Annotated in this window: 793 protein-coding genes, 14 tRNA genes, 3 rRNA genes, 1 other RNA gene, 6 pseudogenes and 2 riboswitches (1 of these 819 only partly in view); of the genes and pseudogenes, 460 read left to right on the top strand and 357 right to left on the bottom strand. The window is 39.0% G+C overall.

Going from position 1 to position 922,746, the window contains the following annotated elements; translation table 11 throughout:
- Positions 1–123, top strand: the 3' portion of a protein-coding gene (locus tag LV716_RS04095) for a GIN domain-containing protein (protein ID WP_163416514.1). 702 nt of this gene lie to the left of the window's left edge; only the last 123 of its 825 coding nucleotides appear in the window; the start codon falls outside the window, past its left edge; it ends in the stop codon at positions 121–123.
- 79 nt (positions 124–202) lie between these two features.
- Here LV716_RS04095 and LV716_RS04090 read toward each other — a convergent pair whose 3' ends face one another.
- Positions 203–2,470, bottom strand: a complete 2,268-nt coding sequence (locus LV716_RS04090) for an acyl-CoA dehydrogenase (protein WP_163416513.1) — start codon at positions 2,468–2,470, stop codon at positions 203–205.
- Positions 2,471–2,615: 145 nt separating this feature from the next.
- Here LV716_RS04090 and LV716_RS04085 point away from each other — a divergent pair, with 145 nt between their 5' ends.
- The 29 genes from LV716_RS04085 to tsaB all read left to right on the top strand — a co-directional run bounded on the left by LV716_RS04085 (position 2,616) and on the right by tsaB (position 36,234).
- Positions 2,616–2,798, top strand: a complete 183-nt coding sequence (locus LV716_RS04085) for a hypothetical protein (protein WP_163416512.1) — start codon at positions 2,616–2,618, stop codon at positions 2,796–2,798.
- Positions 2,786–3,085 (top strand): type II toxin-antitoxin system RelE/ParE family toxin, encoded by a 300-nt coding sequence (locus LV716_RS04080; protein ID WP_163416511.1) that lies wholly within the window; start codon positions 2,786–2,788, stop codon positions 3,083–3,085. The genes LV716_RS04085 and LV716_RS04080 overlap by 13 nt, the downstream gene beginning before the upstream one ends.
- 164 nt (positions 3,086–3,249) lie before the next feature.
- Positions 3,250–4,272, top strand: a complete 1,023-nt coding sequence (gene ruvB, locus LV716_RS04075; protein WP_163416510.1) for a Holliday junction branch migration DNA helicase RuvB — start codon at positions 3,250–3,252, stop codon at positions 4,270–4,272.
- Positions 4,272–5,594, top strand: coding sequence for a cytochrome P450 (locus LV716_RS04070; RefSeq protein ID WP_163416509.1), 1,323 nt, complete (start codon positions 4,272–4,274; stop codon positions 5,592–5,594). The genes ruvB and LV716_RS04070 overlap by 1 nt, the downstream gene beginning before the upstream one ends.
- Positions 5,595–5,596: 2 nt before the next feature.
- Positions 5,597–6,517, top strand: a complete 921-nt coding sequence (queG, locus tag LV716_RS04065; RefSeq protein ID WP_163416508.1) for a tRNA epoxyqueuosine(34) reductase QueG — start codon at positions 5,597–5,599, stop codon at positions 6,515–6,517.
- A 214-nt stretch (positions 6,518–6,731) separates the two neighbouring features.
- Positions 6,732–8,450, top strand: a complete 1,719-nt coding sequence (locus LV716_RS04060; RefSeq protein WP_163416507.1) for a sodium:solute symporter — start codon at positions 6,732–6,734, stop codon at positions 8,448–8,450.
- Positions 8,451–8,568: 118 nt separating this feature from the next.
- Entirely contained in the window at positions 8,569–10,863 is a 2,295-nt protein-coding gene (locus LV716_RS04055; protein WP_163416506.1) for an NADP-dependent malic enzyme, read from the top strand.
- Positions 10,864–11,016: 153 nt separating this feature from the next.
- Positions 11,017–11,598, top strand: a complete 582-nt coding sequence (gene ruvA / locus LV716_RS04050) for a Holliday junction branch migration protein RuvA (protein ID WP_163416505.1) — start codon at positions 11,017–11,019, stop codon at positions 11,596–11,598.
- A gap of 5 nt (positions 11,599–11,603) precedes the next feature.
- The gene (sprA, locus tag LV716_RS04045) at positions 11,604–18,767 is read left to right on the top strand and encodes a cell surface protein SprA (RefSeq protein ID WP_163416504.1); all 7,164 of its coding nucleotides are present in this window, start codon (positions 11,604–11,606) and stop codon (positions 18,765–18,767) included.
- Between the two features lie 105 nt (positions 18,768–18,872).
- Positions 18,873–19,253, top strand: a complete 381-nt coding sequence (gcvH, locus tag LV716_RS04040; protein ID WP_163416503.1) for a glycine cleavage system protein GcvH — start codon at positions 18,873–18,875, stop codon at positions 19,251–19,253.
- Positions 19,246–19,647 carry a VanZ family protein gene (locus LV716_RS04035; protein ID WP_163416502.1) on the top strand — a complete coding sequence of 134 codons (402 nt, stop codon included), beginning with the start codon at positions 19,246–19,248 and terminating at the stop codon, positions 19,645–19,647. Before gcvH ends, LV716_RS04035 begins: the two co-directional genes overlap by 8 nt.
- 52 nt (positions 19,648–19,699) lie before the next feature.
- The gene (locus LV716_RS04030; RefSeq protein WP_163416501.1) at positions 19,700–20,404 is read left to right on the top strand and encodes an energy transducer TonB; all 705 of its coding nucleotides are present in this window, start codon (positions 19,700–19,702) and stop codon (positions 20,402–20,404) included.
- 208 nt (positions 20,405–20,612) lie between these two features.
- Positions 20,613–21,524, top strand: a complete 912-nt coding sequence (gene cyoE / locus LV716_RS04025; RefSeq protein WP_163416500.1) for a heme o synthase — start codon at positions 20,613–20,615, stop codon at positions 21,522–21,524.
- Between the two features lie 99 nt (positions 21,525–21,623).
- Positions 21,624–22,205 carry a cytochrome c oxidase subunit 3 gene (locus LV716_RS04020; protein ID WP_163416499.1) on the top strand — a complete coding sequence of 194 codons (582 nt, stop codon included), beginning with the start codon at positions 21,624–21,626 and terminating at the stop codon, positions 22,203–22,205.
- Positions 22,206–22,296: 91 nt separating this feature from the next.
- Positions 22,297–23,271 carry a cytochrome c oxidase subunit 3 gene (locus LV716_RS04015; protein WP_163416498.1) on the top strand — a complete coding sequence of 325 codons (975 nt, stop codon included), beginning with the start codon at positions 22,297–22,299 and terminating at the stop codon, positions 23,269–23,271.
- Between the two features lie 49 nt (positions 23,272–23,320).
- The gene (locus LV716_RS04010) at positions 23,321–23,704 is read left to right on the top strand and encodes a cytochrome C oxidase subunit IV family protein (protein WP_163416497.1); all 384 of its coding nucleotides are present in this window, start codon (positions 23,321–23,323) and stop codon (positions 23,702–23,704) included.
- 68 nt (positions 23,705–23,772) lie between these two features.
- Complete coding sequence (locus LV716_RS04005; protein WP_163416496.1) at positions 23,773–24,405, top strand: hypothetical protein; 633 nt, start codon at positions 23,773–23,775, stop codon at positions 24,403–24,405.
- A complete protein-coding gene (locus tag LV716_RS04000) occupies positions 24,386–25,132 on the top strand; it encodes an SCO family protein (RefSeq protein WP_163416495.1) in 747 nt (248 codons plus the stop codon). The genes LV716_RS04005 and LV716_RS04000 overlap by 20 nt, the downstream gene beginning before the upstream one ends.
- The gene (locus LV716_RS03995; protein WP_163416494.1) at positions 25,129–25,665 is read left to right on the top strand and encodes a DUF420 domain-containing protein; all 537 of its coding nucleotides are present in this window, start codon (positions 25,129–25,131) and stop codon (positions 25,663–25,665) included. The genes LV716_RS04000 and LV716_RS03995 overlap by 4 nt, the downstream gene beginning before the upstream one ends.
- Positions 25,655–25,936: a hypothetical protein gene (locus LV716_RS03990; protein ID WP_370637478.1), complete on the top strand. Its 282-nt coding sequence runs from the start codon at positions 25,655–25,657 to the stop codon at positions 25,934–25,936. The genes LV716_RS03995 and LV716_RS03990 overlap by 11 nt, the downstream gene beginning before the upstream one ends.
- A gap of 109 nt (positions 25,937–26,045) precedes the next feature.
- Positions 26,046–27,290, top strand: a complete 1,245-nt coding sequence (locus tag LV716_RS03985; RefSeq protein ID WP_163416493.1) for an ABC transporter permease — start codon at positions 26,046–26,048, stop codon at positions 27,288–27,290.
- Positions 27,291–27,313: 23 nt separating this feature from the next.
- Positions 27,314–28,573, top strand: a complete 1,260-nt coding sequence (locus LV716_RS03980; protein ID WP_163416492.1) for an ABC transporter permease — start codon at positions 27,314–27,316, stop codon at positions 28,571–28,573.
- Between the two features lie 37 nt (positions 28,574–28,610).
- Entirely contained in the window at positions 28,611–29,723 is a 1,113-nt protein-coding gene (locus LV716_RS03975) for an efflux RND transporter periplasmic adaptor subunit (protein WP_163416491.1), read from the top strand.
- A gap of 99 nt (positions 29,724–29,822) precedes the next feature.
- Positions 29,823–30,524 (top strand): ABC transporter ATP-binding protein, encoded by a 702-nt coding sequence (locus LV716_RS03970; RefSeq protein ID WP_163416490.1) that lies wholly within the window; start codon positions 29,823–29,825, stop codon positions 30,522–30,524.
- Positions 30,517–31,746: an ABC transporter permease gene (locus LV716_RS03965; RefSeq protein WP_163416489.1), complete on the top strand. Its 1,230-nt coding sequence runs from the start codon at positions 30,517–30,519 to the stop codon at positions 31,744–31,746. Before LV716_RS03970 ends, LV716_RS03965 begins: the two co-directional genes overlap by 8 nt.
- A 2-nt stretch (positions 31,747–31,748) precedes the next feature.
- Complete coding sequence (locus tag LV716_RS03960) at positions 31,749–33,005, top strand: ABC transporter permease (RefSeq protein ID WP_163416488.1); 1,257 nt, start codon at positions 31,749–31,751, stop codon at positions 33,003–33,005.
- Positions 33,006–33,046: 41 nt separating this feature from the next.
- Positions 33,047–34,162, top strand: a complete 1,116-nt coding sequence (locus tag LV716_RS03955) for an efflux RND transporter periplasmic adaptor subunit (protein ID WP_163416487.1) — start codon at positions 33,047–33,049, stop codon at positions 34,160–34,162.
- A 37-nt stretch (positions 34,163–34,199) separates the two neighbouring features.
- Positions 34,200–35,540, top strand: a complete 1,341-nt coding sequence (locus tag LV716_RS03950) for a TolC family protein (protein ID WP_163416486.1) — start codon at positions 34,200–34,202, stop codon at positions 35,538–35,540.
- A gap of 16 nt (positions 35,541–35,556) precedes the next feature.
- The gene (tsaB, locus tag LV716_RS03945; RefSeq protein ID WP_163416485.1) at positions 35,557–36,234 is read left to right on the top strand and encodes a tRNA (adenosine(37)-N6)-threonylcarbamoyltransferase complex dimerization subunit type 1 TsaB; all 678 of its coding nucleotides are present in this window, start codon (positions 35,557–35,559) and stop codon (positions 36,232–36,234) included.
- Here the strand turns inward: tsaB and LV716_RS03940 are convergent.
- The 4 genes from LV716_RS03940 to LV716_RS03925 all read right to left on the bottom strand — a co-directional run bounded on the left by LV716_RS03940 (position 36,231) and on the right by LV716_RS03925 (position 40,468).
- A complete protein-coding gene (locus tag LV716_RS03940; protein ID WP_163416484.1) occupies positions 36,231–37,052 on the bottom strand; it encodes a mechanosensitive ion channel family protein in 822 nt (273 codons plus the stop codon). The two genes, tsaB and LV716_RS03940, sit on opposite strands and share 4 nt — an antisense overlap.
- A gap of 72 nt (positions 37,053–37,124) precedes the next feature.
- Entirely contained in the window at positions 37,125–39,233 is a 2,109-nt protein-coding gene (locus tag LV716_RS03935; RefSeq protein WP_163416483.1) for a thioredoxin domain-containing protein, read from the bottom strand.
- 68 nt (positions 39,234–39,301) lie between these two features.
- Positions 39,302–39,502 (bottom strand): dodecin family protein, encoded by a 201-nt coding sequence (locus tag LV716_RS03930; RefSeq protein WP_163416482.1) that lies wholly within the window; start codon positions 39,500–39,502, stop codon positions 39,302–39,304.
- Positions 39,503–39,571: 69 nt separating this feature from the next.
- Complete coding sequence (locus LV716_RS03925) at positions 39,572–40,468, bottom strand: NifU family protein (protein ID WP_163416481.1); 897 nt, start codon at positions 40,466–40,468, stop codon at positions 39,572–39,574.
- Positions 40,469–40,593: 125 nt separating this feature from the next.
- On the opposite strand from LV716_RS03925, the gene LV716_RS03920 reads away from it, so the two are divergent.
- Positions 40,594–41,589 (top strand): type IX secretion system membrane protein PorP/SprF, encoded by a 996-nt coding sequence (locus tag LV716_RS03920; protein ID WP_163416480.1) that lies wholly within the window; start codon positions 40,594–40,596, stop codon positions 41,587–41,589.
- A gap of 143 nt (positions 41,590–41,732) precedes the next feature.
- Here the strand turns inward: LV716_RS03920 and LV716_RS03915 are convergent, their stop codons facing one another.
- Entirely contained in the window at positions 41,733–42,920 is a 1,188-nt protein-coding gene (locus LV716_RS03915; RefSeq protein ID WP_163416479.1) for a VWA domain-containing protein, read from the bottom strand.
- Between the two features lie 15 nt (positions 42,921–42,935).
- A complete protein-coding gene (locus tag LV716_RS03910; protein ID WP_163416478.1) occupies positions 42,936–43,787 on the bottom strand; it encodes a DUF4349 domain-containing protein in 852 nt (283 codons plus the stop codon).
- Between the two features lie 207 nt (positions 43,788–43,994).
- On the opposite strand from LV716_RS03910, the gene LV716_RS03905 reads away from it, so the two are divergent.
- From LV716_RS03905 to LV716_RS03875, 7 genes are all read left to right on the top strand, one after another.
- A complete protein-coding gene (locus LV716_RS03905) occupies positions 43,995–46,202 on the top strand; it encodes a histidine kinase (protein ID WP_163416477.1) in 2,208 nt (735 codons plus the stop codon).
- A complete protein-coding gene (locus tag LV716_RS03900) occupies positions 46,202–46,933 on the top strand; it encodes a LytTR family DNA-binding domain-containing protein (protein WP_163416476.1) in 732 nt (243 codons plus the stop codon). The genes LV716_RS03905 and LV716_RS03900 overlap by 1 nt, the downstream gene beginning before the upstream one ends.
- A gap of 13 nt (positions 46,934–46,946) precedes the next feature.
- A complete protein-coding gene (locus tag LV716_RS03895; protein WP_163416475.1) occupies positions 46,947–47,459 on the top strand; it encodes a gamma carbonic anhydrase family protein in 513 nt (170 codons plus the stop codon).
- A 201-nt stretch (positions 47,460–47,660) separates the two neighbouring features.
- The gene (gene fabD / locus LV716_RS03890; protein WP_163416474.1) at positions 47,661–48,542 is read left to right on the top strand and encodes an ACP S-malonyltransferase; all 882 of its coding nucleotides are present in this window, start codon (positions 47,661–47,663) and stop codon (positions 48,540–48,542) included.
- A gap of 157 nt (positions 48,543–48,699) precedes the next feature.
- The gene (locus LV716_RS03885) at positions 48,700–51,696 is read left to right on the top strand and encodes a gliding motility-associated C-terminal domain-containing protein (RefSeq protein WP_163416473.1); all 2,997 of its coding nucleotides are present in this window, start codon (positions 48,700–48,702) and stop codon (positions 51,694–51,696) included.
- A gap of 7 nt (positions 51,697–51,703) precedes the next feature.
- Complete coding sequence (locus LV716_RS03880) at positions 51,704–52,693, top strand: type IX secretion system membrane protein PorP/SprF (protein WP_163416472.1); 990 nt, start codon at positions 51,704–51,706, stop codon at positions 52,691–52,693.
- Position 52,694: 1 nt separating this feature from the next.
- Positions 52,695–54,635 (top strand): OmpA family protein, encoded by a 1,941-nt coding sequence (locus LV716_RS03875; RefSeq protein ID WP_163416471.1) that lies wholly within the window; start codon positions 52,695–52,697, stop codon positions 54,633–54,635.
- On the opposite strand, the gene LV716_RS03870 is transcribed toward LV716_RS03875, so the two are convergent.
- Positions 54,632–55,885, bottom strand: a complete 1,254-nt coding sequence (locus LV716_RS03870) for an NRAMP family divalent metal transporter (RefSeq protein ID WP_163416470.1) — start codon at positions 55,883–55,885, stop codon at positions 54,632–54,634. The genes LV716_RS03875 and LV716_RS03870 overlap by 4 nt on opposite strands.
- A 92-nt stretch (positions 55,886–55,977) precedes the next feature.
- Here LV716_RS03870 and LV716_RS03865 point away from each other — a divergent pair, with 92 nt between their 5' ends.
- Positions 55,978–56,988, top strand: a complete 1,011-nt coding sequence (locus tag LV716_RS03865; RefSeq protein ID WP_163416469.1) for a carboxylesterase — start codon at positions 55,978–55,980, stop codon at positions 56,986–56,988.
- Positions 56,989–57,043: 55 nt separating this feature from the next.
- Here the strand turns inward: LV716_RS03865 and LV716_RS03860 are convergent, their stop codons facing one another.
- The 8 genes from LV716_RS03860 to mutS all read right to left on the bottom strand — a co-directional run bounded on the left by LV716_RS03860 (position 57,044) and on the right by mutS (position 64,446).
- Complete coding sequence (locus LV716_RS03860) at positions 57,044–57,739, bottom strand: hypothetical protein (RefSeq protein ID WP_163416035.1); 696 nt, start codon at positions 57,737–57,739, stop codon at positions 57,044–57,046.
- 545 nt (positions 57,740–58,284) lie between these two features.
- Positions 58,285–58,476, bottom strand: a complete 192-nt coding sequence (locus tag LV716_RS03855; protein ID WP_163416468.1) for a hypothetical protein — start codon at positions 58,474–58,476, stop codon at positions 58,285–58,287.
- A 109-nt stretch (positions 58,477–58,585) separates the two neighbouring features.
- Positions 58,586–59,281 carry a hypothetical protein gene (locus tag LV716_RS03850; protein ID WP_163416033.1) on the bottom strand — a complete coding sequence of 232 codons (696 nt, stop codon included), beginning with the start codon at positions 59,279–59,281 and terminating at the stop codon, positions 58,586–58,588.
- Positions 59,282–59,319: 38 nt separating this feature from the next.
- Positions 59,320–60,036 carry a collagen-like protein gene (locus tag LV716_RS03845; RefSeq protein WP_163416467.1) on the bottom strand — a complete coding sequence of 239 codons (717 nt, stop codon included), beginning with the start codon at positions 60,034–60,036 and terminating at the stop codon, positions 59,320–59,322.
- A gap of 13 nt (positions 60,037–60,049) precedes the next feature.
- Positions 60,050–60,760 (bottom strand): collagen-like protein, encoded by a 711-nt coding sequence (locus tag LV716_RS03840; RefSeq protein WP_163416031.1) that lies wholly within the window; start codon positions 60,758–60,760, stop codon positions 60,050–60,052.
- Between the two features lie 441 nt (positions 60,761–61,201).
- Positions 61,202–61,286, bottom strand: a tRNA-Leu gene (locus LV716_RS03835).
- Between the two features lie 158 nt (positions 61,287–61,444).
- Positions 61,445–61,517 (bottom strand) — tRNA-Gly (locus tag LV716_RS03830).
- 346 nt (positions 61,518–61,863) lie between these two features.
- Positions 61,864–64,446 (bottom strand): DNA mismatch repair protein MutS, encoded by a 2,583-nt coding sequence (mutS, locus tag LV716_RS03825; RefSeq protein ID WP_163416466.1) that lies wholly within the window; start codon positions 64,444–64,446, stop codon positions 61,864–61,866.
- Between the two features lie 146 nt (positions 64,447–64,592).
- Here mutS and LV716_RS03820 point away from each other — a divergent pair, with 146 nt between their 5' ends.
- Positions 64,593–65,144 carry an RNA methyltransferase gene (locus tag LV716_RS03820; protein WP_163416465.1) on the top strand — a complete coding sequence of 184 codons (552 nt, stop codon included), beginning with the start codon at positions 64,593–64,595 and terminating at the stop codon, positions 65,142–65,144.
- A 109-nt stretch (positions 65,145–65,253) separates the two neighbouring features.
- On the opposite strand, the gene folK is transcribed toward LV716_RS03820, so the two are convergent.
- On the bottom strand, positions 65,254–66,402 hold the full coding sequence (folK, locus tag LV716_RS03815; RefSeq protein WP_163416464.1) for a 2-amino-4-hydroxy-6-hydroxymethyldihydropteridine diphosphokinase: 1,149 nt from the start codon (positions 66,400–66,402) through the stop codon (positions 65,254–65,256).
- Positions 66,403–66,472: 70 nt separating this feature from the next.
- On the opposite strand from folK, the gene sppA reads away from it, so the two are divergent.
- The 3 genes from sppA to LV716_RS03800 are packed head-to-tail and all read left to right on the top strand — an operon-like array spanning position 66,473 to position 71,702.
- Positions 66,473–68,233 (top strand): signal peptide peptidase SppA, encoded by a 1,761-nt coding sequence (gene sppA, locus LV716_RS03810; RefSeq protein ID WP_163416463.1) that lies wholly within the window; start codon positions 66,473–66,475, stop codon positions 68,231–68,233.
- A 4-nt stretch (positions 68,234–68,237) separates the two neighbouring features.
- Entirely contained in the window at positions 68,238–68,945 is a 708-nt protein-coding gene (locus tag LV716_RS03805) for a queuosine precursor transporter (RefSeq protein ID WP_163416462.1), read from the top strand.
- 36 nt (positions 68,946–68,981) lie between these two features.
- Positions 68,982–71,702: an AsmA-like C-terminal region-containing protein gene (locus tag LV716_RS03800; protein ID WP_163416461.1), complete on the top strand. Its 2,721-nt coding sequence runs from the start codon at positions 68,982–68,984 to the stop codon at positions 71,700–71,702.
- 3 nt (positions 71,703–71,705) lie between these two features.
- On the opposite strand, the gene LV716_RS03795 is transcribed toward LV716_RS03800, so the two are convergent.
- Positions 71,706–72,446, bottom strand: a complete 741-nt coding sequence (locus tag LV716_RS03795) for a hypothetical protein (protein WP_163416460.1) — start codon at positions 72,444–72,446, stop codon at positions 71,706–71,708.
- Between the two features lie 99 nt (positions 72,447–72,545).
- Entirely contained in the window at positions 72,546–73,340 is a 795-nt protein-coding gene (locus LV716_RS03790; RefSeq protein WP_163417862.1) for a DUF2797 domain-containing protein, read from the bottom strand.
- A gap of 101 nt (positions 73,341–73,441) precedes the next feature.
- Here LV716_RS03790 and LV716_RS03785 point away from each other — a divergent pair, with 101 nt between their 5' ends.
- Both LV716_RS03785 and LV716_RS03780 read left to right on the top strand, forming a co-directional pair.
- Positions 73,442–74,953 carry a GH3 auxin-responsive promoter family protein gene (locus LV716_RS03785; protein WP_163416459.1) on the top strand — a complete coding sequence of 504 codons (1,512 nt, stop codon included), beginning with the start codon at positions 73,442–73,444 and terminating at the stop codon, positions 74,951–74,953.
- A gap of 73 nt (positions 74,954–75,026) precedes the next feature.
- Positions 75,027–75,566, top strand: coding sequence for a hypothetical protein (locus LV716_RS03780; protein ID WP_163416458.1), 540 nt, complete (start codon positions 75,027–75,029; stop codon positions 75,564–75,566).
- Positions 75,567–75,569: 3 nt separating this feature from the next.
- Here the strand turns inward: LV716_RS03780 and clpX are convergent, their stop codons facing one another.
- The 7 genes from clpX to LV716_RS03745 all read right to left on the bottom strand — a co-directional run bounded on the left by clpX (position 75,570) and on the right by LV716_RS03745 (position 82,715).
- Positions 75,570–76,805 (bottom strand): ATP-dependent Clp protease ATP-binding subunit ClpX, encoded by a 1,236-nt coding sequence (gene clpX / locus LV716_RS03775; RefSeq protein ID WP_163416457.1) that lies wholly within the window; start codon positions 76,803–76,805, stop codon positions 75,570–75,572.
- Positions 76,806–76,898: 93 nt separating this feature from the next.
- A complete protein-coding gene (gene clpP, locus LV716_RS03770) occupies positions 76,899–77,579 on the bottom strand; it encodes an ATP-dependent Clp endopeptidase proteolytic subunit ClpP (RefSeq protein ID WP_163416456.1) in 681 nt (226 codons plus the stop codon).
- A 90-nt stretch (positions 77,580–77,669) separates the two neighbouring features.
- Entirely contained in the window at positions 77,670–78,992 is a 1,323-nt protein-coding gene (gene tig, locus LV716_RS03765) for a trigger factor (protein WP_163416455.1), read from the bottom strand.
- Between the two features lie 93 nt (positions 78,993–79,085).
- Positions 79,086–79,436, bottom strand: a complete 351-nt coding sequence (locus LV716_RS03760) for a phage holin family protein (RefSeq protein WP_163416454.1) — start codon at positions 79,434–79,436, stop codon at positions 79,086–79,088.
- A gap of 72 nt (positions 79,437–79,508) precedes the next feature.
- A complete protein-coding gene (locus LV716_RS03755) occupies positions 79,509–81,095 on the bottom strand; it encodes a G-D-S-L family lipolytic protein (protein WP_163416453.1) in 1,587 nt (528 codons plus the stop codon).
- Positions 81,096–81,228: 133 nt separating this feature from the next.
- Positions 81,229–81,999, bottom strand: a complete 771-nt coding sequence (locus LV716_RS03750; RefSeq protein WP_163416452.1) for an alpha/beta fold hydrolase — start codon at positions 81,997–81,999, stop codon at positions 81,229–81,231.
- Positions 81,999–82,715, bottom strand: coding sequence for a pyridoxine 5'-phosphate synthase (locus LV716_RS03745; protein WP_163416451.1), 717 nt, complete (start codon positions 82,713–82,715; stop codon positions 81,999–82,001). The genes LV716_RS03750 and LV716_RS03745 overlap by 1 nt, the downstream gene beginning before the upstream one ends.
- 86 nt (positions 82,716–82,801) lie before the next feature.
- Between LV716_RS03745 and LV716_RS03740 the strand changes: the two genes are divergently transcribed.
- The 8 genes from LV716_RS03740 (at position 82,802) to murI (ending at position 90,862) form a co-directional block, all read left to right on the top strand.
- Positions 82,802–83,458, top strand: coding sequence for a CBS domain-containing protein (locus tag LV716_RS03740; RefSeq protein WP_163416450.1), 657 nt, complete (start codon positions 82,802–82,804; stop codon positions 83,456–83,458).
- A 1-nt stretch (position 83,459) separates the two neighbouring features.
- A complete protein-coding gene (locus LV716_RS03735) occupies positions 83,460–84,341 on the top strand; it encodes an NAD kinase (RefSeq protein WP_163416449.1) in 882 nt (293 codons plus the stop codon).
- 111 nt (positions 84,342–84,452) lie between these two features.
- Positions 84,453–85,136 carry a DUF6089 family protein gene (locus tag LV716_RS03730; RefSeq protein ID WP_163416448.1) on the top strand — a complete coding sequence of 228 codons (684 nt, stop codon included), beginning with the start codon at positions 84,453–84,455 and terminating at the stop codon, positions 85,134–85,136.
- Entirely contained in the window at positions 85,137–85,877 is a 741-nt protein-coding gene (locus LV716_RS03725) for an isoprenyl transferase (RefSeq protein ID WP_163416447.1), read from the top strand. It begins immediately after the preceding gene.
- A complete protein-coding gene (locus LV716_RS03720; protein WP_163416446.1) occupies positions 85,849–88,518 on the top strand; it encodes a POTRA domain-containing protein in 2,670 nt (889 codons plus the stop codon). The genes LV716_RS03725 and LV716_RS03720 overlap by 29 nt, the downstream gene beginning before the upstream one ends.
- Before the next feature lie 100 nt (positions 88,519–88,618).
- Entirely contained in the window at positions 88,619–89,455 is an 837-nt protein-coding gene (locus LV716_RS03715; RefSeq protein ID WP_163416445.1) for an OmpH family outer membrane protein, read from the top strand.
- 34 nt (positions 89,456–89,489) lie between these two features.
- Positions 89,490–89,999 (top strand): OmpH family outer membrane protein, encoded by a 510-nt coding sequence (locus LV716_RS03710; protein ID WP_163416444.1) that lies wholly within the window; start codon positions 89,490–89,492, stop codon positions 89,997–89,999.
- 83 nt (positions 90,000–90,082) lie between these two features.
- Positions 90,083–90,862: a glutamate racemase gene (gene murI / locus LV716_RS03705; protein WP_163416443.1), complete on the top strand. Its 780-nt coding sequence runs from the start codon at positions 90,083–90,085 to the stop codon at positions 90,860–90,862.
- On the opposite strand, the gene LV716_RS03700 is transcribed toward murI, so the two are convergent.
- Positions 90,859–91,356, bottom strand: a complete 498-nt coding sequence (locus LV716_RS03700) for a dihydrofolate reductase (RefSeq protein ID WP_163416442.1) — start codon at positions 91,354–91,356, stop codon at positions 90,859–90,861. The two genes, murI and LV716_RS03700, sit on opposite strands and share 4 nt — an antisense overlap.
- Complete coding sequence (locus tag LV716_RS03695; protein WP_163416441.1) at positions 91,353–91,742, bottom strand: 2TM domain-containing protein; 390 nt, start codon at positions 91,740–91,742, stop codon at positions 91,353–91,355. The genes LV716_RS03700 and LV716_RS03695 overlap by 4 nt, the downstream gene beginning before the upstream one ends.
- 54 nt (positions 91,743–91,796) lie before the next feature.
- On the opposite strand from LV716_RS03695, the gene LV716_RS03690 reads away from it, so the two are divergent.
- Positions 91,797–92,876 carry an aminotransferase class V-fold PLP-dependent enzyme gene (locus tag LV716_RS03690; protein ID WP_163416440.1) on the top strand — a complete coding sequence of 360 codons (1,080 nt, stop codon included), beginning with the start codon at positions 91,797–91,799 and terminating at the stop codon, positions 92,874–92,876.
- Positions 92,877–93,039: 163 nt separating this feature from the next.
- Positions 93,040–93,336: an isoamylase early set domain-containing protein gene (locus LV716_RS03685; RefSeq protein ID WP_163416439.1), complete on the top strand. Its 297-nt coding sequence runs from the start codon at positions 93,040–93,042 to the stop codon at positions 93,334–93,336.
- 24 nt (positions 93,337–93,360) lie between these two features.
- Here the strand turns inward: LV716_RS03685 and LV716_RS03680 are convergent, their stop codons facing one another.
- Genes LV716_RS03680 through LV716_RS03660 form a run of 5 tightly spaced genes read right to left on the bottom strand, consistent with a single transcriptional unit; the run spans position 93,361 to position 98,049 of the window.
- Entirely contained in the window at positions 93,361–93,642 is a 282-nt protein-coding gene (locus tag LV716_RS03680) for a DUF427 domain-containing protein (protein WP_163416438.1), read from the bottom strand.
- 3 nt (positions 93,643–93,645) lie between these two features.
- Positions 93,646–94,614 carry an L-histidine N(alpha)-methyltransferase gene (locus tag LV716_RS03675; protein ID WP_163416437.1) on the bottom strand — a complete coding sequence of 323 codons (969 nt, stop codon included), beginning with the start codon at positions 94,612–94,614 and terminating at the stop codon, positions 93,646–93,648.
- A 16-nt stretch (positions 94,615–94,630) separates the two neighbouring features.
- Positions 94,631–95,791 (bottom strand): ergothioneine biosynthesis protein EgtB, encoded by a 1,161-nt coding sequence (gene egtB / locus LV716_RS03670; RefSeq protein ID WP_163416436.1) that lies wholly within the window; start codon positions 95,789–95,791, stop codon positions 94,631–94,633.
- A 36-nt stretch (positions 95,792–95,827) separates the two neighbouring features.
- Entirely contained in the window at positions 95,828–97,321 is a 1,494-nt protein-coding gene (locus LV716_RS03665) for a cell wall metabolism sensor histidine kinase WalK (RefSeq protein ID WP_163416435.1), read from the bottom strand.
- Between the two features lie 14 nt (positions 97,322–97,335).
- A complete protein-coding gene (locus tag LV716_RS03660; RefSeq protein WP_163416434.1) occupies positions 97,336–98,049 on the bottom strand; it encodes a response regulator transcription factor in 714 nt (237 codons plus the stop codon).
- 227 nt (positions 98,050–98,276) lie between these two features.
- On the opposite strand from LV716_RS03660, the gene LV716_RS03655 reads away from it, so the two are divergent.
- Positions 98,277–100,031, top strand: coding sequence for a hypothetical protein (locus tag LV716_RS03655; RefSeq protein WP_233759222.1), 1,755 nt, complete (start codon positions 98,277–98,279; stop codon positions 100,029–100,031).
- A gap of 103 nt (positions 100,032–100,134) precedes the next feature.
- Here the strand turns inward: LV716_RS03655 and LV716_RS03650 are convergent, their stop codons facing one another.
- From LV716_RS03650 to LV716_RS03620, 7 genes are all read right to left on the bottom strand, one after another.
- A complete protein-coding gene (locus LV716_RS03650) occupies positions 100,135–100,557 on the bottom strand; it encodes an SRPBCC domain-containing protein (RefSeq protein ID WP_163416433.1) in 423 nt (140 codons plus the stop codon).
- A 1-nt stretch (position 100,558) separates the two neighbouring features.
- Positions 100,559–100,915, bottom strand: a complete 357-nt coding sequence (locus LV716_RS03645; RefSeq protein ID WP_163416432.1) for a cupin domain-containing protein — start codon at positions 100,913–100,915, stop codon at positions 100,559–100,561.
- 62 nt (positions 100,916–100,977) lie between these two features.
- Entirely contained in the window at positions 100,978–101,478 is a 501-nt protein-coding gene (locus LV716_RS03640; protein WP_163416431.1) for a hypothetical protein, read from the bottom strand.
- A gap of 87 nt (positions 101,479–101,565) precedes the next feature.
- The gene (locus LV716_RS03635) at positions 101,566–102,102 is read right to left on the bottom strand and encodes a nuclear transport factor 2 family protein (RefSeq protein ID WP_163416430.1); all 537 of its coding nucleotides are present in this window, start codon (positions 102,100–102,102) and stop codon (positions 101,566–101,568) included.
- Positions 102,099–102,383: an addiction module antidote protein gene (locus LV716_RS03630; protein ID WP_163416429.1), complete on the bottom strand. Its 285-nt coding sequence runs from the start codon at positions 102,381–102,383 to the stop codon at positions 102,099–102,101. Before LV716_RS03630 ends, LV716_RS03635 begins: the two co-directional genes overlap by 4 nt.
- On the bottom strand, positions 102,380–102,685 hold the full coding sequence (locus LV716_RS03625) for a type II toxin-antitoxin system RelE/ParE family toxin (protein WP_163416428.1): 306 nt from the start codon (positions 102,683–102,685) through the stop codon (positions 102,380–102,382). The genes LV716_RS03630 and LV716_RS03625 overlap by 4 nt, the downstream gene beginning before the upstream one ends.
- A 77-nt stretch (positions 102,686–102,762) precedes the next feature.
- The gene (locus tag LV716_RS03620; protein WP_163416427.1) at positions 102,763–102,987 is read right to left on the bottom strand and encodes a helix-turn-helix domain-containing protein; all 225 of its coding nucleotides are present in this window, start codon (positions 102,985–102,987) and stop codon (positions 102,763–102,765) included.
- A 54-nt stretch (positions 102,988–103,041) separates the two neighbouring features.
- Here LV716_RS03620 and LV716_RS03615 point away from each other — a divergent pair, with 54 nt between their 5' ends.
- A complete protein-coding gene (locus tag LV716_RS03615; RefSeq protein WP_163416029.1) occupies positions 103,042–103,236 on the top strand; it encodes a hypothetical protein in 195 nt (64 codons plus the stop codon).
- A 177-nt stretch (positions 103,237–103,413) separates the two neighbouring features.
- Here LV716_RS03615 and LV716_RS03610 read toward each other — a convergent pair whose 3' ends face one another.
- From LV716_RS03610 to LV716_RS03585, 6 genes are all read right to left on the bottom strand, one after another.
- Entirely contained in the window at positions 103,414–104,238 is an 825-nt protein-coding gene (locus LV716_RS03610; RefSeq protein WP_163416426.1) for a thymidylate synthase, read from the bottom strand.
- Between the two features lie 42 nt (positions 104,239–104,280).
- Complete coding sequence (locus LV716_RS03605) at positions 104,281–104,640, bottom strand: four helix bundle protein (RefSeq protein ID WP_163416425.1); 360 nt, start codon at positions 104,638–104,640, stop codon at positions 104,281–104,283.
- 115 nt (positions 104,641–104,755) lie between these two features.
- Positions 104,756–106,261 carry a NupC/NupG family nucleoside CNT transporter gene (locus LV716_RS03600; protein WP_163416424.1) on the bottom strand — a complete coding sequence of 502 codons (1,506 nt, stop codon included), beginning with the start codon at positions 106,259–106,261 and terminating at the stop codon, positions 104,756–104,758.
- A 9-nt stretch (positions 106,262–106,270) separates the two neighbouring features.
- Complete coding sequence (locus LV716_RS03595; protein ID WP_163416423.1) at positions 106,271–106,900, bottom strand: bifunctional nuclease family protein; 630 nt, start codon at positions 106,898–106,900, stop codon at positions 106,271–106,273.
- A 90-nt stretch (positions 106,901–106,990) separates the two neighbouring features.
- Positions 106,991–107,959, bottom strand: coding sequence for an electron transfer flavoprotein subunit alpha/FixB family protein (locus tag LV716_RS03590; RefSeq protein ID WP_163416422.1), 969 nt, complete (start codon positions 107,957–107,959; stop codon positions 106,991–106,993).
- A gap of 19 nt (positions 107,960–107,978) precedes the next feature.
- Positions 107,979–108,725 carry an electron transfer flavoprotein subunit beta/FixA family protein gene (locus tag LV716_RS03585; RefSeq protein ID WP_163416421.1) on the bottom strand — a complete coding sequence of 249 codons (747 nt, stop codon included), beginning with the start codon at positions 108,723–108,725 and terminating at the stop codon, positions 107,979–107,981.
- Positions 108,726–108,896: 171 nt separating this feature from the next.
- Between LV716_RS03585 and LV716_RS03580 the strand changes: the two genes are divergently transcribed.
- The 4 genes from LV716_RS03580 to LV716_RS03565 all read left to right on the top strand — a co-directional run bounded on the left by LV716_RS03580 (position 108,897) and on the right by LV716_RS03565 (position 115,642).
- Positions 108,897–109,874 (top strand): pyruvate dehydrogenase complex E1 component subunit beta, encoded by a 978-nt coding sequence (locus LV716_RS03580; RefSeq protein WP_163416420.1) that lies wholly within the window; start codon positions 108,897–108,899, stop codon positions 109,872–109,874.
- Between the two features lie 154 nt (positions 109,875–110,028).
- Positions 110,029–112,524: a DUF5686 and carboxypeptidase-like regulatory domain-containing protein gene (locus LV716_RS03575; protein ID WP_163416419.1), complete on the top strand. Its 2,496-nt coding sequence runs from the start codon at positions 110,029–110,031 to the stop codon at positions 112,522–112,524.
- Between the two features lie 73 nt (positions 112,525–112,597).
- On the top strand, positions 112,598–113,125 hold the full coding sequence (locus LV716_RS03570) for an inorganic diphosphatase (protein ID WP_163416418.1): 528 nt from the start codon (positions 112,598–112,600) through the stop codon (positions 113,123–113,125).
- A 126-nt stretch (positions 113,126–113,251) separates the two neighbouring features.
- Complete coding sequence (locus tag LV716_RS03565; protein ID WP_163416417.1) at positions 113,252–115,642, top strand: sodium-translocating pyrophosphatase; 2,391 nt, start codon at positions 113,252–113,254, stop codon at positions 115,640–115,642.
- A 77-nt stretch (positions 115,643–115,719) separates the two neighbouring features.
- Here LV716_RS03565 and LV716_RS03560 read toward each other — a convergent pair whose 3' ends face one another.
- The 5 genes from LV716_RS03560 to LV716_RS03540 all read right to left on the bottom strand — a co-directional run bounded on the left by LV716_RS03560 (position 115,720) and on the right by LV716_RS03540 (position 120,269).
- Positions 115,720–116,370 carry a hypothetical protein gene (locus LV716_RS03560; protein WP_163416416.1) on the bottom strand — a complete coding sequence of 217 codons (651 nt, stop codon included), beginning with the start codon at positions 116,368–116,370 and terminating at the stop codon, positions 115,720–115,722.
- 22 nt (positions 116,371–116,392) lie between these two features.
- Complete coding sequence (locus LV716_RS03555) at positions 116,393–117,100, bottom strand: energy transducer TonB (RefSeq protein ID WP_317167626.1); 708 nt, start codon at positions 117,098–117,100, stop codon at positions 116,393–116,395.
- Between the two features lie 323 nt (positions 117,101–117,423).
- On the bottom strand, positions 117,424–118,038 hold the full coding sequence (locus LV716_RS03550; protein ID WP_163416415.1) for a deoxynucleoside kinase: 615 nt from the start codon (positions 118,036–118,038) through the stop codon (positions 117,424–117,426).
- Between the two features lie 102 nt (positions 118,039–118,140).
- Entirely contained in the window at positions 118,141–118,821 is a 681-nt protein-coding gene (locus tag LV716_RS03545; protein WP_163416414.1) for a response regulator transcription factor, read from the bottom strand.
- Entirely contained in the window at positions 118,806–120,269 is a 1,464-nt protein-coding gene (locus tag LV716_RS03540; protein WP_163416413.1) for a sensor histidine kinase KdpD, read from the bottom strand. Before LV716_RS03540 ends, LV716_RS03545 begins: the two co-directional genes overlap by 16 nt.
- A gap of 147 nt (positions 120,270–120,416) precedes the next feature.
- On the opposite strand from LV716_RS03540, the gene LV716_RS03535 reads away from it, so the two are divergent.
- The 8 genes from LV716_RS03535 to LV716_RS03500 all read left to right on the top strand — a co-directional run bounded on the left by LV716_RS03535 (position 120,417) and on the right by LV716_RS03500 (position 135,071).
- Complete coding sequence (locus LV716_RS03535; protein WP_163416412.1) at positions 120,417–121,328, top strand: GLPGLI family protein; 912 nt, start codon at positions 120,417–120,419, stop codon at positions 121,326–121,328.
- Positions 121,328–124,015: an outer membrane beta-barrel protein gene (locus LV716_RS03530; protein WP_163416411.1), complete on the top strand. Its 2,688-nt coding sequence runs from the start codon at positions 121,328–121,330 to the stop codon at positions 124,013–124,015. The genes LV716_RS03535 and LV716_RS03530 overlap by 1 nt, the downstream gene beginning before the upstream one ends.
- 191 nt (positions 124,016–124,206) lie before the next feature.
- Positions 124,207–125,460: a methionine adenosyltransferase gene (metK, locus tag LV716_RS03525; protein ID WP_163416410.1), complete on the top strand. Its 1,254-nt coding sequence runs from the start codon at positions 124,207–124,209 to the stop codon at positions 125,458–125,460.
- Between the two features lie 195 nt (positions 125,461–125,655).
- Complete coding sequence (locus LV716_RS03520) at positions 125,656–127,599, top strand: CocE/NonD family hydrolase (protein WP_163416409.1); 1,944 nt, start codon at positions 125,656–125,658, stop codon at positions 127,597–127,599.
- A gap of 14 nt (positions 127,600–127,613) precedes the next feature.
- Positions 127,614–128,270: a class I SAM-dependent methyltransferase gene (locus LV716_RS03515; RefSeq protein WP_163416408.1), complete on the top strand. Its 657-nt coding sequence runs from the start codon at positions 127,614–127,616 to the stop codon at positions 128,268–128,270.
- A 396-nt stretch (positions 128,271–128,666) separates the two neighbouring features.
- Positions 128,667–128,814: riboswitch (SAM riboswitch) on the top strand.
- A 179-nt stretch (positions 128,815–128,993) separates the two neighbouring features.
- Positions 128,994–130,286, top strand: coding sequence for an O-acetylhomoserine aminocarboxypropyltransferase/cysteine synthase family protein (locus LV716_RS03510; protein WP_163416407.1), 1,293 nt, complete (start codon positions 128,994–128,996; stop codon positions 130,284–130,286).
- A gap of 108 nt (positions 130,287–130,394) precedes the next feature.
- Complete coding sequence (gene thrA, locus LV716_RS03505) at positions 130,395–133,781, top strand: bifunctional aspartate kinase/homoserine dehydrogenase I (RefSeq protein WP_163416406.1); 3,387 nt, start codon at positions 130,395–130,397, stop codon at positions 133,779–133,781.
- Positions 133,782–133,898: 117 nt separating this feature from the next.
- Positions 133,899–135,071 carry a PLP-dependent aspartate aminotransferase family protein gene (locus tag LV716_RS03500; RefSeq protein WP_163416405.1) on the top strand — a complete coding sequence of 391 codons (1,173 nt, stop codon included), beginning with the start codon at positions 133,899–133,901 and terminating at the stop codon, positions 135,069–135,071.
- Between the two features lie 94 nt (positions 135,072–135,165).
- Here LV716_RS03500 and LV716_RS03495 read toward each other — a convergent pair whose 3' ends face one another.
- A complete protein-coding gene (locus tag LV716_RS03495) occupies positions 135,166–136,008 on the bottom strand; it encodes a hypothetical protein (protein WP_163416404.1) in 843 nt (280 codons plus the stop codon).
- A 143-nt stretch (positions 136,009–136,151) separates the two neighbouring features.
- Between LV716_RS03495 and LV716_RS03490 the strand changes: the two genes are divergently transcribed.
- The 15 genes from LV716_RS03490 (at position 136,152) to LV716_RS03420 (ending at position 152,675) form a co-directional block, all read left to right on the top strand.
- Positions 136,152–136,562 carry an Rrf2 family transcriptional regulator gene (locus LV716_RS03490; protein ID WP_163416403.1) on the top strand — a complete coding sequence of 137 codons (411 nt, stop codon included), beginning with the start codon at positions 136,152–136,154 and terminating at the stop codon, positions 136,560–136,562.
- 181 nt (positions 136,563–136,743) lie between these two features.
- Complete coding sequence (locus LV716_RS03485) at positions 136,744–137,007, top strand: DUF2061 domain-containing protein (RefSeq protein WP_163416402.1); 264 nt, start codon at positions 136,744–136,746, stop codon at positions 137,005–137,007.
- 12 nt (positions 137,008–137,019) lie between these two features.
- Positions 137,020–137,643, top strand: a complete 624-nt coding sequence (locus LV716_RS03480) for a phosphoadenosine phosphosulfate reductase family protein (protein WP_163416401.1) — start codon at positions 137,020–137,022, stop codon at positions 137,641–137,643.
- Between the two features lie 54 nt (positions 137,644–137,697).
- A complete protein-coding gene (gene cysD, locus LV716_RS03475; RefSeq protein ID WP_163417859.1) occupies positions 137,698–138,609 on the top strand; it encodes a sulfate adenylyltransferase subunit CysD in 912 nt (303 codons plus the stop codon).
- Positions 138,610–138,693: 84 nt separating this feature from the next.
- Positions 138,694–139,941: a sulfate adenylyltransferase subunit 1 gene (locus LV716_RS03470; protein WP_163416400.1), complete on the top strand. Its 1,248-nt coding sequence runs from the start codon at positions 138,694–138,696 to the stop codon at positions 139,939–139,941.
- Between the two features lie 132 nt (positions 139,942–140,073).
- Positions 140,074–142,164 carry a HEPN domain-containing protein gene (locus tag LV716_RS03465; protein WP_163416399.1) on the top strand — a complete coding sequence of 697 codons (2,091 nt, stop codon included), beginning with the start codon at positions 140,074–140,076 and terminating at the stop codon, positions 142,162–142,164.
- A complete protein-coding gene (cobA, locus tag LV716_RS03460; protein ID WP_163416398.1) occupies positions 142,157–142,939 on the top strand; it encodes a uroporphyrinogen-III C-methyltransferase in 783 nt (260 codons plus the stop codon). Before LV716_RS03465 ends, cobA begins: the two co-directional genes overlap by 8 nt.
- A complete protein-coding gene (locus LV716_RS03455; RefSeq protein ID WP_163416397.1) occupies positions 142,936–143,997 on the top strand; it encodes an NAD(P)/FAD-dependent oxidoreductase in 1,062 nt (353 codons plus the stop codon). The genes cobA and LV716_RS03455 overlap by 4 nt, the downstream gene beginning before the upstream one ends.
- Before the next feature lie 122 nt (positions 143,998–144,119).
- Positions 144,120–144,242: riboswitch (SAM riboswitch) on the top strand.
- Between the two features lie 74 nt (positions 144,243–144,316).
- Positions 144,317–145,318, top strand: a complete 1,002-nt coding sequence (locus tag LV716_RS03450; RefSeq protein WP_163416396.1) for a homocysteine S-methyltransferase family protein — start codon at positions 144,317–144,319, stop codon at positions 145,316–145,318.
- A gap of 14 nt (positions 145,319–145,332) precedes the next feature.
- Entirely contained in the window at positions 145,333–148,047 is a 2,715-nt protein-coding gene (gene metH / locus LV716_RS03445) for a methionine synthase (protein WP_163416395.1), read from the top strand.
- A 96-nt stretch (positions 148,048–148,143) separates the two neighbouring features.
- A complete protein-coding gene (gene metF / locus LV716_RS03440; RefSeq protein ID WP_163416394.1) occupies positions 148,144–149,097 on the top strand; it encodes a methylenetetrahydrofolate reductase [NAD(P)H] in 954 nt (317 codons plus the stop codon).
- A gap of 19 nt (positions 149,098–149,116) precedes the next feature.
- Complete coding sequence (locus LV716_RS03435; RefSeq protein ID WP_163416393.1) at positions 149,117–150,217, top strand: acyloxyacyl hydrolase; 1,101 nt, start codon at positions 149,117–149,119, stop codon at positions 150,215–150,217.
- Positions 150,218–150,248: 31 nt separating this feature from the next.
- Positions 150,249–151,028, top strand: a complete 780-nt coding sequence (locus LV716_RS03430; RefSeq protein ID WP_163416392.1) for a head GIN domain-containing protein — start codon at positions 150,249–150,251, stop codon at positions 151,026–151,028.
- Positions 151,029–151,046: 18 nt separating this feature from the next.
- On the top strand, positions 151,047–152,135 hold the full coding sequence (locus LV716_RS03425; protein WP_163416391.1) for a serine hydrolase: 1,089 nt from the start codon (positions 151,047–151,049) through the stop codon (positions 152,133–152,135).
- A 69-nt stretch (positions 152,136–152,204) separates the two neighbouring features.
- Complete coding sequence (locus LV716_RS03420; RefSeq protein WP_163416390.1) at positions 152,205–152,675, top strand: hypothetical protein; 471 nt, start codon at positions 152,205–152,207, stop codon at positions 152,673–152,675.
- Positions 152,676–152,732: 57 nt separating this feature from the next.
- Here the strand turns inward: LV716_RS03420 and LV716_RS03415 are convergent, their stop codons facing one another.
- Positions 152,733–154,187: an aminotransferase class V-fold PLP-dependent enzyme gene (locus LV716_RS03415; protein WP_163416389.1), complete on the bottom strand. Its 1,455-nt coding sequence runs from the start codon at positions 154,185–154,187 to the stop codon at positions 152,733–152,735.
- Between the two features lie 173 nt (positions 154,188–154,360).
- Here LV716_RS03415 and LV716_RS18495 point away from each other — a divergent pair, with 173 nt between their 5' ends.
- Both LV716_RS18495 and LV716_RS03405 read left to right on the top strand, forming a co-directional pair.
- Positions 154,361–155,344: a response regulator transcription factor gene (locus tag LV716_RS18495; RefSeq protein WP_305070345.1), complete on the top strand. Its 984-nt coding sequence runs from the start codon at positions 154,361–154,363 to the stop codon at positions 155,342–155,344.
- A 65-nt stretch (positions 155,345–155,409) separates the two neighbouring features.
- A complete protein-coding gene (locus LV716_RS03405) occupies positions 155,410–157,737 on the top strand; it encodes an outer membrane beta-barrel family protein (RefSeq protein ID WP_163416388.1) in 2,328 nt (775 codons plus the stop codon).
- 6 nt (positions 157,738–157,743) lie between these two features.
- On the opposite strand, the gene gldA is transcribed toward LV716_RS03405, so the two are convergent.
- Positions 157,744–158,637 carry a gliding motility-associated ABC transporter ATP-binding subunit GldA gene (gene gldA, locus LV716_RS03400; RefSeq protein ID WP_163416387.1) on the bottom strand — a complete coding sequence of 298 codons (894 nt, stop codon included), beginning with the start codon at positions 158,635–158,637 and terminating at the stop codon, positions 157,744–157,746.
- A 390-nt stretch (positions 158,638–159,027) separates the two neighbouring features.
- On the opposite strand from gldA, the gene LV716_RS03395 reads away from it, so the two are divergent.
- From LV716_RS03395 to LV716_RS03375, 5 genes are all read left to right on the top strand, one after another.
- Entirely contained in the window at positions 159,028–159,855 is an 828-nt protein-coding gene (locus LV716_RS03395; protein ID WP_163416386.1) for a prephenate dehydratase, read from the top strand.
- A complete protein-coding gene (locus LV716_RS03390; RefSeq protein WP_163417857.1) occupies positions 159,852–161,000 on the top strand; it encodes a pyridoxal phosphate-dependent aminotransferase in 1,149 nt (382 codons plus the stop codon). Before LV716_RS03395 ends, LV716_RS03390 begins: the two co-directional genes overlap by 4 nt.
- Before the next feature lie 62 nt (positions 161,001–161,062).
- On the top strand, positions 161,063–161,920 hold the full coding sequence (locus LV716_RS03385; protein WP_163416385.1) for a prephenate dehydrogenase: 858 nt from the start codon (positions 161,063–161,065) through the stop codon (positions 161,918–161,920).
- A gap of 95 nt (positions 161,921–162,015) precedes the next feature.
- Entirely contained in the window at positions 162,016–163,098 is a 1,083-nt protein-coding gene (locus LV716_RS03380; RefSeq protein WP_163416384.1) for a bifunctional 3-deoxy-7-phosphoheptulonate synthase/chorismate mutase type II, read from the top strand.
- Between the two features lie 137 nt (positions 163,099–163,235).
- On the top strand, positions 163,236–163,910 hold the full coding sequence (locus LV716_RS03375) for a head GIN domain-containing protein (protein WP_163416383.1): 675 nt from the start codon (positions 163,236–163,238) through the stop codon (positions 163,908–163,910).
- 57 nt (positions 163,911–163,967) lie between these two features.
- Here LV716_RS03375 and LV716_RS03370 read toward each other — a convergent pair whose 3' ends face one another.
- On the bottom strand, positions 163,968–164,408 hold the full coding sequence (locus LV716_RS03370) for a hypothetical protein (protein WP_163416382.1): 441 nt from the start codon (positions 164,406–164,408) through the stop codon (positions 163,968–163,970).
- 101 nt (positions 164,409–164,509) lie between these two features.
- On the opposite strand from LV716_RS03370, the gene rsgA reads away from it, so the two are divergent.
- From rsgA to rlmN, 6 genes are all read left to right on the top strand, one after another.
- Positions 164,510–165,454 carry a ribosome small subunit-dependent GTPase A gene (gene rsgA / locus LV716_RS03365; protein ID WP_163417856.1) on the top strand — a complete coding sequence of 315 codons (945 nt, stop codon included), beginning with the start codon at positions 164,510–164,512 and terminating at the stop codon, positions 165,452–165,454.
- Between the two features lie 3 nt (positions 165,455–165,457).
- Positions 165,458–165,910 (top strand): D-aminoacyl-tRNA deacylase, encoded by a 453-nt coding sequence (gene dtd, locus LV716_RS03360; RefSeq protein WP_163416381.1) that lies wholly within the window; start codon positions 165,458–165,460, stop codon positions 165,908–165,910.
- Positions 165,910–166,236 (top strand): nucleotide pyrophosphohydrolase, encoded by a 327-nt coding sequence (locus tag LV716_RS03355; protein ID WP_163416380.1) that lies wholly within the window; start codon positions 165,910–165,912, stop codon positions 166,234–166,236. Before dtd ends, LV716_RS03355 begins: the two co-directional genes overlap by 1 nt.
- Positions 166,237–166,285: 49 nt before the next feature.
- Complete coding sequence (gene aroA / locus LV716_RS03350; protein ID WP_163416379.1) at positions 166,286–167,515, top strand: 3-phosphoshikimate 1-carboxyvinyltransferase; 1,230 nt, start codon at positions 166,286–166,288, stop codon at positions 167,513–167,515.
- Positions 167,516–167,599: 84 nt separating this feature from the next.
- Entirely contained in the window at positions 167,600–168,649 is a 1,050-nt protein-coding gene (gene queA / locus LV716_RS03345; RefSeq protein ID WP_163416378.1) for a tRNA preQ1(34) S-adenosylmethionine ribosyltransferase-isomerase QueA, read from the top strand.
- Between the two features lie 79 nt (positions 168,650–168,728).
- Positions 168,729–169,769 (top strand): 23S rRNA (adenine(2503)-C(2))-methyltransferase RlmN, encoded by a 1,041-nt coding sequence (gene rlmN / locus LV716_RS03340; RefSeq protein ID WP_163416377.1) that lies wholly within the window; start codon positions 168,729–168,731, stop codon positions 169,767–169,769.
- A gap of 3 nt (positions 169,770–169,772) precedes the next feature.
- Here rlmN and LV716_RS03335 read toward each other — a convergent pair whose 3' ends face one another.
- Entirely contained in the window at positions 169,773–170,279 is a 507-nt protein-coding gene (locus LV716_RS03335; protein ID WP_163416376.1) for a DOMON domain-containing protein, read from the bottom strand.
- A gap of 100 nt (positions 170,280–170,379) precedes the next feature.
- Here LV716_RS03335 and LV716_RS03330 point away from each other — a divergent pair, with 100 nt between their 5' ends.
- The 4 genes from LV716_RS03330 to LV716_RS03315 all read left to right on the top strand — a co-directional run bounded on the left by LV716_RS03330 (position 170,380) and on the right by LV716_RS03315 (position 173,962).
- Complete coding sequence (locus LV716_RS03330; RefSeq protein WP_163416375.1) at positions 170,380–171,357, top strand: polyprenyl synthetase family protein; 978 nt, start codon at positions 170,380–170,382, stop codon at positions 171,355–171,357.
- Between the two features lie 124 nt (positions 171,358–171,481).
- Positions 171,482–172,051 carry an RNA polymerase sigma factor gene (locus LV716_RS03325; protein WP_163417855.1) on the top strand — a complete coding sequence of 190 codons (570 nt, stop codon included), beginning with the start codon at positions 171,482–171,484 and terminating at the stop codon, positions 172,049–172,051.
- Between the two features lie 10 nt (positions 172,052–172,061).
- Complete coding sequence (locus tag LV716_RS03320) at positions 172,062–172,796, top strand: hypothetical protein (protein WP_163416374.1); 735 nt, start codon at positions 172,062–172,064, stop codon at positions 172,794–172,796.
- A gap of 95 nt (positions 172,797–172,891) precedes the next feature.
- Positions 172,892–173,962 (top strand): hypothetical protein, encoded by a 1,071-nt coding sequence (locus tag LV716_RS03315; protein ID WP_163416373.1) that lies wholly within the window; start codon positions 172,892–172,894, stop codon positions 173,960–173,962.
- Between the two features lie 367 nt (positions 173,963–174,329).
- On the opposite strand, the gene LV716_RS03310 is transcribed toward LV716_RS03315, so the two are convergent.
- Positions 174,330–174,698, bottom strand: coding sequence for a DUF805 domain-containing protein (locus LV716_RS03310; protein ID WP_163416372.1), 369 nt, complete (start codon positions 174,696–174,698; stop codon positions 174,330–174,332).
- Positions 174,699–174,757: 59 nt separating this feature from the next.
- The gene (locus tag LV716_RS03305) at positions 174,758–175,123 is read right to left on the bottom strand and encodes a DUF805 domain-containing protein (protein WP_163416371.1); all 366 of its coding nucleotides are present in this window, start codon (positions 175,121–175,123) and stop codon (positions 174,758–174,760) included.
- Positions 175,124–175,336: 213 nt separating this feature from the next.
- Here LV716_RS03305 and dnaG point away from each other — a divergent pair, with 213 nt between their 5' ends.
- A complete protein-coding gene (gene dnaG / locus LV716_RS03300; RefSeq protein ID WP_163416370.1) occupies positions 175,337–177,310 on the top strand; it encodes a DNA primase in 1,974 nt (657 codons plus the stop codon).
- A gap of 53 nt (positions 177,311–177,363) precedes the next feature.
- Here the strand turns inward: dnaG and LV716_RS03295 are convergent, their stop codons facing one another.
- Positions 177,364–177,993: a response regulator transcription factor gene (locus tag LV716_RS03295; protein WP_163416369.1), complete on the bottom strand. Its 630-nt coding sequence runs from the start codon at positions 177,991–177,993 to the stop codon at positions 177,364–177,366.
- Between the two features lie 155 nt (positions 177,994–178,148).
- Positions 178,149–178,937: an NAD(+) synthase gene (gene nadE / locus LV716_RS03290; RefSeq protein WP_163416368.1), complete on the bottom strand. Its 789-nt coding sequence runs from the start codon at positions 178,935–178,937 to the stop codon at positions 178,149–178,151.
- Between the two features lie 66 nt (positions 178,938–179,003).
- Here nadE and gldB point away from each other — a divergent pair, with 66 nt between their 5' ends.
- Complete coding sequence (gldB, locus tag LV716_RS03285) at positions 179,004–179,993, top strand: gliding motility lipoprotein GldB (RefSeq protein ID WP_163416367.1); 990 nt, start codon at positions 179,004–179,006, stop codon at positions 179,991–179,993.
- Complete coding sequence (gene gldC / locus LV716_RS03280; protein WP_163416366.1) at positions 179,994–180,326, top strand: gliding motility protein GldC; 333 nt, start codon at positions 179,994–179,996, stop codon at positions 180,324–180,326.
- A gap of 6 nt (positions 180,327–180,332) precedes the next feature.
- Here gldC and LV716_RS03275 read toward each other — a convergent pair whose 3' ends face one another.
- On the bottom strand, positions 180,333–180,830 hold the full coding sequence (locus tag LV716_RS03275) for a hypothetical protein (RefSeq protein ID WP_163416365.1): 498 nt from the start codon (positions 180,828–180,830) through the stop codon (positions 180,333–180,335).
- Between the two features lie 107 nt (positions 180,831–180,937).
- Positions 180,938–182,413, bottom strand: coding sequence for a serine hydrolase domain-containing protein (locus tag LV716_RS03270; protein ID WP_163416364.1), 1,476 nt, complete (start codon positions 182,411–182,413; stop codon positions 180,938–180,940).
- A gap of 74 nt (positions 182,414–182,487) precedes the next feature.
- Between LV716_RS03270 and LV716_RS03265 the strand changes: the two genes are divergently transcribed.
- A complete protein-coding gene (locus LV716_RS03265) occupies positions 182,488–182,865 on the top strand; it encodes a GTPase (protein ID WP_163416363.1) in 378 nt (125 codons plus the stop codon).
- Between the two features lie 26 nt (positions 182,866–182,891).
- Here LV716_RS03265 and yihA read toward each other — a convergent pair whose 3' ends face one another.
- On the bottom strand, positions 182,892–183,509 hold the full coding sequence (gene yihA, locus LV716_RS03260) for a ribosome biogenesis GTP-binding protein YihA/YsxC (RefSeq protein ID WP_163416362.1): 618 nt from the start codon (positions 183,507–183,509) through the stop codon (positions 182,892–182,894).
- A gap of 242 nt (positions 183,510–183,751) precedes the next feature.
- Positions 183,752–184,516 carry an alpha/beta fold hydrolase gene (locus tag LV716_RS03255; RefSeq protein ID WP_163416361.1) on the bottom strand — a complete coding sequence of 255 codons (765 nt, stop codon included), beginning with the start codon at positions 184,514–184,516 and terminating at the stop codon, positions 183,752–183,754.
- A 267-nt stretch (positions 184,517–184,783) separates the two neighbouring features.
- Here LV716_RS03255 and mraZ point away from each other — a divergent pair, with 267 nt between their 5' ends.
- From mraZ to LV716_RS03180, 15 genes are all read left to right on the top strand, one after another.
- Positions 184,784–185,239, top strand: coding sequence for a division/cell wall cluster transcriptional repressor MraZ (gene mraZ / locus LV716_RS03250; protein WP_163416360.1), 456 nt, complete (start codon positions 184,784–184,786; stop codon positions 185,237–185,239).
- Complete coding sequence (gene rsmH, locus LV716_RS03245) at positions 185,232–186,134, top strand: 16S rRNA (cytosine(1402)-N(4))-methyltransferase RsmH (protein ID WP_163417854.1); 903 nt, start codon at positions 185,232–185,234, stop codon at positions 186,132–186,134. Before mraZ ends, rsmH begins: the two co-directional genes overlap by 8 nt.
- Positions 186,135–186,155: 21 nt before the next feature.
- Complete coding sequence (locus LV716_RS03240; RefSeq protein WP_163416359.1) at positions 186,156–186,473, top strand: FtsL-like putative cell division protein; 318 nt, start codon at positions 186,156–186,158, stop codon at positions 186,471–186,473.
- Positions 186,473–188,482: a penicillin-binding protein gene (locus tag LV716_RS03235; RefSeq protein ID WP_163416358.1), complete on the top strand. Its 2,010-nt coding sequence runs from the start codon at positions 186,473–186,475 to the stop codon at positions 188,480–188,482. The genes LV716_RS03240 and LV716_RS03235 overlap by 1 nt, the downstream gene beginning before the upstream one ends.
- Positions 188,479–189,942, top strand: a complete 1,464-nt coding sequence (locus LV716_RS03230) for a UDP-N-acetylmuramoyl-L-alanyl-D-glutamate--2,6-diaminopimelate ligase (RefSeq protein WP_163416357.1) — start codon at positions 188,479–188,481, stop codon at positions 189,940–189,942. Before LV716_RS03235 ends, LV716_RS03230 begins: the two co-directional genes overlap by 4 nt.
- A 128-nt stretch (positions 189,943–190,070) precedes the next feature.
- Positions 190,071–191,291, top strand: coding sequence for a phospho-N-acetylmuramoyl-pentapeptide-transferase (gene mraY, locus LV716_RS03225; RefSeq protein ID WP_163416356.1), 1,221 nt, complete (start codon positions 190,071–190,073; stop codon positions 191,289–191,291).
- The gene (gene murD / locus LV716_RS03220; RefSeq protein WP_163416355.1) at positions 191,292–192,626 is read left to right on the top strand and encodes a UDP-N-acetylmuramoyl-L-alanine--D-glutamate ligase; all 1,335 of its coding nucleotides are present in this window, start codon (positions 191,292–191,294) and stop codon (positions 192,624–192,626) included.
- Positions 192,627–192,628: 2 nt separating this feature from the next.
- Positions 192,629–193,834, top strand: coding sequence for an FtsW/RodA/SpoVE family cell cycle protein (locus LV716_RS03215; RefSeq protein ID WP_163416354.1), 1,206 nt, complete (start codon positions 192,629–192,631; stop codon positions 193,832–193,834).
- On the top strand, positions 193,821–194,909 hold the full coding sequence (gene murG / locus LV716_RS03210; protein ID WP_163416353.1) for an undecaprenyldiphospho-muramoylpentapeptide beta-N-acetylglucosaminyltransferase: 1,089 nt from the start codon (positions 193,821–193,823) through the stop codon (positions 194,907–194,909). The genes LV716_RS03215 and murG overlap by 14 nt, the downstream gene beginning before the upstream one ends.
- Complete coding sequence (gene murC / locus LV716_RS03205; RefSeq protein WP_163416352.1) at positions 194,906–196,258, top strand: UDP-N-acetylmuramate--L-alanine ligase; 1,353 nt, start codon at positions 194,906–194,908, stop codon at positions 196,256–196,258. Before murG ends, murC begins: the two co-directional genes overlap by 4 nt.
- Positions 196,248–196,967 (top strand): cell division protein FtsQ/DivIB, encoded by a 720-nt coding sequence (locus tag LV716_RS03200; RefSeq protein ID WP_163416351.1) that lies wholly within the window; start codon positions 196,248–196,250, stop codon positions 196,965–196,967. The genes murC and LV716_RS03200 overlap by 11 nt, the downstream gene beginning before the upstream one ends.
- Positions 196,968–196,970: 3 nt before the next feature.
- A complete protein-coding gene (gene ftsA, locus LV716_RS03195; RefSeq protein ID WP_163416350.1) occupies positions 196,971–198,296 on the top strand; it encodes a cell division protein FtsA in 1,326 nt (441 codons plus the stop codon).
- A gap of 42 nt (positions 198,297–198,338) precedes the next feature.
- The gene (gene ftsZ / locus LV716_RS03190) at positions 198,339–200,294 is read left to right on the top strand and encodes a cell division protein FtsZ (RefSeq protein ID WP_163416349.1); all 1,956 of its coding nucleotides are present in this window, start codon (positions 198,339–198,341) and stop codon (positions 200,292–200,294) included.
- Positions 200,295–200,396: 102 nt separating this feature from the next.
- Positions 200,397–200,849: a GatB/YqeY domain-containing protein gene (locus tag LV716_RS03185; protein ID WP_163416348.1), complete on the top strand. Its 453-nt coding sequence runs from the start codon at positions 200,397–200,399 to the stop codon at positions 200,847–200,849.
- 10 nt (positions 200,850–200,859) lie between these two features.
- Positions 200,860–200,933: transfer RNA gene (locus tag LV716_RS03180), tRNA-Arg, on the top strand.
- A 203-nt stretch (positions 200,934–201,136) separates the two neighbouring features.
- Here the strand turns inward: LV716_RS03180 and LV716_RS03175 are convergent.
- From LV716_RS03175 to LV716_RS03160, 4 genes are all read right to left on the bottom strand, one after another.
- Positions 201,137–202,684 (bottom strand): kelch-like protein, encoded by a 1,548-nt coding sequence (locus LV716_RS03175; RefSeq protein WP_163416347.1) that lies wholly within the window; start codon positions 202,682–202,684, stop codon positions 201,137–201,139.
- A gap of 203 nt (positions 202,685–202,887) precedes the next feature.
- Positions 202,888–204,486 (bottom strand): kelch repeat-containing protein, encoded by a 1,599-nt coding sequence (locus LV716_RS03170; RefSeq protein ID WP_163416346.1) that lies wholly within the window; start codon positions 204,484–204,486, stop codon positions 202,888–202,890.
- A gap of 205 nt (positions 204,487–204,691) precedes the next feature.
- Positions 204,692–205,942 (bottom strand): kelch repeat-containing protein, encoded by a 1,251-nt coding sequence (locus LV716_RS03165; RefSeq protein WP_163416345.1) that lies wholly within the window; start codon positions 205,940–205,942, stop codon positions 204,692–204,694.
- 393 nt (positions 205,943–206,335) lie between these two features.
- A complete protein-coding gene (locus tag LV716_RS03160; protein WP_163416344.1) occupies positions 206,336–209,608 on the bottom strand; it encodes a S41 family peptidase in 3,273 nt (1,090 codons plus the stop codon).
- 291 nt (positions 209,609–209,899) lie between these two features.
- Here LV716_RS03160 and LV716_RS03155 point away from each other — a divergent pair, with 291 nt between their 5' ends.
- Entirely contained in the window at positions 209,900–212,686 is a 2,787-nt protein-coding gene (locus LV716_RS03155; RefSeq protein WP_163416343.1) for a two-component regulator propeller domain-containing protein, read from the top strand.
- A 528-nt stretch (positions 212,687–213,214) separates the two neighbouring features.
- The gene (locus LV716_RS03150) at positions 213,215–216,400 is read left to right on the top strand and encodes a glycoside hydrolase family 2 TIM barrel-domain containing protein (protein WP_163416342.1); all 3,186 of its coding nucleotides are present in this window, start codon (positions 213,215–213,217) and stop codon (positions 216,398–216,400) included.
- Between the two features lie 732 nt (positions 216,401–217,132).
- Here LV716_RS03150 and LV716_RS18510 read toward each other — a convergent pair.
- Complete coding sequence (locus tag LV716_RS18510; protein WP_370637522.1) at positions 217,133–217,177, bottom strand: hypothetical protein; 45 nt, start codon at positions 217,175–217,177, stop codon at positions 217,133–217,135.
- A gap of 686 nt (positions 217,178–217,863) precedes the next feature.
- On the opposite strand from LV716_RS18510, the gene LV716_RS03140 reads away from it, so the two are divergent.
- The 8 genes from LV716_RS03140 (at position 217,864) to LV716_RS03105 (ending at position 229,090) form a co-directional block, all read left to right on the top strand.
- Positions 217,864–218,718 (top strand): family 16 glycosylhydrolase, encoded by an 855-nt coding sequence (locus LV716_RS03140; RefSeq protein WP_233759220.1) that lies wholly within the window; start codon positions 217,864–217,866, stop codon positions 218,716–218,718.
- A gap of 26 nt (positions 218,719–218,744) precedes the next feature.
- Positions 218,745–221,111, top strand: a complete 2,367-nt coding sequence (locus LV716_RS03135) for a PKD domain-containing protein (protein WP_163416341.1) — start codon at positions 218,745–218,747, stop codon at positions 221,109–221,111.
- 216 nt (positions 221,112–221,327) lie between these two features.
- Positions 221,328–223,067: a glycoside hydrolase family 3 N-terminal domain-containing protein gene (locus tag LV716_RS03130; protein WP_233759219.1), complete on the top strand. Its 1,740-nt coding sequence runs from the start codon at positions 221,328–221,330 to the stop codon at positions 223,065–223,067.
- Between the two features lie 47 nt (positions 223,068–223,114).
- Positions 223,115–224,413, top strand: coding sequence for a glycosyl hydrolase family 17 protein (locus tag LV716_RS03125; RefSeq protein WP_163416339.1), 1,299 nt, complete (start codon positions 223,115–223,117; stop codon positions 224,411–224,413).
- Between the two features lies 1 nt (position 224,414).
- Positions 224,415–225,926 (top strand): glycoside hydrolase family 30 beta sandwich domain-containing protein, encoded by a 1,512-nt coding sequence (locus LV716_RS03120; RefSeq protein ID WP_163416338.1) that lies wholly within the window; start codon positions 224,415–224,417, stop codon positions 225,924–225,926.
- 12 nt (positions 225,927–225,938) lie between these two features.
- On the top strand, positions 225,939–227,369 hold the full coding sequence (locus LV716_RS03115; RefSeq protein WP_163416337.1) for an MFS transporter: 1,431 nt from the start codon (positions 225,939–225,941) through the stop codon (positions 227,367–227,369).
- A 52-nt stretch (positions 227,370–227,421) separates the two neighbouring features.
- Entirely contained in the window at positions 227,422–228,057 is a 636-nt protein-coding gene (locus LV716_RS03110) for a hypothetical protein (protein WP_163416336.1), read from the top strand.
- 145 nt (positions 228,058–228,202) lie between these two features.
- Entirely contained in the window at positions 228,203–229,090 is an 888-nt protein-coding gene (locus LV716_RS03105) for a glycosyl hydrolase family 17 protein (RefSeq protein ID WP_163416335.1), read from the top strand.
- Positions 229,091–229,288: 198 nt separating this feature from the next.
- On the opposite strand, the gene LV716_RS03100 is transcribed toward LV716_RS03105, so the two are convergent.
- Positions 229,289–230,020: a ribonuclease activity regulator RraA gene (locus tag LV716_RS03100; protein ID WP_163416334.1), complete on the bottom strand. Its 732-nt coding sequence runs from the start codon at positions 230,018–230,020 to the stop codon at positions 229,289–229,291.
- A 99-nt stretch (positions 230,021–230,119) separates the two neighbouring features.
- On the opposite strand from LV716_RS03100, the gene LV716_RS03095 reads away from it, so the two are divergent.
- The 15 genes from LV716_RS03095 (at position 230,120) to LV716_RS03020 (ending at position 251,858) form a co-directional block, all read left to right on the top strand.
- Positions 230,120–232,450 carry a chondroitinase-B domain-containing protein gene (locus LV716_RS03095; RefSeq protein ID WP_163416333.1) on the top strand — a complete coding sequence of 777 codons (2,331 nt, stop codon included), beginning with the start codon at positions 230,120–230,122 and terminating at the stop codon, positions 232,448–232,450.
- Positions 232,451–234,718 carry a heparinase II/III family protein gene (locus tag LV716_RS03090; RefSeq protein ID WP_163416332.1) on the top strand — a complete coding sequence of 756 codons (2,268 nt, stop codon included), beginning with the start codon at positions 232,451–232,453 and terminating at the stop codon, positions 234,716–234,718.
- Between the two features lie 6 nt (positions 234,719–234,724).
- Positions 234,725–235,078 (top strand): cupin domain-containing protein, encoded by a 354-nt coding sequence (locus tag LV716_RS03085; protein ID WP_163416331.1) that lies wholly within the window; start codon positions 234,725–234,727, stop codon positions 235,076–235,078.
- A gap of 412 nt (positions 235,079–235,490) precedes the next feature.
- Positions 235,491–238,718 (top strand): SusC/RagA family TonB-linked outer membrane protein, encoded by a 3,228-nt coding sequence (locus tag LV716_RS03080; RefSeq protein WP_163416330.1) that lies wholly within the window; start codon positions 235,491–235,493, stop codon positions 238,716–238,718.
- Between the two features lie 6 nt (positions 238,719–238,724).
- Entirely contained in the window at positions 238,725–240,326 is a 1,602-nt protein-coding gene (locus LV716_RS03075) for a RagB/SusD family nutrient uptake outer membrane protein (protein ID WP_163416329.1), read from the top strand.
- A gap of 11 nt (positions 240,327–240,337) precedes the next feature.
- On the top strand, positions 240,338–241,531 hold the full coding sequence (locus LV716_RS03070; RefSeq protein ID WP_163416328.1) for a hypothetical protein: 1,194 nt from the start codon (positions 240,338–240,340) through the stop codon (positions 241,529–241,531).
- An 11-nt stretch (positions 241,532–241,542) separates the two neighbouring features.
- On the top strand, positions 241,543–243,075 hold the full coding sequence (locus tag LV716_RS18440; RefSeq protein ID WP_163416327.1) for a PKD domain-containing protein: 1,533 nt from the start codon (positions 241,543–241,545) through the stop codon (positions 243,073–243,075).
- A gap of 27 nt (positions 243,076–243,102) precedes the next feature.
- Positions 243,103–244,014 (top strand): polysaccharide lyase family 7 protein, encoded by a 912-nt coding sequence (locus LV716_RS03055; protein ID WP_163416326.1) that lies wholly within the window; start codon positions 243,103–243,105, stop codon positions 244,012–244,014.
- Positions 244,015–244,075: 61 nt separating this feature from the next.
- Entirely contained in the window at positions 244,076–244,999 is a 924-nt protein-coding gene (locus LV716_RS03050; protein ID WP_233759218.1) for a polysaccharide lyase family 7 protein, read from the top strand.
- Positions 245,000–245,180: 181 nt separating this feature from the next.
- A complete protein-coding gene (locus tag LV716_RS03045) occupies positions 245,181–245,888 on the top strand; it encodes a FadR/GntR family transcriptional regulator (protein WP_163416325.1) in 708 nt (235 codons plus the stop codon).
- A gap of 226 nt (positions 245,889–246,114) precedes the next feature.
- The gene (locus LV716_RS03040) at positions 246,115–247,404 is read left to right on the top strand and encodes an MFS transporter (protein WP_163416324.1); all 1,290 of its coding nucleotides are present in this window, start codon (positions 246,115–246,117) and stop codon (positions 247,402–247,404) included.
- Positions 247,405–247,437: 33 nt separating this feature from the next.
- Complete coding sequence (locus tag LV716_RS03035) at positions 247,438–248,202, top strand: SDR family NAD(P)-dependent oxidoreductase (protein ID WP_163416323.1); 765 nt, start codon at positions 247,438–247,440, stop codon at positions 248,200–248,202.
- 212 nt (positions 248,203–248,414) lie between these two features.
- Positions 248,415–249,455 carry a sugar kinase gene (locus LV716_RS03030; protein WP_163416322.1) on the top strand — a complete coding sequence of 347 codons (1,041 nt, stop codon included), beginning with the start codon at positions 248,415–248,417 and terminating at the stop codon, positions 249,453–249,455.
- Positions 249,456–249,464: 9 nt separating this feature from the next.
- A complete protein-coding gene (locus LV716_RS03025) occupies positions 249,465–250,133 on the top strand; it encodes a bifunctional 4-hydroxy-2-oxoglutarate aldolase/2-dehydro-3-deoxy-phosphogluconate aldolase (protein ID WP_163416321.1) in 669 nt (222 codons plus the stop codon).
- Positions 250,134–250,271: 138 nt separating this feature from the next.
- Positions 250,272–251,858 (top strand): aldehyde dehydrogenase (NADP(+)), encoded by a 1,587-nt coding sequence (locus LV716_RS03020; protein ID WP_163416320.1) that lies wholly within the window; start codon positions 250,272–250,274, stop codon positions 251,856–251,858.
- A 14-nt stretch (positions 251,859–251,872) separates the two neighbouring features.
- Here the strand turns inward: LV716_RS03020 and LV716_RS03015 are convergent, their stop codons facing one another.
- The 3 genes from LV716_RS03015 to LV716_RS03005 all read right to left on the bottom strand — a co-directional run bounded on the left by LV716_RS03015 (position 251,873) and on the right by LV716_RS03005 (position 255,599).
- Positions 251,873–253,018: a hypothetical protein gene (locus LV716_RS03015; RefSeq protein WP_163416319.1), complete on the bottom strand. Its 1,146-nt coding sequence runs from the start codon at positions 253,016–253,018 to the stop codon at positions 251,873–251,875.
- Between the two features lie 129 nt (positions 253,019–253,147).
- Entirely contained in the window at positions 253,148–254,020 is an 873-nt protein-coding gene (locus LV716_RS03010; protein WP_163416318.1) for a sugar-transfer associated ATP-grasp domain-containing protein, read from the bottom strand.
- Entirely contained in the window at positions 254,010–255,599 is a 1,590-nt protein-coding gene (locus tag LV716_RS03005) for a 7TM domain-containing protein (RefSeq protein WP_163416317.1), read from the bottom strand. Before LV716_RS03005 ends, LV716_RS03010 begins: the two co-directional genes overlap by 11 nt.
- Before the next feature lie 79 nt (positions 255,600–255,678).
- Here LV716_RS03005 and LV716_RS03000 point away from each other — a divergent pair, with 79 nt between their 5' ends.
- From LV716_RS03000 to LV716_RS02990, 3 genes are read left to right on the top strand one after another with little or no spacing between them, the layout of a single operon-like run.
- Entirely contained in the window at positions 255,679–256,191 is a 513-nt protein-coding gene (locus LV716_RS03000; protein WP_163416316.1) for an RNA polymerase sigma factor, read from the top strand.
- 48 nt (positions 256,192–256,239) lie between these two features.
- Positions 256,240–257,154 (top strand): FecR family protein, encoded by a 915-nt coding sequence (locus tag LV716_RS02995; RefSeq protein ID WP_163416315.1) that lies wholly within the window; start codon positions 256,240–256,242, stop codon positions 257,152–257,154.
- Between the two features lie 10 nt (positions 257,155–257,164).
- Positions 257,165–259,789, top strand: coding sequence for a TonB-dependent receptor (locus LV716_RS02990; protein ID WP_163416314.1), 2,625 nt, complete (start codon positions 257,165–257,167; stop codon positions 259,787–259,789).
- A 7-nt stretch (positions 259,790–259,796) separates the two neighbouring features.
- Here the strand turns inward: LV716_RS02990 and LV716_RS02985 are convergent, their stop codons facing one another.
- Positions 259,797–260,498 (bottom strand): SCO family protein, encoded by a 702-nt coding sequence (locus LV716_RS02985; protein WP_163416313.1) that lies wholly within the window; start codon positions 260,496–260,498, stop codon positions 259,797–259,799.
- A gap of 190 nt (positions 260,499–260,688) precedes the next feature.
- On the bottom strand, positions 260,689–260,976 hold the full coding sequence (locus LV716_RS02980) for an EF-hand domain-containing protein (protein ID WP_163416312.1): 288 nt from the start codon (positions 260,974–260,976) through the stop codon (positions 260,689–260,691).
- A 127-nt stretch (positions 260,977–261,103) separates the two neighbouring features.
- Here LV716_RS02980 and LV716_RS02975 point away from each other — a divergent pair, with 127 nt between their 5' ends.
- From LV716_RS02975 to LV716_RS02965, 3 genes are read left to right on the top strand one after another with little or no spacing between them, the layout of a single operon-like run.
- On the top strand, positions 261,104–261,682 hold the full coding sequence (locus LV716_RS02975) for an RNA polymerase sigma factor (RefSeq protein WP_163416311.1): 579 nt from the start codon (positions 261,104–261,106) through the stop codon (positions 261,680–261,682).
- 53 nt (positions 261,683–261,735) lie between these two features.
- On the top strand, positions 261,736–262,053 hold the full coding sequence (locus LV716_RS02970; RefSeq protein WP_163416310.1) for a hypothetical protein: 318 nt from the start codon (positions 261,736–261,738) through the stop codon (positions 262,051–262,053).
- Between the two features lie 5 nt (positions 262,054–262,058).
- Complete coding sequence (locus LV716_RS02965; RefSeq protein ID WP_163416309.1) at positions 262,059–262,514, top strand: hypothetical protein; 456 nt, start codon at positions 262,059–262,061, stop codon at positions 262,512–262,514.
- Between the two features lie 220 nt (positions 262,515–262,734).
- Here LV716_RS02965 and LV716_RS02960 read toward each other — a convergent pair whose 3' ends face one another.
- The 13 genes from LV716_RS02960 to LV716_RS02900 form a co-directional block, all read right to left on the bottom strand.
- Positions 262,735–263,700: a YpdA family putative bacillithiol disulfide reductase gene (locus tag LV716_RS02960; protein WP_163416308.1), complete on the bottom strand. Its 966-nt coding sequence runs from the start codon at positions 263,698–263,700 to the stop codon at positions 262,735–262,737.
- On the bottom strand, positions 263,700–264,359 hold the full coding sequence (gene rpe, locus LV716_RS02955; RefSeq protein WP_163416307.1) for a ribulose-phosphate 3-epimerase: 660 nt from the start codon (positions 264,357–264,359) through the stop codon (positions 263,700–263,702). Before rpe ends, LV716_RS02960 begins: the two co-directional genes overlap by 1 nt.
- 81 nt (positions 264,360–264,440) lie before the next feature.
- Entirely contained in the window at positions 264,441–266,156 is a 1,716-nt protein-coding gene (locus tag LV716_RS02950; protein WP_163416306.1) for a serine hydrolase, read from the bottom strand.
- A complete protein-coding gene (locus LV716_RS02945; protein ID WP_163416305.1) occupies positions 266,153–266,572 on the bottom strand; it encodes a nuclear transport factor 2 family protein in 420 nt (139 codons plus the stop codon). The genes LV716_RS02950 and LV716_RS02945 overlap by 4 nt, the downstream gene beginning before the upstream one ends.
- Positions 266,569–267,375 (bottom strand): type 1 glutamine amidotransferase domain-containing protein, encoded by an 807-nt coding sequence (locus LV716_RS02940; protein ID WP_163416304.1) that lies wholly within the window; start codon positions 267,373–267,375, stop codon positions 266,569–266,571. Before LV716_RS02940 ends, LV716_RS02945 begins: the two co-directional genes overlap by 4 nt.
- An 84-nt stretch (positions 267,376–267,459) precedes the next feature.
- Positions 267,460–268,506: an AraC family transcriptional regulator gene (locus LV716_RS02935; RefSeq protein ID WP_163416303.1), complete on the bottom strand. Its 1,047-nt coding sequence runs from the start codon at positions 268,504–268,506 to the stop codon at positions 267,460–267,462.
- A 558-nt stretch (positions 268,507–269,064) separates the two neighbouring features.
- On the bottom strand, positions 269,065–269,928 hold the full coding sequence (locus LV716_RS02930; RefSeq protein WP_097046264.1) for an RNA polymerase sigma factor RpoD/SigA: 864 nt from the start codon (positions 269,926–269,928) through the stop codon (positions 269,065–269,067).
- 167 nt (positions 269,929–270,095) lie between these two features.
- Positions 270,096–272,318: a polyribonucleotide nucleotidyltransferase gene (locus LV716_RS02925; RefSeq protein WP_163416302.1), complete on the bottom strand. Its 2,223-nt coding sequence runs from the start codon at positions 272,316–272,318 to the stop codon at positions 270,096–270,098.
- 221 nt (positions 272,319–272,539) lie between these two features.
- Complete coding sequence (gene rpsO, locus LV716_RS02920) at positions 272,540–272,809, bottom strand: 30S ribosomal protein S15 (protein WP_163416301.1); 270 nt, start codon at positions 272,807–272,809, stop codon at positions 272,540–272,542.
- A gap of 117 nt (positions 272,810–272,926) precedes the next feature.
- Positions 272,927–273,415 (bottom strand): hypothetical protein, encoded by a 489-nt coding sequence (locus LV716_RS02915; RefSeq protein ID WP_163416300.1) that lies wholly within the window; start codon positions 273,413–273,415, stop codon positions 272,927–272,929.
- 8 nt (positions 273,416–273,423) lie between these two features.
- Positions 273,424–274,284: an acetyl-CoA carboxylase, carboxyltransferase subunit beta gene (gene accD / locus LV716_RS02910; protein ID WP_163416299.1), complete on the bottom strand. Its 861-nt coding sequence runs from the start codon at positions 274,282–274,284 to the stop codon at positions 273,424–273,426.
- A gap of 37 nt (positions 274,285–274,321) precedes the next feature.
- Complete coding sequence (gene fbaA / locus LV716_RS02905; RefSeq protein ID WP_163416298.1) at positions 274,322–275,389, bottom strand: class II fructose-bisphosphate aldolase; 1,068 nt, start codon at positions 275,387–275,389, stop codon at positions 274,322–274,324.
- 55 nt (positions 275,390–275,444) lie between these two features.
- Complete coding sequence (locus LV716_RS02900) at positions 275,445–278,030, bottom strand: BamA/TamA family outer membrane protein (RefSeq protein WP_163416297.1); 2,586 nt, start codon at positions 278,028–278,030, stop codon at positions 275,445–275,447.
- Between the two features lie 24 nt (positions 278,031–278,054).
- Between LV716_RS02900 and LV716_RS02895 the strand changes: the two genes are divergently transcribed.
- Positions 278,055–278,774 carry an RNA methyltransferase gene (locus LV716_RS02895; protein ID WP_163416296.1) on the top strand — a complete coding sequence of 240 codons (720 nt, stop codon included), beginning with the start codon at positions 278,055–278,057 and terminating at the stop codon, positions 278,772–278,774.
- 42 nt (positions 278,775–278,816) lie between these two features.
- Here LV716_RS02895 and LV716_RS02890 read toward each other — a convergent pair whose 3' ends face one another.
- Positions 278,817–279,515 (bottom strand): porin family protein, encoded by a 699-nt coding sequence (locus LV716_RS02890; RefSeq protein ID WP_163416295.1) that lies wholly within the window; start codon positions 279,513–279,515, stop codon positions 278,817–278,819.
- Positions 279,516–279,519: 4 nt separating this feature from the next.
- Positions 279,520–280,248, bottom strand: a complete 729-nt coding sequence (ubiE, locus tag LV716_RS02885; protein ID WP_163416294.1) for a bifunctional demethylmenaquinone methyltransferase/2-methoxy-6-polyprenyl-1,4-benzoquinol methylase UbiE — start codon at positions 280,246–280,248, stop codon at positions 279,520–279,522.
- Between the two features lie 197 nt (positions 280,249–280,445).
- Here ubiE and trkA point away from each other — a divergent pair, with 197 nt between their 5' ends.
- On the top strand, positions 280,446–281,795 hold the full coding sequence (gene trkA, locus LV716_RS02880) for a Trk system potassium transporter TrkA (RefSeq protein ID WP_163416293.1): 1,350 nt from the start codon (positions 280,446–280,448) through the stop codon (positions 281,793–281,795).
- Positions 281,795–283,285 carry a TrkH family potassium uptake protein gene (locus tag LV716_RS02875; RefSeq protein WP_163416292.1) on the top strand — a complete coding sequence of 497 codons (1,491 nt, stop codon included), beginning with the start codon at positions 281,795–281,797 and terminating at the stop codon, positions 283,283–283,285. The genes trkA and LV716_RS02875 overlap by 1 nt, the downstream gene beginning before the upstream one ends.
- 55 nt (positions 283,286–283,340) lie before the next feature.
- Here the strand turns inward: LV716_RS02875 and LV716_RS02870 are convergent, their stop codons facing one another.
- Together LV716_RS02870 and LV716_RS02865 are read right to left on the bottom strand one after the other, a co-directional pair.
- Positions 283,341–284,531, bottom strand: coding sequence for a pyridoxal phosphate-dependent aminotransferase (locus tag LV716_RS02870; RefSeq protein ID WP_163416291.1), 1,191 nt, complete (start codon positions 284,529–284,531; stop codon positions 283,341–283,343).
- A 13-nt stretch (positions 284,532–284,544) separates the two neighbouring features.
- Positions 284,545–285,648: an acyl-CoA desaturase gene (locus LV716_RS02865; protein WP_163416290.1), complete on the bottom strand. Its 1,104-nt coding sequence runs from the start codon at positions 285,646–285,648 to the stop codon at positions 284,545–284,547.
- Positions 285,649–285,762: 114 nt separating this feature from the next.
- On the opposite strand from LV716_RS02865, the gene rsmG reads away from it, so the two are divergent.
- Positions 285,763–286,389, top strand: a complete 627-nt coding sequence (gene rsmG, locus LV716_RS02860; protein ID WP_163416289.1) for a 16S rRNA (guanine(527)-N(7))-methyltransferase RsmG — start codon at positions 285,763–285,765, stop codon at positions 286,387–286,389.
- Positions 286,390–286,421: 32 nt separating this feature from the next.
- Here rsmG and LV716_RS02855 read toward each other — a convergent pair whose 3' ends face one another.
- The 5 genes from LV716_RS02855 to LV716_RS02835 are packed head-to-tail and all read right to left on the bottom strand — an operon-like array spanning position 286,422 to position 293,636.
- Complete coding sequence (locus LV716_RS02855) at positions 286,422–286,892, bottom strand: alpha-amylase domain-containing protein (protein WP_233759217.1); 471 nt, start codon at positions 286,890–286,892, stop codon at positions 286,422–286,424.
- Complete coding sequence (locus LV716_RS02850; RefSeq protein ID WP_233759216.1) at positions 286,859–287,875, bottom strand: alpha-amylase family glycosyl hydrolase; 1,017 nt, start codon at positions 287,873–287,875, stop codon at positions 286,859–286,861. Before LV716_RS02850 ends, LV716_RS02855 begins: the two co-directional genes overlap by 34 nt.
- A 7-nt stretch (positions 287,876–287,882) precedes the next feature.
- Positions 287,883–289,025, bottom strand: a complete 1,143-nt coding sequence (locus LV716_RS02845; RefSeq protein ID WP_163416288.1) for a SusE domain-containing protein — start codon at positions 289,023–289,025, stop codon at positions 287,883–287,885.
- A 21-nt stretch (positions 289,026–289,046) separates the two neighbouring features.
- Positions 289,047–290,660, bottom strand: coding sequence for a RagB/SusD family nutrient uptake outer membrane protein (locus LV716_RS02840; RefSeq protein ID WP_163416287.1), 1,614 nt, complete (start codon positions 290,658–290,660; stop codon positions 289,047–289,049).
- An 18-nt stretch (positions 290,661–290,678) separates the two neighbouring features.
- On the bottom strand, positions 290,679–293,636 hold the full coding sequence (locus LV716_RS02835) for a SusC/RagA family TonB-linked outer membrane protein (RefSeq protein ID WP_163416286.1): 2,958 nt from the start codon (positions 293,634–293,636) through the stop codon (positions 290,679–290,681).
- A gap of 224 nt (positions 293,637–293,860) precedes the next feature.
- Between LV716_RS02835 and LV716_RS02830 the strand changes: the two genes are divergently transcribed.
- Together LV716_RS02830 and LV716_RS02825 are read left to right on the top strand one after the other, a co-directional pair.
- A complete protein-coding gene (locus LV716_RS02830) occupies positions 293,861–294,910 on the top strand; it encodes a LacI family DNA-binding transcriptional regulator (protein ID WP_163416285.1) in 1,050 nt (349 codons plus the stop codon).
- Positions 294,911–294,966: 56 nt separating this feature from the next.
- Complete coding sequence (locus LV716_RS02825; RefSeq protein WP_163416284.1) at positions 294,967–296,805, top strand: glycoside hydrolase family 13 protein; 1,839 nt, start codon at positions 294,967–294,969, stop codon at positions 296,803–296,805.
- A gap of 381 nt (positions 296,806–297,186) precedes the next feature.
- Here LV716_RS02825 and LV716_RS02820 read toward each other — a convergent pair whose 3' ends face one another.
- From LV716_RS02820 to LV716_RS02795, 7 genes and pseudogenes are all read right to left on the bottom strand, one after another.
- A complete protein-coding gene (locus tag LV716_RS02820; protein WP_163416283.1) occupies positions 297,187–298,065 on the bottom strand; it encodes a DJ-1/PfpI family protein in 879 nt (292 codons plus the stop codon).
- A gap of 3 nt (positions 298,066–298,068) precedes the next feature.
- Positions 298,069–298,233 (bottom strand): annotated as a pseudogene (locus LV716_RS18505) (heavy metal-binding domain-containing protein); the annotation flags it as partial.
- An 83-nt stretch (positions 298,234–298,316) separates the two neighbouring features.
- Positions 298,317–299,306, bottom strand: coding sequence for a GlxA family transcriptional regulator (locus LV716_RS02815; protein WP_233759215.1), 990 nt, complete (start codon positions 299,304–299,306; stop codon positions 298,317–298,319).
- Between the two features lie 69 nt (positions 299,307–299,375).
- Entirely contained in the window at positions 299,376–301,004 is a 1,629-nt protein-coding gene (gene pruA, locus LV716_RS02810) for an L-glutamate gamma-semialdehyde dehydrogenase (RefSeq protein WP_163416281.1), read from the bottom strand.
- 73 nt (positions 301,005–301,077) lie between these two features.
- Positions 301,078–301,464 carry a Co2+/Mg2+ efflux protein ApaG gene (apaG, locus tag LV716_RS02805; protein WP_163416280.1) on the bottom strand — a complete coding sequence of 129 codons (387 nt, stop codon included), beginning with the start codon at positions 301,462–301,464 and terminating at the stop codon, positions 301,078–301,080.
- A gap of 3 nt (positions 301,465–301,467) precedes the next feature.
- Positions 301,468–302,655 carry a DUF3667 domain-containing protein gene (locus tag LV716_RS02800; RefSeq protein WP_163416279.1) on the bottom strand — a complete coding sequence of 396 codons (1,188 nt, stop codon included), beginning with the start codon at positions 302,653–302,655 and terminating at the stop codon, positions 301,468–301,470.
- A 29-nt stretch (positions 302,656–302,684) separates the two neighbouring features.
- Positions 302,685–303,929, bottom strand: a complete 1,245-nt coding sequence (locus LV716_RS02795; RefSeq protein WP_163416278.1) for a DUF5103 domain-containing protein — start codon at positions 303,927–303,929, stop codon at positions 302,685–302,687.
- Positions 303,930–304,078: 149 nt separating this feature from the next.
- Here LV716_RS02795 and LV716_RS02790 point away from each other — a divergent pair, with 149 nt between their 5' ends.
- The 8 genes from LV716_RS02790 to LV716_RS02755 all read left to right on the top strand — a co-directional run bounded on the left by LV716_RS02790 (position 304,079) and on the right by LV716_RS02755 (position 311,618).
- On the top strand, positions 304,079–305,431 hold the full coding sequence (locus LV716_RS02790) for a Na(+)-translocating NADH-quinone reductase subunit A (protein ID WP_163416277.1): 1,353 nt from the start codon (positions 304,079–304,081) through the stop codon (positions 305,429–305,431).
- 2 nt (positions 305,432–305,433) lie between these two features.
- A complete protein-coding gene (locus tag LV716_RS02785; protein WP_163416276.1) occupies positions 305,434–306,693 on the top strand; it encodes an NADH:ubiquinone reductase (Na(+)-transporting) subunit B in 1,260 nt (419 codons plus the stop codon).
- 1 nt (position 306,694) lies between these two features.
- On the top strand, positions 306,695–307,447 hold the full coding sequence (locus tag LV716_RS02780; RefSeq protein ID WP_163416275.1) for a Na(+)-translocating NADH-quinone reductase subunit C: 753 nt from the start codon (positions 306,695–306,697) through the stop codon (positions 307,445–307,447).
- 1 nt (position 307,448) lies between these two features.
- Positions 307,449–308,096 carry an NADH:ubiquinone reductase (Na(+)-transporting) subunit D gene (locus tag LV716_RS02775; RefSeq protein ID WP_163416274.1) on the top strand — a complete coding sequence of 216 codons (648 nt, stop codon included), beginning with the start codon at positions 307,449–307,451 and terminating at the stop codon, positions 308,094–308,096.
- 12 nt (positions 308,097–308,108) lie between these two features.
- Entirely contained in the window at positions 308,109–308,849 is a 741-nt protein-coding gene (gene nqrE, locus LV716_RS02770; RefSeq protein ID WP_163416273.1) for an NADH:ubiquinone reductase (Na(+)-transporting) subunit E, read from the top strand.
- Positions 308,850–308,851: 2 nt separating this feature from the next.
- Positions 308,852–310,159 (top strand): NADH:ubiquinone reductase (Na(+)-transporting) subunit F, encoded by a 1,308-nt coding sequence (nqrF, locus tag LV716_RS02765; protein ID WP_163416272.1) that lies wholly within the window; start codon positions 308,852–308,854, stop codon positions 310,157–310,159.
- Between the two features lie 89 nt (positions 310,160–310,248).
- Positions 310,249–310,608, top strand: a complete 360-nt coding sequence (locus LV716_RS02760; protein ID WP_163416271.1) for a Na(+)-translocating NADH-quinone reductase subunit F — start codon at positions 310,249–310,251, stop codon at positions 310,606–310,608.
- A complete protein-coding gene (locus LV716_RS02755; RefSeq protein WP_163416270.1) occupies positions 310,608–311,618 on the top strand; it encodes an FAD:protein FMN transferase in 1,011 nt (336 codons plus the stop codon). The genes LV716_RS02760 and LV716_RS02755 overlap by 1 nt, the downstream gene beginning before the upstream one ends.
- Here the strand turns inward: LV716_RS02755 and LV716_RS02750 are convergent, their stop codons facing one another.
- The 5 genes from LV716_RS02750 to gpmI are packed head-to-tail and all read right to left on the bottom strand — an operon-like array spanning position 311,619 to position 317,390.
- Complete coding sequence (locus LV716_RS02750) at positions 311,619–312,383, bottom strand: class I SAM-dependent methyltransferase (RefSeq protein WP_163416269.1); 765 nt, start codon at positions 312,381–312,383, stop codon at positions 311,619–311,621.
- A 38-nt stretch (positions 312,384–312,421) separates the two neighbouring features.
- Positions 312,422–312,802, bottom strand: a complete 381-nt coding sequence (locus LV716_RS02745) for a GxxExxY protein (protein ID WP_163416268.1) — start codon at positions 312,800–312,802, stop codon at positions 312,422–312,424.
- Between the two features lie 50 nt (positions 312,803–312,852).
- Positions 312,853–313,671 carry a type I methionyl aminopeptidase gene (gene map / locus LV716_RS02740; RefSeq protein ID WP_163416267.1) on the bottom strand — a complete coding sequence of 273 codons (819 nt, stop codon included), beginning with the start codon at positions 313,669–313,671 and terminating at the stop codon, positions 312,853–312,855.
- Positions 313,672–313,728: 57 nt separating this feature from the next.
- The gene (locus LV716_RS02735) at positions 313,729–315,861 is read right to left on the bottom strand and encodes a glycoside hydrolase family 97 protein (RefSeq protein WP_163416266.1); all 2,133 of its coding nucleotides are present in this window, start codon (positions 315,859–315,861) and stop codon (positions 313,729–313,731) included.
- Between the two features lie 11 nt (positions 315,862–315,872).
- On the bottom strand, positions 315,873–317,390 hold the full coding sequence (gene gpmI, locus LV716_RS02730) for a 2,3-bisphosphoglycerate-independent phosphoglycerate mutase (RefSeq protein ID WP_163416265.1): 1,518 nt from the start codon (positions 317,388–317,390) through the stop codon (positions 315,873–315,875).
- 210 nt (positions 317,391–317,600) lie between these two features.
- On the opposite strand from gpmI, the gene LV716_RS02725 reads away from it, so the two are divergent.
- Positions 317,601–317,993 (top strand): ankyrin repeat domain-containing protein, encoded by a 393-nt coding sequence (locus LV716_RS02725; protein ID WP_163416264.1) that lies wholly within the window; start codon positions 317,601–317,603, stop codon positions 317,991–317,993.
- Between the two features lie 98 nt (positions 317,994–318,091).
- Here the strand turns inward: LV716_RS02725 and LV716_RS02720 are convergent, their stop codons facing one another.
- The 8 genes from LV716_RS02720 to LV716_RS02685 all read right to left on the bottom strand — a co-directional run bounded on the left by LV716_RS02720 (position 318,092) and on the right by LV716_RS02685 (position 329,107).
- Entirely contained in the window at positions 318,092–318,259 is a 168-nt protein-coding gene (locus LV716_RS02720) for a DUF6747 family protein (protein ID WP_163416263.1), read from the bottom strand.
- Between the two features lie 116 nt (positions 318,260–318,375).
- Positions 318,376–319,140: a M48 family metalloprotease gene (locus LV716_RS02715; RefSeq protein WP_163416262.1), complete on the bottom strand. Its 765-nt coding sequence runs from the start codon at positions 319,138–319,140 to the stop codon at positions 318,376–318,378.
- 42 nt (positions 319,141–319,182) lie between these two features.
- Entirely contained in the window at positions 319,183–319,917 is a 735-nt protein-coding gene (locus LV716_RS02710) for a M15 family metallopeptidase (protein ID WP_163416261.1), read from the bottom strand.
- A 75-nt stretch (positions 319,918–319,992) separates the two neighbouring features.
- Positions 319,993–321,165: a gliding motility-associated C-terminal domain-containing protein gene (locus LV716_RS02705; RefSeq protein ID WP_163416260.1), complete on the bottom strand. Its 1,173-nt coding sequence runs from the start codon at positions 321,163–321,165 to the stop codon at positions 319,993–319,995.
- Positions 321,166–321,168: 3 nt separating this feature from the next.
- Positions 321,169–321,819, bottom strand: coding sequence for a hypothetical protein (locus LV716_RS02700; RefSeq protein WP_163416259.1), 651 nt, complete (start codon positions 321,817–321,819; stop codon positions 321,169–321,171).
- A 9-nt stretch (positions 321,820–321,828) separates the two neighbouring features.
- Positions 321,829–324,843 carry a hypothetical protein gene (locus LV716_RS02695; RefSeq protein ID WP_233759214.1) on the bottom strand — a complete coding sequence of 1,005 codons (3,015 nt, stop codon included), beginning with the start codon at positions 324,841–324,843 and terminating at the stop codon, positions 321,829–321,831.
- A gap of 159 nt (positions 324,844–325,002) precedes the next feature.
- Positions 325,003–326,169: a gliding motility-associated C-terminal domain-containing protein gene (locus LV716_RS02690; protein ID WP_163416257.1), complete on the bottom strand. Its 1,167-nt coding sequence runs from the start codon at positions 326,167–326,169 to the stop codon at positions 325,003–325,005.
- Position 326,170: 1 nt separating this feature from the next.
- Positions 326,171–329,107 (bottom strand): hypothetical protein, encoded by a 2,937-nt coding sequence (locus LV716_RS02685; protein ID WP_163416256.1) that lies wholly within the window; start codon positions 329,105–329,107, stop codon positions 326,171–326,173.
- Positions 329,108–329,324: 217 nt separating this feature from the next.
- On the opposite strand from LV716_RS02685, the gene LV716_RS02680 reads away from it, so the two are divergent.
- The 7 genes from LV716_RS02680 (at position 329,325) to LV716_RS02650 (ending at position 335,666) form a co-directional block, all read left to right on the top strand.
- Positions 329,325–330,065 carry a carboxypeptidase-like regulatory domain-containing protein gene (locus LV716_RS02680; RefSeq protein WP_163416255.1) on the top strand — a complete coding sequence of 247 codons (741 nt, stop codon included), beginning with the start codon at positions 329,325–329,327 and terminating at the stop codon, positions 330,063–330,065.
- Entirely contained in the window at positions 330,055–330,852 is a 798-nt protein-coding gene (locus tag LV716_RS02675) for a carboxypeptidase-like regulatory domain-containing protein (protein WP_163416254.1), read from the top strand. The genes LV716_RS02680 and LV716_RS02675 overlap by 11 nt, the downstream gene beginning before the upstream one ends.
- An 89-nt stretch (positions 330,853–330,941) precedes the next feature.
- Positions 330,942–331,679 carry a carboxypeptidase-like regulatory domain-containing protein gene (locus LV716_RS02670; RefSeq protein WP_163416253.1) on the top strand — a complete coding sequence of 246 codons (738 nt, stop codon included), beginning with the start codon at positions 330,942–330,944 and terminating at the stop codon, positions 331,677–331,679.
- A gap of 157 nt (positions 331,680–331,836) precedes the next feature.
- Positions 331,837–332,337, top strand: a complete 501-nt coding sequence (locus LV716_RS02665) for a DUF6702 family protein (RefSeq protein ID WP_163416252.1) — start codon at positions 331,837–331,839, stop codon at positions 332,335–332,337.
- 61 nt (positions 332,338–332,398) lie between these two features.
- Positions 332,399–334,717 carry a M1 family metallopeptidase gene (locus tag LV716_RS02660; protein WP_163416251.1) on the top strand — a complete coding sequence of 773 codons (2,319 nt, stop codon included), beginning with the start codon at positions 332,399–332,401 and terminating at the stop codon, positions 334,715–334,717.
- Positions 334,718–334,799: 82 nt separating this feature from the next.
- Complete coding sequence (locus LV716_RS02655) at positions 334,800–335,078, top strand: twin-arginine translocase TatA/TatE family subunit (RefSeq protein WP_163416250.1); 279 nt, start codon at positions 334,800–334,802, stop codon at positions 335,076–335,078.
- Between the two features lie 3 nt (positions 335,079–335,081).
- The gene (locus tag LV716_RS02650) at positions 335,082–335,666 is read left to right on the top strand and encodes a phosphatase PAP2 family protein (protein ID WP_163416249.1); all 585 of its coding nucleotides are present in this window, start codon (positions 335,082–335,084) and stop codon (positions 335,664–335,666) included.
- On the opposite strand, the gene LV716_RS02645 is transcribed toward LV716_RS02650, so the two are convergent.
- Positions 335,620–336,261 (bottom strand): O-methyltransferase, encoded by a 642-nt coding sequence (locus tag LV716_RS02645; RefSeq protein ID WP_163417850.1) that lies wholly within the window; start codon positions 336,259–336,261, stop codon positions 335,620–335,622. The two genes, LV716_RS02650 and LV716_RS02645, sit on opposite strands and share 47 nt — an antisense overlap.
- Before the next feature lie 69 nt (positions 336,262–336,330).
- Here LV716_RS02645 and LV716_RS02640 point away from each other — a divergent pair, with 69 nt between their 5' ends.
- The 3 genes from LV716_RS02640 (at position 336,331) to LV716_RS02630 (ending at position 339,342) form a co-directional block, all read left to right on the top strand.
- On the top strand, positions 336,331–336,795 hold the full coding sequence (locus LV716_RS02640) for a GNAT family N-acetyltransferase (RefSeq protein ID WP_163416248.1): 465 nt from the start codon (positions 336,331–336,333) through the stop codon (positions 336,793–336,795).
- A 52-nt stretch (positions 336,796–336,847) separates the two neighbouring features.
- On the top strand, positions 336,848–338,125 hold the full coding sequence (gene kynU / locus LV716_RS02635) for a kynureninase (protein WP_163416247.1): 1,278 nt from the start codon (positions 336,848–336,850) through the stop codon (positions 338,123–338,125).
- Positions 338,126–338,286: 161 nt separating this feature from the next.
- Positions 338,287–339,342: a M12 family metallopeptidase gene (locus LV716_RS02630; RefSeq protein ID WP_163416246.1), complete on the top strand. Its 1,056-nt coding sequence runs from the start codon at positions 338,287–338,289 to the stop codon at positions 339,340–339,342.
- Between the two features lie 221 nt (positions 339,343–339,563).
- On the opposite strand, the gene LV716_RS02625 is transcribed toward LV716_RS02630, so the two are convergent.
- The gene (locus tag LV716_RS02625) at positions 339,564–340,421 is read right to left on the bottom strand and encodes an AraC family transcriptional regulator (RefSeq protein WP_163416245.1); all 858 of its coding nucleotides are present in this window, start codon (positions 340,419–340,421) and stop codon (positions 339,564–339,566) included.
- A gap of 152 nt (positions 340,422–340,573) precedes the next feature.
- On the opposite strand from LV716_RS02625, the gene LV716_RS02620 reads away from it, so the two are divergent.
- Both LV716_RS02620 and LV716_RS02615 read left to right on the top strand, forming a co-directional pair.
- Entirely contained in the window at positions 340,574–341,395 is an 822-nt protein-coding gene (locus LV716_RS02620) for an aldo/keto reductase (RefSeq protein WP_233759213.1), read from the top strand.
- Positions 341,396–341,452: 57 nt separating this feature from the next.
- Complete coding sequence (locus tag LV716_RS02615) at positions 341,453–342,601, top strand: MFS transporter (protein WP_163416243.1); 1,149 nt, start codon at positions 341,453–341,455, stop codon at positions 342,599–342,601.
- 3 nt (positions 342,602–342,604) lie between these two features.
- Here the strand turns inward: LV716_RS02615 and LV716_RS02610 are convergent, their stop codons facing one another.
- Positions 342,605–343,285, bottom strand: coding sequence for a hypothetical protein (locus tag LV716_RS02610; protein WP_163416242.1), 681 nt, complete (start codon positions 343,283–343,285; stop codon positions 342,605–342,607).
- Positions 343,286–343,380: 95 nt separating this feature from the next.
- Here LV716_RS02610 and LV716_RS02605 point away from each other — a divergent pair, with 95 nt between their 5' ends.
- The 14 genes from LV716_RS02605 to LV716_RS02540 all read left to right on the top strand — a co-directional run bounded on the left by LV716_RS02605 (position 343,381) and on the right by LV716_RS02540 (position 358,840).
- Complete coding sequence (locus LV716_RS02605; protein WP_163416241.1) at positions 343,381–344,010, top strand: RNA polymerase sigma factor; 630 nt, start codon at positions 343,381–343,383, stop codon at positions 344,008–344,010.
- Complete coding sequence (locus LV716_RS02600; protein ID WP_163416240.1) at positions 344,011–344,199, top strand: hypothetical protein; 189 nt, start codon at positions 344,011–344,013, stop codon at positions 344,197–344,199.
- 23 nt (positions 344,200–344,222) lie between these two features.
- Complete coding sequence (locus LV716_RS02595) at positions 344,223–345,050, top strand: mechanosensitive ion channel domain-containing protein (protein ID WP_163416239.1); 828 nt, start codon at positions 344,223–344,225, stop codon at positions 345,048–345,050.
- Positions 345,051–345,135: 85 nt separating this feature from the next.
- Positions 345,136–345,684: a ClpP family protease gene (locus LV716_RS02590; RefSeq protein WP_163416238.1), complete on the top strand. Its 549-nt coding sequence runs from the start codon at positions 345,136–345,138 to the stop codon at positions 345,682–345,684.
- A 473-nt stretch (positions 345,685–346,157) separates the two neighbouring features.
- A complete protein-coding gene (locus tag LV716_RS02585; RefSeq protein ID WP_163416237.1) occupies positions 346,158–347,516 on the top strand; it encodes an NAD(P)/FAD-dependent oxidoreductase in 1,359 nt (452 codons plus the stop codon).
- 195 nt (positions 347,517–347,711) lie between these two features.
- Positions 347,712–348,029, top strand: coding sequence for a hypothetical protein (locus LV716_RS02580; RefSeq protein ID WP_163416236.1), 318 nt, complete (start codon positions 347,712–347,714; stop codon positions 348,027–348,029).
- Between the two features lie 121 nt (positions 348,030–348,150).
- Positions 348,151–348,846 (top strand): ABC transporter ATP-binding protein, encoded by a 696-nt coding sequence (locus LV716_RS02575; RefSeq protein ID WP_163416235.1) that lies wholly within the window; start codon positions 348,151–348,153, stop codon positions 348,844–348,846.
- 102 nt (positions 348,847–348,948) lie between these two features.
- The gene (locus LV716_RS02570; protein ID WP_163416234.1) at positions 348,949–351,432 is read left to right on the top strand and encodes a TonB-dependent siderophore receptor; all 2,484 of its coding nucleotides are present in this window, start codon (positions 348,949–348,951) and stop codon (positions 351,430–351,432) included.
- A 5-nt stretch (positions 351,433–351,437) separates the two neighbouring features.
- A complete protein-coding gene (locus LV716_RS02565; protein ID WP_205600099.1) occupies positions 351,438–352,889 on the top strand; it encodes a DUF3526 domain-containing protein in 1,452 nt (483 codons plus the stop codon).
- 2 nt (positions 352,890–352,891) lie between these two features.
- Entirely contained in the window at positions 352,892–354,238 is a 1,347-nt protein-coding gene (locus tag LV716_RS02560; RefSeq protein ID WP_163416233.1) for a DUF3526 domain-containing protein, read from the top strand.
- 111 nt (positions 354,239–354,349) lie between these two features.
- Positions 354,350–356,566 (top strand): DUF5916 domain-containing protein, encoded by a 2,217-nt coding sequence (locus LV716_RS02555; RefSeq protein WP_233759212.1) that lies wholly within the window; start codon positions 354,350–354,352, stop codon positions 356,564–356,566.
- A gap of 371 nt (positions 356,567–356,937) precedes the next feature.
- Complete coding sequence (locus tag LV716_RS02550; RefSeq protein WP_163416231.1) at positions 356,938–357,606, top strand: hypothetical protein; 669 nt, start codon at positions 356,938–356,940, stop codon at positions 357,604–357,606.
- A gap of 125 nt (positions 357,607–357,731) precedes the next feature.
- Complete coding sequence (locus LV716_RS02545) at positions 357,732–358,289, top strand: porin family protein (RefSeq protein ID WP_163416230.1); 558 nt, start codon at positions 357,732–357,734, stop codon at positions 358,287–358,289.
- Between the two features lie 32 nt (positions 358,290–358,321).
- On the top strand, positions 358,322–358,840 hold the full coding sequence (locus tag LV716_RS02540) for a hypothetical protein (RefSeq protein ID WP_163416226.1): 519 nt from the start codon (positions 358,322–358,324) through the stop codon (positions 358,838–358,840).
- A 276-nt stretch (positions 358,841–359,116) separates the two neighbouring features.
- Here the strand turns inward: LV716_RS02540 and cls are convergent, their stop codons facing one another.
- From cls to LV716_RS02525, 3 genes are all read right to left on the bottom strand, one after another.
- Positions 359,117–360,544, bottom strand: coding sequence for a cardiolipin synthase (gene cls, locus LV716_RS02535; protein ID WP_163416224.1), 1,428 nt, complete (start codon positions 360,542–360,544; stop codon positions 359,117–359,119).
- A 104-nt stretch (positions 360,545–360,648) separates the two neighbouring features.
- Positions 360,649–360,864, bottom strand: coding sequence for a hypothetical protein (locus LV716_RS02530; RefSeq protein ID WP_163416222.1), 216 nt, complete (start codon positions 360,862–360,864; stop codon positions 360,649–360,651).
- Positions 360,865–360,878: 14 nt separating this feature from the next.
- The gene (locus tag LV716_RS02525) at positions 360,879–361,040 is read right to left on the bottom strand and encodes a DUF1328 family protein (protein WP_163416220.1); all 162 of its coding nucleotides are present in this window, start codon (positions 361,038–361,040) and stop codon (positions 360,879–360,881) included.
- Positions 361,041–361,336: 296 nt separating this feature from the next.
- Here LV716_RS02525 and LV716_RS02520 point away from each other — a divergent pair, with 296 nt between their 5' ends.
- From LV716_RS02520 to LV716_RS02510, 3 genes are all read left to right on the top strand, one after another.
- Positions 361,337–361,846, top strand: coding sequence for a Dps family protein (locus LV716_RS02520; RefSeq protein WP_163416218.1), 510 nt, complete (start codon positions 361,337–361,339; stop codon positions 361,844–361,846).
- A gap of 46 nt (positions 361,847–361,892) precedes the next feature.
- Positions 361,893–362,372, top strand: coding sequence for a hypothetical protein (locus tag LV716_RS02515; protein WP_163416216.1), 480 nt, complete (start codon positions 361,893–361,895; stop codon positions 362,370–362,372).
- 188 nt (positions 362,373–362,560) lie between these two features.
- Positions 362,561–363,595: a helix-turn-helix transcriptional regulator gene (locus LV716_RS02510; protein WP_163416213.1), complete on the top strand. Its 1,035-nt coding sequence runs from the start codon at positions 362,561–362,563 to the stop codon at positions 363,593–363,595.
- Between the two features lie 47 nt (positions 363,596–363,642).
- On the opposite strand, the gene LV716_RS02505 is transcribed toward LV716_RS02510, so the two are convergent.
- The 7 genes from LV716_RS02505 to LV716_RS02475 all read right to left on the bottom strand — a co-directional run bounded on the left by LV716_RS02505 (position 363,643) and on the right by LV716_RS02475 (position 367,650).
- Positions 363,643–363,843 carry a hypothetical protein gene (locus tag LV716_RS02505; protein ID WP_163416211.1) on the bottom strand — a complete coding sequence of 67 codons (201 nt, stop codon included), beginning with the start codon at positions 363,841–363,843 and terminating at the stop codon, positions 363,643–363,645.
- Positions 363,844–364,182 (bottom strand): hypothetical protein, encoded by a 339-nt coding sequence (locus LV716_RS02500; protein ID WP_163416209.1) that lies wholly within the window; start codon positions 364,180–364,182, stop codon positions 363,844–363,846.
- Positions 364,183–364,187: 5 nt separating this feature from the next.
- Complete coding sequence (locus LV716_RS02495; RefSeq protein ID WP_163416207.1) at positions 364,188–364,520, bottom strand: YtxH domain-containing protein; 333 nt, start codon at positions 364,518–364,520, stop codon at positions 364,188–364,190.
- A 174-nt stretch (positions 364,521–364,694) separates the two neighbouring features.
- Entirely contained in the window at positions 364,695–365,189 is a 495-nt protein-coding gene (locus LV716_RS02490) for a DUF2391 family protein (protein WP_163416205.1), read from the bottom strand.
- Between the two features lie 133 nt (positions 365,190–365,322).
- Positions 365,323–365,706: a DUF4174 domain-containing protein gene (locus LV716_RS02485; RefSeq protein ID WP_163416203.1), complete on the bottom strand. Its 384-nt coding sequence runs from the start codon at positions 365,704–365,706 to the stop codon at positions 365,323–365,325.
- Positions 365,707–365,772: 66 nt separating this feature from the next.
- On the bottom strand, positions 365,773–366,552 hold the full coding sequence (locus LV716_RS02480) for a zinc ribbon domain-containing protein (RefSeq protein ID WP_163416201.1): 780 nt from the start codon (positions 366,550–366,552) through the stop codon (positions 365,773–365,775).
- Positions 366,553–366,555: 3 nt separating this feature from the next.
- Complete coding sequence (locus LV716_RS02475; RefSeq protein ID WP_163417848.1) at positions 366,556–367,650, bottom strand: Nif3-like dinuclear metal center hexameric protein; 1,095 nt, start codon at positions 367,648–367,650, stop codon at positions 366,556–366,558.
- A gap of 57 nt (positions 367,651–367,707) precedes the next feature.
- Between LV716_RS02475 and lpxK the strand changes: the two genes are divergently transcribed.
- Positions 367,708–368,703, top strand: a complete 996-nt coding sequence (gene lpxK, locus LV716_RS02470; protein WP_163416199.1) for a tetraacyldisaccharide 4'-kinase — start codon at positions 367,708–367,710, stop codon at positions 368,701–368,703.
- On the opposite strand, the gene LV716_RS02465 is transcribed toward lpxK, so the two are convergent.
- From LV716_RS02465 to LV716_RS02425, 9 genes are all read right to left on the bottom strand, one after another.
- A complete protein-coding gene (locus tag LV716_RS02465) occupies positions 368,700–370,874 on the bottom strand; it encodes a response regulator (RefSeq protein WP_163417847.1) in 2,175 nt (724 codons plus the stop codon). The genes lpxK and LV716_RS02465 overlap by 4 nt on opposite strands.
- Before the next feature lie 44 nt (positions 370,875–370,918).
- Positions 370,919–371,929, bottom strand: a complete 1,011-nt coding sequence (gap, locus tag LV716_RS02460; RefSeq protein WP_163416197.1) for a type I glyceraldehyde-3-phosphate dehydrogenase — start codon at positions 371,927–371,929, stop codon at positions 370,919–370,921.
- Between the two features lie 20 nt (positions 371,930–371,949).
- Positions 371,950–372,825, bottom strand: a complete 876-nt coding sequence (gene lipA / locus LV716_RS02455; RefSeq protein ID WP_163416195.1) for a lipoyl synthase — start codon at positions 372,823–372,825, stop codon at positions 371,950–371,952.
- A 63-nt stretch (positions 372,826–372,888) separates the two neighbouring features.
- The gene (locus LV716_RS02450) at positions 372,889–373,449 is read right to left on the bottom strand and encodes an RNA polymerase sigma factor (protein WP_163416193.1); all 561 of its coding nucleotides are present in this window, start codon (positions 373,447–373,449) and stop codon (positions 372,889–372,891) included.
- 56 nt (positions 373,450–373,505) lie between these two features.
- Positions 373,506–373,691 (bottom strand): membrane or secreted protein, encoded by a 186-nt coding sequence (locus tag LV716_RS02445; RefSeq protein ID WP_163416191.1) that lies wholly within the window; start codon positions 373,689–373,691, stop codon positions 373,506–373,508.
- Between the two features lie 75 nt (positions 373,692–373,766).
- The gene (locus LV716_RS02440) at positions 373,767–374,525 is read right to left on the bottom strand and encodes an anti-sigma factor (RefSeq protein ID WP_163416189.1); all 759 of its coding nucleotides are present in this window, start codon (positions 374,523–374,525) and stop codon (positions 373,767–373,769) included.
- Positions 374,522–375,088, bottom strand: coding sequence for an RNA polymerase sigma factor (locus LV716_RS02435; protein ID WP_163416187.1), 567 nt, complete (start codon positions 375,086–375,088; stop codon positions 374,522–374,524). Before LV716_RS02435 ends, LV716_RS02440 begins: the two co-directional genes overlap by 4 nt.
- A gap of 204 nt (positions 375,089–375,292) precedes the next feature.
- Positions 375,293–376,309, bottom strand: a complete 1,017-nt coding sequence (gene murB / locus LV716_RS02430; RefSeq protein ID WP_163416185.1) for a UDP-N-acetylmuramate dehydrogenase — start codon at positions 376,307–376,309, stop codon at positions 375,293–375,295.
- Positions 376,309–377,499, bottom strand: a complete 1,191-nt coding sequence (locus LV716_RS02425; protein ID WP_163416183.1) for a pyridoxal phosphate-dependent aminotransferase — start codon at positions 377,497–377,499, stop codon at positions 376,309–376,311. Before LV716_RS02425 ends, murB begins: the two co-directional genes overlap by 1 nt.
- A 186-nt stretch (positions 377,500–377,685) precedes the next feature.
- Here LV716_RS02425 and LV716_RS02420 point away from each other — a divergent pair, with 186 nt between their 5' ends.
- Positions 377,686–378,987 carry an aspartyl protease family protein gene (locus tag LV716_RS02420; protein ID WP_163417846.1) on the top strand — a complete coding sequence of 434 codons (1,302 nt, stop codon included), beginning with the start codon at positions 377,686–377,688 and terminating at the stop codon, positions 378,985–378,987.
- A 57-nt stretch (positions 378,988–379,044) separates the two neighbouring features.
- Here the strand turns inward: LV716_RS02420 and LV716_RS02415 are convergent, their stop codons facing one another.
- A complete protein-coding gene (locus tag LV716_RS02415) occupies positions 379,045–379,431 on the bottom strand; it encodes a DUF1573 domain-containing protein (protein ID WP_370637469.1) in 387 nt (128 codons plus the stop codon).
- 197 nt (positions 379,432–379,628) lie between these two features.
- On the opposite strand from LV716_RS02415, the gene LV716_RS02410 reads away from it, so the two are divergent.
- The 8 genes from LV716_RS02410 to LV716_RS02375 all read left to right on the top strand — a co-directional run bounded on the left by LV716_RS02410 (position 379,629) and on the right by LV716_RS02375 (position 390,892).
- The gene (locus LV716_RS02410; RefSeq protein WP_163416181.1) at positions 379,629–382,253 is read left to right on the top strand and encodes a valine--tRNA ligase; all 2,625 of its coding nucleotides are present in this window, start codon (positions 379,629–379,631) and stop codon (positions 382,251–382,253) included.
- A 159-nt stretch (positions 382,254–382,412) separates the two neighbouring features.
- Positions 382,413–382,928: a PepSY domain-containing protein gene (locus LV716_RS02405; RefSeq protein ID WP_163416179.1), complete on the top strand. Its 516-nt coding sequence runs from the start codon at positions 382,413–382,415 to the stop codon at positions 382,926–382,928.
- 51 nt (positions 382,929–382,979) lie between these two features.
- Positions 382,980–383,864 carry an MBL fold metallo-hydrolase gene (locus LV716_RS02400; RefSeq protein ID WP_163416177.1) on the top strand — a complete coding sequence of 295 codons (885 nt, stop codon included), beginning with the start codon at positions 382,980–382,982 and terminating at the stop codon, positions 383,862–383,864.
- A gap of 52 nt (positions 383,865–383,916) precedes the next feature.
- Positions 383,917–386,238 (top strand): FdhF/YdeP family oxidoreductase, encoded by a 2,322-nt coding sequence (locus LV716_RS02395; protein ID WP_317167624.1) that lies wholly within the window; start codon positions 383,917–383,919, stop codon positions 386,236–386,238.
- Positions 386,239–386,278: 40 nt separating this feature from the next.
- Positions 386,279–387,667 carry a Gfo/Idh/MocA family protein gene (locus tag LV716_RS02390; RefSeq protein ID WP_163416175.1) on the top strand — a complete coding sequence of 463 codons (1,389 nt, stop codon included), beginning with the start codon at positions 386,279–386,281 and terminating at the stop codon, positions 387,665–387,667.
- Between the two features lie 7 nt (positions 387,668–387,674).
- On the top strand, positions 387,675–388,730 hold the full coding sequence (locus LV716_RS02385) for a GHMP kinase (RefSeq protein ID WP_163416173.1): 1,056 nt from the start codon (positions 387,675–387,677) through the stop codon (positions 388,728–388,730).
- A gap of 2 nt (positions 388,731–388,732) precedes the next feature.
- On the top strand, positions 388,733–389,572 hold the full coding sequence (locus LV716_RS02380; RefSeq protein ID WP_163416171.1) for a sugar phosphate nucleotidyltransferase: 840 nt from the start codon (positions 388,733–388,735) through the stop codon (positions 389,570–389,572).
- Between the two features lie 51 nt (positions 389,573–389,623).
- Entirely contained in the window at positions 389,624–390,892 is a 1,269-nt protein-coding gene (locus LV716_RS02375; protein ID WP_163416169.1) for a sterol desaturase family protein, read from the top strand.
- A gap of 80 nt (positions 390,893–390,972) precedes the next feature.
- Here the strand turns inward: LV716_RS02375 and LV716_RS02370 are convergent, their stop codons facing one another.
- From LV716_RS02370 to rsfS, 6 genes are read right to left on the bottom strand one after another with little or no spacing between them, the layout of a single operon-like run.
- A complete protein-coding gene (locus LV716_RS02370; protein WP_163416166.1) occupies positions 390,973–391,236 on the bottom strand; it encodes an acyl-CoA-binding protein in 264 nt (87 codons plus the stop codon).
- Positions 391,229–391,894, bottom strand: coding sequence for a phosphatidylserine decarboxylase family protein (locus tag LV716_RS02365; RefSeq protein ID WP_163416164.1), 666 nt, complete (start codon positions 391,892–391,894; stop codon positions 391,229–391,231). Before LV716_RS02365 ends, LV716_RS02370 begins: the two co-directional genes overlap by 8 nt.
- Positions 391,884–392,687, bottom strand: coding sequence for a phosphatidate cytidylyltransferase (locus LV716_RS02360; protein WP_163416162.1), 804 nt, complete (start codon positions 392,685–392,687; stop codon positions 391,884–391,886). Before LV716_RS02360 ends, LV716_RS02365 begins: the two co-directional genes overlap by 11 nt.
- Before the next feature lie 4 nt (positions 392,688–392,691).
- The gene (locus LV716_RS02355) at positions 392,692–393,300 is read right to left on the bottom strand and encodes an LUD domain-containing protein (protein WP_163416160.1); all 609 of its coding nucleotides are present in this window, start codon (positions 393,298–393,300) and stop codon (positions 392,692–392,694) included.
- A gap of 54 nt (positions 393,301–393,354) precedes the next feature.
- Complete coding sequence (gene ftsH, locus LV716_RS02350; RefSeq protein WP_163416158.1) at positions 393,355–395,295, bottom strand: ATP-dependent zinc metalloprotease FtsH; 1,941 nt, start codon at positions 395,293–395,295, stop codon at positions 393,355–393,357.
- A 5-nt stretch (positions 395,296–395,300) separates the two neighbouring features.
- Positions 395,301–395,678: a ribosome silencing factor gene (rsfS, locus tag LV716_RS02345; protein ID WP_163416156.1), complete on the bottom strand. Its 378-nt coding sequence runs from the start codon at positions 395,676–395,678 to the stop codon at positions 395,301–395,303.
- An 81-nt stretch (positions 395,679–395,759) separates the two neighbouring features.
- Between rsfS and LV716_RS02340 the strand changes: the two genes are divergently transcribed.
- Complete coding sequence (locus tag LV716_RS02340; RefSeq protein ID WP_163416147.1) at positions 395,760–396,503, top strand: biotin--[acetyl-CoA-carboxylase] ligase; 744 nt, start codon at positions 395,760–395,762, stop codon at positions 396,501–396,503.
- Here the strand turns inward: LV716_RS02340 and LV716_RS02335 are convergent.
- The gene (locus tag LV716_RS02335; RefSeq protein ID WP_163416145.1) at positions 396,500–396,895 is read right to left on the bottom strand and encodes an SRPBCC family protein; all 396 of its coding nucleotides are present in this window, start codon (positions 396,893–396,895) and stop codon (positions 396,500–396,502) included. The genes LV716_RS02340 and LV716_RS02335 overlap by 4 nt on opposite strands.
- Positions 396,896–396,902: 7 nt before the next feature.
- Positions 396,903–397,541, bottom strand: coding sequence for an orotate phosphoribosyltransferase (gene pyrE / locus LV716_RS02330; RefSeq protein ID WP_163416144.1), 639 nt, complete (start codon positions 397,539–397,541; stop codon positions 396,903–396,905).
- 7 nt (positions 397,542–397,548) lie between these two features.
- Between pyrE and LV716_RS02325 the strand changes: the two genes are divergently transcribed.
- The gene (locus LV716_RS02325; protein ID WP_163416142.1) at positions 397,549–398,157 is read left to right on the top strand and encodes an NUDIX hydrolase; all 609 of its coding nucleotides are present in this window, start codon (positions 397,549–397,551) and stop codon (positions 398,155–398,157) included.
- Positions 398,158–398,170: 13 nt separating this feature from the next.
- On the opposite strand, the gene LV716_RS02320 is transcribed toward LV716_RS02325, so the two are convergent.
- From LV716_RS02320 to LV716_RS02300, 5 genes are all read right to left on the bottom strand, one after another.
- Entirely contained in the window at positions 398,171–399,913 is a 1,743-nt protein-coding gene (locus LV716_RS02320) for a M14 family metallopeptidase (RefSeq protein ID WP_163416140.1), read from the bottom strand.
- 65 nt (positions 399,914–399,978) lie between these two features.
- The gene (locus LV716_RS02315) at positions 399,979–400,392 is read right to left on the bottom strand and encodes a two-component system response regulator (protein ID WP_163416138.1); all 414 of its coding nucleotides are present in this window, start codon (positions 400,390–400,392) and stop codon (positions 399,979–399,981) included.
- A complete protein-coding gene (locus LV716_RS02310) occupies positions 400,385–402,211 on the bottom strand; it encodes a PAS domain-containing protein (RefSeq protein ID WP_163416129.1) in 1,827 nt (608 codons plus the stop codon). Before LV716_RS02310 ends, LV716_RS02315 begins: the two co-directional genes overlap by 8 nt.
- A gap of 198 nt (positions 402,212–402,409) precedes the next feature.
- On the bottom strand, positions 402,410–402,868 hold the full coding sequence (gene coaD, locus LV716_RS02305) for a pantetheine-phosphate adenylyltransferase (protein WP_163416127.1): 459 nt from the start codon (positions 402,866–402,868) through the stop codon (positions 402,410–402,412).
- Positions 402,869–402,900: 32 nt separating this feature from the next.
- Complete coding sequence (locus LV716_RS02300; RefSeq protein ID WP_163416126.1) at positions 402,901–403,875, bottom strand: D-alanine--D-alanine ligase; 975 nt, start codon at positions 403,873–403,875, stop codon at positions 402,901–402,903.
- A 79-nt stretch (positions 403,876–403,954) separates the two neighbouring features.
- Between LV716_RS02300 and LV716_RS02295 the strand changes: the two genes are divergently transcribed.
- The 5 genes from LV716_RS02295 (at position 403,955) to LV716_RS02275 (ending at position 409,849) form a co-directional block, all read left to right on the top strand.
- Positions 403,955–404,542, top strand: a complete 588-nt coding sequence (locus LV716_RS02295) for a PASTA domain-containing protein (protein ID WP_163416124.1) — start codon at positions 403,955–403,957, stop codon at positions 404,540–404,542.
- A 2-nt stretch (positions 404,543–404,544) separates the two neighbouring features.
- Positions 404,545–405,573: an RluA family pseudouridine synthase gene (locus LV716_RS02290; protein WP_163416122.1), complete on the top strand. Its 1,029-nt coding sequence runs from the start codon at positions 404,545–404,547 to the stop codon at positions 405,571–405,573.
- 88 nt (positions 405,574–405,661) lie between these two features.
- Positions 405,662–406,423, top strand: a complete 762-nt coding sequence (gene yaaA, locus LV716_RS02285; RefSeq protein WP_163416120.1) for a peroxide stress protein YaaA — start codon at positions 405,662–405,664, stop codon at positions 406,421–406,423.
- Between the two features lie 55 nt (positions 406,424–406,478).
- Positions 406,479–407,168, top strand: a complete 690-nt coding sequence (locus LV716_RS02280) for a uracil-DNA glycosylase family protein (protein WP_163416118.1) — start codon at positions 406,479–406,481, stop codon at positions 407,166–407,168.
- Between the two features lie 122 nt (positions 407,169–407,290).
- Positions 407,291–409,849, top strand: a complete 2,559-nt coding sequence (locus tag LV716_RS02275) for a phosphoenolpyruvate carboxylase (RefSeq protein ID WP_163416116.1) — start codon at positions 407,291–407,293, stop codon at positions 409,847–409,849.
- A 4-nt stretch (positions 409,850–409,853) separates the two neighbouring features.
- On the opposite strand, the gene LV716_RS02270 is transcribed toward LV716_RS02275, so the two are convergent.
- The 13 genes from LV716_RS02270 to LV716_RS02210 form a co-directional block, all read right to left on the bottom strand.
- Positions 409,854–410,279: a LytTR family DNA-binding domain-containing protein gene (locus LV716_RS02270; RefSeq protein WP_163416114.1), complete on the bottom strand. Its 426-nt coding sequence runs from the start codon at positions 410,277–410,279 to the stop codon at positions 409,854–409,856.
- A 177-nt stretch (positions 410,280–410,456) separates the two neighbouring features.
- On the bottom strand, positions 410,457–411,959 hold the full coding sequence (locus LV716_RS02265; RefSeq protein WP_163416112.1) for a M20/M25/M40 family metallo-hydrolase: 1,503 nt from the start codon (positions 411,957–411,959) through the stop codon (positions 410,457–410,459).
- Positions 411,960–411,991: 32 nt separating this feature from the next.
- Positions 411,992–412,753 (bottom strand): tryptophan synthase subunit alpha, encoded by a 762-nt coding sequence (gene trpA / locus LV716_RS02260; protein ID WP_163416110.1) that lies wholly within the window; start codon positions 412,751–412,753, stop codon positions 411,992–411,994.
- Positions 412,754–412,903: 150 nt separating this feature from the next.
- Positions 412,904–414,085, bottom strand: a complete 1,182-nt coding sequence (gene trpB, locus LV716_RS02255; RefSeq protein ID WP_163416108.1) for a tryptophan synthase subunit beta — start codon at positions 414,083–414,085, stop codon at positions 412,904–412,906.
- On the bottom strand, positions 414,082–414,780 hold the full coding sequence (locus LV716_RS02250) for a phosphoribosylanthranilate isomerase (protein ID WP_163416106.1): 699 nt from the start codon (positions 414,778–414,780) through the stop codon (positions 414,082–414,084). Before LV716_RS02250 ends, trpB begins: the two co-directional genes overlap by 4 nt.
- A complete protein-coding gene (gene trpC, locus LV716_RS02245; protein WP_163416104.1) occupies positions 414,777–415,562 on the bottom strand; it encodes an indole-3-glycerol phosphate synthase TrpC in 786 nt (261 codons plus the stop codon). The genes LV716_RS02250 and trpC overlap by 4 nt, the downstream gene beginning before the upstream one ends.
- A 196-nt stretch (positions 415,563–415,758) precedes the next feature.
- Positions 415,759–416,751, bottom strand: coding sequence for an anthranilate phosphoribosyltransferase (trpD, locus tag LV716_RS02240; protein ID WP_163416102.1), 993 nt, complete (start codon positions 416,749–416,751; stop codon positions 415,759–415,761).
- 135 nt (positions 416,752–416,886) lie between these two features.
- A complete protein-coding gene (locus tag LV716_RS02235; RefSeq protein WP_163416100.1) occupies positions 416,887–417,456 on the bottom strand; it encodes an aminodeoxychorismate/anthranilate synthase component II in 570 nt (189 codons plus the stop codon).
- A gap of 2 nt (positions 417,457–417,458) precedes the next feature.
- Positions 417,459–418,856 (bottom strand): anthranilate synthase component I family protein, encoded by a 1,398-nt coding sequence (locus LV716_RS02230; protein WP_163416098.1) that lies wholly within the window; start codon positions 418,854–418,856, stop codon positions 417,459–417,461.
- 41 nt (positions 418,857–418,897) lie between these two features.
- Entirely contained in the window at positions 418,898–419,182 is a 285-nt protein-coding gene (locus tag LV716_RS02225) for a GIY-YIG nuclease family protein (RefSeq protein ID WP_163416096.1), read from the bottom strand.
- A 281-nt stretch (positions 419,183–419,463) separates the two neighbouring features.
- On the bottom strand, positions 419,464–420,039 hold the full coding sequence (locus tag LV716_RS02220; protein ID WP_163416094.1) for a YceI family protein: 576 nt from the start codon (positions 420,037–420,039) through the stop codon (positions 419,464–419,466).
- Positions 420,040–420,074: 35 nt separating this feature from the next.
- Entirely contained in the window at positions 420,075–420,707 is a 633-nt protein-coding gene (locus LV716_RS02215; RefSeq protein WP_163416092.1) for an NAD(P)H-dependent oxidoreductase, read from the bottom strand.
- A 1-nt stretch (position 420,708) separates the two neighbouring features.
- Entirely contained in the window at positions 420,709–421,113 is a 405-nt protein-coding gene (locus LV716_RS02210; RefSeq protein ID WP_370637466.1) for a MarR family winged helix-turn-helix transcriptional regulator, read from the bottom strand.
- Between the two features lie 217 nt (positions 421,114–421,330).
- On the opposite strand from LV716_RS02210, the gene LV716_RS02205 reads away from it, so the two are divergent.
- From LV716_RS02205 to LV716_RS02185, 5 genes are all read left to right on the top strand, one after another.
- Positions 421,331–422,707, top strand: coding sequence for a DUF1800 family protein (locus LV716_RS02205; RefSeq protein ID WP_163416088.1), 1,377 nt, complete (start codon positions 421,331–421,333; stop codon positions 422,705–422,707).
- 10 nt (positions 422,708–422,717) lie between these two features.
- The gene (locus tag LV716_RS02200) at positions 422,718–423,908 is read left to right on the top strand and encodes a DUF1501 domain-containing protein (protein WP_163416086.1); all 1,191 of its coding nucleotides are present in this window, start codon (positions 422,718–422,720) and stop codon (positions 423,906–423,908) included.
- 91 nt (positions 423,909–423,999) lie between these two features.
- Complete coding sequence (locus LV716_RS02195) at positions 424,000–424,560, top strand: TlpA disulfide reductase family protein (protein WP_163416084.1); 561 nt, start codon at positions 424,000–424,002, stop codon at positions 424,558–424,560.
- Positions 424,561–424,567: 7 nt separating this feature from the next.
- Positions 424,568–425,185 (top strand): thioredoxin family protein, encoded by a 618-nt coding sequence (locus LV716_RS02190; protein WP_163416082.1) that lies wholly within the window; start codon positions 424,568–424,570, stop codon positions 425,183–425,185.
- A 78-nt stretch (positions 425,186–425,263) separates the two neighbouring features.
- A complete protein-coding gene (locus LV716_RS02185; RefSeq protein ID WP_163416080.1) occupies positions 425,264–425,578 on the top strand; it encodes a rhodanese-like domain-containing protein in 315 nt (104 codons plus the stop codon).
- Between the two features lie 264 nt (positions 425,579–425,842).
- Here LV716_RS02185 and LV716_RS02180 read toward each other — a convergent pair whose 3' ends face one another.
- Complete coding sequence (locus tag LV716_RS02180) at positions 425,843–427,354, bottom strand: BspA family leucine-rich repeat surface protein (RefSeq protein WP_163416077.1); 1,512 nt, start codon at positions 427,352–427,354, stop codon at positions 425,843–425,845.
- A gap of 366 nt (positions 427,355–427,720) precedes the next feature.
- On the opposite strand from LV716_RS02180, the gene LV716_RS02175 reads away from it, so the two are divergent.
- The 24 genes and pseudogenes from LV716_RS02175 (at position 427,721) to LV716_RS02060 (ending at position 450,054) form a co-directional block, all read left to right on the top strand.
- Positions 427,721–429,001, top strand: a complete 1,281-nt coding sequence (locus LV716_RS02175; protein ID WP_163416075.1) for a DUF2851 family protein — start codon at positions 427,721–427,723, stop codon at positions 428,999–429,001.
- Between the two features lie 8 nt (positions 429,002–429,009).
- On the top strand, positions 429,010–429,237 hold the full coding sequence (locus tag LV716_RS02170; protein WP_163416073.1) for a PspC domain-containing protein: 228 nt from the start codon (positions 429,010–429,012) through the stop codon (positions 429,235–429,237).
- Between the two features lie 5 nt (positions 429,238–429,242).
- Positions 429,243–430,250, top strand: coding sequence for a TrkA family potassium uptake protein (locus tag LV716_RS02165; RefSeq protein WP_163417843.1), 1,008 nt, complete (start codon positions 429,243–429,245; stop codon positions 430,248–430,250).
- 87 nt (positions 430,251–430,337) lie between these two features.
- Positions 430,338–432,410, top strand: a complete 2,073-nt coding sequence (locus LV716_RS02160) for an amino acid carrier protein (RefSeq protein ID WP_163416071.1) — start codon at positions 430,338–430,340, stop codon at positions 432,408–432,410.
- 12 nt (positions 432,411–432,422) lie between these two features.
- The gene (locus tag LV716_RS02155) at positions 432,423–433,292 is read left to right on the top strand and encodes a helix-hairpin-helix domain-containing protein (protein WP_163416069.1); all 870 of its coding nucleotides are present in this window, start codon (positions 432,423–432,425) and stop codon (positions 433,290–433,292) included.
- A gap of 9 nt (positions 433,293–433,301) precedes the next feature.
- Positions 433,302–434,471, top strand: a complete 1,170-nt coding sequence (locus LV716_RS02150; RefSeq protein ID WP_163416067.1) for an acyl-CoA dehydrogenase family protein — start codon at positions 433,302–433,304, stop codon at positions 434,469–434,471.
- A 116-nt stretch (positions 434,472–434,587) separates the two neighbouring features.
- Complete coding sequence (rpsU, locus tag LV716_RS02145; RefSeq protein ID WP_055393644.1) at positions 434,588–434,782, top strand: 30S ribosomal protein S21; 195 nt, start codon at positions 434,588–434,590, stop codon at positions 434,780–434,782.
- 92 nt (positions 434,783–434,874) lie between these two features.
- Positions 434,875–435,765, top strand: a complete 891-nt coding sequence (locus LV716_RS02140) for a tyrosine-type recombinase/integrase (protein WP_163416064.1) — start codon at positions 434,875–434,877, stop codon at positions 435,763–435,765.
- A gap of 57 nt (positions 435,766–435,822) precedes the next feature.
- Positions 435,823–436,125 carry a ribosome hibernation-promoting factor, HPF/YfiA family gene (gene hpf / locus LV716_RS02135; protein ID WP_163416062.1) on the top strand — a complete coding sequence of 101 codons (303 nt, stop codon included), beginning with the start codon at positions 435,823–435,825 and terminating at the stop codon, positions 436,123–436,125.
- A 101-nt stretch (positions 436,126–436,226) separates the two neighbouring features.
- Positions 436,227–436,300, top strand: a tRNA-Thr gene (locus LV716_RS02130).
- A gap of 22 nt (positions 436,301–436,322) precedes the next feature.
- A tRNA-Tyr gene (locus LV716_RS02125) sits at positions 436,323–436,404 on the top strand.
- A gap of 81 nt (positions 436,405–436,485) precedes the next feature.
- Positions 436,486–436,558 (top strand) — tRNA-Gly (locus tag LV716_RS02120).
- Between the two features lie 81 nt (positions 436,559–436,639).
- Positions 436,640–436,711 (top strand) — tRNA-Thr (locus tag LV716_RS02115).
- Positions 436,712–436,758: 47 nt separating this feature from the next.
- Positions 436,759–437,946, top strand: coding sequence for an elongation factor Tu (gene tuf, locus LV716_RS02110; RefSeq protein ID WP_163416060.1), 1,188 nt, complete (start codon positions 436,759–436,761; stop codon positions 437,944–437,946).
- A gap of 120 nt (positions 437,947–438,066) precedes the next feature.
- Positions 438,067–438,139 (top strand) — tRNA-Trp (locus LV716_RS02105).
- A gap of 168 nt (positions 438,140–438,307) precedes the next feature.
- Positions 438,308–438,466 (top strand): annotated as a pseudogene (gene secE, locus LV716_RS02100) (preprotein translocase subunit SecE); the annotation flags it as partial.
- Between the two features lie 146 nt (positions 438,467–438,612).
- Positions 438,613–439,164: a transcription termination/antitermination protein NusG gene (gene nusG / locus LV716_RS02095; protein WP_112378852.1), complete on the top strand. Its 552-nt coding sequence runs from the start codon at positions 438,613–438,615 to the stop codon at positions 439,162–439,164.
- A gap of 107 nt (positions 439,165–439,271) precedes the next feature.
- Positions 439,272–439,709, top strand: a complete 438-nt coding sequence (gene rplK / locus LV716_RS02090) for a 50S ribosomal protein L11 (protein WP_097047425.1) — start codon at positions 439,272–439,274, stop codon at positions 439,707–439,709.
- A gap of 18 nt (positions 439,710–439,727) precedes the next feature.
- On the top strand, positions 439,728–440,420 hold the full coding sequence (gene rplA, locus LV716_RS02085; protein WP_163416056.1) for a 50S ribosomal protein L1: 693 nt from the start codon (positions 439,728–439,730) through the stop codon (positions 440,418–440,420).
- A gap of 22 nt (positions 440,421–440,442) precedes the next feature.
- Positions 440,443–440,958, top strand: a complete 516-nt coding sequence (gene rplJ, locus LV716_RS02080; RefSeq protein ID WP_163416054.1) for a 50S ribosomal protein L10 — start codon at positions 440,443–440,445, stop codon at positions 440,956–440,958.
- 53 nt (positions 440,959–441,011) lie between these two features.
- A complete protein-coding gene (gene rplL, locus LV716_RS02075) occupies positions 441,012–441,392 on the top strand; it encodes a 50S ribosomal protein L7/L12 (protein ID WP_163416052.1) in 381 nt (126 codons plus the stop codon).
- Positions 441,393–441,520: 128 nt separating this feature from the next.
- Positions 441,521–445,330 carry a DNA-directed RNA polymerase subunit beta gene (rpoB, locus tag LV716_RS02070; protein ID WP_163416050.1) on the top strand — a complete coding sequence of 1,270 codons (3,810 nt, stop codon included), beginning with the start codon at positions 441,521–441,523 and terminating at the stop codon, positions 445,328–445,330.
- Between the two features lie 56 nt (positions 445,331–445,386).
- Entirely contained in the window at positions 445,387–449,685 is a 4,299-nt protein-coding gene (gene rpoC, locus LV716_RS02065) for a DNA-directed RNA polymerase subunit beta' (protein WP_163416048.1), read from the top strand.
- A 57-nt stretch (positions 449,686–449,742) separates the two neighbouring features.
- Positions 449,743–450,054: a DUF3467 domain-containing protein gene (locus LV716_RS02060; RefSeq protein WP_112378858.1), complete on the top strand. Its 312-nt coding sequence runs from the start codon at positions 449,743–449,745 to the stop codon at positions 450,052–450,054.
- Positions 450,055–450,150: 96 nt separating this feature from the next.
- Here the strand turns inward: LV716_RS02060 and LV716_RS02055 are convergent, their stop codons facing one another.
- Together LV716_RS02055 and LV716_RS02050 are read right to left on the bottom strand one after the other, a co-directional pair.
- Complete coding sequence (locus tag LV716_RS02055; protein WP_163416046.1) at positions 450,151–450,588, bottom strand: hypothetical protein; 438 nt, start codon at positions 450,586–450,588, stop codon at positions 450,151–450,153.
- Between the two features lie 108 nt (positions 450,589–450,696).
- The gene (locus LV716_RS02050; RefSeq protein ID WP_163416044.1) at positions 450,697–452,286 is read right to left on the bottom strand and encodes a peptide chain release factor 3; all 1,590 of its coding nucleotides are present in this window, start codon (positions 452,284–452,286) and stop codon (positions 450,697–450,699) included.
- A 405-nt stretch (positions 452,287–452,691) separates the two neighbouring features.
- Between LV716_RS02050 and LV716_RS02045 the strand changes: the two genes are divergently transcribed.
- The 9 genes and pseudogenes from LV716_RS02045 to LV716_RS02005 all read left to right on the top strand — a co-directional run bounded on the left by LV716_RS02045 (position 452,692) and on the right by LV716_RS02005 (position 479,221).
- On the top strand, positions 452,692–456,033 hold the full coding sequence (locus tag LV716_RS02045) for a gliding motility-associated C-terminal domain-containing protein (RefSeq protein WP_163416042.1): 3,342 nt from the start codon (positions 452,692–452,694) through the stop codon (positions 456,031–456,033).
- A 14-nt stretch (positions 456,034–456,047) separates the two neighbouring features.
- A pseudogene (locus tag LV716_RS02040) lies at positions 456,048–456,997 on the top strand (type IX secretion system membrane protein PorP/SprF).
- Positions 456,998–457,009: 12 nt separating this feature from the next.
- Complete coding sequence (locus LV716_RS02035) at positions 457,010–458,971, top strand: OmpA family protein (RefSeq protein ID WP_163416038.1); 1,962 nt, start codon at positions 457,010–457,012, stop codon at positions 458,969–458,971.
- A 282-nt stretch (positions 458,972–459,253) separates the two neighbouring features.
- On the top strand, positions 459,254–475,978 hold the full coding sequence (locus LV716_RS02030; RefSeq protein WP_233759211.1) for an HYR domain-containing protein: 16,725 nt from the start codon (positions 459,254–459,256) through the stop codon (positions 475,976–475,978).
- A gap of 5 nt (positions 475,979–475,983) precedes the next feature.
- Positions 475,984–476,943 (top strand): type IX secretion system membrane protein PorP/SprF, encoded by a 960-nt coding sequence (locus LV716_RS02025; protein WP_205600145.1) that lies wholly within the window; start codon positions 475,984–475,986, stop codon positions 476,941–476,943.
- A 73-nt stretch (positions 476,944–477,016) separates the two neighbouring features.
- Positions 477,017–477,550: an isopentenyl-diphosphate Delta-isomerase gene (gene idi / locus LV716_RS02020; protein ID WP_163419562.1), complete on the top strand. Its 534-nt coding sequence runs from the start codon at positions 477,017–477,019 to the stop codon at positions 477,548–477,550.
- A complete protein-coding gene (locus LV716_RS02015) occupies positions 477,547–477,954 on the top strand; it encodes a 6-carboxytetrahydropterin synthase (protein WP_163419564.1) in 408 nt (135 codons plus the stop codon). Before idi ends, LV716_RS02015 begins: the two co-directional genes overlap by 4 nt.
- Before the next feature lies 1 nt (position 477,955).
- A complete protein-coding gene (locus LV716_RS02010) occupies positions 477,956–478,924 on the top strand; it encodes a type I phosphomannose isomerase catalytic subunit (RefSeq protein WP_163419565.1) in 969 nt (322 codons plus the stop codon).
- A 24-nt stretch (positions 478,925–478,948) separates the two neighbouring features.
- A complete protein-coding gene (locus tag LV716_RS02005) occupies positions 478,949–479,221 on the top strand; it encodes a hypothetical protein (RefSeq protein ID WP_163419567.1) in 273 nt (90 codons plus the stop codon).
- A 9-nt stretch (positions 479,222–479,230) separates the two neighbouring features.
- Here the strand turns inward: LV716_RS02005 and LV716_RS02000 are convergent, their stop codons facing one another.
- The 6 genes from LV716_RS02000 to LV716_RS01975 form a co-directional block, all read right to left on the bottom strand.
- A complete protein-coding gene (locus LV716_RS02000) occupies positions 479,231–479,923 on the bottom strand; it encodes a DUF4369 domain-containing protein (protein ID WP_163419569.1) in 693 nt (230 codons plus the stop codon).
- A 45-nt stretch (positions 479,924–479,968) separates the two neighbouring features.
- A complete protein-coding gene (locus LV716_RS01995; RefSeq protein ID WP_163419571.1) occupies positions 479,969–481,231 on the bottom strand; it encodes a DUF819 domain-containing protein in 1,263 nt (420 codons plus the stop codon).
- A 36-nt stretch (positions 481,232–481,267) separates the two neighbouring features.
- A complete protein-coding gene (locus tag LV716_RS01990; RefSeq protein ID WP_163419573.1) occupies positions 481,268–482,065 on the bottom strand; it encodes a Cof-type HAD-IIB family hydrolase in 798 nt (265 codons plus the stop codon).
- A 1-nt stretch (position 482,066) separates the two neighbouring features.
- Entirely contained in the window at positions 482,067–484,265 is a 2,199-nt protein-coding gene (locus LV716_RS01985; RefSeq protein ID WP_163419575.1) for a DUF5916 domain-containing protein, read from the bottom strand.
- A gap of 61 nt (positions 484,266–484,326) precedes the next feature.
- On the bottom strand, positions 484,327–484,500 hold the full coding sequence (locus LV716_RS01980) for an Arc family DNA-binding protein (protein WP_163419577.1): 174 nt from the start codon (positions 484,498–484,500) through the stop codon (positions 484,327–484,329).
- Between the two features lie 48 nt (positions 484,501–484,548).
- Entirely contained in the window at positions 484,549–485,409 is an 861-nt protein-coding gene (locus LV716_RS01975) for an SPFH domain-containing protein (protein ID WP_163419579.1), read from the bottom strand.
- Between the two features lie 150 nt (positions 485,410–485,559).
- Between LV716_RS01975 and LV716_RS01970 the strand changes: the two genes are divergently transcribed.
- Positions 485,560–486,327, top strand: coding sequence for a S1/P1 nuclease (locus tag LV716_RS01970; protein ID WP_163419580.1), 768 nt, complete (start codon positions 485,560–485,562; stop codon positions 486,325–486,327).
- Between the two features lie 4 nt (positions 486,328–486,331).
- Here the strand turns inward: LV716_RS01970 and LV716_RS01965 are convergent, their stop codons facing one another.
- The gene (locus LV716_RS01965) at positions 486,332–486,928 is read right to left on the bottom strand and encodes an alpha-ketoglutarate-dependent dioxygenase AlkB (protein WP_163419582.1); all 597 of its coding nucleotides are present in this window, start codon (positions 486,926–486,928) and stop codon (positions 486,332–486,334) included.
- 1 nt (position 486,929) lies between these two features.
- A complete protein-coding gene (locus LV716_RS01960) occupies positions 486,930–487,799 on the bottom strand; it encodes an AraC family transcriptional regulator (RefSeq protein WP_163419584.1) in 870 nt (289 codons plus the stop codon).
- A 211-nt stretch (positions 487,800–488,010) separates the two neighbouring features.
- Between LV716_RS01960 and LV716_RS01955 the strand changes: the two genes are divergently transcribed.
- The gene (locus LV716_RS01955) at positions 488,011–488,391 is read left to right on the top strand and encodes a hypothetical protein (RefSeq protein ID WP_163419585.1); all 381 of its coding nucleotides are present in this window, start codon (positions 488,011–488,013) and stop codon (positions 488,389–488,391) included.
- 50 nt (positions 488,392–488,441) lie between these two features.
- Here the strand turns inward: LV716_RS01955 and LV716_RS01950 are convergent, their stop codons facing one another.
- The 4 genes from LV716_RS01950 to htpG all read right to left on the bottom strand — a co-directional run bounded on the left by LV716_RS01950 (position 488,442) and on the right by htpG (position 492,793).
- A complete protein-coding gene (locus LV716_RS01950; protein WP_163419587.1) occupies positions 488,442–489,074 on the bottom strand; it encodes an MOSC domain-containing protein in 633 nt (210 codons plus the stop codon).
- A gap of 3 nt (positions 489,075–489,077) precedes the next feature.
- Positions 489,078–489,437 (bottom strand): MauE/DoxX family redox-associated membrane protein, encoded by a 360-nt coding sequence (locus LV716_RS01945; protein WP_163419589.1) that lies wholly within the window; start codon positions 489,435–489,437, stop codon positions 489,078–489,080.
- 3 nt (positions 489,438–489,440) lie between these two features.
- Entirely contained in the window at positions 489,441–490,775 is a 1,335-nt protein-coding gene (locus LV716_RS01940) for a hypothetical protein (protein WP_163419591.1), read from the bottom strand.
- Positions 490,776–490,906: 131 nt separating this feature from the next.
- Positions 490,907–492,793, bottom strand: coding sequence for a molecular chaperone HtpG (gene htpG, locus LV716_RS01935; RefSeq protein WP_163419593.1), 1,887 nt, complete (start codon positions 492,791–492,793; stop codon positions 490,907–490,909).
- 338 nt (positions 492,794–493,131) lie between these two features.
- Between htpG and LV716_RS01930 the strand changes: the two genes are divergently transcribed.
- From LV716_RS01930 to LV716_RS01920, 3 genes are all read left to right on the top strand, one after another.
- The gene (locus LV716_RS01930; protein WP_163419595.1) at positions 493,132–493,788 is read left to right on the top strand and encodes a TetR family transcriptional regulator C-terminal domain-containing protein; all 657 of its coding nucleotides are present in this window, start codon (positions 493,132–493,134) and stop codon (positions 493,786–493,788) included.
- Between the two features lie 6 nt (positions 493,789–493,794).
- The gene (locus LV716_RS01925) at positions 493,795–495,105 is read left to right on the top strand and encodes an AarF/ABC1/UbiB kinase family protein (protein ID WP_163419597.1); all 1,311 of its coding nucleotides are present in this window, start codon (positions 493,795–493,797) and stop codon (positions 495,103–495,105) included.
- Between the two features lie 93 nt (positions 495,106–495,198).
- Complete coding sequence (locus LV716_RS01920; RefSeq protein WP_163419599.1) at positions 495,199–496,206, top strand: 3-oxoacyl-ACP synthase III family protein; 1,008 nt, start codon at positions 495,199–495,201, stop codon at positions 496,204–496,206.
- Positions 496,207–496,304: 98 nt separating this feature from the next.
- On the opposite strand, the gene LV716_RS01915 is transcribed toward LV716_RS01920, so the two are convergent.
- A complete protein-coding gene (locus tag LV716_RS01915; protein ID WP_163419601.1) occupies positions 496,305–498,758 on the bottom strand; it encodes an outer membrane beta-barrel family protein in 2,454 nt (817 codons plus the stop codon).
- Positions 498,759–499,113: 355 nt separating this feature from the next.
- Here LV716_RS01915 and LV716_RS01910 point away from each other — a divergent pair, with 355 nt between their 5' ends.
- The 14 genes from LV716_RS01910 (at position 499,114) to LV716_RS01845 (ending at position 509,848) form a co-directional block, all read left to right on the top strand.
- Entirely contained in the window at positions 499,114–499,473 is a 360-nt protein-coding gene (locus tag LV716_RS01910; protein ID WP_163419603.1) for a CoA-binding protein, read from the top strand.
- Between the two features lie 96 nt (positions 499,474–499,569).
- A complete protein-coding gene (gene recR, locus LV716_RS01905; protein WP_163419605.1) occupies positions 499,570–500,190 on the top strand; it encodes a recombination mediator RecR in 621 nt (206 codons plus the stop codon).
- 94 nt (positions 500,191–500,284) lie between these two features.
- Positions 500,285–501,646 (top strand): dihydrolipoamide acetyltransferase family protein, encoded by a 1,362-nt coding sequence (locus tag LV716_RS01900; RefSeq protein ID WP_163419606.1) that lies wholly within the window; start codon positions 500,285–500,287, stop codon positions 501,644–501,646.
- 66 nt (positions 501,647–501,712) lie between these two features.
- Complete coding sequence (locus LV716_RS01895; protein ID WP_205600146.1) at positions 501,713–502,495, top strand: alpha/beta hydrolase-fold protein; 783 nt, start codon at positions 501,713–501,715, stop codon at positions 502,493–502,495.
- 9 nt (positions 502,496–502,504) lie between these two features.
- On the top strand, positions 502,505–503,281 hold the full coding sequence (locus LV716_RS01890; protein WP_163419608.1) for a 3'-5' exonuclease: 777 nt from the start codon (positions 502,505–502,507) through the stop codon (positions 503,279–503,281).
- A 24-nt stretch (positions 503,282–503,305) separates the two neighbouring features.
- Positions 503,306–503,917, top strand: coding sequence for a fumarylacetoacetate hydrolase family protein (locus LV716_RS01885; protein WP_163419610.1), 612 nt, complete (start codon positions 503,306–503,308; stop codon positions 503,915–503,917).
- Positions 503,917–504,255: an Hpt domain-containing protein gene (locus tag LV716_RS01880; protein ID WP_163419612.1), complete on the top strand. Its 339-nt coding sequence runs from the start codon at positions 503,917–503,919 to the stop codon at positions 504,253–504,255. The genes LV716_RS01885 and LV716_RS01880 overlap by 1 nt, the downstream gene beginning before the upstream one ends.
- Positions 504,256–505,503, top strand: a complete 1,248-nt coding sequence (locus LV716_RS01875) for a competence/damage-inducible protein A (RefSeq protein ID WP_163419614.1) — start codon at positions 504,256–504,258, stop codon at positions 505,501–505,503.
- A 73-nt stretch (positions 505,504–505,576) separates the two neighbouring features.
- Positions 505,577–505,804 carry a 50S ribosomal protein L28 gene (gene rpmB, locus LV716_RS01870; RefSeq protein WP_163419616.1) on the top strand — a complete coding sequence of 76 codons (228 nt, stop codon included), beginning with the start codon at positions 505,577–505,579 and terminating at the stop codon, positions 505,802–505,804.
- A gap of 27 nt (positions 505,805–505,831) precedes the next feature.
- Positions 505,832–506,014 carry a 50S ribosomal protein L33 gene (gene rpmG, locus LV716_RS01865; protein WP_031444791.1) on the top strand — a complete coding sequence of 61 codons (183 nt, stop codon included), beginning with the start codon at positions 505,832–505,834 and terminating at the stop codon, positions 506,012–506,014.
- Between the two features lie 10 nt (positions 506,015–506,024).
- Positions 506,025–506,177 (top strand): DUF4295 domain-containing protein, encoded by a 153-nt coding sequence (locus LV716_RS01860; RefSeq protein WP_097047502.1) that lies wholly within the window; start codon positions 506,025–506,027, stop codon positions 506,175–506,177.
- A 182-nt stretch (positions 506,178–506,359) separates the two neighbouring features.
- The gene (ftsY, locus tag LV716_RS01855; RefSeq protein ID WP_163419618.1) at positions 506,360–507,316 is read left to right on the top strand and encodes a signal recognition particle-docking protein FtsY; all 957 of its coding nucleotides are present in this window, start codon (positions 506,360–506,362) and stop codon (positions 507,314–507,316) included.
- A gap of 1 nt (position 507,317) precedes the next feature.
- Entirely contained in the window at positions 507,318–508,184 is an 867-nt protein-coding gene (locus LV716_RS01850; RefSeq protein ID WP_163419620.1) for a DUF2911 domain-containing protein, read from the top strand.
- Entirely contained in the window at positions 508,151–509,848 is a 1,698-nt protein-coding gene (locus LV716_RS01845; RefSeq protein ID WP_163419622.1) for an amidase family protein, read from the top strand. Before LV716_RS01850 ends, LV716_RS01845 begins: the two co-directional genes overlap by 34 nt.
- Positions 509,849–509,972: 124 nt before the next feature.
- On the opposite strand, the gene LV716_RS01840 is transcribed toward LV716_RS01845, so the two are convergent.
- Positions 509,973–511,064 (bottom strand): serine hydrolase, encoded by a 1,092-nt coding sequence (locus tag LV716_RS01840; protein ID WP_163419624.1) that lies wholly within the window; start codon positions 511,062–511,064, stop codon positions 509,973–509,975.
- 126 nt (positions 511,065–511,190) lie between these two features.
- Here LV716_RS01840 and rimO point away from each other — a divergent pair, with 126 nt between their 5' ends.
- The 3 genes from rimO to LV716_RS01825 all read left to right on the top strand — a co-directional run bounded on the left by rimO (position 511,191) and on the right by LV716_RS01825 (position 514,695).
- Positions 511,191–512,498 (top strand): 30S ribosomal protein S12 methylthiotransferase RimO, encoded by a 1,308-nt coding sequence (gene rimO / locus LV716_RS01835; RefSeq protein WP_163419625.1) that lies wholly within the window; start codon positions 511,191–511,193, stop codon positions 512,496–512,498.
- A gap of 90 nt (positions 512,499–512,588) precedes the next feature.
- Complete coding sequence (locus tag LV716_RS01830) at positions 512,589–513,068, top strand: DoxX family protein (RefSeq protein WP_163419626.1); 480 nt, start codon at positions 512,589–512,591, stop codon at positions 513,066–513,068.
- Positions 513,069–513,072: 4 nt separating this feature from the next.
- Complete coding sequence (locus tag LV716_RS01825; RefSeq protein ID WP_163419627.1) at positions 513,073–514,695, top strand: Gfo/Idh/MocA family protein; 1,623 nt, start codon at positions 513,073–513,075, stop codon at positions 514,693–514,695.
- A 14-nt stretch (positions 514,696–514,709) separates the two neighbouring features.
- Here the strand turns inward: LV716_RS01825 and LV716_RS01820 are convergent, their stop codons facing one another.
- Together LV716_RS01820 and LV716_RS01815 are read right to left on the bottom strand one after the other, a co-directional pair.
- Positions 514,710–515,465 (bottom strand): anti-sigma factor domain-containing protein, encoded by a 756-nt coding sequence (locus LV716_RS01820; protein WP_163419628.1) that lies wholly within the window; start codon positions 515,463–515,465, stop codon positions 514,710–514,712.
- Positions 515,462–516,025 (bottom strand): RNA polymerase sigma factor, encoded by a 564-nt coding sequence (locus LV716_RS01815; RefSeq protein ID WP_163419629.1) that lies wholly within the window; start codon positions 516,023–516,025, stop codon positions 515,462–515,464. Before LV716_RS01815 ends, LV716_RS01820 begins: the two co-directional genes overlap by 4 nt.
- A 118-nt stretch (positions 516,026–516,143) precedes the next feature.
- Between LV716_RS01815 and LV716_RS01810 the strand changes: the two genes are divergently transcribed.
- Positions 516,144–516,662, top strand: a complete 519-nt coding sequence (locus tag LV716_RS01810; RefSeq protein WP_163419630.1) for a fasciclin domain-containing protein — start codon at positions 516,144–516,146, stop codon at positions 516,660–516,662.
- 82 nt (positions 516,663–516,744) lie between these two features.
- Here the strand turns inward: LV716_RS01810 and LV716_RS01805 are convergent, their stop codons facing one another.
- From LV716_RS01805 to LV716_RS01780, 6 genes are all read right to left on the bottom strand, one after another.
- The gene (locus tag LV716_RS01805; protein ID WP_163419631.1) at positions 516,745–517,179 is read right to left on the bottom strand and encodes a BLUF domain-containing protein; all 435 of its coding nucleotides are present in this window, start codon (positions 517,177–517,179) and stop codon (positions 516,745–516,747) included.
- A gap of 136 nt (positions 517,180–517,315) precedes the next feature.
- Complete coding sequence (locus LV716_RS01800; protein WP_163419632.1) at positions 517,316–518,542, bottom strand: DUF3999 family protein; 1,227 nt, start codon at positions 518,540–518,542, stop codon at positions 517,316–517,318.
- Positions 518,526–520,889: a DUF2339 domain-containing protein gene (locus LV716_RS01795; protein WP_163419633.1), complete on the bottom strand. Its 2,364-nt coding sequence runs from the start codon at positions 520,887–520,889 to the stop codon at positions 518,526–518,528. Before LV716_RS01795 ends, LV716_RS01800 begins: the two co-directional genes overlap by 17 nt.
- A gap of 130 nt (positions 520,890–521,019) precedes the next feature.
- Entirely contained in the window at positions 521,020–522,162 is a 1,143-nt protein-coding gene (locus LV716_RS01790) for a serine hydrolase (protein ID WP_163419634.1), read from the bottom strand.
- 10 nt (positions 522,163–522,172) lie between these two features.
- Positions 522,173–522,418 (bottom strand): hypothetical protein, encoded by a 246-nt coding sequence (locus LV716_RS01785; RefSeq protein WP_163419769.1) that lies wholly within the window; start codon positions 522,416–522,418, stop codon positions 522,173–522,175.
- 17 nt (positions 522,419–522,435) lie between these two features.
- The gene (locus LV716_RS01780; protein WP_163419635.1) at positions 522,436–522,888 is read right to left on the bottom strand and encodes an SRPBCC family protein; all 453 of its coding nucleotides are present in this window, start codon (positions 522,886–522,888) and stop codon (positions 522,436–522,438) included.
- Positions 522,889–522,952: 64 nt separating this feature from the next.
- On the opposite strand from LV716_RS01780, the gene LV716_RS01775 reads away from it, so the two are divergent.
- The 7 genes from LV716_RS01775 (at position 522,953) to LV716_RS01745 (ending at position 530,526) form a co-directional block, all read left to right on the top strand.
- Positions 522,953–523,882 carry a peptidyl-prolyl cis-trans isomerase gene (locus tag LV716_RS01775; RefSeq protein WP_233759210.1) on the top strand — a complete coding sequence of 310 codons (930 nt, stop codon included), beginning with the start codon at positions 522,953–522,955 and terminating at the stop codon, positions 523,880–523,882.
- Complete coding sequence (locus LV716_RS01770; RefSeq protein ID WP_233759209.1) at positions 523,869–525,281, top strand: peptidylprolyl isomerase; 1,413 nt, start codon at positions 523,869–523,871, stop codon at positions 525,279–525,281. The genes LV716_RS01775 and LV716_RS01770 overlap by 14 nt, the downstream gene beginning before the upstream one ends.
- Before the next feature lie 4 nt (positions 525,282–525,285).
- Entirely contained in the window at positions 525,286–526,239 is a 954-nt protein-coding gene (locus tag LV716_RS01765; RefSeq protein WP_163419637.1) for a MoxR family ATPase, read from the top strand.
- 100 nt (positions 526,240–526,339) lie between these two features.
- Positions 526,340–528,610: an aconitate hydratase gene (locus tag LV716_RS01760; RefSeq protein WP_163419638.1), complete on the top strand. Its 2,271-nt coding sequence runs from the start codon at positions 526,340–526,342 to the stop codon at positions 528,608–528,610.
- A gap of 76 nt (positions 528,611–528,686) precedes the next feature.
- A complete protein-coding gene (locus LV716_RS01755; protein ID WP_163419639.1) occupies positions 528,687–529,247 on the top strand; it encodes a TlpA disulfide reductase family protein in 561 nt (186 codons plus the stop codon).
- 4 nt (positions 529,248–529,251) lie between these two features.
- Positions 529,252–529,812: a TlpA disulfide reductase family protein gene (locus LV716_RS01750; RefSeq protein WP_163419640.1), complete on the top strand. Its 561-nt coding sequence runs from the start codon at positions 529,252–529,254 to the stop codon at positions 529,810–529,812.
- Positions 529,813–530,526 carry a DUF3291 domain-containing protein gene (locus LV716_RS01745; RefSeq protein ID WP_163419641.1) on the top strand — a complete coding sequence of 238 codons (714 nt, stop codon included), beginning with the start codon at positions 529,813–529,815 and terminating at the stop codon, positions 530,524–530,526.
- On the opposite strand, the gene LV716_RS01740 is transcribed toward LV716_RS01745, so the two are convergent.
- The 7 genes from LV716_RS01740 to LV716_RS01710 all read right to left on the bottom strand — a co-directional run bounded on the left by LV716_RS01740 (position 530,509) and on the right by LV716_RS01710 (position 536,546).
- Positions 530,509–531,150, bottom strand: a complete 642-nt coding sequence (locus LV716_RS01740; RefSeq protein ID WP_163419642.1) for a carotenoid biosynthesis protein — start codon at positions 531,148–531,150, stop codon at positions 530,509–530,511. The two genes, LV716_RS01745 and LV716_RS01740, sit on opposite strands and share 18 nt — an antisense overlap.
- Position 531,151: 1 nt before the next feature.
- Positions 531,152–532,618 (bottom strand): 1-hydroxycarotenoid 3,4-desaturase CrtD, encoded by a 1,467-nt coding sequence (gene crtD, locus LV716_RS01735; protein ID WP_205600147.1) that lies wholly within the window; start codon positions 532,616–532,618, stop codon positions 531,152–531,154.
- Positions 532,618–533,067 (bottom strand): sterol desaturase family protein, encoded by a 450-nt coding sequence (locus LV716_RS01730; protein WP_163419643.1) that lies wholly within the window; start codon positions 533,065–533,067, stop codon positions 532,618–532,620. The genes crtD and LV716_RS01730 overlap by 1 nt, the downstream gene beginning before the upstream one ends.
- Positions 533,068–533,907: a phytoene/squalene synthase family protein gene (locus LV716_RS01725; RefSeq protein ID WP_163419644.1), complete on the bottom strand. Its 840-nt coding sequence runs from the start codon at positions 533,905–533,907 to the stop codon at positions 533,068–533,070.
- Positions 533,908–533,912: 5 nt separating this feature from the next.
- Positions 533,913–535,367, bottom strand: coding sequence for an NAD(P)/FAD-dependent oxidoreductase (locus LV716_RS01720; RefSeq protein WP_163419645.1), 1,455 nt, complete (start codon positions 535,365–535,367; stop codon positions 533,913–533,915).
- A gap of 22 nt (positions 535,368–535,389) precedes the next feature.
- Complete coding sequence (locus LV716_RS01715) at positions 535,390–536,289, bottom strand: B12-binding domain-containing protein (RefSeq protein ID WP_163419646.1); 900 nt, start codon at positions 536,287–536,289, stop codon at positions 535,390–535,392.
- Between the two features lie 173 nt (positions 536,290–536,462).
- A tRNA-Leu gene (locus LV716_RS01710) sits at positions 536,463–536,546 on the bottom strand.
- Positions 536,547–536,736: 190 nt separating this feature from the next.
- On the opposite strand from LV716_RS01710, the gene LV716_RS01705 reads away from it, so the two are divergent.
- Positions 536,737–539,310 carry a toxin-antitoxin system YwqK family antitoxin gene (locus tag LV716_RS01705; RefSeq protein ID WP_163419647.1) on the top strand — a complete coding sequence of 858 codons (2,574 nt, stop codon included), beginning with the start codon at positions 536,737–536,739 and terminating at the stop codon, positions 539,308–539,310.
- Positions 539,311–539,388: 78 nt separating this feature from the next.
- On the opposite strand, the gene LV716_RS01700 is transcribed toward LV716_RS01705, so the two are convergent.
- Complete coding sequence (locus tag LV716_RS01700; RefSeq protein ID WP_163419648.1) at positions 539,389–539,967, bottom strand: glycoside hydrolase family 19 protein; 579 nt, start codon at positions 539,965–539,967, stop codon at positions 539,389–539,391.
- A 320-nt stretch (positions 539,968–540,287) separates the two neighbouring features.
- Here LV716_RS01700 and LV716_RS01695 point away from each other — a divergent pair, with 320 nt between their 5' ends.
- Positions 540,288–540,536 (top strand): hypothetical protein, encoded by a 249-nt coding sequence (locus LV716_RS01695; RefSeq protein WP_163419649.1) that lies wholly within the window; start codon positions 540,288–540,290, stop codon positions 540,534–540,536.
- 240 nt (positions 540,537–540,776) lie between these two features.
- Here the strand turns inward: LV716_RS01695 and LV716_RS01690 are convergent, their stop codons facing one another.
- From LV716_RS01690 to LV716_RS01650, 9 genes are all read right to left on the bottom strand, one after another.
- Complete coding sequence (locus LV716_RS01690; protein WP_163419650.1) at positions 540,777–541,385, bottom strand: SIMPL domain-containing protein; 609 nt, start codon at positions 541,383–541,385, stop codon at positions 540,777–540,779.
- A gap of 18 nt (positions 541,386–541,403) precedes the next feature.
- Positions 541,404–541,829 carry a hypothetical protein gene (locus tag LV716_RS01685; protein WP_163419651.1) on the bottom strand — a complete coding sequence of 142 codons (426 nt, stop codon included), beginning with the start codon at positions 541,827–541,829 and terminating at the stop codon, positions 541,404–541,406.
- A 165-nt stretch (positions 541,830–541,994) separates the two neighbouring features.
- On the bottom strand, positions 541,995–542,645 hold the full coding sequence (locus tag LV716_RS01680) for a response regulator (protein WP_163419652.1): 651 nt from the start codon (positions 542,643–542,645) through the stop codon (positions 541,995–541,997).
- Between the two features lie 3 nt (positions 542,646–542,648).
- A complete protein-coding gene (locus tag LV716_RS01675; RefSeq protein ID WP_163419653.1) occupies positions 542,649–544,538 on the bottom strand; it encodes an ATP-binding protein in 1,890 nt (629 codons plus the stop codon).
- Between the two features lie 327 nt (positions 544,539–544,865).
- Positions 544,866–546,161 (bottom strand): TRAP transporter large permease, encoded by a 1,296-nt coding sequence (locus LV716_RS01670; protein WP_163419654.1) that lies wholly within the window; start codon positions 546,159–546,161, stop codon positions 544,866–544,868.
- On the bottom strand, positions 546,127–546,636 hold the full coding sequence (locus LV716_RS01665) for a TRAP transporter small permease (protein ID WP_163419655.1): 510 nt from the start codon (positions 546,634–546,636) through the stop codon (positions 546,127–546,129). The genes LV716_RS01670 and LV716_RS01665 overlap by 35 nt, the downstream gene beginning before the upstream one ends.
- Positions 546,636–547,610: a TRAP transporter substrate-binding protein gene (locus LV716_RS01660; RefSeq protein ID WP_163419656.1), complete on the bottom strand. Its 975-nt coding sequence runs from the start codon at positions 547,608–547,610 to the stop codon at positions 546,636–546,638. The genes LV716_RS01665 and LV716_RS01660 overlap by 1 nt, the downstream gene beginning before the upstream one ends.
- Before the next feature lies 1 nt (position 547,611).
- Positions 547,612–548,283 carry a bifunctional 4-hydroxy-2-oxoglutarate aldolase/2-dehydro-3-deoxy-phosphogluconate aldolase gene (locus tag LV716_RS01655; RefSeq protein WP_163419657.1) on the bottom strand — a complete coding sequence of 224 codons (672 nt, stop codon included), beginning with the start codon at positions 548,281–548,283 and terminating at the stop codon, positions 547,612–547,614.
- 3 nt (positions 548,284–548,286) lie between these two features.
- Entirely contained in the window at positions 548,287–549,324 is a 1,038-nt protein-coding gene (locus LV716_RS01650; protein ID WP_163419658.1) for a sugar kinase, read from the bottom strand.
- Positions 549,325–549,461: 137 nt separating this feature from the next.
- On the opposite strand from LV716_RS01650, the gene LV716_RS01645 reads away from it, so the two are divergent.
- The 3 genes from LV716_RS01645 to uxuA are packed head-to-tail and all read left to right on the top strand — an operon-like array spanning position 549,462 to position 553,111.
- Entirely contained in the window at positions 549,462–551,102 is a 1,641-nt protein-coding gene (locus LV716_RS01645; protein ID WP_163419659.1) for a UxaA family hydrolase, read from the top strand.
- Between the two features lie 8 nt (positions 551,103–551,110).
- Entirely contained in the window at positions 551,111–551,926 is an 816-nt protein-coding gene (locus LV716_RS01640) for an SDR family oxidoreductase (RefSeq protein ID WP_163419660.1), read from the top strand.
- 18 nt (positions 551,927–551,944) lie between these two features.
- Positions 551,945–553,111 carry a mannonate dehydratase gene (uxuA, locus tag LV716_RS01635; RefSeq protein WP_205600151.1) on the top strand — a complete coding sequence of 389 codons (1,167 nt, stop codon included), beginning with the start codon at positions 551,945–551,947 and terminating at the stop codon, positions 553,109–553,111.
- 5 nt (positions 553,112–553,116) lie between these two features.
- Here the strand turns inward: uxuA and LV716_RS01630 are convergent, their stop codons facing one another.
- The 7 genes from LV716_RS01630 to LV716_RS01600 are packed head-to-tail and all read right to left on the bottom strand — an operon-like array spanning position 553,117 to position 564,667.
- On the bottom strand, positions 553,117–555,006 hold the full coding sequence (locus LV716_RS01630) for a glycoside hydrolase family 2 protein (protein WP_163419662.1): 1,890 nt from the start codon (positions 555,004–555,006) through the stop codon (positions 553,117–553,119).
- Positions 555,003–556,439: a glycoside hydrolase family 28 protein gene (locus LV716_RS01625; RefSeq protein WP_163419663.1), complete on the bottom strand. Its 1,437-nt coding sequence runs from the start codon at positions 556,437–556,439 to the stop codon at positions 555,003–555,005. The genes LV716_RS01630 and LV716_RS01625 overlap by 4 nt, the downstream gene beginning before the upstream one ends.
- Positions 556,426–557,679 (bottom strand): hypothetical protein, encoded by a 1,254-nt coding sequence (locus LV716_RS01620; protein WP_163419664.1) that lies wholly within the window; start codon positions 557,677–557,679, stop codon positions 556,426–556,428. The genes LV716_RS01625 and LV716_RS01620 overlap by 14 nt, the downstream gene beginning before the upstream one ends.
- Entirely contained in the window at positions 557,676–559,013 is a 1,338-nt protein-coding gene (locus LV716_RS01615) for a glycoside hydrolase family 28 protein (protein WP_163419665.1), read from the bottom strand. Before LV716_RS01615 ends, LV716_RS01620 begins: the two co-directional genes overlap by 4 nt.
- Complete coding sequence (locus tag LV716_RS01610) at positions 559,013–560,242, bottom strand: mandelate racemase/muconate lactonizing enzyme family protein (protein WP_163419666.1); 1,230 nt, start codon at positions 560,240–560,242, stop codon at positions 559,013–559,015. Before LV716_RS01610 ends, LV716_RS01615 begins: the two co-directional genes overlap by 1 nt.
- A 44-nt stretch (positions 560,243–560,286) precedes the next feature.
- Entirely contained in the window at positions 560,287–561,792 is a 1,506-nt protein-coding gene (locus LV716_RS01605) for a hypothetical protein (RefSeq protein WP_233759208.1), read from the bottom strand.
- Between the two features lie 4 nt (positions 561,793–561,796).
- Positions 561,797–564,667: a TonB-dependent receptor gene (locus tag LV716_RS01600; RefSeq protein WP_163419667.1), complete on the bottom strand. Its 2,871-nt coding sequence runs from the start codon at positions 564,665–564,667 to the stop codon at positions 561,797–561,799.
- Positions 564,668–564,959: 292 nt separating this feature from the next.
- Between LV716_RS01600 and LV716_RS01595 the strand changes: the two genes are divergently transcribed.
- From LV716_RS01595 to LV716_RS01570, 6 genes are all read left to right on the top strand, one after another.
- Complete coding sequence (locus LV716_RS01595; protein ID WP_163419668.1) at positions 564,960–565,979, top strand: LacI family DNA-binding transcriptional regulator; 1,020 nt, start codon at positions 564,960–564,962, stop codon at positions 565,977–565,979.
- Between the two features lie 19 nt (positions 565,980–565,998).
- Complete coding sequence (gene uxaC / locus LV716_RS01590) at positions 565,999–567,447, top strand: glucuronate isomerase (protein WP_233759207.1); 1,449 nt, start codon at positions 565,999–566,001, stop codon at positions 567,445–567,447.
- 14 nt (positions 567,448–567,461) lie between these two features.
- Complete coding sequence (locus LV716_RS01585) at positions 567,462–568,868, top strand: tagaturonate reductase (RefSeq protein WP_163419669.1); 1,407 nt, start codon at positions 567,462–567,464, stop codon at positions 568,866–568,868.
- Between the two features lie 399 nt (positions 568,869–569,267).
- Entirely contained in the window at positions 569,268–570,698 is a 1,431-nt protein-coding gene (locus LV716_RS01580; RefSeq protein WP_233759206.1) for an AraC family transcriptional regulator, read from the top strand.
- 257 nt (positions 570,699–570,955) lie between these two features.
- Positions 570,956–574,054, top strand: coding sequence for a TonB-dependent receptor (locus tag LV716_RS01575; protein ID WP_163419671.1), 3,099 nt, complete (start codon positions 570,956–570,958; stop codon positions 574,052–574,054).
- A 12-nt stretch (positions 574,055–574,066) separates the two neighbouring features.
- A complete protein-coding gene (locus tag LV716_RS01570) occupies positions 574,067–575,647 on the top strand; it encodes a RagB/SusD family nutrient uptake outer membrane protein (RefSeq protein ID WP_233759205.1) in 1,581 nt (526 codons plus the stop codon).
- A gap of 241 nt (positions 575,648–575,888) precedes the next feature.
- Here LV716_RS01570 and LV716_RS01565 read toward each other — a convergent pair whose 3' ends face one another.
- The 4 genes from LV716_RS01565 to LV716_RS01550 all read right to left on the bottom strand — a co-directional run bounded on the left by LV716_RS01565 (position 575,889) and on the right by LV716_RS01550 (position 580,167).
- Complete coding sequence (locus tag LV716_RS01565) at positions 575,889–576,632, bottom strand: succinate dehydrogenase/fumarate reductase iron-sulfur subunit (protein WP_163419673.1); 744 nt, start codon at positions 576,630–576,632, stop codon at positions 575,889–575,891.
- A gap of 46 nt (positions 576,633–576,678) precedes the next feature.
- Complete coding sequence (locus tag LV716_RS01560; RefSeq protein WP_163419674.1) at positions 576,679–578,586, bottom strand: fumarate reductase/succinate dehydrogenase flavoprotein subunit; 1,908 nt, start codon at positions 578,584–578,586, stop codon at positions 576,679–576,681.
- 8 nt (positions 578,587–578,594) lie between these two features.
- Complete coding sequence (locus LV716_RS01555) at positions 578,595–579,248, bottom strand: succinate dehydrogenase cytochrome b subunit (protein ID WP_233759204.1); 654 nt, start codon at positions 579,246–579,248, stop codon at positions 578,595–578,597.
- A 118-nt stretch (positions 579,249–579,366) separates the two neighbouring features.
- A complete protein-coding gene (locus tag LV716_RS01550; RefSeq protein ID WP_163419675.1) occupies positions 579,367–580,167 on the bottom strand; it encodes a universal stress protein in 801 nt (266 codons plus the stop codon).
- Between the two features lie 372 nt (positions 580,168–580,539).
- On the opposite strand from LV716_RS01550, the gene LV716_RS01545 reads away from it, so the two are divergent.
- From LV716_RS01545 to cydB, 22 genes are all read left to right on the top strand, one after another.
- On the top strand, positions 580,540–581,682 hold the full coding sequence (locus tag LV716_RS01545; protein ID WP_163419676.1) for a universal stress protein: 1,143 nt from the start codon (positions 580,540–580,542) through the stop codon (positions 581,680–581,682).
- Between the two features lie 17 nt (positions 581,683–581,699).
- The gene (locus tag LV716_RS01540) at positions 581,700–583,445 is read left to right on the top strand and encodes a V-type ATP synthase subunit A (RefSeq protein ID WP_163419677.1); all 1,746 of its coding nucleotides are present in this window, start codon (positions 581,700–581,702) and stop codon (positions 583,443–583,445) included.
- Positions 583,426–584,757 (top strand): V-type ATP synthase subunit B, encoded by a 1,332-nt coding sequence (locus LV716_RS01535; protein WP_163419678.1) that lies wholly within the window; start codon positions 583,426–583,428, stop codon positions 584,755–584,757. The genes LV716_RS01540 and LV716_RS01535 overlap by 20 nt, the downstream gene beginning before the upstream one ends.
- Entirely contained in the window at positions 584,750–585,349 is a 600-nt protein-coding gene (locus LV716_RS01530; RefSeq protein ID WP_163419679.1) for a hypothetical protein, read from the top strand. The genes LV716_RS01535 and LV716_RS01530 overlap by 8 nt, the downstream gene beginning before the upstream one ends.
- On the top strand, positions 585,346–585,915 hold the full coding sequence (locus tag LV716_RS01525; RefSeq protein ID WP_163419680.1) for a DUF2764 family protein: 570 nt from the start codon (positions 585,346–585,348) through the stop codon (positions 585,913–585,915). The genes LV716_RS01530 and LV716_RS01525 overlap by 4 nt, the downstream gene beginning before the upstream one ends.
- 2 nt (positions 585,916–585,917) lie before the next feature.
- On the top strand, positions 585,918–586,529 hold the full coding sequence (locus tag LV716_RS01520; RefSeq protein ID WP_163419681.1) for a V-type ATP synthase subunit D: 612 nt from the start codon (positions 585,918–585,920) through the stop codon (positions 586,527–586,529).
- Positions 586,526–588,379 carry a V-type ATP synthase subunit I gene (locus tag LV716_RS01515; protein ID WP_233759203.1) on the top strand — a complete coding sequence of 618 codons (1,854 nt, stop codon included), beginning with the start codon at positions 586,526–586,528 and terminating at the stop codon, positions 588,377–588,379. The genes LV716_RS01520 and LV716_RS01515 overlap by 4 nt, the downstream gene beginning before the upstream one ends.
- Before the next feature lie 16 nt (positions 588,380–588,395).
- Positions 588,396–588,866: a hypothetical protein gene (locus tag LV716_RS01510; RefSeq protein ID WP_205600148.1), complete on the top strand. Its 471-nt coding sequence runs from the start codon at positions 588,396–588,398 to the stop codon at positions 588,864–588,866.
- A 98-nt stretch (positions 588,867–588,964) separates the two neighbouring features.
- Positions 588,965–589,645 carry a response regulator transcription factor gene (locus LV716_RS01505; protein ID WP_163419683.1) on the top strand — a complete coding sequence of 227 codons (681 nt, stop codon included), beginning with the start codon at positions 588,965–588,967 and terminating at the stop codon, positions 589,643–589,645.
- Positions 589,642–590,886: a HAMP domain-containing sensor histidine kinase gene (locus tag LV716_RS01500; protein ID WP_163419684.1), complete on the top strand. Its 1,245-nt coding sequence runs from the start codon at positions 589,642–589,644 to the stop codon at positions 590,884–590,886. The genes LV716_RS01505 and LV716_RS01500 overlap by 4 nt, the downstream gene beginning before the upstream one ends.
- A 269-nt stretch (positions 590,887–591,155) precedes the next feature.
- The gene (locus LV716_RS01495; RefSeq protein ID WP_163419685.1) at positions 591,156–591,788 is read left to right on the top strand and encodes a Crp/Fnr family transcriptional regulator; all 633 of its coding nucleotides are present in this window, start codon (positions 591,156–591,158) and stop codon (positions 591,786–591,788) included.
- Positions 591,789–591,862: 74 nt separating this feature from the next.
- A complete protein-coding gene (locus LV716_RS01490) occupies positions 591,863–593,602 on the top strand; it encodes a SulP family inorganic anion transporter (protein ID WP_163419686.1) in 1,740 nt (579 codons plus the stop codon).
- Positions 593,603–593,663: 61 nt separating this feature from the next.
- Complete coding sequence (locus LV716_RS01485; protein ID WP_163419687.1) at positions 593,664–595,076, top strand: rhodanese-like domain-containing protein; 1,413 nt, start codon at positions 593,664–593,666, stop codon at positions 595,074–595,076.
- 63 nt (positions 595,077–595,139) lie between these two features.
- Complete coding sequence (locus tag LV716_RS01480) at positions 595,140–596,552, top strand: rhodanese-like domain-containing protein (protein ID WP_163419688.1); 1,413 nt, start codon at positions 595,140–595,142, stop codon at positions 596,550–596,552.
- 324 nt (positions 596,553–596,876) lie between these two features.
- Positions 596,877–597,221: a rhodanese-like domain-containing protein gene (locus LV716_RS01475; RefSeq protein WP_163419689.1), complete on the top strand. Its 345-nt coding sequence runs from the start codon at positions 596,877–596,879 to the stop codon at positions 597,219–597,221.
- Positions 597,222–597,265: 44 nt separating this feature from the next.
- The gene (locus LV716_RS01470; RefSeq protein WP_163419690.1) at positions 597,266–597,532 is read left to right on the top strand and encodes a heavy-metal-associated domain-containing protein; all 267 of its coding nucleotides are present in this window, start codon (positions 597,266–597,268) and stop codon (positions 597,530–597,532) included.
- A gap of 3 nt (positions 597,533–597,535) precedes the next feature.
- A complete protein-coding gene (locus LV716_RS01465; RefSeq protein WP_163419691.1) occupies positions 597,536–598,549 on the top strand; it encodes a DUF3365 domain-containing protein in 1,014 nt (337 codons plus the stop codon).
- Between the two features lie 257 nt (positions 598,550–598,806).
- The gene (locus LV716_RS01460) at positions 598,807–599,208 is read left to right on the top strand and encodes a hypothetical protein (protein WP_163419692.1); all 402 of its coding nucleotides are present in this window, start codon (positions 598,807–598,809) and stop codon (positions 599,206–599,208) included.
- 129 nt (positions 599,209–599,337) lie between these two features.
- Positions 599,338–600,606: an FAD/NAD(P)-binding oxidoreductase gene (locus LV716_RS01455; RefSeq protein ID WP_163419693.1), complete on the top strand. Its 1,269-nt coding sequence runs from the start codon at positions 599,338–599,340 to the stop codon at positions 600,604–600,606.
- 204 nt (positions 600,607–600,810) lie between these two features.
- Positions 600,811–601,476, top strand: a complete 666-nt coding sequence (locus LV716_RS01450) for a peroxiredoxin (protein WP_163419694.1) — start codon at positions 600,811–600,813, stop codon at positions 601,474–601,476.
- A gap of 156 nt (positions 601,477–601,632) precedes the next feature.
- On the top strand, positions 601,633–602,979 hold the full coding sequence (locus LV716_RS01445) for a cytochrome ubiquinol oxidase subunit I (protein ID WP_163419695.1): 1,347 nt from the start codon (positions 601,633–601,635) through the stop codon (positions 602,977–602,979).
- An 11-nt stretch (positions 602,980–602,990) separates the two neighbouring features.
- On the top strand, positions 602,991–604,028 hold the full coding sequence (gene cydB, locus LV716_RS01440; protein ID WP_163419696.1) for a cytochrome d ubiquinol oxidase subunit II: 1,038 nt from the start codon (positions 602,991–602,993) through the stop codon (positions 604,026–604,028).
- A 53-nt stretch (positions 604,029–604,081) separates the two neighbouring features.
- Here cydB and LV716_RS01435 read toward each other — a convergent pair whose 3' ends face one another.
- The 7 genes from LV716_RS01435 to LV716_RS01405 all read right to left on the bottom strand — a co-directional run bounded on the left by LV716_RS01435 (position 604,082) and on the right by LV716_RS01405 (position 617,614).
- The gene (locus LV716_RS01435) at positions 604,082–607,285 is read right to left on the bottom strand and encodes a VCBS repeat-containing protein (RefSeq protein ID WP_233759202.1); all 3,204 of its coding nucleotides are present in this window, start codon (positions 607,283–607,285) and stop codon (positions 604,082–604,084) included.
- 177 nt (positions 607,286–607,462) lie between these two features.
- Positions 607,463–609,196, bottom strand: coding sequence for a RagB/SusD family nutrient uptake outer membrane protein (locus tag LV716_RS01430; protein ID WP_163419697.1), 1,734 nt, complete (start codon positions 609,194–609,196; stop codon positions 607,463–607,465).
- Between the two features lie 11 nt (positions 609,197–609,207).
- Entirely contained in the window at positions 609,208–612,429 is a 3,222-nt protein-coding gene (locus LV716_RS01425; protein WP_163419698.1) for a SusC/RagA family TonB-linked outer membrane protein, read from the bottom strand.
- 282 nt (positions 612,430–612,711) lie between these two features.
- Positions 612,712–613,923: an AGE family epimerase/isomerase gene (locus LV716_RS01420; protein WP_163419699.1), complete on the bottom strand. Its 1,212-nt coding sequence runs from the start codon at positions 613,921–613,923 to the stop codon at positions 612,712–612,714.
- Positions 613,924–615,120 carry a glycosidase gene (locus LV716_RS01415; RefSeq protein ID WP_163419700.1) on the bottom strand — a complete coding sequence of 399 codons (1,197 nt, stop codon included), beginning with the start codon at positions 615,118–615,120 and terminating at the stop codon, positions 613,924–613,926. It abuts the gene before it with no gap.
- A gap of 3 nt (positions 615,121–615,123) precedes the next feature.
- Positions 615,124–616,530, bottom strand: coding sequence for an MFS transporter (locus LV716_RS01410; RefSeq protein WP_163419701.1), 1,407 nt, complete (start codon positions 616,528–616,530; stop codon positions 615,124–615,126).
- Positions 616,531–616,546: 16 nt separating this feature from the next.
- Positions 616,547–617,614 (bottom strand): glycoside hydrolase family 26 protein, encoded by a 1,068-nt coding sequence (locus tag LV716_RS01405; RefSeq protein WP_233759201.1) that lies wholly within the window; start codon positions 617,612–617,614, stop codon positions 616,547–616,549.
- 245 nt (positions 617,615–617,859) lie between these two features.
- Between LV716_RS01405 and LV716_RS01400 the strand changes: the two genes are divergently transcribed.
- From LV716_RS01400 to LV716_RS01380, 5 genes are all read left to right on the top strand, one after another.
- Positions 617,860–618,741: an AraC family transcriptional regulator gene (locus tag LV716_RS01400; RefSeq protein ID WP_233759200.1), complete on the top strand. Its 882-nt coding sequence runs from the start codon at positions 617,860–617,862 to the stop codon at positions 618,739–618,741.
- 113 nt (positions 618,742–618,854) lie between these two features.
- On the top strand, positions 618,855–620,573 hold the full coding sequence (locus LV716_RS01395; RefSeq protein ID WP_163419703.1) for a GMC family oxidoreductase: 1,719 nt from the start codon (positions 618,855–618,857) through the stop codon (positions 620,571–620,573).
- 3 nt (positions 620,574–620,576) lie between these two features.
- Positions 620,577–621,290, top strand: a complete 714-nt coding sequence (locus tag LV716_RS01390; RefSeq protein ID WP_163419704.1) for a gluconate 2-dehydrogenase subunit 3 family protein — start codon at positions 620,577–620,579, stop codon at positions 621,288–621,290.
- 49 nt (positions 621,291–621,339) lie between these two features.
- Entirely contained in the window at positions 621,340–622,143 is an 804-nt protein-coding gene (locus LV716_RS01385) for a sugar phosphate isomerase/epimerase (RefSeq protein ID WP_163419777.1), read from the top strand.
- Positions 622,144–622,163: 20 nt separating this feature from the next.
- On the top strand, positions 622,164–623,477 hold the full coding sequence (locus LV716_RS01380) for a gluconate:H+ symporter (RefSeq protein ID WP_163419705.1): 1,314 nt from the start codon (positions 622,164–622,166) through the stop codon (positions 623,475–623,477).
- A 189-nt stretch (positions 623,478–623,666) separates the two neighbouring features.
- On the opposite strand, the gene LV716_RS01375 is transcribed toward LV716_RS01380, so the two are convergent.
- The 4 genes from LV716_RS01375 to LV716_RS01360 form a co-directional block, all read right to left on the bottom strand.
- The gene (locus LV716_RS01375) at positions 623,667–625,502 is read right to left on the bottom strand and encodes a hypothetical protein (RefSeq protein WP_163419706.1); all 1,836 of its coding nucleotides are present in this window, start codon (positions 625,500–625,502) and stop codon (positions 623,667–623,669) included.
- An 88-nt stretch (positions 625,503–625,590) separates the two neighbouring features.
- The gene (locus tag LV716_RS01370; RefSeq protein WP_233759199.1) at positions 625,591–627,348 is read right to left on the bottom strand and encodes an arylsulfatase; all 1,758 of its coding nucleotides are present in this window, start codon (positions 627,346–627,348) and stop codon (positions 625,591–625,593) included.
- Positions 627,349–627,593: 245 nt separating this feature from the next.
- Positions 627,594–629,111, bottom strand: a complete 1,518-nt coding sequence (locus LV716_RS01365; protein WP_163419708.1) for a VCBS repeat-containing protein — start codon at positions 629,109–629,111, stop codon at positions 627,594–627,596.
- Between the two features lie 435 nt (positions 629,112–629,546).
- A complete protein-coding gene (locus LV716_RS01360) occupies positions 629,547–630,551 on the bottom strand; it encodes a sugar kinase (protein WP_163419709.1) in 1,005 nt (334 codons plus the stop codon).
- A 986-nt stretch (positions 630,552–631,537) separates the two neighbouring features.
- Here LV716_RS01360 and LV716_RS01355 point away from each other — a divergent pair.
- From LV716_RS01355 to LV716_RS01300, 12 genes are all read left to right on the top strand, one after another.
- Positions 631,538–634,711: a TonB-dependent receptor gene (locus LV716_RS01355; protein ID WP_163419710.1), complete on the top strand. Its 3,174-nt coding sequence runs from the start codon at positions 631,538–631,540 to the stop codon at positions 634,709–634,711.
- A gap of 12 nt (positions 634,712–634,723) precedes the next feature.
- Complete coding sequence (locus LV716_RS01350) at positions 634,724–636,064, top strand: RagB/SusD family nutrient uptake outer membrane protein (RefSeq protein ID WP_163419711.1); 1,341 nt, start codon at positions 634,724–634,726, stop codon at positions 636,062–636,064.
- 580 nt (positions 636,065–636,644) lie between these two features.
- The gene (locus tag LV716_RS01345; protein ID WP_233759198.1) at positions 636,645–637,721 is read left to right on the top strand and encodes an FG-GAP repeat protein; all 1,077 of its coding nucleotides are present in this window, start codon (positions 636,645–636,647) and stop codon (positions 637,719–637,721) included.
- Positions 637,722–638,164: 443 nt separating this feature from the next.
- Positions 638,165–638,305 (top strand): hypothetical protein, encoded by a 141-nt coding sequence (locus LV716_RS01340; RefSeq protein ID WP_163419713.1) that lies wholly within the window; start codon positions 638,165–638,167, stop codon positions 638,303–638,305.
- Complete coding sequence (locus tag LV716_RS01335; RefSeq protein WP_163419714.1) at positions 638,302–639,069, top strand: LytTR family DNA-binding domain-containing protein; 768 nt, start codon at positions 638,302–638,304, stop codon at positions 639,067–639,069. Before LV716_RS01340 ends, LV716_RS01335 begins: the two co-directional genes overlap by 4 nt.
- A gap of 23 nt (positions 639,070–639,092) precedes the next feature.
- Positions 639,093–639,530 carry a response regulator gene (locus tag LV716_RS01330; protein WP_163419715.1) on the top strand — a complete coding sequence of 146 codons (438 nt, stop codon included), beginning with the start codon at positions 639,093–639,095 and terminating at the stop codon, positions 639,528–639,530.
- A 5-nt stretch (positions 639,531–639,535) separates the two neighbouring features.
- The gene (locus LV716_RS01325; RefSeq protein ID WP_163419716.1) at positions 639,536–639,991 is read left to right on the top strand and encodes a PAS domain-containing protein; all 456 of its coding nucleotides are present in this window, start codon (positions 639,536–639,538) and stop codon (positions 639,989–639,991) included.
- 35 nt (positions 639,992–640,026) lie between these two features.
- Positions 640,027–641,082, top strand: a complete 1,056-nt coding sequence (locus LV716_RS01320) for an iron-containing alcohol dehydrogenase family protein (RefSeq protein ID WP_163419717.1) — start codon at positions 640,027–640,029, stop codon at positions 641,080–641,082.
- Between the two features lie 164 nt (positions 641,083–641,246).
- A complete protein-coding gene (locus LV716_RS01315) occupies positions 641,247–642,416 on the top strand; it encodes a DUF3440 domain-containing protein (protein ID WP_163419718.1) in 1,170 nt (389 codons plus the stop codon).
- A 4-nt stretch (positions 642,417–642,420) separates the two neighbouring features.
- Positions 642,421–643,029, top strand: a complete 609-nt coding sequence (locus LV716_RS01310; RefSeq protein WP_163419719.1) for a ParB N-terminal domain-containing protein — start codon at positions 642,421–642,423, stop codon at positions 643,027–643,029.
- Between the two features lie 29 nt (positions 643,030–643,058).
- Positions 643,059–644,099 carry a hypothetical protein gene (locus tag LV716_RS01305; RefSeq protein WP_163419720.1) on the top strand — a complete coding sequence of 347 codons (1,041 nt, stop codon included), beginning with the start codon at positions 643,059–643,061 and terminating at the stop codon, positions 644,097–644,099.
- A 183-nt stretch (positions 644,100–644,282) separates the two neighbouring features.
- Entirely contained in the window at positions 644,283–645,002 is a 720-nt protein-coding gene (locus LV716_RS01300) for a putative quinol monooxygenase (protein WP_163419721.1), read from the top strand.
- Positions 645,003–645,039: 37 nt separating this feature from the next.
- On the opposite strand, the gene LV716_RS01295 is transcribed toward LV716_RS01300, so the two are convergent.
- The 3 genes from LV716_RS01295 to LV716_RS01285 form a co-directional block, all read right to left on the bottom strand.
- Positions 645,040–645,933, bottom strand: coding sequence for a helix-turn-helix domain-containing protein (locus tag LV716_RS01295; protein ID WP_163419722.1), 894 nt, complete (start codon positions 645,931–645,933; stop codon positions 645,040–645,042).
- A 15-nt stretch (positions 645,934–645,948) separates the two neighbouring features.
- The gene (locus LV716_RS01290) at positions 645,949–647,517 is read right to left on the bottom strand and encodes an HAD-IA family hydrolase (protein WP_163419723.1); all 1,569 of its coding nucleotides are present in this window, start codon (positions 647,515–647,517) and stop codon (positions 645,949–645,951) included.
- A 100-nt stretch (positions 647,518–647,617) separates the two neighbouring features.
- Positions 647,618–648,487, bottom strand: a complete 870-nt coding sequence (locus LV716_RS01285) for a polyprenyl synthetase family protein (protein ID WP_163419724.1) — start codon at positions 648,485–648,487, stop codon at positions 647,618–647,620.
- A gap of 985 nt (positions 648,488–649,472) precedes the next feature.
- On the opposite strand from LV716_RS01285, the gene LV716_RS01280 reads away from it, so the two are divergent.
- The 12 genes from LV716_RS01280 (at position 649,473) to LV716_RS01225 (ending at position 670,936) form a co-directional block, all read left to right on the top strand.
- Complete coding sequence (locus tag LV716_RS01280) at positions 649,473–652,310, top strand: T9SS type B sorting domain-containing protein (protein WP_163419725.1); 2,838 nt, start codon at positions 649,473–649,475, stop codon at positions 652,308–652,310.
- Positions 652,311–653,251: 941 nt separating this feature from the next.
- On the top strand, positions 653,252–657,388 hold the full coding sequence (locus tag LV716_RS01275) for a leucine-rich repeat protein (protein WP_163419726.1): 4,137 nt from the start codon (positions 653,252–653,254) through the stop codon (positions 657,386–657,388).
- 503 nt (positions 657,389–657,891) lie between these two features.
- On the top strand, positions 657,892–658,521 hold the full coding sequence (locus tag LV716_RS01270) for a hypothetical protein (protein ID WP_163419727.1): 630 nt from the start codon (positions 657,892–657,894) through the stop codon (positions 658,519–658,521).
- Positions 658,522–658,565: 44 nt separating this feature from the next.
- Positions 658,566–658,922, top strand: coding sequence for a hypothetical protein (locus tag LV716_RS01265; protein WP_163419728.1), 357 nt, complete (start codon positions 658,566–658,568; stop codon positions 658,920–658,922).
- 206 nt (positions 658,923–659,128) lie between these two features.
- Positions 659,129–659,278, top strand: a complete 150-nt coding sequence (locus LV716_RS01260; RefSeq protein ID WP_233759197.1) for a hypothetical protein — start codon at positions 659,129–659,131, stop codon at positions 659,276–659,278.
- Positions 659,279–659,323: 45 nt separating this feature from the next.
- Complete coding sequence (locus tag LV716_RS01255) at positions 659,324–659,824, top strand: hypothetical protein (RefSeq protein WP_163419730.1); 501 nt, start codon at positions 659,324–659,326, stop codon at positions 659,822–659,824.
- A gap of 71 nt (positions 659,825–659,895) precedes the next feature.
- Entirely contained in the window at positions 659,896–660,621 is a 726-nt protein-coding gene (locus LV716_RS01250) for a glutaredoxin domain-containing protein (protein ID WP_163419731.1), read from the top strand.
- A gap of 359 nt (positions 660,622–660,980) precedes the next feature.
- Entirely contained in the window at positions 660,981–662,804 is a 1,824-nt protein-coding gene (locus LV716_RS01245) for a T9SS type B sorting domain-containing protein (protein ID WP_163419732.1), read from the top strand.
- Positions 662,805–663,203: 399 nt separating this feature from the next.
- Entirely contained in the window at positions 663,204–667,337 is a 4,134-nt protein-coding gene (locus tag LV716_RS01240; protein WP_163419733.1) for a leucine-rich repeat protein, read from the top strand.
- A gap of 643 nt (positions 667,338–667,980) precedes the next feature.
- On the top strand, positions 667,981–668,193 hold the full coding sequence (locus LV716_RS01235; protein WP_163419734.1) for a hypothetical protein: 213 nt from the start codon (positions 667,981–667,983) through the stop codon (positions 668,191–668,193).
- 32 nt (positions 668,194–668,225) lie between these two features.
- Positions 668,226–670,724 carry a S8 family serine peptidase gene (locus LV716_RS01230; RefSeq protein ID WP_233759196.1) on the top strand — a complete coding sequence of 833 codons (2,499 nt, stop codon included), beginning with the start codon at positions 668,226–668,228 and terminating at the stop codon, positions 670,722–670,724.
- The gene (locus tag LV716_RS01225; RefSeq protein ID WP_233759195.1) at positions 670,721–670,936 is read left to right on the top strand and encodes a gliding motility-associated C-terminal domain-containing protein; all 216 of its coding nucleotides are present in this window, start codon (positions 670,721–670,723) and stop codon (positions 670,934–670,936) included. Before LV716_RS01230 ends, LV716_RS01225 begins: the two co-directional genes overlap by 4 nt.
- Before the next feature lie 54 nt (positions 670,937–670,990).
- On the opposite strand, the gene LV716_RS01220 is transcribed toward LV716_RS01225, so the two are convergent.
- Positions 670,991–671,167 (bottom strand): hypothetical protein, encoded by a 177-nt coding sequence (locus LV716_RS01220; RefSeq protein ID WP_233759194.1) that lies wholly within the window; start codon positions 671,165–671,167, stop codon positions 670,991–670,993.
- Positions 671,168–671,246: 79 nt separating this feature from the next.
- On the opposite strand from LV716_RS01220, the gene LV716_RS01215 reads away from it, so the two are divergent.
- The gene (locus LV716_RS01215; protein WP_163419737.1) at positions 671,247–672,200 is read left to right on the top strand and encodes a type IX secretion system membrane protein PorP/SprF; all 954 of its coding nucleotides are present in this window, start codon (positions 671,247–671,249) and stop codon (positions 672,198–672,200) included.
- A gap of 356 nt (positions 672,201–672,556) precedes the next feature.
- Entirely contained in the window at positions 672,557–673,528 is a 972-nt protein-coding gene (locus tag LV716_RS01210) for a lipocalin family protein (RefSeq protein WP_163419738.1), read from the top strand.
- A 108-nt stretch (positions 673,529–673,636) separates the two neighbouring features.
- Here LV716_RS01210 and LV716_RS01205 read toward each other — a convergent pair whose 3' ends face one another.
- Complete coding sequence (locus tag LV716_RS01205) at positions 673,637–674,797, bottom strand: carboxypeptidase-like regulatory domain-containing protein (RefSeq protein ID WP_163419739.1); 1,161 nt, start codon at positions 674,795–674,797, stop codon at positions 673,637–673,639.
- A gap of 586 nt (positions 674,798–675,383) precedes the next feature.
- On the opposite strand from LV716_RS01205, the gene LV716_RS01200 reads away from it, so the two are divergent.
- From LV716_RS01200 to LV716_RS01180, 5 genes are all read left to right on the top strand, one after another.
- The gene (locus LV716_RS01200; protein ID WP_163419740.1) at positions 675,384–675,554 is read left to right on the top strand and encodes a hypothetical protein; all 171 of its coding nucleotides are present in this window, start codon (positions 675,384–675,386) and stop codon (positions 675,552–675,554) included.
- A gap of 1,052 nt (positions 675,555–676,606) precedes the next feature.
- Positions 676,607–676,834 (top strand): hypothetical protein, encoded by a 228-nt coding sequence (locus tag LV716_RS01195; protein ID WP_163419741.1) that lies wholly within the window; start codon positions 676,607–676,609, stop codon positions 676,832–676,834.
- A 166-nt stretch (positions 676,835–677,000) separates the two neighbouring features.
- Positions 677,001–677,489 carry a lipocalin family protein gene (locus tag LV716_RS01190; RefSeq protein WP_163419742.1) on the top strand — a complete coding sequence of 163 codons (489 nt, stop codon included), beginning with the start codon at positions 677,001–677,003 and terminating at the stop codon, positions 677,487–677,489.
- Between the two features lie 8 nt (positions 677,490–677,497).
- Positions 677,498–678,127, top strand: a complete 630-nt coding sequence (locus LV716_RS01185) for a hypothetical protein (RefSeq protein WP_163419743.1) — start codon at positions 677,498–677,500, stop codon at positions 678,125–678,127.
- A gap of 45 nt (positions 678,128–678,172) precedes the next feature.
- Positions 678,173–678,778, top strand: a complete 606-nt coding sequence (locus LV716_RS01180) for a hypothetical protein (RefSeq protein ID WP_163419744.1) — start codon at positions 678,173–678,175, stop codon at positions 678,776–678,778.
- A 1,147-nt stretch (positions 678,779–679,925) separates the two neighbouring features.
- On the opposite strand, the gene LV716_RS01175 is transcribed toward LV716_RS01180, so the two are convergent.
- The 7 genes and pseudogenes from LV716_RS01175 to LV716_RS01145 form a co-directional block, all read right to left on the bottom strand.
- Entirely contained in the window at positions 679,926–680,093 is a 168-nt protein-coding gene (locus tag LV716_RS01175) for a DUF3875 domain-containing protein (protein WP_163419745.1), read from the bottom strand.
- Positions 680,080–680,367, bottom strand: coding sequence for a hypothetical protein (locus LV716_RS01170; RefSeq protein WP_317167667.1), 288 nt, complete (start codon positions 680,365–680,367; stop codon positions 680,080–680,082). The genes LV716_RS01175 and LV716_RS01170 overlap by 14 nt, the downstream gene beginning before the upstream one ends.
- Positions 680,368–680,391: 24 nt before the next feature.
- A complete protein-coding gene (locus tag LV716_RS01165) occupies positions 680,392–680,679 on the bottom strand; it encodes a hypothetical protein (RefSeq protein WP_163419746.1) in 288 nt (95 codons plus the stop codon).
- Between the two features lie 254 nt (positions 680,680–680,933).
- Positions 680,934–682,199 (bottom strand): type II toxin-antitoxin system HipA family toxin, encoded by a 1,266-nt coding sequence (locus LV716_RS01160; protein ID WP_163419747.1) that lies wholly within the window; start codon positions 682,197–682,199, stop codon positions 680,934–680,936.
- A 1-nt stretch (position 682,200) separates the two neighbouring features.
- Positions 682,201–682,464 carry a helix-turn-helix transcriptional regulator gene (locus LV716_RS01155; protein ID WP_163419748.1) on the bottom strand — a complete coding sequence of 88 codons (264 nt, stop codon included), beginning with the start codon at positions 682,462–682,464 and terminating at the stop codon, positions 682,201–682,203.
- 66 nt (positions 682,465–682,530) lie between these two features.
- Positions 682,531–682,719 (bottom strand): annotated as a pseudogene (locus LV716_RS01150) (ATPase); the annotation flags it as partial.
- Positions 682,720–683,049: 330 nt separating this feature from the next.
- A tRNA-Lys gene (locus LV716_RS01145) sits at positions 683,050–683,122 on the bottom strand.
- A 122-nt stretch (positions 683,123–683,244) separates the two neighbouring features.
- On the opposite strand from LV716_RS01145, the gene LV716_RS01140 reads away from it, so the two are divergent.
- On the top strand, positions 683,245–683,760 hold the full coding sequence (locus LV716_RS01140; RefSeq protein WP_163419749.1) for a shikimate kinase: 516 nt from the start codon (positions 683,245–683,247) through the stop codon (positions 683,758–683,760).
- Here LV716_RS01140 and LV716_RS01135 read toward each other — a convergent pair.
- Positions 683,752–684,249 carry a phosphoribosyltransferase family protein gene (locus LV716_RS01135; RefSeq protein ID WP_163419750.1) on the bottom strand — a complete coding sequence of 166 codons (498 nt, stop codon included), beginning with the start codon at positions 684,247–684,249 and terminating at the stop codon, positions 683,752–683,754. The two genes, LV716_RS01140 and LV716_RS01135, sit on opposite strands and share 9 nt — an antisense overlap.
- A gap of 37 nt (positions 684,250–684,286) precedes the next feature.
- The gene (locus LV716_RS01130) at positions 684,287–684,658 is read right to left on the bottom strand and encodes an RNA-binding S4 domain-containing protein (protein ID WP_163419751.1); all 372 of its coding nucleotides are present in this window, start codon (positions 684,656–684,658) and stop codon (positions 684,287–684,289) included.
- A gap of 78 nt (positions 684,659–684,736) precedes the next feature.
- On the opposite strand from LV716_RS01130, the gene LV716_RS01125 reads away from it, so the two are divergent.
- Positions 684,737–685,699 carry an FKBP-type peptidyl-prolyl cis-trans isomerase gene (locus tag LV716_RS01125; protein WP_163419752.1) on the top strand — a complete coding sequence of 321 codons (963 nt, stop codon included), beginning with the start codon at positions 684,737–684,739 and terminating at the stop codon, positions 685,697–685,699.
- A gap of 68 nt (positions 685,700–685,767) precedes the next feature.
- Here LV716_RS01125 and LV716_RS01120 read toward each other — a convergent pair whose 3' ends face one another.
- From LV716_RS01120 to LV716_RS01110, 3 genes are read right to left on the bottom strand one after another with little or no spacing between them, the layout of a single operon-like run.
- Positions 685,768–686,379 (bottom strand): outer membrane beta-barrel protein, encoded by a 612-nt coding sequence (locus LV716_RS01120; RefSeq protein ID WP_163419753.1) that lies wholly within the window; start codon positions 686,377–686,379, stop codon positions 685,768–685,770.
- Between the two features lie 50 nt (positions 686,380–686,429).
- Positions 686,430–687,383 carry a transketolase family protein gene (locus LV716_RS01115; RefSeq protein ID WP_163419754.1) on the bottom strand — a complete coding sequence of 318 codons (954 nt, stop codon included), beginning with the start codon at positions 687,381–687,383 and terminating at the stop codon, positions 686,430–686,432.
- A gap of 17 nt (positions 687,384–687,400) precedes the next feature.
- The gene (locus tag LV716_RS01110) at positions 687,401–688,246 is read right to left on the bottom strand and encodes a transketolase (protein ID WP_163419755.1); all 846 of its coding nucleotides are present in this window, start codon (positions 688,244–688,246) and stop codon (positions 687,401–687,403) included.
- A gap of 157 nt (positions 688,247–688,403) precedes the next feature.
- Here LV716_RS01110 and tgt point away from each other — a divergent pair, with 157 nt between their 5' ends.
- The 5 genes from tgt (at position 688,404) to LV716_RS01085 (ending at position 694,673) form a co-directional block, all read left to right on the top strand.
- Positions 688,404–689,534, top strand: coding sequence for a tRNA guanosine(34) transglycosylase Tgt (gene tgt, locus LV716_RS01105; RefSeq protein ID WP_163419756.1), 1,131 nt, complete (start codon positions 688,404–688,406; stop codon positions 689,532–689,534).
- A complete protein-coding gene (locus LV716_RS01100; protein WP_163419757.1) occupies positions 689,534–690,616 on the top strand; it encodes an LptF/LptG family permease in 1,083 nt (360 codons plus the stop codon). Before tgt ends, LV716_RS01100 begins: the two co-directional genes overlap by 1 nt.
- Positions 690,617–690,716: 100 nt before the next feature.
- Positions 690,717–691,670, top strand: a complete 954-nt coding sequence (locus tag LV716_RS01095; protein ID WP_163419758.1) for an acetyl-CoA carboxylase carboxyltransferase subunit alpha — start codon at positions 690,717–690,719, stop codon at positions 691,668–691,670.
- Positions 691,671–691,837: 167 nt separating this feature from the next.
- Positions 691,838–693,382, top strand: coding sequence for a replicative DNA helicase (dnaB, locus tag LV716_RS01090; protein WP_163419759.1), 1,545 nt, complete (start codon positions 691,838–691,840; stop codon positions 693,380–693,382).
- 46 nt (positions 693,383–693,428) lie between these two features.
- Positions 693,429–694,673, top strand: coding sequence for an asparagine synthetase B (locus tag LV716_RS01085; protein ID WP_163419779.1), 1,245 nt, complete (start codon positions 693,429–693,431; stop codon positions 694,671–694,673).
- 108 nt (positions 694,674–694,781) lie between these two features.
- Here LV716_RS01085 and LV716_RS01080 read toward each other — a convergent pair whose 3' ends face one another.
- The 3 genes from LV716_RS01080 to LV716_RS01070 form a co-directional block, all read right to left on the bottom strand.
- Positions 694,782–695,468 (bottom strand): hypothetical protein, encoded by a 687-nt coding sequence (locus LV716_RS01080; protein ID WP_163419760.1) that lies wholly within the window; start codon positions 695,466–695,468, stop codon positions 694,782–694,784.
- A 102-nt stretch (positions 695,469–695,570) separates the two neighbouring features.
- The gene (locus tag LV716_RS01075) at positions 695,571–696,074 is read right to left on the bottom strand and encodes a cupin domain-containing protein (protein ID WP_163419761.1); all 504 of its coding nucleotides are present in this window, start codon (positions 696,072–696,074) and stop codon (positions 695,571–695,573) included.
- Positions 696,071–696,862, bottom strand: coding sequence for an HAD family hydrolase (locus LV716_RS01070; RefSeq protein WP_163419762.1), 792 nt, complete (start codon positions 696,860–696,862; stop codon positions 696,071–696,073). The genes LV716_RS01075 and LV716_RS01070 overlap by 4 nt, the downstream gene beginning before the upstream one ends.
- Positions 696,863–696,934: 72 nt before the next feature.
- On the opposite strand from LV716_RS01070, the gene LV716_RS01065 reads away from it, so the two are divergent.
- Entirely contained in the window at positions 696,935–697,357 is a 423-nt protein-coding gene (locus LV716_RS01065; protein ID WP_163419763.1) for a secondary thiamine-phosphate synthase enzyme YjbQ, read from the top strand.
- A gap of 58 nt (positions 697,358–697,415) precedes the next feature.
- Here the strand turns inward: LV716_RS01065 and rplT are convergent, their stop codons facing one another.
- The 4 genes from rplT to thrS all read right to left on the bottom strand — a co-directional run bounded on the left by rplT (position 697,416) and on the right by thrS (position 700,628).
- The gene (rplT, locus tag LV716_RS01060; protein WP_163419764.1) at positions 697,416–697,760 is read right to left on the bottom strand and encodes a 50S ribosomal protein L20; all 345 of its coding nucleotides are present in this window, start codon (positions 697,758–697,760) and stop codon (positions 697,416–697,418) included.
- Between the two features lie 91 nt (positions 697,761–697,851).
- Complete coding sequence (gene rpmI, locus LV716_RS01055; RefSeq protein WP_046744547.1) at positions 697,852–698,049, bottom strand: 50S ribosomal protein L35; 198 nt, start codon at positions 698,047–698,049, stop codon at positions 697,852–697,854.
- A gap of 52 nt (positions 698,050–698,101) precedes the next feature.
- Positions 698,102–698,650 carry a translation initiation factor IF-3 gene (gene infC / locus LV716_RS01050; protein WP_255674477.1) on the bottom strand — a complete coding sequence of 183 codons (549 nt, stop codon included), beginning with the start codon at positions 698,648–698,650 and terminating at the stop codon, positions 698,102–698,104.
- A gap of 37 nt (positions 698,651–698,687) precedes the next feature.
- Positions 698,688–700,628: a threonine--tRNA ligase gene (thrS, locus tag LV716_RS01045; RefSeq protein WP_163419765.1), complete on the bottom strand. Its 1,941-nt coding sequence runs from the start codon at positions 700,626–700,628 to the stop codon at positions 698,688–698,690.
- A gap of 434 nt (positions 700,629–701,062) precedes the next feature.
- Between thrS and LV716_RS01040 the strand changes: the two genes are divergently transcribed.
- The 7 genes from LV716_RS01040 (at position 701,063) to LV716_RS01010 (ending at position 708,311) form a co-directional block, all read left to right on the top strand.
- Positions 701,063–702,584 (top strand): 16S ribosomal RNA (locus tag LV716_RS01040).
- Positions 702,585–702,692: 108 nt separating this feature from the next.
- A tRNA-Ile gene (locus LV716_RS01035) sits at positions 702,693–702,766 on the top strand.
- Positions 702,767–702,901: 135 nt separating this feature from the next.
- Positions 702,902–702,975, top strand: a tRNA-Ala gene (locus tag LV716_RS01030).
- A gap of 207 nt (positions 702,976–703,182) precedes the next feature.
- A 23S ribosomal RNA gene (locus tag LV716_RS01025) occupies positions 703,183–706,003 on the top strand.
- A gap of 152 nt (positions 706,004–706,155) precedes the next feature.
- A 5S ribosomal RNA gene (rrf, locus tag LV716_RS01020) occupies positions 706,156–706,267 on the top strand.
- The 16S, 23S and 5S rRNA genes sit together here with 2 tRNA genes alongside, the layout of an rRNA operon.
- Positions 706,268–706,334: 67 nt before the next feature.
- The gene (locus LV716_RS01015) at positions 706,335–707,672 is read left to right on the top strand and encodes an amidohydrolase family protein (RefSeq protein ID WP_163419427.1); all 1,338 of its coding nucleotides are present in this window, start codon (positions 706,335–706,337) and stop codon (positions 707,670–707,672) included.
- Between the two features lie 6 nt (positions 707,673–707,678).
- Complete coding sequence (locus LV716_RS01010) at positions 707,679–708,311, top strand: hemolysin III family protein (RefSeq protein ID WP_163419425.1); 633 nt, start codon at positions 707,679–707,681, stop codon at positions 708,309–708,311.
- 8 nt (positions 708,312–708,319) lie between these two features.
- On the opposite strand, the gene LV716_RS01005 is transcribed toward LV716_RS01010, so the two are convergent.
- A complete protein-coding gene (locus tag LV716_RS01005) occupies positions 708,320–709,006 on the bottom strand; it encodes a ZIP family metal transporter (protein WP_163419424.1) in 687 nt (228 codons plus the stop codon).
- A 56-nt stretch (positions 709,007–709,062) separates the two neighbouring features.
- On the opposite strand from LV716_RS01005, the gene LV716_RS01000 reads away from it, so the two are divergent.
- Both LV716_RS01000 and LV716_RS00995 read left to right on the top strand, forming a co-directional pair.
- Positions 709,063–710,229 carry a class I SAM-dependent RNA methyltransferase gene (locus tag LV716_RS01000; RefSeq protein ID WP_163419423.1) on the top strand — a complete coding sequence of 389 codons (1,167 nt, stop codon included), beginning with the start codon at positions 709,063–709,065 and terminating at the stop codon, positions 710,227–710,229.
- Positions 710,226–710,456: a hypothetical protein gene (locus LV716_RS00995; RefSeq protein WP_163419422.1), complete on the top strand. Its 231-nt coding sequence runs from the start codon at positions 710,226–710,228 to the stop codon at positions 710,454–710,456. The genes LV716_RS01000 and LV716_RS00995 overlap by 4 nt, the downstream gene beginning before the upstream one ends.
- Before the next feature lie 28 nt (positions 710,457–710,484).
- On the opposite strand, the gene LV716_RS00990 is transcribed toward LV716_RS00995, so the two are convergent.
- Genes LV716_RS00990 through rlmD form a run of 4 tightly spaced genes read right to left on the bottom strand, consistent with a single transcriptional unit; the run spans position 710,485 to position 713,621 of the window.
- Positions 710,485–710,826 carry a VOC family protein gene (locus LV716_RS00990; protein ID WP_163419421.1) on the bottom strand — a complete coding sequence of 114 codons (342 nt, stop codon included), beginning with the start codon at positions 710,824–710,826 and terminating at the stop codon, positions 710,485–710,487.
- 45 nt (positions 710,827–710,871) lie between these two features.
- A complete protein-coding gene (locus LV716_RS00985; protein WP_163419420.1) occupies positions 710,872–711,681 on the bottom strand; it encodes a DUF6048 family protein in 810 nt (269 codons plus the stop codon).
- Positions 711,662–712,180 carry a DUF6452 family protein gene (locus LV716_RS00980; RefSeq protein WP_163419419.1) on the bottom strand — a complete coding sequence of 173 codons (519 nt, stop codon included), beginning with the start codon at positions 712,178–712,180 and terminating at the stop codon, positions 711,662–711,664. Before LV716_RS00980 ends, LV716_RS00985 begins: the two co-directional genes overlap by 20 nt.
- Positions 712,181–712,208: 28 nt before the next feature.
- A complete protein-coding gene (rlmD, locus tag LV716_RS00975) occupies positions 712,209–713,621 on the bottom strand; it encodes a 23S rRNA (uracil(1939)-C(5))-methyltransferase RlmD (protein ID WP_163419418.1) in 1,413 nt (470 codons plus the stop codon).
- Between the two features lie 119 nt (positions 713,622–713,740).
- Here rlmD and LV716_RS00970 point away from each other — a divergent pair, with 119 nt between their 5' ends.
- From LV716_RS00970 to rocD, 3 genes are all read left to right on the top strand, one after another.
- Positions 713,741–714,283, top strand: coding sequence for an RNA polymerase sigma factor (locus LV716_RS00970; protein WP_163419417.1), 543 nt, complete (start codon positions 713,741–713,743; stop codon positions 714,281–714,283).
- Positions 714,280–714,666 (top strand): DUF6768 family protein, encoded by a 387-nt coding sequence (locus LV716_RS00965; protein ID WP_163419416.1) that lies wholly within the window; start codon positions 714,280–714,282, stop codon positions 714,664–714,666. The genes LV716_RS00970 and LV716_RS00965 overlap by 4 nt, the downstream gene beginning before the upstream one ends.
- A gap of 122 nt (positions 714,667–714,788) precedes the next feature.
- Positions 714,789–716,066 (top strand): ornithine--oxo-acid transaminase, encoded by a 1,278-nt coding sequence (rocD, locus tag LV716_RS00960; RefSeq protein WP_163419415.1) that lies wholly within the window; start codon positions 714,789–714,791, stop codon positions 716,064–716,066.
- A 74-nt stretch (positions 716,067–716,140) separates the two neighbouring features.
- On the opposite strand, the gene LV716_RS00955 is transcribed toward rocD, so the two are convergent.
- The 5 genes from LV716_RS00955 to LV716_RS00935 all read right to left on the bottom strand — a co-directional run bounded on the left by LV716_RS00955 (position 716,141) and on the right by LV716_RS00935 (position 723,851).
- Positions 716,141–717,217: a trypsin-like peptidase domain-containing protein gene (locus tag LV716_RS00955; protein ID WP_163419414.1), complete on the bottom strand. Its 1,077-nt coding sequence runs from the start codon at positions 717,215–717,217 to the stop codon at positions 716,141–716,143.
- Positions 717,218–717,235: 18 nt separating this feature from the next.
- Entirely contained in the window at positions 717,236–718,420 is a 1,185-nt protein-coding gene (locus tag LV716_RS00950) for a YbjN domain-containing protein (RefSeq protein WP_163419413.1), read from the bottom strand.
- Between the two features lie 254 nt (positions 718,421–718,674).
- Positions 718,675–719,727 (bottom strand): LD-carboxypeptidase, encoded by a 1,053-nt coding sequence (locus LV716_RS00945; protein WP_163419412.1) that lies wholly within the window; start codon positions 719,725–719,727, stop codon positions 718,675–718,677.
- Positions 719,728–719,947: 220 nt separating this feature from the next.
- Positions 719,948–721,276 (bottom strand): carboxypeptidase-like regulatory domain-containing protein, encoded by a 1,329-nt coding sequence (locus LV716_RS00940; protein ID WP_163419411.1) that lies wholly within the window; start codon positions 721,274–721,276, stop codon positions 719,948–719,950.
- Positions 721,277–721,394: 118 nt separating this feature from the next.
- The gene (locus LV716_RS00935) at positions 721,395–723,851 is read right to left on the bottom strand and encodes a M14 family metallopeptidase (protein WP_163419410.1); all 2,457 of its coding nucleotides are present in this window, start codon (positions 723,849–723,851) and stop codon (positions 721,395–721,397) included.
- 159 nt (positions 723,852–724,010) lie between these two features.
- Between LV716_RS00935 and bshC the strand changes: the two genes are divergently transcribed.
- Entirely contained in the window at positions 724,011–725,615 is a 1,605-nt protein-coding gene (bshC, locus tag LV716_RS00930) for a bacillithiol biosynthesis cysteine-adding enzyme BshC (protein WP_163419409.1), read from the top strand.
- 2 nt (positions 725,616–725,617) lie between these two features.
- Positions 725,618–726,991 carry a glycosyltransferase family 39 protein gene (locus LV716_RS00925; protein ID WP_163419408.1) on the top strand — a complete coding sequence of 458 codons (1,374 nt, stop codon included), beginning with the start codon at positions 725,618–725,620 and terminating at the stop codon, positions 726,989–726,991.
- A gap of 146 nt (positions 726,992–727,137) precedes the next feature.
- Here the strand turns inward: LV716_RS00925 and LV716_RS00920 are convergent, their stop codons facing one another.
- Positions 727,138–729,171, bottom strand: a complete 2,034-nt coding sequence (locus LV716_RS00920) for a glycoside hydrolase family 65 protein (protein WP_163419407.1) — start codon at positions 729,169–729,171, stop codon at positions 727,138–727,140.
- A gap of 13 nt (positions 729,172–729,184) precedes the next feature.
- Positions 729,185–729,844, bottom strand: coding sequence for a beta-phosphoglucomutase (pgmB, locus tag LV716_RS00915; RefSeq protein ID WP_163419406.1), 660 nt, complete (start codon positions 729,842–729,844; stop codon positions 729,185–729,187).
- A gap of 263 nt (positions 729,845–730,107) precedes the next feature.
- Between pgmB and guaA the strand changes: the two genes are divergently transcribed.
- The 6 genes from guaA (at position 730,108) to LV716_RS00885 (ending at position 736,687) form a co-directional block, all read left to right on the top strand.
- Positions 730,108–731,640 (top strand): glutamine-hydrolyzing GMP synthase, encoded by a 1,533-nt coding sequence (guaA, locus tag LV716_RS00910; RefSeq protein ID WP_163419405.1) that lies wholly within the window; start codon positions 730,108–730,110, stop codon positions 731,638–731,640.
- Positions 731,637–733,772 (top strand): LysM peptidoglycan-binding domain-containing protein, encoded by a 2,136-nt coding sequence (locus LV716_RS00905; RefSeq protein WP_163419404.1) that lies wholly within the window; start codon positions 731,637–731,639, stop codon positions 733,770–733,772. The genes guaA and LV716_RS00905 overlap by 4 nt, the downstream gene beginning before the upstream one ends.
- A complete protein-coding gene (locus LV716_RS00900) occupies positions 733,762–734,166 on the top strand; it encodes an OsmC family protein (RefSeq protein ID WP_163419403.1) in 405 nt (134 codons plus the stop codon). Before LV716_RS00905 ends, LV716_RS00900 begins: the two co-directional genes overlap by 11 nt.
- On the top strand, positions 734,154–734,684 hold the full coding sequence (locus LV716_RS00895) for a DUF922 domain-containing protein (RefSeq protein WP_163419402.1): 531 nt from the start codon (positions 734,154–734,156) through the stop codon (positions 734,682–734,684). The genes LV716_RS00900 and LV716_RS00895 overlap by 13 nt, the downstream gene beginning before the upstream one ends.
- Before the next feature lie 50 nt (positions 734,685–734,734).
- Positions 734,735–735,538 (top strand): helix-turn-helix transcriptional regulator, encoded by an 804-nt coding sequence (locus tag LV716_RS00890; protein WP_163419401.1) that lies wholly within the window; start codon positions 734,735–734,737, stop codon positions 735,536–735,538.
- Positions 735,539–735,616: 78 nt separating this feature from the next.
- Positions 735,617–736,687 (top strand): serine hydrolase, encoded by a 1,071-nt coding sequence (locus tag LV716_RS00885; RefSeq protein ID WP_205600137.1) that lies wholly within the window; start codon positions 735,617–735,619, stop codon positions 736,685–736,687.
- On the opposite strand, the gene LV716_RS00880 is transcribed toward LV716_RS00885, so the two are convergent.
- The gene (locus LV716_RS00880; protein WP_163419400.1) at positions 736,688–737,545 is read right to left on the bottom strand and encodes a hydroxypyruvate isomerase family protein; all 858 of its coding nucleotides are present in this window, start codon (positions 737,543–737,545) and stop codon (positions 736,688–736,690) included.
- Between the two features lie 44 nt (positions 737,546–737,589).
- On the opposite strand from LV716_RS00880, the gene LV716_RS00875 reads away from it, so the two are divergent.
- A complete protein-coding gene (locus LV716_RS00875; RefSeq protein WP_163419399.1) occupies positions 737,590–737,829 on the top strand; it encodes a DUF3820 family protein in 240 nt (79 codons plus the stop codon).
- Between the two features lie 16 nt (positions 737,830–737,845).
- Here LV716_RS00875 and LV716_RS00870 read toward each other — a convergent pair whose 3' ends face one another.
- The gene (locus tag LV716_RS00870; protein WP_163419398.1) at positions 737,846–738,646 is read right to left on the bottom strand and encodes a lipocalin family protein; all 801 of its coding nucleotides are present in this window, start codon (positions 738,644–738,646) and stop codon (positions 737,846–737,848) included.
- A gap of 228 nt (positions 738,647–738,874) precedes the next feature.
- Between LV716_RS00870 and LV716_RS00865 the strand changes: the two are divergent.
- Positions 738,875–740,508 (top strand): annotated as a pseudogene (locus tag LV716_RS00865) (CTP synthase).
- Positions 740,509–740,577: 69 nt separating this feature from the next.
- On the top strand, positions 740,578–742,446 hold the full coding sequence (yidC, locus tag LV716_RS00860; protein WP_163419396.1) for a membrane protein insertase YidC: 1,869 nt from the start codon (positions 740,578–740,580) through the stop codon (positions 742,444–742,446).
- Between the two features lie 283 nt (positions 742,447–742,729).
- Here yidC and LV716_RS00855 read toward each other — a convergent pair whose 3' ends face one another.
- The 5 genes from LV716_RS00855 to LV716_RS00835 all read right to left on the bottom strand — a co-directional run bounded on the left by LV716_RS00855 (position 742,730) and on the right by LV716_RS00835 (position 750,479).
- Positions 742,730–744,754, bottom strand: coding sequence for a fasciclin domain-containing protein (locus LV716_RS00855; RefSeq protein WP_163419395.1), 2,025 nt, complete (start codon positions 744,752–744,754; stop codon positions 742,730–742,732).
- A 73-nt stretch (positions 744,755–744,827) separates the two neighbouring features.
- A complete protein-coding gene (locus LV716_RS00850) occupies positions 744,828–746,303 on the bottom strand; it encodes a fasciclin domain-containing protein (RefSeq protein ID WP_163419394.1) in 1,476 nt (491 codons plus the stop codon).
- A gap of 187 nt (positions 746,304–746,490) precedes the next feature.
- Positions 746,491–748,533, bottom strand: a complete 2,043-nt coding sequence (locus tag LV716_RS00845; protein WP_163419393.1) for a fasciclin domain-containing protein — start codon at positions 748,531–748,533, stop codon at positions 746,491–746,493.
- Between the two features lie 186 nt (positions 748,534–748,719).
- Entirely contained in the window at positions 748,720–749,445 is a 726-nt protein-coding gene (locus LV716_RS00840) for an SIMPL domain-containing protein (protein ID WP_163419392.1), read from the bottom strand.
- A 77-nt stretch (positions 749,446–749,522) separates the two neighbouring features.
- Positions 749,523–750,479 (bottom strand): fasciclin domain-containing protein, encoded by a 957-nt coding sequence (locus LV716_RS00835; protein WP_163419391.1) that lies wholly within the window; start codon positions 750,477–750,479, stop codon positions 749,523–749,525.
- 146 nt (positions 750,480–750,625) lie between these two features.
- Between LV716_RS00835 and mnmA the strand changes: the two genes are divergently transcribed.
- The 3 genes from mnmA to LV716_RS00820 are packed head-to-tail and all read left to right on the top strand — an operon-like array spanning position 750,626 to position 753,294.
- On the top strand, positions 750,626–751,816 hold the full coding sequence (mnmA, locus tag LV716_RS00830) for a tRNA 2-thiouridine(34) synthase MnmA (RefSeq protein ID WP_163419390.1): 1,191 nt from the start codon (positions 750,626–750,628) through the stop codon (positions 751,814–751,816).
- A 12-nt stretch (positions 751,817–751,828) separates the two neighbouring features.
- On the top strand, positions 751,829–752,773 hold the full coding sequence (locus tag LV716_RS00825) for a nitronate monooxygenase family protein (protein WP_163419389.1): 945 nt from the start codon (positions 751,829–751,831) through the stop codon (positions 752,771–752,773).
- Between the two features lie 32 nt (positions 752,774–752,805).
- Entirely contained in the window at positions 752,806–753,294 is a 489-nt protein-coding gene (locus LV716_RS00820; RefSeq protein ID WP_205600136.1) for a hypothetical protein, read from the top strand.
- Here the strand turns inward: LV716_RS00820 and LV716_RS00815 are convergent.
- The 6 genes from LV716_RS00815 to LV716_RS00790 are packed head-to-tail and all read right to left on the bottom strand — an operon-like array spanning position 753,291 to position 759,389.
- Positions 753,291–754,622 carry a DUF58 domain-containing protein gene (locus LV716_RS00815; protein ID WP_163419388.1) on the bottom strand — a complete coding sequence of 444 codons (1,332 nt, stop codon included), beginning with the start codon at positions 754,620–754,622 and terminating at the stop codon, positions 753,291–753,293. The genes LV716_RS00820 and LV716_RS00815 overlap by 4 nt on opposite strands.
- Before the next feature lie 3 nt (positions 754,623–754,625).
- On the bottom strand, positions 754,626–755,609 hold the full coding sequence (locus LV716_RS00810) for a MoxR family ATPase (RefSeq protein WP_163419387.1): 984 nt from the start codon (positions 755,607–755,609) through the stop codon (positions 754,626–754,628).
- Positions 755,599–756,813 carry a DUF4350 domain-containing protein gene (locus LV716_RS00805; RefSeq protein ID WP_163419386.1) on the bottom strand — a complete coding sequence of 405 codons (1,215 nt, stop codon included), beginning with the start codon at positions 756,811–756,813 and terminating at the stop codon, positions 755,599–755,601. The genes LV716_RS00810 and LV716_RS00805 overlap by 11 nt, the downstream gene beginning before the upstream one ends.
- Positions 756,806–757,540 carry a DUF4129 domain-containing protein gene (locus LV716_RS00800; RefSeq protein ID WP_163419385.1) on the bottom strand — a complete coding sequence of 245 codons (735 nt, stop codon included), beginning with the start codon at positions 757,538–757,540 and terminating at the stop codon, positions 756,806–756,808. Before LV716_RS00800 ends, LV716_RS00805 begins: the two co-directional genes overlap by 8 nt.
- On the bottom strand, positions 757,541–758,434 hold the full coding sequence (locus LV716_RS00795; protein WP_163419384.1) for a hypothetical protein: 894 nt from the start codon (positions 758,432–758,434) through the stop codon (positions 757,541–757,543). It abuts the gene before it with no gap.
- Positions 758,412–759,389, bottom strand: a complete 978-nt coding sequence (locus LV716_RS00790; RefSeq protein WP_163419383.1) for a stage II sporulation protein M — start codon at positions 759,387–759,389, stop codon at positions 758,412–758,414. Before LV716_RS00790 ends, LV716_RS00795 begins: the two co-directional genes overlap by 23 nt.
- 35 nt (positions 759,390–759,424) lie before the next feature.
- Here LV716_RS00790 and LV716_RS00785 point away from each other — a divergent pair, with 35 nt between their 5' ends.
- A complete protein-coding gene (locus LV716_RS00785) occupies positions 759,425–760,141 on the top strand; it encodes an RDD family protein (RefSeq protein ID WP_163419382.1) in 717 nt (238 codons plus the stop codon).
- Positions 760,142–760,145: 4 nt separating this feature from the next.
- Positions 760,146–760,757, top strand: coding sequence for a trimeric intracellular cation channel family protein (locus LV716_RS00780; protein WP_163419381.1), 612 nt, complete (start codon positions 760,146–760,148; stop codon positions 760,755–760,757).
- Here LV716_RS00780 and LV716_RS00775 read toward each other — a convergent pair whose 3' ends face one another.
- Positions 760,758–761,468: a peptidylprolyl isomerase gene (locus tag LV716_RS00775; protein WP_163419380.1), complete on the bottom strand. Its 711-nt coding sequence runs from the start codon at positions 761,466–761,468 to the stop codon at positions 760,758–760,760.
- On the opposite strand from LV716_RS00775, the gene LV716_RS00770 reads away from it, so the two are divergent.
- On the top strand, positions 761,467–762,108 hold the full coding sequence (locus LV716_RS00770) for a CoA pyrophosphatase (RefSeq protein WP_163419379.1): 642 nt from the start codon (positions 761,467–761,469) through the stop codon (positions 762,106–762,108). The two genes, LV716_RS00775 and LV716_RS00770, sit on opposite strands and share 2 nt — an antisense overlap.
- Positions 762,109–762,144: 36 nt before the next feature.
- Positions 762,145–762,957, top strand: coding sequence for a 1-acyl-sn-glycerol-3-phosphate acyltransferase (locus LV716_RS00765; protein ID WP_163419378.1), 813 nt, complete (start codon positions 762,145–762,147; stop codon positions 762,955–762,957).
- Here the strand turns inward: LV716_RS00765 and LV716_RS00760 are convergent.
- The 3 genes from LV716_RS00760 to LV716_RS00750 all read right to left on the bottom strand — a co-directional run bounded on the left by LV716_RS00760 (position 762,954) and on the right by LV716_RS00750 (position 765,597).
- Entirely contained in the window at positions 762,954–763,601 is a 648-nt protein-coding gene (locus tag LV716_RS00760; RefSeq protein ID WP_370637521.1) for a hypothetical protein, read from the bottom strand. The two genes, LV716_RS00765 and LV716_RS00760, sit on opposite strands and share 4 nt — an antisense overlap.
- 6 nt (positions 763,602–763,607) lie before the next feature.
- Positions 763,608–764,102, bottom strand: coding sequence for an RNA polymerase sigma factor (locus LV716_RS00755; RefSeq protein ID WP_163419376.1), 495 nt, complete (start codon positions 764,100–764,102; stop codon positions 763,608–763,610).
- 67 nt (positions 764,103–764,169) lie between these two features.
- Entirely contained in the window at positions 764,170–765,597 is a 1,428-nt protein-coding gene (locus LV716_RS00750) for an amidohydrolase (protein ID WP_163419375.1), read from the bottom strand.
- Positions 765,598–765,698: 101 nt separating this feature from the next.
- On the opposite strand from LV716_RS00750, the gene LV716_RS00745 reads away from it, so the two are divergent.
- The gene (locus LV716_RS00745) at positions 765,699–766,988 is read left to right on the top strand and encodes an NAD(P)/FAD-dependent oxidoreductase (protein WP_163419552.1); all 1,290 of its coding nucleotides are present in this window, start codon (positions 765,699–765,701) and stop codon (positions 766,986–766,988) included.
- A gap of 91 nt (positions 766,989–767,079) precedes the next feature.
- Here LV716_RS00745 and LV716_RS00740 read toward each other — a convergent pair whose 3' ends face one another.
- Both LV716_RS00740 and LV716_RS00735 read right to left on the bottom strand, forming a co-directional pair.
- Positions 767,080–768,768 carry an alpha-glucosidase gene (locus LV716_RS00740; protein WP_163419374.1) on the bottom strand — a complete coding sequence of 563 codons (1,689 nt, stop codon included), beginning with the start codon at positions 768,766–768,768 and terminating at the stop codon, positions 767,080–767,082.
- A 36-nt stretch (positions 768,769–768,804) separates the two neighbouring features.
- Entirely contained in the window at positions 768,805–769,371 is a 567-nt protein-coding gene (locus LV716_RS00735; protein ID WP_163419373.1) for a hypothetical protein, read from the bottom strand.
- 176 nt (positions 769,372–769,547) lie between these two features.
- Between LV716_RS00735 and LV716_RS00730 the strand changes: the two genes are divergently transcribed.
- Complete coding sequence (locus LV716_RS00730; protein ID WP_163419372.1) at positions 769,548–770,054, top strand: hypothetical protein; 507 nt, start codon at positions 769,548–769,550, stop codon at positions 770,052–770,054.
- On the opposite strand, the gene xerD is transcribed toward LV716_RS00730, so the two are convergent.
- Entirely contained in the window at positions 770,055–770,957 is a 903-nt protein-coding gene (gene xerD, locus LV716_RS00725) for a site-specific tyrosine recombinase XerD (protein ID WP_163419371.1), read from the bottom strand.
- 143 nt (positions 770,958–771,100) lie between these two features.
- Here xerD and LV716_RS00720 point away from each other — a divergent pair, with 143 nt between their 5' ends.
- The 4 genes from LV716_RS00720 (at position 771,101) to aroQ (ending at position 773,413) form a co-directional block, all read left to right on the top strand.
- A complete protein-coding gene (locus tag LV716_RS00720) occupies positions 771,101–771,616 on the top strand; it encodes an outer membrane beta-barrel protein (RefSeq protein ID WP_163419370.1) in 516 nt (171 codons plus the stop codon).
- Positions 771,617–771,741: 125 nt separating this feature from the next.
- Complete coding sequence (locus LV716_RS00715; RefSeq protein WP_163419369.1) at positions 771,742–772,254, top strand: hypothetical protein; 513 nt, start codon at positions 771,742–771,744, stop codon at positions 772,252–772,254.
- 175 nt (positions 772,255–772,429) lie between these two features.
- Positions 772,430–772,891, top strand: coding sequence for a hypothetical protein (locus tag LV716_RS00710; RefSeq protein ID WP_163419368.1), 462 nt, complete (start codon positions 772,430–772,432; stop codon positions 772,889–772,891).
- Positions 772,892–772,996: 105 nt separating this feature from the next.
- On the top strand, positions 772,997–773,413 hold the full coding sequence (aroQ, locus tag LV716_RS00705) for a type II 3-dehydroquinate dehydratase (RefSeq protein ID WP_163419367.1): 417 nt from the start codon (positions 772,997–772,999) through the stop codon (positions 773,411–773,413).
- Here aroQ and LV716_RS00700 read toward each other — a convergent pair.
- The 6 genes from LV716_RS00700 to LV716_RS00675 all read right to left on the bottom strand — a co-directional run bounded on the left by LV716_RS00700 (position 773,405) and on the right by LV716_RS00675 (position 777,526).
- Positions 773,405–773,686, bottom strand: a complete 282-nt coding sequence (locus LV716_RS00700; RefSeq protein ID WP_163419366.1) for a DUF3817 domain-containing protein — start codon at positions 773,684–773,686, stop codon at positions 773,405–773,407. The two genes, aroQ and LV716_RS00700, sit on opposite strands and share 9 nt — an antisense overlap.
- A gap of 8 nt (positions 773,687–773,694) precedes the next feature.
- Positions 773,695–775,086 carry a dihydrolipoyl dehydrogenase gene (gene lpdA, locus LV716_RS00695; RefSeq protein ID WP_163419365.1) on the bottom strand — a complete coding sequence of 464 codons (1,392 nt, stop codon included), beginning with the start codon at positions 775,084–775,086 and terminating at the stop codon, positions 773,695–773,697.
- A 99-nt stretch (positions 775,087–775,185) separates the two neighbouring features.
- A complete protein-coding gene (locus tag LV716_RS00690; RefSeq protein WP_163419364.1) occupies positions 775,186–775,722 on the bottom strand; it encodes a DUF1572 family protein in 537 nt (178 codons plus the stop codon).
- Complete coding sequence (gene msrB / locus LV716_RS00685; RefSeq protein WP_163419363.1) at positions 775,719–776,129, bottom strand: peptide-methionine (R)-S-oxide reductase MsrB; 411 nt, start codon at positions 776,127–776,129, stop codon at positions 775,719–775,721. The genes LV716_RS00690 and msrB (LV716_RS00685) overlap by 4 nt, the downstream gene beginning before the upstream one ends.
- 213 nt (positions 776,130–776,342) lie before the next feature.
- Complete coding sequence (gene msrB, locus LV716_RS00680) at positions 776,343–776,843, bottom strand: peptide-methionine (R)-S-oxide reductase MsrB (RefSeq protein ID WP_163419362.1); 501 nt, start codon at positions 776,841–776,843, stop codon at positions 776,343–776,345.
- 149 nt (positions 776,844–776,992) lie between these two features.
- Entirely contained in the window at positions 776,993–777,526 is a 534-nt protein-coding gene (locus LV716_RS00675) for a hypothetical protein (RefSeq protein ID WP_163419361.1), read from the bottom strand.
- Between the two features lie 158 nt (positions 777,527–777,684).
- Here LV716_RS00675 and glgB point away from each other — a divergent pair.
- From glgB to LV716_RS00650, 5 genes and pseudogenes are all read left to right on the top strand, one after another.
- A pseudogene (gene glgB, locus LV716_RS00670) lies at positions 777,685–779,579 on the top strand (1,4-alpha-glucan branching protein GlgB).
- Positions 779,580–779,673: 94 nt separating this feature from the next.
- Complete coding sequence (locus tag LV716_RS00665) at positions 779,674–782,073, top strand: TIM-barrel domain-containing protein (protein WP_163419359.1); 2,400 nt, start codon at positions 779,674–779,676, stop codon at positions 782,071–782,073.
- A gap of 41 nt (positions 782,074–782,114) precedes the next feature.
- Positions 782,115–782,924: a M48 family metallopeptidase gene (locus LV716_RS00660; RefSeq protein WP_163419358.1), complete on the top strand. Its 810-nt coding sequence runs from the start codon at positions 782,115–782,117 to the stop codon at positions 782,922–782,924.
- 88 nt (positions 782,925–783,012) lie between these two features.
- On the top strand, positions 783,013–784,332 hold the full coding sequence (locus LV716_RS00655; protein ID WP_163419357.1) for an MFS transporter: 1,320 nt from the start codon (positions 783,013–783,015) through the stop codon (positions 784,330–784,332).
- A gap of 71 nt (positions 784,333–784,403) precedes the next feature.
- A complete protein-coding gene (locus LV716_RS00650) occupies positions 784,404–785,009 on the top strand; it encodes a zinc-ribbon domain-containing protein (protein WP_163419356.1) in 606 nt (201 codons plus the stop codon).
- A gap of 97 nt (positions 785,010–785,106) precedes the next feature.
- On the opposite strand, the gene LV716_RS00645 is transcribed toward LV716_RS00650, so the two are convergent.
- The 4 genes from LV716_RS00645 to LV716_RS00630 are packed head-to-tail and all read right to left on the bottom strand — an operon-like array spanning position 785,107 to position 788,061.
- Positions 785,107–785,832, bottom strand: a complete 726-nt coding sequence (locus tag LV716_RS00645) for a head GIN domain-containing protein (protein ID WP_163419355.1) — start codon at positions 785,830–785,832, stop codon at positions 785,107–785,109.
- A gap of 36 nt (positions 785,833–785,868) precedes the next feature.
- Positions 785,869–786,960: a hypothetical protein gene (locus tag LV716_RS00640; RefSeq protein WP_163419550.1), complete on the bottom strand. Its 1,092-nt coding sequence runs from the start codon at positions 786,958–786,960 to the stop codon at positions 785,869–785,871.
- The gene (locus tag LV716_RS00635) at positions 786,941–787,501 is read right to left on the bottom strand and encodes a hypothetical protein (protein ID WP_163419354.1); all 561 of its coding nucleotides are present in this window, start codon (positions 787,499–787,501) and stop codon (positions 786,941–786,943) included. Before LV716_RS00635 ends, LV716_RS00640 begins: the two co-directional genes overlap by 20 nt.
- Complete coding sequence (locus tag LV716_RS00630) at positions 787,498–788,061, bottom strand: RNA polymerase sigma factor (protein WP_163419353.1); 564 nt, start codon at positions 788,059–788,061, stop codon at positions 787,498–787,500. Before LV716_RS00630 ends, LV716_RS00635 begins: the two co-directional genes overlap by 4 nt.
- 216 nt (positions 788,062–788,277) lie before the next feature.
- On the opposite strand from LV716_RS00630, the gene lon reads away from it, so the two are divergent.
- Both lon and cmk read left to right on the top strand, forming a co-directional pair.
- Positions 788,278–790,728, top strand: coding sequence for an endopeptidase La (lon, locus tag LV716_RS00625; RefSeq protein ID WP_163419548.1), 2,451 nt, complete (start codon positions 788,278–788,280; stop codon positions 790,726–790,728).
- A gap of 55 nt (positions 790,729–790,783) precedes the next feature.
- On the top strand, positions 790,784–791,482 hold the full coding sequence (cmk, locus tag LV716_RS00620) for a (d)CMP kinase (protein ID WP_163419352.1): 699 nt from the start codon (positions 790,784–790,786) through the stop codon (positions 791,480–791,482).
- 42 nt (positions 791,483–791,524) lie between these two features.
- On the opposite strand, the gene LV716_RS00615 is transcribed toward cmk, so the two are convergent.
- The 4 genes from LV716_RS00615 to LV716_RS00600 form a co-directional block, all read right to left on the bottom strand.
- Complete coding sequence (locus tag LV716_RS00615) at positions 791,525–791,971, bottom strand: hypothetical protein (protein ID WP_163419351.1); 447 nt, start codon at positions 791,969–791,971, stop codon at positions 791,525–791,527.
- A gap of 510 nt (positions 791,972–792,481) precedes the next feature.
- Positions 792,482–793,021, bottom strand: a complete 540-nt coding sequence (locus tag LV716_RS00610) for a hypothetical protein (protein WP_163419350.1) — start codon at positions 793,019–793,021, stop codon at positions 792,482–792,484.
- Between the two features lie 74 nt (positions 793,022–793,095).
- Positions 793,096–793,647: a hypothetical protein gene (locus LV716_RS00605; RefSeq protein WP_163419349.1), complete on the bottom strand. Its 552-nt coding sequence runs from the start codon at positions 793,645–793,647 to the stop codon at positions 793,096–793,098.
- 276 nt (positions 793,648–793,923) lie between these two features.
- Positions 793,924–794,304 (bottom strand): LysM peptidoglycan-binding domain-containing protein, encoded by a 381-nt coding sequence (locus tag LV716_RS00600; protein WP_163419348.1) that lies wholly within the window; start codon positions 794,302–794,304, stop codon positions 793,924–793,926.
- Positions 794,305–794,562: 258 nt separating this feature from the next.
- Between LV716_RS00600 and rpsA the strand changes: the two genes are divergently transcribed.
- The 9 genes from rpsA (at position 794,563) to LV716_RS00555 (ending at position 803,593) form a co-directional block, all read left to right on the top strand.
- Complete coding sequence (gene rpsA, locus LV716_RS00595; protein WP_163419347.1) at positions 794,563–796,401, top strand: 30S ribosomal protein S1; 1,839 nt, start codon at positions 794,563–794,565, stop codon at positions 796,399–796,401.
- Between the two features lie 116 nt (positions 796,402–796,517).
- The gene (gene pyrR / locus LV716_RS00590) at positions 796,518–797,057 is read left to right on the top strand and encodes a bifunctional pyr operon transcriptional regulator/uracil phosphoribosyltransferase PyrR (RefSeq protein ID WP_163419346.1); all 540 of its coding nucleotides are present in this window, start codon (positions 796,518–796,520) and stop codon (positions 797,055–797,057) included.
- Between the two features lie 6 nt (positions 797,058–797,063).
- Positions 797,064–797,990 carry an aspartate carbamoyltransferase catalytic subunit gene (locus LV716_RS00585; RefSeq protein ID WP_163419345.1) on the top strand — a complete coding sequence of 309 codons (927 nt, stop codon included), beginning with the start codon at positions 797,064–797,066 and terminating at the stop codon, positions 797,988–797,990.
- 1 nt (position 797,991) lies between these two features.
- Positions 797,992–798,324, top strand: a complete 333-nt coding sequence (locus tag LV716_RS00580; RefSeq protein ID WP_163419344.1) for a ribonuclease Z — start codon at positions 797,992–797,994, stop codon at positions 798,322–798,324.
- Between the two features lie 158 nt (positions 798,325–798,482).
- On the top strand, positions 798,483–799,388 hold the full coding sequence (locus LV716_RS00575) for a ribonuclease Z (RefSeq protein WP_163419343.1): 906 nt from the start codon (positions 798,483–798,485) through the stop codon (positions 799,386–799,388).
- 83 nt (positions 799,389–799,471) lie between these two features.
- Positions 799,472–800,119, top strand: a complete 648-nt coding sequence (pdxH, locus tag LV716_RS00570; RefSeq protein WP_163419342.1) for a pyridoxamine 5'-phosphate oxidase — start codon at positions 799,472–799,474, stop codon at positions 800,117–800,119.
- Positions 800,120–800,130: 11 nt separating this feature from the next.
- Positions 800,131–800,616: a histidine phosphatase family protein gene (locus LV716_RS00565; RefSeq protein WP_163419341.1), complete on the top strand. Its 486-nt coding sequence runs from the start codon at positions 800,131–800,133 to the stop codon at positions 800,614–800,616.
- A gap of 3 nt (positions 800,617–800,619) precedes the next feature.
- A complete protein-coding gene (gene ppk1, locus LV716_RS00560; protein ID WP_163419340.1) occupies positions 800,620–802,701 on the top strand; it encodes a polyphosphate kinase 1 in 2,082 nt (693 codons plus the stop codon).
- A gap of 10 nt (positions 802,702–802,711) precedes the next feature.
- Positions 802,712–803,593 (top strand): Ppx/GppA phosphatase family protein, encoded by an 882-nt coding sequence (locus LV716_RS00555; protein ID WP_163419339.1) that lies wholly within the window; start codon positions 802,712–802,714, stop codon positions 803,591–803,593.
- A gap of 9 nt (positions 803,594–803,602) precedes the next feature.
- On the opposite strand, the gene LV716_RS00550 is transcribed toward LV716_RS00555, so the two are convergent.
- Both LV716_RS00550 and LV716_RS00545 read right to left on the bottom strand, forming a co-directional pair.
- The gene (locus LV716_RS00550) at positions 803,603–804,184 is read right to left on the bottom strand and encodes a tRNA-(ms[2]io[6]A)-hydroxylase (RefSeq protein WP_163419338.1); all 582 of its coding nucleotides are present in this window, start codon (positions 804,182–804,184) and stop codon (positions 803,603–803,605) included.
- A gap of 92 nt (positions 804,185–804,276) precedes the next feature.
- Positions 804,277–806,010, bottom strand: a complete 1,734-nt coding sequence (locus LV716_RS00545; protein WP_163419337.1) for a DNA polymerase III subunit gamma/tau — start codon at positions 806,008–806,010, stop codon at positions 804,277–804,279.
- Positions 806,011–806,166: 156 nt separating this feature from the next.
- Here LV716_RS00545 and rnpB point away from each other — a divergent pair.
- Positions 806,167–806,487, top strand: an RNA gene (gene rnpB / locus LV716_RS00540) — RNase P RNA component class A.
- Between the two features lie 68 nt (positions 806,488–806,555).
- Here rnpB and LV716_RS00535 read toward each other — a convergent pair.
- From LV716_RS00535 to LV716_RS00520, 4 genes are all read right to left on the bottom strand, one after another.
- On the bottom strand, positions 806,556–807,113 hold the full coding sequence (locus LV716_RS00535; RefSeq protein ID WP_163419336.1) for a hypothetical protein: 558 nt from the start codon (positions 807,111–807,113) through the stop codon (positions 806,556–806,558).
- A 92-nt stretch (positions 807,114–807,205) separates the two neighbouring features.
- Entirely contained in the window at positions 807,206–807,748 is a 543-nt protein-coding gene (locus tag LV716_RS00530; RefSeq protein ID WP_163419335.1) for an RsmD family RNA methyltransferase, read from the bottom strand.
- A complete protein-coding gene (locus LV716_RS00525; RefSeq protein WP_163419334.1) occupies positions 807,748–808,581 on the bottom strand; it encodes a DUF3822 family protein in 834 nt (277 codons plus the stop codon). The genes LV716_RS00530 and LV716_RS00525 overlap by 1 nt, the downstream gene beginning before the upstream one ends.
- On the bottom strand, positions 808,562–809,296 hold the full coding sequence (locus LV716_RS00520) for a hypothetical protein (protein WP_233759193.1): 735 nt from the start codon (positions 809,294–809,296) through the stop codon (positions 808,562–808,564). Before LV716_RS00520 ends, LV716_RS00525 begins: the two co-directional genes overlap by 20 nt.
- A gap of 107 nt (positions 809,297–809,403) precedes the next feature.
- Between LV716_RS00520 and LV716_RS00515 the strand changes: the two genes are divergently transcribed.
- The 6 genes from LV716_RS00515 to LV716_RS00490 all read left to right on the top strand — a co-directional run bounded on the left by LV716_RS00515 (position 809,404) and on the right by LV716_RS00490 (position 814,596).
- A complete protein-coding gene (locus LV716_RS00515; protein ID WP_163419333.1) occupies positions 809,404–810,837 on the top strand; it encodes an ATP-dependent RecD-like DNA helicase in 1,434 nt (477 codons plus the stop codon).
- 30 nt (positions 810,838–810,867) lie between these two features.
- On the top strand, positions 810,868–811,431 hold the full coding sequence (locus tag LV716_RS00510; protein WP_163419332.1) for a DUF4126 domain-containing protein: 564 nt from the start codon (positions 810,868–810,870) through the stop codon (positions 811,429–811,431).
- Positions 811,432–811,471: 40 nt separating this feature from the next.
- On the top strand, positions 811,472–812,185 hold the full coding sequence (gene kdsB / locus LV716_RS00505) for a 3-deoxy-manno-octulosonate cytidylyltransferase (RefSeq protein ID WP_205600144.1): 714 nt from the start codon (positions 811,472–811,474) through the stop codon (positions 812,183–812,185).
- Positions 812,176–812,883 carry an HAD family hydrolase gene (locus LV716_RS00500; protein ID WP_163419330.1) on the top strand — a complete coding sequence of 236 codons (708 nt, stop codon included), beginning with the start codon at positions 812,176–812,178 and terminating at the stop codon, positions 812,881–812,883. Before kdsB ends, LV716_RS00500 begins: the two co-directional genes overlap by 10 nt.
- Positions 812,884–812,950: 67 nt before the next feature.
- Entirely contained in the window at positions 812,951–814,006 is a 1,056-nt protein-coding gene (locus tag LV716_RS00495; protein ID WP_163419544.1) for an iron-containing alcohol dehydrogenase family protein, read from the top strand.
- Positions 814,007–814,056: 50 nt separating this feature from the next.
- Entirely contained in the window at positions 814,057–814,596 is a 540-nt protein-coding gene (locus tag LV716_RS00490) for a 1-acyl-sn-glycerol-3-phosphate acyltransferase (protein ID WP_163419329.1), read from the top strand.
- Here LV716_RS00490 and LV716_RS00485 read toward each other — a convergent pair.
- Positions 814,593–815,087: a hypothetical protein gene (locus tag LV716_RS00485; RefSeq protein ID WP_233759192.1), complete on the bottom strand. Its 495-nt coding sequence runs from the start codon at positions 815,085–815,087 to the stop codon at positions 814,593–814,595. The two genes, LV716_RS00490 and LV716_RS00485, sit on opposite strands and share 4 nt — an antisense overlap.
- A 286-nt stretch (positions 815,088–815,373) precedes the next feature.
- Between LV716_RS00485 and LV716_RS00480 the strand changes: the two genes are divergently transcribed.
- The 5 genes from LV716_RS00480 to LV716_RS00460 all read left to right on the top strand — a co-directional run bounded on the left by LV716_RS00480 (position 815,374) and on the right by LV716_RS00460 (position 821,970).
- Positions 815,374–817,332 carry a hypothetical protein gene (locus LV716_RS00480; protein ID WP_163419328.1) on the top strand — a complete coding sequence of 653 codons (1,959 nt, stop codon included), beginning with the start codon at positions 815,374–815,376 and terminating at the stop codon, positions 817,330–817,332.
- Positions 817,329–818,156: a DUF2490 domain-containing protein gene (locus LV716_RS00475; protein ID WP_163419327.1), complete on the top strand. Its 828-nt coding sequence runs from the start codon at positions 817,329–817,331 to the stop codon at positions 818,154–818,156. Before LV716_RS00480 ends, LV716_RS00475 begins: the two co-directional genes overlap by 4 nt.
- A 34-nt stretch (positions 818,157–818,190) precedes the next feature.
- Complete coding sequence (locus LV716_RS00470; protein WP_163419326.1) at positions 818,191–819,054, top strand: MORN repeat-containing protein; 864 nt, start codon at positions 818,191–818,193, stop codon at positions 819,052–819,054.
- A 195-nt stretch (positions 819,055–819,249) separates the two neighbouring features.
- On the top strand, positions 819,250–819,624 hold the full coding sequence (locus LV716_RS00465) for a hypothetical protein (RefSeq protein ID WP_163419325.1): 375 nt from the start codon (positions 819,250–819,252) through the stop codon (positions 819,622–819,624).
- Positions 819,625–819,708: 84 nt separating this feature from the next.
- The gene (locus tag LV716_RS00460; RefSeq protein ID WP_205600135.1) at positions 819,709–821,970 is read left to right on the top strand and encodes a TonB-dependent receptor domain-containing protein; all 2,262 of its coding nucleotides are present in this window, start codon (positions 819,709–819,711) and stop codon (positions 821,968–821,970) included.
- A 459-nt stretch (positions 821,971–822,429) separates the two neighbouring features.
- Here the strand turns inward: LV716_RS00460 and LV716_RS00455 are convergent, their stop codons facing one another.
- Positions 822,430–822,861 carry an Rrf2 family transcriptional regulator gene (locus LV716_RS00455; protein ID WP_163419324.1) on the bottom strand — a complete coding sequence of 144 codons (432 nt, stop codon included), beginning with the start codon at positions 822,859–822,861 and terminating at the stop codon, positions 822,430–822,432.
- A gap of 120 nt (positions 822,862–822,981) precedes the next feature.
- Between LV716_RS00455 and LV716_RS00450 the strand changes: the two genes are divergently transcribed.
- The 9 genes from LV716_RS00450 (at position 822,982) to LV716_RS00410 (ending at position 830,268) form a co-directional block, all read left to right on the top strand.
- The gene (locus tag LV716_RS00450) at positions 822,982–823,488 is read left to right on the top strand and encodes a cytochrome c (RefSeq protein WP_163419323.1); all 507 of its coding nucleotides are present in this window, start codon (positions 822,982–822,984) and stop codon (positions 823,486–823,488) included.
- A 12-nt stretch (positions 823,489–823,500) separates the two neighbouring features.
- Positions 823,501–824,076 (top strand): fasciclin domain-containing protein, encoded by a 576-nt coding sequence (locus LV716_RS00445; protein ID WP_163419322.1) that lies wholly within the window; start codon positions 823,501–823,503, stop codon positions 824,074–824,076.
- 53 nt (positions 824,077–824,129) lie between these two features.
- Positions 824,130–826,067: a Sec-dependent nitrous-oxide reductase gene (nosZ, locus tag LV716_RS00440; protein WP_370637533.1), complete on the top strand. Its 1,938-nt coding sequence runs from the start codon at positions 824,130–824,132 to the stop codon at positions 826,065–826,067.
- 101 nt (positions 826,068–826,168) lie between these two features.
- On the top strand, positions 826,169–826,798 hold the full coding sequence (locus tag LV716_RS00435; protein WP_163419320.1) for a hypothetical protein: 630 nt from the start codon (positions 826,169–826,171) through the stop codon (positions 826,796–826,798).
- 10 nt (positions 826,799–826,808) lie between these two features.
- A complete protein-coding gene (locus LV716_RS00430; protein ID WP_163419319.1) occupies positions 826,809–827,231 on the top strand; it encodes a nitrous oxide reductase accessory protein NosL in 423 nt (140 codons plus the stop codon).
- A gap of 23 nt (positions 827,232–827,254) precedes the next feature.
- Entirely contained in the window at positions 827,255–827,554 is a 300-nt protein-coding gene (locus tag LV716_RS00425; RefSeq protein ID WP_163419318.1) for a cupin domain-containing protein, read from the top strand.
- Entirely contained in the window at positions 827,554–828,792 is a 1,239-nt protein-coding gene (locus tag LV716_RS00420) for a nitrous oxide reductase family maturation protein NosD (RefSeq protein WP_163419317.1), read from the top strand. The genes LV716_RS00425 and LV716_RS00420 overlap by 1 nt, the downstream gene beginning before the upstream one ends.
- A complete protein-coding gene (locus LV716_RS00415) occupies positions 828,789–829,493 on the top strand; it encodes an ABC transporter ATP-binding protein (RefSeq protein WP_163419316.1) in 705 nt (234 codons plus the stop codon). The genes LV716_RS00420 and LV716_RS00415 overlap by 4 nt, the downstream gene beginning before the upstream one ends.
- Complete coding sequence (locus LV716_RS00410; RefSeq protein WP_163419315.1) at positions 829,486–830,268, top strand: ABC transporter permease; 783 nt, start codon at positions 829,486–829,488, stop codon at positions 830,266–830,268. The genes LV716_RS00415 and LV716_RS00410 overlap by 8 nt, the downstream gene beginning before the upstream one ends.
- A 260-nt stretch (positions 830,269–830,528) precedes the next feature.
- On the opposite strand, the gene LV716_RS00405 is transcribed toward LV716_RS00410, so the two are convergent.
- The gene (locus tag LV716_RS00405; RefSeq protein ID WP_163419314.1) at positions 830,529–831,212 is read right to left on the bottom strand and encodes an NUDIX domain-containing protein; all 684 of its coding nucleotides are present in this window, start codon (positions 831,210–831,212) and stop codon (positions 830,529–830,531) included.
- Positions 831,213–831,276: 64 nt separating this feature from the next.
- On the opposite strand from LV716_RS00405, the gene LV716_RS00400 reads away from it, so the two are divergent.
- From LV716_RS00400 to xylE, 3 genes are read left to right on the top strand one after another with little or no spacing between them, the layout of a single operon-like run.
- Positions 831,277–832,815 carry a xylulokinase gene (locus tag LV716_RS00400; protein WP_233759191.1) on the top strand — a complete coding sequence of 513 codons (1,539 nt, stop codon included), beginning with the start codon at positions 831,277–831,279 and terminating at the stop codon, positions 832,813–832,815.
- Positions 832,816–832,867: 52 nt separating this feature from the next.
- Complete coding sequence (xylA, locus tag LV716_RS00395; RefSeq protein WP_163419313.1) at positions 832,868–834,202, top strand: xylose isomerase; 1,335 nt, start codon at positions 832,868–832,870, stop codon at positions 834,200–834,202.
- A 3-nt stretch (positions 834,203–834,205) separates the two neighbouring features.
- Positions 834,206–835,615, top strand: a complete 1,410-nt coding sequence (gene xylE / locus LV716_RS00390) for a D-xylose transporter XylE (protein ID WP_233759190.1) — start codon at positions 834,206–834,208, stop codon at positions 835,613–835,615.
- 223 nt (positions 835,616–835,838) lie between these two features.
- Here the strand turns inward: xylE and LV716_RS00385 are convergent, their stop codons facing one another.
- The 5 genes from LV716_RS00385 to gcvT form a co-directional block, all read right to left on the bottom strand.
- Complete coding sequence (locus LV716_RS00385; RefSeq protein ID WP_163419312.1) at positions 835,839–836,549, bottom strand: YebC/PmpR family DNA-binding transcriptional regulator; 711 nt, start codon at positions 836,547–836,549, stop codon at positions 835,839–835,841.
- A gap of 76 nt (positions 836,550–836,625) precedes the next feature.
- Positions 836,626–836,913, bottom strand: a complete 288-nt coding sequence (locus tag LV716_RS00380; RefSeq protein ID WP_163419311.1) for a 4a-hydroxytetrahydrobiopterin dehydratase — start codon at positions 836,911–836,913, stop codon at positions 836,626–836,628.
- A 55-nt stretch (positions 836,914–836,968) separates the two neighbouring features.
- Positions 836,969–837,790: a sugar nucleotide-binding protein gene (locus tag LV716_RS00375; protein ID WP_163419310.1), complete on the bottom strand. Its 822-nt coding sequence runs from the start codon at positions 837,788–837,790 to the stop codon at positions 836,969–836,971.
- 3 nt (positions 837,791–837,793) lie between these two features.
- Entirely contained in the window at positions 837,794–838,708 is a 915-nt protein-coding gene (locus LV716_RS00370) for a glutaminase (RefSeq protein ID WP_163419309.1), read from the bottom strand.
- On the bottom strand, positions 838,709–839,794 hold the full coding sequence (gene gcvT, locus LV716_RS00365; protein ID WP_163419308.1) for a glycine cleavage system aminomethyltransferase GcvT: 1,086 nt from the start codon (positions 839,792–839,794) through the stop codon (positions 838,709–838,711). It lies immediately after the preceding gene.
- A gap of 479 nt (positions 839,795–840,273) precedes the next feature.
- Here gcvT and LV716_RS18490 point away from each other — a divergent pair, with 479 nt between their 5' ends.
- A complete protein-coding gene (locus tag LV716_RS18490) occupies positions 840,274–841,551 on the top strand; it encodes a carbohydrate-binding protein (protein WP_305070344.1) in 1,278 nt (425 codons plus the stop codon).
- A gap of 115 nt (positions 841,552–841,666) precedes the next feature.
- On the opposite strand, the gene thrC is transcribed toward LV716_RS18490, so the two are convergent.
- From thrC to thrA (LV716_RS00340), 3 genes are all read right to left on the bottom strand, one after another.
- The gene (thrC, locus tag LV716_RS00350) at positions 841,667–842,962 is read right to left on the bottom strand and encodes a threonine synthase (protein WP_163419307.1); all 1,296 of its coding nucleotides are present in this window, start codon (positions 842,960–842,962) and stop codon (positions 841,667–841,669) included.
- Positions 842,963–843,027: 65 nt separating this feature from the next.
- Positions 843,028–843,948, bottom strand: coding sequence for a homoserine kinase (locus LV716_RS00345; protein WP_163419306.1), 921 nt, complete (start codon positions 843,946–843,948; stop codon positions 843,028–843,030).
- Between the two features lies 1 nt (position 843,949).
- Positions 843,950–846,394, bottom strand: coding sequence for a bifunctional aspartate kinase/homoserine dehydrogenase I (thrA, locus tag LV716_RS00340; RefSeq protein WP_163419305.1), 2,445 nt, complete (start codon positions 846,392–846,394; stop codon positions 843,950–843,952).
- 251 nt (positions 846,395–846,645) lie between these two features.
- Here thrA (LV716_RS00340) and LV716_RS00335 point away from each other — a divergent pair, with 251 nt between their 5' ends.
- Entirely contained in the window at positions 846,646–848,184 is a 1,539-nt protein-coding gene (locus LV716_RS00335; RefSeq protein WP_163419304.1) for an NAD(P)H-hydrate dehydratase, read from the top strand.
- Here LV716_RS00335 and LV716_RS00330 read toward each other — a convergent pair.
- Both LV716_RS00330 and LV716_RS00325 read right to left on the bottom strand, forming a co-directional pair.
- The gene (locus tag LV716_RS00330; protein ID WP_163419303.1) at positions 848,181–848,603 is read right to left on the bottom strand and encodes an STAS/SEC14 domain-containing protein; all 423 of its coding nucleotides are present in this window, start codon (positions 848,601–848,603) and stop codon (positions 848,181–848,183) included. The genes LV716_RS00335 and LV716_RS00330 overlap by 4 nt on opposite strands.
- A 164-nt stretch (positions 848,604–848,767) precedes the next feature.
- Positions 848,768–851,320 carry an ATP-dependent Clp protease ATP-binding subunit gene (locus tag LV716_RS00325; protein WP_163419302.1) on the bottom strand — a complete coding sequence of 851 codons (2,553 nt, stop codon included), beginning with the start codon at positions 851,318–851,320 and terminating at the stop codon, positions 848,768–848,770.
- A gap of 261 nt (positions 851,321–851,581) precedes the next feature.
- Between LV716_RS00325 and gyrA the strand changes: the two genes are divergently transcribed.
- Both gyrA and LV716_RS00315 read left to right on the top strand, forming a co-directional pair.
- Positions 851,582–854,113 (top strand): DNA gyrase subunit A, encoded by a 2,532-nt coding sequence (gene gyrA, locus LV716_RS00320; protein WP_163419301.1) that lies wholly within the window; start codon positions 851,582–851,584, stop codon positions 854,111–854,113.
- 32 nt (positions 854,114–854,145) lie between these two features.
- A complete protein-coding gene (locus tag LV716_RS00315; protein ID WP_163419300.1) occupies positions 854,146–855,411 on the top strand; it encodes a tetratricopeptide repeat protein in 1,266 nt (421 codons plus the stop codon).
- A 53-nt stretch (positions 855,412–855,464) separates the two neighbouring features.
- Here the strand turns inward: LV716_RS00315 and LV716_RS00310 are convergent, their stop codons facing one another.
- Positions 855,465–856,220: a C40 family peptidase gene (locus tag LV716_RS00310; RefSeq protein ID WP_163419299.1), complete on the bottom strand. Its 756-nt coding sequence runs from the start codon at positions 856,218–856,220 to the stop codon at positions 855,465–855,467.
- 18 nt (positions 856,221–856,238) lie between these two features.
- Positions 856,239–857,414 (bottom strand): acetyl-CoA C-acyltransferase, encoded by a 1,176-nt coding sequence (locus LV716_RS00305; protein WP_163419298.1) that lies wholly within the window; start codon positions 857,412–857,414, stop codon positions 856,239–856,241.
- Positions 857,415–857,527: 113 nt separating this feature from the next.
- Between LV716_RS00305 and LV716_RS00300 the strand changes: the two genes are divergently transcribed.
- The 4 genes from LV716_RS00300 to LV716_RS00285 all read left to right on the top strand — a co-directional run bounded on the left by LV716_RS00300 (position 857,528) and on the right by LV716_RS00285 (position 861,270).
- Complete coding sequence (locus tag LV716_RS00300) at positions 857,528–859,567, top strand: HD family phosphohydrolase (RefSeq protein WP_163419297.1); 2,040 nt, start codon at positions 857,528–857,530, stop codon at positions 859,565–859,567.
- Positions 859,568–859,677: 110 nt separating this feature from the next.
- A tRNA-Ser gene (locus LV716_RS00295) sits at positions 859,678–859,761 on the top strand.
- Between the two features lie 28 nt (positions 859,762–859,789).
- Positions 859,790–859,864 (top strand) — tRNA-Pro (locus tag LV716_RS00290).
- Positions 859,865–860,070: 206 nt separating this feature from the next.
- Positions 860,071–861,270: a site-specific integrase gene (locus LV716_RS00285; RefSeq protein ID WP_163419296.1), complete on the top strand. Its 1,200-nt coding sequence runs from the start codon at positions 860,071–860,073 to the stop codon at positions 861,268–861,270.
- A gap of 901 nt (positions 861,271–862,171) precedes the next feature.
- On the opposite strand, the gene LV716_RS00280 is transcribed toward LV716_RS00285, so the two are convergent.
- Both LV716_RS00280 and LV716_RS00275 read right to left on the bottom strand, forming a co-directional pair.
- Positions 862,172–862,660: a hypothetical protein gene (locus LV716_RS00280; RefSeq protein ID WP_163419295.1), complete on the bottom strand. Its 489-nt coding sequence runs from the start codon at positions 862,658–862,660 to the stop codon at positions 862,172–862,174.
- Positions 862,661–862,934: 274 nt separating this feature from the next.
- Complete coding sequence (locus LV716_RS00275; RefSeq protein ID WP_163419294.1) at positions 862,935–863,369, bottom strand: hypothetical protein; 435 nt, start codon at positions 863,367–863,369, stop codon at positions 862,935–862,937.
- Positions 863,370–863,500: 131 nt separating this feature from the next.
- On the opposite strand from LV716_RS00275, the gene LV716_RS00265 reads away from it, so the two are divergent.
- A complete protein-coding gene (locus LV716_RS00265) occupies positions 863,501–863,716 on the top strand; it encodes a hypothetical protein (protein WP_163419293.1) in 216 nt (71 codons plus the stop codon).
- Here the strand turns inward: LV716_RS00265 and LV716_RS00260 are convergent.
- The 6 genes from LV716_RS00260 to LV716_RS00235 all read right to left on the bottom strand — a co-directional run bounded on the left by LV716_RS00260 (position 863,713) and on the right by LV716_RS00235 (position 875,551).
- Positions 863,713–864,075: a M23 family metallopeptidase gene (locus LV716_RS00260; protein ID WP_163419292.1), complete on the bottom strand. Its 363-nt coding sequence runs from the start codon at positions 864,073–864,075 to the stop codon at positions 863,713–863,715. The genes LV716_RS00265 and LV716_RS00260 overlap by 4 nt on opposite strands.
- A gap of 96 nt (positions 864,076–864,171) precedes the next feature.
- A complete protein-coding gene (locus LV716_RS00255) occupies positions 864,172–864,699 on the bottom strand; it encodes a DUF4348 domain-containing protein (RefSeq protein ID WP_163419291.1) in 528 nt (175 codons plus the stop codon).
- Positions 864,700–864,716: 17 nt separating this feature from the next.
- On the bottom strand, positions 864,717–871,625 hold the full coding sequence (locus LV716_RS00250) for a DUF6443 domain-containing protein (protein WP_163419290.1): 6,909 nt from the start codon (positions 871,623–871,625) through the stop codon (positions 864,717–864,719).
- A gap of 12 nt (positions 871,626–871,637) precedes the next feature.
- Entirely contained in the window at positions 871,638–874,973 is a 3,336-nt protein-coding gene (locus LV716_RS00245; RefSeq protein ID WP_233759189.1) for an RHS repeat domain-containing protein, read from the bottom strand.
- Between the two features lie 17 nt (positions 874,974–874,990).
- A complete protein-coding gene (locus LV716_RS00240) occupies positions 874,991–875,251 on the bottom strand; it encodes a hypothetical protein (protein ID WP_233759188.1) in 261 nt (86 codons plus the stop codon).
- A 75-nt stretch (positions 875,252–875,326) separates the two neighbouring features.
- Positions 875,327–875,551 (bottom strand): hypothetical protein, encoded by a 225-nt coding sequence (locus tag LV716_RS00235; protein WP_163419288.1) that lies wholly within the window; start codon positions 875,549–875,551, stop codon positions 875,327–875,329.
- Positions 875,552–876,191: 640 nt separating this feature from the next.
- Here LV716_RS00235 and LV716_RS00230 point away from each other — a divergent pair.
- The 15 genes from LV716_RS00230 to LV716_RS00165 all read left to right on the top strand — a co-directional run bounded on the left by LV716_RS00230 (position 876,192) and on the right by LV716_RS00165 (position 893,302).
- A complete protein-coding gene (locus LV716_RS00230) occupies positions 876,192–876,743 on the top strand; it encodes a BfmA/BtgA family mobilization protein (protein ID WP_163419286.1) in 552 nt (183 codons plus the stop codon).
- A gap of 370 nt (positions 876,744–877,113) precedes the next feature.
- Entirely contained in the window at positions 877,114–878,667 is a 1,554-nt protein-coding gene (locus tag LV716_RS00225) for a fibronectin type III domain-containing protein (RefSeq protein ID WP_163419285.1), read from the top strand.
- Positions 878,668–879,329: 662 nt separating this feature from the next.
- Entirely contained in the window at positions 879,330–880,583 is a 1,254-nt protein-coding gene (locus LV716_RS00220; protein WP_163419284.1) for a site-specific integrase, read from the top strand.
- A 348-nt stretch (positions 880,584–880,931) separates the two neighbouring features.
- Positions 880,932–882,083, top strand: a complete 1,152-nt coding sequence (locus LV716_RS00215) for an HlyD family secretion protein (RefSeq protein ID WP_233759187.1) — start codon at positions 880,932–880,934, stop codon at positions 882,081–882,083.
- Positions 882,084–882,086: 3 nt separating this feature from the next.
- Positions 882,087–884,243: a peptidase domain-containing ABC transporter gene (locus tag LV716_RS00210; protein WP_163419282.1), complete on the top strand. Its 2,157-nt coding sequence runs from the start codon at positions 882,087–882,089 to the stop codon at positions 884,241–884,243.
- Between the two features lie 41 nt (positions 884,244–884,284).
- Complete coding sequence (locus LV716_RS00205; protein WP_163419281.1) at positions 884,285–884,596, top strand: hypothetical protein; 312 nt, start codon at positions 884,285–884,287, stop codon at positions 884,594–884,596.
- A gap of 114 nt (positions 884,597–884,710) precedes the next feature.
- Positions 884,711–884,848, top strand: coding sequence for a hypothetical protein (locus LV716_RS00200; protein ID WP_163419280.1), 138 nt, complete (start codon positions 884,711–884,713; stop codon positions 884,846–884,848).
- A gap of 1,005 nt (positions 884,849–885,853) precedes the next feature.
- Positions 885,854–886,546: an ATP-binding cassette domain-containing protein gene (locus LV716_RS00195; RefSeq protein WP_163419279.1), complete on the top strand. Its 693-nt coding sequence runs from the start codon at positions 885,854–885,856 to the stop codon at positions 886,544–886,546.
- Between the two features lie 375 nt (positions 886,547–886,921).
- On the top strand, positions 886,922–887,056 hold the full coding sequence (locus tag LV716_RS18435; RefSeq protein WP_255674276.1) for a hypothetical protein: 135 nt from the start codon (positions 886,922–886,924) through the stop codon (positions 887,054–887,056).
- A 21-nt stretch (positions 887,057–887,077) separates the two neighbouring features.
- Complete coding sequence (locus tag LV716_RS00190) at positions 887,078–887,215, top strand: hypothetical protein (RefSeq protein ID WP_163419278.1); 138 nt, start codon at positions 887,078–887,080, stop codon at positions 887,213–887,215.
- Positions 887,216–887,307: 92 nt separating this feature from the next.
- The gene (locus LV716_RS00185) at positions 887,308–889,170 is read left to right on the top strand and encodes a carboxypeptidase-like regulatory domain-containing protein (RefSeq protein ID WP_163419277.1); all 1,863 of its coding nucleotides are present in this window, start codon (positions 887,308–887,310) and stop codon (positions 889,168–889,170) included.
- Positions 889,171–889,840: 670 nt separating this feature from the next.
- Positions 889,841–890,401, top strand: coding sequence for a BfmA/BtgA family mobilization protein (locus tag LV716_RS00180; protein ID WP_163419276.1), 561 nt, complete (start codon positions 889,841–889,843; stop codon positions 890,399–890,401).
- A 162-nt stretch (positions 890,402–890,563) separates the two neighbouring features.
- A complete protein-coding gene (locus LV716_RS00175) occupies positions 890,564–891,133 on the top strand; it encodes a hypothetical protein (RefSeq protein WP_163419275.1) in 570 nt (189 codons plus the stop codon).
- 3 nt (positions 891,134–891,136) lie between these two features.
- Positions 891,137–891,691 carry a hypothetical protein gene (locus LV716_RS00170; RefSeq protein WP_163419274.1) on the top strand — a complete coding sequence of 185 codons (555 nt, stop codon included), beginning with the start codon at positions 891,137–891,139 and terminating at the stop codon, positions 891,689–891,691.
- Between the two features lie 114 nt (positions 891,692–891,805).
- The gene (locus LV716_RS00165) at positions 891,806–893,302 is read left to right on the top strand and encodes a S41 family peptidase (protein ID WP_163419273.1); all 1,497 of its coding nucleotides are present in this window, start codon (positions 891,806–891,808) and stop codon (positions 893,300–893,302) included.
- Positions 893,303–894,401: 1,099 nt separating this feature from the next.
- Here the strand turns inward: LV716_RS00165 and LV716_RS00160 are convergent.
- The 22 genes from LV716_RS00160 to LV716_RS00050 form a co-directional block, all read right to left on the bottom strand.
- Entirely contained in the window at positions 894,402–894,800 is a 399-nt protein-coding gene (locus LV716_RS00160) for a DUF6463 family protein (protein ID WP_163419272.1), read from the bottom strand.
- 33 nt (positions 894,801–894,833) lie between these two features.
- On the bottom strand, positions 894,834–895,415 hold the full coding sequence (locus LV716_RS00155) for an NAD(P)H-dependent oxidoreductase (RefSeq protein WP_163419271.1): 582 nt from the start codon (positions 895,413–895,415) through the stop codon (positions 894,834–894,836).
- An 11-nt stretch (positions 895,416–895,426) separates the two neighbouring features.
- A complete protein-coding gene (locus tag LV716_RS00150) occupies positions 895,427–895,807 on the bottom strand; it encodes a hypothetical protein (protein WP_163419270.1) in 381 nt (126 codons plus the stop codon).
- A 16-nt stretch (positions 895,808–895,823) separates the two neighbouring features.
- Positions 895,824–896,312, bottom strand: coding sequence for a DUF2867 domain-containing protein (locus tag LV716_RS00145; RefSeq protein ID WP_163419269.1), 489 nt, complete (start codon positions 896,310–896,312; stop codon positions 895,824–895,826).
- Between the two features lie 422 nt (positions 896,313–896,734).
- Positions 896,735–897,358 (bottom strand): Crp/Fnr family transcriptional regulator, encoded by a 624-nt coding sequence (locus LV716_RS00140; RefSeq protein ID WP_233759186.1) that lies wholly within the window; start codon positions 897,356–897,358, stop codon positions 896,735–896,737.
- 192 nt (positions 897,359–897,550) lie between these two features.
- A complete protein-coding gene (locus LV716_RS00135) occupies positions 897,551–898,945 on the bottom strand; it encodes a serine hydrolase (RefSeq protein ID WP_163419268.1) in 1,395 nt (464 codons plus the stop codon).
- Positions 898,946–899,009: 64 nt separating this feature from the next.
- Positions 899,010–899,801 (bottom strand): AraC family transcriptional regulator, encoded by a 792-nt coding sequence (locus LV716_RS00130; protein ID WP_233759185.1) that lies wholly within the window; start codon positions 899,799–899,801, stop codon positions 899,010–899,012.
- A gap of 171 nt (positions 899,802–899,972) precedes the next feature.
- Entirely contained in the window at positions 899,973–900,944 is a 972-nt protein-coding gene (locus LV716_RS00125; RefSeq protein WP_163419267.1) for an alpha/beta fold hydrolase, read from the bottom strand.
- 12 nt (positions 900,945–900,956) lie between these two features.
- A complete protein-coding gene (locus LV716_RS00120) occupies positions 900,957–901,364 on the bottom strand; it encodes a nuclear transport factor 2 family protein (protein WP_163419266.1) in 408 nt (135 codons plus the stop codon).
- A 48-nt stretch (positions 901,365–901,412) separates the two neighbouring features.
- On the bottom strand, positions 901,413–901,976 hold the full coding sequence (locus LV716_RS00115; protein WP_163419265.1) for a TetR/AcrR family transcriptional regulator: 564 nt from the start codon (positions 901,974–901,976) through the stop codon (positions 901,413–901,415).
- A 212-nt stretch (positions 901,977–902,188) separates the two neighbouring features.
- Positions 902,189–903,187, bottom strand: coding sequence for an aldo/keto reductase (locus tag LV716_RS00110; protein ID WP_163419264.1), 999 nt, complete (start codon positions 903,185–903,187; stop codon positions 902,189–902,191).
- Between the two features lie 84 nt (positions 903,188–903,271).
- Positions 903,272–903,832, bottom strand: coding sequence for a Crp/Fnr family transcriptional regulator (locus LV716_RS00105; RefSeq protein ID WP_163419263.1), 561 nt, complete (start codon positions 903,830–903,832; stop codon positions 903,272–903,274).
- A 138-nt stretch (positions 903,833–903,970) separates the two neighbouring features.
- Complete coding sequence (locus LV716_RS00100) at positions 903,971–904,813, bottom strand: DUF5694 domain-containing protein (RefSeq protein WP_163419262.1); 843 nt, start codon at positions 904,811–904,813, stop codon at positions 903,971–903,973.
- A 546-nt stretch (positions 904,814–905,359) separates the two neighbouring features.
- Positions 905,360–905,767 (bottom strand): hypothetical protein, encoded by a 408-nt coding sequence (locus tag LV716_RS00095; RefSeq protein WP_163419261.1) that lies wholly within the window; start codon positions 905,765–905,767, stop codon positions 905,360–905,362.
- 161 nt (positions 905,768–905,928) lie between these two features.
- Positions 905,929–906,414, bottom strand: a complete 486-nt coding sequence (locus tag LV716_RS00090) for a pyridoxamine 5'-phosphate oxidase family protein (RefSeq protein WP_163419260.1) — start codon at positions 906,412–906,414, stop codon at positions 905,929–905,931.
- Positions 906,415–906,543: 129 nt separating this feature from the next.
- Entirely contained in the window at positions 906,544–907,278 is a 735-nt protein-coding gene (locus LV716_RS00085) for a GH25 family lysozyme (RefSeq protein ID WP_163419259.1), read from the bottom strand.
- Between the two features lie 145 nt (positions 907,279–907,423).
- Positions 907,424–907,996, bottom strand: a complete 573-nt coding sequence (locus LV716_RS00080; protein ID WP_163419258.1) for an SMI1/KNR4 family protein — start codon at positions 907,994–907,996, stop codon at positions 907,424–907,426.
- A 170-nt stretch (positions 907,997–908,166) separates the two neighbouring features.
- Complete coding sequence (locus tag LV716_RS00075; protein ID WP_163419257.1) at positions 908,167–908,937, bottom strand: hypothetical protein; 771 nt, start codon at positions 908,935–908,937, stop codon at positions 908,167–908,169.
- Between the two features lie 145 nt (positions 908,938–909,082).
- A complete protein-coding gene (locus LV716_RS00070; RefSeq protein WP_163419256.1) occupies positions 909,083–909,769 on the bottom strand; it encodes a DUF6058 family natural product biosynthesis protein in 687 nt (228 codons plus the stop codon).
- A gap of 173 nt (positions 909,770–909,942) precedes the next feature.
- Positions 909,943–910,722: a hypothetical protein gene (locus tag LV716_RS00065; protein WP_163419255.1), complete on the bottom strand. Its 780-nt coding sequence runs from the start codon at positions 910,720–910,722 to the stop codon at positions 909,943–909,945.
- Between the two features lie 508 nt (positions 910,723–911,230).
- Complete coding sequence (locus LV716_RS00055) at positions 911,231–913,102, bottom strand: sensor histidine kinase (protein WP_163419254.1); 1,872 nt, start codon at positions 913,100–913,102, stop codon at positions 911,231–911,233.
- Between the two features lie 208 nt (positions 913,103–913,310).
- Positions 913,311–914,696 (bottom strand): SH3 domain-containing C40 family peptidase, encoded by a 1,386-nt coding sequence (locus LV716_RS00050; protein WP_163419253.1) that lies wholly within the window; start codon positions 914,694–914,696, stop codon positions 913,311–913,313.
- A gap of 160 nt (positions 914,697–914,856) precedes the next feature.
- On the opposite strand from LV716_RS00050, the gene ggt reads away from it, so the two are divergent.
- The gene (ggt, locus tag LV716_RS00045; RefSeq protein ID WP_233759184.1) at positions 914,857–916,557 is read left to right on the top strand and encodes a gamma-glutamyltransferase; all 1,701 of its coding nucleotides are present in this window, start codon (positions 914,857–914,859) and stop codon (positions 916,555–916,557) included.
- A 21-nt stretch (positions 916,558–916,578) separates the two neighbouring features.
- Here ggt and LV716_RS00040 read toward each other — a convergent pair whose 3' ends face one another.
- Genes LV716_RS00040 through LV716_RS00015 form a run of 6 tightly spaced genes read right to left on the bottom strand, consistent with a single transcriptional unit; the run spans position 916,579 to position 921,507 of the window.
- Positions 916,579–918,267, bottom strand: coding sequence for a PhoX family phosphatase (locus tag LV716_RS00040; RefSeq protein ID WP_163419252.1), 1,689 nt, complete (start codon positions 918,265–918,267; stop codon positions 916,579–916,581).
- A gap of 16 nt (positions 918,268–918,283) precedes the next feature.
- Positions 918,284–918,688, bottom strand: coding sequence for a Fur family transcriptional regulator (locus tag LV716_RS00035; protein ID WP_163419251.1), 405 nt, complete (start codon positions 918,686–918,688; stop codon positions 918,284–918,286).
- A 13-nt stretch (positions 918,689–918,701) separates the two neighbouring features.
- On the bottom strand, positions 918,702–919,139 hold the full coding sequence (locus tag LV716_RS00030) for a hypothetical protein (protein ID WP_163419250.1): 438 nt from the start codon (positions 919,137–919,139) through the stop codon (positions 918,702–918,704).
- 4 nt (positions 919,140–919,143) lie between these two features.
- Positions 919,144–919,584, bottom strand: a complete 441-nt coding sequence (locus LV716_RS00025) for a hypothetical protein (protein WP_163419249.1) — start codon at positions 919,582–919,584, stop codon at positions 919,144–919,146.
- Complete coding sequence (locus tag LV716_RS00020; RefSeq protein WP_163419248.1) at positions 919,577–920,884, bottom strand: ABC transporter permease; 1,308 nt, start codon at positions 920,882–920,884, stop codon at positions 919,577–919,579. The genes LV716_RS00025 and LV716_RS00020 overlap by 8 nt, the downstream gene beginning before the upstream one ends.
- Positions 920,881–921,507 (bottom strand): ABC transporter ATP-binding protein, encoded by a 627-nt coding sequence (locus tag LV716_RS00015; RefSeq protein WP_233759183.1) that lies wholly within the window; start codon positions 921,505–921,507, stop codon positions 920,881–920,883. Before LV716_RS00015 ends, LV716_RS00020 begins: the two co-directional genes overlap by 4 nt.
- Before the next feature lie 128 nt (positions 921,508–921,635).
- Here LV716_RS00015 and LV716_RS00010 point away from each other — a divergent pair, with 128 nt between their 5' ends.
- Both LV716_RS00010 and folE read left to right on the top strand, forming a co-directional pair.
- Entirely contained in the window at positions 921,636–922,043 is a 408-nt protein-coding gene (locus tag LV716_RS00010) for a MerC domain-containing protein (RefSeq protein WP_233759182.1), read from the top strand.
- Between the two features lie 18 nt (positions 922,044–922,061).
- Positions 922,062–922,733 carry a GTP cyclohydrolase I FolE gene (gene folE, locus LV716_RS00005; RefSeq protein ID WP_163419246.1) on the top strand — a complete coding sequence of 224 codons (672 nt, stop codon included), beginning with the start codon at positions 922,062–922,064 and terminating at the stop codon, positions 922,731–922,733.
- Positions 922,734–922,746 lie beyond the last annotated feature (13 nt).

The following is a 922,746-nucleotide window of genomic DNA, read 5'->3' as shown; positions in this document are numbered from 1 at the left end:
TATGCCTATCGGGATTTAGAGCTATCGGCAAAAGGTAGTTCGAGGATTTATCTCTTTGGAAATCCAAAAATTACCATAACGGAATTTATGGATACCACTCAGCTAATTAAAAAAGTAGAGTGAGTTATTGATTTTTAATTAGGAAAACCAATACAGTCTGACACTCCAAGAGCCCAAAAATCTAATTATCCAAAAATCCGAACTACTGTTTAGCGATAGGAGCTGTCAAGCAGTGTTTTGGAATCCCAAATCCGTCCACAACTACTTCGATGTGCGGCCTGAGTTCCGTTGATAAACGTTCCACACGTTGCCGTATCGCTTTAGACTTTGTTCCACCAATATATCCCTGTTCCAAATACCATTCTGCGTTTGAGCGTATTTCGTGCAACGCATACAAAGTTCCCAATTTTTCCAATAGGCTTCTATACTCTTTATCGGAAACAGTAGTACAAAACTCGTTGAATATTTCATAAGCCAATTCCACACTGTACGCTTTTCCCAATACTAACAAATGTGTCTGTACTTTTAAAAAAGCTTGGTACGATGGAATCCCCTTCTTAATATAATTCCGAATTCGCATGGCTAAAGTATACGTGAGCCTTCTGGTTCTGTAACTAAACGCATGCTTATGAAATTTCGGATTATACAGATGTTCCTTATCTACTTTGTTGGAGTATGCTGGGTTGATGGTACTCAACTTATCCGCAAGTTGGCTTCGTAATAATTTAAGTACTGAGGTAAAACCTGCACTATTGAATTCAGCTTTAAAGTCTGAAAGAACCCCTTTCGCGGCCAATTGTAAAAGAACGTTGTTATCACCTTCAAAAGTGGTAAAAATGTCAACGTCGCCTTTTAAATCAGCGATTCTATTTTCTAGTAAGTATCCCTTTCCACCACAAGCCTCCCTGCATTCTTGAATCGTATCACTGGCAAACCAAGTAATCACCGATTTCAAGCCCGCGACCTGGGTTTCTATTTCCCTTTTATCCAGTTGGGAAGTATCACTATAGCGCTTAATCAACTCTTCAAGGGTAACATGGTATACATAGACACTAGCGATAGCCGGGGTCAATCGAAGTTGGTGCGTTGGATAATCCATGATCAAATCTTCCTGAATCTTTACGCTATCATTGAATTGTCTTCGGTTTAGAGCATGCTTCACGGCAATCGTCAATGCCATTTTAGCTCCGCCCAAAGCGCCTTTGGCCACACAGATACGACCACCCACCAATGTGCCGAGCATAGTGAAGAATCGTTTGTTTGGATTTTTTATTGCTGAAAAATACAAGCCATCATCTTTGATTTCCCCATATTTATCCAATAGATTTTTACGGGGTACTCTTACCTGATTGAACCAGATTTTACCATTATCTACACCGTTCAATCCTAACTTATAACCATTGTCTTCAATGGTTATTCCTTCTAGTGTTTTATGGTGTTCATCACGTAACGGTACTAAAATAGCATGCACTCCTTCATTTTTTCCATTCACGATCAATTGTGCAAAAACAGAGGCCATTTTAGCATGCAAGGCATTGCCTATATATTCTTTGTTGTCGTTTTTTCCAGGTGTATGAATCACGATGGTATCCGTTGCACTATCATAAGTAGCAGTGGTTTTGATTCCTCGCACATTGGAACCATGTCCGGTCTCTGTCATGGCAAAACAACCCAATAGTTTTGTTTCACCCGTATCGGCGAGATAGAAATCATGATGCCTTTTTGTTCCTAATTTTTGAATACTGCCACCGAAAAGGCCAAATTGTACTCCAAATTTTACTGCCAAACTCCCATCAATGAACATTAAATGTTCAAAAATAGCAGCATAGCCTGGCATGTTCTCCGTGCCGCCATATTCTTCTTCATAAGCCATTGCACCATACCCGTTTTCACCCAAAACTTTTACTTGCTCCAATGTCCTTGAACGAAACGCTTCTTTGTCCCGCTGTACGCTCCAATCAAACATGGGTTGATGTAGAAAGTTGCGAAAGTCGTCAACAATTGCTGTATGAGGTTCTTTAAGAATGCCATCCAGGATAGCTGCTGAATATCGGTTCGAGGTCTTTTTGTGTACCACCTCAACATCGAACAAATGGTTATAATGGTTAGGCTGTATTCCTAAATTTATTTCTATGCGCTTTAAATGGTCATTAAAATCACAATGACCACAATGTAGACTCGCTAACCTTTGGCTTAAAGCGGTCAAGGGATAGGTATCACTTTCTATAAGTTTTATATCGGAATTGGAAATCACATGCTGCCAATTTTTTATTTCTTCATTGGCAGGTGGAGTATCTCTATTCAACCAGAGTAAAAGTTGCTCTTTTTCATGTTGTTCAAGTGAAGTATCTTCTTCAATGGTCTTGGTTACCACAGATATTTCAGAAGCTGAAAGTAAGTCGTCCGACCAAATAATATAAAAAAATGGAATGTATTGTAAAATCCCGATTGAATAACCAGTAGTTACCATAAAGCGTTACAGTTGAAGCAATTTTATTTAAAGTATCTAATTTAAGGCTTACTTTCCTAAAAAAGGCAAAGAAGGGGGTTGTTGCCTTTAATTTTTAAAATCCTAATCTTCAATATTTTTTCTAACTTTATTAAAACAAATCAAAATGCTCACAAAACAAAAGCTAAAGGAACATATTGAGTTTTTTCCAGATGAGTTTTCTCTTGACGAATTAGTGGAACGGTTGATATTAATAGAAAAGATAGAACGTGGCGAAAAACAATCCTTGGAAAACGATGTAACGGAACATGCACAATTAGACAAGGAAATTGAAAAATGGTTCAAGTAAACTGGACTCCACAAGCTATTTCAGATTTAAAGGACATTGCGGACTATATCAAAAAAGACTCAAAATATTACGCCAAACTTCAAGTTATCCGAATCAAAAGTAGAGTGGAAATTTTAAAAAGACAAATATATCTGGGAAGTTTGGTGCCAGAATTTGAAAGAGATGATATAAGACAATTAATCGAGGGAAATTATAGGATTATTTACAAGGTTGTTAGTAAAGACCGAGTGGATATTTTAACTGTAAATCATTCAGCTAGAGATTTGACAAGAAGAAATATCAAGTAAATTTTAAGATACTACAAATTGTAATTAAATAGAATTATTTGGAAAAGTTCAGTCAACGAAGTGAAAAGTTCCTAAAACATCACTACTGGACAAAATCAAATCTCATTTAGGTTTAAACAAAATGGTTTTAGGTAGACTCCGTTTTCGATTATATTTGTTAGGACATGAATGAAAACTTAGATCCAAATCCTGAACATTTTTCGCAAGAAGAGCTCGATATCGAAAGAGCATTAAGACCCATTACTTTTGATGATTTTACAGGTCAAGAACAAGTATTGGAGAACTTGAAAATTTTTGTGCAAGCTGCAAACCTTCGTGGCGAAGCTTTGGACCACACATTGTTTCATGGGCCTCCGGGATTAGGGAAAACCACACTCGCACATATTTTGGCCAACGAACTCGGTGTAGGGATAAAAATTACATCAGGCCCTGTTTTGGATAAGCCTGGGGATTTGGCCGGCCTTTTGACCAATTTGGAAGAACGGGATGTATTGTTCATTGATGAAATTCATCGATTAAGTCCTATCGTAGAAGAATATTTGTATTCAGCAATGGAAGATTACAAAATCGATATTATGATTGAAACCGGACCAAATGCAAGAACGGTTCAAATTAATCTAAGTCCATTTACACTTGTGGGAGCAACTACACGTTCAGGATTATTGACAGCACCAATGCGCGCAAGATTCGGTATTCAAAGTAGACTACAATACTATAATACCGAGTTGCTGTCCACCATCGTAGAACGTAGTGCTGAAATATTAAAAGTTCCCATCACCAACGAAGCCGCTATAGAAATAGCGGGCAGGAGCAGGGGAACGCCCCGTATATGCAATGCCTTATTACGAAGGGTTAGGGACTTTGCCCAGATAAAAGGAAATGGAAGCATAGATATGGATATTTCAAAATTTAGTTTGAAAGCCTTGAATGTTGACGCCCACGGTCTTGACGAAATGGACAATAAGATACTGAGTACTATCATCGATAAATTTAAAGGAGGTCCGGTTGGAATCACTACATTGGCCACTGCAGTATCAGAAAGTGCGGAAACCATTGAAGAAGTATATGAACCTTTCTTGATTCAGCAAGGATTTATTATGCGTACCCCCAGAGGCCGTGAAGTTACCGAGCTCGCTTATAAACATCTTGGGCGAATAAAAGGAGCAACGCAAGGAGGCTTGTTTTAATGAAAAAGCTACCCCACGTTTCTGCATTAAAAGTATTGCTCAACAGCAAACGTATTCTAAAAAATCCTTTGCCCTTTCATTATGAAAATTTTGAAAAGCTTGGGGACACTTTTCGGATTTCTATTTTAGGCGAAGGAAAGGTGTTGTTCTCTAGAGATGCAGATTTGGTCAAGCAAGTGCTTCAAAAAAAGCATCGCTATTATTCCAAATCTAAATTACAGACTAAGGATTTAGCAAAATATATAGGCTATGGATTGCTAACATCGGAAGGAGAGCATTGGCGTGCGCACAGAAGAATGATTCAGCCTGCATTTCATGTAAAAAAATTGAAAGGCCTCTTTTCTATAATGCGTAATACCATTGTTGCTGAATTGGAGCGTATTGTCCCCAATGCGGAACAAGACGTATTTGCACTGATGGGCGATTTGGCATTTCAAGTAGTGGCAAAATCACTCTTTAGCAGTAATGATATTCGGGAACCCATGTCCCGACTTCAGCATATCACCGAAGAAAACCAGAAAATGTTGATTCGCGAGATGCGACAGCCCTATTTTAAATGGTGGTATAAAGCTTCAGGAGAAATTGGGAAACATCTGAATATGGCAGAAACAGGAAGGAACATTCTTAATGACCTCATAGAAGAGCGTTTATCCAGCGGAAAAGAAGAACACGACTTACTGGACATGTTGTTGAATGCAACTTATGAAGATGGTACAAAAATGCCCCGAAGACAGCTTATAGATGAAGTTTTGATCCTATTTACTGCAGGGCATGAGACAACTGCAAACGCCTTGGCATTTACACTTTACTTTATAAGCAAGGATGAAGAATTACAAATAAAGCTCTTTGAGGAAATCAGTAGTCTGGAAAAGGATGACTACACATGGGAAGATTTGAGCAAACTATCTTTAACTACATCTTGCATAAAAGAAGCGATGCGTTTATATCCGCCAGCTTATTTTATAGACCGAGTTGCTATCGAGGATAACGAGATTGATGGCTTACATATGAAGAAAGGTACATTGGTATTGCTTTCCATTTTTGAATTGCATCGGCATAAAGATTTCTGGGAAAATCCAACCGAGTATATCCCGGACCGTTTTATGAATGTAGACATGAAAGAAGCTTCAAATTATTACTATCCTTTTGGAGCTGGGCCACGTATGTGCGTGGGTAATGCCTTTGCTAATTATGAAATGGTCATGGTCATGGTCGAGATTATTAAAAAATATCATATTAGCACCAAAATGCCCCGAGTAGAAATCAATCCTATGATTTCTCTAAAACCAAAAGAGGTTAAATTGAATTTTGTTCTACGATAATTATGGGTAAACAGTCTAATACCACACTAATAAAAAATGAAGCCAAACGCCTCGGTTTTTTATCTTGTGGAATTTCCAAGGCTGAATTTCTGGAAGATGAAGCCCCTCGATTGGAAAAATGGCTCAACCAAAATATGCATGGCGAAATGCAGTATATGGAAAACCATTTCGACAAACGCTTGGACCCGACCAAATTGGTGGAAGGTTCTAAATCTGTTATCTCATTATTGCTGAATTACTACCCATCCGGACATCAAAATAAGGATGCATACAAGATTTCAAAATATGCTTACGGTACAGACTATCACTTTGTGATAAAGGATAAATTGAAATCATTACTGCATTTTATACAGGAAGAAATCGGTGAGGTACATGGTAGGGCATTTGTGGATTCCGCACCGGTACTTGATAAAGCATGGGCTGCCAAAAGTGGATTGGGATGGATTGGAAAGCATAGCAATTTATTGACTCAACAAGTGGGGTCGTTTTATTTTATTGCCGAATTGATCATAGACCTGGATTTGGAATACGATAGTCCGGTAATGGACCATTGCGGAACCTGTACTGCTTGTATTGATGCTTGCCCCACAGATGCCATTGTGGAACCATATGTAGTGGATGGGAGCAAATGTATTTCTTATTTTACCATCGAATTAAAAAACGAGATTCCAACAGAATTTCACGGTAAATTTGATGACTGGATGTTCGGTTGTGATGTTTGCCAAGACGTCTGTCCTTGGAACCGTTTCTCAAAAGCGCACAGCGAACCACTTTTCAATCCAAATCCCGAATTACTTTCCATGACCAAAAAAGATTGGGAGGAAATCACGGAAGATGTTTTCAAAAAAATCTTCAAAAAATCCCCTGTAAAGCGAACCAAGTTTTCAGGTTTGCAACGAAACCTAAAATTTTTAAAAAGTTAGTAAACCTACTACAACGATTGAGGTTACCCCATGATGATATTAGATGTTAAGTTTTTTTTAAGAAAAAATTAAAAAGACTATATTGCCTTGTAAGCAAACTATGATTTTCTTAAAAATAGGCCAGTAAATTTACCATAATCGAAAGAAATTGGGTTACGTCTAAAAATCATAATGTGCACAAACGGAAGACAAACTAACTAAATCGAGAAAGACCATGAGTGGATTACAGACCTTGGATATCATTGTGATTCTGGTATATCTCGTAGGAATTATAATCTACGGTATATCAAAATCAAAAAGAAGCAGTTCGGAAGACTATTTTTTAGGAGGTAGGACCATGACATGGCCTATTGTTGGGATTGCACTTTTTTCAGCTAATATTTCAAGTTCTACACTGGTTGGTTTGGCTTCGGATGGTTTTCAGACCAATGTCAATGTATACAATTACGAATGGTATGCGGTTGTCATTCTTATTTTCTTCTCCATATTTTTCTTGCCGTTTTATTTGAAATCTGGAGTATATACCATGCCGGAATTCATGCAGAAACGCTATGACAAAAGATCGAGATATTACTTTTCTTTGATAACGATTGTTGGAAATGTACTCGTGGACACGGCTGCGGGACTTTACGTTGGTAGTATTGTTTTAAAACTTTTGTTCCCAGATGTGGATTCCACCTACATCATCATAGGTTTGGCTGTTGCGGCCGCAGCATATACAATTCCGGGTGGACTTAACTCTGTTATACAAACCGAAGTTATCCAGGCGGTTTTATTGATTATTGGTTCCTGTTTGCTCACCTATTTTGCTTTTGAAGAGTTAGGTGGCGGATGGAGCGGTATGATGTCCAAATTGGATGCGGCATTGGCATCTGGAGATGTTAATTTTGGAGATAGAGCTGCCGAGGGAAAATTTATACCATCCAACTCAGGAGAAGTGTTCAGTTTGGTTCGTTCCAATAACGATGAATTTATGCCCTGGTGGGGTCTGTTGACTGGCGTACCGTTGCTAGGATTCTATTTTTGGGCAAATAACCAGTTTATGGTGCAACGTGTATTGGGAGCCAAAGATTTAAATCACGGTCGTTGGGGTGCATTATTTGCAGGTTTGTTAAAACTTCCTGTAATTTTTATCATGGTAGTGCCCGGGGTATTGGCACTTCTATTGTTTAATACTTTAGATATTTCAAACCTTAACTATCCACTAGCTACTGGAGGTATGTGCGAGAATCTTTCAGATTGTCCTAATCTAACCTATCCTGTACTATTGTTTCAGCTTTTGCCCACCGGTATTTTGGGTCTTGTAGTTGCGGGACTATTGGCAGCTATGATGTCATCAGTTTCAGCAACGTTCAATTCGGCTTCAACATTGATCACTATGGATTTTGTAAAACAACTTCGTCCAGAAATGACCAGTAAACAATTGGTAAGAGCGGGACAGATTGCCACCTTGATCTTGGTGGTTCTTGCATCACTTTGGGTTCCGTTCATAGAAAGGGTGAGCGATTCGCTTTGGGGTTATCTTCAATTGGTAATAGCCTTTACAAGCCCGCCAGTAGTTTCAGCCTTTATTTTAGGATTGTTTTGGAAAAGGGCAAATGCTACGGGAGCATTTACAAGTCTCTTGATTGGTGGAGCAGTAGCCATTTTCATGATATTGTCCGCCAGCTACGATATTTCACCTTATCTAAATGAATTTCACTTTCTTGCTAAAGCCAATCTTTTGTTTGTGATAAGCTTACTTACACATATAGTGGTCAGCTTGGCAACTGGCGAGCCAGATGCGCAAAAGGTTGCGGAATATACCTATAAGAAAGAAATGTTCGCAGAAGAGACGGAAGAGCTCAAAGATTTGCCATGGTATAAAAACTATCGCTATTTAGCCATTATATTATTAGTGGTGACAACAATTATAGTTGGGTATTTTTGGTAATTGAACATTAAAAGAATATGAAAAGACGCCACTATGTTTTGGCGTCTTTTTTATTTTATTTTGATGTACGCCCAATTAAAAAGAATAACCTATACATTTATAGCCTCAAAAAAGAAAGATGAGCAAAGAAAAACAACGTCAAGAAGCTTTATTATACCACGCGAAGCCTCAGCCAGGTAAAATAAAAATAGTTCCAACAAAGCCTTACGCTACCCAGCGCGATCTAGCGCTTGCCTATTCTCCAGGGGTTGCCGCGCCCTGTTTGGAAATTGAAAAGAACAAGGATGATGTTTACAAGTATACGGCCAAAGGAAATATTGTTGCAGTAATTTCTAACGGAACGGCCGTTTTAGGATTGGGAAATATTGGCCCAGAGGCTTCAAAGCCTGTAATGGAAGGGAAAAGCTTGCTGTTTAAGATTTTTGCGGATATCGACGGAATGGATGTTGAATTGGATACTACGGATGTTGATAAATTCATTGAAACCGTAAAGATTATAGCCCCAACTTTTGGAGGAATTAATCTTGAAGACATTAAAGCTCCTGAAGCTTTTGAAATTGAAAGACGTCTAAAAGAGGAGTTGGACATTCCGGTCATGCACGATGACCAGCATGGTACGGCTATTATTTCTGCTGCCGCTTTACTGAATGCGGTGGAACTTACCCATAAAAAAATTGAAGAGATAAAAATTGTGGTCAGTGGCGCCGGTGCAGCTGCTGTTTCTTGCACCAGGCTTTATATTGCATTCGGTGCAAAGCCTGAAAATATTGTAATGTTGGATAGCAAAGGTGTCATCCGAAGTGATCGTGAAAATCTTTCCAAAGAAAAAAAGGAGTTTGCCTCGGATAGAAAAATAGATACTTTGGAGGAAGCTATGAAAGATTCAGATGTCTTTATTGGATTATCCATTGCCAATATTCTAACACCCCAAATGCTTAAATCCATGGCTAAAAACCCTATCGTTTTTGCAATGGCAAATCCTGATCCAGAGATAGAATACAATTTGGCTTGTAAAACAAGGGACGATATCATTATGGCAACAGGTCGTTCAGATCATCCCAATCAAGTGAACAATGTTCTTGGATTTCCATTTATTTTCAGGGGAGCATTGGATGTTAGGGCGACTAAAATCAATGAAGAGATGAAGATGGCTGCGGTTAGGGCTTTAGCGGATTTAACGAGAGAACCTGTTCCAGAACAAGTAAATATCGCTTACGATACTACAAGGTTGTTTTTTAGTAAAGAATATATCATTCCAAAACCTTTTGATCCAAGACTGATAACCAAAATTCCACCTGCTGTGGCGAAGGCCGCTATAGAAAGTGGGGTTGCAAAAGAACCGATACGGGATTGGAAAAAGTATGAAGAAGAACTATACCAAAGATCTGGAAATGATAACAAAGTAGTTCGCCTTTTGCACAACCGGGCGCGGGTTAACCCCAAACGCATTGTTTTTGCAGAAGCAGAATTGCTCGATGTAATGAAAGCAGCACAAATAGTCCATGATGAAGGTATAGCCATACCAATTTTGCTAGGATATAGGGAAACTATTGAGAAGTTAAAAAAGGAATTGGAATTTGATGCCGAAGTGCCTATTATAGATCCACGCTCGGACGAATCAAAGGAAATGCGGACTAGATATGCGATGAAGTTGTGGGAATCCAGAAAAAGAAAAGGAGAAACCAAATACAGCGCAAATGTCAATATGGGCAAGCGTAATTATTTTGGCGCCATGATGCTTTTGGAAGGTGATGCAGATGGAATGATTTCTGGCTATTCCAGAGCATATCCATTGGTATTAAAGCCTGTATTTGAAGTTTTGGGACGTGCGAAAGGAGTCAAAAATGCCTCCACAGTAAACATAATGATAACCGATAGAGGGCCACTATTTTTAGCGGATACTTCCATAAATGTAGATCCTAGTGCAGAGGCCTTGGCAGAAATCGCCCAAATGACAGCAAATGTCGCCAGCACATTTGGTTTTAATCCTGTAATGGCGATGTTGTCCTATGCAAACTTCGGTTCTTCTAGCCATCCCAATGCCCAAAAAGTAAGGGAAGCTGTCAAAATATTGCACGAAAGAAATCCAGAGTTGGTAGTTGACGGTGAAATTCAAACTGATTTTGCATTAAGTCAAGAGCTATGTCACAATAATTTTCCATTCTCAAAATTGGCGGGAAAAAAAGTAAACACATTGGTGTTCCCAAATTTAGATTCTGCGAACATTACGTATAAATTATTGAAGGGGTTGAACAATGCCGAATCCATAGGCCCAATTATGGTCGGTCTTCGAAGATCTGCACATATTTTACAGCTGGGAGCGAGTGTTGATGAAATGGTGAACATGGCAGCGGTCGCTGTAATAGATGCTCAAGAGCGTGAAAAACGCCGAAAGGCAAAAATGGGGGAGTAGCGATGCTTAAGACTTAAATACAAATACAAGTTCAGACCCAAAACTCAAGTTTAAGCATAAGTTCAAACCAAAACTTAGATTTAAATAAACAACCTGAGTGCTGAGCGTAGCCGAAGCAAACAACGAACAATCGACAAAAAACAACCATAATATATGATTACCCACTTAAACGGAAAATTAGTTGAGAAGAACCCTACTTATATCGTCGTTGAATGTAGTGGTGTAGGCTATTTTGTGAATATTTCGCTGCATACTTTTTCTCAGCTTAAAGATCAAGAAAATATACGTCTTTACACACATTTGCAAGTGAAGGAAGACTCGCACACACTTTTTGGTTTTTTGGAGCAGTCAGAACGTGAAATATTCAGGTTATTGATTTCTGTTTCTGGTATTGGATCTAGCACTGCAAGAACAATGTTATCTTCCTTGTCACCTGTCCAAATTAGGGATGCTATTGCCAATGGAGATGTTCCTGCCATTCAGTCAATAAAAGGAATTGGTGCCAAGACCGCACAACGTGTTATTCTTGATTTAAAGGACAAGATTTTAAAAGTCTACGATATGGGAGAAGTTTCCCACCAATCGAACAATACAAGCAAAGAAGAAGCGTTATCTGCTTTAGAGGTTCTTGGTTTCGTTCGGAGGCAATCTGAAAAGGTTGTTGACAAGGTGTTATCCAACGATCCTTCACTAAGCGTTGAGGACACTATTAAATTAGCGCTGAAAAATTTGTAATTAGTTTGAAAAGAGGGGCACAACCAATACTTAAATCGATAGGATTTAGGTACTTTTTCTTTTTTACATGTTTTCTGATAACCGCCAACCTAACAGGCCAGGAAACCAATGAACAAGTTCAGGATTCGGTGAAAACCGGTTTTGAGCTTGGTCGATTAATATTGGAAAACCCCAATAGTATTATCGCCAAATATACGTACGATCCAAAACTGGATATGTATATCTATACAGAGCGTGTCGGTGAATTTGATATCAATTACCCTGTTATTCTTACACCAGAACAGTATTTTGACCTTGTTCAAAAAGAAAAGATGAAATCCTACTTCAAGGATAAAATCGATGCATTTACAGGAAAAAAAGAGGGTAGTGAAGAAGCTAGAAAGAATTTACTTCCAAATTTTTATGTGAACAGTAGCTTCTTTGAATCCATTTTTGGAGGGAATACCATAGAGGTAATTCCGCAAGGTTCTGTTGCTATGGACTTGGGGATACTTTGGCAGAAAAATGACAACCCTGCATTATCTCCCAGAAATAGGACCAACCTTTCCTTTGATTTTGACCAAAGGATAAGCCTGAGCTTGTTGGGTAAAGTAGGGGAACGTCTTCAGGTAACGGCGAACTATGATACCGAAGCTACGTTTGATTTCCAGAATTTGGTTAAAATTGATTATACGCCTACCGAGGACGACATTCTTCAAAAAATAGAGATAGGTAATGTAAATATGCCTTTGAACAGTTCTTTGATTACCGGTGCGCAGAGCCTTTTTGGAGTGAAGACACAATTGCAATTCGGTAAAACTACGGTTACAGCGGTTTTTTCGGAACAACGTTCGCAGAACAACACTGTGGTCGCACAAGGTGGTGGCACAGTCAACGAGTTTGCGTTGACCGCCTTGGACTATGATGAGGACAAACATTTTTTCTTGGCACAATACTTTAGGGATAATTATGACCAAGCACTGGCTAACTATCCGTTCATACGTAGTCAAATACAAATTACTCGACTTGAGGTGTGGGTGACCAACCGAAATCAGCAGACCCTAAACGTTAGAAATGTAGTCGCTGTCCAGGATTTGGGAGAAGTTGAATTGGGAAGCGATGGTAGGGAAATTACCAGAATTGGGAAAGAGAGCAATGCCCCAGCAGGATTCTTTAATGTTTTACAACCGGGAGCTTTGCCACAAAATGGCGCCAATGACTTTGATCCTGGACTAATAGGAAGTGGCGGAGCTATGAATACGGGTGTTAGGGACATTGCCACGGTTGACAACGGTTTTAATGTTGAAGCGAATCAAGGGTTCGATTACGCCATATTGGAAAATGCCCGAAAATTGGAAGTGGGAAGAGACTATCAATTTGATACACAATTGGGTTACATTTCTTTAAACCAACGTTTAAGCAATGACGAGGTTTTGGGTGTGGCGTTTCAATATACGTTTAACGGAGAGGTTTTTCAGGTTGGGGAATTTGCAAATGGTGGTGTAGATGCTACGACTGTATCCGGTGGCGTTAATCCCATCATCGAAAATAATACGCTCATATTAAAATTACTAAAGAGTAATATTACCAATGTCGATGACCCTATCTGGGATTTGATGATGAAAAATATCTATTCAACCGGAGCGTTTCAGCTAAGCCAAGAAGATTTTAAACTGAATATCCTTTATTCAGATCCTACGCCCAGAAACTATATTACTCCTGTAGATCCTAATGCAGGTTGGCCCACTGGACTTGAAGAACGTATTCTTATCAATGTGTTCAATCTAGATCGCTTAAATATATATAATGATGTACAGCCCGGCGGTGATGGATTCTTTGATTACGTTCCCGGAATTACGGTAGACACACAATCCGGTAGAATCATCTTCACCAAAGTGGAGCCTTTTGGAGAGTTTCTATTTGAAGAACTGGGCGGTGGAACGTATGATGTTGAAAATGATCAAGGATACAATGTTAACCAGCAGAAATACGTATTTAGGAATATGTACGCGAAGACCAAAGCTGCTTCGTTACAAGATGCCGAGAAGAATCGTTTCCAGTTAAAGGGGCGCTACAAATCCGAAGGAAATAATGGCATACCGATTGGTGCGTTCAATGTGCCAAGAGGTTCGGTACGAGTAACTGCAGGTGGTCGTCAATTGCAAGAAGGTATAGATTATACCGTAAACTATCAAGCAGGGACAGTACAGATTTTAGACCCTAGTTTAGAAGCCTCCAATACCCCAATAAATATATCGGTTGAAAATAATGCAGTCTTTGGACAGCAGACCAGAAGATTCACAGGGATAAACGTAGAACATAAATTCAATGAGAATTTTGTCTTGGGCGGTACGTTGTTGAACCTCAATGAGCGACCCCTTACCCAAAAATCAAATTTTGGTATTGAGCCTGTGAACAATACTATTTTTGGTTTAAACGGGAATTTTAGCACCGAGATTCCGTTTCTAACACGGTTGGCGAATAAGCTTCCAAACATAGACACTGATGTTCCTTCCAATCTTTCCATACGTGGCGAGGTTGCTTTTTTGAAGCCAAACTCTCCTAAAAACGCTGATTTTGAAGGGGAGACCACTACGTACATAGATGATTTTGAAGGCGCACAGGCTTTAATTGATATTCGTTCGTCCTTGGGATGGACCCTGGCTAGTCCGCCTGTTGAATTTGCACAAGATAGAACTGGTTTGGATGTAGGTTTTGAGAGATCAAAAATGTCCTGGTATACTGTTGATCCAATTTTCTATACCAACCAAAGGCCTTCGGGAATATCGGATAATGATATTTCGTTGAATGCAACCCGTAGGGTTTTTATTGATGAGGTATTTACAGAGACCGATGTGGCCCAGGGGCAAACCCAGGTACAAGGGACTTTGGATGTGGTATACTATCCAAATCAAAAAGGACCTTATAATGCTAACCCTAGTTTTGAGACTGAACCCGACACTAATAAATGGGCAGGTATCATGCGTCCGTTGAGCAGCACCAATTTTGAACAGTCCAATGTTGAATTTGTTCAGTTTTGGGTATTGGATCCTTACATTGATGGTGATACCAACGATTCAAATGTTGGGGAACTGGTACTTAACTTGGGAAATATTTCTGAGGATATACTCAAAGACGGAAGAAAGCAATATGAAAATGGATTGCCCGGTACTACTAATGTAGAAACCCCTAGATCAACGGTATGGGGCCAAGTCCCTTCAACACAATCGCTAGTATATGCCTTTGATGCCGACGAAACCAATAGGTCTTTACAGGATTTGGGTTTTGATGGACTGGACGATGCCGGGGAGCAAGCCATTTATAATGGACCAGCAGAGGATCCCGCATTTGATAATTATCAATATTATCTGAACAGAGAAGGAGGTATTCTAGAGCGCTATCTGGATTTCAATAACCCACAGGGTAATTCGCCCGTTGAAGTAACCAATACCAACAGGGGCTCAACTACATTGCCCGATGTAGAAGATATTGATAGGGATTTGACCATGAACACTGTCAATAGCTATTACGAATACCGTATCCAAATTAAACCAAACGCTACAGTAGATGACCAGTATGTGACCGATATTCGAGAAGGTACTGCAAGTGGTAACAGAGTGCCAAATGGGACCGAGGTCAATTATCGCTGGATTCAGTACAAAATTCCATTAAGTGATTTTACAGAAGCCGTTGGTGGAATAACGGATTTCCGTTCCATTAGCTTTATGAGAATGTATATGACCGGTTTTACCAGTGACGTTATACTACGTTTTGCTACGTTGGACCTTGTGCGTGGCGACTGGAGAACCTATACAAACTCATTGCAGCCAGATGTTGATAATGACCCTTCCGATGATGCAACGGTACTCGATGTAAATACGGTCAATATTGAAGAAAACTTTGCAAGGCAGCCTATTCCCTACGTTTTGCCTCCAGGTGTGGTTCGTGAACAATTGAATAACAATAATACCATCATACGTCAGAATGAACAATCCCTCTCCTTCGTTGTTGAAAATTTGGAGTCTCAGGATTCTCGTGGGGTATTTAAAAATGTGAATATTGACGTTAGGCAGTACGAACGAATAAAAATGTTCATGCATGCGGAAAAAATATTGAATGGTGACTATTCCGATAGCGATACCCCATTGGTCGGTTTTCTAAGAATTGGAACTGACTTTTCTGAAAACTTTTATCAAATAGAATTACCGCTTCAGTTTACTCCCTTTAACGTGACGTCGCCAGATCAAATTTGGCCAGATGTAAATCAGCTTGATATTGACCTGAGCGATTTGAGTAAGGTGAAATCAAGAGGAATTGCAGAACAAACACTCAATGAGGTAAACTACTATGAAATCATTGATGGTGAAGCTGTTTTAGTAGATGAATTTGCGCCAAGGACCTTAGGTAGATTGCGCATAGGGATACGAGGAAACCCATCTTTGGGAAGTATTCGTGGTATGATGGTGGGAATCAAGAATATTGACGATTTACCCGCTCGTGGTGAGGTTTGGTTTAACGAACTTCGTTTGGCGGGCTTGGATAATAACGGTGGATGGGCCGCAATTGCTGCTTTGGACGCAAATATGGCAGATTTTGCAAATGTCACTGCTACGGGAAGCAGAAGCACATCTGGTTTTGGTTCTATTGATCAAATGCCCAATGAACGTTCACGAGAGGATGCCATATCCTACGATGTGGTCACTAATGTGAATGTAGGTCAATTGTTCCCAAAAAAGTGGGGAATTCAGTTGCCGTTTAATTACGGCATATCGGAAAGTTTGATAACCCCGGAATTCGACCCTGTTTATGACGATTTAAAATTGGACGACCGTATTGCCGCAGCTGAAACCCAAGAAGATGCTGAAACTATTCAAAGACAAGCAGAAGATTATACCAAGAGGACCAGTATTAATCTAATTGGAGTACGGAAAAATAGGGGAGAAGAAGCAAAAGAGAACTTTTTCGATATAGAAAACTTTACGTTCAATTATTCCTATAACGAAACGGACCACAGGGATTTTGAAGTGGAAGAACTGCGGGATCAAAATGTAACCACGGGTTTTGTATACAATCATAATTTTAAACCGGCCCCGGTTGCTCCTTTTGCAAAAAAAGACTCTTTGTTTATGAGCGAATATTGGAAATGGCTTAAGGAGCTTAACTTTAACGTGCTGCCGACCAGTATTTCTGTGAATGCCAACTATAACCGTTCCTTTAATCAACAACGTTTTAGAGACGTTTTGGAACCAGGTGTGGATGCTTTAGATCTTCCGCTGTTACAACAGCGTAACTATTTGTTCAATTGGCAATATGCTTTGAACTACAGTATTACCAAATCATTACGGTTGAACTTGACAGGGTCTAACAACAATATTGTTCGTAATTATTTTAACGTGGATGATGATGAAAGTTCTGGAATTAATCAAGATTTGGATTTATGGGACGGTTTTTTTGACGTTGGGGAATCCAATAGGCATTCGCAACAAATGCAGTTGAATTATGAACTTCCATTTGATAAATTTCCTTTCCTAAACTTTATCAATGCACAGTACTCCTATACCAGTAATTTTGATTGGCAGCGTGGCGGCGATGCTTTGAATGAGGTGGTACAGCTTGAAAATCCCGGAGAGCAGATCAATACCATACAAAACGCCAATACGCATAATTTAACCGGTAATTTGAGTATGCAGCGTTTTTACGATTTCTTGGGATTAAAGAAACGAGACGGTAAGGTTACGGCCAACCAATCAGCTAGAAGACGGGACAAAGCAGGAAATCCAGCATCGGAAGAAGATGAAAAACCACCAAAAAAAACGAGCAAGACGTTTAACACCATAGTCGATTTTGTTACTATGGTAAAGCGAATAAACGTAAACTACAGTGAAAATAATGGTAAGGTACTTCCCGGGTATACCCAATCTATAGGATTTATAGGTACAGCTCGGCCTTCATTGGGCTTTGTGTTCGGTAGTCAGTCTGATGTGCGTTTTGAAGCAGCCAGAAGAGGATGGTTGACCACGTTTTCGGAGTTCAACTCCCAATATCTGGAAAATTCCAATAAACAATTGAACATCACCGCAACTGCGCAACCTACCCAAGATATTACGATAGACTTAACAATGGATAGGCAAATATCCAATAGCTATCAGGAGAACTTTCAGGTAAATGATCTTGGTGGTGGAGAATTCCAATATGAAGAACTCTTGGGGAACAATTTTGGAAATTTCAGTATTTCCGCAATGATGATAAGTACTGCCTTTAGTAAAAGTGATGAGTTTGATTCCGAAACCTTTGAAAAATTCAAACAAAACAGGATTACCATTGCAAATCGATTGGTTTCGGATAGGGGAGGGGGATCAGTTCCTTTGAACGAAGAAGGTGAATTCCCAGAAGGTTACGGAAAAACACAACAAGAAGTTTTGTTACCGGCCTTTTTTGCTGCTTATACAGGGCGAGATGTAAATAGGGTCAATTTGGATGCCTTCCGGGAAATACCTATTCCCAACTGGAACATAAAGTATACGGGTTTAATGAAGAATAGGTGGTTCAAGAAGAAGTTCAAGCGTTTTTCTTTGAGCCATGGGTATCGTGCCGCCTACAGCATAAATTCCTTTCAAACTAATTTAACTAGACAGCAATTAGTAAAAGACGGCTCTGATCCGATTGATGAGAATGGTAATTTCCTTCCAGAAAATATTATCAATAATGTAGTGCTAAATGATCAGTTCAATCCATTGATCCGTATGGATTTTGAAATGAAAAACTCCTTTAGTTTCTTGGCAGAAGTAAGAACGGATAGAACATTGTCATTAAGTTTTGACAATAATTTACTAACCGAAATCAATGGTAAGGAATATACTCTGGGATTGGGTTATCGCTTTAAAGATGTAAAGTTTGTTACCAACATTGGCGGAGAAAAAACCCGATTAAAAGGGGATTTAAACCTTAAGGCAGACTTGTCCTTAAGAGATAATATCACCATAATTCGTAACCTTGATATTGATAGTAACCAGATTACATCGGGCCAAAATCTAATGGCCATTAAGTTTACAGCTGATTATGCCTTGAGCAAAAGCCTAAATGCCCTGTTCTTCTACGACCATACGTTTTCAGAATTCGCAGTGTCAACTGCCTTCCCTCAAACTACCATAAATGCTGGCTTTACTTTGCGATATAACTTTGGAAATTAGAAATTACCAAAACACGAACTTCTACTCATTTTTTGGTATAAATTTTACTTGAAAAGCTATTGCTGATCCGTTACATTTGTCACTGGACTAAAAGAAACTAAAACAATGAACGTACCAGCAGAATTAAAGTATACTAAAGATCACGAATGGATCAAGATAGAAGGTGACACAGCAACTGTGGGCATAACCGATTTTGCGCAAGGAGAGTTGGGTGATATCGTCTACGTCGAAGTAGAGACTTTAGATGAAACATTGGATAAAGAAGAAGTATTCGGTACGGTGGAAGCCGTAAAAACTGTTTCTGATTTATTTTTACCGCTTAGTGGTGAAATCGTTGAATTTAATGAGGCTTTGGAAGATGAGCCAGAAAAGGTTAATTCTGACCCCTATGGCGAAGGTTGGATGATCAAAATAAAAATAAGCGATCCTTCGGAAGTGGATGGTCTAATGAGTGATGAGGACTACAAAGCGTTGATTGGTGCTTAAAAAGCATGTTTTTACAATACTATTTATAAGCTGGGCATCGTTTATTACAATACTTAGCTTATTTTCTTTTTCAGGGATTGATACCGGTGGAGTAACTATTCCTTATGCAGATAAGATGGTTCATTTTTTATTTTACCTAATTTTTGCAATACTGGGTTGTTTCTTTCTAAGAGAACGAACGCAAGGCGGTTTAACGATAGGGAAAGCAGTATTGTCGATATTGTTCACGGCCATAACATATGGCATATTTATTGAGGTGTTGCAATACATGGTCACCACAGATCGCATGGCTGAATTTGGCGATATTGTTGCAAATACAATCGGCGCAATTGCGGGGGTTAGCCTGATTAAGTGGTTTTTTTCTAAAGAAAGGCCGTTAAAATGGAAAATTTAATTGCTTATTTAACTAATTAATAATTAAATTAGCGAACATTAAAATCAAAACAATGGAACTAAAAAAGAATCCAAAGGCAGATGTAGGAAAAAACAGTACGCTCTATTTCGTAATAGGATTAGCGGCTGTTTTGGGATTGGTTTACGGAGCCATGGAGTGGAAAAAATATGATAAATCCAATGATTATGATATTTCCATGAATATTGAAGATCAGTTGGATGAAGAGGTGCCAATGACGGAACAGATAAAAACTCCGCCACCGCCACCGCCACCAGCTGCTCCAGAAGTTATCGAAGTCGTAGAAGATGAAGAAGAAGTTGAAGAAACCGTAATCGAATCAACTGAGACCAGTCAGGATGAAGAGGTGATGGAAATAGAAGAAGTTGAAGTCGAGGAAGTTGAAGAGGATATTTCTGTACCATTTGCGGTTATTGAAGATGTTCCTGTTTTCCCTGGTTGTGAAGGCGCCAGCAATAAGAAGAAGTGTTTTCAAGAGATGATGCAAAAACACATTCGTAAAAACTTCCGCTACCCAGAAATTGCCCAAGAAATGGGTGTACAAGGAAGGGTGAATGTCATTTTCGTTATTCAAAAAGATGGTAGCATCGGTAATATTAGAATGCGTGGACCAGATAAAAACTTGGAAAAGGAAGCATTGCGAATTATTAATAAGCTTCCAAAGATGACTCCAGGTAAGCAACGGGGAAGAGCCGTTAAGGTACCTTTCAGTATTCCAATTACCTTTAAGTTGCAATAAGACATATGTGATTCTTGCCGAGGCAAGAATTGAAAAAGCCCTAGTGTTCTCGCTAGGGCTTTTTTTGTTTTTATGAGAACTGTCATAAATACTGTGGCAATGTTGTATAATTGAGAGTGGATATTTCCTTAAAAACAATATAAAGACTGTCAATTGGTTGGAAAAGAGTTGCTCTGACATTATCTTTGCCAGCCAATATAACTAGTGGATGAAATCTACAGTAAGTTCTGTAAAAAGTACATCTTGGTCTTTAATTTATGCCGATTTTAAGGAAATCACTAAAGCCCGCTTGGCAGTAAGTGTGGTTTTCTCTTCCATTGCAGGATATTTTCTGGGTGCTTATCAAATCGATTTTGTATCAGTGCTTTTGCTTGCCTTTGGAGGGTATTGCATGGTAGGTGCTTCCAATGCGTACAACCAAGTCATCGAAAAAGATTTGGACGCTTTGATGAAACGCACCAGAAACCGTCCGGTGCCTTCAGGGCGTATGTCGGTTAATACTGCTATGGCCATCGCCATTACGCTAACATTATTGGGAGTGTTGTCTTTATATATTCTCAGTCCAAAAACGGCAATGTTCGGTGCAATTTCTATTTTCTTGTACACAAGCGTATACACACCACTTAAAACAAAGACACCACTTTCTGTTTTTGTTGGTGCTTTTCCGGGCGCCATACCCTTTATGCTGGGATGGGTAGCAGCAACAAATGATTTTGGTATAGAATCAGGAACCCTTTTTATGATTCAGTTTTTTTGGCAGTTCCCTCATTTTTGGGCATTGGGTTGGATGTTGGACGAAGATTATAAAAAAGGAGGTTTTAAAATGTTGCCTACAGGCAAAAAAGATACAGGTACGGCATTGCAAATTATATTGTACACGATTTGGATGATTGTTATTTCTATAATGCCCGTATTTGGTTTTACAGGTCGATTACAGTTGTCCATACCTGCTGCCATTATTGTGCTATTGGCAGGTTTGGTAATGCTCGGTTTTGCATTTAAACTGTATGAAAAACGTGATAACCCTTCCGCAAGAAGATTGATGCTGGCAAGTGTAACCTACATTTCATTGATACAGTTAGTCTTCGTTATAGATAAATTCAGTAAAACATTATTTTAACAGTTCTAAATGGCGATTTGAATTGATAGGCCTAAAAAATCTGGAGAATGAGGTTAAAAAATATATTTTAATATAGCAGGAATTAAATTTTAGATTTAAATGGATTTGACCGAGGGAACAATGCAGCAAAAGAACAGCCGGGCCAAGAAAATGATGCTTTGGTTTGGAATTGTAAGCCTAATCATGGGATTTGCTGGTTGGACGAGTGCCTATATCGTAAGTAGTAAACGAGATGATTGGATCAGTGATTTAGAGTTGCCCCAAGCATTTTTTATAAGTACGGCCATAATAATCTTAAGCAGCATTACCTATGTATTCGCAAAGCAGGCTGTAAAGAAAAACAATCAGAAATTGGGAACTATTTTTCTAGTAACCACATTGGTTTTGGGAATTTCCTTCATCATATTACAATTTATAGGATTCTCACAAATGCTGGATAATGGATATTATTTCACGGGTCCAACGAGCAGTATTAAAATGTCCTATGTATTTTTAATTGCTGCGGTACACATAGCCCACGTAGTCGCCGGTCTCATTTCGCTTTTGGTGGTTTTGGTACAGCAACTTAGGGGGAAATATATGCCTGATAACATGTTGGGCCTGGAACTTGGCGCCACTTTTTGGCATTTTTTAGATTTTCTTTGGGTGTATTTGATACTATTTATGCTTTTTGTAAAATAAATTTTATGAGAAAAAGTTTTCATTGAACTTTATCTTTTCGAATACGTCAAAAGATGTAAATTTGTGAATGTTTTATTAAAACGACTTTTTTATGGATACAACGGTAACTACCGGTACTGAAGATAATGTTTGGGGAGGCGGAAATCGTCCACTTGGAGCAAGCTATGGAAAATTAATGATGTGGTTTTTCATCGTTTCGGATGCCTTGACCTTCTCTGGTTTTTTGGTGGCTTATGGCTTCTCTAGATTTAAGTTTATAGAGACTTGGCCCATTGCAGATGAGGTATTTACCCACGTGCCCTTTTTTCATGGAAACTATCCCATGTATTATGTAGCCTTTATGACCTTCATTCTGATCATGTCTTCTGTGACCATGGTGCTTGCTGTGGATGCAGGGCATAAAATGATGCAGAAAAAAGTTATTTTGTACATGTTCCTTACCGTTATTGGAGGTGCGATTTTCGTAGGTTCGCAAGCTTGGGAATGGGCTACCTTTATAAAAGGTGATTATGGGGCTGTAGAGACCAAGGGTGGAAGAATTCTACAATTTGTAAATGCAGAGACGGGAAAACGAGCAGCCTTGAGCGATTTTTCCAAAACCATTTCAAGCGAGCGAGTGAATCATGAACGCAAGAACGGAGTTTGGTACTACGAAGGGAAATCTTTACCTAGTTATTCCTTAAATGAAGTGTTGGAAGGATTCAAGGCCAGCCCTAGTATCTTGATTCGAACAGAAACAATAAATGAAGAAGGGGAAAAAACAGTACTGAATCGCCAAGAGTCACTTGCAAAGCTTAAAGATGCAAGTTTGGTGGTCGAAGGAGCCAATCTTGTTAGAAATGAATACGGAAGCCGATTGTTTGCAGATTTTTTCTTCTTTATTACAGGATTCCACGGATTTCACGTGTTCTCTGGTGTGGTCATCAACATAATTATCTTTTTCAATGTTATCTTGGGAACATATGAGCGAAGAGGACATTATGAGATGGTAGAAAAAGTTGGACTCTACTGGCACTTTGTAGATTTGGTATGGGTATTTGTATTTACATTCTTCTATTTGGTATAAATTGATTTTTCATTTCTGAGCATTCAGGAATTCAAAAAAATATAATAAAATGGCGCACGAGCATAAACTGGAAATTTTTAGAGGACTCTTAAAGTTTAAGTCCAATACGCAAAAAATATGGGGAGTACTTGTCTTTCTATCTATCGTAACCGCAATAGAGGTTGCCTTGGGTATTCTAAAACCAGAACTTTTGACCAAAAACTATTTTTTGGGAATGAAACTCCTCAATTGGATTTTCATTATACTGACTCTTGTCAAAGCATATTACATTGCTTGGGACTTTATGCACTTGCGCGATGAAAAAAGTTCTTTACGAAGAGCAATAGTATGGACTCCAATATTTTTGGTCTCTTACTTGATTTTTATCCTGCTATTTGAAGCCGATTATATCTACAACGTATTTAAAGAAGGCTTTTTGGCTTGGGACTTCTAAGAAAGTATTAACATAGAAAAAAGACGGTTTGCTAACCGTCTTTTTTATTTTTGTATAAGTAGGTTGAAATGAAAAAGACTTTTGTTTTAGTTGTATTGTTCATATTTCCATTAGTGGCGTATCTTTTCTTTGCCTCTGGGGTAAATAACTTTGGAAAACTACCTATACTCACAGAGAATATTAGCGATTTAAAAGGTTTGAACAATGATGTGAGTTTGGATGGAAAAATTACCATATTGGGATTCTTGGGCAATGATATAGATGGTGTAAAAGGGAACGCTTTTAACCTCAATCAGAAAATTTATAAAAGATTCAGTGAATTTTTTGATTTTCAAATGGTTATGATTGTGCCGCAAGGAAATGAGGATAATGTAAAATCCTTGAAAGAAGAATTGGGGGAATTGTCCGATGTGGACAAGTGGAATTTCGTTTTTGGAACCGATTCAGAAATAAAAACCATATTCCAAAATTTGAATGTCAATGTAAATCTGGATGAAAGTTTAGGTACGCCATATGTTTTTATAATTGATAAAGACCGAAACTTACGCGGAAGGAAAGACGATGAAGACGAAGGCGTCAAATATGGTTTCAATACTACCTCTGTTGCAGAACTAAATAACAAAATGGAAGATGACGTTAAGATTATTCTTGCTGAATATCGTCTTGCTTTAAAGAAAAATAATGCCGACAGGAGCAAATAACAATAAGAAATATACCTACGTTTGGGTGTCGACCATTATCTTGGTATTTGGAATTTTTGCCGTTTATGAAATAACAAAAAGACTCAAAGAAGGTACAATTATCGAAAATGATAGAATGAGCATTGGTTCTTTGCAAACTGATCTTGCATTTATATTGACCAATGGACAAAAAAGACGTGTTCCAGAATTTTCCTTTCACAATCAGGATAGTCTGCTTATCTCAAATAAAGACTTTCTTGGAAAAGTATATGTGGTCGAATTTTTCTTTACCACCTGTCCTACCATTTGTCCTATAATGACCAAAAATTTGGTTGAGCTTCAAGATACCTTTAAAGCTTACGATAATTTTGGAGTGGCTTCATTTACCATTAACCCAAGATATGATACTCCAGCAATCTTAAAAAAATATACCAAGCGCTACGGTATCACCGATAAGAATTGGCATTTAATGACAGGGAATCAAGAAGAAATATACAAACTGGCGCAAGAAGGCTTTTATATTGTGGCGAATGAGGATGAAAGTGCTCCAGGAGGCTTTGAACACTCAGGTATGTTTGCTTTGGTCGATAAAGAAGGATATATACGCTCCAGAACAGATGAGAATGGAAACCCTTTGATTTACTATAGGGGAACCATAACAGAAAAAGAAGGGGTTAATGACGAAGGTGAAGCACAACAGATTACAATATTAAAGGAGGACATAAAAAAATTATTGTTAGCGGAATGATTAGTGAAGTTTCAATAAGGGAAAAGCGTTTCAATAAATGGATTACCATCATATCGATTGTAATACCAGTGGTAGTTGCATTATTGTTTGGTTATAAAATTCCAAATGCAGAACCGTTATCCTTTTTGCCTCCTATCTATGCTTCTATTAACGGCTTAACGGCAATACTGCTGATCGCCGCTGTTTTCGCTATTAAAAATGGGAAAAAGGATTTGCATCAAAAGTTGATGACTACTTGTATTGGTCTTTCATTGCTATTTCTTGTAATGTACGTTGCCTACCACATGACATCCGAGAGTACAAAATTTGGTGGTGAAGGTGCCATTAAATATATGTATTACTTTATTCTTATCTCTCATATTGTGCTTTCCATAGCAGTAATTCCCTTGGTTCTGCGTACCTATGCAAAAGCATATTTGAATGATTTTACTTCGCATAGAAAATGGGCAAAATATACATTTCCCATTTGGTTATACGTAGCAATAACTGGAGTTGTCGTCTACTTAATGATTTCACCGTATTATGTTCACTAAAAAAATAAACTTAATTCCTTCTTCTGTTTCCCGTAGCGGTTCTCTCAATATATCGTTGGGAAGAAAGAGTTTGTTTTTTCTACTTTTGATATTTTTTATTTTTCCAGAAGTTTCAGATGCACAATGCGCTATGTGCAGAGCGGTCGTAGAAAGCGAAACAGATGGTAAAACCGCTGAGGGAATTAATAACGGTATAGTTTATCTTATGGCAATTCCTTATATTTTGGTGGCAGGACTGTTCTTTTTCATTTACAAAAAGATGAAAGGTTAGGCGATTCGTATTTTTTTAGTATTTTTTGTGTGTAAAGTGTAACAAATTCTTTTGGGGCACGTCATATAATAGTACGTACGCGTATTCATCAATCATCAAACTAAACCATATGTTCGATATAGAAAGGTGGCAAGAGATATTTGACACCATCCGTAAGAACAAACTCCGCACATTCCTCACGGGGCTATCCGTTGCCTCTGGAATATTTATTCTCGTAATTTTATTGGGCTTTGGGCAGGGTATGCAAAATGGCATTGAAAAAGAGTTCAAGCAGGATGCCACAACAAGTATATGGGCATGGCCGGAAACCACATCAAAAGCGTATAAAGGACTCAACCCAGGAAGAGTTGTTCGATTTAAGAACAGGGATTATGAAATGGCGGGTCGTTTGTTCAAAGAAGAAATTGAGTATGAATCTCCCCGGGTTTTTGTTCGAGGTGTAGATATAGTCTACGGGAATGAAGCCTTGGTGTATGGTATACAGGGAGTGTCTTCCGAGTTTCAGTTTATAGAGGGTTTTGGTACTTCAGAAGGCCGTTTTATAAACTACAAAGATGAGATTTCATTGGGCAAAGTAGCAGTCATTGGAAAAAAAATCAAAGAAGATGTATTCAATAAAGTGGATACTCCAATTGGTGAATCAATAGATATTTCTGGAATTAGATTCACGATTATAGGTGTTTTCAATGAACAGAACGAGCGGGAAGAAGAACGAATCTATATTCCGTTAACAACGGCCCAACGTGTTTTTAATGGAGATGATACCCTAAACACATTGTCTTATACGCTACCGCCCGCAGAAAATTTTGAAGAAGCCGTGGCCAGTGCCATAAGCTTTAAAGATAACTTAAGAAATTACCTTAAAGAGGAGCATATGGTAGCACCTGAAGATGAATCGGGTGTAAGGGTCTGGAGTGCTATGGAAGAAGCCAAGCGTTATTACGGGATTACGGGCAATATGAAACTTTTCTTCTGGTTTGTGGGTGTTTGTACCATTATCGCCGGCGTAGTGGGAGTAAGCAACATTATGCTCATAGTTGTAAAAGAACGTACTCGTGAAATTGGTATAAGAAAGGCTCTTGGGGCCAAACCTTGGTCCATTGTTGGTATGATTTTACACGAATCCATTTTTGTAACTGCCATTTCTGGATTTGCCGGCCTCATTTTTAGTATGGCCTTGTTAGAGGTTGTAGGGCCGCATGTTGAAATAGATTATATCGTTAATCCGTCGGTGAATTTTAATGTGGCATTTTCCACGGTAATGGTATTGATTTTTGCGGGGACAGTTGCAGGATTTGTTCCGGCTTGGAGAGCTGCTAAGGTTCAGGTTATAGAATCATTAAAAGATGAGTAAAATGTTCACTCAAAGTAAAGGTAATGTTCAATAGAGATAGATGGAGGGAAATTTTGGAAGTCCTTACCAGCAATGTTGGTAGGACCATACTAACTGCTTTTGGTGTTTGTTGGGGGATTTTTATTCTCATCGTATTGTTAGCGGCGGGAAAAGGTTTTGAAAATGGGATACGACAAGACTTTGGAGATATTGCTACAAATACGATGTTTATGTGGACCAGAAGTACCACAAAAGCATATGAAGGATTGCCCAAAGGGAGAAGTTTTGAGTTTAAGGTAGACGATGTTCAGGCCATTAAGGACAATGTGCCCAATCTTAGATTTATCTCCCCAAGAAACCAATTAGGGGGCTTTAGGGGCGATGGAAACGTGATTCGAGGGATACGGGTCGGAGCTTACAATGTTTATGGTGATTACCCGGAGATCATTAATCAAGATCCTATGACCGTTACTTCAGGTCGTTTTTTAAACCATAATGATATTCAAGAAAAAAGAAAAGTAGCGATTATTGGCCAAGGCGTTAAATCGGAGCTTTACGAAAAAGGAGAAGCGGTATTGGGAACATATATAAAGATTCAAGGCGTTAATTTCATGGTTATAGGAACTTACAAAAAGAACAGTAATGATGGGGATGGGGAAGAAGCACAAAAGGAAATCTTTGTGCCGTTTACTTCGTTTTCCCAAGCCTTTAATAGAGGGGAAGATGTTGGTTGGATGGCTATAACAGCGCATGATGGAAGCTCCATTTCCCAGCTTAAGGAGAATATTGTCAATGTGATGCGCGAAAGACATAAAGTACATCCAGAAGACAAAAGAGCCATTGGATATTTTGACTTGTATGAACAATTTAACCGAGTAGAGAGTTTGTTCTTTGGATTAAAGGCCATCGCATATCTCGTTGGTATCATGGTATTGCTTTCCGGTATCATTGGAGTAAGCAATATTATGCTGATTGTCGTAAAAGAGCGGACCAAGGAAATAGGAATACGCAGGGCGTTGGGGGAAGAACCTATATCCATTAAGAAGCAAATATTAATGGAATCAATTTTTTTGACCATTATTTCTGGAATGATAGGCATCATTTTTGGCGCTCTGGTCATCTATGGAATCAATTCTTTATTGGATAGTGTTGGTCCCGTAGACATGTTTGTTAACCCAAGTGTAAGTGTTGGTGTCGTAAGTGGTGCCCTTACCATATTAATGGTTTCGGGATTACTTGCTGGATTTATACCTGCACAAAGTGCCATCCGTGTTCGACCCATTGAAGCATTGCGGACGGAATAAAATTGAAAATCAATCAAACTAAATCATAAAACGAAAAATGAAAAAGTCAGTTACCATTATCATCTTATTACTTATAGTGATTGTATTTGGCGGTTCAATGTATTACCTCTATCAAAAAAATGCCGAAAACCCCATAGTGTATGAAACGGAAAAACTTTCCAAACAAAATATCGTAAAAAAAGCTGTTGCAACTGGGAGTATTCTTCCTTTGGAAGAGGTGCTCATCAAACCTAATATTTCTGGAGTAATAGAAGAAATATATGTGGAGGGCGGAGATTATGTGAAATCAGGAGACCTATTGGCAAAAATAAAAGTAGTCCCTAACTTAAATGCCCTTATCGATGCAAGAAACGCCATTGATGAGGTTAGAATCAATTTAGATGACCAAAAAAGAAATTATGACCGACAACTATCGCTTTTTGAAAAAGGGGTTATTCCCAAAGCAGATTTGGAGCGCGCCGAGGTCACATTTGATCAAGCAAAACAATCATATCGTGCCGCTAATAAAAGGTATGACATTGTGAAAACAGGTACAACAAGTGGTTTTAGAAACGCAGCTAATACCTTGATACGATCTACAGTAAGTGGTATGGTGCTCGATGTGCCGGTTGAAAAAGGAAACCAGATTATAGAGAGTAACAATTTCAATGAAGGAACAACGATAGCAGCTATTGCCGATGTGGAAAAGATGATTTTTGAAGGTAAGGTGGACGAATCTGAAGTTGGAAAAATAAAGGAAGACCTGCCTTTGGAAATTACGGTAGGCGCTATTGAAGATAAAGTTTTTGATGCAGTACTGGATTATATAGCACCAAAAGGAGTAGAGGAGAACGGTGCCATTCAGTTTGAGATAAAGGGAACATTGAAAAAAAAAGATACAGTTTTTATTCGTGCAGGTTTAAGTGCCAATGCCTCTATAATTTTAGCTAGGGCAGATAGTGTTTTGGCACTAAAGGAAGCACTGGTTCAATTTGATGATGAAACTAAAAAACCATATGTCGAAATTGAAACGTCGGAACAACAATTTGAACGAAAGGACATTGAACTTGGAATAAGCGATGGCATTTTTGTTGAGGTGAAATCTGGTCTAAATCAAGAAGATAAAATTAAAGTTTGGAATGCCATAGAGGAAGAGGAAGGCTCCAATTAATATTTAACAAAAAAAATCAATTAATCTTGTAACAATTTAACAACTTGTAAGTCCTATTGAAGGAGCTACAAGTTCCAAAACAGCTAATAGTACCAACTCATGATAGAAATCAAAGATCTTCACAAATCCTATAAAATGGGAAGCAATTCGCTTCACGTTTTAAAAGGAATAAATTTTACCGCTCAATCAGGAGAGCTTGTTGCCATAATGGGATCTTCAGGTTCTGGAAAATCCACACTGCTAAATATTTTGGGAATGTTGGATGGTGCCGATAGTGGAGAGTATATTTTAGATGACGTACCAATTAAAGATTTGACCGAAACAAAGGCAGCACAGTATCGAAATAAATTTTTAGGTTTCATCTTTCAATCGTTCAACCTTATCAATTACAAGTCGGCTCTTGAGAATGTAGCATTGCCTTTATATTATCAAAAGGTAGGAAGAAAAGAACGTCAGGTAAAAGCATTGAACTATTTGGAAAGAGTAGGATTAAAAGAATGGGCCACGCATTTGCCAAGTGAATTGTCCGGTGGTCAAAAACAACGTGTTGCCATAGCAAGGGCAATGGCGGCTGAACCTAAAGTACTCTTGGCAGATGAGCCAACTGGAGCATTGGACAGTAAAACCTCATATGAGGTAATGGACTTAATCCAGAAAATCAATGACGATGGCAATACCATTTTGGTTGTGACCCACGAAGAGGATATCGCCCATATGTGCAAGCGTATCGTGCACTTGAAAGATGGGGTTATTGTAGAGGATAAAAAGATAGAGCAAGTAAGAGCAGAACAGTATGTTTGATCGTGACATTTGGCAAGAAATATTCCACACCCTAAGGAATAACAAGCTTAGGACTTTTTTGACCGGGTTTTCCGTAGGTTGGGCAATTTTTATTCTGGTGATGTTGCTGGCTTCCGTCAATGGGATGCAGAACGGCTTTACCAACCAGTTCAATGATGATGCTACAAATTCAATTTTTATAAGGCCTGGTACCACGGCTAAAGCTTATGCCGGTTTTGAAGCAGGAAGAAGAATCCAGTTTAAAAACGATGACCTAGACTATATTAAGAGTAGTTTTCCTGAAGATGTTGAATATATAAGTGCAAGATATTTTACTAATACCACTGCCAGGTATAAAAGTGAAACAGGGTCTTATTCGGTACAGGGAGTGCATCCCGATCATCAAGCTATTGAAAAAACCATTGTTGTCAATGGAAGATATATCAACAACGCAGATATTATAAATAAGGCAAAAGTTGCTGTTATTGGGAGAAAAGTAAGTGAAGATTTGTTTCAACAAGAAGACCCCATAGGAAAGTTTGTTGAATTTAACGATTTGCCCTTTAGAATTGTGGGAGTCTTTACCGACGATGGAGATGACAATGCGGAACGCAGGATATATGCTCCTGTTACAACCTATCAAAGAATTTATGGTAATACAAATACGATCAATCAAATTCTATTGACATATAACCCTTCTTACGATTTAACCAAGGCGCTTGAATTTTCTGGCAGGTTAGAGGATTTAATGAAAAGAAGACATAAAGTATCTCCATTGGATCAGGCTGGTATAAATGTTTGGAATTATGCCGAAGCCTTTGATGATATCAGTAGTTTTTCTGCGGTATTGAACGCCATCAGTATAGGTGTTGGTTTCTTGATTTTAGTTGCTGGTATAGTGGGTATAGGTAACATCATGGTATTTACCATTAAAGAACGTACCAAGGAAATAGGCGTTAGAAAAGCATTGGGAGCTATGCCAAAACAAATCATCAATTTGGTTCTTTTGGAGTCAACTTTTATAACGGCATTGTCGGGTTTTATAGGTCTGATATTCGCTTGGATTATTCTGTCACTTTTAGGTCCGGCGATAGACACTCCTGCTTTTAGTAATCCTTCCGTTAGTTTGTCAACTGTGGTCACGGCCACGATTATTTTGATTGTTGCAGGTGTACTGGCTGGCCTTATCCCAGCAATAAAAGCGGCAAATGTAAAACCGATTGTAGCATTAAGCGATAAATAGTTATGTGGTTGTTCGATAAAGATTTGTGGATAGAGATTTTTCATACCCTTGGGAAGAACATGTTCCGTACGTTCCTTACCATGCTGGGTGTCATTTTCGCTATGATTATCCTGATATTGCTTTTAGGCTCCGCAAATGGAATGAGCAATGGGTTTAATAAACTTTTTGCAGGTACTGCTTCCAATAGTCTTTTTATATGGGGGCAATCAACATCCGAACCTTACAAAGGCTTTGAGCGGGGCAGAAGAATACGGTACAAGATTGAGGATGCTGATATTTTAAGAAAGCAAATCCCAGAAATAGAGGTTTTGGCACCAAGGATAGAATTGGGAAGCCATAGGGATGTTGTCACTGTGTATAGGGACGGGAGAAAGAGTGGATCCTCTGTTTATGGAGATTACCCAGAAATCGATAACATCACCAAAAAGAAGTTGGTCGAAGGAAGATTTTTGAACAATACAGATATTGAAAACTCCAAAAAAATATGTGTCATAGGGGAAGAAACCTATAAACTATTGTTCGATAAAGGCGAGAAGGCCATCGGTCAGGATATTCGTATCAATGGAGTTTTCTTTACCATTGTTGGGATTTACAAACCGAACAACAACATAAATATTGATGGTGAGAATGCCGTATTTATTCCTTTTACGACTTTTCAAAAAGCATTTAATACGGGCGACCGTATGGGATGGATGGCCATAGCCGTAGAGCCAAATACCAAAGTTCCTGTTGTGGAAAATCAAATCAAGACCATACTTAAGACAAAGTATGACATCCACCCAGATGATGAAAGGGCCATTGGTAGTTTCGATATGTCCGAAATATTCAACAATATCACAGGTTTTACAGATGTGCTCAAAGGTTTTTCCTTCTTTGTTGGCATTTTTACCTTGCTAGCTGGGGTCATAGCCATTAGTAACATTCTGTTGATTACAGTTAAGGAACGTACCAAAGAAATAGGTGTTCGGAGAGCTTTGGGTGCCACTCCAAAAACTGTAAAAAGACAGATTGTGGTGGAAGCTATCGTTCTAACGGCTTTTGCTGGACTTATAGGATTTGCGATATCAGTGGGTATTCTAGGACTGCTTAATTCCATGTTCGGAAGTGGTGACGATTTTCCGTTCGTGAATCCTATGGTAAGTATTCCACAATTTCTTATTTCCTTTCTGTTGATGGTGGGATTAAGCGTGTTGATAGGATTGATTCCGGCAAATAAAGCGGTCAAGGTAAGACCAATAGAAGCATTAAGAGAAGAATGACCAAAACTAAATAACTCAGATAATAATCAAATAATTTATAAATGAACAAGTATCTAAAATATGGATTAATAGGTGTTTTATGCATAGGAATCCTATACGCCATTGTCTATTTTCTAAAACAAAACAGTACTCCTGCCCAATTGTATAAGACAGAGTCTTTGGAAAAAAAGGATATTGTAAATAAAGTAATTGTAACAGGAAAAGTGATTCCCGAAGATGAAATCAACATAAAGCCACAGATTTCTGGAATTATAGACAAGATTCATTTAGAAGAAGGGGCCAAGGTCAACGCAGGCGATTTAATTGCCGTCATTAAAGTTGTTCCCAATGAGCAATCTCTCTATCAGGCGCAAGGTCGTGTCCGTAATGCGGAATTGGCGTTGAACAATGCCAAAATAGAATATGATAGGAACAAAACATTGTATGATAAAGGTGTAGTGTCCAATCAAGATTACACCAACCAGAAGTTAACCTATGAACAGGCTGAACAAGAATTGAAAAATGCAAGGGGTGATTATCAAATCATCCGTAGAGGTTCAATTGGAGGTTCAACCGCTGCCAATACCAATATCCGTGCTACGGTATCCGGTACTATTTTGGAGATTCCGGTAAAAGAAGGAGATCAGGTCATCCAAAGTAACAATTTTAATGACGGAACCACAATTGCCACGATAGCTGATATGACCAAAATGATTTTTGAAGGCGAAGTGGACGAAGCTGAGGTGGGCAAACTTCATTTGGGAATGCCTTTGGAAATTAATCTAGGCGCCCTTGAAAAAGATAAATTCAACGCAAAACTAAAGTTCATAGCTCCAAAAGGTGTTGAGACTGAAGGTGCTGTACAATTTAAAATTGAAGGTGATTTAGTGGTAACCGATAGTACAAATGTTAGGGCAGGATACAGTGCCAATGCATCAATCGTTTTAGAAGAGAAGAAGGATGTACTAACACTCAAAGAAGCATTATTGCAGTTTGATAAAGATACAGAGCAACCTTATGTTGAAGTTGAAACGGCAGAGAATGAATTTGAACGCAAAGATCTTGAACTTGGGGTAAGTGATGGAATCGATGTGGAAATTGTTTCTGGACTCGAAGAAGATGCTAAGATAAAAGTATGGAACAAGCTAGAGCGAAAAGAAGATGCCGAGGATGAATAGACCAACAAATTGTATCAATCAAAAAATCGAAAACCGAATGAAACTTAAAATCACTTTAGTACTTTCTTTATGTGCAATGTTCATCACCAGTGCACAGATGAAAAAGTGGACCTTAGAGGAATGTGTCGTCTATGCTGTAGAGAACAACCTTACCATTGAGCAGTCAGAATTAGATTTAGAAACGGTCAGAATCGAGAAAAAAGATGCTTTGGGTGGTTTACTACCAGACTTGAACGGTGATGCTAGACTCAGTGAAAATCTAGGTCTGTCTTTTAATCCAACTTCTCAACAACCAGTGGACAGACAGTTGGATTATGTAGGAAACGTGAACTCTACTTGGACACTTTTTGATGGGCTTAGAAATTTTAGAAACCTGAACAGGGCTAAGATGAATGCCATTGCTAGCCAGTATCGGTTAGATGATTTAAAAGATGATATCAGACTTAATGTGGCTAATGCCTATCTTCAAGTTTTGTCAAATAAAGAGCAGCTCAAGGTTTCTGAGGCGCAATATACAGTGACAGAACAAGATTTGTTGCGAACCAAGGAATTGGTAGAATCGGGAGTAGTGCCTCGAGGCGATTTATTGGAAATTGAAGCGACTGCCGCAACGCAAGAACAACAGATTATCAATGGAGAAGGTTTGGTGCTCATTTCAAGAGTAAATCTAGCTCAGTTATTACAAATTACCGATTATGAGAATTTTGACATAGCGGACCAGTCCTTTGAAATTCCACCATCAGATATTTTGAAAAATTCCCCAAAAGTAATTTTTGATAAAGCGCTTACTTTCAGGAATGATATTAAGCTCGCTGAAGCCAACGTAGATTTGGCAGAAGAAGATATTAAGATTGCAAAAGGTGCCTATTACCCAACTTTGACGGCTTTTATCAATTATAATACAAGGTATTCTGATCAAAACTTAGTTTCTGTGAACGATTTGTCGATTATTCCTTTTACGGATCAACTATGGCGGTTTGACGGAACGAGATATGGGTTTCAGTTAAACGTTCCTTTTTTTAACGGATGGAATGCTCGAAATGGTGTAAAAAGAGCTAAAATAGAATTTGAAAGGGCCAAATTGCAATTGGAGCAAAACAAGTTAGAACTTGAAACTAACATTCAACAAGCCCATGTAGACGTAACCACTTTTGGTAAGGCACATGAAGCTGCAATGAAAACATTGGAAGCTAGAAAATTGGCCTATGATTATGCCAAAGAACGTTTTAATGTTGGATTAATGAATGCATTTGATTTTAGTCAATCACAGGCAAGGGTCGATAATGCCGAAGCAGATGTAATCCGTACCAAGTACGATTATATTTTCAGGTTAAAGATATTGGAGTTCTATTTTGGCATTCCAATTTCGTTAAACTAGTATCTTTGTGGCCGCTATGGCCAAAATACTTAATCTAGAAACCGCAACTACAAATTGTTCTGTAAGTGTATCCGAAGGTGATGCTATCGTTACCTTGAAGGAGAATAATGCGATAAATTATTCGCATGCTGAACAATTGCATGTATTTATAAAAGAAGCCTTGGAAAAGGCTTCTTTATCTTTTTCAGAGTTGGATGCAGTTGCAGTTAGTAAAGGTCCAGGTTCTTACACAGGTCTTCGCATAGGCGTCTCGGCAGCAAAAGGGCTGTGTTTTTCTTTGGATTTACCATTGATTTCAGTACCTACTTTAGAAAGTATGGCAAGGCAGGTAAATGTGCAAGAGAGAGAATTGATTATCCCTGTTTTGGATGCGAGGCGTATGGAAGTGTATTCGGCTATATACAATAAGGATTATACTGAAATTAGAGAAACCAAAGCAGAGATTATTGATGAAAAGGCCTTCGCTGAATATATCACTTCAAATAAGGTGCATATCATAGGTAGTGGTGCGGAAAAATGTCAAGAACTGTTAAAACATTCCAATTTTATTTTTGATACTTCGGTAGTGCCCTCGGCAAAAGAGATGGCGGTAATTTCCCATCAAAAATACCAAGATGGACTTTTTGAGGACGTTGCCTATTTTGAACCGTATTATTTAAAAGATTTTATCCTCCAAGGAAAAAAGACCAATTAATCAACATCGTGTACTACTCTTTGTGGGAACGGTATTTCAATACCGGCTTCATCAAACCGTAGTTTGGACGCTTCGTGCACATAGAATTTAGCAGGCCAGAATACTTCGTTTTTTGCCCAATAGCGTAAAGAGAGATTCACGGAACTATCTCCCAAAGAGCCAACATAGACCTCAGGTGCTGGATCCTTTAGAATATCCTCGTTCTCGGCACATATTTGTAAAAGAATATCTTTTGCTTCTTTAATATTGGAGCTGTACCCTATACCAATAGTGTAATTGTCCCTTCTTTTGTCTTCTGCATTATAGTTAACAATGTTTCCATTGGACAGCTGACCGTTAGGAATTATGGCAACTTGATTTCCAAAAGTATTTAGTTTGGTATTGAAAATACTTATTTCTTTTACAGACCCATCCACTCCTTGAGCCGAGATAAAATCCCCAACTTTAAATGGCTTGAAAAGTAAAATTAAGACACCGCCCGCAAAATTTGCCAGAGAACCTTGTAATGCGAGACCAATTGCAAGTCCAGCTGCACCCAGCATGGCCACTAATGACGAAGTTTTGACCCCTAATTGGGTGACGACCAATACAAAGAGTATGATTTTTAATGTTATTGATATAAAGCTTTGCAAAAAAGTCTCAAGTGTTTCATCATAGTCTTTCTTCTCGAAAAATTTCCGTATCATCCTGTTCAGAAACTTCACTACCCAAAGCCCTATAATCAATAAAATAATGGCAAGTACCAAGTTGGGCAAGAGGTTCCATATCCAATCTATAGCTTTGTCGATATGTTGCTGGTAATTTTTTAAATCTTCCATTGGATTGGTTTTGTTATGCACAAAATAAAGTCAAGTTGTCTTTTTTTACAAAACTATAATTGCCCGATACAATTATTTTTTCAACTGTTTCAATACCTCTTCTGCAGAATTAACAGGAAGTTTGCAGGCACCTTCAATACAAACATAAACCAACGTCTCTCCTTCATTAAATCTGTTTTTCAATAAGTCTATATCCCCATCTTTTTGTGACCCTGTTAAAATGCTATTGGGTAAATAATTGCTGCTTATTTTTTTGCCTAGTTCCTTGTAATATTCTCCCACGATGGCTATCTCATAAAAATTCTGATTCTCGTAAAGAACCACATGCAGCCAATTGGCAAAACCTTGTGCGCTTTTATCAAAATTTTCCTGGACGTTTTTTAACATTTGCTTTGCTATCTCACCATAGCCTTCATTAGGAAAAAGTTTATGGAACTTCAGTAAATTCTTTGCCATAATGGAGTTTGATGCAGAGATAACGTTGTCATTGGTCTCAATACTTCTTCGGATGAGGGATTCATCTATATCCGAGGTGAAAAAGAACATTCCAGATTCCTTGTCTACAAAATGTAGTTGGGTATACTCTAAAAGTTTTTTGGAATGATTTAGCCATTTCTCATCAAAAGTAACTTCATATAGTGCTAGATACGCTTCAATAATGGTGGCATAATCTTCTAGAAAAGCATTGATACTACTTTCCCCTTCTTTATGATTTCGGAAAAGGGAATGGTCGTTTTTAAGCATCTCTTTTTCAATGAACAGTGCATTTTTTATAGCAAGATCAAGATATTCCTTCTCTCCCAAGTAGCGATAAGCATCTATCAATCCTTTGAGCATAAGACCGTTCCATGAAGTAAGAATCTTATCGTCCAACCTTGGCTTGGACCGTTCTTCCCTTTTTTCTTTTAGGATAGACAACGCTGCATCCATTTTCTGTTTTAAATCTGAAACGGCAATACCATGTTTCTTGGCAATTTCTTCTTCGGATTTATCACGTATCAGGACATAATTTTCTTTTTCCCAAAAACCATAAGAATTGATATTGTAATAATCTTTGAAGATTTCAAAATCGGTGCCGAGAAGTTCTACGAGCTCTTCTTCTTTCCATACGTAATATGCACCTTCTTCCAGCTCTCCATTTTTATCAAGGCTATCGGCATCCAGAGAAGAATAAAAACCTCCGTTTTCGTCCATCAATTCTTCTTTTATGAAGTTTATGGTTTCTTCTATAACTCTTTTATATAAATCGTTTTTTGTGACGGCATAGGCTTTAGCATATAAACTTGTAAGTTGGCCATTGTCGTACAGCATTTTCTCAAAATGTGGAACATGCCATTTGGTATCAACTGCATATCTCGAAAAACCACCGCCAACATGGTCATAGATTCCTCCGTATGCCATACGGGTCAATGTAGTATCTACATAATCCATGATTTCGGGTTTGGAATTGGCCGTAGCGTAGTGCAAGAGGAAATCCCAATTGTTGGGCATCATAAATTTGGGAGCACGTTTATAACCACCTAAATAAGTATCAAAATATTGAGACCAATTGGTTACGGCTGCATTCAATTGGTCAAGAGAATACATATCAGAACTGCTCTTATTTTCAACCAGATTTATGGCATTGATACCATTGGCAAGGTCACTTGCGTATTGTACTACTTTGGATTTGTCATTCTTATATAAATCAGTAAGTTGTTGTAAAGATTTCATCCAGTTTTCTTTAGGGACATAAGTCGCTCCCCAAAATGGTCTTCCATCGGGAAGGGCAACGATGTTTAAAGGCCAGCCTCCATTGCCCGACATCATCTGAATGGCATCCATATAGATTTGGTCCACGTCTGGTCGTTCTTCCCTATCAATTTTAATATTGATGAAATTTTCGTTCATCATTTGTGCTACTTCCTCATCTTCAAAACATTCTTCTTCCATAACATGGCACCAGTGACATGCTGCATACCCTATGCTTATAAGTATGGGTTTGTCCTCATCTTTAGCACGTGCCAGTACCTCAGGATGCCATGCTTCCCAGTTTACAGGATTGTGGGCATGTTGTAAAAGGTAGGGACTGGTTTCATTGATCAGTGCATTAGTATGTTTATGGGTCACTTTCTTTGATTTTTGAGTACAGCCGTAGGTTAAGGCAAGCAAAACGGATAAAACTGTAATTTTTTTTAACATTGAACTGATTTAAGCATAAAAAAAGCGCCCGAACAGGCGCAATTTTTATTTTAATTCCCCATTATTGGTCATTTGACCTCAAAGGTGATTTTTACGTTTACTCGGTATTCATTTATTTTTCCATCATTCACGGAAGCACTCTGTTCATTGATATAAACGGAGCGAATGTTCTTTACGGACTTGGATGCGTGTTCTATTGCATTTTTTGCCGCTTGTTCCCAGCTCTTGTCCGAGTTTGCCAATACTTCAATAACTTTTAAAACTGCCATGGTTACTGTTTTTTAATTATCTCAAGTTAACAAAAATTGACCAGAATAGAAACCGTTGTGCCCAGAAAACTAACCGTTTAGTGCCACCACTTCGTTCACTTTGTCGCCCATCATGTTCTTCAGCATTGTTTCGATACCGTTCTTTAAGGTAAATGTTGAAGATGGACAGCCGCTGCACGCTCCCTGTAAAATCACATTCACGGTCTTACTGTTTTCCTCATAGGATTGAAACAGAATGTTTCCCCCATCACTGGCTACAGCAGGTTTTACGTATTCTTCAAGGATGTCAATAATCTGTTGTGAAGTGTCGTCATATTTTGTTGGGGAAAGACTTTCTTCAGCCACTTTTTTGGACTCTTGAATAGCTTCTTTGGATACGACTTCTTTATCATCCATTAAAAAGTTTCTAATGAATTCCCTTAGTTCCATGGTAATTTCGTTCCAATCTGCTACTTCGTATTTTGAAACCGATACGTAGTTTTCATCAAAAAACACTTCTTTTACAAACGGGAAATGAAAAAGTTCTTTCGCTAATAGGGAATCTTTGGCATCATCAATATTCTTGAACTCGTACGCAGTTGGAACAATCTTTTTGTTGGATACGAATTTCATGACCGCAGGATTCGGCGTTACCTCTGCATAAACTGTGACTGCTTCCTTTTTTTTGGTCTCTTCTTCGGTTAAAATAGGCTCTCCCGCATTTAAATAATCAACCAACTGCTGTGCAACCTCATCCTTGACATCATCCCACTCAACAATATCAAAACGTTCAAGCGCAATAAAATTACTGGAGATATAAACCGTCTTTACAAAGGGTAGATAGAACAACTGTTGAGCCAATGGGGAGCTTTTGGCATCATCTATATTTTTGAACTCATGATTGTTCTTTGCCAAAAAATGATTCGATTCAAATTTTAGTATTTTGGGGTTGTTGGTAGCAACAACGGTGATGTTATAATCGTTCATAGCTGAAGTTTATACAAAAATACAAAGTAAATAGGAGAGGTGGAATATATAATAATGTATCGCTTCGACCGTTATTAACATGTTGATTACCTAAATAAACCCCAACTTTTAGCCCTAATCATTTCATGAGAAGCTATCTAACCCCACTGATTATCATCCTATTTTTTGGGCTAACGACCAAGGCACAAGAAGGGATTCCGGTTTACTTTGACTATTTAGCGGACAATTACTATCTGGTCTATCCATCAATGGCGGGGATAAGCGAAGGAGGAAAAGTTCGTTTGACTGCAAGAAAACAATGGTTTAACGTTGATGAGGCACCAAGTTTACAGACATTGAATGCCAATTTTAGGGTAGGGGAGCGCAGCGGTATTGGTGGTATCTTGTTCAACGATTCCAACGGGTATCACTCCCAGACAGGTTTTAAGGCGACCTATGCACATCATTTGCAACTTGCAGGTGATTTTAGGACACTTAACCAACTCTCTTTTGGTCTTAGTACAGGAATAATATTGAGCAGTTTGGATGAAACCGAATTTGTGTCGGTAATACCAGACCCAGCAGTTAGTGGTGTCAAAAACACCGTAAGCTATTTTAATGTTGATTTAGGGGTTTCTTACAATATTTTTGAGTTCTATGCGCATGCAGCTATATTGAATATTCTTGGTAGTGGCCGTGATTTATACACATTGGCAGAATTTGATAACTTAAGAAGATATCTATTTTCCGTGGGATATGTCTTTGGAAATAAAACTAGGATAGAACCCTCAGTTTTGTTGCAAATGACGGATTTTACCAAAGAAACTACCGTAGATATTAATGCAAAAGTATACAGGGATGTTAGTTTTGGAACGGTCTGGGCAGGCTTGTCCTACCGCAGAAGTTTTGATGGTGCACAATTTCAAACGGACGGTGGTTTTGGAGAACAGCGTTTACAATTGTTCACGCCAATAGTTGGTGTTAACCTTAATAAATTTATGTTTTCTTACAATTATTCCTATCAATCTGGGGACATTCGTTTTGATAATGGCGGGTTTCATCAAATAACGCTGGGATACGACTTTGGACAAAGTGACCAAGGCAAACGTTATGATTGTTATTGCCCTGCTGCGAACAATTAAAATGGACCATCATTTCTAATGGCCCATTTCGACAACCCAACACCATACTTAAAAGCAACGTATTTTTTACTGGAGCTATATTCGTAGAATTACCTATCCTTTGGAGAGGCCAAAACTGTCCACGTGACAGCTCTGGGAGAGCCTTAATCCCACTTATAGTTCTTCTTTGCAGCTTGTGTTTTAATTGCAGACAAGAGTGCATTTTCCAATTCTCCTGTTTCTTCCTTCTGATTTTCGGCAATATATGTTTCACGTTTTCTGTTCAAATCCTGAATCTGCTTCTGGATTTTTACACGTTCAGCTTTTTTTCCTTCCAAATATGCAGTCATTTCCTTTTTGGATTTTCCTTTTAATTCTTTTGGTAAATCCTTATCATTTAACTCATCTATTTCAAATTTGTCATCCTCAATGGCATCCACTAAATCCCAAGAGGAATTTTCGTAGAATCTGGAGCTTTTGCTTACAGCACGTTTTACCACCACTGCTTCTTCCATTTCTGCTGCATTTAAATCTTGCATGGATTGCTGTGCTTTTTTTGTACTGCCCAAAGCACCGTACGAAATATAGGTTGTGTTCAATTTTGAGTTCAATTTTATGATAACATCGTCATAAGGTGTATCTATGTGCACCACTTGCTTATTATGGTCAATGGCCATGTACTCACCACCAGTAAGCGTAGCACCGTTTTTCCATTTTGTAGAGATGCCTTGTTCATAGTTACCACAGAAAATAGTGTTGACGATAACATCTTTTTCCTTTGCTTGTGATGTAGCATCCTTGTAGTTCAACTTACCTTGCGTAAAGGGCTCGTTACCTGCAATAAAAATCATTTTCAGGTCATCTGCATTTTTCCCCCAGTTCAACTGTTTCAAGGAAGTATGGATTACTTGCCCACAGAATTCCTCACCACCATTGGTCGTTAGTGAAAACAATTTTTCGGAGATTTCGTCCAAATCACTGCTAAAACCAATAACCTGTCTAATATACCCTTCGCTGGAGGCTAGGTTGTCGTTCCCATATTCGTACAGTGCTATCTCTAACGAAGGTCTTGTCTCGTTTCCGCATTTGGCATAAGTGAATTCATTTACAATATCCCAAAGTTGTGCTTTGGCCTGGTTGATAAGACCGTCCATACTATTGCTAGTATCCAACAACAAAGCAACTTTTACAAATTGTTTTGAAGGTTTTTCAGAGACCGTTGTAGTAAGTAATGCGGTTTCTCCCTTATTGCTATTGTCTATATTCTCTTTTGATTTTAGATTACAACTGTACGCAGTTCCTACTGCAATTGTAAATAATATTATTCCCATTAGGTGTTTAAAATGTTTCATGATTCAGCGTTTTAATTATTCTTTGATTTTCAATTTTTCTATGATCAATAATCCCAAGTAGGCGAAGAGGGACATAAAGGCAAAAACTGCCATTATCATTAAATAGGTCTCTATTGTCCATTTTAGCGCATTGGTAATATGTTTTAGGAACCCAATTTTTATTATAGGGCTTTCACTTATGGTAAATTTGATGGTACAGAATTCATTCTCATCATCAAAATTCCCAAGGCTTACGCCAAGTTCTTGGAGTTGTTGTTCAATTTCTAGAATCCTGTTTTCCAAAAGCATGTACTCGTTTATCTTTCCGTTTTTGGATTTGAGATCTACCAACGAAGCCCTAATTTTCTCAAGCGATAATTTCTTTGCATTGAGTTCCCTGTATTCGTTGGTCTTGTCTTTTTTGGTTATTTCCTTTTCTTGGATTTTTCCAATTTTAATAAGGCTTTCAAATAATTGGTCAAAGTTTTCAGGTGGAACACCTATGGATAGGTCCAATCGTCTAAAGCCCTCGTTCCCGCTCTTGTTCTCAAATTGAATTAAGCCATTAAGTTTTTTGATTTGTTTTCGGATTTGATTCTCCTCTTGGTCAAACTCATGTGAAATGGCCCTTGCAGTAGCAATTTTTTCATACTTCTGGTCCAAATTTGAAGATGGGGACTGGTTGGATGCTGTATACTTTATTGAAGCATAGTTTTTCCTTCCATCAAACTCAAACGACTTTTCCGCCAGTATAATAGGATGGTGAACTTCTTGTGGTGTTGCATTATTGGTATATCCATAAATTACCCTTGAAATGAGTAGGATTACAAATCCAATGGTCAAACCGATTGTGAATTTCCAGAACCTATTTTGTTTAACTTTTTTCATGTCTTTTATGAATTTCGATGGTTTAAAAGTATTGCTGACTTTGTTCAATAAAAATTGGAAATGAGGGAACCGTGGTCCATGATGAGTAAGTGGAACAAATGACTTTGTAAAGTGGGCAAATAAGAAGGTTTTTAACGGTTTTTCATGAAAGACTAATTTTTGAATACGCCCTAGATGTACTAAGTTTACCTTGGTATTAAAGCGTAGATGATAAAAACAAAGCACATACTTTTCTTTTTCCTGATTGTATTTTATTCAGGTTTTGCACAGGTAAACAATGAGCGTTCTCCCGTGCAGATAAAAGGTTCCGTAAAAGGGAAGGAGAATTTTGTTCCTATTGCCAATGTACAGGTATCTACGAGCGCAGGCAGTTTCACTACGACAAATAATTTTGGTGAGTTTACCATTAGGGCCGCTATTGGGGATATACTGATTTTTGAAAGTATAGAATTTGAAACCGTTCAACATCGCATAAGGTCAGATGAGGATGTTGATGTACTGGTTGAAGGGTATACTGTCTCAAACCAAACAAGAGAAAAGAGTAGGTTTGGCTCAAGAAGTACATTTAACCACCAACGCGCTCTGGATTCCGCTAATTTTTATAAGAGCAAGGATTTAGAAAAAAGCATAGATTTTATTGCACAGTCCATAGCGCAGTTGGAGCGACGAGGCAATAAGGGTGAACTGGCACAATCGTTTACCACGCTTGGCGAAATTTATCTTTACCACAATCAATATGATCTGGCCATTACCAATTTTAATGACGCTCTGGCAGCGAAAAAAACAACAAAAACAACTTTGTTGTTGGGAAGGGCATATATTCTGAACGGTGAGTTTTCAAAAGCAACGTCTACCCTTTCCCTTTTGCTCGATTTAAAAAATATGGTTCCATACCAACGTATTGAACTTTATGAGGGATTGGGTGATGCCAATAAAGGACTGTCGCAAATAAAAAAGGCCGTGGATTTTTATCAAGAAGGTCTTCAGATAGCACAAAAGAATCAGGTCTCTCCTAAAATAATCGATTTAAACTCCAAAATTGCCGATGCTTATGCAAGTGAGGACAAATTTGTTGAAGCAGAAGGCTTTTATAATAATTCCTTAAGCCTATCAAAAAAAGTTGCTCCCGAAAGGTTGATTGAGGAAAATGAAAAAGTGGCCGACTTTTATAACGTAGAGAGCCGTTTTGATGATGAAATACAATTGCGTAAAAAGAGTTTGAGTCAGTTGCAGCAATTGCCAAGGCAGACCGTAGCGAAGGAAAATAAGGGATTGGAGAATTCAGATTCCATAACCTCACAGCAAATAAATTATAAAATTGCCAACGCATACATTGCGCAGGACAAATTGGATGAGGCCATTCCCTATTTGGAGCGCAGTATCGTAGAAGCTGATAGTGAAGACGACCTGGTGGTCCAGAAAGATGCCACCAGAAAACTGTCAGAGGTATACCGTTATAAAGGGGATTTTTCAAAAGCATTGGAATCTTACCAAGACTATGTTGCCGTAGTGGACAGTCTTTATATAAGAAAAGAGCAAGAGATTTCTAGGGCGGCAAGGTTCAATAGGGAGATTGCAACAAAGCAAAACCGTATTTCCAGTCTGGAGCAAGAGCGTGAACTTTCCCAAAGTAAGTATAGTTTAGCGGTAACTGAACAGCAGCTTTTTCAAGAGATGAGCAAAAGACAAAAATGGCTCATTTATTCTTTGATTTTTGGAATATTGTTGATGGCACTAACTACGTTTCTCTTTTATAGAAGCAGCAAACAACAAAAGTTGGCCAATAATCTTTTGGCGCTTAAATCGCTGAGAACCCAAATGAACCCGCATTTTATTTTTAATGCACTCAATTCGGTCAACAATTATATTGCCAAGAGTGACGAACGTAGTGCAAATAGGTTCTTGAGTGATTTTTCGATTTTGATGCGAAGCGTTCTGGAAAATTCTGAGGAAGATTTTATTCCGCTCTCAAAGGAACTTGACCTGTTGGAACTGTATGTTAAGTTAGAACATTCCCGTTTTTCGGATAAGTTTGATTTCGAAATCAACATCGATAAAAAAATAGATGTAGACGCTTTTGAAATTCCGCCCATGTTGCTTCAACCTTATATTGAGAATGCAATTTGGCATGGTCTGCGTTACAAAGAGGAAAAAGGATTTCTAAAAATTGAAGTGGACCAAATCGCCAATTGTATTTTAAGCATTACGATAACGGACAATGGTATCGGAAGAAAAAAATCTGCAGCCTTAAAGACGTCGAATCAGAAGAAGCAAAAATCAAAAGGAATGGGAAACATTAAAAAACGGATTCAGATACTAAATGATATGTACAAAAATAAAGTTGATGTCTCCATTTCAGATTTATTGGAAGATGGAACGGGAACAAAAGTATCGCTAAAGCTTAAAAAGGATTAATGAAATTGAAGACGATCATAGTAGAGGATGAGGCGAACAGTAGGGAGATACTTCGGAACTATATTGCCAAGTATTGCGATGGAGTTCAACTATTGGGGGAAGCTTCGAACATTACGGAAGGATTGGAACTGATACGAAAACACGAACTGGATTTAGTGTTTTTGGATGTCGAAATGCCTTTTGGAAATGCCTTTGACCTATTGGATAAAGTACCCGATAGAACTTTCGAAACAGTTTTTGTTACCGCTTACAACCAGTATGCCATGGATGCCTTGAACAACCATGCGGCCTACTATCTCATGAAGCCCATTAATATTGATGAATTGATAAAAGCTGTTGATTATGTCAAGGAAATCAAAGAGAAAGAAAATGCGCTTGAAGGACAAGTGTTAAAAGCCAAGTTGATAAAAACAGAAGGGAAAATAACATTGCCCCAACAAGATGGATTTCAGGTTTTGGATGTTGGAGATATTTACTTTTGCAAAGCAGATGATAATTATACCGAAATTTATTTAGAGCACAAGAAAATCGTGGTCAGCAAAACACTCAAATATTTTGAAGATGCCTTGACCGAATATGCTTTTGCCCGTATTCATAAATCCTATTTGGTGAACGTGGGCGAAGTGGTAAAATATAAAAGGGGAAAAGGGGGAAGCGTAGTTTTATCCAATGGAAAAGAACTTTCGGTTTCCGCATCAAAAAAGGCAACATTACTGTCGTACTTTCAATAAAAAATAAATAAACATGTTGATTAAAACTGTCAGGGGCAAATCCCCAGAGATTGGTAAGGATTGTTTTATTGCGGAAAACGCGACCATTGTTGGTGAAGTTTCCATGGGAGAACAATGTAGTGTTTGGTTCAATGCCGTTATTAGGGGCGATGTCCATTTCATCAAAATGGGCAATAAAGTAAACGTTCAGGATGGTGCCGTGATACATTGTACCTATCAAAAATCCCCAACTACAATCGGCAATAATGTCTCCATAGGCCATAATGCATTGGTGCATGGTTGTACGGTAAAAGATAATGTCTTGATTGGGATGGGAAGCATCATTATGGACGATTGCGTTGTGGAGAGTAACTCCATAATCGCTGCGGGAGCTGTACTCACCAAAGGAACCTATGTTGAAGCCGGTAGTATTTATGCGGGAATGCCTGCAAAGAAAATAAAAGATATTAGCCCAGAACTAAGCTCTGGTGAAATTGACCGTATCGCGAACAACTATGTAACGTATTCGGGTTGGTTTAAGGAGTAATGGTTTTTGTTTATAGGATTTTGGGTTTTGAAGTCTCAAAGTTTTAATACATCGAGTTGAAAAACCAAGCATCAAGCTATCGAATATGCCAATAATCCAACCATCCAACATACCAAAAATCGAGACATCCAATAATCCAGATATCCGAGAAATCAAATATTCAAAATATCGCTATTTTCGCATCACTTAAAAACTCGACTAATGAACGCATATATTTTTCCTGGGCAAGGCGCCCAATTCGTAGGAATGGGATTAGATCTTTACGAAAACCATAATCAAGCCCAAGAGCTTTTTGAGCGGGCGAATGACATTTTGGATTTTTCGATTACGGACATCATGTTCGAAGGCACTCCGGAAGACCTAAAGCAAACAAAAGTCACCCAACCCGCTATTTTTCTGCATTCAGTAATTTTAAGCAAAGTACTTGGTGAAAGTTTTAAGCCAGATATGGTTGCGGGACACTCTTTAGGGGAATTTTCGGCTTTGGTAGCTAATGGAACCCTAACGTTTGAAGATGGGTTGAAATTAGTTTCCAAACGTGCTTTGGCCATGCAAAAAGCTTGTGAAGTTCAACAAAGTACTATGGCAGCAGTTTTAGGTCTGGATGATGAGGTTGTAGAAAAAATATGTGAGGAAACATCGGGTATAGTTGTCCCTGCGAATTATAACTGCCCAGGGCAATTAGTAATTTCGGGAGAAATTGAGGCGGTCAATGCGGCATGTGAAAAGTTAAAAGAAGCTGGAGCGCGAAGAGCGTTATTGCTACCTGTTGGAGGGGCTTTTCACTCACCATTAATGGAACCTGCAAGGGAAGAATTGGCAGCTGCTATCGAAGCAACAAAATTTGATGTTCCCAGTTGTCCTATTTATCAAAATGTAACAACTATAGCAGTCACAAATTCAGACGAAATAAAAACAAACTTGATTTCACAATTGACCGCTCCGGTAAAATGGACACAAAGTGTGCAGCAAATGGTAAAAGATGGTGGAAAATCCTTTACGGAAGTAGGTCCGGGAAAAGTGCTTCAAGGTTTGGTGAGAAAGATAGATTCTGGAGTAGAAACTGCATCTGCATCGTTATAAAACTGAATTTTCAACAGGCTAAGCGCATTTCACCCAAGAAACTTAGATTTTAGCTGTAAAGTTGTGGCGTTCCTTCGAATTTTAGTAATATTGGCACCTCCCAAACAGCCTACCAAAGAATGAGATAAGAACGAAACTGAAAACCACTAAATAGGTAATGTTGCCCGTATTAAAAAAGACCTCATCTTTTGTTATCTCTACCCATGGTAAAGGGATACTATCTTTACTTATTTTTACACTGTTTGGTTTCAATGTTGGACTTGGTCAAGTAGCCATTATCGTCGCAACTGATGATACCGCTACAGAAAGTGGCCCTACGTCGGCATCCTTCACCGTAAGTCTAGATGCGCCAAACAACAGTGGTGCTACAATTACCGTAAATTATACGGTAAGTGGTACGGCGACTTCAGGTTCCGATTTTCTGGAACTTAGCGGAAGTGTGGATATCCCTGCAACGGCACAAACGGCAACGATAGAAGTAATTCCAGTGGACGATTCCCTGCTCGAAGCGAACGAAACGGTTTCCATAACCTTGGCCGAAGGTACGGGCTATACCATTGGTGCTCCCAGTAGTGATACGATAACCATAATTAGTGATGATACTGCTTCGGTAACCATTTCAGATGCAAATGGCCCAGAAGATGCGGGTGCGATAACGCTGACAGCCACTTTGGATAATTTGGTGGAAGGAGGCTTTACTGTTCAGATTTCCACTGCCGATGGAACCGCTACGCTAGCTGATAACGACTATATTGGCATTGCGGGCCGAACCCTAAATTTTAACGGTACTGCAGGTGAAACCGTAAATTTTACGGTCACTCCAATTCCTGATACAAAAGAAGAACCCGATGAAACCTTGATTGTTTCCATGGAGAATTTGGGGAATACAGTGTTGACAGTTGATATATCCGATACGGCTACGGTTACCATAATCAACGATGATAGTTGTGTTGCAGGTAACACGGCACCGGTATTGGATGGTTCTGTGGATACTATTTTTTGTGACACATTTGTCCAAAACCTCGATGACTATACCAATAGTGCTATTCCACCGGGTTCCGATTTACGATGGAGTACAAATCCAGATGTAACGGTTACGGATGATTACCTCCAAACTAGTTTTACATCTGTGCAAGACACCTATTTTGGTTTTTTCTATGATCAGTTGAACGATTGTGCAAGTCCCACGTTTAATGTTACGCTCATAGCCAATACGACACCTTCTCCCGGAATTGCCAACAATATTTCTGCTTGTACTGGTGGAGGAGGTCCAAGTAGTGTAGATTTAGATAATCAATTAACAGGTGCAGACCCAGGTAGTTGGATTTCTCTTGACGGTGCAGTTATTGGCGCAGGAAATGTTGTGAATTTTAGTGGACTTCCGCTAGGGGAATATCGGTTTAGATATGCTACCTCTGGAGCCATACTTCCATGTGGTAATCGATTTACGGTTTTGGTTGTTACGGTAATAGACTGTTCTATAGCCTGTAACGCAGGTAATACAGCTCCAGTTTTAAATGCTTCCGAGCCTACGGATTTTTGTGATACCATTAATGCGGATTTAAATGATTATGTAAACAGTACCGTTGCACCAGCTGGTAGCGTACTTACATGGAGTACCAATCCAGACCCTTTGGTCACTGCGGCACATAGAAGCAGTAACGTTACGGGAGCAGCTTCGTATTTTGGATTTTTCTATGATGCTGCAAACAATTGTGCAAGTCCAGTGCTCACAGTGACATTAAGCCAGAACGCTACGCCCAATGTCACTGGTACAACGGAAGATTCAAGGTGTGGAGCTGGAACATTGCTTTTGGAAGCTTCCGCAAGTGCCAGTAGCTTTTTGAATTGGTACAGTAGTTCAACAGGAGGAAGTATACTTGGTACGGGAACATCATTCGAGACACCGTTCATTTCCGAAACCACATCATTTTTTGTGGAAGCAACTGCCAATGGATGTCCTTCCGAAAGGGTAGAGGTAGTAGCAACAATAAACCAGTTACCCTTTGTTGGTACGCCCATAAATACTATTGCCTGTAATACCTTGGGGAATGACGACCCCGCTGTCATAGATTTGGACGATACACTAACGGGAGAAGATGCTGGTTCATGGAGTATTGTAACCGACCCATCCGGTAGTTTGTCCATAGGTTCAGAAAATGTAGTAAACTTCGAGAACTTACCCATCGGGGATTATGTTTTTGAATATACAACGAATGGAGCCCAAGCGCCATGTTCCAATACTAGTGTTCAAGTAACAATTTTTGTGACCAATTGTATTTTTGATACGGACAAAGATGGCCTTACAGATAGTGAAGAAAATGATTTGGGCACAGACCCGGGCAATCCTGATACGGATGGTGACGGACTTACCGATGGTGAAGAGGTTTTGGTTATAGACGATCCCAGTACACCTTTGGTTCCTGAAAGGGCTTCTGATCCATTGGATAGTTGCGACCCCTTTTTGACACCTACTTGTAACCCAGACCCAATTGATTTGGCAATCACTAAAGAAATCAATGAAGAAGCGGTAGGTTTAAGAGATGGAAGAATTCTGTTGGGTAATGATGTAACATTCTTGATTACATTGACAAACAATACTATGGACAGGGTCATTGATATTGTAGTGAACGATGTGCTGGGTGAAGGATTCGAATATGTATCCCATACAGCTTCTAAGGGATCGTACGACCCAGATACCGGAGAATGGTTGATTGATGAGTTGACTACAGAAGAAATCATCACCTTGGAAATATCGGTAACGTTGACTTCCTTGGGTGTTTTAACCAATACAACATTAATTGTATCAACATTTCCTTTGGATTTTGATGAATCGAATAACGAAGCAAGCGCTTCAATCGAAGTGGTTCCAAGCCCCTGCCAAACACCGGGTACACTATGTAATATATTCTCGCCCAATGGCGATGGATTTAATGATACTTTAAAGTTAGTAGACCCAAATAACGAGTTTGGAGATGCAAGACTGGAAGTTTTCGACCGCTATGGCAATAGTGTATTCGAGATGGATAGGTACGACAGCTCATGGGACGGAACAGGGGATAACGGTGAGCTGCCAAAGGGAACCTATTTTTACCTACTCGATTTAAGGGACGGTTCTGAAGTAACAAAAGGTTGGATTCAAATAGTAAGATAAATTAAGTATGCCAAAGAATATTGGTCTTATCGTATATATACATTTTCTGCTGGTGGTTTTCGGAGTCATTACAGTTGGTCATGCTCAAAAAGAACCTCAGTATACCCAGTATATGTACAACATTGGTAGTTTTAATCCTGCCTATGTTGGCACAGTGGAATCTCCCGAAATTGCGGGCCTCTACCGAGTACAATGGGTCGATATTCCGGGTGCACCTACTACTATGCGCTTTGGGGCAAATATTCCTTTTGGTAACGAGAAAATGGGACTGGGTTTTAATGTAGTCAATGATCAGTTAGGCCCATCCGACCAAACTTTTATAGATGTGTCCTATTCCTACCAAATCAATATATCCGATATTACCAAACTTTCTTTTGGAATGGCAGCAGGCGGTTCTTTACTCAATCTTGACTATTCCGAAGGAACCGTAAATAACCCCTTAGATCCGGTACTGGGCAATGAAAATGTAAGCAATTTTTATCCCACTGTTGGCGCAGGTCTTTTTCTGTACGAAGAGGATTGGTATACAGGAATCTCGGTCCCCAATTTTTTGACCAATGGCTTGTACAATGATGAGGTGGCCACCATAGTTGAGGATAACCTACAGTTTAACTTGATTGGAGGTTATGTTTTTCAGTTATCGGACAGGACAAAGTTCAAGCCTGCATTTTTGCTAAATTACTTGCAAAATTCCCCGTTGAATATTAACATATCGGCAAATTTTCAGTTTATTGATGCGCTCACCATAGGTGCTGCATACCGTTTTGACAATGCTGTCAGTGGGTTGGCCGGTTTTCAAATATCCAATGGGTTGTTTATTGGATATTCATACGATTACAATACAAATGCACTTGGTGAATTTAGCGGTGGTTCCCATGAAGCCATATTAAAATTTTATATTGGCAGGGGTGGTTTTGGCAGTGGAAATTCCAAAGGGAACAGGGATAAAAAATTAAAAGGAAAACCAAAACAGATAGATTCCCCAAGATTTTTCTAACATGGTACAAGCAAGAAACATATTCGTTCTACTATTGTCTTCCATTTTTGGAATGGCCATTGGTTATGCCCAAGCAAAGAAATCCAAGGGAGATGCTTATTTTTTTCAATATAATTACAAACAGGCAGTAATCGCGTATGAAGAAGATTTGCAAAAAGGAACACTTACGGAGCAGCAATTCTTGAATCTGGCGGATGCTTACTTTAAAACCGACAATTTTGAAAAAGCTTCAGAGGCATATCTTAAGCTTTATGAGAAAGATACCTTAATCGGAAACCATGAGCTTAATAAATTGATACGTAGTCTTTCAAAAATTGGGGATAAGACCAAAACAACCGATTTTTTCACCAAGATTTCACCTAATTTTGACACTGAGTTTTTAGAAAATCTGGAATTTAATACCCAAATCCTAGCTAAGGATAACAAGGCGGATATTGCTCTGGATTTTAAAATATTCAATTTAAAGACCAACAGTTCCTATTCGGATTTTTCACCTTCTTTTTACGGTGACAAATTATTGTTTTCGAGCGGAAGGCCACAAGATTCAAAAACCGATTATGAGAGCTACTTGAATATTTTTACTGCCGAGGCAAAACCAGATGGTCAAATCTCCGCATGGTCAAAACCCTTGGCGGAAATTCCAGAAATGGATTATCATAAAGCAACGCCCTATTACTCAAAGGGACTCAATGCCATTCTATATGTATTGTCCAATACAGATAATGGAAAATTGTCTTTCGATAAAAATGGAAAGAATGCGTTGGCAATAGGAATGCAGCCTTTGGACGGTAATTTTCGTTTATTACTGAAGGATTTAAGCACGTCTTTTTATTATCCGTTTTATGATGAAGTTAGTCAGCGACTCTATTTTTCGGCAAATTTTGAAGATGGTTATGGCGGTACGGATATTTACTATGTGTATACCAATCGAGGACAGATTATGTCCGCACCCATAAACCTGGGCCCAAGAATCAACTCGCCAGGCAATGAAATTGCCCCATTTGTTTTTGAGAACAGTTTCTATTTTTCTTCCGATGTTTTTTATGGTCTTGGCGGCATGGATGTTTATAAATCCAATATGGAAGAAGATACGTTCAGTATACCCGTAAACTTGGGTGAGGGCATCAATTCTCCTGAAGATGATTTTGGTTTTATCATGAGAAACGATGGAGAGGGTTTACTGGGCTATTTTTCATCGAACAGAACCGGTGGAAAAGGTAAAGATGATCTGTATGGATTTAAGGTGGATGAAAGACCGGGTCTTAGAACATTGGTGTTCAAAGGAGTAGTAAAAGAACCTGGCAATAGAGCTGCTATGGTCGAAAATGCCGAAGTAAGGCTATTGGATTTGAATGGCGGATTATTGGCAGAAACATATTCCGACAGTGACGGGAACTATAGATTGGAAATTCCATGGGAAAAAGAAGTGACGTTGGAATCTACAAAAGGGCGTTACGCTACCTATAGTAAGCAATTTTCGGAAAAAGTATTGGAATCGATGGAAAACTCCAGTCATACCATTGAAATTGCCGAGTACGATGATTTAGTGGAAGAAAAAGAAAACCAAACCGTAGTAAAACTTAAAAAATTCTTTTTTAGTAGAAATTCGACCCAGCTTACGCCAGAGATTGAAACCGAACTTGATAAAGTAGTTTCGTTTGTTGAAAGCTTCCCCAATGCACAGTTGAGGGTAGAAACCTATACGGACAGTAGGGGAGGAAGTAGTACTAACTTTAGGTTGACGCAAAAAAGGTCGGATACTATAAAGAGCTACTTGCTCAAAAACGGCGTTCCAGAATCCAATATTTTGTATTCCGTAGGGTATGGGGAAAATAAAATTTTGAACAATTGTACCAATGGCGTCTATTGTTTGGAAATGCTCCATCAGCAAAACCAACGATCCTTGATAGTGGTCTTGAACGACAATCTTCTTTTTGATTAGCGGATGACCATCCAAAAATAGTAGAGCGCAAAAAAGGAAAGGAAAAAGATACCCAGATAGGTTAAAATCCGCAGACCAACTTTTGGTTTATTTACCGCTGGAATATCGTTTCCTAATACGGTTTTGAGATTCATCCATCCAATTAGGGGCGCCATTACAAAAGAAACAAAAGTAGCCAAGGCTACCAGATTTGCCATATTACCACCAAATAGAACGATTACCATCCAATTAATGATAGCCATAAGCAGCACTGCGATGGCAAAAACATGCTTCTTCAACAAATAATCTTTTTGGGGAAAGAGTTTTTGCAACACGTCGATGCTAACACGTGAAACTGCATCATGTGCCGTCATGCACGTACTGAACATGGTAGCGAACGCGGCGATGGCAATTAAAAAATAGGCCCAATTTCCAATATGTACCGTAAAAAGGCTTACTACCTGATCTGCGAAGACTACGGCGCTTCCACTCAATTCTGTTCCTGTACCATAAAGGGTCATCCAACCAATGATGAGGAAGAAGATGGCAAGTAGTGCGGTCAGAAAATAACCTAAGTTGAATTCCTGTAGCGCCAGCTTCAAGGATGGCTTTTCTTTCATTGATTTTACGTTTTCCATGCTCCAAAGGCTTACCCAACCTGAAGCTTCAACAGCCGTGGGCATCCAACCCATCAATCCAATCAAAAAAAGAATACCAACTTCATTAAAGATTACAGGTCTTTGGTACGTTTCTGCACCGGGTACCTGTCCTTTGTACAACACCAAAGCTGTGGTAATTACCAGTGCAATGAACAGAATGGAAATAACGGCTTTTAAAGAGTTTTCCAAAAATCGGTATTTTCCAATGATGAGTACTGCACTAATAAAGATAAACAGTGCTAAAGCAATACTGTTAACACCAATAAATGAAACACTGAACAGATTAATAAAGAGCCCTGCCGTCACTACATACAATGCCGCTAAAATTGTAAAAGTGGATATAAGGGTCACAAAAGCATAGACCCATAAATACTTTTTACCAAGGTTCAGATAACCTTCGATCAAACTTTTTCCCGTAACCGAGGTATAGCGTATTCCAAACTCAAAAAAAGGATATTTAAATAAGTTTGCCAAAACTATGGGGATGACCATTACCCAGCCATACTGTGCCCCTGCTTTTGTTGAAAGTACCAAGTGGGATGTTCCAATGGCCATGCTGGCAAAGAGCAATCCCGGCCCTAGGTTTTTTAACAGCGTTTTCAGTTTTGGCATAAATAGTTAATGTACAGCGGTCTAAAATAGTATATTTATAGTATTCCGTAAAAAGCTTTTGTAAGTATACCGATAAACCAAAACGATTTAAGATGAAACTGTTCTTTAAGATTGCAAAAGGAATACTGTTGTTAATTGTTATTTTAGGATTGGTTTATTTCTTTGGACCTAAGGTAGCGGTTCCCGATATGGATAAAACGTTGCCCGAAGTAACTTCGGATCTAATGGAATTGGAAGAATTGATTACGGAAAGGGAAGCATCCATAGCAAATTTAAAACCGGATAACGATGCAAAAATCGTTTGGTTCGATAGCATACCAAAAAAGACCGAATACAGTATTGTGTACTTACACGGTTGGTCCGCCAGCCGCATGGAAGGGCATCCGTTGCATGTTGAAACGGCCAAACGCTATGGCTGTAATTTATATCTCCCCCGTCTGGCGGGACATGGACTGGATGAAGAAGAAGCGATGTTGGACTTAACGGCAAACGAATTGATGGATTCTGCAAAGGAAGCCATTGCCATAGCAAAACAATTGGGGGATAAGGTCATTATTATGGCAACTTCGACCGGAGGTACATTGGCACTACACTTAGCTGGAGGTGATACCGATGTTGTTGGACTACTTCTGTATTCCCCCAACATAGAAATTTATGACCCAAATGCAAAACTGTTGGCAGGTCCTTGGGGGCTGCAACTGGCAAGATTGGTAAAACAGGGCAATTATCATGAACCCGAATCCACCGAAGAGGAAAAGAAATACTGGACCCCAAAATATAGGGTGGAAGCTTTGACGCACCTACAGGCTTTGGTGGATAATACGATGCAACCAGAGACCTTTGAAAAGGTGACCCAACCTTTGTTTTTAGGGTATTTTTATAAAAACGATTCCATACAGGATAATGTAGTCTCCGTACCGGCCATGTTGCAGATGTACGACCAACTTGGCACTCCTGAAGGTCTTAAGCAAAAGGCTGCGTTCCCAGAAGTTGGCGAACACGTAATAACGTCTTCCATAACCTCAAAGGATTTGGGTGCAGTTAAAGATGAGACCAATAGATTTTTTGAGGAGATTTTAAGTGTAGTGCCTCATTATAACTAAAAAAGCCAAGACAAAGTCTTGGCTTTTTATGCGTATTACAAATCTCAAAAAATCATTAATCATTAACAATTGCCTCCAAAAGAGTGAGACTGGAAGATCCTGAAATTTCAAGAGAATTGTTAGAATCATTGAAATCACCATCTACGACGATGTTATACGAAAAGGAAAGATTATTGGTCTCGGAATCAAAGTTCAAGTCAGAGAACTCAAATTCTTGAATACCGGTTCCATCTTGTTCGTATGTGTCATCTATAACAAAATATTTATTGTCATTTCCAACAACCGGATAATCAAAAATACTTAAACTAGCAGATACAATATCTTCATTTTCCTCCCCTAAATTTGTAGCATTAATGGAAAATCGAACAATTGTTTCTTGGTAAACATCATCAGGGGCGCTAATAAAACGTATGATGTTAAATTGATATCGTAAATCCTCCCCGTCTTCTGTAATTTCTACACTATTGTGCTCAGAGAACTCCTCACCTTCCACTGCAGTGAACTTAAAGTCTGCGCTGTCCTCAAAGGCAATATCGTCCGGTCTTGTGCCGGTCAAGGTCAAGGTCACGTTACCGTATTTTGTCAACTCGTCAAAACCTACACCATCTTTACCATCTTTTCCTACAGCTCCATCAGTACCATCAGTACCATCCTTACCATCTGTTCCGTTCGTTCCATCTTCTCCGGAACACGAGCCCATACCTAAGGACAAGGCAAGAATTGCCAAGCTAAATAATCTAATTAGTTTCATAATTTTTACAAATAAAAGTTACTATTTCTTGATTTAGCTATACGTATAGTGAACTGTCCATATGGAAGTTTAATGCGGCAAATATTGTCAAATTCTGTTATAGAAAAAATTTTTTCGCCTAAAATAGAATAGAGTTTTTGACGGTTTTATTTGATAAAAAAAGTATACGGGATTCATTCGTATTACTTCTTATAAGTTCTTGTTTATAAGGAATTTAGAAGGTTGTTTGCTAAGTTGATGAGGTATTGTTTTCAATTTGATTTAGTTCTATTTTTTTTGAAGGATAGTGTCTAATGATCCATTCTTGTTTTATGGATGCTTTTTCTCCAAAGCATAAGAATTGGCGAGAAAACCTTTATGCACATATAGTTATTTAACTAATTGAAAAAATAATTAAGATTGTCTTCTGGGTTTGTTAATGATAAGTTTAGAGTTATAATTTTGATTGGTAAGCGGAATTTTATGTTTTAGGGCTATTTTTTTGATGAACATAAAAAGCCGAGATATAATCCCGGCTCTAAAAACATAAAAAATGAAAACTTGCTTTAGTCTATATTTCCCAAAACAAATACGTTTACACTGCCAGAAACGTCCAGTCCGTTCCCTGAATCGTTGTTGGCGGCTGCTACGGTAAAAGAATAATTGAACGTAAGATTGGTACTGGTCGTGTCAAAAAACACTTCCGTAATCATGAAATCGCCAATGCCCACCTCATTACCATCAAAAATGTTGTCCATGACAAAATATATGTTGTCATTTCCAGTGATTGCATAGTTGCCTGTTTAAATACTTCATCTAGTGCACTTAAAAAGCGGCATATCTCAAATTGGTATTCAAGGCATGGCATCAATCCTCGACCTCCTCTACTACAAAAACATTCGCCTCGCCCGAAACCTCAAGGGGAAAACCAGTATCATTGAAATCTCCGTCAAACTTAAAATCGTATGAAAAGGTAAGGTTGTTGGTCACCGGATCAAAAGCAATATTGGAAAGCTCCGCTGCGGAAGCATTTGAGGCATTCAAAATAAAGTACTTGTTATCATCACCGATCACGGCATAGTTATTTATCCCAAAACTGACTTGAACAATCTCTTCCTCAGGATCACCCAAATTATTGATTACGATGAAAAAAACCAAAGCTGTTTCTTGATATACATCATCAGGGACACTTAAAAAACGCAATAAACTAAACTTGTACTCTTGGTCATTATCGAATTCAGTAATCGTCAGTGTATTGTAAAAACCGTTTTCATTTTGGAGGGTAACGGGCGTAAACTTGAAGTCCGCACTGTCCTCAAATCCCTCACCGTCAGGTCTTGTGCCTTTGAGGGCCATGGTCACGTTGCCGTATTGTGTCAACTCGTTAAAACCTTCGCCATCGGTTCCATCCGCTCCATTTTTACCGTTCGTTCCGTTAATACCGTCGTCCCCGTTTTTTCCGTCGATACCGTTGGTACCGTCCGCCCCGTCCTCGCCAGAACAGGAGACCAGGCATATGGAAAGGGTAAGTAGTGTTATACTGAGCAATCTATATAATTTCATGATTTTTTGTTTTTAGTGCTATATATGTTTTAAACCTGCTAGAGACGTTCAAAGACAATTACATCTGCGTCGCCGGTGATCGTTAAGGGGTGGCCGGTAGGATTGTTATCGGCGTCGGCCGTTATATCCAAGCTATAAGAAAAGGTAAGATGCTTCGTTTCCAGATCGAATGCGAGATCGGTAAGTTCTATGTTTATGTCGTCAGGTGCGAACAACGGATCGAATAAACCATCTATGGTAAAGAATTGGTCATCGTCCCCGATTACTGCATAAGAACGTAGTGTAATGCCACCACCAACAAAGGACTGGTCTTCTTCCCCTAGATTATCAATTAATACGTAGAATAATATTCTTGAATTCTGATATACATCATCCGGTGCGCTCAGGAAGCGTGTGAATTGAAAATAATAATCGATTTGGTCATCGGTAGAAAATTCATTCGTTCCATCAATGGAGCCAATATCCACGGGGGTAAATCTAAACGATGTAGAGTCCTTAAAGGCGACATTGTCCGTTCTTGTGCCTTCCAGCACCATGGTCACATGGCCGTATTTGGCAAGTTCCTCGTAACCGGCTCCATGGGCCCCGTCCTCGCCGTCCTCGCCGTTGGTGCCATTGGCCCCGTTCTGTCCGTTGTCCCCGTCTATACCGTTTTTTCCGTTCGTTCCGTCTGCGCCATCCTCGGGAGTACAGGAAACCGTGCACAGCGATAGGGCAAAAAAGGCAATGCCCAGTAATTTTGATATCTTCATCATCTTATGTTTTATGTTATTGTGAAATTTGTTCCAAAAGGGTTACGTCCACTTCTCCCGAAATGGTCAGGTCATTTTCTGAATTGTTGCCATCTCCTGTTACCAGGAGCCGGTATGCGAAAGAAAGGTGGTTGGTGTCCGGGTCGAAGGCCATATCGGAGAATTCGAACGCGGGAACGACGACTATATCACCTAGTTTAAATTTTTCACTTATTTCGAAGAATTTACCATCATCACCTATAATGGTATGGTTTCTTAAAGAAAGTTCTGCAACTTGTACAAATTCATCTTCCTCCCCAGGATTATCAACTAGGATATAAAAATCGATGTAGTTGTCTTGGTAGTCATTATCAGGATTGGCATAGAAGCGCCTAAACTCAAACTCAAGGGAGTTGGGATTCCCATTGTAAGTCAAACTATTTGAATAACTTATTGCATCGGCCTCCACGGGCGTAAACTTAAAGGTTCTGGAATCGGAAAACTCTTTACCGTCCGGCCGGTTGCCTACCAGCTGTATAGTAATGTCACCAAATCGTGTCAGTTCATCAAAACCGACACCGTCCTGTCCGTTTTGCCCATTTACGCCATTGGTCCCGTTACTGCCGTTTTTTCCTTTTTCCCCGTTGATCCCATCAATGCCGTCCGTTCCGTCCTCGCCGTCCGAGCAAGAGATCGTGCACAGTGCCAAGGCACATATGGCAATGGTACATAGTCTAAATAATTTCATGATTTTTGGTTTTAAACTTAATATTTGGGTGAAAATAGGGCGCTGGCCAATTTATATAGGGTGTGGATTGACGGATGGCCGTTTTGGATTGACGGATGCCTTGTATGGATTTTTGTGGGGACGGTCTTTAATCTCTAATTGGGTTTAGTTCCCCGCGGTTTGCCCTGTTCTTTCGTCTTGTTTCGTCTTGGTATTCGAACACGGATCTCATGTATTGTCACGAATTTTTTAAACGAATCTATTTTGGGGCTTGATGTTTTAATGCTTTGTGGACTTGCCCCGAGGATTATTGACCACAAGACAAATAATCTGAAGATCAAAGAATAACTGGGCTTGTTATGTTCAAATTGGGGATTTGCTTATGAGGTAGTGCACAAAGCCCCGTTTTTATGTGCTTTGCTCCATAAAAAAAGCCCTTACTAAGTAAAGGCTTTTTAATCGTACTCGAGGCGGGACTTGAACCCGCACGGCCACAATGGCCATTGGATTTTAAGTCCAACGTGTCTACCAATTCCACCACTCGAGCATTCCGACTGACCGTTTTGAACGGCCAACAATGCTTCAATATCAAGTGTCTGCATCCCGATAGCTATCGGGACCACCACTCGAGCCTAAATACCAAATAAGGGTATTTAAATTTTATAAAAAAACTCCACTCCAGTAGACTGAGCGGAGTCGAAGTTGAGCGAAAAACGGGATTCGAACCCGCGACCTCCACCTTGGCAAGGTGATGCTCTACCAACTGAGCTATTTTCGCATTTTAAAAGAACATTAACTGGCATCAGTTTTTGCTGATGCGGATGCAAATTTAATACATTTCTATAAACCTGAAAGTATTTTTGAATTGAAAATTTTATTGTAAAGAGAGAACAAGTTTGGATTTTTAAGGGTTGAAGTGTTAGGAACTAGGAGTTAGGAGCCAAGGGATAACCATTGTTGAGATTATCCTGTACTTGAGCTTTGAACTTACGTTTGTGCTTGATGCTTGAACTTGTGTTTGTGCTTGATGCTTGAACTTGAACTTGCACTTGAATTTGAACTTGCGTTTGTATTACTTGTTTGCCCAGTCTCCTAAAGGCAAAAGACGCGAAAACTAAAAGTAGCTAGGAACTTGCCTTTTTCTTTTTCCCCAACAACCGTTTGATCTCGTTGAGTTTCATTAGAGCTTCAACCGGAGTGAGCGTATCAATGTCCAAATGCAGTATTTCCTCTTTGATTTCCTCCAAAAGCGGGTCGTCCAAATTAAAAAAGCTAAGCTGCATCTCGTTCTGTGCCGCTTGCAGCTTGTCCGTCATTTCTTCACTGGAATGGGATTTTTCAAGTTTCTTTAGGATTTTATTGGCTTTAAGAATCACCTGTTGCGGCATTCCTGCCATTTTAGCCACGTGAATACCAAAGCTATGCTCACTACCACCGGGAACCAGTTTCCGTAAGAAAAGGACATTGTTCTTCAGTTCTTTTACGGATACGTTATAGTTTTTTATTCTATTGAACGTATTCGTCATTTCGTTGAGCTCGTGGTAGTGTGTTGCAAAAAGTGTTTTTGCTTTTGTAGGGTGCTCATGCAGGTATTCTGATATGGCCCATGCTATGGAAATACCATCATACGTACTGGTTCCCCTACCGATCTCATCCAAGAGTACCAAACTGCGCTCTGAAAGATTGTTCAAAATAGAGGCGGTCTCGTTCATTTCTACCATAAACGTAGATTCTCCCATAGAGATATTGTCACTGGCGCCCACACGGGTAAAAATCTTGTCCACAACCCCAATTTTGGCTGAAGAAGCAGGAACAAAACTTCCCATTTGGGCAAGAAGCACAACAAGCGCCGTTTGGCGAAGTATTGCCGATTTACCGCTCATATTAGGACCGGTAATCATAATGATCTGTTGTGTATCCCTGTTCAGGACCACATCATTGGTAATATAGCTTTCTCCCAGCGGCAACTGTTTTTCAATAACGGGATGTCGCCCATCTTTGATTTCTAAATCTGTTGAAGAGCTCATCTCTGGATTTACATATGCATTTTCTTTTGCCAATTGGGCAAATCCGCAGAGACAGTCCAGTTGTGCGATCAAATGGGCATTTTTTTGAACGGGGCCAATGTACTCCTGCATCCAAACCAATAATTGCTCGAACAATTGCTGCTCCAAACTATAGATCCGCTCTTCGGCACCGAGGATTTTAGTCTCATATTCTTTTAGTTCCTCAGTGATGTAGCGTTCTGCATTGACAAGGGTTTGCTTACGTATCCAAGATTCGGGCACCTTGTCCCTATGGGTGTTACGTACTTCAATGTAATATCCAAAAACGTTGTTGGATGCTATTTTAAGCGAAGAGATTCCCGTTTCCTCGGTTTCTCGCTGTAGCATCTTGTCGAGGTAATCTTTGCTCGAAAAAGCCAAATCCCTAAGTTCGTCCAATTCCGAAGAGTATCCTTCCGCTATCGTACTGCCTTTTGCTAAATTTACGGGTGCAGTTTCGTTCAACACCTCTTTTATTTTGGTGCGAAGTGCTTCACAAGTATCCAATTTTTTACCAATATCCTGCAAGGAAACATCCAAACTTTCACATGCCAATTGTTTTATGGGAACAACGGCCTCAAGAGAATTTTTAAGCTGGATAACTTCTTTTGGGTTTATTTTTCCTGTGGCCAGTTTTGATATCAAACGCTCTAAGTCCCCAATTTGCTTGATCCATTGTTGGGTTTTATCAAGTGGGGTCTCATTATCTTTTAAGAATGAGACTACTTGATGGCGTTGCTGTATTTTATCGATATTTTTTAGGGGCAGGGCCAACCATCTTTTTAAAAGCCTTCCGCCCATTGGGGAAATCGTTTTGTCGATTACGTCCAAAAGCGTAACTGCATTTATATTGTTGGATTGATATAATTCAAGGTTGCGAATGGTGAAGCGGTCCATCCAAACATATTCCTCTTCGGCAATTCTTTGGATTTTATTGATGTGCTGCAGTTGCCGATGTTGCGTCTCGGACAAATAATGTAATACCGCTCCAGCCGAAACAATGCCATAATTGAGGTGTTCAATGCCAAAACCTTGAAGACTTTTTGTTTTGAAATGATTGTTCAAGCTTTCATGGGCATAATCTTCTTGAAAAATCCAATCTTCAAGAAAGAAACTATGATAGTGCGACCCAAATATTTCTAAAAACTCTTTCCTATGGTTTTTGGAAACCAAAACCTCGTTGGGTGCAAAATTCTGAAGCAATTTGTCCATTTGTTCCGCAGACCCCTCTGAAGTTAGAAATTCTCCAGTTGAAATATCCAAGAACGAGATTCCAAATTTCTTTCGTCCAAAATGCAGGGCACATAAAAAATTGTTGCTTTTTGCGGACAAAATATCATCGTTGAGGGCCACTCCGGGCGTCACCAGCTCAGTTACGCCACGTTTTACGATGGTCTTGGTCTGTTTTGGGTCTTCGAGCTGATCACAGATAGCCACGCGTTGCCCTGCTTTTACCAACTTGGGCAGATACGTATTTAAAGAATGGTGTGGAAAGCCGGCCAGTTCCGTTTTGTCACCACCGTTGTTTCGGTGGGTGAGAATGATTCCCAGGATTTTGGACGCCTTAATGGCATCTTCTCCAAAGGTTTCGTAAAAATCACCAACCCTGAACAATAGCAATGCGTCAGGATGTTTGGTCTTGATAGCATTATATTGCTGCATTAAAGGGGTGACTTTCTTTGTTTTTGATGAAGCTGCCAAAGCGGTTTTATTCTTTTATTTTTGCTAATTCGGGTAAGGACGAAAATACCGTTTTAATAGTACTCCAAGAATTATTGTTGATATTTTAGGGGCAATGGTTGAAAAATATGAAGCGTAAACTAGAAAATGATGAATTGAACCGGTTGAATGTGGCCGATTTTAAAAAAGCTGAAAAGTCCCCGATCATATTGATTTTGGATAATATTCGCAGCCTTAACAATATTGGTTCGGTCTTTAGAACTGCTGATGCGTTCTTAATAAAGAAAATATATCTCTGTGGCATCACCGCTACACCACCTCATAAGGATATTCGAAAAACGGCCTTAGGGGCCACTGAAAGTGTGGAGTGGGAATATCGAGAAGATACTTTAGAACTGATTACGGAACTCAAGGCAATGGGTGTAACAATAGCAGCAGTGGAGCAGGCTGAGCAGACGGTCATGCTAAACAATTTTGATGTGGCTAAGGAATCTACTTTGGCACTTGTCTTTGGAAACGAGGTTAAAGGAGTGTCGCAAGATGTAGTCTCCGCTAGCAATGTGGTTATTGAGATTCCACAATTTGGCACAAAGCATTCCCTAAATATTTCTGTAAGTGTGGGAGTTGTAGTTTGGGATATTTGGTCAAAAATCAACTTACAAGAAACAAAAAAGCCCTGAAAAGTCAGGGCTAAACATATAGTTTGAGTTAGTTAGTTTCTCTATAAGAGATGGCTAATAAAATAAAACCATTCCTTATATGCAAACATTTCCCTAAAATTCTCTTAAATTATCGGTACAACAACAAAAGAATTTGTTCATCCAATTGTTTCAGGACTTTTTCATAATCCAATGAATTATTCACAAAATCCAAATCACCTAAATTCAGTATCATACTATTTTGGTTGGGATGTCCTTTTATAAAATCCAAATACCCCCTGTTAATTTTATCCAGATATTCGGCATCTATGCTCTGCTCATAATCCCTTCCCCGCTTTTTAATATTTGCCAGTAGTCTTTCCGTGTTTTGATAGAGATAAAGGTAGATTTCGGGTTTTTTTACCTCTTTGTACATGAAATTGAAAACCTTTCTGTACAAATCGAACTCCTCTTTTTGAAGCGTAATCTTTGCAAAGATCAACGATTTAAAGATATCGTAATCGCTCACCATAAAGCTTTTGAAAAGGTCGAACTGTGAGGTATCATCCGTAAATTGTTGGTAACGATCCGCCAAAAAGGACATTTCCAGAGGAAAGGCATAACGTGCCTGATCTTCATAGAACTTGGGAAGAAACGCGTTGTCCGCAAACCGTTCCAAGACCAATTTGGCATTAAAGTCTTCGGCAATCATTTTGGAAAGTGTTGTCTTTCCGGCTCCAATATTGCCCTCTATCGCAATAAATTGTAACTGCGAAAAAAGGGAAGACCTGTTTTTGAACAGTTTGTATTTTGATTTCTTAACATTGCTTCGGTCTTTGCATTGTTGCAGTAAATTGCGGATGTCCTTGTTAAGAATGGGGTGATAGTATTGTGGCGCAATATCAGCTAGAGGTTTCAAGACAAAATTCCGGGTATCCATTTTAGGATGGGGAATTTCCAGATTTTCGGTCTTGATGATTTCTCTTTCATAAAGAATGATATCAATGTCCAGTGTCCTGGATTGGTAGCCGTCTTGCTCATTCCGCTCACGGCCAAAGTCGCTCTCGATCTGTAAAATATAATGGAGTATTTCTATGGGAGGGAATTTGGTTTCTACCATGATACAGGCGTTCAAGAAATCTTCTCCTTCAAACCCTACCGCCGGGTTTTCATATACCGCCGAAACCTGCACAACCTCACCTATTTTTTCCCGTATGCTGAATATCGCTTTTTGGAGCGTTACATAACGGTTTCCCATGTTGCTGCCCAGCGAAAGATATGTCTTTTTTGTATCGTTCATAATCAGGAAAACAAAGTAAACAAAACAATACAACAATGGTTATATTTGAATAAAAATAAAATTTGCTTTCATGAAATTTTTAAGAAATCTATTAGCTGCAATTTTAGGATGTTTGGTGGCATTTGGGCTCATAGTGGTCATGTTTTTCATTTTTGCGGCTTTAGTGGGCAGTGCGGAAGATGGTGTGGTTGTTAAGGACAATTCTATTTTGGAGTTACGTTTTACAGAACCTATAAAAGATTATGTAGGTCGCGATGATACTGACCCTTTTGCAGGATTTTTAAGTGAAGAAGCGGGCCTTGACGATATTTTGCATGCTATAGCCGTAGCAAAGAATGATGAAAAAATCAAGGGTATCAGTATGGCTACCAGTTTTTTGCAGGCGGGCCTTGCACAGACCCAAGAAATACGAAAAGCGCTACTGGACTTCAAATCAGCGGGGAAGTTCATTTATGCCCATTCCGATTTTTATACCCAAAAAGACTATTATTTGGCCAGTGTGGCGGATGAAATGTACTTAAACCCCGTAGGCGGTATGGATTTTAAAGGACTGGCTACCGAAGTGCTTTATTTTAAGGGTCTTCAAGAAAAAACGGGTGTAAAAATGGAAGTGATACGTCATGGAAAGTACAAAGCTGCGGTAGAACCTTTTCTATCGGATACCATGAGTTCTGAAAATCGCGCTCAGATCAAAGAGCTGATCACTTCGTTGTGGGATACCATGGTTTCCGATATTTCAGCGACCCGTAACATAAGTGAAGAAGACCTTAATAGTATTGCGGATACACTTGGTGGCAGAACACCATCATATGCGGTAGCTTCTGGTCTTATTGATGGTAGTTTGCATGCTGATCAATATGAAGCGTTGTTGAAGGAAAAAATTGGATTGGAAGAAGGCGCCGACATAAATTACGTTGAATTTACCGACTATCTTCAAGGCGCCAGAAGCAAAAGATTGCGAAAGGGTAAAGATAAAATTGCCGTGGTCTATGCACAGGGTGAAATAATGTATGGTGAGGGAAGCAAGGAAGCTATTGGGCAAGGTTTAATTACTTCAGCATTGCAGAAAGCTGTGGATAACGAAAGTGTGAAAGCTATCGTCCTTCGTGTCGATTCGCCGGGTGGCAGTGCATTGGTATCCGATATTATCTGGAGAGAAATCGAGTTGGCAAAAGCGATAAAACCCGTGGTGGTGTCTTTTGGAAATGTAGCGGCATCAGGAGGATATTATATAGGTGTTGCAGGGGATAAGATTTTTGCGGAACCTACAACGATTACAGGTTCTATAGGCGTTTTTGGAGTGATTCCCAATGCTAATGAGTTGGCTGGTGACATCGGTATCAATGCGGAGCAAGTGGGAACCAACAAGAACTCAGTGGACTATTCGTTGTTCGAGCCTATGGACGAAACTTTTAGAAGCGTGCTCAAAGAAGGTATAGAAGATACGTATGAAACATTTTTGCAACGTGTTGCCGCAGGTCGGAATATGAGCGTGGCAGATGTTGACTCATTGGCGCAAGGTAGGGTTTGGAGCGGTGTGGACGCAAAAGAAAATGGGTTGGTGGATGAACTGGGGAGTCTGGACGACGCTATCGCCGAGGCAGCGGATATGGTTGGGTTAGATACCTATGGAATTCGAAAATATCCAAAGTATAAATCCGATTTTGAACGGTTGATGGAGGATTTTGGAGGAGCCAAATCTAAATTGAAGGGTGCTTTGATTCAAGAAGAAATAGGTTCTGAAGCGTACCAAATTTTAAAAGAGCTTAAACAAATTACCGAACAAAAGGGAATTCAGGCAAAAATGCCCTTCAGCTTAAACATTAAATAAGGGAATGACGCAAAAAGATAAGAAAGCTGCGTTTTCCATTTATTTGTATTTGGGCGCTTTATTCATCACCTCTTTGGTGGTTTCCAATCTCATTTTTCAAAAGTTCTTTTTCTGGGAGCCATTTGGCGATACGACCATTTTTGGAGCTCCTTTGTTCGAGCTTTCTGTTGGGATATTACCGTACCCTATCACATTTCTGATTACAGATTTGATTTCTGAAATCTATGGGAAGAAGAAAGCCAATCAGGTAGTGACCGCAGGTATTTTTGCTTCGGTATTCTCCATGCTTATCATCTTTATCGCCAATGAAGTTCCCGCTATTGCCGATTCGGGAATTGATGACGAAACCTTCACCAAGGTTTTTGGTCTATCTCCGTTAGGCGTATTGGCATCTATGCTGGCCTACCTCTTTGCGCAGTATATCGATATTTCTATCTACCACTTTTGGAAAAGGGTGACCAAGGGCAAAATGCTATGGCTCAGAAATAACTTTTCCACATTTTCATCACAGTTGGTGGACACTGTGACGGTGGTAGGATTATTATGCATTTTTGGCGTATTGCCGTGGGATAAATTCTACGGTTTGGTCGTTAGCGGATTTCTATTCAAAATCTTTATTGCAGCCTTCGACACCCCTTTGCTCTATCTTTTCGTATATCTAATACGTAAAAGATTTAACTTAAATATAGGGGAGGAGATACCTTTGGATTGACGGCTTCTTCTTTATTTTGTCTCAAAATATTCAAGTATGAAGAAAAAAGCCCTTAAGATTACTGGAATAACCCTACTAATTTTTATCGTGTTGATTGCTGCGGTTCCCTTTCTGTTGGAAGGCAAAATAGCGGATATTATCAAGAACAAGGTCAATAATAGCATTAATGCTACGTTGGATTTTGATGAGGCTAACCTTAGTCTGATAAAAAGTTTTCCCAATGCAAATGTGGGACTTAAAAAGATTTCTTTGGTGAACAAAGCCCCTTTTGAAGGTGATACATTGTTTGCATCAGAAGAAATTGAACTTAAAATGTCTATCAAGGAACTTTTTAAAAGTGCAGAAGATCCTATAGCCATTCAAAGCCTGAATATAGACGGTGCAAAACTGCATATTAAGGTAGACGAAGGTGAAAATACCAATTATGACATCGCTATAGAAGGTGAAGCAAACCCAACGGCGGGGCCAGAAGAAACTTCCAATAACTTTACTTTGGCATTGGATTCCTACGCAATCAATAATACTGAAATCATCTATGACGATTTTGCAGCGGGAATACATTTGGTCATTTCAGAAATGAACCATTCGGGTACTGGGGATCTATCATTGGAAAATTCACAATTAAAGACTTTGACAGATGCTTTGGTCTCTTTTGAAATGGACAGCACCAAATATTTGAACAACAACAAGCTTTCTTTGGATGCCCTTATTGACATCGATTTAAAAGAAAACAAATACTCATTTTTGGAGAACAAGGCCCTGGTGAACCAATTGCCCTTGGTTTTTGACGGATTCATCAAAGTGAATGAAGAAAACCAAGAAGTGGACATCACGTTTAAGACACCGTCATCGGACTTTAAAAACTTTTTGGCGGTCATTCCGGAAGCCTATTCAAAAAATATCGAAGATGTAAAGACCACGGGTAATTTTGAGGTGAACGGACAATTTAAGGGTATTGTGGATGAAACGCATATTCCAACGTTCAGCATTAAAATGAACTCGGAAAATGCTTCGTTCAAATATCCGGATTTACCAAAAACGGTACGGAATGTCTTTATTGACACGGAAATCAATAATACTACGGGGATAACGGAAGATACCTATGTGGAGATTAAAAAGCTGTCTTTTACCATTGATGAGGATAGGTTCAACCTAAACTCAAAGATTACAGATTTATTGGGCAATACCAAAGTGAATGCCCATATGGACGGTAGAATAAACTTGGCAAATATTTCACAGGCGTACCCTGTTCCTGCTGATTATAATCTTAAAGGAATCATGAATGCAGATGTTACCACGGCTTTTGATATGGCTTCCCTGGAGAAAAAACAATATCAGAATACCAAAACCAGTGGTTCTGTTGATATCAGTGATTTTGAATATGCTTCAGAAGAACTTAAAAACCCCGTTATGGTAAGCAAGGCGGACATTACATTTAACCCGCAAACAGTTTCTTTGAATTCTTTTAATGGAAAAACTGGAAGTACAGATTTTAATACCACAGGGACGCTGACCAATCTATTGGGATTTATGTTCAATGATGAAAAAGTTGAAGGGAACTTTGCATTGACTTCCAATACGTTTGCCTTAAACGATTTTATGGTAGAAGAAGAGGAAGGTGAGGCGCAAACCGAGGAAACCACTACAGATGAAAAGACTACGTCTTCAAAAACGGAAGAGAGAATCAAGATTCCATCTTTTTTGGATTGTACTATAGATGCCAAGGCAAATACGGTCCTGTACGATAACCTGAATCTCAAAAATGTTGAAGGGACACTGGTTATAAGGGATGAAACAGCAACATTGAAAAACTTTAGATCAAACCTTTTTGGGGGTGTTCTGGGAGTTGCGGGTTCGGTATCCACCAAAGAAGAGGTTTCAACCTTTGATTTGGATTTGGGAATGGAAAATTTTGGTATTAGCGAGTCTTTCCAGTCTTTGGAGTTGTTTAAAGTATTGGCGCCCTTGGCCAGTGCACTTCAAGGAAAATTGAATTCGGATGTTAAAATAGCCGGAAACTTAAAAGAGGATTTCACCCCTAATTTAGCAACGATTTCTGGGGGTCTGTTGGCAGAATTGCTATCCACAAAAGTGGATACTAAAAATGCGCCCTTACTTTCTGCTTTGGATAGTAAACTTAGTTTTCTGAATACTGAAGAATTGGATTTTAACGATTTAAAGACTGCACTGAGCTTTAAGAATGGGGCGGTCAATGTGGAACCTTTCACCTTAAATTATAAAGATATTGCCGTTAATGTGGATGGTGGCCATACCTTCGATAAGGAACTTCAGTATAAAGCAACCTTGCAAGTGCCTGCCAAATATTTGGGCAGTGAGGTTACCGGGCTTATTGCCAAGTTGGATGATGACAGTTTGGAGGATTTGACCATTCCCGTGGTCGCTAACATAGGAGGAAACTACACAAGTCCAACAGTAAGTACGGATTTAAGCTCTGGGGTTGCAAAACTAACCAACCAATTGGTAGAGATCCAAAAACAAAAACTGCTGAATCAAGGTAAGAGCGCTGCAAAGGATTTATTAGGTGATGTATTTAAGACCGATGATTCAGATTCTACCAAAACCGGGAATAGTGGAGGAGTGAAGGAAGCATTGGGTTCATTATTAGGGAGTACAAAGAAAGATACGGCTAAAATAGATTCGGCCCAAGCCAAAAAAGAGCCTGTAAAAGAAGCTGCTAAGTCTATCTTAGGTGGACTTTTAAGTAAAAAGAAGAAGAAAAAAGATTCAGTGGAGTAGCTTTCAATCTACTGAAATAAATGCTTTATGATTTTTTAGGGAGAACTCACTAAATTCTTTATCATTAATTATAACACTTTTATAATGGAATTGATAGATGTCTTTTCCTCCTTGAATGATTTCAACCTTTTTGGCTATTTTCCCAATATCACTTTCCATCCACTCTTTGTATTTAATCTCTATTTTTTCTGTTGTGTCATTGGGGTTTGATAATTTGACCCCTAGTATCAATTTTTCCTTTCTACTGTAATATAGGGTTATTGGATTATTCAATACGTCCGTACCTGTATATTTTTCACAAGGTTTTTCTTGGTACTGTGCTTCTTCTTCAAATTTGATAGCGTTAAAAAATGTATTTGGGGTAATGTGAATTTTGTGAAATTCGTGACCTCTTATTATTTCTATGGATTCTTTTGATAAAGTATCTATTGCATTACCGTTCTTATCTATAGTAAAACCTTTTGTTTTATCAAATATGGTAGCTTCGTAGTCCTCTTTCCCTGGTCCATATTGTTGTTTAAAATAAGTATATCCGTTTTTAGTGGAGTGTACTTCTGTGGAGTAAGTAATATCTGGCCCTGAACAGCTTGCTATGGAAATTAAGTTTTCAAAATCTTTATGTTTTGAATTCAGCTCTATTTTTCTTTCCAGCTCCTTGTTTTTTTTATTTTGCTCAGCTTTGCAGCCGAAGAAAATAACTAATAGTACAAATCCGAATAAGTAGTTTTGTTTGAAAATTAGCATTGCTCTATATTTTGATAATCTATAAACATTGACTTTTTCAAAGCACGGATTTATTGGGAAAGTATGTCTAATTGATATATTGCTAAAACGGAGTAATCCTCAACTGATACCAAGCCCAACATAATACCCCTCATTCCCACGAATATTAAAAACCGTGCTATCCTCAAAGATGAGGTATTGTCCCTTAATACCTTTTAAAATTCCCATATAGCTGGGAGTTTTATCCAGATTAAGACTTTTTACCTTTTCTGGATATTCCAATACTGGAAAATCCATATGGGTTTCAGTCTTTTCACTTAAAAAGTATTCAGACGCTTCTTCCGGAATATTCGCCCGTAGTTTGTCACGCCATGCTACCAAATCCACATCTTCAATACGGTTGGTCAACATTTTTTGCCAACTTGTTTTATCGCTCACATAATCTTTTAAAGCAACTTCCGTGATTCCCGCTAAATAACGATTAGGGACTTCTACAATTTCAATGGCTTCGTGCGCTCCTTGGTCTATCCACCGTGTGGGTACTTGGGTTTTTCGAGTTACCCCCACCTTAACATTGCTGGAGTTTGCCAAATAAACAATATGGGGTTGTAGTTGCACTCGTTTTTCATATTCCAAATCACGGTCTTGCTTGTCCAGATGTGCTGTGCTCAATTCAGGTTTCATGATCCAGTCACCTGCTGATGGGGTTTCAAAAAAGCATGACTTACAAAAACCCTGTCGATAGATGGGTTTATCCTTTCCGCAATTAAGGCACTGAAACTTTATAAAATCTAGCTGCAATTCTTTGTTCAACAGTTGGTTCATGTTCAGAAAATCATTTTCAAAAACCAAAAAATATTGAATGGGATTTCCTATTTCGGTTTGCATTTTGCGGAGCACTCCTTTGTAAAGCATATTGGGATACGTATGTTTTAAACCTGATTTGATAATGAACGTTAGATAGCCTATTTTAGCTAATACACCTAACAATAATTCTAGGTTAAAGATACCTAAAAATGCCAATACCCCTATTTAACTCCATAGCATCTTGGTTGCTCAAAAAACGCTACCATCAAATAGAACTTTTTTTAAAATACCCTTTGGATGTACAGGATGAGGTATTGAAATATTTAGTGGATTTTTCCAAAGATACCATGCTTGGCAAGCAATACGGTTTTGCAGATATTCAAAAGTACGAGGATTTTGCCGATAGAGTTCCTGTTACTAAATACGAAGAAATTTCCAATATCATAGAACGGACCCGTAGAGGGGAACAAAACTTGTTTTGGCCCACAACCATAAAATGGTTTGCCAAGAGTAGTGGTACCACCAATGCAAAAAGTAAGTTCATACCCGTTAGTATGGAAGCTCTGGAAGATTGCCATTATAAGTCGAGCAAGGATTTGCTTTGTCTGTATTTGAACAATAATGAAAACTCCCAATTATTTAACGGCAAGAGCCTTAGATTGGGAGGGAGCAAAGAACTTTATGAGGACAACGGGACCTTTTTTGGTGATTTGTCAGCTATTTTAATCGATAATATGCCTTTATGGGCAGAATATAGCAGTACACCAAGCAGTAAGGTCTCCTTAATGAGCGAATGGGAGTCAAAATTAGAAGCCATAATCCAGGAAAGCATTCGTGAAAATGTGACAAGCTTGGCAGGGGTTCCTTCGTGGATGTTGGTATTGTTGAACGATGTATTGGAGAAAACAGGTAAGAACCATCTTTTTGAGGTATGGGAAAATTTAGAGGTGTATTTTCACGGGGGCGTGAGTTTTACTCCATATAAAGACCAGTACAAGAAATTATTGCCGCGTAAAAAATTTAATTATTACGAGACCTATAATGCTTCGGAAGGTTTTTTTGGTATTCAGGATCGAAACAATTCTGAAGATTTGTTGTTGATGTTGGATTATGGGATTTTTTATGAGTTCATCCCTATGGATTCCTATGGAAACAATCAAAAAGTCATACCACTTTGGGAGGTTAAAATAGGTGTGAATTATGCTGTGATCATTACGACCAATGCGGGTCTATGGCGTTATAATATAGGAGATACAGTTAGGTTTACATCCAAAAATCCTTATCGCATCAAGATAACGGGACGTACCAAACACCATATTAATGCTTTTGGCGAAGAACTAATCATAGAAAATGCGGAGGAAGCCCTAAAGCAAGTTTGCCTAAAAACCGATGCGGAAATAATGGATTATACAGCAGCTCCGATTTTTATGGTAGAGAACGAGAAAGGTGCGCATGAATGGATCATAGAGTTTAGAAAGCAACCAAAAGATATTGCTTATTTTACCGAATTTTTGGATAATGCCCTAAAATCATTAAACTCCGACTACGAGGCGAAACGGTACAATAATATTACGTTGCGAATGCCTAAAATTCATATTGCACGGCAGAATTTATTCCATGATTGGCTAAAATCCAAGAGCAAATTGGGGGGGCAACATAAGATTCCACGACTTTCCAATAAAAGGGCTTACATCGAAGAATTGCTTCGGATGAACAATTAAATAGTGTTTTTCTGCGTTTATTGATGAAATTTAAACCAATCAACCTTTTAATTAAGAAGTAATCAGTTGTACTATGGCAGAAAAATTAGTTGTTATCTCGGATATGTGGGGAGTAAAAAAAGGACTTTGGATTACTTCCTATTTTGGGTATTTGCAACAGTACTACGACATAGTCTTCTACGATTGCCAGCAACTTGGAAATATCGACGTTCCGGTTTCTACTGAAAAAAATATACACAAAGCGTTTGTGGATGGCGGTATTGAAACTGCAGTGGCACATCTCGTACAGAAAGAAAAACAGCCAAGTCATTATTTGGCCTTTAGTACTGGTGGAACAATTGCATGGAAAGCCGCGTTAAAGGGATTACCCATAAAATCCTTAACTGCGATATCCCCTACTAGAGTTAGGTTAGAAGAAACAGCACCGAACACCGCTTTGAATCTCATTTTTGGAGAATGCGATGCTTTTAAGCCAAGTACAGAATGGGCGGATAAAGTTGGTGTGGACTTGAATGTTATATCAAATTTTGGTCATCAATTATATTCCGATGAGAAGATTATAGCAGAAATCTGCTTAAATCTTTTGGAAAAGGTGACCAAAAAAGTAGTTTAATTCTTAGGATACCGCTTTTAGCTTTTTGATGGTCTCGTGCGATAGTTTTTCTTCTGCATAAGCCTTGGTAACCTTAAATTCTTTTTCCTCACTGCTCGGTAACGTAAACATCGCATCGGTAAATACCGCTTCGCACAGAGAACGTAGGCCTCTGGCCCCTAGTTTGTACTCTACTGCCTTTTCTACAATATAGGTCAGAGCTTGTTCGGTGATACTGAAAGAAATCCCATCCATATCAAAAAGCTTTTCATATTGCTTAATGATGGCGTTTTTTGGTTCCGTTAAGATTGCTCTTAAAGTTTTTGCATCCAAAGGATTCATGTGGGTTAACACAGGCAGCCTCCCGATGATTTCAGGAATAAGACCGAACTCTTTCAAATCTTTTGGTATAATATATTGTAGGATGTTTTTGCTATCTAAGTTATCTTCAGCTTTTGATGCACTATAACCTACAGCCTGCATGTTAAGACGCTTGGTAATGATTCTTTCAATACCATCAAAAGCACCACCAGCTACGAAAAGGATATTTTCAGTATTGACCTCTATAAACTTTTGGTCAGGATGCTTACGGCCTCCTTTTGGCGGTACATTTACTACAGTACCCTCAAGTAGTTTTAGAAGACCTTGTTGTACACCTTCCCCAGAGACATCTCTGGTAATTGAAGGATTATCACTTTTTCTTGCAATTTTATCTATCTCGTCTATGAAAACGATTCCTCTTTCTGCCTTTTCCAGATTGTAGTCCGCGGCTTGTAGCAAACGCGTTAATATACTTTCAACATCTTCCCCTACGTATCCTGCTTCAGTAAGTACCGTAGCATCTACAATGGCCAAGGGAACATTCAGCATCCGTGCAATGGTTTTTGCAATCAATGTTTTCCCTGTACCTGTTTGCCCAACCATGACAAGGTTACTTTTCTGTATTTCTACATCATCTTCTTTGCCTTTTGGCTGTAAGAGCCTTTTGTAGTGGTTGTATACGGCAACGGACATCACTTTTTTTGTGCGATCTTGTCCAATTACAAATGTATCCAGGAAATCTCGTATCTCCATGGGCTTCTTTAAGACCAACTCAGAAGAAAGATCTTGGTTTTTGGATTGTTTGGATTCCTCCGCAACGATACTGTGGGCCTGTTCAATGCACCTATCGCATATATGGGCATCGAGACCAGCAATCAAAAGATTGGTCTCTGGTTTTTTTCTTCCACAAAATGAACATTCCAAGTTTTCCTTTGCCATACTATATTAACTCATGGGTTCAACCACTAATAACGTAAAAAATTGGGGTTTGACGTGTATTAAAGCTCCATTTTCCGACGAAAATAGTCGAATCTAGGATGTTTCCCTTACCAAAATTTCATCGATCATACCATATTTTTTGGCTTCTTCCGCCTTCATCCAGTAATCCCGATCACTATCTTCATATACTTTGTCAAAAGTTTGACCTGAGTGGTTGGATATGATTTGATATAATTCATCCTTTATTTTAAGAACTTCTTTTGCTGCAATTTCAATATCACTTGCCTGTCCTTGAGCTCCAGATAGTGGTTGGTGTATCATTACTCTAGAATGCGTAAGGCCACTTCTTTTCCCTTCCTGTCCTGCGCACAACAGTACAGCGGCCATAGAGGCTGCTATTCCCGTACATATGGTGGCCACATCTGGTTTTATAAACTGCATGGTGTCATAAATTCCCAATCCGGCATAAACGCTTCCGCCAGGGGAATTAATGTAGATTTGGATATCCTTTACAGCATCTGCACTTTCTAAAAAGAGTAACTGTGCCTGTACGATATTGGCAACTTGGTCGTTGATACCTGTGCCCAAAAATATAATGCGGTCCATCATTAACCTAGAGAAGACATCCATTGCAATTGCATTGAGCTGTCTTTCCTCAATAATGTTAGGGGTCATGTTCATAGGATACATACTGCTCATGATTTGGTCGTAGTACATACTATTTATCCCATGATGTTTGGTGGCGTATTTTTTAAATTCTGTTCCGTAATCCATAGAATTTTTTTCGAATTTGCTTTAAAAAAAGGTGCCGAAAATTATAATTTTCGGCACTATAAAGATACTCAATTTTCTTTTAGCTTGACTTTAGCTGTATGCTTCCTTCACGAAATCATCGTAAGTGACTTCCTTTACTTTAAGGTTGGCATTTTCTTTATAGAAATCCAACAGTTTTTGACTCATTAACTGTTCCGACAGTCTTTTTACTTCGTCTTGATTGCCAAGAACGCGCATGGCTATATTTTCCAATTCTTCTTCCTGTGGGTCAAGGTGACCATACTGCGCCATTTGGGATTTGATGAAACCTTTTGCAAATTCTTTCAATTCATCCATTTGCACTTGAAGGTCGTTATCCTTGATTATTTTCCCTTCGATGAGTTGGTAACGAAGTCCTTTTTCAGATTTTTCGAACTCTTCTTTGGCTTCATCATCAGACAGTGGATTTTCTCCACTGATCTGAATCCATTTTCTTAGAAAATCCGCTGGTAGATCAAACTTGGTGTTATCGATAAGTTTTTCCGTAATATCGTTGAGTAATTTTTGATCGGATTGTTGCTCAAACTGTTTTTCGGAATCTTCTTTTATTTTTTCCTTTAACTCCTTTTCTGTTTTTACATTGTCCTTGCCAAACAGTTTATCAAAAAGTTCTTGGTCCAATATAGCAGGCTCTCTTTCATTTATTTCCTCAATCGTAAAAGAAACCTCTATGTTGAGTTTTTCCGCTTTTTCCCTGTCAATCCCGAGAGCACTGGAAAGTAAATAGTCTTCTTTAAAAAGACCTTTGGTTTTTAGTGTAACGGACTCTTCGACTTTTTTGCCATTAAGAGCATCAATGGCCTTTTTACTCTTGATTTTATCTAGCTCAATAGTTGTTTTTTGCTCTATTCCTTCTGTTTCATTGGTAAAAGTACCCGTAACTTCATCTAATTTTCCAACCTCATTTTTAGAAACCAGTTTTCCATATTGCTTTTGAATGCGGTCTACCTGTTCCTCGATCATTTTTTTATCAGCAACGATTTTGTACTGCGTAACCGCTTTTTTGGTTTTTACCTGCACATCAAAACTAGGGGCTAGGCCAAGTTCAAATTCAAAATCAAGATTCTCGCTGTCCCAGTCAAAGTCGTCCTGCTGCTTGGGTAAGGGATTGCCCAATACGTCCAATTTCTCTTCGGTAAGGTATTTATTAAGGTTGTCTTGAAGCAATTTGTTGACTTCATCGACCAATACGGCTTTACCATATTGTTTTTTTATAAGGCCCATAGGTACTTGGCCTTTACGAAAACCTGGGATATTGGCCTGCTTTCTGTAATCTTTTAGGATTTTTTCAACTTTGTCTTGGTAATCATCTTTGCTTATGGCAACTTTTACAACTGCATTAAGCTCGTCAATCTGCTCTTTAGTAATGTTCATCTCTTACCTATTTTGCTATTCAAAAATGGGTGGCAAAAGTAATATATTTTCTTGTTTGCAGCAACTTTTTAAAGTGTTGAATACCAAAGCGAATCATTTCTTTTTGTCCTCTTTTAAAATCGACTGTAAAATTGACTGTAAAAATGAAAGCAGAAGACTGAAAATGATGGCCCACCAAATACTGGAAACCTGAAAACCTGAAATAAACTCAGCCGCAATTAGGATGATAATAGCGTTGATTACCAGTAAGAATAGCCCTAGCGTAAGTATGGTAATAGGTAATGTCAGTATAACAAGAATCGGTTTTACTATAAAATTGAGTATGCTCAGCACAAGCGCTACAACAATAGCTGTTGTAATAGAGTCCACTCCAACTCCCGGAAGTACATAAGAAAGAATGATCACTGCCAAGGCATTCAGCAAGAGTCTTAAAATAAGTTTCATATCTATTGGTTTTAAATTAAAAAAGCACCGTCTTAAAAACGGTGCTTTCAATATACTTAAATAAAATTGTATCTAGTCAATATAGAGTCCTGTAAAATCCAATGGATTTACACCTGGAAGGTTAGAGCCAAATTTTTCGTTTATGGCAGCTACAAAAGCATTTGCTATAATCGCATATCCTCTTGGCGAAGGATGTACCCCGTCCAACGAGAATCCACCACCAGTTCCAAAAGTGGAAGTGACCACAGAACCATCTGACTGGGTGAGACCACTAGCACGCAACTCTGTCAAAAGAGAGTTTACATCGACTAGGGCCAAGTCGTATTGTGTGGCAAGCGTCTCTATAGTTTGGTTATATGCCGTTAAAGCAGTTTCTACCTCTGCTTGTTCTTCTGGTGTGAGAACCCATTGATCTTCAAGTGGGAATGTAACTCCATTTACGGCCAATTGAGCGGCTGTTTCTTCGGGAACATTCATGCCTGTCAACATGGCAATAGCAGCTTCATTGGGTTCGGCAATTATCTGTCTACTAGGCAAGATCAATAAATCGTCTTCATTTGCAGGTCTGGCCTGTCCATACAAAAGACCAGTTAAACCTGCCGTTGCTTCATCGACACCGTTCATAATCAAAGCTCCAGTTATTTGAGCAGATAAATTAGGAAGATTTTCATCTTTTATGATTACCGGACTGGCAGCGGTTTCTGAAAAAATAAACTGTCTTTCGGGAACCATTAGTGCTTGGAAAACCAAATTTAATCCAGCGAATTGGGCATTAAGCGCAGGAATTTGTGCTCCAAATGCGGGATTGGTAGGGTCTAAAGGAGCGAAAGGGACTGTTGTAAAAAACGGTATGTCGGTCACATTGGGCAAATTGGCGATTACTCCATCTGCACCGCCAGCAGTCAACGCCTGCAATGCTCCATTTATTGCACCTGCAAAAACTGTAGGATTGGTAATATCGTTTCTAGCATAATCCGCAGGGCTAACCATGGGGTCATCTTGAAAAGTGCCTGTGCCACCACTGGTTGCATACAAAAGAATATCATTGGAACCTGTCCACAGAGAGAAAAAACTTGGGTTTTGATCGGCAGCATCACCAATAACCGTAGCGGCTTCACCAGAAGAAAAGCGTACGAAATAAGGATTCGCTGCACCCATAGCCAATCCAGCTAAGCTACCATATCCTGAGGCCAATAATTCGTAACTTTTAGAGCCTGGAACTCCCATATTATTAAATGTGCCTGATAATTTATCCGTTATTTCGGTAGTTCCTACACCAGCTTTTACTGTGGGTACAGGACCATCCGCCGTAAAAAGTAAAATGAACCTGTTGGGAATTTCTGGGGAGCCGTTTATCGTTGCACCACCAAGATTGTCTGCCATAAATGGTATTTCGAAAGCACCGCCACCTGCTAAGGCAAAATTCGTAGCAAGCATATTTGGGAACGAAGCTTCTTGACCTGCCCTGAACAAAGCATTATCCGAAAAACCTGCTGTCAGTGAATTTCCTACTGCAACATAATTAGAAAAGTCAGCTGTTCCCGATGTATAGACCACGGGGTCTACTGGGGGTGTAACATCAGGAGGGGTAGTATCATCATCGCTACATGCGATTAGGAACAAACCTAATAGAGGGAATAAGGCATAAATTTTTTTCATGTTAAGTAGCTGTTAGAGTTAACTTATGTTAAATTATGGTTAAACCAGAATTAACCAAATCTATATTAAATTTGTTATACAGCCAATTAAATGGGCAAAAAAATTATGCATGCATAATAAAAATGGTCATTTTTTATGAATTTAGAAACTTGACCGTAAATTGAAAAAACTGTTTTGGATTTTCTGCATGTAGCCAGTGACCTGCATTTTCAACCATTTCAATTAAAGCATTTGGAAAGTGTTTTTTAATTTCTGGAAAGTCACTAGCCTGAATATATTCGGAACGATCTCCGCGGAGAAATAGGGTAGGACCTTCATAATTGGCTGTAGAACTGATATTTTCCCCGATTTCGTCCATTTTATCTTTTAGGACTTCCATATTAAAGCGAAGTCCAAGTTTTTTTTGTGCTACCCAGTAAAGGTTCTTTAATAGAAATTGTCGGGTTCCAAAATCTGTTATGTTTTTGGAAAGCACTTCGTCCGCTTCTTTTCTGCTTGTTATTTCATTAAAGTCCAATTCTTGTAATGCATCAAGAATAGGTTGGTGATGCGGAGGGTAGTATTTTGGCGAAATGTCGGCAACAATCAGTTTTGATACAAATTTTGGTTTGGACGTTGCGAGTTGCATGGCTGTTTTTCCGCCCATGGAATGTCCTATAAAATCAGCCTGGTCAATCTGAAAATGATTCATGTAACTTACCAAATCTTCACTCATCACATCATAATCAAAATGAATGGAGTGGAAGCTTTTTCCATGATTTCGTTGGTCTATAAGATGGACTTGGTAGCCATTTTCAGCATATTGATTTCCTAGCGTTTTCCAATTATCGGACATCCCCAAAAAACCATGTAGAATCAATAAAGGTTTTCCTTCTCCCAGTATCTTTGAATGTAGCAGTTCCATTACTTTAATCGGTGTAGGTACATATTCACGACATTTTCCATCCCCAGATAAAGCGATTCACACATAAGCGCATGACCAATGGATACTTCCAACAAATTTGGGATATGTTCTTTAAAAAACTTGATGTTGTCCAGATTCAAATCATGTCCTGCGTTAATGCCCAATCCTAACTTGTTTGCTTTTTCTGCTGCAGCGATAAAAGATTGAATGCTTTCTGTTTTTTTTCCTTCAGAAAAATCTTTTGCAAAACTCTCGGTGTACAGTTCAATTCTATCGGTTCCAACTTTATAGGCTCCTTCGACCATATCCGAATCAGGGTCTACAAAAATGGAAGTCCGGATTCCATTCTCCTTGAAAGTTTTGATGACTTCAATCAAAAAATCTTTATGTTTTATAGTGTCCCAACCCGCGTTGGACGTTATTGCATCTTCCGCGTCTGGCACCAAGGTTACCTGAGTGGGCTTTATGGTCAATACCATATCTATAAACTTGGGGATGGGATTTCCTTCAATATTGAATTCCGTAGTGACTATTTCCTTTAAATCGTATGCATCTTGATACCGAATGTGTCTTTCATCTGGTCTTGGATGTATTGTTATACCTTGTGCACCAAAGGATTCAATGTCTGTTGCGGATTTTGTCAGATTTGGCATATTGCCTCCCCTTGAATTTCGCAGCGTTGCCAGTTTGTTAATGTTAACGCTTAATTTTGTCATGAATGCAAATTTTTGAACATCAAAAATAAGAATTAGGCATACCTTTTGCGATTTTAAATTACTATTTTGCACATAATACCAGCATAATGCAGATTCAAGATCAAATAATCACGACAATACCCATTTTTGAAGTCACCGAGACTTTGGAAGAGGTCATTCAATTTTTTGAAGAAACTACATTTTCCCATGTAGCGGTTACCGAGAATGGAGTTTATCTTGGCGTATTGTCCGATAATGATCTGGCATGCTTTCAGCCAGATAAAAAAATTGAAGAGTTTAGGGTTGAGCTGGAAACTTTTTTTGCCACAAAGCAAACAGCTTGGTTGGATCTTTTGGAATTGTTTTCAAGAAATGAGGCTAATGTCCTTCCCGTATTGGATGACGATAATATTATTATTGGCTATTACGACTTGGAAGATATTGTTTCGGTCTTTATAGATACTCCCTTTTTTAGGGAGCCCGGTGGAATTTTAGTTGTCTCGACAGGAATAAAGGATTACTCGTTTAGCGAGATAGCTCAAATAGTTGAAAGCAATAATGCCCGTTTATTGGGTGCATTTATTACAGATTCACAGAATGATGTGGTGCAGATTACTTTAAAAGTAGGGACTTTAAACCTAAATGAAGTAGCCCAAACCTTTAGGCGTTACAACTACACCATAATTTTTGGTAACAGTGATGATCAATTCCTTGAGGATTTAAAACAACGCTCCGATTATCTAGAGAAATACCTTAACGTATAACATGAAAGTTGCTATCTACGGTCAGACCTTTCATGAACAGGACAAGACCTGTGTTATGGAGCTTTTGGATGAGCTCAAGGGAATAGAATCCTCCGTTTACATTGAAGAGGAGTTTAGCCAATTGGTTGCTGAGCATCATCTAGAATCAAACTATGGGACATTCACGCAAACCTTGGGTTTAGATGACTCCTTTGATATGTTCGTGAGTTTTGGTGGCGATGGTACCATGCTAAGGGCCGTTACCTATGTGAAGGATTTAGGGATTCCCATTGTTGGTGTCAATACAGGAAGATTAGGGTTTTTATCGACATTTAAAAAGGAAGATGTTCGAAAAGTGATCAAGGAATTTGTTGCGGATCATTACAAAATCGAAGAACGAAGCTTAATAGAGGTTGCACTAAGCTCAGGTTTGACTGAATTTAGAGACCTTAATTTTGCCTTGAACGAAATTACGGTCAGTCGCAAGGATACTACCTCCATGATAACTGTGGAAACCTATTTGAACGATGAATATTTAACATCGTATTGGGCAGATGGATTAATAATATCGACTCCTACTGGTTCTACTGGCTACTCCTTAAGTTGTGGTGGCCCTGTTATTGAGCCCTCTGCAAAATCATTGGTTTTAACCCCTATTGCGCCCCATAATCTCAATGCTCGCCCCTTGGTTATTTCAGACGATACTGAGATTAGGTTAAAGGTATCCGGTAGGGAAGAACATCATTTGGTCTCTTTGGATTCTAGAATAGCAAGTATACCCAATGGAAAGGAAATTAGAGTACAAAAATCAGGTTTTACCATTAAAATGATTGAATACAAATCGGAAAGTTTTTTAAAAACACTTCGGAACAAATTGCTTTGGGGTCAAGATAAACGTAATTGACCCTTTCAAAAACAATAAAAGAGGCTAAAATCTGTTTAACAAAAGAGAACTTTTATAACATCGGACCCTATAGACCTTCCTTTACCCTAATATGTATAATTAATAGATAGTATGCGAATAGTTTTGGCTATTTTATTGTGCTTTGTGTTCAAGGTCAATGCTCAAACTTATGAGATTGGTGTTTTTGCTGGTGGTGCCAATGTAATCGGTGATGTAGGGAGAACAAATTACATATTGCCTTCGGGACCTGCTTTCGGTGGTATTTTTAAATGGAACAAGAGTAAAAGATATGCGTGGCGCGGAAGTTTAACATACGGAAGTTTTACTGCGGACGATTCAAAATCGAGCAAATCTTCAAGAGAACAACGTGGATATGTTATCGATAATTCTGTTCTGGAAGCTTCAGCGGGGATAGAATTTAACTTTGTAGAGTACAATCTTCATAAGCTCGGACCTGCCTTTACACCCTATCTTTACACGGGTGTTACGTACTTTAGGTATGATTTTAATTATTTTGATGCCAATCAAGTGCAGGATATTCCCCAAAAAGAAGGTAGTTTTGCAATTCCAATGACGGTGGGGGCGAAGTATCGGTTAAACCAATTCTTGATTCTTGGTGCTGAGATTGGAGCAAGGTATACGTTTACGGACAATTTGGACGGAAGCAATCCTGAAGGCTCCAATTTCGAACAGTTTAGATTTGGGAATATTTTGAGCGATGACTGGTATGTCTTCTCAGGTATTACATTAACGTATACCTTTGGGCGTAAACCTTGCCAGGATTGTTTTGAATAAATGCACACCTTAAAAGACGTAAACGCAGATAAACTTCCAAAGCACGTTGCAGTTATCATGGATGGTAACGGCAGATGGGCGAAGCAACGTGGAAAACTTAGGGTTTTTGGACATCAGAATGGCGTGGAAGCCGTGAGAAAAACGGTCGAAAACTGTGCGAAGCTACAAATCCAGTTCCTGACCTTATATGCATTTTCCACCGAAAATTGGAAGCGTCCCAAAATTGAAGTAGAGACATTAATGAAGCTTTTGGTCTCGTCACTACGGAAAGAACTGAAGACCCTTAATGAAAACAATATAAGATTAAGTGCGATCGGCAATATAGATTCCTTGCCTTCAAAAGCTCAAAAAGAACTGGCGGAAGTTATTTCAAAAACAAGTAAAAATACAGGGATGACTCTTACTTTGGCTTTGAGCTATGGTTCTAGGGAAGAAATCAAACTTGCTGTAAAAGAGATTGCTATCAAAGTTAAAAATAATATAATTTCATCTGATAATATTGATGAAGCCGTTATAAATACTCATCTTTACACGCATTTTTTGCCAGACGTAGACTTGCTTATCCGTACCAGTGGAGAACATAGGATAAGCAATTTTTTGCTTTGGCAGATTGCATACGCCGAATTATATTTTATTGACGTATTTTGGCCTGATTTTAGAGAGCATCATTTGGTAGAGGCAATATTAAGTTACCAAAATAGAGAACGACGATTTGGAAAAACTAGCGAACAACTCAATTAAGGATAACCAAAATCCTATTAAACTATTCCTAAAACTACTACTCCTACTTCTTTTTACTACCCAGAGTTTCTCCCAAGAGACATCTTTTGAGGACGGGAAAAAGTATATCTTAGGAGGATTATCGGTAACTGGACTTCAAAGCTATAATGAACAGACTGTTGTTACTTACACGGGCTTACGTGTAGGACAACCTATAACGATTCCCGGTGATGAAATAAGTGCGGTCATAAAAAAGCTATGGAGCTTGGAATTGTTCAGTAATGTGGACATGTACTATACCAAAATCGAAGGCGATAAAATATTTCTGGAACTAAATATTACAGAACGCCCAACACTGTCCAAGGTAACGATATTTGGCGTTAAAAAGCGAAAGGTAGAGGATATCATCAACGATACCGATCTTAAAAAAGGAAAAAAAATAACCGAAAGTTTAATTGCCAATACCAAAAACTATCTACAGAACAAATATAAAAAGCAAGGCTTTCTCAACGCTAAAGTAACCATAGCTACTGCCGCCGATACTACTGGAACCAATACGCAAAGTATGGTGGTGAATGTAAAAAAGGGAGATAAAGTAAAAATTAGAAAAATAGAGTTTGAGGGCAATGAAAAGCTTTCTGATAAAAGGCTGGCAAAGTCTTTAAAGAAAACCAAAAAGAAAAAAATCTATCGTTTTTGGAAAAAATCTAAATACATCCAGGACGACTATAAAGAAGACCTTTCCAGTTTGGTCGATGCCTATGCCGAAAGAGGGTACAGGGATGCTAGGGTTTTATCGGATACCTTTGTTAAGGTAAATGACAAGAACATCGATTTAAAAATAACTGTTGAAGAAGGCGATAAATATTACTTCGGTGATATCAATTTTGTTGGAAACTCGGTTTATACAGATAGACAGTTAAGTCAAATATTGGGTATTCGAAAAGGAGCTACCTATAATGGTGTACTACTCAAAAAACGAATTGCCGATGATTCTAAACCAGACGGACAAGATCTTACGAACTTGTATCAAAATAACGGCTACCTTTTCTCAAGTATTAACCCTGTAGAAGTATCTGCGGTAAATGATACCATAAATTTTGAGATAAGGATAATAGAAGGTAAAGAGACGTTCCTGAACCATGTTACAGTATCTGGAAACGATAAGACCAATGACCATGTAATCTTTAGGGAACTGCGTACTAGGCCAGGTCAAAAATATAGTAAAGACAATATAGTACGTAGTATTAGGGAACTTGGTCAATTAGGCTTTTTTGATGCGGAACAGATTGTACCGGACATTGTAAATCCGGACCCTAATGCCGGTACTGTAGATATTGCATATAGTTTGGTAGAAGCAGGGTCTAGTCAGATAGAGCTACAAGGTGGTATTGGTGGTGGCGGATTTATCGGTACGCTAGGTCTATCGTTCAACAACTTCTCCTTGCGTAATCTTTTTAACGGAGAAGCGTATAAACCTGTCCCTATGGGAGATGGACAAACCATGGCATTGAGATTGCAGGCCAGTAGAACTTTCCGTGTTTATAGTTTGAATTTTTCGGAACCATGGTTAGGAGGGAAAAAACCCGTAAGGTTTAACCTTTCACTATCAAGAACCCAGCAGTTTGCAACTTCTTTTGATAGTCGTGGTAGAATTGATCGTGATCCTGACAGAGGTTTTTCAATTACTGGTATCTCCACAGGTCTTGCCAAAAGAGTGCAATGGCCAGATGATTTTTTCACCATTTCACATTCATTAAGTTATCAGCTTTATCAATTTGACGACTTTAATAACGGTCTGTTCAATTTTGGTAATGGTAGCTCAAATTCTTTAAGTTATACACTGGGAATCTCTAGAAGTTCTCAGGGGCCAAATCGAATTTTCCCGTTATCGGGCTCAAACTTTGAACTTACTGCAAAATTTACACCGCCGTATTCGCTGTTCAGTGGTAAGGATTTTAAAGGAATTAGAAACGATATTGATGAAGCTACCGAAAGACTTTTTGAAATTGGCCAAAACCCAGGTTCAGTAGAAGATCAAATTGAATTTGCAGAACGTAGTGAGGAATTGGAAAGGTTAGAAGAAGAGCGTTTTAAACTGTTGGAATTTTATAAGATAAAGTTTAAAGGAGATTGGTATACAAGATTGGTCGATAAATTGGTATTGCGTACCAACGCGGAGTTTGGCTTCTTAGGAAGCTATAACAACGATATTGGAGATGTGCCCTTTGAAAGGTTCTTTGTAGGTGGAGACGGTCTAGGGAACTTTACTTTAGATGGTAGGGATATTATCCAGTTAAGGGGGTATGAGAATAGTTCTTTAACGCCATTTAGTACTAATCCTATTACAGGTGCCCAGCAAAGGGATGGTGGTACTATCTACAATAAGTTCTCCATGGAATTGCGCTATCCACTTACTTTAAAACCATCGGCATCTATTTATGCCCTTTCGTTTTTGGAAGCAGGTAACGCCTTTAACAATTTTACTGATTTTAATCCGTTTGAATTAAAAAGATCTGCCGGAGTGGGGGTGCGTATTTTTATGCCGGCATTTGGTCTTTTGGGCATTGATTTTGGGTATGGCTTCGATTCAGACGCAAACCCAACTTCGGTCGGTCCAAACGGCTGGGAAACACACTTCATCATTGGGCAGCAGTTTTAACCTAAAGAAAATATAATTTTTTGTAGCTTCTAAGTAACTCATTTTAAATTATTTAGTTATTTTGGCACGATATTTTCTATGTAACAAAACGGAATCAAAAATGAATACCAAAGTTCTTTTGCCATTATTAGTTTTTATGATGTCCTTGCATGGATTTGCTCAACGAGGAGTACGTATTGGTTATGTGGATATGGAATATATCTTGGAAAATGTTGAAGAATACAGGGATGCGACTGAGCAACTAAACACAAAAGCTCAGAAATGGAAACAGGAAATTGAGCTAAAACAAAGTGTTGTAGAACAAATGAAGAAGGATTTAATGGCTGAAAAAGTCCTTCTAACAGACGAATTGATTGCAGAACGTGAAGAGGAAATTCAGGTTTTGGAAACGGAAATGTTGGATTACCAACAAAATCGTTTTGGTCCTCAAGGAGACTTGGTTTTACAAAAGCAACTTTTAATTCAGCCGATTCAAGATCAGGTTTTTAATGAAGTCCAAAAAATAGGTGGAAATAAAAGATACGATTTTATTTTCGATAAATCCGCAGATGTCGTAATGTTGTATTCCGAAAAAAGACACGATATCAGTGACTTGGTCTTAAGGGAGATAGGTAGAACAAGAAAGGTCAGTAAATCCAATAGGAAAGAGAAGGAAAAAAACCGGTTGGATAAATTTAGGGATGAGGAAGCTGCAGAGGATAAGGAAATTAGTGAAGCTTTAAAAGAGCGTCAGGCAAAAGCCGAACAAGCACAGGGAGAGAAAGCCAAAGCGGCAGAAGATAGAAGGGCCGAGCAGTTGAAATTGAGGGAGGAACGTAAAAAAGCGTACGAGGAAAGAAGAAAAAAATTATTGGAAGAGCGTGAGGCCAAAAGAAAAGCCAAATTGGAAGAACGAAAAAAAGCGCAAGAACAACCAAAGGATTCGATTGAACAATAAAAATTAATTAATACTCAAATAGTAACTTAGAATCATGAAAAATGTAAAGAAGATTGCTGTAGCCATTGTTTTATTTGTTGCAGCTACTGGTTTTGTAAATGCGCAAAGCAAGACAGCACATATAAATGTGCAGCAATTGCTATCGGAAATGCCAGAGATGAAAGCTGCTCAAGCTGAGCTTAAAAAATTACAGGAAACGTACAAGGCAGATATAGAGAGCTCTATGACTGAGCTTAAAAATAAATATACGCAATATTCCAATGAGGCCACTTCCAAATCTGAAGAAGAAAATCAGAAAAGGGCAGTAGAGCTTCAGGGATTTGAGAAAAACATACAGGAAGCTGAGCAGGCAGCTGTTCAAGAAATGCAAAAGAAGCAACAGGAATTGTTCGCTCCCATTTCTGAAAAGGCGAAACAAGCTATCGAAAAAGTTGCTGCGGCACAAGGTTTCGATTACGTCATTGATGCCAGTCCGGGCTTAAGCTTAATAGTTGCTAAAGGGCAAGATTTACTTCCAGCAGTTAAGCAAGAATTAGGCTTCTAAATTTTTGAATATAAAATATGAGAACCGCTTTTTCATTGAAGAAGCGGTTTTTTTGTTTCAATAGCTAAAGCATATATTTGACCATGCTTAAACCTATAGGTTTTTTTGATTCAGGAGTAGGAGGTACCTCTATCTGGAGGGAACTAAACAAGCTTCTTCCATATGAACGTACGGTGTACTTGGCAGACAGTAAAAATGCACCTTACGGAACAAAATCAAAAGAAGAGATAGTAGAATTGTGCATTAAGAATACAGAACTTCTCCTAGAAGAGGATTGCAAATTAATTGTAGTAGCCTGTAATACTGCAACCACAAATGCTATCGAGTATTTAAGGGAGAATTACCATGTGCCGTTTATAGGAATAGAACCCGCAATTAAGCCTGCTGCTCTTCAAACAAGGACTAAAAAAGTTGGTGTTTTGGCAACAAAGGGAACGCTTGCAAGCAGTTTATTTCACAATACATCAAAGCTATTTGCTGAAGGAATTGCAATAATTGAACAAGAAGGTACGGGTTTGGTTGAGTTAATTGAGACCGGTGAAGTCAATTCTAAAAAAACCAGAGCGCTATTGAGAAAATATATAGACCCAATGCTTCAAAAGAATATTGATTGTCTTGTTTTGGGCTGTACCCATTACCCTTATTTGGTACCATTATTACAAGATTTTTTTCCTGATGGCGTTCATATCATAGATTCGAGAGAGGCCGTTGCAAGACAGACAAAAGCTATTTTAGCCCAAAACCAATTACTGGTTAAAGAAAAGGAAATAGTACAACATTTCTTTTATTCCAATTCAAATGTTGAGGTGCTTCAAAACCTTGTAAATGGTGATAATGTTACCGTAGCGTTTAAAGATTTTTAAACCTGTCGCCTACTATAGGTCAAATAGGTAAACTCGTAATTGTGCTTCTCATCCTTTGGGTGATGTTCCTTTTTGACGAGAGCCCAAATACTTTCATCAATTTCCGGAAAGAAAGTGTCTGCCTCAAAAGACGCATGGATTCGTGTCAATTCAATAGTTGTCGCAAATTCCATAGCTTGCTTATAGATTTCACCGCCCCCTATGATAAATGCTTGTTGTGTATTAGCTGTCAATGCAATGGCATCGGTAATGGAGTGTACTAATGTGCATGGGAATTTAGGAACATAAGTTTTATCCCTTGTAATTACGATATGTTCCCTGTTTGGTAAAGCTTTGGGAAAACTTTCCAGAGTTTTACGCCCCATGATGATTTTATGTCCTGTGGTCAAGGCTTTAAATCGCTTAAAATCATCTGGTAAATGCCAAGGGAGGTCGTTGTTTATTCCCAGGGCATTGTTTTCTCCAGTGGCTGCAATAATCGTCAATTGCTTCAAAGGTCTTTTTTTTTATTGATTTTGGATAGCGGAAAATCGGTTTCTATTTCTTTTTGAATTTCAGCGATACGTTGCTTTTGTTTCGCAACTAATTTTTCCCGTTGCTTTCGCTCCCAGTTTTGCCCCATGAACTTATGTGTGACAAAAACATTGAATGCATGAATGGCGAACAAAAACGCCCATAAAAGTATAGCCCAGATAGACCAATCATAGGGGTCACCATAGTTAAGTGCTTTATTGGCAATAACCAAAAACACACACCCGATAAGGAAAATAACAAAATGTGAGAACAGTCGCTTTTTTTGTCGTACACGTTTTTGAGCATATTCCAGAAATTCATGCTGTTCTAAATCAACTGTATCTTTCCGCTTCTTTCTTGATAACATTGAATGGCTATCTTTATAAACAAATATAATCCAAATGGGCTCAAAATAGTAGTAATGCAAAATCTAAGAAAAAAATTTCCCGTCTTAAACCAATGTATCTATGCCAATACCGCTGCAACAGGATTGTTGTATGAAGATTTAATGGAATGGCGTCAAGAGCACGACCTTGATTATCTAATAGGTGGCAGCAATATGAAAATGAAAAGTTTTGAGGTGATGTCCGAGGTGAGGAAAACTGTGGGCGGGTTTTTTCATTGCAAACCAGAAAATATTGCTTTAGTGCCAAATTTTACGTTGGGATTGAATATGGTATTGGATGGACTACGGGAAGAAAAGAATGTTCTTCTGCTGAAGGAGGATTATCCATCCCTACACTGGCCGTTCGAAACTAGGGATTTTACTATTGAGACCATTGATATTGACGAACACCTGGAAGATAGTATTTATGAAAAGGTGAAAACAGGAACAATCGATGTTCTGGCATTGAGCCTGGTACAATGGGTAAATGGTATTAAGATAGACCTTGACTTTTTGAAAAAACTGAAAAAAGAGTTTCAAGACCTTTTGATACTGGTCGATGGTACTCAATTCTGTGGCACACAAGAATTCGATTTTCAGGATTCGGGAATCGATATTTTGGTGACAAGTACGTATAAATGGCTTTTATCGGGTTATGGTAATGGTTTTGTTTTGATAAAGGATGAAGTAAAGCCGCACTTCAGCTTTAAAAGTATCGGTTACGGTTCTGCGGATTGGGATACGGACAAGAAAACAGATATTTCTTTTTGTAAGCATTTGGAACCAGGGCACTTGGACACCCTTAATTTTGGTAGCCTTCAATTTTCCCTCAACTTTTTGACGAATATTGGTATGGAACATATTACGGCCCAGTTGGAAAAGCTGTCCCTAAAAGCTAAATCGGAATTTTCATCATTGGGATTGCTGGAGGAACGCGTTGTGAATAGAAATCAACACAGTACTATTTTCAATATAAAAGGCGATAGGGAGCTTTTTGAGAAGTTGAAACAAGAAAATGTAGTCTGTGCATTACGTGGAAATGGAATTCGTTTAAGTTTTCACTTCTATAACACCGAAAATGAGATAGATGTCATTATGGATATACTTAAATCGTAAGTGTTAAAAATCATTTTTTTGAAAAATCATCTGTTACTTTTGTAAAAGTAATCTTATAGTTAGGTACATTTTATCAATATGATAAATCGACTTTAACTTATTGTAAATAAGGAGTTTTATGTATTGTTTTGCGCTTAATTATAATAAAAAAACTAAAAACGCCATGGCAATAAAAAAACAGTACCTTAAAAGCAAGCCGGTCTGCAAAGTCACATTTACAGTGCCCGCCGAAGAAGCAAAAAAAGTTGCAGTTGTTGGAGATTTCAATAATTGGAACCCTAAAGGAAGCACCTTAAGAAAATTAAAAAACGGTACCTTTAAAGGTACCTTCGAGCTTCCAAAAGAAAATACCTATGAGTTTAGATACTTGGTAGATGGAGCATATGTGAACGACTCCGAAGCAGACCGTTTCCAGTGGAACGATTATGCTGGAGCAGAAAATGCGGTTCTAGAAGTATAAAATAATAGGGTTGCCATTGAAGCACTAAGCTTCAATGGTAACTCCTTTCCAAAAGGCCACTTTTCCTTTTATGGACTTAGCGAGCTCACTTGTCTCTGGATAGTACCACGCAGCGTCTGTGTTTTCCTTTCCCTCCACGGTTATTGTGTAATAAGAGGCAACACCTTTCCACGGGCACGTGGTGTGCGTATCGCTGGGCTTAAAAAACTCTTTTTTAATGCTTTCTTCGGGAAAGTAGTGATTGTTTTCAATAACAACAGTATCATTACTTTCAGCTATAACTGTATTGTTCCAAATTGCTTTCATAGATTATTTTTTAAACACGTAGTTCTTGTAGTTTTTTTCAGAATCGGTGAATTCTGTTAGTATTTTAAGGCTCGCTTTTCTGGCCAACCACGCTACTACAGCATCATCATATTTTTGTGAAATTTCCGTATGAATGGTTTCCCAAGGTTTAAGACGGATTTTCAACGCTAAACTTTCAATGAAGACCTCCTGTTCTTCTTTTGATACCAGGTAACTTTTGGCGGTTCCTGTTTCTGGGTCATAAACTTCCCAATGTAAAAACTTGTCCAAATCAAAATTTGCCCCCATTTCTTTATTGATACGGGCTAGAATGTTCTTATTAAAAGCTTCGGTAATACCTGTTTTGTCATTGTAGGCATCAAGTATGCTCTGTGGATTTTTCTTTTGGTCAAATCCCATAAATATCAAATCTCCTTCATTTATGGAATCTCTCATATTTTTCAAGAATTCAACGGCTTGGGGATGTAATAGATTCCCAATGTTAGAGCCCAGAAAAAGGATGATTTTCTTTCGTCCGTTGGCGTTTCCAATATCCCGAAGCGTATCAAAATAAGTACCCTGTAACGTGTTTATTTCAACCTGCGGAATTTCTTCTTTTAATGATTCTTCCAATTGGTCCAGTGCATTCTGGCTAATATCAATAGGCCTATAGTCAAAAGGAATATTTTTTTCAATAAAATGGCGCAGCAGTATTTTTGTCTTTTTTCCATCACCGGCCCCAAGTTCAAATAAGCTAAAGGGTTCTTCGTTTTTACTGAAAAGCTCCGCAATCTTAGCTTTGTTCTCTTCCAGAATAGTAAACTCACAATCGGTTAGATAATACTCGGGCATTGCCATAATATCTTGAAACAGCTTATCGCCCACTTCATCATAAAAATACTTGGAAGATAAATATTTAGGATAGGCCGTTAGACCTTCATAGACCTCTTGCTCAAAAGCTGAGGTAAACGTAGTGGCTTCGTTGTCTTGCATAAATAGTATGTCGTGATTATTTGGCCAACCTTAAACCGGTAAACTGCCATCTTAATTGGGGGTGGAAAAAATTTCTATAGGTGTGTCTTGTATGTTTTTTAGGTGTTGCCACGGAACCTCCTCTGAGTACTTTTTGGCTCACCATAAACTTCCCGTTGTATTCACCGAGCGCTCCATCGGCTTTTTGGTACTTGGGATAGGGCAGATAGGCGCTTTCGGTCCACTCCCAGCGTTTGCCCCATGGAAAAAATGACTGGGCCGCCTCCCATTCAAATTCTGTAGGGATACGATATCCTTTCCATTGCGCATAGGCAAAAGCTTCAAAATAGGAAATATGCGTCAACGGGGCTTCTTTTTGTATTTTTTGAAGACCTTGTGCCGTGTAATTGTGCCATTCCCCATCAATAGAATGCCAATATAATGGTGAAGAAACTTTGTTTTGATTCACCCAATCCCATCCTTCGGCATGCCAAATATCAAAACGTTGGTAGCCACCAGCCTTTATAAACTCGATGTATTCTTCGTTAGTGACCAATTTATTGGAAATTTCATATGCGGGCAGATATACCTTATGCCTGCCCAATTCGTTGTCATAACAGAAATCATCAGAATTATGCCCTATCTCGTAGATGCCATCTTCTACGGAAATCCAGTCCTGTTGATGGGTTTCTACAGGATGGTCATTAAAGGTGTTGGAATATACAGGCAATAAAGGATTGTTGCCCAAGATGAACTTAATATCGGTCAACAACAACTCTTGGTGTTGTTTTTCATGGTGAATTCCAATTTCCAATAGCGAATTGATCTCATCGGTCTGATTGGTTTCAAAAAACTTTTTGATTCCCGCTGTAACATAATTTCGGTACTCATAGACCTTTTTTACGGATGGTCTGGACAAATTACCTCTATCCGAACGTACCACTCGTTTTCCAACGGTTTCATAGTAACTGTTAAAGACAAAAGAGAAGTCTTCATCGAATAAGGTGTAATTGGTTGCATGTGGTTTCAGGATAAATTCCTCAAAGAACCAGGTAGTGTGGCCTAAATGCCATTTGGGTGGACTTACATCTACCACGGGCTGGACGACATAATCTTCAATTTCCAAAGGTTGACAGATATCCTCAGAGTGCTTTCGGGTCTCCAAAAAGAGATCCAAAAGGGAATCGATAAGAATCATAGCAGTGTTTTACTCTCTAAAGATAAAAAATATGGATTAGTTGACCGAATAAACCGGAAGGCTAAAACTAAAGGAAGTACCCTCATTGGGTTTGCTCAAGACCGTTACGCTACTATCATGTATTTCCATAATTTTCTTCACAATGGCAAGGCCTAAGCCTGCTCCCTCTTTTTCCTTACCTGCTTTGGTCTGCCTGTAACGCTCAAAAATCAGGGCCTGGTTATCTTTTTGAATACCCGGGCCAGAATCTTTTATGGTTATTTCAACATGGTCATCTTCTGTTTTGATTTTAACGATGACCTTCCCACCTTTGGGAGTGAACTTCAACGCATTGTCCATTAGATTTTGAATGGCACGCTCCACAAGGGAAATATCCGCAAATACCAAAGGAACATTGGAGTCCATAGCTAACTGTAGGTCAATGTTTTTCTGTTCTGCCAATATGGAATAGTTTCTGTGGATATCATTGGCGAGCTCACTGATCAAAAAAGGCTCTTTTTCTGGCTGGATTTGATTGGCTTCCAATTTGGAATATTCAAACAATTGCGAAATTAGTTTGGAAAGCCGCTCACTACTTTTTGAAATAATCTTTAAATATTCCCCACGCTCTTCCGATGAAAGTTCCGCATCTTTCATGTGCAATGTTTCAATATAACCCTGTATTACAGATAGCGGTGTTCTAAGGTCGTGAGAAATGTTGGCTATCAATTCTTGCCGAAGTTGTTCCACGGACTTTATTTTTTCAATATCGGATAGAATGGTATCGGCCATACTGTTATAGGTGCTGGCAACATTTGCCAAATCTGTCTTTTCCGCATTTTCTATACGGTATTGCAAATCGCCCTGTTGAAAGCGTTTTGCTGCATAGATAATCTTTCGTAAGCTGCGGGTAAGGTACCAAATGGCCAATATTCCCAGTAGTGTGGCAAAAACCAGGGTCAGTAACGAACCTCCTAGTCCCAATCGCATAAAATAGCTATTGAACAGGTCACTGCGCGTAGCTAAAAAATCCTCACCTGCAAGAATAATGTAGACGTAGCCCTCATGCCCGTCTTTATTGAACTGGGCAGCTGAAAAAATGGTTTGTTTGGAAATATCTTTTGGGTCATCGCCCAGCACATAATTGCTTCCTTTTTCATTGATGAATTGCTCTATGGGGGCAAGATTCACTTTCTTTTGCTTGGTCTCTGGTGCATCATGGTCTAGAACAACGGAATAAAGTACGTTTCCACCCTTATCCAACAGATAGACCTCAATGGCACGGTTTACGGCCATCATATCGTGCATAATATCTCCAAACAAAGCTTTGTTGACCGTTCCGGTAGAATCAAAAGGATGTGTGTCCTTAAACTTTTCGTCTATAAGGTCCTGGGCAAGATTGGCGTGTAAGCGCTGTGTGGTTTCAGAAAAATATTTATTGGAAAGGTAAATGGATGTAATCGTATAGCCTATGCCGGCCAATAGGAGAATTGCCAAAAAAGAAATGGTGAGCTTTAGTATGAATCTAACTGAAAGTATGTTGTTTTTCATATGTAATGGTTTGGTTAGGCATCCATAAGCTCTTCATTAAATTTATACCCAACGCCCCAAGTGGTCAATATGAATTTTGGATTGCTCATGTCCGGTTCAATTTTGGCCCGGAGTCGATTAATATGTGAGTTTACGGTGTGTTCGTATCCTTTAAAGTCGTAGCCCCAAATCATGTTCAATAATTTGGTGCGGTCATAGCTTTTTCCTGGATTGGATGATAAAAGCACTAAAAGTTCAAACTCTTTGGGAGATAGTTCTATTTTTTTTCCGTCCAGCAGCACTTTGCGCATATCAATATTTATGGATAGTGCATCAAATTCCATCAGTTTTGGATTTTCGTCCGAAGCATTTTCCACAATATCCATTTTCTGCCTTCTAAAAATGGCCTTTACCCTTGCTATAAACTCCCTAACACTGAATGGTTTGGTCAAGTAATCATCTGCACCCACTTCCAACCCCAACACCTTATCTATTTCTTCGGAACGGGCGGTAAGCATCAATATTGGTGATTTTATGTTATTGGCCCGTATTTTTTGACAGATTTCAATACCATCCATTTCCGGAAGCATTACATCCAAAATAATAAGGTCGGGATTTTCATTGATTGCCTTTCTAAGTCCTATGTCGCCTCTGGTCGCTGTAAGAATGTTACAGCCCAAATCCTTAAGGTGTATCTCTAAAAGACGAATGATCTCAATATCATCTTCAACAATCAATACTTTTTTCATAATACAACGAATTAAAGGGTAAAATATCACGAAAAGTTCACTGTTCTATATAAACTTTTAACGGGATACTTCTTAAAAAGTCTGTTTTTGCATCAAATCTTTACAAAATAGCATCGATTTTGATGTAAATATCTGGCAATCAATGTGTAATGAATTATGATGCTGATGTGATAATTCTGCAACAACTTCACTCTTCTTTTGTTGAACAATTTAAAAACAAAAAGAAAATGAAAAACTTAAAATCTTTATTGATGCTATTGGGTGTCGGTGTTTTATTGGTTTCCTGTAAGGGGGAAACCGACGATGACAACCCAATTGTATTGGATGCGGGAGTCCTTTCAGGAGGCCCCTTTACTTTTACTGTTGATGGAATTCCGGATATGGTAAGTGGAATTACTTTGGATGCCAATGCTATAGTTGGTAGTAACAGGGGTTATGTAATTACGGACGATGCGGGAACAATTTTGGGATTACCACCAACATTGGAAGCGGTTGAAGGCGTAGATTTTGATGAAGCCGGTGCTGGAATATGCCTTATTTGGCATATTGTCTATGAAGATGGTCTTCAAGGATTGGAAGTTGGTTCAAATACCAGTGGTCTATCTGGGCAGTATGACCTATCTAATTCATTGACTGTTACTAGGAACGGTTTGAACGCAGGTGTGCTAACGGGAGGTCCATACGAATTTATTGTGGACGGGGCACCAGACATGGTCAGTGCTATTGCATTGGATGATGCGTTGCTTACTGGTGATGCTCAAACGTATGTAATCACGGATGATGCAAAGAATATTTTGGGAATCCCACCAACGTTGGAGGCTGTCATGGGTGTTGATTTTGATGGTGCAGGTGTAGGTTCTTGCTATATCTTCCATTTGACCTATTCTGGGGAATTGTCCGGACTGGAAGGTGGACAGAACCTGAACGATCTATCAGGCAATTTTGCGCTTTCCAATTTTGTAGTAGTCAATAGAAATGGGTTGAATGCAGGTGTTCTTTCAGGTGGTCCCTATAATTTTGTTGTGGATGGCACACCGGATATGGTCAGTGCAATTGCATTGGACGCTTCAGAACTAACGGGCGATGCGCAAACTTACGTCATTACAGATGATGCCAAGAACATCTTGGGGATTCCTCCGACGTTAGATGCCGTAAAAGGCGTTGATTTTGATGGTGCCGGTGTGGGCTCTTGCTATATCTTCCATTTGACCTATTCTGGAGAATTATCTGGATTGGAAGGTGGACAGAACTTGAACGATCTATCGGGTAATTTTGCACTTTCCAACTTTGTGGTGGTCAATAGAAACGGGTTGAATGCAGGTGTTCTTTCAGGTGGTCCCTATAATTTTGTTGTAGACGGTACTCCAGACATGGTCAGTGCAATTGCATTGGACGGTACAGAACTAACGGGCGATGCGCAAACTTACGTCATTACAGATGATGCCAAGAACATCTTGGGGATTCCTCCGACGTTAGATGCCGTAAAAGGCGTTGATTTTGATGGTGCCGGTGTGGGCTCTTGCTATATCTTCCATTTGACCTACTCTGGGGAATTGTCCGGGCTGGAAGGTGGACAGAATCTGAATAATCTATCGGGTAATTTTGCACTTTCCAACTTTGTAACGGTCAATAGAAATCCGCTACATGCTGGCAAGATTTTCGGTGGGCCATACACATTCAATGTCGATGGGATTCCAGATATGGTGAGCGGCATTAGATTAGATGATACCAAACTCAATGGAAGTATTCAACGATGGGTAATTACAGACGATAAAAACAACATACTAGGATTGCCACCAACCCTTGAAGCTGTTGAAGGCGTTGATTTTGATGAAGCAGGAGAAGGAATTTGCCTCATCTGGCATATTACTTACGAAGAAGGACTGGTAGGACTCGAAGCTGGTAGTAATCTGTTGTCCGGTTTGGAAGGTAACTACGCCGTCTCTAACTCTATAAGGGTAACAAGAATTAAAGAGCATTAAACAAGTATGAAAAAGAAAATGAGTGGTTTTTTGTTTAATTGTTTCTAAGAGAACACCCAAGTGAAAGCTTGGGTGTTTTTCTTTTTTATTATTAGTCATTTCTTCAATTGTCCACATAGCCTTGATTCCAGGTTCTTTTAGGATCATGATTTCTTAAATCACGATTAAAGTCGGCAACAGCTTTTAAGTTCATAAGAACCGAAACCCATCCGGCATGCACTTCGTTGTAATCGTTTTCAGATACTGCTTCATTGATCAATGACAAATCAGAGCCTCTATTTTCAATAGGTTCAATGTTAAACTTTACAAGCGAATCAAAGTAGTCGATGTGAAATTCCTCATTAGGATTGATTTTTAAAATCTTACTATCATAAGTTTCTCCATTAGGGAAAACAAAATGTATAGTGCCATTATTTTCTTCTGCGCTTTCGGCCCAAAAACTTTTTCTGCCTTCGGGAGTGGTCAGTAAATCAAAAATCCTTTTGGGGTTGGCAATTAGATGTATTTTCCAGGAAATAGTTTTCATTTTAAAATTCTTGTGCAAAAGGTTCTTCGTGTCTATCGCCTCGGGTCGTTGGCTCGGAAATGACCAGAAATTCCAGATTTTCTGGTTGGTCATTTTTAATACAATGCTTTGTTTTTGGTGGAATGTGTATACCGTTTCCTGCTTCAACTTCTATGATGCTATCTTCAATTTCAAAAGTGGCAGTTCCCTTTAATATTCTAAAGAATTGTTGCGAAAACTCATGATAGTGTTTTTGTTCCGATGTGCCCGGAGGCATCAATTCCTCTATAACACTCAAACTTTGGGATTTTACCAAATGCCATCCGCTACAACCATCTCCCCAAGTATAGTGTTCACTATTTTCTTTAGTTGTTTTCATTTTTTTTGGTTGTTGTTTCTTTGGCGAGTAGATTTTCGCTTCAGAAGGATACTGATTTTCTTTCAATTATTTGAGTAGCAACCTTTCAATCGGCCTTCTTTGTTAAGTGTCCAAACATTTATGGTTTTGCTTTTTAACTGATTTTCAAGATTTGGCTCAACTAACTCAATTTCAACAATACAATCAACTGCTATTTTAAATTTTTGCTTTTCCAACAAATAGCCATCTACGTAGATTTCATTAGTTGTAGGAAGTCCAAAAAACTGATTTAATTCCTTTTGGGTTTTGACTTCAAGTTTTTTGGTCATCCTTATAAATACCATGCCATGTTCGGTCAAATTATATAAATCTTGTACTTCTTCATGTCCTTTATATTTTAGTACACTTATTTCCGTTATCGAACTATCTTCAGTTTCAATGATGCTTTCATTCGCAATGATATCATTTCCAATGATTGTAGTGGCACATTTGTTTTTGGCAAATGGTAATTTTTTGTAAGGTTCTTGTGAATAGCTGTTTGCAATAAAAAGAAATAATAACAATACTGTTGCTTTTGTGTTCATGATGTTTCTTTTTTCTTTATCCGTTCCCTAAGTTCGCTGTTGTAAGACCACAATGTAAAAATGGTTTGGATATGAGATTTGATCAGGTTATTCCTTGATTTTCTCAAACCCATAAATGGTAGTTTGCATGCCTGCAATTTTCCATTCGCCGTTCACTTTTTCCATGAGTCGGGTCTCACGTTTGCGCCCACGTAGCGAATCTTGCTGCTCATAGGTGACCCATGCACCGTTTCCGTATAGCCGCACGTCAATACTATCCAATAATTTTGGAACGGGTTCTGGTTCTGGATTTTCCTTAAAAAAAGTTTTTACAAATCCGCTAATTTCCTCCCAACCCACGGATTCGGAAAGTGTATTTTCCGGAAAGTCAAGGTATATCTTAGTGATATCAGGGTCATGAACCCAATTTTCTTGCCAAGCGTCGTAGTCTCTTTGAAAGGCAGCTTTGGTCTCGTTGTTCAGTGTTTTCAAAATGGCCTCTTTCTCTTGGGCAATGATAGTTACTTCATCTGCTAGTTCAGTGGAATTTTTTGTTTCCGCCTGTTTGCAGCTGACGGCGATGCTCAACAGGGTTAATATGTAAATCGACATTTTTATAATAAACGCTGTATTAAATTTACTCATGAAGATATAGGGTTTACTTGAATTTTCCCCCCAATAGCTTTCAAAACCTTTATTACCGTTGCAAATTGAGGTTTGGCCCCATCCGATAAAGCTTTGTAGAGACTGGGTCTGCTCAATCCAGTTTCTTCGGATATTTTGGTCATTCCTATTGCCTTAGCAACATGTCCGATGGCATTGATTATATCTGCGTTATCGCCTTCCTCCAAAACCGTGTTCAAGTATTCGGCAATCATTTCTTTACTGTCCAGATAATCTGCTATATCAAATTTTGAGGTTTTCATTTTTTATCTATTAAGTTTTTCCAAATATCTTTTGCTTTCAAGATGTCCTTTTGCTGTGTGGATTTATCTCCTCCAATAAGTAAAATAACTATTTTCCCCTTTTTCTCTTTGAAGTAAACACGATAGCCTTTAGCAAAATTTACCCCTTTTTCTCGAATTCCATCACCAACAGCTTTACAATCTCCAAAATGTCCGTTGCTTTGAATCTTTTGAATTCTGAACAATATTTTTGACTTGGCTTTCAGTTTTTTTAGTTTTCTAAACCACTTGTCAAATTCAATTGTTTTCTCAATAAAGAACATTCAGTGTGTATCTATTTGGATACAAATTTAAGATTTTTTGTTGAAAGCTTTTATCTATTATAAATGGGTAATACCCTTTAGAAATCAAACAAATCTTTAAGTTCTATGTCTAGGGCAGTAGCAATTGCCTTTAAAGTACTAATCGTTGTATTGATGGTTCCTTTTTCAATTGAGTTTATTTGACTACGGGACACATTTGATTCATAGGAAAGTTCATAGGTCGAGATGTTTTTTTGGGTTCTGATATCCTTAATTCTTTTACCAAGGCTTTTCAGATAGTTATCATCTCTAATTTTTGTCATGGGGCCAAAATGACATTTTTTGTTTACATTTATAGACCTATATATAGTACTATAATGCTAAAAGAAAAACAGATAAGGCAATTGGAGAGTTTAATCAAAGAAAGCTATGGTACAGCTTCACAATTTTCAGATGTACTGGATTTAGGAATTGAAATGCTTTTCTATTTAGAGGAAGATGCTTTTGAAAAGAAAGATGTCCAAAATGTGGTGGCAGCGATGAGAGGGGTGGTTGGTGTTTTGAGAAATTGATTACTTGTATTCATTTTTATATCCAATACTTTTTGAGATTTTGATGATAGCTGCTTTCGAAAATATTTTATACTTAGTTAGATTGTACCTCATTCAAGTATTTGTTTACCAATTTATGTGAGATATAAAAATGATTCACATATTCAAAGAGAATAAGAAATTATAGCTTTCATTTTATTAAATCGCCACAACTCCCTTAATATGTGGATGTGGGTTATAGTCTACCAACTCAAAATCATCAAAAGTAAAGCCAAAAATATCCTTTACTACAGGGTTCAGTTTCATCTTGGGCAAAGGTCTGGGCTCTCGGCTCAATTGCAGTTCCACCTGTTCCATATGGTTGTTGTAGATATGGGCATCACCAAAGGTGTGTATAAAATCACCGGGTTGGTAACCACATACTTGGGCCATCATCATCGTAAACAGGGCATAAGAGGCAATATTAAAAGGCACGCCCAAAAAGATATCCGCACTACGTTGGTACAATTGGCAGGACAATTTGCCATCTGCCACATAAAACTGAAAAAAGGCATGGCACGGGGGCAAAGCAGCTTTGCCTTGCGCCACATTTTCGGAGAAGGAAACGGAAGTATCGGGCAATACGCTCGGATTCCATGCAGAGACCAACATCCTACGGCTATTGGGGTTGCTCTTTAAGGTAGCCACGATTTCCTTGATCTGGTCGATTTCCTCACCGTTCCAATTGCGCCATTGGTGTCCGTAAACCGGGCCCAAATCACCATTTTCATCGGCCCACTCGTTCCAGATACGCACGCCGTTTTCTTGCAAATAGCCTACATTGGTATCCCCTTTTAAAAACCATAACAGTTCATGTACAATGGATTTTAAATGTAGTTTTTTGGTCGTCACCATGGGAAAACCTTCGGAAAGGTCGAACCGCATTTGATAACCAAAAACGCTAATAGTTCCTGTTCCCGTTCGGTCACCTTTTTGGTTCCCGTGTTCCAAAACGTGGTGTAGTAAGTCGTGGTATTGTTTCATAATGAGGTTAAAGGTAAAAGGTGAATTGGAAAGGTCAAAGCGTTATTTAGATGTGTTATTATATTTTATTAACGATGTGATTCTACGTTGCAAAAGTTGGATGCTGTTGATGATGGATTTTGTCTGTTCTGGTGCTATAAATTGTAAATCTTCACAAAGAATCAAGTGGGTTTCCAGTTCATAAGATGACCCCAAACTTATTTGAAGAAATCTTGCAAAATCATTACTGGAGTTTTTTCCACAACCTTCGGCAATGTTGGCTGGAATGGAAACTGCACATCGGTTTATCTGTGAGGAAAAACCGTATTTTTCGGTTTCTGGAAGTGTTGCGGTCAAGCTGTAGATTTTTTTGACCAATACCCTTGCTTCTTTCCAAACCTCAAGCCCTCTAAAATTTCTCATCACGATTATCGTTTTAAAAATTAGAGGTTGATATTTATTTTATCCAAAAAGCTTTCACCTAAAGCCTTTGATCCATGTACCCTTCACCCTTTACCCAGCAAAACCCTTTACCCAATTATCCAAGAATCATCCCAGCAATGGTAGCTGAAAGTAGTGAAGCCAGTGATCCACCCAAAACGGCTTTCATGCCAAATTCGGATAGGGTTTTACGTTGACCGGGGGCCAATGGGCCGATACCGCCAATCTGGATGCCGATAGAAGCAAAATTGGCAAATCCGCAGAGCATATACGTGGCCATGATCACAGATTTATTATAAGTGAAATGTAGACTGCTGGCCATATTTTTTAGTTCAGCAAGCTGGATATAGCCCACAAACTCACTAGCGGCCAACTTAATCCCTAACAGTTGCCCCATAAGTGTCATATCCTCGCTGGATACTCCTATTATCCACATGAGCGGAGCAAGAAGGTATCCTAGAATAAACTCTAGGGATAAACTTTCATATGGAGTATTGGCAGCTATTATTTCATTTAAGGAAGTAAAATGCCACAGGAAATTGATTTTTTTAATTGCAATTCCATCAAACCCTGCTATACCTCCTAAAATACCATTGACCATAGCAATGAAGGCCATAAAAACCAATAGCATTGCGCCTACGTTTAGAGCCAATTTCAAACCCTCTGAAGTTCCGTTGGCGATGGCATCCAAAATATTGGCACCAATTTTTTCTGTGGATACTTTTACATCGGTATTTACTTTTTCGGTCTGTGGGTATAAAATTTTGGAAATAACAATAGCTCCGGGCGCTGCCATTACCGACGCAGCCAATAAATGTTTTGCAAAAACCAATCGTAATGCGGGGTCATCCCCACCCAGAAATCCAATATAAGCAGCCAATACTGCTCCGGCCACGGTGGCCATTCCCCCGATCATCACCAAAAGGATTTCTGATCGGTTCATTTTTTCCAAATAGGCCTTGATCAATAATGGAGCTTCGGTCTGACCTAAAAAGATGTTTCCGGCAATGGAAAGGCTTTCAGCACCAGAAATGCCCAAAGACTTGGTGAGCAACCAAGCTAAGGCCTTCACTACTTTTTGGATAATGCCCAGATAATACAAAACCGATGTCAATGCCGAAAAGAAGATGATGGTGGGCAATACCTGAAAGGCAAAAATAAATCCGAAGGTATCCATATCCTTAACAAGGCCTTCAAACAAGAACTGACTCCCAGCTTTTGTGAACTCTAAAATTTCAACGAAAATCCCTCCTAATTTTTCAAATACAAATTGAACAAAGGGAACTTTCAATACCCCAATGGCAATGAGCAATTGAAGTGAAAGTCCAATTCCCACCGTTTTCCAGTTGATGGCTTTTCGGTTGGAACTAAAAAGAAAGGCAATAAGAATCAATACCGACATACCCAAGACTCCACGCCACAGACTATTTAGGGAAAAGCCTTGACTAGGTATAATCTCCTGTGTCTGGTTTTGGATACTATCGTCAATGATAGTAGTATCAGCAACAACGTTCAACGAATCCGCTGGGAGAATAGTTTGACCAAAAGTGGCAATACTGGCAAATAATAAAAGTAGTAAAAAACCTTTGGTTTTATTCCCCATATAGATGGTCTATTTGCGCTTGGATATTTCGTCCCTTACTTTTGCAGCCTTTTCGTAGTCTTCGTTGGCAACTGCTTTGTCCAGTTCTTTGTGGAGTTCTTCCAATGTAAGCTCCCGATATCCTTGTGATGATGCCCCGGATTCAATTTCCACAGTTTCACCTTCCTGTAGTATTTCGTCCACTACAATGCTATCATCATCATTATCTTCGTTTTCTTTTGAGGAGAATTTCAAGAAGATTCCCGCCTTATCTAAAATAGTCTTGTAAGTGAAGATGGGTGCATCGAATCGCAAGGCCAATGCAATTGCATCGCTCGTACGTGCATCTACGATTTCCTCTACCTTATCTCGCTCACAAATAATACTTGAATAGAATACGCCGTCCACAAGTTTATGAATGATGACCTGTTTTACCACAATGGCAAAACGATCTGCAAAATTCTTGAAAAGATCATGCGTAAGAGGCCTTGGAGGTTTTATTTCTTTTTCCAATGCAATTGCTATGGATTGCGCTTCAAAAGCACCGATAACAATTGGGAGTTTTCTATCCCCATCAACTTCATTTAAAATAAGGGCATATGCACCATTTTGTGTCTGGCTATAAGATATCCCCTTTATTTTTAATCGTACTAAGCTCATATCATCTTCCTAAAACCAAATAAGGCTGTTCAAATAAGTGGCGATACCAGTTATCTGAACAGCCCCTTGCAATGGGCAAATTAACAAAAATTAAGCGTTCTGGGCTTTAAATTCTTTTAATTTTTCGATGAGTTCCGGAACTACCTCGAAGGCATCACCGACTATTCCATAATCTGCAGCCTTAAAGAAGGGCGCTTCGGGGTCATTGTTGATGACCACTTTGGTTTTGGATGCACTGACTCCAGCTAAATGCTGAATTGCTCCAGAGATACCTATGGCTATATAAAGATTGCTGGCAACCGGCTTCCCTGTCTGGCCAACGTGTTCGCCGTGTGAACGCCATCCTAGGTCGGAAACAGGCTTGGAACATGCCGTAGCTGCTCCAAGTACATCTGCCAATTCTTCTATCATTCCCCAGTTTTCAGGTCCTTTTAGACCTCTACCTCCTGAAACAACGACATCGGCATCGGCAATGGTGGCCTTTCCAACAACTTTGTCCACTTCAACCGATTTGGTGGCGAAATCCGAGTCGCTCAATGAAGGACTGAAATCCTCAACTGAAGCCGAAACGGAGTTCTCATGAGTGCCATAAGCGTTATTGGAAACACCAATAATTTTAGTTTCTGAATCAATTGCGGTATGAGCAAAACCTTTATTACTGAATGCTGTTCTCTTAACTACAAAAGGCGAAGTGCTCTCTGGTGCGGCAACAACATTGGGCACATAGCCTGCGTTCAATTTAGCTGTTAGAATGGGAGCCAAGAATTTGGTGTCCGCACTGGAACTTATAATGATAATCTTTGCGCTTTCCGCTTCGGCAACCTGAGCTATTGCATTTGCATAGGCCTTGGCATTAAAAGTATCCAGTTGGTCGTTGGTGACCTTAACAACTTTGGAAACACCATAAGTTCCCAATGAATCCTCATTGTCGGAATTTATGGAAACAGCGGTAACCGTTTCACCTAATTCCTGTGCGACCTTATAAGCGTAAGAAGCCACTTCGAAAGCATTCTTTTTATATTTCCCTTTATCTGATTCGGTATAAACTAATACTGACATATTTTTTTGATTCTGATTCTTAAATGACTTTAGCTTCGTTATGCAATAGATTGACCAATTCGTCAATGTTTCCAGCATCAACCAGCTTTACAGGACCTTTGGCAGCTGGCTTTTCAAATTTTTGGTCTTGTGTCGGTTTTGGAGCTTCAACGGGTTCCAAAACACTCAATGCCTTTTTTCTTGCCATCATTATGCCGCGCATATTGGGAATTCGCAAGTCACTTTCTTCGACCAACCCTTTTTGACCTCCTATGACCAATGGAAGGGTCGTACTTATTTTTTCTTTTCCGCCGTCAATTTCCCGCATTGCAGTTGCATTGTTGCCATCAATTTCTAGACTTATACAGGTATTTACAAAATTCATATCAAGTAACGTGGCCAAAATTCCTGGAACCATACCACCGTTATAATCAATGGATTCTCTACCTGCTATTACAAGGTCGTACCCTCCATTTTTGACTACTTCTGCCAATTGTCGGGCAACAAAAAAACCATCGGTTGGCTCAGCATTTATCCGTATGGCCTCATCTGCACCAATAGCGAGCGCTTTGCGTATGGTGGGCTCTGTTTGTACTCCGCCCACGGTAGCAACATGTACAGTTGCTCCTTGTTTTTCTTTGAACCACATGGCGCGGGTCAATCCAAATTCATCATTTGGGTTGATTACAAATTGAACTCCGTTGGTATCAAACTTGGTGTCCCCTTCTGTAAAATTGATTTTTGAAGTGGTATCCGGTACGTTGCTAATGCAAACTAAAATCTTCATATACTCTTTAGGTTTAACATTTCAAAGATAGCTATAAAAATACAAAATTTATTATGCATGCATAATAAATTTTGTTCTTTTTTTTAGTTTTTGACGCTCCGTTATTCCTGTATATTTTCCTATTTTTGCTTGCATTTTTAATGTGCCAACTAAGTTTAATTAGTACTATTGATGAAAACACTACAGTTTAGACAAGCTATCCAAGAGGCAATGTCCGAGGAGATGCGAAAAGATGATACCATATATTTAATGGGTGAGGAGGTTGCTGAATATAATGGAGCTTACAAAGCTTCTAAAGGTATGTTGGATGAGTTTGGTCCAGAACGTGTTATCGATACGCCTATCTCTGAATTGGGTTTTTCAGGTATCGGCGTTGGTTCGGCCATGATTGGTAATCGACCGATTATTGAATTCATGACCTTTAACTTTTCCTTGGTGGGGATTGATCAAATTATCAATAATGCGGCTAAAATCAGACAAATGTCTGCAGGTCAGTTTCCCTGTCCAATTGTTTTTAGGGGACCAACGGCTTCTGCAGGTCAATTGGCGGCTACACACTCACAAGCTTTTGAAAGTTGGTTTGCAAACTGTCCTGGCCTAAAGGTTGTAGTGCCATCCAATCCAGCAGATGCCAAAGGATTATTGAAATCGGCCATTCGCGACGATGACCCCGTTATTTTTATGGAATCTGAGCAGATGTACGGTGATAAAGGAGAAGTGCCAGAAGGAGAATTTACCATTCCGCTAGGTGTTGCCGATATTAAAAGGGAGGGAACAGATGTAACTATAGTATCTTTTGGTAAAATCATAAAGGAAGCGTACAAAGCCGCCGATGAGTTGGAAAAAGACGGAATAAGCTGTGAAATAATCGATTTGCGTACAGTACGTCCAATGGATTACGAAGCTATTTTGAAATCAGTTAAAAAAACAAATAGATTGGTAATTCTTGAAGAAGCGTGGCCTTTTGGCAATGTTGCTACGGAGATTATCTATCACGTTCAGGACAAAGCTTTTGATTATTTGGATGCACCTGTGGTAAAATTAAATACAGCAGACACTCCAGCACCCTATTCTCCAGTTTTATTAGCAGAATGGTTACCCAATCACAATGATGTGGTCAAGGCGGTCAAAAAAGTATTATATAAATAACTTACTTATATTTGTAAGGTATATAGCCTCTTCGACCTACGTTGACGAGGCTTTTTTTTAAGGAACGGTATTTGATAAAAAAATTACTTTAAAACCAAATCGATAAATTTTAAAAATCCTTTACAGGGTTTTTGCATGTTCCACATACCTAAAGATGAATAGATTCCTCCAAATTTTTCTTTTCCTAACATTTTGTTCAGTTTTCTCCCAAACCAAAGTTGGTGGTATCGTAAAAGACGAATCGGGGGCGCCAATTGCTTTCGCCAACATTATCTTTAAAAATTCCTCCGAAGGAACCATTACCAATGATAATGGTCGTTTTTATCTCGAATCAGATGAAACGTATGATACGCTTTTGGTGTCTTTTATCGGATATGAAAATGAAGAGATCGCCTTACAACAAAAGGTAAGCTACAACATGGAAATTACGTTACGGGAATCTACTGAGCAATTGGCAGAGGTTGTAGTGTATACTGGAAAACAGTCTAAAAAGAATAATCCTGCTATCGATATCTTAAAGAAAATTTGGGCAAAGAAGCGACAGAATGGAGTGCGTCAATTCAAACAATATCAATATGATAAATATGAAAAGCTGGAATTTGACCTAAATACGATCGATAGTGCATTGATAAAAAGCAAACTCTTCAAAGGATTGGAATTTGTGTTTCAGGATTTGGACACCTCTAGAATAACGGGCAAGACCTACTTGCCTATTTTTTTGAACGAGAGCTTCTCCAGGGTTTATGGCGACAATATTATAAAACAAGAAAAGGAAGATGTTCTGGGCAATAAGAATGCTGGTTTTAGTGGGAATCAATCGGTCACTGCTTTTGTTGAAGATTTGTACTCTGATTATGATATCTACGATAATTACCTGAAGTTTTTCGACAAGAGTTTCACCAGTCCATTGTCAAAAACAGGTGTGGATACCTATAACTATGTGCTTTCGGATAGTACTTTTATTGATAACAAGTGGTGTTATAACATTATCTACTATCCAAGGCGAAAAAATGAATTGACATTCAAAGGGGATTTTTGGGTAAGTGATACTACCTATGCCGTTAAAAAAATCAACCTTCAGGTAACCAAGAGCGCTAACATAAACTGGGTAAAGGAAATTTACATAGAACAAGACTTTGACGTTGTTAACGATTCGGTCTTTTTGCTGAAGCGAGATTATATGCTAAGTGATTTTAGTTTCTCCAAAAAAGAAGAATCTCGTGGTGTATATGGCAAACGTACTACAGTCTACGACAACTATCAATTCAACACCACGCATCCGGAAGAATTCTACAAAGCAAAATCTGATCCGTATGATCCTAGGGTATTTACAAGGGATAGTACATTTTGGAAAAATGCACGCTTGGAACGGCTTAATGACGATGAGTCTGGAATATTCAAGATGCTCGATACACTAAAAACCGTTCCAAAATTTAGAACATATTACGACATTGTAAGCATTTTGGGCTCGGGTTATATCGAAATTGATAAATGGAACATTGATATAGGTAATATTTACAGTGTGTTTGGTTTTAATGATGCCGAAGGTATACGAACTAGACTTGGTGCAAGAACCTATTTTGGACAAAACGATACATGGCGGCTTGAAGGCTATATGGCCTATGGATTCAAGGATAAAAAGGCGAAGCACGGATTTTCGGCCAAGTTCCTTTTGGATAGAAAGACCAGATTGATTCTATCCGGCGGTAATCGAAGGGATATAGAGCAATTAGGGATAAGCTTGACCAGTACAAATGATGTTTTGGGCAGAAGCATAGCCTCCTCTGCTTTGGTTACCGTAGGGGCCAATGACCGCCTTACCAACATTAATCTTTCTACCTTAAATTTTGAAATGGAGCCTGCTACAAATTTCAGGGTTAGGGTCGGAGGTTCATTCAGGACATTGAGTTCTGCATTGCCACAAGCCTTTAATCTGGACTATATAGACCCAAATGCTCCAAACGGAATTTCTTCAGAAGTAAAACAGTTTGACATTAATACAACATTTATCTACACTCCTGGTAAAAGGACCATCGGCTATGGTGTGGAACGCAATGAAATCAATGATGACTACAGTACCATAATTTTTAATTACACCAAAGGTATAGATGGATTCTTGGAGAGTGATTTTGATTATGAACGTATCCAGTTTTCGTACAGACAGCCATGGCAAATAGGAGGTTTTGGTAGATTGACCAGTAGTGTAGAGCTCGGAAAGACCTTTGGAGAAGTACCATTGAGTTTATTAAGTGTGGTGCCAGGAAACCAAACGCTCTTCTCGTTGTACAATACATTCCCGAACCTTGATTTTTATGAATTTGTTACGGATACCTATGCAACGGTGCATTTGGAGCATAACTTCAATGGTCGTCTTTTTTCAAGAATACCTTTCTTACGAAAGTTGAATTTAAGGGAGATCGTTGGGCTTAGAGGAGCATGGGGGCAATTATCAGATGAAAATATAGCGCTAAATTCCCCTACCAACGTTCCTTTGATTGCGCCAGATGACCAAATCTATTGGGAATATTCCTTTGGAATAGGCAATATCTTCAAGATATTCAGGTTGGACTTCAACTTTAGGGGAAATTATCTTGATAATCCAAACGCACGTCCGTTTGGTGTTACCGGCACCTTCGGATTTAATTTTTAATTAATGCTTAGGGAGCAATTTCTTTATCCTATTCCCTACATACTCGTTACTTTTGCAAAATAAAAATTTTGAAATGTCTAAAAAAGAAGAAGTTACTTTCGATGTCCTTATAGAAATCCCAAAAGGAAGTAGGAATAAGTATGAATACGATTTTACCCTGAATAAAATTAGATTCGATAGAACCCTTTTTTCCTCGATGATGTATCCGGGAGATTATGGTTTTATTCCAGAATCCTTGGCGTTGGACCAAGATCCGCTCGATGTTTTGGTATTGGGCACGGAGCCAACCTATCCCATGGTGGTGATGGAGGTAAAACCTGTCGGGGTTTTTCATATGACCGACGAAAAAGGACCTGATGAGAAAATTATCTGTGTTCCTATTTCAGACCCTATTTGGAGCAAGAGAAATGACATTAGCGATATAAATCCGCATCGATTAAAGGAAATTGAACACTTTTTTCAAGTATACAAAGACTTGGAAGAAAAAAAGGTTGATACCGGTGGATGGGGAGATGCAAAGGAGGCGATAGAAATTTACCATCAATGTGTTAAGAGATACGAAGAAAGTGAACATAAGAAGAAGCGAACCTTTACAATATAACTAATGTTCGTGTTAGAAAAATGCGCTTTTGATATTCAAAAGCGCATTTTTTTTATTAGTCGGTATTTTACTACTTTTGCTGGCACTAAAAAAACATAAACAACTAAAAAAATTAACTAAACAACTATGGAATTAATAGTAAAGTTTTTGCCCGTATTTGGTGTTTTGGCCCTCCTATACGTTTTCATCAAAAGTGGGTGGGTGTCCAAACAAGAAGTAGGCGATGCTAAAATGGCAAGAATTGCCAAAAATATCGCCGATGGGGCAATGTCTTTCCTCAAAGCAGAGTATAAAATATTAAGCATCTTCGTAATTGCCGTTGCTATACTTCTATTCTTTAAAGGTAGCAATGAAGAAGGGTCCAATGGTATGGTAGCACTATCATTTGTTGTGGGTGCTATCTGTTCTGCATTAGCAGGATTCATAGGTATGAAAGTCGCGACAAAAGCTAATGTCCGTACAACAAATGCAGCAAGGACTTCGTTGGGTAAAGCGCTTGAAGTTGCTTTTGCCGGTGGCGCTGTAATGGGGCTAGGCGTTGTTGGTCTTGGTGTTCTTGGTCTTAGTGGACTATTTATGTTGTATAGTGGGCAAGGATGGGAACTTGGTGAAGTATTGAATGTACTTTCAGGATTCTCATTAGGAGCTTCTTCCATTGCGCTTTTTGCCCGTGTTGGTGGTGGTATTTATACCAAAGCTGCAGATGTTGGTGCTGACTTGGTAGGTAAAGTAGAAGCGGGTATCCCCGAAGACCACCCTTTAAACCCTGCGACCATCGCGGATAATGTTGGTGATAATGTTGGTGATGTTGCCGGTATGGGCGCTGACCTTTTTGAATCTTATGTGGGTTCTATAATTGGTACCATGGTATTAGGTGCCGCATTTACGAAAATTCCAGCTTTTCAAAGTTCTTTTGATGGATTGGGTGCAGTTTACTTGCCTTTGGTATTGGCAGCAGTTGGTATTATCATGTCTATTATAGGTACTTTTTTCGTAAAAGTGAAAGATGGAGGAAACCCACAAACAGCATTAAATATTGGTGAATTTGGATCTGCTGGATTAATGCTGATTGCCTGTTATTTCATCATAACAAATATGTTGCCAGAGAGCTGGACGTTCGGTGGAGTGGAATATGGTTCGTTGGGTGTTTTTATCGCAGTGATTGCTGGCTTGGTTGCAGGGCTAGCTGTTGGTAAGGTTACGGAATATTATACAGGTACTGGTACGAAACCGGTCAATTCAATAGTGCGTCAGTCAGAAACAGGAGCAGCTACCAATATCATTTCAGGTTTGGGTGTAGGGATGATGTCCACAATGTTCCCAATACTATTGATTGCTGCTGCAATCTTGATATCGCACCATTTTGCTGGATTATATGGTATAGCTATCGCGGCCGTAGGAATGTTGGCAAATACGGGTATTCAATTGGCAGTAGATGCCTATGGACCTATCTCCGATAATGCTGGTGGTATTGCAGAAATGGCTGAATTGGAACCTGAAGTTCGTGAACGTACCGATAAATTGGATGCCGTTGGTAATACAACTGCAGCCATTGGAAAAGGATTTGCAATCGCTTCTGCTGCTTTAACCGCATTGGCCTTGTTTGCAGCCTTTATGCAAACAGCAAATGTTACAGGAATAGATGTCTCCAAACCAAAGGTAATGGCTGGTTTATTAATTGGAGGTATGTTGCCATTTGTATTCTCTGCTTTGTCAATGAATGCAGTAGGTCGTGCGGCTATGGCCATGATCGAAGAAGTTCGTCGTCAGTTTAGGGATATCCCTCAATTGAAAGCTGCATTGGAAGTAATGCGAGCTGTTGATTCAGATATGTCCAAAGCAACAGAAGCGCAAAGAGCTACTTTCGATGCTGCAGATGGCGTGGCGGAATATGATAAATGTGTGGCAATCTCTACACAGGCTTCCATTAAAGAAATGGTGTTGCCCGGTCTTTTAGCAATTGCGGTACCAGTTGCTGTTGGATTTATTGGGGGTGCCGAAATGTTGGGAGGATTGCTTGCGGGCGTAACCACATGTGGAGTTTTAATGGCTATTTTCCAATCCAATGCCGGTGGTGCATGGGACAATGCTAAAAAGACGATTGAAAGTGATGGACGTAAAGGAACGGATGCGCATAAAGCTGCGGTTGTAGGTGATACGGTTGGAGATCCATTTAAAGATACTTCAGGACCATCTTTGAATATTCTATTGAAATTGATGTCGGTTGTTGCGTTGGTTATTGCGCCAAGTTTGGTAAGTCTCTCTCCTTCAGATGAAATAAGTATGATAAAGGAAGACGGTGCAAAGATTTCAATAACCGAAGATGTAATGAAAGAAACCAAACAAGTAGAAAAACAGTTCCGAGTTGAAATGAGCAATACTGCAGATGGGGCCTACAAAGCTGTAGTTACATCAACCTATCATGTTGCTGGTGAAGCAAAAGAAGAAGTGAAGGAATTTGTTGGATCTACTAAAGAAGAAGTTGAAAAGCTTGTTAAGACATATAAGTCCGAGTGATTTTTCTTTTAACGTGCAAAAACAAAAAACCACGCTTAAGAAGCGTGGTTTTTTTGTTATATGAGCAAACCTTTGTTTTAATTGTTGTAAGGATCCATAATTCCTGATGGGGTATGGCCCTGCTCTTTCTCTAGCTGACTTTTATTGAAACTACCAAAAAATTCATTGGAATAAACGTTTGAATCCTTGCTCGATGACGAACTGAACGTATCATCAACCTGTAGCTTAAACCTGAATTTGGCGGTTGTTTTTCCCTTTAAGCATGGAGCTTGTAAGTCCCAGTATTCGTTTGGCATTATAATGACGTTATGATAACTATTACCGCACCAGCTACTAGGCAAATACTCGATATCTTGCCATTTACCATCATGAAAGACTTGGCGTTTTAGATAAATTCTACTGTCTTGCGCAGGAAGTTCAACTTTGTGGTCTGATGTATTTATGATAAACACTTTAAAACCACTAACATTTTTAGCGTATTCGATTATTGAATCAACTTTCACGATAATTTGAAAAGCCCTATTCTCAGAAAATGTATCGATTTTTGAATCAATTTTCTTGGGTATATTTTTAGCTTCATAAAAGCCACCCAGTGCAGTTGAATCTATTTGACTTGTTCCCACATAAAAGTATCCCCTAAGCTTATAGTTTACGTCCAAACAATCTTGTCCAAATAGTGTTGAGCAGAATACAATGCTCACAATGTAAAATAATATTGACTTCTCCATAATCTTGGTCGTTGGGTGTAGTTTACTGTAATTTAAAGGTTATGGGTATGGCGAAGGGAACTTTTACTGGTGTACCCCTTTGCTTGCCCGGAGTCATCTTTGGTAGTTTTGAGATGATTCTAGCGGCTTCGGTTTCCAATACTTTATGTGGCCCACGCATTTTAACCTCTGATATACTTCCGTCTTTTTGAATGGTGAACACAAGATTTACACGCCCCTGTAGCCCCATTTCTTGGGCAGCTTCAGGATAACGAAAGTTTTTTCGAATATGTTTTTGCATCATTTCCTGAAAACAAACTCGCTTATCATCGGCATCTTCACACCCTGGAAAAATAGGTACGTCTTCTATTACAATAAATGAGACCTCATCTGGTGTATCGTCTTCAGCAACTTGTATATCATCTATAGGAATAATTTCTGTGGTATAGTTTGTCTCAGTTGATGCAATTGGGGAATCATCAATATCCGGATCATCAGGAATAATTTCAATAACAGGAGGAGTCTGGATTTTGGGTGGAGGTGGCGGTAATTTATGAAAAGTTATGGGGGCCTCTTCTGTAAGTTCATCTTGCAGATTTAGTTGGGCAGTAGTATCCCATTCGCTTACTGAATATGTTTTCCATTCTAAAGCTAAGTAAGCCAGTAAGAGTACAGCTACTAATCCCACAGAAAAATACAGAATACTATTTTTCTCTATTTTATGGTTTTCATTCTTTTTTGCTTCCATCATAATTGTTTTATAGTTACAAGATGAAAATAATCGTAAATGAAGTGCTTAAAAAGTTAGAATGAGTGAACGCACCTTTTCATTTAGGGAAAAAAATGAAAAGTTGGCTGTTTGGTTATAAGTTCATTGTCGATCGCTCACTTCTGAGCTTGGATTTAGGCTTTGTTTTTGAACTTGCACTTATATTTGACTTTAGTTCGTAATCAATAGTGGCGGTTAGGAGAAATTTTCGATGCTCTTATCTTTTTTTTGAACTATGAATTCTTCTTTGCAAGTTAGATAAGTCTTATCGTTTAGCCCTAAAAGCGAAGCGGTCGGAAATCTATTCAAAACAAGCCGTGTATTTCTGCATCAATTTTATTGATCACGGAACCCAAATCTTCGGGATTGTCCACAAAGTTAAGGTTATCTACATCAAGAATTATGAGTTTGCCCTTTTCATAGGTATTTACCCAAGCTTCATAACGTTCGTTGAGTCGACTTAAATAATCGATGGAAATACTGTTTTCATAATCCCGTCCACGCTTATGGATTTGATTTACTAAATTGGGAATGGAGCTACGCAAATAAATCAATAAATCTGGTGGTTGCACCAGAGTTTCCATTAAATCAAAGAGGCTGGAGTAATTTTCAAAATCACGATTGGTCATAAGCCCCATGGCATGCAGGTTGGGTGCAAAAATATGGGCATCCTCATAGATGGTTCTATCTTGAATCACTTTTTTGCCACCCTCACGGATTTTAAGGATTTGGCGGTACCTACTATTCAAAAAGTAGATTTGCAGGTTAAAGCTCCAACGCTCCATCTGGGTATAAAAATCGTCCAAATAGGGGTTGTCCACTACATCTTCAAAATGGGCATCCCATTTATAATGTTTTGAAAGTAGCGTGGTCAGTGTGGTCTTACCCGCTCCAATATTTCCTGCAACTGCAATATGCATGATTTGGTATTTTATAGCTATTTATTAAAATGGTCGGAGCTTGCAATATACAAAGTATATCGAGTTAGAAGAAAAAAATGGGTTGAAATGAAAGTAAGTAATTTAGCAAATCAATTTATAACCATATCCCCTTATATTGACAATTTCAACCGTTGGGTCCATTTGTAGCTTTTTACGTAGCTTGGTAATGAAAACATCCATACTGCGAGCATTAAAAAAATCATCGTTGCCCCATATTTTTTTTAGAATGAGTGAGCGGTCTAAAACGCTATTTCGAGTTTTGGATAAATGGAGCAAGAGTTCGGACTCACGATGGGTAAGGTGTATCTTTTCGTTAGCTATGCTCAATGTTTGTCTGTTGTGATTAAAAGAATAGTCTCCTATTTTAATGGGAATCTCGGGGCTGGTTAAATTACCTCTATCAAGCAGCGCATGTATTCGAACGATTAACTCTTCCATGCTGAATGGTTTTTTTAGGTAGTCGTTCCCGCCATATCCAAATCCTTCGACCACATCTTTTGTCTGTGATTTTGCCGTTAGAAAGATAATGGGGGTATCCCTGTCTTTTGCTCTGATTTCCTTGGCAAGGGTGAACCCATCTTTTTTGGGCATCATGACGTCCAAAACCAATAATTCTGGACTTTCCGTACAATAGGTACGATATGCTGTTTCCCCATCGTTGCAATATAATACTTCAAAGTTTCTGGTTTCCAAGCTTTCTTTTATAATGCGGCCCAGTGCCAATTCGTCTTCGGCTAGAAGTATTCTTATGCGTCGTTCCATAACAATATCTTAAAAATAGTGTGGTTCTTATCGTTCAGCAAAACCAATTGCCCCCCGTGCTTCTCTACAATTTTCTTGGTGTAGAACAATCCGATACCAAAACCTTTAATATCATGTTGATTTCCTGTGGGAATCCTATAGAACTTATCAAAGATTTTTTCTTTTTGGTTATCATCTATTTTACCACCATTATCGGCCACTTTAATTTCAACCTTATCGAAAATCACGTTAATATTGATTTCTATCTTGGAACCACCATACTTTATGGCATTATCGACAAGATTGGCCAGAACATTCTCAAAATGGAATACATCGACCGCTACAATGGCCTCACTTTTATTACTGGTAAAATGGATACGTTTTTCAGGAGAGACCATTTGATATTTATTCACTATTCTTTTGGTCATCAAGACCAGGTCAATGGATTCCTTATTGATCAAAAGTTTGTCATTGTCCAAAGTTGCGGTCTCCAATAATTTTTCGACCATGAGGTTCAATTTCTTTAGCTGTTGGTCTGAGATATCCAAATATGTTTCTGTTTTTACCTTATCGTTGGTCTGATTGAAATTTTTAATAGCTTCGATGGCAGTGCTCGCCGTTGCAATTGGGGTTTTGAATTCATGGGTAATATTATTGATCAAATCGTTTTTTATCTCAGCAAGTTCCTTTTGTCTTTTAATGATGTGGAGCAAATAAAAAAGGCAACCTATAATACAAATTGATAGTAAAAATGAGAGAAGCATACCCGTTAGGCTGTATTTTAAAATTGTAATAGTTGGATTGGAGTACGATAGTTTCAGCTGTTCCCTTCTTGGCAAATAGGTTGACTTTGAAATAGTGGTCAACGTAAGTTTTTCTGAATCTTTTTCCTTAAAACTTCTGATGATGGAATCACGGTCAATATGTTGCAAGCTGTATTTGATATCAATACCTTTTCGTGACAACTCTTCCTGTAACAAAGTATCTAGCTTTTGAAAGTCAAGTGTATCCTTTGTTATTGCGAAAATGATTTTACTGGTTAAATTGGCAAGTCCTATGGTGCTGTCCACCTCCTTAAGCTTGTTAAAAACAGACATGGCCTTGATTTGCTGGGGTTTTAACCTTGAATTGACAGGGTTCATAATTTGGGTCCAAACTTTACCGCTATCGGGCACATGAAACGTATTTCTTCTGAATTTCTTAAAAGCGGAATCGCTGGCCATATGATGCAATATTTTTTTGGTGCTAAGCGAATCCCTACGATTATTGGCAAAGGCGATGATGTCCGTTTTTGCCAAATCTGAAAAATAGATTTCTACGCTATTGTCAAGACTTATTTGAACCTCATTGGTAAGACGTCGCTTATTGCCTTTGTAGTTCTGTATATTCCAATACAGTTGAATGGCGATAGTAACAAAAATGGTGCTGCTTATAAAATAGAGCAATAATGTATAACGGCCTTGTTTCACATTCTAAAAGTAACTACTATGACCAAGTTGTCAAAACACGCTTAACACACGTTAACATTGGTTAACTTCATTTCTAACGATGTTTATTCAAATTTGTTTAAACCAATTGTGAATACCATGGTCAAACTTTCAAAATCAAGAATACCAATGAAGAAAACCATCATATCCCTAATTCTTTTTTTAAGTTGTTTTGTATATGCTTTAGCTCAGGATTTTAAAGGTATCGCCATCTACCAGAGTAAAACTTCCGTTGACATGGATTTGGATAACCGTCAAATCCCAGAAGATCAAAAACAGCGTATTCGAGAACGTATGAAAAATGCCATGGAACGTAGTTTCGAACTTACGTTTGACAGAACCACCTCCATCTACATACAAGAAGAAAAGTTAGAGACACCATCTACCAATACAGGTAGGCGGGGTGGTTTTCGAGTTGCTTTTGGAGCGGCCGGTGCTGGTGAACTATATAAGAATGTACAAGGTCAAGCCTATATAAACCAAACAGAAATGTTCGGTAAAATATTCTTGATAAAAGATAGTTTGACAGGTTGGGAATGGAAGCTAGGTTCAGAAACAAAGAAGATAGGGAACTATACATGCTATAAAGCGACAGCAGTCAAAAAAACCGATTCAGTTTCTTTCAGGAATTTTCGGCCTTTTGGGCCAAGACCTAATGGAGATAGAGGGACCAATCCTAGAGACAGTGTGCAGCAGGATAGCACCAAGTCAGGAACATTGCTTTCGAGAACAAACCCGCCCAAAGATAGAACGGTCACGGCATGGTACACCCCTGAAATCCCAATCAGTCAAGGTCCAGGAAATTATTGGGGTCTGCCAGGATTAATTCTTGAAGTGAACGATGAGCGCACAGCCATTTTATGTAGTAAAATCATATTGAACCCTAAGGAGAAAATTGAAATCAAAGCACCGTCCAAAGGCAAAGTCGTAACGCAAGAAGAATACAACGCAATAATGGTGGAAAAAATGAAGGAAATGTCAGAGCAATTTCGCAACGGCAACCGAAGAGGTGGTGGAGATAGGATTAGAATAAGGGGTTAATGAAATATTTACATCTAAAGATTTTGATGTTGCTTTTATTCTTTGTAACAATGGCCACAGCACAGAAAATCTCAATTTCAGGTACAGTTCGCGACTCTTTGCAAAATGTATTGGATGTGGCCAATGTGGTTGCCATCAACCAAGCTGATCAAGCTTTAGATGGGTTCGGAATCACAAATCCGCAGGGATTCTATAAAATTAAGGTCAAGGCCAATTCAAAATATATACTAAAAATTAGTTATATCGGTTTTGAAACCAAAGAAATCGCTGTCACTACCACAAATAGCGATATGGTAAAAAATGTGACCCTAATGCCAAAAGCAGAAAGGTTGGACGAGGTGGAGGTAGTTTATGAAATTCCGATAACCATAAAGGGAGATACCATTGTCTACAATACGGATTCCTTCGTGTCGGGTACAGAAAGGAAACTGGCCGATGTTTTGGAAAAGCTCCCTGGCGTAGAGGTAAATGATGATGGAGAAATAGAGGTGGAAGGTAAAACCGTAACCAAGGTTATGGTAGAGGGAGAGGATTTTTTTGATGGAGATTCCAAATTGGCAGCGAATAACATTCCAGCCAATGCATTGGATAAAGTAGAGGTACTTAGAAATTATAGCGAAGTTTCGCAGATGAGCGGTCTTACGAACAATCAAGATAATATTGCTCTCAATATCAAATTAAAAGAAGGTAAAAAGAAGTTTTGGTTTGGTGAGGTCAGTGGTGGCATCGGGTTGGATGAACGGTATATTGCACACCCCAAATTGTTTTATTACAGTCCGGAGTATAGTGTAAATATTCTTACCAATTTGAACAATATCGGTGAGCTGCCCTACACGTCCCGTGATTTTAGAAATTTTGTGGGCGGATTGCGAACGGCCACACGGGCCAATAACGGTACTACCTTTAATACGGGTTCTAACAGTTTGGGACTTTCAACTTTACAGAACAATAGGGCAAAAGAAATTGATACGAAATTTGGGGCGGTCAATTTTAGTTATAAACCTTCCGAAAAGTTTCGCCTTAGCGGTTTTGGTATATATTCTTACATGAATACTTTGATGGAAACCAATGTGACCCGAACTTTTATCACCAGTAACCAAGAAGAAGCGACACAGACCAATTCTGACCAGACCAATAAATTAGGGCTTATCAAGTTTGCCACGAATTACAATCCCACATCTAATTTTCAATGGGATTACGATGTTGTAATCAAATTATCAGATGAAGAAGAACAGGTTGGTTTAACGACCGTTTCCGATGTGACCGATGCCATTGCAGAAAATATGCAACAGCGGCCACTGAGTATTACCCAAAACTCAAATACCTATTTCACTTTGAATGAAAAACATATTTTTGCTTTCGAGGCTCAATATGTGCACTCCAATGATGATCCTTTCTACAATGCTATTCGTTCCATACAACCTTTTCAAGATGTGGTTCCTTTTGACCAGAACCAAGGCGTGTTTAACATTGACCAAGAACAACGGGTGCTGGCCAATCGGTTTGATGCTAAGTTTGATTATTTTTGGGTCACTGGTACAAAAAGCAATCTGAATTTTACTTTGGGTACCACTCAAAGCAGCCAAAATTTTGATTCCCGTATCTTTCAGATTTTGGATAATGGTTCAGAACTTGATTTTGAAGAACCAGAACTCAATAACAGGGTCAATTTCAATTTTTCCGATTTTTATTTCGGATTGCATTATAAGTTGATAGCTGGCAAATGGACCTTCAACCCAGGTTTTAATATCCATACCTATACAGCCACGAACGAACAACTGGGAACAGCAATAAAGGACGAGTTGTTCAATGTGGTGCCCGATGTTTTTATTGACTACCAATTTAAGCAATCGGAAAGCTTGCGATTGAATTATAGCGTGCGACGTAATTTTTCAGATATCAATAGTTTTGCCAAAGGTTTTGTCTTTAATGATTATAATTCGCTGTATCAGGGAAATCGCGATTTGGAAAGTGCCCTGTACCATAACGTTTCGTTGAACTTTTTCAGTTTTAACATGTTCAACTTGCAGAACATTTTTGCCAATGTGGCCTATAGCAAACGTATTGATGCCTTCAAATCGAACACCTCTATTGTTGGGATCAATCAGGTGCGAACTACGATAAATTCAAATTTAGAGGATGAGACGTTGAGTGGTTCAGGTAATTTTCAGCGCACCTTTGGTCGTGTAAAGATCAGTGCACGGACATCGTTGGCCTATTCCAATACCTTTAATATCATAAACGAAGCTCCACAGAATTCCACTTCGTTCACGCAAAGTTATACTGCTTCATTGGGTACTAGTTTCAAGAGTGCCCCGAACGTGGAACTTGGGTATCGATACAGTGCCAATAATTATAGGACCGGAGAGACCGAGTCGACCTTTTTTACGGATAGGCCTTTTGTCAAGTTTGACGCAGCTTTTTTAAAAAACTTTATCTTTTTGGCAGATTACGATTATTACTTCTATCGTGATAGAGCAGAGACCGTTGAGAACAAATACGGTTTTATGAATGCCAGCTTATCGTACCGGAAGCCCGATAGTAAATGGGAATTCAGTATCAATGCAACAAATTTGACGAATAATACGGAGCTCAATAGCGATTCCTTCAACGACTTTTATTTTAATACATCTACATACTTTGTGCAGCCTAGATATGTCCTGCTCAAGGTACGATATGAGCTTTGAACAAAAAGAAAAATGTTTTGCGTTTGTTAGGTTTTCCCTTACTTTTGCCATCCAATAACGAGGATGGATTTGACTGATTGCAACCTCAAGACCATAATGATTTTGGTCTGATAAAAATGCTAAAGCAGTTGCAAGAATTTTGTAAACTTCTTTGGGGCTTTTCGTCAAATCTTTCGATAATTTTTTAAAAAATGGCATATTTATTTACTTCCGAATCGGTAAGTGAAGGACACCCAGATAAAGTTTCGGATCAAATCAGTGATGCGCTTCTAGACAATTTTTTGGCCTTTGATCCAGAAAGTAAAGTTGCATGCGAGACTTTGGTAACTACCGGTCAGGTTGTTTTGGCAGGTGAAGTAAAAAGCAACACCTATCTTGATGTTCAGAACATAGCAAGGGAGATAATCAATCAGATTGGTTATACCAAGGGGGAGTACCAATTTAGTGGTGATTCTTGTGGGGTTATCTCATTGATTCATGAACAATCACAAGACATAAACCAAGGGGTGGACCGTGAAACAAAGGAAGAACAAGGGGCCGGTGACCAAGGAATGATGTTTGGTTACGCCACAAAGGAAACAGAAAACTACATGCCCTTGGCATTGGATATTTCCCATAAAATTCTTCAGGTTTTGGCAGAATTACGGAAGGATGGTAGTAAAATCGATTACTTACGACCAGATGCCAAAGCTCAAGTCACCATTGAATACTCTGACGACAACGTGCCACAACGTATTGATACCATAGTGGTTTCCACACAGCATGATGAGTTTGACTCTGATGCAAACATGTTGGCAAAGATTAAGGAGGATATTGTGGGTGTTCTAATCCCAATCGTGAAAAGCTTGTTGCCCAAAAAAATACAGGATTTGTTTACGGAGAACATTACCTATCATATCAACCCCACGGGGAAATTTGTAATTGGTGGTCCTCACGGCGATACAGGTCTTACGGGACGCAAAATCATTGTGGATACTTATGGAGGAAAGGGAGCACATGGCGGTGGAGCTTTTAGCGGAAAAGATCCGAGTAAAGTTGATAGAAGCGCAGCATATGCAGCACGGCATGCCGCTAAAAATTTAGTGGCTGCAGGAGTAGCAGATGAAATTTTGGTTCAGGTCAGCTACGCTATTGGAGTTGTGGAGCCAACATCAATTTTTGTGGATACTTACGGTACAGCCAATGTTGATTTATCTGATGGAGAAATAGCAAAAAAAGCATCAGAATTGTTCGATATGTGCCCTTTTGCTATAGAAGAGCGTTTAAAACTGAGAAACCCTATCTATTTGGAAACGGCTGCTTACGGACATATGGGAAAAGAGCCCAAAACCGTCAACAAGATTTTTGAGTCGCCTTATAATGGAAGAATAGAAAAAGAAGTGGAACTCTTTACATGGGAGAAATTGGATAAAGTTGCTGATGTGAAGACCACTTTTGGGCTTTAGTGACAGTAATAACCCGATATTAAAAAGGAACCGAATTCGGTTCCTTTTTTTGGTTTTATACCATATTGAACACAGATGAGATATCTAGATTTACTCGGTTCTCAGTTGCGCTAGAACAGACAACTTGGATTTTCCCTGATTATTTTTCGTATTCTTAATTCAACTTTACTAGTTTTAGAACTTAAACGTATAGCTATGCCAAAATTCAATTTTAAAATTTTCCTCACACTTGTATTTGTCTCGATTCTCTTAGGTTCTTGCTCAAAAACCAAGAAGTCTTCTTCTGATACTGAAGTTTCAACTAGTTACGTTGCGGACAACTATACTAAAAAAGAAGTGGATATTACCATGAGGGATGGCATAAAATTGCATACGACAATCTATTCCCCAAAGGATACATCCAAAGCGTATCCTATCATCATGCAGCGTACGCCTTATAGTTCTAGGCCCTATGGAGAGAATCAATTTAAAGAAAAAATAGCTCCCAACATACACATGATGGAAGAAGGCTATATTGTAGTATATCAAGATGTGCGGGGTAGGTGGCTTAGCGAAGGCAGTTATGAGAATATGCGGGCATATATTCCAAACAAAACTTCGGATGCAGGCGTGGACGAAAGCTCTGATACTTATGATACAATTGAGTGGCTTGTAAATAATGTTGAAAACAACAACGGTAATGTGGGCATCTGGGGTATTTCTTATCCCGGATTTTATGCTACCTACGCTACGGTAGATGCTCATCCGGCATTAAAAGCGGCCTCTCCCCAAGCGAGCATAGGAGATTTCTTTTTTGATGATTTTCATCATAATGGGGCTTATTTGCTAAGCTATTTTAGGGCAACTTCATTGTTTGGAACGCCAAGACCAAACGGTGACCAGCCTATAGATACGGCATGGTATACATTACCTGATATTGGTACGGAAGATCAATACCAATTTTTCTTGGATAAAGGATCTCTTAGCAACCTTAATTCTTTCTTTGAGTATGATATAAAGGATAGAGCCTCTATAGCCCCTGATGCTATGACCGATGATTTCTTTTGGAACGAATTAAAGGAACACCCTAATTATGATGAACTTTGGCAAAGTAGGGGAATTATTCAGCATTTAAAAAATGTGAAATCTCACGTAGCAACCATGGTAGTTGGCGGTTGGTTTGATGCTGAAGATCTTTATGGTCCGTTGGAAACCTACAAGAACATTGAAAAATACAATCCGGAGAACTACAATACCATGGTTTTTGGTCCTTGGGACCATGGTAGATGGTCCAAAAGGGATGGACGCACGGTTGTTGGCAACTATTACTTTGGAGATGAAATATCGGAATTCTACCAAGAAAATATTGAAACGAAGTTTTTTAATCATTTTCTGAAAGGAGCAGGTGACAAAAACTCGGGTTTGCCCGAAGCATATGTGTTTGATTCAGGTCGTAAAGAATGGAAGCAATATGATACATGGCCCCCAAATGGCGTACAGAAGAAAGAAATGTTTTTATCAGAAAATCAAGAACTTGCATCTGAGTCTAATGAGGTTTCGGGAATACAGTTTATCAGTGATATCAAAAAGCCAGTACCTTATTCCGAGGATGTAAAATCCGTATTCACGCCAAGAAAATACATGACGGATGACCAACGCTTTGCTGCGCGACGCTCAGATGTTCTGGTTTTTGAGACTGAAGTTATGGAAGAAGATTTTACTTTGGCAGGAGATATTTTGGCAAAACTAAAAGTGGCAACCACGGGTACAGCAGCGGATTGGATTGTTAAGATTATCGACTTACATCCAGCTAAAGTCGAAACCAATGAGGAGATGCAAGACCATTTGAAAATGAGCAACTATCATCTTATGGTACGTAGCGAAGTAATGCGCGGCCGTTTCCGAAATAGTTTCACCAATCCAGAACCTTTCACACCAAATCAAAAAACTGAGGTCAATATAAAATTGCAAGATGTTTTTCATACCATAAAAAAAGGGCACAAGCTTCAGGTACAGGTACAAAGTACGTGGTTTCCTTTGATAGATTTAAATCCGCAGACGTATGTGGAGAATATTTTTAAAGCCAATGAAGAGGACTTTAAAACTCAGACACATACTGTGTTTACGGATTCCAGTATAGAATTTTCTGTATTAAAATAAGTCATGTCCACTTCATGAAAACCTCCAAAAAAGCCTGGCCTACAAAAAGGGTAATGGAACAGGTTTATGAAAAAAAGCTTTGGGGTGATAACGGTTCTTATTACTATTCTGGACATGGTTCGCATCACCCCAATGTTGTGGCACCTTACCTTAAATCAGTTATATCATTTTTACAATCTTTTGAGCATCCCATTACCGTTTGTGATTTAGGTTGTGGAGATTTCAATGTTGGAAAGGCATTGGTCAAACACACTAAAAACTATATTGCCGTTGATATTGTTCCAGATTTGGTAGCATATAATAAAGAACAGTTTAGGGAAAAAAATCTAGAGTTCAGTTGCTTGGATATTGCTAAGGATGAACTGCCATCGGGTGATTGTGTAATTTTACGCCAGGTATTGCAACATTTGTCCAATGCAGAAATTTTGAACATTGTAAATAAACTCTACAGTTTCCAATACGTTTTGCTTACGGAACACGTGCCGAAAGGAGATTTTATCCCCAATAAAGAATTGATTTCCGGCCAAGGAATCCGTTTAAAAAAGCAAAGTGGGGTCGTGCTAACGGCAACACCGTTCCATTTAAAAATGAAGGAAGAAAAAAAGTTGTTATCTGTTGACAATATAGATTATGGAGGTGTCATTGAGACCGTATTATATACACTATTTTAGGTAGTGAAACCTATCTTTATCAGAAGCACATACTATACCTTAAGTAAAAATGCTTGAAGGTATTTCACACAGAAAAATGAAACAGCATTCCAATTAGCCTATTAAAAATCACGTTGGGTTGCTGTCATATTTTTTTGATTGGATTATAGTCAATTTGTAATTCATCAAGTTTTTTGAAAAATCCGAGTATATGTGTTAATCTCATCCAGTTCTATCGTATTGGTGCGAAGCTCATGTCACACTATTTCTTGTGATGCTGTTTGTATTATTCTAAGTATTGGTCATGATAAGGTATCCTATAAAAGCACTAGGTTTTTGTGAAATTTTCCATAATCATTAGGATTTTAAAAAAATCTGACGTTATATTTGTTCCAATAAGTTCAAACACGTATTGAATAGTTATCAAGAAAGGTGGAGGGATTAGACCCTGCGAAACCTTAGCAACCCTTAGTCTCTTGTGCTAAGAAGGTGCTAAATTCTACCCTTTCCAAGCATAGCTTGGAGCCTGTTGAAGTAATTCGACCAACATTGGGAAGGATAACAGTCATCGAAATTTTTCGATTCCATTTTCTTATAACTTTTTGATTTTACCTAACCGCAAAGTCGGCGGACAGGGTTTGGCTTTTACTATTTCGTATCCTGAGCGTAGTCGAAGGATATGTTTAAAATGAAATCTTTTAAAACCGGTATCCAAAAAAAGAATGGATGCACAAAAACAAAATCATGAGTGATCAAAAATTTTCTACAAACGCTTTACACGCAGGTCATGATGTATCTGCAAACGGGGGAACGCGAGCAGTTCCAATTTATCAAAGTACGGCCTATGTTTTTAATGATGCCGACCATGCCGCAAATCTTTTTAACCTATCTGAACCCGGGTATATTTATACGCGATTAAACAACCCTACTACCGATGTGCTAGAACAGCGTTTAGCTGCTTTGGAAGGAGGTATTGCTGCCGTGGCAACTGCATCTGGAACAGCTGCAATTTCTACAGCTTTATTGGTATTGTTGAGGACGGGGGACCATATTGTAGCATCAAACAGTCTATATGGCGGAACCTATAATTTATTGGCGAATACGTTACCAAGATTAGGGATAACAACAACCTTCGTTGACCCGGAAGAACCTTCTAATTTTGGAAAGGCAGTACAAGAAAATACAAGGGCCATTTTTGTGGAATCTTTAGGCAATCCAAAACTGGATGTGTTGGATTTGAAAGCAATTTCCTCCGAAGCAAAAACAGCTAAAGTGCCATTTATTGTAGATAATACCGTAGCAACTCCAGCACTGTTAAACCCCATTGAACATGGGGCCAATATTGTTATACATTCATTGACAAAGTATATCAACGGAAACGGAACATCGCTGGGAGGAGTAATCATTGATGCTGGAACATTTGACTATGGCAATGGAAAGTTCCCAGAATTTACCGAACCTTCGCCTGGTTATCACGGATTGGTATACCACGAGGTGTTAGGTCCCGCAGCCTTTATCGCCAAGGTCAGGATAGAAGGTCTTAGGGATTTTGGCGGAGCTGCAAGCCCCTACAATGCTTGGCAAATTATCCAAGGGTTGGAAACCTTATCCATCCGTATGAAACAGCATAGTGAAAATGCACTGGCATTGGCCAAATGGCTGGAAAGCAGAAATGAAGTGGCATGGGTAAACTATCCTGGATTACAATCGAGCAAATACCATGGACACGCAAAGGTATATTTGCCAAAAGGTCAGAGCGGAATCGTCACCTTTGGTGTCAAAGGTGGATTTGAATCTGCTAAAAAGATAGCTGATGAAACCAAGGTTTTCTCTTTATTGGCAAATATAGGCGATACGAAGTCGTTGATTATTCACCCTGCAAGTACAACGCACCAACAGTTGGATGATGCAGCCCAAGAATCAACGGGAGTTACAAAAGATTTGATTCGCTTGTCCGTAGGCCTGGAAGATATTGAAGATTTAAAAGCTGATTTGGAAAGTGCCTTTGCAACTATAGATAAATCAGTTTTGGCGTAAACGAAGTATAATAGGTTTCCTCTCCTTCGGGAGAGGATTAAGGTGAGGGGTAATTTAGTCCCCTTATCCCGGCCTTCTTTTCAGGAAGAAGGAGCTATTCAATAATAAATGCTCCAACACATCAACATACCAAATTTCACCACCCTATCCGGGAATACCCAAGATTTACAATTGTCCTATCAATTGTTCGGACAGGAATTGCATTCAGCCCCAATTGTATTGGTAAACCATGCCCTAACGGGAAATTCGAACGTAACGGGTGATGATGGCTGGTGGACCGATATTATTGGCGATAACAAATGTATCGATACTGGAAGGTACACCATTTTGGCCTTTAACATTCCTGGAAACGGTTATGATAGTTTCGTAATCGATAATTACAAGGATTTTGTGGCAGGAGATATTGCCAAGATTTTTCTCAATGGGCTGGAACAACTAAAGGTAGAGAAACTATTTGCTATCATTGGCGGTTCTTTGGGCGGTGGTATTGCTTGGGAAGTGGTAGCCCTTGACCCTAAAATCACCCAACATTTAATTCCAGTGGCTTCTGATTGGAAATCAACGGATTGGTTGATTGCGAACTGTCAGATTCAGGAGCAATTTTTGGTAAATTCCAAACAACCTGTACACGATGCGCGTATGCATGCCATGTTATGCTATCGTACACCTGAATCCTTCAAGGCTAGATTTAAGCGAAGTACCAATGAAGAGCTACAGGTTTTTAATGTAGAAAGTTGGTTGATGCACCACGGGAAAAAACTTCAAGAACGTTTTCAGCTCTCCGCGTATAAGTTGATGAATCAATTGTTAAAGACAATCGATATCACAAGAAATGGCGAGGATGCTTTTGATTTGATTCAGAAAAGTGATACCAAGATTCATATCATTGGGGTTAATTCGGATTTGTTTTTTACCGCAGAAGAAAATAAGGAGACATTTCGAAATTTAGCACAGGCGAATGCTAACGTCACTTATGGAGAAGTACAATCACTTCACGGTCACGATGCCTTTTTGATTGAATTTCAACAATTGGAAAACCTGCTTGGGCCAATTTTTCAAAAAAATGGAAAAAAGGAGCGCATCAAGATTTTAAAGTTTGGTGGAAAATCCTTGGCTAATGGCAAAGGATTGCAAAATGTACTGGAGATTATTTCTACAAGAGCTAACGCAGGAGAAAATTTTGGGGTAGTATTGTCGGCAAGAGGTAAGGCAACAGATCAATTGGAATCTATGCTTGATTTAGCTGCTAAAGGGAAGGATTTCAGTAAAGAACTTCAAACTTTTTCTGACTATCAAAGAGGAGCCTTTTCAAAAATTGAGCTTAAAGAAGAATTGAATCATATTGCAAAACTGTTAAAAGGAGTTTCGCTAACAGGAGATTATAGTCTAAAAATTAAGGATGAATTGTTGTCCTACGGCGAATTGATTTCGGGAAAAGTAATTACCTCGATATTGGTGGAATCTGGGGTTAAAGCACAGCTTGTCGATTCCAGAAAACTGATAAAAACCGATGATACATTTAACGATGCAGAGGTAGATGAAGCTGTTTCCAAGGAAAATGTTATCCGATATTTTCAGGCATTGGATGATGATGCTATACCCATAATTACTGGATTTATAGCTTCTAACAAAGAAGGTGAAACTACTACATTGGGAAGAAATGGAAGCAATTATTCAGCAGCTTTGCTTGCAAATTTTCTGGATGCCCAAGAGCTTGTCAACTATACCCATGTAGATGGTATTTTTACAGCGAATCCCGATTTGGTTCCCGAAGCTAGGTTGATATGTTACATTTCTTATGCCGAAGCAAACGAACTTGCCAATTTTGGTGCTACTATTCTTCACGCCAAGACGATAATCCCTTTATTGGAGAAAAACATTCCATTACGTATCCTGAACACGTTCAATATAAAAAATGAAGGTACCCTGATTGGTGCCGAAACAGAAAATGGGGGCATAAAATCCTTATCGGTTCTGGAGCATGTGGCACTAATAAATCTAGAGGGAAGAGGACTTTTGGGCAAAGTTGGGGTCGATGCCAGAATCTTTACTGTCTTGGGCCTTAATAACATTAATGTTGGAATCATTTCCCAAGGTTCTTCGGAAAGGGGCATAGGTCTTGTGGTGGATTCCAAACAAGCTCAAAAAGCGAAAAGAGTATTGGATATAGAATTTAAGACCGACTATTCCAACAAAGATGTAAATCAGATTACGGTGGTGGATGATGTAGCCGTTATCTCTATCGTGGGAATGGATTTAAGTGCTTTTCATAAACCTTTCAATGCCTTGGCAAAAAATCAGGTTGTTCCTTTGCTTTTCAACAATACGGTTTCAGGCAAAAATGTGAGTTTGGTTGTCAATAGCGCTGATTTGCACAAAGCCGTTAATGTGGTCCATGGACAGATTTTTGGAATCTCGAAAAGAGTAAACCTGGCTGTTTTTGGGCATGGTAATGTTGGTGGTACATTGATAGACCAGATACTAAGTTCACAGAAGAGTATCGAAAAACGAAAAGGAATCGATTTAAGGATTTTCGCAGTATCCAACTCTAAAAAGAGCTTACTTAATGTTGAAGGGGTAAATGATACTTGGCGAGACGATTTGGAGAACGAAACAAGCCTATATCAAACAAAATCCATTATTGAATTTGCTACAAAGCACCATCTCGAAAACCTGATTGCCATAGATAATACGGCTAGCGAGTCCTTTGTATCCAACTATGAAGATTTTATAGCCAATGGGTTCGATTTGGTCTCTTCCAATAAAATTGCCAATACATTGGGGTTTGATTATTACAAAACGATACGCGGCCATCTTGAAAAAAATCAAAAGCAATATTTGTACGAGACCAATGTTGGAGCAGGACTGCCACTCATAGATACGATAAAGCTCTTGCATCTTTCCGGGGAGAACATAACTCGAATCAAAGGGGTCTTTTCTGGTTCGTTGAGCTATATCTTCAATACATTTTCGGAGAATGAAATACCATTTTCGGAGATTGTAAAAACAGCTATGGAGAAAGGGTATACCGAACCTGATCCCCGTGAAGATCTTTCAGGAAACGATGTAGGAAGAAAATTGTTGATTTTGGCCCGCGAATTGGATTTGGAAAACGAGTTTTCGGATATTGAAATAGAAAATTTGATTCCTGATAGTTTACAAAATGTCGATTTTAAAGACTTTATGGAAAGTATTGCATCAATGGATAACAGTTTTTCAAAAATAAAAAATAGCCAAAAACAAGGGCACGTACTTCGATATGTAGGTGATTTGCATGGTGATTTGCAACAAGAAAAAGGTGTTTTGGACGTGAAATTGATTTCTGTTCCTAAATCCAGTGCGCTGGGTCAGGTAAATGGTTCTGATTCTATTATTGAAATTTATACAGAATCCTACGGTGAAAACCCTTTGGTGATCCAAGGAGCGGGAGCAGGGGCAGCAGTTACGGCAAGAGGCGTTTTTGGAGATGTTTTAAGGATTGCTGAAAAGATGTGATTTTTAGATTTAGTAGTCAGTAGTCAGTAGTCAGTAGTCAGTAGTCGGAGGTCTGATATCTGATTTGATAGAGGTCTCATCCATTATTGCAAAATATTTAAATGATGTTGAAATAGTATGATAAAGAAAAACAAGAAGTTTGAAACAGAAGCCATACGTACACAATTGGAGCGTACCCAATTCTTGGAACACTCTACGCCAATGTACCTGACCTCCAGTTTTGTGTTTGATGATGCGGAAGATATGAGAGCTTCGTTCGCCGAAGAGAAAGAACGAAATATTTATTCGCGCTATTCCAATCCAAACTCGTCTGAATTTATCGAGAAGGTATGTAAAATGGAAGGGGCCGAAGCAGGTTTTGCCTTCGCTTCTGGCATGGCTGCCGTTTTTTCAACATTTGCCGCCCTTTTGGAAAGTGGCGACCACATCATATCAGCAAAAAGTATCTTTGGTTCAACACATACGTTGTTCACACAGTTTTTTCCAAAATGGAACATTGGCACAAGTTATTTTGATATCAATGCTTTGGAAGAAGTAGAAAATTTGATAACAGCCAAAACCAAGGTTATCTACGCCGAGTCGCCGACCAATCCTGGAGTAGATGTTTTAGACCTTGAGGTGCTTGGGAAAATTGCGAAGAAAAATGGATTAATTCTTATTGTCGATAATTGTTTTGCTTCGCCCTATTTACAACAACCTATCAAGTTTGGAGCAGATTTGGTCATTCATTCTGGAACAAAGTTGATGGACGGTCAAGGCCGTGTTCTCGCAGGAATCACCGTTGGGAATGCAGAGCTTATCGATAAAATCTACCGTTTCGCAAGGATTACGGGCCCTGCACTTTCCCCATTTAATGCCTGGGTATTGTCCAAAAGCTTGGAAACATTGGGAATACGAGTGGATAGGCATTGTTCCAATGCCTTACAACTAGCTGAGTTTTTAGAAAACCATTCTAAAGTGGCTTGGGTCAAGTATCCTTTTTTAAAATCCCATCCCAAATATGAATTAGCCAAAAAACAAATGAAAGCGGGAGGATGTGTCGTAGCTTTTGAGGTAAAAGGTGGACTCGAAGAAGGGAAAAAATTCTTTGATGCTATACAATTGCTGTCACTTTCTGCCAATTTGGGAGATTCAAGAAGTATTGTGACCCATCCGGCATCGACTACGCATAGTAAACTTACCAAAGAGGAACGGGAGTCTGTTGGTATCTCCGATGGAATGGTACGTGTTTCGGTAGGGTTGGAACATATCGACGATATTATCGGGGATATCGCCCAAGCACTAGGTTAGACGTTCTTATCTTGATTATTACAAACATGGATTAAGGGATTAACAAAAATAAAAAAGGCGTATTAGCGCCTTTTTTATTTTTGTCGGATATTGGTTAAAGTAAATCCCTTTTTATTAATTCTATTGCCATCTGCTTTATAGATTCACTCTTAGAAGTACCGCTCAACGTAGTGACTTCATGTTTTAAAGGGCTAATTTCTTTGAATGGTTCATAAAGTTTGAGTTTAGCTCCACTATAAGACGCTAACGGGACATTCTTGGTGTTCAAAATGAAAAGCCATGTGCCTCTGACCGTTCCAGTTTCGTAAATTCCATGACCTATTAAAATATTATTTCCATTTGGGTCACCTTGGTAGATGTCGTACTTAATTTGAGTTACGATACTCTTGTTTAGTTGACTGGTCGCTTGTCGGCTTTCATATGATTTCACAAAAGTATCCTCTTGTTTAAAAGTTCGTTCAACCTTGAACTGACGTTGTTCTACCAATTCTTGCTCACCTTTTATTCTTTCAGTAATCCACTCTGGAAGCTTGGGTGTAGATAAAATTAATTCTTGGGTCTTGGATTCATCAAAACCTGTGTCATTTAACATACCTATTTTAAGTGCATAGTCAATAATTCTTTTCTCCGATAACCAATAGTTTTTCTTAGTTATTGTCAAAGTGTCACTTAGCTTTTCACCAAAAAAAGCCCGAAAAGGATATGATTTATCGGTAGGATATAATAATGACTGTTGTTCCAAATCCTGCACTCTGCAAATCGGGTTATTGTTAATATCGCTTAAAAGATAATAGTTGGTACCTTTTTGTTTGACCTTTTGTATTGAGGCCACTTTAGTTTTATTTATTAAAACTTCTCCTTTTTTTATCTTGAAATTTTGTGCTTCAGATGTTATGAATACTAAGAAAGCGGAAATAAAAGGTAAATAATACTTCATTATATATATTATGATTAGATAAGAAAATTTTTACAATCTAGGTTTGCATCAGTAACGCTTTTAATGGGTAAAAAAGTATTACCGCATTCAATTATGATTGAAAAGCCAAAAAGAGTATTCGATTCTTTCCTATATTAGCAGCTATGCTCTCCAAAAAGACAAAATATGGTTTAAAGGCATTAACGTATCTGGCTTCGACAAAAAGTACGGAACCCGTTCAAATTGCAGAAATTGCAAAACACGAGAACATCTCGCAAAAGTTTTTGGAAAGTATACTGCTTACACTTCGCAGGAATGGTTTTTTAGGTTCGAAAAAAGGAAAGGGTGGTGGATATTATCTTATAAAGTCTCCCGATGAAATTCAGATGACTACCGTAATGCGCGTTTTGGAAGGCCCTATAGCCATGGTTCCCTGTGTTAGTTTGAATTTTTACGAAAAATGTGAGGATTGTCCCAATCAAGACCAATGTTCGGTAAATAAGCTAATGCTCAAGGTGCGTGATGCGAATCTTGAAGTTTATCGGAACAATACTTTAGCTGACCTTATTTCTTGATTTAGAATTCTTCAATTATAATTGACTTTACTTGAAATTTTTATAACGATAAGGTTTATATCAAGTTAATCTACTAAAACTATAGGATAAAAGTAATTTTATTGGACTTTTAACGATTCACTTTAATAAATAATTCTATTTTTGATTATCCTATTAAATCTATAGGAAAATAAAATTTATTATGATTGCAGACCAATTACTGATAAATAACAGAAAGACCAAAGATACTTTTGCAAAAGACAAAAGTTCAGAAAGCCCCAAGCGTAGTGTTGCCAAATCCATAAGCTGGCGAATAGTTGGAACATTTGATACCATCATCATATCATGGGTGGTTACCGGTACTTTATCACTTGCATTTTCCATTGGTTTAATAGAACTGGTTACCAAAATGGTACTCTACTTTTTTCACGAAAGACTATGGAACAGCATTGGTTGGGGTAAATAATGTTATGGTGATATGATAGTTTTAAAAGAAAAAATCCAAGACTTAAATCTACAATTTAGAGATGCCGAACCTAAAGAAATCATTTCTTGGGCCTTGGCCAATGCCACTACACCAGTGATTACTACTAATTTTCGTCCTTATGAGGTAACCATCCTTCATGCAATAACGAATGTGGATAATGCTATTCCTGTTATTTGGTGTGATACGGGATATAACACTCGGCCTACTTATAAGCACGCAGAAGAGTTGATTGATCGTTTAGGCTTGAACATTAGATTATATGTACCCAAACAAACATCGGCATACAGGGATGTGGTTATGGGTATTCCCCAAATCGATGATCCTGAACATGGAATATTTACTGAACAGGTAAAATTGGAACCTTTTAAAAGAGCAATGGCAGAACATAGGCCAGATGTTTGGTTCACGAATTTGAGAAAAGGGCAAACTGTACATCGGGATTCTTTGGATATCCTTAGTCTGAGCAATGATGGAACACTAAAAGTAAGCCCCTTTTACCACTGGAACGATGCACAATTGGACGCTTATCTTGAAACGCATCAGTTGCCGAACGAACATAATTACTTTGATCCCACCAAAGTTCTCGAAAACAGAGAATGTGGATTACATACTTAACCCATTAAAAAAAGCATTTTGAATACACTTCTAGAAGAAATAGAAGCGCTAAACATTAGTGCGGATTCCCAAAAGTTACAGACAAATGCACTGGAGCACGAAGCAATTTACATATTTAGGGAAGTGGCGGCCCAGTTTGAAAAACCTGTGCTCTTGTTTTCAGGGGGCAAGGATTCCATTACCTTGGTCAGGCTGGCCCAAAAAGCATTTTGGCCGGCGAAAATCCCATTTCCATTGTTGCACATAGACACAGGGCATAACTTTCCCGAAACCATTGAGTTCCGAGACAGATTGGCGGAAGAATTAGGAGTGGACCTGATTATAAGAAACGTTCAAGATTCCATAGACCAAGGAAAAGTGGTTGAAGAAACTGGTAAATATGCCAGTAGAAACTCATTGCAAACAACTACACTTTTAGATGCGATCGAGGAATTTAAATTTGATGCCTGTATTGGAGGCGCTAGAAGGGATGAAGAAAAAGCCAGGGCAAAAGAGCGTATTTTTTCGGTTAGGGATGATTTTGGACAATGGGATGAAAAGAATCAACGTCCAGAATTATTCGATATGCTGAACGGTCAGATTGAAATGGGACAGAACGTAAGGGTATTCCCAATAAGTAACTGGACGGAACTTGACGTGTGGAGCTATATCCAAAAAGAAAATATTGAAATACCTTCCATCTACTTTGCACATCCAAGAAACGTTTTCTTTAGAGATGGATTGATTTGGTCTGCAGAAGACGAAGTTGTCTTTAGGGTAGAAGATGAAACTGTAGAAGAACGTATGGTTCGGTTTAGGACCGTGGGCGATATGTCCTGTACAGCAGCAGTAGAATCCTATGCCGATACCATTGATAAGGTAGTAGCGGAAATCCGTGATTCCAAAATATCGGAACGGGGTGCAAGAATAGATGACAAGCGTTCCGAAGCAGCAATGGAGAAACGCAAACAACAAGGATATTTTTAAAAATAGTTGAACGTTTATTGTTCATGGTTGATGGTAGATTTGACATAACAGATATTCATCAACGAACAACCAATAACTAAAAAAATGGAAGTACTGAAGATAGCAACGGCAGGAAGCGTAGATGATGGTAAAAGTACATTGATCGGGCGACTACTTTACGATACCAAATCGTTGACCGATGATAAATTGGAAGCCATTAGAAAAAGTAGCAAGCAACGAGGGTATGATTATTTGGATTTTTCCTTGGCCACCGATGGTCTGGTCGCAGAACGTGAACAAGGAATTACGATAGACGTGGCCCATATTTATTTTTCCACTCCAAAAAAGAGCTACATCATTGCCGATACCCCAGGTCACGTGGAGTATACCAGAAACATGGTCACTGGTGCTTCAACCTCTCAAGTAGCGATAATATTGATTGATGCTAGAAAAGGCGTGATAGAGCAGACGTACCGTCATTTTTTTATCAATAATCTGCTACGTGTTAAAAATGTGATTGTGGCCATCAATAAAATGGATTTGGTTGATTATTCAGAAGACGTATTCGAAAATATCAAGTCAGATTTTGAAAAACTGAATGCCAATAGTACATATGCAGAACAGCAGTTGAGCTATATTCCTGTAAGTGCGCTCAAGGGCGATAATGTTGCGGAAAAAACCAACGCTATGCCTTGGTACAATGGAGAGACAATTCTTGAACATTTGGAAAATCTGGAAACTATCGATTTAAAAGATGAGGGATTTGTCCGCTTACCGGTTCAAACAGTAATTCGGCCAAAGACTCAGGATTTTCATGATTTCAGGGGATTTGCAGGTAAAATATATGGGGGAAATCTCAAGGTAGGGGATGAGGTAACCATTTTACCATCCCTGACCAAATCAAAAATTAAGGAAATCTACTTTTACGATAAGACTTTTGACGAAGCAGGAGCGGGCAGTTCGGTAACCGTTACATTGGAGAACGAGATTAATATTACTCGTGGCGATATGCTGGTAAAATCAGGTGAACTTCCAGAAGTAAAAAAAGAGATAGAAGCAACAGTGTGTTGGATGGACAATAAACAGCTTAGGGCCGGTACAAGGTATGTTGTACAGCACAATACCAATAAAGTGCTTTCAAAAGTCACATCTATCAAGAATGTTATTGCTACCGATTACTCGGGAAGTAAGCTTTCAGAAGGCAAATTGGAGTTGAACGAAATAGGAGAAGTGGAAATAAAGTTAAGTAAACCAATTTTTTACGACTCATTTGTGGAAAATAAATCCAATGGTTCCTTTATTTTAATCGATGAACAAACAAATACCACTGCTGGTGTAGGTTTTATCAACTAAAAAGAATATCCCATTATTTATGAATCATGAATCTATCAAACTAAAAATACTTTATATAAATAACCTATTAAATCTATAGGATTAATAAAATATTGTATAGTGTTTTAATCTAGATTCAAGAAGCGAAAAAAGATGCAAAGTTTTAGAACAGAAATAGAAAATCCAGTCGTTGAAAAAGATATTATCGAACTGGATAAAAAAATCAGACAGTTCAAGGAAGGTAAGGTTGATGAAGAAAAATTCAGAAGCCTTCGTCTGGCAAGGGGCGTTTATGGCCAACGCCAACCCGGCGTACAGATGGTACGTATCAAATTGCCCTACGGAAAAGTAACTTCCAATCAACTACTTCGCATATGTGATGTGTCCGATGAATACTCACGAGGACGTTTGCACATCACCACGCGCCAAGACATACAGATACATTATGTGGACTTGGAGCGAACCCCAGAACTATGGGCACAATTGGAAAGAGACGATGTTACACTTCGTGAGGCCTGTGGGAATACTGTTAGAAATGTTACGGCCAGCGAAACAGCGGGAATAGATGTTCATGAACCATTTGATGTTTCTCCTTATGCCCATGCGCTTTTTCAATATTTCTTAAGAAACCCGATAGGTCAGGAAATGGGTAGGAAATTTAAGGTTTCTTTTTCGGCTAATGATTCCGATACAGGTCTTTCGTACATGCATGACTTGGGCTTTATCGCAAAAATAAAAAATGGGGAAAGAGGCTTTAAAGTAATGCTGGCAGGTGGGCTAGGTTCTCAGCCACGGCACGCGGACGTATTATTCGAATTCTTGCCATCAAACAAGATAATTCCGTTAATGGAGAGTGTAATCCGTGTTTTTGATAGATATGGAGAGCGTAAGAGCCGAGCCAAAGCTAGAATGAAATTTTTACTGAAAGATTTAGGACTCGATGGATTCAAAGAACTTTTGGAAAAAGAACAACTAGCAGTTCCGCACCAATCATATCCCATAGATTTCGAAAAGTACCCAAAACCAGTAGTTGCCCAAACTAAAGTGCCACTAGTTGAAATAGAAAACCAAGAAGAATTTGAACAATGGAAATCCACTAATCTCATACCACAAAAACAAGAAGGATATGTTGCAATTGGAATAAAAGTCTTGTTGGGTGATTTTTATACGACTGACGCTAGAAAACTTGCGGATTTAGTACAGAATTTTGCTGCAGGTGAAATTAGGTTGTCGCTCAGACAAAACATTTTGATTCCTTATGTAAAAGAAGAATCCGTTCCATTTTTCTACACAGAACTGAAAAAACTTGGTTTTGTAGAAGCTGGCTACAATAAAGCTTTGGATATCACTGCTTGCCCAGGCACGGATACTTGTAATCTGGGAATAGCCAGTAGTACAGGAATTGCTGCCGAATTGGAGCGCGTGATAAAAGCAGAATATCCAGAGTATATCAATAACCCCGACGTTGTTATTAAAATAAGCGGATGCATGAATGCCTGTGGACAGCACAATATGGCCAATATCGGGTTTCAGGGAATGTCCATACGTACCAAGGATAAATTGGTGGCTCCAGCTTTACAGGTTTTATTGGGCGGAGGAAATTTTGGTAACGGAAATGGCAGATTTGCAGATAAAGTGGTGAAAATTCCGAGTAAAAGAGGACCACAAGCATTACGATTGATTTTAGACGATTTTAATAAAAACGGTAATGGAATATCTTTTGCAGATTACTATCAAGAAAAAGGCGAGCACTATTTTTACGAATTTTTGAAACCGTTGACCAACATCGAAAATTTGACCCAAGACGATTTTATCGATTGGGGCAATGCGGAAAAGTACAAGAAAGAAATAGGCGTTGGCGAATGTGCAGGAGTGATCGTGGATTTGGTGGCAACACTTTTTTATGAGAGTCAGGAGAAAATTGAAAATGCCGAAGAAGCCCTGAAGCAAGAAAAATGGGCCGCCAGTATTTACTATTCCTATCAATCTATAGTTAACTCTGCAAAAGCACTTCTTACGTCTGAAAAGGTGAAGACGAATACCCAAGCTTCAATAATCAAGGATTTTGACAGACTTTTTGTGGAACCGGGAAAAATCAGCTTCGCTAAAAGTTTTGAAGAAGTGGCATTACAATTGAATCAAAATAGGCCATCAAAAGAATTTGCGGCTAGTTACATAGAAGATGCAAAAACTGTTTTAGAGCGATTGGAGAACCATAGAAAACTAGAATTGACCAATGCATAGACCAAAACTTACCGTAGTCGGAGCTGGCCCTGGTGATATCGATTTAATAACCCTAAAAGGAATTAAAGCATTACAGGATGCCAATGTTGTTCTTTACGATGCTTTAGTAGATACTGCATTATTGGAATATGCCTCAAAAGCAGAAAAAATCTTTGTGGGCAAACGAAAAGGATGTTACGCCTATCAACAAGAACAGATTAATGAACTGATTGTACAACGTGCATACGATAAAGGACATGTGGTACGCCTAAAAGGAGGAGACCCTTTCGTTTTTGGAAGGGGTGCCGAGGAGATGGAATATGCTGCAAAGCATGGACTTGAGACCGCTATAGTTCCCGGAATTTCCTCATCGGTATCCGTACCCGCTTCTCAAAACATACCAGTGACCAAAAGAGGTGCATCCGAAAGTTTTTGGGTGATCACGGGAACAACCAAGGAACATAAGCTGTCCAACGATGTGGCCCTTGCCGCAAAGTCCAGTGCTACGGTTGTTATATTAATGGGCATGTCCAAGTTGAAGGAGATCATGGATTTGTTTCGGTTAGAAGGAAAGTCCAATACGCCCGTGGCCATTATTCAAAACGGTACAACAGAAAACGAAAAAATAGGGATTGGTACTGTTGCTTCAATTGAGAACAAGGCAAAGGAGCAGCAGTTATCCAATCCTGCAATTATTATTATTGGAGAGGTGGTAAATCACAGACAAAAAGTGTTGGAAATACAAAAGGAGTATAATCAGAAAACATTGGTTTTATTAGAAAAAGAAATACTATGATAAAGACAGATATATTGATAATCGGAGCCGGCCCTACTGGACTGTTCACGGTATTCGAGGCAGGTTTGTTAAAATTGAAAACCCATTTAATAGATGCACTTCCCCAACCTGGAGGTCAGTGTTCAGAAATTTACCCTAAAAAACCTATTTATGATATTCCTGCATATCCTGAGATTTTAGCGGGGGATTTAGTAGATAGGCTCTTGGAACAGATTAAACCCTTTGAGCCCGGCTTTACGTTGGGAGAGCGTGCAGAGACTTTGGATAAACTGGAAGATGGTTCCTTTGTGGTCACTACAAATAAAGGTACCCAACATCATGCCCCCGTTGTGGTAATAGCAGGTGGATTGGGCTCATTTGAACCGCGTAAACCACAATTGGAAAATATTGCCCAATATGAAGATAAGGGGGTTTCCTATATGATAAAGGACCCAGAGATTTATCGAAATAAAAAAGTGGTCATTGCTGGTGGTGGAGATTCCGCATTGGATTGGTCCATTTATTTGGCAGATGTTGCCGCTGAGGTATCATTGGTACATAGAAGAAATGAATTTAGGGGAGCTTTGGATTCAGTGGAGAAAGCATCGGAATTGGCCAAATTGGGGAAAATCAAACTATTCACTGAAGCTCAGGTAACAGCATTGCATGGCAACAACGATTTGAGCGGCGTAGTTATAAAGCATAACAACAAAGAAAAGGAAGATACGTATTTGGAAGCAGATAACTTCATTCCATTGTTCGGACTTTCTCCAAAACTAGGACCTATTGGAAGTTGGGGATTAGAGATAGAGAAAAACGCGATTAAGGTCAACAATTCCAAAGACTATCAAACCAATATTCCGGGTGTATTTGCTATAGGCGATGTCAATACCTATGAAGGGAAACTGAAATTGATTCTTTCCGGTTTTCATGAAGCTGCGGTAATGTGCCAGTACGCATACCAAATCATTAATCCAAATAAGCGCTTCGTAATGAAATATACTACCGTTGGTGGTGTTGAAGGTTTTGATGGTTCTAAAAAAGAAGCGAAGAAAGAAGTAGTACAGAGTATCATTTAGGAAGTTACAAGTTTCTATTTGAGTTAGCGAAAAGCCTCCATTTGGAGGCTTTTTTTAAACCATTTTTTGGTTTAGAACGTTTTGTGATGTTTCTTTGCTTACAGTTCATTAAAAAATTGAAATTGTTATCAAGAAAGGTGGAGGGAATAGACCCTGTGAAACCTTAGCAACCCTTAGTTTATTCCAATGCCCATTGGGAACTATGAAGGTGCTACGTTCTACCCGCTAAAGTGGGGAGATAACCGAATAAAGACAACAGGTCTACCCTTATTCATTTTTCTTGATTTAAAATATACCTTACAAATAAGGTAACTAACATATGGTCAAAATAGAAGAACTTTTACAAGAAAAAATCTTGGTGTTGGATGGTGCCACGGGTACCATGTTACAACGCTATAAATTCACCGAAGTTGATTTTAGAGGAGAACGTTTTAAAGATTGGGAGCATCCATTACAGGGAAACAATGATTTATTGTCGCTGACACAGCCAGAAGCGATTGCCGAAGTACACCGTAAATATTTTGCGGCTGGTGCAGACATAGTGGAGACCAATACCTTTTCTGGTACCACTATCGCCATGGCCGATTACCATATGGAAGGGTTAGTGTATGAGTTAAATTATGAATCGGCACGTATAGCGAAAAAAGTAGCGGATGAGTTTACTGCCAAAGAACCAAATAAGCCTCGTTTTGTTGCTGGCAGTATTGGTCCTACCAATAAAACGGCAAGTATGTCGCCAGATGTCAACGATCCTGGGTTTCGAGGGGTTTCCTTTGAAGAATTACGAATAGCTTACAAACAACAGGTAGAAGCTTTATTGGATGGTGGTGCGGATATCTTGTTGGTAGAGACCATCTTTGATACGCTTAATGCCAAAGCCGCCCTATTCGCTATTGAAGAAGTAAAAGACGAACGTCATATAGAAGTCCCAATAATGGTAAGTGGTACGATAACCGATGCTTCGGGCCGAACCCTATCTGGACAGACTGCAGAAGCATTTTTGATATCCATATCCCACATCCCTATACTATCAGTCGGATTTAACTGTGCTTTGGGAGCAAAACAATTGGTACCACATTTGGAAGTCATTTCCGCAAAATCTGAACATGCCATTAGTGCACACCCAAATGCAGGTTTGCCAAATGCCTTTGGGGAATATGACGAAACACCGGAGCAAATGGCCATACAGATTAAAGAATATGTAGAAAAAGGTTTGGTAAATATTGTAGGCGGCTGTTGCGGGACAACGCCAGAACATATCACTGCGATTGCCAATTTGGTCAAAGATTATGAACCTCGAAAACTTGTTGTTCCTGTATAGTCAGGAATCCAGCTATGGACGTTAATAAGCAAAAATATTTGAAGCTGAGCGGTCTTGAGCCTTTAGTTATAACTCCCGAAAGCAACTTCATCAACGTAGGTGAACGTACGAATGTAGCGGGTTCTAAGAAGTTTCTTCGTTTGATAAAAGAAGAAAAATTCGATGAGGCATTGGAAGTTGCGCGACACCAAGTTGAAGGTGGCGCCCAAATCATCGATATCAATATGGACGATGGCTTGATCGATGGCAAAGAAGCTATGGTCAGGTTTCTGAATTTAATTGTTGCCGAACCGGATATCGCAAGAGTTCCCATTATGATCGATAGTTCTAAGTGGGAAATCATTGAAGCGGGTCTGCAAGTTGTACAGGGTAAATGTGTTGTGAATTCAATCAGCCTAAAAGAAGGTGAAACGGAATTTATCCGTCAGGCTAAATTGATTAAACGCTATGGAGCAGCGGTTATCGTAATGGCCTTTGATGAAATAGGGCAAGCCGATACATTGGAGCGCCGCAAAGAAATTGCAGAACGCTCGTATCGCGTATTGGTTGACAAAGTTGGTTTTCCAGCAGAAGATATCATTTTTGATCTCAATATCTTTCCTGTTGCTACGGGAATGGATGAGCATAGATTGAATGCTCTGGACTTCATAGAAGGTACGCGTTGGGTTCGTGAAAATCTTCCATATTGCAGTGTTAGTGGAGGTGTGAGCAACGTTTCATTTTCGTTTAGGGGAAATAACCCAGTGCGAGAGGCGATGCATTCCGTATTTCTGTACCACGCTATAAAAGCTGGAATGAATATGGGAATTGTCAACCCAACTATGCTGGAAGTTTACGATGACATTCCGAAGGATTTATTGGAACATGTTGAAGATGTAATATTAAACCGTAGGGATGATGCTACGGAAAGATTGCTCGATTTTGCGGAATCGGTCGTTGGAAAAGCTAAAGAAAGCAAAGTCGATTTGTCTTGGCGCGAAGAGCCGTTGCAAAACCGTATCACTCGTGCTTTGGTAAAAGGTATTGATCAATATATTGAAGAGGATGTAGAGCTGGCGCGTCAAAGTGTTTCCAAACCCATTGAAGTTATTGAAGGCCATTTGATGACCGGAATGAATGTAGTTGGTGACCTCTTTGGTAGTGGAAAAATGTTCCTTCCCCAAGTAGTAAAGTCTGCGCGGGTCATGAAAAAGGCGGTAGCATATTTACTTCCCTTTATAGAAGAAGAGAAATTAAAAAACCCCCAAGAAGGGAACTCCAATAACGCAGGAAAAATCCTTATGGCTACTGTTAAAGGCGATGTCCATGATATTGGAAAGAACATTGTGAGTGTAGTTTTGGCCTGTAATAATTATGAAATTGTTGATTTAGGGGTTATGGTTCCCCCCGAAAAAATAATCAATGCTGCTATAGAACATAATGTAGATGTAATCGGTTTGAGTGGATTGATAACACCTTCCCTAGATGAAATGGTGTTTTTGGCCAAAGAAATGGAACGGCAAAACTTTGAAGTTCCTCTCTTGATTGGAGGGGCCACAACAAGCAAGGCACATACAGCTGTCAAAATTGATCCCCAATACAGTAATACGGTAGTTCATGTGAACGATGCTTCCAGAGCGGTAACCGTTGTTGGCGATTTACTTCAAAAGGAAACTTCTGATGGCTACAAAAATGGTATCAAACTAGATTACGAAGAATTCCGTGATAAGTTTTTGAGTCGAACCAAGAAAAAAGAATATAAAACGATTGAAGCTGCAAGAGCAAATAAGTTTCAAATTGATTGGAGCAGCGCCGAAATCGTAAAACCCAATCGATTAGGGGTTCAAATCATTGAGGATTTGGAATTGGAAAAATTGTTGGATTTTATAGATTGGACACCCTTTTTCAGAAGTTGGGACCTACACGGTAAATATCCAGATATCCTTACGGATAAAGTCGTAGGAGAACAAGCAACCGAGCTCTTCGCGGATGCTCAGATCATGCTCAAAAAAGTGCTGGCCGAAAAACAATTAAAGGCCAAGGCAGTTTTCGGCCTATTTGAAGCAAATACAGCAAACCATGACGATATAGAAGTTCTTTGTTCTCCCCACGAGGGGGAGATGTCCGAAGGACAGAGGGGGATTTTCAGAACCCTTCGTCAACAATTACAGCGACGAGAAGGTGTTCCTGATTATGCCTTAGCAGATTTTATTGCTCCAAAAGAGAGTGGAAAACAGGATTATATTGGTTGTTTCTGTGTCACCACTGGATTCGGTACGGCAGAATTAGCTGCGCAATATGAAAAGAACCTTGACGATTATAGCTCTATTATGATCAAAGCAATAGCAGACCGCTTAGCGGAAGCCTTTGCAGAATATTTACATAGAGAAGTACGAACAAAACACTGGGGCTACGCTGTAAATGAAACCTTATCCAACGAAGATCTGATTGAAGAAAAATATTGGGGTATTCGTCCAGCTCCGGGTTATCCTGCATGTCCTGACCATTTAGAAAAACTCACTATTTGGAAGCTCTTGAAGGTAGAAGAGAATATTGGGGTAAAACTCACAGAAAGTTTGGCCATGTGGCCTGCAGCAAGTGTTAGCGGATATTATTTTGGAAATCCAGAGGCGAAGTACTTTGGACTCGGAAAAATAAAGGAAGATCAAGTAGCTGATTTTGCTCAACGAAAAGGAATTAAACTGGAAAAGGCCAAAAAGTGGTTAGCTCCTAATTTAGTTGATGAATAGCATCGTTGATAGTTATTGGCTTATGGTTGTCAGCTTAATTAAAAAGCAACCAATAACGAATAACAAAAAACAAACGACGAAACAACGAATAACGAAATGAAAGTAACAGACCATATAAAAAAAGCAAAAGGAGAAACACTTTTCAGTTTTGAGATTATTCCTCCAGTAAAAGGAAAAAGTATTCAGGAGTTATACAATAACATTGACCCGCTGATGGAATTTAATCCACCTTTTATAGATGTGACAACTTCACGTGAAGAGTATGTTTATATTGATCGTGACGGCCTTCTGGACAAAAAACTAACTAGAATGCGCCCTGGTACACTGGGTATTTGTGCCTCTATAACCCATAAGTACAATGTTGATACTGTACCTCACGTACTTTGTGGAGGATTTACCAAAGAGGAAACAGAATATCTTCTAGTCGACTGTCATTATTTGGGGATTGATAATGTTATGGCACTGCGTGGTGATGCCATGCGCGAAGAAAAATATTTTGAACCCACAAAGGGAGGCCATCCTTATGCATCAAGTTTGGTAAAACAGATACAAGAACTCAATTGTGGTAATTATTTACACGAGGTTATCGAGACGGATAACTGTGCCGATTTTTGTATTGGCGTGGCTGGTTATCCTGAAAAACATATGGAAGCACCTTCCTTAAAATCTGATTTAAAACGGTTAAAAGAAAAAGTAGATTTAGGTGCCGATTATGTAGTTACCCAAATGTTCTTCGATAATAAAAAGTACTTCGAATTTGTTGATGCAGCAAGGGATATGGGGATTCATATTCCCATAATACCTGGAATAAAACCTTTGGCCGTAAAAAGACATTTACAATTGTTGCCACAGGTTTTCCGAGTGGATATTCCAGAAGATTTGGTCGATGCTGTTGAGAATTGTAAAAACAACAAAGAGGTTAGACAGGTAGGAGTGGAATGGTGCATTCAACAATCAAAAGAATTAAAGAATGCCAATGTACCTGTACTGCACTATTACTCTATGGGAAAATCAGATAATATCAAGGCGATTGCAGCGGCGATATTTTAATTTCCTACTTTAGCGGCCAATGAAGCGCCTACTTTATTTCTTTTTGTTGCTTTGCTACAGCTATGGATTTTCCCAAGAGGAAAAAGAGCCAAAGAAATTTGTACTGGATGCCAGTCAATTCTATGGTTCCATTCTCCTACATAATCCGGACATCTCCCATTTGATTACTGAACATCCAGGAGGTATCATTTTAGGTTTCAATAGAAAAAGGTATGGAGCAGAGGCTTGGGAAGCGGAGTACGGCTATCCAGATACGGGTTTCTCTTTTGTGTATCAGGATACCAATAATCCAACATTGGGGAATCATTTTGGACTGTATGCCCATTACAATATTTATTTTTTAAAACGTAATCTACAACTTCGAGTAGGTCAGGGTTTGGCTTATAACACTAATCCTTATGATAAAAATGACAACTTTAGGAACAATGCCTATGGTTCCCATATTTTGGCCTCGACCTTGGCCATGCTCAATTATCATAAGGAGAATCTTATAGCTGGTCTGGGTTTTAAAGCAGGCATCTCGTTAATACACTATTCCAATGCCAATTTCAAAGCGCCCAATACATCCACCAATACAATGGCATTCAATTTTGGTCTGACGTATGATTTAAATGCAAAAGAATCATTCGAATTCATTGAGCCTGAAACAAATGAAAAGATAACGGAACCTATTCGTTATAACCTTGCTTTTAGGACAGGTGCCAATACTAGTGATGTCATTAATTCTGGTCGCTATGGATTTTGGATGCTTTCTGCCTATGCCGATAAACGATTGGGAAGAAAAAGTGCGATACAATTTGGAACAGATATATTTTTCTCCAATTTTTTAAAGGAATTGATTCGATATCAATCCATTTCGTTTCCTGAGCTTGATGTTGCTCCCGATACGGACTATAAACGTGTTGGACTTTTCTTGGGGCACGAACTGTTCGTAAATAAATTGAGTGTGGTCGCGCAATTGGGGTATTATGTGTACTACCCCTTTGATTTTGAAGGAAGATTATATAACCGTATTGGGTTAAAACGATATTTTGGTAATAAGGTCTTTGGAGCCATAACGCTAAAATCGCATGCTGCAAAAGCGGAAACTGTTGAGTTTGGAGTTGGAATTAGATTATAGAAGAAAGATGTTGGATATAAGATTTTTAAATATGGGTAGTATATTTCTCGGGAATACTGCTCGTAGATTTTTTTTCTTCGTTCTCTTTTCTTTATTGATATCATGCAATGGTGAAAACACCCCTGACTGTTTTCAGAATGCGGGTGATTTGATTCGTGAGTCTGTTGAGGTCCCAGATTTTTTGAATATCACAGTGTTTGAAAACATCAATTTGGTGCTAAAGCAAGGAGAAGAACAAGTAGTTGAGATTGAAACAGGAGAATTTCTCAGAAACGAAGTGTCCGCTGTTGTGGAGGGCAATCGACTTGTTGTGCGAAACGAGAATGGCTGCAACTTTTTTAGGGAGTATGGCTTAACTACAATCTATGTAACATCACCAAATATTGAAGAGATACGAAGCAGTACGGGACTATTAATCTCCAGTGAAGGAATATTGAATTATCCCAATATTTCCTTAATATCTGAAAGTTTTACCGATCCGGAAGCTGAGACAACGGATGGCTCTTTTGATCTGGACGTGAATTCTGAAATTGTTCGAATTACAACGAATGGTATAGCTTATTTTAAACTAGGTGGAACTACAAACAATTTAAGTATAACTATCGCCGCAGGGGACTCCAGAATTGAAGCTGAAAATTTAGTTGCTCAAAATGTGAATATTAATCATAGGGGCTCCAATGATGTCTTCGTAAATCCGCAGCAACGCATAAGCGGGGTAATAAGAAGTGTAGGGGATGTAATTAGCAGCAATCGCCCACCAGAGGTCGAAGTGGAAGAAATTTTTAATGGTCGAATGATTTTTAGGGATTGATAGCATAGCGATGATACCATGAACGTACTTGCATACCTTCAAAATTTATTTCAGTCATCACCAAAGACTAAATTTATAAAAGAACTTAAGGGATTAGACTTGGCAGATGCGATTTGCCATAACCTAATGGTTGAAAAACGAATCCCTGGAATGGCCATTACCATAAAAAGACAAGGAAAAATTGTACTTGAAAAAGGATATGGTCATGCCGATTTGGAAAAAAAGATAAAAGTAAACCCTGCAAAAACACTATTTCGTATCGCAAGTATCTCAAAGTGTATCACCGGAATTGCTCTTGCAAAGATGGTCGAGGAAGAAATGGTAGAACTTGATGCATCCTTTTATGAGTATGTTCCCAATTATCCAAAAAAGAAATACGATTTCACCTTACGCCAATTGGCAAGTCACACGGCCGGAATAAGAGGATATCGTGGTAAAGAGTTTGCACTGAACAAACCTTATTCCATAGAGGAAAGTGTTGAGATATTCCAAAACGACCCATTGGTTTTTAGACCGGGAAAAGGATACTTGTACAACAGTTTTGATTTCGTTTTACTGTCCCTCGCCATGCAAGAAGCTAGTGGAATTCCTTTTGAAACATATGTCAAGACGAAAGTCTTGGAACCTTTGGGAATGATGGCTACAATACCAGAAAAAGTCACTTCAGCTTCGCTCAGTAATCAAGAATTGGTAGGTGAGCGTAGCCAAACATACACCAGAACCAAAATGGGTTTTAAAAAAGCTGTTCCAGTAAATAACTTTTATAAACTGGCAGGAGGTGGATATTTATCAACTAGCAGCGATATTGCTAAACTGGGACAAGCTATTATGGAAAAGAAATTGATACAACCTGAAACGTTAAAAGATATTTTGACGGCACAGACCATAAATGGAAAATCGACTTATTATGGTTTGGGATTTCAAGTGAGTCAAGATGATTTAGGGAGAGACTTTGTGGGACATGTTGGCAACAGCGTTGGTGCCTATTCCAATTTCTTCGTATACCCTAATGAGGAAATCGTGATTTCCATTCTAATAAACTGTACCGACCCCAAAGTGCAAAACGATTTGGATACCGTGTCTAGTACTCAATTAAGTAGTTTTTAGGAAAAAGAGACTTTTTGACAAATACTACCAAAAAGAACCAAGATACTTTTGATGTAAAAATATTTTCCAATGAAAAAATTAAGTTTCATTTTATCTTTTGTATCGATTTTCCTTTTTATGGTAAAGGTAAACGCTCAAGAAATCACTACGTTTACGGGGTTTTGGGGGGCTGAATACTATCAAGATGACAAAGAGTTGTCCAAAAAAGAGTTTAAGAGTCTACTTTATACCAATAATGAGGCGGCTATCTATTGGAAAAAAGCTGAAACAAATGAGACTATTGGATACGTAGCACTTTTAGCTCAACTGGGTCTTGCAATATGGACGGGCGCAGAATTGGCGAAAGACGATGGTAACTCATTAGAACCGGCTTTAGGTTCTTTAGGCTTTGGAATACTGGGTAGTCTCTTTTTACATTTTTCCAACCAAAATGCTAAAAAAGCCATATTGACCTATAACAAGCAATTCGATAATAAGACTACTTTTAGATTGGTGCCCACTAGTAACAGGAACGGCATTGGCTTGGCTTTAAAGTTTTGAAACTTTAAAGTGAATGATACCATTTTATTGCTCAGAAATTTTTAAAACTTTTACGAACTAATGGACGACTTGTTGTATTACAAGTTCATGTTCATCTGCAAATTTTCTACAAAGCGCTAAAGTGTCCTTTACATCATTAATTGTTGTTCTTGGGTTGATAAGGCACATTCTCAGAACAACTTGGCCATGTAACAATGTAGTTGCCAAAAGCGCTTCCCTTGACGCAATAACTTTCTCTGAAATATATTGATTCAAGGCATCCAATTCTTTTTGAGAATACTTTTTCCCGATAGGATTGTACCTAAAGTTAATGATGGCCATGGTAGCAGGGAAAACCACTTCCCATGTTTTACTGGCCCTGAGAACTTTTTCCACTGCTTCGGCCAAATCTATATTATAGGTGATAGCTTCCCTAAACTGTTTTAAGCCAAATGTCTTTATGGACATATAAAATTTTAACGCCCTAAACCTTCTGGTCAATTGAATACCGTGGTCGTAAAAGTTGATTTCTGATGTATTCCCTTCGATATCCCTTAGGTATTCTGGTTTTTCCGTGAAGGTATGGCTTAGGTGTTTATGGTTTCGTACCAAAAGACAGCCCATTTCATAAGGCTGGAAAAACCATTTGTGTGGATCTACGGTCAATGAATCTGCTTTTTCAATTCCCTTCATCAACTGCTTGCCTTTTTTGGACAATATGGCCGCTGCACCGTAAGCTCCATCAATATGAAACCAGATGTCCTCTTTTTTGCAAATTTTCGCTAACTCTTGTAACTGGTCCACAGTACCCGTATTTGTAGTGCCCGAAGTCGCTATCAAACAAAAAGGTTGAAGTCCTTTTAACCGATCCTTTGCAATACAGTTTTTAAGTTTGTTAATGGAAAATTTGAACTCAATATCCGTAGGAATGATTCGGATTTGTTCTTTCTTAAATCCTAGTACCCTGATTGCCTTAATATTGGATGAATGTGCTTGATCGGATAGGTAAATCATCGCTTTCGAAAAATCCTCCCCACATTTAATTCTTCGCGCCGTTGTCAGTGCCGTTAAGTTTGCCATGGAACCTCCACTTGTAAAAATACCACCACCCTTTTTCTGTGGAAGGCCAAACATTTTTAAGAGCCACTGTATGGTTATGATTTCCAATTCCGCTGCCGCTGGCGATGCGGCCCATCCACCAGAAAAGATATTATAGCCTGTAGCAAGGGCATCGGCCATAACACTTACAAAGTTGCTTGGTCCGGGAACAAATGCATACGTTCTAGGATGGGATAAGTTGGTGCTTTTTGTCATCACTTCCTCAAGTACAAAATTGAGTACATCGATAGGCTCCATACCTTTTTCTGGAGCCTCTTCCAAGAATAGGGAATCCATCTCTTCCCTAGAACCCATGGCTACAGGCAATTCACTGTTTTGTGTTTGAAAATGCTTAATTATGGCCTCTGTAACTTGATGGCCATAGATTTTCATTTGTTCATCTGACAACTCTAAATTGGCAAGGTTCTTTTTCATGTATCAAATTAATATAGAAGTGCAAAAATACCGATTTGAATACTGGAATAACATGATGTTTGAGGTAAAATAATAGTAGAAAAAGTTGTATTGTATATATCTAAGGAAAACAATTTACCGAATTGCTTCACTACGTTAAATGCATTAAATTTATCCTTCAAGTTTTATGGTCAATGTACAGGTATTTTTTAATCATAGTCTTAATTATCAATGTCCTAAGGGTTTCGGCACAACATGCAGTTTCTGGTTTTGTTGACCTGGAACATCCTGAAGAATGGGAAACGGATGTACGATTGAGCAAATTGTCTATCGATAATCTGAAAGGAGAAAATAACGGAACTCCAGTTGCTATTGCCAGAATCAACGAAGACGGCTCATTTGCTTTTAATAAGAAATACATATCCGATTCGGATCATCTGTATCGACTGTCCATTGACCGTATCAAAAAGGTAATGAACGATTCAATAAAGACCGAAGTGGATTTTATCCATTCCAATACAGGTTTTATACGGTTTAAAAAGAGTAAGGCCTTGTTCACCAGTTTTACAACAACCAACAAAGCACAACTGGAATGGGAAAAATTACAGCAGTTCGAAGCGGATTTGTCGGGTCAATATAATTCAGAAGATGAAAGTATAGCATCGCATAAAGGATTTGTAAAAGACTCCCTTCAAATTTTATTGGTCAAATTAATTGGAATAAAGCAACTGGAAAATAAAAAACTACTTGACAAGGATATCGCTGAAAATGAGCTATACTATTTGAGTTTACTTTCAGAACTGAAAGAAAGTGACTTAAACCCTTCATCATACCTCTTTTTGGAAAAGAAGTTGGCTTACCTCAACAATGTTGCTTTGGAAAAAGAACTACAACAAAGTAGATGGATGAATCTTGGACTGTTCGTACTCGTACTTGTTTTGGGCTTCGTCACCTTAAGAGTGAAAAGAAAAAAACAAACTGTGGTTGTCCCTGATTTGAGTAAACAGGAAACCACTATTCAAAATCTGATTCTTCAAGGAAAAAGTAATAAAGAGATTGCCAATGAACTTTTTATCAGTCTAAGTACGGTAAAGACCCATATCACCAATATTTACAATAAACTAAACGTGGCCAATAGACAGGAGTTATTACAAAAGAGTACGGGTGCTAGTACCTAAATCAGACCTGTTTTTCTTCATTCCCACGATACCCAGATATTACTTTGTTTCAAAATTTAGACGTTTTGAAGCATTTGTATTTTCTTATTTTTTGTTTTTCGATTTCCGCTATTTTTGGACAAGATCAATTTTCGTTACAAGGTAATGTGGTCGATGAGCATGGAAACCAGGTTGCGGTCGGGGATGTACTCGTTTATGATGAAAGCCAAGAAAACCTAATTCAATATACACAATTGTATGATGGTAGATTTACTTTCAATACCATTTTAGGGAACAGTTATTATTTAAGAATATCAGCCTTAGGGTTTCAAGATTACGAAAAGCCCTTTCTTCTCGATAAGAATATTGAGTTGGAAATTACTTTAATGGAAAGTGCCGAACAATTGGAAGAAGTTGAAGTCATAGCTGCTAAAAATCCAATAACAAATAATAATGGGAATCTAAAAATTGATGTTCAAAACCCTGTATTCTCCTCTATTCCCGACCCGTTGGATGTATTGGCCAAGTTGCCCAACGTTCAGATTGCGGCAGATAGAGAATCCATTTCAATTGTTGGGAAGGGAAATCCATTGATTTATATGGGAGGTCAACACATCACTTTTGAAGAATTGACCGCGCTTTCGGTGGATACCATTGAAAGTATTGAGTTGATTGCTAACCCCTCGGCAAAATATGAAGCAGAAGGAAGGGCTGTACTGTTGGTTACCAGAAAGAGAAATTCAGGTGAAGGTGTAAGAATGAACGTTAGCGAGACGGCTTCGTTTCGAAGGAATTTTAATAACTACTTGAATGCTAATGGAAGTTATTCTAATGGAAACTGGACGATCCAGGGGAATTTTGCCTACAATGATCTGGGACAATGGGAAAGCCATACGTTTGCTTTCGGTATCCCGGAAAGAGATGTGTTTTCAGACTATATTGTTTTGATAGATTTGAATGAACGTGTAGAGACAAATGGTGGGTTGGGTTTTTTCTATCCTTTAAAAGGAAATGACTATTTTTCTTTCAACACTACCTTTAGAAGGCAAACCAATGAAGCACCCATTGGAACAGAAACCTTTATACGGGATAATACCCGTGAGGACAACGTTACCTCAAATTCAAATAATGATAATACTAAGGACTATTTCAGTGGCAATGCCAACTTCAATAAAAAGATAGGAACCGATTTAAATCTTTTCACGGGTTTTCAATATTCCTCTTATAAGCAGACTTTGGACACAGAAATCTCGAATAATTTTAACGAGAATGGATTTAACTTGGACCAAACTCGAAATCAATTATATGAAATAAATTCGGCGGCATTTAGGTTGGACTTTACGTATGATTTTTCAAAAAACATAAAATGGGAATTTGGGACCAACCTTAATGAAGCATGGGCAGATGCGTTTACTGATATACAGGAAATAACAGATAATACAAATACGATTTTAGACTTTGATTATAAAGAAAGCCTGTATTCGGGGTATACTTCCCTATCAGGCAACCTTAAAAAAGGAATGGACTATAGCCTAGGATTGCGAGTAGAGTACAATCAGGTCCAAGGGCTATTGGAAGCGGAGTCGTCTCCACTCATTGAACGGGAAAACACCAATCTCTTCCCCAAAGCTGGTTTTAATGTTAAGTTGGATAGTACCAAGACAGTATCGGTAAATTACGCGAGAAGTGTTACAAGGCCAAATTTTTCAAGGACAAGTTCCATTACGGTATTCATCAATCCTTTTTTGGAGGGTGCGAACAATGTAAATCTATTGCCAACTTTTACGAATGAGTTTTCTGCCAATTTTCAATGGAAGAACAAATCGATCAATGCAACATATTATCGAAATACGAACCCTGTAAATTATACGATACGTTATGATGAAACATTGGGCAGGGCAATTTTTTCACCTACGAATCTAGAAAAGGAATCAGGTTTTACGATTGGATTGACCTTGCCTTATTCCCATAAGAAATGGACTTCTACAAATACCATCAGTCTTAATTATAATAAGATTGAAGACAGTACTGCAACATTGGGCAGCACTAGCCCATACATCTATGCATATTCCAATCAACAGTTTAAAATAAAAAAAGATATTACCATAGCTTTTGGCGGATGGTTACTCACAGAACGCCAAGAAGGTATTTTTGAACGTAACAGCATGCTGGTCTTGGATGCGACCCTTACAAAAACCTTTTTTGACAAATTACAATGTACTATCCGTTTGAACGATATTACAAAGGCAATGAATTTTGAGGAAAGCTATGACATCAATGGTGTTCAGGCAGAAGGGGTCTACTTTGTGGATGCACAAGAAGTTGCTTTCTCGATAAAATATGATTTAGGAAATTCTAAAAAAGCTAAATTCAAAAATAGGAATGTAGACGAAAATTTGGAAAGAATAAAATAACGGGAACTAACTTGTTAATTCGGTAAAAAGGCTTTCCAGATTTTTGTTTTTTCTACTCAACTGCAATGTTTTGAGCTCATTGTCATGGGCAAAATCAAAAACTGCCGGTCGCATATCTTTTGTGGTATTGAACGTGATCTCATAAACAAAACCACCTATATTCTTAACATGAGTGGCATTAGGTAACTTTTTGAGCAACATTTCCTCAACCCTGTAATCAAACTCAACCTCTATAATCTGCTCCTCGGCTTCACGTAGTTCTTCTAGCTTTTTGTCGGCAACAATTTCTCCTTTATTAATGATGATGACTCTATCGCAGACCGCTTCTACCTCTTTCATGATGTGGGTGGAAAGTAGTATGGTTTTTTCTTTTCCAATTTCTCTGATAAGTTTTCTGATTTCAATTAATTGATTGGGATCAAGCCCTGTTGTGGGTTCGTCCAAGATGAGTACCTCTGGGTCGTGCAATAGGGCGGCCGCCAGGCCAACACGTTGTCGGTATCCTTTGGATAACTGGCCTATTTTTTTATGTGCTTCAACGGTAAGTCCGGTTTGTTCGATTATGGTATCAATCCGTTTTTTGGCAACTTGGTATACATTTGCGTTAAAAGCGAGATATTCTTTTACATACATATCAAGATAAAGCGGATTGTGTTCTGGTAAGTAACCAATACTTTTTTGTACTCGCTGTTCAGATGTTAAAACATTGTGCCCATTGACCTCAGCTTCGCCAGAGTTAGCTTTATAATACGTAGTCAAAATGCGCATCATAGTAGATTTTCCAGCACCGTTAGGACCCAAGAAACCAACGATTTCTCCTTTTTGAATAGAAAAAGATACATTGTTCAATGCTTTTTGAGTTCCAAAGCTTTTGGTGATGTTACTTACGGTAATGGACATTCGATTCTATTTTGATTTCCAAAAATACAGTTTTAGATTTCTCAAAGAGCAAGTTGCCTGTAATATGAAAAGTGAATAAGAATAATGACAGCACCAATTTGAGTCTTAATAAATAAGATTAAATCTTGAATTCTTAAAAAAGGAGTGTTTACACGAAATAATTTGCAATGCATTTGAGTTTTTAGCTAAAAATCAAAAAAATTTTAGGTTTAGCTTTTGTTTTTCAACCGAATACCTATCTTAGCCAAAGATTTAGTAAACAATGACAAACACATATTTCTGGAACGGTTTTTATTTCTACTTCTTTTTTAAGAGAAGCAAGGGACTGTTCTGAAATATAGTAGCTATATAATACAGGGTCCCGATGCAAATCGGGACTTTTTTTTTAGTATGGGTTTAAAAGTAGCAATACAAGGAATTAGGGGGTCTAACCATCATCAAGTGGCAAAAGACTTTTTTGGGGATGACATTGACTTAGTGGAATGCCTTTCTTTTGATGCTATTATACATCATTTATCCAACGGCTCTATCGATAAGGGAATAATGGCCATTGAGAATTCTATTGCCGGATCTATAATCCCCAATTACAATTTGGTGTATCATAACAACGTACACATTATTGGTGAACACTATTTAAATATTCATCATAATCTTATGGTCTTGAAGGGAAGTTCATTTGCGGATGTTAAAGAAGTGCATTCCCATCCTATGGCACTTTTGCAATGTAAAGAATTTTTTAAAAAGTATCCAGACATAAAACTGGTAGAAGATGTAGACACTGCCGAAACAGCAAAACGGATAAAAGAAAATAAATTGGCAAACATTGCTGCTATTGCTCCAAGAGTTGCTGCGGATTTGTATGGTCTAGATATTATTGCCGATGAGATTCAGACGATAAAAAATAATGCTACACGTTTCATCATCTTAAAAAAACAGAATAGGGTTTTGCCAAAAGAAGAGATAAACAAAGCATCGCTACGATTTATAACAGATCATAAACGTGGGAGTCTGGCCACAGTTCTAAACGTTATGAGCGATTGTAATTTGAACCTGACCAAAATCCAGTCTCTTCCGGTCATTGAAACACCATGGAAATATGCATTTTTTGTTGATGTTACTTTTGACGAGTACGATTTTTTCAAAAAAGCCAAGTCGTTACTGGAAATAATGTCAGAGGATTTTAGAGTATTGGGCGAATATAAAAATGCATTGCAATAATGGTTACAGCAGATAGGTTACATAGCGTTCAAGAATACTACTTCTCAAAAAAACTGAGGGAAGTCCGTGGTCTCATGAACCAAGGGAAACCGATTATAAATATGGGTATTGGTAGTCCAGATTTACCCCCTTCAAAAGAAGCGGTGACTACCTTGCAAGAAGTATTGGAAGATAGTAAAGCACATCAATACCAAAGCTATCAGGGGCTACCTGAACTACGAGAAGCCATGGCCAATTTTTATGCTTCACGTTTTAAGGTACATGTGGATGCCAACACCGAACTTTTGCCGTTGATGGGCTCAAAGGAAGGCATTATGCACATCAGCTTGGCATTTTTAAATGTGGGCGATGAGGTTTTAATACCAAATCCAGGTTATCCAACCTACAGTTCCGTTACAAATTTAATCGGGGCAAAACCAGTTATGTACGATTTAACGGCTAAGAACGGATGGCTGCCAGATATAAAAGCATTGGAGAAAACAGACTTGTCCAAGGTGAAATTAATGTGGATAAGCTACCCCAATATGCCCACTGGTGCCAAAATTGATAGGTTAAAGATGAAAGAATTGGTTGCTTTTGCCAAAGCGAACGATTTGCTCATCGTTAATGACAACCCATACAGTTTTGTCCTCAATGACAACCCTACCAGTATTTTACAGGTAGAAGGTGCGAAGGAAGTTGCGTTAGAATTGAATTCTCTTAGCAAGACCTTTAATATGGCAGGTTGGCGCGTTGGAATGGTGTTGGGAAATTCTGAACACGTTACGGCAGTTTTAAAGGTTAAGAGCAATATGGATTCCGGTATGTTTTATGGAATTCAAAAAGGAGCGATTACTGCGCTTGAAAGTGGAGGCGATTGGTTTGAAAAATTGGATGAGGTTTATAGAAAGCGTAGAAAACTAATGTTTCAATTGGTCGATAAATTTGGTGCTACCTATGATAAAGATGCTGCAGGAATGTTCATTTGGGCCAAGTTGCCGGAAGGGTCAAAATCCTCTGAGGATTTTATTGATGAGGTGTTATATGATAAAGATGTTTTTATTGCTCCAGGAACTATTTTCGGTAGCAATGGAGAAGGATATATACGTTTTTCACTTTGTGTGGAAGAAGAAAAAATAAAAGAAGCAATAAGGAGATTTGAGTAATTGGAATTGAGAACGTGAGCTATACTTTTAATATTGGCCTCATTACCTAAAACTACGAATACATGAACATTACGATTGTTGGTGTCGGATTGATTGGAGGGTCTTTTGCCAAGGACTTTAAAGAACTGTATCCTGATTCAAAAATAACGGGTGTTGACAAGAATGAATCGAACGCTAATGAAGCATCGGAACTAGGAATTATAGATAACATAGGAGGTTACGATGCCTTGGCCACTTCAGATATTGTTTTCGTAAGTATTCCGGTAAATGCTCTGACATTGGAATTACCAAAAATCTTGGATGCCGTTGGTGATGATACTCTCGTTATGGATGCAGGCTCTACCAAAAAACTGATATGCAAGACTGTGGATGGGCATCCAAAGCGAAGAAATTTTTTGGCGTGTCACCCTATTGCAGGAACAGAGTTTTCAGGGCCGTCAGCTGCTATAAATGGATTGTACGTGGGAAAGACCAATATTATTTGTGAAGTAGAAAAAACCGCTTTCAAGCTTCAAGAGAAGGCTTTAGAAATTTTTCAAAAGATGAAAATGCGTATCCGTTATATGAATCCTGATGCACATGATAAGCACATTGCTTATGTATCTCACTTATCGCACATTAGTTCATTTATGTTGGGCAAGACCGTGATCGAAAAAGAAAAGAATGAGCGTGATATTTTTGATATGGCAGGTAGTGGTTTTGAAAGCACCGTTCGCTTGGCAAAAAGTTCCCCGGATATGTGGACGCCAATTTTTGAACAGAACAAGGAAAACGTAATCGAAACCTTGGAAGAATACATTCAAAATCTGGAAACGTTCAAAAAACTGCTCGTGGACAATGATTTTGAAAATGTTTATGAAGAAATGAACAATACCAATAGGATAAAACAAATTTTAAAAGGAATACCACTTACGAAGTAAAAAATAGTTTTTAAAGAACAACGAACAACGAACAACGAACAACGAACAACACCTGTGCTGAGCGCAGTCGAAGCAAACAACGAATAATATACCAAATGGAGAATTCAAAAGAAATGAGAAAATGGTTGGATGATATGGCCTTGCCACATCCACTGGTTATTGCAGGTCCCTGTAGTGCCGAGACCGAAGACCAAGTCCTTAAAATAGCGCACGATTTAAAAGATACAGATGTCAATTATTACCGTGCTGGAATCTGGAAACCCAGAACGCGACCAGGTAATTTTGAAGGAGTAGGGGCCATTGGATTAAAGTGGTTGCAAAAGGTAAAGGAAGAAACGGGTCTGAAAACGGCCACAGAAGTCGCAAATAGAGCTCACGTAGATCTTGCGTTGGAACATGATGTGGATTTGCTGTGGATCGGTGCACGTTCTACGGTAAGTCCTTTTATTGTTCAGGAAATTGCAGATGCGTTGGAGGGAACGGATAAAATTGTGCTTATCAAGAATCCGGTAAATCCAGATTTGTCCCTTTGGTTGGGAGCTGTAGAGCGTTTATATTCTGCAGATATTAAGAATTTAGGCGTAATCCACAGAGGCTTTTCAACCTACGAAAAGACAAAATACCGTAATATTCCTGAATGGCAATTGGCAATCGAACTACAGTCCAAGTTTCCGGATTTACCAATAATCAATGACCCAAGCCATATAACAGGGAAACGTGATATGATTTTTGACGTATCCCAAACTGCTTTGGATTTGAATTTTGATGGACTGATGATCGAGACGCATTATGATCCAGATAATGCATGGAGTGATGCTGCCCAACAAGTGACCCCTCAAAGATTGGTTCAAATCATGAATGATCTTCGTATTAGAAAAGAAACAGATGAAGAAGCGGAGTACAATAGTAAATTGAACAATCTAAGAGCCCAGATAGATGTAATCGACAATCAGCTGATAGATACCTTGGGAAAACGCATGAAAGTTTCTGATGGTATTGGAAAGCTCAAAAAACAAAGGAATGTGGCCGTCCTACAATCCAATAGATGGAATGCTATTCTGGGCAAAATGATTCTTGAAGGGGAATCCCAAGGATTGAGCGAAGAATTTGTTTTGCGAATGTTCAAGGCGATTCACCAAGAATCGATTAACCATCAAGAAAAGATTATCAATAAGTAGTCATACACCTATAAAATACGTTCAGGGTCATTTAGAACTATGGGTTTATATCCCTAGGTTTTAAATGACTTTTTTATGGAGAAAACTGTAACAATTTTATAAACTGCTCATCTTTGTAAACAGAAAATAATACTATCATGAAAAAAACATTTACGCTTTTTGTCCTTTTTGTTTCTGCCAATATGTTTTCCCAACGTATGATCGATACGGAAGTTGGTGATTTTAATGAAATCAAGGTTTTTGATTTGATCGAGGTGAATCTCATTCAATCCGATGACAATAGAATTGTTATCAAGGGAAAGAACGTGGATGACATTAAATGGATGAATAAAAAAGGCGTGCTGAAATTAAGAATGCAATTGGATAAAAAATTCACGGGAGAAGATACGCTCATAGAAGTACATTACACTGATTTGAACATTATAGATGGCAACGAAGGCGCTAAAATTACCTGTAACGAAATGGTGAAAAAGAGTAAAATAGAACTTCGAGCACAAGAAGGCGCCAAGATACATATTGGAATGGATGTGGATTATGCGGATATACGTGCGGTAACAGGTGGTATTGTCGAGGCATCTGGTTTAGCAAAAAATCAGACTGTGGTGCTAAACACAGGTGGTATTTTTGAAGGACGTGAACTCCGGACTTCCAGTACTGATATAAAGATTTCCGCAGGTGGTGAAGCTGAGGTATTTGCCTCTGAACAAATTGATATTAAAGTAAAAGCAGGTGGTGACGTAAATGTTTATGGCAATCCCAAGAAAGTGTACAAAAATACCTTTGTGGGCGGAAGGGTCTACATAGTAGAATAGTGCTAAAAAAAGCGGCCACTTGATCAAGTGGCCGCTTTTTTTATTTAAAAATGGTTTTTACTTTTTAAAGATATACCTAGTAATAAAGATACCTTTTCCATCACCTTTTCCACCTTCACTTTCAACGGCACTTGTAACAAAAGCCAATTCCCAGCCATTTGCTACCATATCGTTGATCATTGAAGTCAACAATGCATCATTGGCCGCAATATTCTGGAAACGGATTCCACCTATATTGTAAAAGTTCAACAATTTGGTTTCTTCAAAATTCTTTACTCGAATCTCTCCTCTTTTGGATTTGTTACGTGTGTTGTCCTCATCAGTCTGGACACTAGTGTACTCTTTGTAATCTTTTTCCTCGAGGGCATTTACGATTCTAGAACGTCCCAATCCGTTGGGAACAATAGATTCAACACTGGTGATGACTTTAAATTTTTGTGCGCTGGTTTCAAGAGTTGCGGCTAACGCAATTACCGCGATGATTAAGATTTTTTTCATGTTTTTAATTTGATTATTTAGAAATATTTAACTGTGTAACACATATATACGTTTGAATTGGAGTATTATTGTTTCTTTGCATTGAAAATGTTAAAAAAGTTGTGAACGGCACTGTTTATAAATCTACTGGGAGTTGGTATACCGTAAAATCGGAGGAAGGGGATTTTTACGAATGCCGTATTAAGGGGAAGTTCCGTATTAAGGGTATTAAGAGTACCAACCCTGTTGCCGTAGGTGATTATGTGGTATTTCAACTTGAAGAGATTGGTGATGAAACTGTAGCAGTAATTACAGAGATAACAGATAGAAAGAATTACATTATTCGAAAATCGGTTAATCTCTCAAAACAGACCCACATTATAGCTGCGAATCTAGATCAGGTCTTTTTATTGGTCACGCTGAACAGCCCACAAACCTTTACCAGCTTTATTGACCGTTTTTTGGTAACGGCGGAAGCTTACGAGATTCCAGTTGTAATCTTGTTCAATAAAATGGATACCTATGATGGTAACGAGATGAAAGAAGTAGGATATCTTACCACTTTATACAAGAGTATTGGATACCATTGCATAGAAATAGCCGCATCAATTGGAACGAACATAGAATTGGTAAAGGAATTGATGGTCAATAAAACAAGTATGTTTTCTGGACACTCCGGTGTTGGCAAATCTACGCTCATCAATGCGCTTGAACCTGGGCTTGAACTAAAAACAGCGGAAATATCCGAACAACACTTGCAAGGACAACATACCACTACTTTTGCAGAAATGTACGACCTTTCTTTTGGTGCTAGGATTATAGATACCCCAGGCATTAAGGGCTTTGGCATAGTGGACATGGAACAGGATGAAATTGGGGATTATTTCCCCGAGTTTTTTAAACTGAAATCGCAATGTAAGTTCAATAACTGTTTACATCTGGATGAACCTAAATGTGCTGTAAAAGAGGCCTTGGAGAACAATAAAATATCGTGGAGTCGATATCGCAGTTACGTACAGATGATTACTGGTGAAGATGAAAATTATAGAGTTGATGTTTATAAATAATCAATGAGGGCAGTAGTACAGCGGGTAGCTAGGGCAAGCGTTACAGTAGATGATAAAGTAATCTCTGAAATTAAACACGGTCTACTGGTTTTATTGGGAATCGAAGATGCCGATGGGGAAGAGGACATTGCATGGTTATCAAAAAAAATAGTGAACCTTCGTATTTTTAATGATGTATCGGGTGTTATGAATCGCTCTGTTCTGGATGTGGAAGGGAATGTAATCGTGGTCAGTCAATTTACACTTCATGCAGCTACCAAAAAGGGGAATCGGCCCTCCTATATCAAAGCTTCAAAGCCAGAAATAGCCATTCCGCTTTATGAAAAATTTGTCCGGAAAATTGAAGGAGATTTAGGTAAAAGCGTTGGCACTGGAATCTTTGGCGCCGATATGAAAGTTGAACTATTAAATGATGGGCCGGTTACAATATTAATAGATACCAAGAATAAAGAATAATGAATATAGAAAACGCACAGAAAGCCGTTGATGAATGGATAAAGAACCACGGTGTCCGCTATTTTAATGAATTGACCAATATGGCGCAGCTTACCGAAGAAGTAGGCGAAGTAGCTCGGATTATTGCCAGACGATATGGAGAACAAAGTGAGAAAGAATCCGATAAATCCAAAGATTTGGGCGAAGAGCTGGCCGATGTACTCTTTGTAGTGCTCTGTCTGGCAAACCAAACTGGAATAGATTTGCAAGATGCTTTTGATAAAAAATTGGACTTAAAAACAAAGCGCGATCATGATAGGCACCAGAACAACGAAAAGCTTAAATAAACTATATTTGAGCTTTGTTTTTTTAGATAAGCCATAAAGCCCAGAACGTTTGAAACTACAACTTTCCAGCCCCATCAATAAAGTTATTAAAGCCGATATACAAATTACGGGCTCTAAAAGTGAGACCAATAGGTCTTTGCTGTTGCAAGCCCTATTTCCAAACATAACTATTGAAAACCCATCCAATTCAGATGACGGTTCTGTTATGGGCAAAGGACTAAAAAAATTCTCTGGCGAAGTGGATATCCATCATGCAGGAACAGCAATGCGGTTTTTAACGGCCTATTTTGCATCGCAAGCGGGAAAAGAGGTGGTTTTAACAGGTTCTAAACGAATGCAAGAACGACCTATTAGCGTTTTGGTAGATGCATTAAATGACCTGGGTGCAGAAATAACGTACGTAACCAAAGAAGGCTATCCCCCTCTAAGGATAAAAGGCAAAAAACTGACCAAAAGCAAAGTGTCCCTACCAGCAAATGTAAGCAGTCAATACATATCGGCACTTTTGTTGATCGCGCCCAGTTTGGAAAATGGATTGGAACTTGAGCTCATTGGAAAAATCACTTCAGTGCCCTATATAAAAATGACGTTGGCACTTTTAAACGAGATAGGTGTTGTCACTTCATTTGTAGGAAACCGAATAAAAGTCGAACCAAAATATCAAGTTGAAAAAACGACACTGGTGGTAGAATCCGATTGGAGTTCGGCCAGTTATTTTTATAGTATAGCTGCGCTGGGCGAAGTAGGTACTGAAATCAAATTGTCTTCCTACAAGAAAGATTCACTTCAAGGCGATAGTGTTTTAGCAGAGATTTACAAGGATTTTGGTGTTGAAACCTCATTTTCAGAAAATCAAATAACAATTTCCAAAACAGCCGACTGTCAGCTTGCTAAAGTTGATTATAACCTTGCCAATGCACCAGACATTGCGCAGACGATTTCTGTAACTTGTTTTGGCTTGGGAATGGCCTGTCGTTTAACGGGATTGCATACCCTGCCCATAAAAGAAACAGACCGTTTGGCAGCGTTGAAAACAGAACTATCCAAGTTTGGTGCAAAAATAGAGACAGATGCTGAAAGCCTTACACTTTCCCCATCGGAGAATATAGCTTCAGGAGTTACCGTAGATACGTATCACGATCATAGAATGGCCATGGCATTTGCGCCTTTGGCACTAAAAAAATCAATAGTGATCAATGATGCCATGGTGGTTTCAAAATCCTATCCCGACTTCTGGAAAGATCTAAAAAAACTTGGTCTTCAAATAGCGGAAATCTAATTCATATTTAATCAACAAATTACTTGACATCCCCTATGTTGAGATTGTATATTTGCCCTCTTTAAAAATCCAAAACAACAGTACATGAAATTATCAAACTTCAACTTTGAATTACCAAAAGAACTATTGGCAGAATATCCTGCAGAAAACAGGGATGAATCCAAATTAATGGTGATTCACAGAGAAACTGGAAAAATTGAGCATAAGATGTTCAAGGATCTTATTGATTATTTCGATGAAGGTGATGTGATGGCACTGAACAATACCAAGGTATTTCCTGCCAGACTGTACGGGAACAAAGAAAAAACAGGTGCGCGTATCGAAGTTTTTTTATTGCGCGAACTCAATCAAGAGCAACGTCTTTGGGATGTTTTGGTGGATCCAGCCAGAAAAATACGAATAGGGAACAAGCTTTATTTTGGTGACGATGAAAGTTTGGTAGCTGAAGTTATAGATAACACTACTTCTAGAGGAAGAACATTGCGTTTTCTTTATGATGGTTCCTACACGGATTTTAGAAGAAAACTGCGTGAATTGGGCGAAACACCGCTTCCAAAATATATTAAGCGAGACGTTGAGCCAGAAGATGAAAAAAGATATCAAACTATCTACGCTAAACATGAAGGCGCGGTTGCAGCACCAACGGCAGGACTGCACTTTTCCAAACACTTGCTCAAAAGATTGGAGATTAAAGGTGTCGATTTTGCAGAAGTAACCTTGCACGTTGGATTGGGAACATTCAACCCTGTCGAAGTAGAAGATCTATCCAAACATAAAATGGATAGCGAAGAACTGGTGATCGATGAGAAGGCGACGGAAATCATCAACAATGCAAAGAAAAACAAAAAGCGTATCTGTGCCGTGGGAACTACGGTAATGCGAGGATTGGAGAGTGCTGTTTCATCAGATCATCAATTAAATACATTTGAAGGATGGACGAATAAATTTATATTTCCTCCTTATGATTTCAGCATTGCCAATTGCATGGTGACCAATTTCCATTTGCCAAAGTCCACATTGTTAATGATGATATCTGCATTTACGGGACATGACCTCATGAAAAAAGCGTACAAACAAGCAATATTGGAAGGCTACCGTTTTTATTCCTACGGAGATGCCATGTTGATTCTTTAAGAACTATAAGAACTTCAAATGATCCCGCTTGTTTAACAATCATGAACAGGTGGGATTTTTTCTTCACTATCTTTAAGTTGTGAAAACCCAAAAAAAAGACATACGGGCACTGACCAAGGAGCAATTACGTGATTTCTTTGTGAATCAAGGGGAAAAAGCTTTTAGGGGCAATCAGGTGTACGAGTGGTTGTGGCAAAAGTCCGCCCATTCTTTTGATGCCATGACCAATATCTCTAAGGAAACCCGTGGCATGCTGGTAGAGAATTTTGTGATCAACCATATCAAGGTCGATCAAATGCAGCGAAGTTCAGATGGAACGATCAAAAATGCCGTAAGGCTTCACGACGATTTAGTGGTGGAGTCCGTTCTAATTCCTACAGATACCAGAACTACTGCCTGCGTGTCAAGTCAGGTAGGGTGTAGTTTAGACTGTAGGTTTTGTGCCACCTCCCGTTTAAAACGAATGCGGAACTTAAATCCCGATGAAATCTATGATCAGGTGGTCGCAATCGATAATGAAAGCCGATTGTATTTTGATAGACCACTTAGCAACATTGTTTTCATGGGTATGGGAGAACCCTTGATGAATTATAATAATGTGCTTAAGGCCATTGAAAAAATAACGTCACCAGAAGGATTGGGAATGTCGCCAAAGCGAATCATTGTTTCAACTTCTGGAGTTCCCAAAATGATAAAGAAAATGGCGGACGAAGAAGTTAAATTTGGTTTGGCCGTTTCGTTGCATTCGGCAATAGATGAGGTTCGTACGTCCATAATGCCGTTCAATGCTACTTTTCCATTAAAAGATTTGAGAGAATCTTTGGAATATTGGTACAGCAAGACAAAAAATAGGATAACTTACGAGTATGTGGTCTGGGAGGGTATCAACGATACAAAAGAAGCAGCGGATGCTTTGGTAAGATTTTGCAAGTTTGCGCCCTCAAAAGTTAATTTGATAGAGTACAATCCCATATATGATGGTGAATTTCAACAAGCTTCCAATACCGCAATAAATATGTACAAAGACACTTTAGAAAGGAATGGCATAACCGTTACGGTAAGAAGATCTCGTGGTAAGGATATTGATGCCGCTTGCGGCCAATTGGCGAATAAAAGTTAACTTTTAAAGTGTTACCTTAATGTGTTTTCGCATTCGTGAATGGTGGTCAAATTCATCTTCCATGCTATAGGCACAAATCAACCATATTGTATCACCTTTCTTTAGGTTTTGATGGTATTTGTCGAATGCTTTCACGGGTAATGTAAACTTGACCGTTGTTTTTCCATCGATTTCAAATCCAGATTTTTCGATTATTTGTGATTCCGAACCAAGCAATGTTACCAGTTTTGGATTACCAGCGCTTACCACATAAAAATCTTCAGCCTTTGCCCCATTGTTTTTCACATTTACCATAATAAGGTTACTTCCAACGATATCATCTTCTGTGTTGAAGCCGAGTGCCACCCAACCATCATCTGGAGCCGATGCGGTAAACAAGATATTGTCTTTTTCAAACTCCCATGAAATAGTCATCTGTTCTACCTTTACATGTCTTTTTTGGTTTTGTGCGAGCACACAATAATCGGATAAAAAAAAGAGGATGACGAATTTCAAAAAAAGATACTTCATTGTTCACTGTAATTTATGGTTTATCTAAGCTATAAACGATATAATAATTTTGCTCATAACAACCCGTTAAAAGAATCGGATAAGTATCTTTGAAGGCAGCATGAAAGTAGTTTCACAAATTAGGGAACCGATTGAACAGGAAATGGAGCTTTTCGAAGAAAAGTTCTTGAAGTCCATGTCTTCCAAAGTGGCTTTGTTCAATCGAATTACATACTACATTGTAAATAGGAAAGGGAAACAGATGCGACCTATGTTCGTGTTCCTGACCGCCAAATTAATCAATGAAGGGACCGTAAACGATAGAACATATTGTGGTGCGTCCATCATTGAGCTTATACATACTGCGAGTCTTGTTCATGATGATGTCGTAGATGATAGCCATAAAAGAAGAGGATTCTTTTCGATAAATGCACTTTGGAAAAACAAAATTGCGGTTTTGGTCGGTGACTTTCTCTTTTCCAAAGGTGTTTTGGTAGCGTTGGAAAATAAGGACTACGATCTTTTGCATATCATTTCCAATGCGGTCAGGGATATGAGCGAAGGAGAATTGCTTCAGATTGAAAAAGCCCGGCTTTTAGATATTACCGAGGAGGTCTACTATGAAATCATCCGTCAAAAAACAGCTACCTTAATCGCTGCATGCTGTAGTATGGGAGCCTGTTCCGTAAAACCAGATTCCGAGCATGTAGAGACTTTTAGAAAGTTTGGGGAGCTTTGTGGTATGGCATTCCAAATTAAGGACGATCTCTTTGATTATGGTGCGGAAAAAATAGGAAAACCGACAGGTATAGATATTAAGGAGCAAAAAATGACGCTTCCTTTGATTTATGCCTTGAACAATAGCGATGAAACCAAAAAACGCTGGCTGGTCAATTCCATTAAAAACCATAATAAGGATAAAAAAAGAGTCAAGGAAGTAATTGCCTATGTGAAATACAAAGGCGGATTGGATTATGCCGTAACAAAAATGCTTTCCTTTAAAGACGAAGCTCTGGCTCTATTGGATAAGTATCCAGATTCTGAATTTAAAAGTGCATTGACCCTTATGGTCAATTATGTCGTGGATCGCGATAAGTAAAATGCTGTTTTACTTCATGTTGCTATAACTTGGTTTTGAATATTTCAAAAAAAAATGCACTATGGGGGCAACCTTTTTAAAAAACGGTGCGTCTATCTTTATAGAAAACAAACCGAGAACACATTTGAAGATTATCTCTTTGTATACTGATGAAAAGCTTTTGATAAAGAAAGCAAGTGCTGGAAACCCACAAGCACAAAAGTTTATGTACGATAAACATGCGCCAAAAATGTTGGGTATTTGTAGACAGTATATTAAGGACCTACAATTTGCCGAAGATACCATGATCAAAGGATTTGTAAAAGTCTTTCAAAATCTGGATTCTTTTCAACATAAAGGAAGCTTTGAGGGTTGGATTAGAAAAATCATGGTTAGGGAAAGTATTTCCTACTTACGTAAAAGACAATTTGTGGTTTATGATGATGAGGTTTATGAACAAAAAGATCAAGAACAGGATAGCGATACCTCTCTTCTGGATGTTGAATATGTGCAACAATTGATAGATAAACTCCCTGAAGGCTATAGAATGGTCTTTTTATTGAATGCCATAGAAGGGTACAAACATCATGAGATTTCGGAAATGTTGGGCATTAGTGTGGGCACTTCCAAATCGCAGTTGTTCAAGGCCAGAAAGATGCTTCAAGAAGTTTTGACCCTAAAAGGGATACCCTCTAGAACCAAATCTGGAGATTAAAGAAAAGGTTATGAGTAAATTGGAAAAACATATCAAAGAAAAATTAGAGGAGCGGAAAATCTCTCCTTCACCAGACGCATGGGATAAAATTTCTACGCAGTTGACCATTAACAAAAAAGTGAAGCGAAAAGTATGGTACCCATATGCCGTTGCTGCAAGTTTGGTTGGTATTGTCTTGGCGTCATTGTTCTTTTTTAATTCGGAAAAACCAGAGCAGTATCCAAATCAAGTGGTAAATGAGACCAATGCCAAAGAAATGGTTGTTCCTTCTCAAAATGAAAACAATGGGTTACAGGAAATCCAATTGGAAAAGCCCGATGCCATAGCTGTTAGTGACAAAGACAAAAGGAAAGATCAACAATTATCAGAACAGGCAGAAATAAACGTAGCTTCTGAACAAGTGAAGCTAGTAGAGGAAACTTTGCCAAAAACCTTGCAGGATAGTTTTTTAGAAAAATCGAACGGTTTGATTGCACAAAAAGTGAACGAGGTTGTTGATCGTGTGGCATATCTGGAAACTGTAAATACTGAAGTCAGTGATGAAGAAATTGACTCACTTTTAAGAACGGCACAAAGACAGATTCTTTCAGAACAACTATTTACAGAAGACGGAACCGTTGATGCCATAGCTTTGCTCACCGAAGTGGAAGATGAGCTGGATGGTACATTTAGAGACCAAATTTTTGATGCGCTCAAGGAAGGTTACTTTAAATTACGTACCGCGGTCGCCGATAGGAACAATTAAAATATTCATCAATCAAGAGACCTTTTCTAGTGTTCCCCTTTCAGCTCAATATTGAAAGGGGAGGTTAGAAGGGTGCTAAAATCAATCAAACAATCATGAGAACAATTACACTGTATTTAGCTGCATTATTACTGGCACTTCTCTCGCAGCACGCTTTTGGGCAAGAATTTTATGAATTAAAAATTGAAGCCTTAAAAGCACGGAAAGAAAAAATTACGTTACAGGAAAAAGAAGCACTGAAGTTTGAAGTTGAGGAAATCAATAAACGCCTAAAAAAAGGGGATATCAGTAATAGCGAGGCAAAGACCTTAAAAGAAGCAGCTGCCAAAAAGAGAGCGCTGAATATCGAGAACAGGCTTAGTATCGTAAACAATCAAATTCTACTTTTAGAACGCAATGAAGGTAATACGCTAACAGCAATAGAGATGGATTCCATTGATGGAGATAGAGTTGGTATTTCTATAAATATTGATGGTGAACCAGCTTTTTTGTTCAACTCTCGAAAATGGAAAAAAGATATCAAATACGACCGTAAGACGTATTCGGATTTTGTTTTTGCCATAGGCCTCAACAATGCTATAATCGAAGGGCAGTCCTTGAATGATTCTCCCTATAAAATTGGCGGCAGTCGATTTTTTGAAATGGGATGGCAATGGCGGACCCGGGTTTTTTCAAGGTCCAATTGGTTGCGTTTTCACTATGGTTTCTCATTTCAATTTAATGGATTAAAACCCGATAATAATCAAGTTTTTGTCCAAGAGGGGAATCAGGTCACGTTGGAAGAGTTCGAATTTGAACTGGATAAATCCAAGTTGCGGATGGACAATCTCGTATTTCCCGTTCATTTTGAATTTGGTCCTTCACGTTTTCGCAAGACAGAGAAAAGTATTCGATACTCTATTGAAAATAAATTTCGTATAGGTATTGGAGGTTATGGAGGATTCAATCTGGGCACACGGCAGAAATTAAAATATACCAGAAACGGAGAAGACGTCAAAGACAAGCTTAAAAGAGACTACAATACCAGTGATTTGATTTATGGATTAAGTGCATATATTGGTTTTGGAGAGATGCATTTGTATGCGAAATACGATTTAAACCCCATATTTAAGGACGCACAGGTAGAGCAGAACAATATTTCTTTGGGCCTTCGGTTCGACCTCTAGCCAAAATATCAGTTCGAGCGCAGTCGAGAATACTATGTATCATGGCTGTGCTCTTATTGATCTTACCAAATCATGATAATGCCCTTTCCATTTCAGGGGTAAACACTTCTTTATAAAATCCTCTTTTACAATAGGAACATTCGGCAAAACCGTTAGCGCCTAGTTTAATAGGAAGACCCAGAACAAATGGAAGTAGTTGTTTGGAAAACAGAAGTCACGGTTCTGTATTGGCTACAATGTGGGCAGCTTACTCCCATTAGGTATTTACTTTTTTTACCAGTCTGGTTCCGAAGAAGGGTATTATCTTATTTTTAAATGAAACTACTACTTTTCCAAATTATTTGGGCACTAGAAAGTATTTGATGGTTTAAACATCTTTTTTAGGACATGGACCATATTGATTTTCTTCCATAGTGCCGTTTTCGATAAGCTGGATAAAAACCCAAAGTACCCCAACAATAGGAATAAATAGGATTAGAAGGGTCCAACCACTTTTGCCAACATCATGTAAACGCCTTACCGTGGCTGAAAGGGCAGGGAGAAAAACCACTAGGGCATATACTGTATAAAGTGGGCCAAAACCGATATTTGCAATGGTAATCTCAAAAACGTTGTCCAATGCAATTGCAAACAGGCTGAAGAACAAGCAGAACAAAGTAAACATCCAATATTCTGCCCTACGGGCCCTACCTTTAAAATTGGCGTAGTTTTTTAGAACTTGTAAATACCATTCCATTTCCTGATGTTTTAGGGTTGTGTTGCAAAAGGAGGGAGAGAGGTTGATGCATGAATCAATTAAGCAGTTGCCAGTTTAGGATTGATCCCATAATCGTTTTCAGTGGGCTCACCATCCTTTACCAAAAGGATAAGCAACCAAAGCGATCCAATTGCGGGAATCAACGCCACGAAGAGCATAGATCCTTTTTTTCCAATATCATGCATGCGTCTTACGATAACGGCAATGCTGGGTATAAGCATGGCAAGGGCATATAGGCCATAGATTGGACCAATTCCCATTTTTGCCAGACCGGTTACATTATCCAAAGCCATGGCTATTCCGCCAAAAATTATATTGAACAGGGTAAACATCCAATATTCCTTTCTTCTTGCTCTTCCTTTAAAATCTGCATATTGTTTCAGTACTTTTAGATACCATTTCATATCTGTGTATTTGGTTGGTTGTCCTACTCATATGGCTTTTCGGTTCCGCCCCGTTTTTTGGTTTCTGGACTCCAATTTTCATGAAAAAGGTAGTTCAATCCATTCAAATCCAAGGAGTTGTTTTGATGGATGCCCCTTTTCAGTTGACGGATGATGCTTTTGAGTTAGAATTTTGTTTTTTCGCTACCTTTACTGGCTAATTAATTTCAAGCATTGATTTCCAAGTCCACCATAGATCAAGTATATGAAACTGCTCGTTTAGAGGAGGTGATCGGGGATTTTGTACAATTAAAGAAAGCGGGCTCCAACTTTAAGGGATTGAGTCCTTTTTCCGATGAACGAACCCCAAGTTTTATGGTATCTCCCGTTAAACAGATTTGGAAGGACTTCAGCAGTGGGAAAGGCGGTAATGTGGTGGCCTTTTTAATGGAACACGAACACTTTACCTACCCCGAAGCAATAAAGTATCTCGCCAAAAAGTACAATATAGAAATTGAGGAGACCGAGCAGACCAATGAGCAGAAAGAGCAAGCCAATGAAAGGGAAAGTATGTATCTGGTTTCTGAATATGCCCAAAAATATTTCTCGGAAACCCTTTGGGAATCTCAACCAGGCAAAGCAATTGGACTGACCTATTTTAAAGAACGGGGATTTACAGATGAAACCATAAAGAAATTTGGTCTGGGATATGGTTTGGATGAATGGGATGCATTTACCAAAACAGCATTGGATAAAGGATATCAGCTGGAGTTTTTGGAAAAGACGGGTCTGACCATTGTTAAAGAACAAACAGGTGGTGAATCCAGAAAGTTCGACCGTTTTAAAGGACGTGTACTGTTTCCCATACATTCCATGAGTGGACGAGTATTGGGCTTTGGCGGACGAATTCTGACCAATGATAAAAAAGCAGCTAAATATTTAAACTCTCCAGAGAGCGATATCTATCACAAGAGCAAAGTGCTTTATGGTATCTACTTTGCCAAACAGGCTATTGCCAAAGAAGACAACTGCTTTCTTGTTGAGGGATATACGGATGTCATACAGTTGTACCAACGTGGGGTCGAAAACGTAGTGGCTTCTAGTGGTACGGCATTGACACCAGAACAGATTAGGTTGATAAACAGGCTTACTAAAAATATTACAGTACTTTTTGATGGTGATGCAGCTGGTTTGCGTGCTTCACTTAGGGGAATTGACTTAATTCTGGAACAGGGGATGAACGTAAAGGTCTGTACCTTTCCGGAAGGCGAAGACCCTGATAGTTTTGCCAAAAACAATACGTATGAGGACTTGGTACTTTATCTGGAAGAGAACGCAAAGGATTTTATCCAGTTCAAAACCTCGCTATTGGCAGAAGAAGCTGCTAATGACCCAATAAAACGTGCTGATACCGTCAGGGATATTGTAAATAGCATCAGCAAGATACCAGACCAAATAAAAAAAGAAATCTACATTCAAGAATGTGCTAAAATAATGCAGATTTCTGAAGATGTACTGTACAATACACTCGCTCAAATTGATAAAAAAGGAGTTGCCGATGCCAACAAAAAACTAAAACAAGAGCAAAAGGCCTTTGAAGTCGTAAAAAATGACCAAGTCGTAGAGCGAGTGGACGTTCAATATGAACTGGAACGAAAAATCATTGAAATGCTTCTTCTTTATGGAAGTCAGCAACAAGAGTTTGAAGATTTGGTACTTAAAGAGAATGAAAAAGGAGACTTGGTATTGGAACCCGAGATTACGGAGGCCAAAGTTTATGAAAAGGTGTATTTAGATCTTCAAGAAGACGAGATTGAACTAACGAACGAACAGTTCAGAAGTATTTATTATAGACTCATTGAGAATTTAAATGAGACAGAAGAGTTTACTGTAAACACCTTTTTGTCTAGTCTGGACCAAGAAATGGTAAGCGAGGTTTCCTCGATTTTAATGGAAGAGGAAAAGTATAAACTGGATGATTGGGCACGAAAAGATATCTATCCCAAAGGTAAAGGGCAAGGTGTTGCACAATTGGTAGGAGAGACCATTCTTACGCTTCGTTGCTATTTGATAAAAAACAGAATTCAGAAACTACAAGAACGCACCGAAGGAAGTATAGAGGATAATTCTGAAGTCCTCGAAGAAATTGTGAACTACTTGCAGTTGAACAAATTGTTGAATGCCAAATTGAATCGTGTCCTATCATAAAAAAATCCCAAACAACTAAATGCTCGGGATTTTCTTCAGTTTGCGTTGGTTATTTAATATAATTCCAAAGCTTTTGCTTGTTGTAATAAGTCGACCAGATTATCTACGTTCAATTTTTTCATTAAACGCGCCTTGTACGTACTAACGGTCTTTTCATTCAAATTTAGACCTTCGGCTACTTCTTTGTTTCTTTTTCCGCTCGCTAAAAGTTTTAACACTTCAACCTCTCTAGAGGATAATTTCCTGAAGAATCTTCTTGGCTTCTGTGTACCTTCATCAAATGCTAGACGTTGCGCCAATTCGTTGGTTATGAACATGCTGCCTTCAGCTACTTTTTTTACTGCTGACACTAGATAATCGATGTCCGCTGTTTTGGATAGGTAACCAAATGCTCCTGCACGTATGGTGCTTAATGCATACACATCTTCTGACTGTCCACTGAACATTAAGGATTTAACGTTAGGAAATTCTTGTTTTAGTTTTCTAAGAGCAGCAATACCATTTATTTCTGGAATATCCATCTCTAGGATTACTACATCTGGGCTGACTTTCTCCAATGTTTCAAACAGTTCCGAAGTATCGGAAACATCGGCAATAACCTCAATATCTGAACTGGTTTCTAGGACTTGTTTAATGCCAAGTCTAACTATTGGATGATTGTCAGCGATTATTACTTTGATCATTTGATTTGATTTTTACTTTGTTTAGTACTTAATTACTTACTTGGCGCGACGAGGCAAGTTAATGATTTGAGAGTGTAAAACTGTGATTTTTTTCTTAAAACCTTAGAATTTCTAGGTTTTTTTTCGTCTTAGACTGGGTTTTTTGCGTTGAATGGTCATTTTAAGTCACTTGGTATGGTACAAATAGGTATGGGAATCATCTTATGTTTATTTGCGGTATTCAACTTTTTGTATATACCAAAGACCTCTCTTTTCCTATCAGAAAAGTCTTTAATTGTTTTCCCCTGCTCGTCCATTTCCATGGCCCATTCCAGTTCTGGATAAGAAGCGCCTATCTGGTCTTCATCTGTCCTGCTATCGCCCCAGAGCCCATCTGTTGGGGCTGCATCCATAATATCCTGATTGATTCCCAATACATTTCCTACAGCATAGACCTCGGTTTTTAGTAAATCGGCAATAGGACTCAAATCTACTCCGCCGTCGCCATACTTGGTATAAAATCCTACACCAAAATCTTCAACCTTGTTTCCAGTTCCAGCAACCAAGTAACCGCGCAGTGCCGCAAAATAATATAATGTTGTCATACGTAATCTGGCACGAGTATTTGCCAAAGACATAAAACGTTCTTCCTCATTTTCCACTTTGGGTAGGGCGGCGACCAAACCATCAAACACTGGAGTGAGATTTACGGGTTGTCTTTTAACGCTGGGAAAATTTTCTATAAGCCAATCTATATGTTTATCCGCCCGGGTCACTTGCTTTTCACCTTGGTGTATGGGCATTTCCAGGCAAAGCAGTTCCAGTCCAGTTTTGGCGCAAAGTGTAGAAGTAACCGCAGAATCTATCCCACCGGAAACACCTATTACAAAACCCTTGCAATTTGCATTGGTGGCGTAGTCCTTTAACCAGTCCACAATATATGTTATTACCTTTTCAGTTTTCATGGCATTTTTTTTAGATTGTATAAATTACCTTTGTGCCCTGTAAATTTAAACGCTACGGTATTAAAAATGAAGAGGTTGTTAAAATACTTTGGATTATCAGCATTTACTTGTTCTTTTTTCTTTATAATCCTAACATTTTTCTCTTGTGGAGAGACAAATAAAACAGCAGAAGAGATTTCTAAGATTGCTATTGACTTAAAAGTAAATAGATTCGATAGAGAGTTTGCTAATGCCGGCCCAGAAGATATTCCCAGATTAAAATTACAGTATCCCTACCTGTTTCCCGAACAGTTTCCGGATAGTTTATGGATTGCCAAATTATCAGACACCATACAGACGGAACTATCAGACGAAGTGCATAAGGCTTTTGGAGATTTTGAACAAGAAGCAGATGACCTTGAGTCTTTATTTCAACATATTAAATATTATTTTCCAAAGTTTGAGATACCCAATGTTGTAACGGTTACTTCGGATGTTGGTTATAACAATAGAGTAATTCTTACGGACACATTGTTGTTATTGGGGTTGGATAATTACTTGGGAAAAGACCATCATTTTTATAAAAGCATACAAAAGTATATTGCCGCTGGATTGGACAAACAATACTTGACTTCTGATATAGCTAGTGCGTTCTCCAAAAAAGTAGTGCAATATCCTAGAAATAGAAGTTTCTTGTCCAGAATGGTTTATTATGGTAAGGAACTATATATTAAGGACAAATTGCTTCCCAATATTTCTGATGCCCAAAAAATAGGCTATACCACAGATGAGATGCAATGGGCCAAGGCCAACGAAGAACAAATCTGGCGGTATTTTGTAGAGCGTGAATTGCTTTATAGTACCGATGCTAAGTTGGATAGACAATTTTTAGACCCGGCCCCATTTTCCAAATTTCAATTGGAATTGGATAGCGAATCTCCAGGAAGGTTGGGTAGATACATAGGGTGGCAGATTGTACGTGCCTTTATGGACAAGAATACTAAAAGCTTAGCGCAACTTTTAAAGCTGGACCCAGATGAAATTTTTAAAAAATCAAATTACAAACCTAGAAAGTAGATGGCAGTAGAACATACATCAGAAATTAAATTAGTTGTAGGACTTGACGAAAACAGAGTACCGGAAGAATTGAACTGGTCTGCCCAAGACGGGGGGATAGAAAATGAAGAAGCAAAGGCAATGATGCTATCGGTATGGGACAGTAAAAACAAGGAATCCCTTAAGATAGATTTGTGGACCAAAGATATGCCGGTCGATGAAATGAAAATCTTTTTCCACCAAACTTTGGTTACCATGGCCGATACTTTCATGAAGGCTACCCAAGATGAAAAGATGACCGCAACAATGAAAGATTTTTGTGATTATTTTGCTGAAAAGCTAGAGTTGAAATAAAGTTCTCTAAGAAATGGGATGGTCGAGTTTATTGAATTGACTTTTTTCCTCGCCCCTTAATGCTAATGAATTTTCAATTTTGACTTTGGTAGGTCTTAGCGTAAAAAAATAGAAGATTAAAACAACAGCTATCAATAAGAAAGCCATGTTTCCCGTCATATAGAAGACAACAACCGAAAAAAGCGCGGGTGCTTCTATTGATGCAAACTTGATTAGCGATGCTGTCTGAAAACGCATTAGTTTTTGTTTAAGTCCAGCTATTTTTGAAATTTCTGCAGTAAGTTTTTTATAAACAAGGTTTCCCATGGAAATTGCGCCTATTGCGAAAATGGGAATAATCAGAAGAAAAGAATCATCCGTATTGGTGAAATCAATTACTACATCTTGTATTTGAAAGTAAGCAAAGCATGCAAATGCAATTGGCCCTGCTATTAATGCCAAATGCAAAATGGTTAGTGTTTTAATGAAGCCTCTTGGTGTGAATTGTCCGGTTTCGTTGGTCATTTCTTATTCTCTTTATCGAGCGTAATATACAAACTAAGGCTATTAATGAATAAGACGATGTAGTTTTTAATAGTACGGCTGAGTTTAGTTGTTGAAGTCCATCAATATCATTTGTGTTCTTTCAACCATGTATTGGCTTCGGCCGTGTACCAAAATGGAGAAAAGTTTTTTGCATTGGCAATGGCTTCAAAATGATATCTGGCTTTTGATATATTTCCTTTTCTATCATAAAAGGTAGCTAAGTACATATTGGCATACGGGTTATTTTTATCTTGTGTCAATAGCTTGTTCGAAATTGCAATTATTTTATCATCGAACATGGTAAAATCTCCCATTTCCTTATAGAATGATACATCCTTAAGGAAGCTTAGGTTATGGAGAAGATTCAAATCGGAATACTGTAGATAATCTGGAAATTTTTCAAAAACTTTTTCCAAAAAGCGTGCGCTACTGTTTATGTGCACAGTATCAAAACGAGACAGGAACGATTCGGACAGCGCTTGTGCCATAAATTTTTTCCGTATAAAGAAAGAGTCTATAAAATCACTCTTATAAAGAGTTTCGGTCTCTTCCAATAATGGTATTTGTGTTAGTCCATAACTATAGTTCTTTAAAAACGACAAAGCAAATAATGAGGTGCCTATGTCCCCATATATCAATCGAGCAGGGTCGCTTATTAAGTTATTGTTTGCAAGTAAGATCAAGGTCAGATTTTCCTCGGGAATTTTTAAAAGTAAACTGGAATAGCAATCATACTGACCGTAGCCCCAAAGTATTTTTCTTCCATCAAACTCTTGACTGAATATACCGTGTCCATAGGGTAGATGCTTATTAGGAGTCGAGAACATGGTTTTCTTCGAAGCTTCAGAAATCAGAAGATTATTGTCCAAAGCGTTACTGAAAATCAATAAATCCTTCAGATTGGAAACAATTCCTGCTGAAGTTGAATAACCGAAATCAATAAAGCCCGGCTTAATATTGCCATCAAAAATATAAGGAGTTGCAATTTCCAGTTTGTGCTGTGCAATTTGAAGAGAATCCTTTAAAAGAGAAGTGTTTTTGAGACCAAGTGGGTTGAAAATCTGGGAACTCATAAATTCTTGGAAGGATTGGCCCGATGCTTTTTCGATAACAGGGGTGAGTGCCCCAAAACGATAACTATAGTAAAAGTTCTTCCCTATTTTCCCTTGGGATGTATGGGATAGGATATGTTTTATCTGAATTGAGTCGTTGAATGATCTCTTGTTGAGATAATTATTGACAGGGTCGTTTAAAGATAATCTACCCTCTTCAACAAGTTTAAAGACCAGAACTCCCGAAAAAATCTTGGTCAACGAGGCGATGGGGAAAAGTGTCGTGGAATCTACCTTGGTTTTATTCTCAATATTGGCATAACCAAGATAATCTTCATATACGGTTTCACCATCTTTTTCTACCAGTACAGCAATTCCGGGAATATGAAAGTACGTTTGCAGTTCTTTTAGTTCCTTGGAAAATTGGACGGTTTCTTTGGACTGCCCAAAGCCAGAGCCGTAACAATTCAGCAAAATAAGAATAGATATATATAAAGATATTGGCTTCATCTATAGTATCATTTAGTTGTTTGCAAAAGCTATTTTATTGAATAATGACAAAACAAAAGTATTTTTGTGACACTATGAAAAAGAAATCTTCGTCGACAATCATTTTTATCTATAATTCTGATTCTGGGGCACGCAATGCTATCTTGGACAGTATGCACAAAGTCTTTAAACCCTCTACCTACGATTGTAAATTATGTGATATTACCTATGGGGTTGTCTCGGAAAACCGAACATGGAAGAAATTTAGACAGAACAGTCAGCAAAATATGGTGTTTTTGCACAAAGATGAGTTCACTAAAAAGTACGCCTCTAAATTTGGGTATAAATTTACCTTTCCCATTGTCTTGATTGAAGGTCAAAATGGACTTGAAGTGCTAATTTCCGCAGAAGAACTCAATACCTTAAAAACTGCTCACGGCCTTATTCGAATTTTAAAAGAGCGAAATTCCTGATTTTTTCTAATTTTAATTGCGGACAATTATTTTGAAGTTGCTTTAAAAAATTGCTGATTGATGTCGTCTATATACTCCAACAATTCCTCTCTACCTGTGCGATTTGTGGAAGATGTTACAAAATATGATGGGGCCTCTTCCCAAAGACCGTCCAATAACTTTTGAAGGTAGGTCTTGGTCTGTTTTTCGATTGTATTGGGCTTCAATTTATCTGCTTTAGTAAAAATTATAGCAAAAGGAATTTGGTGTGTGCCCAACCACTCCATAAATTCTAAGTCTACAGGTTGGGGATCATGTCTAATATCAACCAATACAAAACCACAAACCAACTGTTTTCGTTTTTCAAAATATTCGGTGATGTATTTCTGGAAAACCTTTTTGTCTTTTTTAGACACTCGTGCATACCCGTACCCCGGTAAATCCACCAAAAACCAATTGCCATTTATTTTAAAGTGATTTATGAGTTGTGTCTTTCCAGGTCTTCCAGAGGTTTTTGCTAAACTTTTACGCTCCATTAACATGTTGATCAAAGAAGATTTTCCAACATTGGAACGGCCTATAAAGGCATATTCTGGCAATGGCTCATTTGGGCATTTTGCAACATTGGAATTGCTCATTACAAATTCGGCGGAAGATATTTTCATTGTTACAAGAGCTTAGAAGTTAGATTTGAGATGTTAGAGTTTTTGCTAGTTGTGATTAATATCAAAAGACTTCACTACAAAAATATCAGGTTTAAGTAAAAAAGTGACGACTAAAATATGGTAAGCGTCAACTCGGGATTTCAAGATTTTAAATTAAATAATGGTCAACTATTGGTAATCTATATGGCTTAGGGGAAATTTTTGAGAACTGAAATCTCAAATCTAATATCTCGTATCTACAATCAGAATTCCCTTTTCTCAAGCCAGGCTTCCAGAATTTTATTAAAATCCTCTGGATGTTCCATCATAGGGGCATGACCGCATTTTTTCATCCAGAATAAATCAGAATCTGGTAATAATTCGTGGAATTCTTTAGCTACATCTGGTGGGGTTACGGTATCATTCTCGCCCCAGATTATACATACTGGTGTATGCATTTTGGGTAAATCTTTGGACATGTTATGTCTAATGGCGCTCTTGGCTATGGCAAGGGTCTTCACCAGTTTCATACGATCGTTTACGGTAGCGTACACTTCGTCCACAATCTCTTTTGTTGCCACAGCTGGGTCATAGAAAACGTCCTGCGCTTTCTTTTTAATGAATTCATAATCGCCTCTTCTGGGATATCCATCACCCATAGCACTTTCATAAAGACCTGAACTTCCGGTAATTACCAAAGCCTTCACCATATTTGGGAACATTTTGGTATGTAAAAGGCCAATATGACCGCCCAAAGAATTTCCGAGAAGAATTACATCTTTCAATCCTTTAAACTCAATAAAGCCCTCAAGAAATTTCGCAAAATTCTTTACCGTAGTCTTTAGCATGGGCATATCGTAAATCGGAAGCTCGGGTATTAAGACTTTGTACCCTTTGGATGGAAAGTATTCAGAGACGCCTTGGAAATTGCTCAACCCCCCCATAAGACCATGTAATATTATCATGGGCGTGCCTTCACCTATTTCAATATATCGGTATTTGCCCTCTTTAATTATTTGCTCTTCCATCTAAATGTTAGTTGGTACTAAGAGGGGCAAATATAGGCAATTCATACCACACGGATTTTAGGTTTGTTTCGTCAAAAAATCAGGATTTTATGAAGTCTGCAAAAGTTGGCTGCGCTACCCAAAAGAGCAGTTGGGCTATTTTTTAAGGTAAAAACTTACTTTTCAAGTCAAAAGTGGAGAATTTATCAACAAATGTGTTTTTAAGTGGAGAAATGTGGAAATAAAATCTATATATTTGAGTTATAGTTACTAACCAATTGATTTCTAGTGACACATATTATAGGACAACATGACTGTAAAGCTGATGCCAAAGGAAGGGTGATATTGCCCATCTCTTTGAAAAATCAGCTGTTGCCCGTAATGAACGAAGGTTTTGTAATCAAGCGGTCTGTTTTTCAGCAGTGCTTAGAACTCTATCCAAAAAATGAGTTTGATGTTTTAATGCAAAAAGTGCTTAAGAAAAGTAAGATCAATAGAAAGTACGATGCCTTTGTGAGAAACTTTGTTGCAGGGATGAAAGAAGTAAGTATAGATAGTGATACGGGGAGGTTGCAGATACCGAAAAACCTTGTGGAATATGCAGAGATTGGGAAAGAAGTAGTGCTAAATGCTGTTTTTGATAAAATAGAAATTTGGAACAAGGACAAGTACGAGGCTGTCTTGGCGGATAGTGAAAAAGACTATGCGGATTTGGCAGAAGAGATTTTTGCTGATGATGACTAGCTCATATCACAATCCGGTATTGCTCAAAGAGTCGGTAGACGGATTGAACATAAAAGAAAATGGAGTTTATGTAGATGTCACCTTTGGCGGTGGAGGGCACTCCAAAGAGATATTGAAAAGACTGGGAAAAGATGGTAAGCTGTTCGCATTTGACCAAGATGAAGATGCGTTGGCCAACACAATTGAAGATGAAAGGTTTCAATTGATTCATCAGAATTTTCAGTTTCTCAAACAATTTTTAAAGTTCTATGGCATTCGGAAAGTTGATGGAATCTTGGCAGATTTTGGAGTTTCTTCCCACCAGTTTGATGAAGCAGAACGTGGTTTCTCTATCCGTTTCAATGCGGATTTGGATATGCGAATGAACCGAACCAATGAGTTGTCCGCGTTTAAAGTGGTGAATACATACTCCCAAGAAAATTTAGCATCAGTTTTGTTTCAATATGGTGAATTGCGGAATGCAAATGCCATGGCAAAGACGATTATTGACACTAGGCTAGAAACCCCCATAAAGACCACCGATGAATTGAAAGTGGTATTGCGGCGTTTTTTGCCAAAGATGAAAGAAAACAAAATTTTAGCCCAAATATATCAGGCTATCAGGATTGAGGTAAATCAAGAAATAGAAGTACTGAAAGCATTTTTGTTACAAACACCAGAAGTTTTGGATAAAGGTGGAAGATTGAGTTTGATCAGTTACCATTCCTTGGAAGATAGATTGGTGAAGCGATTCATAAGAGCTGGAAAGTTTGAAGGTGAGGCAGAGAAAGATTTTTACGGAAATATTGATGTGCCGCTAAAGAAAGTAGCAGGGTTAATTGTTCCATCGGCAGATGAGGTAGCCAAAAATAATAGGGCGAGAAGTGCAAAACTCCGTATTGCGGAGCGGATATAGATTATTGAAAAGAACAAAGGAATGAAAAAAGGATTGTTGGACATATTGAAAGGAAAGTTCTTAGTGAGCGGTGATGCTCCCAAGAATTGGATGTTTTTGTTTTTCGCTTCTTTTCTAGCTGCAATGATGATTTCCAGTAGCCACAGAGCCGATAAAAAAGTGCATGAGATTGCAGCGTTGAGCGAAGAGGTCAGAAAACTCAAGAGTGAATTTTTTGAACACAGGTCAACTGTACAACAATTAAAATTAGAATCCTCATTAAGAGAGATAGTGGCCAATGAGGGAATTGTGCCCTCAAAAAATCCCCCTCAAAAAATAAAGGTGAAATCAGAAGAGTAATGGCAATAACGGAGAAAAACATAATGAACAGACTATACCTCGTGACGGGGTGTCTTGTTGTTTTCTCTATTTGTGTTATTGTGAAGCTTGTGGACATTCAAATGATCAAGGGAGAAGATTATAAAGAGCTTGCCCTGAACAAAACAGAAAAAATGTTCACCATAGAGCCCAATAGGGGAAATCTATATTCTGATGACGGGAGTTTGCTCGCCGCTTCTGTTCCAAAGTATGAAATACGCTTTGATGCCAAGACGGTTTCCGAAGAAAACTTTCAGAATAATGTTGCGGCACTTTCAGATTCTCTAGGTAAACTTTTTGACAGGCCATCCTCTTATTATAGACAACTTTTTAGAAAAGCAAGAGCGAACAACAATAGGTATAAGTTAGTTGCCCGTAACGTGGATTATTTGGATTACGTACGCATAAAACAGTTTCCATTGTTTTCGTTAGGTCCTTATAAAGGCGGTTTTATTGAAACGCATCGTGTAGTGCGTGAATATCCTTTAGGGAAAATGGCAGCTAGAAGTATTGGATATGAAAAAGTAGATGAAAACGGTTATTACACCAGGGTGGGTCTGGACGGTGCTTTTGGTGAGCGATATCTGCGGGGAAAAGAAGGAAAACGTTTAAAGCAAAAAATAGCAAAAGGACAATGGAAGCCTGTAGGTCTTGACAATATTGTTGAGCCGCAAGATGGATTGGACGTGGTCTCAACCATTGATATCAACATTCAGGATATTGCCCATCATGAACTTTTGGCGCAATTGGAAAAATACAAGGCGGACCACGGATGTGTTGTGGTCATGGAGACCGAAACAGGTGAGATAAAAGCCATTTCCAACTTGGGTAGAACGTCAAGTGGAACGTATTACGAAAAGCTCAATTACGCCGTTGGGGAATCCCATGAACCAGGCTCTACCTTCAAATTAATGTCGATGGTTGCCGCACTGGAAGACAAAGTTATAGATACAAATACTGTAATTGATACGGAAAAGGGCAGGTATAAAATCTATGACAGAATTGTAAGGGATACAAAATGGGGCGGTTATGGTAAAATACCGTTGTCCAAGGCTTTCGCGGTTTCTTCAAATACCGCATTTGCCAAAATGATCCATGAAAACTACAAAGAGAAACCGGGAAAATTCGTAAACCGACTTATGAATATGGGGCTTCACAAAAAACTGGATTTACCTATAATTGGAGAAGGAGACCCTGTCATCAGATATCCTGGAGATAAGGGATGGTCGGGAATTTCTTTAGGATGGATGTCACATGGTTATGAAGTTTCCCTAACACCTATACAGACATTGGCATTTTATAATGCTATTGCTAACGATGGAGAATTGGTAAAGCCAAGATTGATCAAATCTGTTAGGGAAGGCAGCAAAGTGATAAAAAAGTTCGATAAAGAGATATTCAATTCCTCCATCTGCTCCAAAGAAACCGTTAAAAAAGCGCAACAATTATTAAAGGATGTTGTAGAAAAGGAGTTTGGAACAGGGCATCGGATGTATTCCAAGAGTTTTTCCATGGCAGGTAAAACAGGAACAACACAAAAAAATTACGTGGCAAAAGACCCGGATAAACTGGCCTATATCTCATCTTTTGCCGGATATTTTCCTGCGGACAACCCCAAATATTCCTGTATTGTAGTAATTCACGAACCGGATAAGAGTGTTGGGTATTATGGGGCCGATGTTTCCGGTCCTGTTTTTAAATCCATGGCCCAAAAAATTTATGCCACTTCCCCTATCATCAATGAAGTGAAAGGAAAATCTTTTGATGATGAGACATTGAACCAAAGCTATGAACGTTATTATGCGCAGGTGCAAAAAAAGCATGCACAAATACCCAACGTAAAAGGGATGAGCGGTATGGATGCCGTTTCATTATTGGAAAACCTGGGGTTACAGGTTGAAGTAAAAGGAAATGGAAAAGTGAAAAAGCAGTCCATAGACCAAGGAACTGCCATTGATAAAGTAAAAAAAATAGTACTGGAACTTTCATGAAGTTGTTGAAAGACATATTGTACGGTGTAAGCCTTTCTGCTGTTAGCGGAGATACAAACGTAATGGTCAACCATGTTCATTTTGACTCTCGTAAGGTTGAAATGGATGATGTGTTCGTGGCAATTCGTGGGTTGATTACAGATGGGCATAAATACATTCAAAAAGCAGTGGAACTTGGTGCTAAAGCTATCGTATGCGAGGAACTTCCCGAGTTATTGGTGAACGGAATTACCTACTTAAAAGTACCGAACACCAACAGTGCGCTAGCTCATATTGCTGCCAATTATTATGAAAACCCTTCCAAGAACCTAAAATTGGTGGGCATAACAGGAACCAATGGTAAAACAACGGTCAGCACGTTGCTTTATAATCTGTTCAAAAAAGCAGGCTTTAAAGTAGGTTTGATTTCTACCATCAAGGTTTTGGTGAACGATACAGTATATAAAACCACCCATACCACTCCAGATGTACTTACCATAAACCAACACCTGTCCAATATGAATTTGGAAGGAGTGGAATACTGTTTTATGGAGGTGAGTTCCCATGGTATCCATCAAAAAAGGTCTGAAGGATTACACTTTGCAGGAGCAATCTTCACAAACCTTTCCCATGATCATTTGGATTACCATAAAACATTTGCAGAATATAGGGATACAAAGAAAAAATTGTTTGACGATTTGCCAAAAACAGCCTTTGCCCTAACTAATATTGACGATAAAAATGGATTGGTGATGCTACAGAACACCAAGGCCAAAAAACATACCTATGCACTTAAGTCCTATGCAGATTATAGGGCGCAGATTTTAGAAAAACAGTTTGATGGGCAGTTGCTGAAGATTGATGATAATGAGCTATGGTCCAAGCTGATTGGGGACTTTAACGCTTACAATCTCCTTGCAATTTATGCAGCAGCGGATATTCTGGGCTTGGAAAAGCTTGAAATCCTTCAACTTATCAGTGAGCTCGAAAATGTGGACGGAAGATTTCAATACTTTATATCCAAAGAAAAGATAACGGCAATAGTTGATTATGCCCATACTCCGGATGCACTTAAAAATGTATTGGTAACTATCAATGCATTGAGGACTGGAAATGAAAAAGTCATCACCGTAGTGGGGTGTGGTGGTGATAGAGATAAGTCTAAGCGTCCGGTTATGGGTCATATCGCGTCAGAAATGAGCGATCAGGCCATTTTTACCTCAGATAATCCACGTACAGAATCTCCATCGGTCATCATAGAAGAAATGGAGGAGGGCGTAGAGGCACAAAACACAAGAAAAGTACTGTCCGTAGAGAACAGAAAGCAAGCCATAAAAGCTGCGTGTAAGTTGGCTATGGCCAATGATATTATCCTAGTTGCGGGAAAAGGACATGAGACCTATCAAGAAACGAACGGTGTACGGGTAGATTTCGATGATTTTAAAGAAGTAAAAGAAGCTTTGATGAGCTTGGAAAAATAAAAAAAGATCAAAATGAAGTTAAATGTTAAAATGATGAAACAGCTCTCGGAAATTCTATTCCGCAGGACTAGTTCCTCATTTTTAACGGACCAATTCTCATATCTCAAATCTTATATCTAGTAAAAGGAATGTTATACTATTTGTTCGAATATTTGGAAAATCAATATCAGTTGCCAGGAGCATCACTGTTCCAATTTCAGACGTTTAGATCTGGGATGGCGGTATTGTTTTCTTTATTGATCGCCATGGTCTATGGAAAGCGGATTATCCTTTTTTTGCAAAAAAAGCAGATAGGGGAAAGTATCCGTAACCTCGGACTTGAAGGACAGCAGCAAAAAGCGGGAACACCTACAATGGGTGGTTTGATCATTATCATGTCAACGCTTTTACCAGTGGTGTTGTTTGCCGATATCATGAACATCTATATCATTTTACTTATTGTTACTACAGTTTGGATGGGTATCATAGGATTCATTGATGACTACATAAAAATCTTCAAGAAAAACAAAGAAGGTCTAAAAGGAAGGTTTAAAATAATAGGTCAAGTGGTTTTGGGATTGATTGTAGGAGCGGTTCTTTACTTTCATCCCGATGTTACTGTAAAAGAAAAGGACACGACCCGAATCACGGAAAGCTTTAAGGTGGAAACGGTTTTTGGACAAGAAACAAAGGCTTTGCGTACTAATGTTCCTTTCTTTAAGAATAACGAGCTGGATTATACAGAATGGATTACTTGGGCTGGCGAAGGTCTTGAGGACTATGCCTGGCTAATTTTTATTCCAGTGGTTATATTGATTGTCACCGCAGTATCTAACGGCGCCAATCTTACTGATGGAATAGATGGTCTTGCGGCAGGGTCATCTGCCATAATCGTACTGACCTTGGGAATTTTTGCCTTGGTTTCCGGTAATATTCAATTTTCGGATTATCTCGATATTTTTTACATCCCCAGAGTTGGGGAGTTATTGGTGTTCATTGCTGCATTTGTAGGAGCTTTGGTGGGATTTTTATGGTACAACGCCTATCCTGCACAGGTATTTATGGGAGATACGGGGAGTCTCACTATTGGAGGGGTTATCGCTGTAATAGCAATTATTGTGAGAAAGGAATTATTGATTCCGCTATTGTGTGGAATCTTCTTTGCAGAATCACTTTCGGTGATGCTTCAAGTAGGATATTTTAAACATACAAAAAAGAAATATGGAGAAGGAAAACGCATATTTCTAATGGCACCATTACATCATCATTATCAGAAAAAATTATATCACGAAAGTAAAATAGTGACCCGGTTCTGGATTATAGGAATCATGTTGGCCATTATAAGTATCGTGACCCTAAAAGTCAGGTAAATGAATCGTTTGGTGGTTCTTGGTGGTGGAGAAAGTGGTGTTGGTACGGCCATTTTGGGCCAAAAAAAAGGATTTGAAGTCTTTGTCTCTGACAAAGGGGAAATAAAAGAAAAGTATAAAAAAGTTCTTGAACATTTTGAGATTGAATGGGAGTCTGGAAAGCATACCGAAGCTAAGATTTTAAATGCTGACGTAGTGATGAAAAGTCCCGGAATTCCGGATAAAGTTGCACTGGTCCAGAAATTGGTGGCCAATGGGATTCCAGTTATTTCTGAAATCGAATTTGCATCAAAATACACAGATGCAACGATTATCGGTATTACGGGGAGCAATGGTAAGACTACAACGACAATGCTAACTTATTACTTGCTAGAACAAGGAGGGTTAAATGTTGGCATGGCAGGGAATATTGGTGATAGCTATGCCAAAATGGTGGCCGAACAGCATTATGATGAATATGTTTTGGAAATAAGCAGTTTTCAGTTGGACGGAATTATGGACTTTAAGCCGCATATCGCTATGATCACCAACATAACGCCTGATCATTTAGATCGCTACGATTACAAGTTTGAAAAGTATATCGCTTCAAAGTTTCGTATCGCAATGAATCAGGATGGCAACGATTACTTGATTTACGATGCCGATGATCCTGTAATTACAGCGTGGTTGGAAAAAAACCCGGTTCAATCCAAATTAGTACCCTTTTCATTAAGGGATAAACAAGATGAAGGAGCATGGCTCGAAAATGATTTAATAAAAATGAACATTGAAAATAAAACCTTGGAAATGAGTAAAGATATCTTAGCCCTAGAAGGCCAGCATAATGTAAAGAATACCATGGCAGCAAGTTTAGCAGCTATGTTGGTCAATGTAAGGAAGGAGACCATTCGCCAGAGTATCCAAACGTTCCAGGGAGTTCCGCACAGATTGGAAAAAGTACTTAAAATAAACCATGTGGAATACATCAACGATTCCAAGGCTACCAATGTAAATGCAACCTATTACGCTTTGGATGGGATTAAAAAACCTATAGTCTGGATAGTAGGTGGTGTGGATAAGGGCAATGATTACAAAGAATTAATGCCCATGGTACGTGAAAAAGTGAAAGCCATTGTCTGTCTGGGTATGGATAACTCCAAGCTCAAAGAAGTTTTTGGTAATGTGATAGAATTAATGGTGGAAACCTACTCTATGGAAGAAGCAGTAAAAGTCGCTTATAAAATTTCAGAACGGGGCGATTCGGTTTTACTGTCCCCTGCATGTGCAAGTTTTGATCTTTTTGAAAACTATGAGGATAGGGGAAATCAATTTAAAAGAGCTGTAAAAAATCTGTAAGAATGTTGGCATTGTTTAAAAATTTGAAAGGTGACAAAGCTATTTGGGGCGTAGTGGCCCTTTTGGCGCTTTTCTCATTTTTACCGGTGTACAGCGCAAGCACAAACCTCGTATATGTGAACGATGATGGTACCACCTTTGGACATCTGGTCAAGCATGCGGTACTATTGTTTTTGGGGTTTGGGATTATCTATGCCGTTCATCGTATTCCCACGCATTATTTTAAGGGACTTTCGATTATAGCATTGCCCATAGTGTTGATTCTTTTGGCATACACGCTTACGGTAGAGACCAGAATAGGAGGGGTCACCGCGAACAGATGGATCAAGATTCCGTTTGTGGGCGTCAATTTTCAAACGTCGACTTTGGCATCTGTTGTTTTAATGATATGGATTGCACGCTATTTGACGAAGATCAAAGATGTCGCTATCACGTTTAAAGAAAGCATATTACCACTGTGGCTACCCACCGCTTTGGTTGTTCTACTCATTTTACCGGAAAACTTTTCTACAGCAGCTATAGTATGTTTTTTGGTCTTGGTTATTTGCTTTTTGGGCGGATATCCATTAAAGTATTTGTTCGCAATGGTTGCAACGGGAATTGTACTATCCGGGATGTTTCTTTTTGTATTGTTTAAAACACCGGAAGTATTGCCGTCAAGAGCGGGAACATGGAAATCTAGAATAGAAACGTTTTGGAGTCCGGAAAAAGCTGGAAAAGATGATTTGCATCAACTAACATTGGCAAAAATAGCCATTGCTGAAGGTGGAATCGTAGGGAAGGGAGCGGGCAAAAGCGTAATCAAGAACATGCTATCACAAAGTACATCAGATTTCATCTTTGCGATTATTATAGAAGAGTATGGTTTGTTGGGTGGTGGCGCTTTGTTGTTTTTCTATCTACTGTTACTGTTCCGTATTGTGGTTGTTGCCAATTCGGCAAAAACTATTTTTTCAAAATTATTGGTGATTGGAGTAGGGCTTCCCATCGTTTTTCAGGCTTTTATAAATATGGCGGTAGTGGTGCAGTTGTTCCCTGTTACGGGTCAGCCCTTGCCGTTGATCAGTATGGGGGGGACGTCTATTTGGATGACCTGCATGGCCATTGGAATTATACTAAGTGCCAGCAATAAGAAAGAGAATTTAGAGGAGGAATCCTATGACATAGATGAAAGTAATCCTTTAGAAGTATTGAGTGGCCAATTATAGATTCATACTTTCCGGGGGTGGTACAGGAGGACATATTTATCCTGCCATTGCAATTGCCAACGAACTGAAAAAACGGCATCCGAATGCCGAGTTTTTGTTCGTTGGGGCAAAGGATAAAATGGAAATGGAAAAAGTACCGCAAGCGGGATATAAAATAAAAGGCTTGTGGATAAGTGGATTACAAAGGAAACTGACATTAAGGAATTTGATGTTTCCATTTAAACTGATAAGTAGTTTGTTGAGAGCACGCAAAATATTGAAACAATTTAAACCTAACGTAGCCATTGGTACGGGAGGCTTTGCCAGTGGACCATTATTGAAAGTTGCTGCAAGTTCCAATGTGCCTTATGTGCTTCAAGAACAAAATTCTTTTGCGGGCATTACCAATAAACTTCTGGCGAGCAAAGCCAAAAGCATTTGTGTTGCCTATGATGGAATGGAAAAATTCTTCCCAAAGGAGAAAGTTGTCAAAACAGGTAATCCCGTGCGTTCAGATTTAGTGGATTTAAAGGTCGATAAAGAAGAAGCAATCCGTTTTTTTGATTTAAATCCACAGGATAAAATCGTATTGGTCATAGGGGGAAGCCTCGGCGCAAGAAGAGTAAACCAATTGATTGAAAAAGAGCTGGAATTTTTTAAAGAACAAAAAGTTCAGGTGATATGGCAATGTGGCAAGCTCTACTTTGAAGAATACAAAAAGTATAATTCAGATTCCGTGAAGGTGCTCGCGTTTGTGAACCGAATGGATTTCGCATATGCCGCTGCCGATGTAATTATTTCAAGGGCAGGTGCTGGTTCTGTATCTGAGTTGTGTTTGGTAGGTAAACCGGTGATTTTTATCCCATCGCCCAATGTTGCAGAAGACCACCAAACAAAAAATGCGGAAGCGTTGGTAGCTGAAAAAGCGGCATTAATGCTAAAGGAAAATGAGTTGGATTCAGCATTTGAAAAGACGTTCGCCGAACTTATGAATGCTGATACAACACAGAAAGCGTTGAGCGCAAATATTAAAAAATTGGCTATGCCAAAGGCAACCAAGCACATAGCCGATGAAATTGAAAAATTATTGCAATGAAACTGAAGGACATCCATAGCGTCTATTTTATAGGTATCGGTGGTATAGGTATGTCCGCTTTGGCGCGCTATTTTAAATATGTGGGCAAAGAAGTTTCTGGCTACGATAGAACAAACTCCCCAATTACAGATGAGCTTGTCGAGAATGGGATTGCAGTACACTTTGAAGATTCGATACGTTTAATTTCAGAAAATTTCAAAAACAGAGAAAATACGTTGGTGGTGTACACTCCAGCGGTACCTTCAACACATACGGAGTTGAACTATTTTCAAACGAATGGATTTGAAATTAAAAAACGTTCTGAGGTATTGGGCATCATTACAAAAGATACATTTTGTTTCGCCGTAGCAGGAACACATGGGAAAACTACGACCACGTGTATTCTGGCACATTTGCTCCAAGAATGTGAAGTTCCGTTCACAGCGTTCTTAGGTGGAATCTCTGAAGATTTCAACAGTAATTTTGTGCTACAAGGAACGGAGTATTCAGTAGTTGAGGCTGATGAGTTTGACCGTTCGTTTTTACAGCTATCCCCTAATATTGCAAGCATTACCTCTATGGATGCCGACCACCTTGATATTTATGGAACTGGTGAGGAATTGCAAAAATCGTTCAAGGATTTTACAAAGAAAATCAAGCCGGAAGGCGTTTTGTTTGTGAAGCGTGGTTTACCTCTTGAAGGAATTACTTTTGGGATAGAAGACGGCTCTGATTTCTGTATTGAAAATATTTCGATTGAACAAGGTAGTTATGTGTTCGATTTAAGTACTCCAATCGAAGTCTTGAAGCACGTTCGTTTTAACAAACCCGGTAGGCATAATCTGCTCAACGCATTGGCTGCTTTTGCAATGGCGGAGCGGGCGGATTGCTCTGCAAAGAGTCTAGCTGAAGCTTTGGGTACTTTTAAAGGAGTGCAACGTAGGTTTTCCTACCAAATCAAGGAAAAGGATTTTGTTTTTATAGATGATTATGCACACCATCCTACGGAAATAGATGCAGTTCATCAGGCAATACGGGAAATGCATCCCAATGAAAAAATAACAGCGGTTTTTCAACCTCATTTGTTTTCCAGGACAAAGGACTTTGCTGAAGACTTTGCATACAGTCTATCTCAATTCGATGCCATCTTGCTGTTGGATATTTATCCTGCCCGAGAAGAACCTTTAAAAGGAATTACCTCAGATTGGTTGTTGGATAAAATCGATAATCCAAAGAAGAAATTGATTCCCAAATCAGATTTGATACGTGAAATAAAAAAGAGTAAAACAAAAATTTTGGTGACCATGGGTGCGGGAGACATTGGGTTGGAAGTGCCAAAAATTAAAAAAGAATTGGCATATGCGAGTTAATTGGAATTACATAAAACTATCGTTTTTGTCTGTTGCGATAATGGGCCTATATGGTTTTGCCGATTATCGGAGCAAGAATAAGAAGGTGAACGATATTGCTATCAACTTTTTGGGAGAGAACAGCTTATACATTACGGAGACCGCAGTTAATAAATTGTTAATACAAAAATATGGGCCGATAAAAAATAGGGCAAAAGAAGAATTAGTTTTGAATACCATAGAGGAAGTCATTCTGTCCAACGATATGGTTAAAAACGCCCAGGTCTATCTTACTGTAAATGGAGAACTTATATCCAAGATTGTTCAGCGTAAGCCAATTGGTAGAGTAGAAGGTGCTTCTAAATTTTATTTGGATGATTTGGGAGAACGTATGCCGTTGTCCAAAAACCATTCGGCCAGGGTTCCGATTATTACCGGTAAAATAACCGGTGACAGTCTTGAAGATGCTTACACGATTTTAAATTACATCAACAATGACGATTTTCTCAGGAAAAATGTCATTGGAATACATATTGAAGAAGAAGGAAAATATCAACTTAGATTTCGCTTGGAAAATTTTGTGGTGAATCTGGGAGGAGTTGATAACCTAAACGAGAAGTTTAAAAATTTTATGGCGTTTTATGCAAAAGCTACCAAGGACAATTCTTTGGAAAACTATGCAATAGTAAGTTTAGAATTTGACAATCAAGTGGTTTGCACCAAAATATAATATATGGAACAAGGTAATTATTCAGTTGGATTGGACATTGGAACTACCAAGATCGTTGCGATTATCGGTAAAGAAAATGAATATGGAAAAATAGAGATTCTAGGTACGGGAAAATCCAAGAGTTTGGGAGTGCACCGTGGTGTGGTCAACAACATTACCCAAACCATTTCCTCTATACAACAAGCGGTGGAACAAGCAGAGTTGGATGCCGGCTTAAAAATTGGTTCTGTGGTTGTGGGAATCGCAGGACAACACATAAGAAGCCTACAGCACAGCGATTACATTACCAGGCCAGATTCCGAAGAGGTTATCAACGATGATGATCTGGAAAAACTCTGCAACCAGGTCTATAAATTGGTTATGCTTCCGGGCGAGGAGATTATCCATGTGTTGCCACAGGAATACCGAGTTGATGGGCAGTCAGAAATCAAGGAGCCCAAAGGCATGTACGGAGGTCGTTTGGAAGCCAATTTTCATGTTGTGGTCGGGCAAGTATCTTCCATAAAAAACATAGGCAGGTGTATCAAAAGTGCTGGATTGGATCTTGCCAACATCACCTTGGAACCTTTGGCATCTGCCGAAGCAGTGTTGAGCCAAGAAGAGAAAGAAGCAGGCGTCGCATTGATCGATATAGGTGGTGGGACCACAGATTTGGCCATTTTTAAAGATGGGATTATTCGTCATACATCCGTTATACCTTTTGGAGGTAACGTCATTACGGAGGACATTAAAGAAGGCTGTTCCATCATCGAAAAGCAGGCGGAGTTATTAAAAATAAAGTTTGGTTCGGCCTGGCCAGGAGAAAATAAGGATAACGAGATTGTTTCCATTCCTGGACTAAGAGGAAGAGAACCAAAGGAAATCACATTAAAAAACTTGTCAAAAATCATACATGCCAGAGTTGTGGAGATTGTTGAGCAAGTTTATGTGGAAATCAAGAACTATGGGCACGAAGAGCAAAAGAAGAAACTCATTGCCGGAATCGTGCTTACCGGAGGTGGAAGCCAATTAAAACATTTGAAGCAATTGGTGGAATACATCACCGGAATGGATACACGCATTGGATACCCTAACGAACATTTGGCCGGGGATTCAGATGAAGAGATTGCAAGTCCATTGTACGCAACTGCCGTTGGTCTTTTAATGAATGCACTGGAGACTACATCTTTAGATGCCGTTTTACAGGAAGATATTCAAGAAGAAGAGCAAGTTTTGGTAGGACAAGAGCATGCAGTCAGTACATCGGCAAGCATGCCCACCAAGGACAGAAAATCCATTTTTGATAAATGGTCGGAAAAGTTGAAGGACTTTTTGGACAATGCAGAATAAAGCCCCCAAAAAAGCATACCCTAATAAGTAACAAAAAGAATCATGAGTAAGAGCACCGAATTTGATAATATCGCTTTTGACCTACCCAAGAACAAGAGCAACGTAATAAAAGTAATAGGTGTTGGCGGTGGAGGTAGCAATGCTATCAACCACATGTTCCAAGCCGGCATAAATGGAGTGGATTTCGTAATCTGTAATACGGATTCACAAGCCTTGCAAAACAGCCCTGTTCCCAATAAAATTCAGTTGGGCGTATCACTTACCGAAGGACTTGGAGCAGGTGCAAATCCAGAAGTTGGAGAACAGGCCGCCTTGGAAAGTATGGAAGAATTAAAGACCATGATGGAGCATACCACAAAGATGGTGTTCATAACTGCCGGTATGGGTGGTGGTACCGGAACAGGTGCAGCTCCGGTAATTGCAAAAATTGCTAGGGAAATGGACGTTCTAACGGTAGGCATCGTTACCATTCCCTTTCAATTTGAAGGTGCCATGCGAAACAAGCAAGCCCAAATAGGTATAGAAAAATTACGTTCCAATGTAGATTCACTGATTGTCATAAACAACAACAAGCTACGGGACGTTTACGGTAATCTTGGTTTTAAAGCAGGTTTCTCAAAAGCAGATGAAGTCTTGGCAACTGCTGCAAGAGGTATTGCAGAGGTCATTACACATCACTATACCCAAAATATTGACCTCAGGGATGCAAAAACCGTACTTTCAAACAGTGGTACGGCGATAATGGGTTCATCTACGGCTTCAGGTTCGGCGAGAGCGGGAGAAGCCATTATGAAAGCACTGGATTCGCCATTGTTGAACGACAATAAGATCAATGGAGCCAAGAATGTATTGCTGCTTATTGTTTCGGGTACGCAGGAAATTACCATTGATGAAATAGGAGAGATCAATGATTACATTCAGATTGAAGCTGGCCATGGCGCTAACATCATCATGGGTGTAGGTGAGGATGAAGATCTAGGAGATGCTATTGCCGTTACCGTAATCGCGACCGGTTTTAATATAGATCAGCAAGACGATATCGTAAACACGGAAACGAAAAAGGTCTTTTACACGTTGGAAGATGAGCAAACAGCAGAGCAAGAGCTTGCGCCGGAAACTACATCCATTAAACGGGTTGAAATTGAAAAGCCAGTAGTGGAACAAGAACCAAAAATTGTAAAACATACGTTGGAAATGGAGGAAGTGGAAGAGCAAACTCCACAGGCTTCAGTTAAGGAAACTGATTTAATCCCAACAACGAGTTACATAAGAAATTTCAATGTTTTTTATGAAGAAGTTGTTCCGGAGAATATCGACGAGGACTTTATTATCGTAGAGACCAAAAAAATACTTCAAGATATTGAAGTGATCGATCCCGAAGTAGTTTCCGCAAAAGCTGCCGAAGATCAATTTGCCTTGACTTTTGATATGCCCCTTAATACCAATGAAGAAGAGAAAGAGCATACCATTACATTTGATTTGGACGATACTATTAACGAAGTCAATGTCAATGAATATGAAGAAGTAAGCCCAGCCACAGATTTGCATAAAGAGGGTGAAACACGTTACAATTTAGAAGAATACATGGAACTGGAGACTAAATTGACCAGTGCCCAATCCGCGGTAAAAACAAAAGAGGCCAAAGTTGTTGAGGAAGAATTGGCCTTTGAAAAGAAAACCGTAACGCCAGAAGCTTCCACTGGTGGAGAAAATTCTACTGAAAATACTGTTGATCCTTTCAATAGCTCTATCAACGATTTGCTAAAAGAACGTGCCGATGAGCGTAGAAAGAAACTCAAAAGTTTCAACTATAAATTCCAGAATAACAGGAACAGTATCGACGAAATAGAAAAACAACCTGCTTACAAAAGACAGGGTGTTGATTTAAACGATGCACCGAAAGAACAAAAAGTATCGAGAACAACATTGAGTGAGGACAGTAACGAAGATTTGCAGTTACGCTCCAATAACTCTTTTTTGCACGACAATGTTGATTAGTAGTGTTTAAATTTTAGCCCATTTTAAATGGAAAGCTTAAGCCCGGAAGTTAAGAGACTTTCGGGTTTATTTTTTATCTTCGCAGCCCAAAATATAGAGAACATGAGTTTGCAGGAACAAGTAATGACAGAAATGAAAGCCGCAATGAAAGCTAAGGATACCGTTGCATTGGAATCATTGCGGGCCATTAAATCTGCAATTCTGCTCGCAAAGACCGATAAAGGCGGGGGAGGAGCGCTTACTGAGGAGGATGAAGTGAAAATAGTACAGAAGTTGGTCAAGCAACGAAAAGATAGTGCCGCTATTTTTACGGAACAAGGCAGGGAAGATTTGGCTGCTCCAGAGCTAGAGCAGGTAGCCGTTATTGAAAAGTTTTTACCAGAACAGCTTACCGAATCGGAAATAGAAAAGGTAGTCGTTCAAACCATTGATAGTGTTGGTGCCTCTGGAATGCAGGATATGGGAAAAGTAATGGGAATCGTTTCCAAAGAATTGGCAGGACAAGCTGATGGAAAGACGATTTCCAATATTGTAAAAGCTAAATTGAGTTCTTGATGTATTATAAGGCCACGTAGCTCAGCTGAATAGAGCACTGGATTTCGGCTCCAGCGGTCGTAGGTTTGAATCCTACCGTGGTCACGAATAAGTAGTTCAAATAAAAAAACGCCAAGCTTGCTTGAGCGTTTTTTTATTTGAACTATTTTCAAAGCGGAGCTTTGTAAGGATGTTCCGAGAAAATCCTACCGTGGTCACGAGTACATGGAAAAACCGGTAACGAAATTTTGAGTAAACTCAATTTTGTTACCGGTTTTCTGTTTCCAGAATGAAGCTTTTACAGGTACTTAATCAGCGCCAAAGGCCCAGACATCGTTTAATCCGCCAATTCCACCATCTCCTCCAATGACCCATAACCTGTCATCGAAAGTTATGGAAGTATGAGCAAATCTTGCAACAAAGGCCGCTGCATCCGTGACCTCTGTCCAGGTGGCCCCATCTTCACTGTATAAGACATCATTTAAACGGCCACCTCCTATACCAAGCCCTCCAATGACCCATAACTTGTCATCAAAGGTTACGGAAGTATGACCACTTCTTGCATCAAAAGGCGATGTCCCTTTGGCCTCTGTCCAGGTCGTTCCATCTTCACTGTGCCAGACATCGTTGAGTCTATTTCCATCAAACCCTCCAATGACCCATAATTTAGCATCGAACACTACGGAAGTATGAGAGTATCTTCCACGAAAAGCTGCTGCATCCGTGGCCTGTGTCCAAGTCACCCCATCCTCACTGTGCCAGACGTCGTTGAGGCTATTTCCACCAAGCCCTCCAATGACCCATAGCTTGCCATCGAACGTTATGGAAGTATGAAGGGCTCTTTCACTAAAAGCCGCTGCCCCTGTGGCCTCTGTCCAGTTCACGCCGTCCTCACTGTACCAGACATCGTTTAATCTGCCACTGCTATCAGAACCTCCAATGACCCATAGCTTGCCATCAAAGGTTACGGAAGTATGACCATGTCTTTCACCAAAGGGCGCTGCATCCGTGGCCTGTGTCCAGCTCGCTCCGTCCTCACTGTACCAGACATCGCTTAATCTGTCCCTTACACCAAACCTTCCTCCAATAATCCACAGCTTGCCATCGAACGTTACAGTGCTATGATCCCTTCTCCGGCTAAAAGAGGCATCGGTAGTTACCGCCTCTGTCCCAAAGTCCAGTCCTTGAACGGTAAAGGCAGCGATACTGCTCCTTGTCGAACCGCCCTTGCCATCCAGGGCCTCCACCTGCCAATAATAGGTCTGGTAGGTAAGCAACCGCTCGCCCGGTTCATAGGTGGTGTCACCGATGTCCTCCGCGTACAGTTCCAATGCGTCCTCTTCCGTTCCCAGGTACAGGTTATAGCTAAGGGTATCGCCATCGGGGTCCGTTGCGGCCTCCCAGACAAAGGAGGGGAATATGGATATTCCCGTGGCGTCCCTTTCCGGTGCCGTCAATGTAAAGTTCTCTGGACTTGTATTGCCATTCACCGCTACACTGACCGTATAGACTGCGGTACTGCCGTCCTCTGCGGTAATGGTATATTGTACGTCGTTGCTAAAGTCCGTGTCCGTTTTGTCTGTGGGGTCTATGGTCGCGCCCTGTGAGATTTCGATAACGGGCCTGAGCGAGGTCACTGCGGTGCCGAACGGCAGGGTCACGGTGGCCTTTTTTTCCGCTTTGTCGAGAACGGCCTTTGCATCTTCGCTGAGTTCGTCGTTGTCGCTCTCCAGAAATGTGAAGGATATCATTTCCTTGGCGCTGCTCTTGTCGGTGCCGCTATCATTATCATTGTCCTTGCTACAAGCGGTGATAAAAAGGTATGGAATCAATAAAAGAAGTATTCTATGTTTCATAGGTACAAGGATTTGGTCCGGTATAGGGTATGCCGGATATTATTTTTTGGTATAAAAGTAATGGACGGGTATTTTGGCTGTTTGTCAAAAAGTACTTTTTCCTTTTGTATGGATGTTCCACTATGGCATTGCTCGGGTCCAAAAAAAGCGCCCCTTGTGAAGACAAGGGGCGCTATAGCTATATTGTTCCAAGGAACATATCTTTATTCGATACCAAAGGCCCAGACATCGTTAAGTTCGTTATTTCCATTTTCTTCTTCCCCTCCAATGACCCATAGCCTGTCATCGAAGACCGCGGAAGTATGACCGAATCTTTTTGTAAAAGCCGCTGTATTCGTGGCCCGAGTCCAGTTGGTCCCATCCTCACTGTACCAGACATCGTTTATTGTGTTATCGAAGTCCTTGCCAGAGCCTCCAATGACCCATAGCTTTTCGTCGAACGTTACGGAAGTATGATTAGCTCTTCGAAAAAAACGCGCTTCCTGTGTGGCGGCTGTCCAGCTCACTCCATCCTCACTGTACCAGACATCGTTTAATGTGTTAAATGTGCTATCGAAATCATTTCCAGAGCCTCCAATAATCCATAACTTATCATCGAAGGTTACGGAAGTATGACGAGATCTTACAACAAAAGCCGCTTCCTCTGTGGCGGCTGTCCAGTTTACCCCGTCCTCACTGTACCAGACATCGTTGAATTTACTGAAAGTAGCACTTCCTCCAATAACCCATAGCTTGTTATCGAAGACCGCGGAAGTATGACTATGTCTTGCACCGAAAGCTGCTTCATCCGTGGCCTCTGTCCAGGTCGTCCCATCCTCACTGTACCAGACGTCGTTCAATCGAGTTCCATTAGAGCGAAGGCCTCCAATGACCCATAGCTTGCCATCGAACGTTATGGAAGTATGAAAGGCTCTTTCACCAAAAGCCGCTGCATCCGTGGCCTCTGTCCAGGTCGTCCCATCCTCACTGTACCAGACGTCGTTAAATTGAGTTCCATTAGTGCTAGAGCGAAGCCCTCCAATGACCCATAGCTTGCCATCGAAGGTTACGGAAGTATGATTACGTCTCCCGCTAAATGCGGCATTGGTGGTTACCGCTTCGGCTTCAAAGTTCAATCCCTGGACCGTAAAGGCACCGATACCACTGCTTGTTGTACCGCCTTTATCATCTAGGGCCTCCACTTGCCAATAATAGGTCTGGTAGGTAAGCAACCGTTCGCTCGGTTCGTAGGTGGTGTCACCAAGGTCCTCCGCATACAGCTCTAATGCATCCTCAGCTGTTCCCAGATATAGGTCATAGGTAACGGTATCGCCATCGGGGTCCGTTGCGGCCTCCCAGCCAAAGGTAGGGAATACGGATATTCCCGTGGCGCCCTCTTCCGGTGCTGTCAATGTAAAGTCCCCCGGAAGGGCATTGGCATTCGCCAGTACACTGACCGTATATACGGCGGTACTGCCGTCCTCTGCGGTAACGGTATATCGTACGGCACTGCTAAAGTCCGTGTCCGTTTTGTCCGCAGGGTCTATGGTCGCGCCCTGTGAAACTTCAATAACGGGCCTGAGCGAGGTCACGGGGGTACCGAACGGCAGGGTTACGGTGGCCTTCTTTTCCGCTTTGTCCAGAACGGCCTTTGCATCTTCGCTTAGTTCATCGTTATCGCTCGCCAGAAAGGTGAACGAGACCATCTCCTTGGCGCTGCTCTTGTCCGTGCTCTTATCCGTGTTGCCATCGTTATCATCGTCCTTGCTACAGGCGGTGATAAGGAGGTAGGGAATCAATAAAAGAAATACTTTGTGTTTCATAGATATAAGGATTTGGTCCGGCATAGGGTATGGCGGATATTATTTTTTGGTCCAAAAGTAATGGGCGTGGTACCATAGCCATTTGTCAAAAAGTACTTTTTCCTTTTGTATGGATGTTCCACTATGGCATTGCTCGGGCTCAAAAAAAAGCGCCCCTTGCGAAGACAAAGGGCGCTATAGCTATATTGTTCAAAGGAACATATCTTTATTCGATACCAAAGGCCCAGACATCGTTTAATTCGTCGCCGTCGTACCCTCCAATGACCCATATCCTGTCATCGAATACAACGGAAGTGTGGTCATATCTTCTGCTAAATGCCGCTGCACCCGTGGCCTCCGTCCAGGTAATCCCGTCCTCACTGTACCAGACATCGTTTTTATATTCTCCATTGTACCCTCCTATGACCCATAACCTATCATCGAATACAACGGAAGTGTGTTCATATCTTCCGCCAAAGGCAGCTGCACCCGTGGCCTCCGTCCAGGTAATCCCGTCCTCACTGTACCAGACATCGTTTAATCTATCATTTCCATCGTACCCTCCTATGACCCATATCCTGTCATCAAATACCACGGTGGTATGAAACCGTCTTTCGCTAAAAGCCGCCGTATCCGTGGCCTCCGTCCAGGTAATCCCGTCCTCACTGTACCAGACATCGTTTTTATATTCTCCATTATACCCTCCTATGACCCATAATTTATTATCGAATACAACAGCGCCATGATTAGTTCTTTTGCTAAAGGCTGCTGTACCCGTGGCCTCTGTCCAGGTAATCCCGTCCTCACTGTACCAAACATCGTTAAATGTACCTTCACCTTGTCCTCCAATGACCCATAGCTTGTCATCGAATGTTACGGAAGTATGGTCAGCTCTTCCGCCTCTTCTGCCAAAGGCCGCCGCATCCGTGGCCTCCGTCCAAGTAATCCCGTCCTCACTGTACCAGACATCGTCTGTGTCAATTGTGAACATTGGTAGTCGATAAGATCCTCCCATGACCCACAGCTTACCGTCGAATACAACGGTGCTATGAGCACGTCTCCCCAAAAATGCAGCTTCTGGAGTTACGACATCCCAACCCGCTACATTGATTTTGACCTTATAGACGGCGGTACTGCCGTCCTCCGCCGTAACGGTATATTCCACGGTGTCGCTAAAATCGGTCTCCACCTTATTTTCGGGGTCTATGGTCGCGCCCTGTGAAACTTCTATGTTGGGCCTGAGGGAAGTTACCACCGTGTCGGACGGCAGGGTTACGGTTACCGTTTTTTCGCCCTCGTCTATAACGGCGGCCGTATCTTCGGCAAGCCCATCGTTGTCGCTTGCCAAGAAGGAGAACGAGGTGATTTCCTTGGCGTCGCTCTTGTCCGCTCCGCTATCCGTATCTTTATCGTCGTCCTTGCTGCATGCCGATACAAAAAGGTATAGGATGGATAAAAGAAGTACTTTTCGTTTCATTATTTTAAGGATTTAGGTCGGCATGGGATATGCCGATGTTATATTCGAGGCGCAAATTTATAAACGCGGTACCGTAACGGTTTGTCAAAAAACACATATTTTGCTTTTGTATTGATGTTCTATTGTAGCGTAGTGGTCTTGATTTGAATCCTCTTGCGGTCATATAGCGAACTCATTTAAAAACTTTTTCAATTGGCTAAAAATTGGCCTTTTTTACCCTTTCCTTGTCATTTTTTCTTTCCGTAGCCCAGCTATGCAATTCAAAAATGCCTTCAAAATGGCAAAGAATTCCTAATTTTCGCTTCAATCCAAAATGTTTAAATGAGTTCAGCAATAAAAAGCCTGAAAACATTATGTTTTCAGGCTTTTTAATTTCAAAAAGAATTCATTTTTTTAAGATTTTGTCCTTATGGGATACGCAGGGCGCTCCATTTTCTTTGGTGGATTTTCTTGGAGTTGCTTTAAGACAATTTCGATGGCTTTTTCCAATTGTGGGTCTTGGCCTTTTACAACCAGTTCGGGTAGCTGTTCCACTTCAATATCCGGGGCCACACCCTCGTTTTCGACCCTATATCCATCTTTTGTATAAAATGCCAGGTTTGGTGCGGTAACTACGCCGCCGTCTATAAACTCCGGATAGCCCAATACCCCAACTAGACCGCCCCAAGTACGTTTTCCTACAATGGTCCCTACTTTGAATTTTCTGAACATCCAAGGAAGATAGTCACCCCCGGAACCAGCGGTTTCATCCGTAATCATGACCTTTGGGCCTTGAATAGATGCGCTGGGTGATTTTAAATCTTGCCCGTACCTAAAATTCCAATACGCTTGTTCTGGACGTTTTAGAATATCAATGTAGTAATCAGCCAACAAGCCACCACCGTTATAGCGCTCATCAATAATGATTGCTTTTTTGTCTGCCTGCGGAAAGAAGTACCGTTTGAAGTATTCGAATCCAGCTGTCGCTGTATTGGGTACGTACACATAGGCAACATCCCCGTTTGTGGCTTCATGTACTTTTTTCATGTTGCCTTCGACCCAATCTCGGTTTCGGATGGCCCATTCGGTGGCAAGTGGAGTTACTTTAAAGGTTTTTGCATTGCTGCCATCCGCACTTTTGCTCACTTTTAAGTCCACCAATGTATTTGCAGTGTTTTCAAAAAAGCTATAAATATTATCGGTGCCAACTACATTTTTTCCATTTACTTCAATGATATAATCGCCAACTGCTATGTCGATGCCCGGTTCGGTAAGTGGAGACCTTAAATCTGGTGTCCAATTAAGCCCCCCGTATATCTTGTTTATCTGATAACGATTGTTGTTTACGTTATAGTTAGCGCCCAGAAGTCCTCCGGGAATCTCTTCCGGTTTGTTCATCTCATCACCACGACTGCCAAAACGATGGTGCCCCACGGCCAATTCGCTGAACATCCATTGCATAACTCGATACAGATCTTGTTTACAGGCAGCATGTGCTATAAAAGGTTCGTACTTTACTTTCATGGCATCCCAGTCGGCTCCGTGCATTCCCGGGTCATAGAAATAATCTCTATTGACGCGCCATGCCTCATAAAAAATATTGTTCCATTCTTTGGTAGGATTGATTTTCACGGCAATTGCATCCAAGTTTATAGGACCTTCTTCTGATTTTTTGCCAACATCGGAAACAAACCAAGCTCCCTTGTTGTTATAGAACATTTTCTTTCCACCTGCGGCAATCTGATAACTGTTTAAGGGTAGCAGCTCTTCGGATTCTCTTTTGTCGAAAGTAAACTTGTTGAGGTGTGATTCAGGTGAGTGGAAGGAAGAGGATATATAGTACAGTTCACCTTCCTTAACACTGGTAAGGTCACTGTACACTCCTGCTTTTACGGGTAGGGCTATCATCCTGTTTTCGATACCTTTCCAATCTATTTTTAGTGTTTTGGGAGCTTCGGGCTTTTGTTTTTTATTTTTTGGGACATCTTTTTCTTTGGGTTCTTCTTTTTCTTCTCCTTTTTCAATGTCGTTCTGTTTTTTCAAAGGCGACATCACATTTGTTTGAAGGGTTACCAAATATATCGATGTAGTCAAAACTTTATCGGTATTGGATTGATCAAACCAATTGACCAGTGGCCCAGCATCTGTGGAAGCCAATAGATAAACATACTTGCCACTAGGATCAAAAACAGGGCTCGTTACATTGGAGAGGCCATCTGTAAGTTCATACGACCTGTTCTCGGATAGGGAATAGAGATACGCTTTTTCAAAATTAGTGGCTATTACCTTGGTGTAGGCAACCCAATTTGAATCAAAAGACCAATCACTGAACAATTCTCTTATATCACCGGGAACAAAAAGGTCATCTTGAGCAATCTTAGTGGTTTTTTTAGAAGCGATGTCGGTAACGTACAAATTCCTGCCGTTGTCCACATAACAGACTTTTTTGCTATCGGGAGACCAGTTTATAGCTGCATAGAAACCCGTTCCCTCTAATTCGATTTTTCTGACAGAACCGTTTTCTACATTTTGCACATGCATGGCATATTCGCCGGATGCATCTGAAAAATAAGCGATGGATTTTCCATCTGGAGACCATTGCGGAAATTTTTCGTGGGTTCCGGTAGTTTGGGTAATATTTTCCACATCCCCTTTTTCCGCAGGAACGGTTACGATATCCCCCCTAAAATCCAACACTGCCCTTGCTCCTGAAGGAGAAACAGCAGCAGAGCGTACATATTTATTACCAGACACATAACGTTCCCGTAATTCCAACAGGTCGGTGTTAATGGTTAAGGTCAATTTTTCATCGGTACCAGAAGCAGTATCAAAAATATGTAGCGTTCCAGCCTGCTCATAGATGATGGCGTTTTTATGTGCCTTAGGGCCGATTACTGGAAAATCTTTATAATCCGTATGCTTTTTGACGGACTTTGTTACCGTGTTATAACTGTACAGATTGAACTCCCCATCCCGGTCACTCCTAAAATAGACATCTTCACCTATCCACTGAGGTTGGGTATCGTTACTCCCTCCACTTGGTTTTGGAATTTCATCTACTTTATGGTTCTCGGTATTGTAGACCCAAATTCGTGAAATGCGTCCACCTCGATAGTGTTTCCATTGGTTGAAAGCATCAAATATGGGCGTGTAGGCGATATGGCTATCATTATCGGAATACGAGGCCCAAAAAGCATTGGGGACATCCAATTGTGTAGTGGTACCTCCGTTTATGGGTATGGTATACAATTGAAGATATCTGTTTGTATGGGAATTTCGTTGCGATGCAAAAAGTACATTTTTTCCATCCGAAGTAAAATCCCGCACAAAATCGTTGTAAGGATGCCAAGTCAGTCTTTTAGGGATGCCCCCTTTTGAAGGGATGATAAAAACATCCATATTACCGTCATATTCAGCATTAAAGGCGATCATGCTACCGTCTGGTGAGAAGATAGGACTGGATTCAATCCCTTCATCTATGGTAAGGCGTTTAGGGTTGGAACCATCCCTATTGGCAATCCATAGATCTTCGGCATAAATAAAGGCAATGTGAGTATCGCTCAATGCAGGTTGGTGCATGAGTTTGGTCTCGGTTTGTGCATTTAGTGAAATGCTTGTTATGCAGCAAAATAGTATTACAAAAAACACGCTGAAGTTTAGGTTTGAGTTTGTGATGTCTACTTTCATGAGGTTGTCATTGTTTTTTGAAGATGTAAAATTTTTAAATGTAGCTGTTAAGATACGAGTTTAATAGATAATCTGTAAAGTGGTCGTAGTTCTCCTCCGATTAAAATCATTTTGCTTAATTTACGGGAAAAAGAAAAGATACTGTTCCCTTAAACCCCCATACTTCATCATGCTTTATCTTGCAAATGCACCTAATTCATTTTTGTAGTGTATTAGTTTTTAGTTAGTTGTGATTTTTAAACCCTTAAGTCAGGTATACAAGTGAATATATTTTCCAGAATAGTGTCGCCAATGCTCTTTTTTGTTGGGATGATCATCTCCGCACAAGAGCTACCACCTGTTCAAAATTTCCTACCCTCAGAATATAAGGCCGAAAATCAAAATTGGGCCATATCACAATCAAAAGATAAACTTATCTATGTTGCGAATAGTAAGGGGCTTTTGGAGTTTAATGGTGCTGAGTGGTCATTATTTCCATCACCGAACGAGACCATAATACGATCAGTGAAAGTTGTTGGAGAGCGTATTTATACAGGTTGTTACATGGAGTTTGGCTATTGGGAAAAAAATAAGCTAGGTAAACTCCAGTATACGTCACTATCAAAAAGAATTAAACAGAATTTGATTCAGGACGAAGAATTTTGGAACATTTTGAGTATTGACCGGTTAATGGTGTTTCAATCGCTTAACCACTTCTATATTTATGATCTTCAAGATGATTCGGTCAAGGTCATTGAATCCGAAACTACATTGCCAAAAGTGTTTAATCTCAATCAAAATCTTTATTTCCAAACCTTAAATGAGGGACTCTATCGTATTGAAAACGACTCTAAATCCCTTCAATATAATCGTGAACCTTTTCTGGAAAATGAAGTGGTCAACATTTTTCAAGATCAGGATGGTTTATTGGTCCTTACTCGAAATAAAGGATTTTTTAAAGTTGAGAAGGACATAGCTGAACCATGGAAGATAGGTGCAGATACCTTACTTTCTAAGGTAAGTATCTATAGTGCCTTAAAACTAAGGGATGGAACATATGCCCTTGGTACCATTGCCCATGGTGTATTGCATTTGGACAAAGATGGGAGTCTTTTAAATCATATCGACCAACTTAAAGGGCTTCGTAACAATACGGTCCTCTCCCTATTTGAGGATGTGGATGGCAATCTTTGGTTGGGACTTGACAATGGCATAAGCTTTATAAATCTAACATCACCTATCAATGTCTATCACGATAGTAGGGGAATAGTAGGCAGTGTGTATGCTTCTGTCTTGCATCAAGGCAATTTATATCTTGGAACCAATCAGGGACTTTTTTATAAGAGAATGGATGGGGCTACCAATTTTGAACGTATCCCTGGCACACAAGGTCAAGTCTGGTCGTTAAATGTTATAGCTAATGAGCTGTTTTGCGGACATCATGAGGGTACATTTTTAATAAAAAACGATAAGGCTTTAAAAATAGCCAATGTACAGGGTGCCTGGAATATAAAATCTCTAGAAGGGCGACCAGACATTCTCTTACAGGGCAATTACGACGGTCTGTACCTTCTTGAGAAAACCAATCGTTCTTGGCAACTTAAGAACAAGATTTCTGGTTTTGAGCATTCTTCCAGATACTTTGAATTTTTTGATGAAAAAATATTTGTTAACCATGAGTACAAGGGTCTGTTTACAATACATACAGATGCTGATTTAACCAAGGCATTGAATGTGAACATAGATACGATTATCAAAGGTTCCAATTCTGGGATTAAGAGGTATCGTGATGATTTGTTATACTGTTATGAAGAAGGGGTTCTAAAGTATGATAAAGATGAAAACAACTTTGTAAAGGATAGTTTACTGAGCCTTGCTATCTCAGATGGCGATTACATATCGGGTAAAATGACTGTTGATGCAAAGAATGATTTTCTTTGGATATTTTCCAAATCGGGGGTCAGTTATATTTCAGAAAGTAATCTGGCGTCAAAACCAATTATTAAATCTGTTCCTATGACCATAGATACCAGAAATGATATTGTAGGATATGAAAACGTTACTGCACTGAACGAAAATAAAAAGTATTTGTTTGGTACCAGTTCTGGATATTTTACGGTTAACATAGATGCTTTTCCAAAACAAGATTTTTTAGTACAAATTGCAACGGTTAGAAATGCTGGAAAAAACAACCGTACAAAACAGAATAGCTCATTGGACAAGAATAGGGAAGGGAACTTTGAGAGTTATGAAAACAATCTTGAAATAGCTTATTACGCCCCAGAATATAAAAAGTATTTGAAACCAGAATACCAATATCAGCTATTGGGAATGTATCCAGATTGGAGTCCGTGGAAAAAAGACGCGGCCATTAGTTTTGAAAACCTTCCATATGGCGAATACACTTTCAAGGTAAGAGCCAAAATAGGGAATACGGTCTCCAGCAACACGGCTACGTATTCTTTTCAGATTAAAAGGCCTTGGTATATATCGCGCACTATGCTTGCTCTCTATATAGTGGCATTTGTTTTAGCATCGATATTTATCCATAGCCTTTATCGAAGGTATTATCATAATAAGCAACGCAAACTGATTGAAAAAAATCAGCGACAAATGGCATTGGAGCGAGCCCAAAATGAAAAGGAAATCATCAAGATTAAAAATGAGCAACTCAAAGAAGAGTTTAGGAGTAAGAGTAACGAGCTCGCCGCTTCCACATTAAGTATTATAAGAAAGAACGAATTATTGTCCAAGGTGAAAGAACAGCTTGTATCCAGTGTTGAAAACAAAGAATCAGTTAGGCCTATCGTTACTATTATTGATAAAAGTCTAAATCAAAATGATGATTGGGAGCTCTTTAAAGAAGCTTTTAACAATGCCGATCGCAAGTTTTTGAAGAAACTTAAAAAATCACACCCTAACCTTTCCCCAAATGATATACGTCTTTGCGCCTATCTAAGATTAAATCTATCCTCAAAAGAAATAGCGCCACTTCTTAACATATCTGCGCGTAGTGTCGAAATTAAAAGATACAGGCTTCGAAAAAAAATGAACTTGGATCATGATGCAAATCTGGTCAATTATATTCTTAAGCTTTAAATGTTATCTCTTCTTCTTTTATTTGATATGTAATGTATTGATAAAATCAAAACCAGCGTTTGTTCGCAACTAAATCTATCTTTGTTTATTGCTATTTCTGATTGTCATGCATAGATTTAGCTATATCCGTCCTTTAAAAAATTGAATCTTTCACGTAACGAAAACGTTGTAAACAACATATTAGAGCTTAAAGCCTATACACATTTCTTTTTTTACCTCAACATTACCTATACACACCTAATTTTTCACTAAAAGCGATAGAATTCGAATTCCTGTAGAAGCCACTAAAAATGGGCTTTTATAACTATATCGTAAAAATAGGTGTCATTTTTTAATATGTATGTTTTTTGTTGAGGTCTTTTTTGTGGATTTATCAATTCATTAGGATAAGTTTAACCATTCGAAATAGTGTAGATAGGAATGGTTGGAGATTTTTATAGTTGAAGCTCAAAATCAAATTGTATCTATTTCATACCAGCCAAAACAATGATACCTATAACGAATAACTGAATTAAACTAAACATAACTATGAAAAACAATTTACTGAGATTACTACTCTTTTTATGTACGGTGGGATTGTATGCGCAAGCGGACAAGGTATCTGTCGTAAGTAATGAAGAGGGAATGAAACTGGTGGTCAATGGAGAGGACTTCATGATTAATGGTATGAATTGGGATTACATTCCAATTGGTACGAACACAGTGAACGCAGCATTTTGGAAAAAACCAGATGATGTAATTAAAGCTGGACTCGACACTGAGATGTCACTTCTCAAGAACATGAACGTAAACGTGATTCGACAATACACGGGCGTTCCTGCAAAATGGATTAAGTACATCTACGAAAACTATGGTATTTATACCATGCTCAACCACTCCTTTGGACGCTACGGGTTGACACTGAACGGGGTTTGGACACCAGTGACGATTTATGATGACCCTACGACAGAAGAGTTCTTGATGTCCGAAATGAAGGAATTGGTCAATGGTTACAAAGACACGCCTGGACTCTTACTATACCTATTGGGTAATGAAAACAATTATGGTCTGTTTTGGGCAGGAGCGGAAACCGAAGATTTTCCAGATGATGAAGGAAGAATCAACTTTATTGGGGAAAGTCGAGGGAGACCTATGTATCGATTGATGAACGAGGCTGCAAAAATGATGAAGTCTATGGATACTTCACATCCGGTAGCTATTTGTAATGGAGACGTACTCTTTATAGATATTGTTGCCGAAGAATGTAAAGACGTTGACATCTATGGAACCAATACGTATCGTGGAGCTTCTTTTGGGGACATGTTCCAAGTAGTAAAGGATAAATTGAACAAGCCCGTGATGTTCACGGAGTTTGGAGCAGATGCCTTTAATGCAATCGAAAACAAAGAAGACCAATATTCACAGGCCTATTATATGGTCGAAAACTGGAAAGAAATCTATGAGAATGCTGCAGGAATTGGAAAAGCTGGAAACTCAATAGGAGGATTTACTTTCCAATTTAGTGATGGGTGGTGGAAGTTTGGTTTTGATGATAGAGAAAATGCAGATGTACATGACAACAATGCTTCGTGGTCCAATGGTGGGTATTCTAGGGATTTAGCGGCACCGGGAGCAAATAATATGAACGAAGAATGGTTTGGGATTTGTGCCAAAGGTGCAACCAATCCAAGAGGACTCTACGAATTGTATCCACGTGCTGCGTATTACGCGTTGAAAGATGCACATCAGTTAAATCCTTATGATGCAGGTGTAGACCAAGATTTTATAACAAACCACTTCAATAACATCCAGCTAATGGATGCTGTTCTTAAGGCTCGTGGGGACAAAGCGGCCTTGAATGGGGAGCAAAGTAATCTGCTTCGTATAAGCAATCTTACGGCAAGACTCTCAACATTCAGTACAGGCGGTAGTTTGATTACAACACCGGATAACCCAGATCCAGACGACGCAATTACGTTTCCAAATCAATTAGGGTTTGATCACATGCAATCCTACTTTATTGGTGTAGAAGGGAATCCAGCTCCAAATATGCGGGCCGAAGTGAATTTTAATGTGGTGGGTAATGTTGCCCAAAACCCCATCAATGAGATTTTTTATGAAAACAGGGCTAGACCGATTTTAGTGAATACACCAGAAGGCGATGTGCCGCTGGTTGATAATAACAGGGTGGCTGTTTACCAAGCAGAATTCGAGTGGAACGCAAAAGAGTTCGATTTAAGAGGTTTTTATAGAACTGGGCATTACCACTGGGGGTATGAAGGGGACTTTTTTGGCCTGTATCCAGAAGCCAATTATGGGCCGAATCTGGATATCTATAATGGAGAGATTTTAGGGGCTGAAATAGATGGAAAAGGACCCTTGAAAGGTTTAAAAGCTGCTATAGGACCTCAGTTATGGTGGGGTGCTAATCCTACCATGCTTTTTAAATATAAAAGGCATATAGGAAAATTCGATGTTACGGGTATCTATCATAGGGATTTTGAAACTGAAATCGTTTTTGATGAAAGCGGACGTAGGGTTTTGGATGTCAATCAACTACGAAGCGGCGTAGTACCGCCTTGGCCGACCGAAAGAGCAACACTGGCCATAGAACGGGAATTTGGAAAAGTTGGAGTCATGGTGGGCGGAATTTGGGCAGGAAGCCCATTGAATGGCACCTCCTTCCAAGATGTTAGGGGCACGCCCGGAAACTACGTTGTTTTTGAAGATAGAATACAAGCCAGTGATAATTGGGGAGGTAAAATTAAAGTTACCTATGAAGGAGGAAAATTCAATTGGTATGGTCAAGCATCGGCTATGGGATTGATTGCCAATGGTGGTGCCGATCAAACCATGACGTTCACAGGATGGAAATTAAGGGATACGGGAAGTGGCAATGTAACCAGTGTATTTTCTGGACTTACTTTCGCGGCAGGGAATTTTCAGATAGCTCCTAATTTTATGTGGCAAAAACCATTAGTGGATGCCATGCCACGGGATGTACAAGCGCCTGGTCGACTAAGAAACATTATTGACGATCCTTTTTCTGTACGTTGGAATCGTGAGACCACTGCTGGTGAGATACTGTTGACTTTTGATCCAACACCAGGAACATGGATGTATGAATGGGACAATGATAGGTCTGAAGATGCCAAGTTCGCCATGAACTTAGGTTTTGTATACCGTCACCTTCCTACTACAATGGATGCGCATATCGGATTCTTGGCCGATCGTACTATCTTTTCCTTTCCTGACTCGGCGCCTGCCGAAGATTTATGGGAAATCCATTCAAGAATGGTTTCTAAGTTAAGTCCAGAATTGGGATTGATAGGGAATTTCTATTACGGTAACGGACAGGGGAACGGCGATAGTGACCGATTGATAAAGCGCTTTGGAGGCGATATTCGTGGTATTTACAAGAAAATGAAATTAGAGACGCATGTAAGGGTTAATGATTGGGGACCTTTTGATTACCATAGGGACTTCAACTTAACATTCCCACTACAGCTAATGTTGGACCTCTCTACCACTTTGGGTAAACCAGATTGGTTCATTTTGCCAAGCACGCAAATAGGAATTCGAGGTACATGGAGGTCTTTAGATCAATTCTCACCAAGATTCGCTCCAAATGCTGCTGAAGAATTTGCGACAGAACCTACCATCAGCCCTGTTGGTTTTGGTAACGGTAGTGAATGGGAGATAATGACTTACGTACACATCAACATTGGCAAATAAAAAGATTGAAAGATGAAAAATATTAGAAATATACACTTACGTTTTACACTCCTTTTGAGCCTGGGTATTGCTGTTTTTTCAAGTTGTGAAAGAGACTTTTCAGATGATGTGAAATTTGCAGCATTTTCTAACAATGGAGACATATTTACAGACGAGCCGGTAGGGCTCACGGATGAATTTTTTGATTCGTTTGATCCAAACGAAGGAGCAAATCCTGAGGGCTTTGGTACGGATGACAATGTCGCTTTTATGGGAACATCTTCCATACGAATTGATGTTCCCGCACCAGATGACCCAGACGGTGGCTTTATTGGAGGCATTTTCCTGGATCGAGGTGATGGTAGAGATCTTACCGGATTTGATGCCTTGACCTTTTATGTAAAAGGCTCCATTACCGCTACCATTGGGGAAGTAGGTTTTGGAACTGATTTTGAGGAAAATAAGTTTGCAGTTATTGCCCAGAACATACGCTTATCTACGGATTGGAGAAAAGTTATCATTCCTATTCCAGATCCTTCAAAATTGATACAGGAAAGGGGGATGTTTTTTTTCTCGGCAGGAACACAAACTACCAATGGTTTTGGGTATACGTTTTGGATTGATGAACTACGTTTTGAAAAACTTGGAACTATAGCCCAGCCCAGTCCAACTATATTTTTTGGACAAGATATTTCTACTCCGGCAGTTAATGGTATAGAGTTCGTGATTACGGGAATCAGCCAAACATTTAATCTAGCCTCTGGTATAAACCAAACGGTTTCGGCAGCTCCGGCATATTTCGATTTTTCTTCGTCAGATAACTCAGTGGCAATAGTTAATGAATCGGGTGAAATTGTGGTTGTTGGATCAGGCAATTCTTCCATCACGGCCCAATTGGCGAATGTCAGGGCATCAGGATCTTTGGATATTACTTCCAATGGTGTTTTGCCAACGGCCCCTCTACCTATGGAATTGGCAGAAAATGTGAGTGCTATTTTCAGTAATGAATATGCTAATGCGGTTGAAAGCATCTTTGAGCCAAATTTTGGGGGGTCTACAACCAACCTTCAGCTCCTTTCAAATGACGATGAGGATGCATTGGTATATACCAACAACAACTTTACAGGAATCGTATTCAGTAATACCTTGGACGGTACTAGCCGTACAACACTTCATATTGATGTATATCCATTTGATGAATCCACAGCTGTGGACGTACAGATCAGGGATGTCGGTGCCAACCAAGTATTGGAAACAAATACTACTACAGGACTTCCCGATGGGGATGATGTTGACCGAAGATTCTTGATAGAAGGGTTGACACCTGGACAATGGACCTCAATTGAAATTCCTCTGGACGGAAATTTAGCTGCTCAAAGAAACAATCTTGGAGCACTCATCTTAGCAGGAGGACCAAACTTCATATTCGATAACATTTACTTTTTCACGGAATGATGTTGCATTTAAAATCGGAAAAAATGATTATGAAATATATACAGATTAAAACAATACAATCGGCAGTGCTAATATGCCTTGGGGTAATTGCAATGAGCGTTATATCCGGTTGTGAAACAGATGAAACACAGACAGTGGCTACATTTACCAATTTAGTTTTAGACGAAAATTTTGATACGGAAGGAGCACCAAATGACCAACTTTGGAGCTTCGATATAGGAAATGGACCCGGTGGCGACGGTTGGGGAAACCAAGAGTTGCAATACTACACCGACCGATCGGACAATGTTCGGGTTGAAAACGGGGTATTGTTGATCACCGCTCGTGAGGAATCTTTTGAAGGTTCTCAGTATACATCAGCACGATTGATTACCAAAGACAAATTTGAGCAGCAATACGGTCGCTTTGAAGCCAGGATCCGACTGCCTTTTGGGCAGGGGATATGGCCTGCATTCTGGATGCTGGGTGCAGATATTGATGAAAATCCGTGGCCAGGTGCTGGTGAGATTGATATCATGGAATATCGCGGTCAGGAACCTTCAATCCTTATTGGAAGTGTACATGGTCCGGGCTACAATGGAGGTGATGCTATTTCTAAGGAATTTACATTGGAAAACGATCGCTTCGATACAGGTTTCCACACTTTCGGAATTGAATGGGGACCGGATTTTATCAATTACTATGTTGATGATGTGCTTTACAATCAAATTACTCCTGAAGATGTGGATGAAGAAACAGATGGTGAAGGAGTGTGGGTATTTGATAAACCCTTCTTCATTTTAATGAATCTTGCAGTAGGTGGGACCTTTGTTGGATCCCCAAATGCTGAAACTCAGTTTCCACAGACTATGATCGTGGACTACGTGCGCGTATACAAACAATAACTAACTAAACTCAAAATATAAAGACTATGAAAGAATTACTAAACAAAGCAAAGTACTTGGTACTTTTTACTCTTGCAATATCCTTTTTTGGATGCGATGATGACGATGAAGGTACATTACCAGAGGTTATCTCAAGCTTCACTTTTACCCTGGATGAAGATGCGGGTATAGTTACCTTTATCAATATTTCAGAAGAGGCACAGACCTATGCATGGGATTTTGGGGATGGAACCACCTCCTCTGAAATTAATCCTGTCAAAACTTATGTAAGTGGTACGTATACCGTAAAACTGACCGCTTCGAATACTGCGGGAGCATCAGATGTCTTCGAGGATGAGTTGACCATTAATTTACCTGAACCACCGCCACCGTTTGATAGTGGACTTTTGACCAATGGTGATTTCGAAAATGGATCTGAAGGTTGGAGTGGTAATGCCGCTAATGTACAAACCGAAGGAGGAAATAGCTTCAATTTTGCTAATGTGGAAACTGCAGGCGATGCCTTTAATGTAAACTTGAGTCAGGTACTTGATCTTACTGAAGGAACTAATTATATTTTGACTTTCGATGCTTCGTCGGATAGGGTTAGAACCATAATCGCTGGAATAGGTCTGAATGTAGACCCCTTTACCAATGATACGAGAACGGTTGATTTAACAACGGATACACAAACCTTTACACTTGAATTGTCGGCTACAGGATTTGGTGGAGCTGACAGCAGAGTGTTATTTGACTTGGGAGCTGCTGTTGGAACCGTTGTGATAGACAATGTATCCTTGGTTGAAGGAGGAGACGGTGGAGAAACTGCTGGATGCTCAGATACACTTGTGGCTGCTACTTCACTTCCATTGGATTTTGAAGGTTGCGAAACTTTTCTTTCCGATGCTAACTTTGGAAGCGGACTAACTTCTGAACTTGTAGAAAATCCATTTAAAACAGGTATCAATACTTCAGATTTTGTATTGCAAGTGGATAAGGCTGCTGGTGCAGATTTCTTTGCAGGAATCCAAAATACATTTGAAAATAATTTTGATTTAACAACTACAAATGTATTTAAAGCAAAAATCTATTCAACGAAAGCAAATGTAGTGTTCAGATTTGAGTTGGCCTTGGATCCACAGACTGATCCTCCAACGGGAAATCCTGCTCCTGTCTTTATTACCGTTCCAAACGCTAACGAATGGACAGAAGTTGAGGTCACTTTTACAAATTTACCAGGGGGACCAACAGCATATAACCAATTGGTCATAAAGCCAGATAATGATGAAATGGATAGCGCTATCACCGCAGATGGAACATATTACTTTGATGATATTGTACTTGATATGGCTACTGTCGTGGCCACCGAACCAACAATGGCTGCACCAACACCGACCCAAAATACAGCAGATGTGACCTCGGTGTTCAGCAATGCTTATACCAATGTAGCGGGCACGAATACCAGGGCCTTTGGAAACGGTGACGGAGCTACGTTCTCAGAGATACAGGTTGCCGGCGACGACGTATGGAGGTACGATAATACTGATTTCGTTGGAATACAAAATGATGCAGGTTTTGACTCAAGGACCAACTTCAGTATGGATATTTGGGTGGCAGAGGATGTTTCGTTCAGGGCCGGTCTCATTTCCTTTACTACTCCTACTTCCAGAGAGGATGTAGAGGTGAATTTGACAGGTGGTGAATGGAATACCATCGATGTGGCCATTACAGATTTGGTACCCTCGGCCGGTCCTGAAGGTCCACTGCCTGACGACCCAACTATCAACCAAATCATTTTTGATGTTCTAGGTGATGGGGTGACGGCAAATATCTTTGTGGATAATGTGTTTTTCTATACAGACAATGGCGGTGGTAGTACAGGAGGCGGTTGTACTGATACTCCTACTGATGCTTTATCGTTACCAGCTACTTTTGAAGCTTGTGAAACATTTTTAGGGACATTTACAAATGATGGTTCTATTTCAGTAGAGTTAGCAGCAAACCCTTCTGCCACAGGCTTAAATACCTCCGCAAATGTTTTAAGGATTAATAAAGCAATTGGTACATCTAGGTTTGCTGGAGTGCAAAATGCATTTCCTAACGTAGATGTAATTGGCGATTTAGCTTCGACAACCCTTAAAGTCTTAGTATATTCTGATAGAGCAAATGTTTCTTATCGTTTTGGAGTAAATAATAATCCTAATGCTCCTGGTATAGGACTTCCGGGTGAAGTTACAGTGGTTGCAGCAGCGGCCAATGAATGGGTTGAACTGGAAGTTGTTTTTACTGGAATTCCACCTAATTTTGAAGCAAATCAATTGGTTATAAAGCCAGATAATCCTGTTAGTATAGGCGATGGCGAATTGACTACAGAAGACGGGGTTTTCTATATCGACAACATAAGAATAGACTAGTAGTAAATATGTTTTATTAAAAGGTCTAATTATAAATCAACTATACTGTCTTAGCTTAAAAACCAAGACAGTATAGTTTTCAAATATTATTAGTCTAACTAACTTAAAATGTTACAGTCTCATTTAAAATAAGAGACTAAAACTATCCAAAAAATGACCAATTCCATGCTTGGCTTTGTGGTGGCTTTGTCATTTTTGTCTTGCAAAAACCAAAAGATGAACCCTGAAACCAATACAGGTCTTGGCATAGAACAAAAAATTGACTCACTCTTGACGCGGATGACCTTAGATGAAAAAATAGGGCAAATGACACAAGTGCGGCACTTCGATGATATTTCTGAAGAAGATATCGCTTCAAAGTTCATTGGCTCCATAATTCATACACAAGGTCCGCTACCTGGAGAAACAGCTATGGAATGGCAAGAAAAGTTTACAGAACTACAGAAAAAGGCATTGTCGACCCGTTTGGGAATCCCTATGTTTTTCGGCGTAGATGCCATTCATGGACAAAATACTTTTGAAGGTGCTACTATATTCCCGCACAACATTGGTTTGGGAGCTACCCGAAATGCAGAACTGGTAGAACGTGCAGCCCAAATTACTGCGTTGGAAGCACAAGCTACTGGATTTACATGGGTTTTTTCACCCTGTGTGGCCATACCCTACAATGAAAAATGGGGCAGAGTGTATGAAGCATTTTCTGAGAATACAGAACTGACGGCAAAATTGGCTAAAGCTTCAGTAAAAGGACTTCAAGGTAAGCTATCCGATAAGCGAACGGTAATGGCAACGGCAAAACACTTTATTGGAGATGGTGCCACGGACTATGGTTTTGAAGGTGGCGATACCTCTTTAAACATGGACGAAGTAATAGAACGATTATTGCCCCCTTATAAGATTGCGGTTAATGAAGGTGTTGGTTCTGTGATGGCATCGTTTAATTCGTTATCGGGCAGGCCAATGCATGCACACAAAGAACTCATTACAGATATCCTAAAGGGAAAGATGGGCTTTGATGGTATTATGGTTTCGGACTGGAAAGGCTATTCCCGATTTGGGGAGAACAATATTATCAATGCTGGAGTGGACGTGGTAATGGCCGTGGAAGGTGATTTTGAAATGTACCTTGAAGGTTTGAAAAATGGTGTTCAAAGTGGTGATGTCCCACAAGAACGTATTGACGATGCGGTAAGACGCATATTGCGTCAAAAATATAGATTGGGTCTTTTTGAAAACCCCTTTCCAGATGCTACGTTAATCGAAAAAATTGGAATTAAAGAGCATCGGGATGTTGCACGACAAGCGGTAAGGGAATCATTGGTGTTGCTTAAAAACAATGACAATATACTCCCACTTGATAAAAAAACGAAAAAAATTGTAGTTGTAGGGGAACATGCCAATAATGGTGGATTACAGTCTGGAGGATGGACAATAAACTGGCAGGGCTCCACAGAAAATTATAAAGGAGCAACTACTATTCTCGAAGGAATTGAAAAAACAGCTGAAGGAACGGTAGTTTACGATATAGATGCATCGGGAAACCATAATGATGCTGATGTTGCCATTATCGTAATTGGTGAAACACCTTATGCCGAGTCTTTTGGAGATATAGGTGGTGAAATAGATGCGTATCAATTGACGCTGACCGAAAGTCATCAAAACTACGTGGACACTTATGCCAATATGGGCGTGAAAACCATAGTACTACTGATTTCGGGTCGTCCTCTGGTAACAACACAACAGATAGAACAATCAGAAGCATTTATTGCTGCATGGTTACTTGGGTCCGAAGGAGGAGGTGTTGCGGAAGTGCTTTTTGGAGATTACAACTTTAAAGGAACATTACCGCACTCATGGCCAAAATCGGTCGAAGACTATAAAGGAAAATATGGCCCTAATTTTTGGGATCAAACAATCACTCCGCTATATCCTTATGGATTTGGGCTGAAGTATTGAGAGCGCTTAATCAAGATAGCTATGACTAATGATGAAAACCAAACAACATGAGGATACAAGGAATGATAAGACCAATAGTTGCTGCATTAGTAATGATAGCAGGCTATTCATGTAAAGAAAAGACAACGAAAGTAGAAGAAGACAAACCCCAAATAGAAAAAGAAGTGATAGCTAAAGATATTTTAGGTAATCCAGACTACTTGGCAATATCCTATGGTGGTTATAGGACAGGTACACGAGATGTTCAACCTACCATTGCCGAGCTAAAAGAGGATATGAGGATTCTCTCCGCAATGGGTATCAAAATTTTGCGAACGTACAATGTTCAATTACAACAGGCAACCAATCTGTTAAAAGCTATACAAGAACTAAAAGAGGAGAATTCCGATGTTGAAATGTATGTAATGCTGGGTGCATGGATAGATTGTAAAAATGCGTGGACCGGAGAAACTCCCGACCACAATGTAGAAAGTGAACAAAATGAAGGTGAAATTGGCAGGGCTGTGGTTCTTGCAAACCAATACCCGGACATTGTCAAGATTATTGCAGTTGGTAATGAGGCCATGGTCAAATGGGCCGAAAGCTATTACGTGCAACCATCGGTCATTCTAAAATGGGTCAATCACCTTCAAGGATTAAAGGAAAAAGGAGTGCTTCACAAAGATGTATGGATTACCAGTTCTGATGACTATGCTTCTTGGGGTGGTGGAGACGATAGTTACCATACCGAAGATCTTGAAAAGCTCATCAAGGCCGTAGACTATATTTCAATGCATACCTATCCCTATCACAACTCACACTATAATCCAGAGTTTTGGGGCGTCCCCGAAGCAGAAGAGCAACTTTCGGACATTCAAAAAATTGACTCCGCTATGGTTCGAGCCAAAGCGTTTGCCGTTTCACAGTATGATTCCGTTTCAAATTATATGAAAAGTTTAGGTGTTGACAAACCCATACATATTGGTGAAACAGGATGGGCAACAATATCGAACGGTCATTATGGTCCAGAAGGTTCAAAGGCTACAGATGAATACAAAGAAGCGATGTATTACCATCAAATACGGGATTGGACAAATAGCAATGGTATTTCCTGCTTCTATTTTGAGGCTTTCAATGAAAAGTGGAAAGACGCTGCAAATGCTAGTGGCTCTGAAAATCATTTTGGTCTTTTTACTATCGAAGGTCAAGCTAAATACGCTTTATGGGATAGGGTCGACGAAGGCATTTTTGAAGGTTTGACGAGAAATGGAAATCCTATCACCAAAACATATGGTGGAGATAAACAGGCGTTGATGAAGGATGTTCTTGTCCCTCCAACGAAGAAAGAACAGGCAGTTGCTCACTAACATGAAAAAGTTTAACACATTTAATCTCATATTTACATTGGCCATAACATTCAATGCGTGTAACGTAGCTAACAAATTGGAAGTTGAAGTATTCGAAACTTCAGCAAATGGGAATAAACTTAGTAAAATCAATAATTTTTCTTCTCCTGGTATCGAATCTAAAATAGAGTTGTTGCCAGACCAAAAGTTTCAGACCATTACAGGTTTTGGAGGTTCTTTTACAGAAGCTTCTGCATATTTGTTGAACAATTTGAGCAAGGAGAATCGCAAAAAAATCATCGAAGCCTATTTTGGTGATGAAGGAGCACGGTATTCTTTGACTAGAACGCATATAAATTCGTGTGATTTCTCTTTGAACAATTATTCCTATGCCCCGGTTGAAGGGGATATGGAGTTAAGCCATTTCTCAATTGAAGAAGATAAGGACGATATCATACCCTTTATAAAAGAGGCCATGGCCGCTTCTAGGGATGGGTTCAAGATTTTGGCATCCCCTTGGACGGCGCCACCTTGGATGAAAGATAATAAAGACTGGCGCGGGGGCAAGTTATTACCGGAATATTACGATACATGGGCGCTTTTTTTCTCTAAATATATTGATGCATACAAATTAGAGGATATCGACATTTGGGGGCTTACTGTGGAAAACGAACCCTTGGGGAATAACAATAATTGGGAGAGCATGCATTACACTCCCCAAGAGATGACCGATTTTGTAAAGTACCATCTGGGACCCAAGCTGGAAGAGGACGGTCATAAGGTGAAAATATTAGGATACGATCAAAATAGAGGCAAAGAGCTTCAAGAATGGGTGAAGGTGATGTTTCAAGACGAAGCGTCGTCAAAATATTTTGACGGTACGGCAGTGCATTGGTACGCCAGTACTTACGATTGGTTTCCAGAATCCTTACAGTTTGCGCATAACGCAGCTCCAACAAAGCATTTGATACAATCGGAAGCCTGTGTGGATGCGGAAGTACCCGTATGGAAAGATGATGCTTGGTATTGGAAAAAAGAAGCTACCGATTGGGGGTGGGACTGGGCACCTGAGCACGAAAAACATTTACATCCCAAATATGCGCCTGTAAACCGTTATGCCCGTGACATCATTGGTTGTCTTAACAACTGGGTAGATGGTTGGATAGACTGGAATATGGTCTTGGATACGCAAGGAGGCCCTAACTGGTTCAAAAACTGGTGTGTTGCCCCGGTGATTGTGGATATTGAAAAAGATGAGGTCTATTTTACGCCTATATATTATGCGCTTGCCCACTTTAGTAAATACATAAGGCCTGGAGCAGTACGCATTGGATTTGAAAAAACGGATGATTCATTGATGATTACAGCTGCCAAGAATCCTAATGGGGAAATTATCGTAGTTGTTTTTAATGAAGAAAATGAACCCAAAAGCGCAATGTTACAGTTGGGCGAAAAGGCCACCAATATCAATATAAGTGCTCAAGCATTGCAGACCTTGGTGATTCCGGTCGATGCATCAACTAATACTAACTAAAATATTATCATTATGTCTACTGTAAAAACTGCTAAAAAAGATTTAGTCCCACTGGGACAAAAAGCTGCATTTGGAGCAGGCCATTTGGTTTTGAACCTATATCCAGGAGCATTGGGTTTTTTCATGTTCTTCTTATTGACCGCTTTTGGAATGGACCCATTTTTGGCAGGACTTTTAGGTGGGTTGCCTCGTTTTTTCGATGCGATTACCGACCCAATTATGGGATTTATTTCGGATAATACAAGTTCGAAATGGGGTAGAAGAAGACCGTATATTTTAGTGGGAGGCATTTTAAGCGCCATTACATTTGTCTTGCTTTGGCAGCTCGATGAGAATAATTCTTCAGACTATAACTTTTGGTACTTTCTGATTATGTCCATGGTCTTCCTTATTGGAAATACCATGTTCGCAACACCGTTGGTGGGTCTAGGATATGAAATGACCTCAGATTATAACGAGCGGACACGTTTAATGGCTTTTTCGCAAACAGTTGGTCTTTTGGCATGGGTTATCGTACCTTGGTTTTGGGTAATTATCGCTGACCCTGATATTTTTAGCAATCAAGCGGAAGGTGTAAGAACTATGGCAATTTATGTTGGGGTAGCCTGTTTGCTACTTGGACTTTTACCTGCTTTTTTCTGTAGAGGTATTGATGCTTCGCATATGGGAAATAGGAAAAAATTGACTTTCACCTCAATATTTAGCAACTTAAAAGACTTATTTATTAGTATAAAAGAAGCTGTAAAGAATAAACCTTTTATGAAATTATGTGGTGCTACCTTTTTAGTTTTTAATGGGTACCAAATCGTTGCTTCTTTTAGTTTTTTTATTTTCGTTTTTTACATTTTTAATGGAAGTTATGAGGCCACTTCAACATGGCCTGCTTGGTTTAGTTCCATTGGAGCATTGGTCTCAGCATTTTTAGTGATTCCAATTGTGTCAAAAATGGCTGAAAAATGGGGTAAAAAGAAAGCTTTTATTATTTCAACAGCTCTTTCCATTGTTGGATATGCTATGAAATGGTGGGCTTTTACCCCCGATAATATTTGGCTTTCTTTTGTTCCAATACCTTTAATGTCGTTTGGTTTGGGAAGTTTATTCACGTTGATGATGAGTATGACCGCAGATGTGTGTGATTTGGACGAGCTTCTTAATGGAATGCCTAGGAAAGAAGGTACGTTCGGTGCACTATATTGGTGGGTGGTAAAACTTGGTCAAGGATTGGCCCTAGTTTTAGGAGGCTTGGTATTAAAGGTAATAGGATTTGACGGGAACGCAGCTACACAAACGGTAGATACTTTAACAAAACTAAGGATTGCTGATATAATCATACCTGTGGTTACCGCAGCTTTCGCCATTTGGATTATGTGGAAATACAGCCTATCCGAAGAAAAAGCAAAAGAGATTAAAGCGCAATTAGAGGAAAGAAGAGGGGTGTTGTAATACTATTGAATTGTTAAGAATAAGCTCATCAAATAATTAAAAAAACAGTAAGATGTCAACAAAAATAATAATCCTATCGCTAGGAGTTTTGCTTACATTAATCGCAATACTCGCTAGTAAAAAAGGAAGCTCAAGCAAGGGACTTATAAGTTCTAAACTAGGAGTACCTATGGGAATCATTGGTATTTTAATGATGATATACGGTAGTTATTCTTCTGATTTGGTAAATTATAACAGCCAACTTGAACAAGTTTCCATAGGGAAAAAATTAAAAATCAGTGGACCTGTCAATGCTGTGAAAGTTGTTTCCCCAATAGACAAAGATTCCGTGGATTGCCGTATTTTAACAATGGGGGTTTATCCCGAATCCCACGAAAAAGATATCTGGGTCATCATTAGGCCTACTGACGATAGGTATTATCCACAATCCGACCATACTAACACATCCTATAAAAGAGATGGGGAATGGCAGGTTGTGACCCGTTTTGGTGGAGATAAAGGTGAAGCTTATGATTTGATTATTTATGAAGCAGATTCAACGGCCTCATCATTTTTTAGTGCCACTATTGCGAAATGGAAAGAGGTAGATGACTATCCCGGTTTAAAGCTAAAGGAAATGCCTGCTGGAGCTAAAGAAGTAGAGCGCCTTAAGATTTATACAAGAAAAAACTGTAGGGGAGTTTTTTAGTCTATATCACACCAACAGCTTTGGATAATTTGGTAATAGAGTTTATCCGAAAAAACGAATGATACTAAAGCAGAATCGATCAAACAGATAGGCGTGCTTTAACCTAATCTTAAATAAATTAAATAGAATACTTTAAAGGAACATTATGTCATCATCTAGAAAAGAGAAGTTTTTGGCACTAGCTGCCATGGATTATGCTGATAAAACCACATCGGAACTCGAAAGCCTATGCAGAAGTGTTTTAGAAGGTGGTATGCACGGGTTGTGCTTTAGTCCCTATGTTGAAGGACAAAAACCCGGTGACCAAATCACGGAAGATCAAATACGCCGAAGAATGGAAATCATTAAGCCCTATACCAAATGGATTCGTTCTTTTTCATGTACCGAAGGCAATGAGGCCATTCCGCGCATAGCCAAGGAATATGGTATAAAAACCATGGTTGGAGCTTGGTTGGGTGATGATCCAAAAATTAATAAGCAGGAAGTTGAAAACCTTATTCAGTTGGCAAAGGAAGATTACGTGGATATTGCGGCGGTCGGCAACGAAGTTATGCTACGGGGCGATTTAACCGAGGATGAACTACTAGCTTTTATGGCGCAAGTAAAACAAGCAGTTCCCAATGTGCCCGTAGGCTATGTGGATGCCTATTACGAGTTTACCGAACGTGAAAGAATAACAGAAGCTTGCGATATTATTTTAGCTAACTGCTACCCCTTTTGGGAAGGTTGCGATATGGATTATTCGCTATTATATATGAAAGATATGTACCAAAGGGTAGTTAAAGTTGCCAACGGAAAAAAGATTATTATCTCTGAAACAGGTTGGCCAAGCCAAGGTACGAACCTGGAAGGAGCATTCCCATCGCACGAAAATGCACTCAAGTATTTTATGAATACCCAAAAGTGGGCTATGGAAGATGATATCGAGATATTTTATTTTTCTTCTTTTGATGAGTCTTGGAAGGTGGGTGCCGAAGGCGATGTTGGAGCTTATTGGGGACTTTGGGACAAAGACGAAAAACTTAGATTCTGATAATCAAGTACATATCAATTTGATGATTTCGTTGCCTAACTGTGCTTAAAATGTATTAGTTGCCGTAAAGGTATCAGCAGAAGTTGTTGATGAGTTTTTTTAGTTTTTTCTAAGCTAAACCGACCTGTTACAGATTGTAGTCAAGAATAAACAGACTGGGATAGCACAAAATATAAATTTGACAATGACTTGTTGAACTTATTCGTTTTTGGTAGCATTTCGTTTTGATTTCCAAAGTTCAAATTCCGAGATTAGTTTTGAATCGGTCAATGGATACAAACCAATTACTGATGCACCTTGCTGCACGGTTTCCATAACAAATTCTTCATATAACGTCATATCCAAACATTCTATTGCAACATCATCAGCGATATCTTTTGGTATGACCATGACACCGTCGTGGTCGCCAACGATAAAATCCCCGGGAAAAACAGCGACATCTCCACAACCAATGGGTTCATTAACTGCTATGGCCTGATGCAATGTTAAATTGGTAGGTGCTGATGGCATAACATGAAAAGAGGGAAAATCTAGTTCCGCGATTTCTTTAGAATCACGAAAGCCGCCATCGGTCACAATACCGGCAACACCTCTCTTCATAAGTCGGGTAATAAGAATTGAGCCGGCAGAGGCTGCCCTGGCATCTTTTCTGCTATCAATGACCAGCACATGATTTTTGGGACATTCTTCTACGGCAACTCGTTGTAAGTGCCTAGGGTTTTTAAATGCTTCAAGGGAATTTAAATCTTCCCTTGCGGGAATGTATCTTAAGGTATATGCTCTACCGACCATTGTATGCTTTACATCACTTAATGGCTTAACTTTTTGGATGAACTGATTCTTTAGACCTCGTTTAAAAAGATTGGTAGCGATAGTTGCCGTGCTCACCCTATGTAATCTATTTATAATTGATTCATCATTATTTTTCATACTTCAAAAATGTATTTCTGACGGTTTTGTCTTCTTATTTTTGTCAATATGGTAAATATACATATATTTGGTAAACCAATTTGGTAAACCAATTTTTAGATGAACATTTCTACTCGATTATTTTTCTGTATTTGCACAATTTTATTAGTGTCATGTAACCCTTCAAAAGACCCAAAACAGCTGGTCAATTCTGTAGAGGAATTCAATGCTTCCGTTGAAAATGCCCAGCCTGGGGATGTCATAACATTGGCCAATGGCATATGGAAAGATACGGAATTGTTGTTTGAAGGAAATGGAACTGAAGCAAACCCTATAACCCTTACTGTTGAGGAAAAAGGAAAAGTATCCTTAGAGGGAAGTTCTAATATTAGAATCGCGGGAAGTCATTTGATCGTGGAAGGGCTTGTTTTTAAAAACGGATTCACACCCACTACCGAGGTCATTTCCCTTAAAAAAGATAAAAATACTGTTGCAAACAATTGTAGGGTAACCGAATGTGTTATCGATAATTTCAATAATCCTGAACGTCACGAACCAGATACTTGGGTTGCTATTTACGGTAAAAATAATAGGATAGACCATAACCATCTTGTCGGAAAAGGGAATCGTGGCGTGACTATGATTGTTCGTCTCAATACCAAAGAAAGTCAGGAAAACAACAATAGGATAGACCACAATTATTTTGGACCTCGACCTAACCTTGGTTCCAATGGCGGTGAAACATTGCGGATTGGCACAAGTCATTACTCCATGATAAACTCAAACACTTTGGTGGAGTCCAATTATTTTGACAGATGCAATGGTGAACACGAAATAATCTCTAACAAATCTTTTCAAAATACATACAGGGATAACGTTTTTTTCGAATGTACGGGAACATTGACCATGCGGCATGGTAACGAAACTTTGGTAGAAGGCAATGTTTTTATTGGGAACAATAAACCAAGCACTGGTGGTATCCGTGTAATCAATGGGCAACAAACCGTTCGAAATAACTATGGAATTGGTTTAAAGGGGTATCGTTTTCGAGGGGCTTTTGTTGTAATGAACGGGGTTCCGAATTCACCTATCAATAGATACTTTCAGGTTGAAGATGCTAAAATCAGTAATAATACATTTATAGACTGTGATCACGTACAATTGTGCGCTGGGAGCGATGCCGAAAGAAGTGCGGTTCCTATAAACTCCTCAATGTCCAACAATATTTTCTATAATGAAGCCAAAAATGATGTCTTTACGGTATACGACGATATCGATGGAATTTCGTTCGAAAATAATCTGTTGAGCCCAAATATTGTTTCAATTTCGGAAACTGGCTTTTCCTCTAAAAAACTTGATTTTATTGAAAATGAGTACGGACTTAGGGTTCCTAAAAATGCAGGAGAGGGCCGTGGTGCTGTTCTGAGCGATAAGTTGGCTACTAAAGAAAACACTGGGGTTAGTTGGTATCCAAAGAAAGATGCACAAGTTGCATTGTCATCAGGAAAAAAGATTTCGATATCCCCGGGATTGAATACGCTGTTCGATGCGGCAAAAAACTCCAGTCCAGGAGATGTTATAGCGTTGGAAGGTGGAACATATACTTTGACCAAAACCATAGCCATTGACCATCCCTTGACCATTACATCCAAAAGTGATGAAAAACCACAAATATTGTTCGAGAAAAAATCTGCTATTACCATTCAAAATGGCGGAAGTCTTTCATTGGAAAGTTTGGTTTTTGATGGTGAAGAATCACCAGATAGAACGGGCAATTCGGTAATCAGTACCAGTAAGTATTCCATGAACAAGAACTATAAATTGTTCATTGATCATTGCGAATTCAAAAACTTGGATGTCAACCATTCTTTTGATGCCATTAGGGCCTATAAAAACACGTTTGCCGATACCATAAGTATCAAAAACTCGATATTTAAAACCGTTTCGGGAAATATTGTTGCGCTGGATAAGGAAACAGATGATATTGGCATTTACAATGCAGAGTATGTTATTATGAAAAATTCAGTTTTTTCAGACATAGGTGGTGCTGCCCTAAGACTACATAGAGGTGGTAAGGATGAGAGTACTTTTGGTCCCTTTTTGGAAATGGAACATTGTACATTTGATAATGTTGGCCATGACAAACGAAATAGATATGACAAGGCAGTTTCTTTATATGGTGTTCAGGTAATCGATATCAAAAACAATATTTTCAATAATAGTAAAGGCATTGGAATGCATTTGGTCGTAGGCGAGCCCATTGTAGCTATATTGAACAATAACTTTTTCAAAACCGAGACCACTACAATAACGGGAGACCAGAAATACACTATTGAAAATGCATGGACATTTCCAGTTGAGTTTGAATCTGATGACTATAAGATCAGCTCAAATTCTGCTTTAAAAGGTAAGGCAACAGACGGCAATGATTTAGGCGTAATACCCCAATAAATGAAACTATCAAGAGTCCATAATAGGTTTTCCTCTCTACTTTCTTTACTGGTAACACTCCTTTTTTTCCAACTTTTTATCCAAGCACAGGAACATCCTAAACTTATTCTCACTAAAGATGGAGTTGCACAGATTAAATCCAACTTAGGCAGTATTCCACTGTTTGATAAGACTTTGGTCCAGATAAAAAAAGAAGTGGACCTAGAAATCGAAAATGGTATTCAGGTTCCTATACCCAAAGATTTTTCAGGTGGGTATACACACGAAAGACATAAAAGAAACTTCTTTATTTTACAAAAAGCAGGTGTACTGTTTCAAATTTTGGATGACGAAAAGTATGCAAGGTACATTCGGGACATGCTTTTTGAATATGAAAAAAAATATAAAGATTTGCCGGTTCATCCACAGGAAAGATCATATGCACGGGGGAAGCTGTTTTGGCAATGTCTGAACGATTCAAACTGGTTGGTCTATGTAAGCCAAGCTTACGATTGTATTCATGATTGGCTTTCCAAAAAAGAGCGAAAACAGTTGGAAAACAATCTTTTTAGACCTTTTGCGGATTTTATATCAATAGAGAACCCTCAATTTTTTAATCGGGTGCACAACCATAGTACTTGGGGCAATGCAGCTGTTGGGATGATCGGTTTGGTGATGGATGATGAAGAACTGGTCCAAAGAGCTTTATACGGAATTAAAGATGCAAAACTTAAGGCAGGAACCAAGGATAATGATGGAGGTTTTATAACAGTTGAAGGACAGGAAACAGGTTTTTTTGCCAATTTGGAAGAACCATTTTCACCAGATGGTTACTATACCGAAGGTCCTTACTATCAAAGGTACGCTTCATACCCATTCCTAATTTTTGCCCAGGCATTGCACAATGTCAAACCAGAACTAAAGGTGTTTGAGCATAAAGACAGCGTTCTTTTAAAATCTGTTAATGCTTTGTTGAACTTGACCGATGCAGATGGTGAATTCTTCCCTATCAATGATGCCCAAAAAGGGATGTCATATTTTTCAAGGTCGTTGGTGAGTGCAGTTGATATTGCCTATTATTATGGAGGTAAGAATCCCGAATTGCTCAGCATCGCAGAAAAACAGCAACGTGTTGTTTTAGACGAAACAGGGTTGTCGGTAGCGCTTGGTTTGCAAAACAAGGAGGCTCGCCCTTTTGTTAAGGAATCGATAAGTTTTTCAGATGGCTCAGATGGCAAACAGGGTGGGATAAGTATCTTAAGGCAGCCTACAGATGGGTTTGCACTAGTTTTTAAGTATACCGCTCAGGGCCTTAGTCATGGACATTACGATAAACTATCGTATATGCTTTACCAAGATGGAGAAGAAGTGTTGCAAGATTATGGATTGGCAAGATTTGTAAATATCGAGCAAAAAGGAGGTGGTAATTATTTAAAGGAGAACAAGACTTGGGCAAAACAAACCGTGGCCCACAATACATTGGTTCAAAATGAAGTATCCCATTTTGGTGGGGCATACGATGTCGGGAGCAAACATCATTCGGATCTGCATTTTGTCGATTTTTCGAAAGAAGCTATTCAAATTGTCAGTGCTAAAGAAGAAAATGCCTATCCCGGAACAAGCCTGCAGAGGACACTGGCAATTATTAAAGACGATAACCTGAAAAATGGATTTGTACTGGATATCTTTAGGGTCAAGGGCAATAAAGAACATCAATACGATTTGCCCTTTTACTATATGGGGCAAATTATCGATACAGATTTTGACTATGATGTTCCATCGGTTTTGACTTCGCTGGGAAAAGAAAATGGATACCAACATCTTTGGTTAGAGGGAAAAGGAAATCCTGAGAAGGAGAATACAAAACTCACTTGGCTTAATGATCAAAAATTTTACAGTTTAACATTAACGACCAAAACCAACGACGAACTTCTGTTTACCAGAATCGGTGCCAATGACCCAGAATTTAATTTACGGAGAGATGCTGGACTTATGCTGCGTAGGAAAAACGTTGGCAATGACGTTTTCGTAGCTGCTATTGAATCACATGGGTCCTATAGCCCCGTTTCGGAATTGGCGGAAAATGCAACAAGTGAAATAACAAACCTTAGCGTTGTGCTCGATAGGGAGGAGTATACTGCAGTAGAAATAGAAAACATAGCCGGAGATAAACATTTGTTGCTGGTGTCCAACAAAGAATCTTCAGGACAACTGGAACATACATTGGAAATAAATAAATATATATATAAATGGATTGGCCCGTACTACTACGGAAAAATCAAAAAATAAGTACACATGGAAAGTTTTGGATCAAGTAAAGAGTTTTTGTTTGGAAGTGAAATCCCTTGGGAAAAAGTGGGGGAAGGCGTAGAGCGACAAATAATGGGATACGATGATAAAATTATGTTGGTAAACGTAAAGTTCGATAAAGGAGGAATAGGGCCTATGCACGAACATTATCATTCACAAGTAACCTATGTGGTAAGTGGTTCTTTTGAGCTTACCATTGGTGATGAGACTAAAATATTGAATGGTGGTGATTCCTTTTACATTCCTCCCCATGTAATGCATGGTGCTGTATGTTTAGAAGCAGGCTTTTTAATAGATGTGTTTAGTCCCATTAGAGAGGATTTTATGCAGAATAGTTAAAAAAAGATGATAAAAATCAGTTCTCGACAATTTAAATGAGGATAAAATTTTAAAATCTTGAAATTTTAACATTTTATTTCAAATAAGGCTTTTTTTTAACCTTTAGATAACATATATTTGGTAAACCAAACTGGTTGACCAATTTGGAATACCAATTAAACTAACATCTATGATAAACAGTTAATACCATAAAAAAAGGATAGGTGCACGCCTATCCTTTAATCTATTACTTCTTTTCGGAGGGAAGTAAAATCAACAAATACACATATAGTATGCGAATTGAAGAATTTAAAAATAATCAAATTCTTCCAGATATCAGATATTATAAAGGCTATTTGTTACAATCAGAATAATTCAGGTTCCCTTATGTGGAATTGGAATTGACTCAACACGCAAACTAACTATTTTACAAATGAGCTTAAGAATTAGACTTTTTTTAGTTGGTTTATTACTAAGTAATATTCAACTATTTGCGCAACAAACTTTTACCGTTTCAGGAACGGTAACTGATATTAAAGAAATGCCCATTCCCGGGGTTAACATTATAGTTTTAAATACTACTCGGGGTACACAGACCGATTTTGATGGTAATTTCTCCCTTTCGGTATCTGATGGTGAAGTATTACAATTCTCATATATTGGATTTGCAGCACAGACGGTTGTTGTAGCCGGTCAGACAAATCTAAATATCGTTCTTCAAGAGGATGTTAGCCAATTGGATGAAGTTGTGGTAATCGGTTATGGGGAGCAAAAGCAAAAAAATGTAACCAGTGCCCTAACCAAAATTGGAGGTGAAGAACTTGAAAATTTTGCTGTGGCCCGGGTTGAAAACGCCCTTCAAGGTAAAGTTGCAGGTTTACGTATTCAGACCACATCTTCTGAGGCGGGTGGTGATCCACAAATTACCCTAAGGGGACCAGGTTCAATAACAGGGTCATCCTCTCCACTTATTGTAGTCGATGGTATTGTCCTGGGAAATGATCCAGACCTTTTGGCTACTATTGATAACAATAACATTGCATCCTTAAGTGTTTTAAAGGATGCTGCATCTGTGGCCATATATGGTTCGCGGGGTGCGAATGGTGTAATATTATTGACTTTAAAGGAAGGTGTTGCCGGAAAAACATCATTTACGTACAACACATTTACAGGTATTAAATATTCAAGAAACAATAAGAACTTTAATACCACAATTGCACAGGAAAGGTCTAGACTGAATGGTTTGCAAGGTGTAGTTGATGCCATCTCTCCCAGTAGTGAAAACTTTGATAGAATTACGAATGACTACAATGTTGCATATGCTGAACTGGAAGCGATGGACTTTATTGCTTCATTGGGAGATGGCGAGCAAAATTGGCAAGATGAAGTTTTTCCTGGTGGTACGATAACCAGCCATTCTTTTTCTGCTAGAGGAGGAACAGAATTGACAAAATATACCGCTTCAATGAGCTATCTCCGAGATGAAGGGATTGCTTTAATCGATGATTTTAAAAAGTATAACGCAAGAATAAAAGTAGATAGTAAATCAAAAAACGGTAAAATTAAGTTTGGTACAAACATTCGTGCAAACTTTATTGACCAAGATAGGTTGCCGGCCCGATTTACAGATCCATTAAGACAATACGGACATTTGCCCTTATTTCTAAATGAAGATCATTTGGATTATGTCACAAACTTTTCAAGGGATATAGGTGTTTCAACAGATGCAGGAGCGCAATTCGAAAATCTTGGTGTAGGCAGTTATGGTTTCTCGAGAGCTTTCGACCATGTATTTACAGTTGATCCAAATAATCCAAGGGCAATTGCAAGAGATCCAAGTACGGGATTACCGTTAGTTAGTGATTTAACCTCTGGTGGATTGACGTTATCCACAACAAGAAACGTACATCCTTTGGCTCATTTTCTTGAGCGTTCGAATACCAAGAACCAAATTAACTTAAATGCTTCTGCTTACTTTGATTTTAAATTGGCAGACGGATTGAACTTTAGACAAGCTGTATCAAGTGTGTTTAGGCATACCCGGACCAATCAACAAGACAATGTCCTAGGTCAAGAAAACAGAGATCAAGAATCGTTCAGATTGGTTAGAAAAGATGAACTGTACCAGTATGCTTTTGAATCTTTGTTGACCTACAACAAAAGTTTGGGCAAACATAATTTCAATCCAGTACTCGGTTTTGAATACACTTATAGGAACTTTTTAAGACAAGAATCCGAAGCGGTTGGCTTTACCAATGATTTCAATGAGAATATTGCGCTTGCCGATAATGGAACCACCTTTACCTTGAATGGTGAAGATAAATTGGTGTCGTATTTTGGTCGATTGAACTATGACTACGATGGTAAGTACCTGTTTCAGGTATCGGCCCGTGCCGATGGGAGTACAAGGTTCGGACCCAATACCCGATTTGGGTTTTTCCCTGCAGCTGCTGTTGGATGGAATGTATCCAGTGAAGACTTTTTATCATCGAGTGAATTCATTACCTTCTTAAAGCTTAGAGCAAGTTATGGTGCTTCTGGATCCAATGAAATATCCAACAATGTTTTTGATTCCCTATACCGTTTTGAAGAGACCTTTAGTACTGTGGGGTACAATGACGGCGTGGGTGTTAAAGCGACGACCTTGCCCAATGCGGATTTGGGTTGGGAAAAGATAATCGAATTCAACCCAGGTATCGACATTACTTTTGGTAGAGGGTTATTGAGCCTTACTGCAGATTACTACGTGAGAACGAACGAAGATTTGATTCTTTTTGCTCCTATCGCGGCCACTTATGGAGCTGATGCTTGGTTGCAGAATCTTGGAGAGGTCAAAAATGAAGGTGTTGAGATTGTGGCCAGTACTAGGTTGTGGAGAACCGAAAATTTTAGATGGAATGCGTCAGGACAATTCACCTTGAATAGAAACACTGTGGAAAGCTTGGGCCAAAATGAACAGATTATTTCCAGAATAGATCAAGATACCCGGCCAACAGAGTTTATCGCTCGGGTAGGACAGCCTATAACCTCCTTCTACGGTTTTGTGTATGATAGGGAGATACCACTGGAATGGGTAGACAATCCCTTTAATAGGTTCAATAACGATTTTGCCGATGTATATGTTAAAGATTTGAACAACGATGGTGTCATTGACGACGAGGATAGAACCGAACTAGGAAATCCATATCCAGATTTTGAATGGGGTTTTAGCTCTGATCTTACTTACAAAGATTTCGACTTGTCATTCCAATGGCAAGGGTCGCACGGAGCCGAAGTTAGGGTTGCCGATTTGGACCAGTTGTATTATGCCAGTGAATCTGCGGTAAATGAGGTGGCCAGTTTTCCAGATGCCGATTTGACGGTGCATCGTAGGTTTACGGACGATCATATTCAAGATGCTTCGTTCATCGCTTTGAGAAACTGCACTTTTGGTTATACCGTACCCAGCGAGTTGGGAGAAAGATATGGCTTTGATAAATTACGCTTCTATGTAACGGGCGAGAACCTCTTATACTTTTTTGCCGAAGGTTACGAAGGCTTCAATCCTGAAGCGGTAGGGCAAACCTCAAATAATGCAAATACCCCACTCACTTTTGGCTATCAAAGAGGTGATGGTCCAATAGTTCGATCAGTATCACTAGGGATTAATTTTCAATTTTAATCAGTTATGAAAAGAATATATAAACCAGTAGTAGTTTGTTTTTCCTTGATTGCTTTGTTTGTAAGCTGTGCAGAGGAACTTGACCTAAGTAACCCCACGGCACTCTCATTGGAAGAGTTGCTTCAAACTGATGATGGATTTCTATTGTTGGCAAATGGGGTGTTGGATGCGTATCAAAAAGTGCCCGCCAACGAATTTTTGTTGACCGAACTTCGTTCAGATAACGTTAGGGCAAATACAGAAAATGGAAACTTCCCTTTAATAGCGTCATATAATGTCGATGTCAACAATGGGGATGTAGCTACATATTATTCCAATAATATGGCTACGATAAAGCATGCAAATACAGTTATTGACAACCGGTTTTTAGCTCCAGAAAGTCAACAATTCACTGTTGGAGAAGCTTATTTTATGCGAGCTTTATGTCATTTTAATCTAGTTAGGGCCTATCAAAATGTTCCCTTTATTGATAAGGTATTGGATATAAACGAAGATGAGGCTTTGGACTATCCTCAGTTACCAGAAGCTGAAGTTTATGATAGAATTATCGAAGATTTTAGGACTTCAATAGCTTTTCTTAACGGTGGTGAACAGAATAGGTACAGGCCTACAGAAGGTGCGGCAATCTGTATGGCGGCAAAAGCCTATCTCAGTCAGCCAAATCCTAATTATGTAGAGGCTGAATTACTATTGGCCTCTGTAGTGGAAAACAATGCAGCTTTCAATTATGACCTATTGTTTGTTGAAAGGGATGATGCAGAGAACTTTGTGTTTAATCCAGACCCTTTAGATCCTGGTGTTGACTTACTTACAGATGCAGAGTATAATGCCAATTTATCCATACTATATGGCAATATATTTGGTAATGAGTTTTCGGGTGGTTTTTCAGAATCCGAGATAGTCTTAGATGGTAGTTGGTCAAACAATCCAGGATTGGAAATCAACGATGAGATTGTATTCTCTATTGCTTATGATTTGTTCAGTAGTGATAACTATGTAACGAGTGATAGTGGTCTGGACGATCAAGTTGAAACCGATTCGGAATCGCATAGTTTTGCCATGACCCTGCAAGGGCCCTCAAACGGTGTAAATATTGCGACACTTGACTTTTTGGAAGTGATGACTCCAGAACTGCAACCCGTAAGATTTCCTGCCAGTATCCAAGTATTGTCCTATAACCCAAGTGTTATCACAAATGATACGTTTAATGATAAGTTTCCTACCGACGGGGAAATAGGCGATAACGACTGGATTATTTTGAGATATGCCGATGTTTTATTGTTGTATGCTGAGGCAATTTTAGCTGGTGGTGAAAGTACTACAGACCCCAGGGCCGTTGCTGCATTCAATCAAGTAAGGGTAAGAGCAGGTCTAGAGGAGGTCGTTAACTTGACAAAAGATGCCCTGTTGGAAGAGCGAAGGGTAGAGTTTGTTTACGAAAATCAACGCTTATATGATTTGATTCGATTTGGTGAAGCAGACAATATCTTACAGCAATTTTCTGATGAAAACAGTCTGTTTTACACAAGCGAGCGAAAATACCTTCCATTTCCGCAACGGGAGATAGACAATTTACCGAATTTTTATGAGCAGAATCCTGGATACTAAAATTAACTACGATGAAAACAAATTTATTTAATTTAAAATGGGGTGTTTTAGGAATAGTGATTTCCTTGATATCCTGTGTTAGTGATGATTTAGCAGAGGTTGGGGATAATGTGGATTTAACTGGTCCTACACCTTTTTACAACTTGGCTGACATTTCCACTTCGGAATTTGATTGTAATGATGTTGAGTTATCAGCAAATTATGAGATTAACTTTCAGGCTGGCTCCAATTTGGCGGTCAATGGAACACAATACCAATGGTCTGTTGAGCCAGCTGAAGGAATTACTTTGATCAATAAAGATTTACCTATTTTAAAGCAATTGATAGAAGCCGAGCTTGCTACGGTGGTCGCACTGGAAGAAGAAATCGCAAAAATAGAATTTAGGATACCCTGTGAAGAAGATTCAGATAGAGTAGAAGTTTTGGAAGCTGAAGTTGCTGCTCTAGAGGCACAATTGGCATTAGCTGAAGCTGCAGTTTCAGATGAGACGCGGCAAAATGTTAAAAATTTAGAGGATCAAATCGCCGCTTTACCTCCAGCAACATTGCAAGATCGTGAACTCATTATTTCATTCCCGGGTCCAGGAGATTATAGTGTTGGGTTGGTGGTGACCGATAACTTAGGTAAGTCAGAAACCACAGAACGAACGGTGATTGTAAATCAAGCTGTTCCTACAATAGCCGTTCCAGAAATAGCGGAACCCAGTTTTGAGGACAATAGCTTATTTGATGGCACAGGTGATGGAAGGGATTCGTGGAGAGTGCCAAACAATGATGACTGGAGCCCTTTTGGAGCTGGTACAACGGTTATCCAAATCAATTCGACATCTATAGAAGGTAGGTTGCCCGATGGTTTTCAAGCTGCCAAATTTCCTTCTGACGGAGCTAGGGTCGCCTATCAAGAAATTGATGTGACACCTGGAGCAGAATATGTACTCACCTATTTTAGTGAGTTCGATGACAGTAGCTTTGGTGATATTACCGTATCCATATTAAATCCTAATACTGCCAATTACACGGAATCGCTACTGGACGAAAATATTGTTGCATCAAGGACAGATAGCAATGTTGGTCGAGTTAGCGATGTTTTCAAGCAACATGCGATCACATTTGAAGCAGGTGAGAACGAAAGTGTCATTATATATGTAACGAATACCGGTGTTGAGAGTAGACTTGATTCTTTCGCCATAAGTGTTAAACAATAGAAAAATTTATCATGCAGAAAAAAATAAAATATTCCGTTAGCAGCGTTATAGCACTGGTGTTTTTGGCTGTAGGCTTTCAATCTTGTTACGATTCAACGTTTGAAGAATTTGTTCCGCCTACAGGTAATGTAAACAACATACAGCCAAATACACTCTTTACAACGAGTACAGATGCTGATGATAACCTGACCGTGGTTTTTAGAAGTTATTCTACAGATGCGACATCTTATTTATGGGATTTTGGTGATGGTAATACTTCGTCAGAAGCAAATCCTAACTATACCTATGCTACAGGTGGTCTATTTAAAGTAAAATTGACAACGACCAGTTCAGATGGTTTAATAGCTATAGATTCTACAGAAGTATCGCCTATTGCTGTTGATTTTGATTTTGATACAATAGATTCGGAAGTCATTTTTGAGAATTTGACCACGGGTGCCAGTTCATTGGTGTGGGATTTTGGAGATGGCGAAACGCTTGATTGGAACGCTGAAGATACCGAAGAAGATACAGACTTTAGTCCAACTTATATCTATTCCTCTGCTGACGTTTTTGAAGTAACACTAACAGCAACTAATTTTCTGGGCGTTGAGGTAGCTACCAGTAAAATTATCCAAGATTTGGAATTGTCCACGGTACCTGATTTTACCTTTTCCGTTTCATCTTTGACTGTTGAGTTTACAGATGATTCACTTTTAGCGGTATCCCACAGTTGGGACTTTGGGGATGGCAATACCTCTGAAGAAGTTAATCCTACCCATGTATACGCTGCCGATGGCACCTATGATGTTACGTTGACTACGACCAATGATGCAGGTGTTTCAAAAAGTATTACCAAAGCAGTTCCTGTAGGGGGTATTGAAGCAACATTTGCTGCGGTTATACAAAATGCTGATTTTGAGACCTATCCCACTGCGCAGAACAATAATAATGACCTTGTAGATGCTTGGACCGTAAATCCAGACAATACCTTTAATGATGGTACTGACACTCCTTTTGATTTCTGGAGAAATGAAGATTTGGAAGCATGGGTTTCCAACCCTGCCAACAATGGAGGTTCTGGAACCACGGATAAAGCAAGTTCATCTGGAACCGATGCACAATCAGCAGGGGGTACTTCGGGTAGATCGCTTAAGTTCGATAGTTCTGGTGAAAGAGCCTACCAACCATTTGAAGTTGAAACTGGTGTAGAATATTCCATTTCTGCTTTTGTAAGAACGGAAATGACTCCAATTGGGGACTTAGAGGGCACATTCTATATTTTATCCGATCAACCAAGTGCAGATACGGAATTGGCTTCTTTGGCACTGGTTACTCAGCCAGTAACTTCTGATGCCGTAGACGGTTGGCAACAAGTTTCCTTCAACTTTACTGCAGATGCCACATTTAGCTTTCCCCAAAGTAGGGTAGATGAAAATGTGAATGACATCTTAGTATCGACAGACCAGAAATTTGTTATTTTCTATTTTGTTCCTACAACTACAGTAACTTCGGATAATGAGGTATTCTTGACAGATATTGTGATAACTACACCAGGATTCTAAAGAACAGATAAATAAATCATTTCAAAGATGAAGTGCTTCCGAAAAGAAATAGTAAGTTTTATTTTGATAACATTTCTATCTGCTAACGCTATTTGTCAAGACATGACAAATAGCGTTACAGAATCGGATGTGAAGGTTGAAAAACGTAAAAAGAAGAAAAAGAAATATAAGCTGCCCAAGGTCGATTTAAGTCATTGGAAGGTCACCATACCAGAAGGTAGCGGTAAAGGCGGTGCCATTAGTGTAGAACCACCAGAGATTTTGGACTATGCTACCAATGAAGTTTTAAAACCTTATATGTACAACGATTCTACCACTGGCGCCATCACCTTTTATGCTTATCCATCAAAAGCGACTACGGCAAATACCAAATATTCAAGATCTGAGCTTCGGGAGCAAATGGTACCGGGTGAAGACAACGTAAACTGGACCTTTGCAGACGGTGGTTACCTAAGGGCAAAAATGGCAATTGATGAAATCTCTAAGAAGGATGATGGCAAATATCATAGAACTATTGTAACGCAGATTCATGGCAGGTTGACCAACGAACAAAAAGAATTTATCGGTCAAAAAGACAATAATGCTCCGCCCATATTAAAGATTTATTGGAAAGATGGCAAGATTAGGGTAAAGACCAAAGTATTGAAATATGCCGGAGTATCTGATGAAGGAATCTTACTTAAAGAGGCTTGGGGAGATGATGAAGGCCGCACATTTGAAGAAGAAGTCGGTTTTAGAAAATTTGTAATTGAAGTAAAAGTTTCTGACGGTAAAATGGTCGTCTCTTTAAATAAAAACGAATTCTTTGTTTACGATAGTCAAAGCATCAAAAGATGGGGTGTTTTTGAAAATTATTTTAAGGTAGGCAACTATTTTCAGACAAGGGATAAAGGCGCATACGCCAAGGTCAATTTGTATGAATTGTCTGTTGAGCACTGAAACTTTTGTTTTTAGTAATATGAATCTGAAGTCCATCGGTTAATAACCAAAAAGTAAAGTATTGAAGAAGTTGATTTTCTTTTTTTGTTTCTTATTGATACTTGTTTCATGTCAGGATACTAATTCGGATTTGTTAGACGAAGAAGCTGAGGCCGTGAAAGATGAAGTTGTTGATGATGAGGTAGCGGATGCAGACGCTGATACTGAAGACAAAACGTTTAAAATACCTGAAATTGATTTGAGTAATTGGAAGGTGACATTGCCTATAGGTGAAAATGGAAAACCGATAGAAGTCGAGCCTCCCGAGATTTTAAATTATGCTACAAATGAGACCTTGAAACCTTTTATGTACAACGATTCCATTGAAGGTGCTTTGGTATTCTATACCTATCCTGGAGTAACTACGCAAAATTCTTCGAGGTCTAGAACGGAATTAAGGGAGCAAATGATTGCAGGTAGTAATACTGTGAATTGGAAATTCTCTGATGGCGGTAGAATGAAAGGGACCTTAAGGATGGAAGAGATTTCAAAAGATGATACTAATGAATATCATAGGACCATGGTCATGCAAATTCATGGTCGTTTGACAAACGCACAACGTGATTTGATTGGACAAAAAGATAATAATGCCCCACCTATGCTCAAAATTTATTGGAACAAGGGAAAGGTAAGGGTGAAGACCAAGGTTCTTAAAAATCCTAATGCTTCAGATACGGAAGCATTACAAACGGATGCATGGACGGATGATGGAGGTTTTAATTTCAGTGAGGAAGTAGGGTTTGATAAATTCTCATTGGAGGTTTTGGTTTCCGATTGCAGAATGGAAGTAACTTTAAATGATGCGGAATCGATAGTCTATGAAGATGATAATATAAAAAGATGGGGAATTTTTGAAAATTACTTTAAGGCAGGAAATTATCTGCAGACAACGGACACAGGTGCATACGCTAAAGTTAAATATTATGATTTACTGGTTGAACATTAATAAGATTTTGAGTTAGTAGTTTAGTTTAGAAGAGCGGGCGCTATAGTACATAAAAGGACGAATAGCGTCCATTCTTGTCAAATTGAAGTACTTTAATAAAAATAGGCCTTTATTGTTAAAGTTATTTTATAAATTTAACAAACCAATCTGGTTAACCAATTTCATAAATTTTTAAAATACTATGAAAGTTGAAATACTAACAAATTACGAAAAGCACGATGTACAACAGAAAATAATTGCAAAGCTTCGTGATTTAATTGAATACAAGAATTTAGAGCCCGGAGATAAATTACCATCGGAACGGATGTTGTCCGAAAAGTTTGAGGTGAGCAGAAGTAATGTTAGAGAGGCGATACAGAAATTGGAGTTTTTTGGAATTTTGAATTCGAAGCCTCAAAGCGGAACTTTCATCGCAGATATTGGTAGGGTAGCCATGAGCGGTATGTTGGACGATATTTTACGTTTAGAGGACCCAGATTTCAAATCTCTCGTAGAAACAAGGATTCTGCTGGAGTTGAAGACAGTAAAACTCGCTTCGTTAAGGAGGACAGAAGAAGATTTAGTTAAAATGAGGGATGCCCTTGATGCATATAAGAACAAAGTTCTCAACGAGCAGGATGCAGTAGAGGAAGATTTACTTTTTCATCTGGCCATAGCCAATGCAAGTAAGAATAGTACCATGAATACGTTCATGTTGATAATTACCCCAGAAATCATTACAAATTTTGAGAAGTATCATGTTTGTGATAGCAATCAATCCTTTTTAGGAATTCAAGAGCATGAAGATATTTATGAAGCCATAAAAAAGCAGGACCCAAAAATGGCAAGAGAGAAAATGAAGGTCCATTTTAAAACGCTGTATCAATACTGTTACAACACAAAAGAATAGAAAGTATAGGTTGAAGATAGAATTGCACGCTTTTATCAACAACAATTAAAATAACGGAGGGAAGTAAAACTTAGCAAAACATTTGTATACCTGCCAATTTGTGGCTTGCCATATCCATCAGGTTTAGTTTTTATAAGTTTTTGATAATGAGAATGCCATTTGACAATGATCAGGCTTTTCATAATGCTATCAAGTACTTTTCCAGTTAACTATAAAATAAACAAATATGAAAATTAAAGGTTTAAGATGGGTAATTATTGGGTTGATATTTATAGCCACGGTTATAAATTACATAGACAGAAGCGCACTCGGAATAATGTGGGGGGGATTGGACAAGGAAGGAACAATAGCCCATTCACTTAACTTAACAAAAGAGCACTATGCATTAATTCTTAACATCTTTATGGTGGCTTATGCCCTGGGACAATTGTTTTCGGGAAAGCTGTTCGATAAAGTTGGAACAAGAATAGGTTACGTAATCAGTATTGGAGTCTGGGGATTGTCCTCTTTCTTGCACTCAACGGTTAGAGGATTGTTTTCCATTGCAATCTTTAGAAGCACGTTAGGCTTGTCAGAAGCGGGTAATTGGCCTGGAGCAGTAAAGAGTAATGCCGAATGGTTCCCAATTAAAGAACGGGCCATAGCGCAAGGATTGTTTAATGCCGGGGCATCTATAGGTTCTGTAATTGCTCCTATCCTTATTGCCTCCCTATTTGTGGCTTACGGTTGGAGAATAACCTTTATGGTAGTCGGTTCTTTTGGAATTTTATGGATTATCCCATGGTTGCTGATCAACAAGGCTGGACCTAAGAAGCACCCTTGGATTACCGAGGAGGAACAAAAATTTATTGTCGAAGGACAAAGTGAAGCTGACCAAAAGGCGACAGAAGGTACCAAAGGTAAAAGTCTAAAAGAAATCCTTTCCTATAAAGAATCGTGGGCAGTTGTTGTCGGTCGTTTCTTTTTAGAGCCTATCTGGTGGTTGTTTGTTGGTTGGATGCCCATTTATTTGTTTGATGTGTATGGATTCAATGTAAAGGAAGTAGGGGCATTTTTATGGGTACCTTATGTAGGAGCAGCTGTTGGTAGTATAGCTGGGGGGTTTGTTTCTGGAAAGATTATCGCAAAAACAAATTCGATAGATAAAGGAAGAAAGACCACTATTTTTATTGGAGGTTTCATTATGTTGTTGGGACTTATAGCAACTGTTCTTATTGGTGATACAGCTGAAAAATTTGTGGGGATTGTGTTTCTTGTATTATTTGGATTCCAATTTGCAATTAGTAATGTACAAACACTACCAAGTGACTTCTTTAGTGGAAAATCTGTAGGTTCCTTGGCCGGATTAGGTGGAATGATCGGAGTATTCTCTGTAATTGTCATGAATTTCCTTGTGCCTTTGGTTGTTGATAAATTTTCATACACCCCCATTTTTATAGCGATAGCAGTATTTGTCCCTCTTGGAGTAGCGGCCATTTATTTCTTTGCAAGAAAAATTCAATCAGTAGAAATTTAATAATCAGAATACAAATTAAAATAGTAAATAGTGATGAGTGATTTAAACGGAAAAGTTGCCGTAGTAACAGGTGCTACAGGAGGTATAGGCTTTCAAGTAGCTAAAAGGCTTGGTAAAGACGGATATACCGTAATTCTAAATGGTATAGAAGATGAAGCCGGGGTTGAAAGAGTAAAAGAACTTACTGCCGAAGGTATTACGGCTGAGTACTATGGTTTTGATGTTACCAATGAGGAAGCGGTGACTTCAAATATTAATAAAATTGGAGAAAAATACGGTAAAATAGATGTCCTTATTAACAATGCTGGGGGCTTGGGAGGAAGATCCCGATTCGAAGATATGACCACCGAATTTTATAGAGGTGTAATGGCATTAAATCTTGATTCGACCTTTTTCTGTTCAAGGGCTGCCATCCCATATCTGAAAAAAGGGGAAAACGCTTCCATAATCAATTATACCTCGATTGCCGGTTGGAATGCAGGAGGGCCTGGTGCAGGTGTTTATGGGACGTCCAAAGCAGCGGTACATGCCATTACCAGGGCTTTGGCGAAAGACCTTGCAGAATATGGTATTAGAGTGAACGCAGTATCTCCCGGTACAATTGATACGCCGTTTCATACCCAGATAAAATCCACTAAACCCGAAGTATTTGCGTCTTGGAAGAACAATATTTTATTGGGTCGATTAGGAGAGCCAGAAGATGTAGCTGCTGTTGTTTCCTTTCTGGTCAGCGATAATGCTGCTTTCTTGACTGCTGAAACTATCCAAGTAACAGGTGGACAAGGGTTGGGAATTTAAACGTACTGTATTAAGAGAATTTTTGTGATGTAAATCATGTGCTGAATGCTCTATGTGATGTACTTTTATGGATTGAAGATTCCACAAGCAGTGACTTTTTTATGTTTTAAAGAAACTTAACCACTGGTTACTGGTTGAATTATAGAGATAACTTAATGGTTTATCGTTTAACCATGCCAAAATATAGCAAATCAAAAAATTAAAATTATATAATGAAAAAAGTAGTGACCTTTGGAGAGATTATGCTGCGTTTGGCGCCTCCGGGATTTTTAAGGTTTTCCCAGACCAACACCTTTGATGTTGTATATGGAGGAGGAGAGTCCAATGTAGCAGTATCCTTGGCCAATTATGGAGTTCCAGTAGATTTTGTGACCCGCCTTCCTGACAATGATATAGGGCACTGTGCCTTGATGGAGATGCGAAAAAGGGGAGTGGGTACAGATAAAATTGTATACGGAGGAGACCGTTTGGGTATTTATTTCTTGGAGACCGGAGCGGTTAGCAGAGGCAGTAAGGTTGTCTATGACAGAGCTCACTCGGCAATCTCGGAAATTGAAAAGGGGATGATCGATTGGAACAGTGTTTTTGAAGGTGTTGAATGGTTCCATTGGACAGGAATAACCCCTGCCATTTCTCAAGGAGCAGCTGATGTTTGCCTAGAAGCCGTAAAAGCTGCTAGTGATTTAGGTATTACTATTTCCACAGATTTGAACTATCGTGCTAAATTATGGAATTATGGAGGAGACCGCGAGGCGATAATGACCGAGCTTACATCCTACTGTGATATTGTTCTTGGGAACGAGGAAGATGCCGAGAAACATTTTGGTATCAAACCAGAAGGATTGGATATAACCACACAAGGGGAGCATGTAAAGGCCGAAGCATTCTTATCGGTCTGTACCCAAATGATGGAAAAATTCCCAAAGGCAAAAAAAGTGATAACTACCTTAAGAGGTTCCATATCGGCTTCCCACAATACATGGGCAGGCGTGCTTTATGACGGAAAGACCATGTTCAAATCCCCAGAATATCAAATAACCCATATTGTTGATAGAGTTGGAGGAGGAGACTCGTTTATGGGTGGACTGATTTATGGGTTGCTGAAATATCCTGAGGATGACCAGAACGCATTAAACTTTGCCGTTGCCGCTTCTTGTTTGAAGCATACCATAAAAGGAGATGCAAACTTGGTAACAGTTTCAGAAGTAGAGAAGTTAATGGGTGGTGATGCTTCAGGAAGAGTAGCTAGATAACGATAACTTATGGCACAATATTCAAGATTGGAAGTAATACAGGTGATGCAGGACAACGGAATGGTTCCGTTGTTCTATCATCCAGATATTGAACTTGGTAAAAAAGTATTGAAGGCTTGTTATGATGGCGGGTCACGGTTACTGGAGTTTACGGCTAGGGGCGACTTTGCCTTTGAGGTATTTTTAGAACTGAACAAATTTGCAATAAAAGAACTCCCGGGAATGATAATGGGAGTGGGCTCTATAACAGACGCGGCGGCGGCCTCAATGTTTATGCAGATGGGAGCAAACTTTATCGTTACACCTTCTTTAAGAGAAGATATTGCAATAGCTTGTAACAGGAGAAAAGTACTTTGGTCACCGGGTTGTGGCTCATTGACAGAGATTAACCGTGCCGAGGAACTAGGTTGTGAACTGGTAAAATTATTTCCGGGCTCCACTTATGGGCCAGGATTTGTAAAGGCCATAAAAGGGCCTCAACCGTGGACGAGCATAATGCCCACAGGAGGAGTAAGCACTGAGGAAGACAATCTAAAAGGATGGTTCGATGCTGGTGTAACCTGTGTTGGTATGGGTTCTAAACTCATTTCTAAAACAATATTGGAGAAACAAGATTTTGAAGGGTTAAAAGAACTAGTTGAAAAAACGTTGCGTACCATTCAAAATATCAAATCCTGATAATATTTTATAGAATTAAATAGCTAGATAGTATTTCCTTTAGTATTATTTATCAAATGAATGATGAAGGTCTATGAAGTTTGACTGTCTTGCATAAAGCAGTACTTTTAAATAAATAAACTTATTGCTTTGTGTATTATGAACATCAGTGGTAAAAATATTTTGGGCAATCATCTTTCAAGTAAAGGGAATACTATCTTTTATGCCAAAAACCCTTCAACGGGAAAAGACTTGGCTACTTCATTTTATGAAGCTACTGAAGAAGAAATAAGTGACGCGATTAACTATGCTGAAAAAGCGTTTGTAATCTATCGGGAAAAATCTGGACAGGAAAAAGCTTCTTTCTTAGACGCGATTGTTTCGAATTTACAGGAACTTGAGGAGGACTTAATTAAGTTATGTAGTCAGGAAACAGGTCTGCCAGCTGGCAGACTAAAAGGAGAACTGGGTCGTACAACTGGACAATTAAAACTTTTTGCCTCCGTATTAAGAGATGGTTTCTGGGTAGACGCAAGAATAGATTTAGCAAATCCAGAAAGAAAACCAGTTCCCAAACCAGATATTCGTTATATGCAAATGCCTTTGGGTCCTGTTGGTGTTTTTGGAGCCAGTAATTTCCCATTGGCTTTTTCAGTAGCTGGTGGTGATACCGTCTCGGCCTTGGCGGCAGGTTGTACTGTTGTCGTAAAGGCTCATCCTTTACATCCGGGAACTTCTGAATTGGTTGCCAAAGCAATAATCACGGCGGCCAAGAAATTTAATATGCCCAATGGTGTATTCTCAATGGTCCATGGAGTTTCTCATAAGGTTGGACAAGCAATAGTTCGGCATCCATTGATAAAAGCGATTGGATTTACGGGTTCATTTAAAGGAGGAAAGGCTTTGTTCGATGAAGCGGCAAAGCGAACTGAACCAATTCCTGTATATGCAGAGATGGGCAGTGTAAATCCGGTATTTGTTCTGCCTCAGGCCTTAAAGGAAAAGTATAAGACCATTGCAAAAGGATTATCGGATTCTGTTCAGTTGGGAGTGGGTCAATTTTGTACCAATCCAGGGATTACGGTACTTCCTAAAGTGAATGAGACTCCTCTTTTTAAGGAAGAATTGAGAAATGCAATTTCAACTTCGGAATCAGCAACGATGTTGTCAGCTTCTATTCAAAAAGGATATGAATCCGGGCTTGAAAAAATAAAATCCAAGACTAAGGTCAAGTCCATTTCAAAGGGTGTGAAAAGTGGAGGATATAATCAAGGCGCGCCTGAAATTGTCTCTGTTTCGACAAACATTTTTTTGGAAGACAAAGATTTGGAAGAAGAGGTTTTTGGCCCTTCAACACTTTTGATACAAACCCAAGAAAAAGATGAAATGTTAGCTATAGCAAATAGTCTGCATGGACATCTTACAGCAACAGTTCATGGTACTGAAGACGACTTAAAAGCTCATGTTGAGCTATTGAAGATTTTGGAACGCAAGGTGGGTCGGGTATTGATCAATGGTTTTCCAACCGGTGTTGAGGTAAGTTACGCTATGGTTCATGGTGGGCCTTTTCCAGCTACTACGGATGCCAGAATGACATCTGTAGGTACAGCTGCCATAACTAGATATACCAGACCGGTGTGCTTTCAAAACTTTCCGGATGCTTTGCTACCAGACGAACTGAAACAAGGAAATCCGTTGAACATTTTAAGAATGGTCGATGGGAAGTATGTGACTCCAAAAAGTTGAAAATAGACATATTGTTATAATTCCCATCGTATACCTATCCCAGCATACTGATTTGTGTATCCTCTAAAAGACCTAGCATCAATATCTGTATAGTTTGTCGTGCGAACACGGCTATAGGCTTCTGCGGTTAGTGCAAAACCATTTTTTCCGATTAGATGCTCAGCATTCAAAGAAATATCCATATACTGGTATTTGATTTTTTCTCCAATTGATCCATTATTGTCCCTAGCTTCAAGAGTAGTATAATTTCTAGTCAGATATTTTAAAGATGAACGTACTCTTGTTACATCGTTGTTAAAATCAATTCCCAATGAAGGTCCCGTTTGTGTAAACCCAGAGCGTTTATCCATATTATCTATTCGTGCATAGTAGGTATAGCTGGGTTCAATATCCAAGTTTTTAGTAATAGGTAGTTCGTAGAATGCGGTAGCTTTTACATAACTCCAATCTCGTTCTCCCGAAGTAATTACATCGGAAGCATTGAAGGTATCGTACAATCGTTTTTTGATATATGAATTTATACCGTAAGAATGACGAAGGCGGTTCACCCTAAATTGTTGCTTAGTATTCACTTGAAGACCAAACTCATTGAACTGAAGGTCACGAATTCCAAAGGCATCAAAATCTTTAAAGTTGTAAAAAGCCATAAGGGTGGTTTTATTCTTCTTTATTGGCCTTATTTCCAATCCTGTACGGACACCATAGTTCGTATATCCAAGTGGATTCACCAAAACATCTTGGGCGCCATCTAAACCTTCCCTGTTCATTCTTTTAAAGGATAGTTGGGCTAAAAATTCTGTGCTCTTACCTATTTCACGGTCATATTTTGCATTCACGTTAAGGCTCCAATAACTGTCATCAAAGTTATCGTAGAACAAACGGGCATTTGGACTGGCCGAAAGACGAAGTCGGTTACCCTTCCATTTGATTCTATAATTGTAATCAGCATAAATATCTTCATAAGAACTGCTAGAGATAAGGTCGTCTTCTGTAAAGAGAATGGTGTCCTGCCGAACCTCTGTAGGGCTTTTGAAATAATTGTACTCGTACCCAGCTGCTGTGCCCATAACAAAACGTTGTTTGCTTTCTTGTGAAAAAATGAATGACGTTGCCAGTACGTAAATCAATAGGACTATTAGTATAATTATTCTAGTTTTCATAATGGTCAATAATTTGAAGTTTTGTGTTACGCTAATAGAACAGGCTTCTACTTATTTACCCCACCCCTTAAAAACAAAAAATCCAGCCTTTTGAAGCTGGATTTTTTAAGTGGGAGTAGGTCGTTCTGTTTAGTAGTTATCCTTTACGGCGTTTTCCAATCCGCATTTATTTACAAGTTGTATTCCTAAACCAGGACGTACGTTGATTTCCATAATCTGAGGTCCTTTAGCCGCATCGATAACCAAATCTATACCTAGGTAGTCCAACGGAAAGACTTTTGATGTTTTTATGGATAATGCTATCATTTCTTTCCAATACGGAATCGGTTTTCCAAATATTTTGATTGGATTGTCAGGATGATGGTCCAAATATCGATTTCCATCATAAACTTGGGTAAGGGTTCCTTTTTCTAGATTAACCCCTATGCCAACGCCTCTTTGGTGTAGGTTGGCTTTACCGTCAGATTTTGATGTGGGCATGCGCAACATTCCCATGATAGGTTTTCCTTTAAGGGTAATGACCCTAAAATCGGGTACCCCTTCATCATAGATTTCCGCAAAAAAAGGATGGGGGACTATACATTCCTCTATTAAACAACTATCCGAAGAATTCATGGAGAAGAAACCCGAGACGATACTGGTAATATGTTGGAAGATTTGAGCTTCTGTAATGATTTTTTCTCCGCTTTTCCATTGTCCATCAGAAGTCTTTTTTAAGATTTTAATCCCACCACCTCCACAACCATTGGCCGGTTTTATGGCCATGGCATTTTTGTCTTGGCAAGATTTCCATTTTTTCTTGATTTCGCTGACCTTGGTTATTATACTGTATGTTTCTGCACATGCAATATTATTTCTATGTAGAATTTCTTTAGTTTTTACCTTATCATCTGCAAGACTATAGTGTTCTCTTTTATTATTGGGGTATATCAATTCCAGATTTCTTTTATTGAGCCCCATAACACCGTTCGGATTCTTTATTTGAAATAGCTTATGCAACATGGCTGTATGGTTTTGGATTTAACAAAGGTTTAAATCGAATCAGTTCTGTCCAACGTAGGCCAATATATTTGCCCAATAGCATAGCCAGTATGATGACAATGAAAAGAATTTCAGGAAATAGAATTAGAATGGAAGACAACCATTGATTGGATAGCATATAGAAGCAGAAGCTCACTGCTATCAGGGTTTGAAAAAGTGTTCCCGTCGCTTTTTGAAAACCATCTTCAATGATTAAAGTTGAAAACCGTTCGGCAGAAATTGTTAAGATTATTGTGGGGAAGAAGGTCAATGCTGTCAACCAGGTTATTTCATGTAGCGTTCCAATATAAGAACCCAAGGTCATTACCAGTACCATCAGTGTTAGCGATATTACCAGCTTGGGTGTATGCAGTAGGCCTAAATTATTGAACGGTCTGGAAATCAACCCAACAAAAAGAATAAGGAAAATAAAAAGAATTATTCCTGTTAAGAAACCAGTTTCCAGTAATGCAAATGCTATTAAAACTGGAAGGAAAACACCAAAAGTTCGTAACCCGACCACATTTCTCAGGAATGCAACCAATAATCCACCAATGGGTAACATTAAAAGAAGTAACAATGCATCTGTTGAGATAATCTTATTTTCAACAAGCCCCCATAATGAGATTACGGATATCTCACTGACCTCTTTAGCATTCATGTTCAAAAAGGGCACTTTGTGCTGTTTATTGATTTCGTAGATGTAATCTAGTTGAATGTTGGGTGTATGTGTAATTAAAAATTCATCCCCTTCATATAGTTCTAGATAATTAGGGGGCAGGTAAGCAAAATGGCCATTTAAGGGATCAAAGGGAACCCATTTATCATTAATATTGACCTCTACCCATGCATGAGAAGTTCTCTTGTTCGTTTCTTCTAGAATAATACCCCCTTTAATTTTTGCTGGATACCCCAGATTTCTTGCCAAAGCGACCATTAACCTACTTTTTCCATTACATGAAGCCCTGTTTTGGTCTAAGACCGTAATTGCGTCTGTCAAGTTTATAATAGGGGCGACAGGAACGTTATAGACAAAATCAAATATATTTTGGATTCGTTGCCTGTCATTTTGTGAATCTTTGGACAATTCTTTGGCCTTATGGGCAATCTTACCGTGGTCTTTTTGAATAAACTCGCTAGATGTTAAAAATTTATTTTGTACAAGATTGTTTTTGGTAAAAAAAGTCGGTACTATGTATGACTTGGGTTTTCCTTCGAAAGTAAATCGGTAGTCAATACTTTCATAAGAGTCTTCTTTTCCAGTAATCCATAGGCCTTTAAGATTATTGCCAACGGCCTGTTTTTCAAATGCCCAATAAGGCTTACCGTCAAATTTTTCGTTAGTTATACGTTGATGTCCATTGTTTTTTGGCAAGTATGTTTTCAATGTCGTCTTTCTTTTGTCGGTCTTTAAAAAATACTTGTAGGTTACCTGATACATTTCTTCCGCATAGAAGTCATCAATATTTTTACTGAGGGGAATTAGCTTCAGCACAAGGGATATGACCACTAAGACCAATATGCCTGTTATAACTGTTCTTAAATTAAAAGAGACCTTCATGACGTATATATTTTATTATTTTTGATACTAGAACAGCCAAAAAAATAAATACCCCACCCCTCCCTTAAAAGAATGCTTAATGGCAGATACTGAAAACTCAGTTTGCGATCAAAAAATTTTCAATCGAATTTTTGATCTTAATTCCCAGACGCTTTGTAACTACCTGTATTACCAATGCGGTGACTTACAACAAGCGGAAGACTTGGCCCAAGAGGCTTTTATAAAGCTTTGGGACAACTGCAAAAAAGTGATTGTGGAAAAGGCCAAAGCCTTTTTGTATACGGTTGCAAAGAATGCTTTTTACAACCAAGTGGCCCATAAGAAAGTTGTGCTGGAATATTCCAAAATTCCCAGAAGCTCATCAAATATTGAAACGCCAGAATATAAAATCGAAGAGCGCGAGTTTATGGAAAAACTCCAAAATGCGATCAATGCACTGCCCGAAGGACAGCGAGAGGTCTTTCTGTTGAACCGGATAGATAAAAAAACGTATAGGGAAATTGCAGAAATGCTTGGGGTATCCCAAAAAGCAGTAGAAAAACGAATGCACAAGGCATTGGTTAAAATGAGAAAAACAATAAAAAATATTTAGGGGTAGGGTAATTCACTTTTAACCTGTTCACTCATTGAATCTATAAAAATGTTTGAAGACAAAAACGATACAATATTAGCCAAATGGTTGGCGGGCGAGCTTACAGCAGAAGAACAGGGCGAGTTTGAAAACGATCCTGAATTTTTGGAGTATCAGCAAATCGTTCAGGGTATGAATCAATTTAAAAAGCCAAGCTTTGATACAGCGTCATTAAAAAGTAAGGTAATGGCTAAAATTGATGAAAGACCAAAAGGAAAAGTAATTCGTCTAAGACCACTTTATTATGCTGTTGGTGTAGCGGCTTCTATAGTATTGATTATTGGTATTTTCTTTAATGAGGTATCCTATGCAACAGCGTATGGGGAACAATTGGTGGTTACACTGCCAGATGGTTCTACAGTGCAGCTTAATGCAGGGACAACAATTGCCCACAACCGTTTTTTTTGGAAAAACAACAAGACGGTAAATCTTAAAGGGGAAGCCTTTTTTAAAGTGGAAAAGGGAGACGGTTTTAAGGTGGAAACCCAATCGGGAACTGTTTCTGTTCTTGGTACGGAATTCAATGTAAGGGCGAGAACTTCCAATTTTTCTTTGACTTGTTACGAAGGGAAAGTAAGATTTGAATCGCCAAATGCAGAAAAAGAAGCGATTTTAAAACAGGGAGATGCTATTGATATTGATGGAAATGGCGTAATAAAGGCAAAGAAAATCCAAAGTGCTTTTCCTTCATGGACCAAAGGAAGCAGTGCGTTTTCCAATGCCGATTTAAGCGAAGTTATCAAAGAATTGGAAGCTCAATATGGCATAACGATACAATATGGTACAACTAATAACGGAGATGGTTTTACGGGCAGCTTTGTTCATGATAATCTAGAAATTGCCCTAAAAACTGTATTTGTGCCTATGGGAATTGCCTACGAGATTTCTGAAGACCAAAAAAAAGTATTGCTAAATACCCAATAAATTTTTCAAAATGAGAAAATTACTGTGCTTATTATTGGTATTGAGTTCATTCAACGCTTTTTGCCAAGAAGGGATTGCCGTTGATTATAACGGCACAAGTTTAAAAGAAGTGTTATTGGATTTAGAATCTAGAACTGCCCTTACGTTTTCTTATTCAGAGAAGTCAATTGCGGGTAAACAGATAACCCTTTCAACTACAAGTGTAACAGAAAGTGCACTATTTGCTGAATTGATGCAACAAACTGAATTGGTTTTTGAAAAAGTTTCGGAAAATCAAGTTATAGTAAGTGTTCCTTCCACAAAAATGGATATCTGCGGTTATTTGTTCGATAGCGACACAAGTACCCCTTTGCCTTATGCTACAGTGCTAGTGGTTGGAACTACCACTGGTGTTACAAGCGATGAAAACGGTTTCTTTCAAATAAAAGATATCGATCAAAGTCAAAATATACTTGTTCAATATGTTGGTTTTGGCGATAAGATTCTAAAGGCATTGGATTATAGTACAGATAATTGTAAAAACATAATTCTACTACCAGAAGCACAATCTTTGAAAGAAGTAGTGGTCTTGGCCTATCTCACTACAGGTATTGATAAGAATACAGATGGGTCGTTTACCTTGAACAATGCCAAACAAGGGATTTTACCGGGTTTGGTAGAGCCAGATGTATTTCAGAGTATACAGTTGATTCCCGGGATTACCAGTCTGGACGAATCCGCTGCGGGAATTCAAATCCGTGGTGGCTCACCGGACCAAAACCTGATTTTTTACGATGGCATCAAAATGTACAATACTGGACACTTTTTTGGAATGATTTCAGCTTTCAATCCATACGTGACGGAAAGTGCTAAAATCTATAAAGGAGGTGCAAGTCCAGAATATGGTGACCGTATTTCGGGAGTTATAGATATCACTACAGATGCTAATGTTCCCGAAAAAACCAATGCAGGGATTGGTATTAATGGTACACATGCAGATGCTTTTTTAAAAGCTGCATTAGGAAAAAAGGCAGCTTTGATTTTATCCGCAAGAAGGTCTTATACAGATGTTTTGAGAACTCCAACGTATACTGCCCTTTCCGAAAAAGTATTTCAAAATACAAAAGTGGTTACAGATGTATCTGGCCAAGTAATAGAAGATGATGATGATGATTTCAGTGAGATTTTAGGTGGTGATAAATTCTTTTTCTACGATGGTAGTGCCAAATTGCTGATTCAACCTTCTAAAAACGATAATATTTCCATTAGTGGGCTTTATACGAACAATGACCTTGATTTTTCCTCAAGAGATGAGGAAGATATAACGGAAGATAGGCTCATCATTGAAAACCAAGGTGCAAGCTTTAATTGGAACGGAACCAAATTTGGTAAATTACAGCATTCAATAAAGGCTTATTACTCCAGTTTTGACAGTGAATATAATAACGTGGTAAGTGAAGATTTGGAAGTGGAGGAACGAAATTTCAGAAGAAATACAGTCGAAGACTATGGTTTGGATTTTAATTTAGCTTACGAATTTGTTCCGCAACATTCCATAAAATTAGGATACCAATATTCTAACTTGGATGTTTTTTTCCAATTGTTTCGGGATGAAGCAGGTGATGATGATATTGAACCAGATGATGATGATGAGATTCCATTGCCATCAACTACAAGAGATTTTAATGTGAGACGGAACAATACCAACCAGACCAACTCTGTGTACGGCGAATACATTTTTAAGCCCCAAAACAAAGGATTGGTAAGTGTGGGTGTCCGAGGCTCTCATTATTCATCTGTTGATGAGCTTTATTTTGAACCTAGGGTCAATATTGAGTATCCACTTTCTCCTATAATTCGTGTAAAAGGCACGGCCGAAGTACGATACCAGCCTGTTAGCCAGATTATCGAATTTGAGGATACACAACTTAGACTGGAAAATAATATTTGGACGCTTTCTGATGGTAATGAAATACCAATTTTGGAGAGCACCCAGTTTTCTGGTGGTTTATTGGTGAACTCAAACGGATGGACATTTGATGTTGACGGGTATGTTAAGAACATAACGGGACTAACCTCTTTTACCAATGGGTTCACAAATGCGGCCGAGGATTTATCACAAGGAGAAAGTGATATTTTTGGAGTTGATGTATTGCTAAGAAAGTCCATTGCAGATTACCGTGTTTGGTTGGGTTATACCTACAATAATGTGGAGTATACGTTTGAAGCATTACAGTCAAACCCTTTTCCTGGAAATAATGATGTGACCCATAATTTTAGAATATCAAATACCTTGGATGTTCAGAATTGGGAATTGTCTTTAGGATGGACTTACAGAACGGGGACTCCCTTTACACCAGTAGATAGCTTTAGTGAAACTACCGGGGATATTGATTTTGGTAGTTTGAACAGCAGACGACTTCCTAATTATCATCGTCTGGACGCTTCTTTGTTATATAAGTTTGGAAAAGCTGAGAACAATGGTTTTCGCGGCACTTTTGGAGTCTCTTTCCAAAACCTATACAGTAGACAAATACCAATATCTGTTTTTTATCGTGTAGATGAAAACCCGGATACAGGTAGGCAAGAGTTAGATCAGATTGAGCAATTGTCACTAGGGTTTATGCCTAATGCCACCTTAAGATTGTTCTTTTGATTAAAACTTAAATCTCCTTTTTCAAGGATTTTATGTCTGTTATCAGCTGGGCTATGGATGATTTGTTCAATCCATTGTAAATACCTCTAATATGCTTTTCTTTATCTATCAGCAAGAAGTTTTCTGTGTGTAAAAAGTCATCAACACTTTTGGGTTCGCCCAAATCATTTTCCACAAAGTAGTGGTCTCGTCCAAGCGTATAAATTTCTTCTTTATCGCCAGTGACCAAATGCCATTTATTGGCCAATATCCCATACTTATCTGCATATGCTTTTAATACAGACACAGAATCTATAGTGGGTGTTACCGAATGTGAGAGTATAAGGACTTCGGAGTCATTTTTAAAAGCTTCTTGTATTTTGGTCATATTGTTGGTCATCTTTAGACAAATACCCGGACAGCTTGTAAAAAAGAAATCTACTACATAAATCCTATTGTCAAAAGTTTTTTGTGTAATGGTGTCACCTAACTGATTAGTTAATTCAAAGTCAGGAATTTTGTGAAATTCTTTTTCTTCATTACTCCCAGGAGTTATCCAATTTGGTGTAAAAAATTCATCGCTAAAGTAGGGTAAGTGCTCAACCCTACTGGTTTCCTCTATACTTGCTGTCGTCTTTTTGACCTCTTTTCTACAACTTGAAAAACCAACCAATAGAAAAATACATAAATAACCAAGGAAATTAATTTTTAGATAGTGCCACATCTTCATTTTCTAGTTTATAACATGAATTAGCTTGCCTCATACCAAAAATCTTTACGCTTTTGGCTTCATAATTCACATACATCTTTTCGTTTTTCAACCATGCCTGCTGCAACTCCATTGGTTTTAAAAACCGACTTTTTACTGTAATCGGTTATCGGAATAATAATCTATGGTATACCCATTTATAATATCGTTTTTAGTTTCTGTTAGGCCTTTCTGGTCTCGGGGCTTTTTCGAATTCCTCTTCGGTGATATAACCATCTTCATCCGAATCAATCTTATCAAAGATATTTTTCAATCGCCCTTTAACTTCTGCTTTTGAAAGTTTTCCGTCCTCATCCTCATCCATTTTTTCCAATAGGTCTTCAAATGAGGGAGGTTCTCTTCTTTCTCTGTTTTGGCCTTGTTGGGCTTTCAAATTACACGAGGCCAATAACCCAATTACTCCAATTGAAATTCCTAATTTTAAAGTGCTGATTTTCATAATTTCATTGTTTTGCTTTTTAAGTTTAGATGCAATAGTTTTTAAAAACTTGTGGGTCTGAATATTTTTTTTCTATACCGATTCTAAAAATCATTCTAAATTGCATAAGGAATTAACCTGATATTTATTGGAGAACAAGCAATTTTTAGAAGATCTTAAAAAACATAAGCAGTCAGCATATGCTCGTTTGTTGGATGAATATCAAGGCATGGTTTTTAATACGTGCCTCTCTTTTGTTCCCAATAAAGAAGATGCCCAAGATATTGCCCAAGAAGTATTTGTTGAGGTTTATAATTCCATTAAAAAGTTTAAGGGCGACTCCAAACTTTCTACATGGATTTATCGAATCTGTGTAAACAAAAGCTTGGAATTCATACGTAAAAAGAAAACGAAAAAACGTTTTGGATTTATGCAATCCATTACTGGAAACATAATACCCATTGACAAATCTTCTTATTTTACCGAGTACAATCATCCAGGTGTACAATTGGAAAACAAGGAGATGAGTGAGCTTTTGTTTAAAGCGATAAATAAATTACCAGAAGCACAAAAAGTGGTGTTTATTTTGCATAAAATAGATGAGATGAGTTATAAGGAAGTGAGTGAAATTACAGAAAAAAGTGTGTCCTCGGTCGAGTCATTGTTATTTAGGGCGAGAAAGAATTTACGGAAGATTTTAACAGAATATTATAAAAATGAATCTTAAGCGCAAGGTTGAAATAAAAAACGCATCTAAATAATAGAACATTACTAAAAGTCATGGATGATAAAAAAAATACTTCAGAATTTATAGATGAACTTATTGAGTCTGCATCTAAAATGGAAACGGTGGATACCCCTCCTTTCTTTAAGGACAAGGTATTGAACAAATTGTCCCAGATAGATCAGAAAAAGAAGAAAATAGATTTTTTCGGTTGGTTTGCGCCAAAGTACCAGATTGCCACATTATTGCTTTTTGCTGTTTTGAACCTTGCTGTGCTATACACTTATCTTTCATCCAATGAAAAGCAAGATTTACAAACCTTTGCGGAAACTTATGGATTTTCAGACACGAACAGCGAATTCATTTTAAACTGATTTCTATGAAGAACAATACTGGCATAACTGTTTTGTTGATTTTTTTGGTGGTCATGAATGGTATCCTACTGTTTCTTGTGCTAAAAAAACCAGAAAGGCAAAAAAGACCTCCAAGAAGTTTTATAAGCCATCAACTTGGGTTTGATGAAATTCAACAACAGAAATTCAACAAAATAGATTCCGAACACCAGAGTAGAATGAGGGGTACGGACGACCGTTCCAGAGATTTGAAAAAATATCTTTTTTTGGGATTGGGAGATTCTACTTTTACAGATAAAAAATTGGATTCGGTCTCAACTTTAATAGGGGCGTTAAGCAAAGAAAAAGAAATAGAGATTTTTAAGTACTTCAAGGAAATAAAAAAAGTCTGTAATGAAGAACAGCAAAATAAACTTGAAGCTATTTTGTCGAGAGCTTTGCGGCACGGTCCAAATAGACCTCCACCTCCTCATGGTAGATGAATTTTGAAAAGTGTATGGACACTACCAGCTTAATCTTTCCTAAAAATGTTCGGTACAAGAAGTTTTTAAATTTTATTTGAATTTAAGCGCAAGTTTTTCTTGTGTAACTCATCTAACTATTTAAGAAGGTTAGATGGTTTTGTATAAACCGTCTTTCGATTGATGATTTAGTTTTTTAGTTGTGAAGAGCCCAAGTTTTATTTAAAACTTGGGCTCTTATTTACGGCTTGCCCTTGATGGAGTTTATAATGATGGGCGCATGAATCCTAGAGTTTTCAATAAACCATTTGTGGGTTTCCATACCTCCACATATTACCCCGGCCAAAAAAAGTCCTTCCACATTGGTTTCCATAGTGTCAGGATTGTATTGGGGCAATCGTTTTTCATCTTTTGATAATTCAATTCCCAGTTTTTCCAGGAATTCAAAATTGGGCATATATCCGGTAAGTGCAAGTACGAAATCATTTTCTAAAGTGACAATGCCATCTGGAGTGTTAACAATAATTTCGGTAGCTTTTATTTCCTTGACGGTAGCATTATAACATGCTTTGATGCTTCCTTCCGCGATTCTATTGATAATATCTGGTCTTACCCAATACTTTACCCGTTGGCCAACTTCTGGACCACGAATGATCAAAGTGACATCTGCACCTTTGCGCCAGCATTCCAAAGCGGCATCTATGGCAGAATTACTTGCGCCTATCACTGCTAATTTTTGACTTGCATAAAAATGTGGGTCTTTGTAGTAATGGGAAACTTTCGGTAGATTTTCTCCGGGAGCATTGATTTTATTGGGCAAATCATAAAAACCAGTGGCCACAACAACATTTTTTGCAGTGTATTTGTTCTTATCAGTTTCTACTTGAAAGAGAGTACCTTCTTTAACAACGTTCGTTACTTTTTCAAACAATTTGATTTCCAATTGGTTTGATGTCACAATCCTCCTGTAGTACTCTAGAGCCTCATTACGTTTGGGTTTTGCTTCTTTGCTGATAAACGGAATTTCATCGATCTCCAATTTTTCAGAAGAAGAAAAAAACTGCATGTTTATGGGGTAGTTGAAAAGTGAGTTTACAATCGGTCCTTTTTCCAGAATCACATAGGATAACCCTTGTTTTTTTGCCTCAAGTCCACATGCTATTCCAATGGGACCACCACCAATAATGACTACATCAAATACCTGCATTAGCCAATAATCTCTTTAAGGTTTTTAATGGTCTCTATTGGAGTATCGCTCTTGAATACAAAACTACCTGCTACAAGAACATCGGCACCCGCATCGACCAATTTTTTAGCATTGGTCGCATTTACTCCTCCATCAATTTCAATAAGTGCCTTAGAATTTTTCTTTTCGATAAGATTTTTTAAATCACTGACCTTTTGGTAGGTATTTTCAATAAATGATTGTCCACCAAAACCGGGGTTTACACTCATCATACAGATCAAATCGATATCTTGAACGGTATCCTCCAAAAGATTGATTGAAGTATGGGGATTCAATGCCACACCGGCCTTCATTCCCTCATCTTTTATCACTTGTAAAGTTCTGTGCAAATGATTGCAAGCTTCGTAATGTACCGTTAAATTATCAGCTCCTAGATCAGCAAATGTTTTGATATATCTATCAGGGTCAATAATCATTAAATGAACATCCATGGTTTTTTCTGCGTGTTTGGCTATTGCCTTCAAAACGGGCATGCCAAAAGAAATGTTGGGTACAAAAACACCATCCATAATATCCAAGTGAAACCAATCTGCTTCGCTTTGGTTTACCATTTCCACATCACGTTGCAAGTTGGCAAAATCTGCCGCTAATAGGGAGGGTGCCACCATTTTTGTACTCATACTGCTCTTTTGTAAATCTCATGCAAAAGTAGCGAAATGAAATGGTTTGATAATCGTGGGTTTTATTTCAAAACCTTACCGCTAACTATTATTGATTTTAGTAAAGAACAAGTTCTGAATACCATCGGTACTGATTTGGAACCCGGTAACATTTCCATTTTGATTTCGCGCAAAGATGATACTGCCAAATTGTATGGCACTACTTCTAAAAACGTTTTTTACTACTGGGAAAAATGTCGCCGTACTGTTTTCGGGTCCGGATACGACTAGTTCGTTATCCTCAATTTTAAAGGTATAAACACTATTGAGTTGTTCGTTATAAAAATTACCTTCAAAATGGTTCAACTCTTCTTCTGTATAAGTGATAGGCTCATACTTTTTGTAACGATATGGGTCTCCTATGCCAGATTTAATATCATATATCCCTTTTCCGTTCTCCTCAGAAAAGGAGAATATAATAACATCATCACTTTCTACTTGTAGTTGAAAACTCCTTCTTTGCTTTAATGGAATCGTGGCAAGTCCTTGGTCTTGTCCGGGCCGTGTATAAAATAGAGTATCATTTTCTACAAAAAACCGTCTTGCCAATGCTCTTTCGGCATTCCAATAATCTCCTTCATAGGTTTGCAGTTCAGAAGTGGTTACTTTTCTGGATTTTATTTTGGTCGGGTCAACAGTGCTTGGTTCGGGAAATTTATCTTCTATAAAGTGAGTGGCCATCATCATTGCGGGCATGCCATTATAACTGTTATTGTTGCCCATTACAAAAGAAGTAAGGTCTTGTTCCGGGAATCGGAACACATTGGTGCCGTAACCACCTACTAGACCATATTGCCAATACGCGGGAAGCCCTCTTTCTAAATGGTAGAAAGACCTTCCTAAAGTCATTTGTCCCCAAGATGAATTGTAAGTAGTACCATTATCCAGTTTAACCAATTGGTCCAATTTTTTTATGGCTTCGTTTAGTATTGAAGGCTTTTTAATGGGCAGTGTAAGCTTTTTATACCATGCCAGTAAATCTTCTGCTGTAGTATATAAATTGGTAGGGCCGGCATTGCTTAAATTCAATACTTCTTTTTTGAGTGTATCCCCCTCGGTTTGATAAGAATTCGCCACATTGGGTATAATACTATTGTAATCTTCAACAAATGTGCTGTTGTTCATTTGTAAAGGGGCGAAGATGTACTTTTTGGAAAAGACTGTCAACGATTCACCCGAAGCTTTGGTAATAACTTCTGCTAAGAGCGTGAGTTCAGTTTTGGAGGTTAGATACGAAAATTTTGTGCCAGGTTTAAAGTTTAGCGTTTTTTGTGTACGTATTAAGTGCATTGCATCCTTATGGGTAAAAACATCGTCTTCTTCTTTTCCCAAAAGTAATTTTAGTATTTCGTAGTCATTCAAGCCACTGGTATGGTTTACCAAATGGCCAATGGTAAGTTTGTGTTGGTATGTTGGTAGTTCGGGGATAAATTTTTGGACGGGGTCGTTCATGGCCAACTTTTCCATTTTCTCTAGCAGAAGAATGGATAGCACCGTAAATTGTCTGGAGAGATGATCAATTTGAAACTTGGTTTTGGGGTCGATGGCCCTATTGGTTTCTATGTCTGCAATTCCGAAACCTTTTAAGTACTGTATTTCGTTTCCATAGATCAATCCTGCGGCCATTCCAGGTTTGTTGCTGTTCCATTCAATGAAAATACTGTCAATGCTTTGTTCTTCTTTTGAAGATAGCTGTGCAGAAACTGTTGCTATGGTTAGCGTGAAGAAAAACGCGCTAAGTGTTTTTTGAAGCTTCATTCTGGATAGTTTTTAAAAGTGAACGACTTATGGATTATCTTCCATTTGCCCATTACTTTGAGTAACATTAAGTAGTCGGTATAAATTCGTTTTGGGCCGGGCATTAAGATTTCAATTTTTGCCATTGCCGCATTTCCTTCGAAATCAATAGAAAGAACTTTCCCGATTCGATTACTTTTTTTACCGGGTTTAATATTGCTGATATATTGTCTCCCAGACCAGATTTTAAGGGAGTCATTTTTAACGAAGTACAGATTGAAATCTGTATCAAAAGCATCGTTCAATCTATCTGGTTCTCCATTTGCGGTGCCTTCAATATAATCGTAGAGGACCTTGTTTATGTCTTCAATCTCGGATTGGGAATAGGAAAAAAGTATTCCTGTCAATACTAGCGTTGCGGTGATAATTTTTTTCATTTTATACTGTCTTTTAATGCGTTACTTATTTTCGTTGCTACGGATGCTGCGGCAGTTGGATCTTGTCCTGTTATTAATTTGCCATCGGCAATCGAATAATTATCCCATCCCTCTTTTGAATACACAAAATCACCTCCTCGTGTTTTTATGGTCTGTTCAATGGAAAAAGGGAATTGTTTGTAGTATTCGGCATCCATATTTTCGAACAAATCGGGGAAACCATTAATTTTCTTACCTTCATAAATGAACTTTCCATCTGAAGTTTTTAGGTTTACAAGTCCAGCAGTGCCATGGCAAATTGCGGCTACTATTCCATTGTTCTTTTCATAGATTTCCAATGTGATCTTTTGAATCGCTTTGTTTTCCGGTACACCGAACATTGCAGCTCCGCCACCTCCGTAATAAACGGCCATATAATTTGAAGCTTCAACTTCTTCCGGTTTTTTTGTGTGTTTTAGAAGGTTCATGAATTCAAAATCGTACAAGTATTTCTTTTGGATGGAGTCCGAAGTATTGAGGTAACCTATTGGAATTGCACCACCTTCCGGGCTTACAAAATCTATGACATATCCTTCTTTCTTAAGAACATCAAAGGCCAAAACTATTTCGGCAAAATGATTGGATGCATTTATATCGGTATCCCCATAAGTATGTTGATTGGATACTATGAATAATATACTATCCTTTTGTGGGGTTGTACTTTGTACCTCTTCCGGGTCTGAAGATTTCTCCTCTTTGGCAGTTTTTGAATTACAACCAATTACAACTGATAAGAGGCAGATGAGCAAAAAAGTATTTTTCATTGCCGATTTGTTTTTCAGCAAATTGCACGTACTTTTTCAAAAGCTGATTTTATATTATAAAATAGGAGTTCGGATTTATAAATGTTAACCCTGTAATTGCGCTTTGTACTTGGCGGGTGTGGTACCTATTATTTTTTTGAAAGAAGTGTAAAATGTTGATTTTGAATTAAAACCACACTCGTAGCCAATACTTTCCAGCGTTAAGTGCTGGCTTTCTGTTAGCATCTGCCGAGCTTTTTCAATACGATATTCATTTATGAACAGGGGAAAGCTTTTTCCGGCATTATCATTTAAAAGTTGGGACAATTGATGAACGGAAATTTGTAGTTTTTGGGCAACATCGGAAGATTTTAAGTTGGCGTTTTTGTAGAGTTCATTTTCTGCCATAAGGGTATCCAACCTTTCAAATAGATTCTCCGCTTGCGAGGCTTCAATTTTTTTGTCTACATACTTTTGAGGTTGTATGAAAAAGAAGGTATTCTTCTTTCGATTTAAAAATAGGAGTAGTGAGAGTAGATAAAAAAGAAAGGAGAATGTAAGTGCACCAGCTAAATAATGTGTAAAACTTGTAAAATAATATGCTGAACAAATAATAATATTGCCACCAAAAACGCTTAAGACCCATATTTCAAAAGAGCTAGTTTTCCTTGGGTTATTTATTATTTTTTTTAAAGTATCCTTCAATACCCAACCAGAAGCCACTATATAAATAAACCATTGTGTGTATATGCCATAGATTATATAAGGCCTCCAAAGGTCTACATTCGTTTTAAAAGGATACAAATAACCTACAATACTAATTAGCGGTAAAAGAATTAAAATATGATACTTCCAGGTTTTGGCAATACGGCTATTCACTTCAATTACCGATTTTACATAAAAAAATAGAAATGGACCAATAAAGAAACAGGCTGAAAGTCCTAATTGAAGATAGATGAAAGCTAAATCTGGCTTAAAATAGAATACAACGGATTTTCCAATCCGAACGCTCATCATCAACAATAAAAACCCCAAGAACTTGGTTGCAATACGTTTTGGTTTGGCAAACCAAATAAAATACATGCTCAAAACCAAGCCATTGAATGCTCCTAATGCGCTAAAAAAGAAAAGAAGAGTATTGCTTAACTCCATAGCTTATTTGATTATTCTTCTTAAAAATAAACAATTTAGATAAAGCCATATAACATTGGTGAAACCCCATTGGACTTAACTAGAAGGCTAACCTTGGTTCAACTCACCTAGGAATTGTACCTATATGCTAAAATTCATATCCCCCGTCTTTAAATTAATACGTAACACTTATAATATCTATGTATGCGAGAAATTAAAGGTTGGACAGAAGTTTAAAAAACTTTAACAAGAATTGAGTTATGGTGTAAAGTTTTTACACAGCTAGTACATAAAAAGCGTTTAAGTTGTCAGTTGAAAGGGAAGATTGATTTATAGTTTAAACTGAAAAATATTAGCTGTCACGTTCTCTTTCTTGTGAATTATGAAGTAAAACGTACTGAAAAACAGGTGTTTACTAAATAGTATAAATGAAAAAACTCCGGTAATCAGCCGGAGTTTATTCATCAATCAAAAAACGAACAGTCATGATAAACTGTTGTAGGATTACAAATTACAACTTTCTTGCCAAAAAACAAATTTAAGGTTTGTTTAACTGTAATTTGTGAGATAATCTTAGGGTTACCCCAAGTAAGTTTTCAATATTTTGCTTCTAGAAGTATGTTTTAATCTTCTGATTGCTTTTTCCTTAATTTGACGCACTCTTTCTCTTGTTAAATCAAAAGTTTCACCAATTTCTTCCAAAGTCATGGAATGTTGTCCTGCCAGTCCAAAATAAAGGCGAATAACATCAGCTTCTCTTGGTGTTAAGGTTTCTAGGGCGCGTTCAATCTCTGTGCGCAAAGACTCGTGCAACAAATCTTTATCAGGGTTTGGGGATTCCCCACTTCGTAAAACATCGTATAAATTGGAATCCTCACCATCTATAAGAGGTGCATCCATGGATACATGACGTCCTGAATTTTTCAACGATTGTTTTACATCCTCAACGGTCATATCCAATTCCTTGGCAATTTCTTCAGCAGAGGGTATACGCTCGTGTGCTTGCTCCAGAAAAGCAAACGTTTTGTTTATTTTATTGATGGAACCGATTTTGTTCAACGGCAACCTAACAATACGGGATTGTTCCGCCAATGCCTGAAGTATGGATTGACGAATCCACCAAACGGCATAGGATATAAACTTAAATCCACGGGTCTCATCAAAACGTTGTGCTGCCTTGATCAACCCTAGGTTCCCTTCGTTAATTAAATCTGGAAGTGTTAGTCCTTGGTTTTGGTACTGCTTTGCCACAGAAACCACGAACCTGAGGTTGGCTTTAGTTAATTTTTCTAAGGCTACTTGGTCTCCCGCTTTAATTCGTTGTGCCAATTCTACTTCTTCATCGGCAGTAATCAAATCAACCTTACCGATTTCCTGTAAATATTTGTCTAACGAAGCGGTTTCCCTATTGGTAACCTGCTTTGTAATTTTTAACTGTCTCATCTAAATTTTCCCTTCTTTTTTTATTTGTGAACCGAAGCTCATTAGATTATACGTAGGAAAATGTAAAAAGTTACAATTTGATAAAATTTATTTGCAATTTTTTTGTAAAAGAAAAAACCCTTGGGATTTTCCCAAGGGTTTTTACATATTTAATGGTCAACTAAAAATTAGTCCCTTCTTGGCTTTCGATCACGATTGCCATTTCTGCGGTCACCACTATTTCTACGATCGCCTTTGTCTCGTCTTGGAGGTCTTTCAACATAACCTTCCGGTTTTGGCAAAAGGGCTTTGCGGGAAACTTTTTCTTTTTTGGTTCTTGGGTCAAGACCAAAATACTTCACGTCAAAGACATCTCCCATGTTCACTACATCAGAAACATTCTCAGTGCGCTCCCAAGCTAGTTCAGATACATGCAGTAATACTTCGTTGCCAGGGGCCTCAATGTATTCTACAACGGCACCAAAGTCTAGCATTTTAATGACTTTCACCTCATAAACACTACCTACTTCGGGTTTGAACATTAATGCCTCTATCTTTGCGATAACCGCATCAATGCCTTCTTGTCCAGTACCCAGAATTTCCACGATACCTTCTTCAGTGTCAGGATCTTCGTTGATGACAATAGTAGTGTTAGTTTCTTTTTGCAATTCTTGAATCACTTTTCCACCAGAACCAATTACGGCACCAATATATTCTCCTGGAATAACTTTAGTGACAATTTTTGGGGCATAAGACTTAACATCTTCTCTTGGTGTTTCAATAGTATCTGTCAACTTTTCTAGAATATGCAATCTACCATCTTTGGCTTGCATTAAGGCTTTGACCAAAATTTCATAGGAAAGTCCTTTTACCTTGATGTCCATTTGACAAGCAGTAATACCATCAGCAGTACCTGTCACTTTAAAATCCATGTCTCCTAAGTGATCTTCATCGCCCAAAATATCGGATAAAACGGCATACTTTCCAGAATCGGTATCAGTAATCAATCCCATGGCTATACCAGAAACTGGTTTTTTTAATTGAACACCGGCATCCATCAAAGCCATAGTACCAGAGCAAACTGTTGCCATAGAAGAAGAACCATTGGATTCCAATACTTCGGAAACAACTCTTACAGTATATGGACAATCTTCAGGAATCATCCCTTTTAAGGCACGTTGCGCCAAGTTTCCGTGACCTACTTCTCTACGCGATGTACCACGAATTGGTCTAGCTTCACCAGTTGAAAAAGGAGGGAAGTTATAGTGCAGATAGAAAGTTTCTTCGCCCTCATAAGATGGCATATCTATTTGATTGGCCTCTCTTGATGTACCTAAAGTAACCGTAGCCAATGCCTGAGTTTCTCCTCTTGTAAAGATGGAAGAACCGTGAACCGAAGGTAAATAATCGATCTCGCACCAAATTGGTCGAATCTCATCCGTTTTTCTACCATCTAATCGAAGTCCTTCGTTGAGGGTTAAATCCCTAACGGCAGCTTTTTCCGCTTTGTAGAAGTATTTGGATACTAAATCTCCAAAATCTTCTAACTCCTCTTCAGAAAAAGTCGCTTTTATTTCTTCTTTAATAGCATCAAAAGCAGCACTACGCTCATGTTTGGCAGAACCTGCTTTTGCAACTGCATAAACTTTATCATACGTAAGGTCATGTACCTTTTTGGCAAGATCTTCATCTTCACGCTCTGGATCATATTCCCTAACATCTTTCTTCCCAAAAGCCTCGGCCAATCGTATTTGGGCAGCACATTGTACTTTAATGGCTTCGTGCGCAAATTTGATGGCCTCTGTCATTTCTTCTTCTGAGATTTCATCCATCTCTCCTTCAACCATCATCACAGAATCTGCAGAAGCACCTATCATCATGTCAATGTCGGATTCTTTTAGCTGTGCTCTGGTTGGATTGATGACAAATTCGCCATTTACACGACCAACTCTAGCTTCAGAAATTGCGCATTCAAATGGAAAATCTGAAAGTTGAATAGCTGCAGAAGCGGCTAAACCCGCCATAGCATCTGGCATTACGTCTTCATCATGAGACATTAACTGAATCATCACCTGTGTTTCGGAATGATAATCCTTAGGGAAAAGCGGACGAAGAACACGGTCTACCAAACGCATGGTCAATACTTCACCGTCACTTGGTCTTGCTTCACGCTTGAAAAAACCACCAGGGTAACGCCCAGCGGCAGCAAATTTTTCGCGGTAATCTACCGTTAACGGTAAAAAATCCACATCTGCTTGTTTGTAGTTGGACACAACTGTACATAATAACATACACTTGCCAGATTGAACGACAACAGAGCCATGGGCCTGTTTTGCCAATTTTCCGGTTTCAATAGAAATCTCTCTACCGTCACCAAGGTCTATGACCTCTTTAAAAGTTTTTGGAATCATAAAAAATATCTTACCCGTTCATAGTTTACACGGGTTATTAAACATTTGGTCTACCGCCATCCGGACGGTCGGGTTGTGTTGTTGTTGTGTGTGCCTGTGGCACTGACCAATGAAAAACTGTAGGCAGCTTTTTGTGTTTACCTAATTTATGATTAGGATTTTGCAATTGCTAAACAAGTTTAGCCAAAATAAAAGGGGAAGCCAAAGCTTCCCCTAGTTTTTTATTTTCTGATACCTAATTCTTTAATCAAAGAACGGTACTTTTCAATATCTTTTTTCTTTAGATAATCTAAAAGAGCACGTCTTTTTCCTACCAATTTTACCAAAGAACGCTCTGTATTGTAGTCCTTGTGGTTTCTTTTCAAATGCGTTGTTAAGTGGTTGATACGGTGTGTGAACAATGCAATCTGTCCTTCAGTAGAACCTGTATTGCCTTCTGCGCCGCCGTGTTTCTTAAAGATTTCAGCTTTTACTTCTTTCGTTAAATACATTCCAATATTTATTTAAATGATTTTTATGTATGCGATTGTCTTTCAATCAGCGTGCAAAGATAAGTCTTTTTTCAAAATAATTCTTCTAAAATTAAATTAGAGCGTATCGGCTATATCTTAAAAAGCACAACCAGTTGGAAGAGGCTCTATTTTATCTAAGTCTTCGGCGAAAATTCCAAGTTCAAATTCTTTAAACCCTTCTTTTACCGAGCCCTTCATCACATTTTTGCCATATCCTGAGTTGTTCATGTGAGCCCGTACATAGACCGTTATATTTTCTAGGATTGCAACAGCACCGCCAGAGCGTGAAAAGGGCTGCTCGTTTACATGGCTATGGGCCAAAATTCTACGATAAATTAGATTTCCATCCAAATCAACAACTTCCCACCAATCTGCATATTGGTTACATCCTTTATCTGGACTTGAAATGGTTACACTGAATGTGTAGTCATTTTCATTTCCAGTAACATTGACTTCAGTTACAAGTGCAACGTCTTCATTAGTTGAATCGCTTGAAGTTTCTTCTGATTCCGAATTATTATTATTGGACGAACAACAGAAAAAAAGAATACAAATGAGTGTTAACTGGATTGAAAAGAATCTCATCTTTTTAACTAAGATCTCACAGGTAGGTTCTGAATCAAATCAATATATAAATTGACATTCTTTTTTAAATCCCTACGATGGGTTATAAAATCCAAAAATCCATGCTCTTTTACAAATTCTGAAGTTTGGAAACCATCTGGCAAATCTTTTCCCACAGTGTCCTTTACGACTCTTGGTCCGGCAAAACCTATCAATGCACCAGGTTCGGAAATATTAATGTCACCTAGCATAGCATAAGAAGCAGTAGTTCCTCCTGTTGTTGGGTCGGTACATAAAGAAATGTAAGGTACCTTGGCTTCGGCCAATTGAGCTAGTTTGGCAGAGGTCTTTGCCAATTGCATAAGCGATAAAGCTGCTTCCATCATACGGGCTCCACCTGATTTTGAAATCATTAAAAAAGGAGCTTTTTTCTTTTTGGCATGATCAATCGCCCTGGCAATCTTCTCGCCTACGACACTGCCCATAGAACCTCCGATAAAGCTGAAATCCATACAGGCAATAACAATTTCTTTGCCCATAGATTTTCCCACTGCTGTTCTAATGGCATCTTTAAGTCCTGTCTTCTGCTGTGCAGCTTTTAAACGCTCTGAGTATTTTTTTGTATCAACAAACTTTAAAGGGTCTTTGGATGATAATTTCTCATCAAGTTCCCTGAATTTGTTATCATCAAAAAGGATTTCAAAATATTCTTTACTGCCAATGCGAACATGGTAATCATCTTCAGGGCTTACATAAAAGTTTTTGGCTAAATCTTCAGATTCAACAATTTTTCCAGTGGGGGACTTGTACCATAGTCCCTTGGGGGTGTCTTTTTTCTCCTCCGTAGCTGTTTGTATTCCTTTTTCTTTTCTTTTAAACCAAGACGACATAAAATCAAATTTTAAGTTAAACGGCCTTTTCGGAAGCTTATAGGGTGTTTATGTTATTTAAATCTTCAAATGCCTTTTTCAAGCGCGTAACAAATGCTTGCTCCCCTGAACGTAACCAAACTCTTGGGTCATAAAACTTTTTATTGGGTTGGTCATCTCCATCTGGATTGCCTATCTGTGCCTGCAAATATGCTGACTTATCCTGGACGTAATCCCTAACTCCTGAAAGGAATGCGTATTGTAAATCTGTATCAATGTTCATTTTGATTACACCATATCCAATGGCTTCACGAATTTCCTCAACTGTTGAACCTGACCCGCCATGAAAGACAAAATCGATATGATTATGAGCTACTCCGTATTTGTTGGCGATAAATTCTTGTGAATTCTTAAGGATTTTCGGTGTAAGCTTTACATTTCCTGGCTTATAAACACCATGAACGTTTCCAAAGGCTGCGGCTACCGTAAATTTTGGACTTACTTTTGAAAGTTCTTCGTAAGCGTAAGCCACTTCTTCTGGTTGTGTATAAAGTTTGGAATCATCAACATCGGTATTGTCCACACCATCTTCTTCACCTCCTGTAACACCAAGCTCTATTTCTAGGGTCATGCCCATCTTGCTCATGCGTTCCAAGTACCCCTTGCAGATTTCTATATTTTCTTCAATGGGTTCTTCGGAAAGGTCGATCATATGAGAACTGAACAATGACTTGCCAGTTGTAGCATAATGTTCTTCACTAGCGTCCAAAAGTCCATCTATCCATGGCAATAATTTTTTTGCACAATGGTCTGTGTGCAATATTACTGTTGCACCATAGGCTTCTGCCAATTGATGAACATGTTTTGCGCCGGCTACTGCTCCCAGAACAGCAGCTCTTTGGTTTTCATTGGATAAACCTTTACCAGCATTGAACTGAGCACCCCCATTGGAAAACTGAACTATTACGGGAGAGTTGAGTTCTGCCGCAGTTTCCAATACGGAATTTATCGTATTTGAGCCTATTACGTTTACTGCGGGTAAGGCGTAACCATATTCTTTCGCATGGTTGAAAATTGCTTGTACTTCATCTCCGGTGGCAACGCCTGGCTTTATATTGTGGGACATAATTTTCTTGTTAGTTAGGGTTAAATTAAGCTACAAAAGTAATAAAATATTTGCTCTAGAAAGGATAATTGATACCTATATTATACACTGCATTTCCAAGATTATAACCTTTGAACCAACGTCTTGACCATTCTTCTGCCGGGTTATAGGTTTTGAACCCGACATCTAATCTAAAAACAAAATAAGTAAAGTCATAACGAAGGCCCAAACCTGTTCCCAAAGCAATATCGGCAAGGGATGTGACATCTGTAAAAATGGCATCTGGGTTATTCTCGTTATCGAAAACGTTCCAAATATTGCCAGCATCGGCAAATAATGCTCCTTTTACATCCCCGGCTATGGGAAAACGATATTCTAGATTAAAGGCAATTTTTAAATTTGCTTCATTAAAATCATTGATATTGCTAGTACTACCTGGACCTAATTCATAGGCATTCCATGCCCTATTGTCATTGGAGCCCCCTGCAAAATAACTTCGTAAAAAAGGAATGCTTTCTGAGTTTCCATAGGGAACCGCGAGACCAAAGAAACTCCTAAATGCCAATACCTTGGAATCTGCAACATCCCAATGTTTAATAAAGTCAAATTCGGTTTTAAAATATTGGGAAAACGGAACACCAAAAACCAAGAGCTGGTCATTATCATTTTTATTATATGGGACTATATCTTCCAGAAGTGATAGTAGGTTGCCCGCACTCTCAAGCTTTACTCGTAACTGATAAAAATTATTATCATTAATATCGGTTTTGCTGTTTTTGGTAAAGGAGTAATTACTCGCAAAAATAAGGTTGTTTTCAGTTAATCTTTGTCGGCGTTCACCAATACTGTTTACCTCGCTCAGTTGTTCTTCGGTAGTTGGAATTTCATTGTTCAATACGGCTTCAACAAAACCATTTGCTCCATTTGGTATGCTAAGGCGAAGCGGGTCATCTGTATCGCCAGATTCTTCATAAAACGACGCATATTGAGGGTCGTCTTGAAATTCGTCCGCTATTTCATCTAAGTTACTGAAGGTATTTTGGTATACATTGTAGAAGTTATCTGGATTTACGTTTCGTATAAACTCTACATTTAATAGTTCGATATTGTGCTTTAAACTATTTGTAGGCGACCAATTATAAGAGAGAATCGAATTAAGTGATTGTTTGTCCAGCCCAATGTTCCTCTGAAAATTGGTACCTACGGATAGTCGGCTCTGGGGCAACATGTAGTAGGGAATTATTTTTTTGGTCTTTAAGGGAAACCATATTCTTGGAAAAGTAATATTGATATCCCCTCCCAGTTCCGAAGTAAAGGTCTCATCTGATAAAGAGGCATCACTTAATAGGCCAATGGACCCCCTTGCCGAAATACTTAAGGTTTCTGCTCCTCCAAAAACGTTTCTTGAGGTTAATGATGAACTAAATGCAGTTCCCACTCGCTGTATGTTGGAATGGGTTACATCAAAATCAAAGCTCAAAGAAAACTTGGGTCTTGGTGCCAGATAAATGTTGGTGGTCAATTGTGATTTCGTAGAATCGGGTATAAACTCAATATTTGGATATTTGAACGTATTCAAATTCGTTATCTGCCTGTAAGTTCTTATTCTATCCAAGTCCCTATAAACACTATCTTTTTCAAAAAAAACAGCATCGGTCAATGCCTTGGGTTTGTATCTTAATTTATTAGCGTAGTATATGGTGTAGTTCTCATAGGTCGTGAACTTGAGCGAATCTGTCGCTCCACCGATTAAATAGTCGGCATAAATATTAATGTTTTTGAGCCTATGAACTCGGTAGGTCTCAGTACTGTCCGTATCATTTGCACCTCTTGGTTTCTGAATATTTAATTGTACATCCATTAACTGATCGTCCGCCAGCAGCGAAGTATCCCTTAAAATATTATAATTGATGGAACTTTCTTGAAAATTATACACACCAGAGTTCCTGAAAAGTGTGGTCAAACGTTCCCTTTCCAAGTTGAAGTTTCCCAAATCAAATTGTTCTCCTTTTTTAACAAATGATTCTTCTGGGGCTATTTGATAAATGGAATCTAGTTCTGGTGATGTAATATTTTTGACAATGGTATCTATTAGAAAAGGCTTTTCCAAGGAGATCTTATAATCGACCTCGGCTCTTTTTTTTCTTTTGCCTTCGACGATATCATAGCTTGCCGAGTTATTAAAATATCCTTTACTGTCGTAGTAGGCCTCTAAGCGATCCACTGTTTTTTTTGTCAAAGATGTATCAATGGTAACTGGTGGTTCGCCTATTCTTTTTAAAAAATCACTGGCTCCTTTTACAACAAAGGATTCCCTTAATCGGTTTACTTGTTTTTTGGAAAGTAATCGGTTTAGCCTTTTTTCCCGTTTTTCTTTTCTGTGCAACCAATTTTGAAAAGAGGAATCCGGATTTTCCTTGGCAAGGTTGTACAGGTTCAATCGCAAAGGATAGCCTAGTAGATCGCTATTTGGCTTTTGTGCAATAAGGCTTCTAACATCATCGTCACTAACCTTTTCATCATCGGCATAAATGGTATTCTTAGTCAGTAGCAGCTCATCGTCGCCAACCTTTTTAAGGGTATTACAACCTACAACGGTAAACATAAGCAACAATAACCCTATTTTTGCCCAGTTACACAATGGACCAAAAAAAATCCTCATAGAAGCCAAAAATACACGATTTAGATGGTTACCAAAAACCAAATTAAACTAGTTGCTAGCTTACAGCAAAAAAAGTACCGAAGTCAGCATAAATTGTTCGTAGTTGAGGGGGCAAAGACAGTGACCGAGCTTTTAGACGCGGGTTTTGAACCCTTCAAGTTATTTGCTGAAGATTCACAAAATATAAGAAACTTGGAGTCTGTTGAGATAGTTTCAAAAGCTATTTTAAAACAGATGAGCAGTTTGGTGAATCCAAATGGCATATTGGGCGTGTTTTATATTCCAGATGGAAGACAGACTGACACAGATGATTGGATGGTTGCTCTGGATGCTGTTCGTGACCCGGGAAACTTAGGGACCATTATTCGGCTGTGCGACTGGTTTGGGATAAGGCAACTCATATGTTCTTTGGATACGGTGGATTGCTACAATCCCAAAGTGCTTCAAGCAACAATGGGATCCATTGCAAGAGTTGACATTACTTATTTAGATTTGCCCAAATTTTTAAATGAAACAATGCTTCCTGTATATGGAACATTTATGGATGGTGAAGCCATTTATACTAAACAGCTACCACCGAAAGGGATTTTGGTTATGGGAAATGAAGGGAATGGAATTTCAGAGGAAATCAACGCTATTATAAAGGAAAGAATTACAATACCTCAATTTGGGGAAAACACTACCGAAAGTTTAAATGTTGCCACTGCAACCGCTATTTTTTTAAATGAAATAAGGAGAGGTTAATTCAATAAAAACATAAGAGTGATTGCCACTTTATTATTGGGATTACTCGAACGTGAAATTGATGAAGATGCCTCGAGTGCGCATGGCATCTATGTTTCCTGTCCACGGACTGTTGGGGTCATTGTCCGGTACAAGTTCATCTGAAAGTGCAAATACGCCGCGTATGGACGGTGAAAATTTAAAATACTCGGTATAAATATCGATTCCGAACCCAAGTTCGTATCCGTATACATTTTGCTTCATTCTAAATTCACCACTGCTATTATCATCCAAACTATCCTCTTTGCTTCCCAGGTTCATTGAGGTATAAACACCACCAATGACAAAAGGTTTCCAGTTGCCAAATCGCTTAGCACTGACCTTCAACAGTAATGGAAATCTAATATAGGTGGATTTAACTTCACGAATTGCATCTGCTTCAGAAGTGAATCCAGGAAAGCCCAAGTTTCTTCCAGTGTAAAGTAGGCCCGGTTCAAAACGAACATCTAAAAACTCATTGATGCGCATTTCACCAATAAGTCCAACATTAAATCCAAGACTTTTATTGACCAAGATATCTTGCCCTATATCGTTCTGAAATTCAAATTGAAAATCATATTGGTTGAACCCTAAGTAATATCCCCAGTTTAAAAATTTTAAATCTTCGCTTTGAAGATTAAGAATAGGGTCTTTTTTGAATTGTGCGTTGGCATTGGTGCACATTAAAACAAGTAGGCCTAATAGAATGAGGATGTTTTTCATCAAATTATTTTGTAGCGACATATATAGATGCCACCCCAAATGTCTGGGGTCTGTTCTCTATACCTATAAACCCAATTTTAGCCAAAATATTGTTGAACTCTTGTCCATGAGGGAAAACAGATGCTGATTCGCTCAAATAGTCATAAGCAGACCTATCCTTGGAGAAGAGTCTTCCTATGCCCGTAAGGATATATTTTGAGTAGAGTCCATATCCCTGTTTAAAGGGAGTTCTGGTCGGAACGGAAGTTTCAAGGATCACCAAACTGCCTCCTGGTTTTAATACTCTGTAGATTTCTGACAATCCACGTTCAAGATTTTCGAAGTTACGTACTCCAAAAGCTACCGTGGCAGCATCAAATGAATGGTCTTCAAAAGAGAGGTTTTCACTGTCGCCAACAACCATTTCAACAGTATCCTGAAGCTTTTTTTTTGCCACTTTGTGCTTGCCCACTTCCAACATTCCAGGAGAAATATCCAAACCTACGATTCTTTCGGCACCTGTAGCTTTCATGGCAATTGCCAAATCACCGGTTCCAGTAGCGATGTCTAAAATTGTCCTTGGTTCTTTCTCTTTTAAAATGGCTACTACCCGTTTTCTCCATTTAAGGTCGATTCCTAAAGATATTACTCGATTAAGGCCATCATAATTTTTGGAAATAGCATCGAACATCTTCTTTACCTGTTCCTTTTTTCCAAGCTTGGAATCTTTGTAAGGCGTAACTTTTTCGGACATGTGCTCAATTTGCTGGCAAATATACAACTTAGGGATATGGGAGATGTACAAAAATAATTATGTAATTTTGCAGCATATCACAGGAAAGCTTTTCCGTATTATGCTATGTATTCGTCTTTTAGGGCAAGGTCGCTATATCTTTTGTACCATCTGAACACTACAAATTGAATTTATTTAAAAACATCTTATTTTAATCAATGAAGATTATAATTGCTGGAGCAGGTGAGGTAGGTTTTCATTTGGCGAAGCTTCTGTCGTATGAAGCGCAAGAGATTACTTTGATAGATACTGATAAGGAAAGTCTTTCCTATGCGGACAATCATTTGGATATAAAGGTATTGCGAGGAGATGCAACCTCTATTGAGGTCTTGCGCGACGCTAAGGTGGAGACCTCAAGTTTGGTCATTGGTGTTACAGCGTCCGAGACGACCAATTTAACACTATGTTTATTGGCAAAACAGTTGGGGAGTAAAAGAACCATAGCTAGAATTTCTAATACGGAATTTATGGACCACCGTGAACTCATTAAATTTGATGAGCTTGGTATAGATGAGTTGATCTCTCCGGAAAAACTAGCAGCTACAGAAATCCAATTATTGTTGAATCAGTCTGCATTTAATGATACCTATGAATTTGAGGATGGTCTATTGACCATGGTTGGGGTATTCTTGCCAAAATCCGCACCATTTGTTGGTAAAATGGTAAAGGAAGCCGCCAAGATTTTTCCAGAACTTCATTTTATGCCCATAGCCTTGCAGCGAATGGGAACACAATATACCCTAATCCCAAGGGGAGATACGGTTTTTAAAGAAGGAGATCAGGTATATTTTATTACTTCTGCCGGAGGTGTGGATGAACTCTACAAGCTGACCGGGATGGAAAAGAAGGATATCAAGAATGTGATGATTCTTGGCGGTAGTAAAGTAGGTTTCAAAACGGCCCGTGACCTCTGCAGTAAAAAGTTCAACGTCAAACTCATAGAAAAGAATAAAGAGAAGGCATTCGATATAGCAGATGAACTTCCTTACGCATTGGTCATTAACGGTGACGGGCGAAATGTTGAGCTCTTGGAGGAGGAAAGTCTAGAATCTATGGATGCTTTTATAGCGGTTACGGGAAATTCCGAAACCAATATCATGTCCTGCCTGGTCGCTAAATCCAAGAACATCAAAAAGACCATAGCGTTGGTGGAGAACATGGACTATTTTCAACTCTCGCATTCCATTGGAGTCGACACCCTTATCAATAAAAAACTACTGGCCGCAAATAATATATTCAGATACATAAGAAGAGGTGAGGTGCTGGCATTGACACGATTAAGTAATCTGAATGCAGAGATACTAGAGTTCGAAGTTAATGCTACCTCCTTGGTGAACGGAGAGATTATCCGTGAATTAGATTTTCCCAGGGAAGCAAGCATTGGCGGTGTAATTAGGGATGGAAAAGGAATTATTGCACTAGGTGATTTTAAAATCATGAAAGGTGATCGCGTGGTTGTCTGCTGTCTTCCAAAAGCGATTCCACGTATCGAAAAGCTGTTCTTGTAATGCGATTGAATACCCGAATTATTGCCCATATTATGGGGTTGTTGATGCTTTGCAATGGCTCCTTTATGCTATTAGCGGCCTTTGTAAGTGGTATTTACGAAGACGGTGCAACGCTGGACATTACCCTCGCTGCGGTAGTGACAATGCTCGTTGGTGTTATGGCCATGTTCTATACTAGGGACCATAAAAAAGAGGTTAAGCGAAAAGAAGGGTATATCGTAGTGACTTTTGGATGGATAATTATGTCTATTTCTGGGGCGTTACCTTATCTTTTTTCAGGGGCTATTCCTTCGGTAACCGATGCATTTTTTGAAACCATATCTGGCTATACCACGACAGGAGCATCCATACTGGATGATATTGAAGCCCTGCCAGAGGGTATCCTTTTGTGGCGAAGCCTCACCCATTGGATAGGGGGAATGGGTATTATCGTTTTGGCCATAGCCATTCTCCCACTTTTGGGAATTGGAGGCATGCAGTTGTTTTCCGCTGAAGCACCTGGGCCAGGAGGTGATAAGCTGCACCCAAGGATTACAGATACAGCAAAACGGTTATGGCTCATTTATTTTGGGTACACATTGGTAGAGACCATTTTGCTAAAATTGGCTGGGATGTCCTTTTTTGATGCGATAAACCACTCATTGGCTACACTGTCCACTGGAGGATTTTCTACAAAAAATGCCAGTTTGGCTCATTGGAACGATCAACCCATGGTTCAGTACATAACAATCTTATTTATGTTCTTGGCAGGAAGTAATTTTGTCCTTAGTTATTTTGCCTTCACCGGAAAAGTGCAGCGAATCATTAAGGATGAAGAGTTTAAGTACTATGCAGGTTTTATCATATTATTTACGATTATTGCTGCCGTAGTTGTTTATTTTAAGGCCAATGTTCCGGTATCTGATTTTCACCCTATGGTTTCTGGTCCAGCAGAAAGTGCATTCAGGCATGCGCTTTTTCAGGTTATAGCTGTAATTACCACTACAGGGTTTGTCACGGCCGATTTTACCAGTTGGACGCCCTTTTTGACCATTTTTTTCTTTGGACTAATGTTCTTAGGAGGTTCTGCAGGTTCCACTGCAGGTGGAATAAAGGTGATGCGACATTTACTGATTATAAAGAATGGCCTTTTGGAGTTCAAGAGAACCCTACATACCAATGCAATCATACCTGTGCGTTATAATGAGAAAACAGTATCGGAGCATATCGTATACAATATCATCGCTTTTTTTGTGCTGTATATGCTTCTTTTTATTATCGGCTCTCTAGTTTTGGGTTTCTTGGGGCTCGATTTTGTTTCGGCAATTGGTGGTGCAGCCTCTTCGTTGGGAAATGTAGGCCCCGCTTTGGGAACGCTAAATCCGGTTAGTAATTATAGCAGCTTGCCCAATGCCGGTAAATGGTGGTGCGGGTTTTTAATGCTTCTGGGCAGGTTGGAGCTTTTTACTGTATTGATTATTTTGACACCTTACTTTTGGAAAAAGATTTAAAAAAGAACCCTTCAATTAAAGCTTTAATTGAAGGGTACGCATATTACTTGTAATTTTATGTCACTGCGTTAGCAATTCTAGAAATAGCTTCCTTGATGTCTTCAACACTTGCAGCATAGGAAATACGGATACTATTCCCATTTCCAAAGGCATCACCAGTAACGGTTGCTACATTGGCTTCCTCCAATAAATACATGGCAAAGTCAGATGCATTGTTTATTGTTTTGCCGTTGAATGTTTTTCCGAAAAAAGCAGTAACATCTGGGTAAACGTAAAAAGCACCTTCGGGTTCATTGCATTTGAATCCGTCGATATTGTTCAATAGTTCCAAAATCAGTTTCCTACGGTTTTTAAACTCATCCACCATATATTGAACACGACTTGGAGATTCCAATAACGCAGTGATTACCGCACGTTGCGCAATACAATTGGCGCCGCTTGTAACTTGACCTTGTAACTTGTTGCAGGCTCTTGCTATAAAACTGGGGGCTCCAATATAACCTATTCGCCATCCGGTCATCGCAAAAGCTTTGGCAACACCATTTACCGTGACCGTACGGTCGTACATATCCTCAAAAGCTGCCATAGACGCATGTGCAGTGACCCCATAATTGATGTGTTCATAAATTTCATCACTGACCACTATAATTTGAGGGTACTTTTTTAGGACATCGGCCAAACCCCTCAACTCTTCTTTGCTGTAGATAGAGCCACTAGGGTTGCAAGGCGAACTGTACCACAACATTTTGGTTTTTGGTGTGATTGCCGCTTCCAATTGCTGAGGCGTCATTTTAAAGTCATTTTCAATAGAAGTTTTGACTTCTACGGGAATTCCATCAGAAAGTTTAACGATATCACTGTAGCTTACCCAATATGGACAAGGTAAAATTACTTCATCCCCTTGGTTTAAGCAGGCCTGTGCTACGTTGTAAAGCGCCTGTTTTGCACCAGTGGAAACAACGATTTGTGAGCGTTCATAGCTTAGGTCATTATCTCTTTTGAACTTTGTGATAATGGCATCTTTTAATTCTACGTAACCATCTACGGGAGTGTAAGAATTGTAACCATCTTTTACAGCTTGTATAGCGGCATCCTTTATATAATCAGGAGTATTAAAATCTGGCTCGCCTAAACTTAAGCCAATAATATCTTTTCCCGATGCTCTAAGTTCTCTGGCTTTTGCAGCCATTTCAAGGGTTGCCGAAGGAACAAGGTTATTGATTCTTTCAGAAAGTTGGTCGCTCATTGGTCTTGCTATTTTACTGGTATTGTAGCGCTGGATTTTTCCCCAGTTCTTTTAAATGTTTGAAGTGTGAAATAATGGCCTTTCTGGTAGTTTGGTACTCATGATAAGGCAAATTAAACTCTCTGGCAGTCTGTTTTACAATTTTAGAAATGTTTGTATAATGAATGTGACTGATATTTGGGAAAATATGATGCTCCACTTGATGGTTCAAACCACCTGTGAACCAATTCACAATCCTATTTTTAGTGCCAAAATTTACCGTTGTTGCCAGTTGATGAATGGCCCAAGTATTTTTCATGGTTCCATTTTCATCGGGGAGGGGTGTGTCTGCATGGTCAACAATATGTGCCAATTGAAATACAACACTCAATATGACCCCGGCAACATAATGCATGATGAAAAATCCAAGTAATACCTGCCACCAGGCAATATCTACAAATATGAGAGGAAGTACGATCCAAATGGTGATGTAAATTACCTTTGTGATAACCAGAGTACTCCAATTTATAACCGGATTGGGAAGCTTACCGTAGGATAACTTTCTTTTCATATACCGATACATTTGCTGGAAATCGGTTGTGATGGCCCAGTTAAAAGTCAACAATCCATATAGGAATATAGAATAGAAATGCTGGAATTTATGGTGTTTTCTCCATTCGGCATGCTCTGAAAAACGCAGTATCCTTCCTGCTTCCATGTCTTCATCATGCTCATGGATGTTGGTGTACGTGTGGTGCAAAACATTGTGCTGTACCTGCCAATTGTAGACATTGCCTGCCAAAATATAGATGCTGCCTCCCATTAATTTGTTCACCCATTTTTTGTTGGAATATGACCCGTGATTGCCATCGTGCATGACATTCATTCCAACACCGGCCATACCTACGCCCATAGTGATGGACAATAATAAATAACCCCAAAAAGGAAGGTTCAAGGTCAACATTAAGAAGTATGGGGTTAAGAAAACGGCAAACATCACAATAGTTTTAAGGTGAAGTTTCCAATTTCCTGTTTTCTTTATCTTATTATCACTAAAATACTGGTTTACTCTCTTGTTAAGTGTTCTAAAAAATTGTGCTGAATCTTTTCTTGAAAATCGGATGGTATCCTTTTCCATATTTTAATTTTTTACAAAGGTAGTTAAATACATTTCTCAAGTTGGTCTCCTTACCCTGAAAACGATGTTAAGGTCACTAAAAGTATTAATTTTGTTGAAATTAACAACTTGTACATGAATGCAGATTTGGTCTTCAATTATTTTACGAGCCTCACCAATGTCCAAAAAGAGCATTTTATTGCTTTAGAGGCTTTGTATCAAGATTGGAACAAAAAAATAAATGTAGTATCAAGAAAAGATATTGATGAATTGTATCTACGGCATGTATTACATTCCTTGGGTATCGCAAAAATTCAACAGTTTAACGAAGGTGCTTCAATTTTGGATGTGGGCACTGGGGGAGGTTTTCCGGGAATTCCTTTGGCGATTCTATTTCCCGAAACCCAATTCACCCTTGTAGATGCTATAGGGAAAAAAATAAAGGTGGTGCAAGAGGTCATTGATGGCCTTCAACTCAAGAATATTACTGCAATACATACAAGGGTCGAGGATTTGGACGGTAAGTTCGATTTTATTGTTAGTAGGGCGGTTGCGGCGATGCCAACATTTGTGCGTTGGACGAAAGGAAAAATAAAAAAAGAGTCTGCCCATGAACGAAAAAATGGTATTCTTTATTTAAAGGGTGGGGATTTGACCGAGGAATTAAAGGATTACCGAACGGTTCAGATTTTTGATTTAAACGAATATTTTAAAGAAGCGTTTTTTGAAACAAAAAAAGTGGTGTACTTGCCCTTAAAATAGGGACAAGTACATTCCACTTAACTAACTCAAACTTATTTTATTGACCAAACGGCTATGCCATTTGCTGGTACTTTTAAGGTTACATCGCCACTTGAATCAGTAGAAATAGATGATGTAATTCCTCCTGTGTAATCGTGGAGGTCAGCTTCGTTCCAGTGCGTTGTTACTTGTCTGTTCAATTCCAATCCATTGGTATTTATATACAGCACAAGACCTGGATTTTCCCCTTCTCCCTTTCTCGCCGCGATGTATTCGTCTTCATCAGCATACAATACTTCCAATTCACCTGAAGCAATGGTACGGTTGATGAGAATAAGCTGGTTCAACTTTTCTTTAAACGCTTCATTCTCATAGTCTAAATAGAAAATTGTAGGGTAACCGGGATGGGTCAAGATGTAGGAATACGCAAAAAGTTTATGTTCTTGCTCTATTACAGGCTCTCTATCCGTATCGTGATTAGCAACAAAGGTTACTGCATCTTCTGGATTGGTTTTCCACAGCATGTCGCATTCTGTAGAATAGTGAGATCATTTCGCTGAAAGGCATCACGCATCTGGAAAAGGCATGGAAAATCGAATGCACTCACTCCGGAAGCAGCAACCCATTCCCTAACGAGATTGGCGTTTCCATCGAAAAATTCGCCTACGGACCACCCACCAACTTCGCTTACCCAAGCATCTACATATTCTGCACTGAAGCTTTTAACGTAGTCAAAACGCCAGCCATCAAAACCAACGGTATTTTTGTAGTACTTGGCTACGGAATTATCAAATTTCCATAACCAATTTTGAACGTTTTCTCGAACATGGGATAAATCCTGTTCTTCAAAAAACAGTGCCTCTTCATCGCTTTCGCGTACACTATTTGGATGGAAATCCTCATAATTTCTATTGAACAGTCCAGAAGCATTTCCGTTCTCTTCGTTAAAAAGTGTATAGGTATCCTTATCCCTGTATGGATTGTATTCCAAACCACCACCGCTATTATGACCCATAACAATATCGGCAATTACTTCGATATTGTTCTCATGCGCTTTGGCAATAAGATTGTCCAATTCTTCACGGGAACCAAACCTGGTTTCCAATGTTTCGTGTTGAAAGTATTCTCCTAAATCATAATAATCGGAAGGGTCATACCCCATTGAAAACCCACCGGCTTGGCCTTTAGATGCTGGGGGCAACCAGATTCTGTCAATACCTGCTGCTGCCCACTCATCGGTTTTATCGGCAATAAGGTCCCACCACTCAAAGCGTGGTTCCACATCCCAATAAAACGCTTGCATCATTACACCATTTCCGTTAAGGAAAGCCGTTAAATCACGGCCTTCTGATATTGCATTATCTCCTGTTGAGGCATTTTCAACCAAACCAGTGGGTTGATTAAAGGCATCGGAGCATGAAACCAATAAGATAAAGCATAAAGCTAGGATTCCTTTATTGAAAAGGTATATCCGAAAACCAAAAAAAGAATATATCAAATCTTTCATTTTCATCTTAATTTGGCGTTACTGAATAGGTGTACTGTCTTGAATTGCTAAGATCTAGTACTACTCTATAGTTGCCACCAGCATCGATACTAAAGTTGTCACCGCCAAAGTCCAAAGAACCATCACCATTATTATCTGCTCCGATATTTAGGTCCCAGGCATCATTTGCCCTAAACTTAAATTCTCCAGGTACCAAATTCACATCTATGACCCACGTCTTAGTAGCTGAGTCATATGTCATATCCTGGTCTGCAGTTCCCTCGGGGTCTTCATCAGCTGGCCATCCATTTGGTGTTGCCTCTCCTGTTATCGCCCAAGAAGTTTTTTCTAAAGAATAGGTCAAGCCTTCTATGTCCATGCGGATAAGATAATAGCCTCCCGTACCATCTGGTGTGCCACAGTTTACCTCTCCATCTTGCTCTAAAGTACCAGAAAATGATCCATCAGTGTCACCGGTGTCGCCATAATCCCCATCAAAATTTTCATTGGTAGGTAAGAACTTGAATTGAGAACCGTCATCTGGCATATATACAAAACCTTCAAAGTTTACATCATCATCTTGGGTTGCTACAATCTGTACGCCATCGGGTGCGTTCCAATCAATTCCGTAACCACCTGCTGCAAGAAAACTTCCTACTACAAAAAAGTCTTCTAATGGTGGTGGTACGCTCAATTCAAAAGGTACTACACTGAATGTGATGACATCAGATTCCATTTCCAGACTTCCAAGCGAGGCTATGACCTTGGCTTCCATCTGCGCAGGAATGATATTGTCATCAGCATCTCTCATTACCGTTTGGTTAAAGATGTCAGGGTCAGCTAGCAGATTGTTAAAATCACCAGCGGTTATGGATACAAAGGTATTGCTTGTAGTTCCAAAACTATGTTGGGTGGCAAACTCATTACCGGCCATACCCATCAAAAGTTCATAATTTTCTACCGTTGTAACGTCAAAATCTGCAGGCGACCACGTGAAGGTAACTGCGATATTATTTGAAGTTGCTTCGGTCAATACTACCGTACTTCCATTTAACTCGGAAGAAATGGTTGGTGGTGCAACTACGGATGCTATTATTGTAGGTTCGTCGTCATCGCATCCCATGATGGAGAAAACTAAAACTAATGTCAAAAATTTTACTAAATATTTCATCTTCGAAAACAATTTTTAGGATTAATAATTTGGATTTTGGTCTAGATTGGGATTTGCATTCAAATCTCCAGCTGGTATGGGAAAAATATCAAAGTGAGCGGGTATGGATGTACCGTTTTCCAATCCGCCTTTCCAGTCCCATAAATAGGTGTTGCCTGTAAACTGTCCAAAGCGAACCAAATCGGTTCTTCGGTAGCCTTCCCATCCAAGTTCCCTGCCTCTCTCGTCAAGGATAAACTGAAGGCTCAAAGAAGCTACATTGCCAGAAGTATCCCCATATGCCCTTCGTCTTATTTCATTTACATATGTTAAAGCTGTACTTTGATCTCCGCCACCACCTCTAAGTACTGCTTCTGCATACATTAGATAGACATCGGCCAAACGGAATAGGGGCAAATCGATATCTGGATATGTGTTGTCCTGTCCAGGAACTCCTGTTGAGCTTAAGTTTCGGAACTTGGTGTAACCAAACCCTTCTTGGAAATCACTTCCGGTAGGTGGTGAGGTTAATTCTAATGAATGTCCATCCTTAAAGAAGAATGAAGCTCTCACATCTGGACTGTCTTGAAAAGGGTCATCATCTGGAAATTCGAACAGACGCACAAAATTTTCCTTACAAGTAAGTCCTGCAAATCCACCAGTATTGGCACCAAAGTCTCCAGATGCATTGATATTTGCATCCAAGGTACCATTGACCATAATAAACATGTATCCAAAGGATTGTGTTTCTACACCATCATGGGTTACTGGAAAAATGATTCCTTCTGCGGTATGGTTATCCGAGAGGAACAATTCATTATAATTTGGTTCAAGCGTATAACCGGCCGCAATAATACGCTCGCAATATTCTCGACAGTCACTATATCTGTTTTCGTCGATATAGACCTCGGCATTTAAGTACAATCTGGCCAATAATGTCCATGCTGCGGCTTGATCTGCCCTTCCGTAATCATTTTGTCTAGCAGGTACTAAAAGGTCGGCGATTTCAATTAGTTCGGATTCAATATAATTGAACAGGTCAACCGCGTTTGTCTGCTCAGGAAAAAATGCACCAGGTAGATCTTCTTCGGTAACAAACGGAATGTTCCCACCAAAAAGCTCCAATCCGTGATAATAACTTAAAGCTCTTAGGAACCTTGCTTCAGCACGATAGAATCCTATTTCGGTCTGAATATCCGCGGGAACGTTTCTGCTATCCAAAACGGATTGTTCAGTCTGTCTCAAAAATTCGTTTGCCTGCGTGACCTGAAAAACCAATCTGTTGTAAACAACGGAGATTACGTCATTGTCAGCAGTCCATTCGTTTACTAACAATTCAGCAAGGCCTGCATCATCATACCGCCATTTTACGGCGTCTGCGGTAACTTCGTTTAAATAGAAGTACGTACGCATGTATTGCGAGTTACCTTCATCGAAACCAATTAAATCTCCTTGACCAGAAGGTCCTTGTTGGCCTGTGACCGATAGACCAACATAGATTTTGGAGAGGAACTGTAAATAACTTGCTGGGTCATCAAACGCATTTTCAGAATTGATGTTGATGGTGTTGATATTGTCCAAATCATCAGTACAACCATTTATAGCGGTAGCCATGATAAGGATAAAAAATAATCTATATATATTATTGATTTTCATGTTCTTCATGTTTTTTTATTAAAAGTCCAATGATAATCCAACTTGTACCGTAAAAGGTCTAGGGTAAACATTGTTATCTATACCATTTGTGATTTCTGGGTCAAGTCCATCATAGTCCGTTATAACAAATACATTCTGTAGGGTGCTGAATATTCGCATCCGAGTGTTTTCTTTCCATAGTTTGTCTACAGTGTATCCTAATGTCATATTGTCCATGCGTATGAATGAAGCATCCTGCACATAGTAGTCAGAGAAGGTTATCTCATCTCTGGTTCCTTCAAAATTTGAGCGCAGAACCGAAGTTGCCACGTTCCTCAAGTCTTGTCCTATATTAAGGTTTCTGAAATTTCCTCTATTAAGGTCAATACCATTGTAATTATAATTTCCATAATTGGCACGCGCGGAAAAGCTAAAGTCCCATTGTTTGTAATTGAACCTACTGTTCAGTCCCAGCGTGACCAATGGTGCTGATTGTTTGTAAGCTCTTCTGTCCAAATCGTTGATTTGCCCATCATTGTTCAAATCTCTTACGACTCCTTCCAAGGGGATTCCATTCTCATCGTAAACTTGTTCAAAAACAAAGTAACTTCTGGTGGGTTGTCCAACAATGTGCCATTGCGCTCCATCATCTCCACCAATTCCAATGAGCGATGTACCGGAAACGGGTATACCAGTTCCAGGTTCGTTTCCAGTTTGGAACAAGCGGTCAACTTCATTTTCATTGTATGCAAGGTTGAATCCAAGATTCCAAGAAAAATCTTCGGTCTCGAATACAGCAGCATTTACGAAGAATTCTGCACCCCTGTTGGTAAGACTTCCTATGTTTGTTGGTAAGCGGTTGGTGAGGTTACTACCTGCCGCTACGTTTACGGTACTTAATAAATCTTCTGTTTCCCTGTAATATAATTCTATAGCACCTGTGATTCGGTCATTGAACAGACCATAATCCAATCCAACATTATAAGTTGTCGTCTCTTCCCATTTTATGTTTGCATCGAACGGTTGTGCACGTAAGGTTGTCACAAAACCGCCCAATTGCCCTGAAGCGCCATTTTGACTTGGTGAGAATTGTGGAAGATAAGGTTGTGTGTCCGTTCCTTGCAACACATCTTGTTGACCAGTGATACCCCAACCTAATCTAAGTTTTAAGTTGGATAGTGTTTCGGAATCTTTTAAGAAATTTTCATCACTAACGTTCCAAGCAAAGGCAGCTGCAGGGAAGTTACCCCAACGATTGTCCCCACCAAATCTTGATGAACCATCCCTTCTATAGGTTAGGGTAAGCAGGTATTTGTCTTTAAACGTGTAGTTAAAACGACCAAAAAACGATTGTATATTACTCTCCAGAATTGTTTTTATGACCAAAGGTCCTCCAATACCATCACCTCTTAAGTCTACACTCATACGGTCTTCATAAAAATTTTGATAGGAGTAACCTGCCGTAAGATCTAAACGTGAGTCTATATTATCAAGATTCTTGGCATATTTGAAGTACAAATCCATCAACTTGTTTTCCTCATCTTGCTCAAAAGTTCGCGTTCTACCACCTTCCAATAACTGCGAGGATATGGTAGGTGGTTGAAAGTCGGTACCATCACCTATAGACTTGTCAATACCTAAATTTAATGTGGCTGTAATATCTGGGAAGAAATGCAAGTTGTAATCAAACTTGGCATTACCCACGAATCTTCTTGCAATGGCTTGATTGTCCCTAAGCGTCAATTGTGCCACAGGGTTTGTTATGGTATTCGTGGTAGCCGATCCATCCTCTTCATAATAGTCAAAAAGCCCAGCGGGTAGCGAAGAATCAAACACAGGTTGAGTTGGGTCAAACTCTAAGGCACTATTTATGGCACCGGTATCTGCAAAGTTGTTCTCCGTATAGGCTCCTCTTGCATTCAATTCTATTTTCAATTTATCATCAAAAAGTCGTGGGGTTAGATTTATAGATGCAGTCGTACGTTCAAGAGCTTCCGACCTAAGGATACCGTCTTGTTGTGTATACCCGACCGAAGCTCTAAAAGGAATTCCCATAATACCACCAGATACACTGAAATTTGTGTCAGAACCTAAAGCCGTTTCAAATATCTGTTCTTGCCAGTTTGTGTTGGCCGAACCTAAATCCCCAACTCGGTTAGGAAAACGGTCCGCTATGATTTCACGATAATCATCTGCGCTAAAAACTTCTATAGTGTTGCTAAGCGTGTTTACAGAAGCTGAAGTATTAAGAGAGAATTTAAGCTCACCTGTCTTTCCTTTCTTAGTGGTAATGATGATAACACCATTCGATGCTCTTGATCCATAAATTGCAGTGGCTGAAGCATCTTTCAAAATGGAGAACGAGCTAATATCGTTTGGGTTTACGAAATCGAAAACGTTTCTGGAACCTGAGTTTCGTTGTTCATCTAGACCTGGGCTATCCAGCGGCACCCCATCAATAATGATCAAAGGGTCATTGCTGGCATCCAAAGAAGAACCACCCCTAATCCGTATCTGGCTGCCACTACCTGGAGCACCACCATTAGTGGTAATGTTTACCCCTGCAGCTTTACCTATTAATAAATCTTGAGGCGAGGCAATAAAACCTTGATTGAGTTCTTTTTCGGTTACACCGACAACGGCACCGGTTGCATCTTTTTTAGTGGTAGTACCGTAACCGATAACCACGATTTCATCCAACATCTGTGTGTCTTCCGATAGGGCGGCATCCAGCGTTGGTCCTTCCACAGTCAGTTCCAAAATACTGAAACCAACGTAAGAAAATTGTAGTACGTCACCTGTATTGGCGGTAATCTGGTAAAGTCCATCAAAATCTGTCGTAGTACCTGTGGATGTTCCCTTGATCACCACACTTGCTCCTGGTAGAGGAAGTCCGGTGGTTTGGTCGATTACCGTACCAGAGACAGAAATCTGTGCCAAAACACCTATGGGAAAACCAAATAAGAGTACTAGAAGAAACTTTTGTAGTATTTTCATAGAGTCATTGAGTTGTAGTTTATAAATAAATGTTAAAATACCTTGAAATGTGTATCGAAAAGTATGTAAAATTTATCTTAAAAAACATGACAGACGTTGCCTGTGCTCACTTACAACGTTTTCTGGTTGATAACTTTCAATTTAAAGAATAGTTAAAATAACGTTTGGATAAAAATTGGTATGAAAATAATGCCTAGGTTAAATTATTAAATCCATAATTTTTCATGAAACCCAGAATGACCTTGAAGAAAATTGCCAGTGAACTGGGGGTATCCATTTCAACAGTTTCGAAGGCACTTCATAACAACAAAGAAATAAGCCAAGAGAATAGAGATAAAATCCAAGCTTTTGCCAAATTGTACAATTATAGGCCCAACAGTATAGCCCTTAACCTAAAGAACAATAAGAGCAAGACCATTGGATTGATCATACCGGAAATCGTTCATTTTTTCTTTGCTAAAGTTATAAGTGGCATTGAGAAAGTAGCCAATTCCAGAGGATATAATTTACTCATTAGTGTCTCCAGTGAGTCTATGGAAAAAGAAATTATCAACATGGACCTTATGGTGGACGGTGGTATTGATGGCTTTATTATTTCACTTTCAAAGGAGACGTTGTTCCATCAAGAATACCATCATTTTCGTGAGTCCATAAGCCAGGGAATACCTATTGTAATGTTCGATAGAGTAGCCGAAGGACTGGAATGCGATAAAGTTATTATCGATGATAAAAAGGCAGCAAAAACAGCCGTTGAACATCTGTTGAAAACGGGTTGTAAAAACATACTTCTTTTAACTACGCGGGATTACATCAATATCGGAAAATTACGTACTGAGGGGTACTTGGAAGTTTTGCGCAAAAATGATATTCCCATACGAGAAGAATTGATAGTAAAGGTGGATGATAGAGGAGGAATGAACGATTACCAAGTTTTTCTGGATGAAGAGATTCGAAGAAAGTTGGATGCTTTTCCAGAAATAGATGGTGTTTTTGCCGTTAACGAAATATATGCTATTACTGTTTTGAATGTCGCCAGAATGCGGGGCTTGAGGATTCCAGATGATCTTTCGGTCATTAGTTTTTCCGATGGAATTTTATCCAGACATTCACGCCCCAGTCTTACCACTATCAAACAAAATGGAATTCAAATGGGCGAAATGGCAGCTAGAATATTGTTGGATAGTCTTGACTCAAAAGAGGACCAAACCCAATTTTCGACCTACCTTATTGATACCGAGCTAGTAGAAAGAGATACGACGAAAGTCATTGTTTAATAACTTTCCGTGTACTAGTTTTGCCCCAAATTCATTCAATTCTAAAGCAGGACACCATGAGATTTACTCCTCTATTACTTCTTTTTTTGATTAGCTTCGGTCTATTTTCCCAAGTTGAAAAAGTTGAACCGCCCTTTTGGTGGAGCGGTATGAACAATACGTCTTTGCAATTAATGCTCTATGGAAAGAACATCGCTGATTATGATGTCAATGTTACAAAGGAAATTACTGTTACGGGGATAATCAAAACAGAGAATCCTAACTATGTTTTTGTTACCATTGATACTAAAGATATACCAGCGAGAACTTTTGATATTGAGTTTTCGAAAAAAGGAAAAACTGTTTTTAAGCATGTTTATGAGTTAAAATCACGTAGGGAAGATTCTGCCTTACGAAAAGGATTTGATTCCAGTGATGTAATGTACCTGATTATGCCAGATCGCTTTGCCAATGGAAATCCTTCAAATGATTCCCATAAAGAAATGCAGGAAAAAGCAAATAGAACCTTGGAAGGAGGTCGTCATGGTGGTGATATTCAAGGAATTATAGACCATCTTGATTATATCAAGGAGCTAGGGGCCACTGCAATATGGAGTACACCTTTGCTTGAAGATGATGATGAGAAATATTCCTACCATACCTATGCGCAAAGTGATTATTACCGAATTGATCCACGCTTTGGTACCAATGCTGACTATCAACGTTTAGGGAATGAACTTCATAAACGTGATATGAAATTGATTATGGATTACGTGACCAATCATTGGGGAGCCGAACATTGGATGATGGATGATCTTCCAACGTATGATTGGATCCATCAATGGCCGGGATACAGGAATACCTCCTACAGAATGACAACCCAATATGACCCAAATGCTTCTGCTGCAGACGCTAAGTTATGCATGGATGGATGGTTCGTAGAGTCCATGCCAGATTTAAACCAGAGCAATCCATTGGTATTGAATTACCTTACCCAGAATGCAATCTGGTGGGCAGAGTTTGCAAATCTTGATGGTTTTAGGGTGGATACCTACTCCTATAATGATAAAGAAGGTATTGCCAAATGGACCAAAGCGATAATGGAGGAGTATCCAAACTTCAATATAGTCGGGGAGGTTTGGTTGCATAATCAAGCACAGATAGCTTACTGGCAGAAGGATAGTCAAATAGGTGCACTTCAAAGTTATAACTCCAATTGTCCAAGTATGATGGATTTCACCTTGCACGATGCATTGATGGAGGTTTTTAGCGAAGAAGAATCCAGATGGGACAAAGGTGTCATAAAGATTTATGATAATATGGTCAACGACTTTCTCTATCCCAATATTGATAATCTTTTAGTATTTGCTGAAAACCACGATACGCCCAGAATCAATGAAATCTATCCTGATATTGAAGATTATAAGCTTATTATGACCCTGATAGCAACAATTCGAGGCATACCTCAGATTTATTATGGTAGTGAGATAGGTATGAAAGGAAAAAAAGATTTTGGGGATGGTGATATTCGAAGGGACTTCCCTGGTGGTTGGGAAGGTGACAAGAACAATGCGTTCACCAAAGACGGACGTACTGATTTGCAAAATGACTATTTCAATTTTACCAAAAAAGTGTTCAATTGGAGAAAAGATAAATCGGTTATCCATACAGGGAAAACCATGCAGTTTGTTCCAGAAGATAATGTGTATGTCTTTTTTAGGTATACCGAATCCGAAAAAATCATGACCATAATCAATAACAACCCAAAATCGGTGACGTTGGATTTATCCAGATTTGATGAAATGTTACAGGAAGTTGATAGTGGATTTGAAGTAATTTCAAGTCAGAAAGTTGGGCTTGGCAAAGAACTCGTTGTAGAAGGCAAAACCTCAATGATTATTGAGCAAATAGAGTGATTGTTTGGAAATAGTCAGGTAAGGACATTTTATATATTGCGCATATTGTGATAAACCACTCTACATTTTCTAGAATACGCTTTTGCATAATTCCAGAGTGCATAATATCTGTCTAAAAATTGCCATTTCCATTGTAAAAAACGTTGCCTCATAATTTTAAATACATTTAATTTACAATTAATTAACGTTAAATTTACATAAAATATTTTAAACTGTTCGTGTAGCATTAGCTAAATGCCTGTTTGATTGAGTGATATGTTAGATTTAGATTGATTTTACACCATCACTAGAAAGTCAGATGATGTCTTTTAAATAGTGTTGAAATTATTTCTTGCGAGGGATATCTGTATAGGTGATTTTTACTCGGATGCTAAAGGATTACTAATTTTCACCAGTCAGTTTTTTGAAAAGTTTTCCATTTTCAGAAAGTAAATAGCCAATGACTTTATTTGAATCATTTCTTTCAAAGTAGATAGGGTCACTATTGATGTCTGAAAAAACGTTTCCTTCTTCATGAAAGATTGGGTAGGCAGTGTCATTGATAATGGCGTATAGGTCTTCCTTGCCTGTATTGAACACAATTTGTATTTGACCGTCCTCAAATTCGTAAGTTCCTTCAAACTCTTTCAAAAAAGAAACTGATGTTTTTTCTTCATAGGGACTGTCATTGGATAAAATTAGTCCGTCACCTGGTTTCCAATTATCATATTCCATATTATGGGCTACTCTCTTTGCAGATTTTAATCCTTGGAGTTTAGCAACCAAATGAAGTGCACCATCTATTCCAGCAGATATACCGGCTGTTGTAATCACTGTACCGTTGTCTACAAAGCGCACATTTTTCTTGACATCAATTTTGGGATATGAATTTTGAAGGTTGTCCAAAGACCTATGAAATGTAGTAGCAGTTTTTCCATCCAAGATTCCTGCTTCGGCCAAAACAAATGCTCCTGTGCAAACTGAAAAATAGTAGTCCACATTTTCTTGTTTTCTTACCCATTCAATAACTTTTGGGTTCTGTGAAGCTGCTGAAGCATTACCACCAAAAAATGCCAGAATATCCGCTTTTGGTGCATTTTCAATACTATAATCTGGATTAACGCTCAATATCCCTTGTGATTTTATAGGGGCTTTGGTGGCGGAAACCGTAAAAACCTTAAAACCTGCATAGGATAACACTTCCATGGGTCCGGCAAAATCTAAAACCTCTACTCGGTCCTGTAAATAAAATGCAATGGTTTTTACTTTTTCTTTTTTCATTAAAGTCATATTGCAAGCAGCACATTTGCCAGGTTTATCAAATTCTATAGTATCGCAAGGTAAGTCGCATGGAGGACAAACATAGATATCCGTAACGCTATTTACGCTTTGTGGGTAAGCAAAAGTAATTCCAAATATGAGTGCAAAAAATATACTATAGCTGTTCATTTTATGATTGTTTGATGTGCTATCAAAACTAGAGCATCATACAAGTTTTTAAAAGGACAAAAGCACTCAGAATAAGGACAAATTTAGAGCTGTAATTTGTTCGGTAAGGGATACTTGTATTTTTTTAGAAGTGTGCGCAATTGATTGCTGCTAGATAAACCGCACATGAGTGCAACGGCATGTACCTTTTCTCCTTTGGATAATAATTGTGACGCTCTTTCAACTCTCAGTTTATCTTGATAATTGCCGATGGTTACCCCAGTGGTTTTTTTGAACAATCGGGTCAAGTTCCTTGGACTCATGCACACCCGTTCTGCTAGATTCTCGATTTTTAGTTTCTTGTCAAGATTCTGGGCAAGTATATCTTGGACTTGATGGATACGGTTTTCTAAATGATTGCGGTATTGAAGAAAAATGCTGAGTTGAGGGTCATTCTCGGTTCTTCTTAGATATATTACCACTTCTTTAGCAACTTTTGCCGTAAAAACAGGACCGTAAAGTTCTTCCAAGAGGAATAATGCCAAGTCTATTCCTGAAGAAACCCCAGCACTTGAATATAGATTGCCGTCTTTGACCAGTAATCTATCCGATAGTAATCTGACTTTAGGAAACCTCGATTTAAAATCGTCAAAATACTTCCAATGTGTTGTACAGTTTTTTTCATCTAAAAGCCCTGCAAAGGCAAGTATGTATGTGCCCGTGCATACGGAACAGATTTTAGCGCCTTGATTGCGTTGGGTACGTAACCATTCAAAAAAATCATGGTACTTAAGTTTAAAACTTTCAGCATAGAACAGATGGGATTCCATTCCGGGAATAAAAAGTATGTCTGTTTCACAAAGTGAAAAATCTGAAAATGTTTCAAGATTTCCTAGGGCCAAACCTGCACTGGAAAACTCTTGCACCTTGTTTTCCATACCCAGGTAATGGGCTCTTATTTCCGCTCCATATTCTTTTGCTTCGTAAAACAAATGCGCAGGTCCTGTAATATCCAGTAATTGCACTTCTGGAGGTACAAGAAAAAAAGCGCTATGTATAATGGTATTTGCCATATCGGTTGGAACGAATTCCATATAAAAATAGCCGTTATTCCTTGTATATAAGAATAACGGCTAGTATAAACTTTAAGCTAAAGCTTTAAACTATCCCAAAAATGGATATCGATAATCTTCGGGTGTTACAAAAGTTTCCTTGATCAACCTTGGTGATACCCAACGCAACAGGTTTTGGGCGGAACCTGCCTTATCATTGGTTCCAGAAGCTCTGGCACCACCAAAGGGCTGTTGACCTACCACGGCACCTGTTGGCTTGTCGTTGATATAAAAGTTACCTGCGCAATTCTGCAACGCTTTTGTGGCTTCATCGATTGCATACCTGTCAGTAGCTAAAACGGCTCCAGTCAATGCATATTCAGATGTTCCATCAACAAGTTCTAAGGTTTTGGCCCAATCTTCATCTTCATAGACATAAATAGTGACTACGGGTCCAAAAAGTTCAGTACACATTGTGGTGTATTTTGGGTCTTTCGTTAGGATAACCGTAGGCTCAATAAAGTAACCAACGGATTTGTCGTAGGTACCCCCTGCAATAATCTCCACATCGGCATCTTTTTTGGCCTGGTCAATATACTTTGCAAGTTTATCAAATGAACCCTCATGGATTACGGCAGTTACAAAATTCTCCATATCTGCGGGAGAACCTGCCTTGTTAATGGATTTTAGGTCTGTTTTTACCAAATCCAGAATTTCATCAGCAGTCGACTTTGGTAAATACACCCTTGAAGCTGCACTACATTTTTGTCCTTGAAATTCAAAAGCACCCCTTACTATAGCAGTAGCTACTTGTTGTGGCTTTGCAGTGGGGTGTGCTAAAATGAAGTCCTTCCCACCGGTTTCACCTACGATTCTTGGATAGGTTTTGTAGTTATGGATATTGTTCCCTATCTGTTTCCAAAGTTCCTTAAAAACGTATGTAGAACCTGTAAAGTGAAGTCCTGAAAAATCTGGACTGGAAAGAACGGTGTCTGTGACCATCACGGGATCTCCAAATACTACGTTGATAACACCATCTGGCAATCCAGCTTCCTTAAATACATCTATGATAACTTTTGCTGAAAAAACTTGACTATCGCTAGGCTTCCAGATAACGGTATTGCCCATCATAGCGGCGCTTGCAGGCAAGTTTCCGGCGATGGCCGTAAAGTTGAACGGGGTTATGGCGTATACAAAACCTTCAAGGGGTCTATATTCTACACGGTTCCAGATGCCTTCTGCAGACTCTGGTTGCTCCGTGTAAATTTGGGTCATGTATTCAACATTGAAACGCAAAAAGTCGATGAACTCACAAGCAGCGTCTATTTCAGCTTGATGGATAGTTTTTGACTGGGCCATCATGGTGGCTGCATTGATTTTAGCTCGGTATGGCCCGGCAATCAATTCGGCAGCTTTTAAGAAAATGGATGCGCGTTGTTCCCAAGGCAGATTAGCCCATGCCTCACGTGATTCTAAACAATTGGCAATAGCTTGTTCTACATGTTTTTTCTCGGCCAGGTGAAATTTTCCGACGATATGTTTGTGTTCGTGCGGGGGGGACATGGATTGTGTGTTCCCCGTTCTTATTTCTTCTGAACCTATATATAGCGGAACTTCAACGGTTCCTTTGTAGTATTCGTCGTATTGTTTTAGTACTTCCTCGCGTTCTGGAGTGCCCGGAGCATAACTTTTAATAGGCTCGTTATATGCAGTTGGAACTTGAAAAAAACCTTTTCCCATGTATGGTGGATTTAATGTGTTAAAATTCCATCAAAGGTAGTAAAAGGAAAAGCGATTCTAAAATGATTTCTAACTAGTTTACAGCGAAAGGAGCGGCAAATTTAAAGGTGGGAATATCCACTTCAAACTCTTCGGATGACGCTAAGTTTACCATGTGATAATATCCTTGCATGGCACCTATGGGCGATGCAAGCAAACAACCAGAACTGTAGGTGTGTGACTTACCTGGTTTAATAACTGGTTTTTTACCAATTACACCTTCACCATCTACAGCCTCTGGCTCTTTTAAAGCATCAAAAATATCCCAATGCCTAGCGGTCAGTTGAACTGAATCCTTGCTTTGATTTTCTATGGTAACCGTATAACCAAAGGCATAGTGCATTTTATAATTTTTAAAAAATGTACCCTCGAAAGTAGTCTGTACAGAAACCTTTATCCCTTTTGTTATTTGAGTAAACATATGCTAATAAGTAAAAGCACTTCCCGTCAATAATATTATCACCACAAATACTGCTAAAAAGGTGAATATTGTATTCAGAAAAATGTATTTGACAATTGTTTTAAATCTTCCTTGCCCATAAAATTTCCGCATCGACTTATATAGGTAAATACCGAAAATCAGTAAAAACATACCTGAGCTTGCCGTATCAAAAATTGAATCTATTATTAAGCTAAGGATGAGCAAGATAAATAATAATGACTGGTTGTGGAAGCTAAAGATAAGATGATCGGTGTAGGTATATTTTTTTCTGATGTATACCACCCAAATAAAAATGGTGAACACGGGTAAAAAGAAAAAAATCACAAATGGCAACTTTGAAATAGTGGCATTTAAAAAGCTTCCCGGTTCTCGAATAGCCTTTCGCAAACTGTTGGAAGAGTTAAAAGCTATTTTATCTTCAAAATTATTGCCTGCTCCATATCTGCTCATGGCATCGGAAAAATTTCTTAGTGTATCCTGCTTTATCTTTCTAGCAAAGAATTCCATTTTCGAGAATACATCGCTCCATCCGGTACTATCATTTATGCTTTTAAAATAGGCCCTTGGATTTGCTTTAATGAGCGAATCTTTTCTTTTGGATTTCTTTTCCAAATCAAAAATGTCAATGGAATCCAATAGTTTCAGCTGTTCTGATATATTGGTTTCGGGAATCTCTATGGAATCTAATCGAGAAAGGACTTTTTCCGTTTCTTTTCGTACTATTAGGCTATCCTCAGGGGTTAAATTAAGGGACATTACTTCAGCTTGTTCAAGCTTTTCATCAAAACCTTCAAAAGCCTTGTCTACTGCTGAAAACCTATCATTGTAAGTAAATATTAGAAGGTAAAGGAATGCTAGGCTTAATAAAAATCGAAAGGGATTTGTATAAGCAACACGCTTTCCGTTAATATAATCCTTGGTAATCGTACCAGGTCTAATCAAAAGTGCATACAGGGTTTGCAGCAGTTTTGAATCATAGTTGATGAGGTTGGAGAAGAATTCATCAAAAAAATCTTTAAGTACCAGTTTTTTGGTGCTGTTGGCTTGGGAGCAATTTGGGCAATATCTGTCACTGATATCTAAGGGGTGGCCGCAATTTAGACATTCGGTTCCTCTAAATTTAAGCTGATATCTGCCCTTGGTTATTAGGTTTGGTTTGGTTTTTCCCATTCTTTTTCAAGGATTTGGGACTAATATAATTAATTACTGATAGTTCTTGAGTTTACCGAGCCTATGCCTATGATGTCATCATATAGTTCTCCAAAATCTCGATAATATACCAGTATGAGGTAATTATTTTCGGTAAAGTGAAAATTTCCGCTGACATAGTTCATATCTATGGTTCCATCTTCACGTTCGATAACGTATTTATAATTGTGAAACCCCTGCTTCATGGTCATCATGAGTTCCATTTTGCCATTGTCAGAATTAAAGGTCATTCTGTTTTCTTCACCTAGCTCATAATTATTGAACTTTCCAAAAACATAGACATTGTCCAATCCAATTTCGTTGGTGTAGGGGAGACTAAAGTGAACTTGGGAATATTCTGCTTCTCGCGAAACATCATCTCCTTGCAGTGTCCTTATAAAAAAATCTCCGTTAATATCAGGGAAATAAGTATACTCTTGGTCGTATCGATAATCATTGGTAAACAAATAGTGGTGGTACAATTCTTTGAATTCAATTTTGGATATGGCAAAGGTTGGCGACCTTAAATCTTTGGTGTCGAAGTTCAAAAACTCATTACCCCCAAAAAAACTTGTCTCTTGGTCATACCGGTAGACCAATTCCGTACCAATGGTAAATTGAGGTTTAATATTGTAAAGTGCAGTTGGCCAAAAATGATTTTGTAAAATAGCAATTTTCACTTCCTTTTTAGGATTCACTACTGGAAAACCTGAGGTATTTATGGTAAATTGAACAACTTGCTTTTCATTCAGATAATTAAAATCCCTAGAGCGTTTAACGGCACCACCTACAGTGACTAAATCTTTATAAACGATAAATCTTCGGGAAAACTGCAAATCACCATAACTGTTATAGACTTCTATCAGATAGTTGCCACTTACCTTTAAGCGTATATTCTCGTTAGGTATGGTCAGTCTGTAGTTTGAATAGGGTTGTAGCGTGTTGTAGCTGTTCTCATAGTCGATGATGCGTTGGTTGTCCATTCCAACTAAATACTGGGATTTTAACAGCTGTGAAGGAGTCCAATCGTAATCACAGTGAACTATTTTGTAATAATAGTCCTGTTCATTAGCGGTGAGGTCGTCAAATACCAGTGTCATGGATTCTCCCAACTTAATAACGGGGAATTGATCTTCAGTAGGGCCGGTAAAAACAATGGTCTTTATGTTGGAAGGGGGATTTATTTCTTCTTGTACCTGGGCAAAAATTCCAGAAACAAAAAAGCATAAAAATATTTGTTTGATCTCAAAGCGCATTTAGGGCGTAATTTTGGGGTAAAGGTAAACAAAAAGTATGCCCGACAAATTTAGCCCGATGTAATCCCAAAATTCTAGTTAATATTTGTAATTTATATGCTTTTAGTAGTAAATTTGCGACCAATTTTGTTAACCAAAGGCACACTTACATGTCCAAAGATATCCGAATAAAGAAGGGGTTGAACATCAATCTTGTTGGAGCTGCTGAGCAAACCACATCTAAAGCTCCATCGAGCAACGTCTATGCGCTCAACCTTGGTGATTTTCATGGCATAACCCCCAAGATGTTGTTAAAACAGGGAGCTGAAGTGAAAGCTGGAGAACCTTTGTTTTACAATAAGAACAATGAGGATATGCTCTTTGTTTCTCCTGTAAGTGGAGAGCTGGTCGAAATCGTAAGAGGTGCGCGCAGGAGAATCTTGACTATTAAGATTTTAGCCGATAAAGAACAAAGCTATCATTTGGCGCAAGTTGCTGATTTGAATGCTATGGATGGGGAATCCATTAGAAAAATACTTTTAAATTCAGGTTGTTGGCCTTTTATAAAACAACGGCCTTATGATATTGTAGCTAATCCCGATGCCACTCCCAAAGCTATTTTTATTTCTGCTTACACTACAGCACCTTTAGCGGCTGATGCAGATTACGTGTTAAAGGGAAAAGAAGCAGAGCTGCAGGCAGCGATTACTGCTTTGGGCAAAATGACACCTGGAGCTATTCATGTTTCTGTTGGTAATACGTCGACATCACCATTTGCCAATATTAATGGAATTACCATACATAAGGTTTCTGGGCCTCACCCTGCAGGACTTGTTGGAACACAAATCAACAAAATTGACCCTGTAAACAAAGGTGAGGTTGTCTGGACAGTAGCTCCACAAGATCTTGTTATCATAGGGGAATATCTTTTGACAGGCAAATTCAATGCACAGCGCATTGTGGCATTATCTGGATCTTCAGTAAAAACACCAAAATATTATACTACAAAAATAGGTGCTGAGATATCTACTTTTCTATATGCCAGTGGTGTGAACCAAGATAAATTTAGATTGATAAACGGAGATGTTCTTACAGGTTCAAAAACCACCCCTGAAGGCCATCTTGGATTTTATAATAATACAGTAACGGCCATTCCCGAAGGAGATGATTATGAATTCTTTGGCTGGAACAAGCCTGTTTTTAATAAAATTTCTTCCACTAGGGCACTCACTTTCTCATGGATGCAGCCTAAGAAGCAATATGACTTGGACACAAATACGAATGGAGAACATAGAGCGTTTGTTGTTACGGGGCGTTATGAGGAAGTATTTCCATTGGACATTTATCCGTTACAATTGTTAAAGGCCTGCATGGTCAAGGATTTAGATGAAATGGAGCAATTGGGAATGTATGAAGTGGCTCCAGAAGATTTTGCCTTAACAGAGTTTATTTGTATTTCAAAACAACCGCACCAACAGATAATTAGGGAAGGACTCGATTTAATGTATCAAGAAATTGGATAATTATGGGTATGAAAGATAAATTACACCAAATAAAGTTAAAGTATCAGGGCAAGAAAATGGCTCCGGCTTTCAATGCGATTCACACCTTTTTATATACACCAAACGAAACAACGCATTCCGGTGGTCATGTGAGGGCGGTCGATGATTTAAAACGTACAATGAATACCGTAATCTTGGCCTTGGTGCCGTGTTTGTTGTTCGGTATTTTCAATGCTGGCTACCAGCATTATTCTGCTGTTAACGGGTTTCCAACCGATTTTTCAGTGCTCGAACACTTTATTACTTGGGACAACTTTTGGTTGGGTGCCATTACAGTATTGCCCTTGGTTATTGTTTCCTACGGAGTTGGTTTGGCCGTGGAGTTTGTCTTCGCCGTCATTAAAGGACATGAAGTTGAAGAAGGCTATTTGGTCACAGGGATGTTGGTTCCATTGATCGTGCCCATCGATACTCCGCTTTGGATGTTGGCTGTCGCCGTAATCTTTGGAGTTGTAATAGGTAAAGAAGTATTTGGTGGAACTGGGATGAACATCTTAAATCCTGCACTTACCATCCGTGCCTTTCTGTTTTTCGCATATCCAACATGGATGAGCGGTGACAAAGTTTGGGTTCATGAAGGTGTTGCACGTGCAGGAACTGCTGATGCTATTTCTGGTGAAACCATTTTAGGATATTTAGCTCAAGGCAATACATCTGAGTTTTCATACTCACTTTCAGATATGTTTTTCGGTTTTATTCCAGGATCTGTCGGTGAAACATCTACTTTTCTAATCCTTCTTGGAGGATTGTTTTTGATTTTCACCAAGATTGCAAGCTGGAGAATCATGGTAAGTGCTGTTGCAGGTTCACTGGCTATGGGATTGATTTTTAACGGAATTGTTGATGCAGGATGGATTCCGGAATACAGCAAGTTTTATGGTTTGATGCAATTCGATTTCTGGAAACACCTTATAGTTGGTGGTTTGGCATTCGGAATAGTTTACATGGCAACTGACCCTGTAACGGGATCTCAGACAAATAAAGGGAAATGGATTTATGGGTTTCTAATCGGATTCCTATCTGTAATGATTCGTGTGTTCAATCCAGGTTATCCTGAAGGTGTATTCTTGGCAATATTACTGATGAACGTCTTTGCACCTACCATAGACCATTATGTTGTTAGGGGTAATGTTAAGGGAAGAATGAAGAGGATGAAAAATGCAACTATTTTACCAAAACCAAGTGATGGTAAGGCAGAAGAATTAAAAGTAGAAACAGTATAGTATGGCAATCAATACCGATAAAAACGGATATACCGTAATTTTTGCTTCAATAATGGTGGTTGTTGTGGGAGCGATTTTAGCATCTTTTGCATCTGGATTACGACCAAGAATCGATGAAAATGAGCGGTTCGCAAAGCAACAAAATATCCTTTACGCTATGGGCGTAAATGAAAATACAGAAGACAGTGGTGTAAATTTTATTCCCACAAATGCCGTAGAAGCAGAGTTTTCAAAATATATTAAAGAGCAATATGTTCTGGATAATAATGGAGAGGTAAAACCTAAGGAAGAAGCTTATCTTCTAGATGTGAAAAAACAAATTGCAGCAATGAAAAGTGGAAAAGATGCAGAGCTTCCTTTTTTCATTGGCGAAAAAGATGGAAAAAAATCTTACATCCTTCCCATGTATGGAAAAGGTCTTTGGGATGCCATATGGGGATTTGTTTCTCTTGATGAAAATATGGTAATTCAAGGGGTTTATTTTGATCACAAAGGTGAAACTGCAGGATTGGGTGCAAACATCAAGCTCCGCTATTTCATGGATGACTTTAACGGTGAATACGTTATGGACGGAAATCAATTCAAGGGTGTTACAGTAGCGAAGGGTAACAACGATCCTTTAAATGAAAACAAGCAAGATCATGAGGTAGATGCATTGGCAGGTGCTACAATTACAGGTAATGGAGTAAGTGCCATGATCAAAGAGAGTCTTTCCCTATATAAGCCTTATTTACAAACAGTCATAAATAATTAAGATGGCAATACTTTCAAAAAAAGATACAAATCTAATATTAGATCCTTTAGCTGATAATAATCCCATTACAATTCAAGTATTGGGTATTTGTTCAGCTTTAGCGATTACCGCTGAGCTACAGGCTTCAGTAGTTATGGCTATCTCAGTGATTTTTGTAATGGGTGTCGGTAACGTAGTAATTTCTCTATTGCGAAATGTAATTCCATCAAAAATTAGAATTATTGTGCAGCTAGTAGTGGTTGCCACCTTGGTAATCATGGTGGACCAAGTACTAAAGGCCTTCGCATACGAACTGAGCAAGACCCTTGGTGCTTTCATTGGTTTGATTATTACAAACTGTATTATTATGGGTCGATTTGAAGCTTTTGCTTTGGGTAATGGACCCTGGAGATCATTCTTGGATGGTATAGGTAACGCACTCGGTTATGGGGTGATATTGATTATGGTTGGTTTTTTCCGTGAATTATTGGGTTCAGGTACTCTTTTTGGAATGCCTGTACTTGGAGATCCTATCGCTAAAACAGGTTTATATGCGATTGGGTATGAAAACAATGGTTTTATGATTATACCACCAGCTGCATTGATAGTAGTAGGAATTATAATTTGGGTGCAACGTTCCAGAAATAAAGCGTTGATTGAAGAAGCATAAAAGAATTAAACTATGTTAGAGCATTTAGAATTATTTTTCAAATCTATTTTTATTGATAACATGGTTTTTGCCGTGTTCTTGGGAATGTGTTCCTATTTGGCGGTATCCAAAAAAGTTGCTACCGCAGTAGGATTGGGAGCCGCTGTAATCTTTGTTTTGGCTGTAACGGTACCATTGAATTGGTTGTTGGACCAATACTTATTGCAGGATGGGGCCTTGGCTTGGTTAGGGCCTGAATATGCAGACTACAACTTAAGTTTTTTATCTTTCATTCTTTTTATCGCAACTATAGCCACAATGGTGCAATTGGTTGAGATTATCGTAGAGAAATTCTCTCCTTCGTTATATAATTCTTTAGGAATCTTTTTACCGTTAATAGCTGTAAACTGTGCAATTCTTGGAGGATCACTTTTCATGCAAGCTCGTGAAATACCTACTCTAGGATTAGCTTTAAACTATGGTATAAGCTCAGGTATAGGTTGGTTTTTAGCTATTTTGGCAATAGCTGCTATTCGAGAAAAAATAAGATATTCCAATGTGCCTGCCCCATTACGTGGGTTGGGTATTACATTCATCATAACAGGATTAATGGGTATCGGCTTTCAGAGTTTTGGTGGCATGTTGACAGGTGACAATGATCCGCCTGAAGAAACTGCACCCACTACTGCTGAAAAGATTCAGGAAAAAGAAATTAAAAAAGGGATTGAAGACGACGATAAAGCAGTCTCTTATAATGATGTAATAAACGAATAAAGATGATATTAGCTACAAGTACAGGGGGTACTATTTTAATTACAGTAGTTGCATTTCTAATCTTATTATTGCTTTTGGTAGCGGTCTTGTTGATTACCAAAGAAAAGTTATCACCTTCAGGTCCGGTTACATTGACCATTAATGGTGAAAAGAAAATCGAAGTTGCTTCTGGGAGTACGCTGCTCACTACTTTGGGGAACCAAAAAGTCTTTTTACCATCTGCATGTGGTGGAGGCGGAACTTGTATTCAGTGTGAGTGCCATGTTTTATCAGGTGGTGGAGAAGCATTGCCTACAGAAACGCCCCATTTTTCAAGAAAAGAACTGCAGCACGGAGCTCGATTGGCATGTCAAGTGAAAGTAAAACAGGACATGGAAATAGAGATTCCTGAAGAAGTGTTCGGAATCAAGAAATGGGATGCCAAAGTTGTACGAAATTATAACGTTGCTTCCTTTATCAAAGAGTTTGTAGTGGAGATTCCCGAAGCGATGAACTACAAGGCTGGTGGGTATATCCAGATTGAAATTCCACCATGCGAAGTCAAGTATGCGGATATTGATATAACTGCCCATCCCGAAGAGCATGAAACTCCCGATAAGTTTAAAGCTGAGTGGGACAAATTTAATCTATGGCCTTTGGTCATGAAAAACCCGGAGACGGTCGAACGTGCCTATTCCATGGCTTCCTATCCCGCTGAAGGACGTGAAATCATGTTGAACGTGCGTATTGCGACCCCGCCATGGGACCGTTCTAAAAACGGATGGATGGATGTGAATCCCGGTGTGGCTTCCTCCTATATTTTCGGATTGAAAGAAGGAGACCCAGTTACAATATCAGGACCTTTTGGGGAATTCTTTATTAATGAATCAGAATCTGAGATGCTCTATGTGGGTGGTGGAGCCGGAATGGCGCCGATGCGCTCCCATTTGTACCATCTGTTCAAAACCCTTAAAACGAACAGAAAAGTTACCTATTGGTACGGAGGGCGTTCCAAACGAGAGCTTTTCTATATTGATCACTTTAAACAATTAGAGGAAGAATTCCCAAATTTCAAGTTCTATATGGCACTTTCGGAGCCGCTGGAAGAAGATAATTGGAAAGTAAAGGAAAATATTGATGCACCTGGAGACGGCTTTGTGGGATTCATACATAATTGTGTAATTGACAATTATTTGAACGATCATGAAGCTCCAGAGGATATTGAACTCTATTTCTGTGGACCACCATTAATGAACAAAGCTGTTCAGAAAATGGGCGAGGATTTTGGAATTCCCGACGAACACATCAGATTTGACGACTTTGGTGGATAAGAATTGTAATTTATATAAAAGGCCTCTTTTAAAGTAGAGGTATTACATAAAACAAACCGGTGCATTTTGTATCGGTTTTTTTGATTGCTATGAGAAGAATACTAACAGAACAGGAGTTGCACAATCTAGCAATGAACATAGTGGGAAGGCAATTGGAAACCGATGGGTTTGAGTTTATGGCAATAAATAGCAAACCAAAAAAAAATCCACAATATGTCTGTCTTAAGGAAAAAAATCTTCATTTTATTGTAGTACGGAATGTGGCATATCCTAATGACCCTAGGGATTTTGATGTTGAATTGATGGAAAAAGTAAAGAGCCATGCGGTTAAATTTGAAGCAAGAACCTATTTTGCCGGGGTAAGTCTCTCCAATGCTTCGGACAGGACACAACCTGTATATTTAAATGAAGAATACATAGTTGATTATAACGGATTAATAGAAATATAATGTTGAAGTGTTTTTCTCTTCTTGCCTTAGTGGCCCTAATGATGCTGGGATGCAACTCGAACACTACCTATGTCAGAAATCAGAATATTGGAAATGCTCTGGGTACCACCTATTCCATAATTTATATTTCTGATGTGAAGTTGGATTTCCAAAAAGAAATCGATTCTGTTTTTCAGGTTTTTAATAAATCCATGTCTACCTATTTGCCCGATTCTGATATTTCTAAAATAAATGATGGCGATTCAACACTTGTAATCGATCAGATGTTACTCGATGTTTTTATGCAGAGCAAAGATGTACATTACGAAACGGACGGCTATTTTGACCCCACTATAGGTGTTTTGGCAAATGCCTGGGGTTTTGGTCCAGGTCAACAAATTGAACTTGATAGTACCAAGGTCGATAGTTTGATGGAGTATGTGGGCTTCCAAAAAATTGGACTTACAAAGGATTATAGAATTGTTAAGGCCAAAAAAGAAATACGATTTGATTTTAATGCCATTGCCAAGGGGTATGCAATAGATCGTTTGGGAAGAATGTTGGAAGAAAACGAGATTGACAATTATTTGATAGAGGTAGGCGGTGAAATACTGGCAAAAGGCACTAATGTCCTTAATGGTAAATCGTGGAAAGTTGCTATTGATGACCCCGAAGACTTGACCAATAGGGGAGGAGCGGCGATAATCGAATTAAAAGATGCGGCTATGGCTTCATCCGGTAACTATAGAAAATTCAGGGTAGATCCGGTAACCAAAGAAAAGTATGTACATACGATAAATCCCAAAACGGGATATACCAAAAACTCGAATATCTTATCTGCAACGGTAATAGCAGAATACTGTATGCAAGCAGATGCTTATGCCACTGCGTTTATGGCGATGAATTTAGATGCTACCCTTGAACTGTTAGAGAAACATAAAGAAATGGAGGCCTTCATTATTTACGTAGATGATGATGGTAATACAGCAAACTTTATGACAAAAGGCTTTCAGGAAATTCTTGTAAAATAACTATTTTTTGACCAAGGGTATGATTTCTCCTTTAGCCAATCGATATTTTTCAACCTCTTCTTTAGTTAGCTGTTCTGTGTAGTCAACCTCTTCTACTGTAAAGCCAATACTTCTAAGCTTATCAAAATAGTCCCTTCCATAAATGCGAACATGATCGTATTGCCCAAAAATTCGGGCCCTTTCTTCTCTGTCAGTAATAGAATCATCCGTAAAGGTCTTTTTTCTATTTAAATCTTGGGGTATTTGAAAAATGCCCCAACCTCCAAGTTTCAATATACGGTACAGCTCTTGCATTGCTTTGGTATCGTTGGGAATATGTTCCAGGACATGGTTGCAAAGAATAACATCAAAAGAATTATCATCAAAAGGAAGGTTGCAGATATCCGCTTTTACTTCCGCCAAAGGCGAATTTAAATCTGTTGTGGTATAGTCAAGGTGCGACAATTGCTTGAACCTTTTATGATATGCTTGTTCGGGAGCAAAGTGCAATACTTTTAGTGGTTTTGTAAAGAAATCTGTTTCATTTTTTAGGAACAACCATAAGAGTCTATGTCTTTCCAAAGAAAGGGTGGAGGGGGCGAGCACATTTTCACGTGGATTTTCATAACCGTACGGAAGAAATGTTCGGAAGCTTTTACCGTCAATGGGGTCTGTGTATTTTTTTCCCCTTAATAGGATAGCTATGAACGGACGCACCCAATAGCTTATTTTAATGAGCCAAGGCCTTGGAATTAGATTTAGAAAATATTTGAATATTTCGGACATGTTTTATTACACTGAGTTGCACTGAGCTAAATAGAGTTTCACAGAGGTTTATTTATAAAACGCTTTATTCCATTTTTGAGAAGGCTTGTATGAAAATTAATCAAAAGACCTAAGTCAAATTTGCCAAGTTTAAGGTATGTCAATATTTGGGCAAAGTGAACATCGGTAAAACATTCAACGGTTTTTAATTCGACAACAATTTTGTTTTCTACCAACAAATCAATTCTATATCCATGATTTAATTTTACTTCTTTATAAAGAACAGGTAGTGCAACTTCTTTTGTAACAGAGAGATTATTCTGCTTTAGTTCATATAACAAGCATTCTTGATATGCTGATTCTAATAATCCTGGCCCTAAGGCTTTATGTACCTCGATAGCAGACTTTATTATGATACTCGTTATATGATTATCTTCCATAATCTTTGTGTAACTCCGGGTATCCTCAGAGAAACTCTGTGAAAATTGTTTTAGGCAGTTGTTTGCCTTGATCTAAACTCCTCCTCTTCATTGCTGGAAATTCCCAAAGCATCATAGATGTACTGAAAGGTCGAAAGTAGTTCAGGTTTTCCGTCCACAAGGGCCACATTATGTTCAAAGTGTGCGCTTGGCCTACCATCCGCAGTTAATATGGTCCACCCATCTTTAAGCTGTTTAATTCTCCTTGTTCCCATATTTACCATGGGTTCAATGGCAACGACCGTTCCGTTGACGAACTTTTTTCCACGTCCTCGTTTTCCGTAATTTGGCATTTGGGGATCTTCATGCAGTTCTTTTCCTAACCCATGACCAACCAGTTCACGAACAATTCCATAGCCATGATTTTCGCAATAATTTTGGATGGCATAACCCACGTCACCTACTCGATTTCCTTCTTTGAATTCCTTGATTCCAATGTAGAGGGACTCTTTGGTTATTTTGAGCAGCTTTTTGGTTTCTTCTGCAACTTCACCTACTTCAAATGTATAAGCATGATCTCCATAGAATCCATTTTTAAGCGCACCACAATCTACGGAGATAATATCACCATCCTTTAAAAGTTCATTACCGGGAATACCATGAACAACTTGGGCGTTTGGGCTCCAATTAAGCGTGTTTGGAAAATCGTACATGCCCAAAAAACCAGGTTCTGCACCTTGTTCCCGTATAAAATCCTCGGCCATTTTATCCAATTGTAATGGATTGGCACCAGGTTTTATTTCTGAAGCCAACATACCCAAGGTTTTAGAAACGACCAATGCACTTTCACGCATCAATTCGATTTCTTCAGAAGTTTTAATTTTTACCATGGATGCAAAGATACATGGAAATCAAAAACCTACCTATCTTCAAAAAAGATATGAATATTATAGACGTTTCAAACCTTTAAGCTGACTTTTATCGGTTACTTCAAAAATACTGATGGCGTAACCACCACCGGGTGCACAATCCTGAGACAGTTTGGATTTATGGCTCACTCTAAATTTTTTGATTTCATATGCTTTAGGGTTTTCCTTATAATGCGCATCTTTAGCATCACTATAAATTGTGGCAATATAGGTTTTGCCAGCATCCAAAAAGTCAAATGAAATTGAAGAATTTCTGGGCTCTTCATCATTGGTACGACCTACAAACCAATTATTGGTTCCTTTTTCTTTGCGCGCATAGGTTATAAAATCACCTGGTTCGGCTTCTAACACTAAAGATGAATCCCAATCTATGGCAACATCCTTTATAAACTGAAAAGCGTCTAGATGTTTGTTGTAGGTTTCTGGTAAATCAGCTGCCATTTGTAACGGGCTGTACATGGTCACATATAGTGCCAATTGACGTGCAATCGTGGTATTGACCCAAGATTTGTTATTTGGGTTGTATTTGCTCACATCGGGTTCAAAAATACCCGGCGTATAATCCATAGGTCCACCTATAAGCCTTGTAAACGGAAGAATTGTGGTATGGTCGGGATTGCTCCCGCCAAAAGCTTCGTACTCCGTTCCCCTTGCGGATTCGTTTCCTATTAGGTTGGGAAAGGTTCTGCTCAATCCTGTAGGCCTTACCGCTTCGTGTGCATTGACCATAATTTTGTATTCAGCCGCTTTTTCTATGGCATATTGGTAGTGATTTACAGCCCATTGCCCATAATGATACTCGCCTCTTGGAATAATATCCCCTACATAACCACTTTTAACGGAATTGTAGTTGTTATCTACCATAAATTGATAGGCTTTGTCCATAAATCGCTCGTAATTGCGAATAGAACCAGAAGTTTCATGGTGCATCATCAATTTTACATTTTTCGACTTTGCATAGTCGCGCAACCCTTCAACATCAAAATCGGGATACGGGGTTAAAAAGTCAAACACGAAGTCTTTGGACTTTCCAAACCAGTCTTCCCAACCTTCGTTCCATCCTTCGACCAAAACTTGGTCAAAACCATGTTCAGCAGCAAAATCAATATACATTTTCACATGTTCGGTATTAGCTGCGTGACGTCCATTTGGTGTGGCTTTGGAAAAATCTGTTTCACCCAGTTTTACACTAGGGATATCCGTATAGGCCCAAGAGCTTTTCCCGGTGATCATTTCCCACCAAACCCCGATATATTTTACGGGTTTTATCCATGAGGTATCTTCATATGCAACTGGTTCGTTCAAGTTCAGGGTAATATTGGAAAGTAGTATGTCACCGGCTTTCTTACTTGCTATGATGGTACGCCAGGGTGTAGTTCTTGGCGCCTGCATATATCCCTTGTTTCCAATGGCGTCAGGGGTCAAGTGGGATTCAAGGATGTAGTTCGTTTCATCAACTTCCAAGTGCATGCAAGGATATTCAACCAGGGCAGCCTCGTGGATATTGATATAAATACCATCAGCTGTTTTCATCAACAATGCTGTTTGAACTCCAGTTTTGGAGAAGGATGTCTGCGAAGCATTGGGCGTGATAGCTTTGTCCATCAAACCAGAAATTTCGGATAATTTTGATGTAGTATAGTCATATTCTTGGGTGTCATAATCACCGGGAATCCAAAATGTTTTATGGTCTCCGGTCAATTTGAACTGTGTTTTTTCCTCGGTTATGACAAAATGGTTAAGATTGGGTTGCTGCGGAAATTCATATCGAAACCCCAATCCATCATCAAACAAGCGAAAATGAATATTCAGGAATCTATCGGTCGAAGCCTGCTCTAGTTTAACAATCAACTCGTTATAGTTATTCCTGATGGATTTTGTTTCGCCCCAAACAGGTTGCCATGTTTCATCGAACGACGTACGTTCCTCGTCCTTCAACTCGAAACCATCAAGAAAATCGGGGATATCCTTTAAATCGAAGCCAAGACTACTTTTGTCAACAATGGTTTTCCCGTTCATTAGCAATTGATACGTAGGAACACCATTTTCAATTTGAAAGTTCAACTCAAAATTTCCTTTAGGTGATTTTAGTTGTTGGGCCATCATAACGAATGGGAATATACAAGCGAGCAATAGCATATTTGTTCTCATAGTTTTCGCTTTTAGACCAAGGATTTTTGCGTCATCAAACCTGGTTGTTGTACACCCATCATGTGGAGAATGGTCGGAGCCAAGTCGCCTAATACACCATCTTGGATTTCTGTAATTTCCGTATCCACTAAAATCAACGGAACAGGGTTTGTAGTATGTGCCGTGTTTGGACTACCATCGGGGTTTACCATGGTGTCACAGTTTCCGTGATCGGCAATGACAATAGTGGAATATCCATGTTCTAAACCGGCGGTAATGACATCCTTGGCACATTCGTCTACAGTTTCACAAGCTTTTATTGCCGCTTCCATGATGCCAGTATGCCCTACCATATCTGGGTTGGCAAAGTTTAAGCAAACAAAATTGGCCTCTTCTTTTTCCAGTTGGGGAATAATTTTATCCCGAATCTCGTAAGCGCTCATTTCTGGTTTTAAATCATACGTAGCAACTTTTGGCGATGGACAAAGTATACGGCTTTCCCCATCAAAAGGTTCTTCCCGTCCACCGTTGAAAAAGAAAGTTACATGCGGATATTTCTCGGTCTCGGCAATACGTATTTGTTTTTTTCCTTGTTTGGCCAAAACTTCTCCAAGGGTATCCTTAATGTTTTCTTTGTCATACACCACTTTGATTCCTTTGAAAGAATCGTCATAATTGGTCATGGTGACATAGTACAAGTCTAGTTTTTGCATGCTTTGTTCAGGAAAATCATTTTGGCTCAGCACTTGGGTAAGTTCTCGTCCGCGATCTGTTCTGAAATTAAAAAAGACGATAACATCATCTTTTTCGACTTTACCCAATGCGTTATTTTTAGCATCTGTTAAAATCAAGGGTTTTATAAACTCATCGGTGATGCCATCATCATAGCTTTTCTGCATGGCTTGCGAAATGTCCTGTGCTTTTTCTCCTTCGCTGTTCACCAAAACATCATATGCCAGTTTTACCCGCTCCCATCTTTTATCCCGGTCCATGGCATAATACCTGCCAATGACGGTTGCTAGTTTTGTGTTCTTATTGGAACAGAAATTTGTGAGGTCTTCCAAAAATATTTTACCACTTTTTGGATCAACATCCCTTCCATCTGTAAATGCGTGGATAAAGGATTTGGTTACACCATTGATTTCACTTGCTTCAATAAGTGCCTTTAAATGATCAACATGACTGTGTACACCACCATTACTTACCAAGCCTAAAAAGTGTACAGCTTTGTTGTTGGATTTAGCATATTCAAATGCCTGTTTTAGAACAGGTTCATCTTTTAGGGTGTTTTCTTTGACCGCTTTATTAATCTTTGCTAAATCTTGGTATACGATTCTTCCAGCACCTAGATTCATGTGTCCCACTTCACTATTTCCCATCTGACCCTCTGGAAGGCCAACATTCATTCCATCTGTCAATAGATTGGCATTGGGGTATTTTGTATAAAGTGAATCAATAAATGGCGTATTTGCTTGATCTACTGCGGAAACTTTGGGGTCTGGGGATTTTCCCCAACCATCCAAAATCATTAGGATTACCTTTTTGTTCATTGTGTATTGGTTTCTATCTCAAAAGTAAAATGATTCGGTTTGATGCCCTAGTTTTTTTACTGTTTTCTGACCAATTGATTTGTTAATTAATTGTGCTCAAAAAAATAGGATCGTTAAAATTTTGTTATGAAAATGATAATCTTGTAACATTTTGAAAAAATTACAGTCTTGTTAGTGTAATTTAATTCATAAATCAAAAAATTATTCATCATGAAAAAAACAATCGTAACAGTAGCCGCAGCATGTTTGTTTGTGGTTGCAGGCGTTAGCGCCAATCCATCAACATCAACTCCAGAACCTATTTCTGTTTCTTCAATTGCTTCTGTAGACCTTAGCTCTTTTTGCAAGGCTATCGTAAAAGGAGATTTAGATACGGTAAAAAAATTAATCGAACTAGGGGAAGATGTAAACCAAAAATCTTTGGGAATGGCACCGATCCATTATGCTGCCCGTTACAACAAACCTGAAATCATGGAAGTATTGATTTCGAACGGCGCAAACCTTAAAAAGCGTTGTGATAAGGGGTACACTGTAAAAAAACATGCAGAATTGTCCAGTGCAACAGAAGTTTTGGAAGTACTTAAATTAGCTATGAAAAAATAAGGGAGTTTATTCTTCAAGCAAAAAGCCCATCTTATTAAGATGGGCTTTTTTGTTCATCTACTTTAATAGTGTTCATGTAAAAGAGTAAACAAATTTTTTTAAAACTCAAATCCTGTAAAGGCTCTATATAAAAATGCATAAATGGCCATAGCTAGTAATAGTGCACAAAATATAGCATATCCTTTGAGTAGGACAACTACAAAGCTCGGTTTGCAGTCATCGAACGCTTCTGCGTACAGACTTTTAAAATGTAATAGTGTTCCCATGTGTTCTTCTCGTTAGCTAACACAAATGGGTCAAGAAAAAGGTATTTTGATTTGGGGTCACCCAAAGGTAATCAAAACTGGCGAATACGAAGTTATTATCGATGAACGTACCAAATCTATCGACCGGAATATTTTTCTATGGCTTCTTTGATTTTCTCAATCCTGTTTTCTGGGTCTGGATGGGTACTTTGAAACTCTGGGGTACGGTTAGGGCCACCGGCGGCTTTTAAAATTTCCATCACCTTTATCATTTCATGTGGGTCATAACCCGCTTGTATCATAAATAACACGCCAAGCTCATCGCTTTCCAGCTCATCTCCCCTTCCATTTTTTAATAAGGTATTTTGGCCTATTCCACTTACCAAACTTCCCATGTCACCACCAACCGATGCACCAGTAGCCAGTGTTTGCCAAAAGCTGCTCTCAGCTATACGTTCGGCAGAATGTCTTCCAATTACATGACCGATTTCATGCCCAAGTACGCCAGCTAGCTGCGCTTCGGTCAATTGAGAAAATAGGGCATAGGTTATAAAACATTGACCTCCCGGCAGGGCAAAGGCGTTTATGGTTCTATCATCGGCTAAAAGATGGAAGTCGTAAGCATAAGGTGTTTCCCGAGCAATACTGTTGTTGACCAACTTATTACCAACGGCATCCACCAAGGATTGCATTCGTTCATCAGGGTATAGTCCACCGTGCTGTTGTGCCATTTGGGGTGCACTCTCCAGCCCTATGGCAATTTCTTGATCAGCGGTCATATTTATATTCTGTACACGACCGGTATATGGGTTTTCTTGTTTGTTATTGCATCGTTTTACAAAAGCAAAGGCAACAATGGCAAGTCCTATGAATATGCGAATTTTCCAGCTTCCTCTTCTCATGGCAGTGTTGTTCTTGGAAATGGAAGATACGAAAAATTAGACCTACAATAAATCTCGGTTAATATCGAGAATATTATCTTGTATATAGGTTTTTAAGAACCCGGTGGTAAAATGTTCTGCTCCGTAAAATTCTTCGGTTTGAAGTAATTTCATAATGTTTACTTTTCTGAACACTTTCAACATGGGTATGGAAATTGGTGCATAACTGTAATGCCAAGGTTCATATTTAAAACCCCTGCGTTTTGGCTCATCGGTATAGACCAGATAAAAACCATACTTTTCCGAGTTTTCGTCCAACCAAAGTTTAAAATCTTCAAAAGGCCCACCTGCTTCAAACTTTTCAGGAACAAGAACGTCTCCGGTATTCTTTGCGTTCCCGTCAATAATATCAATATCTGTTCCCCAATGGTGCCTACTGGTTCCTGGGATAGTGGAATATTCTATTATCTTATCAATGGCTTGCATAGGTTCCATACCATCATCTTCCGTGTAGCGTAAGTACTTTCGTTCCCATATACCTTCCTGCCTATAAAAATCTCGGTAGCTGGATATCATTTTAATATCGAATCCAGCAGTAAAAGCAGCACGCTTCATTTTATTAAAAGCCTCAAACGCCGCTTCTCTCAAATTAATCCCTTGACCAAATAGTGGAATTTTTTCCTTTCCCATCAATTCCAATGTAGAGTACTCCGTATCCTGAAACATGGGCATAATAGTTGGTAGCGTGCATGCCAAGGATGAAATCGATGTCTTTTTTATGAAACTTCTTCTGTTCATGGAATTCATTTAAAGGACAATTTAAGTAGTTTTTTTCTATTGGGATGCCCAGCCATAGTTTTTCTCGTGGAACACTTATTCCGAAATATACATGTAGCCTTGATATTTTTGTTTGGTGTCGGTAATGGTCAAAATATAGAAATAGACCCCCGAAGATAAACCGGCATCCCTTCGAATAACTGTATTTTGGTTTGAAATACCATTAAATTCATTGGAATAATTCAATTTTGAGTACACCAGAATACCATATCGGTTATAGATTTTCAGATAATTGTTTGGAAAATTTTCAAGACCTTCAATCTCCAGAAAATCATTGATGCCATCATTGTTGGGAGTTAAAAAATAATTGTCAAGCTCTAATACACTGAAGGGCTCAAGCAATTCGTTTCCGCCCAGTGTGATAATTTCGTAATCATCAGGAACAAAGGTTTCGGAAGAAATACTCCCAGTTGTTAAGTTTCCGGTAACTCCAGTATTTCCAAGACGCTCCCATCGGTTTTCTGTACTGTTCCATCCCACGACCAGTAAATCTTCGGTAGTATCTGCAAATGAAGGTGCATTACTATTACTGTCCCAAGTCAAGGTAACAATAGAAGGTTGATTGCTCTCCAACTTCCAAAATTCAAAATTACTTACCTGCAAGTCTTCAAATTCTTTATTTTCAGTATTGAACTGTCCTGTAAGAGATGATGGGTTGTTGGGATCTTCAAAAAAATAGGCGCATCTTGCCAAATCGTTAATAGCACTAGAGGTAAGGGTAAGATGTCTTATCCGTTGTCCATCGCCAACAGGAAACGTGATTATCTCCTTGTTGGTTGCTCCTGCATATCCGTTAATATGGGTTTCATTCCCGGTGCCTGTAAAGAAAGCGCCGTCGATAAAATTTAAATATGAATTGGAATCGGTTTTAGGGGTGACAACATCCCCAACAATAAAATTTGCGTTATTGGTAACACCTACCCATGTATCCAATACCAATCCATTTTCGGCTATAATCTCAACATCGTTGAAAATTGGATTTGAAGTTCCGGAAACAGTAAGCTGATTTGGACTATAGAAACCAGTTAGTCCAAGGTTTTTGTCAAAAGTACCATTATCGATAAGGTCAATATGAAAACCTACAGAAGCAGTGTTGTGAAACTGAAGGTTCCCAAAATTTTGAAATGTATCTTGACTTAACACAATGTTAGTCAAAATCAGGGCCAATCCTAATGTATAATATTTTATATGTTGATATTTTTCAATCATCTTTTACCTATAAGCTTGGAATAAAACCACAATGCCATCAGCAAAACTATCCGTGTTCACCGTAAACCCATCTGTATTGAAACTGGTAACGCTTGCAGAAGTTATCCCTAAATTATTTCCATTTTGATTTCCATAACGTAAACCAATACTATGGGAGTTGGATGCATATCTCGAAATATCGTTAATGGAGTTTCCACTACCACCAACATAAATCACCTGTTCTGTAATATTGCCGCCATCATTTCTTGCGAAACCGTTCATAGACCCAAATGAGTTGGCAATACCGGTGTTATTGTTACCTACCGCATTATCAGAGTTTAAATTGAAGCTTTCCACATTGGCATGTGCCGAAAATGTGATACTGCTTGGTTCAAAGGGTAGGCCATTTATAACTTGATTTCCTGCACCCGTTATTTGAAAGGCACCTACATACACGTTGGCCACATTAGGGATTTCTACCCAAACTGCATTACTATAAAAGTGCATGCTTCTTGTGGTGGTATTAAAAACCATGGAACCCTCTATAGGGTTGGCAATGGCATTCATTTCCATAGTTGTCACATTGTGTATGCCAACCAAATCACCTGCAGTTGGTGTTTGTGCTATCGCAGTAATAAATGAAAACAGTAAAATTGCTATACTAATTCTTTTCATTTGGTTGTATTATAAATCTAAAACAGTAAACATAAACTCTGAGTTGAAGCGATTTCTATCAGAGCCCCCATTGTCGTTATCACCTACAATGACCTCAAAACTTGAAGCTGTTTGATTTCGGTATGAAATTCCAGGGTCATCATTGCCTGAACCATCTCGGCTTGGTTGCGCCAATTGAATGATATAGTCAGCATCTCCTACCAATCCTGGAGGGAGATTTACCCTATAATACCCATTTCCACTCAGTTTAGTTACAGTGACTCCGGCAGTACCTTTGACCAGACCACCGCCTGATGATACTTTTCCAAAAGCTCTGATTGGGCTTATATAGAACGCTCCGCCATTGGCGCCGACTGAGATTTGATTGTTGGTCTCTGCCCCTACAGTGTTTGCAGTTTGCGGAGTGGCTTCTTCGTTAGTATATGTAATTACTCCTGTTGAAGTATCTTGAGTTAAGTTGGTGATAGTTTCGTCAATTGACCCTCCTCCGTCACTTAAAGTTATGGTGTTGTCAGTCTTACTCAAGGTTTGTGGTGGTCCTACAGGCCCTTGAGGTCCTGCCGGTCCTTGTGCCCCGTCGGCTCCGTCATTTCCTGGTATCCCTTGTGGTCCTTGTGCTCCGTCGGCCCCGTCATTTCCTGGTATCCCTTGTGGTCCTTGTGCTCCGTCGGCTCCATCGTTCCCTGGTACTCCTTGCGGTCCCGCCGGTCCTTGTGCTCCGTCAGCTCCGTCGTTCCCTGATACTCCTTGCGGTCCTGCTGGTCCCGCCGGTCCTTGTGCCCCATCGGCCCCGTCACTTCCTGGTACTCCTTGCGGTCCCGCCGGTCCTTGTGCCCCGTCCGCTCCGTCATTTCCGGGTATTCCTTGCGGTCCTGCTGGTCCTTGTGCTCCGTCGGCCCCATCGTTGCCCGGTATTCCCTGTGGTCCTATTGGCCCCGCCGGTCCTTGTGCCCCATCTGCCCCGTCATTTCCTGGTACTCCTTGTGGTCCTATTGGCCCCGCTGGTCCTTGTGCCCCATCTGCCCCGTCGTTTCCTGGTATTCCTTGCGGTCCTGCTGGTCCCGCTGGTCCTTGTGCTCCGTCTGCTCCGTCGTTGCCTGGTACTCCTTGTGGTCCTGCCGGTCCTTGTGCTCCGTCGGCTCCATCATTTCCGGGTATTCCTTGCGGTCCTTGTGCTCCGTCGGCCCCATCGTTCCCTGGTACTCCTTGCGGTCCCGCCGGTCCTTGTGCTCCGTCAGCTCCGTCGTTCCCTGGTATTCCTTGTGGTCCCGCCGGTCCTTGTGCCCCGTCCGCTCCGTCATTTCCGGGTATTCCTTGCGGTCCTGCTGGTCCTTGTGCTCCGTCGGCCCCATCGTTGCCCGGTATTCCCTGTGGTCCTATTGGCCCCGCCGGTCCTTGTGCCCCGTCCGCTCCGTCATTTCCTGGTACTCCTTGTGGTCCTATTGGCCCCGCTGGTCCTTGTGCCCCATCTGCCCCGTCGTTTCCTGGAATTCCTTGCGGTCCTGCTGGTCCCGCTGGTCCTTGTGCTCCGTCGGCCCCATCGTTTCCTGGTATTCCTTGTGGTCCCGCTGGCCCTTGTGCCCCATCGGCCCCGTCATTTCCTGGTACTCCTTGTGGTCCTATTGGCCCTGCTGGTCCCGCTGGTCCTTGTGCTCCATCATTTCCGGGTATTCCTTGCGGTCCTGCTGGTCCCGCCGGTCCTTGTGCTCCGTCAGCTCCGTCGTTTCCTGGTATTCCTTGTGGTCCCGCCGGTCCTTGTGCTCCGTCAGCTCCGTCGTTTCCTGGTATTCCTTGTGGTCCCGCCGGTCCTTGTGCCCCATCTGCCCCGTCGTTTCCTGGTATTCCTGCTGGTCCCGCTGGTCCTTGTGCTCCATCTGCCCCGTCATTTCCTGGTACTCCTTGTGGTCCCGCTGGTCCTTGTGCTCCGTCGGCCCCATCGTTCCCTGGAATTCCTTGCGGTCCTGCTGGTCCCGCCGGTCCTTGTGCTCCGTCAGCTCCGTCGTTTCCTGGTATTCCTTGTGGTCCCGCCGGTCCTTGTGCCCCATCGGTCCCGTCATTTCCTGGTACTCCTTGTGGTCCTATTGGCCCTGCTGGTCCTTGTGCCCCATCTGCCCCGTCATTTCCGGGTATTCCTTGCGGTCCTGCTGGTCCCGCTGGTCCTTGTGCTCCATCTGCCCCATCATTTCCTGGTACTCCTTGTGGTCCTGCCGGTCCTTGTGCTCCGTCGGCCCCATCGTTCCCTGGAATTCCTTGCGGTCCTGCTGGTCCCGCCGGTCCTTGTGCTCCGTCGGCCCCATCGTTTCCTGGTATTCCTTGTGGTCCCGCTGGCCCTTGTGCCCCATCGGCCCCGTCATTTCCTGGTACTCCTTGCGGTCCTGCTGGTCCCGCCGGTCCTTGTGCCCCATCGGCCCCGTCACTTCCTGGTACTCCTTGCGGTCCCGCCGGTCCTTGTGCCCCGTCCGCTCCGTCATTTCCGGGTATTCCTTGCGGTCCTGCTGGTCCTTGTGCTCCGTCGGCCCCATCGTTGCCCGGTATTCCCTGTGGTCCTATTGGCCCTGCTGGTCCTTGTGCCCCATCTGCCCCGTCATTTCCTGGTACTCCTTGTGGTCCTGCCGGTCCTTGTGCTCCGTCCGCTCCGTCATTCCCAGATACCCCTTGGGGTCCTGTTAAATCCGAAGAAGTAAAGACCAAGTCACCACCATCAAAAATGGAAAAGGTTCCATTGTTATTATCAACAAAAGTGAAATTTGAAGTGTTTGAACCATCACACAAATTAATCCATTGCATTCCATTATAATAATGAATGCATGAGGTATCCGTATTGTACACCACCGCTCCATTTAACGGATTAATGCTTTGCATTTGGGCCGATGTCAATCTTGTTAGGACTAAAGCTTTGTTAGAGCTTTCCAATTCCAAAATAGATGAGAGATCGATAACATCTGGATTTGATCCGACCTTGACTTGGGAAAACATAAGGACAGGACAGATGATAAGTACGAATAAGATAATTGTCTTTTTCATTCAAGCGCGATTAAGTTCTTGGGGCTATAAAAATAGAATTCGATGAGGTGAGGTGGTAGTAAATGTTGTGTAACAAGCATTTACCGAGGTAAAACTTATAAAATATTACGAACAACGGAATTCTTTGCAGATGAACGAATACCAGTGTTAAAGACTACATTACCGGTCAAGAAATATAAAACCTTGGTATTCCAGCCCTAAATCGTCCAAAGTAACGAGGTAATAATAGATGCCTTCGGCTAGACCAATATCTTTGTTCAATAATAGGCTGCCTGTGTTGGTGAGTCCTGTAAATTCGTCTACGTAATTGAACTTTTCAAATACTTTTTGTCCAAAACGATTGAATATACGAACACTATTGTTAGGAGATTCGGAAAGTCCGTCAAAGACCAGAAAATCATTGGTGCCATCGCCATTGGGACTTAAAAAATAATTGCCCAAGGTTGGGTTGTTCACAGCAAAGGTGTCCGTTGGCAATGGAATGGTACCAAAGGTAATCGCTTCATAATCGCTGGGTACAAAAGTCTCGGAGGTCAAAAATCCTTGATTTTCATCACCACTTTGTGCCGTATTTCCAATAACGACCCATTGGTTGGCCTGTTTGCTCCATCCAACAAGGATTATAGCATCTACAGTGGTATTGGGTATTCCGAACAATGCACTTCTTTGGTTCCAACTTACGGTGACCGTTGCTGGAACATCGCTTTGTAAAATCCAAAATTCTTTGTCGCTAACCGTTCCTATATTCCTTACTTTCTCCTCTACATTAAATGTTTGAGTAATGGAAGTAGGGTTGGAAGGGTTTTCAAAAAAATAAGCGCAGATGGTCAAGGGTGCATTGGTCTCGGAATCTATCATTAAGGGACGCAACTGATTGTTGTCGCCAACCGGAAAAGAGAAAAAGGCTCTATTTTCAATGGCAGCAAATCCTGTTACCTTAGCCGTGTTGTTTTCTCCTGTAAAGAATCCTTGATCCAAAAAATTAAGATGTATGGTCTGGTTTGCCAATGGTGTGAGGACATTGCCTTCTACAAAATTCACATTGTTCTCTACATTGACGGAATTCTGTAACAAAATATCATTGGGTACCATAAACTCAACGTCGGTAAAGGTTGGGGAAATACTGCCTTGCACTTCTATTGGTGTATCTCCATAAAAACCAGCTAAACCCTGGTTTTGGTCAAAAGCGGTATCGTTGATCAGGTTGGTATGAAATCCTAAGTTGCCATTGGGGTGTATTCTTATGTTCCCGCTATTGTACAGCGCATTTTGGGCTTGGATAAAGCCAAAAACTAAAAGGAACGCTATTTGGAGGAGGGATTTCATTTTAAGGTGCAACTACAATATATTGCCAGTTGGCATTTGTTCCTGTAAAAGCAGTAGGTCCTGCTGTAAATTCGTAAATCTGTACTTCAAAAGTACCAGCTACTTGATTGGTAAGCTGAATCATTATTGGATTTCCTGGAGTATTCTCTTCAACCGTTAATTGAATTATGGAAGTTGCTGTTATAGCAGGGTCATTTATAGTATAAGCCCCTGAAGTACCTGCAGCTGCGGATACCTGTCCTTTTAAAACTATTTCATCTACTACGTCGAGGGTGCTATCGTCGACAAGAACCCAGTCTGTTCCATTCCATTGCATAAGTTGTCCAGCTGCTGTACCATTGGCTATTTTTGCTCGGGTTACATTTCCGTTTGCAATTTTATCAGTTGTCACGCCGTCATCAGCGATTTGTACGCCGTTTGTAGCGTCGACCTCAATGGTTGTTCCGTCGACGTTTACCTCCAGGTCCATGGCGACGAGGGCTGCATCGGCCTGCACCCCAGTAATGGAACCATTTGTTGAAACGACGTCCTCTCCCAAGTTTGCCGCGACGGATGAAGCGTCCTGCCACTGTGGGTCCCCGGCTGCATCTGTGCCAAGAATCCTGTTCGCGTCCGCAAGGCCAGCGGTACCAATCTTATCGGTAGTCACGCCGTTATCAGCGATTTGTACGCCGTTTGTGGCGTCGACCTCTATGGTTGTTCCGTCGACGTTGACCTCAAGGTCCATTGCCACGAGTGCTGCATCGGCCTGTACTCCGGTAATCGACCCGTCGGTTGAAACGACATCCTCTCCCAAGTTGGCAGCAACTGACGAAGCGTCCTGCCACTGTGGGTCCCCGGCAGCATCTGTGCCAAGAATCCTGTTGGCGTCGGCAAGCCCCGCTGTGCCTATCTTGTCCGTATTGACCCCATCATCAGCGATTTGTACGCCGTTTATAGCGTCGACCTCAATGGTTGTTCCGTCGACGTTTACCTCCAGGTCCATGGCGACGAGGGCTGCATCGGCCTGCACCCCAGTAATGGAACCATTTGTTGAAACGACGTCCTCTCCCAAGTTTGCCGAGACGGATGAAGCGTCCTGCCACTGTGGGTCCCCGGCTGCATCTGTGCCAAGAATCCTGTTCGCGTCCGCAAGGCCAGCGGTACCAATCTTATCGGTAGTCACGCCGTTATCAGCGATTTGTACGCCGTTTGTGGCGTCGACCTCTATGGTTGTTCCGTCGACGTTGACCTCAAGGTCCATTACCACGAGTGCTGCATCGGCCTGTACTCCGGTAATGGAACCATTTGTTGAAACGACGTCCTCTCCCAAGTTGGCAGCAACTGACGAAGCGTCCTGCCACTGTGGGTCCCCGGCTGCATCTGTGCCAAGAATCCTGTTCGCGTCCGCAAGGCCAGCGGTACCAATCTTATCGGTAGTCACGCCGTTATCAGCGATTTGTACGCCGTTTGTGGCGTCGACCTCTATGGTTGTTCCGTCGACGTTGACCTCAAGGTCCATTGCCACGAGTGCTGCATCGGCCTGTACTCCGGTAATCGACCCGTCGGTTGAAACGACATCCTCTCCCAAGTTGGCAGCAACTGACGAAGCGTCCTGCCACTGTGGGTCCCCGGCAGCATCTGTGCCAAGAATCCTGTTGGCGTCGGCAAGCCCCGCTGTGCCTATCTTGTCCGTATTGACCCCATCATCAGCGATTTGTACGCCGTTTGTAGCGTCGACCTCAATGGTTGTTCCGTCGACGTTTACCTCCAGGTCCATGGCGACGAGGGCTGCATCGGCCTGCACCCCAGTAATGGAACCATTTGTTGAAACGACGTCCTCTCCCAAGTTTGCCGCGACGGATGAAGCGTCCTGCCACTGTGGGTCCCCGGCTGCATCTGTGCCAAGAATCCTGTTGGCATCGGCAAGCCCTGCTGTCCCGATTTTATTGATAGTAATTGCATTGTCCACAATTTCGGCTGTATTCACTGCATTGTTTGCCAGTTTAGCGTTGGTAACCCCATCATCCCGTATCTGGACTTGTGCACTAGGATTTACTTCTAAAGTGACACCATCGACTAAGGATGTTACGACTGTTAATCCATCAACCCATTGCGGATTTCCTGCTCCATCCGTCAAGAGAAAGCTATCTGGAGTTGCCGTTGCTATTTTATCCTCGGTAATGGCATCATTAGCAATGTCATTCGTACCTACTTCGCCGTCTAAAATGTTATTGGAAGTTACCGCATTATTTGCAAGCTCTGTGTTTGTGATACCATTTGGGCTAACACCCAGAAGAAATGGACTTGTGTCATCACCTATTCCTGATAACTGCAGCGTACCGTCAGCAGGTCCCGTGACCTCATTTCCGATTACACCATCAGCCTCAATTATATTCAATGATGATTCATTGATTATTTCCCAATCAGTACCATTCCATCGCAGCAGTTCTCCAGCTAGGTTTCCATCTAATAATTTTTCAAGGGTGATTGATTTATTTGCCAAATTACCAGTACCGATAGTTTCAACTCCAATATCACCTCCCAAAATACTTGTATCGACAATATTATCCCCCGTAATCTGATTTACCTCAAAATTATAATTGTCATTAACTTGGGTTACCACAACCGTATTGTCCAAGGAAGCCGTGTTAAAGATTGCTTCGGTAGTTGTTGTAAAAGAGTTGTCCAACGCTTCACAAATATTCACCCATTGTGTACCATCATAATAATGGATACAGTCCTCGTCAGTATTATAGACCAAAGCGCCACGCAAGGGCGTAATGTTGTTCATCTGCGTGTCGGTCAACCGCGTAATTACCAGTGCCCTAGAGGTGCTTTCCAATTCCAAGACCGAAGCAGGGTCCAAGGTCTGTGGGTTTTCACCTATTTTAATCTGTCCTTGAAGATTGACCGCCATAAAGAGGCAAAACAGTAAAGGGGCAATGTAAGTTTTCACAGTGTTTGACATTTGGAGGATTTTCAAAACGTAAAAACCAAAACTAACCCTATTGCTCCAGTAATCTAATTATTACCGTCAAAATGCCTTAGTTTTATGGTGAACGGACGTCCTTGTTCTTCGGTCGATTTATGAGAATTAACAAAAGTTTAGAACAAGTTTATTTTTTTTATGCCGTTCAAAGGTTTTCTTTAACTCTGGCTAAAAAAGCGCTCACATGAAAAATACGTTTCTGGTTGTACTTTTTTTAACTTTTACAGGCATTATTGTTGCGCAAGACGATAGACAGGTCTTACGCGGAAAGGTACTGTACAAGGGTGGTAATGTTCCCAATGAGAATGTTATCAATGCAACTTCAGAAACCGCTACTATCACCAATGATGATGGAGAGTTCGTTATTCTGGTCAAAGCGGGTGACCAGCTTGTTTTTACTGCGGTAAACTTTCAACTGGAAGTTATCACCGTAACTCCCGAAATTCTAAAAAATAACAGATTGGTCGTAGAGGTATCGGAAAAAGTGACTAAACTGGACGAAGTCGTTGTTTCTCCCGAAAACCAAAAACGGTTTCTTGAAGTGAAGAACGAAAGTTTTAAGCGATTTGATTATGAAATCGATAGGGGAACTGAAGTTGAAAACATAGCGGAATCCCAGACCACCAGGGGTATGCGGGACGGACTTAATTTTGTAAACCTTTTTAAGGCCATGTTTATGGCCAAAAAAGACGATGGTGCCGATAGGGAACCTCTAAAGGTGAGCGAGGTATTACGGCAGGTATATGACGATGAGTTTTTTGTGGTCGATTTAAAACTGCCCCAGGATAAAATAGATGCGTTTTTAATCTATTGCGACGATAAAGTCCCTTCCCAGACGTTGTTGCGAAAAGAAAATGAATTCCAGTTAATCGATTTTCTGGTTACCCATAGCAAAACTTTTTTAGCGGAGTTGAATGAGGAGTAGGCTCTTTTTCTTGTTGTTGGTTGCAACTATATTTTCGACCAATGCCCAACAAACCAGTGTAAAACAATTAAAAGGAAAAGTATTTAGTAAAGGTAAGGACGTTGTTGGGGTAGTGGTCCAGAACATAACTACCAAGAATGCGGTAATAACCGATATGGATGGAAACTTTTCCATTGCAGTACAGCGTAACGATACTTTAGTTTTTTCTGCTGTGCAGTTTAGGAGAAAGGTACTGCCTGTTACCGAGGACATTTTAAATACAAATTTTGTGACCGTTCCTTTGGAAGAATTTGTGAACGAACTGAAAGAGGTCGTTGTAAGGCCTTTTGATCTATCGGGAGATTTAGGGAAGGATATCGGTGGATTACAACTTGAAAAAGATGTAAGTGCTGAAGCTTTGGGACTGCCCAATGCCCATAGCAAAATACCGACCCAAAGCGAACGTAAACTGCAACAGGCAACTTTTGGAAAGTTCAATGTCGCCATGATACTCAGTCCTCCCTTGGACCCTATAATCAATGCCATTACCGGGCGTACCAAAATGCTCAAGAACAGGGTGAAAGTAGACGAGACCTATGCACGGACCCAACGGGTTCAAGATTTTTATATAGATTCTCTTTTTATAAGTACCTTAAAAATCCCTGCTGGGCGTATAGATGATTTTATGTATTTCTGTGAGGTGGACGACGAATTTCAAAAAGCTGTTGATTCCAAAGACCGTTTGCGAATATTGGACTATCTGGTTCTAAAAAGCAGGGCGTATCGGGAAAACAACGACTTAGATTGATTTTAGTGAAACCTTCAAACTTCGATACGTGTATTTTTCTTTTTCTTCTTTTTTGTGGTAGTTGCTGTTTGGCGCAGCAAACAAAAATTTTGAAGGGCAAGATTGTTGCCAAAGGAAATGACATTACTGGGGTCACGGTTCAAAACATCACATTTCAACGTGCCATTGTAACGGATACTGAAGGAAATTTTTCCATAGCGGTACGGCTCAATGATACTTTAGTGTTTTCCGCTGTACAGTTTAAGAGAAAAATAGTACCAGTTACCAACGAGCTTTTACGTACGGATTTTGTCTTGGTGCCTTTGGAAGAATTCGTAAATAAACTAAAGGAAGTTATAGTACAGCCTTATCATCTTTCTGGAAGGTTGGATACAGATATTGACGGGTTACAATTGCAAAAAGATGTTAGCGCCGAGGCTATTGGGCTCCCTAATGCCGAAGTCAAGATTATTTCGCAAAGTGAAAACAAATTACATGATGCCGACCATGGTCCTTATGCGCGACTGATGTCAAAAGATTTATTGCCTACCCTGTCCATTAATCTCAATAAGATTCTAAATAGAATCAACGGAAAAACCAAAATGTTGAAGAAACGTATTGCTTTGGATAAAGCTTATACATCGGTACAACAGATTGAAGATATCTTTATAGATTCTTTACTTGTTGGTCATTTAAAAATTCCTGAAAAGCGTTTTTATGACTTTATCTATTTTTGCGAAATGGATGAGCGCTTTGATGATTTGACCCATCAAAATGACGAACTAAAGTTTTGGCAGTTTTTAATGGATAGAAGTAAGGCATACCGCCATAACAATGGGTTGGATTAAGTTTGTTAAAGTTGGTTCAAAAGAATGAAGATGATGCCTACAAAACATAAATTATAGTTGTTATGCTCTGGGCAATTTTGTGTATTGGCATAGAGTTTGTCCAATTTTAAATTGAACTTGTTCAAAAATCTAAATCAGTTCAGAAAATGGAAATAAAATGAGAAAAAGTTTTTTGCTTGCACTGGTGTTGCTTCCATTATTAAGTTTCACACTCCATAAATTTTACGTAAGCGTCACCAATATCAACTATTCCGAAAAGAATGCCTCCTTTCAGATTACAAGTCGAATCTTCATAGATGATTTGGAGGCTGTTTTGGAAGAACGGTATGACATAAACCCAGAACTTGCTACGCAAAACGAGGCAAAGGTCGCTGACGAATATATAGAAAAATATTTCAGGGCAAAATTTGCCGTTGCATTAAATGGTGAAATCAGGGCCTATTCTTTTTTGGGCAAAAAGTATGACAACGATGTCGTCATTTGTTATTTGGAACTTACAGATGTTGATTTTTCTACCTTAAAATCGATTTCGGTACAAAATGAGATTTTAACCGATATGTTCGAGGAACAAAAAAACATAGTCCACTTTAAATGGAAAGATCAAAAGAAAAGTTTTGTATTGATCAGGGAGAATAATAAAGGAATGTTAAACTTCTAAGCTATTCTTAAATATTGGTTAAAAAAAGTTATTTTCCGACGTTTTAAAAATCAAAAAGAAAATGAACAAGATTGCGTATTGTTTTGCTTCCCTTTTATTTCTGCTTGGAGCTACTACGGCTATGGCCCAAGAAGAAGGAAATGAAAAAGATGATAGGAAGCCCGGCCATTATAATCAGAGTAGGTTTAAACAGTTGTACGAGGAGTTTTCCACGCCTAACACCTATCGCTCCGCTTCGGGTGCGCCAGGACCGGATTACTACCAGCAACAGGCAGATTATGTCATGGACATTGAACTGGATGATAAAAATGCCAAAATTTATGGTGAAGAGACCATTACCTATTATAATAATTCACCAGATGATTTGGAGTTTCTTTGGGTACAATTGGACCAGAATGTACGTGCCAAGGATTCAAAATCCCCTTTACGAAATGGCGATGGCGTAAACTTCGCCTACACCACAGGTAATTTTGCGAAGACTTTTGTAACCGAACCTTTTGATGGTGGGTTTAACATTGATTTTGTAAAAGATTCCAATGGAAAACCACTTTCCTATACCATCAATCAGACCATGATGCGTTTAAATATAGCCCAACCTCTTAAGAGTGGAGAGAAAATGTCATTTTCCATTAAATGGTGGTATAATATTCCAGACCATACCGTAGATAGGGCTCGTTCTGGTTATGAATACTTTGCAAAAGATGGCAACCGTGCTTATGTGATCGCCCAGTTTTTTCCACGGATGGCCGTATACAGTGATGTTGAAGGATGGCAAAACCATCAATTCTGGGGGAGCGGGGAATTTGCACTGCCCTTTGGTAATTATGATGTAAGCATTACTGTGCCTGCCGATCATATTTTAGATGCAACAGGCGTATTGCAGAACAGGGATGAAGTTTTTTCCAAGGAGATGATGAAGCGTTACAAGCAAGCTTCAAAATCATATGACAAGCCTGTTCTTATTGTAACGCAAGCTGAGGCAGAAGCTGCGGAAAAAGGTTTTTCAGAAAAAAAGAAGACTTGGAAGTTTAAGGCTACTAATGTCCGTGACTACGGTTTTGCAACATCTAGAAAATTTATATGGGACATGCAGGCTGTCAAAATTGGCGGTAAAGATGTTATGGCCGTTTCAATGTATCCAAAGGAAGGTAACCCACTTTGGGAAGAACAATCTACAAAAGCAGTTGTTCAAACATTGGAGACATACTCCAAATTTACTTTTGACTATCCTTACCATAAAGCAATATCGGTTCATGCGAAAAACCAAGGGATGGAATATCCAATGATTTGCTGGAACTATGGACGTCCAAATGAAGATGGTACCTATTCGGACAGAACTAAGTATGGAATGATCAGTGTGATTATCCATGAAGTAGGTCACAACTTCTTCCCAATGATCGTAAACTCAGATGAGCGTCAGTGGGGATGGATGGATGAAGGCTTGGATACCTTTATGCAATACCTCACCGAGCAGGAATTTGGTGAAAAATATCCAGATGTAATAGCACCGAACAGTGCTTATCCTTCTCGAAGGGGAGCGCCCGCAAAGATTGTTCCCTACATGAGCGGAGACCAAGACTATATGTCACCAATAATGTCGAACCCAGAGAACGTATACAGCTTAGGTCCTAATGCCTACGGTAAACCTGCAACGGGATTGAATATTCTTAGGGAGACTGTTATGGGCAAAGAGTTGTTTGATCATGCGTTCAAAACGTATGCGCAACGCTGGAAATTTAAGCACCCTACCCCTGAAGATTTCTTCCGTACCATGGAAGATGCATCAGCAGTAGACCTTGATTGGTTTTGGAGAGGCTGGTTCTACACTACTGATTATGTGGATATTGGTGTAAAAGGTGTTAAAAAATACTATGTAGCGAACAAGCCCACCAAAGAAATGGAGAAGTATATGGCGGATAGAAATCTGACCGAAGCCGATTTACCACCATTGGTCTATTTGGCGGAGGAGGATAGTGAGGACTTTAGCCCAGAGCTCAAGGGGAAATCTCCATCAGAAACTTCTAAAAGCTTAAAAGAGTTTATGATGGACAATATGACCGAAGCAGAAAGAGCTCAGGTTGAGGAGCCCAAATATTTTTATGAAGTCACTTTTGATAAGCCAGGGGGAATGCCCATGCCACTGATTGTTGAATATACTTATGCAGATGGAACCAAAGAAAACATTACTTATCCCGCTGAAATATGGAGAATGAATGATGTTGAGGTAAGCAGGGTATTTTCATCCCAAAAAGAATTGGTAGGAATCGTTGTAGATCCTAAATTGGAGACCGCAGATATTGATACAGCTAACAATTCTTGGCCGATAAAAGAAGAGAAATCTGACTTTGATAAGTTTAAGCAAAATATCAAAGGAGAATAGAAAGCAATACTAAATTAATGGAAGCCCTGTGATTTCACAGGGCTTTTTTTATTTGCAAACAACTTCTCATTATATTTGTCCTATGCATTTTCTATTTATAAGTGGCGCAGAAATTTTTTTTATCCTCTTTATCGTGGTCATGGTATTTGGTGCGGACAAAATTCCGGGTATCGCCAAAGGACTGGGTAAAGGAATGCGACAATTACGTGATGCTACAGATGATATAAAGCGTGAAATCCAAAAAAGTGCAGATAAACAAGGTATCGATACCGATTTTACCAAAGACATTAAAAAGGAGTTGGAAGAAGTCAAGAAAAATGTTGACGAAGTGACCGGGTCGATAAAGCGGAGCACTAAATAATGTATGCTGAAAAGAATTCTTGAATGGGATCGTGACACCTTCATCTATCTTAATAACCTCGGTATTGAAGATTATGACATCTTTTGGTCTACGGTCACAAATATCAGTACATGGATACCCCTCTTTTTATTTTTCATAGTACTACTTTTCGTTAAATTTTCCACGTTGGAAGCGTCGTATAAACTGGTCACGGTACTATGTCTCGTAGTTTTCATCATTTTAGTAACCGATTTGACAAAGACTACAGTAGCAAGATTGAGACCTAATAATACTGAAGAAATCAATACGCTTATACGCATTCTAAAAAGCCCTACGGATTTTAGTTTTTTCTCTGGTCATGCCGCTAGCTCTTTCTCTATAACTGTTCTGTTCTTTCTTTTTGTACGAAAGAAGGTAAAATGGGCAGTTCTGTTCTTTATTTGGCCTATTCTATTTGCAACCAGCCGTATTTTTGTTGGAGTGCACTATCCCTTGGATATTATAGTAGGTACTTTGATAGGTGTTTTGTCGGCACTATTGTTCTATAAATTATACCACCGCTTTATAGTACCCTACTCAAAGTCAATCCGTCCCTCACAGGAAGGATAACAGTCTCTACTCTTGAATCGTTTTTTAGTTTTTGATTATAAGCAATTAAGGACGCCGTAGCTTTATCAGATTTAGAAACAGGTTCAACCACTTTTCCAGACCATAGCACATTATCGGAAAGGATAACACTGCCAGATTTCGTTTTCTGAATAGCCGCTTCAAAATAGGCATCGTAATTGACTTTCTGTGCATCAATGAATACTAGATCAAAATAAATGTCAAGCTTTGGAATAATATCCAATGCATCCCCAATATGTTGTTCAATTTGGGCTCCATACCTGCTTTTATCAAAATAAGTGCGCTGCAGCTTGTAAAGCTCTTCGTTGATTTCGATGGTGTGTAGTTTTCCATCAGTTTGAAGGCCTTCCGCCAAGCAGAGTGCCGAGTATCCTGTGTAAGTTCCAATCTCAAGAATATTTTTAGGAGCTATGATTTTAGAAAGTAAACTCAGTACCCGTCCTTGAAAATGCCCCGTGATCATTCTGGGCTGTATTGCTTTCAAATGTGTTTCCCGGGTTAGCTCTGTTAAGATTTCCGGTTCAGCTTCAGAATTATCCTTGATGTAATTCTCCAGTAATGTGGAAAGAAAGTGCATGCGTAATTTTTCGTAAAAATATAGAAAAGAACTACATTGGGATTTTAGTTTTTTCAATTATATATGGCTATGAACTCACTCGACCCAATACTTAGAAATGCAACCTTGGAAGATTTGCCCATCCTCTTGGGTTTTGAACAAGAACTCATAAAGGCAGAGCGACCTTTTGATAGTACTTTAGGAGAAGATCCCATTAGTTACTACGATATCAAACAAATGATATTGGATGATGATGCTAGCGTAATCGTTGCTGAGTTTGATGGAAAGATAATAGCTTCCGGATATGCCATTCCCAAAAAGGCCAGGCACTATCTGGCACATGAGCAGTATGCCTATCTAGGGTTTATGTATACCCACCCTGATCATAGGGGAAAGGGCATTAATGCCAGAATTGTAGATGAGTTAAAGCGTTGGTCGCTGGAAAGGGGATTAAAAGAAATACGTTTAACGGTTTATAGTGATAACGTACCTGCCATACGTGCATATGAAAAAGTAGGTTTTAAAAGACATATAATAGAAATGCGTTTGGAATAGTGCATGGATAACGATTAGCTTTACAAATAATACTGTCGAAGAAAAAAACGCTATGATTTTTCAAAATTCATTGGAATTTGCGCAGCAACTTGATGCTGAGGACAAATTATCCAAATACAGAAAAGAATTTCATTATCCGCAAGTCAACGGAAAAGAGGTTATCTATTTTACCGGTAATTCTCTAGGACTGCAACCAAAACGGACCCAGAAGTTTGTTGACGAAGTGATGAAAGATTGGCGGGAGTTGGCCGTTGAGGGGCACTTTTATGCAGAAAAGCCTTGGTGGCAATATCACGAGCTTTTGGCTGAAGGTTTGGGCAAAGTTGTTGGGGGTAGCGCTAAAGAGATTTCTGTCATGAACACGCTAACCGTAAATCTTCATTTATTGATGGTTTCTTTTTATCGGCCAAATCAAAAGCGTTACAAAATCATTTGTGAGGAAAAAGCCTTTCCATCTGATCAGTACATGTTGCAGAGTCAGGTAAAATTTCATGGTTTTGACCCTAGCGATGCCATTGTTGAGGTCAAAAAAAGAGCAGGAGAGCATGCGTGGCGAACAGAGGATATCATTGAAAAAATTGAAGAGGTAGGAGAGGAGCTGGCTTTGGTGCTTTTAGGTGGTGTCAATTACTATAACGGTCAGGTATTGGACATGGAAGCGATAACGAGTGCAGGTAAATCAACAGGTGCTTTTGTAGGTTGGGATTTGGCACATGCGGTGGGTAACGTATCATTAAAATTACACGATTGGGATGCAGATTTTGCTGCTTGGTGCAGTTACAAGTATATGAACAGCGGACCTGGAAACGCCTCGGGTATTTTTGTGCATGAAAGACATTTGGGTAAAAAAGATATTCCACGTTTTGAGGGCTGGTGGGGCACAAAAAAAGAAACTCGTTTTTTAATGCAGCCCGAGTTTGACCCTATAGAAACGGCCGATGCTTGGCAGCTGAGCAATCCCCCAATACTTTCTATTGCGCCATACTTAGCCTCTTTGGAACTGTTTGATGAAGTAGGTATGGATGCCCTAATTGAAAAACAGCTCAGAATTGTAGCTTATCTTGAATTCGTTTTACAAGAAATTGATAAGGAAGTAGATAGTTCTTTCGAGATTATTACCCCCAAAGAACGCGGTTGCCAACTTTCTGTTTTTTTACATGGAGAAGGAAAATCGTTGTTTGATTTTTTAATGAAAAATGGTGTAATTACCGATTGGAGAGAACCTAATGTAATACGACTGGCGCCAGCACCTTTTTATTGCTCCTTTGAAGACATGTACCATTTTGGTCAGCTTTTGAAAAAAGGTATTCTCCTGAATCAGAACGGATAATAAGATAAAATTAGCTTTTTGAACCAAAATTTTAACAAGTCTGTAACGCAAAAATTCATAAATCTTTATTCACCGTTTATCGAAAAAGCGAAGTAGCTACTTACTATTCTTGTCTTTCTTACGTACATATTTAAGTTTTAACCCCAAAAACTTATATGAACATGAAATTTAAAAATGAAAAAAGAAGGCTTAAGGTCGGCTTAAATGCTATGTTGACTTTAGCCGCGATTATGGTTTTGTCCATTGCTTCTTGTGAAAAGAACGATGTAGACGAAGACCGAAATGCTACAACACCAAATGAAGAAGTATCCACAACAGAACAGGATACGGATTTTATTACCAAGTACTTTTTGGGAAGTGAGGTAAAAGTAAGGCTTGAAGAAGACGGAACCTACAGTCTTGCAGGAAGCGATTTGAGATTGTTTGAAGACCAATTATCGGATTCTGCTGAAGCTTTTGACGAAAACCCAACACCAGATGCCGGTCAGACCAGTCTAGCATTGGGCGGAGGTGTTCGAAAATGGACCGATGGTGTTGTCTATTACGTTATCAATGGATTGAGTGCTTCCGTTCGTTCGGAGTTGCAAAAGTCTTTTGATGAGTGGACCAGCAAAACCAACGTTACTTTCAAAGAACGTACGAATCAGTCCAATTATGTAACCATTTCCTCCTCGGGATCCAATAGTAATTCTGGTGTCGCTACGTTGGGAATGAACGGTTCAAGAGGTTTTATCCGTTTAGGAACTAGAGCAACGGCTGTAGTGATTATTCACGAGTTAGGCCATACATTGGGCTATATTCATGAGCAAAACCGTTCGGATAGGGATGATTTCGTCATTATCAATTTCAACAACATTGTGCCCGATGCACAAGACCAGTTTTTCAAAAGCAATTCCGCTATCTTTTTAACAGGTCAGTTTGATATTAATTCAACCATGATGTACGGTAGTTTTACATTTAGTAGAAACGGACAACCGACCATTACCGATTTGAACGGCAATCTATTGCCACCAAGACAAGCGAGCATTTCTGCTTTGGACATTCAAGGGACAAATGCACTATATCCAGCTACGGATACCAACCCTGCAGGTCCTTGTGACGGTGTGGCGGAGTGGTCGCCATCTACACAATACTTTGTTGGAGATAGGGTTACCTATTTTGGTAGTTTGTACGAGAGGGATTTTACCCGATGGAATTTTATAACAAGATGTAACTAATAAAAATCGGGGTTAATGCTAAGACAAATTGTCTGGTTATAAAACAGAGAGGGTGTTTAAAAAGCTTTCCACATTGTCATATTGGGCCTGTCGAAATATCTAATTTATCGACAGGTGTCCATTGGTTTCATTTGCTGAACTTAACAACTGGAAAACAATTACTTTTTAAACATCCTCTTTTTTAATTTTAACATACTTCAAAACAATAGATAGCCTTGGGACTATAGGCCGTATTTTGTCTTTAAATAATTAGAGGGGGTAATTCCTTTGTATTTTTTAAACTGTCTTGTAAAGTAAGAAGGGTCATTAAACCCAGATTTGTACATTATTTCGGCTATGTTCGTGTTGTTGATATTAAAGTGTTCAATTGCCTTTTCAACTCTAAATTCGTTTACAAAACTGATGAATCTTCGATGGGTCATCTTCCTAAAAAATCTACAAAAAGAATTGGGGGTAAAACCCAATTGCGAGGCTATTTCAGTGACGGATATTTTTTTGTCATAATTTGTGTTAACATACTCAAAAGCCTGCTCCAACCTTCGTATTTCATCTTTTTTGAACTTGCTCAACGGGATGCTTTCCAACAATTTTTTTGGAGTACTCTTTTTAGAAAGATAATCCAAAATGGCAAGTAAGTTGATCAACTTTCCTTGGCTGTCCAGCATTCGAAATTTTTCAAATTTTTCCGATAACGCTTCTTTGGTTGCCTTGTCAAAAATTAATATTTGGTTAGATGCTTCGATTAATCGCTTGATATCATTAAATTCAGGGAAGATTTGCAGTCTGTCGTTTAATGCCTCTTTTTTGAATTGAATCACCACCTCAATATTGTTATCATAATCCTTGTTCCCAAAATCTGCATGTGGAATATTTCCTCCTAAAAAAATAATGACCCCATCGCTGTACTCTTCTTTTTTTGGACCAACATGGAGTATTCCTGAGCCATTTTTCACATACACCAATTCGAACTCAGGATGGATATGCCATCCAGTAGACTCGCATTGGGTAGAGGCGAAGTAAGTCTCTATCTTCAGCGAAGTGTTCGATGCTACATTGATGGCTTCCAGCATAGGTTTCATAAAGTAAAACTATCTAAATAGTTTGAAAAAAGAGATTATGGAGAATAAAATGTCTTATTTAAAGAATGATTTATGCTAAAAAGTATAGTAGAGTCTTTAGTTATTTTGTTTAGAAATTAAGAATATGCTGAATCAAAAAAGTGATGATGGCAATGGAGAATACATTCAAATTTGAACTCAATAATAAGATAATGATGCCGCAAATGGGCCTAGGTGTACTTTTTGCAAAGAATGACGAAGAGGTCGAAAACGCAGTTATTTCTGCTTTGCATACCGGTTATCGTAAAATAGATACAGCTTCTGCCTATCAAAATGAAGAAGGAGTGGGAAAGGCCATAAAAAAGAGTACAATATCCAGAGCAGATGTTTTTATAACTACCAAGGTCTGGAACAGTGAACAGGGATATGATAAAACATTATATGCCTTTGATGAAAGTTTGATAAAGCTTGATACGGATTATGTGGATATGTATTTGATACACTGGCCCGTGAAATTCAAATACAGGGAAACTTACAGAGCGATGGAAGAAATATATAAAAGTGGTAGGGCAAAAGCCATTGGGGTATGCAATTTTAGTATAGATCAGTTGAAAAATTTAATGGGAGATGCAGAAGTTGTTCCAGCATTAAACCAAGTAGAAATGCACCCTTATTGTAGTCAAAATGATATGATGGACTTTGCAGGTCTGCACAATATACAGCTCGAAGCATGGAGACCGATAATGATGGGGGAGGTATTGAATATTCCAGAACTAAGGGAAATTGGAAAGATACATCAAAAATCTGCGGTACAAGTTACGTTGCGATGGTTAATTCAAAGAGGGGTAGCGGTTATTCCAAAGTCGATAACTCCTAAAAGGATACGTGAAAATTTTGAAATATTTGACTTTGAATTATCCGAAAGGGAAATGACTGTTATTGAAGGACTGAACAAAAATAGAAGGCTTGGAGAAGATTTATCCCATGTTGTATAACATATTCGAAAACTATCAATTTGTAAAGTGTATTAAATTTAACATGTACCCATTAACATGAAATCACTCCAGCTTATTTTTTCCAATCCCAGATACTTTGCGCCCGCATGGGTGTTCGCCAGTCTAAACATTTGGTTTGGTACTTGGGCCATATATATTCCAACAGTAAAGGATAAATTGAATATTGATAAAGCGGATTTGGGTATTGCCATATTTTGCCTGTCTTTGGGTGTGTTCACTATATTTCCTTTGGCCTCTAAAATAATTAACAAGCTTGGGGTAGGAAAGGCCACATGGATGGGAGTGATGTTAAGTAGCATCTTGGCACTCTTTCCGCTTCTAGCGCCAAATTATTATTTGTTAATGATATCGCTGTTTCTTTTTGGTGCATCTAACGGACTTACGGATATTTCCATGAATACACTGGTTACCGAAATTGAAAAAGAAGACAAGCAGAACTTCATGTCGGCCGCACACGGATTTTTTAGTTTGGGAGGTGTAGTTGTAGGATTGGGGAGTTTTCTTATTCCGATTATCGGAAATCCGGTATTACATATGGGTATTACGGTTATACTCGTTTTTATCATAAATCTACTATTTTATAAAAACTACAAGAGTGTTGTAGCTGCACCCGTAGATAAAGAGCCATTTAGCCTAAAACTGTTCAAACCTTTGTTTTTACTGGGAATAATAGGGTTTGTAGCTATGGGCAGTGAAGGAGCTATCGTAGACTGGAGCGGGCTTTATCTTAAAGAGGTCACGCTGGCACCAAGCGTACTGATAGGTTCAGGCTTTTTGGCGTTTTCGGCTGCAATGACTTTGGGTAGATTTTTAGGGGACGGGATAAGCGCAAAGATTGGCTCTGTCAAAATTGTGGCCTTAGGTGCATTAATAGCAATTTTTGGGTATGCATTGGTACTTTCTGAACATACGGTTCTAGCAATCGTAGGCTTTGCACTTAACGGACTTGGTTTCTCCGTAATAGTTCCAGAACTATTTAGAATCGGAGGAAACGTAAAAGGTGTAGATTCCGCCCAAGGAGTTTCCTTTATTGCAGGAACTGGGTATTCAGGTTTTTTATTGGGCCCTGTAATCCTTGGATTTTTAGCGGAGAGCGCATCGCTAAAACACAGTTTTTATGCCCTTTTAGGTTGTGTCTTACTTGTTTTAATGACTACGATGCTATTGAAAAGGAACAGATTCTAACTTTTACTCTTTTTGAACGTCTAAATTGGTGAGGTTAATGCTAAAGTTTCCATCGGCCTTTTTATGATCACGCACTAATTTTAAACCACCTATGTCAACATAGTCTTCCCAAGTAGTTGCCATGGAAGGCTCTTCTTGGTTTCCTTTTCTAAAAACCCACTCACGGATTATAAAATCATCCTTGAAGTAAAAGTCGTACGCATCTCCTGGTGTATAACCACCTTCATTACCATAGATTATGGTCAATCTTTGCATAGATTCTTTAGCTATAGGTGACTTTTCATTTTCGGAATGTTCGTAGGTGTAATTATTCGAATCCCATATCAGATTAAATGGTGCCAAAATCCAATACCTGTCATTTATAAAGCCACCATTGATCTTTACGGCAGTGCTATCCATGGACTTTCTATTGTAAGTCAAGGTGTCTTTCGAAGTAATTGAAGTTACGGTATTCGATTTTGGTAGCCATACCCAAGTTCTTTCAAAATGAGTACTGTCCCTGTCAACATTGAACGTAAAGGTAAATTCTTTTACAGCCTTCCAATGTTCATATCCGTGTGCATCCGCAATCTTTTCCGGGATTGTTTTTTGTTGTTTTTCTTTCGGGACTGCTTTTTTTTGTTCTGTTTTGCAGGACAAAAGCATCAGAAAAGATAGAAATGTTAAAATGGGAATGCGTTTCATAATAAGTTTTGCCCCAAATATAATGTCATTTTAATTTATCTTGTAGTACGTTTCCGTAAAAAGTAATGCTAACCGAATCATAACCTAACATCTAAGTGACCTTTTTAAAGAAGCTGTTTCTTATTCTTATAAATAACCTCGATAAGGAATCATCGCAGGCAGACGACCCGTATGCGAATGTTTCGGATGAGGAATTGGTAAAACGAATAGTGGCCAATAACAATCCATTATTGTTTGGTAAGCTCTATGACCGTTATGCTAAAATGGTTTACAATAAATGTTATGGATTTGCAAGATCACAAGATGAAGCCGAGGATTTGACCCAAGATGTTTTTCTGCAACTGTTCATTAAGTTGAAACTTTTTAAGGGTAAATCAAAGTTTTCGACATGGTTGTATTCATTTACCTATAATTTTTGTGTGAACTATGTTAATCGAAACAAACAGCGAAAGATGAGCGATAAATCTTCCCCTGTGGAAGATTCTGAATATAAATTGACAGAGGAGGTGCCCGAGGAAAGCCTTTATGAGATGAAGGCGAACAAATTAAGAGAGGCCTTGGAATTGGTATCGGCAGAGGAAAAATCCATTTTATTGTTGAAATACCAAGATGGAGCATCGATAAAAGACCTGGTAGCTTTGATGGAGCTAGGCGAAAGCGCAGTAAAAATGCGATTGAAAAGGGCAAAAGAACGATTGGTGGAAACCTATAATACGTTACCATAGATGGCAAAGCAAAGAAAAAATCCATTTAGGGAATTAGAAGCTTCATTACGGGAAGTCCCCCCGGGAATGAAGAAAAAGGTCATGAACGACATAGCTGCAGCTAAGCTGATCATGGATTTGGCCTCGCTCTTCTCTTTTAATGTGGGTTCGGCTTTGCGCAAGCTCTTTAGGACTACAAAAGACAATTAAAACAACACGATAAAACAATACATATGGAAACAATTAACGAATGGAAGAACTTGACTTTTGATTCGCTGGCTGCAATGGGTAGGGATATTGCACTGGCGCTGCCCAAGATTATTGGTGCGCTAATCATACTATTGGTAGGATGGTTGGTGACCAAAATTATACTTTTTGTATTAGGAAAGATTTTGAAGCTTGCCAAGATCAATACCTTGAGCGACAAGATAAACGAGATGAACCTTTTTGGTAAGGGAGATTTTAAGATTGACATCATTAAGGTAATTCTTGGTTTTGTAAAATGGTTATTGCTCTTGGTATTCTTGATCGTTGCTGCAGATATACTGAGCTGGGAAATTATTTCTACCGAAATAGGAAACCTTTTGCGTTATCTGCCGAGATTGTTCAGTGCTTTAGCATTAATGATGATCGGGCTGTATATTGGTAATTTCATCAAAACCACGGTAAAGAAATTATTTGATTCGCTAGAGTTCAGTGGGTCCAATCTGGTGAGCAATCTACTTTTTTACATCATCGTAATCTTTATTTCGATAACGGCCTTGAACCAAGCCGGAATCGATACTACGATTATTACGAATAATATCACACTCATTCTCGGTGCTTTTTTGTTGGCCTTTGCCATAGGACTGGGACTTGGCTCCAGAGATATCATTACCGATATGCTGCGGTCTTTCTATACAAGAAGAACATATGCCGTTGGTGATAAGCTTGTAATAGGGGAAAACTCGGGAACAGTGGAAGCTATTGAAAACAATACGTTGACCTTGGTAACCAAAAAGGGAAAATTTGTCATTCCAATTAAAGATGTTGTATCGGAAAAGGTAGAGATAAAGTCATAATTACCTTTATTTGGAGAATGAGGTATGTTTGAAGCAATAACTTCTTCGGAATTTGATTAATTTTGAAACTTTCAAGAAATAAAAAATGAGTTCAAAAAAAGGAAAAGTTCAAGAATTGGTCCAAGAAAAATTATTGGAAGAGCGCAAGGTGTTTTTATGGGGTATGGTAGATGATGATTCCGCAAAACATGTTATTGATCGCTTACTGTATTTAGATTTACAGAACAATAAGGAAATCCAACTTATTATAAATAGCCCGGGCGGTTATGTTACTTCTGGTTTTGCTATTTATGATACCATCAAGCAAATAAAAAGCCCGGTTTCTACAGTTTGTTCAGGTTTAGCTGCTTCAATGGGTTCAATTTTATTGTCCGTTGGTGAGAAAGGAAGAAGATTTATACAGCCACATGCGCGAGTAATGATTCATCAGCCAAGTGGTGGTGCCCAAGGACAAGCCTCCAATATTGAGATTCAAGCCAAGGAAATTATAAAGACCAAAGAGCTTGGAGCAAAAATACTGGCAGATAATTGTGGACAGGATTTTGATAAGGTGATGAAAGATTTTGACCGTGATTACTGGATGGGTGCAGAAGAGTCTGTGAAATACGGTATCGTAGACGGTATATTGGAGTAGGTAATTGTTTGCCTCTTCACTTAAAAAGGGAAAAAGTCCTTCGCAAATTTTGTGAAGGACTTTTTTCATATAGTGGCGCCGAAGCGGAATATTTAGAATATATACGTCAACTTTTGCACCAAAAGTCTACGACTGTTCGTTAAATAAATGTCAAAAATTCATGAACCGAATAGGTGAAGAAGATTTAGAAAAAAGAACCAAGAGCTAAGAATCAGGATAGGCGATGTCTTTGTTCTCTACTCTTTTTAGCGAAACGGTCTTTGCTCTTTTAGCGAAGTGGTCTTGATTCACTTTTCTAAATACACTCTCACTTTTTTGTGCTCGGCTAATTTTGCAAACGGGGGGTAAGAACAAAAGATAGGCAAGTCTTGTTTCTTTACTCAAAGAGCAAAGCGGTCTTTATTCCAATTGATTTTTGATATTTCAATTTTCCGTACATTTAAAACTTAATATGAATTCGCCTATAGGCATTTATGGTACAGACCTCTAAAAATATAGCCATCATTGGTTCTGGATTGGTGGGCTCTCTTTTAGCAATTTATTTAAAGAAAAAAGGACATTCGGTTACCGTTTTTGATAGGAGACCAGATATACGGACAATAGAGTTTTCTGGCCGTTCCATTAACTTGGCTATGAGCAACCGAGGATGGAAATCCCTTCGTAAGGTAGGACTGGAAGAAACTATCAAAGAAATTGCGATTCCTTTGGATAAACGAGCTATGCACGTGAATGATAAGCCCGTTTATTTTCAGAAATATGGCAAAGAAGGTGAGGCAATTTGGTCAATTTCACGTGGAATCCTAAATAGAAGAATGATTGACTTGGCAGAAGAAGAGGGAGTTCTTTTTAGGTTCAATGAAAAGGTTTGGGACGTTGATTTACCAGAAGCCAGAATATTTACGGGAGAATCCGAGAAAAGTGAGTGGAAGGAATACCAATATGATATCATTTTTGGTTGTGACGGTGCTTTTTCAAGAGTAAGACACAAAATGCAACGTCGTAGTAGGTTTGATTATTCACAGGACTTCATAGACGTGGGATATAAGGAGTTAGCGATTCCGCCAAACGAGGATGGCACGCATAAATTGGATAAAAACTCCTTTCATATTTGGCCAAGGGGAAAATTCATGCTCATCGCCATGCCAAATCTAGATGGAAGTTTTACATGTACCCTATTTTTACCCTTTGAAGGAGAAGTTTCTTTTGAGAACATCACCAATAAAAAAGAGGCCAAGACCTTTTTTAAGACTTACTTTCCCAATGTTAGAAAAGAAATAGAAAACCTTACACAAGATTTCTTCAAAAACCCGACTAGTGCTATGGTAACGATGAAATGCTACCCATGGACCTACTGGAATAAGGTTGCATTGGTCGGTGATTCCGCTCACGCCATCGTGCCATTTTATGGTCAAGGAATGAATGCAGGTTTTGAGGATATTTATGAATTGGATGAACTTATGGGAACTCATGGAGACGATTGGGAAACTATTTTTAGCGAATATCAAAAAAGTCGTAAACCCAATGCGGATGCCATTGCTGAACTCAGCTATAGAAACTTTATGGAAATGAGCCATAAAACCGCTGACCCAAAATTCCTGTTACAAAAGAAAATTGAAAAGCGATTTGCTGAAAATCATCCTGATAAGTGGATTCCTGTATATAGTCGTGTTACTTTTTCCGAACGGTCTTATGCTGAAGCTTTGGCAATAGGAGACGAGCAGGAGAAAATCATGCAAGAAGTAATGTCAATGCCAGATATTGAGGCTCATTGGGATTCCAAGGCCGTTGAAAATAAGATTTTGAGCCTGTTGGGTGATATAGCGACCTCTTAATTCAATCCATTCATTATCAAAGATTAACACCATATTAATTCACATTGTTGACCCTTTTTTGAATCGTATATTAAATAATTACAATCAGCTATTGGTCCAGAGCTTTTCATAACTGTCCTGCGTATTGAGATCATCAAATATGTTAACGAAATAGAATCAATATAAATAAGGTGAAAATGTATTACTTTAGCAGTCGTGAAAAATAAAATACAAATAGCAACGGGTTTTTTGGCAATGTATATTTTGTCGTTACCTGTTGTTTTAATTTTTCATTCGCAAGAGCATACAGCGCATACTGTAAATGTTGTTAGCAACGATTTTACCGATATAGTTGCCGAAGAAAATTCAGACTGTCAAATCTGTAGTTTTTATTTTGATCAGCAACTACATGTTCAAGATCTCTTTGTTTACGAATTAGCTGCTTTTTCCTACTATTTTCATCAAAGTATAGTGGGAACCATCAATATTGTTCCTAAAAAGCAACAGCATCTTCGAGGACCTCCGGTAGCCTAAATATTTTTCTTTTACTTAATTGAATATGGCGACCTTCATACAAGGTTTCCAATAATTCATTTTACGCTGTATCATCCAATGGCGTACCATAGCTTAATCAATCACATTTACATAGTATAATATGCTAGAAGCAATCAATCTTACCAAAAGATATGGTGGACATGAAGCATTGAGCGACTTGAATCTTTCTGTTGCTCAAGGTGAAATTTTCTGTTTGCTGGGCCAAAATGGTGCCGGTAAAACCACCACGATAAATTTATTTCTTGGTTTACTAACAGCTACAAGCGGTAAGGCTTTAATTAATGGCGTCGAAGTAAAGCCAAACAGTAATGCCACTTCAAAAATGATAGCCTATATACCTGAAGTAGTACAACTTTACGGTAACCTATCAGGTATGGAAAATCTTGACTTTTTTAGCCGAATTGCAGGGTTTCGGTATTCAAAGGAGGAATTGGCGTCCTACTTATTAAAAGCTGGGCTTCAGGAAACCGCCCACCTTAATAAGCTGGCCTCTTATTCTAAGGGAATGCGACAGAAAGTAGGTATCGCCATTGCACTATCCAAAAATGCAGACTTCATATTTATGGATGAGCCGATCTCTGGCCTTGATCCTAAGGCTGCGGTAGAGTTTACTGCGATTTGCAAGGAATTGAGCCAAATGGGAAAATCTATTTTTATGGCGACACATGATATTTTCAATGCTGTTAATGTCGGTACCAGGATTGGTATTATGAAAGAAGGCCGTTTGGTATACGAGTCGGAAACAACGGATATAAATGCCAACGAATTACAAAATCTATACTTAAAAACAATCTAAAATCTTAAATCAAAATGATCAGAGTAGTGATTTCGTTTTAGGTGCGGAGTTACTTTTTGATTGTGCAGATAACAGATTACCCCGAAAATAAAACGAACACAAATGAGAATCATAAAAAATCTATTTATATTATTACTTTTTAGTTTTGTTGTGAATATCCACGCTCAAGAGGTAACGGGTTCGGTTACCGATGAGCAAGGAAGTCCAATTTTTGGTGCTACGGTTTCCATTGGTAATACAGACAACATGTTCGGAGTGTTGACAGATAGGAACGGAGCATTTCAACTAAATGTACCCGAAGGAGTTTACGAGTTCGAAGTACGCTTTTTGGGATATGCTTCCCACCAAAAATCCATCGATGTAAGTTCTTCTACTGTACTTGATTTGGGAACTGTTGTATTAACAGAAACTACAGAAAGCTTACAGAATGTTGAGGTCATAGGTCGTGCTAGGACCGACTACAATAGCGATTATTCCTTTTCTTCGACTAAGGTGGCCATCAAAAACAAGGAGTTACCACAAGCGGTATCAACAATTACCAAAGAATTGATGAACGACCGTCAAGCGTTTCAATTGGCAGATGCAGTAAAAGCTGCCAGTAGTGTTACTTCCACGGCATTTTACAATCATTTCAACATACGGGGTGTCACACAAGCAGAAGAGGGACAGGTCATCAATGGAATGCGAACCCGTCAGTATTATTTTCTACAGCCCATAACCTCCCACATAGAACGAGTAGAAGTTGTCAAAGGACCCTCTTCGGTAACTTTTTCCAGTGTTGACCCAGGCGGAACTATAAATATGGTAACCAAAAAACCTTTAAGGGAAAAGCGAAACGAGGTAAGTGCTACCGTGGGCAGTTTTGGAACGCTTAGGGCAACAGCAGATTTTACAGGGCCATTGAATGAATCTAAAACCCTTTTATACCGTTTTAATGCAGCAGTACAGGAAGCCAGATCTTTTCGGGATGTGGTACAGAACAACGCTTTTTTGATTACACCGTCTATTTCATACATACCTAATAATACTACAGCATTAAATGTAGAAATGATATATAGTAATGGTGTTGGCAACTTGGATAGGGGGCAACCGATTTTTGGTGCCATCAATGGGGAATTTGATTTGAACAGTACGCCGACTTCCCTTAACGTAGGGGCTTCAAACGACTTTTTTAAGTCAAAGGAGTTTTTGGTGATGGGCAACTTCACCAAGCAGATTACAGATAACATTGGCTTCAATGCCTCGTATATGAAACAAACTTGGGAAGAAGACCTTGCCGAGCACAGAACTGTGAACGCCGCCGCTGTGGATATCGAAGGAAATCCTATCAATACCCTAGCTGAAATGCGTTATGTGGAACGAAAGCAGTTCTGGGTCACCGATAATTTCAATGCTTTTGTAAATTTTGATTTTGAAAGTGATAAAATCACTAATAAAGCTCTTATAGGATACGATGGAAGTTGGTGGGAGCGTACCAAGGGTGGTGGACAAAATGGAGCGCGAAGGTATTTAAGAAATGACGGGAGCGTAAGTAATTTTGACCCGGCCGATGCCGCAGATTTTCAAACTATTGAAATCGATGGTGTACTGGCACCTAGACCTAATGTCCCCCATTTTGATTTGACCGACCCTCAAAACAACATGAGGATTATCAACGACTATACCATGTCAGAATTCGCAATTCCGGCAAACCTAACTACCTCCAGTGGGGTCTACATTCAAAACCAATTTAAGATATGGAAGCTTTCTGCCTTGGTCAACCTTCGTTACGAGTGGTATGAGGATAAGTTCAATTATGAATCCAACGATGAAGAAAGTTTTAAAAACGAAGCCTTTATACCACGTCTAGGGATTACGTACGAGGCAACGGACAATATAAATGTCTATGGAACCTATATTGAGGGCTTTCAACCGCAATCAAATACCGTTACTTTATCACCGGCTACAGAAAACTTTTTCTGGGCAGGTTCTCCAGCAGAATTTGACCCCTTGGAAAGTGATTTAATTGAGTTTGGAGCAAAAGGAGAGTTCTTTAGAGGACGATTGGCAATGAACATGGCCGTTTATGAAATCAATCAAAAAAACCTTTTGCAACCCGATCCCAACGATGAGGATTTGTTGATTGAGGGTGGCGCACGAAGAAGTAGAGGTTTTGAGTGGGACCTATCGGGCTATATCTTACCAAATTTTCAGGTAAATGCTTCCTATGCCTATATCGATGCTGAAATAATCGCGGATGATGACCCTACATTGATCGGTGAACGAGCGGGTGGAACACCAGAACATAGTGCTAACCTTTGGGCTAGATATGATTTTACGGATAATACTTTGAGGGACGTCGGAATTGGTTTTGGAACAGAATATCGTGGAGATCGATTCTCATGGTACAGCGATCGTGTGCTGCTTCCGGCGTATACGGTATTTGATGCCGCAGTGTATTATCGCCCCTCAGGAGGAAATATACAATTGGCGCTTAAGGTGAACAACTTGTTCGATGAAACATATTGGGGAGGTGCATTGTTTGCATCACGACTTTTTCCTGGAGCACCACGAAATGTGTTGCTGACAACCTCCTATAAATTTTAAGGATTATGAAAAGAGCTAACATCGGTCTGTTTATGGGGCATTTCCTCAAAAATGCCCTCAAGACCAAAGTAATCTACATCATGTTTGGCATATTTTTGCTGCTGACCGCCTACGCTGCGGTCAGTGGCATCAATAACTACTTCAAACAGAATACCATTAGACTGGAGCATCAACAAAAGGCACGACAAAGTTGGGAGGCCAATCCAGATAAACATCCGCATCGCATGGCACATTTTGGTACATTCGCTTTCCGTTTGAAACAGCCTTTGAGCATATTTGATTATGGAATTGAAAGTTTTACGGGGAATGCGGTCTTTTTAGAAGCTCATAGGCAGAACAGCGTCAACTTTTCAGATGCAGGGTTTTCCACTGGGACTCTGCGCTTTGGTGAATTGAGCATGGCGATGCTTTTACAACTTGTACTCCCCCTGATTTTATTCTTTTTGGGGTTTTCTGTTGTCGTCTCCGAGAGGGAGAACGGAACCTTGAAAATACTTTTGTCCCAAGGAGCAGATTGGAAGGAAATACTGCTGGGCAAATCTTTGGGGCTATTTATACTGGCACTTTTATTCTTTGCCCCCATTTTTCTGGTTACCATGTTTTTTTTAATGTTTGGGGAGACTATAGCGAACCCGGCCGATTCGTGGCAGCGTTTTTTGCTATTGTTTTTAGGATATGCACTGTTTTTACTTATTCTATCCTTTATAAGCATAATGGTGTCCACTACGGCGCACTCATCCAAAAATGCGTTACTCACGTTACTCGGTATTTGGTTGTTGATGGTGGTTTTGGTTCCCAAGACCTCGCAGGCGGTCGGAAGTGCTATCTATCCCACTCCTTCAAAATTGAGTTTTCAATCGGGCGTTGAGCGGGATGTCCTTAAAAAAGGAGATAGCCACAACCCAGAAGACCCCTATTTTAATAGGCTGAGGGATTCAGTTTTGACCGTTCATGGCGTTGATTCCATCACCCAGTTACCTTTTAATTATGGAGGTTTTGTAATGCGGGAAGGAGAGAAGACAAGTGCAAATCTGTACAAAAAACACCATGATAGTTTATTGCACATCTATGAAAAACAGAACAACGTTAGCCGTTTTACTGCCGTGCTCAATCCTTTTGTGGCCATTAAAACAATATCTATGGCATTTACAGGAACCGATTTCAAGGGATACGTGGATTTTCAAGAGCAGGCCGAAGTCTATCGCTATCAATTGGCACAGGAGATGAACGAACTTCAGATGGAATATATCAGCACCAAAAAAGTAAGTGGTTCGGAGGGGAAAAAGCATGTGGTGGGACATGAACATTGGGAAGAATTCCCCGATTTTCAACACCAGATGCAACCTTTACAGAGTTCTTTGAACGAAGCATCATTAGGTATTTTTTCTTTATTGGGCTGGGTTTTGTTATCCTTTTTGGGCTTAGGATATCTTTCAAAAAAAGCAAAAGCAATATAGCTATGTACAAACTTCTACTTTTACAATTTTTAAGGTCAAGGGCTGTTGTAGCGAGCTTGGTTCTTATACTCGTGTTGGGCGCAATAAGCATTGGTATAGGGCATCAATTTTTATCTCAAAAAAAAGCGGCAATCGACCAAGTTGAAAATTATCAACAGAATCACATCGACAGAAATGTGACGTTGCACAAAGATGATTTAGGGCTTCTTATGTACTATGTGAAGTTCGCATTCATAAACAGTCCAACCCACCTTTCGGGGCTTTCCATAGGGCAAAGTGATGTAAACACTAATCTGCAGCGAATCACTATCAAAAATCTGGAGGGACAACGATATGATACGGATTTGGTAAACCCTATGAATCTTCAGTCAGGAAACCTGGACTTATCGTTCGTATTACTATACCTATTTCCACTGTTGATCATTGTTTTTACCTTCAATTTGTTATCCGAAGAAACCGAGACAGGTACATGGCGATTGGTATCGGTACAAACTCCATCAAAACAGAAGTACCTATTAACGAAATTATCCATAAGGGTACTACTTATATATATAGTCTTGGGAATACTTTTTACTATTGCTAAATCGGTGTTGTCCATTCCTTTGGATATGAATTTCATGATGATGATTTTCCTGTCGTTGTTATATGTCGCATTTTGGTTCGCTTTATGCTTTTTTGTCATCAACTTTAAAAAGAGTTCAGGGTTCAATGCACTGCTGTTGTTATCCATTTGGTTAGTATTGCTTATACTATTGCCGGCGGGAATAAACGCATATTTGGCCAATAAGTATCCAGTTCCCGAAGCTTTAAGTACGATGATAAGTCAGCGGGATGGGTATCATACCAAATGGGATACTGATAAAACGGAAACTTTGCAAAAGTTCTATGATCATTATCCACAGTTCCAAAAGTTTGGATATCCAATTGAAGGGTTCAACTGGACATGGTATTATGCCATGCAACAGATGGGAGATGACGATTCTGTTACAGATACCAAGGCGTTACGGGAAAAGATTAGCGAACGTGAAAGTGTTAGTAAACAACTGTCCGCATTTTTGCCAAATATGCATTTGCAATTAGCATTCAATGAACTTGCAGGAACCAGTTTAGATCAGCACCTTAATTTTTTGGATGCAACAGCTAATTATCACGAGGAATTGCGATTGTTCTTTTATCCTAAAATATTTGAAGAGAAATCTGCAGATGTGGTGGACTGGAGAAGATTTACGCCAAAATATGCAGATGATGGGAGGAGTGATATAAAACAAGTACGTTTTATATGGCCTTTGCTCATAGCCACTTTTATCATGCTTCTCTGCTGTGTTGCAATTGGACGAAAGTTGTGTTAAAGGGACAATCATGCGATGCGCAATTCAAGCGCGAATAACTTGGTATTGGAATGTCTTAACGATAAGAGAAAACTTGGGTTGGGAAACAAATCAAAAAATTAATAGATGACTATGATTTCAACTATAAAGCTATTATTCACTGGGAGCTTTGTTTTTCTAGGAACGATGGTATTCTCCCAACAAGAATCCAATTTCCCTCCACCAGATGTTCCAATCAAAATCAAGGCATTTAAAGCATTGGGAAAAATTACTATTGATGGAAAGTTAAAAGAAACCGATTGGCAGTCAGCAGAACCGATTACCGATTTCTTTCGAGTTGAACCTGTTCAGGGAGGCTCAATAAAAAATAAGACTACGGTGCGGGTGCTATATGATGAGCGAAATCTTTATTTTGGTGTACTTGCTGCTGATTCCCTTGGAAAAAAAGGAGTACGGATGCAGGATTTAAGGCGCGATTTTGATAATGAGGAAAATGATGTGTTCGGTATTCAAATCGACGCACAAAACACTAAACAATATGCCGTATCTTTCCAAACTACACCTCATGGCAACCAACTGGATTTACAGAGCTTTAATGATAGCAATACCGATACAGACTGGAACGCCCTTTGGACCGTGCGTACACAACGTACCGATGAGGGCTATTTTGCGGAATTCGCCATTCCCTTCAAGTCCATTCGCTATGACAGACCCATTGCAGGTAAACCTGTTGAATGGGGTATTACATTTTATCGTTTGGCCCGAAAAGATTTTGAGAAAACCGTATTTCCCGCCATTCCACAATCCTTTTCAGAGAACCGTATGGTCTATGCTGCTAAGCTGACCGGATTGGAAGTACCGCCACCTTCTGCTAATATTAGAGTGGAACCTTATGCCCTGTATCAATATGATGAAAATAAAGAAGGAGATGTACTTGTTGACAAGCTCAACGAACCCAAGGTAGGAGGTGATGTAAAATGGGCGATCAATCCCAATGCAGTATTGGATTTAACGATAAACACTGATTTTGCCCAGGCCGATGTGGATCGTGCCGTTAACAACTTGGAGCGTTTCAACATCTTTTTCCCCGAGCGGCGACAGTTCTTTTTGGAAAACTCAGGTATTTGGGCAGGTGGAGGTAATTTTCAAGTACGCCCATTTTTTAGTAGAACCATAGGACTCGAAAATACATTTAATGCGGCACCAGCACCTTTAGATTTAGGTGCGCGATATACCGATAGATCGGAGAATCGGACCATTGCTGCTTTGGCCGTAAGACAACGAGAAACGGACAACAGCGCTGGTAGTACGTTTGGGGTGGCCAGATATACCCAGAATTATGGAAAAGAAAACAATATAGGAGCAATGATCACCTATCGTTTGGATGATTCGTTTTCGGATTTGGAGATTTCAAGTAAAAACAATACCACCATTTCTATTGACGGTCTCATACGTCCTAAGAGCGAGATTACCCTTTCCTATTTACTATCAACTTCTTTAGACAGCGAAACGGGAGATACGGGCTATTCAGGGCGTGTCTTTGCAGGGGCAAGGACCAATAACTACTACTTAGGCTATGTAAATGCTTTTGTAAGCGATGGCTATGATCCTGCGATGGGCTTTGTTTTCCAAAAAGATGTGATGTACCATAGCCCGGGTGGTTACGCTATTTTACGCCCCAAGTCCTTGCCTTTTGTTCGAAGATGGGATCCCGGTGCTTTTTTAAATTACTATCATGACTTTGAAGATTTTGGGAATTTTCAGCAATCAAGTCTGTACATCTTTCCAATTTACACTTGGTTTAAGGATAACAGTTTTGTAGAGGTATCTTTTACGCCTACTTGGCAAAACATCAATTTCAACTTTGCGCCATTGGGATTACAAATTAGTGAAGGAGAATATAATTATACACGGTTCTTGATGCGTTATAACTCAGATCAGTCCAAGAAGTTTTCCGGTTCCATTCAATACGACTTTGGTGATTTTTATAATGGAACACGGAATACTATCATTACCGGATTGCGCTATGCCCCTTTGCCCCAGCTCTCTATGACAGTTGATTATGAGCATAACAACATCAATGGTGTTGGTACTTTAGATGAAGATTTAAATACCGACCTCTATTCTGCCAGTGTGAGGTTGGCCTTAAACCCTAGGGTACAATTATCCACGTTTTACCAATATAACAGTTTTGATGAACAGGGCAGATGGAATGTACGCTTTAGTTGGGAATATATGCCCCTATCGTTCATTTATCTCGTGTTTAACGATACTCAGACTGATGTGTTTGATCCGATACAACAATCGAGACAGTTTATCAGCAAGATTACTTTTTTGAAACAGTTTTAACGTAGCGATATTATGGGTTTAATCTAAAGACCCCCGTAAAATTTATCAGTAAAGCATTCCATTTTACGCTCAATCTAAGCTTTGAGCGTTTAATCACGTATTTATCTATTTATCAGAAGAGTGGCAGCACAGAACTTACCCATTTAAGCATTTAAGATAAAGTGCCTCTTGAAACTTACTTCGTTTTTTTATTGAATGGTGCAACCCTTTACTTTTTGAGTTGTCTTTCTTTACAAAGAAAGTTTTTTTAAAAGAATTGATTTTTTGACAAATACGAACGTACTATTTGAATTTAATTTTACTGTTAAATATTAATATTTAACAATCTCAAAAAATAGTCAAATAGAAATGTTATGACAAAACTCAACTAAATGAATATTCCCCCTATCAGGTTATCTTTCCTAGCTTTAATTTGTTGTATTTCGGTCTATGCGCAAGATGACAATGAGGATGAATACATAACATTCAATGATAGAAAAAACAATGTTCATGGCGTTTATATAGGACTTCATGGTCATTACGGAGAACTTAGAGGTCAACCGGCCTACGGGGCAAGTTTTAAAATTGCCTATGTTGCCAATCAGCGATTTGAGATTGGTCTGTCAATAACCGGTTTTGAGTCTGATCAACCTTTGATACCAGATACAGATATTGATAATGTAGTAGGGGGAGGAACCCTTGGTATTCATTTAGAACCTATTATGTTTAGTGAGAAAAGAGTCAGTCTTTCCTTCCCCTTGCATGTTGGGATGGGTGTTTTCACTAACAGAATATTATCGGGCCCAGATTTTGACAAAGATTTTAAGGATAGGGAATTTGAGGATTTAGATCCTGTTTTGGTCATTGAACCGGGTGTAAGCACCCTCTTCAATATATCAAGATACTTGCAATTGGAAGCTGGTATAAAGTATAGGTTCAGCGGTAAATTAAATTTAGCTACGAGCCCAATTAAAAGGTTGAACGGTTTTACCGCTGGTTTTGGCTTAAAAGTAGGTGTCTTTAATATGGGCAGGAATCGTTACAAGAAAAAACTTGACTAATGGTGTAAAGGTGAAAGGAAGCCAAAAAAACATCAAATGCTAAGTATCCTATTAATATAGTTTCCAAGGTAAATCGAGTATGTGAAGCATACTTTTAAATACTAAATCGTTAAAAATTTGAAATCATGAAGCGTTTTTTTTTATTAAGTTTTATTCTAGTTGTTGGACTGACAAATGTTAATTCCCAAGAATTGGGATTAGGGGTCAAGGGAGGTTTCAACTTTTCTGATATTTCAGGAGATATTATCGGGGACACTGGTTTTGTTACGCGATATCATTTTGGTATTGTGGCGGAAGTGCCTATTTCTGATAAATTCTCATTTCAGCCAGAACTACTGTACTCCGGACAAGGTTATACTTTAAATGACGACCGTGTAGATCTAGATTATTTAAGTGTACCGTTACTTGGAAAATATTACGTGGCAAAAGGGTTGAGCCTTGAAGCTGGCCCACAAATTGGCCTGTTACTTTCAGCCGAAGAAGAAGATAATACGGATGTTAAAGATTTTTTTGGTAGTGTTGATTTAGGATTAAATCTAGGTTTAGGTTATAAATTTGAGAATGGACTCAATTTTAATGTTCGGTATATCGTAGGATTATCCGATATTAATGATAGAGACGGTCTTGATGCTAAAATTAGAAATGGTGTAGCCCAACTTTCTATTGGTTACTTCTTTTTCTAGGTTTATAGCGGGGCTTATTTGCTTTAACTGGTATGAAACAGTTGCTACTTTCTGGTTTAGGTATTTTGATGTGCACTACTATGCTTGCACAGAAGAAGCGCGTTGAAAAGCCTACGACCCCAGATAGAAATTATAATACCCAAATCTTACAATACAACATGGACTTTCCAATGGGTGTCAATGCAGAACAGTTCGCTCATGGCCTTGTAGATATTCCAATGACCAAGGATATGGCGGTGCGTGTAGAACGTTTTTACACCAAGTTTGGAGACCAAGAGCAGTTGAGTGCCGGTTTTGCAATCAAATACTTTTTAAACAAAGAGTATTATCTGATTACGGGAGGTGAAATACAATACGATATTAATACGAATAACGCTGGCTTTCCACAAAGAGAATTGATGCGTATGAATTTTGGTATAGGCTATAAGTCAGAAGGCAATTTAAGAATAGAGTTGGGGTATAAACCAATGATCGGTACACCCAACTCCGATGTATTGGAAAATATAATCAGCAATAGAGAAAGCACCTTTTTTTTAAAAGCACGGTTCTAAGAACTGTTTTAAACGACTCCATAAAATTTGAAAGGCACAATTTACAATAGGAATAGGGTACACAATTAGATAAATGAGCTTACGTGCTTTTAGTGGAGGAAGAACGGTAAGCTCAACTAAGTTAATCATCATTTTTACTCCGTATTTCTGCCCTACGCATCGGCATACTGTCCACTAGTTCAAATGGAATCGACCAAAGTTGATTCTTGAAGAAGAAAAAGGATGTAAAAGTGGTGAATTGATCGTGTAGTCAACTAAATAGAAGCCTCTCTAGGGTTACAACAACGGACTAAAAAACTTAGCGAATCCCTCAACTAATTTCTTCCAAAGAGGTCTTTGTTTAAAAACTTGATAAGTTAGCTTGTGAGATTTTTTGAAAAGGACGTTGAACTTTTTGTTGACCTCAACAGCAAGGTCTTTTTCAAAAATAAGAGCGTTGCTCTCAAAATTATGTTCAAAGCTTCTATGGTCAAAATTACCAGAGCCAATAGAAACCAATTCATTATCAATCTCGATAACTTTGCTATGCGAAAAATCTTTACGGAGGTATATGTTCGTACCAGTGTACAAAAGCTCATCAAATCTTGAGAACATACTGTACTTCGCCAATTTAGAATCTGTTTTTTTCGGTAATAAAAGGTTTACTTTTACTCCTCGTAATGCGGCAATTTTCAGCGCATCCAAAATAGATATATTGGGAATGAAATAAGGATTGGCAATATTGATATGACTTTTTGCCATATTGATCATTTCAATATACTGTTGCATTATAGTGGGCTGGTCGGAGTCTGGACCACTTGTTACAATTTGAACAACACTACTGCCTCTTTCGCCCGCTTCGGTTAAATATTCTGAACTCAATAAGGGCTCTTTGGAACTGGCAAAATGGAAATCCTTAATAAAAACTCTGTGGAGGCTACTTATGATCGGGCCCTCTAGATAAAGGTGTAAATCGCGCCAAATACCTAAATCTGAAATGGGGAGTATGTATTTATCAGAGATGTTTGCTCCACCAATGAAGCCTTTATCGCCGTCTACAACTATTATTTTTCTATGATTGCGGTAGTTTATCGTATATAACAAATTTCCTAATCTCAGCGGTAAAATTGGATATGCTTGGACACCTATTTCTTTAAATCGTTTCATTTTACTTCCCCTGAAAGTATAGCTTCCAAAAGAATCATAAATCAATCTAACCTCAACCCCTTCTTTTATTTTTCTTTTTAATATTTCATAAAATTTTTCTTGAAGCTCACCTTGCTCAAAAGCATAGTACTGTATGTGTATAAACTTTTTTGCTTTTTTTAAAACCTCGAATATAGTATCAAAGGTCTCATCGCCGTTATCCAATACTTTGACTAGATTTCCGCTATATGGAAGAGTGTGTCCGCTATTGGCAATAAGTTGCGATAATCTTTTATAGTTACCTGACAAAGATTTTTCAATCAACTTTGAATCTGTCAATTCATGATACTTGGTGTCATATAGTCTTCTTTTTTTAACTTGTTTTAAAGTAAAAAGCTTAAACTTTCGCCGGTTGACCCCAAAAAGGTAGTACAGCAAAACACCGGCAAATGGAAAGATCAATACCGTGAACACCCAACTTATGGATTTAGTAGGTCTGTTACCATGCAATAAAATGCTGGCAATGGCCCAAAGACATGTTAGCGCGTATATTACTATTAAAATTGTGTTTAATTGCATGGAATAAAAAACAATGATTATTTATTGTTTTGCAATGTAAAGGTATTATAACAAAAAACGGATGCCCTATGAGCATCCGTTTTTTTCTTAACTATTAGATGTAGTTAGTTATCATCGCTGTTCCCATCCAGTTCTTCCTTTACATCGTCAGCGGCATCTTCAATTTCATCTTCCACATCTTCAGCAGCGTCTTCGATTTCTTCTGCCGTATTTTCAATGGCATCTTCAGCTTTTTCCTTGTCAGATTTGGTTTCTCTACAACTTATAGTAGTAAAAATCAATCCCAAAACTATAATAAATGGTACTAGTGATTTTTTCATAATGTATTTTTAAGTTAAACTTTTCTTCTCCCTGTTATTAATGAAATTACAAATAGAACGATAAATAAAAAGAATAAAATCTTCGCAATACCAGCAGCTCCTGCTGCGATACCGCCAAATCCAAATATTCCTGCAATGATGGCAAGTATTATAAAGGTGATTGTCCAACGTAACATATAATTGTGTTTATAAGGGTTATTAATTCGTTTATTTAGCCTTAACTCGCTAACAGTACAAAATTCGTATAAAGCAATTATACTCTTTAACGATATCCATTCAGAGATTAACTCAATACCTAAATAATTAGTTTTCAGTGAATAGCATTCTTTCTATCTCTAGGTGTATAGATTTTTTAGAGATAACGTTAAGATGTTTTTCATATGAGCAAATCCGAACGAGCTACTCGGACTAGTTTTGTAGTATAACTTAAAAAGATGTGAAAGCCACATTAGTAATTATAAAACAATTCATAATGAATTATTTAAATATAAACGACAAGAATTTACTACTTGTAAACAAGGACTTAAACCAACTATTGGCAGATTATAGTGTTTACTACCAAAAATTAAGAAGTTTCCATTGGAACGTGTTGGGAAAAAACTTCTTCGACCTTCATGAAAAGTTTGAGGAACTATACAATGATGCCAGAATTAAAATTGATGAAGTCGCAGAGCGTATCCTAACATTGCGTTATCATCCAATAAGTAAAATGAGTGAGTACTTAAAATTGTCTAAGGTGGATGAGGTATCTGCCATGATTACAGACGGAGAGATGGTTTTGGAAATACTAAAAGATCATAAAAAACTCTTATCACAAATGAAAATCGTAATAAGTACAGCAGAAAAAGTTGGGGACGAAGGAACTGTGGATATGATGGGGTCTTACATTGCTCAATTGGAAAAATCGAGCTGGATGTTAGATGCATGGTCGAAAAATACAAAAGACCAATTAAAGTCTGTAGAAATGGAAAAAGTGTCCTAAGAAAAGGATATGGAGTTCAAAAGAATTATTAATTAAAAACATAAAAATGAAAAATTTAAAAACAATAGTTACATCACTCTTACTCTTGGGAGTTTTTACAAGTCAGGCCCAAACAAAAGAGAATCTTGATGGAAAGCTAAGTAAAGTGACAAAGAAAACGTTCACATTTGATAAGAATGGAGCAAAGATAGGGTATGATGTAACCATACAGGAAAGACGGGAATACCTAATTAAATTTGATGAAGCTGACAAAGGAAAAATAGACCAGAGTAGAAAAGATGTTCCAGCTATGGTCACAAAACTAATAACCGTTAAAAGTGATATAGACAGCACTTACAATAGATTTATAGTCTTGAGCTATAGAAAAGAGCCTCATGATTCATTTGAATTAGTATCTACAGGTAAAGGATTTGCAGTGAATGTAGACAACAATACCATGGAATATATAATGGGAGAAGGTATTTATTATGCTCCAACACAAGATGGCGATTTTTTCTTTGTTGAAGAATTTGATATGATTCAATAATTATATCATTTTTTGATTGTTTGGTTAAACCCCTCTTATGAGGGGTTTTTGCATTAATATAGATATTGAAAAAATATTTTTAATAGCAACCAGTATACATCTCCATAAAACTATTCATTACTTTTAACGGCTGCATATATTGTTAGTAATACTAAAGTCCATCCGAGCATTGTGTTTTAAAACAAAAAATGATAGAGATAAAGATAAATGCTAAAAATACCGAAGGTATTGTTAGACAGATTCAAGAAGTTATTGGGGGTTCAATACAAGAACGCTGGGGTGAATATACCCTCACTGTAAATAGCAAGATAGCTTCGGGCAATATTCGCTTTATTACTTTTGATTGGGGCGTAAATCTTCTGGAGTACGATATTACTTTCTTTGACGATATTACGCTAATTATGGATGCCTCAGAATATAACCCTATTCATTTCACCTATTGTTTAGAAGGGTATTGTATGCATCGCTTTGGTCATCAGTCTGAAAATGACATGAAAACTTTAGAGCGTTTTCAATCCGTTATAGTTACTAGTAAGGAAGGAGGATACAACTACGGTTATTTTCCTAAGAATGAAAAGTTGGCGATTAACGTGATACAAATAATAAGGAGACAATTTCTAAAAAAACGACTCAATAATGTAGAAGAACTCAATCGAAAACTTTATGAGGTTTTTTTAGATACGGACCATGAAAACACCTTTGCTTTTTATGGAAGTTATAACTTGAAAATGGCTGATAAAATAGGTGCCCTAAGAAAAGTAAAGAGCAAAGGGATGATCCGGGTCATGCAAATACAAGGACTTGTATATCAGATTTTATCCATGCACATACTTGGGCACGACAAAGTATTGAAACATAAGAAACCTCCAACCACTTTACTAAGACGAGAATTAAAAATTGTACGCGAGATTGCTAACAAAATTGTGAAAGACGTGTCAAAAAATTACTCTTTGGAACAGTTGTCCAGAGATTCAGGGCTTTCGCAAGCCAAGTTACAAGAAGGTTTTAAACTGTTGTATACTAGGACTGTTACGGAATACATCAGACATGCCCGGTTAGAGCAAGCTAGGGATTATATCAATACTACAGAAATGAGTATTTCAGAAATTGTTTACACCATTGGCTTCAGTAGCAGAAGTTATTTTTCAAAAATATTCAAGGACAAATATGATATCAGCCCAAGTGAATTTAAGGAAAACGTAGTAGCAAGAATATCGGCATAAAAAAAATCCGCTCAGAGCGGATTTTTGGGTAGACTTGATTTCATTGGCTATTTCAAGATTTTCTTTACAAAAAGCATCAATCCATATTTGCTTATGACTTTCGAGACATAACGCACCCAATTTAAGGGTTGAAGTGAAGACTTAATCTCGTATTTCACTGTTTTAAGTCGTTCCAAAGCTATTTGACGTTCTAGATTATAAACTTTCAAGTCGTTATTGATTTCCTTCAATGTTCTGTAAGTCTTCATTTAATCAAAAAATGTTTTGGATAATTTTTTAATAATAACTCCGTCCAAGCGATTTCTAAGCACGAAACTGCCCATAGCGATGAGTATATAGATACCTCCTATGGCCAAGAAGCCAAGATTGGTGCTGTTCCAATATTCCCCTAAAGCAAAAGCAGCAGAAAAAGAAAGAAAAATCAACCCAAGTGCCAGTAGGCTTCCAATTAGTACAACTTTACTAAATGATGTAGTGGCAACTGCAATCTGTTGAAATACTTTCAGCTCATAATACTTTTTGCTAGCATTTAAAAAAAGTTCACTTGTCTGTGTTATATGCTGACTGCTTTCTTTCAAGGCGTCCATAAAATTTATGATGTTTTTTGTAAGCTTCTGTTTTTTGCTTTAAGCTGCTTTAGCTTAGTTTCCAATGTGGTGATAACATCTTCCGTTTTGTAGCTAACATCAGAAAGAATGTTCTCTACTTTAGTATCCAATGTTTCTTTTTCAGCAGCTATAGTTTCGGCTAATTTATCTTTTAGCTCCATGGCATTCTGTTCCAGAGTATCTTTAGTTGCCAAAGCTTTTTCAGAAATTTTGTTTCTTGTGTTCTTTCCTTTATCGGGTGCATATAAAATACCTAAGGCGGCTCCGACCGCTGTACCTGCAAGTACCCCTATAATTAAGTTTGAACTATTGCTCATAATAAAATGTTTTAAGATTAATATTTCTTTTAAGTATTCAAATGAATACCATACAAATTTGATGATATTCAGGGTTTTACCTTGACTCAAATACTTAAAACCTTAGCCGAAATGCTAAATTGAAATGACATTTGTGCTAATATCGATTAACCAATGCTGAGAGTGGGATAGGACCTATTTTATGACATCGCTTATTGTAGCGCTCATTGAAGCAGGAAAGGAGACGATTACTATACGTTTTATTGCCAATAATGCATCCTCTTGCCAAGGACATCTCTGTATTATAGTAAGAAGTACCGCTACGACCAATATGGAAATAAGATATGTTGCCAATACTCTTTTAATATAGTTGAACAAATGTCCTTTGATATTGAACCTGTAGAAATTGAAGTAGACAAAGAGAGCAATAAAGGTTAATGATATCAAAGAAAGTAACCCTACGTTCAACAATGGTAGTTCTTCACCGAGTTTCCAAGCTTCTTCGGTATATGTAACCGGAAGTGCCAAGATGGTGGAGCCTATTATTATTTGCATAATATCCCTAGGTTTGAGCTCTACCATCAAAGGTTTTGTAACATAGTGGAGCAATTTTCCACTTGCATCGGTAATGGGAACCATCTTGTGCAGATAGCCCCCAATTCGTTTTGTAAAGGTCTTTTGATCTTCCATAGTACTTAAAGATAATACACCTTGATCAAAAAAGTATGGACAGACCCAAGACAGCTCTTAAGAACTGTCTCAGAACACAAAAGTTTTACATGATTTTGATTATTAACTGCAATATTTCCTCAAACTAGATTGGTTAATCATTTTTACTCCGTATTTCTGACCTACGCATCGGCATACTGTCCACTAGTTCAAATAGAATCGATGGTGTTACCATGAAATCATATTTGGCTTTTAGTCCACCATCTTTACCTATGAGCAAAACTCCCTCATAGTTCCATGATATATTGTAAGCTTCAAGTTCTTTTGAATCTGGAGATAGTCGTAGTAATAGCATTTCCCGTTCTGTCATCGCTTTTTTAGTATCATGGAAAAGGCTTGCTTGTTTCTCCACCGATGCTGATTCTAAATCTAAGCTAACAAGGATGACCAACCTATTTTGCCATTTGTATTGCGCAAGTTCTTGAGAGGACACGCTTTGGAATGTAAGGAATAATAAGAAAATTGCTAAAAGTCTCATTCTTAAAATTACGGAATAAAAAAAGACCATCTGCAGATGGTCTTTTTTGTAAAGAATTTATCCAGTTTATATCTTTTCGAACATTGCTTGCATGCGCACCTGTTCTTCCTCTGCCAATAATGGATCTACTAAAATTCTGCCGCTATGTTCATCGGTAATGATTTTTTTTCTAGAAGCGATTTCAACCTGTACCTGAGGCGGAATGGTAAAGAAAGAACCACCAGAAGCACCTCTTTCCACAGCTACAACAGCTAAACCATTTTTTACATTATGGCGTATTCTTTTATAAGCCTGAATCAATCGGTCTTCGATTTTTTCTTCGAATTCTTCTGATTTTTTCAAAAGTGCCTTTTCTTCTTTTTCAGTTTCAGCCAGAATAGCGTCCAATTCACCCTTTTTGTGCTTCAAATGTCCTTCTCTCTCTGAAAGTTTTTCTTTGGTCGAGGCAATTACCTCTTTTTTCTGTTCTATCTGCGCCTTGAATTCTTTGATATTCTTTTCGGCCAATTGAATTTCCAATTCTTGGAATTCAACTTCTTTGCTCAACGAATTGAACTCACGACTATTTCTTACGTTCTTTTGCTGATCAGCATATTTTTTAATCAGCACCTTGGATTCTTCAATGAGATTTTTCTTAGCGGCAATTTCAAAATTAACCGTCTCAACATCTGTCTTCAATTTATCCATACGTGTCTTAAGACCTAGTACATCATCTTCCAAGTCCTGCACTTCCAAAGGCAATTCACCTCTAACATTACGTATTTCATCAACCCTGGAATCGATTAACTGCAAATCGTACAGTGCTCTCAATTTTTCTTCCACGGTGTTTTCTTTTTTGTTCGCCATAAATTATAAATACTTGATGGGATTTGTTATGCTCTCCGATAAAGAGATTGCAAAATTAGGAATTTTTTTGATAAGATAATCAACCAATAAATCTTTTGTAAACTGCTCAGTTTCAAAGTGCCCAATATCGGCTAAAACAAGTTGTCCCTCGGCTTCATAAAACTGATGATATTTTAAGTCCGAGGTGATGAAAACATCTGCTTTTGCCTTTTTGGCCGCTCCTATGGCAAAAGCACCGCTACCTCCCAAAACGGCGATTTTTTCAACCTTTTTTCCTAGCAGTTGCGAATGCCGAACCATTGATGTCCTCATTTTATCTTTAACCAAATTCAAGAACTGTGTTTCATCCATTTCGGTTTCAAGGGTCCCCACCATACCCATGCCAAGGTCTTGGTTGGTGTTTTCCAATGTAACTATCTCATAGGCTACTTCTTCATAAGGATGGGTTTTGAATAACGCATCTAAAACTTGCTTTTCTTTTTCAAAGGAATAAATGACATTGATCTGTTCCTCTTTTTCATAGTAGATTTTGCCTATTTCTCCTTGCGTAGGGTTGGAACCTTCACCTGGTTTAAAACTACCGACTCCTTCGGTGAGGAAACTACAATTACTGTAATTGCCTATTTCTCCGGCACCAGCTTCGAATAAAGCAAATTTTATGTTGTTTGCATTTGCATATGTGGCATATGTGGTCAATTTTTTGATTGTATGTTTTTTTGGAAGCAAAATTTTTGGATTTTGGATACCCAGTACTTCACAGATTTTGGCATTTACCCCCATCTTACTGTTGTCCAATGCCGTGTGCATGCTATAAATTGCTATGCTGTGCGTGATGGCTTTGAGCACGATCCGCTCAACATAATTAGCACCCGTAAGTTTTTTAAGGCCTTTAAAAATAATAGGATGAAAGCTGACTATTAAATTGCATTTTTTCTCAATAGCTTCATCAACAACGTTTTCCAATGTATCCAGTGTTACCAAAATACCTGTAACTATACTATTGCTATCTCCCACCAATAGCCCTACATTGTCAAATTCCTCTGCATGGGCAAGCGGTGCAAGCTCTTCCAATATGTTTGTAACCTCCTTAACGGTCATCATGCTATTTATCTATAGTTATGTAGGGCTAAAGATAAAATATTATATTTTCGTTCCATGTTGCAATTGCTCCGTAAAATAGCATTCCCATTTTCTTTGATCTATGCCATTGTGGTGCATGTTCGAAATTTTTTATTCGATAAAGGAGTTTTTACCTCTATATCTTACGAAACACCTACACTATGTATTGGTAATCTTAGTGTTGGTGGTACTGGAAAGACCCCTATGATTGAGTATTTGGTTCGTTTGCTCCATGAACATAGGGTTGCTGTTTTAAGTAGGGGATACAAACGAAAGTCCAAAGGTTTTTTACTTGCAGGGTCTCAATCATCAGTAGAGGATTTGGGAGATGAGCCTTTTCAGCTTCACAAAAAGTTCTCTAAAGTAACCGTGGCCGTAGATGCAGATAGAAGAAATGGCATCAGCAAACTTGAAGAATTGGTCAGTCCGGATATTATTCTTTTGGATGATGCATTTCAGCACAGAAGGGTAAAACCAAGGTCTTCTATTTTGTTGACGGCTTACACCAACTTATTTGTAGACGATTGGTACTTGCCAACGGGTGATTTAAGGGATAGTAAGCGGGAAGCGAAACGTGCCAATATCATCGTTGTCACCAAATGCCCGAAAGCATTATCGATTGGGGAAAAACAAATGATATCCGAAAAACTTAAGCAATCTTCACATCAAAAAATACTTTTTAGTAGCCTGAAGTATGGCGCAAACCTGAGTAGTTGTAACGGTAGTCTTGAGTTTTCTGAATTAGAGGGAAAAAACATTGCATTGGTGACGGGAATAGCTTCTCCCATGCCCTTGGTCAATCATTTAAAACAGATAGGAATTCAATTTAAGCACTTCGATTACGCAGACCATCACTACTTTACCAAACAAGAAATTGAAAAGTTAAAGGGTTTTGATATTGTATTGACCACAGAAAAAGATTATGTAAGGTTAGACGGGCAGTTACCGAAGTTGTTTTATCTGGAAGTTGCCCACCATTTTAATGAAAATGACCACTTAGTTTTAGAACAAGTGGTAAATGGCCTTGTTTAAACCGTTCCTTCCATTTTGTTTTTGAAGATATTTTCTCCGATTTTCTGATAAAATACTTCGGGCTTAAAAGGTTTGGTTACCACATCGTTACATCCGGCTTCGTAGAAACTTTCCAAGCTATCATCAAGAGAAATTGCCGTTAATGCAATAATTGGTATCTCCTCATCAAATTTACGTATTTGTCGTGTAGCTTCTTCACCGCTGATGCCCGGCATATGGATATCCATTAAAATGGCATCATAGGTATTGGCCTTTGCATGGTCTATTGCTTCGTTGCCATTATTGGCAATATCACAGGTTATTTTCTTTTTATCCAGCATCTTTTTGGTGATGACCTGGTTGATTTTATTATCCTCCACTACAAGTACGTGTAATCCCTCGAATTGGAATTCTTCAACATCAAGCTCAAAGGCAACCTCGTCCAAAGTGTTGGTATCGTATTTTAGTTCTAGTTCAAAAAAGAAGGAACTACCATGCCCCAGTTCACTTTCCAAATGTATTTTACTGTCAAACAGTCCCAGTAAGCTTTTGACTATGGTCAATCCTAACCCTGTACCACCATATTCTCTATTAATCTGTACGGAGCCCTGTTCGAAACTGTCAAATATATTTTTTTGTTGATCTTCGGAAATACCGATGCCATTGTCTTTTACCTCAAAATAGAGTTGTACGTTTTCTGTATCCTTTTTCAATAATTTGGCGATTACCTCGACCTTACCTTCTTTGGTAAATTTAAGGGCATTCCCCACCAGATTCATGAATATTTGGGATATCTTAATTGGATCTCCAAGAAGTTGTATGGGGATGTTTGGATCATAATCCAATACTAGGGTCGTATCCTTTTCATGTGCATTCTGTTGGAGAGAATCTACAACGTCTGCAAGTACTTTATGTAGTTTAAAATCAATGTTCAAGGGTTCCAATTTATCTGCATCAATTTTATTTATCTGAAGAATATCATTGATAAAGTTGAGCAAATAATCCCCGGAAAATTTTAAGCTCCTCAAATGTTCCTTTTGGTGTTCTTGTGGGTTCTCCTCAAGCAATAAATGGGTCAATCCGGTAACTGCATATAATGGTGTACGCAGCTCATGGGTTACGGTTGAAAGGAAATTGGTTTTAGCTTCCATTGCAGATACCGCCGAATCTCTAGCCAGCTCCAGTTCTTTGTTCTTGGTATATAAAAGATCGTTCGTTTTAAGTTTGATTTGATTGTTTCTAAAAAGGGACACTGCCAATAATGAAATTATGGTTAAAAAAGCAGAGGTGAGTATAGCCGTGATCTCCGAGCGATTTTTAGATTCGCTCAATTCTTCATTCTTAGCAGTAAGCTTATTGATTTCGTTCATCTGATGCTCAAACCGTATCCGATCTGCTGTTTTTGCTTCTAACTTTACTTTCTCAATATTGAAGATGGAGTCTTTTATTTTTTCCAAGCTCTTTTTATAATGTAAAGATTCGTCAAAGTTTTCGGTTTGTTCGTAAATAACGGATAGCGTTTGGTACGCTATTTGGGTTTCTTTGGAAAATCCATGTTTCTCAGCTAGTTCCAGAGCGGCTTTTGCGTGGATGATTCCTTCTTCCAAATCTTCTAGATCAATACTTATTTTTGATAAATAGATGTTGGCTTTAGTTGCCAAATAAGCTCGTTCCTTATCATCTGAGTTAACGATAAGGGCATGTAGGTTTTTAATGGCGTCTTCGTAGTTGGTGATATTCGTGAATATGTAAGCTTCAAGTAATAGGATATTATTTCCCAAATTTCTATTGTTGCTCAGTTTTCTGGATTCTTCCAATAGTTTTAAGGCCTGAAAATTGTTTCCTTCATCAAAACGAATCCCAGCTTCTAAATAGTCGTGAAAGGCCTGACCGTATGGATAAGAGAGGTCTTTAAGAAGAATACTCGCCCTGTCCCAATAGAAAATGGTGGTTTCACGGTTTCCCTCTTCCAAAAATAATCTTGCATATTGATGATAGGTATCCAATAAAAGTTTGGCATCCTCATTATTTTCGGCGATTTCCGCAGCTTCATCTAAAGTCTCTAAAGCTTTGTCCACCTTGTTTTGGTGCCTGTAGAGCATAAATCTATCAAAAATGGACTGTACTTTTGAAGTGGAGCTAACATCTTTTTGTCCAAAGGAAATCTTGGTGCATAGGAATATGCACAACATCGCCAGTTTCACGCAGCTGATTTTTTTGTATTTGGAGCTATATGTCAAACGTAATTTTTCTTTATAAAAATACCTATTAAATCCACAATTCTGGAGCTATATCCAGCTTCGTTATCATACCATCCAATGATTTTTACCATTTTACCAATCACGGAGGTCATTAAAGAATCAAACGTACAAGAATAACAACTATTGTTTATATCAATTGAAACAATAGGCTCTTTTGTATAAAAAAGCACATTTTTCAGTTGAGTATCAGCATAATACTTAAAAGTATGGTTTATTTCTTCAATAGAAGTTTCTTTTTTAACATTAAAGGTAATATCTGTTAAAGAACCGTTCGGAACTGGCACGCGTATGCCGCATCCGCCGATTACATTGGATAAATGGGGGAAAATTTTGGTCAAGGCCTTGGCTGCCCCTGTTGTTGTTGGTATAATCGATTGTCCCGCAGCTCTAGACCTTCTTAAATCGCGATGAGGTCTATCATGCAAACTTTGATCAGATGTATAGGAATGTATTGTAGTAATGTAAGCTTGTTCTATACCGCAAAGTTCGTCGATAATTTTTATCATTGGAGCAGCATTGTTGGTAGTACAGGAAGCGTTGGAGATAATATGATCATCTTTATCTAGCAAATCCTCGTTCACTCCTATGACAACCATTTTGATATCTTCTTCCACGGGAGGAACGGTCAATATGACTTTTTTTGCCCCGTTCTTGATATGATGCTCTAAAAATTCCTTTTTCTTAAATTTTCCAGATGCTTCGACTACAATATCTACATCATAAGCTTTCCAGTTTATTTCTTGCGGAGTTTCATGATTGAGGACATGTACGGTCTCTTCATTTATTCTGATTTCATTGTCGTTGGAGCTAATATCGGTATTGAAGATTCCATGAATACTATCATATTTTAAAAGATGTGCCAATGTTTGGGCATCGCTTAAATCGTTAATGGCAACAACTTTCATGTTAGGATGTTCCTGGAGTAACCTGAACAGTGTTCTTCCAATACGTCCGAAGCCATTTATGCCAATACGAACATTTTTCATGTGATACTAAGGATTTTTACCTAGTGTATGTGCTTGTGCGCTTTGTAGGAAGACCGGACCAATGCGCCGCTCTCTACATGTCTAAAGCCCATCTCCAATCCTATTTCCTCATACTTTTTAAACTGCTCTGGCAAGATAAAGGATTTTACAGGTAGGTGCTTTTTGGAGGGCTGTAGATATTGACCTATGGTAACAATATCAACATCTACCTTTCTTAGGTCTTCCATGGTTTGTATGACTTCATCCTCCAATTCGCCCAAACCTAGCATAATACCGGATTTTGTTCGATTTGCTCCATTTTTTTTGAGGTATTCCAGCACACCAAGGCTTCTCTCGTATTTTGCCTGTATACGAACCTCTCTAGTAAGTCGTTTTACGGTTTCCATATTATGGGAAATAACTTCTGGGGCAACGGCGAGTATTCGGTCCAAGTGATTTTCGATTCCTTGAAAATCAGGAATCAACGTTTCCAAAGTAGTTTCTGGATTCATTCTGCGAATGGACTTAACGGTTTCAGCCCAGATAATAGAGCCCATATCTTTAAGGTCATCCCTATCCACAGATGTGACCACGGCATGTTTTATTCCCATAATCTTTATGGAACGTGCTACTTTCTCGGGCTCGGCCCAATCCACGCTTTCCGGTCTTCCGGTCTTTACGCCGCAAAATCCGCAGGAACGGGTACAAACATTTCCTAAAATCATAAATGTCGCAGTTCCTTCTCCCCAACATTCGCCCATATTGGGGCAACTGCCAGAGGTGCAAATGGTATGCAGGTCATACTTGTCAACAAGACCTCTTAACTGGGTATATTTTTTTCCAGTTGGGAGTTTTACCCTAAGCCATTTTGGTTTTCCCTTAGGAGGTAGAACGTTATCAGCAACAGCTGTACTCATAGATTTTTTTTTGGTTTACAAAGATACAAAACGCTTAAGGAAAATAAGATTTTGGGGGCCAACTCACTTTTTTTTGATAATCTCTGAAAGCAGTTTTTTGGCCCGTAATAGCTTTACCTTAACGTTGTTCAAAGGTTCGTTGAGTTCTTTGGCGATTTCTGCATAGCTTAACTCATTGAAATATCGCAAATTGATGACCTTTTGATAATGTGGCTTTAGTTTTTTAATATCCTGTAAGAGATTGGCCAGATTTTGTTCAATAATCAACTGATCTTCAACCGAAGGAGTTTCATCCAGTATTTTTTTTGCATCGTCCCCATGGCTGGACATGCCATCCAAAAGACTTCGCTTTCTTTTTCGGATAAGGTCTACATGAAGATTTTTGGATATGGTAATGAGCCAAGTTTTAAACTCATAAGTGGCATCGTATGTGTCTATTTTATCAAAAGCTTTGGAAAATGTTCTGATGGTAATATCTTCGGCATCATTTTCATTTTTGGTCCGGATAAGTTGAAAGCTATAGACATCGTTCCAAAAAGTGTCCAGAAGGTTACTAAAGGCAATTTGACTTCCCCCTTTCGCCTTTTTGATATTTTCCTTAATGGCTTCCTCTGTTTTATCCAAAAACTTTTTTCTAGGTAGTGGATTTCAGAAATAGGTTAGCGTAATCCGAGAATGGCCTATTTACAATCTTGATCGGCAGGGAGCTTTCCGCAAAACCCACAAGCTTCTCCATCTTGATTTAAATAAGGGTTTTGACTGGCACATGTACCGGCAAACTTACCATCTCTTTTAGACCATATTTTTATTGCGATTCCAGCAAATGCAATTGCTAGGATACCAATGGTCAATAATACTAACTTCATATCCTAAATTTTGGACAAAGTTACAAATTACTTGCCTAAGAACGGAAGTGTTTAAGGATACTTTAGCGGTGTTTGTTAATAGGTGATATTGGCCACAATATTCTGTACGGTAGGAGAAGTATTTCCACCTTCTGGTTCAACTGTAATGTAGCCTATCGCTTTTTCTGCATATGGTAAAGCCAAAAGATTGTCTTTGTCCTCCAATTGTTTGATTACGCCAAGATTGACCAACTCACCATTAACCTCTGCCCACATTTGAAAACACTTGTTTTCTGGAAGCTCGGGAAGATTGCTCACATTGATATAAGAAAGCTTTTTAACTGGATTGATATAAGCAACTGCCTTGAGCTCTTTTGCTTCTTTTTTACCCCTTACCGGATACCTTTTTGTATCTGGATTGTTGAGTACGATGAACTGATTCCTTACGTCTTCCAGTTGATTTCTCATGGTCTCCTCAAGATTTTTCATCTTGTTGGAAACCAATGTATTTTCCTGTTGAAGATTTTGATTCTGATTCCAGAAGAAAACCGCGGACCCAGCAAAAATTAGTATTGCTACGCTAGCTGCAATTGCATAACGGAATAGTTTTCTACTTGCAATTCTTTCTTTCTTGGCACTGTGAAGAATGATTTGCTTAAGACCTTCAGGGGTCTTTCTTGCATACAACTTGGCAAATGCTTCCAAATTTTTCTGAAGCTCCATGTAAGTCTCCCTTACTTTTGGGTACATGGTAATATATCTTTCGGCTTTTAGCGCTTCTTCTTTAGAGGCGTCTCCCAAAAGGTATTTTTCCAATATGTCCGATTCCAAGAATAATTGTACTTTTTCTTTCATAACAGTAAATTTATCAATAGGAGCAAGGTCATTGATGTGCCGTATATTTTTCCAAGTTCCCGCAATCCGATCTTTAATCTCGATTTGATGGTTCCTAAGGGAATGTCCAATTCATCGCTAGCTTCTTGCTGAGTCATCCCCTGAAAAAATAAAGCTTCTAAAACAACTTGGTATTTAGGTTCTATTTTTTCCAGGTTTTCCTGGACATCTATAAATTCGGGTCGTATTCCGTTGACTCCTAAGTTATATACGTCCGAAACATCTATTTGGACTTCTTTGTCCGATTTATTGTTTACGCTTCTTAGTTTATCTATTGCAGTATTTCTGACAATACGAAACAGCCAAGTAAAAAGTTTTGCTTTGGATGCATCATAAGTGTCCGCTTTCTTCCAAATTTTAATAAAACTTTCTTGCAGAACATCTTGCGCCAAATCATCATCTCTCAAGACCTTATATGCGACACCATATAATGTGTCACCATAGTGGTCATAAAGCAAAGAGATTGCTTTATCATCTTTTTCAGCAAGTAATGAAACTATATGTTTTTCAATCAAAGTACTCATTCATGGGGCTATTTAAAAAAAGATTTTATGGGGGGTAAAATCTAAAATAACTTTTACGCCGTATATACAACAGAACGCTAAGTTAGAAAAAGGATTATGTGCTGGCGTTAAATATAACATTTAAGAGAGAATACTCATTTAAGAATATAAATTTTTTGGTTAGTTTGGTTTGGTATAACCCCTGTTATCGTTATGATGCAGGGGTTATTTTATAATATTTACTTCTGGTTGAATATTAATACTAAACTTATCCTTTACTTCTTTTTGAATTTGCTCCGCTAAGGTAAGAACTTCTTTTCCAGTGGCGTTTCCGTAGTTGACCAATACCAAAGCCTGCTTTTCATGAACTCCGGTTTCCCCAATTCGCTTTCCTTTAAATCCGCACTGTTCAATAAGCCAGCCTGCAGGTATTTTATAGGATTCTTCAGAAACTTTGTAAAATGGTGCCCCAGGATGGTTTTTTTGAAATTTCTCAAAAGTTCTTTTTGAAATAATGGGGTTCTTAAAAAAACTACCACTGTTTCCAATTTCCTTTGGGTCGGGTAGTTTACTTTGGCGAATTGAAATCACCGCATTAGATACATCGCGAATGGTGGGATAAATAATCCCCTGATTTTCTAATTCTGCTTCTATCGCTCCGTAACCGGTGTTTAAACTGTGGTTCTGTTTTGTCAACTTTAAACTTACCGAAGTAATAATATATTTTCCTTTTGCCTCATTTTTGAAGATGGAATCTCTATATCCAAACCTACAAGCCTCCTTGTCGAATACAACCAATTCTCCACTGGCTATTTCCATAGCTGTACATTGTACAAACATATCCTTGAGTTCGACCCCATAAGCACCAATGTTCTGTATTGGTGCTGTACCCGTGTTACCTGGGATAAGTGATAGGTTTTCCAATCCTCCATACCCATTTTCCAAACTCCACAGTACAAGTTCGTGCCAGTTCTCACCGGCCATTACCTTTACAATAACCTTATCATCATTTTCTTCTGTAATGGTTATGCCCTTTAAATTTATGTAGAGCACTAGCGCTTCAATATCTTTGGTTAGTAACATATTGCTACCACCACTGATGATAAATTTTTCTGGGTATGCTTCAAGTTCAAGGACTTTTTGGAGTTGGGCCAGTCCGTTGATTTCTATGAAAAATCGTGCTTTGGCATCAATGCCAAATGTGTTGTATTCTTTTAATGATATGTTTTCCTGTATATTCACTAAGCGTTGTAGGTTTTCAGAGCGACTCCCAATAATTGTACAGCTGTAACGAGTTGTTCTTTTTCAAGAACATAAGCGATTCTGATTTGATTTTTCCCCAATCCTTCCGTAGCATAAAAACCTGCTGCCGGGGCCACCATGACGGTATTTCCATCCAATTCAAATTTTTCAAGAAGCCACTGCGCAAAATCATCGGCATTTGAAACGGGCAGTTCAACGACACAATAAAATGCCCCTTGTGGAACGGCAACCTTAACACCTTCCAATTTCTGCAATTCGGTAACCAATGTATTTCTTCTTTCTACATATTCCGTAACAACATCATCAAAATATTCTTGTGGTGTTTCAAGAGCAGCTTCACTGGCCATTTGGGCAAACGTTGGAGGGGAAAGACGTGCCTGCGCAAATTTCAGGGCAGTTTCTACCACATTTTTATTTTTAGATACCAAACAACCGATACGTGCACCGCACATGCTATATCTTTTGGATACGGAATCGACAATAATTGCATGTTCTTCCAATCCGGGTTCTTGCAAAATGGAATAATGCTCACGGCCATCGTAGGCAAACTCACGATATACTTCATCCGCTACCAAAAACAGGTTATGTTTTTTGGCCAACTCCGCCAATTGTTTTATTTCAGCTTTGCTGTAAAGATAGCCGGTAGGATTTCCTGGGTTGCAAATTAAAATTGCCTTGGTTTTTGACGTAATCAATTTTTCAAAATCAGCTATTGGGGGCAGTGCAAAATTATTTTCAATCGTAGATACGATTGGAACAACATTTACACCCGAAGCGGTTGCAAAACCGTTATAATTGGCATAAAAAGGTTCTGGAATGATAATCTCATCATCGGTATCCATAATAGTACCCATGACAAAGGAAAGTGCTTCCGATCCACCTGTCGTAACGATGATATCCGAAGAAGAAACATGGATATCGTTTTTGGCATAATAACCTGCTATTTTGCTTCTGTAGGTTTCAGAACCTTCGGTCATACTATATGCAAGTACTTCGATGGTATGATTTCTTACCGCATCCAAAGCCACTTTAGGTGTCTTTATATCTGGCTGTCCAATATTCAAATGAATAACGTGGGTCCCTCTTTTTTTGGCCTCTTCGGCATAAGGAACCAGTTTTCGTATTGGCGAAGCTGGCATTTGCTTCCCTTTTGTAGATATACTTGGCATGCTTGAAAATTTACGCAAAAATGATAAAACCAATACTTGAAAGCAACAGATTATGTCATTATTTCTGTAGTGCTGGGAATGTTAAATTAAAGTATAGGTTTGTTATTATTTTGTATATTGAATAGGTATAAACGTTTAGAAGTAAGCAAATTGAAAAAAAACCTACATCTTTTTATACTTTTTCTGATGCTATTACCATTTTTGGTTTCCGCTCAAGGCTTCAAATTGCCAAAGAGCCAAAAATTCCAGAAAGTAAAGTTTCAATTGATCAATAATCTTATTATTGTCCCTCTAGAGGTGAATGGTGTAGCACTCACGTTTGTGCTGGACTCAGGCGTTAGCAAACCCATACTTTTTAACCTAACGGACAAGGATTCTGTACCCATCAACAACGTTTCGGAAGTAACCATAAGAGGTTTGGGTGATGGTGAGCCCATGAAAGCACTCAGTTCTAAGGGGAACACGTTTAAGTTGGGAAAAGCCAAAAATTACAATCAGGACCTATATGTAGTTCTGGATAAAGGAATCAACTTTTCGACGTCCTTAGGTATACCTGTGCACGGAATTTTGGGCTATGACCTGTTCAGGGATTTTGTGGTCGAAGTCAATTACCATAGTAAAAATATTAAACTGTACGACCCTAGTCTGTACAATCCTACGAACAGAGCTAAATCAAAATCACAGACACTTCCAATCTCCATAGAACGAAGGAAGGCCTATGTTGAAGGAAAAGTTTTGATGAATGATGCAGAAGATGTGCCTGTCAAATTATTGGTAGATACCGGAAGTAGTGACGCACTTTGGCTTTTTCACGCACCGGAGAAAGGGTTGGATATCCCTGAAAAACATTATGAAGATTATCTGGGAAGAGGGTTGAGTGGTGACATTTTTGGAAAACGGACCAAAGTCAATGGTATTAAAATTGGTGATTTTGAACTTAAAGATGCCAAAGCTGCTTTTCCGTACCGTGAATCATTTGGATTTATCAAAAACTTTGGTGATCGTAATGGTAGTGTTGGCGGCGAAATTTTAAAGCGCTTCAATATTATTTTTGATTACTCTAGAAATCAAGTCACCTTCAAAAAGAACGGATACTTTAAAACTCCATTTCAGTATAATTTAGCTGGTATTGAATTACAGCATAACGGACTTCGCTATATTGCTGAGAGTCTTGCAGATGCAAACGGTGTAGTTAGAAATGATGATGCATCCTTTGGTAACGTACAAATTTTACTCGAGAACAAGACAAGATTGAGTTTGGTGCCCGAAATCATTGTTTCCAGTATAAGGGCTGGCAGTCCCGCTGAAGAAGCTGGATTGCAAGAAGGTGATGTAATCCTAGCTGTCAACGGAAAAAGAATTCACAAGTACAAACTACAGGAAGTACTGAAAATGCTCAATGATAAAGAAGGAAAACGCATTAAGGTTTTGATAGAACGTTACAACAAAGATTTGTTGTTCTCCTTTGTGCTTAAAAAAGTCTTTTAACTAAAAAAGCCTTTTCTAAATATGTAGAAAAGGCTTTCCATTTTAAACTACTATTTTTTATTTGGCTCCTTCTCCCTTAACGGTTCCTTTTATTTTTAGAACTTTTGTAGGAGTATCAGCATTGGATGTTACCGTAATGGCTTTTCTAATTGGCCCAACTCTTTTGGTATCATACTTCACTTGAATCTCACCTGTTTTCCCTGGTAAAATAGGACCTTCTGGCTTTTTTGGAATGGTACATCCACAGCTGGATTTTACATCACTTATCACCAATGGTGCACTTCCTGTGTTGGTAAACTCGAATACTCGAACACCATCACTACCTTTTTCAATCTCACCGTAATCAACGGTTTCGCTTTTAAATTCAATTTTTGCTGTTTCCTGTGCATAGATTCCTAAAGAAAGAAATCCAACAAACAACATGAGTACAGTTTTTTTCATCATTTCTAGTTTTGGGTGAACTTCAAAAGTAAATGTTTTCACACCTGCATCCAAAATTCTTTTGTTATGTAATAACGTTACTTATTTTTGTTTCGTATTTCAATATTGGTTTTCGAACAAAGCATAGCGTTAATTTTACATACTTTGCATCTGCCGAAACGCCAATCCGAGGTGCCAAATGACAAAAACTATACCGAAAAATGGAAATTCCATCAAAATATGACCCAAATAGGGTAGAGGAACACTGGTATTCTTACTGGATGAAGCATGATTTTTTTAGCTCAAAACCAGATGATAGAGAGCCTTACAGCATCGTAATACCCCCTCCAAATGTTACCGGGGTGCTACATATGGGGCATATGCTCAACAATACAATACAAGATGTGCTTATCCGAAGGGCCAGACTATTGGGAAAGAATGCCTGTTGGGTTCCCGGTATGGACCATGCGTCAATAGCTACTGAAGCAAAAGTTGTGGCCAAACTTAAAAGTGAAGGTATTGCAAAACCAGATTTGTCCAGAACAGAATTTTTAAAGCATGCCTGGGATTGGACAAACGAATATGGTGGTGTAATTCTTCAGCAACTAAAGAAATTGGGCTGTTCTTGCGACTGGGATCGAACCAAGTTTACAATGGATGACGATATGTCAGCTTCGGTCATCAAAGTCTTTGTCGATTTATATAAAAAAGAGAAGATTTACAGGGGTTTTCGAATGGTGAATTGGGACCCAGAGGCCAAAACAACATTGTCGGATGAAGAGGTTATTTATGAAGAAAGGCAAGGAACACTCTATTATTTGTCTTATCAGATTGAAGGATCAGACGAAAAAGTGACCATAGCGACCACTAGACCTGAAACAATTTTAGGGGATACCGCCATTTGTATCAATCCAAACGATGAGCGATACCGTCATTTGAAAGGAAAAAAAGCCATTGTTCCTATTTGTAATCGGGTTATTCCAATTATCGAAGATGATTATGTTGATATTGAGTTTGGTACGGGTTGCTTAAAGGTAACCCCGGCACACGATGAAAATGACAAAAACCTAGGAGATAAACATAATTTGGAGGTTGTTGATATCTTTAATGATGATGCAACGCTTAATTCCTATGGTCTCCATTACCAAGGAAAAGACCGTTTTGTAGTTCGTAAAGAAATCTCAAAAGAACTTGAAGAGAACGGATTTTTGGTAAAAACAGAACAACACCTTAATAAAGTAGGCACGTCAGAACGCACAAAGGCGGTTATTGAACCCAGATTGTCTGACCAATGGTTTCTTAAAATGGAAGATTTGGCAAAACCAGCTCTGGAGAGTGTTTTAAAAACAGGTGATGTTAAACTATACCCTAAAAAGTTTGTGAATACCTACCGCCACTGGATGGAAAACATTAGAGATTGGAACATTTCTCGTCAGTTATGGTGGGGACAACAGATACCTGCATACTATTATGGTGATGGCAAGGAAGATTTTGTAGTGGCCGAAACCAAGGACGAAGCCCTTGAAATGGCAAGGTCAAAGAATCCAGACATCCAAGCATCCGATTTACGCCAAGACCCCGATGTATTGGATACTTGGTTTTCATCCTGGTTATGGCCTATGAGTGTTTTTGGAGGTATTTTAGACCCCGAAAACGAAGAAGTAAACTACTATTACCCCACTAGCGATTTGGTAACCGCACCGGATATTCTCTTTTTTTGGGTAGCACGAATGATTGTTGCCGGATATGAATATCGTGGGAAACAACCTTTTGAAAATGTTTATTTTACAGGGTTGGTCAGGGATAAACAACGCCGAAAAATGTCCAAGCAACTAGGTAATTCACCGGATGCTTTAAAGTTGATTGAGGAGTTTGGAGCCGATGGGGTTCGCGTAGGACTTTTATTGAGTTCTGCGGCAGGAAACGATTTAATGTTCGATGAGGCACTTTGTCAGCAGGGGAAAAACTTCTCCAATAAAATATGGAACGCCTTTAGACTGGTTAAAGGATGGGAAGTTGCCGATTTACAGCAACCTGAAGCAGCAAAAATTGGAATTGACTGGTATTCTGCTAAGCTTAATCAGACCCTAGCGGAGATTGAAGACCACTTTTCAAAATACCGCATTTCGGATGCACTGATGGCGATATACAAATTGGTATGGGATGATTTCTGTTCCTGGCTATTGGAAATTGTTAAGCCGGCATATCAGCAACCCATTGATAAAACCACGTATGATGCCGTAATCCACTTGTTTGAAGAAAACCTGAAATTACTTCATCCATTTATGCCATTTTTAACAGAAGAAGTATGGCAACATATCGACCAGAGAACACCAGAGCAAGCATTGATTGTTTCAAACTGGCCAAAAGTTGGGGATGTAGATGCTACGTTAATTAAAGATTTTGATTTTGCCGCAGATGTGATTTCTGGTATTCGTACCATTCGCAAAGAGAAGAATATTCCCCAGAAAGATGCTTTGCAACTATATATTTTAAATAGTGAGGGAACAGACGATAGAATGGACGCGATTATTTCAAAATTGGGCAACCTCTCTTCAATGGAAATTGTAGATAAAAGTTTGGACGGGGCACTTAGTTTTAGAGTGAAGAGCAACGAATATTTTATTCCCATTGGAGGAACAATCGATATTGACGCTGAAATTAAGAAAATTACAGAAGAGCTTAAATACACCAAGGGCTTTCTGCAATCCGTACAAAAGAAACTTAGCAATGAGCGGTTTGTAAATAATGCGCCGGAAAAAGTTGTGAGTATGGAAAAAAAGAAAGTAGCCGATGCTGAAGCTAAAATTGAAACTTTGGAAAAGAGTTTGGCAAGTTTATCTTGATTTGGTCGAGAATCAATATTGAGATCACTCTTCATCATTTGCCCGGCCAAAAACAAGAGCGATGGACGTAGAGTGTTAATCTTGTCCATTTAGTTTTATTTTTTTTCCTGAATACAACAAAATGTTGCAAATTGCGTGCTTTTAAAATCATTCTAAATAATGTCCAAGCAACGCGATTTTTCAAATAGAATACGAACCTATCATAGATATTTGGGTTTTTTTCTGGCCGGTATTATGGCTGTCTATGCCCTTAGTGGCATAGTACTTATTTTTAGGGATACTGATTTTCTTAAAAAGGAATACCATTATGAAAAGCAACTTAAAGCAGGATTGAATGCGACCCAAGTGGGTTCTGAAGTAAAGATTAAGCGTCTAAAGTTTACCACTACGGATGGGAAAATCGCAACTTTTAAGCAAGGTACCTATAATATAGAGACAGGACAGGTAGAGTACACCTTAAAGAAGTTGCCCTATGTACTTGATAAGATGGCCCATTTACACAAGGCTAAATCGGCCGACCCATTGTATTTTTTGAATATTTTCTTTGGATTGGCCTTGTTGTTTTTTGTTGTTTCTTCATTTTGGATGTTTTTGCCCAAGACGACGATTTTCAAAAAAGGACTTCTTTTTACAGCCGCAGGTCTTGTGGTTACGCTAGTTTTACTGTTCGTGTAAGGTTTTGTCCCAAAACCGTAACTTACTAAAGTGTAACCTTCAAATTAAAAAATGAAAAAAACCGTCTTAGTAATAGCTGTTCTCATATCCTTTTTGGCATATGGTCAGCGTGATTGGAGCAAAGTTGAAATCACTTCAGAAAAGTTGTCGGACAATATTTATGTGCTGTTCGGTGCGGGCGGAAATATTGGATTGGTCGTAGGAAAAGAAAATGCATATGTTATTGATGACCAATTTGCCCCGTTGACCGCAAAGATACTTGCACATATAAAAACTTTAACGGATAAACCCGTAAAATGGGTATTGAATACACACTGGCATGGTGATCACACTGGTGGTAACGAAAATCTGGCGAATCAGGGAGCTTTGGTCATTGCCCATGAAAATGTTCGCAAAAGAATGTCCACAAAACAAGACCGTGGCGGCGGTAGAGTTGTTGAACCATCACCAAGAGCTGCTTTACCCGTTATCACGTTCAACGATAAAATGACTTTACATTTAGACAATGGCAATACAATGTATGCCATGCATGTAAACGATGCACACACGGATGGAGATTCGTACTACTATTTTCCGGAAGATAATGTACTGCATATGGGCGATAATTTTTTTGTGGGGCGTTACCCTTACATCGATTTGAACTCTGGAGGGGATATTGATGGATTAATAAGCAATGTTACCATGGCTTTGGGCATGATAGACGATGAGACCAAAATAATACCGGGTCATGGGGCAGTAGCATCAAAGAATGATTTGCAAATCTATCAAGATGTTATAGCTAAATTGAGAGAACGCATCGTAAAAGCTAGGTCTGAAGGTAACTCTCTGGAACAGACCCAAAAAATGAATTTATCCAAAGAATGGGATGCGACCCACGGGCAAGGTTTTATAAATGCTGACCGAATCGTTGAGTTTATCTACAAATCCGCAGATTAAAATAAATTTCCCAATGCTATAGATTTTTCTGGTTTCAAGCCTTAACTTGTAGTTGGATACACGAGAATTTAGCTACACTATGGGAAGCCCAAAAAAAAGAAACATCTCCGTTACGGGAACTATTGAATTCTCAAACCTAAAAGTTACCGAACCTAAGGACTACGCTGCTGGTGTGCCGGGAATAAAAGCCGCCTTGGAACATGTGAGTAAAGAGTCCGGGTTGTTCAGGTCGTTGAAGACGCTTTCCCATATGAACCAAAAAGAAGGCTTTGATTGTCCTGGATGTGCTTGGCCCGACCCGGAAACCCCTTCAAAACTAGGAGAGTATTGTGAAAATGGTGCCAAAGCAATAGCGGAGGAAACCACTTTTGAACGCGTGGACAGGGATTTTTTCAAGAAGTTTTCCGTGGAAGAAATCTCAACTTGGAGCGATTATCAAATCGGGAAAAGTGGACGCATTACAGAACCTTTCATCCTAAAACCCGGTGCTGTTCATTACGAACCAATTTCTTGGTCGGATGCATTTCAGGTTATTTCACAGCATTTACATCGCTTAAACTCTCCAGACGAAGCTATTTTTTACACTTCTGGGCGTTCTAGCAACGAAGCGGCATTTCTATATGGCCTATTTTCACGTGCTTTTGGCACTAATAATATGCCCGATTGCTCCAATATGTGCCATGAATCCAGTGGAGTGGCACTTTCAGAAACTTTAGGTATTGGAAAAGGCTCTGTATTGCTAGAGGATTTTTACAGTGCAGAAGTAGTAATGATCATGGGGCAAAACCCTGGCACCAACCACCCCAGAATGCTCTCTGCATTACAAAAGTGCAAAGAAAATGGAGGTAAGATCATTACAATCAATCCACTTATGGAAAGTGGACTCAGCCGTTTTAAAAATCCACAACAGGTCAACGGAATCTTAGGGAATGGTACCCAGTTGACCGATGTTTTTTTACAGGTAAAAATCAATCAAGATGTTTCGTTGCTCAAGCTCATTATGAAACGCTTGGTAGTATTAGAAGAAAAGGGTGAAAAAGTTTTTGACCACGAATTTATAAATGAAAAGACTAATGGCTATCAATCACTTTTAGATGATTTACAACAGTACAGTGAAGACGAATTACTGGATTTATGTGGAGTTGATTCTAGCTATGTTGACGAAACTGTGGCACTTTTAGCTAAAAAATCAAAGATCATTATTTGCTGGGCCATGGGATTGACACAGCATAAAAACGGTGTGGAGAACATTAAGGAGTGCGTAAACCTCTTGCTATTAAAAGGGAGTCTTGGCAAAGAAGGAGCAGGAACCTGTCCCGTCAGAGGGCATAGTAATGTACAGGGTGACCGTAGTGTGGGTATTATGCATTATGTTTCAAAATCTTTGAATAAATCCCTTAAAGAAGCTTTCGATTTTGACCCTCCAGAAAAAGAAGGTTTCGATACGGTTAAGGGCATAAAGGCAATGTATGAGGGCAAGGCCAAGGTATTTATTGCTTTAGGAGGAAATCTTGTTTCAGCAGCTTCGGATACCGAGTATACCGCGACAGCATTTCAGAATTGTGATTTAACGGTTTCAGTGAGTACAAAACTCAATCGTACGCATCTTACTGCAGGTAAAACCGCATTAATTTTGCCTACGCTGGGAAGATCGGAAATGGACAAAGAACGTTTTGTGACTGTTGAAAATAGTATGGGCAAGGTGCATCAAAGTCAAGGTAGGTTAAAACCTGCCAGTGAACACCTAATGAGCGAACCAGAAATTGTAGCAAATATTGCCAGTGCCTATTTTGGTGCTGAGACTTCTATAGATTGGAAGACCCTAGGCGAAGATTATGACTTGCTACGGGAAAAAATTTCCCAAGTATTGGTGGGGTATCAGAATTATTCTATAAAATCTGAAGGCTCGGGATTTTACTTGCCCAATAATGTTAGAGAAGCGGACTTTTCAAGATTACCTAGTGGAAAAGCACAATTTTCTGTTTGTAAACTTCCTCAACATGATTTAAAAACAGGTGAGTTTATCTTAATGACGGTTCGTAGCCATGATCAGTTCAACACAACTATTTATGGCATGAACGATAGATACAGAGGTATTTACGGAGAGCGGAGGGTAATCTTCATGAACCCAAAAGATATGGCAAGTTTACAGCTAAAAGCTGAACAAGTGGTGGATTTGACCAGTAATTATTCCAACAAAAAACGCAGAGCGGAGCAGTTTAAGATTATTCCGTATGATATTCCTTCCGGAAATCTTTGCGCCTATTTTCCAGAGACCAATGTTTTGATTCCCAATGATTTGTATGCAGACAAGAGTTATACACCAGTGAGCAAATCCCTAATCGTTAAAATAGATGCAAGCAATTATGTATGATTAATTGTTTGCGACTAAAAAAACAACTGACCAGACCAAAATGAAAAACCTAAATAGACGTAATTTCTTAAAGAAAACTTCACTATCAGCTGCGGCAGTCTCCATAGTGCCCGGTTATTTAAGAGCTAATAGCGAGCGACCTTCTCAATCAAAATATATGGGTGGATACGCTGCTCCAAAATTAGAAAATGTGAAAGCTGCTTTTATTGGTGTAGGCGCACGTGGAGGAGATCATTTAAAATTTTTGGCGGCATTACCAAATACTGAAGTAGTTGCTATTTGTGATGTCTATGAGGATTTGGTCAAGCAAAAAGTAGGTTGGGTCAGAGAAGTATCCACACCCGATAGGCATAAAAATATCAAACAATACTCTGGAGACGAAGAAGTTTGGAAGCAAATGTTATCAGAAGTGAAACCAGATGTTGTCTTTATTGCTACAAATTGGAAAAATCATGCACCTATGGCCATTGAAGCGATGAACCAAGGAGCACATGCCTTTGTTGAAGTGCCCATTGCCGTAACGATAGAAGAAATGTGGGCTATTGTTGATGCCAGTGAACGAACCCAAAAGCATTGTATGATGCTCGAAAATGTAAACTACAGTAGGGATGAGCTCATGTTTCTGAATATGTGCCGACAAGGTATTGTGGGCGAAATTTTGCATGGCGAAGCCGCGTATGTCCATGAATTGCGCTGGCAAATGGAAGAGCAGGAGCGGGGCACAGGTTCTTGGCGAACCCACCATTATGCAAACCGTAACGGGAACTTGTATCCGACCCATGGCCTAGGTCCTGTTGCACAGTATATGAATCTGGCAAGAAGTGAGGATACTTTTAAAAGTCTGGTTTCTTTTTCAACGCCTTCATTGGGTAGAGCTACTTATGCACAAAAAAATTACCCCATCAATCATAAATGGAATCAGCTCGATTTTCAAGGAGGCGATTTAAATACTTCAATCATCAAAACCAACTTGGGGAGAACCATTATGGTGCAATGGGATGAGACAAGCCCACGACCTTATTCACGTCTAAACCTTCTTCAAGGTACAAAGGGTACACTGGCAGGATATCCAACTAGAGTAGCACTGGAGGGTGGAGTAGAAGGGATAACGAAAGACCATCATTCGTGGGTGCAGGGCGAACAACTACAAGTACTTTACGAAAAGTATGATCATCCGCTCTACACTCGACTCAATAAGGCTGCAAAGGGAAGTGGGCATGGCGGTATGGATGGCATCATGGTGTACCGTATTGTGGAATGCCTACAAAAAGGACTTTCACTAGATCAAAATGTTTATGAAGGCTGTTTTTGGAGTTCCATAGCGCCTTTAAGTGAGCGTTCTGTGGCAAATGGTGGCAAACCACAAGAATTCCCAGATTTTACAAGGGGAAATTGGAAAACTACAGCACCTTTGGCTATCATAAGTTAAACGCTGTATGGTTCACGTAAAAGTTCCCGCACGTATCTGTTTTTTTGGAGACCATCAAGATTATTTAGGGCTACCGGTGATTGCTGGGACCATTAATCGATTTATTCATTTAAGCGCAGCACCGAATTCACAAAGAATGTTCCATATAAAGTTGTTGGATTTAAAATCAACAATTTCTATTTCTTTGGATGATGATTTAATTGCAATTAAAAAGAACGACTATTACAGGTCGTCAATGGCTATTCTAAAAAAAGAAGGGTTTGATTTCATTTCAGGATATGATATTGAGATTTCGGGTAATATTCCAATTAATGCAGGATTATCCAGTTCTTCGGCTATTGTAGTGGCTTGGATACGCTTTTTGAGTAAAACCCAAGAATATATTGGTGAAATTGATGATATCCAAGTAGGAAAATGGGCCTATAAAGCCGAAGTGCAATTCTTTGGACAACCTGGTGGTTTGATGGATATGTTTACTATTGCACAAGGTGGACTACTCCATATAGATACGAAAATAGGAAAGACGGAACGACTTGTTGGAGGTTTAGGTAAGCTCATCGTTGCGGAATCGGGCATATCGAAAAAAACACTAAGTGTTCTCAAAAATGCTAGGTCATATGCGGAAAAAGCTGTTGCTGCTGTAAAGAATGTAAATCCAAAATTTAGTATGGAAAAAGCTACTTTAGATGATTATCAAAATTGTAAAACTGTTGTACCCAATAAATATCGTGAACATTGGTTTGCAGCTATCCATAACTATGACATTACATTACAAGCGAAAAGAATACTACAAAACACTAAGCCTGATTTAAAACTGCTCGGTGAACTAATGAACAATCATCAAGCAATACTCCAAAATCAAATACGGAATACACCTTTAGACATGATTGAAATGATGGATGCAGCGAGGAAATCCGGAGCATTTGGTGCAAAGATTATTGGCTCAGGTGGCGGTGGCTGCATGGTTGCAATAGTCGATGATACCAGTAAAAATGTTGTGAAGCAAGCATTTTTAGATGCTGGAGCAGTAGCAGCTTATGAAGTCAAACTTATAACCATATAAACATGAAAAATGAAAGTCTGATCATTATGGTAGGAGGAGCTTCTTCCCGAATGAAAAGAAGTCTTGAAAGCACAACGCTAGATGAGAGCACAAAAAAAATTGCTGCTGCCCATCATAAAAGCCTTATCCCTGTAGGTAAAAATAATAGACCATTTTTATACTATTTGATAGAAAATGCTGTCAATGCCGGATACAAAAAAATATTCCTTATAACTTCACCGGAGAACAAGGCTTTCCATGATTTGGTGAATGCAGATTATTTCTCGTTTGATTTGAGTGTTCACTTTGCCATTCAATACATTCCTGAAGGAAGAGAAAAACCTTTGGGTACGGCAGATGCGCTTCAGCAGTGCTTGGACCAATATCCTGAACTAAAAGAAGGTTGCTTTACGGTCTGTAATGGCGATAACCTATATTCTGTTGGTGCATTGAAAGATTTGAAGGCAGATAGAAATGCGCCCAATGCCTTGATCAGTTATGGTAGTTCCGGATTCGAATTTACCGATGAGCGTATATTGAAGTTTGCCGTAATGGATATTTCTTCAGATGGTTTTTTACAAGGAATCATTGAAAAGCCAAAATTAGGGGAAATTGAAAAATATAAAGACGAAACCAATGAGCTTAGGGTAAGTATGAATATTTTCAGTTTTTCTGGAGAACAGGTATATCCATTTCTCGAAAATTGTCCTTTAGATATGGTCAGGAGCGAAAAAGAGCTTCCAAAAGCAGTGGCGAATCTTATTAGGGAATTTCCAAAAAGTATGGTCTGTATCCCTCGTTCTGAGCACATTCCAGATTTAACCGCAGCGGGCGATATTAGGTTATTCAAAAATTTGGAGTAAATTGAGAACAGATTTTTAACCCCATAAACGTATTAACTATTTTTTTAAGCCATGGAAACATATGCTACGGCATTGTTGTATGCCACGCCGTTTTTTATTGGATTAGTACTTTTTGAGGTTCTGTACGGACATTTTGTGAAAAAGCAGATGCACAATGTTATGGATACCGTAAGTAGTTTAAGTTCGGGGCTTACCAATGTTGTGAAAGATTCCCTTGGTATTGGAATCATAATCGTTACATACCCATTTTTGTTGGAGCATTTGGCATTAACTGAAATAAAGGCTACTTGGTTAGTATGGGTAATCGCATTCTTGACCTTGGATTTTGCAGGCTATTGGAACCATCGTTTAAGCCATCATATCAATTTTTTTTGGAATCAACATGTCATACACCATAGTAGTGAAGAATTTAACTTGGCCTGCGCGCTGCGCCAATCCATTTCCAACTTGTTAGGATATTTTTCCCTACTTCTTATTCCAGCTGCTTTATTGGGCGTACCACACAAGGTTATTGCTATTTTGGCGCCTATCCATTTGTTTGCGCAGTTCTGGTACCATACAAGGCACATAGGTAAATTAGGATGGTTGGAGTATGTGATGATCACACCTTCCCAGCATAGGGTACACCATGCCATTAACCCTGAGTACGTAGACAAGAACCTTGGACAGATATTTAGTTTTTGGGATAGGATGTTCGGTACGTTTCAAGAGGAATTGGATGAAGTTCCGCCACAATATGGCGTATTAAAACCAGCAAATACCTGGAATCCTATTTTGATAAACTTTCAACATCTGTGGCGATTAATGAAAGATGCATGGCGAACTAAAAGTTATTGGGATAAATGTCGAATTTGGTTTATGCCAACAGGTTGGAGACCTAAGGATGTTAAACATAAATACCCTATCAAAATCATTGAAGATGTGTATAATTTCGAGAAATATCGACCAGAAGTTTCAAACGCATTAAAGGGATATTCCATTTTTCAATTGGTGGCGAATACAAGTTTAATGTTGTTTATGTTCTTTAATTATTCTGAAATAGGATTTAATGGTCTACTCTTATTTGGGGCCTATATTTTTATTGGAATTTATGGATATACCACATTGATGGATAAAGCGCTATATGCTATCTGGATAGAACTTTTTAGGTCGGTTACGGGACTCATCTTGATTTATGCGACCGGAGATTGGTTTGGTCTAGATGCGTATTGGTCTTTTGGAAGTTATTTGGTCGGTCTTTATTTTTTGGTCACTATCGTTGGAGCTCTTTACTTTACGTATATTGAAAAGAGTTACGTTGCACCGGATATAGCTTCGTGAGGTTTAGCTTATTTTTTTGAAGAGAAACAGGGTAGGATTCTCATATCTGGATGAGTGAACAAAGCACCACGTTGATAGGATTAAGATTTTTTCTTTAACGTATTTGCCAACTCAATATAGTTTTGCATGGCTTCCTCTCTACCTATATTTTGTGCTTGGATGAGTGCATTTGCTTTAAAAGCGTTTATTAATGGGGTTTTACTACCAGGGTTTCCAAAATTTCTATTGGCAATTTTAAAATAGGCATACAACTTCAATAAAAAATCTGCAGGCAAGGGTTCCTCATAGCTATTTACATAAGCTACAGCTTCCTCAAATTTTTTATGTAGGGTTTCATCAGTCATCTTTGCTTCTAATGGCAGCAATACAGGTTTTGGCCCCAACCACTTTTTGACCAAGTTTTACCGTGATATCACAATCCAATGGCAGCAACAAATCGACCCTTGAACCAAATTTAATAAAACCGGCATCCTCTCCTTGGGCAACTTGTTCCCCTTCTTCGGCGTAGTTGACAATACGGCGTGCAAGTGCCCCTGCTATTTGTCTGTAACCGATCTCACCAAATTTTGGCGTATGTATCACTACTGTAGTACGTTCGTTCTCGGTACTTGATTTTGGATGCCATGCCACTAAATATTTACCTGGATGGTACTTTGAATAGGTTATTGTGCCACTGGCAGCATAACGTGTGACATGTACATTTACAGGAGACATAAATATGGAAACTTGTCTACGTTTGCCCTTAAAATACTCTGGTTCTTCGACTTCTTCGATAACCACGACTTTTCCATCTACGGGAGCTAATACTTCATCAAAGTTTGGGGTTACGTATCTTTTTGGATTTCTAAAGAATTGAAGGATTAAAATCAATAGGACCAGTGCCACAATTTGTAACGGCAACCGTATCCATTCAATGGGAATAAAAAAGTGTGCAGCAAGTATGATGGCGACCACGATAAAAAACGTGATAATGATTATTTTTTGACCTTCTTTATGAAACATAAGAAAATAGATTAAGTATCAAATATGCAAAGGGGGCGGCAAATACAAGGCTGTCCAATCTATCCCAGATTCCACCATGTCCCGGTAGTATGGCGCCACTATCCTTTATTCCAGCAACACGCTTAAATTTCGATTCCAACAAATCTCCGAGACCTCCTGCCACAACGATGACCGTAGCAAGGATAAACCATTGGTAAATGGTCAGTGAGGTTTCATATTTTGCCAAAATGGATGCGGCTACCAATGCAAAAATAAGACCTCCCAAAGAACCTTCAATGGTTTTTTTTGGAGAAACGGCAGAATATAGTTTTGTACGCCCTAAAGTTCTCCCTACTAAATAGGCGAAAGTATCGTTTACCCATATCAAAATAAAAATGCCCATAATCAAAAATTTGGCAAAGTCATTTTGTTTATAAGGAATCATGGTCAAAAAAATACAGCCCGCTCCAATATAGAATACGGCAATAATGGATTTTTGTAAAATGGTAAATGCTCTTGGCTTCTTTGAGAACAAGAAGAAAAGTAGGGCTACATCAACCGTTATGGTCAAAAGCATTAGTATCGTAATCAATGTGGTATCGTGGATGAGGTAGATGAAGGCCCACCAAAGCCCCAAATAGGCAATAAAAATATAATAGCCCTTTAATTGTACGGTACGCTTATATTCATGAAGGCATGCAAGTCCAAATATCATGAAGAGGAAGTCAAAAGCGTCTGAATTTAAAAATACAGTTCCCAAGAGGAGTACCACGTAGATAACCCCCGTAATAGAGCGCCTAAGAATTTCTTTCATGTAATCAGTAGTCTTCTAGCAATAAAAGATATACATTTTTTGAAGCACTACCGTAGGATAAGAAATCATTTTTGTTTTCTGCGGTGGATTCAAAATGTTTTAGGGTGGTGATATTATCTGGAATATTATTTTTATACCTTTCCTTAATGACTTTTAAGGCTTCACTGATCGAGTCGACCAATTGACTTGTGGTTGCATAAACAATAAGATTTGAAGGGAGCTCGTTGAGCTTTTTTCCTTGGATTTGGTTGGAACATACCAAAATTGAACCGTCATGCCCAATAAGATGCTCACAGGTAGTGAACAATATATCACTTTGGCTACGGTCTTGGGTAAACTTTATTTTTTTCGAGGAAAAACGGTTTTCTAAACGATCGTCAAGTGTATGAAAAAGATGGTTTTGCCAATTGTTTTCTGAGATGATGTTTTTTAACGCATCTGAAATTTCCACTTCGTTTTCACAGTAGATAAACTTCCCTCCGTTTTTTTTGAAATAAATGGTAAATTTTTCGTCTACGGGAATTTTTAAATCGGGCATATGGTCCCCTCTGGTTTCCATAGTTTCCTTGGAAACCTTTTTTCCTCCTCCAAAAAGTTTATCAAAAACTCCCATCTATACTATAAAGAACGCTAATCCTGTTGAAATGTTACCTGAAAACGTATTGAATTACTTTGTTGGCTCCAATTCCTCTTTTTCAAAAGGTCTTTTTCCAAAAATCTTTTCTAAATCGTCTTTGAAGATTACTTCTTTTTCCAACAGTCTATCCGCCAATTCTGTAAGCTTATCCTTGTTATCTGCCAATAATTTTATTGCACGTTGGTATTGCTCTTCAATAATCTTGGATATCTCTTCGTCAATCTTTTGGGCTGTTTCCTCACTATACGGTTTCGTAAAACCATATTCGTTGTTGCCGGACGAATCATAATACGTAATATTACCCAGTTCCTCATTAAGGCCATAAATAGTAACCATGGCCCTTGCTTGTTTGGTTACTTTTTCCAAATCGCTGAGTGCTCCAGTCGATATTTTATTGAAAATTACCCGCTCGGCCGCTCTACCGCCCATTGTGGCACACATTTCATCCAACATTTGCTCTGGGCGAACAATAAGTCGTTCTTCGGGCAGGTACCAAGCTGCTCCTAAAGACTGTCCTCTTGGGACTATGGTAACTTTGACCAGTGGCGCTGCATGTTCCAACATCCAACTTACCGTGGCATGTCCAGCTTCATGATAAGCGATGGTTTTCTTTTCTTCTACGGTTATGATCTTGTTTTTCTTCTCCAGACCACCTACGATTCTGTCTACGGCATCCAAGAAATCTTGTTTATTGACCGCTTTCTTTTCTTTACGGGCTGCTATTAATGCTGCTTCGTTACATACGTTGGCAATATCAGCTCCAGAAAAACCTGGCGTCTGCTTTGCCAAGAATTCCAGATCAAGTGTCTCTGCAGTTTTTATTGGGCGCAAATGCACCTCGAAAATTTCTTTTCTTTCCCGTATATCTGGAAGGTCTACGTAAATCTGGCGGTCAAAACGCCCTGCACGCATTAAAGCTTTGTCCAAGACATCTGCCCTGTTGGTAGCTGCAAGTACAATGACGTTGGTGTTGGTGCCAAAACCATCCATTTCGGTCAATAATTGGTTCAATGTGTTTTCGCGTTCGTCGTTGGAACCGGTAAAATTATTCTTTCCCCTTGCACGACCAATTGCGTCAATTTCATCGATAAATATGATTGCTGGGGATTTATCCTTGGCTTGTTTAAATAAGTCACGTACTCTTGAAGCACCTACACCTACGAACATTTCCACAAAATCTGAACCTGACAATGAGAAAAATGGAACTTTTGCTTCACCAGCAACTGCTTTTGCCAAAAGTGTTTTACCCGTACCCGGAGGTCCTACCAATAATGCTCCTTTGGGTATTTTTCCTCCTAAAGAGGTATATTTATCTGGATTTTTAAGGAATTCAACGATTTCCTCTACTTCTTCTTTTGCACCTTCAAGTCCAGCTACGTCTTTGAAAGAAGTTCTGGTATCTGTTTTTTCATCGAAGAGTTTTGCTTTTGATTTTCCAATATTGAAAATCTGTCCTCCGGCGCCACCACCGGCCCCACCGGACATTCTTCGCATTAAATAAATCCATATCCCTATAATCAAAGCGAAGGGGAGCAAAGAAAGCAACAAATCCCCTAAAACATTCGATTCCGTATCGAAATCGACAATGGTATCAAGATTGTTCTCTTTCTTTATACTTTTTATTTCATCTTCAAAATTTTGAAGATCACCGTAATCCAGACTATACTGAGGAATCTTACCCGCAGAGAAACTGAAGGGCTTATCCGCGACATTTCTATGGACATCTTTTTGTAGTGCTTCTTCAGTTAGAAACACTTTGGCCTGTCTGGTATTGGTAATGATCAAAATTTCGGAAATATCTCCGTTACGCAGATATTCTTGTAGTTCTGATGTTGTTGTTTTCTCCGTGCTGGAGAAACTATTTCCTCCAAAAAATTGGAAACCTATTATTAGAGCGATTACTACGCCATAAATCCACCAGGAACTAAAACGAGGTTTTTTTGGGGTACTGGAATTGTTTTCTTTTGCCATTTTTTTTAAGAATTGTAACTACTCTCCACCATGGTAACTTTGGCATCACCCCAAAGTCCTTCTATATCGTAGAATTCCCTAATGTGTTTTTGAAATACATGCACTACTATATTAACGTAATCCATTAAAATCCATTCTGCATTTTCAGAACCTTCTATATGCCATGGTTTGTCCTTGATGGCTTTGCTAACGGTTTTCTGAATAGAGGAAACAATTGCGTTTACATGCGTATTGGAAGTACCATTGCAGATAATAAAATAGTCGCAAACTGTATTTTCAATTTCCCTAAGGTCCAATAGATTTATGTCAACTCCTTTGACTTCTTCTATCCCGTGTAATATTAAGGCAATCAATTCATCTGCGCTAGCTTTCGTTTTCTGCATTCAAAAATTTTAGATTCTACAAAGTTATATTTTTTTTGTTTTCTTAGCCCTAGAATTTAACATATCATTGGACATACCACTTTGGGAGCACTCACACAAATAATCAAACTTGATGCCACGGACTCTACAAACCTTCATTTAAAGCGTTTGTCACTCACTACGAATTTAGGGGATTACACAACGATAGTTGCCAAAAAACAATTAAAAGGGAGAGGTCAAATGGGCACTGTTTGGCAATCTGATGACGGTAAGAACTTGACTTTTAGTGTGTTGAAAAAATATAAATCTCTTCAAGTTACAAATCAGTTCGTTTTGAACATTTGTGTCTCACTTTCAATTTATGATGTTTTACATAGGTTGTCCATACCAGATTTGAAAGTAAAATGGCCCAACGACATTATGTCAGGTTCTTCTAAAATTTGCGGTATTTTAATAGAAAATATTTTAAAAGGACTAGCAATTAAAAATTCAATCATTGGAGTAGGACTGAATGTGAATCAAACTTCCTTTGAAAATCTTGATAAGGTTGCCTCTTTGAAATCGATTAGCGGGAAGTTTTTTGATTTGGACGAGTTATTGGATAACATATTGGAACGCTTCAAGTTTTACTTTTCGGAGCTGGAAAAGAAAAAAAATGCGGAAATGATTTCACAATATGAGAGACTGTTGTTCAGAAGAGACAAGCCTTCCACGTTCAAAGATGCCACGGATACCTTATTTATGGGTTTTATCCGTGGGGTTTCTACAGATGGAAAACTTATTGTTGAATTGGAAGATAGTATTCTTAAAACGTTTGGTTTAAAGGAAGTAACCTTATTGTACTAGCTTATTTTATCCAAATTTGATGAGAGTGTTTGCATAAAATTAGTGATGGGTGTTTTTATCATCATAGCCATCATGGCATTAAACTCTCCTTCAAAACTTAACCCAACTTCGCTTTCGGATTCACCTAAAGATTCAATGTTTCCTGTCAAGGTAAACGGTAACTTGTCACTTGCGGCGCCAAGAATCACTTTTTCGTTTGGGAATTGCTCTTTAAGTCTTAAAATGATTTCGGGCATTCCTTTTAGGGCAAACTTAAAAGTCTTCTCATCCAAAACCTCAAACTTATCTATATTATCCGGCATCAGTATTTCAAAATTTTTGATTTCGGTTAAAAAATCAAAAACTTCTTTTGAGCTTTTGGATACTTTCTTTTTTGGAACTTCTATGTGCATATTGGGATTATTTCCATTGCTGTGGATTCGATTTCCACTGCAACAAGGTTTGTAGCTGAGATTCTTTTATATAATTTGTTTCTGAAGCCTGTTCGATCAGATGGTCATAATCTGAGAGCGTATGCAAGGAAACCTGTTCTTTTTCAAAATTTGTTGTGGCCACGGGAAATCCATACGTAAATATTGCTATCATTCCCTTGACATTGGCTTGTTGTTCTTTTAAAGCTTTGACAGCATTCAGGCTACTTTTGCCCGTGCTTATCAAATCTTCTATAACAACCACATTCTGATTGGCCTCCAAATACCCTTCAATCTGATTTTGCCGTCCGTGGGATTTTGGCTCTGGCCTAACATATATAAAGGGAAGGCCCAGCGCTTCTGCAACCAGTACACCAACTCCAATAGCTCCCGTTGCCACACCTGCAATAACATCTGGTCTTCCATAAAGCGTTTCAACTTGTTTTGCCATTTCCTCCCGCACAAAGTTTCTTATATCTGGATAAGAAAGCAGTACTCTATTATCACAATAAATAGGAGATTTCCAACCAGAAGCCCAAGTAAAAGGATTTTCTGGTTCCAACTTAATTGCATTAATTTGCAGCAATAGTTCGGCAGTTTTTTTTGCAGTATCCTTGTTTAAAACCATTGCGCAAATGTATAAAGTTTTTGTTAATGAGTCCCCACTGATTTTAACAAATGAGCGGCAAGATAATTCCAATGGAAATTTATTTTCACTGGATGGTGATTCAATAGTAATGGCTATTGATTCTTTAGCAAAAGGTAGACTTCAAGAAGCCTATATCTATCATCCCGATGAGGAAAAAATCCTTGATGTTTTTATGCATAAAATACCTGTGGTGGTAGCTGGTGGTGGATTTGTAACCAACCCCAAGGGCAAAGTGCTTTTTATCTATAGAAATGATAAATGGGACTTGCCAAAAGGAAAAGTGGACAAAGGAGAGTCCATTGAAAAGGCAGCTATAAGGGAGGTAGAAGAGGAAACGGGTGTACGTGATTTGATAATCGATAAATTTTTACGGACTACTTACCACATTTTCAGAAGAAATGGTGAATACAGATTAAAACAAGTACATTGGTTTGCAATGTCCACTACGTATAGCGGAGAATTGACCGGGCAAAAAGAAGAGGGGATTTTAAAAGTAAAATGGAAGGGTCCAAAGAAAGTAAAGAAGGCTTTGAAAAATTCCTATTTTAATATTAAGATTCTATTTGAAAACTGGCCAGCTGAGGAGAAGTCTTAACTCTGATTTCCAACTATTTTTCAATACGGTACACAGGGTAGTTCAGGTAGGATTCCTCCTTATGTTCTGACCTTTGGTACAGCCAGTCTAATTGAGCATACCAATTTTCTGCGAATTCTTTGTCCAGTTTCTTTTTGGTGGTAAACATATTCCGCAATGTGGAATCCTTTTGTAGCATTTGTAGTGCCACATCCTCAAAAACGTAAGGTGAAAACCCTTCTTTTTGTTGTAGAACGGTATCAAAAAAATTCCAATTGAAGAAAGAATCTACTGCTGACGGTTCTAAAGTCTCCAAAATATATCTAATACCGGGTTGATCGGTGGGTATTAGGAAGTCACCGGCCCTAAAGGCAACTCTGCCTTGACTCTTTTTGACTTTTGTGTTGGAATGCAGATAGTGTCCTTCATAAGGTGATTTTCGTGTTTCAAAATCAACGATTTCATAGGCACTAACATTCAGTGTTGTGTCTTCTTCAATTTCAGAGAATCGGATGTTGTTTGCTTTCAACTTGTCCATAACCTTATGCCAACCTTTTTTGATAATGTAGGCAGACGGAACTTTAACGGTATCTTTTGGATAAAAGTAATTGTGATATACGGTTTTCTTGGTGAAAGGCCTGTTTTTATTGTACTTCAGCCTAGTAAGCCCAGTAACTTCACTTTCAATAAATTCAGCTTCAAATCCTTTGAAATTAAGTATCGTGTTTTGTGTAGTGTCCACTTGCCAGTTAAAGTGATATTGTGAAAGTTCCAAGCTTTTTTCCAATGAGCTTTTCCGAACAGATTTTATTGCGTCATGGTTTTTTTCTGTAACGGAAATCACACTTTGCATTACTTCATATGTGCCTTCAACCCTTTTGTCGTAAGGCTTTAGCATATGGGTTTCTACCATAAGGCCCAAAGTATTCCATAATGTTGTGTAGCCTGTTGAATATCTGGGATGGTCCATAAATTGGTTAAAGCCCATTTCTGGAGGTTGGTTAAACACATTGACATATGGAGTAATATCCCATTTTTTTTGGCGTAAAGATTCTTCCACGTTGGGCATAAATTCCCTATGAAGATATTTGCCCATTTCTCCACCTAGTTTGTTATGTTGCGTAAATAAATGGGTAAGAGTATATTGATAATCAGCTCCGTTGCTCACATGGTTATCAATAAAAATGTCTGGTTTTACCAAATGGAATATTTTAGCAAAAGTTTGGGCATTTTTCGTGTCCATTTTTATGAAGTCCCTATTAAGATCATAGTTTCTTGCATTTCCACGAAAACCATATTCCAAAGGTCCATTCTGGTTTACTCTAGTGGTTGAATTTCTTTGTAACGCTCCTCCGATATTGTAAATGGGTATGGTTACGAGAATTGTTTGTTTAGGGTGTTCTATTTTTTTTAATGCCAAATCACGGTAAAGGAGCATGGTGGCATCTATACCGTCACTTTCTCCAGGATGAATACCATTGTTAATAAGAATGACCGCATTTTCTTCCCTGATATTTTCAAAATTAAAATCACCATCGGTATTAAATGTGACGATGTGCAGGGGATAACCACTATCAGTAATGCCAATGGTCTGTATGTTTATTTCTGGAAAGTCTTTAGCCAGTTTTATATAAAAGGCGATTGTCTCTTCGTAGGTAGGTGTCTCTGTTTGATTGGATATTTCGAAACAAGTCTTGTAAGAATCAATCTTATCTTCTGTTGCGGTTTCACAGGAAGCGAAAAAAAGAAAAATACAAATGATAATGAGGTATTTCATTTGGAACGTATTTTATTAGACTGTCAGAAAACCTTCAGAATTGTAAAAATAAGTAATAAAATGGTTTAAGATACCATATTGAACCTATCCAAGTCGGTAGGTTCGATTTTATAGATAGGCTTGTTCTTAAAATTTAGATAGTGTTTGCAGCTTAGTCTAAAATCGTTCCATTTTTGATAATCATATTGATCTATGGAAGAAGTAATGACATTGATAATAACCTTTTCTTTTAGTTCCAAAGCGATAAATTCATCCAAGAATTCCCATCCATCCATAATGGGCATATTAATATCCAAAAAGATTACTTCTGGTAAGCGTGTGCCTTCCCGTATTCTCTTTCTTAAATCGTCTATGGCAACTTTCCCATTCTCAAAAGCCTGAATATCATTGCATACAGCTGTTGTCTTTAGCATTTTTTTAATGCCAAAAATAGTTATGGGGTCATCATCTATGATGTATATGCTGTTAACTTTATTCATTGAAAAAAATATTGAAAGTAGTGCCCTTGCCAACTTCACTTTTTAAGGATATATGCCCCCCTATGGCTTCAATTTGATTCTTTATGATATAAAGGCCTAGTCCCCGTGCATCTTTGTTGTTATGGAATGTTTTGTACATACCAAATATTTTACCTCCATATCTTGTTAAGTCTATTCCCAAACCATTATCAGAAATACGGAACAATACACCTTTATCCTGTTTTTCTGCACGTAATTCAATTTTTGGTTTTCTATTGGGGTCTTTGTATTTGACCGCATTGGTAAGTAAATTTAGAATGATACTTTCCAAATATGCTGGAACACACATTACATTGGTATCCTTGGGAACATTGTTTATGACCTTTACCGTATTGTTGTGCAAAAGCGCTGAAAGGTTCTGTTGGACCTTGATGACACTTTCGTTAAGATTTAAAGATTTTTTGTCTAGGTTGATATTAGTACTTATTTCTACTACTTCATTTAAGTTTTCGAGTGTCTCCAATAAGTTGTCGGAAGCATGTAACAACATCTTCATGATTCGTTCTTTCTCCTTTTCATCTTTTTCCTTGACCAAAAAATCCAAGAGCATTGAAAAATTTGCAGTGTGCGATCTTAGATTATGGGAAACGATATGGGCAAAATTGACAAGTTTTTTATTTTGTACGGCAGTTATACTGATCAGATTCCTTAACTCATCCTCCTTTTGCTTTATATGGGTAATGTCCATGCTCATCCCAATAATACCATAAGCCTGTCCTTCTAAATTGATAAGTGGGATTTTAGAGGTTAGAAAGTTTGTGGTAGTACCATCCTTCTTAACGCATATAGTCTCTTTGCCTAAGATGGATTTAAAGGTTCGCATTACTTCAAGATCTTCATCCCTTGAAATCTGGGCAACTTTCTCATCGTAAAAATCAAAGTCCGTTTTTCCTAATATCTCATCTGCATTTGCTCCTATGTATTCACATTCTGAGCGGTTTACAAGAATTTTTCTGGATTCCTTGTCTTTTAAAAAGACATTTATCGGAAGATTTTCAATCAGTGTGGTGAGCAGTTGTTTACTCTCTTTGATTTTTGTTTCCGCAATCACTTGATCATGAATATCCTGAAAAGTTCCAAGCAATTTGGTGATTTTTCCATGTTCATAGATTGGTTTTCCACCTGCCATGACCCATCTCTCTTCTCCTGTTGCGGTCTGAATGATAAGTCTTTCGTTGAAAGCAATTCCATTTTGAAGTGCATTATGAAATAACATGGAAATCTTATTCCTGCTGTAACCTTGTTTGTAAAATTCAATACCTTCATTTACAGAGGGTTCAAAATCTTCATCAACATGGTGCATCCTTTTGGTAACATCGCACCAAACAAGTTTCTCTGTTTCAAGTGTATACTCCCAGCTACCAACTTTTGCTATTTCAGATTTAGCTTGGAGCATGGTCTTTATTCTTTCAAGCTCCAGTTCCTTTTCAACCTCCCCACTTATATCAGTTGTCTGTATTATGGTTCCAAGAATATTTTCCTTTTCATCAAACCATGGGGCAAATGCACTTTCCAGCCACTGTGTATTTTCTTTTTTGTGCCGTAGCGTAGTTGTTCTATTTTTTAACAGACAATCCTTCAATTGCTCATGAGATTCGGTATTGTCGTCAAGAATAAGTTGAAAAATAGAAGCTCCCACAGCATCTTTGGCTTTCAAGTTGAAAATGGCCAACCAAGAATCTGAAAAATCAATGACCTCATGGTTTTTACCCACTAAAACAGTAGCTTTTGGCAATTGCTTTAAAAGATATTGTGTATGGGTCTTTTCGATTGTTTTCAATGCGCGGGGTTAGGTTAAGATGTTGGGGCGTATAAGAAATTTCACACTAAAATATAAGTATTCGCTCTTTTGAATTATTTATTGTTGTGAATACGCTAAAATCTGTTGTTTCTAGAGGGAAAGCATGTATCTACTATGTGTTCACCAAAGCAGAAATCAAGGATTTTTTAAGAAATTAGTTATGTTGGAGTAGGTAATTTACGGTTTTACTACAACAGTATCTGGAACCAAACTGGTGTAATCACCGCCATTTCTAATGACTTCTCTCACTATAGAAGAACTGATGTATGATTTTCCCGAAGATGTCAATAAGAAAACAGTTTCAATTTCTGAAAGTTTTCTATTGGTATGGGCAATGGCCTTTTCAAATTCAAAATCCGCTGGGTTTCTCAGTCCTCTTAAAATGAAATCAGCATTTACCTTTTTACAAAAGTCGACCGTTAAGCCTTCATAGGTAACCACTTTAATTTTTGGTTCATCCTTGAAAGCTTCTTTTATGAATTGGGTTCGTTCCTCTAGGGAAAACATATATTTTTTATCGGCATTTATGCCAATTGAAATGATCAGTTCATCAAATAACGTTATCCCTCTTTTTATGATATCAGAATGTCCAAGTGTTAGTGGATCAAAAGAACCTGGAAAAATAGCACGTCTCATAAAACTGGAATTTATCTAAAAATAAGGGTTTTCTATCGTAATGCGTTTTCTATGGCACTGCCAAACAAGTCTTTTAATGGTATTCCTGCCTTTTTCGCCTGTTGGGGCAGAATACTTTCTTCCGTTAGTCCAGGTGTGGTATTTACTTCCAAGAGATAAGGCTCGTCCCCAATAAATATAAATTCACTGCGTGTATAGCCTTTCAAACCTAGAGCGGTGTAGATGTATTTTGCTCTTTTGTCCACGTTATTTTTCTGGGTTTCAGATATACGAGCTGGAGTAATTTCATTTGACTTTCCTTCGTATTTGGCTTCATAATCAAAAAAATCATTTTCTGTGACTATTTCTGTAATGGGCAGAACGATTACTTCGCCATTATAGGTAATTACTCCAACAGATACTTCGGTTCCATCTAAAAAAGATTCTATGATAACTTCATTGTCTTCGGCAAAGGCTTTTTCAATAGCTATATTTAAATCTTCTTTTTTGTGGACCTTGGATATGCCATAACTACTCCCGGCCCTATTGGCTTTTACAAAACAGGGAAGTCCCACTTTTTTTATGATTTTTTCCTCGTCTATGGTATCGCCAAGATTCAAGTAATACGATTCAGCACAAAGGATTCCATACGGTTTGAGCGTACTCAATAGATCTCTTTTGTTAAACGTGAGCGCCGCTTGGTAATGCTCACATGCCGTTTGAGGTATGTGCAACAATTCAAAATACGCCTGCATTAAACCGTCCTCTCCTGGAGTGCCGTGAATCGCATTGAAAACACAATCAAAATTGATCTTTTTACCAGAAATAAATACACTAAAATCTGACCTGTCAACGGGAAATCGTTCATCATTGTCATCCAGACATATCCATTCATCATTGGAGATAAGAATCCGGTAAGGGTTATAAAGATTTCTGTCCAAATATGAATGGACCACGGTACCGCTCTTTATTGAAATATCACGTTCACTTGAATAGCCACCCATGATGATGGCGATATTTTTTTTCATCAGCTTGTCGAATATCAAAGTGTCAAAGTAAAGAAAAAAGGACTGTCTTTCCTATATTTGCTTGGATAAGGAAATAAGCATGAAACATTTTTTAAGCTTTTTAAAGAGTAAAGTTTTCTTGATTCAGTTGGGATTGGCGTTGGTTGCTGTGGTAGTGCTCTGTTTTTTGGCATTGAAATGGCTCAAGGGTTCTACCAATCATGGAGAATTTGTTGAAGTTCCAGATTTTTCAAAGATGTCGGTTATGGAAATGCGCAAAGTAGTGGAACAAGAAGGGCTGCGCTATCAGGTGTTGGATTCTTCCAATTACAATCCGGAATATCCGAGATTTTCGATTCTTGAACAGAACCCTCCGGCCGGTAACAAGGTAAAATCCAATCGAAAAATATATTTTACCGTAAACCCATCGGGCTATAAAAAAGTTACTGTTCCAGATATCATTCAAGTTACCCAAAGAAATGCTACTTCAATGCTTAGGGCCGTAGGTTTGGATGTACAGCGCGTAACCTATATAGATGAGTTGGGAAAAGATATGGTTTACCGTATGAAGCATAAAGGTAAATATCTTAAACCAGGCGATAAATTGCCCAAGACCTCAAAAATAGAATTGGTATGCGGTAATGGGACCATTACGGGGAGTGCACGTGTACAGGCAGATTCTAATTAGACATGAATACTCCGGAAAACCAAGCACTTTCTCAGGACGAACTTTTTGAACATCACAGATTTACAGCTTCTAATGGGCAAGAACCGCTTAGAGTAGATAAGTTCTTGATGAACTTTATAGAAAATGCTACCCGAAATAAGATTCAACAAGCCGCCAAACAAGGTCATATTTGGGTGAATGATAACATCGTCAAACAGAATTATAAAGTAAAGGCTGGGGACGATGTAAAAGTCATGTTCGAACATCCTCCTTACGAATTTCTATTGACGCCTGAAGCGATTCCGTTGGATATCGTGCACGAAGACGAAGCTCTTTTGGTGGTCAATAAACCTGCTGGTATGGTGGTACATCCCGGACATGGAAATTATTCGGGAACATTGATCAATGCTCTGGTCCATCATTTTGATAATCTACCGAATAATAGCTCTGAACGACCCGGATTGGTACACCGAATCGATAAGGATACGTCTGGACTTTTGGTTATAGCCAAAACTGAAGCGGCAATGACCCATTTGGCAAAACAGTTTTTTGACAAGAGCAGCGAGCGGGAATATCTGGCATTGGTCTGGGGCAATGTTGCCGATGATGAGGGAACTGTTGAAGGACATCTTGCCAGAAACCCAAAGAACCGTTTGCAAATGATGGTCTTTCCGGAAGGTGACCAGGGGAAAGAAGCGATAACGCATTATAAGGTTGTGGAACGCCTGGGGTATGTTACATTGGTATCCTGCAAATTGGAAACAGGAAGAACCCACCAGATTCGAGTGCACATGAAGTATATAGGGCACACGCTTTTCAACGACGAACGCTATGGGGGCGATAAGATTTTGAAGGGAACGACTTTTACCAAATACAAACAGTTTGTAGAAAATGCATTTAAAATCTTACCTAGACAGGCATTGCATGCCAAGACTTTGGGTTTTGAACATCCAAATACGGGAAAGTTTATGCGATTTGATTCCGAGTTGCCCCAAGATATGGCCGATTGCATAGAAAAATGGCGGGGTTACGCAAAGCATAACGAGCCATAGTTTTTAGCAATCCAAATATTGAGAACACCTTTTGTTGGATGGTGGAAAAAACCAAATTCCTAGTTATTTTTACGTAAAAGTAATTTTTATGAAAATTGTAATCTCTCCAGCAAAGTCGTTAGATTATGAAACGGCTATGCCAACATCTAAATTCAGTCAGCCGCAATTTTTGGAACAATCCAAAAAACTGAATACGATATTGGCGAAGAAAAAACCAAAGGCACTATCAGAGCTAATGTCCATTTCTGATAATTTGGCGCAGCTTAACTGGGAGAGAAACCAACAATTTTCAATCCCGTTTACCGTAGATAATGCAAGACCTGCGGTATATGCATTCAATGGCGATGTCTATCAGGGGCTTGATGCCTATACCATTCCCGAAGAAAAATTGGAAGAACTTCAAAATACACTTCGTATATTATCAGGTCTATATGGAGTTTTAAAACCCTTGGATTTGATGCAGCCTTACCGGTTGGAAATGGGAATACAACTAAAAGTAGGGCGCAAAAAGAATCTCTACGAATTCTGGAAAGACCAATTGACCGCGCATCTGAATTCGGAACTTGAAGATGGCGAACTGTTCATAAATTTAGCAAGCAATGAGTATTTTGGTGCTATAGATGAAAAAAAGTTAAAAGTTCCTGTGATTGCCCCAATTTTTAAAGATTGGAAAAACGACAAATTAAAAGTGATCAGTTTCTTTGCAAAAAAGGCCAGAGGCTCCATGGTGCGCTATATTTTGGATACAAAGGCAAAAACGCTTGATGATGTAAAGGGTTTTGACCGTGATGATTATGTTTTTAGTGCAGAACACACTTTAAAAGAAAATCAGCCTGTATTTATTAGATAGGTTTAGGTTATAAATGTTAAGTTTGGGTTGATTGCATTGAATAGTAGTCTCGACTTTGAACCAAAAACGCTTTGACCATACGCATCCTTACGAGCCTTTTCTCTTTCCAGAGGCTACAAAGCTTATTGTAGGTACTTTACCACCACCTAGATTCACTACAAAAACGTTGAAGGAAGGTGATGTTGATTTTTGTTACGGCAGTAGAGATGGTAAGCTTTGGCCAATTTTAGATACGATTTTTGGATTGGGACTCAAGTTTGAAACTACCCATGAAGCCGTTGAACAGCGAAAAAACTTTTTGCGTAAGCGTAAAATAGGCATCTGTGATATTGTAGCGCGTGCCGAACGGGAAAAAGTAGATGCCTCTGATTTGGGAATGCAAAATGTTCAGCTTCGGGATTTGTTGGGATACCTAAAAAAATATCCGAATATAAAAACACTCTTGTTCACTGGTGGTAATAGTAAAAATGGACCGGAATATTTCTTTCGGAAGCAATTAAAGGCAAATGGAATACCATTGGAAGTGGTATCAGCAGTGGTACCTCGAATACATCGGTTTGACTTATCTATTACTTCTGAAAAATCAAATAGCCAACGAATCATAAAAACGATATCCTTGACTGCGCCATCCGGGGCAGCCAACCGTGCAGTTGGGAGTTTAGAAGATTATAAAGCCTTAAAAAAAAGCAATCCAAGTTTTACTACGTTTGATTATAGAGTACTGCAATACAAGGATTTTTTCTAAACATGTTTTGTTATGATTCGGTTAACACTTCTTCAAATTGTGAGGAAGTTAAAATAGCGTAGGATATTAAGGTTTTATCACGATCTTTGATGCTTTGAGCTAAACCATTAAAACCCTTTCCAATGAGTAACTCTTTACTGCAAGAAAAACGACTGGATGAGTTTAAAAAGTCTATAACCAATAAATTCAATATCTATAACAGTCTATTCCTTTCGTTGCCCTATCGCAATATTCAGAATGTTGCCATGTTGGTGCCGTTGCTTCTTGAACAGTGCGAAAAAGGGCTGAAAGCTGGTAAAACCCCTCAAGATATTTTAGAAAAGTTTTTTGAAAACTACACTGATTTTAAAAGCGAACGGGAGCGTTTGGATTTCATGTTCAAGATAATTCAATATGTCGAAAGGCAGGTGGTGCTCTATGATAGTGTGGAGGATGCAGCATTTTCAAGATTACAGCAATATAGTAACTCCCTTTCTATAAAAGATTATTTTGATATGGTAGGGCAAGACAAGAACTGGGACAAAATAGCGAAAAAGTTGTCTACGTTCAGCGCACGAATAGTACTCACAGCTCACCCAACACAATTCTACACTCCCGCAATATTGAACATTATTTCGGAACTACAGTTGTTGATCAATGACAATAAGGTCAATGCTATTGATACCACGATGCAACAACTGGGTCTTACCTCATTGATAAACTTTAAAAAACCAACACCTTTAGACGAAGCAAAAAATATCATCTACATTCTTAGGCATAAATATTATGATGCCATTGGTGAACTTTTTCAGTATATAAAGACCAACATTGGCAATGAGGATTTCTCAAACTACGATATTATGAAACTTGGTTTTTGGCCGGGAGGGGATCGAGATGGAAACCCTTTTGTAACGGCCAAAATCACAAAGCAGGTAGCAGACGAACTACGGCTCACTTTAATGAAATGCTATTACAATGAGTTGAAAGAACTACGAAAAAAGATGACTTTTAAAGGACTTCAAGTAGTCTTGAACGATTTGAGCGATAAGTTGTACCGCGCCATGTTCGATGTAAACTTTACTATCAGTTATTCAGAGATAGTAACGGTTCTAAATGGCATCAAGGAAGATTTAACAACCAATTATCACAGCTTGTACCTCAATGATTTGAATAGATTTATGGATAAGGTGCATATTTTTAAAACGCACTTTGCGACATTAGATATAAGACAGGATCATAGCAAGCACTACCAAGTTGTAGAATCTGTACTTAAAAAACACGGGGCTATAAAGAATGGCTTGGATGAGTTGTCGGAAGATGAATTAATAAATTGGTTGCTTAAAAAAGAGGTGTCGCTGAATCCAGACGATTTTGAGGAGGATATCGTTAAAGAGACCATTACTAATATCAAACAATTAAAAGGTATTCAAGATACCAATGGGGAAGACGGTTGCAATCGTTACATTATCAGTAATTCAGAGGACATTTTTTCTGTATTGTTCGTTTTTGGATTGTTTAGATGGTGCGGTTGGAACCAAGATGAGATTACTTTCGACATTGTACCACTTTTTGAAACAATGAAAGGTATGGATGCTGCGGAAGAAGTGATGCAAACGTTATTCGATAATCCTACATATCAAAAGCATTTGGAGTATAGAGGAAATGCACACACGATAATGCTCGGTTTTTCGGATGGTACAAAAGATGGTGGATACCTTAAAGCCAATTGGTCGATTTTAAAGACCAAGGAAATTTTGAGCAAAGTCTGTAAAAAGAACAATATAAAAGCCATTTTTTTTGATGGTAGGGGAGGGCCACCAGCTAGAGGCGGTGGAAAAACCCACCGTTTCTATGCAGCACAGACCAAAGATGTTGCCAATCATGAAATACAACTTACCATTCAGGGCCAGACCATAACCAGTACTTATGGTACAAAGGTACAGTTCATTCACAATTCGGAACAATTGCTTACGGCAGGTTTGAGCAATAATCTATATGGAAAAGAGCATGTGATTTCTACTTCACAACGCAAGTTGATAGAAGAATTGTCCGAATTAAGTTTTGCCAAGTATGACGCTTTAAAAAAGCATGAAAAATTCATTCCCTATTTGGAACATCGCAGTACGTTAAAGTATTATACCAAAGCAAATATTGGAAGTAGACCTGGTAAACGGGGTAGTAAGAAACAGTTGGAGCTATCAGATCTAAGGGCAATTTCTTTTGTGGGTTCTTGGAGCCAGTTAAAACAAAACGTACCTGGTTATTTTGGATTGGGAACTGCTATTTCCACGCTTAAGGAACAGGGTCGACTAAAAGAGGTAAAAAAGCTTTACAAAGATGTTCCTTTTTTTAGGGCATTAATGCACAACAGTATGATGTCGTTGGCAAAGACCAACTTTGAGCTGACCAGCTATATGAAGCATGATAAGGAATATGGTGACTTCTGGACTATTTTGCATGATGAGTATCAATTATCCAAAAAATTACTTTTGGAAATTTCTGGACATAAAATCCTCATGGAAGACGAAGCGGTATCACGTGAATCCGTTAAGATTCGTGAGAAGATAGTCTTACCTTTATTGGTGATTCAGCAAAATGCATTGTACCATATAACACAGAACTCCGAATTTAAAGAGCTCTATGAAAAAATAGTGACTCGGTCTCTATATGGTAATATTAATGCGAGTAGGAATTCTGCCTAATTTTTTACGTTAAATTGGACAAAGTTTCAGAGAAAAAATAAGTTTCAATTTTTTTCTCAAAGGTTTTTTTAGATTCTATCTGTTGGATGACCTTTTCAACCGATCTGTAAAACTTTGCTTTGGGTAAGGGCTTTATCAAAAAATCATTTACACCATATTCAAATGCTTTTACAGCAAAACGGCTCCATGTAGAATTTAAAATTATTGCTGAATTAATCTCAACGTTGTCCATTAGTTCAAAGGCATCAACTTTTTCCATTAAAACGTCTAGAAAGACAATATCGATTTTATTGTCGTAAATGGTCTTTATGCCCTCATAAGGATCACTATAACTGCCTGCAAATTCTAATTGGGGATGATTTTTTACTAATACGCTTGTAGCTAAACATTGAATTGTGGAGTCGTCAATGACGATGGCCTTATATTTCATAGATAATAAGTAGTAGGTTAGTTTGTGTCAAAAATAGTTTGCCTACATAGTTATTTCATTATAAGTAAGTTGAGTAGCCGATTTTTTAGATTAAAATGTAGTTTTTGGAATGTGATTAGCTGCTGAATCTGGTTAATCGATTTTAATTGCAGTTTATAGAGCGAAAATGTTTCATGTTCAATTTGGTTGGTAAGGAGTGCTCAAAATATTGAAAAACACTTTTATCCCGTACGCCAACTGTCCAATTTTTAAATTCTCATTAGGACTATGTTGGTTGTTATCCGAATTTACCATTGGAACAATAAAGGCCGGCATTTGCAATTCATTGATAAAAGGAGCAATAGGTACGGTACCACCCATAATTCGAATGCGGACTACATCTTTTTTAAAAGTATCTTGAAGGGTTTTGGCTAAAAAGTCTCCGTAAGGATTATTGAGGTCTGTTCGAAATGCATCCGTAACACTTCCTTCGGTTATGGTAATGATATTATCCTGTGCCATACGCTCTTCTTTAGATGGAGTATGATCTAAAACAGCATATCCCTGTTTTTTTATATGGTCCTTGACCAGCTTTTTCAACCGTGTTCCATCACTTTCGGGAACCAACCGTAAGTCGAGTTCTGCCGTTGCACTTTCAGGAATAATGGTACGTACTTTTTTACCTGTCCATCCAGAGCTTAAACCTCTAATGTTTAAAGAAGGATATTGTAGTGCTTCTTGATAAAAACCACCAACTTTTTCTGCTGATTTAAACTGTAGTTTTTCAGATATGGCAGCGTCATTGTCCGGTACACTCTTAAGAACTTCCATTATGGTATCATCTATGGTAATACCATCGTAATACCCGGGAATAAGTACCCTACCATCTTTATCCTTCATGGTTGCCAATAATTGGGTCAACTGAAAACCAGGGTTTGGTGCGTAATTACCATAGTGCCCACTGTGCTGTGGTTTTGCTGGGCCATGGGTTGTTAAGGTCATGGATGTAATGCCACGGCAGCCATAAATCACGGTTGGATTACCCGATGAATGAACCGGACCATCATTTATGACCAGAAAATCAGCTTTTAAAAGTTCCCCGTATTGTTTTACCGCATTGGGCAAGGGTTTGCTTCCTTTTTCTTCCTCACTATCTAAAATCACTTTAAGGTTAAATGGAATTTCCTTTCCATCTTCTTTAAGCAGATCAATAGCATTTAAGAGCATGACAATTGGTCCTTTGTCATCGGAAGTTGAACGACCAAAAAGGCGCCAATCGTAGTTAATATCGTCATCTAGAGCTTCAAAGGATATAGCTTCAAAACCATTTTCAATTGGCTTTTTCAAAACAGTTGTATAGGGATTTGGCTGGTCCCATTTGGATGCATCTACGGACTGTCCATCAAAATGCATATAAATAAGCATAGTTGGTTTGGAATCCTCCATAGGTAAAGCAGCAAAAAACAGGGGCAGGTTGTCTGTTTCCAGTTCTGCTGTATTGAAGCCACGTTCCCCAAACTTCTTTTTTAACCAAAGGATGTTGTCATCGATATCATCGGCATTTAAAGCATCGTTAGGGATGGAAACAAAATCTTTAAGTTCATTTATAGCATGCGCCACATGAGATTTAATGGCCGTGGAATCTTGAGGAAAAATCGAAAAACAGGAAATTGAAAAAAGTAAAAAGAATGACTTCTTCATGAAAGGGAGTTAGGTTTGTTTTGAAGTCTAATTTAGCGAATTCCCTTCACAAAACCACCAATGTTTTCAGTTCCATTTTTAGTCAGGTGCTTAATAAAAGCGGAACCTATTATGGCGCCTTTGGCCTTCCTTGTTGCCTGATCAAAAGTTTCAGAATTACTTATACCAAAACCAACAATTTGTGGGTTATTTAGGTTCATTCCTGCAATTCTTTCAAAGTATTGTTCAGTATCATCCGAAAATCCTTGCTTTGCTCCAGTTGTGCTGGCTGAACTCACCATATAAATAAAGCCATCGGACGCTTCATCAATAGCTTTAATACGTTCATCGCTCGTTTGTGGCGTTATTAAAAAGACATTGATCAAGCCATATTTTTTATAAATAGCCTCATATTCATCTTTATAGACATCTAAAGGAAGGTCTGGCATAATGAGCCCATCTATCCCAATTTCATGACATTTTTTACAAAACGCCTCTACGCCATATTGAAACATAGGATTAAAATAACCCATTACGATTAATGGAATGGAGACACTTTTTCGAATATCTTTAAGTTGCTGAAAGAGTAGTTCGGTATGCATACCGTTTTTGAGTGCTGCGGTAGAACTTTCCTGTATGGTGGGGCCATCTGCTAATGGGTCGCTAAAGGGTAACCCGATTTCAATCATGTCCACTCCGTTTTTCTCCAAATCTTGAATGATTTTTACAGTGTCGTCCAAATTAGGGTAACCTGCCGAGAAGTATATGGAAAGTAGTTTTTTATCTTCTTGTAGTTTTTGTTTTATTCGGTTCATTTGTGTAATAGTATCCAGTAGTTTGTAATGAGTAGTTTAGTATTGACTTTTGGTTTTGGACTTTGGTTAAATGCTACATTTTATTTCGGATAAAAACATACCGACCACCATCTCAAATCTAACATCTCAGTACTCACTACTAATAAATTTCTAGAGTTTAAAATAATCAATGTAGGTCTGTAAATCCTTGTCGCCCCTGCCCGAAAGATTAAAGACAACGATATCATCCTTTTTAAAGCTTTTATAATCAAAAATTGCAAAGGCATGTGAAGTTTCTATGGCCGGAATTATCCCTTCAAGTTGCGAAACTTCCAATCCTGCTGTCATTGCTTCATCATCGGTAATTGAGATAAATTCTCCACGTCCCGATTTAAACAGATGTGCATGCATAGGGCCTACGCCAGGATAATCCAATCCGGCCGAAATGGAATAAGGTTCTGTGATTTGTCCATCAGTGGTTTGCATGAGCAAGGTTTTGCTCCCGTGTATAATGCCCACTTTGCCCAAAGCTGAGGTGGCGGCACTTTCACCCGAATCTACTCCTTTTCCTGCTGCTTCTACGGCTATGATTCCTACCTCTGGTGTATCCAAATAATGATAATAAGCTCCTGCTGCATTACTGCCCCCACCAACACAAGCGACTACGTAATCCGGATTTTCTTTTCCTTCTTTTTCCAATAATTGCAACTTGATTTCTTCGGAAATTACGGATTGAAACCGTGCGACCATATCAGGATAAGGGTGTGGTCCAACAACCGAACCTATAATATAATGTGTGTCGACCGGATTATTTATCCAATCTCGAATAGCTTCATTGGTAGCATCTTTTAAAGTTCTACTGCCTGATAATGCGGGCCTTACTTCTGCTCCAAGCATCTTCATCCGCGCTACATTCGGTGCTTGGCGTGCAATATCGATTTCCCCCATGTACACTACACATTCAATGCCCATTAAGGCACAAACGGTAGCAGTGGCTACACCATGCTGCCCTGCCCCTGTTTCCGCAATGATTCTATTTTTACCCAGCTTTTTTGCCATTAAAATCTGACCAATGGTATTGTTTACCTTATGTGCACCAGTATGACACAAATCCTCTCTTTTGAGATAAATTTTGGTCCGGTATTTTTTTGAAAGCCGTTCTGCAAAATAGAGTGGGGTAGGCCGTCCAACATAATCCTTGAGCAATTGATGGAATTCTTCCTTAAAAGAAGCCTCTTCCATAATGCGAATATAATTTTGACGAAGTTCTTCTGTGTTGGGATAGAGCATTTCTGGAATGAACGCTCCCCCAAATTCTCCGTAATAGCCTTTTTCATTAGCATTGTAACTCATGAGTTATCAGATTTAAGTTGAAAGTTATTGGATAACAACTCTTTGAATTCGTTTAGTTCTTCAATTTTTTTTAAGCCGGGTCTGGACTCAAATTTACTGTTTACATCAATGGCATAACATTTTTTGGATGCCGGACTAGCTAGAAATGACCTAAGGGAATCCGCTTCATCCAATCCAATACCTCCGCTTAAAAAGTAGGATTTGGTGGATGGATATGCCGTTAGAATATTCCAGTCAAACGTATATCCGTTGCCTCCGGGCAGTTTTCCCTTGGTATCGAAAAGAAAATAATCACAGGTTTCCTCATACTCTGATAAAATCGAGAAATCGAAATCGTTTTTAATGGAAAACACTTTGATGATTTCTAAATTGTTATTCCTAAGTTGTTTTTGAATTTCATTGGGGTGAGATGCTGAATCGAGTTGAGCATGACGAAGCAATTTACAGAACTCTGGAGACTCATTGCCGTGTAATTGCACCCCATCCAGTTCATAGGTTTTTGTTTTTTGTAGTATTTCTTCAATCGAAGCATCTACAAAAACCCCAACTCTTTTTATATTTTTTGGTATATCAGTTATGCTGTCACTATCATAAAAGCGCGAAGAAGGTGACCAGAATATAAAGCCCAAATAATCTGGTTGCAATTGGGCAACTTCTTCTGGGTTGTATTTCATGCCACAAACCTTGAACTTCATGATTCCAATGCTTTTATAAATTCAGTTGCATGTTGTCCAGGATTGTCTGTTTTCATAAAATTCTCACCAATTAAAAAACCTTGATAACCGTATGGTTTTAAATTCATGATTGCATCGATGGAACTTATACCACTTTCCGAAACTCTTACAAATTCATCTGGAATCAATTTTGAAAGATTTTTGCTGGTTTCCAAACTAACCTCAAAAGTTTTTAGGTTTCGGTTGTTTACGCCCAGCATGTCCAAACTCGGCATTATGGATTTGTGAAGTTCCTCTTCGTTATGTACTTCCAACAACACCTCTAGGTCTAATTTTTTAGCAGCTTCGGAAAGACTTTTAATTTCTGCTTTGGAAAGTACCGCTGCAATCAATAAAATCACATCTGCTCCGTAGGCTTTAGCTTCCAAAATTTGGTATTCGTCTATGATAAATTCTTTGCGTAATAATGGCATGTCAACAGCAGCTCTTGCCAATATTAAATCATCTAAAGAACCACCAAAATATTTGTTATCGGTCAATACCGACATTCCGCACACACCAGCATTTTCATATCCCATAGCTACGTCTTGGACATTCAAATCTTGATTGATTATAGACTTTGAAGGCGAACGTCTTTTATGTTCGGCAATAATTCCTGAGCTACTGTTTCTGAGCGCTTGGGCCAAAGAAGCCGTTTCCCGATCCATGAGAACGGATTGTTCCAATTGGGAAACGGGAATCAGGGATTTTTTTAAATCCACTTCTTTGCGTTTATCGGCTACTATTTTATCTAGAATGTTCATTTTTTTGTCAGTTGTCAGTTGTCAGTTGTCAGTTGTCAGTTGTCAGTTGTCAGTTGTCAGTTGTCAGTTGTTCGTTTCTCATTGTTTTTTGTCTATAAAATTTGTATGCTTCTAAACTCTAAACTCTAAACTCTAAACTCTAAACTCTAAACTCTAAACTCTAAACTCTAAACTCTAAACTCTAAACTCTAAACTTTTAACTACTGATTTCTTGTAACTTTTTCAATGCTTCCATACCTTTTTTATTCAGCAAAGATTCTTTTGCTTTTTCAAAACCTTCTTTTGGAGTTGTGCCTTCAACGGTCGAAATAGCAATTCCGGCATTGGCGCAGACCACATTGTTTTGGGCTTCTGTTCCCCTTCCATTAAGAATATTCAAGAAAATCTGTGCTGATTCTGAAACATCGTCACCTCCTGTTATTTCCTCTTGTGAAATAGACTTTACGCCGAAATCGGCAGGTGCCAACATAGCTTCTGATCCATTGGAAATCGTTTTTGTGGCTCCAGTCAACGAGATTTCATCATAACCATCCAAGGCATGGAGTACAGTGAATTTTTTATCAGTGTTTTGATATAGGTATCCGTACATTCGGGCGAGTTCCAAGTTAAAGACCCCAACCATTTGGTTTTTAGGAAATGCAGGGTTCACCATAGGGCCGAGCATATTAAAAAATGTTTTTACGGCAAGTTCCCTACGAATGGGCGCCACATTTTTCATAGCTGGATGGAACAATGGAGCATGCAATACGCAGATTCCCGCTTCATCGATTGATTTTCTTAGAAAATCCGCTTCATTGCTGAACTTGATACCAAGGAATTCCATAACATTACTGCTTCCACATTTTGACGAAACCCCATAATTACCATGCTTGGTCACTTTTATCCCAGCTCCTGCCGTAACAAATGATGCCAGTGTGGAAATATTGAAGGTATCTTTTCCATCGCCACCCGTGCCGCATAAATCTATAGGATTGTATTCCGATAAGTCTACAGCCAAGCACAATTCTAAAAGTGCATCCCTAAAACCTTCCAATTCCTCTATGGTAATACTCCGCATCATATATACCGTGAGAAAAGCGGCAATTTGTGAGGTATTATAATCCCCTTTTGCAATATTGACCAAGATTTGCTTGGCATCGCTTTTGGAAAGGATTTCGTGATTTATAAGTCTATTTAGCGTTTCTTTCATTTTAATTTAGAAATGAGATATTAGATATGAGAATTGAGATGTAAGTTTTTAGACTTTGTTGATCTATACCTTACTTATTTTATACTATTCTGACTACTGACTACTGACTACTGACTACTGACTACTGATTACTGATTACTGATTTCCAAGCCAATTTTTAAGCATTTGTTTTCCTTCAGGGGTTAAAACAGACTCAGGGTGGAATTGTACTGCTGTTACGTCATGACTTTTATGCCGTAGCGACATCACCTGTCCATTTTCATCGAATGAAGTAGCTTCCAAACTATCGGGTAAATCAGGGTGAACAACCCAAGAATGATAACGGCCTACCTCAATCTGGTCTGACATACCTTCAAAAATGATATCTTTTTTAATGATATTGATTTTTGTTGCGATTCCGTGATATACTTGTTCAAGATTTACCAATTTCCCTCCAAAGACTTCACCTATGGCCTGTTGCCCTAGACAGACTCCAAAAATTCGCTTTGTAGACGCATATTTTTTAATGATGTCCTTGAGCAATCCTGCTTCATCTGGAATTCCAGGTCCTGGTGACAAAATGATTTCTTCAAAATTGCCTACTTCGTCCAACGTCAATTGGTCGTTCCGTTTTACGGTTACGTCACAATCCAAATCTTCTAAATAATGAACCAGGTTATAGGTGAAACTATCGTAATTGTCAATCATTAGTATCTTTCTTCCCATGCCTAGATAGTTTCTGCTATTTCCAGCGCTTTGGTCAAAGCACCTAGTTTGTTATAGGTTTCCTGTAATTCCATTTCTGGGTCTGATGCCGCTACTAAACCAGCTCCGGCCTGATAATGTAGTTGATGATTTTTACTGAGAAACGTCCTGATCATAATAGCATGATTGAAGTTGCCCTCAAAATCCATAAAACCAATAGCGCCCCCATAGTATGCTCGACTTGTCTTCTCGTATTTCTCTATCAATTGCATGGCCATGTGTTTGGGTGCGCCACTTAAAGTTCCCGCTGGGAACGTATCGGCCACAACTTTCATGGTCGTACTATCTTTTTTCTTTTGTCCCGTAACTTTAGATACTAAGTGAATGACATGGGAGAAATACTGTACTTCGCGATATGTTTCCACGTTTACGGTATTTCCATTTCTGCTAAGGTCGTTTCTGGCCAAATCTACCAGCATTACGTGCTCACTGTTTTCCTTATCGTCCTGTGCCAACTTTTTGGCGAGCTCGGCATCTTGCTCATCATTTCCTGTTCTTTTATAAGTGCCAGCAATGGGATGTATCTCCGCTTTTCCATCTTTGACAATCAATTGGGCCTCTGGTGAACTTCCGAATATTTTAAAATCCCCGTAATCAAAATAAAATAGGTAAGGGGAGGGATTTACGGAGCGCAATGCCCTATATACATTGAATTCGTCTCCCTTAAAATCTTGGGAAAACCTTCGCGATAAGACCAATTGAAATACATCTCCACGTTTGCAGTGTTTTTTTGCCAGTGCCACGTGTTCTTTAAACTCTTCGTCTTTTAGATTGGATTTTGGTTCTCCTTCTTTGATGAAATTGTAGGAGGCAAAGTTCCTCACATTGAACAACTGTGCTATTTCATCTACGTTACTTTCACTTTCAAAACAGTGCGCAAAAAGATAGGCTTCATTTTTAAAGTGATTAATGGCTATAATGTTTTTGTATACGGCATAGTAAATATCCGGAATGCTGATGGAATCTTCTTTTTTAGCAATGGCGACATCTTCAAAATAACGGACGGCATCATAAGACATATAACCAAACAATCCGTTGTTTATAAACTTGAAGCCATTGTTCGAAGCTGAAAATTTTTGACTAAATTCATGGATGACCTTGGTTACATCTGTATCTGATGAAATAGGGAATTCTTCTTTGTTACCGTCCGGAAATATTTGTGTAACCATTTCGTGCTCAACCTTAATTGAAGCTATGGGGTTGCAACAGATGTAGGAGAAACTATTATCGTTGGCGTGGTAGTCACTACTTTCCAAAAGAATACTATTTGGGAATTTATCCCTGATTTTTAGGTAGACACTTACCGGAGTAATAGTGTCTGCAAGTATTTTTTTGTAGTGTGTTTGAAGTTTATAGTTCATCTTTTCATTTCTATTTCCGTGTAGACGGAAATTTATTTTAGTTATTCAAAGAAATAAGTCAAATCTTCCCAATTAGGATTAAAGTCATTAATTAAGTTGATTTTCCAATTTCTATTCCATTTTTTGAGTTGTTTTTCTCTTCTAATAGCAGGCATTGGAAATGTGAATTTTTCATAGTAAACCAAAATTTTTAAATTATACCTTCTGGCAAACTTACTTCCCATACCTCTTTTGTGTCTATACATACGTTTTTTCAAATCATTGGTATATCCTATATAAATAGTTCCCAGTTTTTTATTTGAAATTATGTAGATATAAAAACTCATTTTATTTAAAAGGACTTGATTTAAGGATTTCCACCTTCGTGGAAACGAAGGTAAAAAGCATTAAAACTAAAAAAGGCCTGTCGTGATGACAAGCCTCTATATGATTACAATGGGGACAGGTTCACGACATTCGACGTAAATTAATCCACCACCAAGTATTTGTTGTTCTTATGTTCATTAGGTCAAAGATAGAAAGGAAATTGAAACTTGCAAATTTGTTTTTTAAAAATCCCGCCTGCATTACGGCAAGACGGGATTTTCAAACACTAAACCAGTGGTGATTACATCTGCAAATCGACCACTAAATCAAATTCATCATAAATGGTTTTGTCTCCTAAATTGTCGAAGAAACTCCCGGAACCATATTTTACATCATAGTTTGTTCTGTCCACTTTTAACGTAGCGGTAGCCTTACTTCCATAAATGGAAACATCAAAAGTTACCGGTTTTGTAATTCCCTTTATGGTCAAGTCCCCTATAACTTCATAAGCATTCTTACCATTGGACTTCACATTGGTAAATACCAACTTTGAGGTTGGATTGGAAGCTGTCGAGAAAAAGTCATCAGAATGAAGGTGTCCATCCAGTTTTTGCTTATATTCTCCTTCCAAATCGGTTGTGTTTATAGAAGTCATATCTACTATAAATTCTCCACCTGTGAGCTTATCACCATCAAATTCAAGAGCTCCAGATTTTAAATTTATAGTTCCGGTATGGGAACCAGTTACTTTGTAAGCCTTCCAGGTTACCGTACTTTCACCGGTTTTTACTTCTTTTTTCTCGCCATCGATTGGATTGGCGCTAGCAGTTAATCCGAATACCGCTGTCAATGCTAAACTTAAAATTGTTTTTTTCATGATTGTGTTTAAATTTCTGTTTTAGTTCTTAATTGTTATATGTGTGTAAATAGTTCTTCTTTCGATTTTCTAACCTTTGCATAGTTTTGGGTTTCATCTTCATTGGATCGGTAACCGATTGTCAATACCACTGCTGTATTCAGATTTTTTTCGGTAAGGCCAAGAATCTCGTTGTATGCATCGTTCTCAATACCTTCCATTGGGCAGGTGTCGATTTTAAGTTCTGCTGCAGCCTGCATTACGTTGCCTAAAGCAATATATGATTGTCTTGCCGTCCATACAGATTTGGTCTCTGCAGATAGTTCCAATAATTTAGATTTCATGAAATCCCCATAGGCTTTCAAACCTTCTGCTGGAATGTTCCGGGTAGTGCTTACGTTATGTAGATAGTCGTCGACCAGTTCCTCGCCAAAATCAGTTGTATGTGCAAATACTATCACATGCGAAGCATCTGTAAGTTGGGATTGTCCCCATGAAACCGGCTTCAGCTTTTCTTTTGTTTCCTGATCGGATATTACAAAGATGTGGTAGGGTTGCAGTCCATACGATGATGCACTTAAGCGAGTGGCTTCCAATAACAGTTCCAAATCCTCTTCGGAAACTTTTTTGGTGTTATCGAATTTTTTGGTGGCGTAGCGCCAAGTTCTGTTCTCTAAGATATTGTTCATTTTAAAATTTATCTAATAATTGATTTAATGTATTTAATTCTTCTTTTGACAAGTTTTTGACTATACTCTGTTCTGCATCGTAAACTGCTCTATCCATTTTAATAAGTTCATCCATTCCGCTGTCGGTGATGAAAATCTCTACTTTTCGTCTATTGGATTCACACACACATCTGCTTACATATCCCTTAACGAGTAATTTATCTACCAATCTTGTCGTATTGCTCATTTTCGTCACCATACGCTCATTTAGTGTGGAGAGATTGGCAGGTTGGCCCTTTTGGCCTCTCAAAATCCGGAGTACGTTAAACTGAGGCAGCGAAACTTCATGAGGTTTTAATGCAGAGGCTATGACTTCCTTCATTTTGTTGCTGACCAATTCAATATGGATGATGGTCTTTGTTTCCAAGCTTAGTTTTTTTGCCCTTTTAATTACCTCTTCGACATTCATGTCTAAACAATATTTGTATATACAAATGTATATGAAATGAATTTAAATTTCCTAATACCATGGCAATAAAGTTTTGTTAAAAGAACAATAAATAACATTTTTTTGAGGCTCTAGGTTAAACAATCTGTTATTTTAAGTGTCTCACAAATAGGAGATACATTGAATTATTTCATTTATGGAACTAGAAAAAATATTTCATCTATATAAAAGGGCTGGTTTTGGGATAACACTGGCAAATGCAGAAAAGGCAGCCTCAAAAACAAATAAGCAAGTAGTTGAAGACCTATTTAAATTTTCTAGTAAGATTACACCTTTGAACGTGCCTATCGATGAAATCAAGACACTTTTAAGAAATAATCCTGGGAAAATATCAAAGGATACCAGGATGCAATTACAGAAACTCAGCAGAAAAAAGTTATTGGATTTCAACAAGAAATGGATATACCGAATGGGAACCACCAACGAACAACTGCGGGAGCGAATGACCTTGTTCTGGGCAAATCATTTTGTAGTTCGTGATCGTAATATTGTTTACTTCCAATCCTTTAACAACACGCTACGGCAACATGCTTTGGGAAATTTTCGTGATTTTGTAGTGGCCGTCGCCAAAGAGGCTGCGATGCTCAATTACCTTAACAACCAACAGAACAGAAAAAAGAAACCAAATGAGAATTTTGCACGTGAGCTCATGGAGCTCTTTACTTTAGGTGAAGGGCAGTATACCGAAGAAGATATCAAAGAAGCCGCAAGGGCATTTACAGGTTGGAAACATAATTTTAAAGGCGACTTTACATTCAAGGAAAAGATTCATGATTTTGGTAGCAAAACCTTTATGGGCAAAACCGGGAATTTTAATGGAGAAGATATCGTTGATGTTATTTTGGAACAGCCCCAATGCGCCTATTTTATTTCAAAAAAAATATATGCCTATTTTGTGAGTGAAGAGGTAAATGAAGGCCATGTCGAAAAAATGGCGGATATCTTCCGAACTAACTATGACATAGCCGAAGTAATGCACCATGTATTTACCTCTAAGTGGTTCTATGATAAAAGTATTATAGGAAACAAAATAAAATCGCCTACAGATGTGCTGGTTGGTATGATGCGAATCGTTCCCTATGAATTCAAGGAAAATAAGGAACTGGTCTATGTACAAAAGCTTTTGGGGCAAGAGCTATTGAATCCACCCAATGTAGCTGGGTGGCCTGGAGGTAGAAAGTGGATAGATTCCAATACCATGATGGTTCGCCTTAAGCTACCATCGGTATTATTGAGCGATGGTATTATTTCTTTTGATGTGAAAGGAGAATTTGAAGACAGTCTTACCGAATTCAACAAGAAGAAAAATGTGGGTAGAAAACTCGATGTGCAAAGCGATTGGGGCTCTTTTGAAAACGAACATAAAAAAACATCGCAAGCTGAACTTAAAACCGTTGTCTTGGGGGGCAATTTACAGGAAGAAGCCAAACCTTTTATGGATAGCCTTGAAAAAGAGAGCAAAGCAGAATATTGTATACAGTTAATGTCAATACCAGAATTTCAACTGTGCTAAATCATACAACATGAAGAGAAGAACATTTATAAAGAGAAGTGGTTTGGCGAGCGGTGTACTCTTTGTTCCAAACTTTTTAAAGGCCCATAACGAACTATGGCCCGCTAATTTAGGAAATAAGAAATTGGTCATTATTCAGTTGTCGGGAGGTAATGATGGCTTAAATACCATTGTACCCTATACCAATGACGTGTACTATAAAAATAGGGTTTCCATTGCCCAGAAAAAACAGGACTTACTTTTGGTCAATGACGAAGTGGGTTTTCATTCCGCTTTGTCCAACTTTAAAAACCTTTTTGATGACGGGTATGTTACCATAATGAACAATGTGGGGTATCCCAATCCGGTAAGGTCGCACTTTAGGTCTACGGATATTTGGCAAACTGCATCTGCTTCAAACGAAATCCTAAAGACAGGATGGGTAGGGCGTTACCTTGATGGTGTTGCAAAAGACCCTGTTGGCGCCATAGAAGTGGACGATATGCTTTCAACCATGATGAAAGGCGAAAGAATCAATGGTATTGCCACAAAAAATGCAAGATTGCTCTACAATACTACCAAGGAACCCTATTTTACAAAAGTTCTCGAAAACTCCAGGGATAAACATTTGAGCGAACACAATCTTGGGTATCTCTACAAGACCGCCATAGATGCCAAGTCTTCCGCAGCCTATATTTTTGAAAAAACCAAAGTCTATAAAAGCGCAAAGGAATATCCCAAAAATGCTTTTGGAAAACAGCTAAAAACGGTTTCCGAGTTTATAAATTCCGGTCTAAAAACACAGATTTATTATACTTCCCTTGGTGGATTCGATACGCATGCGAATCAAGTAAACGCACAAAAAAGATTGTTGGGCACTTATTCTAATGCCATAGCTACATTTGTCAACGACTTGAAAAATGCGGGTACGTTCAAGGATACTATTATCTTTACCTTCTCGGAATTTGGAAGACGCGTAAAACAAAATGCAGCCAATGGTACTGATCACGGTGCGGCCAATGCTGTCTTTTTGATGGGCGAAAACCTCAAAAATCCGGGGATGTACAATGCCCCATCATCACTTTTGGATTTGGATGGAAACGGAGATATTAAATATGAAATTGATTTTAGACAAATATATACTTCGCTTTTAAAGCAGTGGTTGCAAACGGATACTGAAGCTATCATCTCTGGTAAGTTTGAAGCCTTGGATTTAGTATGAAAATAGATTCCAAAGTAAAGAGCAATAAATTTTTGTTAAAAGCAAAAGTGAAAGTTTGTACAATCATTACTTTAGTTGCAAACTAAACAACATGTTACGCTCAGTCTTAGTTGTCTCACTAGCATTGGTTCTATTGATGGGATGTGGGTCAAAAGAAAAGAAAAAAGAATCAGAAATTGTAGATACAGTAGACGAAACTACTGGGACCGCAGCTAATTCCAAAGATCAAGACGTAAAGTTTCCTGTATACGACTATGAAGGCCTTGAACCTTTATTGAATAAAGAGGACGACAAAACATATATCATAAATTTTTGGGCGACATGGTGCAAGCCTTGTATTGAGGAGCTTCCCTACTTTGAACAAGTAAATGCAGAAATGAAGGACGAAAATGTAGAGGTCGTTTTGGTAAGTTTGGATATGCCCACCATGTGGAAGTCGAGATTGGAGCCTTATGTTGAAAAAAATGGTTTAAAATCGAAAGTTGTCATTTTGGATGACCCAAAACAAAACGATTGGATTCCCAAAGTAGCGGAAGAGTGGGGTGGAGGTATACCAGCAACTTTAATTTACAATAAAGAAAAGCGAGGTTTTTATGAGCGTGGCTTTACTTACGAAGAATTGAACGAAGAACTGAATAAATTCATAAACTAAAACTATCATGAAAACAATTAAAATTGTAGGTCTATTTGTACTCTTGCTTTCATTGGGTGCATTTACGGACAAATCTGCTACCTTAGAAAAAGGATATGCCATTGGGGATATGGCTACCGATTTTTCATTGAAGAATATAGATGGAAATACGGTCTCTTTATCCGATTATAAGGATGCAAAAGGATTTCTGGTGATTTTCACCTGTAACACGTGTCCCTATGCAGTAGCTTATGAGGATCGAATTATTGAACTTGATGCAAAATACAAAGCTAAGGGGGTTCCCGTGATAGCCATAAACCCAAACAATCCTGAAACCAAACCAGGCGATAATTTTGAAGCAATGAAAAAGAGAGCTTCAGAAAAAGGATTTACCTTTCCTTATTTGTTGGATGAAGGACAGAAAATCTATCCACAGTATGGCGCAACGCGAACGCCACATGTATACTTGCTCGAAAAAACTTCCAAAGGAAATATTGTAAAATATATAGGTGCCATTGACGATAACTATCAAGATGCATCGAAAGTTGAGGAAAAATTTGTTGAAAATGCCATTGATGCGATGCTTTCTGGTAAAAAAATAGCAGTTGAAACCACTAAGGCAATAGGTTGTACCATTAAGGTTTAAATTGAAAAAATAAATAGTCTTTAAATCCGAAGTGATGCTTCGGATTTTTATTTTTACAGAATATTAAAATTAGTTACGATGGCAGATTTATCACAAGAAGAATGGGCAAGTCAGTTGGAAAAAGACGATAACGCCTTTATCCTGGATGTACGAACCCCAGAGGAAGTGGAAGAAGGTTATATTCCAAATTCCACCAATATAGATATTTACCTAGGACAGGATTTTTTGAACGAAATCGAAAAACTGGACAAGTCCAAAAACTACTATGTGTACTGTCGCTCTGGGAACAGAAGTGGTCAGGCGTGCGCTATCATGAACAGTGTTGGCATCGAAAATGCCTATAATCTTGAAGGCGGTTTTATGAATTGGGATGGTGAAGTAGTGGAACCCTAGTTGCCACAAGGTATGCTGCTTATTGTGAGTTCAATCTAAAAATCTATTGTTTTATGTGCAAAAGTCAATATTTCACGTCCTGATTTTGCCATTTTTCACTTCCGTAGCTATGGCTATGCAATCAAAAAATGACTTCATCAGGACACAAAGCCTTTATTCTCGGTTCCAAACATAAACTCAAGATGAGTTCATAAAAAAGACCGGAATGGTCATCCACACCGGCCTTCAAATCTTTTTATGTAACGTCTTAGTATGATGGAATGCTTACGGGCAATCTAATAGAAGGTTCAAGCCGGGAAATTCCCAACCTTGAACTTGAAGTTCACCAACTGTTATATTAGCTCCAGGTCCACAGATAGTAATACCCACCATACCACATTTTATATCTTTTGGCTTGTCATTATTTTCTACAAAAGTGGACCAACCGATCAAGGTGTCGTTCATGCTCCCCTCAGACATTCCACTGTTATCGAACATGTTCTCCATGTTGGTTATACTGCCAATATCCCAACTGCCCAAATCTTGATCGAACGAGGTAGCATCGGTGAACATAAGGCGTGTGCTATTTACACTACTAACGTCCCAGTCACTAATATTGGCATTAAATGCCGAGGCATTAAAAAACATTCCGGACATATCGGTGACCGCTGACGTATCCCATTGACCAATATCCTGATTAAAGGAAGAAGCGCCAAAGAACATACTGGCCATCTTTTTAACGCTCGACACATCCCACATACCAATGTTTTGGTTGAACGAGGAAGCCCCTATGAACATGTAAGTCATGTCGGTGACTTTTGCCGTGTTCCACCCACCAATATTTTGGTCAAAAGAAGAAGCACCTTCGAACATGAAAGACATGCCGGTGACATTTTCCGTGTTCCACCCACCAATATCTTGGTTGAACGATGATGCCCTTACGAACATACCATCCATAGTCACAATATTGCTTACATCCCAATCGCCTATATCCCCGTTAAATTGTTTGGCATCCTGGAACATCCCTGAAAGGGAAGAGACCAGTGACAGGTCGGGCACATCGGTCGCTTTGTAGACCATGTTCCCGCAGCTTGCAAATGCATATGACAAGCTCTCCCATTTGCTATTGCCCCATTGGTCCAAACTTATAAGTTTGGGCGCACTTGGGAACCCTACCATTCTTATACCGGGAAAATCTCCCTGGATCACCACAACATGGTCCCCGGCCGTTTCATACGAATGTGCTATATTTTCATTTTCGGTAATGTTCTCAACGGTATTGTCTCCCCAATCTATCGTAAAATTGTATGTACGATTTCCTAACAGGCCTATCTCTATGCTTTCCCCATCCTCGGTGGTCTTCCAGGTGGTCACAAAAGTGTCGTTCACATTTTGGACAATGACCGTAACTTTCGCATTTGTTTCCTCTGCGCCATCATAAGCGCTCACAAAAAGGGTATGTTCCGTTTTGGTCTCAAAATCCAGGGATTTTCCGGCAGTTAGGCTAAGGACACCGTCACTGGTGATGTCAAAAAGCCCGTCATCGTCCATTTCTATGGAAAACGTAAGGCTGTCCTCGTCCGGGTCGGTTGCGGTTACCGTTCCAATGTTCTGGGCATCGGTGATATCCTCGGCAACGGTAAAGGACTGCTCCACTATGACCGGGGCTTTGTTCTCTTCCTTAGGAGTCCCATTGGGCGGATTATCATCTGGAATCACATTGGGCGAATCGTCCTTGCCACAGGAAAGAGCAATCGAGCAAAGACATAGGAATAGACAAATGTTCTTCAATTTCATCTTTATGTAATTTTAGTTTTACACAAATTGAGATTTCTTGGTGATAGTTAAGAAGCAAAATGAACGGATACCCCCATTCGTTTGACGAATGGCCATTTTGAGTTGACGGAATTTTTTGGAACTGTCCTAAAAACGGAAAGGATACCGCAGCTAGATATTCCTTTGTTCAATACCGGGGGAGATGGAAAATTAATTTATAACGGGTAACCCAAAAAAATAAAATTTTAGATGATGGGTTATAATTTGCATATTTGATGTATGTGATTCAAATACTGCTTTTTGGCCTTTGTGAATTCCAAAAACAGATATTTCGGTTTTACTGGTTGTTCAAGCCCCACTCTCAAGTAAAACCTTATGCCCAAATCAATGAGAGAAGACCTACTTTATTACATCTGGAGGAACAATAAACTTCAGAGCAAACAATTGTTGACCACCGATAACGAAATTTTAGAAATCAAGGATTCAGGTTTTCTAAATCAATTTACGGGACCAGATTTCTTTAATTCCAAAGTCTATATAGATGGGCAATTATGGGCCGGTAATGTGGAAATGCACATTAAATCTTCAGATTGGTACGCCCATCATCATGAGACCGATTCGAACTACGATAATGTAATACTTCATGTAGTTTGGGACGATGATATTGCTGTTTTCAGGAAAGATGGTTCCAAAATTCCAACATTGGAATTGAAAAAATATGTTCCATCGCAACTTTTAGATAGGTATCGAAGTCTACTCGATAATTCCAAATCCAACTTTATAAACTGTGAGCATGATTTTGTGGAAATCGATACTTTTTTGGTCAACAATTGGCTGGACCGACTTTATTTTGAGCGCTTGGAACAGAAGTCAAGTTTGATCAACAATTTGCTCCAGAAGACCCATAATGATTGGGAAGCAGTACTTTTTGTCCTATTGATGAAGAATTTTGGAACTAAAGTAAATGGGGATTTGTTTTTGGAAAGAGCTTCAAAACTGGATTTTTCAATAATTCGAAAGACAAGTTCAAATCCAGAACAGTTGGAAAGCCTGTTATTTGGACATTTGGGGTTGTTGCAGCATACCGATAATACAGATGCCCATTATCTACGACTTAAAAAGGAATACCGGTATTTGGCACATATGCACGAGCTTTCACCAGCTTTGGAAAGGCCCAATTTTTTTGGTCTTCGCCCCATTAATTTCCCTACAATCCGCCTATCGCAACTGGCCAAACTCTATGCAAAACAGCAACATCTCTTTGCGACATTGATGGAGGTAAATCAACTACAAGATATCTATGCTGTCTTTCAAGGTACTGCGAGTGTCTACTGGGAAACCCATTTTACCTTTGGAAAGGTTTCCAAAAAGAGTAAAAAGAGGTTGTCCAAAAGTTTTATCGATTTGTTGATTATCAATACCATTGTTCCGCTTAAATTTAGCTACGCAAAACATCTTGGAAAAGATGGTAACAATGATTTGTACGAGCTTATTTCAACAATGAAAAGTGAGCAAAATACTATCATCAAAGGCTTTCAAGATATAGGTTCAAAGTCGAAAAATGCATTGGAAAGCCAGTCCAAGATTCAATTGTACACTGCATATTGTTCAAAAAATAAATGCTTGCAATGTGCGTTGGGCGTACATTTATTGAATAGAAATACATAAATTTAGGCATGAGTTTATTCTACAATACGCTCTACTACTTTCAAAAAAGAGGTTTTGAGGTTTGTCGACGTATAGCCGAACGGCTTGGTATACGCGCAAGAGTGGTGCGAACTACATTTATATACTTAACTTTTGCAACACTGGGATTTGGTTTTGCACTATACCTTTTTATAGCATTTTGGTTACGGATCAAAGATTTGGTCTATACCAAAAGAACCTCGGTATTTGACCTTTGAACATGATACGAAGATTAGTAAGTTCCAAAATAGCGTTGGCCCTCTTTTTAATGTTGCTCGTGCTGACATTTGGTATCGTTGGATATAAATCGCTTTCCGACTTTACTTGGATAGAGGCGATTTACATGACCATCATTACGGTCACTACAGTTGGGTTTTCAGAAGTACGTCCTCTAGATCCAAGCGCCAAGATTTTTACTGTATTTTTAATTGTGACCAGTGTATTCATTTTTGGTTTTGCATTATCGGTCATCACAGAATATTTATTGGAACGGAATTCGCTTAAGATTTTAAAAAAGAAAAAGGTGAAAAAACGAATAGACAATTTATCCGATCATATTGTAGTCTGCGGATATGGAAGAAATGGTATGCAAGCTGCCGAACGGTTGAAAGAATATAAAAGGCCGTTTGTTATCATCGAAAAGGACAAAGAGGTTATCGAGCATCATGAAGAAGACATACTTTTTGTGGAAGGGGATGCAAACGAAGACGATGTCCTTATAAAGGCAGGTATTGAAAAAGCACGTTATCTCATAACGGCACTGCCAGATGATGCAGAGAATCTTTTCATTGTGCTTTCTGCCCGACAATTGAACAAGAAGCTATTTATTATAAGCAGGGCTTCCCAAGTGACAACGCAGTCCAAGTTGGAGCTTGCCGGTGCCGACAAGGTAATTATGCCAGATAAAATAGGAGGGGACCACATGGCCTCATTAGTGGTAATGCCAGATTTGATTACGTTTATGGATAAACTTTCCATGGAAGGTGAGCATACTACAAATTTGGAAGAGGTAGAGATAGAGGATTTTACCCAGTTGGTGGATTGCAAATCTATACGTGATTTGGATTTGAGGAGACAAACAGGTTGTACCATAATAGGATACATTGAACCCAACGGTAACTATATCATTAATCCAGAAGCAGATTTAGAATTACAGCCCAAGGGTAAAGTCATTGTTTTAGGTAGACCAGAGCAAATTCGAAAACTGAATGAAATGTTTCAAATAGGATAGTAAAAGTTCTTTTAATTTGATTGCGTTAAATTTTTTTAGGATATTGCTGCCCTTACATTCGTTTTTTATATAACTAACTTCTCATAAATGAAAGTTTTCTTTTCTGTTTTTACATTTCTAATAGTTGTTTCAGGAATTTCTCAAGAACTTACAGTAACCGGTAAAACCTTAAACCCTTCCAATAACATAAATGATGGTGCAATATCCTTGAAGGTAGATGGCGGTAAAGCTCCCTACACTTTTAAGTGGAGCAATCAGAGTACTCCGCTAAGCGCTGAAAAAGCGACCGGTTTGGTAGAAGGTATTCCTTACACGGTAAAGGTCATCGATGCAAACGGCGATATTGTGACCAAAGTGTTTAAAGTAGAAACCGAATCCATTACCGAGGTTTTCAACGGTTTCATGACGCCTGCGGTAAGCGCTCTTGGCTCTGTTCTGTTTTGGGATCCGTTTGCGGCAATAGGTATTTATGACCCAGTTGCGTATGCCGATAAGGAGCGTATTGCAATTCCAAACTGGTCACCTGACATAGAGAATAAATACATCTTGAAAAAATGGCTAAAGCCAGAAAGTTCCCAAGTAAAAAAAGGAGAGGAAATTGCGATTGTTTCTAAAGGCAATGGCCCCGATGAAACCGTAGTGTCGATTGCCAGTGGAACACTAAAACATCTCACAGAAGAAGGTGGTGTTATTTATGACTCAAACAATCAGGAACATGTTATTGAGCAAGGCGCCCATTTTCTGGCAGAGGTTACGTACGCCGAACCCAGAGTGATCACACATCCAAATGGAGACCCTGTTACCAAAGGAATACCGTTTATTGTTATTTGGCTGGTTTTAGGAGCTACGTTCTTTACCATACGAATGGGCTTTATCAATATTCGCGGGTTTAAGCATTCTCTCGATTTGGCAAAAGGCAAGTACGATGACCCAGATGCACCCGGACAGGTCACACATTTTCAGGCGTTGGCAACGGCGGTATCTGGTACTGTTGGTCTAGGTAATATTGCCGGGGTTGCCGTTGCGGTTTCTTTGGGTGGTGCAGGCGCAACTTTTTGGATGATCGTTTGTGGTCTTTTGGGAATGTCATCAAAGTTTGTGGAATGTACGCTCGGTGTTAAATACCGGGATATTTTACCCGATGGTAGGGTATTTGGAGGTCCTATGAACTATTTACGTTACGGGCTTGAAAAAAGAAATATGAAAGGGTTTGGTAAAGTATTGGCGGGCTTGTTCGCTGTACTTGCCGTTGGTGCTTCCTTTGGCGGTGGAAACATGTTCCAGGCCAACCAATCCTTTGAACAACTTGCAGGACAATTTCCTGTATTGGCAGGAAATGGCTTCTGGTTTGGAGTAGTGACCGCAATCTTGGTAGGTGTTGTTATTATTGGTGGTATAAACAGTATTGCCAAAGTAACAGGTAGGGTTGTGCCTATAATGGCGTCTATTTATATTGTTGCCGCCTTAGCAGTGATTATCATGAACATTCAAAATATTGGTCCTGCATTCGGTGCTATTATTGAAGGTGCCTTCAGTCCTTCTGCACTTAAAGGTGGTATTATTGGAGTATTGGTCATTGGTTTTCAACGAGCTGCATTCTCTAACGAAGCCGGGGTAGGTTCTGCAGCGATTGCGCATAGCACCGCTAAGACCAACCATCCGCCATCCGAAGGTTTTGTGGCACTTTTAGAACCTTTTATAGATACCGTGGTTGTTTGTACGTTAACTGCCTTAGTACTCATATTTACAGGAATGCACGAGGTCGAAGGTATGGCAGGTGCGCAATTGACATCTGATGCTTTTGGAAGTCAAATATCTTGGTTTCCCTATGTTTTGGCATTGGCAGTATTCTTATTTGCTTTTTCCACCATGATCTCTTGGTCATATTATGGAATGAGAGCGTGGACCTATTTGTTTGGAAAGAGCAGAAGGACCGAGCTTGTTTATAAAATGGTCTTTTTGATTTTCGTAGTCGTTGGTGCTTCCGTTAGTCTTGGGGCCGTATTGGATTTTTCCGATATGATGATACTGGCTATGTCTTTTCCTAACATTATAGGGCTTTACATAATGTCCGGTGAGGTTAAGAAAGACTTGAACGATTATTTTCAGAAACTGAAGACCAACAAGCTTTTCAAAAAACAACAACCTTCAGAAAAATAGAATAATAAAGTATTGAAAAAGTTTAAGTCCCATTTCAAGTTCAATAAGCAAGAACGAAGTGGGATTTTCTTTTTGCTCACTCTAATAATTATCCTTCAAGGCGTTTATTTCTATGTAAAGGCAAATCCATCGCAAAAGAAATCCAATGTGCTCGTGGATAATGCGATGGAATTCAAATTGGACAGTCTCAAAAAGATTTCGCTTCAAAAAGAAGCTAAGACCATTTACTCCTTCAATCCAAACTATATTACCGATTACAAAGGCTATACGTTGGGAATGTCAACCGAAGAAATAGATAGGCTGCATGCTTTTAGGAAGTCAAATCAGTTTGTAAATTCTGCTGAGCAATTTCAACAAATTACTAAAGTATCCGATTCCATGTTGACTGTATTGTCGCCGTTATTCAAGTTCCCTAATTGGAAACAAAAAAGGATTGAATATTCTTCCAGAAAAAACGATACTCCTAAAACAACGAACGTATACAAGGTTTTGGACATCAATAGTGCTACTGCGGAAGATTTGAAGAAAATCAATGGAATAGGGGATAAGCTTTCTGCACGAATCGTAAGATTTAGGGATAGATTAGGAGGTTTTTTAATCGATGAACAGTTGTTCGATGTGTATGGTTTGGATAGCGAAGTGGTACATCGACTTTTGAATCATTATAAAGTATTGAATCCTCCGGTAATTCAAAAAATTAACATCAATACAGCTACCTCAAAACAAATATCAAGCTTGGTCTATATTCCCTATCAGGTAGCTAACAGCATAGTAGAATATCGAACCATGAACGGAAGAATTAATACCTTCGACGAACTAATCAATGTTGAGGGTTTTCCACCAGAAAAACTAGAGAGAATAGTTCTATATTTGTCACTTTAAAAAAAAGCTATGAACAGTATGTACTTCACTGAAGAACATCAATTATTTAGGGAAAGCCTAAAAGAATTTTTGCAAAAAGAAGTAGTTCCACATATTGAGAAGTGGGAAGAAACAGGAACCATTGACCGTTTCATCTGGAAAAAGTTTGCAGACATGGGTTATTTTGGTCTTGCTACTCCTGAATCTTCTGAGGGTCTGGGACTTGACCTCTTTTATACCGTGATATTATTGGAAGAGTTGCAGAAAATCAATTCTGGTGGCTTCGCTGCAGCTATCTGGGCACATGTGTACTTGGCCATGACCCATTTAAACAAAAATGGTAACGAAGCTCAAAAGAAAGCATATCTAATTCCCAGTGTAAATGGTGAGAAAATAGGTTGTTTGGGAGTCACTGAACCCTTTGGCGGAAGTGATGTTGCAGGTATGCGAACCACGGCAGTTCGCCAAGGTGACGCATACATTATAAATGGTTCAAAAACTTTTATCACGAATGGTGTTTATGGCGATTATATCATCCTGGCGGCTAAGACCGACCCAGTAGCTGGCAATAAGGGCATAAGCATATTCATCGTGGATAGGAATAGCAAAGGCGTTTCCGCAAATAAATTGAATAAACTAGGATGGAGGGCATCGGATACCGCAGAGTTGGCTTTTGATAATGTAGAAGTGCCAGCTTCAAACCTTATGGGAGAAGAAGGTAAGGGGTTTACCTTTATTATGGAAGCCTTTGCATTGGAACGCTTGATCATGGGAATCAATGCCCATGCTAGAGCAGAATTTGCCCTGGATTATGCTATCCAATACATGTCGGAAAGAGAGGCATTTGGAAAATCCATAGATCAATATCAAGCACTACGCCACCGATTGGTTGATCTGCATGCCGATATGGATTTGTGCAAGCAGTACAATTATGCGGTCACGGCAAAAATGGAAAGAGGTGAATATGTAGTGCGTGAAGCGACCATATCAAAACTTAAGTCTACCAAAATGGCTGATGAGGTCATCTACAATTGCCTTCAATTTTTGGGTGGTTATGGATATATTGAAGATTACCCAATGGCAAGAATGTTGCGCGATAGCCGATTGGGACCAATTGGAGGGGGAACGTCAGAAATATTGCGAGAAATTGTTGCTAAGATAATTATTGATAAAAAAGAATATCGACCACCAAATACCTAAGAAATCCATAGTGGTTGAAAATAATTTGCAATTATGCTTTTTTGGATAGATTACATTTGTATATTTGCAGCCCCGTTCACACGGGAAATAATTTTAAAGAAAGGAGGTTGTAGCCCATGTTAATAATACCAGTAAAAGAAGGAGAAAACATCGATAGAGCTTTAAAACGTTTCAAGCGCAAGTTTGATAAGACCGGCACCATGCGTCAGTTGAGAAAAAGACAGCAGTTTACCAAACCTTCGGTAAAGCGCAGAGCTGAAATACAAAAAGCCGAATATATACAAGGCTTAAGAGACCAAGAAGAAATATAAAGTTCTCTCTCAAAATATAGTAATCCCGTTCTAATTTTTTAGAACGGGATTTTTTTTGACCATCCATATTTTAATTTAGATACCTTTGAAATATGCACTTAACTGCTTTTGTATCATATTTAGGATTGGAGAAAAACTATTCCCAACATACCATAGGTGCTTATGAAACCGATGTAAAAGCCTTTGCTGAATTTTGTGTGGCGCAGTACGAACTGCAATCTATAGATAAGGTTGACTATACTATAATAAGAACTTGGATCGTTTTTCTTGTTGATAGAGGAATCAATACCAGAAGCATCAATAGAAAAATTTCTTCGTTGCGAGCTTACTTCAAGTTTTTGCAAAAAATAGGAGAAATTAATGATTCGCCGCTTGCAAAACATAAAGCGCTTAAGACAAAAAAAAAAATTGAAGTTCCGTTTTCAGAAAATGAGATGGAAAAAATACTATCGGAGATACCATTTGAAAATGATTTTGAGGGACTTCGTGATAAATTGATAATAGAACTTTTGTATACTACCGGTATTCGCAGGACAGAATTGGTCAACCTGAAACTGGTTGATGTGAATAATGTAAAAGGAACCATAAAAGTGCTTGGAAAACGTAACAAAGAGCGTATTCTCCCCTTGTTGCCATCTACAGAATCAATACTTCAGGATTATTTAGAACTGAGGCAAGGACTGAAAATCATTAAGGACATAGCTTATCTCTTTTTAACAAAAAGCGGTCTTAAAATTTATGAAACACTTGTTTATCGCACCATAAATAAGTATTTTAGTTTGGTATCGACAAAGGTGAAAAAGAGTCCACATATATTACGGCACACCTTTGCAACACACATGCTCAATAGAGGGGCCGATTTAAATTCGGTCAAAGAGCTATTGGGGCATTCAAGTTTGGCTTCTACGCAGGTGTACACGCACAATAGTATCGCCGAACTTAAAAAGGTTCACCAAAGAGCACACCCCCGAAATGGGAAATAGCGGATTTCCCACATTGTTTAACCTAGCTGCCAATGGCAGTACTAAAAACTACATTTTATGAAAGTTAATGCACAATCAGTAAATTTTGTTGCAGATGGAAAGCTCATCGATTTTGTTCAAAAAAGAATGGATAAGCTAGAAACATTTTATGACAGGGTCATCAGTTCAGATGTTTATTTAAAAGTTGAAAATACAAGTGCAAAGGAAAATAAGATCGTAGAAATAAAATTATTGATACCCCGAGATAAGCTGATGGTAAAAAAACAATGTAAATCTTTTGAAGAAGCTGTTGATTCCGCATGCAACTCCTTGGAAAGAAAGCTGGTGAAAAAGAAAGAGAAACAAAGGGCAAAAGCCTGATTAAAATTTTTGCAAAATTATTTTGATTAAATAAATAAATATATACATTTGCAGTCCGTTAGAAATAGCGGGCTTTTTTTGTGTTAAAAAGGTGGTAAAATGCCGATGTAGCTCAGCTGGCTAGAGCAGCTGATTTGTAATCAGCAGGTCGTGGGTTCGAGTCCCTCCATCGGCTCGTAAGTTATTGAAAATAAGGCGGGGAGATACTCAAGCGGCCAACGAGGGCAGACTGTAAATCTGCTGACTATGTCTTCGCAGGTTCGAATCCTGCTCTCCCCACTAAAGAATCTTCAATGAAAATTGAGGATTTAGGAGTTTTTTTGAAATATTGAATTGTTTTTGGGTAAAACCAAAAAAAATGCGGGAGTAGCTCAGTTGGTAGAGCGTCAGCCTTCCAAGCTGAATGTCGCCGGTTCGAACCCGGTCTCCCGCTCTAAAGTCATCCTTGCGAAAGCAAGAATCTCTTCCAAAATATATGGGAGGACTATTTAAAGTAGTTGATTCAACACTTTACGCCGGTGTAGCTCAGGGGTAGAGCGTTTCCTTGGTAAGGAAGAGGTCACGAGTTCAAATCTCGTCATTGGCTCAAAACGATTTGTACACTAATATAAACTAAGATTAAAATTATTTAAAATGGCAAAGGAAACTTTTGATCGTTCCAAACCGCACTTAAATATTGGTACTATTGGACACGTGGATCATGGTAAAACAACATTGACTGCTGCTATTACTACCGTATTGGCAAATGCAGGGTTGTCAGAGCTAAGAAGCTTTGATTCTATTGATAATGCTCCTGAAGAAAAGGAAAGAGGTATTACAATTAATACATCGCACGTAGAGTACCAAACTCAAAACCGTCACTACGCACACGTTGACTGTCCAGGTCACGCGGATTATGTGAAGAACATGGTTACTGGTGCTGCTCAAATGGACGGTGCAATCTTGGTTGTTGCTGCAACTGATGGACCAATGCCACAAACACGTGAACACATCCTATTGGGACGTCAGGTTGGTATTCCAAGAATCGTTGTATTCTTGAACAAAGTTGACATGGTTGATGATGAGGAGCTTTTGGAGCTTGTTGAGATGGAAGTAAGGGAATTACTTTCTTTCTACGAGTACGATGGTGACAATGGACCTGTTATTTCTGGTTCTGCACTTGGAGCTTTGAATGGAGAGCAAAAGTGGGTTGACACTGTAATGGAATTGATGGCAGCTGTAGATGATTGGATTGAACTTCCTAAAAGAGATGTTGACAAGGATTTCTTAATGCCTGTTGAAGATGTATTTACGATTACTGGTCGTGGAACTGTCGCTACAGGACGTATAGAAACTGGTGTTGCCAACACGGGTGACGCTGTTGATATCATCGGTATGGGTGCTGAGAAATTGGCTTCTACAATTACTGGTGTTGAGATGTTCCGTAAGATATTGGATAGAGGTGAAGCTGGTGATAACGTAGGTATTCTTTTAAGAGGTATTGAAAAGACCGATATTAAAAGAGGTATGGTAATCTGTAAGCCAGGTTCCGTTAAGCCGCACGCTAAGTTCAAAGCTGAGGTTTATATCCTTAAAAAAGAAGAAGGTGGTCGTCACACGCCATTCCACAACAACTACCGTCCACAGTTCTACGTAAGAACAACTGACGTTACAGGAAACATTGGATTGCCTGATGGAGTTGAAATGGTAATGCCAGGTGATAACTTGACTATCAATGTAGATTTGATTCAGCCAATTGCTTTAAGTGTAGGTCTTCGTTTTGCTATCCGTGAAGGTGGTAGAACAGTAGGTGCTGGTCAGGTTACTGAGATTTTAGATTAATCATTTTACAATAAAGTATTGCACTAAAGGGTGTCCTGAAAATTTCTCGGGATACCTTTCAGTGTAAATAGAAACGGGTGTAGTTATCTCGAAGTTTTGGGATAGTAAAACGCCATTTTTACGGGCGTAGCTCAGTTGGTAGAGCACTGGTCTCCAAAACCAGGTGTCGGGAGTTCGAGCCTCTCCGCCCGTGCTGAATTTGAAGAAGAAAGCAACAAGGCGAGAAGTTTATCCTGAGCGTAGTCGAAGGAAGCCTCTCTGCCCGTGTTGAATTAAAAGAGAAGTGCCTGCAAGGCGAAAAGTTTATACAGAGCATATTTTAGAAGAGTATCTTCATTTGTGCTTAGAAAAATAGATGAGTATGTTCACTTATATTAAGGAGTCATTTGAAGAGTTAAAGAGCAATGTTACTTGGTTGGATAGGGAGAAAGCGTCTAACTTGATGGTAATCGTGGCTGTTTTCTCTATTCTGTTTGCATTGGCTACATGGGGTGTGGATTCTTATTTTTCTGATGCGATAACGGGTAATCTGTTTAAGGTTTCTACATACCAAGGATATATTGAAAAAGGAATTTGGAGCATATTGCAGTTGTTATGGTACATAGCCTTAACGGCAGCGATATTTTTTGGCCTATCTTCTTTTATGAACAAGAAAAAATAATAATGATGTCTGAGGTTCTTGAAAAAAAGTGGTACGTAGTAAGGGCGGTAAGTGGTCAAGAGAACAAAATCAAAGGCTACATTGAAAGTGAAGTGGAGCGTAATGGTTTTGGTGATTACTTGGAAGATGTCCTTGTGCCTACCGAAAAAGTAGTTCAGATTCGTAACGGAAAGAAAATCAATAAAGAACGGGTTTACTTTCCAGGCTATATAATGATAAAGGCCAATTTGGGTGGAGAAATGGTGCATATCATTCGTTCCATTACAAATGTGATAGGTTTTCTTGGTGAGACCAAAGGAGGTGATCCTGTTCCTCTAAGAAAGACAGAGGTCAATAGAATGCTAGGAAAAGTTGATGAATTGGCGGTGAATACGGATAATGTTGCGATTCCTTTCGTTTTAGGTGAAACTATTAAGGTTATCGATGGGCCGTTCAACGGTTTTAATGGAACGGTTGAGAAAATCAACGAAGAAAAACGTAAGCTTGAGGTAATGGTGAAAATTTTCGGTAGAAAAACACCATTGGAATTAAGTTACATGCAAGTGGAAAAAGTATAATCAGAAGTCTGACGTCAGATATTTGAAAACTGAAGAATAAATAGAGCTGTTACATATATAAAGTTGTGTTGCTTCCAATTGACACACTTTCATTTTAATTAAAAACAATGGCAAAAGAAGTAGATAAGGTAGTTAAATTACAAGTTAGGGGAGGTGCTGCGAATCCGTCGCCACCGGTTGGACCCGCCTTAGGTGCTGCTGGTGTTAACATCATGGAGTTCTGTAAGCAGTTTAATGCACGTACACAGGACAAACCAGGTAAAGTATTACCTGTTGTTATCACCGTTTACAAAGACAAATCTTTCGAGTTTGTTGTAAAGACACCACCCGCGGCAGTTCAATTGATGGAAGCAGCTAAGATTAAAAAAGGATCTGGCGAACCTAACAGGGTTAAAAACGGTTCGGTATCATGGGATCAGGTAAAGCAAATCGCCGAGGATAAGATGGTCGATTTAAATGCATTTACCGTTGAATCTGCAATGAGTATGGTTGCAGGTACGGCAAGATCCATGGGACTAAAAGTAGCTGGTAAAAGACCTTTTTAAAATCTTAAAGCAATTATAATGGCAAGATTGACAAAAAAGCAAAAAGAAGCTCATTCCAAAATCGATAAGAATAAATTATATTCTTTGGATGAGGCATCAGCTTTGGTAAAAGAAATAACCAATGTGAAATTTGACGCTTCCGTAGACCTTGCAGTTCGTTTGGGTGTAGATCCACGAAAGGCAAATCAAATGGTACGTGGCGTTGTTACCCTTCCACATGGAACAGGTAAGGATGTAAAAGTTTTGGCATTGGTGACCCCTGATAAAGAGGCAGAGGCTAAAGAGGCAGGAGCTGATTTTGTAGGGTTGGATGAATATTTGGATAAAATAAAAGGCGGTTGGACAGATGTTGATGTTATCATCACTATGCCAAGCGTTATGGGTAAGTTGGGCCCCTTAGGTAGAGTTTTAGGACCAAGAGGTTTAATGCCCAATCCAAAAACCGGTACGGTTACTATGGATGTTGCAAAAGCAGTATCCGAAGTAAAGGCCGGTAAAATTGATTTTAAAGTGGACAAAACAGGAATTGTGCACGCTGCAATAGGAAAGACATCTTTCTCAGCAGATAAAATAGCTGGTAATGCCAAAGAGTTGTTAGATACTTTGGTGAAAATGAAACCAGCTGCGGCAAAAGGTATTTACATGAAAAGTATCTATTTGTCAAGCACCATGAGTCCTAGTGTTCAATTAGATCCAAAAGCAGTTTCGTAACTGGTAGTTCAATATTTTAACTATGACAAGAGAAGAAAAAGCAACCGTAATAGAAGATTTGACTGCACAGTTGGCTGATAGCGCTAATATTTACTTAGCGGATATATCAGGATTGGATGCCGTTGCCACTTCAAATTTAAGAAGGGCATGTTTTAAGGCTAACATTAAACTTGCAGTTGTTAAGAACACCTTGCTTGCAAAAGCAATGGAAGCTTCAGATAAGGAGTTTGGTGAATTGCCAGATGTTTTAAAGGGAAATACATCTTTGATGTTGTCCGAAACTGGTAATGCTCCGGCAAAACTTATCAAAAATTTCAGAAAAAAATCAGATAAGCCATTATTAAAAGGTGCTTTCATTGCGGAAGCCATTTATGTTGGTGATGAGAACCTTGACTCACTTGTAAACATCAAGTCTAAAGAAGAGGTAATAGGGGATATCATCGGATTGTTGCAATCACCGGCCAAGAATGTTATTTCTGGTCTTAAATCAGGTGGCGGTAAACTAGCCGGAATCCTTAAAACATTATCTGAAAAATAATTCGCGCACAATAACTAAGTATATTTTTAAAAATTTGATTAAACGATAGAAAAATGGCAGATTTAAAAGATTTTGCAGAACAGTTGGTAAACCTTACAGTAAAAGAGGTAAATGAGTTGGCCGACATATTAAAAGAAGAATACGGTATCGAGCCTGCTGCTGCTGCAGTAGCTGTTGCTGCTGGTGGAGCTGGTGGTGGTGAAGCTGAAGCCGCTGAGGAGAAATCAGAATTTGATGTAATCCTTAAAGCAGCCGGTGGATCTAAATTAGCAGTTGTAAAACTAGTTAAGGAATTAACTGGTCTTGGATTGAAAGATGCTAAGGACATCGTTGACAGCGCACCAAAAGCTGTTAAAGAAGGTATTGCCAAAGATGAGGCAGAAGGTATCAAAAAATCATTGGAAGAAGCAGGAGCAGAAGTTGAGCTTAAATAGTAGTTTCTACCATACAAATTTGGTTAAGGTCTTTCCATAATAATGGTTGGGCCTTAGCCTATTTAATAAGGAGTGTATAAAGCCATACACGGACCCATAAAGTATTCACGATCAAAATTTGTCCATTGATGTTCACAAACAATACTGAAAGATTAAATTTCGCATCCGCTAAGAACATACCGGAATACCCGGATTTCTTGGACATTCAGATTAAATCTTTTCAAGACTTTTTTCAACTTGAAACAAAATCTGACGAAAGAGGAAATGAAGGCCTTTACAATACCTTCATGGAGAATTTTCCAATCACGGACACAAGAAATCAATTCGTTCTTGAGTTTATTGATTACTTCATAGATCCGCCAAGATATTCCATTCAAGAATGTATCGAACGTGGTCTTACCTATAGTGTGCCGCTAAAAGCACGCTTAAAATTATATTGTACCGATCCAGAACACGAAGATTTTGAGACCATAGTCCAAGATGTGTATCTAGGTACGATTCCATACATGACTCCAAGTGGCACTTTTGTTATCAATGGAGCTGAACGCGTCGTGGTTTCCCAATTGCACAGGTCTCCTGGCGTATTTTTTGGGCAATCTTTCCATGCAAACGGTACAAAACTATACTCCGCTAGGGTAATACCATTCAAGGGTTCTTGGATCGAGTTTGCAACAGATATCAATGGTGTTATGTACGCTTATATTGATAGAAAGAAAAAATTACCTGTAACCACACTTTTCCGTGCTATCGGATTTGAAAGGGATAAAGATATTCTTGAGATATTTGACCTTTCGGAAGAAGTTAAGGTTTCCAACGCTGGACTCAAAAAAGTTTTGGGACGTAAGTTGGCAGCTAGGGTTTTGAACACATGGCACGAGGATTTTGTTGATGAAGATACAGGCGAGGTTGTTTCTATTGAACGAAATGAGATCATCCTAGATCGTGATACGATACTTGAAAAAGATCACATCAATGAAATTATTGAAGCAGATGTAAAAACAATCTTGCTTCACAAAGAAAATAATGCGCAATCTGATTATGCCATTATTCATAACACGTTACAAAAAGACCCTACCAACTCTGAAAAAGAAGCGGTAGAACATATTTATAGACAATTACGTAATGCCGAGCCGCCAGATGAAGAGACTGCGCGTGGTATTATAGACAAATTGTTTTTCTCTGATCAACGTTACAACTTGGGTGAAGTTGGACGTTACAGAATGAACAAAAAATTACAGTTGGATATTGGGATGGACAAGCAGGTCTTGACCAAGGAAGATATCATCACCATCATCAAGTATTTGATTGAGCTGATCAATTCAAAAGCAGAGATTGATGATATTGATCACCTTTCTAACCGTCGTGTAAGAACGGTAGGTGAGCAGTTATCATCCCAATTTGGTGTTGGTTTGGCACGTATGGCACGTACCATTCGCGAGCGTATGAACGTTCGTGACAATGAGGTATTTACACCTATAGATTTGATTAACGCAAAGACATTGTCTTCTGTTATCAATTCATTTTTCGGAACAAACCAGTTATCCCAGTTTATGGATCAAACGAATCCATTGGCAGAGATAACGCACAAAAGAAGATTGTCAGCATTAGGACCAGGTGGACTTTCTAGGGAAAGGGCAGGTTTCGAGGTTCGTGATGTTCACTACACGCACTACGGAAGGTTATGTCCCATTGAAACTCCTGAAGGACCAAATATTGGTTTGATTTCTTCCCTTTCGGTTTTTGCGAAAGTAAACCCAATGGGCTTTTTGGAAACTCCGTATCGTAAGGTTGAAAATGGTGTTGTGGACACCAATGACTTTAGATATTTGAGTGCAGAGGAAGAAGAAGGTATGAAAATTTCTCAGGCCAACATCCCAATGGATGAAAATGGGAAGATTAAAGATGACAAGGTTATTGCACGTGAAGAAGGTGATTTCCCAGTGGTTGACCCAAGTGAGGTAAATTACACGGATGTTGCCCCAAACCAAATTGCTTCGATTTCTGCCTCTTTGATTCCGTTCTTGGAGCATGATGATGCAAACAGGGCTTTGATGGGATCAAACATGATGCGTCAGGCAGTTCCATTGTTAAAACCGCAATCGCCCATTGTTGGAACAGGTTTGGAAAGACAGGTTGCAACAGATTCAAGGGTATTGATCAATGCAGAAGGTGATGGTGTTGTGGAATATGTCGATGCTCAGAAAATAACGATTAAGTACAATAGGTCAGAGGAAGAACGATTGGTAAGTTTTGAAGAAGATTCAAAAACATACAATTTGGTCAAGTTTAGAAAGACCAATCAGGGTACCAGTATTAACCTGAAACCTATTGTTAAAAAAGGAGATAAAGTTAAAAAAGGCGAAGTACTTTGTGAAGGTTACGCGACCGAAAAAGGAGAGCTTGCTCTTGGTAGAAACCTTCAGGTAGCATTTATGCCATGGAAAGGGTACAACTTTGAGGATGCAATCGTAATCTCGGAAAAAGTGGTACGTGAAGATATCTTTACCTCCATTCATATCGATGAATATGCATTGGAAGTTAGGGATACCAAGTTAGGTGCTGAAGAACTTACGAACGATATACCAAATGTTTCTGAAGAAGCCACTAAGGACTTGGACGAATATGGTATGATCAGAATTGGTGCTGAAGTTAAACCTGGTGATATTCTTATAGGTAAGATTACACCAAAAGGTGAATCTGACCCAACACCAGAAGAAAAATTGCTACGTGCCATCTTTGGTGATAAAGCCGGAGACGTAAAAGATGCTTCCCTTAAAGCTTCACCTTCCTTGAGAGGTGTTGTTATCGATAAGAAATTATTCTCGCGTTCTATAAAAGATAAGAGAAAACGTTCTGAAGATAAAGAAGCTATTTCTAGGTTGGAGATGGACTACGAAGTAAAGTTTGAGCAACTTAAAGACGTTTTGATCGAGAAACTCTTCGCATTGATTAATGGTAAAACTTCGCAAGGCGTAATGAACGATCTTGGCGAGGAAGTACTTCCAAAAGGAAAGAAATACACCATCAAGATGTTAAATTCTGTAGATGACTTTGCTCACTTGGTTGGCGGAAGTTGGACTACGGATGACAAAACCAATGCGCAAGTTGCCGATTTATTGCACAACTACAAGATTAAATTGAACGATATTCAAGGAAATCTTAGAAGAGATAAATTCACGATTTCGGTAGGAGATGAACTACCAGCTGGAATCATGAAGTTGGCCAAGGTATATATCGCCAAAAAGCGAAAGCTAAAAGTTGGTGATAAGATGGCAGGGCGTCACGGTAACAAGGGTATTGTTGCGCGTATCGTTCGTCAAGAGGACATGCCGTTCTTGGAAGATGGAACCCCTGTAGATATCGTATTGAATCCACTTGGTGTACCCTCTCGTATGAACATAGGTCAGATTTATGAAACTGTTCTTGGTTGGGCAGGTCTTAAATTGGGAAGAAAGTACGGAACCCCAATTTTTGATGGTGCTACCCTTGACCAGATTAATGCGCTTACAGATGAAGCTGGAGTGCCAAGATTTGGACACACGTATCTTTACGATGGTGGAACAGGAAAACGCTTTGATCAGCCAGCAACTGTTGGTGTTATCTACATGTTGAAATTAGGACACATGGTAGATGATAAAATGCACGCAAGATCAATTGGACCATACTCATTGATTACGCAACAACCTTTGGGTGGTAAAGCCCAGTTTGGTGGTCAGCGTTTTGGTGAGATGGAGGTTTGGGCACTTGAAGCCTATGGGGCTTCATCTACCCTACGTGAAATATTGACCGTTAAATCGGATGATGTTGTCGGTAGGGCCAAAACCTATGAGTCCATCGTAAAAGGTGAGACCATGCCAGAACCTGGATTGCCAGAATCTTTCAACGTATTGATGCACGAGCTTAAAGGATTGGGCTTGGATATCAGATTGGAAGAGTAGGACATAGTTAACACTATTGAAAAAAGTTTTTTTAATTATATCATCACCATACTATTATGGCTAGAATAAAAGATAATAACGCACCAAAAAGGTTTGATAAAATTTCCATCGGATTGGCTTCTCCAGAGTCTATCTTGGCAGAATCCCGTGGAGAGGTGTTAAAACCTGAAACTATTAACTACAGAACGCACAAGCCTGAGCGTGATGGGTTGTTCTGCGAGCGTATTTTTGGTCCTGTAAAGGATTACGAATGTGCCTGTGGAAAGTACAAGCGTATCCGTTACCGTGGAATCGTTTGTGATCGTTGTGGTGTAGAGGTAACGGAGAAAAAAGTACGTAGAGACCGTGTAGGGCACATCAATTTGGTGGTTCCTGTTGCACATATCTGGTATTTCCGTTCACTTCCAAATAAAATAGGGTACCTGTTGGGCCTACCGTCCAAAAAGTTGGATATGATTATCTATTACGAAAGATATGTCGTTATCCAGCCCGGTATCGCCAAAGGCCCTGAAGGTGAAGAAATCAATAAAATGGATTTCTTGACCGAAGAAGAGTACCTGAATATTTTGGAATCCATTCCAGTAGAAAATCAATACTTGGAAGATACGGACCCTAACAAGTTTGTGGCTAAAATGGGTGCAGAATGTTTGATTGATTTATTGTCAAGAATTGATTTGGAAGAACTTTCATATCAATTACGACATAAAGCCAATACCGAAACGTCAAAGCAGCGTAAAACAGAAGCCTTAAAAAGACTTCAAGTTGTTGAAGCGTTGCGTGAGTCCCAAGGCAATAGAGAGAACAATCCTGAGTGGATGATCATGAAGGTGGTTCCTGTGATTCCGCCAGAGTTACGTCCTTTGGTACCTTTGGATGGTGGTCGTTTTGCAACTTCAGATTTGAACGATTTATACCGCAGGGTAATTATCCGTAACAATCGTCTAAAACGATTGATGGAAATAAAAGCTCCTGAAGTAATCTTGAGAAATGAGAAACGTATGCTTCAAGAAGCAGTGGATTCTCTTTTCGATAACACAAGAAAAGCTTCAGCAGTAAAAACGGAATCAAACAGACCATTAAAATCCCTTTCCGATTCATTGAAGGGGAAACAAGGTCGTTTCCGTCAAAACCTTTTGGGTAAACGTGTGGACTACTCCGCTCGTTCCGTCATCGTCGTTGGTCCAGAGATGAACCTATACGAATGTGGACTTCCAAAAGATATGGCTGCAGAACTTTACAAACCTTTTGTCATCAGAAAACTGATTGAAAGAGGAATTGTAAAAACCGTAAAATCTGCTAAAAAGATTATAGATAAGAAAGAGCCCGTAGTTTGGGATATTCTTGAAAATGTCTTAAAAGGACATCCAGTATTATTGAACCGTGCCCCTACATTGCACAGGTTGGGTATCCAGGCATTCCAACCAAAGCTTATCGAAGGTAAGGCAATTCGTTTGCACCCATTGGCATGTACTGCATTTAATGCGGATTTCGATGGTGACCAAATGGCGGTACACTTACCATTGGGGCCAGAAGCTATTTTAGAAGCACAATTGTTAATGTTGGCTTCCCAGAATATCTTGAACCCGGCGAACGGTTCACCAATTACTGTTCCTTCACAGGATATGGTATTGGGGCTGTACTACATGACAAAAGAAAGAAAATCAACCCCAGAGGTGCCTATTCAAGGTGAAGGGTTGACATTCTATTCTGCTGAGGAAGTAGAGATTGCCTTCAACGAAGGAAAAGTTGATTTGAATGCAGGCATCAAGGTTAGAGCCAAGGATTTTAATGAAGAAGGAGAGCTTGTAAATCAGATTATTGCTACAACAGTTGGTCGTGTATTGTTCAATAGTGTAGTTCCTGAAGAAGCAGGTTATATCAATGAAGTATTGAACAAAAAATCGCTAAGAAATATTATTGGCGATATTCTTGCGGTGACCGATGTACCTGCTACTGCTGCATTTTTGGATAAGATAAAATCCATGGGTTATGATTTTGCCTTTAAAGGAGGTCTATCCTTCAGTTTAGGAGATATTATCATTCCGCCAGAGAAGCACGATATGATAAACGACGCCAATGATCAAGTTGATGGAATCATGGCAAACTATAACATGGGGCTTATCACCAATAATGAGCGATATAACCAGGTTATCGACGTGTGGACTTCTACAAATGCAATGTTGACCGAATTGGCCATGAAGCGAATTCGTGAAGATCAGCAAGGATTCAACTCTGTATATATGATGTTGGATTCTGGTGCAAGGGGTTCAAAAGAACAGATTCGTCAGCTGACAGGTATGCGTGGATTGATGGCAAAACCTAAAAAATCTACAGCAGGCGGTGGTGAGATCATCGAAAACCCGATTCTTTCCAACTTTAAGGAAGGATTATCGATTTTGGAATATTTTATCTCAACGCACGGTGCACGTAAAGGATTGGCGGATACTGCACTTAAAACTGCCGATGCAGGATACTTGACAAGACGTTTGGTGGATGTATCTCAAGACGTAATCATTAATATTGAAGATTGTGGTACGTTAAGGGGGATTGAGGTCAAAGCCTTGAAAAAGAACGAAGAGATAGTTGAAACACTTGGTGAAAGAATCCTCGGAAGGGTATCGCTTCATGATGTATACAATCCATTGACGGAGGAATTGGTATTGTCGGCAGGTCAGGAAATTTCTGAAGCTGATGTAAAAAGGGTTGAAGCTTCCCCTATAGAAAGTATAGAAGTACGTTCAGCATTAACTTGTGAAGCTCCAAAAGGTATCTGTGGAAAATGTTACGGAAGAAACTTAGCTACCAATAAAATGGTTCAGCGAGGTGAAGCTGTTGGTGTTGTTGCAGCACAATCCATTGGAGAACCAGGAACACAATTAACGTTGCGTACATTCCACGTTGGAGGTATTGCAGGAAACATTTCCGAAGATAGTAAGCTAGAAGCTAAGTTTGATGGTGTTGCGGAAATAGAGGATTTAAGGACTGTTGTCGGAGAAAACAGTGAAGGTGAAAAAGCCAATATCGTTATCTCTAGAACTTCAGAAATTAAAATTGTTGATGCAACTACTGGTATCACTTTGAGCACGAATAACATTCCTTATGGTTCGCAATTGTTCGTCAAGAATGGTGAAAAAATCAAAAAAGGAACGGTTGTCTGTCAATGGGATCCCTATAATGGTGTAATTGTTTCTGAATTCACGGGGCAAATAGCCTATGAAAACATCGAACAAGGAATCACATATCAAGTTGAGATTGATGAACAAACAGGTTTCCAAGAGAAAGTTATTTCTGAATCTAGAAACAAGAAACTTATTCCAACTTTATTAATTAAGGATGGAAAAGGAGAAACCATACGTTCTTACAACTTACCAGTTGGTTCCCACATAATGGTGGATGACGGTGATAAAATCAAAGAAGGTAAGATTTTGGTCAAGATTCCACGTAAATCTGCGAAGGCAGGTGATATTACCGGTGGTCTTCCAAGGGTAACGGAGCTTTTCGAAGCACGTAACCCATCTAACCCAGCTGTGGTTTCAGAAATTGATGGTGTTGTTTCATTTGGTAAAATCAAAAGAGGTAACCGTGAAATCATTATCGAATCTAAATTGGGAGAGATCAAGAAATACTTGGTAAAACTTTCCAACCAGATATTGGTTCAGGAGAACGATTACGTTCGTGCCGGGATGCCTTTATCAGATGGTTCCATTACTCCAGAAGATATTTTGGCAATAAAAGGACCATCAGCTGTACAACAATACTTGGTGAACGAAGTACAGGAAGTATATCGTTTGCAAGGGGTGAAAATCAATGATAAGCACTTTGAAGTTGTTGTAAGACAGATGATGCGTAAAGTACGTATTGAAGATTCAGGTGACACGACTTTCTTGGAAAATCAATTGGTACACAAAGATGACTTTATTCGTGAGAACGATGAAATCTTTGGAATGAAGGTAGTTGAGGATGCAGGAGATTCTGAAAACCTTAAAGCAGGACAGATTATTTCTGCCCGTGCCTTGAGAGATGAAAATTCAGTATTGAGAAGATCTGATAAAGCCTTGGTAAGTGCAAGAGATGCGGTAGCCGCTACTGCAACTCCAATATTACAAGGTATTACAAGAGCTTCATTGCAGACGAAATCGTTCATCTCGGCAGCATCTTTCCAAGAAACCACCAAAGTGTTGAACGAAGCTGCGGTAAGCGGTAAAGTGGATACATTGGAAGGATTGAAGGAAAATGTTATTGTAGGACATAAGATTCCTGCCGGTACAGGTATGAGGGATTATGATAGTATCATTGTAGGTTCCAAAGAGGAATACGATGAAATCATGGCCCGAAAGGAAGAATTCAAATTCTAATAAACAAACCCTGACGGCAACGTCAGGGTTTTCTTTTTTAAAATTATAGGAAAAATAATGGCTGATAAAAATCAAAACCAGAAACAGATAAATATAGAATTGGATGAAAAAACTGCAGAAGGAATATATTCTAATCTTGCAATCATCAATCATTCAGTATCGGAATTTGTAGTGGATTTTATAAGTATGATGCCCGGGGCTCCAAAGGCAAAGGTTAAAAGTAGAATTGTACTAACGCCGCAGCATGCCAAGAAATTCTTGAAGGCATTAAACGATAATGTGACTAGATTTGAGAAAGCCCATGGCACCATAAAGGATTATGAACAACCTCCTATTCCTTTAAATTTTGGACCTACAGGAGAAGCATAAACAAAAAACCTGACAAATACTGTCAGGGTTTTTTATTTTGGTTATCACTTTTAAGTAAGTAAAATTATGCTAACTTATTTTCGAGTGACTTTGTACTTACCGTAACCAGCCCTTGGTATGTCCTTTTTTTGAAAAAAAGATTAGGTAAATGCCAAACCCCAGAATTAGAACGGGAAATACGATTGCCTGGGTCCCCATGACCTCTATCATGTTCGTTAGAAAAGAATTGTAAATAAACTGTGCAATAGCCGCAAGTAAGGAAATCACAAATAAAGGCGTTGCCCATTTTTTACGAATCAAAAGTGCAATACTTCCAATTGCCCCTGCGAAAACGGCTGTTGCAAACGCTGCGGTTACCCATGCTGGTCTCATTTCAAATAGTTCGCGTTGTTCTTGGGTCATTTGCTCCAATTGTTCAACAGTGGTAAATGCATCACCTAAATAAGCGGTTACACCCATCAAATTCCAGAGTAGAGCAATGACAGCGACCACCCAAAACCATATAGGCGGTTTGTTAGTTACTTCAGTTGTCATAATTTGTAAATTAATTGGTTATTAAACAGTAATTTACAAAAAAAAGAGTTCCTTGCGCGTTCTTATATTTATGCAGTACCACGAAGAATACTGTATTAATTGGAGCGATTACGCGAACTCCGAAGTAAAATGAAGCTTCACCGTAGGATATTTTTGTTGTGTCATTTGCAATGAAAATTGAGAATCAGCTAAAAAAACTAATTGCCCCTGTTTGTCTGTTGCCAGAAACTTCTGTTTTACTCTTTTAAATTCCTTAAACTCATCATTGGAAGGGTTCTCAGCCTCGACCCAGCATGCTTTGTGTACGGGGAAATTTTCATAGGTACATTTGGCACCGTACTCGTGTTCCAACCGGTATTGAATAACTTCATATTGCAGTGCACCTACGGTACCGATTACTTTCCTACCGTTCAACTCTAATGTAAAAAGCTGAGCTACACCTTCGTCCATAAGTTGGTCGATTCCTTTGTACAACTGCTTGGCTTTCATAGGGTCCGCATTATTGATATATCTAAAATGTTCCGGAGAGAAACTGGGAATGCCTTTGTAGTTCAATTGTTCCCCACTGGTAAGCGTGTCACCAATTTTAAAATTTCCCGTATCATGAAGGCCAACAATATCCCCGGGATAAGAAATATCTACGATTTCTTTCTTCTCTGCAAAAAACGCATTAGGACTGGAAAACTTTAATTTTTTGCCATGTCTCACATGCAAATAAGGTTTGTTGCGTTCAAAAGTACCAGATACTATTTTTACAAACGCCAGTCTATCACGATGTTTGGGATCCATATTCGCATGGATTTTGAAAACAAATCCAGAAAAATCCTTTTCATTTGAATCTACTAAGCGTTCTTCGGACATTTTTGGTCTGGGGTCAGGCGCAATTTCCACAAAGCAGTCAAGTAATTCCCTTACACCAAAATTATTAAGTGCAGAACCAAAAAAAACAGGTTGTTGCTCTCCCTTTAAATAGGAATCTTTATCAAATTTAGGATACACCCCATCCACTAATTCTAGATTATCTCTGAGTTCTTGAGCTGCCGATTCGCCAATAATATTTTCAAGTTCAGTACTCTCAATGTCTGTAAAAGCAATGGTTTCTTCTATATTTTTCTTGCTATTGCCACTGAACAAGTTGATGTTCTTTTCATAAATATTATAGATACCCTTAAAATCATATCCCATACCAATAGGAAAGCTGAGTGGAGTGACTGAGAGACCCAATTTTTGCTCTACTTCGTCCAATAAATCAAAGGCATCTTTTCCTTCTCGATCCAACTTATTGATGAAAACTATCATTGGAATGTTTCGCATTCTACAGACTTCAACCAATTTTTCGGTCTGTTCCTCAACACCTTTAGCAACATCGATAACTACGATAACGCTATCAACGGCGGTCAACGTTCTAAAAGTATCTTCAGCAAAATCTTTGTGGCCGGGCGTATCTAATATATTGATTTTCTTATCATTATAAATAAAGGCCAAGACGGATGTAGCTACGGAAATACCACGTTGGCGTTCTATTTCCATAAAATCACTGGTTGCGGATTTTTTTATTTTATTATTTTTCACAGCTCCAGCTTCTTGAATTGCACCACCGAACAAAAGTAGTTTTTCAGTCAGTGTTGTCTTACCCGCATCTGGGTGGGAGATAATACCAAAAGTCCTACGCCTTGAAATTTCCTTAACAAAATCCATCAACAAAAAATTTGGGCAAAAATAGTGTAATTATCTCTTTGTAAACAGATTTAAGTTATCATAAGATATTGTTGATATCAGTAAGATAAAAAGAATGAAAAAGAAGTAGTAGTATTCAAAATACGTTGTAATTTTCACTTTAATGAATAAAACAAAATTTTAGTGTTAGGTAATCTTTTTTTCGATTGAGGACGTATCATTATAAGTGGTAAATAATAACCAAGAATGAACCTTTTATCGATTAAAATAGCTCAATCTTTGAAATTGTTTTAATTATGCCATCAAATGATGTTCGTTGAGCAGACTAGGACACGGACAGAATTAAATTAATAAGAAAAGCCCCATTTTCTTATACATCTACGAGAACCAAATGCCATGGTGAATAGTTGACCAAAACTTTCATTTATGGAAAAAATTACTTTCTTAAATCTTAAGAAAAAGGTTTTATACAGTCTTTTTTTAATTACTGGACTTGCACTTTATATAACAATCACGTCGTTTACTGCCATTCCAGACAACATAGCTGTCGAAGAATCTAAAAAGAAAGACACGGATGGCGATGGTGTTCCGGATGATAAGGACATTGATATTGATGGTGATGGTATTCTTAATACTGTTGAAGACAAGAATGAAGATGGGGACAACTGTTATTGGACCAACCCTACAGATACGGACGGCGATGGGGTTCCAGATTATTTGGATATAGATTCAGATAATGATGGAATTCTAGATAATGTTGAAGCTCAAACTACCAAGGGTTTTCAAGCAGCAAGTGGAATGGATAAGGACAAAAATGGCTTGGACGATAGTTACGAGAGTTGTCCAGGTGCCGGGGAAGGAATCATGCCTATTGATACAGATGCAGATTACATTCCCGATTATTTGGATATAGATTCTGACAATGATGGGATTTTAGATAATGTAGAAGCGCAAACTACTGTAGATTATCTAGCACCTTGCGGAGTGGATAAAGATAAAAACGGTTTAGATGATCATTATGAAAGCTGCCCTGGTGGTGGAGAAGGAATAACCCCTATAGATACTGATAGCGACCATCATCCAGACTTCCGTGATATAGACTCGGATAATGATGGAATAATTGATAATGTGGAAGCACAAGACCCTGACCATTTTCAAGCACCTTGTGGAATGGACAAGGATAAAAACGGTTTGGATGATCATTATGAATCCTATCCAGGTGGTGGAGAAGGAATAACTCCAATCAATAGTGATAATGACCCTTTACCAAATTTCAGGGATATCGATAGCGATGATGATGGTATTCCAGATAATGTTGAAGGACAGTCTACAGCTGGTTACATTCCTCCAAGTGGAAAAGATGACGATAAAGATGGTTTGGATAATGCTTATGAAGGAAGTGGTGATGAAGGAATAAATCCCGAGAACACGGATGGCGAGGACAAGCCGGACTACCTAGACGATGACAGCGACAATGACTTGGTCCCCGACAATAACGAGGGGAACGACTTTAACTTCGACGGAATCCCCGATCAGACCTACACGGGAGTCGATACGGACAACGACGGCCTTGACGACGGATACGAAGGCAGCGATGTGAATGACGGCTATGATGTCAACGACGAGATTGACGACCCTGCGAACGACCTTCCGGACACTGACGGAACAGAAGACGTGAACTACCGCGATTTTGATGATGACGGCGATGGCATCGACACACCGGACGAGGATGTTGACGGCGATGGCGACCCGACGAACGACGATACGGACGGTGATGGTACGCCGGACTACCTAGATCCAAATGGCGATGGGACGGATACGGACGGAGACGGCGTACCCGATGTAGTGGATTTGGACGATGACAACGACGGTATATTGGACAGTGTGGAAGATCCCAATCTGGATAACGACAACGACCCTTTGACGAACCCGCTGGACAGTGATGGTGATGGCCGTCCCGATCACTTGGACATCGACAGCGACGATGATGGTATCCCCGACAATGTTGAGGCACAGCCTACCAACGGTTATATTCCGCCGAACGATGACGATGCAGCTACGTACGCTGCCAACCAGGGTGTGAACAGTGCCTATATCGGCGGTCTTACGCCCGAGAACACAGACGGTGATGATGAGCCGGACTACCTAGACGACGATAGCGATAATGATTTGGTGATGGACAACAATGAGGGGAACGACTTCAACTTCGACGGAATCCCTGACCAGACCTACACTGGAGTCGACACGGACAACGACGGCCTTGACGATGGGTACGAGGGCAGCGATGTGAATGATGGCTACGATGTGAACGACGAAATCGACGACCCTGCTAACGACCTTCCTGATACCGATGGAACGGAGGATGTGAACTACCGCGATTTTGATGATGACGGCGATGGTATCGATACGCCAGACGAGGACGTTGACGGCGATGGCGACCCGACGAACGACGATACCGATGGCGACGGTACACCAGACTACCTTGACCCGAACGGCGATGGAACGGATACCGATGGTGATGGTGTTCCCGATGTGGTCGATCTTGACGATGACAATGATGGTATATTGGACAGTGTAGAAGACCCCAATCTGGATAACGACAATGACCCATTGACGAATCCGTTGGACAGTGACGGTGATGGCCGTCCCGACCACTTGGACATCGACAGTGATAATGATGGTATCCCTGACAATGTAGAAGCACAGTCCACTGAGGGCTACATTGCTCCGAATGATGACGATGCAGCTATGTACTTAGCGAATCAAGGCGTGAACAGTGCCTATATCGGCGGTCTTACACCCGTGAACACGGACGGCGAGGACGAACCCGATTATCTTGATGATGACAGTGACAACGACTTGGTTCCAGACAACAATGAAGGGAACGACTTCAACTTCGACGGAATCCCAGACCAGACCTATACGGGAGTCGACACGGACAATGATGGTCTTGACGATGGTTACGAAGGCAGCGATGTGAACGATGGCTATGATGTCAACGACGAGATTGACGACCCTGCTAACGACCTTCCCGACACCGATGGAACGGAGGACGTAAACTACCGGGACTTCGACGATGACGGCGACGGTATCGATACGCCGGATGAGGACGTTAACGGCGATGGCGACCCGACAAACGACGATACGGACGGTGATGGCACACCGGACTACCTTGATCCTATAGGGAATGTCATAGATGCTGTAGATGATATGTATACCTCTACCAGTTCAGGTGGGGTAATTTCAGATAGCAACATACTATTAAATGATACTTTGAATGGTGAATCAATTACACTATTGGATGTGATTTTAACTTCAAACGCAACAAACGAACTTACAATTAATGAGGACGGAAGTATACGTGTGGTTCCTGGAACGCCAGATGGAAGCTATACCATTGATTACACGATTTGTGAGGCTGATAATCCGGATAATTGCGATACTGCTACAGTCACGGTGCTAATAGAAAGCGTTGTGGTTAATCAAATTCTGACACCTAATGGAAATTCCAAAAATGAATTTCTTTTTATAAGAGGACTTGATAACGTTAAAACCAGTACGCTTAGAATTTTTAACAGATGGGGTGTTGCGGTATACGAAGGAAAGGATTACAATAATGTAAACAATGTTTTTGATGGTCGTTCAAGAGGAAGGTCAACCTTGAGTGTCAATGATTATCTCCCCGCGGGTATATATTTTTATATATTTGACTACGAAACCGATGAGGGAAGTTTTACAGATTCAGAATATATATACATAAGTAGATAACATAGTAAAGCAGGATGATTAAAAAGCATTTTTTAATATCGTTTGTATTTATCGGAATTGCATTTCAGAGCCTTATAGCGCAACAAGATGCGCAGTATACACAATATATGTTCAACACGTTGAGTGTTAATCCTGCTTATGCTGGATCAAGGGACAATTAAGTTTTGCAGGCCTTTATCGTTCCCAATGGGTGGGCTTGGATGGTGCGCCTGAGACCTTTACCTTCAACTTACATTCGCCAATACGCAATAGTAGATTGGGCTATGGTGTTTCCATTGTCAATGATAACATTGGCGATGGCGTCGTTCAAGAAACGTATTTGGATGCTGTACTCTCATACACTATAGATGTTTCCTTGGATGCAAAATTGTCCTTTGGATTAAAAGCAGGAGGAAATATGCTTAATCTGGATTTTAACGGCCTTCGAAATTTTGATCAGGAGGTTGTAAGTCAAGATAATATAGATAACCAGTTTTCTCCCAATTTTGGATTGGGAATATATTATCACAGTGATAAGTTCTATGCAGGTGTATCCGCACCCAACATTTTGGAAACGGAATATTTTGATAACGCGGAAAACGATCCAGAATCAGTGAGTTTTCTAGCTTCGGAACGTATAAACTTCTATTTCATAACAGGCTACGTTTTTGATTTGAACCCTGATTTAAAATTTAAGCCTGCATTGTTGACCAAGGCGGTTGGAGGTGCGCCTTTACAAGTAGACCTTTCGGCAAATTTTCTTTATGCCGAAAAGTTTAGTTTTGGAGCAGCCTATAGATTTGATGCAGCCATAAGTGCTTTGGCTGGTTTTCAAGTTACCGATCAAATAATGATTGGACTGGCATATGACCGGGAAACTACAGAACTTGGAGGAACTCAATTTAATGATGGGTCTTTCGAGATTTTTTTAAGACTAGAGCTGTTAAAGGCATTTCAAAAAACAGTATCGCCTAGATTCTTTTAATTCGAGTATAATATGCTAAAAAGAATACTTCTACTACTTATTGTTTTTTCAGGATATACGGCAAACACATTATTTGCCCAAGAAGAACAGACTCCCGATAAACAGCAAGCAAGAATTAAAGCTCGTGCAGATGAGCGTTATAACGAATATTCGTTCAGTCCGGCTATAGACATTTATAAAAAAGTACTTGATAAAGGATTTGTTTCTATTGACTTATTAAAGCGATTGGGGAATTCCTACTATTTCAATGCGAAATATGAACAAGCTTCCAATGTCTACAAAAAATTAATTGAAACCTATCCTAAAAAAACTGAACCAGATTATTACTTTAGGTATGCCCAGAGCTTAAAGACAGTAGGTAAATATGAAGACGCTTCGCAGATGATGCAGCAGTTCAAGGAAATGACATCGGACGCGGAAAATGCAGATGTATTCGATGAAGATTATTTGGCCACTATAGAAAAGAATTCAGGAAGATATAGTATCAAACCCTTCGAGTACAATAGTAAATACTCCGACTTTGCAGCATCTTTCTACAAGCAAGGACTTATTTTTTCATCGGATAGAGATACTGGAAATTTAGCACGATACAGACACACGTGGAATTCCAAGGATTTTTTGGATTTGTATAAAGTGAATGCGGACAGTGTTTCTAATAATACTGTTGTGAAATTAGAAGGAGATGTTAATACAAGACTTCACGAGTCTACGTCTATAATTTCAAAAGATGGCACAACAATGTATTTTACAAGAAATAATTTCTTGGATGGAAAAAAATACAAAGATCAGAATGGAGTTATCCGTTTAAAAATCTATAGTGCCCAGTTGATCGATGGCGAATGGACAAATGTTTTGGAACTTCCGTTTAACAACGATTCATATTCAGTAGCTCACCCAGTATTGAGCCCGGACGAAAAAAGATTGTACTTTGTTTCAGACATGCCGGGAGCATTGGGAGAATCTGATATTTTTATGACTGAGATTATTGGTGATGGTACCTATGGTCCAATAGTTAATTTGGGAAAGAATATCAATACAAGAGCTCGGGAGACTTTTCCATTTATCACAAAAGATGGCATACTCTATTTCTCGTCAGACGGACATCAAGGACTTGGGGGATTGGATGTTTTTGCAACCAAGATTACCTTTGGAAATTTTAATGAACCCGTAGTAAATGTCGGTAAACCAGTAAATGGACCATATGATGATTTCGCTTTTATCATTGATGATGGAAGTAATGAAGGATACTTTTCATCCAATAGAATAGGTGGCCTTGGAGAGGACGATATTTATCAATTTACAGAAAATGAACCGCTGGTGCTTGACTGTTTGCAAGATGTGACTGGTACAGTTAGAGATAGGATTTCCAATGAAATTTTGGTTGGAGCTACAGTTAAGATTATAGATGAGGAAAACAATGAAGTTTCATCGACCATAACAGATTCAAAAGGAAACTACGTCTTGGGCTTGGACTGTGCAAAAGGAAATTTTGTTAGAGCCTCTAGAGATGGTTATGTACCTGCAGAAGAATTTCTGAATAAATCCTATGGCAAGCCTAGGATTGTGGATTTTTATTTGGAACGTGATATGGTAACAGGCGGTTTTGGAGATGATTTGGCAAAACTCTTACAATTAAGTACAATTTATTTTGATTTAAATAAATATGACATTCGCCCAGATGCAGAAATAGAGATTCAGAAAGTTATCGTGGCGATGGAAAAATATCCCAGCCTTAAAATAAAGGTTAATTCCCACACTGACAGCAGAGGCAATGATGCCTATAACCTATGGTTGTCTCAAAAAAGAGCGGAATCTACTGTAGCTTATATGATTTCAAAAGGAATTTCAGCGGACAGACTGGAAGGAGAAGGGTATGGCGAGACAAAATTGGTCAATGAGTGTGCAAATGGAACGCCTTGTTCCAAAGAAAAACATCAGCTTAACCGTAGATCTGAATTTATTATTTTCGAATAAGTATTCAATTCGATTTTAACAACTTTTACAGTTTCTTACGCCGGTTGGTATAATTCTTTCCCCTTCGGAGAATTCTATTTTAGAGCCCTTATCGATAAAAACGCCGTTTTTTTAACAATTTTTGGAATAAATTAAGAAACATACAGCATTATTCTCTAACTTCACTAGACCAAACACGGTCATAGACAACATTTTTTGGGTCTCCCAAACTATCCAACATACATTTATTGAGTTTTAGAAGACGTCGATTACATACGTCTATTTTCAAATTTGCCCCAATACATGGAAAACCTCAATAAGAAAAATGTATTTTTTTTCATTTTGTTCCTAGGATGGTTGATGGCCTCAGGACAAACTACAATATGGTCAGAAGACTTTGAAAGTTATACCAATGGAACCCAAACAGGTAATGGTACCGGAACTAGTACAGCCTCATGGTCGACTAACGATACGGATGTTAGCGTTCAGACTTCTAGTGGATCTCAAGTTTTAAGAGGTCAAAATACTGACAATACTACTGCTTATTGGACTACAGGTACAATAAATATATCTGGTTTTATAAACGTGTCATTCAGTTTGGATGCAGGTTCTGGGGGAACATTGGATTCAGGACAGGATGTTTTTAGAATTCAGTATCGAATCGATGGAGGAAGCTATGTTGAAATTGAAAATACTTCAGGGGACACATCACCTTCAGAACCTATACAGCCTTCATATAGTGTTTCAGGTTTATCCGGAAATACTTTGGAATTTAGGATTACCATGTATAATACTGGGGGCACCGAGCTTTACGAGATTGACAATATTTTAGTACAGGGAACAGCACCTGGAGCAAGTAATGACCCTCCGGTCATTAATGCTACGGGAGATCAGGATTTTTGTCCGGGCACACCAATTTCTGTTGTGGAAACAATTAGTATTACCGATTCAGATGATACGACTGCAGACGAAGTTTCTGTTCAAATTTCTTCAGGATACATTAATGGGGAAGATTTATTGACACTCACCGGTTCTCACCCCAGTATTACTGCGTCATGGAGTGCGGTTGAAGGAAAGTTAACGCTTACCGGTCCGGCAACGTTTACAGCCTTTGAATCAGCTGTAAGCGCAGTACAATTTTCCACTAGCGGAACTAACCCTTCAGGAAGCAGAAGTTTTTCAATAACCGTTGGAGATACCAATTTTTTACCAGCAACAGGGCATTATTATGAGTTTGTGTCAGACGTAGGTATAAGATGGACCGATGCTAGGGATGCTGCTGCATTACGAACATATTATGGCCTACAAGGATACCTTGCTACATTGACCTCACAAGAAGAATCGGATTTTTCTGGGTCTCAGGCCCAAGGCGTTGGATGGATTGGGGCGAGCGATGCGGCTACTGAAGGGGATTGGCGTTGGGTTACCGGACCAGAAGCTGGAACACCATTTTGGAGTGGTACTGCATCAGGTAGCACAACACCACCATTTAACTTTGCATATTGGAATGGTGGGGAACCAAACCAATCAGGAAATGAAGATTATGCACACATAACGGATCCATCTGTAGTTAGAGGTACAGGAGGACCTGGTTCTTGGAACGATTTAAGAGATCAAGGTGGAGGTGGAGCCTACCGGCCACAAGGCTATGTTGTGGAATATGGAGGAACAACCGGAGACCCTGTAATTAATGTTACTGCGGTTACTACTATAGATATAGATAATGTAGCGCCAACTTGGACCACACCAGTAGGCTCATTGGATGTTTCTTACCAATGTGCTGATGATGTTCCTGAATTACCAAGCTGTACTGATTTATCTACTACATTTTTTAATGAAGCTCAATTTTCCTGGGGTTTTGGAGTACAAAATAGTACCGGGTCCACTGTAGATTATTGGGAAGCAAGAATAATCAATGCAAACTACCAAATAGATGAGACGCAACTAAGCAATCAATCTTTATTTACCTATGTCGAAGTGGATAATGGAGATGGTACATACAATCACATATTCCAAGGAACAAATGCTGTAGCACCATTTAGTGGAATAGGTGGTAATATAGAATGGTCGGGAGTAAATTTTGGTTTTGCCCCATCTTCTAATGGAATTCAATTGTTCTGTGGGACACAACCTTTCCCTTTCCCAGTTGCTTCGGACAATTGTAGTGCTGATGTAGCTATAGTGAGCGACATCACAACGCCAGGTGGAAATCCAAATGATTATACAAGAGTTATTTCATACCAAGCAACAGATGGGTCGGGAAATACTAGCGCTATTTTTACCAGAACCATTACTGTTGCAGATACAACGGACCCTACTGCGAGCAATCCATCTGCGATCACCGTTGAATGTATCGGTGACGTACCGCTGCCCAACGTGGGCGTTGTAACGGACGAATCGGACAACTGCAGCGCGAGCGGCGACATCGTCGTTGCCTTCGTGAGCGACAGCGGGCTTGTCGGCAGCAACCCGGGAACGATAACACGGACGTACAGCGTAACGGACGAGGCCGGGAACAGTATCACCGTGACCCAAAATATCATCGTTGACGACACGACGGACCCTACGGCGAGCGATCCATCGGACATCACCGTTGAATGTATCGGCGACGTACCGCTGCCCAACGTGGGCGTTGTAACGGACGAATCGGACAACTGCAGCGCGGCTGGCGACATCGTCGTGGCGTTCGTGAGCGACAGTGCCTTGGTTGGCAGCAACCCGGGAACGATAACACGGACGTACAGCGTTACGGACGAGGCCGGGAACAGCATCACGGTAACACAGGACATCATAGTCGACGATACGACGGACCCTACGGCGAGCGATCCATCTGACATTACGGTGGAGTGCATCGGTGACGTACCGCTTCCCAACGTGGGCGTTGTAACGGACGAATCGGACAACTGCAGCGCGAGCGGCGACATCGTCGTTGCCTTCGTGAGCGACAGTGCCCTTACGGGGAGCAACCCGGGAACGATAACAAGGACGTACAGCGTTACGGACGAGGCCGGGAACAGTATCAACGTGACCCAAAATATCATAGTCGACGATACGACGGACCCTACGGCGAGCGATCCATCTGACATTACGGTGGAATGTATCGGTGACGTACCGCTGCCCAACGTGGGCGTTGTAACGGACGAATCGGACAACTGCAGCGCGAGCGGCGACATCGTCGTTGCCTTCGTAAGCGACAGTGCCCTTACGGGGAGCAACCCGGGAACGATAACAAGGACGTACAGCGTTACGGACGAGGCCGGGAACAGCATCACGGTAACACAGGACATCATAGTCGACGATACGACGGACCCCACGGCGAGCGATCCATCTGCGATTACCGTTGAATGTATCGGTGACGTACCGCTTCCCAACGTGGGCGTTGTAACGGACGAATCGGACAACTGCAGCGCTAGCGGCGACATCACGGTGGCGTTCGTTAGCGACAGTGCCTTGGTTGGCAGCAACCCCGGGACGATAACACGGACGTACAGCGTTACGGACGAGGCCGGGAACAGCATCACGGTAACACAGGACATCATAGTCGACGATACGACGGACCCTACGGCGAGCGATCCATCTGACATTACGGTGGAGTGCATCGGTGACGTACCGCTTCCCAACGTGGGCGTTGTAACGGACGAATCGGACAACTGCAGCGCGAGCGGCGACATCGTCGTTGCCTTCGTGAGCGACAGTGCCCTTACGGGGAGCAACCCGGGAACGATAACACGGACGTACAGCGTTACGGACGAGGCCGGGAACAGCATCACGGTAACGCAGGACATCATAGTCGACGATACGACGGACCCTACGGCGAGCGATCCATCTGACATTACGGTGGAGTGCATCGGTGACGTACCGCTTCCCAACGTGGGCGTTGTAACGGACGAATCGGACAACTGCAGCGCGAGCGGCGACATCGTCGTTGCCTTCGTGAGCGACAGTGCCCTTACGGGGAGCAACCCGGGAACGATAACACGGACGTACAGCGTTACGGACGAGGCCGGGAACAGTATCAACGTGACCCAAAATATCATCGTGGACGACACGACGGACCCTACGGCGAGCGATCCATCGGACATCACCGTTGAATGTATCGGCGACGTACCGCTGCCCAACGTGGGCGTTGTAACGGACGAATCGGACAACTGCAGCGCGGCTGGCGACATCGTCGTGGCGTTCGTGAGCGACAGTGCCTTGGTTGGCAGCAACCCGGGAACGATAACACGGACGTACAGCGTTACGGACGAGGCCGGGAACAGCATCACGGTAACACAGGACATCATAGTCGACGATACGACGGACCCTACGGCGAGCGATCCATCTGACATTACGGTGGAGTGCATCGGTGACGTACCGCTTCCCAACGTGGGCGTTGTAACGGACGAATCGGACAACTGCAGCGCGAGCGGCGACATCGTCGTTGCCTTCGTGAGCGACAGTGCCCTTACGGGGAGCAACCCGGGAACGATAACACGGACGTACAGCGTTACGGACGAGGCCGGGAACAGTATCACGGTAACACAGGACATCATAGTCGACGATACGACGGACCCTACGGCGAGCGATCCATCTGACATTACGGTGGAATGTATCGGTGACGTACCGCTGCCCAACGTGGGCGTTGTAACGGACGAATCGGACAACTGCAGCGCGAGCGGCGACATCGTCGTTGCCTTCGTAAGCGACAGTGCCCTTACGGGGAGCAACCCCGGGACGATAACACGGACGTACAGCGTTACGGACGAGGCCGGGAACAGTATCAACGTGACCCAAAATATCATCGTGGACGACACGACGGACCCTACGGCGAGCGATCCATCGGACATCACCGTTGAATGTATCGGCGACGTACCGCTGCCCAACGTGGGCGTTGTAACGGACGAATCGGACAACTGCAGCGCGGCTGGCGACATCGTCGTGGCGTTCGTGAGCGACAGTGCCTTGGTTGGCAGCAACCCGGGAACGATAACACGGACGTACAGCGTTACGGACGAGGCCGGGAACAGCATCACGGTAACACAGGACATCATAGTCGACGATACGACGGACCCCACGGCGAGCGATCCATCTGCGATTACCGTTGAATGTATCGGTGACGTACCGCTTCCCAACGTGGGCGTTGTAACGGACGAATCGGACAACTGCAGCGCGAGCGGCGACATCGTCGTTGCCTTCGTGAGCGACAGTGCCCTTACGGGGAGCAACCCGGGAACGATAACACGGACGTACAGCGTCACGGACGAGGCGGGCAACAGCATCAACGTGACCCAAAATATCATCGTGGACGACACGACGGACCCTACCATTAGCTGTCCGGCGGATATTACCCAGAACGTGGATGCCGGGCAATCAACGGCAGTGGTGACCTATACGGCACCCGTTGGCACGGACAATTGTGGAACGGCAACGACGGTACAGATAGCGGGACTCGCTTCGGGAGCGGCATTCCCAACGGGAACGACTACGAACACCTTCGAGGTAACGGACGGAGCGGGCAACACGTTCACCTGTAGTTTTGACGTGACGGTGGTGGACAGCGAGGCACCGGTGATCAACTGTCCCTCTGACATCGTACAGGATACGGATGCGGGCGTATGCGAGGCTGTGGTCACGTATACTGCACCTGTGGGCACTGATAACAATCCGGGAGCTGTGACGGTACAGATAGCGGGCCTTCCCTCGGGTTCGACCTTTCCGATAGGGACGACGACGAACACTTTTGAGGTAACGGATTCATCGGGGCTTACTGCGATGTGTAGTTTTGACGTGACGGTAGTCGACAATGAGGACCCTACGGCAAGTAATCCATCGGACATCACCGTGGAGTGCATCGGTGACGTACCGCTGCCCAACGTGGGCGTTGTAACGGACGAATCGGACAACTGCAGCGCGGCTGGCGACATCGTCGTTGCCTTCGTGAGCGACAGCGGGCTTGTTGGCAGCAACCCCGGGACGATAACAAGGACGTACAGCGTTACGGACGAGGCCGGGAACAGTATCAACGTGACCCAAAATATCATCGTCGACGACACGACGGACCCTACGGCGAGCGACCCATCTGACATTACGGTGGAGTGCATCGGCGACGTACCGCTGCCCAACGTGGGCGTTGTAACGGACGAATCGGACAACTGCAGCGCGGCTGGCGACATCGTCGTTGCCTTCGTGAGCGACAGCGGGCTTGTCGGCAGCAACCCGGGAACGATAACAAGGACGTACAGCGTAACGGACGAGGCCGGGAACAGTATCACCGTGACCCAAAATATCATCGTTGACGACACGACGGACCCTACGGCGAGCGATCCATCTGACATTACGGTGGAATGTATCGGTGACGTACCGCTGCCCAACGTGGGCGTTGTAACGGACGAATCGGACAACTGCAGCGCGGCTGGCGACATCACGGTGGCGTTCGTGAGCGACAGTGCCCTTACGGGGAGCAACCCGGGGACGATAACAAGGACCTACAGTATCACGGACGAGGCCGGGAACAGCATCAACGTGACCCAAAATATCATCGTTGACGACACGACGGACCCTACGGCGAGCGATCCATCTGACATTACGGTGGAATGTATCGGTGACGTACCGCTGCCCAACGTGGGCGTTGTGACGGACGAATCGGACAACTGCAGTGCTAGCGGCGACATCACAGTTGCCTTCGTGAGCGACAGTGCGCTTGTCGGCAGCAACCCTGGAACGATAACACGGACGTACAGCGTTACGGACGAGGCCGGGAACAGCATCACCGTGACCCAAAATATCATAGTCGACGACACGACGGACCCTACGGCGAGCGATCCATCTGCGATCACCGTTGAATGTATCGGCGACGTACCGCTGCCCAACGTGGGCGTTGTAACGGACGAATCGGACAACTGCAGCGCGAGCGGCGACATCACAGTTGCCTTCGTGAGCGACAGCGGGCTTGTCGGCAGCAACCCGGGAACGATAACAAGGACGTACAGTATCACGGACGAGGCCGGGAACAGCATCAACGTGACCCAAAATATCATCGTTGACGACACGACGGACCCTACGGCGAGCGACCCATCTGACATTACGGTGGAATGTATCGGTGACGTACCGCTGCCCAACGTGGGCGTTGTGACGGACGAATCGGACAACTGCAGTGCTAGCGGCGACATCGTCGTTGCCTTCGTGAGCGACAGCGGGCTTGTTGGCAGCAACCCTGGAACGATAACACGGACGTACAGCGTTACGGACGAGGCCGGGAACAGCATCACCGTGACCCAAAATATCATCGTTGACGACACGACGGACCCTACGGCGAGCGATCCATCTGCGATCACCGTTGAATGTATCGGCGACGTACCGCTGCCCAACGTGGGCGTTGTAACGGACGAATCGGACAACTGCAGCGCGAGCGGCGACATCACAGTTGCCTTCGTGAGCGACAGCGGGCTTGTCGGCAGCAACCCGGGAACGATAACACGGACGTACAGCGTAACGGACGAGGCCGGGAACAGTATCACCGTGACCCAAAATATCATCGTTGACGACACGACGGACCCTACGGCGAGCGACCCATCTGACATTACGGTGGAGTGCATCGGCGACGTACCGCTGCCCAACGTGGGCGTTGTAACGGACGAATCGGACAACTGCAGCGCGAGCGGCGACATCGTCGTTGCCTTCGTAAGCGACAGTGCCCTTACGGGGAGCAACCCGGGAACGATAACAAGGACGTACAGCGTTACGGACGAGGCCGGGAACAGCATCACGGTAACACAGGACATCATAGTCGACGATACGACGGACCCCACGGCGAGCGATCCATCTGCGATTACCGTTGAATGTATCGGTGACGTACCGCTTCCCAACGTGGGCGTTGTAACGGACGAATCGGACAACTGCAGCGCTAGCGGCGACATCACGGTGGCGTTCGTGAGCGACAGTGCCTTGGTTGGCAGCAACCCCGGGACGATAACACGGACGTACAGCGTTACGGACGAGGCCGGGAACAGCATCAACGTGACCCAAAATATCATCGTGGACGACACGACGGACCCTACCATTAGCTGTCCGGCGGATATTACCCAGAACGTGGATGCCGGGCAATCAACGGCAGTGGTGACCTATACGGCACCCGTTGGCACGGACAATTGTGGAACGGCAACGACGGTACAGATAGCGGGACTCGCTTCGGGAGCGGCATTCCCAACGGGAACGACTACGAACACCTTCGAGGTAACGGACGGAGCGGGCAACACGTTCACCTGTAGTTTTGACGTGACGGTGGTGGACAGCGAGGCACCGGTGATCAACTGTCCCTCTGACATCGTACAGGATACGGATGCGGGCGTATGCGAGGCTGTGGTCACGTATACTGCACCTGTGGGCACTGATAACAATCCGGGAGCTGTGACGGTACAGATAGCGGGCCTTCCCTCGGGTTCGACCTTTCCGATAGGGACGACGACGAACACTTTTGAGGTAACGGATTCATCGGGGCTTACTGCGATGTGTAGTTTTGACGTGACGGTAGTCGACAATGAGGACCCTACGGCGAGCGACCCATCTGACATTACGGTGGAGTGCATCGGCGACGTACCGCTGCCCAACGTGGGTGTTGTAACGGACGAATCGGACAACTGCAGCGCGGCTGGCGACATCGTCGTTGCCTTCGTGAGCGACAGTGGGCTTGTTGGCAGCAACCCCGGGACGATAACACGGACGTACAGCGTCACGGACGAGGCCGGGAACAGCATCACGGTAACACAGGACATCATAGTCGACGATACGACGGACCCTACGGCGAGCGATCCATCTGACATTACGGTGGAATGTATCGGTGACGTACCGCTTCCCAACGTGGGCGTTGTAACGGACGAATCGGACAACTGCAGCGCGAGCGGCGACATCGTCGTTGCCTTCGTAAGCGACAGTGCCCTTACGGGGAGCAACCCCGGGACGATAACACGGACGTACAGCGTTACGGACGAGGCCGGGAACAGCATCACGGTAACACAGGACATCATAGTCGACGATACGACGGACCCCACGGCGAGCGATCCATCTGCGATTACCGTTGAATGTATCGGTGACGTACCGCTTCCCAACGTGGGCGTTGTAACGGACGAATCGGACAACTGCAGCGCGAGCGGCGACATCGTCGTTGCCTTCGTGAGCGACAGTGCCCTTACGGGGAGCAACCCGGGAACGATAACACGGACGTACAGCGTCACGGACGAGGCGGGCAACAGCATCACGGTAACACAGGACATCATAGTCGACGATACGACGGACCCCACGGCGAGCGATCCATCTGCGATTACCGTTGAATGTATCGGTGACGTACCGCTTCCCAACGTGGGCGTTGTAACGGACGAATCGGACAACTGCAGCGCTAGCGGCGACATCACGGTGGCGTTCGTGAGCGACAGTGCCTTGGTTGGCAGCAACCCGGGAACGATAACACGGACGTACAGCGTTACGGACGAGGCCGGGAACAGCATCACGGTAACACAGGACATCATAGTCGACGATACGACGGACCCTACGGCGAGCGATCCATCTGACATTACGGTGGAATGTATCGGTGACGTACCGCTTCCCAACGTGGGCGTTGTAACGGACGAATCGGACAACTGCAGCGCGGCTGGCGACATCACGGTGGCGTTCGTGAGCGACAGTGCCTTGGTTGGCAGCAACCCCGGGACGATAACACGGACGTACAGCGTTACGGACGAGGCGGGCAACAGTATCAACGTGACCCAAAATATCATAGTCGACGATACGACGGACCCCACGGCGAGCGATCCATCTGACATTACGGTGGAGTGCATCGGTGACGTACCGCTTCCCAACGTGGGCGTTGTAACGGACGAATCGGACAACTGCAGCGCGGCTGGCGACATCGTCGTGGCGTTCGTGAGCGACAGTGCCTTGGTTGGCAGCAACCCGGGAACGATAACACGGACGTACAGCGTTACGGACGAGGCCGGGAACAGCATCACGGTAACGCAGGACATCATAGTCGACGATACGACGGACCCTACGGCGAGCGATCCATCTGACATTACGGTGGAGTGCATCGGTGACGTACCGCTTCCCAACGTGGGCGTTGTAACGGACGAATCGGACAACTGCAGCGCGGCTGGCGACATCGTCGTTGCCTTCGTGAGCGACAGTGCCCTTACGGGGAGCAACCCGGGAACGATAACAAGGACGTACAGCGTTACGGACGAGGCCGGGAACAGCATCACGGTAACACAGGACATCATAGTCGACGATACGACGGACCCTACGGCGAGCGATCCATCGGACATCACCGTGGAATGTATCGGCGACGTACCGCTTCCCAACGTGGGCGTTGTAACGGACGAATCGGACAACTGCAGCGCTAGCGGCGACATCGTCGTGGCGTTCGTGAGCGACAGTGCCCTTACGGGGAGCAACCCCGGGACGATAACACGGACGTACAGCGTTACGGACGAGGCCGGGAACAGCATCAACGTGACCCAAAATATCATCGTGGACGACACGACGGACCCTACCATTAGCTGTCCGGCGGATATTACCCAGAACGTGGATGCCGGGCAATCAACGGCAGTGGTGACCTATACGGCACCCGTTGGCACGGACAATTGTGGAACGGCAACGACGGTACAGATAGCGGGACTCGCTTCGGGAGCGGCATTCCCAACGGGAACGACTACGAACACCTTCGAGGTAACGGACGGAGCGGGCAACACGTTCACCTGTAGTTTTGACGTGACGGTGGTGGACAGCGAGGCACCGGTGATCAACTGTCCCTCTGACATCGTACAGGATACGGATGCGGGCGTATGCGAGGCTGTGGTCACGTATACTGCACCTGTGGGCACTGATAACAATCCGGGAGCTGTGACGGTACAGATAGCGGGCCTTCCCTCGGGTTCGACCTTTCCGATAGGGACGACGACGAACACTTTTGAGGTAACGGATTCATCGGGGCTTACTGCGATGTGTAGTTTTGACGTGACGGTAGTCGACAATGAGGACCCTACGGCGAGCGACCCATCTGACATTACGGTGGAGTGCATCGGCGACGTACCGCTGCCCAACGTGGGCGTTGTAACGGACGAATCGGACAACTGCAGCGCGAGCGGCGACATCGTCGTTGCCTTCGTAAGCGACAGTGCCCTTACGGGGAGCAACCCGGGAACGATAACAAGGACGTACAGCGTTACGGACGAGGCCGGGAACAGCATCACGGTAACACAGGACATCATAGTCGACGATACGACGGACCCCACGGCGAGCGATCCATCTGCGATTACCGTTGAATGTATCGGTGACGTACCGCTTCCCAACGTGGGCGTTGTAACGGACGAATCGGACAACTGCAGCGCTAGCGGCGACATCACGGTGGCGTTCGTTAGCGACAGTGCCTTGGTTGGCAGCAACCCCGGGACGATAACACGGACGTACAGCGTTACGGACGAGGCCGGGAACAGCATCACGGTAACACAGGACATCATAGTCGACGATACGACGGACCCTACGGCGAGCGATCCATCTGACATTACGGTGGAGTGCATCGGTGACGTACCGCTTCCCAACGTGGGCGTTGTAACGGACGAATCGGACAACTGCAGCGCGAGCGGCGACATCGTCGTTGCCTTCGTGAGCGACAGTGCCCTTACGGGGAGCAACCCGGGAACGATAACACGGACGTACAGCGTTACGGACGAGGCCGGGAACAGCATCACGGTAACGCAGGACATCATAGTCGACGATACGACGGACCCTACGGCGAGCGATCCATCTGACATTACGGTGGAGTGCATCGGTGACGTACCGCTTCCCAACGTGGGCGTTGTAACGGACGAATCGGACAACTGCAGCGCGAGCGGCGACATCGTCGTTGCCTTCGTGAGCGACAGTGCCCTTACGGGGAGCAACCCGGGAACGATAACACGGACGTACAGCGTTACGGACGAGGCCGGGAACAGTATCAACGTGACCCAAAATATCATCGTGGACGACACGACGGACCCTACGGCGAGCGATCCATCGGACATCACCGTTGAATGTATCGGCGACGTACCGCTGCCCAACGTGGGCGTTGTAACGGACGAATCGGACAACTGCAGCGCGGCTGGCGACATCGTCGTGGCGTTCGTGAGCGACAGTGCCTTGGTTGGCAGCAACCCGGGAACGATAACACGGACGTACAGCGTTACGGACGAGGCCGGGAACAGCATCACGGTAACACAGGACATCATAGTCGACGATACGACGGACCCTACGGCGAGCGATCCATCTGACATTACGGTGGAGTGCATCGGTGACGTACCGCTTCCCAACGTGGGCGTTGTAACGGACGAATCGGACAACTGCAGCGCGAGCGGCGACATCGTCGTTGCCTTCGTGAGCGACAGTGCCCTTACGGGGAGCAACCCGGGAACGATAACAAGGACGTACAGCGTTACGGACGAGGCCGGGAACAGCATCACGGTAACACAGGACATCATAGTCGACGATACGACGGACCCTACGGCGAGCGATCCATCGGACATCACCATTGAATGTATCGGCGACGTACCGCTTCCCAACGTGGGCGTTGTAACGGACGAATCGGACAACTGCAGCGCGAGCGGCGACATCGTCGTTGCCTTCGTGAGCGACAGTGCCCTTACGGGGAGCAACCCGGGAACGATAACACGGACGTACAGCGTTACGGACGAGGCCGGGAACAGTATCACGGTAACACAGGACATCATAGTCGACGATACGACGGACCCTACGGCGAGCGATCCATCTGACATTACGGTGGAATGTATCGGTGACGTACCGCTGCCCAACGTGGGCGTTGTAACGGACGAATCGGACAACTGCAGCGCGAGCGGCGACATCGTCGTTGCCTTCGTAAGCGACAGTGCCCTTACGGGGAGCAACCCCGGGACGATAACACGGACGTACAGCGTTACGGACGAGGCCGGGAACAGCATCACGGTAACACAGGACATCATAGTCGACGATACGACGGACCCCACGGCGAGCGATCCATCTGCGATTACCGTTGAATGTATCGGTGACGTACCGCTTCCCAACGTGGGCGTTGTAACGGACGAATCGGACAACTGCAGCGCGAGCGGCGACATCGTCGTTGCCTTCGTGAGCGACAGTGCCCTTACGGGGAGCAACCCGGGAACGATAACACGGACGTACAGCGTTACGGACGAGGCCGGGAACAGCATCAACGTGACCCAAAATATCATCGTGGACGACACGACGGACCCTACCATTAGCTGTCCGGCGGATATTACCCAGAACGTGGATGCCGGGCAATCAACGGCAGTGTTGACCTATACGGCACCCGTTGGCACGGACAATTGTGGAACGGCAACGACGGTACAGATAGCGGGACTCGCTTCGGGAGCGGCATTCCCAACGGGAACGACTACGAACACCTTCGAGGTAACGGACGGAGCGGGCAACACGTTCACCTGTAGTTTTGACGTGACGGTGGTGGACAGCGAGGCACCGGTGATCAACTGTCCCTCTGACATCGTACAGGATACGGATGCGGGCGTATGCGAGGCTGTGGTCACGTATACTGCACCTGTGGGCACTGATAACAATCCGGGAGCTGTGACGGTACAGATAGCGGGCCTTCCCTCGGGTTCGACCTTTCCGATAGGGACGACGACGAACACTTTTGAGGTAACGGATTCATCGGGGCTTACTGCGATGTGTAGTTTTGACGTGACGGTAGTCGACAATGAGGACCCTACGGCGAGCGACCCATCTGACATTACGGTGGAGTGCATCGGCGACGTACCGCTGCCCAACGTGGGTGTTGTAACGGACGAATCGGACAACTGCAGCGCGGCTGGCGACATCGTCGTTGCCTTCGTGAGCGACAGCGGGCTTGTTGGCAGCAACCCCGGGACGATAACAAGGACGTACAGCGTTACGGACGAGGCCGGGAACAGTATCAACGTGACCCAAAATATCATCGTCGACGACACGACGGACCCTACGGCGAGCGACCCATCTGACATTACGGTGGAGTGCATCGGCGACGTACCGCTGCCCAACGTGGGCGTTGTAACGGACGAATCGGACAACTGCAGCGCGGCTGGCGACATCGTCGTTGCCTTCGTGAGCGACAGCGGGCTTGTCGGCAGCAACCCGGGAACGATAACAAGGACGTACAGCGTAACGGACGAGGCCGGGAACAGTATCACCGTGACCCAAAATATCATCGTTGACGACACGACGGACCCTACGGCGAGCGATCCATCTGACATTACGGTGGAATGTATCGGTGACGTACCGCTGCCCAACGTGGGCGTTGTAACGGACGAATCGGACAACTGCAGCGCGGCTGGCGACATCACGGTGGCGTTCGTGAGCGACAGTGCCCTTACGGGGAGCAACCCGGGGACGATAACAAGGACCTACAGTATCACGGACGAGGCCGGGAACAGCATCAACGTGACCCAAAATATCATCGTTGACGACACGACGGACCCTACGGCGAGCGATCCATCTGACATTACGGTGGAATGTATCGGTGACGTACCGCTGCCCAACGTGGGCGTTGTGACGGACGAATCGGACAACTGCAGTGCTAGCGGCGACATCACAGTTGCCTTCGTGAGCGACAGTGCGCTTGTCGGCAGCAACCCTGGAACGATAACACGGACGTACAGCGTTACGGACGAGGCCGGGAACAGCATCACCGTGACCCAAAATATCATAGTCGACGACACGACGGACCCTACGGCGAGCGATCCATCTGCGATCACCGTTGAATGTATCGGCGACGTACCGCTGCCCAACGTGGGCGTTGTAACGGACGAATCGGACAACTGCAGCGCGAGCGGCGACATCACAGTTGCCTTCGTGAGCGACAGCGGGCTTGTCGGCAGCAACCCGGGAACGATAACAAGGACGTACAGTATCACGGACGAGGCCGGGAACAGCATCAACGTGACCCAAAATATCATCGTTGACGACACGACGGACCCTACGGCGAGCGACCCATCTGACATTACGGTGGAATGTATCGGTGACGTACCGCTGCCCAACGTGGGCGTTGTGACGGACGAATCGGACAACTGCAGTGCTAGCGGCGACATCGTCGTTGCCTTCGTGAGCGACAGCGGGCTTGTTGGCAGCAACCCTGGAACGATAACACGGACGTACAGCGTTACGGACGAGGCCGGGAACAGCATCACCGTGACCCAAAATATCATCGTTGACGACACGACGGACCCTACGGCGAGCGATCCATCTGCGATCACCGTTGAATGTATCGGCGACGTACCGCTGCCCAACGTGGGCGTTGTAACGGACGAATCGGACAACTGCAGCGCGAGCGGCGACATCACAGTTGCCTTCGTGAGCGACAGCGGGCTTGTCGGCAGCAACCCGGGAACGATAACACGGACGTACAGCGTAACGGACGAGGCCGGGAACAGTATCACCGTGACCCAAAATATCATCGTTGACGACACGACGGACCCTACGGCGAGCGACCCATCTGACATTACGGTGGAGTGCATCGGCGACGTACCGCTGCCCAACGTGGGCGTTGTAACGGACGAATCGGACAACTGCAGCGCGAGCGGCGACATCGTCGTTGCCTTCGTGAGCGACAGTGCCCTTACGGGGAGCAACCCGGGAACGATAACAAGGACGTACAGCGTTACGGACGAGGCCGGGAACAGTATCAATGTGGAACAAACCATAACAGTTCAAGGTATAGCGCCTGATATTACGATTGAAGATGCATCAGGAATAGAAGGAGAAAATATAAGCTTTTTAGTATCGCTTTCACAAGCAAAATGTAATGAAAGCCTAGTATTAACATTTAGTTTAACCGATGGTATCGCTGATGCTTCAGATTATGATTCAACTGATATTCAAGTAACAATTTTAGCTGGTGAAACATCCACTATAGTTGTTGTGCCAACAGTTGATGATGATATAGATGAGTTGGACGAAGATTTCACTATAAGGATAACTAGTGTAGATGCTGGAATTGCAGGAGATATCTCTGACACGGCAACAGGAACAATTTTGGATAATGATACCACTGTGTTGGATAGTGATGGTGATGGTATTCTCGATAGTTTTGAGGATTTGAATTCTGATGGAGACAATGATCCGGCAACAGACCCAACCGATACCGACAGGGATGGAATTCCAGACTATTTGGATATCGATAGTGATAATGATGGAATTCCAGATAATGTTGAAGCACAATTAACAAGTGGTTATATATCTCCAAGTTTGTTAGATACAAATGCTAATGGAGTAGATGATGCTTACGAAAATAATGGGGATGTTGGTCTAATTCCTCTAGATTCTGATGGTGACGGTATTCCTGATTATGTTGATTTAGATAGCGATGATGATGCCGTTCCAGACAGTATAGAAGGGCATGATTTTAATGAAGATGGAATTCCAGATGTTGTATTTATTGGTTCGGATAAGGATAATGATGGTCTTGATGATGGCTATGAAGGAAGTGTTGTTATTGATATAGATGTGAACGATGAGATTGATGATCCAGCTACATATCTGCCTGACACAGACGCTAACGGTATTCCAAATTATAGGGATTCTGATGACGATGGAGATGGTATTGAGACTATTGACGAAGATTTGAATTCAGATGGGGATTATTCCAACGATGATTCAAATGGAAATGAAATACCTAATTATTTAGATCCTGATCTTGGATCTACTGAAGAGGAAGAGGTAGATGTTATCAATGTGATAACTCCAAATGGAGATGGTATTCATGATGTTTTAATTATTAGAAATTTAGACGAATATCCAAACAACACAGTCAAGATTTATAACAGATGGGGTGTGGAGGTTTACGCGACCAAATCATACAACACGACAGGGAATGTCTTTGATGGTACATCTCAAGGCAGGGTTACATTAAGTAAAGATAATAAGCTTCCGGTTGGTACGTATTTCTACATAGTGGAGTATGAAGACCTTATGGGCAATATGAAAGAGCTCTCAGGATACTTATATATCAACCGATAAAAGAAATGATTACTGTGGATAACATGATAGTACAGAAAAAAGTTCAAATACTGGTTTTAGTCTGCATACTAATGGGTGCCGGACTAAAGCTCAGTGCACAACAAGATGCCCAATATACCCAATACATGTACAATACGGTCAGTGTTAATCCTGCTTATGCCGGTTCACGGGGACATTTGAGTATTGCGGCATTGTACAGAAACCAATGGCTAGGATTGGACGGAGCTCCAGAAACGCAAACCCTTAACCTACATACTCCACTGGGGTATAGAGGGGTTGGTTTGGGTGTTTCTGTGGTCAACGATAAAATAGGGCCAACTTCAGAAACGTATTTTGATGTTGATTTTTCATATACGATTTACACTTCGGTGGAGGGAAGACTAAGTTTTGGGTTAAAGGCAAGTGCCCATATGTTGGATATACGTTTTTCGGAGCTCGATGAGTTTGAGCTTGATCCGCAGTTAACATCTCAACAAGATATTCAAAATAAGTTTTCTCCCAATATTGGAGCAGGGGTATATTATCATACAGACCGTTTTTACACAGGACTTTCTGCGCCAAGGATATTGGAAACAACACATTTTGACGAAGCTTCGGTTTCTACGGCATCTGAGCAAGTGAACCTTTATTTTATCACTGGATATGTTTGGGACCTAAATCCTTTTTTGAAATTTAAACCGACACTTTTGACCAAAATGGTACAGGGTGCTCCTTTACAGGTAGATTTATCCGCCAATTTCATGTTCAATGAAAAATTTATAGGTGGTGTGGCGTATCGTTGGGATGCAGCATTTAGTGGTCTCTTTGGTTTTAAGGTTTCGGATGAATTCTTTATTGGGCTTGCTTATGATCGCGAAATCACTGATTTGGGAGGCACAAGATTCAATGATGGCTCAGTAGAAGTTATCCTTAGATATGATTTTATAAAAAGCTTAGGGAATTTAAAATCTCCACGTTTCTTTTAAAAATATTGGGTTTTAAGAACATTTTAAAAACGCACATCTCGATTTTTCCTGACAAACGTCATATTTTTACCTTATGAAAGAAGAAAATGTGATATTGGTCAATGAGGCAGATGAGCCTATTGGTTTAATGCCTAAAATGGAAGCCCATGAAAAAGCGGTCCTGCACAGGGCCTTCTCGGTTTTTGTTATGAACGGCAAAGGTGAAACCATGCTGCAACAGCGTGCAAAAGACAAGTACCATTCCCCTTTATTATGGACAAATACGTGCTGTAGCCATCAAAGAGATGGTGAGAGCAACGTTGAGGCCGGAAAAAGACGTCTACAAGAAGAAATGGGCTTTATAACAGAATTAAAGGAATTGTTTTCCTTTATCTACAAAGCTCCTTTTGACAATGGCCTAACGGAACACGAGTTAGACCATGTGATGATAGGATTCTACGAAGAGACTCCAGTTCTTAATCCTAATGAAGTAGCGGATTGGAAATGGATGTTGCCAAAAGACATCAAAGCTGATATTTCGAAAAATCCGGAAAACTATACGGCTTGGTTCAAGATAATTTTTGAACGTTTCTACAATCACTTAACAGATAATACCCCTGAGAAATGAGAGTGAAAGTTAGTAGAAAAGCAAATTTTAATGCTGCACACCGTTTGTACAGACCTGATTGGAGTTTTGAAAAAAACGATACTGTTTTTGGAAAGTGTAACAATCCAAACTATCATGGGCACAATTATGACCTTATTGTGAGCATAACAGGTGAGATTGACCCAGAAACAGGGTATGTAATGGATCTAAAAGTTTTAAAGGATTTGATAAAACATGAAGTTGAAGATGCCTTAGACCATAAGAACCTTAATTTGGATGTTCCTGAATTTGAGAACTTAAACCCAACAGCAGAAAATATTGCAGTGGTCATTTGGAATAAACTTAGAAAACATATAGCAAAAACTAAGGATTTAGAAGTTATACTTTACGAAACACCTCGTAACTTTGTAACTTATTCTGGTTAAAATGATGCTATACCCATTAAAATTTAAGCCTATTCTCAAAGAACGACTTTGGGGCGGCACAAAACTCAAAAATGTCCTGAATAAACCAAGTGAAAGCGAGATAACCGGTGAAAGTTGGGAGCTTTCTGGAGTTGACGGGGATATTTCTGAGGTTGCTAATGGTGATTTAAAAGGAACACCGTTAAAAAGGTTGATTGAACAAAACGGAAAAGATTTATTGGGTAAGCCTGTCGTAAGTCGCTTTGGTAACAATTTTCCCATTCTCATAAAGTTTATCGATGCCAAACAAGACTTGTCCATTCAGTTACACCCAAATGATGAGTTGGCAAAAGAACGTCACAATTCTTTTGGGAAAACAGAAATGTGGTATGTTATGGATGCTGATCCAGGCTCCCAGCTTATTGTAGGGTTTAATAGAAATGTAGAAAAGGATGAGTATGTAAAAAGCCTTAAGAACGATTCCTTGCTAGATTTAATGAATTATGAGAAAGTAAAAGAGGGAGACACTTTTTTTATAAATACGGGTAAGATACATGCGATTGGTGCCGGTGTTTTATTGGCAGAAATTCAACAGACCTCTGATGTAACCTATAGGGTCTTCGATTTTAATCGCAAGGATAAGAACGGTAACTTAAGGGAATTGCATACCGATATGGCTCTAGACGCCATTGACTACGAAAAGAAAGATGACTTTAAGGTCGATTATTCAAGGTCCTCTGATATTGTGAACGAAATGGTTGATTGTCCTTATTTCAAGACTAATTTTTTAGATTTGACAACAACGATGCATAAAGATGTAACGGAAAGGGATTCTTTTACGATTTACATGTGCGTTGGAGGAGAAGCTGAAATCAAAAATGATTGGGGAACCGTATCCATGGTCAATGGAGAAACTATTTTAGTTGCAGCTGCTAGCACATCAATTGATATAACCACCTCAGGAGCTAAACTTTTAGAAGTTACCATTTAATAGTACCTTTGAAAAAACGTCAGTATGGCAAATATTCGTGATCTTAAAAAAGATATCAATTTTGTTTTAGGTGATATCATTGAAGCTGTTTACCTATGGGAAGCAGGTTCCGATAATAAAGAATCTGAAGAAGGTACTGTAATAATCGATAAAGCCATTGCCGTGTTCGATGAGCTAATGGAGAAAGTACATAAAAAGGATGTGGGAAATAATAAGGCCCATTTTAGGGGAATCAGAAACGAACTCGAAGCCAAGGCGACCGAGTTGGTCGAAGATTTAAATAAGTTGGGCAATTAAGGTCCTTCCCTATTTTCCCAGATACGTTTTAAACTGTCTTCCATACTTGGAATCCAATACTTCTGGAGTAAGAGTTTTGTAAACAGAATCCAAGTACTTAGGATTTGCTTCTTTGGCCTCTGTAAGCATTACATATGGTGTAACGTATGAATCACCGTTCATCATCCCAAAATTGAGAGCATACCTATATCGTCCTAACAGGTTTCTATTTACAAGTTTCTGAATGGAATCCAGCGCCAATGAATCTTCTCTAAATTCCGGTAATAACGCTTTTTGTGAAAGTTCAAGTTCTTTAAGATTAAAGTTGGAAATCATTGCATTGAATTCCATTAATTTTTCGTGGGTTTTGGAACCTTTTATTTTAGCTTTAACATCAAAAGTGTTCCAAAATGTATTTATGTTTATTTCCCCAGGTTCGCCAAAAAAGGTAATCCTATCATTAAAATCATTATTGTCCGCTTTTCTTAGGTGCAAATAAAAAATCTCTGGACTTTCAACTTCATGGGAAAAAGTAAATGCTCCATCTCCTTTAAGTTGTATGGAATCCAATACGACCAATGTTGAATCGCTAAAATGCTGAAATAACAGCGTTCCTTTTTTTAATCCTTTTATGTTTCCGGTAACGGTCATGGTTTTTTCCGTTTTCTTTTCACATGAAAGAACGATGCATCCGAGGATGACTAAAAATAGAATCTTTTTCATTATTAAAATTTAGCGGGGCAAATATCAATAAACTTAATGTAATAATTAAACATTGGAAGCAACTTCCATCAGCAAACCGCACAAATAAGCTCCTGCGGTGCCCACTACATAACCAAAAACAGCCAATAAAATTCCGACAGATGTCAATGAAGGATGAAACTCAGCGGCCACAACCGGAGCGGAGGCCGCTCCTCCAACATTGGCCTGACTACCGACAGCCAAGAAAAAGAACGGTGCTTTTATCAGTTTTGCTACAAGGATTAGAAGTCCAGCGTGAATTGAAATCCATACTAACCCAATTGCTATGAGTCCAGGGTTCTCCATCACCTTTCCTAAATCCATTTTCATACCTATTGTGGCTACCAAGATGTAAATAAAGACCCCACCTATTTTGCTGGCACCGGCACCTTCATAATTCTTGGCTTTTGTAAAAGAAAGTCCTATGCCAATCGCAGTGGCAAATACGACCATCCATAGAAATTTTGAACCTAAGGAAGAGAGTATTTTTTCCTTGTTTCTAATCACTTCAAAATTGTTTTCCAAAAAATCGGCAAAGTGATGGCCCAACAAATGAGCAATTCCAACTCCCGCAAAAGCATACAGTACCATCATCATAAAATCATGAACAGAAGTCACTCTTGCAATTTTGGCCGTATGGCTGGATACTTTCTGCTTTAATTCTTCAATGGAAGAAGTATCGGCTTTTAACCATGCATCTATTCTCTTTGTTTTTCCAACACCGAGTAAGATAATTGCCATCCAAATATTGGCCACAACGATATCTATCAGCACCATGCCTCCATATTTTTCTTGGTTGAACTGAAACACTTCTAGCATAGCTGCTTGATTGGCACCACCTCCAATCCAACTACCGGCAATGGTGGCCAAACCCCTCCAAACGGCATCAAACCCGTTGCCGCCAACGGTTTCCGGGGAAAAAATAGACACAATTAAAATGGCCAATGGTCCTCCTATAATAATACCTATAGTTCCTGTTAAAAACATGATGAGTGCCTTTGAGCCCAAATTCAATATTGCTTTTAGATCGATACTCAAGGTCATTAAAATAAGCGCTGCAGGCAAAAGATATCTGCTGGCGATATAGTAGGTATTGGATTCGGTTTCGTTTATTATTCCTGTGCTTGCCAGTATGGCAGGTAACAAATAGCACATAAGTAAAGTGGGAATGATACTATAGAACTTTTTCCAAAACCCTTTTTTTAGGGAAGATGTATAAAAGACAAATCCCAAGCATAAGCAGAGCAATCCAAAAATAACGGTGTCTTCGGTAAAGGGGAGCTGATTCATAGTGTTGCGTTGGCTATTGATTCAAATATAGGAAAATCAAAGATGGTCTTTGATGAATTGTGCCACACCATTTTCTTTATTGGTTAAAGTGATGGCATCGGCAATTTGTTTTGCTTCATTTCTTGCATTGGATACTGCTACTCCATACCCAACATTTTTTAGCATTTCAATGTCATTATAGTTATCTCCAAATGCTATTACTTCTTTTAAAGTGGTTTTGGGCTCTAAAAGCGTTGCGATTGCCTTTAGTTTTGATGTTGTCCTTGGTGCAACTTCAATCAAGGTATCATTGGAGCGGTAATGGTTTAGAACTGATGAGAATTTGTTTGTCAGCACCAGGGTTATATCATCCATATTTTCCTTGGTACCCATGAGCATTATTTTATGCGGTCCACTATTATTTTCTCTCCACCTTTCCAAGGTTTTCTCGGTAGGTTCAAATATAGGTTCTGCCCTCGTATTGAAGATTTCTTTTTCAACACGCTCGGAGTTTTCACTAACGCACCACTCATCTTTATGGTAAAGTCCAAGTTTAATATTGTAGCATTTGCAACGGTCGTAAAGCTCATCAATATTTTCAGTTGGAATGCTCGTAGAACTAAGCTCTTTAGTTCCTGACATAACCAAGGCACCATTATAACAGATTATCGGATTATCCTGTATGCCCATTCTTTGTTGCAAATAGGTCATGGATTTTGGCATTCTTGCGGAAACCAATATGATTTTTAATTTGTTCTTTATGCGATTGATTTCCGAAATCGTGAATTCGGATACATCGTTTTTTGTTGATAGTAGCGTTCCGTCTAAATCGGAACAGAGCACTTTAAAATTCATTCTAAATGTTTAGCCAGTAGGTAAGCTTCAGGTTTATGGATCTGTTTCTTGGCATAAATGTGTTTACAAAGTAGTTGTCGTTGTAAACAATAAATAAATCCGAAAGCGGTGCAAATCGCCACTGCAAGCGGGAATTGAACCCAAGATTATCCCTTTGGTTGCTATATTGAACCAGGGTTGACCAAAATACAGATTTGTTAAAAGTTACGTTAACCCTTGGACTTATCAACCATAAATCTGCGCTTGGGAAGGGGTCCGGAAGACTGATTTTATCATAGTTCAATGCTAAGGAAAGGGTAACCTTTGGTTGTAACCTCAAACTCATATCTCCTTCAAATGAAAAACGGGTACCATTGAAAAAGTCTCCATACCCAGGTTCCACAGCATATGAGAATACTTTTCTTCGGTCACTTTCGAATCCAATTTCGTAGCTAGTGTAATAATATCCTTGGTTCGCCGGAAGCTCAACAGCGCCATCGGTTCCAGTTGGGTCAAAAGTTTCGGTTAAGAAAGTAAATCTGTTGAACATTCTTATGCCTATTTCTTCCTGTGTCTTAAATTGTGCACCCCATCTGGTAAAAATAGTATAGTCTGTGTTTTGAAAATCTAAAGTAGGTCTCCAGATAGCATTTGGACTAAAGCGAAAACCATGATTGTTTATTTTACCCTTTTTTGGCCAAAAATTGAATTCTACAAAAGGTCTTGCCGCGATGATATCGTTTCTTCTCACAAACCCTAAATCGGACCTAAAATCGTCTCCTACATAATTTCCACGCAGCCCAAAATTAATACGTCTTGAGTTATACTGTAAATCCACGCCCCCAGAACTGTCTTCATTTCCAATATCATGCGCAAAAGATTTATGAAAGAAAAATTTACCTACCCAGGTGTTGTCCGAGGATGCAAGATTGTAATCCAGCCCTACAACACGATTGTATCTATCTTCTTCAGAAACAAAATCATAATCTTTAAAAGTTTCCCTATTTACAAAAATGAAGCTAAGGTTAGACCGTGAGAACATCTTTTTTTGAAGGGCAAAAACGGTATTGTTATTACTTGGGATTTCATTGTCGGTGTCTTCTTCGGTCTGAAGGTTCAACAAACCTAGTCGCCAATCCTCATTTAGTTTTCCACTAAGACGGATTCCACCAATAATACCATTTTCAATTGTTTCACCATCAGCATCTTCTGCAATCCCTATTCTTCTTGAAAAAAATGGGTTAGAGTCACGTTCGTTGCCGAATGTGGCAAATAAATCACTGTTATCGATAAAAAACTGCCTTCTTTCCGGTAAGGAAATCTCGAATCGGGTCAGGTTTGTAAAAATATTATCTACCTCGACATTGGAAAAATCGGGATTAAGGGTGATATCCAAATTCATTCCGTTGCCTATGGATACTTTGGCATCGCCACCAAAATTTAGCTCGTTCACGGATTCATCGGTTTCAAAGTCTTTTGCAGAGAGTCCGTTCACATAAGGTATTATTGCTAAGGGAGTTCTGGATTTTCCTAGGGGCTTTTCAAAAACCATATCTCCCATAAAGGCAAGGCTAAAAATAAGCTGGTTCTGAGGTATTTCCATCCAGGTGCTGGTTTCATTGGTCTGCATATCAAAACGATAGCTGTTAAAGCGCCATTTGGTCTCTCCCTGTTTAAATTTGAAGGATGTCAATGGTATTGCCATTTCACAGATGTAATATCCATCGTACATTTTGGATTCTCCTTTCCATTTTACGTCCCATGAGGTAGTAAAACCACCCAAATCGCCTCCACCGTTGGATATTAGTGCTTCTCTGCGAACTCCATAAGGATTCATGCCAAAAAGAAATGCATTTGTACCATCATTAAAAGTATCGAACAGTAAGCTAATGTTATCATTGCCACCAGCTCTATAATCTCTTTGCAAAGACGGAATTACATAATCATCCCCTTCGGTATTTAATTTTACGCCAATGTATAATGTGGTAGCGCTATAGACCATTTTTATATCGGTTTGTTGTATGGCCAAAATAGAGTCTGAAGGGAAATATTGCTGAAAGTCATGGGCGCTCTCTGCGGTTTCCCAAACGGACTCATCCAGTACACCATCGATTTTGATAGATTGGGTAATATATTTTACGGTAAATTGTTTGGTGTTGGTCTGCGCAACAAGGAAAACGGGAAGGAGCATTGTAACAAGTACAAAACGAAGTATTCGCATTAGATAGTTTGAGTTAGCTCCCCAAATTTAAGATGAAGATGAGTTAAAAAAATCACAAAAATTAGTTATTGCCAATATCTTTCTTTTTTGGCTCCCTTTTGGCCTCTTTAAGACCTTTCATCAATATCCACTCTATTTGTCCGTTTGTGCTACGAAATTCATCAGTAGCCCATTTTTCAATTGCTTTGAGCATATCTTCATTAAGCCTTAAAGCAAATGCTTTTTTCTTACTCATCTATTTTTTACTACCTATTATTTTTTCAATGCTGTCCTCCTCCGTATGTTAATGATTTAACGTCCCGGTATTCACAATGGGCGAAGCATCTTTGTCCGAACAAAGAACGACCATTAAATTGCTTACCATGGCAGCTTTGCGTTCTTCGTCCAAGTCAACTATTTGTTTTTCATTCAATTCGTCCAATGCCATTTCTACCATACTTACCGCACCTTCAACAATTTTATGTCTGGCAGCAACAATGGCGGTGGCCTGTTGTCTTTTAAGCATTGCATTGGCAATCTCCTGCGCATATGCCAGATAGCCAATTCTTGCTTCTAAGACTTCGATTCCGGCCATGGCCAATCTTTCTTGGACTTCTTTCTCCAGTGCTTCGCTTACTTCGTTTAAACTAGATCGCAGGGTAATGTCTTCTTCTATGCCTTCATCCGCAAAATTGTCATAGGGATACATGCTGGCCAGTTTACGAACGGCGGCATCAGTCTGCACTCTAACAAAGTTTTTATAGTCATCAACATCAAATGCAGCTTTATAGGTGTCGGTAACCCGCCAGACCAAAATGGTACTTATCATTACCGGATTGCCCAGTTTATCATTTACTTTAAGGCGTTCACTATCAAAATTACTTGCTCTTAAAGAGATTTTCCTTTTAGAATATAAAGGATTTACCCAATACAGCCCATTTTTCTTTATCGTCCCTACATACTTTCCAAACAAAAGTAATACTCTGGAGCTATTTGGGTTTACTAAAACCAATCCGGCGGTAGATACCAGACCCATTAGGATGAAGATTCCAAACCAAGCGATATGTGTGTAAACTATTATGGTCACTCCTCCAAAAAGTAAAAGTAAACTTACAAATAGCATAAAATAGCCATTGAGCGGTATAATTATTTTTTCATTCTCCATTATAGATTAATTTAAATTGATATTATTTTAATATCATAAATATATTAAATTTATTTTGATTTTTAATTCTTCTCATTTTGAATTTAAAAGCAGGTAATTATTTGGGGTCATCTCAATTCAGTTTTCTAATTTTGAAAAAAATCATCAATCATGAACAAGGTATTTTTTCTTTTTTTATTGGTTCCACTATTGGGATTTAGTAATTATTGGGGGAAAACGGGTCACCGGGTCACTGGACATATTGCGCAGAACCATCTCTCTGGAAAAGCCAAGCGGGCCTTAAATGATTTACTGGATGGGCATAGTTTAGCTTTTGTCTCAACATATGCCGATGAAATAAAAGCAGATAGAAGCAATTCCAAATTTTCTCCTTGGCATTATGTCAATTATCCTTTGGACATGCGCTATGAGGATTCAGAAAAAAGTGAATTTGGCGATGTGGTCATGGCTATTGAAGAATGTATCCGGGTTGTGAAAAATAAGAACAGTGAAAGGGAGAATAGAGTGTTTCACTTAAAAATGTTGGTACATCTGGTCGGTGATCTGCACCAGCCCATGCACACAAGTAGGGCAGAGGATAAGGGCGGTAACGATATTCAATTGCAATGGTTTGGCGAGGATACCAATTTACACAGGTTATGGGACACAAATCTGATTGTTTCCTATGGCATGACCTATACCGAGTTGGCTATCGAACTTGATAGATTGTCCAGAAGGGAACGTAAGAAAATTCAGGAAGGAACAATTTATGACTGGGTACATGAATCCCATTTGTTGGCTGCGGAGCTGTATGCTTCGGTTGAGCTAGGTGAAAAAATTGGATACCAGTATAGTTATAAGTACAATGATTTACTGTTTGGTCAGTTGCAAAAAGGTGGGTTAAGGCTAGCCAAAGTATTGAACGATTTGTTTGCCTAAATGATTATCTGATTATTCTAAAGGTCAGATTAATCCGCTCACCAATTTTCTTGGCTGTTTTTGCTATTTGATGATGCCAATGGTGCTGCGTTTCTCCTTTCATCAATAAAAGACTTCCATGCTCTAAAAGTATCTTATGCTTTAATGCTTTGTCTTTTTGGTGCCTAAGATTGAAAAACCGTTCTGCTCCAAATGATACGGATGCGATTATTGGATTCTTGCCTAACTCTTTTTCATTATCTGCATGCCACCCATTACTATCTTTTCCATCTCTGTAATAGTTTAAAAGACAAGTGGAAAACTCAATGTTAGCCTCTTCTTCGATCATTGATTTTATCTGGAGTAATTCTGCCGTAAACACATACGGTTGCATGGTTATATTGGAATAGGAGTACGCTCTTCCGTTATTTCCGTAGAGTGCGGTCAATCTAGGTTGATCATATGTTTTTCCAAAGACGGTAATCTTATCTTGTTGCCAGGGAGTCTGGTCTCTGAGTGTCTTAAAATAGACATTGGCCTTTTCTTGAGTTAAGAAATTAGGGTAGTAACAGATATCACTGTCCTTTAGCCCTAAATCTATTTTCTCGGAGAAAAGCGACATTTTACTTTAGCACACTTTTTAATTGATTCCGATATTCTGATGGATTTTGTCCCGTAAAAGCTTTGAAAGATTTATTAAAGTGCGAAAAGTTATTGAAACCACTATCATAACAGACTTGCGTGATACTGATGGGCTGCTCGGCCAAAAGTTTGGAAGCATGGACCAATCGGTACTCGTTTACAAATTGCGTAAAGGTCTTATTGGTTATTTTTTTAAAATACCTACAAAAAGATGGAACGGTCATGCTCACCATATCTGCAATTTCATCTAAACTGATATCCTCCTTAAAACTGATCTTCACATGATTAAAGACAATGTTTATCCTATCATTGTCCTTGACTTCGGTCTCCATGGAAAACCCCTGACCATTAAGCACTTTTATCTCATCTGAAGTGGCCAGTTGGTTTAATATATTGAGTATTGATAACAAGCGTTGAAAATCGGTCTGATATTCCAATACCTCCATTTTATCACCGACTTTGTTTTTTGTCTTTCCAGAAAATGCAATCCCACCTTTGGCGACTTCAAAAAGCTTATGGATATTTCGCATCTCGGGAATGTTAAAAAAATCATTTCCAAGAAAATCCGCCTTCATCTGTATAATGGTTTCACTTTTATTTCCGGTAAGTTTATCTGTAAATCCGCAGTGAGGCAGGTTAGATCCAATAAGGATAAGGTCACCGTTTCTAAAATAAGATACATGGCTTCCTATCTGTCTTTTACCGGAGCCACCATTAATGTATACCAATTCCAATTCTGGGTGGTAATGCCATCCATTGTTCTTGTTTACCTTGTTTTCATCAAACTTTTGGTAGGTAAACGAGTTTCCGAAACTTGGTTCAATTATTTCAAAAGCAGGTTTTTGAATCATTGGAGCCGTTTTAGGTTTATTTATGTAAAGTTATTACCGGGACAATCATACTATATATGCAAAATTAACTAAAATCTATGTTATTTTAACCATGATGTTAGTTTAACATGGTAAGGGTGGTAATATTCCATATAAAATGGAAAAAATGGTGGTGTTTTGGCTGGTAACCCTGTAGTAGTTTTGTCTTGTAATCTTAAAAAAACGAAAAGTTATGAAGACAGTTTTAAATTATGTTACGGTAGCAGCATTCCTCTTAGTATCAACCGCAGGAATTGCAAATGGAACGGTAAATGCCTTAGACAAAAAAGGTAAGGCTAAAAGTGAAGTAGAAAAAAGTTTGATTTCTATTGAACTAGACCCGGTTTTTATTAAAAAAGGTGATAAAATATTGATGAACCTATTGAACATTTCACAAGGTGAAGTGATTCTAAAAGTATATGATAGTGAAGCTAGACTTGTTTATAGCGAGTCAATTGAAGGAGAGCTTGTAGTAGAAAAAGCTTTCAATTTTGAAAAAGCTTTTGAAGATGAGTATACAGTAGTTGTTGTAGATAAAATGGGTACCTACAAAAAGACTATTGAAGTAAGATAGTTTGTTTAGTTAATTTCAGTGCAAAGGAGGTCCAGTTTGGGCCTCTTTTTTTATACATACTTTTTTAATTTCTCTTTTTTGCTCTTGGGTAATCCGTCATTATTGAGCGCCAATTTCAAAATAGCTTTATCTTTTTTTCTGGCGAACAACAATTTATAAAACTGTTGTATGGTCAATGTGTTTTCGGATTCTTTCACCAATTCCATTGTGTCTCCAGTTTGGACCTCGCCTACTTTCAGGATTTTCACATAAGTTCCCGGACGTTCATGGTCTATGAACTGTTTCAAAATTTCTTGTGTTCCAAATCGTATTCCCAATTTGTAGCAAGGTTCTCTAGGCTGAGTTATCTGTACCAGACTGTTTCCAATCTTATAGATATTCCCAATCCTCAGTTTTGATTCATCTAATCCTTCGATAGTGAGGTTTTCTCCAAACATGCCCCAGTTCCATTCCAGTTGGGGATATTTCTCTCTCCAATAGGGGTAATCGTCGGAAGAAAAAAGATAGCATGCCTTAAATTCACCACCGTGATGCTTACGGTCGATAATGACGTCTCCTTCCACGTTTTCTTGTTCTAAAAGAAGCGATTTTTCCGTTGGATACTTGTAAATACCTGTTTCTTCTTGTTTCCCGTTCCAGAAAATGGTGGTTGGCTCAGCAATATTTGTGGATATAACTTTCATGTTTTAAAGATTTAGATAAAAATACACCCAATACATCAATCCAAACTGTAAAGGAATTCTAAGAACAAGAATCCATTTTGGTACTCCAGCAGATGCTTTTTCACCGGTTAACATATAAAAGTGAACCAAAAGAAATAAAAAAAGCATTAAAATGATTCCATAAATTGCCAAATTCTTGGTTGGCTCAAAACATAGGGCAATTCCCAAAACAATTTCTGCAAGTCCGCTTAGTTGGACAAGCAATTTATGATTGGGAAGATATCTGGGCATGATTCGCAAGTAGGCTTTAGGATAAATAAAATGCATAATCCCAGCAAAAACATACATAGCGGCCATTAGATATAGGTGCCAAGGATAGTTCATAAGCTATTCTTTAAAATACCAAAAAGGGATAACCTCCCGTGTTACTGTTGAAATTGAATCCTTCTTTTTTTGTTTGCGTTTGATTCTTAGCGTATGTAAGCCTTCTTGTAGGTCTTTTATATCAAGATAAGTTTCAAAGCCCAAGATATTCTTGATTCCTGTAGTTACAATAAAATCACTGTCCTTGGTTATACTATCAATCTCGAACGAATACATTTCGTTGAATACGTTAAGGTATAGTTTTCTAATACTGTCCTTTTGTTTTTTGCTCTTTATCCTATCATCCCAACTTATACTAAATTGAATACTTGAAGTTAGGCCTCTTCTGTCTTTTTCTGGCTTCAGCGTTTCCTTGAAACTAAAAATCCTATCTTCAATACCTTCAGAAAAAGGAATGAACACCTGTAAATAATTTGTAGTAATCACTTTAGACGGTATCGCAACCTCACCCGGAAAATCCTCATCTTTTACTAGCATGTCAAAATAGTTCTCCTGATTGGCAAACATGTTTGATGAGTCTTGTTTGTCATCAAGAAAATTAGAGTTTCGATATTCCAAGGAGGTAATCAATAAGATGGCAAAGTAGACAGGGGTAAGCAAAAGAATTAATCGCTTTCCAAATTTATTGTCCAAGAAATTATAGACCAATGGCCTATACAAAAATGAAAGCGTTAAAAAACTGAATACCCAATAGAAAGGAAAATACATCTTTGCTATCCATTTATTGCGTTTTAAAAGTCCTTGTGTAATAAAATCAATAAAAGTGAGGAACATTCCAAAAACAACGAACAGAACTAAAGTTACCCCCAAACCTTTACTCAGCCAGTCAGGCAAACTGTCGTTGTTAATGATGAAAAATGAAATTAGAACAATGGTTATAATGATGATCGTTATGGCCAGTACATAGAAGACAAGTAAAAAGGATATCGCAAAGAGAATACTGCAATAGTTTTCCAGATTGCCAATGTAACGATCAAAAGAGACTATTTTTTTACTTAGATAATTCTTGAACCGACTATTGTAATTGAGCACATCGAAGTCAATATCCCCTGACACATATCTTAGACCCAAAGCTCCAATCCATAACCCGCGCATAACAACATGTAAAAGTAGATTGAACAGCAGGATAGAACATGCCAACAGTAACACAAGATAAACGACCAAGCTATATACCTGCTCATTGTTTTGTGCATTGATCATTTCTATTTTAAGAGGGTCATAAGCTGTAAATAGACCAAAAATGGCAAAACCCGATATGATGAGTTCGAGCTCCCAACTTTGTTGCTGCAGCGAGTCCAGCATTTTTTTGAAAGCAGGGTTTTTGTAATCGTTCTTCATTGATAGGAATGGTTTTCGCTTCAAGATAAAACTTTTACCTAAAAAAACCGCTCTAACTTGGTCTAGCCGAGTCATGAGCGGTTTCTGGTATATTTTGCATTCCTTACTTCAAGAGCAGGAATGGCCTAAAACTATTTGATCATATCGTAGCTACGTGCTATAAAATTGGTAAGTTCCTCACCTTTCAACAATCCTTTGGACAATCTTGCCAAATCCAGTGATTGATTGATCAAGCGTTCACGCTTTTTGGAAGTTTTGGTATTCAGTATTTCACCTACAAGCTCATGGTTGGTATTTACGATAAGATTGTACATTTCTGGCATACCGCCCATACCGAACATTCCACCTCCACCGGTCTGTTGCATTTCTTTCATTCTGCGCATAAATTCAGGTTCCGTGATAATGAATGGGGATGAAGTGCTGTCCATGGCCTCCATCTGTATGGTATAACCCTTTTCTTTGACCACTTCTTCTATTTCTCCTTTTAGCTTTTCCTTTTCCTCATCGGAAAGTTTGGAAATTGCAGTATCCTCTTTTTTAATAAGATTATCTACATGGTCTGCATCCACACGAGCAAAGGACAGCTTCTCTTTAGAGGTTTCCAACTTCTGCATAAGGTGGGAAATGATAGGGGAGTCCATTAATAAAACTTCGTATCCCTTTTTCTTGGCGGCTTCAATATAACTGTGCTGCGCCTCTCTGTCCGAAGCATAAAGAACCACAAGTTTATCATCCTTATCCGTTTGACTGTCCTTTATTTTGTTTTCCAACTCTTCAAAAGTGAAAAATTCTCCGTCTACGGTAGGATACAGTGCAAATTTGTCCGCTTTTTCAAAGAATTTATCCTCGGAAAGCATGCCATATTCAATGACTACTTTAATATCATTCCATTTTTGTTCAAAATCCTCACGGTTATTTTTGAAAAGAGAATTTAATTTATCAGCCACTTTTCTGGTGATATAGGACGATATTTTTTTTACGGCTCCATCGGCCTGTAAATAAGATCGGGAAACGTTCAAGGGAATATCTGGAGAATCTATAACCCCACGAAGCATGGTCAAAAATTCGGGGACAATACCTTCTACGTTATCCGTAACAAAAACCTGATTTTGATAAAGCTGAATCCTGTCCTTTTGAATATTTAGGTCGTTTGAAAGTTTAGGAAAGTACAGAATACCGGTCAAGTTAAAAGGATAATCAACATTAAGATGGATGTTGAAAAGTGGTTCTTCAAATTGCATTGGATATAGCTCTCTGTAGAACTCCTTGTAGTCCTCATCTTTTAAATCGACAGGTTGCTTGGTCCATGCCGGATTTGGATTATTGATAATATTATCTACCTCTTGAGTCGGTGCCGGATCATCTTCTTTAGCATCTTCTGGTTTAGGTAGGGTTTCCGTTTTCATCCCGAATTTTATTGGGATGGGCATAAACTTGTTGTATTTCTTCAACAAGTCGGTAATTTTCGAATCTTCCAAGAATTCTGTGGAATCCTCTGCTATGTGAAGAACAATCTCAGTTCCCCTATCGGTTTTTTTGGCCTCTTTTAATGTGAACTTGGGTGAACCGTCGCACGACCAGTGTACTGCAGGTTCATCTTTAAAGCTTTTGGTGATAATTTCAACTTTTTCCGCAACCATAAAAGCGGAATAGAAACCAAGCCCAAAATGACCAATGATTCCAGCGTCCTTACCAGCATCCTTGTATTTATCTAAAAATTCCTCTGCTCCGGAGAAGGCAACTTCGTTAATATATTTTTTCACCTCATCTTGGGTCATCCCAATACCTTGGTCCACAATATGGATTTTCTTTTTGTCCTTATCGACCTTGACCTCTATCATTGGGTTTCCATACTCAACTTTGGCCTCACCTATGGAAGTAAGGTGCTTGAGTTTTAATGTTGCATCTGTAGCGTTTGAAATAAGTTCTCTCAAGAATATTTCGTGATCGCTATATAGAAATTTTTTAATAAGTGGAAATATATTCTCTACCGAAACATTGATTTTACCTGTAGCCATATTTTTAATGAATTTCTTTGAATTTTAGAACATCATGACAAAAAAAATACCATAGTTAAGAATATGACAAACTGACACTGTACGTTTATTTTAGAGGCAAAGCTAAAATTTAACATATTTTGTTTATTCTTTTTTTAATAATGATAAACAAAATGTATATCTTTGAAGTGTTATAGAAAAATTGCTATGAAATAGATTATCTATAACAAGTTTGTTTATTTATTGGTTAGGTTGTTGAAAACGCACTTTCACTCGAAAGTGCGTTTTCCTTTTTAATTCTTAAAATCTTAACTAAAATCTGTTTGATAAATCGTATTTTTGATTAAACACAACATATAATGGCAAATACTACAACCGCAAAAGTAACAGAAGACAAAATCGTAGGATGGTTTATGGATTATGTTTTGGAACATGAGATAATTCCTAAATCTGTGTATAAGTTCTGTAAAGAACATAAGATCAAAGAATCGGATTTTTACAGGTATTTCGGTTCTTTTGAAGGTTTACGCCACCGTATTTGGGAAAAGTTTTATGAGAATACAATGTCGGTAATGCAAAAGAACAAGGCATATGATAACATGACCAATGAGGAAAAGATGCTCACTTTCTTTTTTACTTTTTTTGAATCGTTAACATTGAACAGGAGCTATGTGATGTTCGTGCTTAACGAACATAAGGGGCGCATGGAAAAATTAACTCAGTTAAAAGGCCTTAGAAACCATATCAAAGATTTTGCTATAGAACTTATTGAAGAGCGAAATAGTGACAAGAATTTGAGGATTCTTAAGAGAAGTCCACAAATCTTTTCTGAAGGCGCCTGGTTGCAATTTTTATTCCTTTTAAAGTTTTGGATGGACGACAACTCACCAGATTTTGAGAAAACGGACATCGCCATAGAAAAATCCGTGACAACTATTTTTGAGGTGTTTGAAAACACGCCTTTGGAAAAAATAATTGATTTTGGGAAATTCCTATACAAAGAAAATTTTGCTTAAAAGCCTATGAAGACATTGGACAGTATTCCCACGGGAAAGATTGAAAGAGCAGGAAAACTTGTGAAAACAGGTGTGAAGATAGGTGGTAATTACGTCAAATATTACGGTAAGAAATTGGTCAATTCAGAATCGGCCAAAGAAGAACTCGACCAGGACAATGCAGAAGATATTTATGACGGGCTAAAGAGCTTAAAAGGAAGTGCCCTTAAAGTTGCCCAAATGCTCAGTATGGAGAAAAACCTTCTCCCCAGGGCCTATGTTGAAAAATTCTCACTTTCGCAGTTTTCAGTACCACCACTTTCCGCACCTTTGGTAAGGAAGACATTTAAAAAGTACCTTGATAAATACCCTGAGGAAATTTTTGACACTTTCGAAAAAGATTCTGTCAATGCTGCCAGTATAGGTCAAGTTCATAGAGCCAAAAAAGGCGGCAAAGAATTAGCTGTTAAGATTCAATATCCTGGTGTGGCAAAAAGTATCAGTAGTGATTTAGCTTTGGTGAAGCCCATTGCCATAAGAATGTTCAATCTTAAGGGTAAGGATTCTGAAAAGTATTTTAAAGAAGTAGAAAATAAATTGGTTGAAGAGACCAATTATATTTTGGAGCTCAAGCAAAGTGAAGAAATTACGCAAGCTTGTGCCGACATTCCCAATATAGAATTCCCAAAGTATTATGAAAACCTGTCCAGTGAGCGCATCCTTACTATGGATTGGATGAAGGGCAGACACCTTAGTGAATTTGCCAAAACCGAATTTGACCAAGATTTAGGAAATAAATTAGGTCAGGCGTTATGGGACTTTTACATGTTCCAAATTCATAGTTTGCGCAAAGTCCATGCAGACCCACATCCCGGAAATTTTTTGGTAAGTCCTAAAGAAACTTTAATAGCCATAGATTTTGGTTGTATTAAAGAAATCCCGGATGAGTTTTACGTGCCTTATTTTGAATTGGCAAAAGAGGATAACATCAATAATGATGAGATCTTTATGGAAAAACTCTATGAACTGGAGATATTGACACCTACGGACTCCAAAAAGGAGCTCGAATTCTTCAAGGCTCTGTTCAAGGAAATGCTTACCATATTCACCTCCCCGTTCAATGAAGAAGATTTTGATTTTGGAGCGGACGATTTTTGGAATAAAATTGCTGATTTGAGCGAGCGTTACTCTAAAGATGAACAGATTAAGAAGATGAACGGGAACAGAGGATCGAAACACTTTTTATACATGAATCGGACATTTTTTGGCCTTTACAATCTTCTTCACGATTTAAAAGCTAGGGTAAAAGTAAATCAGTTTAAGAAGTACATCGACTAATTTTTTTGATATATTCTTTGTTGCTTGAATATATTTTTTACTTTTCCATTAAAAAGTTGTTTACTTTTTTAAAAACCAACAACACAAAAAATTATGTATAATTCAAGAATATCCGGTCTGGGATTTTACGTTCCAGAAAATGTGGTTACCAATGACGATTTGTCCAAAGTTATGGACACTAATGATGAGTGGATTCAGGAACGTACCGGAATAAAAGAGCGAAGGCACGTAATTAAGGGAACGGATACTACAACATCTATGGGGGTTAAAGCAGCAAAAGTTGCCATAGAACGTGCAGGTATCGATAAAGATGAGATTGATTTTATTGTCTTTGCCACTTTAAGTCCAGATTATTATTTTCCTGGTCCAGGAGTTTTGGTACAACGAGATTTGGGTATAAAAACCGTTGGTGCCTTGGACGTAAGAAACCAGTGTTCCGGATTTATATATGGAGTCTCTGTAGCGGACCAATATATTAAGAGCGGTATGTATAAAAATATATTGGTAATCGGTTCCGAACTGCATTCGCATGGGCTGGATATGACCACTAGGGGCAGGGGAGTCTCTGTTATTTTTGGTGATGGTGCCGGGGCCGCTGTACTCACTAGGGAAGAAGATGCTTCGAAAGGAATTCTATCATCCCATTTGCATTCAGAAGGACAGCATGCAGAAGAACTGTCTTTGATCGCACCGGGAATGGGAAAAAGATGGGTTACCGATATTATTGAAGAGCAAGACCCGGAAGATGCTTCCTATTTCCCTTACATGAACGGACAGTTTGTGTTCAAGAATGCGGTTGTTCGCTTCAGCGAAGTAATTATTGAAGGATTAAAAGCCAATGGTTTGAGTGCAGAAGACATTGATATGTTGATTCCGCATCAGGCCAATTTGCGTATCTCACAATTTGTACAAAAGAAATTTGGGCTTTCCAATGACCAAGTGTACAACAATATTATGAATTATGGTAACACTACTGCGGCTTCAATTCCAATAGCCCTAACTGAAGCTTGGGAAGCTGGTAAAGTAAATGAAGGGGATTTAGTGGTGCTTGCCGCATTTGGAAGTGGCTTTACATGGGGGAGCGTTATAATTAAATGGTAAAAAACAAGCCACTGGTTCTGATAAAGAACCAGTGGCTTTAAATGATAAACCTTAATTATTAACCAACCAACACCGTATTAAGGAATATCAAAAATTTATTATAAAATACCTCCGCCAGATTCTTTGGTATTGCTGTCCCTTCTCTTGCGTTGTTTTGCTTTGTTTTTTCCACTTCCAAATCGATAGGACATACCGGCATACAAATTATTGCTTTCCCAGTTGAATCCGCCTTCTTGTTCATAAGGGCGATCTCCATCAAAACCAAAGCGCATGGTATTGAACATATCGTTGTAATTCAAGCTTATAGTACCTTTTCCTTTTGCGAAACTGTAACGAGCTCCAAGATTAACAAAATACATGGGCCTTGCGGTAAATTGGATGGTCCTGTTTTGCCCCCTGTAAAATCCAAACAACTGAAACGTTAATGATTTACTTACCTTAAAACTATTGTTTAGCCTTAAATTCCATGCGGTGTTGTCCACCTCTACCCGTTCTTCCACAATATCATTTTCAGTAGGATTGGGACTATCGCCGCTCAAACTTTCAGTAACTCCTCTTTGGGTTTGTGAAAAGAAATCAAAGCTTCCATTGATACTCCACCATTCCGTGAATTTATAATTCGTTGAAAGTTCGAAACCATAGGCAGAGGTATTTTCAAAATTGTCGAATGTGAGAATAAGTTTATTGAAATCCAATCGATCAACATAAACGGCTCGGTTGATTTCATCCGAAATAGCTCTATAGAAAACCCCGGCAGTAATACTTCCGTTTTTTAATCTTCTTGTATAATTGGTCTCATAGGAATTGGTAAACTGGGGAACCAAACTTGGATTTCCAAAGGAAGAAATCAAAGGAGTTGCCCATTCCCTAACAGGGTTAACCTGTTCCAATCCCGGTCTATCCACACGTCTGCTATAACTTACTTGAAACTGATTTTTCTCATTTGGATTGTACGTGATAAAGGCTGATGGATATAGTTCGGTATATTCATCGGTAAAAGCTCTTAACCTGTTGGTATCGGCCTTAACTTCCACATCCTCCAAACGAACTCCCGCTTGATATGAAAATTTACCTCTGGTTTGGCTGAAGGTCACATAAGCAGAATAAATGTCCATACTATAGATAAAATCCGTGCTTGGTGTGGGAATCAAATCCCCACCGGAATTAAAAGATAAACCAGTAGAGGAATAGTCAACATCGGTTTCAAAGGTTCTAGATTCCAAACCAACTTCTAATTTGGAAATACTGTCAAGAGGATTCACATAATCTAGATTTACAAAGGTCTGCGTACGTTCAGTATCGACAAAATCCATATAATCAGGAAATAGAGATGCTCCAATCGACCTGAAATTTGCATCTTGATCACTATTGAACCTATTGTGGTCTATTTCCAATTCTATATTATGACCTTCTTTTTTGAAATCGTGTTTGTAGTCAAAGTTGTATTGCTCACTTTGATTTTCATTTACATCGGTAAAGATTTGGGTTACATTTCTAGATAAATCGGTGTTATAAGTAACATCCGTAATACCTTCTCCGTTCCCATCAAAAATGTTTTGATTGGTGAAAACTGAGATGGTGTTTTTGTCGTTGAGATAAAAATCAAATCCTACTTTGTAAAGGTGCGACTTGTTATTATTGAAAAAATCGAAAGCTTGTAACGAGTTTTCATCGAGTCTGAGAATAGTTCCGTCATTTACATATTTGCCAATATTATTACCGTAATTACCATAAAAGTTGAATTTCCCCTGTCTGTAGTTCAAATCTATCGAGCTATTGAACTTCGCTTCTATTGCCTGAGTGAGACCAACGGTTGCATTTCCATTAAACCCAACATTGGCGTTCTTGTGCAGTACAATGTTTATAATTCCGCTCATTCCTTCCGGATTGTATTTTGCAGAAGGATTTGTAATAAGCTCAATCGATTTTATCGATGTGGAAGGTATTTGCTGTAATAACTGTGCAACAGGTACATTAGATAGTTTGCCATCTACCATAACCCGTACGTTGGAGTTTCCACGCAAAGAAATGTCACCGGTCTGTGAATCTACATTGACAGATGGGATATTGTTCATGATATCCGAAGCGGTGGCACCCGCTGTGGTCAAATCTTTTCCAACGTTAATTATCTTTCTGTCCACACGTTGTTCTATGGTCGTTCGTTCGGCCACAACCTCTACTTCTTCCAGTTTTTCGGCATCTTCCATTAATGTAATGGTACCAACATCCAGTTTTTTATTTTTTTTGGTTATTTCCAGCTTTTGCGAATGTGTTTTGTATCCTATAAACTGGACTTCCAAAATAAAAACTCCCTCGGGTAGTTTGACTATTTCAAATTTCCCATCTTCCGTTGTTATCCCTCCAGTAATTGTCTTACTGCCGTCTTCGGATTTGATTACAATAGCGGCATAGGCTATGGGTTGTTGCTGTGCATTGTCTATTACCGTACCAGAGATAGAACCAATTTTGGTATCGGTGTTGTCATTTGCTTGTAAATCTGTGGAATAAATACTGCACAAGAGCAGTGTGAAAAGTAAGAATACCCTTTTCATGACTTTGTTCGTTTTTGATTGATTATTGATTGATGATACTTACTAGACGATACCTGTTACTGATTGTTACATGCAGTATGGAATTTAACATTCTTTAACAAAAATGACAGACTATTTAAATTACACAAGAGTATGGCGGAAACCCATTAAGTACAGCTATTTATAAAAAAGAGAGGCCCTGGTATCAACTGTAAAAGTATTAACCAAGGCCCTGTTCATTGATAAGCTATACTAAACACTAACCATTAACTATAAAAGATACAGTCTTATCAATGATTAATTTTATATGTACAATAGACGAGTTTTTTTTTGATTAGTTACAATCTTTGATTTAGTTTAACATTAAAATTAACAAATGGTTAAGACTCTGGTTTTTGGGGTATCGTTAAACCCAAGTAGGTATAGTAACATTGCAATTCGTAGATTGGTGGAAAATAAAATAGAAACCATGGCATTTGGGCTAAGAGAAGGCAGTGTCTCCAATGTGCCGATAAAAAATACGCTTAATAGTTTTAAAAACCTCGACACCATAACGCTTTACCTTAACCCAAATAGGCAAAAAGAGTATTATAAAAGTATACTCGCTTTAAACCCAAGGCGGGTTATTTTTAATCCCGGGACAGAGAATCCAGAGTTTCAAAATATTCTTGAAGAAGCAGGTATTGAAGTTGAGGTTGCTTGCACTTTGGTATTATTGGCTACGGGTCAATATTGATTATGATGTCTTGGTTTTGGTTTTAAGAGCAGACTTAGTTCGCGAATTAACAATAGGTAGCGGTAAAATTGTAATTTTGTCTTATTAATCTTAACAATGGAGTTTTCATCAAAACTTTTAGAGAATGCTGTTTACGAAATGTCCCAATTGCCGGGCATAGGCAAAAGGACTGCCCTTAGACTTGTACTTCATCTTTTAAATCAGCCGGAGGAGAGAACCAATATGTTGTCAGATGCTTTGGTAAGCCTAAGGAACCAAATCATTTTTTGCAAAAATTGCCATAATATATCGGATACGGAACTATGCGAAATATGTGCAAGCCCTAAACGTGATGAGACCGTAGTCTGTGTTGTGGAAGATATTAGGGATGTAATGGCCATAGAAAATACATCGCAGTACCAAGGACTGTATCATGTATTAGGAGGTAAAATCTCTCCAATGGAAGGCGTAGGCCCACAAAACCTGAACATCAATTCATTGATTGCAAGGGTCAAGGAAAAGAACGTGAAAGAACTCATTTTTGCACTTAGTCCTACTATGGAAGGAGATACCACAAATTTTTATATCTATAAACAATTGGAGGGTCTGGGTGTAATTACGTCCACCATAGCACGGGGAATAGCCGTTGGTGATGAGCTGGAATATGCAGATGAGGTTACACTGGGAAGAAGTATTTTGAACAGAGTACCTTTTGAAAGTTCCATAAAAGCAAGTTAATAGTGTATTAATTAATACATATAAATTAAGAATACGTCGAATTCTTTGTTATTTTTGCAAAATATAAGTCAATATTACTACGTTAAATAAGAATATGTCAAAGTTTGAATTAAAATTACCACAAATGGGAGAGAGTGTTGCAGAAGCGACATTAACTACGTGGTTGAAGGAAATCGGGGATACCATCGAATTGGACGAAGCTATTTTTGAAATCGCGACGGACAAAGTTGACTCAGAAGTTCCCAGTGAGGTAGAGGGCATATTGCTTGAAAAACGTTTTGAAGTTGACGATGTCATCAAAGTAGGTGAGGTGGTTGCCGTTATACAAACAGATGGCGAAAATGAAGAATCGTCTGTAGATACAGAAGAAAAACAAGTTGAAGCCCAGGAACCGGTAAAAGAACCAGCTGCAGTGTTGGAGCATCAAATGGAATCGGTTAAGGAGTCCGTTACCGCACCTGCACAAGATTTTTCTGGCTCAGAACGTTTTTATTCACCTTTGGTGAAAAATATTGCAAAGGAAGAAGGCGTTTCAATGGAAGAGCTGGAATCCATTATAGGTACAGGCAAAGAAGGTAGGGTAACCAAAAACGATATAAAGGCATTTTTGGAGCATCGTTCCTCAAATGGAAGCATAGCACCAAAAACAGAGCCAGCTGTTGCAGAAGTTACTAAAGTTCCTGAACAAGCAATCTCAAAGGCATCAGTAGAAAAACCAAAAGCTCCAGTATCGGTTCCGGTAGGCGAAGGTGATGAGATTATTCCTTTGACCCGCATGGGGAAACTGATTGCGCAACATATGGTGGATAGTATTTCTAGATCGGCCCATGTTCAAAGTTTTGTTGAGGTAGATGTGACCAATGTGGTCAATTGGAGAAATAAGAACAAAAAAGCTTTCGAGGAAAGAGAAGGTGAAAAATTGACATTTACGCCAATCTTTATGGAAGCCGTGGCTACGGCCTTAAAAAAGTATCCAATGGTTAATATTTCCTTGGATGGCGATAAGGTGATTAAAAAGAAAAATATTAATCTGGGAATGGCGGCAGCACTTCCAGATGGTAATCTTATCGTTCCGGTAATAAAGAATGCTGATCAACTTAATTTGGTGGGCATGGCCAAAATGGTGAACGACCTTGCCAATAGGGCAAGAACCAATCAGCTTAAGCCAAATGAAATCAAAGATGGTACTTATACCGTAACCAATGTAGGTACTTTTGGCAGTGTATTTGGAACACCGATTATCAACCAACCGCAAGTGGGTATCTTGGCTTTGGGGGCGATACGGAAAATTCCGGCTGTAATTGAGACCGACCAAGGAGAATATATAGGTATCCGTAGCAAAATGTTCCTTTCGCATAGTTATGATCATAGGGTTGTAAACGGTGCTCTGGGCGGTATGTTTGTAAAAACGGTAGCAGATTATCTTGAAGCTTGGGATGTAAATAGGGAAATCTAGTCCAAAAAAGCACCTTTATTTCTTCCACTATTGTTAATTTAGAGGTTTAATCTAATTCATCAATCAATGAAAATTATAACCTCTTTTTATGTAACGTGTCTTTTATTTATTAGCATGGGCATAACGGCACAAAACTCTTCTGACTATCAAAAAATGATTTTTGAAAAGGATGGGGATAGTCTCCCATATCGTATGCTATTGCCAAAAGACTATGATGCTTCGAAAAAATATCCACTAATAGTCTTATTGCACGGATCAGGAGAAAGAGGAAATGATAATGAAAGCCAGTTGATTCATGGATCTGGCCTGTTCCAAAAAGAAGAAGTAAGAAATGCTTATCCAGCAATTGTGGTATTTCCCCAATGCGCTGCAAATAGTTCGTGGTCCAAAGTGGATGTAAAAGGGGAAATGCCCAACAGGGAATTTGTTTTTTATGAGGACAGTGAGCCCACTAAAGATTTACTTTTATTGGAAGATCTATTGGAGGATTTAAAGAAGAGGTACAAACTGGACGAACGTAGATTTTATGTGGGAGGTCTTTCTATGGGAGGTATGGGTACATTTGAACTTGTGAAACGGAATCCAAAAATGTTTGCTGCTGCCTTTCCCATTTGCGGAGGTGCCAATCCGAAAATAAGTAAAAAACTTACTAAGTTGGATTGGTGGGTTTTTCACGGTGATGCTGATGAGGTGGTTCCTGAGAAATATTCTGCTGAAATGGTAAAAGCAATGAAGGACAACGATATCAATGTTACTTACAAGGTATATCCCGGTGTTGGCCACAACAGTTGGGACAATGCCTTTGCAGAACCCGAATTGCTTTCTTGGTTATTTTCTAAATCGCGCTAAAACTGTTTTATGGAACTACAACTTACCAAACCCATCTGTTTTTTTGATTTGGAAACTACTGGGACCAACGTAGCCAAGGATAGAATTGTTGAAATCTCTATTCTCAAGGTTTTTCCGAATGGAAATAAAGAAAGCAGGACATGGCTCGTTAATCCAGAAATGCCCATTCCCCCAGAAGTGATTTTGGTACATGGTATTTCCGATGAAAGAGTTGCCAATGAACCTACGTTCAAGCAACTGTCCAAAGAAATCTATAAGATGATTAAGGATAGTGATTTGGCGGGTTTCAATTCAGACAGGTTCGATATTCCCTTATTGGCAGAGGAGATGCTAAGGGCAGATGTAGATTTTGATATGAAGAATACCGTCTCCGTAGATGTGCAGACTATTTTCCACAAAATGGAAAAACGAACATTGGGAGCCGCATACAAATTCTATTGTGATAAAAACTTGGACGATGCACACAGTGCAGAAGCAGATACCTTAGCCACTTACGAAGTACTGCTGGCACAACTGGACAGGTATCCAGAACTAGAGAACAACATGAAAAAGCTTTCTGAGTTCACTACTCGTAAACAATCCTTGGATTTTGCAGGATTTATAGGTGTGAACAAGAAAAACGAACCCATCTTTTCTTTCGGAAAACATAAGGACAAAACCGTAGATGAGGTCATGGAAAAAGAACCTGGCTATTTTGGTTGGATTTTAAATGCTGATTTTCCACTGTATACCAAAAAGGTCCTCACACAAATAAAGCTGAGCAAGCTTAATAATAAGTTATCTTAAAACAACCCCAATTACTATAACACTATGAAACTGATATGCATCGGCAGAAACTACGCTGCCCATATTGACGAATTAAAAAATGAACGTCCAGAAGAACCTGTTGTTTTTATAAAACCAGATTCCTCTATTCTGCCCAAGGAGCAAGATTTCTATATTCCTGAATTTTCCAATGATATACATTATGAGGTAGAAGTTTTGGTTAAGATAAAGAAGGTAGGAAAACACATTGCCAAAGAGTTTGCGCATACCTATTATGATGAAGTTGGATTGGGAATAGATTTTACGGCAAGAGACCTTCAATCCAAGCTCAAGGCAAAAGGCTTGCCATGGGAAAAAGCAAAAGGTTTTGATGGAGCGGCGGTCATAGGTAAATGGATGCCTAAGGATAAGTACGAAAATACGGACAAATTAGGGTTTTCCTTGTTAAAAAATGGGGAAAATGTACAAATTGGTAATACATCGCTGATGCTGTGGAAGATAGATGAGTTAATTTCATACGTTTCTACCTATTTTATGCTAAAAAAAGGGGATATTCTATTTACTGGGACACCCGCTGGGGTTGGTAAAGTAAGTCCAAATGATTACCTTTCTGGTACACTGGAAGGAGAAACGATGTTTGAAATTAATGTGAAATAATGATATACAACCTCGACAAAATAAATGAAATGGCAGAAGGCGATCAAGATTTTATAGTCTCTGTAGTTTCTGTTTTTTTGGAAGAAGTCCCCACAGATTTAGAAGGTTTGGAAAAAGCTATTGAAAGCGAGGACTATGAAAACGTGTACAAGTTGGCCCATAAAATAAAACCGAACGTGGATTTATTGGGCATGGAACAAACACGAGCTACTGCACTTGAAATTGAAACCCTGGGAAAGAACGTCTCAAATATGCATGAAATCAAAGATAAATTTCCAATGCTTAAAAAGGATATACTTCAAGTAATTTCAGAACTTAAAAAAGATTTTAACCTATAAATGCAGGCAGAAATAATTACCATTGGGGATGAAATCCTCATTGGACAAATTGTAGACTCCAATTCTGCATTTATATCCAAAGAACTAAATAAAATAGGGGTTTCGGTTTATCAAATAACATCAATACAAGATGACCGAAACCATATTTTAGATGCTCTAGAAGTAGCTTGCAAGAGATCTTCCATAGTTATCATTACTGGAGGCTTGGGCCCTACCAAAGATGATGTCACCAAGTCAACACTGTGTCAGTTCTTTGATGATGAGCTAGTTCTGGATGAAAAGGTCTTGGCCCATATTGAGATGCTATTCAAAAAATACATTCCTACGCCAATATCCAATTCAAATAGAAAACAGGCTTTGGTGCCCTCTAAGGCTGAAATATTACATAATGCGCATGGTACCGCCCCAGGACTTTGGATGAAGAAAGGAAAAACTGTTTTCGTTTCTTTGCCAGGAGTACCTTTTGAGATGAAGGGCCTTATGACAAGTGCTGTTCTGCCAAAAATTATAGATGAATACGAACGCCCATATATTATCCATAAAACCATAATGACCTATGGTTTGGGTGAAAGTGCTATTGCAGAAAAAATAGAAGACTGGGAGGACAACTTGCCAGATGCTATAAAGCTGGCATATTTGCCCAACTTGGGCCGGGTAAGACTCCGACTTAGTACAAAAGGAACGGATAAGGAAAGTTTGGTACTCGCACTTGAATCCGAAGTGAAAAAGCTTTATCCTTTGATTGGTGACATTATCTATGGAGAAGAAGAAGACGAGTCCATAGAAGTACAAGTTGGAAAACTGTTAACCCAAAAACAGCTGACACTGTCCACTGCAGAAAGCTTTACAGGTGGCAAAATAGCACAACAACTAACTTCTGTTCCGGGAGCATCAGCTTATTTTAAAGGAAGTATCGTAAGTTATGCAACGGAAGCCAAGATTAAGACTCTGGGCGTATCCGAAGAGTTGGTAAAAAAATATTCTGTGGTCAGTGAAGAAGTGGCAATTGCAATGGCTGAAAGCGTTAAACAACTATTGGAAACAGATTTCGCTATTGCAACAACGGGAAATGCAGGTCCGACCAAGGGAGATTCAGATGAAGCAGTGGGAACGGTCTTTATTGGGATAAGTACTCCCGAGCATACTTTTGCCCAAAAATTCGTTATGGGAAATCATAGGGAACGTATCGTTCAGAAGTCTGTAAACAAGGCATTTGAATTAGTACTAAAAGAAATTTTAAATTTCTAAAAAAGAATTTTGTACGTCCCATTAAAATGCCATAAATTTGCAGCCTCAATAAAATCACTCAAAAGTTAGGGAGATGTCTAAGATTTGTGAAGTTACAGGAAAAAAGGTGATGTTTGGAAACAACGTATCCTTTTCTATCAATAAAACCAAGAGAAGATTCGATGTAAATATTTCTAAAAAGAAATTTTACATTCCCGAAGAAGACCGTTGGGTCACTTTGAACGTTTCTTCGAGAGGTTTGAAAATTATCAATAAAAAAGGAATCTCAGCTGTTTTGAAGGAAATGAATTCCAAAAAATAGTAAAGATTATATTTTAAGTACGATACAATGGCAAAGAAAGGGAATAGAATTCAAGTTATTTTAGAGTGTACAGAGCACAAAGAATCTGGAATGCCAGGAACTTCTCGTTACATTACTACGAAAAATAAGAAGAATACGCCAGATAGGATGGAAATTAAAAAATTCAATCCTATCCTAAAGCGTATGACAGTTCATAAAGAAATTAAATAAGTATTGAGCCATGGCAAAGAAAACGGTAGCAACACTACAGGGTAGTTCAAAAAGATTAACAAAGGCCATCAAAATGGTAAAATCTCCTAAAACTGGAGCATATACTTTTGTGGAGTCGGTAATGTCACCAGAATTAGTGAACGACTGGTTGAACAAAAAATAATCAACCCCTATCACGATATATTAAGCCGCTTTTTAAGCGGCTTTTTTGTTTTTAGACTTTTCAAAAAAAGAATGACAATCTAAAAACCAAATTTGAGTGTTTCATTTTATGGTAAACTCTCATGGATGGCTTTAACAAAACTCCCCTTACTTTCCTATCTTTGACGCTTATGTTGATTGTATATGAGCCTATTTAAAAAGATTTTTTCTTCAGACAAAAAAGAAACCCTTGATAAGGGACTCGAAAAGTCAAAAACGAGTTTTTTTGGCAAATTGAGCAAAGCAGTAGCTGGTAAATCCAAAGTTGATGACGAGGTTTTGGATAACCTCGAAGAGATTTTGATTACTTCGGATGTTGGTGTTGATACTACCCTAAAGATTATAGAACGTATAGAAAAGCGGGTCTCTCAAGATAAATATTTAGGAACCGATGAGCTCAATACGATTCTTAGAGAGGAAATTGCAGGCCTACTTTCAGAAACGCATGTTGGTGAAGATACCGAGTTTGTTGTCCCAACTGACAAAAGACCTTATGTGATTATGGTGGTTGGTGTAAATGGCGTGGGGAAGACCACGACTATTGGAAAGCTGGCCAACCAATTCAAAAACCAAGGATTAAAAGTGGTATTGGGAGCAGGGGATACCTTTAGAGCCGCGGCAATTGATCAGTTGGAAGTCTGGGCAAAACGGGTTGATGTACCCATTATCAAGCAAAAAATGGGCAGTGACCCTGCATCCGTCGCTTTTGATACACTTAATTCTGCAGTGGCGGATAATGCAGATATCGTTTTAATCGATACTGCGGGCAGATTGCACAATAAAGTCAATCTAATGAATGAACTTTCTAAGGTGAAACGGGTGATGCAAAAAGTCGTTCCCAACGCTCCGCACGAAGTATTGCTGGTATTGGATGGTTCAACAGGGCAAAATGCTTTTGAACAGGCAAAACAGTTCACCAAGGCCACAGAAGTTAGTAGTTTGGCGGTAACCAAATTGGATGGCACGGCCAAAGGCGGGGTTGTAATCGGTATTTCGGATCAGTTTCAAATACCTGTAAAGTATATTGGTGTGGGTGAGGGCATTGAAGATTTACAGGTCTTCAATAAGTATGAATTTGTAGATTCTTTTTTTAAAATCTAAGATGAAGAAGGTTCTGATAAATTCTTTTTTTTTAGTAGTTATCGTTTCATCTTATGCACAAATAAAACACCCTAAAGCCAGCCCACTTGCTACAATAGAACAGGAAATCGGTCTTTCCAAAATCTCAGTGGAATATTCGCGTCCAGCAACTAGAGGGCGTAAAATTTTTGGTGGTTTGGTACCTTACGGCCGTATCTGGCGGGTAGGGGCCAATGCATCAACAAAAATTACCGTGGATACGGATATGAACATTTTGGGAAATGATTTGCCCAAAGGTACTTATGCATTGTATGCATTTCCAGAAGAAGATGAGTGGCAAATAGCATTTCATACAAATACGGGACATTGGGGAGATGGTCGTAAAAATTATGACCCTGAAGAAGATTTGTTTCGCATCACTGTCAAATCGCAGAAGATCCAAGATTACCAAGAGAATTTTTTAATTGTCTTTGATTCCATTACCCATAGTACTATTCAGATGGGGTTAATTTGGGCAAATACCAAAGTAATCATACCCTTTACTGTAGATACCCACGCACAGATGGAAATGGAAATAGCGAGACAGCTTTCAGAAAATCCTACGGCACAAACATACTACGAAGCTGCGCGCTATCTACAAGAGCAAAAAATAGAATATCCTCGTGCTTTGCAGTATTTGAATCAGGCTTTGAAATTAGGTGGTGATACCTATTATTTTCACAGAGTAAAAAGTTTGGTAGAAGCTGCACTTGGTGACTATGAAGATGCAATAACATCTGCACAAAAATCCTTAGCTTTAGCTCAAAAGCAGGACAAGGACGAGTTTGTTCGTATGAACCAAAAGAACATCAATACATGGAAAACCTTACTTCAAGATCACGACGACTAACGTATATACTTTTAATTACGGGCTCTATTCTATTTGTCGGTTGCAAACAGCATGCTAAAGAATCCAAGGAAAAAGAAGTGATTGTATTGTGGCAATCCTATAATGATTCAGCAGAAGTTGCTGCCAATGCTGAGCATGAAAAGGAGCGAATGCGATACAAGTTTATACAATCTAAAGTATTGGATAAAAACGATGTCTTTTTACCACTTTATGAAGAAGTTTCCGCTTTTGATTTTACTACATACGAATCTTTAAAACCTTTGATTTTAGAGCAGAATATCCCTTCGATTCAGCAACATATCTCAGAAGGTAAATTTACCTATGAGCAATTGGTACTTTTTTACCTACACCGTATTTATAAATATGAGTTGGATAATAGTACGACCTTAAATACTGTGATTGCATTAAACCCTAATGTGCTTGAAGAAGCTCGGAATTTAGATGCAGACTCAAAAGGACACCATAACATCTATGGAATGCCCATTTTATTGAAAGATAATATCGGTGCTCAAAATATGAAAACCACGGCTGGCGCCATTGCCTTGATGGAAAACCAAACAGATGACGCATTTATTGTAAAGCGTCTTAAGGAAAAAGGTGCATTGATTTTGGGTAAGGTGAATCTAAGTGAATGGGCCAATTTTATTTGCGGTGTTTGCCCCAATGGACAAAGTGCGGTAGGGGGGCAAACCCTTAATCCCTATGGTAGAAGGGTTTTTGATACTGGCGGTTCCAGTGCGGGAAGTGGAACTTCAATTGCTTCAAATTATGCCGTAGCGGCTGTGGGTACAGAAACTTCGGGTTCTATTCTCTCGCCTTCCAGTCAAAATTCTGTTGTTGGGATGAAACCTACGATTGGATTTTTGAGCCGAACTGGGATAGTTCCAATTTCCAGCACTTTGGACACTCCCGGACCTATGACCAAAAACGTTATTGATAATGGTATTCTTTTGGATGCTATGCGTGGCTATGATGATGAAGATAGCAAATCTGTTCAAACGGATTGGGATAAACAATGGTACGTGGCAGAAAATCTGGAACTTAAAGGAAAGCGTTTCGGAGCGATTAAAAACTACATCGAAACAGATTCCATTTATAGAATTACGATGGAAAAGTTAAAGGCTGCTGGTGCCACCATTATTGAATTTGAACCCATAGAAGTAGCGTTTGATGGGTTTCTTTCGATTTTAAATATCGATATGAAAAACGACCTTCCTGTTTATCTAAAAACCCAGGTTAAAGATAAAGATGCGGTAAAGATTGAAAATGTTGCAGATGCCGTGGCATTCAATCTGCAGGATTCATTGATAAGGATACCCTATGGACAAGCTCGTTTTGATGGTATTTTAGCTGACTCAACATCCGCTGATGGACTAAAGGAAATTAAAGATAGATTGAAGACTGCTGGTCGGAAGTATTTAAATGATCCTATGGATAAACATCAATTGGACGCCGTGCTTTCCATCAATAATTACGATGCAGGGATTGCAGCAGCAGCGGAATATCCGGCGTTGACCGTTCCTATGGGCTATAAAGAATCTGGAGAACCGATTAGTCTGACCTTTATAGCAAAACAGTTTCAAGAAGCTAAATTGTATGAATTGGGAGCAGCTTTTGAAAGCTTGAACAAGGTGCGGAAAATTCCAGAAGGTTATATGGATTGACTTTTGTATTGGAGCATGAAACCAGTGTTTGTAGTAAGATGTTTTTTAATTTTTTACTGACCACTGACCACTGACCACTGACCACTAAACGCTAAGTCAATATAGTCTCATGGCTATCAATAATCTAGTTTATGTAAGTATTTAGCTTTTCCCAAAGCTCATTATCAAAACTGGAAGGTCCGAGCACATCTCCTCCAGCATCTTCACCCATTCGTAAAATAACTAAACCTTTGCTTGGAACAATGTAGAGTTTTTGGTCATCTTTTCCCAAACCTGTATACATATCGCTAGGTGCATTGGGAATAAGTTCACCTTGAAATTCTGTTTGTACTACTGGAGCTCGGTAGCTTTGTTTCCCGTTCAACCACCATAGATAACCATAGGATTTATTTAAATTTTGGGAGGTATTCTTCATATCGGTTCTGTAATCCGCATCTCCAAGAATGGTTTCGTTGTTCCAAGTACCATTGTTTAGATTTAATAAACCAAAACGAGCCATACTTCTAGCTGTGCTAAAAAATACATTGTTGGTGTCATTGGTAGGGAGCCAAAATCCATCCATCCCAATTTTATCCCTTAGTTTTTCATTGAAATACACTTTCCATTCCTCTTCCGCGGCATTGGCAACAACACTTTGTAACAATGTATAGGGACCATTGTGATAGGCCCATCTTTTCCCGGCATCTTCAATATAGGTAAGACAATTTGGGGTAACACATTCAAAATCTGTATCATCCAGACCACTGGTCATGGTCAATTGATGCCAAATGGTGATTCTGTTTTCATCCTCTAAAGAAAGACTCGTCCAGCCTTCGCCCAAATAATCCGAAGTTCTGTTATCAATACCCAAAAGCCCTTCTTCTTGTGCGATTCCTACCGTGAATGCAGTAAGTGTTTTACCTGCCGATGCCCAATACCAGCTTGTATTTTGGGTGTGGTCGCCAAAGTACTTTTCTATCACGATTCGACCATCCTTTAAGATGATAAAGGCCTTGGTCTTGTTTTCTTCTAAAAAATCAAGGACATCCTGTTCAGAATCGCTGTTCCAACCTAAAGTTGTGGCAGAAACGGTTTCCCATTCCACGGATTTTTCAGGGGGGAAGTAGACATTTTCAATATCACGCTCATCTAGTTGCCCGTCACCGCTACCAGAAGAATCGGAACAATTCCAAAGTAAAAAAGAGGTAAGAAGGGATATAAGTAATGATTTTTTCATGATTTGGGATTTTTGATTTAGACCATGCATTCTTATATAGGTTTAACGTTGGTTCTTGAAAAATATGCACCTAAATCGATGTAATGCCTTGTCTTGTTGTATTTTTGCACTCCATTTTACAACGGTATGCGGACAAAATCTTTAAAGAAGAATAAAATAAACGTAGTAACGCTAGGATGTAGCAAAAACATCTACGATTCTGAAGTGCTCATGGGGCAGTTGCGCGCCAATAATAAAGAAGTGGTTCATGAAGAGGAAGGGAACGTTGTTGTTATCAATACCTGTGGGTTTATTGCAAATGCCAAAGAAGAAAGCGTAAATACTATTTTGGAGTATGTACAAAAGAAAGAGGAGGGTGATGTTGATAAGGTATTTGTAACCGGTTGTTTGAGCGAACGGTATAAGCCCGATCTGGAAAAAGAGATTCCAAATGTGGATGAGTATTTTGGAACTAGTGACCTTCCCAATTTATTAAAGGCGTTGGGTGCTGATTATAAGCACGAGTTGATAGGGGAACGATTAACAACCACGCCCAAAAACTATGCATATCTAAAAATTGCCGAAGGGTGCGATAGACCCTGTTCTTTTTGCGCTATTCCATTAATGCGTGGAAAACATAAAAGCAAACCGATTGAAGCATTGGTATCTGAAGCAGAAAAATTAGCGGCAAAAGGAGTTAAGGAACTTATTTTAATAGCGCAGGATTTAACGTATTATGGTCTGGACCTATACAAAAAGCGAAATCTGGCAACATTGCTTCAAGCGTTGGTACAAGTAGATGGTATTGAATGGATTCGACTGCACTATGCCTTTCCAACGGGTTTTCCTATGGATGTCTTGGATGTAATGAAAAAAGAGCCCAAGGTTTGTAACTATATCGATATTCCGCTTCAACACATTGCAGACCCTATCTTAAAAAGTATGCGTAGGGGAACTACCAAGGCAAAAACGACAAAGCTTTTACAGGATTTTAGAAATGCCGTTCCCGAAATGACAATACGAACTACGCTTATTGTGGGATATCCTGGAGAGACCGAAGAAGATTTTCAGACCTTGAAGCATTGGGTGAAGGATATGCGTTTTGAGCGATTGGGATGCTTCACCTATAGCCATGAAGAGAATACCCATGCGTATACTTTGGAAGATGATGTGCCTGAAGAAGTAAAACAGCAGCGGGCTAATGAGATTATGGAGATTCAATCACAGATTTCTTGGGAACTTAACCAAGAAAAGATTGGTAAAGACTTTCGTTGTTTAATTGACCGTAAAGAAGGAAACTATTTTGTAGGTAGGACCGAGTTTGATTCACCAGATGTTGACAATGAAGTTTTAATCGATGCAACCCAGCATTACGTGAAGATAGGGGACTTTGTAAATGTCAAAATTACCGAAGCTGCGGACTTTGACCTTTATGCGGTTCCTGTCACCTCATAGCTATCTTGTATTGACAATTGTCATAGTTTTAAAAACCAGTTCATTGTAGTTTTAGATTCACCGAATTTCGGAATCAAAAAACCTAACACAATGGTCGATAGTATTAAGGACAGAAATGTCAACATTAGTATTGTGCTCCTTCGGGTTTTCATTGGCTGGCACTTTCTGTACGAAGGAGTTATTAAACTGTTTAATCCTGAATGGACTTCCTTTGGCTATCTAGCTTCTGCCCAAGGACCTTTAAAACCTTTTTTTTCATTACTTATCAGTCCCTCTGTAATAGGTTGGGTGGATGTTTTGAACATGGCCGCTCTTATAATAGTAGGGGTTGCATTCACTTTAGGGGTTTTTGAGAAAAAAGGAGCGATTGTAGCAATAGGTCTTTTAGCCTTGTACTATTTGGCCCACCCACCTTTTCCGTGGCTAGACCAATTAAATACCGAAGGTAACTATTGGTTCGTTAACAAAAATCTTATTGAACTGATTGCGTGTATTTTGATATACAACTTTCCGACAGGTCATTATTTTGGCCTTAACTATTTTATCAAAAGAAAACCTATAAAAACGTAAAGCTATGAAGTGGTCAAGAAGAGATTTGCTTAAAGGGTTAGGTGGGCTTCCCATTTTAGGAGCGGTTTGGTGGGCCGGTGCGGCAAATACGGTTTATAATAGAAGAGGAAGATCAGAGATTTTGCAACAACTCAATATAAGTCCTTCTTTACCACCTATGGTACCCAATATTGGAGGTGAACCTATCAAAGTAGGTATCATAGGTTTTGGAATTAGGGGAGAGCAACTCTGCAGGTCTTTGGGATTTGCTACAAAAGAATGGATGGAAGAGATGAAGGCAGAAGCTGAAATCGACCCAAAAAATAAGGCTCTGGAAGATTTTTTAAATCAAGATAAACTCAATGTAAAGCTGGTAGGGGTGTGCGATGTTTTTGATGTTAATGCAGAACGTGCGATACGTTCCTTTTCTACTCCCGAGAACAAAGTGAAACGGTATGATACTTATCAGGAAATGATTCATAGTGGAGAGGTAGAAGCAGTCGTCATTGCTACTCCTGATCATTGGCATGCTCCTATATCTATTGAAGCGTTGAACAACAACATCCATGTTTATGTTGAAAAACCAATGACACATACCGTTGATGAAACCTATTCTTTAAGAACGGCAGCAGAACAATCAAAAGCAATTTTTGCAGTGGGGCATCAGCATCGGCAAACGCTTAGTTTTAAAACAGCTAAGGACATTGTTGAGAAAGGAACTCTGGGGCACGTCTCCCTAATACAGACCAATACCAATAGAAATGATGATAATGGTGCATGGAACTATGATATCCACTCTAAAGCAAATCCCGATACTATAGATTGGGAACAATTTCTGGGATCTGCACCAAAAATTCCTTTCAATAAAAACCATTTTTTTAGATGGCGTAAGTGGTGGGCCTATGGGTCTGGCCTTTCAGGGGATTTATTGACCCATGATTATGATCGGTTGAACTGTGTGCTCAACATGGGCATCCCACATTCGGTATCTGCATCAGGAGGAATATATACCCATAATGATGGACGCGATGTTCCCGATGTATTACAGGTAAATATGGAATTTCCCGAATTCAGTACCGGAAGTAGTCAAGCCCAGGGAAAAGAAAAGGGAATGACGTTTTGCTACAGTGCTACTTTAGGAAATGCATTTAGTAGACCCACAATTTTGATGGGGCATGATGCAACCATGGAACTGGGAAATACCCTTACTGTATGGCCGGATATGGCCTCAACACGGTATGCCGAGATGTTGGAGGCTGAAAAGATGCTGCCCCACATACCCATTTACCAATATAATCCCGGGGCCAACGTACCTGATGCAATATCCTCAGCTACCTCGCAATACTTTGCGGACAAAGGGCTTATGTGGACTTATATCAATGGCGAAAGAGTCGATTCTACGTTTTTGCATATGCGCGAATGGTTAAGTGCCATCAAAAACGATGGAAATGTGAGTTGTGGGATCAAAGAGGGCTTTGAAGAAGCTATCGCTGCTCATATGGCGGGTCTATCCTGGAAACTGGGAAGAAAAATAGCATGGGATGCTGAAAAAGAAGTTATAAAGCCTATTGCGGGAGTTGATTTTGATGAAGTATTACTTTCCAGTGGGGAACCTGAAATACTACCAGTTACTACGGAACAATTATAAGTTTCAATAACTGGTTATAACAATACGTTGGACACAAGTTGTTCTACCGTAGGATGGTCGTTACCGCCAGCAGGTTCGATGGTAATGTTCAAGGATTCAGCACTATCAATATATTTTAGGGTGACCAATTCTTTGTCCGTGGGAACAAGCCCCATATTGATCATTTCACCATCCACATCACTCCACATTTGGTAGGTTTTGTCCGCTGGAAGTTTAGGCAACCCCTGTGGATTTATCATGACCAATTTACTTTTATGATTTACATAGGCAACTGCCTTGGAATTAGGCGCAATGTTATTGCCGTAAAGTACCAAAGGAATAACATTTGGATTATTGATCGTTTCTAAGCGGTTTGATGTGAGTAAGTAATTCTGCTCCAAATTGTCCAGTCGGTTTTGAAGGTCAGCTGTTGTAATTTGCAGGGATTCTAAATTTTCCTCGGCATTTTGCCATTTGGTATATAACCAAATCGCACTGAGCATAAAAACCAATGCTAAACTTGCTGCCGCTATAAATGGCATCCAATTTGTCTTTTTTGCTATAGGGTCTTCTAATTGTTTTTGTAACGCATGCTTTACTTGGAAAGGTGGGGTAACCGCATTTTCAAAACCCATTTTCTCAAGGTCATCTTGCATTTGAAGAAAGTGTTGTTTTAGCTCACTATCTTTTTTCAAGATATTTTCTACTAATAAAGTATCTTCTTTTGAAAGCTCACCAGTCAAATATTGCTCTAAAAGTCCTTCTTCCAATATTTTATCCTTTTCCATCATGCTATCATTTCAAAAATAAAATAAATCCATACCAATTCTTTGGTGTAGGTTTTTCGTAATTGTTTCAGTGCCTGTTTAATATAGGATTTAAAAGTTCCCAATGGCACTCCCATTTCTTCATGCGCTTCTTTATGGGTATATCCCTTAAAATAAACCAAATCGATTGCCTTCTTGTGGTGGGGCTCCAATGTATTGATCGAACCGTTCAATTGCATATAGTCAGGTTCAGTTTCGGCAATTGCTTTATTGGTATGTACACTTAAATCCTCGTTTTGGATGAGGTTGTCCGTCTTTCTTAACGCATTCAATGCTGTATTTCTTGCGATTCGGTAAGCCCAAGTATAAAATTTCCCCTTTTCCGAATCATAGCTACTACTATTTTTCCAAATTTTCACGAAGGTTTCCTGTAATACGTCCTGTGCAAGCATTTCGTTTCTACAGATACGCAGAATAACGCCATACAATGCACCGCTATAGTTATCGTACAAGGAGTAGAGTGCATTTTTATCTCCGTTGGACAAGTTTACAATGAGTTCTTGATCGCTATGGGGCTTTTTCATCGATGTTAAAGATATGATAAAAAACTACTGGGTTCATCCATGCGGGAAAACTGTGTGTATATGAAAATGTAAAGCGCGCCAAAAATTAGTATTAAACTTAAATCTAAAAAACAGAAAAATGAAAAAATTAATTTTTATCCTTTCAACATTCGCATTGGTTTTGTTCGTGCAGCAAACTAAGGCCCAAGAATCTAAAGACATTGTGGATATCGCGGTATCGGTAGATGACTTTTCAACTTTAGTTACTGCCCTAAAAGCTACAGACTTGGTTGGAGCTCTTAAAGGTGACGGACCTTTTACCGTGTTTGCCCCAGTGAATTCTGGATTTGCAAAGATTGATGCAAAAACGCTTAACTCACTATTGGAACCCGAGAACAAGGAAAAACTGTCCGCCATTTTAACGTATCATGTAGTATCTGGAAAAATAGCTGCTACAGATGTTGTTGCAGCCTTGGATAAAGGAAACGGGAAAGCTGAACTTACCACGTTAAACGGTGGGAAAATAACTGCTATGAAAAAAGACGGTGGAATTTATCTAAAGGATGCTGGTGGAAACTACAGTAAAATAACTAAGACGGATGTTATGGCTTCCAATGGTGTGATTCACATCATCGAGGATGTTGTAATGCCCAACTAAGTTTACTTGTTTTATCGGTGAAAAGCACTGCCTAGGCAGTGCTTTTTTCGTTACTCATCTTATGGGTTTTAATATGTTGTACCTATGTTTTTAAGGAAACCGACGATAAATCGTCCATAAGGCTGAACAGTTCGTTTTGTGTTCTCTCGGAAATACTTAAATGGTTCTCACCGAAAATGGACATAGTCTGGATAATTGTGGTTTCTATGGCACTGTTTGTAAACATTAGATCAGCAATATTTTTCATTCCCCATTCTGGGAAGCGCCTCTGGGTCAGCCCCTGTCTTTCTATTAAGGCTAAAAGTTCATGTCTTTTGTCATGGGCTATTTTATCGACCATTTGGTCTATCATATGCTCTTTTCCTTCCATATATTGTAAAAAACGCATGTTCTCGTAATATAGGTAACCTGTAATGCCTCTTTTTTGATTATTACCAGTCGAAACAGTCGAGAGTTGTTTCAATTCTTCGTTTGTAAATGGTTCTAGGGCTTTGCTTATATATAGGACGCACTTCATAGCACTTAGATTATGTAGGATAATAACTACAAAATTTGAGAATTATTATTTGGAGATATGATTTTGTATGTTAAATCAATACTAAAACAATATTTGATTTTCTTACTATTTGAATACGTTTACCAAGACTCTTATGCTATACTTTTTTCTGCATCATTTTTAAGGTAAATCCACCCAATAACAAAACAACAAGAATCATGATGCCCCACAGCCACCATTTATTTTCGAATAAGGGTTGCACTTGCGGTTTTTCGGTTTTTGGAATCAATTGTTCTGGTCCAATGGTTAATTTGGATAGGTTTTTAGGGATATTGCTTCTGGTTAGTGAAATATCGTATAAAGGTTTTTTTGCATCAGCATTACCATACGCTAGAAAATAGTCTGCTGGTTCGGTAAAACGGGCAACAAGTTCATGGGAATACCCTTTCGCTTCAATAAATCCTATATTCAAAGGTTGATTGTCATGATTCTGAATTTCTACCCGTAATCTTTTTGCCAATGTGCTCGGAAACTTAAATTCATTTTTCTCTATGGAGGTTAGAGTTCCCGAAGCAAGATTTCTGTAATAATAATTCCAGCCTTTTTCGGTCTCTACGCTATCTGTAACATACTTAATGGTTATTGGACGGTAATAATCAAAAGTGTCCTTTACGTTTATTTTTAGAAAACTGATCGGAACACGTTGTTTTAGGTAAATATCAATATAGGTTTCTTTTTCTACGGGAACCGTTCTAAACCCTTTCATTTGGTATTCCTCATAGGTAGCCTTTACAGTATTGTTCATAGCAATGCTGGCGGAATCTAAATTAGGGTTTACATCACTTTGTATAAAAACGCGGTAATATAAATATTTTGAATTGGGGAAGTCCAGTTCAGTAAAGCTATAGTTTGTCTGAGAGTTCTTTATGGAAAGGATACGATAATCTTCCAAAATTGTGAACCAATTGTTTTGGTCTTGGCTTCCTTCCAGAATTAATTTTGCATCAAAATTTTTATTTTTAAGATTAAGCTTTATGTGATTGATTACTTCCGTAGTAGGGACTTCAAAAGTGTAGTAATATCCGTTACTGTCCTTAGTGGTATTCAGCAGTTTAAAGTCAATATTATTTTTAATGCTTTCTCCTTGTAAAGTCTTGAGAATGTAAGGTGCTTCCAAAGTATCAGTAGCGGTTACACCATAGATACGCATGTCGAACATATCCTGTTTTACTTTATCAAAAACTGTATGAGGTAACGTAATAGCGTGCCATTGGTCCGCTATTCCTTCTAACGCTATTTTAGCTTCATACTCTTGTAATTGACCGATAATTGAATTACAGGAAAGAATCAATAAAAGACCATAAAATTTATTTCTCGTCCTCATCTGTGATAATGTTTTTGTATTTGTTGTAAAGAAAAGAGATAATCAATAATAGTACACCAAGGGATACGAATACTATAGTTTTGGAAATGGTATTGAGCGATGCAATATCGTAGAAGAAAAGTTTTAAGAGCGTTATGCCAAAAAGAACTATGGCTACAATGCGCAGGTATTTTTTCTTTTTCCAGATACCAAGTATTATCAATAACAAAGAATACAGCCCCCAAAGAATACTAAGCCCTAATTTATAAGATTGGTCGGACCCTGCAATATCCATCCAATTGAGCAACTCACTGCTCGCAATCCAAAGTATGGATATATGTGTAAGGATTTCTAATGGAATCTTGAAATTTATGCCCATAAAGGGCTTTCTGATCAATTTATTGATGGCTATCAATAAAACTGTGAAAAAGGCGATTGCAATATACCTGATCCAAATAGCATACGAAGTGATATCATAATATTCTGCCAAAGTTTGGTCCAAGTAGCCTTCCCTTAGCTCGCTTAGTACATACAGCCCGCCGGTCAAAAAAGAAAAACCAGCCAAAATAGACAGAATGAGCGTTATAATGCCCAGAACTTTGCTTTTCAGCTTTTGAATATTTACAACAGCTAAGGCACTCAGGAATAGTAGCGAATAATTAAAAATCCAGACCGAACTAATATCGCGTAAACTATAATTGAACTGATCGTAGCTAAGGTTTTCTTTTAGTATTTCAATTTTTGAACCTTTGTATAACTGCTCCCAATAATAGACGATTTCCAAATAGAACGAGAAGTACAAAGTGATAATGAGAAGCGCTGGAATTCCTATCGACATTATTGTGGATAGAACTGTTTTCTTTTTAATTTGATATTTACCGTTTATCCAATTGATAAAACCAAAGGATAAAGAGGTTATTATAGATGTTAAAAAAGTGATGTTCAATATTGATTTTAAAACTACTTTTTCTTCCCCAAACCAGCTATCAAAATAGCTTAGTGTCCAATCTTGGGTAAGACTAAAAAACCCTAAAATCATCAATGGGTATGACAAGTGTTCGTAGACAGGGACATTTTTGGTACGACCTATCCAAAACAGTAGCGAGGCTTCCAACATCCATAAAAGTGTGACCCAGTTACCGTCCAATTGTACCGGTATGGCAATGGTAATAAAAGTTAGCACAAGGCCAGATATGAGATAGAACAAATTCCGGTCTACCAATTTTTTCTTGAATATCAATACACTGATACCAAAATGAACCAATGCATTACATAAAGTGAAAACACCCAAAAGTTGAGCTCCAGTATCATTTTGTGCCAGTAATCCACATCCAAAACCATAAAATATGAAGGAGTTGAACAAGAGCATTATAACGTTCGATGCCTTAAATTTTTCTGCACGTATTAATTTGTAAGCAAGGAAAGTGGCATAGAAAATTGCAAAGAATATACTTGCTACTATCAATGCCAATGCGAACTCGGTTTCCTTTTCATAAGAGGCAATAATCCAAAAAAGATAGATAAGCCACGAAAAGCAAAAAGCAGCATAATAGAGCGGTTTCCAATATTTTTTGAAAGCGATGATTACAATTCCAATATTGATGATGACCATATATCCAAAAAGCACAGATGCACTACCAGAGCCATCACCTAATAAAAATGGCACTGCATAAGCACCTACAAGGCCAATATGGGCAATCACCTGCTTATTGTAATTGAGCGCTGCAACCACACCAAATGCGGTAAACACTAGCATTAGAACAAAAGCTAAAGTCTGGGGAAAGAGCGCATAAAAATCATAAGCCGTAAACGTTATAAAGTAGAGTACTGCTAGAGCGCCACTAACCAGAACAGCGCTATAGTTTTCATACTTTGACTTTAGCTTAATACCAAAGCCAATCAATCCCAAACCGACAAGATACCCAAGTACGATTCGGGTAAGCGGACTTATCAAATTATTGTCAATGGAATATTTAGCACCTATAATAACCCCAATGACCGTAATAAGTATACCAATTTTATTGATAAGGTTTTCCCCAATAAACTTTTCCAAATTGGATTTTCCCTTTTTGGGCGGTACAGTTTTGGGTGGTGTTATTTGTTGATATGCAGACTCTTTTTCGACTAAGCTTGTTGTACTTTCCGTAGTTACTGGTTCAGCTTGTTTGGTAGGTTGCTCAATTTCTTGAGTGTTTTTTTCAAGTGCATCAACAGTATCTTTTTCAATGCTATCCTGAACTTGAACATTCTTAAGGGTTTGAATGTCTTTTCGCAGTTCGTTAATCTCTATGTTAAAGTTCTGCTGCTTTTTTAACAATAGTTCCAACCTTTCTAGAAGCTTGTCTATTTTTTCTTGGTTTTCGGCCATATTTGGTTAATTAAGTTGGTTTCCACCATCTTTATTGGTTAATAAAAACGGTGGTAACCTTTATTTGTTGGAAAGATAGTGGGGTTTTTTAGTACGAAAACACCCCGTTTTAAGGGTATTTGTTTAAAAACTACCTTTTTCGTTCTAGTTCTAGAGCATAAATCTGTCGTCCTAATTCAGCTAAAAATGGTATTCCAATTTCATCGTATTCGTATACGTTATCGTTAAAAACACCATCTTTGTTTACCAAGATTGTTGCTGTAATCATAAAATCGATGTTGTTCTTTATATCTTTGATATATGCGCAATCGGTTAAAGTTCCGTAGGCATACCCAACCTTGTTGTAAATTCTTATATGGTCTGGAATTGGTTCTTCAGAATCACCAAACATAAGAAATTTAACATAACTGTCATAATACGCTTCCGTGTTGTATCCTAAATCTTTTGGTAGTGTATGCATAGCTTTTAGTAGCAGTTCATGCTGAATTTTGCTAATAGTAAAGCGTTGTTCCTCTGGGAAATGCTCAGGAAAAATAATTCGTTTTAGCAAAGCATGCTGGGCTTCGATAGGGTAGTAATTTTTTAAGGAGAAATCAAAAGCGCCCGTATGCAATGAATCTTCACTATAAAATCCAGTTCCTTTTTCAATTTTATAAAGTTCTAACGGTTTTGGAGCCGTGTTGATGATGCGTTTACTTGTCGTGGTCGTAGAATCGTTCAAATAAGTAACCAAGGGCTTCGTAGTAACATCGTCTGCATTTGATGTGGATAGGCGATGGGCTATTCGAATTGGTGCCACTCCTTTGGATTCTATACGCTTATTTAATGCATTTTGGCCCAAAAACTCTATCAAGCGGTTGTTTGCCGCGTTATCGGAAACAGCAAAAATTTGTGAAATAGCTTCTGCAAAAGTAGTTTCTGTGGAATCTCCCTCAATATAGAATCGGGTAGAGACGGTAAGAGAGTCTATCTCGTTGATTTTTTCCAAAGCGGCTACTGCTGCAGGAAATTTAACGGTACTTGCGGGATAGAAGTAATGTTCCTTATCGACTTGAAAGTCGAAATCGGTAAAAAGAACACTATCGTTCCTTCTGTCTATTTGGGTGTAGCGTATCTGGACTTCATATTGATCCAAGCTGTCCATAACCTTTTTTATTAGTGCATTATCCGTGGACAGTACTTTTTCCAAGGCATTTTGCTTCGGGTTATTAGAACAGGAAAGTCCTGTTAGTGCTAGAATCAGCAATATAGGTACAAGGTATTTTTTTGGCATGTTGGTTGGTTTAGTTGCTTTCAAGATAGATTTCTCCTCGGTGTGGTTTTAAGGCATCACGTACCTTTTTCATTTCGATTTCTTCCACTACCAGATAGGCTATGCTGTGCATTTCATTAAACTGTTGGTGACCAGTAATATTTAGTTTTAGTTTTTCTAGGGCCACGAATTCACTTAAATGTTTTTCGTGGTGTTCTGCAATTTTCAGTGCACTAGGGCCACGAAAATCCCAAATCAATTTTATTTTTCTATCCAAAGCTTTTTCCATATCAATTAAAAATCAAGTACCGACATATTGTTTTCTGCAAACGCCTTAAAATCTTCCATATATTGTTTGGATTGCTTTTTGAAAGCTCTGGGCATGAACAAACCTATCAATTTCATGCCAAAACCAGAAAAAATAAATTCATTTTCCGATATCCATTTGGTTTTTCGACCTATTTCCTTGAAGTAATTTTTTTGTATGTTTTGCACACCTTTGGTATCGTATATGGAATGGAGTTCTTCGGGAAGATTGTTCTTGATAATGGTCTCTATCATTTTGAACTTCCGTTTTCCCATTTCATAATGTATGCTCATTTGGGCACCTTCTTCCCCAGGTTTTTCTGAAAGCCGTTCGTAACCGATAAAGTCCCTTTGCCAATGCTTCATATCTTCTGGATTGTTCAATTTTTCCAAGAACGCTTCGCGATGTAAGTTGACCGTTATTTCAGAAGTATACTTCATTTTGGAAGGTTTTTTACTAATGTAAGAAAATATATAAATTGTCTTGTCTACTAAAAATCTGTTAATGAGAACAAAACCTTCTTGCGGGACTTTAAGTTATTGTTATTTTTGCGGAATGCTCTTTCTACGCAGAAATAGGATTGCTTGCCTTTTTGTTATAGGACTACTGTTCTTATCATCATGTAATTCACTTTTTAAGGACAAAGAAGAAAAAGAACCCTTGGCCAGGGTCGGAGATGCTTTTTTGTATGGAGAAGACATTGCTTCTTTGATCAATGATGATATGTCCGAACAAGATAGTGCCCTGTTTGTGAGCAACTACATTAACAATTGGGCCTCAAAACAATTGTTGTTGTCAAAATCCAAAATCAACTTACCTGAAGAAAAATTAAGCGAATTTGACCGCCTTGTAGATGACTATCGAGCAGATTTATACACAAGGGCATATATTGAGGCATTGGTATTGCAAGCTCAAGATACTGCAATAACGACCGATCAATTGAGGCAGTACTATGAAAAAGAGAAAGAAAACTTCAAGCTTAACGAAAGACTGGTGCAACTTAGATTTGTAGGCCTACCTGCCCAGTTTTTACACAAGGACGATGTAATTAAAAGCATGAAGGATTGGAAGCAGAAGGATAAACGCTATTTGGATTCTGTAGCGGTACAGTTCAAAAAAATCCATTTTAACGATTCTATTTGGGTAAGTGCATCCAGGGTTATTGAGGAAATTCCGCCGTTAACATCGCTCAATGAAGAAGACTATCTAAAAAAATCACAATTTTTTGAAATACAGGATTCCTTAGAAGTATATTTGGGAAGTGTGAAAGATGTATTGGAAATCAACGATACCGCTCCTTTTGAATACGTTGCACCAGATATAAGACAATTGATTATCAATAGAAGAAGATTGGATTACGTTCGAAAGCTAGAAACGGAAATCCTTGATGAAGCAATACAGAAAAATGAATTTGAAGTTTATGGAAAAAATTAACAATAAAGTATTGGCCGTACTATTTTTTGCGGTATGCGGACTCTTGAGCGCGCAAGAAGAAACTGCAGATGAAGCGGTAGTAGTAAAAACAGATAGCACCAGCAACACCAAAAAAATAAAATTAGATGGTATTGCTGCGGTTATTGGCGATTATGTTATTCTTGATTCCGATATCGAAAAAACACTTATCGATTTAAAAAGTCAAGGAGCATCCACCCAGGACATCACAAAATGTAGTTTGTTGGGAAAATTAATGGAAGACCGTCTATATGCACACCAGGCCGTACAGGACAGTTTGCTCGTTTCTGATGATCAAGTGAATGCGCAGAGCGATAGACAAATTCAGCAGTTGGTCGCGCAAGTAGGTTCCATGGCCAAAGTTTTGAAGTTTTACAACAAAACCGATATCGAAAGCTTTAGAGCGGAGCTTTTCGAAATCAATAAACTTCGTATGCTTTCAGAGAAAATGCAAGGAAAGATTGTAGAGGAAATAGAAGTGACCCCGGAAGAAGTGCGACAGTTTTTCAAAAAGATTCCAGAAGATCAAAGGCCAGTTTTTGGAGCTGAATTGGAAATTGCCCAGATCGTCAAGCAACCTGAGGCGCCCGAATCAGAAAAGCAAAAGGTTATAGACCGATTAAACCAGATAAAGCAAGACGTTGAAGACAACGATTCACGTTTTAGCACCAAGGCAATCCTTTATTCCCAAGATCCAGGTTCTAAATCCAAGGGCGGGTTTTATACCATGACACGGGAAACAGGTTTTGTAAAGGAATTTAAGGATGTTGCGTTTAGCTTGCAAGAAGGAGAGATTTCAGAACCTTTTGAAACAACGTTTGGATATCACATCATTTACATCGAAAAAATAAGAGGTCAGGAACTGGACTTACGCCATATCCTCATGATCCCCGAAATTCCCCAATCTGAGATAGACAAGGCGGTAAAAGAACTTGATACGATTCGACAGCATGTTATAGATGGGAAGTATTCTTTCGCCGAAGCGGCGTTGAATTTTTCGGACGAAAAGGAAACAAAATTTGATGGAGGTCTATTGCGTAACCCGATTAACTTTGATTCACGTTTTGAACTTACCAAAATGGACCCCGAACTTTATAACCAAGTCCGAAATCTAAAAGATGAAGAAATTTCTAGGCCCTTACGCGAAAATGACCAAAGGGGAGGTCCACCAAAGTTTAAGATTATGAAAATCTCCAATCGTTTTGATGAGCACGAAGCCGATTTTGCAAAAGACTATCTAAAAATTCAGGAATTGGCCCTTAGGGAAAAACAGTTTGAAGCAATCAAAGAGTGGATGGAAGATCATATTGAAGATACCTACATTCACGTAAACGACGGAAACAAAGATTGTAATTTTGCAAACAATTGGGTAAAGGAGTAAATGCATGTCAGACGTAACAGCGGTTGAGAACCTTGTCAAAAAACATCAAGCCTTAAAAAATGAGATTGCCAAGATTATAATAGGCCAAGAGCATGTAATCGAGCAAATCTTGTTGTCTATATACACGGGAGGACATTCACTTTTAATAGGTGTTCCCGGTCTGGCCAAGACGTTAATGGTCAATACAATTGCCCAAACCTTGGGATTGGATTTCAAAAGGATACAATTTACTCCGGACTTAATGCCCAGTGATATTTTGGGAAGTGAGGTCCTTGACCAAAACAGAAACTTTAAATTTATTAAGGGACCTGTATTTGGCAATATCATTCTGGCTGATGAAATCAATAGAACTCCGCCCAAAACCCAAGCTGCACTGCTGGAAGCCATGCAAGAGCGAGCGGTAACAATAGCGGGCCAACAATATAAATTGGATATGCCCTACTTTGTCTTGGCAACACAAAACCCAATTGAACAAGAGGGTACCTATCCACTGCCAGAAGCACAGTTGGACCGTTTTATGTTTGCGATAGAACTAAAATACCCTTCAATCGAAGAAGAGATAGATGTTGTAAAATCCACTACGACCGATGAAACCGCAAACATCAACACCTTGTTCAATGCTGAAGAGATTATTGCAGTTCAGCATTTAGTACGAAGGATTCCGGTACCGGACAATGTTATCGATTATGCTGTGCGATTGGTAAACAAGACAAGACCCGGATTAGATGGGGCATCAGAGTTCGTCAATACCTATATAGATTGGGGAGCGGGACCAAGAGCCTCGCAAAACTTAATTCTTGGCGCAAAGGCAAATGCCGCTGTACACGGAAAGTTTTCACCAGATATTGAGGATGTGAAAGCTGTCGCCATGGGTATATTACGTCACAGAATCCTAAAAAATTATAAGGCAGAAGCGGAAGGCATTTCTGAAGAAAATATTATTTCAGAATTGTTATAAATTAAAAACTTCCCCTGCATATTTAGTAGATTCTAATTCCTAAATCGTAGGTATTTCACTAAATTTACGAAATTACAAAATCTTAAAATCCAATTGTAGAATGGCGTTTGACATTGATATGATTAAAGAAGCGTATGCTTCTATGGGAGAGCGAATAGAAAAAGCCCGTGAACTAGTAGGCAGACCGCTGACCCTTGCAGAAAAAATATTGTATTCGCACTTGTGGGAAGGAACACCCAGCGAAAAATTTACCAGGGGTAAAGACTACGTTGATTTTGCCCCAGATAGAGTAGCATGTCAAGATGCAACGGCCCAAATGGCATTACTACAGTTCATGCATGCCGGTAAACCAAAAGTAGCAGTTCCAACTACGGTGCACTGTGACCATTTAATCCAAGCTAAGGTCGATGCAAAAACGGATTTAAAAAGAGCAAACGAGACCAGTAACGAAGTTTTTGACTTTTTGGAATCCGTTTCAAATAAATACGGAATAGGTTTTTGGAAACCCGGTGCTGGGATTATCCATCAAGTTGTTTTGGAAAACTATGCATTTCCCGGAGGAATGATGATAGGAACCGATTCCCACACGGTAAATGCGGGAGGTTTGGGAATGGTTGCCATTGGAGTAGGAGGCGCCGATGCGGTTGATGTTATGGCCGGAATGGCATGGGAATTAAAATTCCCCAAATTGATTGGGGTAAAATTGACTGGAAAACTATCCGGTTGGACAGCCCCAAAAGATGTGATTTTAAAAGTTGCCGATATTCTAACGGTCAAAGGAGGAACGGGAGCAATTATTGAATATTTTGGAGAGGGTGCGGTATCTATGTCCTGCACAGGAAAAGGTACTATTTGTAATATGGGTGCCGAGGTAGGTGCAACAACATCTACTTTCGGTTACGATGAATCCATGGACCGTTATTTAAGAGCAACGGATAGAGTGGATGTAGCCGATGCTGCCTTAGAAGTTAAGGAACACCTAACAGCTGATGCCGATGCTTATGAAAATCCTGAGAAATATTTTGACCAAGTTATCGAAATTGACTTGAATACACTTGAGCCACATTTAAATGGGCCTTTTACTCCAGATTTGGCAACACCCATATCAGAAATGAGTGAAGCTGCCAAGAAAAATGATTGGCCCTTAAATGTTGAAGTAGGCCTTATCGGTTCTTGTACCAATTCTTCTTATGAGGATATTTCCAGAGCTGCCTCTTTGGCTAAACAAGTTGCAGATAAAAAATTAAAGATGAAGTCGGAGTTTACCATAACCCCGGGTTCTGAACAAGTACGCTACACGATTGACCGTGATGGGTTCATAGATACTTTTGATAGTGTAGGTGCTACGGTATTTGCAAATGCCTGTGGTCCGTGTATAGGTATGTGGGACCGCTATGGCGACAAAGCTGCCGATGGCCCCCGCAATACGATTGTGCACTCGTTCAATAGAAACTTTGCGAAACGAGCCGATGGTAATCCAAACACACTTGCCTTTGTAGGTTCACCCGAGCTGGTTACTGCAATTGCAATTTCTGGGAGATTGGATTTTAATCCAATGACCGATAAATTGATCAATGAGGATGGCGAAGAAGTACTTTTGGACGAACCAAGAGGCTACGAGCTGCCACCTGAAGGATTTGCTGTTGAAGATGCTGGTTATGTAGCTCCAATGGAAGATGGTAGCGGTGTTCAGGTTGTCGTCTCTCCTATTTCAGAAAGATTGCAACTACTAGATCAGTTTGTACCTATACAACCGGAACAATTGCAAGGCGTCAAATTGCTGATCAAGGCATTTGGTAAATGTACTACCGATCATATTTCTATGGCAGGTCCTTGGTTGCGCTACAGAGGACATTTGGATAATATTGCCAACAACACCTTGATTGGAGCTGTAAACGCATACAACAAACAAACCAATTTTGTAAAAAATCAGTTGAGCGGAGAGTACGGAGCAGTGCCGGATACTCAGCGTGATTACAAAAAAGAAGGTATTAAGACCATCGTAGTTGGTGATCATAACTATGGAGAAGGTTCTTCAAGAGAGCACGCCGCTATGCAACCAAGACATTTGGGTGTTGCTGCAGTATTGGTGAAATCATTTGCCAGAATCCATGAGACCAACCTGAAAAAACAGGGGATGCTCGGTCTTACATTCACCAATGAAAATGATTATGATCTTATCCAAGAAGATGATACCTTTAATTTTGTGGATATCGAAAGCTTTGCACCCGATCGGCCTTTGACCATAGAGGTTGTCCACAGTGATGGCAGTACGGACACGATAATTGCAAATCATACGTACAATGATGCACAGATTAACTGGTTTAAAGAAGGCTCTGCATTAAATGTTATTAAAAAAGAGAATGCATAATTTAGCTAAGCGATAATTTGAAAAAACTCCTGATATGTATCAGGAGTTTTTTAGTTTTAACAAAATCCTTTGTGAAATGAAAATCAGTAAAAAGACTATCATAAATATCGTAGTCATCCTTTTTATACTTTCATTCTTTGTTACTCCAATGGGCCATTATGGAAAGATTCTTCTTAACAAGGTATTTTCATTTTCTCCACCAGTTATTGAAGAGGGAAACAGGGAAAAAATAGCGGATTACGATTGGAAGCTAAAAGATGCAGATTGGAATTTTTTCAACTTTGAGAAATCTAGGGGAAATGTAGTTTTTATCAACCTATGGGCCTCATGGAAATTACCTAGTGAAGCTGAGCTTGCCAGTATTCAAAATATGTACGATTCCTATAAGGATAAAATGGATTTTTATATCATCACCAATGAGAACAGACCTCCAGTTGAAGCATTTATGGAAAAGCACGAATTCACCTTTCCTGTTACCTATTTGATTATTGGTGAAAAGATGCCCATAAATCCGGATGTTGTTCCCTCTTCCTACTTAATAGACAAATCTGGAAACATTGTAGTCTATAAGGAAAAAATAGCTGACTGGGATACCAGTACAGTGTTTGGCCTGTTGGATAAATTAATAGCTGAATAGCTCCATGAAGCTTTCAAAAAATCAAGTCAGTAATATCGTATGGATTTTGGTTATTGCTTTAATGCTATTTACGCCCGTTGGTTTTCATCTGCGCGTTTTTGTGGGCAAGATTTTTGCTGGAAGCCCTGATATTGTGTCCAATGAAGAACAACAAAAGCTTGTTGATTATGATTGGAATCTTATAGGTTTGAATGGAGATACTCTAAATTTTGAAGAAAAAAAAGGAGAGGTAGTACTCTTGAATTTTTGGGCAACTTGGTGTCCTCCGTGTATTGCGGAGCTTCCAAGTTTGGTTAAGCTACATACGGATTACCATGATAAAGTTGTTTTTGCATTTATAGCCAGTGATGATCGGGATAAAGTGGTCAGCTTATTGAATAAAAAAGAATATGAATTACCTGTGTTTTTTGAAAAGACCAATACTCCTTCGTTACTGTCCCACAAGAGTATACCAACAACATACATAATTGATAAATCCGGTAAAATAGTAGTTGCCGAGAATGGTGTAGCCAATTGGAACTCAGAGAATGTTAGAAATCTATTGGATAAACTTTTATTGGAATAGATGGCTCAAGTTACTACCATAACCATTTTTAAATACACCAGTCTTGGCACCAAATTTTGGGCTTTTTTAATGATGCAGTTTGCACATTCTTATCTTAAAAATATAAATGGGCTTCAATTCTATAAATTATGGGGGAGTGGTAAAGAAGGGTTCAATCCATTACCCGATTGGAGTACGTATGCATTACTGCAGATTTGGGAGAGCGAAGATTGTGCAAATCATTTTTTTGAAACATCATCTCTAGTGGAAAAGTATCGCTCGCATTCCAAGGAACATTGGTGCCTGTATTTAAAAAACTTGATAAGTAGAGGGGAGTGGTCTGGCTCAAATCCGTTCAAGAAAAATGAAGAAATAGATGAAAATAACCCATTCATAGTTGCCATTACAAGGGCTACGATTAAAACCAAATTACTATATACATTTTGGAAATATGTTCCTGTTTCCCAAGAACAGCTGCTCACGAACGAAGGTCTTATTTATACAAAAGGCTTCGGTGAAGTTCCCATAAAACAAATGGCAACATTCAGTGTTTGGAAAAGTAAAGCTGCTCTTGACAGTTTTGCGTATCAGAGTAGGGCACATGTAAAAGCTATTGGGCATACCAGGGAATTGAAATGGTATAAAGAAGAATTATTTTCTAGGTTTCAGCCCTACCGCTCTATTGGGACTTGGGGAGGAAAAAATCCTTTACCAAGCCTAAGCAATGGGAAATAGATAGAAAAAGCCAAAGAATAGAAACTGCGCTGCGTATAGATTATAGGACAAAACAGTGTTTCCGTACATTTTATACTTCCAAATGACTAAATGCATTATAAAGCCAAGTATAAACCAGGTGACATAGTTTTTTATAGGTACATGTCCTTCAAAGTTCCAAAAATCGAAACTTGGTGCGCTTTGTTCCATCAAAAAATCGAGAGTAACCATTAACGACGCTGATACTACAAGCTTTACCCATCTTGGTATTTTAAATACTTCTACCATAGAAGCTGTAATAAATGCCAGTAACGCCCATAAGCAACCGATAAGAAAAGGAACGCCATCTAATTTAGGCCCAAAATTAGAACCATAGGCATACTCCCCAAAGAGTAAGCTATAATTAACGCCAAGCCATTCAGAAAACATACCCATGAAGAAAAACAAAAGTGTAGCTGCTATTTTTCTCTTGGAATTTATAGGAAACAACCAGATGAAAAGTACCAGGCAGATCAATAGATTTAATGGGGTTTTCGTCAAAAACCAATCTTGATGCCCTATATTGATTCCGATAACCCCCGATACATGGAAGAGCCATATCAATCCTATGGCTATCCAAAGCTTATATGTTGATAAAAACCTCATATTATGCTTCTGGGATTAGGTCACTAACAATTTTTGCAGACAACAGGCACAATGGTATACCTCCTCCCGGATGGACAGAACCACCACAAAAAAATAGGTTTTTTATTGAAGAGCTAAAATTAGGATGCCGAAGAAATGCTGAAAATTTTGAATTGCTCGCTGCTCCATATAACGCTCCTCTATAGGAACTGGTGTTGTTCTCGATACCAACAGGATCCAGTATAAATTCTGAAGCTATATATTGTTCTATTTTTACTCCCAATATTTTATTGAGCTTAAGTAATACATTTTTTTTGCTCTCTTTTACCAATGTTTCCCAATCTTGTCCATAATTGCCAGGGGTATTGATCATGACAAACCAGTTTTCGTGGTTTTTTGGCGCATCATTAGGCTGTTCTTTACTGGTAATGTTTATATAGACCGTTGGATCGTCATAAAGACTTTTCTTTTCAAAAATGTGTTTGAACTCCTTTTGATAGTCATCACTGAAAAAAATATTATGAAGGTCAAGCTCCTTAAAACGTTTAGAAATGCCCCAATAGAAAATAAGCGCTGAGCTAGAACGCTCTTGTTGCAAGACTTTTTTTGGTTGTTTTTGTTTTGAAAGTAGCTTTTTGAATGTGGGATAAATATCCATATTGGAAACTACGATATCCGATTCGTAGAAGCCGTTTTGAGATTTTATCCCTTCAGCCTTTTTGTTAGCTATATTGATTTCCTCAACCGCTTCGCCAAATTTAAATTCTACCCCAACATCATTCGCCAAATTAAAAAGAGATTGCGTTATTTGGTGCATTCCACCCTTTGGGAAAAATGTGCCATAATGCATTTCCAAATGTGGTATCATAGACATTATTCCCGGTGTTTGATAAGGAGAGGAACCATTATAGGTTGCATACCTATTAAAAAGTTGGACAAGCTTTTCGCTCTCGAATGCCTTTTTGTTGGAATGATTTAAAGATGTATTTATATCCAATTTTCCCAGTTGTAAAATAGCTTTCATGGTATCTTTGGAAAGATAGGTGGTTAACTTGTGTAATGACTTTTCAAGAAACAGCGATGCGGTTAAGTCGTATTTTTTAGCACTTCTGGCCAAATAATTCGCTATTTTTTCCTTAGGTTCATCAAAGGTTTCTGAAGCATCTTTAACGAAGGTTTCTTTTTTGGACTTGGCCGAAAACCTAGTACCGTCGTCCCAAAAGTAATTACAGACCGTATCTTTTTGAACGTAGTTAAAATAATCTTCAGGTTTTTGATTATGAAGTCGAAAGAGCTCGTCTACAAAGTGTGGCATCGTAAATAACGAAGGGCCTAAATCAAAACGATATCCGTTTACCTGTTTTGAATGTAGTTTGCCACCAGGATAGTCATTGGCCTCGAATACGAGTACCTCATAGTTTTTGGCTCTAAGACGGATTGCGGTGGCGATTCCACCAATACCAGCGCCAATTACAATGGCCTTGGACATTATTTTTTGAAATATTTAAAAGGTACAAACAGCATTCCAAAGCACTCTCCTTTATCTTTGCCTAGGTGTTTGTGATGCATCTTATGGGCTCTTCTTACTCCTTTGGCATACCAATGGTTCGCATTTCTAAAGAGCTTAAAACGTTGGTGGATAAAAATATCGTGCACAAAAAAATAGGCTATACCGTACGCTAATATTCCAAAACCTATTGGCCAACCGTACCAAAAGGTTGTATTGTTTGCTATCATTATGAACGACATGCTCACAACTGCGTAAAAAATGAAAAAAAAGTCGTTGCGCTCAAACCAAGAATCGTGGTCTTTTTTATGGTGATCTTTGTGCAAGCTCCATAAAAAACCGTGCATTACATATTTATGGGTAAACCAAGCCATAAACTCCATTATGGAAAAAGTTCCAAGAAAGATGAGAATCCAAAGGGCAATTTTCATTTAGACAAGCTGTAATTTATAGTTGACATAAGATTGTGCCAAAAGTCCGAATTTTTGATAATTTGGAACACGAATTCGCGTATTTTTTATTTCCAAAGGTGGCGTGCCCTGTAATTTTTGGAGCAGTTTATTGTAATATTTGTAAGCTGTATAAACTCCAAACTTAGCTTGTTCAGGTAATTTAACAATACCGGAATATCCTAATGCAAAGTCTGCTTTGATCTCATCTACAATTCTCTTTTTAGAGGCCTCATCCAATTCCATTAAATTGGTATTTGGAAAATAAGTGCGTTCCAGTAACTCGTAATCAGCCTTAAGATCTCTTAGAAAGTTTACTTTTTGAAATGCTGACCCCAAGGCCATTGCTGAGTCTTTTAGTTCTTCGTATTTGTCTTTGTTTCCATCTACAAAAACACATAGGCACATTAAACCAACAACATCTGCAGAACCATAAATATATTCTTGATATTCCTCAAAAGTATGGTACTTTTTCTTTGAAAGATCCATTCGCATACTTTTCATAAAAGCTTCCACCAAATGAAAAGGAATATCATACTTATGGTAGGTACTTTGGAAAGAATTTAAAATTGGGTTTAAACTGATTTTATTGTTGATGGCATCGTTCATTGCCTTTTCAAAGTTTTCAAAAAGCACTTTCTTATCGTAGTCATGAAAAGTGTCTACGATTTCATCCGCAAAACGAACAAACCCATAAATATTATATATGTCGGCCCTAATGGATGATGACAGCATTTTTGTGGCCAATGCAAATGAAGTACTGTAAGATTCTGTCACAATCTTACTACAATTGTAGGATACGTTGTCAAAAATAGTTTTCATCTTAATTAGGTATTTTTAATTATCAAATCCGAAACCAGTTTTCCTGATATCAATGAAGGGGGTACACCAGGTCCTGGTACGGTTAGTTGACCAGTAAAATAGAGATTCTTTACTTTACTGCTTCTAAGGTTTGGTCTTAAAAAAGCTGTCTGACTTAAGGTGTTGGCCATGCCGTAGGCATTTCCTTTGTACGAGTTGTACTGTTCCACAAAGTCATTTACACAAAAGCTTTCTTTAAAGATAATAGATTTTTTAACATCCTGTTGTGTACGTTTATCGAATCTATCTATTATGATGTCAAAATATTGGTCTCTTAATTGTGGTGTGTCTTCAAGGTCCGGAGCAATGGGAACGAGAAAAAAACCTGTTTCGCAACCTTCAGGAGCCATGGAGGTATCTGTCACTGACGGAAAGTTTACGTAAAACAACGGATTACTTGGCCATTGTGGATTGTCATAGATTTCTTCAGCGTGTTTCTCAAAATCCGTATCAAAGAATAGGTTATGATGTTCTATATTTTTCAACTTTTTATCGAACCCTACATAAAACAGCAGAGAAGAAGGGGCATAGGTTTTTTTGTCCCAATAACTTTCTGAGTATTGTCTGTAGCCCTTATCCAATAGGGTTTCTGAATGGTGGTAGTCCGCACCGCTTATGACATAATCAGCAGCTATGACTTTGCCATTGCTGCTAATACCGGAAACTTTTCCATTGGTAACATTAATTTTGTCAACAGCACTTTCAGTATGTATGGTTACGCCCAATTCCTCTGCAAGGCTTCTCATGGCTTTTATGATTTCATACATACCGCCTTTTGGATGCCATGTGCCCAAACCAAAATCGGCAAAATTCATGAAACTGTAAAAGGAAGGTGTCTTGCTCGGTTTAGCACCTAAGAAGAGCACGGGAAATTCTAATGTGGAAATCAGTTTTGGATTATTAAAACGCTTTCGTACTTCTTGACTTATGGTTTTAAAAAATTGATCTACTCTAAGTACTGTTTCCTTGGTAACCAGCTCAAAAGGGGATAATCCAGGCCTTAGAACAACTTTATTGATCGCTATATCATAATTCTCTTGGGCCTTGCCAATGAATTGCTTCAGGTGTTTTCCACTGCCACTTTCGATTCTTTCAAATTCCTCACATATTTTATCCATGCAATCACCAATGGTGATTATTTCATCATCAAAAAAGATTTTGTAAGCGGGACTTAATTTATCCAATTGGTAATAGTCTGAAGTTTTTTTCCCAAAGTCTGCGAAAAACTTGTCAAAAATATCGGGCATCCAATACCAGCTAGGGCCAATATCAAAAGTAAACCCTTCTTTCACCAATTGTCTTGCACGTCCACCTACGGTATTGTTTTTCTCAAAGATTTCTACATCGTATCCAGCTTGTGCCATATAGCATGAAGCTGAAAGTGAGGAAAAACCAGAACCTATAATCACAACTTTTTTCATCGGGGGCAACTACAACTTAAAATTAAAGCGAACCTATTAAATGCTCAATCGAATTAAAGGTTCTTATGGTATTAGGAAGTTCTTCCTTTGTTATGTATTGTATCTGATGGCCCAAAACGTATAGTTTGGAACTACCGGATATATTTAGTGTTTTTGAAAATTTCTCAAAATATGAGGTCAGTTCGTCTTTGGTAGGGGAAACAGTGAAATAAGAAACAAAGTGGACATTACTGTAGTATTTAAGTAAATCCACCAAACTTTCTATGGGCATTGTTTGTCCTAGATAAATTGATTTATAACCTCTTAAGGTAATCTCATAGTTCAGATAAAGTAATCCAATTTCGTGGATTTCATTCTCAGGAAGGAAAAGTGCAAAAACCTTATCTTTTTGTGTAGGTTCCACCATTTGCAACTTTTCGGTATTGATATAGATTTTTTGTTTTATCAAGTGGGTGATGAAATGCTCATGGGACGGACTTATGGTATCCGTTTGCCATAAAAGACCCAGTTCGTTCAGGAGTGGAATGAACACTTCGTTGAATATGTCCCTAAAAGACCTTTCTGTCAATAAACTGTTATAAGTGTTTAAAAATAGGGTCTGGTCAAAATTGATCATCGCCAATTTAAATGCATTTATAGCATGACTTTTTTCACTATTGTTAGACACAATCTCCCTTACAATAACTGGAATATGAGATTCTTCAAGTTTAGCTATTTTAGAAATCTTGTAGCCGTTATTGTAAAGCAGGGTAATATTTAGAAGTTTTTGTAAACTGCTTAAACTGTATGTTCTTATGTTGGTGACGGTACGTTCTGGTTGAAAAAGATTATATCTTTTTTCCCAAATCCTTATGGTATGTGCTTTAATACCAGAAAGGTTTTCCATGTCCCTTATACTGAAAGACTTTTTTACATTGTTCATCTTTTGACTGTAAACGTTAAACAAATTTACAATTTAAATGATGCCAACCTAATATGTTATGATAATTTTTATGTAGGTTTTATTAAAATGAAGGTTTTTTTTGAAGATTTAAAGCAAAACCCTTGTAAAATGATGTTTATCCAATAAAAAAACCGCAGCCAGCTGCGGTTTTGTGCCCACGACTGGAGTCGAACCAGCACGTCCTTTCGAACACTACCCCCTCAAGGTAGCGTGTCTACCAATTCCACCACGTGGGCATTAATAATTGGGCTGCAAAAATAATCAAAATACCTAAATTGCAAGCTAGATGGTGCAAGTAATATCAAATCCATTTTTACGTTTGCTGTATTTCATCCATTTTAAGATGATTTAAAAATTCCACGGAAAACAGGGTAGTATTCAAAGTAAGACAAGCATACTTTTGGTCTAACTATTTAATTTCATGACATGATAAAGAAATATTTGATGAATGATTTTGAAAAACTAAAAAAGTACATGGTATTGCTATTGGTTGCTATTGGTTCCATCCATTCATTGGTAGCACAAAACGATACAATTTGGTACGATACAAGTTGGAAAGTAACGGAAAAAAGCAATGCAGCATTCTTTAGACCTCCTGTTGTGAAAAAGGATGGTATGCTTTTGGTAAAAGATTTTTTTGTGGATGGACAGATTCAGATGGAAGGAATTTCAAAGTTTAGTGATAAAGATTATTGGCATGGAACTGTCACTTGGTACAATAATGATGGTTCTTTGCTTCAAAAAGGGAATTATGTCGAGAATAAATTGGACGGTAAATTCATTACTTCACTACAAGGTGAAGAATTAACTGCCAATTATGAAAATGGAAAATTTGTTTCAGGGAAACAAAATGTAATGTCATATGGCACGCAATATTACAAGGAAATAAACAAGGATACCCTTATAGATGTAACCCACAAAAGTGGCCTAAATGGTATTAGAAGTGAAATATATACGTTGACCGACGCGGATAATTATGGAAGGTTTAAATCAAAATATTACAACGAGAGCGGTAAGCTGATCGCCCAAATGTCGTACGATAGGGGCAGTCCAATAAATGGTTCTGAAGCTTATTTTAGAAAGGGTCTGAATGGAATACAACAAGTAAGTTATTATAAAAATAAGACCTATTTAGGAGCTGACTGCTATGATGCTTCTGGACAGATCAGGGAAGAATTAATTACGGAACCTAACTACAAAACGGTTTATTATGATGAAGCCGGAAAAGAAATAGGTACAGTAACTTACAGGTTAAAGCAAAATAGGTTGGTTCCTGTAGATGGAGAAAAATATGCTTTTGAATACAAGAAACAGAAAGATGTTAAAGAATTCGTGCCTGCAACTATATCCAACTATAAAAACGAACGCTTAAGCTGGGTCAGGAATTTTAAAAATGGCAAACTTTTTTCCTATACTACATATTCCGATAAAAATTACAGGGAAAAGATTCTCTATTATGACACCGAAGGTGCTGTAATGGATTCTTTGTTGTTTAAGGATTATGCACCCTACGAGGGTACCGAGCTTTTGGTAACGGGTGCCATAAAAAAATATAAAGATGGGAAACTTCTTCAGGAAACGGTCTACTATCCAGAGTCAAATATTGTTTTAAAAAAACGTGACGGATATACGGAACAATTTTTTAATAAATCTGGAGCAGTTATCGGAAAAATGATTTTGGATGACGAGAAGTACTATGCTCCTAAAGACGGGGAACAATTTACAGTAGACCGTGATGGAAGAATAACCTCCTCACAGATTTATAAAGATTCCAAGCTAGTGAGAGACTATTACATATCGTACAATTATGATACAGGCCTGCCATACAAAGAAGAGAAAATCTATGATACGGATGGTTATAATTACAAGAAAAAGATATCATACTACAGCAACGGACAAGTAAGGTCAGATATCGATTTTGAGAATTACAAAGAGGTTTTTGGCAAATTTTATGACGAGCAGGGTACCCAAATAGAATCTTTTGATTACAAAAAAAATGAAGGAACCCTGTACGAGTTTTTTTATGGTGCCGATAGAATCAAGAGGAAAGAAATATGGAAGGATGGTAAAAACGTTCGTCTTTTACGCTACGAAGATGTTTATGTTTCGACAGGTCGAGAAAAGGATTATGTTTTAATGGAGGATATCGATGTTACGAGCGAGGCTAAAATTTATGATAGATCTGGAGTGCTTTTGTCATCTATGAAATTTAAAGATGGTGAACCTTTCGAAGGTACGTTCTATGACCATCAAAAACGAAATAAACATACCTATAAGAACGGCCTTAAAGATGGATTGTATGAAGAATACGGTTACGGAAGTCAAGTACTGGGAGATGGTCAGTACAAAGCTGGTTTGCGAGATGGTAAATTTACGTTTTACGATACTTATGGTAAAGTCACATCCTATATACATTACATCAACGACAAACTAGAGGGTGAAGCTGCTTATTTTGACGAAAAAGGAAATACCATTGCCAGTATTATCTACAAGAACGATGCTCCTTATCAAGGAAAAAGGGTCGTGTCGACATATAACGATAAGAGAACCGAACTATATGAGAAAGGCAAACTGGTCAGTAGCCTAGCAGAGAAAAAAACAGGCGATTTCTATACTATTTACAAAGAGGACGGTTTACAGAACATAATTGTGTACTATCCATCATCCAAAAATAAAAAATATGAATTTGTTCTTAGAAACAATAGTCTGGATGGTACTGTAGATCGTTATAATATGAAAGGCGCAAAAATGCACAGTGCAACATTCAGAAATGGTAATTTTATAGATGGCGAACTATGGATGGTTCCTATTTACAACTACAATAACGATTTGGAAAAAATACGCTGTGTCAAAACCAAGGATTCCATGGAAGTGGAGATAGAATCCAAAAATAATGGTATTGTGTTCAAAGCTTCGGAGAAAATTCAGTTGGGGCTTAATTCACAAATTGAAAAGCTCAATTTAGGATTGGACTATATAAATTACAAGGACCTTTATTGAGTTGATGTAATCAGTGGTATGGAAAGAAGAGATTTACTAATGTTGGTCTTTTAGGCTGCGTCATACGTAAACCTAAATTCATGCCAGTGAATCAGTGTTAGCTATAAAATCAAAAGAAATTGCTGCGAAAAATTCTTTGCCATAGTCTCCGATTATAAATTTTTTATCGTTTCCATTGACAATCTTTCGGGCATTGTACCAGTCTGAAGTATTTGCATTGAAGTAATCCATCAGTTTTTTGCCGGTAAATATTCCATTTACCATACCGTGGAACAGTATCTCCGTGGCTACATTTTGATCCAATGCCAAATCGGGATTGTTGACCAAATCAATGCCCAGTATATCTGAATATTTGCTGTAGTTTTCTTTCCAGGTCAATTGTACATAACCACGCCCATAATATATCTGACCGGTATCGGGGTCTCTTTTGCCATATTCCCTGCCTTTTCCTTTACCATATTCCGCTATGGGTCGTATGGTCTTGTCTGTTTCATGATAAGTGGTCGCAAGGACATAGGCCAACCATCTTGTATCTTTCAATTGGTTGGTTTCCCAATAATCAAGAAGCAATGTATAGCCATTTACCTGTTTTTGGGATAGTCTTCCAAAATGGAGGCGATGTCTTATATAATCGAAGAAAAAGGTCCTGTTTATCATTCTTATCCAAATGCTTTTAAGACAATTGAAGATGGATTTCATTACAGTAACGCATAGCATTTAAATCCATCGCCATATGTTACTATTTACGTGGATGCATATCTTTTTGGTTTGTTAAAAACACAGGGGAAGTGTTAAAGTTGTTTCTTTAAATTAAAGTGACCAAAACGCGGTATTCTCATGTCAGTAGCCATTGAGAAGCTTTTTTTCTGAAATTGACCCCTATTTGTTCCAAGGTCGTTGACACAATATATCAAAAACAAAAAAGTTATTTTCAATGCACCCAAATAGTTGGTTTTTTCTACCACATGAACGAGAACATGTCCAAGTTTAACCAAATCAATAGTCTGTGCTATTGGCTCAGCTCGAATACGAACTACGATTGTACCGCAGTTTTTGATTCGAATGAAGATCTCTTTTCCGTAACTATACTAAAAGGAGGAAGGGAAATCTATTCATATTCGATCATATCGTTTGAAAAGAAGGGCGAGAAGATTATTTCCTTTGAGCTTTCGGGCATTATCAATAACCTCTTACACTTGAAAAACAGTTATTTGGAACAGAGGTAAAAAAGGTTTTCAACCAAATATTTATTTTATGGTAATGCCAAAAAGAAACAATGTCATTAAAAACATCCTTTTACGCATCAGGCAATTGGTATATAAAAATCTGATTCTGTTTAATTTTATAAGTTAATTTTCAAATAAGGGCTTAAACGATTTATGGGAATTACCTAAAACCATATTACAAAAAACCGGCCAATGGGTTCAAAAACCCAAAGACCGGAAACCAACTAATTAACCAAATTTTTAGTCTATTTCATAAACCACTTGAACGGTTAAATAATCTTTATTGCCGTTGTAGTACGAGTACCAAATGCCATTGTTTGTAAAGTTTTCGCTTATTGAAACCACACCACCTAGTTTTTTGTTAATAACACCGCACACCAGTGTCGCGTTCTTTTTAGCATCCTCTACCGCCTTTTTAAGCAGGCTTTTATGCTCCGTTTCAGATACGCTAGACTTGAATTCAACAGTAGTCGACGCTCCAATCATTCTAACTTTTGTCAGAGCCATTATTTTTTCAAAATCTGAGGATTCAAAATCAAAAACAGTTCCATCGTTTTGATAACCATATGCAATAAACCCCATCATATCCTCTTTAAAAGAGGAAGGTTCAAAACCGTTGGCTTTTAGCTTATCAAAAAACTTTTCCTTCAACTCCTTTAAGGTTTTACAATCAGGATTTGAATAGCGCACCTGACCCATGTTCAAAACTATTTTTGCCTTGTACGTCTTTGAGCTATTTTCAACCAGCGCTTTACCAGAAACCGAAACAGTGTTCCGATGATCGGTTGAGTTTTGTGATCTCATTATCATGGTCGTCAATACCATTATAATTAGAATGATTTTTTTCATGTTGACTATTTTAAATGTTTAACTAATCGTAAATAAAAAGGATGCTACTATCATCCAAATGCCCACTGCGATACCCAATAGACCAAGTTTTCCTTGTTTTGGGGCAATTTTTGAACGCAGTTCTGCTGCTTTTTCGGTAGCCTTGTCGTTCTTACTCAAGAAAAGCTTGTTAATCAATCCAAAACCGAGCATAAAACCCAGAGTGGCCTCTACCAAGCTCCCTGCAAAAAGTGTAATCCACCAGATAGGTGCAGAGGTCAACCATCCAAGATTGAGAATACTGGTGATGATACCCCAAACTCCCCAAAAGCAGAAAACTAAACCTATCCATCCTTGGTAGGGTTCAATTTTTTCCAATAACTCCTTGGCGTTTGGTTTTTTTGCTAGCACCAATGATGGTACCGCGATAATGCTAAGTAAGATTAAGGTAATTCCGTAAATCATAATTATAAGTTTTTATATTAATCAATGATTCAAAATTGCGGATATCCAGAACTGTATACAGCCCGTTTTTCAGTAAAAAACCACCCCCTGTTTACAGGGAGTGGTCTAGAATTTAATCAAACCTTTTATGGAAGAAATGATATACGATGTTGGATGTAGTTCTTACTATTCTTCCAACAGCCCTAATTTAATAGCGTATTTTGTTAGGCCAGCAAGATTTCTGACCTCTAACTTGGAGATGAGATTTTTTCTGTAGCTTTCTATGGTATGCTTGCTAAGAAATAATTTGTCGGCGATTTCTTGGGTAGTAAATTCTTGTGCGATCAATTTTAAAACCTCTTTCTCTCTTTTTGATAATGATTGTGTCAGCGATTGCTCATTGGAGAACATTCCTTTTAAATAAACATCTTTAATGGTTTGGGAAAAGTACTTTTCCCCTTTAAGAATGGTTTCAATAGCTTCGATGAGCTCACCCTTTTCTGCATTCTTTGGAATATAGCCATCCACATTGTCCTTGGTCAAAGTTTGAACGGTATTGGTGTCGTGTAACATACTCACTACCAAGGTTTTCGTGTTGGTATGTTTTTCTTTGATGTATTTATTTAGCTCTATTCCGTTATATTCGGGCATGTTAACGTCAGTGATGACCAAGTCTATAGGTTCTTCGGTATTGTTTATATCCAGATACTTTGCAACGTTTTTGCCATTGTTCGCCGTGAGCACTATTTCAATGGTATCTTTTGAGGACAAAATGCTTAGAAGTCCATCTAAAAACATTTTGTGATCATCCGCTATTATAATTTTATGTTTTTTCACCTTTTAATCTTTTATGGGAATTTCAATATTTATTGCCGTACCTCGGTTTAAAGCACTATCAATAATCAATTCGGCATCCAATTTGTCCAATCTACTTTCAATATTCTGAAGTCCAATCCCCTTTTTAACACTATTGATATCAAAACCTACACCATCATCTTCAAAAATAAGTTGCATTGTATTTTCTATGATATTCATATGTACCTCTATTGAATTGGCCTTCGCATGTTTTAAGGTATTGGTGAAAAGTTCTTGAATTACTTGATACACTTCCACCTTTAATTTTTCGGGCATTTGATTTATCTTTTCCCTTGGATGCGAAGAGAAAGTAATCTTCACTTTTGAATTTTCACTAAGAGTACCAATGTAATCTTCTATTAACGAGGTAAAAGCATTTTGATTGAATTTTTTCGGAACAAGGTCGTGCGAGATATCCCGTACCAATTCATAAGTTTCGTTTACGTGATTGATGATTTCCGTTTGAAACTGACGATTGTTTTTCAGGTTTCCCAACTGCAGCTTAATACCGGCCAAATTCCCTCCTATACTATCATGGAGTTGTTTGGCTATTCTATGTCGTTCCTCTTGTTGTGCTTCCAAAGAAGTACGCGCCAGCTGTAATTCCTGGGTGTTTAACAGTGCTGTTATCCTTTGGGAATTCAGCTCTTCTTGCTGTTGGTTTAATTGACTCTGGGTCTGTAGTTTTTGATAATAGACCACTAAAAGTGCTATAATTGGAATCAAAAGTATCACAAAACCATACAAAACGGCCTTTTTAATGGTCTTTTGCCTTTCAATCTCGCTTTGTTTTTCTATTTGCTGTTCCTTCAGTTCAAAAATTTGATTCTCTTTTTGAAGAGTGTTGTATTTTACCTCAAGTTCTTTGAGCGCCTTACTATTTTGCTGCTTCAAGACCTGATTGGATAACACTATATATTGTGTCATAAGATTATAAGCATTTTCAAAATCACCTTTTGCACTATACGTTTTCCTTAAACTATTTAGAATTCTCTTTTGGAGCTCCAATCTATTCCATTGAATCGCATTGGTATAAGCCACGGCCAAGGCCATTTCTGCAACCTCATACCTGCCCAATTGCGTACTTATTTTTCCATATTCAAGTACTGCCTCGGTGTAAAGACCATAAAATCTACTATTTTGGGCACTTTGCATAACGTTTTCAAAAATCCCTAATGCGTTGTCAATGTTATTTTCCGCAACATCCAATTTACCAAAGCCCAGTTGTATCTGTAGCTTAAGTTTTGGATTTATTGTAGAATCGCATAAAGAATCGGCCTTGCTATAAAATGTTCTGGCACTTTCATAATCCCTTTCCCTAAGGTCAATGTTTCCAGAGTAAAAATTTACCTTGCTCAGTAGTGGGCTATCTATATTTTGAGTCAAGAGTTTTGTGAATTGTATGGTTGCCTTATCCAATTCATTTCTTACATAGTATACCTCTCCCAAACCAAAATTTACCTTATTGACTTCGTCCAGCGTACTTTTGTTTTGAGGGATTTCCAAGCCTTGAACATATGCTTCAAAAGCTCTATCGTAAAGGCCGTTCATAAACTTGCCTATCCCTAAAAGGCGTTTAGCCCTTACTTTGCGTAGGTAATCTACATTGCTCGATAATTTATCCAACCTTTCGGCATAGTGGATGACAGAATCTGGGTTGCCGTATAGGACATGTTCTTCAGCTATGGTATAGATTGCATCGAGCCTATCATTAGTAGTTTTTGCATTTTTGAGCGTTTGGTAAAGCGAGTCACTTATACTTCTAGGAATTTCTCCAAACGCATGAAATCGGACACCTTCCTGCGCTTTTAGATTGAAAACACAGAAAACAGTAATAATTAGAAAAGTAATAGGGTACCCTTTTTTATGAACCATAGACGGATATGTTTCCAAAACTTAAAATTAAACTATTTAATAAGAAAGCGAATCTCAGCATCATATTACCTCTACAGTTTGTGTTCTATTGATTTTTTATGATACTTCCCATCATAATTTGTATCATTGGTTTAACATCCTTCCGCTATCGGAGTTACGTCAAACCCAATGACAAAGTTAGCCACTATGATTTCTACCCACATCACTGTTTTAAGGGATAATCCCTGTTAGAATAAGTAATTGGATATGTTAAATGAATAGTACTATGAAATGTAATAAAGTGGACTTTATCGGAAGATGTTACTACCGTTTTGAATCATAAGAAATTTAAAACCCAAATAATTTAGGAACCCAAAGGCTTAATTCGGGGATATAGGTAACTAATACCAGCACAAATAACATCATAATAAACAAGGGGAGCAAAGGTTTAACCACCTGTTGAATTTTTAAATTGGCGACACCACAGCCCACAAAAAGCACTGAGCCCACGGGAGGTGTACAAAGCCCAATACAAAGGTTGAGAATCATAATGATTCCAAAATGAATGGGGTCAATACCCATTGCAGTGACAATGGGGAGAAATATGGGAGTAAAAATCAATACAGCAGGAGTCATGTCCATAAAAATCCCTACAAACAACAAAATCAAGTTGATGATGATCAAGATGACAATAGGGTTACTACTAATGCCTAAAAGCCCAGCACTGATTTCTTGGGGGATACTCTCATAGCTCATCACCCAGCTCATCGCTACGGATGTAGCGATCAAAAGCATAACAATTGCAGAGGTCTTTGTCGTTTCCAGTAAAATGGTAGGAACATCCTTTATGGTTATTTCTTTATAGGCAAAGGCCAATACAAAGGTGTAGACAACCGCTACGGCAGATGCTTCGGTAGCAGTAAAGATTCCAGCTACGATTCCGCCTATAACAACGACCAATAATAACAAGCTTGGAAGGGCACTAATGAATCGTCTTAAAAACTCTTTGATACCAACACCTTTTTCCGTGGGATACTTTTTTAAGAAGGAATAAATACCTGCAACCAACATTAAGGCAAGACCAATTAAAATACCGGGTACGTAACCTGCTAAGAACAAGGCTGCAATGCTTACACCACCACTTGCCAAGGAGTAAATAATCAGAATATTACTGGGCGGAATGATAAGTCCAGTGGTGGCACTGGTTATGTTCACAGCTGCACTGAAAGATTTATCATAACCCTCTTTTTCCATCATAGGGTTCATGAATCCACCAATAGCAGATGCAGCAGCTACTGCGGAACCCGAAATTGCTCCAAAAAGCATACATGCAATAATGTTTACAAAAGCCAAACCACCGGGTAAAGGCCCTACTATAGCTTTAGCAAAGTCAATGAGGCGACGTGCGATACCACCACGGTTCATTACTTGGCCTGCGAGAATAAAAAATGGAATGGCCAATAGCGCAAAACTATCCAATGAAGTGGCCATACGTTGCGACAACGTAGTAATAGCAGGAAGGGTAGGCATGGACACAAGTAAGGTGAACAATGCAGAAACCCCAATGCTGTAGGCAATGGGCACGCGCATTGCCATGAGGATGACAAAACTAATGACCAATATCAGTGCTTCCGTATAATCCATTTTTATTTTTTAAATAAGTACGACGTCTTTTAATAAAAGTATCAAGGCTGTAATATGATATAAGTAAACCCGATAAAGGAATGGCGCTGTACACCATTCCCAACGGAATTTCCAGCGCTGCCGATTTCTGCTTCAGTAGAAAGGTTAGGTAACATAAATTAGTGCCACCGATCACCATGACCATCAGAGCAAATATGACGATGGCAAAAGTTACTATTCCTGAATAAAAGATAGGAGCTTTGTTGATGGTCGTAACAGGAATTAGATCAATGGCCAAATGAAGTTCCTTTCCCGTTGCGTATGCAGCACCATAAAGTCCTAGCCAAATCAAGGAATAACTGGCAATCTCATCGGTAAGGGTACTTGGACTTCCTAAAATGTATCTGGAGAAGACCTGCCAGATTACGGATATCAACATGATTATCATGATGATGATAAGCAGTTTCTCCAGTACCAAGTCTATTTTTTTTCGCATTATTTTATTTCCTTAATGGCATGCATTAATTGAGAAGCTTCAGAACCTTCTTCAAACAGTTCATCAAACGCTCTTGTTTTGTTCGCAAATAGCGCTTTGTCAGGGTAATTTACCGCTACACCAGCTTCTTTAATAACCCGCAAGGCCTCATCTTCTGCTTGTGCCCATACTTCTCTTTGATAAATAGCGGAAGCATTGGCAGCCTCCTGCAACCATTTTCTTTCCTGATCATTAAGCCTGTTCCATGTTACAGTTCCTATCAGCAGTACATCTGGAACGGCAGTATGTTCATCAAAACTATAAAACTTGCATACCTCGTAATGTTTAGATGTATGAAAACTGGGTAGATTGTTCTCTGCTCCATCCACTACACCTTGTTGTAGGGCAGTATACAATTCGCCCCAAGAAATTGGAGTAGGAGAGCCGCCCAATTGCTGGACCATTGCAACGGCCATATTACTTTTTTGTACGCGTATTTTCATTCCTTCTAAATCGGATGGGGTAATTATTGGCCTGTCTTTGGTATAAAAGCTACGGCTCCCGGCATCATAAAAACAGAGACCCCGTAGACGATAATTTTCACCCTTCGTCAAAAATCGCTTTCCAACTTCACTATCATATACGTTATGGGAATGTGCTTTATCCCTAAAGATGTATGGGACGCTTAAAACCTTATATTCAGGAACAAAATTTTCCAATACAGCAGCAGAGACCTTTGTAACGTCCAAACTGCCAATTTGAAGTAATTCCAAACATTCGCGTTCCGCTCCCAACTGCCCACTAGGATAAATAATGACCTTTAATTTACCCTCGGAAGTTTCTTCCAATCGCTCTCCTAGATGTACCATGGCTTGGTGCACTGGGTGATTGGTGTCGAGCCCATGGGCCAGCCGCAATATTTTTTCCTCTTTCTGCGAATCGCAGGATAAGAGAATTAAGAGACTTAGCAGACTAAAAAAAGATATTGATTTCAAATTAAGCTCTTAGATTTTTAATAATACCCAAAGCTTTCTTTACTTCGGAAGTAATGTTTTCAAAGGCGCCAGAACTGATGAGTTCTTTTTTAAAGAGTTGGCTGCCCATTCCTACGCAATGTACACCTGCACTGAACCAAGCTTCAAGATTATCTTGGGTAGGATTTACACCGCCCGTAGGCATGATGCTGGACCAAGGCGACGGACCTTTAATCGCCTTTACGAAATCTGGACCTCCAACCTGCATACCAGGAAAAATCTTCACGACTTCGGCGCCCAATTCTTCGGCATATGATATTTCGGTCAATGAGCCACAACCTGGCGACCATGCTACCTTTCTTCTATTACAGACTTTTGCCATTTGAGGATTCAATATAGGAGAAACCACAAAATTACTACCTAATTGCAGATATAAAGAAGTTGTGCCGGCGTCGATTACGGAACCAACGCCCAATATCATTTCTGGAACGGCTTTTATGGCCCATTTGTTCAGCTCTCCAAAGACTTCATGGGCATAATCACCTCTATTGGTGAACTCAAAAACCCGAACACCACCATCATAAGATGCTTTTACGACCTTTTTGCAAATTTCAAGGTCACTATGGTAAAAGACTGGTACCAACCCGGTTTCCCTCATTTTTACTGCTACTTCTATTCTGGAAAATCTTGCCATATATTATCGAGCTACACGCCCGGATGCATCGCCGGACATTAATTTTTCAACTTCATCCACGGTAACCTGATTGGCATCTCCTTTAATGCTATGCTTCAAACAAGAGGCAGCTACTGCAAAATCCAATGCTTTTTGGTCATCACCATCATGGGTAATCAAACCGTATATAAGTCCGCCCATAAAAGAATCACCTCCACCAACACGGTCAACGATATGGGTAATCTGGTATGTGGAAGATTCGTAAAGTGTATTGCCATCGTACAACACACCCGCCCAGGTATTGTGGGAGGCACTAATAGAACCCCGTAGCGTAGTAATCACTTTTTTGGCTTTTGGGAATTTATCCATCATCTGCTTACAGACAGACTCAAAAGCTTTTGTGCTCACGGAATGGCCTTGTGTTACATCAACACCTTTGGGATGGATGCCAAAGTGTTTTTCAGCATCTTCTTCATTACCAAGAATTACATCACAATGCTCGACTAATGGGGTCATGATTTTTTCAGGTTCAATACCATAGTTCCATAGTTTTTTTCTGTAGTTGAGGTCTGTCGATATGGTAATTCCCATACTACTGGCCACTTCGCACGCCTCAAGACAGGCATCTGCTGCTCCTTGGGAAATTGCAGGCGTAATACCGGTCCAGTGGAACCAATCAGCATCTTTAAAAACGGTTTTCCAATCAATCGTTCCCTTTTCAATTTGAGATATTGCCGAATATGCCCTATCATAAACTACTTTACTGCCCCTGGCTACAGCACCGGTCTCTAAAAAATAAATTCCCAAACGTTCTCCTCCCCAATCAATATTATCCACACCTACACCACGTTTGCGTAGTTCCATCATGGCACATTTACCCAGATCATTGTCCGGAAGACGCGTTACAAAATCAACGGGAATCCCATAGTTTGCCAAAGAAACAGCAACATTCGATTCACCACCACCGTAGATGGCGTCAAATGAATTGGTTTGAGAAAATCTTAAAAATCCGGGAGGGGCTAAGCGCAGCATAATTTCACCAAAGGTGACAACTTTTTTCATATTGGATAGGTTTAGCTTTTATTTATTCGATTGAATTGGTCAAGGAATCGCTTTTTTCCTTTTTGTATGAGAAAAATCAAATAAATTTTCCTTACTTTGTGCAATCGATTGCGCAAGTTACTAATTTTTAATTGAAAATGAGACATAAATTCATCAAAATTCATCCATCTGATAATGTGGTAGTTGCGCTGGAAAACCTAGATGTAGGAATCATAGTGATGATGAATGGCGAGAACTTTCAATTGAAGCTACCCATAAAGGCCAAACATAAATTTGCACAAAACGACTTCTTGGATGGCGATGAGATATATATGTATGGAGGCGTAGTTGGAAAAGCTAAGAAAAATATTGAGCAAGGAGAAGCGCTTACCGTTGATAATGTTTCGCATAAGACGGAAGATTACGGAGTACGAAAGCAAATCTTTGATTGGCAACAACCTGATATTTCAAAATTTAGGAATAAGACGTTCAATGGCTATCATCGTTCCGATGGACAGGTAGGAACGGCAAACTTTTGGGTGGTTATCCCTTTGGTTTTTTGTGAAAACAGAAATGTGGCCGTTATGAAGGATGCCTTTTTGGAAGAATTGGGTTTTGTGCGGCCCAATAAATACAAACAATATGTCCGCCAGATGGTGAACCAATATAAATCAGGAGCCTCCCCACGAAGCGGAATGGTTTTGGAAGAAGAAACTGCCACATCAACAGCCGTTTTTAAAAACGTTGATGGTATCAAGTTTCTAACACATCAAGGCGGATGCGGAGGTATTCGGCAAGATTCAGAGATGTTATGCGCCTTGATTGCCGGGTATCTTAATAATCCGAATGTAGCTGGGGGCACTATTTTGAGTCTAGGTTGCCAAAATGCACAGATTTCCATTTTGCAGGAGAAATTGAAAGCTGTGAATCCAGATTTTGATAAGCCATTGTATATTTTGGAACAACAGCAAGAGGGTAGGGAAGAGAATCTTTTGCAAAAGGCACTACAAAAAACGTTTGAGGGGTTGGTTGAAGCAAATAAATTACAACGGGAACCAGCTTCTTTGGATAAGTTGACCTTGGGTTTGGAATGTGGTGGTTCCGATGGTTTTTCAGGAATTTCGGCAAATCCAGCGGTGGGGCATGCTTCTGATATTGTAGTCGCTTTGAGTGGAAAAACCATGTTGGCCGAATTTCCAGAGCTCTGCGGTGTAGAGCAGCAACTGATCAACCGTTGCACCAACGATGCTATCGCGGACAAGTTCATTCATTTAATGCAAACCTATGCAGCTTCCGCCGAAGCGGTAGGTTCGGGGTTCGATATGAACCCAAGCCCAGGAAACATTAAAGACGGCCTTATAACGGACGCCATGAAGAGTGCCGGAGCGGCAAAAAAAGGTGGTACATCACCTATCGTAGACGTGCTGGACTATGCAGAGTATGCCACCAAACCTGGACTAAATTTATTGTGTACACCTGGCAACGATGTGGAAAGCACAACCGCATTAGCAGGGTCGGGAGCAAACCTTATCCTCTTTACGACAGGATTGGGCACACCTACGGGAAACCCTATTGCGCCCGTAATCAAGATAGCATCGAACAGTGGATTGGCCGAACGTATGCCCGACATTATCGATGTGGATGCAGGAGAAGTTATCACGGGAGATAAAACAATCGAAGAAATGGGTGAGGAACTCATGGAATTTATCATTGCTGTTGCCAGTGGAAAAATCCAAACAAAAGCACAAGTATTAAATCAAGATGATTTTATTCCTTGGAAAAGAGGAATATCACTTTAAACTAAAATATGAACCAACTTTTTAATGTAAAGAACAAGATTATTGTAATTACCGGAGGAACAGGTGTATTAGGGTCGGAGATGGCAAAATACCTAGCAGATGAAGGAGCTCATGTGGTAATTATGTCGTACGCAATCGAAGGTGCCCATGAACTCAAAGATGCGGTTGAATCCAAAGGTGGAGCGGCCAGTATTATCCTAGCAGATGTAACCAAGGAATCGGATTTAGAGAAGGCATACGAAGAGCTCAAAAAGTCGTTTGGCACCATAGATGTGCTTATCAATGCGGCAGGTGGCAATATGCAAGGAGCTACAATTACCCCGGACCAAACACTGTTGGACAGCGATGTCGAGGCGTTACGAAAGATTATTGAGCTAAATTATATTGGTACTTATTTGCCCATCAAAACCTTTTTACCCTTGTTTTTGGAGGAAAAAAAGGGAAGTATCATAAACATTTCTAGTATGTCAGCGGAGCGCCCTTTGACACGGGTCATGGGCTACTCGTCCTCAAAGGCGGCAATTGATAACCTAACTCAATGGTTGGCTGTGGAATTTGCCCAAAAACATGGAGAAGGTCTGCGAGTAAATGCCCTGGCGCCAGGTTTCTTTTTGACCAAACAGAACAAAACTTTATTGACCGAAACTGATGGAAGCTTGACTGCACGTGGAAATCAAATTATTTCAAATACGCCTATGGGACGTTTTGGAGACCCTAACGAGTTGTTGGGAGCAGTTCATTATTTATGTAGCGATGCATCAAAATTTGTTACGGGTACGGTACTGAAGATTGATGGAGGATTTGGAACATATTCGGGAGTTTAAAATAAGATTATGAAAGTATTGGAACAAACAATGCGTTGGTACGGACCCAAGGATTCGGTCAGCCTAAAAGATATTGCGCAGGCAGGTGCAACAGGTGTGGTTACAGCTTTGCACCACATTCCCAATGGGGAAGTATGGACAAGGGCGGAAATAAAAAAGCGAAAACTGGAAATTGAAGCGGCCGGTCTGGTTTGGTCGGTAGTTGAAAGTATCCCGATTCATGAAAACATCAAAACTCGAAAGGGAGATTTTCAAATGTATGTTGAAAATTACAAAACTTCCATTGAGAATTTAGCGTTGGAAGGTGTACGCACCATTTGCTACAATTTTATGCCCGTGTTGGATTGGACACGTACCAATCTGTTTTACGAACTGCCCAATGGTGCAAAAGCACTCCGATTTGAAAAACAGGCTTTGGTAGCTTTTGATTGTTTTATTCTGAACCGTCCAAATGCAAAAGCGGACTATACAGAAACAGAGCTTGAAAAAGGAAAAGCCTATTTTGAAAGTTTGAACGAAGCTTCAAAGAACACTTTAATAAAAACGATCATTGCAGGATTACCAGGAAGTGAGGAAGGCTATACCTTAGAGCAATTTCAAACTATTTTGGATAGCTATGAAGGTATCGATGCCAAAAAATTGGCTGAACATCTTACGCTCTTTCTCAAGGAAATCATCCCTGTTGCGGAAGCACATCATGTAAAAATGGCAATACATCCAGATGATCCGCCTTTCCCTATTTTTGGATTGCCACGAGTGGTCAGTACGGCGTCTGACATCAATCGAATGATGACAGAAGTACCGAGTTCATCTAACGGCATTACCTTTTGTACTGGCTCTTTTGGTGTCCGTAGCGATAATAACCTTCCTCAAATGATTCGTGATTTTGGTGCGTATATCCATTTTGTCCATTTGCGAAGTACGCAACGCGATACCGAAGGAAACTTCTACGAAGCAAACCATTTGGAAGGCGATGTGCCTATGTACGATGTGATGAAAGCACTTTTGGAAATACAGCAAGAACGAAATACTTCTCTTCCCATGCGGCCTGATCATGGCCATCAGATGTTGGATGACCTCGACCTTAATAAAAAAACCAATCCTGGCTATACGGCAATCGGACGGCTAAAAGGGCTTGCTGAGCTTAGGGGTTTGGAGTATGCCATTGTACAAGGTATGGGATAATCATTTTAGTCGTTGATTTTGTAATCGTACTTTTTCTCCATTTCATCATAAAAAGCTTTCAATGTATGAAAAGCCTTTTTCTTGAACCCATTTTCCGAGATGAGTCCTTTTCGATTCCAGCCGTCCTGTATCAAGGGTAGGTTTCTTCTGGGAGAACGGAAATCCACTAAAATCCAGGGTGTCATGCCACGCAACGTTGAAATTTTTTGTAGCATGTTCAATTGTTCTTCGTAGAGGTATTCCTGATATTCCTCCGTCCAACGGGTCAACTTGTCACCATGATGGTTGTACAAGGCCCCACCGCCAAATTCGCTTACGAAAAAAGGTTTGCTTTCGGGCAAGTCCCATGTAACCTCACCACAACGGGATGGTAAACCGGAATACCAGCCAATGTATTCGTTACAGCTAAGAATATCAACATCTTCGGCAAATGGATCGGGAATTTTTACAGTATTTGCGGTACTTTTTTCATCGCGTTCCAATGCGGCACTAATAAAACGGGTATCATCGATTGCCAGGGCGATATCTTTCAATTTCCGAAGAAAAATGAGCCTTGATTCTAAATCAGGGGTTTCATTGGCAACGGACCAAACAATGACACTAGCTCTATTTTTATCACGATGCACCAAGGTCTCCAATTGTGATTTTGCTTGAGCAAAAGCCGTAGGGTTTTCGTAGTCAATTCCCCAATACACCGGGATTTCTTCCCAAAGTAATAGACCTAGCTTATCTGCCAATCTGGGCATATTTTCATTATGTGGATAATGTGCCAAACGTACAAAATTACAGTTGAGTTCCTTCGCCCATCCAAAAAGCATCTTGGCATCTTCCATAGATTTTGCCCTTCCTATTTTAATCGGATTTTCTTCATGAAGACTAATACCTCTTAAAAAAATGGATTTACCATTCAGTAAAATATTGGCCCCTTCGGTCGTTATCGTTCTAAATCCAATCTGGTCTTTAAGCGTATCCGAACCAGAGGATAATGAAACTTCATAAAGTTTGGGACGCTTGGGATACCATTTCTTTAATTTTTTGGCTAGTATCGTTATTTGTGCCCTTCCATCTGTATCCGTTATAAAAGTTTTATTGATTTTGGCTTCAGGGATTTGAATGGTTACAGACTGTCCTGAAGTCGCATTGGAAACTTGTACATATCCCTTAATTTGATTTGGATTGTCTTTATCCAATTGTAAACTATAATCCTGAATATGGGTTTTGGGTACTGAAACTAGTTTTACCTCTCGCGTAATTCCACCGTAGTTCCACCAATCCGTGGTGTAATTGGGCACGCGATGTTTTTCCCTGCGGTTGTCTACACGAACAACCAATGAATTGCCCTTAGTTTTTAATTTATTGGTGATGTCAAAGTTAAAAGGGTCGAATCCACCCAAGTGCTGACCTACTTTTTCTCCGTTGAGGTATACATCGGTCTGATAGTTGGCCGCACCAAAATATAGGAAGGTGAGTTGGTTTGTATCAACCGTGTAATCAAATGTAGTCCGGTACCAAATGGCGCCCTCGTAGTATTGTAATTTTTCAAACTGACTGTTCCAATCACTTGGCACTATGATTTCTGGGGAGGTGTTAAAGTCATATTCTACACGGTCCCAGCGTTCTTCAATGACTTTGTCCGTGTAATAAGGTTTAGCAGAAGCTTTCGTGGATTCTGCTTCATCAAAGGGAGTCCAGTTTCTATGATTTCTATAACCCGTATCGTATGGGTCTATAACGTATTTCCAATTCCCGTTCAAAGAAGTGGACGGGCGATTATAAACATTTTGTAATAAGGGTTCTTGTGCGTCAATCTGGATAAAAGCAAAAGATAACAAAAACGATAGTGCGCCTAATTTGCAAAGGGATATATTTAGAGTTGTTGAGATTCTATTTTTCATTGGGATTCTAGCTTTTTGTCGATGGTTTTGCTGTTGATTTTGACATTGTCAAACAATACGCCCGTCGTGTTTTTGACGGCGATTTTAGTATTGGTATCGGTAATGGCTATATTTTGAAAAAAGATATTTCGAATAGGTTTTTCGGGCCTTCCGTTAACCGTTATGGATTTTTCCAAGGCAGATTTAATAGAGATATCCTGAAAGTAAAAATGCTCATAGCGCGTGAAATTCTCATTGCCACGCCAACCTTTATAATTGGTAGTGAATTCAAAACCATATTTTACGTCTCCCACATCAATATTACGGACGAAAACATTTTCTATGAAACCACCACGGTCGGGGTTACTCTTAAATTGAAAGGCATGTTTTTCACTTTTGGACAACTTACAGTTTTCTACAAAGACATTTTTGACTCCAGCTGACATTTCGGAACCGATACAAAACCCGCTTCCTACCGCAGTGTTGAAACTATTGTTCCTTACAATAATGTTTTCTGATGGGGGATAGGGCCAACCGTCCTGATCACGACCTGCCTTAATGGCAATACAATCATCATGCGTGTTGAAAATACAATTTTCAATAAGCACATTTTTACAACTTTCAGGGTCAAAACCATCATCATTGGTAGTGCCTAATCGAATGTTCAAGTTTTTGGCCGTGATATTTTCACATAGCACGGGATGAATCGTCCAAAAAGGACTGTTCTTGATGGTGAAACCTTCCAAGAGAATGTTTTTGCAGTTGATGAACTCAATGCCCGAAGGACGCAGAAAGTGGCCTTCACCAAAAATTCTTTTCGATAGCGGAACTTGGTCATTGCCCATTTGCCTGAGTAGTTTTTTATCTGCCGCTTGTTTGTTTTTCCAATCTGCCCAGTATGGTTGGGTCTGCCCATTGATTGTTCCCTTTCCAGTTATGGCAATATTTTCAGCATCAATGGCGTAAATCAACGGGGAATAATTCATCAAAAATGTCCCTTCCCATCTCGATTTTACCACAGGAAGGTAATCTTCAGGATTGGGAGAAAATAGAAGTATTGCACCTTCACTTAAATGAAGGTTGATGTTTGATTTCATAAAAATGCTACCCTTTGCATTATAAATGCCAGGGCGCACGGAAATAATTCCGCCACCCGCATTGGATAAATCGGTAATATGGATATTCAATCTATCCCTAAAATCTAAAGTGTCCGTAATATGTACTATGGTGTCTTTGAAAGCTGGAGGATGAATAGCTTCCAGAATAGCAGGATAGGTCTGTTCCCAAGCTGCTTTTATATTTTGTTGGGCAATTTCTTTCGTAAAGTCGTCTTTGGTTTGGGTTTTACAGCTTAAAAGGCATACAACTAAAACTAAAGGAATAATACGGTACCGTTTCCTCTCAAATATCCACTTTCGCAGATATGATATGATATGTTTTTTATTGAAACTCATATTGGTATACATTACTTAAAAACCGTAATCCAAAAGCAGTAGCTATATCTCGATAGATCAGTTTTAACTGTCCATTGCCCTTGGCTTTTTGTCGGATTTCAAAATAACCTCCGGCCAGATTCTTGTCTGGATGATTTGAAGGGAACTGATTTTTGAGTGTGAAATCAAGTGCTTTCTTTACATTTTCGATAAAATCCGGCTTTCCCAATTCCAACAATCGCAGCCAAAGAATACCGGCAAAGGAAATTCCCGAGCCACATGGAGAGCGTTCGTCAACACTGCCATCAGTATAGCTGATGTAAAAAATCGTTCCATTTTTTTGTTGAATAGCTGCTAATCCCTTCCCGGTTTTCATGGCTGCATCCAGATATTTTTGATTTTTGGTCAGCGTAAAAGCTTCAATTAGTGCTTCGGCATTCCATGTATTGAAACGTGCATGGATTTTCCCTGTTTTTGGATCATTGGGTTCAAAATCCATCCAAAATCCATTGTCACTTTGTTTTTCTATGAGGCCATCACAAAGTTCCAAAAATGCCTTTTTGTACCGTTCTTCGCCATTAAACAGGTATATATCTTTCCAAAGGTATCCTTCTGCATTTGGGCGGGCTACTTGTTTTATAGTGATTTCGTGACCTTGATGCTGGGCATGTGGACTTTTGTTCTTCCAAATTTCACCAGTTTTCGGGTCAACTATGTTGTAGCTTAATTTATGCTCAGGCAAGTAGAGATTATCGAGAATCCAACTCCCTGCAGAAGTAGCTACTTCTGCATATTTTGGGTTTTCGGTAGCTTCGGTCAAATCAAAAAGTCCAGGGGTGCCATCGGTAATTGTAGTGGTATTTATAAGGTTGCCCACGCTAGCCCCATGGACAGCATTTAGATAACCTTCCAGTTGATGCCCTTTTGGGAATTGAAGTGAAACCCACCAGTTACCAGCTTTAATGGCATATTCCAGTGCTTTGGAATCTTTTGTAACATCATGGGCGGCAAGTAATCCTTGAATCAATTGCCCCGTGTGCCACGCAGGTTCATATTCCATCCATCTTCCCGATATCATTTCATAATCGCCTTTTGACTTTCCTTCTTCTTCAAGACAACTTTTTCCGGCATGGGCAATTGCATCGTTTAATGAAGCTTCGATTTCCTTTTTGTACGATTTATCTAGGCCCAGCTTTTGTTCTTGCGCACATGCAAGAAAACTTATGGTCACTAAAAAGCTAAAGAATAATTGAGCTCTCATGGTGCAGTTAGGGTATTGATCTGGACAGCAATAGTATCAACGGAAGCGTTATAAGTCCATAAAAATGGAAAAGATACTTGACTGCTGCGTTCAACTTTTACATTCTTCATCCGCACATTTTCGGCATTTGCAATAATGAAGTTTGCTTTTTCATTCACAAAATTTGAAGTACTCGGCCAATGTTGTATCGATTTATTTCCTTTGGGCTTGTCCCATTCAGAATTATCCAGTGTTTCTTTGATAGTAATCTCCATACCAGTTATTGAGATGTTTTGAATGTATTGTTCTGGATGTCCGGACAGATAGAAAATTCCTTTTGTGGAGATGTTACAATTTTCAAAATGGATATTGGTTATTTCACCAGGTGCAGAATCAGCTTGTCTTTGATGGATATCCATGAAAATACCATATTCTTGATCATGTCTAGAACCTGTTTCAGCATCAATTCTATTGAAAATTACATTTTCATAACGACCACTATCCATCATAAACAAAGCCATGGCATAGCGTGTTTTTCGTATCGTTATATTTTCAAACGTAATATTTTTTGTTAGATGGCCACTTCCCGTACCCAGTTTCAGTGCGGAATCATCACTTTCGATATAACAATCTTTTACCGTAATATTTTCAGTGGTTTTTAATCTTGAATTGCCTTTGGCATCTGTTAATTTCTCCTCTTTTTTGGTGTTTTTTATACAGATGGCGTCATCCCCGGTTCGAATATCACAATTTGAAATGGTTACATTTTTGGAATTACGGATATCGATTCCATCCGTGTTTGGACTTCTGGGGTCATTTTCAATAAAAATATTCGATACTGATACTTTGTCGCAGTAATCAAAGTTAAGGGTATGGGAAGGACTATTGGTAAATCTGACACCAGTTACGGAAACATTCTTTGAATCTTCGATTACAATCCAAGGCTCTGGTCGTTCAGTGTAGTTCCAATCCTCGTCAAAAAAAGACAGCCCATTACCATTAATGGTTCCAGTACCTGTTATCGAAAGGTTATCTGCAAAGGATGCTTTTATAAATTCCTCGCTAGTATAATCTTTCATGGTATTACTGGCCAATAGCATAGCACCTTCTTCCAAGTGAAAAATAATATTTGGACCTAAAATAAGGCTACCTGTATAAAAAGTTCCCTCGGGTACAATTACCTTTCCCTTGGTTTTAATAGCTCTATTGATAGCTTCTTGAATAGCCTTGGTGCTCAATGTCTTTCCATCTGCAACCGCACCATAATCAAGAATGTTGAATTCATTGTCAGTTGATTTTTGGCAGGTCATCAAAATCAATAAAGGCAAACTAAAGAAAAGGGGCAAGGATTTCATTATTTGGTATACTTTTTATCATAGGCCCTTACCTGGTCTTCATCGACTTCGACCCCTAAACCTGGACGATCACTAATATAAAGTCTTCCATCTTTAAATTCTGGAAAACCGGTTAACGTATCAAATGCTCCTGGAGCTTTTTCTCGGAGTGCAAATTCCTGGGGTTCTGTTGCCATTTTTGTGGCGCAGACCCAGTGAAGCATACATACCGTACTTAAAGAAGGCCTTGAATTGTGCGCCACCAACTTTACATTTTGGTTTGCGATATAATCCCCAATGCGTTTTCCACCCGTGAATCCACCACATTTCAACAAATCTGGGTTTACGGCCCAAGAACCCCCGTAGGTCAGCAAATGTTTTATTTGCTCTACGGTATATGCATGTTCACCAAATACTATGGGAATGTTTACTTGCTCTACCACTGCTTTTATGGCATCATAATCATAGGGTGCCGTGGGCTCTTCCCACCATGCTAAATCGAAAGCCTCTAGCTCCTTACCAAGTTCTATGGCCCTATCTCTGCTATGTCCCATATTGGCGTCCATAGCTAGTTTTATGTTATCACCTACGCCTTTTTTTAACGCGGCGGCAAAAGCTGTGGTATTGTCGTTGGGAGGGTCTTGGTTTTCCAACCCCCATCGCATGCGAAACTTCATCGCATTATAGCCTTCTGCTACTAGTTGTTTTGCTTTTTCCGCTGCTTTTTCTGGTGTAGGGTATACATCTCTTGTAAAACTGGCGTAGATTTCCACGGAATCGCGGAGTTTGCCTCCTAAAAGCTCATATACAGGTTTTTTGGTGGCCTTGCCCATGGCATCGTAAATAGCACAATCTATTCCCGAAATGGAATAAGTCAATAGTCCGCCTGGTCCTAAATCGTATTCGGATTTAATACAAAGGTCCCACGTTTTCTCCGCATCAAAAATATTGGTGCCCTCGTAGTAGTTCTTTAGCGTTTTTTCAATTAATGTCCTTGAACTTCGCTTATCATTGGGCATGGCTTCTGCCCAACCTTTTATGCCATTGTTCAGTTCTACGGATACAAAAAGCGCCTTTCTAAGTAGAAAGGTGTCTATATCCTTGATGATAAAATCATCGTCTTTTGCCATTTCATCGAAACCTAAAATAGTGTTTGCACTCAATTTTGAAGCGCAAGACCACATAGGAAAAGGCAACCCTGTAGCCAGGGTTGCCGATGAAATCATCTTAATGAAATTTGCTCTGTTCATTTACAACTTCTTGAAATTAAAAAAACTAACTTAAACTAATGTATTTATTCTCTTGGAGTACCATCAAAGTTGAGAGTCCAGCCGAGTGTCCAATCATCATCTGGTGAAACCGCACCTGTGAAGTTTACAGCGTCAAAAAATTCTCCTAAGGTCGAGGCATCGGAAGAGTTTGTGGTCGATACGCCTATGAAAGTATCTGTCAATACAATTTCATCCTCGGAATTATTGTTTGCGATATCTCTATAGTCATCCTGCACACTACTGTGTAAACCATCATCATCGCCATCTCCGCCATTACCAAAGACTGCGGAGTTTTTTATAACCATATCACCATTCTCACTTCGATTTCTAAAGGAATTGTCAAAACCGGTAACAATGAAATTGTAGAATTCTCCTTTTGCTCCATCACGTACTTGAACACCCTCTGTATCACCGGGTCCATCGCCAACAACATTCGGGCCTATCACAGTAACATTGGACATTATTGCATCAGAAGTTCTTGGGGATTCGTCCGTATCTCTTCCGTTAAGGCCAATACTATCATCAACATCGGTTATGATTGCCCAGAATTGACCGTTGCCTTCCCATCCATCACTGTATCGTATTCCTCTATCACTGGGTTTTGTAACTAAAATATGCTTTAGGTTTACATATCCTCCCCGCATACGGATACCTGTGTCATCCGAGTTATGTATTTGCACATAATCAATTACTGTTGCACCGCCTACTTGCCTTAATTGAAGTGCTTCATCCCCATTTCCTCCGTTTTCAATTCGTACATAGGTTAGAATTCCAGAATTTCCTCCAAGGGTATCGTCGCCACGTAATACTACACCAATCCAATCACCGTTATCTGGGTCTTCTGGTTGGTCTGGCGCTGCATTTATAGATGTAAAAATTATAGGATCTTCGACAGTTCCTTCGGCAATCAAGGTTCCTCCAATTAATACATTTAATTCCGTGTCTTCATTGATTGCATAGATAGTAGTTCCTGCTTCAATAGTTAGGGTAGTGATGTCATCTACTTCTACTTCGCCATTTAATAACCACAGGTTATCTTTGTCAAACGTCTCATTAAAATTAATCCTACCGGTTACTTGCTTAAAAGCTGTACCGTTAATCTCGACATCTTCGATAGTAAATGCAGGGGTGACTTCAGAAACTATTGCGGTAAAGATTTTTGTCTCTGTTTCGCCCAAAGAATCGGTCACAGTGAATGTAAATGTTTGGGTAGTTCCCAGCAAGTCTTCCGTTATCAAGAATTCTAAATCATAGGTGTCGTCTCCATCGGTTCCTTCGGCATAGTTGACTCTATCAATTATAGTGCCTCCACGTTGTACTACAAATTCCCTAAAGGTGGCAGATGCTTCATAACTTACCTCTACGCGTATAGTTTGCCCAATTCTGAACTCACCGCTTTCTATCGAGAGGTCAATGTTTGGAGATTCAAAAGTTAGTTCTCCTGAAAGGTCATCATCACTACAGGAAAAGTTTATGAAAAGACCTAATACTGTCAGGCAGAATAGTTTTAGACTGTTTTTTAGTATCATTTTCTTAAAATTTAAAGTTAATACCAAAGCGTGCAGACCAATCGTAGACTTCATAATTGGTTATTTGACTCCTGATAGATTGGAAGCGAACTACTGGTTCATTCGTAAGGTTGACAAACTCAATAAAAAAAGTAAGATTGTCTGTTATTTTTTGTGAAGCATTTACATCCAATTGATACCGTTCTTCTAAGAAGAAATCAAAATCAGAATTAGTTGAGAAACTTGCAAAAGCTCTTCCATTGTAATTTAGTGATGCTCGTGCACTAAATCCTCCTTTATCATAGGATAGTGCAGCATTCCAAGTATGGTCTGCTTGATCTATGAATGGTATTCCGTCCCTAGTTTCAATTTCACCAGTATTTTGATTTAAAGAAGAAAAGCTACTATCAGAATCTACATAGGTATAGTTTGCAAAAACTCCTAGACCTGATAAAAAACCAGGGAGAAAATCTAATTTTTTTACAAAATTCAATTCTACTCCTAGTAAACTTGCTTTATCTCCATTTATTGGAGAGCGTTGTAAAAACACATCATTATTGAATTCCACGTTGGCAAATTGGTTGAATATAAAGGTTGAAATATCCTTATAAAAGATTCCTCCAGACACTACTCCTGCTCCCTTGAGATAATGTTCAAAAAGCAAATCAAAATTATGGGATTCTGCAGGGTCTAGATTTGGGTTACCTCGTGAAAGTATTTGATCTGCAAAATTTATATTTTCCGAAGGTACCAAGTCCTCAAGCGTTGGTCGTGCATACGATTGGGTATAGGCAAAACGTAAGTTCGTTCTATCACTTAACTGGTACTTTAAATGTACCATAGGTAAAAAGAAATCGTAAGAACGACCTCCTGAAATAGGTTCTGAAGAAACAGGGACTGCAGGTTGATCGTCACCAGCTGGGGGTTCAATCTGTAGTTCCAATGCTTCGTAGAGCACATCTGTTTTCTCGTAACGGACACCTGCCAAAATCCTAAAATTATTAAACTGGATTTTACCTTGGAAGTAAGCAGCATAGACATCTTCGCCGGCATCAAAGAAAAAGCTTTCACTATTGATACGTGATGTATTTACGTCCAAATCGTAAGCGCTCCTGAACAAGTTAAAATGTTCCCTTGCTGAATTTGGGTTGGGAAACTGCCCCATTTCGTAGCGTCCACCAAAGATTGTTCCACTATTGCCATCCAAAACTTGACTTAAATTATAAGGACCATTAAAATCGTTGTACTCAATGGTATTTCTTCTTCTTAAGTTATCCAAATCCCTATATTTTCCACCTGTTTTAAATTCTCCGGAATTTTTCCCCAATCTAAAAGGTATAGTGAGATTCAATCGAGCTACAGTATTGTCTCCTCTGTTTAAAATAGGCAGGTCTTGTTGAAAGGAATTAAAAAGGAAGGCATTATAATCTTCAAAGTCAGCGTCCGGAGACGAGAAAATAGTAAAGTCACCATCTCTTTCTTGAACAAGGGTCAAATCTCTTTCTCTAAAGACGAAACGGTCACTATTTAGCTTTCTTTCATTTCTGGAATAGTTTATACCATAATCAAGTTTGGCAAAGTCACCTAAAGGATGATTTCCCTCTAACGAAATATTTATGTTCTCTCGGTTAATAACACGGTCGTTGATATCTCTTCTGACCCTTACATCGTTATCGGGACCAGCGACATTTGGATTTAATGGATCTTGATAATTGTTTCTAGGTCTAAATCGTGTCCTTCTTCGTAACGACTTGTCTTTTAAATTGTTATAGGTGGCTTTAAATACTAAAGACGAATTCTCTGAAAATTTATAATCAAAAGTAGCATTGACACCGATTCTTGTTCTTTCATTCAGTAGCGGGCGTAAGCGATAGTCATCCAAAACAAAGGCTCTAAAAGAGTTAGGGTCATCCTGACTCCCAATCCTTCTGTCCCTATATGTTGCTTCAAAGCGTTCTTCTCCGTTAAAAGTATTGTAAAAACTGCTACCTATCAATATCCCGAATTTTTCATCGGCAAAGCGTTTGTCGAACTTAAAACGATATACTTGACTGGCCTTTTCAAAAAGATTGTTGTAACCACCACCAATACTTCCCTTTACTCTTCCTTTGGAAGAAGTTGCTGTAGCTGTGATTAGATTTATGGCACCACCTACTGCATCACCATCCATGTCGGGTGTTATTGCTTTGCTAACCTCCATAGAAGCTAGTTGATCTGCCGATATCAAATCAAGGCTTTCGGTTCTTCCTCCTCCTTCATCCGTAGTTGGGATTTGCTCACCGTTTATGGAAATGGTCGTGAAGTTTTGAGGTGTCCCCCTAATTTTTACATTACTTCCTTCACCATTGTTACGTTCAATATTTACACCAGGAACCCGTTGCATGGCCTCACCAACATTAATATCTGGAAAGCGTCCAATAAGGTCAGCAGAAACAATTGTTTTGATATTATCGGCATTTTTTTGCTGGTTGAAAGCTCTTTGTTGGCCATCAAAACTCCCAGTAATAATAACCTCGCCGAGTTGATTTGTTTCTGGTTTCAATACAATATTGCCAGTAGATTGCAAGGATTGGTCTACTGTTGTAGTGATATTGTATTTTTCATAGCCAATGTAGGATACCTCAAGTTCATGAGAGCCAAAAGGAACCCTATCTAATTGGAATAGACCTTCAAGTGAAGTGCTTGCACCAGTGTTTAAATTTCTAATTACTACTGAAGCTCCTGGAAGTGGCATTCCAGATTCATCAACCACTCTTCCCGTAATAGTGCCATAACTTTGAAAGTTGGTTTTTAAAGAATTCTCTGGTAATAGGTTACTCGCAAATGTTAAGTAATGTGCAAATACGAGAAAAATGACCATAAAAGGCCAAAACAACTTTAATTTACTCTGAGGCATAACATAATCATTTTTTAATTCCTGTTTAAAAGCTCACAGGAAGTTGTTAGTTTGTTTTGTTTGTGCAATCGATTGCATAATTAATAAAGAAATATTAAATTAGCAAATATTTTGACTTAAAAGTGAAGTAAATTGAATTATAATAAGGTTTTTGAAGAAATTTAAAAACTTAGCGACTAAATTTTATAATGATTGATATTTATTATAAATTGTGCAACCGATTACATTATTATAATATTCATTCAAAAGTGTATTTTTACAAAAGAGTCAGTTTAGTTTGGCAAATAGTTATATGAAAAAAGCAACCATACATGATATTGCCGAGAGACTCAATGTAACGGCCTCTACAGTTTCAAGGGCATTGAACGGTAATCCCAGGATAAGTGAAACTACTCGAAAGGCGGTATTAAAGGCGGCAAAGGAATTGGATTACGAGCCCAACCAAGTTGCATCTGCTTTGCGCAGTGGTAAGACTCAGCTCATAGGGATGTTGGTACCCAGTATAAACCGAGCTTTTTTTTCCTCCATTATCAAAGGTGTTGAAGAAGTAGCCAATTCGTTGAACTATCGTGTTATCGTTAGCCAATCCAGTGAAGTTTTAAGTAATGAGGAGAATGCCGTAAAAGCATTTTTGAATGCGCGTGTCGATGGCATTATAGCTTCAATAGGTAAGAATACACAACATTTTGATCATTACGAGCAAGTTCTTGATCGTGGACTTCCCTTGGTACTTTTTGATAGGACCACACCATTTCTCCAAACAAGTCAAGTGGTCATTGATGACTATCAGGGGGCATATTTGGCCACAACACATCTAATAGAACAGGGTTGCAGATCTATAGTCCATTTAACTACCGAAAGAAAAATCGATATTTATAAGGAACGTTACAGAGGTTATCTAAACGCTTTGACAGATCATAACATTGAGCTGGATACCTCGTTGGTTTTTAGTGGTAACCTGCAAGTAGAAGATGGAAGGGCGCATTGCGAAGCACTTCTAAAACAAGAACGAAAGTTCGATGCTATTTTTTCTGCCAGTGATTATGCAGCAATAGGAGCCATGCAGGTGTTAAAGGAAAACGGTTTTAAAATTCCTAGTGACGTTGCACTTGTAGGATTTCTGAATGAACCGTTCACATCGTTTACTGATCCGCCATTAACCACTATAAATCAGTTTCCCATAGAAATGGGACAAACTGCAGCCAATCTTTTTTTCAACATATTAAATACAGAAAAAAAGAAAATCATACCGAAAAAAACAATTATTCAGCCCGAGCTTATCGTAAGGGCTTCCTCACTTAAAAAGCAATAGCAATTAGCACCTACTAAATATGGAACTCTCAAAAATCAACACAATGTACAATCGATTGCACAAATCTAACCAACAATTTATCACTGACGATTTTATGTTGCAGAACGATTTTGCAAAAAAACTGTATCATGATTATGCCAAATCGTTGCCCATATTGGATTATCATAATCATTTATCACCAAAGGAGATTTCTGAGAACCATCAGTTTAAAAATTGTACTGAAATATGGTTGAAGGAGGATCATTACAAATGGCGCGCCATGCGAACACTTGGAATAGATGAAAGGTACATAACTGGTAGTGCAACGAACCAGGAAAAGTTTTTCAAGTGGGCAGAAACAGTTCCCTATACCGTTAGGAACCCTTTATACCATTGGACCCATCTTGAGCTTCAACGCTATTTTGGGATATATGAGCTCCTATCTGAAAATAACGCGGAAGAAGTTTATAAACTCACTGAGGCAAAGCTTCAAACAGAAGAATTTAAGACCTATGGCCTTATTACCATGATGAATGTTGAGGTGGTTTCGACAACCGATGACCCGATCGACAGTTTAGAACATCATTCCAAGTTTCATCAACAGGGTCATGCGTTTAAATTATTGCCATCCTTTAGACCCGATAAAACCTATGCAGTGGAGAATACAGAAAGCTATAAGGAATACCTGGAGAAACTAGAGGTAGCATCTAGCATGGAAATTACATCATATGTAGATTTGATTACTGCACTCAATGACCGTTTGGAGTTCTTCAGAAAACATGGATGCAAAATAGCAGATCACGGATTGGAGCAACTCCACTTTTTTGAATTGGGAAAGTATGATATCGAAAACTTGTTTAAAAGAATATTGGCAGGGAACAAGCTCTCCGAAGAAGAAGTGGCTTATTTTAAATTTGAAACCTTGGTTCATTTGTGCCGCAAATATCATGAATTTGGTTGGGTACAGCAGTTTCATCTTGGGGCATTGCGCAATACGAACAAACGAATGTTATCAAAACTTGGTCCGGATATGGGTTTTGATAGTATAGGTGACTTTCAACAAGCTATGCCGTTGGCTTCTTTTCTAAATCTTTTGGATAGTACCGACCAGCTTGCAAAAACCGTCATATATAATTTGAATTCGGCAGATAATGAGGTCTTTGCCTCCATGATTGGAAACTTTAACGATGGGAGTATAAAAGGTAAAATGCAATTTGGGTCAGCTTGGTGGTTTTTAGACCAAAAAGATGGTATGGAAAAGCAATTGAACAGCCTTTCAAATTTAGGATTATTAAGCTGTTTTATAGGAATGCTCACAGATTCTAGAAGCTTTTTGTCCTTTCCACGGCATGAGTACTTCAGGAGAATATTATGCAATTTGATAGGTACGGATGTAGAGAACGGAGAGCTCCCGAATGATGAAAAATGGTTGGGCCAAATCGTGAGCGACATCTGCTATCATAATGCCAGGAATTATTTTGAATTCTAATTTCCCGCTACAACATGAAAAAATTGAATAGGAAAGCAGTGTCTGATATTCCTGTAAGACCAATCAAAATAGTACAGTTTGGCGAAGGAAATTTTTTAAGAGGCTTTGTGGACTGGATGGTCGATATCTTGAACGAACAGACCGACTTTGATGGAGATATTCAGATTGTTCAACCCCTGAAAGAAGGGATGGGAGATTTGATCAACGAACAAGACGGACTTTATCATGTACTATTGGAAGGCCTTGAAAAAGGTGAAAAGATACAGCATGCTAGATTAATTACAAGTGTAAGGGGAGTACTCAATCCTTATGAAGATTATAGCGCCTTTTTGGAATTGGCCAAGAATCCAAATCTCCAGTTTATTGTTTCAAATACAACCGAAGCAGGTATAAGCTTTGATAAGAATGATGAAACTGTTGATGCGGTGCATAACTCATTTCCCGCAAAACTTACGGCACTATTGTACCACAGATATCAACATTTCAACGGTTCTTCTTCTGCAGGTTTATCCATTATACCCTGTGAATTGATTGAAAAGAACGGCAGTAAGCAAAAGGAGCATGTTTTAAACTACATTGCTCTTTGGTCGCTTCCTACGGGTTTTAAAAATTGGATACTGGAAAATATCTTATTTTTCAATTCGTTGGTCGATAGGATCGTACCAGGTTTTCCAAGAGATTCAATAGATATTGTTCAGAAAAGTTTATCGTTTAAGGATGAGTTGGTCGTTAAGGCTGAGCCTTTTCATTTATGGGTAATCGAGGGCCCCTCCGCAATTCAGGAAAAGCTTCCCTTTTCCAAAACCGGATTGAATGTGATTTTTACGGATGATTTAGCTCCTTATCGCACAAGGAAAGTACGTATTCTTAATGGTGCCCATACCGCAATGGTGCCCATAGCGTACCTGCACGGATTTAAAGAAGTAAGAGAAGCCGTTGAGGATGAAAAAATAGGATTATTCATAAAAGAAGTCATTTTTGACGAAATAATACCTACCCTAGATATGCCCAAAACCGAACTGGAGTCTTACGCTCATGAAGTTTTGGAGCGGTTTCGCAACCCTTTTATAAAGCATAAATTGATGGATATTTCCTTGAACTCTATATCTAAATTCAAAGTTAGAGTTCTTCCGAGTATGTTGAACTATATGATCAAATATGAAAATACACCACCAAAACTGGCAATCACTTTGGCGTATTTGTTTATCTTTTATAGGGGGGAATTTGAGTCGAACAATATCGAACTTCGTGATGAAGCCAAGGTCATCGAATTTTTTAAGAATGCCTGGAAAGAAATCGATTTGGAAAGAATCACAGCTAAGATTCTTGCAAATAAAGCATTATGGGGCGTTGATTTAAAAAACCGCACAAATTTAAAAGAAGCTTTAACAACAGAGTTGATACATATTTCAAAACAATAGCACTCATTTTTATCAATAGCTTAATAATCAGGGAATCATCCTCTAGAGATATACTTCCCAACTAATGTGTATCTTTTAACACATTCCAGCCTATCTTAACCCTTACTTGGATTTAAAACTTATTTTAAAAACAAGCTCGATATCACTTTATGGGATAAAGGGAAAATGAAACGGATTCATTCGCGATTATTGAAATAATAGTCAGAACGATTTTTTATCGTACCCGTCATTTAGAAGTTTAGTGTTCTAAAGTCAATTTTATTCATTGAATTTTGTCCATAAAAGTTAAAAAGAGTCAGTACCTATCGGGAGCTACCTGTTTTGGGAAAAGATTAATAATCCTACTTTTTTGGGTTTTTTAACTTTCAAAAATGGCTAATTCAAATCCCCGAAATGACAATGAAATCATTATTGATATTTTTTGTTGCACCATTTATATGGAAACCTGCAAATGCAACATTTTTAAACACAAATCACACTGATAGACATAAAAAAATTGAGCAAACATTATTGTTTAAGGGAAATATTGTTATTAAAAATAGTTTTTTCAATAAGATTTTACATCATTGTAAAGGCACTGAAGCAGCTGATTTTGTCAAGGGCAAATCGTTTGCGGGGTTCTATATGTTTCCACTAACGGAAGGTGAGTTTGAAGTACTCGAAAATATTGGGGAAGAGAAATCGCTAAATGAATACATGGTAATACATGATATATGGTCCTTCTTTTATTTATCCATTGCTATAATCGGTTTTTATATTGCGCTTAGTTTTTATTTCAAAAGAAAGAAAGAAGTAGTGGCCAAATTGCTTATAAGCAGTTTCATCTTTATCCATTCTTATTTTATCTTTTGCCTGTACTTGAATATATCCAACTATCACTATGTATATCCAAACGTTTATTTGATATCTGCTTCCTTTCTGTTCCTTTATGGACCTTTGCTCTATTTTTACTTTAAAAGGATAATCCAACAATACGCTTTTAAAAAACTTGATTTTATACATCTTTTGCCATCAGTATTGTTATGGATTTATCTGGCGCCTTATTACGCTTTGTCAACAAAGGATAAAGTCGAGGTCATTTTTGCAAGTGCAACTAACGATGACAACCCTACTTATACAAACAGCACAGCCTTATTAATGCTGGTAAAACTGTGCTCTATGGTAATTTACGGCGTATTGATTTATCGTGTTTACTTAAAAAGTAAGCAAAACACTGCATTTAACAATTCGAACAAACGGTGGCAACGTAACATTGCTATGATGTATTTCCTTTATATGATTATATATGCAACCTATGTTGTGTTGTATACAAGTGGTATTACCATGGAGATTTTTTACCATTTGCAGACCATAGCACTGATATCGATGGTTGCCTATATAGCCTACTCGGTCAATGTACAACCCAAAGTGTTCAGTGGTATGTATGCATACAATTTTTTGATGTCCGATCAAAAATACCATAACTCCGGTCTCACAGAAAAGTTATCGGAAGAACTAATAGAAAAATTGATGGTGTTGCTCGAAAGGGACAAAATTTATAGGCAGAACAATATAAGCTTAGGTTGTGTAGCACAGTTATTGGATACCAACAGACATAATACATCACAATTGATCAACGAAAACTTCCACATGACTTTTCATGAACTTATCAATACCTATCGTATAAAAGAAGCTAAAAAGTTGTTGGGCGATAGAACTAATGGGTATAGAAAGATTATAGATATCGCATATGAAGTTGGTTACAACAACAAGTCAACTTTTAATAAAGCTTTTAAAAAAAATACCCAAGTGACCCCAAGCGAATATCAAGAAATGTCCTCTACATATTGATGGCTCAAGGTAAGCAAGTAGAGTTTCGTCGGATGAGTAAACCTTTATAGGTGAGGTCTAAAATTTAGGGCTGTCTGACTTCTTTTGTTAACGGTTTCAAAAAAAATTAACCAATTAACGACAGCCCTTCTTATGATAAGACAATTCACTCAAAAGATATTATATGTCTCACTTTTTTGGGTAATTATTTGAATTAGTCATCAAACCGTCTTCTTCTTAATTGGGGCTGTCTATTTACTAACTTTTAAACTCAATAAATGAAAAAAAACTGCATGTGGTGTATGGTAATCTTTCTTTTTGCCTCAATTACATACGCCCAGGAAAAAAACATTACTGGTAATGTTACAGATCAAAACGGTCTGCCATTACCGGGAGTAAATATTGTAGTTAAGGGCTCAACGGATGGCACCCAAACAGATTTTGATGGTAACTATGCTATTAGTGCAAGTACCGGTGATGTTCTTGTCTTTTCCTATATAGGTCAAAAAACTTTGGAACAGACGATAGGTTTATCAAATACTTTGGATGTACAAATGCAAGACGATGCCCAAGCTTTGGAAGAAGTCGTGGTAGTAGGCTACGGTGTGCAACGCAAAAGAGATTTGACAGCTTCGATTTCTCAAGTCAAAGGAGATGAGATTGCGAACCTCGTAACCCCAAGTTTTGAATCCCAATTGGCAGGTAGGGCAGCAGGTGTTCAAATTACCACACAATCGGGTATCATAGGTGATGCACCTAGGTTTAGAATACGTGGGGTGGCTTCTGTGACATCTGGTACCTCTCCGCTTATCGTTGTTGATGGGATACCAATTTTTACGGAAAATCTAGACCCTAATAATTCCGATTTGGGCGGCTACGCGGATAACAATTCACTTGGAGATATTAATCCCGCAGATATCGAATCCATTGAAATTCTTAAGGATGGGTCTGCAACTGCAATCTATGGTTCCAGAGCAGCAAATGGAGTAGTCTTGATTACTACTAAAAGGGGAAAAGAAGGAAAAATGACGATAAATTATAATACAACTGTCGGTGTCGCGCGGCCCATACAGACATTTGATTTGTTAAATGCAGAGGATTTTGTTACCATTTCAAATGAAAAACGTGCCAATCGTAATCAGAGTCCATGGGCCGTTGGAACTGATTTTAATACCGATTGGCAAGATGTAGTACTGAACAACAATGCATTTCAACAAGATCATAATTTATCCTTTTCAGGTGGAAACGAGAATACAACATATTTTACTTCTATAGGTTATACGCAGCAGGAGAGTGTTGCTAAGCCTAACGAATTTTCTAGATACACCTTTCGTTCCAACATAGACCAAAAAATAAAATCCTGGCTTTCCATGGGTGTTAGCGCTGGGCTTACCAGATCTGAATACAGTGGATTGAATGTTGGCGTAAATTCCCTTTCAGGAAATATCTTTAATGCAATGCGACAGCATCCCAATGTATCACCATTTGATGAAAACGACCCAACAGGATATAATATAGACGATATATTTCCTGATAGAATGGGTAGGGGGTCCAACTTGGATATTGTTGGTGACAACGTTCCTAATATCGCTTTTGTTATAGATAACAACAGATTTGAAACCACTATTAATCGACTGATTGGTAATGTGTATGCCGATATCAAGCCAGTCTCAACAGTAAATTTTAGAACTCAGGTGAGCATTGATCAAACAAATACGACAGGGTTTTTATTTTGGAGTCCGGTCCATGGTGACGGCGTGGGATCCAATGGTAGGGTCCAAAACAATAGTAATGAACTGATTCGATGGAACTGGCAAAATATACTCAGTTATAATGAAACGTATGCTGATGATCATAATGTTTCACTGACTTTGATCAGTGAATATCAAAAATCAATTGACCGAGGTTTTTTTGCCACTGGAACTGACTTAAGTAACGATTTTTTTGGATCTAACCTTATTACTGGCTCATATGGGGTTCAAGGTTCGGGAGGTAGTCTTAGGGAAAATGGACTCGTATCCTATGCAGGTAGGCTCAATTACAATTACAAACAAAAGTATTACATACAGGGTACTTTACGGCGAGATGGTATTTCTGCTTTACCATTTCAAAATAGGTTTGGTGTTTTTCCCGGTGCTTCTTTCGGTTGGACAGTTAGCAGAGAAGAATTTATGAGCGGTATTCAAGATATAGTCAATGATTTTAAAATCAGGGGCTCCTATGGTAGGGTAGGTAATACCGATATTGGAAATTATCCATATTTGGGGCTTTATCAAGCTGCGCAATATGGAGATAACAATGGCATTGCGTATGCGCAGTTTGGTAACAATTCTTTGGTATGGGAAACCAGCATACAATATAATGCCGGTTTTGACCTAAGCTTACTACAAAACAGATTCTCTTTGACATTCGATTATTTCCGAAACGATACGGATGATTTGATTTTGGATTTGGAAACACCGCAATCCTTTGGAGTGCCGGGCAACAGTTATTCTGCAAACATTGGTAAAATCAGGAATAGTGGCTATGAGTTCTCAGCTAATGCAACTTTGTCCGACAAGGATTTTAAATGGGATGTCTCCGCCAATGTTTCTTTTGTAGAAAATGAAGTGGAAACCCTTGTCAACGGACAAGATCGATTTAATACCAATGGAGTAAGTATTACCAGGGAGGGAGAGTCTATCAATTCAATTTTTGGATATCGCTACTGGGGTGTTAATCCTGCCAACGGAAACCCTGTCTACTTTAAGGCCGACAATACCTTGGTACAGGCAAATCTACCAGGCGCAGGATATTCTGTTTTTGATCCATCAAACCCTGCTGATACGTCTCAGCCAGGCTCTATAAGCGCACTAGAAGATAGAGTTGTTTTAGGACAATCTCTACCAAAATATTTTGGAGGTCTTACATCAAATATGTCTTTCAAAAATTTTGATATGACTTTCCTATTTCGATTTAGTGGAGGGAATAAAATATTCAACGCTACCCGTAGGGATTTGTTAAACCAGAACTTTACGAACAACAGTACTGAAATATTAGGAAGATGGCAAAGTGTTGAGAATCCTGGGGACGGAGTTACACCAAGATTATATGCACTCACGAATACCACTACAAACCTAACTTCTGTTGCTACTTCTAGATTTTTGGAGGACGGTGATTTTATAAAGCTTGATAACCTAACTATAGGATATACTTTTCCAAGTCCTATTACAGATCGTTTGGGACTATCCAAGTTCCGGATGTACGTGCAAGGTCAAAATCTCTGGATAATAACTGATTACAGTGGCCTTGATCCCGAGATGGAAATTGCTGGAAGAGATTTAAATGGTACCCCAAGGTCCAGTATATTTTCTTTTGGATTGAATGTTGGATTTTAAAAAAATATGAATATGAAAACGATAAATAGAAAAAACTGTTTAGGATTAGAATACGCTATAATAGCATTGATTGGTCTTTTAATATTCAGTAGTTGTTCAGATGATAATGTATTGGCGTTAGAACCCTTTAACCAAATTTCAGAAGAGGCCGCTTTTAGTACGCCAGAGTTGGTGGAACTCTCGGTGACAGGTATGTACAATGCTGCTCAAAGGGGGGTGTATGTCACTAACCCTGCTCAAGGAAGGGGATACCCATTTGGAGCTGCGTTTGTACAACAAGGGGATAATAGAGGTGAGGATGTGGTTAACGTTGCAACGTTCTATCAATTGACGTATACGGCAACCTATGACCCCACTACGGGAAACAATGTTGGGTATTGGAGCGACACGTATCGTTTGATCAACAGGGTGAACATAGTTATCGAGGGTGTAGAAACTGCCGTTAGCAATGGTATCATAACTCAAGATATAGCGGACGATTACGTAGGACAAGCCAAATTTTTAAGGGCCGCTGCACATTTGGAATTGATGTGGCATTTTGCAAGACCTTATAATGACACGCCAGATGCAAGCCACCTAGGGGTTCCCTATCGTGATTTCCCAATTAATACCCCAGAATCCATAGAGTTGGGCTTAACATTAGGTCGTAATACGGTTGCAGAATGTTATCAAAATATTTTGACCGATTTCAATGAAGCCGAATCGTTGTTAAATACCAAAATGGAAAGGGAAGGACTTTTAGGAATAGTCAGGGCTACGAGTGAAGCTGCAATAGCTTTTAAGACCAGGGTGTACCAACATATGGGTAACTGGGAAATGGTCATCCAAGAAGGGAACAAATTGAATGGTATATATACCCTCACCCCATCACCCAATGATCCCTTTGAAAATGGATATGGTAATTCGGAATCTATATTCTCGATAGAACACACGGCTTTAAACAATCCTGGGGTGAATGCGGCATTAGCCTCTCAATATAATCGTAGGGGACTTGTTGTCATCAGTCCTATCATTTGGAGGAATCCACTGTGGTTGGAAGATGATCTTCGGAGGGAAGAGGGAGTTTTGGTAACAACCCGTGATGGAGTAAAATATACCAATAAATATAAAGATGATGTAAACTATACAGACCCAGCCCCTGTAATTCGTTATGCAGAAGTACTGCTGAATATGGCAGAAGCTTATGCTCGTACCAACGATACGAACAATGCCCTTGCAAGTCTGAATTTAGTACGGAACAGATCTCTCACAGATTCCGTAACACAAGAATATACAGCTGTTGATTTTCCTACCCAAGAAGATTTGGTCAATGGTATTATTGATGAACGAAGAATAGAATTTGTAATGGAAGGAAGACGTTGGCCCGATATCCATAGGTTACAAAACGATGATTTTATTAATCTGGATGGAATCCCAGCTAAAGTAGCCAATGGCACGCCTCCAGCCGAAGCCTATACCTTGGGCACTCCTTATACCGGTCCATTTGGCGTAGACCCAATTTCCTATGATGCTACAGAATTCTTATGGCCAATACCCCAACAAGAAATCAATAATAATCCAACATTGGCACAACAGCAGAATCCAGGATGGTAGTGAATTGAACTTACACTACGCTTTGAATGCTAGCCTTGTAAGGTAACTCTTATAAGGCTAGTTATTTATAAAGCTATATTCTTTTTAAGTGAAATAGGTTTTTCTCTGATACTCTGTATTCATTAAAAAACATAGAAATTGAAACGCTTAGATATAGAACTATAATTTATTAGTTTACTGACCACTGACCACTGACCACTGACCACTGACCACTGACCACTGACCACTGACCACTGACCACCTATCCCAGCCATTTAGCCTTAATACGCCTTGCGTTCATTTCGGCAATATTAGTAATGGAGATACTTTCTGGGCATTCTACCTCACATGCACCGGTAAACGTGCAACTCCCAAACCCTTCCTGTTCCATTTGCCAGGTCATTTCCATAACCCGTTTGTCGGCTTCTTGATGGCCTTGGGGCAAGTTGTTCAAGTGATTTATTTTAGCTGCCGTAAAGAGTGCGGCCGATGCGTTTTTACAAGTGGCTACACACGCTCCACATCCAATACAGGCAGCGGCATCCATTGCTTTATCTGCTATTTCTTTTCCAACAAGTATGGCATTGGCCTCTGCTGCTGTTCCTGTTTTTGCGCTAATATATCCGCCGTGTTCAATAATTCTGTCAAAAGCAGAACGGTCAACGACCAAGTCCTTGATTATCGGAAATGATTTTGCCCTCCATGGTTCTACCACAATGGTCTCACCATCTTTAAAACTGCGCATGTGCAATTGGCATGTGGTCATATTAACATGTGGACCATGAGCTCTTCCGTTAATAAATACCCCACACTGTCCGCAGATACCCTCTCGGCAATCGTATTCATAGGCGATGACTTTTTCATCACGTTGTACTAGGAGTTCGTTAAGGTGGTCCAAGGCTTCCAAAAAAGACATGTCTTCGGTTAGTCCGTCAACATCATACGATTTAAAATCCCCTGATGTGTTGCTATTCTCCTGTCGCCAGATCTTAAAGGTCACTTTCATAATTCTTCATTTAAATTGGGATACCTCACTTCAAATCTCAGATAGGTTATTTATAACTTCTTACGGTAGGTTCCACATTTTCATATTTCAAGACTTCTTTATGGAGCTTAAAACCTTCTTTGTTATAAGACCAAGCTGATACAAACGAATAATCATTGTCCATTCGAAGTGCCTCACCTTCAATTGTTTGGTATTCTTCCCTAAAATGAGCTCCACAAGATTCTTCACGCTGTAAGGCATCGGTGCACATCAATAGCCCCAACTCTATAAAATCTGCCAAACGGAGTGCTTTTTCCAGCTCGGTGTTCATTTCTTTATCGCTACCGGTAACTTTTACGTCTGTCCAGAATTCACTTCGGATTTTTTCAATCTGTAAAATCGCTTTTTCAAGTCCTTCTTTGTTTCTGCTCATGGCGCACTTCTGCCACATAATTTTACCCAGTTCACGATGAAAATGGTCCACGGTTTTTCTACCTTTTATTGCGAGTAATTTATAGATATGATGCTGTACTTCATTTTCGATCCGCTCAAATTCTGGGTGTTCTACAGTAGGAAGCTCTTCTTTTAAAGCATTTGCCAAATAATTGTTGATGGTATTGGGCAGTACAAAATAACCATCAATACTAGCCTGAAGCAATGAGTTTGCTCCAAGACGATTTGCACCATGATCTGAAAAATTACATTCACCAATGGCGTATAGACCAGGCACAGTTGTCATTAACTCATAATCGACCCAAAGTCCGCCCATAGAGAAATGTGCGGCAGGGGAAATCTGCATAGGTTCTTTATACGCATCTACACCCGTTATTTTTTTATACATTTTAAAAAGATTTCCATATCGATCTTTGATGGTGTCCATTCCAAAGCGTTCGATAGCGTGTTTGAAATCTAGATATACGGCATTTTTTAATCGCCCTACACCATAGCCGGCATCAATTCGTTCCTTGGCCGCCCGTGATGCTATATCGCGCGGTGCCAAATTTCCAAAACTGGGGTAACGTCGTTCTAAATAATAGTCCCGTTCCTTTTCGGGAATACTATTGGCTTTACGATCATCATCTTTCTTTTTGGGTACCCAGATTCGCCCATCGTTTCTAAGAGATTCTGACATTAAAGTAAGCTTTGATTGAGCTTCGCTTGTCTGCGGCAGGGCAGTAGGGTGGATTTGTGTAAAACTAGGCGCAGCAAAATAGGCTCCACGCTTATGGGCTTTCCAGATTGCACTTCCGTTGCAGCCAATAGCTAACGTAGAGAGGCGAAAAACACGTGAGTAACCACCTGTTGCCAATACTACGGCATGTGCTGCAAAACGTTTTAGTTGCCCGGTTACCAAATCCCTGGCAATAATACCTTTGGCTTTTCCATCAACGACAACTAAATCCAACATCTCATGACGGGGAAACATCGTAACTTTTTTTGCACGTTTCATCTTGTACAGTTGTGAATAGGTAGCCAAAAGCAATTGTTGTCCCGTTTGTCCGCGAGCATAAAAAGTACGTTGCACCTGCACACCACCAAAACTGCGGTTGACAAGAACCCCGCCATATTCCCGGGCAAAAGGAACCCCCTGTTGTACATAATGATCTATCAATGGAGCCGACAGTTCTGCCAAACGATAGACATTTGCTTCTCGCGATCTAAAATCCCCTCCTTTTAGGGTGTCGTAGAACATCCGCCAGACACTGTCACCATCGTGTTGGTAGTTTTTTGCTGCATTTATCCCCCCTTGTGCTGCTACGGAATGTGCCCTGCGTGCCGAGTCTTGGTAGCAAAAGCACTGTACATCATACCCTAATTCTGCCAAAGTTGCCGCTGCACCAGCTCCTGCCAAACCAGAACCTACTACAATTACATTTAGCTTCTTTTTATTGGCGGGATTGATCAGTTGTGACTTTATTTGATAGTTACGCCACTTATTTTCTAGAGGCCCTTCAGGAATTTTTGAGTTGAGCATCTTGCTAATTATTTAAAGAATACAATAAAGGGTATTATACCAAATCCTATTGCCATAACCCCAGCATAAAACAACGAGACTTTTGCCAATACTCTAAACCCTTTTTTGTGGTAAAAACCCAAAGTTTTAAAAGCGCTTTTTAATCCATGGTTAAGGTGCAGGCCCAAGGGAATCATTAAAAGAGTGTAGAACAGTACAAAATATATATTTTGAAAAAGACTATAGGTAACCTCATAAACATCAACATGTCCATTGGTATCAAGAGTAACTACATCACCCATGCCCAGTTTAATGCGTGCCCAAAAATTTGCCAAGTGTACAACAAGGAACAACAGAACAAGAATACCGATTAACCCCATGTTTTGTGAAGTCCAGCTACTATTTTCTTTGGTATGGTTCATCAAATAATGTTGGGGTTTTGCCTTTTTGTTTTTTATGGTTACGATTAGGGCGTAGATAATGTGAAGTACAATGGACAAATACAGTACATATGCAATTACTTTGATCAATGGGCTTTCCCGCAAAGCTGTGGAATACGAATTGTACAAACCACGTGCTGTTTCTTCAGGTAACAGCAAAATACAATTTGCAGATAGATGGACTATCAAAAAGATACATAGGAAAAGACCAGTAAGCGCAATAATTGTCTTTCTAAAAAACATGGATTTTTTAATTTGTCCGGTATAGGTCATTATTGGATACTCTGGAACCATACGATTGAACTTCCGCCTTTAGAATTTCAAAACCGATGGGGTATATCCAATATATAGTTGTATGTTATTAATTCTCTTCATGTAGAATAAGCAATGGAACTGGACTGTTGAATGTCTGTTTTAACGTAACGCTTTCATCTAACAAACGCTCCATAAAACCTTTTTTCGCCCGTACCATACACAAAAGGCCTGCAAAATCCTTCATCAAGTAATCATTTAAATCCTTATTGGTATCTCCTGTACCAAAAGCATAATCTATAGATGGGTTCAAATCTCCTATATGACCTAGCGGAACATCAAGGTCAGTCGACCTTTTATCAGCTACATGTAGGACCTTAACCTTGCTTTGATGTGCTTTTACAAGGTGTTTTAAAGGTGCAACCGTAGTGTTTGAAAACGGATCGTTACCAATAGCAAAAACAATTTCATCTAAAGGGCGATAGGTATAATCATCGGGAACTACTATTACCGGAGCGGATGTTCTGGAGATAACACCACCGGCAACACTTCCCATAAAAACTTCTTTAAGTCCACTGGCGCCTTTAGTGCCCATGACAATAAAATCAAAATCACCACTATTGCCAAGTGCAACTATTGCCGAGACTGTTTGTTTTTTGATGATTTTTGGTTTTAGGGTAACATCAGGATGTTTATGCTGTACTTTCTGCATGAGTTCATCCATTTTGTTCTGAGCGTCCTTTTCAAGTACGCCATCAATATTTTTCATTAGTAAAGCTGCACTAGATCGTGTATCGTAACTATGCAACACTAGGATTTCCGAAGAAGAAGCACCAAAAAGTTGAATGGCATATAAGAGCGCATTGGCCGAAGTTTCGGAAAAGTCAACGGGAACGAGAATTTTATTCATTACGATGTTATTTAAACTTTAATTCTATAAACATAATCACCAAATCTTTAGACAAACTTTAGAAAAGGGAAAACCAAATAGTTTTTACATCAAATTTTTTTCAATAAATCTGATAAAGTTTTACCCTGTGTACCAATGATTTGATCTTATAAAAATCAATAACTCGTACTGTACATTTTTGGAATCCAAATGGGCCAGAGCATTCTTAAGTTTCTCTAAAGAATTACATAATATTTTTAGTGTCAATAAGGAATATCCTGGATTTTGATACAGTTCAGGATTGGTAAACGAACACTTTTACAAATTAATAGTTGTACTGCACAAATATGATTTGAGAAAATATAAAACTAAGAACTCTTAACTCTAGAATACATGAAACTGCTTGAAAAGATTTTATTAGCGCATGATTTCAGTGCTTCTTCAAAACATGTGGAGGAAACGGCCATTAAATTGGGCAAGGTGTTTCATTCAAAAATAATCCCTATACATGTGCTTCCAGATGACATCGTAAATGAAAAAGTAAGAACACAGATTACCAAGGTGGCAGAAGGAAAACTAAGGGATGTTGTGACACGCCTAAAAGAAGCCAATGTACATGTTGAAAATCCCATTTTGGAATATGGGTCACCACACGATGGTATTGTAAGGGCCGGTATCCGTGTAAATGCCAATATGATATTAAGTGGTTCTGGCGAAAGTCTACAGGGAGGTAGTGTTCATTTAGGCACTACTACCGAACGTATTATCCAAAAAAGTAATAAAGCGGTATTTGTCGCCAAAGCTGGTGTGCCGCTCAATGTGCATCATATACTCTGTCCCGTGGATTTTTCTGAAGCATCGGAACGAGCATTAAAAAATGCGATTATTATGACCCGTAGATTTAGGGCAGAACTCACAATTTTAAGTGTCTGTGAAGTTCAAAGTCTATCGTGGTTCGCTTCGGAAAAAGATAAAGAAGAAGAGAATAACAGTCGGTTGGAGCAGCACAAGGTAAAGTTTGATGAGTTTCTGAAAAAATTTAATCTCTCCGATTTAAACTGGACCAAAGAGACTCCCAAAGGCAATCCCGCCGAAGAAATCCGTAGTGCAATATCGAGGAAAATGATTGACCTGCTTGTTATGGGAACGGTTGGCAGGTCTGGATTGAACCGCTTGATCATTGGAAGTGTTACCGAAAAAGTAATTCGAGAAGTTCCCTGTTCTTTCCTCACACTGAAATCTGAAGATGTCATAAGATTGCAGTTGGACACCGATATCAAAGATTTAGAAGAATTATACGAGCATGCCCAAGATTTAATGAAAGATGGGTTTCATCAAGAGGCCATTGGTCAATTTGAAGCTTGCCTAAGTATTAATAATATGCACGTGCCCGCCTATTTGGGCATTGCAAAGGTTCACGATAAAATGAAAAATCCAGCGAAGGCGGAAGAATTTCGCAAGTTGGGCAGAGAGATTAAAGATCGCATGTGGTATGCAAAAGTTGAAGAAGAAGTACGAAAACTTAGGGGTAGTTGACGACATCCAAAAAAAGTATGAGTAAAGCCAAAGGAAGAGTAATTAGCGTAAATGAATCGCTAGTAGGTGCCAAAAACACCGAAGGAGCGGTAATCAATGGAGAAGTTGCCTATATCATTTTAGAAGATGGTAAAAGACTGAAATCGGAAGTCATCGACGTAAAACAAGGTGGCGTGGTATACCTACAGGTCTTTGAAGATACGGGATGGATGAAAATTGGGGATTTGGTAGAATTTACCGGACTGCCACTTGCCGTAAAACTAGGTCCGGGAATACTGGGCTCGGTAACGGACGGACTCCAAAACCCACTTTATGAGCTTGCCAAAATAGAGTGGTTTCTGGAACGGGGACTTGAGGTAAGTCCGCTTGACAATACCCAAAAATGGCATTTTACGCCAACGGTTCAAAAGGATGAGGTAGTAACAGGAAGTTCTGTATTGGGGCATGTACCCGAAAAACTCTTTCAGCATAAGATTTTTGTGCCTTTTTCTGTACAAGGTGAATACACCATAGAAAGGATTGTGCAAGAAGGCGATTATACCATAGATGAAACCATCGCTGTTATTAAAGATGGTTCGGGAAATACCCAAGAACTACAAATGGCATTCGATTGGCCGGTGAAAAAACCCATGCCGTTTCACGAGCGTTCCGTTCCAGAGAAGCCCATGCCAACGGGTATACGCATTCTTGATGCTCTTTTTCCCATTGCCTTTGGTGGCACGGCATGCAATCCTGGTCCGTTTGGAGCAGGAAAGACGGTATTGCAGCATAGTTTGGCCCGTCATTCACAAGCAGATGTGGTAATTATTGCTGCCTGTGGTGAAAGGGCGGGAGAGGCCGTTGAGGTCTTTAAGGACTTTCCAGAACTTATTGATCCACGTACCGGAAAATCATTGATGGACCGTACATTTATCGTGGGTAACACTTCCTCTATGCCCGTTGCAGCTAGGGAAGCATCGGTATATATGGCGACTACGGTAGGTGAGTATTACCGAAAACAAGGATTGAACGTGCTTATTCTGGCTGATTCTACATCGCGCTGGGCGCAGGCACTAAGGGAAACCTCTGGAAGAAAAGAAGAGATTCCCGGACCCGAAGCTTTCCCGATGTATATTTCAACCTTGATATCGGCTTTTTACGATAGGGCAGGGATTGAAAAATTGCCTGATGAAAGTACAGGTTCATTAAGTATTATTGGAACTGTTTCCCCGGCAGGTGGAAATTTTGACGAACCTGTCACACAAGCTACATTACTGAGTACAGGGGCATTCTGGGGGCTTTCGAGAGCCTTGTCCGATGCCCGTAAATACCCAGCTATAGACCGAATCGACAGTACTTCCAAATACCCTTCGCTCTTACAGAAAGAAGAAGTGCTCTATCTTCTGGAATTATTGCGTGACGGTAAGACCATCGCATCCAATATCCTTTTAATGGGAGAAAAAGGGATAACCGACGAATCCTACATACGATATCAAAAATCGGAATTATTGGATTCGGTATTTCTACAACAGAACAGTTTCGATGAAGTTGATGGTGTAACCAATCCAGAACGGTTGCGCTTGATGTTTGACATGGTAAAAGAAATCATCGACGCACCTGTCACCATCCAAGGGAAAGAAGGGATTCGTTCCCACTTTAACTTTATGCGGCAAGCCTTTTTGGATTGGAACTATACGCAGTTAAAAGATGAAAAATTTGAGAAACAAAAATCAAAACTATTGAAACTGGTAAAACAAATGGGGTATGCTGAGGAAAACGTATGAGAATATAGATAGTATAGGAAGGGCTATTCTTAGCATAAAGGCAAGTGGGGTGCACAATAAAGAATTGGCCGAGGTCATTTATCCCACTGGAGAAAAAGCCTTTGCCCAAGTGATTGCTCTGGATGGAGAACAAGTTACCCTACAATTGTTTGGAGGTGGTTTTGGGGTCTCCACGGATTGTAAAATCCGTTTTTTGGGAAAACCTGTGCAAGTTGGTTTTTCAGATGATATGTTGGGCAGGGTTTATTCGGGTAATGGCCAGCCCATCGATGGAGGTCCAGAGCTTATGGCAGACCAGATTCGGATAGCAGGGCCCTCGATCAATCCTGTAAAACGATTGATACCTAAAAATATGATACGTACCGGTGTACCTATGATCGATGTGTTCAATACCTTGGTACGCTCCCAGAAGATACCCATTTTTGCCAAGGCAGGTGAGCCGTATAACCAACTGCTTGCCAATATAGCCACGCAGACCGATGCCGATGTCATTATCATTGGTGGTGTAGGCCTTAAGTATGATGAGTACCACTATTTTAGACAGCGTATTGAAGATGCGGGCAGTAAAAACAAAACTGTCATGTTCGTACATACCCATAGGGATTCTATTGTGGAGGGGCTTATGGTTCCCGATTTGGCCCTTGCTGTAGGAGAACGTTTTGCATTACAGGGCAAAAATGTATTTGTCCTGTTATCGGATATGACACAATGGTCCGATTATCTACGTCAGGTAGCAAATGCCCAAGATCAAATTCCTGCTAATCAGGGTTATCCTGGCGATTTATACTCGCAGTTAGCAAGTCGATATGAAAAAGCGGCCGATATTGATGGTGCCGGAAGTTTAACAATTCTAGGAGTGACCACCATGGATGACGTTACGCATCCTGTTCCAGATAATACAGGATATATTACCGAAGGTCAGTTCTATATGAAAGATGGCTATCTGGAATTGTTCGGTTCGCTGAGCCGTCTAAAACAGCAAGTAAACGACAAGACCCGGTCCGATCATAGAAATATTATGAATGCTATGGCTCGATTACTTTCAGAATCTGAGGAACGGGTGAAGGCACAGAAATTTGGATCGGTCAAGGACGATTATTCCCTTAGGCTCTTGGATTATCGAAAGACTTTTCAGCAGGAACTGATGGACCCCTTCCGCTTTCTTGAACTGGAAGACGCCCTTGATTTGTGTTGGGATATTTTATCGAACCATTTCAAAAGAGAAGAAGTGGGCCTTTCTTCAGAATTAATCGATGCGTATTGGCCTGAAAAAGGGAAGTACAAAATTTTAAAAAACAGTACCCATGAGTGAAAAAACCTTGGACAGTTTGATCGCAACCTTAAAGACCGAGGCCATTGAAGGTGCGGAAAAGGAATCTGACGCTATACTAAAGGCGGCACAAAACGAGGCCAAACGAATAGTGGAAGAAGCTGAGGAAAAGCAGAAACAAATACTAAGCAATGCCCAGAAAGAAGCAGATGCTACGCTGAGCAAAGGCGAAAGTGCACTAAGACAAGCAGCGCGCGATGTTACCGTCTCTTTGCAGAATGACTTGATACAATTGTTGAAAGCAGTATTGGAAAGAGACGTTGCGACAAATTTTACGCCAGATGTATTGGGAGCTGCTGTGGTCAAAGTTATCGAAAACATTGGTGATGAGGTAGCATTGGAACTTTCCCCTGACCTTGAGGTAAAGTTAGCTGACTACATTCAACAGCGCTTGCAAAAGTCCGATACGTTAGCTGGGATAACTACAAATAGTACGTTATCGAAAAGCCTGAATATTACCAAAAAAGACCAAGGTTGGAACTACCATATTTCTCCCGAGGCGGTTACAGAACTGTTGGGAATACATTTAAGCGACAAGTGGATGAAAATCCTAAAAAGCGAAATTGAAAAATGATTAGCGGAGACCTGGAATATGTATTGGTAAGTCTGCCCCATCTGTCTTTTGAAGATAGTATGGAAACACGTTCTAGGGTTTCTTTCCTTCTAAAAAAATATGCCCATTCCCCAACATCAGAAAAAAGTCTGATTACTATTTTGGAAGAAGAGGCTGGTAAATTTCTGAATCCAGAAGCATCGCGATTGTTTCGTGAAATTGATTTGGGCACTATTCACTCCAACATGTTCCAAGAGAGTAAGAATAACGTCTTAGCTGGTTTTTCTACATTCATGTACGAACTCAAAAAAGAACTTGAACAACTTCGGATATCGCGCCAAAAAGAAGACAGTGAATCTTTTGATAAAAAACAACGGTTACCCTTCGAACCAGGTAACCCCTTGGAAGAAGAACTACAGCTTTTACAGCTACAATGGAACAAGTTGGAATCATTGTCCCAAGGTCATTATTCCGATTTTACGGCACTGATCACCTATAAACTAAAGTTGATGCTATTGCTCCGATGGTGGAGTTTTGATACGGAAAAAGGCTTTGACCTATTCGAAACAACGACAAAAAAAGACTGATTATGGCAGATAAGATCTTAATGAACAAGAACACCTTGGCTGCCTTAAAAGTGGAGTTGAGAGAATATATAACCGCACTGCCCGTCTTTGAAATGAAAGAGCAGCAATTAAAGGAAGTGGTACAGGGTATTGAAAATAACATTGCACGACTGAAAGTTGCCGTCGCCGAAACCAATAGCGAAACCAAAAAATGGATTGCCGTAATGGCAGAGGAGACTATAGACCTATCCACTATTGTTAAGGTGAAACACTTGAACACTACAAAACGGGAAATTGCCGGTGTGCCTATTGAATCTTTCGATAGTATTGTTTTTGAGGAAATGGAAGTCGATTTAATGAACACACCACTTTGGGTAGATTCGGCAATAGCTGCAGTGAAGACCCAAAAAACCAATCGTAGTATGATGGAAATGGAGCAAAAAAATCTTGAGCTTTTACAAGAGGAACTTGCAGAGGCCCGTCGTATGAAAAATGCTTTGAAAGAAGTGTTTATTCCAGAGACCAAGAACAATATACGAAAAATCGAGATTTACTTGGGAGATGTAGAACGATTGGCCATTGGATGTGCAAAATTGGTAAAAAAGAAGAAGCAAGATAAATCGAAGGTGGCATGATCGTTAGGATGAAGGAAATAGTACTCTTTACCACTTCTCGTACTGTAGACGAAACAGTACAACGGTTGGGGGAGCTCGGAGTTGTCGATATTAAGGAAATCAAACAACCTGAGGGGAGAATCATGGAAAAGCGTGCTGAAGCTGTGGTTCGTACCGAAAAAGCTATAGCTATCCTTCAAAATTTCAAAAACAAGAAAAATAAATCTACAGCTGGGACAAACCTTAACCTAGATGACCCAAAACGCTTGGTGGAACGCGTGTTACGAACTACTGAAATCAGGAAAAGCTGCCAAAAGAAACTGGACACACTTACTGAACAATTATCTTTTTATCAAACTTGGGGAGAAAACACCAACCTAGAAGATTTTGGTTTTTTGAGAGGCAAAGGAATCTACCTTCGTTTGTATTTGGTCGATAAATCCCAAGTACAGCCACTTTCTAAAAAATACACCTTGATTTCTTTTCCTGGACATGAGGGAAAAGTGCCTATTACCCTGATTTCGCAATCCGAAGCTGAAAAACTGAAAGGCAAGGAAGAACAGTTACCAGAACTACGGTTTGAAGAAATTCAAAAACAGATTAAGAGAAAACGGCGACAACTTGTTGAAATCGAGGTCTTCTTAAAAGATAAGGTAGCGTATTTGGAAGCATTGGAAGACTATTGGACGATTTTAAAAGACCAACTTGGCATACAACATACTTTGGAAAGTATGGGTGATGTTGAAGGGAAATTTAAATATCTCAAAGGTTATATCCCAAAAGATACTGTCAATCAATTCAAGAAAGCTGCGCAACAACAAAATTGGGGCTATGCCATTTCAGAACCGGAAAAACCCGAAGATGTACCTGTTTACATCAAAAATCCCAAATGGATAGAAATGATCAACCCGGTAATGAAATTCATTGATATCGTACCTGGATACAAAGAGGTTGACGTATCTATTTATTTTTTGGTGGCCTTTGCCCTGTTTTTTGCAATGTTGGTAGGTGATGCGGGTTACGGGGCCATTTTTTTATTGATAGCGCTTTTGCTACGAAAAAAAATCCCGGGACAGGCGCGTTTATTAATTTATGTACTGAGTGGGGCAACCATTATTTGGGGAGTGTTGAGCGGTACGTATTTTGGGTCGGAACAAATAGCTGCCATTCCTTTTCTCAATAATCTTATCATTCCCAATATTGCCAGTTTTGGCGTGGACAATATATCGTTTATGATGCACTTGTCCTTTCTTATAGGAGCTGTACACCTTACTATTGCCCACCTTGTTCGGTGTGCTCAGTTTATCAATTCGATTAAGGCTTTGAGCGAAGTGGGTTGGATAGCCCTGGTTTGGGGATTGTTCTTGATTACCGAGCAATTAGTGCTGGGCAAAACTATGCCAGATTGGGGCATGTGGCTCTTTATCGCAGGTGCTTTATTGGTAATGCTGTTTTCGGTAGAAAGCAAAAGCTTTTTGAAAAGTATGCTGGTATCCATGGCAAATCTGCCCTTAAGTCTTATAAGCGGTTTCTCCGATATAGTTTCCTATGTTCGACTTTTTGCAGTAGGTATGGCCACTGCAGCAGTGGCGGCAAGCTTTAACGGTATGATACTTCCTGAAGGAATCTCAAGTTTAGGTATTGTTGAACTAATTGTAGCAGCAATAGCGCTAGCCCTTGGACATGGCTTGAACATTGCTTTGGCTCTAATGGCGGTGATGGTGCATGGTATACGATTGAATATGCTTGAATTTGCTGGGCACTTGGGCGTTCAATTTTCAGGTGAAGCTTATAAACCTTTTAAACTGCTTTCTAGTGAAGTTGGAGGGGGAACGAACATTCAAAAACAATTACAACAGGATAAAATATAATACTTAAAAACAGAACATGATGATAGATATGGCATTGTTTGCAACAACGGTAAAAGGATTGGGAGATATGGGGATGTCTTTGGGAATTGCTTCCATAGGTTCGGCCGTAGGAACTGGAATAGCTGGTATGGCAGCAATTGGAGCTTGGAAAAAAATGATAACCAGTGGACAGAAAGCAGCCACGGCCCTACTTATTTTTGTTGGTGCGCCACTCTCGCAGGTCATTTATGGAATGATATTGAAAAATGCCATAGCGGATGCCGATTTAAGCCCTGACTCCTATGTTTGGCAAATCATCATTGGTCTTATTGCTGGAGCCGCAATGGCAGGGTCTGCCATTTTTCAAGGTAAAGTGGGGGCACGAGCTTGTGATGCCATAGCCTCTGGAGCAAATGATACGGCTAAGTATATTATGATTATCGGTATTGTGGAAACCGTCGCCCTTTTTGTCATGATATTTACAATGACCGGATTGCCCACGGGATAATACTTCTAAAGACTTTTAACGGATTTTTATGATTTAAATGGGGAAATGTCATGTTTTTGGACATCTATGCCCCCTATTTTTAATGTAAATCCTCCGTGATGAAGATATTGGTCATTGAAGACAATGCGGAACTACTCCATGATATTAAAAACTTTCTGGAGGAGGAGGGGAACATTTGTGAAATAGCTCCAAATTACAATTCCGCTTCTATGAAGGTCGGTATTTTCCCTTATGATATTCTAGTTGTAGATATTACACTGCCAGATGGTAGTGGTCTAGATATCATCAAAGTGGTCAAAAAGGAAAACATTGATGCCGGCATCATTATTATTTCAGCAAAAAATGCAGTTGGGGATAGAATACATGGTCTTGAAATTGGGGCAGATGATTATCTGACAAAACCTTTTTACCTCACTGAATTGAATGCTCGCATCAAGGCACTCTACCGAAGAAAGGTGTATAACGGTAGGAGAGAGATTGTGTTCAATGAAATCAATATCAAACCTGAGCGACATGAGGTTTTTGTGAACGATTATCCCCTGACCTTAACAAAGAAGGAATTTGATATCATTCATTTTTTTGTGGCCAATAAAAATCGATTATTGACCAAAGAAGCAATTGCAGAGCACCTATGGGGCGATGATATTGAAATGGCGGATTCGTACAAATTCATTTACACGCATTTGGCCAACTTGCGAAAAAAAATTGCTGAACTGGGAGGGAAAGATTATATTAAATCCATCTACAGTGTAGGATACAAATTCACTGACCACGAATGAATCTAGTCAGAAAAACCAATAGGAACTATCTTATATTTCTGTTGTTCCTTTTTCCCATAATGGTCGCAGTTGACTATTATGTGATAGAGTATTTTGTCAATTTTGAGGTAAATGATGTTTTGCTACATGAAAGCGAGCGTATTGACTATGAATTAAAACAGAATGGTAGTTTGCCCCATTCAAATTATACGTATAGAACAGAAGAAGTGTCAAACGATTTTAATGGTCAAAATAAGTTTGGGGATACTTTGGTTTTTGAAGCGTATGCAAATAAACAAATTCCTTATCGGACCTATCAATTTACCGTTGATACGGGTTCCCAAAAAATGAGAGTTTCCTTATGGCATATTCTTTTGGAGATGAACGAATTGATTATCTGGTTGTTAGGGGCTGCTACTTTGGTTTTGTTAATGCTCTTAAGTGGTCTGTTCTTTATCAATCGAAGAATTTATAAATGGGCATGGAAACCTTTTTTTCACAACCTATCGGCTTTAAAAAATTATGATATAACCAGTAAAGAACCTGTGCAGCTCAAACCCTCAAAAATCAATGAATTCAAAGAGCTGGACAAGGTAGTGACCGCTTTGATGGAGCAAGTAAAAAAAGATTTTCAAAACCTTAAGGAGTTCAATGAAAATATAAGTCATGAGGTGCAGACTCCCTTGGCCATCATTCGGAATAAAATGGTACTGCTCTTAGAAAGCAATAATTTGAACAAAGAAGAACAGCAATGGGCACAGGCGGTGTATCAAGAGGCGAACAAACTTTCAAAAATCAGTAAATCATTGACGTTGATTTCCAGAATTGAAAATCAAGAATTCAAAAGATTGGATACCGTTGATATTGGTGCCGTTATTGATAATATCGTGCGAAACATGGAGGAAATCATCAAGTTCAAAAATATCAATACCAATATCGATTTAGATTCCGTTACCGTTCAATGTGATCAAATACTGGCCAATATTTTGTTTACAAACCTTATTAAAAATGCTGTACAACATAATAGAGAAGGTGGATATATCAATATGACATTAACTTCGGAAAAATTTGAGATCACCAATACGGGAAGTACTTCGGATATGTCTACGGCGCAATTGTTCAATCGTTTTCAAAAAGGAAACAAGGAGTCGGATTCTTTGGGGCTTGGTTTGTCCATCAACCAAAAAATATGTGATATCTACGGATTTCGGTTAGATTATGAGCGTGATAATGACAAGCATACATTTTCTTTATTTTTTTGATGCGTTCTTCCTGATTTTTAGTGAACAGCAACGAGGTTGGCTTTACGGATACCTGCTATAATACAGCTTAGAAAAGCTTAACAGATTATGTAACCTAGGTTACTGTAATCATTTCTATAGGAACTTACTTTTAACATAAAAATAAAAATGATGTTTGGCATTGGCTGTAAGTTGTTTAACATACTGTTTTTTACGTCCTTGATGTACCATAAAAACAAGTTTTTGGTATCCTGCCCTCAAAATATCGAAGCTACAAATCAACATGGGATATGATACAAGAACTAAAGCAAAACTATGGTCAACATTTTGAAAAAGCTCTGATCAACGAGATTCTTCAGGTAGGTACTTTTAAAGAAATACCCGCGGGATATAAGTTAATAGACATAGGCGACTACATAACGGTGATACCATTATTGGTTTCCGGAGCTATCAAAATACTTCGGGAAGATAGGGACAGTGATGAACTGCTCTTATACTATTTGGAAAAAGGCGATACTTGCTCAATGACCATGTCATGCTGTATGGGAAATACAAAAAGTGAAATCAGGGCCATAGCGGAAATGGATACCAAGCTCATAATGGTTCCTATCCAAAAAATGGAAATCTGGACAGCAAAATATAAAAGCTGGAGAAATTTTGTGTTTGAAAGCTACCATAGCAGGCTTAATGAGCTAATGCACACCTTGGACAGCGTTGCATTTGATGCTATGGATGCACGATTGGTAAATTACCTTAAAGGTAAAGTAAGGATTTCCGAAGACAATGTAATTAGGAACACACACCAAGAAATAGCTTATGATTTGCATAGTTCTAGAGTGGTCATCTCAAGATTGTTGAAAAAACTTGAGCAAATGGGGCATATAGAATTGCATAGAAATTATCTGAAAGTATTAGATCTATAAGCCTGTGTAACGTGGGTTACTGCAAAGCCCTTGTCATTGCAATATTTTTGGATTTAATAAATAAGGGATGTAATATGCTCAAAAGATTCTTGCCAATACTTGATTGGCTTCCCAATTATAAAAAAGAATACCTAACAGGAGATATTTCTGCGGGACTTACTGTTGGTATAATGCTCATTCCCCAAGGCATGGCGTATGCAATGATAGCAGGGCTTCCTCCTGTTTTTGGTCTCTATGCCGCTTTAATCCCACAAATGGTATACGCCATATTGGGTACCTCTCGCCAATTGGCCGTTGGGCCAGTAGCAATGGATTCACTATTGGTAGCTTCTGGGCTTGGTGCTTTGTCCATATCGGGAATGGATGAATATATTGCAATGGCTATTTTTCTTGCGTTGTTTATGGGGAGCATTCAGTTGCTTCTTGGTCTAATGCGTATGGGATTTCTTGTCAACTTTCTTTCAAAACCCGTAATCAGTGGTTTTACTTCGGCTGCAGCGATAATAATTGGTTTGAGTCAATTGAAACATCTATTGGGTACGGACATTGAGCGAAGTAATCAAATCCATATCCTATTGCAAAATGCACTACGAACTATAGACCAGACTAATCTTTACACCTTGGGCATTGGTGTTACCGCGATTTTCCTTCTGAAAGGATTCAAAAAAATCAATAGAAAGATTCCGGCTGCCCTGTTAATAGTTTCGTTGGGAATTGTGTGGGCATATTTTTTTAAGATTGATTTGGTCGGAGTTAAAATTGTAGCGAAAGTACCTAGTGGTCTGCCTAGTTTTGGGGTGCCGTCCATAGACTTTTCGAGAATCGATGAATTATTGCCGATAGCGTTGACATTGGCCCTTATTGCATTTATGGAAGCTATTTCGGTATCCAAGGCCGTCGAAGTAAAACACAGGGAATACGAAGTAAATGCAAATCAAGAACTTATCGCTTTGGGTGCCTCTAATATTATGGGCGCATTTTTTCAATCGTATCCCACCACCGGCGGATTTTCGCGTACTGCCGTAAATGATCAATCGGGAGCTAAAACGGGTATCGCAGCTTTTGTAAGTGTTCTGGTCGTTGGGTTGACATTATTGTTCTTAACACCCCTTTTCTATTATCTGCCCAATGCTATTTTAGCAGCTATCATAATGGTTGCCGTTTTTGGCCTTATCGATGTGAAATATCCGAAACGTTTATTTAAAAATCGAAAAGATGAGTTTGTTCTTTTAATGGCAACATTTGTTATAACCCTAACGGTAGGTATAAAAGAAGGTATTCTGCTAGGTGTTCTACTCTCTTTATTGTTGTTGGTTTATAGAACATCTAAACCGCATCTGGCCATCCTTGGCAAGATTCGTGGCGCTAATTACTTCAAAAATATCAGTCGTTTTGAAAAGGATGCAGAAATAGACCCAAGGGTTCTCATCATACGATTTGATTCCCAACTTTATTTTGGAAACAAGGATTATTTCAAAAATGAACTCTCAAAACTTTTAAACTCCAAAATAGTTCAACCAGAAGCAATTATTATCAAGGCCGAGCCCATTAATTATATTGATAGTAGCGCAGTTTTTATGTTAGAAAATTTGGTGCAGGAGTTTAGGGAAAAGAACATTAAGATTCTTTTTTCCGATGTCATAGGACCTGTTCGGGATATTATCCAAAAGTCGGAGCTTGTGGACAAGATAGGTCGAGAACATTTTTTTGTCAATACATTGGAGGCCTATGACTATGCATTGAACAATACGCCGAAGAACAATCTTCAAGAAAAAATTTCATTGCAGTCGAAAGAAGGAACTTATGTAACCTAGGTGGCTGACCGTCAAACAAATCATAGATACTTTTAACGTATATAACTTAAAATAGATAAACATGAAAATAGAACAGATTTATACAGGATGTTTAGCACATGCAGCTTATTATATTGAAAGCAATGGTGTAGCAGCTGTTTTTGACCCATTAAGAGAAGTACAACCTTATATGGACAGAGCACAAATTGATAATGCCAAAATCAAATACGTCTTTGAAACACACTTTCATGCCGATTTTGTAAGCGGTCATTTGGATTTACAGAAAAAGGCAGGTGCAGCCATTGTTTTTGGACCAAATGCCAAGCCAGGTTATGAAGCTATTATAGCTGAGGACGACCAAGTATTTGAGATAGGGGATTACAAGGTAAAAGTGATTCATACACCCGGGCATACCATGGAAAGCACAACATATCTGCTTATTGATGAAAATGGAAAGGAACATGGGATTATAACCGGGGACACTTTGTTCATCGGCGATGTGGGCAGGCCTGACCTTGCACAACATGTAGTTTCTGAACTTACCGAAGAGAAACTTGCAGGTCTTTTATACGATTCGTTACGTAATAAAATAATGCCATTAAGCGATGACCTTATTGTTTATCCCAATCATGGTGCCGGTTCTGCATGTGGAAAAATGATGAGTAAAGAAACAACGGATACCCTTGGACACCAGAAAAAAGTGAATTATGCTTTACAGGATATGGGTAAAGAAGAATTTATTAAAGCACTGCTCGATGGTCTCACAACGCCACCTGGTTATTTCCCCCAAAATGTATTGATGAACATTCAGGGTTACGAAAGTTTGGATACAATAATGAATCGTGGAACACAAGCTCTGGATCCAGATGCTTTTGAAGCGGCGGCAAACGAAACCGGTGCACTGGTCCTGGACACAAGGGATGCAGAGGATTTTGCCAAGGGATTCATTCCAAATAGCATAAATATAGGTTTAGATGGCAGTTTTGCACAGTGGGTAGGGGAGATGGTCCCAAGTGTAAAACAAGAAATCCTTTTGGTCACCTATCCCAACAAAGAAGAAGAGGCGATTACAAGATTGTCGAGGGTAGGCTATGACAATACAATAGGATACTTGAAAGAAGGTTTTGAATCATGGAAAAAAGCTGGACGGGAATATGAAGAAATCAATCGAATTTCACCGAAAGAATTCGAGAATGCATACAAATCAGAAAACCCATTGGTAATCGATGTACGTAAAAAAAGTGAGTATGAATCTGAGCATGTTATCGATGCTTTGAATATTCCCTTAAATGAGATCAATGGGCATCTTTCAAAAATTCCAAAGGACAAACCTTTTATCCTTCATTGTGCCGGTGGTTACCGTAGTATGGTGGCAGCATCAATACTCAAACAGCGAGGTTGGGACAATTTTGTTGATGTAACGGGCGGGTTTAAAGAAATTGCCGAAACCTCTGTTGAAAGGTCAGAGTACGTTTGTCCCACAACACTTTTGTAACCTAGGTTACTGCAAAACCTTAAACCATAAACTAGTTTTAGCACAAATTGTAAAGTAGAAATAATGAAAATTGAACAAATTTATACTGGTTGTTTGGCCCAGGGAGCTTATTATATTGAGAGCAAGGGTGAAGTTGCCATCATTGATCCTTTAAGGGAAGTCAATCCTTATATAAAAAGGGCAAAGATGGATGACGCAAAAATCAAATATATTTTTGAGACACATTTCCATGCAGATTTTGTTAGCGGACACTTAACATTGGCAAAAGAGACTAAAGCTCCCATTATATATGGTCCAAATGCAAACCCTTCGTTTGAAGCGATTATTGCAGAAGATGGGCAACAATTTAAATTGGGTGAAATAACTATAGTGGCACTGCATACACCTGGCCACACCATGGAAAGTACTACATATCTTCTTCGGGATAAGGATGGGAAGGACCATGCCATTTTTAGTGGAGACACCTTGTTTTTAGGTGATGTCGGAAGACCGGATTTAGCCCAAAAGGCGGCAGATATGACTCAAGAACAATTGGCAGGGACCTTATACAATAGCCTTAGAAATAAAATCATGACCTTGTCCGATGAAGTTATCGTATATCCTGCACATGGTGCAGGGTCTGCCTGTGGGAAAAACATGATGAAAGAGACAGTCGATACCCTTGGCAATCAAAAGAAAATAAATTATGCGCTAAGGGCGGACATGACGAAACAAGAGTTTGTTCAAGAAGTAACGGATGGTTTGTTGCCACCACCTCAATACTTTCCACTAAACGTGAAGATGAACAAAGAGGGATATGACGATATAGATGTAGTTCTTAAAAGAGGTACACAGGCACTGAGTCCAGATGCTTTTGAGGCCGAAGCGAACGAAACGAATGCCATTGTATTGGATGTACGGCATCAAAATGATTTTGCAAAAGGCCATGTCCCACGTTCTATTTTTATAGGATTGGATGGAAGTTTTGCTCCATGGGTAGGAGCTTTGATAGCTGATGTAAAACAACCTATTTTGTTTATTGCGCCTAAAGGAAGAGAAGAAGAAACGGTTACCAGGCTCTCACGCGTTGGTTTTGATAATACACTAGGATATTTAGAAGGAGGGTTTGATGCATGGAGAACAGCATCCAAGGAATATGATTCTGTAAACTCGGTAAACGCAACTGTCTTTAAGACTATGCTTGAGGAAGAAGAAACACCTGTTTTTGATGTAAGGAAAAAAAGTGAGTATGTATCCGAACATGTAGATGGGGCATATAACACTCCTTTAGATTTCTTAAATGACCATTTGGCCGAGTTTCCCAATGAAGATATTTTCTTTATTCACTGTGCGGCGGGATATCGTAGTATGATTGCTGCTTCTGTCCTAAAAAGTAGGGGTATTCATAATTCAATAGACATTGCAGGAGGCTTTAAAGCTATAAAAGAAGCTAATGTTTCCGTTTCTGATTATGTATGCCCTTCAACACTAAAATAATTCACAAGCAGTTTTATTTGCATGTTTTTTGTGTATGACGCCTTAAAGTGGATATCGACAAAACAGAAAAGCAATAACAAGTAACTTGGAAAACAGTGGAAATATTTGGTGGTAAAGAAACCATATACCTCTTTAGAGGTAATTGGCTAGGTACTCAGGTGATACGTTCCATAACCTAAGTGCTTAATTTTTTGGTTGGTTAAAAAAGGCTGTCTTTTAAGATAGCCTTTTTGTTTTGAAAATAAACTGATGTGTAACAGAGGTTACTGATAAAAACCAGTACGATTCTTATTTTTGATAGGTTTAAAAAAGTAACTGATACTTATGGGACTATTTGGTTTTTTATTTGGCGCAAAAACACAAGAAATAGGGCATATTAAAATTTTGAACGTGGATGAATTCAAATCATCCATTACCCAAAAAAATGTGCAATTGGTTGATGTAAGAACACCAAAAGAGTATCGTTCTGGACATATTTCCAATGCCCTGAACATTGATTTCTTCCAACAATCATCTTTTAAAACTTCGGCAGAAAAACTGGATAAGAAAGCCCCTATATATCTTTACTGCCGTTCAGGTAATAGAAGCCAAAAAGCAGCTAGAATTCTTTCGACGATGGGTTTTGAGGAAATCTATGATCTTAAGGGAGGGTACATGGCTTGGTACTAAAATAGACTTAAAAAAATATAGTATTTAATCAAATAACAAGAAAAATGAGAACATCGATTATAGTACAAAATCTGAAGTGTGGTGGTTGTGCAAAGACTATTACCAATAAACTATTACAAGAGAAAGGTGTTTTCAAGGTTGATGTTGATGTGGAAGCATCAAAGATTTCATTCGACCATGATGAGCATGAAGATGCTCTTCAAATAAAAAACACACTTAAATCTTTGGGATATCCTAGCATAGAGGACACCAACTCATTAATGGATAAAACCAAATCTTTCATTAGTTGTGCAACGGGTAAACTGAGTTAACTTATGGTAAGAAGGGTAATTTGGCTTTTACTATGTCTTTCAATAGTTTTTGGATGCAAGGACAGAGCAACGGAAAAATACGGTGCCGTCCCGTTAGAATTAAAAGACACAGCGCTTACATCTTCCAAAATCCATTCTGGAAAAAAGTTGATGGAAAACCAGTGTCATCTATGCCACAGCCCAACAGCTTCTGAAAAAGAAGGTAGAATTGGTCCTCCAATGGTGGCCATTAAAGCACATTACATTGATGAAAGCACTACAAAAGAAGCGTTTATTCAATCCATTTGGAGCTTTTTGGAACAACCCTCTGAAGAAAATGCCAAACTACGCGGTGCCGTCAGGAGATTTGGGGTAATGCCTTATCAGTCCTTTAAAAAGGAAGATATAGAACAGATCGGCGAATATCTATATGAATATGAAATAGAAGAACCATCCTGGTTTAAAAAGCATTGGGAAAATAACCCTAACCGAAAACCTTATATAAACAAGGGCAAGAAAATATATTCCAATGATACACTCTCCAAAGAGGACATAGGTCTTGAATATGCCTTGAGTACCAAAAAAATGTTGGGTAAAAATCTTATGGGGACCATCCAAAAAAAAGGAACGCTAGAAGCATTGGCCTTTTGTAATGAAAGAGCATACCCATTGACCGATAGTATGGCCAACAATCACAATGCCCTGATTAAAAGAGTAAGTGATAAACCTAGAAACCCAAAGAATCTTGCCAATGCAATTGAATTGGAGAAAATCGAATATTATAAACAAGTATTGGCAAGCGGGGAGAGCATCATACCCATTGTGGAAAGCCAAGATGAGGTCAATCACTTCTATTACCCAATCGTTACCAATAGTATGTGCTTGCAATGCCATGGTGTGCCCAAACAACAAATTAAACCTGAAGTACTCATTGCTTTAAAAGACTTATACCCAAAAGATATGGCCCAAGGGTATGATGTGAATCAAGTAAGAGGTATCTGGAGTATTGTTTTTGAGAATCCTAGCTCATTTAAATAAAAAGACGTTAGTGTTGTAAATCAATTTTTTTAGGTCTTTTTTTATTTTCTGCTTATCCTTAATTCCACACCTGTTTTGTTTTTATATGTCTATGGACAAATTTTCAGTTCCCGAGAACAGAGAAGTAAAACTTCGTTGTAAATTAGTGCGAAATGCAAAATTTAATTTAGGTTCTACTAAAACTATAGAAAGTTGAGTAACTGTTCAATTTGTTATAGATACAAATGGAAAGCTATTAGAGTAAAGAAATTTAAACTATGAAAAAAAATGTTTTTTCTCTTTTATTAATGATACTTGTAATTTATTCATGCAGCAATGACAGCAACGAGGAACAAGAAGAAGAAATGTTGCAAGATATATTGGTTGAAGTTTTGCTTTTTGAGTTCATTGCTGATACTGGAAACGATTCCCAAAGATTGCGTTATGAGATTGAGTTTACAAACCCCAATGGAGTAGACATAAGGGGAGGTTATGAAATTACTACAAATGCTGATGGACTCGTGAGTACTCAATTTTTCTCAACAAATGCACCATGTACTGAAATAGGTGCAAATTCTGATTGTACGATAAGTTTTGATGAAGAGGAACCATTTGAACAGGGACTGGCAACAGTCCAATCAATTGAACTAGTTTCTGCGAAGTATGTAGTAGTTGAGTAATGGAAAAGTACACAGTTGCTTTTTAGATTACATCATGTGTTAGCAAAAACACGCTTATGTAACCTGAGTCACTTTATACGCAAAATTGAATGGGTATTTTTAAGAAATTCACAAGAAAATGCTCAAAAAATGAAAACACATCATCAGATTTTAATCATTGGTGGCGGTACTGGTGGTATTATGACCGCTGCCAAATTATTGAAGAAGAACAAGGAGTTCGATGTGGCTGTTATTGAACCAGCTGAAACCCATTACTACCAACCCGCTTGGACCTTGGTTGGCGCAGGTGATTATAAGTACAAGAAGACAGGAAGGCCCATGAAAGCCGTAATGCCTAAGAATGTTACTTGGATAAAGGATTTTGCAATGTCTTTTCATCCCGAAAACAATACAATCACCACTAAAAATACCGGCACAATATCTTATGATTATCTAGTTGTGGCACCAGGATTGGTCATGGCACCAGAACTGATAGAAGGATTATCCGAAGCATTGGAAAAAGGAGTTGCTTGCAGTAATTATATTGACCCGAAGTATACATGGAAAGTGCTACAAGGTTTTAAAGGCGGCAATGCTATTTTTACCCAACCTGCAACTCCTATAAAATGTGGAGGAGCCCCCCAAAAAATAGCCTATTTAGCGGCAGATTACTTTAAAAGGAACAATCTTTCTGATAAGACAAATGTAGTTTTCGCAACCCCTGGCAGTGTAATATTTGGTGTTAAACCGATACGGGATACCTTAATGAAAGTAATTGGAAATTACGGTATACATTTCAAGCCTTTCTACTCACCTATTAAAATTGATTCTAGTAAAAAAATCGTGTATTTCAAACATACAGATCCAAACGAGAATAAATGTGTTATCAATGAAGACAATGTTTTAGGAGAAAAATCATCTCCCACCGTTGATGAAATCATAGAGATGCCATTTGACCTATTACATATAGCACCACCTCAAACTGCACCAAAATTTGTACGTGAATCATCGCTAACAAATAAAGATGGGTGGTTGGATGTAGACCATCATTCCTTACAGCACAATGCATACCCAAATATTTTTGGGGTAGGGGATGTTGCAGCGCTTCCAACGGCGAAGACCGGTGCCGCTATCAGAAAACAAGTTCCTGTTGTTGTCGATAATATCACCAAGCTTATAAATGATCAAATTGCTAAAAACAAAGGATATAATGGCTACTCAAGCTGTCCGTTGGTCACAGGTTATGGTAAAATGACCTTGGCCGAATTTGACTACGATGGTAATTTTACTCCTGACCCTAAATTAAAGCGTATGTTGGTATTCAATAGTGCGAAAGAACATTGGAGATTATACATGTTCAAAAAATTTATGTTACCGTATTTGTACTGGAACAAAATGTTGAAGGGTCAAGATGTATAGTGCCATTATTGTCAGGTATGTGTACTATGGTTTAGGGGCGATATATCTTATATCGCCTTTTTCTTTGAAAAAAATGAACAATCTTTTCAATTGCGTTAAAACTTGGTTAAATCCTGATTATGTAACTCAAGTTACTTCCCATATATTTACCATAGTTTAATTTTATGATTAATTATTATAATTATAAATTTAATCTATATCACTATGGAAAATTCAAGTGTTTTTGAAGAAGAAGTTCAGCACATGCCAAGAATTGGGGACAAGGCCCCTGATTTTGAAGCACTGACTACAAAAGGTAAAATTAAACTATCCGACTTTGCAAAAGATAAATGGATTGTGATGTTTTCCCATCCAGCAGATTTTACACCTGTCTGTACAACAGAAATGAGTGGCTTTGCAACCCGGAAAAATGAGTTTGATTCCCTAAATACGGAATTGTTAGGACTGAGTATTGACAGTATACATGCACACTTGGGCTGGGTACAAAATGTAAGGGAAACTACAGGAGTTTATTTTGACTTTCCTATAATAGCCGACCTAGATATGAAAGTATCCAAACTTTATGGAATGCTTCAGCCCAACGAAAGTGAAACAGCAGCGGTTAGAGCAGTATTCTTTATCGACCCGGAGAAGAAAATCCGTCTAATCATGTATTACCCGTTGAATGTGGGGCGTAATATGAGCGAAATCATAAGAGCTCTTGTTGCCTTACAGACTTCGGATGAATATAAAGTAGCGATGCCATTAGATTGGAAAAAGGGAGATAAGGTGATTGTGCCGCCACCAAAAACACTTGATGCCTTAAATGAGAGATTAGAAGACGATACAGTGCAAAAAGTAACTTGGTACTTAGCTAAAAAAGATATTTAAAAACCAGTTTTTTACACAAAGAAGAGACCTATTCACCATAGGTCTCTTTTTTTGTTTAATTTAACATGGAAAGATTCTTATTTCTTGTTTTATGTAACCGAAGTTACTTTGTTTAGATGTGCTTAAAAATACCTTTGAAGTAAACCCCTTGAAGCTATGGACACAGAAATTCTCGCCCGAATACAGTTTGCCTTCACCATTTCATTCCATTACATCTATCCTCCATTAAGTATTGGTATAGGCTTGATCATGGTTATCATGGAAGGGCTTTATTTGAAAACAGGGAATAAGCATTATGAGATTTTAACGCGTTTTTGGTTAAAGATATTCGCTATTACCTTTGGTATTGGCGTAGCCACAGGAATAATAATGGAGTTTGAATTTGGTACCAATTGGGCCGTATATTCAAGGTACGTAGGTGATATTTTTGGCAGTGCATTGGCGGCAGAAGGATTATTTGCTTTTGGGTTGGAAAGCACTTTTTTGGGCATTTTAATTTTTGGTTGGAATCGAGTTTCTCCAAAGGTGCATTTCATCTCTACGATAGGTGTGTTTTTGGGCTCTATGTTTTCTGCGGTTTGGATCGTAGTGGCCAATAGTTGGCAACAGACACCTGCAGGATACCATATTATTGGTGAAGGTTTTGATGCAAGGGCAGAGGTAACCGATTTTTGGGCCATGGTGTTTAATCCTTCAAGTGTAGATAGAATTATTCACACATGGCAGGGCGCTTTTTTGGCCGGTGCTTTTTTAGTTTTAAGTGTTCATGCATATTATCTTCTTAAGGGCAGGTACATAGAAATATCAAAAAAAGCATTCAAAATTTCGCTGGTTGTAGCAACTATATTCTCTTTGGCACAATTGGTATCTGGACACAGTTCTGGAGATGGCGTCGCCAAAAATCAACCTGCTAAGTTGGCCGCAATGGAAGGGCACTATGAGGCTTCAGCACCAGCAGACTTATATCTTTTTGGTTGGGTAGATGATACTGCCCAAGAAGTAACTGGCATAAGTTTGCCAGGAGGATTATCCTTTTTGGTACATCAAGATTTTGATGAGCCGGTTACGGGGTTAAATGCTTTTCCAAAAGAAGATAGGCCTGGGCAGGTGAATGCCGTTTTTCAGTTTTATCACATTATGATTTCCATTGGGATGTTTTTGATTGGACTTACGTTATATGCTAGTTTTTTATGGTGGAGAGGCAAACTGTTCGACAAAAAATGGCTACTGAAGATTTTTGCCCTATCAGTAATCTTGCCTCAGATAGCCAATCAAGTGGGTTGGTTTGCTGCCGAAATGGGAAGACAGCCGTGGATTGTCTATGGACATTTAAGAACAAGCGAAGGCTTTTCGCAGGAAGTATCATCCAATCAAATTCTATTTTCATTAATACTATTTACAGTGGTCTATTCCATATTGCTACTTTTATTTTTATACTCGTTGAATAAAAAAATAAAGAATGGCCCGTATGATGAAACTAAAAATGCATTAGAAATTATTTAATAGGACAACAGATGGAAACATTTTTAGGTGTAGATTATCCAACGCTTTGGTATTTGGTAGTTGGGCTGTTATTTTCAGGGTATGCTATTTTGGAAGGGTTCGATTATGGTGCCGGAGCATGGCATTTATTTTTCAGAAAAGATTTAAGCAGGCGTATTGCCATTAATGCCATAGGTCCGCTATGGGATGCCAATCAAGTATGGTTAATCATAGGAGGTGGAGCATTATTTGCAGGATTCCCGGTTATGTATGCCACTATGTTATCTGCTATGTATATTCCTTTCATGCTGTTTTTAATGTTGCTGGTATTACGTTCGTCCGCCATAAAGTTTAGAAGTGCAGAAAAAATGAAATGGTGGAGAAGAACATGGGATATTACCTATTTTATATCCAATGTATTGATTGCTTTTTTATTGGGTGTTGTTCTGGGAAATATTGTACAAGGTTTCGAAATAGGAGAGAATTTTAGCTATAAAGGCGGTATATTTCTGGCTTTTTTAAGTCCTTATGCCATTATGGTGGGCTTGACTACCTTATCTGTTTTTATGACCCAAGGTGCTATCTTTTTATTGTTGAAAACAGAAGGTCGTTTACATGCTAGGTTAACTTTTTTATTGAAAAGAGGAATGATTTTTTTCATCATTAGCTTTGCGGTCACTTCTTTGTACACTTTACTATTTATTCCTGGTGTTACCGATAAGTTTAAAGAAAATCCAATATTCTTTGTTTTACCGCTATTGTCATTTTTAGCGGTAGCCAATATACCCAGGCTTGTGTCCAAGAAAAAATATGCCAACGCTTTAGTTTTTTCATCGTTGACCATGGCATTTTTATTGATGTTGGTTGCGCTTCAATTATATCCTGTACTGTTACCTTCCACAATACATCCGGAGCATAGTGTGACAATTTATAACGCAGCTTCATCGCAAAAATCATTGGGAATTATGTTAACGATAGTCGTCATAGGTGCACCACTATTGGCAGGCTACTTTTTCTTTTTGTACAAAACTTTCCACGGTAAAGTCAAATTGGACGATACCAGTTATTGAGTGCAATAGCTGTTTCCCTTTTTTTAGTTAGTAAACTATACCTTAAGTCTTGCTTATCGAACTTCAATAAATTGAAGGTAATCGGAGTTTTTAGATACCATAATATATGCTTTCCCCGCAATTTTAATGGTAGACATATCCTTTACATCACCCGAAGCATAAAACCCACTATCTCTTGTAAGTACTGGCGAAAAATCTCCTTTGCCATTTCCTTTTAATAAAAGACCATTGCTGGCATCATTCCTTGGGGTTTCAACTTCCGAACTATACAAGTTTCCGGCAAGTAAGGCATCTAGGTTTCCATCTACATCAAAGTCATCGATAAGGATCTGGTTTATAGATGAAATCTGTGCAAGATTAGGGAGTTTATGTATTGTGAATTTTCCTTCGTCGTTTTCCAAATAAATACTGGAAAAAGATTTTACCTGATAATGTAAGGAGTTTTCCAGAACTTTCTCTGTGTATATATCCTCTAATGTAGCCTTTGAATATGCTTCGTAGTTTTTGAATTTTTTCTTTATTGCCGGCATTTGTTGTGATGAACATTCTCTTCCCCTAACGGGATATTGTTCTCCATCATTAAAATAGCTCAATACAATATCATTGGTATTGTTTTCATCAAAATCATTGAAATAAATATCAAAAGTTTCTTCTGGATTGGCTTTGTACTTGAAATTAGTGCCCAGATTTCCCAAAATGTAATCCATATCACCGTCCTTATCAAAATCTCCTTCATTAATACTGAACCACCAACCGTTTGTATCTTGTAAACCAAGTTTTTGTGAAAAATTGGAGAAATAACCTTGGTCATTCTTAAAAATGGTTATTGGCATCCATTCTCCAACAACAATAAGGTCGGTCCATCCGTCATTATCAAAATCTGTCCAAATGCCATCTGTGACCATCCCTATTTTTCTAAGGTCTGGAGCTAGTTTTTCAGTGGCATCCACAAATTGGACCTTACTACCTTTACTTTTATTTTCCAATAGGTAACTATCAGCTGGAGAAGGATAATTTCCGGGAACAAGCCGGCCACCAACAAAAAGGTCCAAATCACCATCCTTATCAAAATCGAAGCTATGGACTCTTGAACTGCTTGTAATCATTTCCGGAAGTGCAGAAGGATTTTTAACGAAATTACCACTACCATCATTGATATAAAGTCTGTCTTGAAGTTGCTTGGAATTTGATGAAAATTCATTTCCACCACTAGAGATATAAATATCCAGGTCCCCATCGTTTTCAGCATCAAAAATATGGATGGCAATATCCTCCGAACCACTATCATTGGAAAAAGCTTTTGTGTCCGATTTAGTAAAGCTTCCATCCTTGTTTTGAAAAAATAGCGTAGTCGTATTTTGTGCAGCGGCAGCCACTACAAAATCGTCCCTCCCATCACCGTTCAGGTCACCCACGCCAAGGCCCGGACCTAACTTGGATGTTTGGTGGGGTAAAAGAATTTCTTTTTCAAAATCATCATAATAGTTTTCAACATGCTTATAGAGGAATGCTAGGCTTGAATCCCGTGCAACAGAAAAAATATAATCCGTTTTTTTGTCTTCTTTATTATGGTTTACAATGGCGTCTTTATAGCTAATATCTAAGTGCGAATTGATTTTAGGGTCAATAATGAGTTGTATCTTTTCATCGGGCCATGTTATTTTTATGGAATCTATCTTTTCCGTTTTGCCCAATCCAAAATGAAGTTTTGGGGCTATAGAGGATTGAAAGCCTCTGGTTAGTGTCATCTCTTGCAGTTGTTTCGTTCCATTGGCATATATGTAAGCTTTTGCCCCAATGCCGAAATGATTTTTTGGCTGACCACGAAAACCTAGGGTAAGGTGATTGTTGGTCGTAGCACTTGTATTCTTGAAAACCGATGCATAGTCATCAATATTGTTTGTAACGATTTCCAAATCCCCATCGTTATCCAAGTCCACATAGACGCTACCATTTGAAAACCCTTTATATTCAATGCCCCAATCTTTATTTTTTCTTTCAAAAGTAAGATCTCCTTTATTTTTGAAAATAAAGTTGTCGATTCGTTCAGAAGGAAAAGCTAAATTCCATTTTAACAAGCTATCGTTGTTATTGATTTTTCTTTCAAGTGTTTTTATATAGTCCTTATTATTGATTTCCCTTCGGGTGCCATTGGTGATGAAGACATCCTTAAAACCATCATTGTCAAAATCCGCTAATAATGGTCCCCAGCTCCAATCTGTGGATGAAATACCTGCCATTCTTGAAACATTGCTAAAGTCTGGAATTCCATCAACAAGATTTCCATTATTCAACTGTAAGGTATTATGCATGTATTGGTATTGAAATCCTGCATTAATATTTCCCCAAAACAACCCTGGGTTCATACTCGCCATATTGGCTTTGGCCCTTCTGTTATCCGCAGCATCCATATCAACTTGAAGAATATCCAAAAGGCCATCATTGTTAAAATCGGCAATGTCAACACCCATACCGAAGTGGGAAGTGTGTTTAGTAGCTTTTTTGATAATATTAGTGAACGTTCCATCTTTGTTATTTTGATATAGAAAGTCTGGGGAGCTAAAATCATTCGAGACATATAGGTCTGGCCAACCGTCATTGTTTAAATCCCCAACGGTTACGCTCAATGACAATCCAAACGACCGTAAACCGGCTTCATCCGTGACATCTGAAAATGTATTGTCACCATTATTGCGAAGTAATTTATCAGTTTCGATATTCCTAGGGGAATTCATTTTGAACAAATAATGACTTGTTGGTGCGTTGAACGATGTCGAAGGGTAATTTGCTATGTAAACATCAAGGTCGCCGTCACGGTCATAATCAAAAAATGTACTTTGGATACTGTTTCCATTTTCTGCCAGGCCATAATCCTCAGCGCTTTCCAAAAAAGTATTGTCCCCTTTGTTTATAAAGAGTTGATTTGTTTTTGGTTCAAATCTACCAGCCACAGAACAGTAAATGTCCAAATATCCATCGTTGTTGACATCGACCATGGTACTGCCCGTATACCAACGCGAATCACCAGCAACATTGGCAGAAACAGTAATGTCTTCAAATTGAAGATTTCCTTTGTTGAGGTATAATTTGTTTTCAACCATATTTCCCGTGAAATACAGATCGATCAAACCATCGTTATTGATATCGCCAGCCGAAACCCCGCCCCCTAAATAAAGATAAGGATAGGTAAAATAGTTGAGGGAATCATTTTCAGTGAGGGTATTTGAAAAAAGAATCCCAGTATGTTTTTTGCTCAACTTTTTAAATATCCTGTTCGATTTATTTGTTTTTTCGCAAGCAAAAAAACAAAAAATCATCATTGCGCATAAAACGACCCATTGTATCCTTTTTTTCATCGTTGATTTTTTACAAAAGTAAAAAACAGGGATACTACCCCCTGTTTTCTACTAACTCGAAATTAAACTTAACTTAAACTAATATGAATTTTGTTTTATGACGCCAGCGGACAAATCGACAATTTCTTGGGGTACGGGATAAATTCCCCGGGTTTCGGGAAATGTTACTCCATCCAGATATGACCTAAACTGTGGGCGAGATGTGTAACCGTCCAAAACTTCTTTGGCGATACCTCTTCGCACCAAATCGAAGAACCTACGTCCTTCCATTGCAGTCTCTAGTCGATATTCCATGATTACAGCGTTCATGGCAAAAGTGGCGTCTGCAAAACCTCCATTGTCCGCATAAAGGCCAATGGCATAGTTAGCGGCATTGGTAACACCGTCATTTTCTTTTACCCAATTGTCGGGGTCTACATTTCTGGCCCTAACTTGATCTACCAAAGCCAGTGCAGTGCCCAAATCACTTTCTGAAGCAGCGATTTCTGCCCTCCATAGCAATATTTCGGAATACCTAATAAGATTGGTCTGAATGGTACTAATGTTTTGTCCCCATCCTCCGGCAACCCTGGCCAAGCCGTCATCTGCTTCTGACCATAAAAGTTTTTTACTGTAATAGGGACCTCCTGCAGCAGGATCTCTGGACCAAGCCAAAAGAAAATCTCCACGATCGAATAATGGAATGCCAGGTCTGGCAACTGTCCAATCCAATCTAGGATCTAAATTTCTGGTTTCTTCTGCAAAAACGGAAGTACCTGCCTCACCATCTTCGGTCGGAACATTTCTAGGGCTTCCTGCAACAGTGTCAGAAGGATCTACGTTAGCAACATAATCTGCCGGGTTAGAAGGTGGTGTTGTCAATGGGAGACCATTGGCGTCTGTCAAATATGCATTGACCAAATCATGTGTTGGTTGATAAAACCCACAGCACCCAAAGGGGCTTGCACTATGGGGATAATTTAGTTCATCGCCTTGATTGCCATTGTCCTGACTAGCTCCGGCACCATCATTTACAGCATATTGAACGGCAAAGACAGTTTCGCTGTTATTGTTAAATGCATAATTGAAGTTTTGATGGAAACTGGGCATTAGGCTATATGGCCCATTATCGATAATATCTTGTAAGAGTGGTTTAGCTGCAGCGTAATCCAATTGGTACATATGCACTTTAGCTAAATACGCCTTAGCATTCCATTGATTTGCTCCTCCATAACGTTGCGCCTCAAGGTCTAAATTATCTATTGCAAATTGAAAATCTGCTTCGATATTTGGATAGATATCCGTATCATTTGGAGGGGTTTCGGTAGCAGTTTCATCAATATACGGCACGTTGCCAAAAGTCATTTTTAATTGAAAATGATAGAAACCTCTTAAAAACCGTAGTTCGCCCAAAAATGCATTGGCGACCGTTTCTTCTATAGCCCCAGATTCCAAACCGCCATTTACGACGCCAATAGCTGCATTGGCTCGGGCAATCCCTTCATAAAGACCTCTCCATCTTTCTCTTACATAAGGATTGTCGGCAGCTACATTATAAATCTCCATTTGGGTGATGTCCGACTGGTCTCCAGGTTCACTTCCCTTAAAGGCATCATCGGATGCACAACCTCCAAAAGTCCAGTTTGAAGCTGCAGCTTCCCTTCGCATTTCCAAACCAGCATATGTTCCAACCACTAATTTTTCAGCTAAAGCTGTGCTTGGAACAACATCATCTGTGGTCAATGATGAAAGCGGAATGTCCAGCTCTTCTTTACAGGAGGAAAAGCTTACAATCAAAACGAAAATCAAAAATTGTCTAAAAATATTTTTCATAGTGCTTTTTTTTAAAATGTTAGCATGATGCCCATAATTATAGATCTGTTGATTGGATAAACACCCGTGTCAACCCCATACGTTAAGTTGGTACCTGGATCAGTTCTATCTGGTGGTGTAAGGGATGGAGGCCCAACTGAGCCTGCGAAAGACCTCAAACTTATTTCAGGATCAAGACCTGTATAGTTGGTCAATGTTATCAAGTTCTTGCCTTGAAGATATACCCTGAATTTTTGCAAGCTTAGCTTTTCGACAATAGATTGAGGAAGTGAATAGCCAATAACGATGTTTTTCATCCTCAAATAGGAACCATCTTCAACATAGTATGTGGATGCAGCAGCTTCCCTATTTATTATTGTTGCATCTTGTGTTACGGCTGGCAGTCCTACTTCGTTGACGTAGTTTAAACTTCTTCCTCCAATAAATTTATTGAAGTCCGTGAAGTATTTATTGAAGTTGTAGATGTCGTTTCCTTGAGATCCTTGAAACAACAATGAAACATCAAAATTTTTGTACGTTCCATTGAATGTAAGTCCATAGGTGAAATCTGGGTGTGGGTTTCCGATTACACCTCTAACCGGGGTTCCTGTCTCGTCCAATTCATCAAAGACAACCCTTCCGTTTTCAATACCGGCCCAGGTATTTCCAAAAAAGGAAGATATGGGATGACCGGACAGTGTTCTTGTTGGATTTTGATCTCTTAAGTCATCACCATTGATAAAACTATCGGGATTATCGGGATCTAGAAACTTCACTTCATTTCTATAAGCAGAAATATTAAACCCTAAATTGTACTGAAACGCTTTATCGGTTTGATAGTTGTCGTATGCTATGGAGGCATCGAAACCTTTGTTTTCCATCTCTCCCAAATTGGCAGGTACAATATTAATATTCCCTAAGAGCGTAGGATCTTCTGGAACGGCAAGCAACATATCTTCTGTTGTGGAACTATAGATATCTAAATCAAAGTTGATGCTGTTCGCCCATCTTGAGGTAAACCCAACATTCAAGGTTCTTGTGGTTTCCCAGCCAATATCTGGATTACCTCTCAAGTCTATCCCTACACCTGGATCTGAACTGGTAGTTGAATTGGGATAGTTGTAGTTTCCAACATTAGGCCCAAGTGTGGTAGATCTGGCATCTGTTCTTATCCCCCCATTATTTCCAACTTCGCCATACCCTGCTTTAAATAATAAATTTGTTAGAATTTCCGAGTCTTTAAGGAAGTCTTCTTCACTTACTCTCCAACCGATACTTCCCGATGGAAAGACACCACTTCTCTTATTGGTGTTGAACAATGATGTTTCATCACGTCTGATCGTAGCACTCAAAAGGTATTTATCCTTTATTTTGACATCGGCTTTGCCAAACAATGAAAAATAAGCAGACCTTCCGCCGGTACCATAGCCCCCCCACTCGCCATTGGCGTTGTTGAAAAAGCGTACGTCCGTCGTAAACACATCAAAATCCGCTCTATTTACAGTCGTGCTTCTAAAATTCACTTTGTTAAATTCTGTACCGACCAAAACATCTAAATCTATGCTATTGCTTATGGCCTTGGAATAGTTTAGAGTATTAAACCATGTGTATGTTCTACTAAGATCATTTCGTTCTGATAACCAGGTACTCTCGTTAAATATTTCACCTTCAAGTTGTGGAGGTTGGAAATATACTTGGTTGAAATGAAAAATATCAAACCCCAGATTGGTCTTAAAAGTAAGGCCCTTAATCAAGTCCATTTCCGCGTAGACGTTACCTAATGCCCTAAAACTTAAGTTATCGTTGTCCTTGTTTCTGTCTGCAATAGCTATAGGGTTGTTCCCGTTACCTAATCCGCCAACTCCAGACCCGGCAAAATTACCTCCAACGTCCCTAACAGGAATCAATGGGTGCAATCTATACAAACTGGCTACTGTACCATTATTGACATCTGAACCTGGAGGAGTGATTTGATCTGAATAAGAAACCGTAATATTTTCGCCTATTCTAAATTTGTCCGTAATATCAAAAGATGAATTGGCGCGTAAAGTATATCTGGTGAATGAAGATTCATACCCCACACCTTCTTGGTCCAAAACACTCATAGATGCAAAAAAGCTAGAGTTTTCTGTACCTGCAGAAGCATTTATATCATAACTTTGGGTAATTGCAGTGTTGAAATACTCATTGAACCAATCCGTACCCTGCGGATTTGACCTAGTAATGGATGTAGCCCTTGAGCTCGGGTCATAGGAACTTTCATCAGCAGTTGAGGCTCCTTGTGGAATAAGGAAATTTGGTAATGTAGGCGAAGTACCAGAACCAAACTGTGGGTTGCTCGGTGTAGCCCCTGTATTGGTAAATTCCCTCCACACACTCTCGGCTATCTGTTGGGGACTGGCCAAGTCTGGAAATGCAGAACCGGGAATAAAATCCACTCCTACATATGTATTGGCCGTAAATGACAATTTCTTATTCTTTTTTCCACCTTTGGTAGTTATAATAATAACACCGTTAGCAGCTCTGTTTCCGTAAATTGCCGCTGATGAGGCATCTTTTAGAATCTGTATGGATTCAATGTCATTTGGATTAAGGTCGTTAAGTCCTGCCCCTGTCGGTGTACCATCTATGATATATAGGGGGTCATTGCCATTGATTGTTCCAAAGCCCCGTATTCTTACGGCAGCAGATCCACCTGGCCCACCTTGACTCCCCACTACAACGCCTGAAGCTTGGCCTTGCAAGGCTTGCTCTAACCCTGTAGGGGCAGTCGCCGCAATGTTCTCAGATTTAATCGTTGAGACCGAACCAGTTATATCTCTGGTACTTTGGGCTGAATATCCTGTAATTACAACCTCATCCAACTGATTGGCATCTTCTTGTAATGCAACATTGATCGTGGAATTGTTCCCTACTGTTATTTCTTGGGAGAGAAAGCCTACATAACTGATTACCAGAACTGCATCGGCACCGACATTAATGGTGAAATTTCCATCAAAGTCCGATTGGGTGCCATTCGTAGTACCTTTCTCGACAATACTGGCACCGGGCAAAGCCAGACCTGAAGCATCTGTAATGGTACCGCTTATTGTAGATTGAAACAATGTCTCCGAAGTCGGTATCTTCTCTATTTTGTAATTGCCCAAGGATATCTGAGAAATTAAGGGCATAATAATCATTAAAAAAACCTTGTTTAGGGAAATCCTAGTGTTTCGCGGTATTTTCAACAATTTAAATGTGATTTTTTGAATCATAGTTTTGTTGCTTAGTTAATTAGTTTTTTAAATGTCCATTACATTAAGAAAATGTTGATAAAACATCAATTAGTATTATTTAACAAATGTATTGGAATGCTATACTGATGGATTATCATATTTTATCACATTATGATAATATTGATAATTTTATGTTAAAAAATAAATGATATTATAAATTATCTATACTGAAATTATTGATTTTAAGCCATTGATCTCAATAGGTGTTTGAGAAAGAGGTTTAAAGGATAGCTTAATTTAAAAAATCGGTTCTCCAGCAGTTTAATTTTGTCGGAGTAATTGCAATATTTCTATAAGTGCCCGACTATTGTGGTATGGACATTTCCAAGGACCAATTTTATTTTCCTTAAGACAGGGTGATCCATAACGATCGACCCTAAAAAACCATTCGCCATGTTTATGGTCGATGATATGTTTTGTTATAAATGACCAAATTTGTTTGCAAATATTAAAATAGCTTGGGTCTTTGGTGATTTTCCAATTGTATAATAATCCGACCATTGCTTCTGCCTGTGGCCACCAATGCCTGTCCCAATCTATTTCCAGTGTCTCGGAATCTTTAGAATTGATGACTCCGAATTCTGTATCCAGTGCTTCATTGACAAAGGTTTTGGTTACTTTGACAGTCAATTCCTTAGTCCGTTTTAGAAGTATTTTATCTTGTAGTATTTCTGAACCCTGTAGCATAAGCCAAACGGCTTCGATATCATGGCCGAAGGATATCTCTGTAGATAGTTTCTTCCATTCGGTTGTAAAGAACAGTTTCATATGATTGTTATGCTCAAAAATTCTTCCATGAAACAGTTCCAATAAATTGGTAAGGGCGTTTTCTACTGCTGGATTCCCCGTCATTTCATACAACACGGTATAGGCTTCAAGGATATGTAGATGCGTATTTGTCGTTTTAGGGGCATTTAGGTCCTTTTCACTTAGCCTCATATCGGGAATAGACTTCCATTTACGATCAAAAGCCTCTATATATCCACCATTGACTTTGTCGTATGCCCTATCTTCTATAAGCCGGAACAATTCGAGAGCCCAAAGTATGGCTTTTGAATTTTTAGAATATCTGTAATATTCTGATAATGCATAAATGCAGAATGCTTGGGCATAGATTTGCTTCCTCATTTCCAAAGGGTTTCCTAGATGGTCCAATTCCCAAAATACCCCTCCAAATTCATAGTCCCTGAAATTATCCAACAAATAATCAAAGGCTCTTTGGCATTCATTGTCATAGCGTGAGTCTTCATAAAAGTTACAAGCTCTTGAAAAGGTCCAAAGCAACCTTGTGTTTAAAATGATTCCTTTCGGCGCATTGATTATGACATTATTGAAATTATCAACTTTTCCGACAAATCCACCATAAAGGTCATCCTTGGAATGTGCTTGCCAATAATCCAAAATGGATTGCAGCTCGGTACTTACTTCTTCTTGAAATAAGAGCAATTCGTTATCATGGGTTATTTTTTCCATTTATAATGGTTGGTAAAGCCCTTGGTTTTTCTCGATGAGATTCACGATATTTTGTACAGATCCTGAAGAAGTCTTACCATCTGGCGGTGTATTTTTGCAATAATCCAAAAGCGTTTCCAATCTTGCTTTTGCTATATGGGTTCTGGTATCCGAAGAGGCATAGTATATGAAAATATCTTCATTTTCATCCATTATCCATCCATTGGCAAAAAGTACATTCCCAACATCACCGATAATCTCATCATCGCTGGGCGCCATAATATAACCTCCTGGTTGGTATATGATTTTCGAAATATCATTTAAATCGGTAACGAACATATACAAAACATATCTTAGCCCGGCAGCAGTGTTTCGAACACCATGCGCCAAATGCAACCATCCTTCGGAAGTCTTTAGAGGAGAAGGACCTTGGCCATTTTTTAATTCATAGACGGTATGATACCTTTTTGGGTTTAAAATTCGCTCATTTTTAACAACGGGGTTCGTGATATCATCAATATATCCTAGTCCTATTCCTCCTCCAGAACCTGTTTCTATAAAACCATCTTGCGGTCTTGTATAAATGGCATACTTGCCGTTTACAAATTCGGGATGAATGGTTACGTTACGTTGTTGACTTGAACTGGAAATTAAATCGGGAAGTCTTTCCCAGGTCTTCAAGTCTTTGCTCCTAACGATTCCTGCATTTGCAACTGCTGCTGAAGTATCACCATTGGGCGCATTGGGATCTTTTCTTTCCGTACAGAAAAATCCGTACACATAACCATCTTCATGAAGGGTAAGGCGCATATCATACACATTGATGTCAGCCTGTTTATTTTGAGGAAGGACCAATGGCTTATCCCAAAACTTGAAGTTATCGATACCATTATCACTTTCGGCAAATGCAAAAAATGATTTTCTGTCTTTACCTTCCACTCTAACACATAATACGTATTTGCTGTTCCATTTTATGGCGCCGGCATTAAATGTGGCATTTATTCCAATACGTTCCAATGCTTTTGGATTTGTAATGGGGGATAAGTCGTAGCGCCAATGCAGTGGGGTATGGTCGGCAGTGATAATAGGATACTTATATTTTGTATATATGCCATTAGAGTGCTTTTCGGGGATGTTTTTTCTACTTACTAAATCATTGTAATTTTCAAATAGTTTTGAAAACAGTTCCTTTTTTTGGGAAGTGGTATTGGTTTTCATTTTCTATTGATTGTTATTATTTTCATTTTCGCTTTTCCTTTTGATTAAATCTCTGTTGATTTTCAACATAAGCTTGTCATCCAGAGTATAAAAAATTAATAAAATTGCCGATAGTAAAGCCCCTGCCGCAGGTAAGAAACTCATCATTAATCGAATTCCTGTTTGGGCTGCTTCAGTTTGAGCAGTATTTGCTTCAAATCCATAAAACCCCAATATCCAACCTGTAAGTGCGCCGCCAAGGGTCCAGCCCATTTTTTGTGACATGGACGATGATGAAAAGATCAATCCCGTTGCTCTTCTACCTGTTTTCCATTCAGAAAAATCTGCAATATCTGCATACATGGACCAAAGTAGCGGAAAGATAATACCGGCACAGATGCTTATCAAGAATTGGAAAACAAAGATTAAGGTAACATCCGATTCACCCAGGAAGAAGAAAGCACAACTTAGTAAGGATGCTATCAACATTGCCCCGATAAAAGTTTTTTTCTTTCCAATACTGTCCGAAACAGGTTTTGCCATAATAACCCCGAGAATATTAGCTGCTTGCCCCAAGACTAAATACAACGTACTAAACGTTATTGTTATTTCTATAATGGGAAGTTGAAAAGCATCTTGAGTCTTAAAATAATATTTGAAATAATAAATGGTCGATCCGTCACGAATGGAGTTAAAAATCAAAGAAAAAATACCAGAAGCAAGCAAAACGAACCATGGTTTGTTCTTTGCCAAGTTTTTTAAATCGGTTTTTATAGCTGTTTTTTGATTTTTTGGTGGCTGAATCCTCTCCCGTGTAAGGTAAAAAGTGCCGATAAAGAACCCTATTGCAATAATGGCATAGATTGCCATCGTGTATTGCCAAGCTTTTTGGGTGCTCTCAGAATCATCAGTGGCAGCAAAATAATCGACCAGAGGCTCTGCGGTGGCCAAAACCAAGATACTACCAGCAAAAGCAAAGACAAATCGAAATGATGCCAGCGAAGTCCTATCCTTCAGATTTGAGGTCATAACCCCCATTAAAGAAGCATATGGAACGTTAATTGCCGTGTAAACAACCATCATGATACAGTAGGTGACGTATGCATAGATAATCTTGCTGGATATGGAAAAATTTGGTGTGGTAAACGTAAGTATTCCAAAAACCCCAAATGGTATCGCCATCCATAAAAGATAAGGCCTGAATTTACCCCATTTTGTATTTGTCTTATCGGCTATGATCCCCATTATCGGATCATTGATTCCATCAAAAATTCTTGTAATCAAGAACATGGTTCCCACTACTGTTGCAGATATGCCAAAAACATCCGTGTAAAAGAAAAGAAGGTATACTCCAAACATTTTCCAAAACATGGAAGAGGCAAAATCACCAAATCCATATCCAATTTTTTCTTTATACCTTAGTTTTTCCATTAACGCAAAATACTGATTATCTTATTTTTTCTATCTCTTTTAAAAAAAGCACATGGGGTAGATTTTTGAACTTTATAAAGTCTTCACTGCTTTTTTGTCCAACAAAAGGAGCAAAATAGTGATTTAAAGAGGCATTTCTCCACATCAATGCCCACGACAGCCCTTTATTTGAAATGTTTTTATCTAAAACTTCTGTCCACCAATCTACAACTTTTACACCCTCCAGACCACCTTCTGTCAGAGCAAAAGGCATTTGTTTTTCTTTTGCGATTTCAGCAAGCATGTCCAGATTTTCATTAAGTAGTTGAATATACTCTTCAGTTGTTTTCTTGTGGTACAAATCGATTCCAAGCATATCTACATAACCATCTCCAGGATAATAATTCATGTACTCGGTTGTATCTTCCACCGCATCTGTGGCATAACAATAAATAAGATTGTGAACTTCAAAATCTTCGGTAAGAACTTCAAAAGTTTCTCGCCATAATTGTTTAAACTGTTCTGGAGTACAGCTTTTTTTTCCCCACCAAAACCAAGAACCGTTCATTTCATGGTATGGCCGAAAGACCACAGGTATAGGTTTGCCTGATTTTGTTTTTAAAGAGTTTAGAAAACCCGCCAATCGATATAACCAACCTTTAAACTTTGGATTTAGAATCCCTCCTTCCAAAATATTGGAAATAGTGCTCGTTGTATCCCATGCACTATTTCTTGTTGTTGGATTATTGGGATGCCAGCTTATTGTAGTAATGCCACCATTTTCATATGCAGTCTTAATCAAATCGCCCATTAGCTGGAAGTTAACCGTATCTAGGTTTTGGGCATGACCCAACTCAACATGTCCCAGTTCAAATCCATAAATACCGGGAAACTCTCCAGTAACTTCATTAACGTCGCTTTTATGAAGGGTGCCATCATTTTTCCACCCTATGCCATACGCTGTTGCATCTTGGTGCCCAAAAGCATAACCTGTTTTAGCTATTTCCTGTATTCGAGCCATGAGATACCTTGCATTTTCATGTGCATTTAAATCACATAACTCAATATGTCTTGCAGATGATTGAAGCGCACTTTTACATGACATGAATGATAATAACAGTAATACGATATAAGCATATAAGAAAGCATTGAAGATTTTGAGTTGAATATTTTTAAGACTAAAATCTTTTGAAACTCTATTTTTTTGATAAAAAAATAAATTTGGCATTATTATTTTTAAAGAAATATAATTTTAATAATGTTTTTATACATTAAACGTATGTTCAAAAATAGATTACATTTACACTTTTAATCAATACTATTTTATCATTCTATTGTATAATTGCTACTATGGCACATATCTTTCAAAAACCACATCGGGAAATCATCCAAATGTCGCCCAAAGACAGTTTTTTAGTTTTTGATCGCACCAAGGAGTTTTTTGATTATCCCATACATTACCATCCAGAGTATGAACTAAATTTTATTTGTAATGCCCCGGGTGTTAGGAGAGTTGTCGGTGATAGTATGGAGGAGATCGCCGATATGGACCTTGTGTTGATCGGACCAAATCTTTATCACGTCTGGGAACAGCATACGTGTGAGAGTAAAAAGATTAGGGAGATCACCATTCAATTTCAGGACAATCTATTTCAAGCTGAGTTTTTGGATAGGGGCATTATGAAGCCGATCAAAGAAATGTTTGAAAGGGCCAATCATGGTATTCTGTTTTCCAGGAATACCTGTTTGGCTTTGGAATCCAGAATCAAGAAGGTGTCAAAGTTGGATAGTATGGATTATTTTTTGGAGATTTTTTCAATTTTATATGATCTTTCTATTTCCAGAAACCAGCGAATGTTGTCCACTACATCGGTGGAACCAGAAAACTATGAGCATAGTGAAAAGTTAAAAAGGTTACACCAATTCATCGAGAAAAAGTATGACTCCAAAGTTTCACTTTCAGAAGTATCCGACTTGTTAAATATGAGCACGGTTTCTTTTAATAGATTTATTAAGAAAAGAACAGGTAAGACTTTTGTGGAATATCTAAATGATATAAGAATTGGTTATGCCTCAAGACAGCTGATAGAAAAAGACAAGAGCATATCCGAAATTGCTTACAGTACGGGGTTTAACAGTATCGCTAATTTTAATCGGATTTTTAAGAAAAGTAAAGGGTGTACCCCAACCAAGTACCGCGAAGATTTCTTAGGGATTAAAAGGGTCTTATAAAACGGCTGCATTATCATTTAATTTCAATTCCATAACGCTTTTTGTCAAAATCTACATATTTATAAAAATAGATTTCTAAATTTTATACTTTATCATAAATTTTACTGAAAAAAATGCAGATAATTGAATCTTCCGAAAGCTATGATGTTATAGTAGTAGGTTCTGGAGCTGGTGGAGGCATGGCCACTAAAATATTATCAGAGGCTGGTTTGAAGATTGCTGTGGTTGAAGCAGGTCCATTTTTTGACCCTGCAGATTCTGAACAGATGACACAGATGAAATGGCCATATGCATCTCCAAGAAGGGGAGCAAATACCATTCGACCTTTTGGTGACTTTGATTCGGCATATGGAGGCTGGGAAATTGAAGGCGAACCGTACACCAATGAAAAAGAAAGCGAGTTTAGCTGGTTTCGTTCAAGGATGCTCGGCGGTAGAACCAATCATTGGGGAAGGATATCACTTCGATTTGGTCCTAAGGATTTTAAGCGAAAAGATCAGGATGGTTTAGGGGATAACTGGCCCATAGGTTACGAAGATGTAAAACCTTATTACGATAAAGTGGATAAACTCATTGGTGTTTTTGGTACCAATGAAGGATTGCCAAATGATCCCGATGGTTTTTTCCTTCCTCCTCCAAAACCTAGATTGCATGAGCTTTTTTACATTAAGGGAGCCAGAAAATCCAATATTCCCGTATATCCTTCAAGAATGTCCATGCTTACCAAAAGAATCAACAAGGACAGAGGAGTTTGTTTTTATTGCGGACAATGTTCAAGAGCATGCCAAGTGTATGCAGATTTTTCAGCAGGAACTTGCCTTATTTTTCCAGCGCAGAAGAATGGCGGGCAAATAGACCTTTTTGTAAATTGTATGGTAAGGGAAGTGACCACTGATGAAGAAGGTAAGGCAACAGGGGTTTCTTACATTGACAAAAAGGATAGAAAAGAATACAAGTTAAAAGGAAAAGTAGTGGTTTTGGCCGCTTCTGCATGTAGTTCTGCAAGGATTTTGCTAAACTCGAAAAGCAAACAACACCCGAACGGATTAGGTAACAGCAGTGATATTGTTGGGAAATATCTTCATGATTCCACGGGAACCGGAAGGGCAGGTTTTGTTCCGGAGCTTATGAACAGGAAAACTTACAATGAAGATGGAGTAGGTGGAATGCATGTATATACACCATGGTGGTTAGACAATAAGCAACTGGATTTCCCTAGGGGGTACCATATAGAAATATGGGGCGGAATGCGAATGCCAAGCTATGGTTTTGGTTTTGATCCCAACGAATTCAACAAATTTTTTGGTTTAAAAGTTGGAGGATACGGAAATGGTCTGCGAGAGGACGTGAAGAAATACTATGGATCCGTTCTTGGTTTTTCTGGTAGGGGTGAATCCATTCCACAGAAGAGTAATTATTGCGAAATCGACACTACCAAGGTCGATGAATTTGGAATACCCGTATTAAAATTCAATTACCAATGGACAGATCATGAGGTGAAACAAGTAAAACACATGCATGATACCTTTGAAGAAATTCTGCACAATATGGGTGCTGAACCTTTAGGTGATAAACCTGGGAAAGAAGAAAACTATGGAATACTGGCCCCTGGTAAAATTATTCACGAAGTAGGGACTACCAGAATGGGTGATGACAAGAAAACTTCGGTAGTCAACAAATACCAACAGTTACATGACACTGAAAATGTTTTTATTGTTGATGCAGGTCCCTTTGTCTCCCAAGCAGATAAAAATCCTACATGGACCATTTTAGCGCTTTCGTGGAGAGCGTCTGACTATATCGTTGAGCAACTCAAACAACAAAACATCTAAGGTATGGACAGAAGAGAAAGCTTAAAGTCTATTTTGCTCGGAAGTGTAGCCAGTGGATTGGTCGTTCATGGGTGTAATCCCAAACCGATAGAAGTCACCGATTCGCCTACTACTGAAAAAGCATATGTTTATGGAAGAACACCTATAGAGAAAGAATCGGATGAGGAATTACTGGGTCAAACCTTCTTTAATGAACATGAAATGGGTACTCTGATGGTTCTCTGTGATTTAATTCTACCGGCTAGTGAAGATTTGCATAGTGCTACGGATGCCAAAGTTCCAGATTTTATTGAGTTTATGGCAAAAGATATTCCCGAATTACAAGTTCCCTTACGCGGCGGTCTTATGTGGCTTGACCATAAGAGCAACACGGAATACGGTAGTACATTCAAATTGGCAACCGAAAAACAACAAAAATCCATTTTGGATACCATTGCCTATCCAGATGTTACAATACCTGAAGAAGAACGTCCATTGGAAATCCAGTTTTTTTCTACGATGCGAAATCTTACACTGACCGGATATTACACTACTAAAATAGGTATCGAAGAACTTGGATATAAGGGTAACATGCCCAATGTCTGGAATGGTGTTCCCGATGATGTCTTGGCCCAATATAACGTGTCTTATGATGAAGCGTGGCTGGCCAAATGTGTTGATCAAAGCACAAGGGGTACTGTTGCCGAATGGGATGAAAATGGAAATCTTATTACGTAAATATATATCGATGTATAAAAAACATATACTAAAAGCATTCTTTTTTTTGATGATAACTATACCTGCGAACGAAATAGCATCCCAAGAAATAGGTATCCAATTGTACAGCCTTAGAAATCAATTCGAGAAAGATGTTCCAGGAACGTTAAAGATGATACGTGATTGGGGTATTACAAAAATTGAAGGTGGGGAGAATACCTATGGTATGGAAGAAACCGCATTTATTTCACTTCTTGAGAATAACGGATTGGATGTGGTAAGCGTTGGGACGAATATGGATGAATTAATGGACAATCCCCAAGAAGCGGTTAGAAGAGCAAAAGCGTTTGGGGCTTCATATGTTATGTGTCCTTGGATACCCCATGACGGCGATGATTTCACTTTTGAAGATATTGAAAATGCCACAAATGTCTTCAATAGTGCTGGTACATTATTAAAGGAGCAGGGCTTGCAACTGGTATACCATCCACATGGGTATGAGTTTAGACCATACAAAGACGGGACTTTATTTGATTACATGGCCAAAAATGCAGAAAACTTTGATTTTGAGATGGATGTTTACTGGGTACAGTATGGTGGTGAAGATCCGATGGAACTTTTTGAGAGGTACCCCACAAAGTTTAAACTAATGCATTTAAAAGATATGAAAAAAGGTACAATAGGTAACGATACAGGACATAGCGACGTTGAAACCAACGTCACTTTGGGTACAGGAATGATTGATGTAAAAGCCTTGATAACTAAAGGTAAAGCATTACAAGTAGAATATATGCTTATTGAAGATGAATCTTCAAATGTAGTACAACAGGTGCCCAAAAGTCTTGATTTTATAAGGTCCATCATACAAGAATAACCGATTCTTAAAGCATTTACATGTCCATACTAACAGTAGTTTTTTGCGTACTGATTCTTATTTTATTGATAACATGGGGTAAAATAAACCCGTTTATTGCCTTTTTGATTGTTTCCATTTTGGCAGGAATACTACTTAAGATTCCACTTGGCGATATTTCGCGGTCACTGGAAACTGGAATAGGTGGAATGCTGGGTTCTTTGGCAATTATTATTTGTCTGGGAGCTATGTTCGGAAAAATCATTTCCGATAGCGGAGCCGCAAAAAAAATCTCAGAGGTTTTAATGAAGGCATTTGGAGAAAAAAACATACAATGGGCATTGATGATTACTGGGTTCATTGTTGGAATTCCCTTATTTTACAATGTTGGCTTTGTACTGTTGGTCCCATTGATTTTTTCGGTGGTCTACCAGTTTAAGTTACCAGCAGTATACATTGGTATCCCTTTATTGGCTGCGTTATCGGTGACACACGGTTTTTTACCTCCCCATCCTTCACCTACAGCTTTGGTAGATCTTTTTGGAGCTGATTTGAGTATTACTTTGATATATGGTTTTATTGTAGCCATACCCTGCATGATTATTGCTGGGCCTTTTTTCGCAAAAACGCTAAGGGGCATCGAGTCACACCCTTTGGAAATTTTTAGGCCCAAACCGGTTTCAAACGAAAACTTGCCTAACGGGATTCTTTGTTTTGCAACAGCTTTATTGCCTGTTTTTTTATTGGCGGGGGCCTCCGTTCTCCCTTATTTATCTTCTGGGAATACGAAATTGGAAAGTCTCTTTGCTTTTTTGGCCGACCCCATTGCGGTAATGTTGATTTCATTGCTCATTGCAACGTATACGCTGGGTATTCGTCAAAAAACAAAGATGAAGACTATTATGGAGGGTTATGCCGATTCAGTGAAGGATATTGCAATGATTCTTTTGATCGTGGCCGGGGCCGGAGCTCTCAAACAAATATTTATAGACAGCGGTGTAAGTAATGATATAGCTAATTTACTTGGTGGATGGGATATTAACCCGCTATTGTTAGGCTTTATAATGGCTACCATAATTAGGGTAAGTTTAGGTTCGGCTACAGTGGCAGGTCTAACTACGGCCGGTATCATAGCTCCATTGGTAACTACGGCAGGGGTCAACCCCAATCTTATGGTACTTTCAATAGGAGCGGGAAGCTTGATGTTTTCACATGTGAACGATTCTGGATTTTGGATGTACAAGGAATATTTCAATTTGAGTTTAAAGAACACCTTTAAATCGTGGACTGTTATGGAAACTATTGTTGGGGTGGTTGGTATAGCTATGGTATTATTGCTGGACGTTTTTGTATAAAGTAAAAATCGAAAAAGTATCCTTCAACCTTATTCATTGGTTAATGCTGACTAAAAACATGCAAATTGTTAAATACTAAAAAAGGCATGAAAAATTACTGGCACAGCAACTAGCTGAGATATAACAGATAGTTTCAAACAAAGCATGTATTAAAATACCATCAAAAATTGCCTATCAGATAATCAAATACTATTTATACAATATTTCTACCCGTGCCAATTCTGCCTTACCTCCTTTAAAAAATACTTTTATATAATTGTAATCCTTATTGCCAGAATAGCTATAGATTTTTGGTTTCCAATAGCCATAATTGGATTCATTGTTGGTGTAACTGGTAGGGAATACTTCTAGGTCTTCCCATGTACTTCCATCCATGGAGCCATGAATAGACAGATATGCAAAACGTTTTTTTTCAAATGCGTACAGTTTAAATGTTTCTAAGCTGCCAGGAATTTTATAGATGAGTTGAGAGCCATAATCTCCGGCCAAACGATTTCTAATTTCCTTGAAACTGCGATCATTGCCCATAGTTGGTAGTATAGCTCTACTATCTTCAACACCCCCTAAATTTTTCATGGTATCAATTTTTGCCAGTTCATTTATGGTCACCGGTCCAACGATATTGGACTTTTCTGAACTTCCAGATTCGTTTATGGCACTGACCCGATAATAATAGGATTGACCCAATTTGGCCGTTTCATCATGAAATAATGGAAAATATGGAACATCAGCGTCCGAAATATTATAACCTACCATTTCCCAAGTGCCATTGACGGAATTGGAACGGTATATGTTATAGCCAGTTGCACCCATTGATCCTCTCCAGCTGATGGAATATGCATTTTTTATGGGTAACAGTTCAGGAGCTTCAGGTGCAGTAATTTTTGGCTTTTTTATTTGTTGGATCTCAAATGCTTTGCTCCTGTACATTTTTAATAAGTTGTATTCGTCATATGCATTCCCAGAATTAAAGCCGGGCCAATGATATGCTTTGAACACGCCGGCACCCAAAGGTTCGGAATGCCAATAAAATCCTCCATCCTTTCTATGGTGTCTTAAACTCCAGATTAAGGCTCCGCAAACACTTTTGTTTTTGATAACAAAGTCTAATGTACTTTCCACCCCTGAAGTACTTACAAAACCAAATTCACCAACTAAATATGGTTTTCTGCCATTGATAATATCGATATTCTTTTGAATATTTTTTTTAATATCCATGGCATTGCGTTCGTAATGATGGGATGATACCATATCGATGGACCATTCATTCAATGATGCTTCACGTACCCAGGGATTATCAAGATCATCACTGTACCATCCGTCCATGATCAAATGATTTTTGTCCAAGCTCTTAATGTATCGTGTAATGTTGACGGTCCAATCTATTGGACTAGTGAGTTCGTTGCCTGTTTCCCAGCAAAGTATGGCTTTATCATCTTTATATTTTATACCCGTGTATGTATTTTTTCTGTTGATGACGAAATTTAAGGTTTCTTTGAAATCCATGATAAGTTGAGGATCTGTCCAAAATTCTTCAGCAGTTTTTCCTCGAAATGCAGCATAATTTGGACGACCGCCCATCCACTGTCTATTGTTCAACAATGAAAAAATGATACGTACATTATATTCGTTGGCAAGTTGAAGCATTTTATCTGTTACCCTAAAAGCAGCTTCGTTGAACTTTCCTGGAGCTTCCACATAGGTTGGAGCACTTTTTGGAAACCCAGTATTTTTCACAGGAATTGTGTAAATACGAATAACCTGTCCTCCCATTTCTTTAATGGTGGCAAATACATCGCGCATTTCATATTCGTTGGGTAGGGCATAAGGATTGGTTTCTGTATAGCCCATTTCATCTTCTTGGTAATTGAGTGTGGGCACATTAAAGGAAATGAAACGATATTCTTTACTTCCATCCATCAATTTGTTGCCATCCACCTTTACAAAATTTTTAAATCCTTGTCCAAATGTTAGATAAGTGGCGAAGAAAAAGATAGAAACAATAGTTATAGTTATTCTGTTCATAGTTGGTTTAGATATGTTGTAATCGTATTGGTTAAATTGAATCTGGTCAAAGCTCTTAAAGTTACACCCTTCTTTTTAGTAGAAAACACTATTTCTTCCGTTTGAAATTCAACAAGCGAAAATCTATTGACCCATCTCCTGGCATGGCTATGGTCTTTAAACATAACAGATCCTTTCCTTTCGGTACAGTAATCTCACCCATTTTGATTTCCTTGAAATATTTTACAAATGATTCCATTCTGGGAAATCTGTCTTTTTCTATACCAATGAGCGGCGGATCATGGGCCTCGCTAATTACAGTGCTTATGTTTTCCTTATGCAATTTCAATTGGATCGTTGCTCCAACATCTTCAGGTTTACAGCTGTAATACAAAAACACCTCGAAAGTCCCGGGCTTTAAAACATCGACCTCCCATGTTATCGAGTCGTTTAAACTTTCCCAATTTGTATAAAATGAATCATTTGGCCAACGATTACTTCTTGTTATATGACCATGGGCCAAACCGTCCCTAGCTGGTAAATGGGAAAAGTCATAACCGGGCGCACCTATTGGAAAAGGCCTTTCTTTGTGTTGGGTCTTTATATTAACTTCTTTTTCCCATTTAGTTTTCAACGTTATTAGAGAATCTCTTAAAGGCATTGCACTTTCGGAAATATCTTTTGTTTGTCCTATATCGCTGTCCATATCATACAATCTATTTTCCATGTCCAAGCGATAGTTTTGGGTGCGCAAACTTGTGCTGCCCTGCCAATGGTTATAAATGACCCTATCGACAATTTTGTCCTGTCCGGTTATTAACTTAGAACTGAAATCGATACCATCTAAATCCAAGGAATCTGCTAAGGGAACTTGTGCTAGATTGGCCAGTGTAGGTAATAAATCTATAGCTCCTACAATTTGCTTGAAGCTGGTTCCTGCAACAATTTTATTGGGCCACTTGATAAATAGGGGTGATTTAACACCACCTTCGTCCGTAGATCCTTTTTTGCCACGCATTCCGCCATTCCATCTCCACCCATTTGGCCCATTATCGGACATAAAAAGGACAATTGTATTTTCATCTAATTCTACTTTTTTTAGGTAATTGGTCAAGCGTCCTAGGTTCCAATCAATATTCTCAACCATTGCTAATGCTGCCCTGGTAAACTGTTGGTCTTCTTCTTCAATCCCATGATACGTCATTTTTAATTCTTTGTCCCGAAATTTATTCCAGTAGTTTTCGGGCAATTGCATGGGGCTGTGCGGGGTGTTCACTGGAAGCATTATAAAAAAAGGATTGTCTTGATTCTTTTTGATAAATTCCATACTATGATCGAACAAGTCATCCACCAAAAACCCATTCCCTCGCACAATCTGGCCATTATGATCGAGCATTGGGTCAAAATAGTTGCCCCAATGACCAGAGCAGAACCCATAGTAGTCATCAAAACCTCTGGAAAGCGGATGGTAAGGGGGTTGGGTTCCGTTATGCCATTTCCCATAAGCGGCTGTTGCATACCCTGCACTTTTAAAGACCTCCGCCATAGTGGTAATCCCAAGGTTCATTCTTTCACCACCTGCTGAAGTGGAATATACCCCTAATCTGGGATGGTATTGTCCGGTGAGTAATTCTGCCCGGGTTGGTGAGCAGACCGGTTGTACAAAAAAGTTCTCCATTACAGCGCCATTATACGCTATAGAATCTATATTGGGTGTGGCTAAATTGGTATTGCCATGGTAGCTTAAATCTCCCCAACCTTGATCGTCCGTAAGAATGAGAATTACATTTGGCTGTCTTTCAAGAGCTGTGTTCATTGTGCAAGAACCTAGAGTGAACAATATCAATGCGAAATAAAATAATCTCATACCCAACTTTATTCTCATAATTTGACAATAGAAAATTAATCTTTACCCAAGATACTTTCTGATACTATTTTATCATTTAAGCATGACACGGTAAAGTAATCTTTTGAGAACTATTTTCTTTTCCCATAAATCTATTCTGTTGAATAGAAAAATGTTATCATAGAAGAAATGATCGAATAAATTAAGGATATGATGAACGCTCTTTACAAAGAAGCGGCTTACATAAATATTCTAATTAATTTTAACTATTTCAATTCATTTTTTAAAACCATAAGGTCAACATTGTTCTCTGACCAGTGTTTTAACAAATCTTCAGGTGTTGGTGAAAACGTGTAAGTCAGTGAGCTTAGGATGATATCCTTGTCCCCATCGTTATCAATATCTTCGGCGTCCATCAAAAACCATCGTCCTGCATCCGGGTCTTTTAAAATCTTGGTCTTAAACTCAAATTTTTTGGAGTTTATGTTTTCAAGGTATACAAAGGATGCTTGTGGAGCCCTTTCATAATCTGGAAAGGAACTAATCAATCCAAAATCAATATCCCCATCTTCATCAAAGTCGGCCGCGGCCACTCGTGTTGCTCCATTTAGGGGATAGAAATAGGCCTCTTCGTAATTGCCATTTCCATCATTGAGATGAATGCGCATGCCATGATAAGGTTTTTGTACATATGATTTATCGGCATTGTCCCCATTTACCGTAATAATATCTATGTAACCATCATTGTTGTAATCGACAAGTTCAAACCAGCTGCTCCCATATACAGGGCTAAATTTCAAAACATTTTCCGCCTCAAACCTTAACCCTTCCTTTTGGTACAAAATTGTAATTCCTTCTCTTCCTTGTGATGTCAAAACGACCAAGTCAAGCTTATCGTCATGATTCATATCCTTGGCAATGGTTCTGATACAGCCTGATTGGTTTAAAAGCACGGTCTTTTCAAACCTGGATGTATCACGCTCTACTAACATGGATAATTTTCCTGTTTCATTTCCAAATTCACTGATTACCAACTCATCTTTGCCATCACCGTTCAAGTCCTGAACGACGGTATGTACAGGGCGATGGAAATTTTCCAATATTTTCTGGGTATTCCTTTTGCCTATCTTGCTTATGGCCCCTCGTTCTAATTCTGAAGGGTCAAATAATCCAATTTCAGTTACATAGCTGATAGTATCTCTTTGATTAAACCAGGTAACAGGTGTTTCTCCTTGAAACACATTGTTTATTTCTTTACTCCTGAAATCGTAGGTATTCAGCGTTCCTGAAACAGTTCCAAAGTATAGTTTTGAAACATCATGATTGTAATCCAAATAAGTTATGAGGGCACCATTTTGATTATCAAGGGCGATGGGAATCTGTTCAAAATCATCTAATTGCTCCATTTTTGGAATCTCATTCATTTCCAGTTTATCCGGGGCATTGTTTAGGATGAATTGCTCAAGCAACAAAACGTCGTTTATGCTAATCCTGGGTTTAAAATCGGTTGTTTCTGATATAAAAGGTCCCTTATACTCCTTTTGGTTTATATTTTCCACCTCCATCCGAGAAAACATATCTGGAAGAATAGCATTCTTCCAGATGTCCTTTGGTAGTTCATTAATTTTAGGGGCCACATGACAACTTGCACAATGTTTGTTGTAGACTGCTATTTCTTTTTCATGTTCTTCAGTTTTACAACAACTTAGAACAAGGGCGAAAAGCCATATAAAAGTGATATGTAGGAATGATTTGAGCCTAGTGATAAATTTTAAGGGAATCATATTTTAAATTGATCTGTATTTTCTCAAATATAGCTATTTGCCTTATGATGAAGCGATTCCAAATAGCTTTAGAAGTTAATGTGAAATTTTAAAGTCAGATTATGATAAAATCAAAGAAGAATAGAATACGCTACAACTTTATGTTTCAGTGCTGATAGATTCAAACGTCCAAAACTTTTGAAGTATAAGGTATTAGGATTACATAATATAGTTGTTTGCTACAGAGTTGTGTTTTTGTGCAAGACTTTCTATGGTAGAGTCAAATTGGATGATACCAGTTATTGAATTTGATAGTTGTTTTCTATTTTTAATTAGAAAAACGTGTTGTAGGCATTCCTTGTACAATCAGTTTTGAATAGTTGTTCGTTTAACTGGATCAGTACTTTTCATAGTATGAAGAAGTCTTTTATTTCGTAGATTTCAGGAACTGAGGCACTATCTTTTTATTGCTCCTGAAGTGTCTCCGTCCATCAAACTTGTAACATTATCCAATGATACCAAATTTACATCCCCAGGAACAGTATGCTTAAGTGCACATGCTGCAGATGCGAAATTTAAGGCCTGTTCATCAGTATCATAATGCAATAATCCATAGATTAAACCGGCCGCAAAAGCATCGCCGGTGCCAACCCGGTCAATAACGGGTGTAATATTTAGGGTCTCTGTTTTTATGTATTCGCACCCGTTCCAGATTTTACCATGTATTTGTTGGTGCGATGCACTTACTGATCTTCTGGTTTTTCCCACCACTTTATTGATTTTTGGGAATTTGTCCATAAGTTTTTCGGCGGCGGCGCGAAATTTATCTTTCGATTCCCCTGTACCGAACAGCTCATGAATTCCACGGCTACTTGTAATGACGATATCGCAATTTTGTACCAATTCTGGCATCACTTCTTGCATAGTTTTGCCATAGTTCCACATGTTGTCCCGTGAATTGATATCTCCAGAAACTTTGACACCCATTTTGTTAGCCGTTTTAATGGCGTCTAAACAGCATAGGGCAGCACCTTCTGAAATAGCTGGGGTGATTCCGGTCCAATGAAACCAATCTGCATCTCTGAGTATATTTTCCCAATTGATCATTGATGGTTTTATTGCTGAGAAAGAAGACCTCTCCCTTTCGTAGATTACTTCACTCGATCTATGAACAGCTCCTTTTTCCAAAAAGTATTTACCGATCATGGTATCGCCATAAATAACATGTTCAGTACTCAACCAATGCTTCCGCAAAAATTGCGTAGCGGCCTTTCCAAGAGCATTATTGGGAAACCGGGTCACATGCGCAGCTTTCATGCCTAGATAGGCACAAGAAATTGAAACATTTGCTTCACCACCACCATAGACTAGTTCCAAAGAGGATACTTGTGCAAATTTGGAATATCCAGGAGGGGATAAACGCATCATTACTTCACCAAAGGTCACTAATTTTTTCGGCATGTTTTAATCTGATTTGTTGTTGTTATGTCTCAAAAGTTCTTATTGTTCGTGTCTTTTTCAAAAGTTAAAAAGGGTATTCGATAGTCTTACGTTCACCTTTGTGGTTAAGTACAAGAGACTGTTACAAATATACATTTTTTTGGTAAACCAATCTGGTAAACCAATTTTTAATACACCGCTTTTTTCCCAAACTTTCATAAATAAGTTATTGGGCATTTAAAAGAACAATCAGTTAAAGTTTACTTTTCGAGGATTGCAGAATTCATGGGACTGCCCAAAAAACTTTGTCCAAGTACTACTATTGCATTAAACTTAAAATAATAGCCATGACCTTCACAAAATCCAATTCAGTTTCTCTCCGGTTTATAGCAATAATAAATATCATTTTATTAAGAAATAACTGTATTTGAAATAAAAAAACATTAATAATAATGCTGAAAAAAGTAGATGCCCTACTCATTTGTTCCTGTGAAGAATATGCGAAAATACTGTGATTTTAATTGACATTTTTTGCCAGATTCGTGAAGACTTTGTGAAATTATTGTCTCGATAAATAAACTTTGTTTAATCATTTAGCAATAATGTTTAACAAAAGTATCAATTCCCTAAAAATTTAACATTTAAATACTAAAATGATTTTTTTTTAACCCTTTGATAACATATATTTGGTTTACCAATTTGGTTTACCAATTTGGAAAACCAATGAAAACAATAATAATAATCAGACAACTTCAACCTCTATCTCTATGAAACTAAATTTTGCATAAAAAAGGAATAGGTGCACGTCTATCCTTTTATTGATTACTTCTTGTAGGAGGGGAGTATGATTCAACAAATACACATTATATGCATGCAAATTAGACGAATTCAAAAGTAATCTGATTCCTTGAAATTTGTAGACTCAATGTGGAACGCTGAACGGATTTGTAAGCATTCCCAACAGGGATATGCAATTAACTAAACTTTTGAAATTAACGGAACAACAAATGAATTTAACAAGGAAACTAATTATGGTTGTGGTGTTGCTGGTCAACATACAGCTATTTGCCCAAGAAATTTCGGTAACGGGTACTGTTACCGATGTGAACAATACACCCATACCAGGGGCTAACATTATAGTATTGAACACTACAAGAGGTACTCAATCTGACTTTGATGGTAATTATGCCATTACTGTTTCAAGTGGGGAAACGCTACAATTCTCGTACATAGGATATGGAGCGAAAACAGTTACAATTACCGACCAAACAACAGTGGATATTACATTATTGGAGGACACCTCGGTGTTGGACGAAGTGGTTGTCATCGGATATGGTACGCGAAAAAAATCCTCATTGACCGGGGCCGTTGCCAAGGTAGATGGATCAGAGATTGCGGGTATTCAGGCTACTAGGGTCGATGATGCATTGGCCGGTAAATTACCAGGCGTTTTAATCCAAAATCAAGATGGATCACCGGGTGCCGATCCTAAAATTCAGGTTAGGGCTGCATCATCCATATCTGGAGATTCAAATCCATTGATAGTTGTTGATGGATATCCAATTTCAGGAAGTTTGGCAACCGTCAACCCAAATGATATCCAAAGCTTGGAGGTGTTAAAAGATGCAGCTTCTGCCGCTATATATGGTTCTAGGGGTGCCAACGGTGTGATTTTGATTACAACTAAAAAAGGAAAATCCGGTAAAGTAAGTTTTAGTTACAATGCCTTTACCAGTACCTCAAGTAAGTATCGAGACAATATTCTCAAGTCAGGGCCCGAGTGGGCAGAGATATCGAGAAGGGAAATTGCCGCCGGGAATTGGGACCTATCCCAAATTGATCCCGATTTTGTAGAATATAGGTTAAATGCTTATGAAAATTCACCGGGTGCGATAAGTTCAGAAGATTGGCTTTTTCAAAATGGTAGTATTATGAGTCATGACTTTAGCGCTAGTGGAGGCTCAGAAAATGTGAACTTTTTTGCCTCATTGGGTTATCAAAATGCGGAAGGTGTCATCATTACCGAAGGTTTTGAAAGATTGAACGCCCGTTTGAATATCGATGCTAAACTTGGAAAGAAGTTTAGGGCGGGACTTAGTTTCAATGGCTTCACATCTCATAGGGACATCCTTGGTCATGAAATGAGAGATCTCTTAAGAGCATATGGCGTTCATCCTATTTACCATACAGAAGAGTCCATTGCCTTTGTTCAACAGTTGGACCAGCAAGCGCAAGCTTTGGGTCTTGCTTCGTTTGATAATGGTTATAGGGGTTCCACATACGAGGCAAGTAGTATTTATGAGTTAGAGCCCGGAATGGCTGCACAGGACTGGCATTATGGTAGAGCGAATAATGGTATTGGTGGTTCTGGTGATGCAGGTCCTGCGGCTAAACTTGATAACACCGAACGTTGGGAAAGAACATTTTTTGGTAATATTAGCTCTTATGTGCAATATGAAATTCTTGAGGGATTAAATATAAAAACCGTTTTGGGTGGGGATTTAAGGGACACCCAATTTTATGAACACCGGCTATTGGGATTTGATTCTAGGGCAAGGTCTACGGAAACCTACATGAATCAAACAGATTTAAAAGAGTTCTCAGTATTGAGCGAGACCACCTTGAACTTTGCAAGAACCTTCGGTAAACATGACGTATCTGCTGTATTGGGTCTTGAATTTCAAACCAATAAATTTATAGGCACAGCTTTAAGGGGTACTAATGTCCCGGATACGGAAATACAAAATTTCAACTTGTTCGAACCTGAAAATATTACGGTAACGGAAAGAGAAGAAACCAGGGCAAGAGAAAGTGTTTTTGGAAGAATCAACTATACCTACGACAATCGTTTCTTGTTCTCTGCATCCTTAAGAAGGGATGGAGACTCACGTTTTGGGGCAAATAAAAGATACGAAACATTCCCAGCGCTTTCTGTGGGTTGGAATCTTCATAATGAAGCATTTTGGGACCCAATTTCAGAATGGATAAGTATTTTTAAGCCAAGATTTAGTACGGGCTCTTTGGGAACCACCTCCTTCTTGGGGTCATATGATGCCCTAAGATTATTAGAGCCACAACCCACAGTTTATGGGATTGGCTTCTTGATTCCAGATAATGTGGATAACCCAGATCTGACATGGCAAACCAATACGGAGCGTAACTATGGTATTGATTTGGGATTCTTCTCCAACCGTATTCGATTGGGTGTGGATTACTATACTTCTGACATTGAGGATATTTTGATTAATCAAAGTATTTCGGAAGTACTGGGTACGCCATCTATAGTAATAAATTCTGGTGATGTAAGAAGTTCCGGTTTCGAGTTTGAATTGAATGCAATAGTAGTGAACAATGAAGATTTCTCGTGGAACCTTGGAGCTAACTTGGCTACGGTTGAAACTGAAATAACAGATTTAGGTGGTCTAACTGAATTGCCACAAACTGTTTACGGTCAAAGTGGTAGAGGTCCGGTATTTAGAAATTATGTAGGCGGCGAAATCGGTGAAATGTGGGGATTGGAGACCATTGGAAACGTTGAAATGATCTACTTGGAAGATGGTACAAGAAATCCGAATAACAATACAGGTACAGCGTATGTGGTGGACCAAAATGGTGATGGGGTTATTGATAATACCAGAACTGTTGAAGATGGTGGGGACTTGGTCAAAATTGGTCAGAATACACCAGATTTTTATTGGGGTTTGAACAGTTCAATTAATTACAAAGCTTTCGATATGTCATTCCAATTTCAAGGTGCTCATGGAGGTGAGGTTTACAATATCGACCCTCATTATTATGGATCTGAATTTGGTGGCAGGCTAGTAGATAGTTTTGATGCCAATGAGGATGGTATCGCCGATAATAACGGCGAATTTTATATTGGTAAAAGGTTTCAGACCGATGCTTACATCCAAGACGCCTCATACGTAGCACTTAGAAACCTTACGATTGGTTATACGCTTAATCCAGAACTTACTGGAAAAGTGGGCGTAAACAATGTAAGGTTGTACGTTGCGGCCACTAACTTACTGTACCTCTGGGGTGATGATTATACCTCTTACAACCCAGAAGGTGTACAGACTGAGGGCGATGATTATCTAGGGCCTACAACGTATGGAGCGCAAGTAGGTGCAAGTCCAATAGTTAGAAGCTTTACACTTGGTTTGAACGTTAATTTTTAAAGAAAAAGAGAAATGAAAACAATATATAAACTATCAATCGGATTATTGTTCCTGATAACAGCATGTGGTGATGATTTAGATCAGGCTCCACCTAACATAGCTAGGGCGGATTCCCTAACGGATTTTAGTCAGGTGTTGAATGCAGCGTATTATTATCAACTTGGTGCGGTAACACCCATGGCCATAATGGGTGAATTCAGGTCGGATAATGCCTTTATGTTTGAGCCACCATACACTGAATTTGATGAATATGATAATGGTCTTCCAGCCATGGAAGATGATTTTTTTGGGCCTTTTTACACTGCGTTGTTCAGGTCAATATTAAGTACAAACATCGTCATCGAAAATTCTTCGGATGCTACCGAGATAGGTGAGGCCAAGTTTTTAAGGGCATTGTCTTATTTCAAGCTCGTACAGGTTTTTGGGGACATCACGGTAAATTTATCTCCAGATCCAGATTATAGAGATACTTCTTTCTTGGAGAGACAACCAGCTTCGGAAGTGTATGATAACTTGATTATCCCTGATCTGGAAGACGCCATCTCAGCTTTAAATATTGGAAGTTTTGAAGGAAGAGCATCTGGATTGGCCGCTCAAAGCCTACTGGGCAAGGTATATGCTTTTAGAGGTGATTATGCCAGTGCAGAACCATTTCTAGCAGCTGTTGTGGAAGGAGCTGGAGCGGCGGGAGTCAGCTTAAAAGAAAACTTCGACGAAATTTTTGGTGCACAAAATGAAGTTGAGAATTCTGAGATTATTTTTTCAACTCAGATAGTAAGTTCAATAGTCGACGAATATAGTCCAGCTTCCCGTTTTTGGAATTGGTTTGTTGGAGATGATTCAAAATCAGATTTTCCAGTTGACCAAGATTTGGTTGCCGCTTTTGATGCCAGTGATGCCAACGGTGGCGGTACCGATTTAAGAAGGGCGGTGACACTTAACGATGATGGATTGACAGCTATAAAGTTTCCTAAAGAAGGTGATTTAGGGCCTGATCACGATTGGATAGAGATTCGATTGGCGGATATTATCCTGTTATATGCGGAAACCTTAAATGAAAATGGTGCTCCTGCTTCAACGGTACTTCCGCTATTGGACGACATAAGAACTAGAGCAGGCTTAAATAGCTTGACAGGGACAATAAGCTCACAAGCCGAAGTTAAACAGGCTATTCTAGATGAAAGACGATTGGAATTAGCCTTTGAGGGACATAGATGGTTCGATTTGGTAAGAACAGGTACCGTGGATGCGGAAATGGGAGAAACTATAGATGCCAATTATTATGTGTTTCCCATTCCTATTTCCGAAATTCTAGCAACTAATGGAATAATTACCCAGAATCCTGGGTATTGATTTGCGATTGAGTAGTAGAAGACAAGAAGGTTAAGTATATTGAGTTAGTTTAGTTTTTTAAAAAGGCCTTTGGTACGACTGTGCCAAAGGCCTTTTAAGAATTTCTCAATAATTCATGCTAAACTATCTTTAAAAAATATAAAACCCTGCCCATCTTTTTGATGGGCAGGGTTTTGGTTTTATTAACTTTTTTGGTGACCTGACTGGGGCTTGAACCTATCGTTCGAAGGTTAGCACGAGTGAGGTGTTTGCTAATTTTTTATTTTTTTGTTGACGATTTGTGAACTCTAAGTGAGGGCAGTACGTCAAATTGGCTTTCGCTATTTAAAGTTAATGATTCAGTCATAAATAGTGGTCTTAAAAAAGGTTCCTTTTGTAATACAGAATCCTAATATTAAACTCTTTAGTACTTCTATCAAAACCATTGACATTTTGGCTCTAAATGTATTGCTGGCAGAAATCTATTTCACTTGTCCCACGTATTCGATATTTAGTCCCCAATTTAACATGAATCACCACTTTTATTCTATGAAGAATGGATTAGAATCGATCTTCGTTGTTAGCAATTAAAATAAAAAGAATGCGTCAATTATGGCACATGCCCACAATCCTATTGGGGATGATAAGTTTAGTTGGATATGGTCAATCACAGATAGGAGCTGATATTGGCGAGGTGATGGGTGATTTTTCCCAATATAGCTTGAGCTTATCGGATGACCGAACGACTATGGCCATTGGAGCACATCATAACAATGACAACGGTAAAAATTCAGGACATGTGACTGTTTATAAAAGCAACTCTGGGGATTGGCGCCAAGTGGGTTTGGATATCAATGGTGAAAGGGCTGGGGATTGGTCTGGCTATAGTGTTGACTTATCAAGCGATGGTTCTATGGTTGCCGTAGGGGCTGTTATCAATGGGGATAACGGTAAAAATTCGGGACATGTGCGCGTTTATGAGCATGCAGTTGGTGCATGGACCCAAGTGGGTTCGGATATCGATGGAGAGGCTCCTGGGGATTGGTCTGGCTATAGTTTGAGCTTGTCTGATGATGGTACTATTGTGGCCATAGGGGCTATTTTCAATGATGGTAACGGCAAAAACTCTGGGCATGTCCGTGTTTATAAAAATGGTAAAGGAGTTTGGACCCAGATAGGTTCCGACATCGATGGCCGGAGAGCAAAAGATTATTTTGGTGCAAGTGTAAGTTTATCCGGTGATGGAAACATGGTTGCCATAGGGGCTCATCAAGGAATAGGACGGCCTGGTTATGTCCGTGTATATAGAAATATTTCCGAAAATTGGGTTCAGGTAGGTGCGGATATTGATGGGGAAGTAACAGGTGATTTTTCAGGATGGAGTGTGGGTTTGTCCAATGATGGCGCCATTGTTGCCATAGGAGCTTACATGGACAATGGTAATGGAGAAAGAAGAGGTTATGTACGTGTTTACCAAAATGATTCTGGGAACTGGATTCAGATGGGAGCGGATATTGATGGCGGGAAAACAAATGATGATTTATCGGGATTAAACGTAGATGTATTTGGAAATGATTCTGTTGTGGTTATGGGGGCTATGAGAAAAATGATGATGGTACCAAACAAAAGCTGGGAGTCAGCCATGTGCGCATTTACAAAAAAAAAGCCAATTCCTTGAATTGGAAGCGCATAAGCGCTAACGTGTATAAAGGGAGTGCCAGAGGTTTGTAGCCTGAATTATATGTCAATAAAAAAGCAACCAAGTGAGATGAGAGAGCGAAAAGACGGTGGTTCTTGCATGCAGTCATTTTTAGTTCAGTTAGGTTCAATCTTTTCGCAGTGTTTCGGTTGGTGATAGTCATTTAAGTGCACCTTTTTGATTGTGAGGTGGCTGTCTGTAAAAGATAGTGGATACAGAAGTGATTCGCATAGTTTTCACGGGTAGGTGAGTAAAGAAAAGATAGTGGCGACAGTGGAAGAAATTATCCATGGCAAACAGAAAATCATCTATGTGCCAGCGTAGAAAAGGATAATAGTTTTGTTGATCGCTAATTGAGTTATGTATTTGTCCAAGAGTACATTTTATAAAAAGCAATATAGAAAAGTGAAATATAAGCGGTTTTGGAAAATTATATAATTGCTTTATTGGTATATACAGGGCTGTGGATCATTTCAACGGTGCGTACCAAGAGATTAAAAAAAAGGGAAGAGACGGAGTATGGGGATATTGGAACTGTTCAAAAAGATAATGAGCCTTTATGAGAGATAGAGTCGCAATCTTAACAAGAGAAAAAAAAGAGTGTATCGCGTTGTTGGACGACTTGCGAAATAACGGGGTTGGTGGACATAAGGTTTTCTTATGCTGGAAAGACATGTGGTTATCGGAACAGGAGAATAGATATGATTTTATTCTGATAGATTATTTTTTTTTCAGCATACTTAGGGATGATATCGTCTGCTATCACTTATTTCATAGATATAAATCCAAGATAACCTTCTACAGTAGTATTACACAAAATATTGTAACTCAAAAAGGAAATATGGCGGTCAATCTATATCGAATTTTCTTTCGCCCCTTTATGGATTTTAACGACCTGACCGTGGCCGAAAGCAATAACAATTGCAATTTTCTAAAGGGGGACAAAAATACTGTCGTGGATATAGATTTGGAAAGAAAGTATGAACTGGGCCATACGGATGGTTTTTTTTTAAAAGAAGGATATTCGCTCATTAAATTTCATTTAAGTGAAATCCTATGTTTGGAAAGCGACAGGAATTATATCACTGTGTATTTATCTGACAAAAAGCATTTGATCAGACAAACACTTCAGGCCGCATTGGAAGTGTTGCCAAAGCAATTTTATAGGATAAATAGATCTGTTGTTGTCAATATCAATAAGGTTGATAGAATAGTAGGCAATAGCGTACATATCAAAGGTTTGAACAAATTTCGGCCCTTGATTTCAAATAGGTACAAACATGACATTTTAAATGCCGTGCCATTGTTTAATGAAATGATACCATAGTGTATCGAGAAATACGGAAAGCCATGAATTATTTATTTATTAACGATAACAAAGTCCAATTGATGATATTGAAAAAGGCTCTTGGTCAATTTGTCAAATCCCATAAAATCAGGACTTTGGACAATCCGATGATGGCAATTGACTTGATTCGTTCCCGAGTCTTTTTGCCAGATGTTATCGTCGTTGACTTTAATATGCCTGTCATGGATGGTTTGAACTTTATCAAAGAAATGAAGTTTTCCAATGACTGGTACAGCCATATCCCTATAGTGGTGTTAACTACGGTAGAGTGTGCTGAAACTGCCATGGAATGTTATAGAGGCGGTGCCGCGGGCTATATGGTCAAACCGGATGATTATAGAGATCTTACCCATTTGTTGAAAGTATTGATTCAATATTGGGAAGCAAACCTTACCCCTCTTTTACCAGCATTGGCAGTTGTTAAACCCATTAAGAACTAATTATTATGAGTAAGGATATTTCAACTTTGGATAAATTAATGTTGTATTTAACGGACAAGAGTGAAACGAGTATTTTTCAAACTTTACCAAAAAGTTACATCGTTTTAAATCTTGTGGGAAGAATTCTGGGATACAATTCCAAGTTTATGGAATTAATGGGAGGTGGAAATAACGAGGAAGAAACATTAAATGTCGATGATTTTTTATCGGATTACAATAAAAAAAGATTTATGATTATGCTTGAGCTTGTAGAGCTCAAGGGCCATATTGATGATTTTGAGCTGGAAATGACAAGACCAGATGGGTCGATGAAAATTGTTTGGATTAGCGCTTCGGCCATATACGACTCCAATAAAGAAGCAATTGCTTTTCATTGCATTATATCCGATATGACTAAGGAACAAATGTTTTTGGGTCAAATTAAAGAAGAATTGCAAACCTTTTCGCTGCTAAGAAAGTGATTGGACGAAAAGTTGAAAGGTATCGGAACTTTCCCATGGTTCCTAGAGTAATGTTTGGAAGAGATAGTTTTAATCAATTGGGTGAGGTTTTGTTGCCCAAAAGAAAGTATCAAGACGCACCATTCATTTTTTTTGTGGATGATGTTTTCGAAGAGTCCGAGATAGCTGCAAATATTCCATTGGCATACAATGACCAAATTGTTTTCATTTCCGCAAATGTGGAGCCCGGAACGGTACAAGTTGATGCATTGGTCCAAAAAATCCGAAAGGAGTTCCCAATGCTTCCATCCGGTATCATTGGTATAGGAGGAGGTACTTTATTGGATTTAGCAAAAGCAGTGTCCATTGTGTTGACAAACGGGGGCAATTCAGCTGATTATCAGGGGTGGGATTTGGTCAAAAAACCTTCCATATACCACGTAGGTATCCCCACCATTAGCGGTACTGGTGCGGAAGTATCCAGAACGGCCGTATTGACAGGACCTGCAAAGAAATTGGGAATCAATTCTGACCACACGACCTTTGATCAGGTAATTCTAGACCCCAATCTTACACGAGGTGTTTGTAAGGAACAATGGTTCTACACGGGAATGGACTGTTTTATACATTGTATAGAATCCCTTAATGGAACATATTTAAACGCTTTTAGCCAAAGCTATGGTGAGAAGGCACTTGAGCTTTGTGAAGACGTGTTTCTTGGTAAACTGACCTCTGAAGAATCCAGGGATAAATTAATGATGGCATCTTGGCATGGGGGAATGAGTATAGCCTATTCCCAGGTAGGGGCGGCACATGCCATGAGTTATGGTTTGGGGTATTTGCTTGGGATTAAACACGGTATCGGAAATTGTCTGGTTTTTCAACACCTTGATGAGTTTTATCCCATAGGCATAAAGCTGTTCAACCAAATGCAAGAAAAACAGGGTATTGTTATGCCTCAGGGAATTTGTGCAGGTCTGCGTGATGATGAATTTGATATCATGATTGAAGTGGCCATGGCAATGCAACCTTTATGGGAAAATGCTTTGGGCAAGGATTGGAGAAATTGTATAGACCGGAAAAAATTAAGATCCATTTACGAAAAGATATAAGATGGATTCGAAGAACATGAAACCATTTGGGCATGGTCCCGCTTCTATACCGAACATCTTAATAGTGGTATCCAATACGGATCAAATGATCGACTGTTAGGAGATTTTTAAAACAAATAATTTAAAATAAGCTAAAACTATTTCAACAATTAAAAAAGTCTGGAATGCCTAAATCCTATTTAGACGAGAATGTTCATACTGCAGCCAAAAAGCGCATGCAAGATATATTTAATACCTTTTCAAAGATATATGTAGCCTTTAGTGGCGGTAAGGACAGCACCGTTATGCTACATTTGGCCCTAGAAATAGCCAAATCTGAAAATCGCTTGCCACTTGATGTCCTATTTGTTGATTTGGAAGGACAATACGGTACCACCATTGAGCATATTGAAGAAGTGGCACTAAATCCAGAAGAAATCAACCTACATTGGGTATGTCTGCCATTGAACCTGAGAAATTCGGTGAGTGTTTTTCAGCCCCATTGGCGCTGTTGGGACCCAGAACAATCCAAGGACTGGATTCGTCCTATGCCACAGCACCCTCAAGTAGTATCAGACTTGGACTATTATCCCTTTTTCCGTTATGGAATGGAATTCGAAGATTTTGTGTACCAATGGGGCAATTGGTTTTCAAATGGCGAGTTGTCCACATGTTTATTGGGAATTCGATCGGACGAAAGTTTGAACAGGTTCTTTTCGGTAACCGCCAACGGTTGGCGCGGAATAAACTGGATGAGCCAAGCATCGAACAGCCTGGTATTTTCATATCCTATTTACGATTGGCGAACTGAGGATATCTGGCGTTATGTAGGCAAGAAAAAAATAAAGTACAATAAACTCTATGACTATTTTTATTTATGTGGAATGTCCATTCATAAAATGCGTATTTGCCAACCCTATGGTGATGACCAGCGTCAAAGTTTGGCTTACTACCACCAAATTGAGCCAGATACCTGGAATAAGGTGGTAAGGCGAGTACATGGCGTTAATTTTGGTGCGTATTACGGTAAAACAGCTGTTCTTGGAAGGATTAAAGTAGTACTTCCTGAAGGTCTAACATGGAAAAGGTACACCTATATTTTGCTACAGTCCATGCCAGAAATCACCAGGAACCATTATGCAGCGAAAATAAAAACCTTTCTCAGATGGTGGGAAAACAACGGATTTTCTTTTGAGCTAGTCCCGGACCAGGGCAACTTAAAATTGGAAAATTCGGGAAAGCTACCCTCTTGGAGAAGAATATGTAAATGTATCATCAAAAACGACTGGTGGTGCCGCAGCTTGGGCTTTACCCAAACCAAAAAGACATATGAAACCCTGTATGCCAAAAGGTAGCCCAATGGACAAGAATATAAAGCAAGATATCCTGGACATTTTAAAAAAAAGTCAAAGTATTTCTAAAGAAGGGAAATCAATCCTCATCAATCAGATTTCAGAAATATTTGATCAGTATAAAGAGCCTGTTTCGAAACTGTTGTGGGTGCCTATAAATACTATTTTGCCAAATAGCTATAATCCCAATAAAATGGCCACTCCAGAAAAGCATTTGCTACTTCGTTCCATGCTCGACCATGGGATTACGCTGCCTTTGATAGTTTCAACTAAAGAACAACAACACTATAGGTTAATTGATGGATACCATCGTTGGAAACTTATAAAAAAAAGTAAAGTATTGCAGAATAGATTAGACCATAAAGTACCGGTTGTGATATTGGACCTTCCCAAAACAGAACAAATAGTAGCCACCATACGGCATAATAGGGCTAGGGGAAAACATCAAATAGGAGAAATAAGTGAGGTGGTAAAAACATTATCGATTAATGAGTGGGCGCCATCAAAAATTATGGAAGCATTGGGCATGGATGCAGATGAGGTACTAAGGCTTAAACAATTCAATGGCCTCGGGGAATTATTTAAAGACGACGATTATTCTCAATCATGGCATTGAGCTGGCATCTTACAGTTTGAATCAATATTATGAATACAAAAGAAAACACATCAGAAGAAATAGATTTAGGACAACTATTCAAACTTATAGGAAACGCAATTAATACGTTTTGTAACCGAATTAGTAATAGTTTAAAAGCCATATATCACCTTTTTATTTTATGTATCCTCTTCCTTAGAGTTCATTTTTTTAAGTTTTGCTTGGCGGCTATATTAGGTATGGGGCTTGGCGGTTACTTAGATTATAATGCATTACGCGTATATAAGTCTTCCATGATTGTACAGCCTAATTTTAACAGCGTACGCCAACTATATGATAATATTGAATTTTACAATCAATTGGTGAGGGAAGAAGAAATTGAAGAGTTGGAAAAAGTATTACATATTCCTCAGTCAACAGCAAAAAATATAACAAGTATTAAAATAACTCCATTAATAGATAGAGTACAAAAAATTAAACAGTTTAATGAGTTTATTAAAGATTTGGATTCTGTTACACGAAAGAACATAAACTATGAAGATTACTTAAAGAACTTTGATGGAATCAATGCAGAATATCACAAAATTCAGATAGAAGCAACGGCACCTGAAATTGCAAAGCAATGCCAAAAAATGATAGTAACCTCTATAAAAAACAATGAATATTTCAAGCTTCAGAAAAAGGTCAATGATGATAATTTGGCAGTTAGGGATACTATTGTAAATAAGCAGCTAGAGGAAATCGATAAATTACAATCGCTTTATAAAGAAATAAGAGTTATAGAAGCACAACAACCTGAAGGAACAACGAATATTAATTTAGCAGATAACAATAAATTAGAAAAAATCCCAGAATTAGAGCTGTTCAAAGAAATAGAAAAATTAAAAGAAGAGAAAACTGAGGTAAACATAGAGAAAGCAAATACAAAAAATACCATTAATATAGTTTCTGATTTCCCCAATAGGGGAGTATTAATAAATGACTTACGATACAAAAAAATAATACAAATACCTGCACTATTTATGGGTATTCTACTTTCAATATTAGTAATACTCATCTTTAATAAATACCTGGCCAATTATAAAAAATAGTACGATTGATTAAATGGCATAAACCTTGGTTGAATTGTCATTCGGAGCATTTCGGTAAATTTATGCCAAAGTGTTTACACTTGTTTTCATTTGTGTAAAATCGTCCATGCATTAGTTACAGGTATCCATTCCAAGATTTTCTCTTTTACAACATATTTGCACTGTAACAAAACATTGAAAAACATGAAAACAAGAATTCCTTTTAAACTGGCAGTCTTTGTATTGCTTCTAGGGTTTTCAATTCAACTATTTCCTAAAACCAAAAAAAGTAGTATTATGACAAACACAAAAAAAGAAACCATTGGGCTATTAGTTATCATGAAATCCAAAGCAGGCAAAGCTGAAGCTGTTAAAGATTTTCTACTTAGTGGATTACCACTAGTACTTCAAGAGCCTGAAACAATATCTTGGTTTGCTTTTCAAATAGATGAAAATACTTTTGGAATATATGACACATTTGAAATGGAAGCCGGTAGACAAGCGCATTTAAAGGGTGAGGTCGCCAAAGCTCTTTTGGCCAATGCTTATAGTCTACTGGAAAACTTTGATGTAAACGTGGACATTAAACCCATTAATATGATTGCCTCTAATCACAAATCTGGAATACAAAATAAGGGTTTGTTGGTTATTATGAATGCCAAAGCAGGAAACTCTGAAGCGGTAGAGCATTTTCTAAACGCAGGAAAGCAACTGGTAGATGATGAGCCGGAAACATTATCATGGTATGCTTTTAAATTAGACGATACAAGATATGCTATATTTGACACTTTTGCCGAAGACTCTGGAAGGGATGCACACCTAAAGGGTAAAGTAGCAGCTGCCCTTATGGAAAACGCTCCTATTATTCTGAAAGATTTCGAAGCTACGGCTATTCAAAAGATAGATATTCTTGCTTCTAAATAATTGTAACAACTTTGAAAAAGAAAACGAAAGGGGCATCTTAATCGATGCTCCTTTTTTTAAGATCTGCTTGTAAATCTTTTAGTTTGGCAAAACCTACCGTTTTTCTATAGGTGTCGGGCGATACTCCAACTTTCTTTTTAAAAAATCGGCTAAAATAAAATTCATCTCCATAGCCTAATGCCGCCGCTATCTGTTTTACAGGTTTGGACGTTAAATAAAGCTCTCTTTTGGCCGCTATAATAATTCTATTGGTTATTAAGGATGTTAGTGTTTGATTTAAATATTTTTTTACTATTCCTGCCAAGGTTTTAGAACTTGTACATAGTATATCTGCATATTCTTGAGGTGCATGCAGCTTAGTGTAATTGCCCTCAATAGCATCTACCAGGTTTTGCAAAATTTCTGATTGTCTATCGGCAAATTTTAACACGGTATCTTCATCAAATTTCTTTTTCTGTCTCACGGCTTCAATTAGGAACACTTTTAAAAAAGCAACCAGCACCTCGTGTTGTGCTATGTAATCCCTATCCATTTCCCTGGAAATTTGATTTATGAGGTTAGAGAATAGTTCTTCTTCACATAGTTTAAAAAAAGGTAAGCCATGAAAATTGCCAAAAAGCACGCCTTCTGTTTCTATTTCATTTTGATGCCTATAGGTACAGAAAAAATCGGGATGAAAATTTAATAGAAACCCAGAGCAAGCTTCATCTGAAGTAATCATAAATGGCTGATATGGCGATAAGCAAATCATATGGTTTCCTTTGAGCTGATATTCTGAAAAATCTACTTTTAAATTAAAATTAATACCGCATAGTAGAATAATAGAATAATAATTTTTACGCTGTAAATGATCAAATTGGTTTAAGTTATCAAATCGTTCCAACCTAAATGCCAATTCATCGTTTTGTTTATTGATTATAATTTGTACCATAATTTTTAGTTACGTTTAACTCATTACATTTATAGCTTCCAAAGCAAAGGCCGTACTAAGTTCCCTACTTCCGAAATAGGTGTTAGATCTTGGTGCTATAAAAAGCCCGTACATAGGCCAACCGCCATCTTCCAATTGATCGTCCAATAATTTTAAAAAGTCGGCCCTATTAACAATTCCTAATTTTTTTAACGCTATAACCCTTAAAGCATGTTCTAATGGAAACGATGAACAATCAATACGCCATACTAGCATTTCTATAAGTAGTCTACGAAATTTCTGAAACTTACTGGGGAAATCGACCACTAACCTAGACAGGAAAAACAAAAATACATCTGGTGCTGGGTAATACCGAGTACCGTTAAGGTACTTTTCAGTTGTTAAAAAGTCGTATACGAAAGCCTTAGTTTCTTGTAGTTCTTCTCGTGCCCCATATCCAATTTGATACATTAAATACAATACATTTATGGCTACAATGGCATCTATCCGAGGTCTGTTATCATCAAAATACACCTGAATAATACCATCTTCATTTCTGTTACTTATCATTTGTTCCGCTACGGGAACCACCTCTTCCCTAGTGAGTTTATTATTCTTTAACAGAAATGATAATACCATCGATGTAGTATCCAAATCATCAGGGAAATTTTCTGGCCTGGCTTCATTTTTATAAAAACACCAACGTAGCTTATTTTTTCCATCATGGTTAAGAATCTCACAGGACATGGATGCTATAATATCATTGGGAAGCGACGAATAGGAATGTAAAATGACTGCGGTGGAAAATATTTCTTTGGAAAAATCTTCACTCCCTATTAACGCTACTCCATTGCTTACAAAACTTTTGCAAAAAGGGAAGTCGCGTAATCGACCATTTAAATAGGCCTCCCCTGATGCCTTCTTTTTGATTACATGATGGTTTATATCTGGAAGGCTTCTATTGTTTTCTTTTTCAATACGGGTATATATAATGTTATCTTTTGCATACTTTACGGTACTTATTCCAAAGCTTGCCGCCTGCCGTAGGTTTTCGGATTTGTCATCTATAAGAACCGCCATTTTTGGGTTTATGGAGGCGCTTGAGATCAGGTATTGAAAAATAGCTTCATCTGGCTTTCTAAGTTGCAACAAAGCGGATACGTATATACCATCAAAATACTTCCAATAATCAAAGCTTGCATATAAATATGAGAACGATTCCAGGTCTACATTGGAAAGACAGTATATTTTTTTATTTCTTTCATGCAAGGTTTTAAGCACTTCCAGCATGGGCTCGTTGACTTTTAAACTGGCCACACTCAACTCAAGCAATTCTTTTAGCTTAGTATAGGGCGTTTGAAGCTCGCAACTTAACATTGTAAGTGCCAATTCCCTATTGATCAGACCTTTTTCCAGATCTTGCCATAGTGGGTGATTTACCATTTTCCTTACATCGTCTATTCCTTTTGTCTCCGATGTTAAATGAATCGAATCCCAATTTAAAAGGACATCGCCCAAATCAAAAATAATGGTGTCATAGCAGTCTAAAATGTTTAATAATTCGGTAAAATGGGTTACTACTTCTGGGGCTGGAAGCTCTTTCATGATATTTGGGTTTAATTAATGAAACATATGGTATGTAACGTATCATGGTTTTTCTTTTTCTTATGGTCAAAAAGCTTCGGTGGGTTATTTTAGGATGATATTATCTTTTCCTTTGAACGGTGAATTTTGCAAGTTCCAATAGAACAGCCACATTTTCTTTTTCAAACTCATCCAAGCAAGACATGGCCTTTTCAGATAGTTTGTTAGCTTCTGTTTGGGCGTTTTCAACAGAACCAAAAAATGAAGGATAGGTTAGCTTGTTTTCATCTGCTAGGTCTCCTGCAGGTTTTCCTAATGCTTCAGCTGTTTCGGTTTTACTTAGAATGTCATCTTTTGCTTGAAATGCCAGTCCTAAGTAATATCCGTATTCCAATAATTTGCCTGTTTGCTGTTCTGACAATTCACTGGAAATACATCCTCCTAAAATTGCCATTTGAATGAGCGCACTTGTTTTTCCTGAGTGTATAAACCGTAAATGCTGTACCGACAACATGTCTTCATCCCAGGATTCGGCATTTAAATCGGCACATTGGCCTTTATGTAGTTGATTGTTCAGTTTTCGAAAAAGTTCGATGTTTTCGCAATATTTATGAAATGGGTACAACCCTTCTTCAAAGAGCCTTGAAGCGGCAAGGGTTGCCGTATTTACATCATATTTTATATGGCATGTTGTTGCGTTTCTTCTAATAGCATCATCATCCTGGATATCGTCAATAATTAAGGTATAGGTATGTATAAATTCTATTGCTTTTGCGAATTCAAACGCTTGGTCCCGATTCCCATTAAATCCCTCTGCAATGGCTAAAACAATGGCCGGTCTTATTCTTTTTCCGCCATTTCCCAAATTTAGCATATAGTACATAGCTTCATTTGTGGATTCCAGTATGTTACTGTCGGGGAATCTTATGTTTTTAAAGGTTGTGTCTATTTTTGACTTAGTTCTTGTTAGAACAGCTTTTAGTATTTCCATTTTCAGTTAAGTTGTTGTTAAAGAGGGGCGTGATAGGTTTCTGGCAACATAAATTGGTTTACCAGTTTGGTTAACGAAATATATGTAGTGTTTCCGTTAAAAAAAAATGATTTAACTATTTAAATGTTAAAATTTTATGGGAATGGCAGTTTTGACAAGTAAAAGAACCAATCTTCAAAATGTACTTTTACAAGCACGATTTTGTCATCACATAGCCGATGATTTTTCTTTTGAGACCTTCACTGACCACTTCCCGGTGCAGGTCTTCCCTTTTGATAAATTCTTTACTTGCTCCAGATGTTCCCATAGTGTTTGTTTATTCTTTTATATTGGTGAAATGGAAAGGTACATTCACAAAGCTATCTAATCTACGCAATCCGGTACATGGACAATTTTCCATTTAACAGGGATAATTTTTCGAAGTATACAATCAAGGATTAATTTCCCTAAAAACAATGACTTAAGTATAACGAAGTCTAGTGGCAATAAAAGCTTACCCGTTTTGAAGGCTTCAGAGGTCACTGGGAGGAGACTCCAAACGAATAAAAAACCTTGCAAAATCTATGATTCGCAAGGCTTCATTGTTTTTGGACGATAATAAGATTTGAATTGATATGATTCCTAACGTCAACAAATCGGTCAACAAATTTTTAATCGGTCAACGGTGTTGACCGAATAGCCAAAGATCCAAGAAAATCAATGGACACAAATTTCACCAATTCTCCCTTGCACTTTTGATCTTTGATTTCAAACAATAAACGACCAACACCCCAATGCTAAATCCCACATACACTATGATTCATACCTAATTCAATCTCATTCAGCACTTTTTTTTCGAATCATCATTTCTTATATATAAACTTTTAGATATTTAAAAAAATCCCCGTACTGTTATGAAAGCAAAATAACCTCTTCAATATTAAGGTATACCGGCAACGACCAAAGTTGGCACGATACGATTCCACTACACGCTACTCGGCAAACAATGAACATAGTGATTAAATATTGTAAACCTTCTTTTTTTACCTATATAACAATGTTATGTGCCAATGTTATATGGGCACAACAAATTAGTTTACCCGGCGGCATAACTTGTAATGACCTTAGCGCTATTTGTGTAGAAAGTACAGGAACATACCGTTTCGAAAACAATACAGATCCACAGTCGGATGGTCGCATAGCCTGCTTATTTGAAACACCGGCACCATCTTGGTTTTATTTTAGAGTCGGTGATTCAGGTGATTTGATATTTCAAATCAACCAATGGGAAGATGACAATAATGATGGTATTAATAATGATGGTATTGGCTCAGGGCTTGATGTTGATTTTGTAGCGTGGGGACCGTTTAGTTCCAGGGAAGGGAATTGCGATGATATTACTATCGACTGTCCTACCTGTCCTAATAATACAGTTCAGCCAAATTATTATATCAATGATTTGGACAATTCCAACATTATTGATTGCAGTTATTCCGTTTTTTCGTCTGAAACACTTACTATACCCGGCGCACAGTCCGGGGAATATTACATCTTGCTCATAACTAATTTCCAAGCCCCGACTTCGGGACTTATAGAAATACAGCAAACCAATTCGGGACAGTCCTCTGCAGGAGCCATTACTTGCTTTACATTGGAAGTGGACGGCATTTTAGGCCCGGATGTGGATGTATGCGATACTGGCAACCTCTCAACAACCCTTGATGCCAATCCAAACAATAATCCCAATTTTGCAGATTTTAGTTGGGAATATGATGATGGTACGGGGTTTGTTCCTATTCCGGGTTCAAATGGTATGGATGTTTTGAGTGTTTCCAGTTCTGGTAGCTACCGCGTTACCGTTACCAGTAATTTGCAAGACTCTGACACTGATGTTATAAACGTTTTCTATAGAACAGTGCCAGTGGCAAACAGCATCCCGCCACAAAGCATTTGCGATACCGATAATCAGATGGATGGTTTCTGGAATTTTGATTTGGAGTCCCTAAAGGCAACGGTGCTCAATGGGCAATCCGAATCGGAATTTAATGTCACCTTCCACAGCAGTTCCAACGATGCTGCTTCCGGAACCAATGCATTACCCTTGACCTACACCAATACGGCTGCCTTTCAACAAGAAACGGTTTATGTACGTATTGAAAATAGTGCCAATACAGCATGTTATGACACTGGAAGCTTTATCGTTGAAGTATTTCCGCCACCTCCCGCTACAACACTTACCTATGAAATTTGTGATAATTTTAATGCCACGGATGGTTTTGCCCAGTTTAACCTGGCCACTATGAATTCAGGTTTCTTGGAATCCTTGGATCCCTCCCAATATACAGTTTCTTATCACGCCAGTTTTGCCGATGCCGATGCCAATATTCAACCATTGCCCAATGCATATACCAATAGTATGGCCACTACTGAGATTATCTATGTTCGTGTGGAAAACAATGCCAATGCAGCCTGTTATTCCATTTCCGAGAATATCTTACAAGTAATTCCAGGGGCAGATGCCGTGGAATTAACAGATTTATGGATTTGCGAGAATGAAACGGATTATAGGCTTGATTTTGATTTGACCCAAAAAGATGAGGAGATTTTAAATGGCAGGGACCCTATTTTATTTGATGTGGCATATTTTGCCACTCAAGAGGATGCCAACAATTCAACGAATCCTATATCCGGCCCGTATACCAACTTGAGCAATCCAGAACAAATCTTCGTAGCCATTACCAACACCGTTACAGGTTGTTCCAATACCAATGCAAGTTTTAACATTGGCGTTTACGAAGGGGCAAAGGCCAATGAAGATGGTGAATTAATAGTATATGAAGTTTGTGATGATTTTGAAGCTAATGATGGTTTTTACCTGTTTGACCTAACACTATTGAACGAAGAAATTTATGATGGACAAAACCCTGATGAATACGGCATAACATACCACTATAAAGTAGACGACGCCCTAGATAACATAAACCCCCTACCAACTCTTTATGAAAACAGCGGAGCTTATGCGCAAACCATTTATGCTAGGGTAAGTTTTACCTTGCAACCCAATGAATGTTATGCGGTAAGTGAAGTACCTTTACGAGTGAACGATCTATTTGCAGCTATAGATTTGGCTGAGTACTATTGTGCCTCAAGGAACGACTCTGAGCAACCACTGGTCGTGGATACCGGATTATCAGGAGCGAATTACAGCTTTGAATGGTTCTATGAAGGTATCTACCTGCCAGATGAAATAGGGTCTAGCATCATTCCAACCCAAGAGGGTGAATACTCCGTAATGGTATATGGCGAAGATCCGTCAACGGTTTGTTTCGGTTTGTTCAGTACCACAATAGTGGAAAACTTGTCCACACTGGATCTGGCATGGAGTACCGAAGCATTTTCTGGGAATCATACGATTGAAGCTAAGACCAACGGAACGGGTGACTATGAATATAGTTTGGATAACGGCCCTTGGCAAGAGGATAGTATATTTACCGATGTGAGCATTGGCATTCACGAAGTTCAAGCTAGGGATAAAAATGGCTGTGGTATGATAAGTAATGTAATACTGGTATTTGAATATCCTTTATTTCTTACACCTAACGGAGATGGCAACAATGACACTTGGCATGTTTCGGGTTTGGACACACAACTAAATCCCTATGTTTATATTCGCGATAGGTATGGAACACTGTTAAAAGTATTAAAACCTGATGATTTAGGGTGGGAAGGCACCTATAATGGCAGCGATATGCCCAGCTCTGATTATTGGTTTAACTTAATTTATGATTACCCGCCATCCGGCAACAAAAAACAGTTTCAAGGGCATTTTTCTTTAAAACGTTAATAATATTGAATTAACCTACAGTAGGATATCGTGATATAATGCTTCAGGATGTTCTTTTTTGTAGAAAACCTGCCCTATTTGGGGTATCTACAAAAAGCTCATATCGTTCTTAATCCCAAATTAAAAGATATCGATGAAGTTAGTCTAAGTGACTTTACAGCAATGATGTTAGATGAAGAAACTGACTCAGAGACTTCTTCAATAAATAGTGCGTGGGTATTCGAAGCTCAAAACTTAAATTATACCTGGCGTAGATAAACCATACCGATTAAAATAGATTTTATAAATCCATATTTACACACTATATAAAGGCAAATCCTAAATTACCAATTCTTATTTTTACTACTGAAAGTCAAATGGCATCATTTGCACAAATAGACCGTCAACCATTCGGTCAACAGATTTTGTAAAGTAACTTTTAGAACCTATAAAATCTCCGCATCCTCTGGAACACCAGAATCCTGGCATGGTCACAAAGAAAAGGGTCTGAACCCTTCAGAACTTCAAAAAGTGTGTTTTAACCAAATGGTATGAAATCAATACCATGCGACGGCCAAACCACTAATCCCATAAAGCCCATATTTCGTGCCCAGGTTTTTTGCCTTCATAACAATTTAGCTTCTTTTTGGCCGAATTGGAGTTTTCTCTATCACAAAAAAAATTAAATCCACTCATTGAAATGAATGCTGCCAACACTGACCGCCCTATAAAAAACGTCGACACTTTTATGGATAAAGTAAAGATAGGTTTGAAGGTCTATGTCCTTTGTATCCACTTTAAAAGCAGCGCCCCGGAACCGCATCCGTTCCCCTTTTCCAAAATCCCAAAAATACCCTTTTACGTCCCATTTTCAATAGGGTTCGACACTAATTATTGGATATTTCCCTTGTAGGGTCATTATTTGCTTGGAAATAATATTCATAAAGTCAAAAATCAAAATTATGGAAAAACAACTACAATTGATAATGCACGCCATCTTTATGGCATTGACGAGCCTTACCGCTTATGGTCAAAATGTGAATGATCAATTCGAAATTGATGGCATCACATACGAAATTACCCATCTCATTCGCTTTTACAGTGCAACAAATTATAATCCAGGCCAAGTAAAGGTCGTAAGCTATAATACCAGTTCTGGAACAGAGGTGACCATCCCCGCAAAGGTTAACGACCAAAGTATCGATTACAACGATTACTGGGTGACCGAGATTGACGATAATGCTTTTGAGGCAAAAGGATTGACCAGTGTTGATATACCCGATAAGGTGACCAAGATTGGCAATAATGCTTTTTTGAACAACCAATTGACCGAAGTGCTCATACCCTTTCGTGTCAACAGTATTGGGGCTTCTGCTTTTCAAGGTAACCCGCTGGAGACCGTGATTGCAAGGTCTCACAATCACCCAAACCTGGGTAACGCAAATGCCTTTAGTGATCGTATTCAAATAAACCTTTTAGTGCCCGCAGGCAGGTTCGAACATTATTCGAATAATGGGTGGGACGGGTTCAAACCCGCTGACCCCGGCCCCGATCCCGACCCCGGCACCTTTACCGCTGATGGCTTCACATACGCAATTACGGCTATCTCTCAACCCGAAGTTGAGATCACAGGCTATGATGCCAGTTCCGGAACAGAGGTGACCATTCCCCAAACGGTGGATCACAACGACATCGAGTACAAGGTGACCGCTATTGGCTATAGAGCTTTTCATAATAAGCAATTGACCAAGGTTACTTTCATGAACACGCCAAGCAACGTCACCAGTATTGGGGAAGATGCTTTTTGGCAAAACGGTTTGACCGATATTGAGATTCCTGAAAGTGTGACCAGTCTCGGGCAACGGGCATTTGGAACTAATAAAGATATGACCGGGGTGACCCTACCGAGTGGTATCACCAGAATTGAGCGGTGGACCTTTAGCCAAAACGATTTAAGGGAGGTGACCATACCGGTCAATGTGAAACATATTGACTTCCAGGCTTTTTATGACAACCTAAACCTTGCCACTGTGACGGTCCGGCATAATCCACCAGCAACAACACTGCATGCAACCGCCTTTAACGATCAGGGCGATAATAGAGTAAAATTTGATCTTGTGGTACCCTTTGATACTATAGAAGTTTATGAAAATTCAGCCTGGGCGGACTACGCCAACACCATTACCTACGGAATCTTTAAGCAGGATAAAATTACATACGCAATTATTGACGATTCAGGGGAAGCAACGGTGATTTATGGTTCACACCTTAATCCGCGCATTCTCGCAGAGGTGGATATTAACGGGAGCTCCATTCCAGTGACCGCTATAGCGGATAATGCTTTTGATACCAGGGATATTCAAACGATTCTCATACCGTCGACCGTGAAAAGTATCGGGGCCCGGGCCTTTTATTCCCATCACATTTTCCGTGTGATAGTGATGGCCGATGAACCACCGGAGCTCCATGACGATGCCTTTCTTCCTTTACGCCGTGCCTTCATAGAAGTATTTGTGCCCGAGGGCAAGGAGCAAGCTTATATAGCTGCCGGATGGACAGGTTTCAAGTCCGTCCGTACGCCCTTAGGGAAGATCCATAATAATGAAGGCTTCATATGGAAAGTCACATCGGTAAGACCCAATGAAGTAGAGCTCGTCAAATTTGTAGGCAAGAGGTTGTATGATAAACCTTATCCGGAAACATTAGAAGACCTGTTCGGTACTGAAGGTCACGTGGAAATTCCCTCAGAAATCTCATACCACCGAAACAAGGATGGCAACATGTATACGGTCACGTCCATTGGGGACAATGTTTTTACTGGGGATGGGGATTCGTATGGGGCTCCAATGAATTGGAGCCCTACAGCTGACCCATTGAAGAGCGTTGATATACCCGATACGGTGACACAGATCGGGGATTGTGCTTTTTGTGGAAATGAGTTGCCCAGTGTTGTTATACCGGCCAGTGTGGAAAGTATCGGGAAAGATGCTTTTTCGGACAACAAATTGACCAGGGTTGAGATACCCGATGGTGTGACCCATATCGGGAATTCTGCTTTTGCACAGAACCGATTGACCAGGGTTGACATATCGGGCAGTGTGGAAAGTATTGGGAACAATGCTTTTGAGAACAACGAATTGACCAGGGTTGAGATACCCGATGGTGTGACCCATATCGGGGATTCTGCTTTTGCACAGAACCTATTGACCGAGGTTGACATATCGGGCAGTGTGACCAGTATTGGGGAACATGCTTTTACGGACAACCGATTGACCAGTGTGACCACACCGGCCAATGTGAGAACTATTGATGGATGGGTCTATGGCCAAAACCAATTGACCGAGGTGACCATATCGGGCAATGTAAGAACCATAGATCTGTATGCTTTTCAGGGGAACCCGGACCTTCACTTGGTGACGGTGGAGGCCGACGATCCCCCATCCCTCCATGAGCTTGCCTTTTCCAATGCGGACCGCGGCCAAATAGACCTTGTGGTGCCCTTTGGCAAGAGACAGGAGTATTTGGACAATGGGTGGCACGGGTTCAGGTCCATCAGCTACGGGATCTTTACGGTTGATAACATCAAATACGGAATTACGACTCGAACCGAGGTAATGGTGGTGGACCATACCGGTACGGACACGGCCGTCACCATCCCCGAAACGGCGGATAACGGCCAGTACATCTACGATGTGACCGCTATCGGGGAAGGTGCTTTTCAAAACAAGGGACTCACCCATGTCGGGATCCCATCCAGTGTCACCAGCATCGGGGAAGGGGCATTCAGTGACAACCAATTGACGGCGGTTACCATACCGGGCGGTGTTGAAAGTATAGGGGGCCGTGCCTTTCATAACAACCCGGGCCTTGGCCTGGTGGAGGTAGGGGCCAATGATCCACCGGTGCTCAATGCCACCGCCTTTGCAAATGCAAACCGTCACCAAATAGACCTTGTGGTGCCCACGGGCAAGAGACAAGATTATCTGGATAATGGTTGGAACGGGTTCAAATCCATCAAGGAAGAGATCGGGGTCTCAATAGATGCTCCCGCCGAAACAGTTAATCTATCGCCCTTTACGGTCACCTTTCGGTTCGATCTGGATGTGACAGGTTTTACGGTGGACGACATTGATCTGGGCGGCAATGCCACGGCAGACCACTTTACGGGCAGCGGTTCCATATATACCGTAGAGGTGACCCCAACATCCTGTAATGGCACCATTGCCATTGATGTCCCTGCAAATGCAGTGGATATGCCCAATTCCACCAATTTGCGGGCAACCGCCACGGTAACAGTGGAAGAGGACCCGGACTACCTGGTGGCCATTGCCCGGGACATTATCGTACAGTTGGATGCCGATGGGCATGCGACCATCTTACCAGAGGATGTGGACAATGGTTCCGCTTATGGCTGTGGCAACACCCCGGAACTGAGTCTTGACAGGGATGCTTTTACCTGTGACGATGTGGGCACTCCTGTAACAGTTACCCTTACCGCGGACCATGGCACGGAAAGCGCTACGACAACCGCCACGGTAACAGTGGAAGAGGATCCGAACTACCTGGTGGCCATTGCAAAGGATATCACCGTTCAGCTGGATGCCGGTGGGCGGGCGACCATCTTGCCAGAGGATGTGGACGATGGTTCGGTTTATGGCTGTGGCAACACCCCGGAACTGAGTCTTGACAGGGATGCTTTTACCTGTGGCGATGTGCGCACTCCCGTAACGGTCATCCTTACTGCAAACCATGGCACGGAAAGCACTACGGCAACCGCTTTGGTGACCGTTGAGGCGGCGACCGGCAGTTGTGGTAAGTCGTCGTCCCTTGTAAATTTCAATAGGGGTTTTTCCCCCAACGGCGATGGCAGCGGCGATACCCTGGTGATCGAGGGCCTTGAAAAATATAGGAACAACGTGTTGAGTATATACGACCTGAGCCAACGCTTGCTGTTCAGCGCGCATTATGGCGGACCGGGCGATGGTTGGGACGGCACCCATGAAGGCGGGACGGTGCCCGTGGGCACCTATGTATGTGTGATAGACTACAACGAACCGGGGCTGGGCCACGAGGCAAAAATGATATATGTCAATTACTGATGGTCCTTCCGTTTCTCCAACGATTGGTGGCAATAACTGGAAAAGTAAAGAGGTTTTTCAAAAGACGTGGGGCGGAATTTACATTCCGCCCTATCATTTTTATTGATGCATACGGTCATCAGGAAAGTCAAATCAAAAAAAGGATTGACAATTTCTTTTTTAATGAAAAAGGGCTTGACAACCCATGTAACCTTTCTTAAAGGTGACCCGAAATAATTTCTCATGGAATGTCTTTAATATTGGCAAAAGTTCAAAAATGGATTTTCATTGTCCTCCCCAGCACCTTTTTTCGTCCCTAATTTTATGAGATACGACACTTTTTGTGGCATGGTATTATGTTAAAAATTAAGATTTGTATTAAACGATTTTGTTAAATGGAATCGGTTTTCCATCCGACTGGTTTGCCAAAGGTGGATTCTTGTGGGCTTTTTCATTTTCAAGATTAGTTTTTTCATACATCAGGTTCAGACGACGGGGACTTTCCAGATTAAGTCCCCGCCGTTATGAAAACAATTCTTAACAGGGTAATGGATAACAAATACAGTGATATGAAAGAACTTTTGATTATTTCTTGTGCTTTTTTGATTTCAATCTGTGCCTTCGGTCAGGAAGATGAACCTACGGATTCGGAAAAGAGGATCGAGAAGTTTTCCGTGGCCAAAAGAAACGAGGTAAGCATCGACGTTATGTCGGCAATAGCCATTCCGGCCCTTAGTCCCAGGTATGAGTATATCTTGGGGCGATACTCTGGAATCGGCGCGGACCTGTTTGTCTCCCTGGAAGGGGATGGTTATACAGATTTTGAAAAATACTCCTTGACGCCTTACTACAGACAATATTTCTTTTCCAAAGAGGATTACGGGGCCAGAGGGTTTTATGCGGAGGGATTCTTGAAGTTTTTCATTTTTGAAGAGTGGTTTTCCGCTATTATAAATGATTCCTTGTCAACAGGTGTAAGTTATTATTTTGATATCTCCATAGGTGCGGGAATTGGTTGGAAATGGATAAGCCAGAGCGGTTTTCTTGTGGATTTAGGTGTGGGGATCGGGAGGAACCTTGGATTGCCGGGCGATGACAATGTTGGTTGGGAAGTGCAACCAAGGGGCGGCTTGAATTTTGGATGGAGGTTTTAATATGGCGCAAGGCCGAAATACAGTGTTGCCAATTGCAAAAGGCAATGCGAAAATTCAATACCAAATGCAAAAAGTACAAATCCTATTGCGAAAGACAAGTAGAGAGTGTTTCCCGTAAGCTTTGGGAAGTACCCAATACAAAACAGAAAGCCAATAAACTCAATACTATGACCAAACAAAAGAAAAGTTGGGGATTACTGGAGAATCCTTTGTTGTATGCAATATTCGGGGCACTAGCTGTGGTGATAAGCAAAGCGAATGCCAATACGGAGGAATGGACCTCAAAACTGGATTATTGGTTGCCCTACATAGAAGTTGTGGGATGGTGTTTTGTCGTGGTGGCCGCAATCCTGTGCTTTATGAGAATATGGAACAAAGCGATTGAAGATCAGGACGGCTGAACAAATCTTGAAATGGGAAGGGGTAAACACATCAGAAGGAAGTTATTCAAAATAATCCTGGAAAAGAACAAAAGGCTGGAGGAAGAGAAGAAAAGCCTTATGGCGGATATCAGGATTTTGGTCCAAGATAAATTTTCGTCCGATAAAGCATTTGTGAAATCAAAATGGTGGGAACACTTTAAAAAGGACGAAACCTTCAAAAAGTTATGGAAAGAGATCCAACCGAGAAAAGATTCTGGGAACCGATCAACGTAGACAATCACATGAAGCATTATAGGCTATGGTCTTTGCACCACCAGATTATCGAACACTTTGCCGGGCAATATAACAGGAACAAGTACCACCTACAAGTTTAAAAACCCCAACAACTTTAGAAATTAATAGTAATTAAATCAAGAACCATGAATTTTAAAAAAATGAACAGACCAAGAAAAATGAAAGCAATGATTCCTTTGGCAGTAATGGTATTTGCGACAACACTGTCCACTTCATGCGATAGTGATGATAGTGAACCGGTCATAGAGGGCATTTGGTTACTGACTTCAAGCTCAACGGAGGAGTTCACGAACAATGTTTCGGACGGTACAGAAACGGAAACCGTTGATGCCGATAACTTCATCAGGCTTACCTTCGATGTAGATGGAACATTTAGCGAATTCGAATCTTACTCAACTACCGATAATGGAGAGGTTGTTGTTAAAACATTTACCAGTACCGGAACATATGAGGCTAGTTTTAACTCCGACAGTGGGAATGTGCTTTCCATGACCTATGGCATTGATACCGAAACATTTGAATTTACTTTGAGCCAGACACAACTTGGCATTGAGTACGTAGAGGAATATACTCAAAACGGCGATCAAAAGAGATATGTTACAACAGAGACTTATGATAGACAGTGACGAGCATATACCGGGGATGTGGGATATGTGCCGCCCCATTATCAATGATCGTGAGAACTAATCGACATATCATGCGCATTGCCCTGGCTTTTGGCCTATTCCTGATATCGGTCCCTTTCTTACAAGGACAGACGTTCTATGCATTGAAAATTGATCGGAAGATCCGTTTTGAAGCCAGGGACATCACTGCCAAGTATCAACCGTATTTGGTAATGGGGGTCGATCAAGCCTTGGAGTTCCAGTCCACCGTTGCCCGGTTCCTGGTCAAAAAACGTGCCGTTGAACAGGATGATAGCCTGTCCCCGAAAGGCAAATACGAGGTGTTAAGGCGCGTATCGAGTCGGGAGACCTCGGAAATGGCGCATGTGCTGGAATCATACCGCTGGCAAGAGTATATGAGGGTCAAGCCCCAGATCCAACCTATACCGATACCTCTTGATTTTAGTGCCAACGACAGTTTACCAAAACGGGCACGGAAAAAGGAACCCGAGGTAGTGGATGTCCCACCGCCCAAGGTCGAGCCAAAGAAAAAGAAGCAGAAGCAGATCACCATCTACACCTACAAGGGCTGTGGTGCCTGTGATAGCATTGTAGGCCAGCTCAAAGCCGGAAATTTCACTTTTAGAAGTGTTTCCCTGGATGAAAGGCCCGAAGTAAAGGAACAGTTGGGCCAAATTTTGTCCAAATCTGCCGAAGAGATGGATTCTCTGTCAAGCCCCGTAATCAGTTTGGGGGGCAGGCTCTATAACAGAATCACCACTTTCGACCAGATGATGGAGGAAATGGGAAAAGATTAAGGCCGTTTTGCGCCATGGAAACGCTTGTAAAACAAAAAATACTGAGTATAATATTCAAAACAAACTAAAATTTTTATGGGTAGTACCTCTTTTAATGGCTTTTTAATGTGGTGACGATTATGTTTTTCTTGAGTACAATCCCTATAAAGCGAACGTAATCCCCCTAATTTGAACTTTTTAGTAAACGATATGAAGCTGGATATACGGGAGAACATCCCGTAAAGTGTTCGACCCGTCCGTAAACGATTCCGTTTTCAGAAGGTATTGAATCCTGGATAATAAAGTGTAATTAACGATACCCGATTACATCGATTTTGTTCCAATTTGAGTGTGTAATTTGATAGCTAATCCAAAGTGTTTTGAAGAGAACATCAGTCCTATATTTATTATTCGGTTGCATTTGCGCACCCGGTTTTGGGCAAATTGTTGTGGACCCAAATTATTCTGTAGAGCGTTTGGTAACCGAGGTATTGGTGGACAGGAATTGCGCTGAGACTTCCAACTACAGATTTTCCACCGGTATCAACTTTGGTATAAACGGTATTGGCTATTTTGAGTTCAATGGCGATAACTTTCCTTATAAGGAAGGTATTGTGATTTCCACGGGTAGGGCCATTGATGCCGTTGGGCCAAATGATAACACTACTTCTACTAATTCTTCGGGACACCCGCAATGGAGCGGTGATTCCGATTTATCCACTATAACAGGAGTATCTGGCCTTTTTAATGCTTCCTTCATAGAATTTGATTTTATTCCCAGAGCAAACAACATGAGTTTTAATTTCCTTTTTGCCTCCGAGGAGTATGCCCGTGACTGGCAGTGCAGTTTTTCCGATGTATTCGCTTTTATCTTAACAGATTCCAATGGTGTCTCGTCCAATCTTGCACTGGTTCCAGGGTCACAAGATCTAGTTTCAGCAACCAGTATTAGGCCCGGCGTACCCAATTCACTCGGTTTACCCTTTTCCTGTGAAGCCAGTAATGAAGCGTATTTTGCTGGTATCAACGGAGATGATTCCGCGATATCGATGACTGGAAACACAACAAGCTTGGTAGCACAATCCTTGGTAAATCCCGGAGAAACGTATACCATAAAACTCGTTATAGCCGATAACGAGGATCCCTGGCAGGATTCTGCGGTTTTTTTGGAAGCAGGAAGTTTTTCTGTAGATGTATTCCTAGGGGAAAACAGAACTGTACAAAACGGCAATCCCCTATGCGAAGGAGACATTTTTGAAATAGACGCTACCGTTTCTGGTGAAGCCCATTACAGATGGTTTAAAGATGGTGTACAATTGCACCTTTTTGATGATCTACCCACAGTATCGGTGAACGAGGATGGAATCTATGAGGTGGAAGTGGAGTTTTCCGCCAATTGTATATCTCAAGGTCGTGTGGAAATCGAGTATATCGATCCTTTTCCATTGGATATTTCATCCACCTTACAAGAAGAATATATTTTATGTTTGGATGGTGAGGGAAACCCTTTTGAGCCTCTTCCCAAAATGGACACAAAGCTTTCCTCTGCGGAGTATTCTTTTGATTGGTACCGCAACTCGGTAAGTACCGGAAACCTAATAGCAAATGAAGATCAACCTTCCCTTGTTCCCACCGAACCGGGAATTTATCATGTTGTGGTTGAAAACCTGCTGTATAATTGTTACCTATCCTTGTCCACAACTGTAATCTCTTCTGGACCGCCCACGCTTTTTGAGGTGAATATTTTGAGCGATATGTTCAGTAATAGCCACTCCGTTTCCATAAATGTTGAAGGACCAAATGAGTATATGTTTAGCTTGGATGGATTGACATTTAAAGAGGACAATGTTTTTTCCAATTTGGCCCCGGGAGATGATTACATTGCTTATGTTCAGGATGAATATAAATGCAGTGTTGTTTCCAAGGGGGTTTATATTGTAGATTACCCTCGATTTTTTACACCTAATGGTGATGGCGTTAACGATACTTGGAAGATTGTGAACCTATTTGAAATCGACAATCCAGAAATAACGATTTTTGATCGTTTTGGTATAGTTCAGTATCAGTTCAACGATGAGATGGGATGGGACGGTACTGTTCGAGGGAATGAAGCCCCTTCATCAAGTTATTGGTTCAGTCTCACCTATGATACCAAGGATGGTGTCCGAAAAGAGTTCAAAGGTTACTTTGCGCTGAAGCGTTAACCTTAATCTTAACCTTAACAATCCCCCTCACCTAAAGGAAGGAGTAAAGATTCAAATTTGAGATTTTATACTAAGCACACTTAGGAGCACTTCAAGGGTTTATTTAAGGATATTCCGAAGTAATGTAACCTATTGTTTTATCTCAAAATCTTTATGATTCTTTCCAAGAAAGATTCTTAACACAGCACTTTTTTCATTCGTTTTGTTATCCTTGGTCTGGACACAGACGGTTCTTTTTTCCCTTACGGGAGTAGCATTGTGCCCGCCCGCTACATTATCCCTAAAATACTTTGTTCTGTCCCATTTTCAATAGGGTTCGACACTAATTATTGGATATTTCCCTTGTACGGTCATTATTTGCTTGGAAATAATATTCATAAAGTTAAAAAGCATCAAATTATGGAAAAACAACTACAATTGATAATGTACGCCATCTTTATGGCATTGACGGGCCTTACCACGTATGGCCAGGAACCAGGATTGGATGCCGAATTTGAGCAATCTGGTATAACATACAAGGTCACATCCACAAGCCCTGATCCCTATGAAGTAAAGGTGGTGGGCAATACGAATACTGGAGATGTGGTAATCCCCCCAGTTGTGGTGAATGTACAAAATTGGAATGTCACGAGTATTGGTGATAGGGCTTTTCAAAATGACCAAGTGACCAGCATCGATATACCCGAGGGGGTCACCTACATAGGGGATAGGGCCTTTGCGGACGACAAGATAAACAGCGTGGTGATCCCCACCACAGTGATCAGAATTGAGAGTTATGCTTTTTGGAACAGTAGCATGACCAGTTTGGAGATTCTCGAAGGGGTTGTTGAGATCGGGGACAATGCCTTTGCCAGAAACAGCTTGACCAGTGTGACCATTCCTGCTAGTGTCACCAGTATTGGTGGCGGTGCTTTTATTACCCATCCTAGTTCACCTTCAAAAATGACCGAACTGACAATGCTGGGCAGTGTTCCCCCGGCCCTCCAAGAAAGTTCTTTTACAACCCGTGAAGAAATACACGTAACGGTCCCTAATGGTGCCCAAGATGCTTATGAGGAGAGGGTAGATTCGGATTGGGGCGGATTTGCAAGCATTGAAGATAATATATTTACCATTGATGGCATCACATACGAATTTTCGGCTACGACTCAAGCCCAAGTTAAGATCGTGGACTATGATACCGATTTTGGGACAGAGGTGACCATTCCCCCAACGGCCAGTTATAAAGGTACCGATTACCAGGTGACCGCTATTGGCGATAGAGCTTTTTATAATAAGCAATTGACCGAACTTACCTTCTCCGGTGAGAGTAATGTGGCCCATATCGGACAAGATGCTTTTTGGGGAGTAGATGATTTAAAAAACCAATTGGGCAGTGTTGTCATACCCAATAGTGTGACCAGTCTCGGGCAGCGGGCATTTGGAACTTGCGGCTTGACCAGTGTCAAAATTCCGGAAAATATCACCAACCTTGAGAAATGGGTCTTTGCCGCAAACGATCTAAGGGATGTGACCATACCGGCCAAGGTGGAAAGTATAGGGTTCCAGGCCTTTTATAACAGCCTTAACCTTTCCACTGTGACGGTCTGGGCCAATCCACCGATGGAATCGGGACGACTGGATCCAGCTGCCTTTAACAATCAGGCAAATCAAAGAATAACTTTTGACCTTGTGGTGCCCCCTGGAGCTATTCAGGCTTATGAAAATTCAGCCTGGGCGGACTACGCCAACACCATTACCTACGGAGTCTTTAACCAGGATGGCATTAAATACGGAATTATGGACGCTTCAGGGGAAGCAACGGTAATTTATGGTTCAAGCCTTAATCCGGTCATTCACCCAGAAGTGAATATTGGCGGGGTCCTCCGCCCGGTGACCGCTATAGGAGATAATGCTTTTGATACCAGGGATATACAAACGATTGTCATACCGTCGACCGTGAAAAGTATTGGGGACCGGGCCTTTTATTCACAGCACATTTTCCGGGTGGTAGTGATGGCCGATGAACCACCGGAGCTCCATGACGATGCCTTTCTTCCTTTACGCCGTCCCTTCATAGAAGTATTTGTACCCAAGGACAGGGTGCAAGATTATATAGATGCCGGATGGATAGGTTTCAAGTCCGTCCGTACGCCCGTAGGGAAGATTCATAATAATAATGGCCTCATATGGAAAATCACATCGATAAGACCCAATGAAGCAGAGCTCGTCAAATTTATAGGTTTGAACAAAGATGATGGAACGGGTCCTCGTAATCTTAAATTAGAGGAAATGTTTGGTACTGAAGGTCACGTGAAAATTCCCTCAGAAATCTCATACATCCGAAACAGTGAGAATGACGGCATGTATACGGTCACGTCCATTGGGGACGATGTTTTTACTGGGGATGGGGATTTGTATGGGGCCGCTGGTATGTATTGGAGCCCTACAGCTGACCCATTGAAGAGCGTTGATATACCCGATGGTGTGACCCATATCGGGGATTGTGCTTTTTGTGGAAATAATTTGACCGAGGTCGACATCCCCAATGGTGTGACATCGATTGGGGAAGATGCTTTTTGGCAAAACCAATTGACCGGTGTTGAGATTCCGGAAAGTGTGACCAGGCTTGGGCAGCGGGCATTTGGAACTTGCGGCTTGACCGAGGTGGCCATACCGAACAGTATCACCAGAATTGAGAAGTGGGCCTTTTCCCAAAACGATCTAGAAGAGGTGATCATATCGGCCAATGTGGAATATATCGGGGAACAGGCATTTTATCAAAACGATTTAAAAGAGGTGACCATACCGGGCAATGTAAGGACCATAGATCTGTATGCTTTTCAGAAGAACCCGGACCTTCACCTGGTGACGGTGGAGGCCGACGATCCCCCATCCCTCCATGAGCTTGCCTTTGCAAATGCGGACCGCGGCCAAATAGACCTTGTGGTGCCCTTTGGCAAGAGACAGGAGTATTTGGACAATGGGTGGCACGGGTTCAGGTCCATCAGCTACGGGATCTTTACCGTTGATAACATCAAATACGGAATTACGACTCGAACCGAGGTAATGGTGGTAGACTATACCGGTACGGACACGGCCGTCACCATCCCCGAAACGGCGGATAACGGCCAGTACATCTACGATGTGACCGCTATCGGGGAAAGTGCTTTTCAAAACAAGGGACTCACCCATGTTGAAATTCCTGCCAGTGTCACCAGTATCGGGGAACTGGCTTTTGGTGACAACCAATTGACAGGGCTTGCCATACCGGGCAGTGTTGAAAGTATAGGCCCCCGTGCCTTTTACAACAACCCGGGCCTTGGCCTGGTGGAGGTAGGGGCCAATGATCCACCGGTGCTCAATGCCACTGCCTTTGCAAATGCAAACCGCCACCAAATAGACCTTGTGGTGCCCACGGGCAAGAGACAGGAGTATTTGGACAATGGGTGGAACGGGTTCAAATCCATCAAGGAAGAGATCGGGGTCTCAATAGATGCTCCCGCCGAAACAGTTAATCTATCGCCCTTTACGGTCACCTTTCGGTTCGATCTGGATGTGACAGGTTTTACGGTGGACGACATTGATCTGGGCGGCAATGCCACGGCAGACCACTTTACGGGCAGCGGTTCCATATATACCGTAGAGGTGACCCCAACATCCTGTAATGGCACCATTGCCATTGATGTCCCTGCAAATGCAGTGGATATGCCCAATTCCACCAATTTGCGGGCAACCGCCACGGTAACAGTGGAAGAGGATCCGGACTACCTGGTGGCCATTGCCCGGGACATTATCGTACAGTTGGATGCCGATGGGCATGCGACCATCTTGCCAGAGGATGTGGACAATGGTTCCGCTTATGGCTGTGGCAACACCCCGGAACTGAGTCTTGACAGGGATGCTTTTACCTGTGACGATGTGGGCACTCCTGTAACAGTTACCCTTACCGCGGACCATGGCACGGAAAGCGCTACGACAACCGCCACGGTAACAGTGGAAGAGGATCCAAATTATCTGGTGGCCATTGCAAAGGATATCACCGTTCAGCTGGATGCCGGTGGGCGGGCGACCATCTTGCCAGAGGATGTGGACGATGGTTCGGTTTATGGCTGTGGCAACACCCCGGAACTGAGTCTTGACAGGGATGCTTTTACCTGTGGCGATGTGCGCACTCCCGTAACGGTCATCCTTACTGCAAACCATGGCACGGAAAGCACTACGGCAACCGCTTTGGTGACCGTTGAGGCGGCGACCGGCAGTTGTGGTAAGTCGTCGTCCCTTGTAAATTTCAATAGGGGTTTTTCCCCCAACGGCGATGGCAGCGGCGATACCCTGGTGATCGAGGGCCTTGAAAAATATAGGAACAACGTGTTGAGTATATACGACCTGAGCCAACGCTTGCTGTTCAGCGCGCATTATGGCGGACCGGGCGATGGTTGGGACGGCACCCATGAAGGCGGGACGGTTCCCGTTGGCTCCTATGTATGTGTGATAGACTACAACGAGCCGGGGCTGGGCCACGAGGCAAAAATGATATATGTGAATTACTGATGGTCCTTCCGTTTCTCCAATGGATCGGCGGCAATAACTGGGAAGAGAAGAGTAAAGAGATTCATAAACCATGGATAGAAGCTATGGAATGTGCCGCCGGGAGACCGAAAATTACACTGACCCAACATCGGGATCGTATGGGTCAAAAAGTTTTTATTGCTCAAAGAACATAATTTCCTTGGAACTTATGTTTGGGGCATCAAGTGTGACGTGGAGGATGAATACCATAGTGATCATGGGATTCCGTTGGTCCGATCCAGTATAGATTTGAACATATCCAAATTTACCATTGGATCGGCATGCCCCACTTGTTCCAGGTGGGCCATTCAACGGTGTAGATATGGAAGATGTATTTTTTGAACATTCGTTTGTTCATCCTTTCCCGGACACTGACCACTCTTGATTCCTGTTTTAAAAAATGTAGGCATTTTTATGGATATGGTAAAGATGGGCTTGAAGGTCCGTATACTTGTATCCATTGTAAAAGCAGTGCCACCGAACCGCATTCGATTCCCTTTTCCAAAATCCCAGAAACACCCTGTTACATCCCAATTTTAAAAGGAGTTGGGCACTAATTATTGAATATTCCACCTATATGGTCTTTTTTAATTTGAATTAATATTAAAAAAATAAAACCGTTCAAATGAAAAAGCAATTACTACAGGTAGTATTCGCCATCCTTAAAGGAATTAAGAGAAGAAGCGAATTTATCAGTAACCCAATCTGTTTAGAATTAAATATATCTGAATTCATTCTTGAGGGCATGGAATCACGAAAACATCTGGGTGATGATTATAAAAATAACAGTACACTTTTAAGGGACAAAGGGAGTAATGTTAAAAAACTATATGTGTAATTTTTAAGGAAGATATGAAACAAAATAACATATTGAATTTCGAAAAGTTAATACTACTAATAGTGGTTCTTCTTTCCCATTCTTTAGTGCAGGCCCAGACAGCCATTCAGCGTGATGCGATTATCCGGGATTACGATCATAGCAAGCTTCAGGCAATGGCTAAGGAATTTGCTGCTACTGCTCGTGCAAATAAACAGGAAGCGCTAGCGCTGGCTAGAATATATGGATGGGAGCCAATTAAGTACAATGCCGATGGCACCTTTGATGAGCTCATGGGGGTCAGAGATGATGGCAGCCCCATTTATTATACACTGTATAACGTAGCTGCCGCCAGGTCAACGCGTACAAATCACTTGAATACAGGTGGTTCTCTGGAGCTTGATTTAAACGGGCAAGGCATGAAAGTTTATGTATGGGATGGTGGTCCTACCCAACCCACCCACCAGGAATTTAATGACCAGGTCGACTCTAGTCGAGTGATCATTAATGATGGTGTAACAGCACTGAACGCCAATAGTTGGCATGCACAACACGTGACCGGGACCATTCTGGCAGCTGGTGTACAGCCAAACGCCAAAGGCATGGCTCCCCTGGCACAAGCGTTCACCCACGATTGGGACGATGCCCTCACAGAAGCAACCACCGCAGCGGGTGCGGGCACGCTCTTATCCAACCACTCTTATGGATGGGATGTCACCTACGTAGCCTCGTGGTACTTTGGAGCATATGAGAATACGGCAAGGGCCTGGGATGAATTGATGTACAATGCCCCTGCGTACCTGCCTGTGTTTGCTGCCGGAAATGACGGAAACTATAGTGGCAATGTCCTTCCTTTAAATGGTAATCCAAATTTTGACAAGCTATCGGGCTGGCAAACAGCCAAAAACCATCTAGTGGTGGCTAACGCACAAGACGCTAACGTTGCACCCGATGGCTCATTGATAAGTGTCTCTATTAATTCGGGAAGCAGTCAGGGGCCTACGGATGATTTCAGGATCAAACCAGATATTACCGGGAATGGAACGGGCGTATACTCCACGGAGGTCAACAGTGATGCGGACTATAGATCTAGGACAGGAACTTCCATGGCGGCTCCAAACGTAACAGGAAGCCTGTTACTGCTACAGCAGCACTACAATAATCTTAATGGTTCGTTCATGCGAGCGGCCACACTGAAAGGCCTGGCCTTGCATACCGCGGACGAGGCGGGCATGGCAGGGCCTGATGCCATCTTCGGCTGGGGACTGCTCAATGCAAAAGCCGCAGCGCAGGCAATTACAGCCAATGGCGTAACTTCTATCATCCATGAGCTCACCTTAACCCCGGGCCAATCATACTCCTTGCCAGTTGAGGCAGATGGGGTCAATGATTTGATCGCTTCCATTTCATGGACGGATCCTCCCGGAACAGCTACGCCCTATAACACTCCCAACAACTCCACACCGGCATTAGTCAATGACCTGGACATTAGAGTGACCCAGGCCTCCAGTACCTTCTTCCCTTATCTGTTGACAGGAGTAGATGCCAATGATCAGGGAGATAACAAGGTAGATCCATATGAACGAGTTGATGTGAAAGAAGCCATTGGGAGTTACATCGTTACTGTTACGCACAAGGGTTCACTTTCAGGCGGATCTCAGAACTATTCACTAATCGTCACAGGAAACACTATAGACGACAACGAGGCTCCTACGGTTGCATTGGCCCCGATTACCCTGACACTGGATGAAAATGGTGAGGTTACCCTTTTCTCAACTCAATTGGACAATGGAAGTACGGACAACATTACTGTGGCCGAAAATCTTATGTTCAGTTTTGATGCCGATGGCAATGAAACCGATATGATCTTTGACTGTAGCGATCTGGGCGATCATCAAGTGACACTCTACGTAACCGATGAGCGTGAAAACTCGGCAAGTGCCTCTACCATAGTGACCGTTGAGGAAAATTTGGACAACCTCGTGGCCATTGCAAAAGACATCACCGTACGATTGGATGCCAACGGACAGGTCATCATCTCGCCCGATACGGTGGACAATGGTTCCAATTATGGCTGTGGCAACACCCCGGAACTGAGTTTGGATATAGCCACCTTTGATTGTGATGATGTGGGCTCTCCTGTAACGGTTACCCTTACTGCAAACCATGGAACAGAAAGCGCTACGGCAACCGGTTTGGTGACCGTGGAAGAGTATTTGGGCAACCTTACGGCCAATGCAAAAGATATCACCGTTCAGCTGGATGCCGATGGGCAGGTTTCCATCAGTCCAGGACAAATAGACGATGGTTCCGTTTATGGTTGTGGCAACACTCCGGAACTGAGTCTTGATAGGGATGCTTTTACCTGTGACGATATGGGCACTCCTGTAACAATTACCCTTACCGCGAACCAAGGCACAGAAAGCGCTACGGCAACCGCTTTGGTGACCGTTGAGGCGACCGGCAATTGTAGGCCCGGTTCCGGCTCGCCCCTTGTAAATTTTAATAGAGGGATTTCCCCAACGGCGATGGCATTGGCGATACCTTGGTGATCGAGGGCCTTGAACAATATAAGAACAACGTGTTGAAGATATACGACCTGAGTCAACGCTTGCTGTTCAGCGCCCATTATGGCGGGCTCGGTGATGGTTGGGACGGCACCCATGAAGGCAGAATGGTGCCCGTGGGCACCTATGTATGTGTTATAGACTACAACGAATCGGGGCTGAGCCACGAGGCTAAAATGATCTATGTGAATTATTGAGCGTTGGCGTGAAATAAAAGTTTTACCAGATGTAGCGGCTTGGGCAACCGTTCATTAGCCTTCGTCCCAATTTTCCTCTATCATGTCCCATTTTTGAGCTTGCTCAACACATTTTAACTGCGATTGACCATACAAGGATTGATCTTTACTTCCAGAATGACTGGCAGTGGCTCCGTTCAACATAGGCAATCCATGAGAAAAAATATCCATGCGGAATAAAGAATCATCCATGTTTTTGAACAGCCAATGAAAATATTTTTAACCCCAAATAATTGGAGTCAAGTTTTACATAACGATTACATAAACAAGAATGAAAAAAAACAGATTATATTTTTTTATAGCAATTTCGATATGGTGTATTCAGTCCCATGCCCAGCAGGATGTAACATTTACACTGTACAATTATAACATGAACATCATCAATCCAGCCTATGCGGGGGCCGGCGAAAATTTGGAGCTCACCTCAAATTATAGAGTACAGTGGGCGGGCCTTGACGGCGCACCCGAGACCTTAAGTTTTTCATTGAGCAGCCCAATAGGTGGAAAAGCGGGGATGGACGACAAGGTCGGGCTGGGTCTTTCAGTTGTCAACAGTAGTGTGTTCGTGCTCAAGGAAACTGATATTTTTGTTGATTTCTCCTATAGGCTACAATTGGAGGAAACATTGAACTTGTTTTTGGGGCTTAAAGCCGGAGGCTCTTCCGTAAACATAAATCTGTCAGATACTGAACTTGACAACGATCCGCTTTTTTCAGAAGATGTAAGTGTGTTCAATCCAAATGTCGGAGTCGGTGCCTATTTAAGAGGAGAAAGCTATTTTATAAATATATCCGCTCCGGCCCTTCTAAAAACAGAGAGATATGAAAAGGAATCGGGCATTGCAACACAGGCCACCGATAAAATGCAATTTTTTATGGGAGCGGGCTATCATTTTCCCTTGAACAGGAATATGACCTTTACACCTTCTTTTTTAACACGGGTAATCAGCGAAGTGCCTTTTTCTATGGATATCAATGGAACCTTCGACCTGTACGATAAGGTCGGACTTGGTCTCAGCTACAGGTTAAAGGAATCCGTAAGTACCTTGGTATTCTTTAAAATGACAAATAGCTTGCAAATAGGCTATGCCTATGACGCTTCCTTAACGCCAATAAGTAATTATAGTAGGGGAAACCACGAAGTGATGTTGAAGTTTCGGATTGCGGCGGGAAAACAACAAACACAAATACAGGATGATGGAGAGGAAAGCATATCCCGATTATAAACTATGAAGGTGATTTGTATAAGATGCAACAGTTTTATATATAGAAGCAGCAAGCAAGGATAATACTACTACTGGTCGTATAGGGTCGGTATAATTAACGGGTAATATAATCAAGGTATTTAGGTTGCTCACATATGTCTTGTTTAGTAAATTTGTTTAAATAAGGCGCATGCATTCATAGATTGGGGGACAGCGGGCAACCTATATACCACCTAAACAGTAGTACGATAATGTACAAGCCAATTCCTAATGTAAAACCATTGCTTGTAACTCAAAAACGCCAATATTCAAAACCAAAAAGAACGGTTTGTGATAATCGCTCAAAACTTTTGTCATATATAAAAATCAATAAAAAAATGATACGTATTAAAACTTATAACCCGTTATTGTTCATGCTATTTGTGATAGTACTTTTCTCGTGTAACTCCAGTGATGATGCAGAGCCACAAGATAGTGAGGAAATAACGGCCACTAAAGAGAAACTGGTTGGGGACTGGAAATTGGTAAGCAGCACCATTGACAATGAAAGTGTTTCACCATCCGAATTCGAGTGCTTAAAAAACTCAACGGCCACTTTTAAACAAGATGGTACTTATAAATTAACTTTTTTAAAACAAGGAAGTAGTTCCACAAATCTTTGTTCTCTAACACGCACGCAATCTGGGGAATATACGGTTACTGGTTTGAACAAGGTTACCCTCTTTAATTTTGATTCTGAAATCGAGTTGATTGACGACACCTTACAGATTACCTCCAAAGTTACCAATGATAGCGGTGAACAGGATCAAATAGATATTTTTATTAGAAGTGACAATGCAGAATTAGAGGAAAATGAGGAAGAAGCAACGGATAATCTCGAAACCGATGGCCAAGAAACAGATGGTGATGACAACACTTTTGATGGAACAGAGGTGATTCAAATTATATTGGGCAAGTGGCAAATCGACGCTGATCAGGATTGCCTTGAAAAGAACACAATGGAATTTAAACCCCAAAGTGTTTTTGAGTTTATTCAGCACAAAAAAACCTTTAATCGTAGAGATTTGTTAGACTATAATGTAAGCGTAAGTTATCCTTTACCGGAAAACATTAAGGCAACAATTACCAAAGGAAACGACATGGTTGTTTTTGATACCGATGCAGAATGTCAATTTACCAAAACGAGCACGCTGGAATATGTTGTAAAGGACGAAAAGACCATAGTACTTAAAAACATCTCTGGAATCAAACTGTTATTGGAAGATAACGATACCATAAAGCTTGTATACACATTCACTGATAGCAATGCCAATGAACAGACCAGGGAATTTATTTATAAAAAGCTATAAGGGGGCTGTTTATTCGATAAATCAGAAGTCTAAGTAGCTATAGTCGGTTTTTAGGAAGTCTATCATAAACAATGATATAGAGACATATGATATGGCTAAGAATTGAAATCAATCTATATTGATGTTGTACTCATTTTTGGAATTCGAGTTTTGTAGCTCCTTGATAAAGGATTTCATCTCATCGGTAAGAAGCAGAAATTTTTGATTGTCCCAAAAGATTTTATTGTAAGGGTAATCCAATTTTAAAACATCTTTGGTTTTGGGAGCATTCTCCTTGATTTTATCCGTTTTGACCAGATTAAGGCCAAACCATACATAATTCGCTTCGTACATTATGGGGCTAGGATTGTCCCCATCGAATAATTCTACTTTGGCGTTAAGCTTGGCTTTATTCATATAATACAATGCGGTCTCTTTATCCTTTAAAAAATGTATATTGATTTCATAGAACACATTACGATACTTTATTCCTCTTTTTTGGGTAAACTCTTCGGTTGGCCCATTTCCTACAAAATAGTATTCTTCAACGGCCATATCCTGGGAATCGATAATATAATACCCTTTTGCCGAAGAGTTTTCAAAAGTGTCTCTTAATTTGAACGTTAGTTTGTTCTTTTTACCGTCTTCAGCTAAGTTTTCTTTAAAATCATAGTCTTTGGGTGATATGTAAATAGAAGAAAATGCCCGGTCAATTTTTGCAAATCCCCACATTTCAAAATAAATGTTATTTTCAAGTATTGCTGTTTTTCGCATATTGGTAACATGTACCTTGATATTGTTTTTTGGTCTAGGTTTTTTGCTAGTTGCCAAAAGCTGTTTTCTTCTTATCAGACCGTTTATATCCTGCAGTTTTATAATGCTGTCATTTCGTTTTAATAAGGTCCTCATAAAAAAGGACTCGGTATATGGCTCAAAGGGATAGTTTTTTCCAATGCTGATAAAATCACCTAACGAGAACCCTTTATTCGTCACGACCACTTCATTTAACTCGTAAAACTGGCTTCTCATAAACAATGTATCAACAGTGGTGTGGTTTTTTTCCACACTTTTCGAGAATTTTTCATAGCCAATAAGATTAAAATGGATACTATCGGTAGCAACTTCAAGTTCAAACCAACCATTTGAATTGGTAAGGGTGTGGTTTCCTTCTGTATAGGCATCCACAAATTCCAAAGGTTTTTTTGTTGCTACATCCAAAACAACTCCTTGAATGGTATTTTGGGCACATATATAAAAAGAAAGGAACAGTAGGGTTATAAATAAACGCATATTTTGATTCATCGAGTTTGGTCAAAAAGAAGTAACAGGATATAAACGACTTATTGAAATGATTTTGGGAAAAGAGGAATAAAAACTCGAATAATTATTGATACAAAATATGAGATCACCTTAAAATCAATAATCTCATAAAAGCATAGTTCGTCCAAAGGTTTTCAATACCCCTTAATACGTGGATTGTGTATCGAAGCTTTGTTCCATAAAAGAACGACGGAGACCGCTACTACAAATCTCCGCCGCTATTATTAAACCAACTCAAAAAAACTTTACTCTTAATTAATACCAATGTCGATTTGCTCTTGACATGAATCACTCCATCGAGCATTTTTTATTGTTCGATATAAAACAAAGATGAGTCTTTAGTACTGAACAGGTATATAAAATGTGCCCATATTGGTTAAAACCGGGATAAACAAGCCGTTAAAGGGGATTGTCATACGCTAACTTTATCCACAAAAACACCTTGAAACATCCCATTTTTAAAGGAATTGAGCACTAATTATTGGATATTTCCCCAATATGGTCATTCTTTGATTTGCAATCAATATTTAAAATCCTTAATAAGCAAACCTGTCAAATGAAAAAAAGGACATTGCCAAAATATTACATGAATGCAAGGAGTATCCGGGAAACCAAAAGAACGGGGAAACAACATATGATGGAGCGTTTGGAAAATGGGAACTCGGTACTCGTTGCGGTTACCGGCTATGACCCATTGACATTTACCAGAAGTCCGAATAAACGCTGACATCATGAAAGATTAGACCTAATTTTTTTAGACGCCGTATTCCTATAATTCTAATTTTTGATGATTTTAGTTGTATTGGTATCGATTAGTTGGAATATCAAATGGGTAATCCAAAAACTTATCAATGTTTAAAAAAGATAAATAGAGCCATCCTGCCAACAGGAAATGAACCAACAAAGATATGTGACCTCGTAGAACATGGAAATAAAAGTCTAAATCAGTATAGTATCTAAAAGCATGAAAAGAAATTAATTGTGATTTTTAAGCTTTTTTACTATTTCCCTGTTTATCATTTCTTGTGAATCTAAACCAGCAGCTGAAAATTCAGAGAATACCGTTGAAAATGTATTATTGGATGAATGTAAGGAGTTTATGAAAGAAGCTTCTTTGTTGATGGGGAAGGTGCTTACAGATAATGAGCTCGCGAGTTTCTTTTTTTGGTCTTTTTGATTAATACATAGCCCAGTGGACCCCATAGTCATTATTTGCTAAGATTCGTCCTGCCTTTTGATATGCATTTCTCTTCATTACTTGGCGAACTACCAGAGTATATCCAAGGGGAATTGTGGCCTGCCGCTCAATCCCGCCAAGTTATACTGCTATTACCTTTTAGCCGGTTAAATAGGTTTTGGTATCTAAAACTCATGAAATAACCTTATTGAATATTTATAATGTCCATCTATGGTACTTTGCATCTATTTCTACAACGAAGGTTATTTCCATTGTCCCTCTAATCTCCTTTCTCGTCCCCAATTTTACTGGCTCCAACACTTTTTTTGGATGGTATCGTGTTAAAAATTAAGATTTGCTAAAGACAATCTTCTTAAATGGGATTGGTTTTCATAGGAGTGGCTGTACCAAAGGTTGACCCTCTGAGGACTTTTTTCATTTTCTAAGTTAGTTTTTTTTTCATACATGAGGTTTAGACGGCGACGGGGATTTTTTAAATCAAGTCCTCGTCGTTATGAAAACCATCCTCGGCCCTGAGGGAAGGTAGATTTTAAGGCAAAGGGCATTGACTTGGCCATAATTTGAAAAATAACCTGTACACCATGAGCGCAAGGAAATTGTACAAAAAAATCCTAGAAGAGAACAAAAGGCTCGAGGAAGAGAACGAAAGTCTCATTTCTGATATCAGGATGTTGGTCCAAAACGATTTTTCATCCGATAGAGTGTACTTGAAGTTGAAATGGCGAAAATACTTTGAAAAGGAGGAAACCTTCAAAAAACTGTGGAAAGAGATTCAACCGAGAAAAGATCGTGGGAATCAATCAACATAAATATTTAAATGAAGCTTCAAATTTATGCGCTATGGCTTTTACACCGACAAATTACCGAACACTTTAGACGGCAATATAACAGAAGCAAGTACTGCCTGCAGGTTTAAAACCGTCACCAATTTTAGACATGGATATCAATTGAATAAACAACAATAACTTTTAAAAAATGAATAGATTAAGAAAAATGAAGGCAATAATTCTTGTAGCAGTAATGGTATTTGCGGCAACATTATCCACTTCATGCAATAGTGAAGAAGATCTTCTGCCCCTAGTGGGCACCTGGTTACAGTCCTCAAGCTCAACGGAGGAGTTTACAAACAATGTTTCGGACGGCATAACAACAGATACCTTTGATGCTGATAATGTCTTTAAAATTACCTTCAATACAGATGGAACGTTTAGTGACTTTTCATCTTACTCTTATACCGATAATGGAGATGTTATTGTTGAAACATCGAGCGATGCTGGAACATATTCGGTCATTGGGAACCTACTTTCTGTTACCTATGACGGAGAAACCGATACAGAAACAGCTGAATTTACTTTGAGCAAGACACGGCTTGGCATTGTGCATGTAGAGGAATTTACTGAAAATGGTGATCAAAAGAGACTAGTTACAATAGCGACTTACGATAGACAACCACAATCTAAATAAACGGCAATATGAAAAGCATGGCCTACATGACCATATTGCTTTGTTTTACAATGACCTTTGCACGGCCCCAGGTAGATGCGGTCAAGGTGACGGAAACTAAATCCAGGAATCGAATCGCTTTTTTTGCCGAGAACAGGACCTTTACGGACTATGACGTATTGTTCGAGGTAAAGGGCACCAATTTTAGGCAGAGTACGGCCAAACCTAGATGGATCAGGGTTCCCGCAGCATCTAGGGTCCACTTAAGGACCATTGTTTTACTTAGGGACAAACGACCGGTCTATACCAAGACACTAAGGACCAATGACAGTTTATCAAAACGGGCGTGGAAAAAGGAGTTCGAGGTATTGAACATTCCACCGCCGAAGATTAAGCCAAATAAGCAGATTACCATCTACACATCCAAGGAGTGTGATGTCTGCGATAGCATTGTAGCTCAACTCAATTCCCAAAATTTCATCTTCAGGAGTTTTTCCTTGAATGAAGAACCCGGAATAAAGGAGCAATTGGGCCAAGTTTTGTCCAAATCGGCGCAAGAGATGGATTCCTTGTCCAGCCCCATAATCAGTCTGGGAGGGAAGCTCTATAGTAGAATCACCACTTTCGACCGGATGATGGAGGAAATGGAAAAGGATTAAAGTTGTTTTGCGCTGTCAACTCTTGTAAAACAAAAATGCTAAGATATGATAAAGAACAAACTAAAATTTTTATGTACAATACCTTTTTTAATGGCTTTTCAATGTGATGACGATTTTGTTTTTCTTGAGTACACTCCCTACAAAACGAAAGTGACCGCTAAATTGAATTTTTCACTGAACGATACGATTTGGATATATGGGAAAACATCCAGCAAAGTGTTCGCACAATCCGTAAACGACTCCGTTTTTAACGATACTCCCTATGAGGACGTATTTTCAATATATAAGTTTATCCAGCCCACCAAGAGTTCCAACTGTATAGATGCGGTGGACAAATTTGATTTGATTTCCGATAAGGGCGAAACTTGGTTTCTTTCCTCTTGTCCAAATGCGCATATCTCCATCTCTCCCGAATTGGAGGACAACAATGATTTTTATAGCTATAGGATAGGGTTAAGGACCAAAGATATTGGCGATTATGTTATAAGTTGGAGAGATGCCAGAATTCAAAACCCGAATAGGAATGAATTTATAATAGAGGACTATCTAATTGAATCGTTACCGAATGAAATTGGATTTGATTCATGTGGCTCGATTTCTTGGCGGTCATTGGACGAGTCCGATAAAGAATATTGTTTTAGAGTTGAATAAAAAAACATTTTACAACAAATTTATTGGACCCCCGCCAGTAAACACTTCGCTAAATTTGAAATAGTATAAAAAGATTTGCCAAGAAGCATTAAAATCAATCTTAACTTAGTTTGCACGCAAAAATCAGGTAATTATATTCATTTGAACCCAGCTCCAAAACGATTCTTGTTAAAACGCACGCTACCAAGAATTTATAATTTTATGGGCTAATCTGTATTTTGTGACCATGGTCTCTGGGAGCTTTTCAATAAATGTATGTGCAGAATGATAGCAGGTAATATCAATATGGCTATTTAAAGGAAATGGCCAAATCTTACTGTTATCCACAAGAGCATTCTGTTTCATGTTGCTAGAAATACATTTACTACGACGGAAATATTGTCCAATGGGTGCTCTATCGAAATGATACATAGACACTCCCTTGGGATATACAAAGCTGTCCACTACATAGATATATACCAGAATGGTCGAGATTGAGATAAGAGAGAGTATAAACAAATATGATGGAACATTATAAAGAAAAGTAGTAAAGCAATAAGTAATTGTTAATCAATATCACATAATCACCATCAAACCAACAATCCAGTAAAAGTAAAAGGCAAAGTTTGTAACTGGGTTTTCCAATACCTTGAGACGAGCATTGTTGGCATCAGTGCTATTGGATTTCGTTTAACAAAAAACGACGGGAACCGCTATTCTATGTCCCCGCCGTTGCTATTAACCTAGCTCAATAAGTCAAGAAAGCTTACCCTTTTAAAATTAATGGGTAATTTAACCCTACGCTAACACTCCAATAACATATTGATGAACACTAATTGTCAACAAAAATGGTTCTTTAGTGCGAGACTAGACGATAAAATGTGTCCATATCGGTTAAAACTGGGACGAACAAATTGTTAAATGGGATTCCCAACTTCTTATTCATCTCTAAAGGAATCGTGTAAGATTCCATATTTAAGGAGTTTCAGTGCTAGTTATTGGATATTTCCCCTCTGTAGGGTAATTTTTTGATCTTTGATCAATATTTGGAGCTATAAAGAGCAAACCTGTTAAATGGAAAAACGACTACAACTAATAACACGTGTAGTCTTTGTGGTGCTAGTGGGACTTATCGACTACAGGCATGCAGTAGATGATAGACTTATTCCTAACTATAACAAATACTATGCAATGCCTCGAAATCGGTAGCAGACAGGGAATGGATTTCCGGTAAGGATAGGGTATAACCCAAGACAACATTGCCATTGCTGGCAAAGACTAGGTTTCCTTCTACAGCTAATATGGGCGAAGATGCCGCCAATTTAATGTCCTTCATAATTCAAAAGGGTGTTTTGTTTGTTACTGATACGCTTGGGAAATACAGGAGTCCTCTGGAGCCGTTGGGATCGGTGGGCCACTTTTGTCAATAGGATGAACAGCATTGAATTCCATACTAGGGCGCCTACAATACGGCCCAAACCAAAAGAAAAGATAATGACCAGTAAGGAACCAATTATGGACACCATCTGCAGTGCAAACAGTGACAGGGGTAATCCAAAAATCAGTGCCCGTTTACGAATGTTGCGATACACCTCGTATTGTTTCATCATACACTTATTGAGACTCCTAGAGGTTCAGACTACGATTCCAATGAGATAGGTGAAAATGCCAACAACCGCTCCGGCAATCAAAACAAAGACCAATACACGGGTGATGCCTTTTTTGAGGTCGGTGTTCTCGCCAAAGAAATGCCCTGTATTGAACAGGAACCCTATCAGAAAGATGACTCCCAGAATAATGGGGAAAATGGCGCGGATGGTATCCGAGACATCAGCTACGGAATCTTCAATGCCCCCAATCTGAGCAAATAGCGTGTTGGAAATAAAAAGCAACAAGAGTGATGCATACCAGTATTTTCTCATATCAAAAGTGTTTTTGTATTCGCGTTTTTTGATAGTCGAAAAGTACAGATATCAGAAATATAAATAATTGATAATCATATATTTGTGAATAACATATGGGTTGAAATCAATTGGTTTTGTTTGTTATTATCCGACCCCAAATCCTATGATATGGATTTTTGGGATTGTTGATAGCCCATTTTTTAATAGGGGAAGAAGTTCCAAAAACTGCAATAGGATTCTAACAAGGGCCATGGAGTAGCTACCATTTAGCCTTAGATGATTTTTATGAATTCCTTTTGAATGTCTTCACCCACTTTTTTGGGGAGCCCCAATTCCTTGTACAGGCCTTCCCATTTCGAAATGCTCTCTTGTACTTCTTGGATGATTCCCTTTGGGTTTTTGATGGCATAGGCATCGGCAATAGTGGAGATATCTTTAAAAGTGATATCGGTACGTTTGTCATTGATGGATAAGGCCCTTGAAACAGTGGTGTAGTTGTAATTGATGTTCAGGGGATAGGTCAAATCATAGGCTGGTGCTAAATTCCAGGAACCCGATACCCTGTCATAGATAAAACTGTGATTTTTTAAATGGTCATCGATGTTGGCCATGACCACATTGAACACCATACGTTTAAACAACTGTTGGATGTCTTTATAGGGTACCTTTAGGTCCAGTGCCAATTTGAACAGGTTTTCATAGCTCGAATCTTGCGGGTTTTTAAAATCCCATCCCGTCAATCCAGAAGTGGTCAGGACATGTTGTTTCTCACCATGTTGCCTATCGTAACGTAGTGTAGCAAAATGTTTGTCGTCGATGAGCTTGGAGTCCATCATGGTAATGCCACATGCTTGGGCCATTTGGTAATAGGCATATTCTACCTTTTCCTTGTTATAGCCCCATTCCTCGTCCATGTGCAGCTTGACCAGGTAATGGTTGTAGTCGGCACTATATTCCATGTCACCTGGGATGATGCGGCCTGTTGCCTTATGTTCAGAAATTAAGATCTTGGGGCGCGCTCCCCCGGCGGAGGTACCTATCTTAAAGATGTTCAATAGGCCCATCTCATTCAGACCATGGTCTGAAGTATTCTGTTTTAGGTCCAGGACCTTATGCAGCACGTCAACAATTTCGGTGATATCAATGGTGGTCGACTTTGGAATTTCCATTGTGGGAGTGTACTCCAGTGCCCCCATACCTCGATTGGATACATAGGTGAGTTGCTCCAAGGATGTGATTTTTTTGTTTGCCCCTTCTTTGGCCTCAAACCACTCCTTGAAAATAATATTTCCGAACATGTCCGGAAGGGAGTCGGCAATCATAGGAGGCAGGCCCCTGAAGGTTTCACCTTCAAACTCGGTAAATACTTGGCGTGGTTTAACACGTTTGAAGATATAGGGAAAAACATTGGGGTACTGACCGGACTCCAAAAACTCTGGGTTATATTGAAAATAGGAGGTCCGCTTGTCCACGTCGTAACCTATTTTTCCGATTTCCAGCCCAAACAATAGTACCGATATGATATCATTTCTGGCCATCTTAATAGAGTGAGTTAGTATCGTTGGAACGTTCCATATCCTTTAATGCACTGTACAGTTTGTTCAACAGATCAAAATGATGGGTTATTTTGAGTACGGTATCCAAAGTCGCGTTTTTACCGTTCTCAAATTTCTGGATGGTATACCGGGACAGGCCTAAGACCTCTCCAAGATCTTCCTGCGATATTTCGTAAATTTGTCGCTGTTGTTTGCAGAGCTTGCCCAATTGTAACTTTACATCCTTGATAGTGACCGCATCTAACATATTCTGTTTATTATAATACACAAATATACATAAAAATGCATTAAATGTGTATTATAGTACACAATACTAACTCCTTTTGTCTTTGGTGTTACTATCAAATGCGACTAGATTGAACAGTTCCCGCATCCGACTCCGTACCCGATTTCCATAGAGCTCTTCCAGTTCCTGAGCGTTTAGGTTGGTGGTCGCATGGGTCTTGATATGGTGTTTTAAAAACAAATCGTGGTGGGAAGGCAGAATCTCCCCCATCACATTTCCCAAGGGAATATTCCACTGCACTTTCCTTGATCTTACAGGGGTTCACCATAGTCCTTCTCTTTGATGGTTTTTAGGTTGCCCCTAAATGGGACAGTGGGAACAGTTTTGTCCCCATTTTCAAAATTGGAAACTATGGAAATTTTAGTTCTTTAATGCATCGGTGATAGGTGGATTTGTGACCAAGTTTGTGACCATTTTGGAATTATGTTGACGATTTGTGGCCAGAACATATCAAATAATACCAAACTAAATGATTTCCCTAAAAACATAAAACCCTGCCAATCATAAAATTAGCAGGGTTTTGGTTTTCTTTGATAACCGTTTTAGTGACCTGACTGGGGCTCGAACCCAGGACCCTCTCCTTAAAAGGGAGATGCTCTACCAACTGAGCTATCAGGTCTTGCTTTTAACAACACAAGGAACTTGCGTTAAGCGGCTGCAAATATAATATCAATAATTTATTTTGCAAGATGATTTAGTGATAAATTTGTCTTTTTTTGAAATCAATTTTAATTCTAGTAAATGAAAGTAGTTTTAGTAGGATACATGGCAAGTGGAAAGTCATCTATTGGTAGATTGTTAGCCAAAGAGTTAAGTATGGAATTTATCGATTTAGATGAATACATGGAAGAGCAATTGGGCAAATCGATAACAACTATTTTTTCACAGAAAGGAGAGATTTATTTTAGAAAAAAAGAACACGAAATGTTAGAGAGAGTTCTGAATGGGAATAAATCAATGGTACTTTCAACAGGTGGCGGCACCCCATGTTACGCAAACAACATGGAAACCATCCTAAAAAAATCCGATTATTCAATTTATTTGCAATTGTCTGTTCCCAGTTTGGTCGATAGAATACAAAATGAAAAGGAAAAAAGACCTTTGGTGAAAGACATTTCGAACTCAGAACTACCTGAATTTATTGGAAAGCACCTGTTTGAAAGAAGACAGTTTTATGCTCAAGCCAAACACACGGTAGATAGTGCGGACAAGAGCGTGGTTGAACTCACATCAGAAATTAAAGCACTGTTACTCTAAATAAACGGCATCATTCTTTGATTTGAACTCGACCCTTATGTGCTCATGTAAAGAAGTTGAAAGTGAAATGCCTTTATAATCGGCCTTGATTGGATATTTTTTGTGGTTTCTGTTTACCAAAACAGCTGTTTTTAATTGTTTTATAGGTGTCTTGAGAAAATGATGGACACCATAGATCAACGTTGTCCCGGAATTTAGTACATCGTCTACCAACACAATGGACTTGTTTTTGTACTGTTCCTCTAAAATTGAGGTGCTTACTCCGCTTTTAAGCGGGTTCTTTTTATCCATTGATATTTTGCACAAGGTAATTTGAGCTTCTGTAATTTTTTTGAGAACTGCACCTATTTTCTTAGCCAGAAGCAATCCTCCTCCATCTATTCCCGCAACAATAATTTCCTTTTCATTAACATTGGCCTCGTAAATTTGATACGCTATTCGTTTTACGGTATGTTGTAACTGCTCGTGATTTAATATTTGGTTCTTCATGGATAGAATGAATTACAATCAAAGATAAAGAAACCAACTATTCAGATTCATCCAAATAGTCATCAATATCTCGTCTATCTTTTTTTGTGGGTCTTCCCAGCCCTTTTTTTCTATAGTGATCCTTTGCGGATTTTACAAGTTCGTTATGTGCAAGTGCCTCTTTTGGGGTGGTGTCTTTTCTATAAATATCCACTAGTTTTGCACCTACTCGACTTTCGGGTATGTCCAATACGGTCAATTGATAGTCAATTTGGTTTTTTCTTAAAACGATAGTATCCATAGGATATATCTCTCTAGATGGTTTTACCACACTACCGTTTACACGAACTTGCCCTTTTTTAACAGCTGTGCTAGCAACGTTACGCGTTTTATAGTATCTAATACACCAAAGGTATTTATCAATGCGCATACACTCTGCAAATCTTTGTTAATGAAATCAACAAAAATAGCGGAAAATTGTATCTTGCGCAGCTAAAATGTAAACTTGATGAAGTACGGAGTTTTTGTTTGCTTGTTTTGTATAATTCTATTCACATCGTGTAATAATGATGATAATGGGGTAACTCCAGAATCTGTTCCGCCTAGGGTTGTGTCGGAAGTAGCTCCAGAGAATGATGAAGAAATACAGGAATTTCTAAAGACGCATTTTTACAATTACGACGAATTTAGAGTACCACCAGTCGATTTTGATTTTAAAATTAGAATAGATACCATTGCTGGAGATAATGCTGATAAAAAATCCTTATGGGAGGAAATAGAGATAGACAGCATCAAAATATCTTCTGCACAATTTGGTCTTGACGATGGAGAAGAGGACATTGTGCACAGATATTATTATTTGATAGCTAGGAATGGGGAAGGGGGGAATCCTACCATTGCTGATTCTACTTTTCTCAAATATGAAGGCACCTTGTTGGACGGTACTCTTTTTGACGGATCTACACGTTTTTTGTGGCAAGAACTCCCTTTTTTTCTGAGAGGTTTTTCAAATGGAGTCTCGAAGATTTCTTCTGGTACAACAGATCAGATTACACAGAATGCTGATGGCACAATTAGTATTTCAAATAGTGGAATTGGATTAGTTGTCATGCCATCTGGGTTGGCTTACTATAATGAAATACGGGGTAATATACCACAATATGCCCCATTGCTCTTTAAACTTGAAGTTGGATTATTTGTTGAAGACACTGATAATGATAACGATGGCATACCTTCAATTTTGGAAGACTTGGATGGCGACGGTAATCTTTTTAATGACAATACTGATTTACAAAGTGAAATAGATGCTAGGTTGCAGACTGCATTTCCAAACTTTAGAGACGCCGATGATGATGGGGACGGTAAACTAACAAGAGATGAAATTTCAGATGAAGAAGGAAACATTATCATCCCTTATCCAGATTCCAATAACGATGGTATTCCTGATTACTTAGATCCTAATGTAAATTAACAAGGATATAAATTAAAAAAAGGGCAACTTAAAAAGTTGCCCTTTTTTATTTTAATAATCCTTTTTGTCTATAATTTTAGGGAAGCAGCAAAAATGACTTGAGACGGCCTTGAATCGACCCTACCTTCAATGTCTGCAATATTATTGGAAATAAAATTAGCTTCGTTCTTGGAAAATCCACGTTCGTAGCGAACATCCAATCCTAATTTTCCAAGATTGACACCAGCTCCAATATTTAGGCCAACGGTGAAGTCATTTTCAACATCGTCAATATTGACGCCTTCCAAATCATTGCTCAAGGTATATTGAAAAGCCGGTCCAGCGAAAACATGTAAAGGTCCCACTAGTTTATATCCTAAAAGTACGGGTAGGTCCAATCTGGATACATCATAATCCCTAGATTCTCCAGAAACGTCATAATTACTCTGGGTTCTTGTATAAACAAGCTCTGGCCTAAGATAGATTTTTGGAAAATCCAGTTTTCCCCAAAATCCAAAATGATAGCCCGCTTTTCCTTCAGCTCCTTCAGTTATGTTTTGTCCAGCATCACCCACCGAACTAATAAGATCTCCGTTTTTGTTGTAACTAAGCCCAGCTTTAATACCGAAGCCAGTTCCGCTTTGTGCAAATGCAGCCGTACCCATAAGGCACACCGCTGCAATTAGAAGTGTTTTTTTCATAAGTATTTCTCGTTTTAATTGATGAAGATGTATCAAACTTGATACCGAAATTATTTTCTCTTCAATACTTTTAAAACGGCAGATTCAATGGCTTTATTGTTTAGACCATACTTATCCATAAGCTGATCTGGGGTTCCACTTTCCCCAAAAGTATCTTGTGTTGCCACAAACTCCTGAGGCGTAGGATAGTGGCTTGCCAATACTCTTGAAACACTTTCGCCAAGACCACCAAGAAAATTATGTTCTTCTGCGGTAACCACGCACCCCGTCTTCTTAACAGAATCTAAAATAGCTTTATCATCCAGTGGTTTGATGGTGTGTATATTGATTACTTCGGCGGATATTCCTTGGTTTTCTAAATTCTCAGCAGCAATTAATGACTGCCAAACCAAATGTCCTGTAGCAATTATGGTTACATCTTTACCCTCATTGAGTAGTAATGCCTTTCCAATTTCGAATTTTTGGTCAACCGGAGTAAAGTTAGCCACTTTTGGCCTTCCAAAACGAAGATATACGGGACCGTGATGTTCTGCAATGGCCAATGTAGCAGCTTTGGTTTGGTTAAAATCACATGGATTGATCACTGTCATGCCCGGAAGCATTTTCATTAGACCAATGTCCTCTAGGATTTGGTGGGTCGCACCATCTTCACCCAAGGTAATTCCCGCATGGGATGCGCATATCTTCACATTTTTATCGGAATAGGCGATGGACTGACGTATTTGATCATAAACCCTACCTGTAGAAAAGTTGGCAAATGTACCTGTAAACGGTATTTTGCCTCCAATGGTCAAACCAGCGGCGATACCCATCATGTTTGCCTCGGCTATGCCAACTTGGAAGAAACGTTCTGGGTTTTCATCAATAAAAGTTTGAATTTTAAGGGAACCCACGAGGTCGGCACATAGTGCAACAACATTTGGGTTGGTTCTTCCCAGTTCGGTCATTCCAGCTCCAAAGCCACTTCTAGTATCTTGTTTTCCTTGATCTGTATATTTTGTCATGTTTGTAGTCTTCAGAATTAATAATCACCTAAGGTTTCAGGGTTTTGTGCCAGTGCGGTCTCCAATTGTTCATCATTTGGGGCTTTCCCGTGCCATGCATGGGTATGCATCATAAAATCGACTCCATTACCCATCATTGTGGTCATTACAACACAAACGGGTTTTCCTTTGCCAGTTCTGTTTTTTGCTTCGTTCAATCCTGCAATGACTTGTGTAAGGTCATTACCATTCTCAATTTCCAAGACATCCCAGCCAAAGACCCTAAATTTTTCAGCGACATCACCCAATGGGAGTACATCTTTTGTAGCTCCGTCTATTTGTTGTCCGTTTAAATCTATGGTGGCAATAAGATTGTCCACGTTGTTTCCTGCAGCATACATAATGGCTTCCCAGTTTTGCCCCTCTTGCAATTCTCCATCACCGTGTAAACTGTAAACCAAATGATTATCACCATTCAGCTTTTTAGCTAGAGCAGCGCCAATGGCAACGGACATACCCTGCCCCAACGAACCAGATGCAACTCTAACCCCTGGTAATCCTTCATGCGTAGTAGGGTGTCCCTGTAATCGGGAATCTATCAATCTAAAGGTATTTAGTTCTTCGACCGGAAAATATCCTTTTCTTGCCAAGACACTATAGAATACTGGCGAAATATGACCATTGGAAAGAAAAAAGAGATCTTCATCCTTTCCGTCCATATCAAAACCATCTTTTAGGTCCATAATTTCATGATACAGTGCAACAAAAAATTCGGTACAACCAAGAGATCCTCCAGGGTGTCCCGAATTTACTTTGTGTACCATTCTTAGAATATCTCTGCGTACTTGGACTACAATATCTTGCAGTTCTTGGGTATTTGCCATAGTGTGATTTTTAATAGTGTCAAAAGTAACCGCATTCATTGGGCTAAACAAGTATGAACAGATTAATTTATAAAACACTTTACCTAAACAAACTTTATTTTTTTGTTAAGGCTTGGTGGAAATGAGTTGGTTATATTTGCGGTTTTAAAAAGGAAGATTGAAATTTAGTTTAGTACAAAAGGATACACAGAGTAAGGCAAGGGCGGGAGAGCTGGTAACTGACCATGGTAAAATACAAACACCGATATTCATGCCAGTGGGTACTGTGGCCTCTGTAAAAGGTGTGCACCAGAGAGAACTGAAAGAAGATATCAACCCCGATATTATTTTAGGAAATACATATCACCTTTATTTACGTCCGGGAACCAATATTTTGGAAAAGGCAGGTGGTCTTCACAAATTTATGGGTTGGGATAGAAATATTTTAACGGATAGCGGGGGGTATCAAGTATATTCTTTGTCAGGTAACAGAAAAATCAATGAGGAAGGCGTAAACTTTAAGTCTCATATCGATGGATCTAGTCATTTTTTTACTCCTGAGAATGTAATGGAAGTACAGCGGACAATAGGCGCGGATATTATTATGGCCTTTGATGAATGTACGCCTTATCCCTGTGACTATGATTATGCTAAAAAATCCATGCATATGACCCATAGATGGTTGGATAGATGTATCTCCCATTTGGAAAAACTCCCATTTAAGTATGGCTATTCCCAGAGTTTCTTTCCAATTGTACAGGGTTCTACCTACAAGGACCTAAGAGCACAATCTGCAGAATATATTGCTTCGGTAGGTGCAGAAGGTAACGCCATTGGTGGTCTGTCCGTGGGGGAGCCCGCAGAAGAAATGTACGAGATGGCAGAAATTGTATGCGATATTCTGCCAGAAGATAAACCTAGATACTTGATGGGCGTGGGAACACCTATAAATATCTTGGAGAATATTGCTTTGGGAGTTGATATGTTCGATTGTGTAATGCCAACTCGTAATGCTAGAAACGGAATGTTGTTTACGGCCCATGGGACCATCAATATAAAAAACAAAAAATGGGAAGATGATTTTTCGCCCATAGACGAAATGGGAATCACTTTTGTGGATACCGAGTACTCCAAAGCCTACCTAAGGCATTTGTTCGCGGCCAATGAATATTTGGGCAAGCAAATTGCTACGATACATAACCTTGGTTTTTATCTCTGGTTGGTACGAACCGCAAGAGAACGTATTTTAGCTGGGGATTTCTTGGAATGGAAAAGTAAAATGGTACAACAAATGGACAAAAGACTATAATGCTTACCATACTTGATAGATACATTTTAAAACGCTATTTAGTTACCTTTTTAGGGATGTTGCTGCTATTTGTTCCCATTGGAATAATGGCCAATCTGGCCGAAAAAATAGGTAAGATCATTGATAATGAGGCCCCGTTGAGCGAGGTAATCGTATTTTACAGCAATTTTACTTTGGTCATTGGTAATCTGCTCCTTCCCATCTTTTTATTCCTGTCCATCATCTTTTTTACTTCTAAATTGGCCAGTAATACTGAGATAGTAGCTATACTAAGTTCCGGAGTTTCCTATGCTCGCTTTTTGCGTCCGTATCTTATTGGTGCTTCGTTAGTGGCGATTCTCATTTTTATGATGGGTATGTTCATAGTTCCGCACGCAAGCATTGGATATAATGAATTTGAATATAAATATTTCAAAAAAGGACGTCAGGACAGGGTAACCAATAATATTTTCAACCAGCTCAATGAGAATGATTATTTATATGTGAGCAGTTTTGACCCTGCAAGAAAAATAGGGTACAATTTTACCTATGAGCATTTCGATTCCATTAAAAAATTGGACTATAAAATATCAGCTTCTAATATTCGGTGGATAGAAAAGGATAGTATTTACAGGTTGACCAATTACGCAAAACGAAAACTTAGGAACAATATCGAAGTTATGCAGACCAAAAGAAGGCTGGATACGCTTTTTACATTTAAAATTGAAGATCTTACGCCGGTATCCTATGTAGCGGAAACAAAGAATTTGTTTGAGTTGAACGAATTTATAGAAGACCAGCAGCGAAAAGGAGCGTCCAACATCAATGCTTACATCCTGGTAAAATATAAGAGATGGGCATTGCCAATAGCCGCTTTTATACTTACCGTAATAGCGGTTGCGGTATCTTCGGTAAAGCGAAGGGGTGGAATGGGCTTAAATCTAGCTTTTGGTATAGGTGTTGCGTTTATCTATATTTTCTTCGATAAAGTTTTTGGGACGTTGGCGGAACAATCTGGTTTTTCCCCGCTATTGGCGGTTGTTGTTCCCAATCTTATTTTTGGCGTCTTTGCAGTGTATATGCTGATGAAGGCCAAACGCTAATGGATTGAATTTTTATTGTTCAATTAATTTATACAACTGATTAAGGAGTGTTCTTTAAAGTTTTATATTTGTCCACATTATTTTCTGAAACCAACTTTCCATGGAATATTTAGATTTTGAACTGCCCATTAAAGAGCTCGAAGACCAATTGCAAAAGTGTATGGTCATTGGAGAAGAAAGTGAAGTAGATGTCACCGAAACCTGCCAGCAAATTGAAAAAAAACTGGGAGAAACGCGTAAAGATATTTATAAAAACCTAACTGCATGGCAGCGTGTCCAGTTGTCCAGACACCCTAACAGGCCATATACAATGGACTATATAAATGCTATATGTGGAGATACGTTTTTAGAGCTTCATGGCGATAGAAATGTTAAGGATGACAAGGCCATGATAGGTGGTTTAGGCAAAATTGGTGACCAAAGTTATATGTTCATCGGTCAACAAAAAGGATACAATACGAAGACCCGTCAATACCGTAATTTTGGCATGGCGAATCCAGAAGGATATAGAAAGGCACTACGTTTAATGAAATCCGCTGAGAAATTCGGAATCCCTGTGGTATGTTTTATTGATACACCTGGTGCTTATCCTGGTATTGAGGCGGAAGAAAGGGGACAAGGAGAGGCGATTGCCCGTAACATCCTCGAAATGACCCGTCTTAAAGTCCCGATCATTGTTGTTATCATTGGAGAAGGCGCTTCTGGTGGTGCATTGGGCATTGGAGTGGGAGATAAGGTACTGATGTTGGAAAATACATGGTATTCGGTAATTTCTCCTGAATCCTGCTCTTCTATTTTATGGAGGAGTTGGGAATATAAAGAGCAGGCAGCAGAAGCCTTGAAACTTACCGCTACCGATATGAAGAAACAAAAATTGGTAGATGAAATTGTACGCGAGCCTTTGGGTGGTGCACACACCAATAGGGATAAAACCTTCGATACGGTAAAAAACAAAATTTCGGCCCATTTTGCAGAATTGCAAAAGTTATCACCAAAAGAATTGGTAAAAACCCGAATGGAAAAATACGCTGAGATGGGTGTGTTCAACGACTAATAGCGATTTTCTCTTGTTATCTTATTTTAAGTATCTTTTCTAATTAAACAATTTTGTGTTATTAACACATATTTTTAGTTATCAACAGTAGTTTTGTTAAACACCTGTGGACATCACGACTCATGAATTTAAAGTTAAGTAAAGGTTAATTACCTACTTTCGCACCTATGGATAAACCTAACCCCGTTATTGGTCATAAAGTTGATAAGTCAACACTTATAAATTTGGAGCGAGGAAAAATACCACCTCAAGCTGTTGATTTAGAGGAAGTTGTGCTTGGAGCTATGATGATTGATAAAAAGGGAGTGGATGAAGTAATAGATATCTTACATCCTGATGTTTTCTACAAGGAAGCCCATCGGTTTATTTATGAAGCTATCTTTAAATTGTTCGAGTCATCGGAACCTGTGGATTTATTAACCGTTTCGTCGCAATTAAAGAAAGACTCACGTCTGGAAGCGGCAGGTGGTGATTTTTACCTGATAAAGCTTACGCAAAAAGTTGCTTCTTCCGCTCATATTGAGTTTCATGCGCGAATTATATTGCAAAAATATATCCAGCGTAGCCTTATAAAAATATCCAACGAAATTATTGAGGATTCGTATAGCGATGCTACCGATGTTTTTGATTTATTGGATACAGCTGAAGCAAAACTGTACGAAGTCACGCAGGGAAACTTAAAACGTTCTGCAGAAACAGCACAAAACTTGGTGATTCAGGCCAAGAAGAAGATTGAAGAAATTTCCAATAAGGAGGGTATGAGCGGTATACCTTCTGGCTTTGATAAACTGGATAAACTCACTTCTGGCTGGCAACCGAGTGATTTGGTCATTGTAGCTGCAAGACCTGGTATGGGTAAAACGGCATTGACACTTTCAATGGCCAGAAACATAGCGGTTAATTCAGAAATTCCTGTGGCCTTCTTTTCTCTGGAGATGTCATCTGTTCAATTGATAACCCGTTTAATTTCATCGGAAACAGGGCTTTCCTCAGAAAAATTAAGAACAGGGCGGTTGGAGAAACACGAATGGGAACAACTGAACGTAAAGGTCAAGGCACTGGAAAAGGCGCCACTATTTATTGATGATACACCTTCACTTTCAATTTTTGACTTACGGGCCAAGGCAAGGCGATTGGCATCACAGCATAAAATAAAACTGATTGTTATTGATTATTTGCAATTGATGACGGCTGGTGGTAGCCAAAAAGGAGGTAATCGTGAACAAGAAATTTCAACTATATCACGAAACTTAAAAGCGTTGGCCAAGGAACTTAATGTACCCGTTATCGCACTTTCACAATTGTCACGTGCCGTGGAGACAAGAGGTGGGAGCAAACGTCCGATACTTTCAGATTTAAGGGAATCTGGAGCTATTGAACAAGATGCGGATATTGTATCCTTTATTTATCGTCCGGAATATTACAAAATTGATGAGTGGGACGATGAAGAGCGTACCCCTACACAAGGCCAGGCAGAATTTATAGTGGCCAAGCACCGTAACGGTGGATTGGATAATATTAGGTTAAAGTTTATTGGAGCTCTAGGTAAATTTGATAACTTGGATGACTTTGATTCCCCGTTCGAGTTTCAATCAAAGATGAATGCGGATGAAGAGAATCCCTTTGCAACACCAAATCTTCCCAGTACGGACGAAGCTTTTGGTAGTGCAATGAACGATGGAGACCCAGATGACAATGACGTACCTTTTTAGAATCTTACAACAGATGTCATTTCGAGCTAAAGCGAGAAATCCCATCATGGTATGTTTCTTTTTCTTTTTTATAAAAGCATCGGCATCGGTCATTCTCATTCCTATGGATGCAGATGGTCAAGAAAATCACTTAAAAGCATACGGTATTACCTATTGGGTGCTTACCAAACAGCAAAAGGTACAGTGGTTGTTAAATTACCGGGGAGGTTCTTTTTTGTTTCCAGATGGAGAAGCTATACGCAAGGAATGTCAAATTCGTGGCGTTTCCTTTGAAGTATTATCTGATGGGCAAGCAGAAAAGATCCTGGATGAAATCAGTAGCCCTTCACAAAATCAAGAGGCGGTTATCTTGGAAAAAGCGCCTAAGATAGCGGTATATTCTCCAAAGGGAAACCAACCTTGGGATGATGCGGTTACCATGGTGTTGACGTACGCTGAGATTCCCTATGTGAGCATATACGATGAAGAAGTGCTGGGTAATAAGTTGGTATTGTACGATTGGTTGCATTTACACCATGAAGATTTTACAGGTCAGTATGGAAAGTTTTATGGGGCCTACAGAGCAGCACCTTGGTATATAAAGAACAAAATGGAAGCAGAGGCATTGGCCCAAAAACTTGGATTTTCAAAGGTATCCGAGGCAAAACGTGCCGTAGCCCTAAAAATAAGAAACTATGTAGTAGGCGGTGGCTTTATGTTCGCCATGTGCTCTGCAACGGATAGTTTTGATATTGCTTTAGCAGCAGAAAACGTGGATATCTGCGAGCCTATGTTCGATGGCGATGCTTCGGATGCGAATTATCAATCAAAATTGGACTATGGCAATACGTTTGCTTTCACCAATTTTATACTGGAACGTGACCCATCTCGTTATGAATTTTCCTCCATAGATATGACGAACAAACGTAGAAACGTTCCCAAAGAATCCGACTACTTTTCCTTGATGGAGTTTTCGGCCAAATGGGACCCTGTGCCTACCATGCTTACTCAGAATCATACAGCTTTGGTAAAAGGATTTATGGGACAGACCACATCGTTCACCCGTGCAGAAGTAAAACCTACGGTAATGGTTTTGGGCGAGAATAAGATAAATGGTGAAGCCCGCTACATTCATGGAATAAAAGGGAAGGGCTTCTTTACGTTTTACGGAGGGCATGACCCAGAAGATTATCAGCATAGAGTAGGGGACCCAAAAACCGAGTTGGAACTACACCCAACCTCACCTGGTTATCGTCTTATTTTAAATAATGTGCTCTTTCCAGCAGCACGTAAAAAGAAGCAGAAGACTTGAATTTTTCTTTTGTAAACTGCTATTTATCAAAATTTGTATCTGTTTCACTTTTTGTTTTATCGTTCGATAAGCTCTTATGTTAAACCGATAAGCAAGGACTGTGTACTTTTATAATTGCGTTATCCCAATATTTACAAACACAGCATCCAATGGATTACCATTGTTGTTGACCACATATCGAAAACGTACTTCATCATTAGCTCGTAGTGGATAAATAATGGTTCCCGATGTACCCCACCAATCTTGATTGGGAAGGGAAGCGAATCCTCTGGTAAGATAACCCCGTAGCGTCCCATTGATAAAAATCCCAATGATGTATTTGGTATCGCCAGATGGCATATCCCTTACCGAAAATGAAGCACTCATAAAGTAAGTGCCTGTTTGATTTACCCGTATTCTACCATTACCAAGCGTCTGGTAGACACCTCCAGTATTGCTAAGTTCATGTGTGACATTGACAGGAAAATCGTAATAGGTATTGGTGCTGTTTACAATAAGGTTATTATTCCCGTTGCTAGCCCTATTTAGAACCAAGGTTTTTCTTTCACTCGAGGGTGCTACCCAATTGGAACCTGAGAAAAAATTGATTTGACCCGTATCTTCATTAAAAATGAGCATGCCATCTTCTGCACCCGAAATATCGTTGATTTCCGTTTGATTGGCGTTATGCACTTTAACCAACTCTCCAGCATTAGGTGCCTGACTCCAAGAATAAGTAAGTCCTCCTAGAAGTAGAAAGAATAAATTTCCCAATAGAATATACCTACCAAATCTGGAGGCTAGTACTTGGAGCATGCCTTAGCGTGTTTGACACTAAACTACAAGTGGAGCCTTTATAGTGCAATAAATTGTTGTAAACTTACGAATTGGCAATGTAATTGGATGTTGAAGAATAATTTAAGTGCGTGTGAGTTCCTTTATAATAGTTTCGTACTGTGGGAACTTTTCTAATAGCTCGGCTTGGCTGGGAAGGATAAAATCTTCAAAATCGAATCCTGGTGATACCGTACAGCCCATAAAAGAGTAACTGTCTGATTCTAAAGTTTTAGCCCCAAACCAATATCCACCGGGGACAACAAATTGTGGAAGTTGCCCTGATTCAAAATCAGCTCCTATTACTTGTTCCAAATAATCTCCTTCATTGGAAATCATGCACAGTTTCAGGGGAGAGCCAGCATAAAAATGCCAGATTTCATCTTGCTTTATTTTATGAAAAGCTGAAAAGGTCTCTGAGGTGAGCAAAAAGTAAATACACGTAGAATAATTTCGATTCCCCTTATAATTGGTTGGCAATGCATTCTTTTCAATTGCGCCAACACTCCGATAAGTTTCTTTGAAGTACCCTCCTTCTGGATGCGGCTCCAAATTGAATTTTTCAACTAGAAATTCAATATTCTTCATAAAAGCTTTTCTAAAATCCGCTCTACGCCAAATTCATTATTGCTCGTAGTCTCGAAAGAAGCCACTTTTTTGACGTTAGGATGTGCATTGGCCATTGCAAAACTATAGTCGGCTACTTGAAGCATTTCTAAATCATTGTTATAATCACCAAAGACCAAGACTTCATCTGTAGCTAGTCCATAAGTATCCAAAACATGTTGGAGCGCATAGCCCTTATTGGCATCTACATGATTGAGGTCTACCCAGTTTAAACCTGAAACTTTGACTTTGATCTCGTGCTCTAGAGACATCATTTCTGGATAAATAAACGTTTCTGCGCTTATGGGATGGTATACGGCAATCTTTAATATCTCATCGGTTACTGTACTATAATTATCATGAATCTCAAAGCTGGAGTAGTATTCCTTCAGCTGGTCTAAAAATGACACTGATTTTCCATCAAAATAAGACATATACTTACCACATAACATCGCATGTGCCCCTTCTATTTCATTTACTTTAGTCAATAAGCTTTGTCTATGGGTTTTCACAAGTGGGGTCACAAGAAGTTCTTCTTCTTGTTGCTTGACCAAGGCACCATTTTCCGCAATAACAATTATATCATCTTTTATTGGTGAAAGCTTCTCAATGATACTATGATATTGACGGCCACTGGCAGCCACAAATTTTATGTCTCTTTTTTTAAGTTTTTCGTGAATTTCAAAAAAGCGGTCGCTTACTTCGTGGTCAGAATTTAATAAGGTGCCGTCCATATCGGAAACCACCATTTTTATGTTTGATAAGTCCATCTTCTATTTTAGAAATGCAAAGGTAGGTGTTGAATAGGGAATGATGTAAAGTTTATATTAATTTCACGGATTATGAAATGTTACCAATCAGAAATAAGACTTAAACCTTACCCAAGGGGCTTTCATTTAATCACAGATAGTATTATTGGTGCTTTTCCTGAAATAGAAAAGATAACATCGGGAATATTGAATGTTTTTATAAAACATACATCAGCAGGATTAACAATCAATGAAAACGCCGACCCTACGGTAAGGGTCGACTTTGAGAGCCACTTTAATAAAATGGTGCCCGAGGATGCACCTTATTATATACACACCTATGAAGGTCCTGATGATATGCCTGCGCACATCAAAGCCTCTTTATTGGGAAATGCTGTTCAGATTCCCATTACTAATGGAAGATTGAACTTAGGGGTTTGGCAGGGAATTTACTTGTGTGAGCATAGGGATAGTGCAAATGGAAGAAAATTGGTGTTGACAGCTTTTGGAAATTAACACATAAAAAAACCCGCTCATTCGAGCGGGTTTTCTTAAAGCGGGATATATATTATAACTATTTTACGTTTTCTACTATTGCTTTAAAAGCATCGGGATGGTTCATGGCTAAATCTGCAAGAACTTTTCTATTGAGTTCTATACCATTGGACTTTACCTTTCCCATAAATTGAGAGTAGGACATTCCATGCATTCTTGCACCTGCATTGATACGGGTTATCCATAGTGCACGGAAATTACGTTTTTTGTTTCTTCTATCGCGATAGGCATAAAGCATAGCTTTTTCTACCGCATTTTTGGCTACTGTCCAAACGTTTTTACGTCTTCCAAAGTAACCTTTGGCTTGCTTCATCACTTTCTTTCTACGAGCTCTAGAAGCAACTGAATTTACTGATCTTGGCATAATGTTTCATTTTTTTGTAGTAGGCGATTCATTTTGAATACTTTTAAGAGCCTAACTCCATGGTTAATATTTAATGTACCGTGTTGAACAATTATTTTAAACGTAATTGTTCTTTAATACTGTTGACATCTGATTCATGTACTAAAGTAGAATGTGTCAACTTAAGCTTGCGCTTTTTAGACTTTTTGGTCAAAATATGACTCTTAAAAGCGTGCTTTCTTTTGATTTTACCCGTACCGGTAAGCTTAAAACGCTTTTTGGCACTGGATTTTGTTTTCATCTTAGGCATTTTCTCCTCTTTATATTAAACCGAAACAACTTCGGTATCCCGCTTAAATTATTTACTTCTTCGTTTTTGGAGCGATAAACATCGTCATGCGTTTACCTTCCAGTTTTGGCATCTGTTCCACTTTTCCCAGTTCCTCCAGCTCTTGTGCCAATTTCAATAATAATATTTCGCCTTGATCTTTATAGACGATGGAACGACCTTTAAAAAAGACATATGCTTTTAGTTTTGCACCATCTTTCAAGAATTTTTCGGCATGTCGCTTTTTAAATTCATAATCATGGTCATCCGTCTGTGGACCAAATCGTATTTCTTTAACGATTACCTTAGTGGCCTTGGCTTTCATTGCCTTGTCCCGTTTCTTTTGCTCATAAAGAAACTTCTTGTAATCTATTATTTTACAGACCGGTGGATTTGCTTTGGGCGAAATTTCCACTAAATCTAATTCCAGCTCATTGGCCTTGGCCATCGCTTTAGAAATTGGATACACTCCAACTTCTACATTATCTCCAACAAGTCTAACTTCTGGAGCTGTAATGTTTGCATTAATATTATGAGGGTTTTTATTTTCCCTCCTAGGTTGGGGCCTAAATCTTCTTCGTATTGCTATGACGTATACTTTTTAATTAAACTAAATTTTGTTAAAACGACTTTAAGGTACTATTTATTTCAGTAGTTACCAAGTCGGAAAATGCACTTACATTCAAACTTCCAATATCCTCTCCTCCATGCCTTCTTACCGCTATCGTATTGGATGCTTCTTCTTGCTCACCAACGATAAGCATAAATGGTATTTTCTTTAGCTCAGCCTCACGGATTTTCTTCCCTACCGTCTCATTTCTACTATCAACGAGCGCGCGAATTTCGTGATTTTCTAAAGAACTTAAAACTTTTTCTGCATATTTTTCATGTTTCTCACTGACTGGCAATAATATAGCTTGAGTAGGAATAAGCCATAATGGGAAATTACCCCCCGTGTGTTCCAGTAATAATGCGACAAAACGCTCCAAACTTCCAAAAGGTGCACGGTGAATCATGACGGGTCTGTGCAGTTCATTATCACTACCCTTATAGGTGAGATCGAAACGTTCCGGTAAATTGTAATCTACTTGAATGGTGCCAAGCTGCCAATTTCTGCCTAGGGCATCTTTGACCATAAAATCTAGCTTTGGACCATAAAAGGCAGCTTCTCCACTTTCGACTACATAAGTTAGTCCTTTTTCATCCGCTGCATTAATAATTGCTTGCTCTGCCCTTTCCCAATTATCAGGTTCTCCGATATATTTTTCTGGCTTGCCTAGGTCACGAACTGAAACTTGGGCCGTAAAATTTTCAAACCCAAGAGAGCCCAATACATATAAAGAAAGATCTATTACTTTTTTGAACTCATCATTTAGTTGGTCTGGAGTGCAGAATATATGTGCATCATCTTGAGTAAAACCTCTCACCCTTGTAAGACCATGTAATTCGCCGCTCTGCTCATATCGATACACGGTACCAAACTCTGCATATCGTTTTGGAAGATCCTTGTAACTGAAAGGGCTACTATTATATATTTCGCAATGATGTGGACAGTTCATTGGTTTCAAGAGAAATTCCTCATCCTCTTTTGGAGTATGTATAGGTTGAAAACTATCTTCCCCATATTTGGCATAGTGTCCAGATGTTACATAAAGTTCTTTTTGTCCAATATGAGGAGTTACTACCATTTCATAGCCTGCTTTCTTTTGGGCTTTTTTCAGAAATTGTTCAAGTCGCTCCCTTAGAGCAGCACCATTTGGTAACCACAAAGGTAATCCCTGACCAACCTTTTTGGAAAAAGTGAAGAGTCCTAACTCCTTTCCTAATTTTCTATGATCTCTCTTTTTCGCCTCTTCTAAAAGTTCAAGGTATTGTGTAAGTTCCTTTTGCTTTGGAAAAGAAATACCATAAACTCTGGTAAGCTGTTTGTTGTTTTCATCACCTCTCCAATATGCACCAGCGACACTTAGTATTTTGATAGCTTTTATGATACCCGTGTTGGGAATATGACCACCGCGACATAAATCCGTAAAAGAACTGTGGTCGCAAAAAGTTATGGTGCCATCCTCCAGATTTTCAATCAACTCTACCTTGTATTGATTATTTTGCTCTTTATAAAAATCCAATGCCTCTGCTTTAGAAACACTTCGCATTTTATAATCGTGTTTGCCTCTCGCTATTTCTAAAGCTTTTTTTTCTATGGCAGGAAAATCCTTTTCAGAAATTGATTGCTCTCCAAAATCTACATCATAATAGAATCCATTTTCAATAGCTGGTCCTATTGTTAATTTTATACCTGGATATAATTCTTCAAGCGCTTGAGCAAGAACATGTGAAGTAGAATGCCAAAAAGCCTTTTTTCCTTCCTCATTGTTCCAAGTATACAAAGTAAGGTTTCCGTCTTGGGTAAGAGGAGTTGTCGTTTCAACAATAGTATCATTGAACTTTGCAGAAATAACGTTTCTGGCCAATCCTTCGCTAATATCTTTTGCAACTTCCATTGAAGTAGTGCCTTCAGAAAATTTCTTTACTGCCCCATCTGGCAAGGTAATTTCAATCATTTGTTCTCCGTTATTTTGGATAGTTTGCAAAGATACTATCTTGAGTTGATGCCTACAACAGATAAATGCTTTCAAGCATATTGGTCTTTTAATCAATAACTTATCTTTAAAATAGTGAAATAGCATATCGCTAAATCATGTTTTTTATTTTTAAGTAATTGATTTTTAAATAATTATATTTTTTTTGATTTTTTTTTCAAATTTGTTTGGTGGTATCATTTAAACCTTTCTATATTTGCACCCGCTTAGCTGATAAGGCAGGCGTTGAAAAGGGGAAGAATTGAGCTATCAGGTAGATTATATTTTTCTTTTTTTTCGGGATTGAAAGAAGTTCATATACATATTGTACAGACAGCGTAAAAGAGAACAGAGAAGAACCATTTTGATGCAGGGGCTTGGTATTGTCCGGGAGTTGAATAGATATTTAACGATAGACAATGAAGAGTTTGATCCTGGCTCAGGATGAACGCTAGCGGCAGGCCTAACACATGCAAGTCGAGGGGTAACATTTGTGCTTGCACAAGATGACGACCGGCGCACGGGTGCGGAACGCGTATGGAACCTGCCCCTGTCAGGGGAATAGCCCAGAGAAATTTGGATTAATGCCCCATGGTATCGTTTTGACACATGTCGATGCGATTAAAGATTTATCGGACAGGGATGGCCATGCGTACCATTAGCTAGTTGGTGGGGTAACGGCCCACCAAAGCTACGATGGTTAGGGGCCCTGAGAGGGGGATCCCCCACACTGGTACTGAGACACGGACCAGACTCCTACGGGAGGCAGCAGTGAGGAATATTGGACAATGGTCGGGAGACTGATCCAGCCATGCCGCGTGCAGGATGACTGCCCTATGGGTTGTAAACTGCTTTTATACGGGAAGAAACGCGCCTACGTGTAGGCGTTTGACGGTACCGTAAGAATAAGGACCGGCTAACTCCGTGCCAGCAGCCGCGGTAATACGGAGGGTCCGAGCGTTATCCGGAATCATTGGGTTTAAAGGGTCCGTAGGTGGGCCATTAAGTCAGGGGTGAAAGTCTGCGGCTCAACCGTAGAATTGCCTTTGATACTGGTGGTCTTGAGTCGTTGTGGAGTTGCCGGAACATGTGGTGTAGCGGTGAAATGCATAGATATCACATAGAACACCGATCGCGAAGGCAGGTAACTAACAACGTACTGACACTGATGGACGAAAGCGTGGGTAGCGAACGGGATTAGATACCCCGGTAGTCCACGCCGTAAACGATGGATACTAGCTGTCGGGTTTTCGGACTCGGCGGCCAAGCGAAAGTGATAAGTATCCCACCTGGGGAGTACGTTCGCAAGAATGAAACTCAAAGGAATTGACGGGGGCCCGCACAAGCGGTGGAGCATGTGGTTTAATTCGATGATACGCGAGGAACCTTACCAGGGCTTAAATGTAGTATGACAGGGGTAGAGATACCTTTTTCTTCGGACATATTACAAGGTGCTGCATGGTTGTCGTCAGCTCGTGCCGTGAGGTGTCAGGTTAAGTCCTATAACGAGCGCAACCCCTACCGTTAGTTGCCAGCATGTAAAGATGGGGACTCTAACGGGACTGCCGGTGCAAACCGTGAGGAAGGTGGGGACGACGTCAAATCATCACGGCCCTTACGTCCTGGGCCACACACGTGCTACAATGGCCGGTACAGAGGGAAGCCACCAAGCAATTGGGCGCGGATCTATAAAACCGGTCACAGTTCGGATCGGGGTCTGCAACTCGACCCCGTGAAGCTGGAATCGCTAGTAATCGGATATCAGCCATGATCCGGTGAATACGTTCCCGGGCCTTGTACACACCGCCCGTCAAGCCATGGAAGCCGGGAGTGCCTGAAGTCCGTCACCGCAAGGAGCGGCCTAGGGCAAAATCGGTAACTAGGGCTAAGTCGTAACAAGGTAGCCGTACCGGAAGGTGCGGCTGGAACACCTCCTTTCTAGAGAAAGTGACGACCGGAAGGATTCCGGGCCCGTCATCGGGATGGTCCTTTTTTCTCTTATGCTGTCTTATGATATGTTTCAAATACTGGCAAATTAGGCCAAACAGTCTCATAGCTCAGCTGGTTAGAGCGCTACACTGATAATGTAGAGGTCGGCAGTTCGAGTCTGCCTGAGACTACTGTAGGGCAGTCTAGTGGCTGCTCATGTTCATTAGATATTGAAGGAAATTCTGGAAGTTAGCGTTCACGTTAAAAATAGGAGTGTGGTTATAGTTGGTACTGACGACTATCGGCTGACGACTAACAACTGAAACGGGGGATTAGCTCAGCTGGCTAGAGCGCCTGCCTTGCACGCAGGAGGTCATCGGTTCGACTCCGATATTCTCCACGGTACAATAGGTAATGTTCAATTGGCAATAACCAATTTTGGAATTGTGGATTGTTGACTGATAATTGCGAATTGTAAAAAGTTCATTGACATATTGGGACGGAAGCACAACGATTTAGAGTCGTTATGTGGAAGTCAAAGAAGAAACACGAAGTAGAATAGAATATAATAAAGGATTACGAGGGCATTTGTGCTTTATGTACAGGTGCGACAAGCAAAATAAGGGCGTATGGGGGATGCCTAGGCTCTCAGAGGCGAGGAAGGACGTGATAAGCTGCGAAAAGCCACGGGGAACTGCACACGAGTGTTGATCCGTGGATATCCGAATGGGGCAACCCGGCTGGTTGAAGGCCAGTCACCCCGCAAGGGGGGCGAACCCGCTGAACTGAAACATCTAAGTAGGCGGAGGAAGAGAAAACAAAAGTGATTCCGAGAGTAGTGGCGAGCGAAATCGGATTAGTCCAAACCAATGTTGTTCCGGCAACATTGGGGTTGTAGGACCGTGTTGTTCGATGCATTGCGAACTAGAACTGTTTGGAAAGACAGACCATAGATAGTGATAGTCTAGTATAGGTAAGCAATGTTATCGATAACGGTATCCTGAGTAGTGCGGGGCACGTGAAACCCTGTATGAATCCGGCGGGACCATCCGCCAAGACTAAATACTCCTGAGAGACCGATAGAGAACCAGTACCGTGAGGGAAAGGTGAAAAGAACCCTGAACAAGGGAGTGAAAGAGACCCTGAAACCATACGCCTACAAGCGGTCGGAGCGGATTCGTCCGTGACGGCGTGCCTTTTGCATAATGAGCCTACGAGTTACTTTTACTGGCAAGGTTAAGCACTTCAGGTGCGCAGCCGCAGCGAAAGCGAGTCTGAACAGGGCGCCACAGTCAGTAGTAGTAGACGCGAAACCGTGCGATCTACCCATGGGCAGGTTGAAGCTGTGGTAACACACAGTGGAGGACCGAACCCGTTGACGTTGAAAAGTCTTGGGATGACCTGTGGGTAGGGGTGAAAGGCCAATCAAGCTCGGAAATAGCTCGTACTCCCCGAAATGCATTTAGGTGCAGCGTTCATATAGTTATATAGAGGTAGAGCTACTGATTGGATGCGGGGGCTTCACCGCCTACCAATTCCTGACAAACTCCGAATGCTATATAATGATTATGTGCAGTGAGGGCATGGGTGCTAAGGTCCATGTCCGAGAGGGAAAGAACCCGGACCATCGGCTAAGGTCCCCAAATATGTGCTAAGTTGACAAAACGCGGTGGAACTGCATAGACAGCCAGGATGTTGGCTTGGAAGCAGCCATTCATTTAAAGAGTGCGTAACAGCTCACTGGTCGAGCGGTTCCGCATGGATAATGATCGGGCATAAGCACATTACCGAAGCCATGGCTTTGTATTTATACAAGGGGTAGGGGAGCATTCCATTCTGCGTAGAAGCGGTCCTGCGAGGAACCGTGGAGCGTATGGAAACGAAAATGTAGGCATAAGTAACGATAATGCGGGCGAGAAACCCGCACGCCGAAAGACCAAGGTTTCCCCGGCCATGCTAATCAGCCGGGGGTCAGTCGGGACCTAACACGAACCCGGAAGGGGCAGTGGATGGACAAGCGGTTAATATTCCGCTACCCGCAATACGATAAAAGTGACGGGGCACCGGAGTTGGTGCGTGCTGACGGAATAGCACGTTGAACCTTCGGGGATAGTACGACAAGGCCACGGCCGCGTCGATAATCCAGCGTAGGTGCCTCCAAGAAAAGCGAGTATTGCGGCCCGTACCGTAAACCGACACAGGTGGTCGGGATGAGTATTCTAAGGCGCTCGAGAGATTCATGGTTAAGGAACTAGGCAAAATAGACCCGTAACTTCGGGAGAAGGGTCGCCCCCTTTGGGGGCCGCAGTGAATAGGCCCAGGCGACTGTTTATCAAAAACACAGGGCTCTGCCAAATCGAAAGATGACGTATAGGGCCTGACACCTGCCCGGTGCCGGAAGGTTAAAGGGAGATGTTATCCGCAAGGTGAAGCATTGAACTGAAGCCCCGGTAAACGGCGGCCGTAACTATAACGGTCCTAAGGTAGCGAAATTCCTTGTCGGGTAAGTTCCGACCTGCACGAATGGTGCAACGATCTGGGCACTGTCTCAACCATGATCTCGGTGAAATTGTAGTATCGGTGAAGATGCCGGTTACCCGCAGTGGGACGAAAAGACCCCGTGCACCTTTACTATAGCTTCGTATTGACCCTGGGCAAGGGATGTGTAGGATAGCTGGGAGGCTTTGAAGCTGTGTCGCCAGGCATGGTGGAGCCATTGTTGAAATACCAGCCTTCGTTTGTCCGGGGCCTAACCTCTAACGAGGAACAGTGCGTGGTGGGTAGTTTGACTGGGGTGGTCGCCTCCAAAAGAGTAACGGAGGCTTCTAAAGGTGCCCTCAATACGGTTGGCAATCGTGTGCAGAGTGCAATGGCACAAGGGCGCTTGACTGTGAGACATACAGGTCGAACAGGTAGGAAACTAGAGCATAGTGATCCGGTGGTTCCGCATGGAAGGGCCATCGCTCAAAGGATAAAAGGTACGCCGGGGATAACAGGCTGATCTCCCCCAAGAGCTCATATCGACGGGGGGGTTTGGCACCTCGATGTCGGCTCGTCACATCCTGGGGCTGGAGAAGGTCCCAAGGGTTGGGCTGTTCGCCCATTAAAGTGGCACGCGAGCTGGGTTCAGAACGTCGTGAGACAGTTCGGTCTCTATCTACTGCGGGCGTTAGAGATTTGAGTGGTGCTGGCCCTAGTACGAGAGGACCGGGCCGGACCGACCGCTGGTGCACCAGTTGTCCCGCCAGGGGCATCGCTGGGTAGCTAAGTCGGGACGGGATAAGCGCTGAAAGCATATAAGCGCGAAACCCGCCACAAGATGGGATCTCTTTAAAGGGCCGTGGGAGATGACCACGTCGATAGGCCACAGGTGGAAGCGTAGCGATACGTGCAGCCGAGTGGTACTAATTGCCCGTATGCTTGCGCACTGCCCCTCGGCAGTTCTTTATCATATCGCAACCCTTTTTGTTTCTTGTTTGACGGCACTGCCGTCCCATTATGTTAAGATATTGCTCTTGGAACCGGCCGATGGATTTTGGTCCTGTCCCCAAGAGACCCTGAAACAAGTTCAGGGCAAGCTTTAGGTGGCCATGGCGACGGGGCCCACCCCTTTCCATTCCGAACAGGGAAGTTAAGCCCGTTTGCGCCGATGGTACTGCTATACCAAGTGGGAGAGTAGGTCGCCGCCTTCCTCGACGTCCCGTACATCCGTACGGGACGTTTTTTTGTTTTAGACTATCTTTAGAAAAAACAAAACCAATGCTCAAACTTCAATTAACTTTCTGTATTTTTCTTATTACTATTTTTACTTTTTCACAAGAGAATCAACTCAAAGCTTTGGTTGGTGGGACTCTAATAGATGGTTTTGGTTCTGATCCAATCAAAAATAGTGTGGTTTTGATAGAGGGTGACCGTATTAAAAAGGTAGGGACTGTTGAAACACTACCTATTCCTGAAGATGCGCAAATTATTTCAACTGAAGGAATGAGTGTACTCCCAGGACTTTGGGATATGCATGTACATACCATGATTAATGGCCATGCCGATTATGCATATTGGGACAAAACATATCCGCCTTTATTCAAGGATGTAATTATGCCTGCTTCCGCTCATCAACTTTTGATGGCAGGTGTTACCAGCGCTCGAGATTTGGGAGGGCCTTTAGAGGAAAGTATAGCAGTAAGAGACGCAATAAATAATGGTGAAATACCAGGAGCGACTCTATATGTGTCTGGACCTTTTATTCAACACAAACCCTATCCGGGAACGGAAGATTTTCGTTGGGGTGTAAGGGGAGCTGAAGATGGAAGAAAAAAAATCAGAAAACTTGCTAGAGCAGGAGTAGATGTAATTAAGCTTATTGATCAAGATAAAATGACGATGGAAGAGGTTGAAGCAGTAGTAGATGAGGCACATAAGAACAATCTAAAAGTAGTTGCTCATAGTCATAGACCCGAAGAAATTAGAAGAGGATTAAAAGCTGGAGCAGATTGTTTTGAGCATACAGGTTTATCTTCTTCGCCAAGGTATCCTGATGATATCATGGAAATGATAAAGGAACGTACGGCAGATATGAGTCAAGGACCTTTATTTTGGTGTCCCACTGTAGAAGGTTTGTACAATTACGAATATGTAAGGGACAATGGAGAGCATTTGGATAACGATTCATGGCATAGGGGATTACCCGATTCTGTTATAGCTGATATCAAAGAGAGTATCAAGCATCCTGATAGACTGCCTTATTTTCAATTGACACCTTCAAGAAAACCTACTTTAAAAACTAAAATACATCAACTACTTGAAGCTGGAGTGGTATTAATGATTGGTACGGATAGTGGTATTCCTATGAAATTTCATAGTCAATCAACCTGGAACGAATTGGATGTATGGGTGAATGAATTTGGTATTGATCCTATGTACGCTATTAGAGGTGCAACCTATTGGCCCGCACTTTGGATGGGAGTTGCGGATGAAGTGGGTACGGTTACTCCAGGTAAATATGCTGATATCATTGCAGTAAAAGGAGATGTGCTCCGACATATTAGTTTATTGCAGGATGTTGATATGGTAATCAAGCACGGAAAACAATATAAATAGGTTTACTTGGCTCTGAATCCCAAATCTGTTGTAATTGAGGAAAAGTGGAATTGTTATTCCCATGCTTTAGGCGTTATTCTTACGCTGATTGGATTTGTTTTTTTTCTTCAGAAAGATTTAACCGAATTGCCATACCTGTTTGGTAGTATAATTGTCTATAGTATTTCACTTATACTATTGTTTACTGCATCTACGATGTATCATGGTGTACTAAATCCAAAATTGAAAAAGAAACTAAGGATTCTAGACCATATCAGTATTTACTATTTGATTGCAGGAACTTATACTCCTGCCTGTTTAACAATACTTTCCGATTCCAAGGGATGGTTGCTTTTTTATCTTGTATGGGGAATAGCACTTTTTGGTACAGTTTTAAAACTTTTTTTTACGGGAAGATTTGAAGTCTTTTCCTTAGTCCTTTACGGAATTATGGGATGGCTGATCGTCATAGACCTGCCGTTCCTATTAGAGCATGTAACAAGATTACAATTGACGTATTTAGCCCTTGGTGGCACTTTTTATACTATTGGTATTATTTTCTATACGATTAAAAAAATACCCTATAATCATCTTATTTGGCACTTTTTTGTATTGGGAGGGGCTATTAGTCATTGGTTTATGATTTATGGAATAGTTTGATGGCCTTTCTAGACCAAATAAGCAATTCCCACCCCCAAAACAATTACCAAAACCTTCCTTAAATTAAAAGAATGCCCTTGTGAACTTTCAAAAAGAATGACCGTAGAAATATGAAGAAATACCCCTATGGCCAAGCTTGTAAAAATATAGCCATAGGATTCCATCCACGGTGCTTGAGCAAGATAGCTTCCAATTGGTGTCATCAAAGAAAATACACCTATGAACAGAAATACCAAACTCTTTTTGAGATTTGAACGAAGTAAAAAAATACTTAGAATTATGGCTACAGGAATTTTATGTATAATGATTCCGTACAATATAGAATTGTTCTCATGAACAGGAACTCCTTCTATCAATGCATGTACAGATAAGCTCAGAAACAATAATAGAGGAAATTTGTTTTCCTTTAAATCCAAATGTACATGGCCATGTTCAGCTCCCTTGGAAAAAAACTCTAAAAATATCTGAAGTAATATTCCTGATAAAATAAATAAAGCAATGGTTTTTGGATGATGTCCCTTGTACACACTTGGCAGTAACTCAAAAAAAGTAAGCGCCAATAAGAATGCCCCACTAAAAGCCAATAAGAGCTTTATACTTTTTTTGTTCTTCGGTCTGATTATACGCACAAAAATAAAGCTGGCCAAAACAGCCAATACGGGAACAATAAATATGGTGATATAGGAAAAATCCATTGACTAGATTGAAGGCGCAAAAATAGCCTATTTTTACCAAAATTTTTTATAACGGCATGTCGGGAAATTTTAAAATGTTGGCAAAAACCCTGTATGGTTTTGAACCTATCTTAGCAAAAGAATTACGAAACCTTGGTGCAGGAAATGTGGAAGAAGGTGTAAGGAACGTGACTTTTGATGGGGATACAGGGTTTTTGTACAAGGCAAATCTCTGTTTGCGGACAGCTTTGAAAATAATGAAACCAATTTCAAGATTTCGGGTATTTAACGAAAAGGAGTTGTACAGACAGGTTTACGATATTGACTGGGCAGATTTTTTTGACCATGATAAAACTTTTGCAATCGACACTACCATGAATTCTGAGGTATTCAATAATTCTCTATTTGTTTCGCAAAGAGCAAAGGATGCCATTGTAGATAAGTTTAGGGCAGCTACACGACAACGCCCCAGTGTAAATACACATGATCCAGATATCCGAATCAATATCCATCTGTACAAGAATTCCTGTACAGTTTCTCTTGATAGTTCTGGCGCATCACTGCACCAACGTGGTTATCGTATATCGACCAATATTGCACCGATCAACGAGGTCTTGGCTGCCGGTCTTCTGCTTACTAGCGGTTGGGACGGAACCACAGATTTTTTAGATCCTATGTGCGGTAGTGGTACTTTCTTGATAGAGGCTGCGATGATAGCCTGTAACGTTCCCGCTAACATTAATAGAACGTCTTATTCCTTTATGCATTGGAACGATTTTGATGAGGAACTGTATGGAAAAATTATCGCTGCTAGCCTGAACAAAACCCGTGAATTTCATCATAAAATCATTGGATACGACAAAGCTCCTTCTGCAACACGAAAAGCACAAGAAAATGTGGATAACGCAAATCTTTCAGAATACATTGCAATAGAACGAAAGGACTTTTTTAGAACTGAGAAACCAGTTGATACTAAATTGCATATGGTTTTTAATCCGCCTTATGGGGAGCGTCTTCAAATTGATGTTGAGGATTTTTATGCAAAGATTGGAAATACCTTAAAACAAAATTATCCGGGTACAAACGCTTGGTTGATAACCTCCAATCTAGAGGCGTTAAAGCATGTAGGTCTTAGACCTTCAAGAAAGATAAAGACTTTTAATGGCAAATTGGAGTCTAGATTGGTCAAATACGAAATGTATGAGGGAAGCAAAAAGGCGAAATATAAAACTGATACTAAATGAAACCTAAGCACAAAGCATTGCTATTCAATTTTATTGCCTTTGTAATTCTATTTCTTATCGCTCGTTTGGCTTTGGGATATTATTTACCGATCAATCCTATTTTTTTGGCCGTAACCTCAGCAATCATTGCCAATATATTAGCTCCTAAGTTTGGCGCAATCAAAACAGACGAAGGCGAAAAGGTATTGATGAAATGGATTTTTATTAAAGGTATGCGAGAAATATGATTTTATGGTCGTACCTAATTTTGAAAACTTATTTATCGGTCCAAACAGCTAATTCATTCCCGGATGGGTCGATAAACTGAAATCTGCTACCGCCAGGAAAAGAAAAAATATCCACGGTTATTTTTCCTCCTAGAGCAATGATATGCGCCTTGATTTCTTCAAGGTTATCATGGTAAAGTACTACTAGGACACTATTTGTTATTTCTTCTTCGGTCGTTTCAAATCCTCCTTCTATGCCACTTTCAGAAAATGCGGTATAGGTAGTGCCATAATCGGTAAAAACCCATCCAAAGGCCTTGTTGTAAAACGATTTAGTGGCTTCAAGGTCTTTTGCCTTAAATTCTACGTAGTTGATGGGGATTTTCTTCATTCTGGGTTATTTGTTAATGTTTTAAAGATTGTACGAACAAAAACTTTACTCTTCTTCAGATTCAGGAACCTCCTTTTTTTTCTTTTTTGATTTTTTATACAGCGGGAGAAAGTATGAGATGGAGTAATTATAACTCACTCCAAAATTACTTCCATCAGTTATTCTGTTAAAACCAGGAACCCAAAGATTGGGAAAGCGCTCGTCTTCTGAGTTTGTAATGAGGAAGCCCAAACGCGCGCTCATTCCTACATATATATTTGCAAATAGCTCTGCTTTTAAACCCAAAACAAATTCCAACCAAGATGCACTAAGACCGCTAAATTCTTCACCTTCTTCAGCTCCAACCAAAAACTCACCCGGATTAAAAAAACGGTCACTATTAAAAATATTATACTCGTTTAAGGTTTGGCTAAAAGTTGAAAAGGCATAACGGCCACCAACAGTAATCGCATTGTTCATGCCATACCAATTTTCGTAGGTGTTCATGTCAATACCAAGCTTTATATAACTACCGGAAGACGTATAGTTGTAGAGTGGGCTATTGCCCACATCTTCGAAGATGGTTTTTTCTTCGTTACCAAGCTCAGCAGCCAAATACATTTTTTCCGTAAGTCTATAGTCACCAACTATTTCAAAGCCCGTATAGTCCTCATCAAGAAAAGACAATAATGGTCTATTTAAATCTATACCGACACGCAGGCCGTATTCCTGTTTGTATTCAACAGTATCCTTTGGTTGAAGGTCAATAGGCTTGTTTTCAACGGTATCCTTTTGTTGAGAGTCAATAGGTTTATCCTGACCAAATCCAGAAAAGCAAAAGAAAATAACAAAAAGGTTAGTGAAATATCTTGACATGGATAGTGTTGGAATTTTCTATAGTTTGTTGGACAATGGTAATATCCTCTATCCAATTATTATCGCTTTCGGGTAGCGTAATGCTAAGATTATCGTAATTGCCCACAAAACCACAAGCTTTGGAAGCAAAGGCTTCACGCGGTTCATAATTAAATGTCAATGTATCAATATCACCTGTTTCTGCTTCTGTTTCAGCATCGTCCGCAGAATTGGTTATAAATGTAAACCTAGTATTGTTGGCATCTACACGCAGCGGAATAAATATTGAATCTGATGAATTTGAACGGTCGGTAAAAGTATCTGACGAAAAAATACTGTCGTTGTCAAGAGCCCTAATTCTAAATGTTGGTACAGATTTGAACAGTGTAGTGTCTATAGCATCATAAAAACCAATGATCAACAATGGAGTATCGCCATCAACGCAGATATCATCTTTTTCGCACGAAGCAAAATATCCTATTAAAAAGGTTAAGATTACGATGGGAATTATTTTTTTCATTCTAGTGTAAAACCTTTTTAATCAAAAATTATACCCGTTTTTCCAAAAGTACAACATTTTCAACATGGTGGGTCTGTGGGAACATGTCCACAGGTTGTACTCGGGTTACATTATATTTCTCTTTTAACAATGCTAAATCCCTTGCTTGTGTAGCACTATTACAACTTACATAAACTATTTTTTCCGGAGCTACCTTTAGAAGTTGTTCTACTACTTGTTTGTGCATTCCATCTCGGGGAGGATCCGTAATGATAACATCGGGCTTACCGTTCTCTTCAATAAATGCCGTAGTAAAGACATTTTTCATGTCACCCACAAAAAAATCTGTGTTTGAAATACCGTTGCGAACAGCATTTTCTTTAGCGTCCTCAATAGCTTCTGGAACAGATTCAATTCCAACAACTTTTTTCGCTTTTTTAGCTACGAATTGTGCTATGGTTCCAGTTCCTGTGTATAAATCATACACCAATTCATTTCCAGATAAACCAGCGAAATCACGAGTAATTTTATACAATTCGTAAGCTTGTTCCGAGTTGGTCTGATAAAACGATTTGGCGTTTATTTTAAATTGAAGCCCTTCCATTTCTTCAAAAATATGGTCACGGCCTGCAAAGCATACTACTTCTTGATCGTAAATGGTATCGTTCTGCTTTTGATTAATGACGTACTGTAAAGAAGTAATTTTTGGAAATTTTACTTTAATATGATTCAAAAGTAATTCACGTTTCTCTTCATCATCTTCAAAAAACTGTATGAGCAACATGATTTCGCTTGTAGATGAAGTTCTCAACATCATTGTACGTAACATTCCTTCCTGATGTCTTGGGTTAAAAAACGAGATTCCGTTTTCAGTAGCAAATTTTTTCACTTCTAAACGGATTGAGTTGGAAGGATCCTCTTGCAAATGACAGTTTTTTATATCTAAAATTTTATCCCACATACCGGGTATATGAAAACCAATTGCATTTCTATCTTCAATTTGCGCTGAGGAATTGATTTCTTCTTCGGTAAGCCAACGACTGCTAGAGAAAGAAAATTCCATTTTATTTCTGTAGAAGTACTGTTTTTGGGACCCAAGTATTGGTGTTATTTTGGGTAGTTCAAGATGTCCTATGCGTTTAAGGTTATTTTCTACTTCACTTTGTTTAAAATTGAGTTGATGCTCGTAGTCCATGTGTTGCCATTTGCATCCGCCACAGACCCCAAAATGTTCACATTTTGGCGTTGTTCTTTTATCGGAAAATTGATGAAATTTAGTGGCTATACCTTCAAAGAACGCTTTTCTTTTTTTTGTGGTCATGACATCGACAACGTCACCGGGAACAGCGTTGGTTAGAAAGATTACTCTACCATCAGGAGCTTTTCCTACTGATTTTCCCTTTGCGCCAGCATCCACCACTACGACATTCTCAAATATTTGTCGCCTATTCTTTTTTCGCATTTGGCAAAAGTAAGAATAGGTTTCTAGAAAGAACAAGTAACTTGTATAAATGAACAGTTAAAAAACTCCCTTTTTTTGAACCTTTTAGATAATTCCATGTCTATTAAATGATCCGTTATATGAAAACAACAGAAAAAGTTTTTGATGGTTTGGTAGTATTGGAATATCAATCTGGAAACAAAAAATCATTGTCCATATTGGTAAAGCGGCATCATGTTAGGTTATGTAAGCATTCATATAGATATACCTATGATGTTGAAGCTTCAAAAGATATCGTCCAAGATTCATGGAGGACTATTATTGGCAAGTTATATACGCTTAAAAACCCCAACAGTTTTAGCAGTTGGGCGACAAAAATAGTGACCAGAAAGTCTTTGGATTATTTAAGTAAGCTAAAAAGAAACAAGAGGGTCATTGAAGGTATTTATGAAGATACTACAATGAATGATACCGAAGATTCCAAGGAGTCTAAGATTAAAAAACTTCTTTTGGCAATAAAAGAATTACCGGAAAATCAACAGATGGTGTTGAGACTATTTTATTTGGAGGAATATTCGTTAAACGAAATTGGTGATATTCTGGAAGTATCGGTGGGAACAGCAAAATCAAGATTATTCTACGGAAGAGAAAAATTAAAAGAATTATTAAAGACAAAAGGATGAAAAATGACAATGAAAAAATAGACGAGCTTATTAAAGAAGCTTTAACCCAAGAAGAAGCAAAATTTTATGATGAACTTGGCGAACAGAATATTTTTGAAAAACTTGGAGGGGTATTTAGAGGAAAACTGGGATGGTTGGCCATAATAATGAATTTGGTCAATCTCATTATTTTAGGATTACTTATATTCTGTATCGTCCAATTTTTAAATACAAACGTGACAAATGAGCTTGTTGAATGGGGAACAGCAATATTTGTGTGCCTAATCTTTATGGGGATGATAAAACTTTTTGTATGGATGCAAATGGACAAGAATGATATTTTAAGGGAACTTAAACGGTTAGAGCTACAAATTGCAACTTTATCGAATAAAAAGAATGATTGACAAATATTTAATAAATTAGCATCCCCTCAGGGATGATTTCTCTCCCACGCTGAATTTTCGAGACTTCGAAAGGATAAAGGTATTGTAGGAATGGTTATTTTATCAATTTAAACACATTTAAAATGGCTGTTTTAGAACATTTAACATCGCAACAAGCGATAACATTAGAAAACAAGTACGGCGCACAAAACTATCATCCTTTACCAGTTGTTCTGAGTAGGGGTGAAGGGGTGTTCGTATGGGACGTTGAAGGCAAAAAGTATTATGATTTTTTATCTGCCTACTCGGCAGTAAACCAAGGGCATTGTCACCCTAAAATTATTGGTGCGTTAAAAAGTCAGGCTGACAACTTGACGTTGACTTCCCGTGCATTTTATAACGATATCTTGGGAAGGTACGAAGAATTCGCGACCAAATTTTTTGGCTACGATAAGCTGTTGCCCATGAATACTGGTGCAGAAGCGGTGGAAACTGCATTAAAACTGGCGCGGAAGTGGGCCTATGAGAAGAAGGGTATTCCTGCTAATCAAGCTAAAATTATTGTTTGCCAAAATAATTTCCACGGACGTACTATTTCTATCATATCTGCATCGAACGACCCTATTGCAACAGAGAACTTTGGACCGTTTACCCCAGGTATTGTTTCGATTCGATATAATGATATCAATGCCTTACAAGAAGCATTACTGGATGAAAATGTAGCTGCATTCTTAGTGGAACCTATACAGGGCGAGGCGGGTGTCTATGTTCCCGATGACAACTATATAAAAGAGGCTTTGGAGTTATGTAAATCCAAAAACGTGCTCTTTATGGCTGATGAAGTTCAAACAGGTATTGCCCGTACAGGTAGATTATTGGCTACCTGTGGCAATTGTTCTTGCCCAGATAAAAATTGTTCAGGCACTCCAGATGTAAAACCAGATGTTTTGATTTTGGGAAAAGCTATTTCTGGTGGTGTCCTACCTGTATCTGCTGTTTTGGCCAATGATGAAATTATGGAAGTAATCCGTCCCGGTAATCATGGGTCTACCTTTGGTGGAAATCCGTTATCCTGTGCTGTTGCCATAGCCGCGTTGGAAGTGGTAAGAGATGAACGTTTAGCCGAAAATGCTTTTGAATTAGGCCAGCTGTTTCGTGATGAAATGGAAAAACTGATAGAAGAAACTGATTTGGTGCGTTTGGTTCGAGGTAAAGGCTTGCTCAATGCCATTGTGATCAATGATTCTGAAGATAGCTCTACAGCTTGGGACATATGTATGGCGTTAAAGGAAAATGAGCTTTTGGCCAAACCTACCCATGGTAATATTATACGTTTTGCTCCTCCTTTGGTAATGACCAAAGAAGAGTTGTTGGATTGTATCGGTATCATTTCCAAAACACTCAAAGAGTTTGATGCTTAGTATTGACGGTATCCAATAAAGAAGGGCTTTGATGTTGATAAATCAAAGCCCTTTTTTACGTCCTAAGAAAAAAGTTATATTTCTTCTTTTGCCTCTATAGACATCTCACAACCATAATTGTCCGCAAAGAAATTATCCAAATCATCAGCTTTTAGGGCTAAGTTCTTCAAATTTTCTTTTACGGTATCTGCATGATCCGTGAAAATATCAGAAAGATGTGCTCTGTACGAAATGTATATTTTATTCTCATGTATGCCCAAATAATAGGGGTCCACATTTTTTTCGAGCAAATAGGTCATCAATTCTTGAATGTTCTTTTTGGGTAAATTGTTTAATGGTGAAGTCGCTACCAAATAATCTCGTTTAAAAACAAAAATCCGAATTAAGGCGCTGCCTTGATGAAATTCCCAATAGTCTCTGCCAGCTCTTCCCAAAACCGGATTTATTCCCAATTCTGTAAGTGCGTTTTCAACAAATTGTGCAAAATGACTTTTTTCAAACTCCTCCCAGATGGAAATATCCATGGTATTTCCACAGTTCGCACAAAACTCACATTCTTTCTCCATATAGCTATCGCAAGAGTTGCACTTGACACTATAAACTGGGTTTTCTACGGAAGCGAAATCGTTTATTTCTTTGATTAAGTCTGAATGCTTGATTCCAAACCCTACGTTATCCGCATTGTTGAATTTTGAAGTTGTTACTCCGATTAGGACTCCTGCTTCGTTCAACATTGGCCCCCCAGAGTTGCCTGGGTTTACGGCGGCATCGGTCTGAATATAACTTCTGTTTCCCATGGGCTGGTTGCTAGATGAAACAATACCTTCTGTTATGGTATAGGGCATTCCAAAGGGATAACCATTTATGAATACTTTTTGGGTATTGGCCACGATAATTTCTTCTTGAAGTGAAATATCGGTCTCCTTATTCTCAAAGCCTTCAATTTTTAAAAAAGCTAAATCTACTTCTGGGTTAACCATGACCACATTGGCTACGAATCTATCTTTTTTATAGTCTTCTACAGCTACTACTTTTTCACCTTTTACTACATGGTAATTTGTAATAACCTGATTATATCCGCTAACAGTAAACCCGGTACCGGTACCAGATGCTGTCACAATTTTGAAAACTGATTTTTTTATATTTTCCATTTTTTTCTTCTTTGTAGATTAACCGAATAGTTTTGAGAACAATCCTTTTTTGGAGCCTTTGGAGCCTTTGGATGCTTTGATCGCTTTTGTATTACCATCTAAAAATCCATAGTAGGTTTTTAAAAGTATAGGGGCGGCTTGATGCAGCTCTTTACCGGAAACTTTTTCCAGAACATCATAGATGGCATTTTTATGGTGCTCTTCCAAGTTGAAGTTATAAATGATATGGAGGAAGGAGTATTGTAAGTAGTAACATAACATCATATTGTTCCCATCCTTCACATACCTGTTTACATTGTTTTCCATATTCTTGGCATCGTTCTGAAGTATTTGTGTGGAACTGCGCCATTTTAAAGAGATAAACGCTTCGGCATGATAGATATCCTGCATAAATTCTTCTTTTGATTTTGCACATAGCTTTTGCATAAAACTTACACCTTTATCTATTCTATACTTAAAATCGATTTTCCCATTGAAGAGATTGCCCACATATTCTTCTAATTTGGTTCTCAATGTTCCATGCACATAGGGCATGTTCACTATTTTCAAGATGGAAAGTACGGCAATATCCCACTGAAAATCGTCCCATCTCTTTTCTTTAAAGAAATCACTATACTTTTTGTACTCTTCCAGAATGTCGCTTATTTGTTGCCATACCTGCTCTTTTTCTGTTTCCGTTAGTGGGGTTACCCTTGGTTCTTGGTAAAAATCAGCTTTGTATTTATCTATAAATTCATCGTCATAATTGTCAGCATAAACACTTATTTCCCGTAACACATCATATACCTTATAGGGTTGGCACAGTGCTATTGGCATTTCATATTCAAACCACAATGCACCTTCAAGAAGATGAATCTGTGCCAAAGTCAACGGATTAAAGTTGATTTCTGCTACTCTTCGGAACAGTGCTACCTTATTGGTATCATCTGTTATCTTTACGAATGGTGCCTTGACCAAAAAAGTATCATTTTTAATGGTCATTTGAACTTCAGCCGAACCTTGCCCCTGTACGATTTCAATATCCCCACTGGTATCTTTTCCTTGTAAAATCGTGGAATTAATATAATTAATGGTCTCGATCAATGCTTCTCTATGGTTTTTGGCATCGTATGCATCCATTGCCTTATCCCAGTGCGCAACATCTGTTTTGGGTTCATCTTTACTTTTAATGGGTCTTTTAAAGTGTGGTACTACGTTCTTCATAAAACTGAAAATTGGTTAAACTAAATATGAATTAAAAAAGGGGCTATTGGTTTTATTATTCTTGATCACCTGACTAAGTGTATGTTAAGATTCAAACAAATATCTAATTTATTTAACATCGAAAAGGCCCTTAAATATGGGGTAATTTCATCACTGTATACAGGGGGGTAAGCTGTCTTAATTACAGAGACTCTTTGCCTTTAACTCTTAAACTGAAAAAAGTGCAGATCATTGTTCAGTTATGAAATGGTCTTTCAATGCACTGCCTTTTCCAAAATTTTCAAGGTCATTTTATCCGAATCCCAGCTAGCATTGACACCTATAGGGAACGTAAAGTTGTTAGGTACATGGCCAAAGCTCATACCGTAGGCCGCTGGAATATTTAAAGGAGCTATTCTGTCCAAAATGACCTCTTTTAATGTAAAGGATTTAGAATTTGAACTTGAATTGCAGCCTGCGCAGACCCCAAAAACAATCCCTTTGGCTTTTTTAAAACTTGGTCCTTCAATGAGTTGGGTCAGCATTCTGTCTATTCGATAAGGAGCTTCTTCTACGTCCTCCAGACAAACAATGGTATCTGTAAAATCTATTTCATGAGGGGTGCCAATAAGTGCATTGACCAAGGTAAGGCTACCACCAACCAATTTTCCGGCAGCTTGCCCTGAGGTAATTGTATATCGCTCATATTCCACATCATTTATCATTTCCTCATCTTCAAGGGTGACATTGGCGATGACCTGTGGATATTTGGGATGTATTAACGAGTTGCTAAATTCGTGTTTGCTGTAGTCGTCATCAAGCGTACTGCCAACAGGACCATGAAAGGTAATTAGACCGGTTTCTTTTTGTATGCCATTCAACAGTGCAGTGACATCACTGAAGCCTATCAGTATTTTGGGATTTAATTTAATGTTTTCGTAATCTATCATTTGCATGATGCGCGTACAACCATATCCGCCTCTAGCACATAGAATCGCATCCACCTTTGTATTTGCAAACATTTCGTTGAGGTCAGTTGCCCTTTCTTCATCAGTATCGCTAAAATAGCCATGATTACCATGAATGCGATCGGTATGGAAAGGAATAAACCCCATTTCTTTTAGCGTTGTCTTTATTTCTTCAAGTATATGGGGTTTAACGGCATAACCTGGAGCAATAAGGCCAATGGTATCTCCTTTTTTCAATCGTTTGGCAAGCAATCTAGGATTTTCATTTGTGCTGTTCTTTTCTGAAAAAGCAACATTTGGTAGCACTGCTGTTGCCGATAGCAAAGCGGTCAAATTGATGAATCTTCTTCTTTTAATCATGTAGGCGTAATTTTTTCATGCCTTGAAGTTAAAACCTTTAGGATGATGACCAAAAAATGTTAATAAAAATAAAGAAGGATATTTAAAAAGTTTTTAAGCCCAAAATGTCAGGTTGAGTCCTTTGAAACCTAATACAAATCAATTAAGTATTTCGACAAGCTCAACATGACATTCAGGATTACTTTTTAGATATCCCCTTTTTTATGAAACCTTGTAAGTGTTATGGTTTTGATGCACTACTACCATTGGATTTAGACCTTCGCAGCTGGCGTTGTATCTTTTTAATGGCAGACTCTATTGACTTTTCAGGTTCAATGATATTGTACTCGCCCCAAAAGTCGGGGTCGGAGAAACCTATGGCTTCATCACTTAAAATAATGGACTTCTTGAGTCTTTCCCTATTTTTTGGCAACTTTCCATCTAGGTTCTTTTCCCAGTCGGTAACGGCCATTTCTGCCGTCATGCTATAAACGGAATTAAATAACTTATTCTTCCAGTTTACTTTGAATTCCATTAAAACATTGCTGTATCCATAATACCATTTGCCTCCTTTTTCCCTATAATCAACTCGATAAGCAACTTCGGTTGGCCATACATTAACGTTAGCAGGTTTTCTGCGAACAAATAGTTTGGCCGCTTTGTCCTTATCGGTTATGTTGAGGGAATAAATTGCACTGGTAAGGGTCTTATTTTCCACATCTATAAATAGCTCTCCAGCATACAAAGGTTCGGGAATAGTTTCCCGTTGCTCGAATTTGACAACATAAATCAATTTATCGTTAATCCTTGTGGAACGACTAAAAGTGAATCTGTAGTCAGATAAGTATTCTGGTGCAAAAATATACTCAGGATATTTCATGACATCAACATACAATGTATTGAAGGGTCCTCCCTGTAATTTGAGGGCAACGGTATCCAGTTTGCTATAATCCGTACTTTTTCTAGCCTTATAGAGTTCAACGGCGTCTTTGCGTTGTGAATTGTATGGCGTTTTATAGATATTTACCACTGCTTCTGATAGAGAAACGTTTTTTCTTCTCTTTTTGATGGTCTCTCTATAAAAGGCCGTCATCAATGTAGGGTCTTCAAAGTAATTATTTCCTTTTCTTGCCAAAGTTTCCCTTACCAAAGCCCCGGCATCTTTTGGTACATTAACGTTCACACCAGAAAGTTCGGTTACCGAAATTGTAAGTGCTATTTTGTTTTTGTTAGGTTCCAACTCAGATAGCTCGATACTTTGGCTTTTGTAACCCAAGAAAGAAACTATTACGGTTCCCGTAGTCATACTTTTGGGAATCTTTAAAAGAAAACTCCCTTCGGTATTGGTTATGGTACTGATATTCGTTCCCTCTACCGCAAGTGTAGCGAATACCAAAGGTTTTTTAGAGGACTTATCTATTACTTCGCCCTTGTATTGATTGAAATCGTTCGAAGCATTATCTTCTTGTTGAAGTGCAAACACATTAGCAGTGCATACTATCCATGCGAACAGCAAAAGCAATAATGGCTCAGGTCTTTTTTTTGTGAAAGTGTGTATAGATGTTAACATAGCCTTGGATTTTTTTGTTAAGATTCAATCTAATAAAGATACAAAATTCCGAGGATAATAATTCTAGATGGGCAGGTTAATTAGTAAGTAATAGGTTAAAAATCAGAAGAAAAGAAAACTAATTTACCATGAACAATGCATTTGCGAAAAATAATTTGCCGTTCTCCCAAAAGCCTCTAAACAAAGGATTGTCCACCATATAGATGACTTGGCCTTTTCCATATTGTTCCGCTCCAAAAATTAGAGAATTGCCTACTTTTTTTTGAGCTTCGCTTCCTGCAAAACCAGAAACAGGTTTAGTGTCTTTCTCAAGGTACACGGCATTTCCACTTTTAAGATAATCATAACTGGAACTTCCCAATTTTAAAGTAAAGTATTCTTTTTCGTATCCGTAAGCTAAGGGATGGGTATTATCCACCTTGGTTTTGAAAATTGCTCCGGTTATGGCTTTTTTAATTCGCTCCCTTTGCGTATTCATATGTGGTTTCGGAGTATTTTTAGTAGAGTCTTTCACTACCTTGTTTTTCTTGATACTAAACCCTTTTTCTCCGTCTATTGCATCAATGGCTCCACCAAAGGCAATAAGTTTACCGCCATTTTTGACCCAACCTTGTAGTTTCTTTAGTTGTTTTTCATTGAACATTGTACCATAACTTCCATCTGGTAACACAAAAACGTGATAGTCGTTCAAATCTATTTTATCCATATAGTCGCTATCGATTACAGAAAGCGGATACTCCAATTGTTGCTCGAAAAAGTGCCAAATTTCTCCAAAACGTAAGGTTGAGGTCGGTTTTCCCGATAAAACCGCGATTTTAGGCTTGGTAATCATTTTAACATAAGGAGAACCAAAATCTTTTCCTGAATCGACAAACCCTGTTTTTGAACCGATAATTTTTTTATTGAACTTTTTAGAGGCATTTTTTAAGGTCTCGATAAAATTGGCCTTATTCTGATTGTCCGACTTGGTAATAATCAAGCTTCCTCGTTCAAAGGATTTTCCCTCTATGGAAAATGGATGGTCAGCCTTTCTAACTCGTATGCCTTCCTTTAATAATGCAGCCAAGAAACGGGCATCTTTCATACTGTCCCAATCTGTTATATAGGCATAGGTATCTGGATTTATAAAATCATTTGATTGTATTTCTTGTACTGCTTTTTGATTTCCATTAGTAACTGTGGAACTACTGGCTATTCCGTTCAGACCATATGCGTAGGGAAGCGACCAGGCTGTAATATCATAGGTGAGTGAATCGCTAAGTTTGGCATTGGGTTCAAACAAGACCTTTACCAAGGTTCCTTTGGTCTGATTGGTGGACACTACCAGACTGTTTTCAGATGTCGAAATAGTACCGGTACTTCCAGAGTTATAGCTAAATCCTTTGACCGAACCATTGGTTGCGTTTCTAAATTCAATGTCATGTTTGGTCAATAAATTCTTTAGCGCTTCAATGTTATCCTCATTCCCATTAAGGACATAGCTTTTATATTTAAAATTTCGATTCTGATAAAATTTCCTGAACTCAGTATTTAATTTATCGGCATTTTTGGATGAAACTTCTACAGTGGACATTCCCGTGGTGTGATGGTGGGCTATTCTATCCTTAAGCGTTAACGTGTCTCCGATTCTTGTCAGTACTCCAAGGCCTCCACGACCACTTCCGCCTTGTTCGTAGGTCATTCCAATAGCTCCATTATAGGTAGGGTAGGTATCTCCGTAACTTGGGTAGAACAAGTCAAAAATTTCTTTTGTGAAATAAAACCAACCATTTTCATCAAAATATTTTGCATGGTTTTTTCCCAAAGTCACTTGAAAATCACGTTGAAAATCGGTGATGACTTCATGATAAGGCTCCGCTGCGGGCGCAAAATAGTATGGATTGTCTACGCCCTGCTCATGAAAATCCACATGTACATGGGGCAGCCACTTGTTGTATACTTCTATGCGTTGTTGGCTTTCAACCTGGGTCAACCATGCCCAATCCCTGTTTAAATCGAACATATAATGATTGCTTCGACCGCTCCACCAACTCTCATGGTGCTCTTTGCTGTTGGGGTCCACTTGATAGGGTGAATTTTTATATTGATTGTACCAATTTACGTAACGGTCGCGGCCATCTGGATTGATGCAAGGATCTATAATAACGACCGTATTTTCCAAATAGGAATTTTTAGAAGTCAACAAGTCGTAAATGGTCTGCATGGAAGCTTCTGTACCGACACTTTCGTTACCATGCACATTATAACTTAGCCAAACGATTGCTTTGGATGTATCTCCCGTTCCTTTCGTATCCTTTAGGTGTTCTTTTCTGATATTTTCCAGATTGGATATATTAGTTGCAGACGAAACATAGGCAAGCAATAGGGGTCTACGTTCAGTGGTTTTGCCATAGACGGTGAGTTTTATCCTATCTGGTGCTTCTTTGGCCAAATACTCATAGTAGTCCACAACTTCGTAATGTCTGGAAAATTCGGTGCCAAGCTCATAGCCCAAGAACTCTGAAGGCGACTTTAATTGTTGTGCGAATATTGAATAAGAAGTCAGTATAAGAAGCGATAGTAAAATTCTAGTCATGTAGAGGCTTGTTTGCAATTATCAAAGCTAATGATAAATTCCAAAATCACTGTTTTCGTTTTGATAGGGAACACGCAAATCAGTTAAAAAGTAATTAACGTATTTTTAGCGATAGAAAAAAAAGAAGACATTTATCTTTAGCACCTTATTGAAGCTTTAATGGAAGTAGATTGTATCCCTTTTAAAGAAACTGGTTATTTTTCCAAACTTATTTGCGATTATCTTGCTCAAAAAGAAGATCTTATCCCTTTTTTTAATAGATTTCCCAGCCTCAAAAATTTTGAAGGCCAATTGAAAGAGAAAACATCCAATTATCCCGCATCCAACAGAAAAATTTTGGTCGATGCCCTAAACCGACAGTACAAAGATTTTCAAATTTCAGATGCGACTGCAGAAAAGATTACTTCGCTTAAACATGAAAAAACATTCACGGTAGTTACGGGGCATCAGTTAAATCTATTTACCGGTCCGCTATATTTTTTATTCAAGATTATTTCTACCATAAACCTAACAGAGCAACTGAAAGATAGATATCCAGAACATGATTTTGTACCTGTGTATTGGATGGCCACCGAAGATCATGATTTTGATGAGATCAATTACTTTAACTTTAATGGACAAAAGGTTCAATGGAACAAGGATGCTTTTGGAGCTGTTGGTTCTTTAAGTACTGAAGGACTCGACTCTGTCATGGATACTTTTGCTTCCCAAATAGGAAATACGGACAATGCGAATAGACTAAAATCATTGTTCAAGAGGACATATATAGAACATTCAAACCTTTCAGACGCTACGCGTTACTTGGCGAACGAGCTTTTTGGTGAATATGGATTGGTCATTGTTGATGGTGATGATACCGCGCTAAAGCAATTATTGGTTCCCTTTGCCAAAAAAGATATTATTGGTCATGAGCCTTTCCATAAAGTTTCTGAATCCATAGATGTCTTGTCCACTATTTCTTCAGAGTACACTATTCAAGTCAACCCTAGGGAAATCAATTACTTTTATCTTTTGGACGGGATTCGGGAGCGTATCGTAAAAAAAGACGAAAATTTCTATGTAAATAATACCGAAATTGAGTTTTCCCAAAGTGAATTGCTTGAAGAGCTTGAAAAGCATCCTGAAAGATTTTCGCCCAATGTTATTGCCCGTCCATTATATCAAGAAATAATTCTTCCAAATCTATGCTATATTGGAGGGGGAGGGGAACTGGCCTATTGGTTGGAATTGAAATCCTATTTTGAAACTATGGATGTTACTTTTCCCATGCTCCTGCTCAGAAATTCAGCGCTATTGATTTCCGAAAAACAGTCGAAAAAGATTGAAAACCTAGATTTGAAGGTGTCTGACCTTTTTTTAAAACAGAACAGTTTTATCAATAAAAAGATTCGGGAAATTTCGAATATCGATATTGATTTTGCACCTCAAAAGAAGCATTTGGAAGCACAGTTCCAGAATCTTTACCAGCTTGCGGAACAAACCGACGCTACCTTTATTGGTGCCGTAAAAGCCCAAGAAGTAAAGCAAAAAAATGGACTGGATGCTTTGGAGAAAAGATTGCTCAAAGCACAAAAACGAAAATTGAAAGATCATGTGGTACGCATGACCGATATCCAAAACGAACTCTTTCCCAATGCATCTTTACAAGAACGGCAACTTAATTTTTCGACCCTGTATCTGGAGTTTGGAGAACAACTTATTCCAAGCTTAATGGAAAGCTTAGATCCGTTAATAAATAAGTTTCTCATATTAAAAACCTCTTGAGCGTGCTAACAAGGATAAAGGGCTTACCGTTGGAATGGGGTTTGGCACTGGTTTCCTTTATTGCTATAATTTTTATCAGCTATCTCAAAACTTCATTGGAATTGGAAGATGCAGAACAGGCCTATTATTCACAATGGTGGAGATTGGGCTATGATGATCAACCTCCTTTATATACTTGGTTGCAAAAAGTGGTGAACGCTATATTTGGCGTCACTAAATTCTCTTTTTCGTTTTTACGAGGTATCTTTTTCGCAGCCACGCTTTTGGCTTTATATGAATTTGGGAGAAAAGTATTAAGAGATAGGTTTAAGGCCCAGTTGGTTGTATTGAGTTCGGCGTTGATTCCTGTTTTTATCGATTTTACCTTCAGGAGGCTGTCCCATACGTTACTGCTCTGTCTGGTTATTTTACTAACTTTTAATGTTATAGCTAGACTAATTGAAAAAAAGAGTTCCCATGATTATATTTTATTGGGAATTTGTTTTGGTATAGGAATGCTTTCTAAATACAATTATGCATTTTTCTTGTTGGCAGTTATGGTAACTTCACTTTTTGACTTGACTATTAAACGTGTTTTTTGGAACAAAAGAATCTTGATTTCATATAGTATTGCTATAATACTTTTCTTGCCCCATCTATATTGGTACACTACCACAGCTTATTTGCAAAATGTACAAGAAAGCCTGTATATGAAGTTGGGCACAGAAGGAGATGGAACAATCATTTTTACACCTTTTCTTGAAACCATTAAGGCCATTTTTGAAATTAGCGCTCCTTTTGTCTTGGTAGTTATTCTTTTACGTTTGTTGAAAATGGTTCATTGGCAAACAACAATGCGTTCCAGTTGGCTTTTTAAATTGATGATAGCACAATTATTAGTATTGATGGTATGTTTTACGCTCATGGACGTTAAAGAAGTCCAAACACGTTGGCTACTTCCATTACTGCTTCCATATTTGGTAGTGTTTATAGAAAGTATTGATATCGATAAAGAAAATGTAAGGAAAGGAGGGATTGTCCTATTTATATTGATAATAGCATTTCAAGTGCTACGTACACCGATAGAACGATTTTTAGGGATACCTTCGGCGGTCCACTTTGATTATGGATACCTATCAAAAAAGTTAAATACAAACTATGCCAATGCGGTCTGGGTTTTGCCCAATGTCACATATGGAGGACAAATTAGATTGTTGCATCCAGAAAAGGAGCTTTTAACGTTGGATGATTTCTCAATCCCGAATAATAAAAAGAAAGATGATAGCCTTATTATCGTATCAACTTTGAAAAATACTTTTGAAAACTTACAGCCTAAAGACAGCATTCTTAATTATGGCCCTGAGAAGGAAAGTTTATATTTTTTTGAAAAAAACTGATTTTTAGGTAGGGTTTCTTCCAAGCTAGTTGTTTTAACACTGAAAATTGCTTTGAAATTTTCAAAAAAATATGAGTGGTCAAACTCATATGTTTAGGTTGGTTTTGATTTTATTAAAAAGCCCCGGAGTGGTTCCTGGGGCTTTTTTTAGTCTACAGTATACGTTTTTTGTTGCGGTCCAACACCCTTAATGGTTAGTGACTTCCAAGCTTTGGGTAAAATCGGATTTTTTTGGACAATACCTTCATTAGTGATTTCCAATCCACCAAAACCGGCCAGTACTACTTGGAGCATGCCTCCGGCCCCTGTGGCGAAATAGGGATTGTCACTGGTAGCCGCTTCGGCTAAGGCTCCAAAAGGTGGACGTTTGTTGGGTTCATAACTTCTGCGGAACAGTCGATAGGCTTCTTTCGCATTACCCAATCGTGCATAAATCACCGCAAAAACCGACTGTCCCATGGCTGGACCTTCTTCCGCTAATTTGGGTTCGTAGTATTCTAAATCTTTAAGAATCGTAGCTTCATCATTGACCACATCCAATGGATAGGTCAATAAATTGACGTCTGCTTGTTTGATACGCTCCCCATCATAGGTAGCATGTTCTTTAGTGGTTCCATCAGGAAACTTCAAAATCCTGATTTTGGAAGCGACCTCGTTCCATACGGGGTCTGGGGTTTCTCCGACTATACTTGCAGCTTCGATTGCATATTGCAATGCAGTGATGGCTGAACCGTTGGTAAAGGCATTGTCATCTACATTGGGTGCGAATTCATTGGCCCCTACCACATTTTTTATACTGTATGAACCATCTTCATTTTTTGTGGAACGACTTACCCAATAGTCGGCAACTTCTTTGAGCATGGGATAGCCACGTTCTTTGAGCCATTCCATATTTTGGGTGACACGGTAATAGTTCCAAAAAGCAATAGCCACATCGGCCGTAATATGATGTTCGAATGTGCCTGTGAGTGCCCATGCTGGTGTAGCTTCTTCTCCAGTATCATCACTTTCCCAAGGGAACATAGCCCCTTTATACCCAAAATTTATAGCTTTTTCCTTGGCTTTGTCCAAACGGTCCGAACGGTAATTGACCAAAGACCGTGCAATATCTTGATTCAGCATCAACAAGGGCGGAAACATCCAAAGCTCCGTATCCCAGAAAATATGTCCATTATAGTTTTGCGAAGAAAGACCCATAGGGGCAATGCTCAAATCAGAATCCCCTCTCGAAAATGCGTACAGATGATAAAGCGCTAATCGCACATCCAATTGGTCTTGAAGGTTCTCTTCAATAATAATATCGCCTTCCCATAATTCTTCCCAAAGCTTTTTATGTTGCCCTAAAAGGTCTTCCCTTGGAGTCAATAAATTAAAAATCACAAAACGCTCCGATTCGGTTTGAGGGTCTTCAAAATCTTGGGTAGAACACTCTGCCCCAGTCCAGGCAAATTCAAATTTCTCTCCCTTTTTCAAAGTTTTTTCAAAAGAAAGCCTATTGTCATAAGCTGAAATTGGTTCATGAATCAACTCTGGACGTTCATGTTCTCTGGTAGAATTAATGGCATGCCATATAAATGTTGCTGAAGTCGCTACCATATGCTTTCCCATTCTACTTTCCGCAACGGTTTGAAGAATCGGCATCGTAGTTTCCAAATCTTGAAGCACCCTGAACGTACTGTTTGGACTATGGTATTCGTCTGGAGTTTCAATGATGCCAGTAGCTTTGACTTCAATATCTTTTAAAGGTTCAACTTGAACATCTATATAGCCTGAATATTGAATATTGCGCAAGGCATAAATTGTGTAGGATATCTTTGCTTTGTTTTTGAACGTAAAGTTGGTCGTGAAAGCGGCAGTTTTCATGTTTAGGGTTTGCTGCCAATCGGATACGTTTTCCTCGGTTATTGTTTCTCCATCGATTTTAACTTCCAGATTTGCGAAGTTCATTCCCAATAATATTCGACTTACTCCTAAAGGAGATTCTTTGTCATACACATTATTGAGAATTATAGATTTGGTTTTGAATGGTTTGTCTTCTGGAAGAATGCCAATTCTACCATTTGCAGTAACAATACCTGTATATTTGTCGACTTTTTCAGAAGTAAGCGACCAGCCTTGTTCTTGACCTATCAAGGGAAAAGTACCTATCAAAAATGATAGTGCCAAAAAAGTTGTTTTCATTTTTTAAAGACGTTTAAAACAAGTCTTTAAAATAAGATTTTATTTCGAATAAAGTCGCCTCTTCCATGGAATCAAATCTTAGGTCCGCATGGCTCAAGCGTTCTTCGGGGCCAATTCCTACACTGTGAAAACCTCCGGCTTTTGCAGCATCGATTCCACTTTCTGCATCTTCAAAAACGATACACTCTTCTGGCTGTAAATTCAATTTTTCTGCTCCGTAAAGAAAAATATCTGGCTCCGGTTTACTTTTGGAAACACTATTGCCATCACCTATCACATCAAAAAATGCTTTAGCATTAAGCTGTTCCAACACCTTAACTGCATTTTTACTTGCACTGCCCAATGCTACGCTAAATCCTTCAATTCTAAGATTGGTCAAGAGTTCCTTTACCCCGGGAAGGTAATCTTCTGGAGTCATCCCATCTAAGCTTGCCACATAGATATCGTTCTTTTTTTTGGCAAGTTGGGCCAATGTTTCTTCATCTAAAGACGTGTTGTTGTGCTCCAGGATTACTCTCATGGAATCCGTACGGGAAATACCCCGTAGTTTGTCATTGACTTCCCTGTCGAACAACCATCCCCTTTCGTCGGCAAGATTTTTCCAGGCTATATAATGTAGTTCTGCAGTATCTGTGATAACACCGTCTAAATCAAAAATAAATCCTTTAATCATGGTTAAGCATGTTTAGCCATGCAAATAAATGATGAAAATTGTTAAGAAAAAAGCTACTTAACGTTATATTCGATAATGTACTATTTTATCCAAGTTTTATTTTGCTGATTGTAGTTTTTTAACCCTAACCTAAAATATGTTTTTTTGGTCATTACAGAGATTCAAATTTTAGTTAAAGCGCGTAAAGGATTACCATTTAAAGAAGTTATTATAAATATGGTGAAAGATACTTTTTCAACTCCTGTAAATTGCTATTTTTGCCCATGCATAATAACGTACTTATCCTAGATTTTGGTTCCCAGTACACACAGTTGATAGCACGTCGCGTTAGGGAACTCAATATTTATTCAGAAATAAAACCTTATAACAACCCTCCCAAAGACTTGTCCAGCTACAAAGCGGTAATTCTTTCAGGTTCTCCTTTTTCGGTAAGAGGTGAGGATGCACCGCACCCCGACCTATCAAAAATAAAAGGAAAAATACCTTTGTTGGCCATTTGCTATGGAGCACAATATTTGGCCCATTTTAATGGTGGGAATGTTGCTCCTTCAGCTACAAGAGAATATGGCCGGGCCAAGCTTTCTTACATAAAAAATGGTGAAGAGTTTTTAAATACAATAGATGAAGGTAGCCAAGTATGGATGAGCCATAGCGATACTATAAAGGAACTGCCCGAAAGTGCAGTTCGATTGGCAAGTACACATGACGTTGAAAACGCGGCATTTAAAATTGATGGAGAAAAAACGTTTGGGATACAATTTCATCCTGAAGTCTACCACACCAAAGATGGAACTAAGTTGTTGAAAAACTTCTTGGTCAATATTGCAGGTTTGGAGCAGGATTGGACCCCTGATGCATTCGTGGAGACCACGGTTGCGGAACTAAAGCAAAAAATTGGCGACGATAAAGTTGTTTTAGGTCTTTCGGGTGGAGTGGATTCCAGTGTTGCGGCAATGCTTTTGCACCAAGCTATAGGAAAAAATCTTTATTGCATTTTCGTAAACAACGGATTGCTTCGCAAAAATGAGTTTGAAAACGTTTTGGACCAATATAAAGATATGGGGCTAAACGTTAAAGGCGTGGATGCTTCGGCACGTTTTTTGGGAGCTTTGGCTGGAGAATCAGATCCGGAAAAGAAAAGAAAAATTATAGGAAAGGCATTTATCGATGTGTTTGATGACGAGGCACAGCAAATTAAAGATGTCAAATGGTTGGCACAAGGGACTATTTACCCAGACAGAATTGAATCCGTATCGGCAAGTGGCGGCCCATCAGCAGTAATAAAAAGCCATCACAACGTAGGTGGATTGCCAGATTATATGCAATTGGAAGTGGTAGAGCCTTTACACTTATTGTTCAAAGATGAAGTACGACGCGTTGGAAAAAGTATTGGTATGGAAGATTTTATCTTAGGAAGACATCCTTTTCCTGGACCTGGTCTGGGAATTCGTATTTTGGGAGACATTACCGCAGAAAAGGTGTCTATATTACAAGAAGTGGATGCTATTTTTATAGACGGGCTCAAAAAATGGGGACTGTATGATAAGGTTTGGCAGGCCGGAGCTATGCTTTTACCCGTAAATAGTGTAGGGGTAATGGGTGATGAACGTACCTATGAAAAATGTGTGGCCTTGAGAGCGGTGGAAAGTACGGATGGTATGACAGCGGATTGGGTAAATTTACCCTATGAGTTTTTGCAAAAAACCTCTAATGATATAATAAATAAGGTCAAAGGCGTTAATAGAGTAGTGTATGACATTAGCTCAAAACCACCTGCAACTATAGAATGGGAATGAAAAAATATATAATTAGGTTGGGTATTGTGGTCTTTTTATTGGCCTCAGTTCAAGTTTCTGCCCAAAAGTATACGACACATGCTGTCAAGGGAGGAGAATCTTTACAAAGTATCTCCAGGAAGTATAGGGTGACCCCTTATACCATTCTTCAATCCAATAAGGAAATCAAAACTGCTTCGGATGTGAAACCGAACACGATTTTGATAATTCCTCTGGATGGGTCTGTAATTACAAACCAAATCAAACCCAAAAAGAAAGAGGTCGTTAGACAAATTAAACCCTTAAGCTTCTCAAGACATAGAGTTAGGAAAAGGGAAACATTATTCGGTCTTACACAGCGTTACAAAATTACCGAGGAGCAATTGAAACGCTACAATAGAAATTTGTATTCCGAACCCCTTAAAAAGGGAATGGTCTTACAAATACCTAAATTTCCTGAGCTTACTGCCGAGGAAGAGCGTGCATTGGATTTTGAGACCTATTCCGTAAAGCCTAAAGAAACCCGTTGGAGCATTGCACATAAATACGGGATTACTGTAGACAGTTTGGTTGTATTAAACCCTGATCTAAATAAAAGTTCCGATTATTTAGCGGTAGGACAAGAACTGAAGTTGCCAAGACCAAAAGGAGATAGCCTTAAAGACCAAGAAGTTGAACTATTTACTTCTTTCACGGTTCCGCCCAAACAAACCCTCTACAGTTTAGGCAAAGCGTATGGAATTACTTCGGATTCCATTATAAAATTGAATCCTGAAATCATGAAACGCGGAGGTCTAAAAGAAGGCATGGTATTGCGTTTGCCCAAAAAACAGGATACTTCTGGTGAGGTAAATACCGAAAATTTCATTTTTTATGAAGTAAAGCCAAAACAAAATATATTCAGGCTTACCCAAAATCTTAAGATTACCAAAGATGAATTATTCCGATTGAATCCAGCTTTAGAGAATGGTCTAAAAGCTGGGATGGTCTTAAAACTTTCCAATGACAATACAGAAGGCCTGGAAGTAAAAAATGCCTTGGTCTTGGATAAAATCAATCTTTTGGACAGCATCAATTTACAAAACAGGCCCAAACTGGTATTTATGCTGCCATTTAGATTAGACCGTATTAATCTAAACGATAGAAAGAAGACCGCTACACAGATTGAAACAAGAAGGGATGTAAGTCTGAGCCTTGGGTTTTATTCAGGCGCAATGGTGGCCTTGGACTCCATAAAGAAAATGGGAATCTCTGTCGATGTCAAAACCTTTGATACGGAGTTGAATCAAACCAAGGTCAAAGAAATTTTATCTAGAGAAAGCTTATTGGGAGTCAATGCCATTATTGGCCCTGTGTCATCTACAGCTCTGAATGAGGTGGCCGTTCAAGCCGCTCCAAAAAATATTCCTGTTATTTCCCCAACAGCATCCAGCAGTTCATACAGTCACGGCAATGTATTCTTTTCAGTACCTACCGATGAGGTGTTGCGGCAAAAAATGCTGTCATATCTAAAAAAGACGTATACAGACCAGAATGTTATCATAATTGCGGATTCCACCCATCAAGTAGCTAAAGATTCTATTCGTGCAAAGTTCCCGTCTGCCCAGATTGCAAAAATCATTGACAATAAATCGTTGCATTTGAACAGGTTTTTGGTAAAGCTTTCGGAAACTAAGGAAAATTGGGTTTTTGTGGAAACCAACCAGCCGAACATGGTTGCTAGTGTGACTTCAATTTTAAACTCGGCAAATGCGGATAAAACGGTCGTACGAATGTTCACGACAAACTTCAATAGTGCTTTTGAAAGTGATGTTGTGTCCAATACGCACCTTTCCAACCTAAAGTTTGCATACCCATCCTTTTATAGAGAAATTAAAGAAGACGCTTTTACCAAAGCATATAGGAAAAGATACAACGATTTAAAACCTGACCGTTATGCAGTTCGCGGTTTTGATGTCACGTTCGATATTTTATTGAAACTTGCGCATAAAAACAATCTTTTTGAGACTTCCAAGATTATTGGTCTTACTGAGTATACGGGCAACAGTTTTAATTATTTTAATAATATATCCTCTGGCTATTATAATAAGGCCTCGTACCTTATGGAATACGATGGTCTTAGAATTAAAGAAATAAAGCTCAATGACCTCTAAAGTTACTTACACGGGAGAATTGCGGACTACCTGTTTGCATTTGCGTTCCGAAAATGAATTTATCACGGATGCTCCTATCGACAATAACGGATTGGGACAGGCATTCTCGCCAACGGATACGGTGGCAACAGGATTGGCAAGTTGTATGTTGACGATGATGGGTATCAAAGCTAGGGATTTGGAAGTGGATTTATCCGGTTCAACTGCCGAAGTGACCAAGCATATGGCAGCAAACCCCAGAAGGATTTCCAAAATCGAAGTAAAAATGGAATTCCCTAAAAACGTTTCTGATAAGCACAGAAAAATTTTAGAAAATACAGCGAACACATGTCCCGTACATTATAGTCTTCATCCCAATATTGAAAAAGTAATTCAATTTAATTGGGTAAGATAGTTTACATAGGATTTTTTTTAATTTTCGGTTTCATTGGAAACTCCCAACAGCTTGAAGAAAGTATGTTGTGGAATCCCGATAAAAGGCTCACATGGGCCGATTTTAAGGGTAAAATTCCACCAGCTGCCGTACCTGCCGCGACCACTGCAAGTGGCATTAGCTATAAATACTCGGCAAATTTGATTCATCATGAAGTTGAATTGGATTTTGAGGTGAGCGCCTATTTCTACCCTAATGAATCATGGTATAAACCCGAAATTTGTGATGATATCATCTTGAGTCATGAACAGCTACATTTTGATATATCGGAATTATTTGCCCGTAAAATGCGCGATAAATTACAACGCACCTCTTTCTCCGATAATGTGAAGGCAGAAATCCGAAGAATTTATAAGGAAATTCTAAAAGAGCTCAAAGATTTTCAGGAGTTGTACGATTGGGAAACCAATTTTTCCAGAAATACAAAGAAGCAACTGGAATGGAACAGAAAAATAGCGAAGGCTTTGGATAGCATATAAATTTTGCTTTCGGTTGTAACGTTTTTCATATTCCATGGTCTCTATAGTGTATGAAAATTTTAAAAAAGGGCAACTATTACGGTATCCGTAAATTGGAATTGGAAAATACTGGTGTTTCCTTCTCCGAGTATGATTATCACTTACCGAAGACTGATTGGCATTATCATGAAAATCCCTATTTCATGTATGTACTAGAAGGGAATCTGAAGGATATCAATCAACATAAAACCACCCTTTGTCCCCCAGGGAGCTTTCTTTTTCATAACTGGGAAGAAACTCATATGAATACCAAAGAAACTGTAAGTGCACGCGGGTTTCATATTGAATTGGATAGACAATGGTTTCAAAACAAAAAGTTGGATACAGAACTTTGGGAGGGCAGCAAAATCATGAAAGACCCCAGATTGCATGAAACTTTGGCTAAAATTTACTACGAATTTAAAAAGGATGATGATGATTCAAAGTTGTCCATGGATGTTTTGATGTTGCAGCTATGCGATGAAATATGGGGCAAAAACCTATCAGGCATAAATATGGAGCCATACTGGATAGACCAGTTGAAGCAACTAATTTATGATGATGTGGAGAACTTAACCTTGACCTCACTCTCTAACACTTTAGGGATACATCCAGTCCATTTGTCCAGAAGTCTACCAAAATATTTGAATACAACCTTGGGAGATTATATCCGTCGAAATAAGATTAAAAAAGCAATTCCCTTATTGGGCAACCGCTCATTATCGTTGACCGAAATTGCACATGAATGCGGTTTTTCCGATCACAGTCATTTTACGCGAACTTTCAAATCCTATTTTAGTGAGACACCAAAAAGATACAGACAGCGATTTTTTTAGGAATTAATCAGGTTAAATACGTTCTATTTTAAAGGAAAAATGTTGCCTTTATTTGTTGTGATAATCAAAAGCAATCAAATGAATAAGTTACTTTTTTTAGTATTCGTCTTTACCTTTCCATGGATATTGACAGCTCAGTTGGATTTTTCAGAAAAACATAGACTCGATAGTCCTCTTTTCAATACAATGAGGGAAAAAATCAGTAAGGGCGATTATGAAAACATAACCAGTGTATTGGTAGCTAAAGATGGAAAATTGATTTTTGAGAGCTATTACAATGGCGCCGATTTAAATACCAAGCACAATACCAGGTCCGTGACCAAAACGATGGCTACAATACTAACAGGAATTGCTATTGATAAAGGATTTATTAAGTCTGAAAAAGATAAGATTTTCGATTATGTCATCCCGAGATTGCCTGTAAAAAACCAGGACGCAAGAAAGCAGGATATCTCTATAGAAGATTTACTGACCATGAGTTCCATTTTGGAATGTGATGATGGCAATATGTTTTCCAGGGGAAATGAAGAGCGAATGTATATTGTGGAAGATTGGCTTCAGTTTTTTCTGGATCTACCCATTCGTTCCTATCCTTTTGGGCCAAAACCAGCCGACTCTCCTTATGGAAGGGTCATGAGTTATTGTTCCGCTGGAGCAGCTGCTATCGCCGAAGTAGTTGAAAGTGCTGTGAAAATGCCCTTGGATGGTTTTGCTAAACAAAACCTGTTTGATCCTTTGAATATAAAGGATTACCAACTGCATTACAATCCTTATAAAACTTTGAATACTGCAGGGGGAAGTGAATATAGAAGCCGTGACTTTTTAAAAATGATTCAACTTTTTCTTCAAAATGGTGAATGGGATGGTAAGCAAATCCTTTCCAAAGAATGGGTCAAAAAGGCTACAACCCCAAAGGCAAATGCTAGGGAAGGGGTTGATTATGGTTACTTGCTTTGGATAAAGTCTTTTGGTTCTGGTAAGAAGTATGGTGCTTACTACATGTCGGGAAATGGCGGACAGAAAGTGCTCTCGATGCCTGAACTTAATACCGTCGTAGTGATTACGACCACCAATTACGGTAAAAGAAAAGCCCATTCGTATACCGATGAGCTTATGAATGAATATATCGTGCCCGCTTTGTTGGATTAATTAAACATCACACCGTAAAAAAGCATCTTTAAGCGCCCCGATTTTATCCTCCCAGGTAACAATAAACTCTTGGGCCACGTGACCCTTAAATCCAGTATCCAAAATAGCTTTCATGATAGCTGGGTAATAGAGTTCTTGGGTTTCGTCAATTTCATTCCTTCCCGGAACACCTGCAGTATGGTAATGTCCAAAATAAGGATGGTAGTTTTGAATACTTCGGATAATATCTCCCTCTTGAATTTGCATGTGGTAAATATCAAAGAGCAGTTTAAAATTTTCGCTCCCTAAATGTTTGCAAAGTTCAACACCCCAAATAGAGCTATCGCACATATAATCTGGATGATTCACTTGATTAAATAGTTCCATTTGGATTACCACCCCATGTTTTTCCGCCAATGGCATAATTTTAGAAAGCCCATCCACGCAGTTTTGCAATCCTACGTAGTCATTTATGCCTCTACGGTTGCCGCTAAAGCAAATCAAGTTGGTATATCCGGCTTCTGCCACTTGTGGGATAATATCCGTATAGTTTTCTATTAGCTCTTCATGATATTTTGGGTCGTTCCATCCTTCGGTAAGACTAATTTCGGCACCGTTGCACATGGAGCAATGGATATCGTACTTTTTTAAAAGTGGCCAATCCTTAGGACCTATTAAATCAATTGCCTGTATCCCCAATCCATTTAATATTTGAAGAAATTCTTCCAACGGCAAATGATTGAAGCACCATTGGCAGACGCTATGATTGATATTGTTTTTCAGTACAAAATCTTTTTGTTCCTGCTGGGCCAAGGAAGAGCTGGATAGTATGCCCGCCGAACCTACTGCAACGGTGTTAATGAAATTTCTTCGCTTCATGATGAAGTATTTATCTTTAGAAAGATAGTACTTTAGTTAAATAAATGGAAATTCGACCCAATAAAGAGAAATTAGTGGAACTTGCCCATTACAAAATGCCTTTTGGTAAGTTTAAGGATAGTTACCTAGTAGATTTGCCCTTACCTTATTTAGTGTGGTTCAGACAAAAAGGGTTTCCCAAAGGAAAATTAGGGGAGTTTCTAAGTACAATGTTGGATATTAAAGACAACGGACTAGAACCCATGATTAGAAAAATTCAAAAAGAATTTCCACAAAAATCCTGACTCCCTAAATAAAATCCTACATTTTATTTAGTGTAATGACCAAAGTGCCGGTTGCATCCACTTCTAGTTCGCCTACAGGTATTGTCCTATCAAAAGGAACTTCCAATACCATTCTGTTGTCAGTAAGCTCGTTTATAGTAAAATCACCGGGTATATTTTCATCGCCGCCTGTTATGGTCAGATCGTTATTGGATTGTTGCCATGTGCCATTGGTAATAGGGCTTTCAAGACTGGACTCGTCCGTAATCTCGCTTCCAGCAATGGTATACGTAACAATGATGGTATATTGTCCTGTGCCATTAACCACATTTGGATTTTCAGAAAAAGTAATCTGAGCATTTTCATCTTTTGACGAAGCTGAAAATGGAAAGCTAACAACGCCAAAATTTTCTACATTGGTAGAGCCTTGACCATCATTTATAGTAGCGCTTACCAGTTCCCAATTTCCTACGATTGCACTTGCCGTGTTCTCATCTCCGGTGTTTTCATCCCCTGTTTCATCTCCCGTGGTTTCGTCACCAGTCTCATCTCCTGTATTTTCGTCCTCAGTCTGGTCTTCTGTGTTTTCATCTCCCGTAGTTTCGTCCCCAGTTTCATCATTAGTGGAATCTCCTGTTTCGTCAGTATTCCCACCTTCTTCATTTTTTTCGCCGTCACCATCTGTAGCGGTTTCTTCGCCATTCTCTTCGTCTATGCTGTTTTCCTCATTGATTTCATTGATTAAAACGTCAGATGTCTCAAAATTATCGTTGCAAGCAGCTGTTAAAAGAATTAAAAAGAAAAGAAAAATACCGGGACCAGTAAAGTACAATTTCATGGGGTTTGTTGTTGATTTATAATTATTTGAAAAATAGGTATATAGATAACTTATACCGATACTGCAATATACGTTCTGAAACGTAATTTGGATTTTATAGGGCAATACTTTTACCTAAAATTGAAGTAGAGTTAACAATTAACGGTTTCAATTCTTTTTTTGATGGTTTTAAGGCGCATTTTTATTCCTCAATTTGTACCTTTACGCCCCGTAATAGAAATCCCAAATATGTCACAGACAAAGTACATTTTCGTTACGGGGGCGTAACTTCTTCTTTAGGTAAAGGAATTATCGCCGCATCTTTGGCCAAATTGCTTCAGGCTAGAGGTTACCGGACTACCATTCAAAAACTAGACCCCTATATTAATGTTGATCCAGGTACCCTTAACCCTTATGAACATGGGGAGTGCTACGTAACAGATGATGGCGCGGAGACCGATTTGGATTTGGGACATTACGAACGTTTTTTAAATGTGCGCACATCGCAGGCCAACAACGTCACAACGGGAAGAATTTATCAAAGTGTCATAGAAAAAGAACGTAGGGGCGAATTCTTAGGGAAAACCGTTCAAGTAGTACCACACATTACCAACGAAATAAAACAGCGTATCCAAATTTTAGGAAATAGTGGTGACTACGATATTGTCTTAACAGAAATTGGCGGTACCGTAGGTGATATTGAGTCGCTACCTTACATAGAAGCAGTACGACAGTTGTTATGGGAATTGGGAGAGAATAATGGAATCGTTATTCATTTAACGTTGGTGCCTTATCTTTCTGCAGCTGGTGAACTAAAGACCAAGCCTACCCAACATTCCGTAAAAACCTTGATGGAGAGTGGTATAAAGGCAGATATTTTGGTATGCAGAACGGAACATGAAATCTCGGACGATATCAAAGAAAAATTAGCACTTTTCTGTAATGTGAAAAAAGGAGCGGTCATACAGTCTATAGATGCATCCACTATATATGATGTTCCTATGCTCATGCAAGAAGAGGGGCTGGATGTGGTGACTTTGGATAAATTAGCATTGCCCAAGGATACGGAAACCAATCTTGAACAATGGCAGCAATTCTTAGAAAAGCATAAGAATCCCAAACATAAGGTTACCATCGGGCTTATTGGTAAGTATGTTGAGCTTCAAGATTCCTATAAATCCATTTTAGAATCCTTCATTCACGCCGGAGCGGCAAATGAAGTAAAAGTTGAAGTAAAGTCAATTCATTCAGAACACATTTCCGAAGCTAATGTTGGCGATCAAATGAAAGGACTGAACGGGATTTTGGTAGCTCCCGGTTTTGGCGAACGAGGGATAGAAGGAAAAATAGTAGCTGTGGGTTATGCTCGTGAAAATAGAATCCCTTTCTTGGGAATCTGTTTGGGAATGCAAATGGCCGTAATTGAATTTGCACGAAATGTACTTGGGCTACAAAATGCCAATTCAACCGAAATGGATTCGCAAACCACCGACCCGGTCATCAGTTTAATGGAGGAACAGAAATTGGTCACGGATATGGGCGGCACTATGCGATTGGGTGCGTGGGATTGCCAACTTAAGCCAAATAGTCTAGTACACGAGGTTTATGGAAAAACCGAGATAGCGGAACGCCACAGACATCGTTTTGAATACAACAACACCTATAAAATCCAAATGGAAGAAGCTGGATTAATGGCAACCGGACTTAATCCAAAAACCGGTTTGGTCGAAGTTGTAGAAATTCCATCGCATCCTTGGTTTGTTGGTGTGCAGTACCATCCCGAGTATCGAAGTACTGTGGCAAACCCCCATCCACTGTTCGTAGGTTTCGTAAAGGCTGCATTAGTTCAAAAACAACAACAAACTAATGCCAGTTTGGCATAAACTCCAGTTTTGGACATATATTTGCCACTTTAAAAGTCGAAAAAGTAGATTTTTCACTAAATAACTTTCATGGAAGAAAAGAAACTGGACGTCAAATCCATTATTGGTTTTGTATTGATTTTTGGAATACTCATTTTTATGTTCTACCAAAATCAACCAACACCTGAAGAGCTTGAAGCCCAAAAAGCAGAGCAAGAAAAGATTGAGGCCGAAGCGCAAAAAGAAGAAGAGAAAAATCAGCAGGAAGTTACAAATACTCCTGTCACCATAGATTTACAGGATTCCACTGCAGTGGCCAATTATAAGGGTTCAGTTGGGGCTTTTGGATTTACAAAAGCTTCAGAAGGCACTACAACAATTGAAAACGATGTACTTTATCTAGAGGTGGCCAACAAAGGAGGACAAATTGTTGAGGCCAAAATGAAAAATTTTGTGACCCACGATTCTGTTCCGGTATATCTGGTAAAAGAAGGAAATGCCAGTTTTGGACTTAATTTTTCTACATCGGATAATAGGGTCCTTAATACAAAGGATTTGTTTTTTGAACCTTCATCGACAAAAAGTGGCGATAATCAAGTCCTTTCCATGAAAGCGAAGATTTCCGAAAGTCAGTTTTTGGAATACCGCTATGAAATGAAGCCAACCGATTATTTGGTAGATTTTACGATTCGTTCCCAAGGTCTTAATGGGGTACTAAATTCAAGCCGCCCTATTGAATTGGAATGGGACGTTAAGGGTATACGGCACAACAAGAGTGTCAACTATGAAAATCGTTATACACGTTTGACCTATAATCACGATGAGGGAAAAATAAGCAAGCTTTCCGAGAGCAGCGATTTGGACGAAGAGACCGAGGTTGATGTAAAATGGTTATCCTATCGTCAACATTTTTTCAGCTCTATTTTAGCAACGGACAATCATTTTAAAAATGCAGAACTGAGTTCCAAGAACTTGGTAGAGGAAGAAAGTAAGGAAACACTCTTTACAAAAGCGTTTCGTACAAAGGCGCCCATAGAACTGCAAGGTGGGGAACTTTCCCAAAACATGCATTGGTATTATGGTCCTACAGATGTTAAAGTACTGGATGATTACAAAGATTTGGGCTTGGTGGAATCCATTCCCTTTGGTTGGGGAATATTCGGTTGGATAAACAGGTATGTCTTTACACCATTTTATGAATTCTTAAGCTCGTTCTTGCCATTTGGTATTGCCATTATCGTAATGACCATTATTGTACGGTTGGCATTATCTCCGGTAACCTATAAGTCGTATCTCTCCCAGGCCAAAATGAAAGTTTTAAAGCCAGAGATTACGGAGTTAAACGAGAAGTATAAGGACAATGCAATGAAGAAGCAGCAGGAAACCATGAAGCTGTACAACAAAGCTGGTGTGAGCCCCATGAGCGGCTGTATTCCTGCATTGTTGCAATTGCCCATCTTTTATTCGTTGTTCATGTTCTTCCCCACGTCATTTGCATTACGGCAAAAGTCTTTCTTATGGGCCGAAGACCTTTCGTCTTATGATACTATTTTTAATTTACCATTTGCGATTCCGTTTTACGGTGATCATGTGAGTCTCTTTCCAATTTTGGCATCAGTGGCGATATTCTTCTATATGACGATGACGACTGGACAGAGTATGCAGATGCAACAGCAACCCGGTATGCCCAATATGAAATTCATTATGTACCTGTCACCGGTAATGATGTTGTTTTTCTTTAACAACTACGCTAGTGGTTTGAGTCTATATTACTTTATCTCCAACTTGATTACCATCTTTATTATGTTGGCAATTAAAAATTACATTTTGGATGAGGATAAAATCCACGCCCAGATTCAAGAGAACAAGAAAAAGCCCAAAAAGGAGAACAAGTTCCAGAAAAAGATGCGGGAAATGATGGAGCAGGCAGAGGCGCAAAAGAAGACTGGGAAGCGTTAAATCAAGATCGATTCAAAAGTAAAAACTCTCCTTAGTATTTAAGGAGAGTTTCACCATTTATAGATTTAGTTTGGAAAGATTTGGGACTTCAAAGATGCATCTAAATACCTGCTAAAAAAAGTAATAGTTGTAAAATAGACGGTTTTGTATGGTAAACGAGACGCTTTTGATGTGTCATCGATTAACGGTAAAAATCATCTTTAAAAAGCAATCCCCGTAATTTAAATCACGGGGATTTTAATAAATAAAAACTTACAAAATTCTCTTTTTCTAATAGATTTTGTTAATGAAGTGCATCTATTATTTCTTGTGGTAGAAGCACTTTGTCTATAATATGTACAATACCGTTACTAGCTTCATTATCCGCTGCAACTACTTTTGCAGGAGTATGTGTTTTGTCCCTGATTTTGATAGGGTGTCCCGCAACTGCTTCAATCTTCTCACCTTGTTCCGTTGTTAGCTCTACATGGCCAGTGATAGCCGAAGATGGGATTGCTTCCCCAGCTACAACATGGTACAATAACAATTGAGCCAATAATGCTTTTTCTTCAGGTGTATCAAAATCTTCTAAACTATTGTAGTTATTTCCCAAACCATTCAATAATTCTTTGAAAGCTTTATTGGTAGGAGCGAATACCGTAAATGGTCCGTCACCGCCTAAAGCATCCACTAGACCTGCATCAGCCTGGATTAAGGCAGCTACCAAAAGGCTTAAATCATCAACTGATTGTGCCAATTCAACAATATTGGGTTTTGGTGGGAAAAGAATATCCAAAGCGGCTTGAGGAACCAGTACTTTGTTGATAACATGAACCACACCGTTACTAGCTTCAACGTCTTCAAGGACTACGGTTGCGTTGTCTTCTGTAGCATCTTCAATATGAATTGTTCCATCTTTAATATTGATGCCAACGTTTTCACCTTGGAAGGTTTCAATTTGATCTCCATTATTTAATGTGTCAGAAAATGCGGCATTACCTGCAACCACATGGTAGGTAAGGACCGTTACCAGTAAGTCTTTTTCTTCTTGTGTGTCAAAATCGGCAAGACTCTTGAAGTCATCTCCCAAGAAATCCAACAAGTCTTTAAAGGCTTGGTTTGTTGGAGCGAATACCGTAAATGGTCCATCACCACTTAAAGTTTCTACCAAACCTGCATTGGCGGTCTGCAATGCTTCTACCAAAAGGCCAAGGTCATCGGTTTCAACTGCAATTTCCACGATGGTTTTCAATTGCAAAGAGGCTACAAAATCCAATGCAGCTTGTGGCAATAACACTTTATCTATGGTATGTGCAACGCCATTGGATGCCATGATATCCGTACCTGTAATATTTGCGTTTACATCGGAAGCATCTCCGATTACAAAAGTATCGTTACTTGCAATTACGCTTATTGAATTTCCATCAAAAGCAGTTGGTACATCACCTGGTTGTAAATCAGCTTCCAACACTTTTGCAGGAATTACATGATATAATAGAATATTTCGTAAAAGAGCGATTTCTTCTTCGGTATCAAAATCTTCCAAAGAGCTGTAATCATCTCCCAAGATTCCTAACAATGCTACAAAAGCATCATCTGTCGGGGCAAAAACTGTAAATGGGCCTTCCCCGTTCAATGTATTGACCAAACCAGCTTTGATAACTGCTTCTTCCAACAAGGACAAAGCGTCCGTTGCTACAACAATATCCACTAAGGTTGAGGTCACTTCCTCTTCATTAAGCGCATCGATAATTGTTTGTGGTAAAAGCACTTTGTCAATAACATGTACAATACCATTTGAAGTTGTTACGTCTTCAATAATAACCTCAGCATCTGCATCTGTCGCGTCTTGGACGAATACGGTATCATCGTCAAGACGAATGGTGACGTCCTCTCCCTGAACGGTAGGAATCTTTTGTTCGTTATCCAAACTTTCAGCTGTGGCCGCAACACCGGAAACTACATGATACTGTAGAATGGTGGCAAGAATGCTTCTTTTTTCTGGTGTGTCAAAATCCGCAAGTGAATCAAAATCATCCAATTCTTGGAAAAGTTCCGTAAAAGCTTCATTGGTAGGGGCAAATACAGTAAAGGTTCCTTCACCATTAAGGGTACCGACCAAATCTGAATCTTCGTTTTCATCAGCTTTGGTCAATGCTGCAACCAATGATGTTAAAGCATCTGTGTTCTGTGCAGTTTGTACAATGGTACTTTGGGCTTCAGTTTCTTTGTCTGTTGCTCCATCATCTTCTTTGTCACAAGAAGAAAATACAAATACCGTTAGAACTACCAAAAATAGATAGTTCTTCAATCGTAAATAATTTTTCATTTTGAAGTGTTCTTAGGGTTAAATATAATGTTGAGATAAAAGCAGGCCTCCCTAGAGAGACCTGCCCATGAAATTAATTTTCTGTGTCTGGTAGAAGAACGGTATCCAATACGTGGATTACACCATTTGCAGCTTGTACGTCTACGAAATCAATACCAATTCCCATATTTCCAGCACCATCGGTTACATCGGCGATGTTACCTTCGGTACCTGGTAGTGTAATTAAAAAGGTATCGCCTTCTAACGTAGCAGGTGTTTCGGTTACGCCATTAGGAGTTAAATCTTCTGAACGAATATTCGCATCAGCAATAACATGGTGCTGTAATACGCTGGTAAGTAAACCAGAATCAATATCGGTTAAGCCGTTCCACATATCGTTGCTGTCCAATAGTGCTTGGAACGCATCGTTTGTTGGGGCGAAAACCGTAAACGGACCATCACCTCCAAGTGTTGAGACAAAGTCTGGTTGTCCATCCGTTGTCAAAGCAGCTACCAAAGATTCGAAGGTTGGGTCCGCAGTTGCAAAAGTTACCACCGTAGGGAGGTCTATTACTTTATCAACGATATGCACCACCCCATTCAATGCTTCAACATCTGCGGCTTCTACTGTTGATACGCCATTAAATACAACGCCATCTGTTGTATTGTAGTAAATACTGATATTATCCTCATCTCGTGTAGCAAGGGTATTTGCATAACCAGAACCAGCTGCTTCCAAATCAGCTTGAAACAAGGCACCACTGATTACATGATTTTTCAATACATTGGTCAACGTTTCCACGGGGATATCGGCAAGCTCATCTTCACCCAAGAATTCATCAAAAGCTTCATCGCTTGGCGCGAGCACCGTAAAAGGACCATCACCTTTAAGTACTTCATCTAAATCTTCATCTGCGGCAAGCAATGCGGCAACCAAGCTTTCCAAGTTTTCATTACCTACGGCTAAATCAGTGATGGTAATAAGTATTCTTAATTGGTCTATAACTTCTTGCGGCAACAATACTTTGTCTATAATATGTACAACACCATTTGTAGTCTCTACATCGGCTGTTGTAACCTCGGCGTTAACATCAGTGGCATCATCAATAAAAACGCCTCCTTCGGTAGAAATTGTTAAAGTGCCGGTCTGCAACGTCGTCAAAACTTGACCGTCGCTCAAATCAGATGAAAGAGCGGCTGTTCCAGAAATGACGTGATATGATAAAACAACTGCTAGTACATTTTGAAGCTCTTGTGTATTGAAGTCATCCAAACCTTCAAAATCACCCAATTGTTTAAATAAATCATCAAATGCAGCATTGGTAGGTGCAAAGACCGTGAAAGGACCATCTCCACTTAAAGCACTGACCAAATCGTTGTCGGCACTTTCATCAGCTTTTTTTAATGCACCCACCAAACTGCTTAAATCGTTTTCGGCATCAGCGGTTTCTACTATATTCAAGGTAGGTGTTGGGGTCGTTGGCCCGTTGTCATCATCGTCCGAGCAGGACGCGAAAATAAAGACAACCGCCAGTAGTGTGAGTTTAGATAATTTAATCAGTGCTTTCATTTAATTTTTTTTAGATTAAAAATTGTTTAACGTTACAAAGATGTATTTAAACATAATAGGTTGCTTTTGTTTAATTTATTTTATAAAATATTTAACAATTTGATTGAAAACACTAAACATTGCAGCAAAAAAAATTGGGTTGTCCATTGTAGACAACCCAATTTTTTAAAAGAATGCTATAACTCTGCTACATGGCAAGTTTGTTTAAGACTTGCTTTGGAAGTAGTACTTTATCCACGATATGAATGACTCCGCTTAAAACTTCAGTATCTGGAGAAGTGACATTGGAAGGTTCACCAGTTTGGTCAATAAGCTGTATTCCACCATTTGTATTTATGTTTAACTTTTCTCCTTGATATGTAATCAATTCTTGGCCATTGGTCAACTGTGTTGATTTAGCTTTTGTACCTTCTATATAATGATAGGTAAGAATCGTGCCCAATAGCTTTAGTTCTTCTTCGGTATCAAAATCAGCTAAGGAATTAATACCGTCCAATTGATCGAACAAATCTAGGAACGCTTGGTTTGTGGGAAGAAAAAGGGTGAATTCGGTATCTAGAATATCTTCAAAACTTTCATGCACTAATAGGCAAGCCGCAATAGCCAACTCTTTATGTTCTGGGTCCAGTCTATCCAAAATTCTCGTGATGGTACTCTCGGTTCTGGAAACTATGGCATCGATTACAGATTGTGGAACCATAACCCTATTGATGGTATGGATGACACCGTTGCCAGCAGGAATATCGGTAACTCTAAAATTCACATTAAGACCCAATGCATCCTGTAAAAAAAAAGCGTTGTTTACATAGCCTACTGCTATAGTATCATCGTTTAATAGGGTATTTAAATCACCAATGGCCAAATCATTAGCAGTAAATACACCGGGCACAACATGGTAACTGAGCACTTGCCTCAACAAATCAATTTCAAAATCGAGGTCAAAGTCTTCGAGTTTGGTAAAAGATCCCCCCAAAAGACCAAAAAGAAAGCTTATGGTTTCCCCGGTTGGAGCAAAGACCGTATAAGGACCTTCTTCACCTAATGTATCCAATAATCCTGTGAGCTCTAATGCTTCCTTTAGGAAAGTAAGCTCATCAGAATCTTCAACCAGTTCCTTTATTGTTGGAATACCTGCGTTTGGATCATCTGGATTCAAGGTGTTCAAAAAGTCCTGTACTTCTTGAGGAATCAAAATTTTATCAATAATATGGACTACTCCATTGCTAGCTTCTTTATCTATTTCCTCGAGGTTTGCATCAATGTCCGAAGCGTCCCCAATTACAAAGGTATCATTGGAGGCTATTACCTCAATGTTCTCATTCTCTAGCAGGGTAGGAACGGTACCGGGAGAAAGCTCACCAGAAGTAATATTTCCTGAGACCACATGGTACAGTAAAATCTGCTTTAAAATTTGGAGTTCCAAGAAATTATCAAAATCATCAAAGCTTGTAAAGCTATCTCCAAGAAGTTCAAAAAGTTCTTCAATGGCTTTGTCCGTTGGAGCAAACAATGTGAAGGGACCTTCTGCATTTAAATCTTCATCCAACCCTACTTTTAAGACGGCCTCTTCCAAGAGGGACAATTGTTCTGTTTCAACAACAATTTCTACAATACTTGGTTTTGGAAAAAGTATATCCAAGGCAGCTTGTGGTACTAAAACTTTATCCACAATATGAACCACGCCATTGGAAGCATTATTGTCCGCACTAACTACTTCGGAAAGGTCATCTGTTTTGTCCGCTATAAAAACACTTCCATCTACGTTAACTTTTAAGCTTTCAGTCTGGAGTGTCTCCAATACTTTACCATCCGATAAATCAGAGGATAAAGCAACAGTACCAGAAATAACGTGGTACTTTAAAATTTCAGCTAAGAGGGCCTTTTCTTCTTCCTCATCAAAATCTTCGAGCTTTTCAAAACCTTCAAGCTGATCTAGAAGTGCATTAAAAGCGTCATTGGTGGGAGCAAAAACTGTTAATTGGCCATCTGCGGATAATACTTGTACCAAATCAGCATCAGCTAGTTCAATTGCATCCATTAAAGTACTTAACATATCAACACTTTCTGCCAGTGCTACGATATTGGGTAATGTGTTTGGATCATCGTCGGTATTACCAATTTCATCATCTGTCTTTGGGTTGGCGTCGTCGTCATTTTTGCTGCAAGAGCTTATAAAAAGGACTAAAATCAATACTATAAGGGATTTTCCTAAATGCGGGATGTTTTTCATTTTTCAGATTAATTTGGTTTTGTGTTCTAGGCCTGAAAATAGAATATAATGCCCTCAACCAGTTAAATGTAGTCTTAATTCTAAGTTACCCCAGTTTTAAATATCCAGCCTCAACGTTAAGGAAATTGTACTTAAGTTCCACCAATTAATCCCTATACCGTATATGTGGATAAGACCTGCACGAGATTATTTTATCTGGTATTCAGCATACAGTGTTGCGCTCATTTTAAGAATCCCTTTGCTTATAGCTATCGATTTTTCTTGTAAAACGTTGGGTTGCTGTGCCATGCCAAATTCATTTTCAGGTTGAAATATGTTTTTCTCGGGCATAGAACCGGAAATTTCGACATTCCCAATTTTTAAGATTTCCTTCTTGGACTCTGGTAGTTCCTGTAGCAATCTATCAGCAAGTATTTTCGATTTTTCGAGTGCCTTCACATAGGCAGCGTTTTCTAAACTATCAATTTTTGAGTGCGAATAACTCAAACCACCCAAATCAAGGTTTCTGTTCTCTAGCAACTCCGTATAAATCTCACTGAGCTTTTCAATATTTCTTACCGTGATAAAAACACTTGTGGAACTCCTGTAACCTTCAAATATGTTTGAATTGTTTCTCCAAGTATAGCTCTTGTTCATGGCTACCGAAGTGGTTAAAATATCATTCTTTTCTATCCCAAAACCCAATAAACGATCATGGAGTATATTTGACTTATCTACCAAGCACTTTTTCGAAGTTTGTATTGATTTGTCCAAACAGCTTAAATCTATATGAAAAGTGGCCATATCGGGAGGTGTTTCTACTTCTCCAAAAGATTTGATCATGATGGTTTTCAATTTTGAAGGTTCAACAATTGAACTATTTTGACAGTTTACGAAGAACAAAAGACCAAGGATTCCAATAACTTGTTTCATGTACTTTTTTTTATGGAGCATCTATTCATAGGATGTATGAACTTTGATACAAAATTTGTTTTTAACTATTTATGATGTTAGTTGGTGGTATCTGGAATCAAAATGTCATCCACCAAATGAAGCACACCATTTGATGCTTGAAGATTGCCGCCTATGATTCTTGTGGTATTGTTGTTAGCGCCATCGATAAGGTTGATTTGATTTCCAATGATCCTTACCGTTAAATCATCTCCTTCTATGGTTTCAAGCGTCATGTTTTGTTCCATGTCGCGTGTAACAATGTTCTTGGAAGCAATAACATGATGTTCCAAAACCGGCGTAAGGTCATCGCCAATTGGGAGGTCCCCAAAATCTTCAAAAGCGTCATTGATCGGTGCGAATACTGTAAATGGGGCAGGTGCTTCTCCGTTTGGGGTATCAAGTGTTGCCATGAAATCCGGTTGTCCAGGGGATGTAAGTGATTTTTCAAGTTCGTTTAATCTGTCGTCTACTGCAATGAAATCCGCAAGTGTGGGTAGTTCGAGAATAGCATCTATTTGATGCAAGATACCGTTAGAGGCTCTTTTGTTTGAACCAGAACTGACAATTTTAGCCTTCCCACTGATTACAATACCGTTATCAGTATTAAAATATAGGTTGATAGGACTATTTTCAACTATTCCAGGTGAAGAAGTTATCATATAGCCTTCTTCTGCTCGAACAAAATCCTGGGTACTAATTTCTCCTGCCACGATATGGACCAACAACAATCTTCTCAAATCTGCTTTGGGGATTTCAGAAAGAGCTTGACCATCAAGGAAGGCATTAAAAGCGTCATCCGTAGGTGCTAAGAATGTATTGAGTCCGGTACGGTCCAAATTGTCGAGCAATTCTGCTTCTTCCAAAGCTGCTTTTAGTGATTGAAAGTTATCATCATTGGAAATTAGGTCAGCTAGGCTTTCATCGGGTCGGTCTGTGCCATCATCGTCCAAAGAGCATGAACTGAAACTTAATACGATTAATAATAGGGTAGAAAAAAATAAAGAGAATCTCATTTGTTATTTATTTTAGGTTACAACTTTTTCTTGAAGATGAAAAAAGTGGAAAGCGTTGCTTGTAAATTCAAAAGTTTAAGAAATCGTCTGTTAAAATGGGAATCTTCCCATAATTCGTAATTTTGCATTCTAAATAAAAATGCAAGTTGAAAAAAGTTGTTGTTGGACTTTCCGGAGGTGTTGATTCCAGTGTAACCGCCTACCTTTTAAAAGAACAGGGGTACGAGGTTATTGGCCTTTTCATGAAGAATTGGCACGATGATTCCGTGATTATTTCTGATGAATGTCCATGGTTGGAAGATAGCAACGATGCGCTTATCGTTGCCGAAAAATTGGGTATCCCTTTTCAAACTGTGGACTTAAGTGAAGTATACAAAGAACGTATTGTGGATTACATGTTCAATGAATATGAAAGGGGGAGAACGCCAAATCCTGATGTGCTCTGCAACCGTGAAATTAAATTTGATGTCTTCCTAAAGATAGCCCTACAATTGGGAGCTGATTTTGTTGCGACCGGGCATTACTGTAGAAAGGGAATTATCAAGAATGAAGATGGCACCGAAACGTATCAGTTGTTATCAGGTGTAGATGGCAATAAGGACCAATCCTATTTTTTATGTCAACTTTCGCAAGAGCAATTGAGCAAGACCTTGTTTCCCATTGGTGGGCTAACCAAACCAGAGGTTAGAAAAATTGCAGCGGAAAACGATTTGGTTACTGCTGATAAAAAAGATTCGCAAGGGCTCTGTTTTATTGGAAAAGTACATCTGCCAGATTTTTTACAACAAAAATTGAAGCCCAAAAAAGGGGTTATTGTTGAAGTGCCGAATACCGCATCCCATTTTATGGGAGCGCTTCCAGAATTTGAAGATAAAGCTGAGGAATTGGCATACTGCGCAAAGAAACCTGTATATGACTTGTCTGATGGGAAAGTGGTTGGAGAACATCAAGGGGCACATTATTTTACCACAGGACAACGCAAAGGTTTGAATGTTGGAGGAACCAAAGAACCACTTTTTGTCATTGATACCGACGTGGACAATAATATCATCTATACCGGACAAGGGAAATCCCATCCAGGGCTTTTGAGGCATACCCTATTTGTAAATGAAAACGAACTGCACTGGGTACGAGAAGATTTAGCTCTGCTTATTGGCGAAACGATGGAAGTAGAAGCAAGAATTCGCTATAGACAACCTTTGCAGAAAGCCACGCTTTACAAAACTGAGAGTGGACTTTATGTAGATTTTAAAGAAAAACAATCGGCTATAACCGAAGGCCAGTTTGTGGCGTGGTACAAAAGTGATGAACTTATTGGCTCGGGCGTTATTTCATAATGAATTCAATATATGGAACACAATAAAATTACCCGGCTTTTTGGAGTAAAGTACCCCATTGTACAAGGAGGAATGATTTGGGCAAGTGGTTGGCGTTTGGCATCAGCAGTTTCCAATGCTGGTGGATTGGGATTGCTCGGTGCAGGAAGTATGTATCCCGATGTTCTAAAGGAACATATTGAAAAATGTCAAAAAGCAACCGATAAACCTTTTGGTGTAAACATTCCCATGCTGTATCCAAATATTGAAGAGTTGATGGAAGTCATTTTGAGCAGTGGGGTAAAAATTGTTTTTACATCGGCGGGAAATCCAAAAACGTGGACGAGTCATTTACAGAAACACGGTGTTACCGTTGCACATGTGGTCAGCAGTGTAAAATTCGCGTTAAAAGCTCAGGATGCCGGAGTTGATGCCGTAGTGGCCGAAGGATTTGAAGCGGGCGGACATAATGGAAGGGATGAAACCACTACAATGGTCTTAATTCCATCAGTAAAGGAAAAAATCGATATTCCTTTGATAGCAGCAGGCGGTATTGCTACAGGTCAAGCCATGTTGGCAACAATGATTCTGGGTGCTGACGGGGTACAAGTGGGCAGTAGATTTGCTGCAAGCGTAGAAGGTTCTTCGCACGATTTGTTCAAAGAACAGATTGTTTCCGCTAAAGAAGGAGATACACAATTGACCCTTAAAGAGCTGGCTCCTGTACGCTTACTGAAAAACAAATTTTATGGAGATGTTCAAAATGCTTATGCCAACGGAGCAACTGTGGAAGATTTGAAACATTTATTGGGTAGGGCAAGGGCCAAGCGCGGTATGTTTGAAGGGGATTTAAACGAAGGGGAACTGGAAATAGGCCAAGTATCTGGACTTATCCATGAAATTAAATCGGCAACATCTATCGTAGAAGACTTGATGACAGGGTTTAATAAAGGAGTAGAGGAAGTCAAAAGTTTTTAAAATAATCAGCTTTCTTTACATTTACGATTGTAATGAAAAAGCTGACCCCTACATTTCTTCTTTTTATACTTGCCATACACTTGCACGGTCAAATAGAGCGTGATAAAGCGCTACACTTTCTAGGGGGTAATCTTTTTGGTCTAGCGGGAGCAGGTATTGCGAAAAATGCTTCTGATGGGAACAGGGTTTGGACCTTTGTGGGAGCTGTTGCCGGTGGTACGTTAATCGGTTTGGCCAAAGAAACGGTTGATGCCGGTCAGCGAGAGAATGGGTGGGACAATGATGATTTGCTCGCAACTATTTTAGGGGGAGTAACGGTTGGTGTGGCCATTGAGCTTTTTTCCAAAAAGCGTGATAAGATACCTAAACATGATTCCTCAGCAACCCATTTTAATTTGAATAAATTGCATAGTAGTCAGTATGATGATAAACTTTTTATTGCTGATGAAACATTACCTAGCTTATCGTCTTTTGGACTTTCTTCAACTTTTTCACGAAGCTATGGCGTTGCACATGACTAAAGAAGTCCTCTTGCTTTAATTTCAAGATACTTATTTATGGTATTGATGGACAAGTTTTCCGGTTTGGTCAAAATTGTTTGAATGCCATACTGTTGTAGCTCTTTTTGCATGAGTCTTTTTTCCAACGAAAACTTTTCGGCAATTGTCTTGTGATAAATGGTCTGCAAATCTTCGGCATCTTTGCTGATGAGGGATTCTAGTTCTGTGTTTTCAAAGAACACTACGACCAGAACGTGTTTTTTTGCAATGGCCAAAAGGAAGGGGAGTTGTCTTTTTAGTGCAGAGATATGCTCAAAATTGGTATATAATAACAATAAACTTCTATGGTTTACCTTTCGTTTTATGTGGGCGTAGAGCAAACCAAAATCTGAATCGGTGAATTCTGTGGTAACGTTATATAACTTCTCTAAAATAGTGTTGAGGTGGGAGATTTTTTGCAATGCCGGTACAAACGTTTCAATTTTTTTGGAGAACGTGATCATTCCCGTTTTGTCGTTTCGCTTTAAAGCTACGTTGGAAAATGCCAGAGTGGAATTGATGGCGTAATCCAATAACTTCAATCCGTTAAAAGGCATTTTCATAACCCTACCGGTATCGATGATGGAATAAATGGGTTGCGATTTTTCATCTTGATATTGGTTGACCATTAATTGGTTTCTCTTAGCTGTAGCTTTCCAATTGATGGTCCGTACATCATCGCCTTTTATGTAGTCCTTTATTTGTTCAAACTCTTGTGTATGTCCTATTCGCCGTATTTTTTTTAGCCCAAACTCGCTTAAACGGTTGCTTATCGCCAAAAAGTCATACTGTTGCATCTGTATGATGGATGGGTATACGGGAACCATTTGGTCTTTTTGGAATATATATCGTCGTTTTACAATTCTCAAAGGGGAAGAAGCGTAGATATTCAAATTACCGAAGATATATTCTCCCCGCTCTACAGGTCTTACGGTATACTTGAACATGTACTTTTCTCCTTTGGTCAGGTAAGTTTTGTATTCAAAATCACGTTTTTGAAATTGCACAGGAAGTTCATCGATTACAACAACTCCTGTTCTAAAAGTATACTTAGAAAAAAGTTCGGTCTGCAGTTCGTTGTCATCACTGTTGGAAAGTTTTTGAGGTGTATTGCGTTTTCCAATAATGGCATTGGGCGTACTGTACAAAAGGTAGCAGTCACAGACTAAAAGGGCCATAAGAATAAAGACCAGTACCCAGGCTATGGGGTATAGCTCGGGTAACCAGTAGGACAGTACAAAGCATGCTGCCAAAATGGCGATATACCTAAAGAACCTGTTATGAATATAAAACGACCTTAGAAAATGCATTTTTTACCTTGGAATTTCTACGGATTCCATAACCATTGTTACGACACTTTCGGTGGTCATTCCTTCCATTTCTCTTTCTGGTGTCAGAATTACTCTGTGGTTGAGTACAGGAACCAATGCTTTTTTTACATCTTCGGGAATTACAAAATCCCTTCCCGAGATTGCAGCAAAAGCTTTTGATGCATTCAGGGTAGCGATTGAAGCTCTTGGTGAAGCACCCAAGTACAAATGTGGATGGTTTCTGGTACTGGTAATGATATTTGCAATGTACGTGATGATTTTTTCCTCTACGATGATATCATGAATATTCTTCTTGAACTCTGCCAGTTTTTTTGGAGTAAGTACTGCTTCAATGTTTTCTTCAGGTTTTTTACCTTTTCGCCCATGATGGCTTTCAATTATTTTAATCTCTTCCTCAACTGAAGGATAGTTTACCTTAATCTTGAAAAGAAATCTATCTAGCTGTGCTTCGGGCAGTGCATAGGTGCCTTCCTGTTCAATAGGGTTTTGTGTTGCCAGTACCATAAAGGGTTCGGCCATTTTGTATGTTGTTCCATCGACTGTGGCTTGTCTTTCTTCCATCGTTTCAAACAGCGCGGCTTGAGTCTTGGCGGGTGCCCTGTTTATTTCATCTATTAGGACGATATTGGAAAAAATGGGACCTTTTTTAAACTCAAAAGCTGAGGTCTGCATATTAAAAACAGAAGTTCCCAGAATATCACTTGGCATTAAATCTGGCGTAAACTGTATCCTGTTAAAATCTGTTTTTAGTGTCTTTGCAAACAGTTTGGCAGTAATGGTCTTCGCAATTCCGGGTACACCTTCTATCAAGGCATGACCATCCACCAAAAGGGAAACAATCAATAGATCTACAAAGTTCTGTTGCCCTATAATGACACTGCCCAGTTCTTTTTTTACGAGTTCTACTGTATTTTTTAGCTCTTCCAGAGGAACTCTGTTATCAAAGTTTAAATCGTTATTTTCCATCAACTTTCGCTTTAAATGCTTCTATTTTTTTGTTCAAATTTTGTAATTCCATGTCGGTAACCTGTTCTTTGGATTCTATGTTGTTAATAAGTTCGAACAATTGCTTTGCATCTTCCAAAGTGTTATTGCTTCGTATGGCCAATCTATTTAAAAATGGTTCATCAATTTCTTGTGTGCCCATGTACAGCTTTGTACGTATATATTCGAGAAAGTAAGCTACCTTATGCTCCGAGATCTTCTTTTGTTCTCCACTTTCAAAGTACATATCGGCAATTGTTCTGGTAAACGCCAAGGTTTGATTTTTTAGAGGAGTAACTACGGGTATTGCCCGTTGTTTTCGTTTGCCTTCAAAAATAACATATACCAGAGCTCCTATTAATGCTAGATAGTACGCCCATTTCAGCTCTTTTGTATTTAAAAAAAGATACATGGGAGAGGTATAAAAAGATTTTCCAGATTTATGGTGGTTATCTATCAAAATAGTTTTTCCCTTGTCCAAGTAGGACAAAAGCCCGGCAGTATAGTTTTTGTTCCCTTCTTTTAGGATAAAATAATTGGTAAAGGCTTTTGGAAATGTAGACAGGATAATCTCACCTTGCCCAAAGGGTTGTTTGATGATATTGATATTTTTGGAATCGATTTCGGTACTATCAGGTTCCGCGTAGACCTGTCCCAGGACAGTAGTATGCAAGGTATCTATTTGATTGAAGGCAAGCGTATAATAGTCCTTATCAAAAGAAATGGTATCCGTTTTTAATCTTGGATTTACCAGTTCATGATAAAAAACTGGATCTAATTGCCCTCCGCTGTAGATACTGTATTGCTCTAGGTGCAAGGTATCCAATAGTTGTTCTTCAAAACCATCCGAAGCAATAAAAAGGGTATTTCCTTTGCTTGTCCAATCAAGTAAAGTATTAAGCTCTGCCTCTCCAAAATCTACGAATCTGTTTACGAAAATATAGGTACCCTCGACAGAATCGTTCCTGCTCAGGAATTCAAATGGAGGTTTACGGACCTGTTTCGTTTTTGAGGGGAAATATTTCTCCATCAAATCATTGAAAACGTATGTGCCATAGGGTATTTTATGGTGAGAAACATAAGATTCAGACCAATTGATTTTCTTTGGCTTGTTATACTCAATGAGAAAGATGAGCCCTAAGGTGATAATCGCTATTACTATGTAGACCCAACCCTTTTTAAACATCTGTTGCAATTGATTTTTTAAGGGATGCGAAAACGGCCTCGGCCTTTGAATAATTATGTTGGTCTATGGTAAACTCACCGTACCAAATATAATCGTACAATAATGTCGCTTTTGTAAAAGCATTTTTTAGGGTGTTGCTAGAGAGTTCGTTAATGTAGTCATCATTGGTTTTTTGCAACTGCCATTCAATGAGCTCCCTTTCAGAAAGCAGTTTTAAAATAAAGAGATAGTAGTATCTGATTGCTAATCGGTAATCGTTTTTTGCTATGGCTTCTTTGATAAGCTTTTGTATGTCCTGAGTTTTAATAATACGTTCTTCCTCTGATAGATTAACAAGATTAGGATTCTGCTGACTATAAATTAAAGAACGGGTATTGGCTTTGATAAAAAAACGTATGATCAGAAATAACAGAACTGCTAAAAGGAGGTAGGGCAATGCTTTTAAAAAATAGGCCAGATAGCCAACTGCCTCATCAACCCCAAAAAGCCATTCAAAAAAACGCCTTAAAACACTATAAAACCAGTTTTTGATATCATCCCACCATGTTTTTTCCACCTTGACGACCTCATAGTCAAAGCTTTCATCTTCTTGATATGTTCTTAAATCCTCTTCAGAAATTTCGAATGTTGTGATTTCAGAACTGTCGTATTTGATAATAGAATCGTTCTGGGAAAAACTACTGCCCCAGCATAAAAGAACAAACCCTAAAACCAACTTTTTTAGCATTTAGTCCTCTTCAGATTTTCCCAGGTTATCAATCCGTTCGTATGTACCCGTAAAATTCTTTAGTTCATTAAGGTTGAAGAAAATAAATGAGGTTGTCACTAAAAGTATAATATTCATTAAGAAGCGGACCAAAGTACTTATGATGTTCAATAGTAGGTAGATAGGGTCATTGAATATTCCAAAGCTTTCAGCGTCCATTTCTCCCGAAAATATTCCCATCTTGGCCCATGTATAAATCACGGCTGGCAAACTAAAAGCATACGTAGCAATGGCAACGATGATGTAAACGATCAAAAGTGTGGCAAAGGTAATCCACCAGTTTTCTTTGATCAATGTAAAGCTATACTGATAAGAATCCATCACGTCCTTCTTTAAAAAAACAAAAATAGCGAAGGACAGCGATAACGGAACAGCAAGATAAATGCCTGGTATGAGACAAAATAGCATCCCGGCCCCAACTGATAAAGAAACCAAAATACCCAATCCGATAAATGCCCAGAATGAATCATATACCTCTTTTTGGATGTCTTCAAAAACAGGATTTCCCTTTGTATTGATGTACGATTTTATGTAAATCAATACAGTAGCTTGTGCTAGGACATAGGCAGCTATAGAACTTGCAAACAAAGCAATAACCGCAAGAATCATTATAAGGGGTGAAAAATTGCTGTCAAAGACATTGGGATTGCTTAATGCCGTAAAATTGAAAATATCTCCGATGGTATACATATAAAAAGCCATTGAGATAAGCATGACCAATAAGTAGGGACCTACAATTCTTAATATTGCTCCAAAAAACGGCTTAAATTGATTTCTAATAAACCCAAAAGAGTCGGAGAGTATTTCACCCAGTTCTCGTTGTTTTTTAAACTCAATGTATTGTGGTTGTTGCATGTTGTTTTTTTCTTTTCAGTTGGTTAGGGTATATGATATAATAGAATAGAATAAGGCCCAGAGAACCCAATATGATAAGTATAGCGAGCCAATCTGGCATTTCGGTATGTCTTGTAACAAAACCTTCCAAAAAGCCGGCTATAATAAAAAACGGAACGGTACTCACCATTATTTTTAATCCGTTTTTTACGCCTCGCTTAAAAGATTCCAATCGGGTGTACGTACCAGGGAACAATATGCCATTGGCTAGAACAAGTCCTGCGCATCCTGCAATTATGATTACGGATATTTCGATGGTGCCATGAATCCATATGGTCCGTGCAGATTCCCATAATAATCCTTTTTCATAGAAAAAATATTGGAAGCTTCCCAACATTATTCCGTTTTGTAACATGACCATTAGTGTACCAATACCTAAAAAAATACCGAAAGCAAATGCATAAATGGCCACTTTTATATTATTAATGGTAATGCCCAAAAACATATTGAATTCGCCCTGTTGTTTGTAAACGGCCATAGGGTCTCCTTTTTCAATGTTTTCCAGCGTCATGTTCACATAACCGTTTCCTAAAATAGAACGAACAAAATTCCCCTCATTGGCTGCTGAAAAGGCACCGACAGTCACAAAAAATGTAAAAACAAGAAACGATATCAGTAGTTCTCTATGGTGATGGTAAAACATACTTGGAAATTCTGTTTTCCAAAATGTAATGATTCGATTTTTGGATTCACGTTTAGTCTTATAAATCTTTTGATGCGCTTGCGAGGCTAGAGAATTTAAATAGAACTCGGTATTACTCCCTTTATAAAAAGTCTTTGCGTAGCTAAGGTGGTCCGTGATTTCAATATAGAGGTCAGAAAGCTTATCGGGTTGGAGCTTGTCTTTATTGCTAAGAACATTTTCAAAAGCAACCCATTTATCCTTATTTTGCTTTACAAAAGCAGCCTCGTGCATTAAATATGACGGTTTAGAAGTAAAGAAACTAAAATATGAATCAATTTCAAATAGAAACTGCCCAAAATATAAGTATAAGTCAAAATACTTCTAATCTGGGTGAGCGTATGCTGGCATATCTTATAGACAGTCTGGTCATTATCATATATACCATTTTAATTTTTATACTTTTAATTTCTTTGGATATTGATATTGCCGACCAATGGGCCTATTATTTGGTCTTGAGCCTGCCTGCATTTTTATACTATTTACTTTTTGAAACATTCTCAGATGGAAAGACCATAGGCAAGGGGCTAATGTCGCTTAGGGTGGTAAAACTAGATGGTTCCAAGCCCAGTTTTTCAAATTACTTTGTACGATGGGTACTCCGTATTATAGACGTAAGCCTAACCTCTGGAGGTGGAGCGGTTTTAACAATTTTGATTCGAGGAAAAGGCCAGCGAATGGGTGATATTGCAGCTGGTACAACGGTCATAAGCGAAAAGAAAAGGATTTCGCTGCGAGATACGCTACTAAGGGAGCTGCCCGATGATTATCAACCTCAATTTCCCCAAGTGACCATATTTAAAGACCCCGAAATGCGGACGATCAAAGAACTGTACGATAAGTCAAAATTAAATGGCGACCACAATATAATTATCTCCTTGGAAAAGCGAATCAAGGAAGTGACCGGTATCAATACACAGTTAAAACCTATTGATTTTGTTGGAATCATCATAAAGGATTATATCTACTATACCCAAAATTTATAGGTTCATGTTTTATCAAACTATAGATATCTTGGGAACAGTGGCGTTCGCAATTTCGGGAGTGCTCGTTGCCATGGAAAAACGTTTGGATTTATTCGGAGTGCTGATTATTGCCTTTGTTACCGCCATTGGTGGTGGAACATTACGTGATTTACTTATTGGAAACACACCAGTAGTCTGGATACGTGATTTAACTTATGTAATCACCATTGGAGTAACGGTATTTTTTGGAGTGCTTTTCGTCAATCAATTAAAATACCTTAGGAAATCCCTGTTTTTGTTCGATACCATTGGTATTGGGCTTTACACTATGCTGGGGATAGAAAAAGGCCTTCAAGCCGGACTTTCTCCTGTCATCTGCATAGCACTGGGCACGATGACCGCTAGTTTTGGCGGTGTCATACGGGATATCCTCTGTAATGAGATACCTGTCATTTTTAGAAAGGAAATCTATGCCACAGCCTGTATCTTGGGTGGAGGAAGCTATTTTTTGCTGACCTTATTGCCCATAGGTGAAAATTATGCATACGTAGCGGCGATACTCGTAGTAATTTCGCTTCGGCTCTTGGCGGTCAAATTTAAAATTAGATTGCCGAACATCTATCAAAAAGAAGTTTGATCAAAGTACTTCTGCCTTTAGAATATACACGTTTTGCAGCGGCCAATCCCCATCACCTACTGCAACATTGTTGATTTTATCCACAATATCCATACCGCTGATCACTTTTCCAAAAGGCGTGTAGGATCCATCCAAATGATAGGATCCTGGTTTGGTCACCACAATAAAGAATTCATAAGGAGAGGCCAACATATGCGGATTGTCCCTTTCGCTACTTGGCATAGAAATAACACCTCTATGATGTTTGTGTCCTTTTTTTGCGTCAGGTGGAAGAAGATAGCGTCCAATTTTGGTTCTTTTACGGGCGGTTTCTATGTCATCGGAATTTCCGCCCTGTATGATAAACTTCTTCACAATACGATGAAACTGTGTATTGTCAAAATATCCTTTTTCGGTCAAATAGATAAAATTTGCCTTATGATACGGGACATTGTCATATAATTGAACAGTAAAACTGCCCATACTTGTAGTAAGCTTGACTTTATCTTTTTTTAGTTCTTTTGCATAATCAAAAAAGAAATCTATTGCATTTTCTTCTGTCAGAACAAAGGCTTCTTCTATATTTTCAACAACCGTATCCTTTTTCTTTTGGGTCGAATCTATTTCTATTGCTGCAAGTTTCGTGGAAGAACTTTTCTTTTTGGATGATTCACCACAGGAGACCAAAAATAATAGTATACTTGCAAGCAAAGCAGATTGTTTTAGCATCATGAATTTTGAAGAGTTTTATCAACAAGCTTTAAAAATAAAAAATCTACCTCTTCCTGGAACGGATTCACACCATAAAATGTCACCGGCAATGCGAATCAAATGGTTGGAATCTAGGGAGATTGAAAAAATGAAACCCAGAAAGGCAGGAGTGATGGCACTTTTTTATCCAGATTTGTACCAAAAAACAAAGTTGCTTCTTATTCTGCGTAAAACGTATGAAGGTGTACATTCCAATCAAATTGGGTTCCCAGGGGGGAAAGTGGAAAAGGAGGATAAAAATCTTTTGGATACTGCATTGCGAGAGACCCATGAAGAAGTAGGTGTTCCGCCAGAATCCGTAGAAGTATTGAAGCAACTTAGCGAGGTATATATACCACCGAGCAATTTCTTGGTGCAACCATTTATTGGCATGTATTCCAACCCTAAACCTTTTCTTATACAAGAAAGCGAAGTAGAAGACGTGGTTGAGGTCTATTTGCACGATTTTCTTGATAATGCGAATCTAATGGAACAAAAATTAAGCACTTCGTATGCTAAAAATATCAATGTACCTGCTTATAAATTAAATGGTTATACAGTTTGGGGGGCTACGGCCATGATGATGAGCGAAATCAAGGAACTTTTGGAGCAAGTCCTTTGAGGGCTATTTTGTAAATTAGCGAACGACGGAGATTATATGGGGCTATTTAAAGAAAATCCTTTTGGGCATATTTTATTTTTGAAGCGATGGTTGATTCGTATTGCGGGTATGATTACGCACCAACGCTATAAAGGATTCAATACTTTAGAAATTGAAGGTTCCCAGATTATAAGGGATTTACCCGAAACAAATGTATTGTTCGTAAGCAATCACCAGACTTATTTTGCAGATGTAGTAGCTATGTTTCACGTGTTCAATGCCAGCTTAAAAGGTAGGGACGACTCCATTAAGAATATGGGCTATTTGTGGAATCCAAAATTGAATATATACTACGTTGCGGCCAAAGAAACCATGAAACAGAGCCTAGTGGCCAAAATATTTGCCTATGCAGGCTCCATCAGTATTGAAAGAACTTGGAGGGCCGATGGTAAAGACGTAAACAGACAAGTGAAATTTAGCGATATAAGTAATATTGCCATGGCGCTAGAGGACGGATGGGTAATTACGTTTCCGCAAGGAACGACCACACCATGGAAACCTTTGCGCAAAGGTACGGCCCATATTATAAAAAGATATAAACCCGTTGTGGTACCTGTTGTTATAGACGGTTTTAGGCGCTCTTTTGATAAAAAGGGACTGCGGGTAAAAAAGAAAGGTATCCTCCAATCCATGCAGATAAAGGAACCACTGGAGATTGATTATGATAACGAATCCATTGATGCCATTATAGAAAAACTGGAATATGCGATTGAACAACACCCATCTTTCTTAAAGGTCATTCCAAAGGAAGAATTGGCAGCCTACGAAGCAGAACACCAAAAAAGGCGTTATCGATATAAAAGGAGCTAGACCTCCAGTTTCTGTAATTCCCTGTGATTACGTCTTAATTTTCTTGTAAGTAAACCGTAAAGTAAAAAGTAAATACCTCCAAAAATAGCGGTGAAAAGAATACCACAAATCGCTAGGCCCAACATAAAGACGAACTTGACATTGTCTTCTGAAACTGTATCAATTTTTGAAGTTAAATTGAAAACCTCAAGAACATTATCGCTCAGATAGACTCCAACAATAAGTAGGGCAAATGTTAAAAGTACGATAGAAAGCGAGAAAATGACATAGTGTTTTACCGTTTTTCTGGTTTTTAGGATATTGGTAGTAAGCTGTTTGGCACTATCCAATACCGAGATTTCCTTATACCTCATATAAAACTGATAAATAAAGTAAAAAACAACCAGGTATTGCAAAATGGTCACTACAAGCATAATATTCGATAGCTCCAATTTTGAATAAATATTCAGATCACTGCTTTGTACGGATGGAATAAGATACAAGAGGTGCGGAAGTGCAAATTCTATGATACTTATATAGAATATCCATTTTACAATAGATGAGGACTTTTTCCATATCATCTTGTATATCTCATCGTAAGTGAGTTGAGGAAGATGTGCCTCCTTTTTCTGCCAATCTTGCTTTAAGAGTTCCAGTTCATCCATCATATCCTAAGGATTAAGTATGGTTCTTAATTTATTTTTAACTCGGTTCATTTTAACCCTAGCGTTCACTTCTGTAATTCCTAATGTTTCTGATATTTCAGCATAGTCTTTGTCTTCCAAATAAAGAAAGACCAAAGCTTTATCTATATCTCCCAGTTGTTTTACTGCATCGTACATCAGCTTTAACTGTTTTTCTTCCGTGTCATCATATTCGTCGGTCTTTATTTTAAAAATTACCGAATCATAGTCTTGGGTCTGCACACGTCTTTTGGATTTTCTGTACAATGTTATCGCAGTATTTAGCGCTACCCTGTACATCCATGTACTAAATTTTGCCTCTCCTCTAAATTTAGGATAAGCTTTCCACAATTGAATTGTGATTTCTTGGAACAGATCGTTGTGGGAATCTCTATCATTAGTATATAGAGTACAAACCTTATGAACAATATTTTGATTGTTCTCAAGTTCCGTTACAAAACGATGTTCCAGTTCTTTATTCACTCAGGTTGGTACGTTTGCTTATAAGTATAGGCAATACAATATTTGTTACAATCTGCTAAAAATAAATTTACTTTCTATAGTCAAGTGCTGGAGGTCTGTCGCCTAACAATGGAGTGTATTTAAAATCGTCGCCTCTTCTTTTTTCCAGTTCTGCCTTGGCATCCTCAACAGTTTTTGGGTTTTTAAAAAGATCCATGGCAGTTAACGTAAGTGTTTTAGCGGCAACCATCATTCCTTTTGTTCCTATGGAAGTTCCGCCAGCGGCAACGGCTTGCCAACTATGGGCCGGAGTACCGGGAACCCAAGTAGCAGCTCCCATACCAACGGTGGGCACGGTATAGCTTACATCACCAACATCTGTAGAGCCATAAGCACGGGCTTCTTCTTTGTAGGGTTGAATATTTTTGGCCTTATCCATATCCAATTCTTTGTATCCTAAACTTGTGGAAATTTTATCTGCAAATACTTTCTCTTCTTCAGAATAGGTTATTCCACCTATTTCTGATAGGTTATCGTGCATTATTTTTTGTAATACCAGATTGGGTAAGAGTTCATGTGTGCCACCGATCATTTCATAATCCATCGTTGTTCCGGTTCCCAGGGCAGCTCCTTCGGCAGCTTTTACCATTCGGTCGAAAATATCGATGACCACATCCCTTTTATTATGTCTTGCATAATAATAGACCTCTGCAAAATTTGGAACTACGTTTGGAGCTTTACCGCCGTCGGTGATTACATAATGTATTCTTGCTTCTTGGGGTATGTGCTCACGCATCATGTTTACCATGGCATTCATAGCTTCAACTCCGTCAAGTGCCGAGCGACCCATTTCTGGAGCGCCTGCAGCGTGCGCTGAGGTTCCATAAAACCTAAACTTAGCTGATTTATTGGCCAATGCAGCTCCGGCACTCGCAGCATTTTGTGAACTAGGATGCCAGTGTAATGCAACATCCACATCATCAAAAAGCCCTTCTCTAACCATATATACTTTCCCAGAACCTCCTTCTTCGGCCGGACATCCATAAAAACGAATAGTTCCTGACGTATTACTACTTTTTAACCAATCCTTCACTGCAATTGCCGCTGCCGTAGAAGCCGTACCGAACAAATGATGTCCACAGGCATGTCCAGCCGCCTTACCAGCAGATTTTTTCTCAGGAACTGCCTGTTGGGAAAGACCGGGCAACGCATCGTACTCTCCCAAAATTGCAATGATGGGATATCCAGAACCGTACTCGGCCGTAAAAGCTGTGGGAATACCCGCTACTCCTTTATTTATAGAAAAACCTTGATCAGAAAGTGTTTTCTGCAACAAGGCCGAACTTTCATTTTCCATATATCCCATTTCAGCAAGATTCCAAATTTCTAAAGCAATAGCTCCATATTGTTCTGCTTTGGCATCCAGACTTTTTAAAGCTATGTCCCTATCTTTTTGTGAAAAGCAAGAAACGATGGATAGCATTGTTGTAATGGTAAAGAGTAGTATTCTTTTCATTGGAAAGTTATTTTGTTAGTTATGATTTAAAGATACTAAAAAACATATCTCAAAATAGTCTTGCGCATTTGGGAATGCTTAAATTTGCTGCCATGTCAGCTATGAATATTCCACAATCCAGTTTCCCAAGGGTCATTATCATAGGTGGTGGCTTTGGAGGTATTGCCCTTGCAAAAAAATTGAGAAAAAAAGAGGTACAGGTAGTTTTGTTGGACAAACATAATTACCATACATTTCAACCTTTATTATATCAAGTATCCACAGGAGGTTTGGAACCAGATTCCATAGCCTATCCCATTCGTAAGGTAATACAGGGATACCCTAATTTTTATTTTAGGTTGGCCGATGTTCGCCAAATCGATACAACGGAGCGCAAGCTAAAAACCAATATTGGGGAGATATCGTACGACTATCTTGTGGTGGCTACAGGTTCTGAAACGAATTTTTTTGGAAACGAAAATATTGAGGCCAAAGCTATGGCGATGAAATCTATTCCTCAGTCTTTGAATCTTCGTAGCCTTATTCTAGAGAATTTTGAACAGGCGTTATTGACCGATGATTTGCACGAGCGAGATGCGTTAATGAATTTTGTTATTGTTGGTGGTGGGCCAACTGGAGTTGAGCTGGCAGGAGCTTTAGCCGAAATAAAGAAAGGTATTTTACCAAAGGATTATCCAGATTTAGATACCAGAAGGGCACAGATAAACCTTGTACAAGGAAGTGATAGAATTCTTCCAGCCATGAGCGAGGTTGCTTCAAGCAAAGCGGAGCAATTCTTGGAAAGTCTTGGTGTTAACGTATGGAAAGACGTACGGGTAACGGATTATGATGGGAATTTGGTAAGTACCAGTTCGGATATTTCTTTTAACTCGGCGACGTTGGTATGGGCCGCTGGGGTGAAGGCCGTTAATATTGCGGGCTTGGATGCTAAGGAATTGTTATGTCGTGGCAGCCGTTTAAAAGTAAATCGATTTAACCAGATAGAAGGGTTTGAAGAAATCTTTGCAGTTGGTGATGTGGCACAAATGGAAACCGAAGCTTTCCCTCATGGTCATCCTATGATGGCACAACCTGCTATGCAACAAGGTGAAAATTTGGGTGAGAATTTAATCAGGATTTTAGAAAATAAACCCCTAAAGCCTTTTGTTTACAGGGATAAGGGGAATATGGCCACGGTTGGTAGAAACAAAGCTGTTGTAGATTTGCCCAAGTTTAAGTTTCAAGGAATTTTTGCTTGGTTCGTTTGGATGTTCGTACATCTATTTTTTCTAATTGGTTTTAGAAATAGGGTAGTGGTCTTTATCAATTGGGTGTACAATTACATTAGGTTTGACCGGGAAGCACGATTGATCATACGTCCCTTCAAAAAGATTCATCAAGAATCCAGTTGAGTTTATTCGATTGCCCAATTCCAGAAATTGATAATACTGCGTAGGCTAATACTAGCCTTGAATAAGTTTTCAGTTTATAGTGGCCGTTCAGTTAGGTGATTTTATACACACAGGCTTGATATGGATTCAATTCAAAACTGGTATTGTGTTTCAGTGTTTTGCTGACATCGTTAGAAATCAAAAGTTCTAAATTAGCACTAGTTAAGTTCTCCAATTGAAAAGTTGCTTTTTCTGTAGAGAAACTAAGGAGTATTAGATAGTTTTCCGAACCCATACTTCTTGTGTAAGCATAGACCTCTTCATTATCTTTTAATAATAGTTGATAGTCTCCATAAACCAGACCTAAATGGTCTTTTCGTATCTGAACCATTTTTTTGAAATAATTTAATACGGAACTTTTATCTTTTTCCTGTTCATCAACATTTAGCCCCCTTTTATGGTTGGGATGTACTTTTAGCCAGGGTATAGCTTTAGTAAAGCCAGCATTTTCAGATGCATCCCACTGCATTGGGGTTCTACCATTGTCGCGACTTGCCTCTTTTTCGTTGGCAATAAACGTATCCAAATCAATATTTTGCTGTTTCAGTAACTCATATCGGTTTAGGGTGTTGATGTCTTGGTAGTCATCAATGTCATCAAAACGGATGTTGGTCATTCCAATTTCATCTCCATAGTAGAAATATGGGGTTCCTTTCATGGTCAATAAAAAAGTATGCAGCATAGTGGCTGAATTGTACCAATGCTCTGGAGAATCATTCCCCCATCTACTTACGGTACGAGGATTATCATGATTACTTAAAAACATGCTTCCCCATCCTTTTTCCGCAAAGGTCTCATCCCAATCGGAGTGTATTTTTTTAAATTCAGTAAGCTTCCATGGGTCTTTGCGCATCCAAAACACTTCATCCCCATCACGGTCCAGCGACATCAGCTCAAAATGGAAAAACATATTGAGTTCTTCTCTATCTTCATCCACAAATAATAATGCTTGGTCTCTGTCGACCCCCGGGGTTTCTCCCACGGTCATAATATCGTATTTGCTCAATACTTCCTTGTTCATTTCATGCAAATAGTCATGCAGCTTTGGTCCATTGGCATAAAAAGGGATAAAGTTTCCATTGTATTCATCTGGAAGCTCTGGATAACTGGTATCTTTGGAAATAAAGGGAATTACATCCATCCTAAAACCATCCACCCCTTTTTTGAACCAAAAATGCATCATGTCGTAAATCTCTTGACGCACTTTGGGGTTCTCCCATTTTAAGTCGGGCTGTTTTACCGAGAAGTAGTGGAGGTAGTAACTATCCGTTGGTTCATCATACTTCCATGCATTTCCATCTACATCAAAATAACTAAAGCGCTTTGGTGGTTTTCCATTTTCAGCGGGCCACCAATGGTAATAATCTCTATAGGGGTTATTTCTTGACTTTCTTGATTCTTGGAACCATTTGTGCTCATCGCTGGTATGGTTAACGACCAAATCCATGACCAGTTTTAGGTCACGTCTATGCATTTCTTTCAACAACTCATCAAAATCTGCCATGGTCCCAAATTCGTCCATGATGTTACGGTAATCGCTAATATCATATCCATTATCATCGTTGGGGGATTGATAAACGGGACATAGCCAGATGATATCGACCCCTAGACGTTTTATATAGTCCAAACGTTGTACGATTCCCCGAATATCCCCAACGCCATTACCTGTGGTATCTTGAAAACTTCTAGGATATATCTGATAAACGATTCCTTCTTTCCACCAAGTGCGTGATTGTTTCATTAAAAAAGGTATTAAATGCTGATTTAATCGCAGTAGTTATTCCGTTATTTTTTTCGGCACATCCTCATCGTAATTCAATGTCCATTGTGTGCCATATACGTCTTCATAGGTAATTTCGAAATCGAATTTATTGCGATATAGTATTGTGCGAAAGGTCTTAAACTCTTCAGAATTATCAAAAGATATAATCTCAACTGTTTCGTTTGCAGGAATCAAAGTGCCAATGGTAAGGGTGCTGTACAAATAGTTGATAGTGTCCAAAAACTTGTTCGTTTTGGTCAATTCTTGTAATAAATCATCTGTATTGTTGAAATTCTGATTTTCATTTATGGTAATATTGAACGCTTTCACAAACGCTGGACCAACACCATCATTGCCTACAACCATTTTATGGTTACCTTCAGAATCATCAAACCACTGGGTGAGATAAGGCATTACCGTAGCACTTTGCTGTTTCTGAATGAGTTTGTTTTCCTCCCTTGCCAGATAGGATTGATAAAGTAGTGCTATTAAAGAAACGACACTGATAAAGAATGCAGAAGAACTAATGATTCTATCGGTTGACCAGCGATTTTTTTTAGTTGTCTTATTTTTTTTGCCCATCAATATAATATGTTGCGATACTTGAATTTACTTATAAAAATATAAATACGAAAAGGTGTCTTGCAATCTCATCGCAAATTAATAACATTCCCGCTAAGAAGGTTAAAATTTGCACAATTACATAAGCAAAGGTTTTTTTTGAATTAATTTAGAGTTCGAAGCCAAACAGTTTTGAAGTGATAAAGATTATAGGTTTTTTAGTTTTTTTTGCGCCTCATTTTTTTCTGAACGCTCAAGTGCTAAACCAGCATAGTTTAGAGGAAAAACCTAAATTGCTAGTTGACGGCTTTAGCTACCCGGATTTTAATGATGGCTCTCGCTACGCCTCATTTTCGTTGCGATATCCATTGACCAATACTACTGAAATAGGTGTTTTTGGACATCATTATAGAAATTTGATAGCCGAAAGATTTCAAGTGCGCTTACAGATAAAACAATATGTTGATGAAAAAATATTTTTGATAGGTGGCTATGAACAAGAGTGGGATTTGCGTAATCAAAATATAGGCAAGCCCAATGGCAAACCTTTACACAGTATTTTTTATGGAGTGGGTCATGATATTAAACCAGGGCTTTCTTTGGAAGCAATGATACAAAACCCAATCAATAACCCTGGTTTTAGTCCCCTTGGACTAGATAAGCCTTCTTCTAGTTTCAGGCTTAATACAAAGTTTAAGTTTTAGTTATTTCATTTTTCTGGGATGAAACTCATTTAAGACATTCACCAAATGGGTTCTGTTGACATGCACATAAATTTCTGTTGTGGTTATACTTTCATGCCCCAGCATTTGCTGAATTGCCCGTAAATCTGCGCCGTTTTCCAAAAGATGCGTAGCAAAGGAGTGTCTGAACGTATGCGGGCTTATATTCTTTTCAAGACCGATTTCTTTCGCCAATCGTTTTATAATTGTAAATATCATGGCCCTTGTAAGTTGTTTACCTCTTCGGTTTAAAAAAAGGAAATCCTCATGTTCCTTTTGGATGTTCGAATGGTTTCTAATTTCATTCGTGTAAATATTGATATATTTTTTGTTTATCGCGCTAATGGGCACAAATCGTTGTTTATTCCCTTTTCCAGTAACTTTTATAAAATCTTCATCAAAATAAAGATCAGATAGTTTAAGATTGACTAATTCGGATACCCTAAGACCACAGCCGTACAAAGTCTCTAAAATGGCTCGATTGCGTTCCCCTTCTGGTTTGGATAAATTAATTGCCGCGATTAATTTGTTGATTTCCTCTAAAGCCAGTGTATCGGGTAGTTTTCTCCCAATTTTAGGCGGTTCTATTAAATCCATGGGGTTGTCGTTCCGGTAATCTTCAAAAATTAAATAACCAAAAAATCCCTTTAATCCAGAAATGATTCGTGCTTGGGAACGCGGGTTTATGGTTTTGGCAATATCATAGATAAATTTTTGAACGGTTTCCTGGCTTATCTGAATAGGTGTTTGGTCAATCTCGTAAGCATTTAAATAGTTCGTCAACTTTTGCAGATCCAAAACATAGCTGGAAATTGTATTTTCTGAAAGTCCCCGCTCTATCTTTAGGTAATTTTGGTAATCCTGTAACGCTTGTTGCCAGTTCATTGGTTAAAGATAGCCGTTAATTTTTTCACTAAAATTTTAGGTACAATATGGAATCCATCAATTGAAAGCTGCCATTGGTCAAATGGGACAGCCAAAACTTCTTGACATTGCTACTTTCGCTTAAGTAACTAAAATCTTAAAAAATGTTGAAAAAAATAGTATTGATTTTTGCTTTAACAGGAACAGCTTTAACCGGAGTGGCTCAAGACATCAATTTTGGACTAACTGGTGGTTTTGTAAATGTTGGACAAACAGTTAAGGAAGGTAATATTACCATATCGGATGCTGAATCTGGGATTTATGTTGGTGCTTTCGCAAATTTTAATGTCAACAATAATTTTGCAATTCAGCCCGAGCTGTTATACTCTGCCGTTGAAGATGTACAGGCAATTGTGGTGCCCTTTATGGCTAAATTTTACATGACGGATATTTTATATATACAAGCAGGGCCTCAAGTAGCTTTCACCCTAGAAGATATACCAGACAATTTTACAGGCGTTGAGTTTGATTTGGCGGGTGGTCTGGGCTTGGATATTACGGACCTGTTTTTTTTACAGGCGAGATATTCTCTTCAATTGAACAATTCCTTTACTGGAAACGACGACATAAAAGTAAGGTTCAATTATTTGACCATTGGGGCTGGCTATAAGTTTTGGTAAAAGATAAATTGAATAAAAAGCGAGGGTCAAACCCTCGCTTTTTTGTTTAAAACCAATTGTAGTTCAACGAATATGGATACTATCTGGGCGTAGTTTGCGTTTTAATTCTCCAAAACTAAGCGACCATGAAAAAAGTATATCTATTTTATGTTTTTATTTTTATAATACTGTCAAATATCAGCGCTCAAGATAGAAGCAGTTTTAAAGCTGGTATAAGTGCGGGAGTACCTGTTGGGGATGCATCGAATGTTTCAAGTTTTAGCGTTGGATTGGATGTTGCATACCATTGGGGAGTTTCAGAGTTGTTAGACGTAGGTTTGGCCACAGGCTTTATGAATGCTTTCGGTGATACCAAAACCGATTCTTTTGGCCCTATTCCTGAAGGTACGGGGTTTGAGGACTTTCAGTTTATTCCTTTGGCGGCATCATTTAGAATTTATCCTACGTATAGCTTTAAGTTAGGTGCGGATGTAGGTTACGCTGTTGGTATTAATGAAGGCAATGAGGGTGGATTTTATTACAGGCCTTTGGTAGGCTATAATATTACGGGCAACACAGAACTTAATGTGTCGTACACCGCCGTAGACAACAATGGAACTTTTGCGATTGCTACTCTTGGTGTTTTATTTCTTTTCTGATACGATATATCACACTCATAGCGCATAAAAATCACAGTATTGCTTCATTAAACAAACTATAAACTTTTACATGTTGATATATCTCAATTTTAACATATGATTGAAGTTATAGCCATAATACTATACTCATTTTGTATTTTTACCGTTTGAACCTTAAATCTTTAAATCTAGAAACATGAAAAAATTATTTTTTGTCTTTGCCTTAACCCTTTTATTTTCGTTGAACGCAAAAGCGCAGACCAGTTATAAAGGTGCCGTAGGACTTGGTATCGATTTATACGACAATGCAACTTTTGTTGGTCCCAGTGCCAAATACTTTTTCTCCAGTAATCATGTAGGTCAAGCCGACTTGGGTTTTGAGGATAACTTAACCATTTTTACTTTTTTATATTCATATCACAAGCAATTTGCAGGTGCACCAGGTTTAAGATGGTATGCAGGTATAGGGCCGAGCATAATTCTCGTAGATGATTTTGACAATATATTCTCATTGCGTCCCCATGCGGGATTGGATTTTAAAATAGACGGTGTACCCTTGGTATTTAATTTTGATTGGAGACCTGCCATCGCTTTGAGTGATGCTGGCGAAAACGAAGGCGGTGCATTTGGCTTTGGAATACAGTTTGCATTTAATTAAAGTCTTAAAGTCAATTTTACACAATATAGTTAAGAGGTCGCTTAAAAATTAATTTTTGAGCGACCTCATTTTTTTGAATTAAAATATGCCCCTATATTTATCCGCATGAAATTAATTATCATCAACGGTCCTAATTTAAACTTGCTGGGAAAACGCGAACCTGAAGTTTATGGAAGCACTACGTTCAAGGAGTATTTTTCTAAACTTCAAGCTAAGTTTGAAGCGGTTGAATTGGAACATTTTCAATCCAACATTGAGGGAGAGTTGATTGATAAGCTTCAAGAGGTAGGTTTTTCTTATGATGGTATCATCTTAAATGCCGCTTCTTATACCCATACTTCTGTTGGCATTGGGGATGCGGTCAAGGCCATAGAAGCTCCAGTTGTGGAAGTACATATATCCAATACCTTTAAGCGAGAGGAGTTTAGACATGTTTCCTACATATCTTCAGGAGCAAAAGGAGTGGTTTTAGGTTTTGGCCTTCAGAGTTATGACCTTGCTATACAGAGTTTTTTAACCTAGATCTTTAAGGTATTTTTTATCGGCATAAAATGTGCCGAAAGGTAATAACGATGCCACAAACAAAATAGAGAATTTTCTGATTCCCCATTTTCGTTCCCAACAAAAAACCAATGCGATAACAACGTAGGCAATAAAAAGGAATCCATGTGCATAACCGACCACCTTATTGGGTTCTGACATTCCCGCCCAATACTTTAGCGGCATGGTCAAACCAAACAAGAGCAGGAAAGAGATTCCTTCTAAAATTGCTGTAATCCTAAAAGCTTTGAGCATGGTCTAAACTATAGGTGGATTACCTCGTCATATGCATCTGCAACAGCTTCCATAACGGCTTCGCTCATGGTAGGATGTGGATGTACTGCCTTTAAAACTTCATGTCCAGTAGTTTCCAATTTTCTGGCAACAACAGCTTCTGCAATCATATCGGTTACACCGGCACCGATCATATGGCAGCCTAACCATTCTCCATATTTGGCATCAAAAATGACCTTGACAAATCCATCAGAAGTTCCAGAAGCTTTGGCTTTTCCACTTGCGGAAAATGGAAATTTCCCAACTTTAATATCGTACCCTTGTTCTTTTGCCTGTTTTTCTGTAAGTCCTACGGAAGCAACCTCTGGCATACAATAAGTACATCCAGGAATGTTTCCATAATCTAACGCTTCTACGTGCATTCCTGCGATTTTTTCCACACAAAGAATGCCTTCTGCAGATGCAACATGCGCCAAAGCTTGGCCTTGGGTAACATCTCCAATGGCATAATACCCCGGAATGTTGGTCTGGTAGTAATCGTTGACCAATATTTTGTCTCTGTCCACCGCTATCCCTACATCTTCCAATCCAATGTTCTCGATATTGGTTTTTATACCTACTGCAGATAACACAATGTCAGCTTCCAGTACTTCTTCGCCCTTCGAAGTTTTTACGGTAGCTTTTACGCCTTCTCCAGAAGTGTCTACTTTTGTGACCTCTGCCGAGGTTTTTATTTTAACGCCTGTTTTTTTGAAACTGCGTTCTAACTGCTTGGAGATATCTTCGTCTTCAACAGGAACGATATTGGGCAAATATTCTACAACCGTAACTTCCGTACCCATCGAATTGTAGAAATAAGCAAATTCGATTCCGATGGCACCACTACCAACAACGATCATTTTCTTCGGTTGTTTTTCCAAGGTCATGGCCTCACGATAGCCTATTACCTTTTTTCCGTCCTGTGGCAGGCTTGGCAATTCTCGGCTTCGTGCTCCGGTAGCAATGATAATATGGTCGGCGGAATATTCGGCAGGGTCACCATGCTCGCCTTTGACCACTACTTTTTTGCCCGGTTGTATTTTTCCAAAGCCGTTTAAAACTTCAATCTTATTTTTCTTCATCAAAAACTGAACACCTTTGCTCATGCCATCGGCTACACCACGACTTCTTTTAACAACGGCATCAAAATCGTGCTCTACGTTTTCGGCATTTAGGCCATAATCTTTGGCATGCTTCAAGTATTCAAAAACCTGAGCGGATTTCAATAGTGCTTTAGTAGGGATACAGCCCCAATTAAGACATACGCCACCTAAACTTTCTTTTTCTACAATAGCTGTTTTGAATCCAAGCTGAGAAGCTCGTATTGCAGTTACATATCCACCAGGACCACTACCCAAAACAATTACATCGAAATTGCTCATTCGTTTTTGATTTTAATTATTAAAAATGAAGTGCAAAAGTACGCAATTAAGACACCAAAAACCAAGTGTTAAATCCATTGAATTATCTTCGGCCTTGATTTAAGAAATGTCTTGTCCAAACATTTTTTTATTGAAACCCCCAGAGCTTCCTTTGGGGATTGAAAGTGAAATCCATTCCGAACCTTTAATCATCCTTCCAACAAAAACAAGCTGGCCCACATGATAGGAATAATGTACCAACTGCCGATTGATGGCCTCAACAACAGTATGTTCTTCATTGCGGATTTTAATCTTTGTGTTGAAATTAGATGCATCGATACCGGCGATTGCTTCAAAAAGGCAATTCCACCCTTTTTCCCAAGCAATGATCATTGTTTTTTTTGAATCGTAGGCTTCGACAAATTCCGTATCTCGATTTCGCCAAGTTTTTTCGCCATCCTCGGTCAAGAAATTGGTCCAGCGACTCAACATATTGCCAACCATATGTTTTACGATAATAGTAATGGAATTGTCGTTAGGGCCGTGTACCCAATGGATTTCATCATTGGAAAGTTGTGCAAAGGTTTTGTCTCCCAATGTCTTGTATCGATGAAACTCAAAGAGAACATTTTTTAAATAGTTTTCTTCAAACGTCATTCCTGTTCCTTGGCATCAAAACCAATACTTACCGAGTTAATACAGTAACGCTGCCCTGTAGTTTCTTTAGGACCGTCATTAAATACGTGGCCTAAATGGCTTCCACAGTTTGCACAGACGGTTTCGGTCCTCAGCATGCCATGGCTGGTATCCCTAATGTATTCGATTGCACCTTCGACAGCTTTATCAAAAGAAGGCCATCCACAACCACTTTCGAATTTATGATCGCTTTCAAAAAGTTTAGCATTGCAAGCTTTACAACGATAATCGCCATTTTCAAAATGGAGATTGTAAGCGCCTGTGAATGGTCTCTCAGTACCTTTTTGCCTTAGTACATAAAACTCTTCGGGAGAGAGCTCTTCTTTCCATTCAGCTTCCGTTTTCTGAATATCGTATTTGTTTTCCATATCTTTTTTTGGTTGATGGCAGATGGATTTTGCAATTTTCCTGACTCCTAGCCCTCAAAAATATAAGCTCTAAGTTTTTAAGTTGAAAATTCGCGGCATGTTGTTATAAAAGTACATTTTTAACGAACAACGAACAACGAACAACGAACAACGAACAACGAACAACGAACAACGAACAACGAACAACGAACAACGAACAACGAACAACGAACCCTACTTCACATCTGGAATAAAATCTAATGCCACGCCATTGATACAATGTCTTTTCCCGGTCGTGTCGCTTGGGCCATCATTAAAAACGTGACCTAGATGCCCACCACAAGTTGCACAGTGTTCCTCGGTACGTGCATAACCAATTTTATAGTCTACGTCATATGCTACGTTCCCTTCTATCTCTTGGTCAAAACTTGGCCACCCCGTTCCGGATTTAAACTTGTTCTCGCTTCGAAACAATGGGGTTTGGCAGGCCGCACAAACATAAGTTCCTTTTTCTTTGTTGTCCAGTAAATCACTGGTGAATGCATTTTCGGTTGCCGCTTTTCTAAGTACGTAGTATTCCATATCGGTCAGCTCGGCTTTCCATTCTGCATCCGTTTTGGTTACGGCATAAGCAACTTCTTTTTCTTTCCCTGTAGTTTCCTTTTTCTCTTCTTGTGATATGCCCTTGCACCCAGCTATACTTATGAGTACTAGTAATAGCAATTTTTTTCCCATGTAATCTTTTTATAAATAGACGTAATTTTAGGTAAAACCTTTCAAACTAATATAAATAAAAAAATCCCTTTCTTTCGAAAAGGATTTTCTTAACTTAAGATTTTAGAGAGACAACCAATCCTATGGTAAGGCCTGTTGGATAGACTTATTTATTCCCTAATTATAGCTTGAATGTCTTGTATATTGACGTCTTTTAAATTCATCATCGCATTAATGTTGGACAATTGTTCTGCTGTCATGGTCGCAATTATATCGGCGGGTATTATCACAACCCGTACTGGAATGTTCTGGGTATCTGCAGCCTCTAATGTACTAAGGTCGTTATCACCTATAATTTGCAATTCTACAGTATCAAATGTGTGGTCGAAGATATATTGAAATTCTCCAAATTCATCAAAAACGCTTGCGGGCAGGGGAGTATAGAATCCGTTTTCCAGTGAAATATAAACCAAAAAAACGACATCATTATTGCCTAAGATTTGATAGGACAACTGATTGCTTCTCCAAATATTTCCTTCTGCATTATAGCTGAAATTCGCAGTTTCTTCAAATACTTCGGTCAAGGGAGCATCAAGTCCATCTTCTCCGTCCCTTCCGTCAAATCCCGGAGGACCTTCGGGGCCTTCACATGACACGGTAAATAAAATAAGCAGTGCTCCAATTAGTACATTAAATTTATTCATAATTTTTGATTTTTGATTTGTCTTCATTGTATTTGTTTTTTTGTTAAAATCAAAAAGCATTCCATTTTTGTGTAACGTTAGTTTTATTTTAAACCAAGTGTTTAAAATCGAATTCTTGGTCAAAGATGTAGTATCTTGTACACGTTAAATCAGCATGTATGTCCAAGGTAGTTGCCCATAGTCTTTTTACTGAATTTGATATCAATCTTTTTAAGGGAGGAAAGCATTTTAGGCTTTATGAAAAATTAGGGGCCCACTTAACAGAAGTTGATGGAATAAAGGGTACTTATTTTGCGGTTTGGGCTCCTTCGGCTAAATCGGTAGCTGTTATTGGTGACTTTAATTTTTGGCAAGAAGGAGAGCATCAGCTCAATGTGCGTTGGGATGAAAGTGGTATCTGGGAAGGTTTTGTGCCAGGAGTTGATAAAGGCACAAAATATAAGTATAAGATTCAATCGCACAATAATGATATCTGGACCGAAAAAGCAGACCCTTTTGGCAGATACTGCGAAATCCCCCCAATACAGCATCTGTAGTTTGGGATGGGCCATATGACTGGAAAGACAAAAAATGGATGGAGTCCAGAGAATCCCATAATGCGTTGGATAAGCCTTATTCCGTTTATGAAGTACACTTGGGATCCTGGAAAAAGAAAAATGGCTGGGAATCGCTCTCCTATATCGAATTAGCAGATGAACTTGTTGATTATGTTGCAAAAATGGGCTTTACCCATGTAGAGTTTATGCCCATAATGGAATACCCCTACGACCCTTCTTGGGGCTATCAATTAACGGGATACTTTGCACCAACGTCTAGATTTGGAAAGCCTGAAGATTTTAAACTCCTTGTGGATAAATTCCACCAAAAAGGAATAGGGGTAATCTTGGATTGGGTACCGTCCCATTTCCCCGAAGATGCCCACGGTCTTGGTTTTTTTGATGGCTCTCACTTATATGAACACCCGGACAGAAGAAGAGGCTACCATCCTGATTGGAAAAGTTTGATTTTCAATTATGGAAGAAACGAGGTTAGGGCATTTTTGATTAGCAATGCAATTTTTTGGCTAGATCAATATCATGTAGATGGACTTCGTGTTGATGCCGTGGCTTCAATGTTGTATTTGGACTATTCGAGGGAAGATGGTGAGTGGGAACCCAACATGTATGGCAATAATGAAAATTTAGAGGCCATGTCCTTTCTTAGGGAAATGAATCAAGAGGTGTATGCTAGCTTTAAAGGGGTACAGACGATTGCGGAAGAATCTACGGCCTTCACGGGAGTTTCCAAGCCCGTACATTATGGCGGACTTGGCTTTGGTATGAAATGGATGATGGGTTGGATGCACGATACGTTGGAATTTTTTAAAAAGGAACCGATTCATCGTTCGTACGACTTAAATATGATGACCTTCAGTATGACTTATGCGTTTACTGAAAATTTTATGCTTCCATTTTCACATGATGAAGTAGTTTACGGTAAACAATCACTGCTGTACAGAATGCCCGGTGACGAATGGCAACGTTTTGCTAATTTAAGATTGCTTTTTGGATACATGTTTACTCACCCTGGAGGAAACCTGCTTTTTATGGGAGGGGAATTTGGGCAATCTTCCGAATGGAATTTTCAGGAAAGCTTGGATTGGCATTTAACGCAGTACGATTTTCATTCAGGGATTCAAGAAGTCGTCAAAGATTTAAATGCGTTGTACAAAAACAACCCTGCACTCTATGAAAAACAATTTAGTCCAGAAGGTTTTCAATGGATTGAATACAATGATCAGGAAAATACGGTCATAACTTACATACGAAAAGGCCATGATTCGAAGGATGACCTCATTGTTGCTTGCAATTTCACACCCGTGCCCAGAGAAAATTATAGGGTTGGGGTGCCAAAGACAACACAGTTAAAATTGCTGTTTAACAGTGATGATAAAAAATATAGCGGTTCCGGAAAAGGCAAAAAAACGCTAAAACCTTCAGCAAAAGAATGGAACGGTCATAAGCAATCTGTTTTAATGACGTTACCTCCCTTGAGTGTAGTGATTTACCGATAGTTATTTTACGCAAACGTTGTAGTAAAGTTGTTTAAAACATCTTTTTAATTTCTCGGTATAAAGCCTTTCTTTTGTGAGACCTAATCACAGAAAGATGATTACCAACACAGAGATTGAAAAAAGAGGTAACCAGCACCCTAACCATATAGTCGACTTTAAGCACGAAAATGATAAGCTTTATTTTACCACCCAGAACGGTGTAATTTTGGAGCTGACCATACTACGCGATAGTGTGGTACGGTTCAGGTACGCGACCGAACATGTTTTTGAACCTGATTTTTCTTATGCCATAAGCGACGACGTTAGCTTGGGGTACAACGAGCTTGAAGTAAAAGACGAGATTCCCGAGTATGTAGTTACCACATCAAAAATTAAGATATACATCAACAAGTCCAACCTAAAGGTGCAGATCGTCGATTTGGAAGATGTAATCATTAGTGATGACGAATTGGGGTTTCATTGGGAAGAGAACTATGACTATGGGGGTAACATTGTTAAAATGGGAAAAGTATGTCATTCTGGCGAAAGCTATTATGGCATGGGTGACAAGGCTTCGCACACAAATTTAAAAGGCAAACGCGTAAATAACTGGGTAACGGATTCATATGCCTATGGTAAGGACCAAGAACCGTTGTACAAATCAATACCGTTTTATGTTGGACTAAAGGAAAACATAGCCTATGGGGTTTTCTTTGATAATTCGTTCAGCACATATTTTGATTTTGCCAATGAAAAAAGAAATGTGACCAGTTTCTGGGCAGATGGGGGAGAGATGAACTATTATTTCTTTTATGGCCCAGAGATGAGCCAAGTGGTCGAATCCTATACTGATTTAACGGGAGTACCTGAATTACCACCATTGTGGGCATTAGGATTTCATCAATCCAAATGGAGCTATTTTCCGGAACGTAAGGTGAAGGATATTGCGGCTACATTTAGAAAACTTCAGATTCCTTGTGACGCTATTTATTTGGATATTGATTATATGAATGGTTTCCGATGCTTTACGTGGGACAATCATCGTTTTCCAAATCCAAAGAAAATGATTGAAGAACTGGAAGAAGATGGTTTCAAAACTATTACCATGATCGACCCGGGAATAAAAATCGATAGGGATTATTGGGTCTATCAACAAGCAATGGACAATGGATTTTTTTGTCGCCGTGCAGATGGTCCGCATTTTAAAGGAAAAGTATGGCCTGGTGAATGTAAATTCCCAGACTACACAAATCCAGAAGTACGGGAATGGTGGGCCGGACTTTATAAGGAAATGATTGCTGAAATTGGCGTTCACGGCGTTTGGAACGATATGAACGAGCCTGCGGTCATGGAAGTGCCTACAAAAACGGCAAACCTCGATGTGAGACATGATTATGACGGCCATCCATGTAGTCATAGAAAGGCGCACAATATTTATGGTATGCAGATGGTGCGGGCCACTTACGAAGGAATCAAGAAATTTACTTTTCCAAAACGTCCGTTTGTATTGACACGTGCAGCCTATTCCGGTACGCAGCGTTATGCTTCTACCTGGACAGGCGATAATGTTGCGACATGGGAGCATCTTTGGATTGCCAATGTACAGATGCAACGTATGTGCATGAGCGGTTATTCCTTTGCCGGTTCCGATATTGGTGGTTTCGCCGAACAGCCTAATGGAGAACTGTTTGCCCGATGGATGCAACTGGCAATTTTCCATCCGTTTTGCAGAGTGCATTCGAGCGGTGATCATGGCGATCAGGAACCTTGGTCATTTGGTGATGAAATCACTGAAATAGTCAGAAAGTATATTGAACTTAGGTATCAATTGTTGCCCTACTTGTACACAATGTTCTACAAATACATCAAAAATGGGTTGCCAATGCTTCAATCTTTGGTTTTCTATAATCAGAAAGACACGCAGACCCACTTTAGAACGGACGAGTTTCTATTTGGTGAACAAATGTTGGTATGTCCCGTGCAGGAGCCCAATGCACAGGGTAGAAGAATGTATTTCCCTCAAGGTAAATGGTATAATTACTGGACAGATGAAGTAATTACTGGGGGTTCTGAAAAGTGGGTAGCAGCAGAAATAGAAACGATACCTTTATTTGTCAAGGAAGGCGCCATGATTCCCAAATACCCAGTACAACAATATGTTGGAGAAAAAGATTTTAAAGAACTGGGAATCGATATCTATTATAAAGAAGGAATAGAAAACTCCATGGTTTATGAAGACCAACAAGATGGCTATGATTATAAAAAGGGACGTTTTAGTTTAAGAAGGTTCAGGTTGCGCGGAAAAGAAAATCAATTGATCATACAACAGTTCAAGGATGGAAATTTTACCACTCCGTATGAAAAATTTAAACTCACTTTCCACGGATTGCCCTTTACCATAGCAACGGTACAGTTGGATAACGAGGTTGTGGATAATAAAGACATAAAATTAAATGGTAACAATATTATCGAAATAAGCAAAGATTTTACGGAATTGCATATCATCGGAAAATAATATTTTTTGTATTTTACCTAAATTAAACACTATACAATACCATGAAAAGAATAGTTCACATAGCAGTTGTTTTTTTAATCGTTACTGCCTGCAAAACAAATCCGTTTACTGGAAAAAGTACATTGAATTTTTATCCCAATAGCCAAGTATTTCCTATGGCTTTTGCCCAATATGACCAGTTTTTGACAGAAAATAATGTTGTAACTGGAACTTCAGAAGCACAAATGATTACCAATGTTGGCCAGCGTATATCATCTGCAGCAGAGCGTTGGTTAAATGCTAATGGTCACCCTGGATATCTTAAAGATTATCAATGGGAATACAACCTCGTAAAAGATGAGACCGTAAATGCATGGTGTATGCCCGGTGGTAAAATTGTCTTTTATACGGGGATTTTACCTATATGTCAAGGTGAAACGGGTGTAGCCGTCGTAATGGGGCACGAAGTGGCCCATGCTTTGGCGGACCATGGGGCACAACGCATGAGTGCAGGAATGTTGCAACAAATTGGAGCAGTTGCAGGTAATGTCGCAATTAAGGACCCAGAAAAACGAAACATGTTCAATCAAGCGTATGGTGTTGGATCATCTTTGGGCGTTATGTTGCCATTTAGCAGGGGTCATGAAACAGAGGCCGATAGAATAGGGCTACAAATTATGGCGATTGCTGGCTATAACCCAGATGAAGCAGCTAACCTTTGGAGAAGAATGAAAGCCAAATCTGGAGGGCAGTCTCCACCTGAGTTTATGAGTACACACCCTTCAAATGATACAAGAATCAGTAACTTAACAGCATGGGCTCCTGATGCCAAAAAAGAAGCTGCCAAATTTGGAGTGACTTCATTTAAATAATCAGATTGAATGCAGCAAACTTTAATGTCGCTGAACAACCTTTTTATTAAGGGATTGTCCAGCGACATTTTTTTATTTATAAATAACTATGACCAAGGTACTAGCACTAAAAGGCAGCAAAAAACTATTAAATGCATGGGCATTTTACGACTGGGCAAACTCTGTATACAGTCTTGTTATTTCTTCAGCTGTCTTTCCAATTTTTTATGGAGCGTTATTCCGTATTGCAGAGATTGAAAAGGTTACCGTATTCGGGGGAGAAATTGCAAGAGCACCATTGATCAGTTATGTGACCTCACTTGCATTTGTCTTTATAGCGATTATAACACCTTTAATCTCTGGTATAGCAGATTACTTAGGCAATAAAAGACTTTTTCTAAAATTTTTCTGCTATTTGGGAGCGCTATCGTGCATAGGACTTTACTGGTTTTCCTTGGAGAATATTTATTTTGGATTAACATGCTACTTCTTTGGATTGGTAGGATTTTGGGTAAGCTTTGCCATAAATAATTCCTATTTGCCAGATATTGCATTTCCAGACCAGCAAGATGGCATTAGTGCCAAAGGATTTTCATTGGGCTATGTTGGTAGCGTAATTCTCCTCATTTTTAATCTGGCCATGGTGATGCAACCAGCTTTGTTTGGAATTACTGATAATGGTAATGAAGTAGCCGAAATAAAAGCAATGAAATATTCTTTTGTATCTGTGGGAATATGGTGGATACTTTTTAGCCAATATACTTTTACTGTCTTGCCAAAAGGTTACAAAAAGGAGGGAGAGCGAACCAATATTATCCTTAACGGATTTAAGGAGCTACAGAGTGTTTGGAAACAGTTGGGAACCGAAACCCGTCTTAAACGGTATTTAGGTGCGTTCTTCGTTTATAGTATGGCCGTACAGACCATTATGCTTATTGCAACATACTTTGGTGAAGAGGAAATAAATTGGGGTACGGATAGTGAACGAACCACTGGGCTTATCATCAGTATTTTAGTGATTCAGATTGTAGCAATTTTTGGGGCAACGGTAACTGCTTTTGCTTCTAAGGCCTTCGGTAATATCAAGACCTTGGTCGTTATCAATATTTTTTGGTTGCTCCTTTGCGTATATGCTTATTTTTTACAGACTCCTATGGATTTCTATATCGCCGCTGGCTTGGTCGGTATTGTCATGGGTGGCATACAAGCGTTGTCGCGATCTACCTATTCCAAGTTTTTACCAGAAACCACGGATACCGCTTCATTTTTTAGTTTTTATGATGTGGCCGAGAAGATAGGTATTGTTATTGGTACTTTTCTTTACGGTATAGTAGCACAAATTACGGGCAGTATGCGGGATGGCACCATCTTTTTAGGGCTGTTTTTTTTGGTTGGCGTATTGCTGTTGTTACGAGTAAAAAAGAACTGAATTGAACAATCTAACCACTTTTCCAACGTTGTTTAGTTCGACCTCACATTGTTTAATTAAAATTTTATTCAATGATTATTTTTGGAAGTAGAACGGCGCATGTAGTCACAAGGCCTGTTCGCAATTCAGTATGTTCAAGTTGTTCAAATTCTGGAACAATCAATTTAAGTGTATTCAGAAATCATTTTCATGTGTTTTGGATACCTATGTTCCCGTACAGTAAAAAAGGAGTATCCCAATGTAGCCATTGTAAAAATGTGTTGACGCATAAGGAGATGCCAGAAAGATTAAAAAACGAGTATCATAAAATTAAGCAAGAGCACAAAGGTCCAGTTTGGCAGTTTTCAGGATTGGTGCTGTTGGTTCTCCTAATATGTTTTATTGCTTTTCAAATTAATACGGACAATAAAAACGAGAGTTTATATATTCAATCTCCTGCAAATGGAGATGTCTATTACCAAAAGCTGCCAAATGGTTCATACAGTACCGGAAAAGTGGTGAATGTAACCAATGACAGTATTTATTTGGTATTCAATAAGTTTGAGATAGCTAAAATGAGCAGGGTCTATAAAATTGATAAAGAGGAGAATTACGCTTCTGAACAATTTTCAGTACACATCGACGATTTGAAAAAAATGTATGAAGACAACGAAATCTATCGTATAAAAAGAGACTGAATATGCAGTAATTTTAAAAACCCTGACCAGTATATGGTCAGGGTTTTTTATTTTGATTGATGATGATTTTGTTTTTTGATTGGTTATAAACTCCGTTCTAATATTTGGAGATATCTCCAGAACCGGAAGACTTGGTTTTTAGCTTTTCAGGATTCCCGCGGTAACTAATATCTCCTGAGCCTGAAACTCTGGCATCTAAGCTTTTATTAGCAGTGACTTTTATATCGGCAGAACCTGATACTTGTGCTGTAACATTATCCGCTTCAAGGTCGTAGGCTTTAATATCCCCTGAACCTGAAATCTGTACCTCCAAATCAGTGGTGCTACCGTCAAGATTTATATCTCCAGAACCAGACATGGTTGCTGTTACGCTTTCTGCCTCAATAGAAAGTGTGATATCGCCCGAACCGGACATTCTGGTCTTAAAATCACCTGTTTTAATTGTTTTTTTACCAACAATATCACCAGAACCGGATAAAGTAACTGCATCAATGGTCTCAACGGGAACGGTAATATGGATTCCATCTTTCCAATTGGATGGTTTTAAGTTTAGACCTTTTTCCACTTTGATTACTAGTTTACCATCCTTGACTTCGGTTTTAATATGTTCCAGTAAATTAGATTCACCTCTTAGTGTAAGTTCTCCTTCATTACCGTCTACCAAATCCACATCGAACCAACCTGCTAGGGCTACTTCGTCATAGCTTCCAACTGAGCGTTCTATCGTTGTTACATTACCGTTTCCTTTAATTCTTCTTCCCCATTGGGCGTTCGTAATAGCTACCATGGATAGCGCGATTCCTAATGTGATGATTTTTTTCATAGTTGTGTGTTTACTGATTGTTTTTTGATTTGACATTTAATTTTGGTAGAACGATATTCCACCATATTCACTGTTTATATAGACAACGTTGCCCGAATTGTCGGAACCGTAGTATCCGTTATAATATTTTTCGCTCGATTTCTCCTTACTGACCTGTACTTCAAAATCGCCTATTCCACTAACACCCGCATACTCTGTTGAAATATCAAAATCAAAGTAATATTCGGGATGATACCCAATTTTGATGCCTGTATAATCAGTTTTTATGTTGACATCACCTGCATCAGGTGCCAACTGGCTAATCTTTATAGAACCATAGTCCGATGTAACGGAAACATCACCATGGACCGTTCCAAGTTTTACACCAATATAATCTCCATTTCCAGTTACATTTTTTACTTTCCCTACTTCAATAGACCCGTAGTCACTTGCATAATCCAAATTCTCCATTTCCCTGATAACGGCATTGGTATAATCTGCCCTAACATTTAGATTTCCTGCTTTTTCAACCGTAAATCCGGAGTAATCCGCAATGATTTCTCCACTGTTTATATAATCGAATGTAGAACGTGATGTATAGTCGAACCGAAGTTCATTGTTGCGCCCTCTTAGTTCTCCCACATCGATTTTTCCATAATCACAATTGATTTTTGCATGCCCATCTATACGGTCTAGATAGATATTTCCGTAATCGTTGCTTAAGCTTACGTTATTTTTTACAGGTACTTTTACGGTATAGTTTACCTGGACATTCACATTTTTGCTTTTTCCCCATTTCCATCCCCATCTATTGCTTTTGTCGCCAAAGAGTGTTCTTGCAGAGACTAAACTGTTACTTGCTTCAAAATCAACATCAATCTCGTTCAGACGTTCTATGACCCGTTCCTCGTTATTGCCATTTGTTTTTATGTGAACCTCTATTACGACCCGGTCTTCGTTCCATGAGGTAATGTTAAGGTTACCGTAGCTGTTCTTTACTTTAAAAAGTGCATTGGCACTTACGTTGAACTCTTTTTTTATGGTCTTTTCCTTGGTATATCTTCCGCCCATTTTGCCCGTACCCGCACTTATTGTAAGCGGTACAATGGCAACTGCCAGTAAGATGTATTTATATAGTAGAATTTTCATCATTGTATGATTTTAGATTTTTAATATTTTCAACATTGACCAATACTTCTTGCAAAAGGTCGATTCTAGTTTGAAAGTTGGTTATCATGGCATTTAAAATGAATTTACTGTTGCCACCATTTATGAGTTCTGTCTCAAGTACTTCATAGTCATTTTCAAGTTTATCCAGTTGGGCCAATGTATCATCTACCAGTTGTGCCGTGGCCGGTGATTTTTCATCCTTGAGCAATTGTACTTGTTCTTCAATAAGACTGGCAAAGTAAGATTCGGTTCTTGAAACTTCTGGAGAGATTTCCACGACCTGCTCCCTAACACTTTGGTCAGTATTGAACACTTGTAGCCCTACCATGCAAATAAGCACTACGGACGCCGCAATGGATAAGGGCCTCCACCAATTGGATTTTTTCCTTTTTATGGAAACTACCCCGTTATGTTGGTTCAGTTTTTCCAAAAACCTGTCTTGATGCCCACTTTTAGGCTCTTCAAAGTCAAAATCATTTTCAAGGTTTTTAAAAAGCTGTTCTAAATTATCTTTGTTCATAGTCCTACATTTACAGTCAATTTTTTTCTAAGACTCTCTTTAGCCCTGGAAATTGTAGTTCTACAATTGGCATAGCTAATGTTCATAATGTCACTGATTTCTTCGTAATCGTATCCTTCAATTAGATGTAAGGTCAAAGAAACTCTGTAATTATCTTTTAAACTTTTCATGGTTTCCATCACTTTTTGAGCCTTCAGTTCAGTATAACCATTGTGATTCAAAGCAACTTCATCATTATCTTCGACCTTGTACAATACTTCATCTAAATCAACAGCTTTTGTTTTTTGCTGTTTTTTGTAATGATAGATACTGTTGTTTATCACAATTCGCTTTAACCATGCCCCAAAGGTCACGTCTCCTTTAAATGTATGCAGTTTCGTAAACGCGTTCAAAAACGATTCTTGCATCACATCTTCAGCTTCCGCAGCGTCCTTTACAATCCTAAAAGATATGTTGTACATAGCTTTATAGTACCTATTGTAAATTTCCAGTTGCGCACTTTGTTTTCCTTTTAAACAAGATTCAAGCAGTGCATCAGTATGTTCATTTTGGTGGCTCAAAAAATGAATGGTTTGTCTTAGAGATGGATGAATTTATCAATTGTTACACTTTTTCTAAAATTTTAATTTTTAATGGCACAAGAATTGCCTTTATGGAAGAGAAAAAGAACCCCAAACCCTTTATAATTCTTGTTTTAAAGCTATTAAAAGGGCTGGTTGTTCAATTATAAACTGAAGATATGGGTCGTTTGTGACAAAATGACCGAAATAGATGCTATGGGAGAAATAAAAATTTCAACTTTTGACAATATTTCACTGCAAGGTCTAGATGAAGATGCAGAATTAATACCATTATTGACACCAGAGGACGAGGAGGAAATGAACAAGGAAGACCTTCCGGAGACATTGCCTGTTCTGCCTTTACGCAATACCGTACTCTTTCCGGGAGTGGTGATTCCAATTACTGCTGGAAGGGATAAGTCCATAAACCTAATAAAAGATGCCAATAATGGTTCTAAAACCATTGGTGTGGTCTCACAGAAAGACGAAGAAACGGAAAACCCTGGAGTGAAGGACATCAATACTTTGGGAACCGTTGCACGAATTTTAAGGGTCTTGCAAATGCCCGATGGAAATACAACGGTCATTATTCAGGGAAAAAAACGGTTTGAAATTGCCGAAGTGGTTTCTGAAAAGCCTTATCTGACCGCTACTGTAAAAGAAGCTGCAGAAGAGCGACCCGATGAAAAAAGCGAAGAATTCAAAGCGATCATTGATTCTATCAAAGAATTGGCTTTTAAGATTATAAAGGATAATCCAAATATTCCAAGTGAAGCGACATTTGCTATAAAAAATATACAGAGCAATTCATTTCTTATCAATTTTGTATCGTCCAATCTTAACCTTAGCGTTGCCGAAAAACAAAACCTTCTTGAGATTCCAAACCTGCAAGAGCGCGCATTGACGACCTTGAAGTACATGAACACGGAACTTCAGAAACTGGAATTGAAAAATGATATCCAGTCAAAGGTGCGCAGCGACATGGACCAACAGCAGAAAGAGTATTTCCTGCACCAACAGATGAAGACCATCCAAGAAGAACTTGGCGGAATTTCGTATGAGGAAGAAGTGGATGAAATGCGGGCCAAGGCCAAGAAAAAGAAATGGAACAAAAAAGTTAAGGAACATTTTGAGCGCGAACTAGCTAAAATGCAGCGTATGAATCCACAGGTTGCGGAATATTCCATTCAGCGTAACTATTTGGACTTGATCTTGGATTTACCGTGGAACGAATTTTCCAAGGACAAGTTCGATTTAAAAAGAGCCCAGCGAATATTGGATAGAGACCATTATGGTCTTGAAGATGTGAAGCGAAGAATTATCGAATATCTCGCCGTTTTAAAACTTCGAAACGATATGAAATCCCCCATCCTTTGTCTTTACGGACCTCCAGGGGTAGGTAAGACATCCTTGGGTAAATCAGTTGCCGAAGCTTTGGGGAGAGAATATGTGCGGATGTCTTTGGGAGGTTTGCGCGACGAAGCTGAGATTAGGGGACATCGTAAAACCTATATTGGCGCTATGCCCGGAAGAATCGTCCAGAGTCTTAAGAAAGCGGGCACTTCCAACCCGGTGTTTATCTTGGACGAAATCGATAAGCTTTCCAACAGCCATCAGGGTGACCCTTCTTCTGCCATGTTGGAAGTTCTTGACCCGGAGCAGAACAGTGAGTTCCATGATAATTTCTTGGAGATGGGCTATGACCTTTCCAAAGTAATGTTCATTGCCACTGCAAATAATTTGGGTAGCATTCAGCCAGCATTGCGCGATCGTATGGAAATCATCAATGTAACAGGTTATACCATTGAAGAAAAGGTAGAGATTGCCAAAAAACACCTATTGCCAAAGCAATTAAAGGAGCATGGGCTTTCGAACAAAGATTTAAAAATTGGAAAGCCGCAATTGGAGAAAATTGTCGAGGGGTATACCCGAGAATCCGGAGTGCGTAGTCTAGAAAAGCAATTGGCAAAAATGGTGCGCTATGCGGCCAAATCCATAGCTATTGAAGAGGAATATAACATCAAGGTCAACAATACCGATGTAGAAAAAATATTGGGACCTGCCCGTTTGGAGCGTGACAAGTACGAGAACAATGATGTTGCCGGCGTTGTAACAGGATTGGCGTGGACCAGTGTTGGAGGTGATATTCTATTTATCGAATCTATCTTATCCAAAGGAAAAGGTGCTCTTAATATTACTGGAAACTTGGGTAAGGTGATGAAGGAATCTGCCACAATTGCCATGGAGTATATCAAATCCAATGCAGATATTTTTGATATTAACCCAGAAGTGTTTGACAACTACAATGTTCATATTCATGTTCCCGAAGGAGCCACACCAAAAGATGGTCCCAGCGCAGGAATAACCATGCTTACTTCTTTGGTCTCGCTCTTTACGCAAAAAAAGGTAAAAAAGAGCTTGGCGATGACAGGGGAGATAACCCTTAGGGGAAAAGTGCTGCCCGTTGGTGGAATCAAGGAAAAGATTTTGGCGGCTAAAAGAGCTCGTATCAAGGAAATCATTCTTTGTGAGGATAATAGAAAGGATATTCAAGAAATCAAGGAAGATTACCTAAAAGGATTGACGTTCCATTATGTTTCTGATATGAGTGAGGTGATAGCCATTGCCGTCACCAAGACCAAGGTCAAAAACGCAAAGAAACTTTAGTTTTTCTAATGATTTTCTAGCTATTTTTAGCATTACTGAACTAAATTCAGCATAAATGCGAAAAATCACCATTGCCATAGACGGATATTCTTCCACAGGAAAAAGTACTTTGGCCAAGCGTTTGGCTACAGCACTTGATTATGTGTATGTGGATACAGGAGCCATGTACCGTGCCGTTACCCTTTTTGCCTTAGATTCAAAATACCTTGGGGATGGAGAAGAGGATATACCGGGTTTGATACAAGAATTGCCTAAAATAGATTTAAAGTTTGTCCCTAATAAAACACTTGGGAAATCTGAAATGTTCATGAATGGCAAAAATGTGGAGCAGGAAACACGAACAATGCACGTTTCCAAATATGTCAGCAGGGTTGCTGCGATTGAAGAGGTAAGGCATATGTTGGTGAAATTGCAACAGGAAATGGGTAACAAGGAAAAAGGCATCGTAATGGATGGTAGGGATATCGGTACCGTCGTTTTTCCTAATGCAGAACTCAAGTTTTTTATGACCGCCTCCCCAAATACCAGAGCGACCAGACGCTATAAGGAACTGTTGGACAAGGGAGAGGAAGTAAGCTTTGAGGAAGTATTGGAGAACGTTCAAAAACGGGATTTTATCGATTCTACCCGTGCTATATCACCTTTACGAAAAGCCGATGATGCCATTGAATTCGATAACAGTGATATGGGCTTGGATGAGCAATTTGAACGTGTTCACAATTATACGCTTCGGGTGTTGGCGGAGAAGGAATAGGAGAAGTGGATTTTTTGGATTGCACAATGTTACGATACGTTTTTAATTATTTATGTCAGATGGTGGTGTATATATTTTCTCTATAGGCTTTTTAAATTCATCCATTTCGAAATATTTTGGGTTTTCATTCAACCAGTTTTGTATAATTCCTGAAGTCCAGATTTCTGGTAAATTATCTTTGTCCAAATATCCCGTCATAAAGTTTAATTCGTTAATCATGGATGGTATACTAAAGTCAAAATTCGCAAATTCTGCAATTATATAAGTTTGGTTACAGCAAGTTAAATGCTCGGCATAGATTTTCGTGAAAATTAAAGTCAAGTATTTTTCGTAAACTTTTTTGTCAATAGTTCTTAATTCTTTAAATCCTTTGACAATGTCGAATGGGATAGAGTCCAAAGCTGCAGGTCCATTAGGCGAAAAATTGATTGCAAATTCAGATATTTCTTTTTTGTAGTCCTTAGTACCGGATTCTGTCCCGATTATCATCTCCGATTTAGATTCGATTCCACGTTCATATTTTTCCTGTTTCTGATTACAGCTAAACAGTAGAAATAAAATCAGGCAAAAAAGAAAATTATTTAAGCTCATAAATATTTGTCTTAAATACACCACAACGTTTAGGATATGATTTGTTTTATAATGAACTATATCAACCACTACGTGAAGTTCGCAATTTTTAGCTTAAAATCCAGCTCTAGTTTTACAAAACACCTTTCTAAGTCGACATGAAAATCCTTATAACAAAAAAGGCACCCAAAAGGTACCTTTTCTACTCTATTTGTCAGTTCGAGCATAGTCGAGAACCATAAACGAAATCTCAACTCTGCTCGATATGACATAAGTGGATTTTTTTGGTGAACGTATCGGATCGGCTATGAACAGTTGGGGATTTTAAGAATTAATTTTTCGGTTTAGTATTGACCTTTGTTTTATTTTTGTGCTTTTGTTTTATCACTACTGTCCCAATTGCTTATAACCATTGTTGTGCAGCGCTTTTCAATAATTTTCAATCAGTTTTTTAACTATCACATTGAAGTTCTTCTTGTTAATTCCAATTAGTTCGTCTGTAGCTTTTAAATAGCTTTCCAATCTGTTTTCCCTTCCAGCGTTAATTAGTTTTGTAATTCCTTCCTTTCCTTTTTTTGTCTCAATTTCTTGGGCAATGATTCCAGATATTGTGGAACGTACAGAAATTTCAGGTGCTATGTGATGGAAAATCTTCTTATTACTCTTAAAAAGTTCATAGAGATTCGTTTTCGGATTTTTAGACAGATAATTATGCAATTCCAATACCAATCTTTGATGTGTGATCATTTCGCCATTGTTGTCAGTGTAATAGGCATTTCCCCACAGATAAGCAATCCCCTCTTCGGTTATCCAATTTCGATCTTCACGTTTATTGATTTTTCCAGAATAATAGTGGAATATATCGTGTGAAAAATCTTCGTTACTCATTATTGCAAAGATTGTTTTTGAGTCAACCCCATAGCCATCTCTGTATTTTCCGTTTGGAAAAAGTGAATATTTGAAACCCATGAGCTCTAATATTTCCTGAAAATTATCGGTTATGTAGAAATCCAATTTTTCTGCTTCTAAACCCAGTTTTCCTGCTATTTCAGAATTTTTTTATTGAACAGTTCCGCTCTTTTGATGTTAATATCACTCTTGTAATGATAAGTAATGTTACCAATAGTTTGTGTTTTCCAGTAGCGTGTCAAATAATCAATTGGCACTGAAAATGTGAATTTGTCATCAATTTTAGTTGCGATTAAATCTATGATATACAGAAGAACCGGGTCTGATTCGGGTTCCTTATAGGAAGTGTATGAAATGGAAACAAAGTATTCACCATTAGATATCGGATAAACATTTATCAACTGTTTATCTTTGAATTTCAAAGCCGAACTGTCCTTTTTTTTCTCGTAGTTTACCAATTCTTGGAGTAGCGATTGTGTCAATTCTACTCTTTTAGGTGTTAACAAACTTTCATTTATTTTTCCTTTCGTTATTTCTGATAAAAGGGATTCCAAACTTTGATTGAAATTTTGTTTTTTGATAGAATCCATCGGATTTTGTAAAAAATGTGGAATTATCACTGTTTCTTGGGCAAATAATGCGGTAAAGAGAAAAAGTAGAATTATGGTTAGAATGTTTTTTATCATTTCGTTTTTCTTAAATATTATACAACGTTTAAGGTATGATTTGTTGCATGGTAGATTATATCAACCTATACGTGAAGTTCTTAATTTTTGACATAAAAATCAGTTGGAATTGGTGGATAGCTGTTTCAGGTTTATGGAACACCCTTTTCAGTTGATATGAAAATGCTCACAACTAAAAAAGGCACCCAAAAGGCACCTTTTTCTATCAAATTTATCAGTTCGAGCGCAGTGGACAACTATAGAAAATATCTAAACTGTGCTCAATATGACATTAAATTAAATATTCGGAATCACCAACACCTGGTCGGGATGGATAACATCCGGGTTGCTCAAAATATTGGTATTGGCATCAAAGATTTTATTGTATTTCATGGCATCACCATAGTAGTGTTTGGCAATCTTACTTAAAGATTCTCCACTTTTTACTGTGTGCCTGTGATACACGGAGTCATCCGCAACAGATATGTTCGCTTGAACATCAGATGGGTTTTCACCACCAATTTGTTTAATTTTATCCCAAATGGCATTTTTCTCGTAAGGCGTATTTGCTGTTCCCTTAATTTTTAAAACGCCTCCGTCTTCAGAAACATCACCGCCTTGTATCCCCAATTCTTGACCTAAATCCAAAACTGCTTGGTATTTTGCTTTTGCACTCATAGTAATATGTATTGTTTTAATGGTTAATATTTAGAAACAATATAGATATAAAAGTCACAATACGATCTAAATTTTCATTAATTATTGCGTTAATCAAATAACAGGACACAAGGGTTTGTAAAACAAGGAATTAATTGTATTTTTGCACTCCTTTTTAACAAATAACGAGAGGAAAAGGAATCGGAAAAAACAAATAACAGCTTCTGCAGTAATTGTTTAACTCTTGTAAAACTGTAGAATACAAATTTAAATCAGCACATGGCTGAAGAAAAAGCAAGCGTTGAGGTAGAAGAAACTACCGAAACAGTAAAAGAAACAAAAGAAGAAGTTCAGACCCAACAAGACCCAAAAGAGTATCTTGAAAATTTTGATTGGGAAAAGTACGAAGAAGGCATTGAGCGCGTAGACGATACAAAGCTCAAGGAATTCGAAGCACTTGTAGAGGAAAACTTTGTGGATACCGCAGATGAAGAAGTGGTTGAAGGTAAAGTAGTTCACATGACCGACCGTGAGGCAATCATTGACATCAATGCAAAGTCCGAAGGTGTTATTTCGTTGAACGAGTTCCGCTACAATCCTGACCTTAAAGTTGGGGATAAAGTTGAGGTTCTTATCGATATTCGTGAAGACAAGACCGGACAATTGGTGTTGTCCCACAGAAAAGCAAGAACGATCATGGCTTGGGATAGAGTCAATGCTGCCCATGACAAAGAAGAGATTGTTCAAGGTTTTGTAAAATGCAGGACCAAAGGAGGTATGATCGTAGATGTTTTTGGAATCGAGGCATTCTTGCCAGGTTCGCAAATTGACGTAAAACCTATTCGTGACTACGATCAGTATGTTGGTAAAACCATGGAATTCAAAGTGGTTAAGATCAACCACGAATTCAAAAATGTAGTTGTTTCCCACAAAGCACTTATCGAAGCGGATATTGAAGAGCAGAAGAAGGAAATCATTGGTCAGTTGGAAAAAGGACAAGTATTGGAAGGCGTTGTCAAAAACGTTACTTCTTACGGCGTCTTTATCGACCTTGGTGGTGTTGATGGATTAATCCATATTACCGACCTTTCTTGGAGCAGAATCAACCACCCGAACGAAGTTGTTGAATTAGACCAAAAACTAAACGTGGTAATCCTTGATTTTGATGATAACAAATCAAGAATCCAGTTAGGTCTTAAGCAATTGGAGAAACACCCATGGGATGCCCTTGGGGATGAGATAAAAATTGGTGACAAGGTTAAAGGTAAGGTTGTGGTCATTGCCGATTACGGTGCCTTTATCGAAGTGGCCGAAGGTGTGGAAGGATTGATTCACGTTTCTGAAATGTCCTGGTCTACGCACTTAAGGTCTGCACAAGATTTTGTTAGCGTAGGTGATGAGGTTGAAGCAGTTGTATTGACCTTGGATAGGGAAGATCGTAAGATGTCCCTAGGTATCAAGCAATTGACTCCAGACCCATGGACAGATATTACATCTAAGTATCCAGTAGGTTCCAGACACAAAGGAATCGTAAGAAACTTTACAAACTTTGGTGTGTTCGTTGAAATGGAAGAAGGAATCGACGGATTGATTTATATCTCCGACCTTTCTTGGACCAAGAAAATCAAGCACCCATCAGAATTTGTAACCGTTGGCGATACGTTGGAAGTTGAAGTATTGGAATTGGATGTGGACGGACGTAAGCTAAGTCTTGGTCACAAACAGACTACCGAGAATCCTTGGGATAAATACGCTGAAGAGTTTGCGGAAGGAACGGTACACAAAGCAGCGATTTCTGAAATCGTTGACAAAGGTGCCACGGTGACTTTCAATGATGATATTGTAGGTTTTATACCTTCAAGACACATGGAGAAAGAAGATGGCAAAAAGCTTGGAAAAGGCGAAGAGGTCGATTTCAAGATCATTGAGTTCAACAAAGACTTTAAACGTGTTGTTGCAAGTCATACCGCTATCTTTAGAGAGCAAGAAGAACGCAACGTAAATACAGCTAAAAGAAAAGCTGCTGCAGCTGCAGAGGAGTCCAAAACCACGCTTGGTGATGCGAATGCTCAGTTACAGGCGTTGAAGGATAAAATGGAAGCTGATTCTAAAAAGTAATCAGTTTTTATAAGTAATTTTAGAAGCCCTGCCCTATTAAGGACAGGGCTTTTTTATTTTCATACCTTTTAAAGAATTGTTTACTTTTGCCTGTAATAGAGTCGGCAGCAAAGCATATGAGTCAAAGAGTACTTCTTACTTCAAAAGAAATCAACATTATACTGCATCGTTTGGCTTGCCAGCTTTTAGAAAACCACCTTGACTTTACCAATACTGCCTTAATAGGAATTCAGCCTAGGGGCGTGTATTTAGCAGAGCGTTTGACCAAAATTCTTCAAGAGGAATACAAGGTCAAACATATTGATTTGGGTTTTTTGGATATTACATTTTATCGTGATGATTTTGGCAGGGGCGACAAAACGTTGAAGGCCAATACTACCAAAATTAATTTTTTGGTCGAGGATAGAAACGTAGTTTTTATTGATGATGTACTTTATACCGGAAGAAGCATAAGAGCGGCATTAACCGCCATCCAGTCTTTTGGGAGACCTTCGGATATAGAACTATTGACCTTGATAGATAGAAGGTTCAGTAGGCATTTGCCAATCCAACCCAACTATAGGGGACGACAGGTAGATGCGATCAATGAAGAGAAAGTAAAGGTGATGTGGGAAGAAAATGACGGAAAGGATAGTGTATATTTAGTAAGCAAATAATTAAAAATGAGCGAATTAAGTGTGAATCACTTACTGGGAATAAAATATCTTAACAAAAAAGATATCGAACTCATTTTTGAAACTGCAGATCATTTTAAGGAAGTTATCAATCGCTCTATTAAAAAGGTTCCCACGCTTAGAGACATTACTATCGCCAATATCTTTTTTGAGAACAGCACCCGTACCAAACTTTCTTTTGAGTTGGCCGAGAAACGTTTGTCTGCAGATGTTATCAATTTTTCCGCCTCCCAATCCTCGGTGAAGAAGGGGGAAACCTTAATAGATACCGTAAATAATATCCTTTCCATGAAAGTGGATATGGTGGTTATGCGTCATCCAAACCCGGGAGCAGGGATTTTTTTGTCAAAACATGTAGATGCAGCGATTATAAATGCTGGAGATGGGGCGCATGAACATCCTACGCAAGCACTACTGGATTCGTATTCCATCCGAGAAAAATTAGGAGAAGTTGCAGGGAAGAATGTTGTTATTGTTGGAGATATTTTGCACTCTAGAGTGGCATTATCCAATATTTTCGCTTTAAAATTGCAAGGAGCAAATGTTAAGGTCTGTGGGCCAAAAACACTGATTCCAAAACATATCCCATCGCTAGGAGTACAGGTTGAAACAGATTTACGAAAGGCTTTGGAGTGGTGCGATGTAGCCAATATGCTACGTGTACAAAACGAACGAATGGATATCAGTTATTTTCCATCTACACGCGAATACACCCAGCAATTTGGAATCAATAAAAAACTACTGAACAGTTTGGAGAAAGAAATTGTAATCATGCATCCCGGACCTATAAATAGGGGAGTGGAGATTACAAGTGATGTAGCCGATTCCAATCAGGCCATAATCTTGGAACAGGTTGAAAATGGCGTTGCTATTCGTATGGCCGTGATTTATTTGTTGGCATCAAAAATTAAGTAATATGATTTTCGATAAAGAGGGAACTACAACAACGGTTTTTCAAGAAAACATATCAATTTCTACCTTCTTGGAAAACTTTAAGAATGGGTATGCTAAAATTAAGCACGACAACATCATTCTGAATCTTTTTTCATTCAATGCACTAACTTCAGATGATATCTTGGAGTTTTTGGTGGTTTCGAATACGCATAAAGCTTCGGGCAAATCTTTTGTCTTGGTAACCGATAAAGTGTCCTATGATGAGATTCCAGAAGAGATTAGTCTGGTTCCCTCAATACAGGAAGCCAAGGATATAATTGAGATGGAAGAGATTGAACGGGACTTGGGAATTTAGTAGTCAGTAGTTGGTATTCATCAGCTAGTTCTGACTCTTTAAGTATGATAAATATAAAAATGAGCTTTTTAAAAACGTATCTTAGAATTGTACTATTGATAATCATTCCTCCCAAGTACCCTCAATTTTCCATTTTCCACTTTTAATTTTCCATCACGATGAAGTTAACCATTCTCGGATGCTATTCCGCTACTCCTCGCACGTTTACCAATCCTACTTCTCAGGTTTTGGAAATACGAAACCATATGTTTTTGATTGATTGTGGAGAAGGTACGCAAGTCCAATTACGGAAAAATAAAATCAAGTTTTCCCGAATCAAGCACATCTTTATTTCGCATTTGCACGGAGACCATTTTTTTGGACTGCCGGGGCTTGTTTCCACGTTTCGATTGTTGGGCAGAGAATCTGAACTCCACATATACGGTCCAAAAGGTATTAAAGAGGCTATCACGTTACTGCTCAAATTAGGAGACTCATGGACCAATTACCCTTTAATATTCCATGAATTAAGTTCAAAAGAATCTGAGTTGGTCTATGAAGATGATCAGATAAGTGTATATACAATCCCATTAGAACATAGGGTGTACACCAACGGTTTTTTGTTTAAAGAGAAAACGGCACCAAGAAAATTGAATATTGAGGCAGTTGCCAAGCATAAAGTTGACAAAAGTCAATTCAACAATATTAAAAATGGGAAGAATGGTGTTTCGAAAAATGGGACAACAGTTTTAAATAGAGAGCTTACCCTGGACCCATCACCTCCAAAAAGTTATGCATTCTGTAGTGATACCATCTACAAGGAATCCATCTTGCCCATTATAGCAAACGTTGACACGCTCTATCATGAATCCACTTTTTTAGAAACCGAGTCCCATCTTTGTAAAAAAACCAAACATTCAACAGCAAAACAAGCGGCAGAAATCGCTAAGAAAGCCAATGCGAATCGTCTTATTTTAGGACACTATTCCACTAGATACAAATCTATTGAGCTTTTTAAAGAAGAAGCAATGCAAATATTTCCGAATGTTGCATTGGCCGAGGATGGAAAATGCTTTGAACTCTAACTTTTTAGCATTAAAAACAAAAGTGCATCAATCTTTTTAGTCTGCATTCTTTTGTGGAAATTTGTGTATCACAAGAACAAAAGATGCAAAAGGACTTAAGCAACTACCGAAAATCGTACGAAAAAAGTGAATTAGCAGAAAATTCCATCAAGGAGAATCCATTGGAGCAATTCCAAAAATGGTTTTATGAAGTTGAAGCCACTGATGGTTTGGAAGAAGTTAATGCCATGACCCTTTCTACCATTGGTCTGGATGGGTTCCCTAAAAATAGAGTGGTGCTCATGAAAAAGTATACCCACGAAGGATTCATTTTTTATACCAATTATGACAGTGAAAAGGGGAAGGCCATAGAAAACGACCCTTCTGTTTGCCTTTCGTTTTTTTGGCCCAATTTAGAACGACAGGTAATTATCAAGGGCAAAGCAGAAAAGATAGCGGAAAACCTTTCGGATGGTTATTTTGAATCCAGGCCTATGGGCAGTCAGCTTGGCGCTATTGTATCAAATCAAAGTGAAGTGATTTCGTCAAGGGAAATGTTGGAGGAAAAACTGCATGATTTGGAGAAAGCGTATGAAGGAAAACAACCAGAAAGGCCATCGTATTGGGGCGGTTATCTGGTAAGGCCCATTTCCTTGGAGTTTTGGCAAGGTCGCCCAAATCGTTTGCACGACCGCATTCGATACACACTTCAAGAAGATTTTAACTGGAAAATAGAACGTTTGCAACCCTAAATCCAAAAAGTATGAAAACGATAATCTTGGTCAGGCATGGAAAATCCTCATGGGATTATGAGGTTTCGGATAAAGATAGACCCTTAAAAGAACGGGGAATCAATGATGCCCACTTGGTTGCGACTAAGTTTAAAAAAAACGGTTTTAATATTGATTTCGCTTATTCCAGTCCAGCAAACAGGGCATTGCATACTTCCATAGTTTTTTTACGTAACCTGAATTTTGATTTTGATAAGTTTCAGGTCAAAGAGGAGATTTATGATTTTTCTGGCAATAGTGTACAACGGTTTATAGAAGGTTTGGATAACAAGTATAGTAATGTACTAATTTTTGGTCATAATTATGCCTTTACATCACTTGCAAATAGATGGGGAGATCAGTATCTTGAAAATGTTCCTACTGCAGGATTGGTCCAGATTAAATTTTATGTTACCAAGTGGGATGAAATAGTAAAAGGGGCTACTGAACAGGTCATTTTTCCAAAACATTTAAAGTAATACATGATTAAGACAAAGAACCAATACGTAAATAGGGAAATAAGCTGGTTACACTTTAACGCAAGGGTATTGCAGGAAAGTGCCGATACCAATGTGCCGTTAATCGATAGGCTCAGGTTTTTAGGTATTTTCAGTAATAATCTTGATGAATTTTTTAAAGTAAGGTATGCGACGGTAAAACGCATTGTTGATGTTGGTAAAACAGGTAAAAGTGTTTTAGGGGGCGAGAAAGCAAAAGATTTGTTGGAAGAGATCACTAAAATTGTTATCGCCCAACAAGCAAGAAGTCTCGAAATCCTTAACAGTATTGAAGAGGAGCTTAAAGAAAAAAATATCTTCATTATAGATGAAAATGAAATCGATGAAAGCCAAGCCGAGTTCATAAGGGAATACTTTTTTAAAAAGGTCAACCAAGAGCTCATGACCATCATCTTGAATGACCTCACCGAATTTCCCTTGCTAAAGGATACAGCAGCTTATTTGGCCGTTAAAATGGTTTTGACAGATAACGAATCAGCGGCAGCACATGGTAACAATAGATATGCTTTGATTGAAATCCCAAAAGGGATAGATCGTTTTGTTGTATTGCCCAAGCAAGGAGATAAAAACTATATCATCATTTTAGATGACTTAATCCGGTTTTGTTTGGATAGCGTCTTTACCATGTTCGAGTTTAAATCGATTACGGCGCATATGATCAAAATTACACGTGATGCCGAGTTGGATATCGATAATGATTTGACCAAAAGTTTTATCGAGAAAATCTCATCGAGCGTAGAGGATAGAAAAATAAGCGATCCCGTTCGTTTTGTTTACGATAAAAGTATCGATAAGGACACGCTTCAGTTTCTCAAGGAAAAAATGAACATTATCGATACGGATAGTGTGATTCCCGGTGGTAGGTACCACAATAGAAGGGACTATATGGGCTTTCCAAGTTTAGGTAGAAACGATTTAATGTATAAAAAGATTGAACCCTTGCCAGTAAAGGGGTTTAGCATGAAAGGTAGTTTGCTGGAGATGATCGCTCAAAAAGATTACCTTATTTATACACCGTATCATACATTTTCCTACGTTACCAAATTTCTTAGGGAAGCCGCATTGGACCCTAAAGTAAGAACCATCAAAATTACGATATACCGTTTGGCAAACGATAGTCAGATTGCATCTGCTCTGGTCAATGCCGTAAAGAACGGAAAACAGGTAACTGTACAAATAGAACTGCAGGCGAGGTTTGATGAACAAGCTAATATTGAATATGCCAATCAACTACAATCGGAAGGAATCAACCTGATTTTTGGGATACCCGGCCTCAAAGTACACAGTAAGATTTGTTTGGTTGAGCGAGAGGAGACTGCCGGTATCAAACGATATGGTTTTGTGAGTACGGGAAATTTTAACGAATCCACAGCAAAAATCTATACGGATTATACGCTATTTACGGCCCACGAGGGTATTCTTAAAGAAATGGGCAAGGTTTTCGAATTCTTCGAAATAAATTATAAAATCAATAAATACAAGCACTTAATAGTCTCCCCACACTACACGAAATCGACTTTTATCAAATTGATCGATACAGAAATAGCCAATGCCATAGTTGGAAAACCAGCTTACATAAAAATCAAAATGAACAGTTTAACGTCCTATAAAATGGTTGACAAGCTGTACGAAGCGAGTAGGGCAGGAGTAAAAGTTCAACTTATTATAAGAGGTGTTTGTTGTTTGGTTCCTGGGATTGAAGGCATGAGCGAAAACATTGAAGCAATAAGTGTTGTGGACAAATTTTTGGAGCATCCGCGTCTGTTCATTTTTGGAAACGGCGGTAATCCCAAAATTTATATATCCTCTGCCGATTGGATGACGCGAAATCTTGATTTTAGAGTTGAAGTAGGATGCCCCATATACGATGAGGATATTAAGCAGGAACTGCTCGATACCTTTGATATTTCTTGGCGGGACAATCAAAAAGCAAGGATTTTTTCCGAAATGCACGATAACGCATACAGGCAAAAAAACATGGATGAGCCAGAATTGCGGTCCCAGTTTGCCCTTTACGATTACTATCGGCAAAAGTTAGAATCTTAATATTGCTGAATTGAGGATACGAAAATTTGCGGCTATCGATATTGGTTCCAATGCAATTAGGTTGCTCATAAACAATGTTATTGAACACCCTGAAAAGCCAACGGTATTTAAGAAGAGTGAATTGATACGGGTGCCCATACGATTGGGCGAGGATTCTTTTACAGTAGGCGAGATATCCGAAAGAAATTTAGCTAGGTTGATCAAGACCATGAAATCCTTTGATTTGTTGATGCAGGTTTATGATGTTGAAAAATATATGGCCTGTGCAACGTCGGCCTTGCGTGAAGCAAATAATGGGCAAGATGTAGTAGAGCAAGTGCATAAGGAATCAGGTATCCAAATAAGTATTATTGATGGAAAAAAAGAAGCCTCGATCATAGCATCTACCGATTTAAAGGACTTGATCAAAAAAGACAAATCTTATCTGTATGTAGATGTAGGTGGAGGAAGCACCGAATTTACCGTCTTTAAAAAAGGGAACTTGCTCGCTTCAAAGTCGTTTAAAATAGGTACTGTAAGAATTTTAAATGATTTGGTCAAAGATGCCGTATGGAATCAAATAAAAGCATGGATTATACCTCACTTTGATAAAGAGAGCAAGGTTGAGATTATTGGTTCAGGTGGGAACATCAATAAACTCCATAAAATGTCAGGTAGGAAAACGGGGCAACCTTTATCCTTTATTTGGCTGAATGCCCAATATCACTTTTTGAACAGTATGGCATATGATGACAGAATTTCCGAATTGGGGCTAAATCAAGATAGGGCAGATGTCATAATTCCTGCTACAAAAATATTCTTGTCCGCTGCAAAGTGGAGTGGGGCCAAAAAAATAAACGTTCCTAAAATTGGACTGGCCGATGGAATGATAAAAACACTTTATTACGAATAGTACCTAAAGTTACCCATGCATGGTTTCCTTTTTGCCAAGGTCCTGCATTAAGGTTGCTTCATAATCCAAAAGCTGCTGCCATTTTTTGTCCACTTCTTCCCGATTTCCGTATTTACGGGCAAATTTTAAAAACATGGTATAGTGATTGGCTTCACTCACCATTAATTTTTGATAAAAATCCGCTAAATCTTGATCCCCCATTTCTTCGGAAAGTAACCTGAAACGTTCACAACTTCTTGCTTCAATGAGGGCAGCGTACAAAAGCTTATGGACCAGGTGTGTTTCCCTGCTACCACCTTTTGGAAAGAATTTCATCAGTTTTATGACATATTCATCTTTGCGTTCACGTCCCAGTACCCAACCTCGCTTTAGAATTTTATCATGAACCATATTAAAATGTCCCATTTCTTCCCTGGCCAGGGCGGTCATTTCTTTGACCAGTTCAGATTTTTCCGGAAAACCGATAATAAGTGAAATCGCCATACTTGCTGCCTTTTGTTCACAGTATGCATGGTCTGTTAGAATTTCTTCTATGTTTTTTTCAACAATGTTCACCCATCTTGGGTCCGTAGGTAATTTTAGTCCTAGCATTGGATTCTATTAAATTTTTGAACGCAACAAAGATAAAAGTATTACGACTAATCATTTAGGTTCCATAGAGGATAAGTGGTGAAAATTGATGATTAAAAATCTAAATCGAACTCTTTGCGCAAAATATCAAGTGCGGGATTCTTTTCCCTTAACTTTTGATATTTTTCCTCTGGAGTAAAAGCGAACTTTTTTGCTACGATTTCGTTAACGGTTATATGAAGTGAAATGGAATAATTGTTCAGTTTTTCCTTTATATAATTTAGCATCAGGCTTTGTTCCCGTTCCACTTCTTTCTTCATGGTATCGTTTGGAAGTTCAATCCAAATTACGTGGTCACCTTTTAACTTTGGGACATCGGTCTGAAGGTTACTGGCCAATATTTTTCGGCCATCATCTTCAAGTTGTTGTACAAAATCATTCCAGTGTTTTTGCATGTCACCTTCCGTAAATGGTTCTTTTGGAAGCTCTTCTTCTGCAATTGGCGGTGATTTAATGTTCTCATGTTCCTTTTTTGCCTTAATACTGGACAAAGACAATCCCGATACACGATTTGTAGTATTCTTTAATTGAATTTTTTTGACCGGAGAATTCTCTACAATGACCTGTGGTGGTTCAATACTTTCAGTCTTGGATTCTGTATGCTCTTCTTCGTTGATTGCAACTTTCTGTTCCAATTTTTTTTCTTTTGGAACAACCAAATCATTGTCTGTAACTGGTTTTGCAGTAAAAAATGAAGCTGGAACTATGAAATCAGGCTTTTTTTTTTCTCCATTAAAAGTAATGGATGCCAATTTCATCAATGTTAATTCTACGAGTAATCGTTGATTTTTACTGGTTTTGTATTTTAAATCACAATCGTTGGCAATCTCCAAGGCCTGAAGCAAAAATTCTTTAGTTGCCTTTTTTGATTGTTCTTGATATTGATTTTTTACATCGTCACCAACCTCCAGTAAAGAAAGTGTTTCAGGATGCTGGCAGACCATCAAATCCCTAAAATGGGAGGCAAGACCAGTAATATAGTGATGCCCATCAAACCCAAGTGACAGTGTTCTGTTAAAAAGAATCAGTAATTCTGGGATATTATTTTGAAGGATAAGGTCGGTACTGGAAAAATAGGTGTCGTAGTCGAGAACATTCAGGTTTTCCGTAACTCCTTTTCGGGTCAATTGCTTTCCGGAAAAACTGACTACCCTATCAAATATGGAAAGCGCATCTCGCATGGCTCCATCCGCTTTTTGTGCTATAATGTGCAGCGCACTTTCTTCCGCTTCTATTCCTTGCTGTTCTGCTATATATTTTAAATATGAAGCTGCATCTTTTACCGTTATTCGCTTAAAATCGAAAATTTGACAACGGGAAAGTATGGTAGGAATAATTTTATGTTTTTCGGTAGTTGCCAGAATAAAAATAGCATGCTTAGGAGGCTCTTCCAACGTTTTCAAAAATGCATTAAAAGCGGATTGGGATAACATGTGCACCTCATCGATAATATACACTTTGTACTTTCCAACCTGTGGCGGTATGCGTACTTGGTCTATAAGACTTCGGATATCATCTACGGAATTATTGGAAGCCGCATCCAGTTCAAAAATATTGAAGGCAAAGTCTTCATCATCCTGTTCGGTACCATCCTGATTAATTTTTTTGGCCAGGATACGGGCGCACGTAGTTTTCCCTACGCCCCTTGGTCCACAGAACAAAAGCGCCTGCGCCAAATGGTTATTATCAATGGCATTTAGCAACGTATTGGTAATAGCCTCTTGGCCCACAACATCCTTAAAGGTTTGGGGACGATATTTTCGAGCTGATACTACAAAGGGTTCCAAATCAGGAAAAATTTTGTATTCTACAAATATAAAAATAGCAGCTAGCAAAGCGGCCTAAGCTTAAAGAAGTAAGCTATTTTTTATTAACAATTACTTTACCTTTGCTGCCAGCAGGCCACCTTATCGTCTTGTGCCGAACTTGTTTCGGCATCTCTTTGAATTTGGCAACATTTTTTTAGAGGTCCCAAATCAAGTTTGGGACAAGGAGGAAAGTCCGGACACCATAGTGCAGCATAGCGGGTAACGCCCGTCCATCGAAAGATGAGGACCAGTGCAACAGAAAGCAAGTACAGTTAGGCTGTAGTGAAATCAGGTAAACTCTATGCGGTGAAACGTCATGTAAACCAATGTTTGAGGGCTGCACGCCCAAATTGGAGGGTAGGCGGTTGGAACTTTTGGGTAACTGAAAGTCTAGATAAATGATAAGGAACTTCCTTTAGGGATGTACAGAATCCGGCTTATGGCCTGCTTTTTTAAATCAACGTCCACCATTTTTTAAAAAATGGTGGACGTTGATTATAAAATTATACATAAAGTAATAGCATCTATTTTTTTCTCCAAATTGTGGTGGCGTCTATCTTGACTGTAAACATAATACCTTCTTCGTTGACGTTTTGATCTATAATTTGATCTATTACCAATTGTCCATTGGAATTTAAAGAAACTTTTGCAGATTGGTCGGTTAATACTCCGCTTAAATCTACTTCATTTATATCATATTCGTACAAGTCACCATCAACGGTAATCGTATTTCCATCCAACGTATACGTACCTGATTCTGATACATCTGTGATGGATGTGGTATCATTGATTGGTTGTCCATTTGTTGTACCAGTAGTGACAAGGTCGTAGCTGCCTTCTACGGTATATCCAGTTTCCGTAAAGGTAAGGTCGTAGTCAAAATTTTCGCCGACGGTATTTGTAGAACTTTCGATATCTATTATGGAAAAGTTTCCATCTAAATCAGTATCTGCGTCCAAAGAGATCATTGTCCAAGTTCCCAACAAAGAATCGGAATCTATTTGTGGGGTTTCATCATCATCGCTACAGGAAATAAAAGAGATGAGTAAAGTCGATAGAAAAAATAGTTTTAAATATTTCATGTTATTATGAGGTTATGGTTTCTTTACTGTAAACGAAATCACAGCACAAGGATTATGGAATAAAACTGTTTTTCGATTAAAGGCTAAAATTATTAACTTTTAGAATCAAAAAAACTAAAAATACTTCCACCATATTTTCTGCTCTCCGAGAAATGTTCGTGTTGGGATAAATTAGTTTGATCAGAATGCTCAATGATTAAAAGCCCATTTTCCAATAGCAATTCTCTTTCGAAAACTGTATTTATGATTCTCTCAAACTTTCCATCCTCAAAATCATAAGGTGGGTCTGCGAAGATGATAGTAGCCTTTTCCTTGGTTTTTCCCAGGTATTTGAAAACGTCAAATTTTAATGTAGTGATGGAAAAATCAAGTTCTTTTGCGGTTTTTGAAATGTATTGGATGCATCCTGAGTAGCTATCGACTGTAATAATCTCTTTGGCTCCTCTAGATGCAAATTCAAAGCTAATATTTCCAGTACCTGCAAAGAGATCGATTACTTTCAGTTCATCAAAGTAAAATCTATTGTTCAGTATATTGAACAATCCTTCTTTGGCCATGTCTGTTGTTGGTCTAACTGGAAGTTTTTTGGGTGCAACAAGTCTTTTTCCCTTGTATTTGCCAGATATGATTCGCATTATAAGGCACTTAATAATGTGAAATCAAATGTTTTTCCCTCTATATCCTCTACTGGGAAAATGCTATTTTTCGGAATAAATACAGAGACATTTTTTACGTACTTGTAGCACAGCTCATAGATGGGATTATCTTCTTCTACAAGCCCAAATAATTTTAATTGTACTTTCTCCAAATTCAATTGTAACTGTTCTAGACTAAAGAGTAGGTAATAGATAAAATCTTCATTGGTCTTGTATTCGAAATGGTTGTAAAAAAGTATTTTTTTATCAGCGATTACAGCAATTTCCATTTCTTTTTTGGAGACTTGAACATAGCAGGTCGGTTCTGTAGACGTTCTGGTCTGGTTTAATAACATGGTTATCAGAACTGTACCGCTATGTTTAAATTCGAATTCACCAAAGAGTTCAAAAATATAATTATTGACATTGGTAAAGGGAATATAAACGTTGACGATGTCGTGATTGACAATTTCATCGAAAACAATCTGGTCATTTGCCATTATCTTGGCATTGAACTTAAGATAATTCGGTAGTTCTTCTTTATTAAAAAGTGTTTTGGGAACCAAGCTGAACAATGCATTCTTATGAATGACAACAACTTCTGCAAAATCTTTGTCAAGTTTTGTCTGTTGGTTTAAAACTGATTTTAACTCTTTGAGAAGTAAATACGGGGTAGAAGCGGTTTTGAAATCTATTTTTTCAAAAGCCAATACTGTATTGGAGATTGTGTCTAAAACACAAAAAGAAAGTCCATTCAGGCCAACCTGAATGGACAATTTTTTAAAAGTGTTATCTGTGTCTGGACTCGTTATCTTACTTATCTTTTCTGTCATAAATTGGAGGCCAGTTACCGTTTGAACTTACGTCCGTAAGAGAACCTACTTTTATTTCTGTACCATTGACCTCTTCAACACTTTGGTGTGCATTTTCTCTTGCCAACAAATCTTCAGGCTGGTCATAAAGAATAATATTTTTCTTGACTTTGGCCTCAAAAACTGGCGCTTTGAATCCCTGTTTGTCTATGATGTCAGCTTTCATTTCGAATTTCTCATCTCCTTGCGCATAAGGAACGTTCATCATTGTCTTATAGCTTAAATCGTTCTTAAACAATGAATCTTTGACCTTAACCAATCCAAGAGTGTCGATGATAACAGTATCTTTTTGAAGTTCGATTTGATATGTTTTATCAAAACGCATAAATGAGGAATCCCTTTGCTGTGTAATGGTGTAGCTTCCGGTATCGATAAACTGGATAAGACTGTTGAAATCTTTTGCAAACTTTCCATTTACCGTTCTATAGGCTTCTTGGGAATCTCTAATGTCTTTTAGTTTTGCTATGACTTGGGTAAATCTTTCTTTTCTTACCTTATTGAATTCAATAGGTGCATTTATAGATTGATAAATTTGATATCCTAAGAAAATACTTAAAAGTCCGAAAACAATAACAAGAATTGGCTTTACTTTTTGGGGTAAAAATCTGTCTATCAAGAATACAAGGCCTAGGGTCAAAAGGCATATAACTAAAACAATAATGATTAAGTTTAACATACTAATACTGTCTTTCTGAATTAATTTAGCGGTTACAGACAAATCTACAATTTTTTTTTAATCACGAAACTTTTTGCTCCAAAAATCCACCCTATATTTAGAAGCGTATGAACAATTTTGAACCGACCGCTTTTTTAGCCATCTTATTGGAAAAATTTCCGCACACGCCAACTTTAAAACAAAGGGTGGCTTTAGAAAAACTTTCAAAATTTGTATTGAATACGAAACAAGAGGAAGTATTTCTATTGAAAGGATTTGCTGGTACTGGAAAGACGACTTTGGTAGGAACTATGGTGAGCAGTCTTTGGAAAGTGAAAATGAGCGCAGTCTTAATGGCTCCCACCGGTAGGGCGGCCAAGGTGATGTCCGTTTATTCAGGTAACAAAGCGTTTACCATCCATAAAAAAATATATTTTCCAAAAAAACAGACCGGAGACGGTATTCAGTTTGTTTTAGCCCCCAATAAGCATCGCAACACGCTCTTCATTGTCGATGAAGCCTCCATGATTCCCAATACCCCTGCAGATTCCAAACTTTTCGAAAATGGTTCGTTATTGGATGATTTAATGTTCTACATCTATTCCGGTCATAATTGTAAACTACTGTTGATCGGTGATACTGCCCAGTTACCACCTGTAAAACTAGACTTGAGCCCCGCTATGGAAGAACAAAGGCTTTCATTGAACTACAACAAAGAAGTTGAATGCTTGGAATTGGATGAGGTAATGCGGCAAACAAGTGATTCGGGAATCCTATATAATGCCACCAATCTAAGGGAACAGCTTCAATCCTATTTTTTTGAAGAATTTAAATTTGAAGTAAATCCTTTTAAAGATATCATTAGATTGATCGATGGCACGGAAATTCAGGAAGCTATCGATACCGCCTATAACCAAAATGGGAAAGAGGAAACCGCGATTATCGTTCGTTCCAATAAAAGGGCAAATCTCTACAATCAAAATATAAGGGAACGCATACTTTTTCTGGATAATGAGATAGCGGTAGGGGATTTTATGATGGTGGTGAAGAACAATTATTTTTGGTTAAGACCTAACTCGGAAGCCGGGTTTATCGCCAATGGAGATATTATAGAGATTCTGGAACTGTTTTCGATAGTAGATTTGTACGGATTTTCATTTGCAGAAGTAAAGGTGAAAATGGTAGATTACCCTAATCAGAGACCGTTTGAAACTGTTCTTTTGTTGGATACGATCAATGCAGAGACACCATCACTTTCCTATGAAGAGGGAAACCGACTCTATCAAGAAGTGCTTCAGGACTACGCACACGAAAAGTCTAAATACAAGAGGTTTATGGGAGTAAAAAACAATAAATATTTTAATGCACTACAAGTTAAATTCTCCTATGCGATAACTTGTCATAAATCCCAAGGAGGGCAGTGGAACACTGTTTTTGTGGAGCAACCCTATCTGCCCAATGGCGTGGACAAGGATTATTTACGATGGCTGTATACAGCGGTCACCAGATCTAAAGAAAAACTATTTCTTATTGGATTTAAAGATGATTTTTTTGTTGACTGAGAATAACCTATTTTAGTCAAAATCATGGGGATGTCACCAGACACTATCATAAGTATTTTTTTAGGCATAGGCCTAGCCGCTTCTGTAGGTTTTAGAGTATTTCTGCCACTCTTTGCCTTAAGTTTTGCAGCGTATCTGGGTGTTTGGGAACTTAATGATAATTGGCAATGGATAGGAAGTTTAACGGCATTGATCATGTTGGGTGTTGCAATGATCGTAGAGATTTTTGCTTATTTCATACCGTGGGTGGATAATCTATTGGATAGTCTTGCCGTACCCTTGGCAGCGATTGCAGGTACTGCTGTGATGGTATCTACCGTGGCAAATTTAGACCCGGTCATAACATGGTCCTTGGCCATTATCGCAGGGGGCGGCACTGCAACAGCCATAAAAGGAGCCAATGCTGTAGGGAGGGTGACCTCTAGTACTACAACAGGAGGTGTGGCAAATCCCGTAATATCAACAATTGAAACGGGAACTGCTGTAGCAGTCTCGACCGCTTCAATCTTGGTGCCACCGATTGCAGCAATTCTAGTCATTATTATTTTATTCATAATATTCAGGATATATCGTAAACTGAGACCCAGAAAATGATTTCACACATTTTAAACAAATACTCGTGAAAATAATTTCAATGATACCCGCTAGGTACCAAGCTTCAAGGTTTCCGGCTAAGCTTATGCAAGATCTGGAAGGTAAACCTGTAATCGTACGAACTTATGAAGCGGCCATCCAAACTGGATTGTTTGATGCGGTTTATGTAGTGACGGACAGCGCTATAATTTTTGATACGATTTCGGCCATAGGCGGACATGTACTTATGAGTGTAAATGAGCACGAAAGTGGCAGTGATAGAATTGCTGAAGCAGTTACGGAACTGGATGTTGATATTGTGGTCAATGTTCAAGGTGACGAACCGTTCATAGACGAAGTAAGCTTACAGAAAGTAATACAGGTATTTCACCAAGATGAAAAAAAGGAAATCGACTTAGCTTCCTTAATGACGCCAATAACCGATTGGGACGAAATTTCCAATCCGAATACAGTGAAAGTTATCGTGGACAATCAGGATTTTGCGCTTTACTTTTCACGTTCACCAATTCCATATCCAAGAGACAAGAATAGTGAAGCCACCTATTACAAGCACAAGGGGGTATATGCTTTTAGGAAAAGGGCCTTGTTGGATTTTCAACGGTTGCCCATGCTTCCATTAGAGGCTAAGGAGAAGATAGAGGCAATTCGGTTTTTGGAATACGGGAAAAAAATAAAAATGGTCGAAACGCACGTAGCTGGTATAGAGATTGATACACCAGAAGACCTAGAGCGAGCAAAAAAGGCATGGAAATAGATTTTAAGGATATAAAGGTTATTGGTTTTGATGCCGATGACACCTTGTGGGTGAACGAAACCTATTTTAGGGATACGGAAGAGCGATTTACGGAGTTGTTGGAAGGGTATGAGACCAAAAACAAAATTGACCAAGAACTCTTTAAGATGGAAATGGATAATTTGCCCCTTTATGGCTATGGTATAAAAGGGTTTATGCTTTCCATGATAGAATCCGCATTGGATTTATCAAATGATAAAGTACCCCAGGAAACAATCTCCAAAATTTTGGATTTGGGAAAAAAGATGATATCGCATCCCGTTGAATTATTGGATGGAGTGGAAGAGGTCTTGGCCAAACTGGAAAATAAATACAGATTAATTGTACTCACCAAAGGCGATCTTTTAGATCAGGAAAGAAAGCTGGAAAAATCCGGGATTTCCAAATATTTTCATCACGTAGAGGTCCTTAGCGATAAAAAAGAACAAAATTATAGTAACCTATTGGAGCATTTGGAAATTGATGTCAAAGAGTTTTTAATGATAGGAAATTCTTTAAAGTCAGATGTATTACCTATATTGAATATTGGAGCCAAAGCCATCCATATTCCTTTTCATACAACATGGGTACATGAAATGGTAAATGATTCCGAACAAATAAACAACCACTTAAAACTGAACAGCCTTAGAGAAATTTTAAAGTATTTGGATAACGTATAAGACGGAAAACAATTTGAAGAAAAGCGAAATAAAGTTAGAGAAGAAAACTACATACCGTAATTTTCCAATGGTTCCTAGAGTGGTTTTTGGACAAGGCAGTTTTAGTCAGTTAGGAGATATTTTGTTGCCCAAGCGAAGAAATTCCAATGCTCCGTTCATCTTTTTAGTGGACGATTATTTTGAGAACAAGGAACTCGCGATGAGCATGCCATTGATGTTCAACGACAGGTTAATTTTTGTTTCTGCGGAAGAGGAACCTAAAACAGAGCAAGTGGATGCTTTAGTACATGAAATTAGAGAAAGTTTCAGTGAATTACCATCTGGGATTGTGGGTATAGGAGGGGGCACACTTCTGGATTTAGCAAAAGCTGTTGCTATACTTCTTAATAACAAGGGACAGGCCAAAGACTATCAAGGTTGGGATTTGGTTAGCAGTCCTTCCATATATCATGTTGGAATCCCCACAATAAGTGGAACAGGGGCCGAAGTTTCAAGAACAACAGTACTATTGGGACCAGAAAAAAAACTTGGAATAAATTCAGATCATACAACATATGATCAGGTGCTCTTAGATCCAAATTTGACAAAAACCGTTCCTAAAGAACAATGGTTTTATACAGGAATGGATTGCTTTATACATTGTGTCGAATCTTTGCACGGTACATATTTGAACGCATTTAGCCAGAGCTATGGCGAAAAAGCCCTTGAGCTTTGCAAAGATGTATTTTTAGGGAATATTTCGGAAAGTGAGTCTAGAGATAAACTTATGATGGCCTCTTGGCATGGTGGTATGAGCATTGCGTATTCACAGGTAGGCGTTGCACATGCTATGAGTTATGGTCTCTCGTATCTTTTGGGAATAAAACATGGGATTGGAAATTGTCTTGTTTTTCAACATCTCGAAGAATTTTATCCAAATGGAGTGAATCTTTTTAAACAAATGCTAACTAAACATAATATAAAACTGCCTCAGGGGATCTGTGCAGATTTGACCCAAAATGATTTTGATACCTTGATTGGCGTTTCCCTGGGTATGGAAGCGTTATGGGAGAATGCACTGGGTAAGGACTGGAAACAAATCATGACCCCAGAACGCCTACAAACCATTTATCAAAAAATCTAGAACATATTATTATATAGTCTTGCTTTCAATAAGCAAAACAAACACCTTCCATGCGTAAACTATACAAGTTTCTATATTTTAAAATTTTAGGTTGGAAACTGATAGGGGGGTTTCCGAATGTCGATAAGTGTGTTGTTGCTGTTGTTCCCCATACCCATTGGTTGGATTTCTTTTTAGGATTGTTGGTTCGGAAAGTAATCAATGAAGAAATCAATTATATTGGTAAGCGAAGTCTCTTTAAACCTCCATTTGGATGGTTTTTTAGATGGACCGGAGGAGCGCCGATTGATCGTTCAAAAAGTTCCAATACCGTTGAAAGCATTGTAAACATTTTTAAAGAACGCAAGGTTTTTAGATTTGCTTTGGCTCCGGAAGGTACGCGTAAAAAAGTTTCGGAACTAAAAACAGGATTTTACCATATAGCAGTAATGGCCCAAGTTCCCATAGTGGCCGTTGCGTTTGATTTTGGGAAAAAACAGGTGAAGATTTCAAAAGCAATTTATCCTACCGGGGAAATGCAAGAGGATTTTAAAGTATTCCATAATTTTTTCGAAGGAGTAGTGGGAAAAATTCCTGAATACAGTTTTTAGATTTTTTTCAAAATCTGGGGTTTGGGTTTCTCTATTTTTTTTGTGTTTCCCGGGAAAACCATATCAGTACTTGAATAAGACCCTCCAAAAGTAAGCGCCGCTGCATATACCTGTTTAATGGCATCCTCTACCTGATGCTCCGATAGTTCTTTGAGTGGATGTGTAAAAACAGACCAGATAATTTCATCGCTCAGTGCATATTTTACATCCAGTGCCGAATGGAAATTGGCGACCATGGCATTCAACAGCTCTTCTTCACCAATACGCTCACGTTTTACAATAGGGGAAATAATGCGCATCCGATTGGCATTTTCATCAAAAACACAAATCAATACCACTTTTTTAATCGAGAATTGATATGAGTTTCCATTGGTTTTCACCGTGTCCGCCTGTTTTACTATGATATCGTGGAGTCCATCAGCTGTCATCTCTTGTGAATGAACACTATTAGCAAATACGTGTAAAATGAAGACTAAGAATAAATTTCTCATGTTGGGTCTGTTTTGTTCTTTGTCGTAAAACTGACCGAGAGTTTACAAAATCGGGGTGTTCAAGTAGTTATGATACTATTTTCAAGTACCTTATAGAATCTCAATAAGTAGGCATTCTAAATTTCTTTTTTTTATAAAAATTGATATCAAATTGAAGAACTGGAAAAAGTAATGTCCCTTTAACAAAAAATATAATCTTTTTCTCCAATCCCTACGTATAAGCTTATGATGGATGATATGTTTAAAGGCTTTAGCCCGTTCGTATATTTTATAGTACCAAAGGAAAATGTCGAATAATCCAATAAAGAACTTACTGGTCAGGAGGGTAGCTATCCTAGTATTTGCTTCTTTCTCAACGATTGCCCACTGTCAGGTCGTTTCCTATAGGGACAGCCTTAAAGTTGGAAAGTATAAAGGCATGGCGGACTTTCAATACAAAATGGTAGAAAACGATACTGTATTGGACGGCCCGTTTCAATTGCAACGTTCGAACCTCGGCGCTTTATTGGCAAAAAGTGACTATTCTTTCTTGTTCAAAGGGGTGTTTAAAGATAATTACCCTAACGGATATTGGAAATTTCAGTTCGGCGAATTCCAGTCAGATAGTATTACGCAGGTATTGGATTATCAATACATTTTGAACATTACAGGAACGCAAGAAGAAGCGGAAGGTATTTTGGACAATGGAAAACCTGATGGAACATGGACCATAACCAAAAACCGCATCAAAGACTCCGAGGTAGATGAAGTACTGTTCAAGAGTGCCATTGAATTTAACAACGGAGTGCCCCAAAAAAGTTTCCGTATTGAAAGTGAAGGTACAACACTGGTGGGTAGATTTTTGCGCAATGGATTGGCACATGACGAGTGGACACTTTATTCCGAAGATGACATTGACGTGGTGGAACGCTGGTATTTTAAAGATGGTCGTTTAGAGAAGATTGAATTAAATACAGATGGTGAAAACAAAGTAATCAACCTTTACCAAAGCAGGATTCTTGACGAAAAAATCATCACCTTGGATGATAACTATCTAAAGATTCTTGATGTCATACAGCAATCTCGCGACACTTTTGATTTGTCACAAAGTGCTATCAATAAATCACTTACGACAAACGCCACATATTATGGAAAGATAGATGGTGTTTTATCTGAATTAGGTGAATCAGCTTTCTATCCGGAGTTTAAGGTCAAAGTTCCTTATTACCCTATAGATTCTTTAGAATCCAAACAAATGGATTCCGTAAAAACATTATATCAAAAGTCCAAATTGATAAGTGGTTCATTATTGAACAACACACAATTGACCATTTTGAAAATGGCCGATGAAGATGCCCAATTCCTACATTCCGTTGTTGTCGCCATTTCTGAAAACTTTGTTGATCCCCTGGAAAATATTTTGGGTTTTCATGAATCGAATATTCTTCAATACGTTCCAATTGACGAATTGATTGAATATGTATGGCCAAATGGAAAACCTTCCACCGAAATAATTGTTGGCGGTCAAGAAAATGAAAACAAGGTCTTCAAAGGACCAATAGCGCCGGACTTTGATTTTACCCAAAATAACATAGCGTCAATTTATCAAATGGCACACTATGCTACGTTCAGTTTAGATTCCATTCAACAGGTCTTAAACGATAAACTGACCAAGGATAAACGACAACAGGAGTTTATTGCTTTGGAAGAGAAGATAATAGCACAGGTAAATCAACTGAACAAAGATTTGGATTCTTTGTCAGATGAATTGCCATCAAGGTACATGAAGTCCTTCGAAAAAATAAAATCCACCTCAGAAGAAAACCTTACCCGATATTCAAAAATGGATGAGACCAAAGAGAAAATGAAGCTTGGTCATCATTTAGTGGGTTGCTTTGAGTCTATGGATACGCTGACCAAAGCACTGGCACAGCAACCAGCTAGGATGCAAGTTATTGAGGAAAAGTATCAAGATGCCATTTGGAACCCGTTTATGGCAAACATAATGAATGAAGAGGTGAAAAAACGTATAACCTCTGCGTACCAAAGAGTATTGATCCCACACATATTGGACAGGGTAGAAACAGAGCTTGATTGTGACAATGTTGAAGAACTGGTCGGATTGTTGAACAATACGCACCGGCGTATGTTGGAAATGCGAGATGAAGATACCTCAAGGTTGGAACGCAAACTTAAAAGGGAACAAGATCCATTGGTGATTATACAGTTGTTCAATTTAGAATCCCTTGGCAAAACTGAGAAATGAAGGTATATTGTAAGAATATAGTTTGGTTTTCAGCTTTGTGCTTGTCGTGTTTTGTATCCACGATGGTGGCTCAGGATGGTGAAGTGCTTCCAGAAGAATCCAAGTTTAAAGACCCAGTTACCAGAGTATGGTTTAATTCTTACGGCAATATCCGTATATCAAAACGTCTATTTTGGGATGCCCAAACCCATGTTCGCTTTGAAGAAACCGAAGATACTCCGTTTATTGGTCAAATAGGTCAAATATATAATCGACATGCTATCGGATATATTTATTCAAAAAAGGTCAATTTTAGTCTTGGAGGGGTAGTGCGCATAAATTTTAATACTGATGAAAATTCTACGGAACGAAATGTCGTTCCCGAATGGCGTATCTGGCATCAGTACCAATTTGCACAACCTCTGTACAGTGCCATGATATACCATAGGATCAGGATTGAGCATCGATGGACCCAAGGTTTTGAGGAAAACAGCGAATATATTTTTAGGAATCGATGGCGTTACATGTTCAGGGCAAAAGTCCCTTTGACCAATCACAAACTAGTACCAAGGACACTTTACGTTTCACCGGAAGCAGAATTGATTATGCAAAGTGGTAAAGAAGTGGTCGGTAGTGTTATGGAAGATTTGCGCTTGACCACTACTTTGGGCTATATTGTAACTCCACGATTAACATTGGCCGCAGGATTGATGTATTCGAAGGGACAAACATTAGAAAATGCAGGCATATTTAAACAGGGTTGGACCATGCGTTTCCATGTTTACTTTTCACCTGATATCAGAAAAGTCAAAAACAAACTTCCTGCTATTCACTTAGATGACTAAAACACTATCCAATACAAAGAACAATACATAAGCTATGAATAAGGCAAAAAATATTGGAATGATTTTATTGGTGGTTATGGTGTTAATAGCTACATACGGATTTTTTAAGATTACCAGCTTAAAAAAGCAATTAAAAACTTCTGAGGATAAGGCTTCGGGCATGTTTAAAAAGGTAAGCGAGTATGACGAGTTACTGCGTATCGACTCTTTGCTCGTACTTGGTGAATACGATTCAGCCATAAATGCGTATACTTCTCAGCTGTCGGATAAAGATGTAGAAGAAGCTTCTGGAATACAGCTGCGTATTGATATTGCCAAAAAGTTATCCAACCTAAACAGGAGCCAACAATTTTCTGAATTGGACTTGACAGAAAAAGATTCTTTGGATTCCATTCAAAATGTTCGAATTTCCAGTATCCCCAGAGAAATTAAACAGTACGATTCCTTGAACTTTGTTTTAGAGAAAACCAAAGTAGAACTGGTGGGTATAAAACGGCAGCTACAGCGAAAGTCTTTTGGTGAGTACATAACGTTCACCAATAAAAAAGGTAGTCAGTTTCATTATGTGGGCGAAGTGAAAAATAATAAGGCCAATGGTTATGGTATAGCTTTGTTGAATACGGGGAGCCGCTATGAAGGAGAGTGGAAGGATAACCAACGCCATGGTGAAGGGAACTTTTACTGGGCAGATGGCGAACACTACTCAGGAAATTACATAAATGACCAACGAACCGGATATGGCACCTATTATTGGCCTAATGGAGAAAAATATACAGGCCAATGGAAAGATGACAAACGCAATGGCGAAGGTGTGTTTTATGGTGCTGATAACCAAGTTGTCACCCAAGGTATCTGGAAGAATGACAAATTGGTCGAAGAAGACAAAAGTAAGTCTTAAATCAATAGCTACTTTAAGTTAAGCTGTTATCCCAAATGACATGCTACCAATCATAATTAAGATTGTTGGATAAAATGCAAAATAAATCCTTCTATTTGCAAGAATACTAGGTAATCATGAAATAAAGGATAAGTAAGTCTTTTATATTGACATTTATCATATTTCCACCTTCAAAGGTACTGTACTTTTGTTCGCATGAAAAGTTTGGTAATCTGTTTTGTTGCTATTCTTATGTTGGTCAAGCCACTTTGGCCAGTTGCGGAATATATACTTAATTATGATTATATCTCAAATGTTCTTTGTGAGAACAAAGATAAACCCCAGCTTCAATGTAATGGTAAATGTTATCTCGCCGTAATGATAGCAAAGGAAACCGAACAGAATGAAGAAAATCCGTTCGGAACGTCCCAGGAAATGGAAATCCCCCAAATTACATTTGACCAAGTGGACAGCCTTATTCAAAGGATGGACAATTATATCTTTATCGTAAAATCTTCTTTTTTATACCATAATTCGCTCAATGGGCGTCTTTTGGTTTTTGAGCTAGTTCAACCTCCCCAAACCGCCTGAATCTAGGAATCAAATAGCTGCAAGCACCATCGATTTTGCTGATAACAATGGAGCGTGCAAAAGTTGAACTATCAAATTACGATTATGAAATCTACACGAAACTATAAAGGGTGGCTGGTCGCCCTAATTTATATGGGCTTCCTTTCTATGGTAGCCCAAGAGACCAGCACAATTAAATTATTGGATAAGAATAATACCCTGCCAATTGTAGGGGCAACTTTTGAATACGGAATTCAAAATGGAATAACAGATGGAAATGGAAACTTTCAAGTTTCATATGATGAGAAGAATTCCATTATCTTTTCACACATCAATTATGGAAAATGGACCTTAGATGACGAAGAGGTCTTGACATTATTCCGTGATAAAGTTTTTTACCGGCAAAGTGTCATGGTCAATTTGTATCCGGTAACGGTGATTGCACTTAGGCCTAATGAAAAGCCTAATGACAGATTGAAGATGGGCTATCAAGAACAACTGGCACATGACGGTGCTGCCGTACTCAACCAGAACCCAGCGTTAAACAGTATTAGAAAAGGGGGCAATTATGGTTTTGACCCCGTATTTAGAGGGTTTAAATACGACCAATTGAACATTGTACTAGATGGTGCACAGGGTGCGACAGCAGCTTGCCCAAATCGTATGGATCCGCCTACAAGCCAAATGGCTCCAAACATATTAGATAGAATCGAGGTGCTCAAGGGCCCCCATGCCCTTCGCTTTGGAACAGGTTTTGGGGCGACTATTAATTTTGTGCCCGTGAAGTTACGCTTCACAGAGCAAGACGAGATATATGGTAGGGTTTCAAGCGGATATGAAGGTAATGGAACAGTATTTAGAAATGAGGGAAAACTAGGTTTTAGTGGCGACAACCATGATATCTCATTATTTGGTTCCTGGTCTGAAGGCAACGATTATACAGCAGGAAATGGTCAGACCATAGCTGCTGACTTTAACCGTGGAAGTTTTGGTACCAATATGGGCTTTAGAATTACGGATAGCAACCAAATCAGATTTTCGGTTATTTACAATGTCGCTAGAGATGCTGATTTTCCTGCTTTACCGATGGATTTGAGAGATGATGATACTTGGCTATTCAATGCCAGACATGATATGACTTTTGATAAAAAAAACCTGAGTTCGTGGAATACCACCATATTCGGTTCATTTGTAGACCATTTAATGGATAATCTTTTAAAACCTTTAGATCCAAGGATGTTAAATGCGCAAACGAATGCTACCACTTACAATTTTGGAGGTAGAACCGAAGGTGTCTGGAACTTTGAGAAATCAAACCTGTTTGCCGGTGCAGATTTTAGGCGTGAAGGGGCAGAAGGCATACGAATACGTGAATTTCTGATGGGACCGAATGCGGGCCGTACGTTCGAAGATAATGCGTGGCAAGATGGTTATATTGCCAAGGGTAGTATGTTTGGTGAATACCACTTGAATCTAAATAAGACCCTATTGGTTTTTTCTACTCGCTTAGAGCTAAATACAGCAGATATTAATGATGCTGCCGATGAGTTTGTACAAGCCAATGGCGATACCCGTGTTTCACAGTTCAATCCGAGTTTTAGTTTGGGCGCAACCACTAATACGGGCAAGAATGTCACCTTTGGCATATGGTTGGGGCGAGCACAGCGTAGCGCAGGGCTTACCGAACGTTTTATCAACTTTTTTCCGGTAGGTCAAGATCCTTTTGAATTGTTGGGCAATCCACAACTTGATCCAGAGATCAACAACCAACTGGATGTAACTTTTCAATGGAAAAGCGATCATACGAATATAAACGTTGATGTATTTGCTGGGTATTTACAAGACTTCATTTCTTCTTTTATTGATGATGACCTATCTCCCAGATTACCAACGAGTCCTGGGGTACGGCAATTTGTCAATATAGAGGATGCCTATAAAACAGGATTTGAATTGAGTTGGAACCAAGAATTGTTGGTAGGCCTACAACATCAATTGGGTATTGCCTATACCTATGCAAAAGATTTGGAACGTAATGAACCCCTACCAGAAATAGCTCCTTTAGATTTAAGGTACAGTTTAATAGGTAATTATGCAGATGGTAAACTTCAACCCGAATTGGTATTTAGGCATGTCATGCAACAGTCTCGAATATCACGGGAGTTTGGGGAGACAGAAACTCCAGCCTTTTCATTATTGAACGTTCAAGTGGCTTATCAACTGACGAAAGGGGCCAAAATAACAGCAGGGGTCAACAATATTTTTGATGAAAACTATTATGAGCATTTAAACAGGTCGGTACGAGGGAACAATGTTCCAATTTTCGCTCCGGGCAGAAATGCGTTCGCATCGATTAATTTTGCTTTTTAGCACAGTTCGCCTTTAATAATATAAAAACCTTCCAAATTAAGCTTTGGAAGGTTTTTCATTTCTAAAAATATGACGCTGCTTACTCTGCACAATGGGCACAGGCATTTATCACCTTCGCAATTGTAATTGCCGTCTGCGTGATAGAATGGGTCTTGTTATTTGTTTCTTAAAGGATAGCTAAATCATTTTGCAAATAGCGGATACATCTTTAGTCGTATATGTTTTCCCCTTTTTACAGTTCGTCGGACATGGATGTTGAGTCTCTTCCAATAGATTAGTTTTGGTATCGTTCAAACTTTCTTTTGTCTTGTCTTTAAGAGGCGATATTGGGATTCAGATAGATAAAGAGTAGTGTTGAATTTAGATTTAGTTTTCATATTTACTCTTTGCTTTAGAAGTATAAAACCATAAATGTTTCAAACCTGAAATTTTAAGGGAAACCGATTAAAGACTATGCTGTTAAAGTGGTAAAACAGACTTGCCACTTTGTATACTTTCAATCAAATCTTTTAAACGATGCTGTTCAAGGTTTTTAACAAAATTTGTCTTGGCATTACCGATTAGGTGATGTATAGGACATGGGCGCTCCTCATCACATTCACTAAGGCTCAACATACAGGAATTAAGTCGACTATCACCATCTATGACCTTTACAATTTCTATTAATGGAACTTTAATGTTTTCAGGTGTCATATAAAATCCACCACCTGGCCCTCTAACGGAGGATACAATTTGATGTCGTGACAGTTCCTGTAATAGCTTTGATAAATATGCTTTTGGAATATTGGTAGGATTACTAATATCCTTTGCTAAAATCTTCTTCTTTTCAGAAGAATTAACCGCAAGATAAAGTACGGCTTTTAGGGCATATTTAGTAGAAGTGGAAAGCATAAGCAAGATTTTTCAACAAATATAAAGATTAAAAGACTTTTTTATCTTCTATATGACATATATCATGTTTTTAGCATTAAAGAGGAGTTATTTTTGAAAAATTATTAAAAATAGCCTTCTATGAAAGTAAATATTGCATTTTATTCAGTTTTATGTGCCTTTTTCCTTTTTAGTTGTGGAGGTAAAGAAGCGAAAAAGAAAGATGGGTTTAGTGTGGACCGAACCAAATCTACCGAGAAAGTGGAAGAAGCAGCTCCTAAAACCGATAAAGTGCCTGCTTCCCAACGAATTACATTGGATAATAAAGGAGTAGGCCAAATAAAGGAAATTACCCTAGATTCAGAGATTGATGATGATATGGTAACGAAAGGGGCCGAACTGTTCAAAACCAATTGTACCGCTTGCCATAAAACCGACAAACGTTTCATAGGGCCAAAAATGGAAGGGATTCTTGATAGAAGAAGCCCAGAATGGGTTATGAACATGATTCTTGACCCAAAGCTGATGACCGAAGAAGATCGCTGTGCAAAAGACCTTTTGGTAGAATTTAATGGTGCTGCGATGTCGAATCAAAACCTTACGGTTGAACAGACACGTTCATTGCTGGAATTTTTCAGAACCCTCTAAACTCTAATGTATATGAAAACAAAAGAATCAACCATGAAACTATTTGTACCATTACTGATTTTATTTATGGTAACGGCGTGCAATACTAAAACTAAAACCGAACCGGTATCAACTACTGGTGTGGAAGTATCCAAAGAGCAAGGACAAGCCTTTATCCAAAATGATGAATCTACCCCTACGGTATTGAGCATAGCCATAAACTCACCTGATCATACAACCTTGGTTGCGGCGGTACAAGCTGCAGATTTGGAAAATGCTTTGGTCAATGCAGGGCCATTGATGGTATTTGCACCTACGAACGAAGCTTTTGATGCGCTACCCGAAGGAACTGTGGAAAACCTGCTAAAGCCAGAAAATAAGGATGCTTTAGCCAATATCTTGAAGCATCATGTTACCCCTGGCAAGTATGATAAGGAGTTTCTGAAAAAGTTTAAAAAATTGGGGCAAGCCAACGATCAAAACACTGCGGTTGAGGTGAAAGATGATGATGTATATGTTGGCGGTGCAAAAATATTGGCAAGCGTACCTGCTGGCAATGGAATCGTACATGTTGTGGACAAAGTCATACTACCACCTTCCGAGGAATAGAATTTAAACAAACTAAATACATAACAAGAATGAAAAAGTATCACTATTATATGATGGCCTTGATCGGGGTCGCCATGATTATTTCAAGTTGCGGCAATGGTAGCAACAAATCTTCATCCAATGGAGCTTTGGGGTCGAGCGCAGCAGAAAAAGTATACGTAGCCCCCGGACAACAAGATGAGTTTTATGCTTTCCTTTCAGGAGGATATAGCGGTAACTTGACCGTGTATGGTCTGCCGTCTGGCAGAATGTTCAAGGAAATCCCGGTTTTTTCACAATTTCCTACATCTGGTTATGGGTATTCAGAAGAAACTAAGCCCATGTTGAATACATCTTTTGGATTTGTTCCTTGGGATGATGCGCACCACCCAGATATTTCGCAAACTAATGGAGAATTGGATGGAAGATGGATTTTTATCAATGGTAATAACACGCCACGTGTTGCAAGAATCAACCTAAGTACTTTTGAAACAGAGGAAATCATCGAAGTACCTAACAGTGCTGGTAATCACAGTTCTTCTTTCATAACCGAAAACACGGAATATGTGGTCGCAGGGACACGTTTTTCCGTACCGGTCCCTCAAAAGGATATGCCAATCAACGAATATAAAGGCAATTTTAAGGGAGCACTGACCTTTATCAGTGTAGAGCCGGAACACGGTAATATGGATATTAAGTTTCAATTGTTGATGCCCGGTTTTAACTATGACCTTTCACACCCCGGTCGTGGCGATAGTCATGGATGGTTTTTCTTTACTACTTATAATACCGAAGAAGCAAATTCTTTAATGGAAGTGAATTCATCTCAAAATGACAAAGATTTTATAGCTGCGGTAAATTGGAAAAAGATTGAAGAATATGTAAACAATGGTGGTGGAACCAAAATGCCTGCCGACTATGCCCATAACGTTTACGATGAAGGTACTCATATGGGAACGAGCACAATGAAAAAAGAGGTTTTGACCGTAGATCCTTTAAAAGTTCCTGGAGCTGTATTTTTCTTGCCAACTCCAAAATCTCCGCATGGTTGCGATGTTGATCCAACTGGTCAATACATAATTGGCAACGGTAAGCTTTCCGCCGACTTAACGGTACATTCATTTGATAAAATGATTGCAGCGATAGAGGATGAAAAGTTTGATGGTGAAGCTTACGGAATCCCTATTTTAAAGTTTGAAGATGTTTTGGCCGGAACAGTAAAAAGTGGTGGACTAGGACCACTTCACACAGAATTTGATGAAAAAGGCAATGCATACACAACGTTCTTTATTTCATCCGAAGTTGTGAAATGGAAACTTGGTACCTGGGAAGTTGTAGACCGTAAACCAACCTTCTATTCCGTAGGTCACCTTATGATTCCTGGCGGTAATTCCCGTAAACCTTTTGGCAAGTATGTAGTGGCGATGAACAAAATCACGAAAGATCGTTACTTGCCCACTGGACCAGAAATGGAGCACTCTGCACAGATTTACGACATATCTGGTGAAAAAATGGAGCTGATCTACGATTTTCCGACCCACGGTGAACCACATTATGCAGCAGGATGTCCAGCTGAATTATTGGCGCCAAAATCCAAGAAAATCTACAGATTGGATGATAATAAACACCCATATGCGGTTAGTAATCCATCGGAAGCCAGAGTAGAAAGAAATGGTAATGAAGTGCACATTTATATGAGTACCATTCGTAGTCACTTTACACCAGACAATATAGAAGGAGTTAAGGTGGGGGATAAGGTCTATTTCCATATAACCAATCATGAGCAAGATTTTGATGTACCACATGGCTTCTCTATAATCGGTCAGAATACATCGGAACTATTAGTTATGCCAGGACAGACAAAAACGTCTATTTGGGAACCCAAAAAAGTAGGGGTATGGCCTTTTTACTGCACAGATTTTTGTTCCGCATTACATCAAGAAATGCAGGGATACGTACGGGTATCTCCAGCAAATTCAGACATTGAACTTTCTTGGTCTTTAGGAGAGTAACACCATCTAACCAATGATAGAAGCGGGCTGTGTCGATGACCTGCCCGCTTTTTTTTAATTACAGGGGAAACATCAAGGTGTCATAATCAAAAAATGAATAAATGAAAAAGGCTAGTTTAGCAATGATAGTTGGTTCTGCATTATTAATGGGACTTTTCGTGTTCCCATTGTGGAACATAGAACTGGGAGCACCACAATATCCAGAACCTTTGGGAATCAATATTTACATTAATGGTTTGCAGGGGCAAAGCGAGTTTGATATTCAGAATATAGATGGCCTCAACCACTACATTGGCATGAAAACGTTGCCAAAGCCAGAAGATATGTGGGAATTTAGTGTATTTCCGCTCGTTATCGGTGGAATGGTAGGTTTTGGGGTACTCTTCGGAGCTTTGGGGTACTTCGATAAAATATCCTATCATTGGTTTTTTGGATGGTTTATTTTGATGACCATTCTAGGTGTTTTGGGCATGTACGACTTTAATGCTTGGTTGTTGGATTATGGAACAAACCTAGACCCAAAAGCGATAATGAAATTGGTGAACCCAGACGGAACTCCAATGAGTTATAAACCACCATTATTGGGGCATCAAAAAATGTTGAATTTTGATGCGTACTCCTATCCAAGACTTGGGGCCTATTTCATGTTTCTTGGCATGTGCCTTACCCTAATCGCCGGTTATTTGGGTTGGAAGTATAAAAAAGCGAGCAATCTTAACTATTCAACTTAACATCGTGCTTATGAAGAAGATATTGTTTTTATCCTTGATTCTTGGTATATCATGTTCTATTGGTCCAAAACCAATTGCCTATGGTGAGGCTGGATGTCATTATTGTAAAATGACAATTGTCGACAAACAACATGCTGCACAGATGGTCACCAAAAAAGGAAAGGTATTCAATTTTGATGCTACCGAATGCATGCTTAACCATCTTAAAGATATCGACCAAGAAACCATTCAAATTGGGTTGGCGAACGACTACAATGTACCAGGAAAACTAATTGATGTAACCGAAGCCACTTTTTTGATTTCTGAAGGAATACCTAGTCCAATGGGCGAGTATTTAACTGCTTTTGCAACCAAAGATGCCGCACAAGAGGGACTTGATGAACATGGAGGCGAAATATTCACATGGGAGCAGCTTAAAGAGAAATTCAGATAATAGATACTAAAGTGCCAGAAAGTATGGAAAATATTGAAATCGAGAATACCATAGCAATTCAAGCATTTGAAGGGTTGCAAGTAAAGCAACTTGTAAAAAATGATTCACTTGAAATTTTGAGCATCAGTTTAGCAAAGGGAGCAGTTTTTCCTCCTCATGAATCGCCCAAAGACGCCCATTTAATAGTTTTGGAGGGACATATTGCTTTTTATATAGGGAAAGACGCTGTAGTTCTTAAAAACCAACAAAAAACCAGTTTTCCTAAACAAACAGAGCATTGGGTAGAGGCTTTCCAAGATTCAAAATTCCTTATTATCCGATAATGAAAAAATACGGTTTTGTCTTACTTGTTTTTACCGTTCTATATGTGCAAGGGGTATATGGCAATACCATAGAAATATGTGAAACCTGTCCCGTAAAATCGATTAAAGCAGGCATAGTATTAGCATCGGAGTATGATACGTTGTTGGTTAAAAAAGGGACTTACAAAGAGTTCAACATTATTATCGATAAACCGCTAACGCTAAAAGGTGAAAACTATCCTGTAGTCGATGGGGAGAAAAAAGGGGAGATTATCAGAATTACTTCGGATGGTGTAACGGTAGACGGACTTTTTCTTATCAATGTAGGGGTGAGCTATACAACGGATTATGCCGCTTTGCGTGTTGTAAAAAGTGAAAATTTTGTAATCAAGAACCTTGTATTGGAAAAACTTTTTTTTGGGATTTATCTAGAAAAATCCAACAATGGAAAAGTTTACCATAATAAGATTATTGGTGATGCAAAGGATGAATACAACTCTGGCAATGGTATTCAATTATGGTATTCCCATAATGTTTCCGTAGACCGTAATTTCGTTCAAGGTACTAGGGATGGCATATATCTGGAATTTTCAGACAATGTCACTATCAATAATAATAGCAGTACAAACAACCTTAGATATGGACTCCATTTTATGTTCAGCAATCATGATGTCTATACCAACAATACTTTCGAGAATAATGGTGCAGGGGTAGCGGTCATGTTTTCCAAACATATTAAAATGTTGGACAATGTATTTCGGAAAAACTGGGGTACTGCCGCTTACGGAATTTTGTTGAAAGAAATAAACGATGGCGAAATATCGGGCAATACCTTTGAGGAGAATACCATAGGGATTAATATAGAAGGTTCTAATAGAATTACCTATAACAACAATGATTTTATTCAAAACGGATGGGCCATAAAAGCCTTGGGAGCTTGTTATACCAATGAGTTTACAAACAACAACTTTTTGAATAACAGTTTTGACATCTCCTACAATAGCAAATTAAACGACAACGTATTTGATAAAAACTATTGGAGTGGTTATACAGGATACGATTTGGATAAAAATGGAATAGGGGATGTGCCTTATAGACCCGTAAAGCTATTCTCTTATATTGTGAACCGAACCCCGGAAACTATTGTACTGTTACGCAGCCTGTTTATGGATATTATCGATTTTTCTGAGAAGGTTTCACCTGTTTTTACCCCGGATAAACTTATGGATGCCAATCCACGAATGAAGAGGATACCATGATACAGATTGAAAATTTATACAAGAGATTCGGTAAAAATGAAGTTTTAAAAGACCTGAATCTTTCAATAAGTGAAGGCGGTATCATAGCCATCTTAGGGCCAAACGGATCGGGGAAAACTACGCTGATCAAGAGTATTTTGGGAATGGTGGTTCCCAATAAGGGAACTATTGCGATTTCTGGGGTATCCATAAAAAATCAATGGAAATACCGGAGGGAAATAGAATATCTGCCACAAATAGCCAATTTTCCAGGCAATCTTAAAGTTAAAGAGTTGATACGAATGATAAAGGACCTTAGGGAAAGGCCAAGCGAAGAGGAAGTCCTGATTTCCCTTTTTGGGCTTAAGCCTTTTTTGGATAAACGATTGTCAACATTATCAGGCGGAACCAAACAAAAAGTAAATATCGTACTGACCTTCATGTTCGATAGCCCCTTGATTATTCTGGATGAACCAACAACCGGATTGGACCCTGCTGCACTCATACGATTAAAGAAACTGATTCAGAATGAAAAAGAGAAAGGAAAAACTATTTTGGTCACTTCCCATATCATGCAATTTGTAGAAGAAGTAGCTGATGAAATTGTCTACTTATTAGAGGGGAATATCTACTTTAAAGGAAGTATACATGACCTAAAGCTAAAAACTGACCAAACCGATGTAGAACGTGCAATTGCCACACTAACGACCGCTAATGCTTAAGATTCTAAAATATAGCTTTTACGACCTTGTCCGTAGCCGTTGGAGTTACGCGTACTTCCTGTTTTACCTAGGTCTGGGATTTGTGCTGTTATTCCTGAACAACGATGTTTCTAAGGCCATAATCACCTTGATGAACGTCATTATAGTATTGGTGCCACTTATAGGAACAATTTTTGGAATTATGTATTACTACAATTCTAAAGAATTTACAGAACTATTGCTGGCGCAACCCATTAAGCGTTCCTCGATTTTTCTGGGTCAATATTTGGGAGTGGCTGGCTCGTTAACGCTGAGCTTGGTATTTGGTCTGGGTATTCCCTTTCTTTTGTACGGACTGTTACGAAGCGATGCAATTTTTGATTTTTCGCTCTTGTTGGTAACAGGGGCCTTTTTGACCTTTATTTTTACCGCTCTTTCGTTTAACATGGGACTTTCCAATGAAAACAAAATTAAAGGATTTGGATATGCGGTATTGCTTTGGCTTTTTTTGGCCGTAATCTACGACGGACTGTTTTTGATGTCACTCATTGTTTTTGAAGAATATCCATTGGATACGTTTTCCATAGTAGCGACAACGTTAAACCCCATTGATCTTTCAAGAATTTTAATACTGTTGAAATTGGATATTTCCGCACTGTTGGGATATACGGGAGCAGTTTTTAAGACCTTTTTTGGAACACAGCAAGGATTGTTTCTCTCCATTTTTATGCTGATACTTTGGACCGTTCTGCCTATCTGGCGACTCATTGTTAAATCCAAGAAAAAGGATTTCTAAAATATAAAGAACTTCAAAACCTGAATGAAGCCTGCTGGAGAATATTAGCCTTCTAAGCCTGATAAATCAACAATGTATTGGAGCGCAGAGTGCTAGCTACATGGTATGATATACATTCTTAGAATTATATTAAATCCCTGTCCCATTCACATAAATAGGAAATCTGGGTTATTTATAAGATAAACTATAGTTTAAAGTCAAAAAGTTATAATTTATATCAGAATTCATTTAATTGAACAATCTAATTTTTAAAAAGTTTTTTAGAAGTCAAGTACAAATTTTCGATCCTTCAAAGAATCGTATACCTCTTTATCAAAACGATAGAGCTTGGCTGCCCTGTGAGAGACGTCATCCTGTTTCTCATTACAGTCGATGAGCAGTTTCATGCCCAAAATTTTCCGCCTAAAATTGGGCTTGTCCAATTTGATTCCGAGTATGGATTCATATAAGTTTTGTAACTGAAATAAAGTAAATTTTTCAGGAAGTAGGTTAAAACCAATGGGTTCTTGTTTTACCTGTTTCTTAAGTGTACTGAAAGCAAAATCGAGTATTTCACGATGGTCATAGGGTAATGGAGGTATTCTTTCCGGTTTAAACCACTTCGCATCAGAGGCGGTAAAACCTGCGACCAGATTAAAATCAGCAGCCTTTATCAATGAGTAATAAGCTACGGTAACAACACGTTTCGTGGGGAATCTGTCTACACTACCGAAAGCTTTCAGTTGTTGTAGATAAATATTTTCAACGTTTGTCAACAAATATAGGATTCTATATGCCGCGGCGTCAAGAGACTCATCTGTATTGATCCATCCGCCAGGTAACGCCCATTTTCCCTCACTAATACCTTCTCCATGCTTCACTAACAAAACTTCTAATCCATTGGTAAAACCGAAAATAACGCAATCTATGGACAGGTCGTCCATTATCAACCCTGTTGATTTCATATCGTTCTTTATAAACGTTGGCAAAAGATAGCAAAGAAAATAAATATAACTAATAATAGTCATTATGACTATTATTAGTTATATTTATATCCCAACACAACATTTTTTATATATGTACTATATTGGTTATGATATTGGTAGTTCTTCAATAAAAGCTGCACTTTTGGATGGTGAAACCAATGTCGACATAGGAGTTGCAAGTAGTCCAAATACTGAAATGGCCATTTCCAGCCCTCAACCAGGATGGGCCGAACAAGACCCGGTGGTATGGTGGGAACATATAAAACTGGCGACAAGAAAACTTCTCAAAACAACCGGTGTGAATCCATCAGATGTAAAGGGCATTGGTATTTCTTATCAAATGCACGGTCTTGTTTTGGTCGACAAACAGGGGACTGTTCTTCGGCCGTCAATTATCTGGTGCGATAGTCGAGCAGTTGGAATTGGAAATCTTGCTTTTGAAACGTTGGGACAGCAAGAATGCTTTGACCATATACTGAACTCCCCAGGTAATTTTACAGCTTCCAAACTCCGTTGGATAAAAGAAAATGAGCCTGATTTATTTGATAGGATATTCAAGTTTATGCTGCCGGGAGATTATATAGCCCTACGTATGACAGGTGAAGCAAATACTACCGTTGCCGGACTTTCAGAAGGCATGTTATGGAATTTTGATGCAGGGAAACCCTATAAAAAACTACTCGACTATTATGAAATACCAAACGAATTAATACCTAGTTCCGTACCTACTTTTTCAGAACAGGGTTACCTTACTCGAGAGGCGGCCAATGAATTGGGACTAAACCATGGAATACCCGTAGGTTATCGTGCTGGTGATCAACCAAACAATGCCATGTCCCTTGGCGTATTGGAACCGGGACAAGTTGCCGCTACGGGAGGGACTTCGGGCGTAGTATACGGAATTACAGATAATCTCGTTTACGAACCCCATAGCCGCGTAAATAGCTTTGCACATGTTAACCATAGTATGGACAACCCTCATATTGGCGTCCTCCTTTGTATAAATGGCTCTGGTATACAATACCGTTGGATAAAAGAACAACTTGCTGAAAAGGGATTCTCTTATGATGATTTGGAAGAAGCAATCAAGAAAATACCTATAGGTGCCGAAGGTTTACGCATGCTTCCTTTCGGTAACGGTGCTGAACGCATATTGAACAATGTAGATGTTGGATGTCATCTATGTGGACTTCAATTTAATAGACACTCAAAAAACCATCTCTTTCGGTCGGCATTGGAAGGCATTGCTTATTCCTTTGCATATGGTATGGAGATAATGAACCAAATGGGTATGGACATTACATCCATTCGGGTCGGCAATGACAACTTGTTCAGGTCGGAGGTTTTTGGCAATACCGTGGCCACATTGATGAAAGGACCAATAGATATGGTGGAGACAACCGGAGCAATAGGTGCAGCACGAGCTGCAGCTTACAGTATGGGTCAATTTAGTTCCTTAAAGGAAGCCATGGCGGGCGACCGGATAATCAGAACATATGAGCCTGCTACAAATACTGATGACTACTATAGCTCTTATAGGCTATGGAAAGAAGATCTAAAAAAAGTAATAGGGTTCAATTAGAAAATAACTATCAAAACGATCCAATAAAAATCAATCTATAAATAATAAATTCATGGGCAAACAAGTGATAATAGGAAGCAAGGAGTTTTTCAAAGGAATAGGAAAAGTCCAATTTGAAGGAAAAGAGTCAGACAATCCTTTGGCTTTTAAATATTACGATGCAAAACTTGTAGTGGCAGGCAAAACCCTGGAAGAGCATTTTCGTTTTGCCATTGCCTATTGGCATTCCTTTTGTGGAACTGGAGGAGATCCCTTCGGCCCTGGTACCAAAGCATTTCCATGGGACTCAAAAACCGATGCCCTGGATCGTGCAAAAGATAAAATGGATGCCGCTTTCGAATTCATTACCAAGATTGGGGCGCCGTTCTATTGTTTTCACGACTATGACCTTGTCGATGAAGCGGAGACTCTCTCTGCTTCCGAGAAGCGATTACAGGAAATTACTGACTATGCCTATCAGAAACAGTCAGAATCGGGTGTTAAACTGCTTTGGGGAACGGCCAACCTGTTTTCCAACCCTCGATACATGAACGGGGCAGCAACAAATCCTGACTTCAATGTGGTTGCTCACGCTGGTGCACAGGTTAAACAGGCATTAGATAGCACCATTAAACTAGGTGGAGAAAATTATGTGTTTTGGGGAGGCCGTGAAGGTTACGTGTCCTTGCTCAATACCGATATGAAAGCAGAGTTGGATCATTTAGCAACATTTCTCCACATGGCCAAAGACTATGCCCGGGCGAACGGTTTCAAAGGAAACTTTTTCATTGAACCCAAGCCTATGGAGCCGATGAAGCACCAATATGATTTTGATGCGGCAACGGTAATCGGGTTTTTAAGGGAATATGATCTGATGGATGACTTCAAGCTCAATTTGGAAGTGAATCACGCCACGCTCGCACAGCATACCTTTCAACATGAAGTACAGATTGCTGCCAATGCCGGCATGCTGGGTAGTATGGATGCCAATCGGGGAGATTATCAAAATGGTTGGGATACCGATCAGTTCCCAAATAATATTTATGAAATGGCCGAGGTTATGCTAGTATTTCTAGAATCAGGGGGGCTCCAAGGCGGAGGTATTAATTTTGATGCAAAAACGCGGAGGAACTCTACTGATCTTGAAGACTTATTTTATGCCCATATAGGAGGGATGGATGTATTTGCCCGTTCAATTATCCTTGCCGATAAAATCCTTGAGAAATCAAACTACAGGAAATTAAGAGAGGAGCGGTATGCCTCATTCTCCTCCGGGGCGGGAAAGTCATTTAAAAATGGAAAACTTTCCTTGGATGACCTTACGAGATTAGCACTTGAAAACTCCAAACTTGAACAGTTTAGTGGGAAACAAGAGTTATTTGAAAATATAATTAACCAATATTTATAGATTTTGAAAAAAGGATACCTAACAAAGATAACGTTGGTCGCCGCTCTAGGTGGTTTGCTATTTGGATACGATACTGCTGTTATTTCTGGGACCGTTGGCTCCCTTAAAAGCTTTTTCGTTGATCCTCTGGGCTACGACGAATTACGAGCAAACTCTTTATTGGGCTTTGTGGTTTCAAGCGCTTTGATCGGTTGTATTATAGGAAGTATTTTGGGCGGCTATTTTTCGGTCCGTTTTGGGCGTAGGAAAAGTTTAATGCTGGCAGCGCTACTTTTTTTAATATCGGCACTGGGTTCGGCTATGCCAGAGTTAGGTTTTGCAGCTATAGGTGAGGGAAACCATGCCCATCTCAAACAGTTTATTTTTTATAGGATTATTGGAGGTATAGGTGTAGGACTGGCTTCTATGCTAAGCCCGATGTACATCTCAGAAGTAGCACCAAGTAAACGCCGTGGCAGCTTGGTATCCTGGAACCAGTTTGCCATTATTTTTGGTATGTTGGTGGTATACTTTGTTAATTACGGTATTTCCAACCAAGGCAGCGAAGACTGGCTCAGAATGGTGGGCTGGCGTTGGATGTTTGCTTCGGAAGTTATACCTGCGTCTCTATTTTTCATATTGTTGTTTGTTGTCCCAAGAAGTCCAAGATGGTTGGTACTGAAAGGAAAAGTGGAAGAGGCACGTGAAATTCTAAACAAAATAAATCCAAAGGAGAATACCAGAGACATCATAGAGAGTATTGTTGGCGGAATTACCCGCCATACTTCAGGAAGCTTATTTTCCTATGGGTATCTTGTCATTTTTATAGGTATCCTTCTTTCTGTTTTTCAGCAATTTGTAGGGATTAACGTGGTACTTTATTATGCTCCTGAAATCTTTAAAAATGCTGGGGCCAATACAGATACATCGCTGTTGCAGACCATAATAGTAGGTGCTATCAATCTCACTTTTACGGTTATAGCTATCAAAACGGTAGATCGTTTTGGTAGAAAACCATTGCAAATTATCGGTGCCATAGGTATGGGGATAAGTATGTTGGCACTGGGGACTACATTTTCCACCAATACTATGGGATTACTTTCACTGATCAGTATATTGGTCTATGTGGCTGCTTTTGCGATTTCTTGGGGTCCCGTTACTTGGGTGCTATTATCGGAGATGTTTCCCAATAAGATTAGGGGCAAAGCCATGGCCTTGGCAGTAGGAGTACAATGGATATCCAATTTCATCGTATCACAGACTTTTCCGATGATGAACGAAAATTCATGGTTGACCGAAAAATTCAATCACGGTTTTGCGTATTGGTTGTACGGTATCATTGGTTTTATCGCGGCGTGGTTTGTATGGAAATGGGTACCTGAGACCAAGGGGAAATCTTTGGAACAAATGGAGGGACTTTGGATTAAGGAATGATATTACGAATAGGATTATGGTATTGAAATCTTGTTTTGGAAGCATATATGGAATTCAATACTCTTATGGGATTATATCAATTATTGCGATGTTCAGGATATTGAGCGAATTCTGGTCATAGATTCACAGGTAAGCTAGGTTGAAAAAGATTATTCTAATTTCAAAAAAAGCTATACATCTATTGTAAAAAAGTTTCTTAAGAACAAGACTTTCTTTAAAGAGCTTACTCCTGCATGGTATGGTATACATTCTGTACATCATCATCTTCTTCAATTTTTTCCAGGAGTTTCTCAACATCAGCTATCTGTTCTTCTGAAAGCTCTTTGGTAACTTGTGGAATACGTTCAAATCCAGATGACAGAATTTCTATTTCACGGGATTCCAATTCTTTTTGAATATCTCCAAAACTTTCGAAAGGGGCATAAATTAGAATACCATCCTCGTCCACAAAAACCTCTTCGGCACCAAAATCGATCATTTCCAGTTCCAATTCTTCGGGGTCTATGTCTTCGCCCGCTATTCTGAAGTTACAGGTATGGTCAAACATAAACTCTACCGAGCCCGAAGTACCCAAACTACCATTACACTTATTAAAATAACTACGGATATTGGCAACGGTTCTGGTGTTGTTATCGGTAGCGGTTTCAATAAGAATGGCAATACCATGGGGCGCATAGCCTTCAAACAAAACCTCTTTGTAATCCCCTTGGTTCTTATCGGAAGCTCTTTTAATTGCCCGCTCAATATTGTCCTTGGGCATGTTGACCGACTTTGCATTTTGAATAACTGCACGTAATCTAGAGTTGGCATCAGGGTCGGGACCACCCTCTTTAACGGCCATGACAATATCTTTTCCAATTCTGGTAAACGCTTTGGACATAGCCGCCCAGCGCTTCATTTTTCGTGCTTTTCTAAATTCAAATGCTCTTCCCATACATGAGTTTTGGTTACGAATAGTGGCAAATTTAACAAAAAAAGACCCCTTTGCAAGTATGTTTTAAAAGGAGTTCCTATTTGTTGCTTACGATACTTTCTATGCGTTTGGCAAGGTCAAAATCCTTTTGTGTAATACCATCGGCATCATGGGTATTCAATTTTATGATAAGATTGTTATATACATTTTCCCAGTTGGGATGATGGTTTAATTCTTCACATTCAAACGCAATTTGGGTCATAAGCGCAAAGGTTTCTTTGAAATCCTTAAATTGAAATGATTTGTATATAAGATCACCATCATAATCCCATCCATTTAGCTCTTTTAATGATTCATTTATCTGGATTTCGTTTAACTTTTCCATATCATATTGTTTTCAAGTTTATAAGGATTGAAAAATAGTAGAGACACTGGTAAAGTTAATCAACGGTAAGGTGATGGTCAATAATATCTTGATAACGTATCCTTAAATTTTTAGGAAGCTTATTGTCTTTGGGCAATGCGGCCAAGTACCTGTCCTCATTGGTCGTAAAAACTCGTTTTAGTACTGGATGATAGTTTCCGATACGCTTAATGATTTCTTTGATAAATTCTTCATGCTGGATTAAATCAATACTGCCCAAGTGAAAAATTCCTGTTTTGTCCCTATTGATCAAATAATGGATTTGCTGTGTAAGCCTGTCATCGTTGGTGACATTGATGATGAGATTTGGAAAGACCTCAATGGGTTCGTTGTTTTCCAGATTCGATTTTATTTCCTTTATTCTGGGCGACGTATTCCCAAAGACCATAGGAACCCTAAGAATGGCAGTTTTTTCCTTAGGCAACCGCATCATCATATTCTCAATTTTAATCTTGAGCCTGCCATAGACACTTTCCGATAGGGTTTTGTCGGACTCATAGGAAGGGAATTTACTATAGGCGTCAAAAACATTGGCAGATGAAATAAAATAGAGTTTGCATCTATGCTGGATAAGATATTCCATTACATGTTGATGCGCCTGTACCTGTGCCCCAAAGTTTCCGCGTAAAGCAGAGATTATAAAATCTGGACGCACTTTGTCAAGGATTTGAAAAATATCGTCTTCTTCTAAATCGTATCGGTAGAATTGTTGATTATCAGAAAAAGACCTATTCGAAAAATAGGTGCCGTACGTATTAAAATAGGAGCAAAGTTCTTTATAGATAACATTGCCTATAAAACCACTTGCACCAAGTATCAGTATCTTTTTTTTATTCAACTATTAAAATATTGACAAACCTGTTTCGGTCGTTAATTTTTCCAAAGCCCACATGCCTAGCTTCGAATTTCCTTTCTCGTTCAATCCCGGTGCCCAAGTAGCTACGCAGAACTCGTTGGGCAATAACGCCACTATTCCGCCGCCAACACCACTTTTACCAGGTAGGCCCACTTCAAAAGCAAATTCTCCAGCTTCATCATAAAACCCACAGGTAAGCATTATTGCATTTATACGTTTTACTTGTGATAATGTAAGATGGGTATTGTTTCTAAGGCATTTCCCCCTGTTCATGAACATGTAAAAAACCTTCACCAATTGTTCGCAAGACATAGTTAACGAACACGAATAAAAATAAAAATCCAGTACCCTTTCAACGTCGTTTTCAAGATTTCCAAAAGATTTGATCAGATTGGCTGCAGCATAGTTTCTGAACCCTGTTCTCATTTCTGATTCAGCAACTTTTTCATCGTAGGTTATAGTCGGGTCATTAGCTATATCTTGGACATATTTCAAAAAATCCAATTTTGGATTTTCCAATCTTGAAACCAAAACATCGCAAACAACTATTGCTCCAGCATTTATAAGCGGATTCCGTGGTACACCATTCTCCATTTCCAAGAGCGATAGGTGGTTGAATGGATCTCCCGACGGTTCCACACCAACACGTTTCCACAATGTTTCTCCCACATGGGACATTACCATGGACAAGGTCAATACTTTACTTATACTTTGTATTGAAAAGTTTTCTTGGGCATCTCCTACACTGTACAGATTCCCAATATCATCTAAAATGGCGACACCAAATTTAGTAGGGTCTACGACCGATAGTTCAGGAATATAGTCAGCTACTTTACCCTTATTGGTCTGTTGTTTGGCTTCTTGAAAAATAGCATCCAATATGGGCTGAAAATTTGGCATTTACGCTTTATAAAATGGAAGTTTTACAATTGTGGCGGGCACCTTGTTCTTACGTATCTGGATATGGATTGTGGTATCTATTTTTGAGTGTTCGGTAGAAACGTATCCTAGGCCAATTCCTTTGGAAAGTGATGGGGACATTGTTCCAGAAGTCACATTGCCAATTTCATTTCCAGCCTCGTCAACTATAGTATATCCATTTCTTGGAATACCTTTTTCCTCTAACCGAAATGCTACCAGCTTTCTTTTTGGTCCTTCCTCTTTTTGTTTGGCCAGAGCTTCATTGTTTACAAAATCCTTAGTGAATTTTGTTACCCAGCCCAAACCGGCTTCAAGCGGAGAAGTAGTCTCATCAATATCATTTCCGTAAAGGCAATAGCCCATTTCCAGTCTAAGCGTATCGCGAGCCGCCAGACCAATAGGTTTTATACCAAAGTCAGCGCCAGCTTCCAATACTTTATCCCATACCTGTTTTACTTCTGAGTTCTTACAGTAAATTTCAAATCCTCCTGAACCTGTATAACCCGTTGCAGAGATGATCACATGGTCTATTCCCGCAAAATCGCCTACCATAAAGTTGTAGAACTTAATTTCAGAAAGGTCAATCGAGGACTGCGATTGCATGGCTTCAACAGCTTTTGGACCTTGGATGGCCAATAATGAATATTCATCTGAAAGGTTTCGCATTGTGGCCCCAATACCTTCATTGTAATTTGAGATATGGTTCCAATCCTTTTCTATATTGGAAGCGTTTACGACCAAAAGATAGGTTTCCTCTTTTATTTTATAAATAATCAAATCATCAACGATTCCTCCAGTTTCGTTAGGCAAACAACTATATTGTGCCTTTCCAACCACTAGCTTGGAGGCATCGTTCGACGAAACTTTTTGTATCAATTCCAAGGCTTTGGGGCCTTCAATTAAAAATTCGCCCATATGGGATACATCAAAAACACCAATAGCCTTTCTTACAGTTTCGTGTTCAATATTTACGCCTTCATAGGAGACAGGCATATTATAGCCTGCAAAAGGAACTATTTTTGCACCTAAGGAAGTATGGATTTTGGTTAGTGCCGTATCTTTCATAATTCAATTTTAGTCTCTGCAAAAATATTGAAATAAAGGACGAATCAAGAAACCGATTTGGAATGTTTTGAACTAAATGTTGTTGAATATTTATTAGGGTAAAAAACCAGTTGCACAGTAAAACATTTAGTATGGTGAACCTAAACCTAAACTTATTTTTTTCTCCCCGTAGCTTTTTATAATTCATTTTCAAGTTCAGATCAAACTATATTGATTTGATAAAATATCCATAAACACCTAAACCCCACATATCATTAGGTGTAGGATGGCAAATAACTTTATTATGCAGAAGGTTGGTATTTGCTATAAATTCAATAGCAGGCCAATCAAATGTTAAAAAAATAACATTTTATCGATTTTTCTTACACAAAATGAAGGATATACATTTTTAACAGTATATTTGGTTATCCAAATTGGTAAACCAATCTGATTAACCAATTTGCACAACGTTTCTGAATTATTAATTAAACAACACTATCATGAATTACTTTGAAAATTTTTTTCTGCAAATTCCTAAAATGATTATTGCCTGCTGCCTACTATTTCTAATTGGCTGCTCGGATAGCACTCTTGAAGAAGATATTGAAACCAATGCCCAAGAAGAATTTATAGTAGCAGAATTGACTACTGGCACGATCCAAGCTGAAAATTATGATGCGCAGAGCGGTATTAACATTGTAAACGGCTCAAAAGTTGGCTACGTAGAAAACAATGATTGGATCAGATTTGAGGATTTTGACTTTTCCGGAGCAGCTTCTGTTTCCGTAAGAGCTGCCAGTGATAGAAGTGGCGGAAGAATAGAATTTAGGGCAGGGGGTCCAAGTAGCGACCTGCTGGGAACGGTAAATATATCCAATACTGGAGGATGGAACGCTATGCAAACCTTTACGGGAAGTATGAACGATAACTCCAATAATTCTGACCTTTATCTTGTTTTTAAAGGTGGTAGTGGTTATTTATTTGATGTTGACTCGTTTAGTTTTAGTGGATCGGGCAGTACACCACCTTCTGGAAATGCAAGCATACCTTCGGATTTGATGCCCAACTGTAACCAGTGGAAAATAACCTATCCTGATGGGTCGGAGGACAAAACGCTTTGTGGTGAGGGTAACAATGAGTATTTCTTTGTGAACGGGTCAGGAAACGGGATCGTGTTTAGAGCCCCTATTCGAACAAACAATGGTACTACACCCAATTCAGATTACGTTCGCTCCGAATTTAGAGAGCGTAAAGAAGATGGAAGTTCAGACATTTATTGGAATACCAATGGCAAGCACTTTATTTATGTAAAACAGGCCATTACCCATTTACCCATAGTAAAAGACCATTTAGTGGCAACTCAGATACATGGAAATAAAGCAGAGGGAATAGACGATGCTATGGTATTGCGTTTAGAAGGGGACCACTTGTTCCTTAGTTTTAATGGAGAAGTATTAAGAAGTGATCTCACCATAAAAAGAGGATACTCTTTGGGAACGGTTCACGAAGTTATTTTTGAAGTGATAAACGGTAGGCACTATTGTTATTATAGTGAGGATGGGAATTTAAAGAGTGCCTATAATAGCGGTTCTGCTTCTTCCTATTTGGTCAAAGATGGTGGTAGTTCCGTACTCATGGACATAGACTATGGAGATGCTTATTTTAAAATCGGTAACTACACCCAAAGTAATGCAAATAGGGAAGGAAGTAGCGCAAATGACCCTGACAACTACGGAGAAGTCGTGGTATATGATTATGATCTAGACCATACGAATTAAATACTAATTGGATCTGGAATGGAAAAGGGTGGATTTTTAAATAAATCTACCCTTTGTTCATTTCATGCCCCAATCCATTCTGAGTAAGTTATCAATTATTGAAAATCGGAAATGTCTAAGTACTTTGTAAATAGGATTTTAGTTCATTGTAGGAACGTATTTTAATCGACCTTTTCTTTTTATCCATTACTTTTTGGATTTGAGGAGGGATTTCAGGGGACACATTCAAAGTTTCTTCTACGGTAGCTAAAAACTTGACAGGGTGTGCTGTCTCCAGAAAGATTCCAAATGTATCTGGATTCAACTTCTGATATGTTTTTAAACCAAGGTATCCCACTGCTCCATGCGGGTCTGCAACATACCCGGAGTTATCATATAGCTCTTTCATGGCAACTTTAGTTTCTTCATCGGAAAACGAAAAAGAGGAAAGATTTTCTTTAAGTGCAGCAAAATTATTTTTGTACAGTTGTCTAATACGTACAAAGTTGCTGGGATCTCCAACATCCATTGCATTGGAAATTGTTGCTATGGAAGGTACTGGTTCATAAACACCATGCTGCATAAATTTTGGAACTACATCATTGGCATTGGTAGCTGCTACAAAATGCTTGACGGGCATTCCCAATTTTTGGGCTACCATTCCAGCACAAATATTTCCAAAATTACCTGACGGTACGGAGAATACAATTTCTTTACCCTTGGACTTAACCTGTTTATAGGCGAACAAAAAATAGAACAGTTGTGGTAGCCACCTTGCTACATTAATGCTATTTGCCGATGTTAATTTTTTTGTAGCTGTAATTTCTGCATCTAAAAAAGCAGTTTTTACCATTTTTTGGCAATCGTCAAAAGTACCTTCAACTTCCATTGCAACAATATTTTGTCCCAAAGTGGTGAGTTGTCTTTCTTGAATGTCGCTTACTTTACCACTAGGGTACAGTATGACCACATTTACCCCTTTTACTCCCAAAAAACCATTGGCAACCGCTCCTCCCGTATCACCAGAGGTGGCAACAAGGACAGTCACTTCATTGCTTTCATTTTTAGAAAAATGACCCAAGCAATTTGCCATAAATCGTGCGCCTACATCCTTAAAAGCCATTGTGGGACCATGAAAAAGCTCAAGCGTAGCAATGTCTTCAGCAACTTCTACCACAGGAAAGTCAAAATCCAACACGTTTTCAAGGATAGTTCTTAAAACAGCATCAGGAATATCAGAACCCACAAATTGATGAATTGCTTTAAAGGCTATTTCATAATTGGAATAAGTATCAGTATTTTCAAAGAAATCTTTTGATAAAGGAGTAATTTTTTCAGGAAAGTAGAGCCCTTTGTCCGGAGCTATTCCTGCGATAACTGCTTCTTTAAACGATGCTTGATTGTTGGAATTGTTTAGACTGTAAAAGTTCATTCTTGGTTGTTCGTAGTTCGTTGTCAATTTTTCTTTGTCTGATGTCTGATGTCTGATGTCTGATGTCAAACCCTTCTCACCCCCTCAATATTAATTTTCGACACATGAATATCAAAATCAACATCTATATTTTTATACGTTTCCTTCATGGCATCGGCTACTTGCAATGCAGTATGTTCGCCTTTGCTCAATGCGAAAATTGATGGGCCAGAACCAGAAATGCCACAGCCTAAGGCCCCAGCTTCTCTTGCATTTACTTTTATTGAATCGAAACCAGGAATCAATATAGAACGAATGGGTTCAACGATGTAATCCTGTAACGACCGTCCTATAAGGTCATAGTCATTCTGGAAAAGTCCGGCAATGAGTCCACCTACATTTCCCCATTGTTGGATACCTTTCTCTAAAGTAATCGTAGTCTTTAAAATTTTCCTGGAATCCGAAGTTTTTATTTCTATTTGCGGATGAATTACGGTGGCGAACAATGCTTTAGGTGTAGGAATTGAAATAATATCCAAAGGCCGGTAACTTCGCACCAATGTAAAGCCACCATAAATAGCGGGAGCCACATTATCCGCATGGGCTACATCACTTGCTAATTTTTCACCCTGCATGGCAAATTGGACCAATTCCAGATTTGAAAAAGGCTTGCCCAAAAGTTCATTCATGACCCATACTGCCCCAGCCGAACTTGCGGCGCTACTTCCGATACCGCTCCCGGGTTTGATTCTTTTATGGATTTCTATTTCAAAACCACCTTCATAATCACTTTTTTCCAATAAGGCCAAACCAGCAACCCCTGAAACATTTCTATTCGTTTCTAACGGAAGTTTCTGTCCAGTGATTTTAGTAATTCTTATTGTGTTTTCTGGAATTTTCCTTACGATCATTTCATCTCCAACGGAATCCAATGCTAATCCCAAAACATCAAACCCACAAGAAACATTGGCAATGGTCGCTGGACAAAAAACCTTTAGTTCTTCCATCTTAAAAGTTTCCAATTCGTATAATATCGGCAAAGATACCAGATGCGGTGACTTCGGCACCTGCACCGGCTCCTTTTATGATCAAAGGCTGGTCGGGATAGCGTTCGGTGTAGAACAAAACAATATTATCACTGCCTTCAAGATTATAAAAATCATGTCCATTGGGTATTTTTTGAAGCCCTACTTTGGCCTTTCCATTTTCAAATTGCGCCACATACTTAAGTCTGCTATTTTCGTCTTTAGCTTCTTTATAGATGTTTTGAAATCCTGCTTCATTCTCTTTTAATGTCTCGAAAAATTCCTCATTGGAGTTTGTTTTCAAGCTTTCTGCTGGTAAAAACGAATCACTTGTGATTTCATTCATATCCAATTGGTGACCACTTTCCCGTGCCAAAATGAGAATTTTTCGCATAACATCAACACCGCTTAAATCTATAGTTGGGTCTGGTTCGGTATATCCTTCTTCTTGCGCTTGTTTAACGATATCGTGGAAAGTGACAGAATCGTCAAAATTATTAAAGACAAAGTTTAAGCTACCCGAAAGTACAGCTTCAATTTTATGTACTTTGTCACCAGAAGCAATCAGGTGTTTTAAAGTATCAATAATTGGAAGTCCAGCACCCACATTGGTTTCAAACAAAAAAGGAGAATTAAACTGCTTTGCCAGTTGTTTTAATTCTTTGTAATACCCATAATCTGACGAACATGCAATTTTGTTACAGGTAACTACGGAAATACTGTTTTTAAGATAATCGGAATAGGTAAGCGAGACTTCTTCGCTGGCGGTATTATCGACAAATACACTGTTACGGTAGTTCAATTGATTTATTTTTTTGAAGAACTCTTCTTTATCCGCTTTTTGACCATTGGCTAAAACTGATTCCCAATTCTTTAAGGAAATCCCGTCTTCATCAAAAATCATGGTTCTGGAGTTGCTTATACCAATGACCCTTATATTTAATTTTAATTCGTCCCTTAAGTATTTTTTCTGTTGTTTTATTTGGTCAAGAAATTTTGAGCCTACATTTCCAACACCCATTACAAAGAGGTTGAGCTGTTTTATATTCTCTTCAAAAAATGCTTCGTGTAGCGAGTTAAGGGCTTTTTTTACATCGGTCTTTTTAATTACCGCGGAAATATTTCGTTCGGAAGCACCTTGTGCTATTGCTCTGATATTTACGTTATTTTTTCCCAATGTACTGAACATTTTACCGCTCAATCCTTGGTGGCTTTTCATATTGTCGCCTACCAATGCAACAATGGCAAGGTCTTTTTCCACCAGCACAGGATTTATTTTTTTACTGCCAATCTCATAAGCAAACGCTTCATTTACACTGGTTACTGCTTTTTCTACATCATTATCCGAGATGCCTACACAGATGGAATGCTCAGATGAGGCTTGCGTAATGAGCACAACGCTGATATGTTCCATGGAAAGTGTTTCAAAAAAACGTTTGGATATTCCTGGAATACCGATCATACCGGGTCCTTCCAAGGAAAGCAAACTAATACCGCCCACATGGCTTATGCCCCTAACAGTTTTTCCATTACCATTACTGTTTTTGGCGATATGGGTTCCTTCATCTTCAGGAACAAATGTGTTTTTGATGACGATTGGGATTTCTTTGCTCAAAACCGGTTGAATGGTTGGAGGATAAAGCACTTTTGCCCCAAAGTGCGAGAGCTCCATAGCTTCCTCATAGCTGATGTGGGATACACATTTCGCTTGCCTCACCAACTTAGGGTTTGCGGTATACATACCACTGACATCGGTCCATATTTCCAATACTTCGGCGCTTACAGCAGCTGCAACAATCGCTGCCGTATAATCAGACCCACCTCTACCTAAAGTGGTCAGGTTCCCGGCATTGCTAGAAGCAACAAAACCTGGCAAAACAGTTATTGCATGATTTGTTTTCTTGAAAAATGCATCACAATTGTAATATGTTTTTTCAAAGTCGACATGTGCGTTTCCGAAATTCTCATCAGTTGTAATTAATTCCCGGGTGTCTTTAAACCCAGCATCGAGACCCGCTGTTTTAAAAAATTCAGCAATAATAAAAGAAGATAACAACTCGCCGTAGCTGACAATTTTATCCGATAATTTTGGTGTGAGTTCTCCGATTAAAAATGAACCTTCCAAAAGTGTTTCAAGAATGTTCAAATCACTTTTCACCTTACTTAAAATGCCACTTTGCGCATTCACGGGGATAAGTTCTTTAATCGTTTCCATGTGCCTGTCCTCAATCTTTTTTAGCCCATCTTTGAAAGCTAAATCTTGATTTGAAGCAAGTTGTGAAGTGTGGAGCAGTAAATCTGTGACCCCGCCAAATGCTGATACGGTAACAGCTATTTTGTCCGAAACTTCATTTTGGACGATTATTTTAACTTGATTTATATTTTCTGGATTGGCTACTGAGGTGCCCCCAAACTTTAAGACTTTCATGAGTGATTTTTATATGGAAAAATGGAAAATAAATAAGGAACGGACGGAACTAATAATATGACTACCCCAAAGGGGTAATGGTAGTCAATGTGAAGATAGATGAAAAAGATGTCATCAATGCCAAATTAATATCCGTTTGTTTAAATTGCATACTACAATTATAGAGGTCAAATGTAATGCTTTTGAGAGCTTCCTCAAATGTTTGTAGAATTTTTGCGAAAAATATACTAATAATCAATTTTTATTGTTGAATGAAAATTTTCACTGCCGAACAAATCTATCAAGCTGATAAATCCACGATCAAAAAACAGAAAATAAGTAGTGATGATCTTATGGAGCGGGCCGCTACTGGAATATTTGATTGGATACATTCCCGATTGCAAGGGGCCAATGTCAATATTCAACTTTTTTGCGGAATTGGTAATAATGGTGGCGATGGTATTGCGCTTGCGAGGCATCTGAAGGAAAATGGTTATTCCATTCAAGTTCATGTGGTAAACTATAGTGAAAAACGTTCAAAAGACTTTCTTTTAAATCTTGAACGATTAAAGGACCGAAAAATATGGCCCGATTTTATAAATGCGGATAGCGAATTGCCAAAAATATCACCCGATGATATTGTGATCGATGCAATTTTTGGTATTGGATTGAATAGGGCTCCCGATGTTTGGGTTTCGAAGCTTATTGCGCACATCAATGCATCATCTGCCTTTGTGCTTTCTGTGGATATTCCATCTGGTTTGCCATGCCATAGGGTTCCATGGGATGCAGAAAATGTAATACGAGCAAACTATGTGCTTAGTTTTCAAGTACCTAAGTTGGTATTTTTCCTTCCCGAAACTGGAATCTATCAAAATCAATGGGAAATCCTGGACATTGGATTGGACCCAGATTATATAGATGCAACAGTAACAGATTACGAGTTGATAGGTATAAACGAAGTGTTGCCGTTATATAAACAGCGAGAGAAGTTTTCGCATAAAGGCACATATGGACATTCTTTGATTGTTGGTGGAAGCTATGGTAAGATAGGTGCGGTGCAACTTGCCAGTAATTCGTGCTTAAGTATTGGAAGCGGTTTGGTTACTGCCTTTGTCCCTGAGTGCGGTTATCATTCTTTACAAACGGCGATTCCAGAAATTATGGTGGTAACGGATGATGAAGATGAGAAAATTACCAATATTGAAATTCCTTTTAAGCCAAGTGTTATAGGAATAGGTATGGGCATGGGGACAAAAACGGTTACATCGAAAGCCTTTGGTAGGTTTTTGAAGAAAAATACGGTTCCATTGGTTATAGATGCCGATGGTCTCAATATTCTCGCAAAGTACCCCGACTTTATTGAGAGTATCCCTAAACAGTCGGTATTGACACCACATCCTAAAGAACTCGAACGTTTAATTGGTCCATGGAAAGATGATTTTGATAAACTGAAAAAAGCAAAAGCTTTCTCAATAAAGAACGATTGCGTATTGGTCATAAAAGGAGCGCATAGTATTTCGGTTTACAGGGAAAAAGGCTATGTGAACACAACCGGAAATCCCGGTATGGCAACTGCTGGTAGTGGTGATGTATTAACGGGTATTATCACTGGTTTGATCGCACAAGGTTATTCTTCTCTGGATGCCACAATTTTTGGAGTTTACCTTCATGGTTTAGCAGGGGATATAGCTGTATCACAATGTGGGTATGAAGCTTTGAAGGCTTCAACCGTTGTAGAAAATATTGGTAAAGCGTATTTGGAACTGTTAAGGTCTCCAAATCAAGAAGGTGAAAAGCAGAATCCTTAGAGTTTGTTTTTCTTCCTTTTTTTGTTTTTGAGCCTTTTTTTGATCCATGCCAGTGCATTATCATATTCGATGAAGAATTCCATGTTCTTTTTGTAGAACAACTTCTCTATCTTAAAGTTGTGCATGTCTATTTCCTTCTTGGAAACGATGGCGAATGCCTTTAAGTTCTCTAAGCCTCTTAAATAATTATATATGGTAGGGTCAACTGCATAAGAATTTTTACGAAGACTGATATATCCAAAGTTTTTATTCCTAAAGTGTATTTCTGAAATTCCAATAATTTGATACGCACGCTCCAGTGTCAATGTAGCACCTTCCTCAAAAGTTGAAACCATGTAGTTGTCATAAACTTGAATGCTACCGATATCCAATTGATACTCGCGTGTAACAACAGCTTTCTTCGTAGAAGCAATTTTCATCCCCAAATAATTATAGTGTCTCGTGAACGAAAATATATTTAACGTCAGAGAGTTAGAAAAATATTAGATTAAAAGCGCAAATATCGTTTGTACGGCAGATTTGGTTCAAATAAAATGGGGTGACGATTTCGTCACCCCATTTTATTCTATAATTCCTAGCTAATTTATTCTGTTTTTGGAGTTTTTTCGGGCTTCTCTATTTTAATGGTGAGCTCTTCTTTCTTCTCATCCAAATCCATATAGATACTATCACCTTCCTCCAATTTGGAATTCACGATTTCCTCGGCTAAGGCATCTTCAATATACTTTTGAATAGCTCTTTTTAAAGGTCGTGCACCATATTGTTTGTCAAAACCTTTTTCAGCGATATAATCTTTTGCCTTTTTGGTAAGATTAAGGTTGTATCCTATATCCCTGATTCGTCCAAAAAGCTTATCCAATTCAATATCTATGATTTTATGGATGTCTTCGCGCTCCAATGGATTAAATACCACAACATCATCAATTCTATTTAAAAATTCCGGTGCAAAAGCTTTTTTAAGAGCATTTTCAATGACACTCTTTTGATGCGAATCTGCTTGCGCTTTTTTCGCAGCGGTTCCAAATCCAACACCTTGACCAAAATCCTTCAATTGACGCGCTCCAATATTGGAGGTCATTATAATAATGGTATTTCTAAAATCTATTTTTCTTCCAAGGCTATCTGTAAGGAAACCATCATCCAAGACCTGTAAAAGCATGTTGAAAACGTCTGGATGGGCTTTCTCTACTTCGTCAAGAAGGATTACGGAATATGGTTTTCTACGAACCTTCTCTGTTAATTGTCCTCCTTCTTCATAACCAACGTATCCTGGAGGCGCTCCTACCAATCTTGAGATGGCGAATTTCTCCATGTATTCGCTCATATCAATTCGGATCAAGGCATCTTCAGAATCAAATAGTTCCTTGGCAAGTATTTTTGCTAGCTGTGTCTTTCCAACACCGGTCTGACCTAAAAATATAAAGGAACCAATAGGTTTGTTAGGGTCTTTTAGGCCTGCTCTATTCCGTTGTATGGCCTTAGCCACTTTCGCTACGGCTTCATCTTGTCCAATTACAAAACCTTTGATAAGACTAGGCAATTCCGCAAGCTTATTACTTTCCGTCTGTGCAATTCTATTAACGGGTATACCGCTCATCATGGAGACTACATCGGCTACATTTTCCTCTGAGACAATCTCCCTGTGCAACTTACTTTCTTCTTCCCATCGTTCTTGGGCAGAAGCCAACTCTTTCTCTAGGCGTTTTTCATCATCACGAAGCTTTGCAGCTTCCTCATACTTCTGCTTTTTGACGACACTGTTCTTCAGTTCACGAACATCTTCTAATTGATTTTCCAATTCCAGAATCTGTTTTGGAACATCCATGTTAACAATATGAACACGAGAACCAGCTTCATCTAATGCGTCGATGGCCTTGTCAGGTAAAAAACGATCTGTCATGTAACGGTTGGTCAATTTTACGCATGCAACTATTGCATCATCCGTATAATTAACGTTATGATGGTCTTCATACTTCCCTTTAATGTTCATCAAAATTTCAATGGTCTCCTCAACTGTAGTTGGCTCTACCATTACTTTTTGAAAACGACGTTCAAGGGCGCCATCCTTTTCTATATACTGTCTATATTCATCAAGCGTTGTTGCTCCTATACATTGAATTTCCCCACGGGCAAGTGCAGGTTTAAACATATTCGATGCATCCAAACTTCCTGTTGCGCCACCAGCACCTACAATGGTATGTATCTCGTCAATAAACAAAATAATATCATCGTTCTTTTCCAGTTCGTTCATTACCGCCTTCATGCGTTCCTCAAACTGACCACGATATTTAGTTCCTGCCACCAAAGATGCTAGGTCTAATGTAACGACGCGCTTGTTATAAAGAATTCTCGAAACTTTCTTGTTGATGATTCTAAGGGCCAGGCCTTCGGCAATGGCACTTTTGCCCACACCGGGCTCACCTATAAGGAGAGGGTTGTTTTTCTTCCTTCGGCTTAATATTTGTGATACCCGTTCAATCTCTTTTTCACGACCTACGACAGGATCTAGTTTATTTTCTTCCGCCATCTTGGTCAAATCACGACCAAAATTATCTAGAACGGGCGTCTTGGATTTTTTAGCTCCCTTTTGGGAAGAACTTGAACCAAATGTACCTTCTTTGGAATCACCTAAATCATCGGAATCACTCGGGAAGGATTCAGCCTGAGGTGAGTCAAGATAATCATCATCGCTCGTAATCATAGATTTAAACTGTTCCTTTACATTATCGTAATCAACTTTTAGCTTGTGCAAAAGCTTGGTTGTTGGATCGTTTTCATTTCTAAGGATACATAACAAAAGGTGAGCGGTATTTATAGAGGAGCTTTGAAAAAGCTTGGCCTCTAGAAAAGTGGTTTTTAGCGCACGTTCTGCTTGTCTTGTTAAGTGCAGATTCTTTTTATCTTTTTGTATAGTTCCCGTATTTGGGTTGGCAGGGCTAAGGATTTCAACTTTTCTTCTAAGATGGTCTAAATCGACATCCAAGGCATCAAGGATATTGATGGCCTTACCGTTGCCATCCCTTAAAAGCCCAAGCATTAAATGTTCGGTTCCTATAAAATCGTGCCCTAATCTAAGGGCCTCTTCCTTACTATATGCAATTACGTCTTTTACTCTTGGGGAAAAATTATCGTCCATACGTTTCCTTTTCAGCAATTAAAATTAATAAAAGTATCCATACCATGGTCAAATACCGTACCCATATTCGATAAACTAGTATTAAAAGTCGGAATAAAGTACAATTTGTACGCTGTTTAACAAAGCTTTATTACTATTTCTGAACTGAAAGTAATGCTGTTGATAATTTTTTTAATAAAGTAAGTTGCAATTGTTTTGAAAGGTGTGATTTTGCGTATATTGGCATGATATTTTAACCACAAAAAGCAACAAGATTTTAGCATGGCTGAAGGAGAAAAGTTAATTCCTATCAATATTGAAGATGAGATGAAATCTGCCTACATTGATTATTCAATGTCGGTCATTGTGTCACGTGCCCTGCCAGATGTGCGGGATGGGCTCAAACCTGTTCATAGAAGAGTATTGTATGGTATGCACGAACTTGGAGTTAGGTCCAATAGTTCCCACAAAAAGTCTGCTCGTATCGTAGGTGAGGTATTGGGTAAATACCACCCACATGGAGATACTTCTGTGTATGATAGTATGGTGCGTATGGCACAAGAATGGAGTTTGAGGTATATGTTGGTCGACGGCCAGGGTAACTTTGGTTCCGTAGATGGCGATAGTCCTGCGGCTATGCGTTATACAGAAGCAAGAATGCGAAAAATCGCTGACGAAATGTTGGCGGACATCGATAAAGATACTGTAGACCATCAGCTTAATTTTGATGATTCGCTTAAAGAGCCAACGGTACTTCCTGCACGTGTTCCTAATCTATTGGTAAACGGTGCGTCTGGTATTGCAGTTGGTATGGCAACCAATATGCCGCCACATAACCTTTCTGAAGTTGTTGACGGTACCGTTGCTTACATAGAGAACAATAATATTGAGATAGATGAACTCATAACCCATATTAAAGCCCCCGATTTCCCAACTGGAGGAATCATATATGGTTATGACGGAGTCAAAGAGGCATTCCACACAGGTAGGGGCAGGGTAGTAATGAGAGCTAAGGCCACCTTCGAAGAAGTTCAGGGCAGGGAGTGTATCATAGTAACTGAAATACCCTATCAGGTCAATAAGGCAGACATGATCAAAAAAACTGCCGATCTTGTCAATGATAAAAAGATAGAGGGGATTTCCGCAATACGGGATGAATCCGATAGAAAAGGTATGCGCATTGTATACATCCTAAAGCGTGATGCAATTCCGAATATCGTTCTTAATACACTTTATAAGTACACAGCCCTCCAGTCTTCTTTTAGTGTCAACAATATTGCTTTGGTCAATGGCAGACCACAGTTGCTCAATCTAAAGGAGATTATCCATCATTTTGTTGAGCATAGACATGAAGTTGTTGTAAGAAGGACAAAATACGACCTGAAGAAAGCTGAAGACCGAGCTCACATATTGGAAGGGCTTATAATAGCTTCTGACAATATTGACGAGGTAATTGCAATAATAAGAGCTTCTTCCAACGTCGAAGAAGCCAGAAATAGTTTGATGGAGCGCTTCAAGCTCACAGAAGTTCAAGCTAAGGCGATTGTGGAGATGCGCTTGCGTCAACTTACCGGTCTAGAGCAAGACAAGCTTCGTGAAGAATATGATGAATTATTGAAGACCATTGAAGACTTAAAAGATATTCTTGCTAATAAGGACCGAAGAATGCAAATCATTACTGATGAACTTCTTGAAGTAAAAGAGAAATATGGTGATGAACGTAGATCAGAAATAAATTTTGCAGGAGGTGATTTGAGCATTGAGGATATGATTCCAGATGAACAGGTCGTTATCACAATTTCACATGCAGGATATATAAAAAGGACTTCATTATCAGAATACAAAACACAAAATAGGGGTGGAGTTGGCCAGAAAGCTTCCTCTACCCGTACCGAAGATTTCTTGGAACACCTATTTGTAGGTACGAACCATCAATACATGTTGTTCTTCACTCAAAAGGGTAAATGTTTCTGGATGCGGGTTTATGAAATTCCAGAGGGCAGTAAGACTTCCAAGGGAAGAGCTATCCAGAATTTAGTGAATATAGCGCAAGACGACAAGGTCAAAGCGTTCATATGCACCAGAGACCTTAAGGATGAAGATTATGTAAACAGTCATTATGTAATCATGGCCACCAAAAAGGGTACGGTCAAAAAGACTTCTTTGGAACAGTATTCCCGACCAAGGCAAAATGGTATCAATGCGATTACTATTAAAGATGAAGATGAGTTGCTCGAAGCGAAATTGACTACCGGTACAAGCCAAATTCTTTTGGGATTAAAATCCGGTAAAGCCATCCGATTTGAAGAAAGCAAGACAAGACCTATGGGTAGAAATGCTTCTGGAGTTCGAGGAATTACATTGGCCAATAACGATGATGAAGTTATTGGTATGGTATCGGTCCATAACTTTGAGGACGATATCCTGGTAGTTTCGGAGAATGGATACGGTAAACGTTCCACTATCGATGATTACAGAATCACCAATAGAGGAGGAAAAGGTGTAAAAACCATTTCAATAACCGATAAGACCGGGGGGCTTGTTGCCATTAAAAATGTTTCTGATACTGATGATTTAATGATAATCAATAAATCAGGTATTGCAATTCGTACCAGTGTCGAAGATTTACGGGTCATGGGCAGAGCCACACAAGGTGTTAGGCTCATCAATTTAAAAGATACTGATTCCATCGCAGCGGTTGCTAAAGTCATGAAAGACGAAGATGCCGTAGAAGAATCTGAAATACTTGATATTGAGGTAAATGGAGATGATGGCACGGCAATTGATAATGAATCTGAGGAAACTAAAGAATAAATAAACACTAATAATTATAATCCAAATTCAAAATGAAAACTAGAGTTTTAATACTAATCGCCATGGGGGTTTCTACGATGGGTCTTGCCCAAAAGAACGAAATCAAGGCAGCGGAAAAAGCATTAAAAAGCGGAGATGCGGCAACAGCCAAGACTACCTTGGAAAGTGCGGCTTCATTAATCGATGCGGCTGACCCTAGATTACAAGCACAATATTATGCAGTAAGGGGAAATGCTTATGCAGATTTAGCAAAAAAGGGAGATGCAACAGCCTTCCAGCCTGCTATCGATTCTTATAACAAAGTTATATCCATAGAAGAGGCAAGTGGTAAACAAAAGTATACATCGGTTGCAACGCAAAGTTTGTCACAAATGACCGCAGATTTAGTTAACGCAGCTGTAGAAGATAACAACAATAAGAAATTTGAAGAAGCTGCCGAAAAATTATATATGGGCTATACATTGAGTCCAAAGGACACTATTTATTTATATTATGCAGCTAGCAGCGCTGTAAATGGTCAGAGTTATGAAAAGGCATTGACCTATTATAATGAGCTCAAAACAGTTGGTTATGACGGTAGCGGTGTTACCTACACTGCGGTGAATATAGAAAGTGGTGAGACTGAGACCATGGACTTAACAACTAGGGACCTTTACGTTAAAGCGGGAACACACAAAGACCCAAAAGAAGAAAAAACACCTTCAAAAAAAGCTGAAATCGTTAAAAACATTGCACTTATCTACCAGCAGTTGGGTGAAAATGAAAAAGCTCTAGCCGCTTATTCTGATGCAAGGGCAGTAGAACCAGATGATGTTAATCTTGTTTTGGGAGAAGCTAATTTACATTATGCAATGGGCGATAAGGACAAGTTCAAGGAATTGATGGGCGAAGCCTCAGCAATGGCTCCTGATAATGCAGATTTATTGTACAATATTGGTGTTATCAATATGGAACAAGGCAATCTGGAAGATGCCAGGGATGCGTATAAAAAAACATTGGCCATAGATCCAGGTTATATCAATGCATTGCTAAACCTTTCAACTACTTATGTTAATGAAGGGAACGCTTTGATAGATGAAATGAACGCTTTGGGAAATTCAAGAGCTGATATTGCAAAGTATGACGAGTTAAAGGTGAAGAAAGATGATTTGTTCCAAGAAGGTGCAAAAATATTAGAAGATGCACTAAAAACCAATCCAGATAATCAGGGTGTATTATCACAACTGAAAAATATCTATGGAGCTTTGGGTGATACAGATAATTTTATGCGAATCAAAAAATTGATAGGAGAAGAATAGTAACAATTCTTGATTCCAAAAAAGCCCCTGATTTCATGAAATCAGGGGCTTTTTTATATTATTTTTTTAATGACCCTAAGCTGATGGGTGTATTTATTTTCTTGTGTATTAAAAATACCGGTGTGGTCTAAACGATCCACACGAACATGTCCGTGGACGTGTATGATATAGTTGTCTTGTAAAATAATGCCAACATGGTCAATGATACCTTCGCTATTATCAAAAAAAGCTAAATCTCCAGGTTCGCTCTCTTCGATAAAACTAAGTGCTTCTCCTTGTTTGGACTGTTGTTCTGCATCTCTTTTTAATACATGTCCATTTATTTTATAGACCATCTGGGTGAATCCTGAGCAATCTATTCCAAATGGGCTTTTCCCTCCCCACTGATAAGGTGCTTTCATATATAAAAGCGCTGTGTCTATAAGATTGAACTTAGACTTTTTCCCTTTTATGGAATCTCCCTCAAAGGTATGGTTGAACATAGGTGCAGCAGATATTATGGAACCAAGTACTATAGGCGTTAGTATTCCGTCAGTAGTACAGATATGGGAGACAATATCTGAAGAAAATGCATTATCCTTAGAAGTAGCTTCTAATGTTTTAAAGGCTTCTTCCTCTATCAACGTAATTTGATAATTAGGTATCCAGCCTTCAAAATGATCATAAGCTACTCGGATTCTGCTCCATTTCTTCCGTTGCTCCAACACCTTAAAATATTCTCCATACAACAATTGTGAATTCATTTCACTACTATCATCTGGAAGTGTTCTAATGGGAACAACACTTAGATGGCAAATTCCGTATTGCATCTATTTACTACGATTGAATTAATTCCTTTCCAAAACAATTGCCGAAGCACCACCACCACCATTACATATTGCAGCGGCACCAATTTTGGCATTGTTCTGTTGAAGTACGTTTAACAAGGTTATGGTAATTCTAGCACCTGAGCAACCTAAAGGATGGCCCAAAGAAACAGCACCACCGTTTACATTTACATTGGAATCGTTTAATCCTAGAAGTTTCATATTGGCAAGGCCAACCACAGAAAATGCTTCATTAAATTCGAAAAAATCGATATCATCTATTGAAACTCCTGCACGATTTAAAGCTTTTGGAAGAGCTTTGGCAGGTGCGGTCGTAAACCATTCTGGTTCATGTGCTGCATCTGCATAACCCGTAATGGTTGCCAAAGGTGTTAGGTTGAGTTCGGCGGCTTTTTCTGAACTCATGAGCACGACTGCAGCTGCTCCATCATTTATTGTTGATGCATTGGCGGCAGTGACAGTACCGTCTTTAGTAAAAGCAGGTCGTAGTGCCGGAATTTTTTCCATTTTCACATTACCGTACTCCTCATCTTTGTTTACAATGACCGGTTCCCCTCTGCGTTGCGGAACTTCGACCGGAATTACTTCGTCGTCAAATTTTCCGCTATCCCATGCTTGGGCCGATCTTTGGTACGATTGTATAGCATACGTATCTTGGTCCTCTCTGCTAAAATTGTATTCCTTGGCACATGCATCAGCACAAACACCCATGGCATTTTCGTCATACGCATCTACAAGGCCATCTTTCTGCATACCATCAACCATTGTGGCAGGTCCAAATTTTAGACCTTTTCTCATATAAGAATAGTGTGGGATAAGGCTCATGTTTTCCATACCTCCAGCTACTACAATCGAGTTTTCTCCCAAGGCAATGGATTGTGCTGCTTGCATGATGGCCTTCATCCCAGAGGCACAAACTTTATTGACTGTTGTACAAGGGACTGAATTTGGTATTCCAGCATGTATTGCAGCTTGTCTTGCAGGCGCTTGCCCTGTTCCAGCTTGTACCACATTGCCCATCAAGACTTCTTGTACCATTTCTGGTTTTAAGTTTATTTTTTCCAAGGCCCCTTTAATGGCTGTAGCTCCTAATTTGGTTGCTGGGACGCTGGATAATGCTCCCATAAAGCTTCCTATGGGAGTCCTTACGGCCGATACGATTACAACTTTATTCATGTATGCTTTTTTACTGTTGCGAAAATACTAAATTTAAATACAAGCTTTGGTGCAAAACGTTATCAGCACTTCTTATTAATATTTTTCTATTTTTGGTGCTAACTGTATAGTCAATGGGAAAAACTTTGGACAACATTTATAAGCATCAATCGCTTGCCTACAAGTATTTTCTTTATTTGGTTACAGTTGCATTGATCGTGTTCTTTTTCCCTAAAGGTGGAAAATTTAAGTACGAGTTTCAGAAAGGAAAACCTTGGCAATACGAAAATCTCTATGCTCCTTTCGATTTTTCCATCAAAAAAACGGACGAAGAACTGTTGTCCGAGCAACAATCGATTAAATCTAACAAGTTAGATTACTACGCTTACAATAAAGGAGTTTATGATGATGTATTGGAAGATTATTCCAATAGTTTTAGTAACATTTTTTCTTCCAATCAGTATACCACAGAGCAGCGCACCCAACTTTTTGCCATTGGGAAGAAAGTTTTGGATTCCATTTATCAAAATGGATTTATAAACCAAGAAGTCTTAAGCGATGAGATTTTTTTAGTGAAGGAAAATCGCGCAACAATAACATCAACAAGTACAATTTTTACCTCAAAGAGTATTCAGGGCAAGCTTCCCCAGCTTTTAAAAAACCAAAATTTAGGCAATAGTAGCGGACGTTTGATGAAGCTCATAGGTTCGGTGTTAAAAACAAACTTGTCCTATAATAAAAGTCTTTCTGATAAGGCTCTGGAAGAAGAGCTTTCTAAAATTTCTCTAACCAGAGGAAATGTTACAGAAGGTACACTTATAGTTGCAAAGGGAGAAGTTGTTGAAGCCGAGAATCTAAAAATATTGGATTCTTTAAAAAGTGAGTACGAATCTGAACTATGGCGAGGAAACAACTATTACTTTATCCTGTTGGGCTATATCATTTTGGTCGCATTGGTATTGATCATGTTATTCCTTTTTCTAAAAAGATACCGAAATGAAATATTTAATAACAACAATAAGGTAACGTTTATTTTTGCGAACCTATTGCTAATGGTTTTTGCAACGACTTTAATGGTGAAAAATAATGATAGTTATGTTTATGTTGTACCACTGTGCATTCTTCCATTAATATTGAAAAACTTTTTTGATGCAAGGTTGGGACTATTTGTCCATGTTCTGACAGTACTTATATTGGGTTTTGTGGTCCCCAATAGTTTTGAATATATTTTTCTTCAAATAATTGCCGGTATCGTTACCATCTTAACCGCTTCTGAATTGTACAAGAGAGCCAATCTGTTCATTTCGGTTGGCCAGATTACACTTATTTATATTGTTGGGTACTTTGCTTTTCATGCAATTCATGAAGGAAATCTTGAGAATATTGAATGGGTGTTATTCGGTATTTTTGTGTTGAACGGACTTTTGACATTATTTGCCCAACCACTGATTTATATCTATGAAAAGATATTTGGACTTATTTCTGATGTTTCGCTGTTGGAGCTTTCAGACACAAATTCCAAATTGTTAAAAGAACTTTCGGATAAGGCTCCAGGCACATTTCATCATTCATTGCAAGTAGCCAATCTTGCAGAAGCAGCTGCCAATGAGATAGGGGCCAATGCCATGCTGGTTAGGGTAGGAGCTTTGTACCATGACATAGGAAAAATGAATAAGCCCACTTTTTTTACAGAGAACCAAATCACTAACGTTAATCCGCATGATGAATTGCCGCCAAGAGAGAGTGCCAAGATAATCATAGACCATGTTATCGAGGGTATTGAAATAGCTCGAAAAAACAATCTCCCAGATAGGATAATCGATTTTTTACGTACACATCATGGAACTTCTTTAGTTTTTTACTTCTTTAAAAAACAACAGGAATTAGAGGAAAATGTAGACGAAAAAGATTTTAGATATCCGGGGCCGATACCTTTTTCCAAGGAAACAGCAATATTAATGATGTCAGATGCGGTTGAAGCTGCTTCTAAAAGTTTGAAGAACCCCACTTTTACAATGATAGATGAATTTGTGGAAAAGATTGTAAGCGGGCAAATGAAGGCAAATCAGTTTTTAAACGCTAACATTACTCTAAAAGAGATTGAAATGGTGAAGAAAGTATTGAAGCATAAGCTGACCAACATTTATCATCTTAGAGTAGAGTATCCAGATTGATAACTACTTAGATAAATTTACTTAAAAAAGTAAAAAAATAGTTGCGATGTTACGGATGAAAAGGTACATTTGCATCCGCATTTTTACAGTGCATGTTCATAAAAATAATAGGAGAGGTGCCGGAGTGGTAACGGAGCAGATTGCTAATCTGTCGACGCGTAAGTGTCGCATGGGTTCGAGTCCCATTCTCTCCGCTATTTTTTTTGCAATTGATAACCTTCTCGGGGTGTAGCGTAGCCCGGTTATCGCGCCGCGTTTGGGACGCGGAGGTCGCAGGTTCGAATCCTGCCACCCCGACTTTTTATGAAATCAAATAGTAACAAAAACTTGGTAATCGTATGATTATCAAGTTTTTGTCGTTTTAGGGCAATCATTTAATTTGAATTGATATGGTAAAATAAGTTACCTATTCGGTTACCTTGTTCTGAAATGGTTCAAAATGGTAACCGAGCTTCTTTGATTTGACTTTCGTTTTGAAATGTTTAATTTTTAAAAATGGAAGTATGCAGACTATTCACACATTCAGTGTTCTCTTTTGGCTGAAACTAGCCAACAAAAAGGACAGCAAAGCCCCGCTTTATGCACGTGTTACCGTAGACGGTAGACGCGCCGAGATTTCCCTTAAAAGAAAAGTGACCATTTCAGATTGGGACGCTTCTAAAAACAGATTAAAAGGTTTAGGCAGTGAACCTAAATCAATGAACAACTATCTTGATGGAGTACATTCCAGACTTTTTGAATGCTACCAAAAGTTAAGGAACGGAAATAAATTGGTTTCTCCTCAATTGGTCAAGACACATTTTTTGGGTAACGGAGAAAACAGGTATGCCATTACCGATATTATCGAATACCACAATGAACATATGAAAGAGACATTGCGTTGGGGGACACAGAAGAACTATTTCACCACCCATAAGTATATATTTCTTTTTTTGAAGCAAAAACACAAAACAACGGATATGTACCTTTCCGAACTCAATTATAAGTTTATCATAGATTTTGAGCGTTTTTTACGCCATCAAAAGGATATGGGGAACAATACCGTCATGAAACACATAGAAAGGTTTAGAAAGCTTGTAAACCTAGCCCATAAGATGGAATGGCTGGACAAAGACCCGTTTATAAAGTTCAAGGCAAAGTATATCCGAAAGGAAAGGGCATATCTTACATTGGGTGAGCTACAGACCATCGAACAGAAGGAGTTTACTATCGAAAGGTTACAGCTCATTAAGGATTTATTTGTGTTCAGTTGCTATACAGGATTGTCCTATGGGGATGTCATGAACCTTACAACGGATAATATCTGTATTGGGATAGACGGTAAAAAATGGATAAGCTCATATAGACAAAAAACGAGCATACCCGTTAGGATTCCTTTGCTTCCAAAAGCACGGGAAATCATAAACGGTTATGAAGACCATCCCAATACTTTTGCGACCAAGAGAATTTTTCCATCTATCTCAAATCAGAAATTGAATTCATATTTAAAGGAGATAGCCGATGTGTGCCATATCAACAAGAACCTCACTTTCCATATAGCTAGGCATACCTTTGCAACCACGGTAACCTTGAGCAATGGGGTACCCATAGAAACTGTTTCAAAGCTATTGGGGCATTCCAAGATAACGACCACCCAGATTTATGCAAGGGTACTTGAAAGAAAGGTAAGTGAGGATATGCAGCGATTGGAGCAGCATTTATAAATATTGGGAAGGAGAACAATACGCAATTACGATGTTATATTTTACAACCCCTTTAAGAGTAAGATATAGCTGAATACTTAAATGTTTTTCATGAAAACTTATCGCAAAAACCTTTGCGTGACGCTCAATCGTCGCTTAATCTATCATTTTATTATTAGTGGAAAACCCGCGCACCGGCAACCTCTTTTTCCACCAATAATAAAACGTTTTAAAAGTTGATGTAACCTATCTGGGAAAAACAAGTTTATGAAAGATGTTAACAAAGTTTTTTCCGCACTTCTAGTTTTCATAATCACATTTAATTCCTTTTTCGTCCCGTTTTTAATTGGCCTCGGCACTTATTGTAGAATAATCGGTGCGAAGAATTGATTTTTGGTGCATAGAAAAATTAAATAAAAAAACACTATGGGCACTTTCTTTGGGATTTTTTCTTTGCTCCTTGTTATGAACCTATTATTGCTGTTATTAAGTGTAAACAGTTCCAAAAGAGATGTTTTGAAAAAAAACAGTACAAAGATCAGTAAGTGAATGTTAACTACAACCATTGGTAGCCTTACCTAAAAAAGGGTAAGGCTTCATCAAATTGAAGATAACAAAACCGCCACTTAACTTTTAACTAGATCCGGTCCATTTTTAGTTGAAGATTTACAAAGTCCAAAAGGGTAGTAGTTGCTCTCCTCAATAATTTCAACGGTGGTAATACCACCATTGTAGTTGGCATCTAGATAGCGGCATAAAAAAACCGCACCGAAGAGTGGTTCTGTTCTTTTACTTTTTAGTTTACTGATTTACAATATTCATCATAAATGTCCACCAATGGTTCTTTGCTTCTAGTTGTCAATGATTTATAGATTTCGCCACAAAACTTTTTGGAGTTATATTGAACCACATCTTCCATTTCTCAAAAAAAATTATCCGCATACTCTCCATCAACAAATTCAGCCATGTTTGAGTATAGTTTCAAAACGTTTCCTTTATCCATTAAAGCATTGCGAACAATCAACCCATCTATATAATCAAACTTTTTTATATCCTTATCAGGGTAACTAAAAGAATAATAATAAAAGTATTCCTCTGAACTTATTGGAATAATTCCTTCTATACTTTTATGACTAAAATTGTCTTTTTTCAAATCGGATTCAAAAAACAATTTTATATTTCTCTTATATTCTTGAAAGGTCCTATTCTCATCAAGAACCATTAATGAATCTATCAGACTATTCTGCTTTTGTTTGGATTCAACGATAGCTATAGGTTTCTTCTTGTCCATTGCAGTTTTGGTATCAACAACGGTTTTCGGTTCTACTTGTTCCAGACTATTCTTTTTATCATTTCTGATACAATTCGTGTAAAGCAATAGCCCCACTATTATGAATACTATTTTTCTCATTATAAATCAGACTTATTTAATTTTCCTCTTAAAACTTACTGTCTGGTGGTCGAGACATATACTGCTTGCCCTCGATGTACTGATCAGGGACTACAGGACTAAAAAAGCGTACGCTTCTTAAAACAAAAAACCATCCTTCGGGCTGGTTTTTATTTTTTAAGTCCATATAATAGAATCAAAAATTCTTGTAAGAATAACTAATCAAATACCATTTATTGGCGTTTAACTCAAATTGATAATTAATATCATAACCCGAGTCTTTTATATATAATCTTCAGTTCGCTACAAGTTTTTCAACTGATATCTTGCTTATTATACTTGCATTCTTTTCATGATGCTTATCTTCCTCAAAATAAAATTCCCAGTCCTCTCGTGTCCAAACATAGTTGTCCTTGTTGGTTTCTGAGTCAGAATTAAATCCTTCTATTGGAAATTTGATTCTGCCATATCTAAAAATAGAGTCCTTGATGAATTTTGATAAAAAGACATCAAAATCTTCTACTTTTTGAAGTTGCTTATCTGAAGTTGTATTCTTTGGAGTAAGATTTGAGTCATTATTATTGGTGACAATCCCATTCTCTTTCTGATTAAGCTCCACATAGCCTATAGAATCAAGGGTTGTTTTTTCTTTTGAAACTTCTTCCTTCTTTTCACTTTTACCGCTTGCAAAAAGAACTAATAAAATAAATACAATTAAATTTATTTTCATGATATCATTTAATTTACAATCCACAATCCACAATCCACAATCCACAATCCACAATCCACAATCCACAATCTGGTCTTGGTGGAAAAGGGGCGGGCGACGGGTTCGGTGCTGGGCTTGGATTAGGAACAGGATTGGGTGAGGGACCTGGAGTCGGACCCGACACTATAGGTGCCGGGGCTGGTGTCGGCACTGGTGCAAGCGCAGGCCTTGATTCAGAAGAATTATTACTTTCTCCCGTTTCCGAGGATTCTGAAAAAAGTCTGATAGACAAGTCTGCCCAAAAAAGAGACCATTCTATACTACTTCCAGAACCTAAAGCAGGTATTTCCCTGCCATGTAGCTTTTAATCCAAATCATATATTGATTGAGGATCAACTTTATTTGATTTATTAAAGACACCCTTCAAAGAATTTGCTTTAATAATCTCAAAATGTAAATGTGGCCTCGTACTACCTCCTGTATTTCCGGATGTAGCTATCAATTGTCCATTCGAAACATTATCCCCAACCTTTACCAACGAACCACCTTTTTCCAAATGGGCATAAAGAGTATAGTATTCATCTGCATGTTGAATAACTATGTACCTACCATAACCATCAGAATCCCATCCTACTTTTACCACTTTGCCTCTTGCTGCTGTGTTAACATTTGTTCCTGATGGGGCAGCCAAATCAATACCTCTATGCCCTGTTCGCCCTAGATGCATTGATCAGGGATGCCAAGGCAAGATTGGCCTATTCATAAAAAAGCCACAACTCTCGCTGTGGCTATTATATCATCTACCGTTTAGTTTCTTTTATTGTTACGTGGATTCGTCCAATATCTCCACCAGATACCAACAGTCGTCTATCAAACTGAACTTATAGGTTACATGGATACCATTGTCTATTCCAAGTAATTTATATAGATTATGATTTTCCTTTTTCTCAATTTCAACTTCGTATTTATCATACTCACTATTAAAAGCCTCCTTGTCTTTGGTAAAATCCACGTAATTAAAGGAACCATATTCAACAATTTCCACTGTAGTGGTTTTATCAGTTACGTCCTTATAATAAAACCATTCTAAAGGATATTTTACCCTGTTCTTTTGAAAGACACTGTCCTTGGCAAATCTTTCGAAGAAAGCATCAAAGGTCTGATTGCAGTCTTTGGCCATTTCGATGGGTTTAATTATTTGTTCTTTCTCTTCTTTTTGATTGGCCACTTTCTCGCTCAATACAGGCGATTCAATGGTACTTGAAGAGACATCTTTATTACTGGGCCCCTGTTTACAGGAAGATGCTCCCAACATTATCAAAACAAATACGGTCAATTTTATTTTTGTCATATCTTTTTGTTTCTTTTTTAAAATCCACAGTCCACACAGTTTGGTCTTGGTATCGGAGCGGGCGGTGGTGTTGGTGTTGGTGATGGTGTAGGGATTGTACCCCCACCACCTGATGGAGGCGTAACTGGTATCGGCGTGATAGGTTGTTGATTAACGGGAACAGGAGAAACAGGTTCTCTGGTTGTTGAACTACCGCTACTACTGCTACCACTGGAAGAACCAGAACTACTGGTTTGCCCTCCTTGGTCTGGAGTCGTAAACGGGATATCGAATATGCCCCAACTTGAACCAAAATTATAAGCCTCTGCATTTATAAATGGCCCCATTTGGGGTATCCATCGTTGGGGATCTATTAAAGCACCATCAGATCCTACAGGATTGATGGGACTTCCATTTCTATGGATTTCGTAATGTAAGTGTGCCCAATAGGTTCCTTTACCTCCTTTTATTTTTTTATCATAGCCAAATCCAGAACCTCCTAGCAATCCTATTGTTTGCCCTTCATTAATCTCTTGGCCTTCTTCAACAGCTATAGAACTTAAGTGAAGATATCTGGTCATAAAACTCCCATCAGGAGACTCTATTTCTATATAACGCCCTGCAGCTCCCTCATTGGTTGAGTGGATTCTTACAACAGTACCAGAATGAGTTGCAAGAATTGGAGCGCCATAATCTGTATTATATCCTCCGGAAAAATTAATATCTACCCCATTGTGGTTTCTAGTTCTCCCATTTCTAGTTCTTGGTCCAAAAGGACTACCTAACCTTCTATACCAGTTTCTAAACATTTCAGGTACTGGCCATGGAATCGTGCCCGCAAAATCACTGAAATATATGGGGTTGTTGAACCCAAAGTTAAAAGGTGACTGGTTTCGCATAAATTCTGCCAAGGGATCCATATTACCCCATCTTCCTATATCGGGCATGTAATTTCTACTGCCAAAATCATAAGTCTCTAATTCCAAAGATTCATCATACTCCTTGCCTCCGAACTTGAATCGTTGCGCAACAGAATTGCCCAGCGGACTTACATTTCCGTTATAGCCCTTATGGGACAATCCGAAGGGATAATAGTTGGTCTCCTTTGTTATCTCGTTTGAAGCATCGATACTTCCGTTGTTATCGGCATCAGTGTATGATAACCGTACGTTTCCTAAGTGATCCTTGTACTGGTATACATAGTCATAACCTCCATTCCAATTTGGGGTAATGTACCCCTCAGGCTGGTTAAAGAACTGTAATGTACCGTTTTCATAAATGTAGTTACCCGCATAATCCGTAGTTGTCACAGAACTTCCGTCGGTCACCGTCTTTTGCAACTTGATGCCCGAATCGTCATAAATATAGGTAATCTTTTTCAGATCGTCGTTATCGAACTTTACTTCCACGGGCAGGTTCAAATGGTTATAGGTTATGCCATCGATACCTGTAGTTCCTATTCCCTTGTTCAGGTCGCGCACCATATTGCCGTTGGCATCATAGGTATACTCCGTTGTCAATTCTGTCCCATCCACAAAACCAAAAGTAGCGCTGGCGTTTGTTGCTTCGTCTACTGCCTGTAATTGGTTGCCATTGTAGGTATAGATCATGTCATCCATCAAGCCCAAACCAGTATTGTTTACCAAAGAGGGGCTATTGTTTGTCCAACCTTCCCGTTGCAAGGTCTGTATGTTGCCCATTTTGTCATAGCTTACCCCAGAGAGGCTATACATGCCTGTATTGTCTGTGGCGCTTTCTATCCTGTTCAGCGCATCAAATTCATATTTATACCACCTCAAAGAATTATCCGTGTTCGCCGTCCTCCACTCGGTTTCCGTAATATTACCATTGTACAGTGCGGTTGCTCCGTGGGAGGGTGAGTTATAGGCAATGCTGAAGGCAAAGAGGTCCGTCCCTATACTGGCCGGATCGTTGATCTGTTTTAACCATCCCCTTATGTTATAGGCATAGTCCACCGTCTGTAGGTTTCCTGTGGTGGTGGCAAAGGTGGTTCCGGATGTGCCCCCAACTTTTTTCCGTACCAGTTGTCCGAGTTCATCATAGTCGTTGTAAACGATCAGCTCGTGTGCAAATTGGGTATCGATCTTGGCAGTGTAGCTCAAACCAGGGGCTGCCACTACGTGAAAGCCAGGGCGAAGGATAATACTGCTGGCAGCAATATCCGTTCGGGAACCGGTCACTTGGGTACTGAAAACAAGGGATGTATCCGTAGTGGCACTATTGCAGCTTTCCCCAAGGGTCGCGTCCCCTATGCATTGGGTCTGTCTTAACAACCGCCCCACATGGTCATAGGCAAAATTGTCCAACGTAACTATGGTCGCATTGTTCCTACTATGTGAGCTCCGTACCTTTAGGGCCCTGCCCACAAAATCAAGTTTTGTCCCTACCCTGTCCACCGTACCAAGATATGCATTTTCGCTATAGGTATAGATGGGTCTTGCCTTATCGTCATAGCGCGTCACGGTGGTGATCCATCTGGCGGGTGAAACGTCCAATACCTTGATCTTGCTGCCCGTGGCCAGGCCCTTGGTCCTGGAATCCATGGGTTCACCAAACACACCAGCAGGTGGTCCAGGTTCGTTCGCCCTATCAAAATCGTAATCGTCATAATAATTGATGGTCAATATTTCGGTCAGTTGTGCCTGTGTGGTGGTAGTTGTTGGATAGGCCCCATCATTGTAGGAGATATCGGCGCCACCGAAAGTGGTCTGAGCACTTCGGGCAGCCCATAGATTCCCAGTAAGGCCGTCCACTTCATCCTGTACCGCTGTTCGGGTGGTGCCCACCGTTGAAGTGGCCTTGCCCGTATAGGCCACCCTGCCAAAGGCATCGTATTTGGTAAAGAGCCATTCTCCAGATGTTCTTTGATTGGCATCTTGGGTCATAATGGGTTGGTCCGCCCTATTGTAGATGATGTACTCTTTTTCTTTGCCTGGAATTTGCTTTGCTACCAATCTATTTCTGTGATCGTACACATATTGGTATCCCAATTCCGGCATATTGCTGATCAGAGTTCCTATGGCTGTTGTGGTCGCCTCCATCAGGGGGGGCAATACAAAGCTCAGGTTACCATGGTCATCGTACACATAATAGGTATCGTGTGGTTGGTCACTTTCATAGGTGCGTTTTAGCACTACCTGGCCTTGTTTATTGGTAAATGCTTCTGAGGTATGGTCGTTTCCGCTAGTATGGTTTTCATCTTTTGTTACACTTTTATAAAGTTCTCCATCACCATATGCCAAATTGGTGCTGTTTTCCACCAAAGTGGGCACATAGGTGTCTCCGCTTACAGCAAGGCTTACCTCAAATTGGCGCACATTGTCCGCAGCGGTATTGGTTTCGTAGCCAAACTCTATCTCGTTGCCTTGACCCATTGCCCAGTCGTTCCCTGGGGCCGCTTGTTTGTATACCCTGTTCAATGGGGATTGCTCAAATCCTTTTTCTGAGAACGGGTTTTGGGTATTTTCGTATTTAGAGACATCATACCACGTATTGATATGGGCCAAGTTTCCGGTTTTTAGACTCCCGGGCGTTCCCTGCGAACTTGCGTAGGGTAAATACTCCTTTACAACACGTCCATAACCATCGTATTCCATATGGGTAACAATGTCCTGTTTTTGGGGAGAGTGGTCCATCCCTATTTGCTGGATGCCACGCCCTACACCATCAAAATAGGTAATCTGTTGTATAAGGTCATCATTTGGCGTAAAGAAATTAGGTGCCGTAGCCTGCCCCGTTTGGTATGCTCTGGTGTAGACATAGTTATCACCGCTAATCGTTAGGTTGATGTCTGGGTCCGTGCCCAAATCTGGCCCATTATTGGTGCAATTGGCCAAGGGTTCTACAGTGATGGTAACCAATACTCTATCTGATTCGCAACCAGAGGTTGTATTATAGGAACTGGCATAAAAAGAGCTTCCAATACTTGCGCCATTTAATGTTAGTATACCTTCCTCTAGATGGTTGGTAGTAGTTTGGTTGATGTACCAACGTACAACATTACCATTACCAACGGTTAGATCTATATCCAGTGTACCTCCGGGACAGATTCCATAACTACCAGCTCCTTGCGGTGCTTGCGTACCACCAGTAACTTCTACCCCCAAAACATTGGAGTATCTTACTTCCCCACTACAGGAAGTGACCTTTCTACGGTACCAACGATCTGCAGTTAAACCCGATGGTGGGTCATAATAAAACCCATTTGCCTCTCCGGCGGGGCTCCATGGCCCATTTGCGCTATCTGCATATTCCCAACTGTATGATGTTTCCGTGGTGATCCTTCCGGGCGGTAAATCACTATTCACTAAATCTGGTGGGTCTCCATTATAACAGATTTGGTTGCTACTATTTGAATAAAAGGCTATACTTCCTCCTGCAAATTGATTGATAGCAGTAACATTTCTGGAACTTGGTGAGGCACTCCACGATTGTGAGGCCACGTGATAGTTCCTAAGATAATACGTTCCAGTACCCGAATTTGCGTGAAATTCAGTGGCATAGCCCTGTGAGGTATTTTTATTGGTACTGCTCTTACCTTGCCAGTACCATCGAAAGCCCGTTTCCGGTGTTCCATTGTGTTTTAGCACAAGCTCTCCACAGGCATTTTGAGCTATCAATGGAGTAGGCGGTGCTTGGGGTCCAACTACAAATACCTTAAGGCTACTGGTTATATAATTTGTTACGGCATTGCTTTCTTTTCCGGAAACACCAATTGTATATTCCCCCGGAGCATCGTATTTAATCGTAACCGAGTATTTATTGGCTGAATATGACAGGATGGTTCCCTTGTTACTGGGAACAGTCCATACAATATCTTCCAAACCAACGGGAGGAGTCATCGTATAGGTCCGCTCTTCGCCTACAAACATGTTGGTATCTCCAGAAATAAAGGTATCCTGGTTACCTGAATCTGGAGCTCCACAACTATTTGCCGGAGCTGCAGTTATGGTTACTTGCTTTCTTGTACTGGATTCACAACCAGCATAAGCGTATGTACTACCATAATAAATACTCCCTATGGCTACTTCAGTTAGTGCTAATGTTCCCTGATCTATGTGAGTACCTCCTGTTGGTGCCGTATACCATCTTATGGTATTTCCGCCACTTGCTGGGACAAGGGAAACATTCAAGTTACCATATTCACAACCTTCAACAGTACTGGCGCCCGTAGGAGCAGCAAGCGCTCCAATAACGGTAATCTTTTTTGAAGCTGTATAGGCTACTTGTCCACAAGAACTTACTTTACGACGATACCAGCGATTTGATGTAAGGTTTGTAGTTGGGTCATAGCTGGTTCCTGTAGCTCCAGAAACATCTGACCAACTGCCATTGTTAGAAGAAATTTGCCATTGATAGGTATAGCTATTGTTACCACCACTTGCAAGTGAGGAACTTGCCAAGTTACCTGCATTTTCACCTGAACAGATTGTTTGTGCCCCACCAATGCTCCCAGCAGTCAAAACAGGACCAACATCCATGAGTACAGCAGTTGTATATTTTGTTTGTCCGCAAGAGATGACCCTCCGCCTATACCAACGATCTGAGGTAGCATTGCTAGGCGGTGTATAGCTTTTTGCAGTTGCTCCACTAATATTGGACCAGCTGCTATTGTTTGTGGAAACCTGCCATTGATAACTGTACGTATTTCCGTTGATAGGATTGGCGGTACTACTTATTTGACTTGGATTTCCCCCATAACAAATGTTTTGGTTGCCACTTGTACTACCAGAGGTCAATGCCGAACGCACCGTTATTTTTACTTTATTTGTATATTTCGTCTGACCACAGGAAATAACCCTCCGCCTGTACCATCTACTTGAAACCATGTTTCCGGGCGGGTTGTAGCTTGTAGATGTTGCTCCACTAACATTGGACCAGCTGCTATTATTTGCGGAAACTTGCCATTGGTAAATGTAGCCTCCCTCACCATTACTTGCCGTTGCCGTGCTGCCTATTGTACCTGGATTTCCAGAATAACAAATAGTTTGTGCACCACTAATACCGCCAGGAGCAAGTTGTGGTCGAACATCAACCATCAACACATTTGAATATTTTACCTGCCCCCCACAAGAAGTTACCTTTCTACGATACCAACGATCTGTAGTTAGACCAGTGGGAGGAATATAAGACCACCTGGAAGTTCCATTGGTATCTACCCACGGTCCGCTGCTGCTATTTGCATATTGCCATATATATGATGTGCCCGGGTTACTAGTCCCTTGAGCTAAAACGTCATTCACCAAGAAAGGTGGAGTTCCATTATAGCATATGACGTTGTTTGAGCCCTGTACTTCAATACTTCCCCCATTGGTAAATTCCTTAATGGTTACTGTTACAGATGATGGATTCTCACTCCACGCTCCTGAAGCCGTATGCCGTGCCCTTAGATAGTATGTTCCCGAACCATTGTTTAATGTAAATTCATTGGAGTATCCCAACGAGGTACTTTTACTGGTGCTGCTCTTGCCCTGCCAATACCAACGATAACCGGATGGAGCACCACCATTGAAATTAGATCTAATCACAGCAGTACCGCAGGAATTACTCTTGATGGTTGGGTTATCTGGCGTTTCTGGGCCGGCTACGGTAACTGAAAGGTTACCTGTAATATAACTTGTATAAGGCGCACTAAGATTTCTGGCCGAAGCATAAATAGTAGCTGGTCCAGCAACATCAAAACGAATAGTTGCTTGATAATTATTGGTAGAAGTTGAGATTACAGTTCCATTTCCACTGTTAACGGACCATGTAATTTCACTAAGGTTTGCTCCCGCTGCAGATAAGTTGTACACCCGTTGTTCCCCTACAAAAACACTTTGATCTCCTGAAATAGTTATACTCTGACCTGTAGCATTAAAAGGTAATGATATGCCACAAAAGATTCCAATCAGAATTCTCATTAAATTCCTTTCTAATTTTTTCATTTGGTTAAGTTTTTAGTTCTGAACGGCGGTCTTATATTCATACTGGGTATCCGATAGGATATTCCCATCAGCATCCCTAACCTTTTCCAATCGTTGAGAACCATCATACCCATAGGTCGTGGTATAACCCCTAGGGTCTGTCATGGTGCTTATACCCACGCCTTGTTTGTAGGTATATGTGGTTACAAAAGCGTCCGGCAAAGCTGCCCTGATCTTATCCAACAATTGCCGCATCCGTGTTTCTGAGGTAGTACTATTTAGAAGTTCTGCATTTTCTCCGCTGGTCAACGATTGTTGCACATTTACCCATTCTGCATTATGTACTTTGGCAACAGGATAAAGTTTGTTATCGTATCCCCACACATACGAAACATGGGTGCCATCATTCAGGGTATATTGAAGTAAATTTCCATAATCGTCATAGAGATCGTATGTAATTTGTTGCTGTTCAGAACTACCTTCTTTTTTTGTAACTATGTTTTTTGGCTTGTATTTATCTGAAAGTACATTCAAAGGACCATATTCTGTAATTTGCTCCCCTAAAAAAGTAGTGCCATTATATACTTTAACTTCCACAGGTTGTGCGCGTCTATTTGCAGCGATAAGTTCAGACATATATGGACCACTACTCTGCATTGGGTAAAGGGTTTCTTTTATTAGGTTCTCCCCTTCACTGTTTATAGTTGTAGTACGTGTTGGCCAAAAATGTATGGAAGGCCATAGGCTATTTTTATTCCCATACTCTTGAATCACAGTTGAAGAAACTATATCTGGAGTTGCGGTATTTTCATTGAAATACTGTTTGGTCACAGTACTATCCAATAAAGCGACCCTTTGGTACATGGGATAAATGGCGTAATGTGCTATGGGAGCCAATGATGAGCCGCTGAAATATACTTTGGCCGCGTCCGTTATCCCCACTTCATGAGTGGAGTACTGATTGATGGTCTCTTGCACCACCCTATCATTATTGTTATAAACGGTCTCCCAAAAAAGCTTGCCATTTAGATGGGCATTAGAATTTGGGGTAAGACCCAGGTAATAGACATTACCATAGGAAACAAAATTGTCTCCCCCTAAGTTATTGTTATAATTGTACCAGCCATATTCTGGCACATTTCCAACATAGCGCAGTACATGCTGATTGGGCTGGTTATAATACAGACTGGTATTGCTCCCCAATTGATTCTCGGTAGAATCGACCTTCTTCTCAGTGACCTGGGTATAACCAATATGGTTGCCAGGACCGTTGAGCAAGCCAGAGCCACCCATATTAAAAAATGTATCGCTGTATCCCTCTGGTGTATAGTCAAAAGCGCCATAAATGGAATGGTAGACCAATTCGTCCATCAATAAGCCCGATGAAAGCAAAGTATTGGTAACCGTGTATTTGCTGTAATCATAAGTGCGTTTTGAGACAAATTGACCATCGGAACCATAGTCCGTGATACTGTTTATACGTGCTCCACCCACCTCATACTCTTTGACCAATAGGTCTTCACTCGGAGGAATATCAATTATATAAGCATCAGTAATGGATACAGAAAGTCCAACAGGGCTGGCTTGTGGATTGATGGACAAACTATAGGTCCCATTTGGGAGACTTAAAGTACCTTCAAGACTTGTCTGTGAGTCATAAGACAAACCATTGGTGGTCATCGTTCCATAAACTTCAGATGGATTGTTTAAATTGGTAATGAGAAGGAGATCCAATGGATTACCGGTGGAACAATTACCGCCTCCCTGTCCATAATTGCCACAACTAACAACTGCTCTTACAACAATATTATCTCCAGGAACAGTACCTGCCCCTTGAATGGTAAAAAAGCCATTTATAGTAACTCCTCCCGATTTTTGCAGCTCAGCTCGCTCAAGATATTGGTAACTGTACTTATAGTCAGTAGAATTATAATGTACGTTCCCGGGGTTTGTAGGGGTTTCCACTGTAACACGGTTGCCTTCATATTCAAACTCCGTGCGTCCTTTGGTAGGGTGGTAAACTGTTTTTAACAACCCTATTTTGCCATACTTAAAATTACTACTACGGGTAGCTCCTTCATAAATGACATATTTGTTATCTGCCTTTGGTGCTCCTGCTCCAGGACTATATCTTACATATCGGCCAAAGGAAGGTGCTCTTAAAACTTTGTTATTATTGCCAATATTTGTTTCGCCATTGTAAAAGCCCCAAAAGTCGACTGAAGGAGAATCTTTAGCGGGCAGGCTATTTTCATACAGGTAATCAAAATGGTAATCCCTATCATCAATCTCGACCTTGTCTAACTTTAAGCGCAAATAACGCTCGGGCTCGGCATCGGAAATCTTGTCAGCATTGAAATAACTATAATGCAGATTAGCAAGCTTAATTTGCTCACCCACCCTGTTCTGTACGATGATTTTTGACAGTCGACGCTGTTTAGTTGCATAAATAGTTCCCAAAGATGCGTTGGGAAGAGCATTGGGATGCAAGAAACCTGTAATCTCGTCATGTATCTCCCAATTATAAAGGTCATCCCTATTTTCCAATTCAAATTCCACTTCCCCGAAATCCCCATGGATACGTTTAAGGTACTTGGCTTTGATTACCGTAATGTTGCAGCCGACCGAAAAACTATTGGTCACATTTCCTGTATAACTATAAACCTGTTTGGCGTTAGCCCCTCCACCATTTGGGTTAATGGTTATACTATGGGAATAGTTTGGGTAGGTAAAATAAAGTCCATCTTCATATTCAAAGTGCAGTTTCCGCTTAAAGGGCGATGATATACTGTCCAGGTGGAAGGACATAATGGCATTCCTTACTTTACTTAAATCTATAGCGATAACTCCTACTTGATCTCTGGCAAGAACTTCATTTTCAATGTTTGGTGAACCACCAAGATCTGGTAAATAAAAAGGGTTTTCTTGTGAACGATAGGGATCAGAGCGCTCCTTACTATCAAAATAGTAGGTAAAGCCATGGGCATCGACAATCTCAAACCGTTGGTCGTCCACGTAATAACGGATGACCAGTTCGGCATTATCGTGGTTAATGCCATAGATGAACTCACTATTACCATCCCATTTTGATAGCGTGAAAGAATAACTTCTTCCAAAAAGGCTTACTGTAAAAAGATCAGGTTCCATATCCAAAGCCTGACGATTCGAATATGAATTAGAAATCATTGTAGAATCGCTAACAGTAAGTTTTTGGTTGGGAATACTTGAATTAATATTGACCGATGGCGAATATATATAGCCTTTGCTTTGAAGGAATGGTGAAGCATTGGCCAAATCCAACAGGTCATCAAACCCATTTATCTTTCGACGGATTACCGCATTGGCGTTTAAGTTCCATCCCAGACCCACCCAAGTAGCTTCTTGACCTACACGAATACCCCTGTATTGTATGCAAGATTGATGGGAATAGATAGGCCTTCAAAATCAATAGTATGTATTGGAATGCTCACATTGGCAGTACCTGTGTGTTTATCAACAGGTAAATTCCCATAAGTGCCCAGTCCCGCAACCTCTGGACTTGTAGGAATTCGTTCTACATAATATTCAGGATTTGTTAGACTATAGTCTTGTGCTTTTACAGTTAAGCCAGTTAGTGTACAAATGCAGGCAAAAAGAAAAAATCGCATAGTCATTGGTCTTTTAGTTATTATTTTTTGTGAAATCTTTCTCAAGTTTTTGTAATCGTTTCTCTTGTTTGAGAACTAAAGCATCATCTCTTCTCTAGAAGCTTCATGTTCACCCCCAAATAGTCCTCCATCTTGCCTTAGCTGTATTAGTGGGTTTTCCGATTCATTGTTATTATCGGTATCCGCTTCCAGCCTAAAAATGGCATCACAATAATTACCACTGCAAAAACCCAATTGCGCATTCGACTCTTGAAAAAAAAGACCAGGTAAAACCAGAAAAAAGAGTAAATAAGTTCGCAAGAGTAAATAAGTTCGCAATGGACGGTTCTATTAAAGTTGCTTTAAATCAAATGTTGATTCTTTGCACAAACCATCCCATAAAAAGTGTTGGGCCCCATTAAAAATGGGACGAAAAAGAAGTAAAATGGGATTGTGAAATCTGAATATTTTCCAATTTTTGGGCTTTCGCCCCAAAATCCGGTGTTTTGACTTTTAGTTTTTCCATGACCATATTTTTTTAGTGCCAAAACGTATCAAACGGGAACAAACAACTTTTTTCTGTTAATAATAAAGGCACTATATTTATGAAGCTGAATACAGCATTTTTTTAAGTACGGTCAATCCCCTTTTTTGATTTGACTTTCCAGATATACCGTACACATCGATATATACTATAGGACGGAATGTAAATTCCTTAAAAAAAGCATCTGACTTTTTAGTCAGGTGGCTCGGGATTTTGACCAGCGGAAAAAATGGAAGAGCAAGAGGGTAACGTGCTGGCGCAGCGTTACGTATCCATTTTGCTCTGCAAAGCCCCTGTTTATAAGGGGTTTGGGATTTTGTAAGTTTTGAAAGGGCAAAACAAATTGTCACAAAACCTCTGAAAATCCCCATGGACATTAAAAAATATTGTCACAATACACCATAAAACACAGCCCAAATGGATGATTTTAAAACGGTACGGATAAAAAAGAAAACCCTGATTAGGTTCAAGAGCTTTTCAAGAAAGGTTTCAAATAGCTATTCCAAAACTTTAAATATGGTGATGGACTTTTTCGAGTGGCACGGTTTTTTGCCTGATGACCGTTTGGGAAAGAGTATGGTAGAGGAAATTATAAAGAATAGGAAACGTACCAATGCCATTGTAGCCATCATCAAGGATATTGAAAAGAGCCAGACCCTGCCAACAGTGGCTATGCTGCAATCGTTATTTGAACAGCAGGAAAAAGACAGTGATCTTGAGGATGGTTTTGATTTTATAGAAAAGAAGTTTCCCAATGGAAAACCAGAAGAAGAGTGGATTGAAGAGACCACCGTTCCCAAAATCCTATATGACCGATTAGAGGATAAAATGGATTTGCTGAAAAAGGATTTTGGCTATGTGCTCAAACATGTAAAAGCCGTCAAAAACAATTTCGGGAAGGACTATCTAAAACTGGAGCTTCCCATGGGAGCAGTGGAAAAATATAAGAGAACCATAAGAAATCATTAAAAAACAAATCCTCCTTTCGTTTTTTATATCCCAGGAATACTCTCTTATATCCCTTTTTTAAAAGGTTTCAGCACTTATTATTGAATGATTTATGGATATAGCTCTTCTTTGAACAAGAACTAGCAATAAAATTTACAATATATAACTGATTGTTGTGGTCAATTATAACTAACGAAAAACTTTATTGACCTAAATAAGATTAACCCTATGAAAGGCGAAAAAAATAAAATCAGCTTGCCAAATTCGTAAAGTAAATCAATCTCAATTGTAATTAATAAGGGTTTTTATCTTTTCATTGGGGACTAAAATGAAAAACAACCTAAAGTTCTGGATATAAACAAGTTGGCGTTACTTAAAAAGAAAACTTAAAATGAAGAAATTAAATTATGTATTATCATTTGCAATAATTTTTACATTATTTAACTGTAAATCTGAAGATGATTCAGAGACACCTAATTCAGCACCTAACGAATTTACAATTACCGTAACTGAAATTCAGTCATCCAAGGCAAAACTTAATTGGACGCAAGCAATTGACCCAGATGGAAATACTGTGTCCTATTCTATAGAATTGAATGATAATATAGTGGTGCAGAATTTATCCGATCTTAGTTATGACCTAGAGAATTTAACAAATGAAACAAGTTACAATGTAAAAATTATTGCTAGGGATACCAAGGGAGCTGAAACTTTTTCTACAGAATCGTTTTCAACATCGAGTCTGCCAGTTCCCCAGGATTTCACTATTTCCATTAGTGAGATGGACTATACAGGCGCAACAATTAACTGGACTGAATCATCTACTTCTGAAAATAATGCTATTTCTTATACCATTTTAATAAATAATGAAGTTGTACAAGAAAACATAACTGATCTATCATATGAAATTAGTTCATTGGAACATAATACAGACTATATAGGACAAGTAAGGGCAATAGCTGATAATGGACAAATTCTCATGAAGGATTTTGAGTTTAAAACACTACAAAATATTGCCCCAGAATCATTTGAATTAGTCGATTTTAGTTCCTATGGGTTCGCTGCAGCTGCTTTTAGGTTTAATGAAGCAAATGATCCTGAAGATGATATATTGGAATATCGGGTTATATTAAACAATAATGACGTAACAGAAACGCTTTTTGATTTAAGTTCCGCACCAACCCCAACATTTAATCACAGCATTTATAATCTTGATGGCAATACGAATTATGAACTCAAAATTAAGGCAGTAGACCCTTTTGGGAATGAATCATTTAGTAATTCTATTGATATTTTAACGGATACTACTCCTCCGGATAATTTTAATATTGATGTCTACTATGTGCAAGGTCAGATTCGGCTAGTGTGGGATAGATTAACTGAAACTGGATATACCGTTGGGACGTCAAATGGACAACCTAGTAGGTCTGTATACATTTTAAATGGTGTTGAATATGATTTAGGTAGTGCGCTTACACGCAATAATACCACTGAATCTACCGCCCAGTTCAACACAGACCTTATTTCACCTAATGAAGACCATGAACTTCAACTCGTTTTAGATTGGGGGTTTAACAACAAAAAATCCTATAGTAACATTGTTTCTGTAAACAACAAAATTTATTCAGCTACAACCGTTGAGGTCAATACTGCTAATATTTATAATTCAACAGCTCAGTTTTCCCCATTACAATTTATAATTACATTTAAAGATACTTTCATATCTGAATTTGAGGATTATGAAATATCAGAAATAAAATTTCATGATAAAACATTCCAGAACTATGTTTTCTTTGAACAAGGAGCACAGAACAAAGGATATTTGACAGGTAATATTACTCAAGAAGATTTTAATTATCTAAGTCAATTTAATGACGGATATATTGAGACTAAAGACGAAAACGGATACCATAAAATAGAATTTCAATATACTATAAATAACTAATGACAACAATGCTATAAGTAATTGCTTGTTTTCGCCTACTTCTGAAAATTCGCGAGGATTTTCGGTTTGGTGTATATTTGCTAAGCTTAATGCTAAACCATGACCTCCCCCCAAGATTAGGTAGGTACTTGTCATAACTAGAGAACCCGCCGGGCTATTTTCATTCAATTCGATGTATTCGTTGGGAGACATGTCCCCCAACGAGCTGTGTGGTCTAAAGACATTGTTCAAAGATTTACCTTTTAGGTTAAAAAAATGAAATATTATTTATTCTTTTTTGGGTTTAAATTGTACCTTTGAGCTGCTTTAAACAAGCAAATAGAAACAAAAGTTCTTATCAAATAAGTTACCAATTCGGTTACCTGATTAATTAATAAAATGTAACTTTTTGATTATTAAAAACATACAGGGAACGGCAGACTTCCTGCCACCCCGACGAACCTAGAAATAGGTCACAACAAAACACTGTTAATCGTATGATTATCAGTGTTTTTTGTTTTTACACATTTTTTTTGATGCCAAATGAAACCATTTAAAACCAATAAAAAGGTGTGCAATTAGGTGTGCAATCGTTCACTGAAATTGTACTAACTTTATGGAGCTTTGAGGCATGATTTGACTTTCGTCCTTACAAATTATTGTTGAACCAAAGTCACCTTAAAATGAAATCAAAAAGCACCTTCACTATTATTTTCTTCACCAGAAAATCAAGAAGCAATCCAAAACAACTTTCCATCTATGTGCGTATCACTGTGGAAGGCAAACGAGCGGAAATTAGTTTGAAAAGAAATGTCCATGTTATCCAATGGGACAGCACCAAAACCAAGGGAAAAGGCAATACAGAAAAAATAAGGATTCTGAACGCCTATCTAAACCAAGTATATACCAAACTGCTCCAATGTCACAAGGAGCTGCTAGGGGAAGATAAAATCATATCCTCGGATGCGATAAAAACCAGATATTTAGGAGAAGATGATAACAGTAAGACCTTACGGGAACTAATAAGTTACCATAATGGCAATATGGTGCGTGTTTTGAAAGCAGGTACCATGAAAAACTATTATACCACGGAAAAGTACCTGCACCGATTTTTGGACAAAAAAAGAAAAGTAAAGGACATGTACCTGAAACAGGTAAATTATAGGTTTGTCACAGATTTTGAACATTACCTACGTGATTACAAGGATTCCAAGAAAGAACTATCTATGGGAAACAATGGGGTAATGAAACATCTGGAACGTTTCAAGAAAATGATAAACCTAGCCATTAAACTGGAATGGATGCATAAAAACCCGTTTGACCGCTTCCAATTAAAATACGATAAATACGATAGGGCATTTTTAACGGAAAGGGAACTGGAATTATTGGAGAACACGGATTTTAAAAGCGAACGATTACAGCGGATAAAAGATTGCTTTGTTTTTTCTTGTTATACGGGACTATCGTATGTAGATGTAAAGGAGCTAACAGAAGATAATATTGTCAAGGGCATAGACAACAATAATTGGATATATACCAAACGAGAGAAAACAGATGAGCTCGTCAAAATACCGATTCTACCCAAAGCATGGAGAGTACTCCAAAAGTATCGTAGAGCTAGAGAAATGCGCTTTGTAGCAAATATATTACCCATCAGCTCCAACCAAAAGACCAATAGCTATTTAAAGGAAATTGCAAAATCCTGTGGTATCCACAAGAAGATTTCTTTTCATGTTGCCAGACATACCTTTGCCACTACGGTGATGCTGTCCAATGGTGTACCCATAGAAACGGTGTCCAAACTTCTGGGGCATAACAAGCTGTCCACTACACAGATATATGCCAGAGTGGTCGAGAGCAAGATAAGCGAGGATATAAACAACCTATTGGAACGTTTTAAAGAAAAGAGAGATAGGAAAACTGTAAGTAATTGTTGAGTAACATCACATAATCACCGTCAAATTACTAATCCCATAAAACACATAGTTTGTCCCAAGGTTTTCCTGCCTTCGTAACATTTCATTTTCTTTTTGGTTCCGTTAGGGTTTCTTTCGGAACAAAAGAAAGTTAATATCTGAACCATTAAAACGAGTGCTTTCAACACTTGTGGCTCTGTTGAAGGTTTCAAAAAACAAGCAAACTAAAAGGGTTACACCTCTTGTATGTGGTGGTGTCTGTATTGGTATGGTTGACATTGGACTATGCTCAATTTAAAAAAAAGCAATTATAATAACCTAGAGAAGGATAATCGCTCCTCTATAGTTAAAGGAAGCTTACATAAAAATATGCAACAAATTTTTCCAAAGGAAATACTGAATTCAACCGTAGAAGTTCATCAATTTAAACATAGTAGCAGTAGTAAGATTATCTATTCCGTTATTTTATCGTTCATTTTATTATCTCTTGGGGCATTACCCCTGATTAAAGTTTCTGTTTTCAACACATCCAGAGGTATTTTAAAACCCAATAAGGAACGTGTATCCCTGACATTGATAAGTTCCGGGGAAATATTGTTTTCCAACCTCAGAAATAATCAAAAAGTAAACAAGGGTGATACTCTGCTGGTCCTGAACAGCTCGGATTTAGAGGAACAAGTAGCTCTTTTAGAACTTCAGATAAACGAAACCGAAGCCTATACTAAAGACTTGGAGTATCTCATTAATGGGAGAACAGCCAATCTAAAAGGCCTTACTTCCAACAGATATAAAAAGGAGTACCTAGTGTTCATTGAAAAAAAAGATGAGCTACGGACCATATACCAAAAAGAACATCGGGATCATATGAGAAATTCCACACTCTATAAAAAAGGCGTAATCTCCAAGGTCGATCATGAGAATGCAAAATTTAAAAATGACGTTGCCCTAAATGACATCAGAGCACATAAAGCACAAACCATTAGTTCCTGGCAACTGGATCTTTCAAGCTTTAAAAATGACATTAAAGAATTATCCAGTAATCGTAAACGACTGGAACAAGAGAAAAAAAATTATGTATTGACCGCTTCAATAAAGGGAACCATATTAAATGCAAAGGGATTGAACAATGGCATGTTTATAAACCAAGGTATGGAACTTGGAGAAATCTCACCCGACTCCAATTTAATTGTGGAGTGTTATATAGCTCCTAACGATATTGGACTTCTGGATAAAAACAAGTCGGTCAACTTTCAAATAGATACTTTCAATTATAACCAATGGGGGCTTGTCAAGGGAGAAATTCTAGAAATAGGCAATGATATAGAGATCGTCGACAACAACCCCGTCTTTAAAGTGTTGTGTAAAATCAATATCAAGTACTTACAATTAAGCAATGGTTTCAAGGGACACTTAAAAAAAGGAATGACATTGAATGCCCGATTTGAGTTGGCTGAACGAACCCTGTTCAGCTTATTATATGACAAGGTAGACGATTGGATGAATCCGGGAACGAATAATTAGAACATGCCAAAAACAACAATTAAACAGCATGATATAACTGACTGCGGAGCAGCATGTTTAGCGTCAATTGCCGCACATTACAAGTTTGAAACACCTATTTCCAGAATACGACAATATGCAGGAACGGACAAAAAGGGCACTAATGTATATGGGCTGATTAAAGCAGCCGGTAAACTGGGTTTTGAAGCAAAAGGGGTGAGAGGTGATTTTGAGAGCCTCTCTAAGATTCCAAAACCCGCTATTGCCCATATAGTTGTCAAAGAGCAATTACACCATTATGTGGTCATCTATGCTGTAGATAAAACCCATATTAAAATAATGGATCCTGGTACAGGCAAAATGGAAAAGCGCCTTCATGAAGAATTCACAAATGAATGGACCGGAGTTTTATTACTAATGTTGCCGAGTGAAAAGTTTAAAGAAGCAAATGAAAAAGTCTCTGTCTTTAAACGCTTTTGGTTTTTGCTCAGGCCTCATAAATCTGTTTTGATCCAAGCGTTTATTGGGGCTTTGGTGTATACTTTATTAGGTTTTTCAACATCGATATATATTCAAAAGATCACGGATTATGTATTGGTGGACGATAATATAGAACTACTGAACCTATTGGGTGTCATAATGATTATCCTCCTAGTGGTTCAGTTGTTCATTGGAGCTTTCAAAGATATTTTTCTCATTAAAACAGGTCAGCAGATCGATGCACGGTTGATATTGGGTTATTATAAACATCTATTGAAATTGCCCCAACAATTTTTTGATACAATGCGTGTAGGCGAAATTATATCAAGAATTAATGATGCGGTTAAAATAAGGCATTTCATAAACGGTGTATCGCTCAATTTAACGGTAAACGTTTTAATAGTCATATTCTCCTTTGGGATTATGTTTACCTATTACTGGAAGCTTGCTTTGATCATGTTCATTATCATTCCAGTATACATTCTCATTTATGTTATTGTCAATAAGCTCAACAAAAGAGTTGAACGCAAAGTAATGGAAAAGACCGCTGACCTGGAAAGTCAGTTAGTGGAATCACTAAATTCAGTAGGAACCATTAAAAGTTTTGGTTTGGAAGATTTTGCGAATATAAAGACTGAAACACGTTTTATAAAGCTATTGGAGAGCGGATATAAATCTGCATTAAACTTTGTTTTTTCCGGCACTAGTTCCAATACCATAGCCCAGCTTTTTACCATAATACTGCTTTGGTCGGGAGCGGGCTTTGTTATCGATCGCGAAATAACACCAGGTGAACTGCTATCGTTCTATGCCATTATAGGGTACTTCACTGGACCCTTGGCCGACCTAATAGGAGCAAATAAAGAAATCCAGAATGCCCTTATAGCAGCAGACCGCTTGTTTGAGATCATGGATCTGGAACGGGAAGAGACAGATAAAACAATTGCACTCACCAAAGAGAAAATTGGGCATATCATCTTCAAGGACGTAAGCTTCAGCTATGGTACAAGAGTGGATGTTTTCAATGAATTGAATTTAACATTGGAAAAAGGAGCAGTAACCGCTTTGGTAGGTGAAAGCGGGTCAGGCAAATCAACCTTGATATCATTGTTACAAAATATTTATCTAATAAAAAGCGGTCGTATTATGATTGGTGATATTGACTTAAAATATATTGAAAATGAAAGTCTCCGTAATTTGGTAAGCGTCGTTCCCCAAAAGATTGATCTTTTTGCCGGAAATGTGGTTCAGAACATTGCCGTGGGAGTATATGCACCAGATATGGATCGTATTCTTAAAATCTGCACGGATATTGGAATACTGGATTTCATAGAAAACTTACCCAATGGATTCGGCACGTACCTCGGAGAGAATGGAGCTACCCTATCGGGTGGTCAAAGACAACGTATTGCTATAGCCCGTGCCCTTTACAAACAACCTGAAGTTTTGGTATTGGACGAGGCAACGGCGTCTTTAGATAGCAGCTCGGAAAGTTTTGTGAAGAAAACAATTGAACGGATGCGCAATCAAAACAAGACCATTGTACTTATTTCCCATAGGTTGAGTACCGTGGTAAATGCGAATAAAATTGTTGTTCTTGAACAGGGCAGGATTTTAGAAGAAGGTTCACATAAAGAGCTTTATGAACAAAAGGGGGCTTACTATAAACTTTGGCAACAACAAATCCCACAATCGGTTTAATTAATAAAAACATCTCATTTATAATAAATTGAAAGGATAGCATGAAAAAACTAACAAAGCAAATTGCTCTATTGGAACGTATAGATCAATTGATTCAATTGGGAGCTACAGGAACCCCAAAACATTTAGCGAAAAGATTACAGGTGTCAGAGGCCACTGTCTTTAGGATCATAGAGACCATGAAAGCATTAAATGCACCTGTCTGCTATGATTTTAATAAACGAAGCTATGTATATACTGAACCTACAAAATTTAGATGTGGCTACTACATCGAACAGTTGGATGCAACCTCAGAAAGAAACATTACTGGAGGTAACAGTTTTGAAATTTTGAAAGGGTTGTTGAAATTTTGACACTCTCAAAAAATGAGAGTGCTTTTGCTCATATTTGTTAAGTAACTCAGAACTGTGCACATTAGAAATTCTGGTTTTGATTGCAAAATGAATGTTTAATTTAAAATTTAAAAAATGGAAAATTTAGAGAGTTTTGGGGTTCAAGAGTTAAATGCCAAAGAAATTACAGAAACTGATGGAGGTTTTTTACCTTTGGCAGTAGTTGTTGCATTCTATCTTTTAGGCCCATTAGGAACGCATAAGGCTTACTAGCACAAATAAAAATGTAATTTTTTGACATCTAGTTTTACAACTAGATGTTTTTTTGTTTTCAACGTTTGATAGCATATTTAAAATATAAGTTTATAATATTTCATAGGGAAATCTCACATTTTGGTATTCCTCATATCTTAATATACCCTATACTGATTTTAGGTTTGTTTTTTTTTCAAAGGCAATTGGAAGCCTATGAGTATGGAGAGATAATAGCCTCTGTTTTGTTTGTTAGTACAATGTATTCGTTAACGCCGAAAAAAAAAGAAAGAGAATGGTTGTTCTTTTATCGCAAAAGATATGGCTGTTTATTTTTAATTAACATACTGATTGCACTACCGTTCCTTATTCTTTTCTTTTTTTTAGATTACTATTACGCTATAGTTTTTGCCTTGACTTTTACACTTTTGATTTCCTTTTTTTATTTTAATTTTTCGTTTTCAATTCTGGAAAAAATAAATTTAAGTTTCCTAATGAAAGATTTTGAATTTATTGAAGGTTTTAGAAAGTATTGGTACATTCATTTGATTACAATAGGTATAAGTATTATAGGTTTTTCTGTAGGGAACTATAACTTAGCCTCGGCAGGTTATGTGTTTTTTATAATTACCATTGGTTTTTACTATCAAAAAGTTGAACCTGTTTATTGGATTTGGATTTCGAAGTGTAAAAGCACGGAGTTTATACATCTTAAAATAAGATCAGTATTAAAAAAAACCTTGTTTTTATCAGTCATTTTTTTCATTCCCAACGTTTTTTTTACAAAAAATTTAGATGTTCTTTTCGTGGTTTTTGCTTCCTGCCTGGGAGTAATCAATTGTATGTTGTCCAAGTATGCATATTTAAACAATCTATTCTCTATTCAAATAAGCCTTGGTATATCTATTGGTATATTAATAATAGGCTTTTTTAATCCACTTTTATCAGTAATTGCACTGATATACTTTTATTTTTTGAAAAGAAAGGCAATTTATAATATAACACAAATAATGACTAGCTGATTTTATGGATTTTTTAGAGGTAAAAGAATTAAGGAAAAGTTACGGAAACCAACATGTATTAAAAGGAGTAAATACATTTTTCGAGCCGCATGAAATTCATGGGATTATAGGAAGAAATGGTGCTGGAAAATCTACCTTTTTTGAATGTATCTGTGGCTTAAAAAAGTACGAAGGAGAAATCCTCAGTAGTTTTGATCCTATAAAAAATCACATAGCTTACCTTCCAACAGTTCCTTTTTTCTTCCCGAAAATCACAGGAAGAGAATATTTAAATTTTCTCTTAAGAACATCTGATAATAAAAATTCTGATATGCACGAATTGATAGATGTTTTTGATTTGCCTTTAACTAAGTACGTGGAGCATTATTCCACTGGAATGAAAAAGAAAATATCCTTTTTGGGACTCTTGTTATTAGAAAGACCAATTTATATATTGGACGAACCCTTTAATGGTATTGATATGGAAGGCGTTGAGCTTTTTAAAAGTATTATTGAAAAAAAGAAAGAACAGGGTTGTACCATCCTAATTTCCAGCCATATCATTGAATCACTTACAAATATATGTTCTGATATTTATTACTTAAAGGATGGCGTTCTAGCTAAAAAGTATGGAAGACAAAATTTTGCCAACATAAAAAAAGAAACCTCTACCTTTCTAAGTGATAAAATATCCTCAGTTTTTAAAACTGAACGATAGAATTTAACTTCAATTTGTTAGATTGATTTTTTATAGCATTAAGTATGTTTTCTTTCCATTAATTGTGTTTTTTGAGGTTTTTGAAAAGGGGTAAGTCTTCATTGGTAATCAACAAGTGATACATACAAAAAAACACTAATGGTTTAGGTGTTATTTAAGATACCCAAAAGTTAGTTCTGAAGACTAGAGTTTTGGGTGTCGATTTGGATAGTTTGTTTTAATCACGGTTCGATAATATTGAAAAGGCTGTTAAAATTTTAGCACTCTCAAAAATTGAGAGTGCTTATGCTCATATTTATGTTGTAACTCAGAACTGTGCACATTAGAAATTTTGGTTTTGATTGCAAAATGAATGTTTAATTTAAATTTTTAAAAATGGAGAATTTAGAGATTTTGGGAGTTCAAGAACTTCAAAAAAAAGAATGTCAACAAATCCAAGGAGGAGGCTTGTTCGGAGGTCTTTTGATAGGTCTAGCCGTTGGAATAATAATCGGATTATTAACTAGTTAATAAAAGAAGAAATCAATAATTATGAAAGATTTAAAAGAATTTAACGTAGAAGAAATGTCAAAATCAGAACAGGAAAACACTAATGGAGGGTTTCTTGGTTTGATAGGATTCGTTATAGGGGTAATTGCTGGTTGGGCTATTATCGATGGTCAATTTTAGATAGCCAGTATAATGGCTCATTAAAATCAGATATTGCCAACTTTGGGCAATATCTGATTTGTTATGTCGTACTTAATTTATTTACCTATTAAGTGTATTTATTAAAACTATTTCCGGCATTGTTTGTGGTAAGTTTCATCTTATCGTCTTCCAACATGTGTTTTTCCCAAACTATAAGCGTCCAAGGCAGGATAGTTGATGAGCAGAACAATGCATTGCCTTTGGTCCATTTACGTTTTGAAGGCACCCGTATTGGAACCGTATCCAACAACAAAGGGGAATTTAAATTAGTATGTGCTTCAGAGACTATCAGAAAGCGGCTTATAGTTTCTTCAATGGGCTATGTGACAAAAAAAATGATTGCGTCCGAAGGATTTAACAAGATTATATTAACAGAGGATATAACACAATTACAGGCGGTAACACTTTTTTCACGTGATTATGGACGTGAGCTTGTTGAAAGTGCCATTCGTGCCATTCCCAATAATTACTCAAGAGACAAAGAACGGCATCGGGGGTTTCTTAGGGAAATTACAAGTTGGGACCAAGATCCAGAGAAACCCATCTATATTGCAGAAGCCGTACTTGAATCCATTAAAAGACCCTATGATAAAAAGCAACGCTCTGGGGATGTAAAACTTATCGAGTTGCGTAAATACGAAGGTAGTCTATTAGATTCTCTGCATACAAGAATTGTCGGAGGTACTCATCATGTACACAGATTCGATGTGGTTCAGCGTAGGGAAGGTGTTTTAGGTAATCCTGTGGGTTATACGTACAAGATCAAAGATACTTTACGACAACACGACAAGGAGGTTTATCAAGTATATTTTAAGAAAAAGGGAAGATTATCCGGTAACCTCTTTATCATGGATTCCACATTTGCCATTGTAAAGGCAGAATACAACTACCATTCATTTTTTGAGATAACAGGTCACAATCGTCAATTCCTCGACTTTACCACAACCTATGAACTTGGTGATGACCAGTTGTGGCGATTTAAAAGTTCCCATTATGAAACAGCTTTTAAGAGAAAAGGCAAACAACTTAATTTAACGAGTACGTACATTACTACTTCTATAGAGACCGATAGTACCGATATACCTTATATGGAAAGGATACAGTTTAATGACATTTTTTTGCATGAACAAAAGGAATATCACCCCGACTTTTGGGACAATTATACTATTATCCAGCCGAATAAAAACTATGAGAAACTTTTTAAATCTGCGGATAATTCAAAAGGAAAAGAAACACAAAAAAGTCGTTTTAATAAACTTTTTAATATTCTTCAACGTTTGTCATTGGAAGTTGATTTTACCTATTTGCCCATAGAAAGTGCGCCATACAATATAGCCTTTCCGAACCAAGCTTTGACCGTCCAGCACTCATCACCGACCAACTCGGTAAGAAATACTTTGGGTGTAACTTCCACATTTCTATATGAATTGAGCGATAATTTTCATATTGGATATGCCGGTGAGAGCAAAATATTTCGAACAGGTATCACCGCTCATGATGTATCGCTTTCAAAGACTTTTAATCTAAATCCAAATGGCAGACCCATAACAATTGCTCCCAGAATAAAACTGGGGTATCAACAATTTGATTGGTTTATAGATACATTTAACGCATCGTCTGATTTTAGTCTCAATGGAAAATCTTTTGACAGTGATAGAAATGCTGTTTTTCTTTCTCAAAGAGGGTTTAGGGTGCAACCAAGTCTAAAGTTGAGTATTGAAAAGAGCCATAAGCTACATTATTTTATAGCTGCTGGCTATAATGTTCAGTTCAACACAAAAACTGGGCTTTTGATTAAGGAAAGAGACGGCTTTTTTCTTTTTAGGAAAAAGGCATTTATTGAACGTGGCGATGAAAACCTTTCCATAGAACCAGTGGATAATTTGCTAATGAACACTATTGGCATAAGTGCAGGAATTGCTTTTCATTTTTAATATTTCGATTATAGTTGGTCACTTCTATATATAGAAATCTGATATGAATAAACTAAACTAATAAGCACCATAATAGCATTTTATCATACTTAAGAAATTGTTTTTAGGTTTCCCTGGCATTGTTGAAATAGAACAACTCTTCCTAAGGTCGAGTTGTTTCCAGTTCAACAAGCATTTCACCATCATTGTATTTTTTAATTTTTAAATCTTCACCTCAAATCTGGTGTTTTATTTTTTAGTTTTTTCCAGAATCATATTTTTTAGCTCCAAAACGTATCAAACGGGAACAAACAACGTTTTTCTTTTGATAATAAAGGGACTATATTTATGAAGCTGAATACAGCATTTTTTAAGTACGGTTATCTACTTTTTTTGATTTGACTTTCCCGATAACAGTACCCATCAAAAAGGATTGAATTTTTTTAGAAAAAAGCAACTGACTTTTTAGTCAGGTGGCTCGGAATTTTGACCAGCGGGAAAAAATGGAAGAGCAAGAGGGTAACGTGCTGGCGCAGCGCTACGTTTTTCATTTACTCCGTAAAGCCCCTGTTTACAAGGGGTTTGGGGTTTTATAAGTTTTGAAAGGAGAAAACAAATTGTCACAAAACATCTGAAAAGCCCATAAAAAACTGAAAAATATTGTCACAATACGGTATAAAAAGAACTCAAAATGGATGATTTTAAAACGGTACGGATAAAAAAGAAAACCTTGTTAAGGTTCAAGAGCTTTTCAAGAAAGGTTTCAAACAGCTATTCCAAAACTTTGGATATGGTGATGGACTTTTTCGAGTGGCATGGTTTTTTGCCCTCAGACCGTTTCGGGAAAAGTATGGTAGACGAAATCATAAAGAACCGAAAACGTACCAATGCCACTATAGCCATTATTAAGGATATTGAAAAGAGCCAGACCTTACCAACAGTTGCCATGTTGCAATCATTGTTCGAACAACAAGCTGAACAAGAAAATGACAGTGATTTTGAGGATGATTTTGATTTTATAGAAAAGAAATTTGAAAATGGCCATGAAGAGGAAGAGTGGACGGAAGAGACCACTGTTCCCAGAATCCGATATGACCGATTAGAGGATAGAATGGATTCTCTAAAAAAGGATTTTAGCTATGTGCTCGAACATGTGAAAATCGTTAAGAACAGTTTCAGAAAGGACTACCTAAAGCTGGAGCTTCCCATTCAAGCAATAGAAAAATATAAGAGAACCATAAAAAACCATTAGAACGACAGACCTTTTTCTTTTTTATATATCCCAGAAGTATCCTTTAATGTCCCTTTTTTAAAAGGTTTCAGCACTTACTTTTGAAAGGCTTTTGAGTATAGTCCTTATTTGCGTAGAAAACAGCAATAAACTTTACAAATAATTCTAAACCAAAATAGAGAAATGAAGAAACTTTTATTTTTAGGACTTGCACTAACTTCATTAGTAGGAAAAAGTCAAACAGTAGCTGAATTGCAAGAACAAATAACTATTCTTGAACAACAAAATCAAGTTCTTCAAGAGAAAGTCGATTTTTGCGATTTATATAACAATTCGGAGGTTTCGGATACCAAAAGCTTTAATTCAAATTTTGAATTTAAAGTTCTTGAATGTAAAGGGAATTCTATCGAGCAAACTGTTGAACTTGCAGTTACAATCAAGCATTCATTACCTCACCAACAACTTTACCTTTACACGGGAAGTAAAAAACCTATTGCATATAGCGAAACGGGAAGTAATTACGAGTTTAAAAGTGCTTCTTTTCCTGAATCTAGAAGTAGAATGGAAACGGAATCGTTTTACGTTCCAACAAATTTGCTAATTCAAGGAAAACTAATATTTAGAAATGTACTTCCCCAAACTGAAAAATTAAGCCTGATTAATGGAACTTTTCGATTCAGGAATAAAGATGGTGGAGGAAATAGAGAGGAAGGTGAATTTGAAATTAGAAACTTAAATATTAATTGGAACTAAACTATGAAAAGGATATTTTTATTTTCAACACTCATAACTTTATTGACAATATCTTGCTCAGATAGCCTTTCCAATTCCAAAGCTGAGGAAATCATAAACGAATGTCTTGAAAAAGAGCCATATCGCAAAACCGTAAAATTCCAATACGGGGAACGGACAATTTTCAATAGGGACAAAGAGGAGTTTGAAAAACTTCGAGAACTTGAAGATATTGGACTTCTTAAAATCGATTCACTTGGAAGGAAAAAGGTGCGATATTATGGAACATACACGTATTATGATATCAAATTACTTGATAAGACCAAGGAATTTGTTTTTGAACAGACAGAAAGCGATAAAAAACAATATGTTGAATTATTGGCCTTTGACTATGAAGTTGAAGAAGTAAAAGAGGTTCACGAAATTCCGTCACTAAATGAAGCGGAAGTCAAAGTAAATTATAAAAAGGTAAACATAACTCCTTTTTCAATTTTAAGTAACGAAAACACAACCGATTTTAAAATTAGGAAATTGACTTTTGCGAAAACTAGCAATGGATGGAGATATTGTGAAAAATAAACTATTTGTAAATGGCTATGCGTAATTGCGTGGGTTAGCGATTAAATTAGTAAGTGCGTACCAATCAATTGCTTATAGCCGAGACCGTAAGCAGAATTTAAGAAACAATCGTCAATGAAAATTTACATAGTCTTTCCATTATCAATCTTCATGCTTTTTTGCAACGCGCAAAATGAACCTGATTATCTAACGAAAAACGAAATTGAAAATGACCTAAAATTTCTTGGTGATATTCTTCAAGACCAATCTTCATATCAAGGGTTAAACGGATTTGATTACCGAAAGGATTTTGAAAAATATCTGGAGCAAACAGGCGGAACAAAAATAGCTAAATCTGATTTTGGGTTGTTCTTATCCAAAACTATCGGAAAAATTGGAGATAGGCATTCTTACATAAAAGGGTACGATTTACCAGGAACACTTTATTTTCCATTATCATTTGCCCCATTTAAGGATAAGGTTTTAGTACTCGAATATGACAAGGTGAACAAAAAATACGCTTTTTGGAATTCACAATTTCCTTACTTAAAAGCTATAAATCACCTACCAATAGAAAAGATTTTGCCAAAAATCCTTCCTAATGAACAACTTGCTCCAAAAAGCTCATATTCCCTTCGTGCAGTTAGGGACTTGAGGGATATAGAGACCGTTTTTAGCATCCTAAATATAGACTTGCCCAATCCGCTTGCCATAACGTTCACAAATGAAAATGGAATTGAGAAAGTAGTAAATATCAAATTAGTGCCAGATGATGACAAGGCATACTTGTGGGATGAGCGATTTCATAAGAAAAATTTCTTTTTACAAAAGGAAGAGTCAAATGATATAGAAATTATCCAACGGTTTTTTACGACAAAAGATAACGTCGGCTATATTCAAATTGTCGATATGTTGAGTAAAGATGATAGCCCTACATTTTTTGAGTTTCTTAATGATTTTATGACAAAGGCAAAAGAAACTGATGCCTTAATTATAGATGTAAGAGACAATGGTGGCGGAACTCGTGATTTAATTCAAGAATTAGCCGGGTATTTTGTTCATCCAGATTCCGTGTATGTTGTTAACGCCACACGACAACGAGGTAAACTACCCTTGAATGATGGATTAAAGAAGGATTTGCACAATCGCTACTTATTTTCAAAAGAGGAGTTGGACATTCGGGAACAAAATGCAGTCGATAAATTTACGGCTTCTTTTGAACCGATGTATAACTTGGATAACGATAAATTCAGTGAATATCATTACTATATTTTCAATGGCCAAAAAATCTCAAAAGACAAATACCATTACAACAAGCCTATTTATATCTTGACCAATGAAAGAAGTTTTAGCGCTGCTTCTATTCTCGTTTCCACATTTAAAGGATTGCCGAACATAAAAATTGTTGGCGTGAACACTGACGGTTCAAGTGGAAATAGTCAGCGATTTGAATTGCCAAATTCAGGATTACGTGGAAAAATAAGCACAATGGTCTCTTTTCAAAAAAATGGTGAAATATTAGATGGAATCGGCACCGAACCCGACATTAAAATAGAAAGAAGTTTAGACCAGATATTCTTGAAAGAAGATTATCAACTTAATAGACTATTGGAAATAATAAGAACCGAATAAAGACCGTGCCTAACAAAGTATAAGTATTTACTTGTTCTTGTTTACTTCTATTTGTTCCTAGGTTTTTTCCATTTCTGGAAGCAGGTTTAAAACATTATGACCTGATGAAATTGAAAGTTAGATATCATGGAAAATCAATTGGAATACCGGGTAAGCTTTTACATAGCTAATCTCAACCGGTATAACCAAGCTACTTAATTTTACGGTAACAGGAGGAAAGAAAGCTAGAATTCTTTCTACTTTTATATTAAGTAGCAGAGCTTTGTGCTATTTGCTACAATAAACCATTTGTATCATAATTGCTCTTATGCTGAATGAAGTTCATTAATATTCATATAATTTGTACCTTTATGATATCAAAGAAGAGCAAATTATATCTTCAAAGTTCTTTTTATGGTTTTAGTGTACAATTAGGTGTGCATATTTCTAAAAAATGAAGTAAAATACTGATTAACAGTGTGATATAAAGTGGCGGTTAAGTCTGCCACCCCGACGAAACCATTTTCTATGGTATCACGAAATGGCTAACTTTATGAAAATCAATAATTTATTTTTTTGATTTCATTTGGTTAGCTATTTTTTTGCTTAAAAAGTAACCTAGTCGGTCACCTATTTTTTTAACTCCTTACTGAAAGCAAGGCGATAGCGCTCCGCTTTATGTTAGGATTGCCATTGATGGAAAAAAGCTAGAAATAGGTTTGGGAATACTTTTTCCTATGGATGCGTGGAACGGAAAAATCCGTAGGATTCTTTCCGCCGTAGCCGAAAGACAGCTTATGAATGTTGAATTCCTAATCGAAATTCAACCGAAATGAATTATAGCCCTTGTTACGTGCAGTAATTTTTTAATTACGTTTTATTTTAATTCTGTACTTTCCTTGAAATCCAGAATTGATTTCCGAACTTATATAGGTACAACGGTTAGTATAAGAAACGTAGCATATAAATATATGATAAGTTTCAATTTGCTACTAAGTCAAATCTGGGATTTGGTGATGTTTACAAATGCATATAAACTTTCAGTTTAGCACTACTAGCTATGTTCTTTATACAATGCTGGCAAATCGTTATTTCTTGATCAGCTTTGAGATTCGGTTTTTTAATTTTCGCCTTTCAGTTTACATCTTTGAAACAACATATAAATTGCATGTGGTAACATTAAAAATGTCATTCCGGAAAAAGGTATCATAAAGACTCCGATTAATACGATAATCAAGTAAGTCAAAATAAAGTTTTTTGGTATTTGTCCGCTTTTCTCCTCTATATAACTGACCAAAATTCCAAGAGGAATGAGCAATAGTCCATAATAGACAAACCAAAACGCTGAAAAATTCTCGTAGTTCATTTGCCCGTTCAGTAACGGAAATTCAAAAAGCCCGTTACTAACTTTAAAAAAGAATTTGTCAGCAAATCCTTCAAACTGTTTTCCGAACGCAAATGGCGAAATTCCCAAAAGTGTATGGGCAATTCCCAAAAATATTAAAATCTTTCCATTCATTATTTTCTATATGTGGTTTTGAATATTCTTGAATTACTTGCTCAATTGACCTAGCTTTTTAACTTTTTTCAACCATTTTTCCCTAAACGCTTCTTTGGATAGTCTGATAGGTCCTATGGTTGTAATGCCTACTTTTTTAACTCCAACAAAGTTCATTGTTAATTTTTTCATTGCCTTATGGCTAGGGCTTGCATAAAACCACTTGTAATACCAACCAGGTTGGTCTAACGTGCAGATAATACGTGCAGTTTTGCCAGTAAAAAGCTTATCCCACCATATTGAGTTTTTCCTTTTGTTAAAAGCAAACCCTGGCAGTAAAATACGGTCTAAAAAACCTTTCATAATTGCGGGAACTGAGCCCCACCAAACCGGATAGACCCAAACTAAATGGCTTGCCCATTTCAATATTTCTTGGCTTTTTAATAAATCAGGTTCAAGTTCTGTACGCTTTCTGTAGCCGAATTGAAGATTGGGATTAAACTTTAAATCTTGTATGACGATTTCTTGAATTTCAAAACCTGATGCCTGTGCTCCTTTTTTATAAGCCTGTGCCAAAGCATAATTATAACTTTCCTTGTCAGGATGGCCTACTATCAAGGCTATTTTTATACTCATTTTTTTTAATTTTAAATTCCTAGCAAGGTTAAAATTCCAATTCCCAATAAAACTATCCATCCAGGGTGTTTTGCTTTTGTTCCGATAAAAACCAAAATAGACGAACTTACCATTGCGATTGCAATTGAAGTAATTATGAATTTTAAAAGTTCAATACTTATTAAGTCTTGTTCAAGTGCTATGCTTATAAGCATGGCACCAATGCACCAACCCAAAAAAGAAGCTAGGTGCCAAGTAGCCCAAATGATTCCCAAGTGTCTTACTTTTAAGTCAGCACTTACGAGATTATCAGACCTTCCTTTGGCCCTAAAGATTGATAATTCACCAAGTATGGAATGAAACAATCCTAAAATGACGCAAAGAGCACCTGCAGAAAATAGATAAATGTTCATGTCTTTAGAATTAAATTTATTGTTCGATATAGGCCCTTTTAACGATTTGTTTCATGATTAACTTGTGGAAAGGTTTTACGATTGCCATATAGACATTAGCAAATCTTCTGTTATATTGAACTATGGTAGAAACTTTAATGTTATACGTGTTTTCTTTAGAGTTATAAACACTAACCCTAAAGTCAAGGTGTTTATCATCTTCTCCTAAGATAATTTCGTTATCCATTATTTTGAAAATTTTAAAGAATCCTATATATCCTCCAATTTTGAATTCGGTATTATAATTTGATGGCTTTTGGGTTTTTAAGTCAAAAAATTTTACAATTGAATGTCTGAGTTTCATTAGAATCATAATCCAATTCGGGAAATTGTCAAATATCATATTGGTAATCTTCTCCAGACTATCGGAATGGTTGGTTGTAGTGTAAGTGTCGGAATAATCTATTCTCTTTGACGTGGAATTAATTAAACTTTTAGTTGGAATATTTTCTGAAATCACTTTCATGCTTATTGTTTTATATGAAGTATATTGGGTAGGTATAAATTAGAAATACTTTTTTGTTTTCTGTTCAAATCTGGTGCTCGTTGAATCGTTTTTTGTAAAGAACTTGTACAAAGTAAGACAAGTAGGAACTGTCAAATAGGATGTGCAAATAATGAAAGTAACAATGCCAAAAAATACAGCAAAGATTTGTATAGTTATTTCTCCCAAATAGTTTTGCTGTACCATTATATATTGATGGACGGCCAATGCGTAATCGTTAAAGCGAATTGAGAGTTCATAGAGTAACCAAATTGGATAAAACCATTTTCTGATGGGCTCCCACCATTTACCCCAAATTGATGTTAGTTGTATATCGTTTTCTTCCATTTTTTACATCTTTTTGCAAAGATGATGTAAGTGGAAGCGTTCCCATTTGATATATATCAAATTCGTATTTTAGGGTTTCTTATTCTACTCAAAGTCTCAAGGGTTATTCCCAGATAAGAAGCAATATGTGTGAGCGAAATTCTTTGAGAAATATCAGGATAAATAGTGATCAATTGTTTATACCTTTCATCTGCTTTTGCAAATTGAATGGTATGTAACCTTTCACAAAGCCCTAACATGGTTTCAATGACTACTTTACTGATAAACCGTTCAAAATCATGATGTTTTTTTGAAAGCATATCAACAGTATCTTTAGAAAATTCCAAGACTGTTGAATCTTCTACAAATTCAACATAATGTGGACTTGGTTGACAGCTAAAAAAACTAATAATTGAAGCCATAAACTGGTTTTCAAAAGTAAACCAGTCAGAAATATCTTTTCCGCCTTTTAAATAATAAGCTCTGGCACAACCTTGTATAATCAAATAGGCTTTTTTAGAGTATTGTCCTTCTCGAACTACAGTATCTCCTTTTTTGTAAGTATTGAGTTTTGAATTGGCAATGAACTCCTGCTGACATTCATGAGTTAATGACGAATAAATTTCTCCAATCTTGTTTAAGATTTTTTCAGTATCCATTTTGTTAACTGCAATTTTCGGTTTATCAGATAGGTTCATCATAATGATTGCTAGCGGTTAGTATATGAAATGTAGCGTATAAATGAGCACTTACTTTTTGGGTTAACACCGAGCCGAATTTTTATCTTTTTTCTAAAAGCCAAATTTAAAAATTTGGCGGACTTAGCAAATACGCACAAGCCTTTCGAAAAACCTTAAATAGCTATGTTTTATATACATTGTTGTCAACAGTTTTTATTCCATTTTCTCAAATGCGTTCACATTTCCCAAAGACATATATTTAATTTTCCCGTTTTCATTTTGTAAAAACCCCATAATCCTTTTTCCATCGTAACTTTTGAATAATAATGGTTCTACTTGATAAAATTTTCTACCAAAACCTGAAAGCGTATTGTCATCATTTGCAGTAATTTCATAAGTTGGTTGTTGGTCACTATCTGGGCAAGTATAGCAGTTGGACATCCATTTATAAGTACCTGCAAAATCGGAAACATAGCTATGCATTCTTTCAGGATTGGTATTGATTACATCATTAGTGCCAAAATGCTCTAAAACTTGTGATACAACCTTGGCTCTCAAATTTGTATTCTCGTGATGATGAACGACAAAAATACCTAAATTGATTTCGGGAACTAATGTGATAAATGAGCTATATCCCAACATATCCCCTCCGTGATTATATGCTTTTAGTCCAAATTGATTTTTTTCGTAGAAACCATATCCAAAACCGTAAACTTCTGAATTTACAGAGAGTTGTTGTGTTTGCATAGACAAAGCTGTTTCTGTATTCAAAATTTTAGTGTTATTTAATTTACCAAGATTAAGATGCATTTGCAGATACTTTCCCATATCTGCGGTAGTACTATTAATTGAGGAAGCAGGAAAAGTATGGTACCATTCCCAAGGCTGTGGCACGTTGATTCCATTTTCATATTCATAACCTATTGATAAATTGTTGTTTTGATGTTTTGGCAATTCTATACTCGTCATTGACATACCTAGAGGTTGCCAAATGTTCTTTTTCATATATTCTTCAAGAGATAGTCCACTAATATCTTCTACCAACAATCCTGCAAGTGCAATTCCGAAAGTAGAATAAGCAGAAACAATTCCAGGTTTCCTTAATCGTATCAATTTACCATCGAGAAAAGTTTCTAATGATATTTGTTGGTCTTTTTCATAAACAACTCTGCCTCTTAATTCATCAAACCCAGCACTATGCGTCATTAGGTGTGAAGCTGTAACAGGTTCGCTATATGTAGTTGGAACTTTTACAGATTTCAAATACTGGTTGACATCTTTATGTATGTCAATTAAGTTTTTGTCTTTGAGTTGAAGAAGTGCTGTTATGGTAAATGTCTTGGTTATTGAACCAATTCTGAAAATTGTAGAATCAGGATTAACAGTTTTTGCATTTTTGTCTAAAGTTGTATATCCATAACCTTTTTTGAGTAAGGTTTTTCCATCTTTTACGATGATAAAGGAAGCTCCTGGAATATGTTCGGATTCCATTGTCTTTATAATTAAAGAATCGAGTTTGTTTTCTAAATCTCCAATCCCATATTCCTTTTTTTGTGAGAATATAATGGTAGATATTAGTGCAAATAGTATTGAAAGATAAATTTTCATTTTCTTGGTTTTACTGTAAGCAAAAATGAAGATTTAAAATTCGTTTTAATTGTAAAATATTGCATTAAACAGCGAAAAAAGCATTCTGAAATTCCAATGGATTAACTCCAATGAATCGCTTAAAGTTTTTATAGAAATGAGAATTGTCGTAAAACCCACAATCGATAGCAACATCAAATATTGGATGTCCTTTTTTCAACATTTTTTTACTTTGCTCAATTTTTTTTAGAAGCATAAAGTTATTAGGTGTAAGTCCTGTTTCTTGCTTGAACAATCGTATGAATTTGTATTTACTTATTCCAAATTGCGAAGCTGTTTTGCTTAATGAGAAAGTATCAAAAGATGTATCATCGATAAAATTTTGAAAAAGTTGTTTTGTTTCGTAGCTATTTTCCTTGTTGCATGAATATTTTGAAATCAATGTGGTTAATGTTGATTTTAGTCTTTTTTCAAACTGAATATCGCTTTTGTTGAAGTTAAGTGATAAAAGATAAAGTTCATTAAATATGTTCTGTTCATATATGATGTTATCATTAAAGAACACATCTTGACCATTGTTTAGTTTTTTAATTACGTCCGGTGAGATATAGAATGTAAAAAATGAATTCCCAATAAGATTGTCGCAAGGGGTAGCGTGAACCTCTTTAGCATTAGTAATGCAAATTGTTCCAACAGGTGCTTTTAAAAATCTATCTGTAAGTTTAGTATTAAAAGTGTTTTTTAGAATTAATGAAATATTGAATGTGTCGTGAGAGTGAAACGGGAAATCAAATGTACAAGATTTTGCATTTAGCAATTCTAATCCGTCAAGAATAGGAAGTCGATGGTATTTATTTATACTTGTCCTGTTTTTCAAATTTTTCTATTAGTCCAAAGGTTTTTTCAAATTGCTGGCAACGTATTTGTATATGAGTTGTAGCGACTTTATATGTGCTACTTTTTGGAAAGTAATTTACAAAACAAAATAGAATAGCGACCTGAGTTTGAACTCAAATCGCTATTACTTATACACGTTATTAGCAACTGGCTATTTTGATACTTTCTTCATGAATGTTCTTATTTTATTGATAATTTCATTTCCATCTTCTTCTAAAGCAAAATGTCCCGTATTATAAATATTATAATCTATATTTTTTACATCTTGTTTAAAAGCTTCTGCACCACTTTCGGGAAAGAATGCATCGTTCTTGCCCCAAACAATCAATAGAGGTGGTTGATTATCTCTTAAATACTGTTGCCATTTTGGATATAATTTTAAGTTGTTTTGGTAATCATAGAACAAATCAAAGTTTACAGCATGAGCGTTGGGTCTAGATAGTCTTAAATAATCCAAATGCCATGTGTCAGGATTTACATTTTCAGGGTTTCTGGTACCATGTGTATATTGCCATTTTAAGCTTTCTAAAGAGAAAACTGGCAACAGTGCATTTTCTGTTTGCTCATTTCTATTGGCCCAAAAATCTCTAATGCCCTTCCAAGCTTCTCCAAGTCCTTCTTCATAGGCATTACCATTTTGATTAATAATGGCAGTTACTCTTTCTGGATATGCGGTAGCTATCCTAAAACCTATTGGCGCACCATAATCCTGAATCATTAAGGCATAGGCATTGATTTCTTTTAATTCTAAAAACGAATTTATGGTTTCAGCAATATTGTCAAAAGTATATTCATAATCTTTTGCAGAAGGAAAATCACTATTTCCAAAACCAGGATAATCTGGTGCTATTAGATGAAACTCATTAGAAAGCTGATTCAATACTTTTCTATATTGATGAGAAGACGATGGAAAGCCATGCAGAAGAACTAATGTTGGGTTTTTACTATCTCCAGCTTCTCTATAAGCTACTTTAACACCATCAACACTTAATGTTTTGTAGTAAACTGGATTTGTTTGCTTTTGGTTTGAGTGTGCGTTTTCGTCCTTTAATGTGCTCGGTTTTTCTTTACAGGATATTATTAGCATCAAGGTAAATAGATAAATAAGTTTAAATTTTTTCATTGTAATATGTATTTAAAGTTTTCGTTCAGATTCTTTTATTTCTAGGTCGTTAATGCTTGCGTAGCGCTTTTGCATTAATCCGTTTTCATCAAATTCCCAATTTTCATTACCATAAGCCCTATACCATATACCATCTTTGTTTTTATACTCGTATTCAAATCTTACGGCAATTTTATTATCGATAAAAGCCCATAACTCTTTTTGAAGTTTGTAGTCTAATTCATTTTGCCACTTGTTTTTTAAAAATTCTTGTACTTCTTGCCGGCCATTAATAAATTGATTTCGATTACGCCATTCTGTATCTTCAGTATATGCCATAGACACAGTTATAGGGTCTTTGCTATTCCATGCGTCTTCCGCCATTTGAACTTTTTGTTCAGCTGTTTCTTTGTTGAAAGGTGGTAGTGGGTATTTTTTCATGATTGAAATTTTATTACCGAACATTCGGTAAAATTTATAAATAAATTTTTATTCATTAATATATTTGTGCTCAATATTTTTTATCGTGTTTTCGAAAATTGAAATATCTCCTATTCCTTTAGTCACTATTAAACTACCTTGAATTTCAATTAACACTTGTAAAGCTTTTTGTTCTGCTTCTTTGTGATTTAACTGAAACGCCATTCCAATTTCCTTAAAAGTGGAAAGCCATTCGTTCATTCCCTTTTTTATTTGTTCCTCAAATAGTTCAATACCTGTTTGCATAGATAGAGCCCGAAAAATGCAGGTTTCTTTTCCGTCATTATACAAAGTACGAATTTCTGATAACCCATTTTTTAATCTTATTTGAGGCTCAATATCATCATCCAAAAGAGACTGAAACACATTATTGATAATCCATTCGCCTAAATGATTTAAAACGGCATCAGCCATTTCTTGCTTTCCATTTGGGAATCTGTGATACAGACTAGCTTTTTTTAGACCTGTTGCTTCAGATAATTCTTTTAAGCTTGCCCCTTCATATCCTTTAGAACGAAAAACTTTAGTCAACCCTTTTAAGATTTCAATATCTAATACTTTTTGTGGCCTCATAGTGCAAATATAGGTAGAAACATTTAATTACCAAACGTTCGGTAAATTAATTTGCTTCAACTTGTTCCTAACGTGTTTGTATAAGAATAGTATGGGGGTAAAATGCACTTTCTTTTCGATTTAGCACTTAGCTAAATATATTAAAAAGCACTATGTTTTGGTTTAACACTTAACCCCTTATTATTTTTATACGTTGTTGTTTGTCGCTTTTTTTATCTTTCTCCAACCCAATGAGGATAAATAAGAGCTTGTTTTGAAACTGTATTTAAATCATTCATTTGTTGTACAGATAATTTCCATTCAACCGAATTTAAATTATCCATAAGTTGTTTTTCGTTTCTAGCTCCAATTACAATATTTGAAACCGTTTTGTTTTGAGCTAACCAATTGATAGCAATTTGCGGAATACTTTTTCCTGTTTCATTTGAAATGCTGTCTAGTACATCTACTACATTATATAAAAATTCATTTTCAACAGGAGGTGAGCCAATATCTCCTCCAGATTTTATTCTTCCTTCTGAAATGGGTTGATTTCTTCTAATTTTACCAGTCAATCTTCCCCAACCTAAAGGGCTCCAAACCATTAACCCCATTTCTTGGTCTTTTATAAGGGGCATTAATTCTTGTTCATAATCACGACCAATAAGTGAATAATAACCTTGATAGATAACATATTTTTCTAAGTTATGTCGTTCTGAAATAGATAATGATTTCATTAATTGCCAAGAAGCAAAATTTGAACACCCTATATATCTTACTTTTCCACTTGAAACTAAAGTGTTTAATGTTCTTAGTGTTTCTTCTATAGGCGTGTTTACATCAAAACCGTGTATGAAGTAAATGTCTACATAATCTGTATTTAAACGTTTTAAACTGTCTTCACAAGCTTGAATTATGTGGGAACGGGAAGAACCTTTGTCATTTATTCCACTTCCCATTTCAAACGAGCCTTTGGTTGAAATAATTGTTTTTTCTCTTTTTCCTTTAATGGCTTTTCCTAAAATTTCTTCGGATGCTCCTTGAGAATAAACATTAGCTGTATCAAAAAAATTGACTCCTCTCTCTATACATATGTCTATTAACCTTGATGCTTCTTTTACATCTGTCTGACCCCAGCGTTGAAAGAATTCGTTTGTACCTCCAAATGTTCCTGTGCCTAAGCTTAATAATGGTACTTTTAATCCTGATTTTCCTAAATTTCGGTATTCCATTAGTTATAGTATTTAATACAACAAATTTGGAAGAAAAAAAGGAAGCGTTAAAAGATAAACCTCACAGATAAATTGTGATAAAAGTCACACTAGCCTACTTAGGGTTTCTCTTGAAACTCCAAGATATGAAGCAATCATTGTCTTTGGGACTCGTTGAATTAGAGATGGATATTGTTTGAGTAAATCTTCGTAACGGTTTTTTGCATTATTACTTATCAAGCATAAAATTCTTCTTTGTAATAAGATGTGTTCTTTTGTCGCTTTTTTTCTAAAGAAGGATTCCATTTTATGCAAACTATTACACAATTTTTCTCTGTTTTCCAATGTAATAAATAAACTATTTCCGTCCTCTAGACATTGAATGTTTAATGTCGCTATTGTTTGATTGTTATATGCTTGAGGGTCAGTTATCCAGGATTTTTCTGTTGCGAATTGTAAAATATGTTCTTTGTTTTCTTCATTTCTATGTGAAGCTTTTAAAAGTCCATTTAGTATAAAAAAGTCATTATTTACAGAATCTCCTTCTTGTATAAGGAATTGGTGTTTCAAAAATCTTTTCAGACTAAAATGAGATAGAACAAACTCAAACTCTTCATCTGTCAATGAGATGATTTTCTCTATATGTTCTCTAAGTATTTTACTCATTAATGGTTAGGTGATTTTTTTAAAGTTACTCACAATGGTCTCGGCTATTAATAGTTGCGTGGTTTGGTACTTAACTTTGCAAGTACACACCAAACTGAAAATCCGCAAGGGTTTTCAGAAGTGGGCGAGAAAAAACAATTACTTATAGTCATTGTTGATAGTAGTTTTATTTTTTAAAAAATTCGTTATTTCCACATACTCAACGTCTGTTCTGTCTTCATAAAAATCTTTTAGTACTGCCCTGTGGGCGGCCCCCACTATGACCAAAACCCTGTCATTCGAGGTAATCCACTTGTCTATATTAGTCATCATGTAAATATTTCGCTCCCACCATTTCGATACAAACTTAGCTCCAATATAGCTTGAATCGTTAACAAATTTCGCTGTCTTATTCAAGTACTGGTCCTTGTTTCTAATATCTTCTTCATTTGAGTTACGATAGATAAGGTAATCTAGTATTGAGTTTCTTTCTAAGAAGTCCGATTCTTTTTTATCCTGTTTTTCTACGGAAGCAATCATTTTCTCAAGTCTTTCGTTATCATTTTTTTCCGCAAACTCTATAAGTTTTTCAAACGGCAAATCAAGTCTATGGTCTATGGAATAAACCTTGCTATGATTCAGTTCTTTTGCTAATCTAAAGCCTAATTGCTCTATTTCGTTAATGGTATAATCGTGATTCCCGTTTAAGGTTTCTGTATATAAACTATCCAAATATTGGGAATCAGAGGCTGGAAATTCAAGCATAACTTTAGTCGGTCTAAATTCTTTAAGTTTTTTTACAATCTCTTTGATTTCTTGTTGTCTCTTTTCGGACTCAAGGCTTTCAAATTCCACCGAAGAGAAATCTGACGTTCCTGCAAAATGAAATACACCTAAAATTGAGACCTTGGGATTAGATTGCTTTTTCTCCTCTATTTCTTTAGTTTTTTTACATCCTGTAAAGACTAGGAAACAAAAAAATACAGTTAAAAATGTTTTCATACTATCAATCTATGATTTTGAGTTAAATTATTGCCAATGGTTGGGCTATGATTTTGGCTTGGCAAATCCATTGGGATTTTCCAAGTTCGGAATCCAGCTGTTATTTAAAGTTATGAATTTTCAAGTAGGGTAGAAGGGAAAGCTTAATTATAGACGTTGTTGTACGTAGTTTTTTTATTTCAATTAGTCTTAACTCCAAGTAGTCCTTTTTCTAATCGTATGATTTTGTATTCTCTAACTAAATTCATTTTGAACCTAGCTCTCATTGTCCACTTGTTAGGAAAAGATTTATTGTCACAAGGCCTGTAAACAATCATATCAGTAAAAAACTTACTTTCTTCAGGATAGTATTTCCAGCATCCAATTAAATCCGACTGCTTTATTGAATTATTTTGTCCAATTGCAGCATAAAAAGTTAAAAAAAAATAGAACAAATGAAATTGTTTTTGTCATTCTATTTATTCAACAAATATTACGCCAAATTAAGCACAACGATTAATGTAAAATGCGCTTTAATGCATTTTTACACAGTGTTAGCAAATCGTTTTAATCTACTGTAATTTTCCATTTTGCATTTTTGAGAAGGTATCTACGACTTGCTTCTTTTATATCTGTTCCTTCTGGGACAGGTATTCCTGATTTAGGCAATTCACCTTCTTTTTGTATAACAACCGGTAAGTCATATTTTTTGATAACAGTCCCAGTAACTTTTAGTTTCTTCCCGTTGTCATCACCATAATAATAACCTCTAGGCCACTCTTGCTTTCCGTTGATCCATATAGAACCATCTTCTGTAACTAGCATTGCTCCTAATTTCGTATTGACAGCTGTTCCTAAAATTTCTATCTTTTTTCCGAGCAGTTCATTCATTTTACTATCAGCTAAAGAGTTGACCTTAGTTATTGTAGCACAAGAGGTCAAAACAATCAGTAATAAAATGGTTAATTTATTCATTCTTCAATTTAACGTTTGCCAACGGTCTAGTATAAGAATAGTAGCGGATTTTTACACACTAACTTTTCAGTTAAACATTAACTTTTCTATATTCACTTACTTTCGTTTTAGCGATTAAACCGCTATTTTTTTATACATTGTTAGCCACTGGATTTTATCGCTTATAACTCAGCCGTCATTTTTCCGAGGTTAATTTTTTCAGCTTTAGTGAATACTATTTCTCGGACAAACTCCATTTTTTTCCATAAATACGTGTTGCCTTTCAGTCCGTTTGTTGCTTTCATTCTCCGATTCAGTCGTTTAATTTCTCTTTTGGTTGCTTTTCTTCTTTCTCTAAGTTCTCCATAAAGTTTCATTGCTGGAAAGTCAGCAAACTTCTCTTTGAACAATGCCTTTATCCAAAATATTCTCCCACTATTCACTCCAAGTAAACAAACTTTAGGGTTATTTTTAGCGTGTTCAGGCAATTTTGATGGAAATTTTTCAAAATAGAATCCAGTTTGATTGTCATTTAGAAATAAAGAACCGATCGGTGTGACTGTCGGATTATTTTCCGAATCAACTGAAGCGATTGAAATATAGAAGTTAGAACTAAAACTTTTATTAAAATGCCTTCTTATTATTTTCCAATCCGTTTGTATATCCATTTCTGTTTGTTTTGCTTGTGGCCAAAGGTCCAGTGTATGAGTAGTAGTGGATTTCTACTCACAAACTTTTCGGTTTTATACTGACCTTTGTTTTCAGATTATATTTTCGATTCATCACTTAAACCGCTATTACTTATACACCGTGTTGTGCCCAGTTTTTAGTTTTTTATATGCTTCTTTATTTCCATTAAAGACATTTAGATCAACATACATATCTATTCCTTTTAGATGTCCACGATTTCCGTATTGCCAAAACATCCATTCTCTTTTATCTTTTAGTTCGGGTTTTTTATAAATATCTCTCGCCCAAATTGGATTATCTTTGAATTCATTAAGTAGAAATGCATTGTAGAAATCTTGAGTAATGTATAGTATGGGCTTTTTTTGATAATGGGTGTAAATTATTTCTTCAAATATTTTAATGTCTTTTATTAAAGAGTCTCTACTTTTCCTTAATCTGCAATTTCCACCAAATTCTAAATCGATTACAGGTGGTAATGAATTATCGATTTTCGGAACAACATTTATGAAATTTTTTGCTTGTTCTTGTGGGGCTCTACAGAAAGTAAAAAAATGATATGCCCCTACATCAATACCGTTTTCTTTTGCCTCTTTCCAATTTTGATTAAAACGTTTATCGATAAAGTCTCCTCCTTCAGTTGCTTTTATAAATACAAATCGTATTTTTTGTTCCTTAACGAGCTTCCAATCTATTTCATTTTGATGATGAGAGACATCAATTCCATTAATCGGATATTCACTTTCACTAGGATAATTAAATCTTAGATAGCCAAAATAGAGTGATGTGACTATTACTGAACCAATGATGCCTAAAATCAAAATTGTATAGATTATCTTTTTCATTCTATTTGGGCACAACGGTCTAATGTATGAGTAGTAGCGGATTTCTATTCACCAACCTTTCGATTTTGCACTAACCTTTGTTTTATGTCTATACTTTCGTTTTAACACTTCAACCGCTATTATTCATACACCATGTTGGCAATAGTTATTTTTCAATTGGTTTGTCCACTATAAACTCTTTTTTCCATTGAGTAATACTTTCGCTAATATCGAAGTATTCATCAAAATCGTTTTCTGATGTTTTCTCATAGTACTGATTTAAACTGTTCAGAAAGTCAGCAAGACTTGGTGTGATTACAGGTCTATCATTATCCCCTTTCCAATACTCGACCAATTGCCCTTTTTGTCCAGTAAAAACTCCTTTCAAGTCATAACAGATATAACTGCCACCTCCATTAGAAAAAATAGGTAGCCAATTTTCGTTCCACCAATTTTCTATTTCAAAATCATATCCTATCATTTCAGTAAATTCCTGATTTCCTGATAATACAAATTCCAGAGGTTCAAACATGGAATTATTTACAAATGCTTCATAACTATCTTGACTTTGTCCATTTTTCCATAAATAAAACTCCTTTAAATCAGATGGAATGATTTTATTATACTTCACTTCTAAGGCAAATATTTCTTCTTTAGATAGAGGTTTTTGAAGCTTACTATAATATTCAGGTCTTTTCTCCTTTAGATTCGTGTCCAATTTATCTATTTCAGATTTCATGTTTTTGTTGTTTCAACCTCTAATTATTGCCAAAGGTCTTGGTTATGGTTTCGTTGTGGAATCATCCGCAGGATTATTCCGCCGAAATCCAGCCATTTGATTTATACTTTTATTTTGGTGTGGCACAAAACCATAATGAATTATAGCCATTGTTGTAGTACGTATTTTTATTATTTTTTAGTGCCAAGCAAATAGAGTATAGCACTTGGTCCTGATTTTACTTTATTAATTTCCCAATCATAGGTTTCTGTTCCGTTCAAATTTTCAACAAGTTTATTCATTTCCTTAACTGAATAAGTTCGTAACGAAGAAACAACTCCGTCCCAAAGAACAAACAATGGTACAATAGGAATAAGATATGTGAAAACAATTCGCCCAATCTTAAAAGGTCTTATAAAAGGTGTTGTTAGTAGAACTGATATTGGTGAAAACAACATAGCCAAAATACTTGGTAAACTTCTTTCTTGTCCCTCAAATATTGCAATTGAACTATCGGTGTCAACGGCGTTTTGTAGAATTAATTTAGCGTCTTTCGGCTTGAAATGGTGCAATGATAAAAATTGAGTTCTCAAGCCTTTCAATTCATTAGGAACACTTCTTGCATCAACGGACTTTTCCAAATATTCAAAGTTATCAGATTTCGTTTTGGTCAATTTAAAAGCAGGAATGTTTGGATAAAAGTCAGTCAGAATTATTTTCAGGTCAGGTATGTCTTTTTTCAATTGAGAGTTCAACCAAATAAGTCCACCTCCGCTACCCGAACCAAGGTCTACTATTTGATTGGTTTTGCTCTTTAATAATCCTTTTTCGATTATAGGAATAATAGGTTTGTACATTTTAGTTTTATTGGACAAAAACTGTAGAAAGTCCGTTCCATAATTCCTTAAGAAAGTTGGAAACCATTTTTGGTCTTCCAATTCAAATAAATGTATTCTTCCCATTTCGGCTTTGTCAATATGTGCTACAACGGTTTCGGCTATGAATAGTTTCGTGGTTTAGCACTTAACTTTGCAAGTACACACCAAACTGAAAATCCGCAAGGGTTTTCAGAAGTAGGCGAGAACAAGCAATTACTTATGGCCATTGTTAGCTGTAGTTTTTTATTAATTCGGTCAACGAGTTTTTATTCAGCATTTTATCTAGATATTTTCCTCTGCTGCTATTTTCTCTTTGATAAGGAGAGAATAAGTTTGAAACTTCATTATACTGAGAATTCAATTCAATCAATTTTTTCTTTTTTTCATCGGATAACTCTATTTCACTATTCTCTTCTATGAAAGAAATTATTTTTTTAACGGCGATTTCCTTTTTAGCTATTTCAGCACCAGTGGCATTTAATGTGCAGATTCCGTAAATCCCATTTAAATAGTGTTCCCATTCTATTTCAAATGCTTTTTCCAGTTTTTCAAAATCAATTTTTCCGTTATTTAAGATGATGTTTTCATATGCAAAAGGGTTGTCAGTATGATTAATAAAAGTTTCTATAAATTCTTTTTTTACTTTTTCTTTAAAACTGTTGCCATTTTCTAAATTCAGATTTTCTTCAATTATACTGATGATGTTTTTAGGGAAATACCTTTTGGTTGTTATAATCGCTTCTTTATCACCAAGAGGTGAAGTAATAGTGTACCTTGATTGAATTTGATATGAGAAATTTGGCATTAAGCCTTTCGCTATAAGTTCGGATAATTTGCTTTCCGATATTTTAGTGATTTCACATAATTCTTCAGAGTCAATGTAATTTTCCGTTATATATCTAATGTCACTATTCATTCTAACTTTTATGTTTTTTTGGTGCAAATTATAGTTAACGGTTTCGGCTATGAATAGTTGCGTGGTTTAGCGATTAACTTTGCAAGTACACACCAAACTGAAAATCCGCGAGGGTTTTCAGAAGTAGGCGAGAACAAGCAATTACTTATAGCCATTGTTAGCCATAGTATTTTTTAATTTCCGAATGGACTTTTGTCGTTCACAAACGGACTTTCAAAAGTCGTCCAATCAGTTGTTTTTATTGGTTTTCCGTCAGTATTCATTGGCGTAAATCTAACTTTATATTTTCCTTTATTCTTATAAGTAAATGCGCCTGCACACATTCCGTGTCCAACATTTAGCTTACTATTCCATTCTTTAATGTAAAACACTTTTTTATCGTTAGTGCTCAAATCAACAACTTCTGTCTTATACCAAATTTCAGATTCCGATTTATTTTTTACATTAAAAATTGCATTTGCCGATGGTCCACAACCATAGTGGATAACTTCGGTTTTTTCAAATTCAACATTCAAGTTAGAATTCAGGTTTTCGAGTTCTTTTTTGTCCGTCGTTTTCCAATAGACTTTTTCTCTTACCTTTTTTTCTCTGTTGTATTGCTTCATTTCTCTTCCCTCATTTTCGGTTTGGTCAGAGTATTTAAGAAAGTATTTTGTATTAGGATTCAATTCCGATGTTGGACAAAAGATAGCTTGAGTTAATTGCATTTGTCCTGTATAAAATTCTTGAAGATTCAGTTCAATTAATTCTCCATTTTCACTTTCAAGGAATACTTTTCTGTTTTTAAAACTTTTTATTGTTTTTTGACTAAACGCATATCCTTGAATAATGAATTTTGAATTCAAGCCAATTTCTTTTGTTTCTGGAAAGAAATACATTGCACTCATTGAACATTTCGCAAATGCTGTTTTAATTCCGAAAGTCAGTAATAAAAGAAGTATGATTTTTTTCATAATATTAGTTTCTTAAATAACTTCAAATATCGTTCCGTTCATATTATGGCTAACTCACTTATAAAACTAAGATAATAAATCCTCTATATCCATAAGGAATCTGTTCGCTACATGAGTATAGATTTCGGTGGTTTTGGTACTATGACCTAAAAGAAGCTGAATATGTCTTATATCCGTTCAGTTCTCCTGAAGATGCCCTAAGCACATGAGGAGTGGCTTTTTTGCCGCTACCAGCTTTTATTGTTGCTGAATACGGATTTTTAAAAAAGAACGAAAATGGAAAGAATAAATACGTATTGGCACATGGCAAGATTATATGGATTAAGAATTTTTTCTATCGAATAATTCTTTGAACTTGATATGCAAAAGACACATAAAATTTGTATTGAATCGTTCCATTTTTAACCTACGTTTATAGTTTGGTCAACCATTTAAAATAAAGAACTTAAAAATCTATTGGTTAACATGTACTGGCCACTACTTTAGTCTGACAGCCTCTTAAATCCTTTTAATTAATAATAATTTTAATGATCACTTTTGTGCCTAGAGAATTACCTTCATCATTTTTCTTATCTATGATTGTAATATTATTGGTTTCATCATTTAGTTTATTAAACATTTCCAATCGTTCTTTAGTAACCTGTAATCCGCGAGATTTCTTTTTATGAATGGACTTCTTTTTTGTCGAATTCTCTCGTCCTACACCGTTATCATCAATTTCACAAACTAAAAGATTATCATCTCGATAAAAATTTATATTCAATATTTTGTCACCTGCAGTTTTGTTTAAAAGTCCATGTAGAATAGCATTCTCTACAAAAGGTTGAATCACTAAAATTGGGATTTCGATAGCTTCAGAATCCACATTTTCAGAAACAGTTATGGTATATGAAAACGAGTTTGCAAACCGTAAAGACTCTAACTCTAAATAATCGTTGAGCATCTTTATTTCTTCAGATAGCAAAATATCCGGTTCAATAGAGCTTTCAAGAACATTTCGTGTTAACCTACTAAATTTAGACAAGTACTTTAATGCTGAAACTTTATTGTTGCTGGTAATTAAATGTTGTATTGAGCTTAGTGAATTGAATATAAAGTGTGGATTTATTTGAGCTCTTAAAGCTTTGTTTTTCTGTGTTAAAGCTTCTCTTTGATAATGCAATTTTTCATTTTGTTCTAAGAAAACCTTATACGTTAACCCATAAGCAAAAATGATAATATCCAATATACAACCAACCATTAAGAAGTAACGGCTTTTATATTCTAAAAGCGCAGAACCGTTGGTAAGGTAAAAATGAACTATGGTACCGATCAAGAAAAAGAATAGTCCAAAAACAATAAAGTAAGCTAAAACATTTTTGCCTTTTAAGGCCAAATAGATTAGGCCGATAGTTGAAGAAGCGATCAGTGTAAAACGTTCTATGTTTACAAGATAAATATGGCCAATAAAGAATTTATGATATGTAAAAGAGGTGTCTACAATAAAAACCAAAAGTTGCAAAATCAGCATGAATTTTAAAAGGCGTTGTATTATTGGATAATCTTCTTTTGTTTTTAAATAAAACATAACAAAGAAGATATATGATGAGTTGATAAACATTTGCACAACCTCGTAAAACCAATATTTTAAGAGTAGATCGTTCCCAAATAAGAAGTCGTATATTTTTAGTTCATAACCACTTAAAAGGACTAATAACCAAAAGACATAAAGCGAATAAAATAAAAACTCAAGACGTTTTAAATATGCATAAAAGGCGAGTGTCAGCAAAACCATAATTGTACATATTCCCGCAAATATGTACATGGGTAAAACAGAATTGGAATCTTGTTGTGTGTAGTAGTTTTTGTTTAGTATATGTTGTGATTGGCTTATGAAGCTAAAACTCCAACTAGTTGGAAGTTCTCTAGAAATTACTTTTTTTACTTTCAAATAGAGAAAGCGGTCTTGGAAAAGTGAGTTTGATAAAAAAGACGTTTCAGAATGAAACTTCACCAAACTGACTTCTTTTTTAGCTTCAAACTGACCAATAATCTTATTTGAGATATTATCCTTCTCTAAACTAAAAAGTGTTCCGTATCCAAAATTGTTAAACTTTAAATACCATAGACTATCGGTTTTTAATAGATGTGAAAGATTTTTGAAATCTAATTGAATCCAGTATGTATCTTCAGGATGTGTTTTATTAAAAGTATTGGGAAATTGAAATAATCTATCCGATTTTAATATGGAGTGGATAGAAATAGTATCATTATTGGTTTTATAAATTTTAAAAGGTATAGATGTGTTTGTGGTATCTAATACATTTTGTGCAATACCTTTAAAGAATATATTGCAAGAGAGAAAAAGAAGGAGTGTTATTTTAGTTAAATAATTTTGCATTAACCACATTAAATTAGTCAAAGCTAACTATATATCCCTTTTATTAAGTTTAGGTGTATTACCAATACCTACTTTATCCTCAATATAATTTTGGAGATGGTTCTGGAGGCCCTTTTTTCACAAAGCTTTAGAAAATACTTCATAACAATCCATTAATTAGACTGTTTAGCCAAATATTAGTCCTATTCTTACAAAGTTGCTGAGTTTTTCAATTGCCAGGAATAGTTGTCATCGCATAGATTTCATCAATTAAGGGAGTTATGATCTGGTCGTTCCCAGCTCCAGCATTTACCGAAGTGATAACGGCTTCCCCTATGATATGCCTCCCTTTTAATGTTCCATCCTCATCTTTGTGGATTCCCTCAATAGGATAAATAGCTAAAAAATCTGCCAGTTGCTCATTGGAATAAAAGGTTTTTAACCCCCAAATGGCATGAAAGATTAGGGGTTCCCCGTTAGGAGCATCGCCCACGTATAACATGTTATGGCCTTTCTTTCTTAAAATGGTCAAAAAAGGAACTCCTTTTTCTTTAATAAATTTGATTTTTTCATTAGCCGTTTCCGGTAAGTCATATTTGGTCCCTGAATTGATTTGGTCTTTAGAATCCCTGGGAAGCCATACCTTGTAAGTCCCCAGTAAATCTCGGATCATGGAGGAACAATCCCTATTTTCCAAATTGCCTCCCCATCCATAAGGTCTTCCCGCCAAATTGGAAACTAATTGCTTAAGATGTTTCCCATTGAACTTAAAATTGTCCAATGCAACAGCACTTCTATCTATTTCTGCCTTTAAAATCCGTGCATTTTGGTTTTCATCGGTATTGGCAAAGTACACCGAAATCTTATCAGGATTATTGGAGATTTCATCATAAGGTAATACCATACCCATTTTGGCATTAATAGCATAATTGGAAATAGGGTTTTGTAAACTTGTGTTGTCGGATAGCGGTAGACAATAGGTGTCGGTAGACCATTGGGAGATAAAAGCCTCATCAACAATAGCAACATCATGCATGGCAACCCAACCCTTATAAATGGGACTAATGACATAGCACCACTGTTTATCTTTCGACAAATGGACAATCAAAACAGGTGTATTCGCCCATAAACCTGTCTCTTGAAAATAATCGAACGGAAATCCCTCACCTGCTTTTGAGTATCTGTCAAAGCCTGGCTTTTTTGTTGGGATTCTACGTAAATCGGTGTGTGCAAATACAATTCCTTTTTGAAGAAAATTAGGGAAACTTTGTAAGTCGGCATTGTTCACGATCTTTTCTCTTTGCCTTTTCTTATGGGGCTTTTTGTTCTCGCCATACCAAGTGTCGTTATTTAGGTATTTTTCCAAATAGGAAGGTTCTTTGCCAGGAAAGTCATTCAAATTGCCCAATAGTTCTTTAGAGGGACTATTCCATGGGACAAAGAAATTTTCAATGAATTTGTTCTTTAGAGAATCAGGAATTTGGATTTCTTCACTTGGATACTCCAGAGAATCAGGTATAACTGTTTTGATTTCAACTTTTAGGTTTTCTTTGTTTTCGTTTCTACAACTAAGAATCAAACAACTTAAAACTAGGACATTTAAAAAGGTTCGCATGGTTATAATTGGTAGTGATTTATCTTTTAGGTATGATTGAACAGGATTGTAAAATAGCTCTAAACTAACAAATCACAAACACATAGTCGAAACAATACACAATAACATTTTCGCATTCGGTTCCTGATTCAATTTTTGTACTTTAGAAAACTAAACAATTATGATGAAAACCGCTTTCCTTTGTCTTTCCTTTCTTTTTTTAACTTTCCAAATTACAAATGCCCAGGATCGAATAACAGGCGAGCCCTTCGCGACCCGTTCTGAAGTGTTGGGACAAAATGGAATGGTGGCCACAAGCCATCCCCTTGCCACCCAAATTGGATTGGATATCTTAAAAGATGGAGGTAATGCCATAGATGCTGCGATTGCGGCAAACGCTGCACTTGGACTTATGGAACCTACAGGCTGTGGTGTAGGGGGAGACCTTTTTGCCATTGTTTGGGATGGAAAAACTAAGAAATTGTATGGTCTCAACGCCAGTGGACGTTCACCGCAAAAACTTACCTTGGAATACTTTGAAAAAGAAGGGATGGAGAAAATTCCATCTCATGGCCCCCTTCCGGTCAGTGTGCCCGGTGCCGTAGATGGTTGGTTTGAACTGCATCAAAAATTTGGGTCAAAATCCATGACAGAAATTTTGGCCCCGGCTATTGATTATGCAGAAAACGGATTCCCTTTGACCGAACTTATTGCTTGGTACATACAGCGCACTGTTCCCTTTTTTGAATCAAAAGGATTTCCTAATATTGAAGACACGTACAAATCACAAAACGGAGGAAAACTACCTAACGAAGGGGAAATTTATAAAAATCCTTATTTGGCGAATACCTATCGGAAAATTGCAGAAGGCGGTCGAGATGCTTTTTATAAAGGAGATATTGCAAAAACCGTTGGTCAGTTCATAAAAGAGCAAGGAGGTTTTCTATCGGCCAAGGACTTTGCTGTCCACAAATCGGAATGGGTAGAGCCTGTTTCCATCAATTATAGAGGTTATGATGTTTGGGAACTTCCGCCTAACGGTCAAGGTATAGCGGCACTCCAAATGCTGCAAATTTTGGAAGGCTATGATTTTTCCGATATCGAATTTGGTAGTATTGAACATTTGCACCTTTTTACCGAAGCCAAAAAATTAGCCTTTGAGGACCGTGCCAAATATTATGCAGATATGGACTTTTTTGATGTTCCGGTCAAAGAATTACTGTCAGAAGACTATGCAAAGTCAAGAAGGGAGCAGATAGGCGAACGTGCTGGAACATATGCCGCGGGGGAAATCTCAGCAGGAGAAACTATTTATATGACGGTGGCGGACAAGGAAGGTACTATGATATCATTGATTCAGAGCAATTATCGGGGAATGGGCTCTGGCATGGCGCCACCAAAACTTGGTTTTATGCTACAAGATCGCGGAGAATTGTTCAGTCTTAAGCGAGGTCAAGCCAATACTTTTGAGCCGGGCAAACGCCCTTTTCATACCATCATACCCGCTTTTATGACCAAGGATGGTAAACCCTATGTAAGTTTTGGGGTAATGGGTGGCGATTTTCAACCCATGGGTCATACGCAAATCGTGATGAACCTCGTTGATTTTGGCATGAACCTCCAAGAAGCTGGAGATGCACCACGTTGGGATCATACCGGAGGAGCAAGTCCCATGGGCAAGACCACTGAAAATACGGGACTCATTAGAACCGAATCAGGCATTCCTTACACTACCATACGTGGATTGATGGATAAAGGCCATAAAATGGGAACAGCGAGAGGCATTTATGGAGGGTATCAGGCCATTTTGTGGAATGATGAAAACAAAGTCTATCATGGAGCTTCAGAAAGTCGTAAAGACGGTCAAGCTGCTGGATACTGAATTTTAGAAACTGATGGCTACCTACAATCGTTCTTTTTCCAATAGATGCAGTTTATTCATCTTCTCTACAAGATCACCTGTAATGGCCACTACCGAAGGTTTAGGTATGCCATCTTTATCAAAGGGCCATTTGCTTGTGGGATTGTTCAAATCGGTTGTTTGCTCGCCAGGGTGTTGCACGCTCAGAAACAACGTTTTCCCATCGGGTGAAAACCAGGGGCCGGTAAGTTCTGCATCATTTGGGGCCGAGACCAAGCGAATGATCTTGCCCTGATCTTTTCCATGGCGTGGAACCACAAAAAGACTATTGTTCTTGAATACCATGTAGGGCCCGTCTTCCTTGTTCATTTTGCTACCTGACATATCAGAAGTGAACCACAAATTACCGGCCATATCGAAGGCCAAGTTATCGGGGCACGAAAATCCGTTTTCCTCTCCACCTGCCATAAAAGTTGAAGCCTTAAATGTCAAAGAATCGTACTCACCATCAGTTTCCTCTATTTTTAGAATTGATCCGTGGAAATCATTTTTCTCGTAATTATTGGTAAGCGCTACAAAGACACTTCCTGTTATGGGGTCGATTTCAATATCCTCGGGTCGGTTCAGTTCAGTAGCTCCCAGAATTTTGGCGGCTTCCCGAGTGCGGATCAAAACTTCGGTCTGATTTTTAAACCGTTCTTTTAACTTAGGCTGACTTTCCCAATCAAGTGATAACCATTTCCCATTCAAGGTATCGGCAACATAGAGCGTTCCTTCTTTTAATGAGCCTGGTTTGGAGGACACAAATTTGTACAAATGTTCACTGTTCTTATCGTCACCAGAATAGGCGACTATACGTTTGTCCGCAAGTTCATAAAGCGTACAACATTCATGGGCATACCGACCAATGGCCACATGTTTTTGGGCAGTGCCATCTTTTGGGTCTACTTCAACGACCCAACCGTAATGCTCCGGTGGATAAGGATAAAATTTTTCCCAGCCATATGAGCTAGCTCGGTGGGCAGGTCGGCCATCTTGATCATATACGGTTTCCCCATAGAAACTATCATAGTTTTCTTCACAGGTCAAAAATGTTTTCCATGGGGTAATACCTCCTGAACAGTTGCTGTGGGTTCCGATTACGGTGGAAGTTCCCTTAACAGGATGGTCCCAGTTTAGATCAATAGGTGTCTTTGCCGTTACACGACGATTGTAGGGGTCGTTTTTGACAACTTCCCATTTCCCGTCCTTTTGTTTTATACGAACGATACTTCCACCAACATTATACATTTCTTTGTCAACCTGTTCCTTGGTACGCTGATCGCTTGGGTTTTCGTATTTTTTCCTATCGAAACCGGAAACGAACAACGGATTGACATATTCGTGATTAACCCACAAAAGACCATCTGTAGGGTCATCATCATTGAGCGGAATGAAACAGGTAAAATCGTTGTTGAAGCCAAAGCGGTCATTTTGGCTAATTTCATCGCCCCAACGTACAATTACATGATAATCCAATCCTTGGGCCAATAATAAATCGTCCTTATTTGACGGCAAAAGCCCCTCAATGGTCAATTTCTTTAATCTTTCCAATTCCAGACTGGTTGCTTCTAGGTTTTTTTCCTTTGGAGAGGCTGTATTCCCACAACTAACCAAAAAAGGAGGTAGTATGGCGGTACCAATACTTGCCTTACCCAAAAAAGTGATAAATTTTCTTCTATTATATTCCATAATTTGTTTTTAGTTTTCAACAATCCGCGCAGATTCCGCGAATTATTGTCTGTACGTTGTTTGTTTTGAATCCCTTTGGGATATTAAGCTGAGATGGAACCAACTCTTCCATACAATATACCGTTTCGCAGCATTCGCATACGAAATGAGCGTGTTCATTACCATGTATTGGTGGCTCCCCAAATGCATATTTGGATACTCCTGTGTGGTCGTTTATACGATGGATGATACCTGCCTGCTCAAAACTTGTCAAATTTCGGTATAGGGTGGATTTGTCCAATTCGTTGACCAATGCTGCTTGTAGGTCATTGTACGACTGTGCATGTTCCATATTCATGAAATGCTGTACCAATGCGATACGGACTTTGGTTTTTTTTAACCCTTTCCGCTCCAACAGTTGTTCATAGTTTTCATTTTTCATCACAAGATTCCATTTAATTAAAACTTATGGCATCGGCATTTTCAATTCGATAATAGTACTCGTTGGGATTTTGCCTGTTCAATCGTAGAATACCATTTACGGACAGTAATTCATCCATTTTGAACGCTGGTTTTTCTGCAAACTGAAGCCCTACTACCGTTTCAGGGCCACCGTTTCCACAGAAAAAGCATGAGGCCATTGGATTCATGGAGAGCATATAAACTGATTGACTGCCATCCAATACAAGAAAATAGCCCGTGAGAACAATTTCCTTTCCTTCCAGTGCTTTTAAATCTTCTGAAAACCTTGCTTTTGTAAATCCAGGAAAAGGATCTTCCAAAGAAAGTGCTTGAAAAGAAATGCCACCTGTGAGGTCTGACCAATCCAAAGAGGTCTGCGCATAGGTGGTAGTTGCCATCCAAATCAATACTATGAAAGGAAGAAATCGCATTTTTTTAATTTACCAGTTGGCCAGTGGCCACTTTTAAGATATAATTGCAATGATCTACATTGTCTCTATTGAGTTCAAGGACTCCTGTTACCGTAACAATCTGGTCGGTTCTAAAAGGAGGTTTTTCCTTGAAGTTCACTTCGATAATGGTCTCGGGTCCTGCAGCACCGCAAAAAAAGCAGGAAGCCATTGGGTTTTGGGAAAGCAGGAACACTTCACCACTTCCGGAGATATCCAAAAAGAATCCTTTGATACTTACTTGCTTACCTTTATAAGCCATTATCTTTTTACCAAAGGTTGGCATTAAGAAATGCATATCGTACGTTGCATTGTATTCAGGTTCAAAGTTGACATCTGCAAAATCTTCCCAGGTCAATTGCTTTTGCGCTATTGCAAAAGTACTCACAAAAGTTACGGACAAAACAAATAAGAACGATTTAAGCATCTGATAAAGTTTTAGCAACGTTTAGTTTAAAAATGGAGCGAGACGCCAATAAAGTGGCTATAATAGCCAATGCCACTATAAGGCACAATATAAAAAATTCAAATAGTTCTGGCCCTTGTACTTGCAAAGTATATCCGTATGAAGCGTTTAAATACCCAGAAACGATCGATATGCCCAATCGGCCCAAAAGCCATCCAAGCACAACCCCGATAATGGACAAAAAGATCCCTTCCAAAAGTGCCAATCCAAGAAGTTGTCTTGTGTGCAAGCCATAGGTCCTTAAAAGCGCAAGCTCTTGTTTTCTTTCCCGAATGGTCTTTAAAAGACTGATGAAAATGCTCAATCCAGAAACCAATAGAATGGCTAAGGCAATTCCGTTTATTGTCTGTGCCCCAGAACCCAACAATCCCATAAGACGTTGTATCTCAAACCCCGGTAAGGCCGCTTGCATAGTAGTGTTCTCATTGATGAATCTTGGAAGCTGGACCATTCCTAAAGGACTTTTAAACTTGACCAAAAGAGAAGTAATCTCTAAATCTTCATGACTTTTATGTTCTTCGTGTCCGTATTCTTCGTCATGGTCGTGCCCTTCATGATTTTCATGCTCTTCGTGCCCATGTTCTTTGTCATGTTTATATTCTTCTTGGTGTTCATTTTCTGATTCTTCAATACGTGCATCGTCATGGTCATGCGCCTTCCAAATACTTTCTAAATTTGAAATCAGTAATTGATCTATTACCGTTCCAGTAGGCTTCAGAATACCAACAATTTCATAAGGATGATTTTCATGTCCTTCAGATCCAGAATCCACCAGGCCGTGGGAGCTTATAAAAGTATCGCCGAGTTGTAGGTTTAATTTAGAACGGACTCCACTGCCAACAACTACTTCAAACGATTTTTGGTAAAGGCGTCCTTCACTTAGTTTTGCATTATAACTTTCTAAATACTTGGTTTCCGTACCTAGAATGCGATGCCCTTTGTAGTTGTCTCCGTAAGAAACAGGAATTGCTTTTTCAACAAATGGGTGCTTTTGCAGTGCGGTCACATCCTTTAACTTAATATTCCCTGTTGGCACATCTACGTGAAGAACGGAAGATAAGACCAGTTGCAATGGACTGCCTTTTGCCCCAACGACCATATCGAACGGTGCAATGTTTTTATCAAGTTGACCACCTAGTTGCTGACTCAATTGAAAAACAAACGTGACCAAGGATACACTTAACGATAACAGCATTAAACTCAAAACTAAATTGAGAGGTTTGGAAACCATGTTTCTATATGCTAGATAGCCCAAATTCATAGTTCAATTCGATTTTGAAAATGAGACATTACACGCAGATCATGGGTGATGATCAATAAACTACTTTTGCATATCTCCGCCTCCTCTTTAAGTAAATTAATGACCTTGATGCAGTTAACATCGTCTAAATTAGAAGTAGGTTCATCGGCCAATACAATTTTAGGTTTATGAATCAAGCCAAGGGCAATGGACAATCGTTGTTGCTGTCCTTGGCTCAATGTGGTAACTTTTTTATCAAGATGCTCCGATAGGCCTAACCTTTCGGCAAGCTGAAGTTTTCTTTGCTTATCAACGGAATTTTTGGGGAAGCGTTGACGAAGAAGAAGGTTATCAAAAACATTGAGGGATTTTATAAAATGATAGTGCTGGAAGATGAGCCCGATGTATTCCCCTCGGAATCTATCAATCTCTTTGCGGGATAATGAATTTAATTCAGTTCCATCAATGGCAACTGATCCCTTTATAGGGGGAAGCAATCCGGCCATAAGATATAAAAGTGTTGTTTTGCCTACACCAGATGGTCCTATGACCAGTAAATGTTCTCCAGGAGTCAGTTCAATATCAGGAAAAATCATTTCTTGCCCATTTTTATACGCATATGTAAGACCTGATGTTGTAACCATTAATTCGTTTTTACAAAAATAAACATAAATGCAACTTAGTTGCATTTAAAAAATAGCATTAACTTTGCCAAAAATCTAATTTTAGTCTTTATATGCTCTAAATGGGCATGTTAAAAATGTTATAATTAATGACTTTATCACAGTTAACTGTTAAATCTGATTGGATAGGAATGTTTGTTAGTGGACTCTGCTTGGTTCACTGTTTGGCAACACCCTTTATTTTTTTGGCGTATGTGAATGTTGGAACGCATGGGGAAGCCCATCCATTTTGGTGGGGCCTTTTGGACATTGTCTTTTTGGTCTTCTCATTTTTTGCAGTGTATTGGTCTGCCCGCAATACCTCCAAAGCTTGGGTCAAATACGCATTTGGATTTCTTTGGGTAGTTTTATCTTTAGTTATATTGAATGAAAAACTGGAGCTATTTCATTTACCAGAAGCGGTCATCTATCCACCAACTTTAGGCTTGATTATACTTCATTTTTACAATCGGCGCTATTGCAATTGTAATGACGAAACTTGTTGCGCTGATGTTTAACAATCAAATTTGTGTTTAATGGATAAATCCCAAATAGAGGCATTAGGCGACAACCATATTGCTACATCGGTAAAAACCCCAATGCGCGTTGATGCCTTTGAGCATACTGATTCGGAAAAAATCAAAAACATTCAATTCCATTTTTCAAAAATAATGGAAGAATTAGGTCTGAACCTTACCGATGAGAGTCTTTCTGGAACACCTTATCGTTTTGCAAAAATGTATGTCAAGGAATTATTTTATGGCTTGGACCCCAAAAACAAACCTAAAATTTCCACCTTTCCAAATACCTATGGCTATCAACGTATGCTGGTAGAACAAGACATATCTATAGACTCTTCTTGTGAACACCATTTTTTGCCTATTGTAGGATATGCCCATGTTGGATACATTCCAAAAAGTAAAGTGGTCGGGTTATCGAAAATCAACCGTTTGGTAGACTATTATGCCCACAGGCCACAAGTCCAGGAGCGGCTCTGTCTTCAAATTTTAAAAGATCTACAGACAACATTAGATACCGAAGATGTCATTGTGGTCATACATGCAAAGCATCTATGTGTTTCATCTAGAGGGATAAAAGACAAAGAGAGTGCCACTACTACATTGGAGTATGGGGGTGTATTTGCCAATCAAAACATACGTGACGATTTTTTTAGCCTGTTACGGAACAGTACTGATTTAGGTAAATAAAGTATTAAGTAGT

Origin of the sequence: Flagellimonas sp. HMM57, from assembly GCF_021390175.1 — a bacterium.
Lineage (GTDB): Bacteria > Bacteroidota > Bacteroidia > Flavobacteriales > Flavobacteriaceae > Flagellimonas.
The sequence above is the reverse complement of the archived record's forward strand: the minus strand, read 5'-3'. Positions and strand labels throughout refer to the sequence as shown.

What these genes read in the sequence shown, in the direction of transcription:
- LV716_RS04090 (WP_163416513.1), bottom strand. Translation starts at nt 2,470, where the DNA reads ATGGTAACTACTGGTTATTCAATCGGGATTTTACAATACATTCCATTT.
- LV716_RS04085 (WP_163416512.1), top strand. Translation starts at nt 2,616, where the DNA reads ATGCTCACAAAACAAAAGCTAAAGGAACATATTGAGTTTTTTCCAGAT.
- LV716_RS04080 (WP_163416511.1), top strand. Translation starts at nt 2,786, where the DNA reads ATGGTTCAAGTAAACTGGACTCCACAAGCTATTTCAGATTTAAAGGAC.
- ruvB (WP_163416510.1), top strand. Translation starts at nt 3,250, where the DNA reads ATGAATGAAAACTTAGATCCAAATCCTGAACATTTTTCGCAAGAAGAG.
- LV716_RS04070 (WP_163416509.1), top strand. Translation starts at nt 4,272, where the DNA reads ATGAAAAAGCTACCCCACGTTTCTGCATTAAAAGTATTGCTCAACAGC.
- queG (WP_163416508.1), top strand. Translation starts at nt 5,597, where the DNA reads ATGGGTAAACAGTCTAATACCACACTAATAAAAAATGAAGCCAAACGC.
- LV716_RS04060 (WP_163416507.1), top strand. Translation starts at nt 6,732, where the DNA reads ATGAGTGGATTACAGACCTTGGATATCATTGTGATTCTGGTATATCTC.
- LV716_RS04055 (WP_163416506.1), top strand. Translation starts at nt 8,569, where the DNA reads ATGAGCAAAGAAAAACAACGTCAAGAAGCTTTATTATACCACGCGAAG.
- ruvA (WP_163416505.1), top strand. Translation starts at nt 11,017, where the DNA reads ATGATTACCCACTTAAACGGAAAATTAGTTGAGAAGAACCCTACTTAT.
- gcvH (WP_163416503.1), top strand. Translation starts at nt 18,873, where the DNA reads ATGAACGTACCAGCAGAATTAAAGTATACTAAAGATCACGAATGGATC.
- LV716_RS04030 (WP_163416501.1), top strand. Translation starts at nt 19,700, where the DNA reads ATGGAACTAAAAAAGAATCCAAAGGCAGATGTAGGAAAAAACAGTACG.
- cyoE (WP_163416500.1), top strand. Translation starts at nt 20,613, where the DNA reads ATGAAATCTACAGTAAGTTCTGTAAAAAGTACATCTTGGTCTTTAATT.
- LV716_RS04020 (WP_163416499.1), top strand. Translation starts at nt 21,624, where the DNA reads ATGGATTTGACCGAGGGAACAATGCAGCAAAAGAACAGCCGGGCCAAG.
- LV716_RS04015 (WP_163416498.1), top strand. Translation starts at nt 22,297, where the DNA reads ATGGATACAACGGTAACTACCGGTACTGAAGATAATGTTTGGGGAGGC.
- LV716_RS04010 (WP_163416497.1), top strand. Translation starts at nt 23,321, where the DNA reads ATGGCGCACGAGCATAAACTGGAAATTTTTAGAGGACTCTTAAAGTTT.
- LV716_RS04005 (WP_163416496.1), top strand. Translation starts at nt 23,773, where the DNA reads ATGAAAAAGACTTTTGTTTTAGTTGTATTGTTCATATTTCCATTAGTG.
- LV716_RS04000 (WP_163416495.1), top strand. Translation starts at nt 24,386, where the DNA reads ATGCCGACAGGAGCAAATAACAATAAGAAATATACCTACGTTTGGGTG.
- LV716_RS03995 (WP_163416494.1), top strand. Translation starts at nt 25,129, where the DNA reads ATGATTAGTGAAGTTTCAATAAGGGAAAAGCGTTTCAATAAATGGATT.
- LV716_RS03990 (WP_370637478.1), top strand. Translation starts at nt 25,655, where the DNA reads ATGTTCACTAAAAAAATAAACTTAATTCCTTCTTCTGTTTCCCGTAGC.
- LV716_RS03985 (WP_163416493.1), top strand. Translation starts at nt 26,046, where the DNA reads ATGTTCGATATAGAAAGGTGGCAAGAGATATTTGACACCATCCGTAAG.
- LV716_RS03980 (WP_163416492.1), top strand. Translation starts at nt 27,314, where the DNA reads ATGTTCAATAGAGATAGATGGAGGGAAATTTTGGAAGTCCTTACCAGC.
- LV716_RS03975 (WP_163416491.1), top strand. Translation starts at nt 28,611, where the DNA reads ATGAAAAAGTCAGTTACCATTATCATCTTATTACTTATAGTGATTGTA.
- LV716_RS03970 (WP_163416490.1), top strand. Translation starts at nt 29,823, where the DNA reads ATGATAGAAATCAAAGATCTTCACAAATCCTATAAAATGGGAAGCAAT.
- LV716_RS03965 (WP_163416489.1), top strand. Translation starts at nt 30,517, where the DNA reads ATGTTTGATCGTGACATTTGGCAAGAAATATTCCACACCCTAAGGAAT.
- LV716_RS03960 (WP_163416488.1), top strand. Translation starts at nt 31,749, where the DNA reads ATGTGGTTGTTCGATAAAGATTTGTGGATAGAGATTTTTCATACCCTT.
- LV716_RS03955 (WP_163416487.1), top strand. Translation starts at nt 33,047, where the DNA reads ATGAACAAGTATCTAAAATATGGATTAATAGGTGTTTTATGCATAGGA.
- LV716_RS03950 (WP_163416486.1), top strand. Translation starts at nt 34,200, where the DNA reads ATGAAACTTAAAATCACTTTAGTACTTTCTTTATGTGCAATGTTCATC.
- tsaB (WP_163416485.1), top strand. Translation starts at nt 35,557, where the DNA reads ATGGCCAAAATACTTAATCTAGAAACCGCAACTACAAATTGTTCTGTA.
- LV716_RS03940 (WP_163416484.1), bottom strand. Translation starts at nt 37,052, where the DNA reads ATGGAAGATTTAAAAAATTACCAGCAACATATCGACAAAGCTATAGAT.
- LV716_RS03935 (WP_163416483.1), bottom strand. Translation starts at nt 39,233, where the DNA reads ATGTTAAAAAAAATTACAGTTTTATCCGTTTTGCTTGCCTTAACCTAC.
- LV716_RS03930 (WP_163416482.1), bottom strand. Translation starts at nt 39,502, where the DNA reads ATGGCAGTTTTAAAAGTTATTGAAGTATTGGCAAACTCGGACAAGAGC.
- LV716_RS03925 (WP_163416481.1), bottom strand. Translation starts at nt 40,468, where the DNA reads ATGAACGATTATAACATCACCGTTGTTGCTACCAACAACCCCAAAATA.
- LV716_RS03920 (WP_163416480.1), top strand. Translation starts at nt 40,594, where the DNA reads ATGAGAAGCTATCTAACCCCACTGATTATCATCCTATTTTTTGGGCTA.
- LV716_RS03915 (WP_163416479.1), bottom strand. Translation starts at nt 42,920, where the DNA reads ATGAAACATTTTAAACACCTAATGGGAATAATATTATTTACAATTGCA.
- LV716_RS03910 (WP_163416478.1), bottom strand. Translation starts at nt 43,787, where the DNA reads ATGAAAAAAGTTAAACAAAATAGGTTCTGGAAATTCACAATCGGTTTG.
- LV716_RS03905 (WP_163416477.1), top strand. Translation starts at nt 43,995, where the DNA reads ATGATAAAAACAAAGCACATACTTTTCTTTTTCCTGATTGTATTTTAT.
- LV716_RS03900 (WP_163416476.1), top strand. Translation starts at nt 46,202, where the DNA reads ATGAAATTGAAGACGATCATAGTAGAGGATGAGGCGAACAGTAGGGAG.
- LV716_RS03895 (WP_163416475.1), top strand. Translation starts at nt 46,947, where the DNA reads ATGTTGATTAAAACTGTCAGGGGCAAATCCCCAGAGATTGGTAAGGAT.
- fabD (WP_163416474.1), top strand. Translation starts at nt 47,661, where the DNA reads ATGAACGCATATATTTTTCCTGGGCAAGGCGCCCAATTCGTAGGAATG.
- LV716_RS03885 (WP_163416473.1), top strand. Translation starts at nt 48,700, where the DNA reads ATGTTGCCCGTATTAAAAAAGACCTCATCTTTTGTTATCTCTACCCAT.
- LV716_RS03880 (WP_163416472.1), top strand. Translation starts at nt 51,704, where the DNA reads ATGCCAAAGAATATTGGTCTTATCGTATATATACATTTTCTGCTGGTG.
- LV716_RS03875 (WP_163416471.1), top strand. Translation starts at nt 52,695, where the DNA reads ATGGTACAAGCAAGAAACATATTCGTTCTACTATTGTCTTCCATTTTT.
- LV716_RS03870 (WP_163416470.1), bottom strand. Translation starts at nt 55,885, where the DNA reads ATGCCAAAACTGAAAACGCTGTTAAAAAACCTAGGGCCGGGATTGCTC.
- LV716_RS03865 (WP_163416469.1), top strand. Translation starts at nt 55,978, where the DNA reads ATGAAACTGTTCTTTAAGATTGCAAAAGGAATACTGTTGTTAATTGTT.
- LV716_RS03860 (WP_163416035.1), bottom strand. Translation starts at nt 57,739, where the DNA reads ATGAAACTAATTAGATTATTTAGCTTGGCAATTCTTGCCTTGTCCTTA.
- LV716_RS03855 (WP_163416468.1), bottom strand. Translation starts at nt 58,476, where the DNA reads ATGGACAACATTTTTGATGGTAATGAGGTGGGCATTGGCGATTTCATG.
- LV716_RS03850 (WP_163416033.1), bottom strand. Translation starts at nt 59,281, where the DNA reads ATGAAATTATATAGATTGCTCAGTATAACACTACTTACCCTTTCCATA.
- LV716_RS03845 (WP_163416467.1), bottom strand. Translation starts at nt 60,036, where the DNA reads ATGATGAAGATATCAAAATTACTGGGCATTGCCTTTTTTGCCCTATCG.
- LV716_RS03840 (WP_163416031.1), bottom strand. Translation starts at nt 60,760, where the DNA reads ATGAAATTATTTAGACTATGTACCATTGCCATATGTGCCTTGGCACTG.
- mutS (WP_163416466.1), bottom strand. Translation starts at nt 64,446, where the DNA reads ATGCAGCAATATAATGCTATCAAGACCAAACATCCTGACGCATTGCTA.
- LV716_RS03820 (WP_163416465.1), top strand. Translation starts at nt 64,593, where the DNA reads ATGAAGCGTAAACTAGAAAATGATGAATTGAACCGGTTGAATGTGGCC.
- folK (WP_163416464.1), bottom strand. Translation starts at nt 66,402, where the DNA reads ATGAACGATACAAAAAAGACATATCTTTCGCTGGGCAGCAACATGGGA.
- sppA (WP_163416463.1), top strand. Translation starts at nt 66,473, where the DNA reads ATGAAATTTTTAAGAAATCTATTAGCTGCAATTTTAGGATGTTTGGTG.
- LV716_RS03805 (WP_163416462.1), top strand. Translation starts at nt 68,238, where the DNA reads ATGACGCAAAAAGATAAGAAAGCTGCGTTTTCCATTTATTTGTATTTG.
- LV716_RS03800 (WP_163416461.1), top strand. Translation starts at nt 68,982, where the DNA reads ATGAAGAAAAAAGCCCTTAAGATTACTGGAATAACCCTACTAATTTTT.
- LV716_RS03795 (WP_163416460.1), bottom strand. Translation starts at nt 72,446, where the DNA reads ATGCTAATTTTCAAACAAAACTACTTATTCGGATTTGTACTATTAGTT.
- LV716_RS03790 (WP_163417862.1), bottom strand. Translation starts at nt 73,340, where the DNA reads ATGCTTTACAAAGGAGTGCTCCGCAAAATGCAAACCGAAATAGGAAAT.
- LV716_RS03785 (WP_163416459.1), top strand. Translation starts at nt 73,442, where the DNA reads ATGCCAATACCCCTATTTAACTCCATAGCATCTTGGTTGCTCAAAAAA.
- LV716_RS03780 (WP_163416458.1), top strand. Translation starts at nt 75,027, where the DNA reads ATGGCAGAAAAATTAGTTGTTATCTCGGATATGTGGGGAGTAAAAAAA.
- clpX (WP_163416457.1), bottom strand. Translation starts at nt 76,805, where the DNA reads ATGGCAAAGGAAAACTTGGAATGTTCATTTTGTGGAAGAAAAAAACCA.
- clpP (WP_163416456.1), bottom strand. Translation starts at nt 77,579, where the DNA reads ATGGATTACGGAACAGAATTTAAAAAATACGCCACCAAACATCATGGG.
- tig (WP_163416455.1), bottom strand. Translation starts at nt 78,992, where the DNA reads ATGAACATTACTAAAGAGCAGATTGACGAGCTTAATGCAGTTGTAAAA.
- LV716_RS03760 (WP_163416454.1), bottom strand. Translation starts at nt 79,436, where the DNA reads ATGAAACTTATTTTAAGACTCTTGCTGAATGCCTTGGCAGTGATCATT.
- LV716_RS03755 (WP_163416453.1), bottom strand. Translation starts at nt 81,095, where the DNA reads ATGAAAAAAATTTATGCCTTATTCCCTCTATTAGGTTTGTTCCTAATC.
- LV716_RS03750 (WP_163416452.1), bottom strand. Translation starts at nt 81,999, where the DNA reads ATGGAACTGCTACATTCAAAGATACTGGGAGAAGGAAAACCTTTATTG.
- LV716_RS03745 (WP_163416451.1), bottom strand. Translation starts at nt 82,715, where the DNA reads ATGACAAAATTAAGCGTTAACATTAACAAACTGGCAACGCTGCGAAAT.
- LV716_RS03740 (WP_163416450.1), top strand. Translation starts at nt 82,802, where the DNA reads ATGCAGATTCAAGATCAAATAATCACGACAATACCCATTTTTGAAGTC.
- LV716_RS03735 (WP_163416449.1), top strand. Translation starts at nt 83,460, where the DNA reads ATGAAAGTTGCTATCTACGGTCAGACCTTTCATGAACAGGACAAGACC.
- LV716_RS03730 (WP_163416448.1), top strand. Translation starts at nt 84,453, where the DNA reads ATGCGAATAGTTTTGGCTATTTTATTGTGCTTTGTGTTCAAGGTCAAT.
- LV716_RS03725 (WP_163416447.1), top strand. Translation starts at nt 85,137, where the DNA reads ATGCACACCTTAAAAGACGTAAACGCAGATAAACTTCCAAAGCACGTT.
- LV716_RS03715 (WP_163416445.1), top strand. Translation starts at nt 88,619, where the DNA reads ATGAATACCAAAGTTCTTTTGCCATTATTAGTTTTTATGATGTCCTTG.
- LV716_RS03710 (WP_163416444.1), top strand. Translation starts at nt 89,490, where the DNA reads ATGAAAAATGTAAAGAAGATTGCTGTAGCCATTGTTTTATTTGTTGCA.
- murI (WP_163416443.1), top strand. Translation starts at nt 90,083, where the DNA reads ATGCTTAAACCTATAGGTTTTTTTGATTCAGGAGTAGGAGGTACCTCT.
- LV716_RS03695 (WP_163416441.1), bottom strand. Translation starts at nt 91,742, where the DNA reads ATGTTATCAAGAAAGAAGCGGAAAGATACAGTTGATTTAGAACAGCAT.
- LV716_RS03690 (WP_163416440.1), top strand. Translation starts at nt 91,797, where the DNA reads ATGCAAAATCTAAGAAAAAAATTTCCCGTCTTAAACCAATGTATCTAT.
- LV716_RS03685 (WP_163416439.1), top strand. Translation starts at nt 93,040, where the DNA reads ATGGCAATAAAAAAACAGTACCTTAAAAGCAAGCCGGTCTGCAAAGTC.
- LV716_RS03680 (WP_163416438.1), bottom strand. Translation starts at nt 93,642, where the DNA reads ATGAAAGCAATTTGGAACAATACAGTTATAGCTGAAAGTAATGATACT.
- LV716_RS03675 (WP_163416437.1), bottom strand. Translation starts at nt 94,614, where the DNA reads ATGCAAGACAACGAAGCCACTACGTTTACCTCAGCTTTTGAGCAAGAG.
- egtB (WP_163416436.1), bottom strand. Translation starts at nt 95,791, where the DNA reads ATGATTCTTATCGATTCCCTTTTGGATCTCTTTTTGGAGACCCGAAAG.
- LV716_RS03665 (WP_163416435.1), bottom strand. Translation starts at nt 97,321, where the DNA reads ATGAAAAACAACATACTTTCAGTTAGATTCATACTAAAGCTCACCATT.
- LV716_RS03660 (WP_163416434.1), bottom strand. Translation starts at nt 98,049, where the DNA reads ATGAAAAAAGTATTGATTGTTGAAGATGATATTGAGATCATTCGTCTT.
- LV716_RS03655 (WP_233759222.1), top strand. Translation starts at nt 98,277, where the DNA reads ATGAAAAACTTAAAATCTTTATTGATGCTATTGGGTGTCGGTGTTTTA.
- LV716_RS03650 (WP_163416433.1), bottom strand. Translation starts at nt 100,557, where the DNA reads ATGAAAACTATTTCCTGGAAAATACATCTAATTGCCAACCCCAAAAGG.
- LV716_RS03645 (WP_163416432.1), bottom strand. Translation starts at nt 100,915, where the DNA reads ATGAAAACAACTAAAGAAAATAGTGAACACTATACTTGGGGAGATGGT.
- LV716_RS03640 (WP_163416431.1), bottom strand. Translation starts at nt 101,478, where the DNA reads ATGAACACAAAAGCAACAGTATTGTTATTATTTCTTTTTATTGCAAAC.
- LV716_RS03635 (WP_163416430.1), bottom strand. Translation starts at nt 102,102, where the DNA reads ATGAGTAAATTTAATACAGCGTTTATTATAAAAATGTCGATTTACATA.
- LV716_RS03630 (WP_163416429.1), bottom strand. Translation starts at nt 102,383, where the DNA reads ATGAAAACCTCAAAATTTGATATAGCAGATTATCTGGACAGTAAAGAA.
- LV716_RS03625 (WP_163416428.1), bottom strand. Translation starts at nt 102,685, where the DNA reads ATGTTCTTTATTGAGAAAACAATTGAATTTGACAAGTGGTTTAGAAAA.
- LV716_RS03620 (WP_163416427.1), bottom strand. Translation starts at nt 102,987, where the DNA reads ATGACAAAAATTAGAGATGATAACTATCTGAAAAGCCTTGGTAAAAGA.
- LV716_RS03615 (WP_163416029.1), top strand. Translation starts at nt 103,042, where the DNA reads ATGCTAAAAGAAAAACAGATAAGGCAATTGGAGAGTTTAATCAAAGAA.
- LV716_RS03610 (WP_163416426.1), bottom strand. Translation starts at nt 104,238, where the DNA reads ATGAAACAATACCACGACTTACTACACCACGTTTTGGAACACGGGAAC.
- LV716_RS03605 (WP_163416425.1), bottom strand. Translation starts at nt 104,640, where the DNA reads ATGAGAAATTTTAGAGGGCTTGAGGTTTGGAAAGAAGCAAGGGTATTG.
- LV716_RS03600 (WP_163416424.1), bottom strand. Translation starts at nt 106,261, where the DNA reads ATGGGGAATAAAACCAAAGGTTTTTTACTACTTTTATTATTTGCCAGT.
- LV716_RS03595 (WP_163416423.1), bottom strand. Translation starts at nt 106,900, where the DNA reads ATGAGCTTAGTACGATTAAAAATAAAGGGGATATCTTATAGCCAGACA.
- LV716_RS03590 (WP_163416422.1), bottom strand. Translation starts at nt 107,959, where the DNA reads ATGTCAGTATTAGTTTATACCGAATCAGATAAAGGGAAATATAAAAAG.
- LV716_RS03585 (WP_163416421.1), bottom strand. Translation starts at nt 108,725, where the DNA reads ATGAAGATTTTAGTTTGCATTAGCAACGTACCGGATACCACTTCAAAA.
- LV716_RS03580 (WP_163416420.1), top strand. Translation starts at nt 108,897, where the DNA reads ATGAAAACACTACAGTTTAGACAAGCTATCCAAGAGGCAATGTCCGAG.
- LV716_RS03575 (WP_163416419.1), top strand. Translation starts at nt 110,029, where the DNA reads ATGAATAGATTCCTCCAAATTTTTCTTTTCCTAACATTTTGTTCAGTT.
- LV716_RS03570 (WP_163416418.1), top strand. Translation starts at nt 112,598, where the DNA reads ATGTCTAAAAAAGAAGAAGTTACTTTCGATGTCCTTATAGAAATCCCA.
- LV716_RS03565 (WP_163416417.1), top strand. Translation starts at nt 113,252, where the DNA reads ATGGAATTAATAGTAAAGTTTTTGCCCGTATTTGGTGTTTTGGCCCTC.
- LV716_RS03560 (WP_163416416.1), bottom strand. Translation starts at nt 116,370, where the DNA reads ATGGAGAAGTCAATATTATTTTACATTGTGAGCATTGTATTCTGCTCA.
- LV716_RS03555 (WP_317167626.1), bottom strand. Translation starts at nt 117,100, where the DNA reads ATGATGGAAGCAAAAAAGAATGAAAACCATAAAATAGAGAAAAATAGT.
- LV716_RS03550 (WP_163416415.1), bottom strand. Translation starts at nt 118,038, where the DNA reads ATGCATATTGCAGTTGCAGGAAATATTGGAGCGGGTAAGACCACACTG.
- LV716_RS03545 (WP_163416414.1), bottom strand. Translation starts at nt 118,821, where the DNA reads ATGGAACGACGCATAAGAATACTTCTAGCCGAAGACGAATTGGCACTG.
- LV716_RS03535 (WP_163416412.1), top strand. Translation starts at nt 120,417, where the DNA reads ATGAAGAAAACCATCATATCCCTAATTCTTTTTTTAAGTTGTTTTGTA.
- LV716_RS03530 (WP_163416411.1), top strand. Translation starts at nt 121,328, where the DNA reads ATGAAATATTTACATCTAAAGATTTTGATGTTGCTTTTATTCTTTGTA.
- metK (WP_163416410.1), top strand. Translation starts at nt 124,207, where the DNA reads ATGGCATATTTATTTACTTCCGAATCGGTAAGTGAAGGACACCCAGAT.
- LV716_RS03520 (WP_163416409.1), top strand. Translation starts at nt 125,656, where the DNA reads ATGCCAAAATTCAATTTTAAAATTTTCCTCACACTTGTATTTGTCTCG.
- LV716_RS03515 (WP_163416408.1), top strand. Translation starts at nt 127,614, where the DNA reads ATGAAAACCTCCAAAAAAGCCTGGCCTACAAAAAGGGTAATGGAACAG.
- LV716_RS03510 (WP_163416407.1), top strand. Translation starts at nt 128,994, where the DNA reads ATGAGTGATCAAAAATTTTCTACAAACGCTTTACACGCAGGTCATGAT.
- thrA (WP_163416406.1), top strand. Translation starts at nt 130,395, where the DNA reads ATGCTCCAACACATCAACATACCAAATTTCACCACCCTATCCGGGAAT.
- LV716_RS03500 (WP_163416405.1), top strand. Translation starts at nt 133,899, where the DNA reads ATGATAAAGAAAAACAAGAAGTTTGAAACAGAAGCCATACGTACACAA.
- LV716_RS03495 (WP_163416404.1), bottom strand. Translation starts at nt 136,008, where the DNA reads ATGAAGTATTATTTACCTTTTATTTCCGCTTTCTTAGTATTCATAACA.
- LV716_RS03490 (WP_163416403.1), top strand. Translation starts at nt 136,152, where the DNA reads ATGCTCTCCAAAAAGACAAAATATGGTTTAAAGGCATTAACGTATCTG.
- LV716_RS03485 (WP_163416402.1), top strand. Translation starts at nt 136,744, where the DNA reads ATGATTGCAGACCAATTACTGATAAATAACAGAAAGACCAAAGATACT.
- LV716_RS03480 (WP_163416401.1), top strand. Translation starts at nt 137,020, where the DNA reads ATGATAGTTTTAAAAGAAAAAATCCAAGACTTAAATCTACAATTTAGA.
- LV716_RS03470 (WP_163416400.1), top strand. Translation starts at nt 138,694, where the DNA reads ATGGAAGTACTGAAGATAGCAACGGCAGGAAGCGTAGATGATGGTAAA.
- LV716_RS03465 (WP_163416399.1), top strand. Translation starts at nt 140,074, where the DNA reads ATGCAAAGTTTTAGAACAGAAATAGAAAATCCAGTCGTTGAAAAAGAT.
- cobA (WP_163416398.1), top strand. Translation starts at nt 142,157, where the DNA reads ATGCATAGACCAAAACTTACCGTAGTCGGAGCTGGCCCTGGTGATATC.
- LV716_RS03455 (WP_163416397.1), top strand. Translation starts at nt 142,936, where the DNA reads ATGATAAAGACAGATATATTGATAATCGGAGCCGGCCCTACTGGACTG.
- LV716_RS03450 (WP_163416396.1), top strand. Translation starts at nt 144,317, where the DNA reads ATGGTCAAAATAGAAGAACTTTTACAAGAAAAAATCTTGGTGTTGGAT.
- metH (WP_163416395.1), top strand. Translation starts at nt 145,333, where the DNA reads ATGGACGTTAATAAGCAAAAATATTTGAAGCTGAGCGGTCTTGAGCCT.
- metF (WP_163416394.1), top strand. Translation starts at nt 148,144, where the DNA reads ATGAAAGTAACAGACCATATAAAAAAAGCAAAAGGAGAAACACTTTTC.
- LV716_RS03435 (WP_163416393.1), top strand. Translation starts at nt 149,117, where the DNA reads ATGAAGCGCCTACTTTATTTCTTTTTGTTGCTTTGCTACAGCTATGGA.
- LV716_RS03430 (WP_163416392.1), top strand. Translation starts at nt 150,249, where the DNA reads ATGGGTAGTATATTTCTCGGGAATACTGCTCGTAGATTTTTTTTCTTC.
- LV716_RS03425 (WP_163416391.1), top strand. Translation starts at nt 151,047, where the DNA reads ATGAACGTACTTGCATACCTTCAAAATTTATTTCAGTCATCACCAAAG.
- LV716_RS03420 (WP_163416390.1), top strand. Translation starts at nt 152,205, where the DNA reads ATGAAAAAATTAAGTTTCATTTTATCTTTTGTATCGATTTTCCTTTTT.
- LV716_RS03415 (WP_163416389.1), bottom strand. Translation starts at nt 154,187, where the DNA reads ATGAAAAAGAACCTTGCCAATTTAGAGTTGTCAGATGAACAAATGAAA.
- LV716_RS18495 (WP_305070345.1), top strand. Translation starts at nt 154,361, where the DNA reads ATGTACAGGTATTTTTTAATCATAGTCTTAATTATCAATGTCCTAAGG.
- gldA (WP_163416387.1), bottom strand. Translation starts at nt 158,637, where the DNA reads ATGTCCATTACCGTAAGTAACATCACCAAAAGCTTTGGAACTCAAAAA.
- LV716_RS03395 (WP_163416386.1), top strand. Translation starts at nt 159,028, where the DNA reads ATGGGTTTAAAAGTAGCAATACAAGGAATTAGGGGGTCTAACCATCAT.
- LV716_RS03385 (WP_163416385.1), top strand. Translation starts at nt 161,063, where the DNA reads ATGAACATTACGATTGTTGGTGTCGGATTGATTGGAGGGTCTTTTGCC.
- LV716_RS03380 (WP_163416384.1), top strand. Translation starts at nt 162,016, where the DNA reads ATGGAGAATTCAAAAGAAATGAGAAAATGGTTGGATGATATGGCCTTG.
- LV716_RS03375 (WP_163416383.1), top strand. Translation starts at nt 163,236, where the DNA reads ATGAAAAAAACATTTACGCTTTTTGTCCTTTTTGTTTCTGCCAATATG.
- LV716_RS03370 (WP_163416382.1), bottom strand. Translation starts at nt 164,408, where the DNA reads ATGAAAAAAATCTTAATCATCGCGGTAATTGCGTTAGCCGCAACTCTT.
- dtd (WP_163416381.1), top strand. Translation starts at nt 165,458, where the DNA reads ATGAGGGCAGTAGTACAGCGGGTAGCTAGGGCAAGCGTTACAGTAGAT.
- LV716_RS03355 (WP_163416380.1), top strand. Translation starts at nt 165,910, where the DNA reads ATGAATATAGAAAACGCACAGAAAGCCGTTGATGAATGGATAAAGAAC.
- queA (WP_163416378.1), top strand. Translation starts at nt 167,600, where the DNA reads ATGAAATTATCAAACTTCAACTTTGAATTACCAAAAGAACTATTGGCA.
- LV716_RS03335 (WP_163416376.1), bottom strand. Translation starts at nt 170,279, where the DNA reads ATGAAGTATCTTTTTTTGAAATTCGTCATCCTCTTTTTTTTATCCGAT.
- LV716_RS03330 (WP_163416375.1), top strand. Translation starts at nt 170,380, where the DNA reads ATGAAAGTAGTTTCACAAATTAGGGAACCGATTGAACAGGAAATGGAG.
- LV716_RS03320 (WP_163416374.1), top strand. Translation starts at nt 172,062, where the DNA reads ATGAGTAAATTGGAAAAACATATCAAAGAAAAATTAGAGGAGCGGAAA.
- LV716_RS03315 (WP_163416373.1), top strand. Translation starts at nt 172,892, where the DNA reads ATGAGAACAATTACACTGTATTTAGCTGCATTATTACTGGCACTTCTC.
- LV716_RS03310 (WP_163416372.1), bottom strand. Translation starts at nt 174,698, where the DNA reads ATGGAATGGTATTTACAAGTTCTAAAAAACTACGCCAATTTTAAAGGT.
- LV716_RS03305 (WP_163416371.1), bottom strand. Translation starts at nt 175,123, where the DNA reads ATGAAATGGTATCTAAAAGTACTGAAACAATATGCAGATTTTAAAGGA.
- LV716_RS03295 (WP_163416369.1), bottom strand. Translation starts at nt 177,993, where the DNA reads ATGATCAAAGTAATAATCGCTGACAATCATCCAATAGTTAGACTTGGC.
- nadE (WP_163416368.1), bottom strand. Translation starts at nt 178,937, where the DNA reads ATGAAAACTGAAAAGGTAATAACATATATTGTGGACTGGTTAAAGGAC.
- gldB (WP_163416367.1), top strand. Translation starts at nt 179,004, where the DNA reads ATGAAGAGGTTGTTAAAATACTTTGGATTATCAGCATTTACTTGTTCT.
- gldC (WP_163416366.1), top strand. Translation starts at nt 179,994, where the DNA reads ATGGCAGTAGAACATACATCAGAAATTAAATTAGTTGTAGGACTTGAC.
- LV716_RS03275 (WP_163416365.1), bottom strand. Translation starts at nt 180,830, where the DNA reads ATGACCAACGAAACCGGACAATTCACACCAAGAGGCTTCATTAAAACA.
- LV716_RS03270 (WP_163416364.1), bottom strand. Translation starts at nt 182,413, where the DNA reads ATGAAGCCAATATCTTTATATATATCTATTCTTATTTTGCTGAATTGT.
- LV716_RS03265 (WP_163416363.1), top strand. Translation starts at nt 182,488, where the DNA reads ATGAAAAAGAAATCTTCGTCGACAATCATTTTTATCTATAATTCTGAT.
- yihA (WP_163416362.1), bottom strand. Translation starts at nt 183,509, where the DNA reads ATGAAAATATCTTCCGCCGAATTTGTAATGAGCAATTCCAATGTTGCA.
- LV716_RS03255 (WP_163416361.1), bottom strand. Translation starts at nt 184,516, where the DNA reads ATGGAAGAGCAAATAATTAAAGAGGGCAAATACCGATATATTGAAATA.
- rsmH (WP_163417854.1), top strand. Translation starts at nt 185,232, where the DNA reads ATGACTAGCTCATATCACAATCCGGTATTGCTCAAAGAGTCGGTAGAC.
- LV716_RS03240 (WP_163416359.1), top strand. Translation starts at nt 186,156, where the DNA reads ATGAAAAAAGGATTGTTGGACATATTGAAAGGAAAGTTCTTAGTGAGC.
- LV716_RS03235 (WP_163416358.1), top strand. Translation starts at nt 186,473, where the DNA reads ATGGCAATAACGGAGAAAAACATAATGAACAGACTATACCTCGTGACG.
- LV716_RS03230 (WP_163416357.1), top strand. Translation starts at nt 188,479, where the DNA reads ATGAAGTTGTTGAAAGACATATTGTACGGTGTAAGCCTTTCTGCTGTT.
- mraY (WP_163416356.1), top strand. Translation starts at nt 190,071, where the DNA reads ATGTTATACTATTTGTTCGAATATTTGGAAAATCAATATCAGTTGCCA.
- murD (WP_163416355.1), top strand. Translation starts at nt 191,292, where the DNA reads ATGAATCGTTTGGTGGTTCTTGGTGGTGGAGAAAGTGGTGTTGGTACG.
- LV716_RS03215 (WP_163416354.1), top strand. Translation starts at nt 192,629, where the DNA reads ATGTTGGCATTGTTTAAAAATTTGAAAGGTGACAAAGCTATTTGGGGC.
- murC (WP_163416352.1), top strand. Translation starts at nt 194,906, where the DNA reads ATGAAACTGAAGGACATCCATAGCGTCTATTTTATAGGTATCGGTGGT.
- LV716_RS03200 (WP_163416351.1), top strand. Translation starts at nt 196,248, where the DNA reads ATGCGAGTTAATTGGAATTACATAAAACTATCGTTTTTGTCTGTTGCG.
- ftsA (WP_163416350.1), top strand. Translation starts at nt 196,971, where the DNA reads ATGGAACAAGGTAATTATTCAGTTGGATTGGACATTGGAACTACCAAG.
- ftsZ (WP_163416349.1), top strand. Translation starts at nt 198,339, where the DNA reads ATGAGTAAGAGCACCGAATTTGATAATATCGCTTTTGACCTACCCAAG.
- LV716_RS03185 (WP_163416348.1), top strand. Translation starts at nt 200,397, where the DNA reads ATGAGTTTGCAGGAACAAGTAATGACAGAAATGAAAGCCGCAATGAAA.
- LV716_RS03175 (WP_163416347.1), bottom strand. Translation starts at nt 202,684, where the DNA reads ATGAAACATAGAATACTTCTTTTATTGATTCCATACCTTTTTATCACC.
- LV716_RS03170 (WP_163416346.1), bottom strand. Translation starts at nt 204,486, where the DNA reads ATGAAACACAAAGTATTTCTTTTATTGATTCCCTACCTCCTTATCACC.
- LV716_RS03165 (WP_163416345.1), bottom strand. Translation starts at nt 205,942, where the DNA reads ATGAAACGAAAAGTACTTCTTTTATCCATCCTATACCTTTTTGTATCG.
- LV716_RS03160 (WP_163416344.1), bottom strand. Translation starts at nt 209,608, where the DNA reads ATGAAAGTAGACATCACAAACTCAAACCTAAACTTCAGCGTGTTTTTT.
- LV716_RS03155 (WP_163416343.1), top strand. Translation starts at nt 209,900, where the DNA reads ATGCTCTTTTTTGTTGGGATGATCATCTCCGCACAAGAGCTACCACCT.
- LV716_RS03150 (WP_163416342.1), top strand. Translation starts at nt 213,215, where the DNA reads ATGAAAAACAATTTACTGAGATTACTACTCTTTTTATGTACGGTGGGA.
- LV716_RS03140 (WP_233759220.1), top strand. Translation starts at nt 217,864, where the DNA reads ATGAAATATATACAGATTAAAACAATACAATCGGCAGTGCTAATATGC.
- LV716_RS03135 (WP_163416341.1), top strand. Translation starts at nt 218,745, where the DNA reads ATGAAAGAATTACTAAACAAAGCAAAGTACTTGGTACTTTTTACTCTT.
- LV716_RS03130 (WP_233759219.1), top strand. Translation starts at nt 221,328, where the DNA reads ATGAACCCTGAAACCAATACAGGTCTTGGCATAGAACAAAAAATTGAC.
- LV716_RS03125 (WP_163416339.1), top strand. Translation starts at nt 223,115, where the DNA reads ATGAGGATACAAGGAATGATAAGACCAATAGTTGCTGCATTAGTAATG.
- LV716_RS03120 (WP_163416338.1), top strand. Translation starts at nt 224,415, where the DNA reads ATGAAAAAGTTTAACACATTTAATCTCATATTTACATTGGCCATAACA.
- LV716_RS03115 (WP_163416337.1), top strand. Translation starts at nt 225,939, where the DNA reads ATGTCTACTGTAAAAACTGCTAAAAAAGATTTAGTCCCACTGGGACAA.
- LV716_RS03110 (WP_163416336.1), top strand. Translation starts at nt 227,422, where the DNA reads ATGTCAACAAAAATAATAATCCTATCGCTAGGAGTTTTGCTTACATTA.
- LV716_RS03105 (WP_163416335.1), top strand. Translation starts at nt 228,203, where the DNA reads ATGTCATCATCTAGAAAAGAGAAGTTTTTGGCACTAGCTGCCATGGAT.
- LV716_RS03100 (WP_163416334.1), bottom strand. Translation starts at nt 230,020, where the DNA reads ATGAAAAATAATGATGAATCAATTATAAATAGATTACATAGGGTGAGC.
- LV716_RS03095 (WP_163416333.1), top strand. Translation starts at nt 230,120, where the DNA reads ATGAACATTTCTACTCGATTATTTTTCTGTATTTGCACAATTTTATTA.
- LV716_RS03090 (WP_163416332.1), top strand. Translation starts at nt 232,451, where the DNA reads ATGAAACTATCAAGAGTCCATAATAGGTTTTCCTCTCTACTTTCTTTA.
- LV716_RS03085 (WP_163416331.1), top strand. Translation starts at nt 234,725, where the DNA reads ATGGAAAGTTTTGGATCAAGTAAAGAGTTTTTGTTTGGAAGTGAAATC.
- LV716_RS03080 (WP_163416330.1), top strand. Translation starts at nt 235,491, where the DNA reads ATGAGCTTAAGAATTAGACTTTTTTTAGTTGGTTTATTACTAAGTAAT.
- LV716_RS03075 (WP_163416329.1), top strand. Translation starts at nt 238,725, where the DNA reads ATGAAAAGAATATATAAACCAGTAGTAGTTTGTTTTTCCTTGATTGCT.
- LV716_RS03070 (WP_163416328.1), top strand. Translation starts at nt 240,338, where the DNA reads ATGAAAACAAATTTATTTAATTTAAAATGGGGTGTTTTAGGAATAGTG.
- LV716_RS18440 (WP_163416327.1), top strand. Translation starts at nt 241,543, where the DNA reads ATGCAGAAAAAAATAAAATATTCCGTTAGCAGCGTTATAGCACTGGTG.
- LV716_RS03055 (WP_163416326.1), top strand. Translation starts at nt 243,103, where the DNA reads ATGAAGTGCTTCCGAAAAGAAATAGTAAGTTTTATTTTGATAACATTT.
- LV716_RS03045 (WP_163416325.1), top strand. Translation starts at nt 245,181, where the DNA reads ATGAAAGTTGAAATACTAACAAATTACGAAAAGCACGATGTACAACAG.
- LV716_RS03040 (WP_163416324.1), top strand. Translation starts at nt 246,115, where the DNA reads ATGAAAATTAAAGGTTTAAGATGGGTAATTATTGGGTTGATATTTATA.
- LV716_RS03035 (WP_163416323.1), top strand. Translation starts at nt 247,438, where the DNA reads ATGAGTGATTTAAACGGAAAAGTTGCCGTAGTAACAGGTGCTACAGGA.
- LV716_RS03030 (WP_163416322.1), top strand. Translation starts at nt 248,415, where the DNA reads ATGAAAAAAGTAGTGACCTTTGGAGAGATTATGCTGCGTTTGGCGCCT.
- LV716_RS03025 (WP_163416321.1), top strand. Translation starts at nt 249,465, where the DNA reads ATGGCACAATATTCAAGATTGGAAGTAATACAGGTGATGCAGGACAAC.
- LV716_RS03020 (WP_163416320.1), top strand. Translation starts at nt 250,272, where the DNA reads ATGAACATCAGTGGTAAAAATATTTTGGGCAATCATCTTTCAAGTAAA.
- LV716_RS03015 (WP_163416319.1), bottom strand. Translation starts at nt 253,018, where the DNA reads ATGAAAACTAGAATAATTATACTAATAGTCCTATTGATTTACGTACTG.
- LV716_RS03010 (WP_163416318.1), bottom strand. Translation starts at nt 254,020, where the DNA reads ATGTTGCATAAGCTATTTCAAATAAAGAATCCGAACGGTGTTATGGGG.
- LV716_RS03005 (WP_163416317.1), bottom strand. Translation starts at nt 255,599, where the DNA reads ATGAAGGTCTCTTTTAATTTAAGAACAGTTATAACAGGCATATTGGTC.
- LV716_RS03000 (WP_163416316.1), top strand. Translation starts at nt 255,679, where the DNA reads ATGGCAGATACTGAAAACTCAGTTTGCGATCAAAAAATTTTCAATCGA.
- LV716_RS02995 (WP_163416315.1), top strand. Translation starts at nt 256,240, where the DNA reads ATGTTTGAAGACAAAAACGATACAATATTAGCCAAATGGTTGGCGGGC.
- LV716_RS02990 (WP_163416314.1), top strand. Translation starts at nt 257,165, where the DNA reads ATGAGAAAATTACTGTGCTTATTATTGGTATTGAGTTCATTCAACGCT.
- LV716_RS02985 (WP_163416313.1), bottom strand. Translation starts at nt 260,498, where the DNA reads ATGAAGATGTGGCACTATCTAAAAATTAATTTCCTTGGTTATTTATGT.
- LV716_RS02980 (WP_163416312.1), bottom strand. Translation starts at nt 260,976, where the DNA reads ATGAAAATCAGCACTTTAAAATTAGGAATTTCAATTGGAGTAATTGGG.
- LV716_RS02970 (WP_163416310.1), top strand. Translation starts at nt 261,736, where the DNA reads ATGGATGATAAAAAAAATACTTCAGAATTTATAGATGAACTTATTGAG.
- LV716_RS02965 (WP_163416309.1), top strand. Translation starts at nt 262,059, where the DNA reads ATGAAGAACAATACTGGCATAACTGTTTTGTTGATTTTTTTGGTGGTC.
- LV716_RS02960 (WP_163416308.1), bottom strand. Translation starts at nt 263,700, where the DNA reads ATGCAGGTATTTGATGTAGTCATTATTGGTGGTGGTCCCATTGGAATA.
- rpe (WP_163416307.1), bottom strand. Translation starts at nt 264,359, where the DNA reads ATGAGTACAAAAATGGTGGCACCCTCCCTATTAGCGGCAGATTTTGCC.
- LV716_RS02950 (WP_163416306.1), bottom strand. Translation starts at nt 266,156, where the DNA reads ATGAAGCTTCAAAAAACACTTAGCGCGTTTTTCTTCACGCTAACCATA.
- LV716_RS02945 (WP_163416305.1), bottom strand. Translation starts at nt 266,572, where the DNA reads ATGAAAAAAATTATCACCGCAACGCTAGTATTGACAGGAATACTTTTT.
- LV716_RS02940 (WP_163416304.1), bottom strand. Translation starts at nt 267,375, where the DNA reads ATGAAAAATACTTTTTTGCTCATCTGCCTCTTATCAGTTGTAATTGGT.
- LV716_RS02935 (WP_163416303.1), bottom strand. Translation starts at nt 268,506, where the DNA reads ATGGAGTTAAGCAATACTCTTCTTTTCTTTTTTAGCGCATTAGGAGCA.
- LV716_RS02930 (WP_097046264.1), bottom strand. Translation starts at nt 269,928, where the DNA reads ATGAGACAGTTAAAAATTACAAAGCAGGTTACCAATAGGGAAACCGCT.
- LV716_RS02925 (WP_163416302.1), bottom strand. Translation starts at nt 272,318, where the DNA reads ATGATTCCAAAAACTTTTAAAGAGGTCATAGACCTTGGTGACGGTAGA.
- rpsO (WP_163416301.1), bottom strand. Translation starts at nt 272,809, where the DNA reads ATGTATTTAACGAAAGAAGTAAAAGCTGAAATCTTTAAGAAACACGGC.
- LV716_RS02915 (WP_163416300.1), bottom strand. Translation starts at nt 273,415, where the DNA reads ATGAGATTCTTTTCAATCCAGTTAACACTCATTTGTATTCTTTTTTTC.
- accD (WP_163416299.1), bottom strand. Translation starts at nt 274,284, where the DNA reads ATGTCGTCTTGGTTTAAAAGAAAAGAAAAAGGAATACAAACAGCTACG.
- fbaA (WP_163416298.1), bottom strand. Translation starts at nt 275,389, where the DNA reads ATGTCCCACAATATAAAGCCAGGCGTTGCCACCGGAGATGAAGTACAA.
- LV716_RS02900 (WP_163416297.1), bottom strand. Translation starts at nt 278,030, where the DNA reads ATGAGGATTTTTTTTGGTCCATTGTGTAACTGGGCAAAAATAGGGTTA.
- LV716_RS02895 (WP_163416296.1), top strand. Translation starts at nt 278,055, where the DNA reads ATGGTTACCAAAAACCAAATTAAACTAGTTGCTAGCTTACAGCAAAAA.
- LV716_RS02890 (WP_163416295.1), bottom strand. Translation starts at nt 279,515, where the DNA reads ATGAAAAACATCCTCATTCTATTAGGCCTACTTGTTTTAATGTGCACC.
- ubiE (WP_163416294.1), bottom strand. Translation starts at nt 280,248, where the DNA reads ATGTCCGAAAAAGTTACGCCTTACAAAGATTCCAAGCTTGGAAAAAAG.
- trkA (WP_163416293.1), top strand. Translation starts at nt 280,446, where the DNA reads ATGAAGATTATAATTGCTGGAGCAGGTGAGGTAGGTTTTCATTTGGCG.
- LV716_RS02875 (WP_163416292.1), top strand. Translation starts at nt 281,795, where the DNA reads ATGCGATTGAATACCCGAATTATTGCCCATATTATGGGGTTGTTGATG.
- LV716_RS02870 (WP_163416291.1), bottom strand. Translation starts at nt 284,531, where the DNA reads ATGAGCGACCAACTTTCTGAAAGAATCAATAACCTTGTTCCTTCGGCA.
- LV716_RS02865 (WP_163416290.1), bottom strand. Translation starts at nt 285,648, where the DNA reads ATGGAAAAGGATACCATCCGATTTTCAAGAAAAGATTCAGCACAATTT.
- rsmG (WP_163416289.1), top strand. Translation starts at nt 285,763, where the DNA reads ATGAATGCAGATTTGGTCTTCAATTATTTTACGAGCCTCACCAATGTC.
- LV716_RS02855 (WP_233759217.1), bottom strand. Translation starts at nt 286,892, where the DNA reads ATGCTGTGGAAAACCAATCCAGAAGATGCAGTAACCTTTGTTGCTAAT.
- LV716_RS02850 (WP_233759216.1), bottom strand. Translation starts at nt 287,875, where the DNA reads ATGAAAGATTTGATATATTCTTTTTTTGGTTTTCGGATATACCTTTTC.
- LV716_RS02845 (WP_163416288.1), bottom strand. Translation starts at nt 289,025, where the DNA reads ATGAAATATTTAGTAAAATTTTTGACATTAGTTTTAGTTTTCTCCATC.
- LV716_RS02840 (WP_163416287.1), bottom strand. Translation starts at nt 290,660, where the DNA reads ATGAAAATCAATAATATATATAGATTATTTTTTATCCTTATCATGGCT.
- LV716_RS02835 (WP_163416286.1), bottom strand. Translation starts at nt 293,636, where the DNA reads ATGAAAATACTACAAAAGTTTCTTCTAGTACTCTTATTTGGTTTTCCC.
- LV716_RS02830 (WP_163416285.1), top strand. Translation starts at nt 293,861, where the DNA reads ATGAAACCCAGAATGACCTTGAAGAAAATTGCCAGTGAACTGGGGGTA.
- LV716_RS02825 (WP_163416284.1), top strand. Translation starts at nt 294,967, where the DNA reads ATGAGATTTACTCCTCTATTACTTCTTTTTTTGATTAGCTTCGGTCTA.
- LV716_RS02820 (WP_163416283.1), bottom strand. Translation starts at nt 298,065, where the DNA reads ATGAAAAAAGAAAAAGTAAAAACCATTGCATTTTATTTACAGGACCGA.
- LV716_RS02815 (WP_233759215.1), bottom strand. Translation starts at nt 299,306, where the DNA reads ATGGAATTCGTTCCAACCGATATGGCAAATACCATTATACATAGCGCT.
- pruA (WP_163416281.1), bottom strand. Translation starts at nt 301,004, where the DNA reads ATGGGAAAAGGTTTTTTTCAAGTTCCAACTGCATATAACGAGCCTATT.
- apaG (WP_163416280.1), bottom strand. Translation starts at nt 301,464, where the DNA reads ATGTTTACTCAAATAACAAAAGGGATAAAGGTTTCTGTACAGACTACT.
- LV716_RS02800 (WP_163416279.1), bottom strand. Translation starts at nt 302,655, where the DNA reads ATGGGAAAAACCAAACCAAACCTAATAACCAAGGGCAGATATCAGCTT.
- LV716_RS02795 (WP_163416278.1), bottom strand. Translation starts at nt 303,929, where the DNA reads ATGCGCTTTGAGATCAAACAAATATTTTTATGCTTTTTTGTTTCTGGA.
- LV716_RS02790 (WP_163416277.1), top strand. Translation starts at nt 304,079, where the DNA reads ATGTCCAAAGATATCCGAATAAAGAAGGGGTTGAACATCAATCTTGTT.
- LV716_RS02785 (WP_163416276.1), top strand. Translation starts at nt 305,434, where the DNA reads ATGGGTATGAAAGATAAATTACACCAAATAAAGTTAAAGTATCAGGGC.
- LV716_RS02780 (WP_163416275.1), top strand. Translation starts at nt 306,695, where the DNA reads ATGGCAATCAATACCGATAAAAACGGATATACCGTAATTTTTGCTTCA.
- LV716_RS02775 (WP_163416274.1), top strand. Translation starts at nt 307,449, where the DNA reads ATGGCAATACTTTCAAAAAAAGATACAAATCTAATATTAGATCCTTTA.
- nqrE (WP_163416273.1), top strand. Translation starts at nt 308,109, where the DNA reads ATGTTAGAGCATTTAGAATTATTTTTCAAATCTATTTTTATTGATAAC.
- nqrF (WP_163416272.1), top strand. Translation starts at nt 308,852, where the DNA reads ATGATATTAGCTACAAGTACAGGGGGTACTATTTTAATTACAGTAGTT.
- LV716_RS02760 (WP_163416271.1), top strand. Translation starts at nt 310,249, where the DNA reads ATGAGAAGAATACTAACAGAACAGGAGTTGCACAATCTAGCAATGAAC.
- LV716_RS02755 (WP_163416270.1), top strand. Translation starts at nt 310,608, where the DNA reads ATGTTGAAGTGTTTTTCTCTTCTTGCCTTAGTGGCCCTAATGATGCTG.
- LV716_RS02750 (WP_163416269.1), bottom strand. Translation starts at nt 312,383, where the DNA reads ATGTCCGAAATATTCAAATATTTTCTAAATCTAATTCCAAGGCCTTGG.
- LV716_RS02745 (WP_163416268.1), bottom strand. Translation starts at nt 312,802, where the DNA reads ATGGAAGATAATCATATAACGAGTATCATAATAAAGTCTGCTATCGAG.
- map (WP_163416267.1), bottom strand. Translation starts at nt 313,671, where the DNA reads ATGGTAAAAATTAAAACTTCTGAAGAAATCGAATTGATGCGTGAAAGT.
- LV716_RS02735 (WP_163416266.1), bottom strand. Translation starts at nt 315,861, where the DNA reads ATGAGAACAAATATGCTATTGCTCGCTTGTATATTCCCATTCGTTATG.
- gpmI (WP_163416265.1), bottom strand. Translation starts at nt 317,390, where the DNA reads ATGAACAAAAAGGTAATCCTAATGATTTTGGATGGTTGGGGAAAATCC.
- LV716_RS02725 (WP_163416264.1), top strand. Translation starts at nt 317,601, where the DNA reads ATGAAAAAAACAATCGTAACAGTAGCCGCAGCATGTTTGTTTGTGGTT.
- LV716_RS02720 (WP_163416263.1), bottom strand. Translation starts at nt 318,259, where the DNA reads ATGGGAACACTATTACATTTTAAAAGTCTGTACGCAGAAGCGTTCGAT.
- LV716_RS02715 (WP_163416262.1), bottom strand. Translation starts at nt 319,140, where the DNA reads ATGAGAAGAGGAAGCTGGAAAATTCGCATATTCATAGGACTTGCCATT.
- LV716_RS02710 (WP_163416261.1), bottom strand. Translation starts at nt 319,917, where the DNA reads ATGAACAGAAGAAGTTTCATAAAAAAGACATCGATTTCATCCTTGGCA.
- LV716_RS02705 (WP_163416260.1), bottom strand. Translation starts at nt 321,165, where the DNA reads ATGATTGAAAAATATCAACATATAAAATATTATACATTAGGATTGGCC.
- LV716_RS02700 (WP_163416259.1), bottom strand. Translation starts at nt 321,819, where the DNA reads ATGAAAAGAATTAGTATAGCAATTTTACTGTTTTCATTTATTACTGCG.
- LV716_RS02695 (WP_233759214.1), bottom strand. Translation starts at nt 324,843, where the DNA reads ATGAAAAAGACAATTATCTTATTCGTACTTATCATCTGTCCTGTCCTT.
- LV716_RS02690 (WP_163416257.1), bottom strand. Translation starts at nt 326,169, where the DNA reads ATGAAATCCCTCCTCCAAATAGCGTTCCTTTTAGTTTTTGGCTTTATC.
- LV716_RS02680 (WP_163416255.1), top strand. Translation starts at nt 329,325, where the DNA reads ATGAAAAATACGTTTCTGGTTGTACTTTTTTTAACTTTTACAGGCATT.
- LV716_RS02675 (WP_163416254.1), top strand. Translation starts at nt 330,055, where the DNA reads ATGAGGAGTAGGCTCTTTTTCTTGTTGTTGGTTGCAACTATATTTTCG.
- LV716_RS02665 (WP_163416252.1), top strand. Translation starts at nt 331,837, where the DNA reads ATGAGAAAAAGTTTTTTGCTTGCACTGGTGTTGCTTCCATTATTAAGT.
- LV716_RS02660 (WP_163416251.1), top strand. Translation starts at nt 332,399, where the DNA reads ATGAACAAGATTGCGTATTGTTTTGCTTCCCTTTTATTTCTGCTTGGA.
- LV716_RS02655 (WP_163416250.1), top strand. Translation starts at nt 334,800, where the DNA reads ATGCATTTTCTATTTATAAGTGGCGCAGAAATTTTTTTTATCCTCTTT.
- LV716_RS02650 (WP_163416249.1), top strand. Translation starts at nt 335,082, where the DNA reads ATGCTGAAAAGAATTCTTGAATGGGATCGTGACACCTTCATCTATCTT.
- LV716_RS02645 (WP_163417850.1), bottom strand. Translation starts at nt 336,261, where the DNA reads ATGCACTTTCTTTCCACATTACTGGAGAATTACATCAAGGATAATTCT.
- LV716_RS02640 (WP_163416248.1), top strand. Translation starts at nt 336,331, where the DNA reads ATGAACTCACTCGACCCAATACTTAGAAATGCAACCTTGGAAGATTTG.
- kynU (WP_163416247.1), top strand. Translation starts at nt 336,848, where the DNA reads ATGATTTTTCAAAATTCATTGGAATTTGCGCAGCAACTTGATGCTGAG.
- LV716_RS02630 (WP_163416246.1), top strand. Translation starts at nt 338,287, where the DNA reads ATGAAATTTAAAAATGAAAAAAGAAGGCTTAAGGTCGGCTTAAATGCT.
- LV716_RS02625 (WP_163416245.1), bottom strand. Translation starts at nt 340,421, where the DNA reads ATGAAACCTATGCTGGAAGCCATCAATGTAGCATCGAACACTTCGCTG.
- LV716_RS02620 (WP_233759213.1), top strand. Translation starts at nt 340,574, where the DNA reads ATGGAGAATACATTCAAATTTGAACTCAATAATAAGATAATGATGCCG.
- LV716_RS02615 (WP_163416243.1), top strand. Translation starts at nt 341,453, where the DNA reads ATGAAATCACTCCAGCTTATTTTTTCCAATCCCAGATACTTTGCGCCC.
- LV716_RS02610 (WP_163416242.1), bottom strand. Translation starts at nt 343,285, where the DNA reads ATGAAACGCATTCCCATTTTAACATTTCTATCTTTTCTGATGCTTTTG.
- LV716_RS02600 (WP_163416240.1), top strand. Translation starts at nt 344,011, where the DNA reads ATGGCAAAGCAAAGAAAAAATCCATTTAGGGAATTAGAAGCTTCATTA.
- LV716_RS02595 (WP_163416239.1), top strand. Translation starts at nt 344,223, where the DNA reads ATGGAAACAATTAACGAATGGAAGAACTTGACTTTTGATTCGCTGGCT.
- LV716_RS02590 (WP_163416238.1), top strand. Translation starts at nt 345,136, where the DNA reads ATGAGTTCAAAAAAAGGAAAAGTTCAAGAATTGGTCCAAGAAAAATTA.
- LV716_RS02585 (WP_163416237.1), top strand. Translation starts at nt 346,158, where the DNA reads ATGGTACAGACCTCTAAAAATATAGCCATCATTGGTTCTGGATTGGTG.
- LV716_RS02575 (WP_163416235.1), top strand. Translation starts at nt 348,151, where the DNA reads ATGCTAGAAGCAATCAATCTTACCAAAAGATATGGTGGACATGAAGCA.
- LV716_RS02570 (WP_163416234.1), top strand. Translation starts at nt 348,949, where the DNA reads ATGAGAATCATAAAAAATCTATTTATATTATTACTTTTTAGTTTTGTT.
- LV716_RS02565 (WP_205600099.1), top strand. Translation starts at nt 351,438, where the DNA reads ATGAAAAGAGCTAACATCGGTCTGTTTATGGGGCATTTCCTCAAAAAT.
- LV716_RS02560 (WP_163416233.1), top strand. Translation starts at nt 352,892, where the DNA reads ATGTACAAACTTCTACTTTTACAATTTTTAAGGTCAAGGGCTGTTGTA.
- LV716_RS02555 (WP_233759212.1), top strand. Translation starts at nt 354,350, where the DNA reads ATGATTTCAACTATAAAGCTATTATTCACTGGGAGCTTTGTTTTTCTA.
- LV716_RS02550 (WP_163416231.1), top strand. Translation starts at nt 356,938, where the DNA reads ATGAATATTCCCCCTATCAGGTTATCTTTCCTAGCTTTAATTTGTTGT.
- LV716_RS02545 (WP_163416230.1), top strand. Translation starts at nt 357,732, where the DNA reads ATGAAGCGTTTTTTTTTATTAAGTTTTATTCTAGTTGTTGGACTGACA.
- LV716_RS02540 (WP_163416226.1), top strand. Translation starts at nt 358,322, where the DNA reads ATGAAACAGTTGCTACTTTCTGGTTTAGGTATTTTGATGTGCACTACT.
- cls (WP_163416224.1), bottom strand. Translation starts at nt 360,544, where the DNA reads ATGCAATTAAACACAATTTTAATAGTAATATACGCGCTAACATGTCTT.
- LV716_RS02530 (WP_163416222.1), bottom strand. Translation starts at nt 360,864, where the DNA reads ATGAAAAAATCACTAGTACCATTTATTATAGTTTTGGGATTGATTTTT.
- LV716_RS02525 (WP_163416220.1), bottom strand. Translation starts at nt 361,040, where the DNA reads ATGTTACGTTGGACAATCACCTTTATAATACTTGCCATCATTGCAGGA.
- LV716_RS02520 (WP_163416218.1), top strand. Translation starts at nt 361,337, where the DNA reads ATGAATTATTTAAATATAAACGACAAGAATTTACTACTTGTAAACAAG.
- LV716_RS02515 (WP_163416216.1), top strand. Translation starts at nt 361,893, where the DNA reads ATGAAAAATTTAAAAACAATAGTTACATCACTCTTACTCTTGGGAGTT.
- LV716_RS02510 (WP_163416213.1), top strand. Translation starts at nt 362,561, where the DNA reads ATGATAGAGATAAAGATAAATGCTAAAAATACCGAAGGTATTGTTAGA.
- LV716_RS02505 (WP_163416211.1), bottom strand. Translation starts at nt 363,843, where the DNA reads ATGAAGACTTACAGAACATTGAAGGAAATCAATAACGACTTGAAAGTT.
- LV716_RS02500 (WP_163416209.1), bottom strand. Translation starts at nt 364,182, where the DNA reads ATGGACGCCTTGAAAGAAAGCAGTCAGCATATAACACAGACAAGTGAA.
- LV716_RS02495 (WP_163416207.1), bottom strand. Translation starts at nt 364,520, where the DNA reads ATGAGCAATAGTTCAAACTTAATTATAGGGGTACTTGCAGGTACAGCG.
- LV716_RS02490 (WP_163416205.1), bottom strand. Translation starts at nt 365,189, where the DNA reads ATGGAAGATCAAAAGACCTTTACAAAACGAATTGGGGGCTATCTGCAC.
- LV716_RS02485 (WP_163416203.1), bottom strand. Translation starts at nt 365,706, where the DNA reads ATGAGACTTTTAGCAATTTTCTTATTATTCCTTACATTCCAAAGCGTG.
- LV716_RS02480 (WP_163416201.1), bottom strand. Translation starts at nt 366,552, where the DNA reads ATGGCGAACAAAAAAGAAAACACCGTGGAAGAAAAATTGAGAGCACTG.
- LV716_RS02475 (WP_163417848.1), bottom strand. Translation starts at nt 367,650, where the DNA reads ATGACCGTTAAGGAGGTTACAAACATATTGGAAGAGCTTGCACCGCTT.
- lpxK (WP_163416199.1), top strand. Translation starts at nt 367,708, where the DNA reads ATGTTGCAATTGCTCCGTAAAATAGCATTCCCATTTTCTTTGATCTAT.
- LV716_RS02465 (WP_163417847.1), bottom strand. Translation starts at nt 370,874, where the DNA reads ATGTTGTGCATATTCCTATGCACCAAGATTTCCTTTGGACAAAAAGAT.
- gap (WP_163416197.1), bottom strand. Translation starts at nt 371,929, where the DNA reads ATGAAAAATGTTCGTATTGGCATAAATGGCTTCGGACGTATTGGAAGA.
- lipA (WP_163416195.1), bottom strand. Translation starts at nt 372,825, where the DNA reads ATGAGTACAGCTGTTGCTGATAACGTTCTACCTCCTAAGGGAAAACCA.
- LV716_RS02445 (WP_163416191.1), bottom strand. Translation starts at nt 373,691, where the DNA reads ATGAAGTTAGTATTATTGACCATTGGTATCCTAGCAATTGCATTTGCT.
- LV716_RS02440 (WP_163416189.1), bottom strand. Translation starts at nt 374,525, where the DNA reads ATGAAAGAAAAAGTACAATTATTCTTGGAATCGGACATATTGGAAAAA.
- LV716_RS02435 (WP_163416187.1), bottom strand. Translation starts at nt 375,088, where the DNA reads ATGAGTACTTTGATTGAAAAACATATAGTTTCATTACTTGCTGAAAAA.
- LV716_RS02425 (WP_163416183.1), bottom strand. Translation starts at nt 377,499, where the DNA reads ATGCCAAGTATATCTACAAAAGGGAAGCAAATGCCAGCTTCGCCAATA.
- LV716_RS02420 (WP_163417846.1), top strand. Translation starts at nt 377,686, where the DNA reads ATGCTATTACCATTTTTGGTTTCCGCTCAAGGCTTCAAATTGCCAAAG.
- LV716_RS02415 (WP_370637469.1), bottom strand. Translation starts at nt 379,431, where the DNA reads ATGATGAAAAAAACTGTACTCATGTTGTTTGTTGGATTTCTTTCTTTA.
- LV716_RS02410 (WP_163416181.1), top strand. Translation starts at nt 379,629, where the DNA reads ATGGAAATTCCATCAAAATATGACCCAAATAGGGTAGAGGAACACTGG.
- LV716_RS02405 (WP_163416179.1), top strand. Translation starts at nt 382,413, where the DNA reads ATGTCCAAGCAACGCGATTTTTCAAATAGAATACGAACCTATCATAGA.
- LV716_RS02400 (WP_163416177.1), top strand. Translation starts at nt 382,980, where the DNA reads ATGAAAAAAACCGTCTTAGTAATAGCTGTTCTCATATCCTTTTTGGCA.
- LV716_RS02390 (WP_163416175.1), top strand. Translation starts at nt 386,279, where the DNA reads ATGAAAAACCTAAATAGACGTAATTTCTTAAAGAAAACTTCACTATCA.
- LV716_RS02385 (WP_163416173.1), top strand. Translation starts at nt 387,675, where the DNA reads ATGGTTCACGTAAAAGTTCCCGCACGTATCTGTTTTTTTGGAGACCAT.
- LV716_RS02380 (WP_163416171.1), top strand. Translation starts at nt 388,733, where the DNA reads ATGAAAAATGAAAGTCTGATCATTATGGTAGGAGGAGCTTCTTCCCGA.
- LV716_RS02375 (WP_163416169.1), top strand. Translation starts at nt 389,624, where the DNA reads ATGGAAACATATGCTACGGCATTGTTGTATGCCACGCCGTTTTTTATT.
- LV716_RS02370 (WP_163416166.1), bottom strand. Translation starts at nt 391,236, where the DNA reads ATGACTGATGAAACCCTACATAAAAAATTTGAGGAAGCTGTAGCTTAT.
- LV716_RS02365 (WP_163416164.1), bottom strand. Translation starts at nt 391,894, where the DNA reads ATGTTTCATAAAGAAGGTCAAAAAATAATCATTATCACGTTTTTTATC.
- LV716_RS02360 (WP_163416162.1), bottom strand. Translation starts at nt 392,687, where the DNA reads ATGAAAGAAATTCTTAGGCGCTCTATTACGGGGGTTATCTACGTGGTA.
- LV716_RS02355 (WP_163416160.1), bottom strand. Translation starts at nt 393,300, where the DNA reads ATGGGAGTTTTTGATAAACTTTTTGGAGGAGGAAAAAAGGTTTCCAAG.
- ftsH (WP_163416158.1), bottom strand. Translation starts at nt 395,295, where the DNA reads ATGGCAAAAGAAAACAATTCCAGTACCCCAAAAAAACCTCGTTTTAGT.
- rsfS (WP_163416156.1), bottom strand. Translation starts at nt 395,678, where the DNA reads ATGCAGAAAACGAAAGCTAGCGCAGATGAATTGATTGCCTTAATATTA.
- LV716_RS02335 (WP_163416145.1), bottom strand. Translation starts at nt 396,895, where the DNA reads ATGCACATAGAAGTTCCAAAAAAGAAAGTATCCAAAAGCTCAAAAGAA.
- pyrE (WP_163416144.1), bottom strand. Translation starts at nt 397,541, where the DNA reads ATGGTTTTAAACAAGGATACTGCAAAAAAAACTGCCGAACTATTGCTG.
- LV716_RS02325 (WP_163416142.1), top strand. Translation starts at nt 397,549, where the DNA reads ATGTATAAAGTTTTTGTTAATGAGTCCCCACTGATTTTAACAAATGAG.
- LV716_RS02320 (WP_163416140.1), bottom strand. Translation starts at nt 399,913, where the DNA reads ATGAAATACCTCATTATCATTTGTATTTTTCTTTTTTTCGCTTCCTGT.
- LV716_RS02315 (WP_163416138.1), bottom strand. Translation starts at nt 400,392, where the DNA reads ATGAATAAAGTTAACAGCATATACATCATAGATGATGACCCCATAACT.
- coaD (WP_163416127.1), bottom strand. Translation starts at nt 402,868, where the DNA reads ATGAGACGTGCTATTTTTCCAGGTTCTTTTGATCCACTAACACTTGGA.
- LV716_RS02300 (WP_163416126.1), bottom strand. Translation starts at nt 403,875, where the DNA reads ATGAAAAAAAATATCGCCATCATCATGGGTGGCTATTCAAGTGAACGT.
- LV716_RS02295 (WP_163416124.1), top strand. Translation starts at nt 403,955, where the DNA reads ATGAAACATTTTTTAAGCTTTTTAAAGAGTAAAGTTTTCTTGATTCAG.
- LV716_RS02290 (WP_163416122.1), top strand. Translation starts at nt 404,545, where the DNA reads ATGAATACTCCGGAAAACCAAGCACTTTCTCAGGACGAACTTTTTGAA.
- yaaA (WP_163416120.1), top strand. Translation starts at nt 405,662, where the DNA reads ATGAAAATTGTAATCTCTCCAGCAAAGTCGTTAGATTATGAAACGGCT.
- LV716_RS02275 (WP_163416116.1), top strand. Translation starts at nt 407,291, where the DNA reads ATGAGTAACTCTTTACTGCAAGAAAAACGACTGGATGAGTTTAAAAAG.
- LV716_RS02270 (WP_163416114.1), bottom strand. Translation starts at nt 410,279, where the DNA reads ATGAAATATAAGGCCATCGTCATTGACGACTCCACAATTCAATGTTTA.
- LV716_RS02265 (WP_163416112.1), bottom strand. Translation starts at nt 411,959, where the DNA reads ATGAAGAAGTCATTCTTTTTACTTTTTTCAATTTCCTGTTTTTCGATT.
- trpA (WP_163416110.1), bottom strand. Translation starts at nt 412,753, where the DNA reads ATGAACCGAATAAAACAAAAACTACAAGAAGATAAAAAACTACTTTCC.
- trpB (WP_163416108.1), bottom strand. Translation starts at nt 414,085, where the DNA reads ATGAGTTACAATGCTAATGAAAAAGGCTATTACGGAGAATTTGGGGGA.
- LV716_RS02250 (WP_163416106.1), bottom strand. Translation starts at nt 414,780, where the DNA reads ATGAAGTTCAAGGTTTGTGGCATGAAATACAACCCAGAAGAAGTTGCC.
- trpC (WP_163416104.1), bottom strand. Translation starts at nt 415,562, where the DNA reads ATGAACATTCTAGATAAAATAGTAGCCGATAAACGCAAAGAAGTGGAT.
- trpD (WP_163416102.1), bottom strand. Translation starts at nt 416,751, where the DNA reads ATGAAAGAAACGCTAAATAGACTTATAAATCACGAAATCCTTTCCAAA.
- LV716_RS02235 (WP_163416100.1), bottom strand. Translation starts at nt 417,456, where the DNA reads ATGGGAAGAAAGATACTAATGATTGACAATTACGATAGTTTCACCTAT.
- LV716_RS02230 (WP_163416098.1), bottom strand. Translation starts at nt 418,856, where the DNA reads ATGAACTATAAACTTCAAACACACTACAAAAAAATACTTGCAGACACT.
- LV716_RS02225 (WP_163416096.1), bottom strand. Translation starts at nt 419,182, where the DNA reads ATGAGTTTTTATATCTACATAATTTCAAATAAAAAACTGGGAACTATT.
- LV716_RS02220 (WP_163416094.1), bottom strand. Translation starts at nt 420,039, where the DNA reads ATGAAAAAAACAATTTTAAGTTTAGCATTGACAGCGGTATTCGGATTA.
- LV716_RS02215 (WP_163416092.1), bottom strand. Translation starts at nt 420,707, where the DNA reads ATGAACAATATCTTAGAGAACAGAACTTGGCGCTACGCCACCAAAAAA.
- LV716_RS02205 (WP_163416088.1), top strand. Translation starts at nt 421,331, where the DNA reads ATGGAACTAGAAAAAATATTTCATCTATATAAAAGGGCTGGTTTTGGG.
- LV716_RS02200 (WP_163416086.1), top strand. Translation starts at nt 422,718, where the DNA reads ATGAAGAGAAGAACATTTATAAAGAGAAGTGGTTTGGCGAGCGGTGTA.
- LV716_RS02195 (WP_163416084.1), top strand. Translation starts at nt 424,000, where the DNA reads ATGTTACGCTCAGTCTTAGTTGTCTCACTAGCATTGGTTCTATTGATG.
- LV716_RS02190 (WP_163416082.1), top strand. Translation starts at nt 424,568, where the DNA reads ATGAAAACAATTAAAATTGTAGGTCTATTTGTACTCTTGCTTTCATTG.
- LV716_RS02185 (WP_163416080.1), top strand. Translation starts at nt 425,264, where the DNA reads ATGGCAGATTTATCACAAGAAGAATGGGCAAGTCAGTTGGAAAAAGAC.
- LV716_RS02180 (WP_163416077.1), bottom strand. Translation starts at nt 427,354, where the DNA reads ATGAAATTGAAGAACATTTGTCTATTCCTATGTCTTTGCTCGATTGCT.
- LV716_RS02175 (WP_163416075.1), top strand. Translation starts at nt 427,721, where the DNA reads ATGAGAGAAGACCTACTTTATTACATCTGGAGGAACAATAAACTTCAG.
- LV716_RS02170 (WP_163416073.1), top strand. Translation starts at nt 429,010, where the DNA reads ATGAGTTTATTCTACAATACGCTCTACTACTTTCAAAAAAGAGGTTTT.
- LV716_RS02160 (WP_163416071.1), top strand. Translation starts at nt 430,338, where the DNA reads ATGAAAGTTTTCTTTTCTGTTTTTACATTTCTAATAGTTGTTTCAGGA.
- LV716_RS02150 (WP_163416067.1), top strand. Translation starts at nt 433,302, where the DNA reads ATGAACAGTATGTACTTCACTGAAGAACATCAATTATTTAGGGAAAGC.
- rpsU (WP_055393644.1), top strand. Translation starts at nt 434,588, where the DNA reads ATGTTAATAATACCAGTAAAAGAAGGAGAAAACATCGATAGAGCTTTA.
- LV716_RS02140 (WP_163416064.1), top strand. Translation starts at nt 434,875, where the DNA reads ATGCACTTAACTGCTTTTGTATCATATTTAGGATTGGAGAAAAACTAT.
- hpf (WP_163416062.1), top strand. Translation starts at nt 435,823, where the DNA reads ATGAAAGTTAATGCACAATCAGTAAATTTTGTTGCAGATGGAAAGCTC.
- tuf (WP_163416060.1), top strand. Translation starts at nt 436,759, where the DNA reads ATGGCAAAGGAAACTTTTGATCGTTCCAAACCGCACTTAAATATTGGT.
- nusG (WP_112378852.1), top strand. Translation starts at nt 438,613, where the DNA reads ATGTCTGAGGTTCTTGAAAAAAAGTGGTACGTAGTAAGGGCGGTAAGT.
- rplK (WP_097047425.1), top strand. Translation starts at nt 439,272, where the DNA reads ATGGCAAAAGAAGTAGATAAGGTAGTTAAATTACAAGTTAGGGGAGGT.
- rplA (WP_163416056.1), top strand. Translation starts at nt 439,728, where the DNA reads ATGGCAAGATTGACAAAAAAGCAAAAAGAAGCTCATTCCAAAATCGAT.
- rplJ (WP_163416054.1), top strand. Translation starts at nt 440,443, where the DNA reads ATGACAAGAGAAGAAAAAGCAACCGTAATAGAAGATTTGACTGCACAG.
- rplL (WP_163416052.1), top strand. Translation starts at nt 441,012, where the DNA reads ATGGCAGATTTAAAAGATTTTGCAGAACAGTTGGTAAACCTTACAGTA.
- rpoB (WP_163416050.1), top strand. Translation starts at nt 441,521, where the DNA reads ATGTTCACAAACAATACTGAAAGATTAAATTTCGCATCCGCTAAGAAC.
- rpoC (WP_163416048.1), top strand. Translation starts at nt 445,387, where the DNA reads ATGGCTAGAATAAAAGATAATAACGCACCAAAAAGGTTTGATAAAATT.
- LV716_RS02060 (WP_112378858.1), top strand. Translation starts at nt 449,743, where the DNA reads ATGGCTGATAAAAATCAAAACCAGAAACAGATAAATATAGAATTGGAT.
- LV716_RS02055 (WP_163416046.1), bottom strand. Translation starts at nt 450,588, where the DNA reads ATGACAACTGAAGTAACTAACAAACCGCCTATATGGTTTTGGGTGGTC.
- LV716_RS02050 (WP_163416044.1), bottom strand. Translation starts at nt 452,286, where the DNA reads ATGGATTTTGTTAAGGAAATTTCAAGGCGTAGGACTTTTGGTATTATC.
- LV716_RS02045 (WP_163416042.1), top strand. Translation starts at nt 452,692, where the DNA reads ATGGAAAAAATTACTTTCTTAAATCTTAAGAAAAAGGTTTTATACAGT.
- LV716_RS02035 (WP_163416038.1), top strand. Translation starts at nt 457,010, where the DNA reads ATGCTAAAAAGAATACTTCTACTACTTATTGTTTTTTCAGGATATACG.
- LV716_RS02030 (WP_233759211.1), top strand. Translation starts at nt 459,254, where the DNA reads ATGGAAAACCTCAATAAGAAAAATGTATTTTTTTTCATTTTGTTCCTA.
- LV716_RS02025 (WP_205600145.1), top strand. Translation starts at nt 475,984, where the DNA reads ATGATTACTGTGGATAACATGATAGTACAGAAAAAAGTTCAAATACTG.
- idi (WP_163419562.1), top strand. Translation starts at nt 477,017, where the DNA reads ATGAAAGAAGAAAATGTGATATTGGTCAATGAGGCAGATGAGCCTATT.
- LV716_RS02015 (WP_163419564.1), top strand. Translation starts at nt 477,547, where the DNA reads ATGAGAGTGAAAGTTAGTAGAAAAGCAAATTTTAATGCTGCACACCGT.
- LV716_RS02010 (WP_163419565.1), top strand. Translation starts at nt 477,956, where the DNA reads ATGATGCTATACCCATTAAAATTTAAGCCTATTCTCAAAGAACGACTT.
- LV716_RS02005 (WP_163419567.1), top strand. Translation starts at nt 478,949, where the DNA reads ATGGCAAATATTCGTGATCTTAAAAAAGATATCAATTTTGTTTTAGGT.
- LV716_RS02000 (WP_163419569.1), bottom strand. Translation starts at nt 479,923, where the DNA reads ATGAAAAAGATTCTATTTTTAGTCATCCTCGGATGCATCGTTCTTTCA.
- LV716_RS01995 (WP_163419571.1), bottom strand. Translation starts at nt 481,231, where the DNA reads ATGAATCAGCTCCCCTTTACCGAAGACACCGTTATTTTTGGATTGCTC.
- LV716_RS01990 (WP_163419573.1), bottom strand. Translation starts at nt 482,065, where the DNA reads ATGAATTTTAAAGTGCTCTGTTCCGATTTAGACGGAACGCTACTATCA.
- LV716_RS01985 (WP_163419575.1), bottom strand. Translation starts at nt 484,265, where the DNA reads ATGCGAATACTTCGTTTTGTACTTGTTACAATGCTCCTTCCCGTTTTC.
- LV716_RS01980 (WP_163419577.1), bottom strand. Translation starts at nt 484,500, where the DNA reads ATGAGTAAGAAAAAAGCATTTGCTTTAAGGCTTAATGAAGATATGCTC.
- LV716_RS01975 (WP_163419579.1), bottom strand. Translation starts at nt 485,409, where the DNA reads ATGGAGAATGAAAAAATAATTATACCGCTCAATGGCTATTTTATGCTA.
- LV716_RS01970 (WP_163419580.1), top strand. Translation starts at nt 485,560, where the DNA reads ATGAACAAGGTATTTTTTCTTTTTTTATTGGTTCCACTATTGGGATTT.
- LV716_RS01965 (WP_163419582.1), bottom strand. Translation starts at nt 486,928, where the DNA reads ATGTCGCTTTTCTCCGAGAAAATAGATTTAGGGCTAAAGGACAGTGAT.
- LV716_RS01960 (WP_163419584.1), bottom strand. Translation starts at nt 487,799, where the DNA reads ATGATTCAAAAACCTGCTTTTGAAATAATTGAACCAAGTTTCGGAAAC.
- LV716_RS01955 (WP_163419585.1), top strand. Translation starts at nt 488,011, where the DNA reads ATGAAGACAGTTTTAAATTATGTTACGGTAGCAGCATTCCTCTTAGTA.
- LV716_RS01950 (WP_163419587.1), bottom strand. Translation starts at nt 489,074, where the DNA reads ATGAAAGTTATATCCACAAATATTGCTGAGCCAACCACCATTTTCTGG.
- LV716_RS01945 (WP_163419589.1), bottom strand. Translation starts at nt 489,437, where the DNA reads ATGAACTATCCTTGGCACCTATATCTAATGGCCGCTATGTATGTTTTT.
- LV716_RS01940 (WP_163419591.1), bottom strand. Translation starts at nt 490,775, where the DNA reads ATGAAGAACGATTACAAAAACCCTGCTTTCAAAAAAATGCTGGACTCG.
- htpG (WP_163419593.1), bottom strand. Translation starts at nt 492,793, where the DNA reads ATGGCTACAGGTAAAATCAATGTTTCGGTAGAGAATATATTTCCACTT.
- LV716_RS01930 (WP_163419595.1), top strand. Translation starts at nt 493,132, where the DNA reads ATGGCAAATACTACAACCGCAAAAGTAACAGAAGACAAAATCGTAGGA.
- LV716_RS01925 (WP_163419597.1), top strand. Translation starts at nt 493,795, where the DNA reads ATGAAGACATTGGACAGTATTCCCACGGGAAAGATTGAAAGAGCAGGA.
- LV716_RS01920 (WP_163419599.1), top strand. Translation starts at nt 495,199, where the DNA reads ATGTATAATTCAAGAATATCCGGTCTGGGATTTTACGTTCCAGAAAAT.
- LV716_RS01915 (WP_163419601.1), bottom strand. Translation starts at nt 498,758, where the DNA reads ATGAAAAGGGTATTCTTACTTTTCACACTGCTCTTGTGCAGTATTTAT.
- LV716_RS01910 (WP_163419603.1), top strand. Translation starts at nt 499,114, where the DNA reads ATGGTTAAGACTCTGGTTTTTGGGGTATCGTTAAACCCAAGTAGGTAT.
- recR (WP_163419605.1), top strand. Translation starts at nt 499,570, where the DNA reads ATGGAGTTTTCATCAAAACTTTTAGAGAATGCTGTTTACGAAATGTCC.
- LV716_RS01900 (WP_163419606.1), top strand. Translation starts at nt 500,285, where the DNA reads ATGTCAAAGTTTGAATTAAAATTACCACAAATGGGAGAGAGTGTTGCA.
- LV716_RS01895 (WP_205600146.1), top strand. Translation starts at nt 501,713, where the DNA reads ATGAAAATTATAACCTCTTTTTATGTAACGTGTCTTTTATTTATTAGC.
- LV716_RS01890 (WP_163419608.1), top strand. Translation starts at nt 502,505, where the DNA reads ATGGAACTACAACTTACCAAACCCATCTGTTTTTTTGATTTGGAAACT.
- LV716_RS01885 (WP_163419610.1), top strand. Translation starts at nt 503,306, where the DNA reads ATGAAACTGATATGCATCGGCAGAAACTACGCTGCCCATATTGACGAA.
- LV716_RS01880 (WP_163419612.1), top strand. Translation starts at nt 503,917, where the DNA reads ATGATATACAACCTCGACAAAATAAATGAAATGGCAGAAGGCGATCAA.
- LV716_RS01875 (WP_163419614.1), top strand. Translation starts at nt 504,256, where the DNA reads ATGCAGGCAGAAATAATTACCATTGGGGATGAAATCCTCATTGGACAA.
- rpmB (WP_163419616.1), top strand. Translation starts at nt 505,577, where the DNA reads ATGTCTAAGATTTGTGAAGTTACAGGAAAAAAGGTGATGTTTGGAAAC.
- rpmG (WP_031444791.1), top strand. Translation starts at nt 505,832, where the DNA reads ATGGCAAAGAAAGGGAATAGAATTCAAGTTATTTTAGAGTGTACAGAG.
- LV716_RS01860 (WP_097047502.1), top strand. Translation starts at nt 506,025, where the DNA reads ATGGCAAAGAAAACGGTAGCAACACTACAGGGTAGTTCAAAAAGATTA.
- ftsY (WP_163419618.1), top strand. Translation starts at nt 506,360, where the DNA reads ATGAGCCTATTTAAAAAGATTTTTTCTTCAGACAAAAAAGAAACCCTT.
- LV716_RS01850 (WP_163419620.1), top strand. Translation starts at nt 507,318, where the DNA reads ATGAAGAAGGTTCTGATAAATTCTTTTTTTTTAGTAGTTATCGTTTCA.
- LV716_RS01845 (WP_163419622.1), top strand. Translation starts at nt 508,151, where the DNA reads ATGGAAAACCTTACTTCAAGATCACGACGACTAACGTATATACTTTTA.
- LV716_RS01840 (WP_163419624.1), bottom strand. Translation starts at nt 511,064, where the DNA reads ATGAAAAAATCATTACTTATATCCCTTCTTACCTCTTTTTTACTTTGG.
- rimO (WP_163419625.1), top strand. Translation starts at nt 511,191, where the DNA reads ATGCGGACAAAATCTTTAAAGAAGAATAAAATAAACGTAGTAACGCTA.
- LV716_RS01830 (WP_163419626.1), top strand. Translation starts at nt 512,589, where the DNA reads ATGGTCGATAGTATTAAGGACAGAAATGTCAACATTAGTATTGTGCTC.
- LV716_RS01825 (WP_163419627.1), top strand. Translation starts at nt 513,073, where the DNA reads ATGAAGTGGTCAAGAAGAGATTTGCTTAAAGGGTTAGGTGGGCTTCCC.
- LV716_RS01820 (WP_163419628.1), bottom strand. Translation starts at nt 515,465, where the DNA reads ATGATGGAAAAGGATAAAATATTGGAAGAAGGACTTTTAGAGCAATAT.
- LV716_RS01815 (WP_163419629.1), bottom strand. Translation starts at nt 516,025, where the DNA reads ATGAAAAAGCCCCATAGCGATCAAGAACTCATTGTAAACTTGTCCAAC.
- LV716_RS01810 (WP_163419630.1), top strand. Translation starts at nt 516,144, where the DNA reads ATGAAAAAATTAATTTTTATCCTTTCAACATTCGCATTGGTTTTGTTC.
- LV716_RS01805 (WP_163419631.1), bottom strand. Translation starts at nt 517,179, where the DNA reads ATGAAGTGCGTCCTATATATAAGCAAAGCCCTAGAACCATTTACAAAC.
- LV716_RS01800 (WP_163419632.1), bottom strand. Translation starts at nt 518,542, where the DNA reads ATGAGGACGAGAAATAAATTTTATGGTCTTTTATTGATTCTTTCCTGT.
- LV716_RS01795 (WP_163419633.1), bottom strand. Translation starts at nt 520,889, where the DNA reads ATGGCCGAAAACCAAGAAAAAATAGACAAGCTTCTAGAAAGGTTGGAA.
- LV716_RS01790 (WP_163419634.1), bottom strand. Translation starts at nt 522,162, where the DNA reads ATGCCAAAAAAATACCTTGTACCTATATTGCTGATTCTAGCACTAACA.
- LV716_RS01780 (WP_163419635.1), bottom strand. Translation starts at nt 522,888, where the DNA reads ATGAAGTATACTTCTGAAATAACGGTCAACTTACATCGCGAAGCGTTC.
- LV716_RS01775 (WP_233759210.1), top strand. Translation starts at nt 522,953, where the DNA reads ATGAGAACAAAACCTTCTTGCGGGACTTTAAGTTATTGTTATTTTTGC.
- LV716_RS01770 (WP_233759209.1), top strand. Translation starts at nt 523,869, where the DNA reads ATGGAAAAAATTAACAATAAAGTATTGGCCGTACTATTTTTTGCGGTA.
- LV716_RS01765 (WP_163419637.1), top strand. Translation starts at nt 525,286, where the DNA reads ATGTCAGACGTAACAGCGGTTGAGAACCTTGTCAAAAAACATCAAGCC.
- LV716_RS01760 (WP_163419638.1), top strand. Translation starts at nt 526,340, where the DNA reads ATGGCGTTTGACATTGATATGATTAAAGAAGCGTATGCTTCTATGGGA.
- LV716_RS01755 (WP_163419639.1), top strand. Translation starts at nt 528,687, where the DNA reads ATGAAAATCAGTAAAAAGACTATCATAAATATCGTAGTCATCCTTTTT.
- LV716_RS01750 (WP_163419640.1), top strand. Translation starts at nt 529,252, where the DNA reads ATGAAGCTTTCAAAAAATCAAGTCAGTAATATCGTATGGATTTTGGTT.
- LV716_RS01745 (WP_163419641.1), top strand. Translation starts at nt 529,813, where the DNA reads ATGGCTCAAGTTACTACCATAACCATTTTTAAATACACCAGTCTTGGC.
- LV716_RS01740 (WP_163419642.1), bottom strand. Translation starts at nt 531,150, where the DNA reads ATGAGGTTTTTATCAACATATAAGCTTTGGATAGCCATAGGATTGATA.
- crtD (WP_205600147.1), bottom strand. Translation starts at nt 532,618, where the DNA reads ATGTCCAAGGCCATTGTAATTGGCGCTGGTATTGGTGGAATCGCCACC.
- LV716_RS01730 (WP_163419643.1), bottom strand. Translation starts at nt 533,067, where the DNA reads ATGAAAATTGCCCTTTGGATTCTCATCTTTCTTGGAACTTTTTCCATA.
- LV716_RS01725 (WP_163419644.1), bottom strand. Translation starts at nt 533,907, where the DNA reads ATGAAAACTATTTTTGACAACGTATCCTACAATTGTAGTAAGATTGTG.
- LV716_RS01720 (WP_163419645.1), bottom strand. Translation starts at nt 535,367, where the DNA reads ATGAAAAAAGTTGTGATTATAGGTTCTGGTTTTTCCTCACTTTCAGCT.
- LV716_RS01715 (WP_163419646.1), bottom strand. Translation starts at nt 536,289, where the DNA reads ATGAACAATGTAAAAAAGTCTTTCAGTATAAGGGACATGGAAAACCTT.
- LV716_RS01705 (WP_163419647.1), top strand. Translation starts at nt 536,737, where the DNA reads ATGATAAAGAAATATTTGATGAATGATTTTGAAAAACTAAAAAAGTAC.
- LV716_RS01700 (WP_163419648.1), bottom strand. Translation starts at nt 539,967, where the DNA reads ATGATAAACAGGACCTTTTTCTTCGATTATATAAGACATCGCCTCCAT.
- LV716_RS01695 (WP_163419649.1), top strand. Translation starts at nt 540,288, where the DNA reads ATGTCCAAGTTTAACCAAATCAATAGTCTGTGCTATTGGCTCAGCTCG.
- LV716_RS01690 (WP_163419650.1), bottom strand. Translation starts at nt 541,385, where the DNA reads ATGAAAAAAATCATTCTAATTATAATGGTATTGACGACCATGATAATG.
- LV716_RS01685 (WP_163419651.1), bottom strand. Translation starts at nt 541,829, where the DNA reads ATGATTTACGGAATTACCTTAATCTTACTTAGCATTATCGCGGTACCA.
- LV716_RS01675 (WP_163419653.1), bottom strand. Translation starts at nt 544,538, where the DNA reads ATGGTTCATAAAAAAGGGTACCCTATTACTTTTCTAATTATTACTGTT.
- LV716_RS01670 (WP_163419654.1), bottom strand. Translation starts at nt 546,161, where the DNA reads ATGGATTATACGGAAGCACTGATATTGGTCATTAGTTTTGTCATCCTC.
- LV716_RS01665 (WP_163419655.1), bottom strand. Translation starts at nt 546,636, where the DNA reads ATGCGAAAAAAAATAGACTTGGTACTGGAGAAACTGCTTATCATCATC.
- LV716_RS01655 (WP_163419657.1), bottom strand. Translation starts at nt 548,283, where the DNA reads ATGGCAAGATTTTCCAGAATAGAAGTAGCAGTAAAAATGAGGGAAACC.
- LV716_RS01650 (WP_163419658.1), bottom strand. Translation starts at nt 549,324, where the DNA reads ATGAAAAAAGTTGTCACCTTTGGTGAAATTATGCTGCGCTTAGCCCCT.
- LV716_RS01645 (WP_163419659.1), top strand. Translation starts at nt 549,462, where the DNA reads ATGAGACATAAATTCATCAAAATTCATCCATCTGATAATGTGGTAGTT.
- LV716_RS01640 (WP_163419660.1), top strand. Translation starts at nt 551,111, where the DNA reads ATGAACCAACTTTTTAATGTAAAGAACAAGATTATTGTAATTACCGGA.
- LV716_RS01630 (WP_163419662.1), bottom strand. Translation starts at nt 555,006, where the DNA reads ATGAAAAATAGAATCTCAACAACTCTAAATATATCCCTTTGCAAATTA.
- LV716_RS01625 (WP_163419663.1), bottom strand. Translation starts at nt 556,439, where the DNA reads ATGAGTTTCAATAAAAAACATATCATATCATATCTGCGAAAGTGGATA.
- LV716_RS01620 (WP_163419664.1), bottom strand. Translation starts at nt 557,679, where the DNA reads ATGAGAGCTCAATTATTCTTTAGCTTTTTAGTGACCATAAGTTTTCTT.
- LV716_RS01615 (WP_163419665.1), bottom strand. Translation starts at nt 559,013, where the DNA reads ATGAAATCCTTGCCCCTTTTCTTTAGTTTGCCTTTATTGATTTTGATG.
- LV716_RS01610 (WP_163419666.1), bottom strand. Translation starts at nt 560,242, where the DNA reads ATGAACAGAGCAAATTTCATTAAGATGATTTCATCGGCAACCCTGGCT.
- LV716_RS01605 (WP_233759208.1), bottom strand. Translation starts at nt 561,792, where the DNA reads ATGATACTAAAAAACAGTCTAAAACTATTCTGCCTGACAGTATTAGGT.
- LV716_RS01600 (WP_163419667.1), bottom strand. Translation starts at nt 564,667, where the DNA reads ATGCCTCAGAGTAAATTAAAGTTGTTTTGGCCTTTTATGGTCATTTTT.
- LV716_RS01595 (WP_163419668.1), top strand. Translation starts at nt 564,960, where the DNA reads ATGAAAAAAGCAACCATACATGATATTGCCGAGAGACTCAATGTAACG.
- uxaC (WP_233759207.1), top strand. Translation starts at nt 565,999, where the DNA reads ATGGAACTCTCAAAAATCAACACAATGTACAATCGATTGCACAAATCT.
- LV716_RS01585 (WP_163419669.1), top strand. Translation starts at nt 567,462, where the DNA reads ATGAAAAAATTGAATAGGAAAGCAGTGTCTGATATTCCTGTAAGACCA.
- LV716_RS01580 (WP_233759206.1), top strand. Translation starts at nt 569,268, where the DNA reads ATGAAATCATTATTGATATTTTTTGTTGCACCATTTATATGGAAACCT.
- LV716_RS01575 (WP_163419671.1), top strand. Translation starts at nt 570,956, where the DNA reads ATGAAAAAAAACTGCATGTGGTGTATGGTAATCTTTCTTTTTGCCTCA.
- LV716_RS01570 (WP_233759205.1), top strand. Translation starts at nt 574,067, where the DNA reads ATGAAAACGATAAATAGAAAAAACTGTTTAGGATTAGAATACGCTATA.
- LV716_RS01565 (WP_163419673.1), bottom strand. Translation starts at nt 576,632, where the DNA reads ATGAAAGTGACCTTTAAGATCTGGCGACAGGAGAATAGCAACACATCA.
- LV716_RS01560 (WP_163419674.1), bottom strand. Translation starts at nt 578,586, where the DNA reads ATGCTCAACTCAAAAATTCCTGAAGGGCCTCTAGAAAATAAGTGGCGT.
- LV716_RS01555 (WP_233759204.1), bottom strand. Translation starts at nt 579,248, where the DNA reads ATGTTTTTTAGAAAGACAATTATTGCGCTTACTGGTCTTTTCCTATGT.
- LV716_RS01550 (WP_163419675.1), bottom strand. Translation starts at nt 580,167, where the DNA reads ATGAATAAAATTCTCGTTCCCGTTGACTTTTCCGAAACTTCGGCCAAT.
- LV716_RS01545 (WP_163419676.1), top strand. Translation starts at nt 580,540, where the DNA reads ATGAAACTGCTTGAAAAGATTTTATTAGCGCATGATTTCAGTGCTTCT.
- LV716_RS01540 (WP_163419677.1), top strand. Translation starts at nt 581,700, where the DNA reads ATGAGTAAAGCCAAAGGAAGAGTAATTAGCGTAAATGAATCGCTAGTA.
- LV716_RS01535 (WP_163419678.1), top strand. Translation starts at nt 583,426, where the DNA reads ATGCTGAGGAAAACGTATGAGAATATAGATAGTATAGGAAGGGCTATT.
- LV716_RS01530 (WP_163419679.1), top strand. Translation starts at nt 584,750, where the DNA reads ATGAGTGAAAAAACCTTGGACAGTTTGATCGCAACCTTAAAGACCGAG.
- LV716_RS01525 (WP_163419680.1), top strand. Translation starts at nt 585,346, where the DNA reads ATGATTAGCGGAGACCTGGAATATGTATTGGTAAGTCTGCCCCATCTG.
- LV716_RS01520 (WP_163419681.1), top strand. Translation starts at nt 585,918, where the DNA reads ATGGCAGATAAGATCTTAATGAACAAGAACACCTTGGCTGCCTTAAAA.
- LV716_RS01515 (WP_233759203.1), top strand. Translation starts at nt 586,526, where the DNA reads ATGATCGTTAGGATGAAGGAAATAGTACTCTTTACCACTTCTCGTACT.
- LV716_RS01510 (WP_205600148.1), top strand. Translation starts at nt 588,396, where the DNA reads ATGATGATAGATATGGCATTGTTTGCAACAACGGTAAAAGGATTGGGA.
- LV716_RS01505 (WP_163419683.1), top strand. Translation starts at nt 588,965, where the DNA reads ATGAAGATATTGGTCATTGAAGACAATGCGGAACTACTCCATGATATT.
- LV716_RS01500 (WP_163419684.1), top strand. Translation starts at nt 589,642, where the DNA reads ATGAATCTAGTCAGAAAAACCAATAGGAACTATCTTATATTTCTGTTG.
- LV716_RS01495 (WP_163419685.1), top strand. Translation starts at nt 591,156, where the DNA reads ATGATACAAGAACTAAAGCAAAACTATGGTCAACATTTTGAAAAAGCT.
- LV716_RS01490 (WP_163419686.1), top strand. Translation starts at nt 591,863, where the DNA reads ATGCTCAAAAGATTCTTGCCAATACTTGATTGGCTTCCCAATTATAAA.
- LV716_RS01485 (WP_163419687.1), top strand. Translation starts at nt 593,664, where the DNA reads ATGAAAATAGAACAGATTTATACAGGATGTTTAGCACATGCAGCTTAT.
- LV716_RS01480 (WP_163419688.1), top strand. Translation starts at nt 595,140, where the DNA reads ATGAAAATTGAACAAATTTATACTGGTTGTTTGGCCCAGGGAGCTTAT.
- LV716_RS01475 (WP_163419689.1), top strand. Translation starts at nt 596,877, where the DNA reads ATGGGACTATTTGGTTTTTTATTTGGCGCAAAAACACAAGAAATAGGG.
- LV716_RS01470 (WP_163419690.1), top strand. Translation starts at nt 597,266, where the DNA reads ATGAGAACATCGATTATAGTACAAAATCTGAAGTGTGGTGGTTGTGCA.
- LV716_RS01465 (WP_163419691.1), top strand. Translation starts at nt 597,536, where the DNA reads ATGGTAAGAAGGGTAATTTGGCTTTTACTATGTCTTTCAATAGTTTTT.
- LV716_RS01460 (WP_163419692.1), top strand. Translation starts at nt 598,807, where the DNA reads ATGAAAAAAAATGTTTTTTCTCTTTTATTAATGATACTTGTAATTTAT.
- LV716_RS01455 (WP_163419693.1), top strand. Translation starts at nt 599,338, where the DNA reads ATGAAAACACATCATCAGATTTTAATCATTGGTGGCGGTACTGGTGGT.
- LV716_RS01450 (WP_163419694.1), top strand. Translation starts at nt 600,811, where the DNA reads ATGGAAAATTCAAGTGTTTTTGAAGAAGAAGTTCAGCACATGCCAAGA.
- LV716_RS01445 (WP_163419695.1), top strand. Translation starts at nt 601,633, where the DNA reads ATGGACACAGAAATTCTCGCCCGAATACAGTTTGCCTTCACCATTTCA.
- cydB (WP_163419696.1), top strand. Translation starts at nt 602,991, where the DNA reads ATGGAAACATTTTTAGGTGTAGATTATCCAACGCTTTGGTATTTGGTA.
- LV716_RS01430 (WP_163419697.1), bottom strand. Translation starts at nt 609,196, where the DNA reads ATGAAAAATATTTTTAGACAATTTTTGATTTTCGTTTTGATTGTAAGC.
- LV716_RS01425 (WP_163419698.1), bottom strand. Translation starts at nt 612,429, where the DNA reads ATGATTCAAAAAATCACATTTAAATTGTTGAAAATACCGCGAAACACT.
- LV716_RS01420 (WP_163419699.1), bottom strand. Translation starts at nt 613,923, where the DNA reads ATGGAAAAAATAACCCATGATAACGAATTGCTCTTATTTCAAGAAGAA.
- LV716_RS01415 (WP_163419700.1), bottom strand. Translation starts at nt 615,120, where the DNA reads ATGAAAACCAATACCACTTCCCAAAAAAAGGAACTGTTTTCAAAACTA.
- LV716_RS01410 (WP_163419701.1), bottom strand. Translation starts at nt 616,530, where the DNA reads ATGGAAAAACTAAGGTATAAAGAAAAAATTGGATATGGATTTGGTGAT.
- LV716_RS01405 (WP_233759201.1), bottom strand. Translation starts at nt 617,614, where the DNA reads ATGTCATGTAAAAGTGCGCTTCAATCATCTGCAAGACATATTGAGTTA.
- LV716_RS01400 (WP_233759200.1), top strand. Translation starts at nt 617,860, where the DNA reads ATGGCACATATCTTTCAAAAACCACATCGGGAAATCATCCAAATGTCG.
- LV716_RS01395 (WP_163419703.1), top strand. Translation starts at nt 618,855, where the DNA reads ATGCAGATAATTGAATCTTCCGAAAGCTATGATGTTATAGTAGTAGGT.
- LV716_RS01390 (WP_163419704.1), top strand. Translation starts at nt 620,577, where the DNA reads ATGGACAGAAGAGAAAGCTTAAAGTCTATTTTGCTCGGAAGTGTAGCC.
- LV716_RS01385 (WP_163419777.1), top strand. Translation starts at nt 621,340, where the DNA reads ATGATAACTATACCTGCGAACGAAATAGCATCCCAAGAAATAGGTATC.
- LV716_RS01380 (WP_163419705.1), top strand. Translation starts at nt 622,164, where the DNA reads ATGTCCATACTAACAGTAGTTTTTTGCGTACTGATTCTTATTTTATTG.
- LV716_RS01375 (WP_163419706.1), bottom strand. Translation starts at nt 625,502, where the DNA reads ATGAACAGAATAACTATAACTATTGTTTCTATCTTTTTCTTCGCCACT.
- LV716_RS01370 (WP_233759199.1), bottom strand. Translation starts at nt 627,348, where the DNA reads ATGAGATTATTTTATTTCGCATTGATATTGTTCACTCTAGGTTCTTGC.
- LV716_RS01365 (WP_163419708.1), bottom strand. Translation starts at nt 629,111, where the DNA reads ATGATTCCCTTAAAATTTATCACTAGGCTCAAATCATTCCTACATATC.
- LV716_RS01360 (WP_163419709.1), bottom strand. Translation starts at nt 630,551, where the DNA reads ATGCCGAAAAAATTAGTGACCTTTGGTGAAGTAATGATGCGTTTATCC.
- LV716_RS01355 (WP_163419710.1), top strand. Translation starts at nt 631,538, where the DNA reads ATGAATTTAACAAGGAAACTAATTATGGTTGTGGTGTTGCTGGTCAAC.
- LV716_RS01350 (WP_163419711.1), top strand. Translation starts at nt 634,724, where the DNA reads ATGAAAACAATATATAAACTATCAATCGGATTATTGTTCCTGATAACA.
- LV716_RS01345 (WP_233759198.1), top strand. Translation starts at nt 636,645, where the DNA reads ATGCGTCAATTATGGCACATGCCCACAATCCTATTGGGGATGATAAGT.
- LV716_RS01335 (WP_163419714.1), top strand. Translation starts at nt 638,302, where the DNA reads ATGAGAGATAGAGTCGCAATCTTAACAAGAGAAAAAAAAGAGTGTATC.
- LV716_RS01330 (WP_163419715.1), top strand. Translation starts at nt 639,093, where the DNA reads ATGAATTATTTATTTATTAACGATAACAAAGTCCAATTGATGATATTG.
- LV716_RS01325 (WP_163419716.1), top strand. Translation starts at nt 639,536, where the DNA reads ATGAGTAAGGATATTTCAACTTTGGATAAATTAATGTTGTATTTAACG.
- LV716_RS01320 (WP_163419717.1), top strand. Translation starts at nt 640,027, where the DNA reads ATGGTTCCTAGAGTAATGTTTGGAAGAGATAGTTTTAATCAATTGGGT.
- LV716_RS01315 (WP_163419718.1), top strand. Translation starts at nt 641,247, where the DNA reads ATGCCTAAATCCTATTTAGACGAGAATGTTCATACTGCAGCCAAAAAG.
- LV716_RS01310 (WP_163419719.1), top strand. Translation starts at nt 642,421, where the DNA reads ATGGACAAGAATATAAAGCAAGATATCCTGGACATTTTAAAAAAAAGT.
- LV716_RS01305 (WP_163419720.1), top strand. Translation starts at nt 643,059, where the DNA reads ATGAATACAAAAGAAAACACATCAGAAGAAATAGATTTAGGACAACTA.
- LV716_RS01300 (WP_163419721.1), top strand. Translation starts at nt 644,283, where the DNA reads ATGAAAACAAGAATTCCTTTTAAACTGGCAGTCTTTGTATTGCTTCTA.
- LV716_RS01295 (WP_163419722.1), bottom strand. Translation starts at nt 645,933, where the DNA reads ATGGTACAAATTATAATCAATAAACAAAACGATGAATTGGCATTTAGG.
- LV716_RS01290 (WP_163419723.1), bottom strand. Translation starts at nt 647,517, where the DNA reads ATGAAAGAGCTTCCAGCCCCAGAAGTAGTAACCCATTTTACCGAATTA.
- LV716_RS01285 (WP_163419724.1), bottom strand. Translation starts at nt 648,487, where the DNA reads ATGGAAATACTAAAAGCTGTTCTAACAAGAACTAAGTCAAAAATAGAC.
- LV716_RS01280 (WP_163419725.1), top strand. Translation starts at nt 649,473, where the DNA reads ATGAACATAGTGATTAAATATTGTAAACCTTCTTTTTTTACCTATATA.
- LV716_RS01275 (WP_163419726.1), top strand. Translation starts at nt 653,252, where the DNA reads ATGGAAAAACAACTACAATTGATAATGCACGCCATCTTTATGGCATTG.
- LV716_RS01270 (WP_163419727.1), top strand. Translation starts at nt 657,892, where the DNA reads ATGAAAACAATTCTTAACAGGGTAATGGATAACAAATACAGTGATATG.
- LV716_RS01265 (WP_163419728.1), top strand. Translation starts at nt 658,566, where the DNA reads ATGCGAAAATTCAATACCAAATGCAAAAAGTACAAATCCTATTGCGAA.
- LV716_RS01260 (WP_233759197.1), top strand. Translation starts at nt 659,129, where the DNA reads ATGGAAAGAGATCCAACCGAGAAAAGATTCTGGGAACCGATCAACGTA.
- LV716_RS01255 (WP_163419730.1), top strand. Translation starts at nt 659,324, where the DNA reads ATGAATTTTAAAAAAATGAACAGACCAAGAAAAATGAAAGCAATGATT.
- LV716_RS01250 (WP_163419731.1), top strand. Translation starts at nt 659,896, where the DNA reads ATGCGCATTGCCCTGGCTTTTGGCCTATTCCTGATATCGGTCCCTTTC.
- LV716_RS01240 (WP_163419733.1), top strand. Translation starts at nt 663,204, where the DNA reads ATGGAAAAACAACTACAATTGATAATGTACGCCATCTTTATGGCATTG.
- LV716_RS01235 (WP_163419734.1), top strand. Translation starts at nt 667,981, where the DNA reads ATGAAAAAGCAATTACTACAGGTAGTATTCGCCATCCTTAAAGGAATT.
- LV716_RS01220 (WP_233759194.1), bottom strand. Translation starts at nt 671,167, where the DNA reads ATGGATGATTCTTTATTCCGCATGGATATTTTTTCTCATGGATTGCCT.
- LV716_RS01215 (WP_163419737.1), top strand. Translation starts at nt 671,247, where the DNA reads ATGAAAAAAAACAGATTATATTTTTTTATAGCAATTTCGATATGGTGT.
- LV716_RS01210 (WP_163419738.1), top strand. Translation starts at nt 672,557, where the DNA reads ATGATACGTATTAAAACTTATAACCCGTTATTGTTCATGCTATTTGTG.
- LV716_RS01205 (WP_163419739.1), bottom strand. Translation starts at nt 674,797, where the DNA reads ATGCGTTTATTTATAACCCTACTGTTCCTTTCTTTTTATATATGTGCC.
- LV716_RS01200 (WP_163419740.1), top strand. Translation starts at nt 675,384, where the DNA reads ATGAAAAAAAGGACATTGCCAAAATATTACATGAATGCAAGGAGTATC.
- LV716_RS01195 (WP_163419741.1), top strand. Translation starts at nt 676,607, where the DNA reads ATGAGCGCAAGGAAATTGTACAAAAAAATCCTAGAAGAGAACAAAAGG.
- LV716_RS01190 (WP_163419742.1), top strand. Translation starts at nt 677,001, where the DNA reads ATGAATAGATTAAGAAAAATGAAGGCAATAATTCTTGTAGCAGTAATG.
- LV716_RS01185 (WP_163419743.1), top strand. Translation starts at nt 677,498, where the DNA reads ATGAAAAGCATGGCCTACATGACCATATTGCTTTGTTTTACAATGACC.
- LV716_RS01180 (WP_163419744.1), top strand. Translation starts at nt 678,173, where the DNA reads ATGATAAAGAACAAACTAAAATTTTTATGTACAATACCTTTTTTAATG.
- LV716_RS01175 (WP_163419745.1), bottom strand. Translation starts at nt 680,093, where the DNA reads ATGAAGGACATTAAATTGGCGGCATCTTCGCCCATATTAGCTGTAGAA.
- LV716_RS01170 (WP_317167667.1), bottom strand. Translation starts at nt 680,367, where the DNA reads ATGATGAAACAATACGAGGTGTATCGCAACATTCGTAAACGGGCACTG.
- LV716_RS01165 (WP_163419746.1), bottom strand. Translation starts at nt 680,679, where the DNA reads ATGAGAAAATACTGGTATGCATCACTCTTGTTGCTTTTTATTTCCAAC.
- LV716_RS01160 (WP_163419747.1), bottom strand. Translation starts at nt 682,199, where the DNA reads ATGGCCAGAAATGATATCATATCGGTACTATTGTTTGGGCTGGAAATC.
- LV716_RS01155 (WP_163419748.1), bottom strand. Translation starts at nt 682,464, where the DNA reads ATGTTAGATGCGGTCACTATCAAGGATGTAAAGTTACAATTGGGCAAG.
- LV716_RS01140 (WP_163419749.1), top strand. Translation starts at nt 683,245, where the DNA reads ATGAAAGTAGTTTTAGTAGGATACATGGCAAGTGGAAAGTCATCTATT.
- LV716_RS01135 (WP_163419750.1), bottom strand. Translation starts at nt 684,249, where the DNA reads ATGAAGAACCAAATATTAAATCACGAGCAGTTACAACATACCGTAAAA.
- LV716_RS01130 (WP_163419751.1), bottom strand. Translation starts at nt 684,658, where the DNA reads ATGCGCATTGATAAATACCTTTGGTGTATTAGATACTATAAAACGCGT.
- LV716_RS01125 (WP_163419752.1), top strand. Translation starts at nt 684,737, where the DNA reads ATGAAGTACGGAGTTTTTGTTTGCTTGTTTTGTATAATTCTATTCACA.
- LV716_RS01120 (WP_163419753.1), bottom strand. Translation starts at nt 686,379, where the DNA reads ATGAAAAAAACACTTCTAATTGCAGCGGTGTGCCTTATGGGTACGGCT.
- LV716_RS01115 (WP_163419754.1), bottom strand. Translation starts at nt 687,383, where the DNA reads ATGACAAAATATACAGATCAAGGAAAACAAGATACTAGAAGTGGCTTT.
- LV716_RS01110 (WP_163419755.1), bottom strand. Translation starts at nt 688,246, where the DNA reads ATGGCAAATACCCAAGAACTGCAAGATATTGTAGTCCAAGTACGCAGA.
- LV716_RS01100 (WP_163419757.1), top strand. Translation starts at nt 689,534, where the DNA reads ATGCTTACCATACTTGATAGATACATTTTAAAACGCTATTTAGTTACC.
- LV716_RS01095 (WP_163419758.1), top strand. Translation starts at nt 690,717, where the DNA reads ATGGAATATTTAGATTTTGAACTGCCCATTAAAGAGCTCGAAGACCAA.
- dnaB (WP_163419759.1), top strand. Translation starts at nt 691,838, where the DNA reads ATGGATAAACCTAACCCCGTTATTGGTCATAAAGTTGATAAGTCAACA.
- LV716_RS01085 (WP_163419779.1), top strand. Translation starts at nt 693,429, where the DNA reads ATGGTATGTTTCTTTTTCTTTTTTATAAAAGCATCGGCATCGGTCATT.
- LV716_RS01080 (WP_163419760.1), bottom strand. Translation starts at nt 695,468, where the DNA reads ATGCTCCAAGTACTAGCCTCCAGATTTGGTAGGTATATTCTATTGGGA.
- LV716_RS01075 (WP_163419761.1), bottom strand. Translation starts at nt 696,074, where the DNA reads ATGAAGAATATTGAATTTCTAGTTGAAAAATTCAATTTGGAGCCGCAT.
- LV716_RS01070 (WP_163419762.1), bottom strand. Translation starts at nt 696,862, where the DNA reads ATGGACTTATCAAACATAAAAATGGTGGTTTCCGATATGGACGGCACC.
- LV716_RS01065 (WP_163419763.1), top strand. Translation starts at nt 696,935, where the DNA reads ATGAAATGTTACCAATCAGAAATAAGACTTAAACCTTACCCAAGGGGC.
- rplT (WP_163419764.1), bottom strand. Translation starts at nt 697,760, where the DNA reads ATGCCAAGATCAGTAAATTCAGTTGCTTCTAGAGCTCGTAGAAAGAAA.
- rpmI (WP_046744547.1), bottom strand. Translation starts at nt 698,049, where the DNA reads ATGCCTAAGATGAAAACAAAATCCAGTGCCAAAAAGCGTTTTAAGCTT.
- thrS (WP_163419765.1), bottom strand. Translation starts at nt 700,628, where the DNA reads ATGATTGAAATTACCTTGCCAGATGGGGCAGTAAAGAAATTTTCTGAA.
- LV716_RS01015 (WP_163419427.1), top strand. Translation starts at nt 706,335, where the DNA reads ATGCTCAAACTTCAATTAACTTTCTGTATTTTTCTTATTACTATTTTT.
- LV716_RS01005 (WP_163419424.1), bottom strand. Translation starts at nt 709,006, where the DNA reads ATGGATTTTTCCTATATCACCATATTTATTGTTCCCGTATTGGCTGTT.
- LV716_RS01000 (WP_163419423.1), top strand. Translation starts at nt 709,063, where the DNA reads ATGTCGGGAAATTTTAAAATGTTGGCAAAAACCCTGTATGGTTTTGAA.
- LV716_RS00995 (WP_163419422.1), top strand. Translation starts at nt 710,226, where the DNA reads ATGAAACCTAAGCACAAAGCATTGCTATTCAATTTTATTGCCTTTGTA.
- LV716_RS00990 (WP_163419421.1), bottom strand. Translation starts at nt 710,826, where the DNA reads ATGAAGAAAATCCCCATCAACTACGTAGAATTTAAGGCAAAAGACCTT.
- LV716_RS00985 (WP_163419420.1), bottom strand. Translation starts at nt 711,681, where the DNA reads ATGTCAAGATATTTCACTAACCTTTTTGTTATTTTCTTTTGCTTTTCT.
- LV716_RS00980 (WP_163419419.1), bottom strand. Translation starts at nt 712,180, where the DNA reads ATGAAAAAAATAATTCCCATCGTAATCTTAACCTTTTTAATAGGATAT.
- rlmD (WP_163419418.1), bottom strand. Translation starts at nt 713,621, where the DNA reads ATGCGAAAAAAGAATAGGCGACAAATATTTGAGAATGTCGTAGTGGTG.
- LV716_RS00970 (WP_163419417.1), top strand. Translation starts at nt 713,741, where the DNA reads ATGAAAACAACAGAAAAAGTTTTTGATGGTTTGGTAGTATTGGAATAT.
- LV716_RS00965 (WP_163419416.1), top strand. Translation starts at nt 714,280, where the DNA reads ATGAAAAATGACAATGAAAAAATAGACGAGCTTATTAAAGAAGCTTTA.
- rocD (WP_163419415.1), top strand. Translation starts at nt 714,789, where the DNA reads ATGGCTGTTTTAGAACATTTAACATCGCAACAAGCGATAACATTAGAA.
- LV716_RS00955 (WP_163419414.1), bottom strand. Translation starts at nt 717,217, where the DNA reads ATGGAAAATATAAAAAAATCAGTTTTCAAAATTGTGACAGCATCTGGT.
- LV716_RS00950 (WP_163419413.1), bottom strand. Translation starts at nt 718,420, where the DNA reads ATGAAGAACGTAGTACCACACTTTAAAAGACCCATTAAAAGTAAAGAT.
- LV716_RS00945 (WP_163419412.1), bottom strand. Translation starts at nt 719,727, where the DNA reads ATGATTAAAAGAAGAAGATTCATCAATTTGACCGCTTTGCTATCGGCA.
- LV716_RS00940 (WP_163419411.1), bottom strand. Translation starts at nt 721,276, where the DNA reads ATGTTAACATCTATACACACTTTCACAAAAAAAAGACCTGAGCCATTA.
- LV716_RS00935 (WP_163419410.1), bottom strand. Translation starts at nt 723,851, where the DNA reads ATGACTAGAATTTTACTATCGCTTCTTATACTGACTTCTTATTCAATA.
- bshC (WP_163419409.1), top strand. Translation starts at nt 724,011, where the DNA reads ATGGAAGTAGATTGTATCCCTTTTAAAGAAACTGGTTATTTTTCCAAA.
- LV716_RS00920 (WP_163419407.1), bottom strand. Translation starts at nt 729,171, where the DNA reads ATGAAAACAACTTTTTTGGCACTATCATTTTTGATAGGTACTTTTCCC.
- pgmB (WP_163419406.1), bottom strand. Translation starts at nt 729,844, where the DNA reads ATGATTAAAGGATTTATTTTTGATTTAGACGGTGTTATCACAGATACT.
- guaA (WP_163419405.1), top strand. Translation starts at nt 730,108, where the DNA reads ATGCATAATAACGTACTTATCCTAGATTTTGGTTCCCAGTACACACAG.
- LV716_RS00905 (WP_163419404.1), top strand. Translation starts at nt 731,637, where the DNA reads ATGAAAAAATATATAATTAGGTTGGGTATTGTGGTCTTTTTATTGGCC.
- LV716_RS00900 (WP_163419403.1), top strand. Translation starts at nt 733,762, where the DNA reads ATGACCTCTAAAGTTACTTACACGGGAGAATTGCGGACTACCTGTTTG.
- LV716_RS00890 (WP_163419401.1), top strand. Translation starts at nt 734,735, where the DNA reads ATGAAAATTTTAAAAAAGGGCAACTATTACGGTATCCGTAAATTGGAA.
- LV716_RS00885 (WP_205600137.1), top strand. Translation starts at nt 735,617, where the DNA reads ATGAATAAGTTACTTTTTTTAGTATTCGTCTTTACCTTTCCATGGATA.
- LV716_RS00880 (WP_163419400.1), bottom strand. Translation starts at nt 737,545, where the DNA reads ATGAAGCGAAGAAATTTCATTAACACCGTTGCAGTAGGTTCGGCGGGC.
- LV716_RS00875 (WP_163419399.1), top strand. Translation starts at nt 737,590, where the DNA reads ATGGAAATTCGACCCAATAAAGAGAAATTAGTGGAACTTGCCCATTAC.
- LV716_RS00870 (WP_163419398.1), bottom strand. Translation starts at nt 738,646, where the DNA reads ATGAAATTGTACTTTACTGGTCCCGGTATTTTTCTTTTCTTTTTAATT.
- yidC (WP_163419396.1), top strand. Translation starts at nt 740,578, where the DNA reads ATGGAAGAAAAGAAACTGGACGTCAAATCCATTATTGGTTTTGTATTG.
- LV716_RS00855 (WP_163419395.1), bottom strand. Translation starts at nt 744,754, where the DNA reads ATGAAAAATTATTTACGATTGAAGAACTATCTATTTTTGGTAGTTCTA.
- LV716_RS00850 (WP_163419394.1), bottom strand. Translation starts at nt 746,303, where the DNA reads ATGAAAGCACTGATTAAATTATCTAAACTCACACTACTGGCGGTTGTC.
- LV716_RS00845 (WP_163419393.1), bottom strand. Translation starts at nt 748,533, where the DNA reads ATGAAAAACATCCCGCATTTAGGAAAATCCCTTATAGTATTGATTTTA.
- LV716_RS00840 (WP_163419392.1), bottom strand. Translation starts at nt 749,445, where the DNA reads ATGAAACAAGTTATTGGAATCCTTGGTCTTTTGTTCTTCGTAAACTGT.
- LV716_RS00835 (WP_163419391.1), bottom strand. Translation starts at nt 750,479, where the DNA reads ATGAGATTCTCTTTATTTTTTTCTACCCTATTATTAATCGTATTAAGT.
- LV716_RS00825 (WP_163419389.1), top strand. Translation starts at nt 751,829, where the DNA reads ATGGAACACAATAAAATTACCCGGCTTTTTGGAGTAAAGTACCCCATT.
- LV716_RS00820 (WP_205600136.1), top strand. Translation starts at nt 752,806, where the DNA reads ATGAAAAAGCTGACCCCTACATTTCTTCTTTTTATACTTGCCATACAC.
- LV716_RS00815 (WP_163419388.1), bottom strand. Translation starts at nt 754,622, where the DNA reads ATGCATTTTCTAAGGTCGTTTTATATTCATAACAGGTTCTTTAGGTAT.
- LV716_RS00810 (WP_163419387.1), bottom strand. Translation starts at nt 755,609, where the DNA reads ATGGAAAATAACGATTTAAACTTTGATAACAGAGTTCCTCTGGAAGAG.
- LV716_RS00805 (WP_163419386.1), bottom strand. Translation starts at nt 756,813, where the DNA reads ATGTTTAAAAAGGGTTGGGTCTACATAGTAATAGCGATTATCACCTTA.
- LV716_RS00800 (WP_163419385.1), bottom strand. Translation starts at nt 757,540, where the DNA reads ATGCTAAAAAAGTTGGTTTTAGGGTTTGTTCTTTTATGCTGGGGCAGT.
- LV716_RS00795 (WP_163419384.1), bottom strand. Translation starts at nt 758,434, where the DNA reads ATGCAACAACCACAATACATTGAGTTTAAAAAACAACGAGAACTGGGT.
- LV716_RS00790 (WP_163419383.1), bottom strand. Translation starts at nt 759,389, where the DNA reads ATGCACGAGGCTGCTTTTGTAAAGCAAAATAAGGATAAATGGGTTGCT.
- LV716_RS00785 (WP_163419382.1), top strand. Translation starts at nt 759,425, where the DNA reads ATGAATCAATTTCAAATAGAAACTGCCCAAAATATAAGTATAAGTCAA.
- LV716_RS00780 (WP_163419381.1), top strand. Translation starts at nt 760,146, where the DNA reads ATGTTTTATCAAACTATAGATATCTTGGGAACAGTGGCGTTCGCAATT.
- LV716_RS00770 (WP_163419379.1), top strand. Translation starts at nt 761,467, where the DNA reads ATGAATTTTGAAGAGTTTTATCAACAAGCTTTAAAAATAAAAAATCTA.
- LV716_RS00775 (WP_163419380.1), bottom strand. Translation starts at nt 761,468, where the DNA reads ATGATGCTAAAACAATCTGCTTTGCTTGCAAGTATACTATTATTTTTG.
- LV716_RS00765 (WP_163419378.1), top strand. Translation starts at nt 762,145, where the DNA reads ATGGGGCTATTTAAAGAAAATCCTTTTGGGCATATTTTATTTTTGAAG.
- LV716_RS00760 (WP_370637521.1), bottom strand. Translation starts at nt 763,601, where the DNA reads ATGGATGAACTGGAACTCTTAAAGCAAGATTGGCAGAAAAAGGAGGCA.
- LV716_RS00750 (WP_163419375.1), bottom strand. Translation starts at nt 765,597, where the DNA reads ATGAAAAGAATACTACTCTTTACCATTACAACAATGCTATCCATCGTT.
- LV716_RS00745 (WP_163419552.1), top strand. Translation starts at nt 765,699, where the DNA reads ATGAATATTCCACAATCCAGTTTCCCAAGGGTCATTATCATAGGTGGT.
- LV716_RS00740 (WP_163419374.1), bottom strand. Translation starts at nt 768,768, where the DNA reads ATGAAACAATCACGCACTTGGTGGAAAGAAGGAATCGTTTATCAGATA.
- LV716_RS00735 (WP_163419373.1), bottom strand. Translation starts at nt 769,371, where the DNA reads ATGGGCAAAAAAAATAAGACAACTAAAAAAAATCGCTGGTCAACCGAT.
- xerD (WP_163419371.1), bottom strand. Translation starts at nt 770,957, where the DNA reads ATGAACTGGCAACAAGCGTTACAGGATTACCAAAATTACCTAAAGATA.
- LV716_RS00720 (WP_163419370.1), top strand. Translation starts at nt 771,101, where the DNA reads ATGTTGAAAAAAATAGTATTGATTTTTGCTTTAACAGGAACAGCTTTA.
- LV716_RS00715 (WP_163419369.1), top strand. Translation starts at nt 771,742, where the DNA reads ATGAAAAAAGTATATCTATTTTATGTTTTTATTTTTATAATACTGTCA.
- LV716_RS00710 (WP_163419368.1), top strand. Translation starts at nt 772,430, where the DNA reads ATGAAAAAATTATTTTTTGTCTTTGCCTTAACCCTTTTATTTTCGTTG.
- aroQ (WP_163419367.1), top strand. Translation starts at nt 772,997, where the DNA reads ATGAAATTAATTATCATCAACGGTCCTAATTTAAACTTGCTGGGAAAA.
- LV716_RS00700 (WP_163419366.1), bottom strand. Translation starts at nt 773,686, where the DNA reads ATGCTCAAAGCTTTTAGGATTACAGCAATTTTAGAAGGAATCTCTTTC.
- lpdA (WP_163419365.1), bottom strand. Translation starts at nt 775,086, where the DNA reads ATGAGCAATTTCGATGTAATTGTTTTGGGTAGTGGTCCTGGTGGATAT.
- LV716_RS00690 (WP_163419364.1), bottom strand. Translation starts at nt 775,722, where the DNA reads ATGACGTTTGAAGAAAACTATTTAAAAAATGTTCTCTTTGAGTTTCAT.
- msrB (WP_163419363.1), bottom strand. Translation starts at nt 776,129, where the DNA reads ATGGAAAACAAATACGATATTCAGAAAACGGAAGCTGAATGGAAAGAA.
- msrB (WP_163419362.1), bottom strand. Translation starts at nt 776,843, where the DNA reads ATGGGAAAAAAATTGCTATTACTAGTACTCATAAGTATAGCTGGGTGC.
- LV716_RS00675 (WP_163419361.1), bottom strand. Translation starts at nt 777,526, where the DNA reads ATGAATAAATTTAATGTACTAATTGGAGCACTGCTTATTTTATTTACC.
- LV716_RS00665 (WP_163419359.1), top strand. Translation starts at nt 779,674, where the DNA reads ATGATTACCAACACAGAGATTGAAAAAAGAGGTAACCAGCACCCTAAC.
- LV716_RS00660 (WP_163419358.1), top strand. Translation starts at nt 782,115, where the DNA reads ATGAAAAGAATAGTTCACATAGCAGTTGTTTTTTTAATCGTTACTGCC.
- LV716_RS00655 (WP_163419357.1), top strand. Translation starts at nt 783,013, where the DNA reads ATGACCAAGGTACTAGCACTAAAAGGCAGCAAAAAACTATTAAATGCA.
- LV716_RS00650 (WP_163419356.1), top strand. Translation starts at nt 784,404, where the DNA reads ATGATTATTTTTGGAAGTAGAACGGCGCATGTAGTCACAAGGCCTGTT.
- LV716_RS00645 (WP_163419355.1), bottom strand. Translation starts at nt 785,832, where the DNA reads ATGAAAAAAATCATCACATTAGGAATCGCGCTATCCATGGTAGCTATT.
- LV716_RS00640 (WP_163419550.1), bottom strand. Translation starts at nt 786,960, where the DNA reads ATGAAAATTCTACTATATAAATACATCTTACTGGCAGTTGCCATTGTA.
- LV716_RS00635 (WP_163419354.1), bottom strand. Translation starts at nt 787,501, where the DNA reads ATGAACAAAGATAATTTAGAACAGCTTTTTAAAAACCTTGAAAATGAT.
- lon (WP_163419548.1), top strand. Translation starts at nt 788,278, where the DNA reads ATGGGAGAAATAAAAATTTCAACTTTTGACAATATTTCACTGCAAGGT.
- cmk (WP_163419352.1), top strand. Translation starts at nt 790,784, where the DNA reads ATGCGAAAAATCACCATTGCCATAGACGGATATTCTTCCACAGGAAAA.
- LV716_RS00615 (WP_163419351.1), bottom strand. Translation starts at nt 791,971, where the DNA reads ATGATAATCGGGACAGAATCCGGTACTAAGGACTACAAAAAAGAAATA.
- LV716_RS00610 (WP_163419350.1), bottom strand. Translation starts at nt 793,021, where the DNA reads ATGGGTTTCAAATATTCACTTTTTCCAAACGGAAAATACAGAGATGGC.
- LV716_RS00605 (WP_163419349.1), bottom strand. Translation starts at nt 793,647, where the DNA reads ATGATAAAAAACATTCTAACCATAATTCTACTTTTTCTCTTTACCGCA.
- LV716_RS00600 (WP_163419348.1), bottom strand. Translation starts at nt 794,304, where the DNA reads ATGAGTGCAAAAGCAAAATACCAAGCAGTTTTGGATTTAGGTCAAGAA.
- rpsA (WP_163419347.1), top strand. Translation starts at nt 794,563, where the DNA reads ATGGCTGAAGAAAAAGCAAGCGTTGAGGTAGAAGAAACTACCGAAACA.
- pyrR (WP_163419346.1), top strand. Translation starts at nt 796,518, where the DNA reads ATGAGTCAAAGAGTACTTCTTACTTCAAAAGAAATCAACATTATACTG.
- LV716_RS00585 (WP_163419345.1), top strand. Translation starts at nt 797,064, where the DNA reads ATGAGCGAATTAAGTGTGAATCACTTACTGGGAATAAAATATCTTAAC.
- LV716_RS00580 (WP_163419344.1), top strand. Translation starts at nt 797,992, where the DNA reads ATGATTTTCGATAAAGAGGGAACTACAACAACGGTTTTTCAAGAAAAC.
- LV716_RS00575 (WP_163419343.1), top strand. Translation starts at nt 798,483, where the DNA reads ATGAAGTTAACCATTCTCGGATGCTATTCCGCTACTCCTCGCACGTTT.
- pdxH (WP_163419342.1), top strand. Translation starts at nt 799,472, where the DNA reads ATGCAAAAGGACTTAAGCAACTACCGAAAATCGTACGAAAAAAGTGAA.
- LV716_RS00565 (WP_163419341.1), top strand. Translation starts at nt 800,131, where the DNA reads ATGAAAACGATAATCTTGGTCAGGCATGGAAAATCCTCATGGGATTAT.
- ppk1 (WP_163419340.1), top strand. Translation starts at nt 800,620, where the DNA reads ATGATTAAGACAAAGAACCAATACGTAAATAGGGAAATAAGCTGGTTA.
- LV716_RS00550 (WP_163419338.1), bottom strand. Translation starts at nt 804,184, where the DNA reads ATGCTAGGACTAAAATTACCTACGGACCCAAGATGGGTGAACATTGTT.
- LV716_RS00535 (WP_163419336.1), bottom strand. Translation starts at nt 807,113, where the DNA reads ATGAAATATTTAAAACTATTTTTTCTATCGACTTTACTCATCTCTTTT.
- LV716_RS00530 (WP_163419335.1), bottom strand. Translation starts at nt 807,748, where the DNA reads ATGCGAATCATATCTGGCAAATACAAGGGAAAAAGACTTGTTGCACCC.
- LV716_RS00525 (WP_163419334.1), bottom strand. Translation starts at nt 808,581, where the DNA reads ATGACAGAAAAGATAAGTAAGATAACGAGTCCAGACACAGATAACACT.
- LV716_RS00520 (WP_233759193.1), bottom strand. Translation starts at nt 809,296, where the DNA reads ATGTTAAACTTAATCATTATTGTTTTAGTTATATGCCTTTTGACCCTA.
- LV716_RS00515 (WP_163419333.1), top strand. Translation starts at nt 809,404, where the DNA reads ATGAACAATTTTGAACCGACCGCTTTTTTAGCCATCTTATTGGAAAAA.
- LV716_RS00510 (WP_163419332.1), top strand. Translation starts at nt 810,868, where the DNA reads ATGTCACCAGACACTATCATAAGTATTTTTTTAGGCATAGGCCTAGCC.
- kdsB (WP_205600144.1), top strand. Translation starts at nt 811,472, where the DNA reads ATGATACCCGCTAGGTACCAAGCTTCAAGGTTTCCGGCTAAGCTTATG.
- LV716_RS00500 (WP_163419330.1), top strand. Translation starts at nt 812,176, where the DNA reads ATGGAAATAGATTTTAAGGATATAAAGGTTATTGGTTTTGATGCCGAT.
- LV716_RS00495 (WP_163419544.1), top strand. Translation starts at nt 812,951, where the DNA reads ATGGTTCCTAGAGTGGTTTTTGGACAAGGCAGTTTTAGTCAGTTAGGA.
- LV716_RS00490 (WP_163419329.1), top strand. Translation starts at nt 814,057, where the DNA reads ATGCGTAAACTATACAAGTTTCTATATTTTAAAATTTTAGGTTGGAAA.
- LV716_RS00485 (WP_233759192.1), bottom strand. Translation starts at nt 815,087, where the DNA reads ATGAGAAATTTATTCTTAGTCTTCATTTTACACGTATTTGCTAATAGT.
- LV716_RS00480 (WP_163419328.1), top strand. Translation starts at nt 815,374, where the DNA reads ATGTCGAATAATCCAATAAAGAACTTACTGGTCAGGAGGGTAGCTATC.
- LV716_RS00475 (WP_163419327.1), top strand. Translation starts at nt 817,329, where the DNA reads ATGAAGGTATATTGTAAGAATATAGTTTGGTTTTCAGCTTTGTGCTTG.
- LV716_RS00470 (WP_163419326.1), top strand. Translation starts at nt 818,191, where the DNA reads ATGAATAAGGCAAAAAATATTGGAATGATTTTATTGGTGGTTATGGTG.
- LV716_RS00465 (WP_163419325.1), top strand. Translation starts at nt 819,250, where the DNA reads ATGAAAAGTTTGGTAATCTGTTTTGTTGCTATTCTTATGTTGGTCAAG.
- LV716_RS00460 (WP_205600135.1), top strand. Translation starts at nt 819,709, where the DNA reads ATGAAATCTACACGAAACTATAAAGGGTGGCTGGTCGCCCTAATTTAT.
- LV716_RS00455 (WP_163419324.1), bottom strand. Translation starts at nt 822,861, where the DNA reads ATGCTTTCCACTTCTACTAAATATGCCCTAAAAGCCGTACTTTATCTT.
- LV716_RS00450 (WP_163419323.1), top strand. Translation starts at nt 822,982, where the DNA reads ATGAAAGTAAATATTGCATTTTATTCAGTTTTATGTGCCTTTTTCCTT.
- LV716_RS00445 (WP_163419322.1), top strand. Translation starts at nt 823,501, where the DNA reads ATGAAAACAAAAGAATCAACCATGAAACTATTTGTACCATTACTGATT.
- nosZ (WP_370637533.1), top strand. Translation starts at nt 824,130, where the DNA reads ATGGCCTTGATCGGGGTCGCCATGATTATTTCAAGTTGCGGCAATGGT.
- LV716_RS00435 (WP_163419320.1), top strand. Translation starts at nt 826,169, where the DNA reads ATGAAAAAGGCTAGTTTAGCAATGATAGTTGGTTCTGCATTATTAATG.
- LV716_RS00430 (WP_163419319.1), top strand. Translation starts at nt 826,809, where the DNA reads ATGAAGAAGATATTGTTTTTATCCTTGATTCTTGGTATATCATGTTCT.
- LV716_RS00425 (WP_163419318.1), top strand. Translation starts at nt 827,255, where the DNA reads ATGGAAAATATTGAAATCGAGAATACCATAGCAATTCAAGCATTTGAA.
- LV716_RS00420 (WP_163419317.1), top strand. Translation starts at nt 827,554, where the DNA reads ATGAAAAAATACGGTTTTGTCTTACTTGTTTTTACCGTTCTATATGTG.
- LV716_RS00415 (WP_163419316.1), top strand. Translation starts at nt 828,789, where the DNA reads ATGATACAGATTGAAAATTTATACAAGAGATTCGGTAAAAATGAAGTT.
- LV716_RS00410 (WP_163419315.1), top strand. Translation starts at nt 829,486, where the DNA reads ATGCTTAAGATTCTAAAATATAGCTTTTACGACCTTGTCCGTAGCCGT.
- LV716_RS00405 (WP_163419314.1), bottom strand. Translation starts at nt 831,212, where the DNA reads ATGAAATCAACAGGGTTGATAATGGACGACCTGTCCATAGATTGCGTT.
- LV716_RS00400 (WP_233759191.1), top strand. Translation starts at nt 831,277, where the DNA reads ATGACTATTATTAGTTATATTTATATCCCAACACAACATTTTTTATAT.
- xylA (WP_163419313.1), top strand. Translation starts at nt 832,868, where the DNA reads ATGGGCAAACAAGTGATAATAGGAAGCAAGGAGTTTTTCAAAGGAATA.
- LV716_RS00385 (WP_163419312.1), bottom strand. Translation starts at nt 836,549, where the DNA reads ATGGGAAGAGCATTTGAATTTAGAAAAGCACGAAAAATGAAGCGCTGG.
- LV716_RS00380 (WP_163419311.1), bottom strand. Translation starts at nt 836,913, where the DNA reads ATGGAAAAGTTAAACGAAATCCAGATAAATGAATCATTAAAAGAGCTA.
- LV716_RS00370 (WP_163419309.1), bottom strand. Translation starts at nt 838,708, where the DNA reads ATGCCAAATTTTCAGCCCATATTGGATGCTATTTTTCAAGAAGCCAAA.
- gcvT (WP_163419308.1), bottom strand. Translation starts at nt 839,794, where the DNA reads ATGAAAGATACGGCACTAACCAAAATCCATACTTCCTTAGGTGCAAAA.
- LV716_RS18490 (WP_305070344.1), top strand. Translation starts at nt 840,274, where the DNA reads ATGAATTACTTTGAAAATTTTTTTCTGCAAATTCCTAAAATGATTATT.
- thrC (WP_163419307.1), bottom strand. Translation starts at nt 842,962, where the DNA reads ATGAACTTTTACAGTCTAAACAATTCCAACAATCAAGCATCGTTTAAA.
- LV716_RS00345 (WP_163419306.1), bottom strand. Translation starts at nt 843,948, where the DNA reads ATGGAAGAACTAAAGGTTTTTTGTCCAGCGACCATTGCCAATGTTTCT.
- thrA (WP_163419305.1), bottom strand. Translation starts at nt 846,394, where the DNA reads ATGAAAGTCTTAAAGTTTGGGGGCACCTCAGTAGCCAATCCAGAAAAT.
- LV716_RS00335 (WP_163419304.1), top strand. Translation starts at nt 846,646, where the DNA reads ATGAAAATTTTCACTGCCGAACAAATCTATCAAGCTGATAAATCCACG.
- LV716_RS00330 (WP_163419303.1), bottom strand. Translation starts at nt 848,603, where the DNA reads ATGAAAATTGCTTCTACGAAGAAAGCTGTTGTTACACGCGAGTATCAA.
- LV716_RS00325 (WP_163419302.1), bottom strand. Translation starts at nt 851,320, where the DNA reads ATGGACGATAATTTTTCCCCAAGAGTAAAAGACGTAATTGCATATAGT.
- gyrA (WP_163419301.1), top strand. Translation starts at nt 851,582, where the DNA reads ATGGCTGAAGGAGAAAAGTTAATTCCTATCAATATTGAAGATGAGATG.
- LV716_RS00315 (WP_163419300.1), top strand. Translation starts at nt 854,146, where the DNA reads ATGAAAACTAGAGTTTTAATACTAATCGCCATGGGGGTTTCTACGATG.
- LV716_RS00310 (WP_163419299.1), bottom strand. Translation starts at nt 856,220, where the DNA reads ATGCAATACGGAATTTGCCATCTAAGTGTTGTTCCCATTAGAACACTT.
- LV716_RS00305 (WP_163419298.1), bottom strand. Translation starts at nt 857,414, where the DNA reads ATGAATAAAGTTGTAATCGTATCGGCCGTAAGGACTCCCATAGGAAGC.
- LV716_RS00300 (WP_163419297.1), top strand. Translation starts at nt 857,528, where the DNA reads ATGGGAAAAACTTTGGACAACATTTATAAGCATCAATCGCTTGCCTAC.
- LV716_RS00285 (WP_163419296.1), top strand. Translation starts at nt 860,071, where the DNA reads ATGCAGACTATTCACACATTCAGTGTTCTCTTTTGGCTGAAACTAGCC.
- LV716_RS00280 (WP_163419295.1), bottom strand. Translation starts at nt 862,660, where the DNA reads ATGAGAAAAATAGTATTCATAATAGTGGGGCTATTGCTTTACACGAAT.
- LV716_RS00275 (WP_163419294.1), bottom strand. Translation starts at nt 863,369, where the DNA reads ATGAAAATAAATTTAATTGTATTTATTTTATTAGTTCTTTTTGCAAGC.
- LV716_RS00260 (WP_163419292.1), bottom strand. Translation starts at nt 864,075, where the DNA reads ATGCATCTAGGGCGAACAGGGCATAGAGGTATTGATTTGGCTGCCCCA.
- LV716_RS00255 (WP_163419291.1), bottom strand. Translation starts at nt 864,699, where the DNA reads ATGACAAAAATAAAATTGACCGTATTTGTTTTGATAATGTTGGGAGCA.
- LV716_RS00250 (WP_163419290.1), bottom strand. Translation starts at nt 871,625, where the DNA reads ATGAAAAAATTAGAAAGGAATTTAATGAGAATTCTGATTGGAATCTTT.
- LV716_RS00240 (WP_233759188.1), bottom strand. Translation starts at nt 875,251, where the DNA reads ATGCGATTTTTTCTTTTTGCCTGCATTTGTACACTAACTGGCTTAACT.
- LV716_RS00230 (WP_163419286.1), top strand. Translation starts at nt 876,192, where the DNA reads ATGGATGATTTTAAAACGGTACGGATAAAAAAGAAAACCCTGATTAGG.
- LV716_RS00225 (WP_163419285.1), top strand. Translation starts at nt 877,114, where the DNA reads ATGAAGAAATTAAATTATGTATTATCATTTGCAATAATTTTTACATTA.
- LV716_RS00220 (WP_163419284.1), top strand. Translation starts at nt 879,330, where the DNA reads ATGAAATCAAAAAGCACCTTCACTATTATTTTCTTCACCAGAAAATCA.
- LV716_RS00215 (WP_233759187.1), top strand. Translation starts at nt 880,932, where the DNA reads ATGCAACAAATTTTTCCAAAGGAAATACTGAATTCAACCGTAGAAGTT.
- LV716_RS00210 (WP_163419282.1), top strand. Translation starts at nt 882,087, where the DNA reads ATGCCAAAAACAACAATTAAACAGCATGATATAACTGACTGCGGAGCA.
- LV716_RS00205 (WP_163419281.1), top strand. Translation starts at nt 884,285, where the DNA reads ATGAAAAAACTAACAAAGCAAATTGCTCTATTGGAACGTATAGATCAA.
- LV716_RS00200 (WP_163419280.1), top strand. Translation starts at nt 884,711, where the DNA reads ATGGAAAATTTAGAGAGTTTTGGGGTTCAAGAGTTAAATGCCAAAGAA.
- LV716_RS00195 (WP_163419279.1), top strand. Translation starts at nt 885,854, where the DNA reads ATGGATTTTTTAGAGGTAAAAGAATTAAGGAAAAGTTACGGAAACCAA.
- LV716_RS18435 (WP_255674276.1), top strand. Translation starts at nt 886,922, where the DNA reads ATGGAGAATTTAGAGATTTTGGGAGTTCAAGAACTTCAAAAAAAAGAA.
- LV716_RS00190 (WP_163419278.1), top strand. Translation starts at nt 887,078, where the DNA reads ATGAAAGATTTAAAAGAATTTAACGTAGAAGAAATGTCAAAATCAGAA.
- LV716_RS00180 (WP_163419276.1), top strand. Translation starts at nt 889,841, where the DNA reads ATGGATGATTTTAAAACGGTACGGATAAAAAAGAAAACCTTGTTAAGG.
- LV716_RS00175 (WP_163419275.1), top strand. Translation starts at nt 890,564, where the DNA reads ATGAAGAAACTTTTATTTTTAGGACTTGCACTAACTTCATTAGTAGGA.
- LV716_RS00170 (WP_163419274.1), top strand. Translation starts at nt 891,137, where the DNA reads ATGAAAAGGATATTTTTATTTTCAACACTCATAACTTTATTGACAATA.
- LV716_RS00165 (WP_163419273.1), top strand. Translation starts at nt 891,806, where the DNA reads ATGAAAATTTACATAGTCTTTCCATTATCAATCTTCATGCTTTTTTGC.
- LV716_RS00160 (WP_163419272.1), bottom strand. Translation starts at nt 894,800, where the DNA reads ATGAATGGAAAGATTTTAATATTTTTGGGAATTGCCCATACACTTTTG.
- LV716_RS00155 (WP_163419271.1), bottom strand. Translation starts at nt 895,415, where the DNA reads ATGAGTATAAAAATAGCCTTGATAGTAGGCCATCCTGACAAGGAAAGT.
- LV716_RS00150 (WP_163419270.1), bottom strand. Translation starts at nt 895,807, where the DNA reads ATGAACATTTATCTATTTTCTGCAGGTGCTCTTTGCGTCATTTTAGGA.
- LV716_RS00145 (WP_163419269.1), bottom strand. Translation starts at nt 896,312, where the DNA reads ATGAAAGTGATTTCAGAAAATATTCCAACTAAAAGTTTAATTAATTCC.
- LV716_RS00140 (WP_233759186.1), bottom strand. Translation starts at nt 897,358, where the DNA reads ATGATGAACCTATCTGATAAACCGAAAATTGCAGTTAACAAAATGGAT.
- LV716_RS00135 (WP_163419268.1), bottom strand. Translation starts at nt 898,945, where the DNA reads ATGAAAATTTATCTTTCAATACTATTTGCACTAATATCTACCATTATA.
- LV716_RS00125 (WP_163419267.1), bottom strand. Translation starts at nt 900,944, where the DNA reads ATGAAAAAATTTAAACTTATTTATCTATTTACCTTGATGCTAATAATA.
- LV716_RS00120 (WP_163419266.1), bottom strand. Translation starts at nt 901,364, where the DNA reads ATGAAAAAATACCCACTACCACCTTTCAACAAAGAAACAGCTGAACAA.
- LV716_RS00115 (WP_163419265.1), bottom strand. Translation starts at nt 901,976, where the DNA reads ATGAGGCCACAAAAAGTATTAGATATTGAAATCTTAAAAGGGTTGACT.
- LV716_RS00110 (WP_163419264.1), bottom strand. Translation starts at nt 903,187, where the DNA reads ATGGAATACCGAAATTTAGGAAAATCAGGATTAAAAGTACCATTATTA.
- LV716_RS00105 (WP_163419263.1), bottom strand. Translation starts at nt 903,832, where the DNA reads ATGAGTAAAATACTTAGAGAACATATAGAGAAAATCATCTCATTGACA.
- LV716_RS00100 (WP_163419262.1), bottom strand. Translation starts at nt 904,813, where the DNA reads ATGAAAACATTTTTAACTGTATTTTTTTGTTTCCTAGTCTTTACAGGA.
- LV716_RS00095 (WP_163419261.1), bottom strand. Translation starts at nt 905,767, where the DNA reads ATGAATAAATTAACCATTTTATTACTGATTGTTTTGACCTCTTGTGCT.
- LV716_RS00090 (WP_163419260.1), bottom strand. Translation starts at nt 906,414, where the DNA reads ATGGATATACAAACGGATTGGAAAATAATAAGAAGGCATTTTAATAAA.
- LV716_RS00085 (WP_163419259.1), bottom strand. Translation starts at nt 907,278, where the DNA reads ATGAAAAAGATAATCTATACAATTTTGATTTTAGGCATCATTGGTTCA.
- LV716_RS00080 (WP_163419258.1), bottom strand. Translation starts at nt 907,996, where the DNA reads ATGAAATCTGAAATAGATAAATTGGACACGAATCTAAAGGAGAAAAGA.
- LV716_RS00075 (WP_163419257.1), bottom strand. Translation starts at nt 908,937, where the DNA reads ATGGGAAGAATACATTTATTTGAATTGGAAGACCAAAAATGGTTTCCA.
- LV716_RS00070 (WP_163419256.1), bottom strand. Translation starts at nt 909,769, where the DNA reads ATGAATAGTGACATTAGATATATAACGGAAAATTACATTGACTCTGAA.
- LV716_RS00065 (WP_163419255.1), bottom strand. Translation starts at nt 910,722, where the DNA reads ATGAAAAAAATCATACTTCTTTTATTACTGACTTTCGGAATTAAAACA.
- LV716_RS00055 (WP_163419254.1), bottom strand. Translation starts at nt 913,102, where the DNA reads ATGCAAAATTATTTAACTAAAATAACACTCCTTCTTTTTCTCTCTTGC.
- LV716_RS00050 (WP_163419253.1), bottom strand. Translation starts at nt 914,696, where the DNA reads ATGCGAACCTTTTTAAATGTCCTAGTTTTAAGTTGTTTGATTCTTAGT.
- ggt (WP_233759184.1), top strand. Translation starts at nt 914,857, where the DNA reads ATGATGAAAACCGCTTTCCTTTGTCTTTCCTTTCTTTTTTTAACTTTC.
- LV716_RS00040 (WP_163419252.1), bottom strand. Translation starts at nt 918,267, where the DNA reads ATGGAATATAATAGAAGAAAATTTATCACTTTTTTGGGTAAGGCAAGT.
- LV716_RS00035 (WP_163419251.1), bottom strand. Translation starts at nt 918,688, where the DNA reads ATGAAAAATGAAAACTATGAACAACTGTTGGAGCGGAAAGGGTTAAAA.
- LV716_RS00030 (WP_163419250.1), bottom strand. Translation starts at nt 919,139, where the DNA reads ATGCGATTTCTTCCTTTCATAGTATTGATTTGGATGGCAACTACCACC.
- LV716_RS00025 (WP_163419249.1), bottom strand. Translation starts at nt 919,584, where the DNA reads ATGCTTAAATCGTTCTTATTTGTTTTGTCCGTAACTTTTGTGAGTACT.
- LV716_RS00020 (WP_163419248.1), bottom strand. Translation starts at nt 920,884, where the DNA reads ATGAATTTGGGCTATCTAGCATATAGAAACATGGTTTCCAAACCTCTC.
- LV716_RS00015 (WP_233759183.1), bottom strand. Translation starts at nt 921,507, where the DNA reads ATGGTTACAACATCAGGTCTTACATATGCGTATAAAAATGGGCAAGAA.
- LV716_RS00010 (WP_233759182.1), top strand. Translation starts at nt 921,636, where the DNA reads ATGACTTTATCACAGTTAACTGTTAAATCTGATTGGATAGGAATGTTT.
- folE (WP_163419246.1), top strand. Translation starts at nt 922,062, where the DNA reads ATGGATAAATCCCAAATAGAGGCATTAGGCGACAACCATATTGCTACA.